Raw genomic sequence first — 902,329 nt, forward strand, 5'->3', positions numbered from 1 at the left:
TGACCGAACAGCGGCCGCGCATGCAAAGCCGTGTCGAGGTGGTGCCGCTGCGCCAGGGCGATGCTGTCGTCTTCGCCGTCCACAACAGGCCGGTGCAGGGAAGCAAAGGCAATTACCGCGTCAACCTGCGCCACGGCGTCAGCCGGCTGCGCTCAGGCATGCGCCACACCGTCGGCATCATTTTTCACGATGCGAAGTGAGCGTTCTCCCTTCTCTCCTTATGGGAGAAGGGAGGCCGCGCTTCATCCTGCGTCCTCGAGCACCATATCCAGTATCCAGGGGCAGGCATAATAGTCGGAAATGCGGTCGATGACGCCGCCATCGGCATGGATCCGCACGAGATATGCCGGCCGCCATTCCTCGCCATGCAGCCTGTCGACGACCAGCACGATCTCCCCTTCGATCGCGCCTTGCTGCATACGCCAAGGCTCGCCGCGCTCATATTCGACGAAATAGGGCGAGCCCGACAGCAGGCCGTTGTAGCAGTCCGAGACCCGCAGCCGCGCATCGGCGCTAGCCATTGCCCGCACCCCATCCCAGTCTCGCCTGTTGAACAATTCGACATAGCGATCGAGTAGCCGCGCCAATTCGGGGTCGTGTGCCGGTGCCGCGACCGGTTGCGCCGGCAAGGCGGCGAGCTTGGCGCGGCCGCGGTTGAGCGCCGATTTGACACCGCCTGATGTCGAGCCGACCAGCTCGGCGATCTCCTCGAGCGAATGGTCGAAGACATCCTTGAGCAGCACGCAGGCGCGCTCCTTCGGCGGCAGATGCACGACCAGCCGCTCGATGGCACGGCCGGCGCCGGGACCGGCGGGCTCGACAGGCAGCACGATGTCGTCGCCGGCATAGCCGGCCTCGGCCCGCTGTCGCGCCTGGCGGTTGCGGATAAAGTCGATGCAGCGGTTGTGGGCGATGCGGAACAGCCAGGGCCGCAGCGCCTGCGCATCGTCGAGCCGTTCGATCTTGCGATAGGCCTCGAACAGCGCCTCTTGCATGATGTCCTCGCCATCGAGGGCCGAACCGGTCATGCGCGCGCAGTACCGGTGCAGCTTGACGCGCAGATGCGAAACCGTCCCCAGGAACGCGGCATAGCGCCGGTCGAACAAGCCCTCGGGGTCGAGGCGCGGCTGCATGCCTTGCCTCGTTTCGCGGGATTTGCGGATCTGCTGGTTCATCGCGGCACGTCGGTCAGCGTCGCCGCAGCATCGGGCAGGCGCGGCACATCCACAAGCACGAATCGCGATACGACCAGCCGGCGCATACTCACGCCGCTCTGTCGCTGGCGGCCTTGTCACGGGTGGCCGGCAAGCCCAGTTTCGGCCGCACCCAGGTGGCGAAGCGGCCGATCGCGTCGTCGGCTTCCGGCGCCCGGCCGGCCATCATCTGGAAGGAATGCAGCATGCCCTCGAAGACGTCGAGCCGTGTCTCGACCCCGGCCTGCCTGGCGCGCTCGGCGAACATGCGGCTTTCGTCGACCAGCGTCTCGTCGGCGCCGGCTTGCAGGAACACGGGCGGAAAGCCGGTAAGGTCGGCATAAAGCGCGCTGACCTCCGGATCGAGCCGGTCGCCGTCACCGATGAAGTTGGTCACCAGCCAGTCGACGGCGGCCTTGGCGAAGGCCGGGTCCTTTTCGCGGTTGGTCTCGTAGCTGGCGGCGGTCAGCGCCATGTCGAACCAGCCGGAGATGATCAGCGTGGCGACGGGCAGCGGCCGCCCTTGCGCACGCAGCCGCTGCAGGACGCCATAGGTCAGCACCGCACCGCAGGAATCGCCGGCAAGCGCGATGTCGCCGGCGTCGAAGCCCCGATCGGCGAGCCAGTTCCAGACCGTCATCGCCACGTCGAGCTGGGCCGGATACTTGGCCCGGTGCGCCAGCGGATAGTCGTAGAGCAGCGCCCGGCAGCCGACGGCCTTGGCCAGATGCCCGACCAGCTTGCGGTGCGTGTAGATCGAGCCGCCGATGAAGCCGCCGCCATGCGCATAGAGCAGCACACGCCCCTCGTCGGCGCCCTTCGGCACCGTCCACATCGCCGGCAGGCCGCCGGCATCGACCTCGATATAGTCAACGCCGCCGGGTTCGCCGGTCAGTGCCGTCCAATGGGTGTCGTTGTGGTCGATGATCGCTTGCGGGCTGGTCAGTTTGCCCGCATTGGCGGCGATCGCCGCGTAGTGGTTCCTGTTTGCCTCGCTCTGCGTGCTCGCCATGATGATCTCCCTGGTTACGGATCGCGGGCTGCGCGACCTTCCAAAGCCAAGGACGAACGGGCGGACAAGAAAGATACGTCGGAGCCCTGATTTTCTCTCTCTGCCTCACCCCACCGGCGCATAGCTGTTGACCACCATGCCGCAGGCATAGGCCTTCGAGCCGAGCAGCGCCAAGTTTTGGAAACCGCCCTGGTCGAAGATGCGGCGTCCGGCACCCAGCACCGCCGGATTGATGAACAGCTGGAACTCGTCGACCAACCCGGCCGCGATCAGCGCCGAGGCGAACCCGGCGCCGCCGAACACCGCCATGTCGCCACCCTCGCCCGCCTTCAGCGCATTGACCTCGCGCGGCAGGTCGCCGCTGGCGACCCTTGTGCGCTCCCATACCGAGTGCTTGAGCTTGTCGCTCAGCACCACCTTCTGGGCGTCGACGACGCGCTGCGCAAAGGCATAGAACGGGTCGCGCGGAAATTTCTTCGCCGCATTGCCCCAATGGGTAAGATACCCCTCCTGCACCATCTTGCGGCTGAGCAAAATGGTGTCGATGCCGGCGAAGACGGCGTTGAAGTCCTGCTTCAGCTCGTCGTCCCAGCCGCTCTCGTCACCCCATTCCCAGAGCTGCCAGGGATGGTCCTCATTGGCGCCGACAAAGCCGTCGACCGACATCTGCATCTGAAGGATCAGCTTTTTCATCATCGTTCTCCTCGGTTTGTCCCGGCTCAAAGCGTGCAGGCGAAATTGCGGGGCAGCGAGCCGCATGGCCAGCGTTAAATGGTTTACATTTGGAACTATTGACGCAAGACGAAAATGATATCAATAGTAAAGTGATTTAAAAATGGAACCATAGATGTCGACGCGCGAAAAATCCGGCTGCCCGATCAACCTGTCGCTCGAACTCGTCGGCGACCGCTGGACGCTGCTCATCATCCGCGACCTGGTTTTCGCCGGGAAAAGGCACTTTCGCGAATTCCTGCAATCCGACGAAGGCATCTCGTCACGCACGCTGGCCGAGCGGCTGCAGACGCTGCAGGACGAAGGCATCCTCATTCGCAGCGACGACCCGACGCATGGGCTGAAGACGGTCTACCGGTTGACCGAGGCCGGCATCGACCTGTTGCCGGTGCTGGTGACGCTCGGCGCCTGGGGCAGCAAGCACCGCAAGGCCGACGATCATCTGGCGCGGATCGCCGACGAGCTGGCGGCCGGTGGCGAGGCGGCGCTGGAACAGATGAAAGCAGCGCTGCGGGCCGATCATATCGTCTAGGTGGCGGCGCTCAAGCCGAGCCGGCACTGCTCTTTGCTGCACAAATCGCTCGCCGCTTGACAATGATCCGCCTTTGTTCTCTATTTGTTCCGGTCTATCAGCAACTGCGGATGTGCGGTCGGGTCGGGATGGAAACGACAGCCACCATCCTGCATGCCGACCTCGACGCCTTCTACGCCTCGGTCGAGCAGTTGCTCGACCCGTCGCTGCGCGGCAAGCCGATCGCGGTGGGCGGTGGCGTTGTGCTCGCCGCCTCCTACGAGGCGCGCGCCTTTGGCGTGCGCGGCGGCATGCCGGGGCGCAAGGCGCGCGAGCTCTGCCCGCAGCTGATCTTCGTCGGCGGCAATTTCAGCGACTACCAGCGGCTTGGCGACGCGGCGATCAAGGTGCTCGACGATTTCACGCCGCTGGTCGAACGCATCTCCATCGACGAGGCCTTTGCCGACGTCGCCGGCTGCACGCATTTGTTCGGCTCGCCACAAGAGATCGCCACAACCATCCGCCGCCGCGTGCGGGCCGAACTCGGCCTGCCGATCTCGATCGGCGTGGCGCGCACCAAGCACCTGGCCAAGATCGCCTCGCAGGTCGCCAAGCCCGACGGGCTGGTCGTCGTCGAGCCCGGCACGGAGATCGCCTTCCTGCACGACCTGCCCGTCGGGCTGATGTGGGGTGTCGGCCCGGCAACCAGAGCGCGGCTGGCCGAAATCGGCGTCGAGACCATCGGCCAGCTGGCCAGGACCCACAGCGGCGCGCTGACGCGGCTGCTCGGTCCCGCCGCCGGCGAAAAGCTCGCCGCCCTGTCCTGGAACCGCGACCCGCGAAAGCTGGAGACGAAGCGCCGCGCGCATTCCGCCGGCGCACAATCGGCGCTTGGCCAGAAGCTGGCCGTCGCACGGGTCATCGTGCCCACTCTGCTGCATCTGGCCGACCGCGTCGCCAGCCGGTTGCGCGCCAAGGCGCGGGCCGGCCGCACGGTGACGGTGCGCGTGCGCTTTGCCGATCTCAGCACTGTTTCGCGCTCGATCACCCTTGACCAGCCGATCTCGGCGACAACGATGCTAGCCGAGATCGCAGGCGATCTGGTGCGCGGCGTGCTTGCCGACCACCGCCAGGAGAAGACGATCTCGCTGCTGGCGATCTCGGTGTCGCACCTGGAAGAAAGCATCGAGCTCCAGCTCGAACTGCCGCTCGGCCTTGCCGACGAGAAACGCCGGCCCGGCACCAGGAAAGGCCTGGCACGCTTCGACGCCGACCGCGCCATCGACAAGATCCGCGAGCGCTTCGGCAAACAGGCGGTCGGCTACGGCACGGTGGCGCTGGAGGCGGCACGCTCGGTGCCCGACGAATTCAGGGAACTGGCACAGAAGGAGCTGTGAGCGCGGTTGACGCCATTGGCGTCCTGAATCCGACCGCGCCGGCATTGTAACTGAGGGGCGGCAGGCCGTGAAAAATCTTGATCTCCTCACTGGTGGCTATTCGAGTAAGATGTCCCTGACACAAACCATGGAATCTCATGTTCGCACCCTTCATCGTTTGCGCGTTGGTCACAGCTCTCAGCGCGGTTGTCAGTCTCGGTTTCTCCCTGGCTGCCATCATGAACGAAACCGGCAGCGCCCGGACAGTGGCATTGTACGGCTGTGCGCGCAGCGCAGCTTTGGTGGTCGCAAGCGCCGTGCCATTTTTTACGGGTTCGACGGAATGGCTTGAAGCCATCGCCTGGATAATGATCCTCGTGCAGGCTGGGGATGCCGTCATCGGCACCTCGATCGACGACCGGATGAAAACCTTCGGCCCGGCCGGCACATCGCTCGCCAACCTTCTCGCTCTCCTATGGCTCATCCAGTCTGTTCAATGAGTTCACGAGAAACAGCTTCAGCGCGCGATATTGGTGTGGCTGGAGCGTCTTATTCCGTCGCCTCGCCATCCCAGTACCGCTTCACCCCAGCCATGTCGAAAATGCCGTCGCGCCGGCGCAAGGCGTCGACCGCCATCTTGTTGGAATCGGGATAGACGCAGACCTCGTTGGGGTTTTTCTCGCCGATCATCAGATAGCGGCACGGTCCCGTACCGCTATTGAGGAAGGAATGGCCGACCGCCAGGCCGGCGGGAAAACAGACATAGTCGCCGGCTTTCATTTCGTGGCGCTCCTCGCCAAGCAGCAGCGTCACCTGCCCCTCCAGGATCAGCGCATGTTCCTCTTCGAGCATGTGATAATGCCTAGGCGCCAGGCGCATGCCGGGGGCCGGAGCCTCGATCAGCATGCCGACATGATAGTCGGACCGTCCCAAGGCGGCATAGGTGAGGTGTTTGGACTGACCACCGAACCGCGCCCCCTCGCCTTCCTGTTTCCACTCGACGGCATCGCTGGCGACCGGCGGGATCGGAGTGGCTGCTGCCTTGGTGACACCGGCTGTCACATCCGACGGCAACGGATCGCCGGTGGCAAGGCCGGTGTCCTCGCCGTCCCAGTAGCTTCGGGTTGCAGCGAGATCGAAGATCGCACGGCTGCCCAGCGCGCGCACCAGCACCTTATTGGAGGCGGTGTAGACGACAACGTCGTTCGGGTTGCGCTCGCCGACAATGACATAGCGGCACGGCGCGTCGCTGGTGTTGATCAGGCAATGCCCCGCCGCTGTACCGGCCGGAAAACAGATGTAGTCGCCGGCCTTCATGGCATAGGCGGCGGCGCCGACATAAGCGGTGAGCGCCCCTTCGAGGATGAAGACATGCTCCTCCTCGAAAATATGGTAATGCGCCGGCGAGGTCTGCTTGCCCGCCGGCAACTCCTCGATCGCCACGCCGACATGGTAATTCTCACCAAGCGCGGCCAGCGACAAATGCCGGTAGCGCACGCCGAAGCGCGGCACATCGGACCATTCCGTCCATGGCACGCTGTCCGATGCGAACGGCACGGGCGCTTTCTCGTCTGGCATCGGGCCTCCCTGTCGCCCTGCCCTCGTCGTAAGCCGCAGGAGGGTCCACGACAGAACAAAACTGCCAGCTTCCGGCTAAGCCGCCAAGCGGTGTTCGCGACGCTCCTGACAAAGCCGGACAGGAGTCGCTCGCTTCAACTCCGGATCGCCTTGCCCGCCTGCTGCAGCAGCTCGAACGCGGCGAAGCGCTTTGCATGCCAGTCGGCCAGCGTAGCGTCGGGACGATAGACCTCGCCGAGTTCCGACATGCCGGCCATCGCCGTCACCAGGTCCTTGTAGCTCCCGGCAGCTACGGCACCCAGCATCGCCGAGCCGAGCAGCACCGGCTCCGGCGAGGTCGACGCCACCACCACCATGCCTGTCGTGTCGGCAAGCAGCTGGCGCACCAGCGGGCTTTGCCCGGCACCGCCGCTGACGACGATGGTGTCGACGGGAATGCCCTTGTCATGCTCGGCCCGCACGATCTGGCGCGCGCCGTAGCCGAGCCCGCAGACGCCGGCGACATAGAGCCCGACCAGGCTGTCGAGACTGGTGTCGAGATCGAGCCCGGCAATCAGGGCGCGTGCATCCGGATCGGCGAAAGGCGCGCGGTTGCCGAGAAATTCCGGCACGACATGGATGCCGCCGACCAGCGCCGGCGTCGCCGCAGCTCCCTTGCGGCTTTGCGCCTGCAGCGACAGCCAGGCGCTGAGGCTGAGCCCCTCGGCCTGCGCCTTGGCCGCCGCTTCACCGGCCGCCGGGTGCATGCGCACCAGATGGTCGATGGCCGCACCGGCTGCCGATTGCCCGCCCTCGTTCAGCCACAGGCCCGGCACCATGGCAGAGAAATACGGACCCCAGACGCCGTCGACGAAGGCAGGCTCCGCGGTCGACGACATGGTGCAGGCCGAGGTGCCGAAGACATAGGCCATGCGCGACAGAACGCTGCCGAACTCGCCGCGCGCGCCGACCGTGCCGACGCCGCCGGCATGTGCATCGATCAACCCGGCGGCCACCGCGGTGCCGGGGTTGAGGCCAAGATCCACTGCTGCCTGCGCGGTCAGACCGCCGCCGAGTGCCGCACCGGCCGGCACGATCTCGGTGCCGATGCGCGCGAATGCATCGTCGGCTAGGCTGCCAAGACCAATCTTGCGGAAATAGGTCTCGTCCCAGCGGCTCTCATGCGCCAGATAGGTCCATTTGCAGGTCACCGTGCAGACCGAGCGGGCAAGGCTGTTGGTCGCCCGCCAGGTGAGGAAGTCGGCGAGGTCCATGAATTGCCAGGCGGCATCGAAAGTGGCGGGCAGATTTTCCGCCAGCCACAGAAGTTTCGGCGTTTCCATCTCCGGCGAGATGACGCCGCCGACATAATTCAGCACCGCCTCACCACTGCGGTTGATGCGGCGCGTCTGCTCGGTTGCGCGGTGATCCATCCAGACGATGATGTTGCGTTCGGGATTGCCCGATTTGCTGACCGCCAGGGGCACGCCGCCCTCGCCCAGCACCACCAGTGAACAGGTGGCGTCGAAGCCGATGCCGGCGATCGCCTCGGGCGCTATGCCAGCCTGAGCGACGGCAGCGCGCGTGGCGGCACACACCGCCCGCCAGATATCATTGCTCGACTGCTCGACAATGTCGCCGGGCTCACGCCAGACCTCGATGTCCTGCTTGGCCGAGGCAAGCAGGTTTCCCGTGTGGTCGAACACCCCGGCCCGCGCGCTGCCGGTGCCGACGTCGATGCCGAGATAGTGGGGCATGGGGAGAAACCTTCGGTTTAGGGCAGTAAGGCAGTAGGGGAATAGGGAATAGTGGCTTGGCTTGGGCCCGGGCATTGAACAGCAGAGCAATCCTACTGCCCTACTGCCCTACTGCCCTACTGCCCTACTGCCCTAAAGATCATTGCTCTGCGGTAAAATCACCAGATCCCTTATCGTCACGTTGCGTGGCCGGGTCAGCATGAACATGACGGCTTCGGCCACCTCGCGCGGCTGCATCAGGCCGCCGGCGGCGAGTTCTTCTTCGAGCTTCGCCTTCGGCCAATCGTCGACCAGCGCCGTCACCACCGGGCCGGGCGCCACCGCGCCGACGCGCAGGCCGTGCTTGGCGACCTGTCGGCGCACCGTGTGGACGAAGGCCTGCACGGCGTGCTTGGAGGCCGTGTAGATCGGCTCCCAGACCACCGGGACCAGTCCGGCGATGGAACTGGTGACGATGATGTCGCCGGTCTTGCGTTCGATCATGTGCGGCAGCACCGCCTGTATCGAGCGGAAGCAGGCATTGATGTTGAGGTTGAGCATCCGGTCCCAGGCGTCGGGATCGCCGGTCGCCACCTCGCCGCCAACATAGGCGCCGGCATTGGCATGGAAGATATCGAGCTGGCCGGCCTTCTCCAGGATCTCAGGCATCATGGTGGCGACGCTTGCCGGCTGCATCAGGTCGATCACCAGCGGGATCGCCTTGGGGCCGAGTTCGGCACACAGTGTATTCAGCGTCGCCTCGGCGCGGTCGACCAGCACCACGGTGGCGCCGGCCGCCAGCATATGCCTGGCGCATTCGAGGCCGATGCCTGATGCCGCGCCGGTGACGGCGGCAACTTTTCCGGACAGTTCTTCGCTCATGTCTTGCTTCCTGTTGATGGGTTCAGGCCCGGCCATGCGAGACACGCGAGCGGCGTGCCAGCGAGTCGACGATGACTGCGATGGCAAGCACGGCGCCGGTGATCATGTACCGAAGCGACGAGGACAGATCGAGCAGCGTCAGGCCGCTGGCGATTGACTGGATGACGATGATGCCGAGCAGTGCCGAATAGGCGCTGCCGCGACCGCCGAACAGGCTGGTGCCGCCGATGACGGCCGCCGCGATGGCGTTGAGATTGACGTCGCCGGTGCCGGCCTGCTGGCTGGCGGAAGCCAGGCGGGCCGCCGACAGCACGCCGCCGAAGGCGGCCAGCATCGAGCACAGCACGAAGGCGCTGGAATAGATCAGCCGCACATTGATGCCGGCGCGCCTTGCCGCCTCGCGGTTGCCGCCGACCGCCGACATCGAGCGGCCCCATTTCGTCCGCGTCAGCGCGTAATGCATTGCGATGACCAGGCCGACGAACAGGCCGAACATCCACGGAATACCGCGCGCCTGGTTGAGATAGAAGACGATGAGTTCGAGAATGACCGTGATGACGGCCGCTCGCGTGATGAGACCGCCCGTCGACGGCGCCGACAGATTGGCGGCGCGGCGGCGTGCCACGGTGCGCAGGCCGGTGACCAGCATGACGATGCCAGGCACGGCCGCCAGCCCGAACGACACGAACTTCGGCATCATCAGCAACTGGCCGAAATTCACCAGGTTCGAGCCGTAAGGCAGGTTGATCGAGCCTGTCGAGCCGAGGATGTAGAGCTGCAGCCCAAGCACCGCCAGCAGGCCGGCCAGCGTCGAGACGAAGCTCGGCATGCCGAGCCGGTTGAACAGCAGCGCATAGAGCGCACCGATGAAGCCGCCGACGGCGATAGCGGCAAGAATGGCGAGCGCCACCGGCCAGCCCTGGTTGACCCACAGCGTGCCGACCATCGCCGAGGCAAAGCCGCTGATCGAGCCGACCGACAGGTCGATCTCGCCGACCATCAAAACGCAGACGATGCCGAGCGCAATGACGCCGACGGTGGAGCAGTCGAACAGCAGATTGACCAGGTTGCTGCTCGACAGGAAGATCGGGTTGATGCTGGCAAACACCGTCCAGATGATGACCAGCCCCACGATGACCGGCAGCGAGCCGAGATCGCCCGAGCGCACCCGGTCGAAGAACCTGCGGATGGCGCCGCCGATCCCGGCCTCGTGCTTGACGCGCACATCGGCGCGGTCGAGCTGCGGCGGCACAGGGGCCGTCTGTTGCACGTCGCTGCTCATGGGCGTGGCTCCTGGGTTTGATCCGGCCGGACGGTCTGGGCCTGGCGGCGCTCGGCGCGTCGCGACACCGAATTGTTCGACGCGCCGGTGATGGCGCTGACCAGTTCCTGGTTCGAGGCGTCGGGCGAGAAGATGCCGTTGTTGCGGCCAAGCCGCAGCACGACGATGCGGTCGGCAACAGCACGCACGTCTTCCATATTGTGGCTGATGATGACGACGCCGAGGCCGCGGTCGCGCACGCGCTCGATCAGATTGAGCACTTCCGCTGTCTGCGCCACGCCAAGTGCGGCCGTCGGCTCGTCGAGCAGGATGAGCTTGGGTTCGAGCAGCAGCGAGCGGGCGATCGCCACCGTCTGGCGCTGGCCGCCCGACAGCGACGCAACCACTTCGCGGACACTGGGGATGCGCGCCGACAGTTCGTTGAGCAGCGTCCAGGCGCGCACTTCCATCGCCACCTCGTCCAGCCGCAGCGGGTTGAGCTCGCGGCCGAGGAAGATGTTGGCGACGATGTCAAGGTTCTCGCACAGCGCCAGGTCCTGGAACACGGTGGCGATGCCGAGCGTCAGCGCCGCACTCGGGTCGGCAAGCGTCACAGGCGCGCCGCGAAAGCTGATGCTGCCCGAGCTCGGCTGATGCACGCCGGCCAGGATCTTCACCAGCGTCGACTTGCCGGCGCCATTGTCGCCGACCAGCGCCACCACCTCGCCGGCATGGACATCGAGGTCGATGTCGGTGAGCGCCGAGACGGCGCCGAAATTCTTCGAAACGCCGCGCAGGCTGAGCACCAGCTCGCCTGTCGGAACCGGTCCGTCCGGGGTATCGATCATGCCTGGAACACCTTTCAAAAGAACCGGTTCAAGAAATCGGATGTGCGCTGCCTGGCCGCCGCGCGGGCGGCCAGGCAGCGCAGCGGGCAAGGGTCGCGGTCAGTTCCCGATGCCCAGCTTCTTGCAGCCTTCCGCGTAGCGATCGACGCAGAGTTCGGCCGCGGTGTTGATCTTCTTGTCGATGATCTCGGCCTTCAGGTTTTCCTGCGTCACCACGGCTGGCGTGAACAGCTGCGAGGGCGTGTCGTACAGTGTCATCTCGGCCTTCGGCGTCTCGCCCGAAAGCAGCTTGATGGCGATGTTGGCGGCGGCCGCAGCCACGATCTCGCTCGGCTTGGAGATGGTGTTGTACTGGTCGCCGGCAATGATCAGCTGCAGGGCTGCGATCGTCGCGTCATTGCCGGTCACCGGCGGCACGGGATCGACGCCGGCCGCCTTGAACGCCGCGATGGCGCCGCCACCGGTGCCGTCATTGGCGGCGACGACGCCGAGGATCTTCGGCCCGAAGCGGGTGATCTGGCCGCCGGCCCATTGCTGCGCCTTCGGCGGCGCCCATTCCGGCGTGTCATATTCGGCCAGGATCTGGTAGCCGCTGTTGTCGAGGCCTGCATGGATGCCCTTCTTGATCAGGCCGGCCGCCGCATCGGTCGGCGAGCCGTTGATCTGCAAGACGCCGCCCGTGGCCGGATCGACCTTCAGCGCCTTCAGGTGCTCGACCAGCGAGTCGGCGATGGCCTTGCCGATGCCTTCATTGTTGAACGAGACATAGAAGTCAGCCGGTGCTGTCGGGATCGGCCGGTCATAGGCGATGACCTTGATGCCCTGGCTCTGCGCCAGCTTCACCAGCGAGGCGGCAGCGGTCGAGTCGACCGGGTCGAGCACGATCGCCTTGGCGCCCTGCGAGATCACCGAGTTGAACTGCTGCTGCTGGCGCGAGGCGTCGGCATCGGCATTCTGGTAGAGCACCTTGCAGCCCGGGCACAGCTTCTTCATCTCGGCGGCGAAGCCGGGATAATCGTGCTGCTCGTAGCGGGTCGAGGCCTGGTCGGGCATCAGGAAGGCGACAGTGGCGTCGGTGACCTCGGCGGCCCTGGCGATCGCGGCGGTGCCGGCCAGCAGCGACAGCGCAAGGGCTGCCATGCCGGCGGATTTGCCAGCGGACTTCAATGAAAATGAAAGTTTGGTCATTCGGTCTTCTCCGTTTCTGGATATGGTTGTAAGAAGGTCGTTGACTGCTTTGGTGTGGAGACACGCCTCCGCCCTCGCCCCCAACTGCAATTGGGAACCAGGGCCCGGCGCCGGCCTTTCGAGCCGCGCCGGCATCCTCCGCTGACGGAGGATTTTTCAAGACAAGCGCTCTCCATCGCGGACCGCGTCACGCGGGCCACGTCTTCAGGCGAAAAAGTGTTGTTCCTCCCTTGGTTCCTCCCTGGCTCCTCCGTTAAGCGGCTTTGCCCGCATTGATGTTGTCGGCCAGCAGGCGCCTGAAGCGCGAGGGCGGCATGCCCTTCTCCGCCAGGAACTGCCGGTTGAAATTGGACAAATTGTTGAAGCCGACCTCGTAGCAGATGTCGGTGATCGAGGCCTGCTCGTCGCTCATCAGTATCTGGCAGGCGAGATTGATGCGCAGCCGCTTGACATACTGCACCAGCGACATGCCGGTGTGGCGGCGAAACGAGCGCGAAAAGGCGCCGGTCGACTGGCCGGCAATGGCAGCGAGATCCGCCTCGTCGAACAGCTGCGTCAGGTTCTCCCGGATATAGGCGAGCGCCTTGTTCATGCCGGCGGTCATGTAGCCCGAGGGATCGGGTCGGTAGCTGGCGCTGGCCAGCAGCTGGAATTCCTGGGCGCGGCTGAGCAGGCCTGCGATCATCATGAACAGCTCGATGCGGCGCACACCCTGCGCCTGCATCATCTCTTCCATCAATGGCGCCAGCGCCTTGCTGGTGCGGTTGGAAAACAGCACCCCGCGCCGCGACGCTTCGAGCAGGTGCCCCAGCCCCGCCAGCTCCGGCAGCACATGCATGGCGTCACCGATGAAGCTCTCGGAAAACTGGATGATGCGGCCGCGCAGCGGGATCGAACTGTCCCTGGGGATGTCGCTGACCCAGTTGTGCGGCAGGTTCGGCCCGGTCAGCACCAGATTGCCCGGCTCGAACTCGCCGATGAAGTCGCCGACGAAATAGCGGCCATTGGTGAAGATCACCTGATGCAATTCATATTCGGGATGGAAATGCCAGCGCACCGTGTGGAAGGGGTAGCCATGCGACCACGCCTTGAAGGACTCACCGCGTCGTATCTGGACTACTTCCAGGTCCGGTTCCATGTCCGTTTCCTCCCGGGCCGGCACGGATCGTTGCCGCGTTCGGCCCACATTCCCTAAACCGGCCGAATTGGTTTCGGCTCTGCATTCAAGAGCCACGGTATCGGCTCATGACAACAGGCGCCACCACGATTCAGGGCAACGGATGATACTTTTTTAACCGGAAGAGGGATGCGAGAGGCGATATTCGGGCAGGATGGTTGCCCCAAACGTTCGAAGCCCGTCGCCTCGCTACGTCGTCTCCCTCTGGATCACCGTCGGTTCCATGAGCACCATCCGGCGCGGATGCGTGGGGTCATCGAGAAAATCGATCAGCGCGCCGATCGCCAGATAGCCGGACTCGGAAATGCGCCGCTCGATCGTCGAAAGCGGCCGAACGAGAAGCGGTGCGATATAGATGTTGTCGAAGCCCATCACCGCGCAATCCTCGGGAACGCTCAAGCCGCGTTCGCGCAGCGCCACGGTCGCCCCCATCGCCAGCATGTCGCTCATGCAGCACATGGCCGAGAAGCTGGTGCGGTCGAGCAGCGTGCGCGTGGCCACCAGTCCAAATCGATGGTTGAAGGCACCGCACTCGATCAAATCCGGATCGACCGGCAGCCCAGCCTCGCGATGCGCCCGCTCGAATCCCGCCCGCCTGATTTTCGTGTTCGACGCCTGGGGGTTGCCGCTGACGAACGCAATCCGCCTGTGCCCTGCCCGGATCAGATGGCTTGCCGACAGGAAGGCACCCGTCTCGTAGTCCGTGTCGATTCGCGCAGCGAGGCAATCGAGGTCGGGAATTTCCCGGTCCATCGATACCAAGGGTATCCTGAGCCTCTCCAGGAGGTGGGCGTCAGGAATCAGATCGCTTGCGGCAAGCACGATGCCATCGACGCCGTGACTGGCGAGGAAGGTCAGATGCGAAGCCTCCTTTTCGGGATCACTGTCGGAATTACACAGGATCGTCGAATAACCCCGCTCACGCGCGGCCTGGTCGCAAGCGCGGACGAGCTCCGTGAAATAGGCATTGAGAATGTCAGGCACGATGACGCCGATGACACGCGAACTGCGGGTAATAAGCGACCGGGCGATCGAGTTGGGCGTATAATTGAGTTCCTTGACCAGCGACCAGATTTTTTCCCGGGTCTTCTCACCTATGGAGTGGTCTTTGCGGTTGAGGACCTTTGAAACGGTTGCAGCCGATACACCAGCCTGCCGGGCGATATCTTTGATCGTCGTTGCCACATTCCCTCGCCATTTCGACGAACGATAGCCTGTCTCTGCCGCCATCGGAACATCGGCATGCGACTAGCACGGATCGCTGTTCCAAAGAAACAGGTCGCGTGATCGACAGCCTGCGCCGTGGATTTGACATAACGCATATAACTCGTTAGGTAAACGTTTACCTAAGCTAGCTCGTCGCCGTTTGCGGGACAGGCGGGTCTGCTTGGCATCAGGCGGGCCTGCAGGGTGCCGGCTAGGTCATGGGAGGACTCATGCGTTTTCGAGCCAGGGTTTGCCTGCAGCAAGAGGGGTTCTGAATGCCGGAAGCGCGGGAGCCACGCACTGCCGCCGAGCCTCCCGGATCAGGGACGCCGGCTCCAACCAAACTGTCGATCGAAAAGCTCAACGTCAGTTTCGGATCGGTAACCGCGTTGAGCGATGTCAGCCTCGATATCGCCGACGGCGAATTCGTCTGCATCCTCGGCGCCTCCGGCTGCGGCAAGAGCACGCTGTTCAACGTCGTCTCGGGCCTGCTCAAGGCAACATCGGGAAAGATCGTGCTCGACGGTCACGATGTCAGCAACCGGCCGGGCCAGGTCGGCTACATGCTGCAGAAGGACCTGATGCTGCCCTGGCGCACCGTACTCGGCAACATCACGTTGGCCGCATCGCTGACACGCGGCGCCACCGCACAGGATCGCGCCGAGGCGGCGGAACTGGCCAGCCGCTACGGTCTCGGCGACTTCCTCAACCACTATCCGCATGCCCTGTCCGGCGGCATGCGCCAGCGCGTCGCCATGATGCGCACCATCGCTGCCGGCCGCCAGGTGATGCTGCTCGACGAACCGTTCGGCGCACTCGACGCGCAGACGCGGCTTGGCATGCAGCAATGGCTGCTGCAGCTCTGGCGCGACCTCAAGCGCACCATCCTGTTCGTCACCCATGATGTGGACGAGGCGATCTATCTCGCTGACCGCATCGTGGTGATGACGCCGCGGCCGGGCCGCATCGCTGAAATCCTTACCGTCGACCTGCCCAGGCCACGGCCGCTGGAAGTGCTGACGACAGACACATTCGTCGGCCTGAAGCGGCAGATCATGCAGCATCTCTACCACTGACCGATTGGGCATTGACCAATCAGGCACTGACCTCACGGCCAATAGGGAGCACGGGAATGAACACACGGTTTGGAGCGGCGGCGGGACCGTTCGTGATCTGGGTGGTGGCCATGGTGCTGATCCTGGTCGCATGGCAGGTGCTGGTCTGGGTCACCGGGCTGCCGCCCTATGTCATTCCGCCACCGGCGCTCGCCTTCCAGACGCTCTTCGACAACTGGCCGCGGCTCTCGGTGCTGACCGGCCAGACACTCTATGAAACCGCGATCGGCTATGTGCTCGGCGCCCTCATCGGCTTCCTGCTCGCTCTGGCGATGGGGCAGATCCGTGTCGTGCAGCGCCTGGTCATGCCGGCGCTGATCATTTCGCAAGCCGTGCCGATCGTCGCCATTGCCGCACCACTGGTCATCATCTTCGGTTTCGGCATCACCCCAAAGCTGATCATCGTCGCTTGGATCGTGTTCTTCCCGGTTGTGGTCAACGTGCTCGATGGCCTGGCCTCGGTCGATCGCGATATGCTCAATCTGGCGCGCCTGATGGGCGGCGGTGGCCTGCGCACCTTCGCCATCGTCAAGTTGCCGGCCTGCATCGGCCCGCTGTTTTCCGGCCTCAAGATCGGCGCCACCTATGCGGTGACCGGCGCCGTCATCGGCGAATGGACCGCTTCGTCCAAGCAGGGCCTGGGCACCTATCTGCTCACCGCCAACGCGCAGATGAACACGGCCGGCGTCTACGCCGCCATGCTGCTTTTGACCGTCATCGGCGTCGGCTCGTTCCTGCTCGTGTTCGGGCTCGAGGTGCTGATGACGCCATGGCGTTCGCGTTCGACCGCACCGGCATGGGCGCAATGGAAACCCCCGAGGGCCACTTCGTGAACGAGCCACCAATCTGCAAATGCCAACCAACGATAACAGGAGGAGTTCAATGCATATGACCTATACAAAGATGATCTCGGCGACCGTGGGCCTGCTTGCCCTTGGCGCCGCTTTCGGCGCGGCTCCGGCCAGCGCGGCCGACCTCACCACCGTCCGCTTCGTTTATGACTGGGCAAGCGCCGATTTCGAGTTGATCCCGACGTTGGTCGCCCAGCAGAAGGGCTTTTACGAAGCCGAAGGCATCAAGGTCGATGTCATCTTCCCGCCGGACTCGCAGACCACAGCGCGGCTGCTCGCCGTCGGCCAGGCCGAGATCGGCTTCGAAGCCACCACCGACGTCGTCTTCGGCGCCTCCCAAGGCATTCCGATCACCTCGATCGGCCTCTACACCAAGAGCAACAATTGGGGTCTGTTCGGCCGCCCCGGCGAGCCGCTTTCGCTCGACAACCTCAAGGGCAAATCGATCGCCATCTATACCGACTCCTGGACCAAGGCGATGATGCCGTTCGTGCTCAAGGCCGCCAAGCTGACCGAGGACGACGTCAAGCTGATCATCGCGCAGGATTCCGACACCAATCTTCTGCTTGCCGGCAAGATCGACATCGCCACCAACACCGAGAACTATCTGGTGCCGCAGGTGCAGGAGACCTTGAAGAAGGATCCGACCAGCCTCATCGGTGCGGCGGCAGGCGCGCCCGATGTCCCGGTCTGGACCTATACCGCATCCACCGCCTACCTCGCCGAACACGGCGATGTCGCCAAGAAGTGGATGCGCGCCACCATCAAGGCGACCGAATGGGCCGCCGACCATCCCGAAGAAGCCGCCGAGATGTTCACCAAGGCTTATCCGGAAGGCGGCAGCCTCGCCTACAATCTCTCCGGCTGGAAGCTCACCGCCGCCCTGATGAAAGGCGATACCGGCTACATGATGCAGGAAGACAAGAACTGGCTGCCGATCGCCCAGGCGTTGAAGGACACCGACCAGATCAAGGAAGTCCTGCCGGCCTCGAAATACTACACCAACGAGCTGCTCAAGTAGGCCCAGCCTCGCCCCTCACGACAAGGGCCATCCCGACCGGGATGGCCCTTTTTACCAGTACAAAGAGAATGGACTTTCAGGCATGGCCAAGAGCAGAATTATCCTCGATTGCGACCCCGGCGTCGACGACGCCATAGCGCTTCTCCTGGCCTTTGCCTCGCCCGATGAAATCGAGATCGTCGGCATAACGACGGTCGTCGGCAACGTCTCGCAGCCATTGACCACCCGCAATGCGTTGCGCATCACCGCCATGGCCAATCGCCAGGACATTCCGGTCTATGCCGGCTGTATCAGGCCGATCATCCTGCCGCGTGAAGAAAGGGGCGCCTCGGTGCACGGCACCGACGGCCTCGGCGACCTCGACGTGCCCGATGCCACGCACGAGATCCAGGGGCAGCACGCTGTCGATTTCATCATCGAGACGATCCTGCGCGAGCCCGGCCAGATCACGCTTTGCCCGATCGGCCCGATGACCAACATTGCACTCGCGCTGATCAAGGAACCGTCCATCGCCGGCAAGATCAAGGCCATCGCCTTCATGGGCGGTGCCGCCTTCAGCCCCGGCAACACCGCGACCGATGCGGAGTTCAACATCTGGATCGATCCGCATGCGGCACAAATCGTGCTGTCTTCCGGCATTCCGATGACCATGTTTGGGCTGGACGTGACCCGCCACGCCACGTTGACCAAGGTGAGGTTCGAGCAACTCGAGCGCGACAGCAGCCCGATCATGAAAACGGCCATTGCCATGATGCGCCACTATGGCAGCGGCGACGCCAGCCTGCATGACCCCTGCGTGACGGCGTTCCTGATCGACCCGACCCTGTTCAGGGGCGTCGACGCGGTGATCGAGGTCGACTGCGATCCCGCAGGCGCCTATGGCCGCACGCGCGCGACGCTGGTCGAGAATGGCGCCGGCAAGGGCCTGTCGGTCTGCCACGTCATCACCGAGGTCGACGACACCAGGCTGTTCCAGCTCATCGATCAGCGGCTGCGGCTTTTGTAATCAGCGCGGGCAACTATCCCCCGAACCGCGCAGCCGTCCACGCCCCACCTGCCGCATTCGAATCCACCGCCGCCGCGACAAACTTCACGCCGCGCGCGCCGTCGACGACATCGGGCACCTGCGCCGCGCGCGCCGGATCGACCGCCGCACCGGAACGGTGCGCGCGGATGATGTCGGCGGCGTCGCGGTAGAAATTGGCGAAGGCCTCGATGTAGCCTTCGGGGTGCGCGGCCGGCATGCGCGACACGCGCCGGCTTTCTTCGGTCGAGCCATGGCCGCCGCGCACCAGCGTGCGGGTTTCCTCGCCGTAGCGGGAGAAGCGCAGTTCTTCCGGTCGCGCGCCCGACCATTCGAGCCCGGCCTTGTCGCCATAGATGCGCACGGACAGATCATTGTAGTGGCCGGGCGATGTCTGGCTGGCCAGGATCGTGCCGCGCGCCCCGCCGGTCCAGCGCATCATCACATGCGCATTGTCGTCGAGCCGGCGCCCCGGCACAGCGGTGAACAGATCGGCCGAAACCGCCTCGGCCTCGCAGCCCGAGATGAAGCTCGCCAGATTGAAGGCATGCACGCCGATATCGGCCAGCACCGCCGACTGCCCTGCCCTTGCCGGGTCGGTGCGCCACTCCGCCTGCTTCTGTCCCTCGGCATCGATCGGCTTGGTCAGCCAGTCCTGGATATACGAACCATGCACGGAGACGATCCGTCCGAGCTCGCCCGCCGCCACCATCTCGCGCGCTTGCCGCACCATGGCATAGCCGGTGTTGTTGAGGGTGACGACGAAGCGGCGTTTTTTCTCCTTCGCGAGCGCCACCAGCGCTTCGGCGTCGGCCAGCGTCGTCGACAGCGGCTTGTCGCAGATCACGTCGATGCCGGCCTCGAGGAATGCGGTGGCGATCGGTGCGTGCAGATGGTTGGGCGTGACGATGACGACGGCCTCGATGCCGTCCGGCCGCGCGGCTTCTGCCTTTGCCATGACGCGATAGTCGGCATAGCTGCGCTCCGGCGCGATGCCGATCTCGGCGGCCGAGGCCGCGGCGTTCTCCGGGTCGGAGGACAGCGCGCCGGCCACCAGCGCGATCTGGTCGTCAAGGCGCATGGCAAGGCGATGCACCGCACCAATGAAGGCATTGCGGCCTCCACCCACCATGCCGACCCGCAAACGTTGGCGCGTCGATCCGTCCGATGTTGCGTAGACCATTCTTCACTCCTCCCGGCAGACCATTTTGACGACGTGCAACCCTATGACGCCGCCGGCACTTTCGAACAATTTCCAATTTCCATATTGTAAAACGATCGTGCCACGCTAGCCTGAAATCATGAGTGGGGCGGGCAAAACATCCGGACGGTCGATTGCCGACGAGGCGGCGACGCGCAAGCGCGGGCGCTCGCTGGCAGCACTCGGCTACATCCAGCCACAGACCTACGAGGAACTGCGCGCGGTGCTCTCTTCCGGCACGGTGCATTTCCCCAAGCGGCTGCGCCAGGTCGCCATCTTCCTGTGGCAGCATCCGAGCGACGTGGCGCTTGGCACCATCGCACAGGTGGCGGCACAGGCCGGCGTGCAGCCCTCGACGCTGGTGCGCTTTGCCCAGATCTTCGGTTACTCCGGCTTTTCCGATTTCCAGGGCCTGTTCAAGGATCACGTCAAGGGGTCGTGGCCGGAAGGACGCGGCGAGCAGCGGACAGAGGCCGAGCCCAATGCTCATCTGCATTTCCTGCACGGCATGGTTGGCGCCTCCCAAGCCTCACTTGGCCGCATCGAGAGCGGCTTCGACGTCGAGAGTTTCGAGAAGATGGTGGCGCTGCTGGCGGCCGCCGACCTGATCTACGTCATCGGCTCCAAGCGCGCCTTTCCCGTCACCACCTATCTATCGCTGACGCTCTCGCAACAAGGCGTGCGCAACGTGCTGGTCGACAATGTCGGCTCCACTGCAATCGACCAGGTCGGCTGCATCGGCAGGCAGGATGCCGTGCTGGCGGTCTCCTTCAGCCCCTACAATTCGATCACGCCCGACCTTGTCGCGGTGGCACATGAGCGCCAGGCCTGCATCGTCACCATCACCGACAGCACCTTCAGCCCGCTCATCCGGCTGTCGGACAGCTGGCTGGAAGTTGTGGAGTCCGACTTCGCCGGCTTCCGCTCGCTGGCCGCGTCGCTGGCGGTCGGCATGGCGCTGGTCCATGGCGTCGCCGCGCGCCGCACCAAATGAGGTACCACTGGCACAATTGACTATCGGGAATTGCCGTTCCATATTTCAAAAAATAGAAACTTTGTTCCGGGAGGAGGAATGGAGCTTCAACTCAACGGCAAGGTGGCGCTGGTCACCGGCTCGACGCAAGGCATCGGCCGCGCAATCGCCGAGACGCTGGCGCGCTCCGGCGCCGGCGGCCTGCTGATCACCGGGCGCGAGAAGGTGCGCGGCGACGCTGTGGCGGCGGAGCTTTCGCAATTGGGCACGCCGACAATCTTCGTCGCCGCCGACCTCGCCGACCCGGCAACCCCTGCCCTTTTGGCGCAGGCCTGCATCGACCGCTTCGGCCGCATCGATGCGCTGGTCAACGCCGCCGGCCTGACCGACCGCGCCTCCTTCCTCGATGCCGACCTCGACGACTGGGCCTCGCTGTTCGCGGTCAACGCGCGCGCGCCGTTCTTCCTGATGCAGGCGGCGATTGCAGACATGAAGAAGCGGGGCCAGGGTGGCGCCATTGTCAACATCCTGTCGATCAACGCCCATTGCGGCTCGCCGGAACTCGCCGTCTATTCCGCCAGCAAGGGCGCGCTGGCGACGCTGACCAAGAATGCCGCCAACGCTCACCGCTTCGACCGCATCCGCGTCAACGGCATCAATGTCGGTTGGACCGACACGCCGGCCGAACGCGCCATGCAGGCCGACACGCTGGGCAATGGCCCTGGCTGGCTCGATGCCGCCAACGCCTCGCAGCCTTTCGGCCGCCTGTTCTCGACGAGCGATATCGCGAACCTCGCCGTCTTCCTGCTTTCGGATGCCGCCGGGCCGATGACCGGCACGCTGGTCGACCAGGAACAGTGGGTGATCGGGGCGAACCGGTGAGCGCCATCGAAACGCTCAGCCCGGCACTGCTGGAAAGACTTCCCGCCGCTGTCCAGACACCGGCCTATCACCGCGCGGCGCTCGCCGCTGGGATGGCGCATCTCGGCGTCGGCGCCTTCCATCGTTGCCATCAGGCCGAATACACCGATGACCTCTTGTCGCTCCATTTCGACCGCTGGGGCGTGATCGGCATCAACATCCGCCCGCCCAGCCTCACTGAGACGCTCGGCCGGCAGAGCGGGCTCTACACAAGGCTCATCCGCGAGAACAGCCATATCGAGGCGCGCGTCATCGGCAGCATCCTGGAAGTGGTCGACAGCCAGGCAAGTGCCGCGCCGGCACTCGACGTTTTGTCTTCGCCTGACATCGAGCTGGTGACGATGACGGTGACCGAGAAAGGCTATTGCCACATCCCGTCGAGTGGCGAACTCGACCTCGGCCATCCCGACATCGTCCATGACCTCGCCAACCCCGAGAGGCCACGCAGCGTGCCCGGCATCCTCGCAAAGGCGCTGGAGCTGCGCAGGGCGACGCATGGCCGGCCGCTGACGCTGCTCTCCTGCGACAACATTCCGACCAATGGCGTCATCCTGGCCAATGTCGTGCAGGCTTTTGCCGAGCGGCGCGAGAATGGGCTGGCCGAGTGGATCGAAGCCAACGCCACCTTCCCCTCGGCCATGGTCGACCGCATCGCGCCGGCGGTGACGCAGGATGATCTCGACAGCGTCGAACAGTGGTTCGGCTACCGCGATGCTGCCGTTGCCGTCGGTGAACCGTTCCGGCAATGGGTGATCGAACGGAAATTCGCCGGTCGCATGCCGCGCTGGGATCTGGTCGGGGCGACCTTTGTCGACGATGTCACGCCGTTCGAGCATCTCAAGATGCGGGTGCTTAACGGTGCCCAGACGACACTCGCCACGCTCGGCGTGCTGGCCGGCCTCGAACACACATCGGACGCCATCGCCGACCCGCTGCTGGCGGCCTTCATCAGACGCATGCTTGTCGAGGAAACGCTGCCGACACTGACGCCGGTGCCAGGCATGGATCCATCAGCCTATGTCGAGCAGAGCCTCGGCCGCTTGCGCAACACTGCCATCCGCCACCGCAACCACCAGATCGCCACCGACGGCTCGCAGAAGATCGTCCAGCGCCTGCTCAACCCGATCCGCGACCGCTTGCGCCAAGGCGAAAGCATCGCACTACTGTCGATCCCTGTCGCGGGCTGGATGGCCTATCTGATCCAGGCCTCGGAAAAATTCGGCAAACGCTGGCCGGTGTCGGACCCCTATGCCGGCAAGGTCGCCGCGATTGCCGACGCAACCGGCCGCGATGCGAAGGCACTGGTGGCCGGCATCCTTGCCATCGACACGATTTTCGACCCCGGCCTTGCCGCGAACGAGACGTTCCGCAAGGCCGTAACATCGGCGCTCGATGGGCTGCTTTCGGACGATCCGATGGCAACCGTCAGGCGCAATCTGAAACAAGCCGACACCACACGGTTGAAGCGGCCGGCTCGATCTGCATAGTACTAGTCGGTCGTGAATTCACGACCAGGGGAGGCAGTATGAAACTTGGAGTGCTCACCGCACCGTTCGCGGAGACGTCGCTTGGCGAGGTTGCCGGCTGGGCAAGCGCGGCCGGCTTCGAGGCGCTGGAAATCGCCTGCTGGCCGAAATCCTCCGGCGCCAGCCGCCGCTATGCCGGAACCAGCCATATCGACGCCGCCTCGACCTCCGCCGCGCAGGCAAAAGAAATCGTCGCTTCGCTGGCGGAGAAGAACCTGTCGGTCTCCGGTCTCGGCTACTACCCCAACCCGCTGCACCCCGATGCCGCTCACCGCGACGACGTGATCGGCCATCTGAAGAAGGTGATCGTGCTGGCCGCCAATATGGGCGTGCCTGTCGTCAACACCTTCTGCGGCGGCGATGCCTCGAAGACCGTCGACGTCAACTGGCAGGAGGCGCTCAAGGTCTGGCCCGAAATCGTCGCCCATGCGCGCGGCCACGGTGTCAAGCTGGCCTTCGAGAACTGCCCGATGATCTTCAGCTATGACGAGTGGCCGGGCGGGCACAACATCGCCTATTCGCCGCAGGTCTGGCGCCGCATCCTGGAAGCCTGGGGCGGCGATGTCGGCATGAATTTCGACCCGTCACACCTGGTTTGGCAGATGATCGACCAGGCCCGCTTCATCAGGGAATTCGGCCCCTACATGCTGCATGTCCACGCCAAGGATTTGATGATTGATCATGATGGTTTGTATGAGCGCGGAATCCTCTCGGCTGGCATAGGCTGGCAGGTGCCGCGCATGCCGGGGCTGGGCGATGTCGACTGGAGCGGCTTCTTCTCCGGCCTCTACCGCGCCGGTTACGACGGATCGGTCATCATCGAACACGAGGACAGGCGATTTGAAGGCAGCGACGAGCAGGTGAAGCGCGGTTTTCTGCTCGCCCGCGATGTGCTGCGGCCCTTCGTCAAATGACATTAAAGCGCGCCGCATGACTCACTTTGTCAGCGACGTGCTTTAACGGATTGAACTGAAACTGAAAAACAATGTGGAGGAGTACTGAAATGAAGAAAATCCTGACCATGGTCCCGCTGCTTGCCGGTGCTGCCTTGCTGGCCTCGGTGGGCGTCTCGTCCGCCGCGGGCAAATACACGATCGGCATCTCCAACACCGTGCAGGGCAATGGCTGGCGCGAGGAGATGGTCTGCGCCATGAAGGCGCAGGCGCTGGCATCCGGCGAGGTCGCCAAGCTCAACATCGCCCACCGCAACACCGATGCCGCCGGCCAGCTTGAAGACATCCGCAATCTGATCAGCGCCAAGGTCGACGCCATCGTCGTCAACCCGGCCGATCCGGCCGGCATCAAGGCGGGCCTCGAGGAAGCCACCAAAGCCGGCATCGTCGTGGTTGCCGTCGACCAGGCGGTCACCGAGCCGTCGGCCTACATCATCTCCAACAACCAGGAACAGTACGCCTATCTCGGCGCCAAATGGCTGTTCCAGCAGATGGGCGGCAAGGGCGACGTGTTCTACATGCGTGGCGCCGCTGGCGCGTCGGCCGACAGCGACCGCGACAAGGGCTTCAAGAAGGCGTTGGCCGAATTCCCCGACGTAAAGGTCGCGCAGGAAGTCTTCACCGGCTGGCAGCAGGACCAGGCCAAGCAGCAGATGCTGTCCTTCCTCGCCACCGGCACGCCGATCAACGGCGTGTGGACCTCCGGCATCGACAACGTCATCGTCGACGCGCTGGTCGAGTCGCAGGCCCCGCTGGTGCCGGTGGTCGGCGCCGACAATGCCGGCTTCGTCGGCCAGCTGAGCTCGGTCAAGGGCCTCGTCGGTGCCGCGGTCACCAACCCCGGCTCGATCGGCGGCGCCGGCGTGACGCTCGCCCTGCAGATCCTCGACGGCAAGAAGCCGGCCCAGCAGACCGTGCTGGTCGAGCCGCAGCTGTGGGAGAACGCCACCGAGGAAGGCAAGGCCAAGCTGAAGGCCGCCGCCGACCCGTCGCTGAGCCCCGAATGGCCGGTCTCGATCTCGATCCCGGACTGGACGACATATACGAAGGAGCAGATCGTGGCGTGCAAGGGGCCGGGGGAATAAGTCTCCGATAGCCCTGCCTCACAAGGCGGGGAAGTCACATATGGGAAGGCCCCCTCACCCGGATTGCCAACCGAATTGCGAAGGGCAATTCGGGGCAATCCGACCTCTCCCCGAGGGGAGAGGAGCCGGCACGAGCGCCAGCCTCTTCTCCCCCACGGGGAGAAGGTGGACGCGAAGCGGCCGGATGAGGGGGCCTCTCCACACGCGATAGCTGCCATCTGAATCGAGACCCAAACCATTTGACCAGCAACCCCCTCCTCGACGCCACGGGCGTCGCCAAGAATTACGGCGCGGTTGCGGCCCTTCGCAACGCGTCGCTGTCCGTCCTGCCCGGCGAGGTGCACGCCCTGATGGGCGCCAATGGCGCCGGCAAGTCGACGCTGGTGAAAATCCTGACCGGCGCTATTTCTGCCAATGCCGGCCGCATCCTGATCCGGGGCGAGGCGCGCGACATACGCTCGCCCGCCGCCGCGCGCCGCGCCGGCCTGCTGCCCGTCTATCAGGAACCATCGCTGATCCCCGATCTCGACGTGCTGTCCAATCTGCGGCTGACCGGCACGCCGGTCGAGCCGTTCCGCGCCTGGGTGCGCGAACTCGGCATTCCCGACCTCGATATCCGCGACACCGCGCGCGACATCCCGCTGGCCGTGCTGCGCGTGCTCGATCTGGCGCGTGCGCTGGCCGTCGAGCCCGACGTGCTGCTGCTCGACGAGATGACCGCCGCCCTGCCCGCCAACCTCGCCGAAAAAGTGCTGGAAGTGGTGCGCCGCCAGGGCGACAGCGGCCGCGCCGTGATCTTCATTTCGCACCGCTTCGTCGAAATCTCGGCACTGTGCGACCGCGCCACCGTACTACGCGACGGCGAGACTGTCGGCGTCGTCGACATCGTGCCGGGCGTCGAGGAAAAGATCGTCGAGCTGATGCTCGGCACCCGCATCGTCAAGACCCACGTCGCCGCGCGCAGCGCCGCCCAGAAGGCCGCGCCCGCCCCTGCCCGCCCGCGACTCTCCGTGCGAAATTTGCGCGTCGGCACCAAGCTCAACGACGTCTCCTTCGATCTCGCCGATGGTGAGGTCGCGGGCGTCGTCGCGCTCGAAGGCCAAGGCCAGGACGAGCTGTTTTCCGCCCTTGCCGGTTCGATCCGGCCATCGGGCGGCACCATCGAAGTCGACGGCAGCCCCGCAAAATTCTCGCACCCGATCGACGCCATCCGCGCCGGCATCGCTTATGTGCCGGGCGACCGCGCCGAGGCGCTCGCCATGCAGCGCTCGGTGCGCGAGAACATCGCCCTGCCCTTCAGCGCCGCGCTGCGCAACTGGGGGCCGATCAACATGCGCCGCGAGCGCGCCAAGGTGGTCAGCGCCATCGAGCGGCTGCAGATCGACACCCGCGCGCAAGGCGAGGTGCAGCGCCTGTCCGGCGGCAACCAGCAGAAGGTGACGATTGCCCGCTGGATCGCCGCGGACGCCCGCACCATCCTGTGCTTCGACCCGACGCGCGGCATCGATGTCGGCACCAAGCAGGAGATCTATCATCTGGTGCGCGAGCTTGCCGGTCACGGCAAGTCGGTGCTGTTCTACACCTCCGAGCTGGAAGAGGTGCAGCGTGTCTGCGACCGCGTCATCGTCATCTTCGGCGGCCGCGTCGTCGACATCTTCCCTGTAGAGGAGGCCGACGAGCCGGCGCTGATGCGCGCCGCCTACGGCCTGCCGCGCGGCGCCAAGGCCGATATCGGCATATTGGCCGATCCCCAGTCCCCGTCTTCGGGGACGAACCCATGAGCCATTTCCTGCGCCGCCAGGGCTGGGTATCAGGCTTGTTCGCCCTCTTCGTCGCCCTGTTCATCATCACCAAACTGATCCAGCCGGCCTATGGCAGCGGCGATTTCGGCTCGCTCGCACGCGCCGTTTTGCCTTACGCTTTCGCCGTCGCCGCGCAGACGGTCGTGGTCATCGCCGGCGGCATCGACCTGTCGGTCGCCGCCATGATGGCGCTGACCAGCGTCACCGCCGCTTCGATGATGGCCGGCGCCTCGGAAGAATACGCGCTGTTCGTGGTGCCCTTCGTGCTGGCCATGGGTTTCGTGCTCGGCGCCGTCAACGGCATGCTGATCGTCGTCACCCGCGTGCCCGACATCGTCGTCACGCTGGCCACTTTGTTCGTGCTGCAGGGCGCTGCCCTGCTGGTGCTCGACGCGCCGGGTGGCGGCGCCGCCGAATGGCTGAAGGGGCTGATCTCGGGCACCGTGCCGATACCGGGCCTGCCCGACAGCATCGACGCCTGGCTGCCGAAGGCGCTGCTGGTGCTGATCGTCTGCCTGTGCATCATCTGGATACCGCTCCGGCGCTCGCGCCTCGGCCTCTCCATCTATGCCATCGGCTCGAGCGAGCTGGCTGCGTTCCGCTCGGGCGTGCCTGTCAAGCGCACCCGCATCATCGCCTATGCGCTGTCGGGCCTGTTCGCGGCCATGGGCGGGCTGGCGCTGACCATGAGCACCGGCATCGGCGCGCCCATTCCCGGCCCCTATCTGCTCGCCAGCGTCGCGGCGGTGGTGCTGGGCGGTGTGGCGCTCGGCGGCGGCAAGGGCGGCCTGCTCGGCCCCATCGTTGCCGTCTTCGTGCTGCGTCTGGTGCGCACGGACCTCACGCTGCTCGCCATCGACCCCAACGTCACCGCCATCATCGAAGGCGCCATCATGGTCGCCGTGGTGATGTTCGGCGCGTTTATTACGATGCGGGGGCGGCAGTGATGGGTGCGATGATAGTGCCCTTTGCGAGGCAATCGCGTGTGAAAGGCCCCCTCATCCGGCCGCTTCGCGTCCACCTTCTCCCCGGTGGGGAGAAGAGAAGAGCATCGACGCCGGCCCCCTCCTCTCCCCTCGGGGAGAGGTCGGATTGCCCCGAATTGCCCTTCGCAATTCGGTTGGCAATCCGGGTGAGGGGGACTTTGCGCCGATGCGATCTCTCTGTCCCCACCCCATCGCGAACCGGACCCACCCCATGAGCACCACCGCGATCACGCCTCCGCCCGTCCCCCTCGGCCGCCGCCTAAAACGCTTCATGGCCGACCGGCCGCTGATCCCGCTGATCATCCTGCTGGTCATCCTGGTGGTGATCCTGCAGATCCTGCGCCCCGGCATCGTCAACGAGCGCTGGATCGCCAACACCATCAAATTCGCCATCCCCTTGGCGATCCTCGCCGGCTGCCAGACCATGACCATGCTGACTGGCGGCATCGACCTCTCGGTCGGCACGGTGGCGACGATGAGCGCCTTCATCATGGCGACGCAAGTCGTCAACCAGGACCCGGCGGTGGCTTTCCTCTTGGCGATGATGCCGGCGGTGCTGATCGGCCTCGTCAACGGCATCGGCGTCGGCGTCTTCCGCGTCCACCCGCTGATCATGACGCTGGGCACCAGCCTGATCGGCACCGGCTGCCTGCAGGTCTACCAGCGCACGGTGATCGCGTCGGGCGCAAAAATCCCCGACTTCCTCGCCTGGCTCGGCACCGGCCTGACCTGGGGCATCCCCAACGCGCTGCTTTTGTTCGTGCCGCTGGCCGCGCTGATCGTCTTCACGCTCGCCCGCACCGGCTTCGGCCGCCTGCTCTACGCCGTTGGCGACAATGAGCGCGCAACACGCCTGTCCGGCGTGCAATACTGGCAGGTCATCACAGCGCTTTATGTGATCTCCAGCGTGCTCGCCGGCATCACCGGCCTGCTCTATATCGGTCTGATCAAGGCCCCTTCGCTGTCCCTCGCCGAACCACTGGTGCTGCCCTCGGTGGCCGCCGCCGTGATCGGCGGCACCTCGATCTTCGGCGGCCGCGGCGGCTACACCGGCACCATCATCGGCGCGCTGATCCTGACCGTGCTGACGACGCTGCTGACGATCTTGCAGATGCCGGAGGGGGCGAGACGGATCCTGTTCGGGCTGATCGTGCTGTTCGTGACGGCGGCTTATTTGCGGATTGTGGAGGAGAGGTAGTTCATTAGTTGACTAGCCGCAGTTGGCCGGAAGCGGGCGGTCGGCTTTTTGGCGCCCGAGCTTGGAGAGCGGACTCTCGCTGACGACGCAGTTCGAAGTTTGACCGGATAGATTCTGCTCCTATTGGGTTTTCGCTGAGGGTTTGGCTAAGCGACGGTCGATGGCCATCAGATTCAGCGGGGGGCTTCCTGTAAAAGATAGGCTGGATTACATGAATGTAGAGTTGCGGGCTGGATGGGTTGCGAGATGCTGGAAGGCAAGAAATTTGACGTCGAGCATGCGCTAATCCTCTATGCGCTTAGCTATGTCACGCTACCGGCCGAAGGACTCTATGATCGCGAGCGCCGCGAAAAGTTTGCTGAAGTTACAAGGAAATGCCACATCTACATTGTGGGTTTCGTGCCAAAGATGGACCTGGTGAATATTACACTCGAGGGCCGGGACCTTCGGATGTCATTCAATGTTTTGGGTAAGCCATACGATTTGGTGTGGTTGATGGACAAAGGGGTGTCGCTCGTTTGGAAGGACGAACAATGGTTTCTGTCCAAAGATGGCAGGCTTGCAAGCCCACCCCCGTTGGACGTATGCACAGTAAGACTTAACGAGAAGTTCGGAACGGGAAGATTCTTAGTTAAGTATATCGGGCAGGCTTATGGCAAAAATGGCTCACGCAACGCGCTAGATCGTTTGATGAAGCATGAGAAATTGCAAGAGATTGCTTTGCTATTAAGGGCGTTCCCGACGGCTACCGCTTCCAGGTTCTGATGCTGGCTATGCTGGCTATTGCACCTGTTAATCAAGTCGTTACAGTTTTCAACCCACGTGCCGAGGACGACTCCCAAGGCGAGAATCGCATTCGCTATGGGCTCGACAAGCTATTTGGGACGACGGAAAAGGAACGTGTTGCTCTCTATGAGGCTTCCCTCATTCGCTACTTTCTACCGACCTTCAATCGCGAATTCTCCGACAGTTTCCCATCGACGAACTTGAAAATACTACAGGATTGTTACGAGAAAGATTTTTCGGCTGTCAGTGCAGAGATCAACTTCGACGACTTTCCGTTCTCGCTGTACTCGGAGACAATTACTGCTAAGGAGAAACACTTGGCATACTTCGACCTTCACGAGGATCAGGCACGCAAGGTCTTTTTCGCAGAGGTATAATCCGGCGCAACCAAGCTGTTGTGGCATCATGAAAACAGGAGTTTCCACAAATGGCGACCTCAAAACAAACTCGCGGACGTCACCCTTAGTCAGATCTCGGTTCCCTCTGTAACACGATGACCGCGAGCTTCAAAGAAAAGCCGGAGAGCGTACGAGGACGCGCTGATCGAAAATTGGGTCCCCAAGTTCCGACATTGATCAAATCTCATCCGATACTTATTCAGCTGATACCCAGCTTGCTGAAAAATATCTTGTTCCGCATTTCCGCGTCGCGAAGGAGCTTCGTCCAGCTGATGACCTCCATGTAGAGGTTGTTGTTGCCGAACCAGCGGAACCAGCCTAGCCCGTCCGGCATGGGCGTAAACTCCTTCTCGGAGTGAAGCCATTTCCTTACCTTGGCGGTGAGGTCGCACACGACGTATCCGTAAAACGGCGTAGTGTCGTTCACGAGGATGTCGCGCCCGGTCGGCGTTTTGAACTTCCCCTCCCTAATCTGGTTGACGTAGCGCACAATCTGCTGGACCGGATCTTCCTTTGAAGACGGGTCCGCAAAATTGTCCCTCTGGGGCTTCTTGAACTCAAAGATGGTGATAGGGTTGCTAGATTCGTTTTCGCCGCGAAACGCGACGCGCCTGTTGTAGACCGTTATGTCCGTCCGGTCCCCATTTGACTTGTTCAGCGGCTTGTCAGACGAAACATACGATGAAAAATTTAAACGCTCGTCCAGAATCCAGAGGTTGTGCGCATCGTAGTCAAGGTCTTCCGAGTCCTTCTTGCGCCGCATGATAATGTCGTGAACATCGCCCTCTGATTTGTGCTTTCCGTCAGCGTCGATTTCCAGAGACCTGGAAAACAGGTCGAGCACGCATTTGCGCATCGAAACGTAATGTATAAGATCGTTCTTGCTGGTTTCCGAAATGCTTTCCATCAGTTGTGTGATTTTCTCGCTCAGCTCGCCTGGGTTATCCGATTTCAGGACCGCTGCGACTTGGGTGCGCGTTATCACCTCCTTCTCGTATTTCTTCTTTTGAAGGTGCAGCTCGATGTCCTGGTTTGACGGCCGCATCGGCAGCGCGCTGAAATCTACCTCGTTCGCAAGGGTCCGATGCCAGGGCGCGTCGGACGAAACATACTCCGCGATCCGCGCTTCCTTGCGGCTCTTTCTCTCGGCAATCTCCGACCCAACGGCGGATTGGGCGATTTCGGCGGCCTTCTGTTCAATGGCGTTCTGCGAAATTCCGCTGAGTAGATCCGCATCGGTCTGGAAACGAAACTCCCCGCGTTCCAGCGACACGTTGTCGTTGAGATAGTCCCCGAACACGTAGGCCTTGATGACAAAGTTGCGGCCTTTAGATAGGTCTCCGCCCGGACCCGGCTCGTAAAACTCCTCACCGAATTCGGGGATATGGGATTGCAGCGGGTTGTCGGTCACCTCGCGGCGATGTGCAACAAGGCTGACTTTACTCTTGGCCGACCTTGGCGAATAGAACTTGAAGACACGAACCTGGAATGCCCTCTCTTCCTCGTTTGCCTTGAGCAAGAATGTGCCGTTTTCAACCTTCATCTCGACGATCTGGCTGCTGTCCTTGCCCAGATAGTCGTTAAGCGACAGCGTGCCGGATGCGTCCTTTGCCTCACGAATGACAACGGAGGGGCAGGCGCGATCCTTATCAACGAAGTACGGAAGAAGTCTCTCCACTACCACACGGCTGATCGTTTCGAGCCGCTTGTCCGGAAATTTCACCGACCTGATGTGGGAAACTTCGATGACGCTCCCCGTGTCCGTCGCGTTCGAATCGGCGACCTTTTCGTCGACGATGATGTCCTTGTCGAGGCCCATCCGAAAAGAGCGGTCCTGAAAGCCGCGACCGTCCTGGAACGTGCTTGATACCTTCACCCGGTCGAAGTACTTCAGGCAGGTGAACCGTCCGAAACCCTTGCCGCCATCGGCGATCTTCTGCTCGGTGTATAGGGTGTCGAAAGAGTCCCGATTGACCTTTGTAAAGCCGATGCCGTTGTCTTTGACCACGAACCCGTCAACGTCTTCCAGGCGGTCGATGATGTCCGCCTGTCCGTTTCGTAGGACCTCGATCTGAACAAGGCCGTTCACGGCGCCTTTTTCGTCGATGGCATGGATCGCGTTGACGACCAGTTCGACAAGCGGCGTGTAGACGTTGGTGCCCGACCTGATGTTATCGACCAGCCTTTTGACGTTGACGTTGCTCATGCCTGTATACCGAGTGGCGAGAGGGCACGAGAGAATGGCTGCGGTTTCCAGCAGCTCACGACGACGCTATTTCGTAACTCGCGTTTCTGCTTGATCCGCATCAACATCAGTCCTTAAAGCCGGGATGTAGCGATGGACAAACATCTACTCAGCGAAGGTCGATCCGCAGAGCAATAGATGTCAGAAGTCACCTAAACTGTTTTCAGACGACTGCTATTTGGCGTCAAACCCGCGTTCAACCTCTGCACATATAATGTCCGCTTTTGTGGAACAATCTCGCTGTGTAAGGACTGATGCGCACTACTGTCTCGTTCGAACTGGCCGAGAGCGGTTCGCCTGGTCTCGGCTGACAGGCCAAAATCCCTCGGTGCTCAAGCCCTCAAGTCACTAATCCGGATCGCCTGTCCTCACCTGCTCCACCCAGTCCAATACCCCATCGAATACCTCGTCTTTCACCCTAATCCAGCGGCCCGACTTCACACGCGCGACCAGCGTTTTCAGAGCCCGGACAAATTCGACTTCGGATCTGAAGCGATGCGTGAAAGCGTGAAACGAATTGTAGTCCATCACCATACCGCCACCGTTTAGAACCGAGAGCTTTTTGCAAGCGGTAGCGTACGCTTCGCCCTCGTCGTCAAACAGCTCTTTCACGATCGCGAGCCCGATCACCTCGAGCTTTTCCAGCGAAACGTCCAGATCGTTATCGGCGACAACCAACTTCGCTGTTGTTTCCCGCGAGAGATAGCGAGCGGCGCCGTTGATTTGCCTTATCGCGTCATCGATCTGGCTATGTGTGGAGCGCCGTTTCCTATCGATCGTGCGAGTGATGCCTGCTTCGGTAGTAGGGCTGTCCTTAGCTTGGATGAGAATCGCCAATTCGTCGGTCAGAACGAGGTGGTCCAGGATTTCCTTGAAGGTGTCCTTGCGCCTCGGGTTCATTATGATCTGTTGAGGTTTGAACGCACGCAGCAGGCAAGCCGAAATGTCACGCTCCTGATGATAGCCTGGATCGGTTCTCGTGAGGGTATCTCGGCGGTATCCTGAGCTACCTTGATAGCCATTCACCTGCGGTGTCATGTCGAGGACGAATATATCTTGAGGAGAGAGCTCCTCCTTGAATACTGCCTGGATAGTGCATTCGTCGTCTCCCCGGGTGCGGTTAGCAAACCAATCATTCAACACACTATGGATGCTCTTCACCGTCTCCCGATGGTATGCAAGAAGGTGAATCTCCTCGTCGCCAACCAGGCAGCTACCGTTGTCCTCCAGAATTGCCCTGAAGCTCATCCACTCGTAATTATGTTCGTCGAAGAAGTAGATATCGACTTCCTCATATTTAAGGATTTCAATGATGCCTCGGGAGAAACCGTCGTCGCCGAATAACGGAGTTCTGATAGTCAGCGGCGCGTCATCATCATCGAAAAACGCTGTGATGAGCGAGGTAGTAATGACCGTCGATGAGGGAAGCGCGGGTAGGTAGAACGACAGGCCCCCATGGATCTTGGCGGCCAAGATCGCCTCTTTCTGCGTCTTGATAACCAGCGAAAACTGCTCATCATCAGCCAATCGAAGCGGCATCAAGCCGCCCGCAAATTCGGCAATCAGTAATTTCATCTCTGGATGAAGGACGGTCAACCGCATCAGCTATCCATATCACCCTCGATAGAAGCAGATAGTTACACGAATGTCAGCTTACGAGTCGGCCGCGCGTTTTCTAGTATGCCTGACAAGGGCCGCAAAGCAGACGTTGAACTAGCGTGAGCGCAACGTGTCGATCCGCAACTGACTTTATCCGAGCCCGAGAATTACGGTGACAGAGCACTCTCTACATCGCCTTATCGGCTAATCACCCACCCCGCACCATCCCCCCAATCCCCTCCAGCAGCACCCCCTGCTCCCCCACCCAGAACCAGTGATCCTCCCCCTCCACCTCGACAAACCGTGCCCCCGGTATCCGCCCCGCCAGATACCGCCCGGCCTCGACCCGCACCGCCCGGTCACCCGTGCGGTGCAGCACAAGCGTCTTGGCGGAGACTTTTGACAGCAGCAGCCGCACATCGGCATCGCGCAGCGCCTGCAGCAGGCCGGCGACGGCGCCGGGGCTGGAGGCGGCCCTGAGCAGGCCGGCCCACCAGGCGCGCGCCTGGCGGTCGGCGGCGACGCTGGGCGCGAAGGTTTCGATTTCCGCCGGGCCGCCCCAGCCGGCGAGCAGGCGCTGTTGCCAGAGATCGTATTGCGCCGCTGTGAGCGCGAAGGGATAGTCGGGCGCGTGGCTGCCCTTGGCGAGCGAACCCCACAGAACCAGGCCGGTCAGCCGGTCGGGGTGGTCGACGGCAAAGCGGATGCAGCCCGGCCCGCCCTCCGAGGCGCCGACGAGCAGGGCGCGGCGGCTGCCGGCCGCATCCATCACCGCCAGAATGTCGCGCGCGGTGGCCTCGACGGTCGGGCGGGCGCCGACGCGGTCGGACAGGCCCATGCCGCGCCGGTCGAACAGGATCAGCCGGCCGAGCCGCGACACAGCATTGAGCCAGGCGCGGCAGCTCCTGTCTTCCCAGATGCGCTCGACATGCGAGATGAAGCCGGGCACCAGCACGATATCGGCCGGGCCGCTGCCTACGGTCTGGTAGGCGATATGGATGCCGTCCACCGCGACATAGCGGGTTCTCGGCACCTCGGCATCGCTCGCGCGCAGCAGAGCGAGCGTGGCGGGGTCCGGCGCCACGCCGAGTTCGTCGCGCAGCAGCCGCGTGCAGGTTTCGCCCTGGCGCTCGGCCGCCGCCCTGTCGCCGGCCGCCAGATGGGCGCGGATCAGATGGCGGTGTGCGCTTTCGCTCAGCGGGTCGAGGGCCGCAAGGCGCGTGGCGTGGACCACAGCGTCGCGCGGTTCGCCCCCGGCGATCTTGGCTTCCACCAGCCGCTCCAGCGCCTGCACCAGCCGGCTGCGCAAGGCCTCGCGGCGGAAGAACACCCATTCCTCGAACTCGGGACAGTCCGGCAGCGAGAAGCCGGCGAGATAGTCGCTGGTGTAGAGGCCGGCGGCATCGTCGAGAAGACCGGCGTCGCAGGCATGCTCGAAGGCGCTTGCATCGGCCTCGCCGGACAGCGGCGCGCGCACCACCAGGGATGCCGCACTGGCTGATATGACCTCCTCGCCGAACGCGATGCGGATCTTGTACAGCGTGCGCCGCAGCCGCGCGCGGGCGGCTTCCGGGTCGGCTTCGGGCCACAGCAGCGTGGCGGCGACCTCGCGCGCCACCGGTCCGCCGGCTTCGGCGAGGTAGATGACGAGCGCCGCCGCCTTGCGCAGGGCAAGCTCTATCGGCCGCCCGTTCAGCCGGAACTCCGGAAAACCCAGAAGTCTGAGTTGTATCAGCTCCATCGATCCGCACGCGGCCGGGCAAGGGTTTCGAGAGGACGTTGAGGGGACGCCGGCCGTCTATCCCCGGTTTCGAGCCGATCCGGCCCGATCAACTCCCTTGGAGCGAGAAATGTCACCGGTCAATACATCAAGCCACCGCACATCAGAACCGTTTGCCGGCGCCCCTGCCGCCAACACCGGCCATGGAGGCTGAGCCATGTGCCAGACCTGCCTCTCCTGGTACGCGCGCTGCGTCACCCCCTATTTCGTCCATGCCGGCTGTTCGGCCAGCGCCTTTTCGCGGATGCGCGGGCGCGTCATCCCGAGGGCCGAAGGTGTCGTCGTCGAGGTCGGCTTCGGCTCGGGCCTCAACCTGCCCTATTATGACGCCGCCAGGGTGGAGCGGCTGGTCGGCGTCGATCCCGACGGCACCATGCTCGGCCTCGCGGCACCGAAGAGCCGCGCCGCGCCCTTCGCCGTCGAATGCATCCGGGCCAGCGGCGAGAGCCTGCCTTTGGCCGATGGCTTCGCCGACACGGTGGTCGTCACCTATGCCTTCTGCACCATTCCGGACCCCGAGGCCGCGCTGAGCGAAATCCGGCGCATCCTGAAGCCGACGGGCCGGCTGATCTTCATCGAGCATGGCCAAGCCGAGGGACCGCGTTGCCGGAGGTGGCAGGAGCGCCTGAACCGGCTGTGGGGATCGATCGCCGGCGGCTGCCACCTCAACCGCGATCCGCTGCACCTGATCGGCGAGGCGGGCTTCCGCCTGCTCGAAGTCCAGCACGGGCGGTTTCCCCTGCCCTTCTGGCAATTGGGCAGCCATCACGCCGGCATCGCGGCGGCAGGCTGACCGGTCCTTGCCGGCCACCCTCACCGGAAACCGACGAGCGACCTCAGCATCGCCGCGGGGCCAACCGCCTCGCGGCCCGTCTGCCGAAACCCGGCCTGTCCCGTCGCATCGAGCACATCGTCGTCAATGGCGCGCCTATCCACCCGCCAGCCTCGGCAGGAGAAAAATCTCCGCCCCCTCCGGCAGCTTCTTTGACCACGTATCCCGATAGATCGTCCCGTCGATGGCGACGGCGATGCCTTTATCGATCCAGGGCTCGAGGCCGGGATACTGTTCAGCCAGTTTCCTGAACAGCTCCCTTATGTCCTTGGCCTCGACCTCGACCTTGCTCTGGCCTCCGGCGAGCGCGCCAAGCGATCCCCAGAGCGTTACTTCGACCATTCCCGTTCCGCCTCGATCGCCGCCAGGATGCGCGGCGGCGACATCGGGATATGCGTCATCCGCACGCCCGCGGCGTTCGACACCGCATTGGCGATCGCCGCCAGCGGCGGCACGATCGACGTCTCGCCGACCCCGCGCACCCCGTAGGGATGGTTGGGGTTGGGGATTTCGAGGATCTGCGTGTCGATCATCGGCAGGTCCGAGCAGACCGGGATGCGGTAGTCGAGGAAGCCCGCGTTCTGCAGCCGCCCGTCCTTGCCGTAGATATACTCCTCGTTGAGCGCCCAGCCGATGCCTTGCGCGGCACCCCCCTGGTACTGTCCCTCGACATAGGTCGGGTGCACCGCCTTGCCGGCATCCTGCACGACCGTGTAGCGCAGGACCCTGGTGGCGCCGGTCTCGGGATCGACCTCGATATCGCAGATATGGGTGGCGAAGGAGACGCCCGCGCCATCGGCGACGAGCTCGCTGTGGCCGGCGATCGGTCCACCGGTCTTGCCCGATTCCACCGCGATCTCCTTCAGCGACAGCTTGCCGAGATTGCCGTGCTTCTCGCCCTTGGCAATCGCATGGCCCTTTTCCCAGACCACGTCGTCGACGGAAATATCCCACATCTGCGCGGCGCGCTCGCGCAGGATCTTGATCGCGTTGCGGGCGGCCGAGATCGTCGCCATGGAGGACGAGAAGGTGCCGCGGCTGCCGTCCGTCATGTCGTTGTAGCCGAGGCTGGAGGTGTCGGCGACGATCGCCTTGACCTGCTCGTAGGCGATGCCAAGTTCCTCCGCCGCCACCAGCGACAGCGACGCACGCGAACCACCCACATCGACCGTACCGACGGCCAGCGAGACCGAACCGTCCATGCCGATGTTGAGGTCGGTGCAGGTCTGGCCGCCGAAGTTGAACCAGAAGCCGCAAGCCATGCCGCGGCCCTGATTCTTGCCGAGCGGCGCCTTCATGTGCGGATGGCTCTTCACCGCCTCGAGCGTCGGGCCGATGCCGATCGGTCCGTAGACCGGGCCGTAGGAGGACCGTGTGCCTTCCTGCGCGGCGTTCCTGATGCGGAAGTCGACCGGGTCCATGCCGATCATCTTGGCCAGCTCGTCGACGGCGCTTTCCACCGCGAACGCCGCCATTGGCGCCGACGGCGCGCGATAGGCCGCAGTCTTCGGCCGGTTGACCAGCACTTCGTAGCCGACCGTCTTGACGTTCTCGAGCTTGTAGCAGGCAAACGCGGTCATCGCGCCGATCTCGGCCCAGGAGCCGGCATACGGGCCGCAGCTGTAGCGCAGCGTCGCTTCGGCAGCGGTGATCGTGCCGTCCTTGCGGGCGCCGATCTTCACGTCGATCGAGGTGGCGCTGGTCGGGCCCGAGGCGCGGAACACCTCGTCGCGGGTCATCACCAGCTTGACCGGCCGGCCTGCCTTGCGCGACAGCGCCAGCGCCACCGGCTCGGCCCAGACATGGGTCTTGCCGCCAAAACCGCCGCCGATCTCCGACGAGGTGACGCGCAGTTTCGAGGCTTCCATGCCAAGCAGCTGGGCGCAGTGCTGGCGGTAGACGAAATGGCCCTGCGTGCACACCCAGAGATCAGCGGTGCCGTCGGAGCTGAAATTCGCCACGCAGGCATGCGGCTCGATATAGCCCTGGTGCGTCTGCTCGGTCTTGAAGGAGCGCTCGACGATGAAGTCGGCGTGCCCGAAACCCTGATGGACATCGCCATGGCCAAACTGGCTGCGCTTGGTGACGTTGGAGGGTTTTACCGGCTTTTCCTCGAGACCCTCGGTGAAGATGGCATCATTGATCAAGGGCGCCGTGTGCTTCGCCGCCTCGTCGACATCGGTGACATGCGGCAAAAGCTCGTATTCGACCTCGATGAGCTTCAGCGCCTGCCTGGCCGTGCGGGCGTCGACCGCCGCCACCGCGGCCACCGCGTGGCCGTCATAGAGCGCCTTCGTGCGCGCCATGCAATTGTCGAGCACGTCGTACATGGCGGCATCGCCATCGGTGAGGTCGGGCAGGTCGGCGGCGGTGATCACCGCCTTCACGCCGGCGAGCTTCTCCGCCTTCGACGTGTCGATCTTGACGATCCTGGCGTGGGCGTGCGGGCTTCTGAGAACACGCCCGACCAGCTGGCCGGCCATGTTGAAGTCCGCGCCGTAGCGGGCGCGGCCCGTCACCTTGTCGACGCCGTCGGGACGGATCGGGCGTGTGCCGACGGAAGTGAATTTACGTCCGGAAAAACGTGGATCGAAATTCATCTCAGGCTCCCTTCATCACGATGGCCGCGTCCTGGACGGCGCGCACGATCTTGTCGTAGCCGGTGCATCGGCAGAGGTTCCCGGCAAGGCCGAAGCGGATTTCCTCCTCGGTCGGGTCGGGGTTCTTGGCCAAAAGGTCCTTGGCTGCGATCAGGAAGCCCGGCGTGCAGATGCCGCATTGCAGCGCTGCATGCTCGAGGAACTTCTGCTGCAGCGGATGCAGCTTGTCGCCATGCGCCATGCCCTCGATGGTCTCGACGCGCCGCCCTTCGGTCTCCGCGCCGAGCACAAGGCACGAGCACACCAGCCGGTCGTCGAGGATGACGCTGCAGGCGCCGCAGTCGCCGGTGCCGCAGCCTTCCTTGGCGCCCGTCAGTCCCAGGCGATCGCGCAGGACATCGAGCAGCGTCTCGTCCGGCTGGCACAGGAACTCGACAGTGTCGCCGTTGATTGTGGTTGAAACTGCTACACCAGCCATCATTTGCCTCCTGCACGTGCATAGGCGGTCGTGGCGGCCCGCTTGGCCAGCACACCCGCAACTTTCCTCCGGAATTCAATAGTGCCGCGCTTGTCGTCGATGGGACGGCAAGCCCCCGCGCAGACCTTGGCGAGCCGCTCCAGCGTCGCTTCGTCCAGCTTGGAGCCGATGAGCACCTGCGCGGCCTCTTCGACCAGAAGCACCGTCGCCGCCACGGCGCCCAGCGCCACGCGGGCCGATTTGACGACACCGTGCTCATCCAGCGTCAGGTTCACGCCGGCGCTGACCACCGCGATGTCCATCTCGGTGCGCGGAATGAAACGCAGATAGGCATCGCCCGACCGCGGCGCGCGCTTGTCGAGCAGGATCGCCTCGATGATCTCGCCTTTGGCCAGCGACGTCTTGCCCGGTCCGGTCGGCACGCTCTGCACGGGAATCGTGCGCCTGCCCGCCGGTCCGACGACCACTGCCCTGGCGCCGGCGGCAACCAGCGCCGGCACGCTGTCGGCGGCCGGCGAAGCGTTGCAGAGATTGCCGGTTATGGTGCAGCGTCCCTGCACCTGCTTCGAACCGATCAGCTTGGCCGCCTCGACGACACCAGGCCATGCCTTCTTCAGGGCGGCACTCTCTCCCAACACGGCGCAGGGGACCGCGGCGCCGATGCTGAAGCCTTCAGGCGTTTCCCTGATCTCGCTCAAGCCATCGATCGCCTTGATGTCGACGATCAGGTCGGGTTCGATGAAGCCGCCTTTCATCCTCACCAGGAGGTCGCTGCCTCCCGCGAGAATTGCTGATGTACCGGACGAGCCGGCCAACTGGCCAACGGCATCTTCCATTGAAAGCGGACGTATGTAGCGCATCGTCTCCCCTTGATCTTCGCGATTTCAGCGACCGTTATAAACAGTCTCCTCATAATGACCATCCGGTTCCGCATCGCGGCAATGAGCCAGGCGCCCAACCTGAATTGGCGTACGCCGTGCGAACCGGAAATCATTGAGAAAGCCCAGCTTGGAGCAAATTCCTGGTTTCCTCAAGGGTATAAAACGTTAGGCTTGTGTGGCGAACCGGACCCGTCCGCCCTCTCCGCGCATTTCAGTGGATCGTGAACAAGCCCATTTTCAACAACACTTCCAACGGATCAGCGGCAGGCTGGACAATCAAGCTCGGTGCATCGCCGGTCATTGGCACGGCGATCCACAGCGGCTGCGATGTCGGGCCCGTTTGCCAACCGCTGCTGTCCATCTCCAGCGCCGACCGGCTGCGGGAGGAGGATCCCTTCACCGAACACTTCATCGCCGATTTCCCGACCCAGCTTATCGTTCATCGATCGCGCTTTCAGGTCGATCTGAACCGGTCGCGCGAGGCCGCGATCTATCTGTCGCCGGAGCAGTCCTGGGGCTTGAATGTGTGGCGAGAGCCACCGGCCGAGGAGATCGTGAACGAGTCCCTCGCGTTTCACGACGCGTTCTATGCCGAGCTCAAGCGTGTCCTCGTCGATGTCGAAAAACGCTGCGGCAGGTTCGTCCTTGTCGACGTCCACAGCTACAACCACCGGCGCGAAGGGCCGCAAGGAGCGCCCGCGTCACAAGATGGCGCGCCCGATATCAATATCGGCACATTCTCGATGGACCGCGAGCGCTGGGCGCCGGTCGTCGACGCTTTCATCGAGGCGCTTCGCGGCCGGCGTCTCGACGGCGAGCCGATCGACGTGCGCGAGAACGTATCCTTCCAGGGCAAGGGCGAACAGACCCGCTTCGTCCATGCCAATTTTCCACAAACCGGGTGCGCCATCGCGGTCGAGTTCAAGAAGATCTTCATGGACGAATGGAGCGGCGACCCCGACTGGAGCGCAATCGAGCGGCTGCGCGCCATGCTGGCATCGACCGTGCCCGTCCTGGCTGAGGCGCTGCGGGCCATGCGATGAAGCTGAAGCTCGTCGAGTCCGCGTCTCCATTGGCGCTGATCGAAGCGGATCTGGACGCGCTTTTCCGGGATGGCAAGCCGATCCGTCGCGAATTCGGCAATGGCAACCGTTTGCACATGGATCGCCCCCTGCCCTTTCTGTGTGTGCATGTCGGGTCGCATCAGGATGCGGCATTCCATGCCGTCTCCGCCAACGCGTCCTATCTCATCGCGGCCGACATCGACCTCGCCGGCCACGTTGCGCGGCTGGTGGCGCGAAGGATCCGCGATCACTGCGGCGCATTCCTCATGCTGGACATCGGAATGAATCGGGGTTTCGAAAGCTCGTCGCTTTCGCGGCTTTGCCAACTATATTAGTTGTTGTTGAATTATATTGGAGACGCCGTTGGCACCAGACTAACTATTTTTGTCCAATGCTCACCTTGAACCGTTGATTAACTGCTGTGCTTCATTCTGCGAATCGCATGCAAGGCATGGGAAATTCAAGGATTACTCAATGCAGATTATCTCGGATCTCACTGTTACGATACAGAATCTGATGTCCGCCAGGAGCGGCTTTGCTGCAACAAGCCAGTCGACGTTCCTCAAAGCAGGTACAGCGCTGCGGGCCGAGGCTCCGGTCATCCGACCGGGCGCCGCCAGCAATAACGGGATCCTTGCTCATTACAACTATGGGCAAGTCTCCATATTGCAGCTCACGCCCGTCCATCAGGGCGGGAAGATCCCATGTTTCCAAAAGCCTTGATCGAAGACGACCGGTATTCCGAGATAGCGTTGGATAAGATCCTTTGCGAGATTTGTTCCAGATCTCGGCGTCCCCATGACACGAATCCGGACACCATTGCCGCCAGGCTGCGGTCCGCTCTGTGCTGAAATCCTCATATCAGCCTCACAGCGCCAAGCTCCCCTGCTCCACCTCCGCGGCATTTGGATCGCCCGGTGCCGTTGCCCAGGCCAGTTCGACCAGCGTCACGGTGCGCCGGCCTGTTCCGTCGAGCTGGCAGACGATGAGGCCTTGCTCCTCGATATAGGTCAAGAGGCGCCGGGCGCGGCGCAGCGAGTGCGAGCCGTAGGCACGCGCGATCGCGGCATCGCTCGGGCACGGCCAGCCCTCCTTCGCGGCACGGGCGATCATCATGAACACGCCCTGCATGTCGTCGGGCAGCAGCGACGCGCGGACGGAAACGTCCCGCCACGCGTCATCCTGCGTCGTCTCGGAGCCGAGGCCGGCGCGGGCGCGCGTCAGCATGCGGCGGAACTCCGGCAGGTCGGGCACGACCGAGGCGAGGCCTTCTATGCGGCAACGGACCACGAACTCCTGATAGAGCACGCCGATCACGCGAAAACCCGCGTCGGGTTGCGCCAGGATGGCGCGCAGCACACGGTCGACACGCTCGTGACGCTCCGCTAGGTCCTCGGCGCTGACTTGCGGTTCCACCGGTTCGGGGCGGATTTCCAGCGCCGCGGACTTGGCCGCCATCAGCTGGTCGAGCAGGTCCGGTGACGTCGTGCGGCGGGGCGCGCGCACGGTCTCGGGTGGCGGCGCCGCCAGGATGATTGCGCGTGCATCCTCGAGTGCTGATTCCGGCATCGCCATCAGCCGCGGCGTTCCGTTGCGCGGGCTTGTGTCGGTCGGGCCGATGCGCAGGCCCAGCGGACGGCGCGACAGCGCCGGGCCGAGCGCCATGAACTGCCCGCGCTCCAGATCGCGAAAGGCTTCCGCCTGGCGCCGCTCCATGCCCAGAAGGTCGGCGGCGCGCGCCATGTCGATATCGAGGAAGGTGCGGCCCATGAGGAAATTGGACGCCTCGGCGGCGACGTTCTTGGCGAGCTTGGCCAGCCGCTGGGTGGCGATGATGCCGGCCAGCCCGCGTTTGCGGCCACGGCACATCAAATTGGTCATGGCGCCGAGCGAAAGTTTGCGCGCTTCGTCGGAAACCTCGCCAGCCACCGCCGGCGCGAACAGCTGCGCCTCGTCCACCACCACCAGCATCGGGTACCAGTGGTCGCGGGCGACCTCGAACAGCCCGCCGAGGAAGGCAGCAGCGCGCCGCATCTGGTTCTCGGCATCGAGCCCTTCGAGATTGAGCACCGTGGAGACGCGATGGATGCGCGCCCGCTCGCCGGCCGCCTGCAGGCCGCGCTCGGTATGTTGCTCGGCATCGATCACCAGATGGCCGTAACGATCGCCCAGCGACACGAAGTCGCCTTCGGGGTCGATGATGGTCTGCTGCACCCAGGGCGCGCTCTGCTCCAGCAGGCGCCGCAGCAGATGCGACTTGCCGGAGCCAGAATTGCCCTGCACCAAAAGCCGGGTCGCCAGCAATTCCTCGAGATCCAGCTTCGCCGGGGCGCCTGCGGTCGTGTGTCCCATCTCGATCGCAACGGTCATCTCGACTCAGGCGCTCCTTTCGCAGACGGGCTTATCAACTGGGTCACAGCCCGTCGAGCGCGCATGGCCGGCAGTTCCGCGTTGCGCACAGCTGTCCTGACACTGGCCTGTCGGGTAAACCCCTGTGGATAGTAACCAGTCGTTCACCATGGGCCGGCGTTCCGATTGCAGATGTCAGGCAAGCGCCTAGCCTGACCTTGCATCGCGTCCCCAACGTGGTGCGTCCCAACCCCACCCTGGCGGCCGACGTCTTCAAGTACCCCAACTCCCCAAAGTATACGTCGGTCGCCAACTTCGCCTGATCCCGCCAAGTTCTGACATCGTACAGAGCCGCTCACTGGCGCAAACTTTGGGTTGACCCCTTCGGACCGCAAGGCGACACTCCACCCGACGAACAGGTGCGAGGAGGAATTGCGATGGACGAGCCCGAACGGTGGCGCCATATGTCGACGGCGCCGAGGGATGGCAGCCGCATCCTGGTCACGGTGCGCCCGTCCGAACAGGGGCCGGCGGAAGTCGACCTCGCCTATTGGTCGCGCGCCGACCAGTTCGCCTCGGAAGGCTGGCGCGCGTCGGACTCCTCGCCTGGGCGCGTCATCGAATATGCCGAGCCGGAACTGAAGTGCTGGATGCCGCTGCCGACGGCCAACCTCAGCCGCGCGTCCATGCCGGCGCCTTGGGAAGGCGAAGACGCCCAACAGCTGGACGGCTCGGGGATTTGAGCGGAGACGGCCGAAGGTAGCCAATCTCCCCCACGAGGCGGAGATTGGCAGCTTTAGGCTCGGTTCTCTTCAGAACAGAAACGCGGCCGTGGCGGGGTTCGGCCCGGTGCGACCGTCGGGCGAATCCATGCCGCGGATCGTCTGCAGGTCCTGGGCATCGAGCTCGAAATCGAAGACATCGAAATTGGCGGCGATGCGGTCCTGGCGGATCGATTTTGGAATGACGATCAGCCCTTCCTGGAGATGCCAGCGGATGATCACCTGGGCGACAGACTTGCCATGCTTTTTGGCAATGCTTGCCAAGATCGGATCGTTCAGCAGCCGGCCGCTGCCCAGCGGGCTCCAGCTTTCGATACGTATGTCGTGCTTGGCGTGAAACTCCCTGAGGTCGCGCTGCTGGAAACGAGGATGCAGCTCGATCTGGTTGACGACGGGCGTCACGCCGGTCTCTGCGATGATCCGCTCCAGATGGTCCTGGTTGAAATTTGAAACGCCGATCGACTTGATGCGGCCGGCCTGCCTGAGCTCGACCAGCGTCTTCCAGGCCTCGGCATATTTGTCCTGGCTGGGCACCGGCCAGTGGATCAGGAACAGGTCGAGCTGCTCGATGCCGAGCTTGCCCATCGTCTCGTCGAAAGCGCGCAACGCCGCATCGCGCTGGTGCGCGCCGTTGCGCAGTTTCGAGGTGATGAACAGCTCGCCGCGCGGCACGCCGGCGCCGCGGATCGCCTCTCCGACCCCCTCCTCGTTCTGGTAGCCTTCGGCGGTGTCTATCAGGCGATAGCCGGCCTCGATGCCCCAACCCACCACTTCAGCGGTGATATCCTGGTCGACCTGCCACACGCCAAGGCCGAGCTGGGGAATGGCGGAGCCGTCGTTCAACGCAATCTGTGCAGGCATGGTGGACTGTTCAGGCATGTCGGGATCCTTTGCAAAGCTGATCCAGGCGGTCCGCCCGGTGCACAGCCTATCTAGGTTCGACAGGAGGCGACGGCCAGCCGACAGCGACAAATTGTCGAGGTTCGCCTGCAAGTGTGACCTCGGCGTCAGCCTCACCGCGGCCGGCGCACCGCCCGCACCACCCCGGCGGATGTGCTGCCGCAGTAGAGGCGGTCGCCGCCATCGGATTCAAGCCCCGACACGCCCATGCCGGCCGGCATGTCGAGCTTCTCGAGAACCTTGCCTGACCGCGGGTCGACGCGGCGCAAGTCGCTCTGGTCGCCTTCCCAGGTCGCGTGCCATAGCTCGCCATCGACCCATGTCACGCCGGTGACGAAGCGGTTGGATTCGATGGTGCGCAGGATCGCCCCGGTCTCCGGGTCGATCTGGTGGATCTTGCGCTCGCGGTATTGCCCGACCCAGAGCGTCCCTTCGGCCCAGGTCAGCCCGGAATCACCGCCACCACCGGGCGCCGGAATGGTCGCCAGCACCTGGCCGGTATCAGGGTCGATCTTCTGTATCAGGTCGTTGGCAAGCTGGAAGAAATGCTGGCCGTCCCAGGTGGTGCCGGCATGTGCCGCGACATCGATCGAGCGCAGCGCCTGCCCGTTTTCCGGATTGAAGGCGTTCAGCTTCTCACCCGAGGCAAACCAGACGTTGTTGCCGTCAAAGCTCACCCCATGCACCCTCTCAACATCGGCAAAGGGTCCGTATTCGCGCAGGATTTCGGCTGCTGACTGTTTCATGTCTCTGTCCTCACTGAGATGGTCCAATGTCCCTTACTAACCGCTCGGCAGCGGCGCCGGGAGTAACAAGGTGGTCGTGAATCCCGCCACCGGCGGCGTCATCCAGCGGCGCGCCCGGCCGTGACCGAAAAACTGCACCTTGCCGGCCTCGCCAAGCTGCTCCAGCGCCCGCTGCACGCTGCGCTGGCCAGTGCCAAGCGCCAGCGCCAGCGCCGAACTCGCCCAGGATTCACCATCGGCAAGGAAAGCCAGCACCGCCGCGTGCCGCTCCTCGATAGGCCGCGCCAGCACCACCACCTCGCGCGCCTCGTGCGGTGCCAGCGCGAAGCCCTGGCTGGTCGCGCCGATGTCGGCCAGGCCTCGCAATTCGGCGCGCAGCCGGCCGATCTCGACCCGAAGCCGCGCCCGATGCGATTCATCGGCGTGCCTGCCGCCGAAGGCTTCAGCGATCAGCCTCGCCCTCGACACGTCGCCCGGCCATGCTTCGGCGAGCGCGCGTGCCAGCGCAAACAGCACCGGGCGCGTTGCCAGCGAGACCATGATTTCCTGCCTGCGCACGACATAGCGGAAGCTATCGACCAGCAGCGCCGGCGACGCCTGCAACGCCTCGACGTCCTCGAGCAGCACGGGGCGCTGCCCGCCACCCGCGATCAGCCGCGCGGCCGGCGTGTCCAGCGCCAGGAATGCGCTGTCGACCTCCGCGATCAGGCCCGGAATGCCGGCCCGGCGGGCGGCGTGGCGAGCCCACTCCAACGCCCTGCGCGCCGGCTTCGTCTTCAGGCGCCGCATCGCGATGCCGGCGACGGCCAGCTCGTGCGCGGCGCGCGAGGCCGGCGGAAGCGGCGCCGGGTCGAGCCCGGCCAACACGTCTTCAGCCTCGTCGAGACGGCCGATCAAAAGCAGGCGCCGCACCTTGAGGTGGCCGGCATGCGCGGCGTTCAGCCGGTCGCCATGCTTTTCCAGCGTCGCGCGCGCCGCATCGAGCGCCTTGGCAGGCCAGCCGAGATCCCGCGAGACCAGCGCGATCTCGGCCTCGGCGACGACGCATCTAGCGCGCGCCACCGCTTCTTTCGGGCCGAAGCCACGCGCGGCCCGCCGCAGCAGCGCCTTGGCGCGATCGAGATCGCCGAGCTGCGCCATGGCAATGCCGCGCAGTGCCAGCGCCGGCGGATCTTCGCGCAAGGCGACGCGATCGAGCGCACCGAGCGGATCACCTCCGGCCAGCGCCAGTGCCGCCGCGGTGATCAGCGAGTCCATTCAAATCCCGTCACACTTGTAACTCCCACCCCCAGCGCTGCCCGCCCTAACTTAAGTCATGGCCGTCAACCAGCAAGCCGTGCCGGCAACCAACGGCACGCCAACGGAGAAGAAGATGCCCAGTTCAGCCGATCTACCCCTCGACGCGACAATCGACACGGCCAGGCACGCCGGGCGAATCCGCCATCCCTGCTGCGGCGGGCCTGGCGATTCAAATCCCGTCACATCTGTAACTCCCACCGCTGCGCCTGACCGCCCTACCCTAGCTCACGACCAGCAAGCAGCAACACGTCGCAACAGTGCGGCGGCAAACTGACAAGGAGACGACCAATGACCAAGCACACTGCAATGAAGACCCCGCCGATCGTTTCAAGGCAGGACTGGGAAGCCGCCCGCGAACAGATGCTGGTGAAAGAGAAGGCAACGCTGCGCGCCAAGGACGCATTGGCCGCCGAGCGCCGGCGCATGCCGTGGATGGAAGTCGACAAGGCCTATGTTTTCGAGGGGCCGAATGGCAAGGCGAGCCTGCTCGACCTGTTCGAGGGCCGCCGCCAGTTGATCGTCTACCGCGCCTTCTTCGAGCCCGGCGTGTTCGGCTGGCCCGAGCATGCCTGCCGCGGCTGTTCGCTCGGCGCCGACCAGGTCGGCCACCTCGCCCATCTCAATGCCCGCAACACCACGCTTGCCTACGCCTCGCGCGCTCCGCAGGCCGACATTGTCCGGCTGAAAGAGCGGATGGGCTGGGAGATGCCCTGGTACACCATCACGGACAGTTTCGACAAAGACTTCGGCGTCGATGAATGGCACGGCCACAACGTCTTCATCCGCGATGGCGACCGCATCTTCCGCACCTATTTCATCAACAGCCGCGGCGACGAGGCGATGGGCACCGTCTGGAGCTATCTCGACGCCACGCCGCTCGGCCGCCAGGAGATCTGGGAGGATTCGCCCGAAGGCTATCCGCAGACCCCTCTCTACAGCTGGTGGAACTGGCACGACAATTACGACGCCGCACCCGACAAGACATGGGAACAAGTGTCGGCTGCCGGCGAAGCGGCGTTCCGCGACAAGGACCAGTAAGGGGCTATCCAGCTTGGGTTCCTCGCCCCCGCCTTTGGCGGGGAGAGGTGGCCGCGTAGCGGCCGGAGTGGGGGCTCGCAGGGCGCAGTCCCCCTGACCTCGGCACGGCACAACCATCAAGGAAAAGACCATGCTCGATATCCACACAGCCACCAGCGGAGCGATCCCCGAAAGCACCAATGCGTCCACCCTCGGCATCGCCGATTGGCTGTGCCTTGCCGCGGCCCCCACCTTCGCCCTGATGGCGCTGCTCACCTGTGTCTTCAGTGGCGATGCGGCCATGCTGTGCATGGGGGAGAATGCCTCGCCATTCACCGGAATGCCGGCAATGTATCTTCTGATGAGCGCCTTCCATCTGGCGCCCTGGCTGCGGGTGATCTCCGGCCGGCAAGCCCGGCAATAGGTTGCCACCCTGCCCGCCTTTGCAACACGCCGACATAGTGGAGAAAGACAAATGAGACTGGTCAGGCTGAGAGCACCGGGCGGCTTGGGCAATCTCGACCTGGTCGAGGAAGACCCACCCCGGCCAGGGCCGGGCGATGTGCTGGTCAGGATCCGGGCCTGCTCGTTGAACTTGCGTGACGACTTCGCGGTGCAGGGCAAGACACCGTTCGTTGACGGCCGCGTTCCGCTGTCCGATGGCGCTGGCGAGGTGATCGCCATCGGCGGCGATGTCGATGCATTCAAGCCTGGAGACAGCGTCGTCAGCGTCTTCTATCCATGGTGGCTGGACGGTGACATGACGCCCTCGACCCGGCGCGACATTCCGGGGGACAGTTTTGACGGCTTCGCCAGCGAGTATGTGTGCAAGCCGGCGCGGGCCTTCACCAAGGCACCGGCGGGCTATACGCATGTCGAGGCGGCGACGCTCACCTGCACGGGTGTCACCGCCTGGCGAGGCCTGGTTGTGTGCGGCAAGGTGAAGCCCGGCGACACGGTGCTGGTCCTCGGCTCGGGCAGCGTATCGCTGTTTGCGCTGCAATTCGCCAAAGCCGCCGGCGCCCAGGTCATTGCCACGTCTTCCGACGAGCAGAAGCTGGAGCGGCTCAGGCGCCTCGGCGCCGATACCGTCATCAATTACAAGTCCGTGCCGGACTGGGGTCGCAAGGCCAGGGATTTGACGGACGGACGCGGCGTCGATCACGTGATCGAGGTCGGCGGCCCCGCCACGCTGGCGCAGTCCATTGCGGCCTGCAGGACGGGCGGGCACATCGCCCTGATCGGCGTCCTGACCGGCTTTGCGGCTGAGGTGTCGATCCCGGCGGTGTTTTCGAACCAGATCCGTATCAGCGGCATTTCCATTGGCAGCCGGGCCGACCAAGAGGATATGATCCGGGCGATAGCGATCAACCGCCTGAAGCCCGTTGTCGACCGCCATTTCCTGCTTGAGGACATCGCCACCGCCTTCGCGCACTACGAATCCCAGAGGCATTTCGGCAAGGTCTGCCTCGACGTTTGAGCGCTCCCCCAAGCGCCAGCAGCCCCACAAACCACCCAGTATCCATCAGCAGCAGCTAATTGACAGCCAGAAAGAAACGGCGCTCACTGCCTGGCACAGGTGGATCGCAGCATCAGGCGGGCGATATCGACCGCCGGCGACACCTCAGCAATCCGGGAAAAGCGCATAGCGCTTTGCCTTGGGAATTGCGTAAAACCAGGGGAGGATGCCATGCCAACCGTTATCGGCCACCACAACATCACGAAAGACAGCAAGCACTGGCTCAATTCACCCAAGCGCAAGGAGCTTTTCGGCTCGCTTGGGATCACCAACATCCGCACTTTCGTCGATCCGCAGAACCCGAAACGTGTGGCCGTGATGATGGACGTTCCGGACATGGATAAGATGGCCGCGCTGATGCAGAGCAAGGCGGCCGCCGACGCGATGGCTCACGACGGCGTGGTGCCGGAGTCGCTGGTGATCCTGGTCGAAGCGAAGGGGTAGTCGCCCGCAAACCGGGGGCTTGTTTTTAGCGTCGTAGAAATGGGCGCGGGACCTCTCCCGCGCCCATGCCGTTTCGCCTATCTCAGTTACACTTCGGCTTGGCGCTGTTGCAGGCGTCGACCAGTTCGGCCGGCGGATCCTTGTGGAAGACGGTCTTGTAGGACTCCAGCACATTGGACTGCACCACCGGCAGCGACTGCACGCCGACCCAGGCGGGCGTAGGTTGCCCGATCAGCGCCTTCATCATGGCCATCGCCTCGGCGACGCCCTGGTCATAGGGGCGCTGCGAGCCGGTTGCCTTGAGCGGGCCGCCCTTGGCGATCTCGATCGCCGACTGCAGGCCGAGATCGACCGTCGTGATCGGAATGTCGATGCCTTGCGCCCGCATCGATGACAGCGTGTCGAGCGCCGGCTGGTCCCAGACGGCAAACAGGCCTTTCACATCAGGATTGCCGGTGAGGAAATCGCCGGCAATCTGCGACACCTTCGAGGGATCGGTGAAGTCGACCTGCTTCATGACGATGTCGGGCCGGTTCTTCTTCATCCACTCGCTGACGCCCTTGGTGCGCTCATTGGTGCTGAAATAGTCGACGCCGAAATTGACCAGGCCGATCGTGCCGCCCTTGGGCATGCAGGACGCCAGGATCGTCGCCGCGATCTGGCCGTTGCCCTGGCTGTCGGCCGAGATCATCGAGGCAAAATCCTTCGGAGATGAGAGGCCAACCGGGATGCTGTCCATGAACACCAGCTTGATGCCGGCCTCCGACACCTTCTTGTAGGTCGGTGCCGTCGCGGTGAAATCGACGGGGATCGAAATGATGCCGTCGGGATGCTGCTGGATGGTGTTCTCGATATCGGCGATCTGCTTGTCGACCTGATATTCGGCCGACGCCACCCCGGTGACGGTCACGCCATATTTGGCCAGCGTTTCGCTGATGCCCGCCACTTGCAACTGCGACCAGTCGAGGTTCACCGTTTGCATGGAAATGCCGACCTTGAACTTGCCGGCCTTGACCTTGGCGGCTTCGTCATCGGTCAATTTCAGTTCGTCGGGCGAGGCTGCCTTTTCGCCGTGCGGGCCTTGCCCGACAATGCCCTTGGGACCAAGCGTGGCGAGGTCGACGCCGGTCACGCAGGTGTCGGGCGTCTGCGCCAGGCTCATGGACGTCGACAGCGCGAAGGCGCTGACGGCGAGGCTCAATGTACCGAATAGGATTCGTGCCTGTTGTTTCATGACTTTCCTCCGTTGATCGTTGACGTTCTATTTGCCGTTTGGAGCCGGCGTTTTCTGCTAATGTCCGCGAGATGCGCGCCTTACCTCCTCGTGAAGGCGACCGCGGCGACGATGATTGCTCCCTTGATGACGAGTTGCAGCGACGAGCTGACGCCGAGCAGCACCAGCCCGTTGTTGAGCGTGCCGATGATGAGGCTGCCGAGCAGCGTGCCCAGCACAAAGCCGCGGCCGCCGAACAGGCTGCAGCCGCCGAGGATCACCGAGGCGATGACGTCGAGCTCCATGCCTTGCACCACATCGGGCCGCGCCGCGTGCGAACGCGCCGACAGGATCAGTGATGCCAGCCCGGCGAGCGTCCCGGTCAGCACGAAGGCCAGCGTGGTGACCTGCTTGATATGGACGCCGGAATAGAGTGCCGCCGTGGGATTGCCGCCCGCCGCATAAACCCGCCGCCCGTAGACGCTGTAATGCAAGAGCAGGATGCCGGCGATGGTGACGCCAAGCGTCCACAGGATCGGCGCCGGAATGCCAAGCACGGAGCCTTCGCCGAAGATGGCGAAATAATACTCGTTGGTGATGATGACCGGCTTGGTGTTGGTGACCATCAGCGCCAGGCCGCGCGCACCGCTCAACGTGCCCAGCGTCACCAGGAAGGACGGAATTTCGAGGCGGGTGGTCAAGACACCGTTGATCAGCCCGATCAGCGCTCCGGTGCCCAGTCCCGCCAGCGCGCCGACGACCCAGTTGTTGGCGACGAACGCCATGGCCAGCGACGCGCTCATGCCCGAAAGCGCCAGCGTCGAGGCGACGGACAGGTCGATCTGCCTGGAGATGATGACGAATGTCATGCCCACGGCAATGATCGAGACCAGTGTCGTCTGCCGGCCGATGTTGAGAAAATTGTCGATCGACAGGAACCACGGCGACGCCAGGCTGAAGACAACCAGCATGATGGCGAAGGCGACGTAGAGCATGTAGGGACGCTCACCCTGAAGCAGATGCCGCAGCGCCGAGCGGCCGCTTGGCTGATTGGCGGCAGCCTTTGCCATTGGTGCGTTTGCCGGGCTTTCTGTGTCGGTCATGCCGCGTGCTCTTCCGATGGCTGCGAAAGTTGAATGAGGTGATGAAGGTCCTCGGCGCTGCCGAATTCCGCCCTCGAAATCGTCCTGGTGATCCGGCCATCGACGACGATCGAGATGCGGTCGCAGAGCTGGAGCAGTTCGGACAGATCCGAAGACACCAGCAGCACCCCGCTGCCAGCCGTGGCCGCCGCGCGAATGACGCCGTAAATCTCCTCGCGCGCGCCAACATCGACACCAACCGTCGGCTCGTCGAGCAGCAGCACGCGCGGCCGCGGCTCGTTCCATTTGCCGAACACAACCTTCTGCTGGTTGCCGCCGGACAGGTTCTTCACAAGGGTCAAAGTGCCTGGCGCCTTGACCGCCAGCCTGCGCATCGCGGCATTGGCATGCTCGCTCGCCGAACGGCGCTGCAGCCAGCCGAGGCGCGAGAAATAGGGCAACCGGGGCAAGGTCAGGTTGCGCTCGATCGAATGCTCGAGAACCAGGCCCTGGACGTGCCGGTCCTCCGGCACCAGCGCAATACCCTGTCGTATCGCCGCTGCCGGATCCGTGCCCTTCAGCGAAACGCCGTCGAGGCTGGCCTCGCCCGATTGCACCGGCCGCAGGCCGAAGATCGTTTGCAGGATTTCGGTGCGTCCGCTGCCGATCAGGCCGGCGAGACCGTGGATCTCGCCGCTGCGCAGCGCAAGATCGGTCCGGTCCAGCCTGTCGTTGCTGACATCAGTCAATTCGAGCACGGGTTTTTCGGCTGAACCATGCCGAGCCGGCGGCGCGCTTTGCCCGGCTGTCGCACTGTCCGCCTTCAGAACAGCGTGATCCGGCCCGACGATCGCGCCGACCAATTGCCTCATGTTGGTTTGCGAGGTGACAAATGTTCCGGCGTTCTGACCGTCGCGAAACACGGTCACCCGGTTCGAGATTCGGAACACCTCGTTGAGGCGATGGGTGACGTAGATCACTCCGACGCCCCGCGCGGCGACCGCGCGGATCGCCTCGAACAGGATCTTCTCTTCATCGTCGGTCAGCGCCGAGGTCGGCTCGTCGAGGATGAGCAGGCGAACATCGCCCATCAACGCCTTGGCGATCTCGGTCATCTGGCGGTAGGCGAAGGGCAGCGAGCCGACCATGGCGCGCGCATTGAGCGGGATGTTCTGCGATTTCAGGAAGGCCTCGGCCTGCGCCACCAGCTGGCGCTTCTTCAGGAAGCCGAGCCGCGTCTTCGGCTCTCGCCCCAGCAGCAGATTGTCGGCAACCGTAAGCGATTCGACCAGGCTCAGGTCCTGGTAGACGACCGCCACGCCGGCATTGCGCGACTGGCCGGGCGACGCGAACGAGACAGGTTTGCCTTCGATTTCGATCGAGCCGCCATCATGAACATGCACGCCGCTCAGGATCTTGATCAAGGTCGATTTGCCGGCCCCGTTTTCGCCAAGCAAGGCGTGAACTTCACCGGACTGGATTTCGAGGCTGACACCGCGCAGCGCATTGACGCCGCCGAACCGCTTCCTGACGCCCTCGACGCGCAGCAAGGGGGCCTCGGACGATGGCGAAATCGAACTCTGTTCGATCATGACGCCTGCATTTCCTTCCCTTGACGCGTCCCCTACCCGGCATATCGAGATCGTCTTTTGGGACTTCTCTTACTTTTTTTGTAACTTTTCCATCAGGTCGGCAAAATGTCAAACGGAGTCAGCCGGCAGCTGGAATGAATCCGGTCCAACCTCACCATGTTCGGTAATGACCGCGTCGAAGCCGTCCATGGCTGAGAAGAAGGCGCGCTTGAGCTTGCCGATCTTGCTGCTGTCGACGACGAGATAGTTCTCGCGCGCCAGGCCCATCACCTTCTGCTTCACCACCGCCTCGTGAAAATGCTCGCAGGTGGCGCCGCGTTTGGCATCGACGCCGGCGGCCGACAGGAAGGCGGCGTTGATGCCGACGCTCTTCAAGATATCGAAATCATGCGTGCCCGAAAAAGACGCCGATGCGGGATGATAGACGCCACCCAACATGATGATCGTCACATTGGCCTTGCGGGTCAGGCGTTCCGCCACGTTCATGGCGTAACATATTGCCGTTATTTGATAATTGTCGGGAATGAGGTCGATCAGATGGATCAGCGTCGTGCCGCAATCGATGAAGATCGTCTCGTCGGGCCGTATCTTGCGCACCGCGTGCAGGCAGGCTTCGCGCTTCGCCGCCGCATGGCTGTCGGCCGCGGTCGCCAGTTCGTAAGGCGCGTCGGTGTCGATCTCGGCCGCCGCCAGTATATGCCCACCGAGGAAGGCGATCTGTCCCTGGTTGGTGGCGATGTCACGCCGCACCGTCATCTCGGAGACGCCGAGAAGCGTTGCCGCCTCGCTGAGATGGATGACCCGCCGTTCCGACAGAAGATGGATCAGCCGGGCTGTCCTTTGTGCTTTGCGAGCAGTCATGCGTGGGCCTGTCGGTCACTTGAAATGTGAGGAATTTAACAACCGCTCTCGTTCAGTTGCAAGCGCGGTGTGCCAATCCGGCCGGACATGACCAACGGACGTGCCTGCTTACAAGGCTCTCGTCTGCCTTGTACCGACGGCGTGGGCCATCAGGCCTTGGTGGATTTCCCCGCCCCGAACCGCAACCCGTCCATCAAGAGCTTGACCAGCCGGCGCGAGCGGTCGCGCCATTCCGGGGTGTCAGGCGCCGAGTAGATGCCCGACAGCGCGTGCAGCACGTCCGAAGCATCGACATCGCCGCGGATGGTGCCGTCGGCCACCGCCGCCTCGACCAGATGCCGCAAGGCTTGCGACACCCGGCCGAACGTGTCGGAAAACAGCGTCGAATTGGTGGTAAGCACAATGCGCAGGCTGGTCGCCAGGCCGCGCTTGGTGGCGATGTAGTCGACGAAGCGCTGCATCCACTGTTCCAGCGCGACATCGGACGGATGTCTTTGGGCGAGCTCGCCGGCGGCCGCGCACAGTCCCTCCACCTCACGGCGATAGACCACCTCGACCAGATGCTCGCGCGTCGGGAAATGCCTGTAGAGCGTGCCTATGCCCACGCCGGCGCGGCGCGCGATCTCCTCCAGCGAGCCATCGATGCCGCGCTCGGCAAACACGGCGGCGGCGACCTCGACCAGCCGGTCGCGGTTGCGCTGCGCATCCGCGCGCAGCGGCTTTGCCTCAGCGGCTTCGGCCTTCTGTTCAGCAATGGCGGACGGCTCGGTGGCCAATTTTTTCTCCACATCGTGTCAGGGGGCTTGAACCCGGCCGGGTCAACCCCCACGTAATAAACGGAGGCGCCTCCGCTTTAGTGGAGTACCTTTATCATATAAGAAGGGGAACCGGTATGTCACGCCTTTCGAACCTGCAAGCCGACATCGCCCCTGCCCGCCTATCTCGCGGGAGATTCGCTGCAATTTCCACTTTCCCCGTCAAGACCTGACCAAACGGTTACCTTGCCTTCTCCGGCAAGGCACCAGTTCAACCCCATCCGCGTCAAGCAACTGGAGCCAGACGCCCATGACCAGCCTTCCCATCACGCTCACCATCAACGGACACCGACACGAGCTGGAGGTCGATCCACGCGTAACCCTGCTCGACCTGCTGCGCGAACGGCTCGATCTTACCGGCACCAAGAAGGGCTGCGATCGCGGCCAGTGCGGCGCCTGCACGGTGCTGGTCGACGGCAAGCGCATCAACTCATGCCTGGCGCTGGCGGTCAGCCATGACGGCGCCCAAGTCTTGACCATCGAAGGCGTCGCCCACGGCGAGGAACTGCATCCGGTGCAGGCCGCCTTCATCGCCCATGACGGCTTCCAGTGCGGGTTCTGCACACCCGGCCAGATCATGAGCACGCTCGGCCTGATCGCCGAGGGGCAAGCCGGCGACGATCCCGAACGCATCCGTGAGGGGCTGAGCGGCAACATATGCCGCTGCGCGGCCTATGGCGGCATCGTCGAGGCCGTCCTGGAGGCCCAGCAACAGCTTGCCAAAGCAGACCGGAGGACCGCGGCATGAGAGACTTCGATTACATCAGGCCCGCCACCATCCCAGACGCCATCGCAGCCGCGGCCGAGCCGGGTTCGGCCTATCTCGCCGGCGGCACCAATCTGCTCGACCTGATGAAAGGCGGCATCGCCAGTCCCGAACGTATCGTCGACATCTCCCGGTTGCCGGAGCTCAACCGCATCGAACGGCTGGACGATGGCGGCGTGCGCATCGGTGCGCTGGTGCGCAATGCCGACCTCGCCTACGATCCGGAGTTTGCGAAATCCTATCCGGCGGTGGCCGAAGCGCTGCTGTCGGGCGCTTCGGCGCAGCTTCGCAACGCCGCCACCGTCGGCGGCAATCTCCTGCAGCGCACGCGCTGCAGCTATTTCTACGACACCGCCAGCGCCTGCAACAGGCGCGAGCCTGGCGCCGGTTGCGACGCGCTGGAAGGCGAGAACCGCCTGCACGCCGTGCTCGGCTGGAGCGACGCCTGCATCGCCACCCATCCGTCGGATTTCTGCGTGCCGCTGGTGGCGCTCGACGCCGTGGTCGAGATCGAAGGCAAGAAGGGCCGGCGCCATGTGACGCTGGAGGAATTCCACCGGCTTCCCGGTGAAACGCCGCAGCGGGAGAATGCGCTGGAGCCCGGCGACCTGATCGTGGCGGTGCGCCTGCCGGCGGAGGCTGCCTCCTTCTCCGCCAATGCCCGTTACCTGAAAGTGCGCGAACGCACCTCCTATGCCTTTGCCGTCGTGTCGGCCGCCGCGGCGCTCGTCGTCGATGGCGGCAAGATCCGCGCCGCAAGGCTGGCGCTGGGCGGCGTCGCGGCGAAGCCGTGGCGGGCGCGCTCGGCCGAAGCCGTCCTGCTTGGCGCGGATGCCAACGAGGCGACCTTCGCCAGCGCGGCGGACGCCGCCTTGGCCGATGCCAGCCCCTCCGGCGACAATGCGTTCAAGATCGAGCTTGCCCGCCGCATCGTGGTCAGGGCGCTGATTTCAGCCCTTTCGGGAACGCCCGAGCGTCTGCCGGCCCTTCCTGCCTCCCCGTTCTCAAACATTCCCGGAGTGCGCCATGACGCTTGAACTCAGCCTCAACCAGCAACCCGCCCATGCCCGGCAGGGCTCCAGCATCGGCCAGCCGCTGACCCGCCGCGACGGCTTTCTGAAAGTCACCGGTGGCGCGCGCTATGCCGCCGACAACCATCCGCCCGGCATGCTATACGCGGTGCTCGCTGTCTCCAGCATCGCGCGCGGCCGCGTTGCCGCGCTGGATGTCGAAGCGGCCAAGGCGCACCATGGCGTGGTCGAGGTGATGACACCCAAGAACCGGCCTGCGCTCGCCGCCGATCCGGACGCCAAGGACCATCCCTTCATGTTCCGGCTCGACCTGCTGCAGAACGATCAGGTCCGCTACCCCAACCAGAGCATCGCCGTGGTGATCGCCGAGACGCTGGAGGCCGCGACCGAAGGGGCAGCACTGCTGTCGCCGCGCTATGAAGCACTGCCGGCGCGCGTCGGCCTCGACGGCGCCAAGAGCTTCGTGCCGCGTGGTGTCGGCGTCGGCGGTCCGGCCGTGCAGCGCAAGGGCGATGTCGAGGCGGGCCTCAGATCGGCAAAGACGCGGATCGAAGCCACCTACGAGACCCCCGCCCAGTACCACAACGCCATGGAGCCGCACGCGATCGTCGTCGCCTGGGATGGCGACAGGCTGTCGATCGACACGCCGAGCCAGGGCCTTGCCATGGCGCAGGGCCGCATCGCCGGCCTGTTCGGCATCGCGCCGGAAAACATCCACATCCGCAGCCCGTTCCTGGGCGGCGGCTTCGGTTCGAAAGGCATGATCTCCGGGCCGCAGGTGCTCGGCATCCTGGCGGCGCGTCTTGTTGGCCGTCCGGTCAAGCTGGTGCTGCGGCGCGAGCAGATGTACGGCCCGGTCGGCCATCGCGCGCCGACGCGCCAGACGCTCCGCATGGGCATGGATGGCGAAGGGCGGCTGACGGCGATCGACCATCACGCCAGGACCGCGTCGAGCACCTTCGACGATTTCTTCGAACCGGCCGCGGATGCCTCGCACACGCTCTATGCCAGCCCGGCCATCGCGACCTCGCACGATGCCGTGCGGCTCGACACCGGTACGCCGCTGTTCATGCGGGCGCCCGGCGAAGCCACCGGCTCGATCGCTCTGGAGAGCGCCATCGATGAGGCGGCTCACGCCTGCGGCATGGACCCGCTGGAATTCCGGCTGCGGAACTATGCCGAGGTCGAGCCGATGACCGGCAAGCCGTTTTCCTCCAAGGCGCTGCGCGAATGCTACAGGCAAGCGGCTGAGACGTTCGGCTGGGCGAGCCGCCCGCTTCAGCCGCGGCTGATGCGCGACGCGGACGGTTTCCTGACCGGCTGGGGCATGGGCACGGCGACGTTTCCAGCCCTGATGTTCCAGGCCGAGGCCCGCGCCGTGCTGAGAAGCGACGGCAGCGGCCTGATGGAGACCGGCGCGCAGGATATGGGACAAGGCGCCTGGACAGCGTTTGCCCAGATCGCCGCCGACGGACTGGGACTGGACATCGACCGGGTCGAGTTCAGGGCCGGCAGTTCCGACCTGCCCAACGCAGGCATTGCCGGCGGGTCCGGCCACACGGCGACGGCCGGCATGGCAATTCACAATGCGGGTGCTGCCGTCATCGCCAGGCTCGCCGATCTCGCCACCGGCAACGAGGCCTCACCGCTATTCGGTGCCGGCAACGAAGGCGTGCTGGCGCGCGGCGGCCGCCTTTACCGACGCGACGATGAAAGCCGCGGTGAAAGCTATGCCGAGATCCTCACGCGCGCGGGTCTCACCGAGATCGAAGCCCATGGCAAGGGCGCTCCGGATCCAGCGTCCCAGGAGACCTATGCCAAGCACGCGCATGGCGCCGTGTTCGCCGAGGTGAAGGTTGATCCGGATTTCGGCCAGATCCGTGTCACAAGGCTGGTCGGCGCGTTCGCCGCCGGACGGGTCATCAATCCGCGGCTGGTGCGCAGCCAGTATTATGGCGGCATGATCTGGGGCATTTCCTTCGCGCTGCATGAGGAAGCCATCACCGACCGGCGCTCGGGCCGGATCCAGAATGCCAACCTCGCCGAATATCATGTCCCGGTGAATGCCGACGTGCCGTCGGTCGAGGCGCTGCTGGTCCACGAGGACGACCCCTACGTCAACGCGCTCGGCATCAAGGGCGTTGGCGAAATCGGCATCACCGGCACGGCCGGCGCCATCGCCAATGCGGTTTGGCATGCAACCGGCGTGCGGCCCCGGCGCTTTCCCATCCGCATCGAGGACCTGCTGGGGTGAGGCGTGGTCCCGCGAAGCGGGCGGGAAGCCAATTGCTTGGCTTCCCGAACGACGAACGGTGAAGGCCCGGTCCGCCTTCGGGCGGATCAAAAGGTCCAGTGGACCTTTTTAAGGGGCTGAACGCCCGAAGGGCACGGAGCGACAGCGAAGGGCCGGACAGCGGGCACTAGGTCCGCCGGCTGCCCAACATGAGATCAACCGACTTCGCGTCAAGCAACTGGAGCCAGACGCCCATGACGAAAATCCCCGTCCATCTCGATATCAACGGCCACCATCACGAACTGCAACTCGAGCCGCGCGTCACGCTGCTCGACGCCTTGCGCGACCGCCTTGGCCTGACCGGCACCAAGAAGGGCTGCGACCACGGCCAGTGCGGCGCCTGCACCGTGCATGTCGACGGCGAGCGCGTGCTGGCTTGTCTCACACTTGCAGCTCAAGCTCAGGGCCGCACCGTCACCACCATAGAGGGGCTTGCACGGGAGGGCGAAATGCATCCCGTGCAGGCTGCCTTCCTCGAACAGGACGCCTTCCAGTGCGGCTATTGCACGCCCGGCCAGATCATGTCGGCGGTCGCCTGCATCCGCGAAGGCCATGCCGGCTCGGACGAGGAAATCCGCGAATACATGGCCGGCAATCTCTGCCGCTGCGGCGCCTATCCACACATCGTCGCCGCCGTCCGCCAAGCAGCCCAGGAGGTCGCATCATGAGGGATTTTTCCTATCTGCGCGCTGCTTCAGTCGATGCTGCGCGCCAGGCGGCCGCCCTGCCCGGTGCCATGCTGCTCGCCGGCGGCACCACGCTGATCGACCTCGCCAAATGCGGCGTCGCCGAGCCCGAGACGCTGGTCGACATCACCCATCTCAAGGGGCTGAACGGCATCGAGGTGAGCGAGCGCAGCGCCATCATCGGCGCGCTGGCCAAGATGGGCCATGTCGCCGATCATGCCGACATCAAGAGCCGCTTCCCCGCCGTCTCAGAAGCCCTGTGGCAGGCGGCCTCGGCGCAGATCCGCAACATGGCGACCATCGGCGGCAATCTGATGCAGCGCACGCGTTGCCCCTATTTCCGCGACCCGGCGAATTTCCCTGCCTGCAACAAGCGGGAACCCGGCAGCGGCTGTTCGGCGATCGGCGGCGTCACAAAGGGACACGCCGTGCTCGGCACCAGCGACGCCTGCATCGCCATGTATCCCGGCGATCTCGCAGTGGCCCTGGTCGCTTTCGATGCGGTCGTGCATCTGGGCCAGCGCCAGGTTCCGGTCGACGACTTTTTCCTGCTGCCCGGCACCACGCCGGACAGGGAACACGCGATCGAACCGGGCGAGATGATCACCGCGATCGAGATCCCCGGCTCGGCCTCTGCCCGGCGTTCGACTTACCTCAAGATCCGCGATCGCCAATCCTATGAGTTTGCCGCGGCAAGTGCTGCCGTCGGCATCGAGTTCGAGGCCGATGGGCGCACCATCCGCGATTTGCGCGTGGCGCTCGGCGGCGTCGCGACCAAGCCTTGGCGTGCGCGGGCCGTGGAGGACGCGCTGAAGGGCAAGGTGCTGGAGCCGGACGCTGTCCGCGCCGCCAGCCTGCTCGCCGTCGAAGGCGCCATCGACCATGGCGCCAACCACTACAAGATCGAACTGGCGCCGCGCGTTGTCGCGCGGGCTATTCTCAAGATGGGAGAAACGGCATGACGGTTCACAACATCAGACATGGTGACGCATCCGACGGTACGGAAGCCGTCGGCGGCCGGCTGTCGCGCGTCGACGGCCCGGCCAAGATCACAGGTGCGGCGAAATACGCCGTCGAGCAGCAGCTCGAAGGCCTCGCCTACGCCGTGCTGGTCGAAAGCACGATTGCATCCGGCAAGGTGCGCGCGATCGACACGAACGCGGCCGAGGCAGCCCTCGGCGTGCTGCAAGTGCTGACGCCGGACACCATCATCAGCCTCAGGACAGCGGCGGACTGGTTCGGCACGCCGCCGCCCGACAAGCCCTATTGCCCGCTGGCTCGCGACATCAGCTTCTCCGGTCAGCATGTCGCCGCTGTGGTCGCCGAGACCTTCGAGCAGGCGGTCGCGGCGGCAGCACTGGTCAAGATCAGCTATGACGAGACGCCTTCGATCGTCGACCTCAGCGACGCCAAGGCCGGCGACGGCATTCCGATCGACGCCATGACCAAGGAATGGGGTGACGCGCAAGGCGCGTTCGCCTCGGCCCCGGTCCGCATCTGCGCCGCCTACAACACGCCGCGCGAATACCAGGCGCCGATGGAGCCGCATGGCCTGATCGCCCGCTGGGAGGGCGATCAACTCACTGTGTGGGAGCCGAGCCAGTGGCTGGACGGCATGGCGCGCACCTATGCCGAATGGTTCGGCGTGCCGTTCGAGAATGTACGGCTGGTCTCGCCCTATATTGGCGGCGGCTTCGGCTCCAAGGCGCTGGCGCTCAGCCATGGCGCGGTGGCGGCATGTGCCGCCAGAATGCTCGGCCGGCCGGTGCGGCTGGTGATGACACGGCCGCAGACCTTCACCGGTTATGGTGGCCGCGCCGCGACACGCCAGACGGTGACGATCGGCGCCGACGCGCAAGGGAAAATCCAGTCGATCGTGCATCGCGGCGTCAATGAAACATCCATCGACGGCATGTGGGTCGAGCCGCTGGGATCGGTCACCTCGATCATGTATGCAACGCCGAATTTCTCCTCCAAGCAGAATGTCGTACGGGTCAATTCGGTGGTGCCTGGCGCCATGCGCGCGCCGGGCGAAAACCCCTCGGCTTTCGGCATCGAAAGCGCCATCGACGAGCTCGCTTACGAGGTCGGCATCGATCCGCTGGAGATCCGGCTGAGGAACTATGCCGAGCAAGATCCGCATGCGAAAAAAGCCTGGTCGACCAGGCAGTTGCGCGAGGCTTTTGCCACCGGCGCCGAGCGCTTCGGCTGGGCCAGGCGCACATCAGAACCGCGCTCGATGCGCGATGGCAACCAGCTGATCGGCTGGGGCGTCGCCGCCGGCACCTATCCGGTGCGGCGCGCCTATGGCGAGGCGATCGTGCGCATCCTGGCCGACGGCTCCGTCGAGGTCGAAAGCTCGTCGATCGACATGGGCCAGGGCACCTACACCATCCTGGCGCAGACCGCCGCTGAAACGGTCGGCGTGCGAGCTGACGACGTGGTGGTGAAGCTCGGCGACTCGCGCTTTCCCCGTGCCGGCGTCACCGGCGGTTCGCGGCTGGCCGGCGTGATGACGGGTGCGGTCTACAAGGCGGCGACATCGGCGCTCGACCAGCTGGTCGGCCTCGCCATCAGCGATCCGCGCTCGCCCTTCCATGCGCTGCAGGCCAACACGCTGGTCGTCGCCAATGGCCGTATCGGCTCGCCGCGCGGCGACGGCCCCGATGTCTCGATCGCCGAACTGCTCAAAAGCGTCGGCCGCGACCACATCGAAGCCACCGGCGACACCATGCCGGCCAACTCGACGCCAGAAGATCGCTACAAGAACTACACCACCATCGCCATGGCGCTGCCGCACACCGAGGGCGACTATTCCCGCCACTCCTGGTGCGCGCATTTCATCGAGGTGCGCGTCGACGAGGATTTCGGCACCGTGCGCGTCTCACGCGTCGTGTCGGCGCTGGATTCGGGGCGGCTCTACAACCCGAAACTCGCCGAAAGCCAGTGGAAGGGCGGCATCATCATGGGCATCGGCCAGGCGCTGCTCGAAGAAGGCATCGTCGACCGCCGCCACGGCCGCATCGTCAACAACAACCTCGCCGACTATCTCGTGCCGACCAATGCCGACATTCCCGACATCGAGGTGATCTCGGTCGGCATCCCCGATCTGCATTCCTCCGTGCTCGGCGGTAAAGGTGTTGGCGAACTGGCCATTGTCGGCGTGGCGCCGGCGATTGCCAACGCGGTGTTTCACGCCACGGGGAAGCGCGTGCGGGATCTGCCGATCACGCTTGAGAAGCTGATTTAGCCAGCGCCGGCTTTGTCTCCCCCCTTGAAGGGGAGATGTCGCCGAAGGCGACAGAGGGGGTCACCGCGTAAAGCGCCAACCTCATCTGCAGCAGCAGGCCGAGCCCAGTCGAACCGACCCCTCTGGCCTGCCGGCCATCTCCCCCTCGAGGGGGAGATAGCAATCAGAACTTGTAGGCAACACCGATCCGGACATCGTGCGTCGTCAACTCGATCTCGTCGGGATTGAGAGGAGCGCCGTTGACGATCAGGTGACGTTGGGACGTATGGCGGCCGAAATCGGCGAACCGGTACTCGCCGCGGACCACCCAACTGTCGGTGACGGCGTATTCCACACCGGCGCCCAGCGTGTAGCCGGTGATGGTGTCTTTGGCGTCGGCATAGGGACCGCCCGGAATGTCGGTGGTAGTGTGTTTATAGCTTGCCACGGCCAGGCCGCCGGTGACAAAGGGAAGCCAGCGATCCATCGCATAGCCGGCTCTCAGACGCACGGTGCCAACCGACTCCAGCTCGAGCTCGCCGCCAAAGGCAGGGTCATCGACGCCGAGCGCCCGATAGAGCGTGGTGTCCTTCACGCTTGCGAAGTTGTAGTCGCCCTCGATGCCAAGAACCAGCCCGCCGTCGAACTGCTTGCTGTAGCCGGCATACAAGCCGCCGAAGCCACCGGACGGGCCATAGCCCCAGCCGTAGTTGTCGAAACTGCCGGGGGCGAAATCCTGCCCGACCCTTGCGTTCCCCCAGGCGTAACCGGCTTGCGCGCCGACATAGGCGCCGGACCAGTCGTAGGTGGCCGCGACAGGCAAGACCTCACTGGTGTCCGCCGCGAACGCCATGCCGACGGGCGTGAGGATGAAGGCCGTGGCGAGAAGAATGGTTTTCATCGTTTGCTATCCCGAAACTATTGCCTCCCCCGCGCAAAAAAGCGCGGGGGTTTGTTCAACGACGGCAGGTCAGAACTTGTAGCTGAGACCGACCCGCAGATCGTGCGTCTGGAGATCGACGCTCGTCTCCGTGGGCAGACCAGCAGCCACCGAGAGGTCCTGGCTGCCGAAGTCGGAGTAGCGATATTCGGCCCGCGCGATCCACCGGTCGGTGAAGGCGTGCTCGATGCCGGCGCCAACCGTCCAGCCGACATGGGTCTCATCGTGGAATGGTATTTGAACGGCGCCGCTGCCGCCGATCGCAGTCACTTCATACTTTGCCGCGGCCACGCCGGCAGCGATGTAAGGCAAAGTTCGACCGAAAGCGTAACCCGCTCGCAGCCGCGCCGCACCCGACCACTTGAGTTCGCTCTTAAGCAATGTGCTGAAACCACCGCCACCAGCATCGAGGGGTATCAGTCCGTCTGTATTGAAGATAGTCAGCGCGATACGCTCGCCATTTGGTAATTGGCTCCGAGATGAATACCGCCAATAAAACCGTCTGGATCGAGGGGAAGGTTGAGGTCAGTGGCCCCACCGATGCCGCCGCCGGCGATGAACAGATTGGATTTTCCGGCTGCGTAGCCGACGTCGACGCCGGCATAGAGGCCGGACCAGTCGTAGCCGGCGGGCGAAGCCTCGGTGACATCAGCCGCGCATGCCACGCCGAGCGGCGCGAGGATGAAGGCCGTAGCGAGAAGAAGAGTTTTCATGGTTTGTCTGCCGCCCCAAAATTGTCGTGGTCGCCGCCGCGCGGATGCCCGCGGAGATCCAGCTGTTGTCGAGAAATCCGGTGTTGCATTGTCCACCGGCCGCGTCTTGGGCTGGGCTGCACCCGAATTGACCGGGAAAGCACCGCGGCACTTTCCCGGTCGGTGTGGCCATTCGGCCTCAGTCGATGGGCGCGCCGTGCATCCGGCGGTATTCGCTGTCGGCGAGACTACCTGGCACTGCCCGGCGTCGAGCCGAAGCGGCGGCGGAAGCAGCGATTGAAATAGGACACGTCGGAGAAGCCGCTGAGCAGAGCGATCTCGCTGATCCGCATGCGGTCGTTGCGTCTGTCGGACAGCATTCGATGGGCTCTCTGGAGGCGCAATTCGAGAATGCGCTCGGCAAAGCTCACCCCGGTTTCCTGCAACAGGTCATGGACGTAGCGCACGGACAGCCGCAATTGCCCGGCAACACTCTGCGCCGAAATGGCGGGATCGGCGAAATTGTCGCGCATCTTTTGCAGGATGGCCTGCAGCCTTGCCGCGCGCAGGCCGCGCAGGCCCGCCAGTTCGGCCGCCTCGCCCTTGGCGCCGGTCGCCAGGCCGATCAGATCGACGATCGTTTCGGTGGCATGGCCGATGAGATCGGGAGACAGCAAGGCGGGACCTGCTTCCAGGAAGCTGCAATAGCGCTTGAGCATGTCGAGCGCCTCGTTGTCGGCGCCGATGGTCAACGCCAACCGGTCCTCGACATGCGTGAAGGCATTCTCCAGAACGATGCGCGGCAGCACCACATTGGCCCAGACATTGTTGTCGCCGCCGGTCATCTGCAACGCTTCCGAAGCCGAGACCAGTGCGGCTTCGCCTTTGCCGACGTGATAGTCGCGGCCAATCTGGGTGCCGCTGAGCACCGTATCGCCATTGTTGACCAGCAGCAGATAGCCGTCGCGGCCGTCGGCGGCGATGTTGCTCGCCTTGCGGCTGGCATGCCGGATCGTCCCGGCCATCTGCCCCAGCACCAGCGACCCGACGGCTGTCGCTTCGATCGCGGCCTGGAACGACAGTTTCTCGGAAATCGTATATTCGACCGACCATATCTCGGCGACATGGATGTCCTGCCAGAGCGCGAACCGTGCGCGGTGGTCCAGATGCGACGGCAGATCGACCGATGAGAAGACATTCTTTTGCAACGGATATCCGGGGCCTTTTCTATATGCGCCTTCACTTTAGACATGCACCGTATTGGACCAGATAATGGCTTGTCCAGAGCAAGAAGTACTTCCGCCATGGACGACAATTTCATTGCTGTTTTGGACAAGAATTTTCCCGAACTTCGTCGATTTGGCTGACGCAATTCCGGAAAAAAATCGGAGATATCCGTAAAGCGTCGCACTCGATGGCGCAAAACTGCCACAGCGCGCGGAAAAAGCACGACGCCTCTCTCCAGTCCAATTCCGGTGCGGCCCTGCCCAAGACAACGCCTGGCTCCGATGACATGTCAGCCCTCAGGGCGAAACGACCATCATGTCAGGGGATTGAATGCCGCAGAATAGATTTGGAGGCCGCAAGGCGAAGGCGTTGAAGTATCTGGCGCTGACGTCGACCGCACTGGTCGGCCTTGGCCAGCCAATCGCCGCCACAGCAGCCGAAACCTGGACCGGCGCTGCCTCCACTGATTGGTTTACCGCCGGAAACTGGAGCCCCGCCGGCATCCCTGCAATGACTGATGACGTGACAATAGATTCGGCACCGCTGATGCCGAAGATCGACAATGCGGCGGCGCTTGTGAAAAACGTCTTCATCGGGGACAGCACCATCGGCGGCCTGACCATCCTGAATGCAGGTCTCCTCAGCGACACCAACGGCACCATCGGCAACCTCGCTGGTTCAAACGGCGTTGTAAGCGTCACTGGAACTGGTTCTGCCTGGACCAACAGCTCTGACCTCTATGTCGGTGCCCACGGCACCGGCACGCTGAACATCCTGAGCGGCGGCACGGTCAGCTACGGCGTCGGCTTGCTCGGCTATGTCGGAGGCTCAACCGGCATCGTGACGGTTGACGGTGCAGGGTCGAATTTGACCGGCGATTCCAGCTTTTACGTCGGCTTTAACGGCGCCGGTATATTGACGATCTTGAATGGTGGCACGGTCAGCAATGCTGTCGGGAGCGTGGGCGAGTACTCTGGCTCAAACGGCTCGGCGACGGTCGACGGCGCGGGCTCGACCTGGACCAATAGCTCGGATCTCTACATCGGCAACAACGGCACCGGCACTCTCGCAATCACCAACGGCGGCGTTGTCAGCAACACCTTGGGCCATGTTGGCAATCTGGCGGGTTCGACCGGCATGGTCTTCGTCGACGGCGCCGGCTCGACCTGGACCAACAGCGGATCGCTGATCGTCGGCAATTCCGGCACCGGCACTCTGGCGATCACCCACGGCGGCGCTGTCAGCAATAGCTGGGGGGCTATTGGCGCGGCGGCAGGCTCGAACGGCATGGTGTTCGTCGACGGTGCCGGCTCGACATGGACCAACAGTTCCAACCTGGCTGTCGGCGACTTGGGCGCCGGCACTCTCGCTATCACCAACGGCGGGGCCGTCGGCAATGACGCGGCCTATGTCGGCAATTCGGTGGGCTCGACCGGCATGGTGTCCGTCGCGGGCGTCGGCTCGACCTGGACCAACAGTGGGAGCCTTAACGTCGGCAATCATGGCACGGGCACGCTGACGGTCTCGAGCGGCGGCACGGTCAGCAGTGACTCGGCCTATGTTGGCAAAGCAGCGGGCTCCACTGGCGCGGTGACGGTCGACGGCGTCGGCTCGACATGGACTAATAGTGTGAATCTTCTGATTGTCGGCCACAGCGGCACCGGCTCGCTGACGATTTCGAACGGCGGCACCGTCAACAGCGCCATGAGCTATGTCGGGAACTATTCTGTCGGCACCGCGATGGTCGATGGCGCCGGCTCGACATGGAACAGCAGTTCGGCTCTCTATGTCGGTGTCAGCGGAGGCGGCGTTGGCACGCTGACAATCCAAGGCGGCGGCACTGTCAAGAACACGGTCGGCCACCTGGGTAACTCGGTGGGCTCGACTGGCACGGCCACGGTCGACGGCGCGGGCTCGAGCTGGATCAACAGCTCAGCGCTGTTCATCGGCACCGGAGGCACCGGCACACTGACGGTTTCAAACGGGGGAACCATCCAGAGCGCAGGCGGCTTCGTCGGTAACGTCAGCACAGGTATGGGTGTTGTGACCGTGGGTGGTGCGAATTCCATCTGGGCCAACAGCGGCGACCTCTACGTCGGCAACCTCGGAACCGGCACACTGAATGTCTTGAACAGCGGCACGGTCAGCAATGCCTGGGGCTACCTCGGGTACAATCCAGGCTCGACCGGCACGGCGACGGTCGACGGCACCGGCTCGACCTGGACCAGCAGTGCGGGCCTTGCCGTCGGCCTCGACGGCGCGGGCACACTGACGATTTCGAACGGCGGCGCGGTTTTCGCCGGCGGCACCGTCACCATTGCCAGTCACGCGGGTTCGACCGGCACGCTCAACATCGGCGCCGCGGCAGGCTCCGCAGCCACAGGCGCCGGCGTTTTCGGCCCGGCCGCGCTGCAGTTCGGCAGTGGCGTCGGCACGCTCAATTTCAATCATACCGAGGCAAACTACGCGTTCGACGCCACGATCAGCGGGCTGGGGACGATCAACCAGATCGCCGGCACGACGAACCTGACCGCCAATTCGAACGGCTTCACCGGCGCCACCAACGTGGTGGGCGGACGGCTGGCCGTGAACGGTTCGCTGGCCAGCTCGCTGGTGACGATCTTAGGCGGCGTGCTGGGCGGCAACGGCACGGTGGGTGGCATCGTGGCGCAGTCGGGCGGCATCATTGCACCGGGCAATTCAATCGGCACGCTCAATGTCGCGGGCGACATCGACCAGGCAGCGGGCTCGATCTACCAGGTCGAATTGACCTCGACCGGCCAGTCAGACCTCATCCTGGCGACGGGCACTGCGACGATCGCCGCCGGCGCGGTCCTCGACGTCGTCAAGACGGATGCCGCGCCTTACGTGCTGGGCACGCATTACACGGTGCTGCAAGCAGATACCGGCGTCGCCGGCACCTACACGCTCAACGGGGCCGGCCCGTTCATCGGCCTTCTTGCCAATTACGACGCGACGCACGTCTATCTCGATGTGGTGCAGGCAAAGTCCTTTGCCTCGGTCGGCCTGACGCCCAACCAGATCGCCACCGGCGGAGGCGCCGAAAGCCTTGGCGGCGGCAATCCGCTCTTTGACGCCATTGTGGGCTTGCCGAGCGAAGCAGTTGCCCAAGGCGCCTTCGATCAGCTTTCGGGCGAGATCCACGCCTCGGCCAAGGGCATGCTGGTCGAGGACAGCCGCTTCATCCGCGACGCCGCCACGTCCCGTATCCGCGACGCCTTCGGCGACGGTGGCACCGCTGCCCTGCCGGTCATGGCCTATGGCGAAGGCGGCCCCGAAATGGTCGCCGCCGACACCGACCGTTTTGCTGTCTGGGGTCAAGGCTTCGGTTCCTGGGGCAACACGGACAGCGACGGCAACGCCGCCGCCTTCGACCGCTCGACCGGCGGTCTGCTGGCCGGCGCCGACACGCTGATCGGCGGCTGGCGTGTCGGACTGCTCGGCGGCTACAGCCATTCCTCCTTCGATGCGGATGATCGCAATGCCTCCGGCAAGAGCGACAGCTACCATCTCGGCCTCTATGGCGGCACCAATTGGGGCGCCATTGCCTTCCGCACCGGCGCTGCCTACAGCTGGAGCAACATCTCGACCAAACGCTCCGTTGCCTTCAACGGCTTCACGGATGGGCTGTCGGCCGACTACGATGCCGGCATCGCGCAGATCTTCGGCGAGCTCGCCTACAAGGCCGGTGCCGGGCGCTTCAAGTTCGAGCCCTTCGGCAATCTCGCCTATGTCAGCGTGCACACCGATGGCTTCACCGAAACGGGCGGCGATGCGGCGCTGACCAGCGCCGGTTCGACCACCGACGCCACCTTCACCACGCTCGGCCTGCGCGGCTCGACCGACTTCGCGCTTGGCGGCATCAACGCCACGGCGCGCGGCATGCTCGGCTGGCGCCACGCCTTCGGCGATGTCACGCCGACCTCCAGCTTCGCCTTCGCCGGCGGCGACGCCTTCACCATTGCCGGCGTGCCGATCGCCAGGGACGCAGCGGTCATCGAGGCCGGCCTCGACCTCAACATGTCGGCCAATGCCACGCTGGCGCTCTCCTACACCGGACAGTTCGGCGGCGGCGCGGTCGACCAAGGCGCCAAGGTCAATCTGGGCCTGAGGTTCTGAACGACAGAAGCGCACCGGCAGAACAAAGGCAGCGCTCGAACGGCACACATGATCCTGCGCGTCCGTCGATCCCCCCTACTCCGGCGACGGTACCGGCGGCTTCGAGGTGATCGCAGTACCGAAGGCAGCGGCAATGACGGCGGCGATCCCGGCCAGTTGCGTCCCGGTCAGGCTCTCGTGCAGGAACAGGAAGCCGGCCAGTGCGCCCAGCCCCGGCTCCAGGCAGGTCAGCGTGCCGTAGATACGGGCCGGCATACGAGTCAGCGCCACCATCTCCAGGAAGAACGGCAGTGCGCTGGAGAACAGGCCGACGAGCAGCGCGCTGACCAGGATCGAGGGCGCGAGCAGCGCGGTTCCCGCCTGCGCCACGCCGAAGGGCAGCACCAGCACGGCGGCGATCGCCATGCCGTAGGCGGTGGTGCGGGTGCCAAGCTCCGCGCCGGCCTTTTGGGCGAGCACGATATAGAGCGCCCAGAAGGCGCCGGCCGCCAGCGCCAGCATCACCCCGATCGGATCAAGCGGCGCGAGTGAACGGACGAAGGGCGACAACAGCAGGATGCCGGCCACCGCCAGCGCGATCCAGGCAAAGTCGCTGGCGCGCCGCGAGGTCAGCGTCGCCACCAGAAGCGGGCCGGAAAACTCCAGCGCCACCGCAACGCCGAGCGGAATCTTGGCGAGCGCTGCGTAAAACAGGAGGTTCAGCGCGCAAAGCGTCACCCCATAGGCGACCAGCCACGGCAGAGTGGCGCGCGAGGGCCGCATCTGCCAGGGCCGCAGCACCGCGATCAGCATCAGCGCGCCGATGACCAGCCGCAGCGTCGTCGTGCCTTGCGCGCCGATCAGCGGGAACAGACCCTTGGCAAAGGTGGCGCCGATCTGGATCGACACCATGGCGCCCATCAGCGCTGCGACCGGCAAGGGCGCCGCTTCGCGACTGGCAACTGGCGTCGATGTCACGTGGTTCCATCCTCCATACCGCCGGGCCAAACCCGACCGGCGGCATGGAGATAGGGCGAACCGGCCGGCCTGTCGTGAGGCAGCGGCAACTTGCTGCTAGGGCACGGCCAGGCACGCCGGCAGCATGCCCTCGGTCAGTTCAGGGATTTGCGCCTTGGCGGGGGTGCCGGATGGCGCTGCTCGAGTGCCGCTGCCGCATCGGTGCGGCCGGTCCGGCGCAGTCTTTCGAGGTAGCCCGGCAACTCGCCAAGGCAATGGAATGGCCCGCCTTCCCGGATCACCGTCACCAGCGGATCGACATCGCTGTCGCCGCGGACGGCCATCGTGCCGCGCCAGTCCTCGAGCAGCCGGCTGGCATGATCGACCACATCGCTTCGAACACCGGAGAGATCATGCTGCTCATGCGGATCCTCGCTCAGATTGAACAGGCTGACCGGGCCGAAATCCTTGTAGCCGTCGTGGTAGGTGCGCAGCATCAGCCAGTCGGCCCCGCCGAGCCGGAACCGCACGCCGCGCTGCACCGCCCACGCACCCTGGCTCAGCACCAGGAAATCGCGGCCGCCCTCCTCGCTCGCGGCAAGCGCCGGCGCGAAGGAGCGCCCGTCCCACAGCACTGGCACGCTGCCGCCAAGCCGGTCAATCAGCGTGGCGGCCCAGTCGAAATGATAGTGCAGCCCACTATTGACGCCGCGCATATCCTTGGCGCCGGGCCAGCGGATGACCAGCGGCACGTTGCAGGTGAATTCGTCCGCCGTCTGATGGTCGCCCCAGACATTGAGCTCGCCGAGGTTCTCGCCATGATCGGCGCCGATGACGATGATCGTGTCATCGAACAGGCCTTGACGCTTCAGTTCCTCGACGATGAGCCCGACATGATGATCGGCGTAGAGCACGCCGGTGTCGTAGCCGTCGAACCAGGCCTTGACGGTGTCCATGTCGTTGATCGGCGACGGCATGCGCCGGTATTTCGATCCGCCCGGCTCGACGTCGAAACCCGAGGGTTCCTGCGGGCTGTGCGGGCCGTAGCCGGCATGGCTCTTCTCGAACACCGCCTTGGTCATCCAGTCGGGAAGCGGCTGGTCGGCAAAGGGGTCGCCGAAGGCGTCCGGCGCGCGATAGGGCGTGTGCGGGTCCCAGACATTGACATGCAGGAACCATTTTTTCGCCGCGCCATTGCGCTTCAGCCAGTCGATCGCCAGGCCCGAGACCTCGTCGGCATTTTCCATGCCGGCCTTGCCCGGATTGATGATCTCGTTGAAGCCGGCATACCAGTGCCAGCAGCCATGCCGTTCGCCGAAACTGCTGATCGTCGTGGTGTGGTAGCCGAGATCGCGCAGCGCCCGCATCCAGCCTTCTTCGTAGAAGGTACCGGCCCAGGCTCGCTCGGCGCCTTCGCGGAACGGCTCGCAAGCGGTGCCGCCATGGCCGACCACGCCGGTCCGCATTCCGTGGCGGCCGCTCCACAACGCCGTGCGCGACGGATGACACGGCACATCGGAAACATAGACGTTCTCGAAGCGGATGCCGTCACCGGCAAGGCCGTCGATGACGGGAGAGGTGTTCCGGTGATAGCCGTAGCAGCCGAGATGGTCGCGCCTGAGGCTGTCGATGTCGATGTAGAGAACGTTCATGAATGGCTCGTCGCTGCTGTGATTGTCTGGAAACAGGCCCCGGCTCGCTGCCGGGGCTTGCGATTTGCAAAGGGCGGTTTCAAGAAGGCCCGTCAGGCCGAGATGTATTGATCGCCGAGATAGTAGTCCTTGGGATCGAGCGAGGTCTCGAGCTTGCCGAAGGTCTTGAACAGGTCGTTCATCGTCGAGAACCAGCCGTTCACGGTGCCGTCCTTGGTCAGCTTGATGAGCTCGGCCGACGTCATGAAGCGGCCATAGCCGGCCTCCGTCTTCAGCTGGTCGGCGGGAATGCCGAGCAGCTTGGAGGTGATCTCGATCGCCTTGTCCTGGTTGGCGGCGCGAAAATCCTGCGCGTCCTTGATGGCGCGCACCACGTTGCGGACGAGATCGGGATTGCTCTCGATCAGGTCGTTGCGGGCAATGAAGACGCTCGGAAAAGTGGTCTGCGGATAGAAGTCGTCGTTCTTGGCCAGTTCCACCAGATCGGGAACGCTCTTCTGGATGATGCCGACGAACGGATACCAGATGCCGGCCGCGTCGACCTGCTTGGAGGCGAAGGCCGCCACGATGGTGCTCGGGTCCATCTGCACGATGTCGAGGTCGGTCATCGCCATCCCAGCCTTGCGCAGCGCCAGCCGCAACAGCATGTCGCCCGACGTGCCGGCCGCGATCGCGACCTTCTTGCCCTTGAGGCCGGCGATGGACGTGATGCCCGCCTGGGCGATCACCCGGTCCGAGAAGCCGACATCGTTGACGGCGATGATCTTCGCTTTGCCGGTCGCCGGCAGCCACAGCGCGCCCGGTCCGAGATAGCCGAACTCCAGGCTGTTGGCGCCAAGCGCCTGGACCTGGATGGGGCCGTTGGTGAAGACCTTGATATCGGCATCGACGCCGTGCTTGGCGTAAAAGCCCTGGTCGGCCGCGACGCCGGCAACGCTGGCGCCCCAGAAATCGCCATTATAGCCGATGCGCGCCGCCGTTCCCGCCGCCCTGGCGCGAATGCCAGAGGCGGCGAAGGCGGCGAATGCCGCCGATGATGCGATGAGTTTACGTCTTGTCAGTGTCACCATACTCTCCTCCTGTCACTGTTACTGGTGGTAAACGGCTTGCCAGACGCGGTTGCGGATGCTCATGAACGCCGCCGAAAGCCGGATTTCCTCGGTCCTTGGGTAAGGCAGGCCGACGTCGATGATCTCCTTCAGCCGGCCGGGCCGCGCCGCCATGACGATGACGCGGTTGGCGAGATAGACCGCCTCGTCGACATCGTGGGTGATGAACATCACGGTGCGCCGCTCCCGGCTCCAGGTGTCGAGCAACTGATCCTGGAGCTGCACGCGGGTCAGCGCGTCGAGCGCGCCGAAGGGCTCGTCCATCAGCAGGATGGATGGGTCCACCGCATAGGCCCGGGCAATCGCGCAGCGCTGCTTCATGCCGCCCGACAGCGTCTTCGGCAACGCATCGGCGAAGTCGCCGAGGCCGACAAGGTCGATGAAGCGCTCGGCGATCTGCCTGCGGCGCGCCGCCCCCTCGCCCTTGATGCGCAGCCCGAACTCGACGTTCTGGCGCACGGTGAGCCAGGGAAACAGCGCATATTGCTGAAAGATCATGCCGCGCTCCGGGCCCGGCCCCTCGACCGCCTTGCCGTCGACCAGCACGGTGCCCTCGCTCGGCTTCAGCAGGCCGGCCGCGATGTTGAGCGCCGTCGACTTGCCGCAGCCGGACGGGCCGACCACAGTGACGAACTCGCCGTCGGCGATGTCGAGCGACAGCCGGTCGAGCGCGATGAAGGCATTGTCCTTGAGGTCGAACCGGCGCGTCACATTGTCGAAGACGATCTTTGGGACGATCTTGGGCGGCATCACACGCGCTCCTGCCAGACGGTGAGCCGGCGCTCGATCACCAAGAGGATGCGATCCATGGCAAGGCCGAGAATGCCGATGGTGATCAGGCTGACGAAGATGGTCGGCAGGTCGTAGTAGAGCTGCGCCTGCTGCATGCGGAAGCCGAGGCCGGTCTGCGCGGCGATCAGTTCTGCGGCGACCAGCGTCGCCCAGGCCGAGCCGAGGCCGATGCGCACACCAACCAGGATGAACGGCGTCGACGCGGGAATGATGACGCGCAGGAAGATGGTCAGATCCCCCGCGCCGAGCACGCGCGCTGCGTTGATCATCGTCTTGTCGACGCTGATGACGCCCTGATAGGTGGCGACGACGCTGGCCAGGAAGGACGCCAGGAAGATGACGAAGATTTTCGGCGTCTCGTCGATGCCCATCGTCACGATCGCCAGCGGAATGATGGCAAGCGGCGGGATCATACGGAAGAACTGCAGATACGGCTCGATGAGCGAGCGCGCGACCTTGTACCAGCCCATGACGAAGCCGACCGGGATCGCCAGGATCACGCCGAGGAGAAAGCCGGTCAGCACCCGCGCCAGGCTGGACATGATGTCGGTGGCGAGCTGCCCGTTGGCGATGAGATCGGCAAACCTTGACGCGACCTGCGGCGGCGGCGGCAGGCCGACCGCGCCGCCCGCCGTCAGCAACCACCAGATGGCGATGCCGGCGACGAGCCCGCAGAGATTGAGCGCGAGACCGGAGTAGTCGAGGCCCGACCCTCCCGGCGGCCCACCGCTGGAGCCTGTCGTCTTCGCCTCGCTCATCGCGACACTCCCGAGTAGAAAAAATGGTCGAGCGCAGCGGCCGCCGCGCCGATGGCGCCGGCGCCGGGACCAAGGCTCGACCGCTCGATCCGCAGCACGTCGCGCATCGGCGGCAGGACGCGTGGCGGAACGCCCCGCCTGATATGATCGATGAAGCTTTCCGGCGCTTCCGCCAGATGACCGCCAAAGACGATCAGGTCGGGATTGAGCAGGTTGGTCGCGGTTGCGATCGCCGTCGTCAGATGCCGGAGCGCGGCGTCCCACGCCTCGGGGTATTTCTCCACCGCGGCCAGCAGGTGCCTGGGATGAGGCGTGTCGATATGGGCGGCACGGGCCAGCGCGCGTTCGGACAGGAACGTCTCCAGGCAGCCCACATTGCCGCAAGCGCAAAGCTCGCCATCTTCGACCACCTGGACATGGCCGAGCTCGACGGCCCCGTAGCCGCCGGGGCGGAACGGCATGCCATTGATCACCAGGCCGGCGCCGAGGCCGGTGCGCAGATAGATGTAGAGCAGCGCGGTCGTGTCGCGCCCGATGCCGTAGCGCGATTCCGCCAGCGCCATCGCGCTGACATTGTGCTCGACCACCACCGGCATGCCCAGCGCCGTTTCGAGCTCGTCGGCAAACGGCACATCCTTCCAGTCGTAGTTGACCGATTGCAGGTTGCGGCGCCGCTTGGTGTCCACCGGTCCCGGCACGCCGAGCCCGAGGCCGATGAGACGCGAACGGGCGACGCCGGTCTTCTTGATCAATTGCTCGACGATCCGCACGACCATGCCGATCACCGCGGCGGGTTCACTGGTGGCGGTGTCGAAATGCTGCGAGGCCATGGCTTTCGAGGCGGCTTTGAGGTCGGTGATGGTGGCGTGGATGGTTCCGGCGCCGATGTGCACGCCAACCACGGACAGGGCGTCGGGCACCAGCGCGACACCGATCGCCGGCCGGCCGACGGGCGCATCGCCCGCGACAGCCTGGTTGAGCTCGACCACGGTGCCCTCCCTGAGGAGATGGGCCGTCAGATGGGTAAGGGCGGTGGGCGACAGCGAGGTGCGCCGCGCCAGTTCGGCGCGCGACTGCGGACCGTCGTCGCGCAGGATTCGCAGGATCGCTCCGTGATGCGCGCCCATTCCTTCCTCCCTATTATTTTCTAATGTTAATAAATTAATTATGCCTGTCAAGCACGGCAAAGCACGGCTTCGCGACAGACGTCGATGCACTTGGGTTTCACCCTTCCCTATCGCAGGAATTAGGCGGCATGGATGCGGAGGGGACTGCAGGCTGGGGCAAGGGCCGGTATTCCCGGACTAGCCGGCGGCGGCAGCCGAGCGCTTGAAGACGATGGTGACCCGCGTGCCCTCGCCGGCGCTCGAATTCACGTCGAATTCCGCCTTGGCATTCTCGGTCAGCGATCGGGCGATCAGCGCGCCGAGCTTGCCGCGCTTGGGCCAGGTCTCGCCCTCCGGCAGGCCGATTCCGTCATCGGCGACGACGATGCGGCAGCCATCGCCGTCAACGATACTGTGCAGCGTGATCGTGCCGCCGTCGCGCCCCTGGAAGGCATGTTTGAGCGCATTGGTCAAAAGCTCGTTCACCACCAGCCCGGTTGGCATGGCGACGTTGATCGACACCGGATAGGTATCGACCTTCATGTCGAGCCGGATACCCTCGACGGCATGCGAGTTCATCACCGCCGACGCGATCTGGCTGAGATAGACGCCAAGATCGACCTCATCCTTGTCATCGTCGCCCGACAGCGTCTGATAGAGGATCGCCAGCGCGTCGACGCGCCCCGCCAGCCTCTCGAAACGCTTCTGGTCCGGCTCGGCCGCGTTGCGCGTCTCCATCCGGATCAGCGCGGTGATCATCTGCAGATTGTTCTTCACCCGGTGCTGCAGTTCGCGCAGCAGCGTGTCCTTCTCGCGGACGCGCTCGTCGATCGATCGCGCATCCTCGGTTTCGCCATGGGCCGAGACGTCGACCAGCGCTACCAGTCGGAAGCAGACCTTGCCATTGTCGTCCTCGATGACATTGGAATAGACGTCCACGATCGCCGGTTGGTCTTCTGTCCGCTCCAGCCGGAACGTGCCGACGAAATCGGTCTCCTCGACCACGGCCTCGAACAGCACCCGGTCCTTCTGCCGGTGCAGGCCGGTGCCGGAAAGCGCCGCCCAGTGTTGCCGGGCGAGCTTCGCCGCCTTAAGGCCGGACAGTTTCTCGAATTCCGGATTGGCATAGACGACGCGCTCCTTCGAACCCAGGTCCGAGACCGCAATGGCGATCGGCACCTGGTCGAGGAACTTCTTGAACTGTTCGCTCTCCAGCGCGCTGGCAAGGTCCGGCGTTTCGAGCAACTGCCCGACCGCTTCGGCCTTCTGTGTATCGGATGTCATCTGCGGGCGCGCCTGTGCTGTGCGTGTGCGCCATCAGTATCAGCGATGCGTTCAGCCCGCCATCGCCAAAGCTGGAGGCGGCATTTTCACGCGCCGCGTCGGCGATAAGCGGCGTGTGGCGCAGCCGCCTCGAAGCAAGCAGCCGAGGCCTTGGGAGCGCCTCACAAGGCCGGCTTCGACGCCAGCCGTGGACCGGTCTTGACGTCGACGATCTCCGGCTTGGCGCTGTTGACCGCGCCGTCCCAACCGCCGCCGAGCGCCTTGTTGAGGGCGATGTAGTTGGTCGCCAGCAAGACGCGGCTTTGCAGCAGCGAGTCCTCGGCCGAGTAGAGCGAGCGCTGGGCGTCGAGCACATCGAGAAGGCTGGTCTCGCCGGCCTTGTAGAGCGTGCCTTCGAGGCTTGCCGCCTCGCCATAGGACTTCGCTGACGAGGCGAGCTTGCCGATCCTGATGCGCTCCTGCGCCAACAGCACAAGCGCATTCTCCACATCCTCGAGCGCCGTCAGCACCGAAGACCGGTAGGCGATGAAATATTGATCGCGCTGCGCCTTGGCGACCTCGACGGCCGCCTGCAATTGCCCGGCATTGAACACCGGCACGCTGAGCGTCGGTCCGAACGACCAGCCGATCGACGAATTCTTGCCGAGGTCGCCGAGCTTCAACGCCGCCGTGCTGATGTCTCCGGTCAGGCTGACCGAGGGATAGCGGGCGGCCTCGGCCTGGCCGATCTTGGCGGTGTATTGCGCGTATTGCCGTTCCGCCATGCGCACATCGGGGCGCGACAGCAGGATGTCGGCGGGAATGCCGGTCGGAATCGGCAGGCGCGGCGTCGGGATCGGTGCACCGCGTTTCAGCCGGTCGCTCAGTGCTGCCGGCGGGCGGCCGGTGAGCACAGAGAGGCGATGCACGGCCCCCGCATAGCTTGCCTCCAGCGTCGGCACCGCGGCTTCGGTGCTGCTCGCCTGCCCCATCGCCTTGGCGACGTCGGCCGCGGTTGCCGTGCCCGCCTGCGCCATGGTGCGGGTGAGTTCGGCGGTCTGCCGTTGCGATACGGCCGAACGCCTGGCGAGCGCGATGCGGGCCTGGTAGCCGCGCGCCTGGGCATAGGTCGATGCGACATCGCCGACCAGGGTCAGAAGCGTCGAGCGCAGCTCCTCTTGCGAGGCGTCGAGCCCATAGCGGGCAGCCTCCACGCCCCGGCGGTTGCCGCCGAACAGGTCGAGCTCCCAGCTGGCATCGAAGCCGGCCTGGTACTCGTTGTAGGTGGCATCAGAGCCTGACGTGGTCTCGGCGGACTTGTTGCGGGTAGCGGAGCCTGAGCCATCCACCGAGGGCAGCAATGTGCCCGCACTCTGGCGATAGGTGGCGCGCGCCTCGCGGATCCTGGCCTTGGCGGTGGCGACGTCGAGATTGCCGGCAACCGCTTCGTCGACCAGCGTGTTCAGCTCGGGATCGCGCAGCCGCTGCCACCATCTCGACAGTTGCGCCGGCTGGGCCGGCTTTGTCGGCTTCTGGCCGCTCCAGTTCGCCGGCATCGCCAGCATGGGCGCCTGATAATCCGGACCGACGACGCATCCCGCGAGCAGGACGGCGGTGAGCATAGGCGCAAGGAGCCGCCCCGCGGCCACCGAGCCACGTTCCAAACCTGTCATGTGAAGTTTCCTTATTGCTGGTTGGCCGTCACCGGCGTCTCGCCCGTATCTGGTTTGGCCGCCCTGCCCTTGAAGATGCGCCGCACCGTGACGAACAGCAGCGGCACCAGGAACACGCCGATCACGGTCGCCGCGATCATGCCGCCCATCACGCCGATGCCGACGGAGTTCTGCGCGCCGGAGCCCGCACCGCTGGCAATCGCAAGTGGCAACACACCGAGGATGAAGGCCAGCGACGTCATCAGGATCGGTCGCAGCCGCTGTCGCGCGGCCTCCAGCGTCGCCTCGACAAGCCCCATGCCGGCGGTCTGCCGCTCGATGGCGAACTCGACGATGAGGATGGCGTTCTTGGCGGCGAGACCGATCGTGGTCAAAAGGCCGACCTTGAAATAGACGTCGTTGGACTGGCCGAAGAGACTCGCCGCCAGCAGCGCGCCGAAGATGCCGATCGGCACCGAGAGCATGACCGCGAACGGGATCGACCAGCTCTCATAAAGCGCGGCCAGGCACAAGAACACGACAAGTGCCGAGATCGCATAGAGCGACAGCGCCTGATTGCCGGAAAGCTTCTCCTGGTGCGACAGGCCGGTCCATTCGTGGGAGTAACCGGCGGGCAGTTGCGCCACAAGCTTGTCGATCTCGTCCATGGCGGCACCCGAGCTGACGCCCGTGGCCGCCGCGCCCTGGATCTCGACCGCCGCCGAACCATTGTAGCGCTCCAGCCTGGGCGAACCGAATGTCCAGTGGCTGGAGGCGAAGGCCGAGAACGGCACCATGGCGCCGCTGGCATTGCGGACCTGCCATTTGTCCAGGTCCTCCGGCTGCATGCGGAAGTTCGGGTCCGACTGCAGATAGACCGGCTTCACCCGTCCGCGATCGATGAAATCATTGACATAGTCGCTGCCCCAGGCGGTCGACAGCGTGTTGTTGATGTCGGCCAGGCTGACGCCGAGCGCGCTTGCCTTTTCCTGGTCGATATCGACCGAGAATTGCGGCTGGTCTTCCTGCCCGTTGGGGCGGGTGTTGGCGAGCACCTTGCTCTGCCCGGCCAGGGCCAGAAGCTGGTTACGCGTCTGGATCAGCGCGTCATGGCCGGCGCCGTTGACGTCCTGCAGGTAGAAGTCGAAGCCGTTGGTGTTGCCGAACCCCTGGATGGCGGGAGGCGCAAGCGCGAAGACCTGCGCGTCCCTGATCTTGGAGAAGGCGCCCATGGCGCGGCCAGCGATCGCCTGCGCAGCCATGGCCGGCGATTTGCGCAGGCCGAAATCCTTCAGCCGCACGAAAGCGATGCCGACATTCTGCCCGGCGCCGCCGAAGCCGAAGCCGGAGGCGGTGAACACCCCGTCGACGGCGTCCTTCTCTTGGCCGAGATAGTGGTCGGTGACTTGCGCCAGCACGCGCTCGGTGCGGTCCTGCGTCGCGCCGACCGGCAGCTGCACGCTGGTGATCAGGATGCCCTGGTCCTCTTCCGGCAGGAACGAACTCGGCAGCCGGGCAAACATCCAGCCCACGGCAACGACGATGGCGAGGAACACGACGAGGAAGCGCCAGGACCGGTTGATGATGCCGTGCGAGCCGTCGCGATAGGCAAGCGTACCGCGATCGAAGACCCGGTTGAACCAGCCGAACGGACCGGTCTGCGTCGCATGGTCCTTGGGCGGCCGCAGGATGGTGGCGCACAGTGCCGGCGTCAGCACGAGTGCTACCAGCACCGACAGCACCATCGCCGAGACGATGGTCACTGAGAATTGCCGGTAGATGATGCCGGTCGAGCCGCCGAAGAAGGCCATCGGCACGAACACGGCCGAAAGCACGGTGGCGATGCCGATCAGCGCGCCGGTGATTTCATGCATCGACTTGCGCGTCGCCTCCTTCGGCGACAGGCCCTCTTCCTGCATCACGCGTTCGACATTCTCGACGACGACGATGGCGTCGTCGACCAAAAGGCCGATGGCGAGCACCATGGCGAACATGGTCAGCGTGTTGACGGAATAGCCGAACAGCGACAGCACGCCGAACGTGCCGAGCAGCACCACCGGCACGGCGATGGTCGGGATGATGGTGGCGCGCAAATTCTGCAGGAAGATGAACATCACCAGGAATACCAGCACGATCGCTTCGGCCAGCGTCTTGACCACTTCCTCGATCGACAGCCGCACGAAGGGCGAGGTGTCGTAGGGATAGACGACCTCGACCCCTTGCGGGAAGGTCGAGCTCAGCCGGGCGATCGTCGAACGCACCGCCTCGGCGGTGTTGATGGCGTTGGCGCCGGTCGCCAGGTTGACGGCGACGCCGGCCGCCGGCTTGCCGTTGTAATTGGCCTGCGTCGTATAGCTTTCGGCGCCGAGTTCGACGGTGGCGACGTCGTTGAGGCGCACCAGCGAGCCGTCCGTCTGGCTCTTCAGGATGATGTTGCGGAACTGTTCGGCGGTCTGCAGCCGGCTCTTGGCAGTCACCGTTGCATTGAGCTGCTGGCCCTTGCGCGCCGGCAGGCCGCCGAGCTGGCCGGCCGAAACCTGCGTGTTCTGCGCCTCGATCGCCGAGGCCACGTCGCTCGGCATCAGGGCATATTTGGCGAGCTTGTCGGGGTCGAGCCAGATGCGCATGGCATAGCCGGAGCCGAACAGCTGCGTCGAGCCCACGCCTTCGACGCGCTTCAGCGTGTCGTTGACGGTGGCGTCGACATAGTCGGCGAGATCGGTCGAGTTCATCTTGCCGTCGGTCGAGACGAAGCCGATGACCATCAGGAAGCCGGTCGAGGATTTGGAGACGGTGATGCCGTTGCTCTGCACCACCTGCGGCAGCTGCGACTGCACCAGTTGCAGCTTGTTTTGCGTCTGCACCTGGGCGGTATCGGGATCGGCTGATGTGGTGAAGGTCAGCGTGATCGAGGCCGAACCGGTCGAGGTCGACGTCGCCGTCATGTAGTCGAGATTGTCGATGCCGGTCATGCCTTGCTCGATGACCTTGGTCACCGAATTTTCCACCGTCTGCGCATCGGCGCCCGGATAGGTGGCGCTGATATTGACCGTGGTCGGCGCGATCTGCGGATATTGCGAGATCGGCAGCGAGGTGAGCGCCAGGAGGCCGCCCAGCATGATCACGATGGCGATCACCCAGGCGAAGATCGGCCGGTTTATGAAGAATACGGACATCGCCTTAGTTCCCGGTCGCGGCGGCAGGCGCCGGTTTGGCCGCATTGGACGCGGCTGGTGCGGCCGAAGTGCCCTGCCCGCGGTCCTTGACCTCGCCGGTCGTCTCGTCGATCGTCACTTCGACGCCCGTCGCATCACCGCCGGGGCGCACCAGCTGCATGCCTTCGACGATGACACGGTCGTCGTCGCCGACACCGGAATCCACCAGCCAGTTGTTGCCGACGCTGTTGCGCACCGCGAGCACGCGCGTCTCGACCTTGCCCTGCGCATTGATGACCATGGCGGTGGCCTCACCCTTGGTGTTGCGGCTGACGGCGCGCTGCGGCACCAGGAAGCTGTTCTGGGCGACGCCCTCCTCGACCAGCGCCCGCACATACATGCCGGGCAAAAGCAGGCGGTCGGGGTTGGGGAATTCGGCCCTGAGCGCGAAGGTGCCGGTGGTCTGGTCGACATTGGCGCCGGCGAATTCCATCTTGCCGGTCTGCGTGTATATGGTGCCGTTCTCGAGCTTCAGCTTGACGCTGACATTGGGGCCGCTGAACTTCAGCCGCCCTTCCGAGATGGCCTGGCGCAGATTGAGCAGATTGGTGCTCGACTGCGTGACATCGACATTGATCGGATCGAGCGCGCGGATGGTGGTCAGCACCGTGTCCTGGTTGGCGGTCACCAGCGCGCCGGGCGTCAGCGTGGACTTGTCGATGCGGCCGGCGATCGGCGCGGTGATCGAGGTGCGGTCGAGGCTGATGCGTGCCGTCTCGGCGCTGGCCTTGGCCGAGGCGACATCGGCTTGCGCCTGTGCGAGCGTAGCGGCGGCATCGTCATAATCCTGTTTGGAAACAACGTTCTGCTTCAACAGGCCGGCATAGCGGTCGAACTTGGCCTGCGCCGTGGGCACCGCCGCTTCCGCCTTCTGCTGGGCCGCGACCGCGCTGTCATAGGCCGCCTTGTAGCTTGCCGGATCGATGAGGTAGAGCGGCTGTCCCGCCGCCACCTCGCTGCCCTCCTTGAACAGGCGCTGCTGGATGATGCCGTTCACCTGCGGGCGCACCTCGGCAACCAGCGAGGCCGCCGTGCGCCCTGACAGTTCGGCTGTGATCGCGACCGATTGCGGATGCAGGGTGACGACGCCGACTTCCGGCTTACCTGCCGCGCCCATGCCGGCGGGAGCGCCGTTCTCCTGTGAACAGGCGGCCAGCAAAAGGGTGGCAGCGAACATCGCGGCCCAGGGCGCCAGACGGAGTGCCGGCTGCGGAGACGGGCTAGACTGGATAGACATGGACTGAATGATCTTTCGCTGGAGTTGCGTGCGCGGGCAATCGACCGCTTGGTCGAAGCATGCCGACCGATATCTTGATGGTAGGCCGCGCCGGTCCGCGGGCGGCGACGAGCAATGGTTCGAAGCGGCTCATGTCGCGCTCCTTCTCGGCGGCCGGAGCTGCTCGAAGGTCGAGTAGCTGGCCGCGATGCCCACCAACATCATTATGCCGATCAACGAGGACATGCCAAGCGTCTTGCCCGAGTCCTGCGCGATCCAGAGTCCTGCGCGGTCCCGAGCCTTACGCGATCTTGCGGTCATGATGTCCTTGGTTGTTGAGCGGCTCCGCAAACGGAAGCGACAGGCGCCAGGCGGCGAAGCTCAGGCGGATCGCGCCCTTCAGCGTGTCGGCCGGCAGAGCCAGCGGCAAGCCGCGACCGGACAGCGGTAGGCCGCGTCCGGACAGCGGAAGACCGCGTCTGGACAGCGGTAGGCCGCGTCCGGCATGGCCGAGCGACAATCTCGGGCTGGCGGACGCGAGCAGCCGCAGCAGCATCATGGCTTCCCACATTGTCGTGCTTTCCATTGGTGATTTGAATTGGGCATGATTTGAACTGGGATGGCGGCCCGCCATCCCAGAAGAAACCGGCCGGCCCGAGAACGGGTTGGGTACCGGGCCGGCCGGCGCAGCCGGTCAGAGTTATCAGCCGTTCCCGGGCTGGGGCGGCGGCGGGCTGCCATCGTTGGGCAGGCCTCTGGGGCCGGCTGCATCATCCGGCGGACCGCCCCAGGGACCGGGGGGTGGTCCGTGGGGACGTTCCGCCGAAGCAAGGATTTCGAGCTGTTCGGGCGTCAGCTTGGCACGCAGTGCCGCGATCGCCTCCTTCAGTTTGCCGGCCGAAACCGCGCGGGCCGTGACGTCGTCGGCCAGCTTTTCCTGGAAGGCGAAGGGATCGGACTTGCCGCCCGGGCCTGCTGCATCAGGGTCTTTCGCTTCAGGACCGCCAGGACCGCCCGTACCACCAGGGCCGCGATCGGGCCGTGGCGGTGTCAGCACGGCCTGCAGCGCGCTGGTGTAGTCGCGCCAGGCATCGAGCTGTTCGCTGCGGATGCCGACACGGGTTTCGAGCGCGGCCAGCCGGGCGGCGAGCATGAATTCCGGCGGCGGCCCCATACGGCGGGGACCAAAGCCTTCAGGCCCAAAAGCTTGCGGGCCAAAACCCTGAGGACCATGCCGCATCGGTCCATGCGGACCGGGTCCATCCTGCATTGCCATGACCGGGGGCTCGCCGGGGCCCGGATCGGGCTGTGCCGCCAGCACGGGGTGGATTGCGGCGACGGAAAACAGGCCGAGCGCAAGAAGTCTGCTTCGCATGACGGTGTTCCTTTCTCTCATGCATCGGACGACCATGAGGATAGGAAGCCTGTTTGTCCGCTTCGCGTCGGCGTGTTGCCGAAGGTTTCCGCAAAAGGGCAATTTGTTTCCGAATGTTTCCCTCAGGCCACCGGAAACATTCAGTTGCAATTTTCCATGCCGCATGGGCGCGGCTCTCCCTATAATCGCGGCCAAGGCAAGGGCACGATTGATGCAGTCACAACCCCATATCCTCGTCGTCGACGACGACCGCGAGATCAGGACGCTTCTCCAGCGCTATCTCGACAGCCAGGGCTTTCGCGTCACGGCGGCGGCGGACCGGCGCGAATGCGAGCAGCGGCTGGGCGTGGGTCAGTTCGACCTGATCGTGCTCGACGTCATGCTGCCGGACGGATCCGGCCTCGATATCTGCCGGGGCTTGCGTGACCGCAAGCCGCACATCCCGGTCATCCTGCTGACGGCGCTGAAGGAAGATGTCGACCGCATCATCGGCCTGGAGCTCGGTGCCGACGACTATCTCGGCAAGCCGTTCAACCCGCGCGAGCTCATTGCCCGCATCCGCGCCGTGCTCAGGCGCTCGACGCCCGAGGAGGCGCCGGCACCGCCGCGCGCCCGTATCTATCGCTTCGCCAGCTACAGGCTGGAACCGGACACCCGCAAGGTGACGGACGCGCAGGGCGTCGCCGTCGACCTCACCGGCGCTGAATTCGACCTTTTGCAGGTGTTTCTCGACCGCCCCGGCAGGCTTCTGTCGCGCGACCAGCTTCTCGACCTGACGCAAGGCCGCGAGCGCGACCCGCTCGAACGCTCGGTCGATGTGCTGGTGAGCCGGCTGCGCCGCAAATTCACCGATACCGGCGACGGGCCGCTGTTCAAGACGGTGCGCAATGGCGGCTACCAGCTCACCGCGCGCGTCGACACGGTGGAGAGCCACGCGTGAACTCGCTGCGCCGCCGCCTCATCCTGCTGCTGGTCGCCTCGATCGTCGGCGTCGTCGGCCTGGCGACGGCCGCCGTCATCAGCGTGCGCGGCGGTGGGCCGCCGCCGGAACTGACCGTGCCCTGGGTCGCCCAGCAGATGGAGCTGGTGATGCGGCTGCTGCCCGGCCCGATCCCGGACGTCCTGCAAGTGCAGCTCACCGACCACCCGGCCGGGGGCAAGGTGGCTCGTCCGGAAACCGCGATGCTCAACGACGTCTTGCGCCGCCGGGGTTTCGACGTCCTGGCTGTCGTCAGCGACAAGTCGGACGAACCCGGCCAGCTTGCATCGGTGCGCCTGCCCGACAATCGCTGGGCGATCGTGGAGGTTCCCCACATCGATCCGCCACGGCGCGAATGGCTGATTCTGGCCGGCTGGATCTCGCTGATCGTCGCCGGCGCCACGGCGGTGTCGGTCTATTTCACCTCGGTGCTGATCCGGCCGCTGGAGATGTTGGAGACCGCCGTCTCCAAGATCGGATCGGATGGCGTGCTAGCGGCGGTGCCGGAAGTGGGTTCGGCCGAGGTCAAGGCCACCGCGCATGCGCTGAACCAGCTCTCGTCGCGGCTGAGAACCGCCATGGAAAGCCGCATGCGGCTGGTCGCCGCCGCCGGCCATGATCTGCGCACGCCGATGACGCGCATGCGGCTGCGCGCCGAGTTCCTCGACGACGAGCGCGACAAATGGCTTCACGACCTCGACGAGCTCGACCGCATCGCCGACAGCGCCATCCGCCTGGTGCGCGAAGAGGTCAACCAGGACGCCGTCGAACCGGTCGACCTGGAAAAGACGGTGCGCGACATCGAAGGCGAGATGGTGTCGCTCGGCCATCCCGTCTCCATCGGGCACCTGGACAAGGTTTGCGTGCGGGCCGGCGCGCTCGGCCTGCGCCGGGCGCTCCGCAATCTGATCGTCAACGCCGCCACCCATGGCAAGGCATGCCGCATCGACCTTGCCGTGGCCAACAATCGCGCCGTGCTGACCATTTCGGACCACGGGCCCGGCATTCCGCCGGAGCTCTTGAACAAGGCGTTCGAGCCCTTCTTCCGCGTCGACCCAGGCCGCCTGCAATCCATCCCGGGCGCTGGTCTCGGCCTCGCCATCGCCAAGGAAATCATCGAGCGCTACGGCGGCACCGTGACGCTGGAAAACCGGCGGGGTGGCGGGCTTGAACAGATGGTGGTGTTTGAGGCGGTGTGACGGGTTGGCGGCCCACAGCAGAGGCCCGCTCAGCCGAGTGACGGGCGTTGCGTGCGGCAACCGACGAAAAAACGGCGACCATGCTGCACCGCGCAAAGCCAATGGTTCCAACTCATTTCTCCGCGGAACCAGGACCGAATCCATATAGCCAAAATATAGATTCCGAAATTTCTCGTGATTTAACAAAGAACTAGGCTTTCAAGCCAAGAGATCTCCTCAATCAACCAAGGCGGGAATGTCGGCACATCTTAAATCATAGGATTTAAATTCTGCGGAAACTCGCCAAAAATGGCGAGAACCGGCCGGTTTTATCAACTTTTAGCGTTTGCTCACATAAGTATTTCAGCCGGGTAGATTTTTTGTGTTGCGCCGCACAATGCCGTAGCCGAACGATCTCCTGGGGGACTCGTTTGCGACTGGACATACGCCGTGGAGGATTCCGCCAGGTTGACCAACTTGAGCTGTCCGTCCGTCGATTTCGAGCCCGGCCCGATCGGACTCGGCCCGATAGGACTCGCAAAGCGGGGGTTTGACGGTGCCGGCGCCCTGGCGAGTCTCGTCCGCCTTGGCCTGCCGCTCGAAACGGCCGGCTGGCGGCTTCGTCGCGGACATCACGCCGGCGGAAGCCGCTGATGGGAAACGCCCGCGACATCCAACTGGATGCACTGAGGGCCATCGCCGTGACGATGGTGATGTACTCCCATTTCTTCGCGGCGGGGGGATCTTCCTTCTGGGGTCATATCGGCGTGCGGCTGTTCTTCGTGCTGAGCGGCTTCCTGATCACGCGCCTGCTCCTGGAAGCGCGTTCGGCCGCCGAATTTGAAACCGGCCCTGCGCTGCGATCCTTCTACATCAGGCGGGCGCTGCGGATATTCCCGCCCTATTTTGCCGTGCTGGGTTTCGTCTGGCTGGTCGACCTGGAGCAGTCCAGGGGATCGCTGCTCTGGCATGCGCTTTATCTCTCGAACTTCTGGTATGCGCTGCGCAATGACTGGAACCCTTGGGTGCTGTGCCATTTCTGGAGCCTGAGTATCGAGGAGCAGTTCTATCTTGCCTGGCCGCTGGTCGTCCTGCTGGCCCCACGCCGCCGCTTCGAACAAATCTGTATAGGCGTCATCGCGCTGTCGCTGGCCTATCGCTTCTATTGGCCGGTCACCGCCACCCCGGCGCTGGCGCGCGACCTGCTGCCGCCGGCATCCATGGATGCGCTGGCGACGGGCGCGCTGCTTGCCTGCTGGCGGTCCAGGGGTGCGGCCCTGCCGCACTGGATGCAGCTCAGCTGGCCTGCCTTCGCGGCCGCATTCCTTGTCATCGAGTGGTTTGTCCCCGCGCCTGCCGATCCGATGCTGGAATGGGCCCATTGGCTGGTGCGGCAAGTCCTGCCCCTGGTGCCGCTGATGGTCATCGTCGCCGCCTGTTCGCGCGGCCTTGGCGGCACAATCGGCAAGCTTCTTGACCTGCCGCCGCTGCTTGGTCTCGGCCGCATCAGCTACGGCGTCTATCTGTATCACCCGATATTGCTGTCGCTCGCCGTCAAATCGCAGCCCTGGATTCCGCTCAATGTCTCGGAGCAAGGGCCGGGGCGGTTCCTGGTTGCGGGCGCCGCCACGATTGTCGCGGCCTCGATTTCCTGGGTGGTTTTCGAAAGGCCGCTCAACAGCCTCAAGCGCCACTTCCCCTATGTCGCGCGCGCCCACGCCGCGCAGGCCGGCCGTGGCGGCTGGCTCCCAAGGGCGGCTGGCGGATCGCCCGATGGCCGCACGCCATCGCTCGACCTCCAGCGAACGGATGCAAGACGATGACCGCCGCGCCACTCGTCTCCGTCCTGTTGCCGGTCTACAATGCCGGACCCTATCTCGCCGCCGCACTGGGAAGCATCCTGCGGCAGGATTACGGCCGCCTGGAGATCATCGCGATCGATGACGGGTCGACCGACAATTCGCTCGAGATCCTCGAACGCCACCGGGCGGCCGACAGCCGCATCTCGATTATCTCGCGCGAAAACCGTGGCCTCGTCGCGACGCTCAACGAAGGGCTGGCGGTCGCCCGGGGCGAACTGGTCGCGCGGATGGATGCCGACGACGTCGCCTATCCCTGGCGCTTATCGCGCCAGGTGGCGCTGTTCGAGCGGCGGCCCGAACTCGGCTTCTGCGGCGCCGGCGTCGATATGTTGATCCGCGGCCGCATCGCCAGGGGCAAGCCCGATCCGGTGTTCCAGTTCGGCCGCATCCCCATACTGGCGATGTTCTTCACGATCTTCATGCACCCGACGGTCGTCTACAACAGGAAGGTCGTCAACGACGGCGTTCTCCACTACGACCAGACCTACAGGCACGCCGAGGATTTCGATCTTTTCAGGCGGCTGGCCGGCCGTTACCCGGCAGCCATGATGCCCGAAAACCTGGTCGTCTACCGCGTCCATCAGGCAAGCGTGACCAGCCGGCACGTCAAGGAGATGCGCAGGACGCATTTGCGGATCGTGGCCGAGAACCTCGAGCGCGAGGGCCTGGCGCAAGCCACGCGGGACCTGCGCGACATTGGCGACGTGGTCAGCCACGACACGGTTACCCGTGCGGCCAACTTCATCGTCGCGCTGGAGGAGGAGATTTGCTCGCTGCCGGCCGCGATACGGCCGAGTTTCGAGGCCGGCGCGCTGAACCTGTTCTATTTCCTCTACCAGCTCGTCGCCGACGAAAAGCAGCCCCCGCTGACGCATGAATTGCTGACGCGGACCGCGAAGTGGAACGTCATCCGGCGCCGCGAGCAATATGCGCTGCGGCCTGGCGCCTGGGCGCCCTGGCTCAGCCTTGCCTCGCTGTCGGCCAGCAGGCAAGCGGACGCCATGGCATACTTCTTCAAGTCCGCGCCCGCCGCGGCGGTTTTGGCACCTTATCAGGCGGGCTGAGGGATGACCGTCAAAGCCAACCAACCCCTGCAGCGCGATCGTTCGACGGCGCTTGGCCCTGCCCCGGCCGGTCCCCGCCCGGAACGATCGGCGCCGGAAGTCAGCTTCATCATCTGCACGCGCAACCGCGTCGCCGTGCTCGATGCCTGCATCAAGTCGGTGCAGGCCGCGTGCCGCGCACATGCCGGTTTTGCGGCCGAACTCGTGGTCGTCGACAACGGTTCGAGCGACCGCACGGCCGAGCGCCTGGCCAGCATCGCCGCTATGTCGGACATTCCATTCACGCCCGTTTGCGAGCCGCGCCCCGGATTGGCGGCTGCCCGCAACGCCGGGCTGAGGCGCGCGCGCGGCCGTGTGCTGGTCTTCGTCGATGATGATTGCGCGGTCCATTGCGACTATTTGCGCGATCTGGAGCGGCACTATGCGTCCGGGGAAAAATGGCTCATCCGGGGAGGCCGTGTCGAGCTTGGCGATCCCAGGGATTTGCCGTTCACCATCAAGCGGTCGTGGGTGCGCGAGCGGCTGACACCGGATGTCCACCCCGGCGGTTTTGTGCTGGGCTGCAACATGACGATGCACCGCGATGTCGCGGCCAGCATCGGCTATTTCGACGAACGCTTCGGCGCCGGGGGACCATTGCGGTCTGCCGAGGATACCGATTACCTCGTGCGGGCGATGCTGCTCGGCATCCCGGTCGAGTATGTGCCTGACATGACGATATTCCATCATCACGGCCGGCGGGATCGCAAAGCCATCGAAAAGCTCCACCGCGACTACAGCCTGGGCAATGGCGGGCTCTGCCTGAAGCATGTTCGCCATGCGCCCTGGCTGCTTCGCCATTTCTACTGGGCCGCACGAGGGGCTTTGCGGGAATTGACAGGTGGGCCTGCGTTCGACCGTGAACTCAACCTGTCGCACTGGCCGATCGTCGCCATGAATTTGCTCGGTGCGGCCAGGTTCGCGGTTCTCCTGCTGGCGAGACGGCCGCAGGCTGAGCCAGTGCGGCAAGATCAACAAGCCAATGCCCAGGTGAGGTGAAACGCTATAATGCCATTGCTACCGCCAAGCCTGCCGATGCTGTTCCGGGCGTTCGGAAAGCGGCAACTGCGCCTGCTTCCGGCCGTGGTGGTTCTCGGCCTGGTCAGCGCCGTCCTCGAAGGGTTCGGCATCGGCCTGATCATCCCGTTGCTGGGCATCATCATGGGACACGGGGACGCGGCGGGAATGGCCGGCTTCTCCGCTGTCCTCCAGCACGTCGGATCGGGCTTGAGCGAACGCGACCGGCTTGTCGTCATCTCGCTCGCCATCCTCGGCTCGATCGTCCTGAAGAACGTCTTCGCCTTCGCCAACACGCTGCTGACGACCTTCATCTCCGGCAAGGCAAGTCATTCGATCCGTAGCGCCCTGTCGGAGCAGCTCTTGCGCGTCGGCTACCCGTTCTTCCTGCGGCAGAGTCCGGGACGCCTGCTCAACATCATCTCCAACGAATCCTGGCGGGCATCCGATGCGATCCAGATCATGCTGTCGGCCATCGTCAGCGCATCGGCCGCCATCATCCTCTTGGCTTTCCTGCTCCTGCTTTCGTGGCGCATGACGCTGCTGGTCACGCTCGGACTGGCGCTCGTCCAGATCGCGCACGCCATCCTCTCGGCCAATCTGAAGGAGCCCAGCCGTAGCGTCGCTTCGCGCAACGGCCACCTCGCCTCGCAGATGCTTCACCTTGTGCATGCCGGACGGCTGATCCGCATCTTCGGACAGGAGAACCGGGAGAAGGCGATATTCGACACAGCCTCCGATGCGGTTCGCCGCGCCTCTTTCGTCCTGCTCGTTCGTCAGGGAGCGCTGCCGCCGCTGACGGAGGTTCTCCACGCCATGCTGTTCCTGGCGGTGGTGATCGGCGCCTGGCTGGCGCAGGTGAGTTTCCCGCTGATCATCGCGTTCGTCATACTGCTCTACAGGCTGCAGCCGCATATGCGGGCCCTGCAAGGGTCGTGGAGCCAGCTGCAAGGCCTGAGCGGATCGCTCGAAGAGGTGACATGGCTGCTGGATCCCGCCGGCAAGCCGCAACCGCCGCGAGGCGATGGGCCGTTCCACGGTCTGCGCCAGGGCATCAAGTTCGATGATGTGACGTTCACCTATTCCGGCACGGACCGGCGTGAAGTGGTGCTGCATGCGGCGACGTTCGAAATCGGCAGCGGCCGCTCGACGGCGCTGATCGGCCGCTCGGGCGCCGGCAAGACGACCATCGTCAATCTCCTGTGCCGCTTCGTGGAACCGGACACCGGCAGGATTCTCGTCGACGGATCACCGCTCGACTGGATCGATGCCAGCCAGTGGCGACGGCACATCGCACTGGCCAGCCAGGAGCTGGAACTGGTCGACGGCACCATTTTTGAAAACATAACCTACGGCCAGGACGCGGCCACCGCCGGCGACGCCGAGGGCGCCGCAAGACTGGCCGAAGCGCATGAATTCATCGAACGGCTGCCTCAGGGTTACGAGACGCTGGTTGGCTACAGGGGTGTCAATCTCTCGGCGGGACAGAGGCAGCGGATAGCGTTGGCCAGGGCCCTGGTGCGCGATCCCGATCTCCTCATCCTGGACGAAGCCACCAATGCGGTGGACGGGCTGTCGGAAGCGGCCATCGTCGAGACCCTGAAGTCGAGAGCCGGCCGCCGCACGACCATCGTCATCAGCCACCATCACAGCACCATCTCGTTCTGCGACGACGTGGTGATCCTGAGCGGCGGCCGCGTGAAAAAGCAGGCACCGTTCGGCGCCCTGGCATCACTCTCCATGGACGAGCTTTACCAGCACGAGCCGATCGACTGATGCATGTCGCCCAAAAGTGCGCAGCGGTTTTGGGTCAACGACATGCATAAAACGGGAGCCACACGATCGCTTCCCGTATGCGTTCGTGGCTTGCTTGTTGGCGGGCCGCCGCATGGTTCGAATCAGAGGCCAGGGAATTGCCGCTGGCACCTTCCGTGATCGCACCAATGCCATGCGGTGTTGAGGCTCGCTACCTTGCCTCTCGCGGTGGACCTGTCGATCCGCCTTGGCCGGTGCCCATTGGCTTACTCTCCGGATGCGGTGCCGGCCTCCCTCGCGGGTTCTCCGACGCGGAGAGCCTGCACGGTTTAAGTCGCCGCGCGGAGGTTCCTGCGGATGCGTCGCCTGCCCGTTTCCCGTGCCTTCTCCGCCACCACGCCGGCAATCTCGACCACGCCGCTCTCGCGCGGTCTGCCATTGGTGGCCTTGTGCAGCCGCTCGTAGGGCAGCAATTCCTTGACCCGGGCATTGAGTGACTCGATTTCGGCCCTGAGGTCGTCGCATTCCTGCCTCTGGACATCGAGCTGTATCTGCTCCGATGCCTGTTGCAGCGTGAGCTGCGAAAGATCGGCGTTCAATCTGGAAAGGCTCATCTTGTCGTTTTCGTTCTCATGGGTGAGAGCGGACAATCTTTCGTCGGCGATTTTCTTTTCGGCCAGCGCGTCGTTCAGTTCGGTCTTGAGCCTGGCGATTTCGCCGGCGGCCTCGCTGTTCTCGGTCGACGCCTGCTCCAGTCGCGATTGCAGGTCCTGGACCTCCGAACGCAGACCGCGCATTTCCGTCTGGCTGCGAGACAGTTCGGCTTCCCTGTCGCCTTCCATCATGCGGGCCGCTTCGCTTGCTTCCGACAGCTTCGCCTGTGCGGCCTCGAGCGACTTCTGCAGCCGCATCTCCTCTTTCTCGCTCTTGCCCAGCGCGGCCAGCAGTTCGGCCAGCCGCGCTGCTTCGCTGGCATGGATCGTCGAGAGCTCGTCGAGCCTGTGGCGCGCCTGGGATTCCCGCTTCAGCGCCTTGTCGAGATCGATGGACAGGCTGACATGCTTTTCGCGCAGCATCTTGCTCTCGCGCAAGCGCCTGTTGGCCTCGACCGTTCTGGCGGTCAGCCGCTTGGCGATGTCGCCGAACTCCGCGTCGCGTTTTGCGCTCGCATTGGCTGTCTCCACAAGCTCCAGCCTTACCGCGGCAAGCGCTGCGCGAAGCGCCTCCCTGTCCTGAACCAGGCTTGTCTCGCGCTGTTGCAGCGCTTCGAAAGCGCCCTCACGCTCGCGCAGCTTTCTCACCGCGTCGTGCAGCTTTTCCGACAGCGTTCTCTGTTCCGCGCCGAGGCCCGCATTGGCAAGCTCGAACTCGTTGGCGCGAAGAATGTCGTTGTGCAGGATGTTGAGGAATTCGCGCGTCAAATGGTGTGAGGTCGCGATCTCCGACAGCTTGCCGTTGATCTCGTCCAGATAGTCCCTGGCGTCGTGGAAGAGCCCTTCAAAGGCACTCAACGCAGCCAGCCGCGTCTGGGTATGGGGCGTCAGCCGTGGCGCGGTTTCGGGACTGCCCGCATCATCCGTGGTGTCCGCACTATCCGGATTTGCCGCATTCGCCTCGGGCGGCGCGTCGTCGGGTCCTGCCGCCTGATCCGAGGCATCCGCGACAGTGTCGCTCTTTGGCGGCGCCTGGCCCTCGGCGACGAGATCTGAATCCAGCGCATCCGCCAGATCGACCTGCAGTTCCTGGAATGCCTTGTCTACGTCTTCAGCACGCTTGAGCAAGCCCTTGAAGTTCATGCTCGAACTCCTTTTACTCACACCCCAACTCGGTACTTAACGAATTACTAACATGACCTTACATCCGCTGGCCGCACAGGGGAAGCCCCTGTTGGCGGCAAGGTAAATTTGGGACATTTGGGGGGTTGGATGCTGCGGGTGACGCGATGTGAGGGTGCGAAACTGGTACTGTCGGCGGGACAGCGCCCCCCTCTGTCCTGCCGGACATCTCCCCCACGAGGGGGGAGATTGGACGTCATGCGGGCTTTCGCCAATCGCCAACGTTGCAAGAAGAGTTGGGTGGCCGGGGCTGCCAATCTCCCCCCTCGTGGGGGAGATGTCCGGCAGGACAGAGGGGGGCGCGAAGGATCGCGACCTTCCCCAGCCTTAGATCCTACCCCGCCATCGCCATGGGCACGGCGCTCTTGTTGGGGATCTGGATATCGATCTCCAGCGTCGACATGGTCTCGCCGCGGTCCATCGAGACCTGCAGATAGTCCTGGTCGATCTGCACATGCTTGGCGATGACGGCCATGATCTCCTCGCGCAGGATGGAGACGAGGTCGGGCTGGCTGCGGTTGCGGCGCTCATAGGCAAGCAGCACTTGCAGCCGCTCGCGCGCCACCGGCGCGCTGGAGCGCCGCTTGAAGATGTCGAGCAGGCTCATGCCGCCCTCCTTCCCAAAAGACGATCGAGGAAACCCTTGCGTTCGAAGGGCACGATAACAGGCAATTCCTCGCCTTCCAGCCGCCTGGCGGCGTCGAGATAGGCGCGTGCAGCAGTGTTGAGCGGCTCCGACAGCGTCACCGGCGAACCGAGGTTGGAGGCGCGCAGCACATCCTGGCTCTCGGGGATGATGCCGAGCAGCGGCACCGACAGGATTTCCAGCACGTCGTCGATGGAGAGCATTTCGCCACGCGCCGCGCGGGCCGCGTCATAGCGCGTGACCAGCACATGCTTGGCGATATGCTCGCCCTGCTCCGCCTTCATGGTGCGGGCGTCGAGCAGGCCGATGATGCGATCGGAATCGCGCACGGACGACACTTCCGGATTGGTGACGATGACCGCCTCGTCGGCAAAGCGCATGGCGAGCTGCGCGCCGCGCTCGATGCCGGCCGGGCTGTCGCAGAACACGTAGTCGAACACCGAGCGCAGCTTGTCGATGACTTCGCCGACGCCCTCCTCGGTCAGCGCATCCTTGTCGCGCGTCTGCGAGGCCGGCAGCAGGAATAGCGTCTCGACCCGCTTGTCGCGGATCAGCGCCTGCGAAAGCTTGGCCGTGCCCTGGATGACGTTGACGAGGTCGAACACCACGCGGCGTTCGGCGCCCATGATCAGGTCGAGGTTGCGCAGGCCAACGTCGAAATCGACAAGCGCCACCTTCTTGCCGGTCTTGGCGACCGCGGCACCAAGGGCCGCCGTCGAGGTCGTCTTGCCGACGCCCCCCTTGCCCGAGGTGACCACCACTACCTTGCCCATTGAAAAGCCTCCGTTGTTGTTCATTTGTTGTTCTTGGCCGGGCGGCAAAGCCGCCCCAATATCGAATGTCAGCTCAGCGTCGAAACCCGCAGGCTCTCGCCATCGAGAAACGCCTGCACCGGCTTGCCGCGCGAAACACCTTCCATCTCCTCGGCCGTCACGTACCAGCCGTCGACCGCCAAAAGCTCCGCCTCGTTCTTGCGGCAGAAGATGCGCGCACCCTTGTTGCCCAGCGCGCCCGCCGAAGCGCGCCCGCGCAGCGTGCCGTAGACATGGATCGAACCCGCCGCGATGATCTCCGAGCCGGACGCGACCGAGCCCAGCACGATGACATCGCCATGCGGATGCACGATCGCCTGGCCGGAGCGGATCGGCGCCTTGATCATCAACGTACCGGATGCTTCCTGCGCAACCTGCGGCTCGCTATCGTCCGCCTTGCTTGCGCCAGCCTTGCCGCCCGGGCCGGCTTCAGGCGCCCTGCCCTCGGCCTTGTCGAAACCCTCCGCCCGCGCCTCGCGGGGCAGCAACCCATCGGTCGTCGCCTCCTTGGCGCCGACCAGCACCGGCGGCAGGTTGGGCTCGAGTGCGGTGTGGCCGTCGAGTTCGATGGCGTAGACGCGGATGCCGCGATGGCCAAGCACATCGACCAGCGATTCGATCGCGGCGACATCGGGCTTCAAGGTGTTGAGATCAAGCACCACCGGCCGGCCGGCAAAATAGCCAGGCGAGTTGCCGATCCAGTGGTCGAGCCCCTCCAACCAGGCCGCCAAGGGATTTTCCGGAGTCAATGTGAAAGCGACGAAGGAGCGGGCGCGAAAGCGAATGGATTTGGCCTCGAGGGGAGCGGCAAAGGTCACGGCTGGCGAATCCTTACTGAGAGGTAAACGCTAGCGAGGGAATGGTTAACGAATGGTTAATGGGAGGGGTGGGAAGGGCGTCGGAATTAACGTTCCTGGCAAGGTCCCTGCCGAACTTTACAGCAATTGAGCCGGCTGCACATTCGGCAGCCTCAACGCCGCTGCCATAAGAACGGCAAGTGCGACGGATGGCCAGCGCTGGTTGTCAAAAATAATCGTGTGTGACGCACCGCCCAATACTTGTGCAACGTCATGCACCACGTAATGTTGTCGACGGGTTGGGTCTGTTGAAAAGTGGGGGAATAGTGAAACGCGTTGTTTTGGTAATATCGGTGTTGGCCGGCCTGGCAGGGTGCGCCACACCGCCGGACAAGATATCGGGAATTCCAAATTCCGGTCCCTGCACTCAGGCTGACCGGCAGCGCCTAGCCGTCATTTCAAATCAGCAGAATAAGGCTGCGACTGGAGATGCGTTAGGGGTGTTCCTGATCGGTGTGCCGGTCGCATCCATGTCAGGTGGCGACCACGAGGCGGAAATCGCCATCCTCAAGGGGCGCTGCGGCCCGCCGAAAACTTAGCGCCTTGTAGCGCAACGATTGCCGCCGATGGTCGAGGAGAACGTGGTTCGAAGCCAAGCCCGCACTCCGGGCCGTTTAGATGATACTAGCAGCTATGTAGTTGGCGGAGCACCCAATCAGCGATGCAGATAAAAACATTAGATTTCTTCGACTACAAATCGTTCCCACGGTTCACAATATCTGCGCGCACAAAGAACGTTTTGGTCGGACCGAACAATGCTGGAAAATCCACTTCCCTTGACGCATTGCGTATAGCGTTCGATGCCCTTCGATTCGCCAAGAGGCGAACTGCTGTATTAAAATCACACGGAGAGGACGGAGTATGCTCTACGTATTCGGTTCCACAGTCCGTAATTCAAGTTGACCTGCGATACTGCGTTCACAATTTCGAAGATCAAAAGGCAAAGATTGTCTTAACAGCAACTAATGGGAACAGATTTGTAATCGTTCTTGATCCAAGTTATGACTTGGAATGCTACCTTGTTTCTGACACGAGAGCGCAAAAGGGCAGCACCTACCTGAGAAATCAGTTTCCTCTAGAGATTGTCGTCGTTCCGACTCTCAGTCCTCTGGAGCAAAATGAGGAGGTTGTGCAACATGAAACGATTGAACGAAATCGATTTGGGCGACTAGCGAGCCGAAATTTTCGAAATTTTTGGCTCCACAAGACCCGGGAAGAATTCGAAGAATTTTCGGACTTGGTCGAGTATGGATGGCCTGGCACCCGCCTTATGCGACCTGAAATTGAGCGTGGCGATCGAAACATCGTCAGAATGTACTTCAGAGATGGCCCTAACGTACGAGAAGTACAGTGGTCCGGTTTTGGCTTCCAGGTTTGGATGCAAACTATGATGCATCTGACCCAAGCAGACAGCCGCTCAGTGTTGGTCCTAGACGAACCTGACATCTACCTTCATCCGGACCTCCAACACCGGCTACTACGGATAGTCTCGCAACGGGTGGAACAGTTTTTCATTGCCACTCATTCAACCGAGATTATCAACGCAGCAGATGCGGGTGATGTCCTCATCGTCCGGCCTTCGGCGAGATCCGCCAAACGAATTCGGACAGACTCGAACTATCCAGAAATTTACTCGGCAATTGGCAGCTCTGAGAACGCCCAGTTTGCTCGTTTGGCCAGAACCAGAAAGGTTCTGTATTTTGAGGGTTTCGACAACCGCCTTCTTTCAAAGGTATCGAAATCTCTTGGAGGCATTGATTACCTGTCGGGTTCGTCAGTCACCTTGATGAAAACCGACGGCTTTTCCAACTGGAATCGGGTTACAACTACGGCCTGGGTTTTCAAGGAGTTCTTTGAGCTAGACGTTCAGGTGGCAGCACTTTTCGATCGAGACTATCGTTCAGATGAGGAGATCGACGAATTTGAAGCGGATATGTTGAAGGCTGGAGCCTTCTGCTTTGTTCTTCCCTGCAAAGAAATTGAGAACGTACTACTGGTACCCAAGGCCGTTCGAGCAGTCGTCCAAAAATATACGAACAGCCCGACAACGACTGCGATTCTCGATAGCGTTGAGAACGAAATCGAGGAGTTGATAGATAAATCTAGAGATCAGGTTTTCAGTCAACGAATGGGCCACTTCATTCAATACAGCTTGTCAAACAATCCTAGAGCTAATACGCCAGAACTGGCGATTCAATTTCAAAGAAAATTTACGGAAGATTGGGGTAATCCCGTATTTAGGAGATCTGTTACACCGGGAAAAGCGATATTCTCTGCGCTGGCTAAATCAGTGCAGACTCGACTGGGAGTAACGTTGACTGCGGCAAGAGTGATAGAGGAGCTTTCCCCAGCTGATATCGATCCGAAGCTGATAAAAATACTGGCAGATTTGAAAGATTATTTCGGGGCGGATGTCTGAACACGACGACCATACGACCTGCGCTCGCGCGCCTGCCAGGCACAAAATTAGGTTCCGCGAGACATGCGATACAGCTATGTAGTGTAATCTTCAATGCCGCTTAAATACTGCACTTCCCGCTCATGCTTCTCAGCCGCATCCCGCGTATCAAAAGTCCCGAGCCTGCGCCTTTTCCCGGTCTTCCCATCCTTCTTGCGTGAATAAAGCCGGTATTTTCCGTCCTTCAGTTTCCGGATCATCTTGGTTCTCCCCGATCAGGATTTCCGCTTGCCCTTGAGGCGGCGAGCGGCTTGTTCGATGGCCGCGCGGCCCAGCCTGTCGATCAGCGCCTGTGCCTCGTCGCCCGATAGGCCGGCCGCCAGTGCCTCGACCTCCAGCAGATCGGAGCTGTTTCCGGCAGTGCATAGTCGGCCGTCAGCGACAGAGCGGCTTCCAGGTCGACATCCATCGCGGCCTAGTGCCAATGACGCTCGCGAAAAGCAGACACCCGATACCAAAGTGAACGCGTGCCTCGGCATCATGCTGCTGCGCCGGCGATTAAAAAAAGTCGAGATGCGGTGTCGGATCTACTGGCGCTCAACCGTCTTAAAGCAGGCGCCACTCGCTGGCATCTCGACAACCAAAGGAATGATCGATGAGCAAGAAGATTTTCGTGAGCCTGCCGGTGAGCGACGTGAAGGCGTCCATGGCGTTCTATGAAGCTCTCGGGTTCAAGAACAATCCCAGCTTCACCAGCGAGGCGGCCGCCGGGATGGTGTGGAGCGACCACATCAATTTCATGCTGCTCAGCCGTGAAAAATGGCAGACCATGACCACGCGCCCCATCCCGCCATCGACGTCCAGCGAGGTCATGCTGGCGCTGTCGCTCGACAGCCGCGAGGCGGTCGATGCGATGGCCGCGGCGGCTGCCGCGAACGGTGGCACCGCCGACATCAATCCAGTCGAGGATCATGGGTTCATGTACACCCGCGACCTCGCTGATCCCGATGGCCATGCCGTGGGCGCGATGTGGATGGATTTTTCCGCAATGCCTTCCGGCGGCAAGGCGGACTGAGATAGTTATTCCATCGAGGACATAGGCAGCCGAGCGCAGGTTCCCCACCCTTTCAAAACGGATGCACGACCCAACGACGCAGGTTATGTTGCCCGTCTGGCCGAGGTCATCGAAGGGGGCATGACATGCAGGCAATGCCGATAGCGCATCAAGCCGCGCAACCCGTGGTCGGCTCCATATCCTCCCTGGCCGGCTATCCGGCCGCCGTCCTGTGCTGGTTGCTTTCGGCTGGTGTCTATATCGCGGCCAAATGGGTGGCGCCTGAAATGCCGCCCTGGGGTCTCTGCTTCTGGCGGCTGACGCTTGCCTGCGCCATCCTGCTGCCGATCGTGCACCGTCATCACGGCGCGATGATCGGGCTTTTGCGAACGCGCGCCCTGGAGGTCGTCGCCGTGGGGGCGATCGGCCTCACGCTCTGCCAGGGTATGATCTACCATGGCCTCAACGACACCGACGCCACCACGGCCGGCATCATCATGGCGCTGTCACCTGTCATGACGATGGTGCTCGCCCGTTTCGTGCTTGGCGAGCCGCTCGGGCTGTGGAAGTCGCTTGGCGCGCTGGTTGCGCTTGCCGGGATGATTTTCATCGTTGCCCACGGGGACCTGACGGCGCTGCTGCAACTCAAGGTCAACGCCGGCGAACTGTGGATCGTCAGCAGCGCGTTCTGCTGGGGCCTCTATACCGTGCTTTTGCGCCGTGCCAAATTCGGCATCGAACTCCTACCGATGGTCGTGCTGCTGCTCGGCGCCGGTGCGCTGGTCGCCTTGCCTTTCCATGTGTGGGAATTGTTCAACGACGAACGCTCCGCCATGAACGTCCACAGCATTCTCGCGCTCGCCTATCTGGCAGGCCCCGGCGGCGCCTTGATGTACTATCTCTACAACAAAAGCGTGGAAACGCTCGGCGCAAGCCGGGCAAGCATGCTGCTCTACCTGCAGACGGTGTTCGTGGCCATGCTCGCCTATCTGCTGCTCGGCGAGGGCTTGCACGATTACGATCTCGTCGGCGCGGCCTTCATCGTCGCCGGCATCGTACTCGCCACAATGGTCAAACCCAGGCCAGCTCAACCACGCGTGGCGTAGAAATCTTGCGGGTGACGGCAGGGCCGTTGGCGCTTGGTTCGCATCGCGGCCTTGCTTGGTGTCGGAGCAGGCTTGTCGTGTTAGGATCGCCGGTCGGCATCCCTCGGCGCAACACGGCTGCAAGTGCCGGTTCGCATGCTGCTGGGCTGGCGGCGGAAGATTTTCTTGTCGCTCGCAAGAGCAAGGGGACGTCGATGAACGCAAGGGACCGATTTTTCCGCAGCCTGGTGGTGGCTGGCCTGTTTGCCGGTGTCTTCCGGGTGGATGCCGCCCTGGCGCAGGACGCAGGGTGTCGGTTGGAGCCGGTGGCCGGTACGGCCCGGCAGATTCTGAAATGTCGCAAAGGCCTCACCATCATTGTGGAAGAGGGCGCCCGTTTTACGCTGGAGGACGGCGATCGAAACGGCAAGGCCGATGCGGTCAGGCTGCGGCGCAAGGCGCTGCTGCTCGATGCACCGGCCGGCTCGGTCCAGGGTGGCTTCGCAGTTGTCACCCCGCAGGCGATCGCCGCGGTGCGAGGCACCAAATGGGCAGTCGACACTGGCGAGGGCAAGACGTCTGTTTTCGTCCTCAGGGGTCGCGTCGCCGTGCACAGGTCGGCGTCCGATGCCGGCGTGGTGCTTGCGCCGGGCGAAGGCGTCGACGTCGTGCCCGGAACGGCACCACTGACCGTCAAGCGCTGGCCCGCCAAGCGCGTTTCCGCACTGTTGGCCCGTTTCGGCCTGTGACCCGCGGTGAGCAGGCGGGCGCTTCCGACGCTGATCGCGCTCATCCTGGCGGGTCTTTGGGGCGCCGGCCTGGGCTTCGCGCACTGGCGCGGTCATTTGTGGTTTCTCGATCGCGTCGAAGCAACGATGACCGATCTGCGAACGCTTGTTCGGGGAACGGCAGAGCCACCGGAGCTGATCACCATTGTCGCCATAGACGATGAAGCGGTGCGCCACGAGGGCACATATCCCCTCAGCCGCGCCACGCTTGCCCGGCTTGTCGATACGATCGCTGGCCTTGGACCAAAAGCCATTGCGCTCGACCTGCTGCTGGTCGATCCCGGGGCAAAAGACAACGATGCGGCGCTCGCGCGTTCGCTGGGCAGGGGTAGAAGCGTCATCGCTGCCGCGGCGGTCTACCCCGGAGGTGAACAATGGGCCGAGGGCGAAGGACCACTCGCCCGCGTGCCGAATGCCGAGCGGTTCCTGTGGCCCCTGAAAGCGTTCTCGGATGCCGCCGCCGTCGGCGTCGTCAACGTGGTCACCGACAAGACGGGAACGCCCCGGTTCGTGCCGTTGCTGTTTCGGGCCGGAGACCAGCTGGAAGCGTCCTTCTCCTTGCGTGTTGCCACCATGGCGGCAGGCGAGGATCCGGAAATCGCACCCGATCATCTATCCCTGGGCGGACGGCCGATCCGGACCGACATTGGCCACATCCTGCCTCTGACATTCTACGGCCCGCGCGGCACGATCCGCACGATCAGCGCGGCGACCGTGCTGGAGGGCCAACTCGATCCCGGCACCATCCGGGATCGAATCGTCGTGATCGGAGCGACTGCAACCGGCACCGGCGATGTCTTCCCGACACCGTTCGATCCCATACTCCCGGGCGTCGAAGTCATGTCGACGGCGATTGCCCATCTGATGACCGGCGACGGAACAGTGCGGGACCAGTATGTCCGGCTTGCGGATGCCGGCTTTGCAACGGTGCTGCCCATGATTCTCGTGGGGCTGTTGGCATGGCGGCGAAACGCCAGCGGCCTGGCGGCGATCGCCGGCGTGGTCCTGATCTGGTTCGTGGTCAACATGACCGCTTTCTCGCACCACATCTGGCTGAGCGCCGCGTTGCCGATGGCCGCCGCCGTTCCGCCGGCTATCTTGTTTGGAGCAGCGCAGCTTTGGCTGGGCAGGAGCCGGGCCCAGTTTTTCGCAACGCAGAGCCAATTGCTTCAACGCGTTGAAGCCTCCGGCATGGGGGAGTGGCTCGCCAAGCATGGCGACTTCCTCTCGGACCCCGTGCGGGGAGACGCCGCCATCCTGTTCATCGACCTGTCCGGCTTCACCGGACTGAGTGAAACATTGGGGCCGGTCGCCACACGCGAACTCCTGAACAATTTTCATGCGTTGGTCGACGAAGAAGTGACGCGCTGCGGTGGCGTCGTCACGAGTTTCATGGGTGATGGAGCCATGATCTTGTTCGGTCTGCCGGAACCAGCGACAAATGACGCCTTCAATGCCGCCCGCTGTTGTGTGGGGCTCTCCAGCCGCACCAACGATTGGCTCGCCTCGTTGCCGGCATCGACCGCATCCCGGCTCGGCTTCAAGATCGGAGCCCACCACGGAACAATCGTGGCCTCTCGACTCGGCAGCGAAGGCCGTCAGCACATCGCGGCCATAGGTGACACTGTCAACGTTGCCAGTCGCTTGATGGAGATCGCAGCCGACCAGAATGCTGACGTCGCGGTGAGTGACAAAATGCTTGCTGTCGCCGGCCGCGACTGCGCGTTGTTCAAATCCGGCACCCTGAAAGGACCTGTGGAAACACAGATCCGTGGGCGATCCGGCGCGCTCGCAATCTGGTTTTGGCAAAGTGCACGGACGGCGAGGATCAGGCCCTGATCAATGGTGGCCGGCGCCCCTTCGCCAGGCTTCGAGACCCACTCAATGCCGCTTGAAATACTGCACCTCGCGCTCGTGCTTCTCCGCCGCCTCGCGTGTATCGAACGTGCCGAGGTTGCGCCGCTTGCCGGTCTTTTCGTCCTTCTTGCGTGAATACAGCCGGTATTTTCCGCCTTTCAGTTTCCGGATCATCTCGCTCTCCCTGATCAATCAGGATTTCCGCTTGGCCTTGAGGCTGCGCGCGGCTTGTTCGATCGCGGCGCGGTCGTTGCCCAGCCTGTCAATCAGCGCCTGTGCCTCGTCGCCCGATAGGCCGGTGCGCATCGCCAGCGCCTCGACCTCCAGCACGTCGGTACTGGCGATCTCGCCGGTTTCCGGCAGCGCATCGCCTGCTGTCAGCGGCAGCGCGGCCTCCCTGTCGATCTCGGCCTCGGCCTGGTGCCAGTGCCGCTCCGGGTCGCCATGAAGGCCGCCCTCGCGTTCCCAGATCTGGTATGCGCGCTGCTGGATTTTTTCGTGCCGTTCGTCACCCATATCAATTCCTCCGGTTGCGTCAGGGAAGAACGCCGCGCCGATCCGAACGATCCAAAAAATTTGCGTGATCGCGCGCGAAGGCCCGCACGAAGGTGGCGCGCTACGGCGCCCCCCTCTGGCCTGCCGGCCATCCCCACTTGTGGGGAGATTCGCAAAACCCGCCTGGGCGGCGGGTCATTGGCGCAAATCAGCATCGTGGACGAATATGTAGCATAGCCGCCCTCACAATGCAAAGAATAAATTCCTATCGAAAAGCCACAGGGAATAAAGCAGCAGATCATCGGACTGGCCGTCGTCAGGCCCTTTGTCGACCTGAGTTCGCAGCCCAGGCGGCGGGCGAGCCGCCGCCTGGATGCCGGCCATGGCGGCCGAACTTGGTGTCAGCGGCCCCAGATGCCCTGGCCATAACCCGGTGCAGGCATGCCGGAGGTCGCAGTTCCCTCCACGGTGTTGTCGGTGATGCTCTTGGTGACGCTGACCGCGCCGCCGGAGATCATCGAATGGGAACCGGCAGTTGGATAGCTGCCGGCGGCAGGGACGAAGTCCGAGTCAAAGTGGTCGCTGCCGGCAAAAGCCATGCCGGAGGCAAACAGGAACGCGGCAATGCTGAAAATGATCTTCTTCATTTCAAGTCTCCATCTTTTGAAAGTTGACATCGGCCTCGACGCGCCGCCCGCATCGCGTTCATGAGGCTGTCTTCTGCTCTTCGGGCGAAACCGGCCAGCCGCGATCCCCTCGGGATCCGCGGCGGCAGGTTGTCAGCGCACGACCGTCTTGGTTCGTTGGTGCGCTGTTGGGGCGTCTTATAGGGGCGTGGTGTTTGTGCGGGCGTGGGACCCGGCGTGGTAGCAACCATTGCAGGAGTGGAATTTTGCGTTGAATTCGGCCGGAAAGCGCGGCGAATGCGGGCAGCAGGGGTCAGCGCACCCCTTGAACCGGCAGCCCGACGTTCCCTGAGAGCGCTGCGGCATTCCCTCCCCCGCAAGGGCCAACAAGGGGAGGCTGAAGAGCGGCCAGACACACTCCAGAAACAATATTCAACAGTTCGGAAAAACTGCCGAAAAGATCGGATGGCATAACCACCCCGCTACGGCCGGGAAAATGGCCGCGCCGGGCGATTCCCGGCCAGGACGGGAAAATATGGAAATGGATCACGGTCTCGACATCGCCGGACTGGACAGGGACCGATCGGATAGCCAGCCCGAAACCGGCCTGGCAAGCCTCGATGCGCTGGTAAAAACAGCCCCCGCAACAGTCGCACGCGGGCAAATCCTGACGGGCGCCGACTTTGCCCGGCAAGGCCTGCCCGGTGAGCGGCTCGATACGGTGTTCGAAGAGCTCGCGCAGACATTCGCGGCGCTGCCGGCGGTGATCTCCGACGGGCGTGTCTGGACCTATCGGGAGCTGGACAGCCGCGCCAACCAGTTCGCCCGCCTGCTGGTCAAGCGCGGTGTGCGGCCGGGCCACCGGGTCGGGCTCATTCTCGACCGCTCGGCGGAGACCTATGTTGCGCTGCTGGCGGTGATGAAGGCGGGCGCTGCCTTCGTGCCGCTGGCTACCGCGTTTCCCGAAGAGCGGATGACGCTCATCATCGAGGACGCCAGCGTAAGCCTGATCGTCACCATCGCCGCCTATGCGTCGCGCGCCGGTCAACTGCCGGTTCCGCATCTGCTGATCGACAGCGCTGCTGCCGAGATCTCCAAACAGTCCGACGCGCCGCTGAAGCCGCAGGCGAAAACCGCTTCAGCCGATGACACCTGCTACATCCTCTACACCTCGGGCACGACCGGCAAGCCCAAGGGCGTGGTCATCAAGCACCAGAGCTTCGTCAACTTCATCCGCGTCGCCGCCGCCTCCTACGGCTACCGGCCGGGTGACCGTGTCTATCAGGGCATGACCATCGCCTTCGACTTTTCCTCCGAAGAGATCTGGGTGCCGTTTGTCGCCGGCGCGACGGTGGTGCCGGCGCCCGGCCAGATGCCTCTGGTAGGCGAGGAATTGGCGGACTTCCTGCGCCATCACGACATCACCTGCATGGCCTGCAGCCCGACGCTTCTGTCGTCGATGACATCAGACGTGCCCAGCCTGCGCACGCTTCTGGTGGGCGGCGAGGCCTGCCCGCACAATCTGGTGGTGCGCTGGTCGAAGCCGGGGCGTCGGATCCTCAACACCTATGGCCCCACCGAGGCGACCGTCACCGCGACCATGGGCGCGCTGACGCCGGACAGCCCCGTCACCATCGGTGCGCCACTGCCGACCTACTCGATCGTCATTCTCGACGCTTCGCTGCCACAGCTTGCCGAGCCTGGCGAACTGGGCGAGATCGGCATTGCCGGCATCGGGCTCGCCGTCGGCTATCTCAACAGGCCCGACCTGACCGAACAGAAATTCATTGCCGATTTCCTCGGCCTGCCGAACAACCCGTCCAGGCGTATCTACCGCACGGGCGACCTTGGCCGGATCAACGATATCGGCGAGATCGAATATGCCGGGCGCATCGACACCCAGGTGAAGATCCGCGGCTACCGCATCGAACTCGGCGAGATCGAGGCGGTGCTGCTGGACCAGCCCGAGATCGCACAGGCTGCCGTCACCACCTGGGAGATCGAGCCCGGCCGCGTCGAACTGGTCGCCTATTACGCGCCTAAAACCGGCGTGCCGGCGATTTCCCGCGCCGATCTTGCCCAGACGATGAAGCGGCGCCTGCCCGATTACATGGTGCCCTCCTACCTGGAGGAGCTGCCGGCGATCCCGATGACGGTCTCCAACAAGGTGGACCTGCGCCAGTTGCCGAAACCGACAAGCGTGCGGCTTTCGGCCGATCGCGCCATGGTGGCGCCCACCAATGACGACGAGCGTTTCCTGGCCGAAGCATTGGCCACCGTGCTGAAATTCGACGAGGTGTCCGTCGAGGACAATTTCTTCGACGATCTCGGCGCCAACTCGCTGCTGATGGCGCATTTCTGCGCGCGCGTACGCACCAGGAAGGAATGGGCGACGGCGTCGATGCGCGACATCTATCTGCATCCGACCGTGGCGCGCCTGGCGCTCCATCTGGGCGGGGCGGAGGAGATGACAACGGCCACCAATGAGCCTGTCCTCACCCGCCGGGCCTCGAATTTTGCCTACTGGACCTGCGGCACCGCGCAGCTGCTGTTCTACGGGCTCTACAGCTATGTCGCCCTGTGGGCGATCAATGGCGGCCTCAACTGGATGTATGACGCGCTCGACGATCCGCTGCAGCTCTATATCAGGTGCGTGGTGCTCTCGACCGGCGTGTTCTTCGGCATGACGGGCTTCGCCGTCCTTGCGAAATGGGTGCTCATCGGCCGCTGGAAGGCAGAGGCCTTTCCCATCTGGGGCCTGCGCTACTATCGCTTCTGGATCGTCAAGACACTGATCCGCACCGCGCCCGTCGTCCTGTTCCGCGGCAGCCCGCTCTACAGCTTCTATCTGCAGCTTCTGGGCACCAGGATCGGGAAAAACGCGGTCATCGAATCCAAATCCGTACCCGTCTGCACGGATCTGATTTCAATTGGCGCCAACACCATCCTGCGCAAGGAATCGCTAATTCTCGGCTTTCGCGCGCAGTCCGGCTACATCCATATGGGTCCGCTCTCCATCGGCCGCGATGCCTTCGTGGGTGTGGGTTCAACGCTCGACATCGACACCGCGATCGGCAACGGCGCCCAGCTCGGCCATGCGTCCGCGCTGCTGCGCGGGCAAAGCATCCCGGACGGTGAACACTGGCATGGGTCGCCGGCCGTGCCGACCACGGCCGACTATTGCAAGGTGCGCAATGTCGATCCTTCCAACATCCGCCGCTTCCTCTTCGAAGCGGTCCAGCTGATCGGGCTGTTTGCCGTTGTCATCCCGCTGCCGCTGCTGTTCCACAGCTATTGGGAGAATGTCGGCGACGATTATCAGGAGACGATCGGCCTTGTCGCGATCGGCACCACGGTCACGCTTTTCGGCTATATCGCGGTGGCCTTCCTGGCGGCGACGCTGGTGCCGCGCCTGGTCAGCTTGCTGTTGAAACCCGGCCGCACCTACACGCTTTACGGCTTCCGCTACTGGCTGCAGACCGCCGCCGAATTCACCAGCAACTCCCGCGTGCTCGGCCTCCTGTTCGGCGACAGCTCGGCGATCGTGCATTATATCAGCGCCATCGGCTGGAACCTCAACAAGGTGGTGCAGACAGGTTCCAACTTCGGCAGCAACCAGCAGCACGAAAACCCGCTTCTGTGCGAGATCGGCACCGAGACCATGGTGTCGGACGGATTGTTCATGATCAACATGCACAAATCCGCCTCCGCCTTCCGGCTCGAGCCGACGCGCATCGGCGAGCGCAACTATCTCGGCAACAACATCTACTATCCGCCGGACGGGCGCACCGGCGACAACGTCCTGCTCGGCACCAAGGTGATGATTCCCATCGATGGGCCGTTGCGCGAGAATGTCGGGCTTCTCGGTTCGCCTGCCTTTGAAATCCCGCGCATGGTCAACCGCGACAAGGAACTCATCGCTGGCGTCGACGAGGCTGACCGGCGCCAGCGCATCCGGCACAAGAACCGCCACAACCTGGTGACGATCCTTCTGTTCATCGCAACGCAATGGGTCATGCTGTTCGCCACGCTGGCGATCTGGGATCGGGCGCTGAACTACTACACCGAATGGGCTGAGGTGGCGCTGTTCGTCGCCGTGCTCCTGACCTCGGCGATCACCATTCCGTTCTACATCCTGGTCGAGCGGGCCAGCCTTGGTTTTGGCCGGTTGAAGCCGCAAATGACGACGATCTACGACGTCGCGTTCTGGCGCCACGAACGCCACTGGAAGCTCGCGGATTCGCCGATCGTGCGCCTGTTCAGCGGCACGCCGTTCCGGCCGATGATCCTGCGCCTGCTCGGCGTCAAGGTCGGCAAGCGCGTCTATGACGGCGGCAGCAACCTGACCGAGCGCTCGCTGGTCGAGATCGGCGACGACGTCACCCTCAACGAGGGCTGCGTCATCCAGGCCCATTCGCTGGAGGAAGGCGCGTTCAAGTCCGATTACATCCGCATCGGCAATGGCTGCACGCTCGGGCCTTCAGCCTTTGTCCACTACGGCGTCGTGATGGGCGAAGGCTCGGTGGCCGATGTCGATTCCTTCGTGATGAAGGGTGAAGAGCTGGAGCCCTACTCCATATGGCGCGGCAACCCGGCCAAGCTGCATCGCTTCGTCGAGCCGATCACCGACGATGGCTCCCGGGCTTCGGCTTGAAGAAGGCATCGGCTTGAAGAGCGCGGACATCCGTCTCGTTTCCGTGACCGGGGCCAACCGTGCCCTGGTCGCGGCCCTGGAGCTCGCTCCGGAGCAGATGGATTTCGTCGCCAGCAATGCGGAGTCCCTGGAAGAAGCCGAAACCGACGAAGACGCGCGGCCGCGCGTCATCATGGCCGGGACCCGTGTCGTCGGGTTCCTGATGTACGATGCGTCGGAAGACGAGGCGCTGGTCTACCGCTTCATGATCGACCGCGCCCAGCAAGGCAAAGGCTATGGCAAGGCCGCATTGCGCGCCTTGCTCGACGAGATCGGCAATCTCGCCCATGTGCGCGAGGTTTCGATCTGCTACGAGCCCGAGAATGAGGCCGCACGCCACCTCTATCGCGCCGCCGGCTTCGTGGAACAAGGCATCGACGAGGACGGAGAAATGATCGCGGTCCTCGGCCTTGTCGCAGGGATGAGCGATCTGTGACGCCCTCCCCTGAAATCGCGCTTGCGCAAACATCCCTGCTGCAGGCGATGATCGCCATCGCGCCCGCCAGTGTCCGGGTCGGATGCCGGGTCATAAGCGACGCCGACGAGGCCCATCTCTCGCCCGAGGAAGCGCATTCCATCCCCGCGCGTCAGCCTGCCATGCGGCGGGCCAGCGGCGCTGCCCGATGGATCGCGCACGGGCTGTTGACGGAACTTGGCGTCAACGATTTCGCCATCCTGCGCGCGCCATCCGGTGCACCCGCCTGGCCCGATGGGATAACCGGATCGCTGGCTCACGACGACGACATGGCCGTGGCGACGGTTGCGCCCGTTGGCCACATCCGTTCACTGGGCATCGACGTCGAGCCCGCGCAGCCTCTCCCCGACGACATCTTCGCGCTCGTTGCAATCCCTTCAGACAGGATGGAGGCCGCGGACCGGCATCTTGCCGGCCGCATCCTCTTTGCCGCCAAGGAAGCCGTCTACAAGGCCGTCTATCCCCTCGATCGCGAGGTGCTGGGCTATGAGCATATCGCCGTCGACCTGAACGCAGGCCGCGCGACGACGACAACGGGCCGCAAGCTCAGCCTCGCCTACTGCCTTGCCCCGCGCGTGGTCGTGCTGGCGTTTGTCGATGGCGTTGCGCGCTAGCGCTATTCGCCAACGATCTCCGTATACTCCCTCACCGCCCCATCCAGCCCGCGAATGCGCCAGCTCTCCCCGTCTCTGCCCTCGACATAGCAAGGCCCGATCGGCACCTTGCCGCCGCCTTCCGGCAGGTCCAGCACATAGACGGGGTTGCAGATGCCCGACAGCCGCGCCCGCAGCGCCTCAGTCAGCGCCTGGCCCTGCGCAATCGTCGTGCGCCTGTGCGCCATGCCGCGCGCGAGGTCGCCATGGTGGAGGTAATAGGGTTTGACGCCGAGCCGGTACATCAGCTCGCGGCAGAGCTCCTCCAGCACCTCGATCGTGTCGTTGACGCCCTTGAGCAGAACGCTCTGGTTGAGGAGCACGAAGCCGGCATGGCGCAGCGTGCGGCAGGCCATCTCGGTCGCGGATGTGATCTCGCGCGCGTGGTTGAAATGGGTGACCACGGTGACCATCAGCCGGCCCTGCAGGGCCGCGACCAGCCCAGACGTGATGCGCGACGGCAGCGCCACCGGAACGCGCGTGTGGATGCGCAGGAGACGCACATGCGGGATCGCTTCGATGCGCGCGAAGATTTCGGCCAGTGCCTTGTCGGGCAGCGACAGCGGATCGCCACCGGTCAGGATCACCTCGCGGATTTCGGGGTGGTCTGATATATAGGCCAGCGCCGGCTCCAACGCCTCGCGCGTATAGCCACGGCCGATCGAGGTCAGCGATTCCTTGCGGAAGCAGAACCGGCAATAGACCGCGCATTGATAGGTCGGGAACAACAGCACCCGGTCGGCATGGCGATGCGTCAATCGCGGCACCGGGCTGAATTCATGGTCGGCGATCGGATCGTCGAGTTCGCCGTCGGCCTCCTCCAGCTCGCCTGGCGACGGGATGACCTGCGCCCGGATGGGGTCGGCGGGGTCGTTCCAGTCGATCAGGTCGAGGTAGGCTTTGGGAATGCGCACCTTGTGGTTCGCCGCCGCGACTTGAGCCGCCGCGCGCTCGGCCGGCGACAGCGGCAGGGAGGCGATATCGCGCACATGGCGCACGCCGGCGCGGACGTCGGCCTGCCAGGCAGTGTCGGGGTCGGCGGGCGCATCGTGGAGGTTGGTGTCTGAAGGCATCGGAGTTTCTCGGGGCAATTCTGGCGGTGCTATCGGCCGGATGGGCGGGCGCGTCAACCACGTGCATTGCCGCAGATTGTCAGCGCTGTGATCCTTCGCGCCAACCTTCCCGCCCACCAACTTTCGCCGCATCGACCACGCCAGCAATTTCAGGCAAGCTCACACGCGACAGCGCCGCATGGGGAGATGCGGCGGCGCCAGGGAGGACTGCCATGACCAAGACACCGGCGCCGCCGCCGCGCTACACCGATGCCATTGCGCACTTTCGCATCGAGGATGAGATCGCAAAACTTCAGGGCGATCCCGCCACGGGCATCAATGCCTGCATCGAATGCTGCGATCGCCACACCGGGCAAAACCGGCTGGCGTTGCGCGCCATCTCCGCCGGTGGAGAACTGCGGGAATTCACCTTCGATGACCTCAAGGACATGTCCGCGCGCGTCGGCAATGTCCTCAAACAGGCCGGCGTCGGCCCCGGCCACGTCGTCGCCGGCATGCTGCCGCGCATTCCCGAACTGGTGGCGCTCATCCTCGGCACCTGGCGCATCGGCGCGGTCTACCAGCCGCTGTTCACCGCCTTCGGACCGAAGGCCATCGACCACCGGCTGAAGACCAGTGGCGCCAAGCTCGTCGTCACCAACACAGTCAATCGCGGCAAGCTCGACGAGGTGGAGGATTGCCCCGAGGTCGCGACCATCCTTGCCCCCGGCGAAGCCTTGCCGGCCGGCGACATCGATTTCCGCGTTGCGTTCGCCGCCGCCTCACCCGAGTGCAAGCCGGTGATGCGCAGGGGCGACGATTTGTTCATGATGATGTCGACCTCGGGCACGACAGGGTTCCCCAAGGGCGTGCCGGTGCCGCTCAGTGCGCTGATGGCTTTTGGCGCCTATATGCGCGATGCCATCGGCCTGAGGCCCGACGACGTCTTCTGGAACATCGCCGATCCCGGCTGGGCCTACGGCCTCTACTACGCCATCACGGGTCCCCTGTTGCTCGGCATCGCCACGACCTTCAACGAGGGGGCCTTCACCGCCAAAAGCACCTACGACATCATCGAGCGCCTCGGCGTCACCAGCCTTGCCGGTTCGCCCACCGCCTTCCGTCTGCTGCTGGGCGAAGGACCCGAGGCAGCCGCCCGCGTCAAGGGCCGGCTGCGCGTGGTGAGCAGCGCCGGCGAGCCGCTCAACCCGGAAGTGATCCGCTGGTTCGACGCCCATCTCGCCGCCCCGATCCATGACCATTACGGCCAGACCGAGAACGGCATGATGGTCAACAACCATCACGGCCTGTCGCACCCCGTGCGTCACGGCTCGGCCGGCTTTGCCATGCCGGGCTACCGCATCGTCGTGCTCGACGAAGCGGGCCAGGAGCTTGGCCCCAACCAGCCCGGCATCCTCGCCGTCGACATCGCCAACTCGCCGCTGCGCTGGTTCGGCGGCTATCACCAGGCCGAAACCCCGGCCATAGCCGGCGGCTATTACCGCACCGGCGACACGGTCGAGTTCGAGCCCGATGGCTCGATCTCCTTCATCGGCCGCGCCGACGACGTCATCACCTCCGCCGGCTACCGCATCGGCCCCTTCGACGTCGAAAGCGCGCTGATCGAACATCCGGCGGTCAACGAGGCAGCGGTCGTCGGTGTGCCCGATCCGCAGCGCACCGAAATCGTCAAGGCCTTCGTCATCCTGGCGCCTGCCTTTCAAGGCAGCGAAGCGCTGGCCGAGGAACTGGCGCAGCACGTCCGCAAGCGCCTCTCGGCCCACGCCTATCCGCGCGAGGTCGAGTTCGTCAGCGAACTGCCGAAGACGCCGAGTGGCAAGATCCAGCGGTTCCTGCTGAGGAAGGCCGAGGTGGAGAAGCGGAAGGGGTAAGCGGGGCTACGCAGGGGGCCCGGGTGGCTCTGGATCGGTCGAGCACCAGAACCTTGACGGCGCGGGTACGGCAGTCTCTTGTTCCAGCAGATTCGGCCGGCAAGGGAGGTGCCCACCATGGAAAAAATCATCCTGGACTGCGACCCTGGGCATGATGACGCCATCGCCATCCTGCTGGCGGCAGGCAACCCAAAGATCGATCTTCTCGGCATCACGACGGTTTCGGGCAACCACAATGTCGAGAACACCACGCGCAATGCGCTTTCGGTATGCACCGCCTATGGCATCAAGGTGCCGGTGGCGAAGGGCTCTCCCGGCCCGCTCATCATCGATCAGGTGCTGGCCGTCGAGATCCATGGCGATACCGGGCTCGACGGCCCCGTACTGCCGCCCGCCTCGTTCGAGCTCGACAAGCGGCATGCCGTCGACTTCATCATCGACACCGTCATGGCGCATGAGCCGAAGACGGTCACGCTGGTGCCGGTCGGTCCCTACACCAACATCGCGCTTGCCGTGCGCAAGGATCCTCGCATCGTCGAGCGGGTGAAGCGGGTCGTCGCCATGGGCGGGAGCTATACCAGGGGCAACATCACGCCCGCGGCGGAGTTCAATGTCTACGGCGATCCGGAAGCCGCAGACGTGGTGTTCCGCGCCAACTGGGACGTCACCATGGTGGGTCTCGACCTCACCCATCAGGCGCTCGCCACCAAAGAGCTTCAGGACCGGGTGCGCACCGTCGGCGGCCCGATGGCCAAGTTCATTCTCGATATCTGGGAGTTCATCGCGACCACGCATGGCGGCCTGCTGCAGATCGAGTATCCCGCCGTCCATGACGCATGCTGCGTCGCGGCCATGATCGACCCGACCGTCTTCACCACCGAGAAGGCCGATATCCGCGTCGAGCTTGCCGGCCGTTGGACCAAGGGCATGACGGTCTGCAATTTCGAGAAGATGGGTGGCATGCACCATTTCGGCGGCACGGCGAGCGAGCAGACCGACTTCCGCCATACCGTGGCGATGAAGCTCGACCATCCGAAGTTTTGTGACCTGATTGTGGATGCGCTGGAGCGGTTGGCCAGGCAGAAGGCGTGACTCAAGCCGTATCCCTATGACCTGGTTGCTCCGCAAGCCATCCCTTCAATGCGCCACGCCATCCGCAGTGTGCAGCAGCCTCCAGGTCAAACCAACGCGACCATGGAACTGCGAGGCAAAACGCTCTGCGGCCACACTCTCGAGGCCGTCATCGACGAGCGCCTCAATGCTTCGTCGCATCAAGGCAAGCTGCATCTGCCTGGCGTGTTCCAGGTCTGCCTCTCGCATGATTGCCGTGACGTGGTAGGCGACGACGGGCTGGCCGAGGCAAGATAGCAGCGCGTTGGCCTCGGCTGTCACTGCCGTAACTGCGTCTTCGATCTTCATTCTGGCGCTCCTCATCAAAAATGATGCTGGCGCCTCCCCGCAAGGCGACGGTGGTCCGTCGCTTCTTTTTTGAATTCAGACTGCCGCGCGACCGAAAGCGGCGCGCCACGCTGACAATTGCTGTCCTTGCTGTCACTGCCGTAACTGCGTCTTCGATCTTCATTCTGGCGCTCCTCATCAAAAATGATGCTGGCGCCTCCCCGCAAGGCGACGGTGGTCCGTCGCTTCTTTTTTGAATTCAGACTGCCGCGCGACCGAAAGCGGCGCGCCACGCTGACAATTGCTGTCCTTCCAGATCCCTCAAGCGGCCTCGTTCGGCCCAAAACAGTATCCGCCAAATTTGATTCAAAGGCGACCGGATAGTTAATCGATGGTTAATGGGCCGATTGCATCCCTTGCGGTTGCTGCCGCGCAATTGCCGCAAAGCTGCCCGATGGCTCCCAGCTTGTGGATCGCCACAGGGGGGTATGTCATGCGGCTGGTCTGGACCATCATCTTCGCGCTCGTGACCGGCACGGTTTTCGCGGCCTCGCCGGAGGACGATTATATCGCTGCACGCGACAAGGCGATTGCCGCCATTGCGGCACTGGCAAGCGCGAACGAACCCGTGGAAACGCTCGATGCCGCCGGGGCGAAGGCCCTGGCGGATCTCGAAGGGCGTCTGTCCACCATTCTCGGCCCCTTGGCGGTTGCCGATTTCCCGGCAAACGGCACGATCAATCTCGGAAGCCTGAGCGATGCCGATATCGGGTTCGGCATGCTCGACGGTTTGCGATACGCCAAAAGCGACGACGGCCCGAGCCTCGTGGCAACGACGCGGGGGCTGCTCGAGCGCTGGCTCCAGTCCAGGGCAGCCGAACTCGACGAAAACTTCAGACTGCCCGCCGACATCGATGCGGCCCTGAAGCTCGATGCTTTCTACACCCAGGCGATCAACAGCGACGCCGCGTTCACCGGGACGCTCGACTTGTCCCTGAAGAAGCCCGAAGGCGCAGACATCGCCTTTGCACGGCTCGGCGGCTGGGCGCAGGACATAGGGCCGAACCCCGACCAGCAGGTCATTGTCACCATCGTCAAGGGCAACAGCGTCATGATCGCCTCGGCACCCGCGGCACCGCCTGTTCCGAAGATTACGGCCTGCGACGCCGTGTGGACGTCGGCGGACGACGCCGCCCAGAAATTCCAGGAGGCCTACCAAGCCTCGGACCTCAAGGACGAAACGGCGTATGATGCCGCCAACGTCGCATGGGAAAAAGGTGACGCCGACTATCGCGCCTGCATGGGCCAGCACCTGCCGAGCGAGCCTGTCTTCCCGGCACTTCTCGCCCAGGCCCAGACGCTTGCCGATCACATGGCCGGCAAGTAGGCCCTCCGGCGGCGTCGGCACCATGCCTCCTCAGCCCCGCCGCTGTTGACCCTCGGCGTCCGCTATCGCCACATAAGCGCTCTCGATGGTCTCGAACGTCAGCTCCGGATACAGCGCCCCGGCTTCCGGTGTAGCCGTCTCAAGCGCGGTTTCGCCGCGAATCCAGAACGCCCGCAGCAGTCCGAGCCAAGGGGCTGACGCGATCATCGCCTCAAGCTCCGCCGCACTCTGCTGCACGATGCGCGGCGAGCGGCCGCTCACCCGGCGCCACAGGTCGATCATTTCGCTCTGGGTTGTCCGGTTCCGGGCGATCCGGATTTCGCTGCGGACGGCACTGGGGTCGTTCAGCGCGCGCAAGGTGACCGCAGCGATGTCCTTCTCGCTAACGAACGTCGCCGGCACATTGCCGTCGCCATAGAGCGTCACCTCATCGGGGGGCAAAGGCGACGAGCCGAAGCGCATCAAATCGCCCAGCGTCGCCACCCATGTCGAAAAGAAACCATTGGTGTAGATCACCGTATAGGGCAGATCCGCCTCCTTGATTGCGTCGAACACGGCTCTCTTGAGATCGAGCGGTGGAACCGAGCCCGGTGCGGCGGCGGCAAAGTCGAGGCCGAAGCCGGCGGAAGGCACGTAGCGGGAGACGCCGGCATCCCTGAGCGCCCGCACCAGCGTCATCTCGCTGGCCGAATCCACATGCACCGAGCTGATGACGCGATCGACCGCGCCTGCGGCGCGGACAAGGCTGTCATAGTCGTCGAGATCGCCGACATGGATTTTAGCGCCGAGTTCCTTCAGCGGGCGCAGCCGCTCTTCATTGCCGGCTGTTGAGGGTCGGACCAGGACATGAATATCATTGCCATTGCGGGCGCTGGCCTTCGCCATCTCGCCGCCAAGAAGCCCCGTCGCGCCGATGATCAGGGTGCTGGTCATATCGCCCTCCCATTGCGCAGGATGGAACCGTCCCAGTCGCGCTCCAGGCCGATGTCGTGCAAGCGATGGTCCGAAAAGCGCGCAACCCGGCGCAGTATGCGGCGGCGCTCGACGACTGCCGAGGTTCTGAGTGCAAGGCCGCTCATCGCGGCACTGATGGATTCGAGGGTCGGGTTCATTGTTCGTCTCCTGTGTTTGCCTGGGCGCAAGCGTGCCGACGCCGTCCGCAGGGGGACGAGCATGACGATTGCTCACACTGTTTCTGGTCGTTCAGCGCAGCGACGAGATCGAAAACCCGATCTGGATGCGCTGCTGCATCCATAGATTGGACATTTCCGGGCTGGACGACAAACGACTCTTTGTGCAGGATTTGTGAGTAACGCTCACAGGTTGATCATGCCGCGCAGACTGCCGCCCCTCACCGCCCTGCCTGCCTTCGAAGCCGCTGCCAGGCATCTGAGTTTCTCGAAGGCGGCGGGTGAGCTCAACGTCACCCATGGCGCGGTCAGCCGCGCCATCCGCAACATCGAGGACAGGCTGGGCATCCAGCTTTTCGATCGGGGAACGAGGTCCGTGCGCCTGACCTTGGTAGGCGCCGCCTACGCGTCGGAAGTCAGGAAGGCGCTGGACCAGATCGCCGCCGCCACCATCGCCGCCACGCCCGACCGCACCACGGGCATCTTGAATGTCAGCACATCGGACGGTTTTGCAGGCCGCTGGCTGGTGCCGAGGCTGCATCGCTTCCACCGCGCCAACACGGATATCGACGTGCGGCTGTCGACCTCGGGCGTGCTTTCCGATTTCGTCAGCGACGGCATCGACATCGCCATCCGTTACGGCAAGGGCGGCTATGCCGGGGTGACAGCGGAATTTCTTGCCGATGAAGAGGTCTTCCCCGTCTGCAGCCCGGAGTTGCTGCAAGGCGAACATCCGTTGCGCCTGCCCGGGGATCTCAGGCATCACAAACTGATCCACGACGCCTTTCGCATCGACTGGGAGACATGGCTGCAACACGCCGGCGTTGGCGACGTCGATCCCAAGCGCGGCGTGCGCTTCGATTCCGCCACCTTTGCCGTCGAGGCTGCTGTGCACGGTGAAGGCGTGCTGCTCGGCCGAAGTGCGCTGGTCTCGGCCGATCTGGCGGCGGGGCGGCTGGTCCGGCCCTTCGACCTCGCGCTGAAATCCGCCTCGCGCTACTACGTCGTCTATCGCGATGGCGCACTGCGCCAGAAAAAGATCAAGGCGTTCCGCGACTGGCTTTTTGCCGAAGTGGCGGCCGACTGGATTGGGATGACCAAGAGCGATTGAGGCGGAGGTCTGCGCTTGCCAACCAAGCGTTGCAGCGCAGCGCAGCCCTCACCCCGCTGCTTCGCAGCGGGTGAGGGTGCTGGCGCAGATCTTGAAGAATCTGGGTTCCTCGTCCCGGTTTTGCGAGAAGCAGAGCCGTCGCTCGCCCCTGCGCCGCTACGCCTTGGCGCGATAGGCCTCCGGCACGACGAACACTTCGTCGGCCCGGCCATAACCGCCGTCGGCGACCTCCTCCACCAGCACCATCGTGTAGGGGCGCACACCCTCGCCGAAGAAGTCGACGAACATGGCTGTGGTTCGATGGATGAGGTCTTCCTTCTGCGCCTTGGAGAGAGCGGCCTGCGGCATCTTGATGTTGGCGAATGGCATGATCGTTTTCCTGTCTCTTGAGGGTGGATTTCAGGCTTTGGGATGGAGCAGGTCGGCAAGGCCGATCCGTTCCAGGAGTTGCGCACGCACGCGGTCGGCAACGCCGTTGACGATCGCGGCGCCATCGTCGGACGGGTCGACGTGGACGCGCAGCGGTCGGTTTCCCCAAGGCATCGCCACGAGGTCGACGATTGCCGCCGCGATATCAGCCGGATCGGCATCAGCCGGCTCCAGTGCCGCCAGCCCTTTCAGCGCCTGCTGATCGACACCGGCATAGGGACCGGACCAGTAGGCGCCGGCGCGCTCGGCATCGGTGGGTGCCGCCGCATTGTGGAAATGCTCGGTGCCCTTGGTGAAAGCGCCCGGCACGACGATGGTCGTTTCGATGCCGAAGCGGGCGAGTTCCAGCGCATAGCTCTGCGCCAGCGCGTCCATGCCGGCCTTAGCCGCGAAATAGGGCGCGAGGAACGGTGGCGTGCCGCCGCGCGTGCTGCTCGAACCGACCCAGATCATCTGGCCCCGGCCGAGAGAACGCATATGCGGTAGGGCCGCGCGATTGACGCGCTGCGTGCCGACGACGTTTACGTCATAGAGCTGCGCCAGTTGCTCGGGCAAGAACGCCTCGGTCGGTCCGAACCCCATGTGCCCGGCGTTGTGGATCAGCACGTCGAGCTGGCCGGCCTCGCTGAGGATCAGCCGGACCGCCGCCTCGGCCGAAGCGTCCGAGGTCACGTCGAGCGCGATCGGCTTGAGCGCCAGGCCCTCGTCGCGAGCGAACTTTTCCATCTCGGCTGCCGCCACGCCGCCACGCGCCAAGGGGTCGCGCATCGAGGCGTAGACCGTGTGGCCCGCTCCAGCCAGGGCGCGTGCGGTCATCGCGCCGAAGCCGCTGGAAGCACCGGTGATCAGGATTGTCTTTTGCATGATTATCTCCTCAGACCACGCCGCCATTGGCGCGGATGATTTGTCCGTTGACCCAGAAGCTGTCCGGCCCGGCCAGGAATGACACCAGCCCGGCAATGTCGTCAGGCTGGCCAAGCCGGCCGAGCGGGATCATCTTGCCGATGGCCTCGATCTGCGCCTCGCTCTTGCCGTCCGTGAACAGGGCGGTCTCGATCGGTCCGGGCGCCACCGCGTTGACGGTGACACGGCGCGCGCCAAGCTCCTTGGCCAGGATGTGGGTCATCGCCTCGACGCCTGCCTTGGTGGCGGCGTAGACGCCGTAGCCCGGCTGGTAGAGGCCAACGACGCTGCTCGAGAAATTGACGATGCGGCCGCCGTCGCGAATCCGGCGCGCACCTTCCCGCATGCCGCGGAACACGCCGCCGAGGTTGATCGCGATCTGCGTATCGAACGAAGCATCGTCGGTCTGCGCGATCGGCGACGTCTTCATGATGCCGGCATTGTTGACGAGGATATCGATGCCGCCGAACGCCTTCTCGCCGGCGTCGAAAAGTGCCGCGAGGCCGTTCGGATCGGCGATATCGGCCTGAACGGCGATCGCCTTGCCGCCGCCGGCTTCGATGCTGCGCACAAGCTCTTCGGCCTCCGCGCGGCCCCGTGCATAATTGACGACGACGGCGATGCCGTCGCGGGCGAGTCGCTGTGCGATGGCGGCGCCGATGCCCTTGGAGGCGCCGGTCACGATCGCCGTTCTGGTTTGGTTAGATGTCATGGAAGTGTCTCCGTGTTGTTGGTGACACGGATATAGGCCATGCCACATTCCGGATAATCAGCCGCCTATTGACATCACTATTCGGAAACTGCGAACAATGGCCATGGATCGACTGGACACGATGCGGCTGTTTGTTCGCGTTCTGGAGCGGCGCAGCTTCACCGCTGCCGCGGCCGATCTCGGCCTGCCGCGTTCAACCGCGACGGAAGCGATCCGGCGGCTGGAAGTGCATCTCGGCGCGCGGCTTCTGGAACGAACGACACGGCAGGTGAACGCCACGCGGGACGGCGAAGCCTACTATCGGCGCTGCCTGTCAATCCTGGCCGAGATCGAGGACGCCGAGGCCGCCTTCCGCAACGCCGAGCCTTTCGGCCTGCTGCGCATCGACGCCAGCACGCTGCTCACCCGCACGTTCCTTTTGCCGCGCCTGCCGCAGTTCCTCGCCCGCTATGTCAGGATCGACCTGCAGATCGGCCAGAGCGACCGGCTGGTCGATCTCGTGCGCGAGGGCGTCGACTGTGTCATCCGCGTCGGCGAGCCGCCCGACAGCGGCATGATCATGCGCCGCCTGGCTGTCATCCGCGAGATCACATGCGCCAGCCCCGCCTATCTCGAACGCCACGGCACGCCCGCCTCCCCCGATGCGCTCGATGGCCACCAGGCGGTGGGCTTCGTCTCGTCGCGTACCGGCGAGACCCTTCCGTTCGAATTCACCGTCGCCGGCAAGACCGTTGAGGTCAGGCTGCCGGGGCGCGTCGCGGCCAACAATTCCGACACCGCCGCCGATCTGGCGCGGCTTGGCCTCGGCCTCATCCAGGCGCCGCGCTATCGCTTCGAGAAAGATCTCGCCGATGGGACGCTCGTCGAGGTGCTGGCCGACTACCCGCCATCGCCAACGCCGCTGTCGGCGCTTTACCCGCAGAACAGGCAGCTCTCGCCACGCCTTCGCGTCTTCCTCGACTGGGCATCGCGCATCTTCGCCGAGGCGGATCTTTAGAGCAGGTCCATTAAAGGCTGCTGACGGCGGCTTTCGCGGGCGTCCCGGCCCGGGTTGACGACCTAATCGAGCTTAGCGAGAACGCGGCCGACCGTGGAGGGAGGGACCTCGAACAGGCAGGCAGCCTCGGACACGCTCGCTAACATTGGTCACTCCTGCCATTTGTCTTCGTATTGCGCTCAACTGAGTTCTTGGGCGAGTCCGATGAGAAGCCCTCCAGGCCCACGGATGTAGCAGAGCCGATACGCGTCTAAATACTGCACGACTTCACCGACGAGCTGCGCGCCGCGCCTGCGGAGCCTTTCAAGCGTCTCGTCGATGTCGTCCACGGTGAACATGACCCGGAGGTAGCCTAGGGCGTTGACCGGGGCGTTCCGGTGATCTTCGACGACAGGCGGCGTGAGGAAACGGGAGAGCTCGAGCCGGCTGTGGCCGTCCGGCGTGCGCATCATGGCAATCTCGACATGCTGATCGCCCAGTCCAGTGACACGTCCGGCCCACTCTCCTTCGATCGTGGCCCGCCCTTCGAGCTCGAGGCCGAGTTCGCGAAAGAAATCAATCGTCTCTCCGATGTCTTCGACGACGATCCCCACGTTGTCCATCCGCCTGAGCGCCATGTTCCATCTCCAAGGTGTCGTTCCAATCTACAAGGTGTCGCATGGTCCAACAACGGACGCTCGAGATCCCTCAACACCGATAGATGCTGAAACTTCCCGCCAGCCTGGAAGGGCAAATTTAAGCGTTTGCTACTAGATTCGACCAGTGGGCTGTTGTTCAGGAAAGGTATTCGGGTCGAATTGGTTACAACGGAACTCAGTCTCGGCCGCGTGAGACAGGCCGTTTTTTCTTCCGCCAATTTGCCGGCGGCGATTGCTTTTGTCGTGCTTTTGGTCTGCGCCGTCTTTGCCGACCAGCAAAACAGCAGGGTCTCGGATCAGCTGGCGCGCGCCGATGTGCTGGCCAAGGTCAACATCATCCGCGCCAAGCTCGAAGGCAACATAGGCGGAAATCTCCAGCTTGTTCAGGGCCTCGTCTCGATCATCGTCACGGAGCCCTATATGGGCCAGCAGAGATTTGCCTCGCTCGCGGGCAATCTGTTCCAGCAGAAATCGCAATTGCGCAACATCGCCGGCGCGCCCGACCTCGTCATCTCGCTGATGTACCCGATGGAAGGCAACGAGAAGGCGATCGGGCTCGACTATCGCAAGAACGAGGCGCAACGCAGGGCAGCGCTTCGGGCGCGCGACCAGCACGTGCTGGTGTTTGCCGGGCCGGTCGATCTGGCGCAAGGCGGGCGCGGCTTCATCGGGCGCATTCCGGTCTTCGTGCCGACGGCGGGCGGCGGCAGCCGCTTCTGGGGCATCGTCTCGGCAGTGGTCGATGTCGACCGGCTCTACGCGGCGAGCGGGCTGACCAACTCGGAACTCGACATCGATGTCGCGCTCACCGGCGCGGATGCGCTCGGCGGCGGCGGCAAACGTTTCTTTGGCGGCGACAATGTCGTGGCCGGCAACCCCGTGTCTGCCGATGTGCAGCTGCCTTCAGGCTCCTGGCGGATTTCGGCCATACCCAAGGGTGGCTGGCCGGCTGCGCCGAAGAATGAGTGGCTGCTGAGGGCGCTCATGGCGCTCGCTGGCGCGCTGGTGGTGCTGCCGATCCTCGTTGCCGGCCGGCTGTTCGGTGAAAGGCAGAAACACTATGCCGAGCTGAGACGCCTGTCCGGCCGCCTGGAGCTGGCGCTGGAAGCCTCGGGCATCGGCGTTTGGGAACACGACCTCGCCACCAACGAAATGGTGTGGGATGACCGCGTCAACGAAATCTACGGCAAGCCAGCCGACGGCAAGCCACGCGGTTATGATGACTGGGCGCAGGCGATCCATCCCGAAGACATCGAGCGGGCCAAGCGGGATTTCGATTCGGCCGCTGCGAAAAAAGGCCTCTACTCCTCACAATACCGGCTCCTGCGCCCCGACGGCACGGTCCGCCATGTGCGCACGCGCGCCAGTTTCTTCCAGGATATCGACGGCACGCCAAAGCTGATCGGCGCCGAATGGGACGTGACCAGCGACGTGCTGCTCAACGAGACCCTTGTGCGCGAGCGCCAATTGACGGAATCGAAGAACGCCGAGCTTAATCTTGCCAAGGCGCATATCGAGCATGCGGCACTGCACGATTCGCTCACTGGCCTGCCCAATCGCCGCTATCTCGATGAGCTGCTGGCCGAAAATGGCGAACCCGACCGCCACACGGCGCTGCTGCATCTCGACCTCGACCGCTTCAAGCAAATCAACGACACGCTCGGCCACGCCGCCGGCGATGCCATGCTGATGCATGCCTCGAATGTCATCAAGGCCAATGCGGACGCAGCCGATTTCGTTGCGCGCATCGGCGGCGACGAGTTCGTCGTGGTGAGCCATGGGCTTGACGACGACCAGCTCTCGGCGCTCGCCGACCGCATCATCGAGGCGATGCGCCAGCCTGTCGACTATCGCGGCCATCCGTGCCGGTTCGGAGTGAGTATCGGCATTGCCGCCAACAGTGGCGTCGATGCCAGGCAACTGCTCGTCAACGCCGATCTCGCGCTCTACCGGGCGAAAAGCCGAGGCCGCAACCGCTACGAGTTCTTCAACGAAGAGCTGCAGAGCGAGATCGTGCGGACCAAGCAGATCGCCGATGAGATCCTGGGCGGGCTGGAGCGGAACGAATTCATCGCCTACTACCAGCCGCAGTTCGACGCCAGGACGCTCGAGATCGTCGGCGTCGAGGCGTTGTCGCGTTGGAAGCATCCGCAACGCGGCATCCTGGCCCCCGACGCCTACCTGAAGGTGGCCGAAGAGCTCAATGTCGTGGCGTTGATCGACCGCATCGTCCTCAAACACGCGCTGGAGAATTTCGAGCGTTGGTCGCACAGCCATCTCAACATCCCGCGCGTGTCGGTCAACGTCTCGGCCAGGCGCCTGGAGGACAAGGACTTGATCGAGGGCCTGCGCAAGCTCGCCATCAAGCCGGGAACCGTATCGTTCGAGCTGGTGGAGTCCATCTTCCTCGACGAGAACGATGATTTGGTCACCTGGAACATCGAGCACATCAAGGATCTCGGCATCGACATCGAGATCGACGATTTCGGCACCGGCTATGCCTCGATCGTCTCGCTGCTCAAGCTGCGGCCGCGCCGCCTCAAGATCGACCGTCAGCTGATCACGCCCATCACCGGCTCGATGGCGCAGCGGCACCTGGTGGCGTCGATCATCGAGATCGGCAAATCGCTCGGCATCGAGGTGGTTGCCGAAGGCGTTGAGACGATGGAGCATGCACGCATCCTGAAAGAGCTCGGCTGCGATATCCTGCAAGGCTACTTTTTTGGCCGCCCGATGGAGGCCAAGGCCTTCAAGGCTTTCGCCCAGTCGCGCAAATGGCTGGCCGCGGGCTAATTTGTCCGCTTCGCGCCGATCGCCATCGAGAAACTCGTCCAAGATCCGACCGTATTTCATAAAACCCTTCGCACTGTTTGCGATTATGGTGGGTGCTCAAAGAGTCTCCGCGCTTGAGGTTCCCCAGTATGGACAGACTGGCATGCGACCGGATGTTCGTCGCGGTCATTGAGCGCCGCAGCCTGTCCGGCGCGGCGCAAAAGCTCGGCGTGAGTTCGGGCCAGGCGTCCAAGCTGGTTTCCCGGCTCGAGGAAGAACTGGGCGTGCAGTTGCTCCACCGCACGACCCGCTCCGTATCGCCCACGGAAGCCGGCCGCGCCTATTTCGAGCGGATCAAAGGCCTGCTCGAAGAAATGGACGAACTCGATTCCACCATCCGCAGCGCTTCTGGGGAACCGCGGGGGCGGCTGGTCATGTCCGTGCCGATTACTTTTGGCACCCAGGTCCTTGCGCCGCTTTTGGCCGAATTCGCGCGGGCGCATCCGCTGATCGAGCTCGACGTGTCGTTCTCCGATCGCATGGTCAATCTGGTGGAGGAAGGTTTCGACCTTGCCTTGCGCATCGGCACCTTGCGCGACAGCAGCCTCATTGCGCGAAAGCTTTGCCCGATCCGGCTGGTGACGACGGCAGCATCATCCTATCTCACGGCATTTGGTGCTCCGGATCGTCCCGAGGACGTTGCCGGACACGCCTGCATTCTCGACACCAACTTCGCCGACGGGGCCAGCTGGCGTTTTGCCCACGGCTTGACGGTGCCAATCCGCGGCCGGCTGCGCTTTTCCAACGCCGAGGCCTGTGCGGCCGCGGCTGCGATCGGTCTGGGTCTGGTGCAGGGTCCGAGCTTCGTCGCCGGCGAGCGCATTCGGAGCGGCCAGCTCATTCCGGTGCTGGCCGACCACGAGGCCGACCCGATGGCTCTCTGGGCCGTCTACACCACCGGCCGGCACCTGGCGGCCAAGGTGCGGGTGATGGTGGATTTCCTGGTCTCGCATTTCCAGGACAGCCCGCCCTGGGACCAAGGTTGGTAGACTTTCCATTTTGGAAGAAATCTTCTGCAATTTTGCTGGATAATAATCGATCCGGAACAGATGCATATTCCCGTCATCGCCGCAGGGCAAAGCTGACAGGAGCACAGAACATGACACTCGCAATCATCGGTACCGGCAATATGGCCAAAGGCCTCGCCACGGTCTTTTCACGCGCCGGCAACGCCGTCGTCTTCGGCTCGCGCGATCCCTCGGAGGCCGCTTCGGTCGCCGCTGGCTTTAGCGGCACCGTCTCCGCCGCCTCGATCCCGGATGCCGTGGCCAAGGCCGACATCATCTTCCTCGCCGTGCCGTACAGCGCCGCGGCCGAAGTGGTGAAGGCGGCTGGCGACCTGGCGGGCAAGATCGTCGTTGACCTGACCAATCCCATGAAGGCCGATTTTTCCGGCCTGGCCATCGGCTTTTCGACCAGCGCCGCGGAAGAAATCGCGCGGCTCGCCCCGCGGGCCAAGGTGGTTAAAGGCTTCAATACGCTGTTTGCCTCGGTGCTGCAGAATGGCGGCCAGGTCGCCGACATCCCGGCAACGGTACTGCTCGCAGGCGACGACGCCGACGCTGTCACCGAGGTCGAGGCGCTGGTGAATTCAGCCGGCCTCAAGGCCATCGTCGCCGGTCCCCTGGCAGCGTCGCGCAACATTGAAGCCGTGGCCGCTCTCAACATTGGGCTCGGCTATGGCCAGGGTAAAGGCACCAATATCGCTCCGACCTGGGTCGGCATCTAATAACCCAGGCACTCATCGCTCCCCGACGACGATGGCCGGAGAGCGACATAAGGCAACAAATAGCAAGCCGCGACGCGTCACTTGATATCGCCCAAGTGACGCGCCGCTGCACCCGTGGACAATCCCCCGGCGATTGCGGTGAAGGACGAAGACTATGCTCATTGAAGGAAAATGGACGGCCAACTGGCAGCCGGTGCAGGCCACCGATGCCAAAGGCGGCTTCGTCAGGCAGATTTCCGGCTTTCGCAACTGGGTGACGCCCGACGGCAGCGCCGGGCCGACGGGTGATGCGGGCTTCGCCGCCGAAGCGGGCCGCTATCATCTCTATGTCGCGCTCATCTGCCCCTGGGCATCCCGCACGCTGATCGCGCGCAAGCTCAAGCGGCTCGAGGACGCCATTTCCGTCAGCATCGTCAACCCTCACCTGGATGATGAAGGCTGGGCGTTCGGCGGCTATCCCGGCACTGGCCCGGACGACATAAACGGTGCCCGCCATCTGCATGAAATCTACACCAGGGCCGACCCGCTCTATACCGGGCGGGCCACCGTGCCGGTGCTTTGGGACAAACAGCTGGGCACCATCGTCAACAATGAGAGCGCCGAGATCGTGCGCATGTTCAATTCAGGCTTCGGTGACCTCGCCAGCGGGCCGGATCTCTATCCTGCACCGCTGCGGGCCGAGATCGACGCGCTCAACGCCGATATCTATCCGCGGCTCAACAACGGCGTCTATCGCGCCGGCTTCGCCACCACTCAGATCGCCTACGAAGAAGCCTTCGACGATGTGTTCTCGATGCTGGAGATCCTTGAGGCCCGGCTCGGCAAAGGTGGCCCCTTCCTCCTCGGCAACGCCCTTACCGAGGCCGACATCAGGCTGTTCGTCACGCTGGTACGGTTTGATGCCGCCTATCATGGCCTGTTCAAATGCAATCTGCGGCGCCTGGTCGACTATCCGGCGCTGAGTGCCTATCTGGCCGCGATTCTGGCCGTGTCGGGCGTCGCTGAGACCGTCAGCATCGAGCACATCAAGGCCGGCTACTATTCGATCAAGGCTCTCAACCCTAACGGCATCGTGCCGAAAGGGCCCGACCTGCCGGGCCTCGCACCCGTCTCCGTGACAGGACAGCACTGATGGATCGCGGCCTGGTCATTCTTTTGCACGGCGTCGGCAGCAACGGCGCCAATATGGCAGCGCTCGGGCGGGCGCTGGCACCCGCACTGCCCAGCTTCGTCTTCGAAAGCCCCGATGCGCCAGGCGGCAGCGGCCCGCGCCGTGAGTGGTTTAGCGTCATCGGCGTTACCGAGGTCAATCGGCCGGAGCGCGTCGTTGCGGCGCGGCCCGGCTTTGACGCGGTCATCGCCAATCTGATCGAGCAACATGGATTTTCGAATGCCGTTGACCGCGTTGTGCTGCTGGGGTTTTCCCAAGGCTCCATCATGGCGCTCGACGCACTGGCCAGCGGGCGCTGGCCTGTCGGGGCGGTGGTCGCTTTCTCGGGGCGGCTGGCGTCCCCAGCGCCGCTTGTCCCTGCAACCGGCACCCCATTGCTCCTGATTCACGGCGGCGCCGATCCGGTCATGCCGTCAAGCGAGAGTGTGCGAGCGGCGGAGCTGCTGACGGCGGCCGGTGTCCATGCCAGGACGTCGATTGAACCCGGTCTGGGCCACCAGGTTTCGAACACCGGCCTCGCCGAGGTGGCCAGGTTTCTCAATGAGGTGCTGAGCTGACCGTCCAACCGCCCGACGACCGGACGGCAGCCAAGCGAAAGGCGGCTTTCGGGCAGTCAATGTTTGGGCCGACGGCACTATCCTCTTCACCACCGCCACCCGTTGCGGATCAATCGCCACATCGTTATATAGCCCGTGTCGGAAAAGGCAGACTTGGTTTGGTAAGCCCAAGTCCTTTCGCAGGCGAAATTCTTCGCCAGGAAAAGCTCTGGTCTTTGGCTTCGTGCACGAGATCCCCACGACGAACATCGGACGCTTGCCAAGCGTTCAATCGTTCGTCCGTGTGGTGCTCAAGCTTGAGGAACGCTCCGGTCGAACATCGACCAAGGAGTCTTCCATGTATGAGCGACATTCCCCTCCCTATGACGTCGTAGTTGCCGGAGCCGGTCCCGTCGGCTTGTTCCTCGCCTGCGAGCTGCGCCTCGCCAACCTCCGGGTCCTGGTGCTGGAACAGGCCGAGGACCCGCGCTCCCCGTTGAAGCGGCTTCCATTCGGCATGCGCGGCCTCTCAGCGCCCACTCTTGAAGCTTTCCACCGTCGCGGGCTGCTGAACGACATCGCGGCGCCGCAACGCACGAAAGACGACGCGGGCAGCGCTTCGGCTGGCGCCCATTGGATGCAGCAGGCGCGCCGCCCCGGCGGCCATTTTGCCGGCATCCAGTTCTACCACGACAGCATCGATGCCTCGAAGTGGTCGTATCGCCTGCCAGGTCCGGCCGGCACCAGCATGGCGGTCGAGATGGAGACCCTCGAAGCCGCCCTGGCCGCCCGCGCAAGCGCGATGGGGGTCGAGATCAGGCGCGGCGTCGGCGTCGAAGACCTCGACCAGTCGGACGAGGACGTGACCGTTCGCGCCGGCGGCAAGACTTTTCGCGGACGCTGGCTCGTCGGTTGCGATGGCGGCCGCAGCACGGTTCGCAAGGCTGGCGGCTTTGAGTTCGTCGGCACCGATCCCGAATTCACCGGCTATTCCGTCGAGGTCGAGATGGCCGATCCCGACAAGCTCAAACCGGGCCGCCACTACACGCCGACCGGCATGTATACTTACGCGCCGCCCGGGGTGATCGCGATGGTCGATTTCGACGGCGGCGCGTTCCACCGAACCCAGCCGGTCGCGCTTGACCGGGTGCAGGCAGTGTTGCGGCATATCTCCGGCACCGACGTCACGGTGACGGCGCTCCGGCTGGCCACCACCTGGACGGATCGCGCCTACCAGGCGACCGCGTACCGCAAGGGGCGGGTGCTGCTTGCCGGCGACGCCGCGCACATCCACTCCCCCCTGGGTGGCCAGGGGCTCAACCTCGGGCTCGGCGACGCGATGAACCTCGGCTGGAAGCTGGCTTCGACCATCCGTGGCGATGCGCCCGCCGGTCTGCTCGACAGCTATTTGAGTGAGCGACATCCGGTGGGCGCGCAGGTCCTCGACTGGTCGCGCGCCCAGGTCGCCCTCATGCGGCCGAGCCGGAGTTCGCGTGCGCTCGAAGCCATCATCCGTGATCTCGTCGACACGCGCGACGGCGCGACATACTTCGCCGAGCGCGTCTGGGGCGTCTCTCTCCGCTACGATCTTGGCGGCAGCCACCCACTGGTGGGCCGCAGCGCACCGGACTTCGAGCTGGTCGACGGGACGAGGCTGGGAGAACGCCTCAGGAACGGGCAAGGCCTGCTTCTGGGCTTCGACGTCAGCCCTCCCCTTCAGGCGCTTGCAAGCCGCTGGAGCGGGCGGATCGCCTATGCCGCAAGCGACGCCAAGGATCGGCTCGGCCTGAGCGCTGTCCTCGTGCGCCCCGATGGCTTCGTCGCCTGGGCCGCTGACGCTGAGCCTGACCTGGAGGGAGCTGCGCAGGCCGCATCGCGGTGGTTTGGCGAACCCGAAAAGGTTCGGCACGCGAAATCCCACGGCTAAAAACGAGGTAAGGTGTCGGGAGTCGCGCCGGTCGTTCGTCCTCTGGAGGCAAAGCCAACTGGACACCTGACAACCTCGGAGCTTTCCAATGACTGCCACCATCACAGCCTTTGAACGGTCGCCCGATGACGGCAAGGGACTGGCGCGTGATACGCGCGTTCGCTGGGCGCTGGAAGAAGTGGGCCAACCCTACGAGGTTCGTCTTGTTTCGTTCAGGGCGATGAAGGAACCAGCACATCTGGCGCTTCATCCTTTCGGGCAGATTCCAACCTACGAAGAAGGCGATCTCGGCTTGTTCGAGTCAGGCGCCATCGTGTTCCATATCGCGCAGCACCATGTAGGCCTGCTGCCGGACGATGCGAATGCCCGGGCGCGTGCAGTCACATGGATGTTCGCCGCGCTCAGCACGGTGGAGCCGCCGATCCTTGACCTCGCAACCGCCAGGATCCATGAGGGCGACAAGCCCTGGTCCGCACAACGCATGCCTCTCGTCGAGGATCGCGTCCGTAACCGGCTTGGCCAACTTTCCCGTCGCCTTAGCGATGCCGACTGGCTCGATGGCGCGTTCAGCGCCGGCGACCTGATGATGGTGTCGGTGCTGCTCCGGTTGAGAGCCTCGGGTATCCTGGACGACTATCCGAACCTCTCCGCCTATGTCGCCCGCGGCGAAGCGCGGCCCGCCTACAAGCGTGCCTTTGAGGCGCAATTGGCGGTCAACGCCGGCAAGCAACCGACCGGCTGATGCGGGCCTTTCTGAGAGCCCTTCGCTGGCACCTCCGCTTCGTCGCGAAGGAGACTGTCGCGTGACTATGGATATTTCTGATTTACCCTCGCAGGGTTCAAATCGCCCTGCAGCTCCTGCGGCAGCGGTAGGCTTGAGCATTGCAAGTGCACCTCGCGGGCGACCAACTTTCGTTGCTTCTGCTCGTGCTCCTTGACGGCTGCCAGTATCCCCAACCCGTACGGGCCAAGCGCGACGAATGCCCAACCCGGGTGCTGTTTTTCGCGAGCGTCGTAGTCCAAAGCCGCCGCCCTGGCTTGCTGGCATTGCGGCGACGCCCATTTCTGGTCCTGCTGCGAAAGCGACGCCCCATAATCGACCGGAGAGGTCGCGCATCCAGCAACTGTCGCGGCCAATGCGACGGTCATGGCAATTCTCATCCCGAAGCCCTTCCTAAGCATTGTAGAGAGTACACAGGCCTCTTCTTCCCACAAGCAGATCGCCGCGATGCTTGGACACCGACCGGATGACCGTCGTGGGGCAATAGCCGCAGGTCCTTAGCTCCTCAACCCCGGCGCTTCCTGCCCGGTGCGCTCGACATATTCCGTATAGCCGCCGCCATAGGTGTGGATGCCTTCGGGCGTCAGCTCCAGCACGCGGTTGGAAAGGGCTGCCAGAAAGTGCCGATCGTGCGAGACGAACAGCATGGTGCCTTCATACTGCGAGAGCGCGGTGATCAGCATCTCCTTGGTGGCGATGTCGAGATGGTTGGTCGGCTCGTCCAGCACCAGCAGGTTGGGCGGGTCGAACAGCATCAGTGCCATCACCAGCCGCGCCTTCTCGCCGCCTGACAGAACGCGGCACTTCTTCTCGATCTCGTCGCCGGAAAAGCCGAAGCAGCCGGCAAGTGCCCTGAGCGGCGCCTGACCGGCCTGGGGGAATGCATCTTCCAGCGTCTGGAACACGGTGCGCTCGCCTTCCAGCACTTCCATGGCGTGCTGGGCGAAATAGCCCATCTTCACGCTAGGCCCCCGCGCGACCGTGCCGGTGTCGGGGTCGGAAGCGCCGGCGACCAGCTTCAGAAGCGTCGACTTGCCGGCGCCATTGACGCCCATGATGCACCAGCGTTCGCGGCGGCGGACCTGGAAGTCGAGCCCCTCATAGATGGAGCGGCTGCCATAACCCTTGTGGACGTTCTTCAGCGTGACCACGTCCTCGCCGCAGCGCGGCGCCGGCTGGAAATCGAAGGAAACGGTCTGGCGGCGCTTGGGCGGCTCGACGCGGTCGATCTTATCCAGCTTCTTCACCCGGCTCTGCACCTGGGCGGCATGCGAGGCGCGTGCCTTGAAGCGCTCGATGAAGGCGATCTCCTTGGCCAGCATGGCCTGCTGGCGCTCGAACTGCGCCTGCTGCTGCTTGTCGGCGATGGCACGCTGCTGCTGGTAGAATTCGTAGTTTCCCGAATAGGCGGTCAGCGAACCGCCATCGATCTCGACCACCTTGTTGACGATGCGGTTCATGAACTCGCGGTCATGCGAGGTCATCAGCAGCGCGCCGTCATAATTCTTCAGGAAGGATTCCAGCCAGATCAGGCTTTCCAGGTCGAGATGGTTGCTCGGCTCGTCGAGCAGCATGGCGTCGGGCCGCATCAGCAGAATGCGCGCCAGCGCGACGCGCATCTTCCAGCCGCCAGAGAGTTTTCCGACATCGCCGTCCATCATCTCCTGCGAGAAGCCGAGACCGTCGAGCACCTCGCGGGCGCGGCCGTCGAGCGCATAGCCGTCGAGCTCCTCGAAGCGGTGCTGTGCCTCGCCATATTTTTCGATGATCTCGTCCATCTGGTCGGCCTGGTCGGGATCGGCCATGGCCGCCTCGAGCGCTGCCATTTCAGCCGCGACTTCAGAGACCGGACCGGCGCCGTTCATCACTTCGGCGACAGCGCTGTGGCCTTCCATGTCGCCGACATCCTGGCTGAAATAGCCGATGGTGACGCCACGATCGACCTGCACCTGGCCTTCGTCGGGCTGCTCCTGGCCGGTGATCATGCGAAACAGCGTCGTCTTGCCGGCGCCATTGGGGCCGACGAGGCCGATCTTCTCACCCTTCTGCAGGGACGCCGACGCTTCGATGAAGACAAGCTGACGGCCGTTCTGCTTGCTGATGCTTTCCAGTCTGATCATGCGGTTTCCGGGGCTGAGCCTGCGATGAAAGGATTTGCCCGGCGCCTTACGCGAAGGATGGCTGCAAAGGAAGAGGCGCAAGCGCCGCAGACCGCGGAACGCTCTTCCTTCTCCCCTTGTGAGAGAAGGGAAAACCCGCCAGACACACTTCAGAAACAAGATTCAACACTCCGGAAAAACTGGCGAAAAAATCCCCTGTCATAACCATCCCCGCGGCGGCCGAAGCGGGTCGCGGCACAACGCCAAGGGATGGTCCCGAAACATGCAACGACGTTCGACCGGATGGATAGGGGCCCTGACAGGCATTTCGCTTGCCATGCTTGCGGTCGCGCAGCCGGGTGCGGCAGCGGCGGTTACCCGAAGCGAATATTGCAGCCGGCTCGGTCTTCAACTCGACGGGGCCATTCAAACGAAAGCCGACCCCGGAGCCAACGCCAGGGAGATCGCCGAGGCAACCGCGCTCCAGGACAAGGCGAACCGGTTCTGTGCCGAGCACAAGCAGGCACAAGGCATCAGGACCCTCGCCAATGCCCTGAAACTTCTTGGAGTGACGCCCGTCGACCTGAACCAGTGAACGACAGCCGTCAACTCTTGCGCGTCACGGGCGCAGGTTCCCGCCGGGCTACTTTTCGCCCAGATACTGGAAAACGGCCTGCTTCCACCAATCGCTTTCGACGGTCTGTAGCAAGGCGACATCGAGTGGCTTGCGCAACGGGCTGCCGAGCGGCAGCGCCATAGCATATTGCTGCTGGTCGAAGGTCGCGTCGAGAACTTGGAGGCTCGTCGCGTAGTTCTGCCCCACCAGCCAGCTAAGCAGTGGTTTGTCGTGAACCAGCGCATCGATCTTGCCGGCACGCAGCGCATCGAGGCCTTCCTTGACGGAGGCAAAATCCTGATGGCGTATCTGGGTCGAATCCAGATAGGAGGCCGTCGACGAGCTCTGCACCGCGCCGACCCTGACCGCGGCAAGATCGCCCTCGCCCTGCACCATTCCTTCCATCTGCGTTATCGTCAGCACCGATGTGACGCCCGCAGTAAACACCGCGATCGCAATGATCGATCCCATCATCCAGATCGCGGCCAGCACCCGTCCCGGCACGGTGCGCGGGCCGAAGTCGCCGGTGCTGGCCTGTGTCGCGGCGATAGTCGACCACCACATGCTGGAAAACAGGCCCTTGGCGATGCCGCCACCGAAATCGTCATTGTGCCGGCGTTCGAACATCCAGATCAGAACGCCGACGACGACCGATATGACGATCAGCGCCAGTACCGCTTGCAGGAAGCCGAACGAGGTCAGCGCATGCAGCACCGGCCGCCAGGACGGTTGATTGTTGAGCGGTGTCGCGATGCCGAGCCCGGTCGAGAAAAAGGGTTGCGTGAAATCGACGGCCTTTTCGCGGTCGGCAGTGACCGTGATCGCGGCCATCGCCACATCGAACCTGCCGCTGACAATGCCATCGATCTGGTCCTGCACAGTCGGCACTTCGGCATAGCGGAAGCGAAGATTGAGCCGCCCTGCCATTTTCTGCCAGAGGTCGATGCTCAATCCGGACCAACTGCCGTCCTGCAGCCTGAACGCGAAAGGCGGTGCCTCCTTTATCCCGACCGATATTTCTTTTGAAGGCAAGGCCGAGGGCGAAGCCGGGTCGGGCGAAGTCTGGGCAAGCGTGGCGCCGGCTCCGACACACACGGCGACGACAGTGAGAACGAGCGCCATCGTCCACGAAGCAATTCTTCCCAACGGCAACGACTCCCAGCGCCTGCCGCCCAACCATCGCGGCTTTCGAAAGGGTAGCCGCCGTGCCGTCCTTCGTCCACCGGCGATGGCGGCGCCCACCGCCCGACGCACAATGGCCATACTATTATTCCTCGTGAAAACAGCAGTTTATGGCAATTTAGCGATTCAGATGCTGAGAAGTCTCATGCGTGTCAACTCGACTCATGGCGCCGCGGCCGCTAACAGTCCGGTCCGATGGACACGATGCGGGATAACGGCCTGCGATGCTCAAGCTTGATCTCCTGGCGCTGGGCGGACTGTTGCTGACGCCCGGACCAACCAACATCCTTCTGGCCTTCTCGGCCGTTTCGTCCGGGATGCGGCGCACGCTGCCTATGCTGGGTGCGGCCGTGCTTGCCTATATGGCGATTACCCTTACGGTTGCCGCAATTGTCGCCCTGATCCCGGCGGGCAACCAGATTGAACTGCGGACCGGCGTGAGGGTCTGTGCGGTGCTGTGGCTGCTCTGGCTCGCCTACAGCGTCTGGACCACGAAGGACGACGGCGTCGAGATCCGGCTGGTGACGGTGAGGCAGGTTTTCGCCACCACGCTCATCAATCCCAAGGCGATGATCGTCGCCATGCTGGTTCAATCCGAGGGCATGACAGCCCCGCTTCTAACCACGATCGCCGCTCTGGTCGGCCTTGCGGGAGCGGCCTGGATCGTCGTCGGCCTGGCGGTTCGCCGCAGCGGTTCAAACCTGCTCAGCCAGCGGTCGCTGCGACAAGCCAGCGCCATCTGCCTTGCCGGCTTCGGTATCATCCTTGCCGGCAGTAGCTTTTAGCGCCGGCCTCGCACCGGCGTCCGATGCCCCGCGCAGGAATCGGGTGGCGGGCGGCGGGGCCGCATGCGAAACGCTAGCCCCTTGCCGCAAGAGGATGGGCCATGCTCACGCTCCACGACTATTTGCCATCGCAAAATGGCTGGAAAGTCCGGGTCCTCCTCGGGCTGCTCGACATCGCCTATGACAGTCGCCTTGTCTCGATTTTCGAGGGCGAGAGCCGCACCGACGCCTTCCTTGCTCTCAACCCGGCGGGTGCGGTTCCCGTGCTTCAGCTCGAAGACGGCAGCGCCATCGCCGAATCCAATGCGATCCTCACCTACCTCGCTGAAGGGACGCCCTTTCTGCCGGCGGACCGCTTTCGGCGCGCCAAAATCATGCAGTGGCTGTTCTTCGAGCAATACAATGTCGAGCCGGTCATCGGCTCGCTGCGCTTCTGGACCTTGACCGGAAGGCTCGAGCGCAACCAGGGCATGGTTGCGGGCAAGCGCGAAGCCGGGGCCCGCACCCTCGCCGCACTCAACCGCAGCCTTGGCGATGCCCCGTTTCTCATTGGCGACGATTTCACGATCGCGGATATCGCCGTCTATGCCTACGCCCATCGCGCCGAGGATTGCGGCTTCTCGCTGACGGGCTATCCGGCTTTCGCCGCGTGGACTGGCCGCGTGCGCGACGCCATCGGTTCTGGCCATCCGGTCCATCCCTACAGCATCGATCCGCACTCGGGCGCCTGAGGGGCTTACTTCCTGCCCTGCGGATGGATCGTCTCGCCACGCTTCAACATCGCCACAAAAGTCTCGATCTTCTTCTTGCGCCCAGCCTCGGTCTTCATGTTGTGGGTGCGGAAGGCGAGCGCGAAGCGGTTCTGCGCGCTGAGCTTTGCCAGCATCGCCTTCGCCGCCGGCTCGGCATCGATGGCAGCCTGCAGGTCTTCGGGGATTTTCATCTCCTTGCCGCTGCCGTAGGCGCGCGCCCAGCGCCCGTCGGCCTTGGCCGCCTCGACCTGTTTCAGCCCATGCTCGGTCATGCGGCCCTTCTCGACCAGCCGCGCGACGTTGTCGATGTTGATCAGGCTCCAGATGCTCTTCCTGCCGCGCGGCGTGTAGCGCTGCAGGAAGCTCTTGTCGTCCAACCCCTTGCGCACCGCGTCGATCCAGCCGAAGCACAGCACCACGTCGATGGCTTCCTTGGGCGTGATCGACTTCAGTCCCGACCCCGCCTTGTGCACCTTGATCCACACTTCGCTTTCCGTGGCGTGGTGCTTGCCGAGCCAGGCGTGGAAGCTGGCGGGATCCGGAAACTCGTGGACTTTGTCGGGATCGACTTTGACCGGCGCCATCAGTTGGCCTGCCTGTTCGGTGTCGCTCGCGCCATCATGTCCCCTGTCTTCACTGTCATCCTGCCTCCGGCATCATGCCCATCGTCATCGACCAGAATGGCACGAGTCGCTGTCAGTTTCCGGCAGCAAACTTGTCGGGCGCGTACGGCGTACCTTCGCGCCCCCTCGACCTGAACATTTTTCTCCCGGCCCCGCTGTAGAAAATCTCGGAATACCTGCCATGCTCGTGCTCGGGCACGCCATCTCGCTCCCGGGGGGAATACGACATGAAATCTCCGCTCCTCGCCCTTGCCTTTTTGCTGCCGACCATGGCCCTCGCCGAACCGATCGAAACCCGGAAAATCATCACCGCGGTGACCGGCGACTTCAATGGCGATGGCGCCGTCGACCTTGCCATGGTGGTCGAGACAGAGCCCGGCCATCCGATGGACGTTCACTTCTTCCTCCGGGACAAGGAGCACAATTACCTCAAGCCCGTTGAAATCGTGCACGGGCAGATCCTCGGCGAATGGAACAACTACGACCGCCCGGGCAACGAGAACTCCGACACCGAGCCGGAACTGACGATGCTGCCCAACGGCTCGATCAAATTCTACCTGCCGGCGATGGAGATCGGCAGTGAACGGACCGACATGACGCTGACCATCGCCTGGCGCAACGGTGCCTTCATCGTCGCCGGCTTTGCCTATGACCATTATGACTATATGGAGGAGAATGCCGAAAGCGCCTGCGAGTACAATGTGCTGACCGGCAAAGGCACCAGCAGCGAAAAGCAGCCGGGCGGCAGCACAAAGCACAAGACCGTCTCGGTCGAAGGCCAGACCATCGCCTTCAAGGACTGGACCCCGGGCACCACCTTCACCGCTTGCGGCGACTAGGCGCCCTACTCCATCGGCATTTCCGATAGCGCTATCGGTTTCTTCCGTTTCCTTCTGTCGCGCCGAACTGCCAATCCCTGCCCTTGTCCATTCAAACAAAAGGCAGAGCGAAATGAACATCTCGGACCAGAAAATCCTGATCGTCGGCGGCGGCTCCGGCATGGGTCTGGCGCTGGCCAGGCGCTGCCTTGAGGCCGGCATCGAGGTGATCATCGCCGGGCGTGGCGAGGATCGGCTGCAACAGGCGCGCGAAGCGCTGGGCAATCCAGCCGACCTGGATGTGGCGACCGTCGACGTCACCCGGGAAGACCAGGTCGCCGCACTTTTCGCGCGCATCGGCGGGCTCAACCACATCGTCAGCACCGCCGCCGACATTGAAGGCGCCTACCAGCTGTTGCCGGAGCTTGACCTGAAGGCAGCGCAAAAGGTGGTTGAGAGCAAGCTGTATGGCCCGCTGCTGCTCGCCAAGCACGGCGCACCGCGGCTGGCAGCGACCGGTTCGATGACCTTCGTTTCCGGCATTGCCGCCTACCGGCCGGCCGCGCGCGGTTCCGTCGTTGCATCGGTCAATGCGGCGCTCGAAGGGCTGGTGCGGGCGCTGGCCGTGGAGCTCGCGCCGATCCGCGTCAATGCCGTGTCACCCGGCTGGGTCGACACCACGATCTGGGCGCAGGTGGCCGGCGATCGTAAGGACGAGACGCTGGCCGCGATGGCCGAGCGGCTGCCGGTCGGGCGGATCGGCCAACCCGACGACATCGCCGACGCCATCGCCTTCCTGATCGGCAATGGCTTTACGACGGGAACGACGCTGCATGTCGAAGGCGGCCACCGGTTGATCTAGGCCGCCGCTGCTTCCGTCAGGAGTTTTTTGCAAACAAGGCCTTGGAGCGGTTAGCCGATTCAAGTCCTGAACCGGTCCTGTCGGGCGACGCAACCGGCACCAGCGTGTCGCGCGCGGCAGTGAGCAATTGCTTGAGCGCCGGCGGCTGGACGCGCCGGCGTCGCCAGATCATCGCCAGCGGCGCCGTCTGTGCCTGGCCGGGCCATGGCAGTTCGACGATATCGCCACGCACGAGCGCGTCTGTGACGGCTAGGCGTGGAACGAGGCCCAACCCCGCGCTGGCCGCCACCAGCCGTACTATGGCGCCAATGCTGCCGACTTCGGCGGCAAGTTTTGGTGCGGCAACACCCGCCTCGGCAAAGGCCGTGTCGAACATGTGCCGGTAGATGCATCCGGGCTCCGTTGCCACGAAGGAGAGCGTGGCACGCGCTGCCAGGTCATGCTCTGCGCTGCCCTGCCCCGGAGCCGCGACCAGCACCAGCGGTTCGGCCGCTATCGTGCGCCTGGCGAAGCGTTCATCGGCGGCGTTCTTCTCCACATCACGGCGCTCGAAGCAGAACGCGATATCGATCTCGCCATCCTCCAGCTGGCGCAGCAGCACGCCGCTGCCCGCCACCTTCATCCGCACGGTGATGTCGGGATGGCCGGCCTGGAACGCCGGCAGCCAGGGCGCCAGCCGGGCGGACGCAATCGTCTCCAGCGCGCCGATGGTCACATGCCCGCTCGTCCGTCCGGCCGCAGCCTGCACGGCCGCGCGCGCCTCGCCATTGAGCCGCAACAGGTCCTCGGCGATCGGCTTCAGCGCCAGCCCCGCCGGCGTCAGCTCAAGGCCGGACTTCGTGCGTGTGAACAGGGCCGCACCGAGCTCCGTTTCGAGCGTCTGGATCTGGTCGCTGACGGTGGATTGCGCGAGGTGGACCGTCTCGGCGGCACGCGTGATGTTGCGGCTTCGCGCCACCGCCAGGAAGGTCTTGAGCAGTCTCGGATGCATGGCGTGGCTGACGCGCCTACTGCAGCTGTGGCTTCTTGAGAAAGCTGCCGCGGTCGGCCGACTTGACGCGCAGCCAGGTTTCGCGGCCGTCGCGCAGCACCCGCATCGGGATCTCGGCGCCGGCCGAGCCGCTCTCCCACAGCTTGCGATAGAAATCGGCCAGCCCATCGACCGCGCCGTCGCGGATGTCGGAGATGATGTCGCCCTGGCGCAGGCCGGCCTTGGCCGCCGGGCCGCCTTCGGTCACGCTCATCACCACCACCTTGCCGTCGCTTTCGGCCGACAGGGCGCCGAGCCACGGGCGCGGCGGCTTGGCCACCTGGCCACGCGTCAGGAGATCGTCGAGAATCGGCGGCAACAGATCGATCGGCACCACCATGTTGATATCGGCGACTTCGCCGTTGCGGCTCATCTGCAGGCGCAGCGAACCGATGCCGAGCAGCGAGCCATCGGCGCCGAACAGCCCGGCGCCGCCCCAGGACGGATGCGCCGGCGCAATGAAGATCGCCTCGTCGAGCAGATACTCCCAATAGCCGGCGAATTCCTGCTTGGTGACGATCCTGGCCTGCACCGACTGGCCAATGCCGTCGGCCAGCACGACGGCGTCGCCGATCCTGGCCTTGCCGGCATCGCCCAGCGCCACGGCCGGCAGGCCGAGCGGCGCCAGCGCCTGCACCAGGCCGAAGCCCGATTCCTGGTCATAGGCCAGCGCGTGCGCGGGGATGACGCGGCCGTCATGGCTGGTCAGCCAGACCTCCTCCGCTTCGGTGATGAGATAGCCGATGGTCAGCACCAGCCCGTCATTGCGAATGACGACGCCGCTGCCTTCCCTGAGCGTGCCGAGCGCCCCGGCCGTAAAGGCATCTTCGGGAACGGTGGCCCGCACGGCAACGACCGAGCGCGGATTGGGATTGATGGTCATGCTTTTGTCCTGCGATGCAATGCTCTGGCGACGCGATACCTCTTATACCTATGCCGCATGGGAGATGGTGCAAGGGGGGTGGTGCTGACCTCATCCCCCGAGCAGGGCAAGCTCCGTGCAGCGGCGGCATAAAACAATAGTTCAACGCAAGTTGAACTTCCCCATCCGCAGCCCTAGCTTTAGGTGGACCTGCCCATCCTTTCCCCAAGCCCCCCAAGACACGAGGCCCCGAGATGACCGAATACACCCCGCCGAAAGTATGGACCTGGAACAAGCCGAGTGGCGGCGCCTTTGCCAGCATCAACCGGCCGATCGCAGGCCCCACGCATGACAAGGAACTGCCGGTCGGCAAGCATCCACTGCAACTCTATTCGCTGGCGACGCCGAATGGCGTCAAGGTGACGGTCATGCTGGAGGAGCTTCTGGCACGCGGCCACACGGGCGCCGAATATGATGCCTGGCTGATCAGGATCAACGATGGCGACCAGTTCGGCAGCGGCTTCGTCGAGGTCAACCCCAACTCCAAGATCCCCGCTTTGATGGACCGCAGCGGCGCCACACCGGTGCGCATCTTCGAATCCGGCTCGATCCTCGTCTATCTCGCCGAAAAATTCGGCGAATTCCTTCCCAGCGAACAGCCGGCACGCGCCGAAGTGCTGTCCTGGCTGTTCTGGCAGATGGGCTCGGCGCCGTATCTGGGCGGCGGCTTCGGCCATTTCTACGCCTATGCGCCGGAAAAGTTCGAATATGCCATCGACCGCTTCTCGATGGAGGTGAAGCGCCAGATGGACGTGCTCGACCGTCGGCTGGCCGAGACTGAATATCTCGGCGGCAAGGACTACTCCATCGCCGACATGGCGGTGTGGCCCTGGTATGGCGGGCTGGCGCTCGGCCGCATGTACAATGATTCCGCCGAGTTCCTGTCGGTGCAGGAGTACAAGCATGTGCAGCGTTGGGCGAAGGCGATCGACGCCCGCCCGGCGGTCAAGCGCGGCCGCATGGTCAACCGCGCCTTCGGCGAACCGGCCCTGCAGCTGCATGAGCGCCATGACGCCAGCGACTTCGACACGAACACGCAGGACAAGCTGGCGGCCGAGTGAGCTGAACGGCGCGCCGACCTCGCTCTCCTGTCAGGGAGGTCGGCGGCTTCAACCCGCCCGCCTCGTGTCGACGGCCGACATCCACAGTCCGTCGATGTCGGCAAGAAACGTCTCGTCGATCTCGTCGAGATGGTTCCAGTACATGCCGTCCTCGTAGAAATAGCCGAGGTCCTTCTCGATCTCCTCGGCCTTTTCGGCCTTGTCGAGCCGGATGCTGCCAAGAATGTCCGCCTTCATGTCGGCAATCCGCGCGAGCGAAAGGCCGCCAAGCGCGTCGAAGGCGAGCCTGGGAAACACCAGCCGGCTGCGCGGCAGGTCGGACAGATTGATGCACAGGCAGCCGTGCTTCAGCGCCTGGACAAGCAGGCGCGCCGACTTGGCCTCGAGGTTGCGCAGGGTGACGTCGTCGCGCAACGGATCGGGCCGGCCAATGCCATAGAAATGCGTCTTGTCCGGCCGGTCGTAGATCATGTCGCAGCCAAGGAATGCCAGCACATCGGGCTTCTGGCTGTGAATGGTCCAATAGGCAGCGGTCAGCGCCATCGTGGCGCCGGCATAGACGAAGCCACCGAAGGCGTTCTGCGCCGGGACATACTGCGTGGCGCTGAATATCCGAGCCTGTCGCAAGGTCGCGTCGTGGGGCAGCCGGTCCGACGGAAAATCGCCGGAATGGACGAGGAAATCCCAGTCGGGGCGCACTCGCCAGGCATTGTTGATGGCGACGGTCCGGCTGAACGCCTGCTTCGGCCAGGGCTCGCAACGCACCGCGTCGGGCGCGCTGCCAAGCAGAAGCAGGATGCGGGGTGCGTCATCGCGAACAGTCTCGATGGGCGGGATGGTCATCGAAGGGCTTTCAGGTCTCGGCCGAAAGGCCGGCTGCACATCGATATATGCCGGCTCGCGAACGTTCGCGCGCTGCAACCCTGCACCCTGGCGGACGACTTTGCCAGCCCGATGCATGCGGCCGATCGCGCAGGCCGAGGCGATCGAGGCACAGCCTGCCATGCGAAGACGCAGGGCAAACAGCCGCCGAACAGCCGATAAAGCCGGCCTCAAGAAGAAAGCCCGCCACCGACGCGGTGTCGGGGCGGGCTTTTCCCAAGGCAAGCCTGGCGTGGCGCGGGCACCCCCGCGTCAAGCATCAATCAGTGCAAGACTTCAACTATCTGATGGGTATCGGGATCGACCAGGACGGTCTGGTCGTTGATCACCGCGACGCGATACTTGACGTTGGGCACTTCGCGCAATTCAACTGTGTCCGGCACCGGCGAGCCGAGCTTGAGCTCGACACCCAGAAGGTTCACCGACGCCAGCGGCTGCTTCTTGACGTATTCGCGAACGACCGTCTCCTGCTCCGGCTGGACGACGACGACATTTTCCGCCACGGCCACGCCCATGCCGCCCATCAGGACGACCGCGGCCGCCGCACTCTTAAGATAAAGTTTCATAACCATCTCCTACAGGTTGAATTCAAATTCCGCCCTGCATGGAAACTCCATCACCGGCATGAGGTTCCATTTCAAATTCAGAATTCAAACATCACATGATCGGCCATAATAGTGATCGTGTGCTGATCATATATTCAGATTCGGGCGCGAGAATGGCTAAAACCTCGCGTATAAATTGCGTCATTCGGATTGGATATTAATGCGGAGAGCGCATAAAGCTGCTGGCGGTACGGCAGCCACAACGGCAAGCGCCCGTTTATCTGGAAAGGCGGCAGCCGGCAGCGACTGGACCGGCCTCTATATGCTCAATTGCCTTAGCATCAGCTAACGTAGAGCAGGCCATGTCGTTCCGGCCGCTGGTCTCAGCATCGCAGGAAAGCTCCGCACGAAAAAGGCCCGCTCTGCCGGGAGCAGAGCGAGCCTTGAACGGCGCCGGTGGAGGTGGCAGCCTCACCCGGTCACGCCAGGAAAACGCGAAGCGTCAACACTGGTTCCGACCTTTGAGTTCTTGTGCGCACAGCGAATGAATGGGCCGTTTCAGCGAACCCGAGTGCCCGGCCTCAAAACCAGACACCGTCGCGATGCAGCGGCGGGACAGCGTCGACTGGATCCTGGCTTGTCGCGGCATGGTGCGCGCGCCTGAAGATCAGCCTCACGACGAGCACGAAGTAGCCGACCTGCACAACAAGCAGCGTCACGATCATCCAGGCAAATGCCTCCCAGAAAGAACTGGTGGCCATATAGGTCCAGACCGCGACAATGACGGCCGTGGCTGACATCCCCACAAGAAACTGTCCAAAATACATCGTTCCCCAAAATCGTCGAAACCGCCCGGTTCCAAACGACTCCCTGCCAAATTCCCGTTACCCGCGGACAACGTTCCATTATTTTAGCAACTTCGCAACTATGTGATCGCCCGTCCGGTACGCGCGCTCGAAATTTGTTGCGCGCCGGCCTGGTCGGGAGCAATTTGATGCTCACGGACTGGGGTAACGAAGAAAACAAGTCCGGGGGATGGGGAAATGACGCTCAAACTGATCGGGGCCGGTTTCGGCCGCACTGGCACGTGGTCGACCTTTGCCGCGCTGAACAGGCTCGGCCTGCCTTCCTACCACATGCAGGAAGTGATCATGAACAAGGCCAACAAGGGCCATCTCGATTTCTGGCGCAAGGTGGCCAACAGCCCGGCGGGCAGCCAGCACGACTGGAACCGTGTGTTCGCCAACTATACGGCCACCGTCGACAATCCTGGCTGTTGCGTGTGGAAGGAACTGATGGCCGCCTACCCCGACGCGAAGGTGTTGCTGACGCTCCACCCGCGCGGCGCCGAAGCATGGTATGAGAGCACGATCGACACGATTTATTTCACCGAGACTGTCTGGCAGTTCAAGATCCTGGAATGGCTGACGCCCTTCGGCCGGAAATTCGGGGACATGTCGAGCAAGCTGGTGTGGGGCCGCACCCTGAAAGGCGTGATGGACGACCGCGCCAAGGCGGTGGCGCGCTACAACGCCTATATCGAGGAGGTGAAGGCGGCGGTGCCGCCGCAAAAGCTGCTGGTCTACAAGGTGACCGAAGGCTGGGGCCCACTTTGCGAGTTCCTCGGCGTGGCACTGCCCAACGAGCCCTTCCCCAACCTCAACGACCGCGAAACAATCAAGAAGATCATCCGCGACATCATCAAGGGCTCCTACATCATGCTGGGGCTGGCGATCGCGGCGATAGTGGCCGTGGTTGCGGCGCTGTGGTGGTGGCTAGGCTGACCTCCAGGCCGTCGGCAACCCAGATCCAGTCTTTGCCCGGCGGGCATGGGAACAAGCGCCCGGGAACCAGGACATGGGAGGAAGGAGACAGGCGACACTCAGCCACTCTGATGTCTTGCGCCATAAAGCGCCTTCCACGCATCCCTGCAATGTCCACGTAATGCCCCGGAGTTACCCCCACCGGCGAACGATCCAGCCGTGTGGGATGCATCTTGACCATCGAAACGAGCAAGCGTGCCTGGCTGCACGAGACTGTCGGCGTCGTCAGCCAGATCCTGGGCCTCTGCAGGCGCCTGGGCGTCGGGCAAGCCCGGGTGTTCCTGACCCGGTTCGCGTTGAAGCCAGTGAGCTTCTTCAAATGGTTCCGCTTCCTGTCCAGCTTCCGGCGGCGGCATAGGCTGGGCTGCCCCAATGACGATCTGTTGCGCAAGAAGCCCTACAAGTTCTTTGCCCTTGGTCTGTCAGGTCATCGCGGCTTCGATCTTCTGGCCGACCACTTCAATCTGGCGGCGGCGGGCCTGTCGCGAGAACTGCTGGAGGCGGCATGGCGCGGGCGGGCGATGGATATCGGCATGGTGAACGGGCGGCGCGATGCCTATGGCTTGAGCATGCTCCTCTCCGTCCATTCAGGCAGCAGCCACGAAGGCGCCTTCTCGATCAAGCTGACGCGGCAGAGCGACCGGCTCGATCTGGTTACGCTGAGCTTCATCCTCTACCGGATGGGCAACAGCCGCTACACGGTCGCCATCGGCGGGATCCAGGGCAGCCGGGAGTCTCGACGCGCCGTCATCGACGCCACGCGCGACCTGTGCGGCCTGCGCCCGAAGGATGCGGCGCTGCTGGTCATCGAAGGCATCGCGATCGGCGGCGGCGCCGGTCACTTTCTCGGCGTCTCCGACGCCAGGCACACCATCAATTTCCGCACACCGCAAAAGCGCCTCGGCAAGCATGCGGACATGGATGAATACTGGCTCGACCGTGGTGGATGCGAAGGCGGTGAATTCGGCTTCGCGATGCCGGTGCGGAACCATGATATCTCGCCACCGCTCGGCCGGCGCGAGTCCTGCAAGTTCGAATTCCTGACTATCGGCAGGACCCTGTTCGAACCGCGGCCCGCCTGCGCCGAGACGCAGACCGGCCCGCCGAGATGTGACGGCGTGTTGTCAATCGCTTCGGGTGTTGCCAAAGCCACATTTTCCATGCCCGAATTCTTGGCGAAGACGCTTGGCCGGCTAAGTTTTTTGCCCGAGCGTTATATCAGTTCTGACTAAAATAATGGAACGCCCAATGGACATTGCCGGAACTGAACAGGGCCCCTCGGACTTTTGCGTTTGGCATCTAAGACCTTGGTCCTACAGTAAAAAGCAAAAGTCCGACGTGACCGATTGAAGCCCGGACAAGGGAACATCGGGGCCTGCTTGTCGTTTGTCGCGAAGGCTCCGGCATGACAACAGCCGGCGCCCAATTCGGAGAACAGCGCGATGCCCCATCGGTCCACCATCATCAAGACAGGCCACGGCCCGGGCACGGCGATTGCCGTGCTTATGGTTGGATTGATGGCGGTGGGCTTCGTGTTCCTCTTTCTGGGCAGTTCGCTCTACTTCAGCGAGCCGCCCTCGGATCAACGCGCACTGTCTTCCCCACCGGCCCGATCGATCCAGGCGGCGGATGGCAGAGCGGCAAACTGATCGCGTCCGCACCCACGGAACAAACAGCCGTCTTTCGAATTGGCATAAGCAACGACTAATAAAGGAGGATCCATAGTGAAGAACTTCATTCTTTCGGCCCTAGTCGCCATCTCCGTCGTGTCGCCCACGATCGTCGCTCCGGCGCAAGCCGCCAGCCTCGTCATCACGACGGACAACGGCGATACGGGCATGGGCCGTCATCATTGGCGTCGGTATCACGACCGTGATCATCATTGGCGAAGGCATCACGACCGCCATTGCTTCGTGAAGGTCAGGAAGCAATGGCACCATCACCACTGGGTGGTCCAGAAGGTGCGCATCTGCGACTTCGACCGCTTCTGAGCGATGTCGAAATTACCGCCGCGCGAGGGTCATCGCAGGCTTCGTCTGGACGGAAGAACCTTGTCCATGGCCGCCGTCTGGAGCGCAGCGGTCGTCATGCTGGTCCTGATGGTGGCCGGAACGGTCGGCTTCTGACGCCTGACAGCCTTTTATCCACCGAAGAGGTTTGACGGCGCTTGCATTAATATTAGAGACGGCGAATATAGAAAATCGGCCGGCGACCGCCAGAAGCCGGCCGGGCCCGGCGAGCCTCCCTTTGCACCTGGCCGCCGGGCCATTTTTCTCGCTCGCCGTTTTCACGCGCCGGCGATGCGGCACGTGTCAGTGCGTCAGCATCTTGCCATCCTTCGCCACCGCCCTGCCCCGGCGATAAACCGTCCGCGCCTTGGGCACCGCCACCACCGCCTCGGGCACATGCTGCGCCGACAGGGTGACGAAGTCGGCGCTGGCGCCGACCGCAAGGCCATAGCCCGCCAGCCCCAGCGCTTTTGCCCCGGCATGGGTCACCATGTCGAAGGCGGCGGCCAGTTCGTGGTCCTCGTAGAAGCCGGAACGGTAGCCGATCATGTTGGCGCGGCTCAGCATGTCGCCATCGCCATAGGGCCACCAGGAATCGCGGATGTTGTCGGAGCCGCTGAACACGGTGACGCCGGCTTCCCTGAGCGCCGCCACCGGCGGGAAGGCGTGATTGCCCGGTGCATTGGTCATGATTGCAACGCCGCAGGCAGCCAGCATCTCGCCGGCTTTCAGCAGGGCGTCGGTTGGAATATCGCCCAGCCCATAGGCATGGCTGACGGCGACGTTACCTTGCATGCCCAGCGCCCTTGTCCGCGCGGCGATCTCCTCGACCTGGAACAGGCCTGATGTGCCGCCATCATGCAGATGGATGTCGACGCCGGCGCCGTGTTTTTGCGCCAGGCCGAATACCACGTCGAGATGACCCTTCACGTCGCGGTCGAAGCTGGCGGGGTCGAGCCCGCCAATCAGGTCGCAGCCGAGCTTCAGCGCCTCTTCGAGGAGCTCCGGCGTGCCCGGCGAGGCCAGGATGCCGCTTTGCGGGAAGGCGACGAGTTGGATGTCGATGAGGTCGCGATACTGTTCGCGCACTGTCAGGATCGTTTCCAGATGCGTCAGGCCGACCGAGCCGTCGACCATGACATGGCTGCGCATGGCGAGACTGCCATGGCCGATGCAGAGCTCGAGCTGGTTCTTCGCCCGCTCCGCCATCGGGGCGGCGGCGGCCAGATTCCTGGTCTGGAAGGCGACACGCTCGCGCACGTCGAAACCATTGGTGCAAGGGATGTGCGGACGCCAGGCATCGCCATAGAACGACGTGTCGAGATGGATATGGCCCTCGACGAAGGCGGGCACGACAAGCTGGCCCCCAAGATCAACAATGGCAAGATCAACAATGCCAAGGTCGATGCCGGCGAGGTCCGCCGAGGACGCCTTCTGGACCGGCATGATGGCGCTGAAGCGCCCGTCGGTCACGGTGAGGTCGACCAGCGAGCCGTCGGCCAGCCGGGCGTTGAGGAAAATCGTCTGTTCTTTCAAGGGCGCCATCCATTGGTTTGGAGCGCCAGTGGTCGCCGCTCGCCGGCTGGCGGTCAATGCGGCAGGAAAAGAGAAACTGTTTCGCGGCACGCCGAAATCCCGGGTGCCGAATCCGCACTTTGGCCCCGGCCTATTCCGCTTTCGCGGAAGTTTCGACCGGCGCGCAATATGCAATGCTGCTAATGCGGCGGTACGAGCCGCCCTGGTTGACGCGGGCGCCCGAGCCATCCCAACAATGCGCCCCCCCCGTCCGCGTCGACCACGGCAGCCGCTTGGCGCGACTATGCGATCCGCAAAGCGACAGCCTGCCGTGACCTTCGTTGCCGCTTCAGCCGCCGACCAGCGCCTTCGTCGTCACCAGATTGACGCCGGCTTCAGTGAATTCGCCATTGTGCCTGATGATGACCTGCTCGGCGCTCTCGCTGGCATTGTCCAGCGTGCTGTGGGCGTCGGAAACCACGGTCACGCCGAGCCCTCTGGCCATCGCGCCCTTGACCGTCGCCGCCACACAGTAATCGGTCTGCGCGCCGAGGATGACGACGGCACCCGCACCCCGCCCGGCCACCCAATCGCCGAAGGCGGGATTGCTGAACGCATCGCGCACGGATTTGGCAAAGGTCGGTTCGTCCGCCGCCTGGCCGAGTGCCGGCCACACCGGCCAGCCCGGCTCACCCGGCGCCAGCGGATCGCCTTCGGGTCCGTCATGCCTGATAAAAGCGACCTTGCGGCCGCCGCGCCGCGCCCAGCCGATCACCGCCTTGGTGCGCTCGACAATATCAGGCGCATCATGGATCGGCGGCTCGTGCACGCCGTCGAACATGCCGGTCTGGAGATCGATGACAATGAGCGGCGCTTTGTCTGGGAGGCTGGCAGCTGACATGGTTTTTACATAGCATGGCGAGGGAGGCGATCAAGGATTTCGGAGTGACTGTATTGTCGCCTTTTGGCCTCGCCACTCGATCAATGGCTCCGCAAAACATAGAAACCGAAAAGAAATCCTGCACCAAGAACACCTACGGCGACGGCAAACAACACCAACGCGCCAGCAATGCGGCGAACAGCTGCCATCGATTGAATGCCATACTGCGAGCTGCTGATCTCACAAATTGTTCGGCGGGCCAACTTGAGAATTTCGACGGCAATGACGGCTGCTGCCGCAAAAACAAGGAGTACTGCCAGCATTTTCAACGTTGGCGGATGATTATAGACACCGACAACCGCCTCGCCGAGTCGGTAAAGGAAAAACGGAGCGTATCCTATGGCAGCGAAGACGCCGCCAAGCGCAAAGTAAGTGACCAAGCGCCAAGGCCATTCTGGAAGCCAACGCTTGCCGGCCAGTTTTCGTGCGCGATGGTCTAGCGCTGCAAAGCAAATACTGCCGGCAATCCAGCAAAAGCCGATCCACCAATTCATCCAAGCGTCTTATCGGACCAATCGTTAGTTAGCGATTAAACAAACCTGCTTGATCTTCCCAAATCACTCCGGCGCACCGGCAAACAGCACCACGCCATCGCCGCCGGTGGCCGGCCAGTCGCGGATGGTGCGGTCGTTGCCGCCGGTCAGCACCGTGCCGTCGGCGGCGAAGGCCACCGCGTAGATCGGGCCGGTCTGGCAGTCGAACATTGCGATCTGGTTGCCGGTGTCCATGTCCCACAGCCGCGCCGTGCCATCGAGCGAGCCGGAGACCAGGTGCTTGCCGTCGGCCGACAGCGCCAGCGCATAGACGGTGCCCTCATGGCCTTCGAAGCGGCGCACTTCACGGCCGCTGCCGAGATCCCAGACCTTGATCGTGGTGTCGCCGCTGCCGGTGACAAGATGGTGCTCGTCGGCGGTGAACACCGCGCCATAGGTGCCTTGTTCGTGCCCGTGCCAGCTGCGCAGCTGCTTGCCGGTCTCGATGTCCCAGAGTTTCAGCGTGCCGTCGATGCTGCCGCTGAGGGCATGCTTGCCATCGGGCGAGACGGCGACGGCGCTGACCGACCAGTCGTGCCCGCTCATGACGTGCAGCACCGCGCCCTTCTCGAGGTCCCAGACGATGACGTTGCCCGTATCGTGCCCACTGACGGCGCGCTTGCCGTCGGGGCTGATCGCCAGCTTGTTGACGCCGCCATTGCCGCCCGACGAGAAGACATGCAGCACCGCGCCATCGGAAAGTTTGCGCTGCACGATCTCGCCGTCGTCACCGGCCGTCAGCGCGCTGACGCCATCGGGCATGAACAACGCCGTGCGGGCCATATCCTTGTGGACGCCGAGATTGCGGATCAGGTGCTTGCCGGCCATATCCCAGAGCTTGATCGTGTGGTCGGTGCTGGCGCTCATGATCGAGTGCCCGTCGGGCGCCACCGCCAGCCAGACGACCGCGTCGCGGTGGCCCTCGGGCTGCGTCGGCAGCGGTGGCGGAGCCGGCGGCAGCGGCGCCACGGTGGGCGGCGGAATGACCGCGACCTCCGGCGGCGTCGGTGGCACCAGCGCAGGCGGGGTCGGCGGCACGGGTGCCGCAGGCGGATTGGCGGCCTCTGGCGGCGGAGCGGGCGGCGCCAGCGGGGCAACTGGCTCCGGCGCCGGCGGCACGCTGGCGACATCCTGCCCCTTGGGCTCGTTGGTCTTCGGTTCAGGGATTTTTGGTTCGTTGGCCTTGGGTTGGCTTGGCGAAGCCACCCCATCGCCCGGGCCCTGCGCCCGCCACAAGACCTGGTCGGCCAGCAGCGTCAGCACGGCAATCACCGGCAAGACAAGGAAGGCGCGCCGCAAGGTCGGCCGGCCCTTGGGATCGATCTCGGCGTCGCGGCCGAAAAGCAGCGTCCCAGTGGGATGGCGCGGCCGGCCGGGCAGCAGCCCGGCCCAGAACAACAGGGCGCCAAGCAGGCAGAGCGCACCCACCGCCAGAAACACCACCGGCCACAGCGTGGCCGGACCATGCAGCATCCGCACCATGCCGCTCCAGGTGAAGTCCCTGCCGCCCAGGAGCAGATATGTGCGCACCAGGCAAGCCATGGCTGCCGCCAGCAGGGGAAGCGCAAACAGCCTGTCAGCCAACCTGTCCATCGGATTTCTTCCCCCGGGGCGTTTATTGGTGGCCCTGGCGACGTACGGTCGCCCGCCGCATGGTGCAATGGTCGAGACTACCAGCGGCGCGCTCCTATCGCCAAGAGCCCGCCGCCCCGACAGTTCGTGCGGAGCGAAGGGCTCGCGCCTTTGCCGACGCTCGCATGCCTTCCGGCTTGGTTGACACATGTCGCCAGTCTGCCATCATCGCTAAAGGGATTCAGGAGAGACCGCGATGAAGAAGACTTACGCCAAGCCGACCTTCGTCAGGAAGGGCAAGCTTTCAGCCATCACGGCAAACGGCCCGAGCAGCCCCACAATATAATCCCGGCGCATTCTGGCTGGCTGGATCGAGCCGGCCTTCCGGACGGAATTGCGTAAAACAAAGAATTGCAGACCGAGCACTTTGTCGCTAGCCTTTGGATTTATTGCAGATTATTGCCTTCAGCCCGCGGGGTTGACAGATGGCCGCAGTCTGCGATCATCAAGCTGGGATTTTAGGAGAGCCTAAAAATGAAGAAGATCTATGTGAAGCCTATTCTTTTGAAAAAAGGCCGTCTTTCGGCGATCACGGCGGCAAACGGCGCCTCGATATCCTGATTTCAGCGCGTCAGCACCAGATCGTCCAACACCATTTGCCAATAGTGTTTCGTCGACAGGCGAACACGCGTTACGGCTTTGAGCATCGGGGCGTAGTGCAACGGCGTCAGCGCCGACAGCGTGACCTGATCGCTTGAGATCAGCTGCTCGCCAAGCCAGCTTTCGATCAGCGCCACCTCCCCTTCCGACTTCAGCCAGGCAGCGCTCAGCATGATCGAGTGAAAACCGAACGGCTGTTCTCGGCTGAATTCGGCCGGCAGCCCGCTGCTGGTGTAGACCACATGGTCGCCGGAGACGTTGCCGTTGACATAGCCCTGGCTGTCCTTGGTGTAGTCGCGCGCCATCGCATTCAGGTTGCGCCACGCCAACCCGGCATGGCCGGACGGAATTTTCCTGAAAGTGCGCGACGTCACATCGTCGAAATCGATCGTTTCCAGGGCGGCGTCAGCGGCAATGCAAGCGGTCTGCGGCGACAGGAGGCCGAGATCGGCCGGATAGGGCGACAGCGCCAGCCGCCGCTCAAGGCCGCCGCCACTGATGCTGACCGTGTCGGCGTCATCACTCAGATCGACGCTGAAGGCAGCACCTTGCGCCAGCGGCCGCGTCTCCAGCACCTGCCCGTTCCTCAACACCGACAGGATCGCCGATCCGTCGCCGCCAACGCGCCCGCCGAGGCGCCGGGGTGGCGCCAGCCCGACCGGCTGCAGCATCTCGTGCGACACCAGCCCGGCCGGCGAACCCGGCATCGACAGGAGGTGTCGGGACTGGATGTCGTTTTCGCTTTTCGCGTGCCAGCCGGGCGGCACTGAAACCGCAAAGCGCCAGTTGCCCGGCGCGCGGATCGCGGCCTTTCTGCGTTTCACCGACATCGGGAAGTTGGCAAAGCCGGCATTGTTGGTGCGCGCTGAAGCGGTGAACTTGCCGGCCTCGTCATACAGCCGCACCATGATCCCGGCCATCGGCCGGTCTCCGACGCCGTATTTGCCGTCGCGATCGACGTCGAAATAAACGAAGGACGAATAGTTCAAAGTGCCGCCGCTGCCGCTCCAATCGCTGCGAACGGAGTAATCGTCAGCCGGATTGGCCAGCCGCCGCCCCTTGCGGCGGCTGCGCCTCTGCCACAACAACCGGAACACGGCAGCAGCAGCCGCAAGCACCACGATGGCAAGCACGATCCCGACAGGGCCGAGGTCAAACATGGGGCCTCGATCCACAGGTCTTGTTGGTGATCATGGGCAAACCGGCTGCGTTGGAGCACTTTGCAACAGACTAGCCTGCGTTAACGTCGCTGCACAGACGACGCTGGCGGCAGCAAAAGGAGACCGCGGCCGCAGAGGCTTGAAGGTCGCCTTACTTCAATTCCACCCACACCGGCGCATGGTCGCTGGCGCCGTCCTCACCGCGCACGTCGCGGTCGATGCCCGCGGCGGTCAGGCGCCGCGCCAGTTTCTTCGACAGCAGGATGTGGTCGAGCCGAAGCCCGGCATCGCGCGGCCAGCGGTTACGGCGATAATCCCAGAAGGTGTAGAGCGTCTCCTGCGGATGCTTCTTGCGCAGGCCATCCGTCCAGCCCTGCGCGAGCAAGGCGGCGAAGGAAGCCCGGCTTTCCGGCTGCACCAGCGCGTTGTCGTCATAGGAGCGGGTGGCATAGATGTCGCGTGGCTCGGGCACGATGTTGTAGTCGCCGGCCAGCACTACCGGCAGGCCGGTGTCGAGCAGCTGTTCGGCGTGCGCCTCCAGCCGCTCGTGCCACGCCAGCTTGTATTGAAATTTTGGTCCCGGCTGCGGATTGCCGTTCGGCGCATAGAGGCAAGCGATGACAATGCCATTCACCGCCGCCTCGATGTAGCGGCTCTGCCTGTCGGCATCGTCGCCGGGCAAGGTATCGCGGGTCAGCACCGGTTCCGACCCCCGCGCCAGGATCGCAACGCCGTTCCAGGTCGGCTCGCCCTTCCAGACCGCGCCATAGCCGGCAGCCGCAAGGGCCGAGCGCGGAAACTGCATATCGCGCGCCTTCAGCTCCTGCAGGCAGACGGCATCGGGTTTTGATACAACCAGCCATGCCAGCAGGTTTTCCAGCCGGCTGTTGATGTTATTGACGTTGAAGGAGGCGATCTTCATCGCTTCAGGAAACGATCCGACCCGACCACGCCTTCACCGCCTCGGCCAGCGTCTTCAAATGATCGGCGGCGGAGAAGCCCGAGATGCTCTTGCGCGGCTTGAGGTCATGGTCGCCGTCCTCCAGCCAGTGGATCTCGATGCCCTCGGACAGCACATAGCCGGCAACCTCATCCTGCGTGCCGAACTCGTCGCGTGTGCCCTGGAAGATCAGCGTTGGCGTCTTCAACCCGGCCAGATGTTTTGTCCGCAATTGCTCCGGCTTGGCCGGCGGGTGGAAGGGATATCCGAGGCAGATGAGCCCTGAAATCTCGCCCTTGGCAAACATCTCGTCGGCGACCATCGAGGCGACGCGCCCGCCCATCGACTTGCCGCCGACGATGAGCGGACCAGACACGCCCTTGGCCCTGAGATCGGCGATCGCCTTGACATATTCCGGGTTCACCGTCTCGGCCCGCGGCGGCGGCTTCCGGTGGCCATAGCGGCGGGCAGCCATATAGTGGAATTCGAAGCGGGCGACCTGGAAGCCAGCCGCGGCCAGTGCCTTGGCGGCGGCGGTCATCGAGGGGGAATCCATCGACGCGCCGGCGCCATGCGCGAGCAGGATGGTGATGGGCGCGGTGTCGTCGCCGTCGAAGAGGAAGGTGGTCATGGGGCGGCCTTCCAATAAAAGCCGAGTTCCTTCACGCCAGCATCCCCCTCACCCCGCCGTCCGCGCCAGTTGCATATCCACGAACTGAACCCCCTTGGCTGCAACCCTCGCCCATTCGGACCCCGCGTCGAGCTCGAGATAGCGCACCCACAGCCGCCGCGCCTCCAGCAGATTGCCGGCATCGAATTCGAGCCTCGCGAGGTTGAACACCGGATCGGCGTAATTCTTGTCGAGCGCGATCGCCTTCTGCAAATGCCTCCGCGCCGAAGCCTCGCGGCCTTGCTCGCTCATCAGCCCTGCCAGGTTGAACCAGGCCTCGACGAAGGCCGGGTCCAGTTTTATCGCGCTGATATAGTCGTGCGCGGCATCAGCCGCGTGGCCGCCGGCGCGCAGGCAGTTGGCGCGGTTGAAGGCGGCGATCGCATCGCTCGGGTCGATGGCCAGGCAGCGTTGGTAGAGTGCGGCAGCGCCTTCATGGTCGCCGCCCTCCTCCGCCGCTTCCGCTTCAGCGAAGAGCTCTTCCAGCGTGTCGTCGCCCTCTGCCCCGGCTGTTCCGAGATCGAACAGCAACTGGCCGTCGAGTTCGCTCTGCCCACCCTCGAGATAGATCGCGTCGGCGCGCCCATGCTGCGAGCCGACATTGAGCGACTTCGCGGTCAGCGACGCCACCGGGCCGGAGCGATGGACGGAGCGCGCGATCGCACCCCATGTCGCACCGCCGGCGATGAGCCCGGCATATTTGCGCGCCAGGATCAGGTCGCGGAAGGAATAGGGTTCTGCGTCATGCTCGAAGGCATCGAACAGCGACAACAGGTCGAGGTCGGCGCCCGATAGCCGCGATTGCTCGATCAGCGATTGCCTGGACAGCGAAGACGCCTCCGGCGCCTTCATCAACCCGAGCAGGCGCAGGAAACCGTTCTCGCTGAGGAGCTTGTGCGCGGCTCCGCGCTCGGCGGCGACACGGCGCTCGATCTCGACATCACCGTTCCTGGAGAGCCCGGCCTTGGCCAACAATGTCCGGCCGAACACGACATGCGTGGTGCGCCTGGTGACGCCGCGCCGCAGCTGGCCGTGCTGGCGCTCGACCTCGCGTGCCGCCAGCCTGAGCGGAAACGCCGCCAGCGCGCCGATGGTGCCGAAGACGGCCCTCGGGACGGCCGGTGCCGTCATTTCTTGCTCTTGCCGACCGCCTTCAGCAGATTGGCCTTCAGCGGATTTTCAGCAGCACCACCCGCTGCCACCTTCTTCGCGGCTGGCTTCGCCACTTCGTCGGCCTTGCTCTTCGACTTGGCCGGCGGCTTCGATTGCGACAGGCTCGCCTTCAACGCATCCATCAGATTAATGACATTGCCGCGCTCGGGTGCCGCCGCGATGATCGGCTTGTGGCCTTTCAGCTTCTCGCGGATCATCGTCATGAGCGCCGCCTCGTAGCGGTCCTCATAGTTCTTCGGATCGAAGGTGGTTTCCTTCTGCTTGATCAGCGCTTCGGCGAGCTGCAGCATTTCGGCATCGGGTTTTCCGGCCGGGATGTTGCCGAAATATTCAGCCGTGCCGCGCACTTCGTTCGGGTACCTCAATGTGCACACGAACATGCCGTTCTCGCGGGCGCCGATCGTCACCACCCGCTCGCGGCTCGACAGCACCAGGCGGGCGATCGCCAGCTTGCCGGATTTGCGCATCGCTTCGCGCAGCACGGCGAAGGTTTCTTCGGCCATCGCGCCGTCGGGCGCCAGATAGTATGGCGCATCCTGGTAGATGACATCGACCTCGCCCTCGTCGACGAAGGCCTCGATGTTCATCGTATGGTTGGATTCAATGCGCACCGCGTCGAGGTCGGCATCATCGATGATGATGTACTGCTTGTCCTCGTATTCGTAGCCCTTGACCAGATCCGTGCGCTCGACCAGCCCGAGTTCCGGGTCGACCGGCTTCATGTTGATGCGGTTGTGGGTCTTCTTGTGCAGCTGGTTGAAGCTGATGCGCTCGCTCGCGCTGGTGGCGGGGTATAGCCGCACCGGACAGCTCACGAGGCTGAGTTTGAGGTAACCTTTCCAACTTGCCCTGGGCGCCATGAAACACTCCTACGCGGCCACGCACTGACATTTTAGCTTGAGCATGATCTTATCCGAAAACCGGTTCCCACTTTTCGGGATCATGCTCTCTGCAGCGCTTTTCGTCCGAAGGACGAACGAGCTTGCGCAAATCCTACACCGACCCCGCACAATACAGGAAAATCCCTGACGAAATCTTTTAGCTCGCCGAAGGGGTCGCGGACGGGAGGATAATTCAAATTGTATGAAGCGTCGATGGAGGTTGAGGAAGTGGCCGTCCTTCCCTTCGTCATCCTAGGCCGGAGCAAGGAGCGAAGCGACGCGGCGCAGACCCTAAGATGACGAATGTGAGAGGGTCGCGCCATCACGAATGATCTACCTCGCCCCCTCGAACACCGGCAAATCCCGCGCAAAGTCCTCGATCTCCGCCCATGGATCGCCCGACGTTGCCAGCAAGCCCGGCAGCGAGGAATAGTTCAGATCCTGTGGCGCATCGATGGATTCGAGATCGCTCCAGCTCACCGGCGTCGAGGCCGGCAGGTTGGTCCGAGCGCGCAGCGAGTAAGGTGCCGCCGAAGTGTGGCCGCGCGCATTGCGGTGGTAGTCGATGAAGATGCGCTTCTTGCGATTGTCCTTGCCCATTGTGGTGGTAAAGGTATCGGGCGCGGTTGCCGCCAGATGCGTTGCGATGGCGCTGGTCGCCTGGTGAAGCTTCTTCCAGTTCTGCTTGCGCGTCACCGGCACCGTGATGTGGATGCCGCTGCCGCCGGACGTCTTGGCGAAGGGCACCAGTCCCAGCCCCTCCAGTTCGCCCTTGATGTGCACCGCAGCCTCGACCACTTCGCGCCAGGTGATCCCCTCGCCCGGGTCGAGGTCGAAGACGATCTGGTCGGGTCTGTCGAGGCTGGTGCGATGCGTGCCCCAGGTGTGGAACTCGACGACGCCGAACTGCGCCAGCGCCAGATACCCTTTTGCTCCCTCGACCGAGAGGTAGGATTTGGTCTCGCCCTCGGAATTGGTCGCCTCGAACGTCACCACCGAGGGCGGCATGCCGGTGAAGGCATGGCGCTGGAAGAAACAGTCCTTCGGCAGGCCGGTCGGGCAGCGCACCAGCGACACCGGTCGGCCAAGGATGTGCGGCAGCATGAAGTCGCCGACCAGTGCGTAGTAGACGGCGATGTCGAGCTTGGTCGGCCCGGTCTTACCGAACAGCCGCCGCGTCGGGTTGGTCACCCAAATGGTGGCGAGATCAGCCTCTGAGATCAGCCGCTTGCGTGTCGAGGACACCGGCGTCGACAGGCCGACATCGCGCAAGCCGCGAAACACCGCGTGGCGCAGCGCATTGTCCGATGTGCGGTTGGCGTAGTGGATGCGGGCCGAGAGCAGCGGCTTGACCCAGTTCATCTCGCGCATGATTTCGCGCGGCGCGCCTTCCGGTGCGGACGCGCCTGATGTGAGCGGCTCCAGCCGGGCAAGCAGCTCGGCAGCGGTTTCGCTGTCGAAGCCGGTGCCGACCTTGCCGCGATAGTGCAATTCGCCATCCTCGAATTCGGCAAGCCCGAGGGCTGCCAGCCCCTCCGCCGCGTCCGAGGTGGTGTAGCCGGCAATGACGAAAACGCCGCTTTGCAGCGCCTTGGTCTTGGTCCAGCTCTTGGTGCGGCCGCTCTGGTAGGTCGCGGTGGCGCGCTTGGAGACGACGCCCTCCAGCCCGAGTTCCGACGCCTGGTCGTAGAGCCCTTGCCCCGAGCCCTCGACATGATCGGAGAACTGGATGGCGGAATTGGCGCCGAGGCCGGACAGCATCTGCGCCAGCAGCGCCTTGCGCCGGATGAGCGGCGCCTTGGTCAGGTCCCAGCCGTCGAGATAAAGAAGGTCGAAGGCGTAGAAGTGCAGCCTGCTGCCGGCGCCCTCGGCCAGCGCATCCTGCAGCAGCGCGAAGCGGCTGATGCCCTTGGCGTCGAGCACGACGATCTCGCCATCGATTATGGCATCGCGGCACGGCAGCTTGGCGAAGGCATGTGGCAGGTCGCCATAACGCTTCGTCCAGTCGATGCCGCCACGGGTGATCAGCTTGACCACACCGTCGCTCAAATGCGCCATGGTGCGGTAGCCGTCGAATTTGATCTCATGCAGCCAGACCTCGCCTGTACTGCCCTTGGTGTCCTCGCCGTCCGGCGGTCTTGGCACCTGCGTCGCCAGCTGCGGCTCGATGCGGCTGAGTGCCGGCGCCTTGAACGCGCCCGGCAGCGTGCCCGGCTTCAGCGAACCCTGCCTGGGTGCGGGTTTGGCGGCCGGTTTCGCCGGCGCCGCCAGCTCCTCGATGCGCAATCCGGATTTGACGCTTTCCGGCCGCGCTGTGAGGATGTCGAGCGCGGTGTCGGCGGCAAGGTCGCGCTCCTTGAACAGCAGCCAGTTTTTCTTCTCAGCATCCTCGCCGGGTTTCGGTTTCAGCCTGGTCAGCATCCAGCCGCCATTGAGCTTGTCGCCGGCCAGCCGGAACTTGAAGGCGCCGGTCTTGAAACTCTTTTCGACGTCGTCCATCGGCGCCCAGGTGCCGGTATCCCAGACGATCATCGGCCCACCGCCATACTCGCCCTCGGGAATGACGCCCTCGAAGTCGATATATTCGAGCGGATGGTCCTCGGTCTGGACCGCCAGCCTTTTGTCGGCCGGATTGAGCGAAGGCCCGCGCGGCACCGCCCAGCTCTTCAGCACATCGCCGACCTGCAGGCGCAGATCATAGTGGTCTGCGGTAGCGTGGTGCTTGTGGACGACGAAGCGGTTGCCGTCGCCGGCAATGAGCCCACCGGCCGGTTCCGGCGTTTTGGTGAATTCGCGCTTGGCGCGATAGGCTTTGAGTTTTGGTGGAGTTGTCATGACCAGGAGCGAAGCACGGCGGCCAGGAACAAGCCAGTCACGCTCTCAATCGTCGGTGGCCGGCGTCAACTCGAGCTCCGCCGGTGACAGCCCTTGCTGCAGCTGGCTCAACCGGAATTCGTCGACCCAGTAAGCCTCGCCGTCGACCAGGACGCGGGCCTGGTAGGTGCCGGCCGAAAAACTCTGCGCGGTGATGTAGACCTTGTGGCGGTCGAGCGCCTTGCGCACTGCGGCGCGCTTGGAATTCTGGCCGATGACGGGACTGACCATGACACTGCCCTCGGTCGCCCTGACGCGCAACGCGGCCGCTGTCCGCAGCCTGGCGACTGGGCTCAAGGATGACGGAGACGCGATCTCCTGTCAATTTCGGTGCAAACGGCTGATATTGTGCGCGGTGGCGCGGTGCCGTCTGCTGCACCTGGGCCATGCAAAACGCCGCCTTGCGGCGGCGGGTTGATGATCGCGATCGTCGAACGGCGATTTGCCTGTCAGGTTGCTGACGGGATCGATATCGCCGTGACGCGGGAGAGTTGCTGACGCTTGCTCAGCGTCGGCTTTTCATAAATCGCCCACGCGACCGCACATCAGCTGCTTATCGGCAGGCGAGGCGGTGCGCGAAATATCACCAGGGGACGGCGTCATGCTGTCGGTCTTGCGAAAAATCCGCCCCCTTTGTCGAAATCCGCTCTTCGCGAACGACACTGGTGTGGCGCCAACGAACATCGCAGCGCCGATCATGCGAGACAAAGGGAGCACCCCATGGCCAAAATGCTTGTCATCTACAAAACACCGGCCGATCCGGCCGCCTTCGACCGGCACTATTTCGACATCCATCTGCCGCTCGCAAAACAGCTTCCCGGCCTGCGGCGCTATGATGTCAGCAAGCGGCCGATCGTGAACCTGTCGCCGGGCGAGATGCCCTACCTCGTCGCGACCCTCTATTTCGACAGCCTGGACGCCATTCGTGCGGCATTTGCCAGCGAGATCGGCAAGGCCTGCGCCGTCGACCGGCGCAAATACGCGCCTGAAGACGACGATGCCATGATGCTGCTTTTCGAGTCGGAGGCGATGTGAAGCGTTGGTTTGCTGGGCAAGGCTACAGGCGCATGAACGCCCCCAGCAGGAGCTTGTTCTTGTCGCCGTCCACGATCTCAGGCGATTGAGCAACGCGCCGGTGGATGCTGGAACGGATCGATATGCGGTGTTCCCGAAATTGTTCGAGATCATACGCTTTGTACCGGGATCAGAGGACAAAAAAACCGCCGCCTTGCGGCGGCGGGTTTGATGGTCGCGATCGCCGAACGGCTGTTAGCCTGTCAGGTTGGTTGTGGTGCCGACCCGGCGAACACCGCTGTGACGCGCGAGAGCTGCTGACGCTTGTTGAGCGTCGGCTTTTCGTAAGTCTTTTTCATCGAAATCCCCAAAGCCCCAAATGGCCGCGGCAAGTGGGGCATGCACCAGTGCTTTGTCAAGCCACCCCTGAAATGTCCTCAGCGAGAACGTCCTTGCCAGGGCGGTCAGGCGCGGCCGCCTTGGCGGGCTCCGCGAGTTCGAATGCGGCCAGCTTCAGTCCTTCAATCGCCGCAAGCGGCTCATCAGGCTCCGGACGGCCTTGAGCAGCCGCGGATTGGAGCGCACGTAAAGCTCGGTCCGGCTGCTTAACAAAATGGCTGCGTTCGCAGCCCTGCCCCGCAGCGTCATCGGTTCGCAAATCTCGGCCAGAACCGAGCTCGCGGCACCGATATGTTCCTTGTAGCCCTGGCTGCCGACCGACAGGTCGAAATAGTCGAACCCCTGTCCGCGCGCCCACATCATCAGCTTGCCCATCATCGTCAGGCCGGGTGAGACATTGGCGACCGCGTTCTGGTCGATGCCGAGCAGAAGAGTGTGAAGCGTGCCTTTTCTGGCCAGCACGTAGATGGAGGCGAGCCAGGCTTCACCGACGCGCAGCCCGAACAGCCGCACCGATCCGTCGGACAGGCCTCGCAGCGCCGCGTGGCGGTAGAAGTCGACGACCGGGGCCTGCGTCAGGAGGTCGAAACGCCCAAGCCCGCGAAAGCGCTTCAGCCGCAGTTCCAGCAGCGTGTCGAAAAGCTCCTCGGTCAGATCAGGCGTGTCGGCCTCGACCAGAGCGAGGCCGACACGCCGTTCGAAGGCGCGGCACTGCTTGTGGAAGGTCTTGGCGAAGGACGGCTTGCAGATGCGCTTGATGAGCGTCTCCGGTTCGCCATGCAGGACAAGGCCGGAGGTGATCTGGATGGAACCGCGCGCCACCGAAAGCAGCGCCAGCGGATTGGCCACGCCGTGGACCTGCTGCGGGATTCCCGCGATATGGATGCGATCGGCCGGCGGCAGCACGGCACGGACCGCCGCCCAGACGGCGTCGGCACTCTGCCTGGTCCACGCTCTCGCATCCGCCAGCAGCGGCACCGAATAGTCGCACACGCGGCAGCTTAACCATTCGATCACGTGGTGGCCGCGGGCCCGGCGCCGCATCAGCGGCAGCAGCATGGCCGGCGCGCCCGTCGCTGCGTCACTCACCTCGACGAAGAGCAGGTCCGCGTCTTTGGGCATCAGCCGTGCGGCGATTCCCTCGACCCACGCGTAGTGCTGATGGGCGGTGCAGACGCCATCCGCCTGGTGTTGCAGCCAGAGCGGCTTGACGGTCTCAAAGCTGGTGTGCAGCCGCGCCGTATAGCACGCGCCGGCGCCGGCGCTGGCGGCAATCGGAAAAACCGGCCCATCGTCCGTCATCGCAACCACTTGCATTGCCCGGCTTGCCACGTGCTTGTCCTGTCATTCCGGCCCTCCACGCAAGCGCCGCAAACCCCGCATCAATCCCTGGATCGTCTTGAGCAGCCGAGGTTTGGAGCGCACGAACACCTCGGTCCGGTTGCGGACCTCGAGGGCGGTGCTCACGGCATTGCCCCGCACCGTGATCCCGTGGCAAAGCTCGCGCAGGGCCGAACCCGTGGCGCCCATATGTTCCTTGTAGCTCTGGTTGCCTACCGACAGGTCGAAATAGTCGAAACCCTTCTCGCGCGCCCAGCTCATCAACTTGCCCATGATCAGAAGTCCCGGTGAGACGTTGGGCACCGCGCCCTGGTCGATTGATATCAGCAGAGCATGAACAGTAACTTGATGAACCAGCAGGTATTGGACTGCGATCAGAGCTTCACCAACGCGCAGCCCGAAGAGCCGCACCGATCCATCCGAGAGCCCGTCGAGAGCGGCGTTTCGGTAGAAATCGACAACCGTCCCCTGCGTCAGCAGGTCGAAACGGCCCAATTCGCGAAAGCGGCTGAGCCGCATCCGCACCAGGCTGCCGAAGATGAGCTCCACCAGGGCCGGTGTGTTGGCCTCGACCAGTTCCACGCCGCCGAGCCGTTCGATCCGGCGCCAGTCCTTGTTGAAGGCCTTGACGAAGGATGGCCTGCATAGACGCTTGAGGACGGTTTCCGGGTCGCCGTCGATAGCGAGGCCGAAGCTGGTATGGAGGGAATCGCGCGTAGCCGCGAGCAAGGCCAGCGGATTGGCGACGCCGCTGATCAATTGCGGAATTCCCGTGATGTTGATGCGGTCCGCCGGCGGCAGCACGGAACGCACCGCGGCCCACGCGGCCTGTGCGGATTGCCGCGTCCACGGGCTCGCATCGGCCAGCAGCGGTGCCGAATAGTCGCAAACGCCACAGCTCAGCCATTCGATCACTCGATGGCGGAAGGCCGCTCGCCGCATCAGCGGCACCAGCATACGGGGCGCGCCCGTTGCGGCGTCGTTCACCTCCACGATGAGCACGTCCGCACCTTTCGGCATCAGCCGCGCGACGATTCCCTCGGCCCACGCATAGTGCTGGTGGGCGGTGCACACACCGTCCGCCTCGTAGCGCAGCCAGAGCGGCCTGGCCGCTTCCAGGCTGGTGTGCAATCGCGCCGTATAGGCGTGGTTCGCGGCGACGGTTGCGGGATTGGGGACCTGCCCTTCGGGCAAGCCGGTCGCCGCAGCACTTTGCACTGCCTGGCCTGCCATATCTTCATCTTCTCCTATCGTTTTGCCGTCGCGAACGAGACCGCCCGCCGCCACGAACCCAATCGGCTGTCGCGCGCCTCATCCGGATGCTCGAGATTCCATATGCGGTGATGTGCGAAATACCATGATGCCGCGAGCACGAAGATCTCGGACATGGCGGAACCCACCAGCGCCCACGGCGGCGACGCAATCGCCAGCAGGATCGCGATCAGCACCAGGCCGACGACCGCCCCGCCCAGCGTGGTGAACGCGACGATCCGGAAATCGCCGAGTATCTCAAGCACGATGCGGGGCATGATATAGAGCATGATCGGGACAAAATTCGCGATCACGAAAATCCCGATGAATCCGACCGAGGCGTCCTGGAGGGCCTGGGATTTTATCATCGGCAGGACGAACATGATGGCGCATCCATAAACCAGCCCGCCGAGCCCCATGACGAGCGCCCAGATCTTTGCCTGCGCCCAGACACGGCCTGTTTCGTTGTTGCGCATCAGCCTGGCAAGATCCGGCTGCGTCATGTTGACGAAAGCAAGACTGATGATGCGCAGCGGGGCAAACAGTACCAGGACCGCCGCCAGCGGCGCGTAGGCGGCAGGCCCGGCAATGCCAGCGACCAGCAGCGCCAGACATTGCCCCTGGATGTTGGTGGTGGTCGCGCTGAACGCCGACCAGCGCAGCTGGTGCCAGAGCCCGATATAGCGTCGCCGCGTCGGCATGCGGAAGCTGATGCGAAGTGTGCGCCGAGCCAGTCGGACCAGGACGAAAATGCCGAACACATTTGCCGCGGCAAGTGCATAGAACACAGTCTGCAGCGGGTCCTGGACCTTCCAGATCGTCAGCCCGGTCAGGACAATGCCGGCGATTGTAAAAGCGCCGTCGCTGATGGAAACGACCACCTGCTGGCGACGGGCGAAGAAAGCCGTGCGCATATGGCTGCGCAACGACCAGGCGCCGACGAAGCAGCCGGCGGCAATTCCGCTTGGATCGCCAAGCAGATGCATCAGAACAGCTGTACCGACGGCCATCAGCAACGCCACGATCAGCGCTGCCGTTCCAAACGCCACGTCATAGGCATCGACGCCGGCGCTGTTGGTGCTTTTGCTCATCCAGATGCTGGCGGGAACGGCGGTGAGCGACCTGATGTAGGACAGGCCGACGCCGCCCATCACCATGCCAATGGCGAAGAGGCCGTAGCCTTGCGCCGACAGCATGTGCAACAGCATGATGTTGAGGGCAAAGTGAAAGCCGCTCTGCATCGCCTCGCCGCCGATCATCAGCACGAGGCGTCGAACCAGATGGCTCGGGAACGCAAACTTCACGGCCGTGTCTCCGCTTGGCGGGTGGCCCGCGCCCGCCCCGGTCGCGCCATGGTCGTCTTGAGCTTGTCGGCGGCGATCGCAGCGATCGCGGCGGCCGCGACCGGCTCGCTGAAGATTGCCTCGTAGCGCGCTCGGCCCGCGGCGACAAAACCGCGCCAGGCCTCAGGGGCGAGGATGATCTCCTGCAATTTCGCGGCAAGGGCTGCTGCGTCGCCGGGCGGAACATGCCAGCCGGTCTCGCCGTCGCTGACCACTTCCACCAGCCCGCCGATCGCCGACACCAGCGGCGGCCGGCCATAGGCCATTGCCTCGATGGCGACGCGCCCCAGCGATTCCGGACGCCGCGACGGCACGGTGACGATGTCCGCCCAGCGATAGTGCTCCGAAGGGTCCGGCACGAAGGGCAAGACATTGACGCGCCCGGTGAGGCCCATCGTCTCGACCAGTTCGGCCAAAGCGCGCTCACGCTCGGTGCTTTCGAAGGCGCCGCCGACCAGCCGCACCTCGATCCTCGACTGGAGTTCTGCCGGCATCGAGGCGATCGCCTCCAGCAGAACCTCCTGCCCCTTGATCCGGTTGATGCGGCCGAGCAGCAACACACGCAACGGGCGCTTGCCGTCATAGGTGGTCGGTTCGACCGCCGCCGGCCCGGCAACGCCGTTGTAGACGACATGCGTGCGCGCGGTCTTGGGATCGCCGAACGCGGCGCGCGTTGCGCGCGAGTTGAAGATCAGATCCGCATGGCTCCAGTGCATCAGGCCGACGAGTATCCTGCGCATGGCGCCTTCGGGGATTTCGTGGATGTGCAGGACGGCCTTGTGAGGCAGCAAGCGCGCGGCCAGCGCATAGTCGGCCACGATCGAGGTGTTGACATAGACGAGGTCGCATTCCCTGAGGCGCCGCCACGCCCTGAACACGGCAATAGGCAATCGCGCCATCTCGACCGTCGCAAGGCGCGCTATGGCCTGACGCCTCAGCACCCAGAGCGGTTCAAAGACGATGCGGCTGGCATGCGTTTCCAGGATCTGTACGATCGGCCCGCTGCGCGGCAAGACCACCTCGATGTCAGCCGACGGAAACGCGGCGCGCAACGCAGCAACGCTCTCCGCGAAGCTGCGGTCGGAACCATAGAGTTCATAGCCCTGATGAACACAGGCAATCCGCATCTTTGTATCCCGCCAGGTGCTGCTACCATCGCGCTCGACGAGGGTGTGCAGAATCCTTGCCGCAAGAATCATGCCTGGTTCGATATGCCCGGCTATCAGTTCGATATGCCCGGCTATCGGCCGCACGACCCTGGCAATGCCTCGTTTCGATACAGCTACGCACAGAAGGGTTGACCGAGAATGAAACAACCACCGGGTTCAACACCGTTTTTTTACAACCCCACGCGATGATCACCCACCAGTACGCCGAAAATCGGCGGATGGCATGGAAGTTGCCACCTGCTTCCTAAAAATTAAGCAGCAGCTAATATATAGCATCCGAAAGTGCCACCAGCCATGAAGCCAGAGACGCCCGCCATTCTGATCCTGGGGACCCGCGGCATACCCGCGGCCCATGGCGGCTTTGAAACCTTTGCCGAAAGACTGGCGCTGTTTCTTGTCGGGCGAGGCTGGAAGGTCGCCGTCTATTGCCAGGATGAGGTCGAGCGGATCGACCAGCGGGTGCGCAGCGAAACCTGGCGCGGCATCGAGCTCATTCACATCCAGGTTGCCTCCAAGGGGCCGCGCGCGACATTGGAATTCGACTGGCAATGCGTCCGCGACGCCGCCAGCCGGCCGGGCGTCTGCCTGGTGCTCGGCTACAATGGCGCGATCTTCCTGACCTGGCTCAGGCTGAAGCGGCGCAAGATATTCACCAACATGGACGGCATCGAGTGGCGCCGCCCCAAATGGGGCATGGCGGCGCGCACCTGGTTCTGGCTCAACGAATGGATCGGCGCGTGGGCCTCGCATCGGCTGGTCGCCGATCATCCCGCCATCGCCGATCACCTGGCGACGCGCCGGCCGCGCAGCGCCATCGCCACCATCGCCTATGGCGCCGATCCGGTGACATCGGCGCCGGAAGCGCCGGTGCGGGCACTCGGCCTCGAGCCCGGGCGCTACCTGGTCTCGATCGCGCGCATCGAACCCGACAACAACATCCTGCCGATCGTCGAAGCCTTCTGCTCCGCCAAGCGCGACATGAAGCTGGTGGTGCTGGGAACGCTGTCCGACGACATCCCCTACCATGCCGCCATCCGCAAGGCGGCGAACGGCTCGGTGGTCCTGCCGGGCGCCATCTACGACCAGGCAACGGTGAAGGCACTCAGGTACCACGCCCGCGCCTATCTGCACGGCCACACGGTCGGCGGGACCAACCCGTCGCTGGTCGAGGCGCTGGCGGCCGGCAACATGGTGATCGCGCACGACAATCCCTACAACAGGTGGACCGCGGGAGCGGCCGCGATCTACTTCACCGACAAGGACAGTTGCGCCGAGCGGATGCAGCAGGCGCTGGACGATGATGACCTGGTCAAGACCTGCGGCGTTGCCGCCAGGGCGCGCGCCCGCGAAGCCTTCCGCTGGGATGATGTCCTGCTTGCCTATGAAAATGAAGCCTACCGCTTGCTCGGCGTGACCGCCGCCAAGACCACCGCGATGGATCACGCATCGCACGGAACTGTATGAGAGGCTGGTCGCGCCGGCGGGTGCTGCGGACGGCGCTGTCCACGGCGGCGGCCCTTGGCTCGCTCCCGATCGCGCCAACCGCCCGCGCCGCCGGGCCGCAGTTTCGGCGCGGCATCAACGCCTGGCCCTGGTTCTCGCTGACGCGCGAATTTCCCGCACCCCGCACCGACTATGACTGGCCGCCCTTCCAGTCGCAACGGCCGGTGCCGACCCCAGATGACCTTGGTCGGCTGCGCAGGACCGGGCTCGATTTCATCCGTCTGCCCGTCGATCCCGGTCCTTTCCTGGCCGCCGACGCCGCCACGCGCGGCAAGTTGCTGGACATGCTGGACGCGGCCGTCACCGCCACGCTCGACGCCGGCCTCGGCATCATCGTCAACGTGCAGGCCAATGGCGCCACCCATTACTGGAACCCCGACCGCATGGTCTCCAGCACCGCGGCACCCGCTTTCGATCTTTATCGCGCACTGGTTGGCGAGCTTGCCGGCAGGCTGGAGCGCTTCCAGCCTGGCAGGGTGGCGCTCGAGCCGGTCAACGAGCCGGCGCAGTCCTGCGCGTCGAACGTCTGGTCGCAGATCCAGCTTTCACTCCTGACCGCGGCAAGGGCGTCGGCCGCGACCCTGCCGCTAGTCGTCACCGGCGGCTGCGGCTCGATGGTGAGCGGACTGACCGCGCTCGATCCGGCGCCGCTGGCGCCGTTCGAGCCGATCCTGTTCACCTTCCACTTCTACGAGCCCTATCTGTTCAGCCATCAGGGCGCACCCTGGATGCGCGAGCCGGTCTACCGGTCGCTCAACAATGTGCCGTGGCCGGCATCCGCCGGCTCGTTGGAACAGACGCTGGCCTCGGTCAGGGCACGTATGGCGCAGGACACCGAAACCCCTGAAGAGGCCAAGCAGGCCGCCTATGCCGAAACCGAGCGCGTGCTGAAGGTCTATTTCGACGCCCGGCCCGACCGCTGGTTTGTCGACAAATATCTTGGCGAGGCTCGCGCCTGGGCCGACGGCCACGGCCTTGCGCCGGAACGGATCATCATGGGCGAGTTCGGCGCGCTGCGCACCGATGCCCGCTACGTCGCCGCGCCCAACCCGGATCGCGCGCGCTACATCGCCGATGTCAGGCAGAGCGCCGAGTCGTTCGGCTTCCCCTGGGCCTTCTGGGATCTCTTCGACGGCATGGGCATGATGGACGACAGCACGCGGGCGCTGGACCCGGCGATGGTTGAGGCGCTTGGCCTGATTATGCCGGAATAGGCACCTGCCATCCCGGCATCCGCCGTAGAGCGCTATGTTTGCGCCGGCTGCGCCCTTTGCCGCACCACCGCTCGCGCCGGCCGGTAAAGCACCAGAACCAGCACCACGAATTTGGTCAGCAGCGTCGTCTTCGACGCGACGCTTTCCGAGGTGTTGATCAGGATGATCCAGCCCAGCATCGGCAGCCAGATGCCGGCGTGGCAGCGACGCGCCACCTCAAACAGGAACAGCACGAAGCCAAACGTCAGCAAAAGGGTGAAGAAGGCGCCCTGATAGACGATCGTGCGGATGATCGGGTTCTCGATGCCCTGTTCGAGACCGTTGATGCGGCGCAGGCTGTCGACTAGGTCGACATCCGGCCCAACGATCAGATCGCGCCATTCCAGATACTTGAAGAGCTCGAACATCTCGACGCGGGCATTGGCGCTGCCGCTGTCCGACACGAAGCGCTCCAGCAGCGCGTCGAAGAAGCCATAATATGCCGCCACGACGATGACGACCGGCAGCAGCGCGGCAAGCATGAAGCCCAGTGCTGCACCCAGCAAGTTGACGCGGCCCCGGCGCAATTTGGTGATGCCCTGAAAAAGCAGATAGCAGCCGCCGAGCACCACCGTCGTCACCATCGCCGTGCGGCCGCCGAAGGCGACGAGTGCCGCGCATTGCAGGCTGATCAGCCCTATCCGCACAGGCATCGACAGGGATCTGGCACCCGAGAGCAGCGCAAGCACGTAGATCGCTGTCGCCATGGCATTGGCAAGCGGATGCCCCTGCAGCGCGCTCGAGCGCAGATCGGTGGTAAACGCCACGCCGTCGAGGCGATAGGGGAAAATAAGCGTCTTGGTGGCGAACTCGAAAAGCGCAAGCAACGCATTCGCCGTCATGACCACGTGAATGACGGTCTGCAGCCCGGCGAATGTCCGTTCGTCATCCTCGCTGAGCATCAGCACCAGAAGTGCCGCGGCCACGAACGTATCGATCATGCCGGCCATGCCGGGACGCTGCCTGGCGATGACGACGAACAGCAGCACGATCGAGATGGCGGCCATCAGTGCGCTGGCCGGCCGCCTGTCGGCGACATGCACGAGATAGCCGACCGGATTGCCGAAGGTGCAGGAGCGCCAGGCAAGCAGCAGCACGATGAGATAGGTGGACGGGTGGATCTTGGTCGCCGGGTTGCCGAACAGGCCGTCGTAATTGTAGCCCACCAGCCACAGCATGCCGCCCGAGACGCTGAACAGCACCGCCACCGCCGCGATCAGTCCGAAGCGCGTCAGCGCGTCGACCGACGTGCCGGCGCAGGGCGCGGCAGCACCGTAGTTCGAGGCGCTTCCGCTCCAGCTGGCGGCCATATCAGGCCGCCTCGTCGACCAGCATGGCGCCTGTCGGCAGCCGCCCCATGACGGAGACGGCCTGCGAGGTCGCGGTGACGTCGCGCATCGGCGTGGCGTTCAGCGTGGCGACGAGCAGGATCTCGTCGACCATCGCAACCAGCGGCGAGGCATTGAGATTGTCGGCCAGCGCGCCGCCGTCGATAACGACAAGCTCGAAGCTCCGGCTGGCCTGGGCCAGCATATGCTGCGCGAAGTAGATGCCATGCGCTTCCTGGAAGACCGCCTTTGAGCGGCCCCTGCCCAGCAGCGCGACGTTGCTGCCGGCCGCGTAGTGGCTGACGGCTTCAAACGCGTATTCGCCGCGCAGCACGTCGAGGATTCCCGGCTGCGCCTCCTTCTGGCCGCCACCGCTGGCATTGGCATCGATGAACAGCACACGGCTGCCCCTGGATGCCGCGGTATTGGCCAGCAGCCGCGCCACCCGGCTGCGCTGCGCGCCCTCGCCCGGCGACGATGTCACCAGGATGGATGGCACCAGCGGCCAGTCCGGCGGCCGCTGGCCCGAACTGAACATGCGCCTCAGCGCAAGGCCGACGACGGCGTCCGTCTTCTGGCTGGCTACGGCGGCCGCATTCCCTCCGAAAGGCCACCAGCGCCTGCCAGTGCCTGACCTTGCCGGCACCACGCCCAGCACCGGCGCCTCGATGGCCGACTGCATCTGGGCGCTTGAAAGCACCGTCGGCGAGGCATATTCGGCGATCAGCGCCAGGCCGGTGCCGAGCCCCAGCCCGCCGAAGATCGCGCCGACGAGCAGCAGCGACAAAGGCGGCCAGCTCTTCTTCAGGGCCGGCATGGCGTTGGAGATGATGCGCGCATTGGTGCTGTCGACATTGATCTGCTCGCGCGTCTCCTGGGCGCGCTGGAGATAGTTCGCGTAGACGGAGCGCAGCGCCTCGAGGTCGCGCTGCAATTCGCGCAGCCGCACCGAGGCCTGGTCGGTGTCGAGCGACTTGCTCTTCATGCCCGCGACCTTGGCTTCCAGCGCCTGCTGGTTGGCGAGCGCCCGTTCATAGTCGGTCTCGGTGGCGGTGGCGATGCGGCCGATTTCGCGCGCGATCAGCTGGCGCGTGTCGCGCAGCTGCTGCTGGGCGGCGATCATCGACGGATGGCGCGGCCCCAGCTCCGTGCCGAGCTGCGAGACCTGGTCGACCAGCGTCGCCTCCTGTGCCCGCAGGCTCGAGATTACCGCCGAGCGCATCGCTTCCGAGGTTGCGTCCGCCGTGCCGCTCTGCCGGCGCATCTGGTCGACCTGCGCCTTCAGCGCCGCGGTGCGGCTCTGCGCCGCTGAAAGCTGCGTGTTGAGCTCGGTCAGTTCCTGGTCGCTGACCAGATTGCCTGCCGCCATCACCATATTGTTGGCCGACTTGTAGGCCTCGACGGCGTTTTCGGCTTGCTGGACGCGCTTGCGCTGTTCGTCCAGCCGCGCGGTGATGGACTCGGAAGCGTCCTTGGCCATTTGCGCCCGCGCGCTCGCCTGGTCGACCAGATAGGCCTGCGCGATGGCGTTGGCCAGAAGGGAGGCCTTGTCGGCGCTCTTGGCGGTGACGATGACGTCGAGGACCAGGACCTTGTCGGCCCGCTTGACCGCCAGGCGTCGGCGCAGCGCGTCGAGCGTTTGCGCCGACCTGTCGCCTCCTGCCGATGTCGAACCGAGCAGGCGCGACAGCAAGCCCTGCCCGTTGAATTCCGGATCCTGCGTCAGGTTGGTCGCTGCGATCGCCCGCATCAGCACGCCTGTCGACTGGACCACGCTGACCTGGCTCTCGACCTGCGTGATGCCGCCGTCGGGCGAGATACGGCTGGGATTGACGTCGTTGGTGACCACTTGCAGATCCTGCGGATCGATGAGGATTTCCGCCGCCGAGCTGTAGAGCGCGGGCGTGAAGAGACCGTAGAGCAAGGTGACCAGCGTCAGCAGCGCGACGGTGCCGAAGATCCAGAACCGGCGGCGCACCAGAATGCGCTTCAGATCGCCCAGTTCGACAGTCGAAGCCGCGTATGATCCCGCTTGTCCCGCATCTGGAGCGTGTCGCTGAGGAACCATGGGCAGAGATGATTGCATGGCTGCCTCCGACAATACTCCATATGCCGGCAAGATCAGATTGCGGCACTAACCTAGCTATTCCTTCAACTGTTAAAAGATTGTTAATTATGTTGAGAGGTCACGTGAATTTTGGCACGCAGTTTGCTTAAAAATATACATACCGAGGTGCTCAGTGCGCAGCGAGCGGAGATGTATGCGGATGGGGCTACAATTTGACCGGACCGGCAAGGCCGGACACCGCCTTTTCGGGTCCCCAACATGCGGATAAGCCTGCGCCTGGACGGCGATTGCGTGCGCGCCTTCCATGTCGCGCTGCTGGAACGCCTTGCCGCACTTGGCGATGTCGTGCCGTCCGTCGATATCAGGCCGGCGGCCGGCCGCATCCCGCGCAGCGCCGCGGCCCTGTTTCAACTCGAAACGGCGATACACGGCCTGTCCCATGATGGGCTGGGCAAGCGTGTGCCGCTTTCGACGCTCGCCCCCTACCGGACCCAGTCCTCTGCTTCGCCTGACCTGGTGATCGACCTCTGCGGCGATGTCATGCTGGAAGGCATGCGGGTCTGGCGCGTCACCTACGATGGCGCCAGCGGCGAAGCGGCCTTGCTGGCCCTGATCCTTGCCGGCCGCACACCGCTTGCCCGCATCGAGGAGAACGGTATTGCGATTGCAGCCGGGCGCCTGGGAACCGAATATGGCGGCATCGCGCTCGCATCCTTCCAGGACATGCTGGCGCGCACGGCAAGCCTGATCATAGCTGCCCTGTCAGGCGCGGCAAAGTCCGTGCCCGACCTGCCCGAGCCGCCGCAGGCAGGTAGCCCGCCGCCGATGCCTTCGGCCGGCAAGCTTGGCGTCAGAGCCGGCAAGGCGCTGGCGCGGCGGATCGTCCAGAAGATCTACCATCTTTGCTACAACGCGCCGCACTGGAAGGTCGGCTGGCGGCAGACCAAGGGTCGCGATTTGTTCGACCTGCGCGCGCATCCGGCATCGGGTTGGCAAGAGCTGCCGGACGACGGCAGCCGCTTTTATGCCGACCCGTTCCCGATCGTTCACCAAGGCCAGCTAACCCTGTTCGTCGAGGACTATATCCATCGGCTGGGCCGGGCCATCATCTCCGCCGTGCCCTTCGGCCCGGCCGGCCCGCTCGGCCGCCCTGAGCCGGTGCTCGACCTGCCCTACCATCTCTCCTACCCCTTCGTCTTCGAGCGCGACGGCGAGGTCTGGATGGTGCCAGAAAGCTGCGCCAACGGCACGGTCGATCTCTACCGAGCCACCGCCTTTCCCGGCGGATGGGTCAAGGAGGCGACGCTTCTGTCCGGCATCATCGCCAGCGACGCCACCCTGGTCGAGCACGGCGGCGCCTGGTGGCTGTTCGCCACTGTCCGGGATGGTGGAGGCACCATCCGCGATGGCGGCGGCGCCTTCTCCGACGCGCTGCATCTGTGGTCGGCGCCGGATTTTCGCGGCCCCTGGACACCGCATCCGAACAATCCCGTGCTGATCGACATCGCCTCGGCGCGGCCGGCCGGGCGCATGGTCAAGCGCGGCAACGACTTGCTGCGCCCGGTTCAGGACTGCCGCAGGAGCTATGGCGCGGCTCTCGGCATCGCACGCATTTCTCACCTTGATTTGATCGGCATGGAGCAAGTCGTTGAAACCATCTTAAATCCAGGTGCGCTATGGAATGGGCGCAAACTTCACACGCTCAACGAGGCAGGCGGTTTTGAGTTCATCGATGGCTCGGCGATCGCACCGCGCTGGAAACGACGGGTCCGCGATTAACCTAAACATTGGTTACTACCAGATACATGCTCCGGTTGCTTGAGGTTGAATTAGGTCCGGGAGATATCTTCCACCGTAGTTGCACTCGGGAGTTGCTACCAGAAAGGGCAGCGAAATGAGTACCGCAGAGGCTGGCCAAACCGAAGTCGAAGTGGCGATCGTCGGCGCCGGAATGGCCGGCACCACCTTGGCAACGGTGTTGGGACAAGCTGGGCGCAAGGTGGCGCTGATCGATCCGCACCGCGTCCACCACGACGAGTTCCGGGCCGAGAAGATCGGCATGGATCAGATGCTGCTGTTCGAAAAGCTCGGCCTCGATGCGACGGTCAAGCGTCTCGTCACCTCAACAACCGATACCCATGTCTTCCGCCTCGGCCAGCTGTTCGCGCATGAGAAGAAGTCGGAATTCACATTTTCCTATGGCGCGCTGATCAATGGCCTGCGCGACGCCTTGCCGCCGCAAGTGCCGCTGACGGTCGGCAAGGTAACCGAGATATCGACCGGACCGGACCGGCAGCGGCTTGTGCTGGCCGACGGCTCCGTCATCAATGCCCGCCTGCTGGTGGTGGCCACCGGCCACGGCGAAGCGGTGCGGCGCGCCGTCGGGGTCGAGCGTGTCGAGCAATCGAAGGCGCATTCGCTGTCGATGGGATTCGATCTCGCCATCTCGCCGCGTGAATTCGCCTATCAGTCCGCTACTTGCTACGGCAGGCGGGCCGCCGACCGTGTCGCCTACATCAGCATCTTTCCTCTCGGCAACAAGATGCGGGCGAACATGTTCGTCTATCGCACCGTGGCCGAACCGTGGACGAGGGCGTTTCGCCAGGATCCGCAGAAGATGCTTTGCGAGCTGATGCCCGAGATAGCAGCGCTATGCGGCAACTTCGAAGTCGCAAGTCCCGTCGAGGTCAGGCAGGTCAGCCTGAATACGACGCAAGGCCATCGCCGCGACGGGGTCGTCTTCATCGGCGACGCTTTCTGCACGACGTGTCCAACGCCGGGCGTCGGCATCGGGCGGGTGATGACCGATGTCGACCAGCTCCATTCGGTTCACATTCCGCGCTGGCTGGAAACACCAGGCATGGCGGCTGACAAGATCAATGCCTTCTATGACGACCCGGTCAAGGTGGCTACCGATGAGGACGGTATGCGTGTGAGCTACTATGCCAAGTCGATCACCATCGAAACCGGGCTGGAATGGCGCGTACGGCGCCTGCGCAACAACACGGCGCGCCGGCTGATGATCATTGGCCGCAAGATGCGGCATCTGGGACAACGGCAGGCGCCCGTGGCCAACATGCAATAGGGCGCGATCAGCCAATCGCGCCCTATTGATTGCCCTTATGAGGCGAATGCGTCAGACGCCAACCGCTCAGGCGGGCGACGGCGGCGGTGTCGAGGGAGCAGTCTGGGCCGTGACGCCCGAAAGCCTGTCGCGCTTCTGCAAAGTTGGCTTTTCGTATTTCTTCACCGTAAAGTGCCCTCCACATTGGATACGGCGCCAGCAGAACCAATTCCCTGCCTCGTGTCAATTGTGCCGTTACTGGTTCTTACATCGTTTCTGCAGCACCTCGGTCAAACGATTCTGCACTGTTGCATCGCTGGCACATGTGACGGCTCCGTTGGAGCACCCTCACCCCAGCGTCAGCCCGGCCTTCCTCGCCTCCTTGCGCAGGAACGGCAGACCGACCTCGATGACATCGTCCGGATTGTCGGCCACCGGCCGCCACACGGCCAGCCCGCCGGCAATGTCGACATCGACATGGTTCATGCTTTCCAGCGTGATGGCGCCGCTGTAGCCGATGTCCGATATCGCCTTCATGCAGGCCGCCCAGTTGAGCATGCCGCGCCCCGGCACGCCGCGATTGGCTTCGGAGACATGGACATAGCCGAGATAGGGTGCGGCGGCGCGGAAGCCGGCTTCAAAACTCTCCTCCTCGATATGCATGTGGTAGGTGTCGAGATGGATGAAGATGTTGTCGGCGCCGACGCGCTCGATGATCCGCGTCGCGTCGATGCCGCGATTGATCAGATGCGTCTCGTAGCGGTTGCAGGGCTCTATGCCGAGTTTCAGCCCATGCGCCTTGGCCGCCTTGGCCGCGCGGACCAGGAACCTGCACATGCCGTCCATTTCCTCAGCCGTCGGCGCACGTCCGGAAGTCTTGCCGATCGTGCCATAGGTGACGCCGCCGAGCGCCTCGCTGCCCACCGCCTCACACACGCCGAAGGCCGGCTCGAGGAAAGCCAGCGCCTCGTCCGGCCGCGCCACCACGTCGAGTGAAGCAGGCAGGCCAAGCGACGGAATAAGCGCGACATTCCAACGTTCGGCAAAGGCGTGCGTGCGCAGAGTGTCGATCTCCTCAGGGCGCAGCAGCGGGATTTCGAGCAGGCCGATGCCCAGTACCTTCAACCGCTCCATCTGCGGCTCGATCAGGTCGAGGTCCCAGACCGGGGCAATGGCGAATGTGTGCAATCCAAAAACATTCATCAGCTGTAGCCTCTCCGTTCATGCGCCGGAAACGCGAGGCCGGAAGCCAGAGTAAATCGATTTATCTTCAGGACGAACTGGGTCATTCGTTTTCCTCCATTTGATGTCACGTGCCGCGAGCCGTCCCGGAATGCGGGCCGTTGCCTGGCGGGCCAACGGATTCCCGCATCAGAACCTTGCAAGGCTCGAGCCGCGCGATCGGCGGCCCCTCCCCGCCTTCGATCCTGGCAAACAAGGCCTCCATGGCGTGGCCGGCGATCTGGCGCACCGGCTGCACCACGGCGGCGATGGCCGGCCATGTCACCTGCATCCATTCGGCATCGTCGAAGCCGACCAGCGAAATGTCGTTGGGGCAGTGCCAGCCGCGTCGGCGGAACTCCGAGAGCGCCACCAGCGTACCCTTGAGGAACAGCGAATAGACCGCCGTCGGCCGCTCTCCCTTCGCAAAATAGTCGCGCAGCTGCGCCCTGAGCGGCTCGACATCGGTTTCGGCGAGCACGACGTCGATGCGAACATCCGGCGCCAGCTTGAGCGCGGTGGCGCGAAATCCATCGAGGCGGGCGCGCACGGTGGCCGCCTGCTCGCCAAGGCCGATGACCAGGATGTGGCGGTGGCCGTTGCCGAGCAGTTCGCGCGCCACTTCGGCGCTTGCGGCAGCACTGTCGGCCGACACCGTGTCGAAGGCGTCGTCGGACAGCACGCGGTCGATCAGCACGCCGGTCATGCCGTTGGCCTTCATGAATGCGGCCGCCGGTCCATGCTCGTTGCGCACCGGTGCCAGCACCACGCCGGCCACCCGCCAGTCATGCATGCGGGCGAGGATCTCCGTTTCGCGCGCTTCGGATTCGCGGCTCGACGCCGCCACCAGCGTGTAGCCGCGCTGCTCGGCCAGGCTCTCGAGCTGGGTGACCATCTGGCCGAAGAACTCGCTTTCGAACTCGGGCATGATGGCGCCGATGATGCGGCGCTTGGCCCTGCGCATGTCGGAAGCCAGCGGATCGACGCGGTAGCCCAACAGCTCGACGGCATCGAAGACGCGCTGCGCATTTTCGGACTTCACCGTGGTGACGCCGGCCATGACCTTGGAGACGGTGGCGGCGGACACGCCAGCATGGCTTGCCACATCATGGATTGAGGCACGCCGCTGCTGGCCTTGCCGATGCGCCATTGGTCCTCCTCCCGAGGTGCGGACATCAGCATTTCTCGTCCGCTGGAGAAATGGGTAAATCGATTTTTCATGGTTGTAAATCGTTTAATCGAAGGTAATTTACCTCCCAGAAAACGCGATCCGGATCGCGCCGGGAGGAATCATCATGTCAGACAATGCCTTGCCGCTGGTCATCAGCGCGCCGGAACCACGCACGCTCGACCTCATCTTCACCCAGCCGCAGCTGGCGCGCCTCAGGTCGAAATACCGCATCGTCGAGACCACCGCCGACGGCGTGGCAAAACTGCCGGCCGATGTGCTGGCGCAAGCCCGCTACATTGTCGGCCAGCCGCCGATCTCACCCGACACGCTCGACCGGATGAAGGCGCTGCGCTGCGTCTTCAATGTCGAGACCAACCTCATCAACAACATGCCCTACGAGACGCTGTTTCAACGCGGCATCCATGTCGTCACCACCGGCCTGGTGTTCGCCGAGCCGGTGGCCGAGCTTGGCCTTGCCATGGCGCTCAACCTCGCCCGCAACATCGTCGACGCCGACCTCGCCTTCCGGAATGGCAAGGAGCTGTGGGGCGGCGACGGCAATTTGACGGCGCGGCTCTTGTCGGGCGCGGATGTCGGCATCATCGGCTTCGGCGATCTCGGCCGCGCGCTGAACCGGCTGCTGTCGGGCTTCCGCACCCGGACCAAAGTCTTCGATCCCTGGCTGCCGCCGTCGATCCTCATCGACAATGGCGTCGAGCCGGCCTCGCTCGACGCGGTGCTGTCGACCAGCGACTTCGTCTTCGTCGTCGCCTCGGTGACCTCAGAGAACCAGGGCTTTCTCGGCGCGGATGCCTTCGCCAGCATGCGCAAGGGCGCCGCCTTTATCCTGCTCAGCCGCGCCGGCGTGGTGGACTTCCCCGCGCTGATGGCGGCGGTGGAGAGCGGCCACATCGTCGCCGCCAGCGACGTCTTCCCGGAGGAGCCGCTGGCGTCGGACCACCCCGTGCGCGCCCTGCCCGGCTTCCTGCGCTCGGCCCATCGCGCCGGCGCGCTCGACATCGCTTTCAAGCGCATGGGCGATATGGTGCTGGAGGACATGGACCTGATCGACCGCGGCCTGCCGCCGCTGCGCTCCAAGCGCGCCGAACGCGAGACGGTTTCGCGCATGCGCTCAAAACCCGCCGACAGGAACTGAGGCAGGTTTCGTCGCTGGCCGGCCTTGGCCGCTTCAGCTTGACAGAGCACGGCCGGCGACGACGCTGCCGCAATCGAACTCTACTGAGGGGCAAACCATGAAGAAGACCTATGAAAAGCCGGCGCTGGTCAAACGGCAGAAACTGTCGGCCGTGACGGCGCAGGCAATCCCGTCATCGGGCCCGATCGGCCCGCCAGGCTGACGCCGCCACAGGGCATTCCCGCGCCGCACTTCAGCACCGTCCGGAACCTTTGCGCGGCCTTTGCGTTCCCCCGGATCGTCTCCCATTCGATCCGGAACACCTCCAATCAAATGCCCCGTCAGGCTCCGGCCGGCGGGGTTTCTTTTATCCCCATGGAACGCACTGGTTTCCGGTTTGGCGGAACAATTGTCCCGCCGTGAAGTTTTGAAAATAGACCGGGCGGTGGGACGCCCGGTCTACTCCGGGAGACCTGTCACGATTTGCGTCGGTGGCGGGTCTTCTGCGCGCAGAGGGCGCCGCGCAGGAACACGCAGCACCTGGTTGCGCCTCATGCGTCTGAAGGGTCGCTCTTCGCGGCGTCGACATCCCGGCCAGTCCGAAAGATCCGCCTGAGGATGTCGCGCGCGATCTCGGCCCGGTGCTTGTCCTGGCCTCGCAACTCGACGCCGCCGAGCCTTGCCGGCGCTCCACCCGTATGGTCCCACACCATCCAGCTGCCGGGCGCTTCCTGCAGGCACTCAAATCTGTCTTTTGGCATTAGGCGATTTCGTCTCTCGGCATCAAGCGTCCCATTCGCAAGGCCCGCCAATAAAGGCATCTCTATCGATGACCGACGCGGGGGTTAGGTTGGGCGGGGGGCCGGGTCCCGCGTCGGCCAAGACGGCATCTAAGGTCCGCCACGTTGCAAAGCTACCCAGTTACCGCCAGGCGAACAATTAAGCGAATTGCTTGGTACGCTTCCGGACAGTTCGCGGGACTCGCTAACCAATTGTCGGAAGCATACGGTGCGCGTGTCGCTGGCCGTTGAATGGGCGCTGGCGCTTGAAAGAGCAGATCGCGCTTTCGCCCCAACGATGGGAGAAGCGCGATGATCTTCAACGGATCAGCGGATTCAGATCAGCTTTCGATCCTGGGTAAAGTGCTCGATGACTATTGCCGCCAGGCCGGCATTGCCGCGGGCCACCCGGCCAGGGAACGTCTCGGGTGCCGTGCCATGGAGCTTTTTCAAGGCGGCATGGACATGCCCGCGGAACTGCTTGCCGCTATGCGCTTCAGCTACGACGAATGGCTCGGCGAGGTCGATCCCCAAACCTCATCGGTACAGAGGCCTGCCTTGTGGGCGGTCGAGGCAGCACTCACGGAACCAACCCCTGCCGGGACAGTTGGTTCGGGTGGCGGCGGAGCATCGCGCTTCCCTCAAGCGAATGCGGTGGAGCACTCCGCCAATTCGTCACCACGCCCCCTCCAGGGAAAAGATTCCGAATAGCAACCCGGCACGGAATGACTCGCTATCGGATTGTCGAAAGCGTACACTTCCCCGTCGCTGGCCACTTTAACGGGCGCTGGCGCTTGAGAGTGCCGATCGTACTCCCGCCCCTGCGGGAGCTGCATATTGAACTACGAAATCCCAAAATCGACTGTCGCTGGCCAGGCACTGGCTTTGGACAACCAGTTCCGAAATGAACTGTTGCGAAGGATGACCGCCGAGGACCTTGCGCTGCTCGAACCGGATTTGCACCGGGTAGCCCTGCCGCTGAGAATGCCCCTCGTGACGCCCGACGTGCCGATTGAAGCCGTTTATTTCATCGAGCACGGAATCGCGTCGGTCGTCGCGCGCACGCCCAGTGGACACGAGGCCGAGATCGGCTTCATCGGCAATGAAGGGATGGCCGGATATTCGCTGGTAATGGGCGACGACCGCGCACCGCAAGCCTGCTTCGTGCAACTCGAAGGCGAAGCGATGCGCATGGACGCAGGCAGCTTCAATGCGGCTTTGACGACCAGTCCCACCTTGCGCTTGTTCCTGTTGCGCTTCGTCAATTCTCTGCAGATCCAGACCGGATGTACCGCGCTTGTCAACGCGCGGCTGCGGTTGGCGAGCCGTCTGGCCCGGTGGTTGCTGATGTGCGACGACCGCGTGGTGGGAGTACGATTTTCCATTACCCACGAGTTTCTCGCCACGATGCTGGGCGTCAGACGGCCAGGCGTCACCATCGCCCTTCAAGAATTGGAAGGCCTTGCTCTGATCCGGTCGCGCCGGGGTGAGGTCATCATACTGGACCGCCCTGGACTGATTGCGCTGGCCAATGGTGGATATGGGGAGCCAGAAGCTGAATATAGCAGGCTTTTGGGAGAGACCGGCTCGGGGGATTGATGACCGGGCACGGCGCCTGTTGCCTCCGGTCGGCTCAACATTGTCGGTTCTGTACCAATACTCGATGGAGAAATGTCGGAATCGTACTGTTATCCGCAAGTAAATCGTAAAGTGAGAATAATTGAATATTATTCCCCCAATGCGTCATAGTTAATAGACGTAACCTTGTTTAGGTGGTTAAGTAAATCTGTCATCAGCTATGGCACGGGCGCTGGTGCTTGAGAGAGATTACCGTTCTCCCGCCCCAGCGGGAGCTATGCGATGACAGTCAACCAGCCAAATATGTTTTCCGGAATTCCCATAGAAAGAAGTGACGGCACCATCTCCGTCCTTTGCACACTTCCTCAAATGGCCGACGCTTTGGCGGATGGCTGGCCATCCGATGGGCCAATGTTTCTGGCTGCGCTTGCTGCCCTGGTGGGGGAAAGGGTGGGATGTTGCAGCACAAGGGACGTCCATCGAGCCTTCATTGCGGCAGCGGTTGAAGCCGATTGTCTCCCCGACAGCTACATGAAGAAGTGAGCGCGAAAATGCCTCTCACCTTGCGGACGACACTTTGCGAAACGAGAGATGCGTTGCATGTGCTGCGAAGGGCTTTGTCTGTTCGCGGCCATATCGAAGCAATGGAAGAGATCGATTCCCTTATAGGTGTCGCAGAACAAAAGGCAGTCCACGCGATCGGCGACATTGACCGGGCCGAGTTTCGAAAACCCATTCTCGTGGTGGTGGCGAACCCCGCAATGTCCGAAGATATCCTGATTCCAGTCGCGCTGCCCACCAGGCTCGGTGAGCTTCGTGAACAAGGCATGGGCCTCAGTGCATATTGCGGCAATGCGCGCTGCGGTCATTTGCGTTCGCTGGATCTCGATGGCCTGATCGAGATCTACGGCACCCACTATGATTTCATCACCGAAAAGCGGTTGGCATCGAAGCTGGTGTGCAAACGATGCCAAAATGTTGGGGGGAGGCTTGTCGTGGTCTCCGATAAACGGCCCCGGTATTGAATACCCGGGGGCGGAACGAATCCCTCCGTCGCCCGGTGGAGACAAGCGAGCAATCGCGGAACCATCCTCTGCCGAGACAGTTGGTTCGCGTGGCGACGGAGCATCGCGCTTCCCTCAAGCAAATGTAGCGGATCCCTCCGCTAATTCGTCGCCACACCCTCCAGAGAAAGCATCCATAGGGGCTTTGAGCGTTAAAGCCTCGGCTAGCAATTCGACAGGAGCCGCGAGGCCCTTGAGGGTGGCGTACAGACCCAGCGCCACCATCGCCAGGTGACCCTCGGCTTTGTCGTGAACCAGGTCTGCGGCGTGCGCCAAGTCTGCGGCGTGCACTAGGTCGATGGGGACTGGCGGCCTCACTTTCGGATGATCCATTCGATGACGCCGGCGCCGACACAGAGATTGCCCGTGAGTTCGCGCGTCATCGCCGTGGCATGTTCCGCCCATTTCGCTTCAGGCAGCGCAACTCGGCAATGGAAGCCTTGAAGGCATCCCTCAAAATGTGGGAATCGAGAACGGATATCACGCCGCTGGGGCCTTGGTCGTCTTCCATCCGATGTCTCCCGGCGGGGCGGGAGTACATCACACTTTCAAGCATCAGCGCCCGTTTCGTGGCCGGTGACCCCTCGCACATAGCGGCTTTGCGCACGCTCTCAACAACAAATGAGATCGGAGCGGGATGATGTTTTTTCCGTACCGAGGCGCTGTGGGTCGGAACGTTTTCTCCCGGCCGGCATTTTGGGTGCCATCGAAAGACAGGAGAGACTTCCTTGACCAGACTGCCTCAGGACAAAGACCGGATTGAACGCGCCACCCGCGAGGCTCAATCCATCATCGCCATCGAACGTCAGGCGCGTGAGGCAAAGACGGCCCGGCTGCGAGAACTGCGGCTTTCCTCAGAGGCGCCAATCTCGACAGGGACCGCCATAACAAAGCGCAAGCCTGGCGCCCGAAAAGCGACACGCAAGACTATCGAGTTGGAGTGACGCTCCCAACGCGCCGCTTCGACAAGCATCTCGCGCCTATTTGCGCACGATCCAAACTATGCGCCGCCGCTAATAGAAGCACAACCAAGCCAAATGCGTAACATTAGCTACACGTAATTGTGGCACGTTTGATGCATCCAAGACCTTGAGAGGGGTAACGGGAGCCGAAGCGATGTATCGGAATGATGAAAAACTGTGCAATTGGGCGAGCGCACGAGGCATTATGATCTACCGACGCTCAAAGACCGTGTGGATTGCAGCGGGAAGTTACCGGGATCGCAAATATGAGGTGAAGGGACGGACACCTGCCGTTGCGCTCGCATTGTGGAAGGAAGCCGCCAGATACAGCGGGTCGGGAATTTAAAGCCTGACATATGCCTTGAAAAATAGCCGCCTGATCAATGCTTTCACCGGCAGCCGCGTCGGTCATTTACGAGGCCTGTCAAAACTTCAATCGCCTGGCAAAGATTTGCCGATCGTGAAATCTGGCAGCGCCCGCCCCAGCAAGCCGGCGGAAAGTGACACCCAGAACTAGAGCCGTGACGTGAGCTCCGGGTCGACGCTGTATTGGAATACGCTGCCCTCGCTTTCGTCGACCACCCGGAACCAGTGGGTTTGCAAGGCGCGCGGCGACATGGCCTTGCCCGTGATTTTCTGCAGCGCCTCAAGTGCCGTAGCCCCACTGGCAACGTGCGAAGCAGACAGTGACTCTGCGTCCATTTCGTCAATCTGGTAACGCGGCATTGCTGGCCTCCTGTCAGCCAAACTTCGGGAGGCCACCTAGGTTCCTGGAACGAAATTCCTTTTGCGAACTTGCTGACGTCATGAGCGCCTGTGAGCATTTTGCAAGGTTGGTCGGCACCATGAACAAGTTCCTTTTCGCAGCCGCTGATTTTCTGTCTCGCCCGCCGGGCTTCTACGTCATGATCATTGCCATGGTGGTGTGCACCGCCCTGGTACCGTTCGGCCTGACGAATGCCGTCACCTACGCGCTGTCGGTCGCGGCCATCGTCATCACCGGTGTCGTGCTGATCCAGGGCTACCGCGACACCGCCGCGATCCATGCCAAGCTCGACGAGATCATCGTCGCCCTCAACGACACCAGAAACGATGTCGTCGGGCTGGAGCATGCCGACCCGAAAGACATCAGGGCGAAGCTCGGCAAACTCGAGGAAGAGGCAGCGCGAACCGCGCCCGAGGCCTAGAGCAATTCACCGTTTCACGGAAACGGCGAACCGCTCTAACTCTTTGTTTCGACGCAATTCCCAAGGGAAAGCGCTATGCGCTTTTCCCGGGAAAACCGTTTCACACCTTTCCTGGAATTGCTCTAGAGCCGGCCTTCGGATCATTGGTACCCAATGATCCCGGCATCGTCGGCATTCATTGGCAGCAGCCACAGGCGGAGCCGCTAACCAGCCGCAAAGTTCCGGGCGAACTGCTCTTCCTCGAACAGGCGCTGTATGGTTTCGCCGTTCTCGACGATCCGAACGGCCCATTGGCCATCGATAGGCTGGATGGAAACGCCTGTCTGCCGAGGCGCATCGACAGCGTTCATGGCTGCTTTTTCGATCTGCGGGCGACCGCTTCCATAAAGGAGCGTGCGGCAGCGTCACAAGCCGTTCTGGACGGTCCGTTTGCGAACAGCACGACCTCCGCAGCCTTCTCCGACATGCCATGTTTCCTGGCAAAGACCGCCGTGTCGTAAGGCTCGTTTTCAGTCCCCGGTGTCGAGGACGTGACCCTGACCTTGGTCATTGCCGCGGCCGCCTGAAACTGTCGAGCAATTCGGCTTCATTGCTGTAGCCATTCTCGAAAAGCGAGAACACCGTGGCTGCGAGCCGCTGCACGTCCGGCTCGCTCGACTTCGGGTCAAGTTTGCGTTCGGAGCAGACCCGATCAAAGACGCGTTGGCACAGTTGCAGATCGGAAGGATGGAAGCCGGGATTGCGCTTGTTAAGGCTCGACATGAGAAGCCCCTTTCGGAGCAGCGACCCATTTGCCTGACGCTGTCGATCAAAAATGAAATCGCGCGCAGCGAGAGTCAATATCAGCGTCATCACCGTAAAAACCGTACAATTCTCCCACTGAAATTCGGCATGCTTTCAAGCCGTTCGCAGGGCAGGCGCGACATGGCGCCTGATCGTTAGCCGGCGGATTTTATCGACCATCACCCGATCCGGCGTCTCTCAGCAAAATGTCGGTTTTGTACCAAGAAGGGCTTGGTACGTTTCCGACACTAACGTTGAAGTCGATCTTTTCGTATGCGAACGGCAGTGGGGGACGCTGTGCATCGCATTTCATATCGTATTCCTAGGTTTGTTCGTTCAAAGACCCTATGTGTAGGCGATCGTCGGCACGTCGATACGGGCGCGGACGGCTGGGAGATCGGATGGCTCTTGCCCTGCATTGGGCCGCGCCATGACTGATTCCGGCAAGAAATCTCCCGACAAAGATCACCAATATCGAAATCAATTGCTGCGGCGCATGCCCGCGGATGATCTGGCCTTGCTTGAGCCGCATATGCGGCGCTGCGAATTGCCGTTGCGCATGATGCTGGTGACCCCCGGCATCCCGATAGAGGCCGTCTACTTCATCGAACAGGGCATCGGTTCGGTGGTCGCCAGCACGGCGAGCGGCCACGAGGCGGAAGTGGGCTTCATCGGCTTCGAAGGCATGACCGGCTCTTCCCTGGTGATGGGCGACGACCGCGCGCCGCACGCCTGCTATGTCCAACTCGAGGGCGATGCGATCCGCATCGAAGCCGGCGCTTTCAATGCGGCACTGGCGGCAAGCGCGACCTTGCGCATGTTCCTGCTGCGCTTCGTCAATGCGCTGCAGACCCAGGCCGGCTGCACCGCGCTCGTCAACGCGCGGCTGAAGCTCGAGGAGCGGCTGGCGCGCTGGCTGCTCATGTGCGACGACCGGGTGCCCGGCGAACATCTCGCCATCACCCACGAATTCCTGGCCATCATGCTTGGTGTCAGGCGGCCGGGCGTCACCGTCGCCCTCCAGCTGCTCGAAGGCCGTGCGCTGATCCGGGCACGCCGGGGCGAGATCGTCATTCGCGACCGCGCCGGGCTGCTGGAACTCGCCAATGGCAGTTACGGTGAAGCCGAGGCCGAATATGTCAGGCTGATCGGCGAGATCAGCGCGGCCTGATCAGCTGCCGCCTGGCTTGCCCGACGCTTTGCCGGGCGGTGGCGCACCGCCTTCAAATGCATCCCGGCCAATCGGCAGCCCGGCATGCTCCAGGCTTGCGAGCTTGCATTTCGTCTGTTCGGCCGCCGCTCCGACAAGGCAATCGATGGCGAACATGGCACCGGCATGGTCGCTCGCCGCGACCGCCTGGCGTATCTTGCTCAATTGCGCCTGCGTATAGTCCAGAAGCTCGACCAGGTCGGTATGATCCAAACCGCCCTCCATCATACGAGGTCAAGTGGCCGATCTGAGGTCGCTCTTGCTACCGAAATACGCCCATTTGCATGGCTTGCATAGATAAACTGTCAAAAACGTACAGTTTCGCGCCGAACCGACTGCACTATTGGCCAAAGGTCCTCCTTTGCGCCGCGATTACGGCGTGCGATGGTATATAAGCTATCGCTTGAATAAATGGTTCGTACGTCTGTCGCGGGGAAGATGTCGTGCCAATTCGCGAGAATCTCGCCGCCAACCTCAGGCGGCTGATCCAGCGCCACGCTTCGGTGAGCGCGGTGTGCCGCGAGCTTGGCGTCAACCGCACCCAGTTCGAACGCTACCTGCAAGGCAAGGCCATTCCCAACAAGGCCACCGCCAGGCTGATCTGCGATTACTTCAAGATCGACGAGAATGAGCTGTATCGCGAGCCCGCAGCCGGAGCAGGGGCTGACGACGGCCACGCATCGCTGCGCCAGACACTGTATGAGAACATGGTGCGTCCCCCCTCGCCCGCCATCGCCGGCGGCACTTATTTCACCTATTTTTCGGTCCCCGGCCACCCCGACCTTCTGATGCGCTCGGTCACCTTCGTGCGGCGCGAGGCCGAGCTGGTCACCTTCAGGCGGGTGACGCGGTGGGCCCCGGGCGATGGTCAGGGCGGCGCGAGAGTGCCCGGCAACCATTACGGCGTGGCGATCTCGCGCCTGAACTGGATCTATTTCAGCGGCATCAACCGCCGCCAGACCGCCGAACCTTCGATCATGACCGTGCAGTGGGCCCCCATCTCGGAGCCGGTTCTGGTCGGCAGCGCCTTGGTCCTGACCGGATCGGGGCCAGCCTGCGTTTCGGTCATCATGCGCCAGGACGTCACCAGGATCAGCATGAGACGGGCGATGCAGATGGCGCATGTCGTCAGCCTCGACGACCCCGGTGTCGATCAGCTGGTGGTCAGTCTCGCGCGTGAGGCCTGATACACCAGCCGCGCCGGCGTTCGCAGTCAGCCAAGGCGAAGCGTGTTGCGTGCGATCTGCCAGGCGGATTCAACGTGCCGCCGGGCCGCCGCTTCCGCCTCGTCCGGCTTGCGCGACCGGATGGCATCCATGATTTCGGTCATTTCGGCGATCGCCGGCTCGCGGCGGTTCTCCGACGCGATGGTCATCGAGCGCAGCTGGTTGATGCGGACATTCAGCCCCGTCACGATTTCCCAGGCAATCTGCTTGTCAGCCGCCCCGAACAGCGTTTCGTAGAATCTGGTCGTCGCCCGCATCACCTCGACCGGCGCGCCTGATGCCCAGGCGTCGAGCAGGTTCGTCAAGGCCGCATCGAGCGAGGCGATCTGCGCGTCGGTGGCCGACAAGGCGCAAGTCCGCGCCGCGATCCCCTCCAGCAGCGCCCGCAGTTCATAGATTTCATCGGTGCGGCCGAGATCCGGCTTGGCGACGGCAGGTCCATGGCCGGGTATCATCTGCACCAGGCCTTCCGCCTCCAATTGCCGCAGGACCTCGCGCACCACGGAACGGCTCACCCCGAGCTGATCGCAAAGCGGCCGCTCGACCAGCCTTTCACCGGGCTGGAAGTGGAAGCCCATGATCGCATCGCGCATGCGTTCCAGCGCCAGCGTCCGCAACGTCTTGGCAGAGCGGTCGATCCGCAGCGTATCGTCTGACATTTTTTCTCCGCCTTCGCTTGCGCCGCCACAAAACAGATTCCGCGGCCGATTGACAAGGTCCTTGGCGCTCCATAGCATGGTATACCATAAGACGATACAGGGATGACGGCGCTGCACCGCGCCATCGCGACCAAGGACCGCTGATGAAACCGGCCATTCGAAAGACCGTCACCTACATCGAGAACACGCTTATCGAGGGCGGCAAGGCCGCACCCAGGCCGTTGCGCCTGATTGGCGTGGCCGCTGTGCTGACGAACCCCTGGGCGGGCCGCGGTTTCACCGAAGACCTGTCGCCGGAGATCCGCGCCATCGCTCCCGTCCTCGGCGAACTGCTGACGCGCGAGATCATCGCCGTCGCCGGTTCGGGCGAGGCGATCGAAGGCTACGGCAAGGCCGCCATCTGCGGCACGGCGGGCGAGATTGAGCATGCGTCGGCGCTGATCCATACGCTGCATTTCGGCAATCACTATCGTCGAGCGGTGGGCGCCAAGACCTATCTCGCCTTCACCAATCTGCGCGGCGGGCCGAATACGCCGATCATGATCCCGCTGATGGACAAGAACGACGAGGGCCGCCGCTCGCACTATCTGACCGTGCATTTCCAGATCGGCGACGCCCCCGCTCCCGACGAACTGGTGGTGGCGCTTGGCGCTTCGATCGGCGGCCGCCCGCATCACCGTATCGGCGACCGCTATCAGGACCTCAAGGAGGTGGGAGACCTGCATGGCTGATGTCGCCGCCCCCGCATGGGTTCGCAACACGGCGCCGGACGGCACCGGTTTCATCCGCGCCGGCTCCGGCGCGCCGGTTCTGCTCATTCACGGCGTCGGCATGAACGCAACGATCTGGCAGGATCAGATCGCGTCGATGAGAGACCGCCACGACCTCATCGCCATCGACATGCTCGGCCACGGCACCTCACCTTTGCCGCCGGAACATGCCGCCCTTTCGGATTTCGCCGATCAGGCGCTGCGTCTGCTTGACCATCTCGGTCTCGCCTCGGTGTCGATCGTCGGCCATTCGATGGGCGCGCTGGTCGCCCTGGAAATCGCCCTTCGCGCGCCTTCGCGCGTCCGCTCCATCGTCTGCCTCAACGCGGTGTTCCGCCGACCCGAGGCCCTGGCGCAGGCCGTGCGCCAGCGAGCGGCGGCGCTCGGCACGCATGGCGATCCTTCCGCCATTGCGGCAACGCTTGCCCGCTGGTTCGGCGACCCGCTGCCAGAGAGCCTGGTGGGGGCGGCCGCCACCGCCCGCGCGGCCCTTGAAGGCGTCGACCCGGAGGGCTACGCGCGCACCTATCGTCTTTTTGCCCATGCCGATGCCCAGCATGCCGATGCCCTGGCCGGGCTGGCCGCACCAGCCCTGTTCATGACCGGGTCTGACGACGGCAATTCGACCCCTTCCATGTCGGCGGCGATGGCGAGGCTCGCGCCGCACGGTCAATGCCTGGTGCTCAGCGGAGAAAGGCACATGATGGCAATGGCTTCGCCCGAAAAAGTGACTCGACACATCAGCGCCTTTCTTGACGCCGAAGCCGCGACGCCGCAGGCCGATCCCGCCTTCGACAGCGGCGAATTCCGGCGCGCGCTCGGCTCCTTCCTGACCGGCGTCACCATCGTCACCACGGTCAGTGCGGAAGGCGAGCCGCGCGGCTTCACCGCCAACTCCTTCACCTCGGTCTCGCTCCATCCGCCGCTGGTGCTTGTCTGCATCGCCAAGAAGGCGCTGGGACACAGCGCCTTCTCGACGTCGAAGGGCTTTGCCATCAACATCCTGTCGGAGAGCCAGAAAGCCCAGTCCGGCATCTTTGCCTCCAAGGCCGCCGACAAGTTCGCGAGCGTGGCCTGGCAACCGGGACAGACCGGCAATCCCCTGATCGACGGTTCCGTCGCGGTGTTCGATTGCGCCATGCAGCAGTTGGTCGACGCCGGCGATCACTCGATCCTGATCGGCCGCGTGCGCGATTTCAGCCACAATGGAGCACAGCCGCTCGGCTATTGCCGGGGCACCTATGTGACGCCCGGCCTCAGCCAGGAGGCGCTGGCGGCCGCACCCCCGGACACGGAAGTCGGCGCCATTCTCGAGAATGACGGCCGCGTGCTGTTCTTCGAGACATCCGACGGCTTCCACGAATTGCCGGCCGGACGCGGACTGGGCACGCCGAAAGATCCGCGCAGCCTCAAGGGGCACCTTGCCGCCAAGACTATCGACGCGCAACTAGGCTTCCTGTTCGCCGTCTGGGACGACGCAGCCGCTCCGTCGCGCACGCATGTCTATTATCGCGGAACGATCGACGGCCCGTGTTCCGATGATCGACGGATCCGGCTTGTCGACATCGAGCAGATAACCGATCTCAGGATCGCCGACCCTGCGGTGCGGTCGATGCTTGCCCGCTATGTTCGCGAACGCACGGAAGATGCATTCGGCGTCTATGTCGGCAACGAGGTCGAAGGCGAAGTCCGGCCGCTCGCCAAGCCAGTTCTTCTTTCCGGTCGCGGGTGACGCTGATGAAATTCTCGCTGTTCGTCCACATGGAGCGCTCGGATCTGGCCAAGCCGCATTCCGAGCTTGTCGGTGAGCTGGAAGAGCTGGTTGTGCAGGCCGAAGAGGCAGGCTTCGAGACCGCCTGGATCGGCGAGCATCACGGCATGGAATTCACCATCTCGCCGAACCCGTTCATCAACATCGCCTGGCTCGCCGCCAAGACCAGGCGCATCCGGCTGGGCACCGGAACCATCGTCGCGCCGTTCTGGCACCCGATCAAGCTTGCCGGCGAAGCGGCGATGGCCGACGTGATCTCCGGCGGCCGCCTCGACATCGGCATTGCGCGCGGCGCCTACGCTTACGAATACCAGCGGCTTTTTCCCGGCCTCGAGGCCTGGGGGGCCGGCCAGCGGATGCGCGAGATGGTGCCGGCGATCCGCGGCCTGTGGGATGGCGATTTCGAACTCTCCGGCGAGTTCTGGTCGTTCCCCTCGACCACCTCGTCGCCCAAGCCGCTGCAAAAGCCCTATCCGCCGATCTGGGTGGCAGCGCGTGATCCGAACTCGCACGACTTTGCCGTTGCCAGCAAATGCAATGTGCAGGTGACGCCGCTGGCCTCCGGCGACGGCGAAGTGGCCAGCCTGATGGAGCGCTTCAACACCGCCTGTGCTGCCCACCCCGACATAGCGCGGCCGGAAATTATGCTGCTGATGCACACATTCGTTGCCGAGGACGCGGCCGATGCCGATCGCCTGGCGCAGGATTTGTCGCAATTCTACTGCCAGTTCGGCGCCTGGTTCCAGAACAAGAAGCCGGTGCGCCAGGGCATATTGGAGCCGCTGAGCGAGGCCGAGATCGCGGCCATGCCGCAATATGCGCCGGACAAGATCCGGCAGAACCTCGTCATCGGCGAAGCCGACGAGGTGATCGCCAGGCTGAAGGTCTATGAGGCGCTGGGCTACGACCAGTATTCGATCTGGATCGACAGCGGCCTGTCCCATGAGCGCAAGAAGAAATCGCTGCAGCTCTTCATCGACAGGGTGATGCCGGCTTTTGCCGAACCGAAAGCGGGATCGCGATGAGCACCGCTCAATTCAGGAACTATATCGACGGCGGCTTCGAGGACGCGGCAGCGACCTTCGACAGCATCGACCCGTCGACCGGCACGGCATGGGCCAGGATGCCTGCTGCGTCATCCGATGACGTTGATCGCGCCGTCGAAGCCGCTCACCTTGCGCTGCGCTCCGGCCCATGGGCAGCGATGACGGCAACAGCGCGCGGCAAGCTCCTGGTGCTGCTCGGTGATCTCGTCGTCGCCAATGCCGACCGGCTGGCGGAACTCGAGACGCGCGACACCGGCAAGATCATCCGCGAGACCCGCGCCCAGATCGCCTATGTCGGCGACTACTACCGCTACTATGGCGGGCTGGCCGACAAGCACGAAGGCGCGTTCGTCCCCATCGACAAAGCGGACATGGAAGTGACGATCCGGCCTGAGCCGATCGGCGTCGTCGCCGCGCTCGTGCCGTGGAATTCGCAGCTCTTCCTGTCCGCCGTCAAGCTCGGGCCGGCGCTTGCCGCCGGCTGCACCGTCGTCCTCAAGGCATCGGAAGATGGCCCTGCCCCGCTGCTCGCCTTCGCCGAACTCATCCATGAGGCCGGCTTTCCCGCGGGCAGCGTCAACATCCTGACCGGCTTCGGCCATGATTGCGGCCAGCGCCTGACCAGCCATCCGCTCGTCGCTCGTGTCGCCTTCACCGGCGGTCCGGCAACCGCCCGCCAGATCGTCAGGAACACGGCGGAAAATCTCGCCTACACCACGCTCGAACTGGGCGGCAAAAGCCCGGTCGTGGTGTTTGCCGATGCCGATCTCGACAGTGCCGCCAACGCCGTCGTCGCCGGCATCTTCGCCGCCACCGGCCAGAGCTGCGTCGCCGGCTCACGCCTGCTGGTCGAGCGTTCGGTGAAGGGCGAATTCCTCGCCCGGTTGAAGGGCAAGGCAGAAGCGATCCGGATCGGCGACCCGCAAGATCTCGCAACCGAAATGGGGCCGCTTGCCACGTCCCGGCAGCGCGACTGGATCGAGAAGATCGTGGCCGCAAGCCTTGCCGCGGGCGGACGGCTGGTTACCGGCGGCGAGCGGCCCACCGGCCACGAAAGCGGCCTCTATTACGCACCGACGATCATCGATGCCAATGACAACACCGGCCTGCCCTGCGTGCGCGAAGAGCTGTTCGGTCCGGTGCTCAGCGTGCTCGCCTTCGATACGGAAACCGAGGCGCTCGCGCTTGCCAACGACACGCCGTTCGGCCTGGCGTCCGGCGTGTTCACCACCAATCTCGCCAAGGCCCATCGCATGGCGCGCGTCATCCATGCCGGCGTGGTCTGGGTCAACACCTACCGGGCCGTCTCGCCGCTGGTTCCGTTTGGCGGCTATGGCCAGTCGGGCCTCGGCCGCGAAGGTGGCATGGACGCGATCCGCGACTACACGCGTTCGAAATCGGTGTGGATACGCACCTCGGACGACCCGATTCCCGATCCTTTCGTCATGCGGTAGCCGCCGCAGGCCGGGGAAACGCGATCAAGGCGAAAACGCCGGTCGCAAACAGAAAACAACGAAAACAAACAGAGGAGAACGACATGAAACTGATCACCACCGGCGTCCTTGCCCGCCTTCTTGCAACAACACTTCTCGCAACGACACTTCTGGCAACGACGGCCGCAAGGGCCGAGGACATGGTGTTCATCTCCTGGGGCGGGACGACCCAGGAAGCGCAGACCAAATCCTGGGCCGAACCGTTCACGGCCGCATCCGGCATCAAGGTCATGCAGGACGGCCCGACCGACTACGGCAAGCTGAAGGCGATGGTCGACGCAGGCAGCGTCAACTGGGATGTCGTCGACGTCGAGATGGATTTCGCCATCAAGGCGGCCAAGGATGGCCTGCTCGAGCCGATCGACTTCGCCGCAGTGCCGAAGGCCGATCTCGACCCGCGCTTCACCACCGATCACGCCGTCGGCAGCTTCTACTATTCGTTCGTGCTCGCCTGGAACAAGGGCGCCGTTTCGGGCGACCCGGCCGGCTGGGCCGACATGTTCGACACGAAGAAATTCCCGGGCAAGCGGACCTTCTACAAATGGTCGGCGCCCGGCGTCATCGAGATCGCGCTGCTGGCCGATGGCGTGCCGGCCGACAAGCTCTATCCGCTCGATCTCGACCGCGCCTTCAAGAAGCTCGACACCATCAAGTCCGACATCGTCTGGTGGGGTGGCGGGGCGGAGTCGCAGCAATTGATCGCGTCCGGCGAAGCAACCTTCGGCCAGCTGTGGAACGGCCGCGTCTTCGCGCTGGAGAAGGATGGCGCCGATGTCGGCGTCTCCTGGAACCAGAACCTGACGGCCGCCGACGTCCTGGTGGTGCCGAAGGGCGCCAAGAACAAGGACGCCGCGATGAAGTTCCTCGCCGCCGCAAGCAGCCCGGCCGGCCAGGCGAAGTTTGCCGAAGCCAGCGGCTATGCGCCTATCAACACCAAAGCCAAGGCCGAGATGCCAGCCGATGCGGTGAAGGCACTGCCGGACGCCCATGTCGACGGACAGATCAATCTCGACATGAACTACTGGGCCGAGCACCGCGACGAGATCGCCACGCGCTGGTATGCCTGGCAGGCGAAATAAGCCTGTCCCTTGAACAGCAAGGGACGAGACGGCCACACCGTCTCGTCCCATAGCCGGATCGCTGCCATGTCGGTCGAAACACGCCAGAGCCTACCAACATTCCGCATGCCGGCAGGCCTCAACGGCCTGCTGCCGGCGCTGGTCCTGATCGTGCTGTTCTTCGTCGTGCCGGTTCTGGCCCTGCTCTTGCGCAGTGTCACCGAGCCCGAACCCGGCCTGCAGAACTACGCGACGCTGCTGGGTGACGGCACCTATGCGCGGGTATTCTTCAACACCTTCCTGGTCGCGTCGGTGGTCACTATCGTCACGGTCCTCGTCGCCTTTCCGGTCGCCTGGATGCTGGCGATCATGCCCTCGGCGATGGCCTCGATCGTCTTCGGCGTCATCATCCTGTCGATGTGGACCAATCTGCTGACCCGCACCTATGCCTGGATGGTGCTGCTGCAGCGCACCGGCGTCATCAACCGGACGCTGATGGCCGCTGGAATCATCGACCAGCCGCTGCCGCTCATCAACAATCTCACCGGCGTCACCATCGGCATGGTCTACATCATGCTGCCCTTCATGATCCTGCCGCTGGTCGGCACGCTGCGCGCGATCGACCCGATGACGCTTCGTGCCGCGGCACTGTGCGGCGCCAGCCCCTTCCAGGCATTCCGCCGCATCCTGCTGCCGCTGTCGCTGCCCGGTGTCGCTGCCGGCGGCCTGATGGTCTTCGTCATGTCTCTCGGCTACTTCGTCACCCCGGCACTGCTCGGCGGCACCTCGAACATGATGCTGGCCGAAATGATCGCGCAGATGATCCAGTCGCTGCTCAACTGGGGGCTGGGCAGCGCCGCAGCCTTCATCCTGCTTGTCGTCACCATGGCGCTCTACGCGCTGCAGCTGCGCCTTGTTGGGGCGAGGCGCATCAGCGGAGGCGCCTGAGATGTTGCTCGACTATGACCGTATGGGCTGGCTGAAAATTGCCCTGCTCGGCTTCACCGCTCTGGTTGCCGGCTTTCTCCTGCTGCCTGTCGTCTTCATCGTCCTGCTCTCCTTCGGCTCGTCGCGTTGGCTGGCCTTTCCGCCGCCCGGCTGGACACTGAAATGGTACCAGGAGCTGTTTGCCGACCCGGCCTGGCTCGACGCTGCGCTGACCAGCGCCAGGATCGCCACCATGACGGCGATCCTGTCCGTGGTGATCGGCCTTCTCGCTTCCTTCGCTTTGGTTCGCGGACAGTTTGCCGGGCGTGAGATCCTGCGCGGCCTGCTGCTGACGCCGATGGTGCTGCCCGTCGTCGTCTTCGCCATCGCCATCTACGCCTTCTTCCTGCGCCTCGGCCTCGGCGGCACCACGATCGGCTTCGTCATCGCCCACACCGTGCTGGCCCTGCCCTTCGCCATCATCCCGATCGCCACCGCACTGGAAGGCTTCGACAAGTCGATCGAGGACGCGGCCATCGTCTGCGGCGCAAGCCCACTCGAGGCCAGGCTCAGGATCACCTTGCCATCGATCCGCATCGGCATCTTTTCCGCCGCGATCTTTTCCTTCCTCGCCTCCTGGGACGAAGTCGTGGTGGCGATCTTCATGGCGAGCCCCAGCCTGCAAACCTTGCCCGTCAAGATCTGGGGCAGCCTGCGCTCGGACCTGAGCCCGGTCATCGCCGCCGCCTCCAGCTTGCTGGTCGGGCTGACGCTGGCCCTGATGGTGGTGACGGCACTGCTGCAGCGAAAGGTCAAGACATGACCCAGCCCTTCCTCTCCATCCGCAATCTGCGCAAGGCGTTCGGCGCCATCACCGCCGTGCACGACGTCACCCTCGACATACCCAAAGGCGAGTTCCTGACCTTCCTCGGGCCTTCAGGCTCGGGAAAGTCGACGACGCTCTACGCCATCGCCGGCTTCCAGGATCCGAGTTCCGGCGATGTCGAGCTGGAAGGAAGATCGCTGCTTGCCGTGCCTTCGCACAGGCGCAACATCGGCATGGTCTTCCAGCGCTACACGCTGTTTCCGCATCTGACGGTGGCCGAGAACGTCGCCTTTCCGCTGCGGGTTCGCCGCCGGCCGGAGGCCGAGGTGAAGAAGAAGGTCGCCGACATGCTGGCCCTGGTGCGGCTCGAAAGCTTCGCCCAGCGCTTGCCGGGCGCCCTGTCGGGCGGCCAGCAGCAGCGCGTCGCGCTCGCCCGTGCGCTGGCCTACGATCCGCCGATCCTGTTGATGGACGAACCCTTGTCGGCGCTCGACAAGAAATTGCGCGAGGAAATCCAGGGCGAAATCCGCCGCATCCATCGCGAGACCGGCGTCACCATCCTCTACGTCACCCACGACCAGGAAGAGGCGCTGCATCTGTCGGACCGGATCGCACTGTTCCGGGACGGCCGCATCGAGCAGACCGGCAGCGGCGAGGACCTGTATCTGCGGCCAGCCACCGATTTCGTCGCCGGCTTCATCGGCAATTCGAATTTCCTCGCCGCAGAACATCTCGACACCAAGGATGGCACGGCAACAATCCGGCTGGCCGACGGTTCGGTCGTCTCCGGCGTCAGGGCCAACGGCACGTTCGGCAAAGGCCAGAAGACCAGGCTGATGATCAGGCCGGAAGCGTTTGGCATGGAGAGGCGCCCGGCGAGCGCGGAACTCAACGTCGAGATCGTCGATGTCGCCTTCTACGGCGAGCGCCGGCGCATCGTCGCGCGCACCGCCGGCGGCGAGGGGGTCGACATCAGGCCGACCTCCGCCGCCATGCCGTCGCAGGACCTGACGCCCTGCAGCCGGCAGGTCTTTTTCGATCCGACAGCGGCGTTCCTGTTTCCTGCCTGACATGCCGGTTGATTGTCTGGAGTCGACCAGAGCGGCAAATCCAGTGGCCCTATGCGCATCGCGGCACAGCAAGGCAGCCCGCAATCTTGATCGCGCGGCAAATGATTCCGGTCATGGAATCCCACTTTGGCCGAAACGAGCAAAATCTGAAAAAGTTTCAAGCTTTTTTCGACTATATTTTACCCGGGATTGGCCTGCTTCCTGGAACTTTCATCCAGACCTGTCGTTTTTCCAGACGATCGTTGCTCGACGATCTCAAAGCAACAGGAGGATTGTACCATGAACATCAAGATGATCTGCTTGGGCGCCATGGCGCTTTCGATGGTCGGCGGCGCGGCGTTTGCCAAAACGTCGGCTCTCGACGATCCGGCCAAGATGCAGCCCTTCTACACCGACTCCAGCATGAAGACGATGGTCAGCAACGACGACTTCGTGAAGGCCTGGAAGGCCCTAACGCCGGACGACCAGACCGCGATGATGAAGGCCTGCGAGGACGAGTCGAAGGACGCCACTGCGGCCAACAGCCATCCGGAATTCTGCAGCAGCGTGAAAGCGAACGGCGGCAGCAAGTAGCGATCCACTGACCGACGAAAAAACAGCCCCTTTGCGGGGCTGTTTTGCGTCCGGGCTTCGAAACGGGCAAGCCCGCAGCCTGTCGGCTTCAAACCCTGATCGTCGAGCGGGACCTGTCAGTCCGTCACTGAGACCGCGCTCGCCACGACATTTGAGAGCTTCTGGCGCTTTACCAGCACCGGCTTTTCGTAGGTCTTTTTCACGGGATATCCTCTGCCCCCAAGCGAGCGCTTTAAAGGGCGCCCGCGGCACGATGTTGTCAAGCCAAAGCTAAAAACACCGGGATGGCACACAGAAAGCAGCCAAAGATCGAAGGGTATTTGTTATCTCCCGGAACTGGGTGGACCCGCTGTCACGGTGGACAGCTTCCCGCGCTTGTCGAGCGTCGGCTTCTCATAAATCTTCTTCATCGATGTCCCCATGGCCCGAATGACAACGCCAAGAGGCATCAGCCGTGCCCGCCCTGTCAAGCTGCGGCCAAGAACGTTTTGGTGAGCGTCGCCAGACCTGGACCGTCTCCCACTCCCTGCACCGTCGTCCCATTCTGGTCATGTTGCACTGCGATAGATTTGTTGCGTTGCGATATCAGCCTGCCCGACCGACACTGCCAAAGGGGTGGATTTGCGGGTCGGGCCTGCACGAAGGAGTCTCCGTGGCAGCATCGTTCCGGCCGGACATACAAGGATTGCGCGCGCTCGCCGTCGGCGGCGTCGTCGCCTATCATTTCGGCCTCACCGCGCTCCCCGGCGGCTTTGCCGGCGTCGACATCTTCTTCGTCATCTCCGGCTGGCTGATCACAACCCACCTCATGCAGGAAATCACCGAGACCGGCCGGCTCGACCTCTGGCGCTTCTATGCCAGGCGCGCCCGGCGGCTTTTGCCGGCAGCCTTGTTCGTCATCCTGGTCACGCTGGCCGCCGGCTACTTCATCCTGGCGCCGCAGGAGCAGGCGCTCTATTCGCGTGGCGCCATGTTCGCTTCCGCCTACGCCATCAATCTGTGGCTGCTGCGCTGGTCGTTCGACTATTTCGCCGCCGACGCCACCAGCAATCCCTTCATCCACTTCTGGTCGCTGTCCGTGGAGGAGCAGTTCTATCTGGCCTGGCCGGCGCTGCTTCTGCTGGCCGCCTGGCTGCGGCCGGGCCGACGCACGGTCGTGGCCGTGATCGGCGTGGCCGGCCTCGCCTCCTTCGCCGCCTGCCTCTGGCTGACCACCGTCGCGCCGGCCTGGGCCTTCTATTTCTCGCCGCTGCGCGCCTGGGAGTTCGCCGCCGGCGGCCTGGCGACACTGGTGCCGGCAGCTTTCCAGCAACACCGCGCCTGGCTGCGGCCCGCCCTTGGCTGGCTCGGCCTGGCGCTGATCGCGGCGGCCTATCTCTGCTTGAGCGAAGACCTGCCCTTCCCCGGCTGGTATGCGCTGCTGCCGGTGGCCGGCACGGTGCTGGTGCTGCTGAGTGGCGTTGGCCAAGAGCAGACCGGCAAGCAGACCAATGGGCGGACCGGCAGGCCAGCCCTTGGCCCGGCCGCCGCCCTGTCACTGCCGCCTTTGCAATGGATCGGCACGCTCTCCTATTCGCTCTATCTCTGGCACTGGCCGGTCATCGTCTATGCCGGGATGCTGGCGCCGGATCTCTCCGTCCCGCAGCGCCTTGGCTGCGGTGTGCTGGCGCTGGCGCTGTCGGTGCTCACCTATCATCTGATCGAGAACCCGGCGCGGCGCGGCACCTGGCTGACGGCGGGCGCCCGCGCCTTTCCCAGCGCAATTGCGGGCGCAAAACCGCTTCCCACTTTTCCTGCAATTGCTCTGATTCCAGCGCTGGCGCTGACCGGTGCCGGCGTAGCGGTCGCCTATGCCAATGCGCATCTGGCCCAGCGCAACATCGGCCCCGAGCAGCGCGGCATCGAACAAGCCGCCGAAAAACCCTCCATCGCGCGTGCCGTCGACAAGAGCTGCCTGCTCGACTTCCACACGGTGACGCCAAAACCCTGCGTGTTCGGCGCCGCGGATGCCGCCCATACCGTCGTGCTGTTCGGCGATTCGCATGCCGACCACTGGTCGACGCCGCTGATCGAAGCGGCCAAGCGCAACGACACCAAGGTGGTCACCTACCTCAAATCATCATGCCGCGCCTCGCGCCTCTCCACCTTCAACACGGTGCTGAAGCGCGACTACACCGAATGCGACGCCTGGCGCGAGCAAGCGATAGCAGACATCATCCGCGCCAAGCCGCGCCTGGTGGTGATCTCGGAATTCTCCATCGGCAACCTGACGCGCGATATGCCCACCGCCGGCCGCAGAGCCGAGACCGCGCGCTGGCAGGCCGGCCTGCGCTCGACCTTGCAGGCCTTCAGTCGGGCCGGTGTCGAGACGGCCGTGATTCGCGACACACCGATCAACGCCAGCTTCGCCGACTCCTGCGTGGCGCGCGCGCTGTGGTGGCGCGAGGCACCCTCGCCGCACTGCGACACACCAAGGACGGACGCCGCCAACGACAGCACCGCCGCCGCCGAGCGCGCGGTCGTGGCAAGCGTGCCCGACACGCGCTATGTCGACCTCACCAACCACTTCTGTGGCCCAACAGCCTGCCACGTCGTCATCGGCGGCAAGCTAGCTTTCCGCGACAGGCACCATCTGGCGACGGCGTTTGCGGAGACGCTGGAAGGGCCGTTGGAGCGGGCGCTGTTTTAGGGGTGAGAAGCGGCGCAGCAGACTTGTCGCGCCACGCCAGCCACCCCATTGCGCGGCCCAGGACTCTCGCGCGCCGGTATCCGCATCCTTTGTCTTACGAATCTGTGGAACGAGGCCGCATCTCGGGGGTTATATTAGGTCAACCTTGAAAAGGAGGTAGCTATGAAGAAGCTCCTGCTTGTTTCGGTTATCGCCATTGCTTCGGCGGCGGCGATGATCGCCCCCGCGGACGCCCGCAGTCATGTCTTTATCGGCATCGGCGGCTATAACGACTACTACGGTAACGACTATTACGATGGTTATGGGGATTATGGCGGCCGCTACGTCTATAGCCCCTACGACGCCTACGACAACGGCTACAGGCCGCGTTATTTCCACCGGCACCACCGTTGCCACGTGGAACTGGTCACGCACTGGCGCTACCACCACAGGATCACTGAGGAAATCCGCGTCTGCCGGTAACCTGATCGTATGAAATCATGATCCGGCCGGCATCGCCGGTCGGATCATTGCGCCCCTCACCGCCGCCCCATCATCATCCCATAATGCACCGCCAGCAGATCCAGCCCGACCTTCAGCAGCTTCGTCACGACGTCGCGGCCCTCGCCCGTCTGCTCCGCCACGCCCTTGATCGAGCCTTCCGCGCAGCAGACTTGTCGCACCACGGCGGCCACTTCCCAATGGCCTAGCGCCCTGGTGGCGGCGGCGTGCGCGCGGCCGGCGTCCAGCACGCTGTCGGCGATGCCGCCGCCGTGGCGGCCACCGTCGATGCGCTCGGTCCAGCGCATCGGCTTGACATCAGCCTGCTGGCTGCAGCGGAAATCCCCGCGGTAGCGCAGGCCGGCTTCGCGCTGCTGGCGCGACAGCGAGGTGATGCCGATGAGCGGGTCGATAGTGCGCACCCGCACGATGCCGCCTGTGGATGTGAAGCCGTCATTAGACACTTCGTAGACGCGGCTTGCCTCAGAAGTGCCGGCGGCCAGCCGCTTGCGGCCGAAGGCGTCGTCCCTGAGCGCGAAATCATGGCCGACCTCGCGCCGGATACGTACCTGCTCGGCCTCGCCCTTGGGCAGTTTCGGCGCCTGTGGTTTGGCGGATTTGGTTTTCCTGGGCATGGATGGCTCCTGGTTGGGGTGTTGGGTCGGGCGTTGGCTGATAACTGGCCGTGTAACTCCCCCTCACCCGGCCTCCGCTTCGCTCGGCCACCGTCTCCCCGAGGGGAGAGGAGACTTGCAGCGCCGGCGCCTTCCTCTTCTCCCCCACGGGGGTCCGAAGGACGGGCGAGGCAGGTGACTCGCCCCGGCAAAAGTGGCCGCGAAGCGGCCGGACGAGGGGGTCTAGCTCCTCTTGATGGCAGCAGGCCCCAGCGTGCCCGCCGCCCGTCGCGCCAGCAGCTCTCGTATCGCGCGGCGTTCGCGCAGTTCGATGCAGAGTTGCGCGCTGGAGGGGCAGAACTGGGCGTTGCCGGTTTTCACCTCGCCGCGCATGAAGCGCTGGATGGCGCTCTGCACGTCGGTCAGCTCGGCATCCTGCACGGCGCTGAGATAGCCGCGCATCTGCATGTCGACGTCAGTCAGCGCGGATTGCGGGAAGCATGAGAACATCGCGGCCAACGCCTTGGTCGCCTGCTGCAATTCGGCTGCGGTCATGTCTGCGTATCTCCTCAATGATGGCGTTGGCGGCGTCGGTGTGGGTTTTCGGCTGATGCCAGCCGGGCTTTCTTCCCGAAAAAACGGGAGCCGTTTTGTTTTTGCCTGCCGGGGAGAAATCCGCAGGCTTCGCATTGCCCAGCGAAAAATGCTGCGCATTTTCGGAGGACAAACGCTTCGCGTTGTCCGGGGAAAAAGCGGCAGCTTTTTCCATCTGGTTTCTGGAGTCTGGGAGATGCCGCGGCAATCCACCGGCATTTGCCGCTGCATGCGTCTTTGTTTTCAAGGCGGTGGCGGCGCCACCGCGTGCCCCGGCGGCGGCCCTCGCTTGGCTTTTGACCTGGGCTTTGCGCAGCTCTTTCGTCAGCCGCTTGTGGCCGATCTCGCCGCCCGCGCGCTCAAAGAAGATCAACAGGTCGGGACTCAGCGCACGCCACTTTTTCAGCGACAGGCGCGCCACCCGCGCCAACCTGGCGTCGTCGTCGGGCAAGCTGCCGCCGGCGTTCCACATCGCCATCAACAACAGCATGTAGGCGCCGATCTGCTCGGTGGAGAGCTGCAGCGTGTCGCCGACGAAATCGGAGACGTAGAGCTGCATGAAGGGCCGTTCGCTCATGGCAGCACACGCGAGAGCTTGCCCGCATCGGGGCTAATGGAACCAGCGCGAATTTTCGACGTTATGCGGCGTCCACGGACACGGGAGAGATGCCGATGACAGCCTTCATGCCGGTTACCCTGCGCTTTTGCGACAACACAACCATGCTGGTCAGCTCGGTGGCCGAGGCCGCCAGGGCGCTGAGCCAGCAATGGCCCGACAAGACAGCACCTGCCTATGTCGAGGCGGCCCGGCTGGTCGCGCTCGCCGTCGACGGCACCTGCTGCCAGCGCATCGCCTTCGAGGCTCTCACCAAGGCGGCCAGGCAACAGAACATAGTTGTGGCGAAGCCGAAAAGCCGCGCCCATGACTGGCTGGATGCCGTGGCCGGTTGGTGACAGGCGCGCGCCGGCCGAAAAATTGATGCAACCGCCCGCCGGCGCGGCGCGTTTATGAAAGCGGTAGGTAGAGCCGCGCGCAAAGCGAAGGTGAACGCCGTGGGTACGATGAAGACCGGAGTGCCGCTCAAGGTGCGGATGGACGAGCAGATTGAAGAGATCGACAGCGTCAGCGAAGCTGCCGACTTCCTGCAACGCTGGCCGCTTGAGCGGCGCGGCCATGTCTACCGCAGCGCCCTCAACGCCTGCAGCGCGGCAATCGCCGCGCAGATTTCCGAAGCCGATGCCATGAAAGTGTTCACCGGCTTTGCCCGGGTGGCCGACATATTGGTCGACGAAGGCAGCCCGGCCATGACGATGGATGCAAGGAGCGTGCAGAGCCGCACGCCCAAGCAGGGCCGGCAGGCGCCGAAATAGGGTTTTGGAGGGGGTTCCGCCTCTTTCTCCCCGTTTACGGGGGTGAGGCGTGGTCTGCGCAGCGGACAAAAAGCCAATTGCTTGGCTTTTCGAACAACGAACGCCCGGCAGGACAATGAGGGGCGGCGCCAGCGCTTCGGTAAGTGGCATCTGAATCGAACGCTTGAAGTTCATATCTGCTTTCACTCCCGCTACGTCGGCGCTGCCCCTCATCCACCTGCCGGCACCCTGCCTTCGCTATCGCTTCGGGCGTTCGCCGTTCGAAAAGCCAAGCAATTGGCTTTTCGTCCGCTGCGCGGACCTCGGCTCACCCTCGAAAACGCGCCGCTGGAAGCGTGCCTGATGGTAGGGGCAATAGCTTTTCAGCGCCCTGGTGCGCATGCCGCAGCACAGCATGTCGGCGCCCGGCCGGCTGCCTGGAGCGTCGTTGTCCGGGTCCTCTTCCAGCGTCAGGTCCAGCGGCGCGCGGCAGCGGTCAAACAGGCAGTCGATGAAGCGCATCGCCACGCCATGCGGCTGGCGGCCGACGGGCGTGCGCGGCGGCACCGGGACCTTGAAACGATAGGCCTCGCCGTCGGCGATCAGCACGCCCACCTCGCGCACGAACAGGCGCGGCGGCAGCCAGGCCGGCGAAGCGTCGCGCTTTGTGGTGGCCGCCTTGCGCGTGCCGGTGACAGCGAGCGCAGCGTCGATGGTGCCTGCGGCCGGCCTGGCGCTCGCCGATGTTCCGTTCGCCCGCTTGCTCACCCTGCGCTTGCGTGCAGCCCGCTTGGCCCCGGCCGGCAACCCCTTGCCATTGGCAAAGCCGATCGCGCCCAGCATGGCGTTGCGGTGCACGATGCCGATGATGGCGTTGCGCGACACCGCATTGCCGCGCAGCGCGCTGAATGCGGCGGCGATCCTGGAGGCGGAAAGCCCGTCCTTCAGCCAGCGGGCGATCTCCTGCAATTCGGGGTCGGTATAGCTTGCCATGTCCAGGCTCCATCCAAAATTCTGCCTTCGGCCGCGCGCCGTCAGGCAGCGTCAGGTTTGGCCAGCCGGGCCGCAGTCAGGGTGTGTGGTTCGAGGGCCGGCTGACGCCGGCTCAGCCGGACCGGCTTTACAGCCCGGCGGTTTGGGCGGGGCGCGAAAGCCGCGCCTCTGCCGTCTTTCTGTCGGGGGCGGAAACCGCCCTGCCCGTCGGCCTGTCGAACAGGATGACGGTGCCGTCTTCGGTGCGGATGCACGACCTGACGGGCAGACCGGCGCCATGCTGATCGAATTGGGGCCGATCGAATTGGGGGCCGGAGCCGCTGGGAGCGGCGGCTCCGGCCGTTCCGGTCGCCGGGGATGGGCGGACCGGACCCGCGGCTGGTGCATTGAAGCACTGAGCCTCGGGCTTCACCTCGGCCGGGGAGGAGGACGGCCGGGGCGGAAGGGAATGGGCAGCGGTGACGACCGCCGGATGCGCCTCGCGTGAGGCCGGCGCTCTTGCGCCTTCAAAGCTGGACAGGTTTTGCATGATCAGATATAAGCATAACTCAAAAATAGATGAAAGCCATTCTTTCATGGACGAGAGCCGCTTTCATCGCTCACATGGCGCCATGGCAAAAACGGAACTGTCGATCAAGGTCGGAGCGGCGATCCGCAAGGCGCGCAAGCAGCGCGGCCTGGTCATGCGCCACATCGCCGAGCACAACGACACCGATGTCGCCGCTGTCGGCAACTGGGAAACCGGCCGCAATCTGCCCAAGACCGAGAACCTCTTGAAGACCGCCGCCTTCCTGCGCGTCGATCCGGTGGCGCTGGGCCAAGGGCAGGTCGTCTTCCTCGACGATGCCGGCCCGGTCGCCGACGCCGAGATCGTCACCGATGCCGGTCCGCTACCCGCCGGGTCGATGGATATCGAAGTACTGGGCGCGGCCGTCGGCGGTGATGATGGCGATTTCACCTTCAACGGCGAGCCGGCAGGCTATGTCCAGCGCCCACCGGGCGTGCGCAACCTGCCGAAGGTCTTTGCGCTGCACGTGCTCTCGGATTCCATGGTGCCGCGCTACGAGCCCGGCGACCTGATCTATTGCGGCGGCCGCGACGCCGTGCCCGGCGACCATGTGGTGATCGAGACCTTTCCGGAAGAAAATGAGCGCAACGGCAAGGCCTTCATCAAGAAGCTGGTCAAGCGCACCGCCGCCGAGCTGGTCGTCGAGCAATACAATCCACCCAAGACCCTGACCTTCAACCGCTACGCGATCAAACACGTCTGGCGGGTGATTCCGCTGAAGGAATTGCTGGGGTATTAGCGCCCTTTCTCCTTCTCCCCCTCAAGCCCGCCGCGACCCCTCGAGCGGCACCTCGCGCTTACTCAGCATCTGCGCTTCGCTGCGCACGCGCTGGCGCTCGTCTATGAACGCCGCCTGGATCGTGACAGTCGCCCCCGGCAGCCCCTCGGCGCGGCAGGCCGAGCAGACGATGCGGCCCGACAAGGCGGCCAGCGGCGTGTTGCCTGTCACCCCGAACCGCTTCAGCTGATCGGGCCGCCACCAACGGTTGCGGCCGCAATCGGCGCACTCGACCGAGATCGAGGCGACGTGCGCGATCACTGGTTCCCTGCCCGGCAATGCCATCGCCCCTCCTCGCCTTTTGTTCCTGATTTGTTCGCATATTCCTGCGTTTTGCGCCGGGAGTCGAGTCGCAGTTTCCAAACAGTCCCAAAAGTTTTTCTTCTACCAATGTTTGAGTTATGCTTATATCAACTCGCAAGTGTGAGTCGGGGACTCAAACCCACCGCCACATCAAGCCCGGGAGTGACGATGGACGCCGCCGATTTCGCCCGCGCCTGCGGTTACACCGGCGACAGCCCTGCCCTCCTCGAAGCCTTCGAAGCCATCCGCCGCAACGGCATCGTCCACGCCCGCCTGGATCACATCAGGCGCAAGGCGGTGATCGACGAGCTGAAGCAGTCGGAGGCGCTGTTCCTAGCGGCGATCGGCCCGGCACTGTCGGCTGAGGAAGCCATCGAGGATGCCGCCCGCGTCATCGCCTGCTGGCGCAACATGCCGCGCTGGCGTCAGGAGCGGCGCCTGCCCGACCTGATCAGGGCCAAGCAACAGCGGCTCGTGGCGCGCTTCTTCCGCCGCCATGGCCAGCGGCTCTGGACGCGCGAGGCGGCGTGAGGACTGGACCAGCCATTTGCGGGTTCCATCAGCCGTTTTTTCTTTCTAGACTGCACCCGGGTGGCTGATCGTTCGACGTGCATAGTTTGGAATGTTCAAGACTGCCCGTAGCAGATTTCAGACCTGGATAACGACCGGCGCGGGAACCATCGCTGCCCTGTTCGTCGCCGGCCTGATGGGGGCCTTCGGCGCCCTGCCCGCTCACGCGCCGCCGCAATTGCCGCCCGATGCCGCCATCGATGCCGGGCGCTGGCGGGTCCAGTCGGTGCGCGCCTATGTCAGCCGCGCCAAGGTCTATGGCGTGCCGCTGAAGCCCGGCCAGAAGGCGCTGGTGCTGGAGGCCGACATGACCAACCGCACTGCGCAATCCGACAAGGCCTATTTCAATGTCTTCACGCCGGACGGCCTCGCTTTGCCTGACGGCCTGCCGATGATCGCGCTGACCCGCGATCAGACGCTGACGCCGGAACTGCATCCCGGCATGACCGAGCGCATGGCCTATGTCTGGCCACTTGCCGGTGACGCCATCGTACCGGCAAATCTCAGCTTCGGCATCACCGCCGAGGTCTTCAAGCCGCGCGACAATCTTTACGGCACACCCGGCTGGTTCAATCCCACCCGGCTCGGCACCGTCACCTTGCCGGTCGCCGACCTGCCGACAGACTCACTGGGAACCGGCTCATGAAGATCCGAGCCATCGGCAATCTCCTGATCGTCGCCGCCACCGTGGCGCTAAGCTACGGCATGCAGGTGTCGAAGCCGCATTATGCCGAGCTCACTGCGCCTATCCCGATCGATGGCGCCATGCACGACACGGTGCGGGCGCGCAGCTTCGATGTCCGCCTCGACAAAGTGGTCTTCGCCCGCACGCTGAGGACCGACCAGTTCGGCCAGACCAGGGTGCTGACCACGAGCGGCCTGTGGGCGGTGGTGACGACCAATCTCACCGCCACCAGCACCTCCACCACGGTCGCCGACGGCACCTGGCAAGGCCGGACCGGCCTGCGCTACCACCAGACGGAGCGGCTCAGCTTTCGCCAGGACATGCCGCCACATGCCGTCGATCCGGGTTTGGAAAGAAACGGCCTGTTCGTATTCGAAGTGCCGCCGGACCAGATCCGCGGCGCCAGCCTGCTGGTCGCTGCGCGCCAGTTCGCTCCGCTCGACGCCCAGGCCCGCATCAGCCTCGACGCATTGCCGACCAGCGCCGATGGCCAGCCGGCAGAGATCTTGCCGCAATACGATCTCGACGCTGCTGTGCCATCAGTTCAAGGCAAGTCATGAGCGCCGTCTCGACCGACATCGAACCAGCCGGCGACGCCCGGCAGGCCGAGACAAAATGGCGCCGGCGCGGTTTTGGCGCACTCGCCATCCTGCTGCCGCTGACGCTGGCCGAGATAAGCTATGACAGCGTCCGCGAATGGCTGCACGGCGAAGACCTCGTCGCCAGGGATGTCGACTTCGGCCAGTCCATGCCGTTCGGCGGCAGCGACTGGCGGCTGGCCGATTTGCGCGGCGGCAAGGCCGGCCGCTTGCCCGAGCACGCCTTCGCCGTCATCGCCACCTTCTCCGTCACGGTCGGTGACCCCGATCTGCAAAAGCAGTGGCTGGGCTGCAAATTGATGCTGACCGACGCCGCCGGGCGCCGCTGGCTGCCGGATTTCATCTCCGGCGTCAGCCTGCCGGATGGCGTGATGAACTGCACCTCGGCGATCTTCTCCGGCGCCAAGAAAGGCGACGTCATCACCGTCGGCGAAACCTTCATCGTGCCCGAGGATGCCGTCAAGGCCATCCGCCCGGCCGTTGGGCTGGGCAGCGAGCGGCCGTGGTATTTGCGTTTTCAGAGGCCGCCGAAGTGAGCCGTCCTCTCAGGCCTGGGTTCCTCGCCAGCTATTCAGCCACCTCACCAATCGCCCCCGCCCCCTTCGCCATCGAAAACGCCGTCTCCAGCGCGGCGGCGAGAAAGCATATGCGCAGCGGCTCGATCAGGATGCCGGTGGAGGAATCCTGGAACGGGCTGCCGAACAGCAGCGTTACGCCGTGCGAAAAAATCTGCCAGACGTCGAGCTCGTGCGGACCGATCAGCCGCGTCGCACCGAGCCACAGCCACGCAGCGCCCCAGTCGAGCAAACGGTAGCCGACGACCAGCGTGCACAAAAGCACCAGGCTCGAGCTGACCGTCAGCCGTACCCCATTGGCGATCGGCAGGTAGCGCGAGCGATAGCCCGCAATGAAATGCTCGACGAAATCGCGCAGGAATTTCGGCAGGCCGGCATAGCGCTGGCCGGCGCGCTCCAGCCGGCCATGCACCCGCATCAGCGCAGCATCGTCGCGCACGTCATAGCCATAGATCAGCGCCGCCATCACCAGCCAGATCAGCGGCAGCAGCATGAAGAAGAACAAATTGATCGCCACCGTCGACGGCGCGATCGAGGTGATCTCGACCGGCACGATGGGCGCGGCCGAGGCGATCGGCACCGGGCTCGCCAGCCCGTCGGCCGATGCTTGCAGGGCCGACCAGAAATTGCGGCTCATCAGCCATTGCAGCGCGCTGTCCTTCCAGCGGCTGATGACGTAAAGACCGACGAAGATCCAGTTGGTCTCGCAGATCACCACGACGATCTGCCAGAACGAGGCGGCTTTCGTCTTGGTCTGCATGAATTTGGCCAGCCGGCGGATCAGCCAGGACACCGCCACCGAGACCAGCAGCCAGCGCGAATCGAGCACGTCAAGCACATTGGCGCTCTGGCCGAAATCGGCCTGGTCGAGCGTGGCGCGCGAATATTGGCGCACGATGTCGCCCAGAAATCCCCAGGCCGCGTAATAGGCGAAGAAGGGCAGCAGCGCGATGGTGATCATCCGCACCAGCCGCGAGCCGCGCCGGTCCGCCGCGGCGCCCTGCTCCTTGCCGGCGGCTTGCGCCTCGGCGATTGCGGCGCTGTCCGCGCTGCGCTGCGCAGCCAGCACATGCGGCAGGCCGGGGCGCAGCACATGGAACATCGCCACCGTCACCACCAGCCGCGCCAGCGCCACCAGCGTCAGCATCGCCAGCCCGGCGAAGTGATTGGCAAGCGCCACCCTCGCCGCCAGCTGCATGAGGAGATCGCCGACCAGCACGCCGGCCAGCACCAGCGCTGCGAGCTGCGGCCAGAACTGCCGCTGCAGCGAAAAACTCAAGGTGATCGGTCTGATGATATCGGCAAACATGAGGTTCTCTCACGATGCCACCCGCCAAAACCTTTCTAGCAAAGCATGATTGTTTTGCAAGGAATGGGGCTCCCCTTCTACCCTTGTGGGAGAAAGGAGAACCGTCCCCTCACCGCCTTACCCGCGACTTCAGCCACCGGTCGAACGCCACCGCCAGGATCAGGATCAGCCCGATGACGATGCTTTGCGTGTAGGACGAGACGTTGTTGAACTGCAGCCCGTTCTGCAGCACGCCGATGAGGGCCGCGCCGACCACCGTGCCGCCGACCGAGCCGATGCCGCCGAACAGCGAGGTGCCGCCGATGACGACGGCCGAAATGACCGTCAGCTCGTAGCCGATGCCGGCCACCGCTTCCGAGGAGTTGAGCCTGGCCGACAGCACGAAGGCAGCGAGCCCGGCGAAGAAGCCGACGATGACATAGACCGAGACCAGGATGCGGTCGACGCGCAGGCCAGACAGCCTCGCCGCCTCGGCATTGCCGCCGACGGCATAGACGGCGCGGCCATAGCGCGTGTAGCGCAGCACGATGTGGCACAGGATGGCGGCCGCCGCGAAGATGAGCGCCGGCACCGGTACCGGGCCGATCAGCCCGGTACCGAACCAGCGCATCGAGGCGTCAAAGCCCGAGATCGGGCCGCCATTGGAGATGGTCAGCGTCAGCCCGCGAAACACCGTCAGCCCGCCCAGCGTGACGACGAAGGGCGGCACTTTGAGCCGGGTGATGACAAGCCCCTGCACGCCGCCGGCCGCAGCGCCGACCACGACGGCGGCGAGCAGTGCTGCGAACCAGCCATAACCTTGCGTTCCGCTCGTCGACAGCGACAGCGTGTTGGCGGTACCGCCCTTGGCGACCACGGCGGCGACCATGCCGCAGAAGGCGAGCAGCGAGCCGACCGACAGGTCGATGCCGGCGGTGAGGATGACGAAGGTCATGCCGAGCGCGATCAGCCCGGTGATCGAGATCTGCCTTGTGATGTTGAACAGGTTGATCGGGTCCATGAAACTCGGCTTCAGCATCGTGAAGACGATGATCAGCGCCACCAGGAACAGCAGCGGTCCAAAACTCATCAACAGCCGTGCGAAATTGATGCCGCCGCGCTGGTCCTGTTCGCCGGCCACGCTCATGGTGTCTCCTTGCGGTCGAGTGCCATCAGTTCCATCAGTCTTTCCTCGTTTGCCTCGACGCCCGGCATCTGGCCGGTGATGCGTCCCCGGCGCATGGTGACGATGCGGTCCGACACCGCCAGCACCTCGGGCAGTTCGGACGAGATCATCATCACCGCAATGCCGCGCGCCGCAAGCTGCACCAGGATCTGGTGCACCTCGGTCTTGGCGCCGACATCGACGCCACGCGTCGGCTCGTCGACGATCAGCACCTTGGGATCGCGCGCCAGCCAGCGCGCCAGGATCACCTTCTGCTGGTTGCCGCCCGACAGGCCCTCGATCGCCTGCTCGGCCGAAGCCATGCGGATCGACAGCATCTTGCGAAAACCCGCGAGTGCATCGCGCTCTCGCCGTTCGGCCATGAAGCCGAAACCGTTGCTGAAGCTGCCCAGCGATGCGACGGAAAAATTCGGCAGGATGCCGAGTGCGGCAAAGATCGCCTGGTGCTTGCGGTCCTCCGGCACCAGGCCGATGCCGAGCGCGATGGCGTCCGCCGGCGATGCCGGTGCGATCGGCTTGCCGTCGAGCGTGATGGTGCCGGCCGCGATGCGGTCGGCGCCGAAGATGGCCCGTGCCAGTTCCGTGCGGCCCGAGCCGACGAGACCGGCGACGCCAAGAATCTCGCCGGCCTTGAGATCAATGTCGACGCCGTCGAGCACGATGGCGTGCGGCGCCTCGGGATCGCGCACGGTGCGCAACCCGCGCACCGACAGCACGACATCGCCGGCAACCGCGCGCTGCGCCGGCCGCGCATAGAGTTCGGACGCGGCACGGCCGACCATCTTCTCGATGATCCTGGGCAGCGCGATCGGCCCGCCCTCGCGGTTGAGATGTCCGGCCAGCCTGCCGTCACGCAGCACCGTCATGCGGTCACAGATCGCGGAAGCCTCTTCCAGCCGGTGGGTGACGAACATGATGGCGACCTTGTCCTTGCGCAGCCGGTCCATGATCGACAGCAGCCTCTGCACCTCGGTTTCGGTCAGCGCCGAGGTCGGCTCATCCATGATGATCAGCCGGCTCTTCAGCGACAGCGCACGCGCGATCTCGACCAGCTGCTGTTCGGCGACAGACAGTGCCGACACCGGCGTCATCGGATCGATGGAGAGACCGACGCGGGCGATGATGTCGCGAGACGCCGCCTCCATCCTGCGCCAACTGACCAGCCCGAGCGGCCCCACCGGCGCACGGCCGATAAAAATGTTCTCCGCCACCGTCAGCGTCGGGATCAGGCTCAGCTCCTGATAGATGGTGACGATGCCGAGCCGCTTGGCGTCTTGCGGGCTGGACGGGTGATAGTCGGCGCCGTCGAAAATGATGTGGCCGCTGGAGGGCGGCATCACGCCCGACAGGATCTTCAACAGCGTCGACTTGCCGGCGCCGTTTTCGCCCAGCAGACCGAGGATTTCGCCGGGGCGGATGTCGAGCGAGACATCGCTGAGCGCGGTCACGCCGGAAAAATGCTTGGTGATGCCCTCGACGGCAAGCAGGATGGGCGATGGCGATGCGGCTTCAGCTGGCAAGGATTGCTCCCTAAGACTTGGGACGTCTGCGCTGCCCCTCACCCTTACCCTCTCCCCGTATTAGAGACGGGGAGAGGGGGCGCCAGCGTTGGAGCGCTTCCCTTCTCCCCGTCACTATACGGGGAGAAGGTGCCGGCAGGCGGATGAGGGGCGGCGCCAACTTCGGCGATCGATCTTGCTCGCGAAACACTGTGCCGCAAGCGCTGATCACAACGCTACTTCGTCTCGCCAATCCGCTCGGCCTTGTCCAAATTGTCCTTGCCAATCACGATCGGCGTCAGCAGCACCAGCTTCTCCTTCGGCTCGGTCTTGTCCTTGGCAAAGGCCACCGCGATGCGCACCGCCGTGCGCGACTGTTCGCCGGGGAATTGCTCGACGGTGCCGGCAAGCTTGCCGTCGCGCACCGCGACCAGCGCTTCCGGCAGCGCATCGAAGCCGTAGATCTTGACGTCGGTGAAGTTGCGCGCCGCGCAGGCCTCCATGGCGCCCAGCGCCATGTCGTCATTGGCGCAGACGATGGCGTCCGGCTTGCCGTTGGCGGCAAGGCCGGCCTCGGTCACCGACAGCGCCTCGGCGCGGGCGAAGTTGGCGGTCTGCTCGAAGACGATCTGGTACTTGTCCTTCAGGGGATCGAGCACGTTGTGGACGCCCTTGTTGCGGTCGATCGCCGGACCGGCACCTGGCTGGCCCTGCAGATGGAAGATCTTGGCGCCGTTGGGGAATGCCGCCACCATGGCGTTGGCTTCCGCCTCGCCGCCCTTGACGTTGTCGGCGCCGACATGGGCCAGAATGCCCTCGACACCGTCGACGCGGCGGTCGATCGTCACCACGGGAACGCCGGCCTTGACCGCTTCCTCGATGGCCGGCGCCAGCGCGTTGACGTCGAGCGGCGAGATGACGATGGCGTTGACCTTCTGCACCAGGGCCGCCTCGATGTCAGCGGTCTGCTTGGTGGCCGAGTTCTGGCCGTCGCTCTCGGTCAAATTGACGCCTTGCGCGGCGGCCTCGGCCTTGATCTCGTTCAGCATGTGCACGAAGAACGGAAAGCCGAGATTGGGCACCGAGCCCAGGATGGTGAGCTTGTCCTGCGCAAACACCGAAGGTGCGGCAAGCATCATGGCGCCAAAGGCCGCGGACGACAGCAGGAATTCGCGTCTGTTCATGGGATCCTCCTCCACAAGAACGCACGACCCCGAAAACCGGGATCGGTTTCAGGAAGGATCATGCGTCGGTTCAAAGTGTTGGAGCATCCTCCCTGCGCCCGAAAACGCATGCCGCTCCAGCTGGCCGCCGCTGTTAAAAGAGCCTCCCACCGACGCCTGCCCGGAGATGCTAACCCAGGGTCAACCATTTGTGCAACATCGATATAACAGAGCTGCCGGGCAAATTATCGGAATTGTCGGATTTTTGAATTGCGGGCATGGGCGTCCCTACCGGACGCTGCCCCCGCCCCTGCTTACGACCGGCGTCGTGCGCCTGTCGCGTGCGGCTCGCTGACATGCGGGCGCCAGCCGTGGACCCGGTCCCGCCCCGCCACCTTGGCGCCATAGAGGGCCTCGTCGGCACGCCTGAGCAGATCGGCGATCTCGATCGAGGCGCCGCCCGGATCGAAGGTCCCCACCCCGACACTGATGGTGACGATGCCCTTTTCGCTGCCGGCGTGTGCGAGCCTGAGGTCGCGCACGCCTTTTCTGAGATTTTCGGCGATCACGAATGCGCCGCGCGCATCGGTTTCAGGAAGGATGAGGGCGAACTCTTCGCCCCCGTAGCGGGCGGCCGCATCGGCCGCCCGCCGGGCCGTTGCCTTGATGCAGCCGCTGACGGCGCGCAGGCATTCGTCACCAGCCGGATGGCCGTAATGATCGTTGAACCGCTTGAACCAGTCGACGTCGATGATGAGCAGGCTCAGCGGCGCCATGCTCCGCTTGCCGCGCGCATATTCGAGCGCCAGCGCTTCATCGAAGGCCCGGCGCGTCAGCAGTTCGGTCAGGCCGTCACGGTTGGCCAGCAGGTTCAGCTTCTCGTTGGCCGCCAGCAACTCAGCCTCGACATGCTTGGCCTCGGTGATGTCGGAGTAGACGCTGAGGCTGCCGCCATCGCTGGTCGGCCTCGTCCTGACGTCAAGCCAGCGCCCGTCGGAAAGCCTGATCTCCTGGCGGTTGCTGGGAAGCTTCCGTGACGCCACGATGCCGCCGATCCAATCCTCGATCTTGTCCGGTGGCACAATCTGTTCGCCGCGCACGGCCGAGATGCGCAGGATATCGCGATAATCGGCACCGGGTATCCGGATGTCGGCCGTCTGTGGAAACATGGCAATGTATTGGGCGTTGCCGAGCACCAGTTTGCCATCCCCGTCGAACATCACCAGGCCGTCGGCCATATGCGTCAGGGCGTCCGCCAGCCGGACACGGCTTTCGGCCAGTTCGTCCTCCAGTTGCTTGCGCGTGGTGATGTCGCGATTGTGCGTGATCAGCCCGACGATGGTTCCGCTGTGATCCCGGAACGGCGCTTTCAGCGTCGACAGCCAACCGTCGGGTCCGTCTTCGTGATGAAGGCGCTGCTCGATGGTGGAGGGTACGCCGCCCGCGAGAATGGCGAGCTCGTCCTCGTGGAATTTCCGGGCTGTTTCCTGCGGATAGAAATCGAAATCGGTCTTGCCGATCAGCGCCTTGGCATCCACTGCGCGCATCAGCCTTGCGGTAGCCGGATTTGCGGCGATGAACCGGCCCTCCAGATCCTTGACATTGAGGCAATCGGGCAGAGCCTCGACGACCGCCTTGTAGATGCGCCGCGATTGCAGTGCCTCGATGCGGCGCCGTTCCTGATAGAGCGCAAGTCCCGACAGCATGATCGAAAGAAAAATCAGCAGCGACGTCGGCAGCGCCACTTGCGGCAGCACCGTCTGCATGATCTCCCGTGGCAGGGCAAGCAGGCCGAGCAGCGAGCCGGCGGCGGCCGTTGCGGCCAGGATCAGGATGTCTACCCGGCCGGGCGCGCGGCCGCGCAGGGCGAGATGGCCGGCAACACCGATCAAGGTGGCGATGGCGATCCCCATAGCACCGGCGAACACGCCGATACCGCCTTCATGGAAACGGAACGCGACGGCGGCCAGCCCAGCGATGACACAGGCCACGGGACCGCCGAAGAAGCCCGCCAGTGCGATCATCGTGCCGCGCAGATCGACGAAGAGGCCGGGCTGCAACTGCATCGGCGTCAGCATCAGGATGACGGCGCCGGCCCCCATCAGTAGGCCGAAAGCCGTCGCCCGCGTCAAAGCCGCCCTGCGGTCCAGCCACACATGGGTGTGGATCCAGACGGAAACGAACATCGCTACGACGGCGAGATTGGCCAGCAATTCGGACCAGGGTGAACCCATACTTCACGCGTCCATTGGTGCGTCGGCCACAGGCGACGCGGCCCTTGTGGATACGCCCCGCAAGAAAACAAAGGGTTACGGCGCGGGTTTGGATTGTCGCGATATCCGCATAAGAGTGCGTGGCCGGGCCAATAACCTGTTCGCTGCTTCCATTCTTTCGGCCCAGCGCTACCTTGGACTGAGCCTGAGCTTTCAAAACCCCTGACATGAGAAACCGCATGAAGCCGCAAATCATCTGCCATATGCTGGCATCCCTTGACGGCAGCCTCCACCCCAGCCGCTACACCATGAGCCCCGACGGCACCCGGGCCGAGTGGTCGAGCCTCTATGAGCAGATCCACAACGACCTTGCGGGCGACGCCTGGATCGTTGGCCGCGTCACCATGGCCGAGATGAGCAAGGCCGGCGCGCATCCGCCGGCCAATGCCGGCAAGGTCGACCGGCCCTATCATTTCGCGCAAAGGGATGCGGGCACTTATGCCGTGGCGCTCGATGCCTCGGGCAAGCTTCACTTTTCCAAACCCGACATCGGCGGCGATCATGTCGTGGTGCTGCTTGGGCGTGGCGTTGCCGACAGCCACCTGGCCGAACTTACCGCCGACGGCGTTTCCTATATCGTCGCGGAAACGGCGGACATGGATCTCGCCGCGATGCTCGAGGTCCTCGGACGCGAACTCGGCATTCGCCGGCTGCTGCTCGAGGGCGGCGCCGGCATCAACGGTTCCTTCCTCGCGGCCGGGCTTGTCGATGAGCTGAGCCTTCTCGTGGCGCCTGCCATTGATGGGCGCGCAGCAAACCAGGCCTTCGTCGAGTTCGGCGAGAGCGGCCTGGCGGGCAAGATGCAACTGTCCCTGAAGAGCTGCGAGGCCTTGGCGCATGGGCTCGTCCATCTGCGCTACGCCGTCACCCCTGAATGATGCGCTCGTACAAAAAGGGCCGGCAATCTGACTGAGATTACCCGCCCTATCTCGTCCGCTTCAGCGCCGATGCTTCAGCCCGTCAATCGGCGTATTGCATGGCGTCGAGATCGGCGATCAGCGTCGGGCCGATCGGATGCCAGCCCAGCCGTGCCTGTGTCAGCGCGCTGGAGGCCGGCAGATCCATCGGCGCGAACATCGCCATCCAGCCGAAATGCTCCGCCGCCTTTTCCGGCGCGATCGAAACGACCGGCAATTTCAGACCCCGGCCAAGCGCTTCGGCGATTGCACGCACCTCGACACCTTCCTCGCCGACCGCGTGATAGCGCGCGCCCGGCTGCCGCTTTTCCACGGCGAACCGGTAAAGCCGCGCCGCGTCAAGGAGATGGCCCGCGGAGAAGCGATTGCGGCCTTCGCCGACATAGGCCGAGACGCCTTTTTCACGCGCGATCTCGATAAGCGGCGAGATGAGGCCCTGCTTGACCGGGTTGTGGACCTGCGGCAGCCGCACCACCGACACGTTGACGCCTGCGTCCAGCAAGGCATTGCCGGCCATCTCGGAGGCGATGCGCGGATTGGGATGGCTGGCGTTGAAGACATCCTCTATCGCCAACTGGCCATGTCCGGGGCTGCCCATGCCGACGCCGGAGGTGATCACCAGCGGCCGGTCGGAGCCGGCCAGTGCGGCGCCGAGTGCCGCGATGACGCGCTTGTCCTTTTCGCAATTCTCGACAAACCGCGAAAAGTCGTGGTCGAATGCCGTGTGGATCACGGCCTCCGCCTTGGCCGCGCCGTCTCGCAGCCCCTCGGGATCTTCGAGGGTTCCCCGGTGCACCTCGGCACCAGCGGCGGCCAGCGCCTCGGCGCCGGCGTCGGAGCGGGTCACGCCGACCACCTGGTGGCCCGCCTTGATGAGTTCGGGAACGATGGCCGAGCCGATGAAACCGGTCGCGCCGGTGAGAAAGATACGCATGCAAAATCTCCTGCACAGTTGCCTGCGTAATATTGCTGGCCTATTATTCTATTAAAGTAGTGATCTTATCATGGTATAATGGCTAACAGGATGCCCTCCAATTCCGCCGGCTCACTGGCAGCGTTCCTGAAAGACCGGCGCACCCGGCTTGATCCGGCGTCCTTTGGCTTCTCGGGGCGCCGACGCACGCCGGGACTGCGCCGGGAAGAGGTCGCCCAGCGCGCCAACATCAGCCCGACCTGGTATACATGGCTGGAACAGGGCCGAGGCGGCGCGCCCTCCGCCGATGTCCTCAACCGCATCGCCAAGGGCCTGCTGCTGACCGAGGCGGAACGCGAACATCTTTTCATGCTCGGGCTGGGGCGCCCGCCCGAGGTCCGCTACAGGGGCGTCGAGGGCGTCAGCCCCCGGCTTCAACGCCTCATCGACACGCTCGATGCCAGCCCCGCCATAGTCAGGACCGCCACCTGGGATGTCGTTGCCTGGAACCGCGCCGCGCAGGTGGTGATGACCGACTACAGCACCCTGCCCGAAGGCGAGCGCAACATCCTGCGCTTCATGTTCCTCAGTCCCCATATCCGCGCCAGGCAGCACGATTGGCAAAACCTGGCCCGTTTCGTGGTGGGCGCGTTCCGTGCCGATGCGGCGCGCGCCGGCGCGGTCTCCGAGGTCGCCCAGCTCGTCGACGAGCTTTGCAGCGCCAGCCCCGAGTTTGCCGCCCTCTGGCGGGCAAACGACGTGCTCAGCCACGGCGACGGGACAAAGCGCCTGAAGCACCCGGAACTCGGCGATATCGAGCTGGAATATTCGGGCTTCGCGGTCGATGGCCGGCCGGATCTGAGCCTGACTGTCTACAACCCGGTCGACAGCGCGGTGGCCGACCGCATCCGCGCGCTGGCCCTCGCCCGACACCCCAAAGAGTAGAGGCAGGACGCCCCATCCGCTGCGATGACGCCCGCCCTCAAGCGCGCTCGCAGACCGCCTTCAGGATCTGCGAGGTCGGACCCCAGTAGAGATTTGCATGCGGACGGATCGCCGGTTCGGCGAAGTCGCTAAGCGTCAGCGTCAGCAGCGTCCCCCCATCCGCCGGCGCCAGATCGAAGCTGACCACCGTGTGGTTCTCGGGCACGTCCGCCAGCCGATCTGCCGACAGCGTGCTCCAGTAGCTGTACGCGAAGCTCTTTTCCGACTCAAAAGCGCGGATGGTGCCATGGTTCTCGAACGGCATTCCGTGCAGCAGTCCGCGCATCACGATCGGGCCGCCGGCATGCCCTTGCAGGCTGACGGCCAACTCCTCGTCGGACATCCATTGCGGGATCATTTCTGGCGTCGTCAGTATCTGCCAGACCTTGGCCGGCTCGGCACCGATGACGACGGTCTTGGTGATCGGCGCGGGAGACTCACTCATGCTGCGCATTCACGCGGCTAACGCCGATCTGGCTGCGGCAGGCGGCCCTCGAACAAGGCACTCTGGTCGCGGATGCGCGCCACCATGTGTTCGCGAAACACCCTGACGCGCTTGGTTCGCCTCAAGTCTGGATGGTAGAGCAGCCAGAGTCCGAGATCGTGGATCGGGTCCGGTTGGCGAAAGCGCCCCAGCTCCTCGGCGCTGTCGCCCATGAAGCATGGCAGATAGGCCAGGCCGAGCCCCTGCTTCAGGGCGGCGAGCGTCAGCAGCGTGTCATCGACGAAGAAACTGTGCCGGTGATCCGGGCATGCCGCATGGGTCCAGGATTGATGGAAGGCGCAACATTCCACGCCGATCCAGAGCGGCCTGGCAACGCTGGCGCGCAGGCCCTCCAGGTAGCGCCTTTCTCCGTAAACGGCGGACGCCACATTGGTGAGCCGCGTGCCGACTAATGTATCCAGCGGCGTGTTGGTCAGCCGGATGGCGATGTCGGCATGACGTTCCGCCAGGCTGACATATTTGTTGGAGACCTGCACATGCAGCCGGATATCCGGATAGGCCTCGCTGAAGCCGGCGAAGATCGGCATCAGCACGGATGACGCCATGTTGTTGATCGCCGACACCCTGAGCTCGCCTGCGACACGGTCTTCCCGGCCGCCGAGCGCGCCCTCGACCTCGAGCACCTCCAGCTCCATCTTGCCGGCTGCCATCCTCAGCTCGTCGCCGGCCGGGGTCAGCTCATATCCGGATTTCTTGCGCTCGATCAGCCGCGTGCCAAGCTGTGTCTCCAGCAGCCGGATGCGGCGCGACACGGTGGAGTGCTGGATGTTCAGGCGTTTTGCGGCGCCGCTGATCGAGCCGTCGCGCGCGACGGCCAGGAAAATCCGCAAGTCGTCCCAATGCATCCTGGACCCCCGCAATCCGTATCCGCAGCAATGGCCGGAGGAACCAGACCATACAGAACCGGCGATCCGGTCAAGTCAAGGAAACCAAAGCAATGGACAGCGCCGCCGAAGCCTGGAACCGCTGGGGTCCGCTTTTGCGCCGATGGCTGGGACCAGCCACCGAACTGATGCTTGATATGACCGATGTCGGCAAGGGCAGCCGCGTCCTCGATATCGCCGCCGGTGCCGGAGAACAGACGCTGACCGCCGCGCGGCGCGTAGGGCCGACGGGCTATGTGCTGGCCACCGACATCTCACCGGGCATTCTCGACTTTGCCGCCAGCAACGCCAAGCTAGCCGGCCATGCCAATGTCGACACGGTCGTTGCCGACGGCGAAATGCTGGATGCCATATCAGCCCAACCTTTCGACGCCGTGATCTCGCGCGTCGGGCTGATCTATTTTCCCGACCAGAACCGGGCGCTGGGCGGCATGCGCGATCATCTCAAGCCGGGCGGCAAGGTCGGCGCCATCGTCTATTCCACCGCCGACAAGAACCCGTTCTTCTCGATCCCGGTCGGTATCATCCGCCGCCGCGCCGCCCTACCCGCCCCCCTGCCCGGCCAGCCCGGACCGTTCAGCCTGGGCGACCCGGCGGTGCTCGCCAAACGCCTGACCGATGCCGGTTTCCATGACGTGCGCATCGAGAAGGTCAACGCGCCGGTGCGGCTGCAGTCGGCGCTGGAATGCCTGCAGTTCGAGCAGGAATCGTTCGGCGCGCTGCACCAGATGCTGGCCGGCCTGTCGCCCAGCGAGCAGGATGACGCCTGGGCGGAGATCGAGACCGCGCTTGGCCAGTTCGAGCATGACGGACAGTTCGAGGGGCCGTGCGAAATGCTGGTCGCGGCCGCCACCAGATAGGCCGCCCCATGCCAGCAGCTTGAGCAGCACCGGATGCGCGTGATAGCCAAGGTGCGGCGGCAAGTCCGCCCACCATGAAACGACGGTGCCGGCGGCAAGCTCGCCGGCGAACCGGACAAGCCATCCGGATGACAAAGCAGGACATGACACCACGCCAGCCACGAGCCACCGGCAAGCCAGCCGGCGTCAGCCTGAACCGGGCGCTGTCGAAGCTTGGCCTGTGCTCGCGCACGCAGGCCGAGGTGCTGATCGCGGAAGGCCGCGTGCGCGTCGGCGGCAAGGTGGTGCGCGATGCAGCCCTGCGCGTCGACCTCGACCGCGACCGCATCGTCGTCGACGGTGAGCAAGTTGTTGCCGAGCGCAAGGTCTATCTCATGCTTAACAAGCCGCGCGGGCTGGTCACCACCCGCGACGACCCGCATCAGCGCGACACCGTCTATGCCTGCCTGGAAGGGCTCGACCTGCCCTTCGTCTCGCCGGTCGGCCGCCTCGACAAGGCGAGCGAAGGCCTGCTGCTGATGACCAACGACACCCGGTTTGCCAACCGGCTGATGGACCCGGCCTCACATTTGCCCAAGACCTACCACGTGCAGATCGGCACGGTGCCGGATGAGACGATGCTGGACAAGTTCCGCGCCGGCGTCACCGTCGACGGCGAGACCCTGACCGCCAGCTCGATCGACCTGCTGCGCAGCGGCGGCCGCACCGCCTGGCTGGAGATCGTGCTCGACGAAGGCCGCAACCGCCACATCCGCCGGCTGCTCGCCGCGCACGGCATCGAGGTCAAGCGCCTCATCCGCATCGCCATCGGCCGCCTGCCGCTCGGCGACCTCGCCAAGGGCGCGGCGCGGCATCTGACGCCGGAGGAACTGGCGCTGCTGAGCGCTGAGTGACAGCTCAAAGGCAGAACTCGGCGGTGGGTTCTTGAGAGCGTCTCAGAAAATTTCTCACCCACCGATGATTTCCACCCACCCCCACTGTCTTCACCTACAGGCACCGGAATCCTCCGGGCCGGAAAAGCGAGGTGATCCATGGGATCGTTGCGAGGTCAGAATGTCGTCGTTGTCGGAGGCAGCAGGGGTGTCGGCCGCTCCATCGTAGAAGCCGCCTTCAGCGAGGGGGCGACAGTGCTCGCCGTCGCGCGCGGCGTGGCCGATTTGAAAGAACTCTCCTGGGAGATGTCAGGCGTCAAGACGCTTGCCGCAGACGCCACGCAGGACACGGCACCCGACGCGGTGTTCGCCGCCCTGCGGCCGGACGTGCTGGTGATCTGCGCCGGGGCGCTTGCCCCGTCCGCGCCTATCCCGGACCAAAGCTGGCAGGATTTTTCCGCAAACTGGGACATGGACGTCAAGGCATCCTTCCTGTTCTGCAAGGCGGCCCTCCAGGGCCGGCTGAAGCCGGGCAGCCGGGTGGTGCTGATCTCCAGTGGCGCGGCACTCAGCGGCGGGCCGCCGAATTCCGGCGGCTATTCCGGCGCCAAGCGCATGCAGATGTTTCTTGCCGGCCATAGCCAGAAGGAAGCCGACCGGCTGGGCCTTGGCCTGCGCTTCATGGCGCTGGTACCGATGCGCATCATGGCGGGCACCGGCGTCGGCCAGGGCGGCATCGAAGGCATCTCGGCCTATCTCGGCATCAGCCCGTCGGATTTCCTCGCCAGCATGACCGACGTGCAGACGCCGGCCGATGTCGGGCGTGCCGTGGTCACGCTCGCCGGCGGCAAGCTGTCAGGCGTCTCCTTCGCGGTCAGCGGCAGCGGCCTTGCGGCGGCGGCATGAGGCGCGCAGGATGCCAGCCGAAATCAGCACCGCAGGCTCACTATGACAGATGCTCCCGGCCCGCTTGAGCCCCAAGGCCGGACAGGCCAGCCGATACTCGATCGGCTGGCCTTCGAGCGCCTGACAACGGCCCACCGCCGCGAACTCAAGCTGCATTGCTACCGGATGATGGGCTCGCTGCACGAGGCCGACGACCTCGTGCAGGAGACGTTTCTCAGGGCATGGCGCGGCCGCTCGCAATTCGACGGGCGCGGCTCGCCGCGCGGCTGGCTCTACACCATCGCCACCAACAGCTGCCTCAACGCCATCAAGGCGAGGTCGTCAGCGCATCGCATTCTCGAGCAGCCCGGCCGGCCGCCGACCGAGGGGCACGCCGCTGGTGGGCCCGCCACTGAGCTCTCCTGGCTGGAGCCCTACCCGGACGCCGAACTGCCGGATCTTGTCGACGGCGAGCCCGGCCCGGACGCGCGCTACGAGACCCGCGAAGCCGTGCAGCTTGCCTTTGTCGCCGCGATCCAGCTTCTGCCGCCCAGGCAGCGCGCCGCGCTGCTTCTGTGCGACGTGCTGGGCTGGTCGGCGCTCGAGACGGCGCACTTGCTGGGCGGCACGACCGCCTCGATCAACAGCGCCCTGCAACGCTCCCGCGCGACGCTGGCGATGCACTATCCCCAAGGACGCCCCCTGCAGCGCGAGCGGCCCAACCGCGAAGAGAGCCTGCTGCTCGAACGCTACATACAGGCCTGGCAGGCCGCCAATCTCGACGGCTTCATCGAGCTGCTGCGCGAGGACGCCACCTACCACATGCCGCCATGGCTGGACTGGTATCAGGGGCGCGAGGCGATCCGGGCTTTCTTCGAGACTGTCTGGGGCAATTTCGCCGGCTACCATGCGGTCGCGACGAGAGCCAACGGCCAGCCCGCTTTCGCGATCTATGCGCGGCGCCATCAGGAACCCGAATGGCAAGCCCAGTCGCTGCATGTCATCGAACCGGCCGATGGCCAGATCGCCTCGCTGACGGTCTATGTCGGCCCGCTCGGGGCCGAACTGTTCGCCGCCTTCGGCCTGCCGCCCGTCTGGCCCGCGCCGAACAAATGATCGTTACGCCCCTCTCCTGACGGAAAGCTGTCAGGAGGCCTGGCCTATGGATCGGTTGGGAGCCGGCCACGGCTTCAACGATCAAGGAGCCACGCGATGAATTTCGTCTCAGTCCGCATCATCACGTCAGACGTCCAGCGTCTCGTGCACTTCTACGGTGAGATCACCGGCATGCCCGTGACGGTGTACACGGAAGACTTCGCGGAACTGGCGACGCCGGCCTGCACGCTGGCGATCGGCAGCACGCGCACCTTGATGCTGTTCGGTGGCGACATCGCCCGCCCTGCCGACAACCACACGGCCATCCTCGAATTCCGCGTCGGCGACGTCGATGCGGAATTCGCCAGGCTCTCGAACCTCCTCAGGGATGTTACGGTGCAGAAGCCAACCACCATGCCCTGGGGCAACCGCTCGCTGCTGTTTCGCGACCCGGATGGCAATCTGGTCAACTTTTTCACGCCGGTAACCGCCGAGGCGATCAGGAAGTTCGACAAGTAGAGCGTTGCCGTCCGGCTATCGGCGGCAGGCACCTGGCCATCGGCGCTAGCTGGCGGTTCAGTACGGATTTCCTGTCGCCGCAACGCTTTCCTTGCGCAGGTATGCCCAAAGGGCGAGTGCGCCCGGACGTATGTCGTGGGGATAGTCCAGTCGAGCAACATCTTCGCTGGTGGTCCACGGTGCCGGAAAGTCGGCGGCCACTTCGGCTCCGACGATGCGGACATCGTCAAGGTTCTCTTCGGCGATCTCGCCGTCAAACACAAAGCGGAGCTTGATCTCTACGCCTGCCCAGCCGCAGATAACCGCCCGAAGGTTGGGCGAAACGGCACCCAGAAGCGCGCGTTGCACGGAAAGCAGCAGCCTCGGCTGAATGTCATGCATGGTCGTGATCTGCTTTCAGCCGTTCTATTTCTGGTTCCATTTGCGAACCACCGGCTCGCTCAAATCATGCTCGTAGCCAAGCACGCTGATGCTGGCCGTATCGAGCACGAACAGCGCGCCGCCCTCGGGCGGCAGGCCGATCCAGCGCGCCGCCAGCACGCGCAGGAAATGTGCGCTGGAAAACACCAGGATCGAGCCGCCAGCGTCACGAAGCTGTCTGACGATCGCATCCGCCCGCGAGCCGACATCGGCCGCCATCTCGCCTTTCGGGCAACCGTCGCGAAACACGTTCCAGCCGGGTCGTTCGGCCAGGATCTGTTTTGTCGTCAGCCCTTCATAGGCGCCGTAGTCCCATTCCTGCAGATCGTCCTTCTTGACGCTCTGCGCGCCGAAGCCGGCCAGCACGCTTGTGTTGTAGGCACGCTGCGACGGGCTCGACCACACGGCCGAAAACGACAGGCCCTTGAGCCGCTCGGCGACACCCCGCGCGGCGGTCTCGCCGGCCGGCGTCAACGGCATGTCGGTGCGACCGGTGTGCTGCCCCGAAAGGCTCCACGCCGTCTCGCCATGCCGGACCAGATGGATTTGCGGATACGCGCTGCTCATGGGATGCCTTTCAATGTCGCCGGCACCTTAAGCGACGATGCGGCAAAGGGGAATCCGCTTGGTACAAAACTGCGTGGTCGCCTGGCCCTGATCCGCATCCGGCTGGCCCTGTGATCAGCCCGATGCCGCAACTATATCAAGGTCAGCCTCCACAAGGCTCCCCGCCCTCAAGGGCATTGGCCCTTGCACAACAGGTCATGTCATCATGTACAAACATTTGCTTATTGCCACGGACGGATCGGAACTGGCCGACAAGGGCGTTGCCCACGGCCTGACGCTGGCCAAGGGCCTCGGCGCCTCCATCACCTTCGTTACCGTCTCCGAACAATTCCCGATCTTCGCCTGGGGAGGCGCCATGGCCGGCTATGCCGCTGGCGATGAACTGGCCGCCTATCAGGAAGAAGCACGCAAATACGCCAAGGAGGTTCTCGACAAGAGCAAGGCGTCGGCGGACGCCGGCGTCTCCGCGGAGGTCGTGCATGTCGAGGACAAGCGGCCAGCCGAAGCCATCCTGGAGCTGTCGCAGGCCCTGGGCTGCGACCTGATCGTGATGGCCTCGCATGGGCGCCGCGGACTGGGCAAGCTGCTTCTGGGCAGCCAGACGGCGGAAGTGCTGTCCTACACCGAGATCCCGGTTCTGGTGGTGCGGTAATAGATTGGCCCAGCGCGCTCCTCACACGCCAGTGAGGCTAAAGCGGCAGGATTTATATTGTACGGATTCAATCCGTACCTTATAATGGAGGGCAAAGGAGATAGCCATGCCTCGCAACGTCAGTGACAACGGTCGAATCGATTTCCGGATTCCGCCCGAAGCGAAAGCCGTGATCGCACGTGCGGCGGCCTTGTCGAATGTCGGCCTGACCGAGTTCGTTACGCGCTCCGCACTGCGTGACGCCCAGGCTGCGATCGAACGCGCCGAACATCTTGCGCTGTCAGAACGGGACAGTCTGCGCGTCCTCGACCTACTTGAAAACCCGCCCACGCCGACCGACCGCCTTATCCGCGCCGCCAAAGCCGGTCAGACTCTCGCGTGAACTCCATCACATGGCAAGAAGTGCCGATCGGTAGACAACATAACCGAGCCGCATTCGACTGTGGCGACGCGGACCTCAACATCTATTTGCAACGCTTCGCGCGTCAAAGTCATCAAAGCGGTGGCGCAAAAACTTTCGTCGCCGTGACAGCACAAGATCCTTTGCACATCCTCGGGTTTTATTCGCTCAGCCCGGCTTCGATCGACTTTGCCAGGACCCCGTCAATCGCCAGACGCGGCCTTGGCCGCTATGACGTGCCGGTCTACCGTCTAGGTCGGCTCGCCGTAGACCGTACGATACAAGGCCGCGGCCTCGGCGGCGGTTTGCTGCTCGCCGCCGGGAAGCGCTGTATGGCAGTCGCGGAGGAAGTCGGCGGCGTTGCCCTGCTTATCGATGCCAAAGGTGACCAGGCTGCACAGTGGTATGAGGGTTACGGTGCGGTCCGTCTCGATGACGCGCCGCTGTCCCTGGTGCTGCCTTTCGCCGCGATCGCCAAGGCGATAGCTGCATTCTGAACGCCTGCCGCAAGCTACAGAATACCATCTCCCGCCAGATAGCCCCCCAGCGCCAGCAGCCCGGCGAAGAACACCGTGCGGAAGGTCTCGACGCTCATTGTCTGGCGCAGCGTCTGGCCGGCGAACATGCCGGCCAGCGCTGGCGCAAGGGCTGCGACCGAGCCAGCCAGTTGCGCCGTCGGCGATGCCAGGGCCCCGGCCCTGAACAGCCCGATGGCGAGCGCCGCCGTCGACACGGTGAAGGACAGGCCGAGCGCCTGGATCAGGTCCTCCTTGTCCAGCCGCAGCGATTGCAGATAAGGCACCGCCGGGATGACGAAGACGCCGGTGGCGCCGGTGACCAGCCCGGTCGCCACGCCGACCAGCGGCGACATCAAGGCCTCGTGGCGCGCCGGCGCGGTGAAGCCGGCCTTGGCGAGACCGAGGATGGCATAGAGCACCAGCGCGGCGCCCAGCCCCGCCGAGGCCGCGCCCGTATGCGCGCCGGTCAGCAGGCCGGCACCGGTGACGGTGCCGAGCGCAATTCCGGCCATCATCGTCCACAGCCGTTTGCACAGGCCGCCGAAGGACGGTCCGGTCAGCAATTGCCAGAGATTGGTGACCAGCGACGGGATCAACAGCAGCGCGGCAGCCTGCGCCGGCGGCATCGTCACTGCCAGCAGGCCCATCGCAACGGTCGGCAGCCCCATGCCGACGACGCCCTTGACGAAGCCGGCGGCCAGGAAGACGGCGCCGATCCAGGCGAGGATGCCGGCGCTCAGCATGATCGTATCCTCGGGGCCGGATCAGTCATGCAGCAGCGTGTCCGTCGCGTCGGCCTCTGGCGTCGGCTTTGCCGGCACGGCATCGCGGCTGGTGGATGCAACCGTCGCCGCGCATCCCCGCGGGCCGGGCTCCGCGCGCGCCATGGCAAGGCCAGCCACGGCAATGGCCAACACAATCGCCGTGCTTTCAAGAATGCCGAGCCGGCCTGACGTTCGTTCGTTCATCACAATTCTCCTTCGAAACTGTTTGACGAACATCTCGGCCGATCACAATGTGGAAGTTGCGCTGCCAGCCTTCGGCCAGGACGAAGGCTGGAGAGCCGACCGCCCCCCGGGCGCCGAAAGTTCTCAGGAGCAAATAATGCGCTTCGATCTGGTCGATCTCAGGCTGTTCCTGCTGGTGGCCGAGTGCGGCAGCATCACCCATGGCGCCGAGCTTGCCGGACTGGCGCTGGCCTCGGCCAGCGCCCGCATCAAAGGCATGGAGGACCGGCTCGGCACGCCGCTCTTGGAGCGCCGCCGCCGTGGCGTGGTGCCGACGGCCGCCGGACAGGCGCTGCTGCACCATGCGCGCGCCGTGCAGAACCAGATCGAGGCGATGGCCGGCGACCTCGCCGCCTATGCCACGGGTCTTCGCGCCCGCGTGCGGCTGCTGGCCAACACCGCCGCCACCAGCGAGCTGTTGCGCGACATCCTGCCAGCCTTCTTGGTCGCCCACCCCCGGATCGACATCGATCTCGACGAGCGCCCCAGCCATGAGATCGCTCAAGCCGTGGCCAGCGGTGCGGCCGATCTCGGCATCGCCGCGACCTGGGCCGGCCTGTCGCATCTCGAGCAGAAACCGTTCTTCATCGACCGGCTGGTGGTGATCGCCGCGCGGAACTGGCCCCGCTTCGCCGGCCTGCGCACCATCAGCCTCAGCGAAATTCTCGGCGAATCCTTCGTTGGCCTGAGCACCGGCCACGCGCTGCAGGAGCACATCACCCGCCAGGCCGCCCGCCTTGGCGGCCATCTGCATGTTCGCATCCGCGTGCCTGGCCTCGACAATGTCTGCCGGCTGGTCGCGCAAGGTGCGGGCATCGCCATCGTGCCGGAAAGTGCGGCGCGCCGCTCGGCACGCTCGCTGCGCAGCCTGCGGCTGACCGACGACTGGGCGACGCGCCAGCTCAACCTCTGCGCACGCCGCTTCGATGAGTTGACGCCACAGGCGAAGCTGCTGGCGGCAGCACTCGTCTAAGCCGGACCAGTGACCGCAAGGCTGAGCCGACTGGCGCCGGCATCCTCAGAAGCGCTGAATCATTGCCTTGCTTTTCAAATATTCGTGACGTATCTTATTTGCACATTGGCAAAAAAATTGCCGAAGTTTTTTCCTTTTATGAAAGACGGGGACTTTGCGGGAACATCTCGATCTGACCGATCGGCGGCTGGTCAAGCAGCTGTCGCAGGATGCACAGCCGGGCATCAACCGCATCGCCGAGATATTGGCGATTTCGGTGCCGACGGTGCGCACGCGGCTGCGCAATCTGCTCGACCGCAACCTGCTCAAGATCGTCGGGCTCTTGAACCTGACCGAGCGGCCCGAGCTGATCTCGGCCATTGTCGGCATCAATGCCCAGGGCCGCGGCCGGGCCCGCGAGCTGGCGCAGCGCATTTCCGAACTGCCCTTCGTCAATTCGGCCTCGGTGGTCACCGGGCGTTTCGACATCATCGTCGACGTGACGGTGGCCGGTGACGTCGCCGACCTCTACCGCGTCACCAGCGAGCTGATCCCCGGCGCCGGCGAGCCGGGCGAAGTGGTGCGCAGCGAAACCTTCGTCGTCATGGCGTCCTGCAACAAATGGGTCAGCCTGCCGGAAGGCTGCTGGTCGGACGACCGCAAGGAGCCGGCATGAAGATCGCGGTACTCGGCGGCCTCGGCCTGCAAGGCCGGGCGGCAATCGCCGACCTCGTCGCCAGCGACGGCGTTGAGGAAATCGTCTGCGTCGACACCGCAGCGGACGGCCCTGCCCGGCTTGCCGGCCTGACCGATCTTGCCCGCGTGCGCTTCGTGGTACCTGAGGGCGCGATCGGCCCGGCGCTGGCCACGGTGCTCGATGATGTCGACGCCGTCATCGACCTGTTGCCGCAGCCGCTGATGCGCGACGCGGTGCAGGCCGCGATCGCCACCCGCACGCCGCTGGTCACCACCAATTACGCCAAATCGATCGCCGACCTGGCGCCGGCCGCCGAACAGGCAGGTGTCCCGATCATGACCGAATGCGGGCTCGACCCCGGCATCGACCTGGTGCTCTACGCGCGCGCCGCAAGGCAGTTTTCTTCGATTTCTTCGATCGATTCCTATTGCGGCGGCATCCCCGAGCCGAAGGCGATGGCGAAGCCGCTTTGCTACAAGGTGAGCTGGAATTTCGACATGGTCCTGGTCAGCCAGAACCGCGACAGCGTGATGATCGAGGACGGAAAACGCGTCGCGGTGCCGGCCGGCCAGCAGCACGACAATCCGTTCATCCATGAGATCGAGGTCGCGGGCCTCGGCAGGCTGGAAGCCTTCCCCAATGGCGATGCGCTGCACTATGTCGAGATGCTGGACGCGGCCAAGGGGCTGCGCCGCTCCGGCCGCTACACGTTGCGCTGGCCGGGATGGTCGGCCTTCTGGGCGCCGCTGAAGGAGCTCGGCTTCCTCTCCGAAGACAAGGTGCCCGGCACCTCCAACAGCCCGCGCGAATTCCTCGGCCGGCTGCTCGGGCCGCAATTGCAATATGGCCCCGGCGAAAAGGACCTGTGCGTGATGCGCAATGTCTTTTCCGGCCTTGAAGGCGGCCGCGCCAAGACGGTGACGTCGGACCTGATCATCGAGCGCGACCTGGTTTCCGGCCTGTTCGGCATGAGCCTCGGCGTCGGCTATCCCGCCAGCATCGTGGCGCAGATGCTGGCACGCGGCGAGATCACCAAACCCGGCCTGCTCAACCCGCTGCTGGATGTGCCCGACATCAGGTTCTTCGACGAACTGGCCAGGCGCGGCATCACGGTTGCCGAGACGGTGGCCTGGGACTGAGGATTTTCGAACGGTGGCTGCCGCCGGCAACGGCGCTGCCGCTCAAAAAGCACCCCCCCGGGGTGAAAAACAACGTGGAACAATAAAACAAGGAGGAATACCGAAATGAAGATTGCCAGACTTTTCATCGCCGGACTTGCTCTCGCCGGGCTCACCGCCGCGGCCAGTGCCGGAACGCTCGACGACATCACCAAGCGCGGCGAACTGCGCGTCGCCGTGCAGACCCAAGGCCCCCCCTTCTCGCTGGTCGGGGCCAATGGCGAGCGCACCGGCAGTTCGGTTGAACTCGCCGAACTGATGGCCAAGGAAATGGGCGTCAAGATCACCTTCCTCGACTTCGACTGGGACGGCCTGATCCCGGCACTGCTGTCGGGCAAGGCCGACCTGCTGGTCGCCGACATGACGCCGACGCTGGCGCGCGGCATGAAGGTCGCGTTCACCACGCCTTACATGTACACGGGCAGCACCGTCTTCACCAAGGCCGACAGCAAGTTCAAGACCACCGAGGACTGCAAGGCCAAGGGCACCAAGATCGCCGTGCTGCTCGGCGCCACCGGCGAGAAGGAAGCCAAGACCGCTTTCCCCGATGCCGACATCAAGAGCTACAAGGGCGGCGGTCCGCTGCTGCTCGACGCCGTCAACAACGGCCAGGCCGATTGCGGCGTCAACGACATCTCGGCGGTCAAGGGCCAGTCGACAGCCTATCCGGCCGGCAGCTTCACCATCATGCCGGACCTTCTGTCGAAGGAGCCGCTTGCCTTCGCCACCCGCTATGACGAGCCGGACCTGTTGATCTGGATGAACCTGTTCCTCAACCAGGTCAGCATCGACGGCCGCCTGCAGAAGAACCTCGACTACTGGGTCAATTCCGACGCCTGGAAGAAGGATCACTAAGCAGCGATAGAACCCGGGCGGTTTCGCGCGCGTCTCAAGCGCCGCGAAACCGCCTGGAATTTCGCTTCATCCGTCGTTTCCTGCACTCTGGGATTTCACCCAACGATGCTCGAAAATTTCAGTTTCCGCACCATCGTCGAATATCTGCCGCTGTTCGGGCAGGGCCTGGTCACAACCGTCTGGCTGTCGGCGCTGTCCTTTGTCGGCGCGCTCATCGTCGGCATCGTGCTGTGCGCCATGAACCTGCAGCGCGGCTGGCTGTTTCGCGCGCCGGCCAAGGCCTATATCGACGCAGTCCGCGCCACGCCCTTGCTGGCGCAGCTTTATTTCCTCTATTTTGGCCTGCCTCGGCTCGGCTTCGTGCTGCCGGAGCTGGTCGTCGGCATCCTCGCGCTATCGCTCAACAGCGGCGCCTATATCGCTGAAATCATTCGCGCCGGCATCCTGTCGATCCCGCGCGGCCAGGTCGAAGCCAGCGTCGCTTCGGGCATGACCTATGTCCAGCGCATGCGCCTGGTCGTCCTGCCGCAGGCCTTCAAGGTGACGATCCCGCCGCTGCTCGGCCAGGCGATCGTGCTGGTCAAGGATTCCGCCCTGCTATCGCTGATCTCGGTTTCCGAACTGACGCGCGCCGGCCAGTTGCTCGCCTCCGACCGCTTCATGCCGGCGGAAGGCTTTCTCACCATCGCCGCCTTCTATCTGCTGCTCTATTACGGACTGAAGGGACTGGCTGGCCTCTCCAGCCGCTGGCTCGGCACGGCGGGGGCGCGGACATGATCTGGCAACAGCTGCAAAGCCTCGCCGGCTCCTATCCGCTGGCCCTGCGCGGCCTCGGCATGACCGTGGTGCTGTCGCTGATCAGCCTGGTGCTCGGCACCCTGCTCGGCTTCGGTCTCGGCATCCTGCGCACCGGCGGCAACCGTCTGATCGACAGCTTGATCGGGGCCTGGGTCGATCTCATCCGCGGCACGCCGTTCCTGGTGCAGATCTTCCTGATCTTCTTCATCCTGCCAGAGTTCGGCATCGAGCTCGACGCCTTCACTGCCGGCATCATAGCGCTGACCAATCTGGCCGCCTGCTTCATCTGCGAGATCGTCGTCGCCGGCATCCGCTCGGTACCGACCGGCCAGGTCGAGGCGGCACTGGCATCCGGCCTATCGCGCTGGCAGCGCATGCGCCAGGTGGTGCTGCCGCAGGCCATGCGCATCGTGCTGCCGCCGCTGGTCGGGCAGTACGTGCTGCTGATCAAGGATTCTTCGGTCGTGTCGGCCATCGGCCTCACCGACCTCACCCGCGTCGGCTGGCTGGTGGTGCAGCGTGTGCCCAACGGCCTGTTGGTCTTCTTCCTCGTCGGCGTCGGCTATTTCATCGTCTGCTATCCCCTGATCATGCTGGCCCGCCGGCTCGAACGGCGCATGGGTGCCGCGCATGGCGAGGTGCAGTTGTGACAGCCAATCCCAAAGGGCCAACATCGATGACCAAAACGGGCATGATCGACTTTCGCGGCGTCAACAAGTGGTTCGGCTCGCTCAACGTGCTGAAGGACATCACGCTCAGCGTCGAGCCGCGCGAGGTGGTCGTCGTCTGCGGCCCGAGCGGCTCGGGCAAGAGCACGCTGATCCGCTGCGTCAACGGCTTGGAGGCGATCAAGGACGGCGACCTCGTCGTCGACGGCCAGCGCCTCGGCGACCCCGCCACCAACATGACGCAGCTGCGCACCGAGATCGGCTTCGTCTTCCAGTCGTTCAACCTCTACCCGCACAAGACCGCGCTCGAGAACGTCACGCTCGCCCCCATCCATGTCCGCAAGATCCCGCGCGCCGAGGCCGAAAAGGCCGGGCGCGAATTGCTGGCCAAGGTTGGCCTCGCCGACAAGGTCAACGCCTATCCCGCACAGCTTTCCGGCGGCCAGCAGCAGCGCGTGGCGATCGCGCGTTGCCTCGGCATGCGGCCCAAGATCATGCTGTTCGACGAGCCGACTTCGGCACTCGACCCCGAGATGATTTCCGAAGTGCTCGATGTCATGGTCGCGGTCGCCGAGGAAGGCATGACCATGATGGTGGTGACGCATGAGATGGGCTTTGCCCGCAAGGTCGCCCAGCGCGTGGTGTTCATGGACGCCGGCGCCATCGTCGAAAGCGGCACGCCGGACGAGTTCTTCTCGCATCCCAGGACCGACCGCAGCCGGGCTTTCCTGAGCAAGATACTCAGGCATTGAAGGCAGCGACAGGGAGCGTCTTCTCGGCGCTTCCCGTCAATCTGTCCGGCGGCCATTGTATCGAAGAATAGCGTTGCCTTGCAACGGATCTGTACGCCGACCGGCCGCCCTTCCGCTGCGGGCGAAAGGGCAAACCGTCCGGGTGGCTCAGGCTGCCGTCGGATAGTCCGTATAGCCCCTGGCGTCGCCGCCATAGAACGTCGCCTTGTCGGGGGCGTTGAGTTCGGCATTCCGCTTCAACCGGCTCACGAGGTCGGGATTGGCGATGAACAGCTTGCCGAACGCGACAAGGTCCGCCTTGCCGTCGGCAACGGCCTTTTCGGCCAGTTCCTTGTCGTAGCCATTGTTCACCAGCCAGGCACCGCGTCCGCCAGCCTTGTGGTAGGTGGCCTTGAGTTCCGCGTAGTCGAACGGCTTGTCGCCCTGGCTGAAGTCACGCGCCCCGCCGGTCGCGCCTTCGACGATATGGATATAGGCCAGGCTGCGACGGCCCAGTCCCTCCACCACATGGTTGAACAACGGCTGCGGATTGGCATCCGAAGTGTCGTTGGCGGGCGTCACCGGCGACAGCCGGATCCCGGTCCTGCCGGCGCCGACGGCGCCCGCGACCGCGTCGACCACCTCGAACAGGAAGCGCGTCCGGTTCTCGATGGAACCGCCATAGTCATCGGTACGATGGTTGGTGCCCGAGCGCAGGAACTGGTCGACGAGATAACCATTGGCGCCATGGATCTCGACGCCGTCGAAACCTGCCTCCTCGATCGCCGCCTTGGCGGCGCGGCGGAAATCGTCGACGATGCCGGGGATTTCGGCCGCATCGAGCGCGCGCGGCTCGGAGGTCTCGGCGAACTCGCCGCTGCCATCCGGCCTGACCAGGAAAGTCTTGGAGTTTGCCCTGATCGCCGACGGCGCCACCGGCTTGCCGCCGCCGGGCTGCAACGAAACATGCGAGATGCGTCCGACATGCCAGAGCTGGACCACGATCTTGCCGCCGGCTCTATGGACCGCGTCCGTGACACGCTTCCAGCCGGCAAGCTGATCCGCCCCATAGAGACCTGGCACGTCGGCATAACCCTGGCCCTGATGGCTGATGGCGGTGGCCTCCGTCACGATCAGCCCGGCCGTGGCGCGCTGACCATAATAGGTGACCGAGAGGTCGCCGGGGACCGCATTGGGTGAACGATTGCGCGTCAGCGGCGCCATGACGATGCGGTTCGCCAGCGCCAGGTCGCCGGCCTGCAGCGGATCAAAGAGTGTAGTCATGAGAAAAAGCCTTTCATGGGGGAGGACGGGGGAGGATCGTCAGAGACCGGACAGGGCGGCCTGGAAGGCCGCGATGGTTTCTTCGTTGCGCTTGTAGAACACCCATTGGCCGACCCGCCGTGTCGTGACGAGGTCCGCCGACGCCAGCGTCGCCAGATGCGCCGAGACGCTGGACTGCGCCAGGCCGCGACGGTCGAACTGGCTGGCGCAGACCCCCATCTCGAGCGGATGCGCCTGCGCGGCGAAGTGCTGTTCAGGCTCCTTCAGCCACGCCAGGACATCGCGTCGAAACGGATGCGCCAGCGCCTTCAATATGATGTCCTGGTCCATATTTACCTGCATCGATCTCAACCGATATATAGATCGGGTAGAGGCGATATGGCAGGAAAACCATTCCATTTTTGCCGGCGATCGGAGAAAGCGGCACCCCGGACGAGTTCTTCTCGCACCCGAAGACAGATCGCAGCCGCGCCTTCCTGAGCGAGATTCTCAGGCATTGAGGGCACCGCATGCCAACGCGCTTCAGGTCGCCTCTTCCGGATTGCCGCCAATCGCAAACGCCACCCGGCCGCCACGCCGTCTCAGCAGCGCGATGGCGAGGAAGGCGATGACGCCGCTCGCAGCGACGACCACCAGCACCCACAGCGAATTGGCGACGGATGTCCGCGCCATCATGAAGGCGAGCGCGAACGGGGCGAAGGCCGAGGTGAACTGGCGGGCAGCGCTCGCCCAGCCGAGCCGCGCGCCATAGCCTTCGCGGCCGAAGAGTTCGAGCGGCAAGGTGCCGCCGACGATGCTGGTGAGGCCGGAACCGAGGCCGAACAGGAACACGAACACGAAGGCGCCGAGCAGCCATGGCGTGGTCAGCAGCAGCGCGCACAGCCCGGCTGTGAGCAGCAAAGCTGCAATGACGGCGAGATGCGTCTGCTGCAAGCGCCCACCAAACAACATGTTGATCAACCGGCTGGCGACCTGCGCCGGCCCGAACAGGGTCGAAACGAAGAGACCCGCGGTACCGAGCCCCAGCGCCGTCGTCAGCGGCACCATGTGGATGAGGATCGCCGACAGCACGAAGCCCTCGGTGGCGAACCCAGCCAGCATGAGCAGGAACACGGCCCGGCCACGCCGCGGATCGAGCGGCGTGCCTTGTTCGGAAGCGCGGGCGGGTTCTTGCAGCGTTGCGGTTGCGTGGCGGCGCGACAGGCGCATCAGCCAGGCGTGGATCGGCAGGCAGAGGCCGAGATTGAGTGCAGCGAACAAGAGATAGACTTCGCGCCATGTCAAATGGGCATGCAGCGCCGAGGTCAGCGGCCAGAACAGGGTCGAGGCGAACCCGGCGATGAGCGTCAGATGGGTGATGCTGCGTTGCGGCCGGGGACCCCCGATCTGCACGATCGCCACGAAGGCGGCACTGTAGAGCACGAAGCTGGAGGCCAGTTCCATCGCCAGCAATGCGAGAGCGAAGCTCACGCGGCCGGGCGCGACGGCGCACAGCGCCAGTGCCACGGCCGCCGCGACCGAGCCGATGGTCATGATGCGGCCGGCGCCGAAGCGGTCGGCCCACCGCCCGGCCGTCGGCGCGAACAGGCTGCCGGCAAACAGCGAGGCGGACAGGGCTGCGAATACCCAGCCTTCCGTCAGGCCGAACTCCTTGGCCATTGCCGGCGCCAGGATCGAGAAGCTGTAGAAAAGCGTGCCGTAGCCGATGATCTGGGTCAGCCCCAGCGCCCAGATCGCTTTGCGCAGAACGGACCGGTCAGGCATCGATGCTGGCTGCCATCGTCTCTTGCGCCTCGGCGCTGGCCGGCGTGGTTGCGCAGCCGCAGCCCGAGGCGCCCTTGGCCTTGGCATGCGCATCCTCGACACAGCAAGCGTCGACATCGGCCGGCGCAGGCCCGCCGCAGCAGCCGGCGCTTGCCGATACCGTCACGACACCGACCGCGCTGCACACGCCGGTCTCCGGCAACACCAGCCGCACCTCGCGGGCCGCGACATGGTCTCCGGCAATGTCGGCGACCACCGAGCGGACCTGCTCGTAGCCGGTCGCCATCAGGAAGGTCGGGGCGCGGCCATAGGATTTCGAGCCGACGATGGTGAAGCCGGGTTCGGGATGCGCGAGTTCCGCGATGCCATGCGCGGGAACCGTGCCGCAGGAGTGGAAATTCGGATCGATCAGCGGCGCCAGCGCCGGCGGCGCTTCGACGACGGGATCAAGCGCGATGCGGATTTCGCCGAGGAACGACAGATCGGGCCGGAAGCCGGTGGTGACGACAATGCGGTCGACGGCCAGGCTGAACGGCTTGCCGGCGAGGTGAGCGTCAACGACGAGCCCTCCGCCCTGCGTCTCGATGCGGTTGACGGCGAAAGGCGCCAGCATGTTCAGTCTGCCGTCCGCCATCGCCTGCCTGGCGGCCAGCCCAAGCGCGCCGCGTTCGGGCAACTGGTCGTTCAGCCCGCCGCCGAGCAGCCTGTCGACGCTGGCATGGCGCAGCGCCCAGAAGATCTCGGTGCCAGGTGCCGCGTCCTGCAGTTCCATCAGCGCCAGGGCGACGTTGATGGCCGAGTGCCCGCCGCCGATGACCAGGACGCGCTTGCCCGCATAGTCTTCTCTCGCCTTGCCGACCACGTCGGGAATGCCATAGGCGATGCGCGCCGACGCCGCGCCTTCGCCGGGAACCGGCAGGCCGTCGACACCGATCGGGTTTGGCCGCCACCATGTTCCGGACGCGTCGATGACGGCGCGGGCGAGAACGCGGTGCTCGCCGCCGGCATCGCGATAGCGGATGACGAAGGGCGCGTCCTTGCGGCCGTCATTGGCGGCCTTGTCATGTCCCTGACGGGTAATCGCGGTGACCTCCGCACCGAGTTTCAAATTGGCGGCGATCGCCGGAAGTGCCGCGAGAGGCGCCAGATAATCGCGCGCGATCTCGCCGCCGGTCGGCAGGCCTTGGCTGTCCGGCGCCGTCCAGCCGGAGCGGTCGAGCAGCGCCCGCGCCGCTGCGTCGATGTTGTATTCCCACGGCGAAAACACCCGCACATGGCCCCATTCGAGCAGTGCCGCACCCACGCTTTCACCACGCTCCAGGATGAGCGGACGGATGCCGCGCTCGACCAGATGCGCCACGGCTGCAAGGCCGACCGGGCCGGCGCCGATCACCGCGACGGGAAGATTTGCCATCATGTCCATAGGTTCGATCCTTCCGGTATCTTCGAATTACAAGCGCAAAAAAATCAAGCCAGGGCTTTGCTGGCGGCGGGCGCGCAAGCGGCGTCAGCGCAGCACTCGTCGGCGAGATAGCCGATCAGCGCGTTCATGCCGGGATAGTTGGCGCGGCAGATCAGCGTCGTCGCCTGCCGCTCCTGCGTCACCAGGCCGGTGTCGACCAGCCGCTTGAGGTGATGCGACAGCGTCGAGGACGGAATGTCGAGCTTGCCCTGGACACTGCCGACAGCAAGCCCATCATCGCCGGCGCGCACCAGGATGCGATAGAGCTGAAGCCGCGTCGGGTTGCCGAGCGCTTCGAGTTGGGCGGCTGCTTTTTCGAGTTTCATGGAAATAGGCTATGCGACACTTTTCGCGCCGTCAACTCAATTTCGAAAAATATGGAAATAGCGTTAGCCGGCACGCTTGCCCGAGGCGTAAGTGACCACCTCGCCATCCTCCTTGGTGAACGCGCCGATCTCCGGGTTGGGCAGGATGTCCAGCACCTTTTCCGACGGCCGCGCCAGGACGACGCCGAGCGGGCTGACCACGATCGGCCGGTTGATCAGGATCGGATGCGCCAGCATGAAATCGAGGATCTTCTCGTCGGACCATTTCGGGTCGGCAAGGCCGAGTTCGGCATAGGGCGTGCCCTTCTCGCGCAGCAGGTCGCGCGGCGTCATGCCCATCGCCGCGATCAGTTCGACCAGCCTTTCGCGCGACGGCGGCGTCTTCAGATATTCGATCACCTCCGGCTCTTCGCCGGACTGCCGGATAATGGCCAGCGTGTTGCGCGAGGTGCCGCAATCGGGGTTGTGGTAGATGGTTATGGTCATCGCGCGGCCTTCATCTGTTTGATCGGTTTCGCTTCGGCAAGCAGCCAGCCCGCCAGCGCCATGGCCAGCAGCGCCCCCAGCAATTCGGCGGCAATAAAGCCCGGCAGGTCGACCGGACGGATGCCCGCGAATGTGTCTGAGAATGCCCGGGCAACGGCGACGGCCGGATTGGCGAAGGAGGTCGAGGCCGTGAACCAGTAGGCGGCGGTAATGTAGAGTCCAACCAGCCAGGGGATCGCGTCTGAACGGAAGCGCAGTCCTGCCAGGATGGTGAAGACGAGCCCGAAGGCGGCCACCGCCTCCGCGAGCCATTGCCCGGCTCCGGTCCGCACCGTCGCGGAAACCTGCAGGATCGGCAGCTCGAACATGGCGTGAGCCAGAAACGATCCGGCGATGCCGCCCCCGATTTGGGCAACGACATAGGCAAGCGCGGCGTTCGCCTCGATCTCGCGGCGAAGCGCGAACACCAGCGTGACGGCCGGATTGAAATGCGCCCCGGAGATCGGCCCCAGTATCGTGATCAGCACGACGAGGATCGCCCCGGTCGGCAGCGTGTTGCCGAGCAGCGAAATGGCGACGTCGTGAGTCAGCCGGGCGGCCATGATGCCGGAGCCGACCACGGTCGCGACCAGCAGCGCGGTTCCCAGCGCTTCCGCGACGATGCGGCGTGGCAAGTCGTCCGCCACGGTCTTCATCCGACGCGGTTCGGCATCGTCTCGGCCAGGATCGAGCGGGCCGAGTTACCGGTGCATGGCAAAAGAACGTTGAATGTCGGATCGCTCATCGGCGGTTGCTCCCAGACAGGACTAGCAGTCACAGGTCACGGCATTGATGACGGGTCGGCAGAGTTCCGGCGCGCCATTGCAGCAATCTTCCATCAGATAGGCCAGCAGGTCGCGCAAGCCGGTCATGTCGGCGACGTAGCGCACGATCCGACCGTCGCGTTCGGGGCGGATCAGCCCGGCATGGGCGAGCACCTTCAGATGCGCTGACATGGTGTTCTGGACCGTGTCCAGCCTTGTCGCGATCTCGCCAGCCGGAATGCCTTCCGGCCCGGCGCGCACGAGCAGCCGGAAGACATCCAGCCGCGTCTCCTGGCCAAGGGCCGCCAGTGCATTCAAAGTGTCATTCTTATCCATATATCCGAATCCTTGGATTTATGGATATCGACTTCCCCGCGATCTGTAAAGCGCGTCCGCCCGCCATCAGGTGACGGCCAGCACCTTCCCCGTATCGTGCTGACGCACGAAATCCACGCGGGCGCCATCCCAGTGGTAGCTGTAGTGGCGGCCCTGGACGGGAATGGTGATCGCGTCGGGCCAGAAGATGCCGATGCAGCCGCCGCCCGGCATGCGCACGCTGTTCCACACCAGCCCATCGCTGCCGGCAGCCCGCAACGCCCGCCCTTCCGCCTGCGAGGCGGTGTAGTCGTCCGGGTCGAGCACTCCTGGCACGGCGTTCACGTCATCGAGGCTGCGGTCGACGCCGCCGATCAGCACGCGGAAATCCGCTGTCCAGCCCGGCCCCTCATTGGTGGCGCCCATGAATTTCTGATGGTGGTGGATGGTCTCGGCCAGCGCCACCTCCTCGCTGTCGCCGGCATAGTAGATCCCGTAACTGCCATCCGAGAAACGGCCTGGCCTGAGCGTCGAGCAATGCACGAAGGGCGCCATCACGAAGCTGGCGCCGGGGCCGGAAATCCGCCGGGCGGCCGACACCTTGCCGAGGTCGCCGATCTCGAACCGGATGCGCGGGTTGGTCTTCGCCTCGACGGCGGCAAGCGCCTCCCAGTCGCGCGGGTCGGCAATGTCCTCGAAGAGGTCGATGGGCGGATGGATGGAGCGGATGATGCGGAAGGTCTGGTGCCAGTCGACGCGGCGACGGACCGCAAGCCCACTCACCATGCACCACGCTCCGCATCGAGCCATTCCCGCATCGCCGAGAGATCGGAGATTTCGCCGCGCAGCATCAGGTCGAGGGCCGACTGGCCGCCGAAGGTGGCATTGGGCTTGCGGATCCAGGCGTAGCCCCGTGCCGGCTCCGTGAACAGATAGCGCAGGCCCTGGTGGATGCCCATCAGGTGCGCCATGCGGGTGCGCAGGTCGCGGTCGATCCGCCCGATGCCGCCTTCTTTCGCCCCAGTCTTCCAACGCGCCCAGGTCCGAGCCGACATACCGCCAAGCAGGATGCAGGCCTCCATATCCGTGAGATTCCAGGCCTTGAACAGGTTGACCGTGGTGCGCGCCAGCGCACCAGCCTCGTCATCCGAGATGGCGCTGCCGACGGTGGCCGGTGTCGTGACAATGGACTGAAGCTGCATTTTGGTGCCTCGCTATTGGCAGGTATATAGCATGTATTTGCCAATTGGCAAGAACAGACACCAGGCACGGCGTGGCAAGGCTTGGGTTCCTCGCCCCCACGAATGTGGGGGAGAGGTGGCTCGGCGAAGCCGAGACGGAGCGGGGGCAGCGCGGCCTTAGGTAGTTTAGAGAGAACTCGCCAGCGCCGCAGCCCCCTCTCCGACCGCTTCGCGGCCACCTCTCCCCCGCTTTGCAGGGGCGAGGAAACCAAGTCCTGGAAGGCCGCCGCCAGTACCCCGCCTACTCCGCCGCCTCATACCCCGCGATGCCCTTGATCTCGAGGAAATCCTCGAGCCCGTATTCGGCATATTCGCGGCCGTTGCCCGACTGCTTGTAGCCGCCGAACGGCAGGCCGGCGTCCCACTGGGGATAGTTGATATAGACATTGCCGGTGCGCATGCGTGCCGCCACTTCGCGCGCCTTCTTCATGTCCTTGGCCTGGATGTAGGAGGCGAGGCCATAGACGGTGTCGTTGGCGGTCTCAACCACCTCGTCGACGCTGTCATAGGGCATGATCGCCAGCACCGGTCCGAAGATTTCCTCGCGCGCGATGCGCATGTCGTGGGTGACGTCGGCGAACACGGTCGGCCTGACATAGTAGCCGCGGTTGAGCTCGGCCGGCCGGCCTGGGCCGCCGGCAACCAGCGTCGCACCTTCGTCGATGCCGGCCTGGATCAGGTCCTGGATCTTGTCGAACTGGACCTGGCTGACGACCGGGCCGAGCTTGGTGCCGGCAGCGTCGGCGGGGCCGACGGTGAACTTTTCCGCAGCCGCCTTGGCATAGCCGGCCGCCTCGTCGTGGCGGTCACGCGGCACGAACATGCGCGTCGGCGCGTTGCAGGACTGGCCGCTGTTGCTGAAGCAACCGGCGACGCCCTTGGAGACGGCGCTTGCGAGGTCGACATCCCCGAACAGGATGTTGGCCGACTTGCCGCCAAGCTCCTGATGCACGCGCTTGACCGTGTCGGCGGCGGCCTTGGCCACCAGGATGCCGGCGCGGGTCGAACCGGTGAACGACATCATGTCGATGTCGGGATGGCTGGACAGCGCCTGGCCGACGCCCGGACCGTCGCCATTGACGAGGTTGAAGACGCCCTTCGGCACGCCGGCCTCGTCGAGGATTTCGGCGAAGATGATGGCGTCGAGCGGCGCGATCTCGGAGGGCTTGAGCACCATGGTGCAGCCGGCGGCGAGTGCCGGACCGACCTTGCAGGTGATCTGGTTGAGCGGCCAGTTCCACGGCGTGATCAGGCCGACGACACCGATCGGCTCCTTGACAACGAGATGATTGCCCTTCACGTGGCGGAACTCGAAACTCCCTAGCACGTCGGCCATCTTCTGCAGATGCGCAAGACCGATGCCGACCTGGCTGTCCAATGCCATCTGGCGCGGCGCACCCATTTCGCGCGACACGGCAACCGCCAGATCGGCGCTGCGCTTCTTGTAGACCGCGATGATGCGGTTCAGGAGTTCGAGCCGCTCGCCGACCTCGGTGAAACCAAAGCTGTTGAAGGCGCGCTTGGCTGCGGCCACCGCCTTGTCGACATCGGCCTTGGAGCCGAGCGAGATCTGGGCGAAAGCATCCTCATTCGACGGGTCGATGACGTCGAAAGTGTTGGGCACAACAGGATCGACCCACGCGCCATCGATATAGAATTGCAGATTGTGTGACATGGTTTGCTCCTTGGGATGCACCGCATGGCCGTGCCGGCCGTCATATGTGGCTGGAGATAACGATGCACAACCGCCGCTGTCAAACGCAACCCCGGAAGTGGTTGAGCCAGTGCGCGAGTCGTTGAGCCAGAGCGAGGCTGGATTACAGCAAGATATGTCCAGCCTCGACCAGAAACCGCCTCGCGGCGGCCTGATCCGTCGCTTTCACCAACAGATGGTCGCCATCGAAAGTGGACACCACGAAGATGCCCAACCCGTTTTCCGACAACGGCCTTATGACCGACAGCACGATACCGGTTTCGTCGAAGGCAAACGGCCCCTGGAGTTTGAAGGCCACCCAGTCACCGTCCTGCCTGACGCTATCCGGCACACGATCCTGCAGACAAACGATCGAAAGTTCGTCGTCGGTCCTTGTGATGCTGACGAAGCCTGGCCCGTCCGCCCAACCGGGAATGGCGTCGCCCGCCTCCAGCCGGGAAACCGCGTAATGCCCTGAGAGTTGCCTAAGCCTGACGCTGATGGACATTGTCGAACTCCTTCCTCAGATTACCGGTGATCCCGCGAGCCTCTTGCTCATATAGACCGTCATGCCGCCCATGAACGGCTCTTCCCGATCGATCACATAGCCATGCTTTTTGTAAAGCGACACATTGGCCTCGAAGGCGCCATTGGTCAGCAGGCGAAGCTCGAGGCGGCCCGCTTCGATTGCCTTGCGCTCGGCTAGTTCCAGCAGCAGCCGGCCGATCCCCCTGCCCTGCGCCTGCGGTGCGACGCAGACATTCTCGATCCAGAGGTGATCGTCGGTCAGGACGGTTTCGATCATCCCGACAATGGCGCCATCCTCGACGGCGAGATCGAACGGATGCTCGGCAACCGCCTTCTCATAGTCAGCGCGCATCGGCAGCGGCTCGCGGCCGATCACCGGCACCCATTTGGCATAGGCGGTGCGCACAATGTCCCGGATCGCGGCGGCATTCGCCGGCGTGGCCGGCCGAAGTCGGATGGACGAAACGATGGTCATGAAGTGCTCCAGACATGAAAACCCCGCCGGCGGATGTCGCGGGCGGGGCTGGAAACGAACGAACCAGGTCTATCGTGCCGGTTGTTGTCGTCGCGCAATCAGCTTGCCGCTCGTGCAGGAGCGGCGTCGCTTGGTGATGGTGGGCGCGAAAACGAACATGGCGCCAAGCTGGAGCAGGAACCGCAGCGTTGTCAAGGCGGCCGCTGAAATCGGCAATGTCTCATGTCATGGAAACCCTATATGCCTTGCGGCAGCGGCAATTGATGAGGACAGGATATGACCGGGACGCTAGGCAAGGCGGTGCGGATGGTCGCCATCCTGAACCTTGGCTATTTCGGTATCGAGTTTGCCGTCGCCGTTTGGATCGGATCTGTATCGCTGTTCGCGGACAGCATCGATTTTCTCGAGGATGCATCCGTCAACCTGCTGATCATGGTTGCGCTGGGCTGGACTATCCGTAATCGAGCGCGGCTTGGAATGGCGCTGGCCGGGGTACTTCTGATCCCGGCTTTGGCGACCCTTTGGACGGCTTGGGAGAAGTTCAACGTTCCAATCCCGCCAGCGCCCGTTCCGCTAACGCTTACCGCGGCTGGCGCGATCCTCGTCAACCTGTCGTGCGCGCTGATGCTCGCTCGCTATCGCCATCACAGCGGCAGCCTTACCCACGCAGCATTCCTGTCGGCGCGCAACGATGCCTGGCGAATATCGCAATCATTGCCGCCGGCCTGGTCACGGCATTTGTGTGGAACTCGGCTTGGCCAGATATTGTCATTGGCCTTGCGATCGCCGTCATGAATGCCGACGCTGCCCGCGAGGTTTTCACGGCCGCAAGACGCGAGTTCGCAGAAAGCCAAATCCCAAGCTGAGATACTGCCATCCGATCCGGGCACGATCCTTGTGCCCTCAATACTCCTGCGCCGTCGGCCGCAACAGGATCACATGTGGCCGCTCTCTGGGTCTTCATGTGCGGCAGCGCGGCTGCGATGCCATAGAGCACGCCCTTAATGTGGTGGCTCAGCCGGGCACTTCGACCCTGCCGAGCCAGCGTCTGACCTGTTCCAGCGTCTCGCGCTCCTGGTCGCACTGCTTGGAAAAACCTTCGATGAGCCGCGCCGCTGGTGCATGGTCGGCGAGAACCTTCAGGCTCTGCCCCAGGCCGTAGCCGCCATGGGTGATGAACGGCACCAATGTCTTGCCGGACAGATCGTGTTTGGACAGGAAGGAGCGGATCACCGAAGGCGCGGTCATGCCCCAGATCGGAAATCCGAGGAACACCGTCTCGCAGGATTTGATGTCGGGCACCGTGGCGGCGAGCGGCGGTTCGAAACCGGACTCCCGCTGCTGCTCCGCCACCGCGACCTGCTCCTCATAGTCTTCCGGGTAGGGATCCACGGTGCGGATCTCGAAAATGTCCGCTCCGAGAGCCCGGCTGATCTGGCGCGCGATGACGCGCGTGTTGCCGGTTCGGGTGTAGTACGCCACCAGAACCTTGGCGCTGCCCGCCTGCCGCGCGTTCGACGCGGCGGCGGGCAGGCTCGATCCGGCACCCAATCCAGCACCCAGTGGCAATGCAAGCGCGGTCATAAGCGCACCTCGTCTTGAGAACAGGCCCGACTGGCTCATCTCGCTCTCCTTGGCGCCTGGCTCAGCGATCGATCCTTGCCGCCTGTTGCGGGGAGTAGCGCTCTCCCTGCACGGCAATTGCCGAGACCACATTTTCGATGTCGGCAAGATCGTCCGCCGTCAGCGCAACCGCCGCCGATCCTATATTCTCCTCGAGCCTATTGAGCTTCGTGGTGCCGGGGATCGGAACGATCCAGGGTTTCCGAGCCAGCAGCCAGGCGAGCGCGACCTGTGCTGGTGTCGCCTTCTTCTCGGCTGCGATCGCGACGATTGCGTCGACCAGCACCTGGTTCGCTCGCCTGGCCCCCTCCGCAAAACGCGGGACAGTGTTGCGGAAATCGCTGCTGTCGAACGTCGTGCTGGCGTTGATGGCGCCGGTGAGGAAGCCTTTGCCCAATGGGCTGAAGGGCACGAAGCCGATCCCCAGTTCTTCGAGGACCGGCAGGATCGCCTCCTCGGGTTCACGCCACCACAGCGAGTATTCGCTTTGAAGTGCGGTGACCGGCTGCACCGCATGCGCGCGACGGATGGTGCGCACGCCCGCCTCGGAGAGGCCGAAATGCTTGACCTTGCCTTGGCTGATCAAGTCCTTCACCGTGCCCGCCACCTCTTCGATGGGCACGACCGGATCGACGCGGTGCTGGTAGAGAAGGTCGATGCGGTCGGTCCTCAGCCGCTTGAGCGAGGCCTCGACGACGTCGCGAATATGCTCCGGACGGCTGTCCATGCCATCGTGTCCGGCCGTACCGGCGATGTCGATGCCGAACTTGGTGGCGATCACCACCTGGTCGCGGATTGGCTGCAGCGCCTCACCGACGACCTCCTCGTTCGTGAACGGTCCATAGACTTCCGCGGTGTCGAAGAAGGTGATGCCGCGCTCGAACGCCGCCCGGATCAGGCGGACTGCATCCGGCGTCTGCATCGGTGCCCCGTAGGACTGGCTCATCCCCATGCAGCCCAGCCCGATGGCCGACACTTCGAGGCCGCTGTTTCCAGGTGTGCGCTTTTGCATTGTCATTGTCCTTTTTTCTCGATGTCGGCCTGTTCCAGAACCTTGCGGGCAATGCCCAGTGCCGTGGCTGCCGTTGGCCACCCGGCGTAGAAGGCAAGATGGGTGATGGAATCGATGAGTTCGTCGCGGGTGACGCCATTGTCGAGCGCCCGCTTCACGTGGAAAGGCATTTCGTTGATCCGGTAGCCCGAGATCAGGCTGGCGACGGTGATGAGGCTGCGGTCGCGCGGCGACAGGCCGGGGCGCTTCCAGACGTCGCCGAACAGCACCTCATCGGTGTATTTGCCGAGCGCGGGAGCGATATCGGAGAACGGATTTTTGGAAGCCGCTGATGCATCGGTCATGATGGTTTCCTTCGGTGAGTGCGGGGCGCGACGCCCCTGGTGCTTCAATCAACCCCGTACTGCGCGTCGCTGACGTGCTCCATCCAGTCGACCGCCTTGCCGTCGAGCGCTTCCTGGATGGCGATGTGGGTCATGGCGGTGGTGGGTGCCGCGCCATGCCAGTGCTTTTCGTCCGGCTCGAAACGAACCACGTCGCCGGGCCGGATCTCCTCGACCGGGCCGCCCTCGCGCTGCACGCGGCCGCAGCCGGCGGTGACGATCAGCAACTGGCCGAGCGGATGGGTGTGCCATGCGGTGCGCGCGCCGGGCTCGAAGGTGACGGCGTTGCCGGCCGCGCGGGCCGGTGCGATGGCTTGGAACAGCGGGTCGATGCGCACCGTGCCGGTGAACCAGTCGCCCGGTCCCTTGCCGGAGGCTTGAGAGCCGCTTCGCTTGATATCCATGGTTTTGTTCCTTTTCCACGCCGGGCCCGACGCGGCCATTGGCTTCAAGGCCGCCCAGCTTTGGGCCGCCCGATCTTGTGATGCCAATTTAGGGCCTGCGATTGCCCATGATTAGCTGCTATAACCGGCATGTACTTATGAGAAGGGCTCATGAATGCCGCGAGACAATCTGAACGAGCTGACCGCCTTCCTCGCCGTCGCGCGCGAAGAGAGCTTCACCAGGGCGGCGGCCAAGCTCGGCGTTTCCCAATCGGCGCTCAGCCATACGGTGCGGGCGCTGGAGGAACGGCTGGGCGTCAGGCTTCTGACCCGCACCACGCGCAGCGTCTCGCCGACCGAAGCCGGCGAGCGGCTGCTGCGCACCGTCGGGCCGAGGCTCGACGAGATCGAGACTGAGCTCGCCGCGCTCAGCGCCTTGCGCGAAAAACCCGCCGGCACCATCCGCATCACCGCCGGCGAGCACGCCGCCGATGCGATCCTCTGGCCTGCCCTGGCGAAATTCCTGCCCGACTATCCCGACATCAAGGTCGAGATCATCGTCGACTACAGCCTGACCGACATTGTCGCCGAGCGTTTCGACGCCGGCGTGCGGCTGGGCGAACAGGTGGCACGCGACATGATCGCGGTGCGCATCGGCCCCGACATGCGCATGGCGGTGGTCGGGTCGCCGGCCTATTTCGCCACGCGGTCGAAGCCGCGCGTGCCGCAGGACCTGACCGCCCACAATTGCATCAATCTGCGGCTGCCGACCTATGGCGGGCTCTATGCCTGGGAGTTCGAGAAGGCGGGGCGCGAATTGAAGGTGCGGGTCGAAGGCCAGCTGGTGTTCAACACAGCCGCGTTGCGCATGAATGCCGTGCTCGCCGGATTGGGGCTCGCCTATCTGCCCGACGACCAGGCGCGCACGCGGCTTGCCGGCGGCGAACTGGTGCGGGTGCTTGCCGACTGGTGCCCCCCCTTCCCCGGCTACCACCTCTATTACCCCAGCCGCCGGCAGGCGACGCCTGCCTTCTCGCTACTGGTCGACGCGCTGCGCTACCGGGATTAGGTGTGAGCCTTTCGACCGGTCAGCATCGGTTGCCTGTCCGGTTGACGAAGCAGGACAGCATCGGCATCATTCTCCACGGCGTGGCCTGCGCCGAACCTCCAGGGACCGTCCCCAGCACGGCCTTTCAACGGAGGCAAAGGGGCTTTCCAGTCTCAGGCCGCTGTCTTGGTCCGACCGTTTCGGATGTGGTTGCTGGGGAACGCCATCCGGGACGTGAAAGGCCATGACAATGACGCAAAATACAAATTTCAAACGTCGTGTGCGGGCTCGCGCTGCCAGGACAGGCGAGTCCTATACGGCTGCTCTCAGGCATTTTCACCGCGGTGCGCCGGATGATCCGGCGCCCGAAGTGAGATCGGTGCGATTGGCCGTGGCACAAAGCACCGTCCATGACGACCCGCACGACATCGGCAAGCTGCGCGACAGCGGGCTGGAGATGCGACGCCTGATGCAGGAGGCCCGGCAGGCGGGCGCCAGACTGCTGCACTTTCCCGAGGGCGCGACCTGCTCCCCGAACAAGCGCATCATGTCGGCCAGCGGCCGCGAAAATATCGGGCCGGCCGATTGGAGCCGGTTCGAATGGACGGTCCTGCGCGAGGAACTGGAGGCGACGACAGCACTTGCGCGCGAACTTGGGCTGTGGACCGTCTTCGGTTCGGTGCATCGGCTCATTGAGCCGCGCCGGCCGCACAACAGCCTCTATGTTGTCTCCGATCGCGGCGAGCTGGTGACGCGCTATGACGAGCGCATGCTGTCGAACACCAAGATCTCCTTCATGTACACGCCGGGTTCGATCCCCATGACGTTCGAGGTCGACGGGCTCCGCTTCGGCTGCACGCTCGGCATGGAAGCGCACTTTCCCGAGATTTTCATCGACTATGAGAGGCTAGATGTCGACTGCGTCCTGTTCTCGACAATCACTGCCGCCGATGGTCCGGCCTTCGCCGTCGAGATGCAGGGACACGCGGCAAGCAACAATTACTGGGCGAGTTTCTCTCTCCCCGCGCAACACAGCCTGACCGCGCCTTCGGGGATCGTTGCCCCCGGTGGCCGCTGGGCGGCGCAATGTCCAGCCGATGGAACCGCCGCGATTGCCGTCGCCGATATCGACAACAATCCGGCAGACCCGGCCCGGCCCTGGCGGCGAACGGCGCGAGCGGGAATCTATCAGCCGCATCTGGTGGAAGACGACCAGCGCAGCAACGATCGCGGCGTGTTCTAGGAATCGGCTGGCGGCGATGTCGCATCTGGACTGCACCCGCAGTCGTTCTATCTTTTTGCTCGACCCAGCACCGGAGCCATCGCCGTGACCGTGACCGACCTCTATCGAGGCTACATCGCCTGCCTCAACAATCAGGACTGGCAGAAGCTGCATCGCTTCGTTCATGACGAGGTGCACTACAATGGCGACCGCGTCGGGCTGTCGGGTTACCAAGAAATGCTGGAGCGCGATTTTCGGGAAATCCCGGACCTCTATTTCGACATCCAGCTGCTGATCGCCGAACCGCCCTTCATAGCCAGCCGCCTGCAGTTCAACTGCACGCCGAAGGGAACCTTCTTCGGCCTGCCGATCAACGGCCGGAAAGTCTCCTTCAGCGAGAATGTCTTCTACGAGTTTCTCGACGATCGGATCAGGAGCGTCTGGTCGGTGATCGACAAGGCGGCCATCGAAGCTCAGCTTTAGAGCAATTCCAGGAAAAGTGTGAAACGGTTTTCCCGGGAAAAGCGCAAAGCGCTTTCCCTTGGGAATTGCGTCAAACAAAGAATTAGAGCGGCTCGCCGTTTCCGTGAAACGGCGAACCGTTCTAGCCAGCGCTCAGCCCGACACTCCGGACTGCGTGACACCAGGCCACGCGGCCAGCAATTCGCGCGTGTAGGCTTCCCGGGGCGACTTGAACAGCGATCCCGCTTCGCCGCCTTCGACCACCTTGCCGGCGCGCATGACGACGGCGTTTTCGGCAATCAGGCGCACGATCGCCAGATTGTGGCTGATGACCACCAGCGTGATGTTGTCCGACCGCCTGATGTCCTGCAGCAGATTGAGCAGGTCGCCCTGCACGGAGACGTCGAGACCGGCGGTGGGCTCATCGGCAATCAGGATCGACGGCTTCATCAGCAACGCCCGCGCGATCGCCACGCGCCGCGCCTGGCCGCCGCTGATCTCGTGCGGGTATTTGTCGATGACACCTGGCGGCAGGCCAAGCCGGTTCAGGATGACGCCCAGCCGTTCATGCATTGCGCCATGCGGTTCCCTCAGCACCGTGCCGACCTCGTTCATCAGCGTGCGAATGCGGCTGCGCGGCGACAGCGATGCAGCCGGATCCTGGAAGATCGGCTGGATGAAACTGGCGCGTTGCTTGAGCGCCGCTCGGCTGTGCACCAGCGGATTGCCGAGAATGCGGATCTCGCCCTGGTCAAGCTTCTGCAGGCCGAGAACGGCGCGCATCAGCGTCGTCTTGCCGGAGCCGGATTCGCCGACGATGCCGAAACATGTGCCTTGCGGGATGGCCAGCGACACGCCGTCGAGCGCGGCGGTCTCGCCAAAGCGCAGTTGCGCATTGCTGATCGAGATCGCGTCGGTCATGGCGTCGCCAACCGAAGGCAGCGGGCCCTGTGCTCGGCCTCGTTGCCGACCCGATAATCGCCGGGGTTGATAACGGCGCAATCGTCGAAGGAAACATCGCAGCGTCCGTTGAAGATGCAGCCGGGCGGCCGCCGGCGCGGGTCCGGCAGGTCGCCTGATATCACCGTGAAGCGGTTCTCCGAGGCATCGGCTTGGCGCTCGCGGTCGATCGGCACCTCGCAGTCGAACAGCATGCGCGTATAGGGATGGCCGGGCTGGCGCTGCACTTGCCTCACTGTGCCGCTTTCCAGTCTTTCGCCGGCATAGAGCACCGAAAGCCTGTCGCAATATTCGGTGACCAGGCCGAGGCTGTGGGTGATCAAAAGCACCGCGCAGCCGATGCGGTCGCGCAGGCCGATGATCTCACGCATTATCTGCGCCTCGACGGTGACATCGAGCGCCGTCGTCGGCTCGTCGGCGATCAGCAGCGCCGGTTCGGACAGCAACGCCATGGCGATCACGACGCGCTGGCGCATGCCGCCGGACAGTTCATGCGGATACTGGTTCATCCGCCGCCGCGGGTTGCTGAGCTTGACCTTGTCGAGCGCATCTTCGGCCATCCCGACCCGGGCTTTGCGGTCGCTGCCGGGTGAGCGCCGGCGCAGCACTTCGCACAGCTGCGTGCCGATGGTGAACACTGGATTGAGCGACAGCATCGGGTCCTGGAAGATCATCGCCATGCCGCGGCCGCGCAAGGAGGCCGTCGCGTTGCGCCTGGTCAGGTCGAAGCTTTTGCCGTCGATCGTCGCCGTACCGGAGGTGACCTTGGCATTGTTGGCGAGCAGGCCCATCAGCGCGAAGGCGACGGTCGATTTTCCGCTGCCGGATTCGCCGACCAGCCCGAGCAGTTCGCCTTTCTGGATGTCGAGAGACACGCCACGCAGCGCATGCGCGGTGCCTTGCGGCAGGCTGTAGTCGACCGACAGGTTGCGCAGCGAAATCGCCATCAGCGCACCCCCGCCGACTTCGGGTCGATGACGCGCCGCAGCGCTTCGCCGAGCAGGGTGGCGCCGAGCGTGGCGATCGCCAGCACCAGCGCCGCCGCAACGGTTGGCCACCAGGATTGGTTGATCGAGATGAAGCCGTCCTTGATCAGCGTGCCGAGCGACGATTTCGGCGGTTGCACGCCAAAGCCGAGGAAGGAGAGCGAAGCTTCGAAGGCGATCACCACAGGCAGGTTCATGCTGGCCAGCACGATGATCGGGCCGGCGACATTGGGCAGGTAGTGCCTGACCACGATGGTGACGGGATGGACGGCCAGCATTCGCTCGGCCTCGATGAAGCTCAGCGTGCGCAAGGTCTGGGCGCGGGCGCGCGCCATGCGGCCGAATTGCGGAATGAAGACGACGGTGACCAGAAGCACGAAGGTGGCCGAGCCCTTGCCGTAGAGCGCGATCAGCGCGAAGGCGAGGATGAGCGGCGGGAAAGCGTTGACGATGTCGAACACCGCCGTCACCGCCCGGTCGACCCAGCCCCCGGCGATGCCAGCGACAATGCCGATCAGCGAGCCGATGACCGACGAGATGACGACGATCATCACCGCCAGCGTCAGCGCATAGCTCGTGCCGACCGAGGTGCGCGCCACCAGGTCGCGGCCGAGATTGTCGGTGCCCAGAAGATGCGTCACGCCCGGCGGCGCGAAGCGGGCCTTGATGTCGATGGCGTTCGGGTCGGGGCTGACCAACGGGCCAACCAGCGCGAACACCAGGATGAGACACGTGAAGGCCAGCCCAAGCCGGCCGTCGCGTTCCGAACAGATGCGTTTGAGCGTCGCGACCAGTCCGCTCATCCGCGGCCCGCCGCAATGCGCGGGTCGAGCAGCGCGTTGATCATGTCGACCACCAGATTGGCGACGATGTAGAAGGCGACGATGAACACCACACAAGCCTGCACGACGGGGTAGTTGCGCTGGGCGATCGAATTGAAGATCAGGCTGCCGATGCCGGAGCGGGCGAAGATGATCTCGACGACGACCGAACTGCCGATCAAGTCGCCGAGCCCGATGCCGAGGATGGATACGACAGGCACCAGCGCGAGCTTCAGCGCGTAGAGGCCGACGATGCGGTATTCGGAAACGCCATAGGCGCGCAGCGTGCGCACATGCAGTTCGGCCAGCGTGTCGAGCAGTGCGGCGCGCACAAGCCGCGAGATATAGCCGACCCAGCCGAGCGCCAGCGCCACGCTGGGCAAGATCAGATGCCGCAGCCGGTCCATGATGTCACCGGGGTTGCCGGCGCCCGCCACCGGCAGCCAGTGCAGGCCGATGGCGAAGATCAGGAACAGGATCACCGAGACCACCAGGGTCGGCGTTGTGATGAAGGAGATCGACAGCAACGCCAGGCCGCTGTCGAGCCAAGAGCCCGGTTTCAGTGCAGCGATGACGCCGATCGGAATGCCCACAACCAGAGCCAGCGCCAGGGCACTGAAGGCAAGCGCCAGCGTGTTGGGAATGACATCGAGCACGATGTCGAGGATCGGCCGGTGCGAAACGACATCCTCGCCGAAATTGCCGGTTGCGGCACGGCTGGCGAACAACCAGAGCTGCTCGACCATGCTGCGGTCGAGACCCATGTCATGGGTGATCTGGGCGCGCAGCTCCGGCGTCGCTCGCGGGCCGAGCATCACCGAGGTGAAATCCCCCGGCACCAGGCGCACCATCAGGAACAGCAGCAGCGTGGCGCCGGCGATGGTCAGCACCACCGACGCCAGACGGCTGGCGATGAAAGCAGCGGTCCGTTGCGACCTGGTCATGAACGCTCCGGGTCCGGCCCGCCACATCTGGTCATCTGGTCAACCACCCCTCCCAGGTCCACCGGTTTGACCTCACGCCTTGTCGAAGAACTCGAACTGCCAGTCCTTGCCATTGGGCAGGAACATCGGCTTCAGCCAGGCCGCGTCGACGAAGAAGTTGCGGCCATGCGTGATCCAGATGCAGGAGGCCGATTCATCGAGCAGCTTCTGCATGTTGATATAGATCGCCTCGCGCTTGGCCTTGTCCAGCGTCTCCAGCCCTTCCTGGTGGAGCTTGTCGAATTCGGGACTGTTCCAGCGCTGCCAGTTCCACAGGCCGATCTGGCTGGCGAGGAACCATTGCGTCTGGAAGCTCGGGTCGAATTTCGACGTGTAGGGGATGAGCGTCAGTTCGAGATCCTTGCTGGCATCGTCGGCGCCGAGCGCCCAGTAGGCACCGGAATCCATCGCGTTGATGGTGAGCGTGATGCCGACCTCGGCGAGATTGGCCTGGGCGATCTGCGCGACCGCCAGCGAGGTCGCGTCGTTGAGGCAGGTGAAGGTGAAGGTCAGCCCCGCCTTGCCGGATTCAGTGAGCAGCGCCCGCGCCTTGGCGACGTCCCTGGTGTAGAGCGGCGCGTCGGCCCAATTGCCGAGCAGGCCGGGCGCTAGCAGCGTCTTGGCGCGCGAGGTGGCGCCGGAATAGGCGCCCTGGATGATGGCATCGACATCGATCGCGAAGCGGATCGCCTGGCGCACCTTGAGGTCGGCAAGATCGCCCTTTTCGACGTTGATGCCGATCCAGGTGTAGTCGATGCCGGGAATGTCGATAACCTTGGTGTCCGGCAGGCCTTTGGCGGTGTCGAGCTGGTCGGCATCGAAAGCGGTGAAGTCGAGTTCCTTGGCTTGATAGGACAGGAAGGAGGTCTTGTGCTCGGGGATGATCTTGCCGGTGATCTCCTCGAAATGCGCCTTGTAGGGTCCCTTGTAGTCGGGATTGGCGGCGAGCACGAACTGCTCCTTCGGGCGCCATTCCTTGAGCACCATCGGGCCGGATCCGATCAGCGTCGTGGCGATCTTGTCGCCCAGTTGTTCGACGGCCTTCTTCGACAGGATCGCGCCTGACGCATCACAGATGCCGATCAGCCAGAGCGCCGCCGATGGATGCTTGAGGATCAGCTTGCCGGTGTATTTGCCGGTCACCTCGACCGATTTCAGCGCTTCCATGTCGTCGGCATAGGCGAGCTTCTTGCCGCTCTTGTCGCCGTTGATGTAGCGGTCGAACGAGTATTTGACGTCGTCGGCGGTCATCTCGCCGAAATCGCCGGTGAACATCTGGCCGGGGTTGAGCTCGAAGTCGAACTCGGTGTCGGAGATCTGCTTGATCTCCTTGGCCGCGTCATTCGTCCAGCTGGTCTTGCCCGGCTCGAAGCGCACCAGGGTCTGGCAGACCGAGCGGATGATGTTGCCTTCGGTGGTGCCGACGCGGTTGCCCGGATCGAGATTGCCGATGTCGGCATCGAGCGCGATGATCGGGTTGGTTCTGTCGGCCGCCCGCGCAAAGCCGATATAGGGCAGGATCGCCAGTGCCGACGAGCCGGCCAGGAATGTTCTGCGGTCGAGTTTCATGCGCATTTTTGTTCCCCTTTTTGTTGGCTGCACGTTTGTTGATTATAGGCAGTCGCGTGGAATGACCTCGTCGTAAGTCCGTTCGGCGAAGATCGTTCCCCGCTCATAGGCCTTGAGCCAGCCGCTGATGTGGAAACTGTCGCGGTCGCAGCTGACGGTGATTTCGCAATCGAGGCGCGCGTTCCAGTCCGGGCGGGTCAGTTCCTCATGGCAGGTCACTTGCGTCACGCAGCTCGTCGGGTTGTTGTCTGATATCCCATAGATCTTGCGGCGCCAGGAGGTGATCTCGGTGCCGATGTCCTCGAAGACGAAGCGGCCATCGTCGGACAGCGCCGTCAGTTCGGTGCGCTCGGTCGGCAGGTCTGTCGTCAGCGAGCGCAGCTGGCGAGCCGGCTCCTTGACCGTCACCGGACCCGGCTCGGCCCACAGCGCCTCCTCGAAGGCGACGGGCGCCAGGCCCTCCTCGCTGGCCAGGAGCGACAGATCGAGCCGGCAGCCCTTCGGGTCGAAGGTCAGCATGGTACGCTCCGGTGACGGCCAGGCCATCGGCCAGTAGGAGGACGAAATGGCTACCCGCAGCCTATGCCCTTTGGGGATGATCTGCGCCACCGGCTTGAAGTCAAGCTCGACATCCTCGAACTGTCCCGGCGTCAGCGGCGTTGGAAATTCGTGGCTCTCGCGGTGCGCCAGATTGAGCAGCGCAAAGGTGATGAAGGCCGAGGTGCCGTCGGGCGCCACATCGTTCAGCCTGACGCAGATCTGCGCCTGCGGTTTGTCCGACGCAACGCGCAGCCTGATTTTCGAGATGCCGGCAAGTGGCAGGTCGGCCGCCATCGCCGCGCTGTCGAAGCACAGCGAGCCGCCATCGTCCGCACGCTGGTCGCGCGCGCCTTCGGCCGAGATGCGGCCCTGGCCGTAGGGGCACCATTCTTGCCCCTGCACGCCGGTTGTGAGCGGCGATGAAATGGTCAGCGGCCCTGCCCCGTCGCCCTGCGTTTCGCCGAGTTTGCCGTCGCCGTTCAGCCAATAAGCCTTGCCGCCGATCTGTTTTGCCGGCCATTGCGGAAAGCCAAGCCAGCGGCCCGGCCGGACATCGATGTGCGAATGCGGCCTGGCATAGTCCATCAGATAAAGGCGCATATCGGGATCGCTGTCAGCGCCATTGTCGATCCCCTTCAGCCAATGATCGTACCAGCGGATGCATTCCTGCAGATAGCCGATTGCCGGTCCCGGCACGCCGCTGTTCGGCTCCTTGTGGCCCCAGGGACCGCAAAGGCCCTTGGCCGGTGCCTCGAGATTCTCGACCAGGTTGAAGATGGTCTGCGTATAGCCGTCGAGATAGCCGCCGACGGCCAGCACCGCGCACTCGATCGCGGAGAAATCCTCGCAGACCGAGCCCTGCTTCCAGAACGCATCGCGGCGCTGGTGCTTCAGCCACTCGGCGGCATGGTTCTTGTGGTCGTCGAGGCGGTCTCTCCACATCTGCCGCCAGCGATCCTCGCCGACGACGGCCGGGTCCGGTGGCAGTGCCGAATAGCCGAACAGCGCCCCACCCCAGCCGAAATTGTCGTTGATCACGAGGCCGCCATTGTAATGCGCGTCGCAGGCATAGCGGTCGTCGGTCGAGCACGCCGTGATGACCGCCTTCAGCTGCGGCGGTCGACGCGCCGCCAGCTGCAGGCCTGAGAACCCACCCCAGCTGATGCCGATCATGCCGGCGACGCCGGTGCACCAGGGCTGCGCGCACAGATGCGCCAGGATCTCCAGTCCGTCATCCTGCTCACGTTTGACATACTCGTCGTCGAGCAGGCCGTCGGAATCGCCGGCACCGGAAATGTCGACACGCGCACAGGCATAGCCATGACCGGCGAAGAAAAGATGCATCTCGTCGTCGCCGGTGCGCGTGCCGTCGCGGCGGCGATACGGTATGTATTCGAGGATTGCCGGAACGGGGTTTTCCTCGGCGTCATCAGGCAGGAACAGGCGGGCGGCCAGCTTGCGGCCGTCGGCAAGCGGAATCCAGTGGGTTTCGACCGTTCTGACCCCGGAAATGACGACGCTGGGCATGTGAACTCCGGCTTGGATTGAATGACGATATAATGTATTGAATGGCCAATCAATATACAAACGAGAAGGCATTGCAATGGCGAAACGATCAATCAAGGCGATGCGCCGCGACGAGCTGGTCGACGCCGCGATTGCCGTCGTCGGCGAGGAAGGCATGTCCGGCGCCACGATGGCGGTGATCGCCCGGCGCGCCGGCATGTCGGCTGGGCTGGTCAACCATTATTTCGACAGCAAGGAAGAGCTGATGGCATTGGCCATGCGCAACCTGTCGAACCTGTTTCGCCAGGATATTCTGAAGCTGGCGCCTGCCGATCCGACGCCCGCACAACGGCTGAAGGCGATCGTCGATGGCTCCTTCGCACCGCAGCACCTCGGCGTGCCCAAGCGCGCCGTGACCTGGATGCAGTTCATGATCGCAGCGCAGACCGAGCCGCGCATCAAGCATCTCTACCACCTGACCGGCGCGCGCTTCGTTTCCAACATCCGCTACGCCGTCAAACGGCTGGTTCTAGCCGACCGGGTCGACGACACCGTCGACGGCATCGCCGCCTTGATCGACGGCTTCTTCTGGCAGAGTGCCGGCGAATATGAAGAGGAGGACCTGGAACGGGCGCGCCGGATCTGCTGGCGCTACATCTGCCTGCTGATCCCCGGCGTCGAGGGATAGGAGGATCGCCACGCCGTCAGGCGTTTGCACTGCCAGCGTCCGAGGAATCATTCGTAAAAATCGATCGTTCTAACGAGAATAATTCGTTGGAAAGATCGGTGTAGGAATGACATTCTCCCAGCGTACCCGTCTGGAGCATTGCATTGTCTTCCGTTTCCCACTTCGCGAACGATATTCCGAAAAGCGCGTTTCCTGCCGATCTGACGCAAGGGCGAAAATCCCTCAACTGGAATGGCATCGTCCCCGGCATCGTCCTTGTCGCGATGATCACTGCCGTCGCCTTCTCGGCCCGCAACGTCTCCGGCTTCGCTTTGTTCAGCCCGATGATCCTCGCGGTGGTCGCCGGCATGATCTACTCCAACGTGCTCGGCACGCCCGCCCATGCCAAGGCCGGCATCGCGTTTTCGCAGCGCCGACTGCTGCGCTTCGCCATCGTGCTGCTCGGATTCCAGCTGACGCTTGGACAAGTTGTGTCGATCGGCGCCGGCGGCGTCGGCATTGTCGCGGCGACGCTTGGCGCCACCTTCGTTTTCACCATCATGCTCGGCCGGCTGATCGGCGTCGACGCCAAGCTGGCGCAGTTGATCGCCGCCGGCACCTCGATCTGCGGCGCCTCGGCCATCGTCGCCACCAACATCGTCACCGATGCGCGCGACGAGGACGTCACCTACGCCGTCGCCTCGATCACCTTGTTCGGCACCATCGCCATGCTCGGCTTCCCGCTTATGGCGCCCATGCTCGGCCTCGACCAGCACGCTTTCGGCCTGTGGGCTGGCGCTTCGATCCATGAGGTGGCGCAAGTCATTGGCGCCGGCTTCCAGAACGGCACCCAGTCCGGCGAGATCGCCACCGTCGCCAAGCTAACCCGCGTCGCCATGCTGGCGCCGATGGTCGTCGCACTCGGCCTGATGGCGCGCCGCAAGAGCGGCGATCAGACAGCCGCGCGGCCTCCCATGCCGTGGTTCGTCGCCGCCTTTGTCGCCGTCGTCGTGCTGAACAGCCTGGTCGGGGTGCCGGCCGAAGTCAAATCGGCAATGGCGCTTGCCACCACCATCATGCTGACCATGGGGCTCGCCGCCATGGGTCTGCAGGCCGACATCTCGCAGCTGCGCTCCCGCGGCCTGCGCCCGCTGGCGCTCGCCTTCTCGGCCTTCCTGTTCATCGGCTGCTTCAGCCTGATGCTGGTCAAGTTCGTCTAGTCTAGACCGGGCCAGGGCATGTTGAGATTCAGGTCAGGCCGGCCTCACCTGAATATCAATATGCCCTAATCCTCGAAGGAACTCGCCGCGGCATAGATCGCCGCCAGCGTCTCGATGCCGGCCTGGTCGGCCTTGTCGAAGCGGGCGGGCAGCGGGCTGTCGAGATCGAGCACGCCGAAGACGCCGTCATCGTCCTCGAGCAGCACCACCAGTTCCGAGCGCGAATCGGCGTCGCAGGCGATGTGGCCGGGAAAATCATGTACGTCCTTGATCAGCATCGAGGTGCCGAGCTCGACCGCGGTTCCGCACACGCCCTTGCCGACGGCGATGCGCACGCAGGCCGGCTTGCCTTGGAACGGTCCGAGCACCATTTCCTCGTCCGACTGCAGGAAATAGAAACCGGCCCAGTTGAGGTCCGGTACCATCTGGAAGATCAACGCTGCGGTGTTGGCGGCGTTGGCGATCGAATCGCGCTCGCCCTCGAGCAGCGCCTTAAGCTGGGTGGCGAGGTCACGGTAGAACGCGGCCTTGTCCGACGTGTCGATGGCCTTGGCCGCAAACATGAACTTGTCTCCCTATCGAGAATCGCGGTTTCGTCTCGGTCGCCTGCCAAAATCTGGCAAGCTCCGCACCAAACGACCACAGATGATACTAGCGTGAATTCCATCCCCTCCGAAAGCCGCAAGATCAGGATTGCCGCAGCTGTGATCACGGATGCGTCGGGCAAATTGCTGCTGGTGCGCAAGCGCGATACCAACGCCTTCATGCAACCCGGCGGCAAGATCGAGCCGGACGAGGAACCGGTCGATGCCCTGGTGCGCGAATTGCGCGAGGAACTCGGATTGGTGATCGACCCCGGCATCGCCGCCCGGCTCGGCCTGTTTTCGGCTAAGGCGGCCAATGAGCCGGATTACACGGTCGAAGCGGAATTGTTCGCGCTCACTTTTGCCGCACAGCCGATCGAGAGCCAGCCGATGCCGGCCGCCGAAATCGAGGAGATGATCTGGCTGGACCCGCAAGCGACCGACGGCATCGAACTCGCGCCGCTGACACGCGACGTGGTGCTGAGGGTTGAGCGGAAAGTAGTGGCGTACGAGCCGCAGCGCTCACATCGGGCGTTTGGGTTCGCTCTTCGCTGGCGTTGCCGTGTCGGAGTCGGATTTCTTGTGCTTGTCGGCGGCAATCCTGCGGATACGGTCGAAGCGGCTTTCCTCGGTTTTTTCGGTCGTGACGACCGTCTCTGGCTTCCGCACGAACGTGATCATGGATCCGTCTCCTGGGCTAGAGGCCTGCACGCCGGGAGAAAATCCCCCGGCGGTAGTCCCGGCTCTTGGAACCGGCGTAGAAGATTCAGGTCAGGCCGAGCCGAAAACGGTGGTTTCCGAAAACCGGAGCGGAGCGTACTTTTGGGTACGGAAACCGGCGTTTGCAGGCCGGCCTCACCTGAATCAGGATCAGTAGCCGCCCATGCCGCCGCCGCCACCACCTGCCGGTGCTGCATCCTTGGCCGGAATGTCGGTGATCATCGCTTCGGCGGTGATCAGCAGGGCCGCGATCGAGCCGGCATCCTGCAGTGCGGTGCGCACCACTTTCGCCGGATCGACGATGCCCGCCTTGATCATGTCGACATAGGTCTCGTTCTGGGCGTCGAAGCCCTGATTGTGGTCCTTGCTGTCGGTGAGCTTGCCGACGACGATCGAGCCTTCGACGCCGGAATTCTCGGCGATCTGGCGGATCGGCGCTTCGAGCGCCCTAAGCACGATCGTGATGCCGGCCGTGACATCGGCATTGGCGCCGGTCAGGCCGCCAAGCACCGAGCGGGCACGCAGCAGAGCCACGCCGCCGCCGGGCACGATGCCTTCTTCAACCGCCGCGCGCGTTGCGTTCAGCGCGTCGTCGATGCGGTCCTTCTTTTCCTTGACTTCCGACTCTGTGACGCCGCCGACGCGGATGACGGCAACGCCGCCGGAGAGCTTGGCCAGCCGCTCCTGCAGCTTTTCCTTGTCGTAGTCGGAGGTCGTCTCCTCGATCTGGCCCTTGATTTGGGCGACGCGCGCCTGGATCGTCGCCTTGGTGCCGGCGCCGTCGATGATCGTGGTGGTGTCCTTCTCGATCAGCACACGCTTGGCGCGGCCCAGCATCTCGATGGTGACGTTTTCGAGCTTGATGCCGAGGTCCTCGGAGATCATCTGGCCTGATGTCAGCACCGCGATGTCTTCCAGCATCGCCTTGCGACGGTCACCGAAGCCCGGCGCCTTGACGGCCGCGACCTTGAGGCCGCCGCGCAGCTTGTTGACGACCAGCGTCGCCAGAGCCTCGCCCTCGACATCCTCGGAGATGATCAGCAGCGGCCTGCCGCTCTGCACCACCGCCTCGAGGATCGGCAGCATTGCCTGCAGATTGCCGAGCTTCTTCTCGTGGATGAGGATGTAGGGCTCTTCCAGCTCGACGCGCATCTTGTCGGCATTGGTGACGAAATAGGGGCTGAGATAGCCGCGGTCGAACTGCATGCCTTCGACGACGTCGAGCTCGGTCTCGGCGGTCTTGGCTTCCTCGACGGTGATGACGCCGTCATTGCCGACCTTGTCCATCGCCTTGGCGATCATCTCGCCGACGCTGGCATCGCCATTGGCGGCGATGGTGCCGACCTGTGCGATCTCGGCCGATGACTTGACCTTCTTGGCGCGCGCCTGGATTTCCTTGACCACGGCGGAAACCGCCTGGTCGATGCCGCGCTTGAGGTCCATCGGGTTCATGCCGGCGGCGACCAGCTTGGCGCCTTCGCGCAGGATCGAAGCGGCCAGCACGGTTGCGGTGGTGGTGCCGTCGCCGGCCAGGTCGTTGGTCTTCGAGGCGACTTCGCGTACCATCTGCGCGCCCATGTTCTCAAACTTGTCGGCAAGCTCGATTTCCTTGGCGACGGTGACGCCGTCCTTGGTGATGCGCGGCGCGCCATAGGCCTTGTCGATGATGACGTTGCGGCCCTTGGGGCCGAGCGTGACCTTCACCGCATTGGTGAGGATCTCGACGCCGCGCAGCATGCGGTCGCGCGCATCGGTGGAGAATTTGATTTCCTTGGCAGACATGATTTTTTATCCAGTTCGGTTGAGGAAGGCAGAGCCCTGCCCTCCATGATCAAAGCCCGGAGTGTCCCTTGCGCATCCCGAAGGACACGCAGCGCTCCAATCAGGCGGCCTTCTTGGCAGGCACGGTCTTCTCGACGCCGGTTTTGTCGATAACGCCCATGATGTCGGCTTCCTTCATGATCAGAAGGTCCTCGCCGTCGATCTTGACCTCGGTGCCCGACCATTTGCCGAACAGGATGAAGTCACCGGCCTTGACGTCGAGTGCAATCAGCGCGCCGTTTTCGTCGCGTGCACCCGGGCCGACGGCGATGACTTCGCCTTCCTGCGGCTTTTCCTTGGCATTGTCGGGAATGATGATGCCGCCCTTGGATTTGATATCGCCTTCAGCGCGACGAATGACGACGCGGTCGTGGAGTGGCCGAAATTTCATGGGAACTTCTTTCTGGGGCCGGCACAGGCGGCCACGCCCGTCCTTTATAGACGCGTTGGCACTCGATAGATAGGAGTGCCAAAAATTATTCGCGGGCCAGATTAAATATTCAAAAGTATTATTTCGGCCAGCCGTTTCGTGCTATCCGCAGAGTGTCAAATAATTCAAAAGATTGAATTTTGCCGATCGAGTGCCTATTTATCGGACAAGTTCACTTTCACGATTTCAGGCACAAGGGAGATTTCTTCGATGGCCGAAGGCAATCAGACGATCATGGAAAAAGCTGAAGCCCGCTTTGTCGACAAGCAGAAAAAGACGGCGGAGAAAAACAAGGCAACCGCCGAATACATGTCCGAGGCAAGGGCCCGGGAGATCAAGACGGCAAGGCTGAGGGAGCTGCGGCTGGCCAAGGAAGAGGCCGACCGCGTCGCTGAAGCCCTGAACCCGACGCCGAAGAAGAAGCGGGTGACCAAGAAGGCCGCCGCCACGGAGGTCAAGACATGAGCCTCACCTTCCCCAACCGCAGCCGCAGCTATGACGAAGCCGGCAAGCGCATCCGTTTCGTCGGCCATGACGGCATGTTCCAGATCTCGTTCTCCGTCGCAGCCGACGCCATGGCCAAGATGCGGCCGGGAACCGCGGCCGATGAAGCCGGCTACCTCCAGACATTCGACACCGAGAGCAGCGCCATCCGCGAAGTGGCGGCAAAGGCCTACGACCGCACCCACAAGAGCATGTATGTGCTGACGGCAGCCGATTTCGGCTGATCAGCCCAATGCATGTCGCTCAAAACAAAGATTAAAGATCCATCTCCTCGACCATCGCGCGTATCTTCGCAGCCTTTTCAAAATGGTCGAGGCGGTGCGTTCTGATCCACCATTCGGCGGCTTCCATCAGGAGTTCGGGGTCGTCGTTCCTGTTGGCGAAAAACGCGTAGAACGACACGCCGACGCCGGCCCCCTTCTCGGAGATCTTGCGGTCGCAGACCTCCAGTATCTTCTGCTTCAGGCTGGCTCTCACGGGAATCCCTTGATTTGCGGTGCGGCAGGCTTCTGCCGGCGGCCGGTACGGATCAGGCCTTGCGCTCGGCCCGCTCGCGGCGTTTGACGTCGCGGACATTCATCTGCACGACCATGTCCTCGGCCTCACGCGGACCCATCCCGACCATCACCTTTTGCCGGACCACGGCAGGCTGGCCGGTGAAGACGTCGATGATGCTCCAGCTCTGGGGGATCTGCATGCGCAGCGTGTAGCGGTTGGCCATGCCGGTCAGCCCTGCATCATGAAAAACACGGCGCCCAGGATCAGCACCGTCCAGGCGATGACCGACAGCTTCAGCATCATGCCGCCATGCGCGGCCACCAGCTCCCGCAGGCGCGACACGACACCCGCCGACGACGCCGGCGCCACCAGGGCGACAGGCGCCTTGAGGCCAAGTTTTCCAAAGACGGGCAGCAGCGACGGTTCACGCACGAAAATGACCTCGAATGTCGGGAAGAGCGGAGCAAGGACGCTCATGTCCCTTCCATAGCACTCTTTTCGCGAGCGCCCTGCATGCCAAATGCAAATGGGCGCCACCGACTGTGGAAGATGTGCGGGCCAGGTCGGCGAGGGCTGTAGAACAAACAGCCGCCAGATCTCACGCCGCGGCGCTGCGGCCTCTCACGCCGGCTTGCGCCTTGAAGATGCGGAACGTGTTGCGCCCTGCCGCCTTGGCGGCATAGAGCGCGGTGTCGGCCTGCGCGAACAGATCGCAGTGCGCGCCCGCTTCAGCGAAGGCGATGCCGACCGAGGCGCCGAGCCCGAGCGACTGGCCACAGGCGGCGACCGGCTTGCCCATCGCCTCGATGATGCGGCGCGCCAGACCCGAGACCGCGCCACGATCGAGATGCGGCCCAACCAGCACCGCGAACTCGTCGCCGCCGACGCGGGCCACCAAATCGGCCTCGCCGCAGCCGGCGGCAAGCCGCTTTGCCGCTTCCTTCAGGCATTCGTCGCCGACGACATGGCCGAACGTATCGTTGACGGCCTTGAAGCCGTCGAGGTCGACCAGAAGCAGCGCGCCGAGCGGGCGGCCCTCGTCGGCAAGCGCAAGCCGCGCTTGGAACCGGCCGCGATTGGCAAGCCCCGTCATGACGTCATATTCGGCGAGATAGCGCATCCGGTCCGACAGGATCTTCTCTTCGGTGATGTCCTGCTTCATGCCGAAGATGCGCACGGGAACGCCCTCCTCGCACTCGACGGTCGCGGTGATGCGGATCCAGCGGCTGCGGCCGGCGAAAGTGGTGATCTCGGCATCGAGATTGAAGCCGCTGCGCTCGGCGATCGCGCGGCCGCGCAACGTGTCCAGCGCCTTGCGCGACTCCGCCGGGTAGCACTTGACGATCTCCGAGCGATCGAGCGCCGAGCCGCGCGGCAGGTCGAACAGATCATAGACCACATCGGTCCATGCCAGCTGCTCGCCGGGCAGGCTGCATTCCCAAACGCCGAGCCGCGCGGCGACCGAGGCGCGGTCGAAAATCTTGCGGCTGTGCGCCAGCGAAAGTTCCTGGCTGGCGATCAGTGCCGCCTGCGCCGCGAGCTCCGCCTTGAGCCGGGCGATGGTGGCCGCGTTACGGCGGCGTTCGTCGGCGCCTTGCATGGCCGCCGTCACGCCGGCGCGAGGCCGCGCCGGGCCTTTCGGACTGTAGGGCGTATCGGACATGGCGGGGCTCTGCTGTCTTGGCGGGAGACCACCATGGCGCGCAAGCGATTAACACTTCGCTGACAATCGGTGGCTACTCGCCCCCGCTTTGCGGGGGCGAGGAACCCAAGCCTTGCTATCTCTGACCTTTCTCTCCACCCACGGAGCTCCAACCCACTTTTCCCCTTGAACGACCTCCCGATCTGGCCTAGCCTTGACTTGAGAAAAGGTTTTTTCAAACAGTTCCGATCAGGCTTGGCCATGTGCCGGGTCTTTTTTCGGACCTTAAGAGAAAACCTTTTCCCAACTGAGGATTTTCGGCGCGATGCCATCGGACGATCTGCCTGTCCCGGTCTTTTCCAAGCCAGTCACCTTGCGTGACGTGGCCGCGCAGGCCCGCGTCAGCGTCGCGACCGCCTCGAAGGCGCTCAACGACCAGGGGCGCATGACGGCCGAGACGCGCGAACGCATCCGCGAGACGGCCCGGCGTCTCGGCTTTCGGCCCAACAGCCTGGCGCAGAGCCTGCTCAGGCGGCGCAGCTTCACCGTCGGCCTGCTCACCAACGATACTTATGGCCGTTTCTCGCTGCCGCTGATGTCGGGCATTTCGGACGCGCTGGTCGACAATGGCGTCTCGGTGTTCCTGTGCAATGTCGAGGAAGATCCGCGCCTTGGCCAGATGCATGTCGACGCCATGCTCGACAAGCGCGTCGACGGCATCATCGCCACCGGCAAGCGCATCGACCGCCATCTGCCTGTCGACCTCTCCAATCTGCGCGTTCCGGTCATCTATGCCTTCACGCAGCCCGATCCCGACGCCATCGCCTTCGTCTCGGACGACGCCGAAGGTGCCCGGCTGGCGATCGAGCATTTCTGTCGGCTGGGTCGCAAGCACATCGCCCATGTCACCGGACCGGCGAGCTTCGCCGTGGTGCATGCCCGCGCCCAGGCTTACCGCGACGTGCTGATCGAAAACGGCCTGCCGGTCACCGAGCCGCTGCTCGGCTCCTGGTCGGAAGCCTGGGGTCACGAGGCGGTGGCGCACCTGTTCGACGGCAAGAGCGAGAGGCCGGATGCCGTCTTCTGCGGCAACGACCAGATCGCGCGCGGCGTCATCGATGCCTTGCGCGAGCGTGGCTTGAGCGTTCCCGGCGATGTCGGCGTTATCGGTTTCGACAATTGGGAGATCGTGGCCGAGGCGACGCGCCCGCCGCTGACCTCTGTCGACATGAACCTGGTCGCACTCGGGCGCGAGGCCGGGTTGACCCTGCTTTCACTGGTCGGCGGCAAGCCCGCCGCGCCGGGCATTCGAAAACTGCCGTGCCGGCTGGTGGTGCGTCAGTCATGCGGCCATCCGCTGGATGGCTGAAGACGAAGCGCCGCGTGATCGGCGCCAAGCCGCGAAGCGCGGCCAACCCTGGAGGAGGAGAACATGAGGAACCTGATTGCCAAACTGGCCCTGGCCACTGCCGTTCTGGGCAGCGGGCTTGGCACTGCCGCCGCCGAGACGGCCAACATCTGGGTGCGCGCCGACGGCTCTAATTTCATGCCGAGGATCGTCGACGCCTACAACAAGGCGCACACCAACCAGGTCAAGCTGGACATCATCCCCAATGCCGAGATCATCCCGAAATATGGTGCTGCGGCCGCTGGCGGCACGGCGCCCGACGCGCTGTCGCTGGACCTGATCTACACGCCCTCCTTCGCCGCTGCCGGCCAGTTGGAGGACATCACCGACTGGGCCAAGTCCCTGCCCTATTTCGCCAGCCTGTCGCCGGCGCATGTGAAGACCGGAACCTACAAGGACCACATTTACGGCCTGCCCTTCTCCGCCGACGCCTCGGTGCTGATCTGGAACAAGAAGCTGTTCAAGCAGGCTGGCCTAGACCCTGAAAAAGGCCCGGCCAACTGGGCCGAGATCGCGGCCGACGCCGAGAAGGTCAACGCACTCGGCGGCAACATCAAGGGCTTCTACTTCTCCGGCAATTGCGGCGGCTGCAACATCTTCACCTTCACGCCGCTGATCTGGGCATCTGGCGGCGACATTCTCTCGGAGGACGGCTCCAAGGCGACGCTGGACAGCCCGCAATTGCGCGGCGCCATCGATCTCTACCGCTCGATGGTCAAGAAGGATCTGGTGCCGGCAGGCGCGCAGACCGACACCGGCGCCAACTTCTTCGCCGCCTTCGCCGCCGGCAATATCGGCATCTCGCCGTCCGGCGCCTTCGCCATCGGCGCGCTCAACACCCAGTATCCCGATATCGACTACGGCGTCACCTTCCTGCCGGGCAAGGATAGCGGCTGGTCGTCCTTTGCCGGCGGCGACAATTTCGTCGTCACCAAGGGCACCACGAAACTGCCCGTGGTGAAGGAGTTCCTCGATTTCGCCTATTCGCTCGAGGGCCAGACGATCCTCGCCAAATACGGCAGCCTGCCGGTGCGCGGCGACATCGCCAAGGAGGCGCTGAAGGATCTCGATCCACGCTACCAGATCGCCGCCGAGGCAATGGCCAAGGGCCGCACGCCTTATTCGGTGGTGTTCAACGACCTGATCAACTCCGCCAACGGGCCGTGGACGCAGATGATCAACGAGGTCTTCTTCGGCGACGATGTCGACGGCGCGATCGCCAATGCGCAGGAGACGATGCAGTCGATCATCGACCAGGCGCCGCAGAAATAAGCGCCAACCCCACCTCCCCCTCGAGGGGAGGTCGGACCGCAGGTCCGGGTGGGGTCGTCTCGGCAGTGCTCGACGTTTCTTGATGTCGGCGCGCTGCAGAGACGACCCCACCCCCGGCCTTCGGCCGGACCCTCCCCTCAAGGGGGAGGGGGACGCAGTGCCAACGGAAGAGCAGCCATGACCGTCATCACCGCAGCAACCACCGCCCCGCCCCGCGCCCGCAAAGTCGCCGGCCGCCGGCAGTGGATCGGCCTGCTTTATGTCGCGCCGGCTGTTGCGCTGGTCGTCGTCTTCTTCCTGATCCCGCTCGGCATGACGGCGTGGATGTCGCTGCACAACTGGCCCTTGATGGGCGAGCACAGCTATATCGGCCTCGGCAACTATGTCGCCATCCTGCGCGACACCAGGTTCTGGAACGCGCTGCGCTTCACCGCCTACTACACCGTGATCGTCACCATCGCGATCTTCGTGGTGGCGTTTCCGCTGGCGCTGTTCGTCGAACGGCCGCGGCCGCTGACCAATCTCTATCGGACCATGTTCTTCATGCCGGCGGTTGTCGGCTTCGCTTCGGCCAGCCTGCTGTGGTCGTGGCTCTTGAATGTCGATTCCGGCCTGTTCAGCCCGGCCGCCTACGACCTTGGCCTGATCGACAGGAAGTTCAACCTTTTGGCCACCTTCCAGCCGGCCTTCTGGTCGATCATCGCCATGGTCGTCTGGAAGGTCGCCGGCTTCACCATGATCATCCTGATGGCCGGCCTGCAATCGATCCCGCAGGATCTGCAGGAGGCCGCCGTCATCGACGGCGCCGGGCCTTTCGCCAGGTTCAGGGCGATCACCCTGCCGCTGATGCGCCGCACGCTGGCACTGGCGCTGATCCTGTCGGTCGCCGGCTCGATCCTCGCCTTCGACCAGTTCTACATCATCCTGCGCGGCGGCCCGCGCAACCAGACGCTGACGGCGGTCTACTGGATCTTCAACCAGTCCTTCGTGTCGTTCAAGCTCGGCTATGGCGCGGCTTTGTCGATGGTGCTGCTCGTCGTCCTGGTGGCGCTCAGCCTGGTCCAGCTGTGGCTGCTGCGCAAGCCCGAGGGGCTCGACTGATGGCGCAGGCCGCCTCCCGCAACAGCCGGCTTCTGGCCCGCATCGGCGAGCATTCGACCGGCATCATCGCCTCGGTGCTGTTTGCCGCGCCGATCGTGTGGGCCGTTCTGTCGGCGTTCAAGCCGGCGCAGGAAGCACGCCAGCCGCCGCTGCCGCCCTGGCCGACATCAGGCTTCTCGCTGGAGAACTATGCCACGCTCAACAGCTTCGGCGACGGGCTGTGGGTCTCGGCACAGAACAGCATCTACGTCTCGGTGATGACGGTGGTGCTGTCGGTCGCAGTCAGCGTGCTGGCCGGCTACGGCTTTTCGCGCTTCCGGTTTCCGTTCAAGGACCTGTTCTTCATCCTCATCCTGTCGACGATCATGATCCCGTTCCAGTCGATCCTGACGCCGATCTTCCTGGTGCTGACCAAGCTTGGCCTGCACAACACGCTGACCGGCCTCGTCGGCGTCTATGTGACGCTGCAACTGCCGTTCTCGATCTTCATGATGCGCAACGCCTTCGACGCGGTGCCGCGCGAGATCGAGGAAGCCGCCCGCATGGACGGCGCCAGCAATCTCACCATGCTTTTGAAGGTGATGCTGCCGCTGGTCTGGCCGGGCGTCGTCACCATCGCGCTGTTTGCCTTCCTCGGCGCCTGGAACGAATTCCTCGCCGCCCTGGTGCTGATGACCGACCAGTCGAAATTCACGCTGCCGGTGATGATGACCGCACTGCAATCGGGCCGCTTCGGCGCCATCGACTGGGGCGCGGTGCAGGCGGGCGTCACCGTGATGATGGTGCCCTGCCTCATCCTGTTCCTGGCCCTGCAGCGCTTCTACATCCGCGGCCTGATGGCCGGGGCCGTCAAATAGACAGACCGAATGGAGTAAGTTCATGACCGCATCGCCATCCGTAAAATCGGCCAAGCCAAAGCTCGCCTTCCGCCCGCTGCCGGTGCCGCAGGTCGACGTGCACGGCTTCTGGGGCGACCGCGCCGACGCGGTCGCCACGCGCACCGCCGACATCCTCTACGAGCGCTGCGTCGAGGCCCGTATGCTGGAGCAGATCGACCCGGACCGGCCCTCGCCCGGCGTCGTCATCCCCTTCCATGTCAATGACGGCTTCACCGCCCGCACCGTGACGACGCAGATGTTCTGGGATTCCGACTGGGGCAAGACCATCGAAACCGCGGCCTATTCGCTCTACCGGCGCAAGAACCCGGAACTGGAGAAGAAGATCGATGCCGTCATCGACATGTATGAGAAGCTGCAGCAGGAAGACGGCTATCTCTCCAGCTGGTACCAGCGCATCCAGCCCGGCCTGCGCTGGACCAATCTGCGCGACTGCCACGAGCTCTATTGCGCCGGCCATCTGATCGAAGGCGCGGTCGCCTACTACCAGGCCACCGGAAAACGCAAGCTGCTCGATGTGATGTGTCGCTTCGTCGACCATATCGCCACGGTGCTGGGGCCGCAGCCCGGCCAGAAACATGGCTATTGCGGCCATGAGGAAATCGAGTTGGCGCTGGTCAAGCTGGCACGGGTGACAGGCGAGCGGAAATACATGGAGCTGGCGAAATACTTCATCGACGAGCGCGGCCGGCAGCCGCATTATTTCGACGAGGAGGCCCGCGCCCGCGGCGCCGATCCGAAGGATTTCCACTTCAAGACCTATGAGTACAACCAGTCGCACAAGCCGGTGCGCGAGCAGGACAAGGTGGTCGGCCACGCGGTCAGGGCGATGTACCTCTATTCGGGCATGGCCGACATCGCCACCGAGTATGGCGACGACACGCTGCGCACCGCACTCGACCTTCTGTGGGACGATCTCACCACCAAGAGCCTCTACATCACCGGTGGGCTCGGACCGTCGGCGGACAATGAGGGTTTCACCAGCGACTACGACCTGCCCAACGAGAGCGCCTATGCCGAGACATGCGCCGCGGTCGGGCTGGTGTTCTGGGCCAGCCGCATGCTCGGCATGGGACCGAACGCGCGCTACGCCGACATGATGGAACGCGCCCTCTACAATGGCTCGATCTCGGGCCTGTCGCTCGACGGCTCGCTGTTCTTCTACGAGAATCCGCTGGAAAGCCGGGGCGCCCACAACCGCTGGAAATGGCACCGCTGCCCCTGCTGCCCGCCCAATATCGGGCGCATGGTCGCCTCGATCGGCAGCTATTTCTACAGCTTGGCCGACGATGCGCTGGCCGTCCATCTCTATGGCGACTCGACCGCCCGCTTCGACATATCAGGCATCCCGGTCAGCCTTGCCCAGGCGAGCCGCTATCCCTGGGACGGCGCCGTCGAGATCACGGTTGAACCACAGGCGCCGGTCGAGTTCACGCTGCACCTGCGCATCCCAGCCTGGAGCGCCGCCGCCGAGCTGAAGATCAATGGCGAGGCGGTCAAGCTGGCTGAAATCACCAGCGACGGCTACGCCGCGATCCGGCGGACATGGAGAAAGGGCGACCAGGTGCGGCTCGATCTCGAAATGCCGATCGAGCGGCTCTATGCCAACCCGCAGGTGCGTCAGGATGCCGGCCGCGTCGCGCTGTCGCGCGGCCCGCTGATCTACTGCGTCGAGGCATCAGACAATGACAGCCAGCTGCATCGCGTGTCCCTGCCAAGGACGGCCAGCGTCGAAGCACGGCACCGGCCGGAGCTTCTCGGCGGTGTGGTGACGCTGTCGGCTACAGCACTTGCCGACGCCGCCGACGGTTGGCAAAGCGGGCTCTACAGGCCCGAGCCGCCGGCCACCGCCGAGACGCGTCTGACCGCCATTCCCTACTTCGCCTGGGACAACCGCGAGCCCGGCGAAATGCTGGTATGGCTCAGGGACGGGTGAACGACAGGCGTCCGATCTCCTCGGCCACCAGCGCCTGCAGCTGCCACAGATTGCGGTCGCGGATGCCGCAGGCTTCGAGGTGGCGGATGGTCTCGAACAGATATTCCGCGCCCGATCCCCAATGGCCGACGGCTGTCGCCAGCGTCGCCGCGATCGCCTGCTTGTCGAGCTTGCCGGCATAGCGCGGATTGGCCGGATCGACGACGAAGCCGAGCGCGCGGCAGATACCACCTTCGGTCCTGACCTGCAGCCAGCGCGGCACGTTGACGGCTGGCAGGATGGTCATCTCGCGGCGCAGCAGCGCTTCGAGATTGGCCGCCACCGGCTCGGCGATCTCGAACACCATGCCCTGGCATTGGCCGCCACGATCGAGCGCCATCATCAGGCCGGGCTGCTCGAGCGTGCCGCGAAAACGCTGCACCGTGAAGCAGAACGAGCGGTGCCAGCCGGTCGCCACCGCGCGTTCGCCGCCGCTCACCTCGCCTGCGGGTTTCCACAGCAGCGAGCCATAGGCAAACAATTTCAGCGGCCCGGCTGGAGCCGTGGCAAGCACTTCGTCGCGGATGCGCGCATAGTCCGCATCGGTCATGTAAACCATGCCCGGCGTCGGCCCGGCATCCTCTACCGCGCGCATGGTGCGGGCAACGAGGTCCGCGGTCAGAGCCATCGGCGCCTTGCGTGGTGGTGCGGTGGAAATCGGCTTGTTCATTCTTGCGCCTCGGGCATCGTCGCCATGTTGCTCAAGGCAAGGAGATTCTCAAGGGACGGCCGGACACGCGGACTCAAAATCTGAACAGCCACGCCCAACCGCCTGAAAGGATTCGTAAGTATCGACTATCCTAACGCCCCGGCGCCGCACTCAGTTCGCTGCGCCGCCAGGCGGCCGGCGAGATGCCGACCGAGCGCTTGAACTCGCGCCCGAAATGATAGACGTCGCAGAAGCCGCAGGCCTCGGCCACTTCGGCCAGCGGCTGGTCGCCCTGCACCAGCAGCGACTGCGCCTGCATCAGCCGCTCGCGCATCAGCCATTGGTGGGGGCTGGTGCGCAGATGTTTCTGGAACAGCCGCCTGATCTGCGAGGCGCCGAGGCCGGTAACGGTGGCGAGGTCCGGCGCCGTCCAGGCGGAGCCGGGCTCGGCGCGCATGGCGTCGAGTGCGGCGGCAAGCGGCTTCGGCAGATCGTCATTGCCGGCGCCGTTCACCGCACGGTCGACCAGAAGCAGGAATTCGGCGACCAACTGGTTGAGGCGCAGGTCGAGCCCGGCGTCGCGTCGCCGCAACGCCGCGAACAGCCGCTCGAACCATGGCGCCGGGCCGGTGCCTTCCGTGAACACGGTCCGCAATATCCCTTCGCCGAACAATTTCCGCCGCAGGATAGCCGGATCGGGCCCATCGAGCCTGAACCAGAGCAAGGTCCAGGGATCGGCCGGATCGGCCGCGTGCACATGTGGCGCCTCGTTGGCCATCCACACCAGCTGGTTGGCGCGCACCTCCAGCCTCTGCCCCAGCGTCTCCACGAAACCCCGGCCCGACAGGCAATAGAGGATGTCCTGGCCGGGATAGACGGGCCGTTCGATGCGGTAGTCGGGCGCCGCGGCGACCTTGCCGGCGCGCAGCACGCTGAACGCCGTGCGCGTCCATCCGGCCGCCGGCACATAGTGGAAACCCTCGAAAACCGACGTCTTTGCCATCATGCGCGTTTTATACAAAACGAGTGCCTTGCTGTCCATTTTGTTCGCTTCCAAGCGTCGCTATGGTCGATCTCAAGAGGACGGGATTTCGGCGGGTAGTGGCCGGATCCCCCAAGTTTTGCGGGCTTTCCAGGCGCCTTGCGCCAGCGGCGGCCCGATGGACCAGGGAGGCAAGACGATGTTGGCGATGACCAAGCAGGAAACCGAGCTCTACGCCCGTGACGGGTACATTATCCGCAGGGGACTGCTGAGCGTCGCGGAAGTGGAGGATTTCCGAGACCACGCCCGCAAGCAGCTCGAAGCGGAGAACAAGAGCGGCGCCGTGATGGCCAAGGGCGACAAGGAAGGCAAGACCACTCTTCTCAAGATGTGGACCAAGGCCGAGGACGACAAATACGGCCTTCTCGCCCGCGACGAGCGCATGGTCGATCTGGCCGAGGCCGCCGTCGGCAAGCCGATCTACCTCTACAGCCACAAGATGACGATGAAGCAGCCCAATGAGGGCGGCGCCTGGGAATGGCACCAGGATTTCGGCTACTGGTACAATTACGGCTGCTTGGCGCCCGAGATGATGAGCATCTATGTCGCGCTCGACAAGGCGACCCGCGAGAACGGCTGCCTGCAGGTGCTGAAAGGCACGCACAAGCTCGGCCGTCTCAACCATATCAGAGAGAACGACCAGACCAATGTCGAGCAGGAACATCTGGACGCGGCGCTGAAACGCTTCGAGCACATCTATGTCGAGATGGAAGCCGGCGACGCCCTGATCTTCGACGGCAATCTGCTGCACCGCTCCGATGCCAACCGTTCGGACACCTATCGCTGGGGCTACATCTGTTCCTACAACGCCGTCGAGAACGCGCCGTTCAAGAAGGTGCGCGACTACGGAAATTTTGACGAGATGCACAAGGTGCCGGCCGGCTCCTTCCGCAAGGCGTCCTGACGCTGCAAATACAGGGTGTGGCGGTCAGCCCACGCCCGACCATGATCCAGGGAGCCGCAACCGGACTCCCGAAAAATCATGGCCGAACAGGAAGATAGAGCCTGATCCTGAATCAGTTCGGGACCGGCTCCAAGTCAACGGCCCGCGCATGAGCTCGGCTCGGGTCGATGAAACGGAGGAGTGGCCACGCTGGTGAGGACCGGCTGGCCGCACGCAGGGAGGATGCTGTATGGCCGATGCGGTCAGGACCGGCGCGCGCGCGCCAGCCACGGACCGATTCACGATGGCGCGGCTGTTGCGGGCGCGCGAGGCAGGCGTGTTCATCGCGCTGCTCGTGCTGTGCCTGTTTTTGTCCTTCGCCACCGATGGATTCCTGACATCGCTGAACCTGCTCAATGTCGGGCGCCAGATCTCCTTGCTCGGGATCATGGCGGTCGGCATGACGTTCGTGCTGATCGCCGGCGAGGTCGACCTGTCGGTCGGCTCGACCTACGCATTCTCCGGCCTCGCCACAGGCATGCTGATCATTGCCGGCTGGACGCTGCTGCCGGCGATCGGCGTCGGCTTGCTCACCGGCGTCGCCATCGGCCTCATCAACGGCGTGCTTTCCACCTATGGCCGCCTGCCCTCGCTGATCGCCACGCTCGGCATGCTCTCCATCGTACGTGGTGCGGCCCTCATCCTGACCAACGGCCAGCCGGTGACGGTCAACGCCCGCAACGGCGCGTTGCCGGAAGTGCTGCAGACCTTCTCCTTCATCGGCCAGGGCTACCTGTTCACCATCATCCCGATGCAGCTGGTGTTCTTCGTCATCGTCGCGGTGCTGGCCTGGATTGTGCTGTCCTTCTCCAATTTCGGCTTCCGCGTCTATGCCGTCGGCGGCAGCGCCAAGGCCGCGCGGGTCTCCGGCATCTCCGTCAACAAGGTCAAGATATCAGCCTTCATCCTGATGGGCGTGCTCGCCGCGCTTGCCGGCATTCTGGGCCTCGCCTTCCTGCCCTCCAGCCAGGCCGGACGCACCGGGCTCGGCCTGGAGCTCGACGTCATCGCTGCCACCATCGTCGGCGGCGCCTCGCTGTCGGGCGGCGAAGGCACCATCCTCGGCACCATTCTGGGCGTGCTGATCATCGGCGTGATGCGCAACGGGCTGGTGCTGCTGGGCGTATCGCCCTTCGTGCAGGAACTGATGATCGGCCTGGTCATCATCATCGCGGTCGGCATCGACAAATGGAGCACGCGCCGGACGGGTTAAGTGCAGAAAACAGAAGCAATCAGAACCAAAAAGGGAGGACTATCCATGAACATCAGACACGTCATTCTCGCAGCCATGCTCGGTCTGTTTCCACTGTCGGCGCACGCCGAATCCAAGCTCGCCGATTTTACGCTGGCGCCGCGCATCAAGGCCAAGATCGATGCCGGGCAGCCGCTAGACATCTACGTTTCCTACCATGACGTCTCCAACGAATTCGCGCCGTTCATGAAGGCCGGCGTCGAGCGCGCCGCCAAGGAGGACAAGGTCGGCGCCCAGTTCATCGGCCCGGTCGGCGCCGATGCCGACGGCCAGATCTCGGAGATCGAGACGCTGATGGGCAAGATGGACGGGCTGGCGATCTCCTCCGTCTCCACCGACGCGCTGGCGCCGGTGATCGATCGCGTCATCGCCGCCGGCATCCCGGTCGTCACCTTCAACACCGACAATCCGGAGAGCAAGCGCCTCGCCTTCGCTGGCCAGGATCTCGTCCAGTCCGGCCGCGAGGCCGGCAAGCTGATGGCCAAGGTGCTGGGCGGCAAGGGCAAGGTGATGATCACCACCATCGACGCCGCCGCGCAGTGGTCGCTCGACCGCGAGAAGGGCGCGCGCGAGGCGCTGAAGGCCGAACCCGGCATCGAGGTGGTCTCGACGCTCAACACCGGCACCGACCCGCAGAAGATCTACGCGGCGATCGAGAACGCCATGCTCGCCAATCCGTCGATATCAGGCGTCTTGTCGCTCGAATGCTGCTCGACGCCCGCCGCAGGCACGTGGGTCGAACGCAACAAGGCCGCAGACAAGGTCAAGGTGGTCGGCTTCGACCTGCTCGACCAGACGGTGCAGCTTGTCCAGGACGGCAATGTCAATGCTACGATCGACCAGGCGCCGGAGAAGCAGGGCTTTGCCGCGGTCGACCTGATCGTCCAATTCCTCAAGGGCCAGCCGATCAACAATGTCGACACCGGCGTCGGCATCTACACCAAGGAAAACATCGCCGAGGTGGCCAAGAAGTAACAAGCAAGCCGAGCAGGTTTGCCGATCGGGCAGACCTGCTCGGCCAGCCAGCCAATGACAGAGCAACAGACCCCCATCGTCGAAATCTCCGGGCTGACCAAGCGGTTCCCCGGCGTGCTGGCGCTCGACCGCATTTCCGTCGGCTTCCGCGCCGGCGAGGTGCACGCCGTCATCGGCGAGAACGGCGCCGGCAAATCGACGCTGATGAACATCCTGGCCGGCGACCTGCAACCGGACGGCGGCGAAATCCGCATCGACGGCAGCCGCGCCACCATTGCCTCGCCGCTGGCCAGCCGCGCCGCCGGCATCACCGTGGTCTACCAGGAACTGGCGCTCTGCCCGACGCTGACCATCGCCGAGAACATCATGATGTCGGACATGGCGGCGCGCTCGTCGCTGTCCTTCGTGCCGCGCGACCAGATGCGGCGCGAGGCGCGCGCGGCACTGACCCGGCTCGGCATGGGCGCGCTCGATCCCGACACGAAAGTGTCGCGCCTGTCGGTGGCCGAGATGCAGCTGGTCGAGATCGCTGGCGCCATCCGCCAGCGCGCCCGCGTGCTGGTGCTCGACGAACCCAATTCGGCGCTGTCCAAGCGCGAGAGCGAGCGGCTGTTCGAGATCGTCAGGCAATTGCGCGGCGAAGGCGTCACCGTCATCTATGTGTCGCATCATCTCAAGGAAGTGCTCGACCTTGCCGACCGCATCACCGTGATGCGCGACGGACGCACCATCGAGACCATCGACAATGACGGTGTGTCGGAAGACCGGCTGATCCGCGCCATGGTCGGCCGCGACCTCGACACGGCGGCGCAATGGTCGCTGCAACCTGAAGCGCGGTCGGACGCTGCTACCATCGTACTCGCCGTCGAGATGCTGACCGCGCCGGGGCTGGACAGGCTGAGCTTTCATGCCCGCGCCGGCGAAATCCTCGGCATTGGCGGCCTGCCGGATTCCGGCAAGGACATGCTGGGCGAGGCGCTGTTCGGCCTGTGCCAGCGCAGCGGCCGCGTCACCATAGACGGCAAGGAATTGCGCGCCGCCGACCCGCAGGCCTCGATCCGCAACGGCATGGCATTGGTGCCGGCCGACCGCCGCGGCGCCGGCGCGCTGTTGTCGATGAGCGTCGCCAACAATGTCGTCTCGGCCTCGCTGCCGCGCTTCTCGATGGCCGGCTTCATGCGGCGTGGTGCCGTGCGCCGCGAGGCCCGCGCGCAGGTCGCCCGGCTCGACGCGCGCATTTCACATCTCGGCCAAAAGCTGGCGACCTTGTCGGGCGGCAACCAGCAGAAGATCATCCTTGGGCGCAGCCTGGTCACCAACCCGCGCGTGCTGGTGCTGCACGAGCCGACGCGCGGCGTCGATGTCGGCGCCAAGGCCGAAATCTACGCCATCCTGCGCGGCATCGCCGGCGAAGGCGTGGCGGTGGTGATGATCTCGTCGGAGATTCCCGAATTGATCATGAACGCCGAACGCGTTCTGGTGCTGCGCAATGGCGGCATATCAGGCGAGCTGACCGGAGCCGGCATCAACGAGGAAGCGATCCTGGCACGCGCCATGGCGTCCTGAACGAGGCATTGATGAGCACACCCAAGACCGCACCCAGAATTACCATCGTAGGCAGTTTCGCGGTCGGCCTGACCATGCGGGCGCCAAAACTGCCGATCTTCGGCGAGACGATGCTCGGCACCGACTTCGACATGGGCGCCGGCGGCAAGGGCTCCAACCAGGCGGTGGCCACCGCAAGGCTCGGCGCGCGCTCGGCGCTGGTCGCCATCATCGGCACCGACAAGCTCGCCGGCATTGCCACCGACCTCTATGCCGCCGAGGGCGTCGATGCGAGCCTGGTCACGACGAGAACCGAACGCGCCACCGGCGTCGGCTTCATCATCCTCAACGACAAGGGTGAGAACTTCATCATCCTCGACATGGGCGCCAACGAGCTGATGGATGCGGCGACTGTCGACGCGGCCGAAGAGCGCATTGCGCAAAGCGACGTCGTCATGACCGTGCTCGAAGTGCCGATCGCGGCCGCCGCCCGCGCCATGCAGCTTGGCCGCAAGCATGGCGCCCGCACCATCCTCAATCCGGCACCCGCGCGCCAGCTGCCCGACGCGATCTTCGCCAATGTCGATTACCTCACCCCCAACGAGAGCGAATTGCGCATCCTGCTCGGCCTGCCGGCCGACGATCCGCGCTCCTCGCGCGAGCTTGCCGGCGAATTGCGCCGGCGCGGCGTGCGCAACGTGGTGGTCACTTTGGGCCGCAGCGGCGCCCTGATCCTCACCGACGAACTCGACATCATGGTGCCAGCCGTGCCCGTCGCCGTGGTCGACACCACCGGTGCCGGCGACGCGTTCAATTCCGGCTTCGCCGTGGCGCTGGCCGAAGGCCGCGACATCGTTGACGCGGTCCGCTTCGGCGTCGTCTGCGGCGGCATCGCCTGCACCCGGCTCGGCGTCATTCCGGGCCTGCCCGAGCGGGCACAGGCCGACGCGCTGTTCGCCGAAGCTCTCAAGACAACATGGAAGGAAATGAGATGAACCGAAACCGGCTGCTCAACGCCGAACTGGCGCACGCCATCGCCTCGATGGGCCATGGCGATTTGATGATCGTCTGCGATGCGGGCTTTCCGATCCCGTCGAGCGCCTGGCGCATCGACCTCGCCATCTCGCCCGACGTGCCGGATCTCGAAACCGTGCTGGCGCCGATCGCCGCCAACCTGATCGCCGAGCGCGTCGGCTATGCCGACACGCTGCCGGTGCACAATGCGCCGCTGCTGGCCAAGCTGAAGCGGCTGTTCCCCGACGCCGATTTCGAGACCACGACGCACGAGACCATCCTTGGCGAGATGGCGGCCAAGGCCAAGGTCATCGTGCGCACCGGCGCCTTCGACCCGTGGGGCAACATCCTGCTTTATTCCGGCGTCGATGTGCCCGCATGGTTCTCCAAGCCCGGCGTCGTCGCGCCGGACTACTATGCCAAGAAGCTGAAGGGCTGAGATGGCGCGCATCTTCGACTTCGGCGGCCGCGAGGTCGAGCGCAGCGTGACGGTCGCGAGCCTGCGCGCGCTGAAGGGCAGCGGGCGGCACGCCGCCCAGGTGACGGCCGAAACCGCCGAGGAGGCAGCTGCGGCCGAGGCCGCCGGCATCGAGATGGTGGTCTGCCGCGCCGCCAACGTGTCCCGCGTGCGCGAAGGATCGCGCCGCGTCTTCGTCACCGCCGCACTCGGCTTCGCCGATGCGGTGACACCAGACGAAATCCTGCGCACCGCCTTCTCCGCCATCACGGCGGGCGCCGACGCCGTCATCACCGGGCGCGGTCTCGATACCGTGCGCATGCTCGCCAACGAACAGATCCCCGTCATGGGCCATCTCGGTTTCGTGCCGCGCAAATCCACCTGGGTCGGCGGCATCCGGGCGGTCGGCAAGACCGCCGCCGAGGCGCTCGAATTGTGGGACCGTTTTCGCCGACTGGAAGATGCCGGCGCCTTCGCCGTCGAATGCGAGATCATCGCGGCTGACGTGATGGCCGAGATCAACCGCCGTACCTCGCTGGTCACCGTGTCGCTCGGCTCGGGCGCGGAGGCCGACGTGATCTTCCTGTTCACTTCGGACATCTGCGGCGAGAGCGGCCGCCTGCCGCGCCATGCACGCGCCTGGGGCAATCTGGCCGTACTGCAAAAGGCAGTGAGGGACGCGCGCGTCGAAGCTTTGTCGGGCTTCCGCAACGAGGTCGCGAGCGGCAGCTATCCCGCCGACGCCGAAGTCGCCGGCATCGCGCAGGCCGAGCTTGACGATTTTCGCGAGCGGCTGGAGACGGAACGGGACTAGACGGTCCTAGCGCTACCCCACCCCCACTCTACGACACCAGCGGCATCGGCACCTCGAGCCCTTCGATCAGCGCGTCGCGAAACAGCGCGATCGGGCGGCTCAGCCGGCCGGCCGGCGGGCGGTGCAGCAGCCAGGCGCGCACTTGCGGCTTGAAGTCCGGGCAATCGATGACTTCCACCCTGTCGCGCCAGCGGCTGTCGGCGAAGGCACCCGGCGTGACGATGCCGATGCCGTGGCCGCGCGCCACCAGCGACATTCTGAGATCGACGCTGAGCGCCTCCACCCCGACCTGGAACGGCAGCCTGACGGCCTCGAAACTCTGGCGGATGAAAGCGCGAAAACCACAGCCGTTCTCGTTCATCACCCAGGGAAAGCGCGACAGCGAGGCAAGATCGACGGGCTTCGGCACACCGAGGCCAGGTGATGCGACCAGCAGCACCGACTGCACGCCGAGATCGTCGCAGACCAGTTCGTCGGGCGGCGCCAAACCCTCGGCGAGGCACACCGCCACCGCGTCGAGTTCGCTGCGCGCCACCTGCTCCACCAGCCTTGGCGACCAGCCGGAGGTGATGCGCAGCGTCAGCTGCGGAAAGGCAGCGCGCAGGCTATCGAGCGGCAGCGCCAGCGCGGCATCGGAGAGATAGGGCATGATGCCCAGGCGGAACTCGCCCTTGACCTCGCCTTGCGGCGACACGCCGGCCCTGAGATCCTCGAGCGAACGTAGCACGCGCCGGCCGTGCTCATAGGCCTCACGGCCGGAGGCGGTCGGCTTCAGCGGCTTCGACTGGCGGTCGAGCAGCGCGGTGGCCAACCCGTCCTCGAGGTTCTGGATGCGGCGCGTCACGCCCGGCTGGGTGAGGTTGAGCCTTGCCGAGGCACCGACGATCGAGCCGGTCTCCACCACGGCGATGAAGGCTTCGAGGTCGTGGATATTCATGCGTATCTCGCATAATCATTATCGAATTGATTGAATTGTAGCATGATAATGCTTTGGCATAAAGTCCTCGCACGACATGCAAATCCCTGAGGACTCAATGCTCGATACCCCAATGCTCGACACCAATGACGGCCGGATGGCCGGGCCGGCTGTGACCATCACCGGCCCGCAGACGCTGCTGTTTGCCACCGCGGTCGGCATCATCGTCACCAATTTGTTCGCCCCACAGACGCTGGTCGGCCTGATCGGGCCATCGCTCGGCGCCAGTGCCGCGAGCGTCGGCTTCGTCGCCATGGCCACCCTGCTCGGCTATGCCGCCGGCCTGTTCTTCCTGGTGCCGCTCGCCGACCTCGCCGAAAACCGCACCCTGATCCTGCGCATGCTGGCCGCGGCGGCATTGGCGGCTGGCGTCGCCACAACGGCGCCCACCGCCGGCTCGCTGCTGATTGTCCTGTTCGTCCTCGGGGCTGCCTGTTCGGCGATCCAGATCCTGGTGCCGATCGCCGCCTCGATGGCGCCGCCCGGGCAGGCCGGCCGCGTCATCGGCGATGTCATGAGCGGGCTGATGGTCGGCATCCTTTTGGCGCGGCCGCTGGCCAGCCTGATTGCCGATGCCTGGGGCTGGCGGGCTTTTTATGGCATCAGCGCCGCGGCCCTGGTCGTACTGGCTTGCGTGCTTGCCTTCACCTTGCCGCGACGACGGCCGGCAGCGAGATCCTCCTATGGAGCGCTGATCGCTTCACTGTTCGACCTGCTGCGCGACGAGCCGGTGCTGCGGCGCCGCGCGCTGACGGCGGCGCTGGTGATGGCGGCCTTCAGCCTGTTCTGGACGGCGGTGGCGCTGCGCCTCGCGCAGCCGCCTTTCGACCTCGGCCAGCGCGGCATCGCGCTGTTCGCACTGGTCGGCGCAGGCGGCGCGATAGTGACACCGCTGTTTGGCCGCGCCGGCGACCGCGGCTGGACGCGGTCCGCAACCATCGCCTGCCATCTCGTGCTGATCGGCGCGATGGGGCTCGCCGCCTGGGCCGGCTCGGCTGAATCCGGAACCGGATGGTCTCTAGCGCTGATGGGTGTCAGCGCCGTGCTGCTCGACATCGGCGTGACCGGCGACCAGACGCTTGGCCGCCGCGCCATCAACCTGCTGCAGCCGAAAGCGCGCGGCCGCCTCAACGGCCTCTTCGTCGGCATCTTCTTCATCGGCGGCGCCGTCGGTTCGATGCTCGCCGGCATCGCCTGGGCCTCAGGCAGCTGGCCTGAGGTCTGCGCCATCGCCGCCGCCTTCGGCTTTGCCGCCCTCCTGGTCGACTGGATCGGCGGGCCGGAGTGACAGGCCGGACCAGGCCTGCGAACGCGCCAGGATGTCGAAATCTCCCCGGCCATTCCGACGCTGCGGAACGAGATCAAATCTGATGCGTTTTATTCGGTTGGGAGGAAGCCATGAACGATGCGCCGGCAACGCCCATCGGCAGGCCGCTTTCGTCAGGCGAACTGGTCACCGTGATGTCGCATTTCCACCGCGCCGAGATCGCCCGCATGGCCGGTTGGCGCGACCGCCTCGACCGTACGAGCAATTGGGCGATCACCGTTGTCGCCGCCATGTTGTCAGTGTCGCTGTCAACGGCCAGTGCCCATCACGGCGTGCTGCTTTTCGCCATGCTGCTGGTGCTCCTTCTGTTGTGGATCGAGGCGCGTCGCTACCGGTTCTTCGATGTCTATCGCGCCCGCGTGCGCCAGTTCGAGCGCCACTATTTCGCTCAGATCTTCTCGCCGCAGCCGGACTTCGCTTCTGACTGGCTGCTGATCGTCGGCGAAAGCCTGCGCGCGCCGAAATTCCTGGTCTCGCAAAGGGTGGCGCTGGCGCGGCGTCTGCGCCGCAACTACATGCACATGATGCTGATTCTGCTCCTCGCCTGGATCCTCAAACTGTCGACGCCGAGCCTGATCGATCAAGCTGTGCCGGTCGGCTTCGTCGGCACATTGCGCGAGGCCGTCAGCGCCGCTGCCCTCGGTCCCATTCCGGGCGCAGTCATTGTCGCCGTGGTTGCGCTCCTCTACGTTGGCCTCCTGGTGGCTGCCTTCCTGACGCCTGGCGACGACGGCGAACTCTCCTTCGGCGACGTCCATGTTTAGAAAGAGCCGGTTGAAGAAAATCATTGTCAGACAGTGAGATAAAGCCCCGACTTGATTCAGGTTCTGAATCGGCGTTTGCGCATCCGCTCGCAAATCGTCGCCCTGATGCCATCTCTATCCGAGGCTGCCGGTGACCGACTCACCGGCCGGAGGTATCAGTGACGCAGCGAAGCGGCAGCGCCGACCTGCCGCTGCATGGCGGGCGGGTTCCGAAATGGCTGGGCGATCGCATGACGCGCCTGGGCGCGGTGCTGTGCGAAGCCATCATCCACCACTATGGCCGCGACGAGTTGCTGCGCCGGCTGGCGCATCCGTTCTGGTTCCAGTCCTTCGGTGCGGTGATGGGCATGGACTGGCATTCCTCCGGCATCACCACCAGCGTGATCGGCGCGCTGAAGCGCGGGCTGACACCGCTGTCGGGCGAACTCGGCATCCATGTCTGCGGCGGGCGCGGCACCCATTCGCGCAAGACGCCGCATGAACTCGAAGCGATCGGCGAGCGTGTCGGCTTCGACGGCAAGGCTCTGGCCACGGCCAGCCGGCTGGTCGCCAAGGTCGACAGCGCCGCCGTGCAGGACGGCTTCGATCTCTATCTGCACGGCTTCATCGTCACCGATGACAGCCATTGGGTGGTCGTCCAGCAAGGCATGAACGGCGACAGCAAGCTGGCGCGCCGCTACCACTGGCTCTCGGAGGGCTTGAAAAGTTTCGTCGACGAGCCGCATGCGGCCATCGAGGGCGAGCGGCAGGGCGAGATCGTCAACCTCACCGATCACCGCGCCGAGGCCTCGCGCAGCGGCCAACTGGACCTATTGCGCCAGCTCGGTCCCGATAGCATCGTGCGCGAGTTTGCCGCCATCGAACCATCGGCAAAGCCGCAATCCGCCCAGCCGATGCTGCCCAATCTGATCATGCCGGCCCACCATGATGTGCGCGAAAGCGATATCGTCATGCGCCGCCTGCACGGCAACATTTCCGCGGCGATCGAAAGCGGCCCGGCGGATTTTCCCGAATTGCTGCTGGTACCGGGCGTCGGCGCGCGAACGGTGCGGGCACTGGCGATGGTGGCCGAGGTCGTGCATGGCGCGCCGTGCCACTTCTCCGATCCGGCACGGTTCTCGCTGGCGCATGGCGGCAAGGACCGGCATCCCTTTCCGGTGCCGCTGAAGGTCTATGACGAGACCATCGCGGTGATGAAATCGGCGGTCCGCAAGGCAAAGCTCGGCAATGAGGAGGAACTCGGCGCCTTGCAACGGCTGGACGGCCAGGCGCGACTGCTGGAACGCTATGTCACCGGGCCGAGCCTGAAGGAGATCGTCGCCGGCGAGTTCGACCTGTCGCACCAGCTCGGCGGCCGCAGCGTCTTCGGCTGGGAACCGCCTCCCGCCGACGCTCCGGCGCCGTCCCAAGACTTTGTCCGCGACGGTTTTGCCGGCAGCCCCCAAGGCACAGGCGGCAAGCAACATTAGACATTAGTGGATGGTTTGCACCACCGGCCCTAGATGCCGAAGAACTGCTTGCCGATCATGTAGCCCAGCGCCGCCACGACCAACGGAAACAGCGCCGGTGCGGCCTTGCTGAACACAGAGGCTTTGACGTCCTTTGGCGGCATGTAACGTGCGTTGCCGAGATTCTTGGTCATGGCGTACCCCGCGGTCTTCATTAGCGAATACTGATTAACAGCATGGCCGCATTAACGGCTTGCAAAGAAATTAGATCGAATAGCCGACCATTGCCTGCCTGTCCCCTGACCCAATGCCCGGCAACCAAAGGAAAAACAGCGCTCGGCGGGAGCCGGATGGCTCGTCCCGTATTGTGGCGCTCGGGGGCATGAATGCCGTCATGCCGCGCCGGTCGTTAAAAAATCCGAGAGCCTATGTCGGACCGACCACGCCTCGTTCGTCCTTGGGGTACTGTAGGCAATCATGAAAGGATACAGGATATGCCCGGCACCGTACGTTTGCATCGCGTTCTGACGACCAGCCCGGAGAAGGTCTATCGCGCCTTCGTTGAAGCGGACGCACTGGCCAAGTGGCTTCCGCCGAACGGCTTCACCTGCACGGTCCATCACCTCGAGGCAAAGGTCGGCGGCACGTTCAAGATGTCCTTCCGCAACTTCACCACCGGCGACAGCCATTCCTTCGGCGGCGAGTATCTCGAACTGGTTCCGGCCGAGCGCCTGCTCTACACCGACAGGTTCGACGATCCCAATCTGCCCGGCGAGATCCGGGTGACCATAGTCTTGAAAAAGGTGTCGGTCGGCACCGAGATTGACATCACCCAGGCCGGCATTCCGGACGTCATTCCGGTCGAGGCCTGCTATCTCGGCTGGCAGGAGTCGCTCCGAAACCTGGCAAAGCTCGTCGAACCCGAGATCAATCAATAAGCAATCTAGACACAGCTCGCAGCGGCGTCGGCCTCTGCGAGCCGTGTTGCATCGAGGGCCTTGACCGGGCGATCGCGCACGTGAAATCCTTCCGGTGAAAGGGAGGATTTTCCATGCGACATCTGTTGGTTGTGCTGTCCGCCTTGATCCTGCCGACAGCGGCGCAAGCGAGTACGATCTACTACGGCAACAAGGTGGGAATGGAACTCACCATCGTCAAAAAGACAGGCATCGGCTCCACCCACGCCGGCATCCTGGCCAAACACAGCAGGCAGAAGGCGCGCGTCTACTGCCGCGAATATGGCCATGATTTCTCCGAGGATTGCATTGCCGCGGAAATGAAGGCGCCCCTGCACTTCGAGATCATCGCCAACTGCAAGACCGGCAAATTCACCACCTTCTATGGCGCCAACATGCTGTTCCAGGGCCGCAACAAGGGCACGGATGTGACGACGGACTATCTGATAACCGATACGGATGAGAACGTCTTGCTCGATGGCTCCGGCGCCTCGTCATACGATGTTACGCTGGACCAGTTCAAAGCGCTCTGCCCCAATCGCGTACGCTAGAAGCGTTTGCGACACTGTGCCGATCGGAGCAAACGGAGGCCGAAACGCGTGACCCTGACCAACCGAGACATTGTCGAGTTGACCACGTGGCGGCGTAAGCTGCACCAGCAGCCGGAAATCTCCAACGAGGAGGAGAAGACGGCAAAAGAGGTCGTCGACTTCCTCGCCGATACCGGGCCGGACAAAGTGCTCACCGGATTGGGCGGGCACGGCGTGGCGGCCATATACGACAGCGGTAAGGCAGGGCCGACGGTGCTGTTCCGCTCGGAACTCGATGCCTTGCCGATCGAAGAGCTTTCAGGCGTGCCGCATTCCTCGCGGGTGCCGGGCAAGTCGCATATGTGCGGCCATGACGGACACACTGCGATCCTGGCGTCCCTTGGCCGTCAGCTCGGGCGCGACAGGCCTGCAAGCGGCCGCGTCGTGCTGATGTTCCAGCCGGCGGAGGAAACCGGCAATGGCGCAGCCGGCGTAGTCGCCGATCCGCGCTTCACCGAGATCGCGCCGGATTTCGCTTTCTCGCTGCACAATCTGCCCGGCGTGCCGTTGGGCGAAGTTCGGGTCAAAACCGGCGTCGTCAACTGCGCTTCACGCGGCATGCGCATCGTGCTGGAGGGCAAGACCGCGCATTCGTCCATGCCCGAGACCGGCACCTCGCCGATGCTGGCGATCAGTGAGTTGATGCCGGCGCTCCCTGCGCTCGGCAGCGGAACCTTCGCCGATGACGACTTCTCCATGGTGACCGTCACCCATGCCGCGATGGGCGAAGCCGTGTACGGCATCGCACCGGCGCATGCCGAGGTTTGGGCGACGCTGCGGACCCGGCGCGACGAGCGCATGGCAAACCTGTGCACTGCTGCTGAAGCGCTGGTCACGAAGATCGCCGGCCAGCATGGTCTTTCCGCTCGTTGGGACTATCACGAGATCTTCGTCGCCAGCGTCAACGCGCCGGATGCGGTGGAGCACCTGCAACGCGCGCTCGACGAAGAGGGCGTCGTGCACGGCGAAGAAGCCCTGCCGATGCGCGCCTCGGAGGATTTCGGCCTGTTCGGCCACAGCGCTTCGTCGGCAATGTTCTTCCTCGGTGCAGGCGAGCGGCACCCTGCATTGCACAATCCGGACTACGACTTTCCCGACGACCTGATCCCGATCGGCTCAAAGATCTTCATGCGCACCGCACGCAATCTTCTGGGCTGACGTCTGCCAGATCAACTCTGACGCCGAAAACACCATTCCGCCAAGGGACGCAAAGCGGTCAGCCGCGCTTGTCGGCTTGCTTGCGCAAGGGTGGAGAAAAGCGGTTGGCGACCTATTTCGGAAGAGCGCGTAGGCGGGACACAAGGACGGAGATCCGGCTTCAGATCGAAAGGAACACGCAATGCCAAAGACGCCAAAGAACACGATTTGCCTCTGGTTCGACAAGGACGCCGAGGCTGCGGCTCACTTCTACGCAAAGACCTTTCCCGACACCAAGGTGAGCGCCGTTCACCGTGCGCCGAGTGATTTTCCGTCCGGCAAGAAGGGCGACGTGTTGACGGTGGAATTCACCGTTGCCGGCATTCCCTGCATCGGATTGAACGGCGGCTCCGCGTTCAAGCAAAGCGAGGCCTTCTCGTTCCAGATCGCCACCGACGATCAGCAGGAAACCGACCGCTACTGGAATGCCATTGTCGGCAATGGTGGCCAGGAGAGCGCGTGCGGCTGGTGCAAGGACAGATGGGGCGTGTCCTGGCAAATCACACCGCGCATGCTGACCGAGGCGATGGCGGCCGGCGGCGACGAAGCCAGGCGCGCGTTTGAAGCGATGATGGACATGAGGAAGATCGACGTCGCGGCGATTGACGCGGCCCGACGCGGCTGATGCTCCCTCAGCGCCCGGTGCCGCGACCGAAAGATCCGGCGTCCCTGGCCAGCACCAGTTCCGCATCCTCAGCGATATAGCTGACATAGCGATAGTCGCGGATGAAGCTGATCCGCCCCTCCCGCCACTCCAGCCGCATGAAATGATGGGGCTTCGGGTCGGTCTGGTTTTCGAACACCGCGATCACCTCGCGGCCCTCGAGCCATGCCGGCGTCAGCCATACGCGATCGCTCCTGGCGTAGATCGTGAAAAACATGCCGACGTCGGCGGCGCCCGAGCGCGGCGGATGCAAGGACTGATGAAGTCTGACGTCGTCGGCAAGCAGCGCGCGCAAGCCGTCCCAGTCGCGCTGGTTGAACAGGGTCGCATAGCGAACCACGGCGGCGGATGCGATGCGCGCGTCGGGAAGCGCCGCGGCAGTGGCATTGATCTGCCGAAGCCGGGCGCGGCTGCGCGCCAGATGCCCCTTCACCGCATCGACCGTGATGTCCAGCAGAGCGGCGATCTCGGTCAGCGGCTCGTCGAGAACATCTTTGAGGATGATGACGCTGCGCTGGAGAACCGGAAGCTCCGCAAAGCGCGACACGGCGGTCTGTACAGCTTGCCTGCGCATCAGCGTCTCCACCGGGTCGGCTTTGGTGTCGGCAATCTCAAGCGCCGCCTCGATGGGCTCAGCGACGCGGATCGCACGGCTGCGCAGCAGGTCCAGCGCGCGGTTGTGGGCGATCCGGAACAGCCAGGGCCGCAACTGCGGCACCTCGCACAGCTCGTCCAGCGCAACGAAGGCCCGGGCAAAGGTGTCCTGCACGACATCCTCGCCGTCGATGACCGATCCCATCAGACGCGCGCAGTAGCGGTGCAGCTCCGGCCGCAGCGCGGCGGCAAGGGCAAGCAGCCCTTCCTGTCGGTCGCGGTCCACGGCAGGTTCTCGCTCGCTCAAGCCGCTGCGCCCTCCATCACGGTCACGCCCGCATCGCCGTTGAGGCCGAAGACGACGCCCTCGGCATATTGCGGGTCTTCGAGCACTGAAACCACCCTGTCGCCGAACGCCCTGGGCGGCATCGGCGCGCCGAAGCGGGTGACGAATTGTTCCGGCGTAATGCCCATCGAGCCTGCATAGGCGTTGGCTGCGGCATCGCCGGTTCCGGTACCGAGGATCATCTGCCGCGGTACGATCGCCTGGAAGCGGATGCCGAGCTTCTTTTCCTGCGCAACACCATTGGCATATTTGGCCATGAACCAGAGCATGCGCTTGGAGCCGCCATAACCACCCGACATCTGCGATCCGGTGACGGCAGCACCGCTTGATCCCACCAGCACCCGGCTGCCCGGCTTGAGCGGCAGGTTGAGCGCCGCCTGCAGCCAGTAGAGCCCCGCCTTGACGTCGGTTTCCCAGGCAATGGAGAAATCCTCCCACTTCAGCTGATCCAGCCGCCCCATCCGAGGCGTAGCGCCAGCGTTCAGCACCACGATGTCAGGGCGGACTTCGCCAAGAATGCGATAGGCCGCGTCCTCGTCCGTGACGTCGGCTGAGATGGTGGCGACCCCGAGCCGCGCACCGACCGCCTCCAGCGCCTCGGCGCCGCGGGCAACGACAGTCACGCTGGCGCCCTGTTCGACCAGCGCTTCGACCAGTCCGAGGCCAAGCCCACGGCTGCCACCGGTGACCACGATTTTCTTGTCCTTGAGGCTCATCGACCCTGCTCCGTTGCTTCACTGTAGCTAAGACGTTTGAGGGCAGGGAAAAGAGTCAGCGTTGCAGTGAGGCTCGGACGTAGCGCAGCGCCTGGCAGGCATGGTCACCACCGCAGCGACAGCGTTGTAGGCCCGACTGGATCGCTCCGCCTGCCACGGGCGGTGCCCGCCATGGCTGGAACCAATCCGATCAGCGGCGGTTTACTCAAGGAAGGGACCGGAACTCCAAAGGACTCTGGACAGATGATTGAAATTCACAGCATCGAAACGGCCAACGCCAGACTGCGCATAAGACGAGCTGAAAACTCTCTCAAGCGCGCGAATGACTTGCTGGACGAGGAAGCTGGCGTCGCCCTTAATCTCGCATTGTGCGGCCGGATAAGGGCCGCGCAAAGGCGCCTCATCGAGGCCAGGGCACGCCTGACAACGATCGATCCTACCGGGACGAATTGATCCATGACATCGAAGATGTGACAGGGATCCTACCTGACCTTGATGACCACCTTGCCCTTGGCGCGTCCTGTTTCGACGTAGGCCAGAGCCTCATTGGTCGCTTCGAAGGGAAAGACCCGATCGACAACCGGGCGGATCGCACCGGATTCGATGAGCGACGCGATCTTGCTCAGCTGCTCACCCTGCGCCCACATGAAAAGGAACGAGAACTTCACGCCACGGCGCCTGGCCCTGGCCCGGATTCCACGGCTCAGAAAGCGCAGCACCAGCCTCAGCGCCACGTTCAGTCCCTGCTTCCTGGCAAATTCCGGGTCAGGTGGACCGGAGATGGAGATGAGCTTGCCACCCGGTTTCAGCACATTCAGGGATTTTTCAAGCGTTTTGGCGTCCTGGCTGTTCAAGACGACGTCGTAGCCCGACAGGACTTTCTCAAAGTCGTCTTTCCTGTAGTCGACGATAACATCGGCGCCGAGCCCCCTGACCAGACCGGCACTTGCCGCGCTGGCGGTGGTCGCAACCGTCGCGCCGAGGTGCTTGGCCAGCTGGATGGCGAATGTCCCCACGCCGCCGGAGCCAGCTTGGATGAAGACCTTTTGCCCTTTCGTCAGATTGGCCCTATCGATGAGCGCCTGCCAGGCGGTCAGGCCGACCAGCGGGATCGAGGCCGCCTCTTCCATACTGAGGTTCACAGGCTTCAAGGCCACGTCGGCTTCATCCATGGCGATGAATTCGGCGAACGTCCCGATGCGGCCGTCGCGCGGCCGCGCATAGACGTCGTCGCCGAGTTTGAATTTGCGGACTTTCGATCCCACGCGGACAACCCTCCCGGCTACGTCGTGACCCAGGATGAAGGGCCGGCGATAGGGAAGGATCAGCTTGAACTCTCCGGTTTTGACCTTGGAATCGAGCAGGTTCACCGCCGCGGCGTAAACCTCGACCAGGACATCGCTGTCCCCGAGTTCCGGCTCCGGCATCTCAGCCAGCCGCAGAGTGCCCTTCTTGTTATACTTATCAACGACGTATGCCTTCATGGCAGTGACTTTCTCAAAGTGATTTTGGCGTGTCGCATGTGCGTTAAATCCCCTCTGTCATTCAAACCGGCAGGCGGAACTGTTTGCGCAGGCTCTTGTCGAATATCGCCGCGGGGGCAAAACGGCGCAGTAGGCTGACCTGGCGCGCTGCCTTGCCGGCGGTGTAGCGCCGCCGCGGGCGGGCATCGGCCGCTGCCTTGACGACCACCTGCGCCACCACTTCCGGCCGGTCGGCTACAGGCATCACATCGCGAAGGAGCGCTTCGAGTCCGGCTCGAGCCTGATCGTATTCCTTCAACAGCGAATCCGGCTGGATTCCGTTCTGGTCGAAGACGGTGCGAACGAATGCCGGCTCGATGACCGAGACGCGGATATTGAACGCACGAACCTCGTGGTCGAGCGATTCCGAATAGCCCTCGAGCGCGTGCTTGACCGCCGAATAATGCGCTGAATACGGCCCCGGCACGAGGCCCAACACCGAGCCGATGTTGATGATGCGCCCTTCGCCACGCCGCCGCATCGACGGCAACACGGCATTGGTCATGCGGATGACACCGAACAGGTTGACGTCGAACAGGGCCTGCACCTGCGCGATCGAGAATTCCTCGGCGCCTCCAAGCAGGCCGACGCCGGCATTGTTGACCAGGAGGTCGATCCGGCCGGTCTGCGAGAGCACCGTCGAAACGAGTGCGGCAACCGCGTCACCGTCGGTCACGTCGCAAACCAGCATGGTCACCCCGTCCGGGCCGTTGCTGGCCTTGCGGCTCGTTCCAAAGACAGTGAAGCCTGCCCGCGCCAGTGCCTCGGCGCTGGCGCGGCCGATGCCCGAGGAGGCGCCGGTCACGACAGCGGTTCTTCCGGAATTCATATTCATTTCGTCCTCCAAAATCATGAGGGCTAGCTTTTTCGCGCCCTTTGAATTACACTCATACTATCAAATTATGACCATAATGCAATAGCAGAAAGGCAATGCAGCCATGCGCTACGAAAAGGGCCGGAAGGACGCATCACGCGGCCGGATCATGGAAGTCGCCGCCGACCGTTTTCGCGGTGACGGCATAGCCGCGTCCGGACTGGCGACCATCATGAGCGACGCCGGGCTGACGAACGGGGCGTTTTATCCGCACTTTCAATCCAAGGCCGAGCTTGTCCGCGAGAGCGTGGCGGCAGCCATGGAGATTCAGTCGCAGCAACTGGCGGAAGCCTTGGCCTCCGGTGGCCCGCAGATGGCGATAGAGGCGTATCTGTCGGCCGAGCACCGGGATAATCCGGGAACGGGCTGCGCGTCGGCCGCGCTGTTGCCGGAGCTCGCGCGTCAACCGCCTGAAACGCGTAAGGTCTATACCGACCGCTTGCTGGCTTTGGCCCACCAATTGTCTGCCGCACTTCCGCAGGACAAGGATCCGGAAGGCGTGGCGCTGGCTGTCTTTGCAACGCTCATCGGCGCGCTCCAATTGGCTCGCGCCGTCGAAGGGACGGAATTGTCGGATCGTATCCTCTCGGCGGGGAAAGATGCGGCGCGGACACTGATCGAGCAGCGTTAGGGCGGGGCGCCACCCTTCAGGTCACCCGCGCCCTGCCCCCAAACTCCGCGTCAGCCCTTCGGCAAAACGGCATCGCCTTGGTCGGCGGACTGGCTGCCAGATCGATGGCCGTCCTAAATATCGAGCGCGACCATCATGCCGCGGACTTCGGCCATTTCCAGCAGAAGGTCCTGCAGTCTTTCGTCCAGCGCGGCACCGGTCAGCGCCAGAAGCTCCGTAGTGCTCTCTCTCATCGAGATGACGGCGGCGCCTGTCTTCTCGGCGAGCAGCCGTCCGATGGCCGCTCGGATCAGGTCGTCCTGATCAGACATTGTTCACCTCCCAACGCTCTACAACCTCCCCTTGCCCCCCATGCCTGACCGCCGCTTTCGACGACAGGGCGTGATTTCCCCTACGGTATGATTTTTTGATGCGATGTCGGCTGGCTTTGCTCACGCCAGAAGGTCGTCTGAAAGCGACCGATCGCTTTCATTGGCCCGCCAGCCGTTCAACGCCGACAAGGATGGCAGCAGCGAACAATTGCCGGGCTGGACGGTTGCAATCGCTGCAAGCAGCGCCAGCGGCACTTCGTGCCGGTAAAGCCCGATGCACGCACCGCCTTCGACCGTTGCCGGCAATTCCGTGAATGTATCGAAAATCGAGAATGTGCCTGTTGGCTCTTCCAGGATTTCGAAACGCTCCATCCCCAAAACCTCCCCTTGCACAAAAGCAGCGACAAACGCCGATGCCTCCCAAAGGTTCCCTCTGGGCGGCATTTTTTTCGCGCCTTGGTTGTAGCGCATATCGGCTGGCCAGTCATGCCGTAGGGACCGCACAGTCAAAATCGCTGCGCACCATTTTAAATCTTGACGCGTGTCAATTTTTTCTAAAACATGCGGAAACGCTGGCATGGCATCGGCCGGCGCTCTGGGAGGAGCAATGCCTGACATCAAAAAGCGCCCGAACCGGGGCTGCGACCCGCACACCACAAAGCGGGCAGCAACCTGTTGGCGGATCGTCGCGCCAGGCGCCGGGGTCGCTTGCGCACCGTCGGACATTGCAGTCGCCGGACAGCGACATTGATGCAGCACATAAAACAATCAGGAGGAGGAAAAACCATGCGCGTGTTCAATTGCCTGAAACTCGGTACGAGCCTGCTTGGCGCAGGCGTGCTTGCAACCATCGTCTCAGCGCCCGTCCACGCCGAGGATGCGGCGAAAGTCGCGGCCATCGTCAAAGGCCTCGACAACCCCTTCTTCCAGACCATGCAGCAGGGCATCGAGGAGCAGGCCAAGGCCAACGGTGTCAATGTCAGCGTTCAGGCCGCCGCCAATATGGGTGACGCCACCGGCCAGGCCGACCGCCTGACCGCCATGGCCATGCAGGATTTCGATTGCTATCTGGTCAACCCGATCAGCGTATCCAACCTCGTCCAGGCGCTGGTGCCGGTCGCCCAGAAGAAGAAGCCGATCGTCAACATCGACTCGACCATCGACCCCGAGCAGGCCAAGGCCGCCGGCTTTGCCGTCTCGACCTATATCGGCACCGACAACGTCGCCGCCGGCGCGCTGGCCGGCGAAGAGATGCTGAAGCTCGTGCCGAAGGGCGCCAAGGTCGCGCTGGTCGCCGGCATCGTCGGCGATGTCGGCTCCAATGCCCGCATCAAGGGCTTCAAGCAGGCCGTCGAAGGCAAGCTCGAAGTCGTGGTGATGGTCAGCGCCGACTGGGATCGCGAGAAGGCGTTGACCGCCGCCACCGATATCCTTGCCGCGCATCCGGACCTCGCCGGCTTCTTTGCCGCCAACGACATCATGGCGCTCGGCGTCGAGCGCGCCGTGCAGACATCCGGCAAGGACGTCAAGGTGATCGGCCTCGACGGCATCGTCGACGCGCTGAAGTCGATTGCATCAGGCGAACTCACCGCCACCGTCGCGCAATACCCCTATGTCGTCGGCGCCATGGGCGTCGAAGCCTGTGCGATCGCGGCCAAGGGCAAGGAACTGCCCGCCAACGTGCCCGCGCCTGTGCTGTTGATCAACAAGGACAATGCCGAAGCCTCGCTGAAGAACTTTCCGCGTCCCGGCGGCGACTATCCCGATCCCTTCCGCGAGATGCTGAAGTGAGCACACCTGCAGACAACGCGCCCGCCGCCCATTCGGCGGGTGCGGAGGAGAGCCGTCCCTCCCTGGCGGCTCTCCTCCTCGATCCCTCCTTCTGGGCCGACTGGGCATCCGTCGTCGGCCTGGTCGGCCTCGTCATCGTCTTCGGCATCGCCCAGCCGGTCTTTCTCAGCGTCGCCAACCTGCAGGCGCTGCTGCTGGCGGCGGCGATCCTGGTCGTGCTGTCGATCGGCCAGACCTTCGTCATCGCCACCTCGGGCATCGACCTGTCGCTGGCGGCAGCCGTCATGCTCGGCGCCATCATCCTCGGCCTCGTCAACGCCGCCGGCTACGGCATCTTCATCGCCTGCGTGCTCGCGGTTCTCGCCACCAGCGCCGTCGGCTTCCTCAACGGCCTGATCATCACCGCAGGCAAAATTCCCGACTTCGTGGTGACGCTCGGTACGCTGTCGGGCATCACCGGGCTTGGGCTCATCCTGTCGGGTGGCGAGCCGACCATGGTCGGCTCGACCTTCCTGCTCAGGCTCGCCTCAGGCTCGTTCGGACCGTTCGGTTATCCGGTCTGGGTGGCGATCGCAGCCGTCATCGTCGCGCATATCGCGCTCTACCACACGCGCTTCGGGGTGCATCTGCTGGCCACCGGCGGCCAGGCCGAAAGTGCCGGCGCGCTCGGCATCCGCACCGACCGGGTCAAGATCGCTGCCTATACAGTCTCGGGCTTCTGCGCCGGCATAGCGGCCATTCTTCTGGTCGCCCGCATCGGCTCGGCCGAACCGCAGATCAACACCAGCCTGCTCTTGAATTCAGTGGCGGCGGTGGTGCTGGGCGGCGTCAGCCTGTTCGGCGGCCGCGCCAGCATTCTTGGGCCGGCGATCGGCGCGCTGATGCTCACAGCACTCGTCAACGGCCTGACCTTGCTCAACGTGTCGGCCTTCTACCAACCGCTTGCTGTGGGCGCCATCGTGGTGCTGGCGGCGCTGATCATGCGGTATCAGAAATGAGCGCTCCCCATCACATCCCCGCCACTGAGGCGATCATCGCCTGCGAAGGGCTGAGCAAGCATTTCGGCGGCATCCGCGCCTTCACCGACGTCGCCTTCCAGGCCCGTCGCGGCGAAGTCACCGCCGTCATCGGCGACAATGGCGCCGGCAAGTCGACGCTGATCCGCAGCCTGGTCGGCGTGCATCAGCCGGACGCCGGCAATTTGTTCTTCGACGGCCGGGCGCGGCCCTTCGCCAACCCCGACGAGGCGCGCAAGGCCGGCATCGAGACCGTGCACCAGAACCTGGCGCTGATCGACGAACTGACGGTGGCGCAGAACCTGTTCCTCAACCGCGAGATCGTGCGCCGCATCGGCCCCTTCGCTTTCCTCGACCGCAAGGCGATGAAACGCGAGGCCCGTTCCATGCTGTCGCGGCTGTCGATCAACGTGCCGTCGATCAACCAACGGGTGCGGCGCCTGTCGGGCGGCCAGCGGCAGGCGATCTCGATCTGCCGCGCCGTCGGCTCCGGCGCCAAGCTGGTGGTGATGGACGAACCGACGGCAGCACTCGGCGTGCAGGAAACGGCCAATGTCGAGGCGCTGATCCGGCGCCTGCGCGAGCAGTCGGTCAGCGTCATCCTGGTCAGCCACAATTTCGATCAGGTCCGCCGTCTGTCCGACCAGATCTGGGTAATGCGGGCGGGAAAGATGGCAGCGACCGTGCGTGCCTCGGAAACGTCAGGCAACGAGCTCGTCGCGCTGGTCACCGGCGCGGCCTGATCGGTCAATCAACAGCTGGCTGTCCTGGCCAGCCCGAGACTTGAAATCTAAAGGGAGTTTGCGAGTGGCACCAATTCGCGTCGGGCTTGTCGGTCTTGGAGAGGTCGCGCAGTCGATCCATCTGCCGGTGTTGAGCGATCAGCGGGAGCGCTGGGTGATCGCGGGCGTGTACGATGTGTCGCCCAGCCTGGTGGCGCTGTGCACCTCGCAACATCCGATGGCAAAGGCCTTCGAGACGGCAGAGGCGCTGATCAATTCGCCCGACATCGACGCGGTGTTCGTGCTGTCGTCCGACGACACCCACAGCTGCTTCGTGCGCGCGGCGATTGCCGCCAACAAGCACATCCTGCTGGAAAAGCCCGCTTGCCTGACGGTGCGCGAGATAGACGATCTGCTGGCGCTGATGCCGGGCTACGACAAGACGCTTTTCGTCGGCTACATGCGCCGCTACGCGCCGGCCTATCTGGCGGCCAGGGACGAGCTGCCGGCCTTCGCCGACATCACCCATGTCCGCATCTTCGACCTGATCTCGGAAGGCCGGCATTTCCTCAAGAAGAGCCAGAACGTCCTCTATCCCAGGGACATCGACCCTGCCCTGCTGGCACGCGGCGCAAGCGAACGCGACGCGCTGATCCGCGAGGTGGTCGGCACCGATGCGCCGGCCGACCTGGTGCGCGCCTATCGCGGCCTGACGGCGCTCTCCTCGCACCACATTTCAGCGATGCGCGGGCTGATCGGCGAGCCGGCGCGCGTGCTGGCCGCGCACCGCACCAATGGCGGCGCCAACACCAGCATCACTTTCGACTACGGCCATTTCGCTTGTCTGTATGACGCGGTCGTCGACGATCTCGGCCTGTTCGACGCCATGATCGAGGTGCGCTCCAACACCAGACGCGTGCGCATCCTCTACGACACGCCCTACATCCGCAGCTTGCCGACGCGTCTGGAAGTCACCGATGCCGGCCCGCTCGGCCCGGTGACCAAGACCTTCGGCCCGCTCTACGGCGACGCCTTCTCCAACGAACTGGAGATCTTCCACCGCCACATCACCGAAGGCACGAAGCCGCTGACCGACCTCGCCGATTCACGCCGCGACCTGGCGCTGATGGCCGAGATCATCGAGCGGATGAAGGAGAGCGGCCAGCGTTGAGGCGCAGCCTACTGCCCTACTGCCCTACTGCCCTACTGCTTACTTCCCGCAGTGATGATCGTTGATCTTGTTCAACGCATTCGCGTCCGGTCCGACGCGATGGTAGGAGCAGGCTCCAGCAGCCGTCGTGAACAGCTGCTGATCGTAGTAACGCGGGCCGCCGAACAGGAAGTTGATGAGATCGTCATCGGCGGGAACATAGCGTTCGGATTGGACCCGGCGGTCGTGATGCCGGTCGCCGGCGAAGGCGGGGGCGCAAAGGCTTGAGCCCATGGCGAGAGCGAGAGCTAGGATCGCAACGCATTTCGTGGTCATCGGCAACACCCTCCTGGCCATTCCGGAATCGCATCATACATCCAAAATCGCCAGCCGGACAAAAGTTCCAACGAAGACCGCAATAGGCTCTTGCCGAAGCTAACGGCCTCGCTCATCCATGGTGTGTGGAAATTTGGGACCAGCGATGACCGATGCCGGCCTTCATCTCATCGAAGCGACGATCGACCAACTGCGCCGCGCGCTCGACAATGGCACAGTCACCAGCGTCGAACTGGTCGGAGCCTATCTAAGGCGCATCGCGCATTTCGACCGGCACGGCATCGCTCTCAACGCCGTTCCGGTGCTCAACCCCGATATGTTCGAGGAGGCCGCCGCCGCCGACCAGCGCCGCCGCAACGGTGCTGTGCTCGGGCCGCTCGACGGCATCCCCTATACCGCCAAGGACAGCTACAAGGTGTCAGGCCTGACGGTCGCCGCCGGCTCGCCGGCCTTCGAACATCTCATTGCCAATGAGGACGCCTTCACCATCGCCCGGCTGCGCGCCGGCGGCGCCGTGCTGATCGGCCTCACCAACATGCCACCAATGGCCAATGGCGGCATGCAGCGCGGCGTCTATGGCCGCGCCGAAAGCCCCTACAACGCCGATTACCTGACCGCCGCCTTCGCGTCGGGCTCGTCGAATGGGTCGGGCACGGCGACAGCAGCCAGCTTCTGCGCTTTCGGGCTCGGCGAGGAAACCTGGTCGTCCGGCCGCGCGCCGGCCACCAACAACGCGCTCGTCGCCTACACGCCGTCGCGCGGCATCATTTCGGTGCGCGGCAACTGGCCGCTGGTGCCGACCATGGATGTCGTGGTGCCGCATACGCGCAGCGTGCCCGACATGCTCGAACTGCTCGACATCATCGTCGCCGACGATCCTGAGACGCGAGGCGATTTCTGGCGCGCGCAGCCCTGGGTCAAGCTGCCGAAAAGCTCCGACATGCGGCCACCGCGCTACACCGATCTGACGCTTGCAGGCTCGCTGAAAGGCATGCGGCTCGGCGTGCCCAGAATGTATATCGGCCGCGACAGCGAGGCAGACAAGCCGATCGAAACCCGCGCCTCGGTGCTTGCCCTGTGGGAGCAGGCAGCCACCGATATGAAGCGGCTTGGCGCCGAGGTGGTGGAGGTCGATTTTCCCGTCGTCTCCAACTATGAGCGCGACCGCCCCGGCGCGCGCAGCATGGTCGAGCGCGGGCTGGTGCCGCATGACTTCGCCGAGCGCGAGCTCTGGGATCTCTGCATCTGGGGCTGGGACGATTTCCTGCGCGCCAATGCTGACCCGGCCTTGCCCGATCTCGTTTCGGTCGATGGCCCAAAGATCTTCCCGCAACCGCCGGGTACGCTGCCCGACCGCTATGAGGGCGGCTTCGATCTGGCGGAATATGTCGAGCGGGCAAGAGCCGGCGTCACGCCCGTCCTGGATATTCCGACGCTGGAAGACGGACTGAAAGGGCTCGAGGCGACAAGGCGGATCGATTTCGAGGACTGGCTGGACGCACAAGGCATCGACGCCGTGGTGTTGCCCGCCGCCGCCGATGTCGGGCCGGCCGATGCAGACATCGACGAGGCATCCGCCGCCCTTGCCTGGCGCAACGGCACCTGGGTCGCCAACGGCAATCTGGTCTGGCGCCATTTCGGCATCCCGACCGTCACCGTGCCGATGGGCACGATGGCCGATATCGGCATGCCGGTCGGCCTGACCTTCGCCGGCAAGGCCTATGACGACGAAAGGCTGCTGCGCATAGCCGGCGATTTCGAACGCTCCGGCGAACGCCGCAGCCGCCCGCCGCGCACGCCCGAACTGCCCGATGATGTGTTTTCAGGCCGCTCTGGCCAAGCCGGCGACGGCAAGGCGCCCGCGTTCGCCATCACGCTTACCGCTGAGACGCGGCCTTCCGGCGATCAGGACGAGATCCTCATCGCAATCGACCTGCCCGGGGAGGCAGCCGAGACGGCCAACGTCAGGGTGCATATCAATGGAGAAGCCGCGGCGATGCAGCGAAGCGGTGCGCGCTTCAGCGGGCATGCGCTCGTCCCGGCCGCCGAGCATCAGCGGCTGCACAGCGTCTGGCGTGGCTCGTATGGCTCGATCGTAACGGCGGTAGTGCGGCTGGAGGATGGGCGCAGCGCCGGCGCTTATGCGGTCACCGGCGGCATCGGGTGAGCGGGCGGGAAGAGTCCAGCAACAAACGTCGAGCTCTGTGGCGCCCCCCTCTGTCCTGCCGGACATCTCCCCCACAAGATTGGCAGTTCGGGCGCCGGCCCTCCTCCTGCAACTTCGAAGATTGGCTAAGGCCGCATCGACGGCCAATCTCCCCACCCGTGGGGGAGATGTCCGGCAGGACAGAGGGGGGCGCCGCAGAGCGTCACCTTTGCCGACTCTCAGCAAAAGCAATATCCCGGCGAATGGCGTCCAGCTTGTCCTGCGACAGGCCGGCAAGCAGGTTTTCGTCGAGGTAGCCTGCCCGAATGAGTTGAGGAAAGACAAAAAGAAGCTGCGAGTAGCGATAGTCGAACATTCGATCGATCTTCCGTCGCTGTTCATTCAAATAGTCTTCTATTTCCCACATGTCAGCGGGCAGCCTCGCGGCGTTGGCCTTGCTTTTGAATTCGGCCATCGTCCTTGCGAGCGCCACCTCAAGTGCCGCGTCGAAGGCGTTGCGTGCGATCTTCTTTTCGGATGCGGACCAGCTTTCCCTGGAATCCATGATTTTCTCCGTCCTTGGATTACCCCACCGTCAAAACGTCGCCAGACGACCTTTCTCAATCCGTCCTGATCCAGACACCCTTGGTATTGAGATATTCGTCGAGATGCTCAGCCCCACCCTCGCGTCCGTAGCCGCTCATCTTGTAGCCGCCGAAGGGCACCGCCGGGTCGATCGCGTGATAGGTGTTGACCCAGACCGAGCCGGCGCGCAGGCGGTTGGCCAGTTGGTGCGCCTTGCCGAGGTCGCGGGTGAAGACGCCGGCGCCCAGCCCATAAGGCGTGTCGTTGCCGCGCCGCACCACCTCGTCCAGCGTGTCGAACGGCAGCGCCGAGATCACCGGGCCGAAGATTTCTTCCCGGGCAATGCGCATGTCGTCGGTGACGCCGGAAAAGACGCTCGGCGCGATGAAATTGCCTGACCCAAGCGCACCTTCGGTGATGCGGTTGCCGCCGGTGACCAGCCTGGCGCCCTGCCTGGTGCCGTCTTCGATGAAACCGGTGACGCGTTCGAGCTGCCTCAGCGAAATCAGCGGCCCGATCTCGGTCTCGGGGTCGGCGCCGTCGCCGATCCTGAGTTTCGCCGCATAGGCCGAGACCCGCTCGACGAATTCGTCATAGATCGGCCGTTCGACGAACAGCCGCGAGCCGGCGATGCAGATCTGGCCGGAATTGGCGAACACCGACATCGCCGCGATCGGCACGGCGCGCTCGAGATCGGCATCGGCGCAGACGATGACCGGCGACTTACCGCCGAGCTCCAGCGAGACGCGCTTCATGTTGCCGGCCGAGGCGCGCAGGATGTTCTGGCCAGTCGCTGTCGAGCCGGTGAAGACGATCTTGTCGACATCCATATGGGCGGCAAGCGGCGCGCCGGCTTCCGCACCCGTGCCGGTGACGACGTTGACGACGCCGGGCGGCACGCCGGCCTCCATCATCAGCGCACCGATCAAAAGCGGCGTCAGCGGCGCTTCCTCGGAAGGCTTCAGCACGATGGTGCAGCCGGTCGCCAGCGCCGGGCCGATCTTCCAGATCGAGGCGGCAGTCGGCGCATTCCAAGGAATGATCGCGCCGACGACGCCGACCGGCTCCTTGCGCGTGTAGGAGATGATCTCGCCCGGCAGCGAATTACCGATCGTGTGGCCGTGGATCGACGTCGCCATGCCGGCATAAAAGCGCAGCATGCCGAGCACGCGGTTCTTGTTGGCCAGCGTGCGCACGATGGGCATGCCCATATCCGTGGTGTCGGAAAGCGCGATCTCCTCCCAATGGCGCTCCATCAGGTCGGCGATCTTCAACAACAGAACCTGGCGCTCATAGGGCTTGAACCGGCTCCACGGCCCGTCGAAGGCGCGCCGGGCCGCCGCCACGGCGAGGTCGATATCGCCTGAATCGGACAACGGCACGGTACCGATCACGGCACCGGTGGCGGGGTTGCGCGTCTCAAAGGTCCGGCCGCTGAGCGCGTCGCACCAAGCGCCGTCGATCAGCATCTTGCGGTGCCGGCCATCGATGGGCGTATGCAGCGGCAAGTCTCTCACCGGTACGGTCATGCTCGTGTCCTCAGAACCTAGCGGGCGGCCCAGACAAGGCCGCGCTCGACAATCAAGGCCATTTCCGGAACCGCGAACTCGTCGGCATTGTGTCCGAGAGCGCTGTAGAAGACCTTGCCCGCCCCATAGCGGCGCTTCCAGACCACAGGCATGACAACGCCGCCTATCCCGGGGAAATGCGCGTCGGTGAAAATGGTCGTGGCCAGCACCTCGTTGCTCGGGTCGACATGCATGTAATACTGCTCCGACCGGTAGGCGAAATCACTGACGCCCGATGTGATCGGGTCGTCAGGCCGAGTGATGGCGACATCATAGTCGATGATGTTGCCGGGATGCGCGACCCATTGGCCGCCTGTCATGAACTGATAATCGGGCTCGTTGCGGAAACTGTCGCCCATCGTGCCGTGAAAGCCGCCGAGCCCGCTTCCCCCGCGAACCGCAAGCGTCAGGTTCTGCAGTTCGGCCTTCTCGATCGTCGACATCGTGATGACAGGCACGATGAGATCGAAGGAAGCAAGTTGCGGATCGGCGAACATCGCCGTGCCCTCGCCCAGCGTGACGTCGAACCCGTTGCGCTCAAGCAGCGCACGGATGATTTTGGCGCTCTGCTCCGGTGTGTGGCTTTCCCAGCCGCCCCAGGCAATCAGGGCCTTCTTCGGCATGGTTTTACCTCCCTGGAGCACTCCGTCCTGATCGATCCGGCGTCAGCGCCAGCCCAGCGCCGGCGCGACATGGGTCAGGATCGCCTCGATGACATGCGCATTGTAGTCGACGCCGAGCTGGTTCGGAACGGTGAGCAGCAGCGTGTCGGCTTCGGCGATCGCCTCATCCTGCGCCAATTCCTTGATCAGCACATCCGGCTCGGCCGCGTAGCTGCGCCCGAAGATCGCCTTGGTGTTCTCCTCGATGAAGCCGATCTGGTCGCGGCTCTCATTGCCGCGCCCGAAATAGGCGCGGTCGCGATCGTCGACCAGCGCAAAGATGCTGCGGCTGACCGAGACGCGCGGCTCGCGGCTGTGGCCGGCCGCCTTCCAGGCCTCGCGATAGATGCGGATCTGCTCGGCCTGCTGGATGTGGAACGGCTTGCCGCTCTCGTCGAATTTGAGCGTCGAGCTTTGCAGGTTCATGCCAAGCTTCGCCGCCCATTCCGACGTGGCATTGGTGGCCGCTCCCCACCAGATCCGCTCGCGCAAACCCTCCGAATGCGGCTCGAGGCGCAGCAGGCCGGGCGGATTGGGGAACATTGGGCGCGGATTGGGCTGGGCGAACCCCTCGCCGCGCAGCGTCTCGAGGAAGACCTCGGCGTGATGCCGCGCCATGTCGGCGTCGCTCTGGCCTTCCGGCGGCACGTAGCCGAAATGGCGCCAGCCATCGATCACCTGCTCGGGCGAGCCACGGCTGATGCCAAGCTGCAGGCGGCCGCCGGCGATGATGTCGGCAGCACCCGCGTCCTCGGCCATGTAGAGCGGATTCTCGTAGCGCATGTCGATGACCGCCGTGCCGATCTCGATGCGGCTGGTCTTGGCGCCGACGGCCGCCAGCAGCGGGAACGGCGAAGCGAGCTGGCGGGCGAAATGATGCACGCGGAAATAGGCGCCATCCGCGCCCAACTGCTCAGCGGCGACGGCGAGATCGATGGATTGCAAAAGCGCATCCGAAGCCGAGCGCACTTGCGATTGCGACGAGGGCGTCCAGTGCCCGAATGACAGGAAACCAATTTTCTTCATAGCCATGCGATATAAGGATGCGCGCCAGGCTTCAATGCAAAAGAGATTTTTCGGCGCGCCCGATCAAGGCTCATGCATCGCTATTCTCGAAGGCGCCGATGCCTTGCGCGATAAGGTTCGTTGCCATGACCAGCGAGACGATTGCCGCGGAATTGAAGACGACGACCCACCATTTGCCGCCGGTCAGGAAGCCATAGCCGTCGGCGACGGCCAGCCCCCAATCGGCCGATGGCGGCTGGATGCCGAGGCCCAGAAAGCTCAGCGTCGCGATCGAAAAGAACGCGTAGCCCAGCCTTGTGACCAGCTCGATCAGGATCGTTTCCCGGATGTTGGGCAGGATCTCCAGGAACATGATGGCGAGAGCGCCTTCGCCGCCGAGCCGCGCGGCGCTGACATAGTCGCGCTCCTTCTGCTCGCGCACGGCGGCGCGAACGGTGCGCGCCACCAGCGGCGCGTAGGCGATGCCGATCACCAGGATGACGGTGAGGTTCGACGGTCCGATCGCCACCAGCGTCATGGTGACGAGAACGATGAACGGAAACGCCATCAGCGTGTCGAGCAGCCGCGCGCCGATGGCATCGACCAGGCCGTCGAAATAGCCGAGCACAAGGCCGATGATGCTGCCGGCGGTAACGCCGGCCAATGTGGCCAGCGGCGCAACCAGCAGGATATCGCGCGATCCGACGACGATGCGCGACAGCACGTCGCGGCCGAGCTGATCGGTCCCGAACCAGTGCGCGGCGTCGGGCGGCGTCAGCATGGCGAGGAAATCCTCGGCATAGGGATCGTAGGGAACGAAGAGATTGCCGAACAGCGCACAGGCGACCCAGAACAGCAGCAGCAGCGATCCGATCACAATCGACGGGGCCAATCCGGAGAAAGCACTGCGGATCCTGCGCACTGCCGGAAAGCCGGCCACGGCGCGCCGCGGCGCGGGAAATTCCGCCAGATCCGTCATGGCGAGATCCGGCAACGTTGCCGCGGATCGAGCAGGGCCAGCACGAGGTCGCCCGCCGCTGCCGACAGCACGAAGATCGCCGCCATCACCAGCACGCCCGCCTCGAGCATCGGGAAGTCGCGGGCCTTGGCCGCGTTCAGGACCAGATTGCCAAGCCCTTGGATGCCGAACAGCGCTTCGATCACCACCAGCCCGCCAAGCATGTAGCCGGTCTGCGTCGCCAGCACCGCGATGGTCGGCGTCAGCGCATTGCGCAGCACGTGCCGAAGGATGATCTCGCGCCGCTCGAGCCCTTTCAGGACGGCAGTGCGCGTGTAATCGGCGGCCATCGCCTCGATCACGCCCGCCCGTGTCATCCGGGCGATGTAGCCGGCAAGGTTCAGCACCAGCGGCAAGGCCGGCAGGATCAGATAATAGCCGTTCGTCCAGAAGCCGGCGCCATCGGGCGCGACGCCGGAGATCGGGAACCAGTTCAGCCACAGGCCGAACACGATGAGCAGCATCAGGCCGGAGACAAAGTCCGGGACGATGCCGAAGGAAACGCCCGCCATCACGATCAGCCGGTCGATGAGGCGACCCGCATTGAGACCGGCGATGACGCCGGCGCCGACCCCCAGCGGAACGAGAAAGAGCAGGATAATGCCGGCAAGCGCCGCGGAGCGTTTGAGGCTTTCGAGCACGAACGGCGCCACCGGCCCGCGCATCGACAGCGAGGTGCCGAAGTCGCCGGTCACGGCTTTGCTGAACCAGAGCCAGTACTGGAGGAGAACCGGCTGGTCCGCGCCGAGCCGCTTGTTCAGTTCCGCCACCGCTTGCGCGTCGGCAAAAGGCCCGAGCATCACACGGCCGACATCGCCGGGCAGAACCTGCCCGGCGAAGAACACCAGGATGCTGACCAGCCACAGCGTGAGGACAAGTGTGCCCACACGCGCTGACAGAATGCGACCGGTCAGCATATCGCGATCATGCCTGGACGAAGGAAACACGGTCGAGCAGCAGATGCGAAATCGCGGTGAAGCGCACGCCCTCGACCTTCGAGCTGACGATCCGGCTGTATTGCGAGAAGTAGCTGATGATCGCCGGCGTCTCGTCGAGCAGCAAGGTCTGGATCTTGCCGGCAACGAGGCGCTGTGCCTGCAGATCACGCGCCTTCGAGTAGTCGAGCAGCAGCGCATCATAGGCCGGGTTGTTGAAATGCGCCGCGTTCCAGGCTCCCGAACTCTTCAGCGTGGCGTTGAGGAAGATGTCGGGCGTGCCGCGATGGCCGTAGTCGGTGATGCCGAGCACCGAATCCAGCCATGGCGAACTGCCGAAGGTCGCCGAGCCGTAATAGGCATCCTGTGGCAAGACATTGAGCTTGACGTCGATGCCGGCCTTCTTGGCGAAGTTCTGGATGATCACCGCGTAGTCGGGAATGTCATAGGCGCGTTCGGTGGTCAGCGTCACCTCGAAGCCGTTCGGCACACCCGCCTCGCCAAGCAGCCGCTTGGCCTCGGCAATGTCCTGCTTGCGCTGTGGCACCGACGGATCGGCCGAGGGGAAGATCGGCGCGAACGGGGTGTCGTTGCCGACGATGGCGCGGCCCTTCAGCAGACCTTTGACCACCGCCTCGCGGTCGATGGTGAGCGCCAGCGCACGGCGGATGCGCTTGTCGGTGAACGGCGCCTGGTCGGTGCGCAGATGCACCTGGTCATGCGAGCTTGCCTGCACGCTCAGCAGCTTGAAATTGGGATTGCCCTCAATAGCCAGTTCCAGGCGCGTCGTGCTCGGGATGACGTCGAGCTGGCCGGCTTGCAGCGCCAGCACCTGGGCCTGCTCGTCGTCGAAGAACTTGATTTCGACCCGGTCGGGCAGCGCCTTGTCGCCCCAGTAATCCTCATTGCGCACGAAGCTGGCGCCTTGCTTGGGGCGGAAGGATTCGAGCTTGAACGGGCCGGTGCCGTTGAAAGTCTTCTCGAAATCACCGGCATAGTCGGCCGGTAGGATGACGGCATTGTAGACGTCGGAGGAGACATAGAAGGGGAAGTTGCTGTTCGGACCATCGAGATCGAAGGCGACGGTTTCGTCGTCGACCAGCTTGGCGCCGCCCTTGGACAGGATGCCCTTGTAGGCCGACAGGGCCGACGAGCCGCTGGCCGGATCGACCAGCCGCTCGAAGCTCGCCACCACATCCCTAGCGGTGACCGCGCGGCCATCGTGGAATTTCACCCCTTGCCGCAATTTGAAGGTCCAGCGGCTGGCCGTCTCGTCGGCCTCCCAGGACAAAGCGAGCTTCGGCTGCAGCCCGTCCTTCGGGTCGTCGAGGATCAGATACTCGCCGACCTGGCTGATCACCCCGATGCTGGCCGGATCGGTCACCGAAACCGGATCGATCGCCTTGGTCGGCTGGCCAAGCCCGACACGAACCGTGCCGCCTGTGGCGCCCGCGGCGCGGGCGGCTCCCAGCCCGTGCGAGACGGCAAACCCGGTCAGGCCGAGCAGTCCCGCATATTTCAGGAGATCGCGGCGTTTGAGAAAGCCACCCTGATATTCGTCGACGGCGACATTCCAGATGTCTCCCGACAGGTTGCGAAGTGCGTCGATATCTCTGCGTTTGGTCATGTTAAACCCCTGCTTTGAAATGAAGATTGAAAAGCTATGCGACGGGTTCGCCGTCGAGATGGATGCGGTCGACGGCCTGCGGATAGAAGGCGATGAGGCCCTTGATCTTCGGCATTTCCTCTATGGGATCCCGGTAGCTCCAGGCGATGTCCGGGCGCACCGTTCCGTCGCTCAGCAGGCCGGACCAGTAGGAGGCGATGCCCTTGTAGGGACATCGCGTCGTTGTGACGGACGCCGTCAGCCGCTCCAGCCGGATGTCTTCCGCCGGCAGATAGAAACGCGTCGGCAGATGCGTCTCGAACAGCAGCACCGGACGATGGCTATCGGCGATCGGCTCGCCGTCGAACCAGATTTGCACGTGGCTCGAGCTTTGCAGCACATCGATGCGTGCATAGGGATCGCGGGCATGGACAAAGACTTCCTCTTCCTCCTCGAACCATTGGTCGACGGCCTTCCAGGTGAAGGCGATGCGCCCGGCCAGCGGCGACAGGTTTTCATCCGGCGGCGAGACGAACGACCAGGCGGCGTTGGCGCTCCGTCTGTCGCCGCTGTCGATGTCCCAATAGGCGGTCTCGCCACCGACCGGGTGCGGTTCGCGATGCAGCGAGGGTTTCAGCACCGATGGATCGACCGCCGACGGCGGGAAGAAATAGATCGGCAGAAAATGGTTGGAGCGCAGCACCAGCACATTGCGGCTGTCGGCGATGGTGCGGCCGCCGAATTTGACGCGCACGCGCTTGGGGCTGTGCAGGACATTGACGAGCCGCGGCGCGGTTGCTTCGCGCGGCTGCAATCTTGGTGCGACGGTCATGGTCGTTCTCCCGGTCAGGACACGGCGCGCGCATTGTCGCGCTGTTCGGCGAAGCGGTTGGCGGGCCGCGCCAGGCCGAAGCGGTCGCGCAACGTTCCCGGCGCGTATTCGGTCGGGAATACGCCGCGGCGCTGCAGCTCCGGCACCACCTGTTCGGCGAAGTTCACCCAATCCTCGGGCAGCAGCGGGAACATCAAGTTGAAGCCGTCGGCGGCACCCGACACGAACCAGTCCTGCAACTGGTCGGCGATCTGTACCGGCGTGCCGGCGACGGTCGGCACCGAACCGCTGTTGGCGAGCTTGCGGGCGATCTCGCGCAGGCTGAGATTCTGCTTCGCCCACTGCTTGACGCGGTTGAGCGAGGTGCGCCCGCCATTGAAGGTGCTTTCGTCCGGCAGCGGCGGCAGCGGCCCGTCCGGCGGGAACACCGACAGGTCCAGCCCGCTCCAGCTGGACAGAAGGTCGATGCCGACCTGATCGGGCAGCAAGGTCTGCAGATACTCCTGCTTTTCCCGGCCTTCCGCCTCTGAAGCCGCGACGATCGGCAGGATGCCGGGCAGGATCTTGAAACTCTCCGGCCGCCTGCCATGGCGGGCGAGGCGCTCGTTGATATCCTGACGATATTTGATGCCATCCTCCTTGGTGCTGTAAATGGCGAAGTGCGCATCGGCCTGGGCGGTGGCGAAGTTCTTGCCGTCCTCGGACGATCCGGCCTGGACGATCAGCGGATGGCCTTGCGGCGGCCGCGAAACGTTGAGTGGGCCGCGCACCTTGAAATGCTTGCCCTTGTGATCGATGGGATGGACCTTGTCGGGGTCGGCGAAATAGCCTGACGCCTTGTCGATCAGCAGCGCCTCGTCTTCCCAGCTGTCCCACAGCGCCTTGACGATATCGAGGAATTCGGCCGCGCGCTCGTAGCGGAATGCATGTTCGATATTGCCGTCGCGGCCGAAATTGCGCGCTTCCTCGTCCATGGCCGAGGTGACGACGTTCCACGACGCCCTGCCCTTGCTGATGTGGTCGAGCGAGGCAAACATGCGCGCCACATTGTAGGGCTCGCTGTAGGAGCTCGACGCCGTGGTGATCAGGCCGATATGCTTGGTCACACCGGCCAGCGCCGACAACAGCGTCAGCGGTTCGAGGCGGGCATTGGCGTAGTGGGCGACGCCGCTCTTGACCGAATCCCAGATCGAAACGTGGTCGGCGACGAAGATCGTGTCGATCCTGGCGCGCTCGGCCGCCTGCACGAGATCGCGATAGAATTCGAAGTCCAGCACTTCCCGGCCCGGTGCCCGCGGATGCCGCCACGACATCCGATGATCGCCCTGCGGGTTGAAGAAAAAAGCGCTGAGGATCATGTGGTCTCGAGCCATGAAGGCCTCCTTCCAGATCTGCTCCGGAGACCATCGCGCTGCCTCGGCAAGCGGCGACAATCTCTGCTGATGCGAGAAAGGTAGATTGCGCTCGGGCTTAATCCGAGTAATTTTATAGAGATAATGCATTGCGAAAGCGGAAGCGATTGCCCTCGATCGCAGCCCTCGAAGAAAGTGGTTTCAAGTCCCCATGTCCTCCTCGGTTCTGAACGTAGACCAGCTGTCCATCGCCTATGACGGGCGCAAGGGATCACATCCCGCCGTCAGCGGCGTGTCGCTGCACATCGGCGAAGGCGAAGCGCTCGGCCTGGTCGGCGAGTCCGGATCGGGCAAAAGCTCGGTGGCGCTCGCCATATTGCGATATCTGCCGAAGAACGCCCACATCGCGGCGTCAGCGCTGGAATTCCAGGGCCGGGAAATCCGCGACCTTTCCGCCGAGCAGCTGCGCCAGCTCAGGGGAAATCACATCGCCGCCGTCTACCAGCACCCGGGCGCGGCGCTCAATCCAAGCATGACGATCGGCCGCCAGATCACCGAGACGATCATGCGCCACCGCCCGGTGCGCCTCGACGAGGCGCGCGAGCGTGCCGCCGAACTGCTCGGCCGTGTCCGGGTCAGCCATCCGGAGCGTGTGCTGGGGCTCTATCCGCACGAACTCTCCGGCGGCATGCAGCAGCGCGCCAACATTGCCATTGCGATTGCGCTCGACCCGTCGCTGCTGGTGCTGGACGAGCCGACGACGGCGCTCGACGCCAGCGTCCAGTCCGAGATCATCGCCATCCTGCATGACCTCCGCAAGGATCACAAAACCAGCATCCTTTTGATCAGCCACGACATCCACATGATCCGCCGCTCCTGCGACCGGGTGGCGGTGATGCAGTCGGGCACGGTGGTCGAAAGCGGCGCCGCCGGCGATGTCTTCGACAATCCTTCTCATGCCTACACAAAGGCGCTCATCGCCTCGATCCCGGCCATCAACTACACCAAGCGGGATGGAAGGCTGGCGGAGACCGATAGACCCGACCTGCCACCGCACCCGGCTGTCCAGGATGAAGACGCCGGCGCGCCCCAAGAGCGCCGGATCGCGATCGCCTGCAAGGACGTCAGCCATGCCTTCGGCAGCCAGCCAGTGCTGCACCACGTCGATCTCGACATCTGCCAGGGCGAAACCTTCGGGCTGATCGGCGAGTCCGGTTCCGGCAAGTCGACCCTGGCACGGATCGTCACCGGCCTGCAGACGCCTGATGCCGGATCGGTCGAGCTGTTCGGCAGGACAGTCGCGCCGCGCGTCGAGAAGAGGAACCTTGCCGAACGGCGCGACGTGCAGATGGTCTTCCAGTCGCCGGACCGCACGCTCAATCCGCGCCAGCGGATCGGCAGAATCCTCGGCCGCCCGCTGCGCCGGCTCGCCGGCCTGCGCCGGAGCGAGGTGAGAGCGCGCGTCAGCGACCTGCTGGCCTCGGTTCGCCTCGCCGGCATCACGGCCGAACAGAAATCGCGATCGCTGTCCGGCGGCCAGCGGCAACGGGCGGCCATAGCGCGCGCCTTCGCCGGCGTGCCGAAGGTCGTCGTGCTCGACGAACCCACCTCCGCCCTCGACGTCTCCGTCCAGGCGACCGTCCTCAACCTGCTCAACGACCTGCAGCGCGACAAGGACACGACCTATCTGTTCATCAGCCACGACCTCAGGGTCGTGCGCTACATGGCCGACAGGATCGGCGTGCTCTATCGCGGCCACCTCGTCGAAACCGGTTCCTCCGACCAGATTTTCCAAGGCCCCAATCACCCCTATACCGAGCTGCTTCTGGCCGCGTCCTCCAATGAGGTCGAGCCAAAGACATCCGCTCCCATCGAGATCGAGGCCGTTGGCATCCCGAATACGGGATGCTCCTTCGCCGACCGCTGCCCCCTAGTCCTGCCCGACTGCCGAAAGGCGAAACCATCAGCCAGAGAGGTCGCAGCCGGCCACCAGATTGCCTGCTGGCGGCACGGCCAGGGTTTTTGAACGGCTCGACAGCAGTCCGAAGGTCCGCAGAGCGGCACGTTTCCGTTCAGGCAGTGCGATGTCGGAATTGGCTCTTGAACGGCCAACTCGGACACGCGTAACATTGCGCCATCTGAATTGAGTCTGCTTTATTAGTCTGGGCTAACGTCCGGATTGGCTTGGATATTTTCCTTGAACACGCAAGCAATCGGCGGCGCGCCGGAGCGCGGCAAATCGTTTGCCCATGTGGCGGAAGCCTCCTGGGGCAAGGGCCTCAGCACCTTGCTCCGCATCGTGCGCATGACGCTGCGCCATCCCTGGCAGGTCGCCATCACCATCGTCTCGACCTTCATCGCGGCGACGCTGCAGCTTTTCATCCCGCGCCTGCTGGGACGCGCCATCGACCAGGCGCAGGGCGTGATGGCCGCGGGCGCCGGTGCTGCCGCGGAACAGGCGCTGTGGAACACGGCGCTGACGCTGCTCGTCGTCAGCATCCTGCGCGGCCTCTTCACCATGGCGCAGAACTACTATGGCGAGGCCGTCGGCCACCGCACCGGCTATGAACTGCGCCTGGCTTTCTATGAGAAGATCCAGCGCCTGAGCTTCGCCTACCACGACAGGGTCCATACCGGCGATCTCATCACGCTCGGCCTGCTCGATCTCGACGGCGTGCGCATGTTCTTTTCCACCGGCATCCTGCGCGTCGTGCTGCTCGGCGTGCTGATCGGCGTCGGCGCCTATCTCCTGATCAGCACCGATCTCGTGCTCGGGCTGCTCAGCCTGAGTTTTGTGCCGTTCGTCGCCTGGCGGTCCTCGGTCACCCAGCTGGCGTTGCGCAGCACCTGGCTGACTTTGCAGGAGCGCCTCTCGGTGCTGAGCCGGGTGATGGATGAGAATCTCGGCGGCATCCGCGTCGTGCGGGCCTTCGCGGCACAGCGGCATGAGCTGGAAAAATTCGACCGCGCCAAGCTGTCGGCGCTGGAGCTTGCCAATCAGCGCGTCGACATCCGCGTCTCGAACACCAGCGCCATGAACTTCTCGTTCCTGGCCGCCATGGGCCTGGTGCTCTGGTTCGGCGGCCAGAAGGTGATCGCAGGCCAGATCAGCGTCGGCACGCTGGCCCAGTTCCTCACCTTCATGACCATCCTGCAGATGCCGGTGCGCCAGCTCGGCCTGATGGTCAATTCCTTCGCGCGCGCCTCGACCTGCGGCACCCGCCTGTTCGAACTGCTCGATGCCGAGCTAGACATCGAGGACGCGCCCGGTGCCAAGGACCTCGTCGTCACCGACGGCGTGCTGCGCTTCGACAATGTCGGCTTCCGCTATGAGGGCGCGGGCGACCGCCCGACGCTGTCCGGCATCTCCTTCGAGGCGAGGTCCGGCGAGACCATCGGCCTTGTCGGCCCGCCGGGCAGCGGCAAGTCGACCATCGCGCACCTGATCCCGCGCTTCTACGACGTCACCTCGGGCAAGATCACCATTGACGGCCAGGACATCCGTGAGGTGACGCTGCAATCGCTGCGCAAGGCCGTCGGCGTCGTGCAGCAGGACGCGTTCCTGTTCACCACCTCGATCGAGAACAACATCGCCTACGGCAATCCCTGGGCGCGCGAGACCCGCATCGGACAGGCCGCCGAGTACGCCCAGCTGCACAACTACATCATCGGGCTCCCGGCGGGCTATACCACGGTCGTCGGCGAACGCGGCGCCTCGCTTTCCGGCGGCCAGCGGCAGCGCCTGACCATCGCTCGCAGCCTGATGCTACGGCCATCGGTGCTGGTCTTCGACGATTCGACCGCGGCCATCGACGCCGGCACCGAGCAGCGCATCCGGGCGGCCATGAAGCGCTTCGCCAAGGATCGCGTCACGCTGATCATCTCGCACCGGCTGAGTTCGCTGATGCATGCCGACCAGATCCTGTTCGTCGAAGGCGGCCGGATCGTCGAGCGCGGCACGCATGAGGAACTGCTGGCGCTCAGTGGCCGCTATCGCGCGCTCTACGATTTGCAGCTGCGGCCGGACGATGACCGGCCTGTCGTGGCGGGAGCAATTCCAGGAAAAGTGGAAACCGGTTTTCCCGGGAAAAGCGCGTAGCGCTTTCCCTTGGGAATTGCGTCAAAACTAAAGAGATAGAGCCGCGTGATGTCGACACAAAGCGACGACGACAAGGAAGACACCAGCGGCCGGCCAACAAAAGCCGTGGTCGGCTCGCATCGTGACGAGGAAGAGGTCTTCGGCAAGGCCTACGACCCGCGCATCGTCAGGCGCATCTGGAGCTTCGTGAAGCCGTATCAGAGCCGGATCTTCATCTCGGTCGCCGCGGTTCTGGTGTTCACGCTGACGCAATTGGCGATCCCGCTGGTCATCCGCTACGCCATCGACCACGGCATGACGGCGGGCAGGCTCGACCAGTCGGTGATGATCGCCGCGATCATCACTTTCACGGTGATCATCCTCATCAACTACGCCGCCAGCTATGTGCAGGAAAGCGTCGTCGGCAAGGTGGCCGAGAATGTGCTGTCCGACCTGCGCCGCGCCATGTTCAGCCACCTGCAACGGGTCTCGCTGAGCTTCATGGACAAGACCGAGGTCGGCCGGCTGATGTCGCGCCTGCAGGGCGACGTCAATTCAATGCAGGAATTCCTCGAGACATCTGTCATGTCGGTGGGCGACATCGTGCTGTTGTTCGGTATCGTCAGCGTGCTTTTGTGGCTCGATTTCCGGCTCGGCCTGCTGACGCTGTCGACCATGCCGGTGCTGTTCATCGTGCGCCTGTTCTGGCTGCCGCGCGCCAAGGTCGCCTTCATGGCCGCGCACGAGACCAATTCGATCGCCAACGGCGCGCTGGCCGAAGGCATTCATGGCGTGCGCACGGTGCAGAGCCTGGAGCGCCAGCACGTCAATTTCGACCTTTACGACGAGAAGGTGCTGGCCAATCTCAATGCCCATCTGACCTCGGCGAAATACGCGCAGGTGATGGTGCCGATCGTCGACACGCTGACCGGCATCGCCATGGCCACCGTCATTGTCGTCGGCGGTTCGATGGTGCTCTCGCACAGCCTCGACATCGGCGTCATGGTGGCGTTCCTGTTCTATATCCAGCGCTTCTTCGACCCGATCCGCTCGCTGACCATGCAATACAGCGTCATGCAGCGTGCCATGGCTTCGGGCCAGCGCATCTCCGAAGTGCTCGACGTGCCGGTCGACGTCAGCGACAGGCAAGGTGCGGTGGCGCTGTCGCGCGACATGGACGGCTCGGTCGAGTTCAGGAACGTCACCTTCGGCTATAGGCCGAACCAGCCGGTGCTGAAGAACATCTCCTTTCGCGTCAATCCGGGCGAGACCGTAGCCCTTGTCGGCCCGACCGGGTCGGGCAAGTCGAGCTCGATGGCGCTGGTGCACCGCTTCTACGACGTCTGGTCGGGTGAGGTCCTGGTCGGCGGCCATGATGTGCGCGACCTCACGCAGGATTCGCTCGGCGACCAGGTCGCGATGGTGCTGCAGGAGCCGTTCCTGTTCTCCGGCTCGGTGCTGGAAAACATCCGCTATCACAAGACATCAGCCAGCCGCGAAGAGGTGGTGCGCGCAGCACTTGCCGTCGGCGCGCACGATTTCATCGAGAACCTGCCCGATGGCTACGACACCGAACTCGAGCAGCGCGGCGGCAATCTCTCGCTCGGCCAGCGCCAGCTGATCAGTTTTGCGCGCGCACTCGTCGCCGATGCAAAGATCCTGGTGCTCGACGAAGCCACGGCCAGCATCGATTCCTACACCGAGATGCTGATCCAGAAGGCGCTGATCACCCTGCTGGAAGGCCGTACCGGGCTGGTCATCGCCCATCGTCTGGCCACCATCCGCGGCGCCGACCGCATCATCGTCTTGCAGAACGGCGAGATCGTCGAAAGCGGCAACCACGAACAGCTGATGGCAAGGAAAGGCCTCTACGCCCGCCTCTACAACATGAACTACGCCTCCTTCGACGACATTTCGGAAGGCGAGATGGAACTGGAAGCGGCAGTCGGCAAGGCGACGTGATTGGTGCCCCGAGAGCCGGCAAGTGACCGCGGGCGCCTACGCCATTTCGGGGCGTTTTGAGCCCTCGCGAATGGCCTTATGCACGCCGCGTTGCAGATCCATGAATGCAGGGCTTTCCATCACCTCTTCGCGGCGCGGGCGCTCGATATCGACGTTGAAGGTCTGCGTGATGCGCCCCGGACCGATGCCCATGACGACGATCCGGTCCGACAGATAGACGGCCTCCTCCACGTCATGGGTGACAAACAGGACGGTCAACCTGTGTTCCTCCCAGATCTGCGTCAGCAGTTCCTGCATCTGGTGTCGGGTCAAGGCATCGAGCGCGCCAAAGGGCTCGTCCATCAACAGCATCTTGGGGCGATAGGAAAGCGCACGCGCAATGGCGACGCGCTGTTTCATGCCGCCCGAGAGTTCGGCCGGATAGCGGTCGGCGCTACCGGAGAGCTTGACGAGTTCGAGATGCTCCAGCGCGATCCTGCGGCAGGTCGAGCGATCGTAACCGGCGGCCTTGAGGGCAAACTCGATGTTCTGCCGCGCCGTCAGCCAGGGAAGCAGCGTGTAGGACTGGAAGACGACACCACGGTCGAGACCCGGCTGCAGGATCGGCGCGCCATCGATGCTGAGATCGCCGGCGTCGAAGTCCTGCAACCCGGCCACGATCGACAGCAGCGTGCTCTTGCCGCAGCCCGACGTGCCGACCAGGGAGACAAACTCGTTGTCGGCAAGATCAAGGTTGATGTCGCGCAGCACTTCCGTGCGCCGCTCGCTGGTGCCGAAACTCTTGTGCAGACCCGCGATCCGCAATTTGGGGGGGCTCATCGGCTGGACCTCATTGCGAGCGGCCCTCTTGCTTGAACAGCACCCTTTCCAACGCCTTCATCACCTGGTCGGTGATGAGGCCGAGCAGGCCAAGCAGCAGAATGTAGCCGATGATGGTGTTGGTCTGGAAATAGCGCTGCGACACGGTGATGCGATAGCCCAGCCCCGATGTCGCGGCGACAAGTTCGGCCAGTACCAGCCAGGTCCATGCCCAGCCCAGGCTGATGCGCAGCGTATCCCAGATGCCCGGCAAGGCACTGGGCACGACGATGCGCGTCAGGATCTTGCGGTCCGGCAGGCCGAGCGTGCGCCCAAGGCCGATGAAATCGGCGGGAACCCGTTTCACATTGTCCATGATCATCAGCACCTGCTGGAAGAAGGTGCCGATGAAGATGATCAGGAACTTCTGCGAATCGCCGGTGCCCGCCCACAGGATGGAGAGCGGCACGAAAGCGACGACCGGCATGTAGCGGATGAAATCCACCAGCGGCTCGATGGCCGCTTCCCAGGAGCGGAAACTGCCAATCAGCACGCCGATCGGTATCGACAGGGCCGAGGCGATGAGGAAGCCGATGGAAATGCGGTACATCGAGGCTTTGAGGTCCAGCCACAACGTGCCGTCGGCCGCGAGCTTGGCGATCTGCATAGCGACACTGCCCGGCGACGGCAGGAAGATCGCCTTTACCAATCCCAGTCCGGTCGCCGCCCACCAGGCAAGGCCGAGCCCGACAAAGACGGCCACCGCGATGGTCAGGAAGCGCGACCTGGCGATGGGCACGCCGATCCCGGAGGATCGGCGGCGCCTCGCCGGTTTCGTGACCGGCTCCGATGTAGGACGAGCCGGATCCGTTTGAGCGGGACGCTCCCCGGGCATCTGCGTCACCACCGCGATCCGGCCTTGGTCATTCCGCCGCCTTGACGAAGGACGGGTCGATCATCTGCTCCGGCGTCACGTCGGCCTGCAGCAGCTTGGCGTTCTTGGCGGCGGCTTCGACATCGGCGAAGGTCTTGGTGGTGAAGTCGCCGGTCAGCGCCGTCTTGTTTTCGGCGAGCGAATAGTAGCGCACGCCATCAAAGGCGGTGTTGAGGTCCTTGACGTCCGAACCGACGGCCTTGGCGATGATGGCGCGGCCGCCGGGCGTGTCGGCATTGTAATCCTTGAGCGCCGCGTCCCAGCTCTTGATCATGGCCAGCACCTGGCCGGGTCGCGACTTGATCACCTCGTCACGCACCACCAGCACGTCGCTGATCAGGCCGGGATCCTCGCCGGCGGTGAACAGCAGCTTGAGATCCTTGTTCTGCGCCATGGCGACGGTGAGGTAGGGTTCATAGGTCACCGCGACCGGCACCTGGCCGGCGATCAAGGCGCTGCCGGCGTCGGACGCCGGCATCGGAACCGGCTTCACGTCGTCGATCGACATGCCGTTCCTGGCGAGTGCGTATTTGAGCAGGATGTCGCTCGTCGTGCCTTCCTCGAAGGCGACCTGCTTGCCCTTGAGGTCCGCGATGGAGGTGACGTCCTTGCCGGCGATGATGGCGTCGGCGGTCATGGAGACGTCGAGCAGCAGCACGATCTTCACGGGCAGGCCGGCCGCCACCATGCCCATCGCCGTGTGGGTGGCGATGTTGGCGGCGTCGAGCTGGCCGCTTGCAAGTGCTGCGTTGATGTCCTTGTCCTCGGCGAAATTGACGATCTGGACGTCGCTCAGCCCGTTTGTCTTGAACAGGCCCTTGGCCTCTGCGACATGCCATTGGCCATAGCCAAGCCACGGCTCGATGCCGATCTTGAACGATCCTGCCTCGGGCGTGGTGGGAATGGCCGCATCGGCCGCGTGGGCTGCCGGGGCAGCGGCGAGCCCGATGGCGGCGGCCATCACGAGCGCGCGAAATTGTCCTGTTAGGTTACGCATCATCTTTGTTCCCCTTGATGATCAGACCGCTTTTTCTAACCCAGGTAGCCGGTCTGGTGAGACTGCGGGTTTCTGCTCTTGCGGCACTGTGCCTCGGCGTCTTACCTGCCACTTCATGGTGAAGTGCGAGGATATTTCAGCGTCAGCGGGAGCGGATGTCAAGGCTAAAATACATACATGCATATACAAGTTGGAAAGACTCAATTTTCACGCTTTTCCGGATCGATCCGGTCGAGGAAAGCGGTCACCCGATCGGCCCCGGCAACGGGCTCGCTACCGACCATGACGGCGACTGAAAAGGCAATGAGGGAGGAGACCGGCGTGTGGCTGCGCGCGCCGGCGCGCAGGTTCATGACCAGCGTCGGCGACAAGAAAAGGCCCGCCCGCAGCACCGCGCGCCAATCGACCGGAAGCATGCCGCGCCGTTTGAGCTCCAGCAGCAATGGCTGCCACAGCGCTGTCGCCTTGACCTCCAGCAGATCGCGGCGGACAGGGCTCAGGTCCCAGTCGGTGTCGACATGGAGCAGGTTTCCGTCCAGCCGCGCCTGGGCGCGGAATGCCTCGGTCGCGGCCGCCGGATCATAGAGCCAGAACGGATGGGCGAAGATGTTGTGGAACGTCGCCTTCACCTCCGCCAGCAGCGTCGGGATATGCGAGCCGGCAAAGGCGGGATCGAAGAAGGACAGTTCCGCCCTCCCCGCCTTCGCCGTGTACCAGACATTGGCGTTGTGGGCGTCGCCATGCGCGACCACGCCGCCGGCATCGGCAAGCCGGTCCGACCGCAAGCGCACTGCCGCGGCATCGAAAAGCTCACCGACGCTGCTGGCATAGCGCTGGCCGTTGATGACGAATTTCAGCCGGGAAAATTGATCCCAATCCAGCTCAGCACCAGGAAAGACGAACGGCTTGCCGACATAGAAGTCGGCCAGCCGGCCGCCTGGCGACAAGCGTGTGTCGGCATCGATCAGGCGCTCATGAAACAGCCTGTGGATCGGCTCCGCCGCTACGTCCTCGACAGTCACGGGATGCAGCGTCTCCAGATAGACCTTGAGCAGCCTGGCCGACAGGTCGCGCTCGGCGAGAACCGCTTCACGCCGTTTCTCGGAATCATCCCGGGCATCCAGCGCGAACAGCACATCCGAAAATCTCGGATCCGTGCGGCGGTGATAGACAAGGATCTGCTCGCCGGGCTGAGCCGACATGTGCACCGGCTGATCGACCGGCAGGCCAGCGCGCGACAGGATCTCGGCGCGGTAGTACTCGCCCGTCATCGCCTCTTCCCGTTCCTCCTGATGGAACTTGAAGAAGTAGGCCTTGCCGTCGTCTTCGAAGAAGCCGTTCAGGGAATTGAGGCTGTATTTGTCGAAATTGATGCGCACATTGCGGGGGCGCATCGCGAACAGGTCGCCCAGCAGCGCCGCCAGCGCGCTTTGCGCTTCGGCAACATCATGCTGCGCGAGCGCCCGGATCCGCGCCGTGCGGCTCGGTATCGGCGTCATCTGTTGCTCCTTCCAGCCAGTTCGTCCGCCGAGGGCGAAATCATTCTCATCAGTACATGTATATACATTGACAGCAGAACCTCTCCGGCTGCATTCGCCCATTGCCATCAGCTGTTTTTGGAGGGGGAATAACGGCTGCCGAGCGAGTAGCGGCTGCCGGCATAAGTCAGCTTGCTGATCGTCGCCACCACCGCGCCCGTCCACGTCCGACGGTGCAGGAAAAGGCAGCAGGCACCGACGTCGATGCCCAGATGTCGCGCCGTCTCGGCATCGGCCGGGATCGCCGAAATGATATGCTCGACCTCGGTCACCGGGGTTTTCTGCATGAGGTAGTCATAGGTCGCCGTCTTCGAAAAATCCTGCTTGTCATAATCGGGGATGAGGCTTGGGTTGACGAAGCGCTCTTCCAGCTGCACCGGCAAATCATTCTCGAAATTGACGACGACCGAATGATAGATCGAGACACGCTTTGCGAACTCGAACGACAGCGCCAGCTCCTTTGTCGGCATGATGGTTTCGAGGACGAGGACTTCGGAGCGATGCCTGTTGCCGCGCTCGACAATCTCGGCTGCGATGTTGTTGATCTCGATCAGCGTCGATTGCGGCCGTGGTGGCGCGATGAAGGTTCCCACACCTTGCAGCCGGATCAGAAACCCCGCCGAGGTCAGCTCCCTGAGGGCCCGGTGAACCGTCATCCGCGACACGCCGAGCGACGCCACCAACTCATTTTCGGACGGCAGCTTGCGATCCTTGCCCCACCGGCCCGTTCCGATGTTCGCCAGGATGTAGTCCTTCACCTTCTCGTAGAGAGGGCTGGCCGTATCCGGCAAAGTGATCATTTCAAAAGTCCTTTCCGGCGATTTATCGGAAATCACGACTGCTCGACAGGTTGCGGCATGCGGATGATTGTTTTCAAGCCGTCGCTGCGACCCGCCAGCAGCCGCTGATAGGCGGCGGGAACCTCATCGAGGCCGATCTCCTGGTCGATCAGCGCCAGCAGCGGTTCGCTCAGGTCGCCCAGCATCCGCACGGCCTCGGGCAGTTCGTCGGCAAAGGCATGGCATCCCAGCAACCCGATTTCGCGTTCGACCAGCATGTTGGGATCGATGTCGAGGCGGCCATGGAAGATGCCAACCATGGCGAGCGTGCCGCCGGGATCGAGAACGCCGAGCAACTGATTGAGTGCAGCGATGCTGCCGGTCGCCTCGACGGCCGCGAGCAAAGGGGCATTGGCGGTTGCGGCGGCAATGGCATCCCGGTTCAGATCTACGATCGTCGCACCGGTCACCTGCGCCACTCGGGTGCAGCGGACCTGGTTGCGGTCGGCGACGAGCACGGTGCCGGCGAGGGTTCGCGACAGCAGCAGCGCGGCAAGACCGCCGATAGGCCCGCAGCCGACGACCAGCACCGCGCCTGCCGTCTTCGGCAGGCGCCGCACCGCGTGCAGCGCCACCGCCAGCGGCTCGGCCATCGCCGCGACCCGCTCGTCGAGCCCGGCATCGATGATATGCAAAAGCCGTGCGGGCAGCACCGCCTGTTCGGCAAATCCGCCGTCGCAGATCTCCCCCACGAAGCCCAGCGACGCGCAGAGATGCCGCCTGCCGGCTTGGCATTGCGCGCAGTCTCCGCACCAGAACCGGGAATCGGCGACCACCCTGTCGCCGATGGCGACGGTGTCGACGCCCGCGCCGATGGCGGTCACCGTGCCGGCCAGCTCATGGCCGGCCGTCGAAGGCGATCGGCTTATCCATTGGCCCGTGCGGAAATTGTGCAGGTCCGAGCCGCAAATGCCGGCAGCGTCGACCCTGAGCTTCACCCAGCCGGCATCCGGCGCGCCCGGCGCGGCGATATCCTCGACGCGCAGGTCACCAGGTCCATAGAGTCGAGCGGCCTTCATCGCGATCGTGTCCGCTCAGCCGGCGAGGTAGCGGTCGCGGATCTCCGAGACCGCGTTCTCATGCGAACTGAACCCTTCATAACGGGCGAGCCTGCGGGCGTGCAGGGCGAGTTCCGGATAGGCGGCCGAGGTGACATAGCCGACCGACGAACGCTTGACGAAATCCGTCACCGAAAGCGGCCCGTAGGTTCGCGCCCAGCGGCTAGTCGGCAGCACCGCATTGGGTCCGAGAACGAAGTTGGCCAGCGTCACCGGCGTGTGCGGACCCATCAGGATTTCGGCCGCCTCGGTGATACGCCCGAGATGCGCGAACGGCTCCTTCGACAGGATCTCGAGGTGCTCGGGCGCATAGTCGTTGATGAAGCGGTAGCTGTCTTCCAGCGACGCCGTCAGCACGATGCCGCCGCGCTTGCCGGTCAGCACCGCGCGTGAGAACTCCACACGCTGCTCGGTCATCCGCGACCAGTGCTCCGGGATTGCAGCCAATGCGGCTTCGGCGACCTTGCGACTGTGCGTCACCAGATAGGCCGAGGAATCCGGCCCGTGCTCGGCTTCGATCAACAGGTCGAGCGCGGCAAGGCCGCCGTCGACGCTGTCATCGGCAAAGATGATCGCTTCCGACGGACCGGCTGGAAGGCCTGTGTTGATGACCGACGACAGCACACTCTTGGCCGCCACCACCCACGGGCTGCCGGGGCCGACGATCTTGAGCGCGGGCTTCACCGTTTCCGTGCCGTAGGCGACGGCGGCGACCGCTTGCGCGCCGCCGCATTTGTAGACGGTCCCCACGCCAGCGAGGCGCGCGGCGACGAGCGTTGCGGCATCCACCGAACCATCCGATGTCGGCGGCGTCACGATAGCGATCTGCGGCACGCCGGCAATCACCGCCGGCACCGATGTCATCATCGTCACCGACGGAAAGGCGCCCTTGCCGCGCGGCACGTAGAGCGCAACGGACGCGATCGGCGTGTACCGGTCGCCGGCATAGGCCCCCGGCCGGACTTCCTTGAGCCACATCGTTTCCGGCTTCTGCTCCTCATGGAAATGCCTGATGTTGTCGATGCCGAACTGGATGCTCTCGACGACATCCTTTTCGACCTTGTCGAATGCCGCATCGAACTCGGCTTCCGACACCTGCAGTTCGCCCTCGGCGACATTGGCCTTGTCGAGTTCCCTGGCAAAGCGGATCAAGGCGGCGTCGCCTTCGTCCTTGACGGCCTGGATGATCGGCCGGACCTTCTCGACGAAGACCGTCAGATCGGCCTCGGCGCGCTTCAGCAGACTGGCGCGCTGGTCGGCATCGATGGATGACAAATCATGGAAGCTGATGTCGGACATGGCTGCTCGTTCTCCTGGAACTCTTGGAACGCAATGACGGTTGGCGCTGATCGGCCATAGTTCTGCAGGCCGACAGGTCGACCCGGGACAAGGATCAAAGCCATCGAGAGGCTTCACTCGGGCAAAAGTATATACATGTATGTATGATGGTCGCCAGCAATTTTTCCATCATCCTTCCGATCGAAACGACGCAGACAAACCGCAAGATCAGATCGAGGCGAGAAAGCCGCCATCGACCGGGATGGACTGGCCGGTTATGTAGGCTGCCGCATCCGAAGCGAGGAACACCGCGATGCCGTGCAGGTCGTGGAGGTCGCCGAAACGGCGCTGCGGGATCTTGGCCAGCATGGAGTGCTGCCATGCCTCGTTGCTGTAGAAAACATCAGTCATCGCTGTCCTGAAATAGCCCGGTGCGATCGCATTGACCCTTATGCCAAGCTCCGCCCACTCCGCCGCAAGCGCCCGCGTCATGCCGAGCAGGCCCGACTTCGACGAGCCATACGGCACCGCCGTGGGGATTCCGACTTCGGATGTCAGCGAGCACAGGTTGATGATGGCGCCAGGCCGCCCGGCGTCCCGCATCTGTCGCGCGGCGGCCTGGGCGCAGAAGAACGCTCCCTTGAGATTCGTGTCGACGATCCTGTCCCACAGCGCCTCGTCGACATCGAGCGAGGGCCGAACCTCTTCCACGCCGGCATTGTTGACGAGAATGTCGAGGCCGCCAAGCAGGCCGGCCGCCTCGTCGGTGGCTGCGCGGCAGCGGCCGACATCGGTGACATCGAGCGCGATGGCATGCGCCACCCCGCCGGCGGCGCGGATGGCTGCCACGGTGTCCTCCAGCGAAGCGAGGCTGCGCGCCGCGACCGCAACGTCGGCGCCGGCCGCGCTCAGCGCTTCGGCGATGCTGCGCCCGATGCCGCGACTGGCGCCGGTGACAAGCGCCTTCCTGCCGGAGAGATCGAAGAGAGAAGCATTGCGCATGTGATCCTCCTGGTCGGTGTCGGCTTCGGCATCAGTTTCGAGGCTATCAGATCAAGTTACATATACAAGCATATACAAACTATTTCAGCTGCGGTACTGATGACGAAATCCGCCGCAGAGGAGCCCGCCCGTGTCGAAAGCCTCGGATATGGTTCGCACCGAAGTCAACCGCCTTTCGCCCTACAATTCCGGGCTGACCATTGACGAGGTGCAACAACGATACGCGCCGGCCAGGATCGCCAAACTAGGTTCGAACGAAAACCCGCTCGGGCCAAGCCCGTCGCTGGCCACGACGATGCATGCCGGGTCCGAGATGTTCCGCCTCTATCCGGACCCTGCCGGACGCAAGCTGCGCCAGGCGATCGCCGACAAATATGCCGTCACCGAGGACCAGATTATCCTAGGCAACGGTTCCGAAGACCTTCTCTCCGTCATCAGCCGGGCCGTGTTGCGGCCAGGCGACGCCGTCGTCACGCTCTATCCGTCGTTCCCGCTGCATGAGGACTATGCGACGCTGATGGGCGCGACCGTCAAACGCGTTGCCGTCGACGACGATCTCACCATCAATGTCGACGCGCTGGTCGAGGCGGTGCGCGAACGGCCCCGCATGCTGCTGTTCTCGAACCCGATGAACCCGGTCGGCAGCTGGCTCTCCGGCGGCGATCTGTCGAGGGTTCTGGATGCGGTGAGCGACGAGACACTGATCGTCATCGATGAAGCCTATGCGGAATATGCCGAGGGCGACGACTATACGTCGTCCCTGCCTTACCTAAGCCGACGCGACCGGCCCTGGATCGTGCTTCGAACCTTTTCCAAGGCGTTCGGGCTTGCCGGATTGCGGATCGGCTTCGGCATCGTCGGCGACCCGGAGCTGCGCGCGCTGCTCGATCGTGTCCGCACGCCCTTCAATGCCAACGCCATGGCCCAGGCCGCCGCACTGGCGGCGCTCGCCGATGATGAACACCTCGCCAGGGTCGTCGCGCGGGCCATGGCGGAACGAGCACGCGTCGAGACTTTCCTCAAGAGCAAGGGGCTCGGCGTCGCCCCCTCCAGGGGCAATTTCCTGTTCTTCAACTGCCGGCAAGATGCCTCCGTCTTCGTCGAGGGCCTGCTGCGCCAAGGCGTCATCGTCAAACCGTGGAAGCAGCAGGGCTTCGACACCTATGTGCGCGTCAGCATCGGCTCGGCATCGGAGAACGACCACTTCATGGCCGTTCTGTCGGAGCTGTTGTGAATGCAGGTCTGGCGGATCGCTTCGCGCTCGGGGCTCGATCGTTGCCGCCCGATTTTGACAAGGCCTAAGCAAGGCTCGCCGGCCGCCGCGCTGTTCGTCGGTGACGACAGCGTATTTATTTGGCTTCGAGCCTGCCGCAGGCCTTAACTTTCGCGGCGCGGGTTTTTACATCCTAGGGGTCTGCAGATGATCGACGCTTGAGGAGGCTCCCTTGCAGCAACGAGATGACATCGCCGCCCGCCGATTGGGCATTCTCATCGAACAATATGTGGAAGCGCGCAAAAAGCGCTACGACTATGTGTCGACCGAGCAGGCCTATCAGGCCATCCGGCACGTCCTCAAACCCGCCATTCCCGATCGCGAACTCGACGACATGGTCGCCACGCTTGCCGTCAAGAACGGGCTGGCGGTCGTTTTCGACCGCCAGACCAAAGCGTCCGCCGATGATGTTCCGGGAACAAAGCCCTGATCAACACAGGTCTGCCACCGTCGAGCACCACATCGATACGGGGCCAAACGGCCCCGTATCGATGTGTATCGCCGGAGGAAACGAGCGATACACCTGCGCCCTGGGCCTGTGTGCCGCAAGCCGACGGGCGTGGCGGGTTCAAGCGGCGGTGCTGACCTTGCTCGGCTCGAGGATCGACTTGACCTTGTCGGCGACGGCGCGCCCCAGATCGGCGTTGTTTGCGGCAGTGAAATGAATGCCGTCGACACCGTCCGTGGTGACGAAATCGCCGGCATTGAGGAAGTCGATCTTCATGAAATCCGCCATCGCCTTGTACTGCCTGGCCAGATCCCTGGATTTTTCGTGACCGCCGCCAAACATGCCCTCGAACCACGGATCGGGCATCGGGGTCAGCGGCGGTGGCGCAATGACCAGCGCCCTCGGGGCCGGATAAGGAGTGCCGATGCCGCCGGCACTGGTCAGGATCTGCCCGACCAGTTTCGCCATTCCATTGGCGATCTCGTAGGGCGTCCGGCGGAAATACGACTTGGTGTCATTGGTGCCGAGCATCACGATGACCAGGTCCAGCGGCAGATGGCTGGCGATGGCCGAGGGCAGATAGTTGGCCCCGTTCAGGCGCGGATCGTTGGGGTCGTCGAGACAGGTCGTGCGTGCGCTCAAGCCTTCTTCGACGATGTGATAGCCCGCTCCGAGCGCCGCCGCCATGACGCCCGTCCAGCGCTGGTCATAGGGATAGCGGAGGGTCGGTGAGCCCTCCTTGACCGGAACCCAGCCCCAGGTGAGCGAGTCGCCGTAGCACATGATGTTTTTTGGCGGTGACATCCATGTTTCTCCATCTGTTTGCCAATTGTCTGAACGCGCGGTTCGGTCCGGGCGGACGCCGGTGCGGTTTGCCTTCGCTGCTTCAAGTCAGGGGGTTCGCACGCGCACTCCATAGAAGATCGCCGCGCCGAGGATGATGACGCCCTGGGCGATCAGCTTGCCGGGCTCGTCGATGCCGAGCACCGTCATCACCACGAACAGCAGCGCAAAACACAGCGCACCGAAGAAAGGCCCCCAGACGCCGCCGTCGCCACGGCCGAAGACGACGCCGCCAAGGATCGTTGCCGCGACGGCCAGGATCGGCAGGTCGAGACCGACGCGGACGCTGCCGACAGCAATCGAACCTGTCTGCACCAGGGCCGCGATCGCCGCGATCAGGCCGGCGAGCGTATGCGCCAAGATGACCGTGCGCTGAACCGGTACGCCGGAAAAATGGGCTGCTTCGGCATTCTCTCCGACCGAGGCGACGTAGCGGCCAAACACCGTCCGCGACAGCAGCAGCCACACCGCGGCGGTCAGCAGGATCCAGAACAGGACAGGCGTCGGAACCGACAGGAATTTCGTGTTGTAGAGGTCGTTGAACAGCTTCGGCACGTCGCCAGGTGGATTGCCACTCGACAGGAATTGCACCAGCCCGACCAGGATGATGCTGACCGCCAGCGTGACGATGACGGCCGACACCCGCCGGTTGCCGATCATGAAGCCGTTGAACAGGCCGATGACGAGGCCCGTGGCGAGCGCCAGCACGACGAAGAATGGCAGCGACGCGCCCGGGAAACTGCCCGACGAGATGAAATAGTTGATCAAGAGGATGATGCCGCCGCCGGAGAGGTCGATCGACTTCACCCGCATGACGACGAGCTGCCCCAGCACCAGGATACCGAGCGGGACGATCTGCCTGATGAAGATGCCCATGATGTTGAGGTTGAGCATGTTCGGCCGTGCGATCCACAGCGTGGCCAGCAGCACGAGGAAGACAAAATAGGACGGCGGTATGCGCAGCAGTCGTCGGGCGATCGGATTTGCGAGAACGGCAGCCATTGCTCAGAGCCCCATCTTCTTGCGGGATTGCAGCCCGACCACCGCCAGCAGGATGCCGCCCTTGATCGCCGTCTGGACGAAGGGCGAGACGTTGGCGAGGTTCATGCCATTGGCCAGCAGCGCCATGACCAGCGCGCCGATCACCGTGCCGTGCAGGCTGCCTATGCCGCCTGAGAGCTGGGTGCCCCCAAGGGCCACGGCGGTGACGGTGTCGAGTTCGAAAAGCAGCCCGACATTCGGATCGCCCGACACGATGCGCCCGGCCAGGAAGACACCGGCAACGGCCGCGAAACAGGAACAGACCACATAGGCGAGGATGATGTTGCGACGGTCGGCCACGCCGAAATTGCGGGCAGCACTCTCTGCACCCGAAGCGATGCCGCCGCCGATCGCAAACAGATGCAGCCCGTATCGCGATCCGTAGAGCAGCTTCCACGCCACCAGGATCACGACGATGCCCCAGAAAACCGGATAGGGAATGCCGAGGAAACTACCCGAGACGGCGGCGATGACGATCTCCGGCACGGTGCCGCCGGAGACGGGACGCAAGATGCGCGTGACGCCGAGCACGATGTACTGCGTCGACAGCGTCGCGATGATCGGATGGACGTTGAAGCGGGTGATCGCCAGGCCGTTGATCAAGCCGATGAATGCGGCCAGCACGAAGACCGCCGGGATCAGCACGATCGCCGGCTGGTCGAGCGCCAGCACCGCCGTGGTGAAGCTGATGACCGAGCCGATCGACAGATCGAGCCCGCCGATGAGCACGACGACGAGTTGCCCGATCGCCGCGATGATCAGCGGCATCGCCTGGGCAACCAGGTTGAAGAGGTTTTCAGCCGTGGCGAACTGTGTCGTCTCGACGGTCAGCCACAGCGAAATGAACAAGGCGACCAGCAGCGGCAGGCCCCACAGGCCCTGCCGCGTATTCCGGCCACTCAGGATGTTGAAAAGCGAACGATGCATGGAGGCCCCTAATGCTGGCGCGTGGAGCCGCCCATCAGGGCCGCGTCGAGGATCTTGTGTTCCGTCGCCTGCGCTGCCGGCATTTCGGCAACGATCGTGTCGTGATGGACGACGTAGATGCGGTCGCAGAGCCCGATCAATTCGATCGTCTCGCGAGACAGCACCAGCACGGCGCCGCCCTTGCGGGTGAAGTCGCGCAGCAGATGGTAGATCTCGGACTTGGCGCCGATGTCGACGCCGCGGGTTGGCTCCTCGACCAGCAGAAGATCGAGATCGGCGGCAAGATAACGGCCGAGCAAGACCTTTTGCTGGTTGCCACCCGACAGGGAGCCGACCGGAGCGGACGGCCCTGCCGCCTTTATGTTCATGACCTCCATCATGTGCGCGATGACGCTTCGATAGGGTCGCGCCGGCGCAAGTTCGGATCGCCTCGAATGCAATCCGATGGCGATGTTGTGGGCGATCGGCAAAGCGAGGAAGAGCCCCTCTTCCTTGCGGTCCTCGGGCACGAAGCCGACCTTCAGCTGCTGCAGATGACGAACGCCCGCCGATGTCGAGAGCGGCATCTTCAGCGCTTTGCCGTTGATGGAAATCGTCCCGGCGAAGGGATGGTAGCGGCCGATCAGCGATCGCAGGAAGCGCTGCTGGCCCTGCCCCTCCAGCCCGGCCAGGGCGACGATCTCGCCCTTGTGCAAAGTCAGCGACAGCGGCTGCGCTGTCTCGGTGATCCTGAGGTTCTCGACGCGCAGGATCTCGTCGCCTTTGTCATCGGTGCGATCGGGGAAAAGGTCCTGGAGTTCGCGTCCGACCATCATGGCGATGAGTTCGTCGGTGGTGATCTCGGACACCATCCTGGTGCCGACCAGTGCGCCGTCCTTCAGCACCGTCACCGTGTCGCACAGCTCGAAGATCTCCTCCATGCGATGCGAGATGTAGACGACAGCCTTTCCCTTATCGCGCAGCCGGCGGATGTTGCGGTTGAGCACATCGACATCGGCCGCATTGAGGGCTGCCGTTGGTTCATCGAGGATGAGCACACTGGCGTCGGCCTGGATGCAATGCGCGATCTCGACGAACTGCCGCTCGGCGATGGTCAGGTTGGAAACGAGTTGTGACGGGTCGAGCGTGAGGCCGAGTTCGCCAAGCGCCCTGGCGGTCTGGCTGCTCATCGCGGAATAGTCGATCGAGCCGAACCGGGTCGTCGGTTCCCGACCGAGAAACATGTTCTCGGCGATCGACAGATTGGGCAGCAGCGAATGCTCCTGGAAAACGGTCGAAATGCCCGCATTCAGCGCGTCGCGCGGCGACTTCAGATCAAGCTTTTCCCCGTTCATGAAGATCTCGCCGGAATCGAGCTGATGCACGCCCGCCAGGATCTTCATCAATGTCGATTTGCCGGCGCCGTTCTCCCCCATCAGGGCGTGAACACTGCCCGCCTTGAGATCGAGGGAAACGGAGTGGAGCGCCTTGCTCCCTCCGAACGCCTTCGAAATGTGGGACATCTCGATAAGATTGGTCACGAAACCCTCGAACGAACCGGATTCGACAGATGGAACGGCCTGCGGGGAATGCTTGTCCACTCCCCGCCAGCCACGGCGCCGTCACTTCTTGCCGTAATATTCCTTGAGCTTGTCCTCGGGCAGTTCGCTCGGCCACCAGACATTGGCCGTCAGGTCGTCGCGATAGTATTTGGCGGCCTTGTCCTTGTCCCAGCCGTCGGGATTGTAGACATAGCGCTTGTAGAGCTGTTGACCCTCGAGCAGGGCGACAGCGGCGCGCACGCCGGCCGCACCTTGGGCGGGGCTGTATTCCGGCGAGATCGACTTGAATCCATCAGTGATCCACTGGCCGAAATAGCCATTGTTGCCTTCGCCCGAAATCGGCGGAATGGGCGTGCCGAACTGCTTGAAGACATCGACGCAGGCGCGCGTCATGTCGGCGCCGGACGACCAGATGCCGTCGACCTGCGGATTGTTCAGATAGAGCGTCTCGCACAGCTTCTTGGCCTTGTCGTACTGCCAGTCGCCATGCTCCTCGGCGATGATCTGCACATGCGTGCCCTTGAGCGATTCCAGGAGGCCGTTGTAGCGGTTGGTGTCTTCCGGATGGCCGGCCAGGCCACGCAGGACCCAGATCTTGCCGTTGTCGCCGACGGTCTTCACCAGCCAGTCGCCCATCACCTTGCCGAAGTGCTCGGCGCCGCCCTGGATTTCGGTGGTGTAGGCGTCGGAATCGATGCGGCCGGTGTGAAGGATGACGGGGATGCCGGCGGCGACCGCCTTGGCGATGCTGGCATTCGCCGATGTGCTGGTGACCGGCTGAACGATGATCGCGTCGACATGCTGCGCGATCAGGTCCTCGATGTCAGCCACCTGCTTCTTCTGGTCGAAGCCGGCATCGAGCAGGATGAACTTCGAGATGCGCTTGTCCTTTGCCGCGGCGTTCTCCGCCTCATGCGCCACCTGCACCGTCCAGGTGTTTGCGTTGACGCCGAAGTCGCTCATTCCGATGACCCAGGGCGGGTCCTTCTTGAACGCACCGGCCGCGGTCATGCGCGTGTCGTCGGGGCGCGGCGCGACGCCGTCCATCAGCTTGACATCTTCCGCATGCGCCAGGGACGTCACGGCAAGCGCTGATGCGACGAGCACTCCCAAACCGACGGTTTTCAGCAATCCTAACATTGAATTCTCCTCCTTGTGGTTGCCCTGGCCGTACGAATTCGCACGGACCGCGAGACGCTCTCCCAATGCATGCCCGGCGTCGCAAACCGACCGATGCACGCAATTCTCCCGCCCCCGACACATGCGTGTCGAAGCCCAACTTCTGCTGGACGATGATGACAGTCGAGAACTCCTCCGGGCACTTTAGAAGCACAGCGGATTCGGCCTGTCAATAGTTAGTCATGTTGAATGACTATTCCCTTGCTTGCCTTTCACCGCTCCGCTATCCATCATGAATGGCGCTCGCCGGCTTCGGCGTGCTGTCAGTTCCGACGGGAAAAAACATGCGATCTGTCTTGTGCTACGGCGACTCCAACACGCACGGCCAAATGCCCGGCAAAGGACCGCTCCAGCGCTATGGTCCGGGTGAACGCTGGCCGGGGATATTGCGTGCTCAGCTGGGGGGCGACTGGTACGTCATCGAGGAGGGATTGAGCGGCCGAACCACTGTCCACGACGATCCGATCGAGGGCGCCCACAAGAACGGCCGAACCTATCTTCGCCCTTGCCTGCAGAGCCATGCGACGCTCGACCTCGTCATCATCATGCTCGGCACCAACGACCTGAAGATCCGCTTCAACAAGCCGCCGTCGGAAGTGGCGATGGGCATCGGCTGCCTCGTCTACGACATCAAGGAGCTGGCGCCCGGGCCGGGCGGCACCACGCCCGAGATCATGATCGTGGCGCCGCCGCCGATGCAGGACGACGTCAAGGAATGGAAGTCCATCTTCGCCGGCGCGCCGGAGAAATCGCGCCTGCTGGCGCTCGAGTTCGAGGTTCTGGCGGACTCGCTTGAACTCCACTTTTTCGATGCCGGCTCGGTGGTGTCCTGCAGCGAAGCGGACGGGTTTCACATCGATGCCGAGGCGCACAGATTGCTGGGCACCGCGCTCGCCCGCGCGGTCGATGCCATCGGCTGGAGCCGCTCGACATGAGCAATCCCGGCGCCACCAGGCAACGCGCTCTTGCCGACGGAGCGACCCTTGCCTGACATGAGATTCGCACCACCCAACCCCTTGCGCATCGCCGATCGTGCGAGCGGGCTGAATGCGTTGAGCGTGCGCAGCTACAATGAGCGGCTGGTGCTGTCGCTGCTGCTTCAGAACGAAGGCATTTCGCGGATGGAAATCGGCGAGAAGACCGGCCTGTCGGCGCAGACAGCCTCGGTCATCGTCCGTTCGCTCGAGCAGGAAGGCTTGGTCTCGCAAGGCGAGGCGCAGCGCGGCCGGGTCGGGCCGCCCACCATACCGCTTTCGCTCAATCCGGAGGGCGCCTATGCGGTTGGTGTCGGCTTCAGCCGGCGCAGGATCGACATCGCGCTCATCGACTTCATTGGCACCGTGCGCTTCCACAAGCAGTTGCCGGCGGATGAAGCCAATCCCTTTCCGCAAAGCAGTGATTTGCTGGGGGCGATCGGACAAGCCATGACGAGCCTGCCGGTCGAGGCGCGCAGCCGGGTCGCCGGCATCGGGCTGGCAGTCCCCGACGAGGTCGACGCCATGGCTGCAACCCGCAACGGATCGAGCACCTCCCTCAAGGCTCTGCAAGGCGAGATCGAAGAGCAGAGCAAGCTGCCGGTTTTCGTGCAGAACGACATCACCGCAGTGGCCGGCGGCGAAAGCATGTTCGGTGTCGCCAAGCCGCTGAACGACTATTTGTTCTTCTATCTCGGAGCACGGTTGCAGAGCAGGCTCATCCTCAACCACCAGATCTACAAGGGAAACTCCAGCGCCAGCTTCGATCATGGCCTTGTGCGCCTGGAGAGCGAACTGACCAGGCGCGGGCGCCCGTCCGAAATCATCTGGAGCAGCAGCCCTGAGTGGCCTGACCTTGGCGAGGCCTACAGCGAATGGCTGGGGGAATGCTCCAATCGCCTGAAAGCGTCGATCTCCGCACTGACCCAGTTTGTCGAGTTCAGGACGGTGGTCCTGTCCAGTTATGCGCCGCAGAAAATCGCCAAGGCCTTGTGCGCAGACATCGGCCGGGAATTCCCCGACATCCAGGCGCTGCCGGCGCGCGTCACCATCAGCCCCAAGGCCGTCGGCGCGGCAAGCCTGCCGTTCAGTTCGCGCTTCATGATCCAGTGATCGGGCCGAACCGGCACCCTGCTCCCGCCGGCCGGCCGAGCATGCAGGTCCATCGATGATTTTCAGGTGAGCAGGCGAATCCGCTTGCCAGAAGGCCTCACTTAATAGCATGTTAAGTGAACCCTGAGATCGCCATGAAAATTGCCGAGGATCACATCCCAGACGACAGCGCCGCGTCCAGCGCGGAAGCGCGCCGCTCGACGGTGTTGGGCGATCGCATCAAGGCCTATCGCACCACGCGACGCCTGACGCTGCGCCAACTCGGCGACATGATCGGCACCACCGCCAGTTTCCTGAGCCAGCTTGAGCGCGGCCTTTCGGGGGCCAACACCAGCACGCTGATGCTGATCGCCAATGCGCTCGGCATCAGCCTCGCCGATCTTTTCGACGAATGCGAAGTCTCGCCGCACGCGGTGCTGACACGCGCCGAACGGCCGGCGCTGCCGACCAGCGAGGGCTACCGCAAGACGCTGCTGTCGCGCCGGCCGATCCATGAGATGGAAGTCTATTGCGGCGAATTCGCCGTCGGCGGCTCGACCGGCGACGTGCCTTACACGCACGGCAACGCGCATGAGATGTTCCTCGTGCTGCGCGGCCGGCTGCAGCTGACGCTCGGCGAGGAGAGCTTCATCCTCGAAGAGGGCGACAGCATCGAATATTCGACCTCGACGCCGCACCGGACGATCAATATCGGCGACACGGTGGCCGAAGTGCTCTGGATCATCGCGCCGCCGACCAGCGGCGCCGTCGACCTCGACCAATATGTAGCCCGGAAAACGCTCGCGCCCGGTCTGCCAAAATCAAACAGCGAGCCATCGGAGGGTTAGAAAATGGGAAGCAGATCAAGATTGGCCGGGTTTGTCGGCGCCGCCGCACTGGCCTTGCTCGCGGCCGCCGCTCACGCGCAAAACGCACCGCCGGCCGGGACCGTGGTGGACGGGTCGCTGAAGGGAAAGACGCTGACCTTCGTCTCCTATGGCGGCATCTACCAGGACGGCCAGGTCGCCGCGCTCAAGGAATTCGTCGACAAGACCGGCGTCAAGCTCTTGAACGACGGACCGACCGAAATCGCCAAGCTTCAGGCGCAGGTGGAATCAGGCAATGTGACCTGGGACGTCGTCGATACGGACGACTTTCCACCCTTCGTGCATTGCGGAAAACTGTTCCAGAAACTCGACCTGACCAAGCTCGACATCTCGCACATCCCGGCCGGACAGGTCGGCGAATGCAGCGTGCCGGCGATGAACTACGGCATGGTCCTGATGTACAAGAACGACAAGTACAAGGACAATCCGCCGAAGGACTGGAAGGATTTCTTCGACACCGCGAAATTCCCCGGCACGCGCGCCATCGACGGCAGCGGCAGCCCGATCGGCGGCCTGATCGAACAGGCCATCCTGGCCGACGGCGGCAAGGTCGACGCCATGACGCCGGCCGACATCGACAAGGGCATCGCCAAGATCAAGGCGATCGGTCCGGACACCATCTTCTGGAAGACCGGCGCCGAATCCCAGCAGCTCGCCGAATCCGGCGAGGCCGACATGATCATCATGTGGACCGGCCGCGCCATGACGGCGGTCAAGAACGGCGCTGCCTACACGCCCGTGTGGAAGGACTGGCTGGTCGTCATGGATCAGCTGACCATCCCGGTCGGCGCCAAGGACACCGATGCGTCCTACGCGCTGATCAACGCCTATCTCGGCAAGAAATCGCAGGAGATCCTGACCGAGCAGACATCCTACTCGCCGATCAACAACGAGGCACAGCCCAAGGTGGATGCTTCCGTCGGCGCCTTCCTGACCAACACGCCGGACCACGCCAAGCTCGGCTACCAGCAGAACATCAAGTTCTGGGTCGCCAACTTCGCCACCGCGTCCGACAAGTGGACGGCGCTGATGGCAGGCAACTGAGCCGGCTACCGCCAAGGTGACGGCGTGAGCCAGACATCGCATACGCCGACGGCCGGGGGTGATCATCCCCGGCCGTCGGGCGCCCTGCCGAGGCCGCAACGGCGCCCGCGCCTCGCCGCCTATCCTTCGCTGCTGGCGATGCCGGCCTTGCTCCTGCTCATCGCCGCGATGGGCTATCCCTTGCTGACCGTCACGCTGCGCAGTTTTTCGGACCCCGCCTGGGGCCTGCAGAATTACGTCTGGTTCTTTTCCACGCCGGTGAACGTCACGGTCCTGTGGCGCACCTTTTCCATCGCCGCCTGGGTCACCATCGTCTGCGTCATCGCCGCCTATCCCTACGCCTATCTCATGACGGCGGTCGGACCGCGCCTGCGGCTCGTCCTCATCCTCTGCGTGCTGGTGCCGTTCTGGGTCAGCGGCGTGGTGCGCACCCTGGCCTGGGTCATCCTGCTGCAGGATTCCGGCATCATCAATTCCGTGATCAGGTTGCTCGGCTTTGATGGCGTGAAGCTGATCCGCACGCAGACCGGCGTGGTCATCGGCATGGCGCAGGTGCTGCTGCCTTTCATGATCCTGCCGCTCTATTCGGTCATGCGCGGCATCGATCTGCGCCTCGTCCAGGCCGCACGCAGCCTCGGCGCGCGGCCGGCACGCGCCTTCCTGCAGATCTATCTGCCGCTGTCGCTGCCCGGTGTCTTCGCCGGCGCCATCATCGTCTTCATCCTGTCGCTCGGCTTCTACATCACCCCGGCCCTGCTCGGCGGCCCGCGCAGCACCATGCTGTCGACGCTGGTGCAGAGCCAGGTGCTCAGCCTGCTCAACTGGGGCCGTGGCGGCGCCATGGGCGTCGTGCTGCTGGTCGCGACCTTCGTGCTTCTGGCGCTCGCCGCGCCGCTGATGCGCCAGCGCCACAAGCAGGCGTCCAGATCATGAGGCTGGCCCCATTCCGCATTCTGCTCGGCCTGTTCTGCCTGCTGGTCGCCGTGTGGCTGGTGATGCCGACGCTGGTCATCATCCCAATGTCGTTCAACGAGAAGAAGTCGCTTGCCTTCCCGCCGTCCGGCTTCTCCTGGCAGTGGTACGCGAATTTCTTCACCAATCCCGATTGGCTGTCGAGCTTCTTCAATTCGCTCAGGGTCGCGGGCCTCGTCGCCGTCGCCGCCACGCTGATCGGCACGCTGGCGGCGCTTGGCCTCAGCCGCATGAAACATTCCGGCGCCGGCCTGCTGCGCGCCATCCTGATCACGCCGATGATCGTGCCCGGCGTGGTGCTGGCCATCGGCATTTACGCCGTTTATCTCGACTACCAGCTCGTCGGCACCACCACCGGCTTTGTCATCGCGCACACGATGCTGGCGATCCCCTTCGTCATCATCGCCGTGTCGGCAAGCCTCGAAGTCTTCGACGTGCGGCTGGAGACGGCGGCGGCCAGCCTCGGCGCCAACCGCTTCACCACGTTCCGCACCGTGACCTTGCCGCTGATCGCGCCCGGCATCCTGTCGGGTCTTTTGTTTGCCTTCGTCACCTCCTTCGATGAAATCATCGTCGCGCTGTTCATCACCAGCCCCTACCTGAAGACCCTGCCGGTGCAGATCTTCACCAGCATCACCCGTGACGCCGATCCCACGGTGACGGCGGTCGGAACCATCATCTTCATTGCCACGACGCTGATCATCAGCGCCGGGCTGATCATCAGCTCGAAATCGACGAGGAGTTGAGATGACTGCGAGGGAACGTGGCGCGGCCATCGACATCAAGGGCGCAACCAAGCGTTACGGCAATTTCACCGCGCTCGACGATGTCAGCCTGCATATCGAGCCGGGCGAGTTCATGACGCTGCTCGGACCCAGCGGCTCGGGCAAGACCACCACGCTCAACGTCGTCGCGGGTTTCACCGACCTCACCGCCGGCGACCTCGCCGTCGGCGGCAAAAGCATCGTCGCTCTGCCGGCGCACAAGCGCAACATCGGCGTCGTCTTTCAGCATTACGCGCTGTTTCCGCACATGACGGTCGGCAAGAACGTCGCCTATCCCCTCACCTTGCGCGGCATGGACAAGCCGGCGCGAGATCGCCAAGTCGCGCGCGCCCTCGATATGGTCAAGATGGCCGATTTCGCGCATCGCTATCCAGCCGAACTCTCTGGCGGCCAGCAGCAGCGCGTGGCGCTGGCGCGCGCCATCGTCTTCGATCCGCCGCTGCTCCTGATGGACGAGCCGCTCGGCGCGCTCGACAAAAAACTGCGCGAATGGCTGCAGCTGGAAATCAAGCGTATCCACCGCGAACTCGGCACCACCTTCGTCTACGTCACGCATGATCAGGAAGAGGCGCTGGTGCTTTCCGACCGGATCGCCGTGTTCAACCAGGGACGCATCGAACAGGTGGGAACGGGCCGCCAGCTCTATGACGAGCCGACGACCTTGTTCGTAGCGAAGTTCATCGGCGAATCGACCAGCCTGCGCGGCGATGCCCAGACGTCCGGAAACGAGACCAGCCTGACGATCGCCGGCCAGAAGATCGTTGCCGGCGGCAAGCTCGCCGGCGGCCAGAAGCCGGTGGTCCTGCTGCGACCGGAAAAGCTCTCGCTTGCCAGCGCAAAAACGCCTTTGACCGCAGGGCAGAACAGCCTCACCGGTGAAGTCAGCGAGGCGATCTATCTGGGGTCGGGTTCGAAATACCAGGTGACGCTTCGCGATGGCTCGGTCGCCATCGTGCGCTCGTCGCTGGAAGCCACACCGTTCTCGATTGGTGACACGGTCGATCTGCGCTGGTCCGTCGTCGATGCAAAACTTCTTGCCGACGACGACCGCGCCGACATGACGATGACCTGACCGCTCTTTTTCCCCGCAGGATTTTTAGACATGGACGCCAAAGTCAACGGCAACGTCTCGTTCTGGTATGCCGACATCGGCCTGCCGGCCTATCGCGCGCCGCTCCCGGGGGATATCGAAGCCGATGTCTGCATCGTCGGCGCCGGCTACACCGGGCTGTGGACGGCCTACTATCTGAAGAAGGCCGATCCTTCGATCCGCATCGCCATCGTCGAGCGGGAGTTCGCCGGCTTCGGCGCATCGGGCCGCAATGGCGGCTGGCTGTCCGGCGGCTTCAGCTGGTCGCGCGAGAAATATCTGCAGACGTCGACGCGCGGCGCCGTCATCGACATGGAAACCGCCATGCATGGCACGGTCGATGAAGTGATCAAGGTGACCGAGGCCGAAGGCATCGATGCCGACATCCGCCGCGTCGACAATCTGACGGTCGCCACCAACCCGCCGCAGCTCGAACGGATCAAGGCCGCCTATGCCGATGCGATCGGCTGGAGCGTACCGCAGGACCGCGTCAGCCTGATTGGCCAGGAAGAGGCCAAGGCCCGCATCAACATCAAAAATGTGCTTGGCGGTTATATCCACCACGGCACCGCGCGCGTGCAGCCGGCCAAGCTGGTGCGCGGCCTGTCCGAAGCCGTCGAGCGGCTCGGCGTGCCGATCTATGAACAGACTACCGTGACCGGCATCGAGAAGGGCAAGGTCACGACGAACCGCGGCACCGTGCGCGCACCGATCATCATCCGCGCCACCGAAGGGTTCACGGCCGGCATCTCGGGCAATGAGCGGCTCTGGCTGCCGCTCAACAGCGCGCAGATCATCACCGAGCCGCTGCCGCAGTCGCTGTGGGACGAGATCGGCTGGCAAGGCCATGAGCTCCTGGGCGACGCCGCGCACGCCTATTGCTACGCGCAGCGCACCAGGGAAGGCCGCATCACCATGGGCGGGCGCGGCGTGCCGTATCGCTACGGCTCACAGACCGACGTGCGCGGCCAGACGCAGCAGGCGACCATCGAAAGCCTGCACGCCATCCTCATCCGCCTTCTGCCGCAGACAGCCAGGCTTCGCATCGACCACGCCTGGTGCGGCGTGCTGGGCGTCCCGCGCGACTGGTGCACGACGGCTGGTCTCGACCTTGAGACCGGCATTGGCTGGGCCGGCGGCTATGTCGGGCTCGGCGTGTCGAGCTCCAACCTTTCAGGCCGCACGCTGCGCGATCTCATCTTGCGCCGCGACACCGAACTGACCCGCCTGCCCTGGGTCAACCGCAAGGTCAGCAAATGGGAGCCCGAGCCGATGCGCTGGCTCGGTGTCCACTCGATGTACCAGCTCTACCGCGTCGCCGACGAGCGCGAGGAGGCCGGCCTCCAGCACACGTCGAAACTGGCCGCGATCGCCGACCACATCACCGGGCATTGAGCCTTCGGAACGATTCCAAAAACCTTCTGCATTTTCAGTGCCTGCCTGGAGACCCGCCATGACCGACTTTCAGACCTTCGCCCATCTCGCCGCTATCGATCTCGGCGAGCCCGAGCCCAAGCCGGCCTCGATCAGCGGCAATCAGCTCGAAGCGTCGAAGACGCTGTGGACGTCGCCGGACAGCACGCTGGAAGTCGGCGTCTGGGAATGCACGCCGGGCCGGTTCACCGCATCGCGCGACAGCAATTCCGAAACCTGCCACATCGTCTCAGGACGGGTCTCGCTGCATGGTCCCGATGGCCGCAGCGAGGATGTTGGCGCCGGCGAAATGCTGGTGCTGCCGAAAGGCTGGAAAGGCGAATGGACGATCCATGAGAAGACGCGCAAGCTCTATATCCTGCACTTCGAAGCGGCGTGAGCCGTCTGGAACAGGCGCTACTCATCGTCTGAACGATTGCCCTCGGTAACGATCGGCTTGCCCTCAGTCGCCTGCCGCAAGGCGTCGTTGATGCGGTCCTGCCAGCCGGGACCATCCTCCTGGAAATGGTCCAGCACGGCGCGGTCGATCCTGATCGAAACAAGCTCCCTGACACCCGGAGCGGCCGATGGCTCACGAACCGGCGCGGCCGGCTTCTTCACCGGCTTGAAAGCCGCCTCGGCGGCCGTCATCGGATTTGTCGGTCGGCGCGGAGGATTTGCCATTGGATGACCCTGACTGAAGACGATTCGTGCGCGACGCAGCACGCTTGCGCCACCATAGCCCAACAAGCGCCGTCGCGCAGGCCCCTTTGGTCAGGACAATCACTCGGCGGCCTGGAGACTCTGCGCGTCGACGATGACCCTGATCTCGGCGCGGCAGGAACCGCAATTCGTGCCGGCTTGCAGGGCCGCGCCGATCGCCGCGACGCTGGTGCAGCCGCGGCGCACCGCTTCCGCGATCTGGGTGGCGCCGACGCTGAAACAGGAGCAGACGATGGCGCCGCGGTCGACGTCGATCCCGCCCGGCCGCCCGGCCACGATCGCCAGCCTGCCGCGCCGGTCGACATGATCGGCGCTCAGCTGTTCCGCCGCCCAGCCGCGCGACACGGCGACCGGACCAGGCGCGACGAACAAGGCCCCTGACAGTTGATCGCCGTCGAAGGCGGCGATGCGATGCTGGCCGGCGTCGCGGTCATGATAGGCGAGCATTTCGGCGCCCGGTGGCGCCCCGAACAGTGACCCGGCAAAGGCGGCCCAGTCGATGTCGTCATCGGCAAAGGCAAGCTCGACCCGCCAGCCGCCGTTACATTTGGCCACCGCCCAGTAGGCCGCGGTATCAGGCGCCGGCTTCTGCCGCGTCACCGCGAAGCCAAAGGCTTTCGCCGCGAATTTCTCGATGCGGGCGGCGACATGCTTCAGTGCCGGCTGGCCGGAAATGGGATCGGTCAGCGGGGCGGTCAGCGTGTCGAGCCGGCCCTTTGCCGAAAACTGATCGGTCCAGTGCATCGGTGCAAACAGGCTGCCCTGGCGCTGCCGCGCCGTCACCAGCGCGCGCACCAGCACGTCGCCGCGCGGGCTGGAAACCCGCGCGATGTCGGCGTCACCGATACCGAAGCGTTGCGCATCCACCGGGTGGATTTCGACGAAGGGCTCGGCGATGTGCTGCGACAGCCGCGGGCTTTTGCCCGTCCGTGTCATGGTGTGCCAATGATCGCGGATACGGCCGGTGTTGAGGATCAGCGGATAGTCGGCGCTGGTGCGGATTTCCGTGGCGGCGCGGATGGCTATGAAGCGCGCCTTGCGATCGGGTGTGTAGAAATCGCCGTTGGCGAAGAAGCGAACCTGGAGCCCAGTCGAGCTGCTGGGCGCTGGCCACTGGAACGGCTCAAGCGCTGCGTAGGTCTCGCCATCAATTCCGCCGTAGACGCCAATATCGAAATCCCGCGCGCCGTCATTCTCGAAGCCCGACAGCGCGGCATGCTCGGCAAACACCTCCGCCGGCGACGCGTAGGAAAACGCCCCGCCAAACCCCATCCGCATGCCCACCTCGGCGACAATCCGCCAGTCGGGCCTTGCCTCGCCGGGCAAGGGCAAAAAAGCGCGCTGGCGTGAGATGCGGCGCTCGGAATTGGTGACGGTGCCGTCCTTTTCGCCCCAGGCGGCGGCGGGCAGCCGGACATGGGCGTGGCGGACGGTGTCGGTCTCGGCCAGCACGTCCGACACCACGACGAACGGGCACGCCTTGATCGCCGCTTCGACGGCACCGGCATCCGGCATCGAATCGACCGGATTGGTGGCCATGATCCACAGCGCCTTGATGCGCCCGTCGGCCAGCGCCTGGAACATCTCGACCGCCTTCAGGCCGGGCTTTCCGGCAATGGCCGGCGCATTCCAGAAGCGCTGCACGCGCTCGCGATGCTCTGGGTTTTCGATTTCCATATGGGCGGCGAGCATGTTGGCCATGCCGCCAACCTCGCGGCCGCCCATGGCGTTGGGCTGGCCGGTCACCGAGAACGGCCCTGCCCCCGGCCTGCCGATGCGGCCTGTGGCCAAATGGCAGTTGATGATGGCGTTGACCTTGTCGGTGCCCGAAGACGACTGGTTCACGCCCTGGCTGTAGACGGTCACCGTTTTCGCGGTCGCCGCGAACAGGCTGTAGAAGCTGCCAAGCTCGTCCTCGCTTAGGCCCGTGGCGGCGGCGACGCCGGCAAGGTCGAGCGCGGAGGCGGCGAACAGCGCTTGCCCGAAGCCGGTCGTGTGCGCCGTGGTATAGGCGCGGTCGAGCGCGTTGTGCTGGCCGAGATAAGCGAGCAGCCCGGTGAACAAAGCGACGTCGCCATCGGGCGCGATTGCCAGATGCATGTCGGCAATATCAGCGGTCATGGTGCGGCGCGGGTCGACCAGCACGATCTTCATCTCCGGTCGCTTTTCCCGGGCAGCCGCGATGCGCTGGTAGAGCACGGGATGGCACCAGGCGAGGTTGGAGCCGACCAGCACGATCAGGTCGGCAAGCTCCAGATCGTCATAGGTTCCCGGCACGGTGTCGGAGCCGAAGGCGCGGCGGTGGCCGGCAACCGACGATGCCATGCACAGGCGCGAATTGGTGTCGATGTTGGCCGAGCCGACAAAGCCCTTCATCAGCTTGTTGGTGACGTAATAATCCTCGGTCAGCAACTGGCCGGAGACATAGAAAGCGACCGCATCGGGCCCGTGCTCGGCGATGGTTTGCGAGAAGGTCGAGGCGACAAGGTCGAGCGCCTCGTCCCAGCCGGCACGACGGCCGTGGATCTCCGGATGCAGCAGCCTGCCGTCGAGATCGATGGTCTCGGCCAGTGCCGAGCCCTTGGAGCAGAGCCGGCCGAAATTGGCCGGATGGTCGGGGTCGCCGCGGACGGACACTTGCCCGTCCGCGGCGACCTTCGCCAGCACGCCGCAGCCCACCCCGCAATAGGGGCAGGTGGTCCTCACCTCGCGCGCTGCGTCCATCTCCATGGTTCAGGCCGCGCGGCTGGCCAGCGCTTCCAGCGCAATGAACAGACGCTCGCCTTCGACCCGCACCGGAATGCTGCGCACCGCGCCCTCGTCGGCGCCGAGCGCCTTGCCCGTCTCCAGCGAAATCACCCAATTGTGCAAGGGACAGGTCACCGCCGTGCCGTGCACGATGCCCTGGCTGAGCGGCCCGCCTCTGTGCGGGCAATGGTCGTCGATGGCGTAGACCTGATCGTCCTGGGTGCGGAAGACGGCGACCTTGCCTTCGGGCGTGGCGACGCAGCGCGCGCCACGGCGCGGGATGTCGGAGAGGGAGCCGATTGCGATCCAGTTCATCTCCATCACTCCGCCGCCTGCGCAAACCCGACCGAGGCCATCGGCCGGAATTCGTGCTTGTCCTTGCCGGAAACGCGCTCCGACCACGGGTCGACCTGGGCGAATTTCTGGCTGAAGACGAAGCGCTCGTAGTAGGCCTTGCGCTTGTCGCCATCGTCCATGATCTGGCGCTTGATCTCGGGGATGCCGATGCGCTTGGCCCATTTGTAGATGCGCTCGAGATAGCGGCCCTGCTCGCGGTACATCTGCGTCAGCGCCACGATGTGTTCCAGCGCCTCGTCCTCGGTCCTGACCATGCCGAGCACCTCGGTGCCCTTGATGTCCAAGCCGGCCGCCCCGGCAAAATGGATCTCGTAGCCACTGTCGACGCAGATGACGCCGACATCCTTGCAGGTCGCCTCGGCGCAGTTGCGGGGACAGCCCGACACCGCCATCTTGACCTTGGCCGGCGTCCACGAGCCCCACATGAATTTCTCGATGCGGATGCCGAGGCCCGTCGAATCCTGCGTGCCGAAGCGGCACCAGTCGGAGCCGACGCAGGTCTTCACGGTGCGCAGGCCCTTGGCATAGGCATGGCCGGAGACGAAGCCGGCCTGGCCGAGATCGGCCCACACCGCCGGCAGGTCTTCCTTGCGGATGCCGAGCATGTCGATGCGCTGGCCGCCGGTGACCTTGACCATCGGGATTTCGAACTTGTCGACGACGTCGGCGATGGCGCGCAGCTCCGCGGCGTTGGTCACCCCGCCCCACATGCGCGGCACCACCGAATAGGTGCCGTCCTTCTGGATGTTGGCGTGGACGCGCTCGTTGATGAAGCGCGACTGGTAGTCGTCGGCGTAATCGTCCGGCCAATCGCAGACGAGATAGTAGTTGAGCGCCGGCCGGCATTTGGCGCAGCCGCAGGAGGTCGTCCACTCCAGTTCCTGCATGACGGCGGGAATGGTCTTCAGGCGCTTGGCGATGATAAGCCGGCGCACCTCGTCATGGCCGAGCGTCGTGCAGCCGCACATCGGCTGCACCGCCGCCGGATTGTATTTGTCGCCGATGGTCAGCACCATCAGCTTCTCGACCAGCCCGGTGCAGGAGCCGCAGGAGGCCGAGGCCTTGGTGTGGGCCCGCACATCATCGAGCGAGGTCAGGCCCTTGGCCGTGATCGCGCCCGTGATCTTGCCCTTGCAAACGCCGTTGCAGCCGCAGATTTCCGCATCATCCGGCAAGGCTGCAACGGCCGCCATAGGGTCCAGCGGGGCACCCCCCTGGTAGGATTGGCCGAAGATGAGCGTATCGCGCATCTCGGAAATGTCGGTCTGCTTCTTCTTGAGATCGTTGAACCAGGCGCCGTCGGCCGTCTCGCCATAGAGCACCGTGCCGATGATGCGGTCGTCTTTCAGCACCAGGCGCTTGTAGACGCCGGCGGCCGCGTCGCGCAGCACGATCTCCTGGCGGTCCTCGCCCTCGGCGAAGTCGCCGAGCGAGAACAGGTCGATGCCGGTGACCTTGAGCTTGGTCGGCGTGTCCATATGGACGAAGGCAGCCGCCTCGTTGCCGGCAAGCTGGCTGGCTGTCACGCGCGCCATCTCGTAGAGCGGTGCGACGAGGCCGTAGACCTGTCCGTTGACCTCGGCGCATTCGCCGAGTGCGTAGATGTCGGGATCGTTGCTGCGCATGCCGGCGTCGACGACGATGCCCCTGTTGACGGCGATGCCGGCCTGTTTGGCCAGCGCCGAATTCGGCCTGATGCCGACCGCCATCACCACCAGCGTCGCTGGAATGATGGTGCCGTCGGCGAGTTCCACCTGCCCGACCTTGCCATTGCCTGTGATCGCCTGCGTGTTGGCCTTGGTGATGACCTTGATGCCGCGCTGCTCCACCGCACGCTGCAAGAGATAGCCGGCGGCCGGATCGAGCTGGCGCTCCATCAATGTCGGCATGACATGCAGCACGGTGACGTCCATGCCTTGCGCGTTCAAACCGGCCGCGGCCTCCAGCCCGAGCAGGCCGCCGCCGATGACCACCGCCTTGGCCCGCGACTGGGCGGCGAGCATCATCGCCTGCACGTCGTCGAGATCGCGATAGGTCAGCACGCCCGGCAGATCATGGCCGGGCACCGGAATGATGAACGGCACCGACCCGGTGGCGATGACGAGCTTGTCATAGGGCTCGGTGACGCCGTGATCGGAGGTGACGGTCTTCGCCGTCCGGTCGATGGCGACGATCTTGTGGCCCTTGTAGAGGGTGATGTTGTTGGCGATGTACCAGCCGTCGCCGTGGATGATGATCTCCTCATAGGCCTTTTCGCCCGACAGCACCGGCGACAGCATGATGCGGTCGTAATTGACGCGCGGCTCGGCGTTGAAGATGGTGACGGTGTAGCGGCCCGGCGTCTGTTCCAAAAGGTGCTCGAGCATGCGCCCGGGGGCCATGCCGTTGCCGATGATGACAAGTCTTTCGCTCATGGTGCTACTCCGCGGCTTCGACGAAGCGGTGGCGTTCGTAGAGGAACTTCAGCACCGCCTCGCGGCAGCGCAGGAAGGTCCGGTCGGAAGAGAGTTCGACGCGCCGGCGCGGCCGCGCCAGCGGCACGGGCAGCACCTCGCCGATGGTCGCCGCCGGGCCGTTGGTCATCATGACGATGCGGTCGGAGAGCAGCACCGCCTCGTCGACATCATGGGTGATCATGATCGTCGTCGAGCCGAGCCGCGAATGGATGTCCATCACCGCGTCCTGCAGATGGGCGCGCGTCAGTGCGTCGAGCGCGCCGAACGGCTCGTCGAGCAGCAGGATCTTCGGCTCCATGGCCAGCGCCCGGGCAATGCCGACGCGCTGCTTCATGCCGCCCGATATCTCTGCCGGGCGCTTGTCCTTGGCATGCGCCATCTGCACGAGGTCGAGATTGCGCATGATCCAGTCATGCCGCTCGGCCTTGCTCTTCAAACGGCCGAAGACCTTCGACACCGCGAGATTGATGTTTTCGTAGACGGTCAGCCACGGCAGCAGCGAGTGGTTCTGGAACACCACGGCGCGTTCGGGACCGGGGCTGTCGACCTCCTTGTCCTCGAGCAGCACGGCGCCGGCGGACACCTTGGTCAACCCGGCGATCAGATTGAGCAGGGTCGACTTGCCGCAGCCGGAATGGCCGATGATGGAGACGAATTCGCCCTTGTCGATGGTCAGTCGGATGTCCTTCAACACCTCGCTGACCTGGGCACCACGCGTGAAGGATTTGTCGATATGGTCGAGCTTCAGATAGGCCGTCATCGCCCCTCTCCTCACTTTGCCGTTGTGCCGCGGGTGACGAAGGCGCCGACCGCCGCGACCAGCCGGTCGAGGCAGAAGCCGGTGACGCCGATATAGGCGAGCGCGACGATGATGTCTGGCAGCCGCGACGAGTTCCACGCGTCCCAGATGAAGAAGCCGATGCCGACGCCGCCGGTCAGCATTTCGGCGGCGACGATGGCGAGCCAGGACAGACCGATGCCGATCCTCAGGCCGGTGAAGATGTAGGGCGCGGCGGCCGGCACCATGATCTTGACGAAGAATTCGAACTGGTTGAGCCGCAGGATGCGGGCGACGTTGCGGTAATCCTCGGGAATGTTGCGCACGCCGACAGCGGTGTTGATGATGATCGGCCAGATCGAAGTGATGAAGATGACGAAGATCGCCGACGGGCTGGAATCGCGGAACGCAGCCAGCGACAGCGGCAGCCAGGCCAGCGGCGGCACCGTGCGCAGGATCTGGAACACCGGGTCGAGGCCGCGCATCGCCCAGATCGACTGGCCGACCAGCGCGCCGAGCGCCACACCGACGATCGCCGCCAGGCCGAAGCCGATGGCGACGCGCTGCAGCGAGATCAGCACCCGCCAGGCCAGCCCGATATCCTGCGGGCCATTGTCGAAGAACGGATGCGCGATCAGATCGTAGGCCTCGTTCCACACCTGGGTCGGCGGCGGCAGGCTTGATGTCGGCGACGAACAGGCGATCTGCCAGACGACCAGCATCAGCGCGATGACGATGACCGGCGGCACCAGCGCGCTCGCCAGTTTGCCGGCGATGGCGAGCGGATCGAAGCGGCGCCGCGCTTTGGCGGTGAAGGCGATGACCTCCGCCGGCTTCGCGGGGAACGCCTTCACTGTTGTGTCCTCGATAGTCTGGATCGACATGTCTGGGAAAACTCCGTGGGGCACTGGTGAGAAGCGGCTGTGAAGCCGCTTGCGCCGGCTATGCCGATGCCTTGATCTTCAGGCTGTCGAGATAGGCGGACGGGTTGGCCGGATCGAAGATCTTGCCGTCGAAGAAGGTCTCGACACCGCGCGACGAGGACGCCGGAACATCGGCTGCCGCCACACCGAGATCCTTGGCCGCCTCGCGCCACAGATCCTCGCGGTTTACCTGGTCGACCAGCGCCTTGATGTCGGTGGTCGGCGCGAACTTGCCCCAGCGGATGTTCTCGGCGAGGAACCATGCATCATGGCTCTTGAACGGATAGGAGACGCCATCCTTCCAGAACTTCATGTAGAGGTCGGTGCCGTTGGCGACGCGGCCATTGCCGTAATTGATGTCGCCCTTGAGGCGGCCGATGATGTCGGCGACGGGCACGTTCATCCATTGCCGCTTGCCGATGATGGCGGCCATCTCGTCCTTGTTTTCAGTGGCCTCGCACCATTGCTGGGCTTCCATGACGGCCATCAGGATCGCCTTGGTGGCGTTCGGGTATTTGTCGATGAATTCGGCGCGCAGGCCGAGTGCCTTTTCCGGATGACCCTTCCACAACTCGCCCGTCGTGGCAGCGGTGAAGCCGACGCCCTGGTGGACGAGCTGCTCGTTCCACGGCTCGCCGACGCAGAACACGTCCATGTTGCCGACCTTCATGTTGGCCACCATCTGCGGCGGCGGCACGACGATGGTCGAAACGTCCTTGTCGGGATCGATGCCGCCAGCGGCCAGCCAGTAGCGCAGCCACAGATCATGCGTGCCGCCCGGGAAGGTCATGGCGGCCTTGATGTCCTTGCCGGCTGCCTTCTTGGCGGCAAAGGCGTCCTTCAGCTTCGAGGCGTCGAGGCCGACACCGGTGCCGGCATACTCCTGCGCGACCGAAATGCCCTGGCAGTCGTAGTTGAGCCGCGCCACGATCGCCATCGGCATCGGCTGGTTGTTCTGCGTCACCTTGCCGGTGTGCATGAGGTAAGGCAGCGGCGTCAGTATATGGGCGCCGTCGATGCCGTTGGCGGCACCCCCGAGCATCAGATTGTCGCGTGTCGCGCCCCAGGAGGCCTGCTTGAGCACCTCGACATCGGGCATGCCGAACTTGGCGAACATCCCCTTCTCCTTGGCGATCATCAGCGGTGCCGCATCGGTGAGCGCAATGAAGCCGAGTTTGGCGCCGGTGACCTCCGGAGTGGCGGTGGCGGCATAGGCGCCGGAGGGGAAGAGCTTGCGGGCGGCCACGAACAGCCCCGCCGTCATCGCGCTGCTGACCAGAAAATCGCGGCGGGTCATGTCCTTGAGGGTTGTTCCAGTCCTGATCCGTTTCGTCATCGTCGTCTCCGGTTGGGCGCGGCTTGGGACCGCGTCGTCGATTGCGTGTTGATCAAAACAAAAAAGCCGCCAGCCAGGTCTTCGCGTCCGGGTGACCGGGAGCGCATAAACCTGAGCGGCAGCTTTGCCTGTGGCGCCCGCCATTGGACGCCTGTTCCGTGACCCGTGAAGGGTCTGTCTATTTCAAAGCAGGAACCGTGCCAGTTTAGCAGGAGATGAAAAAGATAAATGAAATCAGCGATACGCGCCGGTCACCGACACGCGGGACCCTATGGCTGGCAGGCCAAAGATTGTTCATTGGAGCAATCGCACGCACAATTTTTGTGCAATGCACAAGAATGGCGCGGAAATGATCAGGCTTCCGCGCGGGCTGATTTCTGGGCGGCGATGTAGCCGTCGACCTCGTCCGGATCGAAGATCTGGCCATCGAAGAAACCATCCGGGCCGAGCACCAGGCCCGCCCCTGTCGCGCCGACCGCGGTTGCGACCTTCAGCGGGCCCTCGACCTTCGAATTGGCGCCGGGAAGTGCAACGCCAAGCGGCTTTAGCGCCGAGCGGTAGAGGTCGGGCCGGTAGCAGTCGCGGGCAATGGCGAGGTTTTCCGGTGTGTGCGCCACATGCCCCCAGCGCACCATCTGCGTGTAGAACCACAGCGCATGGCTCTTCCACGGAAAGTTCGCGGCCTTGTCGAAGGGCAGGAAGAAGTCGTCGATCGTCCGCTCCGCGCCGTCGCCGAGTTGGAGATGTCCAGTCAGGATCGGCATCTGCACGGCCGGCGGCAGGCCGAGGAAACCAGGCTGCGACATGACAGCGGCCAATTCACCGTGGTTGGCCGGATCCTGGCACCAGCGAGCTGAATGATGCAGCGCGCGCAGCAGTGCGGCCAGTGCCTCGGGGTTCTCGTCCGCCCAGGCCTTGCGCACGCCGATCACCTTCTCCGGGCTGTTACGCCATATCTGGGCCTTGACGGTGACGATGTGGCCGGTGCCGGCGGCGACAGAGGCGCTGTTCCAGGGCTCGCCGACGCAGTAGCCGTCGATCCGCCCGGTGGCCAGCGCGTCGGCCATGAACGGCGGCGGCACGATGACGATCTCGATCTGTCGCGTCGGATCGATGCCGCAGGCGGCAAGCCAGTAGCGCAGTTCGTAATTGTGCCCGGAATGCGGATGCACGACGGCGAAGCGCAACGGATCATGGCCGGCGGCAGCACGCTCGCGAATGAGCGCGCCAAGTGCTGCACCAGCGCGCGCCGGATCGAGATCAGGCGCGGCGCCATGCGCCGCCATGCCGGCCCAGACGGCGTTGGAAATCGTGACGCAATTGCCGCCGAGCCCGAGCGAGAACGGGACGATGGTCTCGGAAGCGAGCGGCGTCAGCCCGAGATTGCAGGCCAGCGGCATCGGCCCCAGCATATGCGCGAGATGGAAGTGGCCGATGGCGATGCGGTCGCGGATGTTGGCCCACGACGTTTCGCGGTGTAGCGTCAGATCGATGCCTTCGCGTGCGGCAAAGCCCAACTCGCTTGCGGCGACCAGCACGGCGCTGTCGAAGAGCGGCATGAAGCCGGCGGTGATCTGGTGCTCGGCGCCCATGCTCATTCGTCCTCCGCCGGTCCCAGCAGCCCGGCGGCGGTCACCAGGCTCTGGGCGATGTCGCTGATCTTGCGGTTCTGGTTCATCGCCGTCTTGCGCAATAGCGTGTAGGCGGCCTCTTCGGAGAGGCCACGCGACTTTATCAGGATGCCCTTGGCGCGATCGATCACCTTGCGGCTCTCGAGCTCATTGCGCGCCTCTTCCAGTTCGCGCGCCATGCGCGAGAAGGCGTTGAAGCGGCTCACCGCCATGTCGAGGATCGGCTTGACGCGCTCCTGCCGCAGGCCGTCGACAACATAGGCCGAAACGCCGGCATCGACCGCCGCCTCGATCGAGGCCTGGTCGGAGCGGTCGACGAACATGGCGATCGGTCGTTTTACGGCACGCGAAAGCTGGAACATGTTTTCCAGCATGTCGCGGTTCGGATTTTCGAGATCGATGACGATGACGTCGGGCTCGATCTCGGCGATCCGCCGCGCAATGCCGGTTACGTCATGGATGACGGTGACCCGCTCATGGCCGGCCTCGCGCAACCCCGCCTCGATGATCGCGGCGCGGATGCGGTTTTCGTCGATCACCAGGACGGCGAGTGCGGTTCGGACCATGCATGCATTGTGACCAAGCGAAGGAATTGTGCAATGCGGTATGGTTGAACAATCCCGACATTCGCAGACCAGCCTCTATTCCGCCGCCAGCGCCGTGACCTCGCGGCGGAAGGGCAGTGCGTCGCCGATATCGGCTTCATCCAGCTCGCGAGCGAAGCGGTGGCCGGCGTAGATTGCCCAGGCGATCGGACCCGGCGCTTCGGCGTCGCCGATGACCGAACATGGCAAAACGTGCGCTGTCACCGTAATTCTTGCCTAGGACGAGTGGGATATTCAGCTGGCCACAATGTGACCAGTTGGATGCTTTTGGTCATCGCCTGATGAATACGCCCGTGTAGGTCTGGCCGGCAAGCGCAACGGTTCCGGCCAGGGTTCCGTCGGGCAGCATCATAAAACTGACGTCCGCACCATTCGGCAGGCGCCCAAGCTTCAACGTAGTCCCTACAATTTTTCCTGCTCCGGCGGCCTCTCCCGGATTGTTATCGCCCAGCATTCCCCACGCAAAGGTGACCGTCACTTTGCCGTTCGGAGAAATCGTCTGCACAGCGACTTTGGCTTCATCCGTCCCCTCCAATCGTCCAACCCACATGCCCGAAAATGCGGCGTACCTTGTTGGAACGCCCTTCGCAGGGGGAGTGATTGTCATGGATTGATCCATGATTGCGGAGCCAGGAGGGGCAGGTTGAGGAGAAACAGCAACAGGATCTGACGCAGGCTCGAGAGCGGCTGATTGCGGCGCTTCAGGAGCCGATTGGCACGCGGCCAGGGCAAGTGCCGCGAAGCCCAGCATCGTGTTCCGCATCAAATCCTCCACCTCGTTCGCAAGTTGTCGGTGGGCAGCAGAGCTGCCGAATTGCACATCATTCTACACCACCGCCCTATGCATTGCGTATAGCACTTTGCATCCGTGTACCGAGCTTGTCGGCAGCTCAAGAGCCGGTCTCAAATCACGGCTTCTTCCAGGAACGGCTCATTGCGCTCTATGCGCTCGTAACAGAACGGCGACAGGTCGAGCGTCTGGAAAGACCCGTGAACGATGAGTTCTGAAACGGCCCGACCGACGGCTGGCGACTGTTGCAGCCCGTGCCCCGAGAAGCCGTTGGCAAACATGAAATTGGTCACCTGCGGGTGGAAGCCGACAATGCCGTTGTGGTCGAGCATGTTGTACTCGTAGTGGCCGGTCCAGCTCGTCTGGACCTTGAGCGCATCGAAGGACGGAATGCGGTGCCAGAGTGCCGGCCAGATGTAGTCGTCGAACTCTTCATGGTGCATTTCAAAGTCATCGTAGCCGGCCGGCCCGTCGCCTTGCGGCGTGTTGCCGGTGAGGAAAAGTTCGCCTTCTGGACGCACGAATGTTCCGGAAAGGTCGATGACATTGGGCATCCGGCCGGGGATCGGGTTGGCGCTGGCGAAGACGAAGCTGTAGCGCTTGTAGGGCGCGACCGGGATCGACAGGCCGGCCATGGCGGCAACCTGTTGCGCGCGTGGGCCGGCGGCGTTGACCAATGTTCCGCAACGAACCGTCTGTCCGGTCGCGAGGCGCACCGAGACGACCCGCCCATCGGCGATATCCAGCCCCGTCACGGCATTGTCGATATACTCGACGCCGCTGGCGCGGGCGGCGCGGCGGAAGCCATTCAACAGCCCCATCGAATCGAACCAGCCCTCTTCCCGGGAGCCCCAGGAACCACCGCCGAGATCCTCCACATTGAGCCAGGGAAAGCGCTCCTTCAGCGGGCCCGGCTCGAGAAAGACCGTGTGGGCTCCGAGACTGCGCTGCAGGTCGACACGCTCGCGCGCCGCTTCGACGCCGTCAGGTGAACAGCAGTAAAGATATCCATGCTCCTTGAAGCCGAGGTCGGGTGCCGGTTCGTCCTTGTAGAAGGGCGCCATCCGCTCCTCGAAACCGCGGATGATCTCGATGCCGAACTGGCTGATCTTCACATTGATCGGATTGGAATATTGCTGCCGGATCGCGCTGGTGGAGAGCGCTGTCGACGAGAACTCGTAGCTCGAGTCGCGTTCGACCACGAGGATCGAGGCGCCGCTGCCCAGCGCCTGGCTCAGCCAGTAGGCGGTCGACGAACCGACGACGGCGCCGCCCACGATGACGATGTCGTAGGCGGTGCGCGACGGCGCTTTGTAGGAAGGGATCGCCATATTCTGTCTCCGGCCTATTGGTTAAACGAAGCGATCAGGGCATCCGAGCCCCGGGCGAGCAGGCCGAGATCGGAACCAACGGCAACCACGGTGAAGCCGTCGGCGAGGTAGCGGTCGGCATCGGTCTTTGCAGGAGCCAGGATGCCGCTGGCCTTGCCTGCCGCTGTTGCTGCCTTGCGCACCGAGGCGATCGCTTCTTGAACGTGCGCCGCACCGGGATTGCCCATCGCGCCCATATTGGTGGAAAGGTCGCCGGGTCCGACGAAGAGGACGTCGACGCCATCCACCGCCGCGATCTCGGCAGCGTTCGCCACGCCCGTCTCGCATTCGATCTGCACGGCCAGCAGTTGCTGCTCGCGCGCCCGCCCATGATAGCCGGCGATGCGGCCGAATGCGTTGGCGCGGTGGGCGACCGAGAATCCCCGGAAGCCGGCCGGAGCATAGGTCATCGCGGCAACGATGCTGCGCGCCTGATCGGCCGTCCGCACATTGGGGATCATCAGGCTGCGCGCGCCGATGTCCATCGCTTGCTTGATCAAATTGGGATCGTCGGAGGGCAGCCTCACCACCGCCTCACTGTCGAAGCCGCCCATGACCTGCAGCTGGGCCATGATGCTGCGCAAATCGTTGGGGCTGTGTTCGCCATCGATCAGCAGCCAGCCGGCTCCAGAGCCTGCGACAATTTCCGTGGTGAGGGCTGAAGCCAGCGAGCACCAGATGCCGATATGGGCTCGCCCGGCGGTCACGGCAGCCTTCAGCGTATTGGGGCGCTCTTGCATTTTCCGGTCAGTCTCCGATGTGCGAAAGGGATGTTGAAATTTGTATGATGTCCTATATCATACGGCAATAATTTGCTGCAAGTGCTGTGCATGCCGACCTTGGTGCAGGGTTTGAGGCCGACCACTCGTCCCTCGTCCAGGCACTGGAGATCCTCAGCGCCCATGAACTGTCAAAAGAAAAGGAGTGAACCGATGCGCGGAACCGGCAAGGCCGACATCTTCGTGATGCTGGCCCATCCCGTGGCACACGCCAAGAGCCCCGGCATATTCAACGAGATCTTCGAGCAAAAGAGCCTCGACAGCCTCATGGTGCCATTGAGCTGCCGCCCGGAAGATTTCGAAACCTTTTGGGCCGGCATCACGGCGGCCGAGAACATCCGCGGTGTCATCATCTCGGTGCCGTACAAGGTCGCGGTCTATCACAAATGCACCGCCGCTCACGACCGCGCCGCGCGGGTGCAAAGCGCCAATTCCGTGCGCCGGCTGCCCGATGGCAGCTGGTACGCCGACAATTTCGACGGCGTCGGCTTCATCGATGGCCTCAACGCAGGCGGACATGAGATTGCCGGCCGCCGCATTCTCCAGGTCGGAGCCGGCGGCGCCGGCGCGTCCCTGGCCTATTGTCTCGCCGAAGCCGGCGCGGAAGAGATCCGCCTCGCCGACATCGATACCGACCGCGCCGAAAAACTGGCGGCGCTGGTTGCGCTGGTCTTCCCGAAATGCCGCATCCATGTCGGCGAGGCAGATCCTTCCGGCATGCATATGGCCATCAACGCCACACCGGTCGGCATGCATGCCGGCGACCCGCTGCCGCTGGACGTGAGCCGGCTGACCCCGGACATGACGGTCGTGGATATCATCATGGAGCCCGCCGAGACCGCCCTGCTAAAGGCGGCAAAAGAGATTGGCTGCCGCATTCAGCCGGGGCGCCCGATGATGGATTTCCAGGTCCGGGCCATGTCCGAATTCTTCGACATCGAGCGCAAGGGCCGCGGCAATGGCTGAGACATTGACGGCCGTCGTCATCGGCGGCACTTCCGGCATCGGACGCGCGATAGCGCTGCGCTTTGCCGAGGATGGCTACCATGTGGTCGTCGCCGGCAGGGATGCGGCACGGGGCAATGAGGCGGTTGGCGCCTGCAAGGCGGCGGGCGCACCGCGCGCGCTGTTTGTCCAGACCGATGTTGCCGAATCCGGCTCGGTGGAAGCGCTGGCGCAGGCCGTCAGCGCTGCGTTCGGCACACCTCAAATCGTCGTCAATTGCGCTGGCATCCTGCAGAGCGGCAAGCACGTCCTCGACCAGGATCTGGACGAGGACGAGAGGATGTGGCGGGTGAATTATCGCGGCACCCTGCTGGGTTGCCAGATCTTTGGCCGGCTGATGTCGGCTGCCGGGCGAGGCGCCATCCTGAATGTCGGCTCGCTTGCCTCTTTCGCGCCGCTGTCCCTGCCCGCCTACACGCCCGGAAAGCATGCCGTTCTGGCCTTGACCCAGATCCTGGCCGCCGAGCTCGGCCCGCACGGGGTGCGGGTGAATGCGGTGGCACCCGGCTACACGCTTTCGGACGGGCTGAAAGCCAGGATCGCCAAGGGTGAACGCAACCCCGAAGCCATCCAGGCCACCACGGCGCTGCGACGCTTCGTCGAGCCGCGCGACGTTGCCGAGGCGGCACTGTTCCTCTGCTCCGACCGGGCCGCGTCGATAACCGGTGTGACCCTGCCCGTCGACGCCGGCTGGCTCGTTCAGGCGCCCTACGCGCAATATTTGCAGGGAAACCCCATCCGCCCGACGCCGGCAATCTGACTCCATCCGGCGGAGGCCGGAAATCTGACCCCATCCGGCGGAGGCCGGAAATCTGACCCCATCCGGCGGAGGCCGGAAATCTGACCCCATCCGGCGGAGGCCGGAAATCTGACCCATCCGGCGGAGGCCGGAAATCTGACCCATCCGGCGGAGGCCGGAAATCTGACAAGGACAACAATCCAGTGAGTGACATCAAGCGCTTCGACTTCGACACCCGCATCCACCACGGCGTCATCCACAATGGCACCCTCTACCTTACCGGCCAGGTCGCCAAGCCGGGTCAGTCCGCCGCCGACCAGATGCGCGAGGCGCTCGGCAAGGTCGACGCGCTGCTTGCCAAGGCCGGTACGGACAAGACCCGCATCCTTCACGTGCAGATGTGGCTGGACGACATCAGGGATTTCGACGAGGTCAACACGGTCTGGGACGCATGGATGCCGAAGGAGCACGCACCGGCGCGCTCTTCCGGCGAAGGACGGATGGCCAAGCCCGGAATGCTGGTCGAGCTGATCGTCACCGCGGCGGTTTGAATGGCCTTGCCGGTTCGGGCATCATCCTGCATCTGGCATCGGACTGGGGAACACTGATGACGAAGCGCAAGCCACTTTCCACCGTCGTGGCCGAGAGCCTGTCCGAAAAGATCCGTTCCGGATCTCTGCTTCCCGGCGCGCAATTGCCAACCGAGGCGGAGCTCTGTGCCGAGTACGACGTCAGCCGGACGGTGGTGCGGGAAGCGGTGGCGCGATTGCGCTCCGAGGGCATGGTGGTGCCGCAGCAAGGACGCGGCATGTTCGTCAGCGAAACGCCGGCGCCGCGCAATTTCTCGATACCGGACGAGGCCCTCAGGACCTTGCCGGAAACCATCGCTCTGCTCGAACTGAGATTGAGTGTCGAAGTGGAGTCCGCCGGGCTGTGCGCCGAACGGCGCACCGATGCGGAGGCGAATGCAATCCGGGCCCTGATGGAACAGGTCGACGCCCAGCAGGCGGATCCCGCGGCCGTCCAGATCCACTATGACTATGATTTCCATCTGGCGATCGCCAAAGCCGCAGGCAACGAATTCATCCACGGCTTCCTGAGCTATCTCAGGCCGATGATCGTTCCACGCTTTCAACTGGGTTATGTGGTCACATCAGCGCTCAAGGACAGCTACTACGCCCGCATCCACAACGAACACAAAACCATCGTGGACGCTATCGAAAGGCAGGACGGTCGCGCTGCTCGCCAGGCCATGCGCAAGCATCTGCACAACAGCCTCGGGCGCGTGCGCGCTTTGGCCCGGGCTTCAGGCGTCGCGGCGACCGAGGCCGAGCAGAAGGCGGCCGCGGCATCGCTCTTTACCGATATGAAGAGGCCTGCCCCGACTGGCGGGTGAGGCCGGCGACTTCGCTTCGCATGCGCAGGCGCGTGGACCAGATTAGCCACGCATTGCGAAAGCCTTGTTTTTGCTCTGCCGGCCAGCTGCACCCGTTTTCGCATGCATTGAAAGCGCCATTCTCCCAGCGTTTCCTTGGGTTTTCGGCTTCCGCGATCGTGCGGACACCCCAGTAAGTTTCGCAGGCTGAACGGGCTTTCGAAAGTTTATCTTTCCTTTTTGCTGGTTTTCTTGGTTTCGCGGCATCGGCCCAGGCCGCACACTGAAACCAGGCAATCAGGGAAACCCACGTGACGACAGCCTTCATCACAGGTGCAACCAGCGGCATAGGGAGGGCCATGGCGATCGCACTGAGCGACGCCGGCTATGACGTCTATGCGGTCGGGCGCAGCCAGTCCGCGCTCAAGGCGTTGCAGGCCGAGCGATCCGGCATCGTGCCCATCGCCGTCGACATCACCGATCGCGAGGCGCTGGAGGCTGTTCTGGCGGATCTCACCATCGACGTGCTGATCAACAATGCCGGGATCATGCCGCCGCTCGGCAATTTCGCCGACATGAAGATATCAGACATCGACTCCACGCTGGAGGTAAACCTCAGCGCAGCAATCATGCTTACCCGCCTCGTCGTTCCGCAGATGCGCGAGCGGCAGTCTGGCCACATCCTGTTCACCGGCTCCACCGCGGGCCACGCGGCATATTCCAACATTGCCGTCTATTCAGCCACCAAGGCGGCGATCTCCGGCTTTGCCGCCGCGCTGCGCGCCGACCTCTCCCCATCAGGCATACGCGTCACCGAGATCGTCGCCGGCCGTGTCGAGACGCAGCTCTACCAGGACATCCTCGACGCCAAGGCGCGCACGGCCATGTACGCCAGCAAAGTGGTGCAGCCGGATGACGTGGCCAGAATGGTGGTCGCGGTGCTCGGCCTGCCCGCATGGGCCGACGTTACCCGTTTCGACATCATGCCGACCTGGCCAACCTCGCCAAGCGGCACCAAGTAAGGAAAACTGGAATGAAGGATCTTTCCGTTCTGATCGTAGGCGGCGGCGCCGGCCTCGGCGCGCTTTTGGCCAGGATGGCTGTAGAGGCCGGGGCTGCAAAGATCGGCATCATCGACATCAACCAGGACGCCGCCGAAGCCGCTCTCGCACCGGCAAAGGCCAACGGCCTGCCGACCGCGACCGCCCTATGCGACATCCAGATCGGCCCTCAGTGCCACGCCGCCTTCGACGCCATCGTTTCGAAAATCGGGCGTATCGACACCCTGATCAATTGCGCCGCGATCTACCCTCGCCGCCCGCTCCTGGAGATCAGCGACGCCGATTGGGATGCCTCCAATGGCATCAACATCAAAGGCACCTATCACATGATGGTGGCGGCCGTTCGCCATATGCAGTCGCAGGAGCCGAAGAGCCATGTGCGCGGGCGGATCGTGAACCTGACCTCTGTCGACGCTTTTAAGGCGCATCCGCAGAACGCCCACTATGCGGCAACCAAGGCCGCCGTGGTCAGCCTGACGCGCTCCTTTGCCCATGACGTCGCAAAACACGGAATCCTGGTGAATTCGGTGGCCCCCGCAGGCATGGCCACGGAGCGGGCCAAGGCCCTCGGCTTCCTGGAGGAACTGGCCAAGGCGAGCCCGCTGGGTCGTGGTGCCGAGCCTACGGAGATTGCCGAGTGGGTGCTCATGACGGGCGGTCCCAAGAACACCTATATGACCGGAGAAAACGTAATTGTTTCAGGTGGTTATATATACGCCTGAGCTGTCCTAGCGGCGCCTGCGGCGCTGAATGATCCAACAGGAACGCAAGCGAAAGGAGGTGGAATACACGATGACCGGCAAGCTCCGCCTTCCGTCGCTGAATGCGCTTCGCGTCTTCCACGCCGTCGCGCAGCACAAGAGCTTTCGGCAGGCGGCGGACGAATTGCTGGTCACGCCGCAGGCCGTCGGACAGCAGATCAAGCTTCTGGAGGATACGCTTCAGGTGACGCTGTTCGAGCGCAAGGGGCGGTCGGTCGAATTGACAGAATCGGCCATCCTTCTCTCGCACTATGTCAAAGCCGGGTTCGACGAGTTTTCCGAAGGCGTTCGCCGCGTCACCAAGTCGAACTACCGGGAGCGCATCAACCTGAATGCGAGCCCCTATTTCGCGACCCACTATCTGCTGCCTCGTCTGTCCCTGTTCCGGGAGATATTGCCGGGTGCGGATCTGCGCCTGACGACGATGGTCGACCTGCCCGATTTCGGGCGCGACGACATCGATATGACCGTCCAGTGGGGCTACGGCAATTGGCCGGACTACGAGACCATCCTGCTCGTGCCGGACCCGAAGGTCATCTGCTGCACTCCGGCCATCGGCGAAAGCATCAAGTCGGCGCAGGACCTGACGCTGTTCACCTTGCTGGACACCGTCAAATCGAAGCGCCTTTGGCCAGACATTTTACGCCACCTTGCCATCGAGCAGACGGATGGCAACCGAAGCATCAGCTTCGACGACGCCGCAACCATGCGCCGTGCAACCCTACAAGGCATCGGCGTCGGTCTCGTCTCCGTCATCGACGCTGAGGAAGATTTGAGGTCGGGGGCGCTTGTCGCGCCGGTCGGCCGCGACGCCCTTGCCGATATGAGGCCGGAGGAGGTCCCTGGCTTCTACCTGATCGTCCCGCGCGGGCACCTGCGCGTGAAGGCGGTCGCTGCCCTTCATCGATGGCTCGCCCAGCAGGACTGGGGCAGCGATCTGAAGATTTCCTCCGTGCCGAAACCGACCCCGCTTTCCGACTAGGAGCGGCTTTGAGACCGAGCTCCGAAAGAAAACTTTTGGACCTCCAACAACAAGAAACCAAACAACCTCAACAGTGGAGACGGAACATGAAAACGATGAAATGGGGGGCCGCAGCCATGGCCCTTGGACTTGTGCATTTTGCAGCGCCGGCAGAAGCCGCCGGTGGCAAGACGCTGGAAGCAGTCAAGGCGCGCGGCGTGCTCAATTGCACCGGCCATGACGGATCCTATCTCGGCTTCGCCGAAGTCGACGACAAGGGCAACTGGAAGGGCATGGACATCGATCTCTGCCGGGCGGTGGCCACGGCCGTGCTCGGCGACCCGGCAAAGCTGAAGGTCGTTCCGATCAGCTGGGCGCAGCGCTGGCCGTCCCTGCAGTCGGGCGATGTCGACATCATCATTAAGGCGTCGGGCGGCACGCTCAGCCGAGACACCGAGCTCGGGCTGCAATTTTCCATGTCCTACTACCTCGGAACCACCAAGGTGATGGCGCACAAGGAACTCAACCTCAAGTCGCTCAAGGATGCCGCCGGCGGCACGATCTGCATTCCCGCCGGCACGTCGCAGGAACAGCAGGTCGCGGCCTATACGGCCAAGCTTGGCATCAAACTCGAGCCCGTGCTCATCGAAAAGACGGAGGAGCTCGAGCAGGCCTATTTCTCGGGACGCTGCGATCTCTATGCGCAGTGGGGTCCGACGCTCGCCATCGCGCGCATCGCCAAGAGCAAGGTCGACGACCATGTCATCCTGCCCGACGTGCTCGCCGTCGAGCCTGAGGTCATGATCATGCGGCAAGGCGACGACAATTGGGTCGACATCGCCAACTGGACGCTGAGCACCCTGATCTTCGCCGAGCAGGAAGGCATCACCTCCAAGAACGTCGACGAGATCAAGGCCAAGCCGACTTCGCCGCAAGTCGCCAAGTTCCTCGGCGTCACGCCAGGCATGGGCAAGGGTCTCGGTCTCGATGACGACTGGGCCTACAAGGTGATCAAGAACGTCGGCAATTACGGCGAAATCTTCGAGCGCGACCTCGGCAAGGACTCGCCCTACAAGATGGACCGCGAGCTGACCAATTTGTGGAACAATGGCGGTGTCCTGTTCCCGCTGGTGATCGACTGATCCGTTCTTAACTCACCCGCTTTGGGCCCCGCCCGGCACTTGCCGGGCGGGGCCGGCGACAATTCGGCAAGGATCTTTGGATGGTCAGCCTGCTGAGAAATCAAAAGGTCCGCAACGCACTGTTGCAGGTCCTCTATGTCGGCTCTATCGCCGCGATGGTGCTTGCCGGCATCGTGATCGCCCGCCGCAACCTCGCTGACCAGGGGATCACCTCCGGATTCGACTTTCTGTTCAAGTCGACGGGTTGGGATGTGAATTTCTCGCTGCTGCCCGCCACGGCCAATGATCCCTATTGGTGGTACTTCCTCATCGGCATCATCAACACGCTTTTCCTGGGCAGCGTCGGCCTGATACTGGCGACCATCGTGGGAACGATCGTCGGTCTGGCGCGGACGTCCTCGAACGATCTGGCGCGACTGCTCGGCCGAACCTATGTGGACATCTTCCGCAACATCCCGCTGATCCTCCAGGTTTTCTTCTGGTACGCGATCATCACGCACCTGCCGACGCCGCGCAGCGCTCACGAAGCCTGGGGCTTCCTGCTGACCAGCCGCGGGCTCTACATTCCATTCCCGAACGTCGGCAGTGCCGCGTTTGCCGCAGCCACGGTGGCCGTCATCGCGGCCATCGTGCTGCCGGCCTGGCTGGGCAGAACGTCGCGCCTTGCCCAGCCAATCGGCCAGCGGCGTACCATCCAGTTCGCCGCCGCCGCGGCGGCACTTGCCTGCTCGGCCATCATTCTGGCCCTCGGACGTCTGCCGGATACGCCGCTGCTCGACTTCCCCGCTTTGCAAGGCCTCAATCTGAGAGGCGGCCTGCGTATCCCACCGGAGTTTGCCACCCTCGCGATCGCCATCGCCATCTATGGCGGCTCCTACATCGCGGAGATCGTACGCGGCGGCTTCAAATCTGTCGGCACCGGCCAGGTCGAGGCAGCCCTTTCCCTGGGCCTCAGTCCCTGGCGGGTCTTCACGCTGGTGCGACTGCCGCTGGCGCTGCGCGCCATGCTGCCGATCCTTGCCAACCAGTATGTCTGGCTGATGAAGGCAACAACGATGGGCATCGCGGTGGGCTTCACCGACTTCTTCATGATTGTGGCGCTGACGATCAACCATTCCGGGCAGACCCTCGAAGCGATCGGCATCCTGATGGCAGGCTTCCTCGCCATCAATCTCAGCCTTGCCGCCGTCTTCAACCGCATCAACAAGGCAATTGCCCTCAAGGGCAATCAACTGAGGGGCTGAGAGATGGAGATGGTCCTTGTCGCTCCACCCGCTCCCGGCAGGCTCGAGAACCTGAGGCGACGTTTCTTCGCGACGCCACTTCAGGCGGTGGTGTCGCTGGCCTGCCTGACGATCATGATCTTCCTGGTCTGGAAGCTGCTGAATTGGGCGGTTTTCTCCGCTGTGTTCACCACCAGCGGCGGGCCGGAAGCCTGCCAAGCGGCCGCCGGAGCCTGCTGGTCGGTCATCGCAGCGAGATGGCGGATCATCTTCTTCGGCCTCTATCCCTATGAAGAACAGTGGCGCTCGGCGCTCGCCTGCGTCGCCGTGGTGGTCATGACGGTGCTGAGCTGTATCCCGGCATTCTGGACCGGCCGCCGGATCGCGCTGGTGTGGGGAGCCGGAACGGGCCTTTTCTACGTGCTGATGAAGGGCGGCATGCTTGGTCTTGCCCATGTCGGCGAGGAAGCCTGGGGCGGACTGGCATTGACCCTGTTCATCTTCGTGACCACCTGCCTGATCGGTTTCCCCTTGGCGATCTGCCTGGCCTTGCTGCGCCGGTCGGAGTTGCCCTGGATTTCGCGCACCACCGGCCTGATCATCGACGGGGTCCGCTCGCTTCCGCTGATATCGATCCTCTTCACCTTTGCCGTTGTTCTGCCGTTCGCGCTGCCGCAATGGCTGCAGGGCGACAAGCTTTACCGCGTGATCCTGGGCTCCGCTTTGTTCTTCTCTGCCTATCAGGCCGAGATCGTGAGAGGCGGCATGCAGGGCGTCGCGACAGGACAGGAGGAGGCTGCCATGGCGCTTGGCATGCGCTATTGGCAACGCATCAGTCGAATCCTGTTGCCTCAGGCCATGCGCAACGCAATGCCCGCGACGATCAACCAGTTCGTCATCTCGTTCAAGGAGACCTCGCTGGTGGTCATCGTCGGATTCTTCGAGATCCTGGCCTCCGGCAATGCCGCCTACGGCACCGGCGAATGGCGCTTCGCCTATGTCGAAGTCTATGCCTTCATCGCCTTCATCTACTTCATCTTCGTCTTCAGCCTGTCCCGTTATGGCGCCTTTCTCGAGCGCCGCATGTCGGTCAGCGAACGCTAAGGAGGCGTGCAGGTGATCTCGACCAATTCGACCGGTGAGCCGGCGCTCCGCATCGAAAACCTCGACAAATACTACGGCACGTTCCACGCGCTGCGCGGGATAAACCTTTCCGTAAAGCGGGGCGAAAAAATCGTCGTCTGCGGACCCTCCGGCTCCGGCAAGTCGACCATGATCCGCTGCATCAACCGCCTCGAACAGCACAATGGCGGCCGCATCGTCGTGCTCGGCACCGAGCTTAACGACGACGTCGGCAACATCGATGAGATCAGGCGCGAAGTCGGCATGGTGTTCCAGCACTTCAACCTGTTCCCACACATGACGGTGCTGGAGAACTGCATGATCTCTCCGATGATCGTGCGCAAACAGCCGCGGGCGCAAGCCGAGGCGACCGCCCGGCGCTATCTGGAAAAGGTGCGCATTCCCGAGCAGGCCCTGAAATATCCCAGCCAATTGTCCGGCGGCCAACAGCAGCGGGTCGCGATTGCGCGTGCTCTTTGCATGCAGCCGCAGATTATGCTGTTCGACGAGCCGACCTCGGCGCTCGATCCCGAAATGGTCTCCGAAGTGCTTGACGTCATGGTCACGCTTGCTTCGGAAGGCATGACGATGATCTGTGTGACCCATGAGATGGGCTTTGCGCGCCGCGTGGCGGACCGGGTGCTATTCATGGACGGCGGCGAGATCCTCGAAGAAGCGCCTCCGGGCGAGTTCTTCACCTCTTCCCGCAACGAGCGCACCCGACAATTCCTGTCGCAGGTGCTGGGCCATTGATTGGAAGCACGATCCGAATGCGTCACGCCGCACGCCCTCAGGCATCTCCATGATTGATCCCGCCACCGCGTTGCACGAAATTCTCGGGCCGAAAGGCTGGCTTTCGGGCAGCGACGCCGAGCCTTACCAGCGCGATTGGCTCAATCGCTACGGCGTCGCGCCTCTGGGCGTTGCCAGGCCTGCGGATACGTCTGAGGTTGCCAGTGTCGTCAAGCTATGCCGAGAGGCCGGACTGGCAGTGGTCCCGCAAGGCGGAAACACAGGGCTTTGCGGCGCCGCCGTCGCCCAGCAGTCGAATGCGGTGATCGTCTCGCTTTCGCGCATGACGGCGATCGGCAATCCGGATCTGGACAGCGGATCGATCGTCGTCGAAGCCGGCGTCGTGCTGGCCGCGCTGCACGAGGCGCTGGAACCGGACGGCCTGATGTTTCCAATGCATCTCGGCGCGGAAGGCAGCGCCAGGATCGGCGGCCTGATTGGCACCAATGCCGGCGGCAGCCAGGCTTTCCGTTACGGCATGATGCAGGATCTCGTTCTGGGTCTCGAAGTCGTGACGCCTGATGGCAGGGTTTGGGACGGACTGCGCGCGGTGCAGAAGGACAATGCCGGCTATCAGTTGCGCAAGCTGTTCTGTGGCGCGGAAGGCACGCTCGGGATCGTGACGCGCGCGATCCTGCGGCTGTACCCCAAGCCTCGGCAGCAGGCGAGCGCCCTTCTGGTCCTGCCCGGCTTTGCCGCCGCCGTTTCGTTCGGCGCTTTCCTGCGCGGCGAGGCCGGGGAATTCCTGACTGGCCTCGAGTTCTTCTCCGATTTCGGCCTGCAACTGGCGCTCAAGCACGTGCCCGACCTTGACTACCAACTGGAGACACGGGACGACGTCTATCTGCTGGTCGAACTGGCGTCGGGGTCGTTACGTGTTCCCCTGGACGAGATCCTGGCTTCGGCGCTGGAATGGGGCATGGAACAGGGCCTGGTCTGCGACGGCGCGCTGGCGGCAACGAGTGCGCATCGGGCACAATTCTGGCGGCTGCGCGAGGAGCAACCGGAGGGACAGAGGCTGGAAGGCGAGCAGCTCAAGCACGACATCTCCGTCCCTCCAGGCGCCATCGCCCGTTTCGTCGAGACAGGCGCGAAGATCTGCGGCGGCATTCTTCCCGGCGTGCGGATAAACCCGTTCGGGCACCTCGGCGACGGAAACATCCATTACAATTTGTCTCCGCCGGAAGGTCGTGCCGATTTCGACGGCAAGGCCGAGCTGTTCGCCGAGGCGCTGTCATCTCTTGCCACGGAGATGGGCGGCAGCTTTGCAGCCGAGCATGGGCTTGGCCGGGCAAAGGTCGTCATGGCCGACCGCAATCGCGGCCTGGTGGAGCGAGAGCTCATGGCGTGGCTCAAGGCTGCCTTCGATCCGCTGGGCACGATGAATCCCGACGTCCTGGTGCGCGTCTCTCAGTAAAGAAAAACTTTCGAATAGACGGCATTTCTTGGTTTCGTCTCGATCCGCCAGCGTGCACGTATGAATCCGAACGGCAGGCTCGGTCCGCTTGCCACCTGAATGAAGGATGTCGAAGCATGATCCGCAATGGCGGTCGCCTTCTAGTCGAGTGCCTGATCGCGCTCGGCGCGACCAAGAGTTTCGGTGTGCCGGGCGAAAGCTACCTGGCCGTGCTGGACGCACTGCACGACACTCATGGAAAGCTGGACTACGTGCTGTGCCGCAATGAAGGCGGTGCGGCATTCATGGCCTCGGCCTATGGCAAGCTGACGGGCTCGCCGGGCATCTGCTTCGTGACGCGGGGACCGGGCGTTGCCAATGCGTCCATCGGCGTGCACACGGCGATGCAGGACAGTTCGCCGATGATCGTCTTCGTCGGCCAGGTCGGCACCGACATGCGCGGCCGCGAAGCGTTCCAGGAGATCGACTACCGCGCGGTGTTCGGCACGATGGCGAAATGGGCTATAGAGATCGACGATGTCGAGCGCCTGCCGGAAATCGTTGCCCGGGCCTGGACCACGGCGCTCACCGGGCGGCCTGGCCCGGTGGTGATCGCCCTGCCCGAGGACATGCTGACGACGCTGACCGATGTCGCCGCACTCAGCGGACCGGCCAGGATGTTCGAGGCCGCCGCCGATGCCGATGCGCTGGCCGAGGCCCGCTCCATGCTTGCCGCCTCCCGCAGGCCGGTCGTCCTGATCGGCGGCGCCAACTGGTCCGCTGACGGGCATGCCGCGCTCCAGGCTTTCGCCGAAACCTCCGACATTCCGGTCGTCGCGGCGTTCCGCTTCCAGGATCAGTTCGACAATGGCTCACCAGTCTTCGTCGGCGAGGCGGGCGTCGGCATGGTCCCGCATGTCAAGAAGCTAATCCGCGATGCCGATTTGATCCTGGCGATCAATGTGCGCTTTGGCGAGATGACCACGGACGGCTACACGCTTTTGTCCGTGCCCGAGCCGAAGCAGAAGCTGATCCATGCCCACGGTTCGGATCGCGAGATCGGCAAGATCTACGTGCCCTCGCTTGGCATCCATGCCGGGCCGAACGCCTTCGCCAAGGCGCTCTCGCCGGTCAAGGGCGATTGGGCCGCGTGGCGGTCGCAGGCGCGCCAAAGCTATGAGGGCACGTTCACGGCTCCGGCCCAGCCGGGCCCGGTCGACATGGTCGAAGTCAGCCGCTGGCTGCGCGAGAACCTGCCCGATGACGTGATCCTGACCAATGGCGCCGGCAATTTCACCGTCTGGCCAAACAAGTTCTTCAAATTCGGGCCGAAGGCACGGCTGCTCGCCCCGCAATCCGGCGCCATGGGCTACGGCCTGCCGGCGGCCATCGCGGCCAAGGTGGCTTTTCCCTCCCGCACGGTGGTCTGCTTTGCCGGCGACGGCGATTTCCAGATGAACTGCCAGGAGCTGGGAACCGCGATGCAGGCCGGCGCGCAGCCCATCGTGCTGATCCTGAACAACGGCATCTACGGCACCATCCGCGCCCATCAGGAGCGGCATTATCCGGCGCGCGTGTCGGGAACGAACATCGAGAACCCGGATTTCGTCGGCATCGCCCGGGCCTATGGCTTCCATGCCGAGCGGGTTGGCGCGACCAGCGATTTCGCCGGTGCTTTCGGCAGGGCGCTGGCGTCCGCGACCGGCGCGGTCCTGGAGCTGGATATTTCCCCGGAAGCGATCACGCCGCGTCAGACCCTTTCCCAGATGCGCGACGCAGCGCTCGCTTCGCAGAAGGCCAACGCATGACCAGTACGGCAAATGACATCCGTCTCGGCGCGGATATCGGCGGCACGTTCACCGATATCGTGGTCGATGTGCGCGGCACGATCTTCTCGACCAAGATCCTGACCAACTATGCCGCGCCCGAGCAGGCCATCCTCGACGGCATCGAGATCGTCGTGCGCGACGCCGGCATCACGCTGGCGGACCTCGACATCGTCATCCACGGCACCACGCTGGCGACCAACGCGCTCATCGAGCGGCGCGGCGCCAAGACGGCGCTGGTCACCACCGAAGGGTTTCGCGATGTCATCGAGATGCGCACGGAAAACCGGTTCGAACAGTATGATTTGAACCTGAAGCTGCCGCCACCGCTGATCCCGCGCGAGCATCGCTATACGGTGAAGGGGCGCATCGGCGCGGATGGCCAGGAATTGCAGCCGCTGGACGAAGCGGCGCTCGACGAGATCGCCGACAGCATCGCCGCCGGCGGCTTCGGCGCCGTCGCCATTGGCTTCATCCATTCCTACATGGACCCCGTGCATGAGCGGCGGGCGCGCGAGATCCTCGCCGGAAAGCTGGATATACCGATCTCCATCAGCGCCGAGGTCTCGCCGCAGATGCGCGAGTTCGAACGCTTCAACACGGTTTGCGCCAACGCCTATGTGCGGCCGCAGATGGCGGACTATCTGGTGCGCCTCCAGGTGCGCCTGAAGGAGATGGGGGCGAACTGTCCGGTGTTCATGATCCACTCGGGCGGCGGCCTGATCTCGGTGGAGACCGCGTCCGAATTTCCGGTGCGCCTGGTCGAGTCCGGTCCAGCCGGCGGTGCCATCTTCGCGGCCGACGTGGCGCGGCGCTTCGATCTGGACTCCGTCGTCTCCTACGACATGGGCGGAACGACCGCGAAGATCTGCCTGATCGAGGACTATTCGCCGCGCACGGCGCGGACCTTCGAGGTCGCCCGCACCTATCGCTTCTGCAAGGGCTCCGGCATGCCGATCTCGATCCCGGTGATCGAGATGATCGAAATCGGCGCCGGCGGCGGCTCGATCGCCTGGGTCGACGCCATGGGGCGCATCCAGACCGGTCCGGAAAGTGCCGGGTCCGAACCCGGTCCCGCCTGCTACGGCCGCGGCGGCAGCCGGCCGGCCATCACCGATGCCGACCTGGTGCTGGGCAAGCTCGATCCCGACAATTTCGCCGGCGGCGCCATCAGGCTCGACACCGAGGCATCCGAACAGGCGATCACCCGCGATGTCGGCACCCGGCTTTCGCTCAATTCCGTTTCCGCCGCCTTCGGCATCTGCGAGGTCGTCGACGAAAACATGGCCAATGCCGCCCGCGTGCACGCGGTGGAGAACGGCAAGAACATCTCCGACAATATCATGATCGCCTTTGGCGGCGCTGCGCCCCTGCACGCGGCACGGCTGTGCGAAAAACTTGGCGTCGAACAGTGCCTTGTTCCGCAAGGCGCCGGCGTCGGCTCGGCTATCGGCTTCCTCAAGGCGCCGTTCGGCTATGAGGCGCTGGCTTCCAAGCTGATGCGGCTGTCTCGCTTCGACGCATGCGAGGTGAATGCGCTGCTCGACGGGCTGAAGACGACCGCCGAGAGCTTCGTGCGGGCCGGCACGAACAGTGCCATCACCCGCGAGATCACCGCCTTCATGCGCTATGCCGGCCAGGGTTGGGAAATCCCGGTGCCGCTACCCGACAGAGCGTTCAAGCCCGGCGATGAGGTGAGCCTCAAGGACGCCTTCCGGGACAACTACGCGCGCTTCTTCGGCCGCGCCATCGATGGCCTCGACGGGCTGGAGATCGAGGTCGTCACCTGGTCGGTCAAGGCGCAAGACGTGCGGCCGGCGCCCGCCAGGCACGAGATCACCATGGGGACAAGAACAGTCGAGTCTTCGCAGACGCGCGGTGTCTTCGATCCGACGACCGGAACAGTGCAGGTTTCAGCCATCATCGAACGCGCCGACCTTTCGCCGGGGGATCGCATCAGCGGCCCGGCGGTGATCGTCGAGCGTGAGACGTCAACGGTCGTCACCACCCTCTTCGATGCCGTGCTGCAGAGCGACGGTTCGATCCTCCTGATCCGCAAAGGCGTCCAGGCATGAGCGACATCTTGGAAATCCGGATGCAGGTGATGTGGAATCGCCTGATCTCGGTGGTCGAGGAGCAGGCACTGACCCTGTTGCGGACAGCCTTCTCCACATCGGTGCGTGAATCGGGCGACCTGTCGGCCGGCGTGTTCAATCCGCGCGGCGAGATGCTGGCACAAGCCGTGACCGGCACGCCCGGGCATGTGAACACCATGGCCGAGGCCGTGCTGCAATTCATGAACGAAATCCCGCGCGAGGAGATGTACGAAGGCGACACCTATGTCACCAACGATCCCTGGAAAGGCACCGGCCATCTGCATGACATCACCATGGTCTCGCCCTCGTTCCTGAACGGCGAACTGGTGGCGTTCTTCGCCTGCACGGCCCATGTGGTCGACGTTGGCGGACGTGGCTTCGGCGCCGACGGCAAGTCGGTCTACGAGGAAGGCATCCAGATCCCGATCATGAAGTTTGCCGAGCGCGGCAAGGTGAACCTCGATCTGGTGAAGATCCTGCGCGCCAATGTGCGCGAGCCGAACCAGGTTGTCGGCGACTTCTATTCGCTAGCCGCCTGCAACGAGGTCGGCCACCGCCGCTTGGTCGACATGATGAAGGAGATCGGTCTGGCATCGCTGGACAGGCTGGGAGAGTTCATCTTCACGCGCACCCATGACGCGACGCTGGAGCGCATCAAGGCGCTGCCGAAAGGCACCTGGTCGAACGAGCTGGTGACCGACGGCTACGACACGCCGGTCAAGCTGGTGGCCGCCGTCTCGATTGGCGACGACCATTTGAATGTCGACTTCTCCGGAACCGATCCGATAAGCCGCTGGGGCATCAACGTTCCGATCATCTACAGCAAGGCCTATGCCTGCTACGCCCTGAAATGCGTGGTGGCGCCGGAGATCCCGAACAATGCGGCGTCGCTTGCTCTGTTCACCATATCGTCGCCCACCAACATCCTGAACGCCCCGCGGCCGGCGCCGGTCTCCCTGCGGCACGTCATCGGCCATATGGTGCCCGACCTGGTGCTGGGCGCGCTGGCCAAGGCGCTGCCGGGCCAGATCCTGGCCGAAGGCGCGGCAGCACTCTGGAACATCCACATTTCGGTCAGGCCGGTCGCCGGTGGCGACGGGCGCCGCGCCGAGGTGCTGATGTTCAATTCCGGCGGCATGGGCGCGCGCCCGACGCTGGACGGGCTTTCCGCCACCGCCTTTCCGTCCGGTGTCCATACGATGCCGATCGAGGCCACCGAGCACACCGGACCAATCGTCATCTGGCGCAAGGAACTGCGTCCCGATTCCGGCGGCGATGGGGAGTTTCGCGGCGGCCTCGGCCAGATCCTCGAAATCGCGGCCACCGAAGGCCACGAGTTCGATTTCTCCGCCATGTTCGACCGGGTCAAACATCCAGCCAAGGGCCGCAATGGCGGCAAGGACGGGATTGCCGGCATCGTCAGACTCGACGATGGCACGCTGATGCGCCCCAAGGGCTGGCAGCACGTTCCGGAAGGGCGTCGTCTGGTTCTGGAACTTCCCGGCGGTGGCGGCTATGGCGATCCGGCCAAGCGCAGTACGGAGGCGCGGGCACAGGACGTGTCCAGGGGCTATATTTCGGAGAAAAGCCGATGAGCTACATTGCTTCGCGCCTGTCGGTGGTCAAGCCGTCGGCTTCGATGGCGGCCTCGCAGGCGGCCAAGGCGCTGAGGGCCAAAGGCGTCGACGTCATCGACCTTGGCCTTGGCGAACCTGATTTTCCGACACCTGCCCACATCATCGAAGCGGCCTATGCAGCCGCAAAGGCGGGCCAGACCCTCTACACCGCCGCAGCCGGCTCGCCGGAAGTGCGCGAGGCCGTGGCCGGGAAGTTCAGGCGCGAGAACGGACTGGACTACACAGCCGACGACATCGTCGTGGCCAACGGCGCCAAGCAGATCATCTTCAACGCGCTGATGGCGACGCTGGAACCCGGCGACGAGGCCATTCTGCCCGCACCCTATTTCGTATCCTATCCTGAGATGGTGAAGCTGCTTGGCGGCACGCCCGTCACGGTCGAATGCGGGGAAAGCGGCGGCTTCAGGCTGACGCCCGAGCTCTTGGAAAAGGCGATCACGCCCAGAACCAAATGGCTCTTCCTGAACATGCCCGGCAATCCATCCGGCGCGGTCTACTCGGCCGACGACCTCAGAGCGCTAGGTACTGTCCTTGCCAGGCATCCGCAGGTGCTCATCCTGTCCGACGAGATCTATGAGCACATCATCTTCGATGGTCGCGAATTCGTCTCCTTCGGCAAGGCCTGCCCGGACCTTCGGGACCGAAGCCTTATCGTCAACGGCGTGGCCAAGGCCTATGCAATGACCGGCTGGCGCGTCGGTTACGCAGCCGGGCCGGCGCCACTCGTCAAGGCGATGTCGACCATCCAGAGCCAGTCTGTCACCTCGGTCTGCTCCATTGCTCAGGCGGCGACGGTCGCGGCGCTGAACGGCCCGCAGGACGAGGTGGCTCGTTTCCGCAATGCATTCGAGGCGCGCAGGAATCTGGTGGTCGATGGCATAAGACGCATCAACGGCCTGACGCTTCCACCGCCGGAAGGCGCCTTCTATGCCTATATCGGCTGCGCCAGCCTGATCGGCCGCAAGACACCCAAAGGCGTCGTGCTGGAGGACGATACGGCGGTGGCGACCTATCTCCTGAACGAGGGCCGCGTGGCCTCGGTTCCCGGCGCTGCTTACGGACTTTCACCCTATTTCCGCATCTCCACCGCCACCAGCGAAGAGGTGCTCGCCCAAGCGATCGCGCGGATCAACGCCGCCGTCGCGCAAGTGGAGTAGACCATGCCCCATTACGAACGCATCCTGATCACCGGCGCAGCCGGCCGCCTCGGCTCGGAACTGCGAAAGGGGCTGGTGCCGCTGGCAAGAACCATCCGCCTGGCGGGTCGCGAACCGTTCGGCAACCTTGCCCCGCACGAAGAAGAGGCGGTCTTCGACCTCGCCGACATGGAGGCGACAATCGCAGCCACCAGGGATTGCGACGCGATCGTGCATTTCGGCGGCGCGCCGCTTGAATGCGCCTGGCAAACGATCCTGGATTCCAGCATCCGTGGCTCCTATCACATCTACGAAGGCGCCCGGAAACACGGTGTGAAGCGCGTCATCTATGCCTCCTCGGTGCATGCCATCGGCTACCATGAAGTCGAAGCTCATATCGGCATCGACGCGCCGGTGCGTCCGGACAGCCTCTACGGCGTCTCGAAGAATTTCGTCGAAAGCCTGAGTCGGCTCTACTGGGACAAGTTCGGCATCGAGACCGCGTGCCTGCGCATCTTCTCGTCCTTCCCCGAGCCGGCCGACCGCCGCATGCTGTGGTCGTATCTTTCTTTCGCCGACTGCGTGCGCCTGGTCGAGGCAGCTCTTACCGCGCCGCGTGTCGGCCACACGATCTCCTTCGGCATCTCAGACAACAAGCTGAAGATGGTCGACAACAGCGGCTCAGACCATATCGGATTTGTTCCCCAGGACAGTGCCGAGCCGTTCCGCGCAGCGGTGGAGGCGAGGACGCCGGTTCCCGATCCGAAGGCACCCTCGGTGAAGTATCTGGGCGGCTGGTTTTGCGAACTAGGCCACCCGGATGACAAACCCGTATGACGGTCAAATAGCGCGACAGCCAACTCGCGACCGGTCTCGCAAATTTCCTGCATTGTTTCGTACGGCCCCGCGACCCAGCCATAAGCGGTTCGAGCCCATGTATCTAGGCGGCGACGCCGCCTAGATAGGCGCTGATGACCGCTTCATTGCTCGCGAGATCGCTGCCTGGTCCCTCAAGAACGACGCGCCCGGCTTTGAGCACATAGCCGTAGTCGGCGAACTTCAAGGCGACTTTGCTGTTCTGCTCCACGAGCAGAATGGTCACGCCTTCACGATTGAGGCGTTGCACGATGTTCATGACTTCCTTGATCAATTGCGGCGCCAGGCCCATGGAAGGCTCATCGAGCAGGAGCACCTTGGGCGCGGCCATGAGGGCCCTCCCGATCGCCAGCATCTGCTGCTCACCTCCCGAGAGATTCCTTGCATCGCCATTCTGTCTGCGGGCCAGGATGGGGAAGAGTTCAAAAACGTGGTCCAGCCGCCGGCGGCGCTCGACATCGTCGGCAAGCGTAAACGAGCCGAGGTCAAGGTTCTCCTTGATCGTCATGTCGCCGAAGATACGCCTTCCCTCCGGGACGTGGACGAGCCCGCGATGCGGCAGGCGATGGGCAGGAACCCTGGTTATGTCCTCGCCCAGGAAGCGGACACTTCCAGAGGATGCGGCAACAAGGCCGGACAGCGTGCGCAGCGTGGTGCTCTTGCCTGCACCGTTCGCGCCAAGCAGGGCGACGATCTGGCCGCGCTTGACCGAAAGGCTGACGCCATGAAGGGCTTCGATGCCGTCATAGCGCGCGACGATGCGGTCCGCGGAAAGAACGATTTCGGCGTCCATCATTCCTCCGTACCCAGATAGGCTTCGATGACCCTGGGGTCCGCTCGCACGGCCTCCGGTGGCCCGTCGGCGATCTTCTGGCCGTAGTCGAACACCACGATCTTCTCCGACACTTGCATGACCAGGCCCATGTCGTGCTCGATCAGCAGGACGGTGACGCCGGTCTCGTCGCGAATGCGGCGGATCAGGTGCACAAGGTCCAGCTTCTCGCGCTCGTTCAGGCCGGCGGCAGGCTCGTCCAGCAAGATGAGTTCGGGCGCCGACGCCAGGGCTCTTGCGAGTTCAAGCCGCCGTTGATCGCCATAGGAGAGACCGCCGGCGCGGCGATGCGCGTGCTGCTGGATGCCGACGAAATCGAGCCAGCGCATGCCGGCTGCTCGGATCGCCTCCTCCTCGCGCCGCTGTGCCGGCAAGTGCAGGATCGCCGACACAATGCCGTGGCGGCTGCGGCAATGCTGGCCGGACATGGCGTTTTCCAGAACGGTCATTTCCTTGAACAGCCGGATGTTCTGAAAGGTGCGGGCGAGCCCGAGCGCGGTGATGCGATGCGGCGGCAAACCGGTAATTGGCCGGCCGCCCAGACTGATCGAGCCGCCCTTCGGCTTGTAGAATCCGGTCAGGCAATTGAAGAGCGACGTCTTGCCGGCCCCGTTCGGCCCGATAAGACTGTTGATAGCGCCCTTCTCGACCGAGAACGAAATGTCGTGAAGGACTTTCAGTCCTCCGAAACTGAGGCGCAGATCGCGGACTTCCAGCAGCGCCATGGTCAAACTCGCTTGTCCGGCCAGAGCCCGTTCGGCCTGAAGAGCATGATTGCCAGCAGCGCAACCGCGGTCACCAGGGGACGATAGGTGCCCGCCCCGCGCAGCACCTCCGGAAGCAGGGCCACGAGAACTGCACCGAGCACAACGCCGGGAATGCGGCCCATGCCACCCAGCACGACGCCAAGCAGGATGAGAAGCGATTGGTTGAAGGTAAAACTCTCCGGCGAGATGGCCGTCATCTTGGCCGCGTAGAGGCATCCGGCCACGGAAGCGATCACCGCGCCCATCATGTAGGCCTGCAGCTTGGCCGTGACACGGTTGATGCCGATACCGGCGGCGGCATCCTCATCGTAGCGAACGTAGAACCAGGCTCGTCCCATTCGCGACCGCTCGACGCTCAGGCAGACGAAGGCGGTGAGCAGCGCGAGCACCAGGAACGCATAGTAGAAGTGCTGCACCTGCATCAGCTTGAAGCCGAAGATCTCCGGCCGCTCGATGCCGATAAGGCCGCTGGCGCCGCCGGTGATGTCGAGGTTGCGGGCGATGATGCGCACGATCTCGCCGAAGCCCAGCGTCACGATCGCCAGATAGTCGCTGCGCAGCCTCAAGGTCGGAGCGCCGATGATGATGCCGGCCACGCAGGCTGCCGCCATGGCGACCGGGATGGTGAGCCAGAAATTGAAGCCGAACTCCGCGGTCAGGATGCCTGATGTATAGGCGCCTACCGCGAAGAAGGCGGCGTAGCCGAGATCGAGCAGACCCGCATAGCCGACGACAATGTTGAGCCCGAGGCACAGAACGACATAGAGCAGCGCCGTGGTCGCCACCTCAGTCACATAGGCGTTGGCGAATTGCGGCAACACCAGCGCGCAGGCGAGTGCCGCCAGGCCAGGCAGCACAACGGACCAGCGCATCAGTCGCGGTTGCGCGGTGGCCGGCATGGTCCTCACTTCGTCGGTCATCACACCCGCTCCACCACCGAGCGACCAAGAAGGCCGGTCGGCTTGAACACAAGGAACAGGATCAAGGTCCCGAACACGAAGACGTCACGCCACTCCGAGCCGACGAAGGGCAAGGACGAGCCGAAAGCCTCGAGCAGGCCGAGCAGCAAGCCGCCGAGCATGGCGCCCGGCACGCTGCCGATCCCGCCTATGACCGCGGCGGTGAAGGCCTTGAGCCCCATGATGAAGCCCATGAAGAAATGGACACTGCCATAATAGGCGCCGGCCATGACCCCGCCGCCGGCGGCGAGCGCCGAACCCATGAAAAAGGTCAATGCGATCACCCGGTCGACATCGATGCCCATCAGGCGGCTTGCCCCCATGTCGATGGACACCGCGCGCATCGCCTTGCCGTACATGGTGCGTGAGACAAAGGCCTGCATCCCGGCCATAAGAGCGATGGAGGCGGCCACAAGCACCATCTGCGTGTAGGTGATGTGAACGGTGGAAATGTCGACACCGGCAAAACCGAGATCCGTGTTGAAGGCGTAATGCCGCCCGCCCGTCAGGGCGAGTGCCGTACCGTTCAGCACCATCGACGCACCGAGCGCCGTGATCAGGATGGAGAGGCGCGGCGCATTGCGCATCGGCCGATAGGCGAAGCGTTCGATGACGACGCCGAGCAAGCCGACAACCAACATCGACACCAGCAGGGCGCAGACCACGCCCAGCCAGCCGTTGCCAACCCATATGCCGACGAAGGAAAACACGATGAGGCCAACGAAGGCGCCGTTCATGTAGATGTCGCCATGAGCGAAATTCAGGAGCTTGATGACGCCGAACACCATGCTGTAGCCAAGCGCGATCAGGGCATAGAACGAGCCGACGATAAGACCGTTCACCAGTTGCTGAATAAGCAGGTCGAGCGTCATTGATGCTCCGGGGGCAGAATTGAAAAAGTCTTGCCTGGGCGCAGCGTCGGCGCCAGACAATCGGCGGTGACGCCGAGGCCGCCACAAGGCCTGCCTCGGCGTCAATCTGGTTCGCCTTTATTCGACAGCCACCCACTTGCCGCCCTTGGCGATCACCGGGCGGAAATTTGACGTCTGGAGCGTGTTCTTGTCGGTAAACTTGATTTCACCGGCAAGGCCCTTGAAGTCGCTTGCCTTGAGCGCTTCGATGATCGCCTTTTGATCCACCGACTTGGCCCGCGTGATCGCATCGGCGATCAAGTCGCCCACATCGTGGGAGAGCGCCGCATAGGCGCCGGCATCGCGGCCATAGGTTTCCTTGTACTTGGCCTTGAAGTCGGCCGCGCCGGACAGGAGGTCGACGGTGGGCGGGGACAACAGGTACACGCCCTCACCGGCCGAACCGGCGATTTCCAGATATTCCGGCGAATTGTTGCCGTCGCCCAGCACAATGCCGCCCTGGAAACCGGCCTGCCGAAGCTGCTTGGTGAGCAATGCGCCACCGGCATGATAGGCGGTCCAGAAGACAGCGTCGGCGCCGCTTGATTTGATCTTGGTGACGACCGCCGAATAATCCTGCTCGCCGGCTGTGGTGGTCTCCTTGGCGGCAATTTCGCCGCCGGCACCCTTGAAGGCCTCGGCAGTCAGCTTGGCCAGGTCGGACGAATAGGCATCGCCTTCGTCCACGACCGCAATCTTCTTGTAGCCTTGCTTCTTGAAGAGCTCGACGGCCGTCGTCGCCTGCATGTCGCCGGTCGAATTGGCGAGGAAGGCATTGCCCTGATTGGCAGCGACCAGCTTGGTCGAATTCGCTCCGATGATGACGAATGGGATGCCGGCGTCACCGTAGATCTTCAGCGTCGGCAAGACGGCGCCCGAACAGTAGCCGCCAACGATGGCAGTCACGCCTTCCGAGACAAGCTTGCTGCCTGCGGTCACCGCCTGCTGCGGATCGCAGGCGTCATCGGCGGTCGTGGTGGTGATCTTGTCGCCGTTGACGCCGCCTTTGGCATTGACGGCATCGATCGCCATCTTCACGGCATTCTCCATATCCTGCCCTTCACTGGCCAGTTGGCCAGTCATGGGAGCCACGATGCCGATCTTGATGTCGGCAGCCGCGGCCATCGTGGTCAGAGCCAGCCCGGCAAGGGCGGTGGCACAAGCGAGCCTCTTGAAGGAAACAACCATTAATTCTCTCCATTTTCCCCTGTTGGCGCATCCGGGCGGCGTGCCCGAAATGCATTGTTTCGCCCCTCGGTTGGCTGCGGAGCGGTCATGTTGAGCAAGATCGCCAGCCGGCCACGCGATTTGTCACCGGCAAGGACTGACCCGCCAGATCAGTGACTGCCGCCGGAGGCCCGGGCATACGCCCCCTGGTAGCGGTTCTCCCGGATGCTCTGCATGATGTCGGCCTCGCGGCTTTCCTGCGCCAGGACGGCGGCCAGCAAGGCCGCGGCACCGTCGATTGGAAATGCCACGACGCCATCCTCGTCGCCCACGACGATGTCACCTGGACCGACGACCATGCCGCCTATGCAGACGGGAACATTAATGGCTCCCGGACCATCCTTGTACGGCCCGAGATGGATGGCCGACCGCGCGAAGCATGGAAACGGACTGCGGCCGATGGCACCGGCATCGCGGATGGCGCCGTCGATGACAATGCCCGCGGCGCCGCGCGACGCCGCGACACTTGTCATGATCTCGCCGACCAGCGCGCGGCCCTCATAGCCACCGCCATCGACGACGATGACGTCTCCGGGCTGCAACAGATCGAGCGCACGATGGATGAACTGGTTGTCGCCGGGACGGGTCCTGACCGTCAGCGCCCTCCCCGCCATGACGCCGCTCACCCGATGAAATGGCCGCAAACCGACAGCTCCGGGGACACGAGCGAGATTGTCGCTGATCAGTGGCGTCGCAAGAGCGCGGAACGCGTCTATCAGTTCGCTTCCCTGAGGTGCATCTGCCATCTCCCGTTCTCCCACTGTCGGTCCTCTTTTGTGAATATAGTATCCAATCACAATTAATTCGGCAGTGTCAACCGACTTGCGGATAGTCCTCTGAAAAAAGCCAGGACTGTCCAAAACCCCTGCATGCCGGCCTAGTGTAACCATCCGGCAGCCATTCATCCGGGCTTGCAATGGCGTCGAAGTTCAAGATAAGTTGGATAACATATCCATAATTGTCAAAAATCGTAAAAGGGATTTGGGTCGTGAAGCACGCAGGAAAAGTCGTGATCGTTACCGGGGCGGCACAAGGCCTGGGCCTTGCCTGCGCCGAGCGCTTTCATGCCGATGGCGCCAAGGTTGTGCTTGTCGACGTGCAGGCCGATCGCGGGCGCGAGCATGCCGAACGTCTTGGCGAGCGCGCCGTCTGGCTGTCCGCCGACCTTTCCGAAATCAGCAGGGACATGGCCGACGGCATCATTGCCAAGGCCATGCAAAGCTTCGGCGGTGTCGACGTGCTCATCAACAATGCCGGCATCATCCATCTGGACGATTTCGTCGACTTCCCCGAGGAGGCCTTCGACCTGGTTCAGCGCGTCAATCTCAAGGCGCCCTTCCTTCTCGGGCAGGCCGCGGCAAGAGCCATGATCGCGCAGGGACGCGGCGGCTCGATCATCAACATGTCGTCGATCAACGCCATTCTGGCCATTCCCAATTCGGTCGCCTATGCCGTGTCCAAGGGTGGCATCAAGCAGTTGACGGCGGTGATGGCCGTCGGATTGATCCCGCACAACATCCGCGTCAACGCCATCGGCCCCGGCACCATCCTGACCGACATGGTCAAGAGTTCCGTCATGGCCAGCGAAGCGCAGCGCCAGACCATCCTGTCGCGCACGCCGAGCGGCCGCTGTGGCGAACCCTCGGAGATCGCCAGCGTCGCATCCTTCCTGGCCAGCGACGACGCCTCCTACATTGTCGGCCAAACCATCTATCCGGATGGCGGTCGCCTGATCCTGAACTATACGGTGCCGGTGAAGGACTGACCGCCCGTGGTTGCAGGTACGCCCAACATCAGTCTCGCGGGATCAGGCGCGCTGCTGCTTGATGGCGCGCAGGGGGCTTTCAATGATGCCACCCAGGAACTGGTCTGGGCGGTAGCGAATGCCGCGCTGAGCCTCAAGGGGGTGCGCGAGACCGTTCCCGGCATGAACAACCTGCTGGTGGTATTTGACCCGCTCGCTACGGACGCCCACAGCGTCAGCGGTCAGCTGATGTCGCTCTGGGCCGCCACCAATGCCCACGCGGTGACCGGCACGCATCATACCATTCCCGTCAGCTATGGCGGCGCGCGCGGCGAGGACCTCGCCGGCTGGGCCGCGCATTGCGGCATGTCTGTCGATGAAACCGTCAGGCGCCACGCGGCGGCCACCTACACCGTCGCTGCCATCGGCGCCATGCCGGGCTTTCCCTATCTGTCCGGTCTCGACCCGCGGCTGGCGTGGGCACGGCGCAGCACGCCTCGCCTCAAAGTCGCCGAGGGCGCCGTTATCATCGGCGGCGCGCAGGCGGGTATCATGCCGATGACAGCACCATCCGGATGGCACATCATCGGCCATACGGACGTGACGCTGTTCAGGGCCGAAGCGGAATTGCCCGTGCTGCTCAGGCCTGGAGACACGATCCGCTTCGCAATTGCAGGGATCGAGGCATGATCGAGATCCTCACCACCGGCCTGCCGAACACCGTCCAGGATCTCGGCCGGCCCGGCCATCTGGCGCTGGGGGTCAGCCATGGCGGCGCCATGGACAGGCAGGCGTTGGCGATCGCCAATCTCATGCTGGGCAATGATCCCTCGGCCGCCGGGATTGAGGTCGCGCTTCATCCGTTCCGGCTGCGCGTGCACGTCGACACCGCCGTCGCCATCACCGGCGCGGATTGCGCCGTCAGCGTCGGCGACAGGCCCTGCCCGCCCTGGTGGGCCATGGCGATCCGCGCCGGCGAGACCCTTATCCTCGAAGCGCCGCGCCTCGGTGCCCGTTCCTACATCGCCTTCGCCGGCGGGCTCGATCTGCCGCCAGTCATGGGATCGCGCTCGACGGATGTGAAAGGCAGTTTCGGCGGGCTCGCCGGACGCGGCCTGTCCCGCGGCGACCGGCTTGCGCTCAACCCTGCGCAATGCGGCCTTCCTGCGGGCGGGTTTGGCGCAGCGCTGGAGGAGCGGCGCGGCGCGGCGGACGGCGCGGCCTGCGCAATCGAATTGCGGGTTCTGCCGGCCGCCGAATTCGACGCCTTCACGCCGGAGGCCCAGGCGGCTTTCACCGGCAGCGAATGGAACATCACCAACGACGCCAACCGCATGGGATATCGCCTTTTCGGAGAGACGCTTTCCCTCCTCTCACCGCTGGAATTGCTCTCCCACGGCATCGTGCCGGGCACCGTCCAGGTGCCGCCGTCCGGCCAGCCGATCATCCAGCTTGCCGATGCCAACACGTGCGGCGGCTATCCGAAGATCGCTACGGTGATCGAAGCCGACCTCTGGCGGCTGGCGCAAGCGCCGGTCGGCGCGCACCTGCGTTTCTCAGCGGTCTCGATCGAAGCGTCGACGGAAGCGCTTCGCGCCAACCGGCAGCGACGTCGCGACTTTATCGCCGCCCGGAACCTCATCGTCGGCAAGCAGAGGGCCCCATGAAAATTCGCCCCTTCACGATCGAGATTGCCCAATCTGAAATCGACGATTTGAAGAAGCGCATCTCGAACTGGCGCGAGCCGGACCAATTGCAGGCGATAGGCTGGGCGCAGGGAACGGAATACGAAGAACTGCGGCTACTTATGCAGCACTGGCGCTCCGGCTTCGACTGGCGCAAGCAGGAAGCCGCCTGGAACATCCATCCGCACTACCAGACGGAAATCGGTGGCGAAACCATCCATTTCATCCATGCGCGCGCCGCTGTTGCGACCGGCAGAACGGTCATACTCACACATGGCTGGCCAGGCAGCGTCTTCGAATTTCACAGGCTGATCCCGCTTCTGACCGACCCGCTTTCGCATGGCGGAAGACAGGAGGACGCCTTCAATGTCGTGGCCCCGTCGATTCCCGGTTATGGCTTTTCGAGCCGGCCGACCAAGCCTGGTCTCAACCTGTTCACAATTGCCGACCTGTGGGCCGAGTTGATGAGCCGTCTCGGCTACAAACGATATCTCGCCCAGGGCGGGGATCTGGGCGCCGGCGTGTCGACCTGTCTGGCACACGCGCATCCCGACAGTCTCGCCGGGGTGCATCTCAATTTCATCCCCGGCTCATTCTCCCCTCCTCACGATGCAGGCCCGGACGGTGACTTGACGTCGGAAGAACGCGCCTTCCTGGAACGGAAAGCCGGATGGGCGGATCTTCATGGCGCCTATGCTCATATTCAAGCGACGCGTCCGCAAACGCTTGCCTACGGGCTGACGGATTCGCCGGTCGGACTGGCAGCGTGGATGATCGAAAAATTCCGCGACTGGAGCGATTGCGACGGCGATCTGGGTAACGCCGCTTTTTCGCGCGACGACATGCTCGCCAACATCTCGCTTTACTGGTTCACCCGGACCGTCGCTTCGTCGATGCGGCTCTATTGGGAAACGCGCGCTCGCCCGCTTGCATTCGCGCCCGGCACTACGATCAACGTTCCGCTTGCGGTGGCTTTGTTTCCCAAAGAGCTGCCGATGCCGCCAAGAAGCTGGGTCGAACGCGTCTTCAAGGATATCCGCCGGTGGACAGCGATGCCGCGCGGTGGTCATTTCGCAGCCCTCGAGCAGCCCGCTTTGCTTGCACAGGATCTAAGAGCCTTTGCCGGCGGTCTGGATTTTTAAAGGCAGCGTTTGCGCGCAGCCAAAACCCGAAGGCCAGAAATGAGCAACACCGTTCTCACCATCGATGCCCTGCATGAGCGCGTCGATGCAATTTTCCGCAAGGCCGGACTGAACCCCATCCAGGCCAGCGCCATCACACGGGTCATCGTCGCGGCGGAACGCGACGCCTGCAAATCGCATGGTGTCTACCGGATCGAAGGCGCCCTGCGGACGATCAAGGCCGGAAAGGTGGAGCCGAACGCGGTGCCCGAGTTGTTACCTCAAGACGCTCCCGCCCTCGTCAAAGTGGATGCGAAGCACGGTTTCGCCAACCCGGCCTTCGAACTGGGTCTGCCCGTGCTGGTCGAACGGGCACGCTCGTGCGGCATTGCCGCGCTCGCGATCAACGATGCGGTACATTTTTCCGCCCTTTGGGTGGAGGTCGAAGCCCTGACGCAGGCAGGCCTTGCCGGCCTGGCCATGTGCCCGAGCTATGCCACAGTCGCCCCGACCGGTGGCAACAGACCCTTGCTTGGCACCAATCCTTTTGCCTTTGGCTGGCCGCGCGAAGAGCAGCCACCTTATGTTTTCGACTTCGCGACCTCGGTTGCCGCGCGCGGCGAGATCGAGCTGCACCGCCGGGCCGGCAAGAAACTGCCGGAAGGCTGGGCGATCGATGTCGACGGCAGGCCGACGACGGATCCGGAAGCTGCCCTGGCAGGCGCCATGCTTTCCTTCGGCGGGCACAAGGGTTCTGCCATCGGCACGATGATCGAACTGCTCGCCGGCATTATGATCGGCGACCTGACCAGCCCCGAGGCACTCGATCTGCTTGGCACCACGACGCTTTATCCATCGCATGGAGAGCTGATCATCGCCTTTTCGCCGCAAGCTTTTTCCGCCGGCCGTCCCGGAAATCCTCTGGGTCGTGCTGAAGCCCTGTTCGAGGCGATCGTAGGTCAGGGTGCACGCCTGCCCTCGCAGCGGCGGTTCCTTGCTCGTGCGGCTTCGGAGAGAGACGGCATCAGCCTCTCAGCCCAGGAGATCGAACAGCTCGACCGTTGTCTCGAGCAAGGGCTGGACGGCGTTTGAAGTCATTCGTCCGCCTCATCCGCGTTTTGCGAAAGCACTCCATTCCCCTCATCGCCGCAGGAATTGAGAACCGATCGTTCAGAAGGAGAAGAAATGCGCTGGTCTAGAACATTCACGGTCGTCGGCTGCCATGCCGAGGGAGAAGTCGGCAATGTGATCACCGGCGGCGTCATGGACGTGCCCGGCAAGACCATGTTCGAAAAGAAGGAATATCTGCAAGAGCATATGGATGACATACGCGGGCTGGTCCTCTTCGAACCGCGCGGCGCACCCTACGTCAACGCCAACATCATCCTGCCGCCCTGCGATAGCTCGGCCGACCTCGGCTATGTGATCCTCGAAAGCACCGAATACCCGCCCATGTCGGGCTCCAACACCATCTGCGTCGCCACCGTGGCGCTGGAGACCGGCATGGTGTCGATGAAGGAACCCGAGACATTGCTGCGCATGGAAGCACCGGCCGGCATGATTGAGGTGCGCTGCCTCTGCGAGAACGGCAAGGTGAAGCAGGTGGAGTTCACCAATGTGCCGGCTTTCGCGGTCCATCTCGACACGCCAGTCGAGGTTGAAGGGCTCGGCACGATCACCGTCGACACCTCCTATGGCGGCATGACTTTCGCCCATGTCAACGCTCGCGCACTCGGCTTTTCCATAACACCCGACGAGGCCCACCAGATGTCGCTGATGGGCCAACGCATCAAGAAGGCGGTCAACGAGCAGCTCGAGGTCGTGCATCCGGAGAACGCGAAGATCCGCGACGTGTCCAACGTGATTTTCGAAGGCCCGATCGAGCGCATCGACGGGCGCGTGGAAAGCATCAACGGCACGGTGTGCCTGCATGGCAGGCTCGACCGCTCGCCGACCGGCACCGGCACCACCGGGCGGCTGGCAGTGATGTCTGCGAAAGGGCAGATCGCCAAGGGTGAGCTGTTCCGCAACAAGTCGATCATCGGGACCCATTTCGATTCCCGCGTGATCGCCAATGCTCGCGTCGGCGAGCGCGACGCCGTCGTGGTCACCATCGCCGGGCAGGCCTGGATCACCAGCATCGGCCAGTATGGCCTTGACCCGACAGACCCTTATCCACGCGGACATCGCCTCAGCGATGTCTGGTTCTGAAACGATGGCGGCCGTGCCCGCCAGCACGGCCGCGTAACCGTTCGGCCGTGCTCAGGCCGCGAACGCTCGGACCCTGACACCGTTCGCTTCCAGCCGTCTCCTGACATGCGCGGCGATGGCGACGGCCGCCGGCGTGTCGCTGTGGACGCAGATCGAATCGATCGGCGTCCGCAGCAGCTGCCCGGAAAGCGTCTCGATGGCGCCTTGCTTGACCATCCGCACGACCCGTTCCGCCGCCTTCTCGGCATCGTGGATGACCGCGCCGTCCAGCTTGCGCGAGACAAGAAAGCCTTCCTCCGTATAGGCGCGGTCGGCGAAGATTTCGGACCTGACCGTCAGGCCCGCGTCGCGCGCGATCCTGTCCTGGAAGCCGAGCGCGATGGCCAGGCAGATCAGGCCGGGATCGACGGCCTTGACCGCGCGCGTCACGGCTTCGGCGACGCCTCGGTCCGTCTGGGTAAGGTTGCCCAGCGCGCCATGTGCCTTCACATAGCGGATCGGGTGGCCGGCATAGGCGGAAAGCGCCTGCGCCGCGCCGATCTGGTAGGCGACCAGCCTTTCGATCTCATCCATGGAATGCGGGATGATGCGGCGTCCGAATCCCCACAGATCGGCGAAGCTCGGATGCGCGCCAACGGCGACGCCCTTCTCGCGCGCCATCGAGAACGTGGCCGCCATGATCTCGGGGTCGCCGGCATGAAAGCCGCAGGCCACATTGGCGGAACTGACGATGTCGAGGATCGCCGCATCGTCGCCGAGCCTGTAGGCTCCAAAACCCTCGCCCATGTCGGAATTGATGTCGACCTGCAATCCTTTGGTCGCCATGGCGCTTTCCTCAGTGGTTCGAACCATCGCCTCTGCCTTCACACCAGCTCGTAGAGCGGCGTGCCGTAGCCGACGACCGCGCCGTCCTCGGCCAGCGCCGCGCCCAGCACGCCGTCTGCCGGCGCGAGCACGGCCTTCAGGCATGGGCCGACCTGCAGGACGCCGACCGTCTCGCCCTTGCGGACCATTTGGCCAGGTGCGGCAACCGACCGACCGGTCGTTGGATGATCGAGACAGAACACGCCGACGCCGGGCGCGCGCACACCCTTGAAGACCGTTTCGGCCTTCGGCGCCTCGGTCGCGGCCACGGGTGTCGGGGCAACAACGGACTGCACAAGCAGGCGCAGCGAAAAGCCGGCCTCCGCCAGCTCGATCTCGCCGATGCCGGCACTTGCGCACCAGGCGGTCAGCCTTTCGATCTCCTCAACCGTCATTACCGCCTCGTCCCCGGAGCAGACCGCCTTCAATGAGACGTTCAAGATGATGGATATCGAAGCCGCCGGCGGCGAAGCCGGGCTCCTCCATGAGGAGGCCGTGCAGCGGTGCATTGGTGGCGATGCCGACCGCCTCCATCTCGCCCAGCGCCCCGCTCATGCGCCGGATCGCCTCGGCCCGCGTCGCGCCATGCGCCAACAGCTTGGCCACCAGCGAATCGTAATGCGGCGGTACCATGTAGCCGGAGTAGAGATGTGATTCGACGCGGATTCCGGGACCGCCCGGCGGCGTCCAGCGCTCGACCCGGCCCGGATGCGGCCGAAAGCTGTATGGATCTTCAGCGTTGATGCGGCATTCGACGGCGTGGCCCTGAATGCAGATGTCTTCCTGCCTGAACGACAGGGGTTCGCCCCCGGCGATGCGGATCTGCTCGCGCACGATATCGATCCCGGTGACGAGTTCGGTGACGGGATGCTCCACCTGCACGCGGGTGTTCATCTCGATGAAAGAGAAGCGCCCGTCCTCGTAGAGGAATTCGAACGTGCCGGCGCCCGTATAGCCGATGGTCAGGCATGCGCGGGCACACAGCTCGCCGATCTCGGCGATCGCCTCGCGGGCGATGCCGGGCGCTGGCGCCTCCTCGATGATCTTCTGGTGGCGGCGCTGCATGGAGCAATCCCGCTCGCCGAGCCAGACCGCCCTACCGTGCTTGTCCGCCAGAATCTGGATCTCGATATGGCGCGGGTGCTCGAGGAATTTTTCCAGATAGACTTGCGGGTTGCCGAAGGCCCGGTCCGCCTCTTTCACCGCCATCGAAACGGCTTCCATCAGGGCGCGTTCCTCGCGCACGATGCGCATGCCGCGTCCGCCGCCGCCACCCGCCGCCTTGACGATGACCGGGTAGCCGATGGCCTCGGCAATGGCGCGCACTGCCTGCTCGTCCTGAGGCAGCGCACCCTGCGAGCCCGCAACGCAGGGAACGCCGGCAGCGATCATCGTGCGCTTGGCGGAGACCTTGTCGCCCATGGTGCGGATCGCCGCCGCGGACGGGCCGACGAAGATGAGGCCGGCGTTTTCGACGGCCTCGGCGAAGGCAGCATTTTCCGAGAGGAAACCATAGCCCGGATGGATCGCGCCCGCGCCGGTAAGTTGCGCGGCGGTGATGATCTCAGCGATGTTGAGATAGCTCTCCGTCGCGGCCGCCGGTCCGATGCAGATCGCCCTGTCCGCCAGCGCGACATGGCGAAGGCTCGCATCCGCTTCCGAGTGCGCCGCCACCGTCTTCAATCCGAGATCGCGGCAGGCGCGCAGGATGCGCAGTGCAATTTCACCACGATTGGCGATAAGGACGGTATCGAACATCGCCGCTAGCCCAAATCTTCGAGAACGAACAGCACGTCGCCGGACTGCACAGCGGCATGGTCGTCGAACGCGATCTGCACGATCCGCCCAGCGCGATCGGATTCCACGACGTTGAACGTCTTCATGGCTTCTAGGACGCCGATCGTCTGCCCTTCCACGACCACATCGCCAAGCGAAGCGAGCGGCGGTTCGCCTTCGGTGCCGGAACGGTAAAACACGCCTGTCAGCGGCGCGCGGATTGAATGCCGCGCGATGGGCGGAGTTGTCGAAGCTGGATTTGAAGAGACGGCGGTGTCTGCGGCTGGCTGCGGCGAAGGCTGCACCTGCGACGCGGATTGCGCCGGCGCCGCCTGCCTGGACATGCGGATGCGAACGCCGTCGCGCTCGATCTCCAGTTCGGCAATGGGCGAACGCGAGACAAATTCGATCAGCTTCTGGACGAAGTCGAGATCCATCGCCGGCCTATCGCAGCGCTTCGACGGCCTCGGCGATGCGCCTGATCGCTTTTTCGATCAGGTCCATCGACGTGGCTATGGAAATGCGGAAATGCGGTGACAGGCCGTAGGCTGAGCCCTGCACCACCGCGACCCGTGCCTGATCGAGCAGGTAGAGCGAGAAATCGTCGTCGCTGCCGATAGGAGTGCCGTCCGGGCGGCGACGGCCGATCAGGGCCGAGCAATTGGGATAGAGGTAGAAGGCGCCCTCGGGCGTCTGGCAGGTGAGACCGGGAATCGCGCGCAGCAGCTCCAGTGCGCGGTCGCGCCGCGCCTGGAATTCGAGCGCCCGCAGGCGAAGAAAGTCCTGAGGACCTTCCAGTGCTGCTATGGTCGCGGCCTGCGAGATGGATGACGGGTTCGACGTGCTTTGGCTCTGCACGGTCGCCATGGCACGGATCAACTCTTCCGGCCCGCCGGCGTAGCCGATCCGCCAGCCGGTCATGGCATAGGCCTTCGACACGCCATTGACTGTCAGCGTGCGGTCCTTCAGCCGTGGCTCGACGCCGGCGATGGTATGGAACGCGCGCCCGTCGAACAGGATATGCTCGTAGATGTCATCGGTCAGCACGTGGACTTGGCGGTGGTCGAGCAGCACCCCGGCCAGCCCCGCGAGTTCGTCGCGGCTGTAGACGGCGCCTGTGGGATTGGAGGGCGTGTTGAGCAGCAGCCATTTGGTGCGCTCGGTAATGGCGGCTCGCAGGGCTTGCGGCGTCAGTTTGAAGCCCTGCGCCTCCGTGCAGGGAACGACCACGGGCTTGCCTTCGCCGAGCAGGACGATGTCGGTGTAGGAAACCCAATAGGGCGCGGGGACAACCACCTCGTCGCCGGGAGCCAGCGTCGCCAGCAGGGCGTTGTAGATGATCTGCTTTGCGCCACCCGCGACGCTGATTTGCGAAGGCTTGTAGTCGAGACCGTTCTCGCGCCTGAATTTTCCGGCCACCGCCTTCTTCAGCGCGGCCGTGCCATCCACCGCCGTATAGCGCGTCTCCCCCCTGCGCATCGCCTCGTAGGCCGCCTCGACGATGTGCGGAGGCGTCGGAAAATCCGGCTCGCCGGCGCTCAGGCTGATGACGTCGATGCCGGCCGAGCGCATTTCGATTGCCCGCGCGGTGACCGCCATGCTGGGGCTTGGCTTGATGACGTCGAGACGGGGAGCGATGAGGCCCACGGAACAATCCTCGGCATGTCTGATATTTGGTACAAATTGGATAATGTATTCTGATTTTCGCGTCAAACCCCTTTTTCTGCGTCGAAGACCGGGTTATGTCTCATTTTGGAGGTGGGTCGATAGAGGAAAGTATCCAATCCTTCGTCGCCACGGATAAAATTCGAGATAGGGAACACGATTGGAATGGGCACAAACTATGATGTGGTGATCGTCGGCGGAGGCGTAGTCGGCAGCTCGATCGCCTATTTTCTGTCGGCCAATCCGGATTTCGATGGCAGGATCGCGGTGATCGAGCGGGACCCCTACTACACGGCGTCCTCGTCTTCCTTATCGACCAGCGCCATACGACAGCAGTTCGGCACGGCGCCGAATATCGCCATGTCGAAGTTCAGCATCGACTTCCTGCGCCAGGTAAAGACACGGCTTGCCATTGGCGATGAGTTGGCCGACATCGGCCTGCATGAGCCCGGTTATCTCGTGCTGGCCACGCCCGAGCGGGCCGACGCGCAGCGCGCCAAGAACCGTGTTCAGCGCGGCATGGGCGTCGACGCGGAACTGATCGAGCAGGTCGATCTGGCACAACGCTTCCCGTGGCTCAACACGGACGATCTCGCGCTTGGCTCACTCGGCCTTGGCAGCGAAGGCTGGTTCGACGGCCCTGGCCTGATGCAGGCATTTCGCCGCAAGGCGCGTACGCAGGGCGTGGACTATCTTGCCGCGACGGTGACCGGACTGAGCATGGCGTCTCCCGGCAAGGTCGGCGAAGTGGTTCTGGACAATGGCGAACGGCTTGCCGCCGGCACAGTGATCAACGCGGCCGGACCATGGAGCGCGGGCATTGCCAGGATGGCCGGCGCCGAGTTGCCGGTTGTCCCGAGCAAGCGCTGCGTCTTCGTCTTCGAAACACCGGCAAGGATCGACAACTGCCCCTTCGTCTTCGACACAAGCGGCTTTTGGCTGCGGCCGGAAGGTCAGCTCTTCCTGTGCGGCATTCCGCCGGTGCGCGAGAACGACCCGGACGATTTTGGCCTGGATGTGGACTACGGCCTGTTCGACGAGTTGATCTGGCCGGCGCTGGCCCATCGTGTACCCGGCTTCGAACAATTGCGCATGCTGCGCGCCTGGGCGGGGCTCTACGAGTACAACACCTTCGACCACAGTGGCATCATCGGCCGGCATCCCGAGATTTCGAACTTTGTCCTGGCCACCGGCTTCAGCGGCCACGGCATGATGCATGCGGCGGCAACCGGGTCGGGCGTCAGTGATCTCATTGCCTATGGCGAGTACCGCTCTGTCGACCTATCGGCCTTCCGCTACGAACGGATCGCTGGCAACCAGCCCATCGAGGAACATGTCTACTGAAGCGAAACGGGCGACATGGCATCGCGGTGACAACGGTGCTATGCGTCCACTTCTTCAATCAAAACGGCGCCAGTCGACAAACACGGCGGCCGCCCCAGGCTGATTCATGCTCGTACAGAAGAAAACCATCTCGACCCAGGTCGCCGATGCCATCAGGCAGAAGATCCTGATCGGCGAATACGAGGCCAACTTCCAGCTGCGGCAGGAGCATCTGGCCACCGAGTTCGGCGTCAGCCGAATTCCGGTACGAGAGGCGCTGCATCAGCTTCATTCGGAAGGCTTCGTCACGCTGGTTTCCCACAAGGGCGCCGTCGTCACCTCCATTTCCCTGGACGAGATCCTCGAGCTCTACGAATTGCGGGCCCGGATCGAAACATGGCTACTGGCACTAGCCATTCCAAGGATGACGGAGGCCGACCTCGCTCTGGCCCGCGAGCGCGCAAAACAGCACCAGGAGCAGGGCAAGACAGGCGAGTACTCGAACCAGCTCAACTGGAACTTCCACGCCGCGCTCTACGCGCCGTCCGGCCGCAAGGCGACGATCGAACTGGTAGGGCGCATCTACCAGCAGCTGGAACGCTACACGCGCATGATGGTGACGCTCACCGAGATCCAGGCCCAGTCCGACCGCGACCACTGGCAGCTCATCGACCTGTGCGAAGCCAAGGATACGCTGCGCGCCGTCGGCCTTTTGGAAATGCATATCATCACCAGCGGCAAATTCCTGGTCGACCGGCTTCAGGAATTGCGGGGCAGCTGATCAGTCGCCCCGTCTCCTTGTCCAGCCCCAATCCTTCGCGCGAAGATCATTTGCCGGGCAGATTGGTCGCCCGCGTCAGCAGGATCACCCCCGCCTTGTTCGCTGTGTCGTAGTAGGTGAAGCCGGTGCGGTTTTCCCGGCGCCCGCGCATCAGCACGACAAGTCCGTCGGTTTTTGCCTTGGCTTCGGCTGCGTCCGCATCACGGACCTCAAAGCCGATATGGAAGACGCCTTCACCCTTGGTATCGAGATGAATCCGCTGTGGTGAAGGATCGTGGTTCGGCTGGCACAGTTGCAGCTGAGTGTTCGGCAAGTTGCAAATCCGGTATTGCATCGCCTTGAAACCCTCCGGGCTTGGGACCTGGAGTTCTTCGTATTCGGCCAGCGGCGGATAGGACTCCCATGGCCCGATGCCGATGGAGTCATAATAGGCCTGCGCCTTGTCGATATCGTGCACGACGATGCAGATGTGATGCAGCTTGTCGAAATTACCCATATCCTCACTCCTTGATCGGGACCGTATAGTTCAGCACCCGGCGCCCTCCGTCGGGGTAGATCGTCTCGCCGGTGATGTAGGAAGCGTCGTCGCTGGCCAGGAACGCCACGACCGAGGCGATCTCGGCTGCCGTGCCGAGGCGCCCGAGCGGTGTGCGCGAAAGAACCGCCCGCCGCATTTCTTCCGAGTCGATGAATGTCCCGTCCATGACCATGTCCGTGGCGATAGTGCCCGGGCCGACACCGACCACGCGGATGCCGTGGGGAGCGAAGGCGACGGCCGCGGTGCTGGTGACCTGGTTCATGCCGCCCTTGGAGATCGCGTAGGTGGCGACGCGCGGGTTGGCGAGGCCGGAATTGATCGACGACATGTTGATGATAACGCCGCCACCACCCTGCGCGATCATCTGCCGGGCTGCCGCCTGGGTGCCCATGAACGCGCCCTTCAGATTGACGGCGAGAACCCTGTCGTAGTCCGCCTCTGTGATGTCGAGAAAGTCTTGAACCGGAGCGATGCCGGCATTGTTGACCATGATGTCGACACGGCCGAACTTCGCTACCGCCGCCGCAACCAGCGCATCGATCTGGTCCTTCTTGCTGACATCCGTAACGAGAGCCAGGACGCTGTCGGTGGTGCCGATTTCAGCGGCACATTTTCTCAGTTCCGTGGCATCGATGTCGCCGAGCACGAGCTTCGCGCCTTCGGCCAGAAAGCGTTCCGCGCAAGCGCGTCCGATGCCGCGCGCCGCTCCTGTGACAACAGCCACCTTGCCTGCCTGTCTCATGTCCAGTCCCTCGATCATTGTAAGTCGGCCACCGTCTCAGGGAGCGGTGTGCCGAGCTTGGCCACGGATAAGGAAGATTCTCCCACCGAAGCCTACCCTAGCGGATAACGAAGGGATTGGCGGTCTTGCCGGCCGTGTCTATCCACACCGTTTTGGTTTGCAGATAGGAATTGATGGCCTCCTGCCCGCTTTCGCGGCCGATGCCGCTCCTCTTGTAGCCGCCGAAGGGCGCCATGTAGGAGACGGCACGGTATGAATTGATCCAGACCATCCCCGCTTCCATTGCGGCCGCGCCGCGCAGCGCCCGGCCCATATCGCTGGTCCATATCCCGGCCGCCAGTCCGTAGGGGCTGTCATTGGCAATGGCGAAGGCCTCGTCCTCGTCGTCGAACGGAATGACCGACAGGATCGGCCCGAACACCTCTTCACGCGCGATCCGCATGGTGTTGTTCACGCCGGTGAAAATGGTGGGCTCGACGAACCAGCCCTCGGCCAGTTCACCAGACGTCGGCTTGCCGCCGCCCAGCACGCACAGCGCGCCCTCGCTGCGCGCGATGCCGAGATAGGATAAGATCTTCTCGCGCTGGGCTTGCGTGGTGATCGGCCCCACCTGCGTCTCGGCCAGCGCCGGATTGCCCAGTCGAGCGCTGGCCGCCAGCGTTATGACATTCTCCACGAACCGGTCATGGATCTTGCGATGCACCAGCAGGCGAGAGCCGGCAATGCAGGTCTGGCCGCTGGCCGCGAAAATGCCTGATATCGCGCCGTTGACCGCGCTCTCAATATTGGCATCGTCGAAGACGATGTTGGCCGATTTGCCGCCCAGCTCCAGCGTGACGGTCTTGAGCTGTTCGGCAGCCGCTCGATAGACCGCAATGCCGCCGGGCTCGCCGCCGGTAAACGCGATCTTGGCGACGTCGGGGTGAGCAACGAGCGGCACGCCGACATCAAGCGGCATACCGGTGACGGTGTTGACCACGCCAGGGGGAAAGCCCGCCTGCGCAAACAGTTTCACGAACTCCAGCGTCGAGGCGGAGGCATGTTCCGACGGCTTGATGACGACAGTGTTGCCGGCTGCCAGCAGCGGCGCGAGCTTCCAAGTCAGAAGCAGAAGCGGCGAGTTCCACGGCACGATTGCCGCAATGACACCCAGCGGCTCGTGGCGGGTGAAAGCAAACATCCCTGCCTTGTCGATCGGCAGCACCGACCCTTCGATCTTGTCGGCAAGACCGCCGAAATAGCGGAACCATTCCGGGATATAATGCAGCTGCGCCGTCATTTCGGTGATCAGCTTGCCGTTGTCACGCGTCTCGATGGCGGCAATGCGATCCGCATTCTCGGCGATCAGCTCAGACAGTCGCACAAGCAGCTTGCCGCGCGCGGTGGGCGTAATGCCGGCCCATTCCTTCGACCGGAAAGCCGCTTTGGCGGACGCCACGGCAGCGTCCACCTCGCCTCTCCGCCGCGCGGGATCAGCGCCCACGGCCTGCCGGTAAACGGATCGTGGCTCTCGAATGTATCGGCTGTCGATTGGAGCCGACCGCCGACCGTGTTCTGGAAACTGACCAGCGTCATATCGGCCCTCAACAGGTGGCAAAGCCCAGATGGGCGCGAAAGCGGTTCTTGACCTCGACCGCGTCGCGCGGCGGCAGCGAGCGCGGCAGGTTCTCGGCGGTGATTTTCAGCACGAAAAGGCGTGGGCCGTCGGCCGGGCGACGCAGCTCTTCACACAGCGTGTCGACTTCCTCCAGCGAACGCAACTCGGCGGTTTTCGAAAAACCGCAGGCGGCCGCGACCTTGTCGAAACCAATGCCCTTGCCGGTGTGGCTGGACTGCATGCCGGTCTCGCCGAAATGCTGGTTGTCGAGCACGATTAGGTCGAGATTTTTCGGCCGCGCCACCGAGATCGTCGCCAGCGAACCGAACGCCATCAGCTGTTCGCCATCTCCGGTAATAACCATGACCCGCTTGTCGGACTGGGCCTGGGCAAGCCCGAGGCCGATCAGCGCAGCACCCCCCATGGCGCCCCACAGATAGTAGTTGTCGTTGCGGTCGCCGGCGGCATGCACGTCGTAGCTCGGCGAGCCGAGACCGGTCACGACCAATGCGCCGTCGCGGGCGTCGAGCAGCTTCTTCACCGCAACCCGGCGGTCCATCGTCTGTAAATTCATGTCGCTCACCACTTCTTCTTGCCGAGCAGCCGCTGCCCGATCAGCACGGCAATCTGCTGGTCCGCGTCGAAAGCCATCAGGGCTGCTTGCGCCACCGTCTCCACGAGGTCGGGACCGGTCTCGGCGCGCAGCACCCTGAGGCCGATCGCCTTCAGCGAGGCCTCCGTCGCCTGCCCCATCGGCACCTGCCACGGATTGAACTCGGCCCATTCGCCGCGCATCGTCACCAGGACGAGCAAGGGAAAGCGCGCCTGCACGGGAAGTGACAGCATGTTGATGCAGTTGCCGACGCCGGAGGATTGCATGAGCACGACGCTCCGCTTGCCACCGAGCCAGCAGCCGGCGGCGATGGCGATGCCCTCTTCCTCCGTCGTCAGCACGTTGGTGACGACCTCGGGATCCTCACTGAAAAGGCGGATCAATGTGGTATGGCCGGCGTCCGGCACATAGGACATATGGCTGATGCCGGCAGCCTTGAGCACGTCATAGACCTGATCTGGCCACTGCTTCTCAGACGCCGCCGGAGCGGCTGCAAGTGCTGCTGCTTGCGGATGTTTTGCTTCTACGCTCGCCGTCACCTTGGACCCCCGGGAATGTGGATTGGAACCAGGTTACCTCGGCGGTCCGATCTAATCTTCGTCTCTTTCTTGTGATCAGATATAATGATATTCGATAGCTCATGGAGTTATCGCAACTGCGCACCCTGATCCACGTCGCTGAACTCGGCAGCCTCAGCAAGGCTGCCGACCGGTTGCACATTGCGCAGCCGGCGCTCAGCCGGCAGGTGCGTATGCTGGAGGAGGAATTGGGCTTTGCCCTTTTCCTGCGCCATGGACGCGGCATGGTGCTGTCCGAGCAGGGCAAGGAGGTGCTGACGCACGCCATGCGCGTGATGGCCGAGATCGACGAGATCCGCGCCACGGCCACGCCCGCCGATGCGCCGCTGACCGGCGAAGTGGCCATCGGCCTGCCACCCACCGTTGCCGATATTATTTCGCTGCCGCTGGCTGCCGCCTTCGGCAAGGCCCATCCCAAGGCGAAACTCAGACTTGTCAGCGCCTACACCGGCTATTTGCTGGACTGGATGCACCGCGGCGAGGTGGACGTCGCGGTGCTCTACGACCCCCGCATGGCGCGTTCGCTGCGCTCGCGCCCGCTGCTCCTGGAAAACCTCTTCCTGATCGGACCGCCAGACGCGGGATTTTCAACCGTGCGCGCCGTATCGTTCGCCTCGCTCGCCGGCAAGCGCCTGCTGCTGCCCAGCATCAAGCACGGGCTGCGCATCATCGTGGAACGCTGCGCCACGGATGCCGGCATCACGCTCGATGTCGGCATCGAAGCGGATTCGTATTCGGCGCTGAAAGACCTGGTGCGCAACGGACATGGCTGGACGATCCTGCCGCTCGCTCCCATCCATGCCGACGTGACCGCCGGGCTGCTCACCGCCGCGCCGTTGATCGACCCGGTGCCCGTGCGCCGCCTGATCCTTGCCTACCCGGCAGACCGGCCTGCCTCGCGGCTGGCGCGGTTTGCCGGACAAGCGATAGAGGACATCGTCAAGGATCTTGTCGGGCGGGCCGTCTGGGTTGGCCAGCTTCTCGGCCCCCCGCCCTAAGCATTCGAATTCCGTTATATCTGCTCACGTCCGCCTTGCATTGCTGACAGGGCATTGAGGCGCGATAGTGAGGCCCGCAGCAAGACGAAAAGCCGGACAAACCTCATGGAATCCTATCAGGACATTCGCGATGCCGTCGCCAGGCTGTGCGCGCGCTTTCCCGGAGAATACTGGCGCGCCCTCGACAGGGACATGACCTACCCCGGTGAATTCGTCGCAGCGTTGACCGAGGCCGGCTGGCTCTCGATCCTGATCCCGGAGGCGTATGGCGGCTCGGGGCTGCCACTTTCGGCCGCCGCTGCCGTGCTGGAGGAAATCCAGCGCGCTGGCTGCAATGGCGGCGCCTGCCATGCCCAGATGTACACGATGGGCACGCTTGTCCGCCACGGCTCGGAAGCCCAGAAGCAGCGATACCTGCCGAAGATCGCCGCGGGAGAATTGCGCCTGCAGGCCTTCGGCGTCACGGAACCGACCAGCGGCACGGATACCGGCGCGCTCAAGACCACGGCTCGCCTTGATGGCGATCATTTCGTGGTCAAGGGCCAGAAGATCTGGACCAGCCGCGCCGAGCATTCGGATCTGATGCTGCTCCTGGCGCGGACCACGCCGCTCAAGGACGGCATGAAGAAGACCGACGGCCTTTCCGTCCTCATCGTCGACATGCGCGAAGCCGTTGGCAACGGCCTCACCATCCGGCCGATCCGCACCATGATGAACCATGCCACCACCGAAGTCTTCTTCGACGATCTGCGCGTGCCGGCCGAAAACCTGATCGGCGAAGAGGGAAAGGGATTCCGCTACATCCTCTCGGGCATGAATGCCGAGCGCATCCTGATTGCAGCCGAATGCGTCGGCGATGCGAAATGGTTCATCGAAAAGGCAGGCACCTACGCCAAGGAAAGGCATGTGTTTGGCCGGGCGATCGGCCAGAACCAGGGCATCCAGTTTCCGATCGCAAGAGTCTACGCCAACATGCGCGCGGCCGAGTTGATGGTGCGCGAGGCGCTGAACCTCTACGAGGCCAGCAAGAACCCCGGCGCTGAAGCCAACATGGCCAAGATGCTGGCAGCCGACGCCTCGAACGAAGCCGCCAATGTCTGCATCCAGACGCATGGCGGGTTCGGTTTCGCCGAAGAGTACGATGTGGAGCGCAAGTTCCGCGAGACGCGTCTCTATCAGGTCGCGCCGATCTCGACCAACCTCATCCTGTCATACCTTTCCGAGCACGTGCTTGGACTACCGCGTTCCTACTAGGAGTCGTCCGTGAACGTCCTCATTGTCTATGCACACCCGGAAGCAAAATCCTTCAACGGCGCCATGAAGGATCTGGCTGTGGAAACCTTGACCCGCGCAGGCCACGATGTGGTCGTCAGCGACCTCTATGCGAAGGGCTTCAATCCTGTCGCAGGGCCGGGCGACATATCAGGCGAGCGCAACGATCCGGACTTCTTCAGCCTGCCGCGCGAGCAGACCGTAGCCTACGAGGCCGACGCACTGTCGGCCGACATCAGCGCCGAGATCGAGAAACTGAAGCGGGCGGACTTCGTGCTGTTCCAGTTCCCGGTCTGGTGGTTCGGAATGCCCGCAATGCTCAAGGGCTGGGCCGATCGTGTCTTCGCGCGCGGTTTCGCCTATCTGCCGGGCCGCAAATACGACACCGGCATGTTCAGGGGAAAGCTCGCCATGGTGGCCGCCACCACGGGCACATCGGCCGACACCTACGCGCCCGACGGCATCGATGGCGACATCCTCACGGTGCTGTGGCCGATCCACAATGGCCTGCTGCGCTATTCAGGCTTCGACGTGCTGCCGCCCTTCGTCGCCTATATGCCGGGCCGTGTCGGCGACGATGGTCGCAAGGCCTATCTGGAAGCCTACCGCAAGCGGCTCGAGGACATCGATGGCACGCCGCGCCTGTTCTTCCACGCAGCCGAGGATTACGGCAAGAACGAGCGGCTGAAGCCTGGTGTGCTGGCCCGTTCCGGGGTGCAGCGCAATGTCTGACGACGTCCGCCCGCTGGAGGGCCTGTTTGTCGTTTCCATCGAGCAGGCCGTCGCTGCTCCGCTGTGCACGGTCCGCCTTGCCGATGCCGGCGCGCGCGTCGTGAAGATCGAGCGCCCGGAAGGCGAAACCGCGCGTCACTACGATTCCACTGTTGAAGGCATGTCGGCCTACTTCGTCTGGCTCAACCGCGGCAAGGAAAGCGCGGTGCTCGACCTGAAAGCCGAGCACGACCTGGCTCTGCTGCATCGGATGGTGGCGCGCGCGGATGTTCTGGTGCAGAATCTCGCGCCGGGTGCCATCGACAGGCTCGGCCTCTCCACCGATGCAATTGCGGAAAAATTCCCTCGGCTGATTGCCATCAACATCGTCGGTTACGGGCAGGATACGCCCTACGCGGCGATGCGCGCCTACGACATGCTGGTGCAGGCCGAAAGCGGCATCTGCGCGGTGACCGGCACACCGGACACGCCGAGCAAGGTCGGGGTTTCCGCCGCCGACATCGCCACCGGCATGAACGCCCATTCGGCGATCCTCGAAGCCTTGCTGGCGCGCGAAAAGACCGGGCGCGGTCGCATTGTCGAAATTGCCATGTTCGACGCCATGGCCGACTGGATGACCGTGCCGCTGCTGCACTACGAATATGCGGGCCGCGAGACGCAGAGATATGGCCTGGCGCACGCTTCGATCTACCCCTATCGACCCTATGCCTGTCGGGACGGCAGCGTGGTCGTGTCCATCCAGCAGAACAATGAATGGAAGCGCTTCTGCAGCGTCGTGCTGCAAAGACAGGATCTGTTCGCCGACGAACGCTTCGCCACCAATGCCTGGCGGGTAGCCAACCGCACGGCGCTCGACGCCGAGATCGAACCGATCTTCGCGGCAATCGACTGCGAAGAGGCCATAGACCGTCTCAACGAGGCACAGATCGCCTGGGGTCGGGTGAGCGCAATGCGCGACCTGCCTCACCACAAGGCGTTGCGCCGGACAGAGGTGGCGCTGCCGGACGGCAGGCGCATCGCCGTGCCGGTGCCGCCAGGGCGGGCGGAGGGATTCGCAACGGTCCCCAGCGTTCCCGCCCTTGGCGCCGACACAGACCGGATCCGGTCCGAATTCGCCGCCTGACGAGGACCTCATGAGCCTGGACACAAGCACGCTGCAGGAATGGGTTGGACGCACATACGAGGTCGAGGATGTTGTGACCCCGCGCCTGCTGGCCAGCTTTGGCGCCACGCTTGGCGACTACGCAGCGCAAACTGCGGAGGGCGCGGCCACGCCGGGACTGCACTGGTGCCTGACGCCCGATATTGCCGATAGGCGCGAACTCGGACCTGACGGGCACCCGGCCAAAGGCAGCTTCCTGCCGCCGGTGCTGCTTCCACGCCGCATGTGGGCTGCCAGCGATGTGCGTTTCATGGCTCCGATCCGCTCTGGCGATCGCATCCGCCGCCGCTCGACATTGACCGCTATCGAGGAGAAGCAGGGCCGCACCGGCCCGCTCACCTTCGTCACGGTCCGGCACGACATTGCCAACGACGCCGGCCCGGTGATCGAGGAGGACCAGACCATCGTCTATCGCGGTGCCGAAGCCAATGCTGCGCCCTCTGCCCCGCCAGCAAATCCAAACCCGACCGCACCGCACGAGCTTTCGGTCGACGTCGATCCGGTGCTGCTTTTTCGGTATTCGGCGCTGACCTTCAACGGGCACCGCATCCACTATGACGCGCCCTACGCCACGACGGTCGAGCATTATCCCGGGCTCGTCATCCATGGTCCGCTGCAGGCGACACTGCTCGTGAACTTCGCCACCGCTATTGTAGGCGCCGCGCCGCGCCGCTTCTCGTTCCGCGGCGTGCGTCCGGCGAGCGGCCCACAGCGCCTGCTTCTGAGTGCAACATCCCCAGGCCAGGACGGCATGGCTCTCGAGGTACGGTCGGCCGACGGCCATGTGACGGTCAAGGCCACGGCGCAATGGTGAGCTTCGTCACGCCTGTCGTGCCGCTTTTCGTGCCCGGCTCGCGGCCGGAGCGGTTTGCCAAGGCCGACAGCAGCGGCGCAGACGCGGTCATTCTCGACCTCGAGGATGCCGTCGCCCCTGGCGACAAGGACCGCGCTCGCGAAGCAATTGTCGCTCATGCAGCCGCGCTGAAATCCGCGGTCGTGGTCCGCATCAACGCCGTTGGCACACCTTGGCACGAAGCGGACATCGATGCCGTGCAGCGCCTCGACGGCGCCTCCGTCATGCTGCCCAAGGCCGAACGCCCTGAAGACATTGCTGATATGACCAGGCACATGGCACGCAGCGTTTCCGTCATCGCGCTGGTCGAGAGCGCCGTAGGCCTCGCCAACCTGCCGGACATATTGGCCACGCCCGGCGTCGTTGCCGTTGCCTTCGGCTCGGTCGACTTCTCGCTCGATCTCGGTTGCGCGCATGATCGGCTGATCCTGCTTGCGGCGCGCAACGAAATCGTCTGGCGTTCGCGCGCGGCTGGCCGGGCCGCGCCGATCGACGGCGTGACGACCGACCTGAGCAGTCCCGAAATCACCGAAGATGACGCACGCCATGCCATGAAGATGGGTTTCGGCGGCAAGATGGCTGTTCACCCGAGGCAGATCGAGCCGATTCGCAATGGCTTTCGCCCGAGCGAAAATGAAATCACATGGGCACGCGACATCATTGGTGCAGCCTCATCAGGCGAAGCCAGCCAGGTCAACGGCGAGATGGTGGATCGGCCGGTGATCGAACGTGCAAGGCAGGTGCTGCGCCGAGCCGCTTTGGTCTAAAGGGCATGCAGAGGAGGAGCAACAGATGAGCACGGACACCGCCGACTGGCCGACCGCCAGGCTCTGCGCCTTCATTGCCGCACTCGACTTCGAACAAATTCCGCCCCGCGTCGTTCATTTCGCGCAAGGACTGATGATCGACTGGCTCGGCTCGGCGCTGGCCGGCAAAGGCGCGCACCAGGTCGAGATGATCGACGGCTTCGCTCGAGCGATGGGGCCGGCGGACGGCCCAAGCACCATCATCCCGACGCGGCGGCGCACCAGCCCCTATTTTGCGGCGATGGTCAACGCCGCGGCCTCCCATGTCGTGGAACAGGACGACGTTCACAACGGCTCGGTCTTTCATCCGGCGGCAGTGATCTTTCCGGCCGTCCTGGCGGTTGCCGAGGCCGAGAACAAGTCCGGCCGCGACATCCTGACGGCCTGCATAGCCGGTTACGAGACGGGTATTCGTGTTGGCGAGTTCCTCGGACGCTCGCACTACGAGATATTCCACACCACCGGCACGGCTGGCTCTGTCGCCGCGGCCGCAGCGGTCGGCAAGTTGATCGGGCTGGACGCAGCCGGCCTCAACCATGCGCTCGGCTCCGCCGGCACCCAGGCGGCGGGGCTCTGGGAATTCCTGCGTGATGCCGCCGATTCCAAGCAGCTTCATACGGCGCGAGCGGCCGCCAACGGCCTGTTTTCTGCCTATCTGGCGCGCGATGGCTTCAAGGGGGCCGCGCAGATCCTCGAAGGGAAAAAGGGCATGGCGGCCGGCATGTCCAGCGACGCCGATCCGGCCCGCCTGACGGACGGCCTCGGCAGCCGTTGGGCAACCGAGGAGACGTCCTTCAAATGGCACGCCGCCTGCCGGCACACCCATCCGGCCGCTGACGCGCTGCAGTCTCTCATGCTCCGCGAAGGGCTCGGTCCGGACGACATCACTGACGTGGTGACCCATGTCCACCAGGGAGCCATCGATGTCCTGGGTGCGGTGGTCATTCCGCAAACCGTCCATCAGGCGAAGTTCTCCATGGGTACGGTGTTGGGGCTCATCGCCGTCCATGGCGTCGCCGACCTCGACGCGTTCGAACGCCACGCACTTGCCGACGCCCGCGTCGCCCGTTTCCGGGCCAAGGTGCGGATGGAACGCGACGCCGAGGTCGACACCCTTTACCCCCGGCAATGGGTCGGCAAGGTGAGCATCACGACCGTTGACGGCCGCAAACTCGATGCCCGCGTCGACGAGCCCAAGGGCGACCCCGGCAACACGCTTGCGAAACAGGAACTGGAAGCCAAGGCCATACGCCTTGCCGAATTTCGAGGCGGCGCCACCGCTGACGAGATGCGCCGCTGCATGGCCCGCATCTGGAGGCTCGATCAGCCCGGGAGCACCGCGGATATATTTGCAGAGCCGTAGTCCGTTATAGCGCCGAACGCTCGAGCTCGCTCAAACCATCCCATTCATACACGATTGAGCAGCTCGAACTGGCACTCGCGGCCGGAGCCGACGCGGTTTTGTTGGACAACATGTCGGTCGAGCAGCTGACCCAGGCCGTGGCGATGGTTGGCGGACGGGCGATTACCGAGGCATCGGGCCGCGTGACCGCGCAGAAGGCCCCTGCAATTGCCGCGACCGGCGTCGACCTGATTTCGATTGGCTGGATCACACACAGTGCGCCGATCCTCGATATCGGGCTGGATTGGGAAAGGTCTTGATCTGTCTGTGTCACAATATGTAGCACTTTAACATGTAACAGGACGCAGTTTGCCGTAATGGAACTTCCACTGATGTCGCCGAGCGCCCGTCGAGACATTCATGCACGGATGCGCTTGCGATGGAAACGGATCATCCGCCATCTGCACCAACCATCTTCCCGATCCTCAGTTCGCCTGGCACCACTCCGCAGGCGTGGTTCTGGGACATGGCGGGCCTGCCTCGGCCTTATCTCGCAGGGGCAGTTTCCTCCGCGCGACAGCGACGATCGCTTCGGCGGTTATGCCGAAATGCCGGAACAGATCCTTGCCGGGCCGGATGCGCCAAAGGACTGCATGCCGACGAAATCGCCATCCCGGCCAATGAAGCAATCCCAGCCCTGGCCAATGGCGGCCTCGACAGCGATCTTGACCGGCGTATTGCCGATGACAGACGCGCGATAGGCAGCCGGCTGTTCGGCAAACAGCTCGAAGCGGGGCTTGGAATAATGCGTTGACGCGCGCTTGTCGACGACGTCGAGCTGGCGCCACCTCATCGTAAGGAGACGTTGTTGACTCAACCAAGCATGCGTCGGACTAAAACTGGTGATCACTATTTCAGATCTGATGGATCTGGATCCGATTATTTCCCGGCTCCCCCGAGCAAACCGCGCACGAAGGCCTTTTGGAAGAGCAGGTAGGCGAGCATCACCGGCAGAAGCGAGATAAGCGTGGCGGCCATGAGCGGACCGTATTCAACCTGCAGGCTGCTGGCGAAACCGGCTATCGTCACCGTGACAGGTCTGGCCTCGTCGCTCGTTGTCAAGGTAATGGCAAAGAGAAGGTCGTTCCAGATGGCGCGACTCTGGATGATCGCGAGAGCGGCGAGACCTGATCCCGACGCCGGAAGAAGAAGCCGCCAGAAGTAGGCTACCGGGCTGCAGCCGTCGATGAGTGCCGCCTCATACATCGATCTGGGTACCGACGCGAAGAAATTCCGCATGAAGAAGGTGCAGAAGGGAACGCTGTAGGCGGTGTGGACCAGCCACATGCCGGGAATAGTGTCGTAAAGACCAATCGCCCTGATCAGAAAAAACAAAGGGATTTGGACGATCTGGAAGGGAACGAGCATGCCCGTCAGCAGGAAAAGATAGACCACCCGTCCGCCAGCTCCGCGCATGTAGGCAAGCGGATAGCCGGAAATCGCCCCCACCAGCAGCGACAGGATCACGGATGGCACCGTAATCGCAATCGAGTTCAGGAAGCTTCGCCCCATCCGCTCGTAGGCGATGGCGTAATTCTGGAAGAAGAGTTCGTTCGGCAACGCGATCACGCGCGTTATTTCGGACGGCGATTTGAGCGACGTCAGGAACGCAACGACCAGGGGGGCGGCAAAGATCGCCGCCGCCGCCACCAGGATCGAAAACGGTAGAGCCGTGCGCTTGGCGGTGGCAGTGTTCATCTATTCCGCCTCGCTGTCCTGGACACGTTTTGCCAGCTGGTAGATGTAGGGCATGATGATGACCCCGGCGATCACCAGAAGGTAGACCGAAATCGCGCTGGCGCGGCCCATCTCGAATCTACCGAAGGCGGTGTCGTACATCTGCGTGGCCAGGACCTCGGAGGCGTATGCGGGGCCACCACTGGTCATCGCCCAGACAATATCGAACAGGCGCATCGCGTCGACCGCGGCCATACCGAGGACGACGATCGTGGAGGGCCATAGAAGCGGGAAGCTGACTTTCCAGAAGACCTGCCAGGGCGTCGCCCCCTCGATCCTCGCGGCCTCTATGTACTCGACCGGAATATTGCGAAGGCCCGCGAAGAACACCAGGAAGGCGAAACCCGTCGTCCACCACATCATCGAGCCCATGAGCGCGAAGTTGACGATCGAGGGGTCCCCCAGCCAGTTCTGAGCCAGGCCACCCAACCCGACCGACCGCATGACTGTCGTCAGCAGGCCATTGGTCGGCTCATACATCCAGCGCCAGATCGCGGCCACGGCCACGGCCGGGATCGTGAAGGGCAGGAAGAAGATGACACGGAACACCGATTCTCCCTTCATGCCCCTGTCGAGCAAAGCCGCCAGGAGCAGGCCGAGGCTCGTTGGCCCAAGCAGGAGGAAGACGAGCCAGGAAATGTTGTTCAAAAGAGCGTGGAAGAAGCGCGATTGGTGAAGCAGCACGACGTAGTTCTGCAGCCCGACATACTTCGGAGAGGGTGAGAAACCATCCCAGCTGTGAAGCGACAGATTGAATGTGGAAACGATGGGATAGACATAGAAAACGGCAAAAAGGGTTACAGGAAGCGACAGAAAGACTGCGTGGGTCACCCCTTCGGTCTGAAACTTCCGGCGCATAAGTTGGAAGTTCGGCATGTCGGATTGTTCTCTCGGCGAGCGGAATCAACAAATCGTATCGTCAACGTCCCTGGATGTCGGGCCGACATGTGTCGGCCCGACCACGGTATCACCACTTCAGATAAGATCCCTCCGTCAAAGCTTCCTGCCGCAAGCCCTCAAGCGTCGTTATCATCTCGTTTTCGTTTGCATCGGAGGGGTCGATCGCGAATTTCTCCATTTGGACGCCCAATTCCGTGCCGACCTTGGTGGGCAGCAGGAAAAACAGGTTCGGCAGCACAGAGTTGGCCTTTGATGCATCCGCCAGTTCCTTCGCGAATTTGGCACCCACGGCATCGTAGATCGACGGATCAACCGTCACATTTGGTGCGAGTGAACCTTTCGGAACGGCAAATGCCGCCTGACCTTCCGCCGACGCCGCGGAGATGACGAATTTTTCAGCGGTTTCAAGCGTATCGGCCGGTCCTTCCGGAACCGCAAAGGCATCCATCTGGAAAATCGCCTTGCCCTCTGTCCCTGGCGCTGGAAACACATCGAACTTCTCAACGGGTGCGAAACCCGCCTGCTTGAAATAGGCCGCCGCCCAGGCGCCCATCATGAACATTCCGGTATTGCCGTTGACGACATCGTCGGCCGTTTGAGTCCAGGTCTTGCCGCTCCAGTTCTTGGCGTAGCACTTCACCATGGTGCTGCGGTAGAGGTCGAGGGCCTTGCGGAAATCCGGACTATCGAAGCCGAGTTCGCCGCTCGCGATCTTGTAGTAGCCCTCGGTGCCCACAGTGGAGACGAGGGGCGCGTAGAAGTTATACAGGCTCCAGAACGGCCCCCCCGCATTGCCCAAAGGCTCCACGCCCGCCGCGCGCAGCTTGTCGCATGCGGCCACCAGGCCTTCGTAGTCCTTGGGAGGCTGAAGCCCTGCTTTTTCGAAGATGGCCTTGTTGTAGAAGATGTTGTTGATCAGCGACAGGTCATAGGGAATGCCATAGGGCTTGCCGCCGATCTTGACGACCCGCTGAACGCCCTCCGGGAAAATCTCGTCGCCCTTGATTTTTGCCCAGGTCTCCGAGAGATCATGGAGTTTGCCGCTGTCGACGAACGTCTTCAGCTCCGATGCCATCGAGCTCTGATAGGCGGCGGGCGGCGTGTTTCCCATGAACGCGGTCTGCAATTGACGACGCATTTCAACGGCGTTGCCCGGAATCACCTTGCCGACGATCTGGTTGTTGGGATTCTGCTTGTTGGCGAAAGCGATCAGGGCTTCGATACCGGCCTTTTCAGATCCCGCCGCATAATAGTGCCAAAGCTCCTTCGGACCGTCGGCCCTGGCCGCTGATGCGCTCGCGAGCACCCCGAGCGCCATGCCGATCCATTTCAAGTTACTCATTGTTCTACCCTCTGTTGAGCCGAGCGTTTTGCCGTCGGCATATATTCTGTAAACAAGAAAAACCTACCTCCAAAAAACGATGTGCGTCAACAGATTGCGTTCAAAATATCCCAGTGAGCGAGTCCTACGATGAAGACAATTTCCACAACAGATTGATATATAACGATATTTATACGAAAAATGAAATTCACAGGTGTTCGTCGATTGACAACCCATACGGCCTCCTCGTATGAATTATTCTCAAAACAAGAAAAATATCGGAGCAAGGCTTGAGCAAGTCGTACATCAGGCATTTCAATGCCAATGCGATCTTTCACAGGATACGCATCGAGCCTAACGTTTCGCAGCGCGACATCGTCGCCAAGACGGGCATCGACAAGTCTGTCGTCTCCTCCATTGTCAATCAATTCAGTGAGTTGGGACTGGTTGAACGCAACCCTGTGGCGACCAGCAACAAACCTGGTCGCCCTATGGAAGGCCTCACCATCTCTCCCGAAAGCGGTCTGATCGTTGGCGTTCAGATCGAGGCTGACACAATCGGCTATGTCGCCGCCGCACTCGACGGAATCCCTGTGTGCTCCAAGGTCCAGGCTTTCGATGGAAAGCTCGACGAGGTCGCCGATGTCGTCGCTCGGGGGGTGAAGGAAATAGTCAGTGAATGCGGTCGCGACAGCGAGACGCTCGGAGTCGGCATTTCACTTCCAGGCCTCCTCACGGACGAGGGCGTACTGCTTCACGCTCCCGTCCTTGGATGGCGCGGCGTCCCTGTGGTGGATATGTTCTCCTCCGCACTGGATGCTCCCGTTTTTGCGGGCAATGACGGCAAGGCCGCCGCGATGGCGGAATACATGTTCGGTGAATGCGTCGACGTCAGAGATTTTATTTATCTGTTCTCGGGCTCTGGCGTCGGCGGCGCTCTATTCCTCGACGGCGACATCTATCGCGGTTCGACGGGACTGGCGGGAGAACTGGGACATATCAAGGTGGTCCCGCAAGGCCGCTATTGTTCCTGCGGCGCCTCGGGTTGCCTTTCAGCCTACCTTTGCGAGCCTGCGCTAGCAGAGGAGATCGGCAGGCTGACCGGCAATCTGCCATCCTCCTTCAAAGAGATCATTGAGCGCGCCAACGCGAATGATGAGGTCGTTGTCGGTGTGCTCGACAATGCTGGCGCAGTCCTCGGTTCTGCGATTTCCAGTCTCGTGAACATCTTCAATCCGCCATTGGTTTGCCTTGGCGGCGATATGGCGAGCGCAGAACCTTACCTTCGGCCAGCGGTCGAACGCCCCCTGCAGCGACTGGCGCATCCTTCGATGTCGGTCCAGACCAAGGTCATTTTCTCGCAGTTGTCGACGGTCAGCCCGTTTCTCGGTGGTGTCGCACTCGCGCTGGACGGTGTCACGGGTCTCGATTCTCCGCACGTCCTTCCATGAACTCAATCCAAGTCCGTCCGAAAGTCAGAGAATGCGCATAGCTATCGTCGGCCTCTCCATTGAAATCATGCTCGCCTCTCCGGTTCCAACCACGCAGGACGCGATACAACACTACACCGGCAGGGACTTGTCCGAAGGCGATGTCTGGATGGTCCGGGGCATGCTAGCGCGCATGGCGCAGGATAGCGACGTCGAGGCGGTCCCGTTGTACTGGGCCACTGCGCTGCCCGGCGGGCCGCTGGAACTGTCGGCATATCAAGACGTCAAGGAAAAGACGCTCGCGCTCATCAGCGAACGCGGGCCGTTCGACGGGATGCTCGTTGCCAATCATGGCGCGTTGGAGGTCCAGGGTTTGGACATCGACGCAGACACCGATTTCATTCAGGCCATCAGGAATGTCCTTGGGCCTGATGTGCCGATCGGCGTGTCGCTCGATCTCCATGGCGACATGACTCCGGAACTTCTCGAGGCGTCCACGGTCATCAGCGTTCTGCGCACCGCGCCGCATCGTGACGACAGGCAGACGGGGTACCGAGCCGCCGACCAGCTTATCCGGGTCATTCGAACCGGCATTACGCCCAAGAAATCCGTCGTGAGCCTACCAATTCTCGTCCCCGGGGAGACGGCGGTCACAACCCTGGAGCCCGCGAAAAGCCTCTATGGCTCCTTGCCCGAATACGACAGCGTGCCAGGCATGATGGAGGCGAACATCCTTGTCGGATTCGCGTGGAACGACAGGCCCTGGACCGCCGTATCGGCGATTGCAGTAAGCGACGGCGACGCCGAGCTGGCGCGCGTGCAGGCCACACGGTTGGCGCAAGCCATATGGGCGAAGCGCGCAGAATTCAATCTCAAGATGGAGACCGCCGAGGTTCGGCAGGGACTGAGACTCGCGGTCGAATGCCCGCAGCGCCCCGTGTTCGTATCCGATTCGGGAGACAACACCACGGCCGGTGCGGCCGGAGATCTGACCCTTGTCTTGCAGGCAGCGCTCGACGACGAACAGGTCCGCGATGTCGTTGTCGCCGGCATTACAGCTCCCGAGACTGTCCGTAAACTCGTCCAGGCCGGTGTCGGCTCGACGGTGGAAATCGAATTGGGGGCCGAGCATCTTTCCCGTCCGAAGACGGCGCGCCGCGTCAGCGTGCTCGTGGAGGCATGCGGAGAAGAGTTGGTGCTGCCGGGATTTCAGCCATACCGATCCAAGGAGGGCGCGTGGGCCAAGGTGCGAAGCGGCAACGTGATTGCAACATTCCACGCCAATGCCATCGGCATAACCACGCCGCACCATTTCGTTGCAATGGACATCAGTCCAACCGAGCACAAGGCATATGTCGTCAAGCTTGGGTATCTCCATCCTCAGCTCGAAGATGTCTCGGCTCGCCATATCCTGCTGCTGAGCGACGGCACCTCGCAATTGGACATGACGCAGTTGCAATGGAACCTGTTGCCTCGTCCGACCTACCCTCTCGACAAAGATTTCGAATGGGACGCGCAGGCCCGGATGTACGGCGATTGATCTCCCTCGCAGCCAATTTCAACAGCTCTCGCGCCGGCACAAACAAAAGGATGCCAAATGACCATTTCCCTCACATCCGTTCGGTTGCCGGACTTCGGCATCCTCGGCGAAAGGCCGCACGTTCCCGCTGAGATATATGATGCTCGTGTCCGCGCCGCCTATGACAAAGCGGGGTGCGACTGGCTGGCCGTTTATGCCGATCGGGAGCATTTCGGCAACATCGCTTTCCTGACGGGTTTCGAGCCGCGCTTCGAAGAAGCCTTCCTTCTTCTTGGGCCGAACAACAAGCGTGTACTGCTCACCGGCAACGAGTCCGAAAGCTACGCCCCACTCGCGCGCTTGTCGGGAGTGACGGTGCTTTTGAGCCAGACCCTGAGCCTCATGGCGCAGGATCGCTCTCGTTTCCCTCGCTTTTCCGACCGTCTTGGCGACGCTGGAATCAAGGCAGGCGACACCATAGGGCTGGTGGGCTGGAAGTATCTCGAGCCATTTGAGGACGAAGCTTCCGAAACAGCCTATTTCGTCCCCGCGGTCTACGTACAGGCGTTTCAGCGAGCGGTCGGCCCTTCCGGCAGGCTGCGGGATGCGACCCATATCCTGATGCACCCGGAAAACGGCGTCGCCGTCACCGTCGATGCTGATCAGATCGCGGCGTTCGAATGGGCTGCAACACGCAGCTCACTGGCGACGTGGAGGATCGTTTCCGGGGTCCAGGAGGGTGACAGCGAGTTCGATGCCGTCTCGCGCATGGGATATGCTGGAGACCCGCTGAACGTCCACACCATGTTCGCGTCGGCCAGCAAGGGTGAAACCGTGATTGGCCTGCGAAGCGCAACGGGCCGCAAGCTCAAGCGTGGCGACGGTGTTACGACCGCAATCGGACATTGGGGCGGTCTTTCCTCCCGAGCGGGTCTTTTCGATGTCGCCAACGACGAGTTTCTCGCTATCGCCAAGGGTTATTTTCAAGGCCTGATTTCCTGGTACGAGACGGCCGCGATCGGCGTCGAAGGCGGCACTCTTCATGAAACGGTAGTATCGACGCTCGCAAAATCGAAGCTCGGGCCGGCTCTCAATCCGGGGCATCTTGGCGGCTACGAGGAGTGGACACATAGCCCGGTTCGGCCTGGCTCGAACGACCGCATCCGCTCGGGCATGCATTTCCAGGTCGACGTGATCCCGACGCCGATCGCAGTCGGCTGGGCGTTGAACTGCGAGGACGCCGTGGTGTTTGCCGACGCACCGCTGAGATCCCAAATCGAGGTCAAGCATCCGTCGACGTTCAAGCGCATCGCCGCGCGCCGCGATTTCATGAAGAACGTGATTGGCGTGGAACTACGGGCGGACATCCTGCCGCTTTCCTCGACACCGCTCTATTTCGCGCCATTCTGGCTCAAGAGCGATAACATCCTCGTCCGCGATCGATAACCGCCAAGACCCAACACCGGAGGGCTTATGGCCGCCATCGAGCTGAACAAAGTCGTCAAGGCCTATGGGGACGTTCAAACCGTCCACGGAATCGACCTCAGCATCAAGGATCACGAGTTCGTGGTGCTGGTCGGCCCTTCCGGATGTGGAAAATCCACCACACTGCGCATGATCGCCGGACTCGAGACCATCACGGGTGGAGAGATAAAAATCGGCGAGCGACGGGTTAACGACCTCCTGCCGGGAGAACGTGACATCGCCATGGTTTTCCAGAATTATGCGCTTTACCCGCATCTTTCGGTTGAGGACAACATCACGTTCGGGCTGCGTTTGAAGAAGTCGCCACGTGGTGAAATCCAAACGAGACTGATCGAGACCGCCCGGATCCTGGACATCGGCCACCTGCTTAAACGCAAACCAAGGCAACTCTCTGGCGGACAGCGCCAACGCGTTGCAATGGGGCGCGCCATGATCAGAAATCCGGCGGTATTCCTGTTCGACGAGCCGCTCTCGAACTTGGATGCCAAGCTCCGCGTCCAGATGCGCGCGGAGATCAAACAGATCCACGAGGCGGTGCCGACCACAACGGTCTATGTCACCCATGACCAGATCGAGGCGATGACGCTTGCCGACAGGGTGGTCGTCATGAATGCCGGCAAGATAGAGCAGATCGCGCCGCCTCAGGAACTATACTTGAAACCGGCGACCAAGTTCGTAGCCGGGTTCATCGGGTCGCCTGGCATGAATTTCGTCAGCGCTGCGTTAGAACGACATGGAGAACAACTGATTGGCGTCCTGTCCGATGGCTCGCGTCTCGAACTGCCTGGAGGCATTTCCAGATTCGCCGACGCGGTGGGGCGGACAGTCGACCTCGGTATCCGGCCCGAACATTTATCCCTCAGTCCAAACGGAGGCCAAATATCGACCCGGATCGAAGCCGTTGCGGAGCTTGTCGAGCCTCTTGGAATGGATACCCTGGTACACTTCATCATCGCCGGCACGAAGGCCGTTGCGCGCGTGTCGCCTGATGCCTCGCTAAGACGTGGAACCCGGCTTACCCTATGCGTCGATCCCAAAAGCATTTACGTCTTCGACCGCGAAAACGGGAGCGCTCTGCATGGCGACTAAGGACATATGTCCTGAACGACGCGATATGGATGCACTGTGCAGGGTTGTTGACTTCATCATACCCGCGGATGATTTCCCCTCCGCTGGCAAAGCGGGGGGTGCCTACCAATGATCACGGCGTGTTGAAGCGTCTGCGGCCAGGGTGCGTGACGACAGGCTGGAATTCTCGGGGGAGTGGCTGCAACTCCGCAATCCTCATGCCTCGATCGAGGTGCTGTTAGGCGGCAGAGGACATGGACAGCAGAAACATGGCGCGCCGCTATCTCCCAACTTAGCCATCGTGGCCTTGGGAAACCCGGTTTACCACCGAAATGAAATCTGCGACCAGCTTGTTCGGCGTGCCTCGATAACCGATGGCGATGACGCATTCCCGCATGTCACGAATCGGCCTGAAGACCACGCCTGGCCGAGCGTAGTATTGCGCAGTGCTGTCGGCGGTGATGCTTATGCCGCGACCGGATGCGACCGCCTGAAGCTCGGATTCGACGGTGGCAGCCTCGAACACAACTTTCGCCGGCCTGTCGACGCGGTAGTCATTTGCTAACCAGTAGTCGCGCCATACGCCCGGCACCGGCGCGGCAATGATCGGCTCGTCGAGTATATCGTCGAGCACAACCGTTTCCTGCCGACTAAGGCGGTGTCCCGTAGGGAGACATGCGACACATTTCTCGCGTGCGATTTCGACAAGGTCGATGTCGTCCAGGTCGATCGGCGGCCGAATGATACCACAATCGACCTTGCCGTCTCTCAGGCCGGCGCTCGGATCCGAGAAATCAAACTCTTGCAGGTGGAGGGAGGCACCCGGACGAATTCGCTCAAACTCACGAACGATTGCTGGGATAAACTGCACGGCGGTACCGATCATGTACCCAACGCGCAATTCGTTCTTGAGCGCGAGTTGCAGCGACCGTGCCTCACCGTACAGGGCTTCGAGCGATTGGCTAAGCGCCCGCGCCCTAGCCAACAGCTTTTCGCCCGACGGCGTCAGGCTGACACTTCGGGTGGTGCGCTCAAACACTGGAAAGCCCAGGGTCTGTTCCAATTGGATGATGGTCTGCGACAGGGCTGGTTGAGAGACATTCAGCTTCTCGGCAGCCCGCGCGAAGCTTTTCTCATTCGCGACGGCGATGAAGGAATGAATATGGCGAACTTGGATATTCATAAGCGTCACGAATTAATCGTTCAGCTATTCGTCCTTGTTGTCAAGCGGTCCACGCCGATAATCAGCCACATCCCAATAGGTTGAGGTGAGCCATGAATATCAGCCAGACAGACACGTCTCATTCTAGAAACATTCTGGAACAGGGTAAGCAGTCGCTGATCCACGATCCATTGGGGGGCGACGAAGCAAAGATTACGCTGGTGCGCGCCAAAGGCTCGTATGTCTGGGACGACCAAGGCCGCCAATATCTCGACTGCACCTCCCAGGCGTGGTCGAACAATCTCGGCGCCAATGATCCACGTGTGGTGGAAGCGGCGATCGCCCAGTTGCGCGAAATCACCCACGCCCGGCCGAATTTCAACACAATCCCACTGCTGAAGCTCACTGCAAAGCTGCGCGAGATTTCGCCCGGTGACTTGAATCGCATTGGCTACTGCCTGCACGGCAGCCTGGCCGTCGAAATGGCCATGAAGCTTGCGTTCAAGAACAAGCCTGGTCGCCACAATATCATCGTGCTGCAGGACGCTTATCATGGTCGTTCGCTGACCACGATGGCGGCGAGCTGGCCGCATCCAAACAACCCTTTCCTGCCAATCCAGCCGCGCTTCACCCGTGTGCCGCATCCGGACCCCTATCGCCCGCGACTGGGCATGGACGTCGAGATGGAATCGAGACTCTGTCTGCAACTGCTGGAAGAGACGATCCACAAGGGCGTCGATGGCGGTGTCGTCGCGATCATGATGGAGCCGATCCCTGGCAATGGGGGTCACATCGCTCTGCCGCTGTCTTTCCTTAGAGGCGTGCGCGACATTTGCGACCGGCACGACATCATCCTTATCTGGGACGAGATCCAGAGTTGCTTCGGCCGCACAGGCGCGATGTTCGCGGCCGATTACTTCGGCATCGTTCCCGACATCATGACTTTCGGCAAAGGCATCAGCGGCGGCTTTCCGCTTGCCGGCATCCTGGCAAGTGAACGGCTGAACGGCTTCGAATCTGGCGAGGATGCACTGACCTTCGGCCAGTTCCCTGTCGCGATGGCGGCAGCCGTCGCCACCATCGACGCGATCATTGCCGACGATCTGTGCGGCAAGGCGCGCGACCATGGTGCCTATGCTACGCAGCGACTCCACGAGATGGCGGACCGCCGCAAGCTGATTGGCGACATTCGCGGTCCTGGCCTGTTCGTCTCGCTCGAGCTCGTCAAAGATAGGGTTAGCAAAGAGCCCGCCACCAAGGCCGCCTCGGAAGTCTATCGGCGCGGTCTTGAGAAAGGCGTGCTCTTTGGTGAGAGCCGCTATGCCGGTCTCGGCAACCTGATCAAGGTGAAGCCGCCGTTAGACTGCACGCATGAAGACATGTCGCGCGCGCTCGATGTGCTCGATGACGTATTGGGTTCAATCGAGGCCGATGGAATCGCTTGATCCAGTAGCCCAAATCAGACGATCGGGAGAACAGATCAGACTCTATACGTGCCACAGACCATGAAATTAGTACAAAGATACTAACATCGAAAAGGGGATCACTATGCAGAACAAAACGATTAGCAGACGGACCGTGCTGACCGCAGGTGCGGGCGCTGCCCTATGCATGCCATTCATCAGGCCCGCCTGGGCGCAGACACAGACCGTGCGGGCGCTGATGTGGGAAGCCTATGTACTTCCAGATGTCGTTTCCAAATTCGAGGAAGAGAACAACGTCAAGTTTGTCGCCACGTTCTTCGATGGCAATTCCGAAGCCTATAACACACTGCGCGTCGGCGGTGCCAAGGAATTCGATTTGGTCCAGGCTGATGGCTTCTGGCCGCAACTCTATTTTCGAGACGGGCTGATCCGAAGTGTCGACTACACACATGTGCCGAGCGCGGCAAACTACCTTCCGGAATTCCATGCCGAAAAGTTCAAGGTGCTGACTGACCCGGCATCCGGCAATAAGATCGGCTATCCGTTCTGCTGGGGTGCCTATGGGATCACGTACAACGCGGCAGTCGTCGCGCCGGAGAAGACGGGTACGATTGAATGCATGTTCGATCCCGCCCTGTCAGGCCAACTGTCCACCAGCGCGCGTTTCGAGGAAAACATCGCCCTGGCGGCATTGTTGGTGACGGACCGGTTGGGCTCGCGCGAAAAACCTCGCCCGGATGGAAAGCCTTTCAACCCATATGTCCTGACCGATGAGGAACTTGACGGTGTCAAGAAATTGCTGATCGAACAGAAGGCGCTGCTTCTGACCCGCTATCAGGACAACCCGACGTTGTTCCAGCTTTTGCAGAGTGGCGCCGTCGTGGCGGCGACCGAATTCGCGCAAGTATTCCGTCAGCTTCTGACGGCCAAAGACCGTAACCCGAAACAGGATTTCCGCCATACGCTTAAGATGAAGGAAGGGGGATTGGGCTGGGTCGACACTTGGCTCGTAACGTCCGGTGTCGAGGATGGCCCCAAGCTCGACCTGTGCAACAAATTCATCGACAGAATGATCTCATCTGAGATCATGAAGCGGATCGGCGAGGTGGCCGGCTGCTCGACCACAATCGATCTAAGAGGAATCTCGACCGAGGAAGAGCGTAAAGTCTATCTGATGGATCGGTCGAGCGAGATCGCGGATCTTTTCATGTTTGATCAGCCATCCTCTCCCGAGAAATGGGAACGCGTGTGGTCGAACGTGCAGGCAGCCTAATCGTCCGTCATTCTCCCAAGCAATGACGCTACCCTCCGGCAGGGCGTTGCCCCGTCGGAGGGACCACGGCCCTCAATGTCAGGTGATCCAACATGAATCAGAGCCAAAACGGCGCCGAGGCCCCCTACATCCGGATTGCCAATATTTCGCGTCAATACGGCCAGGTCCGCGCGCTGCACGATCTCAGCATCGATATCGACAAACACGAGTTCATCGCCATTCTTGGCCCCAGCGGCTCGGGCAAGAGCACGCTGCTCAGGCTGATTGCGGGACTTGACCGGCCCACCGCAGGACGCATTTTTTTTGACGGCGTCGACGTCACAGACCTGCCGCCGCACAAACGCGGCATCGGGATGGTGTTTCAGGAATTCCTGTTGTTTCCGCACCGCACCGTTCGCGAAAATTTGGCCTTCCCACTGCGGATGACCAACCAGCCGCCGCAGATGATCCTCGAGCGCCTGGACTGGGCCGAGGCAATATTGTCGCTTAACGGGCTGATGGACAGGTACCCAAATCAACTTTCCGGCGGCCAGCAGCAGCGCGTCGCGCTCGGCCGTGGATTGGTCACCCACCCCACCCTCTTGCTGCTCGATGAGCCGCTCGCCAATCTCGACCGTGAATTGCGCAACGAAATGGAAGTGGAAATCCGCCGCTATCAAAAGCAACTCGGAATCCCTTTCGTCTATGTGACCCACAATCAGGAGGAAGCGCTGTCAATGAGCGATCGCGTCGCCGTGATCAACGGTGGCAAGCTCGAAGCCCTCGGCGAACGACAGTTGATCTACGACCATCCGCCGACGCCTTTCGTCGCGCGCTTCGTTGGCAAGTCGACACGCTTTGATGGGGCGTTCGATGCAGCCTCCAAGAAGGTCGATCTGCAGCGTTATAACTATTCTTTCCCTTATGAAGAGGTCCCCGAGCGAAGGGGCAACGCCCGCGTCGAGGTCTTCGTCAAGAACGAGCGCTTCGAACTGCTGCCATCAAGATCAGGGAGTGCCGGCATTCCCTGCACTGTCGCCGACGTGGTGCTGAGAGGACCCTTCGTGGAATACATCCTCGAAACCGAGGCCGACGAGCGCATTATCGCGGTGCAGCCCAAGAGAGAGGAACCTCTGGCACTCGGAACCAAGCTTTCGTTGTCGTGGAACCCCTCACAGTGCCACGTATTTCCGGCAGGGAGGTGAATGATGTCCGAGGCCGAAAATAGGCTTAACAGGCGCCTGTTCCTGCACATACCAACCGTCTTCCTGGTCATCTTCTTCGTCTTGCCTTTGATCGCACTGGTCGTTTTGAGCTTCTGGCAAACCGAGAACTACAAAATCGTCCGAGAATGGACGGCGATGAACTATGTGACGCTCGCGACCGAGCCAGCTTATTTCATTTTCTTCATACGTTCGCTGTTCATGGCGATCTTCGTTTCAGTATTCTCGGTCGTCGTCTCCTGGCCGATCGCCTTCTTCATCGTGCGTCACGGGGGTCGCTACAAGCTGATCCTTTCGCTGTTGCTTGCCGTGCCGTTCCTCTCCGGCGAAGTGCTGCGCCTTATCGCCTTGCAGGGCATGCTGGGGCCGACTGGCTTGGTCAACGGGGTGCTTCTGAAGCTAGGGGCCGCACCGCTGCGTTTTATCATGTATTCGAATTCGGCCACCTTCATCGCATTGGTCTATCTCTACCTGCCTATGGTGGTAACGACAGTGTATTTGTCGCTCTTGAATTTCGACTTTCGGCTGGCGAGCGCGGCGAGCGCCTGTGGTGCTAACCGTTTCCGGATATTTTCAGAGATCGTCTGGCCACTCAATCTGTCGGGTACAATCGTCGGGTTCCTCCTCTGCTTCATCCCGACGCTGTCGGCCGCGCTGGCGCCTCGCTTTCTCGGCGGTCCTAATGGCGTTCTTTACGGTATGTCGATCGCGCAGCAGTTCGGTGAGTCCGGCACATGGGCGCTCGGCGCCGCCATGGGTGTCGTGCTCTTCTTGTTTTCGATGCTGGTGCTCGGCGTCTTCAGCCTCGGAATCGACCTGCGCCGCACAGGCTTCACCGGAATGGGACGACAGTGATGTATGCACAGGCAAGCAATGAAAGGCTGACGAAATGGCTGATGGGCGCGATCCTGGTGATAGCCTATGCGTTCCTCTACATGCCGATCATCCACATCCTGTTCGCCTCGCTGTCGAGCCGGCCGAACTTTCCCTATCCTCCGGAGTTCGACTATGGGAGCTACATCAGGCTCTACACCAATACTGTATACCAGGACGCATTCCTGAACAGCTTGATCATCGCGACCTGTACATCGATCCTCTCGACAGTCCTAGGCTTCCTGGCAACGGTAGGGGGTGTTGCGGTTCGGCGGCCGTAAAGCCCTCCTCTACGCGGCCTTCTTTGCGGGCCCTTTGTTCGTATCCGAGATACTGCTCGGCATCTCGTCCATGTCGCTCTACTATCTGGTCTTCGAACTGCAGGGCAACATGGTCACCGCCATCATCGCCAATTCGGTGCATTGCTTCTCGTTTTGTTTCCTGATCATGGCCGCCCTGCTCTACCGCTACGATTGGCGCATGAACGAGGCAGCTGTGGTCTGTGGCGCTTCGCCGGCACGCGCCTTCTACGAGGTGATGCTACCGCTGACTTGGTCGGGCATATTGGGCAGCCTGATCGTAGCCTTCGTGCTGTCGCTCAATGGCCTAGACATCTCGTTCTATTTGCTCGGCGCAACCCCTACTATGCCATCGGTCGCCTGGGGCGCACTGCGCTACGGCGTCAAGCCCGAACTCTACGCGCTTTCGTCGATCATCAACATTCTGGTGTTTGCCGCGATCACGGTGCTCTATTTTGTCGCCCGTTCGGACAAGAAACAGCCGATGGAATGACATGTCCTGCTTGTGGCGCCTTCGGTGGGCCGCATTTCCGGTGAGGCCATGTTTTTGCACGTCTGAATTTCACACACGAGGACATTAGAGATCGCGGCAGATATGTGGGCGCTCTATGCCTTGCTTCGCCTCCGCTATGAGGGAACCCAAGGGAGTGCGCAAGTCCTACCGCCGCAAAGCTTTGGACTACGTTCGCTTTGTCGAAGCGTCCATCCGTTCGAGGCGGGGCAACCGTAGCCTCTGGACCAACTGTAACACCATATTTCCAGTAAGCGGTGTCCGGCTCACGCCTTGACCAAGATGCTTTATCAATGTCGAGGACTGCAGCCATGACAGGGACGGCAACTATGCGCCATTTGCGGTCATTGGCTGTCTGCGCTTTCTGAGGATACGGTCCCACCCTTCGACATGATTGCCTCGGTCGACGCTAACAGCCTGTAGGCATGTCGTCACCTGGTCCCAAAGGTGCCGCGTCCCGCCAAGGAGCGGTCGGCGACGGAAGGGCGTTCGAGTACACGTTGTGGGCATCTTAGAAAGAATAATAAAATCAAATAGTTATAGGTTAATTCTGGTGGGCCCGGAGGGACTCGAACCCCCAACCAAGCGGTTATGAGCCGCCGGCTCTAACCATTGAGCTACAGGCCCCACGCGGGCTGGATTAATGTTTTTCCCGTCGCGGCACAAGGCTTTCCCGACAGGCTTTCGGAGATCGCCCAAATCAACCCATAATCGCGCTCTAGGCGACCTCTGCGACTTGATCGCAGACCAAGGAGATTTTCATGACCAGACACCTTTTGCCTCTCGCGCTCGCCGCTGCAATCGCTTTTCCGGCGATGGCTGGAGCCACCGATTTGCCGACGCCGCCCCGCATCATCGTGTCAGGCGAAGGCGAAGCAACCGTAGCCCCTGATCTGGCGGTCCTGACGCTGAGCGTCATGCGCGAGGCCAAGACCGCGCGCGCGGCGCTCGACGCCAACAATGACGCCATGGCCGCCGTGATCGCAGCGATGAAGTCGGCCGGCATCAAGGACCGCGACCTGCAGACCACCGGCATCCAGATCAACCCGCGCTACAACTACACCAACAAGCCGGACGGCAGCCAGGAAGCCGAACTCGTCGCCTATCAGGTGACCAACACGCTTTCGGTGCGGGTGCGCGATGTCGACAAGACCGGCGAAATCCTCGACAAGGCGGTGTCGCTCGGCGTCAACCAGGGCGGCGGCATCGCCTTCACCAATGACAACCCGGCGGCCACGGTCACCGAGGCGCGCAAGAAGGCGGTCGCCAACGCCATGGCCAAGGCCAAGACGCTGGCCGAAGCCGCAGGCGTCAGCCTCGGCCGTGTGCTTGAGATCACCGATCAGAACATGGCGCCGACGCCAATGCCGATCAACGCCAAGGCTTTCGACGCCGCGGCGGGTGCTGCGGCTCCGGTGCAGGCCGGCGAGAATTCCTACAATGTGCAGGTCACCGTCACCTTCGAACTGAAATAAGCAGCTCTGACGATCCGTGGCTGAGCCTTGCCCAGCCACGGATGCAATCACCAGTCGATAGCGAGCATGAAAAACCCCGCGGGATTGCTCCCGCGGGGTTTTTTCGAGCCACACCCTTCAACTGGAAAGGGGCTCGGCTAGTCCCGGCTGATCCTCGCAGAGGATCATGCCGCGTCGACCTTCGCAGAAGGTCCTGTCTCCAGGCTGAGGCTCGCAGAGGTCGTGTCTTCTGACCGGCCCTCAGCCTCAGCCTCAGCCTCAGCCTCAGCCTCAGCCTCAGCCTCAGCCTCAGCCTCAGCCTCAGCCTCAGCGATAGATAACCGGGCAACCGCGCTCGTTGGCGAACACGATCACGACGCGGTCGCCGTCCTGGCGGCCCATCACCTTGACCGTGCGGCGGTTGACGTCGACGATGCGGGCACGATAGAGGCCCATGCGTTCGGCCTTGTCGAGGGCGCGGTCCGGCGAACAGCCACGGCGCCAGCCGTCGCGACGCTCGTCACGGCGATGGCGATAGCCATCGTCGCCGGCATAGACGCCGAAGCGCGGGTCGTTGTTGTTGCCGAAGCCGAGATAGAGGCTGTCGGCGTGAGCGGGGATAGCCGTCAGCGTGCCGAGACCGACCAGGGCCGAAAGGGCTGCCGTCTTGATCGTGTTGAACATCGTCTTCTCTCCTTTTTTGGGCTTTCGCCCGTCCTCGTGAACCGATGGGGGGGAGAATGCACTTGCCTGTCTGAACTCTTTACGAACCTGCTGTTCATCTTCGGTTCATGTGGCGAGAAAAGGGAAATTCCGGCTATTCGCCATCGTCCGCAGCCTGCGGTGAACGCCAAAACGCCCGACACAGACCCTGTTCCCTACCAGCGGGCCAAGGATCAGGCGCCCCCGGCGCGAGCCTTAGGGTTCGTCGTCCAGCATGTAGTCAAAATAGTCTTCCGGCTCGGCAAGATCGGTTTCGCTCGCCTTGACTCGGCCGCGCATCGAGATACCGGCTTCATGCACGGTCTCGGCACTGCCCGACACCAGCCGGTGCCACCAGTAGAGGTCGCGGCCCTCGGCCACCAGCCGGTAGGCGCAGGTGCTGGGCAGCCAGCTGATGGTTCGCACGTTCTGCGGCGTCAGCCCGACGCAGTCGGGAACGCGCGCCAGCCGGTTGGCGTAGTCCGAACAGCGGCAGGTCTCGGCGTCGAACAGCCGGCAGCCGACGCTGGTCCAGTAGATCTCGCCGGTGTCCTCGTCCTCGAGCTTCGACAGACAGCATTTGCCGCACCCGTCGCAGAGCGACTCCCACTCGGCCGGGCTCATCGCCTCAAGCGTCTTGGTTTTCCAGAATGGCGTTTCCATTCCCGGCATGTGGCCCCAGCCGCCGGCAAGGTCAAGCGCGGCAACGGCCGGAATTCGGCGATCGCCAGGGGAATGACACGAAGTTGCCTTCAAAAGGCCGGCCAATCGCCCTGCACGGCCTCTATTCACGCCAAACCGGAACCAATCGGCGCAAGATCGGTTTCGGCAAGGATGGGACCCCACAAGGAGAATTTTCGATGAAACGCCAACCACGGATTCTGGCCGGCACCGCACTCGGCCTGCTGATGGCATCCGCGCCGTTGGGCGCGTTCCCGCTTCAGGGAGGTGCCGCGTTTGGCCCCGCCCAGCGCACGTCAGCCCCATTCATTTTGGCGCAAGCAGCGTGCGCCGAGGGCGAATCGGCCGAGGCCTGCGCGCAGAAGCAGCAGGCGGAACCCGAACAGAAGCCCGAGCGCAGGAAGAAGGCCGAGCCTGAGCAGCAGGCAGCGCCTGCCCAGAGCGCGCAGCCCGCCGAGGAGCAGCAGCCACGCAGGAAGAAGCGCGATCAGCAGCAGCAGACCGAGCAGGTGCCAGCCGAACAGGCCGCACCCGCCGAGGAACAGCAGCCGCGCAGGAAGAAGCGCGATCAGCAGCAGCAGACCGAGCAGGCGCCGGCCCAACAGGCAGCACCCGCCGAGGAACAGCAGCCGCGCAGGAAGAAGCGTGATCAGCAGCAGCAGACCGAGCAGGCGCCGGCCCAACAGGCCGCGCCCGCCGAGGAACAGCAGCCGCGCAGGAAGAAGCGTGATCAGCAGCAGCAGCAGACCGAGCAGGCGCCGGCTCAACTGGCCGCACCCGCCGAGGAACAGCAGCCGCGCAGGAAGAAGCGTGATCAGCAGCAGCAGACCGAGCAGGCGCCGGCAGGCCAGGCAGAACCGGCCAACGACAATCAGCCCGCCGAGCAGGCCAAGCCGCGCAAGAAGAAGCAGGACCAGCAGGCCGAACCTCAAGTCGCCCCGACGCCGAAGGAAGCTCCCGCTGGAGAGGCGACGGCCCCTGCCGGCGAACAGCCTGCGGCCCAGGGCGAGCAGCCCCAGGACAAGACCAAGAAGCACGGCAGGAAACCGGCCGGCGAACAGCCGGCCACCGGCGAGCAACCTGCCAATGGCGCGAAGCCCGCCACCGGCGAACAACCCGCCAATGGCGAAAAGCCGGCGACCGGCGAACAGCCAGCCACCGGCAAGCAACCGGCCAATGGCGAGGCGGCAGCACCAGTCCAGGGCGAAAACCCTGTGCAGGGCGAAGCACCTGCCAATCCCAACGCTGCCCCAATCCTGGACAGCCAGAAGGATGCCGAGCGCAAGGGCGGCGGCCGGAAACATGGCGACAAGAACGGCCAGCAGAATGGCGAGCAGCAGAATGGCGGGCAGAACGCCCAGCAAGGCGGCGATCAGGGTCAGAAGCCAGTGGTCGCTCCCGTCGACCAGGGCCCGCCCCCGACCGACGACAAGGCCGCACAGCAGGAGATCAAGCCCGAGAAGATGATTCCGGTGACTGAGGAAAAAGGCAAACGCCTCGATCGCGCGCCCGACGAGAACATCCGCGACCGCCGCCGTCCCAAGGGCGTCGACGTGCTCAAGGAGATCGGCGACCGCGTCATCATCCAGCTCGGCGGCCAGACGATCGTCCAGAGCAATGACGGTCCGCGCATGAACCGCGGCGCCAAGGACGTCTATTACGAGGATCTGCCGCAAGGCCGCACACGCGAGACGGTCGAGCGCGGCAATGGCGTCCAGATCGTCACCATTCGCAACCGTTACGGCGATGTCATCCAGCGTTCGCGCATCACGCCTGATGGGCGCGAATATGTGCTGAGCTATGTCGACGAGCAGGACTATCAGGATGAGGGCGACTGGCGCGATCCCGGCGACGACCTGCCGCCAATGCGTCTGACCATCCCGCGCCGGGAGTACATCCTCGATTCCGAGGATGTCTCGAGCCCGGACGATTACTACGACTTCCTCGAACAGCCGCCGGTGGAGAAGGTGCAGCGCCTCTATTCGATCGACGAGGTCAAGCGCTCGGCCCGCGTGCGCGACATTGCACGGCGCGTCGATCTCGACACGCTCAACTTCGAATTCGGCTCGGCCTCGATCTCCGACACCGAGGTGCAGAAGCTTGAGGGCGTCGCCAGCGCCATGGAGAAACTGTTGAAGAAGAACCCGGCCGAGACCTTCTTGATCGAAGGCCACACCGATGCGGTCGGCACACCGGAAGCGAACCTCGCTCTGTCCGATCGCCGCGCGGAAGCGGTGGCGGAAGCGCTGACCAACGCCTTCGGCATCCCGCCGGAGAACCTGACCACGCAGGGCTATGGCGAGGAGTATCTGAAGGTCAACACCGCGGCGCCCAACCGCGAGAACCGGCGCGTCGCCATCCGCCGCATCACCTCGCTGGTGGCGCCTGTGGCCAGCAACAATTAGGTCATGTTTTCAAAACCATGACCTGGTTTGTGGAATCGGCGCGAGAAGCATCCATCCCCGGCCCTGCCGGGGATGGATCGACGTGCCGGGTTCAACAAGAATTGTACCGGTATGCAACCGGGCTCATTGAATCGACGGCGCACCTACCCCAGATTCAGGGCTGGGCGTTCCCTGCCCCGTCCCGACTCCAGCGGGACGCATTGAGCCCCGCCGGACCCTCTCCGGCGGGGTTTTTTGTCTTGCAAACAGTGGCGACCTGAAGGAGATACGGCCCGACTGAGAACCAACCGGAACCACTTCATGAAGCGTCTCGAACTCGCCATCGAATCGATCATTCTCGCCTCGCGCTGGCTGCTCGTCGTCTTCTATCTCGGGCTGGGCGTGGCACTGGCCATCTATGCGCTGTCCTTTGGCAAGAAGCTCTACGAGTTCGTCACCGTGGCCTTCACGCTCGGCGACACCGACACCATCCTGAAGATGCTCGGGCTGATCGATGCCGCCCTGGTTGCCTCGCTGGTGGTGATGGTCATCATCTCGGGCTACGAGAACTTCGTCAGCCGCTTTGACGACCAGGACGGCGGCGTGCACTGGCTGGGCACGATCGATGTCGGCTCGCTGAAGGTCAAGGTCGCCTCGACCATCGTCGCCATCTCGTCGATCCACCTGCTGCAGGTGTTCCTGAACTCGTCGTCCTACACGACCGACCAGTTGATGTGGCTGACCATCATCCACCTCGCCTTCGTCGTCTCGGCCCTCATGCTCGCCTATATCGACCGGCTGATGGGTCTGAGCAAAGGCAAGAAGGACGAGGCGTAACACCAATGGAAGAGGACGATCTTTCAAGGCTCGATCGACTTCGTCAGGCAATCGACGAGGGCGATGAATCGGCGAGCCGGAGCCGTTCGACTTCGACCTACTTATCGAAACAAACCGCCGGCGGCTCGATCCTCGTCAGTAGATGTTCTTGATCTTGCTGTCCGTCCGCGCAAACACCTCATCGGGGACAAAAAAATCGCCGGCCAAAGGCCCGGTCGCATCAGGCGCATAGACCGAAAAGTCGCTGACGCCCTCGGCGCGCAGAACCTCCTCGTCGATGTAGAAATTGCCTGATGCCTCGCGCGCCCGCCGCATGAAGATGGCGTGCGCGGCATCGGCCATGATGTCGGGCAATCGACTCATCGCCGCCACCGTCGCGCCGCCGAGCAGATTGCGCACCGCCGCCGTATCGATGGTCGAAATCGGCCACAGCGAATTGACCGCGATGCCGTCCTTGGCGAACTCGGCGCTCATGCCCAGCGTGCACATCGACATGCCGAACTTGGCCATGGTGTAGGCGACGTGGTTCTTGAACCACTTGGCCTTCATGTCGAGCGGCGGCGCCAGATTCAGGATGTGAGGATTTGCAGCCAACTTCAGGTGCGGGATACACATTTTGGATACCAGGAAGGTGCCGCGCGTGTTGATCTGATGCATCAGGTCGTAGCGCTTCATGTCGGTTTCCAGCGTGCCGGTGAGCTGGATGGCGCTGGCATTGTTGACGCAGATGTCGATGCCGCCGAACTTTTCCACGGTCCTGGCGACCGCCTCGGCCACCTGTGCCTCCTCACGGATGTCGCACAGCACGGGCAGCGCCTTGCCGCCGGCCTGCTCGATCTCTTCGGCCGCCGTATAGATCGTGCCCGGCAGCTTCGGATGCGGCTCGGCGGTCTTGGCCGCGATCGTCACATTGGCGCCGTCGCGTGCCGCACGCAGCGCGATCGCCAGCCCGATGCCGCGCGACCCGCCGGAGATGAACAGCGTCTTTCCCTTGAGCGACATTTTTCCTCCGCTTCCCTGTGCTTCTTCAAGTGATCCTTGCCCGCGCCGCTGCCGGATACAAGAGCTTGCGCTACGACGCCATGGTGACGCTGCGGAGGCCGGCGCGGGTGGCACAGGAAATCCATTGGATTCATCGAGCGGCTACTATATATTCTATACAAACAGGTAGATTATAGAATGGCGCTGTCGATCAAGAATACGGAAGTCGAGCAATTGGCGCGCGAGCTTGCACGCCGTCGCCGAGTGTCCGTGACCGAAGCGATCCGCCAGAGCCTCGAGCGCGAAGTTGCGCGCGAGCGGCTGGTGCCGCGCGACGAAACCGACGACTTGTTTCAGCGGTTGATGGCGATTGCCGACAGCGCCGGAAAAGTCCCCAGACGTGAGAATGCGATGACCGATGACGAAATCCTCGGTTACGATGAGTTCGGAATCCCGACGAAATGATCATCGATTCCTCGGTCCTGGTCGCCATTCTGCGTCTCGAACCAGGCTACGAACGTTTCGTGCTGGCGATCGCGCAGGCCAAGAGACGGCTACTGGCCGCGCCAACCTTCCTTGAAACGACAATGGTGCTCGCAAGCGGCCGGCAAGATGAAATCCTGGATCGCCTCGATAGCTTCCTGCGCAGCTCCTCGATTGAGACGATCGCCTTTACCGCCGACCACGCCGCCGTCGCCCGCCAGGCGTTCCTGCGCTACGGCAAGGGTCGGCACCCGGCGGCGCTGAATTTCGGCGATTGCATCGCCTATGCCACGGCGCGGCTCGAAGCTATGCCGCTGCTGTTCAAGGGTGATGATTTCCGCCTCACCGATATTGACGCGGCGGTGTGATCGAAATCAGACCAGCACCAGCCCCTGCCGCATCGCAATGGCGATCGCGTCGGTGCGGTTGGCGGCACCGAGCTTGATCAGGATTGCGGCGACGTGGAACTTCGCCGTGTGCACGGAGATGTTGAGCCGCCGCGCGATCACCTTGTTGGGCGCACCCTCGGCCAGCAGCGCCAGCACTTCCGCCTCGCGCGGCGACAGCGAAGGCCGGACGGCATGCTCGTCGGGGGTTTCCTCCTCGAACGGCTCGCCATCGCCGGTATGGAAATGCTCATGGCGCCCGCTTCTGCCATCGCCCGATACGCGATAGCCGGCCGCAGCCAGCCGCACTGCTGCGGCGATCAACAAATCGTCCGCGCCCGCCGCCATGACGGCCAACACCTCACCGGTGGGCCGCTCGTCGCCGCGTCCCGACAGTAGCACCCTTGGAATGGCGGCCGGCACCGCCTCACCGCTCCGGTCGTCAACGATGGCGACGTCGGCTCTGCCGGCTACGACCGGCAACAGATCATCGCTGGCGGCAAGCGAGGCCGCCAGGCGCTCGGCGCGTGACGCATCGCCAAGCGCAATCAGCACCACCAGCCGCCGCGAGACGGCACCGTCATGCATGATCCGGTCGCTGGTGAGCGTGTCCATCGATCACCTCAGCTCAGCGGCTTTTCGCCGATTGTCAGCGCGACATCGCGCTGTTCGCCGCCGCGCACCACGCCCAGCGTCACCGAAGCGCCGGCGCTGTCGGGTCCAAGCCTGCGGATCAGGTCGCGCGGACCATGCACGGCCTCGCCGTTCCACGCCACGATGATGTCGCCGAGTGAGAGACCGGCGGCCTTGGCGGGACCATCGTCGTCGAGGCTCATCACCATCGCGCCCTGCGCATCGCGATCGCGCACCGGATGCAGGCCGGCGCCGAGATAGCCGCGCGCGACATGGCCTTTCTCACGCAGGGTCGCGACCGCCCGTTCGATCGTCTCGTAAGGCATGACCAGCGCCCTGTGGCGCGGTCCGAACAACAGCATTCCGATCAGCGCGCCCTTGGCATCGAGCACCGGCCCGCCCTCGAAACGGCCGCCGGCGCCGACGGCAAGATTGATGCGCCGGTCGATGGTGCCGCCGCGCATCGAGCGCCAGGCCGGACCGACTTCGCCGACCGAACCTGAGACGGCCAAAGCGGAACCGTGGCTGTTGCCGATGGCGATGGCGATGTTGCCCGGCCGCACTGCATCGGCCTTGGTCAATGGCGCAGCTGTGACGACACTTGCCGGCTTCAGCAAGGCGACGCCGGTCGAAGGGTCGCGGCCGACCAGCTCGGCCTTCACGGTCTCGCCCGAGGCCAGCACCAGCTCGATCTCCTCGCCGGCCTCGACGGCCTCTTCGGCGGTGACGAAATAGCCGTCACGCCAGTGAAAGGCGCTTGCCGTGCGGTGATGATGCGTGGCGAAACTCGCCGTTGCCGGAGCCGCTTGTGCCGCGAGATCGGCGATGGCGTCGGAAAATGCATTCAGATTGAAGTCGCTCATGAATATCTCCTGGGTTCATCCATGCCCCAGATATCGCTCGACAGCGCGCCCGGAGGTACTCGCCTGACGGCTAGTTGCTGGTTTGACTGGCCATCTGGTCAGGTCGCGACGGTTCGGCCCGCTCCGCACATATAGTCATCCTTTCGCCTGAAAACACGGAGCCTGATCATGGCCCTCGCCGCCACCAAATTCCAAACTGATGACACGTTGCTCGACGCCTATTCGACGACCGTTGCAGACGCCGTCGACCGCATCGGCCCGGCCGTCTGCCGCATCGAGCGCGTCGGCGGTCAGGGCGGCCATGGTTCGGGCTTCGTCATCGCGCCGGACGGGCTGGTGGTCACCAACTTCCATGTCGTCGGCGACGCCAGGACGGTACGCGTCTCGATGCCGGACGGGTCGTCCAGCGAAGGCCGCGTGCTGGGCCGCGACCCCGACACCGACATCGCGCTGGTGCGCGCCGATGGCAGCTTTGCCGATGTCGCACCGCTGGGCGATTCCAAGCGGCTCAGGCGCGGCCAGATCGCAATTGCCATCGGCAATCCGCTCGGTTTCGAATGGACCGTCACCTCCGGTGTCGTCTCGGCGCTGGGCCGCTCAATGCGCGCCTCCACCGGCCGGCTGATCGACGACGTCATCCAGACTGACGCGGCATTGAACCCCGGCAATTCCGGCGGGCCGCTGGTGTCGTCGGCTGGGGAGGTCATTGGCGTCAACACCGCCATGATCCATGGTGCGCAAGGCATTGCGTTTGCGGTTGCTTCCAACACCGCCAATTTCGTCATTTCGGAGATCATCCGCTTCGGCCGCGTGCGCCGCGCTTTTATCGGCATCTCGGCCGACACCACAAACCTGCCGCGCCGCGCCGCGCTGTTGTCGCAAGTATCGAGTAAAACAGCGGTGCGGCTGCGCAGCGTCGAGAAGGATGGCCCGGCGGCCAAGGCGGGCCTGAAGGAAGGCGACATCATCGCCGCCATCGACGGCCGCCCGGTCACCGGCGTCGACGACCTCGTGCGCATGCTCGACGCCGAACGCATCGGCCGCGAGACGCTGTGCACGGTTGTACGCCGAACCGGCGTCAGTCAGGTGACGGTGACGCCGGTGGCAAGGGCGAGCTGAGACGGCCGCTCAGGCTCCCGCCGCCCCCTCCGCATATTGCGCTAGAAACTCCTGGCTGGGCGGGATCGGCTTGATGACGTCGATCAACACGCCGTTGGGATCTTTGGTGATGAAGTGGCGCTGGCCGAAGGGCTCGTCACGCAGGGAGCGCAGGATTGGCAGGCCGGCAGCGACGACCCGCTCATAAACTTCATCGGGATCGCGAACCTCGAAATTGATCAGCAGGCCCGATGTGCGGCCCCGCCCCTCTTCCGGGATCGTTTCATGGTCACCCTGGACGATGCCGAGATTGACTCTTCTGGTCTCCACCGATTGCAGATGCACGTACCAGTCGCTTTCGAACAGCGGCTGGAAGCCGAAATGCTTCACATAAAAAGCCGTCGTGCCGGCGACGTCGCCTGTCATCAGCACCGGGTAATAGCTCGTCGTCTTCATCTTTCCTTCTCCCGTCAATTAACATACAGTCTGCATGTACATTGAATTAACATACAGGCTGCATGTATGCAACAGGATTCCGCGCGCCGTTCCAACCGCGACCGCACCGAAGCGACGCGCGCCGACCTGATTGCCGCGGCGCGAAAGCTGTTCACTGAAAAATCCTATGCCGAGACCGGCACGCCGGAGATCGTCGCCGCCGCCGGCGTCACGCGCGGAGCGCTCTACCATCACTTCGCCGACAAGCAGGCGCTGTTTGCCGCCGTGGTCGAGCAGGAGGCGGCAGCGGTCGCCGAAGAGATCGAGCGCGCCTCGCCGCCATCGCTGTTTGCCCGCGACGCATTGATTGCCGGCTCCGACGCCTATCTCGCCGCCATGCGCGCGCCCGGCCGCACGCGGCTGTTGTTGCTGGATGGTCCGGCCGTGCTTGGCCGCGCCGCCATGGACGCGATCGACAACCGCCATGGCAACCGCTCGCTGCGCGAAGGGCTGGTCGCGGCAATGCGGGCGCAGACGATGACGAGATTGCCGGCGGAGGCGCTGACCGCGCTGTTGGCGTCCGCCTTCGACCGCGCCGCCCTGGCGATCGAGGCCGGCGCCTCAGCCGAGGATTACCGCACTGTCCTCATGGCGCTGATTGATGGGCTGTCTCCGGCTCTTCCTCAGGCACCTCGCCCGGCTCGAACTCGTTGAAGCAGCCGAGTTGGCGCTTGAACTGGTCGATCAGCCAGGCCGCCGCCGGCTTCGGGCTGCGATCGTTGCGATGCATGGCAAACAGCGGCGAACTCACCTCCCTGAAGGACTCGAGGTCGAGTTCCACCAGCCGGCCGCTCGCCAGATCGTCTGATATCAGCCAGCGCGGCAGCCCGCCCCAGCCCAATCCCTCACGCATCAGCGTATGCTTGGTGCGCAGGTCCGTCAGCCGCCAGGTGCGGTAGGCAAAGACGCCAAAGTCGCGCCCCTTGGTACGCTCCGACTGGTCGGTGACGACAAGCTGCGTGTATTCGCGCGCATCCTCGATCGCCACCGGTTTCGGCAGCCGCGCCAGCGGGTGGGTGGGGGCGGCAGCCAGCACGATCGACATGAAGCCGATGCGCACGAGATTCACGTCGACCTCGCCCAGCAGACCGCCAATGCCGAGATCGGCCTGCCCGCTGACGACATGATCGGGGATCAGGCCGAGCGAGCCTATGTGCAGGCGCAACATCACGGTCGGAAACTGCGCCTCGAACGCCTTCAGCACCCGAACCAGGACCGGCGAAGGCAGCGCTGAATCGACCGACAGCGCAACTTCGGCCTCCAGCCCCTGATGGTGGCCATCGACGCGCGAGCGCATGCGCTGCAGCACGCCGACCATGCGGCGTGCGTCCTCAAGCATCGCCCGGCCGATCTCGGTCAGTTGCGGCTCGCGCGTGCCCTCGCGCTCGAACAGTTTCAGCCCGAGCTGCACCTCGAGATTGGCGATGCCGTAGCTGATCACCGACTGCGCCCGGTTGAGCTTGCGGCCGGCGGCCGAGAAACTGCCGGCTTCGGCGACTGTCACAAAGATCTGAAGTTGGTCGAGCGTCGGGTTCGGCTGCATTGCTGTATCTATTTTGTTGATGGATCGTATAGAAAATATACCAGTTTATCGAATGGGTCGATAGCCCCATATGTGGCGGGACAATTCAATTCCACTGGAGAGACCCGCTATGTCCATTCTTCTTGTAACCTCGAGCCCGCGCGGCGCTGCCTCGCACTCAACCCGTATTGCTACCGAATTCGCCGAGAAGCTGCTTGCCGCCGACCCGTCGAACACGCTTGTCGTGCGCGACCTCGTCGCCAACCCGCTGCCGCATATCGACGCCGATTATGCCAGCGGCATCTACACGCCTGTCGAAGCCCGCACCCCGCGCCAGGCTGAAGTCGTCGGCGTCTCCGACGTCGCGCTCGACGAACTGTTCGCCGCCGACACGGTGATCCTCGCCACCGGCTTCATCAACTTCAACATCTCTTCGACGCTGAAGTCCTGGGTCGATCACATCGCCCGTTCCGGCAAGAGCTTTGCCTATGGCGAGAACGGCCCCAAGGGCCTCGTCACCGGCAAGAAGGTCTATATCGTGCTGGCTTCCGGCGGCATCTATTCGGAAGGCGCTGCCGTACAGTTCGATCACGCCATTCCCTACCTGCGCGGCGTGCTCGGCTTCCTCGGCATGACCGATGTCGACGTCATCCGCATCGAAGGCGTCGGTATGGGCCCTGACGCGGTGACCGCAGCACTCGCCAAGGCGACCGCCAAGGTCGATGCCGTGGTGGCAGCCAGCCGCGACGTTGCGGCAGCCGCATAAGGCGCCAAAGTTCATCCGCATCGAAAGGCAGGCGTTCGCGCCTGCCTTTTTTCGTTCTAGCCGATCAGATGTCTTAAAAGGCCCGCCGAAGCGACCCCGATCAGCACGGTCGGCAGCATGGAAAGCCGTGTGGCAGCAACAAAAGTGATGGCCAGAGCCAGAAGATCGGCCGGATTCCGTGACACGAAGGCCGGCGCGATCACCGAGATCAGCACACAGCCGGGCGCCGCCTCCATCACCGCCGCGGCGCGGGCGCTGAGCGTGCGGTTGCGCAACACGACGTAGCCGCCGATCCGGGTCACGTAGGTAACGCCGGCCATCAGAACGATGATAAGAAGGGTCGCAGCATTGATCATGCATCACCTGCCATCCGCCAGGCCGCGACCAGCCCCGATACCGCACCGGCGGCGACATACCAGGCGCCCGGGACGAAGAGATAAAACAGCGCCGCGACGACGAGGCTGACCAGCCACGGCCGCGCCGCGGCCGTGCTCGTCCACATGCCGCGCATCAGCACCAGGAAGACGGCTGGAAACGCCATGTCGAAACCGAAGGTCTCGACATGGCCAAGCATCGGGCCGAGCACGGCACCCAGCGTGGTGAAGGCCACCCAGGTGAGATACATCGCCAATGCCGCGCCCATATAATAACGCGGACTGAAGGCCGGCGTGATGCCTGCCGCTGCACGCTGCCTGGCATCGGCAAGCCCGAGCGCCCAGCTTTCGTCGCATAGGAAGAACAGCGCCGGAAACACCTTGCGCCTTGGCAGATCGCGCAGGAACGGCGCCAGTGCCGCTCCCATCAGCAAATGGCGGCTGTTGACCAGGAAAGTGATGGCGACGATGAGCACGATGTGCGGCGGCGACGTCCACAACTGGATCGCCGCGAATTCCGAGCCGCCGGCGAAGTTCAGCCCTGTCATCATGGACAGTTCGACCGTGCTCAGCCCTTTCTGTGTGGCCTGGGCGCCGAGCACCAGCGCATAGGGGATGGTGCCGAACAGCACCGGCGCGCAGGACGTCACGCCACGGCGGAACTCGGATCCCGAGCCATCGCCCGCCGCCTCGACTGCCTGTGAAATGCTCATGGCTATCCATCGGCTAGCCTGGCGGCCGCCGCCTCTGGTTGCGTTTGGAATCTCGTGAATGTCGGCGGCAAACATACCGGCACCGGCTCAAAATTTGGTTGCGAAGATTGTTGTATTTCACCGAATTTTGGCATTGAGTGTCACAGATTGCCAAATAGATGGAATCCAAAGCCATGAAGCTGGATGAGATCGACAAGCGGATCCTGCGGGCACTGCAGCGCGACGGGCGCATGGCCAACAATGATCTGGCCAGTGAAGTCGGGCTGTCGCCCTCGCCTTGCCTGCGGCGCGTGAAGCTGCTGGAGGAGGCCGGAGTCATCGACCGCTACGTCGCCGTGCTTAACCCCGCCAGCATCGGCAAAGGCCTGACCTTCTTCACCCGCATCTGGCTGACGACGCAGGATGAGGACACAATCGAACATTTCGCCACCGAAGTGGCCAAGCTGCCGCAGGTGATGGAGTGTTACCTGATGCTCGGTGATTGCGACGCCATGGTGCGCGTGGTGGCGGCCGGCATCGACGACTACCGCCGCTTCCAGTCGGAGCATCTGAGCCGCATCAAGGGCGTGCAGAACGTCAAGACCGACGTTCCCAGCCAGACGATCAAATACACGTCGGAACTGCCGATCTGAGTCACAGGCAAAAGGACACCGGATATTAATCCGTCTCGGCGATGCCGCCTTGCCAATGCTCGTTGGGAACAGAGACCTCGCGCATGAAATCCACGAAGCTTCGCACGGTCTGCGACAGTTCGCGCTTGCTCGGGAACAGCAGATTGACCTCGACCGGCGCGATGTCCCAATCGGTCAGGAGCGGAACGAGACGGCCTTCGGCGAAGTCGTCGAGGCACAGATAGGTAGAAAGCACGCCGAGACCGGCGCCGTTGCGAACCAGTTGGTGGATGGTCAGCGCATCGTTGACGCTGACCCGGTTGCGGACATCGACCGTGGCCATCTCGCCGCCCCGGTAAAAATGCCAGGTCCGCGTCCGGCCGTCGCCGCGAGGCATTTCGATGCATTCATGCTCGGACAGATCGGCCGGCGTCAGCGGCGTGCCATGCCGGCTGAGATAGTCCGGCGAAGCGGCGAGGCAGCGGCGCACGCTGCCCAGGCGCGTCGCCACCAGTGCGGAGTCCGGTAGCGGGCCCATCCGGATCGCCACGTCGACCCGTTCCGCGACAAGATCTAGGTCGCGGCTGGTCAGGTCGAGCGTGACGTCGACATGGGGAAAGCGGGCAAGGAATTCGGGCAGGTGCCGGGACAGGACATTGATGCCGAAGCCGATGCCGGCGCTGACCCGCAGCAGGCCGCGTGGTTCGCCGCTCAGGCCCCCGACATAGGCAACCGTCTCGTCGATCCGCGACATCAACTCGACGCAGCGCGTTTGCAGCGCCTCCCCGGCGGCGGTCAGGATGACCGCGCGGGTGGTGCGCTGAAACAGCCGCGCGCCCAGCACCTGCTCCAGCCGCGCGATGTTGCGGCTGACCGTCGATTTCGGCAGGCCGAGCACCCGGCCGGCAGCCGAAAAGCTGCTGGTCGCCGCCACTTTTTCAAAGACGCGCAAGTCGTTGAGATCGATCACGCGAGTGACTGTTCCACCTGCGGGACAGTGAGTCCAGCCAGTCGAACGAGCTTTTTGCTGCTTCGGCACCAGCTAGCAGCTACCACTGAGAAGAAGGCTGGGAGCCTCGCCTGCCTGGAGATCAAGACATGCCTGAGTTCAAAATCCCTGCGGACGACCTCGATCGCCAGCTGTCGGTCGTCGATCCCGACGATCCGTCGCTGCAGCACCTGGCTGTGGTGGGCGACACCTCCACCGTGCTCCTCTCCGGCGCGCAAACGGCAGGGCGCTTCTGTCTGATCGACATGAAGGTTCCCGATGGCGGCGGCCCCGGTCCGCACCGGCATGATTTCGAGGAGATGTTTCACCTGCTGGAAGGCGAGATCGAATTCACCTTCCGTGGCGAGAAAAGCGTGGCCAAGGCGGGCATGACGGTGAACATCCCAGCCAATGCGCCGCATTCCTTCAAGAATGTCTCGGGATCGGACGCACGCATGTTGTGCATGTGCGCACCCGCCGGACAGGAGGTATTTTTTGCCCAGGTCGGAACACCTGTCGAGAGCCGCACCGCATCCGCGCCGAAACTGACAAAGGACGAATTCGGCGCCTTCCTCGCCAAAGCCGCGGTGCTCGCGCCGGAATTCCGCACCGAACTTCTCAAACCTTAGGATCAACTCATGAGCGTCGAAATCCACCCCCAGGACGAGCGCGACCGCGCCGTCATGTTGGCGATGCGCGACCTGCTGGCCACGCTGCCGGCGCTGGAGTTTGCCCCGGCGTCGCGGCCAGCCTTCGAAGAGCTGATGCAACACACGCCTGCCGCCGACGGGATCAGCTTCGAGACAGGCACGGTCGGAGCGGTACCGGGCGTATGGTGCCGACCAAAGGCCGGCGCAACGCGCGCCACGATCCTCTACCTTCATGGCGGGGCCTATGTTCTGGGTTCCGCCGTCGGTCACCGCAACTTCGTCAGCCAAATCGTGCAACGCGCCGGCGCACCGGCCTTCATTCCCGACTACAGGCTGGCGCCGGAGCATGCTTTTCCGGCCGCCGTCGACGATGCTCTCAGTGTATTCACTGACCTTTGCGACATGGGCCATGAGGCGATCGCGATTGCGGGCGACTCGGCCGGCGGTGGCCTTGCACTGTCGCTGCTAGTGCTGGCGGCGGCCAGGGCCAGTAAGGGCGCCGGCGTCATGCCGCGTTGCGCGGCGCTTATGTCGCCATGGACCGACCTTGCGCTTGCCGGCGGCTCTATGGTGACGAGAGCCGAGGCGGATCCGCTGGTGAAGCGCGACGAACTGAAAAAGGCGGCCGACCACTATCTCAAAGGAGTCGATCCCACCGACCCCAGGGCCTCGCCGCTATATCAGCCTCTGGGCGGACTGCCTCCGCTGCTGGTGCATGTCGGCGACGACGAGATCCTGCTCGACGATTCACGCCGGGTGGTCGAAGCGGCGACCGGCGCCGGCGGCGAGGCGGCGCTGCACGTCTGGAAAGGCATGACCCATGTCTTTCCCTCCAACCTCGCCCAGTTGCAGGCCGCGCGTCAGGCTGTCGACATGATCGGTGCCTTCATCCGCCGGCATCTCTAGGGCAAACCTCAAACACGCTGAGTGGCCGAGTTCGACTTCAGGGCGAACCATGCTCGCGCGAGATATTCGGATTAAGCTGGGTGACAGCAACCGAACCAATCAATCGAATGGTCCCACAGATGGAGTAGCCCGCGTGCGGAGATAAATCGCACTGGTGGCCATGCTCGCCAGCGTAGCGAACACATAGGCAAGGCTAGCCAGCGGTTCACCACAGGAATAGCGCAGCAAGTCAGCCGATGCCACACCGATCACGACAAGCGCCGTGCGGAAAGCCGCGTGGGCGGTTGGGAAAACGGCGCCATTCAGACTGGATAAAAAATGCAACCGGATTGTAGGATCGGCCTCGGTGCCAGCGTCCTTCGGACGCAAGCAGCGCGCAGCGCTGCCCTCTGGCATGGGAGATTTGAATGAGCATTTCCTATCGTTGGGTCATCGTCGCCGCTGGCGCGCTGATGTCCTGTGTCGCCATCGGCACGATGTTTTCGCTGGCGATCTTCCTCGAGCCGATGGCGATCGACACCAACTGGTCGCGCGCCGGCATTTCCAGCGCCATGACGCTGAATTTCCTGGTGATGGGCCTTGGCGGCTTCGCCTGGGGCGCCATTTCGGACCGTTTTGGCGCCCGCATCGTCGTCATGATCGGCGCTGTGCTGCTCGGGCTGGCGCTGGTGCTGGCCAGCCGCGCCGGTTCGCTGCTGAGCTTCCAGATCACCTATGGCGTGCTGGTCGGCCTCGCCGCCAGCGCCTTCTTCGCGCCGATGATCGCGCTGACCACCGGCTGGTTCGACACCAACCGCAGCCTAGCCGTCTCGCTGGTCTCGGCCGGCATGGGGGTGGCGCCGATGACGATCTCGCCCTTCGCCCGCTGGCTGATCTCGGCCTATGACTGGCGCACCGCCATGTTCGACATCGGCATCACCGCCTGGGTGCTGCTGTTGCCGGCCGTGCTGCTGGTCCGCCAGCCGCCAAAGCCCGCAACGGCGGATGTGGCCTCGGCGCCGGCCCCCGAAGGCGCTGGCCTGACGGTAGGCCAGGCACTGCGCTCGCCGCAATTCATCGTACTCGGCCTCACCTTCTTTGCCTGCTGCGCCGCACATTCCGGGCCGATCTTCCACATGGTGAGCTATGCCATGCTGTGCGGCGTCGCCCCCATGGCGGCCGTCTCGATCTACAGCGTCGAGGGTCTCGCAGGCCTCGGCGGTCGGCTTTTCTACGGCGTGCTGGCCGACAGGCTTGGCGTCAAGCCGGTGCTGATCGCGGGCCTGGCGATCCAGGCGATCGTCATTGCCGCCTATCTCTCGATCAGCCGGCTCGAGCAGTTCTACATGCTGGCCGTCATCTTCGGCGCCACCTATGGCGGCGTCATGCCGCTCTATGCGGTGCTGGCGCGCGAATATTTCGGCCAGCGTATCCTCGGCACCGTGTTCGGCGCCGCCACCATGCTGTCCAGCCTCGGCATGGCGCTGGGACCACTGGCCGGCGGCATGGTGTTCGACGCCTACGCCAACTATTCCTGGCTGTTCATCGGTTCGGCCGTCATTGGCCTCGGCGCGGTGGGTATTGCAATCGCCTTTCCGCCACTGCCGCGACGCGAGTTGCAGGTGGCATAGCGGGCAACAGGAGTTGTGATTGAAAGAGCGAAGGTCGGATCCAAAGCCGACCTACGTCTTCCACGATGCGAACGACCTTGCCGAAGCTGCCGTCGCTCCGGGAGCCTTTCGGTCCGCCCATCCAAGGACTGACGAACCCTTTTTACTTCACCGTGATGGCCATACCGCTGAGATCGGCGTTGACTTGCAGGCCTACCTGCTTGCCTGTGAGTTCGAGTTGGGCGCCCTTGTCATTGGTCATGACGATCACCTGAGCCCCTTTGCCGAGAGCGCCGCCGCCGCCCGCCGCCCCGTAGACCCCCGTCACATCCCGGGCGCGTCTGATATGGCGCACTGTCCCGCGGAAATAGGTCTTCGAAACCCCGAAGGCGAGGCCGCCCGAGACGGCGCCGACGGAGATGGGGTAGCTGCGACCATGGAAGGTCAGCGTGCCCTCGCCTCCGGATCCGCCCACGAAGAAGGCCGCCTTGTAGACGGCGAAGCGAATCGTGCCGCTGTCGGCATGCGCGGCACTGGCAACACTGACGGCCCCGGCGGCTATGGCGGCAACCGCGAGTGAACGAATTCTGGACGAAATCATCATGATGAGAGCTCCTCAAGTGGCCGCTTGCCCAACGGTTGGGCTCGTCAGCGTGGTACCAAAGTTACAATTGAACAGTCTCGCCCGTCATTGGTTCCAGGCACTCGCCCCGGTCGTGCGCCATACCTGATGTCCAACTAGGAAATGGACAGGATCTCAAGTTCGCGTTGCCCCAGCTGGACAAAGTCGCCAACGGTTTTGCCAGTCAGCGCGATGGCAACCGGCGAACCATGCGATATGGAAGCCTGAGACGGGTTGGCCTCATCCTCACCGACGATGCGAAAGGTCTGCGTGCGGCCATCGTCACGCTTGAAGGTAACCGTGTGCCCGAAGGCGATCACTTCATTGGACGAGGGCACCGACATGAGCTGGGCCGTACGGACGCGCTCGGCATAATAGCGCATATCCCGAACCGGAACCGCTGACTGCCGTCGCCTCTCGTTGACATCTTCCAGCACGTTAGCGGCCTCGAGAGCCTGCTGAGCGCGAGCCAATTCAACCTGCAGCATCTTGAGGCCCACCTCGGTGACGAGGTTGATCCGGTCGGAGATAGGGCGAGCCGGCAGGATGGTTTCCGATGCCGCCTCGGCGCTTTCCTCCTTGGCAAATGCTACGCTCAATTGTCGAGACTCTTCTTCATGGACGCCATCCCTTGCCGACGGAATTCTAAAAAAGGTTGTGTCGGACAGGCCTGAGACGATAGCAATTATTCTGCTGTTTGCGGGGACTTTTCATCGTGACAACTCGCCTGCGTCCGCTCGCAACCTTTTGCTTGATCGTCACAGGCTTCTTTGCGGCCCTGGTTGCTACCGCATCGGCCGCCGCGCAGCAGAAAACGCCCGAAGTGTGGCCGATGAATTTCATTTTGGTTCGGAACGGTGATTGCACGGTAAGCTGCGTCCAATGGATCTCTGCCGAAGGCATCATCAAACCTGACACAGCCGGACAATTTGAGAAGTTTCTGAGAAAGCTGAAAGGCCAGAAGCTTCCTGTCGTGTTTCAGTCTGGCGGCGGGAACGTGGATGCTGCGCTCGAAATGGGACGCATGATCCGCACCGCCGGCCTCGAAACTGCGATAGGCAGGACGCAGTTGAACGGCTGTCCGATGCTGGTGCCGCGCTGTCCAGAAAAGATGGTCAGGAACGGCTGGTCGGAAGGGGAAGTTCATTCTGGCGGGGCATACTGTTTCTCGGCCTGCTCATGGGCCCTGGCTGGAGGCCAGGTCCGCGCTGCGGCTGCCAATGCCCGGATCGCCGTCCATCAGATAACGAACGGCCGGAAGAAACCCCGAATGCACAACGGCAGAAGAGACCTCGACGAGATTTCGACGGTGCCTGATCCGGCGCTGAAGCAGATGATGTCTGATTATTTCGACGAAATGGGCATCAACAGTGCCGATGTGTTCGCCATGATGGGGCTGGCAACGCCGCAGGGCCTTTATAATGTCTGGGACGCTGAAGCGCTCAAATCAGGCATCATAACGAAAGTCTACTCGGAGTCGGAAGAACCGGGCTACGTCATCGGTGGAACGGATGTTACCGATCCGGCCGCGCCCACGCCGGCGGCTACTCCTGTGCCGGCGGTTACCCCAATGCCGGACGAGCTCATGCATTTACTGCCATAGCGTCCGGCAAGGCGGCCTCTAGAGTGAGCCGGCTTTGACGGCATAGCGGGGCGTATTGCGGAGACCAGGTCTTGTTTTGGCAATTCCCGACAGGCGTGGCAGCATCTTCATGTTGAACGATTGGGCTCATTGCGAGATGCCGAGGATCTTCGCCTCGACCGGTCTTGCTTACCCGAAAATCCGCTCGCCCTGCTCGTCGACCAGTTGCATGCCCTTCTTGATCGAGATGTCGACGGCGTCGTCGAGCCCGGCGAAGCGGTCGGCGCGGATGAATTTGTGTTCCTTCACCACGCCGTCGATCTCCTTGGAGACGATGCCGCAGGTCTGGTACTGGCCATCCGTCTTGTAGGGCGTGGCGCTGATCAGGAAACCCTTGTGCTCGACCTGCTTGGCCGGCGCCATGCTCTTTGGCTCACCCGCCTCGGCTCCGCCGCCACCACCGCCGAAAAGACGCTTCAGAAAAGACATCGGGCTTCCTCCAACAGCATTCATCCCGCACCATGTAGCGTGGCGCGGGATGAATTTCACTATCGGTCCTTGGCCTGGCGGGCAAGGGCTGCGCCCTGCCGTGCCGGAAGAGCTTACTTGTGCGACAGCGCTTCCAGCGCCTCGGCGGCGGCTTCGAGGATGGCGATTGCCTCGGCCTGCTTATCAGCCGGGGCATCGACGAAGTCGCCGAGAGCCGCGCGCAGCCGGTGGCGGACAGCGCGGAATTCGTCGCGCGCCTCCGAGCGGCCGCCGCGGCGCCCGCCCTCTTCGCGCTCGTCGTTCCAGCCGAACCAGTCGCGCGCCTTGGCCATCTTGCGGCCGAAGCGCTCGAGATGCTCGAGCACGCCATCGATCATCTCGCGGTTGTCGGCGAGATGCGCTTGGCCCGCCTCGGTGATCGAGAACACCTTCTTGTTGCCGTCGGCGGCGGAGGCGGCATAGCCGGCCTCTTCCAGGAAGGTCAGTGTCGGATAGACGACGCCCGGGCTCGGGCTGTAGATGCCGCTGGTGCGCTCTTCCAGCGCCTTGATGATGTCGTAGCCGTGGCGCGGCGCCTCGGCCAGCAGCGACAGCGTGATCAGCTTGAGATCGCCGTCGGCCAGCATGCGGCCAGCGCGGAACATGTCGCCCGGGCCGCCGCGTCCACCGCCACGACCACCGTGCCCGAACGGGCCGAAGCCGCCGCCGCGCCCGCCGAATTTGCCGGCCATGTGCATGAACATGCGCTCGCCGAAATGATTGTTCCCAAAATGTTTGTGCATTGATTGCTCCTTGAGTTCTATCTTACGATATATCTTAATTAGGCAAGCCAATCGGTGGAGTCAAGATATATCTTACGATGTATCTCGATATGGCGCCGGAGGCTTGCTTTCAGCGAAACGTGCCGCTAGAAGGCCCGCGAGCGCCTCGGCCGCTCCGTAAGCGTCTGACGTCAAGCAACGCATCCAACCCCGGTCTTCCGGGCAATTCAGCCGGTCACCGGCGAATGGATGCCAATGCGACGGACCGGACACTTCAGGGAAACTCCCAAAATGACTGCAAGACATCAGCGCAGGAAGCTGCCTGCGCGCTATGCCGCTGTTCTCAGCCCGCTGGTGCTATCGCTGTTGATGACCTTCATCGTCTCGTTCATCTCGACGTTGAAAAGCCTTGGCTTCCACCCCGACCTGCCGTCCATCTGGCGGACCGCCTGGGGCCTGTCCTGGCTGGTGGCGTTTCCGACGCTGCTGCTGGTTCTGCCGATAGTACGCCGCATCGTCGGCGCGCTCTGCGAGCCGGCCAGCCGATAAGGCCACGCGAAAAAGGTCCGGAGATTGTCTTCCGGACCTTTGCACTTCTGGTCAATGACGAACCGCTACCAGCGACCCTTGCGCCGGTTCCAGGCATAGAGCAGGTCGGCGAAACGATCATAGGCAAAGCGTGTCAGCGGCAAGACAGCCGGATTGCCGAACAAAGTCGCCAGCCAGCCCTCGCCCGGCGTGACCTTCCATACGGCGATGGCAACGTCGGCGCCGACCAGCAGCCTGCCCGCCGCGTCGGTGGCGTGCAGCCGGCGGCGGATATCCTCAAGCGACGCGCCATGTCCAGCAAGCGCTGCCGGTTCAAAATTGATGTCTCGGAACTCGATCCGCCTAGCCTTGATCGCTTCAATCAGCCGCCGCTTCTGCCTGCTGATACCGGCATCGCAGACCGGGCAGCGCGTGTTGTACCAGACGGTCAGCATTTATCCGTGGCCATGCCTGTGGTGCAGGTCGGGATAATGCGGATGCCGGTGGCGCATCGGCGCATGCCGGTGCCAGTGCGAATGCGGCTCGCTCACCGGCCCGTCATGCTGGTGCTGGTGGTGCTCGTCATGCACATGGCTGTGCTCGTGTTCCAGTTCCTCGTGGTCGTGCTCATGCTCATGGCGTTCCGACAGATGCAGCCACAGGCCGGCGCCCATCAGCAGCCCGGCAACCGCCAACTTGAGCGTGACGGCGTCACCCAGTATGGCGATTGCCAGCAACGCGCCGATAAAGGGGGCGAGCGAGTAATAGGCCCCTGTCCGTGCCGTGCCTAGATGACGCAACGCCACGATGAACATCACCAGGCTGACCCCGATGCCGAAGAAGCCTACGGCCGCGATGACTGCCACGACCGACGCCGGGGGGAACGAAGCCCCGCCGGCAAGCGCCAGCCCGACATTGACGACACCCGCCACCAGCCCCTTGAGCATGGCGATCACCACCGGGTCGGTGGCCGAGATCCTGCGCGTGAAATTGTTGTCGATCCCCCAGGCCACACAAGCCCCTGCCACCAGCAGGGCGCCACGGTTGAAGGCGATACCCTCGCCTTGCCACGACAGAAGAACGGCGCCCGCCAGAATGGCGAAGGCACCCAGAAGCAGACGCCGGTCGACATTCTCGCGATAGACGAGCCAGGCGATGGCCATCGTCGCCAGCCCTTCCAGATTGAGCAGCAGCGCCGAACTGGACGCCGTGTTGAGGGTCAGGCCGAACATCAGCAGCACCGGCGCGATAACGCCACCCATGCCGATTGCCAGCGCCAGCCAGGGAATATCCCCAGCGGTCAGCTGCGCTTCCCCGGCCGCGGCCTGCCTGCCCCGGAGCAGGCGGTACAGAGCGAGGCCAAGTCCAGCACCGAGATAGAGCAGCCCGGCCAGCATGAAGGGATTGACGCCCTCGAGCAGCAGCTTGCTGAGCGGCGGCGTCGCCCCGAACAAGGCGGCCGAGCCAAGCGCCAGCGGCACGCCAGGCCACAGATGAGAATGCGAATGCGGTTCGGACATGGCTATATCCTAGCGCAAGCTCCCCAGGAATGGCGATGCGCTTTACGCGCTGTTTCGTCACGGCCCTATCCGAGCGAGGTGATGATCTCGCGGTAGGCGAATTCGGGAAAGGCCTTCAGTGTCCGCGTCCTGACATTGCCGCTCGCCGCCAGCATCAGCGAGAAACGCGCCAGCACCGCGTCGTCGGGCGCTTCGACCACCGCCACCATGTCGTATTCGCCCATGGTCAGGTAGAACGCCTTGAACGACCCACCCATATCTCCCAGCTGCTTCCTTGCGGCGTCGAGCCGCTTCGGTGAATCGCGCACGTTTTTGGCGCCCTGCTCCGTCCAGTTCATCAGCACGATGTAGCTTGTCATGGCACACCTCCTCCGGGGCCACGGAGCACGGCGGCTTCGCCGGGGCGGGCATCCGGGTTGTCGCCCAGAAATGCATCCGATACGAAATTATCCTCCCGCGGCGAACGTCCCGCAAGGACTATCGCTCCGGCGCACGATTGCTGGGTGAAGGCGAGCCTCGCGCCAGGCGCCACGAAGACGGCGGCATGGCGACGACGGCAAACAGTCGGCGCCGACCTGGGAAAGCCGGTTTAAAAACCCGCCCGATTGCGGCAATCTCCGTCGTGGCCGTCAGCCTGGGAAATCCCCGGCGGTGTCCGAGACGGGTCCGGCCGCAGGAGAGCTTCATGCGCGAGACCATCGAGCTGCCGCCGGGAAAGATCGAAAGTCCTGCCGCGTGGACCGGCGAGGACATGGCGAAGCATCCGCAGAATTGGCTGGTCGAATTGGACCCGCAGGACGTCGCGGAATTGGAAATGGCGGCAACCGGCTTTCTCGCCCGCTCGCAGGATATCGGCAATTTGACCAAGGCCGATTTCCCATTGCCCAGGCTTGCCGGCCATCTTGCCGCCCTTCGCGAAAAACTCATCGCAGGCATCGGGTTCGAGGTGCTTCGTGGTCTCCCGGTCGAAAAATACTCCGCGCAAATGGCGGCAACGGTCTTCTGCGGGGTCGGCGCGCATCTGGGAAGCGCACGATCCCAGAATGCCCAGGGCCATATACTCGGCCATGTCCGCGACACAGGCGCCGACGCCAGGGATGCCACGACCCGCATCTACCAGACGGCGGAGCGCCAGACGTTTCACACCGACTCCGCCGACGTCGTCGGCCTGCTCTGCCTGCGGGATGCCATGCAAGGCGGCGAGTCCCTGCTGGTCAGCACGGTGACGATCTACAACGAGATGCGCAAAAGACGGCCCGATCTGGTGCGCCTGCTGTTTGATCCGATCGCCACCGACCGGCGCGGCGAGATACCGGAAGGGGAAAAGCCCTACTTCGAAATCCCGGTCCTCAACTGGCATGCAGGATTGCTGACCGGCATCTATCAGCGCCAATACATCGACAGCGCGCAACGCTTTCCCGATGCCATGCGGCTGAGCTCAGCGCATGTCGAAGCGCTGGATCTCTTCGACAGCCTTGCCAATGACCCGAAACTGAACCTGTCGATGCGGCTTCGGCCGGGCGACATGCAGTTTGTCTACAATCATTCGCTGCTGCACGACCGCATGGGTTTTCGCGATTGGCCAGACCCGGACAAGCGTCGCCATATGCTGCGCCTGTGGCTGTCGATTCCCGGCGACCGTCCGCTGCCCGAGTGCTTCAGGCAGCGTTATGGCTCGATAGAGATCGGCGACCGAGGCGGCATCATCGTCAGGGGGACACGGTTGAACGTGCCGTTGTGACCGACAATCCCTTGTGGAAATTGCGGTTAGTGAACAACATGAATTTCCACCGCAAAAAGCCCGTCCGTCGTGCCGCGCCCGGATAACACCACCCCGATGCCCCGATGAAGCGTCTTATGAAATTCGCCGGAGATACCGCATAGTGTGCCGGTCAGAATTGGCATCCCCGCCAGATCGACTTTATGCTGGCAACGGAATGATGAGCCCGCCGTATCGCCAACTGAAAACTCGAGTTGCGTATCCTCACCCACCAGTGCAGCCAACCAAAGCGGATATACTGTCAGCACTGTTGCACGGACAATAATCCAGACAAAGAAGGGCATCACAAGAACGCCGAAGACGGAAACAAGAAAGGCTTTGATGGATGTGTCCGGGGCCCGAAAGTCCTTCACAAACTTTCGGCAGAAAAAAAGGACCGCCAGACAGGTAACCGCCATCGCTACCGATTTCGCGATCATATCGTGATCGCTCACATAGGCTTGCGACGGCACAAAAGAATGGCCGAAGCTCATAGCCGTAATGAGAACCCACCCGTGAATGGCAAGGCCAGCCACACCGAAAAAGATCAACCGGTGGAGACGTCTGCGGGGCAGTCGTCTCTCCGTTGTCTCCCCCACGCAAGCAAGCCTTAGCTGTCGAGGAAGCTGCGCAGCTTGCGCGACCTGCTCGGGTGCTTGAGCTTGCGCAGCGCCTTGGCCTCGATCTGGCGGATACGCTCGCGCGTGACCGAGAACTGCTGGCCGACTTCTTCCAGCGTATGGTCGGTGTTCATGCCGATGCCGAAGCGCATGCGCAGAACGCGTTCCTCGCGCGGCGTCAGCGAGGCCAGCACGCGCGTGGTGGTCTCGCGCAGATTGGCCTGGATCGCCGCGTCGATCGGCAGGATCGCCATCTTGTCCTCGATGAAATCGCCCAGATGCGAATCCTCCTCGTCGCCGACCGGCGTTTCGAGCGAGATCGGCTCCTTGGCGATCTTCAGCACCTTGCGCACTTTTTCCAGCGGCATGGCGAGCTTTTCGGCCAGTTCTTCCGGCGTCGGCTCGCGGCCAATCTCGTGCAGCATCTGGCGCGAGGTGCGCACGATCTTGTTGATCGTCTCGATCATGTGCACCGGAATGCGGATGGTGCGCGCCTGGTCGGCGATCGAACGCGTGATCGCCTGCCTGATCCACCATGTCGCGTAGGTCGAGAACTTGTAGCCGCGGCGATATTCGAATTTGTCGACCGCCTTCATCAGGCCGATATTGCCTTCCTGGATCAGGTCGAGGAACTGCAGGCCGCGATTGGTGTATTTCTTGGCGATGGAGATGACGAGGCGCAGATTGGCCTCGACCATTTCCTTCTTGGCGATCGCCGCTTCGCGCTCGCCCTTCTGCACCTGGTTGACGATCTTGCGGAATTCCAGGATCGAGATCGCCGTTTCGGTGGCGAGGTTCTGGATCTCGGCGCGCAGGTCCTTGATCGCGTCCTTCTCGTTCTTGGTGAATTCCTTCCAGCCGCGCGAGGTCAAATTGCCGATCGCGCGCGTCCAGTTCGGGTCGAGCTCCGAGCCTTGATATTCCTTCAGGAACTCTTCGCGGCGCACGCCATAGCTTTCGGCGAGCCTGAGCAGCTTGCCTTCGTTCTGCACCAGGCGCTTGTTGATGTCGTAGAGCTGCTCGACCAGCGCCTCGATGCGCGCCGTGTTGAGCGACAGCGACTTCACTGCCTTGATCAGCTGGTCCTTCAGCTCCTTCAGCCGGCGATCCTGGCTGGGCGAAAGTGTGCCGGCCGCAGCCAGACGGTTCTCGACCTGCTGGTCCTGCAGCTTGCGCAGCTTCTTGTAGGTGTCGGCGATGACGTCGAGCGTCTCCATCACCTGCGGGCGCAGTTCCGCTTCCATCGCCGCCAGCGACAGGCTCGCTTCGTCCTCGTCTTCCTCGTCGTCATCGACCAGCCCGCGCGTATCGGCGCCGACATTGGTGATGTCTTCTTCCTCGTCGCGCGAACGGCGCGGCTTGTCCTCGACCTTGGCTTCCTCGATGCGCTCGACCACCGGCGCCTGCTTGGCCTCGGGGCCGGCATAGGTGGCTTCGAGATCGATGATCTCGCGCAGCAGGATCTTGGATTCGTTGAGTTCGTCGCGCCAGATGATGATGGCCTGGAAGGTCAGCGGGCTTTCGCACAGGCCGGCGATCATCGTCTCGCGGCCGGCCTCGATGCGCTTGGCGATGGCGATTTCGCCCTCGCGCGACAAAAGCTCGACCGAGCCCATCTCGCGCAGGTACATGCGCACCGGATCGTCGGTGCGATCGGTCGGTTCTTTCTTGGTGGTGGTGGCGGCGACTGCGGTGCCGGTCTGCTCAGCCAGCTCGTTGGCGTCTTCCTCGGCATCGGCCGCCGTGTCGGCGGCCTCGGGCTCCTCGCCCTGCTCGTCGTCCTCGACCACGTTGATGCCCATGTCGGACAGCATCGCCATCGTGTCTTCGATCTGCTCGGAGGTCACTTCCTCGGAGGGCAGCACCGAATTCAGCTCGTCCATGGTGACATAGCCGCGCTTCTTGGCGGCCTTGATCATCTTCTTGACAGCATCATCGGAAAGGTCGAGCAGAGGGCCATCGGTGGCGCCTTCGCGTTCGGTTTCGACCTCTTCCTTTTCCTTTGTCGCCATAGTCTTTATCTTCTCCTCGCGGCCGAACATCGAAGCCGCGTAAGCTGTCGGACCAGTCAAATCGGATGCGCTCTTATGAAACGCGCTTCACCGGGCCAGTAACTGCATCAACTCGTTCGTTTGGTGAATGTCGTTGCCCCAAACCGGTTTCCCTTTTGGGCGACATGCATTAAGTCCAGATTAACCCTGATATCTGTGGCAGGCAGGCTGCCTGTCCAGTGACCAGTACCCTCACATCGCTTATTTCCCGTCGACGCGGGTTCGGGTTAACGTTTCGAATCGTCCTGATTCCGCCAATCTGCCAGAAGGTCAAGCGCCTCTCGCATGATTCGCATGAAAAAAGCGAATCAATTACCCGACTTAGCCCGTTACGCGCCATTTCGACGCGCAACGACGCCTTCGCGTCTCACTCGCTTCAAACTAAGCTCGCCCAGCCCTGCCCGAGGACACGCCGAAACCTTCGATCAGCGCTTCCGTCGCCTGTACATCCTGAAATTGCGCCTGAATTTCGATCAGGTGCCGGTAGTTTTCGTCTGTGGGATCGGTGGCGAGCGCCGCTTCCGCCTGTTTCAGTTCCTTATGTAAGGTGCGCGCGCTGCGCTGCAAGTGCAGTGCCTGGCTGAAAGCATCGCGGGCATCTTCAAGGGCAGCGGTCTCCAGCGCCGGCCATTGCCGCATCCGCCGGATCAGGCCGACGGCCCGCTCCCAGATCTCGGCGCAGCCGGCACGCTCGATCGTCGCGATCACCGCCTGACGGTCATTGGCCATGTCATGCGCCATCGCATCGAGGATCGCCGCATGCAGCCGCCTCAGATCGGAGTTGGCGAGATCGAGAAACTCGATATGAGCGAAATTCTCGTCGATCAGTGCCGGATGGTTGATCAATGCGACGATGATCGTCGCTTCGCGCACCGACATCCCCTCGCCGCCGCGCTTGACCAGCGCGGATTGGCCGAGGCTTTCGGTGATCGCCATGCGGCCGCCGCCAGGCTTGGCGAACTGCCCGCCGGGAGCGGCCGCCTTGCCCTGGCCACGCTCGCCTGGCCGGCCGCCATCTTGACGCCCTTGGCGCGCACTGCGCTGCGAGCCGAAGAAGCTCAGCACGCGCTCGCGCATCTCCTGTTGATAATGGTAGCGCAGGCTTTCGTCGCGGATGCGGCTGGTCAGCTCGCGCAGGGTCTTCTCGAGCTCGGCCCGCCGCTCCGGCGTGTCGAAGACGCCGCCCGCCGTCTCACGCATCCACAACAGATCGACCAGCGGCCGTGCTTCGGCCAGCACGATGCGGAACGCATCCGGCCCTGCGGCCTTGACCAGATCGTCGGGATCCTTGCCTTCCGGCAACAGCGCGAAGCGCGCCGAGCGCCCGGCCTGCACCGACGGCAGCGCCATGTCGGCGGCCCGCCACGCCGCCTTCAGCCCGGCCTTGTCGCCGTCGAAACACAACATCGGCTCCGGCGCCATGCGCCAGAGCAGCTCGAGCTGGTTCTCGGTGAGCGCGGTGCCGAGCGGCGCCACGACATTCTCGAAGCCGGCCTGCGCCAGTGCGATCACGTCCATGTAGCCTTCAACGGCGATGACCGTGCCGCCCTTTGCGAGCGCCTTGCGGGCGCGGGCGAAATTATAGAGCACGTTGCCCTTGTGGAAGAGCTCGGTATCGGGCGAATTCATGTATTTGGCCAGCGCATCGGGCTGCAGCGCGCGGCCGCCAAAGGCGATGATCTTGCCCCTGGAATCCGGGATCGGAAACATGATGCGGTCGCGGAACCAGTCGTAGGAAACCGGGATGTCGTCGCCGTGGCGCACCAGTCCGCAGGCCTCGATATCGGCTTTCGGGACGCCCTTGGCGGCGAGATGCTCCTTGAGCGCATTTCGGCTGTCGGGGGCGAAGCCGAGCCGGAACGATTGCTGCGTCGCCGGCGTCAGCCCGCGATCTCTGAGATAGGCGCGCGCTTTGGCGCCTTCCGGTCCCTGCAGCCGTTCCTGGAAGAAGCTGGTCGCCATCTCCATGACGTCGGTCAGGCTGGCGCGTTCCTTTTCGCGCCGCTCCTCCTGCGCATCGCGAACCGGCATCGGCACGCCGGCCATGTCGGCGATCTTTTCAACCGCTTCGGGAAAGCTCATCCCGTCGAGTTCGGTGAGGAACTTGAAATGATCGCCCGAGACCGAGCAACCGAAGCAATGGTAGCGGCCCTTCTTGTCCTCGCAGTGGAAGGACGGGCTCTTCTCGCCATGGAACGGGCAGCAGGCCCAATAGTCGCCGCGCGGCGCGTTGGTCTTCTTCCGGTCCCACGCGACGCGCAGGCCGACAACCGATGAAATCGGCACGCGGTCGCGGATCTCGTCGAGGAAGGCGGGTGGAAAGCGCATCGGGGAACTCGTTTCCCCACCATATAATCATGCCTGCGAAGTCCGACGACCCCTAATGCGGGCCATACCCGGTTTCCACAGGCCAAAAAGAAAGGCGGCCGTTGCGGGCCGCCTCGCTTCAATGGCCGGCCAGGTGCCGGTTACTGTGCGGCAAGCGCGCCGAAGATGACGCCGGAGAGGATGCCGACCAGCACATAGTCGTTGCCGACGCGGATCCATTCCTGGCCGCGGCCGGGACGATGCAGGCCGTAGCGGCCGTAGTCGCGGATCGGCTCGTGACGCTTCCAGCTGGAATATTTCTGGCCATTGCGCCAGTTGTTGCGTTTCACGACGACCTTCTTCTTGAAGACGCGCTTCTTCACATCGCTGTGGTGGCCGGGCTTCTGCCAGTCGACCTGGCTAGTGTTCGACTGCGGAGCGACCGGTGCATTCAGCGGTGCGGCCTGGCCGGTGAGCGACGTGGCGGCCAGCATCGAGAAAGCGAGAGCGGAAAGGACAATGCGTTTCATGAGAAGTCTCCTTGGTTGTCGATGCCCGAGGAATAGCGGCCCATCGATGAACCGAAACTGAATGCCCGCATTACAATTGTGTAATGAATTCCTTCGTTTACCCACGAGAATTGAACATCATCGCAAAGGTAAGGCACCAATCGCGGCACCGCGCGATCCGCCCGTGCCGCGACGGCCCGGCATGCAACCATTTGCGCGTCCGTCCATTTTCCGACACCGCTTGTCGCGCTGCAACGGCCCCTTGAAATCGACAAGATTTTATTATCCGGCTAAAATATTCGAGCTAATATCCACCAACGCCATGATCATGATTCGTAACCCCGTTTTTCATCCCGCTCGCCACGCCAAACAGGGCGCGCGCCCTGTTTGCATGCAGGCGGCGACATGAGCGGGTCCGTCGTCCTCCTGCATCTGGCCGGCGCCGTGGCGCTGATGCTGTTTGCCACCCGCATGGTGAAGACCGGCGTCGAGCGCGCCTATGGCGACGTTCTGCGCCATCGCCTGCGCGCCACCATGCGCAATCCGATCATGGCGGTGCTGGCCGGCACCTGCCTCGCCATCGCCCTGCAGAGCTCCACCGCCGTCACGCTGCTGGTCGGCTCCTTCGCCGGCTCGGGCATCGTCTCGGGCGCTGCGGGCCAGCTTGCCGTGCGCGGCGCCGAGATCGGCTCGGCGCTGGTGGTCAAGCTGCTGACCTTCGATCTTACCTTGCTGGTGCCGCTTTGCCTGATCACCGGCACGGTGATGTTCATGGCCACCGAGCGGCGCGACTGGCGCCAATCCGGCCGCATCCTGGTCGGCATCGGCCTTCTGATCCTGTCGCTGGAGATGATCGGCCAGGCATCGGAGCCGCTGCGCAACAGCCAGCTCATGCCGGTCATCATCAACTACTTCTCGACCGATTCCATCACCGCCTACCTGCTGGCGGCGCTGATCACCTGGCTGTTCCAGTCGAGCATCGCGGCGGTGCTCTTGATGGCAACGCTGGCCGGCCGTGGCCTGATCACGCCCGAACTCGGCGTCGTTCTCATCCTTGGCGTCAATCTCGGCTCTTCGATCATCGCGCCGATGCTGACCCGCTCGTCGAGCCCCGAAGTCCGCGTCGTGCCGATCGGCAACCTCCTGATGCGCGGGCTAGGCTCGCTGATCATGCTGATCCTGGTCATGATCTTCAGGCCCCACTTCGCTTTTCTCGGCTCGACGGCGGCGGACCAGATCGTCAACGCCCACATCCTGTTCAATGTGCTGATCCTGCTCGCCGGCCTGCCGCTTGCAGGCTTCGTCTACCGCGCCTCGGAGAAGATCGTGGCGCTTGGCACCAAGCCGGCGCCGGCCAGCACACTCGACGTCGTCGAGCTGTCGGCGCTCAACGAGAGTGCGCTCGACGTGCCTAGCCAGGCGCTGGCCAACGCCACCCGCGAGGTGGTGCGGGTCTGCGAGACCGTCGAGATCATGCTCAAGCGCATCATCGAGCTCTACGAGAGCGCCGACGCCGACAAGATCAAGGCTCTGGCCGCACTCGACGACCGCGTCGACAGGAAGCATGCGGCCATCAAGCTCTATCTGGCCAAGCTTACCAGGAACCCGCTGACCGAGGACGAAGCGCTGCGCTGCCAGGAGCTGATCGGCGCCTGTGTCAAGCTGGAGCAGGTCGGCGACATCATCGTGCGCAACATGCTGGTGCATGTGAAGAAGAAGTTCGAGCGCGGACTGGAATTCACCGACGAGGGCTGGAGTGAATTGTTCGCCTTCCACAGCTCGGTGCTGGCCAATGCCCGGCTCGCCTTCAACGTGCTGGTGTCGCGCGATCCCGAGACTGCCCGCCAGCTGGTGCTGGAAAAGGACCAGCTGCGCGACCGCGAGAAGGAAACCAGCGCCAGCCATTTCGTGCGGCTGCGCGACGGCACGGCCAAGAGCGTCGAGACCAGCTCGATCCACCTCGACACCATCCGCGACCTGAAGCAGATCAATTCGCTGCTGGCCTCGATGGCTTATCCGGTGCTCGAAGAGCGCGGGCTGCTGACGGGGTCGCGGCTGAAGGCGAGCTGATCCATCGTTTCGACGGCAAAAATACCTTTGCTCTGCTTCCTCCAGTCGGGATAAGGGTCCATTAGCCCAGCCTTTCGGAGGAAATCGATGGACACCCATTCGCGCAGTTTCGCCAAGGCGCTCTCCTGGCGGGCGACCGGCACCATCGACACGATCATCATTTCGTTGGTCGTGACGGGAAGCATCAAGCTCGCCGCGACCATCGGCCTGACCGAGGTCGTCACCAAATCGCTGCTCTATTATCTCCACGAGCGGGCGTGGCTGAAGATTCCCTATGGCCGCAAGACCCCGGCCTAATGCCATCGGTCAAGAAAAGCTAAAGCGGCGCCAAAAATTTCTGGATTGCCCGCAAAGCCCATCCGTGGTTTGAGGCCATTCCAGCTAAGGCCTTCCCATGTCGCTTCCGCTCATCGCCCTGTTCATCGCCGCCTTTGCCTTTGGCACCACCGAATTCGTCATAGCCGGCGTGCTGCCGCAAGTGGCGCAAGGTCTTGGCGTTTCGGTTCCCTCCGCCGGTTATCTCGTCTCCGGCTATGCCTGCGGCATCGCCATCGGCGGGCCGCTGCTGGCGCTCGCCACCAAGTCGCTGTCGCGCAAAACCTTGCTGCTCGGCCTCGCCATCGCCTTCACCATCGGCCAGGCGGCCTGCGCGCTAGCGCCCGATTTCACCTCGATGCTTTTGTTGCGCATTGCCGTGGCGGTCGCGCACGGCGCCTATTTCGGCGTCGCCATGGTCGTCGCCGTCGGTCTTGTGCGCGAGGACCAGCGCGGCATGGCGGTTGCCGTCATCCTGTCCGGCCTCACCGTCTCCAACGTCATCGGCGTGCCGGCTGGCACTGCGATCGGCAACATCTGGGGCTGGCGCGCGACCTTCTGGGTGATGTGCGCACTGGGCGTGGCGGCAACGCTTGCCATGGCAGCGCTGTTGCCGCGCACGACGGGATCGTCGGCCAGGCCCGCCGGTTTCGCCCGCGAGGTTCGCGTGCTGGCACGCCAGCAGGTCTGGACCTCGCTGATCCTGATGCTGATGCTGATGATCGGCCAGTTCGGCCTGTTCACCTACATCACCCCGACACTGCTGGAGGTCACCGGGCTCGACGAGAACCTGGTGCCGTGGGTGCTGCTGCTCAACGGCGTCGGCGCCACGCTCGGTGTCTTCCTGGGCGGCAAGCTCTCCGACTGGAAGCTGATGCCGTCATTGATCACCATGCTGGGCTTGCAGGCGGCGACGCTGGCCGTCATCTATGCCGTCAGCCCCTATCCCCTGCCGATGGTTGTCGCGATCGTCATCTGGGGCGGTCTCAACTTCGCCATCGGCACGCCGATCCAGACCCGCATCCTGGCCTGGACGGCAGACGCCTCGAATCTCGCTTCGTCGCTCATTCCGTCCGGCTTCAATGTCGGCATCGCGCTTGCCGCGTCACTGGGCGCGGCCATGCTCAATGCCGGCTATGGCTACCGCAGCCTGCCGCTGCTCGGCGCCATCGCGATGCTTGTCGCCGTCGCAGTGGCGCTCGCTTCCTATGTCTGGGAAGGGCGCAGCAACGCCACGCCGCCGCTGACGGCCCCAGCCCAGTAGCGACCTCAGCCCTTCGTCTCTTTCAACACGTCGATGAAGGCGCGCAGCGCCGGCGGCACCAGCCGGTGGCCTGGATAATAGAGGAACAGGCCGGGAATGGGCGGACACCAATCGTCCAGCACGGTGACGAGCGATCCCTGATCGAGGTAAGGCTTGGCAGTCTTGTCCGATATGTAGGCAACGCCCATGCCGCAAGCCGCTGCTTCGGCCATCAACTCCATACTGTCGAGTGTCAGTGCGCCCTGAACATCGATGGCAATCTCCTGGCCATGTTTCTCGAACTCCCACCGATAAAGCTTACCGCTCGGCAAGCGGAACTGGATGCAGGCTTGATCCCCGAGATCATCTGGCGTGTGCGGAGCCGGGCGGCCGGCGAGATAGGCCGGCGATGCAACGGCGATGAAGCGTGTCGGCCCACCGAAGCGCACCGCGACCATATCCCGCGGTACGGCCTCGCCCAGGCGGATGCCGGCATCAAAGCCTTCGGCGACGATATCGACCAGCTTTCCCTCGGTGACGAGATCGAGCGAGACCTGGGGGTAGCGCTGAAGAAACGACGGCACCACGGATCCGAGCAACAGCCGGGCACCGATCTCGCTGGTGTTGATCCTCAGCGTCCCTGACGCAAGACCGCGGAAGTCATCAACCTCGGCTAGTGCCGCATCGATATCCGACAAGAGCGGCCGCAGGCGTGCGACCAGCCGTTCGCCAGCCTCGGTCGGCGCAACGCTGCGTGTGGTGCGATTGAGCAGGCGCACGCCCATGCCCCGCTCCAGCGTCCGCATCATGTGGCTGAGCGTCGAGGGGGACAGGCCAAGATCGTCGGCCGCCTTGCGGAAGCTGCGATGCAAGACGATTGCGGCCAGCGCCGACAATTCGGGAAGTCCGGGCTTCGAATTCATGGTGAATCTTCATCAAGCTATCCAAAATTGAACGGATAGTATCATGAGTTGGGTGGAGTAATCTTGGCCGAAGTCAACAACGAAAGGACTTCTCCCATGGCCAAGACATGGTTCATCACCGGCACCTCGTCCGGTTTCGGACGGCTTCTGACGGAAAGGCTTCTGGTCCGTGGCGATCGAGTTGCCGCAACGGCGCGGAGGCCGCAGGCGCTCGCCGATTTGAAAGCGCATCATAGCGATCACCTCTGGATCGCTTCTCTTCAAATGACCGACAGCGATGCGATCAAGGCAACGATCGGCAAAGCCTTTGACGATCTAGGGCACATCGATGTCATCGTCAGCAACGCCGGTTACGGCCTGTTCGGCGCCGCCGAAGAGCTTGACGACAACCAGATCCGCGACCTGATCGACACAAATCTTGTCGGCTCCATCCAGGTAATCCGGGCAGCACTGCCGCATCTGAGGAAACAGCACGGCGGCCGCATCCTGCAAGTCTCTTCGGAGGGTGGCCAGATGGCCTATCCCGGTTTCAGCCTCTACCACGCCACCAAATGGGGCATCGAAGGCTTCGTCGAATCCGTTCGGCAGGAGGTCGCGTCCTTTGGCATCGGCTTGACACTCGTCGAGCCCGGACCGACGCAGACGAACTTCGGCGCCAGCCTGATCAGTTCCCAGTCTGAGGAAATCTATGCGAACACGCCGGTCGGCGACCTGCGCAAGGCCTTTGCCGAGGGCTCGTTCGACGTCAAGGGCGACCCGCACAAGATGGTCGAAGCGATGATTGCTTCGGTCGAGCAGAATCCCGCTCCGCGCCGATTGACCTTCGGCGCTGCCGCCTACGCCTCGATCCGCAGCGCGCTCCAAGGCAGGCTCACGGAACTGGAGAACCAGAAGGACGCAGCGCTCGCGATGGATATCGACCCCTGACGGCTAGCGGTTGAGCGGCGGCCGCCGAACGCCGGATCACCCGCGCCAGCGCAACAGGCGCATGGCGTTGGCGGTGACCAGCACGGTGGCGCCGGTATCGGCCAGGATCGCTGGCCACAGGCCGGTGATGCCCAAAATGGTGGTGACCAGGAACACTGCCTTCAGCCCGAGCGCCACGCTGATGTTCTGGCCAATATTGGCCATCACCGCCCGCGACAGTTTCACCATGCGCACGACGTCCATGACGCGGCCATGCAAGATCGCCGCGTCCGCGGTCTCCAGCGCCACATCGGTGCCGCCGCCCATGGCGATGCCGATGTCGGCGGCGGCCAGCGCCGGCGCGTCGTTGATGCCGTCGCCGACCTTGGCCACCTTGAACCCCTCGCGCTGCAATTCGCCAACGATGCGCTGCTTGTCCTGAGGCAACAGCTCCGCCCGCGCCTCGATGCCAAGCGAAGCGGCGATGGCTTCGGCCGTGCGGCGGTTGTCGCCGGTCAGCATCACCGCACGGATGCCCTCAGCCTTGAGCGCCGCGATCCCGGCCGCCGCATCCTGCCGCGGCTCGTCGCGCATGGCGATCAGCCCGGCCACCATGCCATCGGCCACCAGCACCGAGACGGTCTTGCCCTGGCCATTGAGGCTGTCGACGGCGAGGCGCTGCGCCTCGGTCATGTCGGCGCGTTCGCCCGCCGCCTGGCCGGAGCCGAGGAAGACGGCAACGCCGCCGACGCTGCCCTCGACACCCTTGCCCGAGATCGCCTTCGCCGCCAAGGCCGGCGGCACAGGCCCCTTGTCGGCCTTGGCCCGCTCCAGGATCGCCATCGCCAGCGGATGGCTGGAGCCCTGCTCCAGTGCCGCCGCCAGCGCCAGCACGGTGCGTTCGTCACGGCCATAGGTTACGATGTCGGTAACCACGGGCTTGCCTGCCGTCAGCGTGCCGGTCTTGTCGAAGGCGACCGCCGTGATCCGGCGAAAGCCTTCCAGCACGGCACCACCCTTCATCAACAGACCGCGCCGCGCGCCGGTCGCAAGGCCCGCGGCGATCGCCGCGGGCGTCGAGATGACCAGGGCGCAGGGGCAGCCGATCAGCAGAATCGCCAGGCCCTTGTAGATCCATTCGTTCCAATCGCCGCCGGCAAGCAGCGGCGGCAGCAGCGCCACTAGTGCGCCGACCGCCAGCACGGCCGGAGTGTAGATGCGCGAGAAGCGGTCGATGAAGCGCTCGGTCGGCGCCTTGGCCTCCTGCGCCTCCTCCACAAGCCGCACGATCCGGGCGATGGTGTTGTCCGACGCGGCTGCGGTCACGCGAACCTTGAGCACGCCGTCGATGCTGATCGTGCCGGCGAAGACGGCGTCCGCAACACCCTTGCGCTTCGGCGTGCTCTCGCCGGTCACCGGCGCCTCGTCGATGTCACCAGACCCCTCGACGATCTCGCCATCGGCGGGGATGCGGTCGCCCGGCCGCGCCACGATGACGTCGCCGACCGCAAGGTCTTCGGCTGGAACCTCTGATGTGCCGCCCGCCCGCTCGACCAGCGCTGTCTTCGGCACCAGATCGGCAAGTCCCTGGATGCTCGCCCGGGCGCGGCCGGCGGCGACACCTTCCAGAAGTTCGCCGATCAGGAACAGCACCACCACGGCGGCGGCTTCTTCCGTGGCGCCGATCATCACAGCGCCTGTCGCCGCGATGGTCATCAGCATCTCGATCGAGAACGGCGTGCCGGCCAATGCCGCCATCAGCGCGCGCCGCGCGATCGGCGCCAGGCCGACCAACAGCGCGCCCAGGAACACCCAGCGCTCGGCTACTGGGAACAGATGGCCGATGCCATAGGCGGCAACAAGCGCCGCCGCGCAAGCCAGAGTCAGCGCTGCACGGCGGGAGCGCCACCACGCCTGCCCCGGCTCGACATCACTGTGGAGATGAGATGACCCAACAGCCTCGTTGGCGACCTGTTCGCCGCCATGCTCATGATCGTCGCCGGCGTGATCGTGGCCCTTCTGGTCAGCGTGGTCATGCGCCGAGGCCACTGAAGCCCGCCCATCGGTCTTGGCTTCGGCCTTGACGATGCCGTAGCCGAGCCGCGCCACCTGCTGCAGCACCTTGCCATCGTTGAGCGAACCGCCATGGCTGACCGTCATGCTGGCGCCGGTCACCGAAACCGAGACATCGTCGACGCCGTCGAGGCGACGCACCGCCGTATCGATCTTGGCCGCACAGGAGGCGCAGTCCATGCCGCCGATCTTGAACCGTGTCTGCCTGAGGGGCGTCGTCATTACATCACCTGTCTGTCTTGTCCGCTTGGCGTCGCCGCATGGGTCTTGAATGCTGATGTCAGGCACTGTAATTGCTCTAGTCACTAGAGCTTCAAGAGGCAAATTCATGTTTTCCATCGGTGATCTCTCGCGCCGCACCGGGGTCAAGGTGCCGACCATCCGCTACTACGAGCAGATGGGCCTTGTTGCGGCACCCGAGCGCTCGGAAGGCAACCAGCGCCGCTATTCCAGGCAGGAGCTGGAGCGGCTGGCCTTCATCCGCCACGCCCGCGACCTCGGCTTCGCGGTCGAGCACATCCGCTCGCTGATCGAGTTGAGCGCCCACCCCGAGCAGCCCTGCGGACACGCCGACCGGATCGCCGAGGAACAACTGATCTCGGTGCGGGAGAAGATTGCCCAGCTGAAGCGGCTGGAGGCCGAACTCGAACGCATCGCCACCTGCTGCAATGGCAAGACGGTCGGCGACTGCTACGTCATCCGCGCCCTGTCCGACCACGCGCTGTGCGCTGACGAGCATGGTTGACACTCCAATAGGGTCCCGGCGCGGACCTCGACCTGGACGCGGGTCGTTTGTGAGCCAGGAGCAGGCATGACCAGGACTGTCGGCGATTTCGGCTTGACCTGCGGCATCCTGCCGACGGGCGCCAACAATGCGATCACCGACGTGCCTGGCGTCCGTGTCGGTCACTGCACGCTACGCAACGGCGACATCAACACCGGCGTGACTGCCATCCTGCCGCATGGCGGCAGTATATTTCGCAACAAGGTGATCGCGGCCAGCCATGTCATCAACGGCTTCGGCAAAACGGTCGGCCTGACGCAGGTGCAGGAACTCGGCACCATCGAAACCCCGATCCTGCTGACCAATACGCTCTCGGTCGGCACCTGCGCAACGGCGCTGATCCGCGACGCCATCCGCCTGAACCCGGACATCGGCCGCTCGACCGGCACCGTCAACCCGGTGGTGGGCGAGTGCAATGACGGGCCACTGAACGACATCCAGGCACTGGCGATATCAGAGGAACACGCCCTTGCGGCGCTGGCGGATGCGCATGAAGGCGCGGTTGAACAGGGCAATGTCGGTGCCGGGACGGGAATGAGTTGCTTCGGCTTCAAGGGCGGCATCGGCTCGGCGTCCAGAAAGATCGCGCTCGGTGGCGACCGTCATCTTGGTGTTCTCGTCCTGACGAATTTCGGCAAGCCCGGACACCTCGTGCTCCCCGATGGGCGCAGGCCCGATCTTGGGCAACCGGACCAGGCCGAACGCGGCTCGATCATGATCGTTCTGGCAACCGATGTGCCGCTCGAACACCGCCAGCTCGAGCGCGTGGCGCGCCGCACCGGAGCGGGCATCGCAAGACTCGGCTCCTTCTGGGGCCATGGCAGTGGCGACATAGCCATTGCCTTCAGCACCGGCAACATGGTCGACCACGACGAAGCTCGCGATCTGGTGCCGCTGCTCGCCCTCAACGAAGCGCGCATCGACATCCTTTTGCGGGCAGCGACGGAGGCCACGCAGGAAGCTGTGTTGAACTCCATGCTGTCCGCCCAGGCCTTCACAGGCAGGGCTGGCACGCGTCGCACGTCGCTCGCCGACTGGCTGCGCGATCAGGCCGAAAAGCGATAAAGCGAGCTACAGCTCGATCCGAAACCGCAAACTCTCCACCCCACCATAGGCGGCGTCCTCGAAGAAGCGTTCGACGAGCTTGCCGCCATTGGCCAGGATCACCTTGTGCGAGGCCGGATTGCCCGGCTTGGCGGTGATCTCGACATGGGGCAGGCCAATCGCCCTCGCATCATCCAGCATCAACCGCAGCGCCTCGGGCGTAACCGCGCCGCGCTTCCACGAGGATTGACGGATCGGCAGTTCCGCAGTGCCCTTCTGCCAGCGAAAGCCGATCGAGCCCGACGCTTCGCCGTCCCAGATCCAGCGGCGGAAGCCCGGCAAGCGCGGTACTTTCGTCCCGTCAGGCAAGGCGATCGGGCCGCCCTTGGCCTGGGGATCATCGAGGTCGGCGAGAAAAGCCACCGGATCCTTCTCGATCGCCGCAAGCTGCTCGCGCGTCGCTTCCAGCAACCGCACATTGTCCGGCGACCAGCCGCGTTCGAGCGCCGCCTTGTAGGACGGCAAATGTTCAAGCGCGGGTTTGACGATTTCGATCATGTTACACCGTGGAGACGCTACGCCGGTAAAATAGCATCCTTGCCCGGGAAGGCACGATCCACCAAAGCGCTGCCTCTTACGACAAGGGCCGCGCTCCCATCGCTGGAAACGCGGCCCCGATCTTAAGTCCTTGGGAGGACGGGCACTCCGGCGCGGCCGCGCCGGAGTGCCATTGGCAAGCTCAGGCGATGTCGAAGCGGTCGGCGTTCATCACCTTGGTCCATGCCACGACGAAATCCCTGGCGAATTTCGCCTTGGCGTCCGCCGTTGCATAGACTTCGGCCAGCGCCCGCAGCTGTGAGTGCGAACCGAAGATCAGATCGGCGCGGGTGCCGGTCCACTTGACTTCGCCGGTCTTGCGGTCGCGGCCTTCGAACACGTCCTTGGCCTCCGATGCCGCCTTCCACTCCGTGCCCATGTCGAGCAGGTTGACGAAGAAGTCGTTGCTCAGCGTTTCCGGCTGCTTGGTGAAGACGCCGTGCCTGGACTGCCCGGCATTGGCACCGAGAACGCGCAGGCCGCCGACGAGAACCGTCATCTCCGGCGCGGTCAGCGTCAGCAGCTGCGCACGGTCGACCAGCGCCTCTTCGACGGTCAGCCGCTGCTTGCCGCTGACATAGTTGCGGAAGCCGTCAACCGTCGGTTCCAGCGGCGCGAAGGAGTGGACATCCGTCTGCTCCTGCGAGGCGTCCATACGGCCCGGCCAGAAGGGAACGTCCACGCTGTGGCCGGCGGCCTTCGCGGCCTTCTCGACAGCAGCACCGCCACCGAGAACGATCAGGTCGGCAAGCGAGACCTTCTTGCTGCCGGTCTGCGAAGCATTGAAGTCCTTCTGGATCGCTTCGAGTTTGTCGAGCACCTTGGCGAGCTCAGCCGGCTGATTGACGGCCCAGTCCTTCTGCGGCGCAAGGCGGATGCGCGCGCCATTGGCGCCACCACGCTTGTCGGAGCCACGGAAGGTCGAGGCCGACGCCCATGCCACCGAGACCAGCTGCGACACCGACAGGCCGGACGCCAGGATCTTGGCCTTGAGCGCTGCAGCGTCCTCTTCGTCGATCAGCACGTGATCGACCGCCGGAATGACGTCCTGCCAGGGCAGCTCTTCCTTCGGAACCAACGGGCCGAGATAGCGCACAAGCGGGCCCATGTCGCGATGGGTCAGCTTGTACCAGGCGCGGGCGAACGCGTCGGCGAACTGATCCGGATTCTCATGGAAGCGCCGCGAGATCGTCTCGTAGGAAGGATCGAAACGCAGGGCGAGATCGCTGGTCAGCATCGAGGGCGCATGGCGCTTGGTCGGATTGTGCGCGTCCGGCACCGTGCCCGCACCGGCGCCGCCCTTCGGCGTCCACTGGTGTGCGCCGGCCGGGCTCTTGGTCAATTCCCAGTCGAAGCCGAACAGATTGTCGAAGAAGTCGTTGCTCCACTTCGTCGGCGTCGTCGTCCAGGTCACCTCCAGGCCGCTGCCGATGGCGTCGCCGCCCTTGCCGGTGCCGAACTTGCTCGCCCAGCCAAGGCCTTGCTGCTCGATATCAGCGCCTTCAGGCTCCACACCAACCAGCGTCGCATCGCCGGCGCCATGGGTCTTGCCGAATGTGTGGCCGCCGGCGATGAGGGCTACGGTCTCCTCGTCGTTCATCGCCATGCGCGCGAAAGTGTCCCTGATATCGCGCGCCGAGGCGAGCGGATCAGGCTTGCCGTTCGGCCCTTCCGGATTGACGTAGATCAGGCCCATCTGCACAGCGCCAAGCGGGTTCTGCAGATCGCGGTCACCGCTGTAGCGCTCGTCGGCGAGCCACTTGCCCTCGGGGCCCCAGTAGATGTCCTCTTCTGGCTCCCACACATCGGCGCGGCCGCCGGCGAACCCGAAGGTCTTGAAGCCCATCGATTCCAGCGCGACGTTGCCCGTCAGGATCAGCAGGTCTGCCCAGGAGATCTTGCGGCCGTATTTCTGCTTGATCGGCCACAACAGCCGGCGGGCCTTGTCGAGGTTGACGTTATCCGGCCAGCTGTTCAGCGGCGCGAAGCGCTGCTGACCGGCCCCGGCGCCGCCACGGCCGTCGGCAATGCGGTAGGTGCCGGCGCTGTGCCAGGCCATGCGGATGAACAGCGGCCCATAATGGCCGAAGTCGGCCGGCCACCACTCCTGTGAATCCGTCATCAGCGCATGCAGGTCCTTGATGACGGCGTCGAGGTCGAGGCTTTTGAATTCCTCGGCATAGTCGAACGCCTCACCCATCGGATCGGACAGCGGCGACTGCTGGTGGAGAACCTGGACATTGAGCTGATTCGGCCACCAGTCGCGGTTGACCCTGCCAACGGCAGTGTGCACGACCGGGCATTTGCCCTTGCTGTTATCGTCTGTGTTGGCGTCCATGTTTTTCTCCGATCGTGGCTGTGTTGAGCTTTGCCTCAACGGCTGCGTGAACAAGGGCCTGGAATGCCCTTCGAGACGGCTCCATGGCCGCCGCGACGGTGAGGAGCCCGAATATGCGAAATGTCCTACTGCCCTGAGCCTGCCCTGGACAAGATTGTGTTGAAACAAAAACAGCCCCGAACGCACGCCCACACCGATGATGCGGACTGTGTGGCGTCGGCTGCCTTTCATCTCCCTACCAGACTCTATAGCAAAGCGGCTCGATTAATTTAAGTTGGATTTACTGATCACAGAGATAAGGTGCGCTTATGGCAAACCTGACCCTGAAGCAGTTGCGCTATTTCGAGGCGCTGGCGCGGCACAACCATTTCGGACGCGCCGCGGATGCCTGTGCGATCTCCCAGCCTGCCATTTCGGTGCAAATCAAGGAATTGGAAGAGACGCTCGGCACCGAACTGTTCGAAAGAGGCCCGCGCCAGGTCCGGCTGACCAATTTCGGCGAGGAGTTTGCCCTACGCGTACGCGACATCCTGCGTTCGGTGGACGAACTGGCTGATCTCGCCCGCTCTTCGCGTGACAGGCTGGTCGGGCGGCTGCGCATCGGCGTCATCCCGACGGTCGCGCCCTACCTTTTGCCGACCATCATCGGCAACCTTTCGCGCATGCATGACGGCCTCGACATCCATGTGCGCGAGACGCTGACGCAAAAGCTGATCCAGGAACTGGCCGACGGTCGGCTCGATGCGGCTATCGTCGCACTGCCGGTGTCCGAACCGTCGTTGACGGAGGTCGTGCTGTTTGCCGAGAACTTCGTCCTGGTCCGGCCCGGCGAGGACGAGGGAAAGCCGGTGCCCAATCGCGAGATGCTGCGCGAAATGCGGCTGCTTCTTCTGGAAGAAGGCCATTGCTTCCGCGACCAGGCGCTGTCGTTCTGCAGCATGCATTCGGCACGGCCGCGCGAGTTGCTGGACGGCAGCTCGCTGTCGACCCTGGTGCAGATGGTCGGTGCCGGCATCGGTGTCACCTTGATCCCCGAAATGGCCGTGGCGGTGGAGACGCGCTCGGCGCCGGTTTCCATTGCGCGTTTCAGAAGTCCCCAGCCCTCGCGCACGATCGGCATGGTCTGGCGCAACACCAGCCCGATCGCCAAACAGCTGCTGCGGATTTCCGAAGTCGTTCGCCAGTCGGCCGACGCGCTGCGCGCGCAGCACAATCCTGCATCGGTCGCGCACCTCCTGAACCTGACGGCAGCCGCCCAATGAGGTTGCTCGACAGATCCGTCAGTTCGCTGCCTGGAACCGGATTTCGCCCCTGTTCAGGAAGCATGTCTTGTTGAACAGCGACAGATCCAAAGGGTTCGGCAACCGGACATCGCTGATATCGGGAACCGGCTTCTTCGCCGGATCGTATGACCGATCGATCTGCGAGATGAAGACGAGGATCAATCCCCTGTCGCGGGCAAAGGCCTTGAGCGTGCGGACCTGCGCCATCAGGTCCGGGTTCTCCCGCTTCTGATCGAGCAGTTGCAGATAATCGATCACCACCAACGTGCCGCGCGGCGCCGAGCTCAACGTCCTGACGATGTAGTCGGCGCTGATGGCGTCGGAATTATCGAATACGAACCGGTCGTTGAACCGCGCAGGGTCCGCCCCGATGGCGCGAAACCGGTCGAGCACATCCATTTGCGTATATTCCAGCGTAAAGAACACGCCGCGATGGCCGGACTTCATGGCTTCGATTGCGAGTTCGAGGCTCATCAGCGTTTTGCCGTGGCCGGGTCGTGCACCCACCAGAACGAGATCGCCGGGCGCCAGTTGCGCAAACAATGTTCCGGCAGGCCCCACCTCGGCTGCCTTGGCTGCAAGCAGGCTCCAGCTGCTGAAACCTTCCTGTACTGCAACACGATCAAGCGCTTCGTGGAGCGCAATCTTGCCCTCGCGGGACAACAACCTGGCTTGACGCTTCAAATGGTAGACGGGCGCAGATAGCTTCATTGCAAAACCTCCTGGTGCGAGCGGTTTTCGCAACCCCTCCTTATGCCAAGTGCTCGGACAGTCGGTTTCGATGATCGGATAGCCCCGCACGAATTATGCTTTCCCAGCGGAGGGAGGAGGCGCGGGCCGCGCCAGAATCAAATGATAGCTCAATCCGTAGGGAACGAAAATCGCGGACAGTCAAAGATGCGGAGACGTTCGCCGCAAGCCTGGAGCCAGCATGTCGGCGTAGGTCGCGTTTGCGCGCGTCGACCTCCTTCCATGGGCTCTTCGTGCGGGCTTCGGCAGAGCGCGCTAAACAAAGGGGGCGCTAAACAAGATGTGTTTCGCCTGATAATGCGAGGCCCTTTATGATTGATTCCCGGCGGCAACACCGCAAGGAAACGGTCTTGGCAGGAGAAGTGAACCCGTGCGGTTGAGATTCGTCCCCCTGGGCATCGTCCCGATCCTCAGCCTCCTCGTCGCCGTCATTGCCTTGACGGTGTCGGCTCGATCCTCTGCCGCACCATCAGGCGTTCCAGCCTGGCTGCAGGCCCATGTTGGCGACAGCGACGGTCAGATCTCACAGGTGGTTCTGGAACGAGCGCGCGCGCTTTACCTGATGAAGGTCGCGCAAGGTGCCGTCAAGAACCCCTGCTACTTCGCCATGGATGCCACACGCCCCGGCGATCTGGGTAATGGCGTGCTCGGGCGCCGGTATTACGTCATATGCGAAGCCAGCCAGTCGTTTCGCGCGATCTCGTCGGGTCATGGCGGCGGCCGCAACCTGAAAGGCACTGTCGATTTTTCGAATGGCAAACGATGCGCGAAGAACTTCGGCAATGCGATGGATTCATCGTTGACGGCCGGCGGCGGCTACATGACCCGCGAGGCGAAAACCTCGTTCAAAGGCTACTACCGCACCGGTGCGAAACAGGACGTGGCTTTCCAGCGCACCTTCATCCAGTTCGACGGCGAAGGCGAAGCTGCGAACGCCAGACAGAGGGTGATCGGCGGCCACGCGGCCCAGGTGCTGCACGGCATGTGCCTGCGCAAAAGCCCGAACAGCTCGCATGCCGACCACGACGGTTATGTGCCGTTCGGCAAGCTGGTGGACTATGCCGGCGGCCGCAGCAATGGCTGCACCAGCTGGTCGCCGGCGGACGCGCAACAGATCATCTCGATGGTGAAGGACAACCCGACGACGCTCTACATCTACCCTGAATCGCGCGACATCGCCGCGGTAGCGTCCAACCGTTCGCAGTCGGGCGCCTATTGGAACGCATCCTGCCTGAAGGAAATCGGCACGCCGAAATTCTGGCCGCGAAAGACCCTCGAGCCGATCATCGCTCAATACAGGAAGGATCACCCGGCACCGCCGCCGCAGCCGGTGCCGATCTGCAAGGGGCCGTAAAACCGGCAGGGGTCGCTAACGCAACTGGCAAGAACCGGGCTTGTCTTTGCCTTGATCTCCAACCTCACCTCCGCGCATCACTACCGACGGGGCGGGAAAGCCTACTGCAACAGGTTCTTGACGATGCCGCTCGCCTTGCCGAAATCCATCTGGCCGGCATATTTCTGCTTCAGCGCGGCGATCACCTTGCCCATGTCCTTCTGGCTGGCCGCTCCCGTCGCCGCGATCGCCTCGCGTGCCGCAGCCTGGATGGCGGCATCGTCCAGCTGCGTCGGCAGGAAGGCGCGGATGATTTCCATCTCGCCGCGCTCCTGCGCGGCCAGTTCCGGCCGCTTGCCGTCGTCGAAGGCCTTGGCCGATTCCTCGCGCTGCTTCACCATCTTGGCCAGGATCTGCAGGATCTCCTCGTCGCTGGCCGGCTCCTTGGCCGAACCGCGATTGGCGATGTCGCGGTCGTGAATGGCGGCCTGGATCAGCCGCAATGTCGGCAGCCGGTGCTTGTCCTGCGCCTTCATCGCGCTCTTCAGGGATTCGGCGATTTTGCCGCGCATGGTGCATTCTCCTTCGATCGGCGCGGACAATAGCGCCGGGCGCGAGCCAACGCAAACCCTGATATGTCAGGGCAAGCCTATGATATTGCTCGATGAAATAAATCTGAGCCGCGTTTCGCATGATCATTGACCGCCCCGGCCCCTTCCCCTATGTACTGGGCCTTGCATGAACTGAAGCTTGACTGCGTGGAAGCTGCGAAATCGCCGCTTGGCGCCGTTTGCTGCGCGGATGGCCCCTTGGCCTATGGAAGCGCGCAACCCGATAGGAGTGCCGCCATGGCCGAGATGACCGCCGCCTCGACGCCCGCCTGGGCAACAGAAAAGCCGACCGCGCTGTTGGTGCTGGCCGACGGCACCGTCATCGAAGGTCGCGGTCTCGGCGCCACCGGCTCCGCCGTGGCCGAAGTCTGCTTCAACACGGCACTCACCGGCTACCAGGAAATCCTCACCGACCCGTCCTATGCCGGCCAGATCGTCACCTTCACTTTCCCGCATATCGGCAACATCGGCACCAATGACGAGGACATCGAGGACCTCAATCCAGCCGCCCGCGCCGGCGCCGTCGGCGCCGTGTTCAAGGCCGATGTCACCAACCCGTCCAACTACCGCGCCGGCACCGGTCTCGACCAGTGGCTGAAGAAGCGTGGCATCGTGGCGCTCTCGGGCATCGACACGCGCGCGCTCACCGCGCTGATCCGCGAAAAGGGCATGCCCAATGCCGTCATCGCGCATGCGCCCGACGGCGTGTTCGACCTCGACGATCTGAAGCGCCGCGCCGCCGCATGGTCGGGCCTGATCGGGCTTGACCTCGCCAAGGAAGTCACGTCGGGCCAGTCCTCGGTCTGGCGCGAGACGCCCTGGGTTTGGAATGAAGGCTTTGGCGAACAGGCCGAGCCGACCATGCATGTCGTTGCCATCGACTACGGCGTCAAGCGCAACATATTGCGCCTGCTCGCCGGCCTTGGCGCCAAGGTCACCGTGGTGCCCGCCAAGACCGGTGCCGAGGAAATCCTCGCCATGCAGCCGGACGGCATCTTCCTCTCCAACGGCCCCGGTGACCCGGAAGCCACGGGCGACTATGCCGTGCCTGTCATCCAGGACCTGTTGAAAACCGACATTCCGGTGTTCGGCATCTGCCTCGGCCACCAGATGCTGGCGCTGGCGCTGGGCGGCAAGACCGCCAAGATGCACCAGGGCCATCACGGCGCCAACCATCCGGTCAAGGATCACACCACTGGCAAGGTCGAGATCGTCTCGATGAACCACGGCTTTGCCGTCGATGCCGACTCGCTGCCTTCAGGCGTCGAGGAAACCCACGTCTCGCTGTTCGACGGTTCGAACTGCGGCATCACGCTCACCGGTCGGCCGGTGTTCTCGGTCCAACATCACCCGGAGGCTTCGCCCGGCCCGCAGGATTCGCACTATCTGTTCCGCCGCTTCGTCAATTTGATCCGCGAAAAGCGTGGCGAGGAATTGCTGGCCGAGCGGGCTTAACTCGATCCGTTAGCGCTGCCCCTCATCTGCCTGCCGGCATCTTCTCCCCGTGAACGGGGAGAAGGGAGCTGTGGCGACCTCGGCGGTCTTATTGCAACGTCGACGATTAGCGAAAGCAGCGAAAACGGCGTCTTTCTCCCCGTCACTATACGGGGAGAAATGCCCAACAGGGCAATGAGGGGCGGCGCAAACCTCTCATAGCCTCGCACCGGATGCGGCTGTCATGGCTCATATCTGTGCTCCATCTTCGGCAACACCGGCGGTGACATTCGTGCGCGCTGCCGGCCTCACCACTTTGGTGACGAAGACGATGAGCGCCAGCGTAAGAAAACACGCGCCGACCAGGTAGGGCGCGCCGCCGAAGGTCACCGGCGCGCTTGCCCCGGTGAACCACGAAAAGATCGCCGTATAGAGCAGCGGCGTGATGATCGAGGTGATCGAGAAGATCGATGTCATCGCACCCTGCAACTCGCCTTGCGCCGAAGGCGGCACCTTGGCAGCGGCGAGGCTCCTCAGCGGCGGATCGGCCAGCGCTTCGAGACAGCCGACGACGATCACCGCATAGATCATCCAGCCTTGCGACGCGAAGGCGTAGCCGAAGGCGCTGAGCGCGGTGAAGGCAAGACCGATTACCGCCGTCTTCCACTCGCCAAGCCTGGGGATCACGCGCGGCAGCACCGTCGCCATGACGATCGCTCCGCACAGGCCGAAGGCGCCGAGTGAGAAACCGATCTGCTGCTCGCTCCAGCCATAGCGATAATTGGAAACGAACGACCAGACCGCCGGATACATCATGTGGCCGAGCGTCATCAGGAAGAAGGTGAGCCCGATCCAGCCGATGCCCTTGTATTGGCGCATCTGCAGAAGCGTGCCGACAGGGTTGGCGCGTTTCCACTCGAATCGGCGGCGATGCTTGTCATCGAGCGTTTCCGGCAGGAAAAACAGCGCAATCAGGAAGTTCACGAAGGCGAGCCCGGCAGCGAAATAGAACGGCACGCGGGGTCCGAACGTGCCGAGCAGTCCGCCCAGGACCGGCCCGATGACGAAGCCGACACCAAAGGCGATCCCGAGCAGGCCGAAATTCTTCGCCCGGTTCTCATCGTTCGAAATGTCGGCGATGAAGGCCGATGTCGTCGAATAGCTGGCGCCCGAAATGCCGGCCAGCACGCGCCCGATGAACAGCATCGGATAGGACCAGGCGACGGCGCAGATCAGATTGTCGATGGAAAACGTCAGCACCGAGGCGAGCAGGATCGGCCGGCGTCCGAACCGATCGCTCAAGCCGCCCATGATGGGCGCGAAGAAGAACTGCATCGCCGCATAGACGAAGAATAGCCAGCCGCCTTCGATCGCCGCTCCGCTGATGCTGACCCCGGTCAATTCCCGGAGATAGGCCGGCAGCACCGGCATGATCATGCCGAAGCCGATAATGTCGAGCAGCAGCGTGGTGAAGACGAGCGCAAGGCCCCGTCTGGCGGTTTTGGGGTCGATCATGATGGGTCAAGCTCCTCTGCTCGCCCTGGGGCGCAGGCGGACGCACCTTATAGGCGAGCCGGCCGCAAGGAACAATAAGGGAACAGGCCGAATTCTTTCATCCTGACATCCCCTGACGGCGTCTTGGCCGTCAGGTCATCTCGGGAAACAGTCTCGTCAAATCGGGCCGCTCAGCGTGTTGCAATCCGAAAGCTTGCCGCTCTTGTAGCCGCGCGCCAGCCAGGTCTGCCGCTGCTGCGAGGTGCCGTGGTTGAAGCTTTCCGGCACGACATAGCCCTGCGTCTTCTTCTGCAGCGTGTCGTCGCCAATCTGCTTGGCGGCGTTCAGAGCGCTCTCGATGTCGCCCTGCTCCAATATGCCCTTCTGCGCGGTGTAGTGGGCCCACACGCCGGCGAAGCAGTCGGCCTGAAGCTCGATGCGTACCGACATCTGGTTGGCGTCGGCTTCGCTCATGCCTTGCCGCATCTGGTTGAACTTGGACATGATGCCGGTCAGGTTCTGGACGTGGTGGCCGACCTCATGCGCGATCACATAGGCGCGGGCGAATTCGCCCGAAGCGCCAAACTGCTGGTCGAGCTGCTGGAAGAAGGTCATGTCGAGATAGACCTTGTGGTCGCCGGGACAATAAAATGGTCCGGCCGCCGCGGAGGCAAAGCCGCAGGCCGAGCGGACCTGGCCGGAAAACAGCACCAGCTTCGGGTCCTCATAGGTCAGGCCCTGCGATTTGAAGATACCGGTCCAGGTGTCCTCGGTCTCGGCCAGCACGGTCGCCACAAACTGCTTCATCTCGTCATTGGCGGGCGTACCGGCGCCGCTGTCCTGGCCACCGCCGCTGTTGTCGGTGATCTGGCCGCCACCGCCGGGCAGCAGGCCGCCGTCGCCGCCACCCAGGATCGTCGACGGATCGAAGCCGAAATACCATCCGGCCAGCACGACCAGGATGACAAGGAAGATGCTGCCACCGCCACCGGCACGGCCGCCGATCGGGATGCGGAACTGACCAGGGCTGCCGCCACCGATTCCGCCGCCGCCGCTGTCGCTGCGGTCGTCCTCGATATTGTCACTCTGACGACGGCCCTTCCAGAGCATGGCAACTCCTCGCGCTGCGAACTTCCCCGTTGTTCCGGGGCTCAACCCAACAAACAATTATCCCAATGGTTGCGCCAAGTCACAGCATTTTTCCAGACCGCAGCGGTGCTGGCATGGCGGCCTCAGCGCTCTGGTCGAGAGTGCGCGAGGCCTGTAGCATTGCCCGCACAATGGGGATGTGTTGGGCTTGAGGACGATCGGTTCGTTCCTGTCGCTGATTGCGGCGTTGTTTTGTCTCGGCACGCCGGCCGCCGGCGCGGTGACGCTCGATTCCAGCGTTGCCGTCACCGACCCCGCCACCTTGCAGGCGCTCGAGCGCGGCGGCCTGTCGATCAGCCGTCTGCTCGGACCGGCACTCGGCCTCACCCGCGAGGTCGACAATCGCGGTCTGTTTTCGGTGCCGGCACTGGCTACGGTGCGCGACACAGTCAAGCAGCAGATCGCGGACGAGCCGAAGACCAGTCCCGACCCCTATGTCGCTGCCATGGCGAAGTCGAAGGACACCAGCCAGAAGTTCAATCCGAAATACATCGATGATGACGGCTCGACGCTGGATCTCACCGGCGTCGTCAACCGCATGGATCGCGGCTATCTCGGCCACACCGAATGCGGCGAGATCCGGCTGATCTACCGCTTCCACTATTCGGTCGCGGAAAAACCGGCCAAGGGAAAGGCGGGCCAGCGCATTTCCTCGCGCCTGCCGCTGACCATGAGCCTGGTGTTCAACGCCAAGCCCAGGCAGGCACAAGCGCGCGCCTCGAAGGATTTGCCTGCTGCCACCGACGTGTCCTGCGCCGATGTTGCCCAGCGCTGGCTTGCCGCCGGGAAAAAAGACCTGCCGCCCGACCAGCTTGCCGCCTGGCTGCGTTCCGACGAAGGGCCGCTGTCGGGCGCCATGCTGAATTCGTCGCAGATCATGCGGCTCGAACTCAACATGCAGGTGCTCAGGCTGTCGGCCTCGACGCGGCGCGATTTCGGCGGCCACGCCGAGTACCTGCTGAAGATCTTCAAATGGGATCCGGCTATATCAAGCTTCTATGAAGCGAAGATGGAAAACCAGATCGACCGTGCCATTGTGCTGGCCGACAAGCCGTCCTTCGCCAAATGGCTGCTCACCGACCGCAACATCTATGATCTCGATCATGGCCGGCTGGTGATCGACGAAAAGTTCCTGGCCAAAAGCGCCGTCTCCGTCGCACCGGGCGGGCTGAGCCGGTCGCAGAACAACATCGCCTACGGGCTGGTCGACGATGCCGACATCGACAAGGCGCTCAGGGACTATGTCGCCAAAGGCAACACGCTCTCGACCATCAAGTCGGTGGCCGGCTTCGAATTGCGACTCAACGAGATGAGCTGCACCGGCTGCCATCAGACCCATGGCATAGCCGGTTTCCACTACACCGGCGCCGATCTGGCCAGCGAGCCGCGCCGCAACGCCGTCTTCGTGCCGGGCTCGGCCGTCTTCTTCGCCGACCTGCCGCGCCGCCGCGCCATCGTCGAGCAGTTCGCCGCCGGCGGCCATCCGGATTTCGTCAGAGGCTTCGCCGCCCGACCTGATGCGAAATATGCCGCGGCGCTGAAAGGCACCGACCTCTACAATGGCTGGGGCTCGATCTGCTATCGCGGCGAGGATCCAAGCTTCAAGGACTGGAGCTGCGGCGCGGGCCTGCGCTGCGCTGGCGTCCATGAAAGCGCCATCCATCCGGGCTTCGGCACCTGCGTCAGCGAGGCCGGCACGGCGGTAGGTGATCCCGTCGAGTTCGGCGAGATCAAAATGTCGACCTGGGGTAACGACCAGTATTGCCGCCTGTCGCCGGCCACCGCCAAGGCCTGCGCCATCGACCCGGCAAGGGACAAGAAACCCTTGGTGAAGCTCGCCGGCTATGGTGCCGCGCGCCAGCGCTACGACAATCCGCAGCAGAAGACCGGCGGCTTTCCCGGCGGCATGCTGCGCAAGGCAAGCTGCGACAAGCTTCCCTACGAGGCGACGTGCGGGCGTCTGGCCAAGACCGGCTTCAACGACTGCATCGCCTCGGGCAAGGACCACAAATTCTGCACGAAGGAGTTCACCAAGATCGCCGGCCTGCGCGCCTGCGACAAGGCCCACCCCTGCCGCGAGGACTATATCTGCACGGCCGGCTATGACGATCTGGCGCAAGCAAAGGCCGGCAAGGGCACCTGCATCCCGCCCTATTTCATCTTCCAGTTCCGCGTCGACGGCCACCCGCGCAGCTGGGTGCAGGATGTCCGCGAGTGAGAGAACGGTTTGCTGAAGCGCCACCACGTCTCGACCGACGGCTTTCACCCAAAACCGCTGACGTCGGCCTGACAGACGTCTAATCTTTCTGCTTGGCGCCGGCACTCTTGCCGTCGGAGCTCTTCGAACGCTCCTCGAAACGCGCCGCGCCCTTTTTCAGCGGATGGCCGGTTTCGGCCTCGGTCTTGCGCTCGTCCTTCGCCGCCGCCTGTTTCAGTCCCTTGGCCGCTTGCTTGCCCTTTGCGGTCGGTGCCTGTTCAACGCCCATCGCTTCCTCCCTTGCCGCGCGACTTGCGCGGGTGTCAGAAGCAACGTGCTTGGCGTGCGAGGGTTCCGGAGGCAGTGGAAATCCGGCGGCGGGTGCGGCTCAGCGCGCCGCCGTCATCGCCTTCCGAAAAGCTTCCAGCGTCTCGGCGCTGACATGATGCTCGATACCCTCGGCATCGATGCGCGCCGTTTCGGCACTGACGCCGAGCGAGCGCAAAAAGGCTTCCACCGTGTGGTGGCGGATGCGGCTTTCCTCCGCGACCTTGCGCCCGGCATCGGTCAGGAACACGCCGCGATAGGGTTTTCGCGACACCAGACCGTCGGCGCACAGCCTGCTCAGCATCTTGGCCACGGTCGGCTGGGCAACGCCAAGCCTTGCTGCGATGTCGACCTGGCGCGCCTCGTTGCCGTCCTCGATCAGGTCGGCGATCAACTCGACATAGTCCTCGACCAGCGCGCTGCGGCGCGCTTCGCGCGTCTGCCGGAAGCCCTCCGAATGGACGTTGGCGTCAGGCAGTGGCTCGCGCGGGACTGGTCTGTTCTTCAGCGCCACTACGCGCTCCTCCTCGGAGTTTTAGCCGTCGCTGCTTTTATAGCACGGGCTCTGATTCTTCAGGCCGTTTATTTGCATTCCCCCACAGGCGCAACCGCCGGCCCCCTTTCGCACATTGGCAGCAGCTCAATAAAAAGCACGAACAATGAAATATAGCATATTGCATAATGTTGAGCCGTGGCATAGCTTAAGGGAACATCGCCCAGTTTCGCGGAAAGCCTCCCCTCATGTCCGAAGCCGAAGCCACAGCCTCCCGTTCCTCATGGCGGTTCGCCGGGCCCGACGAGGACGAACAGCCCAGCCTGCGCGAAGTCAATTCCTCCATCGCGGTGCCGAATTCGGGCGTCTGGTTCCGTCGCCTGTTCGCCTTCATGGGTCCCGGCTACATGGTCTCGGTCGGCTATATGGACCCAGGCAACTGGGCGACCGACCTCGCCGGCGGCGCGCAGTTCGGCTACACGCTGCTGTTCATCATCATGCTGTCCAACCTGATGGCGATCCTGCTGCAGGCGCTGGCAGCACGGCTCGGCATCGCCACCGGCCGCGACCTTGCCCAGGCCTGCCGCGCCTATTATCCGCGTCCGGTCAACTTCGTGCTGTGGATCGCCTGCGAGCTGGCCATCATCGCTTGCGACCTGGCCGAGGTCATCGGCACGGCGATCGCGCTGCAGCTTCTGTTCGGCATTCCTCTGATCGGCGGCGCGATGCTGACGGCGCTCGACGCCTTCCTCGTGCTTCTGCTGATGAACAAGGGCTTCCGCTATCTCGAAGCCTTCGTCATCGCGCTTTTGATCATCATCTTCAGCTGCTTCGCCATCCAAATCTTCGTCGCCGCCCCGCCGGCCGGCTCGATCCTGCATGCCATGTTCGTGCCGTCGTCGGAAATCGTCACAAATCCGGCGATGCTCTACATCGCCATCGGCATCATCGGCGCCACCGTCATGCCGCATAATCTCTATCTGCACTCCTCGATCGTGCAGACCCGCGCCTATGAACGCACCGACAAGGGCAAGCGCGACGCCATCAAATGGGCAACGACGGACTCGACCATCGCCCTGATGCTGGCTTTGTTCGTCAACGCCTCGATCCTGATCGTATCGGCGGTCGCCTTCCACAACACCGGCCACCAGGATGTCGCCGAAATCAGCCAGGCCTTCGAGCTGCTGTCGCCGCTGCTCGGCCTCAGCATCGCATCGATCCTGTTCGCCGTCGCTCTGCTGGCATCCGGCCTGAACTCGACGGTGACCGCAACGCTTGCCGGCCAGATCATCATGGAAGGCTTCCTGCGCCTGCGCATTCCCAACTGGGCACGCCGGCTCCTGACGCGCGGCCTCGCCATCGTCCCGGTGGTGATCGTCACCGCGCTCTATGGCGAAAAGGGCACCGGCCAGTTGCTGGTGTTCAGCCAGGTGATCCTGTCGATGCAGTTGCCCTTCGCGGTCGTCCCACTGGTACAGTTCGTCTCAGACAAGAAGAAGATGGGCAACCTCGCCATTCCGCGCGGCGTCGCAGCCCTTGCCTGGGTGGTTGCCGCGATCATCCTGGTGCTTAACTTCAAGCTGCTTTACGATACCATATTCGGGGTCGGCTGAGCGCCGCCTCGCCGAGAGCCGGCTGCCCTCTGCGCAGAGGGTAGCCTCGCGACAAATCGGCAATCCGCGCTATGTTCTCCGGCATCATGACCCGGATCGAAGACATCAGGAAATTCTACGCGCGGCTGATGGCCGCCAACGCCTCCTCGCCCGATCCGCGCCTGGAGACGGTTTTCGGCGAGGTGCCGCGCGAAGCGTTTCTCGGTCCCGGACCGTGGACGATCATCGCCGGCAACGGCAAGGTCACGACGCCGAGCGCCGATCCGGCCCACATCTACCAGAACGTGCTGGTGGCGCTCGACGACGACAAGGGCATCAACAATGGCGAGCCGTTCCTGCACGCCATGTGGATCGGAAAGCTCGCACCAAAACCCGGCGAAGCCGTTTGCCATATCGGGGCCGGCACCGGCTACTACACCGCCGTGCTGGCCCGGCTGGTGTCGCCCGGCGGCACCGTCAACGCTTTCGAACTCGACGAAAAGCTGGCCGATCTGGCGCGACAAAATCTCGAAACCTATGGCAATGCGACTGTCATCCATGGCGATGCCGTGACGACGCCGTTGCCGGCATCCGACATCATCTATGTCAATGCGGGCGTTGCTGCACCGCCGGCTGGGTGGCTGAAGGCGTTGCGGCCACGCGGCCGCATGATCTTTCCCTGGCGCCCGGCCGAGCGCGTCCCGCTGGCGGTGATGGTGACCCGCACCGAAAACGGCTTCGCCTGCGATCCGTTCATGCGATCGTGGTTCATTCCCTGTGTCGGCGCCTCGATTGCCGACCCTGCGGCGACGATCCCGACGCGCGAGCAGGCCGCGAGCAGCCGCTCTATCTGGCTGGTGCAGGACAAGGCGCCGGACCGCACCGCCACCGCGATCTTCGGCGATGTCTGGTTCTCGTCGAAAAATATCGACGCCAGACCGCGCACCGGACCTCGCAAATGACGGTGGCTTGCCAAAATTTCACATGTCCTGTCGGACCGGTAGGCGGTCGCCCGTCCTTGGGTTGAAGTCCGGCCACGACGGCGTGGGTTGAAGAAACGGGAGATTGGAATGAGAAAGATCATCGCTGCGACATTCGTCAGCCTCGACGGCGTCATGCAGGCGCCCGGCGGTCCGGAAGAGGACCCGGTCGGCGGCTTTAAGTTCGGCGGCTGGACCTTCCACTACTTTGACGAGGTGGCGGGCGTGGCAATGGATGAACTCTTCTCCAAACCCTTCGCCCTGCTGCTCGGCCGCAGAACCTACGACATCTTCGCCGCGTACTGGCCGTATCAGAAAGATCCGATCGCGGATGCCTTCAACCCTGCGACCAAATATGTGGCGACGCATCGGCCTGACACCCTGACCTGGCAGAACACGCAATCGCTTGGGCCGGATATCGTCGCGACGTTGCGCCGCCTCAAGCAGGAGGATGGACCTGACTTGCTCATCCAGGGATCGGGCAATCTGATCCAGACCTTGCTCGCCAACGGGCTGATCGACGAGATCCGGCTGATGATCTTCCCGCTATTGCTGGGCAAGGGCAAGCGGCTGTTCGGCGATGGCACGATGCCGGCCGCCTTCAAGCTTATCAAGTCGCAAGCCTCCAGCACCGGCGTCATCATGGCGACCTACGAACGATCAGGCGAGATCAAGGTTGGGTCGTTTGTCACAGGCGAGCCGTCGGAGGCCGAGCTCGAGCGGCGCAGGAATTGGAAGTAGCCAGCACCGATTTCCTCTCCCCCACGAATGTGGGGGAGAGGAAACCAAGTTCTGCCTGGCTCAAGCCGCCTGCGGCCGCCGCGCCAGCCCATCGCGGATATGGCGTGCGAATTCCTTCGCCGCCGGGCCGACTCCATGCCTTGGCAAATGCAGGTTGATCGAGAAATTCGGCAGCGGCGGCAGGCCTGACTCAGATGGCAATATGTCGAGATCGGCCGGCACCGTGGAGGCCAGCCATGTGGTCACCGCAAGGTCCGACCGCACCGTCGCCGTCGTCGCGTCGATGTTGCCGTTTTCGAACACTGTGCGCCACTCCAGCCCATGCTCGCTGAGCGCCGCCAGCACCGCTGGGCGGAAAGCGCAGGTGTCGGCGACGATCGACACCGGCAGCGGCCGCTTGGCGCGGGCAACGCCGCCCTTGGCGCCGACCCAGACCAGCCGGTCGATGGCAAGGCATTCGCCCGCCGACGGACCGACGCGTTCCTCGATCACCGCAAGGTCGATGGTCCCGGCCGCAAGGGCAGCAGTCAGTTCCGGCGACGAGGCGCAGACCAACGATATCTCGACCTGCGGATAGGTCTCGGCATAGGTTTTCAGCACCGGCGCCAGCAAGGTGCCGACAAGGTCGTAAGGCACGCCGAGCCGCACCTGCCCGGCCATCGGCGTACCTGCCATTTCGGCCCAGATTTCGTCATTGAGGCCAAGCAGACGCTTGCCCTTGCCGAACAGCTGTTCGCCGGCACGCGTCAACCGCAAGCCGCGCCGATCGCGCTCAAACAGGCTGGAACCGAGCGCCTCCTCGAGCCGCTTGACCTGCTGGCTGACAGCACCTTGCGTCAGGTGCAGCGCATTGGCCGCCGCCGTCATGCTGGCCTTGTCGGCGACGGTCACGAAGGTGCGGATCAGCGCCATGTCGAGATTTCGGATCATGCTTGGCATTATGTATCCTAATGCCAAGCATAGCAAACATTGCATTTACTGAAGTTAGTGCACGGCTACGATGGCGGTCCCACAGAGGAAGCTGCATGTTCGAGCCCATCATCCCTCTCGTCCTGTTTGCCATCGTTGCCACCACCACGCCCGGCATCGCCACGACCCTGTCGACCGCGTCCGGCGCGCAGTTCGGCTTTCGCCGTTCCGTGCCCTTGCTGGTCGGCAGCGCCGCTGGCCTTGCCACGGTGACGGGTGCCGCTGCCGCCGGGCTCGCCGGCCTGCTGCTTGCCGTGCCCTCGCTGCAGCTGGCGATGAAGGTCATCGGCTCGCTCTATCTCGTCTGGCTGGCGATCAAGATCGGTCGCAGCGGACCGCCCAATCTGGATGTGACCATGGCCAGACCGAACAGCTTTCTCGGCGGCGCCGGCATCCAATGGATGAACCCCAAGGGCTGGGCGATGGGGCTGGGCGCCGCAGCCTCGTTCGCGGCCCTGGCCAGCGGGCCGATGCAACTCGCGCTGCTGCTCGGCGCCACCTTCGGCCTCGCGGCCGCCGCCTCGCTGTCGCTGTGGTGCGTGGCCGGCATGCTGCTTGCCCGGCTGCTCAAGACCGAATGGCAATGGCGCGCGCTCAACATCGTGCTGGCACTGGTGCTGGCCGCCTCGATCGTCCCGATGTGGCGGTCGGCGTAATGCCAACCGCCACGCCTTGCTTCAAGCCGCGTAGCGTGCCGCTGGCTTGTCGGCGTGCAGGCTGCCGTAGAAGGCCTGCCGTGCGCCAAGGAACGTGTCGAGCTTGGCGGCGTCGGCAAGCCCCGGCACGGTAACGGCTTCGCCCTTGGCCAGGCCGACAAGTGCGGCATCGACCAGATCGTCGGCCGTCATGATGATTTCCTTCGGAAGCTGGTCGATATCGCTGCCGGCAATTTCCCAGAAATCCGTCCGGGTCGCGCCGGGCAGCACCACCTGGGCCTTCACCTTGGTACCCGCGACCTCGCGCTGCAGGGCCTCGGTGAAGTTGACGACGTAGGCCTTGGTGCCGCTGTAGATCCCGCCGAACGAGGTGTCGAAGGCGAGCACCGAGGCGATGTTGACGACAGCGCCACGGTTGCGCGCCAAAAACCCCGGCAGCACGGCGCGGGTCAGGCGTGTCAAGGCGATGACATTGACCTTGATCATGCGCTCGGCCGCATCGGCGTCTGCCGTCGCCACCACCTGCGCACCACCAATGCCGGCATTGTTGACCAGCAGCGTCACGCTCTCGTCGGCTGATACTGCCTGCTCGACGCGACGGACGTCATTGTCGTCGGCGAGATCGGCGCTGATCACGCTGACCTTGCGGCCGTAGGCATAACGCAGCTTCTCGGCCAGTTCTTCCAGCCGGTCGGCGCGCCGCGCCACCAGCACCAAATCGTAGCCCTGCCCTGCCAGCCGGTCCGCATAGACCGCGCCGATGCCCGCCGAAGCACCGGTGACGACCGCCGTGCCCTTGTTGCTCTGTCCACTCATTGTCCTGTTCCTTCTTCGACTGATTTGCTTCGTTTCGACCTGGCCGCCGGCACCGTGGGCAATCACCCTCGCCTTGCCGGCAAAGCCATCTGATTTCAATTAGTGGCATATACCACTAATGGCGAAATAGGCATATGCCACTATCTTGTCAATGATCGTAACGAGGATTATTTGGGAGGCAGCGGCCGGATATCATTCGTCGGCGCCAAGGACCCATCATGTCAAAGGACACCCTGCCCGGCCTGACCCTCTGCAACAACGCTATGCTGCGTCGAGCGGCGCGCAAGCTCGGCCAGTTCTATGATGATGTCATGGCTCCTTCGGGCCTGAAGGCCACGCAGCAGGGCCTGCTCTACCAGATCCATATCGGCGACGAGCCGGCGATGGGCGCCATCGCCGCGTCGCTGATCATGGACCTGTCGGCGCTCGGCCATACGCTGAAGCCGCTGATCCGCGACGGCTATGTCGAGACCTTCGCCGACCCGGACGACCGCCGCATCAAGCGCGTGCGGTTGACGCCGCAGGGTCTGGTCAAGCTCGATGAGGCGATGAAGCTGTGGCACATCGCCCAGCAGCGTTTCGAGGACGTGGCCGGCAAGGACAAGGCGGAAAGGCTACGCGCGGCTCTGGATGAGATCGCCGCGCTGGATTTCGATCTGCCGCCGGCCACGCCCTGAGGCGTTGGGCCGGCGTTGCCAACAGGACCTACTCAGCCGGCATGGCGGCCGGCCGGGCCACCCAACGGCCGGCCAGTACGATGCCCAGCGCGATGATCGGGAAGATCGCGGCGACCAGGCCGAGATCGGCCGGCGCGCCGTAGCGCAGCACCGCACCACCGACCACGGCGCCCAGCGCCACGCCGAGATAAAGCGCCGAGGCGTTGAGCGACAGCACGATCGGGGCGGCATCGGGCGCCAGCTTGATGATGCGGCTCGCCTGCGCTGGTGGGAACGCCCAGCCGACGATGCCCCACGGCACCATCATCGCCATCAGCGCCGGCCCGGCAATATGGTGCGGCAGGAAGGTCGGTATGACCGACAGCAAGACCAGCATGGCGGCGCTCAGCGCCAGCGACCAGCCAACGGTATGCGTCGCGCCAAACCGATCGGCTGCCTGGCCGCCGGCAATGTTGCCGATGACGGCGCCGACGCCGAAGGCGAGCAGCATGCCGGGCAGCGCGATCTGGCTGAGCCCGCCGCCCTCGATGGCCAATGGCGCGACATAGGCAAAGACGGTGAAGGCGCCGATCAGCGCCAGCACTGTCGTCAAAAGGATCGGCATCACGCCTGGACGCATCGCAGCCGCCAGCCTGCGCTTCAAGGGCAGCCTGGTGCCAACGATGCCCTGCGGCAGTCGGTACCACAGGATCGCACCGGCAAGCGCACCGAGCCCGGCGATGGCATAGAAGGTGCCGCGCCAGCCGGCGAAGGCCGCAACGAGGGCGCCGAGCGGTGCGCCGACCGCAACGGCCACTGTCGTGCCGCCGACGACGACGGCGATGGCACGCGCCCGGTGATGGTCATCGACCAGCGCCACCGCGGTTCCTTGCGCGGTTGCGGCGAACAGGCCCGACGACAGCGCCATGACGATGCGCGCAATCAGCAGCAGTTCGAAGGAGGAGCTCAGGGCGGCGGCGATGTTGCCGAGGACGAAGAACACCAGCGTCCACAGGATGACGCGGCGCCGGTCCCATTCGCCGGTCAGCGTCGCCAGGATCGGCGTACCGACCGCGTAAGCGAGTGCGAAGGCGGTGATCAGCGTGCCGGCCAGCGGAATGGAGATGCCGGCGTCTGCCGCGATATCGGGCAGAAGGCTGGAGATGACAAAGCCTTCGGTCGAGATCGTGAACGATCCGAGCGCAAGCCAGAAGAGGCGCTTGTCCATGGCTGATATCCTTAGTTCAAAAGTTATTGAACAATTGGACATAACAGGGCATGATGTCAATGAAGTCAGGGGAAAATAGCAGAACCCTCCTGACAGCACTGTGTCAGCACGGTCGGTCAGCACGGTCGCGAAGCGGAGAAACAGTGTGTACGGGCACAAAAGGACGGATGCGTTGAAATCGGCCCCGACTGTGCTTAGTTTCGAGCCATGACCTTGCCACACCCCAATACGGACCAGATCAGCCTGCCGATCGTGCTTGGCGTGCTCGGCGACCCGACCCGGCTCGCCATCGTGCGCTATCTCGCCAGCAAGCAAGGCGTGCCGCTGAACTGCAGCCAGTTCCTCGATCTCGGCTCGAAGACCAATCTGAGCTACCACCTGGCCAAACTGCGCGAGGCCGGCGTCACCCGCGCCGAGGTGGTCGGAACCAACCGCATGATCACGCTGCGCCGCGCCGATCTCGACGCCCGCTTCCCCGGCCTGCTCGACAGCGTCATCGCCGCGGCAGGCGACGATCCCGCTTTGCCGGCGGTCGGCGGCCACGATATCGAAATCCACGCCTGAGGTGTTCCTCGCCCCCGCGAAACGGGGAGGGGAACGCTGCCTCATCCACGGAGCTCCCCTTATGCGCATCGCCGTCCTCGCCGATATCCATGGCAATGTGCTGGCGCTGGACGCCGTGCTTGAGGATTTGCGTCTGCGCGGCGGCGCGAATCTGACCGTCAATCTCGGCGACAGCGTTTCCGGCCCGCTGTGGCCGCGTGAAACGATGGAACGGCTGCAGGCGCTGAACCTGCCGACGGTGCGCGGCAACCACGACCGCCGCGTCGCCGCCGACCCGGCCGATGAGACCATGTGGGCCTCCGATGTCTATGCGCAGGAGCGGCTGACCGAGGCACAGCGCCAGGTGCTTTTCGCCCAGCCGCTGACGCTGGAGATCACTCCCGGCGTCATCGCCTTCCACGCCCGCCCCGACCACGACGAGAAATATCTCGCCGATACGATCGTCAATGGCCAGTTGGTGCGCGCGCCGCTGGCGGCAATCCGGCGCCGGCTGAAGGTGCTCGACCCCGCCTACCGCATCGCGCTGTGCGGCCACAGCCACCGCCCGGAACTGATCCGCATCCCCGATGGTCCCGTCATCTTCAATCCGGGCAGCATCGGCTGCCCCGCCTACGACGATTCGACGCCGCCGGCGCATGTCTCCGAACAGGGCTCGCCGCATGCGCGCTATGGCATCGTCACCTTGGGTGGTGGCGACCGGCCCGACCGCTTCGAGGCCATCGCCGTCGACTACGACCATGAGGCCGCGGCCAGACAGGCCGAACAAGCGGGCCGGCCGGAATGGGCTCACGGGCTCAGGACCGGATTTATGTCAGGCTGAGCTTGCTCATGCCTCAGGCTGAACGCACCGCGTTCGTGCCGCCCGGCTGAACTGGCTCACCGTCTGGTGGGTGGGCTGGCACAGGCGAAACGGCGGTCGAATTTTCGGACTTACATGGCGGCGCGTCGTCCCTTATAAAACCGGCCGGGCATGCGGCGGGCTCGATCCGTCGCGGCATGGTGTCTTTGAGTATCCGCGCACGGCCAAATGATGAGGCGCACAGTTACGCTCCGAACAACCCTGCATGCGCTGATTGCTGTGCCGCTGCTGATGGCGGCATGGCTGGCCATTGCCCCCACTATGGCTGAAGAGATGGCCGAAGAGGCGCCGGAACTCGTCATCTCCATCGTGACCGGCCTGGCGCCGGATGATCTTCTCAATCTCCGCACCAAGCCATCGCCGATCGGCAAGACCGAGACACGCCTGGCCAGTGGTGCGCGTGTGAAAAATCTCGGTTGCAACGACATTGACGGCCATCAGTGGTGCAAGGTTGAATCCGACGATCCGAAGGCCAGCGGATGGGCGCCGGCGCGCTACCTCATCCCGCTCAATCCGGCCCCCTATGTCGAAGGCGAGACAAAACCGGCCGATGCACCCGCCGCGGCAAACAGCGCGGATGCTGTCGCCACCGGCTCGGATATCCCTGCACAGCCACAGCCACCGCCCGACCTGACGGCGCGGCTTGGCGGCGCCGATCCGGTGACCGGCGCCGAAAGCACGCAGAAATCAGCCGCCGAAATCGGCCGGACGGCCATGCAGGATGCCTACGGCCTGGCTTTCGCTGCGCAGGAAAACCCGACGACCGGCGAGATCGAAGAGCCGGTCGCGGCCCGGGCATCCACTGCCCCGCCACCTGACTCGCAGACCGTCGCGCGGCTGGAACCGCCGTCCGGCCATGCCGCCAATGAAATTCCGTGTGCCCGCTATGTCGGCGAACCGATGACGCGTTGCGCGGTCAGCGTCGTGCGCAAGGGCAGCGACAAGGCCGACGTCACGATCACCTGGCCAGACGGCGGCACGCGTATCATCTCCTTCGTCGCCGGCCAGCCGGCAGGCTCCGACGCGCCCAGCGACTTCCGCTTCACCCGCGAAGGCAGCCTGAACATGATCCGCGTCGGCGTGTCCGAACGCTTCGAGATCACGGATCAGCTGGCGCTGGGGGATTAGAATTTAGGGGAGTAAGGCAGTAGGGCAGTAAGGCAGTATGTTTTAGAAGGCGCACGAAGCCATCCTACTGCCCTACTGCCCTACTGCCCTACTGCCCTACTGCCCTACTGCCCTACTGCCCAATCCCTCATTTTCGGGGTTACATCAGTCAAACTCTTCCCTATAAGGCCCTCCTAGCCTGATACCAGAATCGCGAGCACAACCGGCCGGGTCTTCCCGTCCCGGTTTTTTGTGCAAGCCGCCCGCCAAACGGACCTATGACATGCCAAGACGCACTGACATCAAGTCGATCCTGATCATCGGGGCCGGCCCCATCGTCATCGGCCAGGCCTGCGAGTTCGACTATTCCGGCACCCAGGCCTGCAAGGCGCTGAAGGAAGAGGGTTTTCGCGTCATCCTGGTCAATTCCAACCCGGCCACCATCATGACCGACCCGGAACTGGCCGATGCCACCTATATCGAGCCGATCACGCCTGAAGTCGTCGCCAAGATCATTGCCAAGGAACGGCCCGACGCACTGCTGCCGACCATGGGCGGCCAGACCGCGCTCAACACCGCTTTGTCGCTGCGCCGCATGGGCGTGCTCGAGCGCTACAATGTCGAGATGATCGGCGCCGATGCAACGGCCATCGACAAGGCCGAGGACCGCGCGCTGTTTCGCGAGGCGATGAAGAAGATCGGGCTGGAAACGCCGAAGTCGATGCTGGCCAACGCCACCGACGTCAAGAACACCGACCGCAAGACGCATGAGGCCGAGCGCGCCGCGGTCAAGGCCGAGGCCCCCGCCGATCTCGACGCCGCGCTCGACGCGCTGGAAACCCGCTGGAACCTCGGCGAAGGCGACCGCAAGCAGCGCTACATCAGCCATGGCATGGCGATCGCGGCGCAGGCGCTCGACCATGTTGGCCTGCCCGCCATCATCCGCCCGTCCTTCACCATGGGCGGCACCGGCGGCGGCATCGCCTACAACCGCGCCGAATTCTACGAGATCGTCCAGTCCGGCCTCGACGCCTCGCCGACCACCGAAGTGCTGATCGAGGAGAGCGTGCTCGGCTGGAAGGAGTATGAGATGGAGGTCGTCCGCGACAAGGCGGACAATTGCATCATCGTCTGCTCGATCGAGAACATCGACCCGATGGGCGTGCACACCGGCGACTCGATCACCGTCGCCCCTGCCCTGACGCTCACCGACAAAGAATACCAGATGATGCGCAACGCCTCGATCGCGGTGCTGCGCGAGATCGGCGTCGAGACCGGCGGCTCCAACGTGCAGTTCGCCGTCAACCCGGCCGATGGCCGCCTGGTGGTCATCGAGATGAACCCGCGCGTCTCGCGCTCATCTGCCTTGGCTTCGAAGGCGACCGGTTTCCCGATCGCCAAGATCGCCGCAAAGCTCGCCGTCGGCTACACGCTGGACGAGCTGGAGAACGACATCACCGGCGGCGCCACGCCTGCCTCCTTCGAGCCGTCGATCGATTACGTCGTGACGAAGATCCCGCGTTTTGCCTTCGAGAAATTCCCCGGCGCCGAGCCGGTGCTGACCACCGCCATGAAGTCGGTCGGCGAAGTCATGGCCATCGGCCGCACCTTTCAGGAATCGCTGCAGAAAGCCCTGCGTGGACTGGAGACCGGCCTCACCGGCCTCGACGAGATCGAGATCCCCGGCCTCGGCTATGGTGCCGCGACCGCCAATCATGCCGACGACCGCAACGCCATCCGCGCCGCATTGGGCACGCCGACGCCCGACCGGCTGCGCATGGTGGCGCAGGCAATCCGCATGGGCACCTCGCTGGAAGACGTGCACGCCATGTGCAAGATCGACCCGTGGTTCCTCGAGCAGATCGCCGGCATCGTCGCCATGGAGGCCCGCATCCGCGAGCACGGCATCCCCGAGGACGCCGTCAATCTGCGCATGCTGAAAGCGATGGGTTTCTCGGACGCCCGCCTCGCGTCATTGACGAAAACAGACGTCGAAGTGATTGCGAAGATTCGCGAAAAGCTCGACGTTCATCCGGTTTATAAGCGCATCGACACCTGCGCGGCCGAGTTCGCCTCGCCCACCGCCTACATGTACTCGACCTATGAAGTTCCGTTCGCCGGCGCGCTGGCCAACGAGGCGCAGGTCTCGTCGCGGAAAAAAGTCGTCATCCTCGGCGGCGGCCCCAACCGCATCGGCCAGGGCATCGAGTTCGACTATTGCTGCTGCCATGCGGCCTTTGCGCTGCGCGACGCCGGCTATGAAGCGATCATGATCAACTGCAACCCCGAGACCGTGTCGACCGACTACGACACCTCCGATCGGCTCTATTTCGAGCCGCTGACGGCGGAAGACGTGCTGGAGATCCTGCGCGCCGAACAGGCTTCAGGCGAGCTGGTCGGCGTCATCGTCCAGTTCGGCGGCCAGACACCGCTGAAGCTCGCCGATGCGCTGGAGAAGGCCGGCATCCCGATCCTCGGCACCTCGCCCGACATGATCGATCTGGCCGAAGACCGCGACCGCTTCCAGAAGCTGCTGCACAAGCTCGGCCTGACCCAGCCGAAGAACGGCATCGCCTATTCGGTCGAGCAGGCCCGCCTCGTTGCCGGCGAGCTCGGCTTCCCCTTGGTCGTGCGCCCGTCCTATGTGCTTGGCGGCCGCGCCATGCAGATCATCCACGACGAGGGTATGCTGCAATCCTATCTGCTCGACACCGTGCCCGGCCTGGTGCCGGAGGACATCAAGCAGAAATACCCCAACGACAAGACCGGCCAGATCAACACGCTCTTGGGCAAGAACCCGCTGCTGTTCGACACCTATCTCAGTGGCGCCATCGAGGTCGATGTCGACTGCCTCTGCGACGGCAAGTCGACTTTCGTCTCCGGCATATTGGAGCATATCGAGGAGGCCGGCATCCATTCGGGCGACAGTGCCTGCTCGCTGCCGGTGCACTCGCTGCCTTCGGAGCTGGTCGACGAGCTGGAGCGCCAGACGGCGGCCCTGGCCCGCGCGCTCAATGTCGGCGGGCTGATGAACGTGCAGTACGCGATCAAGGACAGCACGGTCTATGTGCTGGAGGTCAACCCGCGCGCCTCGCGCACCGTGCCTTTCGTCGCCAAGACCATCGGGCGTCCCATCGCGAAAATTGCGGCCCGCATCATGGCCGGCGAGACACTCGAAGACGCCTTCGCCCATTACGGCGCCATGCCCGACCCCAGGAACCCCGGCCACATCGCGGTCAAGGAAGCGGTGTTCCCCTTTGCCCGTTTCCCCGGCGTCGACATCCTGCTCGGCCCGGAAATGCGCTCGACCGGCGAGGTCATGGGCCTCGACCGCGACTTCGCGCTGGCCTTCGCCAAGAGCCAGCTCGGCGCCGGCGTCGACCTGCCGCGCTCCGGCACGCTGTTCGTCTCGGTGCGTGACGAAGACAAAAAGGGCATTCTGCCGGCGGTGAAGCGCCTGGCCGGCCTCGGCTTCAAGGTGCTGGCAACCTCCGGCACGCAACGCTTCCTCGCCGAAAACGGCGTCGACGCCCAGAAGATCAACAAGGTGCTGGAAGGCCGCCCGCACATCGAAGACGCCATCCGCAACCGCCAGGTACAGATCGTCTTCAACACGACTGATGGCCAGAAGGCAGTGTCGGATTCGAAGTCGCTGCGGAGAGCCACGCTGATGCAGAAGGTGCCGTATTACACGACGCTGTCGGGTGCGGCTGCGGTGGCGGAAGCGATCGCGGCGCTGAAGGCGGGGAGCCTCGAAGTGAGGCCGCTGCAGGAGTATTTTGCCTAATGCATGTCGCGCAAAAGTGGCCCCGGTTTTGCGAGAACGACATGCATAAAGCAAAGACCTAAAGCGCGTCGCCTGAATCCGCTCAAACGCGACGCGCTTTAGAGCGAAGCGGCGGCGGCCTCGGCTTCGGCATAGGCGTCGTAATTCCAGACCCAGGCGCGTTCCTGCCGCTGGGCGTCAAGCTTGCGGTCGCGGCTATGCAAGTCGCCGCTAGAGGCGTCATAGCGAGCACCACTCACGCGCGACATGCGCTGGACGCCGGCAGTGCGCTCGCGCCGCAGTTGCTCGTAGAGCAGCAGCGCCCTTGGGGCTGACTTGCGGTCTGCGTGGCTCAGCACCGTCGCCAAGGCAACGGCGTCCTCGATCGCCTGATTGGCTCCTTGTCCGATGTGCGGCAGCATCGGGTGGGCGGCGTCACCCAAAAGGGTCAGGCGCCCGCGCGTCCAGGCTGCGAGTGGCTCGCGATCGAACAGGCCCCAGCGAAACGTCGCTTTCACCTGGGCAATGATCGTCTCGACCATTGGGTCCCAGCCGGCGAACTCCCGGGCAAGGGCGGCGGGGTCGCCCCGTGCCGACCATGACTCCTTCATCGGTTCATCGGTCGTGACAAAGCCGACGTAGTTGATGAGCGTGCCTGCGCGCACCGGAAAGACGAGAAAGTGCCTGCCTGCACCGAGCCAGTTGCGCATCGCTCCTGGCGGCCACGAGACATCAGCCGCCGATATCACCCCTCGATAGGCGACCGATCCCGAATAGAGCGGGGCGGACGGGGCGACGACGAACTGCTGAAGGGTTGAATGGATGCCGTCAGCCGCGATCACAACGTCGGCCATGCTGCGCACACCATTGGCGAAAGTGATGACGGCCTCATCATCATCCTGTTCGAAGCCGATGCATCTGTGGCCAGCCTCGACGATGTCGGCAGGTAGCCGGTCGACGAACATTGCCAGCAAATCGGCGCGGTGCATGCCGTAGAACTCGATCTGGCCGGCAAGCTCGGGCGGCCACATCGCAGCCGCATAGGAGCCATCGGCGCGACGAAACTGCGGGTCGATCCATCTGGCACCCGAACGGATCAACTCGTCGCCGAGGCCGAGCTGCCGAAGCATCCGCACACCGTTCGGTTGGATCGCGACGCCGGCGCCAACCTCGGCCAGCACCGCCGCCTGCTCGTAGAGACGGACGTCCATACCACGTTGAAGCAGGGCGGCAGCGGTGGCGGCGCCGCCGATCCCGCCACCAACGACCGCCACGCGTAGCGGGCTCGTGCTCATGGCTCGGGCTGCTCAAGCATTGTCAGTCCCCTTGGCGCGCCGGCACCGTAGCCGCCCGCGAGCGTGGGGTAGCCTAACGCCGGCGCGCAGCGCAGGCAAACGGCAACCGCGTTGAAGGGCATGCGTCGCCGCCGAGAAAATAAAGCAGATGCCGGAAGGCTCCCCACATCGAAGACGCCATCCGCAACCGCCAGGTGCAGATCGTCTTCAACACCACGGATGGCCAGAAGGCGGTGTCGGACTCCAAGTCGCTGCGCAGGGCAACGCTGATGCAGAAAGTGCCGTACTACACGACGCTGTCGGGTGCGGCGGCGGTGGCGGAAGCGATCGCGGCGCTGAAGGCGGGGAGCCTGGAAGTCAGGCCGCTGCAGGAGTATTTTGCCTGAGGTTCATGCTGCCCCCAATTTCTTGACAGAATAATGCAACAAAATGTCATGAGCTTATCCAATAATTAACTTTGGTAACACCGCGAAAATATAGTTGGCAACAATGCCACTAATTATTCCAAGGCCAATTACGCTAACAATATCAATCCAAAATCTACTTTCAGCTTTCTTCATATGATTATAATTATCTATTGCTTGCTCAGTTAAAAGGAGAACGCTTTCACTCCTTCTTTTGTTTATAACAGAACTAAGCTTTTCCATAAATATAATACTAGAAGCAATAATCAAGATCGAGTACCCAACAACAATTGCGGTATATATTTGGATCTCACCACTAAGGATCCGATTTATTATAATTTGCATCCCATGGCTTATTTTATCTGCCGAACTAGGGACGGATGACATCTCCTTCTCGTATTCTGCAGTCTTAACACTAGAATAAGATCTTATAGCAAGTATAAGTGAGGATATCATAAAGGCAATAAATAAAGATGTCAAAGTAGTTACTGTATAGCTTCTATATTTTCTCATAAAGCCCTTCAAACCGGTCACAGGAAGTCTGCGCAACGTGGAAACATGACCTTCAACCAAAGATTCAATATCTACACCCCACGACCTAGCGGTATGCTGGACTCTCAATTTAAATCCCTGCCACCCGTCGAAATATGAATCTACATCATCAACCTTGACAAATGCAATTTCGTCGGGACGAAACCGACTCCTGAGCGTCGTGAAAGTCAAATCTATATCTTGCTTCTCAGGAGATAAGCTCTCACTAAATTTAATCAAATAAGTCCAAGATAGGTTAAATCCTATAGAAATTCTGTTTTTTACCTCTGCATAATTCTCGAACTCTGATATCGAAGCAAGCCTGACGTTAGAATTATCGTCGTAGTAGATAGTGATGCCGAAGCCAACCAAAACACCATGGTTCTGCTGCTCAACACGCTGGTTTATCAAATGGTAAAGATTTATAACATTATTTCTCTCAATTATGAAATTTCCAGTAATTCTTTTCTCAATTACCTGTGGTTTTCCAAGTAATTTTCCAATAAATTCTCCAAATTGATCCGGTTCACATGGAAGAACGATAGCAAAATCTCCAGATGCATCCTGGCCAGATTTGATTTTTCTATTTTCAGGTAGGTTTTTTCTTTCCATTGCCATTCCCCTTAAGTGGCAGACAGTACATGGTTTGAAATTGAACCATATTCGCCGTGGATATCCGCCCGCAACATCAAACTGTAGGCTACCAACATCTTCTTGCTTAGCAACAGCAATAGTCACCACGCTGCGCAAAATCACAGCAACGCTGAATACGAGCGCGGCAGGCCGCAGTACGGCCTCAAGCCACAGCCACACACTCGATCTCGATATCAAACTCCATCGGCCATGACGCCACCGGCACAAAACTCCGCGCCGGCGGGCTCATCGAAAAGTACTTCGCATAAACCCGGTTAATCGCGTTGTAGAAGCCGGAGTTGACGGCGTAGATGCGCACCATCACCACATTGTCCAGCGAGGTGCCGGCCGCTTCCAGGCAATGTTTCAGCGCCTTGAGCGACGCCTCGGTCTGCGTTTCGATGTCGCCGCGCACCATCTCGCCGGTCACCATGTCCACCGGCGGCGTCGCCGAGATGAACACGAAGCCGTTGGCCTTGACCGCCGTCGAACAGGGCAGGCCGAGCGCCCGCACCTTGGCCGACATGACCGGCACTTCGATGATTTCTTTCTTCATGGTGATCCTCCCTCTGGTTTAGATGGGCTGGCGCCAAGGCCCCCTCACCCAGCCTCCGCTTCGCTCGGCTGACCTCTCCCCGAGGGGAGAGGAGCCCGTCAGCGTCGGGCGCCAACCAGCGCCAACGCAACCTCTTCTCCCCTCGGGGGTCCGAAGGACGGGCGAGGCAAGTGACTCGCCCAGGCACAGGTGGCCGCGAAGCGGTCGGATGAGGGGGCCTTTGCGCCAACCTTCAATTGCCGGGAGCTTATCCCGGCATTGGCGGAACGCCAGCGCCGACGCATGGTCCAGGGTTCAAGCCGTTGCCACGCACTCGATTTCGATGTCGAACTCCATCGGCCATGACGCCACCGGCACGAAGGTCCGCGATGGCGGGTTTTCGGGAAAATGCCTGGCATAGACGCGGTTGATGGCGTTGTAGAAGCCGGAATTGACGGCGTAGATGCGCACCATCACCACATTGTCCAGCGAAGTGCCGGCCGCTTCCAGGCAGTGCTTCAGCGCCTTCAGCGACGCTTCGGTCTGCGTTTCGATGTCGCCCTTGACCAGCCTGCCGGTCGAGATGTCGAGCGGCGGCGTGCCGGAGACGAAGACCAGCCCCGCGGCCCTGGTCACCAGCGACAGCGGCACGCCGAGCGCGCGCACGGCGGCCGACAGCACCGGCACTTCGACGATTTCCTTCTTCATGGCACTCCTCCCTGGGTTTGCAGGGAGCTTATCCCGGCATCGGCGAAACGCCAGCGGCGACGCATGGTCCAGGACTCACCCCTGCCCCGGATACGGCGTGCCATCCTTGTGCAGGAAACGCCCGTCGGAGCTTGGGCTCATCATGTCGATGTCGGAGCAAGTGATGACATCGTCCTGAAAGCGCGAGCCGACCTCCAGATAAAGCGCGGTCGTGGCGGACCGGTTGATCAGGTGATGGCCATTGCCGCTGTTCTTGGCAAACGTCGCGCAGTCGCCGGCCCTGAGCAGCGTCTCGCCGCCATCCTCGACCAGCGTCAGTTCGCCCTCCAGCAGATAGACGAACTCGTCCTCATGGCTGTGCCAGTGGCGCTGGCTGGACCAGCCGCCGGGCGGCAAGGTCATCAAGTTGACGCCGAAATCGCTGAGGCCGCCGGCATCGCTAAGGCGGCGGCGGGTACGGTCGGCACAGGGGGCGTCGAAGGGCGCGGGGTAGCCGGAGCCTTTGCGGACGGGCACGGCGGACAGGTCGATCTTGGGCATGGGATGCTTCCTCTGGTAGATGGCCGCAATGTAGTCCGCCAAGGGCGGAGGCACAGAGCCACTTTGCGGCAGTTGGTTTGCCAACGGGGCTGGCGAAGCAGTAAGGCATCCACCCTGGCGCTCTACGGCGCCCCCCTCTGTCCTGCCGGACATCTCCCCCACAGGTGGGGAGATTGGCAGCTTCGGCGCCGGCGTTCTTCTTGCAATGTTGAAAATTGGCGAAAGCCGTGGTGACAGCCAATCTCCCTCCTTGTGGGGGAGATGTCCGGCAGGACAGAGGGGGGCGCCGTAGAGCGCCGACTTTGAACCACCCTCAACTGTCCCTAATGCGCCGCCGCCACATCCCTCAAACGCTTCTCATGCATCTTCAGCGCCGGCAGCGTCTTCTTGGCGAACTCCTTCAGCGCCGGGTCGTCGCCCGACCGCGCATAGGTGGAAAACAGCGCCACCGCCTGCTTGTGCGCCTCGGTTTGCAACATGATGTATTTGGCCTGGAAGGCCTCGCCATCCAGCCCCTTGAGCTGGTCCAGCATCGCCTGGTCCTTCGGTAGCAGCGGCGGGCCTTCCGGGGTCACCGACGCGGTGGTCTGGCTCCTCTCCAGCGCTGCCTTGAAGTCCTGGCCGGCCTTGGTGTGGTCCTTGACCATCAGCGCGGCGAATTCCCTGACGTCGGCGGCGACGCCCTTCTCCTCGGCCAGCTTACTGCTCTCGATCTCGAAGCGGTTGGCGCTGACCAGCGTCTTCGAGAAGGTGTCGGTGTCGACCTTGTTGTCCGAAACCGGTGGCACGTCGGCAGGCAAGGACTGTTGGGCGAAAGCCGCGGGCACGCCGGCCAGAAGGGCCAGCGTGGCAATGGTGAGATGGCGTCTCATCGATACTCTCCGTGTTGGATCCTCGAAGATCCAACGCGGCAGATGCGGTGAGGTTGCGCTTCGCCCGGCCCCTCAGTGGCAACACCCCTCCCCATACTGCAGCTGCTCGTTCCAGTTCGGCCGCCCTTCCGGCGTGAAATCCATCAGGTTCCACAGGATCTCGCAGGTGCCGATGGCGCGCGGATCCTGGTTAGGCTCCGACGGTGCGAAGCCGAGCTCCGACGACCAGAAATGGCGGATGCCATCGTCATCGCGATGGAACACCGACAGCAGCGGGATCTGCGCGCCGTCGGCATCCTCGGCATTGTAGTCGCGCTTGAAGCTGTTGGCGGCCGACGACACCAGCCGCATGTTGCGCCAGCCACGGTCGCGGCCGAGCGTGACCAGGTTTTCGAGCGCGGTCTTGCCCACCACCGCGAAATTGAAGCCGGCGGCCTCGAGATGGCCGACCGCGCCGTCGAACTGGTCGAGCAGCGCCGTGCAGGACGGGCATGGCTGGTCCTGTCGCGCAAGCTTCGCCGTGCCACCGCTGGTCGCCATGTCGCGCGTCTCCTGCGGATGGCGCGGAAACATCATGTTATAGAGGATCAGCGAGTCCTTGCCGGGCGCGAACAGCTCCGACAGTTTGACCCTGGCGGGCCTTCCATCGGCATCCAGCGCGTCGAACTCATAGTCCTGGCGGATCAGCCCGCCTGGCGGCAGCGCGCGCCGAGCCTCGGCGACTTCCTCCATGACGCGGCGCAGCTCGATTTCCTTGCGCAGCAGTTTTTCACGCGCGGTGCGGTATCTCGCGGATTCGTTGGGAAAGGTGATCATGGTCGGCTCCTTCAAGTCGCGGCGCCGGCGTACCGGCGCGGTTGCTCTGCGACCCAAGGACGTTTGGCGACGATCGGTTCCGACATTCTTGCACGCGCGCGGCGATGACGGGCCAAACCTTCCCGAGCGTCGGAGAACGCTACTGCGCCGCCGGCACCGGACAGTCCAGGACACCTTCCTCGCAATGGAGATAGCCCTGAAAATCCTTCAGCCTGAGGTTGGTGAGCCCCGCCTGGCAATTGGCGACCACCATCGGACGGACGCTGCCGGCAGTTTCGGGTGGGCCGCCCTGGAAGGAGCATTCGGCGTCGCGGAAGGCGACCCAGGCGCGCTGTGCATCGACCAGAAGTTTCTTCGACCCAGCATTGTCCTTCAGCCGGCCCTCGATCTGCCTGTAGGCCTCGTTGAGCTTCTTGTCGGCCGCATCGAAATCCTTGCCGGCGCATTCGTCCATGGTCGCCTGGTCCTGCGCATTGGCGCAGTCGTCGGCGGCTCGTGCGGCGCCGACAAAGAGCGGAGCGGCAAGCATCAGGGTGGCAAGGCTGGAGAGCAGAAGCCGCATCGTGTTTCCTCCGGTTCTAGCAAAGCCCCACGCGGGCGAAGCTTAGCAACCGGATGAGTGCAGGCAAGGTGCGACCTGCCGCCTTGGTGGACAGTTTCTTTCCGAATTCCTCGGATGTGGAACCCGTCCGGCTTTCCCGCATTCTCACCGCGGGTTAAAGCCTGCTCAGCCTGGGGGACAAAAATGCACGACGGCGAGATCGATCTGCGCTGCCCGCAAGTGGTGGCCGACAATGCCGCCAAGGGCCTCAGGCTGCGCGAAGAATTCGGCCGTGGCGGCACCGAGATCGGCGTCGCCCGCGCCACCGAACTGAAGAATCGCGAAAAGCTCGCCCCCTCCACCATCCGCCGTATGGTCAGCTATTTCGCCCGCCACGAGATCGACAAGCGCGGCAAGAACTACGGCAATGAGCAAAACCCGTCGGCCGGCTATATCGCCTGGCTGCTGTGGGGCGGCGACGAGGGCCGCGCCTGGGCGCTGGAGCTGAAGAAGAAGATCGGCAACGCACCGGATATCTAGAAGATCGCGCAAGAAGGCGGGTTCCGAAACCCGCCCCGGAACCCGCCATGGAGGAGCTGACGCAAGCCGGTGCAGCCTCCCCCTGTGCCCAGCCAATCGACGATCCCGGATCGGCTGAAATGGTGTAGTGACGCAACGTTAGCATTGGCCGGCAGCCGCCTATGTGAAGCGGTTCACAATGCGCTGGAAAACCCGCTGACGCCAATCGACATGGAGCGACCGGCGCCTTGGGTCGCAGCGCCGGCGTCCCTGCGCTGCCCGCAAGTGGTGGCCGACAATGCCTGGGCGATTGATCTCAAGCAGAAGATCTGCAACGCGCCGGACATCTGAGAACTTCGCCGACCACTCCTCACCCTTTAACCCCGCCGGCGGTGAGGCCGGAGACGATCTTGCGCTGGAAGATCAGGACCAGCACCACCAGCGGCACCGTGACGATCACCGATGCCGCCATGATGTTGCCCCATGGGATCTCGAACTGCGAGTTGCCGGAGAGCAGCGCGATCGCCACCGGCACGGTCCGCTGTGCGTTGTTGGAGGTGAATGTCAGCGCAAACAGGAACTCGTTCCACGCGCCGATGAAGGCCAGCAGGCCGGTGGTCGCCAGCGCCGGCCACATCAGCGGCAGGAAGACACGCGTGATGATGATCCACGGCGTCGCGCCGTCGAGGATCGCCGCCTCCTCGACCTCGACCGGCAGATCGCGGACGAAGGTGGTGAGCACCCAGACGGTGAACGGCAAGGTGAAGATCATGTAGGAGAAGATCAGCGCGAACAGCGAATTGTAGAGGCCGAACATGCGGACCAGTTCGAACAGCCCGGCCAGCAGTGCCACCTGCGGGAACATCGACACCGACAGGATCGTGAACAGCAGCGCCGAGCGGCCGCGGAATCGAATACGTGCCAGCGCATAGGCGGCGGTGACGCCGAGCAACAGCGACAGCCCGACGACCGCGCCGGAGACGAAGAGCGAGTTCAACAGGTTTCTTACGAAGCTGCCCTCGGTCAGCACGCTCTTGTAGTTTGCGAGACTGATCGTCGTCGGCCACAGATCGGCCCGAAACAGATCGGTCCCCGATTTCAGGCTGGTGACGATGGCGTAGTAGAACGGGAACACTGCGACGAAGACGATCCCCCCGACCAGCAGGTAAAAGGCCGTGCGCTTCAGGATCCACATATCAGCGGCCTCCGTCCAGGCTTATCCGGCCGATCCGGATGGTGACGATGGTGAGCAGAGCGAGGATCAGGAAGAGCAAGGTCGAGGCGGCGGAGCCATAGGCGAACTTGTCGAACTCGAACAGGTTCTCGCGGGCGAACACCGACATCGACTTGGTGTGCACATTGTTGGGCGTCAGCACATAGATCAGGTCGAAGATGCGCAGTGCATCGAGCGCGCGGAAGATCACGGCCACCATCACCGCCGGGCGGATGAGCGGCAAGGTCACCCGCCAGAAGATCTGCCACGGATTGGCGCCGTCTAGCCTGGCGACCTCTATGATCTCCCTCGGCAGCATCTGCAGCGCGGCCAGGATGAGCAGCGTCATGAACGGTGTCGCCTTCCAGATATCGACGATGAGGACCGCCGCCATCGCCGTGTCGGCGTTGGCCGTCCAGGCGATCTTGCCGCTGATCAGGCCAAGGTTGAGCAGCACGACGTTGATGATGCCGAACTGGTCGTTGAGCATCCATTGCCACATCTTCGCCGAGACGATCGTCGGGATAGCCCAAGGGATCAGGATCGCCGCCCTGACGATGCCGCGGCCTGGGAATTCGGCATTGAGAACCAGGGCAACGATCATGCCGAGGGTGGTCTCGCAGGTCACCGAAATCACAGTGAAACGCACCGTGTTCCAGACGGCACGCCACCAGACCGGGTCGACGAGCAGACCATCGTAGAGGTTGCGGCCGCTCGGCATGTGCAGCACCGAGAAGTAATTGGCAAAGCCGACCCATTGGCGCGCGTCGAGGTCGGCCAGCGAGGCGTCGGTGAAGCTGAAATAGACCGTGCGCAGAAGCGGCCAGCCGGCCGCCGCGGCGAGCACCAGAAGCATTGGCGCCAGGAAAAGCCACGCCGAGCGAACGCGCTGTGCCGTCAATGGCGAGTGCGCAGCCCGGGCTGTTTCGGGTACCGGTTCCATTCTTGTCATCTCGCACCCGCTCGTTGCGGTCCCGCCGGGCGGATGCCCCAGCATCGTCGCGTCACCAACCCCGACCCTTCAGCTTGGTCAGCATCGCTTCGAGGTCGGCCAGATTGTCGGCGGCAGTGCCGTCGCCCGAGAGCGTGTTGTGAACGGCGTTCCAGAACTGGCTCGACGCCTCGTTGTATTTGATCCTGGTCGCGGCCGAGGGGCGCGGCACCGCATTGAGAAAGATCCGCTTCCAGCGCGGAACAATCGGCTGTTCCCTGGCGATGTCGGCATCGTCATAGAGCGCCTGGATAGTCGGCAGGTTGGACGTCTTCAGCGTCCGGTATTTCTGCATCGCGGGCGAGGCGATGAACTTGACCAGCTCGATCGCGGCATCCGGATGCTTCGAATATTTGGAGACGGCGAGGTTCCAGCCGCCCAGGGTCGCGACCGCTCGGGCGCCTTCGCCGGTGCCGGCCGGCAGCGGTGCCACGTCGAACTTGCCCGTGATCGGCGAGCCCTCGCCGTTGCCGAGTGCATAGGCATAGGGCCAGTTGCGCATGAAGACCGCGTTGCCGGTCTGCCAGACGCCGCGCGATTCCTCTTCCTGGTAGGCGAGTACGCCGGGAGGCGCGATGGTCCCGACCCAGCCCTTGATCATATCGAGCATCGCCGCCGCTTTTGGGTTGTTGATGGAGATGGAGCCGTCCGGCTCGATGATCTGGCCGCCGCCATTCGACATCACCCATTCGAGCGCGTCGCAGGTCAGCCCCTCATAGGCATTGCCCTGGAAGACGAAGCCCCAGATATCCCGATTGCCGGCCGCACGCTCCTTGTCCATGACCAGCTTGGCGGTGTCTGCCAGTTCCTTCCAGGTGGCTGGCACCTTGGCGCCATATTTGTCGAGGAGATCCTTGCGGTAGTAGAGCGCCGGCACATCGGTGAAGATCGGCAAGGCGACGAGCTTGCCATTGACGGTCTGCGACTGGATGATCGATGGGAAATGCTCAGCTACGATGTCCTTGGTCGCTGCGGTCAAATCCACGAGCTGGCTGGCAAGCTGCGGCGCCCAGATGACATCAGTCTGGTAGACGTCGATGTCGCTGTTTCCCGCGGCGAGCCAAAGCCGGTACTGGCCGAACTGGTCGGTCCCGGACGTCGGCATGACGACGATGCTGACCTTGTTGCCGCTGTCTTTCTCGTAACGGTCGAGGATCTCGCGCAGCACCTTGATGCCGTCGCCGGTATCGCCCGACACGATCGACAGCTCGACGGCCCGCGCCGGCGTGCCAACCAGCATGGTGGCGACGCCGAGCGCCAGGAATGCATGAAAAAGCTTCATGATGGTGGATGTCCCTCTGCGGCCGGCGACGGAAAATCCTCCCACGCGCCGGCAGCTTGTCAGACCCCACCTTCCATTGAATGCGAAGCAGCGCTTTGGGTTCCCAAATCACGCCATTCCTGCGTGGGGCGACGTGCATTAGGGTGTGTTGAGATTCAGGTCAGGCCGAGTCGAAAGCGGCAGTTTCCGAGAACCGGAGCGGAGCGTACTTGGAGTACGTGAGCTCAGTTCTACCGCGACGCGGTAGAACGGGGAAGCGCAGGGAACCGTCGCTTGCAGGCCGGTATCACCTGAATGTCAGCACACCCTAGCCTTCCCAGGCGACAGGCATCATCCCCAGCCGCTCGTAGAGCCGGACGGCGGCGGGATTCTCGACCGTGTTGGTCTTGAGGTCGACATGATCGGCACCGCGTTCGTGAAAAATGGCGAAGGCGTGCCACATCAGCGCCTCGCCAATACCCTTGCCACGCGCCTCGGGATGAACGGCAAGGTCCTTCACGAAGGCGCGGGTCCAGCACAGCGCCGCCGCCGCCAGCCGGCCCTTGGCGTCGATGACGAGGAAGCACAGTGCCGGGTCGAATTCGGGATCGTCCGCGATACGCGGCCACCACTCGTCGAACGGACCATCGGCGCCGTCGTCGAACACCTCGGTCAACAGCGCATGCAGGGGCAGCGCATCACCGGGCTCGAAGCTACGCATGACAAAACCGTCCGGCCAATGCGGCGGAACCAGCGTCTCGTCGAGGATCTTGCGCAGCCGGATGTCGTTCAGAGCCGGCGGGCGCGGTTCAGGCATCGCGCTCAGGCGTCGGGCTGCAGGCGGCGGCGCTTGCGGTCGACACCGAGGCCGGTTGCCTCGAGCAGGCCCTTGCGCTTGGCGTCGAAATAGTAGCCGGTCTGGTAGAGCCAGTCGGCCTTCTTGGCATTGCCGCCCGCCACCAGCCAGGCGCCGCGCAGATATTTGACCGCATATTTCAGATTGGTCTCGGCGTCGAACAGGCCCTTGGCCGGTCCGTCATAGCCCATGCCGCGCGCCGTCGCGTGCTTGATCTGCATCAGCCCCCAATGGCCATTGTTGTAGGCTTTCGGGTTGAAGGTGCTCTCGCGGTTGACGACATGGCGCACCAGGTCCACCGGCACTTGGTAGAGTGCGGCATATTTCTCGATCAGCCGCTCGACATCGCCACGCACGCCCGTCGCGTGTTCTTCCGTCGGCCCGACCGGACCCTGCACCAGGGCGGCCGGATTCTGCGGCACGACATAGGCGACCTGCTGGACGCCGGGCATCCGGTCGCCCTTGGCGGTCGCCGGCATGACGAGCCCCGCGGTCGTATAGCTCTCGGCCGCCTTGACCGGCTCGCTCGCATTTGCCGGCGGCGGCGCCTGCCAGGCATTGGCGGTCATCACGGCGGGCACGGCTGGTGCCGCCGGCGTCGAACCGGCGAAGGCGGCGGTCACTGCCGCCGGTTGCGCGGTGGGATCGAGCGGCAGTTCGGCTGTCTGAACGGGGGCAATACCGGATGATTCCGGTAGCACCGAAACGGTCTCCGGCAGCGGCACGGTGAAGCCGGCATCAGTGCCGGCGACGGTCGCGGTTTCGGTAAGAGCAGGCGCGGATTTCATCTGCGAGGTCGACGTGCAGCCGCTGATGCCGGCGGCGGCCAGCATCACGCCGATCGCGATAAGGTTGAGTTTTGCTGGCAAGCCGCGCTCGGGTCCGATTTGTCGGGTTGTTAAGAAATCCCTTACACCAGCGATTCATGAGCGGCAATCGGGGCTACCAGGTGGTTTTCGGGTGGCGAGACGCGGGCGGTGATGCCATATTGTTCTGGATATGTACTGGGACAAATCCCGGTTTTCGCCACTTTGCGGAAAGGAACGCATGATGGACACGACAGCTTCGATCACGGCCGGCCACGCAGTGTTAGAAACAGTGATCGGTTTCATGGGCATTGCGTGGAGCGAAAAGGGCCTGATCCGGCTCTGCCTGCCCGAACGCAGCCGCGAAGCGGTGGAGCGGCGCCTGCTGCGCCATGGCGGCGTTTCCGCCTCCACGGCGCAGCCGCCATGGGTGGTCGAGCTGATCGCAGCGATCAAAGCCTATGCGGCGGGCGAGGACGTCGATTTCTCCGGCGTGCCGGTCGATCTCGACGGCGTCGACGATTTCCGCCTCGCCATTTACGACGCGGCGCGAAAACTGTCCTTCGGCGAAACCACCACCTATGGCGAGCTGGCAAAAACCGCCGGCCATGCCGGGCTCGCCCGTGAGACCGGGGCGGCGCTTGGCGCCAATCCGGTGCCGCTGGTCATCCCTTGCCATCGCATCCTTGCCGCCGGCGGCAAGATCGGCGGCTTCTCGGCGCCGGGCGGCTCGGTCACCAAGGAGAAGATGCTGGCCATGGAAGGCGTGCGCGTCGGCCCGCCGCCACCGGCGCAGGTTTCCTTCGGGTTTTGAGTGGTTGCCGGTGCCGGACTAGAAGCCTGGATCAGTACATCGGGCGCTTGTTGGCCGGGTTGGCAGGCACTGGCTGCATCACGTCCCAATGCTCGGCGATCTTACCGTTTTTAACGCGGAAAATATCCATGATGACGGTTTCGGGCGTGTCAGCTGTTTTAGGCTGAACGACCTGGGTCATGACGAGGTCGCCTTCGGCGACCACCCGCTTGAAATCGACCGTCTGTTTCGGCCAATGAGCAACTCCCACGCTTTTGAGAAGCTTTTTGACCGAGTCTCGGCCATCCGTCATCGTCGGGTTATGCTGAATGTAAGCCTCGGCCCAATAACGGTCCAGCGCGGTGAGATCATGATCGCCGAACAGGGCTTGATAGGCCTTCAGGACGAGCGCCTTGTTTTTCTGGGTTAGTTCCTGTTGCTGCACTGCCTTGACGGGCTTGGTGTTCCCGCATTTGCGACGGCGGCAAGGGCCACGACTGCGAAAGCAGCGGCCGCAAAGGATTTAAGTTGCAGCATCGATGTCTCCTTGGGTTGTGTGGTTGTCAGGTCAGTGCGCGCGCGACGAGCACCGTATCGACATACTGCCGCATACGGATGATCTTGCCGTCCCGCAGTTCGTAGAGGTGAGCGAAGGGAGCCGTCATGGATTTTCCTGTCGCCTTGTACGTACCGGAATACACGCCGAAGGCCGCCACCCGCTCGCCATCGGCAATGAAGCTGTGCACGTCGGCGTGATACCCGGTCCATTCCGAGCCAAGCCGCTTGAAGACACCCTGCATCAGGGCGTCGACCGACATAGGTGCCGGCATAGGGGAATCCTTCCGCCTCGGTCCATTCGATATCGGGGGAAAGAACGGCCAGCAGATTGCGGCCGTTCTCCTCGGAAGTTCCCTCGTAGGTTCTGCGGATCAAATCGAGGTTCGTCGCCATCTCAGCCCCACTTCATCTCGCCCTTGGCGACCTTGGATCCGATATCGAGGGCTACACCCATACCGAGGCCGGGGAAGCGGGCCTCCATGGCTGCCTTCAACGCGGCGCTGTCGGCCGCCTTGTCCAGCTCTTCCTCGAAGGTGAGCAGATAGGACCTGGTGAACTCCACGGCCGAAGGACCGATCGCGGCATCGAGGGCCATGTGGCCAGGCACCACGACGGCGGGCTTGCGGGCAGCGATCGCATCCAGCGTCTTGACCCAAGCGGCGCGGCTTTCCTTGGTTTGCGTGTCGGCGGTCCAGACATGAACGCCCGAGAAGATCATCACCCCGCCGAAAACGGCATTGAGCGACGGCACGAACAGATATCGGCGGTTGGCTAGTCCTTGTTCCGCATTGACGATCTCGACAGTCTCGCCATCGACGGTCAGCTTTGCGCCGTCGAAGGCCTCCGGGAAGACGATGTCGGACAGCGCCTGCGGACCATTTTCCTTCAATTGCGGGCCCCAGACGGCGAGCTTCTTTTCCACATTGCCCTTGATGGCGTCCAGCGTGGTGGAGGCAGCGATCACTTTTGCTTCCGGGAAGGCCTCCCGCACCGGCTTCAGGCTGAAGTAGTAATCGGGATCGGACTGAGTGACGTAGATGGTGGTCAGCTTCTTGCCGGTTGCCTTGATGGCATCGGCGAGCGCCCTGCCGTCCGGATAGGTGAAGCCGCCGTCGATCAACAGGGCTTCGCTCGGTCCCGACAGCAGCACCGGAGCACGGAAGAAGCCGTTTGGACCTGCCGGGAAATGTTTCCAGCCAAGCTTGGCGCTGGCGGCCTGGCTGCTGTCGATGGGGGCGAAAACGGCGGTTGCGCCAAGGGCCAATGAGGTCTTCATGATCTGTCTCCTCGTGAACATGGAATATCTCCGGTGCGTGAATGAGGTCAGGCCGCGATGGCAGTCCGCGGGTCCGTCTCTGGTTGAGCGAACAGCGCGGAAGGTACCTCCACTGGATTAATTGATAAATTGTCTATAATAATACACACTGTATGGCATAAGCTTACAATCTGAGGCGTCACGTGGAACCAATCAACCTCAACCGCCTCGCCTATTTTGCCGCCGTGATCGACGCAGGCTCGTTTACCCGGGCAGCCGAGCGACTTGGCATCACGAAAGCCGTCGTCAGCCAACAGGTCGCCCGCCTTGAAACCGAGCTTAAGACCGCGCTTCTCGTGCGTACGACGCGGCGGCTCGAGCCGACCGAAGCAGGCCGCCTTTTGCACGCACGCTGCGTTCTGATCCTGCGGGATGTTGAAGAGGCAGTCGCTGAGGTCGGCGAGATCAATACCGAAGTGGCTGGTGTGCTGCGCGTTTCCGCATCCAATGACTATGGCGCGATCGTGCTGGCCCCGATCGCCGCCCGCTTTCGCCAGAAATTTCCTGCCTGCGGCGTCGAACTGTTCATTTCCGATGCCATAATTGATTTGATCGGCAACAAGATAGACCTGTCCATCCGGGTTGGCTGGCTTGAAGACTCCAGCCAGCAGGCCCGCCGCATAGGCACTTTCCGGCAAATTCTGGTCGCGTCGCGGGATTTCGCCGCCGGGGTCAGGGTGGACAAGCCAGAAGATCTTTCTCCTTTGCCGCTCGTTGCCAATGCCGTGCTGCGCAAGCCGTTTACCTGGAGCTTCACGCGAGATGATTTTGAGCCTCGCACCGTCACCATGCGCGAGGCGTTCTCCATCAACTCAACCCCGGCGGTACTGGAAGCCACGCTGGCCGGCGGCGGGGTGGCGGTTTTGCCGGACTATCTCGTCGTCGATTATCTGTCGCAGGGTCGCCTCGTCCATATGCTGCCGGACTGGGAGCTGCCCTCGGGCGGCATTCACGTGGTTTATCCGGCGGCGCGCTTTCGCCCACAAAAAGTGACGCAGTTCGTGTCCATGCTCATGGAACACATTCGAGATTGAGAGCAATCGCTGCCGGTTGAGAAGCCCTTAATCGTTATGGAAGAACCGCCGGCGGAAATGCCGGTCATTGTCCGGCCGCTTGCAATTGTAGACCGGGCAGGACTTGGTGTCGGCGCTCGGCACGTAGGCGCGCGTCCTCACCTCGCCCATGGTGCAGAATTGCTGGCTCTGCACATAGCGGTCATAGAGCGGCAATCCCGGCACACGTGTCGACTGGTAGCGCAGTATGACGGCGCCCTGCCGGGCGATCGTCGCCTGAACCTTGCCGCAACTCATGCGGGTCGGATCGTAGCGCGAGACCGCCTGCGCCTCGGCGGCCACCAGCGTCAGGCAGGCGGCAAGCAGAATGGTTTTCATGGTCCTCTCCCCTGATCCGCCGCTCGAGGACAGCGTGATCTGTCGCAACGTTTTCAGCAGATTGGGGCAGCCGTTGGGCAGCGCCGCGATCACGGCTTTCTCACGCAGTCTTGTTTTTTATGCGAAACCAGCCTATATGCCTTCCATTGATATTTCGGCCGATCGATCCGGGCCTCGCGATCTTCGCGTTTGCTGACGTCTATCTCCAAAATCTCGATGCACACCGGCTGGACCTCGGTCTGGTCAAACTAAAGCAAATGTTGAAGGACTATCTAAAATGGCAACTGGAACGGTCAAGTGGTTCAACGCCACCAAGGGCTTCGGCTTCATTCAGCCTGACGCGGGCGGCGCGGACGTTTTCGTCCACATCTCCGCTGTCGAGCGTGCTGGACTGTCGACCCTGGTCGAAGGCCAGAAGATCAACTTCGAGATCGAGCAGGACCGCCGCACTGGCAAGTCGTCCGCTGGATCTCTGAGCAAGGCAGCCTGATTTTGCGAAGTGCGCGCGCCGGGCGAGAGCTCGGGGCGCGCGGCAAGTCACGGATGTACTGACAGTCGCGCGAGAAGCGCGCTGGAGCGGAAAGACCCGACAAGCTGGATCAGCAGATAGCTGCCAGCCCGGACCGGACGCTCCCGATCAGGCTACCAAGCATGGGAAGGCGGGATTTATCCCGCCTTTTTGCTGTCTGGGGTTCGGCCATTTCGCTTCGCAACGGCGATTATGATATTTTCCATTCATGAGCGAACTCGAACAGATTCAAAAATCCGTCGCAGCCCTAAGCGCTGAAGAACTGAAGGCGTTTGCCAAATGGTTCGCGGCGTTTCAGGGAGATATCTGGGATGCGCAGATCGAGGCCGACGCCAGGGCCGGCAGACTGGATAAGCTTGCAGAGCAGGCGTTAGCTGAAGTTCGCGCGGGCCGCGCCCGCCCCCTCTGATTCACATCTCAGCCAATACAAATTCGCGCCACCGGCCGAAGGCCGCAAGCCCGACCGGGCGTCGCGCCCGTTGGCGCGTCCCGTCCGGAGCGGCCGCGAAGCGGCGACGGCGTGAGGACAAAACTATCCCACCCACTCGATCGGCACATGCCCCGGATCGGCCTCCACCCTTTTCAGCCACGCCGCCACCGCCGGATAGGCGTCGAGCTGAAAGCCGCCCTGCTCTGCCGTATGCGTATAGGCATAGAGCGCGATGTCGGCGACGCTGAGCGCGCCACCGGCGAAGAAGGCGTTGTTTTCCAGACGCTTGTTCATCACGCCGAGCGCCTTGTTGCCGCGCTCCAGCGTCACCGCCAGCCGCTCCGGCGTTGCATCCCCGGCTCTTTCGGGAAAGGTCAGCAGCGCCTTGCGCACGGCGATGTAGGGTTCGTGGCTGTACTGTTCGAAGAACAGCCATTGGTAGGCGAGCCCGCGCTCATATCTGTCGACCGGCAGGAAGCGCGTGCCTTCGGCGAGATAGAGCAGGATGGCATTGGATTCGGCCAGCCGCCGGCCGTCGTCGAGTTCGAGCAGCGGCACCATGGCGTTCGGGTTCTTGGCGACAAAATCGGCTTTGCGCGTGTCGCCGGTGTGCGAGCTCACCTCGATAGTGGTGAACGCAAGGCCAAGCTTGGCCATCAGCAGGCGCGGCTTGTAGCAATTGCCGCTGTCGATCATGCTGTACAGTATCATGGCTATTCCCCCGAGCGCTGTCTCCACTGGCGCAACTATCGCAGCGGCGGCGTCCTCAACCAATGATTTGTTTTGGTACGACCATCAGCGCCGCTGATGCAAAACGTCCAAGGGCGCTCACGGCACCAATCGTCGGCATGCCCTAGCCAAAAAGGGGCACGACCTTGTTGTCCCTGCCTAGCAGCGTATCGATGACCAGCGGTTTTTCCTCGAATACCGTGCCGGCAAGTGCGGGACGGGCGAGAAGAAAGCCCTGCAGCAGGTCAACGCCGCCTTCTAGCGCGACGCGCAGATGGGTGGGCTGCTCGATGCCCTCGACCAGCACCTTGGCGCCACGGTCATGCAGGCTGGAAACCAGCGGGCGGAAGAACCGCTCGGCGGCAGCGTGGCGGCAGAACTCGGCGAACCAGGTGCCGTCGATCTTGACGATATCGGGCCTGAGCAGGCTCACCCGCTCCTCGGTCGAGTGCCCGGTGCCGAAATCGTCGATGGCGATGCGGATGCCGTCGCGCCGCATTTCGCGCGCCAACCGGGCAAGAAGCGCGTCATCGGCGGCCTGTTCGGTGATTTCGCAGACCAGCATGGCCGGCGCGAGGCCGAAATCGGCGAGATGCCTGGTCATCAGCCGGATCTCGGCCAACGCTCGCCCGGGATGGTCGTTGATCAGCGGATTGTAGTTGAAGAACAGATCGAGCCCGTCGACGCCGATGTTGCGAAAATTCCTGAGATGCAGCGCCCGGCACATGGTCTCGACAAACAGCCGGTCCGAGGCGGCAATGCTTTCGAAGAAAACCCGCGGTGCGCCGGGCCGGCCGGCACGGTGCGGCTCGATCAGAGCTTCGACCGCGACAGCATGAAGGAACCGGCCACGCGGCGCGAAAATCGGCTGATAGGCGCTGCGCAGCCGGAACTCGCCATAGATGCCGTATTCGATGCCGACTTCGTCGACCTGGATCGCATCGCCGACATTGCGCCGCCGTTCAGGCCTCATGACGCCACCCTGCGGCCGAACGCCTTCACCGGCCGCGCCGAATGCGGTGCCGGGGCGGGAGCAGGCGTGTCGCCGACGGCAGCAACGACAGGTGCCGGCCTGGTCTTGCCGAAGACGCGAAAACTGGTCGGCGCCAGTTCGGGCCGCGCCAGCACGAAACCCTGCACCATCGACGCTCCCGATTTCTCGGCAAGCTCCAATTGCCAGCCTTCCTCGATGCCCTCGAATACCGTGCGGATGCCTTGCTCCTCGAAGCTTTTCACCATGGTGGTCAGCAGCGCGAAGCCGGCACCGGATTCCATCAGCTGCGTGATCCAGAAGGCATCGAACTTGACGATATCGGGCTTCAGCTCCTTGATGCGGTTGATGTCGGAATCGTCGGCGCCATAATCGTCGACGGCGATGCGAAAGCCGTTGGCTCTCAGCGCCGCGACAAAGTTGTGCAGGGTTTCCTGCGATGCCGACCGCTGCTCGGTCACCTCGCAGACGACACGGCGCGGATCGATGCCGGCCTCATGCAGCACCAGCCGCATTTCGCGCAAGGCGGCGTCGGCAACGGTGCGTTCGGTGAACACCGACGGATCGAAATTGACGAAGATCGACGCCTCCTGCGGCAGGCAGGCGCCGGCGTTCAGAAGATGCAGCGTCCTGGTCAGCGCCTCGATGTGCAGACGGTCGGCGGCCGGGCAGGTCGAGAAGAAATTCATCGGCGATTGCGGCTCGCCGTCACGGAACGGCCGGATCAGCCCTTCGAACGCGGCCACCGACAGCTTGCCTTCGTTGAAGGCGAAGATCGGCTGGAAGGCGCTTTGCAGCGTGTAGATGCCCCAGACACCGGTGGAGGTGCCGTCGTCCTGACGGATGATGTGGGCAAGCCCGACGCTGCGCGACACGGTTCCTCGCTCCGCAATTGGATTGCGATCCTGCCACTCAAGCCTCTACCGTCTGTTAATGAATTTATTGTTGCCGATCACAGCTCCTTGAGACCTGGATCAGCCGACAATGCTTGCACTGCGCGAAATCATGCGACATGAGAAGCGCCGCGGCCGCTCCCGGCCCGCGCCGACCTAGTTTGGAGATATCTGGTCATGGCCTTTCTTGCGGACACCCTTTCCCGCGTGAAGCCTTCTGCCACCATCGCGGTGACGCAGAAAGCGCGCGAGCTGAAAAATGCCGGCCGTGACATTATCGGCCTCGGCGCCGGTGAACCGGATTTCGACACGCCCGACAACATCAAGAATGCGGCGATCGAGGCGATCCGTCGTGGCGAGACCAAGTATCCGCCGGTTTCGGGCATTGTGCCGCTGCGCGAGGCGATCGCGAAGAAATTCAAGCGTGAGAACAATCTCGACTACAAGCCCGAGCAGACCATCGTCGGCACCGGCGGCAAGCAGATCCTGTTCAACGCCTTCATGGCGACGCTGAACCCCGGCGACGAGGTCGTCATCCCCCGCCCCTACTGGGTCAGCTATCCCGAGATGGTGGCGATCTGCGGCGGCACCTCGGTGTTTGCCGACACCTCGATCGACAACGGCTTCAAGCTGACCGCTTCCGTGCTGGAAAAGGCGATCACGCCGAAGACCAAATGGCTGCTGATGAACTCGCCGTCGAACCCGTCTGGCGCCGCCTACACGGAAGCCGAACTGCGCGCGCTGGCCGATGTGCTGTTGAAGCATCCGCATGTCTGGACGCTGACCGACGACATGTACGAGCACCTGACCTATGGCGATTTCGTCTTCAAGACCATCGCCGAGGTCGAGCCGAAGCTCTACGAGCGCACGCTGACCATGAACGGCGTCTCGAAAGCCTATGCCATGACCGGCTGGCGCATCGGCTATGCCGCGGGTCCCGTCCAGCTGATCAAGGCGATGGACATGATCCAGGGCCAGCAGACATCGGGCGCCTGCACCATCGCGCAATGGGCATCGGTTGAGGCGCTCAACGGCCCGCAAGACTTTATCGCCAGGAACAAGGCGATCTTCCAGGGCCGGCGCGACCTTGTCGTGTCGATGCTCAACCAGGCGCGCGGCATTACGTGTCCGTCGCCGGAAGGCGCTTTCTATGTCTATCCCTCTTGCGCCCAGCTGATCGGCAAGAAGACCAAGGCCGGCAAGCTGATCGACACCGACGAGACCTTCTGCTCGGAGCTGCTCGAGGCCGAGGGTGTCGCGGTGGTGTTCGGCTCGGCTTTCGGCCTTGGCCCCAACTTCCGCATCTCCTACGCCACCTCGGAGACGCTGTTGGAGGAAGCCTGCACGCGCATCCAGCGCTTTACCGCCTCGTTGACCTGATCGGCGCATAGCATCGCAATCAATGAAAACCCGGCTCGACGCCGGGTTTTTCGTATTGGCCAGATAACATCACTTGCCATACTGCTCGCCGCTGACCGGCTCCAGCCAATCGACATGGACATCGTCGAGCGCCTCCTGCATGGCGATATGCGTCATCGCCGATTTCGGCGCCGCGCCATGCCAGTGCTTTTCGCCTGGCGCAAAGGATATGACGTCGCCGGCCCTGATCTCCTGAACCGGCTCGCCCCATGTCTGGGCAAGCCCGGCGCCCACGGTGACATAGAGCGTCTGGCCAAGCGGATGCGTATGCCAGTGGGTGCGCGCGCCCGGCTCAAAGCTGACCAGCGTGGCCCGTAGCCGCGCCGGCGCCTCTTTTTCGATGATGGGCGTCTGCAGCACCCGGCCGGTGAAGTATTTTTCGGGCGCTATGACGGTTGGCACGCTGCCACAGGCAATGATCTTCATGGTTGATGGTCCTTGATCTCTGACCGGCTGGCGGCAGAACACCGCCTGTCCGGGCGTTGGCGCAAATGACATTGGCGCAAGCCGCCACCTTCCTCCGATATGCCGCGCCGTGCAACTGCGATCGGCCTTCTCCGCCATCCTGACGGCATCCGCGGCAGGCTTCTTAACCATGAACGTTCGATCACCGGCACGGGCGGCCAAATCGCCGGCCAGGCGTAGCCGCCTCAAGGGCTTTTTAACGCCTGCCCTCTAGCCCTTGCCGGCGGGTGCAGGGGTGATGAGATGAGCATACTGGCGACGATCAGGGACCACAGTGGCCGCATCTATCGCGGCATTCAATTGTTGCTTTTGATCAGCATCGGCGCTGCGGTGCTCGGCGCTTTCGACATCTCGCAAAACCTGCCCTCGGGCGCCTCCTTCACCGTCTCGATCCTGGCCACCGGCCTGGCCCTGCTGGCGCTGATGTATATGCGCAGCAGCGTCGTCCATCGCTTGCGGTCAGCAGCCGTCGCCGAGGCGGAAAAACATCATTTCCTGACCAGGGACGCGATGACGGGGGCGATGACCCGCCGCTATTTCCTCGAAGCGCTTCATGACAGTCTCGGCAGCATGCGCGACCGGCGCGATGCGACCTTGCTGCTGATCGACGTCGATCACTTCAAGCAGCTCAACGACACGTTCGGGCATCAGTTCGGCGACCTCGCCTTGGCTTATCTGGTCAAGACATCAGAGCGCATCTTTGCCGGCGGCCTGGTCGGACGGCTCGGCGGCGACGAGTTCGGCGTCATCATTCCCCACGGCGATCTCGCCGCCATCAACAAGGATGTCAGGCAATTGCTCGATACCATGCGGGCCGGCAAATCGCATGAGGGCAAGACCATCCCGCTCTCCATTTCTATCGGCGTGGCACTGGCGCCGACACATGCCTCCAACACGACGGAACTGATGCTGGTTGCCGACCTGGCGCTCTATGAAAGCAAGGCGGCGGGCCGTGGCCGCGTCACCGTATTCGACGAGGAGATGCTGTCCGACAAGCGCTACCGCCGCCTGATCGAGCGCGAACTGCGTGCGGCCGTCTATCTCGGCGAACTCGAGCTGCACTACCAGCCGATCGTCAACCCGGACGGATCCGCTTATGGTTTCGAAGGGCTGATCCGCTGGCGCCATCCGGTTCGCGGCCTGATCTCGCCGGCCGAATTCATTCCGATCGCCGAGCGCTCGACCCTGATCGACATGCTCGGCGAATGGGTGTTCAAGCGGGCTTGCGCCGACATCGGCCACTTCCCCGGTCGCCGCATCTCGATCAACGTCTCCGGCGAACAGCTGAAGCGCGACGAGATCGTCACCATGTGCGACCGCGTGTTGAAGGAGACCGGCCGTTCCGCCGCGCAATTCGTCATCGAGATCACCGAGACGGTGGCGACCGCCGCCACGCCCGAGATCCTGCGACGCCTCGAAGCGTTGCGTGGCCTTGGCTTCCACATCGCGCTCGACGATTTCGGCACCGGCCATTGCGGCTTCAACTATCTGAAGACCTTGCCCATCGACAGTATCAAGATCGACCGCTCCTACATCCGCAGCCTCGCCCATGACCAGGTGGCGCAGATCTTCGTTTCGGCGCTGGCGCAGATCGCGCGCATCCAGGACGTCACTATCGTCGCCGAAGGCGTCGAGACGCAAGAGGAGTTCGCCCTCGCCAAGGCCGCCGGCTGCAATCGGTTCCAGGGCTATTTCTTCGGCAGGCCGGCTCCGCGCGACAAGGTTGCTTCCCTGCGCGCCGTCCATGCCGATCCCCTGGCGCTGAGCGCCTGAGGCCACAGAGAAGATTTCTATTTTTCTTGCCCTGCCGGCAAACAAGTGGGACGATGGCTTTGGGCAGGTGGCACTTGAAAAGAACCCCGCCCGCGACGGTCGAACAGGCCGGCCGCCGCTCAGGACCGATTGACCACGCCTGAACCATGCATGCCAGTCGGTCCTACGGGAAACGCCTGAGTGGAGGTCAGTTATGGGTACTCGCGCCGGAGGACGACGCACGGGACCGAAATGCATTGCCATAGTCGGTCCCTTTGCAAGCGGTAAGACGACACTTCTCGAAGCCATACTGGCCCGTACGGGCTCAATTCCCCGACAAAATCCCGTTTCATCAGGCAACACCGTTTCGGATCATTCGCCCGAGGCGCGCGCCCACGCCATGAGCGTCGAGGCGACAATCGCCACCACTGAATTCATGGGCGAGCAGATCACCTTCGTCGACTGTCCCGGCTCCATCGAATTTTCCTTCGAGGCCGAGCCGGTGCTGGCCGCCTGCGACCTCGCGGTGGTCGTAGCCGAGGCCGACGAAAAGAAGATCCCCGCCCTGCAGCTGATCATGCGCAAGCTCGACGATCTCGGCGTGCCGCGCATCCTGTTCCTCAACAAGGTCGACAAGGCAATCGCCGGCGTGCGCGACACGCTGAAGATGCTGCAGCCGGCCAGCGCGGTGCCGCTGCTGTTGCGCCAGATTCCGTTGCGCAAGGATGGCGTCGTCATCGGCTCGATCGATCTGGCGCTGGAGCGCGCCTACATCTATCGCGAGTATGCCGAAAGCGAGGTGGCTCAGATACCGGGCGACGACAAGGCGCGCGAACTGGAGGCGCGCTTCTCCATGCTGGAAACGCTGGCCGACCATGACGACCAGCTGATGGAACAGCTGCTCGAGGAGATCGAGCCACCCAAGGACGCGATCTTCGACGACCTTGCCGCCGATCTGCGCGACGGCGCGGTAACGCCAGTGCTGATCGGCACCGCCGAGAAGGGCAACGGCGTGCTGCGCCTCCTGAAGGCGATCCGCCACGACGCGCCGGACATCGAGGCGACCCGCAAGCGGCTCGGCGCACCCGACGGCGCCGCGACCTTGGTCCAGGTGATGAAGACCATCCACACGCCGCATGGCGGCAAGCTGTCGGTGTCGCGCGTCCTGTCCGGTCAGGTCGTCGACGGTTCCGAACTCTGGCTGCCCGGCGGCGACACGGCCAAGGTCTCCGGCATCTACCGGATGCTCGGCAAGGACCAGTCCAAGCTGACCATCGCCAAGGCCGGTGACACGGTGGCGCTGGGCAAGCTGGATGAGGTCAAGACCGGCCAGACGCTGAGCTCGGCCAAGGGCGGCGCCAAACAGCTGTTCCAGTTCGAGCCGCCGCAACCGGTCTTCGCCTTCGCACTGCGCCCCAAGGAGCGCAAGGACGAAGTGAAGATGTCGGCCGCCATACAGCGGCTGGCCGAGGAAGACCCGTCGCTCAGCCTGCGTCACAACCAGGACTCGGCCGAAACCGTGCTGTCGGGCCATGGCGAGATGCATCTGCGTGTCGTGCGCGAACGGCTGGAGGGCAAGAACCAGATACCGGTCGAAGGCCATGCACCGGCGGTGCCCTATCGCGAGACGATCCGCAAACCGGCGCAGCAGCGCGGCCGTCACAAGAAACAGTCCGGCGGCCATGGCCAGTTCGGCGACGTGGTGATCGAGATCAAGCCGCTGCCGCGCGGCTCCGGCTTCCAGTTCACCGACACCATCACCGGCGGCGTCGTGCCGAAGACCTACATCCAGTCGGTCGAAACCGGCGTGCGCGATTATCTGAAGTCCGGGCCGCTCGGCTTTCCCGTCGTCGATGTCGCCGTCAACCTGTCGGATGGCTCCTACCACGCGGTCGATTCCTCCGACATGGCCTTCCAAATGGCGGCCAGGCTGGCCATGAAGGAAGGCATGGCCGCGTGCTCGCCTGTGCTTCTGGAACCGGTGATGAAGGTCGAGATCGTCACACCGTCCGACGCCACCTCGAAGATCATCGCACTCATCCCGCAGCGGCGCGGCCAGATCCTCGGCTATGACGCGCGGCCTGACTGGCCGGGATGGGATGTTGTCGAGGCAACCATGCCGCAAGCCGAGATCGGCGACCTGATCATCGAGTTGCGCTCGGCGACCGCGGGCGTCGCCAGCTACCGTGCCGTCTTCGACCACATGGCCGAACTCACCGGCCGTCTGGCCGACGAGGCGATGAACACCGACGGCAAGGCTGCCTGACCCGTAGCACCATCACACACCCCTCGAACCTCGGTTCGAGGGGCAAAAAGAAAACGACGCCCGGCGGGGACCGGACGTCGTTTTGTTCGCGGACCGTTTCCTTGGGAGGTAAAACGGCAGGTCCGCCGCATTTGATGCCGCCGAACTCGGCGGAAGAAACGGTTCGGACGCGGTAGCCGCCTGAGCCCGGGCCGTACGAGTGATGCCCCCATCTCCCGTTCGAACCACACCGCGTCCTATGCTGTACATAGCAGGTCGCGGCCGTCCGGGATATGTTACCAGAGGTTACATGTCACTGTTACGTGGCAATTGTGATGGATTTTTTGGTCAACCCAGCAGGGCACAGGCAACAAAAAAGCCGGATCAACGAAGATCCGGCTGAGTTTGATTGGAAGTGCCTGTTAAGGCTAACCTCCAGAGGGGAACACTCTAGGGCGCTAATGGGAGGAGAACGCGCCCAGGAGATGATCTATATATGTGCTCATCATGCCCAAGAAACAAGCATCTATTTTGCAACACACGCATGCAAAAAGACGCAGGCTGTGGTCTAACCCATTCCAGGAGCCAATAGGACCAGCAGAATCGCCCAAATGGAGCGCTGAACCGGGCAGTTGTCACTAGAGAATCGCGAATCCCCGCCGGTTTTTGCCCCAAATTGCCAAAACTGCGTGATGATGTGGAAGCGGGCAGCAGGCGTTCATTTCTAAGGCAATCGGGGAGGAAGCAGCCAATGCGGACGTTTTCGGCGATCGCGGGCAGTGCGGCGTTCTTCATTGCGGCACCCTGCGTGGTTGCCGGGCTGGTGCCCTGGCTGTTGACAGACCGCTGGGGCTTGCCTTGGTCAAGCCTGCCGGGCTTTGTGCCTGTTGGCGGGCTCCTGATCGTCGCCGCGATCGCAGCACTCCTGCATGCCTTCGGCCGCTTTGCGCTTGAGGGCCTCGGCACGCCCGCTCCGGTCGCCCCGACTGAGAGGCTGGTGATCGGCGGCATCTACCGCCATGTCCGCAACCCGATGTATGTCGCCGTGCTGTCGATCATCCTCGGCCAGGCGCTGCTGTTCTCGAGCTGGACGCTGGTCGCCTATGTCGTCATCGGCGCGATTGCCATGGGCTCCTTCGTGCGGTTCTACGAAGAGCCGACATTGGCCCACCGCTACGGCGTCGAATACGAGACCTACCGCCGCAACGTGCCCGGCTGGCTGCCTCGCCTGACGCCCTGGCGGGATTAACTTCAGAACAGCGAGAAAATCAGAAGGACCAGCTGCGCGCCTTGGCAATGATGAAATCGCGGAACACGTGCAGCTTGGCCTGGTTCTTCATCGCGTCGGGATAGGCGAAATAGGTGTCGAAGGACGGCACTTCGGTCTCCGGCAGCAATTGCACCAGGTCGGAGTCCTTGCTGATCACATAGTCGGGAAGCATGGCGATGCCGGCACCGCCCTGCACCGCACGCTTGATCGACAAGATGTCGTTGATCTGCAGCGTCGGCACCCTTTGTCCGCCGTCGAAATCGCCGACCGTTTCAAGCCAGTTCAGCTCCGACAGATGCGAGGGCACCGGCACGCCGAAAGTGACGATGCGATGGCTCTTCAGCTCGGCGACGGAAGCCGGCTTGCCGTGCTTGGCGACATAGGATGGCGCCGCGTAGAGGTGGAAATGCACGGTGAACAGGCGGCGCTGGATCAGGTCCGGTTGCTGCGGCTGGCGCAGCCGGATGGCGCAATCGGCCTGGCGCATGGTGAGGTCGAGTTCCTCGTTGGCGAGGATCAGCTGCAGGCTGATTTCGGGATAGAGCTCGATGAATTCCTGCACCCGCTCGGTCAGCCAGCCGGCGCCCAAGCCCACCGTCGTCGTCACCCGAAGCACGCCCGACGGGCGGTCCTTGGTCTCGGTCAGTCGTGACTTGATGGTCTCGAGCTTCATCAGCACGTCATGCGCCGTGCGGAACAGCATTTCGCCCTGCTCGGTTAGCACCAGCCCGCGGGCGTGGCGGTTGAAGAGCGGCACGCCGACATCATGCTCGAGTGCGCTGACCTGCCGCGAGATCGCCGATTGCGACAGATGCAATGTCTCGGCCGCATGGGTAAAAGACCCCGCCTCCGCCGCAGCGTGAAACACGCGTAGCTTGTCCCAGTCCAACGCCATGATACCCCTCGTTCTGTTTTGGCGTCTGAATGAAAAATCAGGCTTTTACACGGCGTTTCTAAGCCGCTCTCTGAACTCTCTACTCGGCCGCTTCGCGGTGCACTTCGATGCCGGCCAGATATTTCTCCGCCTCAAGTGCGGCCATGCAGCCGAGCCCTGCCGCCGTCACTGCCTGGCGGTAGATGTCGTCGGTCACATCGCCGGCCGCGAACACGCCAGGCACGTCGGTGCGGGTCGAATCCGGCGCCGTCCACAGATAGCCGTTCGGCTTCTGCTTCAGCTTGCCGGCGAACAGTTCGACCGCCGGCGCGTGGCCGATGGCCACGAACACGCCGTCGATCTTCAGATGCGTTTCCTCGCCGGTCACCGCGTTGCGCAGCTTCAGGCCCTCGACCGAAGGCGGCAGCGGCGTCTTGCCGGGACGGCCGGTGATCTCGTCGACGATCGTGTCCCAGATGACGCGGACATTGTCCTTCTTCAAGAGCCGCTCGCGCAGGATGCGTTCGGCACGGAAATCGTTGCGCCTGTGAATGACAGTAACGCTCCTGGCGAGGTTCGACAGATAGAGCGCCTCTTCCACCGCTGAATTGCCGCCGCCGATGACCGCGACATCCTTGCCGCGATAGAAGAAACCGTCGCATGTGGCGCAGGCCGAGACACCGAAGCCCATGAAGGTCTGTTCGGTCGGAATGCCCAGCCATTTCGCTTGCGCGCCGGTGGCGATGATCAGCGCGTCGGCGGTGTAGGTGGTGCCGGAATCACCCTTGGCACGGAACGGCCGCACATTGAGGTCGACCTCGGTGATGATATCGTTGATGATGTCGGTGCCGACATGCTCGGCCTGCTTGAGCATCTGCTCCATCAGCCACGGACCCTGGATCGGATCGGCGAAGCCGGGATAATTCTCGACATCGGTGGTGATCATCAATTGGCCGCCCTGCTGCAGCCCGGCAACCAGCATCGGCTTCAGCATGGCGCGGGCGGCGTAGACCGCTGCCGTATAGCCGGCCGGGCCGGAACCGATGATGAGAACGGGCGCGTGCTTGGTGGTCATCTAAAGCCTCTGCGGAGGGCGCCGGCAATTGCGGCATGGAAAACTCGGTCTGTATCGCGCGTAATGTAAGTGTTGCCCACGACACCAGCAAGGCAAGTTGGCGTTCGTCCCCGGAAAGCTTTGTCGCACCCTGTTGCCCGCTTGATCCTGCGAAATATTCCGGGCGAGGGATGGAATGGACAGCGAAGTCGTTTAATTACAAAATCACGCAAGATTCTTGCGTGTTGCCCCTGACTTCTCGAGAGCCCTCATGCCGCTCAAGGCCGACCTCGACGCCATCGACTGGAAGATCCTGCGCGAACTGCAGGGCGACGGCCGCATGACCAATGTCGAACTGTCGAACCGCGTCGGTATTTCTGCGCCACCATGCCTGCGCCGCGTCAAGCGGCTGGAGGAAGCCGGCATCATCCGCGGCTACCGCGCTTTGCTCAATGCACCGGCGCTCGGCCTCGATGTCGTCGCCTTCTGCTTGATCGGCCTGCATCACCAGGCCGACGCCGAGTTGCGCACCTTTGCCGAACGCACCCGCGGCTGGCCGATCGTACGCGACGCCTGGATGGTGTCGGGCGAATCCGATTTCCTGCTGCATTGCGTGGCAAGCGACCTCGGCGCCTTCCAGACCTTCGTCATCGAGGAGCTGACTTCAACCCCCAATGTCGACACGGTGCGCACCGCACTCACCATCCGCCGGGTCAAGGATGAAGGGCTGGTCTCGTTTGCACAGCCCTGAGTCGGTTTGAACGCCAGCGCCACATCGGGCGTGGCAGATGCGGGTTGCGGGCTTCGCCATATCAGGGCCGCTTTGGCATTCGATAGGCTGTCGTGTAGAAAGCCGGATCGTTCTGCCGTGGCCCGCCCTGTTGGTTTCCTAAAGCAATTCCAGAAAAAGTGTGTAACGGTTTTCCTGGGAAAAGCGCTTAGCGCTTGGGGATTGCGTAAAAACAGATGGCGCAAAGCAGCGCAATTCCGAGAACAGTGTGCCGTAGGGTGGGACCATGACTCGATTTGCTAGCCCGGTTTCGGCGCTGGTCATCTGCATGAACGAAGCCGACATGATCGGCCAGTGCCTGGAAAGCGTCGACTTCTGCGCCGAGATCATCGTCGTCGATTCAGGCTCGACGGACAGCACCCTGGACGTCGTCCAGGAGTTCATCGCCAAGGGCTACCCGATCAGGCTGTTTCACAACGACTGGCCGGGTTTTCCCCGTCAGCGGCAATTCGCCCTCGATCAGGCCACGCAGCCATGGTGCCTTTCGATTGAAGCCGATGAGGCCATCGACGACCTGCTCAGGCAGTCGATCATGGACGTGACGCAGCCTCGCAATGTCGGCTTCGACGGATGGTACATAAGGCGCCGCGACAAGCTGAAAGGCTATGGCTATGCGCACCGCTGGGTGCTGCACAACAGGCTGCTGCGTCTCTTCCGCCGAGACAAGGCCACCATGGACCTCAACTTGCGGGTCCATGAATCGTTCGAGGTGCCGGGCGAAACCGGCACGATTGAAAATGGCGTGCTGCTGCACCGCCGCGAAATGAGCATCGCAGAGGACTTGGCCAGGGCCAACACCTACTCCAGCCTCAAGGTTGCCACGCTGGTCGAACGAGGCAAGAAGCCAGGCTTGGTAAAGCTGGTGCTGTCGCCGCTCGGCAACTTCCTGAAATTCTACCTGGCCAAGCGCTACTTCCTGTGCGGCCGGCACGGCTTCGTCTATTCGATGATGGTGATGGTGTATTCGTTCGCCACCGAGGCCAAGCTTTATGAAGCCTGGCGAGACAACGATCCGGCGTGAGCCGTCACCGCTCGCCTGACACGGCACCAAGTCCCGCTATTGCGGCGAGCAGGCCGTTGAAATCCTCGCGGTCGCGCCAGGGCCCGACCGTGAAGCCCGATTGAACTGCCGCTTGCCCGTCGACCAGCCAGCCCTGCGAGAGGCCGGCACGCTGTCCCGCCTCCATGTCCGCCTTCTTGTCGCCGACGATCAGCGAACGCCGCAGATCGAGCCCGAGGCGTTTGGCCGCCTCCAGCAGCATGCCCGGATTGGGCTTGCGCATCGGATGATCTGCGACCGCAAGTGGGCCGGAGCCCGCTTCGTGATAGGCGCAGGCCAGCACCATGTCGACGAATGCGCCCTCGCCACCTAGCAATTCCAGCACGCGGCCATTGACGGCAGCGAAATCGCCCCAGCCGTAATAGCCGCGCGCGATGCCCGACTGGTTGGTGACGATGATGACGGGAATGCCGGCGCGGTTGGCGGCGGCGATCGCTGCGGCGATATCCGCGCGGAGCACCATTTCGGCTGGATCGTCGGGATAACCGGTATCGATATTGATGGTGCCGTCGCGGTCGAGGAACAGCGCCGGCATACCGGCGGGAAACACCGTCCGGCCGACCCGCTCGACCCATAGGCCGGGCTCCGCCAGCGGATAGGGGCCGGACGTCGTGGAATCAGCCATTGCTGAGGCGCGCTTCGACCACCTCGCACAGATAATGATAGAGGCACAGATGCCCCTGCTGGATGATCGGCGTCGAGGTCGACGGCACGTTGAGCAGAATGTCGGACAAAGGCTTCAGCTTGCCGCCGGTGTCGCCGGTCAGGCTGATCACCGTCATGTCCATCATCCGCGCCTGTTCGGCGGCGGCGAGGATGCTCGGCGAATTGCCGCTGGTCGAGATTGCCAGAAGCACACCGCCGGCCGCGCCATGCGCCTCGACCTGGCGCGAAAACACCGTGTCGAAGCCATAGTCGTTGCCCCAGGCCGTCAGCACGGCGGCATTGGCCGGCAGCGCGATGACGTTGTAGGCCTTGCGCTCCTTCAGGAAACGGCCGACCAGTTCGCCGGCAATGTGGATGGCGTCGCTGGCCGAGCCGCCATTGCCGCAGATCAGCAAGGCTTTCCCCGACGAAAGCGCCGATACGACGGCGCTCGCCGCCCGCTCCATCTCGCTGGTCAGGTCGCGCTCGACCGTGGCTGATATGGCAGCCGCCGAGCGGACCAGGTAATCGTTCAAGTCGGACATGAAACCCTCAGTTTGTCGTGCCGCCAGCGCGCAATTTGCCGATTGTGTTGGTGGTGCTCTTGCCGGCGACAAGATCGACCAGCACGACGCGGCCGCCGGCTTTCTGCACCACATCGGCGCCGACCACGGTGTCGACGGTGTAATCGGCGCCCTTGACCAGTATGTCGGGCAGCAGCGCTTCGATCAGCGCCAGCGGCGTATCTTCCTCGAACACCACGACCGCATCGACCGAGGCGAGCGCCGCCAGCACGCAGGCGCGGTCGTGCTGGTCGTTGACCGGACGGCCGGCGCCCTTCAGGCGCCGCACCGAGGCATCGCTATTGAGGCCGAGCACCAGCCGGTCGCACTGGCTGCGCGCTGCGTGCAACAGGCTGACATGGCCGGCATGCAAGATGTCGAAGCAGCCATTGGTGAAGCCGACGCTCAAGCCTTCTTCCTTCCACGCCGCGACCATGCGCGCGGCCGATGCGGCATCGAGGATGGCGTCCTTGTGGGCGGTCGGTCCATGCGAGCGGAACAGCGCGCCGGTGAGTTCCTCGACCGTCAGCCGCGCGGTGCCGCGCTTGCCCACCACGACGCCGCCAGCCGCATTGGCGATCGAGGCCGCCATGACGGTATCGGCGCCTACGGCCAATGCCAGCGCAAAGCTCGCGATCACCGTGTCGCCGGCGCCCGAGACGTCGAACACTTCGCGCGCCTGGGTAGCGATGTGGCGTGCCTCGGTCGGGCCGACCACGCTCATGCCCTTTTCGCTGCGCGTCGCGACGACGAAGTCGAAACCGTGCGCCGAAATCAGCTGGCGTGCCGCGGCCACAATCTCGTCATCGGCGAACACCGCATGGCCGACGGCCTCGCCAAGTTCCTTGCGGTTGGGGGTGATGGCGGTCGCCCTGGCATAGCGCACATAGTCGCGGCCCTTCGGGTCGACCAGTACCGGTTTTCCCGCCTCTCGGCAGATGGCGATCAGATCGGCGGCGACGCCATCGAGCAGGATGCCCTTGCCGTAGTCGGACAGGATGACGATGTCGGCGCGCGGCAGTGCATCGCGGAAATGCCGGATCAGGCCGGCGCGCTCCGCAGCACCGAGCGGCTTGATTTCCTCCTCGTCGAAGCGAAGCACCTGCTGGTTGAGCGCGCTGAAGCGGCTCTTCGACGAGGTCATGCGGCCGCGCTCCTGCGCCAGGCCAGCCGTGTCGACGCCAAGCTCGCCGAGCATCCGCACCAGGCTGTCGCCCGCCACATCGGTGCCGATGACCGAGACAGGAACAGCGGTGGCACCGAGCGAAACGATGTTGGCCACGACATTGCCGGCGCCGCCCATCGTCGCGGTCTCGCCGCGCCCGTGCAGCACCGGGATCGGCGCTTCCGGCGAGATCCGCTCGATAACGCCGTTGACGAAACGGTCGAGGATGAAGTCGCCGACCACCAGCACGGTGGCCTGGCCGAACCGCGCAATGGCGCGGTGCAGGGGTTCGGGAGAAGGCGGATTGTGCTTGATCATGTCACTGGCAACGCATGGAAAAGGCCGATTTCAATCTTGCTGGTCATCATCATCAGACAGGCCGGATCGTTCATGGCCCAGATCGTTCATGGCAAAGCCGATATACCGCAAATCCATGCAGTGCAACGGCAGGGCATGACCGCGAGGCCCGGGCGGTCAGCTCTTCTGCAAGGCGACATGGACACCCAGCCCAACCAGCACCGCGCCGCCGGCCCGCTGCATAAGCCGCTGTGCGCGGCTCGAACGCCGCAAACGGCCGATCACGGCGCCCGCCAGGAACACGCAGACGACATCGGCCGAGGAGAACATCAGATTGACTGTTGTGCCCAGCACGACGAACTGCAGCCAGACCGGAAATGCCGCCGCGGCATCGATGAACTGCGGCAGGAATGCCATGAAGAAGATCGCCGTTTTCGGATTGAGCACCTCGACGGTGATGCTCTCGAAAAAGGCACGTCGTGCCGATTTCCGCTCGATCGCGGGCAGCGCCGTGTCACCCTCCGCGCGCTTGCGAAACAGCGAGACGCCGAGCCAGATCAGATAGAGCGCGCCAATCAGCTTGACCGCCATGTACAGCGTCGGCACGGCGTGAAATAGCACCGACAGGCCGGCGGCGGCGGCGAAGACATGCACATAGCCGCCCAGATGAATGCCCAGCGCCGCCGTCAGGCCGGACCAACGGCCGCGCGCCATCGTCTGCGCGGCGGCGTAGAGCATCGCCGGGCCGGGAATGTAGGCGAAGATCGCCGTGGTGGCGAAAAACGCCAGCAGCAGTTCGGTCGACGGCATTTCTTTGTCCCTCACGATCATGCCGAGCGGCACAAACCGACTGAAGCGGAAGCTTTGCGGCGCCACTGTGACATCCGCTCCGTTGCCTGCTTTATCGACAGCCCACCCTGCCTCCCTTATAAGGGCCGGAATCGGCAAGTGAAACGCGTATCAGGGCCAACCACATGATCATCGTCACGGGCGGCGCCGGCATGATCGGCTCCAACATCGTCGCCGCACTGAATGCCGAAGGGCATGACGACATCTTCGTCGTCGACGACCTCACCGATGGCCACAAGATCGCCAATCTCGCCGACTTGCAGATCGCCGACTATCTCGACAAGGACGATTTCCTGCCCCGCATGGAGGCCGGCTCGCTCGGCCGTATCGAGGCCGTCTTCCACCAGGGCGCCTGCTCGACCACCACCGAGTGGAACGGCAAGTTCATGATGGAGGTGAATTATGCCTTCTCGAAGCGGCTGCTGCATGCCTGCCAGGCGCTGCGTGTGCCCTTCCTCTACGCCTCCTCGGCTTCCGTCTATGGCGGCGGCGCCGAGTTTCGCGAGGATCCCGCGCTCGAGCGGCCGCTCAACGTCTACGCCTATTCCAAGAAGCTGTTCGACGATTATGTCAGGCGCACCGTCTTCGACACCGATCATTCGCAGGTCGCGGGCCTGCGCTATTTCAACGTCTATGGCCCGCGCGAAGGGCACAAGGGCGCCATGGCCTCGGTCGCCTTCCATCTGTTCAACCAGGTCGAACGCGGCGAAAATCCCAAACTGTTCGGCGCTTACGATGGCTTCGGACCGGGCGAACAGAGCCGCGATTTCATCCATGTCGGCGACGTCGCCGACGTCAATCTGTGGCTGTGGAAGCGGGGCTCAAGCGGCATCTTCAATTGCGGCACCGGCCGCGCCCAGCCCTTCCGCGCCATCGCCGAAACGGTGATCGACACGCTGGGCAAGGGCGAAATCGAGTTCATCACCTTCCCCGACCATCTCAAGGGCAGCTACCAGAGCTTTACGCAAGCTGATATGTCCCGTTTGCGCGCGGCCGGTTACAATGGCCAATTCCGGACAGTAGAAACCGGTGTCAGAGACTATGTCGAATGGCTGAAAGCCCAACGATCCTCGTGATCGGCCCACGCTGGGTGGGCGACATGGTGATGGCGCAGTGCCTGTTTTCGGCGCTGAAGGAGATGCATCCCAACGCCGCCATCGATGTGCTGGCGCCGGCCTGGGCCGCGCCGCTGGTCAAGCGCATGCCCGAAATCCGCCAGCAGATCGACTTTCCGCTCAAACCCGGCGCGCTCGAATTCACCCATCGCCGCCGCTTCGGCCGCCTGCTGCGCGGCCGCTACGACATGGCCTATATCCTGCCGGGCAGCTGGAAATCGGCGCTGATCCCGTTCTTTGCCCGCATTCCGCGCCGTGTCGGCAATCTCAGGGAAATGCGCTACGGCCTGTTGACCGACATCGTACGGCTGCCCGACAGCGTCAAACGACGCACCGCGCAGGCCTATTTCGGCCTCGCCCAGGGCGGCAGCTTCCGGGCGCCCCGGCTGAGCGTGGACACGAAAAACCAGGTCGCGCTGCTCGACCGCTTCGGGCTGGCGCCGCAGAAATTCGTGGCACTGATGCCCGGCGCCGAATTCGGCCCCGCCAAGCGCTGGCCGAGCGAAAGCTATGCCGGTCTTGCCCGCGATTTCATGGGCAAAGGTTTGAAAGTCGCACTGTTCGGTTCGAAGAACGACCGCGACGTGACGGCGGAAATCGCCGCCCTTGCCCCTGGCCTCGTCGACCTCGCCGGGCAGACGCGGCTGGAGGACGCCATCGACCTGATATCAGCCGCCAGGCTGGCGGTGTCCAACGACAGCGGGCTGATGCATGTCGCGGCCGCCGTCGGCACGCCGATCGTAGCCGTCTATGGCTCGACCTCGCCCGAGAACACGCCGCCGCTGGCCGAGCACCGGGAACTGGTCTGGCTTGGCCTGTCGTGCTCGCCATGCCACCAGAAGGTCTGCCCGCTCGGCCACCTCAACTGCCTGAAGACGCTTGAAGTCGGCCAGGTCGCGGCGGCAGCGGACCGCCTGCTGGAAATCCCGGCCGCGGCATGAAGGTGCTGATCGTCAAGACATCCTCGATGGGCGATGTCATCCACACCTTTCCCGCTGTCGAGGATGCCCGCCGCCAGCGGCCGGACATAACCTTCGACTGGTGCGTCGAAGAAGCATTCGCCGGCATCGTGGCGCTTCACCCGGCAATCGACAGGATCCACACGGTGGCGATCCGGCGCTGGCGCAAGGCGCTGCTCGATGGCGGTACCTGGCGCGAGGCGGCCGCCTTGCGTCGCACCTTGCGCGATTGCCGCTACGACCTGGTTATCGACGCGCAAGGCCTGCTGAAATCGGCTCTGGTGGCAAGACAGGCGGGCGCACCCATTGCCGGCTTCGACCGCTCCAGCGCGCGCGAACCCTCAGCGACGCTGTTCTACGATGTCACCTATGCCGTGCCGCGCAACCTGCACGCCATCGAGCGGACGCGGCGGCTTTTCGGCCTGGCGCTCGGCTATCAGCCCGATCTTTCGACGCTGGACTCCGGCATTGTGCCGCCGGCCGGCAATCTGGCCAACATCCCCGGTAAAACCGCCTTCCTGCTGCACGGCACCAGCCGCGAAGACAAGAAATGGCCCGTCCAGGACTGGATCGAAGCCGCCCGCCTGCTGGTTGAGCGGGGAATGACGCCGGTCACCACATGGTCGAACGAGCGTGAGAAAACCGTGGCCGAAGCGATTGCGGGGGCCGCTCCGTCAACGGTCGTGGTGCCGAAATCGCCGCTGGCCGAGATCGCCGCATTCATCGGCCGCTCGACGCTGGTCATCGGCGCCGACACCGGGCTGACCCACCTTGCCAGCGCTTTCGGCCTGCCGACGGTTGCGGTGTTCCTGGCGACCGAGCCGGGTTTGACCGGCCCGCGCGGGCCCTATGCATCGACGCTTTTGGCCGCGCCTGGGGAGCGCGTTGCGCCGGCGGAGGCGGTGGCGGAAGCAGAGAGGCTGGCGGGACTTCAGGTCCTTGGCAGGCCCAATGCTGGTAAGAATTGAATTCAATCGGGAGGCTGGCGCTGTCCCTCATTGCCCTGCTGGGCATTTCTCCCCGTGAACGGGAAAGAAGCTGGCGGCAACGCCGGCACCTTCTTTGCAACGCTGAGAATTGCCGGAATCATCAATAAAGGGCGTCCTTCTCCCCGTTCACGGCAGGGCTATCGCATATGAGCGATTGCCTGGATGAGATAGTCGTCATTCCAAGCGCATTTCTTGATGCGGTGGCTAATGGGGACTTTGTCGATGTCGGCGGCCTGAAGGATATTTCTGGCGATGCGGTTGATGAGGGCGGTGTTGGCGGGGGCATTGTCCTTGCGGGCACGGCTGAGGTCCTCGTGCAGATGAACGTCAAGCATCCAGTGCAGTGCGTTCTCGATCTGCCAATGGGCTCTGGTGAGGTCGATCGCCTGCTGCGGCGACAGCAGCGTTGAGGCCATGAACAGGCGCGTCAGCGGCTCGGCCTGATCGCGCCGGCTGGTGATGCGGATGAGGGCCTTGTGCCCAGGCATCAGCGGCTCAGGCGCCGCCACGACCTCTGCCTGCCGCCATTCGATGCGGCCATGGTTGGTCTCGGTCTGCTCAGTGACGGCGGGAGTGGTCTGGGCCATATGTTGTTTGGCCCGAGCCAACCAATGCCGGCGGTTTCCCTTGAGCGCGAGCAGATAGTCGCCGCCGCGCCGAATGATGGCCTGAGCCATGCGCGTGTGGCAATGGAGTGCATCAGCTGTGACCAATCGGCCAGTAAGATCAATGAGTTCGACGACTTTGAGGGCAGCCTCGACCTCATTGTCTCCATCGCCGGGCGTAGCCGCCGCCAGACACAGTCGCGTCTGGCTGGCAAAGGCTGACACCGTCAGGGGTGGGCTGGCCGCAAGGCCTTTCTCATAGGCCCGTCGCAGCGCCTTGCCATCAAGCGCGACCACACCCTGGCGTGCCTGCGCAAAGCCTGCGGCAAAGGCGGCGAACGCACGTCCGAAGGCCTCCGGATCGAGCAGGCGCAACAGCCGCGAGAAGGTGTCGTGGCTGGGTGCCTCCTCATAGTCGATCAAGCGCGACAGCGCCTGTTTGCGTTCTTGCGCGAACAACGAAAACTCCGTCGCGCTGGTCGCGCCACATAGGCTCGCTGCGATCATCATCACGATCAAGTCGCCAAGCCGGTGCGTGGCGTTGGCAGCGCGCGGATCAGGGACCGCGCCGAAATAGCTCTCAAGGCTGGAAATCGCAGTCACTCCTCGGTGGACTGCCTTCCCAAAGAATCCCTTCTCAAACCAACTTCAAGCGCAAAATCGCCATATGCGATTCCCCTGCCGTTCACGGGGAGAAGATGGCGGCAGCCAGATGAGGGGCGGCGCGGCGTTTGTGATTGAAACAAATAGCCCGGCTAAAGGCTTAATAGCCGGGCTTTCGACCTAAATAAATTGCACCTGGACGATCTCATACCCCCTGGCACCGCCCGGCGCGTTGACTTCGATGGCGTCGCCGACTTCCTTGCCTATGAGCGCACGCGCGATCGGCGAGGAGATCGAGATGCGGCCGGACTTCACGTCCGCTTCCTGGTCGCCGACGATCCGGTAGGTCTTCTTCTCCTCGGTGTCCTCGTCGACCAGCACCACGGTGGCGCCGAACTTGATCTTGTCGCCGCTGAGCTTGCTCACGTCGATCACCTCGGCGCGCGCGATATAATCTTCAAGCTCGTTGACGCGGCCCTCATTGAGGCTCTGCGACTCTTTGGCGGCATGATACTCGGCATTTTCGGACAGGTCGCCATGCGAGCGCGCTTCGGAGATCGCCTCGATGATGCGCGGCCGCTCTTCCTGCTGGCGCCAACGCAGTTCTTCCTTCAATGACGCGAACCCCTCGCCTGTCATCGGGACCTTGTTCATGATGCCTGACCTTTCCTGCTGCCACCCCCGCGTTTCGGGGAAAGCCTTGTCGATGGGTACAAAAAGAAAACGGTCCGGCAGCCTCGGGCTAACGGAACCGTTTCACCGCAATTTCCCTGAATATAGCAATCTTCGCGGGTTTTTCACGTCCAAAAATCGGTTTTGCAAAAATCATCCCCGCTTTCATCAGTCGAGAGCGGCTAATAAGTCCGAGGGGTAACAAAAAAGCGGCCGCGATCGCTCGCGGCCGCTCCGAAGAACCCTGGTGTCTTTTCAGCTCCTCATGAAATGGTCGATCTGCTCGGACAGCATGCCGTATTCGCGCGAACCCTTGCCGGTCCGCTTCTCGATCTCCATCAACTGCTGCTGGGCGCCGGCCAGATCGCCGATCTGCAGATGCGCTTCGCCGAGATATTCGCGCACCAGCGTATAGTTGGGATCGATGCGCAGCGCTTCCTCGTAATAGCCGAGGCCGACGGTGACGCGGCCGGAATGGCGATGCGAATAGCCGAGATAGTTGAGGATGCGCGGATCCTGCTTGTTGGCGGCGAGGCTGAGCACGGCAATCGCCTCGTCGTAGCGCCCGGCCATCGCCAGCGCGTGGCCCGCATCATAGATGCTGTCGTCGTCGAGCATGCCTTCCTGGGGCGCGACGCACTTTTTCTTCTTCTTGTCCCAGACTTCGCCCTTCTTGCACTGGGTGACGGTCTGATCGCTGCCACCGCCACTGCCACTGCCCGCGGCAAATACAGGAACGGCAAGGAACTGCAGCGCGACAAGGGCAGTCGCCGCCTGGATCAGCATTCTTTTATGCATCGAAGCCTCCTTGAGGGGTGAGAATGCAACACTAACGCCAAGCGCCCGCCATTTCATCCCGGAAAAATGCGTGCGGGAGAACATCAGGTGACGGATGCTGCAAATCCGTTATCATCGGCCAGGATTTCGGCACTTGCCAGGATTTCGGCACTTGCCAGGATTTCGGCACTTGGGAGACTGCTCGTGCAGCAGCGGCTTGAAAAGGACTGGGAGCTTTCGATCGGTCCCGACACCGTGCGTCTGTTCATCCTCAAGGCCAAGGCGCTGAGTGCCGCCGTCAACGAAGACTATGCCGATGGCTCGGAGCACGAGGTCGAGCTCGACGGCGAGTCCCATGTCAACCATCACCATGATGGCCTTGCCGAGGAAAGCTCCGAGAACCTTACCGAAGAAGAGCTGCGCGAGTTGATTAACGACCTCAATGTCGATGAAGCAGCCGAACTGATCGCGCTGGCCTGGGTCGGCCGCGGCGACTACGACGCCGCCGAATGGGCGGACGCGCTTGCCGCGGCGCGCGAACGCGCCAACAAGCGCACCGCAAAATACCTGCTTGGCATGCCGCTGCTCGCCGACTGGCTGGAGGAAGGGCTGGAAGCGATCGGCGCGTAACGACGTGGTTACCGTTCGTGATGCGGCCAAGGCAACCTCCTTGCCTCGGCGCCGTTGAGGGCCATGGGGTCGATTGTCTTTTCCCGAACATGCAGGATCGCATTGCTCATGGCCGTCACGGCTTTGCTGGTGATGCCGGCCGAGGCCAGACATCGCCATCGGCATCACAAGCCGCTAACGCCGCGGATGGAGCAGCCTCTGACACCGCGAGCCGACCAGCCCCTCAAACCGCGGGGCGGGCAGCGCCTGAAACCGCGGGGCAAACGGCATGTCACGCCGAACCAGGCACGGCAGAAACCGCAGGATTTGCCGTCCTCGCCAGCTGGTATCCCGATACCCGGATCCGGTGTCCCGGCACCAGAGCCTGGTATTCCGTTGCCCGAGCCACGACCGGCCGACGCTCCAAAGGCCGACGCTGCAAAGACCGAGGAGCAGAAAACGGAAGCTCCGAACACCGCCCGAGAGCCCGCCCGTATCGGTGAAGAAGAATCCCACCAGAAGAAGCAGGCACTTCCCGAGCCGTCGGCACACGAACCCTCAACCGATACGGAAAGCGAGCCGAAACCACCAGCGGTCGCGCCGATTCCGACACAAAAGCCGGACATCGCAGAACCCGAGGATGAGCCGCCGGCCGTTGCGCCGCAGCAAAAGCCGGCCGAAGCAGGCGACGAGAAGATGCTGCCCGATCCGCGCTCGGCCGATCTCCCCGATAGCAAGATGCCCGCCGGGGAAGTCGCTTGCCGCGAACGGCTGAAGGCGCTCGGCGTCGAATTCGAGGAGCACAAGGCGGAAAGCGATCCGGAAATCGGCTGCTCGATCCCCTATCCCCTGGTGTTGAAGACACTCGGCAAGTCGATCGCGATTGCCCCCGGCACCGAACTCAACTGCCCGATGGCCGAGGCGGCGGCCCGTTTTGCCGCCGATGTGATCCAGCCGGCGGCGAAAGTCGAATTCGGCGCAGACCTGAAATCGATCAGCCAGGCATCGGCCTTTGTCTGCCGGCCACGTCATGGCACCCGGAAACTGTCGGAGCACGCCTTCGGCAACGCGCTCGACATCGCCAGTTTCACGCTATCGGATGGCAAGAAGATCGAGGTCGGCCCTGCGCCGCCCGAGAAGGACGGCAAATTCCTCAACGCCGTGCGCAAGGCCGCCTGCGGACCCTTCAACACCGTGCTCGGCCCAGGCGCCGACGCCGATCATTCCTTGCATTTCCATCTTGATCTCGAACCGCGCCGGCACGGCGGGACGTTCTGCCAGTGAAGATGGTTGGCCGGGGCCGCGTGCCGCAATTCGGCCGCAGGCATGAACGCGGGCACTGAGTTTTCCTTTACCCTTGATCGTTAAAATGCCGGAGATCTAGGGACAGGGATTCCGCGAATGGCCGGGATATTTGCCGCCGTACGGCAATCGAGACGCATGCGCATGGCAGTCGGTGGGCTTGCCGCCGGCCTTGCCCTCGTGGCGGTTTCCGCCTGCAACACCGGCAGCGTGCTGTCGCTTGAACCGGCCGTCGACGTCGGCTCCCAGACTGCAGCCGTGCCGCAATATACCGGCATGCAGAAGCTTGTTCCCTCCAATCCCTACATGACCCAGGCCGCCTATCCGCGCATGGACGAGCCGATGTCGCCGGTCGAGCAGATGCCGGCCAGCGAGATCGACTGTCGGCAGCAATTGAAGCGCCTCGATGTTGCCTTCACCGACCTGGCGCCGATCCATGAAGGCCAGTGCGGCATCGATTATCCGGTCAAGGTCTCGGCCATCGGCAACATCCAGATGAAGCCCGCCGCGACGCTGACCTGCGACATGGCCGCCACCTTTGCCGGCTGGACCAGGAACGAACTCGTTCCCTCGGCCCGCTGGCGCTATTTCTCCGGCGTGAAGACCATCCATCAGGGCTCCAGCTATTCCTGCCGCAACATCGCCGGCGAAGGTGTCTTGTCGGAGCACGGCAAGGGCAATGCGCTCGACGTCATGAGCATCGAGCTCAACAATGGCGACGATATCGATGTGCGCAAGCCCGGCCTGTTCGCCTTCCGCACCCGCGGCTTCCTCAACAATGTGCGCGCCGATGGCTGCCAGTATTTCACCACCGTGCTCGGCCCCGGCTACAATTACGACCACCGCAACCATTTCCATTTCGACATCAAGAACCGCAAGAACGGTTATCGCGCCTGCCGCTAGGAAAGATCAGGTGCGCTGGGCGCCACCTGTGGAAGCGATGATTTGTCGTGCCACCAGATCCTGGATGCGCCAGAGATTCTGGTCGCGAATCCCGCTCTCCTCCAGTTTGCTGACGGTTCGGAATAGGTACTGCGCCGACGAGCCCCAATGACCGGCAGCCCGCGCCAGCGTGTCGGCAACCTGCTCCAATGGCAACCGGCCGGCATAGGCCCTGCCGTCTGGCGCGGCGACGAAGGCCAAGGCACGCAGCGGCCCGTCCTTGGTCTTGACCTTGATCCAGCATGGCACGTTGGTTGGCGGGTTGGCATCGATCTCGCGGCGCATCAACTGGCCAAGTTGCCCGAAATGGTCTTCCGCAGGCAGCCGATAGACGATGCCGTTGCAGCTGCCGCCTCGATCGAGGGCCAGCATCAAGGCCGGCAAATCGCGGGTTCCGCGCCAGCGGGTCAGCTTCAGGCAGAACGAGCGGTGCCATCCCGGCGCCGTGGCCGGGCGCTGCTCGACATGGGCGAATTCGGGGTTCCAGATCAACGACCCATAGGCAAAAACCCACAGCGCTTCAGGCCGATGTTCCGACAGGAGTTGCTCGACAAGACTATCGAACTCCGCGTCTGTATGCTCGGTTGTTCCGGGCTCGGGACCCGGATCCGGTTCGATACGCTCGACCCTTGCGACAAGGTCAGCGGTCAATGCCATCGAGCTGCGACCCACCGGCTTCCACTCCATTCCTGCTCACCCCATGCAAAAACGATGGCGGACGATAGAACGGCTGCGCGCTGCTGACCATTGATTTCCAGGGTCCGTCAGGCAACAGATACCGCACGGATCGAGCCGCATTCATGAGCCAACGAAACCTGCGACGACGCGCATTGACCTGGCTGGTGGCGCTCTGCGCGGCCTATCTGGCGCTGGCCTATTTCGCCGCACCGGAATTCTGGACGTTTCACGATCGCGGTTTTCGCACGCAGCGCTTCGAGATGGTGACGCATACGCCGCAAGGCATTCCCGGTGACCCTATCAATGTCGGCCTGGTCGGCACGCAGAAGGAGGTGGTCCATGCCTTCGCCGTTGCCGGCTGGGACACCGCCGACGCCGTGACCTTGAAGACCGCGATCGAAATCGGCGAAAGCGTGTTGTTCGACCACCCCTACCCCGATGCGCCGGTCAGCCGGCTGCTGTTCGACGGCCGCGCCCAGGATCTCGCCTTCGAAAAGCCGGAGGGCCCCAGCGCCGACCGCCGGCATCATGTCCGCTTCTGGCAGACCAATGCTGCCGGCGATGATGGCCGGCCGCTGTGGCTGGGCTCGGCCAGCTTCGACCGCGGCGTCGGCCTCAGCCACGACACCGGCGCCGTCACCCACCATATCGGCCCCGACATCGACGCCGAGCGCGATTTTCTGATGCGCGATCTGGCGACAGCCGGCACGTTGATCTCGACCAGCGACCTTGCAGGCATTGGCGCGACAGCCACCGGGCGCAATGGCGGCGGCGATCCCTATGTCACCGACGGCGAGGCGATTGTCGGTCTGTTGAAGCCGTTGCCCTGACACATCGCAAAGGTCAGGTTGTGGTGATCACGATCTTGCCGAACGGCCCTTTCTCCAGATGCTGCAAGGCCTGCGGCACCTCGTCGAAGCCAAAGACCTTGTCAATGACCGGTTTGATCGCCAGCGCCTCGATCGCCTGATTCATACGCTCGAAGGCGCGGCGATGGCCGACCGACAGGCCCTGCACGGTGATGCGGTTGCGCATGAAGGGCATGATCGGGAAGCTGAGCTCCATCGCGCCCAGCAGGCCGATGATCGACAGCCGGCCATCGGCGGCCAGCGCGTTCAGCGATCGCCGCGCATTGTCGCCGCCGACCATTTCCAGCACGTGGTTCACGCCCAGCCCATTCGTCAGCTCACGCGCGGCCTCGTCCCATGCCGGTTGCGTGCGGTAGTTGATCCCTTGCCAGGCGCCGAGTTTTCTTGCCCGCTCAAGCTTCTCATCGCTGCTTGAGGTGACGATGGCGCGCAGGCCAAACGCCGAGGCGAACTGCAGCGCAAACAGCGACACGCCACCGGTGCCCTGGATCAGAATGGTCTGGCCCGCTACGGGTCTGGTCGCCTCGGCCATGGCGAACCAAGCCGTCAGCGCTGCGATCGGCAGCGTCGCGGCCTCGATATCGCTGAGCGACGGCGGCGCCAGCACTGCGGCCTCCTCGCCGAAGACGACATGATCGGAAAGCATGCCCGACAGCGACGATCCCAACGTGTGCTTGTGCAGCACCGGAGGCGCGTCGCCATCCGGCCAGTCGGCGATCACCTGGCCGAGCACGCGTTGCCCGACCCGAAAGCGCCTGACCGCGCTGCCGATGGCGACCACTTCACCCACCGCGTCGGATGTCGGCACGAAGGGAAAGGCGAGATCCGGGATCAGCACGCCGTCGACGATCATCTTGTCCTTGTAGTTGAGCGATACGGCCTTGGTCCGCACCAGCAAATCGTGCGGCCCTGGCTGGGGAACCTTGCCTTCCACCTGGCTTAGCTTCGACAGGCCGAAGCCGCTCATCTGCCAGGATCTGTTGGTTTGGGTGCTCATGTCGTCTCGCGCTCCGTGAGTGATGCCACGCGAGACATTTATGCCTTCCGACTATGGAAAATAGTGCTTCTGTGCGGCATATTTGGAGACTAATTGCGGACTACAAGTCGACAATAGGAAATCATCATGGAAACGGCCGACCTGCAAGGCATCGTCGCATTCGTCCAATCGGTCGAGGCTGGCAGCTTCACGGGCGCCGGCGAGCGGCTGCATGTGACGAAGTCGGCGATCGGCAAATCGATCGCGCAGCTGGAACAGAGGCTCGGCGTTCGCTTGCTGAACCGCACCACCCGCAGCCTCAGCCCGACCAGCGAAGGCGTCAGCTACTATGAAGCCTGCGTCCGGGCCCTGGCCGAGATCGAAGCCGCACAGTCGTTGCTCGCCTCGCGCCGGCAGGTCCCGTCCGGCCGGCTTCGGATCGACGTGCCGCTGGCCTTCGGCCGCCGCTGCGTCGCCCCCGTGCTGTTCGAGATCTCGAGGAAGTTTCCGGACCTGACGGTGGAAATCTCCTTCAACGACCGCCGCGTCGACCTGATCGAGGAGGGCATCGACCTGGCGATCCGCATGGGCGAACTCGACGACAGCCTGTCGCTTGCGGCCAGGCGCCTCTACGCCCAGCGCTCGGCCATTTGTGCTGCTCCTGCCTATCTCGACAGGCATGGCCGGCCGCAGTCGGTCGAGGATCTCGCCGATCACAGCGTCATCGGCTATGGCCGCGAGGGTGTCGTCCGTCCCTGGGTCATCAGGCATGCCGACGGCCATCTGGCAACCTTCGTGCCCAGGGCGCGGCTCGTCCTCGGCCATGGCGAGCCGATGCTGGATGCGGCGCTTGCCGGCTGCGGCATCACCTTCCTGCCGACATGGCTGGCCGCCGACAGCCTCAAAAGCGGCGATCTCGAAATGGTGCTGTCGGACTGCCTGGTCGAGAACATCGTCGTGCATGCCGTCTGGCCGGTGACGCGCACGCTCACGCCAAAGGTGCGGGTTGTCGTCGACGCTCTCGTCGAACATTTTTCGGCGCCGCCCTGGGATGCCGCGTGAGCGAAATACCTGTCATTTCTCAAAAAACACGCCGGACTATTTTCGAAGACCGCGCGGCAATGCTATTGACCGCTCATGCTATACGTCGAAATCGCTATCGTGGTCGTCCTCATCTGCGTGAACGGCCTTTTGTCGATGTCCGAACTGGCCATCGTCTCGTCGCGCCCGGCCCGGCTGAAAGCGATGATCGACCGCGGCATCAATGGCGCCGGCCGCGCCCTCGAGCTTGGTTCGAATCCCGGCAAGTTCCTCTCCTCGGTGCAGATCGGCATCACCCTTGTCGGCGTGTTGTCGGGCGCCTTTTCGGGCGCTACGCTCGGCGAGCGGCTGGCGCAGTTCCTGGCCTCGACCGGCATCCGTGAGACCGTCGCCGATCCGCTCGGCGTCGGCATCGTCGTTGCCATCATCACCTATTTCTCGCTGATCGTCGGCGAACTGGTGCCCAAGCAGATCGCCTTGCGTGATCCTGAAAGGGTCGCCGCCAGGGTCGCCCCGGCAATGACCATCCTCGCCACCATCTCGGCGCCGCTGGTCTTCCTGCTCGACTTCTCCGGCCGCGCCATCCTGTGGCTGCTCGGCCAGCGCGGCGAAAGCGAGGAAAAGGTCACAGACGAAGAGATCAAGATGCTGGTCGCCGAGGCCGAGCATCACGGCACCATCGAATCCGACGAGCGGCGCATGATCGCCGGCGTCATGCGGCTTGGCGACCGCGCCGTGCGCGCCGTGATGACGCCACGCACCGAGGTCGACTGGATCAATCTGCAGTCCGACGAAAGCACCATCCGCAAGCTTTTGATGGAAACCCAGCATTCCCGGCTGCCGGCCGGCGACGGCGGCGTCGATGTCATGGTCGGCGTCGTCCAGACGCGCGACGTGCTGGCAGCACTGCTTGCCGGCCGCGTGCTCGATCCGCGTAGGCATGTGCGCGCCGCCCCCATCGTCTACGATCAGGCCGATGCGCTGGATGTGCTACAGAAGCTCAAGGAATCCGACGTGCCGATGGCGCTGGTGCATGACGAATACGGCCATTTCGAAGGCATCGTCACCCCGGCCGACATTTTGGAAGCCATCACCGGCGTGTTCCGGGCGGACACCGACGCCGGCGATGAAGAAAATGCCGTCAAGCGCGAGGATGGCTCGTGGCTGCTCGCCGGCTACATGCAGGCCGACGAGATGGCCGACATTCTCGGCATCGACCTGCCGGAAAACCGCGACTACGAGACTGTCGCCGGCTACGTGCTGGCGCACATGCACCATCTGCCGGCGACCGGCGAATGCGTCGACGCGCAGGGCTGGCGCTTCGAGGTGGTCGATCTCGACGGCCGCCGCATCGACAAGCTGATCGCCACCCGCCTGCCCGGCGGCCACCGCGAGGCGGTGCGCTGACGGTCGACGTGATGTGCAGCATTCGCACTATCGTTCCCAGAAGGGCTTGGCGATCTCTCCCTCGACCTGCTGTATCGTCAGACCGATATCGTCGATCAGATGCGGATTATCCTTCGACATTTGCCTGAGTTGCCAGCGAAAGCGTATCCGCTCGCGCCAGGTCCGATCGTGCCAGCTCGCGATGATGCTTCGCAGGGTCGTCAGGAGCCGGCGCGATGCCGGCCGCACGGGCGTTCCCGGCCGCGCTGCACAATGCAAGGAAGAAGTGAGGGTATTGGTCATGGCAACCTCCATATGGTTTTGAGGGCGCGGTGGCTCTCGATGAGGTTGAATTCTGCGCGATACGGACGGCGCCGTAATTAAGCCCTCCCAAATAGTTCTCAAAACTTCCAAACGAGCTATAGATGCGCCTATGCAGGGATCGCGTTTTGCCTTTGGTCCGTTCGTGCTTGATCCGGGTGCGGGAACGCTGCTTCGGAATGATGTCCCTGTTGCCGTTGGCTACCGCGGACTAAGTCTGCTTGCAGCACTTGTCGGACGGGCGGGCGACATCCTCGGCAAGGCCGAACTGATGGACGCGGCGTGGCCGGGCACGGCCGTCGAGGAAGGCAACCTCACCGTCCAGATCGCGCAGCTGCGCAAGCTGCTTGGTCCAACCGCCGACGGCGGTGAATGGATATCCACGGTTCCGCGCGTCGGCTACCGCTTCGCAGGCGCCGTCGAACAGCTCGCCGACGCGAAGCGAAAACCATTGCCACTGCCCGACAAACCATCGATTGCCGTGCTGCCTTTCGTCAATTTCAGCAACGATCCCGAGCAGGACTCCTTCGCCGACGGGTTGACCGAAGACCTGATCACCGACCTGTCCAGGATCTCGGGTCTGTTCGTCATCGCGCGCAACTCGGCCTTTGCCTACAAGGGAAAAGCGATGGACGTGCGCGAGATCGCCGGGGATCTTGGCGTGCGCTATCTGCTGGAGGGTAGCGCAAGACGTGCCGCGGGGCGTGTGCGCATCAACGCCCAACTGGTCGACGCGGTGAGTGGCGATCATCTGTGGGCGGAACGCTTCGATCGCGGCCTGGAAGACATCTTTGCCGTTCAGGACGAGGTGACGGCCAAGATCGTGGAGGCGTTGCTCGGCCGGCTGCGCGCATCGCCGCCGCGCAACCGGCCCAAGAATCTCGAGGCCTACGACCTCTGCGTGCGGGCGCGCAAGCTGATCGACGACTCGCCGCAGATGGCGCAGGAAGCGCATCTGATGCTCACGCGCGCGGTGTCGCTCGATCCCGAATACGCCGAGCCCTATCGCTGGCTTGCCATGAACCACTGGATGGGACAGGTGCATTGGGGCGGACCAACCGAAGCCGCCCGCAGCGTTGCCTTGGAACTGGCCCGCAAGGCCGTGGCGATCGATCCCAACGATGCCGGCTGTCGCTGGATACTGGCTTACCTGCTTGCCTACGAGCGCAGCTTCACTGAAGCAGATGCGGAATTCGCCAAGGCGATCGAACTCGACCCGAACGAGGCCGACACCTGGGCGGCATTGTCCGACATCGCGGTCCTGGCCGGACGGGTCGAAGAGGGCCTCGAGCATATCAGCAAGGCGTTCCGGCTGAACCCGTTTCCGGCAAGTTGGTACCATATGACGCTCGGCCAAGCGCAATATGCGGCGCGCGATTACGAAGCCGCTGTCGAGACCCTGCTCAGGGACGAGACCTATCGCACAAGCTCACGCCGTTTCCTGGCGGCAAGCCTGGCGCAACTCGGCCGGCTCGACGAGGCGCGCGCGGAGGCCGAACTGTTCCTCGTCGGCAACCCGCATTTTACAACCAGCCATTGGGTCACGATGGAGCCGTTCCGCGACGCCGCTACGCTCGAGCATTTCGTTGATGGCTTTCGCAAAGCCGGTCTTCCCGAGTAACGCGCGGGCGTGATCCCGGCATCACATGACTTCCTCAAACCGCCGCCTCGATTGGCTCGGCAAGCCTGGGATTTGCCCGCGCGGCGATCAGGCAGCCGGCGACGATCAGGCATGCTCCGGTCAGCGTGGTCCAGGTCGCCTCCTCGCCGAAGAAGAACCAGCCAAGCGCGACCGCCCAGATGAAGGCCGAGTATTCGGTCGGGATCAGATATTGCGCTTCGGCACGGGCGTAGGACCAGCTCATCAGGAATTGCCCGGCAAGCGACAGCACCGTCACCCCGGCCAAAGGAAGCCAGAGATCGGTCGGCAGGGCGACGGCGAGCCAGGGTGCGGCGAGGCCGAGGATGATTGCAACGCATAGGTTCTGGAACAACATGATCTCGATCGGCTTGGCCAACTGCGCCTGTTGCCGGGCGAGGATCAGATTGTAGCCGTAGAACACCGTCGATACGAGCACCGCTGCCGTGCCAAGCATGGCATCTCTGGAATAGCTTGCCTGCCCGAACTGGCCGGCCATGATGATCGCGACGCCCGCGATGCCGGCCAAGGATGCCCAGACAGCCTGCCGCCGGATCCGTTCGCCCAGCAGCAGCGCGGCGAGGAACAGCGCAAACAGGGGCGCGACGAAGCTGAGCCCGATCGCCTCGGCGAGCGGCAGCCTGGCGAGGCCCCAAAAAAAGGATATCAGAACGATGCCGACAATTGCGGCACGCAGCGCATGCAGTCTCAGCACCGGAAGGGTCGGCTTTGAGCGCGTCCCTACTGACCAGGCCGCACCCGCGACGACAGTTGCCACCATGCTGCGCCACAGCACCGTGTTGTAGACGCCGACCGCAATGACCAGCGTCTTCATCGCCGCATCCATCCCAGACAGCAGGAAGATCCCGAGCGCGCATACGAGCACCGGGATCATCGGGGAAACGGCGCCGGTCAGGCTGGATGTCTTCACGGCTTCACTCATGTGATGGATTGCAGCCGGATATATCAGGGCAAGACGGCGCGGCCAGATGGCAGGACCATCGATGTAGAGGTCCAATCCCGATTGGCGTCGCATCCCCGCTATGGCGATGCTAGGGCATCAACACCACCTTCCCTGTCGAACGGCGCTCATCCAGCAGGCGGTGCGCCTCGCCGGCCTGATCGAGCGGAAAGCGGCCACCGATCGCAACCTGAAGCCGGCCGCTCGCCGCCAATTGGAACAGCTCGGAAAGGCTGGCCTTCAGCACGTCAGGAGACAGCAGCGGCAACAGCGCGAAACCCCTCAGCGACTGGTTGCGGCCGATCATCGCCTCCAGATCGGAAGCCGTGAGCGCATAGCGGCCGAGCGCCGCGAACACCAGTTCGCCGCCAGGCGCCAGAGCCTGCAGCGACGCAGCCGTCAGCGCGCCGCCGACCGTATCGTAGATGATGTCGACGCCCTTCCCGTCCGTGACGTCGCGGACCTGGGCGGGCCAATCCGGATTGGTGTAGTCGACCGTGGCATCGGCGCCGAGCGACAGAGCAAGATCGAGCTTGGCCTTGCTGCCGGCGGCTGCGATCACCTGGCGTGCGCCCTTCAGCCTGGCCAGTTGGACAAGCAACGATCCCACGCCGCCAGATGCGGCCGGGACCAGCACCGACTTGGCCCGTGGCGGGCTTTGCCGAAGCAAATGAAGAGCCGTCAGCCCCTGCACCATCAGCGCCGTCGCATCCTCGAACGGCAGCGCATCCGGCAGCGGCACGGCGAGATCGGCTGGCATCGTCACCTGCTCCGCATAGCCGCTGTGGGGACGCTGCGACATGAACAGCGGCGCAGCGATGCGGCGCCTCAGCAATTGTGCATCCACGCCTTCTCCGACGGCCTCGACGACGCCCGCCGCCTCCACGCCCAGGATCATGGGAAGTTGCGGCGTCACCGCGTACCGGTCCGCGCGCATCAGCACTTCGAAGAAGTTGATCCCGGCGGCATGGACGCGGATCAGCACCTCGCCAGCCTGCGGCACCGGTGCCGGCAGATCGACCACCTCCAGCACGTCGGGACCGCCGAAGCGGCCAAGTTGAATGGCTTTCATGGCAAACTCCGATCGCACTGGCGTCGGCCGCTGTTTGCCACTATCTGCGGAGCCTCGACTACACACTCATTTGTCCCCTGCTGACCAGGAGGTGACCATGCCCAATCCCAGGAGAATGCCCATCAAAAGGCTGCCGATGCTGCCGGCGGAACGGGCGCTGAAAGTGATTGCGGGGCGCTGGAAGGCGGTCATCCTCTACCACCTGTTCGATGGTCCCCGGCGGCTGTCGGCGCTGAAGGCGCTGATGCCTGGCATCACCCAGAAAGTGCTGATCCAGCAACTTCGGGAAATGGAAGAGCACGGCCTCGTCAGCCGCGAAATCTTCGCCGAAGTGCCCTCGCGCGTCGAATACTCTGCGACAGGTCTCGGCCTCAGCCTCGAGCCGATCCTGCTGGCGCTCTGCCAATGGGGCCAGCACCACGCCGACGAGCTCAACGAGATGGACCGTCTCGCCGACTGCATCATCCGGCCAAGACAAGCACGACACGACGCCATGACTTCCCGGAACTGAAAAGGGGCGACCGGAATTGAAAAGGGCGGCGCAAGCGCCGCCCCATATCCTTGGGAGGATAATTCGAACCGGCGGTCAGGCCGCCTTGACTTCCTCGGCGACGGCGTCCGCCTGACGCGCTGCCTTGAGCACCTTGGCCCACCACGCAACGTCGTTGACCAGCGCGGCGGCGGCCTGGTTCAGGTGCTCGAGATCTTCGAGCTTCTTCTCGCCCTGGCGGACGGCGAGGAAATCGCCCCAGGCGATATGGACGGCCGACTTGACCGGCGCCATCTGCAATTCGACCGCATGAAGGCGCAGCTGTTCGACGGCGCGGGCGCCACCGACGCTGCCATAGCCGACAAAGCCGGCCGGCTTCTTGTTCCATTCGTTGGCGGCGTAGTCGATGGCGTTCTTCAGCACGGCCGTCGGGCCATGATTGTATTCGGCGGCGGTGAAGATGAAGCCATCGAATTCGGCGACCTTCTTCTGCCAGCGCTGTGCCACTTCGTTCTGCGACGGTGCCCAGGCGGAGGATGCGACCTCGTCGAAGAAGGGCAGCGGGAAGTCGCGCAGGTCGACGACTTCCACGTTGATGTCGGCATGTGACTTGGCGATCTTGGCGATCCATTCGGTCGGCACATCGGCGAAGCGCGCAGCACGCGTCGAACCGATGATGATGGCGATCTTGGGTTTTGACATGGGGGCTCTCCTTGCAAGTAAAGCTGGTATCGTTTGGATACCGGCGCTATATGAGATACTGTCAACTCGAGAAGCAAGGAGGCACCTTTTTGTTACTGAGGCACCCGCACCGCACCGAGGACTGCCGCGCCATCTCGGAAATCCTGCAGCGCGTCGGCGACAAATGGACCGTTCTGGTGGTCGGCAAGCTGGGCGACGGACCGCTGCGTTTCAACGAATTGCGTGCCGCGGTCGGCGGCATTTCACAGAAGATGCTGACCACCACCTTGCGCGGGCTGGAGCGCGACGGCTTCGTCACCCGCACCGTGTTCCCGACCATTCCGCCACGTGTCGACTATGAGCTGACCGAGCTCGGTCACGAGCTGCTGATCCCGGTCAGCGCGCTGGGCGAATGGGCGCGCAAGAACACCACGCGCGTCAAGGCGGCGCGCGAAAAATTCGACGGCATGCATGCCTGAAACCCTTGCATGGCAAGGAATCCGGAGTTTCGCGGTGAGCGAAATTGCTTGACGACAGGTGAACTCGTGGTTCTCTAAACGAGGCCTATCAACTTTGTCTTGCGGTGCCTAAGGTCGACCAACACGCGCGCCACTCTGCCGACGATAATCGCATACCAAAGGCGGCCATTTCAGGCTCTTGGCGCCATGACTTCGCAAGGCGCCGGGCTGCAGATCGCGCATGTCGCGGCTGGCTCCCTGACGCCCACATTGCCATGCGAGCAGACGGTGCGCGGAAGGTCTTCTTTGACTTCGGCATAGGCGGTCACGCCAAGCAGGCAGACCAAGGCGACCAGGGCTGCCACAAGCCAGCCGTTCAGCATATGTTGACGCATTGTCTCCCCTCCGACGCCCGCACAATCGGGCATGGAGGCAACCGTTGGATGTCGCGAAAAGCGCCTCCCGCATGGACGCTGTTACAAATGGCCGATCTTGGGAGAAACGGCTTCCGTCAGCCTTCGGCGGGAACCGCTTTCGGCTTGCCCTCGCCGTCCAGCGCCACCATGACGAAATCGGCATGGGTGACCTTTTCCATCAAGTCGGAAAGGTAGCGCTGCGCCCAGGCTTCGACCTTGAGCGTCATCGAGGTGCGGCCGACGCGCTCGACATGGGTGTAGATACACAGCGTGTCGCCGATCTTCATCGGCTTGGCGAACGACATCTCTTTGACCGCCGCCGTCACCACGCGGCCCTTGGCGCGCTCGGCGGCGCGGATGCCGCAGGCCAGATCCATCTGCGCCATCACCCAGCCGCCAAAAATGTCGCCGGCCGCATTGGCATCCGAAGGCATGGCCAGCGTGCGCAGCGTCAGATCGCCGAGTGGCCGTCCTTCAGCGTAGTGCACCATGGGGGGGAAATCCTTCGAGACCGATTACCCTCGATCCCGTATCGTCATGGCGCCGACAGGTCAACGCGCCATGGCAGAGGTACGGACGGAGCCTGCCGTGCACATCGGCCAGCGAGGACCAACCAGGACCTAAAAGTATCGCGCGAGGTTCGAGCGAATGCGATCCAGGACCGTATCCCCGGAAAGGTCGGGAGAGAATTCGTTGCCGGTGATCGCCTCATAGGCCTGCGCATAGACCCTGGAGGCCTGTTCGACAATCTCGTCGGGTATGTTTGGGATTGGGCCGCTGTAAGGATCGCACCGCGCCGAGACCCACGAGCGGATGAAATCCTTGTCGAAGCTCTCCGGCCGGCTGCCGCTGGCGAGTGCCTGTCCGTAACTCTTGGCGATCCAGTACCGGCTGCTGTCCGGGGTGTGGATTTCGTCGGCAAGAATGATGGTCCCGTTCTTGTCGGTGCCGAATTCGTATTTCGTGTCGGCGAGGATCAGGCCGCGCTCAGTGGCACGCTGCTGGCCACGGGCGAACAGCCGCAAGGCGTAGCCGGACACGGTGTCCCACTGCGCCTGCGTGAGAAGACCCTGGTCAAGGATCTCGGCCCTGGACAGCGGCTCGTCATGGCCGCCATGCGCAGCCTTGCTGGTTGGCGTGATGATCGGTTCGGCCAGCTTTTCATTGTCGCGCAGGCCATCCGGCAGGCGGATGCCATACATGTAGCGGTCACCGCGCCGGTACCGGGTCAGGATCGAGGTGCTGGTGGTTCCCGCCAGATAGCCCCGCACGACGATCTCCACCGGCAGGATGTCGAGCCTTGTGCCGACGACGACGTTCGGGTCGGGGTATTCGAGAACATGGTTCGGGCAGATATCTGCGGTTTCCTCGAACCAGTACCGCGCCGTCTGGGTAAGGATCTCTCCCTTGTACGGGATCGAGGTCAAGATGGTGTCGAAGGCACTGAGGCGGTCAGTGGCGATGATGATGCGCCTGCCATCCGCCAGGTCGTAATTTTCGCGGACCTTGCCGCTGTAGTGACCCGGCAGTTCGGGAATGAAAGCATCCGACAGGACACGCATATGATTTCCTGCCTTCCGCAGAGTGGCCAGAGCATGATTCCGAAAAGTTGCAGACTTTTCGGAAAAAATCATGCGCCAAAATAATGCCATCGCATAGGCTGTCGGGCCGGTGCATATCAAGCGCGATTGTCGGGAATCCCCGCAAACCCGACCAGTTGGACGGTCGCTTTTTTCACAACTGATGCCGGATGGCGCGGCGACGCGGTCAACCCGTCGCGTCTAGGCTGCAGCCAGATTTCCGGAGCCGCTCATTTCAATCATGCAGACCTATGATTTCATCATCGTCGGCTCCGGTTCGGCCGGCTCGGTCCTGGCCGACAAACTGTCGGCCTCGGGGCGCTTGTCGGTGCTGGTGCTGGAGGCCGGCGGCACCGACCGCCGCTTCTACGTGCAGATGCCGCTTGGCTACGGCAAGACCTTCTTCGATCCTGACGTCAACTGGAACTACAAGGCCGAGCCGGACCCGGGCCTCGCCGGTAATGCCGACCACTGGCCGCGCGGCAAGCTGCTCGGCGGTTCGAGCTCGATCAACGCCATGGTCTGGATCAGGGGTGCGCGCGAGGATTTCGATGCCTGGGCGGCCGCCGGCAATCCCGGCTGGGGCTATGATGACCTGCTGCCCGCCTTCAAGGCGCTCGAGGACAACCAGGCCGGCGCCGATGCATGGCGCGGCACGGGTGGTCCGCTGCATGTCACCGACTGTTCAAACGCCGTCCATCCTCTGACCAAACGCTATCTCGCCGCCGGCCAGCAGGCCGGCCTGCCGCTCAATCCGGATTTCAATGGTGCCGCCCAGGAAGGCGTCGGCATCTACCAGATCTCGACCCGCAACGGCCGCCGCATGTCGGCGGCGCGCGCCTTCCTGCGCCCGGCGATGAAGCGCGCCAACGTCCGCGTCGAGATGAAGGCGCTGGCGACCCGTATCCTGTTCGAAGGCAAGCGCGCGGTCGGCGTCGAGTATCTGCAAAACGGCGAGACCAAGACGGCACGTGCCGGCCGCGAGGTCATCCTGTCGGGCGGTTCGGTCAACTCGCCGCAGCTGCTGCAGCTGTCCGGCGTCGGGCCCTCCGCTCTGCTCAAAGGCCTGGGCATTCCCGTCGTCCATGCCAACGAAAATGTCGGCGCGCATCTGCAGGACCATGTCGGCATCAACTACACCTTCAAGGGCAGGCTGCCGACGCTCAACCAGACGCTGCGTCCCTGGTGGGGCAAGCTGCTGGTCGGCATGCAATACATCCTGACCCGTTCGGGCCCGCTGTCGCTGTCGATGAACAATGCCGGCGGCTTCTTCCGCACCGACCCTGCGGCGACGCGGCCCAACATGCAGCTCTATTTCCAGGCGTTCTCGACCGTCATTCCCAAAAGCGGCGAGCGCCCGATCCTGACGCCGGATCCATGGCCGGGCTTTTCCATCGGCCTGTCCAATTGCCGCCCGTCGAGCCGTGGCGAGATCATGATCCGCTCCAGCAACCCGCGCGACTATCCCAAAATTGTCGCCAACGCCTACTCAACCAATGCCGATGTCGAGGAGATGCTGGCGGCGGTGAAATTCGTGCGCGAGATCGCCTCGATGCCTGCCATGGCCGAGATCATTGAGGAAGAGGTTTTGCCTGGTCCTTCAATCACTTCAGACGCGGATCTGATCCAGGATTTCCGGAAACGCTCCGGCACCGTCTATCACCCGGTCTCGACCTGCCGCATGGGTCCCGATCCCTCGCGCGCCGTCGTTGATCCGCGTCTCAAGGTGCACGGCATCGACGGCTTGCGCGTCATCGACGCCTCGATCTTTCCCGACAACATCACCGGCAACACCAACGCCGCCTCGATCATGACCGGTTGGAAGGGCGCCGAACTGGTTCTGGAGGACCAAAAATGAAGATCACCGACGTCAAGACCTGGGTTGTCGGCAACCCGCCGCCTGGCATCGGCGGCAAGTATTTCATCTTCGTCAAGCTGACCACAGATGGCGGCGTCGTCGGTTATGGCGAGGCCTACAACGCCACCTTCTCCGCCCATGTCACGGCGAAGATGGTCGAGGACATGGCCGAGCGTTATCTCGTCGGCCGCGATCCGCACGACATCGAGAACTTTTTCCGCCGCGCCTATTCGTCCGGCTTCACCCAGCGCCCCGATGTGTCCGGCATGGGCTGCTTCTCGGCGCTGGAAATGGCCTGCTGGGACATCATCGGCAAGGAGGCCAACAAGCCGGTCTACAAACTGCTCGGCGGCCAGGTGCACGAGACGCTGCGCTCCTACACCTATCTCTATCCGCACACCGGCAGCGTTCATTCCGAGGACGCGCCTGACGGCAAGAACGTCTACAACGACCCCGATCTCGCCGCCGCCTGTGCGCTCGAATATGTCGAGCAGGGTTTCAATGCCGTCAAGCTCGACCCGGCCGGCCCCTATACCGCTTTCGACGGCCATCAGCCGCGCCTCGTCGACATCGATGTCTCCACCCGCATGATCAAGGCGATCCGCGAGGCGGTCGGCACCCGCGCCGACATCCTGTTCGGCACGCACGGCCAGTTCACCGCATCCGGCGCGCTGCGCATGGCGCGCGCCATCGAACCTTACGATCCCTTGTGGTTCGAAGAGCCGGTGCCGCCGGATATGCCCGAAGTCATGGCGCAGGTCGCCCGCGGCACGTCGATCCCGATCGCCACCGGCGAGCGCCTTACGACCAAGTTCGAGTTCGCCCGCGTCATCGAAAACCGCGCCGCGACCATCCTGCAGCCGGACCTCGGCCGCTCCGGCGGTATTCTCGAAACCAAGAAGATCGCCGCCATGGCCGAGGCCTATCACATCCAGATCGCGCCGCACTGCTATTGCGGGCCGATCGTCGGCGCAGCCAACATCCAGCTGGCGGTGACTCTGCCCAACTTCCTCATCCTGGAATCGCTGAAGCAGTGGGACGGTTTCCACGCCACGCTGCTGAAAAAGAAGATCGAATGGCAGGACGGCAACGTCATCCCGTCGAAGGAGCCCGGCCTCGGCGTCGAGTTGAACGAAGCCGTCTGCGACGCGCATCCCTATACGGGCAAGGACCTGCATCTGCAGATGATGCAGACGCCGCTGATGCCGTGAGCGAAAGCTACGCCTTCATCGGCCTTGGTCACCTCGGCGGTAACCTTGCCGCCAGCCTGATCCGCAACGGCTTTGCCGTCACCGTCTTCGACCGCGATCCCGCCGCCGTCGAGCGGCTCGTGGCGCTGGGCGCAGTGGCAGCGAACAGCCCTGCCAATGCCGCCGCGCAGGCCGGCAATGCGATCACATGCTTGCCCTCGCCCAAGGTCAGCGAAGCAGTGCTGGCCGGCCCCGGAGGTTTGCTCGAAGGCCTGCCCCAGGGCGGCACCTGGATCGAGATGTCGACCAATGGCCGCGACGAGATCATGCGTCTGGCCGCGCTCGCCTCGGCCAGGGGCGTCGAGACCCTAGAATGCCCGGTCACGGGTGGCGTGCATCTGGCCGCGGTCGGAAAGATCACCGCGCTGGTCGGCGGCGATCCAGCGCTCTACGAGCGTCATCGCCCGGCCATCGAGGCGATGTGTGCAAAATCGTTCCTGATGGGTCCGGTAGGCTCGGCGGCGGTGATCAAGGTGATCACCAATATGCTCGCCTTCATCCATCTCGTAGCCTCCGGCGAAGCGCTGATGCTGGCCAAACAGGGCGGGCTCGACCTCGCCCAATCCTACCACGCCATCGTTGCCTCCTCCGGCAACAGCTTCGTCCACGAGACCGAAAGCCAGCTGGTTCTCAACGGCTCCTACGACATCGGCTTCACCATGGACCTGGCGCTGAAGGACCTCGGCTTCGCGCTCGCCATGGGCGAACAGTCAGGCGTGCCGCTCGACCTGGCATCGCGGGTCAACACGATTTTCGAGCACGGCAAGGCTGCTTATGGCGGCGGCGCCTGGTCGACCCAGATCGTCAAATTGCTGGAAGATGCCGTCGGCACCGACCTGCGCGCGCCCGGTTTTCCGGCCAAGCTCGAACTTTGACGCCAAGCCATAGTCCCGAAAAGTGGAATCCGGTTTTCGGAAAAAGATCATGGCCAAACAAGAAGATAGAGCCCCATCCCGATTCAATCGGGATGGATCAGGCTCTAGGCTGGATATCAAGCGATTTCAGGGCGTTGGCCGGATTGGCGGACCCATCTGAATCAATCTGTCAACGGCTTGATTCAGTATCTGAGCGTCAATGCCCCCGGCAGGATCTCGAAGGTCGCGGGTATGCGTCCCGGCGACTCGCCGTCTATGTCGACCAGCGCGCCGTTCTTCTCGACATCGCCTGTCGGTTCGACCACCACTTTCCTGCCGCGCAGGATGGTGATCGCCGGATGGTTGCGGTGCCGGCCGCCATAGAGCAGGCGGATATCCCAGATCAGCTTCAGCTTGCCGGCGGCGCGCAGGATGACGATGTCGAACTGCCCGTCGGTCAGTTCGGCGTCCGGCGCGATCATCATGCCACCGCCGAAGAACTTTCCATTGGCCACCGCCACCAGCGCCATGCGCGCTTCGACCGGGGCGCCGTCGTCGACGGTAATCCTGACGTCCTGGAAGCGGTAGCGGATGAACTCGACCACGGTGCGCCACAGGAACAGCGCCTTGGCCGACATCTTGCCCTTGCGCTTGTCGGCATTGACCGCGCGGTCGGTCGCGCCGGAAAGGCCCAGACTGGCGATGTTGATGAAGTGCCGGCTGGCCAGCGCGCCATGGTCGTCGATGTAACAGATGCGCCCGGCATCGACCTTGCGACCCTTGGCCTCGGCGATCCGCTTCAGCACGGCGTCCACTTCTTTCGGCAGACCGAGCCCGCGCGCGAAATCGATGCCGGTGCCGCACGGCAACAGGCCAAGCTCGGTGATCCGGCCGCTCTCCTGGGTCGCCTGCAGCAGCCCGTCCGCCACTTCGCTGGCGGTGCCGTCACCGCCGGCCGCAATCACCAGATCGAAGCCGCTCATCGCAAGATCGATTGCCAGCCTTTCGGCGTCGCCTTCGGCCTGCGTCTCGCGCAGTTCGAATTCGCCGAAATGCTTCTTCAGCGACGCGGCGACCTCGGGCCAATGCCGTTTGAGCCGGCCGCCCCCGGCAATCGGATTGAGAACCACCCCGACTTTCAAGCACACCCTCCCGCAAGGACATCGAAACGCTCGGCACCTCGAATCCTTTGCCGGCATTGAAGCCCGCACCGGTCGGCAGGGCAAGGGCCGAATGTCCGCCTCCGCCGCTCATCATGACGGATACGAAAATCCCGCTATCCCTGATTGATCCCCGATAATCCCGTTATCCACAGGCCCATGGCCATTCCCTACGACCCTTACCCGGCGTACGTTAAACCCATCTCAGGCGGCTACCGATCATCAAGCCGAAAGGCGAAGTGAAAGGCGGATTTCCTGAGGCCCGTACGGCCCGGATCGAGAGCAGGCTTGCCTGGTCGAGGGACGGATGCCGAGACCTACGGGGCCGCGGAAAGCGTGCCAACGCCGACGGCGGACCGATGCTGCCATGAAGGACGGCAAAAACCTTCGATGGTGCGCAGGGCAAAGCTCGCAAGGGTGGAAACCGGCGTGGTCCCGAACGGACGCTGCTCTCGGGTGGCGGACTGGCAGGACCGTCAAAATCAAGGCCGGCAAGGCGCGACGACTTTACGGAAGTTGCTGCCGCGACCGTGTCCTGATCTGACAGGGAGGCGCTGGGAGAAATCCCGGCGCCGACTGTCTTTTCCCCCCTCGATGCCCTTTGCCGGCGATCTTGCGAGCGCCGCTTCACCGCGCGCTAAAATCGGTTAGTATCGCTGTGTCGTCAGAGTCTGTTTGCAAAGCAGGCTCGTAGGAGGGGGATACTTCATGACGTTGATCCAGAAGCTTGCCGTTGCCTACGCCTTCCTGTTCTTCGGCGTCGTCGCCATCGGCTACATACCGGCGTTCAACGATGCCAACGGCAATCTGTTCGGCCTGTTCTCGCTGCAATGGTATGACGACCTGCTGCACGCCTTTTCCGGCGTCTGGGCACTGGCCGCCGCCTTCATCTCGCACCGCCAGGCGGTGTTCTATTTCAAGCTGTTCGGTTCGGTCTACCTGTTCGACGGCGTGCTCGGGCTGGTCACCGGTTCCGGCTGCCTCGATGCCGGCATCTTCATCAACGGCTTCCGCTCCCTCAACGATATCGAATTCCCGGCCCGTTTCTTCGCCAACCTGCCGCACATCGTCATTGGCGGCTTCGCCGTCTATGTCGGCTTCTGGTTAGCCAAGCGCGTACACGACCACTTCGCCACGGCCTGATCGGCCATGTTCCTGTTCCGCTGGCTGAAGCGCATCATCAAGACGATCCTCTGGCTGATCGTCATCGTCATTCTCATCCCGATCATCGGGCTGAGCTACGGCTTCCTGACGACGTCGTCGCTCGACAAGACGCCGCTGCCCGGCATTGCCGACGGCGCCCCGCCCAAGGCGCTGGCCGACAAGGTCCGCGCCGAGATCCCCTTCTACCAGCGGCCGGAAGAATCGACCTTCCTCACCTATCCGGAATGGGCCATCGTCTACGCCGCGCGCGAATATGCCGGCTTCGTCGACAAGGACCAGCCGAGCGGCTTCCCCTACTGGTCCTATGTCGGCCGCTTCTGGCAGGACTACGCCATGGTGATCCGCGCCAGCTCTCCCTACAAATTCAACTACGCCAACCACCAGATGCTGGTCATCATCGGCACCAGCCACTCGATCGAGCATATCCTGCAGTGGGCCTATGAGAACACGGTCGGCCGCATCACCGAGGCGACATCTGGCAAGCGAACCGCCGCCGACATCTATCAGGCCAAGGTGGCGGCCGACTATGCCGCGTTCCTCGACCAGGTGCCGTGGTATCAGTTTCCCTATGCCGAAAAGCGCGCCGGCCTGTTTGCCGTGCAGCCGGCGCCGGGTGACAGTTCCGTCCGCACCAGCGAACGCAAGTTGGCCTTTGGCCTCGCCGACACCATCAAGCAGGGCTATGCCGACATGATCAAAAAGGCACTCGCCGCCACGATGGACCCTGCCTTCCTCGACATCCATGTCTGGGCCAAGGGGCCGGTCGGCGAAGCCACCCGCAACGAGCCCGACACCTTGCTCGAGCGCGACATGGGAGCTGACGGCACCATCTTCGTCACCAAGCGCTATCAGGTGTTCACCGAAATGATCCCGCGCCTGATCGACAAGGGCGTCTCCTTCGTCGAGATCGGCGGCAATGACGAGATCATGGTCACCGTACTGTCCACCGATACGATCGCCGTCCCCGAAGGCATGCGCATCCTGTTCAGCTATCCGCTGCCGGCCGATCCGGCAACGCGCCGCACCGGGCTGACCGTCGCCGTGCGCAAGCTGCATTTGGTGCTGCCGGCGCTGATCAAGTCAGGCGCCAGGCTCGAACACGTCTATGACTATTGAGACGATAGCCCGGCAATGCGCCGACTGATCCGCATCCTCGGCTGGCTGGCGCTCACGCTGGTTGTGCTCGTTGCCGTCGTGCTTGTCGGCTTTCGCGGCGCGGCGGCGTTGCGAGAGACCCTGTCACCCGAGCAGGCAGCCCCGGCGGGAGCGCTGTTCGTAATGGTCGACGGGTTGAAGATGCACTATCAGGTCTGGGGCCCTCCGGACGGGCCGCCGCTGCTCCTGTTCCACGGCACGGCCTCCTGGGCCGAAACCTACCGTGACATCGCCGCGCTATTGGGAGAACGGGGCTTTCGCGTCATCGCGCCCGACATGCCTCCCTTTGGCTATTCCGAGAGACCCGCCGATCAGGATTATTCGCGCGCCGCCCACGCCAAACGCGTCCTCGGTTTCGCCGACGCGCTTGGCCTTCGTCATTTCAGCGTCGGTGTCCACTCCTATGGCGGCGGTGGCGTGATCGAAGCAGCGTTCTCCGCCCCCACTCGCATCGACTCGCTGATCCTGCTCGACGTCGCGCTTGGCCTCGGCCGGACCGAGGCGCCGGCTTTGCCGTTAGCATCCTTCCTGAACATGGCCTGGCCACGCCAGCTGCTGACTGCTGCGACCTTCACCAATCCGCTCATGGTCGGACCGGGTCTGCGCTCCTTCATCGGGAACGACGCCGTGGTGACCCCTGAGCGCATCGCGATTTATGCACGTCCGCTCAACGTGGAAGGCACGACCAGTGCGGTTGGCCATTGGCTGTTCAGCGGCCTCTTCAACGACGAGCGAAAATCGCTTGCCGCCAACAAGGCGAACTATCGCGCCTTCACGCCGCCTGTTCTCATCATTTGGGGGCGAGAGGACACGACCACGCCCCTCGAACAGGGTGAGGAGATTGCTTCGCTGTTTCCACACGCCGAACTGGCGGTTCTCGATGGCGTCAATCACATCCCGCAGGTTGAACGCCCACAAGACGTGGTGCGGCTGATCGCGAATTTCCTCAAACGGACCTTGCCGGCCACGCGATAGGCCGGCTGTTTGGCGCTCCGCCACGCTCATTTCACAATCGCGGCCAAATCCCGCCTTGTTCGCGCGCGAAGGAATGGGAAGGAATGAATGGGCTGCCGGGGGGCATCTCGAAGGGACAAGACCGTGATCAAGACCACCCTTGTCGCCATGACCATCGTCGGTTGCGACTGCGACGCCAAGCTGTGCGAATATATCGGCGAGACGCCGGCCAAGTGGTCGACCATCGCCGAGTGCGAAGCGGCGATGAAAAGCCAGATGTTGCACGAGCGTAATTTCAACTATCCGCTCGTCTCCGGCATCTGCCGCACGAAGGGTTCGTCGTCCTCCTCGCAACTGGCCGCGACCGCGTCGCGCCCGGAATTGAAGCCCGCCAGCCGCGTTGTCAGAACCGAAAGCCCGTTGCCGCCTGAATTGAGCCACCGGCCGAGCGTCTCGGTCGGCTCGCCGACGACGGCCATGGAAGCAGACGCCGCCCGGCCCGTCGCCTATGAACAAGTGGTCGATGGCGGAACCGGCGTGCTCTATCGCACCAAGAACGGCTATGCCGTGGTCAAGACCGATCTCGGCCGCGCCGCCTCGGCGACCGCAGACGCCGCGAAACGCTCCGTGAACTGGCTGGCTGGCCTGATGCCGAAGGGGCTGTAGTCCCGCTAGCTAGCGTCTCAGTTTGAATTTCGGCTCACGGGTCCAGGGGCACTAGTGGCTCTGTCTTCGTTTGGCCAATTCGAGTTGATAGACGCTTCGCGGATGCCGTCTGCGTCGCCAGGCGTTGAGAGATATGACCAGCGCCACATACCCGAACAATGCAAAAAGACCCCAAAAAATTCCGACCACGCTGATCGAGATGAAAACAGCTACAGATCCAACTGCGGCCACGGCATAATATAAGACCGAGGCCCAGACATATTTCTCCATCTGCGAGCTATTCATCTATTCATGAGTCCCTCGACGTGAACCCCTGGGCGAGTTGCGTCATTAGGCAGGCACATAGGTCAACCTGATCACGTCGTCGCCAATCATATCGCTGGCCACAAAGCGAAGCGGCGACCGGGGGCCGGCGAAGAATGGCTTGCCGTGACCAAGCACGAATGGATGGAAGTAGAGTTGGTACTCATCGATAAGACCAAGGTCGGTCAGGCTTCGCGCCAGGTTTGGTCCAGAAACTGAAATCTCCCCAACGAGCTCAGCCTTCAGCCCACGTATCACCGCCTCGACGTCATTCTCGACAAGTGTGGCGTTGGGGCCGACCGACTTCAGCGAGCGCGACACAACCCATTTCGGTTGGCTCCGCCACGCCGCCGCGAATTCGTGCGCCTCCGCGCTCCACTCAGGACTGTCTTCGTCCCAATAACGCATGACCTCGTACATGCCGCGACCATACACACTGCCGGCCAAGTCGCGCACTTGCTCTATCCAATGACGAAAGATTCTCGGGCCCGACGACATTTTCAGGTGGTCGACATAGCCGTCGAGAGACTGGTTCATTCTGAAAATGAGCTTCGCCATGCTGTAGGACCTCCAACCCCCGGATCGTCAGAATAACGTGGGCCGCCGTTACGCAAAAGTGTGGACCTCCAGCCGAAATCCAAGCTGAGACACGACCCTGGTCTCCTATAGCTTGACTTTCAGGCTCTGCCAGAACTTGTCGATCAGCGGCTTTTCAGTCGCCGCGTCCTCGCCGGCAATGCGGGTGATGAACAGCAGCCCTTGATCGGCCCGGCCGAAGCCGACGATCTCGAAATCGGCGGTGTCGGTGCGTGTCTTCACCTGAGCGCGGATGCCGGTCAATTCCTTGCCGTCTGCGAGCTTGCGCGTCGTCGGCTGCTGCGTCAGCGTGGCACCGGCCTGCACCGATTCCTTGGTCATCTCCTGCAGCATCAGCTGGTTGAGCGACACCGGATTCATCTTGCCATATTCCTGCACGACGACGATCGTGCCCAGCGCCGACGCCATCAGATATTGCGTGATGTTCTCGCCGAGATCGGTCTTGGTCACCGAAATATTGCTCGGATGGACGAAGGAGAAATCGCTGCCGGAGAAGGTGGCGAAGTCGTTGCGCTCGAGCGTCACCTTGCTGTGCTTGCCGCCAGGCAGCGTCACATCAGTGCTCTCGCCGGGATCGATATCGATCGTCACGCCGTCGATGGTAAGCTTGAAGGCCTTGAGATCCTCGGCCCCGGCCGGTCCAGCGCACAGCGCGATGAGGGTGAGTGCCGCCGCTGATACCATCCGCATGGCTTGTTCTCCTGCTCTATTCTTGAGCAGTTCCCTAGGGAAAGCGCTGCGCGCTTTTCCCGGGAAAACCGCGTCACACTTTTCCCGGAACTGCTTCTTACGCCACCCCACTCAGCGCCTTGATGGCACGGTAGAAGGTCGAGGAAAACAGTTCCGTAGGGTCATATTGCCGCTTTACCGCCAGGAAGGCCGGCAGCTCGGGATAGGAGGCCAGCAACTCCTTGGCCGTGTAATGCAGCTGGTAGGGCAGGAAAAAGCGCCCGCCATGCTTGATCGTCACGTCGATCAGCGCTCGGGTCAGCGCCCGCATCCTGGCATTGCCGTCGGCATCGGTCGGCTGGTTGATGTAGAGCACCAGCGAATAGGCCGGCTCCGGTGCGTAGGTCAGCGCCACATCCTCCTTGTGGACGATGCGCACCGAGGCGTTGAGCACCGGCAGCGTCTGGTTGCGCAGGATCTCGCGGGCTTCCGTGATGAATGGATTATATGCAGCGCGTGGAATAAAATATTCGTGCAGGATGTCGGTCTCATCCATTTGATCGTTGAAGAGATAGGGCACCGAATCATGCATCGGGTTGTTACGGGTGACGAGGCAGGCCTCGCCTTCCGCCATGGCCGAGGTGCGCGCCACCGTGCAGCTTTCGAATTTCGGCTCCAGCGTCTTTTCGGTGAACCATTTCAGCTCCTGGAACAGGCTGCCCCATTTCGCCAGGTTGATGATCACCCGTTTCAGCCCGACCGATCCCGGTTCGCCAATCGCTGGTTGGTCAGCCGGCGGCTGATCGGCCACCTTGTCATAGCGGTAGACGATCATGTCCTCGAGGAAATTGCCCGGCGCCGTCGACAGATGGCCGTAGAACAGGCCGATCTCCTTGTTCGGCTCCAGCACCTCGGCGAAGAATTTTGGAAAATCGTCCGATTTGATGATTTCGCGCGAGGTGCGGTAGACGGCGTTGTCGACGATATCGAGCGTGGCCTCCAGCACCACGCCGAACAGGCCGTAGCCGCCGACGACGTGGCGGAACAGATCGGTGTTCTCGGTGGGCGAACAGGTCGTCACCGAACCGTCGGCCAGCATCACCCGCATCGAGCGGATCGAACCCGCCACGGAACCCGCCTGATGGTCCATGCCATGCGCATTGACCGACAGTGAGCCGCCGACCGAGAAGATGTCGGTGGACTGCATTGCCTTCACCGCGAAGTGCGGATGCAGAAGGTTCTGGATGTCGTGCCAGCGTGCACCCGGCTGCAGCGTCATGGTCTTCGCCGCCGCATCCACCGTCACCTTGTTGAATTTTCTGAGGTCGAGCACCAGCGCGTTGTCGTCGAAGGCATGCCCGCCCATCGAATGGCGGATGGCGGCCAGCGAAACCTTCAAGCCGTTGGCGCGTGCGAAGGCTAGCGCCTTGGCGATGTGCTCTTCCTCGCCGATCTCGACGACGCCATAGACCGGCGTCCTCGACAGACCGCTGGCATCGTTGATGTCGCCGCCCTTGGCCGACCAGGGCAGCGAAGCATCGAAGGCCGGCGCATTCTCCAGTGGCTTCAGTGGTAGCGCGATGCCGTCAATATCGGCAATCCGGCCGGCGTTCTTTGGTCCCGAAGGTCCGCGCGCCAGCCGCGCCACCGTGGTGCCGCCCCACAGCACCGCGCCGCCGACGACAGCCGCACCCAGCAGCAGCCTGCGCGACAGGCGAAACCCTTTTTGTTCGTCAGCCATGAATATCCCCCGTTGGCCAAGGGATAGCGCGGCTCTTTGGCAAAAACCATAGCGATGGTGCCTGGACAGCGTCCCGCCAGCCATCCTTGGGGTATCCAGCCGGAAGACCTCATCCCGCACTCCGGGCATTGAGGGGCGAAGCATGAAAGTGGCCGATCCCGAAGGGACCGGCCAGGAGTGGAACAGGGTCTGAAAACTGCGTCAGCAGGTCCGCCGACGCACGACGCTCACGCCTTACGAAGCCTTCTTGATCGACGTCACGATGCCGGTCTTGTCATCGACGGTCACCGCCACCTTGGCGCCGACCTTCAGTTTCCCGATCATCGCTTCCGGCGACAGCTGGTAGATCTTGCCGTCGTCGAGGGTAATCGACTTGGTCGTCGGGTCGACGGCCTGGATGGTGCCCTGAACGGTCGCGGCATAGGCGGTGCCGAGGAAGGCGAGCAGAGCGGCGGTGGTTGCGAGGGTCTTCTTCATGGGTAAGCACTCCGTGCTGTTTCACTTTTCCGGACCACCGCCTTGGCAAACGACAGCACCGGACGGCCCGAAACTGGAACGGAAAGCGCTCCCTCCGCAAATCACGTTGGGTGAATTTTCGCAAACAATATCATAGGCTTAATTCCGACACATTGCTTGCTGCCGACATCATTTCCGGCCGCTTCGGCTCCCCCGACGAGCCCACTTCTGTCCGCGAAAAGAGTCGTTTAGCCGGATTGTGGCGGGCGGTTTCGATCACGGCGCGGCCGCCGCAATCCGTCTCGATCGGCATCACGAAACAGACTGCCGACCGATCATCTCTACACATTTTGTTTCATGGATCAGCTCAAACTCGCCACTCCGAAGTGGATGAAATTCGCGCTCCGGTTGCAAATCGGGAACGGATGCCGGATGGTGCGCCGTTACGATGAAGGGGGGCCTTCCATGAAGCTTGCAGTCCGGACCATGATGTCCCTGATGCTTGCGCTTGCTCCAGGATTGGCCGGCGCACAAGCCACGGACCCAGGCGACAAAACGGTTATCTTTGCTAAGGACGATCCCGAGATGGCGGTAGCGACTGCGAAGGCGCTTGCCAGCTTGGATGAGTTCCTGGCCCTGGCCGAAGCGCCGCCCTCAGGCACGGACAGGTTCAAATTGAAGGTCGAGGTGCTAGATGGGAATGTCAGCGAGCACTTCTGGGTCATCCCGTTCCGGCGCACGGAAACCGGCTTCGTCGGCATATTGGCAAACCAGCCGGAAGCAGTGCGCAATGTCGTCCTCGGCCAGAACATAGAATTCACCAGGGACGATGTTTCCGACTGGGGATACAGACGCGACGGGCGGCAAGTCGGCAGCTTCACCGTCTGCGTGATGTTCAAGAGAATGTCGCAGGAAGAAGCGGACTATTTGCGCGACAAATCCGGTTACGATTGTTGATCGTATGCCCGGCCGGACTAGCTTGCCTCGTCCCTCCCGCCGATCTTGCGCACAAGTGCCGCCGTAGCCAGCATCGCGCCCATGTCGGCGATCATCGGCGCGACATGTGTGGTGTAGTCGAGCGGCACCGAAATATCCGGCAGCTCGAAAAAGTTCTTCGTCTGGGGCAGCAGCAGGAAACCATCGCTGCCGTTGAGCGCGACGCGGGCCGGGTCGTCCGGCCAGGTCTCGCCAAGCCATTTCAGCGCCTGCGCCAGCCGGCCGCTCACCAGTGGCTGTGCCGCCCCGACATTGTCGGTGCGGAACTCGTAGGCAGCGTCGAGCGCCGCGTCGCCGCTGGACAGCTCTTGCAGCTTGCCGGCGAACATGCCGCGAAAGAAGCTGATCACCGCGTTGGTCCGCCGCGTCGCCACCAGTATGCCGGGGAACGGCGCGATGGTCTCGAAAGCGACGATGACGCCTTGAAAGGCTGTCGACGAGCCCTTGCCCGACCCTTCCCGCAGATGCGCCTCGTAGAGCTCGAACGGAAACCCCTCATAGCGGCCCGCGACGATGTCGTCGAACGCCTGCCGGTTGAACGGACCGACCGCCGTGCGCGGCAGCCGGTCGAAGGAATTCGGCGTCACGCCGTGCTGGTAGCGCATATCCGCGATGAAGCCGAAGATGATCGGCAGCAGCGTCTCGCGGAACGATTGCTGCAGCCGCGTCGCCGGTTTCCTGGCCTGGAAATAGAGCAGGATCGAAGCCGCGAAGCCGATGACATAGAGAAACACATGCGGCGTCGAGACCCATTGCTCGTTGGGGTCGGCGACCTTGTTGAACAGCCAGGCGACCAGCACCACGGCCACCAGCACCAGGCCGACGAACAGCGGCACCCGCCAGCGCACCTGCCGAACCGCCGAGGCCCTGGCCGCTTCATAGGCCTCGATGTCTTTCCGGATGCTGGCGATGTCAGCCTCACCAGGCATGAAATCCGCTGTTTCCACCGCTACCCTCGCAAGCCTGCCTCTGCCGTCGCATGATAGTCGGTTTTGCAAGGGCCGCCAGACGGTTAAGCGGTGACGCCCTCTTCGCTTGAAGAGGAAGGAAAGACCGCCCTCAACCGAGCTTCGACCTTGCCGCGCATTCGCCCCTCCATCCCTTCCACCAACAGCAGCCGCTCGTGGTCGCCGGCGCGCAGGCGCATGAAGGGATGCAGCCGGTAAGACGCAATGGCGCCCCGGGAGCCGGCATCGACACTGACATCCACGACAAATATTCCGCCGATGCGGCCGGGCCATGGCTGGCGGGCGAAGGCGGTGCCGAGGAAATCGCCGAGCCCGTAAGCGACGATCGTCCTGTCGATCTTTTCCACTGGTTGCACGACATGGGCGTGATGGCCGGCGATCAGCCCGACGCCCTGTCCGGCCAGCCGCCTGGCCAGCACCCGCGTCTCGGCGCGCGGAAAATGCCGGAACTCCCAGTCCCAATGCGGCACGGCGCAAAGAAGATCGACACCATCGCGCGACCAACGCGCCGGATCACTGTCCATTGATACGCGCCCCGTGAACACGCTTTCATCGGCGTTGCGCCACAGCGTGAAGGCGGCAAAGCCGATATCAAGCGGTCCGACCTGGACAGGCACCACCGGACCGTTGGCAACGAGGCCCACCGTGCGGATGCCGAGCCGCTGCAGCGCCGCGACCGTCTCGTCGAAACCGGCGACGCCCTGGTCGAGCACATGGTTGTTGGCCAGCGACAGCACGAGCTTTTCGCGCGAAATACCCGCCACCGCCAGCGCCTCGGCCAGGAACCGCTCGCTCATCGCGTGATGCGTGCCGAGCCTCGTGCCCAGCGCCGCACTTGCTCTGTCCACAACAGGGCTTTCACAATTGCCGATCACCAGATCGGCAGCGCCGAGAAGTGCCTTGATCTCCGGATCGCAGCCCGGCGCACTGCGATTGGCCACAGCCGAGATGTCACCGACGAAGGCAAGTCGCACCGCCTGCCTTGGCGGCGGATCCATCAGCGTTCCCGCCATCGGCGCAAAGTCTCGTGCGTCGCCGGCCAGCGACGGCTTCAGGAAACGCGGCAGCCAGGACAGCTTGTAGGAAAGCGGATAGTTCGACACGCGGCGCCCAATTGTTTGCCCTGTGTAGACCGTCCGCGGGGCGGGTTGAAGCGCGGCGCTGCAAATGGTGTATGTTTGCTCTGCGCGACAAATATTGGGGGAAGAGATGACACGACTGGCAGGCCTGCTGACATCCGCTTTCATGCTGATCGTGCCGCTGTCTTCCGCCTCGGCGGCAATGCCCGAAGCGGCAATCACCTTGTTCGAGGCAAAGACCGTGGCTGCGCGCGACACCGCTCTCTCGACGCTGGAAGCCGCCGCGCCAAAAGACCCGGCATCGGCCTATGCGGCCGGGGCCGGCGAGTTCTTCACCGCGCTGGAGATACTGGCCAGCGGCCTGCACCGCCATGGTTTCGAAAGCCCGCAATCCTTCATGCTGCCGCTGATGCGGCTGCCGGTGCCGGACAACGCCAACCCCGAGCCGCTGACCTATGAGCAATTCCGCGCCATCCTGGTCGCTTTCCGCGACCGGCTCGAAAAATCCGCCGCCACGTTTGCGTCGGTGCCGGCAGACGCCGATATCGGCATGGTCATCGACCTCACCCATACCGGCATCGACCTCAACGAGGACGGCACCATCGCGCCTGATGAAAGCATGGCGGCGATCATCGCCTCGTTGTCACGCGGCGGCATCTCGTCGGACGCCGCCGCCCCCACGCTGACATTCCGCTTCGACCGCGCCGACGGTTTCTGGCTACAAGGCTATGCCGAGTTCCTGATGGCGCAGGCCGATTTCTGGCTGGCGCATGATTTCAGGAGCACTTTCGACGGTTCGTTCCACATGCTGTTCCCGCGCGCCAAGCTGCCGTTGCAGGACATTCTCGTGCCGCCGGCCGGCGACATGGGCAGCAGCATCTTCGCCTCGGAATGGCGCATCGCCGATTTCATCTCGCTGGTGCATCTCGTCAACTGGCCGGTGGTTGAACCGGAGCGCCGGCAAGCGGCGCGCCGCCACCTGCTCGAAATGATCCGGCTGTCGCGCGAGGACTGGAAGGCGATCCGCGCCGAGACCGACAATGACCGCGAATGGCTGCCCGGCCCGCAGCAGAAGGGCGAAAACCCGCTCACCGGCCTCGAAGTTGGCGAAGAGCAGGTCCAGGCCTGGCTCGCCGCCCTGACCATGGCCGAGGGTCTGCTCGAAGGCCGCACGCTGCTGCCGCATTTCCGCATCACCGGCAAGGGCATCAACATGAAGCGCTTCTTCGACGAGCCAAAAAACTTCGACCTGGTGCTGTCGATCACCGGCCCTGCCATCGCGCCCTATCTCGAAAGCGGCAAGATCCTGACCAGCGACGATTTCGACCAGATCCAGCGCCAGTTCGGCGGCGGCGGGTTCCTGACTTTTGCGCTTTGGTTCAACTAGCGCGGAAAACCGTGCAGCCGACCGAGTAGCCATTGCAATGGATTGCCGACGAAGGCGCGGGTGACGAAACTGTCGTGGGCTGCATCCGAGGCGAGGAAGGCGACGGTGCCGGCTTCGAGGTGGCGCGGCGGGTCCGAGTTGACGTCGATGCCCTGGCTCGCCAGCAATTGCCGGATCTCCGCATTGCCGGAGGCCGATGACTGGCCATAGGCGCTGACGAAAAAACTCTTCCTGTGGCGCGCGATCCAATCCGCGAAAATATCGGCTTCGTCGAACACGGCGTCGAGCAGGATGACGCCGAGCAGCCGGCCGCTGACGTCGCCATTCCTGAGCACGGAGGCGGCCGGGTTGTAGCCGCCGCTATAGGCGACCAGCACCACCGGCATGGCGTCGAATTTCGCCGCCTTGGCGCCGGTCAGCTTGGCTAGGCCATGGGCCGCCTCCGTCATGAACCCGGCAAAATAGCCCGGCGTCCAGAAATTGCCGGCGCTGGAATCCTGCGCATTGCTGGCGAATTGCGGCGCCACCAGGACGGCGTTGAGGCCGGACGCCTCGGCCTGGGCGACGACCCGCTGGCGGCCGACCACATCGCGCTGCAAGGTCGCGCCATTGCCATGGAAGAACACCACGATGACCGCCGGCCTGGCGGGGTCGAAACCCCGAGGCACCGCCAGCAGCGTGCTACGGTCGGAATAGGTCTCGTCTTCCCAATAGATGCCACCGCGCGGCGAGGTGTGGCCATGCCGGCCATTGGCGGTCACGTCGAGAAACGGCCCGGAACCGTCTGGCAGCTTGCCCCGGTAAGGAAAGGGCGATGTCTTGAACGGCACGATCGTCGATATCGCCTTGCGCAAACGCGCGCCCTGGCTCGCCGCCGGAAATGCCGCCGTGGCCAGCAAACCAGCGACGATGGCGCGCCGGTCGGGCATCAGGCCGTCACCAGCCGGACAGAAGGCGCCTTCGCCGGCAACAGCACCGCAAAGAAGGCTGGGATGGCGACGAGATAGGCGATCGCCGCCCATTGCAGCACCGCGCTGAGGCCGAAGCTGGTGGCGACGATCGGCACCGCGGCCGAGCCGATGACCGAGAAGCAGCCATTGATGCCCCAGGCCCAGACGAACAGATGCTCCTTGCCCAGCCGCGCCAGCCAGGTCATGGCGGTGGCCATCGGCATGCCCATCAGGAAGGAAGGCGGCGACACCAGGAGGAAGCAGAGCAGCAGCCGGACGGCATAGGGATAGGCGCCGATCCAGTCGAGCACCGGCGACAGATAGAAGCCGTACGCCAAAAGCAGCACGCAGATCGCCAGGAGCACCACAGGCAGCAGCGTCCTGGCGCGGTCAAAAATGCGCTCGGCAAACAGGCTGCCGAGGCCGGAAAACACCAGCATCGACGAGATCAGCACCGAAGCCGATACGGTCGGATTGGCCAGCGCCACGGTGAAGCGGCTTATCAGCCCGACCTCGACCATGATGTAGCCAAGGCCGAGGCAAGCGAAATAGAGGATGGTGCCGAGCTTGCCACGCGAGCGCGAGAACACGATGCGCCAGCCGAAAAGGACCGGCAGCAGCACCAGCGACGCGGCCGTGATGCAGGCGATGCCGAGCGTCGCCCAGATCAGCAGATAGCCCCAGTCGTCCTGGAACAGGTCGAGCCTGTCCAGCGTCCGCGGCAGGTCGGCGACCTTCACATAGGCGGCGAAGTAGGGCTGGTCGTTGCTCAGCGCACGTGCATCGAAGACATAGTCGCTGGCGAGCTTCTCCCAGCCGCCGGTCAGCAGCGCGTGCCAGGCCATGCGCTCCAGCGCCGTCGCCGGCAGCACCTGCGGACCGGCGTCGCCACCAGCTCCCGCGCAGGTATCGAGCGTCGGATCGGCGGGCGCCGTCGGATCGCAGTCGGGATTTGCTGGGGCGGTCGGATCGGCCGGCGCCGTCGCGTCGGCGGCGGGCTGGGTCAGCGTCGCGTCTTCGCCGCTGCCGAAGATCGAGGCGCGATAGTCGTCGAGGATCTTTTGTGCCGTCGAGCCGTCATAGGCCATGCCGGGGTAATAGATCTCCTCCCACGACATCGACCTGGTGTAGTCGCGCAGCGTCTTGATTTCCGCCTCGGCGAAACCGCCGCGCTTGAACAGCACCGTCGTCGTCGAGAGATAGCTCGACACGGCGAAGATGTCGTTGGCGGCACCTTGGCCGTCGAACGTTCGGGCCGCCTCGGCGATGGTCGAGTACAGCTTCAGCACCGATTTCGGCGGCTCTTCCTTGTTCCACAAGGTCACCGACAGCACGCCGCCATCGGCAAGCGCGTGCATGTAGCTCAGCATCGCCTCGTGCGTGTAGGCATACTTCTCCGAGATGGCGAAGCCGCCCGGATTGGACAGGCCGACACTGTCGGCAAGGCTGAGGTCGATGACGTCGTAGCGCTCAGCGGTGTTGGCCAGGAACAGGCGCCCGTCATAGTCGATCACCTTGAGCCGCGGCTCGGCCAGGATGTCGCCGGTGACATCCCTGAGGATGGGGTCGCGGAACGCCCGCAAGGTCATCGGGTTGCTTTCGGCGACAGTCACCGAGGTCGAGCCGGCATCGAGCGCGGCCTGCGTGGAGATGCCGCCGCCGAACTGCACGACGAAGGTCTTGGGTCTAGCCTTGATGACATAGGGGTAGTGCATCGGCAGATAGCGGAAATAGACCTGCTCGGCCGGCGCCAGGTTGCGCATGATGCCTTCCGGCCCGTCGCCGTCGCGATACATGCCGACATAGGTGTTGGCGGGAACCTCGGGCATGCCGAAGGCGGCATTGTCGCTCAGGCCCGGCGCGAAATGCATGTAGGAGCTGGCATAGACCTGCAGGTCGCCGAACGGCGAGACGCTGCGGTAGATGCGCTTGCCGTCCGGGAAGTTGCGGGCATAGGCGACGCCCTTGTACTGCGACACGGCGATGTCGGGGATGCCGAGCAGGCCGGGCAGCATGAGGTAACCGGCGATCGACAGCGCTGCCACGACCACGCCGGCGACAACGCTCTTCCAGGCACCGAAGGCCAAGAACCACAGCAGCGAACCGGCGGCCCACAACAGCAGCGGCACGACGATGATGGTTTCCGGCGAAAACAGATACATCGACACCAGAACGACGAGGCCTGCGAGCCCCGAGCCGGTGAGGTCGGCGAAATAGACGCGGCCAAAGGCCGTGCGGCTTTTCAGGAAGACGATGCCGAGGAAGAACGCACCGGCCAGGAACGGCAGGAGGTAGAGCAGGAAATTGGCCAGCAGCCGCCATTTCTGCTCGGGGTCGGAGACCAGGAAGATGGCGTTGAACGGCACCGTCTGGGCGACGAGGTTGGAGGCGACGGCAAGCGGGCCGATCAGCAGCAGGGCGGCGGTTGCGGCCCCTTGCCAGTGCTTGTCGAACCAGTCCTTGCCGGCAAAGATGACGACGCTGGACAGCGAGAAGCCGAGCATGGCGAGGCTGACCACCAGCGACCCGAAATGCGACCAGCTGCCGACGGCAAACACCCGCATGACCGATATCTGCAAGGCGATGATGGCGCCGGCGATCAACCCGACCGCGAGATAGTGGGCGAGCCGCGGCGCCTCAAGCGAGGCGATACTTGGTCGAGAGGTCGATGCGACGGCTGCCATGAGGCCCCTTGATGCGGTGGTTCAGCTCAGCAGGTTCTGCAAAAGTGTCCCACGGTTTTGCGACAAGAACCTGCGACAAACAAAGGCCGTCACGGCATAGCCAAATCAGCTGTTATGCGTCCCGACGATCTGGTCGCCTTCCATCTTGGTAAAGGGCACGAAAGGCACCACCTTGCCATTGTAGATATCCGAGCGGACGATGTTGAACGTGCCGTCGGCAAGCTGCTGCTTGATCACCTTGAGCACATGCTGCGCGCCCGGCGGGCCGACCGGGATGACCATGACGCCATTGGGCTTGAGCTGCTGCAACAGAGACGGCGGGATATGGTCGATGCCGCAGGTGACGATGATCTTGTCGAATGGGCCGACGCTTTCCCAGCCGTAATAGCCATCGGCATTCCGGCTGGTGACCGAGCCGAATACACTGTAGCCGCGCTCGATCAGCGCGTCATAGGTCCGGCGGGTGCGCTGTGCCAGCGGATTGATGATCTCGATCGTGTGCACCTTGTCGGTGAGATTGGCCAGATAGGCCGACTGGTAGCCCGAGCCGGTGCCGATCTCGAGCACGGCTTCGCCGAACTGCACGTCGATGACCGTCGTCATGCGCCCGACCAGATGCGGACCGGAAATGGTCACGCCATAGCCGATATCGAGAAAGGCGTGATCATAGGCGCGCCCCAGATTCTGCGGCAGCACGAACTCTTCACGCGGTGTGGAAAGGAAGGCGCGCTTGTTGCGGTCGTCCAGCACGTCCTTGTTGTAGACCATGATCTGGAAGCGATCGAATCGCTCAGCCAGAAACTTCGGATCTTCGCCGCGATTGGCTACCATCCACTCGATGAACGCCTTCTTGTCGTTCACCGGCACCTCGGCGTTCCGATCGTAGGGCACTGGCAGGGCAGCCCTGGCGACGCCCGGAAGAATGGAAAACGCCGCCGCACCCGCCGACAGCGCCAAGAAGTCCCGACGCCTCATGGAAAAGTCTCCCAAAGTGGCCTTTGCCACCCAAAACCAAGCACTTCAATTCGATTGCACCGCCTCCCAAAACGAGTCAATGGCCCTCAGGAAGCGCCAGTCCGGGCAGCGAATTTGTGGCAGGCGAGCAACAGTTTTGCGGGCGCCAAGCGCCTTTTTAGGCAATTCCTATCGGCAGTCGCTGCGCTACAGGTACAACTGCAGGGCACTGCGAAAAAAATTAGCAAGGGCTGTTTTGCTTGACTCGGCCGTCAAAAACAGGCAGCAAAACTGCGTCGGAAGGGCGACAACACCACTTTCCTGGCTGTGGACGAAGCCTCATTTGGCCCAAATCCACATCTCGTCGTTGGTTTTGAGAGGGATTGATTAACCAACTTTGTCCATATTTTGAAGCAATCGGCAACCAACGACAGGCGCGGCAAACGCGTCGGGGACCACCTGGGATCACTCGCAGAATGGTCGTCGCGGCTCACAAGGCCACGTACGGGGGAAACCGATTGGAGCGAGATTGGTTGCATGGCGTTGTCGAGTAAACAAAAAATAATCCGGGACCAGCGTGAAGGCGGCGAGTTCGTCGATGCCCCGCGTTCCCCTTCCTTCAATACTGGCCGGGTCGTCCGCTGGATCGCATTGCCTTGCGCCAGCACCGCCATCGGCCTGTGGCTGATCGGCACCATGGCCGGCCTCAGCTCCGTCGGCGCCTCGCTGTCGGCGACCTCGGGTAGCCTGCCGCAGACGCTGTCGATGTCGGGATCGCTCGCCCTTGTCGATCCGCTGAAACAGCATTTCTTGAAAGCACCCTTCGTGCTGGCCAATGCCCATGGCGGCGCTCAGGCGCTGCATGACCAGGCCGTTCAATGCGGCGCCAGCTGCTTCAAACCGGCTGAGGTGAGCCCCCTGGCGGAGAAATCCGAGCGCCTTGTGGCGAAGGCAAAGCCCGTACCCACCGTTGCAAAATCGAAATCGCAGGAACGCTTCGAACGCATGGAAGCGTCGTTGTCGCCGATGAAGCTCGCCGCTGTCTTCGCGAGTGCCGGCAAGCCTGCCCCGGCAGCCAACACACCCGCACTTCCGGTCATTTCCAGGGTCGCGCCGCAAATTGCCGAGGCGTCGCTGGTGCCATCCGTCCAGGTCATGGCCAGCCTGTCGGATGACATGCCGGCTCCGGCGGCGGAACGCTTCGCCCGGCTGGATACCGGCTCAGTGGTCGTGCAGACCGCGCCGCAACCGACAGGCTTTGCCCAGTCGGAGACGCCAGATAATTCGCAGCTGGCGCTTGCCCTCGTGGAGTCGCTGCCGGTCGACGACGAGGCGTTTGCCTCACCGCTGCCGATCGAGGAATCGTCGGCTGACGTCGCGGTTTCGCCCGTCGAAACCCAGCAGGACCAACCCGGCGATGCCGCCTCGCTGCCGGACGCGCTCACCGACGACGTGCCGTTGCCGACCCGCCGCCCGCAATTCGACGCACCGCAGCAGCCCAAGGTCGTGCAGCAGCAGTCCAAGCCCGTCCAGCAGCCGAAGCCGGCGCGCGAGACCGTCCAGCAGGCTCAGCCGACCAAGCCGGCGCGGCAAGGCCGACCGGCCGATGGCGGCAATGTGCTGGCCTATGCCAAGCCGGACACGCCTTCGGGCGGCCTCGGCAAGGCATTCAGGAACCTGTTCAACTCGCCAGGGTCCAGCAGCGGAGCCAGCAATGGCGTCGCCGTCTACGACATCAGCGCCGGCACCGTCTACATGCCTGACGGCTCGAGGCTCGAGGCGCATTCGGGCATCGGCCCCATGGCGGACCAGCCTCGCTATGCCAACCAGAAGAACCGCGGACCGACACCGCCCAACACCTACAATCTGTCGCTGCGCGAGTCGCGCTTTCATGGTGTGGAGGCCTTGCGCCTGACACCGGTCGATGGCCGCAACAAATACAATCGCGACGGCCTGCTGGCCCATACCTACCTGCTTCGGGGCCGCTACGCCCAGTCGAGCGGTTGCGTCGCCTTCAAGGACTATGCGCGCTTCCTCGCCGCCTTCAAGAAGGGCAAAATCAAGCGCCTCGTGGTGGTGCCGCGCCTGAACGGATCGCCGACCCGCGTGGCGGCGGACAACGCACGCGGCGCCTGATCCTCCTGGGCAGGCACGCAACCATTGTCTCCTCCTGACAGCCTTCTGTCAGGAGCCGCATCCGGCGAGGCGCCTCACCTCATCCCACTCTTTCCATTTTGGCCAGGAAATCCCATATTCGGGACATGGCCAAATCTCCCGATCAAAAAGCGCCGCCGACGGCGAATGACGACCGCGCCGCGCCGAAGCGGCGCAGTCCGCTGACCGATTTCCTCGACGCCTCGGAGCCGCTGCACAGAGGCGGCTTCGCCGAGATGCCGCAGCCGGAACTGTCGGGCACACCGCTGACCGGTTCGATCGCGGATTGGGCCGAGCAGATCGAGCAGGAAGCCGAGAAGGAAGGACGTCTCGTCGGCAAGGGCGACGGCGGCAAATCGCCGAAGCCGTCGAAGAAGATACCCGAGCGCTCAAGCTCGCCGGGGCGCAGTTCGCGCGGCACCTCGATGGGTGGCGCGGCAACGGCCAGGGAGCGCACGGCAGCCGGCCTCAATCCGGTCGCCGGCCTCGACATCTCGCTGGAAGACGCCGAGACGATGGCCTCGGGCAGCGTCACCGCGACGGTGGCCGCGCTGTCGGCGCTGATCGAATCCGGCAATCCGCTGCACAAGGACGGTGTGCTGTGGACGCCGCACCGCCCCGCCCGCCCGGAAAAATCCGAAGGCGGCATTACCATCAAGATGGTGTCGGATTTCGAACCGGCCGGCGACCAGCCAACCGCGATCAAAGATCTGGTCGAAGGCGTCGACAACAACGACCGCACCCAGGTGCTGCTCGGCGTCACCGGCTCCGGAAAAACCTTCACTATGGCCAAGGTGATCGAGGAGACGCAGCGCCCTGCTTTGATCCTGGCGCCGAACAAGACGCTGGCGGCACAGCTCTATTCCGAGTTCAAGAAATTCTTCCCGGAAAACGCCGTCGAGTATTTCGTCTCCTATTACGACTATTACCAACCGGAAGCCTACGTTCCGCGCACCGACACCTTCATCGAGAAGGAATCCTCGATCAACGAGCAGATCGACCGCATGCGCCACTCGGCGACGCGTTCGCTGCTCGAGCGCGACGACGTCATCATCGTCGCCTCGGTGTCCTGCATTTACGGTATCGGCTCGGTCGAGACCTATACCGCGATGACCTTCCAGATGCAGATCGGCGACCGGCTCGACCAGCGCGCTCTGCTCGCCGATCTCGTCGCCCAGCAATACAAGCGCCAGGACATCAACTTCGTCCGCGGCTCGTTTCGCGTGCGCGGCGACACGATCGAGATCTTCCCGGCCCACTTGGAAGATCGCGCCTGGCGCATTTCGATGTTCGGCGACGAGATCGAGCAGATCACCGAGTTCGATCCGCTGACCGGCCAGAAGACCGGCGAGCTGAAAAGCGTCAAGATCTACGCCAATTCGCACTATGTGACGCCGCGCCCGACCCTCAACCAGGCGATCAAGTCGATCAAGGAAGAGCTCAAGCACCGGCTGGTGGAACTGGAACGCGCCGGCCGCCTGCTGGAGGCGCAGCGGCTGGAGCAGCGCTGCCGCTTCGACCTCGAAATGCTGGAAGCCACCGGCTCCTGCGCCGGCATCGAGAACTATTCGCGCTATCTCACCGGCCGCCAGCCGGGCGATCCGCCGCCGACGCTGTTCGAGTACATTCCCGACAATGCGCTGGTCTTCATCGACGAAAGCCATGTCACCGTGCCGCAGATCGGCGGCATGTATCGAGGTGACTTTCGTCGCAAGGCGACGCTGGCCGAATACGGCTTCCGCCTGCCGTCCTGCATGGACAACCGGCCGCTGCGCTTCGAGGAATGGGACGCCATGCGCCCGCTTTCCGTCGCCGTCTCGGCGACGCCGGGCGGCTGGGAGATGGAACAGGCTGGCGGCGTCTTCGCCGAACAGGTCATCCGCCCGACCGGGCTGATCGATCCGCCCGTCGAGGTGCGTCCGGCCAAGAGCCAGGTCGACGATGTCGTCGGCGAAATCCGCGACACCACCAAGGCCGGCTACCGCACGCTGGTCACGGTGCTGACCAAGCGCATGGCCGAGGACCTGACCGAGTATCTGCACGAGCAAGGCATCCGCGTCCGCTACATGCACTCCGACATCGACACGCTGGAGCGCATCGAGATCCTGCGCGATCTGCGCCTCGGCGCCTTCGACGTGCTGGTCGGCATCAACCTTCTGCGCGAAGGCCTCGACATTCCCGAATGCGGCTTCGTCGCCATTCTCGATGCCGACAAGGAAGGCTTTCTGCGCTCGGAAACCTCGCTGATCCAGACCATCGGCCGCGCCGCCAGAAACGTCGACGGCAAGGTCATCCTCTATGCCGACCAGGTCACCGGCTCGATGGAGCGGGCGATGGCCGAAACCAACCGCCGCCGCGAAAAGCAGGTGGAGTGGAACGAGGCCAACGGCATCACGCCGGAATCGGTCAAATCGCGCATCTCCGATATTCTGGATTCGGTCTACGAGAAGGATCATGTCCGCGCCGACATCTCTCAGTTCACCGACAGCGCCGGCGCCATGATGGGCAACAATCTGAAGGCCCATCTGGACGCGATGGAGAAACAGATGCGCGATGCCGCCACCAATCTCGACTTCGAGAAGGCAGCCCGCATCCGCGACGAGATCAAGCGGCTGCGCGAGATGGAACTGTCCATCTCCGAAGACCCGCTGGCCAAATATGCCGACATGGAAAGTCCCGCCTCAGGCCGCGAAAAGGGCAAGCACAACAAGGGCGTGGCCAAACATCGGACAGCAGAGGAGCAGGAGCGTTTCCGCAAGTTCGACGAAGCACGCGCCGCCGAAGAGGCGGCCAGGGCTGCCCGGCCCAACCTCTTCCGCAAGCCTGATCTCGACGAGATGGGCGCCGATGGCGCGGTGCCGGTGAAGAAACCGCTGTTTTCGAAACCCTCGATTGACGATATGGGCCCGGGCACCGACATGCCGACGCCGGCTGGTGCGGTGTCGCGCTCGCTGTTCAAGAAACAGTCCGCCGAAGAGGCACACGGCTCCGACTTCGGCATTCCGGGCGACCCGGCCAAGCCGCTGTTCAAAAAGAATTCGCTGGACGAGATGACGGTGCGGCGGACCGAAAAGCCGGTCGAGGGAAAAGTGCCGGCCAAGCCACAGCCGATCTCCCCCCAAGTGGGGGAGATGTCCGGCAAGACAGAGGGAGGCGCGAAGGAACGCGACGGCAAACCAATCGTCCGCCAACGCGCCGGCATCGGTTCTTACGAAGACCCAGGCGACGCCAGCCGTGAAAAACGCCGGCCGGGCAAGACGGGACGGCCGGGGAAGTAGGAAGCTGCAGCTTCGAGTCTGCGATTGGTTGCGGATTTCAGATGCCGCCGCTTAGAATAGGTGATGGTCGTCGTTCGCAGACTTGATGAAGAAGAGTTCAAGGCTTGCTTTGCCGAGCCGATGACGAATATCACCGCGACGGCGAATGCTGTCGTAGACATATGGCCCTATGTCGACGCGCTAAATCTGGACGAAGTCGGCGTGCCCTATTTGAACGACGTCCATTATGTTTACCGGGATGCCCAAAATCGGTTCGATCAAGTTTTGATTGGCACCGGCCGGTTCAACGCCCTTCTCGTGATCGTCATCGATCTCGGCACAAGCGCGGTTTTCGGGCATTTCCTGCTCGACTTGAACAAGGAATATGGAGTGACCGGTGGTCACTTGAGACCTGTGTTGCACCCTTGACCTGGCGAAGCGATGCGATGAGATGTCCGGGCAACCAAGGTTTGATCGATGCGACAGCGAGGCAAGCTCCATATTCTCCCCCTAATCTTAGGCAGCAAGGACACGCCTTTGCGGGCCGGAGCTGATCTCGGTCCGGTCCAGAAACATCTTGGCTTTCCTAAATGGCTATATGTCTATCAGGATCAGCCGTGCGGCTTTCTTCTAGGTTATGGCGATCTGGAAATCGACATTTTGACCAGGCGCAATCGAGCACGCGTCCATCGCATCAGCGTCAAACTTTGGCACATGCCTGATGTCCCCAAGCCTTTGCCTTTGAAATGGAGTGGTAACAGCCAAATCGATCTCGACGGCTTTAGTCCAGCTATGACGTTTTCGGCCGCCAAGGCGCTCCTCGCAAATCTGGGGCTGCAAGCCGAGGAATATAAGCTGGAAAGCGGATTTGAAACTGTCCGCCGGCTCGTGCTCCCTCACGCCGAGCTTCATTTCTTCAAGGGACCGGAAGAACCGATTCTGATGGAGTTTCACTTCCTGACGCCGCAGGAAATCCAGCGAACTAAGGGTGACTTCATATTCCCTTCGCCAGACTAAGGCCGGCCTGCAGAGGACACACTTGCCAGCAGCCCCGCCTTTGGTGTAGCCAGTCCCCACACTCGAACGTCTTGAAAGGAGGGCTCACGTGTTTACGTTTCATCGTCACCATCGTCAGCGTGGCCCGATTTCTGCCCTGCGAGCTAGCTTGCAGGGCTGACCAGGGACGGTCCGGGTTTTCCCGCTTCGATTTTTTGGTCTGCCCTTCGTGGTGTTGCAACGCCGAGCCTGATGGCCAGCACGCGCACCGTCAAAGTGCATCCGGAGTTGTCTCCGGCAAGACCAGAGAAATCAAAAATGGCCCTGATCAGCCTCAAATCCCTCGGCGTCACCATGAGTGCGCCGCTGTTTGCCAATCTCGACCTCACCATCGGCACCGGCGACCGGCTCGGCATCGTCGCCGCCAATGGCCGCGGCAAGTCGACCTTGCTGAAATGCCTGACCGGCGAGATGGAGCCGACCTCCGGCGACATCACCCGCACGCGCGGCCTGCGCGTCGGCCATGTCGAGCAATCCGTTGCCCCGGCTCTTCTCAGCCGCAGCTTCCATCAGGTGGTCGCCGACGCCTTGCCGCCCGAGCAGGCCGACAGCGAGATGTGGCGTGTCGACGTGGTTCTGGATTCGCTCGATGTGCCCGAGCCGATGCGCGAGCGGCCAATGCAGGCGCTGAGCGGCGGCTGGCAGCGGCTGGCGCTGATCGCCCGCGTCTGGGTCACCGATCCGGACGTGCTGCTGCTCGACGAGCCGACCAACCATCTCGACCTCGCCCGCATCAGCCAGCTTGAGACTTGGCTCAATACGCTGCCGCGCGAAGTGCCTGTCGTCATCGCCAGCCACGACCGCGCCTTCCTCGACGCCACCACCAACCGGACGCTGTTTCTGCGCCCGGAACAGTCGCCGGTGTTTGCTCTGCCCTACTCCCGCGCCAGGCAGGCACTCGACGAGGTCGACGCCTCGAACGAGCGCAAGTTCCAGCGCGACATGAAGGTGGCGCAGCAATTGCGCCGGCAGGCGGCAAAACTCAACAACATCGGCATCAATTCGGGCAGCGATCTGCTGACGGTCAAGACCAAGCAGCTCAATCAACGCGCCGAGCGGCTGGAAGAGGCGGCGGCTCCGGCGCACCGCGAAAAGTCGGCGGGAGCCATAAAACTGGCCAATCGCGGCACCCACGCCAAGGTGCTGATCACGCTCGACGACGCGGCTGTCGAAACGCCCGACGGCACGCTCCTGTTTCGGACCGGCAAGCGCCACATCTGCCAGGGCGACCGCATCGTGCTGCTCGGCCGCAACGGCGTCGGCAAGTCACGCTTCGTCACCTTGATCCGCAATGCCATTGTCGAGCCGGACACGGTGCGGAATGTGAAGGTGACGCCATCGACGGTGCTCGGCTACAGCGACCAGGCGCTGTCGGGCATCAGCGGCGACGACACACCGCTGGCGATGGTCTCGCGCCGCTACGATGTCGGCGAACAGCGCGCGCGATCTTTGCTGGCCGGCGCCGGCGTGGTCATCGAGATGCAAGAGAAAAAGATCGGCGTGCTGTCGGGCGGCCAGAAGGCGCGGTTGATGATGCTGGCGCTGAGGCTCGCCAACCCCAACTTCTATCTGCTCGACGAGCCGACCAACCATCTCGACATCGATGGCCAGGAAGCCCTGGAAGCGGAACTGCTGGCGCATCAGGCAAGCTGCGTGCTCGCCTCGCACGACCGCTCCTTCATCCGCGCCATCGGCAACCGCTTCTGGCTGATCGAGAAGCGGAAGCTCACTGAAGTCGAAGACCCGGAGGAGTTCTTCCGCTTGGTGGCCGAGGAGGGTTGAGAGCGACGGATCGAAGGAGTTCGGTTCTTGATCTGCTTTGAAGGCAATAAGCCTGTAAACTATTTGCTTACAGCTCTTGATCTGTGTAAGCAATCTGTTTACATATATCGATGATCAAGTCCTTCAAGAACAAGGCACTGGCGGATCTCTTTCAAACCGGAAAGACCGGCAAGATCGACGCCAAGATGCACAAGCGCATTCTTGTCCGGCTTGACCGCCTGGAAGCTTCAGAGAAGCCGGAGGAAATGAACCTCCCCGGCTTCGATTTCCACCCGCTGAAAGGCTTCGATCCCATCCGTTACACGGTCCATGTCAACGGTCCGTGGTGCATCACATTCGAGTTCGACGGCAAGGACGCCGCCCGCGTTGATTTCGAGCAATATCACTGCCAGATTGGAGAAGTTCGACTTATGACCGTGCACGAGCCGACGCGTCCTATTGAGCGTTGTCCCTCCCACCCGGGAGCGCTGCTTGAGGACATTATCCCGGCAACTGGAAAGACCAAGGTGGAAATTGCAAATCTGCTCGGGATCTCTCGGCAGCAGCTCTATGACATCATCCGCGAAAAGAAGCCGGTTTCGCCCGCTGTGGCCGCTCGCCTTGGAAAGCTGTTCGGCGACGGCGCCGCGATCTGGCTTCGAATGCAGGCGGCTTTCGATGCCTGGCACGCAGAGCGTGAAGTTGATGTTTCAGCTATCCCGACGCTCAAGGTTGCGTAGGCGCCGTTCGGCGGCGCCTGAATAGAATATTAAACGCCGCTCGCAAAAATTTTCGACTGTCTGTCGGATGACCGCCACGCACCGCGTCCTTGGGATGCCGACACAATGATGCCGGCTTCAACCGAGGACAAAGCATCATGTTCACACTGTCATCCATAGGCCGCATCACCACCCGCTACATGCAAGCTCGCGCCCGCCATCGCAGCGAGCGCGCCCTGCTTTCCCTGCCGATCGAATTGCGCAAGGACATCGGCTGGCCGGAAATCTTGACCGACGCGGAAAATGGTCCACGGATCCGCAGAGCTCCCTGACCCCTGCAGCCGGGCAACCCAGGCCATCAATGCCGGCCGCCGCCTGGCGACCGCCAGTCAGTCATGCGTATCGCCCGAAAGCGGTGTCGCCTGCATCGATGGGCGCTTTTCGAAAGCCTCGAACCAGCGCGTCAGCCGCGCCCGTGAGCGAAAAGGCGGAAGGTGACGAAACGCCATCCAGGACAGCGTGGTGGCCAAGGCTATATGGCCGACATGGAGTGGCGCCTCGTCGTCCAGCGTGCTTTCGATCCAGTCGTAGCTCGCCTCGATCTTTTCCCGGCATCCGTCGGCGAGAGCAGCATAACGCAGCTGTTCGGGTCTCCTTTCTGTCTCCCAGCGCAACGCTATGCCTGTCTGCGCCAAGCCCTGGGCGACCGACTGCAGCCGCAACGCCTGCCAGCGCGCCTCGCCGTCTTGCGGCAGCAACTTGCGGCCATCATGCAGCGTGTCGAGATAGGCGCAGATGACATCGGAATCGAAGATCGGCGACGCGTCGGGCCGCACCAGCACCGGCACTTTGCCGAGCGGGTTTTCGGCGTAGACGCGAGCATTGCGCAAGGTCGGACTGGTCTCGTGATGAATGACTTCCAGCCGATCGGCAATGCCGGCTTCATGAGCGAAGACGAGCGCCTTGCGCGCGAAGGGTGAGTGGGTCTGATAGTAGAGGATCATTGTCGTCTCGGAGGTGAGGAAGCGTCGCGTGATCCATCCGTTCTAGCCCGCGAGCGGCGAGAATTGCGCTCTGATTTGAGGCGGCCGACGCAAGTTCGTTTCACGCCTCACGCTCCAGCCGGCTCCCCGACCTATCCGGGGCCGACCACCGAAAATTTTCGCGACCATGTAGGATCGCCGTCACCTCATGCGTCCTATGACTGGCAAGGCCAAACCCAAAGAGGAGCAAGACATGACTGATCAGACCCCCGTTCAGCCCGCAGCCAAAGTGCTCGGCGGATTGACCCCCTATCTGCAGCTGGATGGCGCCTTCAAGGCTGCCGAATTCTACAAGAAGGCCTTTGGCGCCGAGCAGGTCTTTGCCTATCCGGCGGACGAAAAAGGCCGCACCATGCACATCCATCTCCACATCAACGGCTCGACGCTGATGCTCTCCGATTTCTATCCCGAAAACGGGATGCCCGCCGTCAAGCCGCAGGGCTACACCATGCAGCTCCATCTCGGCGCCGATGAAATCGATGCCTGGTGGAAGCGCGCCGTCGATGCCGGCTGCGAAGTCGCCGTGCCACTCCAAATCATGTTCTGGGGTGACCAGTGGGGCAATATGCGCGACCCGTTCGGCGTCGAGTGGGCGATGAACGCGCCGGCGAAGAAAGCCTGATCTATCGCCAATGGCGAAGTCCCTCACCAGCTGGCGTCGGTGAGGCCCTGTGAACTTCCAGGAGGAAACCCACAATGTCCTATGTCGATGGCTTCGTGCTTGCCGTGCCCAAGGCAAATCTCGATGACTACAAGAGGCTGGCCAACCTCACAGGCCCTATATGGATGGAACACGGCGCGCTCGCCTATGTCGAATGTATCGGCGACGACGTGCCCTATGGCGAGTTGACCTCGTTTCCGCGTGCCGTGCAGGCAAAAGACGACGAGATCGTCGTCTTCTCCTGGGCCGTCTATGAATCGCGGGAGAACCGCGATGCCGTCATGGCCAAGGTGATGGCCGACCCGCGCTTGACACCCGATTGGGGCCCTATGCCGTTCGACGGCAAGCGCATGATCTTCGGCGGCTTCAAGCCATTCATGGAGCTCTAACGCCAAGCTAGGTCGAGATTTAGGTCAGGCCGAGTCGAGAACGGTAGTTTCCGAGAACCGGAACGGAGCGTACGTTCAAGTACGTGAGTACCGGAAGCGCAGGGAACTGCCGTTCGCAGGCCGGCCTCACCTCAATATCGGTCTAGCTTGTCCAGCAGCGGCTTCAGCCGGTCACCATAGCGCTTCCAAAGATCGACCGAGCCCTGATACATCGGCTGGCGCACCTGTGCGGCGGAAGCCGTGCGCACCGGCCGGTCGGTCTCGTGGAAGGACAGCGCCGCATCGTCCCAGGGCAGGCCTAGATATGCGATCAGCGCCCGCGTCTGGCCTTCCTGGTCAGCAACGAAATCCTCGTAGCGCACATCATGCACGACCCCTGGCAGCACCGTGTGCCAATGCGCCATGATGTCGGTGTAGAGATTGTGGAAGTCGGCAAGTTCGCCGAGATCGTAGCCATAGCGATGGCTGTCGCCGCGGAAATGCACCTTGTAGATCGACAGGCAGGTGGCCGCCGCATCGCGCGCGCAATGGATGATCCTGGCCTTCGGCATCATCATGTGGATGAAGCCGACAAGCAGGAAGTTGCCCGGCATTTTGTCGGTGACGTGGCGCATGTTCGGATAGCGGGCATGCAGCATGTCAAGATAGGCTTGGCCTGCCTCGGCAAAATCCGAATCGCCGGTCTCCGATACGCCCCAGGGGAAGCCACCCGGCATGGTCGCCGGGAACTGCTTGCCGACCGCTTTCTTCAAGATGCTGAGCTCGCCGGCGCCATAGACCTGCGGATGGCTGGCAATGATCTGCTCGACCAGCGTCGTGCCCGAGCGCGGCATGCCGACGACGAAGATAGGCGTATCGTCGCCGATTGAGCTGGGCTTGTGTTTCTCGAAGAAGCCGGCATCGAAGGTTGCCTTCATCGCCTCGAACTCGGCCCGCGTCTTGGCCTTGTCGTAATCGATGCCCTTGCGGCGGATCGCATTGCCCTCGGCGAAATAGTCGAAGGCCCGGCCATAATCCTTCAGATCGTCATTGGCCTTGCCGAGACCGAAGGACAGCTGCATGCGCGACAGGCTGTCCTGCGGCGCCTTGGCATGCTGAGCCTCCATGCTGGTCAGTTCGCTGTCACGCTCCTTCTGGCGCTTGACCTGCGTCAGCATCAGCCAGGCTGTGGCCATGGCGGGGTTGATCGCCAACGCCTGCCGGAACAGATCTGCCGCCTCGTCGAGCTTGCCCTTTTCCATCAACCCGACGCCGAGCCCGTGCAGCAGGTCGGCATCCTTGGGGCGTATCGCCAGCGCTTCGCGGAAGGCAGCCAGCGCCTCGTCCAACCGCCCGGCTTCCTGCAGGGTTTCGGCAAGCCCGATGCGGGCGCGCACATGAAATGGGTTGCGAGCAACCGTGCCGCGATAAATCTCTTCGGCCTCTTCGAACTGGCCGACCTGCTTCAGCGACGAGCCGAGATTGTCGCGCGCCGCGAGCTGGTCCGGCCGCAGATCCACCGCGCCTCGGAAGAAATCGATGGCCGCAGCAGGGCGGCCGAGGTCGCGCATCACCGTACCGAAATTGTTGAGGAAATCGGGATTCGTCGGCTGCATGCTCACCGACCGTTCGATGAGATCCAGCCCTTCTTCGCTGCGCCCGGTCTGGTGCAGCAGCAGTCCCAGGAAATGCGCGGCGGCCGCGTGCTTGGGCTGACGCGCCAGCACCTGCCGGTAAATCGTCTCGGCCTCTTGCCGGCGCCCGGCCTGATGCAGTTGCAGCGCCTGCTGCACATACTGGTCGAGGCCCAGCGGCGGCTGTCCTCCCGCGCCAGACCTGGCTCCCGCACCCGCCGCTCGTCTCTGATCTCTGTTAATGGGAAACCTGCCGTGTTTGTCCGCCTGCCGCGATCTAGGCCATTGGCGCGCCAGGTTCAAGTCTTCGCGTGGTTCCGCGCCCTTTCCGTCGCCGCGAAAGCGTTCAAATCAGGCGGTTGGTCTCTGCGACCTGTCTGGCCCGCCTTACGGTGCCATCGGTATCGGCGATCGTTCGTCTTGCCGCCTCATCGCTTCTGATGGTCAGCCGTGCCGACTTGACGATCATCGGCTTGCCGGTCGGGCCGGCGGCAATGGCGTGTATGATGGTCGGCTTGATCATCGGGTTGATCGCTGCGGTCATGCCTCTCGAGGTTCTGACGGAAACCATGGCTTTTTCCTTCCAGGAATAAATAAAATGCAAGTGCCGGGAAAATCGGCCCAGCGTAAATTTAAGCAATTTTTTGAAAGCCACTGAGCCATATCAGGATTTTTCAAATAATTACAGCGATCTATTTTTTTGCCGCCGTCCGAGTTTTTCATGAATCTTCTTGAACAATCAGCCCTATCAGCCTATATAGACAGGATGGCTTTGGGCCAGAATTGGCATCTCGCGGCGTCAGAGGTTCTCGACCCGCCAATCTCATTCCAAATCTTCGATACCGGGCGCGCGGCATATTCGCTCCGCGGCCATGTCTCATTCTTCGAAAGATCCACATGAACACCGGAACCGTTAAGTTCTACAATGGCCAGAAGGGCTTCGGCTTCATTCAGCCGACCGATGGCGGCAAGGACGTTTTCGTCCATGTCAGCGCACTGGAGCGCGCCGGCTTCCCCGGACTTGCCGAAGGCCAGAAGCTGCAGTTCGAGTTGGAGCGTGACACCAAGGGCCGCGAGTCGGCCGCCAATTTGCAATTGATCTGATCCGGCCGAATTCGATGAACGCTGACCACGGATGTACTGGCAGCTCTCGAAAGCGGCTTATTTCCAGCGACTGCCGGAAATAGGAAAGCGGGGCTCGTCCCCGCTTTTTTGCTTTCAGGACCGCTGCTTTGCACAGGTAAGACAATGCCGGACCGCACCACCCACTCCATCGCGCATTTCGCGGCACCTTTCGTGCTCGGCGGACTGGAAGGGCAGCTGCCGGCCGGCGACTACGACATCAATCACGACGAAGAGCTGATCGAGGGCATGTCGCGGCTTGCCTGGCGCCGCGTCGCCACCTTCATCCATCTGCCGGCAAGGGCAGTGAAAAACCCGCCCACCAGCCAGCTTGTCGCCATCGATTACCTCGAACTCGAAACAGCGCTGAAGCGCGACAGGGAGAATGCAGCATGATCCGTTTCCAGCAGAATGCGCGCCCGCGCACCGACACGCCCGCGCACCAGTTTGCGATCGGTCAGACCGTGCGCATGAAGAGCCGCACCGGCCTCGTCCAGAAGACCGCCGAACTGTTCCAGATCAAGAGCAGGCTGCCGGTCAAGGACGGCTCGCCGCAATACCGCATCCGCAGCGAGCAGGAGACCCATGAGCGGGTCACCACCGAAGACAATCTCGAACCGGCCGACAACCCAGTTGTTGCCAACGACCCGGTTGTTGCTGACAGCCCGGTCGTCTGAGACACCACCGCAAAGCCAAGCCAAAACGCAGCAGGAGCACGACATGTCCAAGGGTCAACAGCGAAGCAACCGCGAGACGCGCAAGCCGAAGAAGGACAAGGTCGTGGCCAAGCCCGCCTCCCCGTTCGGCTCGTCGGTCAAACAGGCGGAGAGCAGCCTGAAGCCGAAATCGAAGGGCTGACAAACTGGAGGGCGCGCCTCGTGCGCCCTCTCCGTCCCTATGTGAGGCGGCGAATTGATTGAACAGGCCCGCGCAATGCTCTGCCACGGAGGCGCGCTTGAACTTCGTCATCGAGTTCTACCGGTCGCGCGACGCCGACGAAGCCACCCTCGACAAGGTATCGCTGGAAGCGCCGAACCTGCGCGCCGCGCTGCAGGGTGCTACCGCGCTGTTCCACACGCTCGCCATGCCGCAAACCCCCGATCGCCTGCGCATTTGCGACGACGATGGCAGCGAGCTTTACGCCGGCCCGGCCGACGGGGCGTATCCGGCACCGTGACCAGCAGCGCGAGCTTCAATCTTCACGCGCTGCCTTTGCCGATCTGATCATGTCCTGCGAATATCGCCCAGCCTTCTCAGCACGGCCCGTCTTCAACGACGCGATAGTCCGCGGCGCGGGCTTCGCAGGAATTGGGGAAGGTACGCATCTCGCCGTGCCGGCGAGCGCACACCGGCGCATACTCGCGGGTGCAGAACGTCTGCTCTTGGCCGCCACCATCGCCACCACCACCGTCGCGGCACGGACCGTCGCGCACGATGCGATAGCCGGCCCGGTCGGCAAGGCAGGCATTGGCAAAGGTCTGGCGGTCGCCGCCGCGGCGGGCACAGACCGGTTCGTACTGCTTGCTGCAATATTGCGGTTCGGGCCGTGGCGGACGCGGGCGCGGCCCTGGTCCCTCATCGACCACGACGGTGCAGGCGGCAAGAATTGCCGACAGCAACAGGATGGCAAAACCCTGTCGCGAAAAGATTGTCGCCAGAAATTTCATGATGATCTCCCACGATCGCGTCCCGGTTGCCGATCCTCGCCATTCCCTTGCCAAATGCAACCCCCGTTTGCAGCCATTACAGCCGGAAACGGCGCCTGGGCCGTGGGCGGCATCAGCTTCCTCGGCCACCTCGACATCTGGCCCATTCGTGGCCCGGCTCTGGCCGATGACCCGGTCGGCAAGCAAGCTTATGCCGGGCCGATCGATGCTCAGGTCAGTCGATTCATGCGTCGGGATGCGCCAGTGCGGCGGCCCGCGGCGCTATCTTGCAACCATCACGTTTCCGTGCGATAAATTCCGTGTTCGGGCATTTGCGACCCGGAGAGCGGAACGTTTTGGACGACCTTTCCCCGATACTGTGAATCTCTGACGGCCCCGTTTTCGGCGGGGGGTTTGACCATGCGCCAATGCATGACTGCCGAAGCAACCACCGGGAACTGCCCTTTGCGCCAGGCGGCGGGCAGGACCACCAAAGACTGAACGGGTGAAGGAGTTTCCCCAATGGCCCAGACCGGCACCGTTAAATTCTTCAACGCGACCAAAGGCTTCGGTTTCATCACGCCCGATGGTGGCGCCAAGGACGTGTTCGTCCATATTTCCGCGATCGAGGCTTCGGGCCTGCGCACGCTCGTCGACGGCCAGAAGGTCACCTTCGACGTCGAGCCGGACCGCATGGGCAAAGGCCCCAAGGCCGTCAACCTCCGCGCTGCCTGAGCCATCGGCACGCCGCACGTCTCTCGGACGCGCGACGGAGGCTCCAATGCCTGAACCTGGCTTGGAGAGAGATTTGAATTTTGAAAGGCGCGGCGATCTTCGTCGCGCCTTTTTCGTACCGAAAAAGGCAGACCAAGGTCTGTTGAGATTCAGGCGAGGCCGAGCCGAAAATGGCTGATACCGAGAACCGGAGCGGAGCGTACGTTTGGGTACGTGAGCACCGGAAGCGCAGGAAACGGCCATTTGCAGGCCGCCTCACCTGAATATCGACAGACCTTAATGCATGTCGCTCAAAGGTGGTCTTGGGTTTGGGGGAACGATACGCATGAAAACAAAGACTTAAAGCGAGTCGCGAGGCGCTTCAGGTGCCCGCAAAACTTTCTCTTGCCGATGACGCTAAAATAAAGGACAAATTTCCACTCGGGCATTTGCCGGCCCGAGACTGGAATTTATGGGACAAAGGAGCTTCCCATGCCGCAGACCGGCACCGTCAAATTCTTCAACCATGCCAAGGGCTTCGGCTTCATCACGCCCGATGATGGCGCGAAGGATGTTTTCGTCCATATTTCGGCCGTGCAGGCGTCCGGTCTTCCCGGTCTCGAGGATGGCCAGAAAGTGTCATTCGACACCGAGCCGGACAAGCGTGGCAAGGGACCGAAAGCCGTCAACCTGTCGGTCGGCTGAGCCGGCTTCAGACCGGCTGCGGCGGGCGGTTTCGCCCCTTGAGAGTGTGTGACCTTTGACGTCTGTTTTGAATAAACACGTCGAAATCCGTTCAGCCCCCGTTCAGCCACGGTCGCATATTAGTCTTTGGTAAAGCCGGACCGCATCCTCCGAAACTGCACGGGCCGGTACGAAGGAGACCGACATGAACCGAATTTTCAAAACCGCCGTCCTGGCCGCTGCCGTCGCCGCCACCACGCTCGCAACCTTGCCCGCCGCCAATGCGCGTGACTGGCGCCATCACGGCCATCACGGCAATGGCGATGCGATCGCCGCCGGCGTCCTCGGCCTCGCGGCCGGCGCGCTGATCGGTGGCGCGTTGGCCAATGACCAGCCCCCGCCCTACGCTGACCGCTACTACGATGACGGTTACTACGATCGTGACGTTGTGGTGCGCCCGGCACCGGTCCGCCGCTACTATGCGGAACCGAGGGTTGTCTACGCCGATCGTTATGCCGAGCCGTGGACGCGTGACTGGTACGAATACTGCTCGGACCGCTACCGCAGCTTCAATTCCCGTACCGGCACGTTCACCGGCAATGACGGCGAACAGCATTTCTGCACTGCCAACTGAGGCATCCCTGCCCCCAAACAAAAAGCGCTGACCGCAAGGCCAGCGCTTTTTTTGTTTGGAACACCGCAGGATTTGGGATCGGCGAATATCGGCACGCCCTAAACGAGAAAAGGATTGGTCCGCCTCTCCTCGCCGAAGCGGCCGCCGGGACCGTGGCCGCAGATGAAGCCAATGTCGTCGCCGAGCGGCAGGAGCTTGTCCTTGATCGAAGCGATCAGCGCCGCGTGGTCGCCGCCCGGCAGGTCGGTGCGGCCCACCGAACCGCGAAACAGCACGTCGCCGACATGGGCGAACTTGGCTGCGCGGTTGTAGTAGACGACGTGGCCGGGCGCATGGCCGGGGCAGTGCAACACCTCGAACACATGGCCGCCGAACGACACGGTCTCGCCTTCGGTCAGGAACCGGTCGGGCACACAGTTGCGCGCACCGGCGATGCCGTAACGCCTGCCCTGGTTTTCCAGATTGTCGAGCAGCGACTTGTCGGCCTCGTGCGGGCCGATGATCTCGACGCCGAGCGCCTCCTTCAGCTCCATGGCGCCGCCGGCATGGTCGATATGGCCATGCGTTATCCAGATCGCCCCGGCTGATATCGCATTATCCTTCAGCGCCGCCAGCACCTTGTCGATGTCGCCGCCCGGATCGACGACGACACCGTGCTTGTCGTCCATGTCGAACAGGATGGTGCAATTCTGCTGAAACGGTGTGACCGGCACGATGCCGGCATTGAGCTGACCCATGATCGTCCTTTCGCTATGCCAGCGGTGATGTAGAGGCGCGGGCGAAGGGCGTCCACCCCTCGAAAGACGAACAGTCAGTAGTCCCAAAACGGAAATGGGCGGCCGAAGCCGCCCATTTGAAAAGACCGAATGGCCGCTTACTTCTTCATGGCGCCCATGACCGCGCCGAGAATGCCGGTCAGGATCGCGCCACCGCCGGCGCCGCCGACGATGTTGTTGAGGTTCAGCGCGCTGCCGAGACCGCTCGTTGCTGCTGCCGCAGCCGCCGGATCGACCGCGCCGCCACCCAGCAGGCTGCCGAGGATCGCCGCACCGCCGACACCGCCAATGGCTCCACCCAGGATTTTGGGAAGCTGACCCATCGCCGCCGTCTTGAGCGCCGCACCGACCGCCTGACCACCGATGATACCCGTAATCACCTGTATTATGATCGGAAGAAGCGTGTTCATGTCCATATGATTAGTCCCTCCATAGCTGCCAGCCTCCCGGGCCGACAGCATCATGAGACGCCGAATTGGACGAAAGTCAAATGCAGGAACGCTTAAATAAAAGGGGCGGCCCTAAAACCGCCCCTGCTTGCTAAAAAAGCTGTGACTTTCGTTATTCTGCGGCGATCGCGTGCTTGGGCTGAACGGCGGCAGAATAGTCATTCATAAGGTTTTTGGCGATTTCACCGACCTCGAATCGGTAAGGTCCGATCTCCGAAACCGGCGTTACTTCCGCTGCCGTCCCGGTCAGGAAGCATTGCTCGAAGCCCTCGAGTTCTTCCGGCAGGATGGCGCGTTCGATCACCTCCAGGCCGCGATCCTTGGCCAAGCCAATGACCGTGCGGCGGGTGATGCCGTCAAGGAAGCAATCGGGCTTGGGCGTGTGGATCTTGCCGTCCTTGACGAAGAAAATGTTGGCGCCGGTCGCTTCGGCGACCTGGCCACGCCAGTCGAGCATCATGGCGTCGGCATAGCCCTTGGCCTCGGCGGCATGCTTGGACATGGTGCAGATCATGTAGAGGCCGGCGGCCTTCGACTTGGAAGGCGCGGTGCGCGGGTCTGGCCGGCGCCATTCCGCCACATCGAGGCGGATACCTTTCAGCTTCTGCGCGGGATCGAAATAGCTCGGCCATTGCCAGATGGCGATGGCGCAGTTGATGCGGTTGTTCTGCGCCGAAACGCCCATCTGTTCACTGCCGCGCCAGGCGATCGGCCGGACATAGGCATCCTGGAAACCCTGCTTCTTCAGAAGCGTGGTGGAGGCGTCGTTGAGCTCCGCCACCGAATAGGGAATCTTGAAGCCGAGCAGGTGCGCCGATTCATGCAGGCGCTCGGTGTGTTCATTGAGCTTGAAGATCTCGCCGCCATAGGCGCGCTCGCCCTCGAAGACGGCGCTGGCGTAATGCAGGCCATGGGTCAGCACATGGATCTTGGCGTCACCCCATTGGACGAATTCGCCGTTCATCCAGATGAAACCATCCAGTTGGTCGAAGGGAACGGATGCCATGGTAACCTCCCGCGGGCGGCAGCCCGCATAGTGTTGTATCGTTGGTGTTTCGTGTCGGCCGCCCAAAGCGGCTTTTATGCTGGAGCGTAGGCGGATAATTGCGCTCTGGCAAACTCAGGAAGTTCCGGAAAAACCGGCTTCCCTTGCCTTTTCGTTCGCAATCCGCCCAAAAGCTTGTCAAAAATTACCATTGCAGGGAAATTACGTCAATAGTACTGACATAATCTCTCTTTCCCACGGAGAAATGATGACGGATCGAAGCCACGCAGCCGGAAAACCGATCAGGACCGCGATCACCGACGAGGACGGCATCGACTTCGCCATCATCGAGCTGCTCTTCTTCGCCTATCGTGACTTCACCTCCGATCCGGACCAGATTCTGGCCGATTACGGTTTCGGCCGGGCTCACCACCGGGTGCTGCATTTCGTCAACCGCAGGCCCGGCCTGACGGTCGCCGAACTGCTCGACGTGCTGAAGATTACCAAGCAGAGCCTGGCCCGCGTGCTCAAGCAATTGATCGACACCGACCATGTCGTGCAATTGCAAGGGCCGCGCGACCGCCGCCAGCGCGAGCTTTATCCGACGGCCAAGGGCCGTGCGCTGGCGCTGGCGCTGGCGCGGCCACAGTCGCGCCGCATCCATGCTGCATTGGGAGATTCCGGAATAACCGAACGGATCCTGGTGGAACGGTTCCTCGAAGCGATGGTCAATCCGGAACTGAGGGCGCAGATCGACATTGGATCCGCAAAGATGTCAGGGAAAAGCCATGGAGAGCACTGAACGGGTCGATCACGCGGCCGCACCGGACGACGACGCGCCACATCTGCTTGTGGTCGACGACGACACCCGCATCCGCAATCTTCTCAAGCAGTATCTGACCGAAAACGGCTTTCGCGTCACCGTCGCCGGCAATGCCGGCGAAGCCAGACGCAAGCTTGCCGGCCTCGACTTCGACCTTCTGGTGCTGGACGTTATGATGCCTGGCGAGACGGGCGTCGACTTGACCAAGTCGCTGCGGGCCGAAAAGAACGTACCGATCCTGATGCTGACGGCGCTGTCGGAGACCGACAGCCGCATCTCAGGGCTGGAGGCCGGCGCCGACGACTATCTGCCAAAACCCTTCGATCCGCGCGAGCTGATCCTGCGCATCAACAACATCCTGCGCCGCGGTGGCCCTGCCACCACGCCCAAGGTCGAGCAGCTGGTCTTCGGCCCCTACACCTTCCAGATCGCCAGACGCGAATTGAAGCGTGGCGGCGAGGCGCTGAAGCTGACCGACCGCGAGCAGGAGATCCTGGCGATCTTCGCCGCGCGGGCAGGCGAGACGATACCCCGCCACGAGCTTGTCGGCGACGATTCGGAAGTTGGCGAGCGCACCATCGACGTCCAGATCAACCGGCTGCGCCGCAAGATCGAGCGCGATCCGTCCAATCCGGTCTGGCTGCAGACCGTACGCGGTATTGGGTATCGGCTCAGCGTGGAATAGAATGCCGCCTGCGGCTGGCTGAACGGCTGCGGGCAAGCGAAAAGAGCGAATGGCAACCACGGAACTGGAACAGCCGGGCAATGGCGGCTTGAGCGCACGCGCCACGCGGACGCTGAAGGCGGTGCCGCGCGCTTGGAACCGCTTCTGGCGCCTCGTCTCGCTCTACATGCCAAAGCGGCTCTATGCCCGCTCGCTGATCATCGTCATCGCGCCGATGATCCTTCTGCAATCGGTCGTCGCCTTTGTCTTCATGGAACGCCATTGGGCAACCGTGACGCAGCGCCTGTCGCAGGCCACCGTGCGCGACATCGCCGCCATCATCGACCTGATCGAAACCTATCCGCGCGACGCCGACTACACCAACATCATCCGCATCGCCCAGGACCGCATGCAGCTGAAGGTCGACCTCTTGCCGCCCGACCCGCTGCCCGCGCCCGGCCCAAAGCCGTTCTTCTCGATTTTGGATGATGTTCTGTCGTCCGAGATCACGCGCCAGATCAATCGACCGTTCTGGATCGACACGGTCGGCAATTCCAACATCGTCGAGGTGCGCGTCCAGCTCGAGAACAAGGTGCTGCGCGTCTTCGTGCGCCGCAGCCAGGCCTATGCCTCGAACACCCACATCTTCCTGATCTGGATGGTCGGCACCTCGCTGGTGCTCCTGATGATCGCCATTCCCTTCCTGCGCAACCAGATCCGGCCGATCCTGACGCTTGCCGAAGCCGCCGAAAGCTTCGGCAAGGGCCGGCCGATGCCGCGCGATTTCCGGCCGCGCGGCGCCGAGGAGGTCCGCCGCGCCGGCTTTGCCTTCATGCAAATGCGCGAGCGCATCGAGCGCCAGATCGAGCAACGCACCGCCATGCTCACCGGCGTCAGCCATGACCTGCGAACCATCCTCACCCGCTTCAAGCTGCAGCTTGCGCTTTCCGGCGGCAAGGCCGAGACCAAGGCGGCGCTCGACCAGGACATCGACGACATGCAGTCGATGCTCGAAGGCTATCTCGCCTTTGCCCGTGGCGAGGCTTCGGAAGACGCCGGACGGTTCGATCTCGAGGCCTATTTCGAGAAGCTCGGCGAGGAAGCCAGGCTGCGCAAGCGCAAGCTGTCGACGACGCTTGCCGGCGACCCCGATGTGCATGTGCGGCCGAACGCCTTTGCCCGGCTGATGTCCAACGTCATCGGCAACGCCTTCCGCTATGCCAAGACGGTGGAGGTCAACGCCACCCATGGCCGCGGCTCGCTTCTGGTCACCATCGACGACGATGGTCCGGGCATTCCCGCAGACCGGCGCGAAGACGTGTTCAAACCGTTCGTGCGGCTCGACGAGGCCCGCAACCTCGATGCCAGCGGCACCGGGCTCGGCCTGTCGATTGCCCGCGACATCGCCCGCAGCCATGGCGGCGACATCACCCTCGACGACAGCCCGCTCGGCGGACTTCGCGCCGTCATCCAGGTTCCGGCATAGTCGGCGGAGGACGGGCTTCATCCGCCCGTCATGAAACCATGGTCAAGAGCGCGCATGAAGCGCGCGACCTCAATTGATTCGGCCTTGCCGCCTTACTTCGACCCCGTGCCCGCCCGGGTGCGCTGGAGCGAAGCGAGGGCAGCAGGCTGGTCGCCGTTCCGGCATCGTCTCAAGGCAACCGTCGACCTTTCCTGCAAAGGGCCGCCATGCGCATACTGATGGTCACCGACGCCTGGCGCCCGCAGGTCAACGGCGTCGTCCACACGCTGGAGCGGCTCACCGAAACGCTGAAATCCTTCGATGTCGCGGTGGATTTCCTGACGCCCAACATCTTTCGCACCTTGCCCCTGCCGACCTATCCCGACATAAGGCTGGCGCTGACCACGCCCGGCCATGTCGCTCGCCTGATCGAAGCCGGCAAGGCGGACCACATCCACATCGTCACCGAGGGTCCGCTCGGCATCATGGCGCGGCGCTATTGCCGCAATGCCGGCCGGCCGTTCACCACCAGCTACCACACGCGCTTTCCCGAATATCTCAGCGCCCGCCTGCCGGTACCGGAAAGCTGGGCTTATCGCTGGCTGCGCGATTTCCACAATTCCGGCCAGGGCACGCTGGTCGCCACCCAGTCGCTCGCCGACGACCTTTCTGCGCGCGGCTTCACCAAGCTGCGGCCGTGGACGCGCGGCGTCGACACCGATCATTTCCGCCCGGACAAGAAGAAGGATCTCGGCTTCCCCGGCCCGATCTTCCTCTGCGTCGGTCGCGTCGCCATCGAAAAGAACCTCTCCGCCTTCCTCGACCTCGACCTGCCGGGCAGCAAGGTTATCGTCGGCGAAGGCCCCGAGCTTGCCAGGCTGAAGGCGAAGTACCCGCAGGCGCATTTCCTCGGCCATCGTCCCAATGACGAACTGGCCGAGATCTATGCCTCGGCCGACGTCTTCGTCTTCCCCAGCCGCACCGACACCTTCGGCAACGTCATCATCGAGGCGCTGGCCAGCGGCACGCCGGTCGCCGCCTATCCGGTGACCGGGCCGATCGACATCGTCGGCGATGGCTTTGGCGGCGCGGTCTCCAACGACCTGCGCGAGGCCTCGCTCGCCGCGCTCAACGTCGACCGCGCGCAGGCACGCGAACGCGCCATGCGCTACAGCTGGAAAGCTTGCGCGGAAATGTTCCTCGACACAGTCGAGGAAGCGCTGGGAACGACGCGGAAGCTGGCGGCCTAAAACAACCTGCCGCCATCCGGCACCTTGCGCTCGATGGCTCCAAGCACCACCGCGCCCTCCTCATCGGGAAAGCCGAGCGTCAGCACTTCCGACATGAACGGGCCGATCTGGCGCGGCGGGAAATTGACCACCGCGAACACCTGCCGGCCGATCAGCGTCTCCGGCGCATAGTATTTCGTGATCTGCGCCGACGATTTCTTGATGCCGATGTCGGTGCCGAAATCGATCTTCAGCTTGAATGCGGGCTTACGCGCCTGCGGAAACGGTTCGGCCTCCACGATCGTGCCGGCGCGGATATCGACACGATCGAAATCGGCAAAACTGATCTCGGGCTTGCGCTCGCTGCTCGAACTCATCTTGGTCTTTGACTCAGGCGTTGCCGTAGGTCTCGAACAGCACGCCGGCCAGTGCGTCCTTGGCCGAGGTTCCGGACCAGACAACAAACTGGAAGGCCTGGAAATAGCATTCGCAGGCTTCCAGCGCCGACGACAGCAACACTTCAACCTGCTGGCTCGACGGCTCGACCCCGCCGGCCAGAAGCAGCGACTGGCGGAACATGATCGCGCCCTCCTGCTCCCAGAGGTCGAAATGGCCGAACAGCATCTGCTCGTTGATCAGCGACAAGAGCCGCATCACTTCCAGCGCGCGGGTCTCCGGCACCTTGATGTCGAAGGCGCAGGCCAGGTGCAGCGCCTCGAAATCCTCCATCCACGAGAAGGAGACGTGATAGTCGGTCCAGCTTCCGGCAACCGAGATCGAAATCTCGTCGTCGCCGGCCCGCTCAAAGGACCAGTCGTTGTTGTGGGCCACCTGCTCGATAACATCCACCGGATGGATTTCGCGGGAGAATTCGAGTTCGAGAAGTTCCATGGAATGCTTCCTGTCGTTCTGTACGAGCGCCGCCACACGCTCCGCGGGAGGGCACACACAACGAACAATCTTGTCTAGAACTCGGACGGTCAGGACTTTCTTCGCGCAAAAGACTACTTCTCGACACAAAGACCCCGGACCGGACCCCACCGCCCGGCCGCATGACCCTGCTCCGAATCATGCAACAAATTCAGTCTATTGATCGGGAGTCGCGTGAACAGCCCAATTTTTCGCACTGCGTCATTCGCATGTGGAAAGCCGCTGTCACAAAGATTCATGCAATGCCGTTAAGCGATTCACGGCAAAGCGCTTTTCAGGATCGGGCTATGTGGAAAAGTTTAACGATTATTTTTTTGCGCGGGGCTTGGCCGCCGCCGCTGGTGCGGCGTCACCGGCCAGCTCGGCAAGCTTCGCCTCGAGCGCCTCGATGCGGGCGGCAAGGCGGGTGTTTTCTTCCCGAGCCTTGGCGGCCATCTCGCGCGCGGCTTCGAACTCTTCGCGCTGCACCACGTCCATGGTATTGAGAATGCGTTCGGCCTGCCCCTTGAACGCGGTCTCCACCTCACGGCGCACGCCCTGGGCGGCGCCGGCGGCGTCGGTCATCAGCTTGGCGAATTCATCGAGAATGCGGTTCGGTCCGGTCGACATGGCAAATCCTCGCGCTTGCTTGAATTGAGTTAGTGGCGCTGCGCGCGGAATGCAAGAACGTTGAAGGCAGCTGCGGCATCAAGTCGGGAGCATCTACCTTGCCTTGACCCTGCCAAAACCCTGCCGCATGGTCCGCGCCCAAACGCGATTGCAACCGAGAGTTCCCCGTTGAACGAATATTTCCTGCTGCCGCTGGCCTCCTTGCCCTTCCCCAACATCAACCCGATCCTCATCCAGATCGGACCGCTGGCGGTGCACTGGTACGGTGTCGGCTACATCGTCGGCATCCTGTTCGCCTGGTGGTACGCCAAGCGGCTCGCCAGCAATGCCAAGCTGTGGCCGAACGGCGTCCTGCCGATGAAGCCGGAGGATCTCGACGACTTCATCGTCTGGGCGGCCATCGGCGTCGTGCTCGGCGGCCGCACCGGCTATGTGCTGTTCTACGACCTGCCGCGTTACATCGCCCACCCGCTCGACATCTTCGCCGTCTGGCAGGGCGGCATGTCGTTCCATGGCGGCCTGCTCGGCGTCATCCTCGCCATGACGCTGTTCTCCATCAAGCGCGGCATCCGCACATGGTCGCTGTTTGACGTCGTGGCGGCCGGCGTGCCCGTCGGCCTTGGCCTGGTGCGCGTCGCCAATTTCATCAATTCCGAGCTGTGGGGCCGGCCAACCGACATGCCGTGGGCGTTCGAATTCCCCAATGGCGGGCCGTTTGCCCGTCATCCGAGCCAGCTCTACGAGGCGCTGCTCGAGGGCGTGGTGCTGTTCCTCGTGCTGCGCATCCTCACCCATTCGCGCCTCAAGCTGAAAACGCCGCGCTTCGTCGGCGGCGCCTTCATCTGCGGCTATGGCCTGTCGCGCATCTTCGTCGAGTTCTTCCGCGAGCCCGACCAGCAGCTCGGCTATCTCCTCGGCACCAACTGGCTGACCATGGGCATGATCCTTTCTACCCCGATGGTGCTGGCCGGTATCTGGGCGATGCTGACCGCCAAGCCGGTGGCACAGCCGCAGCCGGCATGACACTGCTGAAAACCCGCATCGTCGACCTGATCGAGGCCCTGGGGCCGCTTCCCGTCAACGAATACATGGCGCTGTGCCTGTTCGACCCCGAGGACGGCTACTACACGACGCGCGAGCCCTTTGGTGCGGCCGGCGACTTCATCACCGCACCCGAGATCAGCCAGATGTTCGGTGAACTGGTCGCTGTGTGGATATACCAGGCTTGGGCAGCGAGCGGCCGGCCGCTGCCGGCCACCATCGCCGAGATCGGCCCCGGTCGCGGCACGCTGATGAAGGACATGCTGCGCACGCTGTCGCGGCTTGATCCCGATCTGGCCAACGGCGTCATCTTCGCCATGATCGAGACCAGCCCGCGCCTGACAGAGGTCCAGCAACAGACGCTTGGCGTCACACCTTTCGCGGTTCGCTGGCACGAGACCATCGAGACCTTGCCGCAACAGCCGCTGTTCATCGTCGGCAACGAGTTGTTCGACGCCGTGCCCGTCCGCCAATTCGTCCGCGCCGGTGCCGGCTGGCGCGAGCGCATGGTTGGCCTCGATGACACCAATGACCTTTGCTTCTTCGCCGGCGCCGGCTCGGTCGACCCGACATTGTTGCCCGCCGATGCCACTGAGGCGCCGCAAGGTGCGATCGTCGAAATAGCGCCTGCCCGCACCGCACTGATGGCAGCCATCGCCGAGCGTATATCCCAGGAAGGCGGCGCCGGCCTGTTCCTCGACTATGGCCATCTCCAGCCGGGTGTCGGCGACACGCTGCAGGCCTTGCGCAGCCACAATCACGAAGATGTGCTGGCCAATCCCGGTGAGGCCGACCTCACCACCCATGTCGATTTCGCCGCCCTTGCCGCAACCGTGCGCGCGCATGGCCTCGACGCCCATCTGTCGACGCAGGGCGACTTTCTGCTCGGCATGGGCATTCTCGAACGCGCCGGCCGGCTCGGCGCCGATGCCGACCAGGCGGCACGCGACAAGATCGCTGAAGCCGTCGAGCGCCTCGCCGGGCCGCAAGCGATGGGCGATCTGTTCAAGGTGCTTGCCATGCTGCCGCGCGGCGTGGCCGCCCCACTCTCAGCAACGACGCCATTTGCCACGGCGGATTGACTTTTCACCGCCGTCCCTCCCAATCTCCCGTCCGGCGAAAGAGCGGCCAAACCGCCTGCTCCGCCTTCTTTTCGACGAAGCACCTTTTTCTTGACGAAACCGCCCACACGGACAACAACGCCCGCATGTTGAATCAGACCAAACCGGATCCCGTTCGGTCGCCGCTGCTGGACAAGGCGCAGGCACAAGGCATCCGGCACGGCTATTTCACCCGCATCGGCGGTGTCTCCAGCGGCATCTATCAGGGCCTCAACATCGGCACCGGATCGGACGACGACCGGGCGCTGGTGGCCGAGAACCGCGGCCGCGTCGCCGCCTGGATGGGCGTGCCGGCGAGCCATCTGTTGACCGCCTGGCAGATTCATTCGCCCGACGTCATCATCGTCAGCGAACCCTTTGCCGGCGAACGGCCCAAGGCCGACGCCATCGTCACCGACAGGCCCGGCATCGCCATCGGCGCCTCGACCGCCGATTGCGGTCCGGTACTGTTCGCGGATGCCGAGGCGCGCATCATCGGCGCCGCACATGCCGGCTGGAAAGGCGCCTTCACCGGTGTGCTCGAGAACACCATCCTCGCCATGGAAACCCTTGGCGCCCGGCGCGACAACATCGTCGCCGTACTCGGCCCCTCGATCGGCCCCGATAACTATGAGGTCGGGCCGGAATTCATCGCCCGCTTCGTCGAGGCCGACGCTGAAAACATCCTCTATTTCGCACCCTCGGCAACCCCCGGCCATGCGATGTTCGACCTCAACCGCTACACGGTCGACCGGCTGGCCAAGGCCGGCGTGACGGCCGAGGGCCTCGGCCGCTGCACCTATGCCGAGGAAGATCTGTTTTACTCCTACCGGCGCACCACGCACCGCAAGGAACCCGATTACGGCCGGCAGGTTTCGGCAATCGTTTTGGAGAGGGAATAATGGCGTTGCATTTTGAACGATCGGAATTTGACGCGCGGCGCGACCGGCTGATGATCGAGATGGCCGAGAAGAAGCTCGACGCTATCCTGCTGTTCGCGCAGGAAAGCATGTACTGGCTGACTGGCTACGACACGTTCGGTTTCTGCTTCTTCCAGTGCCTGGTGGTGAAGGCCGACGGTTCGATGGTGCTTCTGACCCGCTCGGCCGATCTGCGCCAGGCGCGCCAGACCTCCATCATCGACAACATCGTCTTGTGGACCGACCGCAACGGTGCCAATCCGGCGGTCGACCTGCGCAATCTGCTCAACGAGCTCGACCTGCTCGGCGCCCGCATCGGCGTCGAATACGACACCCACGGCCTGACCGCCTTCAATGGCCGCCGGCTCGACGAACAGTTGCAGACCTTCGGCCAGATCGCCGATGCGTCCGGCATTGTCGGCCGGCTGCGCCTGTTCAAGAGCCCCGCCGAAATCGCCAAGGCCGAGAGGGCCGCCAATCTGTCCGACGACGCGCTCGACGCGGCCCTGCCGCTGATCAAGCAGGGCGGCGACGAAGCCCTGATCCTGGCCGCCATGCAAGGTGCGGTCTTTGCCGGCGGCGGCGACTATCCGGCTAACGAGTTCATCATCGGCTCCGGCGTCGACGCGCTGCTGTGCCGCTACAAGGCCGGCCGCCGCAAGCTCACCAAGAACGACCAGCTGACGCTCGAATGGGCCGGCGTCTTCAACCATTACCATGCGCCGATGATGCGCACGGTGCTGACCGGCAAGGTGTCGAAGCGCCATCAGGAGCTGTTCGACGCCGCGCGCGCAGCACTTCTGGCCGTCGAAAAGGCGATGATGCCGGGCAACAGCTTCGGCGACGTGTTCGATGCCCATGCCCGCACCATGGAAGCGCACGGCCTGACCAAGCACCGGCTGAACGCCTGCGGCTACTCGGTCGGCGCCCGCTTCACGCCGTCCTGGATGGACATGCCGATGTTCTACCAGGGCAACCCCGAACCGATCGCGCCGAACATGACGCTGTTCGCCCACATGATCATCATGGATTCCGACACCGAGACGGCGATGACGCTTGGCCGCACCTACCTGACCACCGAATCCCAGCCCAAGCCGCTGTCCCGCCATGATCTCGACTTGATCGTACAGTGAATCCATAATGGGAGGCGTTCTTCGCCAAGGAGTTAGAAGGCAAATGAGACGATCGCATGTGACGACCGTGTCATTGCTTGTGGCATTGGCTCTTGCCGCCTGCACCAACGCAAAGGACGTGCTTGAACCGTCGGCCATCACCCCGCCGGCGACGTCGGCACAGACGCTGCCCGCCACGTCAGGCAACACGGCAGCCACGGTTCCGGCACCGGCCGGCACCACGGCGGGCGCTCCTGCAACCGCCACCACCCCGGTCACATCTGCCCAAAGCGCTGCGATCCTGTCGAAGACCCGCCTACAGATCGCGCCGATCGTCGGTGCGTCGGTGGAAGCGGCGACACCGCTGACGGCGGAGTTGCAGACGCGCGCCAGGCAGCGCGGTATCACGCTCGCCGGCAGCGCCGACCAGACCGCGACCCATGTGCTGAAGGGCTACTTCTCGACGATGTCGGAAGGCACGGACACCACCGTCATTTATGTCTGGGACGTCTACGACCCGGCCGGCAACCGCCTGCACCGCATCAACGGCCAGCAGAAGGCGCCGTCGGTCAAATCCGGCGACAGCGGGGGCGGCGACAGCTGGAAGGGGGTCTCGCCGGCCACCATGCAGTCGATCGCCGACCAGACCATCGACCAATTCGCGGCCTGGCTCGGCGGCAAGGCGGGCTGAAATGTTGCAGCCTGGTGATGGCGCGGAGCTTTCTTGAGTTTAGCCGGCGGATTCCCGATCTCGGCGCTTGCAATACCGGCGCGGGCCGCTAAAAGCCCGGTTAAAGGGCGCAGGCGAGTCCGTCAGGTCTTTCCATCCTCCACCAGGAACGGTGCATGAAACTCTTCGCGGGCAATTCCAACAGGGTGCTGGCCGAAGCGGTCGCCCGGTACCTCAACATCCCGCTGGGCAAGGCCAGTGTCAGGCGCTTCGCCGACCAGGAAATCTTCGTCGAGATCCAGGAAAACGTTCGCGGCGAGGATGTCTTCATCCTGCAGTCGACATCGTTCCCGACCAACGATCACCTGATGGAACTGCTCATCATGATCGATGCCTTCATGCGCTCGTCGGCCAAGCGCATCACGGCGGTCATCCCCTATTTCGGCTACGCCAGGCAGGACCGCCGCGCCTCCGGCCGCACGCCGATCTCGGCCAAGCTGGTCGCCAACATGATCACCCGCGCCGGCGTCGACCGCGTTTTGACGCTCGACCTGCATGCCGGCCAGATCCAGGGCTTCTTCGACATCCCGACCGACAATCTGTTTTCCGTGCCGGTCATGGCCCGCGACGTGAAGGCCAAATACAAGCAGCTCGGCAACGTCGTGGTGGTCTCGCCCGACATCGGCGGCGTGGTCCGCGCCCGTGCGCTGGCCAAGCGCTTCGATGCGCAACTCGCCATCGTCGACAAGCGCCGTGAACGGCCCGGCGAATCGGAAGTGATGAACATCATCGGCGCGGTCGCCGGCAAGGATTGCCTGCTGATCGACGACATCGTCGATTCCGGCGGCACGCTGTGCAACGCCGCCGATGCGCTGCTGGCCAACGGCGCCACCAGCGTCACCGCCTACATCACCCACGGTGTGCTGTCGGGCGGCGCGGTTGCCCGCATCAGCGGCTCGAAACTGCAGGAGCTGGTGATCACCGATTCCATCCAGCCGACCCAGGGCGTGCTTGACGCTCCCAACATCCGCGTCATCTCGATCGCCGACCTGATGGGCGAGGCCATTTCGCGCACGGCGACCGAGGAATCGGTGTCCAGTCTCTTCGACTAGACCGGCCTGCCGTTACGGCGCAGGGCTTTCCAGCCGAACCGGGCCGATCAGGCGACGGGCGACTTCGACGCTTTCGCGGGCGCCGCGCATATAACCGCGCGGCGACGCGCCCAGCATGCGCTTGAACATGGTGATGAAGGCCGGCACGCTGTCATAGCCGAGATCGAGCGCCACCCTGGTGATCGGCTCGCCGTCGGCCAGCCGCGGTAGCGCCGCGAACAGGCAGGCCTGCTGGCGCCATGTCGACAGCGACAGGCCGGTCTGGCGCTGAAAGGCGCGGGTGAAGGAGCGGCGGCTCATGCCGGCGGCATCGGCCCACTCGTCGATCGTCGCGTGCGGCGACGGCGCAGCGACGAAACGCCGGCACAGCGCCGACAGCCTGGGATCGGACGGGAATGGCAGGCCGAGCGGCCGTTCCGGCAAGGTCGGGATTTCATGCAGCAACAGGTTCATGATCAGCCCGCCGCGCCCTTCCAGTTCGCCGCCCTGCGGGAGCTTCTCCGATTCTACGATCAGGCTGTGCATCAGGTCGGTGACGCCGACGACGCGCAAGCCTTCGGGCAGCCCGGGGATCGCCTGCGGCATGACATAGACTGAACGCATCGAGACATCGCCCAGCATTTCGACGGAATGCTCGGTGCCGGCTGGAATCCACATCGCGTGGTCGGGCGGCACCATCCAGCGCCCGTAGCGCGTCGTCACCAGCACCACCCCGACCAACGCATGCAGCAGCTGGCTGCGGCTGTGGCGGTGTTGCGGCACACGGTAGCCATCGGGATATTCCGTCGGCAGCGCCACCGCCGGCCCGGCCACTTGCTCCAGCCACTGCCAGCGGCTCTCGTGCAGCTGACCGAGATTGGCATTGCCGGCGTGAAAGACTTCTTTGCCGTGCGGCATCCTGTATGGCCCACTTGCGAAACTATTGGACCAAACCACGAAAGAAGTCGTGCCGCAAGCGGCTTATAAGGCACCGTCCTCAGGCGCTCCGCAGGAGCGTCCGACAAGGCGGCCGCAGGAGCGTCCGTCAACTGCCTGCGGGTGTGCCCGCCAAAAAGACCACGGAGCCTACCTTGACCGATACGACAGCCGCCAGCGTCGCCCCACCGGCGAGCGCCAGTCATGCTTCAGCCCAGGCGACGGCCTTCACCGTCATCCTGGCAGTGAGCTTCTGCCACTGCATTAACGACATCATGCAGTCGCTGCTATCGGCCATCTATCCCTTGCTGAAAGAGAATTACGGCCTCGATTTCTGGCAGATCGGCCTCCTGACTTTCACCTTCCAGGTGACCGCATCGCTGCTGCAGCCGGTGATCGGCATGATCACCGACAAGCGGCCGATGCCCTATTCGCTGCCCTACGGCATGGCGTCGTCGCTGATCGGCCTGGTCGTGCTCGCCTATGCCGGCCACTATTCGCTGCTCCTGATCGGCGCCTCGCTGATCGGCATCGGCTCGGCGATCTTCCATCCGGAATCCTCGCGCATCGCCCGCTTCGCCTCCGGCGGCCGCTTCGGCCTGGCGCAGTCGCTGTTCCAGGTCGGCGGCAATTTCGGCCAGTCCATGGGGCCGTTGCTGGCCGCCTTCATCGTCGTGCCGTTCGGCCAGACCAGCATCTCCTGGTTTGCCGTCGGCTCGCTGATCGGCATCATCGTTTTGTGGCAGGTCGGCGGCTGGTACAGCCGGCTGCGCGCCGCACAGGGCAGCCGCAAGACGGCAAGCTTCGTCTCGCCCTTCCCGCGCCGCAAGGTCATGAATGCATTGATCGTGCTGACGCTGCTGGTGCTGAGCAAGAATGCCTACATCGCCAGCCTCGCCAGCTATTATACCTTCTATTCCATGCATAAGTTCGGGGTTTCGGTGCAGATGTCGCAGGTCATGCTGTTCCTGTTCCTCGGCGCCTCGGCGCTGGGCATCCTGCTCGGCGGCCCGTTCGGCGACCGCTATGGACAGAAGGCGATGATCTGGTTCTCCATCGTCGGCGTGCTGCCCTTCACGCTGGCCCTGCCCTACGCCAATCTGGAATGGACGATGGTGCTGACCGTGCTGATCGGCCTGATCCTGTCGTCGGCCTTCTCCAACATCGTCGTCTTTGCGCAAGAATTGGTACCGGGACGTGTCGGCATGATCGCCGGCATCTTCTTCGGCTTCGCCTTCGGTATGGGCGGCATCGCTGCTGCCGTGCTCGGCGTTGTCGCCGACATGAAGGGCATCGATTATGTCTTCCAGATCTGCTCGTATCTGCCGCTGCTCGGGCTGCTGACCGTGTTCCTGCCGAACATGAAGGAAGCCAGAAAGGCACAGGCGGTCGCTGCAATCCGCTAGACTTGAAACCGGACGAGAAAGGCGCCCGCTTGATGGCGGGCGCCTTTTTTCTTCGAAAATGTCCTAGGCCTTGAAGAAGGCCAGCAGGTCGGCGTTGATGATGTCGGCATGGGTCGTGGCCATGCCGTGCGGGTAGCCCTTGTAGATCTTGAGCTCGCCCTTCTTGAGCAGCTTGATCGTCAACAGCGCCGAGTCGGCGATCGGAACGATCTGGTCGTCGTCGCCATGCATGACCAGCACCGGCACGTCGATCGCCTTCAAATCCTCGGTGAAGTCGGTTTCCGAGAAGGCCTTGATGCAATCGTAGTGCGCCTTGGTGCCGCCCATCATGCCCTGGCGCCACCAATTGTCGATGACGCCTTCCGACACTGCCGCGCCGGGACGATTGAAGCCATAGAATGGGCCGGCCGGGACATCCCTGTAAAGCTGGGCGCGATTGGCCGCCACGCCGGAGCGGAAGCCATCGAACACTTCGATCGGCAGGCCGCCGGGATTGGCGGCAGTCTTGAGCATGATTGGCGGCACCGCGCCGATCAGCACCGCCTTGGCGACGCGGCCCTCGGCACCATATTGGGCGACATAGCGCGCCACTTCGCCGCCGCCGGTCGAATGACCGACATGGATGGCGTTCTTGAGATCCAGATGGGCGGCGAGTTCCGCGACATCGGCGGCATAGGCGTCCATCTCGTTACCGATATCCGTCTGGGTCGAGCGGCCATGACCACGGCGATCGTGGGCAATGACCCGGTAGCCCTGTGCCAGGAAGAACAGCATCTGGGCGTCCCAGTCGTCGCTGCTCAATGGCCAGCCGTGATGGAAGACGATCGGTTGCCCGGTCCCCCAGTCCTTGTAGTAGATCTGTGTTCCGTCCTTGGTGGTGATCGTGCCGCTGCCGGAGTTGGGCTTGGTTTGCGAGGTCATCTCAATCTCCTTTCAGTTGTTGTCACGATAAACAATACCGCGATATCAATATGCCTAACGTAGCTCGATACCCTTGTCCACGAAAATATATATCGCGATACCATTTTTCGTGGTATCGAATTGACGCCTGTGTCGGCAAGAAGGAACGCGCCGTGCCTCTTCCGTTGGACAACCAGCTCTGTTTCACGCTCTACGCCACCAGCATGGCGATCAACCGCACCTACAAGCCGATGCTGGACGAGATGGGGATCACCTATCCGCAATACCTGGTGCTGAACGCACTTGGAGAGGCCGACGGCATGTCGGTCGGCACCATCGCCCACAGGCTCGCTCTAGAATCGAGCACCGTCACGCCGCTGGTGAAGCGAATAGAGCAGGCCGGGCTGGTGACCCGCCAGCGCAGCCAGACCGACGAACGCCAGGTGCAGGTCGACCTGACATCAGCCGGGCGCGCGCTGCTTGTCCAGTGCAACTGTCTGAACGAGACCTTGATCGAGCGCTCGGGCATGACGCTGGCTGAGCTCGATGCCCTGAACCGGCAGATCCAGGCGCTACGCGACGCGTTGACCGGGGACCGGTAGTCAGCCGGTTGCCGATCTCGTTATTGGCTGATGGCGATCAGCACCGCACCGGATTCGACTTTTGCTGGATAGGTTTTGAGATTCACGCAAGGCGGCAGCCGCTTTGCCGCGCCGGTCCGATAATCGAAGGCGCCAGCATGTTTGGGGCATTCCACCTCGTAGTCCATCACCAGCCCGTCGGCGAGATGGACGGCCTCATGCGTGCACAGGCCGTCCGTGCAAAAGACCTCGTCGTCGGGTGAGCGGAAGACCGCGTAGGTCCGGCCTTCATGGTCGAAACGGCGGGCACCTTCCTGTTCGATGTCGTCGAGGCCGCAGACCGTGATCCAGCTGGACATTTTTTCCTCTGTGAGTTGTGGTCGAGCCTCCGGAACGGCAATGATTGCCGCCCGGAGGCCCCAGCCCTGGGATTAATTCTTGTTGAGGTAGTCGGCCGCGTTGGCCGGCGTCACCAGCTCGAATGGTACATAGACGACGCGTTCGACTTTCTCGCCCTTGGCGAGCGCAAGGGCCGCGTCGACGCCGCCGCCCCCCTGTCCTTTGGCGTTCTGGAATACGGTAACCGAGAGATCGCCCGCTTTCATCGACTGCAACCCGTCCTGCGTGGCGTCGATGCCGCCGACGACGACGTTCTTCATGTCGATGCCGTTGGCCTTCAGCGCCAGGATGGCGCCGATAGCGGATTCGTCATTGTTGGCGATGACGGCGTCCGGCGCGCCGCCGGCGGTCAGCCAGTTGGTCATCAGGTTTTGCGCATTGTCGCGCGACCATTCGGACGACTGCTTGTCGACGACCTTGATGAAGTTGCACATGTCGGTGGCGAAGATCTGCTCGACATCCTTGGTCCGCTGCAGGGCCGCCTGGTGAACCAGGCTGCCCATGACGACATAGGCCTTGGCACCTGCCGACTTGCCCCGGGCGCGCAGTATCTTGCACACCTCGAACGCTTCCAGCGTGCCTGACTCCACCTCGTTGGAGCCGACATAGACCTGTTTCTCCGGCAGGTTCGCCATGTCTGACGGTTCGAGGTTGACGAAGACCAGTGGGATGCCGGCCTTGGCAGCTTCCTCGCTGAGCGTCCTTGACGCATTGGTGTCGACCAGTGTGACGATGATGGCGTCGACGCCCGTGGCGATGAAATTCTTCACCTGGTCGAGCTGCTTGGCGACGTCGTTCTGCGCGTCCTCGACCTGGATGCCGGCGCCCTTCTCCTTGGCGCGGGCCTGCATGCCGTCCCTCAGCAACGTCTGAAAATTGTTGTCGAAGTTGACGATGCTGACGCCGATTTTTGCAGCCATCGCATTGGTCGACATCAAGGCCGCCAACGCGGTCGAAATGAAAAGTTTCTTCACGGTTTTCCTCCCTTGCGGATGGAGTGCCGGTTCACTCCTCCTTTGACTTCCGGCCCTTGCGGGATGGCTTGCGGTGGCGGCCGGAACCGCCTCGCGTGGCTGTCTGATCGGACTGTCACTGGGCGGCGTTGGCGCGCGCCTTCTTCTTCTCGTAGCGGGCCTGCATGCGGGCCTCGCCTTCCTTGCTGCCGTCGTGGAAAGTGCCCAACCATCGGTCGAACGGGATGAGGCCGTCGCCGTAGTTCACCTCGAAATATTTGTGATGGAGGTAGTGAATGTAGGCGTGGCTATCGATGCTGGTGTCCTCGCCGAGTTCGACCTTGTCGAAGCCGACATGGCCGGGAATGGCGCCGAAGCCGGCATAGTGGAGTTGGTAGAGCGCGAGCAGCGGATTCGACGGGATGATCAGGTGCCAGAATGCAACGCCGAGGTAGCCGAACTGCTCGACAGGGTGCATCGACAGCGACGACCACGGCGACGGGTTCACCGAATTGTGGTGCACCGAATGCACCCACTTGTAGAGCGGCGGCCAGTGGATCGCCCGGTGCAGCAGGAAGAAGTGCGTCTCGTGGATGATCGGCACCACCAGCGCGAGGCAGAACAGGTAGACGGGGTGCTCGGCGACCGTCAGCCACGGCACGTAGCCATTGGCGTAGGCATAGAGGATCGCCACCTCGATCGCCGTCCAGATCGGCATGCCGGTGCCGAAGGTGCGCAGCATGTTGTCGAGATTCTGGTTCTCGAAGAAGAACGCCTTGCTCTTCTGCTCCGACGGCCATTTGCCGTTGTATTTGAAGCGGTTGCCCTGGGCTCTCAAGATGTAGAGTCGGAGCTCGAAAGCGCCGAAGAACAAAAGCAGCGCGGCGCAGTTGACGAGGAACAGTTTTGCGATCCAGCCGAAGGCGAGCGTCTTCATGACCTCGACGTCAGGCAGCACGTAGTGCCACCACGCGACCGCCGAAAGCGCGAAGAGCAGATTGTAGGGCAGGAAATAGCTCGGCAGCCATTTCAGCAGCGCCAGCGGGCGCGGCGGAAAGGTGAACAACGGCGCGTTGCCGGCCGGTTCGTCCGGTGCCCAGTCGCCGCGCTTGTTGCGTTTGCCGTATTTCAGGTCGTCCATTCTGATCTCACAGGGATTGGGAAATGGTCAAAAAGCGGTCGTAGGCGGCATCGTCCATACCGACCTGGTGCTTGGCTTCGGGGTAGCTGCCCGCGGCCACGTCGCGCCCGAAGGCGCGGAAGGCGGCGATGCGCTTTTCCTGCAACTCCGCCTCGAGCGTGACGAAATCGGCGTAGCGCTTGGCATGGCGCGGATAGTGGCCGGCATGCGTGCCCAGCACGTCGCTGGAAAACAAATACTGCGTGTCGCAGGCCGAACCGCAGCCCATGCCCATGGTGATCAGCGGCGTCGAGCGGGTGATGTGCTCGGCCAGCCGCACCGGCACGACTTCGACCTCAATGCAGGCGGCACCCGCATTCTCCAGGTCCTTGGCCGCGCGCAGCACCTTGAGGGCTTCCTCCGCCGTGCGGCCGATGGCGCGGAAATTGGTCCAGGTGGCGCGGTTCGGCACCAGGCCGACATGGCCGGTGACAGGAATGCCTTCGGCAGCCATCGCCTCGATGAAGCGCGGGGAATGCGAGCAGTAAATCGCATCGGCGCCGCGCCGCATCATCGCAAAGCCGAGCCGCACGGCTTCGTCGGGCGTGGCGACGGCGCCATGCGGCATACCGACCGAGAGGAAGGCGAAAGGCGCCGCCTGGCGGATCAATTCGAGATTGTGGTCAGGCTCGCAGGACAGGATGACGATGTCGCAGGCCACGGCAGCGGCCGCCTCGGCCGGCGTGTCTACGTGCAACTGCAGCCATTTGCGGCTGCCTTTGGCACTGCTGAGATCGTAAGCCGTCAGCCGTCTGGTCACCGTCACCTCCGCTTTGCGAGAGGAGATACCATCGCGGCCGGCGCGAGGCCGCATGTTCCTTGATCAAATCAGATCAAAGGTTCTCGGCGGTGAAGGTAACGAAACGGACCGGGGGATTTTCCACCGGCAGGTCGTGCAGGTTGAGCATCGCCAGCACCAGATCCATGGCGCGCCTCGCCTGTGCCTCCGGCGCCTGGTCGAGCACGACATCCATGGTACCTTCTCGCAGGGCACGAGTGCTGCGCTCGGTGAGTTCGTGGCCGACGAAGAAAATCTCGCGCCCCAGCGGGTGGCGTCGCAGCACGTCGTTGAGTGCCGCGTTGGCGCCACCGGCATTGTATAGCCCCACAAGGTCCGGCCACCGCGTCAGCGCTTCGATCAATTGCCCTGCATTGCGATCACCTTCGTCATGGCCGAAAAGAGCTGCCACTAGCTCGAAGTCTCCGCCACCGGCCTCCATCAGATAGTCGAAAAAACCGCGCACGCGGTCGCGGTGCACGCGGTAGATCTGGCTGTGGCAAAGGGCGACCACCTTGCCCGGTCGCCTTTGCATACGCGACATCAGCAGACCAGCCATGCGACCGGCCGCATAATTGTCGATGCCGACATACGAGCCGGAGGTCGCGGAAATCTGCGTTACGATCTGCACTGTCGGAATGTTTTGCACGTCCAGTTGCCTCAGCGCAGCGCCGACCAGTGGGTGGTCGGGAACCGCCAGGATCAAGGCCGCCCGACGCATGTCGGGGTCGAGTATCCGCCGGGCGATAGCAGCCGGATCTGTCTCGTCGAGAAACGTCCGATGGACGGCAATGGTCCTGTCTAGCGTTGCGGCGATGCGCTCGAAGGCGCGCGCCAGACGGGCAAAGAAGGTGGCGTCAGGACGAACCAGGATCACCTCGATCCTGATCACGCCGCGATGAGCTTCCGGCAGGCGACGCGGATAGTCGAGCGAGCGCGCGGCAGCGACAACTTTCTCGACGGTCGCGGGCCTAACCCCGCCCCTGCCGTTAAGCACGCGCTCGACAGTCGCCGTGCCGACCCCGGCGCGGCGGGCGATCTCAAGGAAGGTAGGCTTCGGAATCTTGGTTCCCCGCTGTGGCGACGCCGAAGCCTAAAGCAATTCCAGGGAAAATGGATAACGGTTTTCCCGGGTAAGCGCATGGCGCCCTTGGGAATTGCATCCCGCCGCATCCACTCTGGGCAAGATGGATACCGGAAAACCGAAAGCTGACGAGGTGATCGGATGAAGTCGGTTGGACCAGACCCTTGTGACCATGAAAGCCCAACAGCGGCTCAACCCAAAATCGCGACGCTACCGCCGCACCGCAATCACGCGGACTTGAGCACAGCAAATGACCGTTTGCGCATGGTCCGCTTTGCCTGGAAACTAGCCGCGGGAGCGGGGCGGCCGACATGAAAGCCCTGGATCTTGTCTATGCCGAATTCGCGCATGAGAGCCATCTGTTCGTCGGTTTCCACCCCCTCGACCAGGATTTTGTGGCCGCGATTTCGAACCAGGGTGATGATGTCCTGGAGCATTGCCTTGCCGCTCGGGGAGCTGCAGTCGTGAAGAAACGAACGGTCGATCTTCACCGTATCGAAATCGATCAGACGAAGCCACGAAAGGCCCGCGAAGCCCGTCCCGAAATCATCAAGCCATATCTTGATCCCCAGCAGCTTCAGGTCGCTGATGCAGCGCAGGATGTCCGAATGCATCTCCATCTCCAGTCCTTCGGTGATCTCGAAGGCCAGCCTGCTGCCGGCGACGCCGGTCTCGCCCAGAATGGTCGCGACGGACGTTGCGAAGCCCGGTGTCTTGAGCTGGATTGGAGAGACGTTGACACTGACGACACGGACGTGGTCGTCCGCCAGGAGCTCGGCGCACACTGTCCTTATGGCCCAGCGCCCGAGTTCCAGGATCGCGCCGGTTCGTTCGGCGACGGGAATGAACAGACTCGGCGGAACCGATGTGCCGTCCAGCATTTTGAGGCGCATCAGAGCCTCTACGGCTTCAACCCGGTCCGTTTTGACATCCTGGATAGGCTGATAAACGAGTGAAACGAGATTCTGGCCGATCGCGATCTTCAGCAAAGCCGCAATGTTCTCACTCTCGTCGCTGCTCTGAGGATCGGTTGGGTCGAACAGCCGGGCACAGTTTCGGCCACCGGCTTTTGCCAGATAGAGCGCGCGATCGGCCTCATGGATGATCTTCTCCAGCTTGGCGCCGGTCTGCGTCCTGGTGAACGCGGCGCCAACGCTCACTGTCACGATCGAGACGCCGTCGCGCCGCAGCTCGTGGGTAAGCGCCAGGTTCTCTACCGTGCTGCAAATGGCTTCCGCTATGTCCAGGATCTGCTCTTTTTTCTCCATGCGAGCCAGGACGATGAACTCTTCACCGCCATAGCGGCCGATGGAGCCATTGTACTGCTTGATCATATCGCTAAGCGCATTGGCGACATGGATCAGGCAGCGGTCGCCTTCCTGATGGCCGTAGCAGTCATTGAACTTCTTGAAGAAGTCCACGTCGATAAGGATCGCCCCAAAACTGGTGCCAACCCTTTGCCAGTCGCTCCAGTAGTCTCGCAGCTTCTCGTCGATCGCCCGCCGGTTCTCCAAACCCGTAAGTGGATCGGTCCGCGACAGTCTCAGCAGGGCCTTGCCGCGTTCGGTCGCCTCGTTGTGCTGGATCCTGGCTTCCAGGGCGTTCAGGAAGACGTTGTAGCGTTCCTCATTCAGTTTCCAGTTCACATACGAGGTGAACGTGAAACAAGAAACGTAGAAAGCCCCGAATACCATTTTGTACGTTAGGGTAGAAGGTACGAAGTAATTTACGATATAAAGTATACATAAAATTATTGCAGAAGTTACTATTGAAAGTTTAAAATTGAACGTAAAGAAAAGATTGGCGCTCATCATGAAGATGGTGCCGAAGACCATATAGTAGGAGACGCTTTCCTTGTCCGCACCGAAAACCGCAGGGCAGAGCCAACCGACATAGCCAAAAATGATGGCTCCAGCGCAAGTCACGTCAAGCCATTGCGTTGCAACCCTCCGGCGAAGCTGTGCTTCCAGGATCAAAAGCGCGGTCAGTCCGACCGCGAAGCGCGCCGTGATCGTATAGACGGCCACATCTGGTATCAGCAGAAGATCCGTTGCCGAAAACAAGAGATAGATGGCAACGGCGATCCAAAGCCCTGGCCGGGCTTCCCCTCTTCGCGTCGCATGGGCTTCCGTGCGGTAAAGGGCGCGGAGCTCGTCGGCCCCCAGTTCGTAGCGCGGTTCGTAAGGCTCCCCATGAGCCGTATCAGCCAATGCGGATGACGCGTGATCGCTCATCACAGCAAACCCCGTTTGAAGGGGATTTTCGGCTCCGAACTCATTTCTAGTTTCTGCCCCCACGCAGGCCGACTCCCTGGGACGCGACAGCGATTGCGACGCCTCGCACACAAATGCAATCACGCAAGACAAGTTTCCGTTAACTCGAACCCGGAATCCGGCCCGGAAGATGTGCAATGAATAAAGATAGTTAGCGGGAAATTAATCATACCGCTAAAATGCACTCGCGCCGTCATTGGCAAATGGAGCATTCTACGCAATAAGTTAACCGACTGTTAACTATGGAGTTCCAGTGTGCAAACTGTATTCGATGGCCAAAGCCTGATCACCGCTGAGATGATCGCCGGCAATCTCCCTCGAGGAAAGCTCGAGCATCATGGCGAAGCCTTCGAAACCGCTCGCGCGGAGCTCGCGATCATTCTCCACGCGACACACCAGCAGGTCGAACAAAGCAAGGATCCCGCCGAGATCGTTCGTCGCCTTCTGTCGTACCTCAACGCCCTGCGTTCCAAGGTTCATCCCGACGTTTGGCATGCATTGATACCGGTGGCGCAGAACCACCCGATCCTTGAGTATTTCCTCGAGGATCCGCTGACGCACTGGTCCTTCAGCAAGCCCAGGGGCTATTCCGGCGACGCGCAACTGCTCGACTACATCTATTGCGATCCGCATGTGGCAGAGAGCGTGGCGAACGCCTCGGAGATCGGCAAGGCACTCTATAGCCATACCCAGAACGTACCGTCATGCGTCGCTGCACGGGAACGGCGCGACCTCCTGACCCGATATGTCGATGAGATTGCGGCCAAGAGCGGGCCGCAAACCGAGGTCCTGGCGATAGCGGCCGGCCACTTGCGGGAGGCCAACCGCTCGGTCGCCCTGGCGGAGGGGCGCCTCAAGCGTTGGGTTGCGCTCGATCAGGATCCCCAGAGCGTTGGGTTGATCGCGCGCGACTTCCAGGGCACCGCGGTCGAAGCCATCGACGGCTCGGTGCGAACCGTGCTCACGAGGGGCCACAAGCTCGGCAAGTTCGACTTCATCTACGCCTCCGGCCTTTACGACTACCTCCAGCACAACGTCGCCGTGAAACTCACGAAAACGTGCCTGCAGATGTTGAAGCCGAACGGAACATTCCTGTTCGCGAACTACGCCGAGGGCACCCCTGACGCCGGGTACCGGGAGACGTTCATGGACTGGGTGTTGCTGCTGCGGTCGGAGGTCGACATGTGGAACATCGTCAATGCCAGCGTCGACCGCAATACCGTCGAGGCGCAAGTGTTCTTTGGCGAGAACCACAACGTCCTCTATGCCGTCATCGAAAAGCGCGGATAGCACCCGCCTGGGCTGCGCGCCGGCGGACATGCCTTTGGCTTGCACGTCCGGCCGCCTTCCGCTATAGAGCCGCCACCCGCGTAGACACCCTTGGAGGCAACGCGGCGGAAGGCCGCCTCACCCGGCGGCTTTCGACATTTACGGTCCAGGCACTCTGCCAACCGTGAGCGCTCCAGAACAAACCGAAAGGAAATGCCATGAGCCACGACACTTACGAGCTCAAGGCCGAAGCACGCGAACAGGTCGGTAAGGGGTCCGCCCGTGCAGTTCGCCGCAACGGTAAAGTGCCTGCAGTAATCTATGGTGACAAGCAGCCTCCCCTGGCTATCGCGCTCACCTACAAGGACATCTACTACAAGATCCATGGCGGCGGGTTCCTGACCACGATCGCCACGATCGATGTCGACGGCAAGAAGATTCAGGTCCTGCCAAAGGACTTCCAGCTCGACCCGGTCAAGGATTTCCCTGTCCATGTCGACTTCCTGCGCATCGGCAAGGACACCCAGGTGAATGTCGACGTGCCTGTCCACTTCATCAACGAGGACAAGTCGCCCGGCATCAAGCGCGGCGGCGTGCTCAACATCGTGCGTCACGAAGTCGAGTTCCACTGCCCGGCCAATGCGATCCCGGAATTCATCACCGTCGATCTCACCGGCGCCAACATTGGCGACTCGATCCACATCTCGGCGGTTACGCTGCCGGCCGGTGTGAAACCTGTGATCTCCGACCGCGACTTCACCATCGCGACCATTGCCGGTTCGTCGGCGATGAAGCCGGAGACGGAAGAGACGGCTGAAGTGGCTGCACCTGAAGCGGCTCCTGCCGCCGAAGAGAAGTAACTCTTTCCGCCCGGAGCAGACGATGCTTGTCTTTGCAGGCCTCGGCAATCCGGGCGCGAAATATGCTGACAATCGACACAATGTCGGTTTCATGGCGGCGGACGCAATCGCCCGCCGCCATTCCTTTTCGCCTTGGTCGAAGAAATTCCAGGGCCTGATCGCCGAGGGCACGCTCGATGGCGAAAAGATCGTCCTGATCAAGCCGCAGACCTTCATGAACCTGTCCGGCCAGTCGGTCGGCGAAGCACTGCGCTTCTACAAGCTCGGCCCCGAGGCGCTCACCGTCTTCTATGACGAGATCGACCTTGCCGCCGGCAAGCTGCGGGTGAAGGTCGGTGGCGGCTCCGGCGGCCACAATGGCATTCGCTCGCTCGACCAGCATGTCGGCAACGCCTACCGCCGCGTGCGCATCGGCGTTGGCCATCCCGGCGTCAAGGAAATGGTGCATGGCCATGTGCTTGGCGATTTTGCCAAGGCTGACCGCGAATGGCTGGATGTCCTGCTCGACGCCATCGCCGGCGACGCCGGATTGCTGGCCAAGGGCGACGACAATTCCTTCATGAACCGCGTGACGCTGGCCTTGCGCGACAAGCTGGTGCCGACCGGCGATGACGACCGCCCGCCCCCAAGGCGCCAAAGGTGCAGAGCCAGAAAGCCCAAAGTCACATCCGCCAGGCACGGCCGCAGCAGGCACCCACCAAGCTGCCGGAATCCGGCCCGATGGCCGCCATGCTGAAGAAGCTGTTCGGCGGCAAGGACTGAGCGGGATCGGCGCCACAGGGCTTGACGTTGATCACCCCTATCGCCCATAGCCCTGATCAAATTTCTATTTTCCCGATAGGACCGGACAAAAATGGGTTTCAAATGCGGCATCGTTGGCTTGCCCAACGTCGGCAAGTCGACGCTTTTCAACGCGTTGACCAGGACGGCGGCGGCGCAGGCCGCCAACTATCCGTTCTGCACCATCGAACCGAACACCGGCGAAGTGGCGGTGCCCGATCCGCGCCTGCAGAAGATCGCGGCGATCGGCAAGTCGAAGGAGATCATCCCGACCCGCATCTCCTTCGTCGACATTGCCGGCCTGGTGCGCGGCGCCTCAAAGGGCGAAGGCTTGGGCAACCAGTTCCTTGCCAACATCCGCGAGGTCGATGCCATCGTGCATGTGCTGCGCTGCTTCGAGGATGACGACATCACCCATGTCGAGGGCCGCATCGACCCGGTGGCCGATGCCGAGACGGTCGAAACCGAGCTGATGCTCGCCGATCTCGACAGCCTCGAGCGCCGCATCGTGCAATTCCGCAAGCGCGCCGGCAGCAAGGACAAGGAAGCGACCACCGTGCTGCCGATGATGGAGGCAGCGCTCGAACTGCTGCAAGCCGGCAAGCCGACCCGCGTCCTGCTCAAGGGCATTTCGGCGGAAGACCTGCGCATCCTGCAGGGGCTCAACCTTTTGACCTCGCACCCGGTCCTCTACGTCTGCAACGTCGCCGAAGCCGACGCCGCCACCGGCAACGAGCACACCAAGGCCGTGGAGAAGATGGCTGCGGCGCAAGGCGCCAGCACCGTCGTCATCTCGGCCGCGATCGAGGCCGAAGTCGCCCAGCTCTCCGATGAGGAAGAGATGGAATTCCTGTCCTCGCTCGGCCTCGATGAGCCCGGCCTGAACAAGGTCATCCGCGCCGGCTACGAGCTGTTGCACCTCATCACCTACTTCACCGTCGGGCCGAAGGAGACGCGCGCCTGGACCGTGCACAAGGGCGATAAGGCACCGCAGGCGGCCGGAGTCATCCACACCGATTTCGAGCGCGGCTTCATCCGCGCCCAGACCATCGCCTACAACGACTTCATCACGCTGGGTGGCGAAGTGGCGGCCAAGGAAGCCGGCAAGGCCCGCGACGAAGGCAAGGAATATGTCGTCCAGGACGGCGACATCCTGCTGTTCAAGTTCAACACCTGACGTCTCGGCGGCCGGGTATCCAAACATCCCGGCGAGCTGTCTGCGAAGCTTTCTCGACGAGCTTTCTGAGCGGCCGGTGGCCATCCGCCGGACCGCCCCTTGTCTTGATTTTGTCACGCCACAGGTCTAAGCGGCAGGCGCACGGTCGGCGCTAACGCCGGGAACCGCGCCATCCGACACAACGCGTCAATCCGAACGCACCCTTTGGCCCCAGCAAGGGAGACCCGGCGATGATCAAGGCCTTCGTCGTGGACAATGACCGCCTGCGCGCCGTCGACGATCTCCTGGCAAACAGCGAGACCATCGTCTGGGCCGACCTGCTCAACCCAACAAAGGAAGAGGAAGCGACGATCGAGAGCTGGCTCGGCGTTGCCATTCCGACACGCGAGGAGATGGAGGAGATCGAGATTTCGAGCCGCCTCTATGTCGAGGACGGCGCCTATTTCATGACCGCCACCCTGCCCGCCCAGACCGAGGTCGACGATCCCCTGATGTCGCCGGTCACCTTCGTGCTCGCCGGCACCAGGCTGATCACCGTGCGCTATCACGAGCCGAAGGCCTTCAAGACCTTTCCGCAGCGCGCCGAGAAGGTGGCGACCGGCTGCACCAGCGGCGACACCATCCTGATCGGCTTGCTGGAGGCGATCGTCGACCGTCTCGCCGATATCCTCGAGCGCGCCGGCCGCGACATCGAGGCGATTTCGCGCGATATCTTCGAGGCGAGATCGACCAAGGTTTCCAAGCGCAATCGCGACTTCCAGGAACTGCTGAAGGCCATCGGCCGCAAGGAGGACATCGCCTCCTCGATCCGCGACAGCCTGATCTCGCTGCAGCGCCTGGCCGGGTTTTTCGCCCATGCCTCGACCCGCACCAAGATGAGCAAGGACACCAAGGCGCGCATCAAGACGCTGTCGCGCGACGTGCTGTCGCTCGCCGACCACGCCACCTTCCTGTCGCAGAAGATTTCCTTCCTGCTCGACGCCACGCTTGGCATGATCTCGATCGAGCAGAACGCCATCATCAAGATATTCTCGGTCGCCGCCGTTATCTTCCTGCCGCCAACATTGGTCGCCTCGATCTACGGCATGAATTTCGACGTCATCCCCGAGCTCAAATGGGAGTGGGGCTATCCCTTCGCCATCGCCATGATGGTGCTGTCGGCGATCCTGCCCTTCTGGTATTTCCGCCGCCGCGGCTGGCTCTGATCTGCCCACCGGAGGCCACGGAGCCACGACGTGGCGCTATAGAAATCTCTTGACCAAATGCGCTGCGGCCTGCATCCGGAAACCCTGATCCTGAGGGATCGCAGGTTCGTGAGCCGGATTTCAGACCATGACTGCAAAGATAAAGACATGGGCCTATGAGGATTTCGTCGAGGGCGCGTCGATCGACCTCGGCTCGAAGCTGGTGAGCGCCGCCGAGATCGTCGAGTTTGCCGGGGAATTCGATCCGCAGCCGATGCATCTCGACGAGGAAGCCGGCAAGGCCAGCATTCTGGGCGGACTGGCCGCTTCGGGCTGGCACACCTGCGCCATGTTCATGCGCATGCTGTGCGATGCGTTCCTGCTGGACTCCACCTGCCAGGGCGCGCCCGGTGTCGATCAGGTCAAATGGAAGAAGCCGGTCCTGGCCGGCGACCAGCTTGCCGGCACCCTGGTGATTGTTGCCAAGCGCCTGTCCAAATCGAAACCGCAGCTCGGCTTCGTCACCATGCGCAGCGAGCTGTTCAACCAGCGTGGCGAAAGCGTCTTCGAGCTCGAGAACTCCGTCATGTTCCTCACGCGTGATGCCGCGAAGAGCCAAGCATGACCCTGGACGAGTTCTTCCGCATCGGCATCACCGTCACGCTCGGCTCGCACACATTCGAGCCCGAGGCGATCAAGGCCTTCGCCCGCAAATACGACCCGCAAATCTTCCATGTCGACGAGGAGGCCGCAAAGAAGAGCGTGCTCGGCGGCCTCTGCGCATCCGGTTGGCACACCGCTGCAACCTGGATGAAACTCAATCTCGAAAACCGCATGGACGCCGAGATTGCTGCGTGGAGCGGCCCCGGGCCGGTGCCGGAATTCGGCCCCTCGCCCGGTTTCAAGAACCTGAAATGGCTGAAGCCGGTCCATGCCGGGCAAACCATCACCTTCACACGCACCGCACTGTCGCACCGCCCGATCGCCTCGCGCCCCGGCTGGCGGCTGCTGGCGCTGCGCGCCGATGCTTTCGATTCGACCGGCGACAAGGTGCTGGAGTTCGAGAGCGCCGTGCTGGTGAAGGCTGAGTAGCGCCGGCGCTTCTTACCTTCTCCCCCTGTGGGAGAAGGAAAAACCGCTCCTCAATGCCCCTCAAAGCCAATCAGCGTCCGCACCGGTACGCCGAGCGCTTCGAGCTTGGCGCGGCCGCCGAGGTCCGGCAGGTCGATGACGAAGCAGGCGGCGAGGATATCGGCGCCGATCTGGCGCAGCAGCTTGACCGCGGCTTCCGCGGTGCCGCCGGTGGCAATCAAATCGTCGACCAGGATCACCTTCTCTCCCGGAGCAACGCCGTCCTTGTGCATCTCCATCTCGTCCAACCCGTATTCCAGGCTGTAGGCGACTCGCACCGTTTCGAAAGGCAGCTTGCCCTTCTTGCGGATCGGCACGAAACCGGCCGAGAGCTGATGGGCGACGGCGCCGCCAAGGATGAAGCCGCGCGCCTCGATGCCGGCGATTTTGTCGATCTTCTGGCCGGCATAGGGATGCACAAGCTCGTCGATGGCGCGGCGAAACGCGCGCGCATTGCCGAGCAGCGTGGTGATGTCGCGAAACAGGATGCCGGGCTTGGGATAGTCCGGAATGGTGCGAATCGCGGCAAGCAGCGTGTCTTCGAGCGAGGATTTCATGGTTCGAGATTACCTGAAACGGAGGTTGTTGCGCGACAATTGTTCGATCGAACTGCAGCCCATCAGCTTCATGCCACGTTCGATCTCGACCCGCATCTGCTCAAGCGCCCGTTCGACGCCGGGCTGGCCGGCCGCCGCGAGCGGGAACAGATAGTAGCGGCCGACGCCGACGGCCTTGGCACCGAGCGACAGCGCCTTCAGCACATGGGTGCCGCGCTGCACGCCGCCATCCATGATGACGTCTATCCTGTCACCGACCGCATCGACGATCTCGGCAAGCTGGTCGAACGCCGCCCGCGAGCCATCCAGTTGCCGGCCGCCATGGTTCGACAGCACAATGCCGCTGCAGCCGATGTCGACCGCGCGTTTGGCATCCTCCACCGACATGACGCCCTTGAGGCAGAACGGACCCGCCCAAAGCTTGACCATCTCGGCGACGTCGTCCCACGTCATCGACGGGTCGAGCATCTCGGTGAAGTAGCGGCTGATCGACATCGTGCCGCCGCCCATGTCGACATGCTCGTCGAGCTGCGGCAACTTGAACCCCTCATGGGTGAAATAGTTGATCGCCCAGGCCGGCTTGAGCGCAAACTGCAGCATTCCGGTCAGATTGAGCTTGAAGGGAATGGCGAAGCCGGTGCGTTTGTCGCGTTCGCGGTTTCCCCCGGTGATGCTGTCGACGGTCAGCATCATCACCTCGACGCCAACCGCCTTTGCCCGCTGCATCATCGCCCGGTTGAGGCCGCGATCCCGATGGAAATAGAACTGATAGACCTGCGGGCTGCTGCTGATCTTGCGCGCTTCCTCAAGGCTGACGGTACCAAGCGAGGAGACGCCGAACATGGTGCCGTATTTGGCCGCGGCTTTAGCGACCGCGCGCTCGCCCTGATGGTGGAACAGGCGTTGCAAGGCGGTCGGCGAGCAATAGAACGGCATCGCCAGCTTCTGGCCCATGACCGTCACCGACATGTCGACCTCGCTCACTCCGCGCAGCACGTTGGGAACCAGGTCGCAGGTCTCGAAGCTTTCGGTGTTGCGGCGATAGGTGACCTCATCGTCCGCCGCGCCGTCGATGTAATTGAAGATCGGCCCCGGCAGCCGCTGCTGCGCCATGCGGCGGAAGTCCGAAAAATTGTGACAGTCGCTGAGCCGCATCATCCGATTCCAAAGGCTATGGCGCGACAAGCCTCTCGCGCCGTTTGATGCGAATATCAACCTGATGCCGCTATGCCAACGGACTAATTGCCGAACTTCCGCCTAAGCAAGGGCATGAACAAAAAAGGAGCGCCTGAAGCGCCCCTTTCCGTCGAAACCCGACTGACGAAAATCTACATGCCGAGATCGGACCGAAGCTCGGCCCTGGCCACCTCATATTCGGCCTTGAAGTCGTCCCGGTTGAGCAGGACCGCGGCAATGACGCTGCCGGAAATCCTGCCCATCTCGACATCGGACGCATAGTGGATACCACCGACCTCTCGGTTGTGGGCGTATTCAGCCGCACGCGCCATGATCTCGGCACGCTTTTCCGGTACCATGTCGGACAGGATGATGCCCATCATAGTGCCGACGGTGGCATGTCCGGACGGCCAGGAACCGGAGCTTGACAGCTTGACCGCCGGCTTGACGAGATCGCTGAGCTGATGCGGGCGCGGGCGCTTCCAGACATCCTTGGCCGGATCGACGACGGCGCCTTCGGTGGCCACGACGCGATCGAAGAAGGCGCTGAATTTCGGCAGCGTTTCCTTGTTGAATTTCGGCCCCATGACGTTGGCAAAGCGCCAGACATTCTCCTCGGCGTCAGCGACGGCGCTGGCTACCATCTCCGGCGTGCGTGTCACCTGCAGGGTCAGCACCTCACCGAGTTCGGCCTTGGTCTGCACCGAATCGTTTGCCGGCGGCGGCGGCAGGATCATCGTCAGGTCGACATCCTTGTTGGTGACGAAGGGCTGGGCGTCTTCCGCTTGCGCGGCCGAACCGACGATGAGCAGCAGCAGGCCTGCCGCGAGCGATGCGTATCTTTTCATGGGTGCGATCCTTTGATGAGAGCAGCACAGGATCGCCAGATGCGGTGACGGCCATGTGACACGACCGGCCTCTCAAAATGAAAAAAAGCGCCTCTCGGCGCCCTTTTTTGTGATCACTTGGCTGTGTGGCTTAATGCGCCACGCCTTCCCACACCTTGCGCTTGGTGAGATAGACCAGCGCGCCGAACAAAAGCAGGAACACAAGCACCCGGAACCCGGTCTTCTTGCGGTCTTCCATATGCGGCTCGGCCGCCCACGCCAGGAAGGCGGAAACGTCGCGGGAATACTGGTCGACTGTCTGCGGCGCGCCGTCATCATAGGTCACCTGGCCGTCCGAAAGCGGTTTGGGCATTTTCAGCGACACGCCGGACATGAAGTACGGATTGTAGTGGGTGCCTTCCGGGATCACCATACCGGCGGGCGGCGTCTGGTCGTAGCCGGTCAGCAGCGAATGGATGTAGTCGGGGCCACCCGCGTCGTATTGGCTGAAGATGTCGAAGACGAATTGCGGAAAGCCGCGTTCAACACCGCGCGCCTTAGCCAGCAGCGACATGTCGGGCGGAGCGGCGCCACCGTTGGAGGCAGCAGCGGCTTCCTCATTGGCGAAGGGTGCCGGGAAATGGTCGGACGGCTTGCCGGGACGGTCGAACATGTCGCCGGCGTCGTTGGGGCCGTCATGGATGGTGTACTCGGCCGACAGCGTCTTGATCTGGGCATCGGAATAGCCGAGGTCCGACAGCGTACGGAACGCCACCAGGTTCATCGAATGGCAGGCCGAGCAGACTTCCTTGTAGACCTTCAGGCCGCGCTGCAGCTGTGCCTTGTCATAGGTGCCGAACGGGCCGGCGAAGCTCCAGCTCATTTCCTTCGGCTCGTCGATCGGGAAATGCGTCGGCGCGGCCGCATTGTGTGCCTCTTCGGCGGCGCTCGCCCAAGTGCCTGCCGCCCCAATGCCAGCGGCCACAAGGCCGACCAGCGCCAGCGAGGTGAGAATCTTTTTCATGCCAAATCCCCTTAGATTCTCTACCGCTCAGCCCTTGGTCTCTGGCGCGGCCGTGGCGCCTGCCGGATGTCCGCCGCCGCCCTTGTTCTTCTCGAGCACCGCCTCTGTGATCGAGTTCGGCAGCCTTCGCGGCGTCTCGATCAGGCCGAGCACCGGCAGCACGATCAGGAAGAAGGCGAAGTAGAACAGCGTTGCCATCTGCGCCATGAACACATAGCTGCCCTCCGCCGGCTGCGAGCCGAGCCAGCCAAGCAGGATGGCATCGACCACGAACAGCCAGAAGAACAGCTTGTACCAGGGACGGTAGACCGCCGAGCGCACCTTCGAGGTGTCGAGCCACGGCACCAGGAACAGCATGGCGATGGCGCCGAACATGCACAGCACGCCGCCGAGCTTGGAGTTGATCGGCCCGACGTTGAAGGTGATGGCGCGCAGGATCGCGTAGAACGGCAGGAAGTACCATTCTGGCACGATGTGGGCCGGGGTCTTCAGCGGATTGGCGACCGTATAGTTGTCCGGGTGGCCGAGATAGTTTGGCAGGTAGAAGACGAAATAGGCGAAGACGAACAGGAACACGATCATGCCGAACGCGTCCTTGATGGTCGCGTAGGGAGTGAAGGCGACGGTGTCGGTCTTCGACTTGACCTCGATGCCGGTCGGGTTCGACTGGCCGACGACATGCAGCGCCCAGACGTGCAGCACGACGACGCCGGCGATCATGAACGGCAGCAGATAGTGCAGCGAGAAGAAGCGGTTGAGCGTCGGATTATCGACGGCGAAGCCGCCGAGCAGCAGCTGCTGGATCCAGTCGCCAACCAGCGGAATGGCGCTGAAGAAGCCGGTGATGACGGTGGCGCCCCAGAAGCTCATCTGGCCCCACGGCAGCACGTAGCCCATGAAGCCGGTCGCCATCATCAGCAGGTAGATGATGCAGCCGAGGATCCAGAGCAGCTCGCGCGGCGCCTTGTAGGAGCCGTAATAGAGGCCACGGAAGATGTGGATGTAGACGGCGACGAAGAAGAACGAGGCGCCGTTCGAATGCAGGTAGCGCAGCAGCCAGCCCGAATTCACGTCGCGCATGATCTTCTCGACCGAGCCGAAGGCGAGATTGGTGTCGGCGGTATAGTGCATGGCCAGCACAATGCCGGTCAGGATCTGCGCCACCAGCATGATCGACAGGATACCGCCGAAGGTCCACGCATAGTTGAGGTTGCGCGGCACTGGATAGGCGACGAAACTGTCATAAACCAGCCGCGGCAGCGGCATGCGGGCGTCGAACCAGCGTTCGATACCGGTCTTGGGCGTATAGGTCGAGTGTCCCTCGCTCATCGAAATATCCCCTGCCTCAACCGATAAGGATCTTGGTATCGGAAATGAACTTGAATACCGGAACCGCCATATTCTCGGGCGCCGGGCCTTTGCGGATGCGGCCGGCGGTGTCGTATTGCGAACCGTGGCACGGGCAGAACCAGCCGCCGAAATCGCCTTCCTGACCGAGCGGAATGCAGCCGAGATGCGTGCAGACCTGAACCATCACCATCCAGGCTTCCTTGCCGGGCGTGGTGCGGTTGGCGTCGGTCGCCGGTGCGTCGGCCGGCAGATTGGCGTTGCGCGCGATCGGATCCTTGAGATCGGCCAGCTTGACCGCCTCGCCGTCCTTCATTTCCTGTTCGGTGCGGTTGCGCACCACGACCGGCTTGCCGCGCCACTTGACGATCAGCGACATGCCCGGCGTCAGCGAGGCGACGTCGACCTCGACGGAGGCGAGCGCCAGCGTCGAGGCGTCGGGGCGCATCTGGTCGATGAACGGCCACGCGAAGGCACCCGCGCCGACCACTGCGGCCATGCCGGTGGCGACGTAGAGAAAATCACGACGGTTGGGATCCTGGGTGTCGGTTGCGCTCACGGGTGCCTGATCCTTTCGCCTCTTCCGTGCCGGTGGTTGAGCCTTGTTCCCCGCTCAATTACGCCAACCCGACAGCGCATGGCGAACAGGCTTGCGAATTCCTCCGGCATTTGGACTTCGGTTTATGCGTGAAGCCCGTTTTTGTCCAGACGGGTGAAGGCACAAGGGCAGATTGTCGCGGGGACAAAATCCACAGCCGGGCAACGCGGCGCCAGATAGCCGCCAAACGTCGCTAAACAACAGGGAAACAACCGCAAATCCGACGTCCTCCTTCGTCTCGACACAGGGCGTCAGCCGGGTCTATCCTTGCCGCCATGGCACATGTCATAGACCGCGACACCTGGGCTGTTCGCTCCGACCGCTGGAAGGGCGAGTTGCAATGCGGCGCCTACGGCTCCAACTCCTGCCTGATCTTCAACTACCTGCCTGATGTCGGCGGCGGTCCACGGCTGCACACGCATCCTTACGCAGAAATCTTCATCATCCGCCAGGGCACCGGCCTGTTCACCGTCGGCGACAAGGAGATCGAGGCCTCGGCCGGCCAGATCCTGATCGTGCCACCCAACACGCCGCACAAATTCACCAATCTCGGTCCGGGCCCACTGGAAACGACCGACATTCACGAGAATGGCAGCTTCATCACCGAATGGCTTGAGTAGACCATGATCCCAAAAAGTGGGAACCGGTTTTCTCGGACAAACGGTTTCCGTTTGTCCAGAGATCATGGTCAAGGATAGATCTATTTCGCGCCGAGCCTGACCAGAACCGCCTTCGGGATGTTGTATTCGCGAATGACGGCGTCATGCTTGCGCAAGCCGCAGAGTTCACGCTGGATGAAATAACCGTGCACCGCCTCGGCGGCGTCCTTCAGAAGCCGGGCGCGCAGTTGTTCGTCGCAATTGTCGCGCAGCCTGGCCAGCGTTTCCTCGACCCGCTGGCCGGCGCGGCCGAGTGCTGCCGCCTTCTCCGCCAGGATTTCATGGCCGAGTGCGTCGAAGGCGGCTTCGGCAGCCGAGGCGCCGGCAAGATGAGATGGCGGACGCAAGGACATTTCAGCCCCCTTTCCCGAAAATCATGCGGTGTGTGACGAAGTCTTCGCCTGCCACGCGCTGAAAGCCAAGCCGTTCATAAAAACCGAAGGCTTCTTGCGGCGCGCGCGTGTTCAACACGGCGAAATGGTGACGCGCCCTCTCGACAACGGTCTCGACCAGCATCCGGCCAAGGCCGGTGCGACGGTGGCGCGCACTGACGAACAGGTGCCGGACCCGGCCGTGGTCCCTGCCCTCGAAATAAGGATCGATGTTCAGCCCGCACACGCCGGCGAGTTCCCTTCCATGCCAGGCTCCGTACAGCGCCTCGCCGCGCTTGAGGAACTTGTTGCGGCCGCTTGCCCAGCTATCCGCCAGGCGCACCAGCATCCAGTAGCCTTCCAGCTGGCTTTCCTCTTTCAGCGCGTCGAAGGCCGGCATGGTCGGCCGGAGCCGCTTGAGCACGACCTCTGGGCTGACCCCTGGCGACCCACCCATGGAGCTACTCCGCCGGGCGTGTCTCTTCGAGCACGCTGTCCTCGTGATAGAGAAAACCGCCGGACTGCCGCTTCCACAGCCGCGCATAGAGCCCGTCGAGCGCCACCAGCTGGTCATGCGTGCCTTGCTCGACGATGCGGCCACCGTCGAGTACCACCAGCCGGTCGAGTGCTGCGATCGTCGACAGCCGGTGGGCGATGGCGATGACCGTCTTGTTTTCCATCAGCCGCGTCAAATTCTCCTGGATCGCCGCCTCGATATCGGAATCGAGCGCCGAGGTCGCTTCGTCGAGAATCAGGATCGGCGCGTCCTTGAGGAAGACGCGGGCAATCGCCACGCGTTGGCGCTGGCCGCCCGACAGCTTGACGCCGCGTTCGCCGACAAAGGCCTCGTAGCCGGCGCGGTCCCTGTTGTCGCGCAAGGTCAGGATGAACTCGTGCGCCTCGGCCTTTTTCGCCGCCGCGATCACCTCGGCGTCGCTCGCGTCCGGCATGCCGAGCTTGATGTTGTCGCGCAGCGAACGGTGGAACAGGGCCGTATCCTGGCTGACCACGCCGATATTGGCGCGCAGCGAATTCTGCGTAGCTTTGGCGACATCCTGGCCATCGATGGTGATCGACCCGCTCTCGAGATCGTAGAGCCGCAGAATCAGATTGGCGAGCGTCGTCTTGCCGGCGCCCGACGGTCCGACCAGTCCGACCTTCTCGCCTGGCCGCACGACAAGGTCGATGCCGTTGAGCACGCCGAACCCTTTGCCGTAGTGGAACTCGACGTTTTTCACCGCGATGCGTCCGCCGGCCACCACAAGCTCCTTGGCGTCGGGTGCATCGACCAGGCCGAGCGGCTGCGAGATCAGCGCCTTGGAATTTTCCAGCACGCCGAGATTCCGCAAGATGCTGTTGAGCTGCATCATCAGCCGGCCGAGCAGCATGTTGAGCCGCAGCACCAGCGACAGCGTGAAGGCGACAGCGCCGACGGTGATCGAGCCCTCGACCCAGAGATAGACGGCAAAACAGCCGATCGCCGTGATCATGATGCCCGACAGCGTCGTCAGCGCCATGCGCACGCCGGTCAGCCGACGGGTGAACGGGCGCAGCGCGTCGAGATAGATGTCGAAGCCGTTCCTGATGTAGCGGTCGTCGCCATCGGCCGAGAACAGTTTCAGCGTCTGCACGTTGGAATAGGAATCGACGATGCGGCCGTTGATCATCGAGCCTGCTTCGGCCGTGGCCTCAGCATTCTTGCGGATCGCCGGCAGATAGAGCTTGGCCAGCAAGCCGAAGGCCACGATCCACACCACCACCAGCGCCGCCAGCCGCAGATCCAACCCTGCCACCAGCGCCAGCGTCGTCACCGTATAGACGAGCATGAACCAGACGACCTCGATGAAGCTTTCCATCAGGTCGCCGGTCGCCTGGCCCGCCTGCCAGACTTTTGTCGCGATGCGGCCGGCAAAATCGTTCTGGAAGAAGGCGTAGGACTGGCGCGACACATGCCGGTGCGCCTGCCAGCGCACCAGGTTGTAGAAACCGGGCGTGATCGTCTGTTCGTCGACCAGCGCCGATAGGCCGACGACGATGGTGCGGATGACCAGCACCACCGCGATCATGAACACCAGTTCAGGGCCTGCGGCGTTCCACAAAGCGTGCCAGCTGCGCTCGGCGGGAAGCTGGTCGAGAATATCGACCAGCCGCCCGACGAAGTAGAACAGGCCGGCCTCGACCAGCGGCGCGATGCCGCCGATGACCAGCATGGCGAAGAAGGCGAACTTCGCCTGGCCGACATAGTGCCAGAGAAAGCCGCCGACGCTGGTCGGTGGCCGAAGATTCGCTGGCTCCCTGAACGGATAGACCCAGTTCTCGAACCAGCGATAGACAGCAGTCATCATTCGGCAGCTTGGCCCTTTGCAAGTTCGTCATTGGCGGCGTCGGCGGGACCGTCCTCAAGCAGGAACCCGCCCGACTGGCGCTGCCAGAGCTGCGCGTAGAGCCCGCCCTTGGCGACGAGTTCCTCGTGCGAACCTTCCTCGATGACACGGCCCTTGTCCATCACCACCAGCCTGTCCATCGCCGCGATGGTCGACAGCCGGTGCGCGATGGCGATGACGGTCTTACCTTGCATGAGCTTGTAGAGATTCTCCTGGATCGCCGCCTCGGCTTCGGAATCAAGCGCCGAGGTCGCTTCGTCAAGGATAAGTATAGGTGCGTCCTTCAACATAACGCGAGCAATGGCGATGCGTTGCCGCTGGCCGCCGGACAATTTGACGCCGCGATCGCCAACATGGGCATCGAAGCCCTTGCGGTCTTTGGCATCCGAAAGCCCCGATATGAAATCCAGCGCCTCGGCGCGCCCCGCTGCCTCGACAAGCAGCTCTTCCGAGGCGTCGGGCCGGCCATAGAGGATGTTCTCGCGCACCGAACGATGCAGCAGCGAGGTGTCCTGCGTGACCATGCCGATCTGGGCGCGCAGCGAATCCTGCGTCACATCGGCGATCTCCTGGCCGTCGATCAGGATCTTTCCGCTCTCCAGGTCGTAGAAACGCAGCAGGAGGTTGACCAGCGTCGACTTGCCGGCGCCCGAACGACCAACGATGCCGACCTTTTCGCCCGGCTTCACCGCGAGCGACAGGTTCTCTATCACCCCCTTCTGCTTCCCATAGTGGAAGCGGATGTCCTCGAAGCGTATCTCACCCCTGGAAACGGCGATGTCCTTCGCGCCGGGCTTGTCCTCGACCAGGCGTGGCAACGAGATCGAGGCGATGCCGTCCTGCACCGTGCCGATATTCTCGAACAGGCCCGACATTTCCCACATGATCCATTGCGACATGCCCCACAGCCTGAGCACCAGCCCGATGACCACGGCGACCGCGCCGATCGTCACCGACTGGCCGAGCCACAGCCAGAGCGCCATCGCCGTGACCGAAAACAGCAGCAGCGAATTCATGATGTAGAGCAGGCCGAAAAGCACCGTCACCAGCCGCATCGACCGGTAGACCGTCTGCAGGAAGCCGGCCATGCCTTCCCGCGCAAACGACGCTTCGCGGCGTGCATGGCTGAACAGCTTGACCGTCTGGATGTTGGAGTAGCTGTCGACGACGCGGCCGGTCATGGTCGAGCGCGCATTGGCCTGCTCCTCGCCGACCTTGCCCAGCTTCGGGATGAAATAGCGCAGCAGCAGGATGTAGCCGACCAGCCAGACGCCAAGCGGCGCGGCCAGCCGCCAGTCAGCCGAACCGACGATGACCAGCATGCCAAGGAAATAGACGATGACGTAGTTCAGGACATCGATCAGCTTGATGACGCATTCGCGCACGGCGAGCGCCGTCTGCATCAGCTTGGTGGCGATGCGGCCGGCGAACTCGTCCTGGTAGAAGCTCATCGACTGCTTGAGCAAATAGCGGTGCACCTGCCAGCGGATGCGCATGGGATAGTTGCCCATAAGCGTCTGCTGGTTGAGCAGCGAATGCAGCCATACCGTGCCCGGCAGCGCAAACAGCACGATGAAGGCCATGCCGGCGAGCTTCCAGGCTTCCGTCTGCAGGAAGGTTTCGCGATTCTGCCCCGACAGCCAGTCGACGATGCGGCCGAGGAAGCCGAACATCCACACTTCCGCAATCGCGATGGCCGTCACCAGCACCGCGTCGAGAAGGATATAGGGCCACGCGCCGCGCGTATAATGCACGCAGAAGGCAACCAGCGTCCTGGGCGGCTCGACCGGTTCCGCCGCGGGGAACGGATCGAGCCGTCTTTCAAACCAGCTAAACAACAACATAGGTCATGCTCACAAATCTGTTTTCCGCTTATGCGGCACGGGAGCGTACGAAGTCTCCGGAACCCTTGGCGTCGAGGGCCGACGGTCCGGAATCATCCGGACCGTCGGCCCTGCTTCGCGCAATATAGGGGTTCGCAGGCTTTTCGCCGACAGGCGCGCCTGACGATCCTGACGACACGGTGCTGCCAACCCGGTTTTTCGCGCCCGGCCTGATCAAACGAATGATCCGGCGCACCAGCGACGGCCGGCTCGGGTCGGGAACCGCGCGCGAAAAATCGACATCCGGCAGCATGCCGCGATGCGGCCGGCGGCGGACCTCGGCATGAACGGCCGACGAGTAGGTGTCGCCGATCAGCAGCGCCCAGGTCGGCAGTCGGTGGATATGCAGGCTCCTTGAGCCGGGTATTCTGTAGGGATCGAACATCGGTCCGTCCTCCGTGTGAAAATCGAGATAAAAAGGCGAAGCAATTTCGTCCGCCGGCATTCGGCCGGAGGCACGCATTGCGTCAGTCTGGACACGATAAGCATCGGTCTGGACAGGTTCAGGTGGGGCGCTCAGCCCTTTTGACTTTTTGAAAAACATCGCAGGATTCCTTCGAGAGCCGAAAAATCGTTTCGGCGGGAATCGGTGCGATCAAGTCTTAGAGAGTCAGGAGAATCGTCGTACCGAAACCGCCGGCAGGCAGGTAAGCCCACGAGAGGGGCGCTGGATGTACATGGCCATCATGAATTTCCCCTCCATCGGTTCGGGTTGACAATGCTGGGCGTATACCCGACTTCGCAGAAAATGGCCACCCGCAGGTCCAGCAAATTCCAAAACCGCGAGCCCGCTGTGGCCGATCTGCCACTTATTAGAAGGACGCGGAAATGAACTGTTGTCTCCGCATCGCGCTCTACCAGCCTGACATTGCCGGCAACACCGGGACAATCCTGCGCTTCGCCGCTTGCCTCGGGCTCGGCGTCGACATCATCGAACCGGCCGGCTTTCCGCTCTCCGACAAAGCGCTCAAGCGAGCCGGCATGGATTACCTCGAAATGGCTACCCTGACCCGGCATGTCGATTGGCACGCCTTCGAGGACTGGCGCAAAACTGGCGCGCGCCGGCTGGTGCTGCTGTCGACCAAAGCCACGACCCCTTACACCGGCTTCACCTTCGCCGATGGCGACATACTTCTGTTCGGCCGCGAATCGGCAGGCGTTCCGGATCCTGTCCATCAGGCGGCGGATGCGCGGCTGACCATCCCCATGCAAGGTGCGGCGCGCAGCATCAACGTCGCGCTTTCCGTCGCCATGGTGGCGGGCGAAGCCATCCGGCAGCTCGGATAGGATCCACGTCCCATCCATAACACCGTGCTTGCCGTCGCCGACGACGGTGGTTTCTCCACTCATTCTCACCCAGGCGCACATCGCCTTCTCCTGCATTTGCCCAATCGACATTTCTTCGCTACAAGCTCAACTTAACTTGAGGTCAAGCGGAAAAATCAGGGCAGAAAAATCAGGAATGGCACCAGTTACGGAGTTGACAGTCGGCCAGGTGGCCATGCGCAGCGGGGTGGCGGTGTCGGCGCTGCATTTCTACGAGGCCCGTGGCCTGATCCGCAGCCACCGCACGTCAGGCAACCAGCGCCGCTACGGCCGCGACGTGCTGAGGCGCGTGGCGATCATCAAGGTCGCGCAGGAGGTCGGCATCTCGCTGGCCGAGATCGGCACAGCCCTGGCATCGCTGCCCGAGGGCCGCACGCCGACACGCGAGGATTGGAACCTGCTGTCGACCGCCTGGCGCGACGGGCTCGACCACAAGATCGCCCAGCTGAAGAAACTGCGCGACGGGCTGACCGACTGCATCGGCTGCGGTTGCATGTCGATCGACAAATGCCCGCTGCGCAACAAGGGGGACAGGCTGGCAAGGGAAGGCACGGGGGCGAGGCGGCTGTTGGTAGAGTCCTAATCCGCCACCGGCAACCGCCTGATGGTGAACTCGATCAAGTCGCCCGGCCGCTCGAACCAGCTTTCGATCTCGGTCCAGTAGGCCTGCTTGGGAAAACGCTCGAACCATTCCTTGGCCTTGAGCCGCGCATCGGAGCGAGGCAGCACGAAGGTCTCGCGCAGGAAACCGTCGCGCGGCATGCGCGCGCGCTCAGCCCGGCTTTGGTCGAGCCTTTTCTTCAGGCCATCCAGCGGCGGTCTTGCCGGGGTGCGCACGAAACAACTCCTTGCACCGTAATGACACTTGACCCTGTTCCCTAACAGATTAGGGATCGCGCCGGCAAAAGACGAGTCATTTGTAGGACTCGCCGCCCCAACCGGAGACGGCACTTGGAACGACCTGAAATACCGGCAGGCCTGCCCGCCGACATCGAACAGAAGAAGATGAAGGCGCGCCTATGGTTCGAGGCGCTGCGCGAACGCATCTGCGCCACCTTCGAGCAGATCGAGCAGGATCTTGGCGGGCCGCTGGCCTCGTGGTCACCTGGTCGTTTCGAAAAGACACCATGGGAACGTGACGAGGGCTGCGGCGGCGGCGGCACCATGTCGATGATGCACGGCCGCGTCTTCGAGAAGGTCGGCGTCCACACCTCGACCGTCCATGGCGAGTTCTCACCCGAATTCAGGAAGCAGATGCCCGGCGCCGAGGAAGATCCGCGCTTCTGGGCATCCGGCATTTCGCTGATAGCGCATCCCTGGAACCCCAACGTTCCGGCCGTGCACATGAACACGCGCATGGTCGTCACATCTAGCCAATGGTTCGGCGGCGGCGCCGATTTGACGCCGGTGCTCGACCGCCGCCGCACCCAGGACGACCCCGACACGGTCGCCTTCCACCGCGCCATGCAATTCGCTTGCGAGAAGAACGCCGCCGTTGCCGACTACCCGAAATACAAGGCCTGGTGCGACGAGTACTTCTATCTGTCGCACCGCAACGAGCCGCGCGGCACCGGCGGCATCTTCTTCGACTGGCTGCATTCAGGTGAGGACAAAGGCGGCTGGAATGCCGATTTCAACTTCGTCCAGGATGTCGGCCGCTCTTTTCTCGTCGTCTACGGCCACCTCGTGCGCGCTAACTTCAACGAGAACTGGACCGACGGCGACCGCGACGAACAGCTCATTCGCCGCGGCCGCTATGTCGAATTCAACCTGCTTCACGATCGTGGCACCATCTTCGGGCTGAAGACTGGCGGCAATGTCGCGGCCATCCTCTCCAGCCTGCCACCCGAGGTTCGCTGGCCGTAACAAAATGGTGAGCGCGGCGTGAGCCGCATTGATGTCCCATTCGTTCGAAATGGGCACGGAATGTGGCACACGGTGCGGCGAAAAGTTTCTTTTTCGTCTAATAGGCTCTTGAAAAGACTGGTCTATTTGTGGCGCCGGGTCGGGAAGCGCCGGCGGTTCGCCTGCGCGCAATTCCAGGAAAGTGCGAAACGGCTTTCCGACCGGAATTGCGTCAAGGCAAAGCGAGCCGCGACCCGACGCGACCGGACGACCCAAGACGATGCGGGACATCTTCGTCAAAAAGATACCCGCCTTTCCAGGAGTACTTCCCAATGCGCAAGATCATTGTTTCGGCTGCCGCCGCTGCCCTTCTCGCTTCCGGTTCGGTGGCATTCGCCGCCGTCAAGCACACCACCGGGACGATCAAGACCTTTGACACGACGGCCATGAGCCTGGTCCTCGATGATGGATCGTCTTTTACGCTTCCCAAGACCTTCAAGGATCCTGGCCTGACGGTTGGTGAAAAGGTCCGCGTCTCATGGGATATGAAGGGCAAGAACAAGGTCGCCGAGGCCGTCAAGGTCGCAAAATGACGGCTTGCCTGCCAGAGCAGGATGAGACGATATCCGGTCCTGTTTCGGGGTAGCGTAAGAGGGCGGAGCAGCGCTGCTCCGCCTTTTCGCCGTTGACTGCAACCAATGCCACCCCATTTGTGTTATGCTGTTCTCCCGCTCGCGGCCCCAGGATCCGATCTCGGATTTGGACCGTGAGCAAAAAAAGTGTCGGAGCCTCAGGCTCCACGGAGGAAAAGGAGAAATCCCATGAAGGAATTTCACTGCGGGTCGCTTGTTCCCGGCTGTGACTGGCACACGCGTGCCGACGAGGAGGCCGAGGTCATGCGCCGTGCCGTCGAGCACATGCGCGAGACGCATGGCGAAACGGTGATCCGCGAGACGATGATCGAGGCGATCCGCTCGCGCATCGAGAAGGCCCGCGACGCGGCATAGCATTTGCGCGGCCTCGGGTCTGTCAGCTCAAGATTAAGTGTAAGCAGATAAACAGCATTGGGCGTGACGCCCGCGCTTGGCGTAGACGCCTTCGCGGGCGGTCTGATGCATGTCACCCCAAAGTAGCCCCCGTATTGGGACAGCGACATGCATGAAGGCAAGGCCGTAAAGCGCGTCACATATATCCGTTTCCACGCGTCGCGATTCAGACCCTGCGGGGTTAAAAAATTACATTTGCCTCAGCTAAAATAAACCCTGCGGTAACTGAACCCGTGCGACTGTCAGGCTGACAATCCGGGCTACAGTGGGCTGCAAGAGAAGCCCGTCGCCACCAGGCACTGGTCCGGAATCGGTGGGGCGAGGTGTTTCGCGCATGCGCGAAAAGTCCGGCAATCGGGTGAGTTTCCGCACGACCGCGCTCCTGTTGTGCGCGCTCCTTGCCGCGTCTCCGGTGATTGCCCAGGAAATGACGACATCGCTGGTCGACATCCATCAGGGCTCGCCGCTCAGTGACCGCGCCAGAGGGCTCGGCGACGGGGGTTATGAACTGCAGAATGGAAACCGGATATCGTTCAACCAATGGTACCGGGCAAGTTGGGTCGACATGCACGTGGACCTGCTGACACAGATCACGGAGGATACCGGCATCCTTTGGGGATTTGGGACCGGAGAAGCGGGCGAGAAGTATCGGATCGAGCCCAGCCTCAAGCTTGGTTTCCTCACTCAGATGCATCCGAGTGCCAACAGCACTCTTTCCTTGTCGCTCACCACGACCGTCGGCGGCAATCTCACCGAAAAGTCCTGCCAAGCCGACTATGGTGTTTTGGGCACCTACGGCGTCAATTGCCGGCTCGCTGCCAGCGAGATGGCGCCGGAGGAAACCTTGAAATATCTGGTTAACGCTAAACCGGAGAGGCAGCATCTCTGGCTGAACTACCGTGTTACCTTCTAATCGCGAGGGGGCGTGCATGAAATGTCACCCAGCTGCCGGAAAGTCGCGATGGTGCGTCCTAGCTCTTGTTTGAACCGGGGTAAGAACATGTCAAATAATCGTTGGAAGTTCGGTGTCGCCACGGCGCTCGCCCTTCTGCCGGCATCGATGGCGGCGGCGCAAGACGCTGTTGGTCCCGATCCGCTGTCGGCGCTTTGCGTCAGCGATCAATCGAGCGCTTCCATCTGTCTGAGCGCTACCCTGCCTACAACCCCATCGCAGACTGTGCAAAACTGGATGAGCCCCGATGTCGGTGCCGCCTGGCGTGCTGGCTACAAGGGAAAAGGCGTCACGATCACGATCGTCGACGACTTCTCCAGCACATCGCGCTTCTCAGGTAATTTCGGCGTCGGAGTTCAAACCCAGCGGCACGGCGAATGGACACGCGAGGAAGCCAGCATGATTGCGCCCCTGGCAACCATAAGGTCGAAAGACTTCTCCACAGCTTCGTCCGTCACGCTGGCGCCGGGCCTGAACGTGCTCAATCTGAGCTATGGCATGTACGCCAAGGCGGGCTACAGCGCGAACCAGATCGGATGGAGCGCTGAGGAAGCTTCCATCATCTCCTACGCCACCAAAGGAACGGCGGTGGTTTCGAAGGCCGCGGGCAATGACTCGGTTGCAGTGGGCGGTATCACGGGCGGTCAGCAGGACTATCTCGACCTCGCTTTGATCGGAAAGACGTCCGCGATTTTCGTCGGCGCGCTCAACGCGAACGGCACAACGTCAAACCCGACCGGGATGGCCTGGTACTCCAACACTGCCGGCTCCAATCCGCTTGTGCAGAGCCATTTCCTGGTCGTAGGGGTCGCGGGGGACAAGACAGGCCTTTACGGCACCTCCTTCGCCGCACCGATCATTTCCGGTTACGCGGCGATCGTGGGCAGCAAATTCACCAAGGCAACGCCGACCCAGATCACCAACCAGTTGCTCAATACGGCCCGGACCGACACGCTGATTGGCTACAGCCCCTCGGTCTATGGCAAGGGCGAGGCAAGCCTTTCGCGCGCCCTGGCTCCCGTATCGATCAAATGAACGGTACCGCCATTAAGGGCGAAGTGCTTCCGCGGCGCGTTCAAGCAACGCGCCGCGATCAGACGTAAATCCCGCTTCAACCCATTCCGCTTCCAGATTCCTGAGGATTTCGCCAAGTTTCGGCCCTGGAGTTGCACCGAGCGCAGTCAGATCGGCACCTTTCAGCGGAAACAACGGCTTTTCCCATTTGGCGGCGAAGGCAAGCAGGCGCGAAAAGCCACCGGCTTCGAGCAACGCCGCATTGTCCTCGACGGCGCGTACCCTGGCTGCCGCGAGCGACAGCCGCAGACGGTCGGCAAATCCCTGCCGGTCGCCGCGATAGAGCCTTTTCGCCAGCTCGCTCTCGGTCGTCTTCGGCTCGACGGCGGTGGCAAGCGCCCAGTGGCGCAGGCGATCCGCTTCAGCCGTCGAAAATTTGAGTCGCCCGGCGAGCACCTTCATACGCGCCGCATCCGGCGGCACGATTGCCTCCAGCCTTAACAACGGATCAGCCGTCCAGCCCAGATCCTTCTCAGCCTTGGTCAGCCCGTGGATCGCGTCGATGCCCCATTTCTCGCTTTCCGGCAGTACGGCGGTCAAAACACTGGCCTGCCGCATCCAGAGCAGCGCCCGCGAGGGATCAGGCGCCGACAAAAGCTTCTTCAGTTCCGACCAGATGCGCTCGGCCGAAAGCTGGGCCAGCCCTTCCTTCAGCCGGGCACAGGCCTTCAGTCCCTCGGCATCCGGCCGGCCATCGCCATACCAGGCGAAGAAGCGGAAGAAGCGCAGGATGCGCAGGTAATCCTCGCGGATACGCGCTTCCGCATCGCCGATGAAGCGCAGCCGGCGCGCCTCGATGTCGGCGATGCCGCCGACTAGGTCGACAATCCTGCCATCGGCCTCGGCATAAAGCGCGTTGATGGTGAAGTCGCGCCGCTCGGCGTCGAGCTTCCAGTCGCGCCCGAACGACACCTTGGCCCGCCGCCCATCGGTCTCGATATCGGCGCGCAAAGTGGTGATCTCATAAGGCTTGCCACCGGCGACAACCGTGATCGTGCCATGCTCGATGCCGGTCGGCACCGCCTTGAAGCCCTCCGCCTCGGCGCGGCGGATGGTTTCCTGCGGCAAACACGTGGTGGCGATGTCGATGTCGGCGACCAGCTGGCCCATCAGCGTATTGCGCACCGCACCGCCCGCGACACGCGCCTCTTCACCGCCCTCGGCCAGTGCGGCCAGCAGGCGCTGCAGATGCTTGTCGGTAAGCCAGTCGGCCCTGCCCGCGATCGAGACACTCACGCATAGAGCCTTTCATACAGCGTACGGATGATGCCGGCGGTGACGCCCCAGATGCGCCGGTCGCCATAAGGCATGTCGTAGAAGAACCATTCGAGATCGTTCCACATGCGGCTGTCGCGCTTGTGGTTGACCGGGTCCATCAGAAAGCGCAGCGGCACTTCGAAGGCGGCGTCGACCTCGTCGGCGTTGAGCACCAGCTCAAAACCCGGCCGCACGATGCCCAGCACCGGTGCGATGCGGTAGCCGCTGCCGGCGACATAGTCGGGCATGCGGCCGATGATCTCGATGCGATCCGGGGCAAGGCCGATCTCCTCGAAGGTCTCGCGCAACGCCGCCGCTTCCGGACTGGCATCGGTCGGGTCTATGGTGCCGCCGGGAAAGGCCACCTGCCCCGAATGGTTGCGCAGCTTTTCAGCTCGCTTGGTCAAAAGAACCGTCGCATCGCCCTCATGATCGACCACCGGGATCAGCACGGCCGCATCGCGCAACGCCTTGCCCTGGTGAAGGCGCGGATGACCCGGATTGAAGCGATGGTCGCCATAATCGTCACCGGCATGCGCATCCGGCTGCGCGGCAAAGCGCGCGCGAAAATCCGCTGATGAAAACGGCGCCGGCGACATCTGGTCCATCACGCGCTCAGCCGCTTCAACTGGTCCGCCGGCATGATCGGGAACACCGCGCCTTTCGAGCGCACGGCAAACATCGTCTTGCCGCCGATCTCGATCTCCTCGCCATACCCGACCAGCTCATACATCACCGGCCGCGCCACCAGCGCCTCCAGCCGGCCGCGCACCAGCACATAGGGCTTCAGGCCACCGGTCTCGTGCTCATCGACAAAGCGCAGCGGCCGCTCCGGCCCGGCCTCGACGACATCGCCGACATTGGTGCGGAAGGTGATGATCCGCGCGTCGCCGTCACCCGAAACATCCATCTCGACGGCGATGAAGGGCGCATCGGCGACGCGGATGCCGACTCGCTCCACCGGCGTCACCAGATAGGTCTTGCCGTCCTCGTCCTTGCGCAGCACCGAGGAGAAAAGCTGCACCAATGGCATGCGGCCGATCGGCGTGCCCAAATAGAACCAGGTGCCGTCGGCTTTGATCTCCATGTCGAGATCGCCGCAAAAGTCCGGATTCCAGCGCTCGACGGGTGCTGCGCCCTTGCCGGCGCGGGCCGCGCGCGAGATCAGCGCCTCGAGCCCCCGCGCCTCGGTGGCATCAGTCAGGCTTTCTTCACGATGTTCCAAGGGTCCCGTCATGGTCACGAAATAGTCACTGTTGTTCCGCTTGTCAGCCTAAGTCTGTGATTTAAGTTCAAATGCAGACGCTAGGCGAGGCCGAATCGCGGCAGTCATGGTATGCTGCAGGCTGGTATTTCCAACCACGAGGATCGATGCGGCATGAGCGTGATGGTCAAGGAAAGCCCGATCAGCGAGAAGGACATGATCGCCGAGGCCGAGAAGGCGCTGGCGGATATTTCCAGAATCCGCGACGGGGTCGGCCGGGTCATCTTCGGCCAGGAGAGCGTCGTCGAGCGCACGCTGGTGGCGCTGCTGGCCGGCGGCCATGCGCTGCTGGTCGGCGTGCCGGGCCTCGCCAAGACCAAGCTGGTCGAAACGCTGGGCATCGTGCTCGGCCTCGATTCGCGCCGTATCCAGTTCACGCCGGACCTGATGCCGTCGGATATCCTCGGCTCCGAAGTGATGGAGCAGGACGAGATCGGCAAGCGTTCCTTCCGCTTCATCTCCGGGCCGATCTTCGCCCAACTTCTGATGGCCGACGAGATCAACCGCGCCTCGCCGCGCACCCAGTCGGCGCTGCTGCAGGCGATGCAGGAATACCATGTCACCATTGCCGGCGCCCGCTACGACCTGCCGGCGCCCTTCCATGTGCTGGCAACGCAGAACCCGCTGGAGCAGGAAGGCACCTATCCGCTGCCCGAGGCCCAGCTCGACCGCTTCCTGATGCAGGTCGACATCCTCTATCCCGAAATCGAGGCCGAGCGCCGCATCCTGCTGGAGACCACCGGCATCGAGGACGCCAAGGCCCAGAACGTGCTGCAGCCGGCGCGGCTGAAGGAAATCCAGACGCTGATCCGCCGCATGCCGGTGCCCGAAAGCGTCGTCGAGGCGATCCTCACGCTGGTGCGCTCGGCGCGTCCCGGCCAGGGCAATGCCGAGACCGACAAGCATGTCGCCTGGGGCCCCGGCCCGCGCGCCAGCCAGGCGCTGATGCTATGCACAAGGGCGCGCGCGCTTTACGACGGACGGCTGGCGCCCTCGATCGACGATGTGCGTGCGCTGGCCGAGCCGGTGCTGCAGCATCGCATGGCGCTGACCTTCGCCGCCCGCGCCGAAGGCACCAGCGTGCGCGACGTGGTGGCGAAACTGGCCAAAGGTATCTGATGGCGCGTATTGGCGAGCTCCAGGCACCGGTTGCGACGCGCGACGCGCTCGCCCGTGGTCGGTTGCGGGCCTCGCTTGTGCCAGACCTGCTGGTCGAGGCACGACGCATCGTCAACACGGTGATCGCGGGCTGGCATGGCCGCCGCAAGCGCGGCATCGGCGAGAATTTCTGGCAGTTCCGGCCCTATGTCGAAGGCGACGCCTCACGCATCGACTGGCGCCGCTCAGCGCGCGACGACCACACCTATGTGCGCGACCGCGAATGGGAAGCCGCCCATACGGTCTGGCTATGGGCCGACCCCTCGCCGTCGATGCTTTACAAGTCGACCGGCGCCAGCGTTTCCAAGCAATCGCGCGCGCTGGTGCTGGCGCTGGCCATGGCCGAACTGTTGTCGCGCAGCGGCGAGCGCATAGCCTGGCCCGGCCTCACCGATCCGTTCACCGCCCGCAACGGCGCCGAGCGCATCGCCGCCCAGCTGATGCATGCCGGCGAACTGCCGGCAAAGCCCGACCTGTCCGACATCAGGCGCTTCTGCGACATCGTTGTCGTCAGCGATTTCCTCGATCCCGTCGAGGAGACGATGGCCTGGCTCGACGTGCTCGCCCGCCACGGCGTGCGCGCGCATCTGATCGAGGTTGCCGATCCGGCCGAGGAGACCTTTCCCTACGCCGGCCGCACCGAATTCACCGATCCCGAGACCGGCGACAAGCTGACCGCTGGCCGCGCCGAAATGCTGGGTGACGAGTATCGCCTGCTCTACACCGCCCGCCGCCAGGAACTGGCCGCCTGGTGCAAGCGGCTCGGCTGGAGCTTTACCGTCAACCACACCGACCGGCTGGCCTCCGATGCGCTGGTGCGCCTGCACATGGCGATGACCGCCGATGGCCCCTCCATCGGAAAGGCGGCTGTCGCATGAGCTGGCTGCCGCTCTCTTTTGGCGCCCCCATGGTGTTATGGGGCCTGCTGGCGCTGCCGGTGATCTGGTGGCTGCTCAGGCTGACGCCGCCCAAGCCGCAGACCGAAATCTTCCCGCCGCTGAAGATCCTGGCCCGCGTGCTGAAGCGCGAGGAGACGCCGCAGCAGAGCCCGTGGTGGCTGACGCTGCTCAGGCTGCTGATGGCGGCGCTCATCGTCGCCGCATTGGCCGACCCGGTCTTCAACCCGCGCGAAAAACTGCCGGCCGAGGGTGCTGCCCTGGCCTTGGTCATCGACAATGATTGGGCCAGTGCCGCCGACTGGGGCAAGCGCGTCGCCACCGCCGAGCGGCTGATCAACGATGCCGGCTCTAACGGCGTGCCTGTCGTCATCGCCTTCACCGCCGAAAAGACCAATGCGGAGATCGGCCCGTTCGATGCCGCCGCCGCTCTTGACCGGCTGCGCGCCGCCAAGCCGCGGCCGATCCCGACCGACCGGCCCACCGTCTATGCCCGCGTCGCCGGCGTGCTGGAGACCTTGCCCGGCGCCAGCGTCGCCGTGCTTGCCGACGGCCTGGCGGCAAAGGGCGACGAGGCCGCCTTCAACACGCTGTTGTCGAAGAATGCCGCCCGCGTCGTTTGGGCAACCGCCGACAGGCTGTCGCTGACCGGCCTGACCGCCGCCGATAACCAGGTCGACGGCTTTGCGCTAACCGCCATTCGCGCGCCGGGTGACCCTGCCCCGGCGCAGGTCACCGCCGGCGCCTTCGACGACAAGGGCCGCCGCATCGCCGATGCGACGCTGACCTTTTCGCCTGGCGAAACCACCGCCACCGGCACCATGGCGGTGCCGTTCGAGCTGCGCAACGACTTCGCTTCGATCGCGCTCGACGGCGAGCGCCAGGCAGGTGCCGTCCGCGTCCTCGACGAAAGCTCCAAGCGCCGCCGCGTCGGGCTGTTGTCGCAGGCCGAGGCCGACCAGGCGCAGCCGCTTTTGTCGCCGCTCTACTACATCAGGCGCGCGCTGCAGCCCTTCGCCGATCTCGTCGAACCCGCCAGCGCCGACCTCGCCGACGCCATCCCGCAGATCCTCGATCAGAAGCCGGCGATGATCATCATGGCCGACATCGGCACCATTCCCGCACAGGTCCGGCAGAGGCTGGTCGACTGGGTCGACAATGGTGGCACGCTGGTGCGTTTCGCCGGTTCGCGACTGGCCGCCGCCGGCAATGACGACGACCTGCTGCCGGTCCGCCTGCGCACCGGCGAGCGTTCGCTCGGCGGCGCGCTGTCATGGACGTCGCCACAGCCGGTCACCGAATTCCCCAAGGCCGGCCCGTTTGCCGATCTCGCTCCGCCGACCGAAGTCACCGTCACCAGGCAGGTCTTGGCCGAGCCGACGCCCGACATCGTCGAACGCACCTGGGCGGCTCTTGCCGACGGCACGCCGCTGGTCACCGGACTGAAGAAAGGCAAGGGCACGCTGGTGCTGTTCCACGTCACCCCCGAGGCGACCTGGTCGAACCTGCCGATCTCGGGCAGCTTCGTCGAGATGCTGCGCCGTATCGTGCAGCTGTCACGCAACCAGGGCGCGGCGATCGCCAATGCCGAAGCCGCCGCCACCTCGCTGGCGCCCTACCGCATGATATCAGCCGACGGCACCCTGGTGCCGCCGACGCCGGACGCGCGGCCGCTGGTGCCGGGCGCCGGTGCCCTGCCGGTGACTTTTGAAAACCCGCCCGGACTCTATGGTTCCGAGACGGGCGTGTTTGCCCACAATTTGCTTGAAGCCGACAGCACGCTGGCCCCGCTGGCGCGCCCGCAGATCACTATTCCGGTCACATCGATCCAATATGCCTTTGACGAATCGCGCAATTTGAAGGGCGCGCTGGTCGTGGCAGCCCTGGCGCTGATGCTGCTCGATACGCTGGCGGTGTTCTGGATGGGCGGCCTGTTTTCGCGCCGGCCGCGCCGTGCCGGTGCCGTGGCAACCACCGCCGCGGTGCTGATTGCGCTCGGTGCCTTGTTCGGCCATGCCGATCTTGCCCGCGCCGACGATGCCAAGCCTGGCGACGAGGTTGCCATAGAGGCGATTTCGAAGACCCGCATCGCCTATGTGCTGACCGGCGTGCCGGGCGACGATTCGATCAGCCGCGCCGGGCTCGAGGGCCTGACCCGCTTCCTGGTCGAGAAGACGGCACTCGAACCGGGCGCGCCGGCCGGTGTCGACATCTCCAAGGACGAGCTGTCGTTCTATCCGCTGATCTACTGGCCGATCGATCCGGCCGCGCCAATGCCGAGCCCGGCCGCCATCGCCCGCATCGACGCCTATATGCAGCAGGGCGGCACGGTGCTGTTCGACACCCGCGACCAGTTCGCCAATGGCATCGGCGCCGATTCGACCAGCCCGGCGACGGAGCGGCTGCGCGACATCCTCGGCAACCTCAACGTGCCGCCGCTGGAGCCGGTGCCGTCCGATCATGTGCTGACCAAATCCTTCTTCATTCTGCCCGAATTCCCCGGCCGCTTCGCCGGCAGCCCGCTGTGGGTCGAGGCGTCGCTCGACGCCAGCAATGCCGAGAACCGGCCGGTGCGCACCGGCGACGGCGTTTCGCCGATCATGATCACCGCCAATGATTTCGCCGGCGCCTGGGCGGTCGACGAGAATGGCGACCCGCTGCTGCCGACCGTGCCGGCGGACCCGATGCAGCGCATCTACGCACTGCGCGCCGGCGTCAACATCATGATGTACATGCTGACCGGCAACTACAAATCCGACCAGGTGCACGTGCCCATACTGCTCGAACGGCTGGGGCAGTAAGATGAGTTTGTTTGGTGCACTCCGGTCGCGGATAAACCCTCCCCACAAAGGGGAGGGTAAGAGATGAACTGGTCGATCTCCTTCGAACCGCTGATCTCCTGGCCCTTGCTGGCCTTGGCGCTGGTGCCGTTGGCGCTGCTGGCACTGGTCGGCCTGTGGTTTCGCCAGCGCGGCTCGGTCTTCCGCTTCATCGCCCTTTTGGCGCTCGCCGCCGCCTTGTTCAACCCGGTGTTCCTCAACGAGGAGCGCGAGCCGCTGAAAAGCGTCGTCGCGCTGATTGTCGACCGCAGCCAGAGCCAGGACATCGGCGACCGTACCAAGCAAACCGACGAGGCGCTGGCCGGGCTGCAGCAGCGTCTTGGCCGCTTCAAGCAGTTCGACGTGCGCGTCGTCGAGGCCGGCAAATCCGAAGCCGCCGAGGAGCGCACCGAAACACGGCTGTTCGGCGCGCTCGAAGGCGCCTTCCGCGACGTGCCGCCGTCACGCATCGGCGGCGCTATCATGATCACCGATGGCGAGGTCCATGACGCCCCCCCGGGCGCTCCCGATTTCAACGCCCCGCTGCATGCGCTGATCACCGGCAACGATCACGAGAAGGATCGTCGCATCCGCTTCGAGAACGCGCCGCGCTTCGGCCTTGTCGGCAAGCCGCTCGACATGACCTACCGCGTCATCTCGACCGAAAACGAGACTGGCCCGGTCGATGTGCGCGTTTCGGTCAATGGCGAGCAGGTGGCGGTCGAGCACGCCACCGTCGGCCAGGCTATGCCGCTGCAAGTGACCATTCCGGGCGCCGGCCGCAACATCGTCGAACTCGCCATCGATCGCGAGCCGGGCGAATTGACCGACACCAACAACCGCGCCATCGCGCTGATCGACGGTATCCGCGAGAACCTGCGCGTGCTGCTCGTCTCCGGCGAGCCGCATGCGGGCGAGCGCACCTGGCGCAACCTCTTGAAATCCGATGCTTCGGTCGACCTCGTCCATTTCACCATCCTGAGGCCGCCGGAGAAGCAGGATGGCACGCCGATCAACGAATTGTCGCTGATCGCCTTCCCGACCCGCGAGCTGTTCGTCGAGAAGATCAAGGATTTCGACCTCATCATCTTCGACCGCTACCAGCACCGTGACGTGCTGCCGATCCTCTATTACGACTACATCTCCGAATATGTCGAAAAGGGCGGTGCGCTGCTGATTGCGGCCGGCCCCGAATATGCCGGCGAAAGCTCGATCGCACGCACACCGCTGATGGCGGCCCTGCCGGCGATGCCGACCGGCGAGGTTGTCGACAAGGCCTTCTATCCGCGCCTCACCGATCTTGGCCAGCGCCACCCGGTGACGCGCGGGCTGGATGGTTCGGCCAGCGAGCCGCCGCACTGGAGCCGCTGGTTCCGCACCATCGGCGTGCAGAATCCCGAAGGCGAAGTGGTGATGAAGGGCGCCGACAACCGACCCCTGCTCCTGCTCGACCGCAAGGGCGAAGGCCGCGTCGGCATGCTTCTGTCGGACCAGGGCTGGCTGTGGGCGCGCGGCTTCGAGGGCGGCGGCCCGCATGTCCAGCTCTACCGGCGCATTGCGCACTGGCTGATGAAGGAGCCCGAGCTCGAGGAGGAGCGGCTGACCGCCGACGGCCGCGGCATGGTGCTGGAAATTCGCCGCCAGACGATGGCCGACGATCCCGGCCCCGCGCAGATCATCACCCCATCCGGCAAGACACTGACCGTCAAGCTCGAGAAATCCGAACCCGGCGTCTTCCTCGGCAGCGTCGAGACCAGCGAGATCGGCCTCTACCAGGTCGCCAATGGCGACCTGACGGCGCTCGCCCATGTCGGCCCGGTCAACGCACCGGAATTCGCCGATGTCATTTCCACCGAAAACCGGCTGAAGGCGCCAGCGGAAGCCACCGGCGGCAGCGTGCGCCGGCTGGCGCCATCCACGGCCCTTGGCAGCGACGTGACGCTGCCTTCCATCGTGCCCGTGCGCTCGGCTGGTGCTGCGTCCGGCAGCGACTGGATCGGCCTGCGCACGACGGACGACAGCGTGCTCAAGGCCGTCTCGCGCGTGCCGCTGTTCGGCGGCTTCCTCGGTCTCGGCCTGCTGCTTTTAGCTATGGGTTCGATGTGGTACCGCGAGGGACGGTAGGCTACTCCTCCGGCTCGGTCGTGAACATCAGCGGATAGCCCTTGGCCTTGCCGGCATCGGTGGCGCGCGTCGCCTTGGTCTCGGCGACATCCTTGGTGAAGACGGCGACGACGCAGACGCCGCGCCGGTGCGCGGTGATCATCACCCGGTGCGCCTGGTCTTCGCTGAGCTTGAACTCGCCCTTCAGCACCGTCACCACGAATTCGCGCGGTGTGAAATCGTCATTGATGAGGATGACCTTGTAGAGCTTCGGCCGTTCGACCTGCGGCTTGACCTGGACGCGCGGGTTTGTGGTGATTTCAGGCATCGGAACCGACAATTTTGCGTAAGCGACCTTGCCGCCATTCTGGCACCAGCGACAGCAGTCGTCCATTTTGATAGACGCACGAAGCCGATGTCCGGCAGGCGCGGCCATTCACCGTCATGTGGGAAAGTGTCGGTTGCCGTTCAACGGCCCTCGCGGCCAAAGATGCGGCGATTTGCGCCCGCATCGGCCCGGCGTTCCAGCCATGCCGCGATCGGCCACGCGGCAACGCAGACCAGCGTCGCTCCGGTCAGCGCGATTAGCAGCCAGGTCTGTGCCGGCGTGATGTAGTCCCAATTGGTGGAAATCGCAGGCGCAAACAGCGAAGGTTCGGTGCGCCCGCTGGCCGGATCGGGCACCGGGCTGGCTGTGAACAGGATCAGCACCCTGGCGACGCCGGTGGCCACCAGGCCGCCGAGCACCATCGAACGCAAAATGGACGAAAGCCGCTTCTTCATGCGGATTGCCCTACACGGCCGGCGTTGCAAACGGGTTAAGCACAATCGAGTTGCGTGGCTGGAAGCCGCCGGTGTTCAGCTCATCGACCATGCACTTGGCAGAAGGCCGCCCCAGCCGATTTACGGCTGGAACGGCCTTGCTAGAACTGACCTCGAAGCTGATCAGGGCTTCTTCGGAGCAGCCTTCGGGGCCGCCTTCGCGGGCGCCTTCTTGACCGGGCACTTGTGCTTCTTGGTCACCTTGCAGACGGTCTTCTTGGCGACCTTCTTCGGAGCAGCCTTGGCCGGAGCGGTGGTCGTCGCGGCAGCAGCCGGGGCGGTGGTCGTGGTGGCAGCAGCCGGGGCAGCGGTCGTGGTGGCGGCTGCGTTGCCGAGAACCGGCATCGAGAAGGCGAGAGCAACGGAGAGGCCGAGGGCGGACAGGAGGGACTTTTTCATGGCTTCATTTCCTTTTTATGCGGGTCGAATTTCTGATGTCACTGAACCGGGTCGTTCGGTGTCACTCCAAGCAGCTTCAAAGCGTTGGCGAGCATCCGGATGCCCTGTGCCTGTTTCTTGGCGGCGCAGTACCGGTTGCCCTTTCTCTGAAGTGCCTTTGCCGCGGTGACCTGCGTTGCCGTGGCGTGGGTTTCGAGGGCTTCATCAAATTGGTGGCTGAGATTGGCGCACCGTTCGCTCCGGGTTGTGGGCGTCACCTTTGCGTCCGATTGTCCGACAGCGGCAGTGACCAGGCCAAGGCCCAGCAACGCACCCAACAAACTGATCGACAACCTTGGCATCGGTTTATCCGTAAACCCGGAGACTAGCGTCGCAGCCGATGACCTGACCGCCACGAGATCAGTTATGCCTTTGAAATTTTTCAGGAGTTTTTCTGAACTGTAGAATTTTGTTTCTGGATTGTGTCTGAGAAAGCCGGTGTGAACCCATCATCACCACTGGCCAACATATGGCCTGAATTCTATCGTGTGGGTTGCGACAGAACGGCTTGGCAATCAACAATGACAGGGCTGCTGTGAAATCCGACGCACACATACTGATCGTCGACGACGACAAGGGCATCCGCGACCTGCTGCAGGAATTCTTCCAGAAGCGGGGCCTGCACACCTCGGTTGCCGCCGACGGCATCGAGATGGAGACCATCCTGCGCCGCACGCAGGTGGATCTCATCGTCCTCGACGTGATGCTGCCCGGCAAGAGCGGGCTGGAGCTGTGCCGCGACCTGCGCGCCCAGTATTCGACGCCGATCATCATGCTGACCGCCGTCACCGAGACGACCGACCGCGTCGTCGGTCTGGAGATGGGCGCCGACGATTATGTGCCCAAACCCTTCGACCCGCGCGAGCTTTTGGCGCGCATCCGCGCCGTGCTGCGGCGCAATGGCGCCGCCGAGCCCAAGCGCGCCACCACCAAGCAGATCTACCGCTTCGCCGGCTGGACGATGGACTGTTCGCGCCGCCGGCTGATCGCACCCGACGATGTCAGGGTCGAGCTAACCATGGCCGAATTCAACCTGCTGCAGACCTTCGTCAAGAGCGCGCAGCGTGTGCTGACCCGCGACCAGCTCATCGAACTCTCCGGCGGCGACAGCGACTACTCCTTCGACCGCAGCATCGACATCCTGGTCAGCCGGTTGCGGCGCAAGATGGAAGACGACCCGAAAACGCCCAAGCTGATCCTGACCGTGCGTAGCGGCGGCTATCAGTTCTTGCCCGAGACGACTTCCGAATGAGACGTTTCCTGCCGCAGACCCTGCCTGTCTGGGTGCTGCTGATCGTCATCGCCGGCCTGTTGATCAGCCAGGTCGCGACCCTTTACATTGTGTCGCGCGACCGTGCCGCCGCCAACGACGTCGTCGACCTCTATCGCCTCAACGACCGTGCCTTCTCGCTGGTGCAGCTGATGCATGACGCCAGTCCGGACCAACGCAAGGCGACGGCGACCGGCCTGTTCAACTCGACTTACGCGCTCACCGTCTCGGACACGCCGGCGGTCACCTCGTCGATCGCAAGCGACGACCAACTGGCCGAGCTCGAAGACATTCTCGTTGGCCGGCTGTCGAAGTTCGGCATCACAGATGCACGCGTGCGGCGCGATCCGGCGACGCGCGAGGCCGACGACGCCAACGGCACGGCGCCGGGACCCGATATCGGCCAGGTAGAGCGCGACCTTCTGGTGCTGGCAGCCGACTTCGCCCAGAGCGACAAATTGACGGCGTCGCTACGCTTCGCCGACGGCCAATGGCTGAACTTCACCGAGCCGATCACGCCGGTCGGTCCGATCCTGAGCTTTGACAGCCTGCCGCTCTACTCGCTGATCGCCGGCCTGGTGGTGATCATGTCGATCTGGTCGCTGCGCCGGCTTACGGCGCCCTACCGTATGATGGAAACGGCCGTGAACCGGATCGGCAAGGACCTGAAGAGCCCGCCAATCGCTGAAGGCGGCAGCCGCGAGGTCCGTGCCGCCGCCAAGGCGATCAACGCCATGCAGACCCGGTTGCGCGAATATGTCGAGGACCGCGAGCATCTGGCGGCGGCACTGGCGCATGACCTGCGCACGCCGATGACCAGGATGCGCCTGCGCCTGGAGCTGCTGCGCAAGTCGGCGGTTCGCGAGGCGCTGGCGCACGATCTCGCCGATGTCGAAAGCATCGCCAGCTCGGTGATCGACTTCGCCACCTTCGAGGTGACGGAGGAGAAGAACGAACGTATCGACTTCTGGTCGCTCGTGGAATCGATCGCCGACAGCTATGACGACGTTTCCTTCGACGACGATACCCGTTCGCGCGGCCTCATCTGCATGGCGCGGCCGGTCGCGCTCAAGCGCTGCGTCACCAATCTGGTGCAGAACGCGGTCACCTACGGCAAGAAGGCGCATCTCAGCCTGCGCCGGTCGGAAAACATGATCCTGCTCACCATCCGCGACGAAGGGCCTGGGATACCCCAAGCCCAGATCGACGCCGTGTTCGGCTCTTTCGTGCGCCTCGAACAATCGCGTAACCGCCAGACCGGTGGTCTTGGGCTCGGCCTGACGATTGCCCGCAACATCGCGCGCGCCGCCGGCGGCGAGATCAGCCTGTCCAACAACCCGGGCGGTGGCCTGCTGACGCAACTGCGCCTGCCGCTGGCGGCTTAATGCCGGGCCTAAAGTGCCGGCCCTGCAACGCAGCGCTTTAGCAGCATTCCCGAAACCCAGGAAACCGGCAGCAAGATATCAAGACCGGCACGAACCAGGGATGTTTTGCCGTTTTCAACGGATGACGGCGATCTTCCATGCCAACAGGGCAACTATTGTTGCCAGGCTGAAGAGGGTCGCCCAACCGTGCCGCCCGAATGCATGCAGGACAAGAACCACCAACGCGGCGGTGATCGCTGCCAGCGTCCCTTCAATATAAAGGAGCTGATGTGCACTCAGCTGCGTGCCGGTCGCACCGCCAATCCTGAAAAACTCCAGGATCGATCGCATCGCAACCACCAGCAGTATTCCGAGTGCCGTCTGCGCGGTCCCCGGTTTAGACAACCAACCCCAAATCCTCTCCAAAGCGCCTTCCCTGATCGCCGATGGTCCTGGAGCCTCGCGGCTCCTACCGCCGCAGCACCGCGCTCAACACATCGCGGATGCCGATGGCGCCGACAAATCGCGATTGATCATCGAACAGTGCCACCGGTGCAGTCTGCGAACGGTGCATGGCCAGCATCACGGTTTTCAGCGAGGTGCCGGGATTGGCCCAGAACACCTGCGCCAGTTCCTCCGGCTGGCCCTCGACGTCGGCGCATGACACCCAGACCGCCGGCTTGCCGTCGCGTTCGGCCGCCGCCACCAGCCCGTGATCGTCGATCTTGAAGCGCGTCGTCTTGCGCCGGTCGAGCCACACCCAGCCATTGTCGCCATGCTCCAGATCGCGACGGTCGCGCATCACGTTCCAGGCGGTCAGCACCGATAGCGGGTTCACATTGGCGATGAAGTCGCGGACATAGTCGTTGGCCGGGCGCAGCACGATATCTTCCGGCGCGCCGGTCTGCACGATGCGGCCGCCCTCCATGATGGTGATGTGGCTGCCGATCTTCAGCGCCTCCTCGAGGTCGTGGCTGACAAAGATGATGGTCTTCTTCAATTCGGCCTGCAGCTGCAGCAACTCATCCTGCAGCTTGGTTCGGATCAGCGGGTCGAGCGCCGAGAACGGCTCGTCCATCAACAGGATCGGCGCCTCGGTTGCGAAGGCGCGGGCCAAGCCGACGCGCTGCTGCATGCCGCCCGACAGCTCATGCGCGTATTTCTTCGACCACTGGTCGAGATTGACCAGCTTGAGCTGGCGTTGCACGCGCTCCTTGCGCTCGGCTTCCGGCACGCCGGCGAGTTCGAGGCCGAGGCCGACATTTTCCTCCACCGTGCGCCAGGGCAGCAGGCCGAACTGCTGGAACACCATCGCCACCTGTTTCTGCCGCAGCCGCCGCAAGGTCGCCTGGTCGCAAGTGACGACATCGACGGTCTTGTCCCCATCCTTGACCAGCACCTGGCCGCGCGACACCACGTTGAGCCGGTTGACCGCCCGCAACAATGTCGACTTGCCCGAACCGGAGAGGCCCATCAGCACGGAGATCTCACCCTCGTTCACGGTCAGGCTGGCGCCTGCGCAGCCGAGGACATTGCCGGTCTTTTCGAGGATCTCGGCGCGGCTGGCGCCGGCATCGATCATCGCCAGCGATCCGGCCTGGTCGGCGCCGAAGACGATATCGACGTTCCTGAAATCGACGGCGACGGTCATTTCTTGCCTCCAACCGCAATTCGGGTCATCCGGTCGAGCACGATGGCGAGCACGACGATTGCCAGGCCAGCCTCAAGCCCGAGATCGATGCGGCGTGAGCCGAGCGCCCGGTTGATCTCGGTGCCAAGGCCGCCGGCGCCGATCAGTGCGGCGAACACCACCATCGACAGCGACAGCATGATCGACTGCGTCAGACCGGCCATGATGGTGGGCAGCGCCGAGGGCAATTCCACCTTCCACAGCAGCTGGCTCTTGGTGGCGCCGAAAGCCTCGCCCGCCTCGACGATCGACTTCGGGACCGAGACCACACCGAGATGGGTGAGCCTGACCGCGGTCGGAATGACGAAGATGATGGTGACGATGAGGCCGGGCGCGTTGCCGAGACCGAACAGCGTCAGCACCGGGATCAGGTAGACGAAGGTCGGCAGCGTCTGCATCAGGTCGAGCACCGGCAGCATCACGCGATAGACCTTCGGCTTGTGCGCCGCCCAGATGCCGAGCGGCACACCGATGGCCATGGCCATGGCAGCGGCCGCGACGACCAGCACCAGCGTCTGCACCGTCTGCTTCCACAGGTTCTGGTTGATGATGAAGATCAGGCCGAGAAAGACGCCGATGGCGAGCGGCCGCGAGCGCTGCAGCAGCCAGGCGATGACGGCGATGATCAGCGCCAGCAGCACCGGCGGCACCATCAGCAGGATGTTGACCAGCCCGTCGAGCAGGAAATTGAGGCCATTCGAAAAGGCCCTGAACACAGTGTCGAAATTGTCGGTGAGGAAACCGAAAAACGCCTTTCCCCAGGCGCCGATCGGAATCTTGTGATCGACCATGAATTTCGAAATCGGATCCATATCGCCCCTCTCGTGCAGGAGACCGCCCTGCCCTCGGCCTCAACGGTAGCAACGTCATCTTGTCACAGGATATGAAAAAGGGCAGCCTTTTCTAAGATGGCTGCCCTTCCTGGTTCGGCTTTGCCGAATTCAGTCGGCTCAGCTTCCGAGCGCGGTCTTGACGGCAGCGGCCGCGTCGCCACCGTCGAAGGTGGTTACGCCGGCGATCCACGGGGCAACCGCGTCCGGGTGCTTCTTCAGCCAGTCGGCCGCCACCGTGTTGGCGTCGCCGCCCTTGAGGATCGCGTCCATCATCTGGCCTTCCATGTCCAGGTTGAACTTGAGGTTGGCGATGAACTTGCCGGCATTCGGACACTCGGTGGTGTAGCCCTTGCGCACATTGGTAAAGACGGTGGCGGCGCCGAAGCCGCTGTCGCCCATGCCGTCGAGATAGGTGATCTTCATGGCGCCCATCACCGGATGCGGCGTCCAGCCGAGGAAGGCGATCCACTCATTGTTCTTCATCGACTGCTCGGCCTGCGTGAGCATGCCGGCCTCCGAGGATTCGACCAACTCGAAGCCTTCGAGATTGTCCTTCGGGTTCTTGATCATGTCGAGGATGATGCGGTTGCCGTCATTGCCGGCCTCGATGCCGTAGATCTTGCCGTTGAACTTGTCCTTGAACTTGCCGATATCGGTCAGCGACTTGACACCGGCATCCGCGACATAGGTCGGCACGACAATGCCGTAGCCGGCGCCGGTCAGGTTCGTGCTGATCGTCTCGACCGAGCCGTCGGCGGTGTAGTCCTTGATGTCGTTGGTCATCGACGGCATCCAGTTGCCGAGGAAGACGTCGAGATCCTTGTTCTTCAGCGACGCCATGGTCACCGGCACCGACAGCTGGATCGTCTGCGGCTCGTAGCCGAGCGCGGTCAGCAGCACCGAAGCGATGCCGGTCGTCGCCTGGATGTCGGTCCAGCCGACATCGGAAAGGCGCACCGCCTTGCAGCTTGCCGGATCACCGGCAAAGGCAGCGCTCGTGGACAAAAAAGCCGCCAGGCCGAGGCCGGCGACGAAGGAATTCATGCGCGACATAGATATTCTCCCATTGTGATTCTTTGGCGAAGCGTAGTCACGGTTTCTCTGCCCGCCTTGTTTCGTCAGCCAAACACCATTCTGGTGTGGATTCAAGCGTTAAGGCAATCACGATCAACGGCGCGGGCTGGCCAATCAGCGACACATCAGGCGCTTTTGTCGTGCCAGACAGCTTTTTCAGGGGCGGGTCGGCTTTTTCAGGGGAATGCCGGCGGCGGCCCCTCCCCGTATCAGGCCAACTCGGCTTAAAAGAGCGGCATGGCCAAGCTGTACTTCCACTATGCGACGATGAATGCCGGCAAGACGACGATGCTGTTGCAGGCATCGTATAATTATCGCGAGCGCGGCATGGGCACGATGCTGTTCGTCGCCGGCCACTACCGCAAGGGCGATACCGGCCTGATCTCGTCGCGCATCGGCCTGGAGACGGAAGCCGAGATGTTCCGCGACGGAGACGATCTGTTCGCCCGCGTCGCTGATCACCACGCGCATACATCTGTCCATTGCGTCTTTGTCGACGAGGCGCAGTTCCTCGAGGAGGAGCAGGTCTGGCAGCTCGCCCGTATAGCCGATCGCCTGAACATTCCGGTCATGTGCTACGGCCTGCGCACCGATTTCCAGGGCAAGCTGTTTTCCGGCTCGCGCGCGCTGCTGGCCATAGCCGACGATTTGCGCGAAGTGCGCACCATCTGCCGCTGCGGCCGCAAGGCTACGATGGTCGTGCGCCTCGGCCCCGACGGCAAGGTGGCCAGGCAAGGCGAACAGGTGGCGATCGGCAAGGACGTCTATGTCTCACTCTGCCGCCGCCACTGGGAGGAAGAGATGGGCCGCGCCGCGCCCGACGACTTCATCGGCTTTATCAAGGGCTGACTCTATCTCTTGGTTTTGGAGCAATTCCCGAGGGAAGCGCCGAGACACGCCACTTCGGAAACCGCCAACCAAGCCGCACACCAAGCGTCGCCAGTGCAATCAGCGCCATGCCGGCAGCCTGCGCCGGTCCGAGCGGATGCCCATAGATCGCCCAGTCGACGATGATGGCGACGACCGGGTAGATGAAGGTGATCACGCCGATCACCGGTGTCGTCAAGCGTGGGAAGGCCGAATTCATCAACACATAGGCAATGCCGGTGTGCAGCACGCCGATGCCGAGCAGCCAGCCCCATGACGCAGGCGCAATATGTTGGCCGATGTCAGCGAACGGGGCGAGCATGACGATGCCCACCACCGTCTGGCAAAGCACGGTGATCTCCGCGCGCTGCCGGCCAAGGCCCTTGGCCAGGATCGTTGCAACGGCATAGAGCAGGGCGGCGCCCAGCGTCAGCGCAATGCCCAGCGCCCAGCTGGCATCGGCATGGGCGTGCGCGACGACGAGGCCGCTGGCCAGCACGACCCCGACAAACGCCCCGAACATCCACAACAGTTGGTCGAGCGAGATGCGTTCCCTCAGGAAGGCCACGCCGATCAGGACCACGAAGAACGGCTGGACATGATAGACGATCGTCGTCGTGGCGATCGACGTCATGGCGAAGCCGGCGAAGAAGGCCGTCCAGCTCAGCACCATGCAGACGCCGGCAAGTGCTGCAAGGGCAAGCCGGGATGGCGACAGCGTCCGGTCCGGCAGATAGCCGCGCAACAGGCACCATGCGAAGAGGAAGATCGCGCCGAACACGCACCGCCAGAAGACGACGGTGACGGGATGCAGCCCCGATTCCGTGACGAAGGCGCCGACCGTGCCGGCAATCACCATCGCCAAAGCGAGGCTCGCGGCCGGAAAGCGAGCTGTCGATGCGTCTGCCATGGGTGTTCGTCCAGCTGGTACTCCAGCCATCTGGTCATCGGCGCGGCCTTCAAACAAGCGAATAGATTTGGAATGATCTATTCGATATGCTGATAGCAGCATGGCCGCGCCACTCGATCTCAATCTGCTGAAAACCTTCGTCGCCGTCGTCGAGAGCGGCAGCCTTTCCAATGCAGCACCTCGGGTCGGCCGCAGCCAGTCGGCCGTCAGCATGCAGATGCAGCGGCTGGAGGAGATGGTCGGCAACCAGCTTCTGGTGCGTGGCCCCAGAACGGTCACTCCCAATGCCATCGGCGAGGATTTCCTGATCTATGCGCGCCGGTTGCTGAAGCTGTCGGATGAGGCATGGGCGAGCGTCACCCAGCCGAAGGAGACCGGCAGCGTCCGTCTGGGTGTGCCGGACGACTATGCGGCCTTCCTCTTGCCGCCGGTGCTGTCGCGCTTTGCGGCGGAGCATCCCCTGGTGACGGTGGAACTGATCTGCGAACAATCGACGGCGCTGGTGAAGACGCTGGCCGAGGGACGGCTGGATCTCGCCATCGTCACCCGCTTGCCGGAGCAGCCGCTCGACGTGATCCGGCTGGAACGTTTCGTCTGGGTCGCCTCGCCAAACCATGTGGCATGGGAGACCGCCCCGCTTCCGGTCGCCTTGTTCGAACCAGGCTGCGCCGCGAGGATGAATGTCCTGCAGGCGCTTGGCGATGCCGACCGCTCCTATCGCTGCACCTATTCCAGCGCCTCTTTGCTTGGCCTGATCGCGGTCGTCCAAGCAGGACTCGCGGTGGCTGGCCTCGCCCTGCGCAGCGTACCGCCATCGCTGCGCATCATCGGCGGCAATGAAGGGCTTCCGGTGCTGCCGGACCTCGAAATCGGCATCCTGCGCAACCCTCTGTCGATGACGCCGGCGGTCGAACGGCTGAATGACTTCCTGCGCCGCGACCTGGCACAGCAGGCCTGACTTGCAATACCAATCCCGCCACGATGCAGCGTTTGTTAAGGCCTCGGCCCTATAAGGCCGACAGCCAGAGCTCTCCGGGGTCAGCCATGTTTCGAGCCGCTTCGTCCGCCAGCTTTCTTCTCCTTGCCACCTCCCTTGCCGCCCATGCCGGCGGTGACCCGGCCCTGGGCAAGAAGGTCTTCAACCGGTGCATCGCCTGCCATGAAGCGGCCACCGACCGCGACAAGGTCGGCCCGCATTTGATGGGCGTCGTCGGCCGCACCGCCGGTAGCGCCGAGAGTTTTCTTGGTCACTACTCCGAGGCGATGAAGAGTGCCGGTGCTGCCGGCCTGGTGTGGGATGAAGCCAATCTCGCCGAGTATATCAAGGCCCCCAAGCTGAAAGTGCCCGGCAACAAGATGGCGTTTGCCGGCCTGACCAAGGACGACGACATCGCCAATGTCATCGCCTATCTGAAGGCCGATCCCAAGCCCTGATCCGCTGTTCGTCAGTTCTGTAAAGCCGGCTTTCGCGTCGCATATCGCGGCCACGATTGCTTCAGTGGTTTGCCGAATACAAAGGCATCCGTGCGCCATCGCTTTGCCGCATGAAAGTTCAATGACAGCTGAACTATGCCTAACCGGCAAGCTAATCACGCCATGACCCCACCTTCACTAACTTTCAAGACCGCGACGGATTCTTTTGTTTTCGAGGCGGGTGTTGTCTTGCGTCTTTCAATCCCCGGATGCCCCACATATATTCGCCGCTGTTCGCGACCAGCGACGTGATGCCGAAGCGGGAGGCCCCAATGGCGACATTGCAGAATTTCGACGCCGAAATTGCCAAGACCAAGCAGGTCGTGCAGGATATGCGCACCAAGATCGAGCAGTCCGGCACCGTGCTTGATACGCTCGCCACCGCCGACAAGAAGATCGGCGACGCCAATTTCGACATCGAGAACGCCCGCATCGAGGACGTGCTGAAGCAGCAGAAGGTGATGGAAGGCAACATCGCCGACCTGATCATCGGGCTGGAGGACGCCACCAACGTCTTCGGCGCCGAGTTCGAGAGCATGAAGAACTACACCGGCTGGGAAAAATTCATCGGCGTCTTCTCCAGCCAGAGCAAGCAGCGCATGCGCACCGACCGCGTCCGCAACATGTCGCTGGCCGGCAATCTGCAGGAACTGCTGGTCAAGTCAGACACCATCGTCGGCATCCTGAAGGCGCAAAAAGAAGTCCTCGATCAGCGCTACAAGACCTCCGAGACCAGCCTGTCGCAGGTCATCGAGCGCCGCAAGACCACGATGACCAACCTCGAAGCCGTGCAGAAGCGCATCGAGGAACTCAATCCGATGCTGCTCGACATCGAAAACAAGATCGCAGCCTCGACCAGCCAGAAGGACCGCACGCAGCTCGAAGGCGACCGCTCCAAGCTGGCGACGGAATACAACGAAAAGCAGGCCAAGGAGCAGGAACTGCTGGCCGAAAGCCAGACGCTCGAGCGCTACACCTCGATGTTCCAGACCTTCGTTGATTCGCTCAACAACCAGATCGCCGCGCAATCGACGCTGATCAACAAGCTGACCATCGATACCGAGCAGCGCATCGTGCTCTACAAGGCGCTGGAAGATTCGCTGAAGACCGCCGCGCAGCAGGATGTCGCCCACAAGATCAACACGCTGGGCAGCCAGGTCGACAACACGGCCGAGGAAACCATGGCCGGCATCGGTGCTGCATCACAGAAGCACATCGGCGACCTGCTCGAGATGCACGAGAAGAACATGGTCGCCAGCGCCGACATCCAGCGCCGCAAGAAGCTGGCCGACGATGCCTTCGCCCGCCGCTTCGACGAGGTGCTGAAGAAGCACAATTCGGCAAACTACGTGCAGTCTTAGGGGTGACAGGACTGCCCGCGAGCGCACAGGCATGACCCCCGAAAACGAAGCGGCTGCACGGTATTTCTCCGCCATCACGGCCGCGCTCAGCGGCCTTGAAGTGTTCATGCGCGACGATCGCTCGCCGCTCTACCGGCATGGCATCGTCGCCAAGATCGTCGCCGAATACATTGCCCGGCTCGACAAGTCGTTTGCCTGCTGGCGCAACCGGCTAGGCTTCATGGACACGTTCCGCATTTCGCGCGCCGAAAGTGGCTTCCCGGTCTTCCAGAACCTGCTCGAACTGGAAAATGACCGCCGCCAGGCCGATGCGCGGCTTGCCAACATTCCGCTGGCCGGCGAGTTGCGCGAGGAAATGGCCGACTTCATCCTGCGCCACAAGGAATTCCCCGAGGCGCTGCAGAAGTCGATGGCCGAGCGGCTCTATCTCGAGGACGTGAAAAGCGAGAACACGTTCGGCCCGTTCACACTGGCGCAAACGGCTAACGTCTCGGTCAATCCGAAGACGGCGCGACCTTATTATCTCGTCCACTGGGCGACGTTCGACGGCAGTGCCAACCTGCCGCTGGTCTATATGGTGACGGTGGAGGATTCTTCCGAAGCGATGATCCGCCAGCTCGTCGACAGAAACGGCAAGCTGAACGAGACGATCGACATTCCGCTGCCGGTCGACGGCCTGCTCAATCCCGAGCTTGCCCACCGTTTCGACGATTTCACAGAGAAGAATTCCGCCTATACGCTGTCGCCGGCGACCATCGCCGTCAACCTCGACAAGGATTTCGAGCCGCTGCACCCCAAGCAGTTGCGTCGCGTCGTGCTCGGCCCGTTCTATTCGGCCGGCATCACCGACAACAATTCGACGGTGACCGAGGTTCTGGCCAAGGTGCGCAAGCCGGAAAATGCCTGGCTGCTGACCTGGACCATCCAGGAGGTCTACTCCAAGGGCGAGAAACCCGGCCGCAAGGGGCTGTTTTCGAGCGAGAAGACGACGCAGGAATTCTTCATCAACACCGACGATCTGGAAGCCGCGCGCCAGGGCGTGTCGAGCTACGAAAACCATGCGCTGATCCCGCACGAAGCCTACCAGGCGCTCTACGCAGCCGGCGAGGCGCAGAAGATTTTTGCCGGCTACAAGGTTCACATCCTGTCCAACGGACAGGTCATCTCAGACGTCTGACCGTCACACCACGGAGCACCCTTCATGGATACCGGCCTGACCACCATCCCGGAAGCCGCCATAGAGAAGCACCGCGCCACCGCGCAGAGCTTCATCACCCGCATTGTCGTGCTGGAGGATCCGTCACGCGAGTCCGGCACAGCACTTGCCGGCACCAACCGCCGCTTCGTCTCCACCGTCTCGGTCGGTTCGGTGCGCCGCACGCGCGAGGTCGAGCTGTCGAAGACAGTCGGCGCCGTCCATCCCGACGACCAGCTGCTGACCATTCCGCAGCACACGCTCTTGTTTCGCGCCCGGCGCGGCACGGCGATCGCGCTGGCCATATCGGACGTCTTTGCCGAAGGCTCGGACCTCGAAAGCCTGCAGGCCAGGAACACGCGCGCACCGCTCGAAGGCGACGAGGCGTCCACCTTCAAGAAGCTTCTGTCGGCGTCGGCTTACATCTCAGCCTTCAGCCTCGCCTCCTATCTGTTCCAGCTGATCGACAGCGACGGCGAGGCGCCCAACGATAGTCCCGAACCAGACTTCCTGTTCGACACGCCGCAGGATGCGGTGAAGTCGATCCTCGCCGGCCTTGACAAGGCAATCTCGGGATCGTCTGACGACGCCGACCTGATGACAAGGGCACGCGCCTTTGCCCGCGTCGCCATCGACGGGCTTCTGGCGCGCAAGGGTCGCTTCGACGGCATCGGCCCGTTCGAGAACGCCCATATCCGCATCGATGCCGACGATTTCACCCTCGATGGTTTCGACGTCGCGCCGGGCAAGCGCTCCAAGCCGCTGGTGATGACCTTCAAGAAACCGGAAGAGGTCGTCGGCAACCACATAGCCAAATACCAGTCGGTCAAGCTCGCTAAGATGCTGATGGCCTTCGACTTCGAGCGCGAACTCAATCCGTTCGTCGAGCTCGGCGGCTTCCTGTTCACCTTCATCGGCGACGGCGCGCCCGGCACCGGCAAGACGACGCTGATCCAGATGATCGCCGGCCTCGTCAACGGCTATTGCCAGGTCGCCGGCTATCCCTTCGCCTATGAGAATTTCGGCGTCGACCAGATCTCGTCCTACCAGGGCAAGTCGGGCCAGAACTGCCGCCAGTTCATCAACAATGTGCTGAACCCGCGCGTCATCGGCTTCGGCACCATCGACGACATCGATCAGGTGGCGGCGCGCCGCTCCGACGACCGCGCCTCGGCCGGCCAGCAGGAGATCACAGGCGTTTTGATGGATGCCTTCGCCGGCGCCGCCACCGTGGTGCGCGGCAACTGCTCGTTCGGCATGTTCTCCAACTATCCTGAAAATGTCGACGACGCATTGCGCCAGCGCGCCGGTGCCCGCTGGCTGGTCGACGGGCCGCAGTCGCGCGACGACTACATCGACATCTTCGTGCTGCTCGCCGGCAAGAACCACAAGATCCCGCTCGGCGACCACGATCTCTACGCCGCGCAGGAAATCCAGCGCGCCGTGACCGAGGCCTATGAGGAACACGAGAAGCCGCAAGAGGACGGGCTGATCAAGGTCTACGAACGCTACATGAAGGAGAACGGCGCGCCGAAGTCGATGGCCGACATCGGCACCTATCTGCACCTGATCAAGGATGCCGAGCCGCGCTTCACCGGCCGCGCCATCAAGAACGTCACCGACGCCATCAAGATGCGCGCCATGGACATCGAGCTTCCCGACGACTGGTTCGAGAAGCCGGAAGCCTTCATGCACAAGGGCTACGACGAGAAGAAAGCGATGATCGAGGAACTGCGCGGGCCTTTCTCGATGGACATAGTCATGCAGGAGATCAACCGCTACGCCGACTCGGAGTTCCGCTATTCCGACAAGTCCGACGATGCCGCTGTGCAAAAGCTGCTGCGCGACGCCCGCCTGCGCGAACGGGCCGCGCGCGAGATGGAGGAGATGAAGAAGAAGGGGCTATGGAATGCCTAAAGGTAGGCAATGACCCACGCCAAGAAACCCGATCTTCTGCGCGACAATGAGCTGATCTATGGCCGGCTGCTGACGGTCGACGAGCCGCATCTGATCCAGCGCTATAACAAGGCGCTGGCTGCATTCGGCCTGAAGCCGACCAAGCTGAAGAGCTTCCAGATCGACCGCACCGGCTTCTCGCCCGAAGTGGCAGAGGAATGCGGCGACTATGATTATCTCGATCCCAACGAGGTCAACCGCCGCTTCATCATCCTGACGCCGTCGCAGATCGACCTGCCGGTGGTGCACACCGCCTTCTCCAACACCTCGCAGCTGATGTTCGAGTTCATGTCCAAGAACCAGCGCGCCATCGACGCGCTGACCATCAAGGACGTCATCTACGGCGAGATCGAGGATTCCGTTCCCAAGGTCAACGACATCGAGGACCTGCTGTCGATCAGCCAGGTCGAGTTCAAGGTGCTGTCAGCCGAGGATGTGTTGGGCAAGGCCGCCGAACTCGGCAAGCTCGTCGACCGGTTGAAGCAGGAGCCTGACGCCTGGCGTGACAACGCCATGCTGACCCGCATGGTCGAGCTCGCCAAGATCTGCGGCGACATCCGCGAGAACGCGCTGGTGCCGGACCAGGTGATCTTCCGCCACAACGCCTACTGGACCAGCCATTTCGGCGGCCTTTACGTGTTCGTCGACCCGGACATGACGACGGTGATCAGCGATCCGGCCGCACCTGGCTTTCGCCGTTCGCGGCCGTGGCAGGTCAGCTATCTCTCGATCAACGACGCCGACAAGGTGTTCAAGTTCCTCGCCACCACCGGCCGCATCGAGCTGCCGCGTGCCTCCTGGGTCGAGGCCTCGGGCTATCTCGAGCACCGCGCCGAGATGGTGGTGCGCGCGCTGATCCGCGATGCCGAGCCGAACCGCAACCTGACCGATGTCGACAAGGTCTGGCTGCAGACCTGGATCCAGAGCCATGCCGACCTGATCACCAGGGATGGCAACTTTCCCTTCCTCAACGCCGCCAAGCGCGAGATCGCCCAGCTCGGCCACCTCAAGATCGAGGATGTCTTCCCGCAGCAGCGCTTCCTGGTGATCCGCGCCAAGCCGGATCATCCCGACGCCTGGCTGACCAACCGGCTGATCTCGGATTTCGTGCTGTCGGACTTCGTCTCGCGCTACATCTTCAACAAGCAGGGCTTCTACAAGGACTATGACGGCTTCAGCGACGCCTGGCGATCGCATGTTGTGGACGTTCTCAAAACCACATATTTGAAGGACAAGGTGGCGTTTCGCACACGCCTCTACGGCCTGACTGACTAGAGCGGTTCACCGTCTAACGGAAACGCCGAACCGCTCTATCCCGTTGATTTGACGCAATTCCGGATGGAAAACCGTTTCACACTTTTCCTGGAATTGCTCTAGAACGAAATGACCCGTTATTTCGTTCTAACTTGTTGTTTTGGCGCATGATGTTATCCAAAAAGTCTGCAACTTTTTGGCATTATGCTTTGAGGGGGTGACATCGCCATGCTTGATCCGATCGTGAACTTCTTCACCCGGATTTTCCAGTGGATCGGCCGCGGCATCGGCCTGCTCATCGGCGTGATCCTGTGGCCGTTCCTGTGGGCCGGGCGCTGGTACACGCAGCGCGGCTGGATCCTCAAGGCGGCGGTCGGCGTCGCTCTGCTGGTGCTGATCGGCCTCTATGCCAACTTCTTCTACGCCACCCAGTGGTGGAACAATTTCAACCCGAACTATCCCGACACCTACACGTTCGAGAAGCGCAACGTCTCCGCCGGCGAACAGGTCTCGGCGGGCGCCGGCACCGACACCGCCAAGACCTGCGGCAACTCCGGCATCGCCCAGGTAGCCGCCGACCTGACCGACTTCAACGTCAACCAGAATGCCTGGATCTCGTCGATGATCCTCTACAAGCTCGGCTTGTTCGGCATCGACTGGGACAACACGCCGTGGATGGACAACAAGGCTTCGTTTCAGCGCGGCATCAACCAGGCGGTGCGGCGCACCGCGACGGAACTTGCCGACAATCTCGGCCGTGTGCGCACCACCTCGCAGATCGACAGCGATCTGCAGAATGCCCGTGGCAACCTGCAGTTCGACGAGGAGACCTGGTATTTCGGCCTGAATCCGTTCGGCCCCAAGACGCCGACGCCAAGCTACTATCGCGACGCCGTGCGCATGCTGCGTTCCTTCAACGCTCGCCTCGCCACCTGCCAGGCGACGTTCGACGCCCGCGCCGACAATCTGAAACAATATATCGACCGCATCTCGTCCGACATCGGCTCGACCTCGGCGATCCTCAAGGAACGCGCTGAAAACCACAACAATGGCTGGTTCGATTTCCGCGCCGACGACCGCTTCTGGTTCGCCTATGGCCAGCTCTATGGCTATTACGGCCTGATGAAGGGCGCCCAGGCCGACTTCGAGGACGTCATCAAGGAAAAGCATCTGCAGAACCTGTGGGACACGATGGACTCGCAGTTCGTCTCGGCGCTGCGCATCCAGCCCTTCATCATCGCCAATGGCCGCGAGGACGGCTGGATCTTGCCGACGCATCTGACGACGATGGGCTTCTATGTGCTCAGGGTGCGCTCCAACATGGTCGAAATCAGCAACGTTCTAACGCAGTAAGGCTGTTCAGCCCAATGCATGTCGCCCAAAAGTGGTCCCGGTTTTGGGAGAACGAGATGCATAAAAATAAAAGCCTAAAGCGCGGTGCGCTTTAGGCATGCGATGGCGAATTTGCGCCGTCGCCTCTGTCGCATTCCGTGCATTGTGCGGCTGTTTTGAGACGGCGGAGCGACGCGTCCTCTGGCTTCTATACGGCGCGGCAACGGAGCCAGGAAGAACCGATGACAGGTCGGCCGGTCCGCAGAGGAATTTTCTTCATAGGAAACATAGTTGCATGCAAGTTGACGCCGCGGCCGCGACAGGGTTAGAACATGCCCGCGCCCGGTTCCAACCTGCTTGCCAGTAAGATCAAACCCGTCCCCTCCACAGTCCAATCCAGAGGAAAGCCGTCATGGCCGAAGTGAAGTCCGACATCGAGATCGCGCGCGGCGCCAAGAAAAAGCAGATCCAGGAGATCGGCCAGAAGATCGGCATCCCGACCGAACATCTGCTGCCCTACGGCCACGACAAGGCCAAGATCTCAGCCGAATTCATCAAGTCGGTGAAGGGCAACAAGGACGGCAAGCTGATCCTCGTCACCGCCATCAACCCGACGCCGGCCGGCGAAGGCAAGACCACGACCACGGTCGGCCTTGGTGACGGACTGAACCGCATCGGCAAGAAGGCGATCGTCTGCATCCGCGAGGCGTCGCTCGGCCCGAATTTTGGCGTCAAGGGCGGTGCCGCCGGCGGCGGCTATGCCCAGGTCGTGCCGATGGAGGACATGAACCTCCATTTCACCGGTGACTTCCACGCCATCACCACGGCGCACAATCTGCTTTCGGCGCTGATCGACAACCACATCTACTGGGGCAATGAGCTCGGCATCGACACCCGCCGCGTCGTCTGGCGCCGCGTCATGGACATGAACGACCGCGCGCTTCGCGAGATCATCTGCTCGCTCGGCGGCGTCGCCAACGGCTTCCCGCGCGAAGGCGGCTTCGACATCACCGTCGCCTCCGAAGTGATGGCCATTCTGTGCCTGTCCACCGACCTGAAGGACCTTGAAAAGCGCCTCGGCGACATCATCGTCGCCTACCGTCGCGACAAGTCGGCGGTTTATGCCCGCGACCTCAAGGCCGACGGCGCCATGGCCGTGCTGCTCAAGGACGCCATGCAGCCCAATCTGGTGCAGACGCTGGAGAACAACCCGGCCTTCGTGCATGGCGGCCCGTTCGCCAACATCGCACATGGCTGCAATTCGGTCGTCGCCACCACGACGGCGCTCAAGCTTGCCGACTATGTCGTCACCGAAGCTGGCTTCGGCGCCGACCTTGGTGCTGAAAAATTCTTCGACATCAAGTGCCGCAAGGCTGGACTGAAGCCGGCGGCGGCGGTCATCGTCGCCACCGTGCGCGCCATGAAGATGAATGGCGGCGTCAAGAAGGAAGACCTCGGCAAGGAAAACGTCGAAGCGGTGAAGAAGGGCTGCGCCAACCTCGGCCGCCACATCGAGAATATCCGCCAGTTCGGCGTGCCGGCGGTGGTTGCCATCAACCACTTCTATTCCGACACCGACGCCGAGATCCAGGCGATGAAGGACTATGTCGCCTCGATGGGCGAAGAAGCGATCCTGTGCAAGCATTGGGCCCACGGCTCGGCCGGCATCGAGGAGCTTGCCAACAAGGTGGTGGCGCTGGCCGAATCCGGCGCCTCGCAGTTCGCGCCGCTCTATCCCGATGCCATGCCGCTGTTCGAGAAAATCAACACCATCGTCCAGCGCATCTATCGCGGCTCGGAAGCGATTGCCGACAAGTCGGTGCGCGACCAGCTCAAGGCCTGGGAAGACGCCGGCTACGGCCACCTGCCGGTCTGCATGGCCAAGACCCAGTATTCCTTCTCGACCGACCCGAACCTGCGCGGCGCGCCGACCGGTCACACCGTGCCGGTTCGCGAGGTCAGGCTTTCGGCCGGTGCCGGCTTCGTCGTCATCATCTGCGGCGAGGTCATGACCATGCCCGGCCTACCCAAGGCTCCGTCCTCGGAAAAGATCTTCCTCAACGAGGCCGGCCAGATCGAAGGCCTGTTCTGAGACTTTGCAGTTTCGACGAAAAGGGCGCCGCAGCGATGCGGCGCCCTTTTCGTTTTCGGATCGCCCTAGGCAGCGCTGCGTGACAGCGCCCGCTGGTTGGAGCCGAAGATCGTGTCACGTTCCGGCAGCGCGCCTGTCTTCAGGCACTCGACCCATTCGGCGGTCTTGAGCACGGCGGCGAAGCGCGACTGCAGGATGATCGTCACCACGCGGTGGATCTCCTCGGCCGAGGCGTAGCCGGCGCTGTTGGCGTAAGGCACCGAGCCGGTCGCATCCGACAGGAACTCGACGGCAAAGCCCATATGCACGGCGTGGATGATGGTCGACAGGTCGCAATTGTGCGTCATGTAACCGACCACGGTGATCGTATCGATGGCGTTGGCACGCAGCCAGTCCTCGAGGTCAGTGCCGGTGAAGGCGGAGGGCAGGTTCTTTTCGACATAATGATCGCGCTCACGCCTGGCGATTTCGGGATGGAGTTCGCCGCCATGGCTGCCCTTGGCGAAGATCGGCGATGTCTCGGGCGCCATCTGCTTGACGACCACCACCTTGATACCGGCAGCAGTCGCTGCATCCATGGCGCGCCCCACATTGACGACGCTGTCGCGGAATGGCGGATGCTGGATGGCGAGATTGCCGCCGTCATAGTCGTTCTGCACATCGACGACGATCAGCGCCCGGCGCGGCGTGGTGTTGGCTGGGTCAGACATGGTGTTTTCCTTTCCGGCTTGAATGCGATGGATCAAAAATAGGCGGGTTCCCAGACAGCCGAAAGTGGCCCGATTGACATCATTCGAAAGAATTGGGACAATCCGCTTTCAACTGCCGGAAGCAAACATGACCAACCCGACCATTGCCGTCCTCGCCTTCGACGGCATCAGCCCGTTCCATCTTTCCGTGCCGTGCTTGGTCTTCGGCGAGGACAGGACGGCGCTTGGCCTGCCGCGCTTCGACTTCCGCATCTGCGCGGCCAAGGCCGGCCCGATCCACACCGAGGCCGGACTGACCGTTGCGGCGCCGCATGGGCTCGACGGGCTCGACGGCGCCGACATCGTCATCATCCCAAGCTGGCATCATCTGGGCGAACCGGTGTCGCCGCTGTTGATGGAGACACTACGCAGAGCGCACGGGCGCGGCGCCTTGATCGTCGGCCTGTGCCTCGGAACCTTCGCCATTGCCGCGGCCGGGCTGCTTTCGGGCCGCCGAGCCGCGACGCACTGGGCCTATTCCGAGCAGTTGCAAACACTCCATCCCGACATCGCCGTCGATGCCACGGTGCTCTATGTCGACAATGGCGACGTCGTGACCTCCGCCGGCGTCGCGGCCGGCCTCGACTGCTGTCTCCATATCGTGCGCGCCCGCTATGGCGCGGAAGCAGCACTCCGGCTCGCCCGCCAGATCGTCCTTTCCCCGCATCGGCAGGGCGGGCAGGCGCAATTCATCGAGCATCCGGTGGCAAGAAGCGCGGATGCCGACCGTTTCGCCCAGGCCCTCGACGCGGTTCGAGCGACGCTTAGCGAGACGCACAGCCTCGACAGCGTTGCCGAGGCCGCCGGCCTCGCCCGTCGCACCTTCACCCGCCGATTCCAGAAATCGATCGGCACCAGTTTCGGCGAATGGCTGGCCAGCCAGCGGATCGAACTGGCGCAGCGCCTGCTGGAGGCAACGGAGAAATCGATGGACATGGTGGCCTTCGAAGCCGGCTTCGGCAGCGCCACGTCGCTGCGCCAGCATTTCGCCGCAAGGCTCAAGACATCGCCGGCACAATACCGGCGTGAGTTCTCCAGGCGGGCTGATCAGGACGAGCGCATGACGTACGTCCTGTCGTCCTGATCTGTTCAGTTCCGCTTGACCGCTCGTGCCGGATTGCCGACCACGGTGGTGTTCGCGGCCACGTCGCGCGTCACCACCGCGCCGGCGCCGACGATGGCACCTTCACCGATGCTGACGCCGCCAAGGATGACGGCTGAGCCGCCGATCCAGGCATCGGCGCCGATCTCGACCGGCCTGGCGATCTCCAGTCCGGCCTGCCGCCCACTGGCCGCCTTGTGGTGCTCGGCGCAGTAGATCTGCACATTGGGGCCAAGCAGCGTTGCCTTGCCAATACGCACGTTTGCCGTGTCGAGAATGGTGCATCCGGCATTGAGGAAGACGCCATCCCCGAGGAAGATGTTGAAACCATAGGCGCAGTGGAACGGCGCTTCGATGCGAGCCCCCTCGCCGGCTTTGCCGAGCAGAGCCTTCAGGCCAGGCCCGAGGTTTCCGCGCTGACGGGGTGGCAGCGAATTGTGTTCGAACACCGCGTCACGCGTTATTACCCGCAATGCCTCCAGTTCGTCATCGAGGCACGTGTACCATTGGCCGGCCGCCATCTTTGCGCGCTCGCCTCCAGCCATGACGATGTCTCCCTGTGACGTCACTGCCAAAGCACAATTGCAGTGAACGGGAAAGTGCCAGCATCCGGCAGCACCGTGCGCGAAAATCCATTCTGATTTTTCGGAGTCATGCGCTGGTCAAATGCCGGTCCTATGCTAGCCTGCTGTTGCTGGGCCGTCCTGGCCCGGTGATCGAGGGGGATCAACCATGCTGTATATTCTCGCACTTCTGATCGGCGTCATTGCCGGTCTTCGCGCCATGACCGCGCCGGCCGCAATTGCCTGGGGTGCTTATCTCGGCTGGCTGCCGGTTGCCGGCACCTGGGCGAGCTTCATGAGCCATTGGGTGGCTGTCGGCATCTTCACCATCCTGGCCATCGTCGAGCTGGTCACCGACCAGTTGCCATCGACGCCGAGCCGTAAGGTACCGCAGCAATTCGGCGCCCGCATTGTCATGGGCGCCTTCACCGGCGCGGTGATCGGCGCCACCGGTGGCGCCACCATCGGCGGCCTGATTGCCGGCGCCATCGGCGCTGTCATCGGCACGCTGGGCGGCGCCGAAGCACGCGGCCGGCTCGCGGCCGCCTTCGGCAAGGATCAGCCCGCCGCCCTCATCGAGGACGCGGTGGCGATTATCGGCGGCCTGCTGATCGTAGCGGCGGTGGTATGACGGCCAAGACCTTCGACGCCATAATCATCGGCGCCGGACAGGCTGGCCCTTCGCTGGCCGGCCGGCTGAATGCCGCCGGCATGAGCGTGGCGCTGATCGAGCGCAAGCTGATCGGCGGCACCTGCGTCAACACCGGCTGCATGCCGACCAAGACCATGGTCGCCAGCGCCTATGCCGCGCATCTGGCGCGCCGCGCCGCCGACTACGGAGTGACGCTCGGCGGTCCAGTCGGCGTCAATTTCAAGGCGATCAAGGCACGCAAGGACAAGGTGACGATCGACGCGCGCACCGGGCTCGAGACCTGGATCGCCGGCATGGACAAATGCACGCTCTATCGCGGTCATGCGCGTTTCGAATCCGCCAACACGGTGCGCGTCGGCGACGACCTTCTGACTGCCGAGAAGATCTTCCTCAACACCGGCGGCCGCGCCTCGGTGCCCGCCCTGCCCGGTATCCACGACATCGACTATCTGACCAATTCCTCGATGATGGATCTCGACGTGCTGCCGCGCCATCTCATCGTCGTCGGCGGCAGCTACATCTCGCTCGAATTCGCACAGATGTTCCGCCGCTTCGGTAGCGAAGTTACCGTCATCGAGAAGAGCCCGCGCCTGACCGGCCGCGAGGACGAGGATGTCTCCGCCGCCATCTTGTCCATCCTCGAAAACGAAGGCATATCGGTTCATACCGGCGCCGACGACATCGCTTTCGCCAGACAGGGCAAGGACATTGCCGTGACCTTCTCGGCCGGCAAACCGTCGGCGGTTGGCTCGCATGTGCTGCTGGCTCTGGGACGGACGCCCAACACCGACGATCTCGGCCTCGACAGGGCCGGCGTCGAGGTCGACAAGCGCGGCTTCGTCACCGTCGACGACCAGCTGCGGACCAGCGTACCCGGCATCTGGGCGATGGGCGACTGCAACGGCAAGGGCGCCTTTACCCATACTTCCTACAACGACTACGAGATCGTCGCCGCCAATTTGCTCGACAACGATCCGCGCAAGGTCAGCGATCGCATCGAGGCCTATGCGCTCTACATCGACCCGCCGCTCGGCCGTTGCGGCATGACCGAGGCCGCGGTGAAGAAATCCGGCCGTCGCGCGCTGGTCGGCCAGAGGCCGATGACCCGCGTCGGCCGCGCCGTCGAAAAGGGCGAGACGCAGGGCTTCATGAAGATCCTGGTCGACGCCGACACCAGGGAGATCCTCGGCTGCTCGGTCCTCGGCCCCGGCGGCGACGAGGCGGTGCATTGCGTGCTCGACCTGATGTACGCCAAGGCCCCGGTCGACACGCTGGCGCGCGCCGTGCACATCCACCCGAATGTCTCGGAGCTGTTGCCGACCATTGCCCAGGAACTCAAGCCGCTGGCCTGAGGCCCGGGCTTCTGGCCGGTCAGCCCAGTTCGCTCAACATCGCCTCCAGCCGGCCCAGCAGAAGCACGGCGCCATTCAGTTCGCTATCGCCAACGTCCTTGAGCAGATCGGCCCGCAGCACCGACAGCAAGCGCTCGATCTCGGTCACTCGGCTGCGGCCGGCATCGGTTAGCGACAGGATCTTGGCCCTCCGGTCGAACGCGTCCTCGGTGCGCGTCACCAGCCCTTCCTCGACCAGCAGGTCGACGATGCGCACCAGCGACGGTCCCTCGAAGCCGAGATGATCGGCAAGCACGCCCTGGCGGAGATTGTCGCCGAGCCGCGACAGCATCACCAGCGGCATGGCGGTGGCATGCGATAGGCCGCAATCATCAAGCGCCTTGTCGGCCGCGCGCCGCCACAGCCTGGCGACTGATATAACGAGTTGGCCAAACCTGGCACGATCCGGGTCTTGCTTGGGCATGGCGGAAAAGATAACATGCTATCTATTAGGATGCGATAAATTCTTTTCCTTGGCGAAGCCCCCGTCGCCGAAACCGGAAGCCGGCCTCCATTGATCGCCCTACGGCCTTTTCTTGGCCGCCGCGACCGCGAGACCTCGCCATCCGGGCAAGCGTGAGGATCGACATGTCAGACCAAGATACCAACACATCCGGCGGCGTCTGGCTGCTCGTTCTTTTCGGCCTGGTGCTGATGATTATCGGCCTGCCGCTGCTCTATGGCGGCGTCGAGCTAATCGGTCTCGGCGGCTCCTGGTATTACGCGCTGGCCGGTGCCGGCATCATCGTCTCCGGTTTTCTCTACGCCTTGCGCCGGCGAGCAGGCTTCTGGCTCTACATCCTCGTCTTCCTCGCCACGGTTCCCTGGGCGTTCTGGGAAGCCGGGTTGAATTTCTGGCCTCTGGTGCCGCGGCTGGTCGCGCCCACAGTGCTGGCCGTGGTCGCCCTTCTGCTGGCGCCGCTGTTTCCGTCATCGCGCGGCGGCAAGCGCGGCCCCTTCGCCCTTGCCGGTGTTCTCGTGCTCGGCCTGGTCGCCACCGCCGCCTATGCCTTCCAGCCGCATGGCGTGATCCACAACACGGTCGCGGCCACCGAAGCTCCGACGCCGGCCGCGGCAGCCTCCAGCACCGACTGGCGCCACTACGGCCGCACGCCGGCCGGCACGCGCTATGCGCCGATCGCTGAGATCACCAAGGACAACGTCAAGGATCTGAAGGTCGCCTGGACCTTCCGCACCGGCGATGTCCCGGCCAAGGGCGCCGAAGACCAGAACACGCCGCTGCAGGTCGGCGACACGGTCTACACCTGCTCCTCGAAAAACATCGTCAACGCACTCAACGCCGAGACCGGCGAGCCGCGCTGGAAGTTCGATCCGAAGGCCTCGGCGCCGCTGTGGCAACGCTGTCGCGGCGTGAGCTACTACGAGCCCACGGCCGCCGCGCCAGCGGCTGGTGCCACCGCGACCGCCTGCGCCGGGCGCATCGTCATGACCACCATCGACGCGCGGCTGATCGAGATCGATGCGAAGACCGGCCAACCCTGCGCGGATTTCGGCCAGGGCGGCACCGTCGACCTCAAGCAAGGCATGGGCGAGGTCAAGCCTGGCTTCTACTTCCAGACCTCGGCGCCGACCGTCATGCGCGATCTGGTCATGATCGGCGGCTGGGTCTGGGACAATGTCGAGACTGGCGAGCCCTCCGGCGCTGTTCGTGCGTTCAGCGCCAGGACCGGCGAGTTGGTCTGGGCCTGGGATCTCGGCAACCCTGATATCACCAAGCTGCCGCCGGAAGGCCAGAGCTACACGCGCGGCACGCCCAACGTCTGGTCGACGCCGAGCTATGACGACGCGCTCGGCCTCGTCTATCTGCCGACCGGCAACGCCACGCCCGACTTCTTCGGCGCCGAACGCAGCAAGGCGGCGGAAGACTATACCGCTTCGGTCGTCGCGCTCGACATCGCCACCGGCCGCGAGCGCTGGAAATTCCAAACCGTGCATCACGATCTGTGGGACTACGACCTTCCCTCGCAGCCTGCTCTTTATGACGTGCCCGACGGCAAGGGCGGCAAGGTGCCGGCGCTGATCCAGGTGACCAAGCGCGGCCAGATCTTCATGCTCGATCGCCGCGACGGCAAGCCGATCGCCGAGGTGCAGGAAAAGCCGGTGCCGCAGGACGGCGGCGCCAAGGAGGATTTCCTGTCGCCGACCCAGCCCTATTCGGTCGGCATGCCTTCGATCGGCGACAAGCCGTTCACCGAGGCAAGCATGTGGGGCGCCACACCGCTCGACCAGCTCTATTGCCGCATCGGCTTCAAGAGGCTGCGCTACGAGGGCGAATTCACGCCTCCGGGCCTGACGCGCTCGCTGCAGTTTCCCGGCTATTATGGCGGCATGAACTGGGGCAGCGCCTCGATCGACGAGGCCAATGGCTATCTGATCGTCAACGATATCCGCATGCCGCAATTCGTCGAGCTGCTGCCGCGCGCCGTGGCCGACAATTATGGCCCGTCGGCCGCGCATGATGGTCTCGGCACCCAGCTCGGCACGCCCTATGGCGCGCTCAAGAACGGCTTCATGTCGCCTTTGGGTGTTCCCTGCCATCAGCCGCCCTATGGCACCATCAGCGCCATCGACCTGAAGTCGCGCCAGCTCGTCTGGCAGGTTCCCGCCGGCACGCTGCAGGATACAGGCCCGCTCGGCATGAAGACCGGCCTGCAGATCCCGGTCGGCATGCCGTCGCTCGGCGGTCCGGTGACCACGGCGGGCGGCCTCGTCTTCTACGCCGGCACGCAGGACTACTATCTGCGTGCCTTCGACGTCGCCACCGGCGAGGAACTCTGGAAGGGCCGCCTGCCGGTGGGGGCACAAGCGACGCCGATGACCTACACTTCGCCTGAAAGCGGCCGTCAGTTCGTCGTCGTCTCGGCGGGCGGCGCGCGCCAGTCACCTGATCGCGGCGACTACATTGTCGCCTATGCCTTGCCGAAGGCGCCGTGATCCCGGAAACCAGGGGGATCTCACTCCCGATCCGATCGGGGTCATCAAACGGGGCGCGCCAGCGCCCCGTTTCTTGTCTGCTCCTCGCTTTCTGCATTGCTGCATTGCAGCAATGGTGCTTGTGAACCGGGCATACCGTCGCGCAGTCTCAATTTGAACCGATTCAGTCTGGACGCCCCATGCCTTTGCCGATCCTTGCGCTTGCCATTGCGTCCTTCTGCATCGGCACCACCGAATTCGTCATCATGGGCCTGCTGCCGGAGGTCGCCGCCGATCTCGGCGTGTCCATTCCTTCGGCGGGCCTGCTGGTCACCGGCTATGCGCTGGGCGTCGTCTTCGGCGCCCCGATCGTCGCGATGGCCACCGCGCATTTGCCGCGCAAGCCGGTGCTGGTCGGGCTGGCCGTGCTGTTCGTCGTCGGCAATCTGTTTTGTGCCATCTCGCCCGACTACTGGACGCTGATGGCCGCACGTGTCTTCACCGCCTTCGGCCATGGCGCCTTCTTCGGCATCGGCTCGGTCGTTGCCGCCAGCCTGGTGCCGCGCAACAAGCGCGCCAGTGCCATCGCGCTGATGTTCGCCGGGCTGACGCTGGCCAACATCCTTGGTGTTCCCGCCGGCACGGCACTAGGCGAAGCCCTCGGCTGGCGCGCCACCTTCCTCGCCGTCGTCGGCATCGGCCTGATCTCGGTGGCAGCCATTGCCTGGCTGGTGCCGTCCGACGTTGCCGAGCCGAGCGGTGGCGGCCTGCGCGGCGAGCTGCGCGTGCTGGGCAAGCTGCAGGTCTGGCTGGCGATGCTGATCGCGGCGCTGACCTCCGCAAGCCTGTTCACCGTCTTCACCTACATCAAACCCTACCTCACCGACGTCTCCGGTCTGTCCACCTCTGCGGTCACCTGGGTGCTGCTGCTGTTCGGCGCCGGCATGACCATCGGCAACATCATCGGCGGCAGGCTGGCCGACTGGAAGCTGATGCCGACGGTGATCGGCACGCTGCTCGCGATGGCGCTGCTGCTGGTCGGCTTCATGCAGTTCGGCACTATCGCCAGCGTTGCCATCGGCATCGTCTTTCTGTGGGGCCTGCTGATCTTCGTCGTCGTACCGCCGCTGCAGATCCGCGTCGTCGAGGCGGCCTCCGAGGGGCCGAACCTCGCCGCCACGCTGAATCAGGGCGCCTTCAATGTCGGCAATGCCAGCGGCGCCTGGATCGGCGGAGTGGCCCTTTCCGCCGGTGTTTCCTATGCCAATCTGCCGCTGGTCGGTGCGGTGATCGCCTTGTTGGCGGTCGCCGTCGCTGTGCTGTCGCAGGCGCTGGACCGGCGAGCGCCCGTCATCCCGCTTCAGGCTCCCGCAGAGTAACCGCTTGCGCCCATAGCGCGGCAGGCTGGACCAATCGACATCGGCGCTTTCAAATGGGCATGTCTTCTGGCTCTAGAGCAATTCCAGGAAAAGTGTGAAGCGGTTTTCCGTCCGGGATTGCGTCAAAACAAAGAGATAGAGCAGTTCGGCGTTTCCATGAAACGGCGAACTGCTCTAGATGGAGGAAGTCATGCAGAAATCGATCGAACGCATCGCCGGCGAAAGCGAAGGCGTTTCCTACGAATTCCCGCTGTTCCGCTTCGAGGGTACTGACAAGGCCGCCCCTTCGGCCTATCTGCAGGCAGCGCTCCATGCCGGCGAATTGCCGGGCGTCGTCGCCATCGACGCGCTGATGCCGATGCTGGCCAAGGCCGAAGCCGAAGGCCGCATCAAGGGCAATCTCACCATCGTGCCCTGGGCCAACCCGATCGGCCGGGCGCAATATCATTTCGGCGAGCATCAGGGCCGTTTTCATCTGGGCACGCGCACCAATTTCAACCGCGGCTTCCCGCTGCTCGCCGCGCCCGACACAGCACTCTTGCCCGACACCACCCTTGGCAGCGTCGACCAGCGTCTGAAGACCCGGCTGGTGCAGTTGTCGCTCGGCCATGACATCGTGCTCGACCTGCACTGCGACGACGAGGGTCTCGCCTATCTCTACGTCCACACCAGCCTGTGGCCGGCCATGGCCGATTGTGCCACCGCCATGGGCGTCGATGCGGTCGTGCTGTGGAGCGAGGACACCGCCGGCACGTTCGAGGGCGCCTCGATCATGCCCTACCAGAACGTTCCCGATGATGTGGCCAAACTCGACCGCCGCGTCGCCACCACGGTCGAATATCGCGGCATCCTCGATGTCGACGGCGCCCTGGCCGCCGCCGACGCCGAAGGCCTCTACAGGCTGCTGGTGGCGCGTGGCGTGATCACCGATACCACCCTGCACACCCCCGGTCCTTTCGCCGGCTTTGTAGCCCCGTTGGAAAACATCGACATGACGCCGTCGCCTCGGGCGGGTGCCGTGCTCTACGACGTGAAACCCGGCGACCGCGTCGCCAAGGGCGCGCGCCTCGCCACCATCGTCCATGCACCGGGTGAAACCGATGGCCGCACCGAAGTCTTCGCACCGCAGGACGGCATCATCCTGACCCGCCGCTCGCGCCGCATCATCCGCGCCGGCGAGGATCTTCTGAAGCTGGTCGGCGACAAGAAGAGCACCGATGCGAGGTCGGGGACGCTGGAGGACTGACCTAACCCGAAATAGCCCGCCGCGCCTTCGCCTCCAGCCATTCCGCCATCTGCCGGTAAGGCACCGGGCCGTGACTGATGCGGGCGACACCCAGTTCCGCCAGCCGCTGGCGCGGCGGCACATGCGCCAGCGCAATGATGTTGACCGGCAATGCAACTGCACTGCAGAGCGTCTCGATCAGGCCCTCATCGCCAAGACCCGGCGCAAAGAAGCCGTGCGCGCCGGCTTCTTCGAAGGCCTGTGCGCGCTCGATGGCCTGGTCGAGCAGGACGTCATCATGCGCATCCGGTTTCGCCTTGAGGAAGATGTCGGTTCGGGCGTTGATGAACGCCGGTATGCCGGAAGCCTTGACGGCCGCCGCCGCGGCTTCGATGCGTTTTAGCTGGACAGCAATGTCATGCAGGCCGCTGCCGCCAACAATCTGGTCTTCGAAATTGAAACCAACAGCGCCGGCCCGCAGCGCCAACGTTACCGTGCGAGCAACGATTTCCGGATCGACGCCGTAACCGCCCTCGAGGTCCATGGTCACCGGCAGGTCGACCGACCCGACGATGCGCTTGATGTTGTCGAGCGCCAGCTCCAGCGGGATTTTCTCGCCATCGGCGTAGCCGAACGCGGCAGCCACCGGCCAGCTTCCGGTGGCGATCGCCTTGGCGCCCGCCTTCTCGACGATCTTGGCCGAGCCCGGATCCCAGGCATTGTAGAGGACGATCGGGTTTCCCTTGACGTGGAGGGAATGGAACGTCCGCGCGCGCTCGATCTGCTCGGTCATTGGCTTTTACCCATCTTCCTGCTGTTGGATATACAATCTAGGCGGCACTGTGGGCTCTGGCGATGTGCCATGAGCTGCAGAAGCGGCAGCCAACGAAGAGACTTTCAAACCTGTTGCGCATCCTCCTTTTCGCAGCTATGGATTTCGCCATGAACATGCGTTCGACCAAGACCATTTGGTGGTGGGCCTGCTGACAGCGGCCTGTTCGAACACGTGCGCGTGAAAAGAGAGGGTGGCCGCAACGGAAAGTCCGGGCGGCCATTTGTTTTTTCCAAGCCATTCCCGGGTCCGTTGCCCCAAGAAGCTGATGGAGACGGCAATGACGATGAAGGTTCTGGAAAACGGGGCGGAAAGTTTCGTGACCGCGGGTGGCATCACCATCACCCGCGAGCGCCACGACCGGCCCTATGCGGGCGCGATCGACGCTTACGTCGACGGCTTGAATTCGCGTCGCGGTGCGGTGTTTTCCTCCAATTATGAATATCCCGGCCGCTACACGCGCTGGGACACCGCCATCATCGACCCACCGTTGGTCATCTCAGCACGTGGCCGCGCCATGCGCATCGAGGCGCTGAACGGCCGTGGCGAGGCGCTGTTGCCGGTCATCGGCAAGGCGCTCGCCAGCCTGGCCGATGTCGCCATCGCCGAGACATCGAAGAAACTCATCCGCCTCGACGTCGCCAAGCCCGGCCGTGTCTTCACCGAAGAAGAGCGCAGCCGCGTCCCTTCGGTGTTTACCGTGCTGCGCGCCATCACCGCTCTGTTCAAGACCGAGGAAGACGCCAATCTTGGTCTCTATGGCGCTTTCGGCTACGACCTCGCCTTCCAGTTCGACCCGGTCGACTACAAGCTCGAGCGCAAGCCAAGCCAGCGCGACCTGGTGCTGTTCCTGCCCGACGAGATCCTGGTCGTCGACCATTATTCGGCCAAGGCCTGGACCGATCGCTACGACTACGCCGGCGACGGGTTTTCGACCGAGGGGCTGCCGCGCGACGAAATCGCCGAGCCGTTCAAGAGCCCCGACCGCATCCCGCCGCGTGGCGACCATGAACCGGGCGAATACGCCAATCTGGTGCGCAAGGCGATGGATTCGTTCAAGCGCGGCGACCTGTTCGAGGTCGTGCCCGGCCAGATGTTCTACGAGCGCTGCGAAACGCAGCCATCCGAGATTTCGCGCAAGCTGAAAGCCATCAACCCCTCCCCCTATTCCTTCTTCATCAATCTGGGCGAAGGCGAGTATCTGATCGGCGCCTCGCCGGAAATGTTCGTGCGCGTCAACGGCCGCCGCGTCGAGACCTGCCCGATCTCCGGCACCATCAAACGCGGCGACGACGCCATTTCCGACTCAGAGCAAATCCTGAAACTGCTCAACTCGAAGAAAGACGAATCCGAGCTGACCATGTGCTCGGACGTCGACCGCAACGACAAGTCCAGGGTCTGCGAGCCGGGTTCGGTGCGCGTCATCGGCCGCCGCCAGATCGAGATGTACTCACGCCTGATCCACACCGTCGACCACATCGAAGGCCGGCTGCGCGAAGGCATGGACGCCTTCGACGCCTTCCTGTCGCACGCCTGGGCGGTCACCGTCACCGGCGCGCCGAAACTGTGGGCCATGCGCTTCATCGAACAGAACGAGAAGAGCCCGCGCGCCTGGTATGGCGGCGCGATCGGCATGGTCAATTTCAACGGCGACATGAACACCGGCCTCACCTTGCGCACCATCCGCATCAAGGACGGCATTGCCGAAGTGCGCGCCGGCGCCACGTTGCTCTTCGACAGCATTCCCGAGGAAGAAGAAGCCGAAACCGAACTGAAGGCATCCGCCATGCTCTCCGCCATTCGCGACGCCAAGACCGGCAATTCCGCCAGCACCGAGCGCACCACCGCGCGCGTCGGCGACGGCGTCAACATCCTGCTGGTCGACCACGAAGACTCGTTCGTCCACACGCTAGCCAATTATTTCCGCCAGACCGGCGCCAATGTCTCGACCGTGCGCACGCCGGTTCCCGAGGAGGTGTTCGACCGGCTGAAGCCCGACCTTGTCGTGCTGTCGCCCGGCCCCGGCACGCCGAAGGACTTTGATTGCGCCGCCACCATCAGACGAGCGCGTGCCCGCGACCTGCCGATCTTCGGTGTCTGCCTTGGCCTGCAGGCGCTGGCCGAAGCCTATGGCGGCGAACTCAGGCAGCTACACATACCGATGCACGGCAAGCCGTCGCGCATCCGCGTCTCCAAGCCCGGCATCATCTTCTCCGGCCTGCCTAAGGAAGTCACCGTCGGCCGCTACCACTCGATCTTTGCCGACCCGGTGCGCCTGCCCGACGATTTCATCGTCACTGCCGAAACCGAGGACGGCATCATCATGGCCTTCGAGCACCGCAAGGAGCCGATCGCCGCGGTGCAGTTCCACCCGGAATCGATCATGACGCTCGGCCACAATGCCGGCATGCGCATCATCGAGAACATCGTCGCCCACCTGCCGCGCAAGGCCAAGGAAAAGGCCGCCTGACGATCATGGCTGAAGCCGAGAACACGATGGCGATCACGGCCAAGGCGGCCGCGAAGCGCAAGGTTGCCAACCTCGCCTTCTGGTCGATCGTTGTCGCCTTTGTCGTGCTCGCTCTGAAACTTGCTGCCTGGTACGTCACCGGCTCTGTCGCGCTCTATTCGGACGCGCTGGAATCGATCGTCAACGTCATCGCCTCGGTCGCCGCCTTCTGGGCGATCCAGGTCAGCTACAAGCCGGCCGACCAGGATCACCCGTTCGGCCATCACAAGGCCGAGTATTTCTCGGCAGTGCTGGAAGGCGTGCTGATCGTGCTCGCCGCCCTTTTGATCCTCAACGAGGTCTGGCGCTCCTGGCAGACGCCGGCACCGCTCGAACAGCCCTGGAGCGGCCTTGCCGTCAACGGCGTTGCCACGGTCATCAACGCCTTCTGGGCCTGGACGCTGATCCGCGCCGGCAGGACCGAGAAATCGCCGGCACTGGTCGCCGACGGCAACCACATCATGACCGACGTGGTGACCTCGATCGGCGTCTTCGGCGGCCTTGTCGGAGCGATCCTGACCGGCTGGCAGATCCTCGATCCGGCGCTTGCCGTCATCGTGGCGCTGAACATCCTGTGGCAGGGCTGGCACGTCATCGGTTCGTCAATGAATGGCCTGATGGACCGCGCCGTCGATACGGCAGAACACATGCGCATCCGCGACGTCATCTCGGCCAATTGCAAGGGCGCGCTCGAGGTTCATGACCTCAAGACCCGCATCGCAGGCCGTGCCACCTTCATCGAGTTCCACCTGGTCGTCGACGCCGACATGACGGTCGGCGCCAGCCATGTCATCTGCGACCGCATCGAGGACGCGCTGAAAGCCGAAATCCCCTCGGTGCGCGTCACCATCCATGTCGAACCCGACGACGAGGCCAAGCTGCCCAAGGGCACGACGGCCGTGCCGTTCGCGTGAGGCGGGTTCACCAGGTCTCGATTGAGAGATCTTTGATCCGCTCGAATTCCCGGACATTGCGGGTCATCAGTGTAAGGTTCCGAGCGCGAGCCTGCCCGCCGATCAACGCATCGTAGGGACCGATCGGAGTTCCCAACGTCGCGAGCGTTGCCCGAATCTCTCCAGCATGTCTTGCGTCTTCTCGATCGAATTCGAGCACCGGGAACTGCAGAGCTTCGATGCGCGCCAAATTTTCAGCCCTTCGTTGGCTCTTTTCAGCACCATAGTATAGTTCGTGTGCGACGATCGCAGAGAGGGCAAAGTCCTGCGGCTTGTGCCGTTTCAGCAGCGCCAACAGCCCGGCGTCGCCCTTGATGACTGCGATGACGGCATTGGTGTCGAGCAGGTAGATCACTTGAAAACGTCATCCAAAGCAGGCCGATCCTGCCCGTCTTGACGTTCCAGCGCTGCCTCGGCGAAATCGTTGTCAAGCGGTCCGATCACTTGGTCAAGCCACGCCCAATCCTGCGCTAGCGGTTCCAAGATGACGGTTTGCCCGTGACGGCGGATCGAAACCTCGTCTGTTTCGAAACGGAACTCCTTGGGCAGACGTACAGCTTGTGACCGGCCCGACCAGAACACCTTTGCCTTGTCCATCATGCTATCCTCAAATGAGATATAGCAAAGATATATCCCTTCATGGCGACGCAGACAAGTCCGAGCTCAAGGCGCGCAGGCCGATTGCGACATTGGCTGCAGCCGATAGACCTTGTCGTCGGATTTCGTCTTGCCGTCGGCGGCCTTCGAACACAGATCGACGATGGCGAGTGCGCTGTTGGGATTGGCCAGCATCATGCTGCCGTCGACGCCACGCTTGAGGAAAATCTCCTTCTGCGCGATGTCGCAGGAGAAATCGCTCATCTTCGAGCTCGCCGCGCAGCGCCACTGGTCGGCCTCGCCCTGGCAGGAATAGGTCTGTGTCACCTTGGCCGATTTCTGCCGTGTGGTGACAGTAACGGCAATGTCGGCGCCGTCTGGCCAGTTGGCCGCATCGCCGCCCGAGGCGAAGGACGCCAGTTCCACCGGTCCGCGGAAAACCCGGATCGACTGGGTCAGCTGGTCGGGATGCGAACCGAGATGGGCTGCATCATAGTCGCGCCCGTAGCAGAAGGCCTGGTCCGGCTTCAGCCGCTCACGCAAGGGAGTTCCAAGAGCCGGATCGATCGGATCGATGCGCGCGAATTCGGCCTGGCATGTTGCGGCCGGCATCGGGTCGAGGCGGAAATTGTCGTCCTCGCTCCCCAGCGCCTGCCTGTCATATTCGGCTTCACCGAGTTCATCTTCCGATCCTGCGTCGAGATAAAGATCGGCCGAGACATCGGTGAGGATCAGACGCCCTTTGTCATCGAGCTTCAGCGAGGCCATGGTGCGGTCGCAGTCCATGCCGCAACGGATCGAACCGCTCTTTCCGTCCTCGGACTCGTGATTGCACCAGCCGCCGGCCCATTCCGGCGCCTTGGCGCCGCGCACCGTGGTGGCGATAAAGCCGTTATAGGACGAGTCGGAGTTTGTCGGTGGCTCCTCGTTCGGGCGGCTGACCGGGTCGTGCCCATAGAGGAAGAAGATCCGCGCCACCTTCTGCTTCGGATGCGCCTTGAGGTGCGCGGCGTCATAGATCCGGCCGAAGCAGGCATCAGCCCCGTTCGGGCTGAGTTCGGTGAGCTTGAGCGCATCGTCGGCGAAGGCCGAACCGGCAAGCGCGCCAAGCAGGGCTGCGCCAAACCCGGCGCCGGCGACTGTCTTCCACTCCCCTACCCTGAACGCCATGTGACCTCTCCTCCGCATCGACAGGACGTAACGTCAATTTATGCTAGTATTGCGGCCGCAGCCACGCAATTCGCGGCGAGCCGCCAAGCGGGGGAGGATGCCATGCGCCGGCGCGATATGTTCCGCGCGGTTCTTGCCGGAACCGGAACGCTTCTTGGCCTGCGGGCAGTGCAGGCAGCCGCCCCAGAGCCCGTCAGGCAAAAGGTCGCCTATCACTTGAGCGACGTCGACAAGGTCAATTTCGTGCTCGGCAACATCAAGAACCACTATGACGGCACCGGCGGCAATGTCGACATCGTGCTGGTCGTGCATGGTCCGGCCTTGGCCGCCTTCAAGTCGAAAGGCATATCGGCGGCGATTTCAGGGCGCTTCGCCGGCCTGGTGCAGCAGGGGCTGGAACCGCACGCCTGCGCCAACACCATGCAAGGCATGGATATTTCGCTCGCCGACCTGCTCGCCGGTTTCCATGCCGCCGACAAGGGCGGCGTCGTCAAACTCGCCGAACTGCAAGGCCAGGGCTACGCCTATCTGCGCCCCTGAGGCTTGAACACCGGGGCGGCAAGGGCCTACGAAGGACAGGCTGAAATCCCGGAGGAAGAACCCGTGCCAGCCACCACACTCAGCATACCCGATCTTGCCGGCAAGTCAGTGCTGGTCACCGGTGCGTCGACCGGCATCGGGGCGGCGCTCGCGCTGGCCTATGCAGCGCAGAAATGCAAGGTGGCGCTGCACTACAATTCAAGTCAAGGCGCCGCCGAGAAACTCGGCATGACGATCGCCGACAAGGGCGGCGAGGTGTTTCTCGTCCAGGGCGATTTCTCCGTTGCCGCCGATGTCGAACGCGTCGTCGAGGACAGCGCGCAGTATTTCGGCCGCCTCGACGGGCTGGTCAACAATGCCGGCGGCATGCTTGGCCGCATCCCCTATGCCGAGCAGACCGAAGCGCATTACGACGCGGTGATGGACCTCAACGCCCGTTCGGTGCTGACCGCCTCGCGCAAGGCGATCCCGTGGCTGAAGAAACAGGGCGGCTTCATCGTCAACACCTCGTCGATCGCCGCGCGCAATGGTGCGGGCGGCGGCGCCGGGCTTTACGGCTCGGCCAAGGCCTTCGTCTCCAACGTGACGCGCGGCATGGCCAAGGAGTTGATCGGCTTCGGCATCCGCGTCAACGCGGTGGCGCCCGGCACCATTCTCACCCCGTTCCACGAGCGCTATTCGACCGATGAGCAGATGAAGGGCATGGTCGCCACCATTCCGCAGGGACGCGCCGGCACGGCGCAGGATTGCGTCGGCGCCTATCTGTTCCTCTCTTCCGATCTTCTGAGCGGCTACATCACCGGCCAGGTGATCGAGGTGAATGGCGGCCAGTTGATGCCTTGAGCGGCTGTCGGCATACTGGTGATCTGCATGTTCTTGTCGAAAACCTCAAAGGGAGACAACGGAATGTATGGACTGATCGGCAAGATGCGGGCGGCGCGCGGCCAGCGCGACGCGGTCATGGACGTCCTGCGCGCCAGTACAGGCGCCCTGCCGGGCTGCCTGAGCTACATCATCGCCCGCGACCCCGCGGACGCCGATGCGATCTGGGTCACCGAAGTGTGGACCGACGCCGAAAGCCACAAAGCCTCGCTGCAGCTTCCCGAAGTCCAGGCGGTGATCGCCAAGGCGCGGCCGTTCATCGCCGGCTTTGAATTCCAGGTCGAGACCCACCCCGTCGGCGGCTTCGGCCTGGCCGACGGCAAAAGCGACTGAGGCGCGCAAGCATCCTTTTTCGACGCAGTGGGGTTCGCATCACCTCGCTTCGCGTCTAAGACCAAAACATGGATTCCTCGGCCGAGCAGCCCCCAGACCAGCCCGCCATCGAACGCATGGCGCGAATGCGCAAGCTCTGGCAATGGCTGGCCCTGCTGATCGTCTCCCTGCTGTTTGCCGGCGCGCTGGAACTCGCGGCCCTGCCGGCGGCGCTGCTGATCGGGCCGATGCTGGCGGCCATCGTCGCCGGCACCAATGGCGCCACAGTGCGCGTGCCGCGGCTTCTGTTCGGCGCCGCACAGGCGATCGTCGGCTGCCTCGTTGCCAGCTCGATCTCAGCCGACATCTTTCCGGTCTTCTACCGGGAATGGCCGCTGTTTCTCGGCGTCGTGGTGGCCACCGTCACGGCCTCCAGCCTGCTCGGCTGGCTGATCAGCCGCTGGCGCATCCTGCCCGGCACCACCGCCGTCTGGGGCTCGTCGCCAGGTGCGGCCACCGCGATGGTGCTAATGGCCGGCGCGTTCGGCGCCGACCAGCGCCTCGTCGCCTTCATGCAATATCTGCGCGTCATCTTCGTCTCGATGACGGCGGCACTCGTTGCCAAGATGTGGGTCGACACGTCGGGCGTCGAAATCCCCGCCATCGTCTGGTTTCCGCCGATCGATCCGCAACCCTTCGCCGCCACCATCGGCATCGCGCTTGTCGGCGGCCTCCTGGGAAAACTGCTGAGGCTGCCCTCGCCCTTCTTCCTTGGCACATTCATCTTCGGCACCGCTGTCCATCTCGGCTTGGGCGTGGAGATGCAATTGCCGCAATGGCTGCTGGCAGTCAGCTACGCCATGGTCGGCTGGTCGATCGGCCTGAACTTCACAAGAGCGATCCTGCGCCATGCGACGCGTGCCTTGCCGCAGATCATCGCCTCGATTGTGGCGTTGATCGCTTTTTGCGGCGGCCTTGCCTTCATGATCAGTCATCTCTTGGGCATCGATCCGCTGACCGCCTATCTGGCGACCAGCCCCGGCGGCATGGACAGCATCGCCATCATCGCCGCCGCCGCACAGAACGTCGACATCTCCTTCGTCATGGCGCTGCAGTCGGCCCGCTTCCTGATCGTGCTGCTGGTTGGCCCGAGCGTGGCGCGCCTGGTGGCAAGAAGCGTCAGGCAATAGACAAAGCCGCCTGCGCCAACCTCACGACCCGGTTGTGAAATCACAAGGCCGTGACGCGCTGGCTGGCCCCCGCGGCAAGACGTTCGGGAAGGAAATCGACGAACACGCGCACCTTCGGCGACAGATGGCGATTGGAGGGCCACAGCATCCGGAACTGGCCACGGCCGTCGACATGATCGTCGAGGACGGTGCGCAGCCTGTCTTCGTGCAGCGCCTCGCGCACCAGGAAATCCGGCATGCAGGCGATGCCGAGGCCGGCGAGCGTGGCGCCTTTCAACGCTTCCATATTGTTGCAGGTCAGCATCGAGCGTATCTGCGGCTCAGCGCTTCCGGTTATGAACGGCCACTCCAGCAGCCTGCCGCTGTTGAGGAAGCGGAAGTTTATGCCGAAATGCCTGATGAGATCCGCCGGCTCGCCGGGTGTGCCATGGCGGTCGAGGTAGGAGGGCGCCGCGCACAGCAGCATGCGAAAGGGCGCAACGGGTCTCGACACCAGGCGTGAATCGGGCAGCTCGCCGCTTCGGATCGCGACATCGATGCCCTCGTCGATCACGTCGACGATCCGATCGTTGAAATCGATGTCGAGCTCGATCTCGGGATAGCGGGCCATGAACTCCGACAGCACCGGCAACAACAGATGATAGGTAACGATCGGAGTGGATATGCGCAGCCGCCCATGCGGGGTCTCCCGTGTCCGCGACAGCATCGCCTCGGCATCGTCGATGTCGTCGAGGATGCGCCGCACCCGCTCGTTGAACAGCTTGCCCTCTTCCGTCAGGCCGATGCGCCGCGTGCTGCGCTGCAGGAGCCGCACGCCAAGCTCCTGTTCGAGCCTTGCAACGCTCTTGCCGACGGCGGACGCAGAAATGCCGAGCGCCCGGCCGGCAGCGATGAAACTGCCGAGTTCGGCAGTACGGGCAAAGGCTATGAGGCCATTGAGGCGATCCATCGCATTCTTCCATTCGAGCGTTTTAGTCCTGTATATAAGGAGATATAGTACTATTTTTCCTGAAATGCCTTCGACCTATCTTGTCATTGCGACCGGCTCCGTAACCGCGCGGCCTACCGGCGGATTCTGTTCAGATAGGAAAATCCATGACTTTGAAGTCCACAACCGGCTCTGCCGAGCGATGGCTCGTGCTTTTGTCGGTATGCCTTGCCGCGATGACGATGCCCTTGACCTTCACCGGCCCGGCCGTCGCACTCTCCCGCATCGCGGCCGATCTCGGCGGCAGCCCGGTCGAACTCAACTGGGTGACCAATGCCTTCATGCTGACCTTCGGCGCCACCCTGATGGCATCGGGCGCACTGGCCGACAACCACGGCCGCAAGCGCATCTTCCTCGCTGGCCTCTGCCTCTATGTCCTCGCCTCACTCGGCGCGATGCTCGCGCCTGACATCGTCTGGTTCGACATCCTCAGGGCCGCGCAAGGGATCGGCAGCGCCGCCGCCTTTGCCGGTGGTGCGTCCGCGCTCGCCCAGGAGTTCGAAGGGCAATTGCGGCTGCGTGCCTTCAGCTTCCTCGGCACCAGTTTCGGCATCGGCCTCGCCTTCGGCCCGATCGCCTCCGGCCTGCTCATCTCTGCATTCGGCTGGCGATCGATCTTTCTGCTTGTCGCAGCACTCGCGGTTGCCTCGGCAGCCCTCGGCCAGCGCACCGTCAGGGAATCGCGCGATCCGGATGCGACGGGCGTCGACTGGGCGGGAGCCGGCACCTTCACGATCGCACTCGCGTCGCTGACCTATGGCGTGCTCCAGGCCCCGCAAAGCGGCTGGGCCGATCCCCTGGTCGTCACGCTGCTCGCAGCGGCGGCGCTCTTCTTTGCCGCGTTCGTTATCGTCGAGCGGCGCGCGCGCCGACCGATGCTCGATCTCACGCTGTTTGCCTACCCCCGCTTCGTCGGCGTCCAGTTTCTGGCGGCGGCACCCGCCTATGGCTTCGTCGTCCTGCTCGTCCTGTTGCCGATCCGCTTCATCGGCATCGAGGGGATGAGCGAGATCAAGGCCGGGCAATTGATGATCTGCCTCTCGGGCCCGCTGCTGATCCTGCCGATGCTCGCCGGCCAGTTGGCGCGCTGGATCGCGCCGGCCACGATCTGCGGCGTCGGCCTGCTCGTCGCTGCCGCCGGGCTTGTCTGGCTGAGCCTGACACCGCCGGTCGATAGCGCGCTGGTGGCGCCGCTGGTGCTGATCGGCGTCGGCATCGCTCTGCCCTGGGGATTGATGGACGGGCTTGCGGTCAGTGTCGTGCCGAGGGAGCGCGCCGGCATGGCAGTCGGCATCTTCAACACCACCCGCGTCGCTTGCGAGGGCGTGGCACTCGCGATTGTTATGGCGACCCTGTCGGGCTTCACCGCCTCGCAACTCGCCGCACAGGGAACGGCGTCTTCAACGGCTGCAGCGCAGTTGCTGGTGACAGGCAATCTCGGTGCAACGGCGCAACATTTGCCGCAAGCCGGAGCCGCTGTTCTGATCCAGGCTTACGAGACGGCGTTCGACAGGCTGCTGATCGTGCTGGCGGCAATCACCGTCATGACCGCCATCGTCGTCTTCCTTGGCCTGCGTCGCGGAGCGGCTTCGGAACATGAGGCCAATGCTCTGCCGGCATGCCAGGAAGGATAGTCAGGCGATGACGAGACTCGCTATGCGATCGCCGTCCAGCGTGAAGCTCATATCGCCCTCGCCGTTGAAGCCGTTGCCTGTAACGGCGATGCGGACGCGGTGGCTGCCTTCCACCGACGTGATACGGACGATGCGAAGCTGGGATTTCACGCCGATATTGTCCGACTGGTTCCAGCGCGCGATCTGCTCGCGGCCGTGGAAGGACCGTCCCCAGTCGGTCAGGGATGCGTCGGCGGCAAACGTGTCGAGAAAGGCTTGCGTGTCGCCGGCATTGGTGGCTTCGACAAAATGGCGGATCGGATCGGGTATGATCATTCGTCTGTGTCCAAGGTGCGTTGAGATTCAGGTCAGGCTGAGTCGAAAATGGTTGATACCGAGAACCGGAGCGGAGCGTACTTAAGTACGTGAGCACCGGAAGCGCAGGTGTCAGCCATTTGCAGGCCAGCCTCACCTGAATATCAATGCACCTCAGTCGAGCCTGTGCATCAGATCCTCATCCAGCCAGCGGCCGAAGAAATAGACCAGTTGCTTGTGCCACCACGGCCAGTCATGGCTGACATCGCCACCCCAATAATCGACCCAGGCCGGAATGGACTTGTCGCGCAAGATCTGTTCCAGCCGGCGCGTCTCGACCAGCATCCGCTCTTCCCAAGCGCCCTGCCCGCAGCAGAAGATCAGCCTGAGCGCCTTCAGCCGGGCAAGCAGTTTGGGATCGACGATGCCGGGCAGATAGTCGAGCGGCGAGTTGTAGAAAATGTCGCCTTCAAGCGCCTTGCCGAAAAAGTCGCGGGCCGAATAGACGCCCGACAGCGCGATGACGCCGCTGGCCAGTTCCGGAAAGCGGAAGACGAAATTCGACGAATGGTAGCCGCCCATCGAGCAGCCCGAGAACAGCGGCTTCAGCTTGCGCCCGCCATTGGCTTGCTCGGCTGTCGACAGGAATTCCGGCAGCGCCTCCTCGCGCACGTAGCGGAAATAGGCCTCGTGACGGGCGATGCGGTGGGCGGCGTCGGCATGCTTGTCGAAGAAGGATTCCGAATCGACGCCGTCGACCGTGAACAATTGGATGCGGCCGGTGTCGATGAATTCGGCCAGTGCGCCCACCCCACCGGAATCCTCGAACTGGTAGAACCGCCCCTGCGAGGTCGGGAACACCACCACCGGCCGGCCGGCATGGCCGTAGCGCTTGTATTCCATGTCGCGGCCGAGCTGGCTCGAGAAACTCTTGTGATAGGAAATGTCCATCGCCTCACGCCTTTTCCGCGTGGATATAGGCGACCGCCTCGCGCAGCGCGGCTTCGTCTCTCGAGCGCATCTGATAGGCGTAATTTCCCATGGCGCGGCTGAAAACCTCTTCGATGGCCTGATGGTGGACGATCTTGTCGCGGTGCGCGGCTAGCACGTCCTCATGGCTATGCAAATACCGCAAGTGCCGCTTGCGGCTGGCATAGGCGGTGAAATACTTGCCCTCGTAAGGGCCGCCGGCGACATCTTTCACCACCATATCGGCCCATGCCCCATAGACGTCGATGTCGAACGTATAGTTGATCGCATCGGTCATCCAGGCGCCGGGCGGGCGCATGTTGACCTCCAGCGCGATGACCCGGTCGTCCCTGGTCTCGAACAGCTCAATGTGGAAGAAGCGTTCGCGCACGTCGAATGCTTTCAGGATCTTTCGACCGGCCTCCTCGACCGCCGGGTTGATCCTGGGAAAGCAGATGTAGCTCATGTGGCGGTCCTTGTTGACCACCTCCATGACGCTCTGGTCGTAGCGGTGGCTGGCCGCCAGCACCACCTCGCCGTCGCGGTTGACCAGCCCGTCGAAGGTCACCACCAGCCCCTCGATGAACTGCTCCATGACGAAGGTCACGTCCTCGGGCTTGTCCCTGAAGAATTGGTCGAGCTCCTTGGCATTGGAGATCTTGAAGGTGTTCGAGGCGCCGGAGCCGCTGTCGGGCTTGACCACGACGGGATAGCCGACGCGGCGGATAAAGGTCATGGCCCCGGTTCGGTCGGAGCATTTGCGCTGGGCGATGGTGTCGACGCCGCTCTTGCGGAAGAAGGCGCGCATGCGGCTCTTGCGCTTCAGATTCTTCACGAAATCGAGCTTGGTGCCATAGATGTTGAAGTCGGTGCGGATGTTGGCTTCCAGCTCCAGCCAGTGCTCGTTGAGCGATTCAAAGCGGTCGATGCGGCCCCATTTGTGGATGAAATGCCCCATCGCCCGGAACACCGGATCGTAGTCCTCCATGTCGGCGACGCGGTAATATTCCGAAAGGGCTGCTTTCAGCTTGGCGTCGAGCGCGTCATAGGGTGCGTCACCGATACCGAGCACCCTGGCCCCGGCCTTCTTCAAACGGTCGCAGAAATCCGCGCCATTGGCGGGAAAATGCGGCGAGAAGAACACGAAATTCATGGACGACCCCCTCCCGGCGACGGGACATCGCAACCCGTCGATGCCCAAGTCTGGCGCATTTGCCGCGCCTGGGGAAGAGCACGCGCGTTCGGGAAAATATCCGACAGATCCCGGCCCGCCATGTGGCCCCACTTGCCTCTCACAAGCCGCTCCTGTATGAGAACCGCCATGAACACGCGCGCCACCAACGCTTCCCGTCCGGCCGGTTTTTCCGGCGAGACCGTGCGCGCGTTGGCTTCGGCCCTGCTTCTTCTCGGCCTTATCGGCGATCGCCGGGTTCGCTGAAGGAGCGCCCGGCGGTCGAACCGCCGCGCAAGCGCATGCTCCTTGGCAATCACATTAAGCGAACGAAATTCTGGTAAAGGCGCCGCTCGCCATCAATCCACCTGAAGGTGGATCCATGAGCCGCCGGGAGAAACGACGATGAACGCACGAGAAGAGATCCGTTCCGATGCCGCGGTAGCCGGCAAGGATGCGGCCAGAGGGATGCCTGACGCAGCCCGCAAGTATCAGCCCTATCCCACCGTCGGCCTCACCGACCGCACCTGGCCCTCGAAGATCATCGACAAGGCGCCGATCTGGTGCTCGGTCGATCTGCGCGACGGCAACCAGGCGCTGATCGACCCGATGGGCCACGAGCGCAAGGCGCGCATGTTCGGCTTGCTGCTCGACATGGGCTTCAAGGAGATCGAGATCGGGTTCCCGTCGGCCTCGCAGACCGATTTCGACTTTGCCCGCTGGTGCATCGAGGAAGGCAACGTACCCGCCGGTGTCTCGCTCCAGGTGCTGGTGCAGTGCCGGCCCGAACTGATCACCCGCACCTTCGAGGCGCTCAAGGGCGCCACCAACCCGATCGTCCATTTCTACAATTCGACCAGCGAATTGCAGCGCCGCGTCGTCTTCGAAAAGGACGTCGGCGGCATCAAGCGCATCGCCACCGACGCGGCCAAGATGATCACCGACATGGCGGCCAAGGCCGGCGGCGGCTTTCGTTTCGAATATTCGCCGGAGAGTTTTACCGGTACCGAGCTCGAAGTGGCGCTGGAGATCTGCAACGCCGTCACCGAGATCGTCAGGCCGACGGCGGACAACAAGCTGATCGTCAACCTGCCTTCGACGGTCGAGATGTCGACACCCAACATCTATGCCGACCGCATCGAATGGATGTGCCGCAACCTCGACAACAGGGAGAACCTGCTGGTCTCGCTGCATCCGCATAATGACCGCGGCACCGGCATCGCCACCACCGAACTCGGCCTGATGGCCGGCGCCGATCGTGTCGAAGGCACGCTGTTCGGCAATGGCGAGCGCACCGGCAATGTCGACATCGTCACGCTGGCGCTCAACATGTACACGCAAGGTGTCGATCCCTTGATCGACTGCTCCGACATCAACCGGATGAAGGACGTCTACGAATATTCGAACCAGTTGAGGATCCCCGAGCGCCACCCCTATGTCGGCGAGCTCGTCTACACCGCCTTTTCCGGCTCGCACCAGGATGCCATCAACAAGGGCATGAAGGCGCTGAAGAAGGCCAATAAGAGCCTGTGGGAGGTGCCCTATCTGCCGATCGATCCGGCCGATGTCGGACGCAGCTACGAAGCCATCATCCGCATCAACTCGCAGTCCGGCAAGGGCGGCATCGCCTATGTGCTGCAGGCCGATTACGGCCTCAACCTGCCGCGCAATTTGCAGATCGAATTCAGCCAGGAGATCCAGGCGATCACCGACGCTGAGGGCAAGGAAGTGCCGGCCAGGCGCATCTACGAGCGCTTTCTTGAAACCTATGTCGACCAGCCTGCCGCGCGGCTGAAATTCCTCGATCATCACACCTACCCCAGCACCGAAATCAAGGGCCGGCGCGTGGTTGAGGCGGTCATCCTCGACCAGGGTAAGGAAATTACGATCACAGGCACAGGCACCGGTCCGATCGACGGCTTCGTCGATGCGCTGTCGCGTCATCTCGGCGTCGAGATGTCGGTGCTCGACTATTCCGAGCACTCGTTGCAGCGCGGCTCGAACGCCTCGGCCATTTCCTATGTCGAGATGGAATATCCTGGTGGTAAACTGTTCGGCGCCGGCATTAACACCAACATCGTCGCCGCCTCGCTGGAAGCGGTGATGTCCGCCGCCAACCGCATCGTTGGCAAGAAAGCCGGCTGACGCACGACCGGAGCAAAGATCGGGACCGTCCCAACCGGGTGAGCGGTTCCGATCTTTCGGGCCATTAACCACCGCGGAACTATCCGGTGGGGTACGTGATCGCATAATGGGTGGATACTTGTGTGGCGGTGCGGGAGCTATATGATCGCACCTCAACCTGTGCCGACTTCGAGAGGATCGACACTTGCAGCATGCCACGCCTGCCGCCCCCGCAGTGCGCGAGACACTGGAGCGACTGCTTGCCAGCCAAACGTTCGGCCGGTCCGAGCGTGCGCGCAAGCTGCTGCGTTATCTTGTCGAACGTGAACAGGCCGGCGAAGGCGACAGGCTCAAGGGCTTCTCCATTGCCATGGATGTTTTCGGCAAGGACGGCGATTTCGATCCGTCGACCGATGCCGTGGTGCGGGTGCAGGCAGGCAGGCTGCGCGAGCTTCTACAGCACTATTTTGCCAATGAGGGCATTGCCGAACCCGTCCGCATCGCCATTCCGCGCGGCGGCTATGTTCCTGCCTATGAACTGAACGCGATCCGGCTGCCGGATGTTGCCGAGCTCAAACTCGACGCCACGGTATCCGCCGATCCGCCCAACGCCAGCACGGGCATGCTGCACGCGGCATCGCTGGCTTCCGTACCGTCTTCGCCCGCCCCCTCGGTGGCGCGTCATCTCCGCTTCTTCTGGGTGGCGATCGCCTTGGTTATCGCCATGCTGGGCGTATTGATCCTTCGTCAGGGCAGCACTGCCTTGCTGACGGGCGGCGACATGTCGGCAACGATCGAGAACGCCGGCGCAACCGGAAGCATCGTGCCAACGGCAATGGCTGACGCCCTGCCGCAAGTCTATATCGGCCTCAAGGCTGAAGGCACCTACGCCAGCCGTGTTGCCGCGTCGCTGCGCGCCGGCCTGAGCGGCTTCGATACGATCGACTTCATCGGCCGCGACACCGCCACCGATCCGGCCGACGATACCACGAGCTTCATATTCGACATCCTGCCTGGACCGGACGCGGGCGACATCACCATCGAGCTGCAAAGCATGGCGTCCGGACGGGTGCTTCTTTCGCGCAATCTGACCCCTGCCGACAACGCACCTGCCGCGGTCGAAGACCGTATCGCCGATATGCTGAGTTCAGCCCTCCCCGCCTCGGGCACGATCTACAATTATATCGAGCAGACCGGTGCGCCAAACGGTCTGACGCAATGCCTGCTGCTCAACGACAAATATTATCTCGACCAGAACGCCAGGACCCATGAGGCTGCCTATCGCTGCCTCGAGAAACTGGCCAATGGCGGAGCGAAATCCTCGCTCGTTTATTCGGAACTTGCCTCCCTGCATCTCGAGGCGGTCTCCGATCATTACGCCTATCCGCCCAATGCGACGATTGAAAAAGCGGTGGAGTTTGCCCATCGCGGCGTGCAGATGGGGCCGACAAGCCCTTATGCGCATCGCTCCTACGGCTACGTCAGTTCGCGCCTCGGCAACACCGACGAAGCGATCCGCTGGATGCGCAAGGCCTATGAACTCAATCCCTATGATCTCGGCATGGCTGCCGCTTACGGCTACGGGCTGATATTCGCCGGTCGCTATGCTGAGGGAACGCCGATCCTCGACCATGCGGCGGAGACCTTCAGCGGGCACTCGACATGGTGGGATTACGGGCTGTTCGTCGGTGAGTTCATGCAGGGCGACATGAACAAGGCCATCGCGGCCAGCATGGCACTGAGAACGACGGCAACGAAATCGCACTATCTGGCGGCACGGTTGATCGGCGCCAAGGCTGCCGGACAGGACCACCTGGTGAGCACACTGCTGAACCAACTGACTACCGAATTCCCTAAATTTGCCGCCGATCCGCGCGCGACCTTCGTCGAGCGGAAATATCCGGCCGACCTGACCGAGCGGCTGGTCCAGGCGCTGCGCGCAGCCGGGCTCGGCAACCCAAGCTGACACCAATCGACGTCCGGATCGAGCGCGCCGCGTTCGATGGATTTCCTGCGCTCTTTCGCATGATGCCGGTCAGCGTCGAGTTCTGTCCGCAACCGTACAAATCGCGAAAATTTTACTGGCCATCGCTGTGGACTAGGAGCAATCCAGCCACAATTGGTGTTCCGCATCCTGACAACAGCAAAAATCAGCTTTCATGACCGCATCGCTTTTTGCCGCCGAACAGGGTGTTGGCTCGAAGGCCATTGTCCTGCTGCATGGTTTCGGCGGCTGCCACGATGTCTGGCGCGAGGTGATTTCCGCCCTGGCGCCTTCCACGCACACGCTGGCCTATGATCTGCCGGGGCATGGGTTGTCGCTCGATTTTCCCGCCGCCGGTCCGGCCAAGGTGGCGGCAAGGGCCGTACTTGCCGATCTCTCGGAGCGTCGCCTGAAGCGCGTTCATCTCGTGGGCCACTCGATGGGCGGCGCGGTGGCGGCGCTGATGGCGTTGGCTGCGCCCGAAAGAATAGCCTCGCTGACGCTTCTGGCGCCGGGCGGCCTTGGCCCCGAGATCAACGGACCACTGTTGCGTCGCTATGCTGGCGCAGCCGATCGGTCCGAGATCAGGGCCTGCCTCGTCGCTATGTCAGGGCCAGGGACCCGGCCCTTCGATCGCACCGTGGACGCTCTCTGGGAAATGCGCCGGCGACCCGGCCAACTGGAAAAACTCGTCGAGATCGCAGTCGCCATGACCATGGGCGATCGGCAAGGCGTCATCCCGCATGATCGTCTCGACAGCCTGAACATGCCGGTGATGGTGGTGTGGGGAACCGACGACGCGGTGCTGCCCTTTACCCAGGCGGATGATCTGCCGGCGCATTTTCACGTGCACCATGTGCTGGAGGCCGGCCATATGCTGACCGAGGAAGCGCCCAAGCTCGTTGCCGAGATCATTCGCCGCAACACCAGGCGCCGCGCCAGGCCGCATCGCCAGAAATTTGCCGCCGCGGCCAGCTGACCTTTTCGCGCACAACATTTTCCTGAGCCTCGATCCCATCGATCTCGCCAGTGCATTTTGCCGGCGGCTGTGTTAACCCCATGTTAACCAAACCCGCGAGGCAAACGCCGATGAAGGAAGCAGGCGAGAAGACCGTCGACCAGTCGAAGAAACTGTCCGATGCCATCCGTGATGTGAAAAATGCCTTCGCCGACCGTGACGACGTCGTCGTCGATATGCGCGAGGCGCATCGCATGCGCCTCGATCTGCTTGCCGCCGAGCTGGCGCCGGTTTTTGCCGATGTTCCCGCCGACATGGACAATTTCGACTTTGTCGTCTCGTCTGGCTTGCAGCCGCGCCTGTGGATCGACGCCGTCAGCCATGTCGCCATGGGACGCGACCGCCGCACCTATCGCTTCCTCAAGGACACCCGCATCGGCCGGGTGGTGCTTGCCGAATCCACCGAGATGAAGCCGGTTGCCGATTCCGTGACGCGCTATGTCGCCGAGCGCATCGTCGAGCGTCAGAGGATGATGGAAGGCGGGGTCGAACCGGCTATCGCCGGCATGAAACGCGCCAATGTCCCGGAAGCCGAACCACCACTGCGTGCGACGACGCGCAGCAAGCGCTGGTCGGCCTTTCTGTCCGGGCTTGGCCTGGTCGCTGCCGGCGCACTGGTCGGCCTTGTGGTGTCGGTCGTCCTGTTCTGGGACCGCATTGTGGCCATGGTTGTCAACTTGCGGCCATAGCGGCCTCGGCGCCAAACTCCAGCGTCTGCAGATCGGATGGCGGTATGGACGGCCCGGTCAGGCCGCGCCGTGTCAGTCGGATTCGCCAGTTTCCCTTTTCACCGTCGATGTCGAACAGATTGTACTGCGCCGCCGGGTGCTTGCCGCCCGGCGCCTGGCCGGCGGCAGCGACGCCGACCGCCGGGATCCTGACGCCTCGACCGCCGATGAAGAACAGCGACGGCAGATGCGAATGGCCGTGCAGCACAAGTTCGGCGCCATGGCGGCGAATGATCTTGTGAAAGCGGGCGATGCCGAACAGCCGCTTGTGCTGCGGGACCGCGCCGCGCACCGGCGGATGGTGGATCATGATGGCGCGGAACAGCCCCTGTCCGGCGGTATCCCCGAGGATTTTACCAAGCCGCTCCGCCTGGCCTTCCATGAAGAAACCATTGGCCATGAAGGGTGCTGTGGCGCGTGCCGTCGAGACACCGATCAGCGCGACATTGCCGCGCACGCGCAGATAGGGGAAGGCGTTGCGGTCGACCGGCGTGTTGACGCCGTCGCCGCTCATCCACGCCGCCCAGGATCGGCAGACCTTGTCGAAGGCGCCGGGCACATAGGCGTCATGGTTGCCCGGAACGACCGAAACATCGTGCGGCGATCCCAGCGTCTCCAGCCAGTGCTTGGCCATCTCGATCTCGCCGTCGAGCGCCAGATTGACCAGGTCGCCGGTGACGGCGAGGTGGTCAGGCGCGTTCGCCTTGACGTCGGCCACGATCGTGTCGATGACGGCGTCATGCATATGGCGGCGGCGGTTGCGCTGCCAGTTGACGTAGCCGAGCACACGCTTGGAGGCGAGATCGCGATAGGATACATCGGGGAGCGGCCCCAGATGGACATCGGAAATATGCGCGAGCCTGAACATTTCTCTTTCATAGGCGACGGGCGCGCGGCTTTCCACACAAGGTTTCCTTTCCACCCACGGTTTCGCAGCTGATGGCGAAACCTGAAGATGCCTTCCGCCAGACCGGCTGGGCTGGACTCAGGGCCAGGCTGTTCCATCTCTATTTCGTGCTGCGGCGGCCGATGACGCTTGGCGTGCGCGGCCTGATCCACGACACGGCGTCCAATTCCGTCTTCCTCATTCGACACACTTATGTGCCGGGCTGGCAGCTTCCCGGCGGCGGCGTCGAAGTCGGTGAGACGCTTGCCGAGGCACTGGCACGCGAACTGGCCGAGGAAGGCAACATCGCGTTGACCGCCCCGCCGGTGCTGAAGTCGATGCATTTCAATCGTCGCGCCAGCCGCCGCGACCATGTCGGCTTCTACCTGATCGAGCATTTCAGCCAGACGGCGCCGAAGCTGCCGGACCACGAGATCGCCGAAGCTGGCTTCTTCCCGCTCGACCGCTTGCCTGAGGGCACGACGCCGGCGACGCTGCGCCGGATCGCCGAGATTTTTGGCGACGAGCAGCCCTCGCCCTACTGGTAGATCAGGCCGCCGCTTTCTCGAACCGCGCCCGGTCATGCCGTGCACCGTAATCCAGTTCCGGCCCTACCGGAACGATCCGCGTCGGATTGATCGTCTGATGGCTGGCGTAATAATGCGCCTTGATATGATGCAGGTTCACGGTCCCGGCCACGCCAGGCACCTGATAGAGATCCCGCAGATAGTTGGACAGGTTCGGATAGTCGGCGATGCGGCGCAGATTGCATTTGAAATGGCCGACATAGACCGGGTCGAAGCGCACCAGTGTGGTGAACAGCCGCCAGTCGGCCTCGGTGATGCGGCTGCCGACGAGATAGCGCTGTTTTGACAGCCGCTCCTCCAGCGTATCCAACGCCGCGAACAGTTCGCCGAACGCCTCTTCATAGGCGCGTTGCGTGGTGGCGAAGCCGGCGCGGTAGACGCCATTGTTGACCGCGGGATAGACCAGCGCATTGATGCGGTCGATCTCGCGGCGCAGGTCCTCGGGATAGAAGTCGAGCCTGGCATCGCCCCATTCGTCGAAAGCCGAATTCAGCATGCGGATGATCTCGGAAGACTCGTTGGAAACGATGGTCTGCTCCTTTTTGTCCCACAGCACCGGCACCGTCACCCGGCCCGAATAGGCGGGATCGGCTTTGGCATAGATCTGGTGCAGGAAGTCGAGGCCGTAAAGTGTATCGCCGGTAGCGCCATCCTCAGCCAAAAACGTCCAGCCGTTGGCGCCCATGAAATGATGCACCACCGACACCGATATGATGCCTTCCAGCTTCTTCAGCGCGCGAAAGATCAACGTCCGGTGCGCCCACGGACAGGCAAGCGAGACATAGAGATGATAGCGGCCGGGCTCGGCCTTGAAGCCGCGCGTCCGGCCTTCGGCCGGCGCTCCGTCAACGGTGATCCAGTCGCGCCATTGCGAGTGCGTCCGCACGAACCTGCCGCCGTTGTCCGCCGTGTCATACCAGCGATCCTGCCACCTGCCTTCAACCAGCAATCCCATGCAAATCTCCTTGCGTCCCATTGGTTTATGTAGGCGCAAGGCTGCCCTGTCGAAGACGTCAGGTGCTGAACAGACCGTCACTTGGCAGAAACGACGGACAAAAACGGCCGATTGCAGCGGCAGGAAATTGATGCTAGCGGACAATCCGCATGTTCGACTTTGCTTTGATCCGGTTTGACCGACGACGAAAGGGCGCCCGCGCTTGATGAAGCGCTGACTGGCGAATGCTGCCGTTTGCAGCAAACCTTTCCTCCTTACCGGAACGCAAAGACCATGAGCCTTGCCGACGTGAAATACCTGCCGGAAACCCCGGTGCATGACCTCCAGATCGAAGCCATCAACGACGAAGCCTTCGGGCCCGGCCGCTTTGTGCTGGCCGCCTACAAGATCCGCGAAGCCGGAGGGCACGAACGCTCGCTGTCCTTTGTCGCCGTCGATGGTGACCTTGTCGTCGCCTCGGTGCGCATGACCCGCGTCGCCGCCGGCGCCGGTCGCGCGCTGATGCTCGGGCCGCTTGCGGTGCGGCCGGCCTTCAAGAATCTCGGCATCGGCCGCCGACTGGTGGCGATCGCGCTGGAGGCCGCCGCCAAGGCCGGCGCGCCCGCGGTCATGTTGGTCGGTGACGAACCCTATTACGGTCCGCTCGGTTTCAAGCGGATTCCGCGCGGCCAGATTTCGATGCCGCGCCCTGTCGATCTCGACCGGCTGCTGTCGCACGAGATCGCGCCGGGCGCGGTCGCCAGGCTCTCGGGCGAGGTCTGCCACGCCGATCAGGCCAGGGTGGCCGATCCCATCGCGGCGATGGCTTGACCTTTCCCGTCGATCTGGCGCCTGATCCGTCCCACTGTTCCTGAGATCAAAGGATGACGCCATGAACCCGAACGGCCAGATCGCGATCGTCACCGGCGGCGGCTCCGGTCTTGGCGAGGCAACGGCGCGCGCGCTGGCCGCCAAGGGCGCCCGCGTCGCCATCTTCGATGTCGGTATTGATCGCGCGGCCAAGGTCGCGGCCGAGATCGGCGGCATTGCCGTCCAGTGCGACGTCAGCAGCGCCGACAGCGGAACCGCTGCACTCGCCGACGTCGCCGCCAAGCTTGGCGAGCCGCGTATCCTGGTCAATTGCGCCGGCATCGCCATTGGCGTGAAGACGATCGGCAAGGATGGTCCTCATCCCCTCGATCAGTACCGCAAGGTGATCGAAGTCAATCTGATCGGCACGTTCAACATGATCCGCCTCGTCGCCGAGCGCGCGTCGAAGCTCGAGCCGCTGCAAGGTGGCGAGCGCGGCGTCATCGTCAACACCGCTTCGGTTGCCGCCTATGATGGCCAGATCGGCCAGGCCGCCTATGCGGCGTCCAAGGGCGGTGTCGTCGGCATGACGCTGCCGGTGGCGCGCGACCTTGCCCGTTCCGGCATCCGCGTCTGCACCATCGCGCCCGGCATCTTCAAGACGCCGATGATGGCCGGCATGCCGCAAGAGGTGCAGGATTCGCTGGGTGCCGCCGTGCCCTTCCCATCGCGTCTGGGCGAGCCGTCCGAATATGCCGCTCTCGCCCTTCACATCATCGAGAACCAGATGTTGAACGGCGAGACCATCCGTCTCGACGGCGCCATCCGCATGGCGCCGAAGTAGACGGTCATGAGCGCCGGCTTGCCAGCTGCCGGGAAGACCGGTCCGCTTGCCGGTTTGAAGGTGATCGAGATGGCCGGGCTCGGCCCCGTGCCGCTGGCCGGCCTGTTGCTGTCGGAGATGGGCGCCGAAGTGCTGCGCATCGAACGGGCGAGAACGAGCCAGCTCCTGTCGCTGCCGGATGAGTACAACATCGACCGCCACGGCCGCGCACTGCTGCGCCTCGACCTGAAGCGCCGGGAAGGCACCGATCTGCTGCTGCGCCTTGCCGAAAAGGCGGACATGTTGCTCGAAGGCTTTCGTCCCGGTGTCATGGAACGGCTTGGTCTCGGCCCGGAAGCGGTGCTGGCGCGCAACCCGGCGCTGATCTACGGCCGCATGACCGGCTTCGGCCAGGACGGCCCGCTCGCCGGGCGTGCCGGCCACGACATCACCTACCTCGCCTATTGCGGCGTGCTGCACGCCATTGGCCATGCCGACACCCGCCCAGTCCCGCCGCTCAACCTTGTCGCCGACTATGGCGGCGGTGCCATGATGCTGATTGCCGGCGTGCTGGCCGCCCTGTTCCAGCGCTCGCGCACCGGCAAGGGGGAGGTCATCGACGCGGCGATGGTCGAAGGCGCCTCGATGCTGGCGACGCCGCTACACGCCTTCATGGCGGCCGGGTTGTGGAGCGAAAAGCGCGGCGCGAACCTGCTCGATTCCGGCGCCCCCTTCTACGACACTTATGAGACGTCAGACGGCCGCCATATCGCCATCGGCTGCCTCGAGCCGCAGTTCTTCGCCGAATTCGCCAGGCTGCTGCCGCTCGACGAGCGCTTTGTATCCGGCCAGTACGACAGGGCATTGTGGCCGCCGATGCGCGCGGCCATTGCCCATCGGGTCCGGCAGAAATCGCGCGACGACTGGGACCTGCTGTTTGCCCAAACCGATGCCTGCGTTGCCCCGGTCCTGTCGCTGCAAGAGGCGAAGCACCATCCGCACAATCGGGCACGCAACGCCTTTGTGACGGCGGGTGCATTCGAGCGCCCTGCCCCGGCGCCGCGTTTCTCGAGCTTGCAACCAACACTGGCCACCATGCCCGGCGATGACGATTTGTCGCCGGCGACAATACTGGCACGTTTCGGCCTTGCGAAAGCCGAGATCGACGACCTTGTCAAATCCGGCTTGCTGACCGATAACTAGAGAAGATAAATCAACTTATTGCGGTGACGCCTTGGACGAACCGAAGAAGGACGTAATCCGCGAGACAGACGCCGAAGCGATCCGGCTGGGCAAGACGCTTCTGCGCAACGCCCGCTTTGGCGCTCTGGCGGTGATCGAACCGCAAACCGGCTCGCCGCTGGCCAGCAGGGTCGGCGTGGCCACCGACATTGATGGCGCGCCGCTGATCCTGGTTTCGATGCTCTCGGCGCACACCTGCGCCCTGCTTGCCGATCCGCGCTGCTCCCTGTTGCTTGGCGAACCCGGCAAAGGTGACCCGCTGGCGCACCCGCGCCTGACACTGGTCTGCCAGGCGGCACGGCTTGAGCGCGGATCAAGCGAACACGCCCGCACCGAGCGCCGTTATCTCAACCGCAATCCCAAGGCGAAACTTTACGCCGGTCTCGGCGACTTTTCGATTTTTCGCCTCGAGCCGCAACGCGCCAGCCTCAACGGCGGCTTCGGCAAGGCCTATCAGCTCGATCAATCGGATGTGCTCACAAGCGGACCGATCGTCGAGGAACTGGCGACGAGCGAACAATCCGCCATCGACCACATGAACGCCGACCATCTCGACGCGATCGCCGTTTATGCAAAGCATTTCACGAAAGTGTCCGGCAACGGCTGGATAATTGCCGGATTCGATGCCGATGGTATGGATCTGGTGTCGGGCGACGATGTTTGCCGGGTCTTCTTCCCACAACCCTTGGCAGCAGCACGCGAATTGCGACACGTTCTGGTCGAAATGGCCAGGGTCGGACGGGCCTCGGTCGACGTCGGCACTGGACTTAATTATGATTGATCAAAAGCAACACTTGAGATTTAAATGAAATGCTCTACCTTTTGTTGGTGACGTTGAATCGCATGTGCCGATTCACGAGTGAGTTTATGGAATCAGATGCCATTGCCCCCATGGCGTCAGGATGAACAAGAAGCATGGGGGATCGATGGTCTCGACAAAGCTAATCGTCAACGCCGAAGCGGCGGCAGAGTTTCTCATGCTGATGGGCAATGAGAAGCGCCTGTTGATCATGAGCTATCTCGCCGAGGGTGAAATGTCGGTCGGCGCCATCGCCGAGAAGGTGATGCTCAGCCAATCCGCCCTGTCCCAGCATCTCGCCAAGTTGCGGGCGCTCGACCTCGTCGACACACGCCGCGACCGGCAGATGATTTACTATTCCTGTAAATCCGACGCCGTGCGCGAACTGCTCCACATGCTGGACGGTATTTTCGGCAGCGGCAAGGACGACCTGTCCCAGATGGCGCACCGTTTGCGCCGTGCCGGAACCTGACCACACTGTAGCCCGCTGACCTCACCGGCGATTTCAAAGCGACATGCGCCCATCCGGGCGCACAGAGGTAGCTGATCGTTGTCAGAGCGACATGCGCCCATCCGGGCGCACAGAGGTAGCTGATCGTCGCGAATTGTCGCATCGTGCTTTCCTGGCCAAAGGTGAGCGCCGGGGATCGTTCCGGATATTCGGGCCGATGCGACGGCCGCGAGGAATGCATGGATCCCATTCGCATCGACGACCCGCAAGATCCGCGCGTCGCTGCCTATCTCGACATCCGCGAGCGTGACCTCGCCGGCCGGCAAGGCCGCTTCGTCGCCGAAGGCAAGGTGGTGTTGGACCTGCTGCTCTCGGCAGGGCGCTTTGCCGCCGAATCGGCGCTGATCCTGGAAAATCGGCTGGCCGGTCTCGAGGAGATCCTGCGCAAGGCGCCGGCCGACCTCCCCGTCTATGTCGCCACCAGCGCGGTGATGGACGCAATCGCCGGGTTTCACATGCATCGTGGCATCCTGGCCATGGGACGCAAGGGGGCGCCGCAGTCGGCTGAGGCTCTTCTCGATGCCTTGCCAGCCCAGGCGTTGGTCGTGGTGCTCGTCGGCATCGCCAACCATGACAATATGGGTTCGATCTTCCGCAACGCCGCCGCCTTTGGCGCCGACGCAGTTCTGCTGGATGCGACATGTTGCGATCCGCTCTACCGCAAGGCGATCCGCGTTTCCGTCGGCGCCGCGCTCAAGATCCCGTTCGCATCGTTCGCCGACACCGCCGGCTTCACGGCAATGCTCATCCGGCGCGGCTTCGAACAATTCGCGCTCTCACCACGCGGGCGGACCGACATCCGCGATGCGCAGCGGAGTGAACGCATGGCGCTCTATCTCGGTACCGAGGGTGAAGGCTTGCCGGACAGCCTGCTCGCACGCCTGCATAGCGTGCGGATCACCATGTCGGAAGGTTTCGACAGCCTGAACGTCGCAGCCGCCTCAGCCATCGCGCTGCATCATTTTTCGGCAAAAGAGAGCTGATCTCAGCTTGTCGCGTCAGCCTTCTGCAAATCCCGCACGCGGTCGGCAAGACTGCGGTTGCCGGAGCGTGCATCCGAAGGTGCCGCCAGCGCCTTGGCGATCGGCGAACCAGGCCCCTCAAGCTTGGCCGTCAGATGGACGACCTCCGCCGCCAGTTCGTTCATCTGCTCGCGCAGGGCGGAGCTGCCGTCCGTGGGATTGGACGCGGCCAGCGCGGTGAGATCCGCCTTCAGCCGCTTGTTCTCGCGCGCCAGCGCCGTCAGCCTCGCCTCGAGCCGCTCACGGTCGCTGTCGAGCTTGGCGATCGCCTTGTCGAGGTCATCGCTCCTGGCAACGTCGCCGCCCTTGCCGACCAGCCGCAAGGCCGGTGCGCTATCTTCGGCTTTCGATTTTTCGCGCATGCGCGCCAGTTCCTTTTCGCGGCGGTCGAGCTTGTCCTCGCGATCGGCAAGCGTGGCCAGCAGCCGTTCGACCTTCTTGTCGAGCTCGGCGGTCCTTTTCTTCTCGGCTTTCAGGGCGTCGCGCGCGGCCTTGCTTTCGGCCGCGATCTCCTGGCTGCGCCTGTCCGCTTCCTTGCGCTGGCCGCGCAGCAGCGCAATGTCACTGGCGAGTTTCTGCATTTCGGATTCGCGCGCCACGAGCTCGATCTGCCGGCTGCTGGAGGAAAAACTGGCGTCGTCATACATGTGCTCCAGCTTTTCCAGCTCGAGCGCGCGCTTTTCCAGCTTGCGTTCGGTCTCCTTGAGTCGCTCCGAAAGCTGCTGCAACTCGCCCTCGCGCTGATGCAACGCTTCGTTCTTGGCGCCGAGTTCGGTCAGCGCATGGTTCTTGTCCATGCGCTCGACCGCCAGCCCCTTCAGGGCCTCGCGACCGCGATTGATCTCGACGAGTTGTTCGGCCGCCTTCTCGCGCAACGCCTTGACGCTGATTTCGAGGCGGCGCGTCGACATAGCGTACTCGGCGCGGATGCGGTCCTTGTCCGCCTGGATCTCGGTTTGCGTCAGAGGGATCGAGCCTTCGATACGTTTGCGCGTCAGGGCGACGGCGCGACGCCATATGGCCGGAGCCACCATAAGCGCCAGAAAACCGGCGCAGAGAAAGCCGAGGACGAAGAACAGGACCGACTGAACCAAGTGACTACCCGTTGTGGACGGCAACCATCAAACCAATGCATGTCGCCCAAAAGTGGGAACCGGTTTTGGGACAACGACATGCAGCAAGATAAAACCAAAAGCGCGTCGAGCACTTTTGACTGTGCCACGTTGACATGGCGGAAATCCAGCGTTGCGGCAAGGCTTTGCCGCAACGGGACGGGTTTAATGCATGCCGCCCAAAAGTGGTCCCGGTTTTGGGCGAACGACATGCATAAGCCAAAGACCTTCAGCTCAGAACGGATTCCAGGTGGCGCGCTCGGTAAGCTTCAGATAGCCGAGATTGACGCCAAGCCGGGCACCGACACCGGTGCGGATCGGCACCAAAATCACGTTGTTGTTCTTCAGCACGTTGAAGCCGACACCAGCCACCACATAGGCCGAACCGGCGACGCCGCCGTAGCGGTTGTAGAGGCTGCCCACATCGTCGAGATTGTAGACCAGCATCATCACCCGCGACCCCTCGCCGCCAAAATCCCAGCCGAGTGACGGGCCTTGCCAGAACACTTTGTGATCGCCGGCATTCTTGGTGTAGAGCGTGCCTTCACCATAGGTCAGGCCGCCGATCAGCGCGCCCGAGCCCTCTTCGCCCAGCAGATAGCCGTTGGGCAGGCCGTAGGAAGCAAAAATCTTCTCGACGACCGTGGCGAGCCCGCCCGATGTCGCACCGAAGAACTTGTGCCCGGAATCGACAATCTCCTGAGCGGTATATTCCTGGGCCCGCAGGGCTGAAGTCGAGAAGACGAGAACGCCCAGGAGCGTGACCGCCATTGAGAAGACACGGAGAAAGCTCCGGTCGTAGTATCGGGAAAACATGCTTCCAATCTCCGTCAGGGAGCACCTTCGCCGACGCCTCGCACCCCGTACGGCTCTTTTAGCCGGCCGTTAAGGGTAACTGTTACGGGCAAACTATGCCGTAATCCTTTTTCAACCATTAAGCTCCCACATGAACATGGCGGTTCGAAGGCTGTTTTGGGGTCGCTTAAGTGGGTCGGCGGCCTGCGTGAACACGCCATTTGCCACATCCACAATTTTGGATTTGTTGCTGCACGCACGGGTGCTGTGTATTCAGAAAGCCCGAGGAGAGAGTGCGTGATTCGTGTGGGCAGGCGACGATCGATCGCTCGACCGTGAGTTATTAGATTTTGCAGGGATTTTCGCCGATGGCCGATCTGTTCACCCTTTCCGCACCCGATCTGGCAGCGCTATTATGCAGCCGGGTCTGCCACGACATCATCTCGCCGGTCGGCGCGATCAACAATGGGCTCGAGCTGCTCGATGAAGGCGGCGCTGACGAAGACGCCATGAAGCTGATCCGTCAGAGCGCCCGCAATGCTTCGGCCCGCCTGCAGTTCGCCCGCATCGCCTTCGGCGCCGCCGGCTCGGCCGGCATGCTGATCGATACCGGCGATGCCGAAGCGGTCGCAATCGCCTTCCTCAAGAACGAAAAGCCGGAACTGACCTGGAACGGGACCCGCGCACTGCTGCCCAAGAACAAGGTCAAGCTGCTGCTCAACCTGATCCTCGTCGCCAACGCCGCCATTCCGCGCGGCGGCAAGCTTTCGGTAACGCTGGAAAACCTCGAAACCGAGCCGCGTTTCGCGCTTGCGGCGGCTGGCCCGATGCTGCGTGTGCCGCCGAAATTCCTCGAACTGCATTCCGGCCACAAGCCGGAGGAGCCGATCGACGCGCATTCCGTGCAGCCCTATTACACGCTGCTTCTGGCGCGCGAAGCCGGCATGACGATATCGATCCACGCGACGCCGGAAGAAATCGTGCTTTCGGCTGCCTGATAGCGCAGCCGGGAAGCCGAAGTATTTTTCCATCGAAATCTGTAATTCCGGCCCAATGCGTTTGATCGCCTGGGCAGCGTTGAAGCATTCGCGAATAAAAGCGAACAGCCGCAGTCTTTGTAAAAATTTTACCTAACGCCTTTTCGGCTTCTTTACCAGATTGGCCTATGGTGCGTCTGGATACCCCCGACGCTACCGGATTGCCAGACGGCAAAGAGGACCCGGAAATGAAACGCTGCATGTTCGTCGACGATTCAAGTGTCATCAGGAAGGTTGCAAAACGCATCCTGGGCGGCTCCGAAATGATTGTCATCGAGGCAGCCAGCGGACTTGATGCGCTGGAGATGTGCGCCGCCGACATGCCCGACATCATCGTCGTCGATGGCGCCTTGCCTGATGTGCCGGCGGTCGATCTCATCCGTCGCGTGCGCGCCATGGAGAGCCCGATAAGGCCGCAGATCCTGATTTCACTGGTCGAGCTCGATATCGCTTCGATCATGCGGGCCAAGCGCGCCGGCGCCCAGGGCTACCTCTTGAAGCCATTCAACAGGCCGCAACTGCTCGAGCGTTTTCGCACCTTGAAGATCGCACCTGATTCGGTGGTGTTGAGCAATTCCAGGAAAAGCGCGTGACGCGCCTGCTGTCAGGAATTGCGTAAAAAGAGATAATTGCCAGCCCATCACGCAAAAAACCCGGCCAGAGCCGGGTTTTTTATTGAAGAAAGTCCGAACGATGCCCGTCGATCAGGCGCTGACGCGGATGTCTTCCGGTTCGCGCAGCACATAGCCGCGACCCCAGACCGTCTCGATGTAATTCTGGCCGCCAGATGCCGCGTCGAGCTTCTTGCGCAGCTTGCAGATGAAGACGTCGATGATCTTGAGCTCAGGCTCGTCCATGCCGCCATAAAGATGGTTGAGGAACATTTCCTTGGTCAGCGTCGTGCCCTTGCGCAGCGAGAGCAGCTCCAGCATCTGGTATTCCTTGCCGGTCAGGTGCACGCGCTGGCCGCCGACTTCGACGGTCTTGGCATCGAGGTTGACCACCAGGTCGCCGGTGGTGATGACCGACTGGGCGTGCCCCTTGGAGCGCCGCACGATGGCGTGAATGCGGGCAACCAGCTCATCCTTGTGGAACGGCTTGGTCATGTAGTCGTCAGCGCCGAAGCCGAGACCACGCACCTTGTCCTCGATGCCGGCCATGCCCGAGAGGATAAGGATTGGCGTCTTTACCTTGGAAAGGCGAAGCGTTCTCAAGACCTCGTAGCCCGACATGTCAGGCAGGTTGAGATCGAGAAGGATGATGTCGTAATCGTAGAGCTTGCCTAGATCGACGCCCTCTTCACCGAGATCGGTCGTGTAGACGTTGAAACTTTCCGATTTCAGCATCAGCTCGATGCTTTGTGCGGTTGCACTGTCATCTTCTATCAGCAGAACACGCATTTCATTCCCCTTTTCTGCTGCCGGACCATTTCACGACCCGTCCGGACCCGGAGCAGTGGTTGCCTTGTGCAGAGGCTGCCATCAAATGGTTAACAAAACCTAATTTCCCGCCCATGACGGTACCAGATTTTTTAACCTCTTTCTACACCCTCTTGAATCTAATAACGAATCTCAGAACCAAATCCTAATGCAACACATCAACAATCTGGACTAAGTGACTCCAGGGACTCATCGACGTCGCTTCCGCATCGGCGGCCGGAATTTTTACCCGGCCTTAAGTCCTGACCCGTATGATTAACAATGCCCGTAAACGAATGGTTACCGCTGGCAAAAAACTTTAGGGTTTTGTTTCCCATAGTTCGGGGAAAGCCGGTGGACACGGGTGCGGCCTGGGCTCTTCCAGGTGGTTTGGACGATAAGTGCGGGTGTGCGTTTCCGGGAGTACGAATCATGAAGTCACGTGAAAACCTCGTTCGGCTGAAACAGTTTCAGGTGAATGAGAAGCGGCGGCAGCTGCTGCAGCTCGACATGATGATCGCCGAGTTCGAACGCATGGCCGTCGAGCTGGAGCTTCAGATCACCGCTGAAGAAAAGAAGGCCGGCATCACCGACATCAACCATTTCGCCTATCCGACCTTCGCCAAGGCGGCGCGTTTGCGCCGCGACAACCTCAGAAATTCGCAAAGCGACCTCGCGCAGCAGCGAAGCACTGCCGAATCATTACTCGGCGAAGCTGAAGCGGAGCTTTCCAAGGCGGAAATGCTGGAATCGCGTGACACCAAGATCCGCGAAGCCGAAATCGGCGGCCGCAGCGCCATGATCGGCTGAAACCGGCCTGTCCACGACATTGGCGCTTGCCATCTGGCAAGTGCATGATCTCGGCCGGCCCTGGTGGAAGGCCGCCAAGAAAACTGAGAGCCGCCCTAAGTTTTTATGCATGTCGTTTTCCCAAAACTGGAGTGCGCCCCTTGGGATGGACACTGATCAGGCTGCAGTTTTGCCCGTCTGCCGGATGTGTTGATCCTCGAACTGTTGCGGGCTGAGATATCCCAGCGCCGAATGGAGCCTGCGTTTGTTGTAGACTTGGTCGATGAAGTGGGGAAGGTGCTCGGCAACCTCCTCGAAGGTTTCAAGCGCCATCGGATAAACCGCCTCGAGCTTCAGGGTCTTCATGAAGCTCTCCGCTTTGGCATTGTCATAAGGATTGCCCTTGCGGCCCATCGAGCCGGCCAGACCGTGGCCGGTGAGAAGCTGCCGGTAAGTCTCGGCGGCATATTGGGAGCCGCGATCGGAATGGTGAACGCAGCCTGGCGGTGGCTTTCTGCGCTCGATTGCGGCGCGCAAGGCGGCGCCCGTCAGGCGGGCATCGATGGCGCGGCTGATGGCGTAGCCGACGATCATGCGCGACCAGACATCGAGAATGATGGCGACGTAGACGAAGCGGACCGGCAGCGCGACATAGGTGATGTCGCCGACCCAGAGTTGGTTCGGACCGGTCGGGACGATGTCCTTTGCCAGATTGGGGAAGATCGGACTGTTGTGATTGCTGTCGGTCGTGGCGACGAACCGGCGTCTGACCTTCGGTTGCAGGCCGTGATCGCGCATCAGGCGGCGGATCTTCTTGTGGTTCACCACAAAGCCTTGCTGGCGCAAGGCCGCGCCCACGCGGCGATAGCCATAAAACTCGAATTCGTCGCAGATCGCGAACATCGTCTCGACGATAGCGGTGTCATCGGCCGGCCATTGCGGACGGTCATAAAAGGTCGAACGCGCCAGATCCATCAGCCGGCATCCTTCGGCGATAGAGAGGCCGGGGGGCCGATGATGGCGGATGTAATCCCGCTTTTCGGCCGCGGAGCATTCTTCAGAGCCCCCTTTAGAAACTCCAGCTCCAGAGCCTGCTTGCCGACCAGCCGCTCAAGCGCGGCGATCCGCGCCTCATATTCCGTGATCAGAGTGGCAGAAGCCGTATCTTCATCGAAGCCGCCTGCCTCATACTTGCCAATCCAGACACGGATCAGGGTGCGGGTGACGTCATGCCGTTTCGCCAAACTGTGCAGCGTCTCGCCCGACAGATATTCCTGCACCACCTGACGCTTGAACGTGATGCTGTAACTACGATGTCTTGCCATGGTTCTCTCTCCGAAAACCCGACAGCCATGGTCAATTCCTCAGGACGATCTGTCCACCCCTAGGGGCGCACTCCAAACCGAGGTCACTTTTGGGCGACATACATTAGGCGGCCCAATCCCCTTCACCATCGGCAATTGCCCTCGCACGGGCGTCCTTGATGTCCGGTGCATGCTGCTCCGCCCATGATCTGATCTGGGTAAGCAGCCCCGCCAGATTCTGGCCGAGTTCGGTCAATTCATATTCGACACGCGGCGGGATGACCGGGAAGATATCGCGCCGCACCAGTCCGTCACGCTCAAGCACGCGCAGCGTCTGCGTCAGCATCTTCGGCGTAATGCCTTCGAGCTTGCGGGCAAGCTCGCCATTGCGCAGCCGGCCTTTGCGCAGCGCGCAAACCACCAGATAGACCCATTTGCTGGCCAGCATCTCCAGCACGGTGTGCGAAGGACACGTTCGCCGGAACGCGTCATAGCCGAAACCGCAGTCGTTCTCACTATCCATGATGTGCGTATATATCATAAAGGTACATACTGGACAAGGGACTATTACTATCCAAATGATAGTGGCAGCAACCAAACAGGAGATATCTCAATGCGTGCCGTTATCCAGAACTCCGTCGGCGGACCCGACGTCCTTGTCATTGCCAACCAGCCCGACCCCACACCAAAGGCCGGCGAGGTGCTGGTCCGCGTCAAAGCCGCCGGCATCAATCCGGTCGATGGCTCCGTTCGCGCCGGCCACTATCAGCTGCTCGGCGAGCCCCCCTTCATCCTGGGCTGGGATATCTCGGGAACAATCGAGGCGCTCGGCGCTGGCGTCACCGGCTTCAAGATCGGCGACGAGGTGTTCGGCATGCCGCGCTTTCCCAAGCAGGCGGCGGCCTATGCCGAACTGGCGGTTGTGCCGGCCGATGAAATCGCACTGAAACCGAAGGGCGCCGACCACCTCCAGGCAGGCGCCTTGCCTTTGGCCGGCCTGACCGCCTGGCAAGGCCTCGTCCGCCATGGCGGGCTGAAATCGGGCCAGCGCGTATTGGTCCATGCGGGGGCCGGCGGCGTCGGCCATCTGGCGGTGCAGATCGCCAAGGCGCGCGGCGCCTATGTTATCGCCACCGCCAGCCCGCAAAAGCTCGATTTCGTCCGCAAACTCGGCGCCGATGAGGTCATCGACTACACCAAGGGCGATTTCACCGACCAGGTTCGCGACATCGATCTGGTGCTGGAGCCACTGGGCGGCGAGCATGCCGAACGCTCACTGAAGGTGCTCAAGCGCGGTGGCGTGCTGGTGTCATTGCTCAATGTCAGCGACGCCACCAGGGCGCAGGCCAGTGCGCAGGGCATCCGGGTCGAGCGCATGTCCGTCGTGCCCGACAGGAAGGGCCTGCAGGAACTGGCTCAGTTGATCGATGCGAAAAAGCTCGCCGTCCATGTGGCGAAAAGCTTCCCGCTCGACCAGGCGGGGGCTGCTCACGCCTTCCTTGCCACCAAGCCGATCGGCAAGGTTGTGCTGACGGTTTGAGCGCCAAAAGACTCGTTTCGAAAACGAAGGCGCGGCTTGTCGCGCCCTTATTTCCAGCGCGCGGGCGCGGACGAACCTCGCGCGGCGCGCTGGATCGTCTCGCCTCTGCCCGGTTATATGCGAGATCGGCGACGTTGAGAAACGGGTGCGCGCTCGAGAATCCATATGGGTAGAACCAATTCGAACGGAACCTCCTATCGATCTTTAAGCCTTTTAACCCATGTTACCGAAGTGGGTAACAAGAAATACTTGGAATCTTAAGTTTTGGGGCAAAGCGTGTGGTATATTCCGGGAGTACCGAGGAAAAACGCCGATGGGTTCGAAGAGACGTCAACTTCCTTGTTCGACTCATCTTCCCGTCACATGGCCTGCGAGAGGTACTGAGCGCCAATTTCCGTATGCTGGACCTGTCTGAGGGCGGAGCGGCGCTGTATATCGGCAGCTTTTCAGGCAGTCCGGATCACTTTTACCTGCAATTTGGTGACGAAAAATCCGAACTCGTGAGCTGCTACCTGGTTCAAAGGACACAACACGCGCTAAGTTGCCGATTCAGCAATCCGCTCCCAACCGCACATATCGACGCGATTATTGCCCAGAAAGAGATGGACCTAACCATCGAAAGTCTTTTTTCGAAGACGAACGAGGATTTGGTCAACGACTTCCTCGGCTCATTTGTGGAATAGATTTCTTTCATACCTGATCGGGGAAGCGCGATCTTCTCCTCGCCCTGTGGAACCCCGAAGGAGGGACGACCCATGGCTCACCCCCGCGGGTCTGCGAGCGAGCTTGCGTTGTGGGCGATCGAGGGGGGCCGCGCTCACCGGCCCGCGAGCGAAAAAAGGACGGTTGCGCCGCCCCTCGATTCACGACCGCCGTTCCAGAAGCAAATCTTGCTAGTGCCGGTATTGCTGGATGCGTGTCGTGCGCAGCCCGGCAAGGCCATATTCGTCGATCGACGCCTGCCAGGACAGGAATTCCTCGGTGGTGAGCTTGTAGCGTTGGCAAGCCTCGTCCAGGCTCAAAAGCCCGCCGCGCACGGCCGCAACCACTTCCGCCTTGCGCCGGATAACCCAGCGACGTGTATTCGTCGGCGGCAGATCGGCAATCGTAAGTGGGCTGCCGTCAGGCCCGATAACATATTTGACTCTCGGTCTAACCAGATCGGTCATCGTACTCTCTACAAAAAACTCAAAGACCCAATCCCCGCCACGTTACCGCCACAGCTTTAAAAATTGCCTAAGCAGACCCTAATGACTAGGTAAGGATCATGAACGCCGCGTTAGTCTTTTCGCCGGCATTTGAAACATCCGCCTGGAAGCGGCGGCAGTGCGCGAAAAATCCACCCGTTCACCGGACCCGGTCGCCGCCTGTCGATCCGCCCTGCAAGCTAGCGTAGCCGCAAAGCTTGACCTATATTCGCGTCATTGGCATTCAGACGCCGTGCAGAACGAAAGAACCATGAACAGCCTCGATCTTCCCGGACGTCCCGAAAACACCCGTATCGTCGTCGCCATGTCGGGCGGTGTCGATTCATCGGTCGTCGCCGGCCTGCTGAAGCGCGAGGGCTATGATGTCGTCGGCGTCACCTTGCAGCTCTACGACCATGGCGCGGCGACGCACCGGGCAGGTTCGTGCTGCGCTGGCCAGGACATCGACGACGCCCGCCGGGTTTCCGAGACGCTGGGCATCCCGCACTATGTGCTCGACTACGAAGAGCGCTTCCGCAAGGCGGTCATCGATCCCTTTGCCGAGAGCTACGTCGCCGGCGAGACGCCGATCCCATGCGTTTCCTGCAATCAGACGGTGAAGTTCGCCGACCTCCTGGCCACCGCCAAGGAGCTTGGCGCCGACGCCCTGGCCACCGGCCATTACATCCGCTCCGGTGCCAATGGCGCCCACCGCGCGCTCTACCGGCCGGTCGACGCCGACCGTGACCAGAGTTATTTCCTGTTCGCCACCACGCAGGCACAGATCGATTATCTGCGCTTTCCGCTTGGCGGCCTGTCGAAGCCGCAGGTTCGCGCCATTGCCGAGGAGATGGGGTTGACGGTTGCCGCCAAGCAGGACAGCCAGGACATCTGCTTCGTGCCGCAGGGCAAATATTCCGACATCATCGCCAAGCTGAAGCCGACTGCCGCCAATCCGGGCGACATCGTCCACATCGACGGCCGCGTGCTCGGCCGCCATGAGGGCATCCTGCGCTACACGATCGGCCAGCGCCGTGGCATCGGCATTGCTTCCGGCGAGCCGCTCTACGTCGTCCATCTCGATGCCGACCGCGCCCGTGTCGTGGTCGGCCCGCGCGAGGCGCTGGAGACGCACAAGATCTATCTGCGCAATATGAACTGGCTGGGCGACGGACCGCTCACAGATGTCCCCGCTGGCGGCCTGGAACTGTTCGCCAAGGTTCGCTCGACGCGACCGCCGCGCCCGGCCGTGCTGCATCACGGCAAAGGCGCCACATGGGTGGAACTGGTCGACGGCGAGTCCGGCATCGCGCCGGGCCAAGCCTGCGTGCTTTATTCCGACGACGGCAACGAGGCCCGCGTGTTCGGCGGCGGCTTCATCGAGCGTTCGGAGCGTGGCGCCGAGGCCGAGGCCATGCTGACTCGGCTTGCCGCCAGGCCGGCGCAGATTCCCGCCGAGTAGCAGGCTATCCCCTCAGAAACTGTTTCGAAACTCGCTCTGGCGAGCCATATGGCCGTTGTCTCGGGGGCGCGAGGCGACGAACGCGGCCGGCGTTTGGGTCCGTCAGGATTTGGTGTGGGTGACAGTGCCGGCAGTCAGGATGCGCAGCACCCTGATCGCTTCCTCGCCGCTGGTGCGCGGTTCGGCACGCGTCTCGATGCACTGGATGAAATGCTCAAGCTCGCGCGTCAGCGGCATGCCCTGGGCAACCGCGACATAGGACGGCTCATTGGTGGTGAAGGCCCATTGGCCGCTGTCCTGCCACACCGCATGGCGGTAGACGGCAAGCTTGCGTTCCCATGGCTCGACGTCGTCGAACACCGCCATCGCCTTGGTGCCGACCACCGTCAGCCGCCGCTCGCGATAGGGATTGAGACGCGACGTGAAGAGATGGCTGCGCAGGCCGTTGGGAAAGCGCATGTGCAGATGCGCGAAGTCGCTGAGATTGTCGAGCAGGGCGGCCCCCTCGCCGCGAACCTCGATCGGCTCTGTGCCGGTGATGGCCAGGATCATCGATAGATCGTGCGGCGCCAGGTCCCACAGCGCATCGTTCTCGGTGTGGAACTTGCCGAGGCCGAGCCGGTGCGAGTGGATGTAGCGGACTTCGCCGAGTTCGCCCTTGTCGATCAGCCCTTTCAGCGTCTCGAAGGCGGGATGGAAACGCAGGACGTGGCCGACCATGAAGACGCGGCCATTGTCCTTGGCCGCCTGCACCGCACGCTCGGCGTCGGCAACCGTCAGCGCGATCGGCTTTTCCACCAGCACGTCCTTGCCAGCCTCGACGGCACGCACGGCAAGGTCGGCATGGAATTGCGGCGGCAGTGCCATGACGATGGCGTCGATATCGTCACGGACGAACAACTGGTCCGGCTCGATCGCCAGGCAGTCCTGTTCGCTGGCGAAGCCTTCGGCACGGGCCCGGTTGGTGTCGGAGACCGCGTGCAGCGCGCCGAGCGCCTTGAGGGTGCGGATGTGGTTGCTGCCCCAGTATCCGCAACCGAGGACTGCAATGCGCGGCTTCATCTGTTTCAAACTCTAAAAACTCGTGGCCGAGACATAGCGACGTGCCCCGTCGAACTCAACCCCGGCGGCAGCAACCAAATGTCTGCGCGGCAAAGCTTTTCGATAATGACGATAAGCCGGCAAGCCGGTTGCTTCGAAGCTTGACAGGCTCACCCTCCCAACCTTATATCCGCGCGACCTTGGCGAACGCCCCCGACGTGCCTTTCGATTTGAGGCGGATTTCGGGCCTTTCGCCGCCCTGGCGGGGTAGCTCAGTTGGTTAGAGCACGGGAATCATAATCCTGGGGTCGGGGGTTCAAGTCCCTCTCCCGCTACCATCACTGCAGCGCTAGGCGCTGTTCCTGGTTTACGATTTGGCAGGTTCAGAAGCTCCGCCAGCGCACCGCGGACTTTCAGCTCGACCCTTCCCCTACCCTCCGTCGGAATGATATCAATCCCCGTGACCAGCGAGCGGATGATCCTCGCCGCCTCGTGGCGCTCGCGCTCATCGGATTGCAACGCGTCCTGGAGCTCGGATACTTGCCGACGGTAAACCGTAACAGCGGCCGGATGAAACTCCACAATGCTTTCCGCGGCCGCCATCGCCTGAAGCTCTCGGGCTAGATTCTCCTTTTCGCGCTCGAGGTCCAGCAGCTTCGACTTCATGCTGGTCGTCGCGACACCGTCAGCGATAGCATCGACGATGTTACCGATCTGCCTGTCGATGCCAGCATGCCGCCTTTCGACTTCCCGTTGCCGTTCGCGGTTCATGGCGTTCAGACGCTTATGCTCAGCATGATATTCAGCAAGGAAGCGCGCAATGGCATCTGGTGCCAGCAAGCGCCGCTGGATGCCTTCAAGCACACGCTTCTCAAGCTCGCCAACACGGATCGTCCTGTTATTGGCACAAGTGCCTTTCTCACGGTGCGCGGCACAAGCAAGTTGGTCTCTATTCTTCACCGTATAGGAGGCGCCACAGCAGCCGCACCGCACAAGCCCGGAGAACATGTGCTTCGGCCGTCGGCGGTGATGGAGTTTCATGCCTCCATAAAGCTTCTTGCGGACTTGCACCGCATCCCACAGCTCATCGTCGATGATGCGCAGATGCGGCACTTCAACGACCTGCCAGGTTTCCGGCGGATTCGGCCGCGAGATGCGCTTCCCAGTCTCGGGATCCTTGCGCATTTGGAGACGATTGAAGACGAGCAGCCCGATATATGCTTCGTTGTAGAGAAAACCGCTTCTCCGCTTGAGATTGCCATTGATGGTCGAGGCGCCCCACGCACCCCCAAAGGGTGATGGAATACCTTCCTTGTTGAGGCTTGCAGCTATCGTACGTGCCGATTGACCAGCCGCGAACTCCCGAAAAACCCGGCGCACGACCGCGGCTTGATCCTCATCGATCTCGCGTAGACCGCGGATCGGTTCGCCGCGTTCATCGAGCTTTTTGACCACGCGATAGCCGTAGGAGAGGCCGCCAGCGTTGTAGCCGTTCAATATGCGGCCGCTTTGGCCTCGCCTGATTTTGGCGGCTAGGTCGCGCAGGAACAACGCGTTCATCGTTCCTTTGAGACCTACGTGCAGTTCGTCCACGGCACCCTCAGAGAGAGTGACGATCCTGACACCGGCAAAGCGCAGTCGCTTGAAGAGGCCGGCTACGTCCTCCTGGTCGCGTGACAGGCGATCGAGTGCCTCGGCTAGAACGATCTCAAATTGCCCGCTTTGAGCATCGGTGAGAAGCCGCTGGATGTCTGGTCGACGGATAATGCTTGCACCGGATATGGCGGCATCGGCATAGGTCCCAACGACAGTCCACTTCTCCCTGGCCGCGACCTCTCGGCAAAGCCGCAGCTGATCCTCGATGGAGGCTTCGCGCTGGTTGTCGGATGAGTAACGAGCATACAGCGCGACACGGGTCATGGACCGCTCCTCTGCCTCTGTTTGCTAATGTCCGCCACCGTCCCCACCCTCCCCTTCTGACGGTGCTTTCTCAGGAGGATGAACTTTGTTGTCGTTGGCCGTCTGCAATTCCTCGAAATGCTCCCTCGCAACCCGCCGACCCAACAAACAGGCGATCGACAGCACGGCTCGTTCAGCCATGTCTCGTGCCGACATGTCAGCTTTGTAATCATGGCTTGCGCTGTCGTTCCCAGGTTTGGCCTCGTCCACCATGGCATGCCCGCTCTTCTGTGTAGATCAAGGGCATTGAGCGGCGTGATGATCAGCAATACAAGTTCAGTTGCAGCGCGGTCGTACGGTGGCGTGCAAATACTTGCGCGCTGCGATTCGGGAATTCCGAAACCAAGCCAAATTGTCAAAGTTCGAGGCTCCTGCAATATCACAGGCGATATCCAATATGCTTGCATGAGACTGCTTCTCGATACGGCGACCTTGGTGGCGGCGATCCGAAGTGACGCTGGTGCCTCGCGCCATTCGCCTTTCAGGCGCGGAAACAGCACCCGGACCGCCGCTTGCGGAGCTTGGGACGCTGCTCGCGGTGAAAGAACTGTTCCTGCATCGTCTGCTTCCCGATGCGCTCCAGATCGCTGAGCGCCGAGCGGATTTGCGGCCAGGGGAACTCCGAGCATTCTTCCCACGCCTCGCCCTCGCGCAACACGGCATCGAGCTTGCCCGCCACACCGGCGAGAGTCGTGGCGGGGGTGGTTGAGAACGCTTCCAGCAGATCCTCTGCCCTATCGCCAGCTTCGCGCTCGGCCCTGAGCGCTGCGGTGTAACCGGCCTCCTCGGCGGCCGCATCCCAGCGTGCCTGATGCGATGCGAAATCAGCTTCGGCCTTCCTGCGTAGAGCCGCCATATCCGGCCCCTTGCCGAGCACTTCATTGAGCGCTTCGATCGAGTGGATCGTCACGTCCCCACTCTCTGGCAGGCGGACGGTCACACAAGGAAAGCCGACGCTCTCGACAAGCCTCATCTCCAGACGCTGCTGCTTGCGGCAAAGCCGCTCCGTCAGCTTGTGGGCTGTCTCCCATTCCCGCCAAAGCGTCAGCGCTGGGTCGGGGAGTGCACTCGTTGCAGCAGCGCTGCCGGCAAGTGCACTTTTCTCAAGCACCAAAGCGATGGACGTGATCATCCCTCCCGCAAGCACTCGCCTGCGGGTGACGAAAGGCAGAGTCATGCTATTGTCGGAATCAGCCATGATCCGAGCTCCAATCAGCTTGGGTTGTGGTCGGGCTGCTGAGGGGTGGTTGCACACCAACAGCGGCCGCTTTCAACCGAAAGATCGTATCAGAGGTACGATATTGAAAAAGCGCCGATGGATCAACAAGAATCGTATCACGGTTACGAAATGAATGCAGTTCAATGCAAGATGGCACGTGTCGCGTTGGGCTGGGGAACTCGAGAGCTAGCCCTGAATGCAAACGTATCTCCCGATACCATCGCGCGGTTGGAAAGAGGCGAACAGCTAAAGAATTCAACCATCGCTGCAATTCGTACGGTCTTCGAAGCGGCCGGGATCGAGTTCATTCCGGAGAACGGTGGCGGCGCTGGTGTTCGACTGGCGCGTCGATCTGAGGACGTCTCGTCTATCCTTGGCAGCAAAGGGTAAGTTTGATCCAAAGACGACTTACTTCTGCTGAGACATTGACGGCCGCTTTGCGCCTCACTACGGCCGTTCAGCCAGCTTTGATTACCCCAAAGCTGCCAGTCCGCAGAGGCCGGAGCAGCCCGGCGATCACCATGGCGTCGAAGGGCTTCTTGCCGGCCCGTTGCGGATTGTCTTGTCTATGATGTCGGGAAGCTTCCCGTCACATTCGTGAATACGCTGAATCCGTGTAGAGGCCTATAGCGCCAGCAGGGCGACCCCGGCCGTCAGATTGGTTTCCGAAGTGAAAGCGTACCCGCCGGCATCCGATCGGGCCGCGTTTGAGCCGCATTTTTCAGGTCAGGAGACTTGGGGTGGGATCACCCGTGGAATATAGAGCCGACAGAATCCGCTGGCAGGTTCTTCACTATCTGCTTGTGGAGGCGCCATTTACTTGACAACGAGAAAGCGGCCGGAAGGATTCGAGCGGATGGCTACTTCGGTTAGACAGGAGATTTACAAGCGTCGCCGGGTCAAAACCCGACACGAGCTGCTCAACATTTTGTCGCAATGCAGCGATGTGCAGACCCTGCAACTGTTATGGGCGTTGAATGTGCTTCAAACCGATATGCCGCCCGATTTACGCCGCTACCTCCGCTATCCAGATTCAGCTGCAAAGGCCCAGATTGGTGACAAGGCGTTCGCCCTAAAGTGGGAAATCGAAAGCCTCATCCTCCTGCTGCTGTCCACGCCGAAGACGACTGAAAACGTGATACCGGAGCGGTATTTCGAGTTCGATACCGCGTGCATCCTCCTCAACCTCTACAAGAAGGCCGAGGAGGCCGAGAACAAGATTCTCATCACCGACAAGACCGTCATCGCTGAGATGCAGCGGTATGCCCACAAGCAGTTTCTGTGGCAGCGGGCGTTCCTGGAACCGGAGCGGCTATACCGCTACTACTACGTTTACGGCCAGGGGAGATGCGCTGAGTATTTTCAGCAGCAGAACGGCCTCACAATGGAAGAGTTCGCACTGGCCTGCGTTGGCCTATACCTCAAAATGTTACAGGTCGCATGGGAGCCTGTCCCCGGCTTGGGCGAAGTGAAGCAACTGCGGCCGGAGATCATCGACCTCACGATGAAAATCATCTGCAAGGATCTGGTGGAATTGAGAACCGAGACGGCGCTCCGCATCAATCAAGTGGCTGACAAGTTTTCGTCGAAGCTCAGCTACCTGCCCAGCAGCCTTCGGCACTTCCCAATCATTTCGTCCAAAAACCATGGCAACCGCATCATCTCGCCGTTGCCACAACTGATTATGCTGCGCGCCACGTCCGGGCTGTATTACGACCTAGCCAGCGGCCCGCAGTCGCTTATCGAAGAGGCGAACGACCGCTTCGAGCAATATGGCAAGGAGCTGATCGAGGCGCGCTATCCTCGCTTCAAGGTATCTCGGGAAATGACGTTCGGACCCAAGAAGGCGAGACTGAAAACGCCGGACTTGCTTCTCTTCGACAACGAAGAGATCAAGGTTGTGTTTGAATGCAAGGCCACGAAGCTCACGTTCGCTGCCCAATTCGCCGACAATCAATACGCTGAAGCGACCACCGCATTCGATCAGATCGCCAAGGGCATGTCACAGCTGTGGAAGTTCTTTTGCCGGGCGCGGCGCGGCGTCTATTCGGAGGAGACGGTCCGCCCAGACGCTTATGGAGTCATCCTAACCATGGACAACTGGTTCAATCTTGAAGACACGCAGCTTCCCGAATTGCGAAAAAAGGCCGAAGCCTTGGTTGCCGACGAGCCAGGCATATCACCGGAGGATATGCGCGAAGTGGTGTTCTGCTCCATCGAGCAACTGGACGACGTGTTGGCGGTTTCAAGCGAGGATGAGTTCCTAGACACATTGCGGAAAAGCCAGCTGCCCGAGCACCGGGGGTGGGCTCTCCCTGTGGTCCGCAACCCCGGTTGGGCATTGGACTTGCAAAAGAAGCCATACCCTTTCGATGTGGCTAATATCCTACCGCTTTGGAAAGCCGTAAGTAGGTGATGAGATGCCGGAATCGGCCAAGCGCAAGGGGACTGAGACGCCACCATGGGGCAGAGCCCTTTCATTCAGGGAGCGCATTCTCATAGCCCTCAGGTTGGACCCAGCCGGCCGCCGCCGTCCGCCAGTGCCGAACACCGCCTACTACAGTCACAGTTCTTTCCTGGGGATGGTTCACGACACTGCTGAAATCAAAACCATCGAGGACGGTGTAGAGTTGGCGGGAACGCGACTGACCCTTTCCTATGTCGGCGGACTCATCTCATTGGACTTTCCGGCCTTTGTGGCGCCCGCCGTCCAGAAGGATTGGGTCGAGATCTTCTACGCCAAAATTCCAACCGTCGATGTCCCTTATCCCATCTATTTTCACAATAAGCGCACCAACACGCTTGGGGAGATGGAGCATAGCATTAGGCGCTGTGCGGTCCGGCATGACCCACAGGAAGAGATTGTGGGTATCGCGTTGGTTAAGCGTGAAGTCCGTTATTTTGCCTACGAGAAGTCAGGCGTGACAGCCTGATACCAGCAAGCATGAACGGGTCACGCGGCTCTTTTCGCTCTGGCACCGGTTCGTCTTTGTCTTCCAGATAGGCTGCCGTAGCCACGTAATCATGGGACATCCAAAGGCTCATGTCGCGCCCCTTGACGGTTCTGAACAAGCACTTTTCCAGCTCGGAATCACGCTTGACCATCCGCAATATCGCCCTCTCAGGAGAGCCAAGGGTGGAGAGCTGTCGCTGGGTGACAATGCCACGCTCGTTCTTGATGTGAACGAATAGCCTTTTCATGTGGTTTCTCTAAACGGCAGCTGTATTATCCTTCGGATGTAGGGATGGCCCGCTGGTTGGGCAATCCCTATTGCACCGTGCCGGGCTCGGCCGCACGCCGGTGGCCATCGTACATTCCGAGAATTGGCGGGCACCTTTCGCTCAGAGCTGGCGCCATATCCTTTCCGCAGCCGCCAGGATCTTCGCACCTCCTCGACCGAAATGGTCGTTTGGTCGCTAAGCACTGCGAGGAGCTGTGCCGCAGGCGTATCGATCGTCGAGAATGCACGAATCCTTTTCCGAACCTCGCTACTGTCTGCGCTACCCGCGAAAGCGGTTGGTCCCGAGCTGGATGCAACTGTCGGCTTTCGAGCCCTATCATAAGCTGACATTCCGCTGTTCCCCTAAAGCCCCCATTCCAGAAACCTCAATCGACCGACCGTTCCTGGCGCATCTTGCGCGTTCAGAAGTGAACCTACATGGACGCGGTGGTTGAGAAACTATGCCGCGGTTGTCACGGGCAAGCCCGCTGATGTGCTGACCAATGCGCTTTTCGAGAACCGGCTGCCAAGGCACGAGCTGGAAGCCAGCACCGTCGTCAATCATGGCGAAGCGGCCGGAGGCGAGATCGGCCGCTCCGATCAGCCGGCCTCTGACATATTCGCCCGGCTTGGCCCGAATGAAGCTGAGCCCGCGCTCGGCCGCCATCACACGGCCGACGCGGGCGACCTCGGTTTGCTCGAGCGGCTGCAGCAGATCCTTCGGCGCGCGAATACGGCCGTCGTCCAGGCGAGCGGCAAGGCCCATATCGACGAGACATTAGTAAACTCGACGATCGTGCTTTTTGCTGCGGTGGTGTAGTCACGTTTGCCGCCCCCTACAAGCTGGGATGGTAGGTTGGATCGGTGCGGCAGGCTTGTCACGGCCGAGGCGCTTCCCTTGAGGCTGTGAAACCTATGCATTCGCATTGGGGCGGGGGAACGCCAGCCGACAAGCCAGCGCTCGGCCGCCATCCTGCGGCCGACGCTGGCGATGCTGGCTCTCGACTAGCCGCAACGAAGACCGCCGAGGCAGCCGTGCCGACCACCCATCGTGAGTCACAGCAAGCTACCTGTCGAGCAGCAGCCACCGCAGGGAGCGCGTCCTGCCGGCCAAGCTGGTTGCTTGTCGAGCCAGGCGCCGTCGCCTCCGGAGACGCCCCCTTCCTGGCTTCAGCCCTAAGCCGTCATGGCCGAGGTTCCGCACATCGCACTAAGCGAGGGAAGGAGAAAGAGAATCAGCATTTTAGCGAGGTGCAACAAAAACCCGCACCTCGCGGAAATGCTGCATAACCTATTGAAACAACACGACCGATCGACGCCGCACCTCGCGGCCTTTTATCTCGCCATCTTAATCGGTCGTATTTCGCGGGACTTGCTTTCCATAGCCATCTCTCTTCTAAAATACGATAATACACTATTCTATGCTCTACACCACGATCCAGTGTTCTGGCGTCGAGTTCCAATGCGCCGTGCAGTCTTCCGCGCTCTGCGACGGGGCAGTCGCGCTGCTTATTTGCAGCACGGGAACCGTCGTGACGCACTTTTCCATCGGGCTGTCGGGCCATCTTCACAGGCAATCCGGCGCGATCCGGCCGTCTCGCGATCCGCGCGGCCGCAAGCAAGATAACGTGCGTTCCGTGGTTCCTGGTCTGCATCGGTCCTCATCCGCTGGAGTGGATCGTTTGTGTCAGACGGCGCGCGTCATCGTCCTAGCGTCATGCGTTTCAACTTCCGTTGCATCGTTCATCAACGCGCCCCAGCAGCCTGCGATCCTTGCGACGAGCGCGCTGCGCAGCATCGCTTCGGTTCGCTGCGGAATCGCCGACATAGAACGTTCCGTCGCTCCAAATCGCGTGCATGATCATCGCCAGCTTGCGGGCCACGGCGACACAGGCCTTGCGGTGGCAGGAGCGTTTGGCGATCGCCTGGCCCCAGTTCTTGACCTTGTCGGTGCCCTTGAAGCGCGTCATCAGCCCCGAAGCCGCCTCGCAAAGCGAGCGTCGCACATCAGCATCACCGGCCTTCAATATGCGACCCTGAACATCGATCGAGCCGCCGACTGCCGGCGCCGCGAGGTCAGCCCGCGTGAGCGGCGGAAGCGCGACGGATCGTCGATCGCCGTCATGAACGAAAGTGCAGTGACCGGCCCGACGCCGGGGATTACCATGAAGCGTCGGCACAGTTCGCTGCGTGCCACAATTTTCATGACCAGATCGTGCAGCCGGCAATACTGCCTCCACAGCGCTACGCGCCGATAGCATGGCGTCCAACTCGCACGACAGCGGATCTTCCGCCACTTCGGTGCGCACCGCCTGCTCGACAGCCCCTCGCCCAACCTTGCCCAGTCGGATACCAAATGCCTTCAGCGAATGGCGTATGGCGTTCTCCAGGTCGAGGAACTTGGCATTCGGATTGCGGCGGTGTGTCAGCAGAAGCTTGGTTCGGTAGCAGCCTTCCGACCTGATATGGGCCTGCCGGAAACAGCCGGTGCGCAGTTTCTATTCCTGTGGACGGAGGTCTGTTTACTATCGAGGGGCGGATATTGCAGATGGCCCGCTCTCGCTAAGGGCGTATTGTGCAGAATTAAATATACACCCCAACATCCCGAGACCGAGGCGCCTGATGGTAGCAATCAATATCGATTTTCAGCGCATACGTTCATTTGGCGGTTCACAGAACCACGCATTCGAGGAGCTTTGCACACAACTTGCAGCGCTGGAGCCTCGGGCGGCGAATGCTGTGTTTCACCGAAAGGGTGTTGGCGCCGATGCCGGTGTTGAATGTTTTGTTCAACAGCTTGGTGGCTCTGAAACAGGGTGGCAGGCGAAATACTTTTTTGATTTTGGCGCAAGTCAAATCGCTCAACTCGACAAGTCGATTCAAACGGCGCTCGCCAAGCATCCTCGCTTGAATCGGTACATCGTCTGCGTGCCGATTGATTTGTTTGACCAGCGTGTGGGCAAGGCAAAAAGCCAGCTCGAACGCTGGAAGGACTGGGTGAAGAAGTGGAAGGCAACCGCAACCACGATGAAGCGCAAGCTTGCTATCGAGTTTTGGGGGCATTCGGAGATTGTCGAGCGGTTGGGCCGTGACAACCCTCTTTACTCGGGGCGGGCAGCATTCTGGTTCGACGAGACCTTTTTGACCTCGGCCTGGTTCACGAGCCGGTTTGAGCTGGCGCGCAGCGGCCTTGGCCAGCGCTACACCCCGGACACAAACATCGAGTTGCCTATACGCCGCACAATTCTCGGGCTTTGCCGCGATCCGTCTCTCCTCGATCAGGTGCAGGCATGGGGCGAGAAACTTGAAGAAGCCCGCTACGACGTTATCAAGCAGCTCGGATACCTGTCGTTTAGCGCGACCCTGGCCAAAGAAATTACGGGGGTAGAACGCACGACAGGTGCCCTTAGCTCTCTGCTATCGGCGACGCCGGTAGACGCGGCCTACGCCTTTCCGGTGGCAGAAATTACGTCGCTTGGCAGTGATGCTTTAGCCGCGGGCGCATTGGCCATGCGTGCAGTGCGCGACAAGAGTCCTGCTGATCCAAAGGATGAGAAAGGCATCGATTATCTTTCACGAGAGATGCGCGATCTCGAAGAGGCGCTGGACAGGATAATCGATGGGGTGAATGGCGATAACTGGCAGCTGGTGAACGGCCGCCGCGCGCTTGTTACCGGACCGGCAGGCATTGGAAAATCGCACTTGTTCGGCGATGCAGTTGACCATCAGGTTACCAATGGCCGTCCGTCGCTTCTCATTCTGGGCGGGACATTGATCGACGACGATCCCTGGGCACAGATCGTTAAGCAGCTTGATTTGTCGATCTCGACCGAAAAATTCCTTGGTGCCCTCGATGCAGCGGCCGAAGCGGCGCACACGCGGGCGGTCATTTTCATCGACGCGATCAACGAGCGTCACGGCATTGCCATCTGGTCGCACCGCTTGGCGGCCTTTCTTAAAACTATAGAGAATTTCCCACGCGTGGCGGTCGCTCTCTCGTGCCGCTCAACCTATGTGCCTTACGTTATCCCGGACGGCGTTGGTGCAGACCTTGCTCGAATAGAGCATGTGGGATTCGCCGGACGGGCTGCCGAAGCTGCCCGCTACTACCTCGACAAGCGCGGTATCGTGCGTATGGCGGCTCCAAATCTGATCCCTGAATTCGAAAATCCGCTCTTTCTCAAAACCTGTTGTGACTTCCTCGAAAAGGAAGGACTTTGTGAGTTCCCGCGCGGCCTGCGCGGCGTGACCGAGATCTTCAAGTTCTATTCACAGGCTGTGGCCAAATCCGTCGAACGGCAACTCGGCCTCGATCATAAACTCGGCCTTGTTAGCCGCGCACTTGAAACGCTTGCCGCCGCCTTCGATCAAGGTGAGCGCGGCTATCTGGAGTATGAAAAGGCGGCCGCCCTTATGGAGGATATCTTTCCGGCGCATGGGGTCTTCGATCGCAGTCTCTTAACGCGGCTAATCAGCGAAGGCGTTTTGGCAGACGAGCCGGTGACGGGAGACGATGGCAACGTTGCTCACATCGTGCGCTTCTCTTTTGAGCGCTACAGCGACCATCGCATCGCCCGCCAACTCCTCGACGCGCATCTGGATTCGGCAACGCCGGCCAATTCCTTTCTGCCCGGGACGCCTCTGCAGGCCTATCTCGAAAACAAAAAGGCCTATGAACACGCGGGCGTGCTGGAGGCCATGGCAATCCAGTTACCGGAGCGATGTGGCCTCGAGCTCCCTGATGCAGTGTCAGGCAAGCAGAACAAAATGCTCATATCGAGAGCATTCCTTGAGAGCGTGCTTTGGCGTGAACAACGCTCCTTCACGCAGCGAACCATCGACCTCCTGAAGGAGGTATCAAAAATGTCGGACCGCGACGAAACATTGCGGACGCTCATTGCAGTAGCGAGCGAGCCGGAAAATGCCTTCAATGCCGAATATCTGCATAGCAGGCTTATCAAACTCAGCATGCCGGAACGCGACCGGATTTGGTCGATTTATGTGGCGCAGGAGGGTGATGAAGAGGACAGCCCGATCCAGACACTGATCGGCTGGACACTTCAGAACGGCCTTGAGGCCATGGATGACAAACGCGCCGGTCTTGCCGCAATTGCATTATCTTGGCTGTTCTCCACCAGTCACCGCGCTATCCGTGACCGGGCCACGAAATCGCTTGCCGCTCTATTGGCCACCCGGCTGACGGTGGCTGCTGATCTCATTGACCGCTTTAGCCGCATTGACGACCTTTACATCTTGGACCGCGTGATTGGGGCTGCGTATGGAGCGGCTCTACAGGGCATGGGAAAGGACGGATTGCCCGAATTAGCTGAAGCGGCATTCCGTTGCGTTTTCGACCAAGCCGAGCCACTGGCACATGTGTTGATAAGGGATCACGCGCGCGGGATTATCGAACTCGCCTACCGAAGAAATGCACTGCCCGCCACATTCGATATGGTGCGCGTACGGCCGCCCTACCGAAGCCCGGGTATCGAGGATGTGCCCGAAGCCGTCATTGAGAGCTACAAACAGGAATATGCGCCTGGCAAATCGTTTGGCGACGCCATTGTAAGCTCCTGCATCAACGACGGCGACTTTGCGCGCTACGTTGTGGATCATCCGGTCAGAAAATTCAGCGCATATTCTATCGACATCGTAGGGCAACCAGAGGAGCAGGTTTATTCCAACTGGTCGCTGGATCTTGCCAGCCGCTTGCCGGCTGCTGCGGCCCTCCTACACGAATTGATCGCTGCGTGTGATGCGTGGCGCGCAAACCAGGGACCCATTGGTTTCGGAACGCTCAACATTAAGTTTGTCGATGCCGAAGACCCTGAGGAAGAGGAGGTCAACAAATTCGAACAAGCCGTTGACCAGGCTGAAGCGCGCCTGAAAGACGCTTTGGGCGAAACGGAATGGGCGGAATACAACAATCGCGCACGCGCCCTCGTGCGCAAGGACTTGCGCGGGGCAAAACGCTACTATTCCTGGCCTCCGTCATTTGACCGGCTGAGGGCCAGACGCTGGGTCTGCAAGCGTGCACATGATCTCGGCTGGACTCCGGACCTTTTTGGGGAATTCGAACGGAGCCTAGGGTACAACGGCCGAAACAGTCATCGCGTCGAGCGTATCGGCAAAAAATACCAGTGGATCGCGTTTCATGAATTGCTGGCGCGCTTAGGCGACAACTTCTGTTTTGTTGGATGGAACCGGGAAGACGGCACACAGGTCTTTCAAGGACCGTGGCAGGTGAGTCGCAGGGATATAGACCCCTCGCTGTTTGCGTCGCAGACACCCAAGGAGGCGCAGCAGAGTGACCGCACGTGGTGGATGCCTGCCCAGGTGACAATGCGTCCGATGTCGCCCAACTCTCGTCTGGCTTGGCTCGATTCCGGCGAAGATATCATCAACGATGCTTCCCTGCTCAGCGTTACAGAGCCCAAAACCAACCGTGAGTGGCTTGTTGTCAACGAATTTGAGCGCTGGAATCAGTGGGGCATGCGCGAGGGTGAACGTACGCTTGATCGCTACACCGCCTTCGAAATTCGCTGCATGCTTGTCCGTGCCAGTGACCGTGCCAAAGTGGTGAAAGGCTTGTCCGGTAAAATCTTTCGGGATCGCTTTGATCTGCCGGAGTTGGATAAACCATCGGAAGGCTATATCGGCGAATATCCATGGCATCCTTTGTATCGGGATGTTCCGGTTTGGCTCAGCCCGGCGGACCATAACGAGCTAACTGCCAAGGTCCAGCCGACTGTGACGGACTACCAGGCGGAGCGCGGTGGCCACGATTATTCCATTGAAGACTCCTTCCACGTCAACGTTCCTGCGCCGGGGCTGGTGGCAGGCCTCGGCCTTCACCTCTCGAACGGGCGCGACTTGTCGTACTCGGACGATGCCGGCAAGGTTATTTTTTTCGACCCATCAACGCGTGAACCTGGCCCGGGAGCCGCGCTCGTTGACCGTAACATTTTCCTTGCATTCCTGGCGCGCGAAAAGCTTGACGCCATCTGGGTTATTGCCGGCGAAAAGGAAGTGCATGGTGGAAGAAAGCACCGCGAAGGGTATGGCGGCTCGAAGAGTTTCACTTCGGTCTATTGGCTGACAAAGACGGGATTCCGCAAAACCGATTTTGAGGAACGTCAGCGCCCGACGACAGAGCAGCTGACGCGGTTCTATGACGAGGCCGGTGCGCGTGCGACTGCAACGCGGAAGAAAAAGCCGGCACCCGTATCTGCTACTGCGAGTACCAGAGGAAAGAAGCCTAAGCCGCGCTCAACTCCCTCCGGGAAGAAGCCAGCGTCAAAGCCAGAATCCCCTAAGCCGGATGAGGCTAGCGAAGACTAAACCCGCTGATGCGCGGGTTTAGAGCGCCGGCCTCCAGAGCAGGATGCTTCGTTCACGCTTGCGGTCTGATTGCCACTTCATATGTAATGACGTGATGAATAGCCCCATCATGCCAGTCATGCTCCCCGAAAGCCGCCCGGCCAGTGCTGCGCCGCAGCCGTATAGCCCGGAATGGCTGAACGCATTGACGGCAGAACAGCGGCACTCGCCCGACATGACGGAATTCTCGCGTCGGATGCACAACGGCGGTGGCGAGCATGTGACGTGGCTTCACTGGAGCTACGAGGAGAGACAGCTTTGGACGCCTCGCCTGTCTCGGCAGGGTTCGGTCTTCTTCCTCGATTGCGGGCGCCGGCCTTTCGCGGTCACAGCTGGGCATGTCTTCGAGCAATTCGTCGAGGATCGCAAGGCGCGCCGCGTGCGCGGCTGCCAGATTGCGAATGTCGGCTTCAATCCCGAAGACCGGTTGATCGCTTGGGGTAAGGAGCTCGGGGTCGACATTGCAACGTTTCGCGTGACGCCCGAAGAGGTCGCGGCGACGGGCAAGAAGGTCGTGCGCGGGATCGATGGCCCATGGCCGCAGCCGCCGAACATCGGAGAGTTGGTTTATTTCGGCGGCTTTCCGGGTGTGGAGCGCGATGTCATCGCGCCGGATGAAATTTCCCTTGGGCTTCACAGCGCCATGGTGGGCCTGACCAGCTTTACCGACTATCAGCTCTGCTGTCAGTTCGACCGTAACTACTGGGTCGATGTTCGCGGGCTTGGGCTTCCGCCGGTTGGCTATGAACTTGGCGGCATCTCCGGCGGGCCGATGATTCAGCCGATCTTCAACAATGGCGTTTGGGACTGGCGGTTGGTCGGTGCGATTTCCGAAGCGATCATGGCGGAAGACTTCGAGCGCATCACTGCAGTGCGTGCGCATTTCATTCTACCGGACGGGCGGCTTTCACGCTGACATACGCCAATCCACCGTAGAGAAAAGCATGTTCTAGAGAAAACCTCTGCCGCTGCTAAGCTGCCCCATATGGACCATGAGAAGATAAGCGCCGAGCTGGACGTCCTGCGGGAGTTCATCGATTTCGTTAACCGGCAGGTTGGTGTCTACTGCGATTGCCTTTCCGGTTTCCAGGGCAACAAGGTGCGGATGGAGCGGCAGATACCGCGTGTCCAAAGGCCGACCAGTCGCCGCATCGTTGATGGGCAGCCGGTGGTTGCCTATGTGAGCGTCGAGGATCCGAGCCGGCCCGATATCGTCCATCATCGTATTATTCGGGCCGATGAGTTCATCAACGTAAACGCCGAAGGAGCCTTTAACGAGCAGCAGATTTGCTGGGCGATTATCGTGTTCATTTTTTCAACCTGGGATGAAGAGATACGGCCCAGGATCGCAGCCATCCGGGGTATCAAGCCGGATGACATTATGCTGAACGAGATGGGCGACCTTCGCATTTTGCGAAAGGCCATCATCCACAACAGCGGCAAGGTCTCGGCAAAAGAGTATGCCAAGCTCAAAGTCATGACCGATCTTTGCCAACCCAACACGCCACTGGCCTTCAGGCACGATGAAATGCACGCCGTGTTCGTGCACGTAAAGCGCGGTATCGGGCGACTGATAAACGAGCATTTCGGCCACCTGCCCGGCGCGCCCGACCCCGCCTCCATCATCGGCGTGGCGATCTCCAGGAATGGGCAAACATAAGTCTCCGGCTGAACGCCCGTCGTAATCAGCTTTGGATTTGTTCACTCTTTGTGCTACAGATTTGCGGCATCAATCCTGTTCGTGCCATGACCAACGAAAACACCCAAAACTGGATCTGTGACGGCGAAAAATACGCCCTGCTCGGCCTCAATATTAAAGCCGATGAGGCAGGTTTCGCCGATGAGCAGATTTCACCAGAGCTCGCGGTCGTTACCAAAGCCGCTTTCAAGGTGCCTGCGCATTGGCGCGAATGGTTGGGCAGCATTCGCGCAGAAGAAGTCGAGGACTGCGACGTTTTCATCCTCAGCAGACTCATATCAAAACAATCCGGCGTACTGGATGCCGAGAACCAGGCACTTCAGGCAAAGGTCTGGAGTTTCTATCGTGGTCTCTTGCTCACCAGCAGGTTCGCCACGGCGCACAAACCGGTGATCCTCACGGGATCACGTGAGGAAAATGAAATTGGTGTTCGCCAGACCCAGGATTTGGACGCACCGGTTTCATGCGTGTTTCGCGGCTATCCCGAAGTCTCACAGGAGGAATTGCGGCAAGCTGCCGGCCTTGTGGTGCAACTCGCCAAAATTGGGGGGATAGCCAAGGGCGACAGTCACTGGCGCCTCTTCCGGGTGCTGCACCTTTATATCTCCACGCGGTCCGAACGGGATTTACTCCATCGCTTTCATCAATATGCGCGCTGTGTCGATGGGTTCGTGCTTTCCCGGCCCGGTAAGGGGGCGAGTGATTTTGTGACCCGCACGGAACTCTTTATTGGGCCGGGCCATCAGGACATGCTTGGTGAAATCTACGCTGATCGCAGCTCGGTCGAACATCTGCACGAGGATCGCCTTCTTGAACCGTTCGAGAGAGCAAAGCGGCTTGATCTTTTGAAGAAGGAAGCCGTGATCGAATACGTTGCGCGAACCGCCTTAAATCGTATCCTCGCCAACGAAGCACTGTGGCCTCATTTTGCGAACCGAGCTGGTCTGGCCGATTTCTGGAGCTTGCCGGCCGATGAGCGGCAGAGAACCTGGGGTAGTCCGATTAACCCGCTCGATGCCCTTGCGGAATTCGACCCGAAACACATTCACGATAGCGAGCTAGGTGCTTAGTTGTTTTCTGAAACAGTCATTGTGGAGACTTATATCAGTTTGAACACATCATTTGACGCTTTCTCAAGCTCTCCCCTAAGTTCAACCGATGTTTGAAATCACCCGCGACGATATTGCTGCACTAAACGATGAAGACCTGCGCACCCTGGTTGGTCTTCTCTGCGAAACCACGCTCCGGCGCGCGGACCTGCCTGTCTCTGCCGTGACCTGGGGCGGCAACCAAACTGCCAAGGACGGCGGCCTTGATGTGCGCGTGGCGCTGCCCACCGGCACGCAGATCGAGGACTTCATTCCAAGGGCTGCAACCGGCTTTCAGGTGAAGAAACCCAACATGCCACCGTCGGAGATCCCGAAGGAAATGAAGCCGAAGGGCATCATTCGCCCGGTGATTGAGCAACTGGCCGCTAAGGAAGGCGCCTACATCATTGTCAGCTCAACCAGCTCAGCGGCAGACTCCGCATTGGACGATCGCCGAGCTGCGATGGCAGAAGCGGTGAAAGGTATCGGGAATGCCGCAAAGTTGCATCTCGACTTCTACGACGGCAACCGCGTTGCGAGCTGGGTGCGTGCCAATCCGGGGCTGATTGCGTGGGTTCGTTCCCGGGTTGGAAGGCCTATCCCCGGGTGGAAGTCGTACGGAGACTGGTCAAGCGTGCCGGCGGGCGCGGACAAACGCTATCTTCTTGATGACGAGGCACGCATCAAGACGGGTAACAAAGACGATGGGGAAGGCCTGTCGGCCGTAAATGGCATCAACCGCCTGCGGGAAGCCCTGCGAAATCCACGCCAGGTTGTTCGCTTGGTCGGCCTTTCAGGTGTTGGCAAGACAAGGCTGGTTGAAGCCTTGTTTGACAATACCGTGGGCGCGGATGCGCTGGACCCTTCCCTCGCCTACTATACCGACATTGCCGATGCGCCTGATCCACAACCGACGGGTCTTGCCTCCGACCTGATCGCGGCTGACACGCGCGCGATTTTGGTGATCGATAATTGCCCTCCAGAAACGCACAGGCACCTATCGGAGGTGGTGCGTGCCGCACGCTCAACGGTCAGCGTCATCACCGTTGAATATGACATCCGCGAGGACCAGCCAGAAGGCACAGACGTTTTCTCGCTGGAAACATCATCGGTGCCTCTGATCACAAAATTGGTGGCGGGGCGCTTCCCGGACTTATCACAGCTCGATAGCCGCAGGATTGCCGAGTTTTCCGGCGGCAACGCGCGGATAGCGCTTGCGCTTGCCAGCACGGTAAAGAAAACAGAGACGGTCTCTGGCCTCACCCACGCCGAATTGTTCAAGCGTCTCTTCCAGCAACGCCACGAGCATGATGCAGGGCTGTTGCAAATCGCTGAAGCCTGTTCGCTGGTTTACTCATTTCAGGGGGAAGACCTGACGGGCGAGAAGGCGGAACTGCCCGTGCTCGGCGGATTAGTCGGAAAGACCGCACAGCAGGTATTCACTGCGGCGGCCGAACTAAAGCGGCGCGATCTTTTGCAAAAGCGTGGGGAATGGCGCGCGATCTTGCCGCACGCCATCGCAAACCGGCTGGCGGAGCTGGCTCTTCAAAATATCCCCTCTTCCGTTATCGAAGCCGCGATCGTGAATGGGCCATCGGAACGCCTGTTGCGCTCTTTCTCGCGCCGCCTTGGCTATCTCGACAGCAGCAAGGAAGCGCAGACGATTGCGAAAGGCTGGCTTGCACCGGGCGGCCTTCTTTCCGATGTGTCGAATCTAAATCCGCTTGGCCACGCGATGCTTGAAAACGTCGCGCCGGTACAGCCTCGAGCAACCCTTTCCGCGCTTGAGAATAGCTTCGCCAATGCAGACGGGGATACGCTGCTGGCCGGCGCACCTCTTATCCGGCTGTTGCATGCGCTCGCCTATGACGCTGAATTGTTCAAACGTTCTGTGGCACTGTTGTGCAAGTTCGCAGGCATGCATGGTGAGGTGGTTGACAGCGATGCCGAGAAGGCGATTGCGCCCCTCTTTTACGTCGCTTTTTCCGCGACCCACGCACCGTTGTCGATGCGTCTCGAAGTAGCGACAGAACTTCTAAAATCAGACAAACCGGTTGAATGCCATCTCGGCGTCAAGGCCTTGGAAGCCATGATGACGACCGAGCACTTCAGGCCCTATTCCAGTTTTGAGTTCGGCGCGCGTTCGCGCGACTACGGCTACCATCCGAAGAGCAAAGCCGAGTACGATCAGTGGTTCGGCGATGTGCTCAAGACAGCAGAATTTTTCGCTCTATACGACAGCAAAGTCAGAGCGCGTGTACAGAAAAGCATAGCCCGAAAATTTCGAGGCCTCTGGGCGAATGCGGGCCAGTTCGACGCGCTGGAGCGCATTTCCAGGGCAATCGCCAAGGACGGTTTCTGGCGCGAGGGTTGGATCGCAACGCGGCAAACACGGCGATACAGCGCGAAAATGCTGGATGCTGGGGCGCTGCAACGCCTTACCAAGCTGGAGGAATTTCTAAAACCAAAGGACTTGATCGATAGCGTACGGGGAATCGTGCTCGGAGAAAGAGGCGGCAGCCTTTTTGACCTTGAAGACGATGAGGAAATGGACATTGCCGAGCGGCTGAAGCGCGTCGCCGAGGCTGTTGTGGAATTTGGAAAAGAAGCCGCTGCCGACGAAGAAGCTCTCGCCACACTCCTTCCGGAACTCATTGGCGGCCATGGGCGACTTTTCGAATTTGGGCAGGGACTTGCCCTGGGCGCAGGCGAACCGCGCATCATGTGGAAGCGATTGGCCGCTCAAGTGGCTTCAGCCGAGCAGCCAAATGTGCAACTGCTGCGTGGTTTCCTAGATGGGCTTAAAACAAAGGACCAGACGGCAACACAGGCATTCCTTGACGAAGCCGTAGAAGATGCCGTGCTCGGCAAATGGCTGGTCGATCTTCAGGCGAGCGTCACGATAGACGAGGCTGGTGTTGATCGCCTTCATCGTGCGTTGGAGCTTGGCAAGGCTACCACCCATGATTTCTTCGTTTTGGTTGGCGGGCGCGTCTGTGATCCAATCCCGGGGCCTGCATTTCGCGACCTGCTGGTTGCAATCAGCGCCAAACCCGACGGCAATCCCATCGCCCTGCAAATCCTTTTGATGCGGTTCCATTCGGATGGCGGTGCTGGACGAAAGCCCTTGCCTGAGACGCTTGAGGCAGGCCGCATTCTTCTCGGCCGGCATTCATTCGAGCCAGATAGCAGGCGAATTGATCACAGTGACCACACGCTGGGCAATGTCGCGAAGAGCTGCCTGAACGGGCCAGAAGGCGCACCCGTTGCGCGCAAGATATGGCGCGACTTGAAAACGGCCATTGAAAAGCACGAGGTTTACGCCTGGGATCACGACGATTTTTTGCAGGCCCTATTCAAGACCCAACCTGCAACCATGCTGGATGAGCTAGCTGCGGGTAGCGACCAGGAGCGCGAGAACAATATCGATATCGTCCAGGATGTGATGCACGGCCATCCAAATCCGGTCAGTGTGGTTCCGGATGACATCATTTTGGAATGGTGCGCTGCCGACCCAAAACTGCGCTATCCCTTTGCTGCTGCCGTCGCCCAGTTGTTCACCCCCTCCGATGACAAGGCACTGGAATGGCGACCAATCATGAAAGAACTTCTAGAGCGGGCGCCTGACCCAGTCGCGGTATTCCAAGCAATTGATCTCTGGCCAAGAAGCTTTGAAGGGTCGTTTGCGACAGAATGCGAAATCCGGCTCCACTTGCTCGACCGGCTTGAGACGGGGGCTAACCCAGGTCTAATCGCGGCCGTCAAGGAAACGCGCGCCAGGCTTGCTACGACAATAGCCAAAGAACGACGCGACGAGCTGGAGGAAGACCGCACGGAAAGCGGTCGCTTCGAATGAACGCGGCCAACCCATGCTGCTAATTCGGCCGAAATTCGTTGCTCTGGATTCCTCGCATCTCGGTGCGATTGCGGACGATAAGGCGAGCAAGGATGGCGCGCGGCTTCAGCGTGCCGCGGCTTTCGAAAAAAGCTTCGAAGAGAGCGGTGGCGTGCTGCTGCTTTGTTGGCATCACTTCGAAGAACTGCTCTCGCACGGGAATGACGATGTGGTTGCGCGACGCGTGACCTATCTGCAATCACTGCCGTTGGTCGCGGCCATCGCCTCGTTCCGAAAAGAAGATATCATTGGCTCTGTCATCGACCAGCAGGCGTTCGAGGTTGCCACTGCTTTCGAGAAGCCGTTGGCTGATGCTGCAATGGTGCGCGACGAAGCTGCCAAAAGCATGTTTCGGCTCACGAACGGCGCCGATCTCGTTCGTCCCTTCTTGGAAAGCTGGAGCGCCATCCGCGCTCATTTCATCAACGATGAAGAACGACCCAGCGAGATAATGGCAATATCTAAGTCGGATTTTGCGGGTAACGACGACACGAAGATAGCTGACCTCCTCAAAGGCAAGCGTCGCTCCCCTGAAGACATACAACGGCAGTTAGATCTCCTACAAAGCCGCCTAGCTGCGGAAATCCGAGAGCGTGGGGACGAGCGCATCACCGACCCTGAATTGTCCTCACAGGAGTTTATGCAAGAGGTCAGGCGACATGTCGGAGTGATCGGCACCGACAATCCGGGGCAACAAATATTGGAGCTTTTCGGCATCGACGTATCGGAGATTTATCCCGACACAACGGTCGCCGATGTTGGGAATATGAGCAATTTTCGGAAAAGAATGGCGACGGTAAATCAAAAGCTTCGCTTTTCGCTGCCAGAGGTTATAGCGCGCGTGCATGACGATCGGCTGCCATCCGGCGTCATTGCCAATGCCATCGCGCAGTTCCACCCCGACACGCGGAGATGGGATGGCAGCGAACTAGCCGACAGGTATCTGGCCTGCCTTTCGGCTTATGCCGACGTTACCTATGTCGACAAGCGAACCTATGAAGCATTCCGGATCGCGCGGCAGAAATCGAAGACGTTTGCGTCCCTCGCCCGTGATATAGAGAAAGCCGGCAGCTACAGCGATATCGCGGAGCAGCTATCGAGCCATGTTAGAAAACCGCCGATGGGCGCCGTGCTGCCCTAGTATCTTGGTCTTCGCTTCCAACTTGGCAAAGTCCTCGGCATCGTCAGTTTGGTCTCATCCTGTGGCTCGGAGGTTTCCTTCCGGTGCATGGCTAGACATAAATAAATCATGGCGGCGCGCGCGAGCTTCAAAATCCTCAGCGCCTTCGCTTCAAAGTCATGGCGCTCTATCGAAAAGGCTAGCCTGTCGTCATACGGATCGCCATACGCTGAAGGGTAGGCCAGGTAGAACGGATCCCTGTCATGGATCTTGAGGTACTTGTGTTCCAGGTGGTTACGGATTGTCGCCATGTCGCGCGCATCCGTTTCGGTGGAGGCCTGAAAATCCTTTTCAATAAAGTCCTTTGCAAGCCAATAGAGCCCGCGTAGAGGCCAATTCCTGGCTTGCGTGAAAGCAGGCCTAAGCTCGGTGCTGCCTCTTTTGACGAACCACAACGAGCGGAAGGAAACGTCAATCAAGGGGATTTGTAACTTTAAATAGTCATTCAGAAAGAAAGCAATCTTATCCAGAAGCGAATAGGCCGCGCGAAAGGCAAGTTTTGTTTGCTCGACGGAAAGCGAATAGCCAGGAGAATCGAGCGTGTCGCGCAGCCCCGTGCCCTTGTCAGAAAAATGCGGCGCGTCATTCGTGATGCCTTCGAACAGCAGCCATCGGGCCGAGGCAAACTCTTGTTTCATCTGATTGAAAAAGCCAATCAAAGTTGGGCCTTCGTCCAGAGGTGTTTTATATGAGGGAAGCGAAAGCGCATCCTGGGCCGCAATGTCGCTATTACTGAGGTCATTCAGCGGATTGAGGAATAGAGTATTGTCCAGCGCCCATTGCCGGTAAGCGCGCTCTCTCCGCGCACGGCCGAGGCCAAAACCGTCAAGCTTCTGTGCTTTGCCGAATTGCTCGACATCAATCATTTTTCCAATGTGTTCATGATACGCTGTGAAGTGATCACGAGCACCATCCGGGGCAATGTCCCAATTTGCTCCTGGCGCAAGAGCGACAGAGAGGCTTTGGTGGGCACGATACAGGAAAACATCCTGTTGGCCGGGATCGTAGTAGGCGCTTGCGTATTTGAACCAGCCTGTACCACGATTGCCAAGCGCGATGGCGAAACCGGGGCATTCCGCAATGGCGCGACCCCAGTATTCACCGGCTTCAACCGTACGTCCTGCGCTATGAAGTGTGTTTGCGAGATTGGTCAATATTTGTGCGCGTTCACTAGGCTGAAGCTCGGCGAGTCCGTCGCGGTTCACGGCACGACGCAGGCTTAAGAGTTGATGCCGAAGCTCTGGCTGCTCCCAAGCCGACTCGTAGTCTCCAGCTGTATAATTTCGCTTTCGGACCTCATCCCATGCGTTGGACCGGTAGTATTGAAGCTGGCTCCGCTGCCCGGGGGTCATATCGGACTTTTCGAGCAAGTCGCACCATTGCAATGCGAGCTGCGTGCCTTCGAGATTGCTGAAGTCGCTTGAAAGGTCGATGAGGTGCGCGGTCTTTAGCAAAGCCTCATCGATCGGAAGATCATTGATATCTTTCGTCTCCAGCAACCGTTTTAGATAATCTTCTAGCTCTCCGGTCATGTTAGTCAGCGGGGATTTCGAACTGGGGGGAATGATCGCTCGGAGATCCCGTCGACTGCGGATGTGCCCAACCTCCGTTGCGGCCGACCCTTAGAATCTGAAAATCCTCTTCACTACCGATGTGTTCGACAAACCGGATCGGGCCGCTGTTGCTGATGTCTGGCGTTACATCGACCGACCGTCCTGAACTGCGCTCGCGCACAACGCTATGCGGAAAGAAGTAATTTGCGCTGACGAACAGCCAACCGCGCACGATCTGAAAACCGTTGTTGGCTTCGACAAACCGCTCGCAATTGGCGTGGCAGTCATTCGGCCTGGCGCCCGCAACGGGCTTTCGCACAATCGCGGTGGCATGCGCGAAGCGTCCAACAAGGTCGTCAAAATAAGCGGTGGTTCGGTCTGTCATTGCTGCACCTGAGAGCTTTCAATTCGGCTTCAGCGAATACTGCTTTCTGCAAAAGCCAGCATCCCTTAATTCAAACAAACTATGCGTTTGAAACCGCCGCCTGCCCTCCCCCTACATCGCCCGCCTCGTCTCAATAGTAACAGCGGATCAAGGGAGTAGATAATGAAAAAGGGCTGTAGTCGGTGACCTTTCAATCATGATGGCGCATGCAAATTGCAACGCTGAAGAGGATGCTCCGGATTGGCTTAGGCAGCGTGCGGCAATGGCGCTGGCAAAGCGGTATGACAGCTTGCGTTGGGGGCGACTTTCGCCGGTCGCCTAATTGGATGCGCTCCGCGCTCCCGGTGCCGATGTGTCGGGCAGCTCATCCCTGAGCGCCAATTAATCTGCTCGCGTTCCCGTTTCGCGCAGATTGTCGAAGCGGTGATGCACTGCTAGGGGCGCTGCGGCGATTGCCTGCTTGTCCAATAATAAAGCCGTCCCGATCAAATCGAGACGGCCAGAGATTTATGATAGAATTGGTTGCGGGGACAGGATTTGAATCTGCTGACCTCGCTTGCGAAGTCCCTTCAACAGACGAACTCGGTTGCAGCGCTATATTGGCGGTAGCGCTCTCCCGCTACCATTTTGTCAATAAGATCAATCGGTTACGTGGGCATCCGCTACCGTTAGCCATACTGATTGCTCTTACTAGCATCGGCACACGAACCCGCCAGTCGCCCCGTGCAGACAAACGAGGCTCGGCAACGGTGCCCTACTCAGCAGCCATAACTGGTCGCATTTCCAGTTCCTCCGTCGAAACCTCATGGATTTCATCCGCAGTCGGGACCTCATCCGCAGTCGGCTTGATCCGGAACCACGCGGTGTAGAGCGCGGGCAGGAAGAGCAGGATCAACACCGTGCCGGCCGCCGTTCCGCCGATCAGCGTATAGGCCATTGAGCCCCAGAAGACGGAGTGCGTGAGGGGAATGAAGGCGAGCACGGCGGCAAGTGCTGTCAAAATGACTGGCCGTGTGCGTTGCACCGTGGCCTCGATGACGGCGTGATAGTCGTCAATGCCGGCTGCGCGGTTCTCCTTGATCTGTTCGGTCAGGATTAGCGTGTTGCGCATCAGGATACCAGCCAGTCCTATCATACCCAGAATGGCGTTGAAGCCGAAGGGCTGGTGGAAGGTGAGCAGCATCGGCACGACTCCGACAAGGCCAAGCGGTGCTGTCAGCATGACCATGAACATCGTGGAGAAAGATCGCACCTGGAGCATGATGACGACCAACATGGCGGCTATCATGGCCGGGAAGACTTTAGCCAGCGCGGTGTTGGCCTTTTCCGCCTCTTCGATCGATCCGCCCATTTCGATGCGATAGCCGACCGGAAGGGACGCGATCAGCGGCTGAAGGGCCTGCATGATCTGCTTGGAGACCTCCGGAGGCTGGGTAGCTTCATTGATGTCCGCGCGGATCGTGACAACGGGCGTGCGGTCACGGCGCTTCAGGATTGGCTCCTCCTGACGGATTTCCGAATGCCCGATCTGGTCGAGCGGAATCGAGCGGCCGTCCCGGCTTATCAGCGAGAAATCCGCCAGACGCGCCGGATCCAGCCGCTCGCCGCCGGCGCTGCGTGCCACGATGGGGACGTTGCGGATGTCCTCGCGAACCTGCGTAACGGGGATGCCGGTGAGAAGGAATTGCAGTTGCTGAGCCACCTCCGCCGGCGAGAGGCCGATGAGGTTCAGTCGATCCTGATCGGGGACAAAGCGAAGCACGGGCGTGCGATTGCCCCAGTCGCGGTTGGCCTGCCGCACATCCGGGACGCTCCGCATGATGTCGAGAGCCTTTTCGGAAATGCTGTAGAGTTGCGTCGCATCGGGGCCCATGACCCGGAACTCGACGGGGAACGGGGTGTAGGGGCCGAACACGAGCTGCGTAACGCGGACATTCGCCTCGGGCGCAAGCCCTTGCGCCACTGCCTCTCGGAGCCGGCGCTTCAACGCCTCACGCGCCTCCGCGTCGGGGGTCAGCACGACGATCTTGGCGAAAGCAGGATCAGGCAGTTCCGGAGCCATCGCAAAGAAGAAGCGCGGAGCGCCCTGGCCGACGTAGCTCGTGACAATCTTGGCCTCGGGCTGGCTGTCCAGCCAATTTTCGAGCTTTTCGACCGCAGCGGTCGTTGTCTCGATGCTACCACCTTCCGGCAGGCGAACCTCCACTAACACTTCAGGGCGGTCGGATGTCGGGAAGAACTGCTGTTTGATGCCGGCCATACCGACGACGGAAAGCGCGAAGGCGATGCCAACGATACCGCAGGTTACGAACTTATGGCGCACAGCAAACGTGATGACCCGCCGCAAACGTCGATAGTTACGCGTGTCGTAAATAGCGTGGTGACCGCCTTCGACCGGTTTGATCGCGGGCAGCATCTTGACACCGAGATAGGGCGTAAAGACCACCGCGACGATCCAGGAGACGATGAGGGCGAACCCCACGACCCAGAAGATATTGCCGGCGTATTCGCCAGCCGTCGAGCGCGCAAAACCCACCGGCACAAAGCCGGCGATCGTCACCAGAGTTCCCGATAGCATCGGCGCCGCAGTGTGGCTCCATGCATAGGCCGCCGCCTTAATGCGGTCCATCCCCTCTTCCATCTTCACCACCATCACCTCGATAGCAATAATGGCGTCGTCCACGAGAAGACCAAGCGCCAGGATGAGGGCGCCGAGCGTTATGCGATCGAAGAACCGGCCGGTTTCCAGCATGATGAGGAAGACCACGGCGAGCGTCAGAGGGACGGCAGCCGCCACGACGATCCCGACGCGCCAGCCCATGCTAAGCAGACTGATCAGCAGCACGACGCCGAGCGCCATCGCGAACTTCAACATGAATTCGTCGACCGCCGAGGTGATGTTGACGGCCTGGTCGGACACCTTGTCGAGCGTCATGCCGAGCGGCAGTGTCTGTGTGATCGCGGCAGTCCTGTCCTCCAGGGCCTTGCCGAGCGCGCGACCATCCCAGCCCTCCTGCATAACGGCCGCGAGCATGATGGTGGGCTCGCCCTGGCGTCGGATGAGGTATGTGGGAGGGTCCTCATAGCCGCGGCTGACCTCGGCGATGTCGGATAGCTTCAGCGTCCGCCCCCCAGCGACAATCGGGGTGTCGGCGATCGCCTGAACGCTGTCATAGGCGCCGTCGACCCGAATGAAGAGGCGCGGCCCTAGGGTGTCGATCGAACCTGCTGGCGTGACGGTGTTCTGCCGCTGCAAGGCACCGACGATGTCCTGTGCCGACACGCCGAGGTTTGCCAGTTTGGCGTAGGAAAACTCGACGAATATCTGTTCGGGACGTTCACCAAGGATGTTGATCTTCTTGACGCCGGGCACGTGCAGGAGGTCCTGGCGGATCACCTCGGCCTGCCTCGCCAGCTCCCGCATCGGCATGCCTTTGGCCTTCAGCGCATAAAGGGCGAAGCTCACATCCGAATATTCGTCGTTCACGAAGGGGCCGAAGACGCCGGGCGGCAGGTTGCGGGCTTCATCACCGAGTTTCTTGCGAGCCTGGTAGAACTCCTCCTGCACGGCGGATGACGGTGTGCTGTCCTTCAGCGTGACCGTCATATACGCATAACCTGGCCGTGTGGTCGTCTCCACCCTGTCGTACCAGGTCAGCTCCTGAAGCCGCTTCTCCAACGGTTCGGCGACGAGATCCTGCATCTCGCGCGCCGTCGCGCCCGGCCATGCCGTCGTAACCGTCATGGTCTTGATGGTGAAGCTAGGGTCCTCGGCCCGGCCGAGCATGAGGAAGGCGTAGGCTCCGGCAGCCACCAGCAAGAGGATGAAGAATAGGGTGACGGCGCGTTCGCGAACGGCGATCGCGGAAAGATTGAAGCTCATCAGTTGCTCCCGCTTTCGGACTCGGTCCGGACGCGAGCGCCCTCCTGCAGGAGGTGGGCGCCGAGCGACACAATGGGAACGTTCGAGTTCAATCCGGAGATCACAGCGGTTTCGCTGGTTACACGAACGAGTTGCACGGGCTGAAAGTGTACGGTTGAGGTGGCGCTGTCCAACACCCAAACGCCAGTCTTGCGGCCGTCATCGAGCACGGCTCCCAGTGGCACCTGGACTTCTGGCTGTTGCGCCTGGCTTGCGAGCCGAACGGTAACCGTCGCGCCAAGTGGTGCAGCGGCAGCTTCGCCGTCGAGCACATAGCGCGCCTCATACGTGCGGGTCTGGGCATCGGCGGAGTCCGACAGCTGCCGCAGATGCGCTGTATAACGACGCTCATCGCCACCATACACGCTCGCCTCAGCCGCCGAGCCGATCGCCGGCCGGATCGTTTCGGGAAGGGCGACAACCGCTTCGCGCGGGCCTGCCTTGGCGGTCCGGATCACTGGCTGGCCGGCTGCGACGACCTGCCCCGGCTCGCTAAGCGTTTCGACCACCGTTCCATCCGCGTCCGCCAACAGGACTGCATAGGCCGCCTCGTTCTCGGCGACCCGTGCGTCGGCTTCGGCGGCGGCAAGTTGCGCCTGGGCTGTATCCATCGCAGCCTTCGCCTGCTCGTAGCGCTGCGGTGTAACCCACCCACTGCCAAGCAAACTGGCGTATCGCCGTTCATCCGGCTGTGTCTGAGCGACTGTTGCCCGCGCTGCCGCAACGGCATTGCGCTTCGCCGAAAGCGCAAGGCGCAGATCGGTATCATCAATCCGCATCAGCGGCTGACCGGCTTTGACCTGCTGACCAACGTCCACCAACCGTTCCACGATCTTGCCGGGAACCCGAAAGCCGAGATTGCTCTGCACCCTCGCCCCGATGACGCCGGTGAAGCCACGTTCTGATTCGGTGACCGGCGCTGCCGACACAAGTCTGACGAATGGTGCCTCCTGCCTTGGGTCGGTCACCAAAGGAGCTTCCTGCGCGGGAGTAGCAAACGTGGCGAATGCCGCCACCCATGACATCGCCGTCAGGGTCGATCCCAATACGATAACGGTTCTCTTTTTCACGCTCGTCGCCTCATCTCAAATTAGATTGCGTTCGATTTCTATATCGATTATAGATTACGAACGCAATCAAAAAGGAGATCGACGATGCGCGTGAGCCGAATTCAAGCCGCAGAAAACCGCGAAACCGTGATCAATGTGGCAAGCCGCCTTTTTCGGGAGCGCGGCTTTGACGGCATCGGCCTCAAGGATTTGATGAAGGGCGCGGGGCTGACCCAGGGCGCCTTTTACAAGCAATTCGCGTCAAAGGAGGACCTGGCGGCGCAGGCGTCCAGGCGGGCGATGGAGAGCGCCACCCACAGATGGTCGGACGCAACTGCGGCAAACCCTGAGAATCCACTCGAGGCAGTGATCTCATTCTATCTCAGCATGGACCATCGCGGAGAAAGGATGGACGGCTGCCCGGTCGTTGCGCTCGGCTCGGATGCTGCCAGGCAGGGCGCCGAGGTGAAGGCGTCATTCGAAGCCGGGATCAAGGAATACCTTGAGATGCTCGCTAGTTGGGTTGGCAAGGCCGACGGCGAGGAGACCGGCGACAAGGCCATGGCCATTCTGTCGACAATGGTCGGGGCGGTGCTGCTCTCACGGGTCGTCAACGACCCCGACCTTGCGCAGGCTTTTCTGGATGCGGCGTCCGATCAGGTTCGCGAAGCAGTCGCCGCTTGAACGGCGTGGGCAGTGCTGTCGGCGCACCCAAGTGATAGGAGAATAGATGCGACGGATTGTTGTTACAGGCATGGGGGCGGTCACGCCCCTTGCTGCCAATGTCGAAGCGTCATGGTCGCGCCTGCTGGCCGGTCGTTCGGGCGTCCGTAGGCTTCCGGACGATGTGGTGGGAGACCTGCCGGCAAAGATTGGCGGCGTGGTTCCCTCCTTGAAAGAAGACCCCGACGCTGGCTTCGATCCTGACGGCGTCCTGTCCGTGAAGGATCAGCGCAAGGTAGATCGGTTCATTCTCTTTGCGCTGGCCGCGGCGGAAGAGGCGCTTGCGCAGGCGAAATGGAAGCCTGCCTCGGAAACGGATCGCCTGCGCACAGCAACGATCATCGCTTCAGGAGTCGGCGGCTTCCCCGCCATCACCGAGGCGGTGCGCACGGTCGACCTGCGTGGCGCCCGCCGCCTGTCGCCCTTTACGGTGCCATCCTTCCTGGTGAACCTCGCAGCGGGCCAGATCTCAATCCGTCATGGCTTCAAAGGTCCGTTGGGCGCACCGGTGACGGCGTGCGCGGCCGGCATCCAGGCGATCGGCGATGCGGCGCGCCTTATCCGCGCGAATGAAGCCGACATCGCCGTGTGCGGGGGCACGGAAGCCTGCATGAACATCGTCAGTCTCGGTGGGTTTGCTGCCGCACGCTCTCTTTCAACCGGCTTCAATTGGGCGCCGGCTCAAGCCTCGCGTCCCTTCGACGGATCGAGGGACGGCTTCGTCATGGGCGAAGGAGCCGGCGTGCTGGTCATCGAGGCGTTGAGCCACGCGCTGGCGCGCGGCGCAAAACCGCTCGCCGAACTCGTCGGCTACGGCACGACGGCGGATGCTCATCACGTCACCTCTGGTCCCGAGGACGGCAGCGGCGCGCGCCGGGCCATGGAGATAGCGATTGCGCAAGCGGGGATTTCACCGCGCGAGGTTCGTCATCTCAACGCGCATGCGACCTCCACGCCAGTCGGCGACCTGGGCGAGATCGAAGCGATCAAGAGCCTATTCGGGCGCGATTTCGCGATAGCCGTCAGCGCAACGAAATCGGCGACCGGACACCTGCTGGGTGCAGCCGGCGGGCTTGGAGCCATCTTCGCGATCCTGGCGCTCAGGGATCAGGTGGCGCCGCCGACACTCAATCTGAGTACTCCCGATCCGGCCGCTGACGGCATCGACTTCGTCGCAAACGAGCCCCGGCCAATGGAGATGGAGTACGCGATCTCCAATGGTTTCGGCTTTGGCGGCGTGAATGCCAGCGCCTTGTTCAGGCGCTGGACCGCCCCGGCGGCCCGACGCGAGGGCCAGGGGCGCTCATGATTGGCACCCCTCACACCGACCTTTCATGCTTCTCCCACTCCGATCCAACACAAAGAAAGATTTGATTTCCATGAACAAGACCAATCCTGGCGTCGCTCTCGTCACAGGGGCATCTTCCGGCATCGGGCGCGCTACCGCCGAAGCCTTGCTAAGCGCCGGCTTTCGCGTATTCGGAACCGGCCGCCGCACGGCGTCCAAGCAATCCGACGGCGTTACCATGCTGACCTGCGACGTGACCGACGACGCGTCCGTCGCGAAAATGGTCGATGACGTTCTGGCCAAGGCCGGACGCATCGACCTGCTTGTCAACAATGCCGGCATGGGTCTGTTTGGCGGCGCGGAGGAGTCCTCGATCGCCCAGGCCCAGGCGCTGTTTGACGTGAACGTCTTCGGCGTTTTGCGCGTGACCAACGCGGTGTTGCCGGCAATGCGACGCCAAGGGAAGGGCAGAATCGTCAATTTGAGTTCGGTACAGGGGTTCATCCCCGCTCCCTATTTCGCGCTTTACGCGTCGACCAAACATGCCATTGAGGGTTATTCTGAATCGCTCGATCACGAATTACGCCCGTTCGGCATTCGCGTGTCGTTGGTGGAGCCCGCCTATACCCGTACGGCATTCGAGGACAATCTCGCCGCCCCCGATCAGTTGCTTGATATCTATGATTCCGCGCGCGCTGGCATGACTATGTCCGTTCGGAAATCGATGGAAAAAGGCGACGCGCCCGAAGTGGTAGCCAAGACCATTTTGGCCGCTGCGATCGATCCCACTCCGAAGAAACGCTATGCGGCGGGAAAAATGGCGCGTCAGGTAAGTTTCCTGCGACGCTTCGTCCCCGCGTCCGCATTCGACAAGAGCCTGAGAAAACAACTAGGGCTGCCAGTCTGACGATTTCGGCTGCAGACAAAACGAGGTCTTCGAATCCAAATGCTGGGACTAGATGACCAACTCATACATTGAGTAGAGGGGCAGTTCAAAAATGAATGCTCATCCAAGACAACGGAGCAGGAACCGCCGATCCGACGAGTGTGGGAAAAGGCGGTAGCTCTCCCGCAACATGGTGACGGCGTGCGCAATCCCGGGCCGGCCGGCCTGACAGCCTCGGATTATTATCATAGCAGTCACTATATTAGCTATTCCTTGACAAACAGTCTAAGCTCTGGTTTCCTGATTTAACGGGTACTTAACCAAGTTAGTTGCGTTTTTACCGGACGGTGTTCGTATGTCGACTTTGGTTGTCGCGGACCCGCGGGGGGTGTATCTCGCCGGTCTGGAGTGGGTGTTGCAGAGGGCTGGACACGATGTTGTCGCCCAGTGCCGCCGCCCTGTCGACGTTCTCCCTCATGTGGAGCGCCAACGGCCTGATATCGTCATCGTCGGCCTGGATATCGCGGACCCCCAGACATCAGCTCTTTCCTCCCGGCTGAAGGCCTGCAACAGCGCTCTCGGCATCATCTTCATCGTGCAGCCAGCCGGCAGGCTCGATATCAAGGAAATACAGACGCTCGACGTCGACGGCCTGCTTCTGGACGGCATCAGCCACCGCTATCTCATCGAATGCGTGAATGCGGTGGCGACAGGCAAGAAGTGGATCGACAACAACATCGTCCAGCAACTGCTGATGCCCCGATCGCAGCCGCAGCCGACGTCCAGGTTGACCGGGCGGGAGACCGAGATCGCCGATCTCGTCTCGCGCGGGTTGCGCAACAAGACCATCGCGCAACGGCTGCACGTATCCGAAGGCACGGTGAAGATGCACCTGCATCACGTCTACGAGAAGCTGCACCTCGGCAGCCGGGCGGAACTGGCCTGGGTGGCGCATGGCAAAGGCGCGGACCTTCCAGCAACGCGCCGCACCGACCTGATCTGACCATCGCCTTCAGCTGACATCGACATGATGACGGCAACAGGCCGGAAAGCCGCCTGACGCCATCGGCCGTAAGGCCCGCGCCACCGCCCGCGCCAGCCTGATCTGTCGAAGGATATATATCGTTCGATCAGGTACGGCCATTCACCCTAACACTATCGAACCGGGAATGGACGCGCCCTCTGCGTCGGCGACACAATGAAGTTTGAGCGACCGAAGTCGGTACGCGATGACGCCCACGGGTTGGGGTCCGGGCGGAACTAAGGGGAGAGGGGCTTTCCAAAAAACAACAGTCGACTCCGCGTGAGTGTGAGTCCGAACCGTGTGCTTAGTCAACCATCCCGGAAAGGATGAACATCATGGCTACCATCAATATCGTAGGCGAGTTGGTTAACGACCAGACCGCTGGTATACAAAACACCGCTACCGGCGACCCGGATGGCGATGATGTCGCCGTAAGCGTCGCCGGCGGCTTGCTGGTCAGCGCTAACCTCGACCCCGCCTTTGTCACCTATCTGAACGGTCTCGGTTTGACCGCAGGGCAGCTGGCGTTTGCTGACTCCGCTGAGGCGGCAAGTCAGGCCGATCTCATCCACGTGACGGCGGGAGCCGACGAAGTCGTCGACAGCCTGATATTCGCCCCTCTGTCACACGCGGATTCTGGATTGAACACCGTGGGCGGCGAGGACATCTTCCTCACCACGTCGGCGGACGGCAAATCTGTGTTGGCGACTGATACCAGCGGTGACCCCGTCGCCGCTTTCTACATCATACCCAACAGTGACAATACGTTGGGCACAGTGCAGATGGTCACTTTCGCGCCAATCGCCCACCCGAATGACCTCAACCCGGATGACCGATTGGACTTCAGCGACATCCTGAAAGTCCGCGCATTGTCACACACGGATGAGTCCATCGGTGGCGCCATCAATGTTGACGACGACGGTCCGACAATCAGCCAGGCGACTGACAACGTGAACCTGGTCGTGGACGAGACGACCCTGGGCACCAACGCCTCCGACGACTTCTCGACGCAGTTCACCAAGAACGGCGGCACCGACGGCGAGGCTTCGACCATTCACACCCTGAGTATCACAGGGGGAAACGGCACGGACTCCGGCCTTATCGACACCGCATCCGGTGGGGCAGTCCTCCTGTTCAACAACGGCGGCGTCATCGAGGGCCGCGTTGGCTCGAGTGGCGGCATACTGGTGTTCACGGTCACGACCACCGCAACAGGTGTCGTAACCCTCGACCAAGTGGAAGCAGTCAAGCACCCGGACAACACGTTGCTCACCGGATCCGACGAGACCGTGACACTGGCACTGGACAATCTCATCGTCCTGACTGCGACCATCACCGACAACGACGGGGACAAGGCTGCTGCCAACCTCAATATCGGCCAGAACCTTGTCTTCCACGACGACATCCCGTCGATCCACACGACCGGCACGCCACCGAACGTCACGGTTGACGAAACCACCCTCGGCACCCTCGCACAGGGTGACTATGCGCCCAATTTTGTCTCGCTGGGCGGTGCGGACGGTTCGGCTGGCGTCATCTTCAGCCTCGGCGTGACAGCGGGTCTTATCGCCGGCCTTACTGACTCCGAGACCGGTGAAGGTATCGACCTCCAGAAGGTCGGTGCTGTCGTCGAAGGCCGCACGGCAATCGGTGGTTTGCTGGTCTTCTCGGTCAGCGTGACCGCCGCAGGTCTGGTGAATTTCACCCAAGCTCGGTCGCTCACTCACACCGATGCGACTAACCCTGACGATTCTCGCCCGTTGGGCGCGGCTAACCTGGTCACGTTGACGGGGACCGTTACTGACGGCGACGGTGACGCGAGGTCGGCGGTACTGAACATAGGCGATCATCTGTTGATCAAAGATGACGGCCCGACGATCGTTGACCAAGACCCATCCACAGACGGTGTCCAAGGCTTTGACGGTGACCCGGCCATAGTGGGTATCCAGCACGAAACCTTGCACAACATCGTGAACACCCCGGCTACCGGCGTCTTCTCGTTCGACATCGGCGCCGACGATCACCTGCCGGCGTTCTATACGGCGGGTGGTTCGGACTTCGGGGACTCTGACGGCAACTCCGCCAACGGTGTCCAGCGGCTGACGCTGATCGGGACGGTCGACAACGCCGCAAACCCGAACATCACCAACATCGTCACGTCTCTCACCTCGGAGGACGCCTCGAGCGCAGTTTTCGCCTTCTCGTTCCATTACGACAAGGACCCGATCACGGCGGGTGTGCAGGACGCGACGGCTGGTGGCACGTTGACCTTCGACAAGGCGGCGGGCACGTACTCCATTGCCTTGAACGACGTGGTTGACGGGTTCAGCTTCAACGTCTTCCACTCCTCTGAGTTGACGGCGAAGGCACCCCCCGGCAACACCGGTCACCCCGAACTCGTGGTGACGCAGTTGGACGCCAACCCCAACACAGCCGCTGACCACGACGGGTTCTACGTGCAGTTCACGGCGAACTCGAACCCCAACGGCAGCCCCTTCGGGTTCAACGGGACGGGCGACGGCAACCCGATTGCCGGGGACACCACGTTCAACAGCGGTCAGTTCGTTACCAGCGCTTTCGAGGATTGGGTCTCCGCCACGCAGTCGACCAACGGCGTGGCCGGTGACACGATCCAGAAGGGCGAACTGCTCACCCTCCGGTTCTTCAACGAGAACATTCTTGGGGACGTCAACCCCGGCGCGCCCGGCGGTGGTACTGAGAAGATCGTGCCAACGGACAAGGTGGACGCAATCGCCATCAAGTTCGACGGCATCGGGAACGCCGAAAGCCTCATCGTGGTTCTCGACCTGATCGACGACAAGGGCACGGCATCTACCGCCGACGACATCCACACGACACGGTCGATCGTCGTGGACAACGCGGACTTCTTCAAGGGGAACACAGTGCCATCTCCATACAGCACGGAGTTCTCACTCGACAACAACGACGGTCTCGTGATCATCGAGAAGGGTGACTACAACAACGCCGCTCTCGGTGAGAACTTCTCAATCCAGGGCATGCAGATCATGCAGTCCAGCAACGGACTGACGGGATCTGGCATCAACCTGACCAAGGCGACCGACAACCCGAACACCGTCGCGGTGGAGGGTAACAGCCCGGTGACCGGCCCGCTGCAATCGTGGGGAGCCACGGATAACGACGTTCTCAAGATCACGGATATCGGCTTCATCCAGACCACATCCGGGCAGATCGGCGCGCACCTGGACTTCGCGGTCAACATTCAGGACGGCGACGGCGACACGACGGGCATCCAGCACCTGCTGGTTGATGTCGTTGCCTAACATCGGACCAACTGGAGGCGGCTCACGCCGCCTCCCGTTTCCATGTGGAGATGAATCTCGCGCCCTTCGCAAACCGGCTCAGACAACGGCGCGAACCCGCACACAGGCAGATACATCATGATGAAATCCCCACGACCCTCTGCCCTGCAGGCGGTGATCAAAGAGGCCAGGCGAGCCATCAAACCGCTTATCTGGTTCAGCGCCGGCATCAACATTCTGATGCTGACCGGCGCGTTCTACATGCTCCAGGTCTACCACCGCGTTTTGGGCAGTCACAGCCTGGAGACGCTGGTAATGCTGTCGCTGATGGCGGCGGCGGCGCTCGTGACAATGGCGTCGTTGGAGGTGGTGCGCGCGCGTCTCCTGGCTAAAGTCGGGACGTGGTTGAACGCTCGGTTAGCCCCGGTTCTCCTGACCGCATCGGTGGAATACGCCGCCTCGGCCCCCGGCCAGATCAACGGCCGCGCGCTGCGCGACCTCGACCAGGTACGCAATTTTTTTACCAGCCCGAGTATCTACCCGATCCTCGACGCGCCTTGGGCACCGATTTTCCTGGGCGCTATCTTCCTCATGCACCCTTGGTTGGGCTGGCTGGCAACCTGCGGCGGGGTCGTGCTGTTCGCGCTGGCATTGCTCACCGAGTACCTGACCCGCAAACCACTGGCGGAAGCTGCAATCGCCCAGATGCGGGCATACATGCAGGCGGAGCAAACGATCCGCAACGCCGAGGTCGTCCAGGCCATGGGCATGTTGAATCCCCTGCTCGAGAGCTGGAAGGCCCAGCAGGACGAGGCAAACAAAGAACAATCTCGTGCCAGCAACCGGTCCAGCGTCATCTCGGCCCTCGCGCGCTCTTTCCGGCTGGCCCTGCAGATGGCCGTACTCGGCCTGGGCGCTTATCTGGTGCTGAAAAATGAGGCTTCACCTGGTATCATGATCGCCGCCTCAATCCTGATGGGTCGCGCATTGGCCCCGGTTGAACAGGCGATCGGCACGTGGAAGGCGACGATCGGGGCACGGGCTGCTTACAAGCGTCTCGCTGCAATGGCCGGTCAGCGACCGGAGGCCACACCGGCCCTGCCGTTGCCGCGCCCCAAGGGTAGGTTTGAGGCCGAGAACATTATGCTCGCCAGGCAGGGCGGCGAACCGATCCTGCGTGGAATCAGCTTCCAACTCAAGCCCGGTGAAGCGATGGCGCTGGTCGGACCGAGCGCGGCGGGCAAGACGAGTCTGGCGCGAGTGCTGGTCGGTACTTGGCGTCCGACCGGTGGTCGCGCGTTACTTGACGGCATGAGCGTTGTCGAATGGGCAGCCGAGGACAGGGGTCGACACGTCGGTTATTTGCCACAGGATATCGAACTCTTCGCCGGCACCGTCTCCGAGAACATCGCCCGTTTTGCGTCGCTCAACCCCTCGGTTTTCAACAACGTGATAAAGGCCGCGCAGTTGGCCGGAGTCCACGAACTGATCAAGGGGTTACCCAAGGGCTACGCCACCGAGATCGGTGACGGTGGTGCGGCACTGTCCGGCGGGCAACGTCAGCGCATCGGGTTGGCGCGAGCCCTCTACGGCGACCCGGCATTCCTGGTCCTTGACGAGCCCAATTCTAATCTCGACCACGACGGAGAGCAAGCACTGGCTACAGTCATTGGGGGGCTCAAGGCGGCAGGTACGACCCTGATCTTGATCTCGCACCGACCAAGCATTTTGGAAAAAGTTGACAAGGTGTTGGTGCTTAACCACGGCGCACAAGACCTATTCGGGCCGCGCGATGCCGTGTTCAACGAACTTGCCAACCGCGCCCGCAAGGTGACCCAGATGCCAAAGGTGGCCCAACTGCCAACCCTGGAACTGGTCAAGGAAGTCAAAGAAATCGAAGAGGTCAAGGAAGCATGAGCCGCCCCGCGGAATTGAACGTCGTGCCGTTACCCGTCCCGCCGCCCTCCCTGCTGGAACCGGTACCCCTGCGTCTCATGGGCGTGACGTGCGCCGGGTTCGCGATCATGTTCCTGTTCTTCGGCGTGGCCGGGGGTTGGGCGGCGCTGGCACCGTTGGACAGCGCCGCAGTGGCGCCGGGTGTTATCAAGGTCGCCGGCGACCGCAAACTCATCCAGCACCTCGAGGGCGGCATCATCGCGGAATTGAACGCCGCCGACGGTGATATCGTCAAGGCGGGAGAAGTGCTCATCCGACTCGACAACACGCAGGCAAAGGCACAGCTCGACCTGATCCAGAACCGGATAGCAACGCGTGAGGCGCTTGCCGCGCGTCTCAGGGCTGAGCGCGACGGCAAGGCCGAGATCGAGTTTGATCCGGCGTTGCTCGCAAACCCCGCCACCGCCGCAAAGGACGCGGTTGCCTCGCAGCGTGACGTGTTCGCGGCGAAGCACCACAACTTGACGGACGAGCAGGAAATTCTCAGCCAGCGCCGTCACCAGACCGAGGAAGAGATAACGGGGTTAGAGCAGCTTATCGTCACCAAGGACAAGCAGATCGAGGCGATCGAGGGTGAAAACAAGGACCTTCAGACTCTGCTCGATAAGGGGCTGACCACCCGCGAGCGGAACCTGTTGCTCAGACGACAACAGCAGGAGATCGAGGGGGAGCGCGCTACCAACCTCGCGGCAATCGCTCGTGCCAGAAGCGCCATGGCCGAGATTGACATGCAAATCTTGAACCTGAGCACAGTGCGGCTGAACGAAGCCGTCGACGAGTTGAGCAAGGTCGAGGCGGAGTTGTTTGACCTCGGACAGGAGGAGCGTTCCGCCAAGGACGTGCTTACCCGTACCGATGTTGTCGCACCGGTTGACGGTATCGTCATGGACCTGAAGGTCCACACGGCGGGCGGTGTCGTGAAACCCGGTGAGACATTGATGACAATCGTGCCGCTCGGACAACAACTCGTGGTCGAGGCTATGGTCAAGCCAGAAGATGTCGAGACGATCGCCCCCGGACAGCCGGCGCACGTCAGCTTCCCGGCCTTCGCCCGCTACAACCTGCCGCCGCTCGACGGCGTTGTGGAGATCGTATCGGCTGACCGCATGGTGGACGAACGCAGCGGGGCACCGTATTTCAGCGCGACCGTTCTGATCGACAAGAGCGAACTCGCCAAGCTGGAGGGCCGCAAGCTGCTGCCCGGCATGTCGAGCGAGGCGATGATCCGGACGGGTGCTCGCACCGTGCTCTCTTACCTCGCCGAGCCGATCACGCAGAACTTCCGCCGAGCCATGCGGGAAAAATAGCCGTAGGCCGCCTAACGGGATTCAGGCCACCGAAAATCAGGAAAGCAACATTCGCCCGGCCGTGATTGCCAGGAAAAACGCAAAGGCAAGTTTCAGGTAACGCGGGTTGAGCGCGTGGGCGAGCCTTGCACCCAAGGGTGCGAACAGGAAGCTCACGGGCGCTATGATGGCAACGGCCGGCAGGCTGACGTAACCCAGGCTGAGCGGAGGCCTGCCGGCAATCTCAAGACCCGACCAGATGAAGCCGGCCACAGCTGGAAGCGCGATAAGCAGGCCAAGCGCCGACGATGTGCCGACGGCCCGGTGGACCGGAAAGGAAAAGCTGGAAAGCGTCGGCACCGAGAGCGTGCCGCCGCCGATTCCCATGAGCGAAGAGACAAAGCCGATGACCGAGGCGATAGCACGGTTGATCCAGCCGCTTTGCGGCAGGTGATCGGAGATCACGAGGTGCTTCGGCAACGCCATGTTGACGGCCACCAGCAGGCCGACGACGCCGAAGACCAGCCGCAAGCCGGCACCCGGGATGAATTTCGACATGATGCCGCCGATCAGGGCACTGACGAAAATCGCCGGTCCCCACAGATTGAGCAGAGGCCGATCGACATTGCCGCGCTTGTTGTGCGACCGCATCGATGAGATCGAGGTGGGAATGATAACCGCAAGCGATGTCGCGACCGCCAGATGGCTGGTCACAGCAGGCGAAAAGTGAAACAGGCTGAGCACCCAGAACAAAACCGGGACGATGACGATACCGCCGCCGACGCCCAGCAAGCCGGCCAGCACGCCGGACGCCACGCCGGTTATGGCCAGACCGGCGACCAGCATTGCAATCGTCAGCCCGTCGAACATCGACGTGTCGAATCCGAAGTCCACTATGATTTCCCTTTGATTGGCCATTTGCGGCACGGCCTTGCGGACGCGGCCGCGCTCACCCGCTGTTGCGACCCAAAATGCAGGTCGCCCAGAAGTGTTGTAGCGTTTTTGGGATGCGCTTTTGGTTAGTGGCGCACCATCCCGGCGTCGACATTGAGCGTCTGGCCGGTGATCCAGCGCGCATCGTCGGAGGCCAGGAACGAAACCACATCGGCGATATGTTCCGGCTGCCCCTTGCCTTTCATCGCCTGAAGCATCTCGACGAAGCCGAACGCCTCGTTATGCGGGCTCGCCTTGACGCCGTCGCTCTCGATCAGGCCAGGCGTCACCGCGTTGGCGGTGATGTTGTACTTTCCGAGTTCAGTGGCGAGCGCCCTGGTGAAGCCGATGACGCCGCCCTTGGCCGCGACATAGGCCGCCATGTTCGGCGTGCCGGCAAAGAAGGTGTTGGATGCGATGCTGATCACCCGCCCGGCCTTGCCTGCCGCACGCATCTGGTCCGTGCCGGCGCGGCTGACAATGAAGGTGCCTGTCAGGTTAACGTCGATGATCTTGCGCCAATGGTCGAGATCGACATCGTCCCAGGCGACGAACGGCACGATGCTGGCATTGTTGACCAGAATATCGATGCCTCCGGTCAGGGTCTGGATTTCGGCAAAGAGTGCCTTCACCGATGCCGGATCGGAAATGTCGGCGGCGATCGCCCTCGCCTTTCCGCCTATCGCCGCGGCGGCCGCCCTGGCACCTTCGGCATTGATGTCGCTGACGATGACGGTTGCCCCGTCGGCGGCAAGCCGTGCGGCGATCGCCTTGCCGATACCCTGCGCGGCGCCCGTAACCAGGGCCGTCTTTCCCGCAAGCCGTTCAGTCATGAAAAATGCTCCCTCAATCCGTGATCTGGTGATGTCTGTTCAGGCGTCGGCGTCGATCACGGCCAGCGCCGCGTCGATACCCTTGCCGATCGCCAGTTTCTGGCCGGCCGCGTTCATGGCGCCGCCAAGTGCCGTCAGCGCCGCGATCGCATAGATCGGCTGGGCGGTCGGACCCATATGGCCGATGCGCGTCAGTTTCCCCAAGGTTTCGCCGCGGCCCGACGAAAACACCACGCCGTAGCGGGCGCGCGCGGCCTGGCGAAGCGCCTTCTCGTCGACACCGTCGGGCGTGCGGACGGCGGTCGTGGTCGGCGACGCGATCTTGTCGCTGGCGGCCCAGATCGACAGGCCCATCGCGGCAACGCCCGCGCGCATGGCCTTGGCGGTGAGCGCGTGGCGCGCCCACACCGCCTCCGGCCCCTCATTGAGATAGAGGTCGAGCGCGACATCGAGCCCGTTGATCTCAGAGACCGACGGCGTGAACGGAAACGGCTTGTCCCGCGACCACGCATGCTCCCAGTCGACGATGCTCAGCATCGACGCGCGCGGCGCCAGGGGATTTGCCTTCATCTTGGCCCAGCCCCGCTCGCTGACGCCCATCATCGTGAGGCCGGGAGGCGCGCCCAGGCATTTGTTCGGGCCGGTGACATAGATATCGGCCTTGCAATCCTCCGGATGCGTCTTCATGCCGCCAAAGGACGAGACGGCATCGACGATGAGATAGCCGCCACGCGCCGACACCAGCGCCCCGATGGCGTCGATCGGATTGATGGTGCCGGACGGCGTGTCGTGGTGGCAGACGGAAACGACGGTGATTTCCGGATGCGCTTTCAGCATTGCCTCGACCGCCTGCGGGTCGATCGCCTCGTTGTAGGGCACCTCGATCTCGAGCAGATGTGGCGAATAGCGTTTCGCCCAGTAGCCAAAGCCCTTGCCGTAGACTCCAGAGGCAAGGTTGAGCACGACATCGTCAGGCGCGATCAGCGAGGCTGCGGCGGCCTCCAGGCCGAGCACCGGCTCGCCATGCAGGATGACCGGCTTGTTCGACAGCCGCATCGCCTTTTGCGCCTTGTCGACCACACCCTCGTAGAAGAACTGGAACGCCGGGTCGTAGTCGTAGAGCACCGTGCGGCCGAGGCCGCGCAGCACTTCGGCATAGGCATTCACCGGCCCCGCGGTCAGGGTGATGACCGGATCGGCGTGTTCGAGATAGCGCATCGTCTTGTCTCCCGATTGGCGGCGATCAGCCGTAGAATTGCGTGCCGGTCCTGTAGGTCTTGAAGTTGTCCATGTCGTGCGAGTACATCAGCTCGGCGCCATGGTCCTCGGCGAGCGTCTTGACCTTGCGCATCGAATTGACGCCTGCCACAGGATCGATGTGGAAGGCAGCCTGGCACAGCGTTTCAAGGCTCTTCTGCGTATAGGCCGCGTCGATCGTGAACATGATCGGCTTGCGCTTGGGAAACTCGACCAGCAGGCTGTAATGGCCGATCGAATGACCGGGCGTCGAGATCAGCTTTACGCCCTTGGCGAGATCGACGTCGCCCTCGATGCCCTCGAAGGTCGAATTCGCCCGTGTCGTTCCCGCGAGCAATTGCCCGGTCGCGCCACGCGCTTCGGCAGCCTCCGCCGAAAAGCTCAGATCGGAATAGCCGAGATGCTCGAAAGGCTGCGGATTGCAGGCCTGCGGCACCTCGGTTCGGTGACAGATCTTCTTGGCATGCGGAAAATACTTGTTGCCGCCGCAATGGTCGAAATGGAAATGCGAATTGACGACAACGTCGATGTCCTTCGGCTCGAGGCCGAGCAGCGCCAGGGCGCCGGGGATGGTCTGGTGCTTTTCCTGGATCGGCTTTTCGAATGGCAGCACCTTCATCACGTGATCGTAGTCGTAGCCGGTGTCGATGAGGAACCGGCCCTCGGCATGTTCGATCAGGATCGAATAGACGGGGAAGCGCACTTCGCCGCCAGGGCCTCGGTTCCAGAACACGTGGTATCCGTCGAGAACGAGCGAGCCGCCGTCGAGCAGGTAGACCTTGGTATCCGACATTCTTGCCTCCTTTATTGGCGCGGGTCCCGTCCGCGCATGAATTGTGTTCAGCGCGCGCCGCGCTCGTATGGAATGCCGAGCGCCGCCGGCAGGCTGGCGCGCCGGCCGAACAGCACCAGCATGATCATCACCGCCAGGAACGGCAGCATCTGGATGATGTCGGTCGGTATGTTGATGCCGGCCACCTGCATTGCTGTCGTCAGCGACAGGCAGACGCCGAACAGCAACGCGCCGAACAGCACCCAGACCGGGCGACCGCGCGCCAGCATGGCCAGCACGATGCCGAGAAAGCCCGCGCCATTGGTGATGAACGGAATGAACAGGCCGGCCCCGACATTGGCGAGATAGGCGCCGCCGAGCCCGGCCAGCGCTCCGGTCGTCAACACGGCTATTGTGCGGGTTTGCACGACATCGATGCCGGCGACATCGAGCGCCGCCGGCTTGTCGCCTGCCGCCTGCAGGTTGAGGCCCAGTTGCGTGCGCCGGTAGATGTAACCCATGCCGAAAACCAGTGCGACCGCCAGATAGACGATCAGATGATGTTTGAAGAATGCAGGCCCGATGACCGGAATGTCCGAAAGCAGCGGAATGACGGTCGCATCCGCCGCCGGCAGGCGGGGGTAGCTGCGCGAGAACTGGAAATGGTGGAGCAGTGCCGTCAGGCCTTCCAGTCCCAAGGTCAGCGCTATGCCGATGACGATCTGGTTCAGCCCGATGCGCACGCAAAGCAGCGCCATCACAACTGCCACTGAAACGCCGCCGGCGGCACCGGTGAGAAAGCCCAGCCACAGCGACCCGGAATAGAAAGCACCGACAAAGCCGAGATAGGCGCCGGCCAGCATCATGCCTTCGATGCCGATATTGAGCACACCCGCCTTTTCGGAGATCTGCTCGCCGAGCCCGGCAAGCAGCAGCGGGATCGCCGCGGTGACGGCGCCGAACAGCAGCGCGCTGAGAAAGACTTCGCTGAACAGCCCGGTCATGCCCTAGGCCCTCCGCGACTGGTTGTATCGGTGATCGACATATTCGGCGAGCGCGAGCACGATCAGCACGATCGAAACCAGCACCAGCGTGAAATGATTGGGCACGCCGAGCCGCCGGGCCGCGCTCTCGCCGCCGATCGAAAGCACCGAGAGCAGGAACACGAAGCCGATGGCCGCAAAACCGTTCATGCGGGCGAGAAATACAGCGGGAATCACGGCAAGCCCATAGGCGGGATTCCAGTCGGCGCGGACATTGCCCTGGACGCCGATGATGTCGACGGCGCCAGCAAGCCCGGCCAGCCCGGCCGAAATGGCGAAGACGGCAACGGTCAGGCCGGGGACGCCGAGCCCAGAGTGAACCGCCGCGCGTGGATTGGCGCCGACGATCCTCAGCTTCAGCCCGAACGCCGTGCGCGTCATCACCAGATGCACGATGACGATCGCCGCCAGCCCAAGCAGCAAGCCACTGGTGATGGTCGTTTCGAACAGGCGCGGCAACCGGTCTTCCACGGGCAGCGTGCGCGTCTGCGGCACGGTCGTGTTTGGATCGCGAAACGCCAGCTTGACCAGCACATTGGCGAGCGAGGTGCCGAGGAACGTCATCATCAGCGTGGTGATGATCTCGTTGACGCCCTGATAGGCACGCAGCAGGGCCGGCACCAGCGACCAGATCATCGCCACCACCATGGCGATGAGGAACGAGCAGAACAGCGCCAGCCAGGCTGGCATGATCTGCACGAACACGGGAGCGCTGGCAGCCGCCGTCACCGCGCCGAGCAGGAACTGGCCGTCGCCGCCGAGATTCCACATGCCCGCGCGAAAGGCCACGATCAGGCCGGCGGCAAGAAACAGCAGCGGCGCCATGCGCGTCAGTGTCTGCTGGATGCCAAGCGGCGAGAACAGTCCCTTCTCCAGCACGAAGCCATAATAGGCGAGCGGGTCGACGCCGACGGCAAGCAGGATACAGCCGGCTATGACGAGAGCGATGAGGATCGGGCCGAGCGTCATTAGCAGCCGATGCAGGATGTCGCGGCGCGTCGCGGCCCCGCTCGTGGCATCGAGTGCGGTAGCACTGACTGTGGGTGCGGTGTCGATGCTCATGCGGCAAGTCCGATCATCAGGCGACCGACCTTGGTGCGGGCGTCGTCGGCATTCTCGACGGTGCCGACCAAAGCTCCGTTCGCGATGACGGCGATACGGTCGCACATGCCAAGCAATTCCTCGAGGTCGGTGGAGATCAGCAGCACGGCAAGGCCACGCGCGGCCGTGTCGCGGATGCGCTGGCGCGACGCCAATGTGTTGGCGAGATCGAGCCCATAGGTCGGCTTGTTGAAAATGACCACCTTGGCGCCTTCTGCCAGTTCTCTCGCCAGAAGCACCTTCTGGATGTTGCCGCCGGACAGCCGCGCGACCGGCGTCTTCAGGCTCGGCGTGCGCACATCGTATTCGCGCACGAGCTGGGCGGCGCGCTTGTCGATCTCCGCGCGCTGCTCGACGCCGTTGCGCCAGAACGGCGCCGCGCCGACCTGCTTGAGAAAGAAGTTGATCGAGACCGGGAAGGTTCCGACGGTGCCCTCGCCCAGCCGGTCGTCGGTCAGGTAGCGAAGACCGCGCCGGCGGCGCTCGCCGACGCTCAGCGTCTCGATGGCGGCGCCGTCCAACCGCACCGAGCCGCTGGTGGTCGTACGCTGGCCGGCCAGCGCTTCCGCCAGTTGCTTCTGGCCGTTGCCGTCGATGCCGGCTATGCCCAGGATCTCGCCCGGGCGGATGTCGAAGGAGATCGACGACAGGCCCGGAGCATTGTCCGTCGGCGCGACCGCCAGATCCGCGACCTGAAGCAGCGGGGCCGTTCCGGCGCGGGCAGTGCGGACAGGACGCTCGACAGCTTCCGGGTCATCCTTCTGCTTGCCGAACATCAATTCCACGATCTCCGAGACGATCTCCTGTTCGCCCAACGTGCGAAACCGCTCGGGCGGGATCTCGCCGACCTTGCGGCCGAGCTTCAGCACCGAGATCCGGTCGCCGAAGGCTGCCGCCTCCTTGAGCTTGTGGGTGATGAAGACGATCGCCAGGCCCTGCTCGACGAGGCGGCGCATCAGCGCGCCCAGTTCGTCGATGCCTTTCGGCGTCAGCATGGAGGTGGACTCGTCAAGGATGAGCAACCTGCTGTTGCGCACCATCGCGCGCAGGATCTCGACCTGCTGCTGCTCGCCGAGCGACAGCTCCGATACCTTGGCATGCAGCTTGACGGTGATGCCGAGCGTGCTGGTGATCTCGGCGACCCGCGCCGCCAGTTCCTCGGTCCTGGGGCGCTGCCACCACGGCCCGCCAAGCAAGAGGTTTTCCGCCACCGTCAGCGTCGGCACCAGCATCATGTGCTGGAATACGGTGCCTATGCCGAGTGCCAGCGCGTGGCGCGGCGAGGTGATCGGGGTCGGTTTGCCGTCGACCAGTATGCGTCCTTCGTCCGGCTGCTGCAGGCCGGACAGCATGCCGATCAATGTCGATTTTCCCGCGCCGTTCTCGCCCAGCAGCACATGCACTTCGCCCGGGCGGATCGACAGGTCAACGCTGTCATTGGCAACGATGCCGGGGAACCGTTTGGTCACGCCTTCAAGCGCGACGATGTCGCGCCCGGCAACGGACGATGAAGAAGAACCGCTCATGAAAGCCCAGCACCAAAAATCGGGAATCGACCGGAGGGGTGACGGATCACCCCTCCGGCAGCTGACCGTGATCGCCTTACTGGGCGACGCTGGTCATCAGTGCCCTGACGGCGGCCGCGTCATAGACCGGATCGACCTTGATCTTGCCGGAAATGACGTCTTCGCGCAGCGCCTGGATCTCCGTCCAGACATTGTCCGGGATCGCAGCGGTTTTCAGCAGCTTGACCGAGTCGTCCTTGAGGCCGATCGTATAGTGCTTGGTGCCGAACGTGTCGGCCTTCAGGTCGGCAATCATCGCCGCATAGACCGGCTCGATGTTCCACACCACCGACGACAGCAGGAAGCCCTTGTCGATCGGCGACTTGTCACCGATGACGTCGATGAAATAGACTTTGCCGCCATCGGCTGCCTTGGTCGTCTCGACCGCCTGCAGCATGCCGAAGCTCGAACCGTTGCCCTGGCCGAAGATGATGTCGGCGCCCGACGCGATCACGCTTTCGGTGACGCGCTTGCCGCCGGCGGCATCGCTGTAGGCAGCCGGTCCGATCACCGCATAGGTGATCTTGACGTCCGGGTTCTCCGCCTTCACGCCTTGCGCGAACGCCGCTGACTGCGAATTCCACGATGGCGGTTCGCCCGAGACGACGATGCCGACCGACTTGGAGCGCGACACCTTGGCGGCGAGGCGACCGGCGAGATAGGCGCCCTCGTGGCCGCTCAGCGTGTAGTCGGCGACGAGGCCCTTCTCCAGGCCGTTCGGCGTGTCGACGATTGCCACCGGAACTTTCAGTTCCTTGGCGATTTCAGGAGCCGAGGTGTTGTAGCCGCTGGCATGGGCGATCAGCAGGCTGGCGCCGTCGGAGGCAAGTTCCCGCAAGGTCGGACGAACGTCGCCATAGCCGAGGCCCTGGGCCACGACCACTTCGACGCCGGCGGCCTTGCCCGCCGCCTTGGCGGCGTCGATGCCTTGCTGGTTCCAGCCATAGTCCGTGCCTTCTTCGGGCGTCAGGATGGCGATCGACTTGACCTCGCCGGCAAGCGCACCGCTCATCAAGACACCAGTCAATATAACTGCACTTACACTGCTCTTAAGAAGCTTTAACATGTTACCCTCTCTGTTGTTTTACCAATCAATATTCTTATTGTTATTGCGCAAAAGCGAGATAGACTGCCTAGGGAAAAATTACATATGGAGCTCAGGCAAAGTGAAGATCCGTTATGCCCTTCCGGTGATGTTGGCGTTATCGTCCTTCGCCAACGCGGTTGAGTTGCACCATGTCACCGTCCGCACCGGCACTGACGGGCTCGACATGGTTCCGTTGACGATTTCGAATGCGGGCAGCGAAGGCCTGTCTTGCAACGCCGACTTCGCCCACTGGTATTCGGCCGGGATCGCAACGGTCGAACCGGGCAAGAGCGCTCGCATCGAACTCTGGTTCGATGCGAAGACCGGCACGTTCACGATCCTCAACGACAAACGCGAGAACCTGCCTGTCGAGCGGCTCTGGTGCGGCCTGGCGGGCCGCGCATATGCCACCCGCGTGCAGGTCACGCTCGACCGCACCGATGCGGCGAAAGGCGAGCGTGCGGTGTCCTGCGCCATGGCGCAGGACAGTCTGGTCTGCCGGTAGCCGCTCATCGAGCTTTCCGTTCGAACATTGCGCGCCCTTATTCCTTCGCCAGGAATGTGTCGGTGAAGACATCGTCCGCCGACAGAGCCGCCTTGAGCACGCCCTGATCCGTCAGCGTCTTCAAGGTCTCCTCCCACTGTGTCTTCGTCATCCAGCCGAGACCGTGTTCCTTGGTGTCGGGGCTGCTGAACGTCGATGCGATGTCGGCGTTGATCTGCGCCAGCAGCACACCCTTCTTGTCCGCATAGCCGGGTGCTGCCTTGGCGGTGATCTCGGCAGCCTCTTCCGGATGCGCGACGACATAGTCGAAGGCCTCCCTGTAGGCCTTGACGAAGCGGCGCACGACATCAGGCTTGTCCTTGATCATCGCCTGCGAGGTGAACAGGCCCGAGCCATAGGCCTTCCAGCCGTAGTCCGCCCCCATCATGATGCTGAGCGAGCCTGGGCCTCCGGCCTTGGCCTCAAGTTCGGGAACCTCGGCGTCGACATAGCCGACGACCGTCTGAACCCGGCCTAGAAGCAGATAGCTTTCATAGGGCGGCGAGACGCTGTTCAGCGTCATGTCCTTTTCGGTCAGGCCGTTGGCGGCCAGGAAGCCCTTGAAGAAGATGTAGGTGGAGCCGGCCGGATGAATGCCGATGGTCAGTCCCTTGAGATCGGACGGCTTGGTGAGCTTCAATGTCTTGGCCAGCGAAATGATGCCCAGCGGCGACTGCTGATTGACGGCCACCAGCGCCACGACCGGAACATTCTGCGACCGTGCGACGGCAAGCGTGGGAAGATCGCCGAACCCGAAATCCGCGTTCTCATTGCCCACCAGCCGCATTGCGTCCGGCGAGCCGGATCCCTTGCGGATCTCGGCCACATCGATGTCGTTCTTGGCGAAGAAGCCCTTTTCCTTGCCGACAAAGAACATGGCGTGATTGCCGCGCACCACCCAGTCGAGCTGGACGTTAACCTTGTCGGCCGCCAGAGCCGCGTTGGAGAAACCGAGTGCTGCGACAAACGCCGCGAAGGTAGCGGCCTTGATAAGTGAGCGTCTCAGCATTTTTTGTTCCCTTTTATGAATTTGATTGATCGAGCGGGCCTAGGACTGGCTGAATTTCGGCGCCCACGGCACCACGATGCGTTCGAGAATTTCGGCGGCGTAGTAGAAGGCGATGCCAAGCACGGAGACGAGCAGCAGCGCTGCGAAGACCAGCGCTGTATCGAGCTGGGTCGAAGCGAACTGGATGACGTAGCCGAGACCGTCGGAAGCGCCGGCAAACTCGCCGACGATGGCGCCGATCACACTCAACGTGGCGGCGATCTTGGTTCCGGCCATCAGGTTCGGCAGCGAGTGCGGAACGCGGATCCTGAACAGAATCTGCGTCGGACTGGCCCCGACCGAATTCATCAGCGCCAGCAGCGAGCGGTCGACCGATTGCATGCCCGCCAGCATGGAGAGCGTCACCGGAAAGAAGGCGATGACCAGGATCAGGCCGATCTTGGGCGCCAGCCCATAGCCGAACCAGAGGATGAAGATCGGCGCGAGCGCGACTTTCGGCACGTTCTGGAACAGCACCACCAGTGGATACAGCGCGCGTCCCAGCCAATCGAAGCGCACGATGACCAGCGCAATGGCAATGCCGACCACAACCGAGACCAGGAAACCGAACAGGATCTCGCCCGCCGTCACCAGCGTCGCCTGCATCAGCGTGCCCCATTGCGCGGCCAGCGATTTCGCGATCTCGGATGGGGCCGGAATGATGAAAGCGGATATGGCAAAGATCCGCACGGCGGCTTCCCACAGCACGATTGTCACCAGCAGCAGGATGACCGCCGGAAGCCAGCTGCCGGTCGCAGCGCTCCAGCTGGAGGCGAGCCGCGGCTCGGAAAGATCCGTGATGGGTTGGTCGCTCAAGACGCGCCTCCCGGTTGATGGCTGGAGCGCAGCATCGTCCGCAACTGAACCACCAGCCTGACGAACTCCGGATCTTCGGTGACCGACAGGTCGCGCGGATAAGGCAGCGCAATGTCGAGGCTCTCGGTGATCCGCCCTGGCTTGATCCCCAGAACGTGAACATGGCGCGACAGATGGATGGCCTCGTCGATGGAATGGGTGACGAGCACGATCGTCTTGCCGGTACGCTGCCAGATCTCCAGCAGCGACTGGCCCATGGAATCGCGGGTGATTGCGTCGAGCGCGCCGAACGGTTCGTCCATCAGCAGCACCGCCGGGTCGAGCGCCAGGGCCCGTGCGATGGCGACCCGCTGCCGCATGCCGCCCGACAGCTCGTTTGGGCGCTTGTGGGCGCTATCGCCGAGCCCCACCAGTTCCAGCATCCCCTGGCCGCGCGCGCGCAGATCCGAGCGCGACAGCGACTTGTCGGCGATGCCGAGCAGCATCGAGGCATTGTCGACGGCGTTCTTCCAGGGGAGCAAATTGGCGTCCTGAAAGACGAGGCCGATCATGCGCTTGCGCGCCGCCTCGACCGGCGCGAGCCCGGCGATCGAAACGCTGCCCTGGGTCGGCTGCACCAGGCCGGCCAGCACCTTGAGCAAGGTGCTCTTGCCGCAACCGGAAGGACCGATAAGGGAGACAAACGACCCCTTTGGCACGGAAAGATCGATGTTTTGGAGGATCAGCTGCCGGGCGATGACCACCGAAACGCCCTTGGCGGAGATCAGGTCGTCATGGCGGATATGGGCCGGCCTGTCGCCGGCAGCTCGAATGGTTTCAATGCGCATGGCTTGTCACCTCGCGCGCTGTCGTCGGCCGCACTCGCGCCATTGCGAAGGCGCCCTTCACACAAACAGCCGACCGGTGGAACTCCTCAAACCGGCCTGCCCTCTGCGCACCATGTGACATTGGCTACTCCCGGCCTTCCAGGATGCGCCGCACCGCGACGAGCTTGCGCGCCCGTTCGCCTTGCAGCGCCTTTGTCTGCTCGGGCGTGTAGGCAAACATGCCCTCGCCCGACTTGATGCCGAACTTCGACGCAGCCGTCTTCTCCAGCACCATCGGCGCGACATCGTCGCGGTTGGAGAGATCGGCATTCAAAAAGGACGAGACGGATTTGTAGATATCCAGCCCCGCCATATCGAGCAGCGCCATCGGGCCGATGACGGCGATCTTGTAGCCGATGCCCCAGGACACGCAGGTGTCGAGATCTTCCGGTTCGATGACGCCGCGCTCGACAAGGTCGACCGCTTCGCGCAACAGCGCATAGAGCACGCGGTTCTCGACGAAGCCCGGAACGTCCTTCTTCACCACCACCGGCAGCAGGCCGATCGAGCGAATGAGGTCGCGGATCGTCGCCACCGTTTCTGGCGCGGTCTTTTCGCCGCCGATCACCTCGATCATCGGGATGATGTGCGGCGGGTTCGACCAGTGCATGCCGACCATCCGCTCGGGGTGCGAGATATGCGCCTGCAGCTTGGTGATCGGGATGCCCGACGTGTCGGAAGCGACGATGACGGACGGGCCGATCAGCGGATCGATGTCACGATAGGTCTGCGCCTTGATGTCGATATTCTCGGGCACATTCTCGATCACCAGTTCGGCGCCGTCGACGGCCTCGGCGAGCGTCGCGACGAAACGCACGCTGCCGGCGCCCGTCCCCGGCGCCTTGATGTCGAGACGGTCGAGCACGCCGCCGGCGAGATCAAGCATGCCGCGGGCACGCTCGACCGACGCTTGCGAAACATCATACGCCGTGACATCGAGCCCGCCGCGCGAAAGCCGCGCGGCGATGCCTGGACCCATCGTTCCCAGTCCGATGAGAGCGGCGCGCTTGATCATCATGCCGCCTTTGCGGGAGCAGCAGTGGTTGCCGCCTTGAAGGCCGGCCGAGCGGCGATCGCGGCCACCCAGCGCTCCAGATCGGGCATCGACGGCCGGTCGATCTTGAAGTCGACGCAGCGCTTCAGGATCGGCGCGCAGGCGATGTCGGCAAGCGTCAGCTTGCCGAGCGCCAGGAAGTCCTTGCCGGCCAGGTGGCCGTCGACGATCTTGAGCTGCGCGACAAGATCCTTCACTTGTTCCTTGTATTCGGCGGTCTGCTCCTCGGGTGTCAGCTTGGCGCCTTTGAAGGCCGCCAGGTAGCCCGGATTGACCGCCGCCAGCAGGAAGTCCATCCAGCGCTCGACCTCGGTCTTTTCCGCGGGTGTGGCGCCAATCAACTGTTCGCCGCCGGATGCCGCGAGATAGCGCAATATGGTGTTGGACTCCCAGATCACGGTGTTGCCGTCGACCAGCGTCGGCACCTTGGAGGTCGGGTTGAGCGCCTTGTATTCCGCCGTCTGCGTGTTCTCGAACTGGCGGCCGTAGTCCTCGCGCGTATATGCAGCGCCAAGCTCCTCGAGCATGAAGAGCACCTTCTGGACGTTGCCTGATGTCTGGCGGCCTAACAGCTTGTACATGTCGTCTCCTCGATTGTGTCCAAGGCCTACTTGCCCGCCGGCAGCGGCTTGTAGACGATGGCGTCCATTTCGATCTTGGTGTTGATGACCGCCTTTGCTTCGACGGTCGTGCGCGCCAGGACGGCGTCGCCGATCCCTTCGAGGAACGCTTTGTTGTAGCGGCCGAAATCGCGCGTATCCTCGAGATAGGTGGTGATCCGCACGACATCCGACAGCGTCGCGCCTTCATGCGCGATGACGCGCGCGATGGTCTTCAGCGTGGCCAGCGTCTCTTCCTCGATCGTGCCGCTGATCATGTTGTTGTTCTCGTCCTTCGGCACCTGGCCCGAGACGAAGATGAAATCGCCGGCACGCACCGCCGGATGAAACGGCAGGTTCGGGTTCTTGTTGCCGATTGCGTAGTGGCTGGCGGATTTTCGCGTGCTGTCGCTCAATGCCTGCTCCTAGAGAACACTGGTTTCGATGATGTCGACGCCGCGAATGCGATCGATCAGATAGACGATGCCGCGGTCGTCGATGGTCACGTCGTTGGACGAGGAACGCTCCGCCCCCTCCGGCGCGCCGGGCATGAAATGGCCGACTTCCTTTGGCGCGAACGGGTCGGCGATGTCGACCAGCCGCAGCCCCTGCGCGAACCACGCAAACGGAATGATCGTGCCCTTGAACCGTTCGGAAGGCTGATGGCAGCCCGTCATCGGCGGTTGCGGCGCGCCGTCCGGGTCGAGGCCCGGCACCTGGAAGGTCGAGATCGGCAACGGGTTGGTCTCGTCGGTGATGTCGTAGATCCAGGTAAAGGCCGGCGGCGAAGGGCGGAGTTTGGCGACGTCCTCGTCCGCCACCACCATGATGTTGCGGCCCTTGAGCGGCTGTGGAATCGGCAGGCAGGTGTGGGTGGGATGCGGAAAGCTTGGGCTCGAATTGACGTGCGAGATCAGCTTCGGCTTGGTGATGTCCGAAATGTCGAGGATGAACAGGCCGTGATGCCAGTAGCTGACAAAGAGCCGGTCGCCCATGCGCAGCGGATGGTGGCAACGCGGCGTGACATAGTCATGCCAGGGGTATTCTTCGCCGCCGCCGGTCCACTGGCCGGGTATCCACCAGCGTCCAACCTCGACCGGCTTCGTGGGATCGATCAGGTCGAGGATCATCACGATATTGCCGACATAACCGTCGGCGGTCGGCGAGATGTAGACGTAACGGCCGTCGAAGTCGTAGCGGTGGACGCCCTTGCCGCCGGTTATCCACTTCGAGATGAGCTTGGGCTGTGCCGGCTTGGTGGTGTCGTAGAGCGCCAGTCCGCCGCCGAAATCGGCCGGGCCGGCATCACCAAAGCGCTCGTGGTTAATGATCATCAGCCCGTCCTTGGCGCGCACCTTGTGCGAGTGCCAGCCTGGCGGAACATCGATCGTGGCTATCTTGCGCGGATTGCGCGGGTCGGAAATGTCGACCAGCGTCGTGCCGCTCGGCGGCCGCATGTGGCCGATATAAAGGATGTTGCCGTCGACCCAGACCTGGCCGCCGCCTGGGCAGTCGACGTGGCCGATCTGCTTGGTGTTGAACGCCGAAACCAAATGCATACGCCCTTGCTGCTGAAACGTCATTTCGATGTCCCGCCGTCAATGGCGGCGGGACAGTGCTTGCCGAAGGACCGGACTAGACGAGGCGGAGCAGATCGCCGGCCTGGTTGCGACCCCAGCGCTTGTAGAGGAGCAGCGCCTTCTGCGTCGGCGCATCGGTGGCGCCGAAGAAGATCACCGGCTCGCTCGACGAGCCGTTGACATGTTCGACCCAGGAACCGCCGGGTATGGCGATGGTGTCGAACTGGTTCCAGTCATAGCGTTTGCCGTCGATGATTGAATGGCCGTTGCCGCGGAACGGCGCCAAAAGCAGGCTGGCCGTCTCGCGCTGCGGCAAGGTCTTCTCACCGGGGCGCAGCATCTGCACGTAGAAATTGATGGTGTGGAAGACCGGGCCGCCAGTGGTCGGATCGACATAGTCGATGACGATGCCTTCATGAGGGTCGCCATCCCAATCCTTGTGGGCATCGAGGACCGCTTCCATCTTCTCCCAGCGATAGACATACATGGGCGACGACAGGCCGCCGCCGCGCTTGTGGTCGACGAAACGCGGCATCAGGCCGCCCTCACCATAGATGCGCTGTGAGTAGTCGCTCGGATAGCGGGCGGTCTGCACCTTCTTCTCGACTTCCTTGCCGTCGACCATCTCGGTGTATTTGTGGTCGAAATGGACGGCATGCAGCGTTTCGACCAGCGGCAGGTCGAGCACCGACAGGTTGACTGCCTGCTCGCCGCCCACGGTGCCATGATTGTGCCAGGCGTCGTTGGGCGTCAGCACCATGTCGCCCGGGCCGAAGACCACGTCTTCGCCCTCGACGCCGGTGAAGTTGCCCTTGCCGGTCAGGCCGAAGCGGATGGCGCTCGGCGAGTGCTTGTGCGGCGGCATGATCTCGTCGGGATCATTCAGGCGGTAGGCGGTGTACATGGTGCTGACCGATGCACGCTTGGGTGCAAGTCCAGGATTGACCAGGATCAGCGAACGGCGCTCGCTGTCGTCCATGGTCACCAGTTCGGCGGCGCGCTGCAGCAGCGGCTCGATGTCCGAATAGGACCACACGAAGGGAACGGCCTTCGACGTCGCCATCAGCTGCTTGATCTCGTCATGGTCGACGCCTTCCGACGTCGCCCAGAACGGAAACATGTTTTTCGCATAGAGGGCGTCATAGAGGCCCTTGAGTGCTGCCTTCTTGTTGGTGAGCACATCGTTAGCTGGTTGCGCCAGGGACATATCGGACCTCTCGTCACGAAGAAAATGCTTCTAACCAACTCAACCGTATTCGCATTGGTTTTGCTCGACAATCCCCAAATTGCGAAATTTATAAGTTTTTGGTTGAGATGCATTTTCGGCAGGCAAATGCTTAAAAATGGGCATAGATGGTCAAAATTCGCACAAAATGCACTCAGAAAGGCGTAATGAAGCCTACCCGCCACGGCCGCGCAGGCTCACGCGGCAGTCCAACCAACACAGATTTTTATCTCAACCAAAAGATTTTGGTTGCATACCGGCGACCGCTATCAGGCCGCCACGCTCTGTTGAGCGCGGCTGCGGATCAGATCCACGGCCTTTTCGGCGATCATGATGACCGCCGCATTGATGTTGCCGCAGACGAGATCCGGCATCACGGAGGCGTCCACGACACGAAGTCCGGCAACGCCCCGCACCCGCAATTCCGGATCGACCACCGACTCCGCATCGACACCCATACGGCACGTGCCGGCCGGATGATGCACGGTGATCGAGGTCTTGCGGATATGCTCGTCGATCTCTTCGTCGCTCTCGCATTTCGGGCCGGGGAAGAATTCCACGCCAACGAACGGGGCCATGGACGGCTGGCTGGCAAGGTTGCGCGCAACACGAAAACCGGCGCGAAGCGACTGCCAGTCGCGCTGCGAGGACAGGAAGTTCTGGTGGATCAGCGGCGCGGCGACCGGATCGCTCGATGCCAGCTTGACGCTGCCGCGGCTCTCCGGCTGCACGGCAACGATACGGGTCGCAAAGCCGTCGGCGAACGGCGCCTTGAAGGGCGACATGTAAGGCCATGCCCCAAGCGGTGCGGCGGTGAAAAGCAACTGTACGTCCGGCAGCGGCCGGCTTGCATCGCTTTTCAGGAATGCCACGACGCCGCCAGGCACATCTCCCGAAAAGCCCTTTCCGGTGAGATAGGTCTTGACGAAATCCAGCCCGATACGATCGGCCCGCATCATCTTGAGAAACGGTCCCGGCTGTTTGCGTCGATACATCAGGATGACCGAAACATGGTCCTGCAAATTCTTGCCGACCTGCGCACGATCGACCTTCGTCTCGATGCCATGCGCCGCGAGTTCGCCGCTATCGCCTATACCCGACAGCATCATCAGTTGCGGCGTGTTGATGACGCCGCCGGCAAGCAGAACCTCGCGTCGCGCCAGAACTTCATGGCTCGCCCCGCCTCTGGCATAGGCAACGCCCGTTGCGCGCCCATCCTTCAGCAGGATCTTCGTCGCCATCGCGCCGGTCAGCACCTTGACGTTGCCGCGGCGCATGGCGGGCCGCAGATAAGCGGTCGCGGTCGAGCAGCGCCGGCCGTTCGCAATTGTCATCTGCAGGCGGCCGAAGCCTTCCTGTATGGCGCCGTTATAGTCGTCGGTCTGCGGATATCCGGCATCACGGCTGGCCGTGGCGAAGGCATCGATCAGTTCATCCTTGTAGCGGCAGAACTGGGTGCTCAGCGGCCCGCTGCCGCCACGATACCGGCTTTCGCCCGCCTCCCAGCGCTCCTGCTTCTTGAAGTAGGGCAGCACCTTGTCGAACGACCAGTCCGTCAGGCCGCTTGCCGCCCAGCGATCGTAATCGCCGCGATTGCCGCGTACATACGCCATGGCATTGGTGGAGGAAGAGCCGCCGATGACCTTGCCGCGCGCGCACTCGACCTTGCGTCCGCCGACATTGGCCTCGGGCTCGCAGAAATACATCCAGTCGTGGCGGCGCTCGGTCAGTATCTTGCCCCAGCCAAGCGGGATGTGGATCATCGGATCGCGGTCCCAATCCCCCGCCTCCAGCAGAAGCACCGACACCGCGGGGTCTTCGCTCAGCCGGTTCGCCAGCACGCAGCCGGCCGATCCCGCACCGACAATGACGTAGTCAAAGGTTTCGCCAGCCGGCATGCGTGATCCTCGGGAGAAAGACGGCCCGCCGCGATGGCAACCGTCGACGAAGGCAGTCAACCATCGCACAACTGGTGTTGTCAACCATTGCGTACAGTTGTAGATTGGTTGAATTGGTTGAGTGCCGTCGAACAGGTTTTCGTGTCACAATATGATGTCAGGACGTTGAGTCGGCGATCTGCCGATCGGACAGGAGATTTGGTTTTGAGCGCATTCGAGCCGCAGGTCGGACCATCGGATCTCGACGACATCATTGCCGCGGTCCGCCAGTTGCAGCAGGGCGGCGGCAAGCTTCCGTCCGAGCGCGATCTTGCGGAACATCTGAGTGTAAAGCGCCATCAGCTTCGCAAGGCGCTTGAAGCGCTGCGCCATTCAGGCGATCTCAAGCCGGCGCGCGCCAGACGGGCGCCGACCGCCCTTCCGAGATATGGCGAGGAACTGGTCAGGGTAACCAACCCGATCGAGGTTCTGGAATTGCGCCTGATCATGGAGCCGGGCCTTGCCCGGTTGGCGTCGCTGCGCGCCTCCTCTTTCGAGACGGCGCGTATCCTCGACGCGGCAACCACGCCGGAGAATGCCCCGTCGGGCGAGGTCGACTTCGCCTTCCATCTCGCGATCGTCGCCGCCGCCCGCAACCATCTCGCCGCGGAATTCTACAAGATGCTGCGTCAGGTCGGGGTCGATGCGCGGGTGAAGGTAGCGCGCACCGCAGCCCCCACCTGCCCCAAGCGGATCGCCCAGCGCGACGGCGAGCATCGGCTGATCGCCGAAGCGATCTCGCAGCGTGATCCCGAAGCGGCAGAGGCCGCAATGCGCGCGCACCTGCTGTCCGTGCAGAGACAGATCATGGAACGATCGAATGCCGGCGCCTTTGCCGCGTGATCGTACGCCTTCTGACATCGAGCCTGTGCGGGGAATTTCGAATTGAAACGTCATTTCGACGTGCTGGTCATCGGCGCGGGATCCGCCGGTTCGGTTGTTGCCAGCCGGCTCAGTGAAGACCGGTCGTGCCAGGTCGGCCTCATCGAAGCCGGGGCGATGCCGGCCGATCCCGATATTGCCGACCCGCTGAAATGGACGATGCTTCAGGGCCGCGCCTACGACTGGAGCTACCGCACCGTGCCCCAGCCCTTTACCGCCAACCGCGTCCATGAATGGCCGCGCGGCAAGATCGTCGGCGGCTCGAGCTGCCTGCATGCAATGGCCTATGTACGCGGCCATCCCGATGATTTCGAACCCTGGGCAGCAGTCGGCGGCGAGCGCTGGTCCTATCGGGGATTGTTGCCGGGCTTCATCCGCAGTGAAGCCTTCACTGCCTTCGACGGGCCGGCACGCGGCAAGAGCGGCCCGCTGGACGTCTATCTGCCGGACGCCGAGGTCAGTCCGATCGTGCGTGCTTACATCGCCGCCGGGCAAGCCATGGGGGCTCCCGCCCTGACCGACCACAACAGCGGCGAACTGGTCGGCACCAGCCCCAATTCACTCAATATACGCGACGGAAAGCGCCTGAGCGTCGCCGACGCCTATCTGCCGCCACAGGTCATGGCGCGGCCGAATCTGGCCTTGCTCACCGGCCACGCGGTCGAGCATCTGGTGCTGAACGGCCACAAGGTCACCGGCGTGAGCGTGGTGTGCGAGGGTGAGACCAGAACGCTCTGCGCCGACCGGATCGTCCTTTGCGCCGGCGCCGTGTCCACGCCGCTCATCCTCATGCGGTCGGGCATTGGCTGTCCGGATACGCTGAAGCAGGCGGGGATACGCTGCCTTGCCGATCGACGCGATGTCGGTCGCAACCTGCAGGACCATCTGCTGGCCCTTGGAAATGTCTACAGCACGAAAAAGCCGGTGCCGCCGTCCCGCCTGCAGCATTCCGAATCGCTGATGTACCTGCATGGTGACGACCCTACCCGTTCCACGGGAAGCCCCGACATCGTGCTCGCCTGCGTCGTCGCTCCGTCAGCGGCCGAGGGCCTGAACGCCCCGCCCTACGGCTCCGCCTTCACGATCCTGTGCGGCGTCACCCATCCGACAAGCCGCGGGCGCATCGCCCCAAGCGGGCCGGGCCGTAACGATGCGCCGCTCATCGATCCGCACTATCTCGAAACCGAACACGATCGCACGGTCTTCAGGATGGCCTTGAAGCGGGCGCGCATGGTCGGCCATCACGCGGCTCTGGACGAATGGCGCGATGCGGAGATCCTGCCGGGCGCACCGGTTCAGTCCGATGATGAGCTCGATGCCTTCATCGCCAGGGCCGCTTCCACCCATCATCATCCGGCTGGCACATGCCGGATGGGTCGTGATGCCGACGCCATCGTCGACGCTGACCTGCGGCTGAACGGTTTTGACAACATCTCTATCGTCGACGCTTCGGTGATGCCGGCGATCCCGAGCGGACCGATCAACGCCGCAATCGTCGCCATCGCGGAAACCTGGGCAGCATCTACAGGGATTACCGAGTCCGCAGCGTGAACGGCGGCGGCGGCGTCTGACAATTCCCCTGGTGTTTGAATGGCGCTGGCGCCCCCCGGCGGGTAGTCAGCTGTGGAGATGCGTCAATTCAAATGCGGCTCCGTCCGGGATGCCAGCCATGCGCTGCTCGGCTGACCGGAACATGTCCGCGAACTCCACCTCGTTTTCGAACACCACGCCGCCGACTTTGACGATCAGGGCATCCTCGGTTCCTTTTGGTGCGAAATAAACTTGCGCGATACGCGCCCGGATACGCTCGCCGATTTCCCTGGCTTCTGCTTCGGTGGCGCCTGAGAGGAAAACCCCGAACATCGAAGTGCCTATGCGTCCAACCAGATCTTCCGCGCGCACCGATGATTGTATGGTTGAGGCGACGAGCCGCAAAGCCTCATCGCCCCATTCAAGACCAAAGCGCAGGTTGATGGACCGCAAATGTTCCGAATGGATGACCAAGAAGGCGCCCGATCCCGGACCCGGCGCCGCTGGCCTTGCTGTTCTTCTTTCGACCATCGACGTGAAGACCGCTCCGTTCAGGCAGCCTGTCATGGTGTCGAAGGTTGCTGACTTGTCGAGTTCCCGGCGATAGCGACGAAGCTCGATCTGCTTCAATCCAATGAACAGAAAGAGCGGAACACCAAGGACAACAGGCAACAGGATTGCCGTCACCATGCTGCGCCCAAACGGCGTCAGCCCCTCCGAGAACAGGAGCAGATAGTTGAGACCGATGGAAAGGGCCAGGATTCCCGCGGTTCCCAGAAAGGTCAGCCAAGCGACGCCTTTCCATGCCTGGGCGGTGGTGGTCGCCATTGTCTTTGTCACTGGCCGATCTCCTGTGGATGAGCTGGTATAGAGCCGGCGTGCTGCAATTCGGTTTCGAGGAACCTTCCAATTTGATGCATCGGCGGAATGATCTCGTCGAGGTCGCGGACGAAATCGGTCTGTCCCAGGGAAAGCTGCGCCCGTGACGGTTGACAAACAAAATATCAGGAGCTGAGCAACCAGCTATTGTGCCGGGCCGAATATGCCCATCTCCGCGTCCCTGGCTGTCGCCTCCGCCTTGCCGTAGATGCCACTCGGCAGTGCCATGGCCCAGCCGTTGGAGACAAGCCAGGCACCGACATCCTGCTTGCCCAGGCTGCACGGTGCGGCGATGGCAAAACGCTCGACGTCCGGCGGCACGAAACATTTTAGCGCGCGTCCCCTTAACCAGGAATTGAAAGCGGCGCGTGCACGCTCGCCGCAAGGCCAGGTGGCCTCGTGAAACGAGCAGGATGTGTCGAGGTCGATGCCTTGCACTCCACTGATGGCCACCTTCCGGCCCATGGATTCGAACATCGCCGACGATGTGGCAATCGGGCGGTAGAGCAAGACCTCCCGCCAGTCCCCGGGCAGCGGCGTTTTCAGGGGCACGGCGAGACCGAGCTCGCTGAGTGGCGGACGGGGCTCGGCCCGTTCGATCTCCGCGGGATCAAGCCGCGGCGGAGCGATCAGGTCCTGAGCAACCTTGCGGGCTGGTTCTCGGCGTTGTGCGCCGGTAACGGGGGCAACCGGCCGGTTTGGCTGCGTATCGTCAATATCCTGCGAAGGGATAAGGACAGGCCGATCGACCGAAAGCAAAGCCCGGGCCTGAATGATCAGCAGGACTCCGGCCAGAAGCAGGAGGCTTCCGAGCGCGATCGCCAAGCTGCTGCGGCCCGGCCGGCCCATCAGCGCGAACAGGATCTCAAGGAGTCTCGCCGGTCAGAAACCCGACGTCGATTTGGCAACCAGCTTGAGAGCACCTTTTTCAATCCGATAGAACGGCATCGATCGCTCACTGGATCCGTCGGCCCGAAACCGGAACAGGCCGGTCGACCCACGAAACCCATTTGGATTCTCGAGAACCTTTTTGCTGAAACCATCAGGCCCGACCGCGCTGGCAATCCCTGCAGTCAGGGCAACCATATCATAGGCGTAGGCCACATTGACGTCGGCCGGATAGTTGTATGCCGTCCTGAAGCGGTCGGCGATCGGCCCGGTTTCACTTGGATCGAGCGTGGCGATATATGCCCCCCCAAACAGCGGATCCATCGGGTGTTCCAGCCAGCGGTTCGTTCCGACGACGGAGATTGTCTTTCCGGGAATGCCCTTTGCTTTGAGGGCGGCGAGAATAGTCGCCGGGCTGTCATTGCCGCTGGCAACGATGACGGCGTCGGGGGCGTCCACGAGTGAGCCCATTTCGTCGACCACCTTCGCGCCACCGTCACCGGCCGAATACGGGAGAGTGACCGCGAGGGTCGCACCATAGATGCTGAGGCTGTTCGCGACTCGCTTCTCCATGGCGCTGGCGTTTGGGCCCTCCGCGACAAACAATACGAACTTCTTGCTGCCTTTCGCCGCCAGTCCCGCGGCGCCCGCAGCGGCGCTGTCCGCTTCGCCAAGGAGCACGGCATAAACCCCGGCGCCGCCGGCGAAATTATCGGCAAGCGCCAGGACCGGTGGCCGCTTCGATCCCGACAGCGTGGCAATATGCTGGGCTGCCGGCAGTTCGGTCGGGCCGATCACGACCTTCGAGCCCGTCGTTATGGCCGTTATCGCCATTTTGCTGGCCAGTGCGCTATCGCCTTTGGTGTCTTCTACCGTCAGCGTAAGCAATCCATTGCCAATATCCGTCATTGCCAGCTTGGCGGCATCGAGCATCTTCCTGCCGTTTTCCCCTGCCGGCCCCGCAGCGGACAACGGCAGCAGCATCGTGATTTTTGTCGAACCGGTGCCCAGCGACTGGGTCGCCTGGACCGGACCGGCAACAGCGGCGCCATTCTGCCCGGCAGGCACGGTAACCGCCGCCGGATCGAGCACTTCGGAAACGCCGCCTTTCGACTGACAGCCCGACACGATCACGGCGAGCGCCAAGGCGATTGCCCATGTCCGTGGACAGTGGACGTGTCGGCCAGCTTCCATGAATGCTCCACCCCATGTGCCGCCGGATATTCTTCCCGGTCTGGTCTTCAAGTCATGTTACGGCGGACTTGCTGTGCCGTCTGCAGTTCTTTTAGCTGCCGAAAAGCCTGGCTCTGAGCGCCTTGAGCTGCCTTGCTTGCCCGGCACTTCGATAGTCGGCGCCCGGGCACGAACACGCGCCGCACGCAAACGCCTTGAATGTTTGCCGGGTCCACTCCGTGGCAGCGTCACAATGCGCCGGCAGGCCGGACGACTGACCGCATTCCACGGACGGTCGTTCCAGCCAGTTGGCGCGGGCCAGCGTGACAGTTAGGCCAAAGCCGACGAACACGATCGCGCCTGCGATCGCCTTCAAGAATGATCCGTCGGCTGTCATGATGGCCAACAGGCGGGTTCGCCTATCCGGTCAGTGCATGTACTCGACCATGCGATCGTGGAAACACTCGCACTTGTTGAGGGTGTCTTCGTCCTTATAGTTCGTCTTCAGATAGCCGTAAGCCATGCCGCAGGCGACCTTGGCTTCCGACGCCCAGACGAAGACAGGCCGGGACGAGTTGATCCACTCCGAGCTGTTGGCGGCGGCGACCGACTCGTCCATCAGTTTCACCACCTGCTCCTTGAGGTCGACGATGTTGTCGTTCAGCACCAGGTTGGACGTGCCGACGGTGCGGCAATAGTCGGCCGTCGGACCTTCGATGATGTCGGCGGCGTAACCCGTCGACCCGACTGCCAGCAACAGCGTCGCAGCGGAAACCAGCAGTCTTGCAGAACGTTTCATGTTGAGCTCCCCTAAATATTAGCGACGTATAACATAGTCGCGTGGCCGCGCGCTACGGCGTTAGATCGTTGCCGTGTGTTGTACATGCGCCGTGTCGTCGTAGAGCAGGTTGATCGTACCGGCTGGCACGTTGTTCAAGGCGGCCACCTCTACGAAATTGGCGCCACCGGTTGTGCCATTGGAGTCAACGCTGAGCGTGTGCGTTCCCGAATCGTATTTCACGAAGTCTGCGATATTGGCCCCTGGTCCTGTTTCGAACAACGCCGTCAGATCGATCTTGTCACCCTCGCCGCCATTGTAGTCGGTGATGATATCGTTGATGTCGAGGCTGTCGAGCTTGAACGTGTCGGCGCCTATGCCGCCGGTGAGCGTATCCTGGCCCAAACCGCCAACGAGAGTGTCGTTGCCGCCTCCGCCGTTCAGCGTGTCGGCGCCAAGGCCGCCTGCGAGATAATTGTCGCCGACGTTTCCGAACAGATAGTCGTTGCCCGAGCCACCGATCAACCCCTCAATGCCCGTCAGCGTGTCTCCGGCGGCATCGCCGCCGCCGATAGTGCCGGCGAGCGGGTTGTGTGGGTCTACCGGTGCACCCGATGCAGACCCGCTGTCGGCGAGATGGATCGAAACAGCGGCCACGCTACCGGAATAGTCAACAGTGTCGCCCAGGCCTGTTCCGCCGATGATCGTATCGGCTCCGGGACTTGCGGCAATGACCTCTGCGGTCGCGGTGCCGGTTTCCTGATAGCCGGCGCCGGTGTGAGTTCCAACCAGAGATACGGACAAGTTGTCGGCACTCGCAACCGTGTCGCCATCATGATCGGTGATGCCGAGCGCGAAGTTTAGTGTGGTATCGCTGACGATGGTCTGTGCGTTGTAGGTCAGCGACAGCAGCACGACCTTGTCATCCTCAGCGCCGCTCGCAATATTCTTAACGTCCACCTCGCCGAAATTGAAGAAGGCGCCTGTCGTCGTTCCGCCGGTACCCCAGTGGGCTGCGTCGACAATCAGCGGCGTGCCGTCAGCCTGCGTGACGTTCCAGCTTACTGACGTGGTATGCGCAGCATTCCAGATGGTCACCAGGAAGTGTTCGGATGCGGCGTTGTTGCCCTTTCCGATCCCAACAGTGACTTGGCTTTGAAGCTGGTTGAAGTGGAAAGTGATGGTCTCGTTCGTGTCAAGATTGCCGCTCTCCACTCCCATGCCGTTGTTGTTCTTGAAGATCCTGTTGTCGGCTGGATTAGGATCGGCCACATTGAAGCCGTCGATGATAACGTCGTAGCCACTAGCAGGTACCGGATCTTTGCCGTATGAGGCGACGCCGTTTACGATCTTCACGTAGTCGCCATTACCATTGTCAATTCCTGACAGAACACTGAAGGTTGGCGTCGATTGCAAGCTGTTGGATACCAGATGGAAATCGTATGTGCCGCTGGCATTCACAGTTAACGTGAAGAACTCGTTCGCGCCCGTTGCCCCCTTCGCATCCGTGAGATTCTTATAGGCGAACATCTCGGACGAATTCGTTGCCGTATCATAGTGGGCGTATTCGTAGAACGTGTAGAGGGTCGTCGTTCCACTCTTCACGTCGACCTGGACCACCGCATCGCCATTGGTATTGTTCCCCTGGCCTGTAAACGCGTAGGTCAGCCCGCTCGGTGCGGTTCCCATCGCCAGGCTGATCGCCGAAGTCAGACTCGGTCCATCAGCTCCGAAAGACGGCTGCCAAGTGCCATGAACGTCGGTATTGTTGATGTTCGGCATGATCGCGTCCTGAATGCCGGTGATCGTCGGCGTGTCGTCGTCGACATTGATCGTCAGCGAGCCGGGCGCCGTGTCGCCATCATGGTCGGTGGTCGTGTAGCCGACCGTGAAGGCCACGTCGTTCTCGTTGCTGCCCGCCGGATGGTCGATCGCATGCAACTGAGTGACCGTGTAGGCGCCAGCCGTCGTGTTAGACAGCGCCACCGACACCACCGCCATCGCGACGCCGTTCTGGATCTGGCTGATCGTCAGCAGCGTCCCGGCGCCATTCAACGTCTGGATGAAGGCACCTTCCACCGCCGACGAGGTCTGCAGGCCGGCACCGGTCAGCAGCGTCGAGCCGGCGCCATCGGCGCCATAGCTGTGCGCCAGCGTTCCGGTGAGGTTGGCGGTGTCGGGAGTGACATCGCCGGTGCCGCCGGGATTGCCGCCGGCCAGAGCATCGTCGTCGAGTTGGACGGCGAGGTTGGTCGCCACCACCGGCGTATCGTCATCGATGGAGACGGTGAAGCTGGTGGTTCCGGTGCTGCCGTCGGCGTCCGTCACCGTCGCCGTGACCGTGAACGGTGCCGTATTGTCCTCGGTGCCGCTCACTGTGTGCTGGACCGGCTGCAGCAGCGTCATGTTGTAGTTCGCGCCGCTGTCGGTGACGCTCGTCACCGCGATGGTGAACACCTGGTTGGCCGCGAGGTTCGGGTTCGTGCCATGCACGTAGCCGATCAACTGGCCGCCGATCCATGTCGTGTCGACCGCAACCCCGGCCAGCGTCTGCAGGCCAGTTGCATTGCCGGCCGTCGACAGCACAACGCTGCCGATATGGTCCGCGCCAAGCGTATAGGCGATATGCCCCGATAGTACGGGAGAAGCTTCGTCGGCCGGCCCACCGGCGTTGCCGCCAGCCCCGGCGATGTCGTCCTCGTCGGCGATCAGGTTCGCCGGCGCCGCTCCCATCGTAACCCCGGTGTCCGTCAGCGTCACCTGGAACGTCGCCGTCGTGGTGTCGCCGTCGCCGTCCTTGATCGTGTAGGTGAAGGTCTCGTTGACCGGCGTGCCGTTCACACGTTCAGCGTCGTGTTGGTGTAAATCAGGTTGCCAAGGCCGTCGACCGTCACCGTGCCGCCATGGTCGCCAACCCCGATCACCAGCGAACCCGACGCCGCCGGGCCATCCGCACCGTAGTGGTCGTTGGCCAGGATTCCCGCCGCCGTGCCGATATGACCCCGCTCGCATGTTCGGCAAGCGTCGCAAGCGCGCCGTCATGGCCGCCACCGGCGTATCGTCGTCGATGGAGACGGTGAAGCTGGTGGTTCCGGTGCTGCCGTCGGCGTCCGTCACCGTCGCCGTGACCGTGAACGGTGCCGTATTGTCCTCGGTGCCGCTCACTGTGTGCTGGACCGGCTGCAGCAGCGTCATGTTGTAGTTCGCGCCGCTGTCGGTGACGCTCGTCACCGCGATGGTGAACACCTGGTTGGCCGCGAGGTTCGGGTTCGTGCCATGCACGTAGCCGATCAACTGGCCGCCGATCCATGTCGTGTCGACCGCAACCCCGGCCAGCGTCTGCAGGCCAGTTGCATTGCCGGCCGTCGACAGCACAACGCTGCCGATATGGTCCGCGCCAAGCGTATAGGCGATATGCCCCGACAGTACGGGAGAAGCTTCGTCGGCCGGCCCACCGGCGTTGCCGCCAGCCCCGGCGATGTCGTCCTCGTCGGCGATCAGGTTCGCCGGCGCCGCTCCCATCGTAACCCCGGTGTCCGTCAGCGTCACCTGGAACGTCGCCGTCGTGGTGTCGCCGTCGCCGTCCTTGATCGTGTAGGTGAAGGTCTCGTTGACCGGCGTGCCGTTCAACACGTTCAGCGTCGTGTTGGTGTAAATCAGGTTGCCAAGGCCGTCGACCGTCACCGTGCCGCCATGGTCGCCAACCCCGATCACCAGCGAACCCGACGCCGCCGGGCCATCCGCACCGTAGTGGTCGTTGGCCAGGATTCCCGCCGCCGTGCCGATATTGACCCCGCTCGCATGTTCGGCAAGCGTCGCAAGCGCGCCGTCATTGGCCGCCACCGGCGTATCGTCGTCGATGGAGACGGTGAAGCTGGTGGTTCCGGTGCTGCCGTCGGCGTCCGTCACCGTCGCCGTGACCGTGAACGGTGCCGTATTGTCCTCGGTGCCGCTCACTGTGTGCTGGACCGGCTGCAGCAGCGTCATGTTGTAGTTCGCGCCGCTGTCGGTGACGCTCGTCACCGCGATGGTGAACACCTGGTTGGCCGCGAGGTTCGGGTTCGTGCCATGCACGTAGCCGATCAACTGGCCGCCGATCCATGTCGTGTCGACCGCAACCCCGGCCAGCGTCTGCAGGCCAGTTGCATTGCCGGCCGTCGACAGCACAACGCTGCCGATATGGTCCGCGCCAAGCGTATAGGCGATATGCCCCGACAGTACGGGAGAAGCTTCGTCGGCCGGCCCACCGGCGTTGCCGCCAGCCCCGGCGATGTCGTCCTCGTCGGCGATCAGGTTCGCCGGCGCCGCTCCCATCGTAACCCCGGTGTCCGTCAGCGTCACCTGGAACGTCGCCGTCGTGGTGTCGCCGTCGCCGTCCTTGATCGTGTAGGTGAAGGTCTCGTTGACCGGCGTGCCGTTCAACACGTTCAGCGTCGTGTTGGTGTAAATCAGGTTGCCAAGGCCGTCGACCGTCACCGTGCCGCCATGGTCGCCAACGCCGATCACCAGCGAACCCGACGCCGCCGGGCCATCCGCACCGTAGTGGTCGTTGCCCAGGATTCCCGCCGCCGTGCCGATATTGACCCCGCTCGCATGTTCGGCAAGCGTCGCAAGCGCGCCGTCATTGGCCGCCACCGGCGTATCGTCGTCGATGGAGACGGTGAAGCTGGTGGTTCCGGTGCTGCCGTCGGCGTCCGTCACCGTCGCCGTGACCGTGAACGGTGCCGTATTGTCCTCGGTGCCGCTCACTGTGTGCTGGACCGGCTGCAGCAGCGTCATGTTGTAGTTCGCGCCGCTGTCGGTGACGCTCGTCACCGCGATGGTGAACACCTGGTTGGCCGCGAGGTTCGGGTTCGTGCCATGCACGTAGCCGATCAACTGGCCGCCGATCCATGTCGTGTCGACCGCAACCCCGGCCAGCGTCTGCAGGCCAGTTGCATTGCCGGCCGTCGACAGCACAACGCTGCCGATATGGTCCGCGCCAAGCGTATAGGCGATATGCCCCGACAGTACGGGAGAAGCTTCGTCGGCCGGCCCACCGGCGTTGCCGCCAGCCCCGGCGATGTCGTCCTCGTCGGCGATCAGGTTCGCCGGCGCCGCTCCCATCGTAACCCCGGTGTCCGTCAGCGTCACCTGGAACGTCGCCGTCGTGGTGTCGCCGTCGCCGTCCTTGATCGTGTAGGTGAAGGTCTCGTTGACCGGCGTGCCGTTCAACACGTTCAGCGTCGTGTTGGTGTAAATCAGGTTGCCAAGGCCGTCGACCGTCACCGTGCCGCCATGGTCGCCAACCCCGATCACCAGCGAACCCGACGCCGCCGGGCCATCCGCACCGTAGTGGTCGTTGGCCAGGATTCCCGCCGCCGTGCCGATATTGACCCCGCTCGCATGTTCGGCAAGCGTCGCAAGCGCGCCGTCATTGGCCGCCACCGGCGTATCGTCGTCGATGGAGACGGTGAAGCTGGTGGTTCCGGTGCTGCCGTCGGCGTCCGTCACCGTCGCCGTGACCGTGAACGGTGCCGTATTGTCCTCGGTGCCGCTCACTGTGTGCTGGACCGGCTGCAGCAGCGTCATGTTGTAGTTCGCGCCGCTGTCGGTGACGCTCGTCACCGCGATGGTGAACACCTGGTTGGCCGCGAGGTTCGGGTTCGTGCCATGCACGTAGCCGATCAACTGGCCGCCGATCCATGTCGTGTCGACCGCAACCCCGGCCAGCGTCTGCAGGCCAGTTGCATTGCCGGCCGTCGACAGCACAACGCTGCCGATATGGTCCGCGCCAAGCGTATAGGCGATATGCCCCGACAGTACGGGAGAAGCTTCGTCGGCCGGCCCACCGGCGTTGCCGCCAGCCCCGGCGATGTCGTCCTCGTCGGCGATCAGGTTCGCCGGCGCCGCTCCCATCGTAACCCCGGTGTCCGTCAGCGTCACCTGGAACGTCGCCGTCGTGGTGTCGCCGTCGCCGTCCTTGATCGTGTAGGTGAAGGTCTCGTTGACCGGCGTGCCGTTCAACACGTTCAGCGTCGTGTTGGTGTAAATCAGGTTGCCAAGGCCGTCGACCGTCACCGTGCCGCCATGGTCGCCAACGCCGATCACCAGCGAACCCGACGCCGCCGGGCCATCCGCACCGTAGTGGTCGTTGCCCAGGATTCCCGTCACCGTGCCGATCGTCAGGTTCGTCACGTTCTCCACATGGCTGGTAAGCACGCCGTCATTCGTCGCCGTCGGCCCATCGTCGTTGACCTTGACGGTCAGCGAGGCATTGGCCGTGTCGTTGTCGCTGTCGGTGACCTTTACCGCGAAATTTTCCCCGGTCGCCTGGTCGGCGGCCCCGATCTGGTTGGGATTGGCATTCGCCACGTTGTTCGAGAGCGTGTAGCTGTAGCTGTAGACGCCACCGCTCAAGGTCACCGTCAGCACGCCGTTGACGCCCTGGACCGTGCCGCCAGAAGTGACATCCACCAGGGTGCCGTTCTTGTCCATCACCTCGAGCTTCTGCAGCGTGTCGCCGCCCGTGGTGATGTTGAACGTGCCCGCCGTGGTTTCCGAGTGATCCGAGTTCAAGGCTGGGTCGGCAAGCTCGCCGGTACCCGCCGGCAGGCCCTTCTCGTCGACAACCGCGGTCGCATTGACCGACGGCGTCCCACCATCAGGCGTCACATCGATCGTCGGCGTCGAGTCCTTCAACAGGTTGATCGTCACCGTCGCCACCGACGAATCGCCGTCGCCGTCGATGATCTGATACTGGAACGTCACCGTCCCTTCCTCGCCGGCAACCGGCGCGTAGGTGAAGGTGCCGTCATTGTGGTAGGTAACCGTTCCGGTGCCGCCGCTGAGCGAGTTCGCCACATAGCTCACCTTGGTCGGATCGCTGATGGCCACCCCGTCCGCGCCGGGCACGTCATTGGCGAACACGTTCACCGTCACAGCGGCGTTCTCGGTCGCCTGCGTGGCACTGTCATCATGCGCCGTCGGCACGTCGTCGACGATGTTGATGATGAGCGTGGTGGAGGCCGGGTCACCATCGGAATCGACCACCTGGACGGCGAAATCGTCATGGGTGGTATTGCTCGAGGTGTTGTCCAGCAGCGTGTAGGAATAGGTGTAGCCAGTTCCCGGCGTGCCGGTGATGGTCAGATCGCCATACTGGCCGTGCACCAGGATGCCGCCGGCCGCGTTGGTCACCTCGATCTGGGTGTTGTCCTTGTCGGTCACATAGAGGTGGCCGATCGTGTCGCTGCCCGTGGTGATGTTCAGCGATCCCGTCGCCGTCTCGCTCGGATCGCTGTTGTTGGTGCCGTTGTTGTCGGCAATCTCGCCCGAACCCGCCGGCTCGATACCGCGCGCCGCAAGGCCCGCTTCGTCCACCGCGCTGTGCCCCGACGCATCGGGAGCCTGAGGCGTCACACCGATCGTCGGCGTCGAGTCCTTCAACAGGTTGATCGTCACCGTCGCCACCGACGAATCGCCGTCGCCGTCGATGATCTGATACTGGAACGTCACCGTCCCTTCCTCGCCGGCAACCGGCGCGTAGGTGAAGGTGCCGTCATTGTGGTAGGTAAGCGTGCCGGCGCCGCTCAGCGAGTTCGCCACATAGCTCACCTTGGTCGGATCGGTGATGGCCACCCCGTCCGCGCCGGGCACGTCATTGGCGAACACGTTCACCGTCACCGCCGCGTTCTCGCTCGCCTGCGTGCCGCTGTCATTATGCGCCGTCGGCACGTCGTCGACGATGGCGACCGCAAAGGTCGTGCTGGCCGTGTCGCCATCGACATCCGTGACTGTGATGCTGAAATTGTCCGGAACCGTGTCGGTGGGGTCGAATTCGTTCGTCGGATTCGGATGGGTGACCGATTCGGTCACCGTGTAATTGTATTCGATGGCGCCGGTGCTCGGATTGTAGGAGACGATCGTCAGGAAGCCGAACTGCCCCGGGATCTCCTGGCCGACGCCGGTGACGGTGACGCCGTTGATGACGATCGACCCAATTCCATCCGGTGCGGTGATGCTGATCGTTCCATTGCCGGAGGTTTCCGAATGGCTCGGCGCGTCGCTGCCTGGCGATTGCGCCCCACCGCCGTCAAGGCCGGTTTCGCTGGCCGCTTCGCTGGGAGCAAGCAATGACGTGGCCGTCACTGAAACCGGCTTGTCGACGATAGACGGGAACAGTTCGCGGCGATCCAGAAGCCCAAACTGCAAGGCAGTCGGGGGCAGCAGTGCCGACAGGTCGAACCCGTCGCCGATGCCGCCGGGGGGAATCGAGAAGTCTCCGCCTGCACTTGAATTCGAACCGCCTGGGCCGGCCGACATGGAACCGTCGGCGCCGAAGGCGACATCGACATGGCTTGCCTCGAGCGCTGCCAGCAAGGCGACGCGCGGCACCTCGACGTCGCCAATGATAAAGGTCGGCACGTTCAGGGCGCCATCCTTGATCACGATCACCGAGCCGTCAGCCTGTTCGAGCACAAGGTTGTGGCCGTCGACCTTGATGTTGTCGATCGAGACGTTGGCCGGAAGCCTTACCACGTGGCTGGCGTCAGCCACATATTCGTGCGGCGCAGCAGCCGGCGGTGCCTTTGCTTCCGCGGGGGCTCCTGGTTTGACAGGCGCTCCGCCACCGACATCGACCGGCACCGGTTCGGACGCTGCCGGTGCGGCCTGCTGCGTCGAATTTGCTTGTGCCACCCGGATCTCGGCCGGCGATATCTGATCGCCGTGTTCATTGGACGCGGAATGCTCGTTCAAGGAACCCGAAAAGCTGTCCAACTCGATATTGGTCGTCATGGCTGAAACCCCTCCGATATTTCCCGGATAGAGACAGCGGCCACTTCTACTTTGCAACAGTCTCGAAATCTATTTCATATATTCTGATATGCAGTGTTCGGCATTTTTTACACGTGGTAAACCTCAAACATATAACCTGATATATGTTGGTTTCCATGTGACTTGCTTGACCGATGGCAGGCCGGAGTTTTCTGGTAAATGAAAGTATAAAATTGAATAAAATTTTATAGAAAATAGACGTAGTGATTTGCGGGAAAGTTATCCACCTTCCTTTCCAATAATTTGAGACAAGATTGGTAGCGTCCACAGTCAAAGGTGGGCGTTATGAAAAAAGAATACTCCCTGGGAAAAACCAGGCTCAAGGTGCTCTTGCTGGCAATCGGGCTTGTCGGCCTGGCGGGGCCATCCTTCGCGAAGGCCGTTTCCGGCGAGGTCGCCGCACCCGGCACGGCTCTGGAAAAGGTCCAGACGCCGCCCTGTCTCGGCGGTGTTTCGCTGGCGAGGCCTCAGCCCTGGCAGCCTGTGGCCCCTTACCGGATCGGCATGGTTTTCGGCAGCTATGGCGCGGCGGTTGGCGACCGCGGGGATGGCTCGTCAGTGGCACAAGGCGGGGCCGGGATAGATCCGGTGCAGACGGCGTCGATCATTCCGGGCGTGTTCGGATCGGTTGCCTTGTCGATGCGCAATTTTCCCGTCGCGGCGCGCTGGACACCCGTCTACCGGGCCATCACCGCCTGCTCGGCAGGCAGCGCCTGCGAGCGCAAGAGCGCGGCTTTTGCCGACATGGTCTCCGCCGCTCAGGGCAAGGGATTCAGCGAGAAACTATCTTTCGTCAACAGCAGCGTAAATCGCCTGATCGCCTACCGGAAAGACAGCGTCGTCTACGGCAAACTCGACTATTGGGCGAAGCCTTCGGAGATTCTCGAGCGGCGCGCCGGCGACTGCGAGGATTTTGCCATCCTCAAGATGACGGCTCTGCTGAGGGCTGGCATTCCAACGCAAAGCATGGCGCTCGTTGTTCTCCAGGACCGCAAGCGAGGATTCTTTCACGCTGTACTCTCGGTGAGCACAGGCAGCGGCACCTTCATTCTCGACAGCCTCAGCAACACCGTTATGCGCGATAGCGATCTCCCGGATTACGTTCCGCTCTATTCGTTCAGCACGGACCGGGCCTGGATCCACGGCTCGAGACCGGGCGGAGCCCAGATGGCTGACATCAAAGGCGGTTTCGCAACCGTCGCACCTGGCGAAGGTTTTCAGCCATAGGTTTCGGCAAGATTGTGCGATGCATTCCGGCGCGGGGGGACAGTCTATCTGTGGTCTAACCGCCGAAGACGAACGCCATCAGCAACTCCGGCTCGACCACCGGAGCCCTCACCACATTCAACTGCCCTCGGTATCGACGGTCACCGGCACCGATGACAAAACCGGTAGCCACGGGCGCTTCGCCATTGGCGTCGAGCCGCGCGAAGATGTCGGCCACATTGAGGTCCAGCGCCAGCTTGAGGTCGTGCCGGGCATCATCGTTTGGAACGATCGGCAATTGACGCTTGACCAGTTGCTGGAACGGCGCGTTGAACGTCAGGATCTTCTTCGATGAAGCCAGGGCAAAGGCCGGTGACGGGCAAGCGAGCAGTATAGCGCTGATGGTATTGATCGATGCAAGCCTTCGCAAAGTCAGGTTTTCGTCCGCCAATCCACGCATGCAAGCCACCCTGATCGCGGATGTCAGGTTACCTGTCTGTGCCTGGCTTTCGGCGATCTCATCGATGAGCATGCCGATCGTGCACTTCCTGCTTTCAGCCATCTGCTTCAGCGACATCCAGAATGCCCGCTCCAGACGGATGCCGCGTCGTATGCCGCCACGTGCCACAACCCGAAATTCCAGCCCAAAATCCTGGGCCGTGACCGCAGGAAGCAGCCGCTCGCCATCAGGATGGTGAAAGCTGGCACTACCGCTCACTCATCGCCTCCTCACGTGCCTTGTTGATCGGCTTCAAGAGGTAGTGCAGGATCGTCTTGCGCCCGGTCTTGATGTCGACTGAACAGATCATTCCGGGGATGATCGAGTAGGCCTTGCCGTCTCTCTCAAGTGTCGATTTGTCCGTCGACACGCGCACCTGGTAATAGGGTTCCCCTGTCTTCTGATCGACCAAGCTGTCAGCCGTAATGTTAGAGACCTTGCCTTCGATGCCGCCGAAGATCGAGAAATCATAGGCAGTGACCTTGATAAGTGCTTCCTGGTCGGGACGGATGAACGCGACATCCCGTGGCGAGACCCGTGCCTCCACAAGCAAGGTCTCGGAGGTTGGCACGATGCCGGCCACGACAGCACCAGGCTGGACGAAGGCCCCGACCGTGTTCAGCTCCAGCGTGTTGACGATGCCGTCCACCGGAGACCGGATATCGGTGCGCGCGACCTTGTCGGTGGCCCCCCTTATGGTTTCGTCCACCACAGAAAGGTCCGCCAGCGCCTGGGTAAGGTCGTCCAATGCCTCCTGCTGCAGTTGCAGGCCGAGTTCTTCGACCTGAAGCTGAGCTTCCGTAATCGACGATTTGATCTTCTTTATTGTTTCGCCGGCCAGGTTCAACTGGCCGTTGAGTTCGGTCTGTTCGCGCTCTACCCGGAGTTGCTCGGTCCGTGCCATCAGGCCTTTCTTGACCATCGCGTCGACCAGTTTTGCCTCCTGGTCGCTGACCACCAGGTTTTTGGTCAGACGGTCGGAATTGGCCACCGCCTCGGCCAGTTCCCTCTCGCGCTGGTCAAGGCGTGACTTGAGCACGGACAGCTTGTTGTCGAAGTTCTCGCGTCGGGCGATGAGCAGCTTCTGTTCATTGTCGCAGATTTGCGGAGCGACTGACTGAATGTCCGGCGGGCACGGAAATGGGCCGGAGAGATTGCCGGCCTGTTCGTATTTCAGCCTTGCTATGCGCACTTCCAGCGCGCGCGCCTTGGCCTGCTGCTCGCCAAGACTGGACGTGTTGAGCGTGTTGTCCAGGCGAATGATGAGATCGTTCTTCTTGACGATCTGGCCAATCGTCACGGCGATTTCCTGAACGACACCGGCTTCGCTCGCCTGAATGATCTGGGTCTTGGAAGCGGGTATGACCTTGCCGTCGCCGCGTGCGATCTCATCGACTTCGGCAAAGGACGCCCAGGCGACAAAAACGACGAAGAGCGCTCCGATGATGAATATGGACGCCGACGCAAACAGCGGCGGTCGATCTTCTCTGGCAAGCATTTCCCACGCCCCAACGCATTGGATGCAATATTTGTCTTGTCAGGCGCTTGTTTTCTGCAACGCCTGTATGACTTGGTCTTTCGGTCCGTCAGCAACGATCTTGCCCTGTTCGATAACGATCAGGCGGTCGGCCAGTTCAAGCATGCTGAAGCGATGTGTCGAGACGATCAGCGTGGTGTCGCGGTCAAAGGCGACTTTGAGCTGCTTGATCAACTGGCGTTCCGATGCGAGATCCATCGAGCCCGACGGCTCATCCAGAAAGACGATTTTCGGTTTGGTCAGCAGCAGGCGTGCGATCGCCACCGTCTGCCTCTGGCCGCCTGAAAGATTGGTGCCGCGCTCGCCGACATTCATGTCGTAGCCGCGCGGGTGGCGTGAGACGAAATCGTCGACGCCAGCCGCCTTTGCCGCCTCGATGATCTGCTCATCGGTAGCCTCGGGGCATGCCATCAGGAGGTTCTCCTTGATGGTGCCCGAGAACAGATCGCCAGCCTGCGCAACGATGCCGACCGCGGCGCGAACCTCGGACGGGTGATACTGGCGAATATCGATCCCGTCCAGCAGCAGCTCACCGGAGGTCGGCAGGAAAAGCCTGCCGATCAGCCGGCCCATCGTCGTCTTTCCCGATCCTATGCGGCCGATGATGCCGATCCGCTCACCCGGCTTGACCGAGAAATTCAGGCCGGTCAAAACCTCGTTTTCGGAGCCCGGATAGACAAACCCGACATTCCTGAACACCATCGCCCCCTTGCGAATGGGGCGGTTGACGAAACCCACCGTTTCCGGTCGGTCTTCCGGTTGAGCCATGATCGAGTTCACCATTCTCAACGAGAGCATGGCCTGGCGAAACCGGGACAGGGTGATGGCGATCTGGCCGAGCGGCGCTACAGCCCTGCTCGCCAGCATCACCGTTCCTATGATTGCTCCCGTCGAGACATGCCCTTCCGAGAAGGCATAAGCGCCGGCCACGACCAGAGCGACGGTCACCAGTTGCTGTATGGACTGGGTTATGTTGCCCGCGGCCGCCGAAAGCTGCTTGATCTTCTCGGACGTGTTGGCGGCGTTCTTGGAGTGCTCCCCCCATTTTCGCAGCAGATACGCCTCGGCGCGCAGCGACTTGATGGTCTCCAGCGTGGAGATGGATTCAACCAACAGGGCCTGGCGTTGCGAAGCTTCGTTCATCGACGCAGCGACGCGCTTGCCGATGCGGCGCTGGGTGATCAAGCCGACGATAACCGACATCACGAAGGCCAGCGCCGGTATGATCACCAGCCAGCCGCCTATCGCGTAGATGACAAGAAGAAAGATGAAGACGAATGCCGTGTCGATGAACACGCTGATGGTGTTCGAGGTGAAGAACTCTCTGACGAACTCATATTGCGTGACCCTGTTTGCGTATTCACCGGTCGAGCCGGGACGCGCCGACAGCGACGAGTTCAGCACTTTCTCGAACAGGAGATAGGATATCCGAAGATCCGCTTTGCGCCCTGCATAGTCGATGAGTGAAGCCCTGGCCGTCTTCAAGAGCAGGTCGAACAGGATGACAGCGCCAATGCCGATCGCCAGGACCCACAGCGTCGACACTGCCTTATTGGGCAGTATCCTGTCGTAGACGTTCATGGTGAAGATCGGCGAGGCTATGGCCAGCACATTGATGAACACCGCCGCCAGAACGACCTTCGAATAGGTCCGCCAGAAAGCGCCCATCGTTCCGGTCAGCCAGTGTCTTCTCTCGATCTTGGCTGCCGAGCCGACCGTCATGCCTTCGGCGGCGTTGGCGTAGGTTATCGAGAAGGATACGCCACCGCTGATATAGCTGGCGGCGAGTTCCGATCTGTCGATTGCGGTGCGGCCGTCTTCCTGCGGCGCGGTGATGTATGCACCGGCTTCGGTTTGGGCGAGCAGGGCGACCGGCAACTGGCTGACGCGAAAGACGATGGCGGGAAGGTCTACGCGTCCTCTCAGAAAGTCGCGGTGGCTGAACTCGGTCACTTCCAGGCCGATGCGCTCGGCAAGGTGCCTGATGTCGTCGACTTCAATTCGCGTGTCCGAGAGCGGCACGCCGGCAAACAGCACGGTCTCCGCGCTCGGCCTGCCGAGATATCCGGCAACGGCTGAGAAGCAGGCCTTGAACGCCTCCTTGGGGGAGAGGATGTTGGGTTGCTGGTTCACGATCTGCCCGTCAGGACTCTCGCTGGACCTTGTGCCGTCTTATTTCTTCCTCACTGGGGCGAGGATATCGAAAGGCAGGTCGTTCTTCTGCTCCGATGGCGTCCGCGCATAGGTTTCCGTGTCTGCGGTTTCCGGTGCTGCAAACTCGGCTCGTGCATAGGCCGTCGCTTGCTTTGCCGGCTGAAGGTTCATCGTTTTCAGCAGCTGTCCGGTCGCGGCCAGAAGCCGGTACTGGGCAAACAGCGATGCATAGGAAGCGGTGTCCGCCAGCGTTGCCGTGTTGAACCGCGTATTCTGCGCATCGAGCACGTCGAGCAGCGAGCGCTGTCCGACTTTGAACTGCTCGCGATAGGAAGCGACCAGCTTCTCATTGGCGGCGGCCTGTTGCCTCAGGGTCTTTGCCAGATCGGCTTGCCGGAACCGGCGATCCCATGAGGTGCGAACAGCTTCCTCGATTTCGCGCTGGACCTGATGCAGCGCGAGACGCTGTTCACTGGTGCGGCGGATCTGCTCCTGCTCATTGGCCTTATCGATGCCACCGCGGTAGAGGTTCCAGCGCAGGACCACGCGCGCTTGCAGGTCGGAAGTGTCGCCATTGTCACCGTCAATGTCAGTTCCTGCCCGGGCGACACCTTCAGCGATGATGGAGGGGCCAAATTTTGCCCGCGCAGCGTCCACGAGGGAGGCCGCCGCATCGATGTCGCTGTTGGCCATGTGCACGCGCGGATTGCTTTCGCGCGCCAACCCTATTGCCTCGTCAAGCGAGCGCGGGAGTGCGGCCGAGACGTCGCCCGGTCTCGAAGGGCTGATCAGCGGCTTTCCGACGGTCTTGAAGAAGCGGATCTTGGCCGCTTCCAGTTCCTCGGTCGCCTCCTGCATGCGCGCCTTGGCGGCGAACAGCCGTTCCTCGGCCTGTTGCCGGTCGGCCTCGTTCAGCGCGCCGCCCGAGATGCCTTGCCGGATGTCGCCGAGAATTGCCTGATGGAAGCCGAGATTTTTCTTCGCTTCGGCGACAATCGACGCCTGCAGCATGTACTCCAGGTAGTCCTGGACAACGGACAGCCCGATGAATTCGGACCGTTCCAGCACCCGGAATGAAGCGCCATCGACGCGCGATGCCTGGCGGTTCAATTCGGCCCGCCTTGCGCCGCTGTCATAAAGCGTCTGCGAAACGGTAAGATCCGTTTCAGCTGGATAGAGCGCATCGTCTTGTATGGAAAGCGAGCGCCTGGATGGATTGTCGAGCCGGCGAACGCCAGCCGATGCCTCGACATCGACACTGGGAAGATAAAGGCCTTTGGCCTGCCGCAGCTCGAACTCGATTGCTTCGCGGTTCTCGATTGCCTGTCCAATCTCGGGATTGGATTCCACCGCAACAGCCATCGCCTCCTTGAGCGTGAGCGCATGAGCGCTCGCGCAGGTCAGCATGGTGGCCGCCATCAAGAGACCAAGGCGCTTGCCTATGGTCGACACGCTTGTCGTATTCATTCAACCCACCCTAACGTTTCCCCAGCGCCTTTTCACAGCGCTACAACCAAGCCCAGGGGCTGCCGTTGGAGAACTATCCAACAGATTCACGAAATATGTGAGTGATTATTAATTTAGATAACACTAAAAGAGCTGATTCGCGCTACAAGGCTGCGGGATGTAGCAAAAATAGCACATAAACATCGACCCGCTGCGGTTGCATCCCGGCGCTGTCACGTGTCGGAAACCGCAAAAACATGAGGGCCGCCGGCCAATGCGGGCAGAATCGTAGCAGACGCGAACAGTCGCTATTGACGACTAATCCAGAGTTGGATCGCTGTTTTGGACAGTGCCACGCCAGGTGGCGTGTCGAAAAATACGCTATCGACGGCGGCCGGCGTGCTCGCCATGCCGGAGACCTCGCCCGTCACGGCCGCATGGCTTGGTAGCAGCGACTCCGCCCCGGAAAACACATTTTTTGGTCGCGGGCTGCCCGTTTGGCGTCAATTCGCGCCCAACGCCACCATGCGGTCGAGCGCCGCGGTCAGACCGTGCAGCGACACCGGAAATGTCAGCGGCGTCTCGGCGTCTGTCGTGACATTGAGCTTCAGCACCTCGCCTCCCCTCATCTTTCCAAGCACCGACCGGTCAATGGCAAACACCGCGAGGCAACCCGTTGGCAGGCAGGTCCTGAAGCGCTGCGGGGGCTGTGGCGGCTGATCGTCGATCTGCAGCGCCACGCCGGAATCAAGCAAGATGCCGAAGGGCAGAAGCAAGGTAGCCATCGTCGACCCGTCCGCGCGTCTCTGTATCTCCACGGCGAGGAGCCTTTGGCCATTCTTCTGGACCTGGTCCTGCGAAAGCGAGCAGACCCTCGCATTCTCCTGGACAGAGCAAGCCACGCTCCAGTCCTGATAGACTTCGCGCAGCGACGACGGTCCATCCGGGACAGCCGCCACCTGTTGCTGCGCCGACGCCGGCGACATCAACGAAAATAGGATTGCCCCACATGCGGAGACGGCCTTTGGGCCAAACTTCATGTGCAGACCCACTCGCGGATCTTGCATTTTTCTCCTGTCGCCTCGCAGGCCTGCAACGCCAGATCCTCCGCGTCCCGGCGGGTCTCGGCCGAATTTACACCCCAGGGCGTGAAACGGTTCTCGACTTTATCCGCCACGGCGAGCGCACCGCAGTGCTTGTAGGGAAAGCCGGTTTCGTCGTCATCATCCCAATGGCGATGGTTGCGGAAGACGGCGACGACATTGCAGGCTTTTCCGCCCGCATTCTCGCAATATTTCTGCGCGATGTCCTTCGCCTCCTGCCGTTTGTCGGCGCCCCAGAAGAAGCCGTATTTGGTATCGGCCTGCGAATAGGCGATGGCCGCCCAGATGCCTTTTTCCTCTTGCTGCGGCTCCGACGGCGCCACAAGGTCGGCCGAGACGGCTTGTCCGCTCCACAACAAGGTCAAGCCCAAAACTGCCAAAGCCCGCAATCTCATGGTCGGCACCCCTTTCCTTAACCCAGTCGCATCGCCTTACTTCGCCGCCGAAGCGACGGAGATCACCACACAGCTTTTGCCCGTTGGCAGGAGAAGCGCTTCCCCCGCGTTGCCGCCGAGCTCGTAGACCTCGACCTGCCCGAGGTGGTCGGTAATCTTGCTGCCCTGCGGCAGAATGGACGGGATGTCGGCGCACGGGCTGGCGAATGGCGCCACCCGCACCATCGCTCCTTCGCAACCCGAAGCGGTGGGCGATGCGAAAACGATGCCGGCAGCCGGCCCGCTATAGCGTTCCGACGCATAGTCCATGCCTACAAAGGCCTGGACGGCATGCTTGTCGGCGGCCTGGTCGTTCCACAGTGATTTGACGCTGTATTTCGTGCCGGTCGTCAAAATCTGTCCGAGCACCGGATAGACGGTCGAACAGGCCTGCACGCCGGCCTGCTTGACGTGCTCGAGGAAAGGCGTGTCCGGAAGTGCAGGCGACGGCGTCGAAGCCTGTGCCGCCGTCGCGCCGCCGACCAGATTTGCGATCGCGGCATAGTTCCCGGCGGCGAAGCCGAGGCCCGCGACCACCAGCCCCAGCATTGAATATCCGGCGACGCGCGGCCAGCGTCGCCGCGAGGGCTCGACCCGCCTCTGCCGATCCGCCTCGACGGTCGGGGTGCGTTTTGCGGACGTGAACTGATCCTGCTGGCTCATAATGGTGCCCCGGTTATTTGAGTGGTGAAAGGGCCTCTGACAGCCCCTTGAGCGTTGCGGCCACGGTGATCGTCTGACCGTCGACGGTCGAGTAGGAGATCGCCGGCGTCGCGCTCTGCGATATCTGTCGGCGCATCACCCGTCCGACCGGCAACATGCCGACACAGACCATTTCGTTGCAGCCGTTCAGATGCACATCGATCGGCTGCGCCTGTCCATCGAACCTCAGCGACACCAGGCCGTCGCTTTTGGCGTTCGGAGCGGTGCGCAGGATCATGTAGGGCTTGCCATCCTGCGTGGCGGCAAGCGACCAGCTGAAGGCCATCTTGCCGGACGCGTCCTCGATCACCTGCGAGACATTGCAGACCTTCTTGCGCGCTTTGAGGTTCTCGTCGCAGATCAGCGTCCAGTTCTCGAAGGGACGGATGGTGCGCTGGTACTCCCCCAGTTTCACATCGGGAGGAACCACCACGTCCGAAGGCTTGATCCTGTAGGGCGACGCAACCTGCCCGGCAGCCGGCACGAGGCCGCCGCAGAGCGCCAGGCAGGTCAGGGCAACAAGTCCTTTCATTCCTGCCTCAGTTCAGCGTGAAGCTGATGCCGGCGCCGACGCCGACATTTCCGCCCGCCGCCGTGCCCGACACATTGCCGCGGATGCGGCCGTCCTCGCTGGTGTAGCCCGCGCCAAAGGCGAAGGCGCCGGCGTCCCGCCAGAAGCCGCCGCCTGCCGCGACGCTCAACTTGCCGGGCCGGTCGTCGTAGCGCAGCGAGGCCGCGGCGAGCCCGATTGCCGCCGCCTGCCGGGCTTCGTCGCGTATGCCGCCGATGTCCGTATTGAGCTGGCTGAGCTTCTGGTCGGTGTAGTTGTTGGCCTGTTGCAAGGTCGTGGCCGCCACCTTGTCGGTATAGGTATTGGACGTGTTGATGCTCGTGGCCAGCCCCTGGTTCAGCTGGTTGACGTTGACCGCGTCGGTGCCGGCAACGCCGGGACCGACATTGGAGATGACGACCGGCGCGTTGACGTCGCCGCCCTGCAGCGTGATGCTGTTCTTCTTGCTGCCGTCCGGATTGGTGTCATACGTCACCGCGTTCTGGCTGAGCGATCCGAGGCCCGATTTCAAATCCTCGACCGCCGTGTTGGTGGCGTAGAGCTGCGAGCCGTTTATCGCATCGGTGCTGCCGGCATTGACCTGTCCGGCGGCGACATTGGTGATCGTCCGCTCGGCGCCGGCGGCACCGACGCTGACGGTTCCGATCGGAGTGGTGCCGGCAAAGGCGTAGGTCTTGCCGTTGATAACGGTGCTGGACGTGCCGACCGCGGCCTGCGTCACCGAGCCCGAACCCAGCGCCACGTCATTGGCGTTGTTGGCCTTGGCGCCCTGGCCGAGCGCCACCGCGCCTTGGCCCGTAGCAGTCGAGCCATTGCCGGCAGCGAGGCTGTTGGTGCCGCTCGCCACGCTGGCCGGTCCGATCGCGACGCTGTCGGTGCCGCTGGCGGTGGAGTCGGCCAGCGTCGAATTGGCGTGGAAATACTTGATGCCGCCGCCATTGGTGATGTTGGTCAGCGCGTTGTCGACCGCCGTGAGCCCGTCATAGACGGTTGTGTAGGTGTTGCCCTGGACGGTGTAGGTCGGGCCGGTGATCGAGCCGTCGGGATTGACCGTGGTGCCGCCGCCGAACAGGTTGGTGACGTTTTGCGTCACGCCGCGCAGCTGCGAGACGTTGACGCCGTCGGTATCGGCCGAACCCGCCGCGACGTTGGTGAGCTTGCGTTCGGCTCCCGCGCCGCCGATCGACACCTCGCCGACCGAGGTCTGGGGGGCGATCAAGGCAAAGGCCGTGTAGCCGGCCTGTGCGCCGACCGAGGTGATGGACTGCGCGCCGAGCGCCACGCTGTTAATGAAGGTGCTTTGGGCGCCGGCGCCGAGCGCCACCGACTGGATGCCGGACGCCAGCGAATTGGTGCCGAGCGCCAGCCCGTCGGCCAGCATCACATGGGCATTCTGGCCGATGGCCGTGCCGCCGGGTGCTGTCTGGTCGACGATGGCGCCATTGCCGATGCCGATGCCGTTGTCACCGTTGACGACCGTGGTCGGGCCGACCGCGACCGACTCTGCCCCGACCGCGAGCGAGTCGCCCGCCACCGAATTGGCATGGAAGTATTTCGTCGAGGTGACCGAGACGGACGCGATCGCGCCCTGCAACTGGCGTACCGTCACCGCGTCCTGGTCCTGCGTGCCGTCGGCCACATTGGTGATCTGCCGGTAGGAGGTGGCGTCGCCGACCGAAACGGCGCCGAGCAGCGTCTTGTCGGTGGTGTTGTACTGGATGAAGTTGGAAGGGCCGGCGGGCAGTTGCCCTGTAGCCGGAGCGATCGCGCGATCGGAGACCGAACCCGAGCCGAGCGCCACGCTGCCGTCGATGCTGGCGTTGCTGTCGCGGCCGAGCGCCAGTGCGCTGACGCCGGTCGCGGTCGCCTGGTAGCCGACGGCGGTGGAGCCGACCCCTTGGGCGAAGGAATCTGTCTGCGCCAGCCCGGCCTCGTTGGTGCGGGCATAGCGGATGCCGATGCCGTTGGCGTCGGTGTAAGCGGTCGAGGTGTCGCCGGCGATGTTGTTGAGCGTGTTGCCGAGATTGGTTACGGATCCGCCGACGTTGTTGAGCGTAGTGCCAATGGCGTCGACCGCCTGGTTGGTGGCGGCGAGTTGCGACCCGTTTATCGCATCGGTCGAGGATCCACTGATCCGCCCTGCGGCGACATTAGTGATGGTGCGTTCGGCTCCGGCCACGCCGACGCTGACCGTCGAGGTCGGCGTGGTGCCCTGGAAGGCATAGGTCGTGCTGTTGATCACTGCGCTGGGCGTGCCGACCGCCACGGCGGTCACCGAGCCCGAGCCGAGCGCCACGTCGCCCGCATTGCTGGCGACGGAGAGAGCGCCAAGCGCGATCGCGTTCTGGGCGCCGGCATTGGCTCCCGCGCCGAGAGCGGCCGCATTTTGGGCGCCGGCATTCGCTCCCACGCCAAGAGCGGTCGCTTGAATGCCTGTCGCAAATGAGTTCTGGCCGATCGCCGTGCTGGACGTGGCTGTTGCATTGGCGTTGGCGCCGATGGCGGTGCTGTATTGGCCTGAGGCCTTGGATATGTACCCCAACGCCGTCGCGTCGAGGGCCGATGCCACGGCGCCGGTGCCGATGGCCGACGCGTTAACGTCGGAGGCAGTCGCATTGGTACCGGCAGCGATGGAGCTCGTCCCTGACGCGGTCGAGGTAGGTCCGATCGCGACCGAATCCGTACCCGTCGCCGACGAGTCCGCCAGCGTCGAATTGGCGTGGAAATACTTGATGCCACCGCCGACATTGAGGTTGTTGACGACGGCGCCGATGGCGTCGACCGCCTGGTTGGTGGCGGCGAGCTGCGAGCCGTTGATGGCGTCGGTCGACGTCGAGCTGATCCGCCCCGCGGCGACGTTGGTGATGGTGCGTTCGGCGCCGGGCGCGCCGATGCTGACCGTCGAGGTCGGGTTGGTGCCCTGGAAGGCGTAGGTCGTGCCGTTGACCACCCCGCTGGCCGTGCCGACCGCCGTGGTGGTCACCGAGCCCGAGCCGAGCGCCACGTCGCCGGAGCTTGCCGCCGCCGTCGCGCCATTGCCCAGCGCGACATTGCCCGCAAGACCGGCAGCACCCGCCGTGGAGCCGTTGCCCAGCGCCACGGAACCTTGCCCGATCGCCTTGTTGCTGTTGCCGATGGCGACAGCGCCGTTGGCCGTATTGGCTGCGGTGGCGCTCGCCGTGCCGTCGCTGTTGGCGATGTTGTTGGCGCCGCCGGTGAAGGCGCCGGTGCCGCTGGCATAGCTCGGGTCACCAATCGAGACCGCGCCATCGCCATAGGCTGTGTTGCCGGCGCCGATGGAAACGGCCTGGCCGCCAGCGGCTGACGCTCCCGAGCCGATAGCGACGGAGTCGGCGGACTCCGCGCCGGCCGCGGTGCCAATGGCGATGGCATTTACGTCGAGTGTCACCGCGCCCGCTCCGATTGCCATCGAGCTCGCCGCTGTCGCAACAGCCGTCGTGCCAATGGCGATGGAATCGTCGCCTCCGGCAGTGGACGAACGGCCACCGGCGAACGCGCGGGCACCGGTTGCCTTGGAGGTGGCACCAAGCGAAGTGGAGTACGTCCCGCTAGCCGTGGCGCCCAGTCCCAGCGCACTTGCGTTCGCGGCGGTCGCCGCTGCGTTGTTGCCGAGCGCTGTGGTGGAGACGTCCGTGGCCTGGGCTCCCGATCCCGCCGCGACAGAACCAACTCCACTCGACACCGCCCCATTGCCAATTGCGGTGCTAAAATCGGCAGTGGCCTGAGTGGCCTGGCCGAGCGCAACGGCGAAACCGCCGGAAGAGACCGCATTGGTGCCGATGGCGATGCTGTTGGGCAGGGCCGTGTTGGCCTGAACGCCTGCAATCGCGCCCGCGCCGAGCGCGATCGACTGGTTGCCCCAGGCACGGGCGGTGGGACCCATCGCTGTGGCGGCCGTCCCCGTTGCCTTGGACGCGCGTCCGATCGCAGTGCTGTCGGCCTGAGACGCCGTCACATCCGTACCGATGCCGATGGCGCTCTGGGCCAATGCTCCCGTTCCGGCGGCGGTGCGTGAGCCGAGATAAACGGCGTTTATCGCGGTTGCCGTGGACTGGAAGCCGATGGCGATGGCATTTTGGCTGTTTGCAATGGTGCTGGTACCTTGGGCAACAGTGTCCAGTCCCGACGAGACTGCCTGGCTCCCGATCGCGATGGCGCGCGTCCCGGTGGCCTGGGACCCCCAGCCTCCGGCGAACGACGTGCCGCCGCTGGCCAGCGAACTGACGCCCACGGCGGTAGAATTACCTCCCGACGCAACGGCGAAGGTGCCGAGAGCGCTGGCGCCGGCCAACGTGGCGCTGGCGTTGACGCCGATCGCTACCGTGTTGACATTGTTGGATATTGTTCCGGAGCCGATCGCCACCGCACCGCCGGCGCCCGTGGCCGACGCAGTCCGGCCGATAGCCACGCTGTATTGCGCCGCCGCATTGGATTGGAAGCCGAGCGCTACGGCCCAGTTAAGGCTGGCGGTCGAGCCATTTCCGATCGCCACGGCCTCGGGAGCGGTCGCGGATCCGCCGCCAGCGGCATATTGTGCCAGCGCTGGCGTTGCGACGCCGCCCAATGCGATCGCACCCAGCGCCGCCGCCAGTGTCTTGCCGATGCCGAGCGTGCCGAGGCCAGATCTCTTGCGGCGCATGCCGAGCGCACGATGCGCCATGCGCAACACCGCCATCAGGCGGCGGCGAACCGAGCGGGAGCTCAGATCGGCCCCCGCGATCCAGTGTCCGGCGAAATGCGCCGCGCGACGCTGAACAAGAAGCGAGCCGCTCGAAATCTGATTGTCGGTCATGGTTCCCTCTCCGCTGGCCGGCACGAAATGTCAGACAATTCCGATCAATGACAGGAAGACATGATTCCTGCGTGCGGTATTTCACGAAATTGCTGCCTTGTGAGAAAAGATCGGAGCAAAACTACAGAGGTTAACGGCTAGTTACTTTAGACATCGCTTTAAAACATGATGATCAAGTAACTTCGTAAGCGCCGTCTCATTTAACCTTCGCGTTAAACTTGCCCATCCGTGCCTGCAGCGGCGTCACCTGCCGGTACTTCTTCATGACGGTGGTAAAATGGCTCTGGCTTGAAAATCCGCTGGAATGAGCGATGTCGGCGATCGTCATGCGGCTGTCGGCAAGCAGTCTTTCAGCGAAATCCAGCCGCAAGTCGAGGACATACTGATGCGGCGGCATCCCGAATGTCCTCGAGAAAGCCCGCACGAAGTGATAGGGGGAAAGCCCGCAAACCGCAGCCATCTCGGCAAGCGCCAGCTTGCGCGTGAAGTTCTCGTCCAGGAACTCCTGCACACGGCGTGTGCTGCGAACGGAAAGCCCGCCTTTGGCATTGAGCGTCGGTTGCCGCGCCGAATTGGTACCGAAAGCCGACCCGGGGGAATCATCATCACCCGGCATTTTTTGGTCTCCTGATACGTCCCATATGAAGTTCAACCCGAGGCCTCCCTCCCCGTTCCCGTGAAAAACAATTCGTGATTGATCGAACCGCACCCGCATCGCCAGTCCAGTTCAATTCATCGATCCGGCCAGGTGGCGGATAATGTCGAGGCTGCATCGTATTGCGAATGGCTCCCACGCAGGCTTGGGCATGTTTGTGGCGGATGTATTTTGGAAAATACCGGAAGCTTTGTAGGAAATTCCGATCTTTGATCATGCATTGGTGATGCATCAGCAGGGCGGGTCCTTTGCCGTACCTTGAACTCTCGTTTTGACCGAAGCCTATCCGGCCCCGGTCGGCGTTCTCCCCCTGTATTTCTTCATGGTCGCGGCCAAATGGCTCTGGTCCGAAAATCCGGCCAGATAGGCGACTTCGGCGATCGCCAACTCGCCATCGACGAGCAGCTTTTCGGCAAGGTCCAGGCGCAGATTGATCAGATAGCGATGCGGCGGCATTCCAAATGTCCTGGCGAACCTGACTATGAAATGATTGGGGGAAACCCCCGCGACCGACGCGAGTTCGGCGACCATTACTTTTCGCGCGAAATTCTCGTCGAGATACTCGCGCACGCGTCGAGCGCCAACAGCGGAGAGTCCGCCTTTGGGCGACACGGCCGGTCTGCCGCGGCTGGTGTAGGTGCGCAGCAGATGCACGCCGAACACGGTGAGCAGCGAATCCAGATAGAGCTCGTTCGGAGGCAGCTTCCCGGTCAGCTCGGCGGTGATCATCTGGGCTATGTTGAGGGCCCTGAGGTCTACCGTGCCGAAGGCAGGCGGCTCGAGCTCTGTATCGGTGACATCTGACTCATGAGCCGCCAGTTCCGACAGTGCTTCTGGCGATATGGAGACGACGGCGTTTTCCCTGGTCTCAGACCAGGCGAAGGTGCTGTCGACGCCCGCGGGATTGATGATGAGGCACCCAACCGGCGCATCGTATTCCGTGATCTTGTCGCTGCCGAGCGAGGCTCTGAATTTGCGTCCTGGCCTCAGCACAATTCCCGCGGAATGTTCTCTGGCCAGGAATTTCTGCGATCCAGGACCTCGGACGGAATGGATGACGCTGCCGCGCGCGGTGGCTCTTCTGGGGCCGGCACTTTCTGGAATGATGTCCAAAACGTATCGGGCTGTCCGATCGACGCCCCGGGAAACGCCGCTTTCCCGAGCCTCGTCCGCATTTTTCATTCGCCTCGCCTCAGCCGTCTTGCCGCCGCCTGAAATCCCCCTTTTAGCCCGACCCAAGTCAAGCGTAACGCACATGCCGCGGATAGTGAATAACGCCCGTGCGCAAAGAAAAAATTTTGTTCGGGATAAGAAGAAAAAATGTAGCCGACAAAGGAAGTTCTAGAACATTTTTTCCTGCTTGATGGAGAGTCCCTCGATCAACGCAGCGCACCATTGAGTCTGGGATAATTCGGCGGCTCGGCCTCGGCGGCCATGCAAAAAGGCAATCCCGAGCTACAGGGCTCGCGGCCGGTCATTGCAGATCATCGCGACGATTCTCGTACAAATCCCATGCAAGTTCCACAAAGGCCAAAAGAACATCGTCCTGGTTCCACCCGGCAGCGACTGCCGCCTGGACGATTTCACGGACGAGAGGCAGCAATTGGCGTTGGCATTCGGCCGATGTGTCGACAGCGGCGTCATCACCAGGAGGTCCATCGAAGTTGAGCTTCATCATTCGGCGCCCCCCTCGCCATCAATCAAAATGTTAAATCGTTGATTTTGTTCCTGCTGATATACATTACATCCGGGACCAAAGCATAGGAAGCCTTGAAGAACCAACAGCAGCGAAGGACAACGCGCCCATGCAGCCGCTCATGCATGCCGTTGCGTTAGCGTTATGAGCTAGATGTTTTCGCGGGTGTAGATCTCAAAAGGCAGGATCGTCGTGAAGTTGCCGCCTTCGTTCGGGGCGGAGACGGCGCGGACCATGCCGGCCAGCGCTTCTTGCGCGATGCGGGCGAGCGGATGCGAAATGACAAAAGTCAGCGTGCCGTCGAGCAGGGCTGGGCGCGTCGAGTCCATCAGCTCATAGCCGACGACGACGAGGCTGCCGGCCCGCCCGGTGGAGCGCAGCGCCGCGATGGTGCCGGTGATGCCGCCACCGGCGACATAGAGGCCGGACAGATCCGGATTTTCGTTCAGCAGCTTCTCGGTCATCTCCTGCGCGATGGCGCTCGATTCGAAGGTCAGCAGCGGCTCCAGCAGGGTGAAGCCAGGCGCGTGCTCGCGGAAAAAGGAACGGAAGCCGCTTTCGTTTATTTCCTGGCAGCGGTAGCGATGATTGCCGACGAGGATGCCCAATTTGCCGGGCGCCCGGCAGACATGCTCAAACACCCAGGCGGCGGTGCGCCCGACCTTCCAGTTGTCCAGTCCGATGTAGTGAACCTGACCCGTCGCCGAGATCTGCGAGATCAGCGCAAACACCGGCACGTTGCCCGCCTGCAGCGCGTCGACCGCCTGGGTGACCAGCGGATGGACGGCGGCGACAACGCCGACGGCGTCGCATTCGGCACCGAGCGCCAGCAGGCGCGCTCCGACGTTTTGCGGCGACAGATCGTCGAGAAACTCGATGCGCAGTTCTATCTCGCAGTCGGGCATGGCCGGCGCCACCGCGCGCAGCGCCTCGGCGATGTTGCGGTAGAAGGCGCGACCCGGCTGGTGCAGCAGGAAGCCAAAGCGGTAGTGCGGCCGTGCGGCCGCTATGCGGCTGCGCAGCGCGCCCATGCCGTAGAAGCCAATCTGCTCGGCGGCCAGCCTGACGCGCTCGCGCGTGCCCTGGCGGACGGCACCAGCGCCGCTCAGCACCCGGTTGACGGTGGCCACCGAAACATTCGCCTCGGCGGCTACATCCCTGATCGTCGGGCGCTTGTTCTGATCCATTTCGTCTCATCCGCCTGTAGCAATTGATACGAAAATATCATTCATCGCGTCAGATTGATATGAATGACACAATCCATTTGGAACAAACATTCTATTCTTGATTCATTTTGGATCAAGATGTTTATCTCGTCAAAAGCAAGCAAGGCGGACGCACCGCCAGCCCAGGGATAGCAGCAGCACAGCGCAGACGGGTTTTCGCCCACCGCTCTCAGGCGGTGTGAGGCAGCGTGCGCGTGCGGCCCATCCCAAGGCGTTGCGGGTGCGGCATTGCGGATGGAGGATTGCATGGACGATCTCAAATACGGCGTGCGCGACAAGCGCGGCGACTGGAAGCCGAACGGACGCATCGAGGGGGCGCCGTTATGGAACTGGCCGCCCAGGCTGCCGAAGATCCTGGCATGGCTGCCCGGCTATATCTGGCCGTGGAATGCCTTCCACATGGCCACGGCGCTGCTCTACTGGTTCTATATCGTGCCTGGCGTCGAGACGATGAAGACGATCAGCTGGGGCTGGGCGCTGTGGCTCTATGCCGTCAATGCCGCCGCGATCCTCGTCTTCTACGGCATCTTCGAGCTGCGCTATTACATCAAGCGCACCCAGGCGACGCGGTTCAAATACAACCACAAATTCCCCGGCGATGCGCCCTCCGACGTGTTCTGGTTCCAGAGCCAGAACCTCGACAACTTCCTGCGCTCGTTCTTCATCACGATCCCGCTGTGGACCGTGGTCGAAGTCGTCTTCCTCTGGTGTTTTGCCAATGGCTACGTGCCGTGGGTCGGCTGGGCGGATCATCCGGTCTACCTCGCCGCACTGGTGCTGGTCGCGCCGGCCATCCACGAGGTGCACTTCTTCTTCATCCACCGCCTGATCCACTGGGCCCCGCTCTATCGCTGGATCCATTCGGTCCACCACAACTCGATCAACCCCTCGCCCTGGTCGTCGCTGTCGATGCATCCGGTGGAAGGCTTCCTCTATCACGCGGTCGCCTTCTGGCACCTGGTCATCCCGTCCAATCCGATCGTCGCGCTGTTCCAGCTGCATGTTGCCGGCTTCGGTGCCGTCAATGGCCATCTCGGCTTCGACAAGCTGGAAGTGACCGACGACAAGGCCGTCGATAGCCACGCCTACGCGCATTACCTGCACCACAAATATTTCGAGGTGAACTATGGCGGCGACGGGCTGATCCCGCTCGATCGGTGGTTCGGCACCTGGCACGACGGCACCAGGGAGGGCGAAGCCATGATGGACGCCCGCTTCCAGAAAAAGAAGGAACGCATGAACGCCAAAGCCGAGGCGAACCATTGATCACATGACGCGGCGCGCAATCGGGAGAGGTGCGCGCCTGCGGATGAATTATTTTTTCTAAACCCGTCTGACGACGGCAACCGGGAGGAAATGAAATGAAAACGATCACGAAACTGCTGACAGCGATCATGCTTGCGGGCGTGGCGGCGACATCGGCCACTTCGGCAATGGCTGACGGGGCGAAGATCTTCGTCATCGGCGGCAAGGCGGATGACCCGTTCTGGTCGAAGGTCAAGAAGGGCGCCGACGATGCCGGCAAGGTCGCCGAGCTGACCGGCGGCTCGGTCACCTGGCTCGGCCCGCAGAACTACGACAATCTCGGTCCGGACGCGGCCAAGCTGATCCGCACAGCGCTCAGCCAGAAGCCGAGCGCCATTGTCGGCCCCGACTGGGTCCCGGAGGCCATGGACGATGCCTTCAAGGAAGTCGTTGCAGCCGGCGTGCCGCTGATCATCTACAACTCCGGCGGCATGGACGCGGCCAAGCGGCTCGGCGCCATGAACTATGTCGGCAATGAAGAATACGCGGCTGGTCTGGGTGGCGGCGCCTATTACGGCAGCCATGGCTCCAAGAACGTGCTGTGCGTCAACACACTGCCCGGTGCCACCAACACCGAAGACCGCTGCAAGGGCATTGCCGACGCCATCGCCAAGAGCGGCGGCAAATCCAGCCAGTTGCCGCTGCCCTCGTCCAGCTTCGGCAACCCGACCGCGGTTGCCGAGGCGATCAAGGCCGCCGTGCTGAAGGACAACACCATCGATGGTGTCACCACCATCAGCGCCGGCGACGCCAACAGCGCCGCCAACGCCATCAGCCAGGCCAATGCCGGCGACAAGGTCAAGCTCGCTTCGTTTGACATGGACGAGACCGGCCTGCAGCGCATCAAGGCTGGTACGCAAATGTTCGCGGTCGACCAGCAGCCCTATCTGCAGGGCTTTCTTGCGGTGTCGCTACTGAACGGCCTCGTCAACTATGGGCTCGACCTGCCGACCAAGCCGGTGCTGACCGGACCGGGAATCGTCGACGCCGCCAATGTCGACGCGACGATGGCCGGTGCCGCGGCCGGCGCCCGTTAGCTTCTGCAGACAGAGTGTCCGGCCCATTCGCGGGCCGGACATCATCTGCCACGCGCCGCCGACGATTGGCCGCGCCAGGCTCCCGTTGTTCAAGCCAGGGACATTTCGATGACATCCCAAGCCCATCACCAATCCGCCGTGGCAGCCACCGCGCCGCCCGCCCCGCACTCTTCGATGCCCTCGATCGGCAGCCTCGTGCGCCGGCCCGAAGTCGGATCGCTGATCGGCATGGTCGCCGTTCTGGTGTTTTTCTCGATCTTCGGCGGCGCCAATTTCATGTCGGCCGGCGGCGCCGCGAGCTGGCTCAACGTCGCCTCGGAACTCGGCATCATCGCGCTTCCGATCGGGCTGCTGATGATCGCCGGGCATCTCGATCTGTCCGTCGGCTCGATGGTCCCCGCCAGTTCGATGACCATCGCCATCCTGTCGGGCCATTACGGCCTGCCGATCATCGTCGGCATCCTCGCCGCGCTCGGCCTTGGGCTCGCCGTCGGCTTCATCAACGGCGTGCTGGTGATCCGCACCAAGGTGCCGTCCTTCGTCGTCACCCTGGCCACGCTGTTTGCGCTCGCCGGCCTGACGCTCGGCCTCTCGGTCATCCTCTCCGGCAGCACCAGCGTCGCGCTGAAGAGCGGACCGACCGCCAAGCTTCTGTTCGGCGACTATCTCGGCGGCAAGTTCGAGGTGACGCTGTTCTGGTGGATCGCCGCCATCCTGATCGTCGGCTTCATCCTGAATTTCTCGCGCTTCGGCAACTGGATCCTGGCCATGGGCGGCGATGCCGTCAGCGCCCGCAACGCCGGCATCCCGACCGACCGGGTGACCATCGCCCTGTTCATGAGCAGCGGCCTGTGCGCCTCCTTTGTCGGCATGTCACAGGCGATCCTCTACAACAGCGCGCAAGTGGCCGCAGGCCAATCCTTCATCTTCAACTCGATCATCGCGGTGGTCATCGGCGGCGTGCTGCTCACCGGCGGCTACGGTTCGGTCGTCGGCATCGTGCTCGGCACGCTGACCTTCGCCATCGTCAACCAGGGCATTTTCTACACCGGCTTCGACGCCAACTGGGCAAGCCTGATCATCGGCGTCCTGCTGTTGGCGGCCGTGCTGATGAACAACACCTTCCGCACCATGGCGCTGACCTACGCACCACGTGCCAAATCGAGGGCTCGCTGATGACATCGCCCCTGCTCAGGCTGACTGGAATCAACAAGTCGTTCGGTCCGATCGATGTGCTCCACGACATCTCGCTCGAGGTCAACAGAGGCGAGGTGCTGTGCCTGCTCGGCGACAATGGCGCTGGCAAGTCGACGCTGATCAAGATCCTCTCCGGTGTCCACAAGCCGACATCGGGCACGATGGATATGGACAGCAAATCAGTCGCCTTCGACAGCCCGCGCGACGCCAGCGACCATGGCATCGCCACCGTGCACCAGTTCGGCGGGACATTCCCGCTGATGAGCATCGGCCGCTCCTTCTTCGTCGGCGCCGAGCCGACGCGACGCTGGGGGCCGCTGACCATCTACGACCGCAAACGGGCCAACGAGATCGCCGTCACCGAGATGCGCCAGCTCGGCATCACCCGCATCGATGACGGCGACCGCCTCGTCGGTGGGCTGTCCGGTGGTGAACGCCAGGCGCTGGCGATCGCGCGCGCCGTGCATTTCGGCGCCAGCGTGCTGATCCTCGACGAGCCGACCGCGGCGCTTGGCGTCAAGGAGGCGGCGCACGTGCTGCGCATTGTGCTGCAGGCGCGCCGCAAGGGCATTGCGGTGATCTTCATCACCCACAATGTCGTCCATGCCCTGACCGTCGGCGACCACTTCGCCGTCCTCATCAGAGGCTCAAAGGCCGCCGACTTTCGCAAGGGCGAGAAGAGCCGCGAGGCGATCACCGACCTGATGGCCGGCGGCGAGCAGATGGCCGAGCTTGAAGCCGAGATCGAGAGCTTCTCGGCGGCTGACAACGGGCATGCGACGCAGGGCGCGAGCCATGCGTGACCAGTGAAGACGCCCATCTCCTCCTCCCGGGCATCTTCCTGTACGGCCGGCGGAATGCGTGGTCCGCCGGCCGCCTTTTTCAACCAACCAAAGACAGGCTTGCAGGAACCAGCAATGGCAAAGTGGATTGATGCGTGCGCGACCGATGACATCGAGGAAGAGGACGTCATCCGCTTCGATCACGAGGGCCGGACATTCGCCATCTACCGTAGCCCCGACGATGCATTCTTCTGCACCGACGGGCTGTGCACGCATGAGAAGGTGCATCTGAGCGGCGGGTTGGTTATGGAACACAGGATCGAATGCCCGAAGCACAACGGCGTGTTCGATTACCGGACCGGCGAAGCGCTGCGCGCACCGGTCTGCGTGAACCTGAAAACCTACACCACGAAGGTCGAGGACGGCCGCGTGTACATCGAGGTCTGACATGTCCGATACGTTTACGCTTGCGGCTTGCGTCGAAATGCTGTGGCGCGACCGGCCGATGGAATGGCGCGTCAAGCGCCTCACCGAAATGGGCTTCCAGGTCGGCCTCTGGAACTGGCCCGAGCACGATCTCGCAATGCTGGAAAGATCCGGCGCGACCTTCTCGATCATGAATGGATATTTGCACGGCCGGCTGGCCGATGACGAGGGTGCCGCCGAATTGCTGAAGACGGCTAAGGAGACGGCGGCGGTCGGCAAGCGCCTCGGCGTCGCGCGGCTCAATCTGCATGGTACCGGACTGGGCGATGGCGGCCTGCCGGTCACGCCCTGCGAGATCGTCACCGGCGCGATGTGGCTCAAGGCGCGCGACACGCTGAACCGCATTGCCGACCTCGCCGAAGCCGAGGGCGTGACGTTCACGCTGGAGAATTTGAACCTGCCGGTCGACCATCCCGGCGTGCCGTTTGGGCGCGCCGAGGACACGCTTGCACTGGTGTCTGATATCAACCGGCCGGGCCTGCGCCTCAATCTCGATCTCTACCATGCGCAGATCGGCGAAGGGAACCTGATCGAGCTGTGCCGCGCCTGCCTGCCGTGGATCGGCGAGGTCCAGGTGGCCGATGTGCCCGGACGCATGGAGCCCGGCACCGGCGAGATCAACTATCGCGGCATCGCCCGTGCACTGAAGGACATGGGCTACCGTGGGCCGGTGGGCATGGAGGCGTTTGCCTCCGGTGATCCCGAATTTGCCCTGCAGGCCTTCCGCGAAGCTTTCACCGTCTGAGGGAACAAGAATGGTCACCAAGAGCAGCCGCCCCACCGTCGCCGACATCCGCGCCATGAAGGGCCGCGGACAAAAGATTTCCATGCTGTACGTCACCTCGCTTGAGGAGGCGGCAGCGGCGGATGCAGCCGGCGTCGATATGCTTTCGATCGAGGGCCGCTTCTTCACGCCAGAGATGCGCGAGGCGGCCGGCCGCTGCTTCGTGCAGGTCGGGCTACCCTATGGTCCCGCCGGCGATCTGGTCACGTCGGAGGATTATCTGAAAACCGCCTACCACTTCATGCGCATCGGCGGCGATTGCTTCTACTGCGCCGCCTCGCTCGATATCCAGAAGGCGCTCTGCGACAATGCGGTGCCGGTCGTCGCCCATGTCGGCCTGATCCCCTCGCAATGCACCTGGACCGGCGGCTTCAAGGCCGTCGGCAGGACGGCCGAGAGTGCGCGGGCGGTGTGGGATCACGTCAAGCGCCTGGAGGCCATCGGCTGCTTCGGCGCCGAGCTGGAAGTGGTGCCCGACCGGGTTGCCGAACTGATCACCCGGAATACACCCTTGATCATGCTCGGCATGGGCGCCGGGCCGCATGCCGACGCACAGTATCTGTTCAGCGAGGACGTGCTTGGCCACACTGCTGGCCACAGGCCGCGCCACGCCAAGACCTACCGCAACTTCGCCGCCGAATATGAGCGGCTGCAGCGCGAGCGCATCGCCGCCTATCGCGAGTTCATATCCGACGTGCAAACCGGCGCCTATCCCGAGCCGCAGCACGTGGTCCCCGTCACCGACGAGCAGCTTTCTGCTTTCAAGGCTTCTCTGGGTCTCTAGCGGCTATCTGCGGACGCGCGACCCGTGCAATCCGGCGACATGATCGGCCGCATTGCCTTCTGCAATCGCTCGCTGGATAGTCTCGGCCATGTTGGAGACCCTGGCGACTCACTGGCCACAAATTCTCGCCATCATCTCGGTGGTGATGGCGACCGCTGGCATCGCCCACGCCGTCATGACCAAGGAGGATGTCCGCGCCGCCACCGGCTGGGTCGGCGTCATGGTGCTGTCGCCGATCCTCGGCGTGCTGATCTATGCCGTCGCCGGCATCAACCGCATTCGTCGTGCCACGATCACCGCACAGCGTCCGCTGGCCGGCGACGCGGTGTCCGCCAAGTATGAACGCGACCTCGCCGCCGAAGAGGCCCTGATCGTCGAGCGGTACGGCCAGCGCTTCACGGGCTTGAGAACACTGGGCGACAGGGTGGCACGGCGCGCGCTCAACCCGGGAAATGCAATCGATGTGCTGGAGACAGGTGACGAGGCCTATGCCGCCATGTGCGCGGCCATCGACGGCGCCGAGCGCAGCATCCTGCTCGAGACCTATATTTTCGACAATGATGCCGTCGGCCTGCTCTTCGTCGAAGCGCTGGCTGGAGCTGTCCGGCGCGGCGTCACCGTCCGCGTGCTAATCGATGCCGTCGGCGCCCGCTACTCCGTGCCGAGTATCCTTGGGCATTTGCGCGGGGCCAACATCCCCGCCGATGTCTTCAACGGCAATATCGTCATGGGCCTGCGCCTGCCCTACGCCAATCTCAGGACCCACCGGAAGATCCTGGTGGTCGACGGCATGGCCGCCTTCACCGGCGGCATGAACATCCGCAAGGGCTTCTCCGCCGAATTCGCCGGCTCCAACAGCGCCAGGGACACACATTTCCGGGTGACCGGTCCGGTCGTCGCCGACCTCTTTTCGGTCGCCGCCGAGGACTGGCGCTTCGCCACCAATGAGGCTCTGAAGGGGGATGCCTGGCGAATTGCCCCGCTGTCACCGTCGCCCGGCGTGCCGATGCTGGTACGGGCGGTCGCGTCCGGCCCGGACGCCAGCAACGAAACCAACCACAAGCTGCTGATCGGTGCCTTCTCCGTCGCCCGCAAGTCGATCCGCCTGATGTCGCCCTATTTCCTGCCGGATCGGGAACTGATCAGTGCGCTGATCACCGCCGGCAGACGAGGTGTCGAAATCGACATCGTCGTACCGGCCGTGAACAATCTATTCCTTGTTGACCGTGCCATGACGGCGCAGTTCGACCAGGTGCTGAAACATTATTGCCGCGTCTGGCGTACCGAGGGACCGTTCGACCATTCGAAGCTGCTTTCGATCGACGGTGTGTGGGCCTATGTCGGCTCTTCCAATCTTGACGCGCGGTCGCTGCGGCTGAATTTCGAGATCGACCTCGAGGTCCTCGACGCCGGCTTTGCCAGCGAGATCGAGGCGCGGATCGGGTCGGCGATCGCCTCCGCCGTACCGGTGACGCTGGAAGCGTTGCGGGCCAGGCCATTCCTCATCAGGCTGTTCGACCGGGTGCTTTGGCTGGGTTCACCCTATCTCTAGATGGGCTTAGCCCTAGATGGGTTCACCCTATCTTTAACAAAACGACGTGTTTGCCGGATAGTTTGGTGTCGATCATGGAACATAAGCCCAAAGACTCTATTTGAGGTGCATGGTGAAAGCAGCTGAAATGGCAGGCACTCGATGCGAGTGAACGGACGCAGCCTCCCGGCAAGTATGCTTTTATCCATTCGTGACCGCCGGATGCAGAAGGCAAACGCCGCTGCACACAAGACGACAGCCATCACCGGCACGCTGGTTGCCTCCTACAATGTCCACAAATGCATCGGCGTCGACAGGAAGTTCGACCCGGAGCGGACCATCCGCGTCATCCGCGAAATCGATCCGGATGTCATTGCGCTGCAGGAAGCCGACAACCGCTTCGGCGACCGAGACGGGCTTCTCGACCTGCCGCGGCTCGAGCGGGAAACCGGCCTGGTTCCGGTGCCGATTTCCGCGACCGGCAAGGGCCATGGCTGGCATGGCAATGTCCTGCTGTTCAAGAAGGGCGTCGTTCGTGACGTGCATCAGATCAAGCTTCCGGGTCTGGAGCCGCGCGGCGCGGTGGTGGCGGAGATCGACCTCGATGGAAGTCAGACGCTGCGCATTATCGCCGCCCATCTTGGCCTGCTGCGCCGTTCGCGCTCCCAGCAAGCACGTGTCGTGCTTGAACTGATGAACAGCCCGGACGAAAAGCCGACCTTGCTGCTCGGCGACCTCAACGAATGGCGGCTCGGCAACCGCTCCGCGCTCAACACGCTGCATGCGACGTTCGGCCCGCAGCCGCCGGCGGTCCCCACCTTCCCCTCAAACCTGCCGCTGCTGGCGCTCGACCGGATCATGGCCAACAGGCATGGCATGATTGCCGCTGTCGACGCGCATGACACGCCGCTTTCGCGCGTTGCCTCCGACCACCTGCCGCTGACGGCCTTCGTGCGCCTGGAGCGTGTCTCCGATAACGCCTTGATATCTCCGGCGTCGCAAAGCGTGTAGATTTCCGGTGGAACCGCCCGGTTCTTCCGCGAGTTGATATGTCGAGTTGATATGTCTTTAACTCGCAGGAGGATGAAATGAAAAAACTGATTTTAGCTTCCATGTTGGCATTTGCCGCGACAGCTGCGGTCATTGCACCCACGCAAGCCGCAAGCGTGATTATCCAGTCCGACGACAACAACCAGTATTCACAGGACGATCAGTCCGACAACGGCGAAATTGTCGTTCGTCGCCATCACCGGTATAACAACGACAACCAGTATGGTGACGATCAGAACGGCAGCGTGCAGTACGGTGACTACAACGATGGCGAGTATCGCCGCCACCACCGGCATCACCGCTGCCATATCGAACTGGTCAAGCACTGGCGCCACCACCACAGGGTGATCGAGGAGGTCCGCGTCTGCGGCTGATGCCTAGATAAACCGGCCAGCGAAAGCCGGCCGGTTTCGCTCTGGCGTGATCAGCTGACGAAATAGCGCTGCCATTCGAAGTCGGTGATGTGCGACGCCTGCCAAGCGTCGAATGCCGCCTGCTCGGCCCGCCGGCTCTCGGCATAATTGTCGCGGAAGGCCTCGCCGAAGGCATCCGCACAGAAATCGGACGTGGCGAACGCCTCGATCGAGGCATTGAGCGTGCGCGGCAGCTTTGGCTTGTCGAGATTGGCCAGGTTCGACGTCACCGGCGCTTCGAGCGGCAGATCCTTCTCGATGCCCTCGCAGCCCGCTGCCAGGATCGCGGCAATCGAGAGATACGGGTTGATATCGGCGCCCGGCGCGCGGTGCTCCAGCCGGCAGGCGCCGTCATTCGGCGTGGTGATGGCGCGGATGGGTGCTGTACGGTTCTCGAAACCCCAGGCGACGTCTTCCGGCGACCAGGCACCGCGATCGAAGCGGCGGTAGGAATTGACCGTCGGCCGGAACAGCAGATGCGTTTCCTGCATCCGGTTCAGCACGCCGGCAAGGAACTTTTCGGCGATCGGCGTCAGCCGGTTCGAACCGGCGGCGAAGGCCGGCTTGCCGTCGCGCCACAGGCTGACATGGTGATGCGCCCCACAGGCGCTTTCCTTGCCCGGCGGCTGGAAGCGCGTCATGAAGGTGGCGACAAGGCCACGCTCGGCGCAGAGTTCGCGCAAATGCAACTTGGCGCGCATAGCGTCGTCGGCCGCCTGCAGCGCCGATTTCGGCGTCAGCGCATATTCATACATGCCGTAGCCATATTCGGTGACCAGCGAGGCGACGCCGATGCCGATGCTCTTCATGCGGGTGATGAATTCGGCGGCAAAATCCTGATACTCACCGCTGCGCACCAGATCATAATTGATCAGCGAATGGCCCCAGGGCTTCAGCTCGCGGTAGCGCCCGGCGCGCATCAGATCGTGGTCGGCGTGGAAGATGCCGAACTCATACTCGAGCGCGATCATCGGCTCGTAGCCGAGCGCCCTGGCGCGTTCCTCGACGCGGGCGAGCACACCGCGCGGATCGAACGGACAGACCGCGCCGTCTAGCATGTAGGAGCTGGTGATGGCCGAGGCGAATTTCGGCTTCCAGCCGTGCTGGACCACCGTCGCCGGATCGATGATCCCCTTGATGTTGGGGAAGCCATTCTCCTCATTGGCGCTCGGCGAGGCGAAGGCGACATCGCCCATCGGCTGGCCGTCGCCATGGGTGACGCAATAAAGGATGGCGTTGATGGATTCGCCATAGGTCGAAAGCTTCAGCGGCGTGATCTTGGAGCGGAACGCGCCTGATGTGTCGACTGTATGCACCTCGATGAATTCGACGCCGCGCGTCGCCAGTTCGCGCTGCAGCGCCTCCAGCTTCGGCGCATACTCTGCAGCCTTGTCCTCAAATTCCACGTTCAGACCTCCACCAGGAAAACTCGGAGCAATTCCAGGAAAAGCGTGAGACGGTTTTCCGTCCGGAATTGCGTTAGAAGAAAGAGGTAGACGCTACGCTATTTCGCGTTGCGCCTGAAAAGTCGCGACAACAGTTCATCGAGCTCGTAGCGGCCGCTGATGCCGCTCGGACGAAAGGCCATGCAAAGCACGATGACGACGCCAAGCGCCACACCGGACAGCCCGAGCAATTGCGGCAGCTGGATGCCGGCGATCGTCACGCCGGATTCAATGCTGCGGATGAATTCGAGCCCAACCGAAAGCACGATCACGCCGGTGACCGCGCCTGTCACCGTCGCCATGCCACCCAGGATCAGCATCGCCAGCGTGTTGAAGATCATCTGGAAGTAGAAAAGCTTGGGACTGATCGTGCCGGCGAAATATGCGTAGAGCACGCCGGCCAGGCCGCAGATCAGCGCCGACAGCACCCATGACATCAGCCGCAGGCGCCGGGCGTCGATGCCGAGCGCTGCCGCTGCTTGCGGGCTCTGGGCGCTGGCGCGGAGCTGCAGGCCCCAGCGACTGTCCTTGAACAGCCGCGCCAGCACGATCACCACCACCGAAAACACCATCATCCAGGGCAGGCCGACCACCTTCGGGATGCCGAAGAAGGCCTGGTTGCCCTTAAACAGGTTGGTCCAGTTGAGAAACACCGAATGGACGATGATCAGCAGCGCCAGGCTGACGATGGTCGCGGCGACGCCCGACAGGCGGCTGATCACCTTACCGCTGACGGCGGCGACGATGCCGACCATGATGAGCGCGATGAGCGCCGACGACACCGGATCGAGTTGCAATGTGGCGAAGCCGAACGGCGCATTGGGGATCGACAGTTTCTTCATGGCCAGCGGCGTCGACAGGATGGCGACGCCATAGGCGCCGAGGCCGACAAAGGCACTGTGGCCGAGATTGGCGATGTTGCTGTTGCCCATGAACACCTGCAGGCCGACGACGACGATCAGGTTCACGAAGGCGCCGAGCGCCAGATAGGTGTAGTAGGTCGGTGCGAAATTCAGGATCAGCAGCCCGACCACCAGCACCGGCAGCGACGTCACCAGGCCACCGATGAGCGAGCGCGTCAGCGCAGCACGGGGCTGTGCGACAGCAGCAGGCGGAGATGCGGTCTCTTCGATTGCCTGCGACACCTCAAATCTCGCCACCTTCAAATCTCCTTGTCGCCGAGTTCGACCCGCTGGCCGAGCAGGCCTTCCGGCCGGTAGACAAGCAGTGCGACGATGATCACGTAGGTGAGCGCGTCCTTGAAGCCCCCATATTCCTGCGGCAACGCAACCAGCAGGCCGACCTCGATGAAGCCGAGCAGCATGCCGCCGGCCGCAGCGCCTGCCAGCGAGCCGAAGCCGCCGATCACGCAGGCGACGAACGCCTTCAGCACCAGGCTGAAGCCGAGATCGGGCGAGACGCTGCCGCGCCGCGCGATGATGAAGACGGCGGCGATGCCGGCCAGCGCACCGGAGATGGCGAAGGCCGTGGCGATCACCCGGTTCGCCTTGATCCCCATCAGCCGCACCGTGGCGAAATCGCGCGACGCCGCGCGGATGGCTAAGCCCAACGTCGAACGGTTGAGGAAGAGCACCAGGGCTAGGATGGTCAGGCCGGAGACGATGAGCTCCATCACCTGCAGCGACGACACCGCGAAGGGGCCGAAGAACCACATCTGGTTCAGCCCATTGAGGATCGAAACCGATTGCGGCTTTGGCGAGATCAGCAGCATGAACAGGTTCTGCACGACGATCGAGACGCCGAAGGCGGTCAGCAGTCCTGTCGTCGTCGGCGCATAGCGCACAGGCCGGAACGCCACACGCTCGAAGGCGACGGCCGCAAGGGCGGCGGCAGCAACCGCAAGCAGCACGGCGACGATAGGCGAGGTCAGTCCGAGAGCGGCCGCCAGGAATACGCTGTAGGCCGAGACGCCGATGATTTCGCCATGCGCGAAATTGACCAGGCCCATGATCGAGAACACCACCGCCAGGCCAAGCGCCACCAGCGAATATTCCGCACCGAAGGCCAGCGCATTGAGAAGCTGCTGCAAGGCATAATCCATGTCGCCGCCTACCCGCCGATATAGAGGTTGAAGAGACCGTGTTCGTCGGCAAGGCTGGACGGCGGCCCGCTATGGCGAAGCGTGCCGGCACTGACGACATAGACGCGGTCGGCGAAGCGCAGCGCCTGCCTGGCGTTCTGCTCGACCACCAGCAGCGTCAGCCCTTCCGCCTTCAGCTCGCCGATGAAATCGAAGATCTGCACGACGATCTTCGGCGCCAACCCCAGCGACGGCTCGTCGAGCAACAGTAGCTTCGGCCGCGACATCAGCGACCTGGCGATGGCCAGCATCTGCTGCTCGCCGCCCGACAGCGTGCCGGCCGCCTGCCCGTAGCGCTCGGAAAGCACCGGAAACAACGCCAGGAAGCGCTCGATGTCCTGGCGCACGCCCTTGGGATCGCGCCGTATCGCCGCACCAAGCCGCAGGTTCTCGCCGACCGTCAGATTGGCGAAGATGTGCCGGCCTTCCGGGGTGGAGGTCAGGCCGGCGCGAATGCGATCCTCGGTGCGGACACGCGAAATGTCCTGGCCGTCGAGAACGATGCGGCCGGAAGCCGGTGTGACCAGGCCGGTCAGCGCGTTGATGGTCGAGCTCTTGCCGGCGCCGTTGGGGCCGAGCAGGGCGACGAGTTCGCCCCGCCCGACCTTCAGGCTGAGGTCGCGCACCGCGCTCACCGCGCCGTAGCGGACGACCAGATTGTCGACGCTCAGCACGACGAGGCCTGCACTGCGAAGGCTCGATCCATCATCACCTGACCTACCTGCCTCAGTTCAGTGCCGGAACGAAGCTCGGCGGCGTGTCGGTGATGAGCACCCGCTTGCCGTTCGCAAATCCCATCACAGGCACCGCCTTGACCGGATAACCCTTCTTCTCGGCAAAGGAGATGATCGGCGCCGTGGTCCCGGGATAGCCGCCCGGCGCACGGATCGCCTCGCGCAAGGCGGCGGGCTCGACCGTGCCGGACTTCTTCGCCGCCTCGTAGCTGATCTGCACCATGTCTGCGCCAAGCGCGTCGAAGATGCCGTTGATCTTGTAGCCGTCGGCCTTGCACTGGGCCAGGAACTTGTCGATCGGGCTGTCGACGCCCGTCGCGCCATGGGTGGCGAACATCACCTTCTCCAGCGATGCCGGATCACCGACGGTACCTTCCAGCGACTTGTCGTCGAAGGCGTCGCAGCCGGCGACCCAGCCATCATAGCCATTGGCACGCAACTGGCGAATGAAAATGCCGACATCCGGCAGCACGCCGCAGATATGGATGGCGTCCGGCTTCTGCGGCAACGCCTTGATGCTGGCGATCTGCGGCGACCAGTCTGATGTGCCCCAGGAATAGTTGAGCTTGGAGACGACCTTGCCGCCGAGATGCTCGAACACCTCGCCGAACCATTCCGGCAGCTTTTCCGAGTAGGAACCGGCATCGGGCGAGACCATCAACGCTACGGTGCGCGCGCCCTTGCCGTAGAGCGCATTGGCGGTCGCTGCCGCATTGATCGGATCGGGCACCGCGCCCGCGATGAAATTGTCGAGGCCGGCCTGCTGCATCTCGAGCTGCGTGTTCGGCGCCGAGAACACGGTGGCGCCATAGGGCGCCGCGATCTGCGCCGTCGGGATCAGCGCATCGGGGAACGGCACGCCGGTAATGATCTGGGCGCCGGCATCGAGGAATTTCTGGCCGAGCGACACCGAAAGCTGCGGATCGGAGCGGTTGTCCTCGATCATCAGCTCGACCTTGGGATCGCCGGCGCCTGCAGCCTTGTTCAATTTGTCGGCCATGCAGCGCGCCCCTTCGGCCTCGCTGTAAGGCGCGTAAGTGCCGGTCATCGCCACCGCGAGACCGATCTTCAAATCGGCGGCCCCGGCATGCGTCACCTGCAAAAGCCCCGCCGCCACGACCGCGGCCCCCAAAATCATCTTGTCCATTGAACCCCTCCTTCTCCCTTGTTGTTGACGTTGCGGGGCGCCGTCACGATGTCTCGGACTGCCCGACATAAACCTCGATGACGCGTGGATCGCGCCACACCGCTTCGGTCTGCCCGGATGCGATCACCTGGCCCTGGTCCATGACGCAGAGCCGGTCGCAAAGCCGGTTGATGAAGCGCAAATCATGATCGATGACGATGGTCGCGCAGCCGACATCCCTGCGAATGCCCTCGATCGCCACCGCGAGCGTTTCGGACTCACCTTCATTGAGACCCGCCGCCGGCTCGTCGAGCAGCAGCAGCGATGGACCCAACGCCAGCGCGCGGGCGATTTCGAGCCGGCGCTGGCTGCCATAGGACAGCGTGCCGGCCGGAACGTCGGCGAAGCCGTCCAACTGATACTGGGCAAGCAGCTGATCGACGCCGATGCGTGCCGCCGCTTCCGGCCGAACCGCCTGGCAGGTGATATGAGCGACCTCGACATTCTGCCGAACGGTCAAATCCTTGAACAGGCGGATGGTCTGGAACGTACGCGCGACGCCGGCTCGCGCACAATATTCAGGACCGTGGCCGGTGATCTCCTTGCCCGCCAGCCTGACACTGCCGGTGTCCGGCTTGAGCACGCCGGAGATGGCATTGACCAGGGTCGATTTTCCGGCGCCATTGGGGCCGATCAGGCCGAGGATCTCGCCGGCCTCGCAGGCCAGCGAGGCACTGCGCAACGCCCGCACGCCGCCAAAAGTCTTGCTGACTGCCTCAACCGACAGCATCGGTCACATCTCCCATCCGGCCGATGGCTATTTCTCCTGTCGGCCGGTCAACAGGATGCTAGACCCCGGACTTTTCCATAACAAGTATTTTTTTCCATTTTAGAAAATATTCTTAGAGGGCTCGAACTTTCGAGCCCGGATTCCGGTCAGGCCGGGATCAGACCCCGGCTCCGGCCGGCAGCCCGTCGCGCGGCACGGTGTTCGACATCAGCATGATCACCGGCTCGTCGCCCAGCGCGATATAGGCATGCTGCATTTCGCCGTCGAAAAGGATGCTATCGCCCGGCTGCAGCACTGTGGGGTCATAATGGATCGTGTGCAGTTCCAGGCTGCCGCTCAGCACGTGGATGAATTCCTCGCCCGAATGGCTGCGCCAGCCGCCGTTCTCCTCGAAGCTCCTCGCGCGCAGCGTGACACGCCAGAAAATGTTGGTCTTGTCGCGAAAATCGCTGCACAGGACCTCGAATTCCATCGCGTTGCCCTGGTGCAGGATGCCGCTGCCGGCGCGCGTGATCGAGCGCCGCGCCTGCATGCCCGGCTTCGGACTGAACAGGAAGGAGGCCACCGGCACATGCAGCACCCCGGCGATCATCAGCGCGACGTCGACCGTCAGCCGGGCCTTGCCGTTCTCCAGTTTCGACAATTGTGAAACCGAAAGACCGGAGCGTTCGCTGAGATCGCGCAGCGTGATGTTCTGCTCCTTGCGCGCATCGCGGATCTTGCTGCCCACATTGCCCTGCATCGTCCGCGCCCTTGGCTGTCGTGTTTCCAATTTGACAAGCTCTAGCCGGGCGGCCTTGGGGCGTCCAGCCTCTAGAACAATTCCAGGAAAAGTGTGCGGCGGTTTTCCCGGGAAAAGCCCATCGCACTTTTCCTGGGGAATTGCGTCAAAACAAAGAGATAAAGCGGTTCGCCGTTCGGCGAGTCGCCTTAGACGGCTACGGCTGGTTTCGGCCATAGCGACATCGCGACGGTGGCAAAGACATCCTCCAAGGTGCGGCTGACGAGCTCGAATGTTTCCGGATCGGAAAGCAAGTCGTTGCGGACTTCGAGATAGAGGCAAGGCCTGCCCTGCTCCAGCCCGTGCCGGTTCAGCGTGTAGCCAACGGCCTGGCGCCAGTCATACGGCTCGTTGTCGCCGATCCTCAACCCAGCCTCGGCACCCCGCGCGCCAAGCGTTTTCAACACCGAGGTGACGAAGGGAGATGGCTCCCGCCATAGCACGCCGATGTCGACATTGCGCCTGACACCGCCCATCACCGGGGTGAAGGAATGCACAGAGATCAGCGCCTGCCGGCCCGCAGCGGCCTCGATAACAGCCTGTTCGACCGGCGCCCAGGCGATCATCTTGCGCAGCCTGACATCGACTGCATCGGGTGCGAGATTGCCGGGCACCGGAATGCCGCCGAGGTCCGGGCGCATGAAATCCCATTCACCGGCGGGCCTGTTGTAGTCGAGGAACAGCCGCGAATAATGAGCAACCACGGCCGGCGCTCGCAATGTCCGCGACAGCCGGCGCGTCAAGGCATCGATACCGATATCGACAGCGAAATGTGTGCCGAGATAGGGCGCTGCGAGGCCAAGGTCATGCCATGGCGCGGGCACCAGATTGCCCGCATGTTCGGCGATCAGCATATAGGGGCTTGCCGCCTCGATCCGCAGCCGCTCGACGCTGGCGGCGGCCAGCGCGGCGATTGCTCCATCATCAAGCCCTGCAAGGCTCGCGGCGTTCACCGGGCCACCTCTAGATCAGCCGATGACGGAGCGGACATGGTAGGCCTTCGCCGCTGTCGCCTCCGCCAGGCCGGCGCGGCCATTGGTGCGGCCGAGGCCGGAATTCTTGATGCCGCCCCAGGGCAGATGCAGGTCGGCGTGGTCGCAGCGGTTGAGATACACCGTGCCGGCCTCGACCTCGTCAAGCAGCGCCACGCCGCGATCGATATCCCGGGTCCAGATCGAGGCGCTGAGGCCGAAATCGCTGTCGTTCAACAGACGGATCGCCTCGTCATCGCTGCCGACGGACTGGATGCAGGCCACCGGCCCGAACAGCTCGTCGCGCATGATCTGCATGCTGTGGTCGACACCGACCAGCACTTCTGGCGCGACATAGGCGGCGCCGAGGCCAGAGGCCTTGAGCGTGCCGTCTCGCGGCATCAGGCGCCGGGCCCCTGCCCGCACCGCCTGCTCGGTGAGATCGCGGATCGTGTCGGCGGCACTCGCCCGCACCACCGGGCCAACCATCGGCTTCTCGTCAAAGGGATGTCCAATCGTCCATTTCGCCGTCTCGGCGACCAGCGCTTCGACGAAGCGGTCATGGATCGCCTTGTCGACATAGATGCGCTCGACCGAGCAGCAGGACTGGCCGGCATTGGAATAGGTGCCCTCGGCGATCTGCGGGATCGTTGCCTCGAGGTCGGCATCGGCGCGGACATAGGTCGGATCCTTGCCGCCGAGTTCGAGATGAACCTGCGTGAAGGTGCCAGCGGCGGCGGCATGGACGCGCCGGCCTCCATTGACCGAACCGATGAAATTCACCGCGTTGAAGGCGCCTGACGAGATCAAGCGCTCGGCATCGGCATGATCGAGATGCAAGCTCTGGAACACGCCCTCGGGGCCGCCGGCGGCACGGAAGGCCTCTTCCGCCAGTTCGGCAATCAGTGGCGTCTGCGGTGAATGCTTGAAGATCACCACATTACCGGCGGCGAGCGGCGCGGTCACAAGATAGCCGAGCATGGCGGTCGGATAGTTCCAGGCGCAGATCGACAGATGCAAGCCGCCCGCCACCGGCTTGGCATAGCGGCGGATGGTCTCATCCGAAGGATATGGCACATCGGCCAGCGCTTCCGGTGCGATGTCGGCAAGCAATTGTCCCACCAGCGCCAGGCGCGGCGTCTCGTCGGCCTGCCACAGCGGCCGGCCGATCTGCCACGCCACCATCTCGGCCAGCGGCATTGCCCGCGCCTTCATCTCCTCGCCGAAGCGCAGCAGGATCGCCAGCCTCTCGGCCAGCTTCGTCCGCCGCCAGGATGGCAGGGCTGCACGCGCCCGGGTCAGCGCTGCCTCGATGGTGGAACCGTCCGCATAAGAGCGCGTCGTATAGATCGAGTCGTCGACGGGAGAAGTCACGGAAAAGGTCCGCGCGCCGGAATGCAGGTTCATGCTGTTGAAATCCATCCGAGCTGAGGGGTCACTTTGGGTACGATATCGCGATTTTCCATTTTGGCAAATTTTTTCTAATACCGCTTGATGGATTTTTAGTCCGCCCCTATTGTCCTTTCGATCGGCATTTCGGCAGAAGCAGACGAGGGGTTCAGATGATCGCTTACGATTTCACCGGCAGGCATGCGGTCGTCGCCGGCGCAGGCGGCGGCATGGGCGAGGCGATCACGCTGGCGCTGCTCGATGCCGGCGCCTCCGTCACCGCCATCGACGTGAAGGCCCGGCCGGCCTCCCTCGCTTCTTACGACGACAGGCTCACCTTCGCGCAGGGCGACCTCACCGACGCCGCCTTTGTCGAACAGACGATCGGTACGGCGGGCCGCGAGCGCGGCGGCATCGACTATCTCGCCAATGTCGCCGGCGTGCTGTGGTTCGGTCGCGACAAGTCCGCCCTCGAGATGGATCTCGACGTCTGGGACGAGGTGTTCAGGATCAATTTGAAATCCTTCGTACACACGGCGCGCTCGGTCGTCCCGCATATGCGCTCGGGCGGACGCGGCGGCGCCATGGTGCATTTCTCGACCATCCAGTGGTATCGCGGCGACGCCAACCCGCAGGACGCCTATCAGGCATCCAAGGCCGGGGTCTGCGCACTCTCGAAATCGCTCGCCATGCAGCTGGCCGGTGAGCGCATCCGCTCCAACGCCATCTGCCCCGGCATGGCGCTAACCCCGTTGCAGGCGCGCTGGGACACCGAGGAGAAGCGCTCGGCCGTTGCGAGCTACGCGCCGCTCGGCCGCATCGGCACGCCGCAGGACATGGCTAACGCGGCCCTGTTCCTGCTTTCCGACGCGGCGAGTTACATCACCGGCATCGAACTCGCCGTCGACGGCGGCCTGCTGATGCGCATGTAGCCAGCACGCCCGCTGCCGGGCTGTGGCGGCACCGGCGCCAAGACCATAGCTGCGGTCATCGCCGCGGCACGCATGGTCGCAAAGCCTGCAACAGGGAGAATGAGACGGCATGACATGCCGGGTCTCTCAGCGATCACAATCTGTCAACTTTCCGTTCCTTGCCGTCTAACGGATTGGAACACCCCTATATGGAAATTGCGGGCCACGAACCGCCGGCGATGGCAAGGATCATCGCGACGCGACGGAGCGGACGGCCCGTGTCCGGAAAGCGATATCCATACCGCTTTTCCCGTTGAAGGGAGGCGCGACCATGCGCAATTTCACACCGAGGATCATAGCAATCGCATCGCTACTGGCGGCGGTGCCGCTATCGAGTGCTTACGCGGTACACCGCCACAGGGTCGAACCGCAGGGCATGTCTGTCGAGCCAAGAGCGGTCCTCGACCAGTTGCAGGGCGTGAAGCAGGGGATTATCGAGGCAAGGGATGCCAAGGCGATCACCCCTGAGCAGGAGCACGATCTGATGATGAGGGCCGACAGCATCCATCGCTCGGCCACGGGCGGCGGCGCGTACCAAGGTTTGCTCAGCCAGATCGAGAACCTGGATCAGCGACTGCAGGATGATTCAGGCGGCGGCTTCTACATCGGCGACGGTGCCGATGGCGGCTATTATCCAAACGGCTGACGCAGGCCGACAATGATCGCACGGCGCCTCCGGTGATTTTCGGGGGCGCCGGTTTTCCGACAGCATATAGAAGAAGGCAAAAACCTACTGAGCCGACGCGACAGCGGACGCGATGTCTCCTATGCTCTGGCCATAGCAATCAGTTAGCACGCTGCGCCATGAACCGGCCGCTATCGGACAGGCCTCTTCTCCAACTTTGGTACCCTCTGGACACGGCTGTGGAAGGCTGAAAAATGTGGAACGCAACTCCGCGTTTGGAGTTGAATCGGAACATGAGGAGGATGGCGCTGAATCTGGAAGACATTGCCGGCCATCCGGCCCTGCATCGCCATGTTCGGGCACAGTCGCTGGCGCTGATCCGTATCTATGAAGAGAGCCCGCGGCTGGCTTCCATTTTCGCCACGCAGCAGCGTTGGCTGATGGGCCATGTCGGCCTTGCCATGCATTTCAGGCGCGACCCGAACGACCGCCGCAAGGAGTTGACGGTATCGCGTTTCATCGAGTTCGTGCACCGGCACGCTGTGGCCAGCCGCAACACGGCGGACGCCTTCATCAAGGAGATGCTGCACTACCACATTGCCGAGTATGTGTCGGGCGGGGACGGCCGTACGCACCCCTTGCAGCCGACGGCGGCAACCGTGCAGACTTTTACCGGTTGGGTCCTTGCCCATCTGCAGACGCTGGACCATCTCGACGGCGCTGACCGCTTGGCCAGGTTCCTGGAACACCCCGAGATGGTTGCCAGGCTGCAGCCTCTGGTGGCGGACGGCCTGCTTGCCTCCAAGCCGGTGCGCGAGCCCAACCAGACATTCTCCCTGTTCATCTGGCTCAACAATGGCGGCATCGTCATGGACTGGCTGATGTCGGGCATCGACCCCGATCATGCCGGCCTGGAACAGATTCCAACGAGCGTGGTTTCGATCGGAGATTTCGCCAAATGGCTCAAGCTCTCGCGGACCCACCTGGCCCGCAAGCTGCGCGCCGCCGAGGAACTCGGCAGCATCGGCTGGCTCGGCCCGCGCGGCCATTCGGTGATGTGGGTGTCGAACACCTTCTATCAGGAGTACATGACCGTCCAGGCCGCCAAGCTGGCCATTGTCGATGCCGCCTTCAACGCCTGTTTTCCACCGGCCGCTGCCGGCGATTGACCGCCGCCGGGTCTGTTCGCCCCCCCGCGCGGGCGGTACGAAAACGTGATATGGTTTCCCACAGGTTTGCCGCTGCTTGCGCGGCACCTGTTCGGAGAGGAACCTGCATGAAGAAAGTCTATGAGAAGCCGACGCTGGACAAGCGCGAAAGACTGTCCAGCGTCACGGCGGTTTGCGCGCCGTCGACTTGCGCGACCTGATCGCCGGGCGATCAGACCTCCGGCCTCAGTCGATATCGAACGAGACGCCCTGGGCGAGCGGCAGCGCCTTGGAATAGTTCACCGTGTTGGTGGCGCGCCGCATATAGGCCTTCCACGCATCGGAGCCGCTCTCGCGGCCGCCGCCGGTTTCTTTTTCGCCGCCGAAGGCACCGCCGATCTCGGCGCCCGAGGTGCCGATGTTGACATTGGCAATGCCGCAGTCCGACCCGTCGACACCGAGGAAGCGCTCGGATTCCTGCAGGTCACGGGTGAATATCGATGACGACAGGCCGGCTCCCACCGCATTGTGCTCGTCGAGCACGGCGTCGAAATCCGAATATTTCATCACATAGAGGATCGGCGCGAAGGTCTCTTCCGTGACAGGGGCCACCTGCTTGGGCATTTCGACCAACGCTGGATGCACGTAATAGGCATCCGGGTGACCGTTCTCGACCCGTGTGCCGCCGGTCACCTTGCCGCCATGGGTGGCAGCTTCTTTTAATGCCTTCTGCATGGCGTCGAAGGCCGCCTTGTCGATCAGCGGCCCGACCAGCGAGGAGGTCTCCAGCGGATTGCCGACCGACACGCTTTCGTAAGCCTTCTTGAGACGTGGAACCAGGGCGTCATAGACGCTGTCATGCACGAACAGGCGGCGCAGCGTCGTGCAGCGCTGTCCCGCCGTACCCATGGCGCCGAAGGCGATGGCGCGCAGCGCCATGTCGAGATCGGCTGTCGGGCAGACGATGCCGGCATTGTTGCCGCCAAGCTCCAGCACGGCGCGCGCAAAGCGCTTGGCCAGGCGCGGGCCGACGTCGCGGCCCATGCGTGTCGAGCCGGTGGCCGAAACCAGCGGCACCTTGGGGTGATCGACCAGGATCTCGCCGACGGCGCGGTCGCCGATCAGCACCGGCGCCAGGCCTTGCGGTGCGTCCGCGCCGAAGCGCGTGACCGCACGCTTGAAGATCGCCTCGCAGGCAAGTGCGGTCAGCGGCGTCTTCTCCGAAGGCTTCCACACCACCGCGTCGCCGCAGACCAGCGCCAGCGCTGCGTTCCACGACCACACCGCGACCGGGAAGTTGAAGGCGGAAATGACGCCGACGACGCCGAGCGGATGCCAGGTTTCCATCATCCGGTGGCCGGGGCGCTCGGTGGCAATGGTCAGGCCGTACAATTGCCGGGAGAGGCCGACGGCGAAATCGCAGATGTCGATCATCTCCTGCACTTCGCCAAGCCCCTCGGACGGAATCTTGCCGACCTCGATCGAGACCAGCCGGCCAAGCTCGGCCTTGTGCGCACGCAGCTCCTCGCCGAGCAGCCGCACCAGCTCGCCACGTCTCGGTCCCGGCACCATCCGCCACGCCTGGAAGGCCTTGTGCGCGGCATCGATCACCTTGGCCGCGTCAGCCGGCGAGATCGTCTTCAGCGCCGCGATCTGCTCGCCCGTCACAGGGCTGCGCACGATCAGGTCGCCGCTGACAAGCGCCTCCTTGGCCACACCCAGATTAGCCAGAAGCTCGGCCGTTTCCTTCGCTATCGTCATTTTTGTCCCTTTCAGATCCCGTCGCCATTATTTGGCGCTGGGTTAAGCCTTCGCCGTGTCGCCCGCGTACCGAAAGGCACTTCAGGCACAGTCATGGCGTGGCATTACTCGTTTCAGGGGAAAATCGCCACCCCGGCATGGTCCAAGCCCAAGCTACACGATTGAGCCAGATGGGCAGATGACGCTCAGTTTGCCTTTTTCGCCGGCGCGTGCACGGCACCGTCCTTCATCAGCCGGTCGATATGCATGCGTATATGGGCCGCTTCCGCCGCCGTGTTGGCAAGCGCAATGGCGCGGTCGAAGGCGACGCGCGCCTCCTCGCCCCGGTCAAGCTGCATCAAAAGGCCACCCTTGAGGCCGAAGAAATGGAAATAGCCGGAAAGCCGGTCTTCCAGCGGCTCGATCATGGCGAGCGCCTCTGCCGGTCCACGCACCTTGGAGACCGCGACGGCCCGGTTGAGCGTGACCACCGGTGATGGCTGCATCTGCTCGAGCAAGCGGTAGAGCAGGTCGATCTCGTTCCAGTCGGTGTCCTCGGCCCTTTCGGCCCGCGCATGCAGCGCGGCAATAGCCGCCTGCACCTGATAGGGGCCGGGCTTGCGATGCCGCAGCGCTTTGTCGACCAGCGCCAGCCCCTCATCAATCATCTTGCGGCTCCACAGGCTACGATCCTGATCTTCGAGCAGTACGATCTCGCCGCTCTGGTCAAATCGAGCCGGTGCGCGCGCATGCTGCAGAAGCAGCAGTGCCGTCAGCCCCATGATCTCCGGCTCGGTCTGGAACAGCCGCAACAACAGCCGTGCCAGCCGGATCGCCTCTTCGCACAGCGGCGCGCGAGCCGGCGCCTCGCCGCTGTTGGTCGAATAGCCCTCGTTGAAGATCAGGTAGACCATGGCGGCGACAGCGGCGAGCCGCTCGGAGCGCTCGACGGCACCCGGAGTCTCGAACGGCACGCCGGCGTCCGCAATGCGCGCCTTGGCGCGGGTGATGCGCTGCTCCATGGCGCTTTCGCCGACCAGGAAGGCGCGTGCGATCTGCTTGACGGTGAGGCCCGAGACAATCCGCAGCGCCACCGCGATCTGCTGCGTTGCCGGCAGATCGGGATGGCAGCAGATGAACAGCAGCCGCAGAATGTCATCGCGGTAATGCGCCCCGTCCAGCCGCTCGGCGATATCGCTCTCAGCGTCTTCCAGGTCAGAAATCTGGTCTTCCTCCGGCATCGGCGCCTGCTTGGCGCGCTTGCGCACGGCATCGATGCCGCTGTTGCGGCCGACAAAGATCAGCCAGGCCGCGGGATCACGCGGCGGCCCGTTCTGCGGCCAGTTCTTGATGGCCCTGAGGCACGCATCCTGGAAAGCTTCCTCCGCCGTATCGAGATCGCGGAAATAACGCAGCAGCGCGCCCATCGCCTGCGGGCGGGCGGCGCTGATCGCCGAGCTGATCCAGGCGAGTTCGGTCATGCGGAAACCTTGGCGGGATTGAAGATCGAGACCGGCCGGATCTCGTAGGAGCCGCCGCTCGGATTGACCTCGGAAAGCTCGCGAGCGAACTCGACAGCCTCATCGAGATCGGCGCATTCGAGCGTGTAGAAGCCGAGGAATTGTTCTTTGGTCTCGGCAAACGGTCCGTCGATGACGACCGCTTCGCCCTTGACCTTCCTCAGGGTCGTCGCGGCGGTCGTCGGCAAAAGCCGCGCCACCGGGCCAAGCCGGCCGGCCTTGGCATATTTGTCCTGAACGTCGAGGAGATTGGCCATGACCTCGTCGTCCTGTGCCTTGCTCCAGGAGCAGACGACATCTTCGGAAGCATAGCAGAGGATTGCGTAGAGCATGGCTGGTCCTTTTCTCTGTCAAAGGACGAAACAGTAAGACCGATCCCGACACGACGTCGATAAAAAAATCCCGATGCGGCGGATTTGGCGACCGCCGGTCGCCACCAGTCAGCTTCCGCGCATCTTCAGCCATCGCAGCACGAGAGCTTCCTCGTCATCGAGACCATCGACGGAGCGCTTGCGCTTGTTGGCCTGCGCCATTTCGTCCAGCAATCGCCCCTCTGACCAGGCGTCGAAGACCTGCGGATGGATGTAGCATTTGCGGCAGACGGCACGCGTGTTGCCCAGCCGCTCGGCAACCTTGTCGATGACGCTGTTCATCAGCCGCTTTCGCTGCGCCTGGCTTTGCGGCAATTCCGTCTGTGCAAATAGCGAGGCTGCATGGATGGTGCCGCCCCAAGTGCGGAAATGCTTCGAACTGAACGCATCGCCGGTAGCATCGCGGATATAGCGGTTGACGTCCTCGGAGCGGACCGGCCGCCTGTCGCCGTCCTCATCGAGATACTGGAACAGCTTCTGGCCAGGCAGGTCCTGCGCGCCACGCACGATTCCAGCGATGCGGCGGTCGATCAGCTTCAGCTTCCACTCCTTGCCGGACTTGCCCTTGAAGGCAAACCGAAGGCTTGAGCCGACGATATCGACGTGGCGGTCGCGCAATGTGGTCAGCCCGAAACTCTTGTTGTCGCGAGCGTAGGCGGAATTGCCGACCCGGATCATCGTGTTGTCAAGCAGCCAGACGACCGCGGCGACGACACGCTCGAGCGGCAGGCCGCGACGGCGCAGATCGCTGTCGATCCTGCGCCGTAGATCCGGCAGGCTTTCGGCAAAGGTGACAAGGCTCGAATATTTGGCGCCGTCGCGTTCTTCGGCCCATTGGGGATGGTAGCGGTATTGCTTGCGTCCGCGCTGGTCCCTCCCGGTTGCCTGGATATGGCCGTCGGCGTCGGGCGAAATCCACACATCCGTCCAGGCCGGCGGAATGACGATCGCCTCGATGCGCGCCCTGGTGGCGCCTGGAACCGCCCGCCCGTCCGGACCCTTGTAGAAAAACCCCTTGCCCGTCTTTAGCCGCCGGATACCGGGCTCGGCATCGCTGACATAGGTGAGCGACGCATGATCGGCCGAGCTTTGCGCCTCGTTCTTCGGCGCGCCATTTTTCGGCCCAGCGTCTTCGTCAGCCGGCCGGCCGGGCGACAATCCGGATTTTTGCAGCATGTCAGCTCCACACAAATATCCGTAGATAAGCTGTTGGTAGATTGCTGGTTCCACACGCCGTCCGAAAAGCCTGTGGCGGCGAAGTAGTGTTGGTCCCGGGGGGCTGGCGCCTACAGAGCGCCTTGCAGCTGGATCGACTGCGCGGACAAACGCCGCCGCGCCGCAAGCTTGAACCTGTAGCGCAGGCAGCGCCAGGCTTCCGAGCGCCGCTTCGGCGCGGCCGCTGCCACCGCCAGGAAGCGTGCCGCGGTGTCCAGGTCGCCGCGCGCATAGTGGACCCGGGCGATCTTGAGGGCGACAAGCCCTTCCCTGGTCTTGAGCGCCGACATCGGGATGTTGCAGTCGGTAAGCGTGCGCAATTGTCGGCGCCAATCCAGGAAGCGCCGTACCGGGTTGATCGCAAAGCGATCGTCGGAACGCACCGGCGAAACCTCATAGACCATGACGGGTTGCGAAACCATGGCCAGCGATGCCTTGCTCATCAGCCGCGCCCAGAACAGCGTATCCTCGTCATAAGCCAATCCGACCGGGAATCTCGTCTCGCCGATCAGCGATCGGGATGCCAGGACGCTGCCCACGGCGACCGACCGTATGTCGCCTTTCACATAGGCCGAAGCGTTTGCCAGGCACGCAGCCCGATAGCCGTTTGGCACCTTGATCTGTCGATCCTGGCCGTTCACCCGTCGCCGGTAGGCGCCCACGATCATATCGGCTTTCGGCTGCTCCTCCGCCTTCCGGAGCAGCGAGCGCAATCCGCCTTGCAGATGCAGGTCGTCGGCATCGATCAGGTATACCCAGGGATGGGCCGCCTCCACCAGCGCCGCATTGCGGGCATCGCCGGCATCGCGGCAACTGGCCGGCAGCACACGCAACGGCAACGACAGTCTCGCCGCGGCCTCCTGCGCGACAGTTGCCGTGCCGTCGGTCGATGCATCGTCAACCAGCAGGATCTCGCCGATGATCTCGGCCTCGCTGCGAAGCGACGCCAGCGTCGCCGCGATGGTCGCCGCCGCGTTGCAGGCAGGAATGACGACGCTGATCGCTCTCAATACAAAAACCCCGCGCCACGCACTTAAGAATACAATTATCGTCCACTTCGAAACGAATGCAGATTAGCGGCCACATCGGTGTTTGAGAAGCAGTCTTGTCCATCCGGAGTTGCTGCGAAGAAACCGCTACGGGTGCGGCCTGCTTTCAGGCCTTTTCGAGCACGACCGGAATGACATCGACAGCTTGCTCGCCGACCTGTCCCCCAGTGGTCTTGAGCACGCCAACGATCGGCGCCACGTCCGAATAGTCGCGGCCGTAACCGACCGTGATGTGGTCATTGCTGGCCCGCATGCCGTTGGTCGGATCGAATTCCTGCCAGCCGGCATCGCGTCCGCACCAGACCTTGACCCAGGCATGCATGGCATCGGCGCCTTCCAGCCGGGGTTTGCCTTTCGGCGGGATGGTGCGCAGGAATCCGCTGACATAACCAGCCGGAATGCCGAGCCCGCGCAGGCCGGCGATCATGATGTGCGAAAAGTCCTGGCAGACGCCGCGCTTCAGCTTGAAGGCATCGCTGGCCCGGGTCCGCACCGTGGTTGCCTCGCCGTCATAGGTAAAATCGCGATGGATCCGATTGCACAGGTTCATGGCCGTGCTGGCGGCAGAGCCGGCTATGCTGTCCCGCGCGTAGGTGGTGATCGCACCATCGATACCGGCATGGGTGCTGGCCGTCAGGAAATGGTGCGGTGTATCAGGCGCCAGCGACCGCACCGCGGCGAGCTCCTGCCTGAGCCGGCCAATATCGGGCGACACGTCGAGCCCGGGCTCGGGCCGCGACACCGAGACGCGTGCGCTCATCCTTATGTCGAGCGCGTCATGAGCGTCGCGAAAGGCGATCGAGGTGACGTTGTTGCCGAAGAAATCGGAAAAGTCGGAACGCTCGCTGGGCGCCGGCGCAAAGGACAAGGATGCGGCGATGACACGCTGCACGCCCGATATCGTCGACGGCAGTACCCGCACTTGATGACGACCGCCGCCAGCAGCGGCAGCGTAGTCGTAGTGGAGATGAAGCCTGATATCGTAGAGCATGCGTTATCCGAAATAGGCTTTGGCAAGGCTGTTGTAGAGGCCGCCGATTTCGTAGGCGAGCTCGTCCAGCGCCTTTGCCGTCATATCCGAAGGCTCCTTGATGGCGATCTGGGTGTTGAGCTGCAGGATCTCTTTCGCCGCCGGCGACATGTGCCCCTCCCCGCCGAGCGGCGGCAACAGGCCGATCTCGGCCTTCAGCCTTTCGAGCTGGAACAGGATGGAGCGCGGATTGAGCGGGTCGAGCGCCAGGAGATCGATCACCGTGCGCCGGCCGGCCTGCACCGGATACTGCCGGCGGTGGGTCATCACGCTGTCGCCGATCTCCAGCATCATGTCGAGCGCCCCGTCCGGCGCCTTGGCGCTGGTCAGCCGCGACAGTGTGCGGGCGATCTGGATGCCGCGCTCCAGCCGGCGGCCGATCTCGAGGAAACGCCAGCCGGCGAAGCGGTACATGTTCTCGTGCAGCAGGCCGGAAAAGCCGGCAAGCTTGCGCAGAATGACCGTCATCGCCCGGGTCGCGTCGTCGCCAGGCGCCACCGTCGTTGCGAACTGATGGATGGTCTTCGACAGGTCCTTCAGCGCCAGCCAGCCATCGGGCGAGAAGCGGTCGCGGATCTGCCCGGCGCTGTAGACCGCACTGTCCAGCGTGCCGATCAATCCTGACGGGATCGCCGTCTCGACGTCGATGCCGAAAGGTTCGAGATAATCCCTGATGTCGGCGAGCAGCGGCATGTCCGGGTCGGAGGTCTCGGCCAGCCGCACATGGTAGGCGCGCAGGATGCGCACCGTGTCTTCGGAGCGCTCGATGTAACGGCCGAGCCAGGTCAGGTTTTCCGCCGCACGGCTGGGCAGGCTGCCGGGCCTAGTGCGGGTAAAGCTGTCGCCTTCTTGCGGTAACAGCGTCTCGCGCTCTACCGGTTTGTCGCTGACAACCCAGACATCCGCTGCCTGGCCGCCACGCTGCATGGCGATCGCCGTCGGGTCGAGCGACAGGCCGACGCGGGCAAAACCGCCCGGCATCACCGTCCAGCCGTCCGGCGTGCGCGCCAGATAGACGCGCAGGCTCGCCGGCCGCGGCTCCAGCCAGCCGCCGACATAGACGGGCGTCGTCGAAAGCGTCACCGCTTCCTGGCCGACGAAGTCGCCGCCATAGCGTTCGATGCGCGCCACCAGCTCCGCCCGCTCGCCGGCGGACAGCGCCGAGCCGAGCTTCGTCTGTTCGTCATCCTCGAAGGCAAGTCTCGTCGACAGCGCCGGCCCGATAACCATGCGATCGATATTGGCCAGCACATGCGCGCGTTCGGTTGCTTGCCCGCACCACCATGTCGCGACGCTTGGCAGCAGCAATTCCTCACCCCGCAAGGCACGTGAAATCTTGGGCAGGAAGGCGAGCAGCGCGCGCGTCTCCATCAGACCGGAGCCCAGCGCATTGACGGTCGCAACCGCGCCCTGGCGGATCGCTTCGACCAGGCCCGGCGTGCCGATCTGCGAATCCGGGCGCAGTTCGAGCGGGTCGGCGAAGGCGGCATCGAGCCGCCGCCACAACACGCTGATCGGCATCAGGCCGGAAACTGTGCGCACCATCAGCCGGCCGCCGGAAACGGTCAAATCCTCGCCTTCGAGCAGCATGATGCCGAGATAACGGGCGATGTAGGCATGTTCGTAATAGGTCTCGTTGAGCGGCCCCGGCGTCAGAATGGCGACGCGGCCATCGGTTTCCTTGGCCATGCCGATCAGCGCATCGCGAAAACGGCGGAAAAAGCCGGCAAGGCGATGCACATGCATCTCGCCATAGATATCGGACAGCGCACGTGTGGTGGCGACGCGGTTCTCCAGCGCAAAGCCGGCGCCGGACGGCGCCTGGGTGCGATCGCCCAGCACCCACCACTGGCCATCAGGCCCGCGGCCGAGCTCGAAGGCGCAGAAATGCAGGAAATGGCCGCCGGCCGGCCTGGTGCCAACGACGGGCCGCAAATATTCCGGACTGGCCGCGATCAATCCCGCCGGCAGGATACCTTTTTCGACCAGCCGGTTGGGTCCGTAGATATCGGCGATGGTTTCCTCGAACAACTCGGCGCGCTGCACGAGGCCGGCGCTGATCGCAGCCCACTCGCTCTCCTCGATGAGAACCGGGACATGCGCCAGCGGCCATTCGCGCTCATTGGCGCCGGCCTTGTCGTAGACGCGGTAGTAGACGCCGGCGTCGCGCAGATACTGGTCGGCGCGGGCGAAACGCTGGCCGAGTTTCTCAGGCCCCAGCTCGTCGAGCGCTTCGATGAAGTGCTTCCAGACCGGGCGGGGATTGCCTGACGCATCGACCATCTCGTCGACGACGCCGTCGATCGGCTGGTAGTGCTCCAGCAGGCTGTGGATCTGCGGCTTGCCGCGTACCCTCTTGTGATTCCCCTTTGCCATCGCTGATCAGAGTCTTGCCGGCCGCCGAAGGTCAAGGGTCATCGGGAAATCTTCCGCCGGTTGTTCCTCATGGATCACATAGGCGGATGGCGTATGGCCGCGCGGTTCGAAGCGGGCGAGCCGCCGAGCTTCCGCCTCGTTGCCATTGACCGGAAAGGTATCGTAATTGCGCCCGCCGGGATGAGCGACATGGTAGACGCAGCCGCCGACCGCACGGCCCGACCAGCGGTCATAGATATCGAACACCAGCGGCGTGTTGACCGGCAGCGCCGGATGCAGGCCCGATGCCGGTTGCCAGGCCTTGAAGCGGACGCCCGCCACCGCCACTTCGCGGTTGTCCGTCACCTTCATCGGCACGATACGGCCGTTGCAGACGACCGCATGGCGCTCCGGGTTCAGCCCTTCAGTCTTGACCTGCAGCCGTTCGACCGAGGAATCGACGAAGCGCACGGTGCCGCCGATCGCGCCCTGTTCGCCCATGACATGCCAGGGTTCGAGCGCCTGCCGCAGTTCCAGCTTGATGCCGGCATGCTGAACCTCGCCGCAGAACGGGAAGCGGAATTCGAGCTGGGCGTCGAACCATTCGGGCCTGAATTCGAAACCATTGAGCTTGAGGTCGTCGAGCACGTCGAGGAAATCGGCCCAGACATAATGCGGCAGCATGAAGCGGTCGTGCAGCGACGTGCCCCAGCGCACGAAGCGGCCGTCGAGCGGGCTCTTCCACGCGCGGGCAATGATCGCCCTAACAAGCAGTTGCTGCGCGAGGCTCATGCGCGCGTTGGGCGGCATCTCGAAGCCGCGGAACTCGACCAACCCCAGCCGGCCGGTCGGTCCGTCCGGCGAGAACAGCTTGTCGATGCAGATTTCCGAACGGTGCGTATTCCCGGTGACGTCGGTCAACAAATTGCGGAACAGCCGGTCGACCAACCAGGGCAAGGGTGCCGCGCCCTGGTCCGGATGCGGCACCTGCGCCATCGCGATCTCGAGTTCGTAGAGCGAATCGTGACGCGCCTCGTCGAAGCGCGGCGCCTGGCTGGTTGGGCCGATGAACAGGCCCGAGAACAGGTAGGACAGCGAGGGACGCCGCTGCCATTGCAGCACCAGGCTCTTCAACAGGTCCGGCCGGCGCAGGAACGGACTGTCATTGGGCGTCGCGCCGCCGACCACGACATGGTTGCCGCCGCCGGTGCCGGTGTGACGGCCATCGATCATGAACTTGTCGGCTCCAAGCCGCGTCTGCCGCGCCTCTTCGTAGATCGCCGTCGTCGTCGCCACGCAATCCTGCCAATTGGACGCCGGATGGATGTTGACCTCGATGACGCCGGGGTCGGGCGCCACGCGGATGACGTTGAGACGTGGATCGTGCGGCGGGCCATAGCCCTCGATATGCACGGGAAGACCGATCGCCTTTGCCGCGTTCTCGGCCGCCGCAACCAGTTCCAAATAGTCTTCCAGCGCCTCGACCGGCGGCATGAACACGCACAGCCGCCCATCACGCGGCTCGACCGAAAGTGCGGTGCGCACGGCGCCGCCGATCTCGGTGATCTCCTGCTCGACCCGGTCCTGCTGGCCGGTCGCCGCCGTGAAGGACACCGCCTGCTGGCGGCGCGCCATCTCATCGGCGCCTTCCAGTTCGGCCGGAGCAGCGGAGGGCAGTATGGCTTCGCGCGCGGGCAACGGGCCGCGCGGCAGCGACGGATCGACCGGCACGATGTAAGGGAATTGTGCCGGCGGTACATAGGGCAACGTGCCGAGTGGCAAGCGGTAGCCGACGGGTGAATCGCCGGGCACCAGGAACAGCCGGCCGCGCCGCGTCTTCCATTTTTCCGAGCGCCAGCGCGGCCCCGACGCCTGGCTGTTCCAGCGCTGCACCGGCAGCACATAGCCGGACGGTTTGGTCAGCCCGCGTTCGAAGACTTTTGCCATGCGGCTGCGTTCTTCGGGGTCCTCCAGCTTGGAGTTAGAGGGATCAACATTGTCCGGCAGCTTGCCTTCCTTGAGCAGCCACTCGGCCGGATCCTCATAGGCTTCGCTGACCATGGTCTTGTCGATGCCGAGTTCACCGGCAATCGCGGTCAGCAGGCTTTCGGCCTGTTTCGGGCCGATATCAGCCTCGCTCTTTTCGCGGGCGATCAGCGACGGGTCGCTCCACACCGGCTGGCCATCGGCGCGCCAGTAGAGCGAGAAGGTCCAGCGCGGCAGGCTTTCGCCCGGATACCATTTGCCTTGGCCGTAGTGGAGAAAGCCTCCCGGCGCAAAGCGCTCACGCAGTTTTCGGATCAGTTCATCAGCCTTTTCGCGCTTGGTCGGGCCGACGGCGGCGGTGTTCCATTCGGCCGACTCGAAATCGTCGATCGACACGAAGGTCGGCTCGCCGCCCATGGTCAGCCGCACATCGCCGGCCGCAAGCGCGGCATCCACCTTGTTGCCGAGCGCGTCGAGCGCCTGCCAACTTTCATCCGAGAATGGCTTGGTGATGCGCGGATGTTCGGCGATGCGATCGACTCGCATCTCGAAGCCGAATTCGACATTGGCAAAGCTCGCCATGCCGGAAATCGGTGCCGCATTGCGGAAATGCGGCGTCGCCGCCAGCGGCACATGGCTTTCGCCGGTGAGCAGACCCGATGTCGGATCGAAGCCGATCCAGCCGGCCCCGGGAAGATAGACCTCGCACCAGGCATGCAGGTCGGTGAAATCCACCGCGGTTCCCGGCGGGCCGTCGAGCGCGACGAGGTCGGGCTTGAGCTGGATCAGGTAGCCGGAGACGAAGCGCGCGGCGATGCCGAGATTGCGCAGGATCTGCACCAGCAGCCAGCTCGAATCCCGGCACGATCCCTTGGCGGCAGCCAGTGTTTCCTCCGGCGAGAACACACCGGTTTCCATGCGCACGATATAGGCGATCTCGCGCTGCAGTCGGGCATTGAGGTCGACGAGGAAATTGACGGTGTTCTTCGGGCTGGTGTCGATGGTTTTCAGGAAGGCCGACAGCAGCGGCCCCGCCGGCTCGGGCGTCCGGTAGATCGTCAGATCGTCGCGTATCTCTTCCGGGTACTCGAACGGAAACGTCTCGGCCAATGGCTCGACGAAGAAATCGAACGGATTGTAGACCGTCATGTCGGCAACGAGGTCGACCTCGATCTTCAGCTCGGTCACCGGCTCCGGAAAAACAAAACGGGCAAGGAAGTTGCCGTAGGGGTCCTGCTGCAGATTGACGAAATGGTTCGCCGGCTCGACCTTGAGCGAATGGCTGAGCACCTTGGTGCGGGAATGCGGCGCCGGCTGCAGCCTGATGATCTGGGGGCCGAGAACCACCGGCCGATCGTATTTGTAGTGGGTCAGGTGATAGACGGCTGCCAGAATTGCCATGGTGCCCCGGAAGTCGGCGTTTCAATCCGCCGAACCCTGACACATCTGGCGGCCATTCTCCAAGCAGAGATGTTGCGGTGCACCTAATTAAGCAACGGTTGCCGGCTTAAGGTGTGTTGAGATTCAGCTCAGGCCGAGTCGAAAATGGTGGATTCCGAGAACCGGAGCGGAGCGTACTTTTCGTACGTGAGCACCGGAAGCGCAGGAAGCCACCGTTTGCAGGCCGGCCTCACCTGAATATCGACACAGCTTAGAAGAACGCCTGGATGCCAGTCTGCGCCCGTCCCAGGATCAGCGCGTGCACGTCATGCGTGCCCTCATAGGTGTTGACCGTCTCCAGGTTCTGCGCATGGCGCATCACGTGGTAGCCGATCTGGATGCCGTTGCCACCATGCATGTCGCGGGCCTGGCGGGCGATGTCGAGCGCCTTGCCGCAATTGTTGCGCTTGACGATCGAGATCATTTCCGGCGCCATCTTGCCTTCATCCAGCAACCGCCCGACGCGCAAGGATGCCTGCAGCGCGAGCGCAATCTCGGTCTGCATGTCGGCGAGCTTCTTCTGGTAAAGCTGCGTGCCGGCCAGCGGCTTGCCGAACTGTTTGCGGTCGAGGCCATACTGGCGGGCACGATGCCAGCAATCTTCCGCCGCACCCATCGAGCCCCAGGAAATGCCGTAGCGGGCCCGGTTGAGGCAGCCGAACGGTCCGCCGAGGCCCTTGGCGTTGGGCAGCAGCGCATCCTCGCCGACCTCGACGCCTTCCATCACCACTTCGCCGGTGATGGAAGCCCGCAGCGACAGCTTGCCACCGATCTTCGGCGCCGAAAGCCCTTTCATGCCCTTTTCCAGCACGAAGCCACGAATCTCGTCCTTGCCGTTTTCGCCTTTCAACTTCGCCCAGACGACGAACACATCGGCGACCGGCGCGTTGGAAATCCACATCTTCGAGCCGGAGAGCCTGTAGCCGTTGGCGGTCTTCTCGGCGCGCGTCTTCATGCCACCCGGGTCGGAGCCGGCATCCGGCTCGGTCAGGCCGAAACAGCCGATCCACTCGCCACTGGCGAGCTTGGGCAGGTACTTCTTGCGCTGCTCGTCCGAGCCATAAGCGTAGATCGGATACATCACCAGCGACGACTGCACTGACATCATCGAGCGATAGCCGGAATCGACGCGCTCCACTTCGCGCGCCACCAGTCCATAGGTGACGTAGTTGGCGCCAAGCCCACCGAATTCCTCGGGGATGTTGATGCCGAGCAGGCCGGCCTCGCCCATTTCGCGGAAGATCGCGGTGTCGAAGGTCTCGTTGAGATAGGCGTCCTCGATCCGAGGCGCCAGCTTGTCGGCGGCAAAGGCCGCCGCGCCGTCACGCACCATGCGCTCGTCTTCCGAAAGCTGGTCCTCGATCAGGAACGGGTCTTCCCAGACGAATGCATTCTTGTCGGCGGCCATGGCGTTCTCCCAAACCAATGTATGTCGCCCAAAAGTGTCAGCGGTTTGGGATGACATGCATGAAGCAAAATCTTGGCCCGGCTTATCGGCCTGCGCCCCGAAAAAATCAAACGAAATTGCTTCACCGATCAATGAGCGTTAGTAATGGATCATGAGTGTCCAGCGCCGCCTTTTGCCCAACATCAGCGCCCTTGCCGCCTTCGAGGCGGTGGCCCGGCTCGGCAGTTTCACCGCCGCCGCCCAGGAGCTCGATCTGACCCAGGGCGCGGTTAGCCGGCAGATCAGATTGTTAGAAGATCAGTTCGGCCGCCGGCTGTTCGAACGCGACAGCCGCAATGTCAGGCTGTCGACATCGGGCGAAATCTACGTCGAGGCGGTGCGTTCAGCGCTTGGGCAGTTGCGTGACGCAGCCCTTGGATTGATGAGCAATCGGCATAATGGCATCCTGAACCTAGCCATATTGCCGACCTTCGGCACGCGCTGGCTGATGCCGATGATCCCCGATTTCGTCGAAAACAATCCCGATATCACCATCAACTTCGTCACCCGCGTCGGTCGCTTCGACTTCGCTAGGGAGAGGTTGGATGCCGCCATCCACTACGGGCTGCCGGACTGGCCGGAGGCCGACTCGACACTGCTGGTGCGCGAAACGGTGGCCCCGGTCGTGTCACCCGAATTCCTCGCCGGCCGCGCCATCGCCACACCGGCCGATATCGGCCGCTTGCCGCTGCTGCACATGGCGACACGCCCTGGCGCCTGGACTGAATGGTTCGAGCATCAGGGCTTGAGCGCGCCGACCGGACCGGGCATGCAGTTCGAACAGTTCGGCACCGCTGCCCAGGCTTGCATGGCCGGGCTCGGCGTCGCACTGCTGCCGTTGATCCTCATCGCAGGCGAATTGCAGCGCGGCCAGTTGGTGCCGGCGCCCGGCCAGCCCATGCAAAGCCGCAGCGCCTATTATCTTGTCGTCCCGCACGACAAGCGCGGCCATCCGCCGGTCGCCAGCTTTCGCGACTGGCTGCTGGGCCAGGTTGAGAAGGAGCCGGCTGTTCTGGCGTGGTAGCTACTTCCGCTTCAAGGCATCCGCCAAGGCAGCACCGAACGCGCCTTGCTGCGCCGGCCGTTCCGGTTGGCGCTGTGGCGCCGACGAGCGTGGCGCTGGCCTGCCGCCACCATTGTCGCGAGGCCCGCCGCCCTTCGATGCGCCGCCTTCGCCGCCATCCTTGCGCATGGAAAGCGCTATGCGCTTGCGCTTGATGTCGACGTCGACGACGCGCACCTTGACCACGTCGCCCGCCTTGACCACCTCATGCGCATCCTTGATGAAGCGATCGGCCAGTTGCGAGACATGCACCAAACCGTCCTGGTGCACTCCGATATCGACGAAGGCGCCGAAGGCAGCGACATTGGTGACGGTGCCTTCCAGCAGCATGCCGGGCTTCAGATCCTTGATGTCGTCGATGCCGTCGGCGAAGGTCGCCGTCTTGAAGCCGGGACGCGGGTCGCGGCCAGGCTTTTCCAGCTCCGCCAGGATGTCGCGCACCGTCGGCAGGCCGAAACGCTCATCGACGAAGACGCGCGGATCGAGCGCCTTGAGCGCGGCACTGTCGCCCATCAACGAGCGCACATCGCGCCCGCAGGCGGCGACGATCTCCTTCGCCACGCCATAGGCTTCCGGATGCACCGACGAGGCATCGAGCGGCTCGCTGCCATTGGCAATGCGCAGGAAGCCGGCACTTTGCTCGAACGCGCGCGGCCCGAGCCGCGGCACCTTGAGCAAATCCTTCCGGCTGGCGAAGGGACCGGTCGCATCACGATGCGCAACGATGGCGTCGGCGAGCGATGCGCCAAGGCCGGAGACGCGCGCCAGCAGTGACGCCGAGGCGGTGTTGAGGTCGACGCCGACGGCGTTGACCGCATCCTCGACCACCGCTTCCAGCGAGCGGCCGAGCCGGTACTGGTCGACATCATGCTGATACTGGCCGACGCCGATCGATTTGGGTTCGATCTTGACCAGTTCGGCCAGCGGATCCTGCAGGCGCCGGGCGATCGACACGGCGCCGCGCAGCGACACGTCGAGACCCGGGAATTCCGCCGCCGCCGTCGCCGATGCCGAATAGACCGAGGCGCCCGCCTCGCTGACGATCACCTTGAGCGGCTTCGGGCCACCGTCCGCCGGCATGTCGGACAGCATGTCCGCCACCAGCTTTTCCGTCTCGCGGCTGCCGGTGCCGTTGCCGATCGAAATCAGCTCGACCTTGTGCAGGCGGATGAGCTTGGCCAGTTCCGCCTGCGTGCCGCGCACATCGTTCCTGGGCGGAAACGGATAGACCGTCGTCGTTGTCAGCACCTTGCCGGTGCCGTCGACCACCGCCACCTTGACGCCGGTGCGGATGCCGGGATCGAGCCCCATCGTGGCACGCGACCCGGCGGGGGCTGCCAGCAGCAAATCCTTCAGATTGCGGGCAAAGACATGGATCGCCTCTTCTTCGGCCCGCTCGCGCAGGTCGCGCATCAAATCGAGCGTCAGGTGCAGCGACAGTTTTATGCGCCAGGTCCAGCCGGCGACCTCCATCAGCCAGCGGTCGCCCGGCAGGCTGCCGCCGATGGCATAGGCATTGGCGATCATCCGCTCGACCGGCTTCACCGGCGAGGTGTCGTCGGCATCGACCTCGATGTCGAGCGACAGCACTTCCTCGTTGCGGCCGCGCAGCATCGCCAGCGCGCGATGGCTCGGCACATTCGCCCAGCGCTCGACATGGTCGAAATAATCGGAGAATTTCGCGCCGGCCTCCTGCTTGCCGTCGACCACCCTGGCCCGCATGAAGGCGCGTTCCTTCATGTAGGTCCGCAATTTGCCGACCAGATCGGCATTCTCGGCGAATTGTTCCGACAGGATATCGCGCGCGCCCTCAAGTGCTGCCTTGGCATCGACCACCTCTTCGGTCAGATAGGCCAGCGCCAGTTCAGCAGGCACCAATGAGCGGTTCGCCAAGATGGCTTCGGCCAGCGGCCCCAGCCCGCGCTCCCTGGCGATTTCGGCCTTGGTGCGGCGCTTGGGCTTGTAGGGCAGATAGATGTCTTCCAGTTCCGCCTTGGTGGTGGCGGCGACGATCTTGCCCTCGAGTTCCGCAGTCAGCTTGCCCTGCTCGCGGATGGAGCCAAGGATAGTGTCGCGGCGCGCATCGAGTTCGCGCAGATAGGAAAGCCGTTCGGCAAGGTCGCGCAATTGCGTGTCGTCCAGCCCGCCGGTCACCTCCTTGCGATAACGCGCCACGAACGGCACCGTCGCGCCTTCATCCAGCAATTCGATCGCCGCCGCCGCCTGTTCGGGCCGCGCGCTGATCTCGGCCGCGATGATGGCTGCGATGCGCTTGATATCGGATGCCATGTCGTTCCTGCTCTTTTCCAAAGAGCGGCGACCATAAGCGCAGACGTCCGGTCCGCCAACCGCCGCGCTTTGATCAGCCCGGCGGGTCCACAGGAAAGCGTACGCTAATGTGGTGGCCTGGCTAGGATCAGACCATCCGGCTCAGCGCCTCGAAGAAAGCGACGATCTCGACATCGAGCGGATCGTCCACCGGCTCCGGCTGCGACGACATCTTGGCGATCACAACTTCGGTCTTGGGATCGACATACAGCCATTGGCCATGGATACCGATGCCGCAATAGGCGCCGCTCGGCAAACCGGTCTGGTACCATTTGTTGCGGTAACGGCCCTTGGGAAACAGCGGCAGCATCGCGCCGCGCTGCCAGGCGTCCGCACTGCCGCCGGTGCTGGTCGTGTCGCGCACCCAAGCCTCGGGCACGATGCGGCGGCCATTGGCCGTACCGCCTTGCCGCATCATCTCGCCGACACGCGCCAGATCGCGCGGCGTCACCGAGATGCCGCCGGCGGTGCGGGCCGTGCCTTCCATGTCGACGCCGATCGAGGCCTCGCTGAGCGCGCCGAGCGGCAGCCACAGTTTCTCGCGCATCAGGTCGGCGAAGCGCTGGCCGGAAGCGCGTTCGAGCAACAGGCCGAGCAGGTCGGAATTGGGCGAGCGGTAGCGGAAGGTCTGGCCGTGCGGCTCGGCAAGGCGCTGCAAGGTCAGGATGAATTCGCGCAGGCTCTCCGTGCCGCCGCCTGGATTCCACAGCGTGGCGCGGCGATAGCGGGCGAAGGCGCTCTCTGGATCGAGATAGGCCTCCTCGAAATCGAGGCTGACGCTCATGTCGAGCACGTGCCGCACGCTCGCGTCGCCATAGGCCGAGCCGGCGGCTTCAGGGATGTAGGCCGTCACCGGCGCTTCCGGGTCGAACACCCCCTCGCCTTCCAAGATGCCGGCGACAATGGCGGTCAGCGACTTGCTGATCGAAAAGATGATGTGGCGGGCGCCGAAATCCATGTGCGGCGCGAACCAGTCGCCGATGAATTTGCCGCCTTTCATCACCGTCAGCGCGTCGGTGCTCGAACGTGCGAGAAATTCAGCCACCGTCTCCGGCGCACTGCCGACCGAAACCTTTTCGCCTAGCAGCCCGCCCATGTCCCGCACGGGGACTTCGACAACGCCCGACGCTGCCGCCACGCGGGCGGTCGGCACCAGTTCGCCGAGATTCTGAAACGACCACCGGTTGAACGGGTTCTCGCGCCAGTTGGCGAGCAGCACCTCGTTGCGGCGGAAGCCGTACCGGGTCTCGAACGCGGTCTTGCCGGTCATGGCGTTTCCTTCCGGGTCGTTTCTTGTGGGGTTCAGCTCAGCGCGGCGGCTATGGCATGCACGGCCTTCAGCGTCGCTGTGGAATAGGCGAGATTGCTGAAATCCGGATAGGTCGAAAGCTTCACCATGACCATTCCTGTGTTCCAGTCGATATGGATCATCTGCCCGAACACGCCCCGGCACATCAGCGCGCGTGAGCGCGGGTCCTCGATCCAGAACTGGTTGCGATAACTGCCCTCCGGCAGGCTGGGGCTGAAGTCCGGTCCATGCGTGCCGTTGCGCGTGGCCTCGATCCAGTCGGCCGGCACGACACCGCCACCATTGTCGAGGATCAGCTGGCCAAAGCGGCCGTAGTCGCGCAGCGTCGCGTTGAAGCCGCCATCGGCCACCGCATAGCCGGCGCTGTCGACCGTAAAGCAGGCGCTTTCATCCGTGCCGAGCTTTTGCCAGAGTTCTTCCGAAACCAGTTGCGGCAGCCGTTTGCCGGTCACCCGTTCCATGATGAAGGCAAGCACGTCGGTCTCGATCGAGCGGTATTCGAATTGAGCACCATGCGGGCGGATCGTTTCCTTCAAGCCCAGGATCAGCTCGAACATGTTCGAGGGCCAGCGAAAGGCCGGATCGCTGTCCGGCGGCACCGGCTTCCAGCCGGTGGCGACATCGACCTGGCCAATGTCCGAATAGCGGTCGGTATATTCCTCCGAGAAGCGGACGCCGCTGGTCATGTCCAGCACATGCTGCACGCTGGCGCTGGCCCAGCCTGTCGCGCCGAGTTCCGGCAAATAGTCGGTCACCGGCTTGGCTGGATCGATCAGGCCGCGCCCGACCAGTATGCCGAACACCGAACCGGTGACGGACTTCGCCATTGACTGCGACAGGTGCAGCGTGCGGTCATTCATGCCGTTGAAATAGCGCTCATAGGCAATCTTGCCGTCCTTCAGCACCAGGAAGCCGTCCGTATAGGTTTCGTCGAGCAGCCCGGCGAGCGTTGTCGGCTGGCCCTCGCTGTCGTCGACCGACAGCCCGTCGAGATCGACCTCGGCGCGTTCGAACCGGTGGCGATGGCCATTGCCGCGCCAGACTTCGGCGGTCGGCAGAATTTCACGGATGTGCTGGAACGCCCAGCGGTTCCACGGCGGCCGGTCCCAGTCGAGCTTCGGCGGCACCATCGCGGGCGGCGAGCCCTGCATGATCGGCGGCCGCGGATCGCTGTTGCGATAGGAGTCCATGAGAGGCCATTCCCGGAGAATAAAAGACCCGGCAGCATATGCTGCCGGGTCTGTCATGCAGCGACTACTTCTGCAGTTCGGTCCAGATCTTGGTGTAGATGTCCTGGATTTCAGGCGCGCACATCTTCTGAAACTCGCCCTGTGGCTTCGCGGCGGCCGGAATGACGACCTCCGGCGCATCCTTCATGTCGGCCGGCATGTACTTGTCCGATCCGGTGATGGCGTTGGCATAGCGATGGAAAGCCGAAAGGCCGGCAGCGTTTTCCGGATCCATGATGAAGTTCTGGAACAGCTTGGCGTTGTCGACGTTCTTGGCTTCCTTCAGGACGACGACGTTGTCGCTCCACAGGCCGTAGCCTTCCTTCGGATAGTTGTAGTGGATGGCCGGGTTGGCCAGCCGCTGGCGCAGCGCCGAACCATTCCAGTCGCTGGTTGCCTTGAAGTCGCCGGCGCCCATCTTCTCGATGGTGTTGTATTCCATGGCGATCCAGTTCGGTTTGGCCGCGACGAGCGTGTCACGCACCTTCTTCAGCACCGCCTTGTCGTCGGTGCACTGCTGACCGCCGACATATTTGATCGCGGCGAAGATGACGTCATTCATCTCGGGAACGACATTGACCTTGCCCTTCAGCTCATCCGGCGTGTTGAAGATGATGCCCCAGCTGTCGGCCGGTCCCTTGTAGACGTCGGTGTTGACGACCACGCCGACCGTGCCCAGAGCCCACGGCACCGAGTATTTGCGGCCCGGGTCGAAATCGGGATTGGCCCATTCCGGCGCCACATTCTTGAAGTTCTCCATCTTGCCCGGATCGGTCTCCAGAACGAGGCCTTCCTTGATCCAGATCGGCACGTAGGTCTGCGACGGCACGGCGATGTCGAAACCGGTGCCGCCCTGGCGAACCTTGGCCAGCGCGGTGTCATTGGAATCGTAGTCGGTGATGGTCACCTTGACGTTGTATTTGGCCTCGAACTTCTTGATCACGTCGGGGCTGGTGTAGTTGCCCCAATTGTAAATGTTCAGTTCGCCGTCGGCGCGCGCCAGGCTCGTCGATGCGAGCAACGCCAACCCCATGGCGGTTGCTGTTGTCTTCCAGTTCATGGTTTTAACTCCCATTTTCGGTTCAGTCTCGTTTCCTGCTGACGAAGAAAAACAACGTGACGATCGCGACCGAAAGCAGCAGGAAGGCGGTCGATATCGCGTTGATCTCGGGTGTGATGCCGCGGCGGATCTGGCCGAGCATGTAGGTGGGCAGCGTGTCCTGGCCGCCCGATTTGACGAACTCGGTGATGACGACATCGTCGAGCGAGATGACGAAGGCCAGCATCAGCCCGGCAAGGATGCCCGGCCACAGAAGCGGCAGCGTGATGCGGCGGAAGGTTTTCCAGGGCGTCGCGTAAAGGTCGGCTGCGGCACGCTCCAGCGTTAGGTCCATATTCTCAAGCCGCGCCCGGATCGGTAGGTAGGCGAAGGGAATACAGAACGCCGTATGCGCGGCGACCAGATAGCCGATGCCGGAATAGCCGGTGAAGATCTTGATGCGCGAAAAGAAGATCAGCAGCGCCACGCCGGTGACGATCTCGGGCACCATCAGCGGCTGGTTGATTGCCGCATATTTGAAGGTGAGGCCGGGATAGGGCGCCGTCCGCGTGGTGGCGAGCGCCGCCATGGTGGCGAAGATGGTGGAAAGCACCGCCGCGATCGAGCCGATCTGGAACGAACGCAGGGTGGCATCGACGACCTGCGTGTTCTGCCAAGCCGACTGGAACCATTTGAGCGAAAACCCGCCCCATTCGGAGGTCGAGCTCGCCGCGTTGAAGGCATAGATGACCAGCACGATGATCGGCAGATAGAGCACGATAAAACAGGTCGCGGCGATGGCCGTGAATCCTGGCTGATGCTTGATGGAAAAGTTTTTAGCCATGCCGCACTCCCGACTTGCCGGCATTGCGCACATAGGCAAGCAGCGCCACCATGACGATGATCATAACGGCGATCGACAGCGCCGAGCCGAGCGGCCAGTTGCGGCCCTGCCCGAACTGCAATTCGATCAGGTTGGACAACATCATGTTCTTGCCGCCGCCCAGCACGCTCGGCGTCACATAGGCACCAAGTGCCGGAATGAAGACCAGGATGGAGCCGGCTATCACGCCGGGCTTGACCATCGGAAAGATGATCCGCCGCAGCACCTGGAAGCGTGTCGCGTAGAGATCATAGCCCGCCTCGACCAGCCGGAAATCGAGCTTCTCCATGCTGGCATAGATCGGCAGCACCATCAGCGGCAGGTAGACATAGGCCATGCCGATCAGGATCGCCGTGTCGGTGTAGAGGATCTGGATCGGCGCCGAGATGATGCCGAGTTTGAGCAGGATCGTGTTGATGATGCCTTCGTTGCGGATGATCTGCAGCACCGCGAAGGTGCGGATCAGGAGGTTGGTCCAGAACGGAATGGTGATCAGGAACAGCCAGAGATCGCGCGTCTTTTCACTGCGCGTCGCCATGAAATAGGCGGTCGGGAAGCCAAGCGCCAAGGTGGCGATGGTTGTCACCACCGAAAGCTTGATCGAACGCAGGAAGATGGTGACGTGGGCGGCGGCAACCGAAAGCGTATCGTCGAAGATATCGCGTTCCAGAAACACCGCGATCCAGGCTTCCGGCGAGAACTGCCACTTCACGTCGCCATAGGAGCCCGGCGTCAGGAACGAGTAGACCAGCACGATCAGCAGGGGGCCGGTCGCGGCGAGGAAAATGACCAGCAGCGCTGGTGCTGACAGAAGCCAGCGGTCACGCACATCACGCCGCTCCGCTGCCTTGGCGACTTCTTCCGCGGTCGCCATGATCAGTCCTTCAGCACTTGCGCGGCATCGTTGCCGATCAGGATACCGACCTTGTCGCCACGCTCGAAACCGCAGCCGGCGCTGCGTGTGTTCTGCTGGCGAACGGTGAAGTCCTCGCCGCTGTCGAGCTGGACATGGATATGCGTATCGGTGCCGAAATAGACGACGTTCTCCACCGTGCCCGACAAGTCGCCCTTGCTGTTGGTCAGCTTGGCATGCTCGGGCCTCACCACCACGGTGGCGTTGTCCTTGGGCTGGAAGCCTTCGGCAACGGTCGCCTCGATGGTCGTGCCGGATTTGAGCGTCGCGCGCGCCTTGCCGTTGCCGATGCCTGATATGGCGGCGGTGAGGAAGTTGGTTTCGCCGATGAAGTCGGCGACGAAGCGTTCCGCCGGCTTGTCGTAAATATCCCAGGGCGAGCCGACCTGCAGGATCTTGCCCGACGACATCACCGCGATGCGGTCCGACATGGTCAGCGCCTCTTCCTGGTCGTGGGTGACGAAGATGAAGGTGATGCCGGTCTCGTGCTGCAGCCGCTTCAATTCGATCTGCATTTCCTTGCGCAGCTTGTAATCGAGCGCCGATAGCGGCTCGTCGAGCAGCAGCACCTTCGGCTGCGGTGCGAGCGCCCGCGCCAGCGCCACGCGCTGCTGCTGGCCGCCGGAGATCTGGCTAGTGCGACGACCGGCGAGTGCCTCCATCTTGACCAGCTTCAGCATCTCGGCGACGCGCGCCTTGATCTCCGCCTTCGGCTTGCCCAGCATTTCCAGGCCAAAGCCGATATTGTCGGCGACCGTCATGTGCGGGAAGAGCGCGTAGGACTGGAAAACAGTGTTGACCGGCCGTTTGAAGGGCGGCAGCGGCGCGATGTCCTGGCCATAGAGCAGGATTTCACCAGCGGTTGGGAAGTCGAAGCCCGCGATCAGCCTGAGCAACGTCGTCTTGCCGCAGCCGGATGGCCCCAGCAGCGTGAAGAACTCGTTCTCGCGGATGGATACCGAGACCGTGTCGAGGGCAGCGACTTGCCCCTCACCTGACCCGAAAATTTTGCTGACGTTTACTACTTCAATCGCATTCCGATCCGGTTTGTCCGGCACGATTACGCCTCACTGTTGACCCCGCTCTTGCTGGCGGAGCTCTTCCCCTGTTCGATGTGACCACATGGCCGGTAGGTTGGCAAGCCCGGCATTGAATCACAGTTCAGTCAGTTATTTTCGGCTAGCAAGCGGCATGCCATTGTCAGGCCTGGTAGGTGATCTTGCCGCCACAGATCGTCGTCACCGGCCGCACCTTGTGCAGATCGGCCGGGGGCGTTTTCTCGATATCCGCCGACAAAACGACCAGATCGGCCAGGTAGCCGGGTTTTAGCGTGCCCTTGCGGTGCTCGGTGAATTCGGCATAGGCGCCCTCGACCGTGTATGCGGCGAGCGCTTCATGCAGCGAGAAGCTCTGGTCCGGGTCGCTGTCTGCCCACGGTTTGCGCAACACTGCCGCCCGAATGCCCAGGATTGGATCGATCGGCGACACCGGCCAGTCCGATGCGAAGACGACATGCGCGCCGGCATCCTTCAGGGTCCGCCACGCATAGCTCAGCGGCCAGCGTGCCGGCCCGATGCGCGACACCGTCGGCTCCAGCGGAAAATCCATGGCACCGGGCGGATGCGGCGGTTGCATGGAGGCGATGACGCCAAGCTCGGCGAAACGCGGCACGTCCGAAATGGTGGTGACCTCGATGTGCTCGACCCGGTGACGGCTGTCGCGCTTGCCGTTCGCCTTCTGCGCCGCCTCATAACCGTCCAGCACCGCGCGCACCGCGCCATCGCCAATCGAATGTACGGCGATCTGCAGCCCACGCTTGTCGACCGCGACGGCCAGATCGATGAATTGTTGCGGCGTGAACAGAGGCTCGCCGACCCAGTCGGGCCGGTCGGCATAGGGCTCGACCATGACAGCCGTCCAGGAATCGAGCACGCCATCGTAAAACACCTTGACCATGCCCGACGACAGCCATTCGCTGTTGTAGCGTTCGCTCATCGTTGATGCCTTGTCGAGCATGTCGAGCGTCATGAAATTCTTGTAGTGGAACGGGATCTGGACGCGGCAAGGCAAGCCTTCCTCGGCCTCGATCTCGGCCAGCAACTCGAGCTGATACAGGTTGCCGTCCATGTTCTGGATCGAAGTGATGCCGTGGCGGGCGCACCAGGCAAGGCCGCGCCGCATGATATCGCGGTCGGCGTCCCGCTCGGCCGCCGTCGGCATCGGGTCCGGCTCGCCGCCCGTCGACAGACCCAGCCGCACCCGGCTTTCGCCGGCAAGGTCGAGCACAGGACCAAAGGCCTCGCCTTCGCGCAATTCACCCGCGGCCAGTCCATCGTCACCCATGACGATCTCATTGCCGGGACCAAGTGTGCGACCCTGCAGGATGCCTGCCATTTCCAGCGCCTTGGTGTTGGCCCACATGGTGTGATGGTCGGGCGCGGCCATGCAGAACGGGCGATCGGGCAATATGGCGTCGAGATGGTGGCGCGTCACCCGCTCGCTGCCGAGCACGGTGTAGTCGACGCCCTGCCCGACCAGCATCTTCGCATCGGGCCGCGTCGGCGCATAATCGCGGATCGCCTTTTGCAGCGCCTCGAAGCCGTGAATACCCGTAAGCTGAAGGTGGGCAAGTTCAGCCCCACCTGAAAACAGGTGCATGTGGGCTTCGATGAAACCCGGCACGACAGAACCGCCCTTGGCGTCGATCACCTTGGTGGCCGGTCCCTTGAGCTCTTCGATGGAGGCGCGGCTGCCAATGGCGATGATGGCGCCGTCCTTGACGGCAACGGCCTCGGCAGTGGGATTGTCATCGTCCATGGTCTGAACACGACCGTTGATGACGATCAGATCCGCATTATGACCCGCACCCGTGACAGACATCGCGACTCCGCGCTTTTGACGACTGACTGACACCGACAACCCTCTTGTCCAACGACCTGCCACTCCACCGGAGCAGCGCCATGGGACGAAAAGGATGCCAGTGCGCTGTCTTCGAAATTCCCCTTGTCATCCCTGAAGGCAGCGTGGATAAAGAATGCGACTGATTATTCGCGTTTGTCAACATGCGGAATATGGAATGTATTGTGGACAGCACCCAGCGCCTGTGTTGAGACCGGGCGGGGAACGAGGACATCGAGCAGTGAAGCGCAGTCTCGACCGCAAAACCAGGATAGCGCTCGAACCGCGCAAGCAGCCGCGGCAACAACGGTCGAGCAAGGTGGTCGACAGGATTCTCGACGCGGCGCTGATCTTGACGCGGGAGCAAGGAACCAGGACGCCGACGACGCTCGCTATTGCGCAGCGCGCAGGCTTGTCGGTCGGTTCGGTCTACCAGTACTTTCCCAACAAGGAAGCCATTCTTCTGGACCTCGCCCGGCGCTGGTTGTCATCCTTTCCCGAGGTGATCGCGAAGCGCATCAGGGTCCCCCCGCCCACCAACCGCGAAGAGTTTCGGCAGGAAGTGCGCAAGCTCTTCATCGACACCTCCCGGCTCTACCTCGAAAACGCCAGCTTGATGCCGGTGATCGAGGCTATTTCAGGCAACGCCGACCTCAGGCCGATCCAGAACGAATATGACGAGCAGATCATCGCGCTCTACGCCGCATGGCTGCAGCATGTTAACCCGGCGCTTGAAGGCAAGATCGCCAGCCGGCTCGGCGTGCTGATGATGGATGTCGGGCACGCCTGCCGGCTTGTGGGGCTGAAAAGAGACCGCAGGACATACGACCTCATCGAGGACGATGTGGAAAGAATGTGGCTCGCTCTGGTGACCCCCTATCTCAACCTTGACTGATTTCGCATTCGAGAGGAATTCTATGAAGACTGTCTATTCGCCGCTTCATGCTGGCCATGCCGGCCAGATGGAACTGGTCACGAGCGCGATCGTGCCGGGTTTCGAGAAGCCCTCGCGGGCCGAATTCATCAAGGCGCGGGTCGAAAGCGAGAAACTCGGGCCGATCGTCCTGCCGCTCGAGCATGATCTCGCTGCCGCCAAGCGCATCCACAAACCAGAGTACATCGACTTCCTGCCGACGGTCTGGCCGCAATGGCTGGAAGCTGGCCTCACGGGCACGGCGATGCCCTTCACCTGGCCGACGCGCGGCCTGCGCGGCGACGTGCCGCCAAAGCGCATCGACGCCCTGCTCGGCTACTATTCCTTCGATGCCGGCGCCACCTTCGTCGAAGGCACATGGGCCGCGATCAAGTCGTCCTATGACGTGGCGCTGACCGCCGCCAGCATGGTCAAGGGCGGCGAGACATCCGCCTTCGCGCTCTGCCGGCCGCCCGGCCACCATGCCGGTGCCGGCTTCATGGGCGGTTACTGCTACATCAACAATGCCGCCGTTGCCGCGCAATGGTTCCGCGACCAGGGCGCCAAACGCATCTCGATCCTGGATGTCGACTACCACCACGGCAACGGCACGCAGGAGATATTCTATGACCGTGCCGACGTGCAGGTGCTCAACCTGCATGGCGATCCGATGGTCGAGTACCCGTTCTTCCTCGGCCATGCCGACGAACGCGGCGCCGGTGCAGGCGAAGGCTTCAACATCAATTATCCCATGCCCTTCGGCACCGACTGGGACGCCTGGAACGCCTCGCTGGAGGATGCCTGCGCTAAGCTTGCCGCTTATGCGCCCGATGTCGTCATCGTCTCGCTCGGTGTCGACACGTTCGAGAAGGACCCGATCAGCCAGTTCAAGCTGAAGAGCCCGGACTATCCGAAGATCGGCCGCCGCATCGCAAAACTCGGTCTGCCGACGCTGTTCGTGATGGAAGGCGGCTATGCCGTCGAGGAGATCGGCGTCAACGCCGTGGGCGTGCTGACCGGATTCGAGGATCGGTAAATGCCTGTCGCCCAAAAGTGTGTAGCGGTTTTGGGACAACGACAGGCATAAGCAAAGACGGTCACGACCGGGCGGCAGCGCCGCCCGGCTCTCGCGATCAGGTGGCGGTGCCAACGCTGGGCGCGACGGTTGGCTCGGCCGGCTTGCGCGAGCGGCCGAGATAGTAGACCGCCGCTGCCGCGATGACGCCGGCTGCGAGGATGCCCACCGCCAGAACCGGCCGATACCAGAACCAGGCAATCGCGATCGTCGTCGTGCCGACCAGGATCGCCAGGAAGAAGGCGATGATGCCGGTTCCCATCCGCGCCATGCTGCCGAGGAACGGGATGACGTCGAGGATCACGCCGATCGGGCTGAGGAACAGGGCAAAGCCGATGGTCAGCAACAGCAGGCCGGCGGCGCGCAGCAGCCAGGTGATCAGCGTGTTTGCACTGACCGCCTCGGCGAACATCTTGTCGGCCGGGACAGTGCCCGTATCGACCATCAGCAACGCATCGCCCGCCTCGGTCTGGTAAGGTTCGAATCGGCTGCCGGCCTGCCGCGCAACGATGCTGATCACACCGAGCGGCGCCAGCTCGTAGCCGATGCGGTAGTCGCCCAATACCGGGGTTGTCGTGTCGGCACCGAGATAGATCTTGCCGTCGACGATGCTGAGCGGCCTGATACCGGTATAGGCGACCTTGATCGCAGCCGACTGGTCGGGCGACAGCGAATACGCCTTGTCGCCCTCGATGCGATCAAGCACCGGCGTGTCGAGATCAAAGGCGACGAGCTTGCCTTGCGGAATCTGGAAGGTCCGGCTGTGGATCGCCATCGGCGGATTCTGGTGGCCGTCCGGCTTCTTGAAATCTGACGAATCGATCTGGCTGTCGTCCCACACCTTCGAATAGCTGTAGGTGGTCACCGTTTCCTCGCCGCCGCCAAGCTTCTTGGTGGTCTCGGATTTGGATTCTTCCTTCCACTGATACATCTCGGCCCTGCGCGACAGCCGCAGCCCTTGCGTCGCGATGCCGAAATCCGGATCGGCGAGACCGCTGTCCGCCGTCACCGGCCCGCTGACATGCACCAGCTTACCGTCATTGGCGGCATCGACGCTGTCGGCGCTGGCCGAAACGACGGCGCCCGCCCCTTCGGCCAGCGAGCGCGCCGTCTGCACCGCGCGGCCCTCGTTCCAGAACAGCCCGATCACCATCAGCACCACCAGAAGCAGGCCGAAGATGACCCCGCCGACCGCCCGCTTGATGCGCCCGAACCACGAGACGGATGTAACTTCCCGAAATGAATCGCTCATTGTTCCCCCCGAAACCAAATTGCCACCCCACTGCGTGCCGCCGCGAGATGATTGCGACGGTCCTGCCGCCCGCAGGAATGGCCGTAAGAGGCGCCCGTCTCTTCAACGCTCCCGAACCTAGCGGAATCGACTAGCCGCCGATATGGCCGGTTTGCAATCAGTGAGGACTTTTCGCGTCTCTGTCTTCTGTCCAAGGCGCGAAAATAGACCTCTGAGTCGCACCTGAGTCCACCAGATTCGATTTTGTCAAATCGCGTTTGATGTCGGATTCAACTGCGGGTAGATTAGACCCGAATCAGCCGGTCCTTGGGGGGCGCGGCGACCACCCAAAGTCTCTTGTTCCGGAGTTTTTCCGGCACCAGACGCGGACGGCTTCGCGTTCCCTGAATGGATTCGGATATGGTTGGCGCAGCCCTGCGCCACGCGTGTGTCTTCGTCAAAGTAATGCGTATTCGGGTTCGGCGGCTGGCTTCCAGCATCCGGACAGCAGAAACGATTCCGGCCAAAAGCAACAAGAATGAGCAGTCCCGCCGCGCCACTTCAATCCGACACATTGGGCTCGCGCCTGACGTCGCGCGGCGATCTGACCAGCTTTTTCATGCAACTAACCGCCGAGATCGGCGCCGACAGCTACATGCTTGTCGCCATCGTCCACGACCAGGACCGCAACGATGCGCGCATCGTCTCGTCCAACTGGATTTTCGATGCCATCGAGCTGATCGGCAAGCGGCTGATCGCCGGGCTTGCGCAAGGCGCGCTCACCGTCGCGCCCGGCATCCGTCCGCAGCCGCTGGTAGCATCTCAGGCACCCGCAGCAGACGGATTGATCACCGGCGAAGAGGCGCGCCTTCTCGACGTGCTCGGCCATGCCGAAATCTATTCGCTGCGCCTCAATGTCGGCCGCCAGCGCCTGTTCGCCCTGTTCTCGGCGGCGACTGTCGGCGGCATCGACCAGCCGGCGCTGATGCGGGCGCAACTGAAATGCTGCTACGCGCTTTCGCACATCCCGCAATTGATCGCCGCCGCCGCCATGCAGGATCCGCTGTCGGATCGCGAGCGTGAATGCCTGTTCTGGGTTTCCGAAGGCAAGACCACCGACGAGGTCGCCGTCATCCTTGGCGTCTCCTCCAACACCGTCAACAGCTACATCACCCACGCCATCCAGAAATTCGCGGCCAGCAACCGCGCGATGGCCATCGCCACGGCGATCAGGAGCGGCATCATTTGAAACACGCCGATATCAAGGAGGCTGCCGAAGCCCTCTTCAACGAGCAGCGCAACCCGTTCGGCGCCTTCACGCTCGGCTCCGAAACCCATCACGCCGTCACCATTCCCGATGCCGTGCGCCGCTGCCGCTGGATATCAGTCGACATCAACGCCTCGGCCTTCGGCTTGTTCTTTGTCAGCCCCTCGCCCGAACGGGCACGGCTCGTTCCTTGCTTCGATTCCGACTATCCCGGGATCGCCGTGGCGACAAAGTTCATTTCAGGTGCCAATGGCGAGGAGATCGTGCGCCACACCCGCATCTCGACCGAACCGCGCTGGTGGACCGATGACGGTGTCGCCGCCATGGCGGAGATGTTCCGCAATCTCGCCTGGACCGAGCAGATGGCGGCGCTGGCGCCCGGCACCAGCGGCATCGCCTTCCCGGTCCATGCCGATCGCGGCCAATGCGGCCTCGTCGTTTTCCTTGGATCACAGATCGCCTTGCCGCAGGACGCGCTCTACGAGATCCACGCCCGCTGCTTTTCGCTGTTCGCCGCCGTCGCCCGCATCCGTCCGGGCGATGCCGGCCGCATGCGCGCCATTTCCAAGCGTGAACTCGAATGCCTGAAGCTGACCGCCAACGGCAACACCAGCGAAGAGATCGCGCGGCTCCTGAAGCTGTCGGTGCACACCGCCAACCAGTATCTGACCCAGTCGACCCAGAAGCTGAACGCCGTCAACCGCAACCAGGCCGTGGCCAAGGCGCTGCGGCTGGGCCTGATCGAATAGGATAATTCGAGGATCGGCCGGCGGCGGCTCGCGATCGATCTCAGCGATAACCGAGCGGCTCGACCTTGCGGATACGCGCCTCTTCGATCACAGCCTCGAGCAGCGCCGTGTTGTGCTCGGGGTCTTCGCCCGGCTTCTCGAACGACACGTAGTTGACCACCACCGAGGCACCGAGCTCGCTCAGCGTCAGCTGGAAATAGACGGTGACCCCGGGCGGCCTCAGCTCCAGGTCAAGCACGATGCGCGGGCTGCCGCTCCAGTCGACATGCGCCTCGCCGCCATGGCCAAGCCGCAGCGTGCCAGGCATGAAGAACAGCTCCACCGCTGAATCGACCAGATCCGACAGGCACGCGAAATGCTCCAGCCGGATGAAGGCGATGTAGTCGGCGACATCGATCAGCCTCAGTTCCCCCACCACCTGCTCGATGGCGCTGGCGACGATGATCTCGCGGGATTTTGCGTGCGGTTGGCGGTTCATGAAATCTGTCTCCGCTCAGCCTTTTTCGAGTAGACGATCCGCACCAGTTCGGCGACGGCCTGGTAGAATTGCGACGGGATCACATTATCGACCGAAACTTGCTTGTACATGGAGCGGGCGAGCGCCACGTCTTCGAAGATCGGGATGTTGTGTTCGCGGGCAATCTCGCGGATTTTCAGCGCCACCAGATCTTGCCCCTTGGCCAGCACCATCGGTGCCGAGTCCTCGTCGCGCACATATTTCAGCGCGATCGAGAAGTGCGTCGGGTTGGCGATGATCAGCGTCGCGCGCGGCACCGCCGTCATCATCCGCTTGCGCGCCCGGTCGCGCGCCAGCGAGCGCAGCCGCGATTTGACGATCGGGTCGCCCTCGGACTGTTTGAACTCGTCCTTGACCTCCTGCTTGCTCATGCGCAGGTCCTGCTTCCAGTGGAAGCGTGACCAGACGATGTCGATTGCCGCGATCAGCCCCATGACGAAGACGATCGCCACCAGGATGTCGACGGCGATGCCACGGATGACGAGACCGAAGGCAACCGGATTGGTGATCATCCCGGCAAGCAGCTTGCGGTGGTCTTCCGACAGCGTGAAGATCAGCACGAGGATGGCAAAGCCGACCTTGCCGATGGACTTCGCGAACTCGACGAAGCCCTGGATGCCGAACAGCCTGTTCCAGCCCTTGACGATCGAGATGCGCGAAAATTGCGGCCGGACCCGCTCGCCGACGAATTGCGGCATGTTCTGGAACACCGAGGCGCCGACGCCGGCTACGGTCAGCAGCACGAACAGGCTCAAGACGGCTCGACCGACCTCGAGGAGGACGATCTTGTAGAGCGCGATGACATCGGTCTCGGCGTCCATCGGCCAGGCTTCCGGCTTCTCCAGGAACATCGACAGGAACATGCCGAGGTCGATGACGGCATCCTTGGCGTAGAAGACGGTGAACACCAGTATGGCGACGAAGGACGCAAGGAGCGCCGTTTCCCGCGAATGGGGCAGTTTGCCCTGTTCGATGGTGTCGCGGATCTTCTTTTCCGTCGCCTCTTCGGTTTTCGAATCCTTGTCGACCGCGTCAGCCATGGCGCGGTCTTAGGCGGCGTTCTGGGTCGAGGGGAGCTCGAAGGCGCCTTCGCGTGACAACCGGATCGTCGTCGTCACGATTGTCTTGCGCGCCGCCGTAATGTCGGCGAGAGGAACTCCTTCCGATCCCTGTCCGAGTTCGGCTTCGATCATGCGCCGCGACCGCGCGCCGATCGCCGACAGCACTGATTCCGCAAGTCCCGCCTGCGCGCCGCGCAGGGCCAGCGTGACCAGTTCGGTCGACAGCCCGTCGAACAGCAGCACCCGCGCCTTCTGGGTGAGCAGCGGCAGGTCGTCGAAGGCAAACAGGCGAGCCCGGACGCCATCGAGATCGGGCGTGCCGGCGGCTTCCAGGTCCTGCATGACCTCCTCGAGCAGCGGCTTGTCCAGTTCGTTGAGAACGCTGGCGACGCGCGCCTGCCCGGCCGACGTGTCCTTGGTCGAGGTTTCCGTCAGCACACTGCTGCGCAACCGGTTTTCGACGATCCTGCTGGCGGCTTCCGGAACATTGGCCATCGTCACCATGCGCTTGATGATTTCGCCGCGCGTCGACTTGGTCAACGTCAACAGTACGCTCGCCGACACTTGCGGCGCGAGCTTCGACAAGACCATGGCCGCGGTCTGCGGATGCTCGCCGGCCAGGAAGGCGCCAAGCCGCGCCGGCTCGAGCTTTTCGAGCTCGGGCCAGATCGGCGGCGGGCCTTCCGGTGCGACCTCGAATCTCTTGTCGCCCATGATCGCGCTCATCTCTTCGGGCGACAGCGACTCATTGAGGATGGTGTCCATCCTGTCGGCGGAATCGAGCAATCCCGCCCCTTCGGTGAACTCGGCCTCGAACTCGGCGACGATGCGCTCGAGATCGCTTTGCGGAATCGTCCGCAGCAGACGGGCGCCCTCGATCAGCGCCTTCAGTTCTTCCTGCTTGAAGAATTTCAGCAGGCGGCTGGCCGACGGCTTGCCCATCGCCACCAATATGGCGGCCGCCTTCTGCGCGCGGGTCAAGGTCACCGGCGTCGTCATGCCACTCGCCTCTGCTGCCACCGGCAAGCTCCGCAACCCATGTCCTAGGCGCCCTTCGTGCCGGCGATGATTTCGGTCAGCCTGATGCCGAAGCGCGACGGATCGCTTTCCAGCACGGTGATCTCACCGCGCGCGATCTTGCGGCCGTTGACCACGACGTCGACAGGTTCGCCGATGCGGCGATTGAGCGCCACGGTCGACCCCTTCTGCAGCGCCATCAAGTCGGAGACCGGCATCTCGGTGCTGCCGAGGATGATCTGGACATCGACGGGGATGTTCATGATGACGCTCGAATTGGCACCTGAAGCGGCCCTGAACGCCGCATCGGGGCGTTGCTCCTCTTCATGCAGGACGCCGCGCAACTCTTCAATGGCACGGTCGAGCTGCTCGTCCGGCTGGTCGAGGTCGGCTTCCACCTTGGTCTTGGCCATGCGTCGTCTCCAAATGTCAGGCGCGGCCGGCAGAAGCCGGCATCAGCGCTTCGATAAAATCCTGCCCGGCATCGTAGGGATGCCTGATTCGGACGGTGTAATTCTGTCCCAGTTTGCCGAACTCGCACACGAACAGCGTCTTGCCGCGCGCGCTGAGGCGTGCCTGCGACTGCGCCGTTTCCTCGAACTCGATGACCTGGCCAATTTCAAAACCGGCAAGGTCGCCGAGTGTCAGCCGCGCCAGCGGCATGGTGGCCTCGAGTGCCACCGTGGAGCGCATCACTTCTTCCGAAAAGCGCGCGCGCCAGCTGGCCCCCTGATCGTTCTCGCCGGCGGCGGCGGCACTGTCCCGGCTGGCCAGCACGACACGCTGCGGCATCGTCACGGTGACGGTGCCGCTGTCGGCCGGCGTCGAGATGCCAAGGACGATGCGGATCGCCGCGCCGTCGCGCAGCACGTGCCGCTTCGCCTCGGTGCCCGACATTGCCCGCGGCGCCGGCAGGCGCAGGTCGAGCGAGCGCTTTCCTGATCCATTGAGGGCCTGCGCGACCTGCTGGAACACCATGGTCGAGACATCGATTTCGATCTGTGACAGATCGCGCTCGATTGGCGACACCGGCAGATCTGGATCGCCGCCGAACAGCGTGCAGACCATGATCGCGATCGCCGGCGCATCGATCACCAGGGTCATCGCATCGGAGGACACGGACGAGCCGACGACGGTCAGGGCAAACGTGTCGCCGGCGCGCGAACGCGCCTCGGGAACGCGGCTGACCTGTATCGCTTTGAGATCGACAATGACCGGAACGCCAAGCTCACCGGTCAAGCCTTTCTGCAGCAGCGGCACGGCGCGCTCGGCCATGGCCCGCCCAGCGTCGATGACCTGGGCGGCTTCGCCGCTGTCGCCGACCAGGCGCTCGATGATCAGCGAGCGCGCTTCCGCTGGGCTGCCCGGACTGGTCATGACAGTGCTGGGACCGATCTGTCGCGCATCGTTCAGGCGGCCTTCTTTTCGACGGAGCCGGTGTTCATCGTGCTCTGCTCGACGGCGTCGATCGTCGGCCGTTCATAGGACGAGATCGTCTTGCGGCCGAACTCGATCGCCACCTGCGGCAGCGCGCCGTTCATGTAGGCCAGCAGCGTCTGCTTGACGATGATGTAGAGGCGGTTGTTCTTCTCGCGCACCGTCTTGATCTTGGTGGCGACGGGTCCGACCACCGCGTAGGACAGGAAGATACCGAGGAAGGTGCCGACCAGGGCCGCGCCGATCAGGCCGCCGAGGATTTCCGGCGACTGGTCGAGCGCACCCATCGCCTTGACCACGCCGAGCACGGCGGCGACGATGCCGAGCGCTGGCAAGCCGTCCCCGACCGCCACCATTGCGTGATAGGCCTTCATCTTGTCGGACTTGATGGTCTGGATTTCCTCGTCCATCAGCGCCTCGATCTCGTGCGAGCGGGCATTGCCGATAATGATGATGCGACAGTAATCGCAGATGAAATTCGTCAGATCGTGATTCTTGAGTACGGTCGGAAAGGCCTGGAAGATCGCCGATTCCTCGGGATTGTCGATATGCGCCTCGACCTCGCTGCGCGACTTCGAGCGCAGCTCGCGCATCAGGCTGTGCAGCACGCCCAGCGTTTCCAGGTAGTTCTGTTCCTTCGGCACCGCCTGCTTGAACGCCTCGAGGATGGCCTTGCCGGTATCCTTGACCGTCTTCATTGGATTGGCGACAAGAAACGTGCCGAACGCGGCGCCGCAGATGACCACGGCTTCCCACGGCTGGACCAGCACGTGAAGATGGCCGCCCATGGCCATGAAGCCGCCAAGGACGCAGCCGAGCGTAACCACCAGTCCAATCAGAATGCCCACGAAAGGTCCTTCCGCATTTCACATCAGGCGTAAGGGATAGCTCCCGTGCCTTGTGTGAGGCTTGAATCGAAAGCGTCGGAGCCGATTCAGTTTCGCGCAAGGAAGTGGGGGTATTGTGCTGGCATAGCTTCGGCCGGAGGCACGTCTTTGCTTAATACCTTTACCAGCTACCAGCTCATCACCAAGGACATCTCGAAGTCGCTCGACAGGATCGAGCAGCAGCCCGTGGTCGATCGCGATACCAAATATTATCTGGACAACATCACCAAGGTGAAATCGATCGACGATTTCGTCAAGAATGACCGTTTGTTCAAATATGCCATGAAGGCATACGGGCTCGAGGACATGGACTACGCCAAGGCCTTCATGGTCAAGGCACTCAAGGAAGGCGTCTCCGATCCTAACAGCTTCGCCAACAAGCTGACCGACAAGCGCTACGCCGAATTCGTCAGCGCCTTCAATTTCGCCGCCAACGGCGCCGATGCGACCATCTACAACAAGACGCAGCAGATGGTGACCAAGAACTACGCCACGCAGGCGAAAATCGCCGGCCTCGATCCGGATTCGGACTACGTGAAGGGCGAGACGACATACTATCTCGCCAACATCACCAAGGTGAAGTCGATCGACGATCTGATGTCGAACACCCGGCTCTACACATACGCGCTGGCGTCATTCGGCCTCGATTCGACGACCGAGGACAAGGACCTCATCAAGCGTGTTCTGCAAGGTGGTGTTCGCGACCCCGACAGCGTCGCCAACAAGATGACGGACAAGACCTACGCAGCGCTTGCCTCCGCCTTCAATTTCGAGGCCTATGGTGAGAACACCACCACCATTAATCCGGCGCAGCAGCCGACCGTCGACAAATACATGCGCCAGACCCTCGAAGAGGATGCCGGCCAGACCAACCAGGGCGTGCGGCTGGCGCTCTATTTCGATCGCAAGGCGCCGACCATCACCAGCTGGTACGACGTGCTGGCCGACACCGCCCTTGCCAGCGTCGTGCGCACCGTGCTCGGGCTGCCCGATTCCTTCGCCACCGCCGATGTCGACAAGCAGGCGCAGCTGTTCGAACAGAAACTCGACATCTCGGATTTCTCCGATCCCGAGAAGCTCGGCAAGTTCCTGACGCGCTTCACCAGCATGTACGAGATCAACAACCCGACCTCATCCGCCGTCACCTCGGTCAGCGTGCTGTTTGCCCAGCCGATCACGGTCGGCATCTCCACCGACCTGATGATGGCCATGCAGAAACTAAGGTTCTGAGATCATCATGCGGGACAGCCTGTACGTCGCCCTTTCCTCGCAGATCGCGCTCGAGCGTCGCCTCGACACGATCGCCGACAACGTCGCCAACGCCTCGACGATCGGCTTTCGCGCCACTGGCGTGAAGTTCGAGGACGTCGTGTCCGGCACCGGGCCGAAATCGGTGTCCTTCGCCTCCTCTGGCAAGACCTATCTTTCCGGCGCCCACGGTGCTTTGAGCGAGACCGGCAATCCCTTCGATTTCGCCATTCAGGGCGATGCCTGGTTCGCCATCGATACGCCTGTCGGCACCGTCATGACCCGCGACGGGCGTTTTTCGATGAACGAGAACGGCGAACTGATGTCGATCGAGGGCCACCCGGTGCTCGATGCCGGCGGCTCGCCGATCCAGCTCGACCCGCGCAACGGTCCACCCAAGGCCGGGGCCGACGGTTCGCTGCGCCAGAACGATCAGCTTGTCGGCTCCATCGGTGTCTACAATTTCGATCCGGGCGAAAATTTCGTCCGCTACGGCAATTCCGGCATCGTTCCGGCGCGCACGCCTGAGCCTGTCACCGATCGCTCCGATATCGGCGTTGCCCAGGGTTTCCTCGAAGAGTCCAACGTCAATCCGGTGCTGGAAATCACCCGGCTGATCATGGTCCAGCGTGCCTTCGAGAACACCGCCGCCTTGATGCGGCAGACCGACTCCTCCACCGACGAGGCGATCAAGACGCTCGGCTCGAAATAGTCCATGTTGCTCGACCAGCCATCCCTGCGCGCACCCGAAAGACAGCTCCAGCCAGCGACGGAAGACCGGCTTGCCGCGCTGGAACGGGTCTGGCGGCGTTTCGCCGACACCGAGGCGCTGCTCAAGCGCGGCGGCCGCGTTACCGAAGTCACGCCCACGCACTACAAGGTGCACGGCCTCTCCGATTTCGCCCGGCTGGGCGACATCGTCGAGCAGCGCGGCCATGCCGGTGCGCGCCGCGGCGAGATCGTCAAGATCAGCCGTGACGAGGTCGTCGTGGCACCCTTCGAACGCAGCGCCGATGCCGGCATCGGCGATGCCGTGTTCCGCCGCGGTCCGCTCGCGGTGGCGCCGCATGCCTCGTGGCGTGGCCGCACCATCGACGCGCTCACCAGGGCAATCGATGGCGGCCCGCCCCTGGTCAGGGGAGACGACGCATCGAGCGCCCAGACGACGCCCGGCGCCATGGCACGGCAGCGTGTCGGCACCGCTTTCATGACCGGCGTCAAGGTCATAGACATCTTCACGCCGCTCTGCTTCGGCCAGCGCCTTGGCATCTTCGCCGGCTCCGGCGTCGGCAAGTCGACCCTGCTTGCCATGCTTGCCGGCGCCGACGCATTCGACACCGTCGTCGTGGCGCTCATCGGCGAACGCGGCCGCGAAGTGCGTGAATTCCTCGAGGATACGATCGGCGACAGCATGGCCAAGACCGTCGCCGTCGTCGCCACCAGCGATGAAAGCGCCATGATGCGCCGGCGGGCGCCGGACACAGCCATGCGCGTCGCCGAGCATTTTCGCGACCAGGGGCACCGCGTGCTCCTGGTGCTGGACTCGATCACCCGCTTCGCTCACGCCTTGCGCGAGGTGGCGACGGGGACCGGCGAGCCGCCGGTCGCCCGCGGCTATCCGGCCTCGGTGTTCACCGAGCTGCCCAAGCTGCTCGAGCGCGCCGGGCCAGGCGCGGAAGGCAAGGGGTCGATCACCGCTATCATCTCCGTGCTGGTCGACGGCGACGACCACAACGATCCGGTTGCCGATTCCGTGCGCGGCATCCTCGACGGTCATGTCGTGCTCGACCGCACGATCGCCGAACAGGGCCGCTATCCGCCGGTCAATCCGCTCTCGTCCATATCGCGGCTGGCCGGAAAGGCCTGGAGCGTCGAACAGCGCGCGCTGGTGACAAGGCTGAAGTCGATGATCTCGCGCTTCGAGGACACGCGCGATATCCGCTTGCTGGGCGCCTATCAGGGCGGCGTCGATGCCGAGCTCGATATTGCCGTGCGCCAGGTGCCGCTGATCTACGAGGCACTGACGCAAGCGCCGAAGGATCGTCCGTCGATCGACCCGTTCTCCGATCTCGCCCGCCACCTCAAGAGCAAGCTGAACGCCGATGCCGGAGACTGAACGCGAATATACCGAGCGCATCCTGCGCGACATGATCGCCGAGGCCAACGCCGCCGAGGAAGCCCGGGCTGACGAAGCCCGGGCTGCCAAGGCAAAGGCTGCCCGTGCCATAGCTGCCAAAGCCGAGGCCGTTCTGGCCAGAGCCGTAAAGCCAATCCTGCCACGGGCTGCCAAAGCCGATCCTGTTCCAGGAAGGGCCGCCGAGCCCGCTCTGCCCAGGGCTCCCCAGGCGGAGGCCGCCGAGATGACACAGGCCAGCCGCGACTCGCTGATCGACGGTCTGTTCCCGCTCACCGAATGGCCGCAGCCACCAAAGGCGCAGTTTCCCCGGCTGAACAAGAAGTCCGATCGGCGCAGCGATCTCGTCATTGCCGCGCTCGGCATCACGCTCGGGCTGATCTGCGCTTTGTTTCCCTGGTACATCTTCTTCAACCAGGACCAGTTCGGCGTCCAGGCGATGAAGTTCGGCGGCACCGGCACAAATTCGGGACGGGCGGGCGGCGGCGTGGTCGCCCAACGCAGCGCGCCGCTGACGGCAAAGGACGTCCCGGCGGCCAATCTCGACCTGCTTGCCACGGGAACCGTGCAGGATGACGCCAATCCAGCACCTGCGTCCGGTGAGCAACCCTTTCCCGCCGACGCGGCGAAATTCCGCATGGTTCATGTCGCCAATGGCCGCGCCATGATCGAGGACGACGCTGGCCTCTGGATCGTCCAGCGTGGCTCGATACTGCCCGACTCCAGCCAGGTATCCTCCATCGAGCAGCGCAACGGCAAATGGGTCATGGTCACCAGTGCCGACCAGGTGATCGAACTCTCCAAGTAAACGCCCCATCTCAGGCCTCCGGCCATCCGCAAGGTCCGCGCAAGACTGGCGGCCTAGTCTTCGGGAACACGCCCGGAGATTCTCATGGAGCCCGTTTCCCTTTTCGACCTCGCCGCCAAGCAAGCCCAGTGGCTGGCCGTGCGCCAGTCCGCCGTCGCCGGCAACATCGCCAACGCCAACACGCCGGGCTACACGGCAAACGATGTCGAGCCGTTCGAAAAGGTGCTCGACCGCACAGCCGTATCGCTGCAGGCCACGCAGGCCGGCCATCTCGGCAACGCAGCGACCAATGCCGGCTTCACCATCAAGCCGCAGGAAGATGACGGCGTCGTCATGCCGTCCAAGAACTCGGTCGTGCTGGAAGACCAGTTGCTGAAGGCCGGCGAGGTGCGCCGCTCCTTCGAACTCAACACGGCGATCGTCAAGGCGTTCCATTCGATGATGATGATGGCGGTGAAGAGCTGACCATGGACGCGCTGACCGCAGCTCTCAAAGTCGCAGCATCCGGCCTCGGCGCCCAGTCGGAGCGCCTGCGCGTGGTTTCCGAAAACCTCGCCAACGCCCAGTCGACCGGCACCGCGCCCGGCTCCGACCCCTATCGCCGCAAGACCATCAGCTTCGTCTCCGAGCTCGACCGGGCCTCCGGCAGCGCGACGGTTGCCGTGAACTCGATCGATCGTGATCCCAGTGACTTTCCTGTCGAATTCCAGCCCGGCAACGAGGCCGCCGACGAAAAGGGCTACGTAAAGATGCCCAACGTCAACGTGCTGATCGAGATGGCCGACATGACCGAGGCCAACCGCTCCTACGAGGCCAACCTTCAGGTCGTCAAGCAGGCGCGCGACCTGATTTCCATGACCATCGACCTGATGAGGAACCAGTAATGATCAGCGGTATCGGAGCCCTTCAGTTCAAGCCGTCGATCGGCGGCGACGACGCGGTGACAAGCCTGCTCCAGGGCGGCGCGACACCTTCGGCTGGCGGCAACATCGGCAGCTCCTTCGCTGAGGCGCTGAGCCAGGCAGCCTCCAAGACCGTCAACACGCTGCAGAATGCCGAGCAGGTGTCGGTACAGGCGCTCAAGGGCGACGTCGACACCCGTCAGGTGGTCGACGCCGTGATGAGTGCGCAGCAGGCGCTTCAGACCGCCGTCGCCATTCGCGACAAGGTGGTTTCCGCCTATCTCGAAGTCAGTCGAATGGGCATCTGAGGAATTCCGCTATGAAAGCACTCGCCATCGCCGCCACCGGCATGAATGCCCAGCAGACAAATCTGGAAGTCATCGCCAACAACATCGCCAACATCAACACCACTGGCTACAAGCGCGCCCGTGCTGAATTCTCCGACCTGCTCTATCAGGTCGATCGCACGCAGGGCGTGCCCAACCGCTCCAACGCCTCGCTGGTGCCGGAGGGCGTCTCGATCGGTCTCGGCGTCAAGACGACGGCCGTGCGCAACGTCCACACACAGGGCGAACTGACCAGCACCGGCAACAGTTTCGACCTGGCGCTGACCGGCAGGGGCTGGTTCCAGATCGAGGGTGCCGACGGCGGCACGCTCTACAGCCGCGCCGGCGCCCTCAACACCAACGCCACCGGCCAGCTGGTGACAGTCGACGGCGCTGCCGTCATTCCGGCAATCAACGTTCCCGTCGATGCCGTCGAGGTCATCGTCAACAAGACCGGCCAGGTCTTCGCCCGCATCGACGGCCAGACCGCCCTGCAGAACCTTGGCCAGCTTCAGATCGCCAATTTCGCCAACGAGGCGGGCCTGGCGCCGCTCGGCGACAATCTGTTCCAGGAAACCACGGCTTCGGGGCCGGCGAATGTCGGCGTCCCGGGCGATCCCGGCTTCGCCACGATCCAGCAGGGCTACCTCGAAGCCTCCAACGTCGACCCGGTCAAGGAAATCACCGAGCTGATCTCGGCGCAGCGCGCCTATGAGATGAACTCCAAGGTCATCCAGGCCGCCGACGACATGGCCTCCGTCGTCTCCAAGAACATCAGGTAACGCATGATGTCGACGCCAGGTCTCCTGTCCGTTTTCCGCCGCACCGCGCTCGCCTTTGCGCTGGTGACCGGCGGCATGCCGGCTTTTGCCCAGGAATCGACAAACCAGTCGACAGACCAATCGGCCGACCAGTCAGCCACTCAGATCGCCGGCAATCAAGCTGTCGGCGAGGTGGTGCTGATTCCCAGCCGGGTCATCTATCCCGGCGAGACCATCAATCTCGCTGCCCTGAAAAAGGTGACCCTGATCGTCGGCAAGCACAAGCCGGAAGCGGTCGCCACACGGGCCGAGGAACTCGACGGCAAGGTCGCCAAGCGCACGCTGCTGCCCGGCCGCTACATCCCTTCCATTGCCATCCGCGAGGCCTGGCTGGTCGAACAGGGCGCCTCCGTGCAGGTCTTCTTCATCGCCGGCGGACTGACGATCTCGGCGACCGCCGTGACGCTGCAGCCAGGTGCAGCGGGCGACCTCGTCAAGGTTCGCAACATCGACAGCGGCAAGATCCTGTCCGGCACGGTGATGGCGGATGGAACCATCCAGGTCAGCGCCTCATGATACGCAGCCTTTCCCTGATACTGGCTGCCGTGCTTAGCCTGCAGCCGGCACTGGCCGACGGCCTGACGCCCAAGGCCAAGCGCGAGCTCGCTGCCAAGAACGGCGGCGTCTACAACGATCCTGAATATGATCCGGCCACCACCAGCCGCATGTTCCGGGTTTCGTCCGGACCGAGTTCGCTGCCGCCGGGCCAGGTCGCCTCGCGCATCAAGGACATCGCCCAGTTGCAGAGTTCGCGCGACAACCAATTGGTCGGCTACGGCCTGGTCATCGGCCTCGCCGGATCTGGCGACAGCCTGCGCAACTCGCCGTTCACCGAACAGTCGATCCGCGCCATGCTCGAAAATCTCGGCATCGCCACCGAAGGCGGCAGCGCGCGCGCCAAGAATGTTGCCGCCGTCATCGTCACCGCCAACATGCCGCCCTACGTGCAGTCGGGCGCCCGCATCGACATCGACGTCTCCTCGATGGGCGACGCGACCTCGCTTTCCGGCGGCACGCTGATCATGACGCCGCTGAAGGCGGCGGACGGCGAGATTTATGCCGTCGGTCAGGGCTCGGTCATCGTGTCCGGCTTCACCGCCAAGGGGCAAGCCGAGCAGCTGACGCAAGGCGTGCCGACCGCCGGCCGCGTGCCGAACGGCGCCATCGTCGAGCGTGCTGTCCAGGCCGAGTTCGACGATCAGGCGACGCTGACGCTGCAACTGCGCAATCCCGATTTCTCGACCGCTATCCGCATTGCGGACGCCATCAACGACTATACCAGCCAGCGCTTCGGCATGCGGGTGGCGGCCGAGCGCGATTCCCGCACCGTGCAGATCAGAAGGCCGAAGGGTGTTTCAGCCGCCCGCTTCTATGCCGAGATCGAGAACCTGGTGGTCGAATCCGATACGCCAGCCCGTGTCGTCATCGACGAGCGCACCGGCACCATCGTCATCGGCAACGACGTCAAGATCTCGCGGGTCGCCATCAGCCACGGCACGCTCACCGTGCGCATCACTGAAGCACCGCGCGTCGTCCAGCCGGAGCCCTTCTCCAAGGGCGAGACCGCCGTCGAACCGTTCACCGCCATCGACGCCAGCCGACCCGACGCCCGCGTCGCGGTGCTTGACGGTCCCGATCTCCAGACCCTCGTTTCCGGCCTCAACCGTCTCGGCGTCAAGCCGGACGGCATCATTGCCATTCTGCAGGGCATCAAGTCGGCCGGCGCCCTGCAGGCCGACCTGGTTCTGCAATAGGCGATGCCGATGATCCGCTCCCTCTCACGCCACGAAAGACGCCGCCCCGTCGCAATCCTGCTCGCGGCCGCCTCTGTTGCCACCATGACCCTTGCTGGCGGCACGGCACGCGGCGAGGAGACGGTCCGCCAGGTCCTGCCGGGAGCCCCGGTCGCAGCGGCGGCGCCGCAATTGGCGCGGGAAAAGGCACCCGACCAGAGCGAGATCGAGCGCTTCTGCTCCAACATCGCCGACGCCGCCCGCGACCGCCGTTATGCTTTGCAGGCGGAGGAACTGAAGCAGCTTCAGGCCGGCATTGACGAGCGCATGAAAGCTCTGGATGCAAAGAAAGCCGAGTACGAGACCTGGCTGAAGCGGCGCGAGGTTTTCCTGGCCCGGGCCGAAGACGGCGTCGTCCAGATCTACGCAGGCATGAAACCCGACGCCGCCGCCGAGCGGCTGGCCATCGTCAACGCCGATCTGGCGGCGGCCATATTGATGAAGCTCGATTCACGCAAGGCGAGCGTCATCCTCAACGAAATGGACCAGAAGGCGGCGGCAACGCTCACCGGCATCATGGCCAGCGCAGCCCGAAGGGTAGATCCGTCATGATCCGCAAAATGCTCGTCCTGTGCGCGGTCGCCGTGCTGTCCGGCTGCGGAACCAACCTCAAGGAGGTCGGCAGGGATCCGGCTCTGTCGCCGGTCGGCTCCGGCATCGACGACGGTAGCACCGGCTCGCTCTATCGCTATCCGGAGACGCCGCCGGCACCGCCCAGGAAATTCTCGTTGTGGGATGACCGCCAGAGCCGGCTGTTCACCGACCCGCGGGCGCTGTCCCAAGGCGACATCCTGACCGTCAAGATCAAGATCAACGACCGGGCCAACTTCAAGAACCAGAACGACAGGAGCCGCACCGCCAACCGCAAGCTCGGTTTCGATATCAGCGCGCAATGGGACAAGGTTGGCAGCACCGCCGGCAAGGGTGCTGGCGCTCTCAACTCCACCACGGACACGACGGCCGATGGCGAGATCAAGCGATCGGAAACACTGGAGCTCAATGTCGCCGCCATCGTCATCGATGTCTTGCCGAACGGCAATTTGATGATCAAGGGATCGCAGGAAGTGCGCGTCAACGCCGAGCTCAGGGTGCTGACCATTGCCGGCATCGTGCGGCCGGCCGATATCGGCGCCGAGAACACCATCCCCTACGAACGCATCGCCGAAGCGCGCATCTCCTATGGCGGACGCGGCCGCATCACCGAGGTCCAGCAACCTGCCTACGGCCAGCAGGTTCTCGACCAGGTTCTTCCGTTCTAGGATCGGGGGACACGGCGCCGTGGCAAATGTCGAACAGGTTCAGCCGCGCAAGGGTCCCTCCCTTGCCATCCAGGCCGCCATGCTGCTGGTTGTGACGGCGGCCGCCATCGGCATGGGCTGGATGTCCGGCGGCTACCTGAAGGGCGTCGATGCCCCTGCGTCGGTACCGGTGGCGCCTGAGAACGAAGGCAAGGCCGAGCAGCCGGCTGCGGCCGAACAGCCAGGCGTGGGGCCGACACTCGTCGTCCTGGCGCCGATCACCACCAACATCGCCTCGCCTGCCGATACCTGGATCAGGATGGAGGTGTCCGTCGTCTATGACGGGCCACAGCCACAGGCAATGTCGGATGACATCCACCAGGACCTTCTGGCCCTGGTTCGCACCTTGAAGATGCATCAAATCGAGGGCGCCAGCGGCTACCAGCACCTGAAGGCCGATCTCGAGGAACGCGCCTCGATCCGCAGCCAGGGTCACGCCAAACAGATCCTCATCAGGACATTGCTGCTCGAATGAGAAAGTTCCTTCTCGCTACGGCGATGATCGCCGCCGCCACGTCGGTCGCGGCGGCGCAGCAACTCGATCTCGGCGGCATTGGCAAGGCCGATGGCACCACCGTCGGCTACATCATCCAGATGTTCGGCCTGCTGACCGTGCTGTCGGTGGCGCCGGGCCTGCTGATCATGGTGACGAGCTTCACCCGCTTCGTCATCGCCTTCTCGATCCTGCGCGCCGGCATCGGTCTGCAGTCGACGCCGGCAAACCTCATTCTCATTTCGCTGTCGCTGTTCATGACCTTCTATGTCATGGCGCCGACCTTCGACCAGGCCTGGAACACCGGCGTCAAGCCGCTGATGGACAATCAGATCACCCAGACCGAAGCCTTCGACAAGATTTCTGATCCGTTCCGCGCCTTCATGCTGCGCAATGTGCGCGACAAGGACTTCGACCTCTTCGCCGACCTCGCCCGCGAGCGGGGCCAGACCGTTTCGCGCGACACTGTCGACCTGCGCATCTTGGTGCCCGCCTTCATGATCTCGGAGATCCGGCGCGGCTTCGAGATCGGCTTCCTGATCGTGCTCCCATTCCTGGTCATCGACCTGATCGTCGCCACCATCACCATGGCGATGGGCATGATGATGCTGCCGCCGACAGTGGTGTCGCTGCCGTTCAAGATCCTGTTCTTCGTCCTGATCGACGGCTGGAATCTTCTTGTCGGCAGCCTGGTGCGCTCCTTCAATTGACAGCTGGCGACTGATCCCTGGCAACTGGTCGCTGCCGTGCCACGCAGGCACAGAATTTCAAGCAAAATATTTTCGATTAACCGTCCGGTTTAGCCCTTTGGTAGGGACTTGCCCGCATATTCGCTCGCAGATGGCGGGTGATCGATTTCAGAGATCATTGGCATGATGCCGCACCGTCATACCGGGAGACCCGGTATGTCTAAAAAACACCTGTAAAACCAAGGTACGAGTACCATGTCCAGCATCATGACGAACTCCGCTGCGTTGACGGCTCTGCAGAGCCTTAACGCCACCAGCAAATCCCTCACCGACACCCAGGCCCGCATCTCGACCGGTTACCGCGTTTCGCAGGCCTCGGACAATGCCGCCTACTGGTCGATCGCCACCACGATGCGCTCCGACAACCAGGCCATGTCCACCGTTTCGGACGCTCTCGGCCTCGGCGCCTCGAAGGTCGACACCGCCTACACCGGCATGAACAGCGCGATCTCCACCATCAACCAGATCAAGACCAAGCTGCTGGCTTCCTACGGCCAGACGGATGCCTCGAAGGAAAAGACCCAGGTCGAAATCACCGCTCTTCAGGCGCAGATGAAGTCCTACGCCGACGGCGCCACCTTCTCCGGCACCAACATGCTGTCCGTAAACAGCGGCGCCACAGCCACGACGGCTGCCGATGTGAAGATCCTTTCGGCGTTCAACCGTGACGCGGCCGGCGCATCCTCGATCTCGACCATCGACGTCAAGGTGGAAAACATCAAGCTGTATGAAGCTGGCACCACCGCGACACTCGCAAAGGGCATCCTTGACTCGCAACGCACCGGCTCCACCGGTGTGGCCACCCTCACGGCTGTGGCCGTGACCCTGGGCGCTGCTGCAACGGCCACCGACACCTATTCGGCCGCCAGCCTGAAGATCTTCGACACCGCAACGGGCAAAGCTGCAGGCGACGATCAGATCCAGCAGATGCTGACCGTCATCGACTCCGCGCTCGCCGACATGACCAACTCCGCCACCACGCTTGGCGCCGCCAAGAGCAGTATCGACCTGCAGAAGACCTTCACCTCGGACCTGATGGACTCCATCGATCGCGGTGTCGGCCAGCTCGTCGATGCCGACATGAACAAGGAATCGACCCGTCTGCAGGCGCTGCAGGTCCAGCAGCAGCTTGGCGTCCAGGCGCTGTCGATCGCCAACGGTTCCTCGCAGTCGATCCTGTCGCTCTTCCGCGGCTAATCGCCTCCGCTCAACCACAATTCGCACTAAAAATCGGGCCGCGCCAAAAGCGCGGCCCGATTTGCGTTTGCTCCAGCCCCACGCAACCCTCGGTCCTTAACTCTCGAAGGCCAGCGTTTAACAGGCTGTTAACCATGTCGCGGTAGTTATGGTTAACCAATAGCTTACAACAGTTGGCGAATCGGCCCTACCGGCACGATACCACCGTTGAACAGGCCTATCCGGCATGTCTGAGCATGTCGGTTTTGAGAAGGAGCGACTTTCTTGGCGAGCATCATGACCAACGCTTCGGCGTTAACCGCACTTCAAAGCCTCAGCGCCACCAACAAGTCACTCGAGCAGACGCAAGCTCGCATATCGACAGGCTACCGCGTCTCGCAGGCTTCGGACAACGCCGCCTATTGGTCGATCGCCACCACGATGCGCTCAGACAACCAGGCCCTGTCGACGGTGCAGGATGCACTCGGCCTCGGCGCCTCGAAAGTCGATACCGCCTACACCGGCATGAACAATGTGCTGACAACGATCGGCCAGATCAAGACCAAGCTGCTTTCGACCGTCGGCCAGACGGACGCAGCCAAGGCAAAAACCCAGACCGAGATCAAGGCGCTTCAGGCGCAGATGAAGTCCTTTGCCGATGCGGCCACCTTCTCGGGCTCGAATTTCCTTGCGGTGACCTCCAAGCAGGTCGCGGCCGCCAATGACGGCGTCCAGCCCGACTCGCAGATCGTGTCCTCATTCAATCGCTCCTCATCCGGCGCCATCTCGATCGGAACGATCAACATCGATGTCGAGGGCACCAAGCTTTTCGACTACGGCCTGGCCACCGACGTCAAGAACTACGGCACCCTCGATCGCCAGACCTCCATCTATGCCACTGGGGCCGCCCAGACCCTGTACGACAACGCCTATGCGGCCGCGCTCGCGCTCGGAAAAACGGACATCGCCGCAAACAGCGATGGCCAGACGGCGGCGGGAGCGGTGGTGGCCAGGGTCGACAATATTTCCGCCTACAACCTCGACATCACGGCGGCCGGGGTAACCGACGACATCATCACGCAGATGGTGACCAGGATCGACAAGGTCATGGCCCAGCTGACCGACTCCGCCACCATCCTCGGTTCGGCCAAGAGCAGCATCGACCTGCAAAAGACCTTCACCCAGAGCTTGATGGACTCCATCGACCGCGGCGTCGGCCAGCTTGTCGATGCCGACATGAACAAGGAATCGACCCGCCTGCAGGCGCTGCAGGTGCAGCAGCAGCTCGGCATCCAGTCGCTGTCGATCGCCAACAGCGCCTCGCAGTCGATCCTGTCGCTGTTCAAGAACTAATCGCGGGCGCCACCGGCGCCCTCCTTTCGCATCCCGCCCTCCTTTTCGCACTCCGATTGACGGGCCGCGCCGCAAGCGCGGCCCGATTTCATTTTCGCACAAGCTTCGAGGACTACTGTTCCGGCGGACAATCATGCTGGGAGTCGTTGAACCGTGCCGGAACAGATCCAGAGCATCATCTCGAATCTCCGCGGGTTTGGCGTCAAGCGCCTCGCCATGCTGGCGGGTATCGCCGTTCTGGTGATGGGCGTCATCGGCATCGCCTCGGTCTACCTCAACCGCCCTGCCTACGACACGCTCTATGTCGGGCTCGACCGCGCCGACGTGAACCAGATCGGCCTGGTGCTGGGCGAAGCCGGCATCGGCTTCGACGTCGGCGCCGACGGAACTTCGGTGCTGGTGCCGGCCGGCACCACCGCGCAGGCGCGCATGCTGCTTGCCGAAAAGGGCCTGCCGACCAGCGCCAATGCCGGCTACGAACTGTTCGACAATGTCGGCTCGCTCGGCCTCACCTCCTTCATGCAGCAGATCACCCGCGTGCGCGCGCTGGAAGGCGAGATCGCGCGCACCATCCAGTCGATATCGGGTATCAAGGCGGCGCGCGTGCACATCGTCATGTCCGAGCGCGCCAATTTCCGCCGCGACGAGCAGCAGCCCTCCGCCTCTGTGGTCATCCGCTACGCCGGCATCGACGCCGAGAAGAGCGCCATGTCGATCCGCCATCTCGTCGCCGCCGCCGTCCCCGGCCTGTCGGCCGACAAGGTGACGGTGCTCGATTCCAGCGGCAATCTGCTGGCCGCGGGCGATGATCCTTCCAACACCAGCGCCGCGCGCACGCTCGGCGTCGAGCAGACTGTCGAGGCGCAGATCGGCGACAACATCCGCCGCGCGCTGACGGCCTATCTCGGCCCCGACAATTTCCGCGCCAGCGTCAAGGCCGAGGTCAACACCGACACCCGCCAGACGGAAGAAACCATCTTCGATCCGAACTCGCGCGTCGAGCGCTCGGTGCAGTCGGTGCGTGCCAACGAAAACAACAACCAGAAGCAGGCTTCCACCCCGGCCAGCGTCGAGCAGAACCTGCCGGAAACCCAGGCAACCGCCACCGATGGACCGCAATCCTCGTCGCAGAACGACCGCAGGGAAGAGATCACCAATTACGAGATCAATTCGAAGAAGATCGCCACCGTCTCCAACGGCTACAGCGTCACCAAGATGTCGATTGCCGTCGTCGTCAACCAGCAGCGGCTGATGACCATACTCGGCAAGGACGCCACGCCGGAGCAGATTGCCAAGCGCGTCGCCGACATCCAGAAAATGGTGACCTCCGCCACCGGCCTGGACGAAAAGCGCGGCGACGTCATCGACGTGTCGGCGGTCGAATTCATCGACGGGCTGGACGGCGAGGCGATCCCGCAGGCTGGAATGCTCGATTCCATCGGCCAGCATGCCGGCACCCTGATCAACGCCGGCGCCTTCATCGTCGTGGTGTTCCTGGTCGCCTTCTTCGGCCTAAGGCCGATGGCGTCGGCGCTGACGGCAAAGGCAACACCGGCCCTGTCAGGCCCCAGCTTCGATGACGTCCAGCGCTCGCTGCCGACGCCGGAAGCAACTGCCGCCGCCGACAATGCCGCGGTTGCCGCCTTGCCCGGCTCGCGCCCAGGTCCGACGCCGCTCGACGATCTTCGCCAGAAGATCAGGCCGGCGCCGCAGGATCGGCTTGCCCGGATGGTCGACCTCAACGAGGAGCGCACGGCGCAGATCCTGCGCAAATGGGCTGCCCAGGAAGTTGCGGTGTAAGCCATGCCCTCCGCAGCCCTCTTCGACCTTCTGCCTGATTTCGGCACCCGCGCACAACGCGCCGGCCAGCCCCGGGCAGCAGTCGATCCCGAACACAAGCCCGAGACGCCAGCGCCGCAAGCCGATATCGGCACGCTGATCGCGGAAGCGGTTGTCCAGGCTGAAGCGGCGCTCGAGGCGCGCCTGTCGGCTGCGCATGATGCCGCGCTCGAAGCCGAACGCCAGGCCAATGCAGACGAAGCAAGGGTATTTCTCGAAAGCCTCGGCGACGATGTCGGCAAGGCGGTCTCGTCACGCATCGATACCATGGAGGCACGCGTGACCGGGCTTGTCGCCGCCACGGTCGCCCGCATCATCGGCGGCATCGTCAGCGACGATCTGCAGAAACGCTCGATCGAGGTGCTTGCCAGCGCGATACACGAAGCGGTCGGCGATGCCGAAGCGGTGCGCATCGTCGTGCGCGGTCCGCTCTCGCTGTTCGAAACACTGAAGGCATCGCTCGGGCCGCGCGCGGCCAATCTCGACTTCGTCGAGGCACCAGGCTTCGACCTCACCGTCGCCATAGACGAAGCGGTGTTCGAGACACGCATGGCCGAATGGTCGACGACCCTCTCTGAGGTTCTGGCATGAGCGTGGCCGAAGCCGGACACACGCCCCACGAAATCATCATCGTGCGGCGTGGTCATGACGATCATGACGAGGCCCACCATGGCGGCGTCTGGAAGATCGCCTTCGCCGACTTCATGACGGCCATGATGTGTTTCTTCCTGGTCATGTGGCTGATCAACGCCGCCAACGAGCAGACCAAGGCAGCCGTCGCCAGCTACTTCAACCCGGTCAAGCTGGTCGACCGCAATTCGAGCCGCAAGGGCCTGGAGGACCTCGGCGACGGTCCGCGCGCGATCGGGACAACGGCCGACAATCCGAAGAAGGCGACCAGCAAGGCCGGCCAGGACGGCGATGGCTCGGCGGAACGCAAACAGGACAAGCAAGAACTCCCGCAGGCGGAACACTCCGACGAGCATCTGTTCGCCGATCCCTACGCGGTGCTTTCGGAAATCGCCACCGATACCGGCGTCATGCAGAATGTCAGCCAGAAGGGTGACGGCGGCGCACAAGCCGCCGGCCCGGCGACGGGCGCCTCCGGCGGTGCCTCCTATCGCGATCCCTTCGAGCCGGATTTCTGGTCGCAGCAGGTGGCGGCACCCGCCGCCGAGGCCAGTGCCGAGCGCACCAGGATCGAGGGCGATCCGATCAAGCCCGGTGACAAGACCGCCGAAACGCAAGTGCCCAAAGTCAAAGCCGTACCGCCTGTCGCGGCCGCGCCGCTCGAGCCGCTAGCCAAGGACGCGACAGGCAAGCAGGCCGCGAACCCCGCCACGGCAATGGCCAAGGCCGGCGACACGAAGCCAAGCGAGATCAAACCGGGCGAGACCAAGCCGGGCGACACCAAGGACGCGAATGCGGCCAAGGTCGAGGCCGATGCGCAAAAGCCTGCCAAGCCCGACACCGACGAGAAGGCGCCGACCGCGGCTGCCGTCAAGGCCGCAGCCGACGTCAAGCGGCAGTTGGCCGATGCCTTCAAGCCCGGCGACAAGCTGCACGACGGCGTCTCCGTCGAAGCCACAGACAAGGGCGTCGTCATCTCGATCACCGACCAGCTCGACTTCGGCATGTTCGAGGTTGGCTCGGCGCTGCCGAGCCGCGAACTGGTACTGGCGATGGAGAAGATCGGCCGCATCGTCAACAGCCAGAAGGGCACCATCAGCATCAACGGCCACACTGACGCCCGGCCGTTCCGCAGCGACAGCTACGACAATTGGCGACTGTCGACGGCGCGCGCGCATTCTGCTTACTACATGCTCGTGCGCGGTGGCGTCGACGAACGCCGCATCACCGAGGTCGCCGGCTTCGCCGATCGCCAGCCGAAGGATCCCGCAGATCCATTGTCGGCCGTGAACCGCCGCATCGAAATCCTGATGGCGACTGGCGGATGACGCGAGCGGCCGTCACCAGCCGGTTGATTGGCCTGTTGCTGCTGACCGGCGGATACCCTTCGGCCGGCTTTGCCCAGGATGCGCTGCAGCCGTATCAACTGGTGCGCTCGCTGCAGCTGATCCAGGATCGCATAGCCGCCGGCGATCATGCCGCCCTGCCGATGCAGGCCAAGCTGCTGGAGATGGCGGATGCGCGCCTGCGCGCGGCGGATGCCGAGGATTACAAGGATCCCAAGAACTTTCGCGCCCTGCTTGTCTACGGCATGAGCGGCGGAAACCCGATCACCGTCGAAGCCGCCACGTCGCGCGCCACGACGGACCCGCAAAGCCTTGCCATAGCCAAAGGCGTTATCGACTACCTCAACGGGCGGCCCGGCGAGGCGATCGAAGTCTTGGGGCCGATCGATCCCATGGCGCTGCCTCCCGATCTCGGCGCTTTCCTTGCCCTGGTCAAAGGCTCGCTGCTTGCCGGCGACCAGCCGGCGGCCGCACTCGGTCTGCTCGACGAGGCAAGATTGCTCAGCCCCGGCACGCTGGTCGAGGAAGCCGCACTTCGCCGTTCGGTCGGCATTGCAGTCGCGCAAGGCGACGCGGCACGCTTCGCGCTTGCCTCCACCCAGTATGTCGAGCGCTACCTCTATTCGCCCTATGCCAGCCAGTTCGCCGACTCCTTCGTCTCCGGCGTCATCGCGCTGCATATGTCGATCAGCCAGGACAAGCTGGGCGACATCACCTCGATGATGGATCCCGAGCGCGAGAAGGTGATCTATCTGCGCATCGCCCGCCGCGCCGCGATCGACGGCCTGAACGAGCTGTCGGCTTTTGCTTCGGCGCGGGCCGAGCAGGGTCGTGGCGGCAACACCAACCAGGACGATCCACGCGCCCTGCTCTATGCCAGCCTTTCCACGGTCACCTCGGGCACCATCGAGGACGTTCGCGCCAAGCTTGGCAAGATCGACCGCACCAGGCTGTCGGAAGGCGACCGCGCCTTGCTCGACGCTGCTCAGGCCATTGCCGGCGAGGTGGTCGCGCCGCCCGCCGCCCTTCCCGAGGAAAAGCCTGCCCCTGGTGCGGCCGTGCAACCACTGGCGCCCAAAATCACCACGGCGCAAGGCGCCGATGACAGCGGGCTGCCACCGGTCGAAGGCGCGATCGCGGAGCAGCCTGCCGCCACCGCGGCCTCCGGCGGGCCAACCGCCAATGCGCCGGACACGGCGGCGGTTGCAGCCACATCCGCCGAAGCAGCGACTGTCACGCCGGTCTCGGCACCGTCGCCTGCAGCCGGTCCCGAGCCCACCGATCCGACCGACGCCGCCATGACCAGAACACGTCGACAGCTCGACCTGATCGACCAAATGCTTGGAGCCGCCCCCAAATGACCACCAGCCTCGGCTCGGCCCTGCCAGGATTTGCCTCGACGCGTGCGACGCCGGAGCAGCCGGCTGCGAATGGCAGGAATGACGACGCCGGCTTCGGCAAGATGCTGCGCGGCGACACAGTCCCTACCCGCCCGGAACGGCAGCCGACGACCGAGACGGGATCGCACGACCAGCGCTGGGGCAAGCTCGCTGCCGGCCTTGCCGGGCATACCGGCAAGACCGAACCGGCATCGGTTGCTCCCGGAAAGACAGCCTCGGCCAAGGTGCCGACCGTGAAAATCGGCAAGGACAATCTGGAAACAAAGGCGCACAAGGACGATGCCGACGCCGAAGAGACGGCGCCGGACGGCGATGCCGTGCCGCTTCAGGACGACCTGTCGCTACTGATCGCGTTTCATGACTTGCGCCATTTCTCGACGTCGACCAAGGCGGCCGGGCGCGACGCGGCAGCCGCCGAGAGCCCATCGGACCCGGCGCTCGACGGACAAGCTCCGCTGCCGAAGACCTATCGATCAAAATCCACGGCCGGACGCGAGGCCGTCGAAACCATGTCGAAGCCGGAGCAAGTGTCGATCGTCGACGGGCCTTTGACGGAGCTTAACGCCCAGCCACCGAGCTCTGCCTCCAGCGCGCCGAAACGCGACAACACTGTGGCGGCTCTGAAGCTGCCGGACGCGCCAGCTGCCGACGTGCCCGGCGTGCAGTCGAAGCACGCCGCGTCGGCGATGAAGAGTATCGAGGATGTCCAGTCCTCGATGCGGCCCGAAGCGGGAAAACAGTCCCTGTCCGCCGCACGCATCGACGTGGTGTCCGAACAGAGCTTCCCCGCACCGCCGCAGAGTCCCATCAGCCAGGCAGCCCTCAATGTGATCAACGCCATAGCCGCCGACAGCGGCCCGCAAAAGGCGCTTTCAGCCTCATCCGCGGCCGCCCAGCTGGCCAGCCCTGTTGCCGTTCCGACACATGTGTTGAAGATCGAACTTCACCCCGCCGAACTCGGCATGGTGACGGCCCATCTTCGCCTCTCCGGAGAACAACTTTCGATTGAGCTGAAGCCCGAAACACATGACGCCTATCGTCGGCTGTCCGCCGACAGCGAGGCCATTGTCAAGTCGCTGCGGGGGCTCGGCTTCGAGGTTGACAAGGTCACAATCTTGCAACCTTCGGTAGCAGTTGCCACTACAACCCGCACCGATGCAACCGCCCCCTTGCCGACGGCGTCAGGCCGCGACCCGTCATCCTTTCAACCGGGGAATTCGGGCGGCGGCAACGGCGGAGCCGGCGGGCAGCAACCGGGTCAGCAATCCGCAGGGAACCGCAACGATGACGCGCAGGACTACGGCCGCGGCACTTCGCCTTCTCGCGAGCGCGCTGGCGGCGATATCTTTATCTAGCGCGGCAAGCGCTGCCGCGACCGCGACCAACCCTTGCGAGCCGGAAATCCTGCGCGCCGCCGATCGCTATGGCGTGCCCGCCGGCATCCTCTATGCCGTTGGCTTGACCGAGACCGGCAACAAGGGCAGTCTTCAACCCAACGCCTTGAATATAGAAGGAAAAGCGGTCTTTCCGAGGAGCCGGGCCGAGGCCCTTGCCGCCTTCGCCAATGCCCGGCGCGAGGGCAAGACGCTGATCGATCTGGGCTGCATGCAGATCAACCACCACTACCACGCATCGCATTTTCGCAGCGTTGAGGACATGCTCGACCCACGCCAGAACGTCGACTACGCGGCGCGCTTCCTGGCCAGCCTCCATGCCCGCCACGAGACCTGGTCGATGGCCGTCGCCCGCTATCATGCCGGCCCCGACAACGACCCGGCGCAGAAGATCTATGTCTGCCGCGTCATTGCCAACATGGTCGCCACCGGCTTTGGAAAATGGACCGCGAACGCGCGCGGTTTCTGCAACCCATAAGCGTATTTTCCGCTTCTAATAAGCCAAGCGTGCAACCTTGATTTGTCCTTTTGACTTGGTCAGATCTTGCCGCCGAAAGCATATCTGGTTGCACGCTAATGCAACCGGTGCGATTCCGGACTCCCAAGAAACTAGCTACAAGAAATGACGGTTGTTCAGGATTCTCGCCAGCGGATACGCCTCTCTTCACGGGGCAAATGATTTGATTCGGAGGCGGGCCGATGATTGTAATCGTTGACGAGCGCGAGCTCGTAACAGAGGGATACAATTCACTTTTCGATCGTGAGGGCATCGCCTGCGCAGGCTTTGCGTCCGGCGAATTCGGTGAGTGGGTGAACTCGGCCGCCGACACCGATCTGCGCTCGGTCCGGGCCTTCCTCATCGGCGACTGCCGCGAAGGCTCCATCTCTCCCCGTCAGATCCGCGACCGCACCGGCGCTCCGGTCATTGCGCTCAGCGAACAGCACTCCCTGGAGAACACGCTGCGGTTGTTCGAGAGCGGCGTCGATGACGTCATTCGCAAGCCCGTCCATATCAGAGAGATCCTGGCCCGCATCACCGCCATCCGCCGCCGCGCCCAGGAAGACGTCGCCTACACCGAGATCGGCGCCATGCGCATCTTCATGGACGGGCGCGACCCCGAGATCGACGGTCAGCCCTTGCCCTTGCCGCGCCGCGAACGCCGCATCCTTGAATATCTGGCGAGCAATCGCGGGCGTCGCGTCACCAAGACCCAGGTTTTCAACGCCATCTACGGCATCTTCGACGAAGAGGTTGAGGAGAACGTGGTGGAAAGCCACATCAGCAAACTGCGCAAGAAGCTGCGCGAGAAGCTGGGCACCGACCCGATCGATTCCAAGCGTTTCCTCGGCTACCGGCTCGTCTTCTGATGCAGCGCCGCACCAGCCTCGCGCAAGAAAACACGCGTAGCCTCGTAGCCAGTGGCATGGACACAGCGGAGACGTTTCGATGAGCCTCTATGGAATGATGCGGACCGGCGTTTCCGGCATGAACGCGCAGGCAAACCGCCTATCGACGGTCGCCGACAACATCGCCAATTCCGACACCACCGGTTACAAGCGATCCTCCGCCGAATTCTCGACGCTGGTCATGCCGTCGACGGGTGGTGCCTACAATTCCGGCGGCGTCACCACGACGATCCGTCAGGCGGTCAGCGATCCGGGCGTCCTTCAATACACGACCTCTGTCTCCGATCTTGCCGTCAGCGGCGATGGCTTCTTTGTCGTTCAGGATCCAAGCGGTACGCCCTACCTGACCCGCGCCGGCGCCTTCGTTCCCGATGGGCAGGGCAGGCTGGTCAACTCGGCCGGCTTCCAGCTGATGGCCTATAGCTACGAGAATGGCGTGCCGGCAGCGACGGTCAACGGTTTCGAGGGACTGGTTCCGGTTGTCATCTCCGACCAGGGAATGACCGCAACACCGAGCACCGAGGGTAGCTATGCCGGCAACCTGCCGGCAGGCGCGACACCGGTCGCGACCGCCAATCTGCCCGCCGCCAACGCTGCGACCGCGCAATACACGTCGAAATCCTCGATGGTCGCCTACGACAATCTCGGCAACAAGAAGCTGCTCGACGTCTATTTCACCAACACCGGCGCCGGCACCTGGCAGGTGGCGGTCTTCGATCAGTCGAAGGCTACCCCTGGAACATCGTTCCCCTACACCGCCGGCGGCTTGCTGGGCTCGGCCAACCTGACCTTCGACACCACCACCGGCAAGCTCACCGGCACGCCCACCGGCGTTTCATTTACCGTGCCGAACGGCGCCAGCCTCAATCTCGATCTGTCGGCGCTGACCCAGCTCGGCACCGGCTTCACGGTTTCCGACGCCCAAGTCAACGGCAATGCGCCGAGCACCATCGACAAGGTCCAGATCAGCAAGGACGGCACCATCTACGCCCAGTACAAGGACGGTTCCACCAAGCCGCTCTACAAGATTCCACTGGCCGACGTGCAGAGCCCGGACCAGCTCACCGCGCTGCCCGGCAACGTCTATTCACAGGGCACCGAATCCGGCGCGGTCCGCGTCGGCTTTGCCAATGAAGGCAAGCTCGGCTCCATCATCTCCGGCGCGCTCGAGAATTCCAACGTCGATATCGCCGAAGAGCTGACCAACATGATCGCGGCGCAGCGCAGCTACACCGCCAATTCGAAAGTCTTCCAGACCGGTTCCGATCTGATGGACGTCCTTGTCAACCTGAAGCGATAAGACGGGCGCCGCCCGCGAAAGACCCGCATGTCACTGTCTACCGCATTGAGTATCGCCCAGTCGGCGCTTATGAACACCGCGCGACAGACCAGCGTCGTCTCGCGCAACGTCGCCGACGCCTCCAACCCGGACTATTCGCGCCGTCAGGCCGTCGTTACCAGCACGGCGCCGGGCGCGCGTTCGGTTGATATCCAGCGCGCCACCAACGACCTACTGTTCCGCCAGAACCTCGGCGCGCTGTCGGCCTGGAGCGGCCAGAACGCCCTCTACAGCGGCATGGATCAGCTCGGCGTTGCGGTCAATGGCGTCGACAATGCGTCCTCGCCCTCGACCGCGATTGCCGACCTGCAGAAGGCTCTGCAGCTCTACGCCACCTCGCCGTCCAACCAGAACCTCGGCGCCTCCGTCATCGACGCGGCCAAGCAGGTCGTGCGCTCGCTGAATGAGGGCTCCAAGGCCGTCCAGGATTTCCGCACCCAGACCGACGGCCAGATCGCCACGGCCGTCGACGACCTGAACTCGCTGCTCAGCCAATTCCAGGATGCCAACACGGCGGTCATGTCCGGAACCCGTTCCGGCACCGACGTTTCCGACGCGCTCGACCAGCGCGACGCGCTTTTGAAGAAGATTTCGAACTATGTCCCGGTGTCGACCTTCACGCGTGGCGACAATGACATGGTCATCACCACCGGCGACGGCACGACATTGTTCGAGACGATACCGCGCACGGTCACCTTCGCGGCATCCGCCGGCTACACCGCGGGTGCGGCCGGCAATGCCGTCTACATCGACAATGTGCCGATCTCGGCGGGAGCCGGCGGCAACACCAGCGCCAGCGGCACGCTTGCCGGCCTGCTGCAATTGCGCGACGGCGTCGCCTCGACGATGCAGAGCCAGCTCGACGAGACCGCGCGCGGCCTGATCACCGCCTTTGCCGAGACCGCACCTTCGATGCCCAATGCCGCCGGCCTGTTCACCTGGTCGGGGGCGCCGGCCATCCCGGCCGCGGGCACGCTGGTCAACGGCCTTGCCGCGTCCATCAGCGTCAATGCGGCGATGGACCCGAGCAGCGGCGGCAATCCGACGCTGCTGCGCGACGGCGGCGCCAATGGTGCCGCCTATGTCGCCAACACCGGCGGCGGCGCATCCTATTCCATCCTTCTGGTTGCCTATGGCGACCGGCTCGACCAGCCGATGACTTTCGACCCCGCCGCCGGGGTTTCGGCGACGTCCAGCGTTTCCGACTACGCGGCCAATTCGATCGGCTGGTTCGAGGGCGTGCGCCAGCAGGCTTCGACCGCCTCCGACGCCAAGGAAGCACTGGCATCGCGCAGCGCCGAGGCGCTGTCCAACGCGACCGGCGTCAATGTCGACCAGGAAATGTCGCTGCTGCTCGACCTCGAACACACCTATCAGGCATCGGCCCGGATGATGAAAACCGTCGACGACATGATGACGGCCTTGCTCAACGCGGTGGGATAATTCCATGACTTCAGTCTCGTCGGCCGCCATCTCGAATGCCATGCGCTCCCAGCAGATGCGCATGCAGGCCGAACTCGTCAAAGCCACGAAAGAATCCTCGACGGGCCGGGTCGCCGACGTCGGTCTGGCTCTCGGTGGGCGCACCACCCAGGCCGTCACCTTCCAGCGCGATCTTGACCGGCTCAACGTCATCATCGATTCCAACGGCCTGGTCGGCGCCCGGCTCTCCTCGACGCAGACCTCGCTTGGACAGCTCTCCGGCGCCGCGCAGACCTTGCTGTCCAGCCTGACCACCGCCTCATCAAGCGATTCTTCCAACAGTCTCACCCGGGACTCCGGCAAGGCAACCATCCAGCAGCTGACATCGATCCTCAACACCAGCGTCAACGGCGAATATCTGTTCGCCGGCACCAACACCGACGTCAAGCCGATCAACGACTTCATGGCTGCCGGCTCTCCGGCCAAGGCGGCATTCGACGCCGCTTTCGTCGCCAATTTCGGCTTCACCCAGGACGACCCGGCCGCGGCCAACATCACGGCTGCCCAGATGGACGATTTCATCACGAATGATGTCGCGCCGCAGTTCACGGGCGCGGGCTGGCAAGGCAACTGGTCGAACGCCACCGACCAACAGATCGTCAGCCGCATCGCCCTCAACGAGACCACCCCGACCTCGACCAGCGCCAACAGCGATGGCATCCAGAAGCTCGCAATGGCGGCAGCCATGGTCGCCAGCCTGATGTCCAGCAACATCAGCCAGGCCGCGAAGAACACTGTCGTCAGCCGCTCCACGTTGCTGGTCGGCGAAGCGCTGAGCGGCATTGCCCAGATTCAATCCGAGACCGGTATCGTCCAGAAGCGGGTTTCCGATGCAAACGACCGGATGAAAACGCAGGTCGACCTCTTCGAAAGGCACATTCTCGATCTGGAAGGCGTCGATCCGGCCGAAGCCGCGACCCGCGTCGCCGACCTGACCCAACACATCGAAACGTCCTTTGCGCTGACCGCACGCCTTCAGCAGCTCAGCCTGTTGAATTACCTGACCTGACAACGCTTAACGGAACGGTAGAGCCCCAACGATGTACCAATTCTCCTACGCCGACATCCAGAGCACCTCCGTTGCCGACGCGAAGGACCGCGAGCGGGAACTCCTGACCCGCTCGATCGACATGCTGGCGGCGGCGGCGGCGGCCGGCCACGGTTCGATGGAGGCGATCGAGGCGCTTCATTTCACCAACCGCGTCTGGACCGCCTTCGTCGAGGATCTCGGTTCCAGCGACAACGCCCTGCCCAAGGAGCTGCGCGCCAACCTCATTTCCATCGGCCTGTGGCTGCTGCGCGAGGCGGAAGACATTCGCCAGGGTCGCACCAACAATTTCGAAGGGCTGATCGAGGTGTCCCAGATCATTAGGGACGGCATTCAATGACCAACACGCTGAAGATATCGCTGAAGCCGAACGAGAAGATCTACATCAACGGCGCCGTCATCCGGGTCGACCGCAAAGTCACCGTCGAATTGATGAACGACGTCCAGTTCCTGCTCGAAAGCCACGTCATCCAGGCCGACGACGCCTCGACACCGCTCAAACAGCTGTATTTCATCCTGCAGGTCATGCTGATGAACCCGGCCGGCGCGGCTGGGGCGCGCGATATGTTCCGCCGTTCGCTGCCGCTGCTGCTGGCAAGCTTCGAGGACACCCAGATCTGCGCTGCGCTGAAACAGATCGACCGCATGGTCGGCGAGGACCATATCTACGAGGCGCTGAAGGCAATTCGCGCGCTTTATCCGCTCGAACGCCGCGCGTTGGGTGGCAATGACGACGTTCCGGGTGCCGAGCGCCCGCTGGCTGTGGGAGCACGATACTGATGAACGTGGACATGACGACGACGATACCGAACGGCGCCAACCAGGCCACCGCGTCGACTTCGAAGACAGCGGTCGACTACCAGTCCTTCCTGAAGCTTCTGATCGCCGAGATGAAGAACCAGGATCCGACCAAGCCGATGGATTCGACGCAGTATGTCGCCCAGCTCGCCACCTTCTCGCAGGTCGAGCAATCGGTGCAGACCAACACCAAGCTCGGCCAGATCATGCAGTCCTCGGCACTGTCGCAGGCCGACGCACTGATCGGGCGCTCGATAACTTCCGCCGACGGCAAGACGACGGGCACGGTGGCGTCGGTGCGCCTCGCCAGTAGCGGCCTGATCGCCGTGCTGCAGAACGGCACCGAAGTCGCGGTCGGCCCGGGCGTCTCGGTCAAGGCAGCGAGCTGACGCTTTCGACAGAGAGCCAGTCCCATGAACGAGGCCGACGCTCTCGACATCGTCCAGTACGCAGTGTGGACGGTGCTCACCGCGTCCGCACCGGTGGTGCTGGTCGCCATGGTGGTCGGCATCGGCATCGCCCTCATCCAGGCGCTGACGCAGGTCCAGGAGATCACCTTGACCTTCGTGCCGAAGATCGTCGCCATCATGCTGGTGGTGGCGCTGACCGGCCCCTTCATCGGCAGCCAGATATCTGCCTTCACCAACGTCATCTTCGAGCGCATCCAGAACGGGTTCTGAAGCGCGCTTGCGAAAACGCTGGCACCGCTTGCAGGCTGCTGGCTTCCGGTTAGATTGCCATCGTGCCATCCGGCAAGGCAGTCGCTGGTCTGATGTCACCGCATTTGCATCGATGTCTTCGCGGAAGCCCATGAACCAGGCCAGATCGACCGGACCATGTGCGGCATAGCCGGGGTCTGGCGCAAGCGGAACCCGATCGCCGGCGGCGACCTCGCCGACGTTGGCCGCATGATGCAGGCGCTCGTGCACCGTGGTCCCGACGACCATGCCACATGGAACGACAGAAGGCTCGCCTTGGGGCACCGGCGGCTCTCGATCATCGATCTCTCGGCCGCGGCGCGCGAGCCGATGCTCACCGCCTGCGGCCAGGGCGTGCTGGTCTACAATGGCGAGGTCTACAATTACCGGTTCCTGCGCGACGCGCTGCAAGCGGAAGGCCGGGTCTTTCGAACAGTCTCCGACACCGAGGTGGTTCTCGAGGCCTTGCACCACTGGGGCCCGGACAAGGCCATTCTGCTGTTCGACGGCATGTTTTCCCTAGCCTATTTCGACGCGCGGACCGGCGCCTTGTGGCTTGCGCGCGACCGCCTCGGCATCAAGCCGATGTCGGTGGCCGAGACGGGCGACCGGATCCTGTTCGCCTCCGAGGACAAGGCTATCCTGGCCTGCGACGGCGTTGCGCGCGACGTCGATGCCCGCGAGATCACCTTGCGCCTCGCCTGGCAGAGCCGCGACTCGAGCTTCAGCCTGTTCCAGGGAATTGAGCGGCTGCCGCCGGCAGGCCTGTGGAAGATCAGCGACGCCGGCATCGAGAAACGCTGCTTCTGGCATGTGCTCGATGTCCTCGACGCGGCCCGCATCGCCAACGACACGGCCACCGACGCCGAGCACATGGCAACGCTGGAGTCGTTGATACGGGACAGTGTCGAACTCCACTGCATCGCCGACACCAGCCTCGCGGCGGCTTGCAGCGGTGGCGTCGATTCCGGCCTCGTCACCACGCTGGCGAAACGGTTCAGGCCCGAGATATCAGCCTATGTCGTCGACCCGCGCGTCGGCCACAGCGAAGTCGACGATGCCGAACGCACCGCCCGTCACGCCGGCGTGACCCTGCACAGGGTGCCGGTCGACAAGGACCGCTTTCTCGAACTGTGGCCAAGAGCCGTCTGGCACCTGGAAAGCGATGGCTGGCATGCAAGCCATGTTGGCCTGCTGGCACTTGCCGAGCAATGCCGGACCGACGGCGTCAAGGTGCTGCTTACCGGCGAAGGCGCCGACGAACTGTTTGGCGGCTATGGCTGGCAGGTGGCCAGCATGAGATTGTGGCGGCCCTGGTCGTGGCCCGGGCGGCTGTTTCGGTCGAAGCGCCGGCTTGCCATGAGGTTCGAGCGCCAGCGCCAGGCCCCCTTCCGGACATCGATCGGCTCCGCCCATAGCTGGGATCGCAACGTCGTGCTCAGGGCGCTGTCGCCGGAACTGAACTTTCTGCAAACGAGGATCTTCGACCGGTTGGAACCGGTGGCATCGCTCGGCGACCGCGCCTTCCTCGGCTGTTGCCTCCAGGACATGTATTCGCACCTGCAGGACCTGCTGAACAGGCATGACCGGCTAAGCATGGCAGCGTCCGTCGAACTCAGGGTGCCGTTTCTCGAAAACCGGCTGATCGACTTCGCCATCCACCTGCCGAGGCGGCACAAATACCGCCAGAAGCAAGGAAAGTGGCTGTTGAAGAGAGTCGCGGAAAAACACATTCCGCCGCAGAATGTCCAAGCCCGAAAGATCGGTTTCGAGGTGTCTGGCACCTTCACCGCCGGCACGCAGGGCCTGCTGCGCGGTGGTCTTCTGCGCGACGCCATGAAGTGGTCTTCATCCTCGGTCGACGACCTCATCGACCTGGCGAGGCGCGACCAGCCATCGCGGCTGCGGCTGGTGGGCATGGAGCTTTTCCTTCGCCTGCATGTTGGCGGCGACACCACGAGCCAGCTCACCGAAGCCCTGCATGCCGCGGTCCGTGACGCGCGTTGATCCATGCATGCGTCGTTCTGGCCGGGAATGGGGCGTGGACCGCCTCTATCCCATTGTTGGACCATGAGCTTTTTCGAAAGACATTCGCCCTTTGCGGCGCCATGCCCTACTTTCGGCAAACGGTCTGAGCAAACGGATCGTCTGACGAATCGGCACCACATGGCAGGGAACCCCGATGATTGACGAAAAGCCGGAAAGCGAGAGCGTCTCGGCGCTGGCGCCCTTCCGGCACGGCATTTTCCGTGCCGTGTGGGGTGCAAGTCTCGTCTCGAATTTCGGCGGCCTGATCCAGGGCGTCGGCGCCGCCTGGATGATGACCACGATCGCCACCTCGCCCTATCAGGTGGCCCTGGTCCAGGCATCGACCACCTTGCCGATCATGCTGTTTGCGCTCGTCGCCGGCGCCATCGCCGACAGTTTCGACCGGCGCAAGGTGATGCTGGTCGCCCAGACCTTCATGCTGGTCGTGTCGGTGCTTCTGACCCTATTCACCTATTCCGGCCTGATGACGCCGTGGACGCTGCTTGCCTTCACCTTCCTGATCGACAGCGGCACGGCGCTCAACAACCCGTCATGGCAGGCCTCCGTCGGCGACATCGTCCCTCGCAACAAGGTGCCGGCCGCCGTCGCGCTCAATTCCCTGGGCTTCAACCTGACCCGCAGCGTCGGCCCGGCGATCGGCGGCATCATCGTCGCCGCTGCCGGTGCGGCGGCCGCCTTCGCGGCGAACGCGGTGAGCTATATCGGCCTGATCGTCGTGCTGGCGCGCTGGAAGCCGGACGTGCCGGTATCGACCTTGCCGCGCGAGTCGCTGGGTGCCGCCATGGGCGCAGGCCTGCGCTATGTCGCCATGTCGCCCAACATCGGCAAGGTGCTGGTCAGGGGCGCTGCTTTCGGCTTCAGTGCCGGCGCGGTGCTGGCGTTACTGCCGCTGGTGGCCCGCGACGTCGTCAAGGGCGATGCGCTGACCTACGGCATCATGCTCGGTGCCTTCGGCATCGGCGCTGTCGGCGGCGCCTTGATCAGCGTCAGGCTGCGGCAGTTGCTGTCCAGCGAGACGATGGTGCGCTGTGCTTTCGCCGGCTTCGCCTTCTGCGCCTTCAATGCCGCCATCAGCCATCATGCCTGGCAGACGTCGCTCGGCCTGCTTGTCGGCGGCGCTTGCTGGGTGATCGCGCTTTCGCATTTCAACGTCACGGTGCAGATGGCGACACCGCGCTGGGTGGTCGGCCGAGTGCTGTCGGTCTACCAGACGGCGACCTTCGGCGGCATCGCGCTCGGCAGCTGGATTTGGGGCGTCGTCGCCGATGCGCATGGCGCCGAAACCGCTCTGATCGCCGCCAGCATCGCCATGTTGGCCGGCGGCGCCATCGGTCTTTTGCTACCGCTACCGCAACAGCAGGTGCTCAACCTCGACCCACTCAATCGCTTCAAGGAACCGCATTTGGCGCTCGACCTGAAGCCGCGCAGTGGTCCCATCGCCATCATGATCGAGTATGTGATCCGGCACGAGGACGAACCGGAATTCCTCGCCATCATGGCAGAACGCGGCCGCATCCGCCGTCGTGACGGCGCCCGCAACTGGACGCTGGCGCGCGATCTCGAGAATCCCACCATATGGATCGAGCACTACCACACGCCGACCTGGATCGAATATGTGCGCCACAATGGACGCATTACCCATGCCGACGCCGTCATCGGCGAACGTGTGCGGGCGCTGCACAGCGGCGACGAGCCGCCCCGCGTGCGGCGCATGATCGAACGCCCGACAACCGCCGGCACGGCGCTTGTGATGGCCAAAGGACCTATTGAGCACTGAGTCCGGGACCCCTTGCCCGCTAACCCTCGCCCGACAGGTCCCGGCGCGCCTTGTCGAGTTCCTCGGCGTAGCGCCGCATCAAATGGCCTTCGGTCAACAGCCCCAGCACAATGTGGTCGGTGAAATCCTCGACCACGGCGAGTTCTTCGGCGCCCGCGCGCTGGAACGTCTCGGCGGCGGCCTGTACGTTCATGCTCGGCACCAGCACCGCGTCCTTGTACTTGGCAAGATCGCGCACCGGCACCTCCCCATCGGAGGGATCGCTGTGCAGTTCGGCCACGATCAGCACGCCGACATAGTGATCGCCCGCATCGACAGCGATGACGCGCTGGGCTGAACCGAGCGGCACCTCCTTGCGGAAGGCCGCCAGCGTCGTCGAAGCATAGATGGTCTTGATGTCCTTGCGCATCATCGAACCGACGGTGAGGCTACGCATCCAGCCGACATCGTGGGCGCTGCGAATGGTCTCGCCGCGCAGATGAAAGCGCCATGTCGAGAACGAGTAGCCGAAGGTCTCGCGCACCAGGATCGCCGACATGATCGAGGCCGCAAGCACGACGCCGGTCAGCGTCAGGTCGCGGGTCGATTCCAGCGCCAGGAAGGTCATCGTCAGCGGACCGCCGACGACACCGACGGCAAGCGACGTCATGCCGACGACGGCGGCAACCGCAGGGTCGATGCCGGTTGCCGGCGAGACGACAACCATCACATCCGCAAACGCCTTGCCGAGCAACGCGCCGAGGAACAGCGAGGCGAAGAACAATCCGCCGCGAAAGCCTGACCCCAGCGAAACCGCCGATGCCGCCAGCTTGAGCACGAAGACGCTGGCCACCACGGCCAGCCCGTAATTCATCGAGAATTCGCGATGCAGCGCGCCATGGCCGCTGGACAGGACCTGCGGCGTGATCAGTCCCAACAAGCCAACGATGACGCCGCCGATAACGGGGCGCAACGACGCATCGATCGACAGCCTGGCGAAGCCGCGCTCGATCAGCGTCACCAGATGCATGATGGCGATCGAGGCGGCACCGCCGAGCAGCCCGAGCAGCAGGAACGGCACGTACTGGCTGGCGGTGAGCGCCGGCAGACCTGAAAGCTCGAGCGGAAACGGCACGCCGCCGAACATTTCGGCGGTCAGCGAGGCTGAGATCGCGGCGGTCATGACAGGCGCGACATTGGCGACCGAGTAGATGCCGATGACCAGTTCGAAGCCGTAGAAGGCGCCGGTCAGCGGTGCATCGAAGGCGGCGGCGATGGCGCCGGCGGCACCACAGCCGACCAGGATGCGGACATCGTTGCGGCGCAGCCGGAAGATGCCCGCCAGCCGCGAGGCCAGGCCGGAGCCGACCTGCGTGTAGCCGGCTTCCAGCCCGACCGAGGCGCCAAAACCGCTGGAGATCATCGTCTGGCCGGCAATGATGAAGGTGTCGGTCAGCGACATGCGCCCGCCATAGAGCGCATTGGCTTCGATCGGGTCGATCGGCGTGCGGAATTTCCGTATCCTGAGCCAGACCACCGTCAGCCCAAGCAGGATGCCGCCGATCGCCGGTACCAGCGCTTGCATCGGATTGGCGAGCGAGAACATGCCGGAAAGCCGGCCGCCGGGCTGGACGCCGAACAACAGCCCGTGCAGGTCCTGCACGATCTGGCTCATCGCCGTGACCAATATGCCCGCCATGACGCCTACGACGCCGGCCAGAATGACCACTGCGATGCCGCGCGCCTCGAGCAGCGGCAACGACCTGATCAGCACCGCGCGCAGCCGGCGTGCATAAACTTGCGGTTGGTTTCTGGAAAGCACCGGGGCGGCTCGCCGATATCACAAAAGGCAGTGGAAAGCCCGCCTGATACGCCCGGCGACACGGCATGGCAACCACAATGGCGACAGACAAGGCGCCATTGTGGCATTGACCGGCAGCTTGCGGCCGTTGCTGCCCTCGGTTGGAACGCACCGGCGCTCGCTGGCGGGTCGATCAGGTCGACATGGGCTCGCCGGCTTCATAGAGCACGAGATTGCGCTCGCCTATGCCAAGTGCTGGCCAGCTCGCGCGCCAGTCGGCAAGGTGCGGCGAGGCAAAATGCGCGCCGAGCGCTGCTCTGTCGCTCCAGACTTCCGTGACCCGAATGAGCCCGGCATCGAAAACATCCTGCGCATAGGAATACTGGAGACAACCGGGCTCCGCGCGGCTGGCTGAAACCATGCGTTCCATGGCGGGCTTGGCCTCCTCCAATTTGTCTGGCGGCAAGCGGATGGTGCCGGTGATCAGAAGCATGGGTTTTCCCTTCCTTGCGAAGCCGGCCCGTACGGCCATCTGCGCATGATCGTTCGAACTAGCCAGTCTCCCACCCTCGCGCAAGCTTGGCGGGCTACCCTCGCAGGGCTGTCGCGCGCTCGGCAGGCTTCGAATTTGGGGACGACATGGCGATCAGCGAAAGCATTCAGCCCGGCGCGGTGGCCAAGAATGGCCGCGACGTCTTCTTTGCCATTGGCATCGTCATCATCCTGGCCGTGCTGTTCCTGCCGATCCCGGCCTTTCTCATCGACATCGGCCTCGCCTTCTCGATCGCGCTTTCGGTGCTGATCCTGATGGTGGCGCTGTGGATCCAGCGGCCGCTCGATTTCTCGTCGTTCCCGACGGTGCTGCTCATCGCCACAATGCTCAGGCTGTCGCTCAACATCGCCACCACGCGCATGATCCTGTCGCATGGCAATGAGGGCACGCACGCGGCCGGCTACGTCATTGCCGGCTTCTCCAAGCTGGTGATGGCCAGCGACTTCGTCATCGGCCTGATCGTCTTCATGATCCTGATCGTGGTGAACTTCATCGTCATCACCAAGGGCGCCACGCGTATCGCCGAAGTCGGCGCGCGCTTCACCTTGGACGCCATCCCCGGCAAGCAGATGTCGATCGACGCCGACCTCTCCGCCGGCATGATCGACGACAAGACCGCACAGCTTCGGCGTCGCGAACTGGAAGAGGAATCCTCCTTCTTCGGCTCGATGGACGGTGCCTCGAAATTCGTCCGCGGCGACGCCATCGCCGGCCTCATCATCACCGCCATCAACATCGTCGGCGGCATCGCCATCGGCTATATCAGGCACGGCATGGGCATGGGCGAAGCCGCCGACGTGTTCATCAAGCTGTCGGTCGGCGACGGCCTCGTCACCCAGATCCCGGCGTTGATCGTGTCGCTCGCCGCCGGCCTGCTCGTCTCCAAGGGCGGCACCCGCGGCTCGACCAACCAGGCGGTGTTCGGCCAGCTCGGCGCTCATCCGCGCGCCCTCTACGTCGCGGCATCGCTGCTGGTGCTGCTCGGCCTGATGCCCGGCCTGCCGCTGTTCCCGTTCTTCGCGCTCGCTGCCGGCATGGCCGGCCTCGGCTATATCATCCCGATGCGCGCCAACCGCGCCATCGCCGAAGCCCAGGCGATCAAGGATCAGGAAAAGGCGACCAAGGTCGAGGAGGAGAAGAATTCGGTCAAGGCCTCGCTCGCCACCGCCGAGATCGAGCTTTTGATCGGCAAGCAGCTGTCGACAAGGCTGCTGACGTCGCATCAGGAACTGGTTTTCCGCATGGGCAAGATGCGCAAGAAATTCGCCACGCAATACGGTTTCGTGGTGCCGGAAGTGCGTGTCGCCGACGATTTCGCCATCCCGCCGAAGAGCTACCAGATCAAGGTGCACGGCACCGTGGTGGCCGAATACCAGATGCGCGTCGGCGAGATCATGGTGCTGCTCGGCAACCGCGACATCCCCGAAATACCGGGCGAGGAAATCCGCGAGCCGGCTTTCGGCATGCGCGCCTATTCGGTGGTCGAAGCCTTCGCCGAGGATTTGAAGCGCGAGAACTACACCTTCGCCGACAACATGTCGGTGCTGCTCACCCATCTCTCCGAGGTCATCCGCAACAACCTGCCGCAGCTTCTGTCCTACAAGGACATGAAGGCGCTGCTCGAACGCCAGGACCAGGAGTACCGCAAGCTCGCCGACGAGATCTGCACCACGCACATCTCCTACCCCGGCCTGCAGGCGGTGCTGAAGCTGTTGCTCGCCGAGCGCGTCTCGATCCGCAATCTGCATCTGATCATCGAGGCGATCGCCGAGATCGCGCCGCATGTGCGCCGCACCGAGCAGATCGTCGAGCATGTCCGCATCCGCATGGCCCAGCAGATCTGCGGCGACCTCTCCGAGGGCGGTGTGCTGAAGGTGCTGCGCCTCGGCAACCGCTGGGACCTCGCCTTCCACCAGAGCCTCAAGCGCGACGCCAAGGGCGAGGTGCGCGAGTTCGACATCGACCCACGCCAGCTCGAAGAGTTCGGCCAGGACGCCACCAAGGCGATCAAGAAATATCTGGAAGCCGGCGAGCGTTTCGTGCTCGTCACCGCACCCGACGCCCGCCCCTATGTGCGCATGATCATCGAGCGGCTGTTCACCACGCTGCCGGTGCTCAGCCACGTCGAGATCGCCAAGGGCGTCGAGATCAGGGTGCTCGGAACCATATCGTGAGCGTGCTTTCGCAAGGCGTCGTCATCGCGGCGTTCCTCGCCTTCTGCCGCATCGGCGCCTGCTTCATGCTGATGCCCGGCCTGTCCAGCGCCCGCGTTCCGATCCAGGTCAGGCTGTTCGTCGCGGTCGCCGCCACCGGCGGCCTGCTCGCCTTCCTGTGGGACAAGATCTTTCCCTTCGTCGATCCGCGTCCGCAGATCCTGGTGCCGATGATCATCTCGGAACTTCTGGTCGGCGGCCTGATCGGCGCCATGACCAGGCTCTACATGGAAGCCCTGCGCTTCATGGGCTCGGCCATCGCCATGCTGATCGGCTATGGCGGCACCGGCGGACCGGCGATCGAGGAGCCCGAACCCCAAGCAGCCCTTGCCGCCATCATCTCGTTTTCGGCGCTGTTGATGCTGTTCGTCTTCGATTTCGACCACGAGATAATACGCGCGCTGGTGTCGTCCTACACGGTCGCGCCGGTCAACATCTTCTTCAACCCGCAGGCCGCTCTCGTCGATGTCACCGACACGGTGTCGGACACGTTCTTCCTGGTCATCCGCCTCGGCAGCCCGTTCGTCGCCTATGCCATCCTCGTCAATCTGACGATCGGCTTCGTCAACAAGCTAACGCCGCAGATCCCGATCTATTTCATCTCCCAGCCCTTCATCATCGCCGGTGGCATGATCATCTTCTATTTCGCCGTCGGCACCATGCTGTCGCTGTTCGTCGACGGCTTTGTCGACCTGACATTGGCGAGATGACGATGAGCATCCGCAGGGACCGCCTGAAGAAATTGGTCAAGGTGCAGGAACAGCTGAAGGCGCTGCACGAAACCCGCCACGCCACGTTCGTCGCCGCAGCCAGTGCCGCCGAGGCCGAAGCCAGGGAGCTGGTCGGCCATTTCGACCAAGCCGATTCGCTTTCCGCCCTGTTTCCCGATCTCTACCACCGCCGCATTGCCCAGGCCGTCGTCCGCCAGGAGGCGAACCTGGCAAGCGCGAAGCAGGAAGCCAGCCTCATCGCCGCCGCGACCGCACGCACCAACATGGTCGAACGCGCCTACAAGGACGTGCGCAACCGCGACGAGCGCGAACGCTCCGACCGCGAGCGGCTCGATATCATCGCGCAGAAGCGGAACGAGGAGTAGCGGCGGGGATTCTCCTCGTGATCCGAATTTGACTTGCGGACGGCGCGACGTGAACGGCCGCTTCGCGCCGCATCAACGTCATTCTCCATTCGAAGCGCTCAGGCCGGAAGCTGCCGTGCGTAAGACGCCCAGTCATTGCCCGCCGCGTATAAGTTTGCAGTTGGACAATAATGGCCAGCCGGGCAATCCTGGCATTTGGCGTTGCTTCGGCGAGTCAATACTGAGCCTGCGCTTGCGCGCCATCCCTCTCGACAAGACCAAACGGCTGGACGCGATCGAGCGCAGCAGGCGGGTTCAGTTGGTGCTGGTTGTGGCGGTGAACCCGCACTGCTTCTGTTCCATATCGATCTGCTTCGTGATGCGGACGGCGTTCTGCGCGTAGGCCTCCGTCACGGAGCCACTATTCACGGTCTTGTCCTTCAGCGGACTCACGCCTGCGCAGAGATGGAAAACATGCGGCTCCGAGGATTTCTTGGCGCCGTTTTCCGGTGCGATCCAGTACACGATGTCCTGACCTGCGGGATGTGCCGTGTCCTTCGTCGCCGCAGCCACCGCGGCGGAGTCCGTGGCGATTGCCTGCGCCTGAGCGGCGACGTCGGGCGAACAGGCTGTGGTCGGCTGCCCCGCCTTGATCTGGGTCGCGCACGCGTTCATGTCCTGGGTGTACTGCTCGACCGACGGGGGTTTGAAGCTGATCCCCATGACCGTCGCGAGCACCGCCAACGCGGCGCCGAGGCCGCCGGCAACCTTCTTGGTCTGCGGGTCCATGTTCTTGTCGGTGAGGATCAGGAAAACCAGCGGGAGGAAGGCAATCAGCGTGATGATTGCGCCGAGCTGGTTTTGGAAGAAGAACCTGGCCGCGTCCGATGCACTGGCCGGATCGTGCCTGTTGGCCGCCTTCCACAGCAAATTGCCGGCGATTGCGAAAACCGCGATGCCGACCAGAAGGCCGATGATCAGCGGCAGGTGTCCCTGGTCGAACTTGTTCTGGCGAAGCAGAATAATCCCGTAGATCTCGCCGCCAATGGCGACGATCCACGAGAGTGCGGCGAAAAGGCGAAGACGCGTGGCGGAGGACTTCTGGCCCTGCGTTGCTTGCCAATCCCTGGTAACGTCTGGCTTGTTGTCGGTCATTGACAAGATCCCCTGATATCGACACTTCAGCGGGCGGCGTTAGGCCAGAAGGCCAACCCGCCCTGCGCAGCGTCATTGAACGAACGTCACCTGCCTTGGCGACGCGGCGAAAAGGAGCGCCACGGCAGACCACATCCCGATCCTTATTGCGCATGACTGAATTCGTCCATACCCACGGGGCAGACGCCGATGCGGCGATGGCTCCGTTCTTCTTCATCTCCGGCTCGAACTTGACGCTGTCTTCCCTTGCTTGCCTGGCGATTTGGCAGAGGCCGCGGTGGTCACGGGATCGGTCGAAAAGCAACATCGGCATATCTGAATTGCGGCCGGATCGATGGCTTGAGGACCTGGTGGAGGCGGACTGTCTGCTTCCGGCCCCACTGCCGTCACCCCACTGCCGTCATTCGAGAAACTGGCGTCGCAATGGCCGCTCGTAGGGCGAAGCAGACACCCGACCCACACTCACATTCCGCCTCCCCTCTCCCCCGCAAGCCTGCCACAAGCTTGTTGAGGCATTGTCTGGCTAAGGAAAACCGACAAAAGGCGGACTTTCTTGGCGATTTCTCCACCCAGCGACATCGTTATGGATGTGGCCCGAGCCGTCGATCCGACGGACATCGAGGCCGCCCGCGCCGCGCTGACAAAGCGTGCCGGCGGTGCTGCGGGCGCTTTTTCGGTCGATACCGCCGCTTCGGTCGATGCCGGCTCGATCCTGTCGCGCGCCACCGCCGACAAGGCTGCCGCCTCAACCGATCCCGCCAAAAAGTTCAAGAAGTTCGAGGCGATGGTGCTGCAGACCTTCATCCAGAACATGCTGCCCAAGGACACCGAAGGCGTCTATGGCAAGGGCCTGGCCGGCGACATGTGGAAATCGCAGCTTGCCGAGCGGGTGGCCGACGTTATGGCCGAACGCGGCGGCATTGGCATCGCCAAGTCGATGCTTGCCGACCACTATCTCGAAGGCAAGCGCGTCGTGCCGGTCGGGCCAGTTTCGGGCGGGCCGGAAAAGACCGAGATCGATCAACAGAACAGCCTGTCGACCTCGCTGGTGCATGAATTGCAGCGCAGGGCGGCGCGGTCGATCACCGGTGACGAGACCACCATCAAGACAGACATCAAGATCTAGGGCATGTCCCGGAACCGGGAACCGGTTTTGGGAAGATCATGCTCCAACCAAGCAGATAGTGCGTATCCGAGTTTCAATCTAACCAGACCGGGATTTTCATGGCCGACTTTTCGGAATTCACCCCCAACCTGCCAGCCCGCACGACCGTGTCGGAAGCGCCGATCCCGTTCGCGCGGCCTGGCAACCTCGCCGCCATCATCGGCCGCATCGAGGAAGTGGTCGAGGAAGAGACGGCCGGCATCCGCACCGCCACCAACTACGATCTCAAGGCGTCGAACGCCCGCAAGAGCCGCTACCTCTACGAGCTGACCCGCGCCATGAAAGGCGGCAGCGAAGCCGAGTTCCTCGAACAGCACCGCGAAGGCCTGACCCGACTGCGCCAGAAGCTGGCGAAGAACGAGGCGGCGATCCTGGCGCACCTCAGCGCGGTCAACGAAGTCGCCAGCCTGTTGCGGCACGCCATCCAACGCGCCGAAACCGACGGCACCTATTCCGCCGGCGAGTTCGGCTGGGCGAAGGCATGATGCCGACCGCAAGGGACAGATCGGCGATCCTGCCCAGGCAACAGCGCAGTGCCGCGTTGCCATCTCAAGGGAATGACCAAGGGACTGACAAGACCTGATGATCAAGGTCATCGCCATCGCCGTCTGGATCTGCGCCGCCACGCTCGGCGCCGTGTTCTATTCGTTCCAGGCTGCGGGCGAAAAGGGTGTCGGCGAAAAGCCGAAGCCGATGCTGGGCGGCCTCGACTACGTCAAGACCGACATCATTTCGGTGCCCCTGATCCGCGATTCCCAGATCGGCGGCTATTTCCTGACCAAGCTCGTCTACACGGTCGAACCCGAGCAGATAAAGAAGCTGTCCATTCCGGCGGAAGCGCTGATCACCGACCAGGTCTATTCCTACCTTTATTCCAATCCGCAGATCGACTTCACCAACAAGGCGACGATTGATCTCGATGCCTTCCGTGCAGCGATCCGCGATACCGTCAACGCGCGTGTCGGCGCTACCTTGGTGCATGAGGTTCTGATCGATCAGGTCAATTTCCTGTCGAAGGACGAAATCCGCGACAACTGGCTGCGCCGCAAGAAGAGCGAGACGGCGAGCGAAATGACCAAGGCGTTCAAGGAACACTGAGTTGCCTTGCTCAAAGGCCTCGATCCCATCGGGCCTCGCCTGCCGCGTCGGCTGGAACCAACCACCGGAATTCGCGTTGACGTAAACGTCAACTCAAAGCTATATGCGGCAGCGACCGTGATCGCGAAACCGCGGCATGGGCTTCGGCTGGATCGAAGCGCCGTTGCGAGACAGATGCAACCAGACAAGGAGAACAGCGTGAGCGTTCAGGAGATTGCCGAGAAGATCAAGTCGCGCGTGGCAAGTAGCGGGTTCGATCGTTCCGTGAAGTTTGACACCGGCAGCGACGGCGTCATCGTCATCGACGGCGCGACCGTCTCGACATCAGATGCACCCGCCGACTGCACCATCAAGCTCTCGCTCGACGATCTGGATTCGCTGATCGCTGGCGACCTGAACCCAACCATGGCGTTCATGACCGGCAAGATAAAGGTCGAAGGCGACATGACCGTCGCCATGGCGCTCAGCCAGCTGATCGGCTGAAGGCATCCAGCCGCCCAAGGCGGCGCTCACCAATCGCGAAAAAAACGCCGCCTTTTCGGGCGGCGTTTTGCATGAGCTGCCGGCGGCTTCCTGTCTCAGGCCGCCGATGTCAATTCCTGCGCCTTCAGCTTGCGGCCGGCAGCCTTCAGCGTGCCGTGCACGCCGTCAAGCGCGCCTTCCACCAGCTCCAGCGCCAGCAGGCGGTGCCGCTCATAGGGTCCCGGCATGGCCAGCGAACCGGTCCTGGCGGCCGAGAAGCCGAAGCGTCCATAGTAGGGCGCATCGCCGACCAGCAGGATCGCGGCGTGGCCAAGGCGCGCCGCCTCGGCGATGGCATGACGCATCAACGCCGAGCCGATGCCGGCACTCGTGAGCGACGGATCGACGGCGAGCGGGCCAAGCAGCAGCGCTGCCTTGCCGCCCTCGCCCAGCGTGACATCCCACAGCCGCACCGTGCCAGCCACGGTGCCCGACGCATCGCGGGCGACGAAGGCCAGGCCCTCCGACGGCCGGCGGCCGCGACGCAGCTTCTCCGACGACTTTTTCCGCCGCTTCGGCCCCATGGCCCGATCGAGCAACGCCTCGCGCACCGCAACGTCGGCGGCGGTTTCGGCGACCATCACAAAGGCCGGCGCGTGGCCCACGATTTCAACTGACATTTCCATTTCCGCAATCCTTCACGAGCGGAGACTGTTCCACAGGCGAGCCCAGGCGGGCGATCTGTTCGCCCGCGCCGGATGATCTGATCGGTTCTTTCGAACCGTCAGATCACGTAGGATCGGAGAGGCTCGAAGCCGTTGAAGGCGACCGCCGAATAGGTGGTCGTGTAGGCGCCGGTACCTTCGATCAGCACCTCGTCGCCGATGGTCAGCGACAAAGGGAGCGGATAGGGCGTCTTCTCGTACATCACGTCGGCCGAATCGCAGGTCGGGCCGGCGAGCACGCAGGGTGCTGTCTCCGTGCCGTCATGCGCGGTGACGATCGGGTAGCGGATCGCCTCGTCCATCGTCTCAGCCAGGCCGCCGAACTTGCCGATGTCGAGGAACACCCAGCGCACATTGTCGTTGACTGCCTTCTTCGAGATCAGCACGACTTCCGACTTGATGACGCCGGCATTGCCGACCATGCCGCGGCCCGGCTCGATGATGGTCTCGGGAAGCGCATTGCCGAAATGCTTGCGCAGCGCCGAGAAGATCGCCTGGCCATAGGCCTGGGCGGCCGGCACGTCACGCAGATAGCGCGTCGGGAAACCACCGCCCATGTTGACCATCTTCAAGACGATGCCTTCCTCGGCGAGCGTCGCGAACACCACCTTGGCGTCGGCCAGCGCACGGTCCCAGGCGGTCAGGTCGGTCTGCTGCGAGCCGACATGGAACGACACGCCATAGGCGTCGAGGCCGAGCCCCTTGGCGTGGCGCAGCACGTCGACGGCCATCGCCGGCACGCAGCCGAACTTGCGCGACAGAGGCCACTCGGCGCCCTCGCCATCGGTCAGCACGCGGCAGAACACG

884 protein-coding genes, 2 tRNA genes and 9 pseudogenes (2 of these 895 running past the window's edge) are annotated in these 902,329 nt (G+C 63.3%); 455 read left to right on the forward strand and 440 right to left on the reverse strand.

Features of this window, described 5'->3' with window-relative positions; translation table 11 throughout:
- A protein-coding gene (locus EJ076_RS25790) for a 2OG-Fe(II) oxygenase (RefSeq protein ID WP_126069733.1) crosses the window boundary here: on the forward strand, positions 1-200 show its 3' end. 544 nt of this gene lie to the left of the window's left edge; the window shows 200 of its 744 coding nt (coding positions 545-744); the start codon falls outside the window, past its left edge; the stop codon is at positions 198-200.
- A gap of 42 nt (positions 201-242) precedes the next feature.
- Here EJ076_RS25790 and EJ076_RS25795 read toward each other — a convergent pair whose 3' ends face one another.
- The 3 genes from EJ076_RS25795 to EJ076_RS25805 form a co-directional block, all read right to left on the reverse strand.
- Positions 243-1,175, reverse strand: a complete 933-nt coding sequence (locus EJ076_RS25795; RefSeq protein WP_126069734.1) for a sigma-70 family RNA polymerase sigma factor — start codon at positions 1,173-1,175, stop codon at positions 243-245.
- Between the two features lie 88 nt (positions 1,176-1,263).
- The gene (locus EJ076_RS25800; protein WP_126069735.1) at positions 1,264-2,205 is read right to left on the reverse strand and encodes an alpha/beta hydrolase; all 942 of its coding nucleotides are present in this window, start codon (positions 2,203-2,205) and stop codon (positions 1,264-1,266) included.
- A 105-nt stretch (positions 2,206-2,310) separates the two neighbouring features.
- Entirely contained in the window at positions 2,311-2,898 is a 588-nt protein-coding gene (locus EJ076_RS25805; protein ID WP_126069736.1) for a dihydrofolate reductase family protein, read from the reverse strand.
- 154 nt (positions 2,899-3,052) lie between these two features.
- Between EJ076_RS25805 and EJ076_RS25810 the strand changes: the two genes are divergently transcribed.
- The 3 genes from EJ076_RS25810 (at position 3,053) to EJ076_RS25820 (ending at position 5,324) form a co-directional block, all read left to right on the forward strand.
- Positions 3,053-3,469: a helix-turn-helix domain-containing protein gene (locus EJ076_RS25810; RefSeq protein ID WP_109660790.1), complete on the forward strand. Its 417-nt coding sequence runs from the start codon at positions 3,053-3,055 to the stop codon at positions 3,467-3,469.
- Positions 3,470-3,597: 128 nt separating this feature from the next.
- On the forward strand, positions 3,598-4,845 hold the full coding sequence (dinB, locus tag EJ076_RS25815) for a DNA polymerase IV (protein WP_126069737.1): 1,248 nt from the start codon (positions 3,598-3,600) through the stop codon (positions 4,843-4,845).
- Positions 4,846-4,982: 137 nt separating this feature from the next.
- Entirely contained in the window at positions 4,983-5,324 is a 342-nt protein-coding gene (locus EJ076_RS25820) for a hypothetical protein (RefSeq protein WP_206438737.1), read from the forward strand.
- A 49-nt stretch (positions 5,325-5,373) separates the two neighbouring features.
- Here EJ076_RS25820 and EJ076_RS25825 read toward each other — a convergent pair whose 3' ends face one another.
- The 8 genes from EJ076_RS25825 to EJ076_RS25860 all read right to left on the reverse strand — a co-directional run bounded on the left by EJ076_RS25825 (position 5,374) and on the right by EJ076_RS25860 (position 14,658).
- Positions 5,374-6,402, reverse strand: a complete 1,029-nt coding sequence (locus tag EJ076_RS25825; protein WP_126069738.1) for a cupin domain-containing protein — start codon at positions 6,400-6,402, stop codon at positions 5,374-5,376.
- Between the two features lie 134 nt (positions 6,403-6,536).
- Positions 6,537-8,138, reverse strand: coding sequence for an FGGY-family carbohydrate kinase (locus tag EJ076_RS25830; RefSeq protein WP_126069739.1), 1,602 nt, complete (start codon positions 8,136-8,138; stop codon positions 6,537-6,539).
- Between the two features lie 132 nt (positions 8,139-8,270).
- Positions 8,271-8,999 carry an SDR family oxidoreductase gene (locus tag EJ076_RS25835; RefSeq protein ID WP_126069740.1) on the reverse strand — a complete coding sequence of 243 codons (729 nt, stop codon included), beginning with the start codon at positions 8,997-8,999 and terminating at the stop codon, positions 8,271-8,273.
- A 22-nt stretch (positions 9,000-9,021) separates the two neighbouring features.
- A complete protein-coding gene (locus EJ076_RS25840; protein ID WP_109660781.1) occupies positions 9,022-10,281 on the reverse strand; it encodes an ABC transporter permease in 1,260 nt (419 codons plus the stop codon).
- A complete protein-coding gene (locus EJ076_RS25845; protein WP_126069741.1) occupies positions 10,278-11,108 on the reverse strand; it encodes an ATP-binding cassette domain-containing protein in 831 nt (276 codons plus the stop codon). Before EJ076_RS25845 ends, EJ076_RS25840 begins: the two co-directional genes overlap by 4 nt.
- Before the next feature lie 99 nt (positions 11,109-11,207).
- Positions 11,208-12,296, reverse strand: a complete 1,089-nt coding sequence (locus EJ076_RS25850) for a sugar ABC transporter substrate-binding protein (protein ID WP_126069742.1) — start codon at positions 12,294-12,296, stop codon at positions 11,208-11,210.
- A 253-nt stretch (positions 12,297-12,549) separates the two neighbouring features.
- The gene (locus tag EJ076_RS25855; RefSeq protein ID WP_109660775.1) at positions 12,550-13,434 is read right to left on the reverse strand and encodes an AraC family transcriptional regulator; all 885 of its coding nucleotides are present in this window, start codon (positions 13,432-13,434) and stop codon (positions 12,550-12,552) included.
- A gap of 228 nt (positions 13,435-13,662) precedes the next feature.
- Positions 13,663-14,658, reverse strand: coding sequence for a LacI family DNA-binding transcriptional regulator (locus EJ076_RS25860; RefSeq protein WP_206438738.1), 996 nt, complete (start codon positions 14,656-14,658; stop codon positions 13,663-13,665).
- 296 nt (positions 14,659-14,954) lie between these two features.
- Between EJ076_RS25860 and EJ076_RS25865 the strand changes: the two genes are divergently transcribed.
- The 4 genes from EJ076_RS25865 (at position 14,955) to EJ076_RS25880 (ending at position 18,672) form a co-directional block, all read left to right on the forward strand.
- Positions 14,955-15,755, forward strand: coding sequence for an ABC transporter ATP-binding protein (locus EJ076_RS25865; RefSeq protein WP_109660771.1), 801 nt, complete (start codon positions 14,955-14,957; stop codon positions 15,753-15,755).
- A 56-nt stretch (positions 15,756-15,811) separates the two neighbouring features.
- Positions 15,812-16,627 carry an ABC transporter permease gene (locus EJ076_RS25870; RefSeq protein WP_206438739.1) on the forward strand — a complete coding sequence of 272 codons (816 nt, stop codon included), beginning with the start codon at positions 15,812-15,814 and terminating at the stop codon, positions 16,625-16,627.
- 55 nt (positions 16,628-16,682) lie between these two features.
- Positions 16,683-17,666 (forward strand): ABC transporter substrate-binding protein, encoded by a 984-nt coding sequence (locus EJ076_RS25875; RefSeq protein WP_164548735.1) that lies wholly within the window; start codon positions 16,683-16,685, stop codon positions 17,664-17,666.
- Positions 17,667-17,748: 82 nt separating this feature from the next.
- Entirely contained in the window at positions 17,749-18,672 is a 924-nt protein-coding gene (locus tag EJ076_RS25880) for a nucleoside hydrolase (RefSeq protein ID WP_126069745.1), read from the forward strand.
- A 13-nt stretch (positions 18,673-18,685) separates the two neighbouring features.
- On the opposite strand, the gene EJ076_RS25885 is transcribed toward EJ076_RS25880, so the two are convergent.
- Positions 18,686-19,873: a Gfo/Idh/MocA family oxidoreductase gene (locus EJ076_RS25885; protein ID WP_126069746.1), complete on the reverse strand. Its 1,188-nt coding sequence runs from the start codon at positions 19,871-19,873 to the stop codon at positions 18,686-18,688.
- Between the two features lie 118 nt (positions 19,874-19,991).
- Between EJ076_RS25885 and EJ076_RS25890 the strand changes: the two genes are divergently transcribed.
- From EJ076_RS25890 to EJ076_RS35490, 10 genes are all read left to right on the forward strand, one after another.
- Positions 19,992-20,885, forward strand: coding sequence for a MurR/RpiR family transcriptional regulator (locus EJ076_RS25890; RefSeq protein WP_126069747.1), 894 nt, complete (start codon positions 19,992-19,994; stop codon positions 20,883-20,885).
- 78 nt (positions 20,886-20,963) lie between these two features.
- Positions 20,964-21,746: an SDR family oxidoreductase gene (locus EJ076_RS25895; protein WP_109660760.1), complete on the forward strand. Its 783-nt coding sequence runs from the start codon at positions 20,964-20,966 to the stop codon at positions 21,744-21,746.
- Positions 21,743-23,272 (forward strand): mannitol dehydrogenase family protein, encoded by a 1,530-nt coding sequence (locus EJ076_RS25900; protein ID WP_126069748.1) that lies wholly within the window; start codon positions 21,743-21,745, stop codon positions 23,270-23,272. The genes EJ076_RS25895 and EJ076_RS25900 overlap by 4 nt, the downstream gene beginning before the upstream one ends.
- A 38-nt stretch (positions 23,273-23,310) precedes the next feature.
- Complete coding sequence (locus tag EJ076_RS25905; protein WP_126069749.1) at positions 23,311-24,225, forward strand: sugar phosphate isomerase/epimerase; 915 nt, start codon at positions 23,311-23,313, stop codon at positions 24,223-24,225.
- A gap of 89 nt (positions 24,226-24,314) precedes the next feature.
- The gene (locus EJ076_RS25910; protein ID WP_126069750.1) at positions 24,315-25,349 is read left to right on the forward strand and encodes an ABC transporter substrate-binding protein; all 1,035 of its coding nucleotides are present in this window, start codon (positions 24,315-24,317) and stop codon (positions 25,347-25,349) included.
- Positions 25,350-25,588: 239 nt separating this feature from the next.
- On the forward strand, positions 25,589-27,130 hold the full coding sequence (locus EJ076_RS25915) for a sugar ABC transporter ATP-binding protein (protein ID WP_126069751.1): 1,542 nt from the start codon (positions 25,589-25,591) through the stop codon (positions 27,128-27,130).
- A complete protein-coding gene (locus EJ076_RS25920; protein WP_109660751.1) occupies positions 27,127-28,098 on the forward strand; it encodes an ABC transporter permease in 972 nt (323 codons plus the stop codon). The genes EJ076_RS25915 and EJ076_RS25920 overlap by 4 nt, the downstream gene beginning before the upstream one ends.
- A 250-nt stretch (positions 28,099-28,348) precedes the next feature.
- A complete protein-coding gene (locus EJ076_RS25925) occupies positions 28,349-29,335 on the forward strand; it encodes an ABC transporter permease (protein WP_126069752.1) in 987 nt (328 codons plus the stop codon).
- 246 nt (positions 29,336-29,581) lie between these two features.
- On the forward strand, positions 29,582-30,100 hold the full coding sequence (locus EJ076_RS35485; RefSeq protein ID WP_206438740.1) for a hypothetical protein: 519 nt from the start codon (positions 29,582-29,584) through the stop codon (positions 30,098-30,100).
- Positions 30,100-30,498, forward strand: coding sequence for a hypothetical protein (locus EJ076_RS35490; protein ID WP_206438741.1), 399 nt, complete (start codon positions 30,100-30,102; stop codon positions 30,496-30,498). The genes EJ076_RS35485 and EJ076_RS35490 overlap by 1 nt, the downstream gene beginning before the upstream one ends.
- A 220-nt stretch (positions 30,499-30,718) precedes the next feature.
- Here the strand turns inward: EJ076_RS35490 and EJ076_RS25935 are convergent, their stop codons facing one another.
- The 3 genes from EJ076_RS25935 to EJ076_RS25945 all read right to left on the reverse strand — a co-directional run bounded on the left by EJ076_RS25935 (position 30,719) and on the right by EJ076_RS25945 (position 36,104).
- Positions 30,719-32,725, reverse strand: a complete 2,007-nt coding sequence (locus tag EJ076_RS25935; protein ID WP_126069753.1) for an ATP-binding protein — start codon at positions 32,723-32,725, stop codon at positions 30,719-30,721.
- Positions 32,726-33,112: 387 nt separating this feature from the next.
- On the reverse strand, positions 33,113-34,366 hold the full coding sequence (locus EJ076_RS25940; protein ID WP_126069754.1) for a hypothetical protein: 1,254 nt from the start codon (positions 34,364-34,366) through the stop codon (positions 33,113-33,115).
- Positions 34,367-34,571: 205 nt separating this feature from the next.
- Positions 34,572-36,104: an alpha/beta hydrolase gene (locus EJ076_RS25945; RefSeq protein ID WP_126069755.1), complete on the reverse strand. Its 1,533-nt coding sequence runs from the start codon at positions 36,102-36,104 to the stop codon at positions 34,572-34,574.
- 196 nt (positions 36,105-36,300) lie between these two features.
- On the opposite strand from EJ076_RS25945, the gene EJ076_RS25950 reads away from it, so the two are divergent.
- The gene (locus EJ076_RS25950; protein WP_126069756.1) at positions 36,301-36,936 is read left to right on the forward strand and encodes a class I SAM-dependent methyltransferase; all 636 of its coding nucleotides are present in this window, start codon (positions 36,301-36,303) and stop codon (positions 36,934-36,936) included.
- Between the two features lie 135 nt (positions 36,937-37,071).
- Here the strand turns inward: EJ076_RS25950 and EJ076_RS25955 are convergent, their stop codons facing one another.
- Genes EJ076_RS25955 through EJ076_RS25970 form a run of 4 tightly spaced genes read right to left on the reverse strand, consistent with a single transcriptional unit; the run spans position 37,072 to position 40,913 of the window.
- Entirely contained in the window at positions 37,072-37,317 is a 246-nt protein-coding gene (locus tag EJ076_RS25955) for a MoaD/ThiS family protein (protein WP_126069757.1), read from the reverse strand.
- Positions 37,305-39,575 (reverse strand): xanthine dehydrogenase family protein molybdopterin-binding subunit, encoded by a 2,271-nt coding sequence (locus EJ076_RS25960; RefSeq protein ID WP_126069758.1) that lies wholly within the window; start codon positions 39,573-39,575, stop codon positions 37,305-37,307. The genes EJ076_RS25955 and EJ076_RS25960 overlap by 13 nt, the downstream gene beginning before the upstream one ends.
- A gap of 1 nt (position 39,576) precedes the next feature.
- Entirely contained in the window at positions 39,577-40,053 is a 477-nt protein-coding gene (locus EJ076_RS25965) for a (2Fe-2S)-binding protein (protein WP_109660732.1), read from the reverse strand.
- Positions 40,053-40,913 (reverse strand): xanthine dehydrogenase family protein subunit M, encoded by an 861-nt coding sequence (locus EJ076_RS25970; protein ID WP_126069759.1) that lies wholly within the window; start codon positions 40,911-40,913, stop codon positions 40,053-40,055. The genes EJ076_RS25965 and EJ076_RS25970 overlap by 1 nt, the downstream gene beginning before the upstream one ends.
- A 194-nt stretch (positions 40,914-41,107) precedes the next feature.
- Here EJ076_RS25970 and EJ076_RS25975 point away from each other — a divergent pair, with 194 nt between their 5' ends.
- From EJ076_RS25975 to EJ076_RS25985, 3 genes are all read left to right on the forward strand, one after another.
- Complete coding sequence (locus EJ076_RS25975; protein WP_348639799.1) at positions 41,108-41,977, forward strand: N-formylglutamate amidohydrolase; 870 nt, start codon at positions 41,108-41,110, stop codon at positions 41,975-41,977.
- Positions 41,974-42,333 carry a hypothetical protein gene (locus tag EJ076_RS25980; RefSeq protein WP_245462880.1) on the forward strand — a complete coding sequence of 120 codons (360 nt, stop codon included), beginning with the start codon at positions 41,974-41,976 and terminating at the stop codon, positions 42,331-42,333. The genes EJ076_RS25975 and EJ076_RS25980 overlap by 4 nt, the downstream gene beginning before the upstream one ends.
- A gap of 139 nt (positions 42,334-42,472) precedes the next feature.
- The gene (locus EJ076_RS25985) at positions 42,473-42,721 is read left to right on the forward strand and encodes a hypothetical protein (RefSeq protein WP_126069760.1); all 249 of its coding nucleotides are present in this window, start codon (positions 42,473-42,475) and stop codon (positions 42,719-42,721) included.
- Positions 42,722-42,865: 144 nt separating this feature from the next.
- Here EJ076_RS25985 and EJ076_RS25990 read toward each other — a convergent pair whose 3' ends face one another.
- The gene (locus EJ076_RS25990; protein ID WP_126069761.1) at positions 42,866-44,368 is read right to left on the reverse strand and encodes an ATP-binding protein; all 1,503 of its coding nucleotides are present in this window, start codon (positions 44,366-44,368) and stop codon (positions 42,866-42,868) included.
- A 416-nt stretch (positions 44,369-44,784) separates the two neighbouring features.
- On the opposite strand from EJ076_RS25990, the gene EJ076_RS25995 reads away from it, so the two are divergent.
- The gene (locus tag EJ076_RS25995) at positions 44,785-45,090 is read left to right on the forward strand and encodes a hypothetical protein (RefSeq protein ID WP_023761099.1); all 306 of its coding nucleotides are present in this window, start codon (positions 44,785-44,787) and stop codon (positions 45,088-45,090) included.
- A gap of 69 nt (positions 45,091-45,159) precedes the next feature.
- On the opposite strand, the gene EJ076_RS26000 is transcribed toward EJ076_RS25995, so the two are convergent.
- The 3 genes from EJ076_RS26000 to EJ076_RS26010 all read right to left on the reverse strand — a co-directional run bounded on the left by EJ076_RS26000 (position 45,160) and on the right by EJ076_RS26010 (position 48,032).
- On the reverse strand, positions 45,160-46,008 hold the full coding sequence (locus EJ076_RS26000; RefSeq protein ID WP_126069762.1) for an aldo/keto reductase: 849 nt from the start codon (positions 46,006-46,008) through the stop codon (positions 45,160-45,162).
- Positions 46,009-46,142: 134 nt separating this feature from the next.
- Positions 46,143-46,775 carry a PQQ-binding-like beta-propeller repeat protein gene (locus tag EJ076_RS26005; protein ID WP_126069763.1) on the reverse strand — a complete coding sequence of 211 codons (633 nt, stop codon included), beginning with the start codon at positions 46,773-46,775 and terminating at the stop codon, positions 46,143-46,145.
- A gap of 36 nt (positions 46,776-46,811) precedes the next feature.
- Entirely contained in the window at positions 46,812-48,032 is a 1,221-nt protein-coding gene (locus EJ076_RS26010) for a helix-turn-helix domain-containing protein (RefSeq protein ID WP_126069764.1), read from the reverse strand.
- A 330-nt stretch (positions 48,033-48,362) separates the two neighbouring features.
- Here EJ076_RS26010 and EJ076_RS26015 point away from each other — a divergent pair, with 330 nt between their 5' ends.
- The 4 genes from EJ076_RS26015 to EJ076_RS26030 all read left to right on the forward strand — a co-directional run bounded on the left by EJ076_RS26015 (position 48,363) and on the right by EJ076_RS26030 (position 51,054).
- Positions 48,363-49,112: a thioredoxin family protein gene (locus tag EJ076_RS26015; RefSeq protein ID WP_109660717.1), complete on the forward strand. Its 750-nt coding sequence runs from the start codon at positions 48,363-48,365 to the stop codon at positions 49,110-49,112.
- A 130-nt stretch (positions 49,113-49,242) separates the two neighbouring features.
- The gene (locus EJ076_RS26020; RefSeq protein WP_126069765.1) at positions 49,243-49,515 is read left to right on the forward strand and encodes a hypothetical protein; all 273 of its coding nucleotides are present in this window, start codon (positions 49,243-49,245) and stop codon (positions 49,513-49,515) included.
- 51 nt (positions 49,516-49,566) lie between these two features.
- The gene (locus tag EJ076_RS26025; protein ID WP_126069766.1) at positions 49,567-50,571 is read left to right on the forward strand and encodes an NAD(P)-dependent alcohol dehydrogenase; all 1,005 of its coding nucleotides are present in this window, start codon (positions 49,567-49,569) and stop codon (positions 50,569-50,571) included.
- Positions 50,572-50,781: 210 nt separating this feature from the next.
- On the forward strand, positions 50,782-51,054 hold the full coding sequence (locus tag EJ076_RS26030; RefSeq protein WP_056591789.1) for a hypothetical protein: 273 nt from the start codon (positions 50,782-50,784) through the stop codon (positions 51,052-51,054).
- Between the two features lie 82 nt (positions 51,055-51,136).
- Here EJ076_RS26030 and EJ076_RS26035 read toward each other — a convergent pair whose 3' ends face one another.
- The 5 genes from EJ076_RS26035 to EJ076_RS26055 form a co-directional block, all read right to left on the reverse strand.
- Positions 51,137-52,288 (reverse strand): substrate-binding domain-containing protein, encoded by a 1,152-nt coding sequence (locus EJ076_RS26035; RefSeq protein WP_126069767.1) that lies wholly within the window; start codon positions 52,286-52,288, stop codon positions 51,137-51,139.
- An 80-nt stretch (positions 52,289-52,368) separates the two neighbouring features.
- On the reverse strand, positions 52,369-53,370 hold the full coding sequence (locus EJ076_RS26040; RefSeq protein ID WP_109660709.1) for an ABC transporter permease: 1,002 nt from the start codon (positions 53,368-53,370) through the stop codon (positions 52,369-52,371).
- Positions 53,367-54,941 (reverse strand): sugar ABC transporter ATP-binding protein, encoded by a 1,575-nt coding sequence (locus tag EJ076_RS26045; RefSeq protein ID WP_126069768.1) that lies wholly within the window; start codon positions 54,939-54,941, stop codon positions 53,367-53,369. Before EJ076_RS26045 ends, EJ076_RS26040 begins: the two co-directional genes overlap by 4 nt.
- A gap of 108 nt (positions 54,942-55,049) precedes the next feature.
- Positions 55,050-55,802, reverse strand: coding sequence for a DeoR/GlpR family DNA-binding transcription regulator (locus EJ076_RS26050; RefSeq protein WP_109660705.1), 753 nt, complete (start codon positions 55,800-55,802; stop codon positions 55,050-55,052).
- Positions 55,803-55,951: 149 nt separating this feature from the next.
- Entirely contained in the window at positions 55,952-56,578 is a 627-nt protein-coding gene (locus EJ076_RS26055) for a TetR/AcrR family transcriptional regulator (RefSeq protein WP_126069769.1), read from the reverse strand.
- 289 nt (positions 56,579-56,867) lie between these two features.
- Between EJ076_RS26055 and EJ076_RS26060 the strand changes: the two genes are divergently transcribed.
- From EJ076_RS26060 to EJ076_RS26085, 6 genes are all read left to right on the forward strand, one after another.
- Complete coding sequence (locus tag EJ076_RS26060; RefSeq protein ID WP_109660703.1) at positions 56,868-57,365, forward strand: (2Fe-2S)-binding protein; 498 nt, start codon at positions 56,868-56,870, stop codon at positions 57,363-57,365.
- The gene (locus EJ076_RS26065) at positions 57,362-58,420 is read left to right on the forward strand and encodes a xanthine dehydrogenase family protein subunit M (RefSeq protein WP_126069770.1); all 1,059 of its coding nucleotides are present in this window, start codon (positions 57,362-57,364) and stop codon (positions 58,418-58,420) included. The genes EJ076_RS26060 and EJ076_RS26065 overlap by 4 nt, the downstream gene beginning before the upstream one ends.
- The gene (locus tag EJ076_RS26070) at positions 58,410-60,668 is read left to right on the forward strand and encodes a xanthine dehydrogenase family protein molybdopterin-binding subunit (RefSeq protein WP_126069771.1); all 2,259 of its coding nucleotides are present in this window, start codon (positions 58,410-58,412) and stop codon (positions 60,666-60,668) included. Before EJ076_RS26065 ends, EJ076_RS26070 begins: the two co-directional genes overlap by 11 nt.
- Before the next feature lie 233 nt (positions 60,669-60,901).
- Entirely contained in the window at positions 60,902-61,375 is a 474-nt protein-coding gene (locus EJ076_RS26075) for a (2Fe-2S)-binding protein (protein ID WP_126069772.1), read from the forward strand.
- Positions 61,372-62,355 carry a xanthine dehydrogenase family protein subunit M gene (locus tag EJ076_RS26080; protein WP_126069773.1) on the forward strand — a complete coding sequence of 328 codons (984 nt, stop codon included), beginning with the start codon at positions 61,372-61,374 and terminating at the stop codon, positions 62,353-62,355. Before EJ076_RS26075 ends, EJ076_RS26080 begins: the two co-directional genes overlap by 4 nt.
- On the forward strand, positions 62,352-64,643 hold the full coding sequence (locus EJ076_RS26085; RefSeq protein WP_126069774.1) for a xanthine dehydrogenase family protein molybdopterin-binding subunit: 2,292 nt from the start codon (positions 62,352-62,354) through the stop codon (positions 64,641-64,643). Before EJ076_RS26080 ends, EJ076_RS26085 begins: the two co-directional genes overlap by 4 nt.
- A gap of 163 nt (positions 64,644-64,806) precedes the next feature.
- Here EJ076_RS26085 and EJ076_RS26090 read toward each other — a convergent pair whose 3' ends face one another.
- The 4 genes from EJ076_RS26090 to EJ076_RS26100 form a co-directional block, all read right to left on the reverse strand.
- Positions 64,807-65,523, reverse strand: a complete 717-nt coding sequence (locus EJ076_RS26090; RefSeq protein WP_126069775.1) for an outer membrane protein — start codon at positions 65,521-65,523, stop codon at positions 64,807-64,809.
- Positions 65,524-65,592: 69 nt separating this feature from the next.
- A complete protein-coding gene (locus EJ076_RS35885) occupies positions 65,593-65,943 on the reverse strand; it encodes an outer membrane protein (RefSeq protein WP_245462881.1) in 351 nt (116 codons plus the stop codon).
- Between the two features lie 59 nt (positions 65,944-66,002).
- Entirely contained in the window at positions 66,003-66,275 is a 273-nt protein-coding gene (locus EJ076_RS35890) for a hypothetical protein (protein WP_245462882.1), read from the reverse strand.
- Positions 66,276-66,502: 227 nt separating this feature from the next.
- The gene (locus EJ076_RS26100) at positions 66,503-67,462 is read right to left on the reverse strand and encodes an AraC family transcriptional regulator (protein ID WP_126069776.1); all 960 of its coding nucleotides are present in this window, start codon (positions 67,460-67,462) and stop codon (positions 66,503-66,505) included.
- Positions 67,463-67,811: 349 nt separating this feature from the next.
- On the opposite strand from EJ076_RS26100, the gene EJ076_RS26105 reads away from it, so the two are divergent.
- Positions 67,812-71,621, forward strand: coding sequence for an autotransporter outer membrane beta-barrel domain-containing protein (locus EJ076_RS26105; RefSeq protein WP_126069777.1), 3,810 nt, complete (start codon positions 67,812-67,814; stop codon positions 71,619-71,621).
- A gap of 75 nt (positions 71,622-71,696) precedes the next feature.
- Here EJ076_RS26105 and EJ076_RS26110 read toward each other — a convergent pair whose 3' ends face one another.
- The 12 genes from EJ076_RS26110 to EJ076_RS26165 all read right to left on the reverse strand — a co-directional run bounded on the left by EJ076_RS26110 (position 71,697) and on the right by EJ076_RS26165 (position 86,695).
- Positions 71,697-72,578 carry a DMT family transporter gene (locus EJ076_RS26110; RefSeq protein ID WP_126069778.1) on the reverse strand — a complete coding sequence of 294 codons (882 nt, stop codon included), beginning with the start codon at positions 72,576-72,578 and terminating at the stop codon, positions 71,697-71,699.
- A gap of 134 nt (positions 72,579-72,712) precedes the next feature.
- On the reverse strand, positions 72,713-74,209 hold the full coding sequence (locus EJ076_RS26115; RefSeq protein WP_126069779.1) for a sulfatase: 1,497 nt from the start codon (positions 74,207-74,209) through the stop codon (positions 72,713-72,715).
- 92 nt (positions 74,210-74,301) lie between these two features.
- Complete coding sequence (locus EJ076_RS26120; protein WP_126069780.1) at positions 74,302-75,279, reverse strand: aliphatic sulfonate ABC transporter substrate-binding protein; 978 nt, start codon at positions 75,277-75,279, stop codon at positions 74,302-74,304.
- An 18-nt stretch (positions 75,280-75,297) separates the two neighbouring features.
- Positions 75,298-76,056 (reverse strand): ABC transporter ATP-binding protein, encoded by a 759-nt coding sequence (locus EJ076_RS26125; RefSeq protein ID WP_164548887.1) that lies wholly within the window; start codon positions 76,054-76,056, stop codon positions 75,298-75,300.
- Positions 76,057-76,067: 11 nt separating this feature from the next.
- Positions 76,068-76,868, reverse strand: coding sequence for an ABC transporter permease (locus EJ076_RS26130; protein ID WP_126069782.1), 801 nt, complete (start codon positions 76,866-76,868; stop codon positions 76,068-76,070).
- Entirely contained in the window at positions 76,865-77,995 is a 1,131-nt protein-coding gene (locus tag EJ076_RS26135; protein ID WP_126069783.1) for an ROK family transcriptional regulator, read from the reverse strand. Before EJ076_RS26135 ends, EJ076_RS26130 begins: the two co-directional genes overlap by 4 nt.
- Before the next feature lie 177 nt (positions 77,996-78,172).
- Positions 78,173-79,258 (reverse strand): histidine kinase dimerization/phosphoacceptor domain -containing protein, encoded by a 1,086-nt coding sequence (locus EJ076_RS26140; RefSeq protein ID WP_126069784.1) that lies wholly within the window; start codon positions 79,256-79,258, stop codon positions 78,173-78,175.
- Between the two features lie 161 nt (positions 79,259-79,419).
- Entirely contained in the window at positions 79,420-80,910 is a 1,491-nt protein-coding gene (locus EJ076_RS26145; protein WP_126069785.1) for an efflux transporter outer membrane subunit, read from the reverse strand.
- An 11-nt stretch (positions 80,911-80,921) separates the two neighbouring features.
- Positions 80,922-84,065, reverse strand: a complete 3,144-nt coding sequence (locus EJ076_RS26150) for an efflux RND transporter permease subunit (protein WP_126069786.1) — start codon at positions 84,063-84,065, stop codon at positions 80,922-80,924.
- A gap of 4 nt (positions 84,066-84,069) precedes the next feature.
- The gene (locus tag EJ076_RS26155) at positions 84,070-85,281 is read right to left on the reverse strand and encodes an efflux RND transporter periplasmic adaptor subunit (protein WP_245462883.1); all 1,212 of its coding nucleotides are present in this window, start codon (positions 85,279-85,281) and stop codon (positions 84,070-84,072) included.
- Between the two features lie 340 nt (positions 85,282-85,621).
- The gene (locus EJ076_RS26160; protein WP_126069787.1) at positions 85,622-85,891 is read right to left on the reverse strand and encodes a hypothetical protein; all 270 of its coding nucleotides are present in this window, start codon (positions 85,889-85,891) and stop codon (positions 85,622-85,624) included.
- A gap of 132 nt (positions 85,892-86,023) precedes the next feature.
- A complete protein-coding gene (locus EJ076_RS26165; protein ID WP_126069788.1) occupies positions 86,024-86,695 on the reverse strand; it encodes a hypothetical protein in 672 nt (223 codons plus the stop codon).
- Between the two features lie 211 nt (positions 86,696-86,906).
- Between EJ076_RS26165 and EJ076_RS26170 the strand changes: the two genes are divergently transcribed.
- The 6 genes from EJ076_RS26170 to EJ076_RS26195 all read left to right on the forward strand — a co-directional run bounded on the left by EJ076_RS26170 (position 86,907) and on the right by EJ076_RS26195 (position 94,610).
- On the forward strand, positions 86,907-87,635 hold the full coding sequence (locus EJ076_RS26170) for a response regulator (RefSeq protein WP_109660662.1): 729 nt from the start codon (positions 86,907-86,909) through the stop codon (positions 87,633-87,635).
- Positions 87,632-88,873, forward strand: a complete 1,242-nt coding sequence (locus EJ076_RS26175; RefSeq protein ID WP_126069789.1) for an ATP-binding protein — start codon at positions 87,632-87,634, stop codon at positions 88,871-88,873. The genes EJ076_RS26170 and EJ076_RS26175 overlap by 4 nt, the downstream gene beginning before the upstream one ends.
- Positions 88,874-89,505: 632 nt before the next feature.
- Positions 89,506-90,675, forward strand: coding sequence for an acyltransferase (locus EJ076_RS26180; protein ID WP_126069790.1), 1,170 nt, complete (start codon positions 89,506-89,508; stop codon positions 90,673-90,675).
- A complete protein-coding gene (locus EJ076_RS26185) occupies positions 90,672-91,778 on the forward strand; it encodes a glycosyltransferase family A protein (protein WP_126069791.1) in 1,107 nt (368 codons plus the stop codon). The genes EJ076_RS26180 and EJ076_RS26185 overlap by 4 nt, the downstream gene beginning before the upstream one ends.
- 3 nt (positions 91,779-91,781) lie before the next feature.
- Positions 91,782-92,816: a glycosyltransferase gene (locus EJ076_RS26190; protein WP_126069792.1), complete on the forward strand. Its 1,035-nt coding sequence runs from the start codon at positions 91,782-91,784 to the stop codon at positions 92,814-92,816.
- A gap of 9 nt (positions 92,817-92,825) precedes the next feature.
- On the forward strand, positions 92,826-94,610 hold the full coding sequence (locus EJ076_RS26195) for an ABC transporter ATP-binding protein (protein WP_126069793.1): 1,785 nt from the start codon (positions 92,826-92,828) through the stop codon (positions 94,608-94,610).
- A gap of 308 nt (positions 94,611-94,918) precedes the next feature.
- Here the strand turns inward: EJ076_RS26195 and EJ076_RS26200 are convergent, their stop codons facing one another.
- From EJ076_RS26200 to minC, 4 genes are all read right to left on the reverse strand, one after another.
- The gene (locus EJ076_RS26200; RefSeq protein ID WP_126069794.1) at positions 94,919-96,385 is read right to left on the reverse strand and encodes a hypothetical protein; all 1,467 of its coding nucleotides are present in this window, start codon (positions 96,383-96,385) and stop codon (positions 94,919-94,921) included.
- Positions 96,386-96,758: 373 nt separating this feature from the next.
- Positions 96,759-97,031 carry a cell division topological specificity factor MinE gene (minE, locus tag EJ076_RS26210; RefSeq protein ID WP_126069795.1) on the reverse strand — a complete coding sequence of 91 codons (273 nt, stop codon included), beginning with the start codon at positions 97,029-97,031 and terminating at the stop codon, positions 96,759-96,761.
- Positions 97,028-97,843, reverse strand: coding sequence for a septum site-determining protein MinD (minD, locus tag EJ076_RS26215; RefSeq protein ID WP_126071144.1), 816 nt, complete (start codon positions 97,841-97,843; stop codon positions 97,028-97,030). The genes minE and minD overlap by 4 nt, the downstream gene beginning before the upstream one ends.
- A gap of 68 nt (positions 97,844-97,911) precedes the next feature.
- On the reverse strand, positions 97,912-98,700 hold the full coding sequence (gene minC / locus EJ076_RS26220) for a septum site-determining protein MinC (protein WP_126069796.1): 789 nt from the start codon (positions 98,698-98,700) through the stop codon (positions 97,912-97,914).
- A 305-nt stretch (positions 98,701-99,005) separates the two neighbouring features.
- Here minC and EJ076_RS26225 point away from each other — a divergent pair, with 305 nt between their 5' ends.
- Positions 99,006-99,278, forward strand: coding sequence for a hypothetical protein (locus EJ076_RS26225; RefSeq protein WP_126069797.1), 273 nt, complete (start codon positions 99,006-99,008; stop codon positions 99,276-99,278).
- A 731-nt stretch (positions 99,279-100,009) separates the two neighbouring features.
- The gene (locus tag EJ076_RS26230) at positions 100,010-101,158 is read left to right on the forward strand and encodes an AAA family ATPase (RefSeq protein ID WP_245463111.1); all 1,149 of its coding nucleotides are present in this window, start codon (positions 100,010-100,012) and stop codon (positions 101,156-101,158) included.
- A 74-nt stretch (positions 101,159-101,232) separates the two neighbouring features.
- Here the strand turns inward: EJ076_RS26230 and EJ076_RS26235 are convergent, their stop codons facing one another.
- Positions 101,233-101,397: a hypothetical protein gene (locus EJ076_RS26235; RefSeq protein WP_126069799.1), complete on the reverse strand. Its 165-nt coding sequence runs from the start codon at positions 101,395-101,397 to the stop codon at positions 101,233-101,235.
- Between the two features lie 395 nt (positions 101,398-101,792).
- Here EJ076_RS26235 and EJ076_RS26245 point away from each other — a divergent pair, with 395 nt between their 5' ends.
- The 4 genes from EJ076_RS26245 to EJ076_RS26260 all read left to right on the forward strand — a co-directional run bounded on the left by EJ076_RS26245 (position 101,793) and on the right by EJ076_RS26260 (position 105,903).
- Complete coding sequence (locus EJ076_RS26245) at positions 101,793-102,212, forward strand: VOC family protein (RefSeq protein ID WP_126069800.1); 420 nt, start codon at positions 101,793-101,795, stop codon at positions 102,210-102,212.
- Between the two features lie 125 nt (positions 102,213-102,337).
- The gene (locus EJ076_RS26250) at positions 102,338-103,297 is read left to right on the forward strand and encodes an EamA family transporter (RefSeq protein WP_126069801.1); all 960 of its coding nucleotides are present in this window, start codon (positions 102,338-102,340) and stop codon (positions 103,295-103,297) included.
- Between the two features lie 194 nt (positions 103,298-103,491).
- Positions 103,492-104,025 carry a FecR domain-containing protein gene (locus EJ076_RS26255; RefSeq protein ID WP_126069802.1) on the forward strand — a complete coding sequence of 178 codons (534 nt, stop codon included), beginning with the start codon at positions 103,492-103,494 and terminating at the stop codon, positions 104,023-104,025.
- 6 nt (positions 104,026-104,031) lie between these two features.
- Positions 104,032-105,903, forward strand: a complete 1,872-nt coding sequence (locus EJ076_RS26260; RefSeq protein ID WP_126069803.1) for an adenylate/guanylate cyclase domain-containing protein — start codon at positions 104,032-104,034, stop codon at positions 105,901-105,903.
- Between the two features lie 42 nt (positions 105,904-105,945).
- On the opposite strand, the gene EJ076_RS26265 is transcribed toward EJ076_RS26260, so the two are convergent.
- The 3 genes from EJ076_RS26265 to EJ076_RS26275 all read right to left on the reverse strand — a co-directional run bounded on the left by EJ076_RS26265 (position 105,946) and on the right by EJ076_RS26275 (position 107,063).
- On the reverse strand, positions 105,946-106,095 hold the full coding sequence (locus EJ076_RS26265) for a hypothetical protein (RefSeq protein WP_109660636.1): 150 nt from the start codon (positions 106,093-106,095) through the stop codon (positions 105,946-105,948).
- An 18-nt stretch (positions 106,096-106,113) separates the two neighbouring features.
- Positions 106,114-106,437, reverse strand: coding sequence for a DUF2934 domain-containing protein (locus EJ076_RS26270; protein ID WP_126069804.1), 324 nt, complete (start codon positions 106,435-106,437; stop codon positions 106,114-106,116).
- Between the two features lie 380 nt (positions 106,438-106,817).
- Positions 106,818-107,063 (reverse strand): hypothetical protein, encoded by a 246-nt coding sequence (locus EJ076_RS26275; RefSeq protein WP_126069805.1) that lies wholly within the window; start codon positions 107,061-107,063, stop codon positions 106,818-106,820.
- A gap of 514 nt (positions 107,064-107,577) precedes the next feature.
- Here EJ076_RS26275 and EJ076_RS26280 point away from each other — a divergent pair.
- Genes EJ076_RS26280 through EJ076_RS26290 form a run of 3 tightly spaced genes read left to right on the forward strand, consistent with a single transcriptional unit; the run spans position 107,578 to position 112,824 of the window.
- A complete protein-coding gene (locus EJ076_RS26280; protein ID WP_126069806.1) occupies positions 107,578-111,696 on the forward strand; it encodes a Pls/PosA family non-ribosomal peptide synthetase in 4,119 nt (1,372 codons plus the stop codon).
- 13 nt (positions 111,697-111,709) lie between these two features.
- On the forward strand, positions 111,710-112,171 hold the full coding sequence (locus EJ076_RS26285) for a GNAT family N-acetyltransferase (protein WP_245462884.1): 462 nt from the start codon (positions 111,710-111,712) through the stop codon (positions 112,169-112,171).
- The gene (locus tag EJ076_RS26290) at positions 112,168-112,824 is read left to right on the forward strand and encodes a 4'-phosphopantetheinyl transferase superfamily protein (RefSeq protein WP_245462885.1); all 657 of its coding nucleotides are present in this window, start codon (positions 112,168-112,170) and stop codon (positions 112,822-112,824) included. Before EJ076_RS26285 ends, EJ076_RS26290 begins: the two co-directional genes overlap by 4 nt.
- Positions 112,825-112,826: 2 nt before the next feature.
- Here the strand turns inward: EJ076_RS26290 and EJ076_RS26295 are convergent, their stop codons facing one another.
- On the reverse strand, positions 112,827-113,936 hold the full coding sequence (locus tag EJ076_RS26295; protein ID WP_126069807.1) for a KamA family radical SAM protein: 1,110 nt from the start codon (positions 113,934-113,936) through the stop codon (positions 112,827-112,829).
- A 212-nt stretch (positions 113,937-114,148) separates the two neighbouring features.
- Between EJ076_RS26295 and EJ076_RS26300 the strand changes: the two genes are divergently transcribed.
- Complete coding sequence (locus tag EJ076_RS26300; protein ID WP_126069808.1) at positions 114,149-115,807, forward strand: acyl-CoA synthetase; 1,659 nt, start codon at positions 114,149-114,151, stop codon at positions 115,805-115,807.
- 117 nt (positions 115,808-115,924) lie between these two features.
- Positions 115,925-116,899 carry a nucleoside hydrolase gene (locus tag EJ076_RS26305; protein WP_126069809.1) on the forward strand — a complete coding sequence of 325 codons (975 nt, stop codon included), beginning with the start codon at positions 115,925-115,927 and terminating at the stop codon, positions 116,897-116,899.
- A 45-nt stretch (positions 116,900-116,944) separates the two neighbouring features.
- On the opposite strand, the gene EJ076_RS26310 is transcribed toward EJ076_RS26305, so the two are convergent.
- Positions 116,945-117,226, reverse strand: a complete 282-nt coding sequence (locus tag EJ076_RS26310; protein WP_245462886.1) for a hypothetical protein — start codon at positions 117,224-117,226, stop codon at positions 116,945-116,947.
- Between the two features lie 20 nt (positions 117,227-117,246).
- Between EJ076_RS26310 and EJ076_RS26315 the strand changes: the two genes are divergently transcribed.
- Both EJ076_RS26315 and EJ076_RS26320 read left to right on the forward strand, forming a co-directional pair.
- Entirely contained in the window at positions 117,247-117,462 is a 216-nt protein-coding gene (locus EJ076_RS26315) for a hypothetical protein (RefSeq protein ID WP_126069811.1), read from the forward strand.
- 236 nt (positions 117,463-117,698) lie between these two features.
- Entirely contained in the window at positions 117,699-118,592 is an 894-nt protein-coding gene (locus tag EJ076_RS26320) for a hypothetical protein (protein WP_126069812.1), read from the forward strand.
- Between the two features lie 30 nt (positions 118,593-118,622).
- Here the strand turns inward: EJ076_RS26320 and EJ076_RS26325 are convergent, their stop codons facing one another.
- Positions 118,623-119,525, reverse strand: a complete 903-nt coding sequence (locus tag EJ076_RS26325; protein WP_109660615.1) for an NmrA family NAD(P)-binding protein — start codon at positions 119,523-119,525, stop codon at positions 118,623-118,625.
- Positions 119,522-119,704 carry a DUF1127 domain-containing protein gene (locus tag EJ076_RS26330; RefSeq protein ID WP_126069813.1) on the reverse strand — a complete coding sequence of 61 codons (183 nt, stop codon included), beginning with the start codon at positions 119,702-119,704 and terminating at the stop codon, positions 119,522-119,524. Before EJ076_RS26330 ends, EJ076_RS26325 begins: the two co-directional genes overlap by 4 nt.
- A gap of 217 nt (positions 119,705-119,921) precedes the next feature.
- Here EJ076_RS26330 and gcvA point away from each other — a divergent pair, with 217 nt between their 5' ends.
- Positions 119,922-120,833, forward strand: a complete 912-nt coding sequence (gene gcvA, locus EJ076_RS26335; RefSeq protein ID WP_126069814.1) for a transcriptional regulator GcvA — start codon at positions 119,922-119,924, stop codon at positions 120,831-120,833.
- Positions 120,834-120,989: 156 nt separating this feature from the next.
- On the opposite strand, the gene EJ076_RS26340 is transcribed toward gcvA, so the two are convergent.
- The 3 genes from EJ076_RS26340 to EJ076_RS26350 are packed head-to-tail and all read right to left on the reverse strand — an operon-like array spanning position 120,990 to position 122,877.
- Positions 120,990-121,202 carry a 4-oxalocrotonate tautomerase family protein gene (locus tag EJ076_RS26340; protein WP_126069815.1) on the reverse strand — a complete coding sequence of 71 codons (213 nt, stop codon included), beginning with the start codon at positions 121,200-121,202 and terminating at the stop codon, positions 120,990-120,992.
- A gap of 30 nt (positions 121,203-121,232) precedes the next feature.
- Positions 121,233-122,129, reverse strand: a complete 897-nt coding sequence (locus tag EJ076_RS26345) for an SDR family oxidoreductase (protein WP_109661399.1) — start codon at positions 122,127-122,129, stop codon at positions 121,233-121,235.
- Positions 122,130-122,136: 7 nt separating this feature from the next.
- A complete protein-coding gene (locus EJ076_RS26350) occupies positions 122,137-122,877 on the reverse strand; it encodes an SDR family oxidoreductase (protein ID WP_126069816.1) in 741 nt (246 codons plus the stop codon).
- A 103-nt stretch (positions 122,878-122,980) separates the two neighbouring features.
- Here EJ076_RS26350 and EJ076_RS26355 point away from each other — a divergent pair, with 103 nt between their 5' ends.
- Entirely contained in the window at positions 122,981-123,874 is an 894-nt protein-coding gene (locus EJ076_RS26355) for a LysR family transcriptional regulator (RefSeq protein WP_126069817.1), read from the forward strand.
- Positions 123,875-124,053: 179 nt separating this feature from the next.
- On the opposite strand, the gene EJ076_RS26360 is transcribed toward EJ076_RS26355, so the two are convergent.
- Positions 124,054-124,491, reverse strand: a complete 438-nt coding sequence (locus EJ076_RS26360) for a VOC family protein (RefSeq protein WP_126069818.1) — start codon at positions 124,489-124,491, stop codon at positions 124,054-124,056.
- Between the two features lie 210 nt (positions 124,492-124,701).
- On the opposite strand from EJ076_RS26360, the gene EJ076_RS26365 reads away from it, so the two are divergent.
- From EJ076_RS26365 to EJ076_RS26395, 7 genes are all read left to right on the forward strand, one after another.
- Positions 124,702-127,305 carry an EAL domain-containing protein gene (locus EJ076_RS26365; RefSeq protein WP_206438742.1) on the forward strand — a complete coding sequence of 868 codons (2,604 nt, stop codon included), beginning with the start codon at positions 124,702-124,704 and terminating at the stop codon, positions 127,303-127,305.
- A gap of 152 nt (positions 127,306-127,457) precedes the next feature.
- Positions 127,458-128,333 carry a LysR family transcriptional regulator gene (locus EJ076_RS26370; RefSeq protein WP_245462887.1) on the forward strand — a complete coding sequence of 292 codons (876 nt, stop codon included), beginning with the start codon at positions 127,458-127,460 and terminating at the stop codon, positions 128,331-128,333.
- Positions 128,334-128,365: 32 nt separating this feature from the next.
- On the forward strand, positions 128,366-129,073 hold the full coding sequence (locus EJ076_RS26375) for an NADPH-dependent F420 reductase (protein WP_281036134.1): 708 nt from the start codon (positions 128,366-128,368) through the stop codon (positions 129,071-129,073).
- 154 nt (positions 129,074-129,227) lie between these two features.
- The gene (locus tag EJ076_RS26380; protein WP_126069820.1) at positions 129,228-130,205 is read left to right on the forward strand and encodes a glutathione S-transferase family protein; all 978 of its coding nucleotides are present in this window, start codon (positions 129,228-129,230) and stop codon (positions 130,203-130,205) included.
- Positions 130,205-130,801, forward strand: a complete 597-nt coding sequence (locus tag EJ076_RS26385; protein ID WP_126069821.1) for a dienelactone hydrolase family protein — start codon at positions 130,205-130,207, stop codon at positions 130,799-130,801. The genes EJ076_RS26380 and EJ076_RS26385 overlap by 1 nt, the downstream gene beginning before the upstream one ends.
- 337 nt (positions 130,802-131,138) lie before the next feature.
- Positions 131,139-132,707, forward strand: coding sequence for an FAD-dependent monooxygenase (locus tag EJ076_RS26390; protein WP_126069822.1), 1,569 nt, complete (start codon positions 131,139-131,141; stop codon positions 132,705-132,707).
- An 88-nt stretch (positions 132,708-132,795) separates the two neighbouring features.
- Positions 132,796-133,449, forward strand: a complete 654-nt coding sequence (locus tag EJ076_RS26395) for a glutathione S-transferase family protein (RefSeq protein ID WP_126069823.1) — start codon at positions 132,796-132,798, stop codon at positions 133,447-133,449.
- Positions 133,450-133,514: 65 nt separating this feature from the next.
- Here the strand turns inward: EJ076_RS26395 and EJ076_RS26400 are convergent, their stop codons facing one another.
- Together EJ076_RS26400 and EJ076_RS26405 are read right to left on the reverse strand one after the other, a co-directional pair.
- Positions 133,515-133,868 carry a hypothetical protein gene (locus EJ076_RS26400; protein ID WP_109661393.1) on the reverse strand — a complete coding sequence of 118 codons (354 nt, stop codon included), beginning with the start codon at positions 133,866-133,868 and terminating at the stop codon, positions 133,515-133,517.
- Positions 133,869-133,985: 117 nt separating this feature from the next.
- Positions 133,986-135,608 carry an ABC-F family ATP-binding cassette domain-containing protein gene (locus EJ076_RS26405; RefSeq protein ID WP_126069824.1) on the reverse strand — a complete coding sequence of 541 codons (1,623 nt, stop codon included), beginning with the start codon at positions 135,606-135,608 and terminating at the stop codon, positions 133,986-133,988.
- Positions 135,609-135,870: 262 nt separating this feature from the next.
- On the opposite strand from EJ076_RS26405, the gene EJ076_RS26410 reads away from it, so the two are divergent.
- Complete coding sequence (locus EJ076_RS26410; RefSeq protein ID WP_164548736.1) at positions 135,871-136,182, forward strand: hypothetical protein; 312 nt, start codon at positions 135,871-135,873, stop codon at positions 136,180-136,182.
- A gap of 48 nt (positions 136,183-136,230) precedes the next feature.
- Here the strand turns inward: EJ076_RS26410 and EJ076_RS26415 are convergent, their stop codons facing one another.
- Complete coding sequence (locus tag EJ076_RS26415; RefSeq protein ID WP_245462888.1) at positions 136,231-137,349, reverse strand: transporter substrate-binding domain-containing protein; 1,119 nt, start codon at positions 137,347-137,349, stop codon at positions 136,231-136,233.
- A 260-nt stretch (positions 137,350-137,609) separates the two neighbouring features.
- Between EJ076_RS26415 and EJ076_RS26420 the strand changes: the two genes are divergently transcribed.
- Positions 137,610-138,170 (forward strand): hypothetical protein, encoded by a 561-nt coding sequence (locus EJ076_RS26420; RefSeq protein ID WP_126069825.1) that lies wholly within the window; start codon positions 137,610-137,612, stop codon positions 138,168-138,170.
- Between the two features lie 101 nt (positions 138,171-138,271).
- Positions 138,272-138,901: a glutathione S-transferase family protein gene (locus EJ076_RS26425; RefSeq protein ID WP_126069826.1), complete on the forward strand. Its 630-nt coding sequence runs from the start codon at positions 138,272-138,274 to the stop codon at positions 138,899-138,901.
- Between the two features lie 5 nt (positions 138,902-138,906).
- On the opposite strand, the gene EJ076_RS26430 is transcribed toward EJ076_RS26425, so the two are convergent.
- Complete coding sequence (locus EJ076_RS26430; protein WP_126069827.1) at positions 138,907-139,506, reverse strand: YdeI/OmpD-associated family protein; 600 nt, start codon at positions 139,504-139,506, stop codon at positions 138,907-138,909.
- A 266-nt stretch (positions 139,507-139,772) separates the two neighbouring features.
- On the opposite strand from EJ076_RS26430, the gene EJ076_RS26435 reads away from it, so the two are divergent.
- Together EJ076_RS26435 and EJ076_RS26440 are read left to right on the forward strand one after the other, a co-directional pair.
- Complete coding sequence (locus EJ076_RS26435) at positions 139,773-140,384, forward strand: hypothetical protein (protein WP_126069828.1); 612 nt, start codon at positions 139,773-139,775, stop codon at positions 140,382-140,384.
- Positions 140,385-140,496: 112 nt separating this feature from the next.
- Entirely contained in the window at positions 140,497-141,225 is a 729-nt protein-coding gene (locus EJ076_RS26440; RefSeq protein ID WP_126069829.1) for an SDR family oxidoreductase, read from the forward strand.
- A 16-nt stretch (positions 141,226-141,241) separates the two neighbouring features.
- Here EJ076_RS26440 and EJ076_RS26445 read toward each other — a convergent pair whose 3' ends face one another.
- Positions 141,242-142,216 (reverse strand): LysR family transcriptional regulator, encoded by a 975-nt coding sequence (locus EJ076_RS26445; RefSeq protein WP_126069830.1) that lies wholly within the window; start codon positions 142,214-142,216, stop codon positions 141,242-141,244.
- A gap of 16 nt (positions 142,217-142,232) precedes the next feature.
- Positions 142,233-143,138, reverse strand: a complete 906-nt coding sequence (locus EJ076_RS26450; RefSeq protein ID WP_109660572.1) for a S1C family serine protease — start codon at positions 143,136-143,138, stop codon at positions 142,233-142,235.
- Between the two features lie 233 nt (positions 143,139-143,371).
- Here EJ076_RS26450 and yghU point away from each other — a divergent pair, with 233 nt between their 5' ends.
- Positions 143,372-144,238, forward strand: coding sequence for a glutathione-dependent disulfide-bond oxidoreductase (gene yghU / locus EJ076_RS26455; protein WP_126069831.1), 867 nt, complete (start codon positions 143,372-143,374; stop codon positions 144,236-144,238).
- A 48-nt stretch (positions 144,239-144,286) separates the two neighbouring features.
- Here the strand turns inward: yghU and EJ076_RS26460 are convergent, their stop codons facing one another.
- The 3 genes from EJ076_RS26460 to EJ076_RS26470 form a co-directional block, all read right to left on the reverse strand.
- A complete protein-coding gene (locus tag EJ076_RS26460) occupies positions 144,287-145,081 on the reverse strand; it encodes a hypothetical protein (protein WP_126069832.1) in 795 nt (264 codons plus the stop codon).
- Positions 145,082-145,383: 302 nt separating this feature from the next.
- Positions 145,384-145,686, reverse strand: a complete 303-nt coding sequence (locus EJ076_RS26465; protein WP_126069833.1) for a DUF1236 domain-containing protein — start codon at positions 145,684-145,686, stop codon at positions 145,384-145,386.
- Between the two features lie 560 nt (positions 145,687-146,246).
- A complete protein-coding gene (locus EJ076_RS26470) occupies positions 146,247-146,465 on the reverse strand; it encodes a hypothetical protein (RefSeq protein ID WP_245462889.1) in 219 nt (72 codons plus the stop codon).
- Positions 146,466-146,708: 243 nt separating this feature from the next.
- On the opposite strand from EJ076_RS26470, the gene EJ076_RS26475 reads away from it, so the two are divergent.
- From EJ076_RS26475 to EJ076_RS26490, 4 genes are all read left to right on the forward strand, one after another.
- Positions 146,709-147,449 carry a sulfotransferase family protein gene (locus tag EJ076_RS26475; RefSeq protein WP_109661387.1) on the forward strand — a complete coding sequence of 247 codons (741 nt, stop codon included), beginning with the start codon at positions 146,709-146,711 and terminating at the stop codon, positions 147,447-147,449.
- A gap of 212 nt (positions 147,450-147,661) precedes the next feature.
- Complete coding sequence (locus EJ076_RS26480; RefSeq protein ID WP_164548737.1) at positions 147,662-148,720, forward strand: DUF535 family protein; 1,059 nt, start codon at positions 147,662-147,664, stop codon at positions 148,718-148,720.
- 210 nt (positions 148,721-148,930) lie between these two features.
- Positions 148,931-149,137, forward strand: a complete 207-nt coding sequence (locus tag EJ076_RS26485; protein WP_126069836.1) for a hypothetical protein — start codon at positions 148,931-148,933, stop codon at positions 149,135-149,137.
- Positions 149,138-149,212: 75 nt separating this feature from the next.
- Complete coding sequence (locus EJ076_RS26490) at positions 149,213-149,479, forward strand: hypothetical protein (RefSeq protein WP_126069837.1); 267 nt, start codon at positions 149,213-149,215, stop codon at positions 149,477-149,479.
- A gap of 321 nt (positions 149,480-149,800) precedes the next feature.
- Here EJ076_RS26490 and EJ076_RS26495 read toward each other — a convergent pair whose 3' ends face one another.
- The 4 genes from EJ076_RS26495 to EJ076_RS26515 all read right to left on the reverse strand — a co-directional run bounded on the left by EJ076_RS26495 (position 149,801) and on the right by EJ076_RS26515 (position 154,078).
- Positions 149,801-151,042 carry an amidohydrolase family protein gene (locus EJ076_RS26495; protein WP_126069838.1) on the reverse strand — a complete coding sequence of 414 codons (1,242 nt, stop codon included), beginning with the start codon at positions 151,040-151,042 and terminating at the stop codon, positions 149,801-149,803.
- Between the two features lie 319 nt (positions 151,043-151,361).
- The gene (locus EJ076_RS26500; protein ID WP_126069839.1) at positions 151,362-151,913 is read right to left on the reverse strand and encodes an isochorismatase family protein; all 552 of its coding nucleotides are present in this window, start codon (positions 151,911-151,913) and stop codon (positions 151,362-151,364) included.
- Between the two features lie 80 nt (positions 151,914-151,993).
- Positions 151,994-152,446 (reverse strand): hypothetical protein, encoded by a 453-nt coding sequence (locus tag EJ076_RS26505; protein WP_126069840.1) that lies wholly within the window; start codon positions 152,444-152,446, stop codon positions 151,994-151,996.
- Positions 152,447-152,509: 63 nt separating this feature from the next.
- Positions 152,510-154,078: a WD40 repeat domain-containing protein gene (locus tag EJ076_RS26515; RefSeq protein WP_164548738.1), complete on the reverse strand. Its 1,569-nt coding sequence runs from the start codon at positions 154,076-154,078 to the stop codon at positions 152,510-152,512.
- A 235-nt stretch (positions 154,079-154,313) separates the two neighbouring features.
- Between EJ076_RS26515 and EJ076_RS26520 the strand changes: the two genes are divergently transcribed.
- A complete protein-coding gene (locus tag EJ076_RS26520) occupies positions 154,314-154,403 on the forward strand; it encodes a putative RiPP precursor (RefSeq protein ID WP_109660553.1) in 90 nt (29 codons plus the stop codon).
- A gap of 188 nt (positions 154,404-154,591) precedes the next feature.
- On the forward strand, positions 154,592-154,678 hold the full coding sequence (locus tag EJ076_RS35895; RefSeq protein ID WP_109660551.1) for a putative RiPP precursor: 87 nt from the start codon (positions 154,592-154,594) through the stop codon (positions 154,676-154,678).
- A gap of 2 nt (positions 154,679-154,680) precedes the next feature.
- Here EJ076_RS35895 and EJ076_RS26530 read toward each other — a convergent pair whose 3' ends face one another.
- The 7 genes from EJ076_RS26530 to EJ076_RS26560 all read right to left on the reverse strand — a co-directional run bounded on the left by EJ076_RS26530 (position 154,681) and on the right by EJ076_RS26560 (position 162,646).
- Positions 154,681-155,877 carry a hypothetical protein gene (locus tag EJ076_RS26530; RefSeq protein ID WP_126069841.1) on the reverse strand — a complete coding sequence of 399 codons (1,197 nt, stop codon included), beginning with the start codon at positions 155,875-155,877 and terminating at the stop codon, positions 154,681-154,683.
- A gap of 151 nt (positions 155,878-156,028) precedes the next feature.
- A complete protein-coding gene (locus tag EJ076_RS26535; RefSeq protein WP_126069842.1) occupies positions 156,029-156,799 on the reverse strand; it encodes an exodeoxyribonuclease III in 771 nt (256 codons plus the stop codon).
- A 4-nt stretch (positions 156,800-156,803) separates the two neighbouring features.
- Positions 156,804-157,448: an alpha/beta fold hydrolase gene (locus EJ076_RS26540; RefSeq protein ID WP_126069843.1), complete on the reverse strand. Its 645-nt coding sequence runs from the start codon at positions 157,446-157,448 to the stop codon at positions 156,804-156,806.
- A 48-nt stretch (positions 157,449-157,496) separates the two neighbouring features.
- Entirely contained in the window at positions 157,497-158,618 is a 1,122-nt protein-coding gene (locus tag EJ076_RS26545) for a tetratricopeptide repeat protein (protein ID WP_126069844.1), read from the reverse strand.
- Positions 158,615-159,520, reverse strand: coding sequence for a Ku protein (locus EJ076_RS26550; RefSeq protein ID WP_126069845.1), 906 nt, complete (start codon positions 159,518-159,520; stop codon positions 158,615-158,617). Before EJ076_RS26550 ends, EJ076_RS26545 begins: the two co-directional genes overlap by 4 nt.
- 354 nt (positions 159,521-159,874) lie before the next feature.
- Positions 159,875-162,376: a DNA ligase D gene (ligD, locus tag EJ076_RS26555; protein ID WP_126069846.1), complete on the reverse strand. Its 2,502-nt coding sequence runs from the start codon at positions 162,374-162,376 to the stop codon at positions 159,875-159,877.
- Between the two features lie 45 nt (positions 162,377-162,421).
- Positions 162,422-162,646, reverse strand: a complete 225-nt coding sequence (locus EJ076_RS26560) for a hypothetical protein (protein WP_109660535.1) — start codon at positions 162,644-162,646, stop codon at positions 162,422-162,424.
- Between the two features lie 489 nt (positions 162,647-163,135).
- Between EJ076_RS26560 and EJ076_RS26565 the strand changes: the two genes are divergently transcribed.
- Positions 163,136-163,450, forward strand: a complete 315-nt coding sequence (locus EJ076_RS26565) for an EthD family reductase (RefSeq protein WP_109660530.1) — start codon at positions 163,136-163,138, stop codon at positions 163,448-163,450.
- A 492-nt stretch (positions 163,451-163,942) separates the two neighbouring features.
- On the opposite strand, the gene EJ076_RS26570 is transcribed toward EJ076_RS26565, so the two are convergent.
- Genes EJ076_RS26570 through EJ076_RS26585 form a run of 4 tightly spaced genes read right to left on the reverse strand, consistent with a single transcriptional unit; the run spans position 163,943 to position 168,890 of the window.
- Positions 163,943-165,130, reverse strand: a complete 1,188-nt coding sequence (locus EJ076_RS26570) for a GNAT family N-acetyltransferase (RefSeq protein ID WP_245463112.1) — start codon at positions 165,128-165,130, stop codon at positions 163,943-163,945.
- Positions 165,131-165,172: 42 nt separating this feature from the next.
- Complete coding sequence (locus tag EJ076_RS26575) at positions 165,173-166,402, reverse strand: GNAT family N-acetyltransferase (protein WP_109660526.1); 1,230 nt, start codon at positions 166,400-166,402, stop codon at positions 165,173-165,175.
- Between the two features lie 14 nt (positions 166,403-166,416).
- Positions 166,417-167,724 (reverse strand): hypothetical protein, encoded by a 1,308-nt coding sequence (locus EJ076_RS26580; RefSeq protein ID WP_109660524.1) that lies wholly within the window; start codon positions 167,722-167,724, stop codon positions 166,417-166,419.
- Positions 167,721-168,890, reverse strand: coding sequence for a glycosyltransferase (locus tag EJ076_RS26585; protein ID WP_126069847.1), 1,170 nt, complete (start codon positions 168,888-168,890; stop codon positions 167,721-167,723). The genes EJ076_RS26580 and EJ076_RS26585 overlap by 4 nt, the downstream gene beginning before the upstream one ends.
- Here EJ076_RS26585 and EJ076_RS26590 point away from each other — a divergent pair.
- The 3 genes from EJ076_RS26590 (at position 168,870) to EJ076_RS26600 (ending at position 171,649) form a co-directional block, all read left to right on the forward strand.
- Complete coding sequence (locus EJ076_RS26590) at positions 168,870-169,064, forward strand: hypothetical protein (protein WP_109660521.1); 195 nt, start codon at positions 168,870-168,872, stop codon at positions 169,062-169,064. The genes EJ076_RS26585 and EJ076_RS26590 overlap by 21 nt on opposite strands.
- 162 nt (positions 169,065-169,226) lie before the next feature.
- Positions 169,227-170,396: a DUF1972 domain-containing protein gene (locus EJ076_RS26595; RefSeq protein WP_126069848.1), complete on the forward strand. Its 1,170-nt coding sequence runs from the start codon at positions 169,227-169,229 to the stop codon at positions 170,394-170,396.
- On the forward strand, positions 170,393-171,649 hold the full coding sequence (locus tag EJ076_RS26600; RefSeq protein ID WP_126069849.1) for a cellulase family glycosylhydrolase: 1,257 nt from the start codon (positions 170,393-170,395) through the stop codon (positions 171,647-171,649). Before EJ076_RS26595 ends, EJ076_RS26600 begins: the two co-directional genes overlap by 4 nt.
- Before the next feature lie 32 nt (positions 171,650-171,681).
- Here the strand turns inward: EJ076_RS26600 and EJ076_RS26605 are convergent, their stop codons facing one another.
- Entirely contained in the window at positions 171,682-172,998 is a 1,317-nt protein-coding gene (locus EJ076_RS26605; protein ID WP_126069850.1) for a VpsF family polysaccharide biosynthesis protein, read from the reverse strand.
- 1 nt (position 172,999) lies between these two features.
- Positions 173,000-175,102, reverse strand: coding sequence for an exopolysaccharide transport family protein (locus EJ076_RS26610; RefSeq protein ID WP_126069851.1), 2,103 nt, complete (start codon positions 175,100-175,102; stop codon positions 173,000-173,002).
- A 240-nt stretch (positions 175,103-175,342) separates the two neighbouring features.
- On the opposite strand from EJ076_RS26610, the gene EJ076_RS26615 reads away from it, so the two are divergent.
- Together EJ076_RS26615 and EJ076_RS26620 are read left to right on the forward strand one after the other, a co-directional pair.
- Entirely contained in the window at positions 175,343-176,863 is a 1,521-nt protein-coding gene (locus tag EJ076_RS26615) for a formyl transferase (protein WP_126069852.1), read from the forward strand.
- Between the two features lie 115 nt (positions 176,864-176,978).
- Positions 176,979-178,169, forward strand: coding sequence for an NAD(P)/FAD-dependent oxidoreductase (locus EJ076_RS26620; RefSeq protein ID WP_126069853.1), 1,191 nt, complete (start codon positions 176,979-176,981; stop codon positions 178,167-178,169).
- Positions 178,170-178,496: 327 nt separating this feature from the next.
- On the opposite strand, the gene EJ076_RS26625 is transcribed toward EJ076_RS26620, so the two are convergent.
- Complete coding sequence (locus EJ076_RS26625) at positions 178,497-179,351, reverse strand: sugar phosphate isomerase/epimerase family protein (protein ID WP_126069854.1); 855 nt, start codon at positions 179,349-179,351, stop codon at positions 178,497-178,499.
- A gap of 106 nt (positions 179,352-179,457) precedes the next feature.
- Entirely contained in the window at positions 179,458-180,519 is a 1,062-nt protein-coding gene (locus EJ076_RS26630) for a LacI family DNA-binding transcriptional regulator (RefSeq protein ID WP_126069855.1), read from the reverse strand.
- A gap of 145 nt (positions 180,520-180,664) precedes the next feature.
- Here EJ076_RS26630 and EJ076_RS26635 point away from each other — a divergent pair, with 145 nt between their 5' ends.
- Positions 180,665-181,696 (forward strand): hydroxyacid dehydrogenase, encoded by a 1,032-nt coding sequence (locus tag EJ076_RS26635; RefSeq protein WP_126069856.1) that lies wholly within the window; start codon positions 180,665-180,667, stop codon positions 181,694-181,696.
- Positions 181,697-181,793: 97 nt separating this feature from the next.
- Entirely contained in the window at positions 181,794-181,898 is a 105-nt protein-coding gene (locus tag EJ076_RS26640) for a putative RiPP precursor (RefSeq protein WP_126069857.1), read from the forward strand.
- Positions 181,899-182,226: 328 nt separating this feature from the next.
- Here the strand turns inward: EJ076_RS26640 and EJ076_RS26645 are convergent, their stop codons facing one another.
- Entirely contained in the window at positions 182,227-182,436 is a 210-nt protein-coding gene (locus EJ076_RS26645) for a hypothetical protein (protein ID WP_109660501.1), read from the reverse strand.
- A gap of 330 nt (positions 182,437-182,766) precedes the next feature.
- Here EJ076_RS26645 and EJ076_RS35495 point away from each other — a divergent pair, with 330 nt between their 5' ends.
- From EJ076_RS35495 to EJ076_RS26670, 5 genes are all read left to right on the forward strand, one after another.
- Positions 182,767-183,165, forward strand: coding sequence for a hypothetical protein (locus EJ076_RS35495; RefSeq protein ID WP_206438743.1), 399 nt, complete (start codon positions 182,767-182,769; stop codon positions 183,163-183,165).
- Positions 183,166-183,375: 210 nt separating this feature from the next.
- The gene (locus tag EJ076_RS26655; RefSeq protein WP_126071149.1) at positions 183,376-184,053 is read left to right on the forward strand and encodes a Crp/Fnr family transcriptional regulator; all 678 of its coding nucleotides are present in this window, start codon (positions 183,376-183,378) and stop codon (positions 184,051-184,053) included.
- A gap of 261 nt (positions 184,054-184,314) precedes the next feature.
- Positions 184,315-184,575 carry a DUF982 domain-containing protein gene (locus tag EJ076_RS26660; protein WP_109660497.1) on the forward strand — a complete coding sequence of 87 codons (261 nt, stop codon included), beginning with the start codon at positions 184,315-184,317 and terminating at the stop codon, positions 184,573-184,575.
- Between the two features lie 8 nt (positions 184,576-184,583).
- Positions 184,584-185,057: a hypothetical protein gene (locus tag EJ076_RS26665; protein WP_126069858.1), complete on the forward strand. Its 474-nt coding sequence runs from the start codon at positions 184,584-184,586 to the stop codon at positions 185,055-185,057.
- A 767-nt stretch (positions 185,058-185,824) separates the two neighbouring features.
- The gene (locus EJ076_RS26670) at positions 185,825-186,040 is read left to right on the forward strand and encodes a hypothetical protein (RefSeq protein ID WP_126069859.1); all 216 of its coding nucleotides are present in this window, start codon (positions 185,825-185,827) and stop codon (positions 186,038-186,040) included.
- 531 nt (positions 186,041-186,571) lie between these two features.
- Here the strand turns inward: EJ076_RS26670 and EJ076_RS26675 are convergent.
- Entirely contained in the window at positions 186,572-186,784 is a 213-nt protein-coding gene (locus EJ076_RS26675; protein ID WP_109660489.1) for a hypothetical protein, read from the reverse strand.
- Positions 186,785-186,903: 119 nt separating this feature from the next.
- On the opposite strand from EJ076_RS26675, the gene EJ076_RS26680 reads away from it, so the two are divergent.
- Complete coding sequence (locus tag EJ076_RS26680) at positions 186,904-187,245, forward strand: low affinity iron permease family protein (RefSeq protein WP_109661383.1); 342 nt, start codon at positions 186,904-186,906, stop codon at positions 187,243-187,245.
- Between the two features lie 203 nt (positions 187,246-187,448).
- Here EJ076_RS26680 and EJ076_RS35315 read toward each other — a convergent pair whose 3' ends face one another.
- Together EJ076_RS35315 and EJ076_RS26690 are read right to left on the reverse strand one after the other, a co-directional pair.
- Positions 187,449-187,595, reverse strand: coding sequence for a hypothetical protein (locus tag EJ076_RS35315; protein WP_164548739.1), 147 nt, complete (start codon positions 187,593-187,595; stop codon positions 187,449-187,451).
- Positions 187,596-187,791: 196 nt separating this feature from the next.
- Positions 187,792-188,097: a hypothetical protein gene (locus EJ076_RS26690; protein WP_164771723.1), complete on the reverse strand. Its 306-nt coding sequence runs from the start codon at positions 188,095-188,097 to the stop codon at positions 187,792-187,794.
- A gap of 427 nt (positions 188,098-188,524) precedes the next feature.
- On the opposite strand from EJ076_RS26690, the gene EJ076_RS26695 reads away from it, so the two are divergent.
- Positions 188,525-189,199 carry a Crp/Fnr family transcriptional regulator gene (locus tag EJ076_RS26695; RefSeq protein WP_245462890.1) on the forward strand — a complete coding sequence of 225 codons (675 nt, stop codon included), beginning with the start codon at positions 188,525-188,527 and terminating at the stop codon, positions 189,197-189,199.
- Here the strand turns inward: EJ076_RS26695 and EJ076_RS26700 are convergent, their stop codons facing one another.
- Positions 189,200-189,451: a hypothetical protein gene (locus EJ076_RS26700; RefSeq protein ID WP_126069861.1), complete on the reverse strand. Its 252-nt coding sequence runs from the start codon at positions 189,449-189,451 to the stop codon at positions 189,200-189,202.
- A gap of 230 nt (positions 189,452-189,681) precedes the next feature.
- Between EJ076_RS26700 and EJ076_RS26705 the strand changes: the two genes are divergently transcribed.
- Positions 189,682-190,425, forward strand: coding sequence for a helix-turn-helix transcriptional regulator (locus EJ076_RS26705; protein WP_109660483.1), 744 nt, complete (start codon positions 189,682-189,684; stop codon positions 190,423-190,425).
- Between the two features lie 26 nt (positions 190,426-190,451).
- On the opposite strand, the gene EJ076_RS26710 is transcribed toward EJ076_RS26705, so the two are convergent.
- On the reverse strand, positions 190,452-191,123 hold the full coding sequence (locus EJ076_RS26710; RefSeq protein WP_126069862.1) for a GntR family transcriptional regulator: 672 nt from the start codon (positions 191,121-191,123) through the stop codon (positions 190,452-190,454).
- A 143-nt stretch (positions 191,124-191,266) separates the two neighbouring features.
- On the opposite strand from EJ076_RS26710, the gene EJ076_RS26715 reads away from it, so the two are divergent.
- The 11 genes from EJ076_RS26715 to EJ076_RS26770 all read left to right on the forward strand — a co-directional run bounded on the left by EJ076_RS26715 (position 191,267) and on the right by EJ076_RS26770 (position 203,808).
- The gene (locus EJ076_RS26715; RefSeq protein WP_126069863.1) at positions 191,267-191,854 is read left to right on the forward strand and encodes an amino acid synthesis family protein; all 588 of its coding nucleotides are present in this window, start codon (positions 191,267-191,269) and stop codon (positions 191,852-191,854) included.
- Positions 191,847-193,625, forward strand: a complete 1,779-nt coding sequence (locus EJ076_RS26720; protein ID WP_126069864.1) for an alpha/beta fold hydrolase — start codon at positions 191,847-191,849, stop codon at positions 193,623-193,625. The genes EJ076_RS26715 and EJ076_RS26720 overlap by 8 nt, the downstream gene beginning before the upstream one ends.
- A 5-nt stretch (positions 193,626-193,630) precedes the next feature.
- Positions 193,631-194,689 carry an LLM class flavin-dependent oxidoreductase gene (locus tag EJ076_RS26725; RefSeq protein ID WP_126069865.1) on the forward strand — a complete coding sequence of 353 codons (1,059 nt, stop codon included), beginning with the start codon at positions 193,631-193,633 and terminating at the stop codon, positions 194,687-194,689.
- Positions 194,686-196,164 (forward strand): aldehyde dehydrogenase, encoded by a 1,479-nt coding sequence (locus EJ076_RS26730; protein WP_126069866.1) that lies wholly within the window; start codon positions 194,686-194,688, stop codon positions 196,162-196,164. Before EJ076_RS26725 ends, EJ076_RS26730 begins: the two co-directional genes overlap by 4 nt.
- A 179-nt stretch (positions 196,165-196,343) precedes the next feature.
- Complete coding sequence (locus EJ076_RS26735) at positions 196,344-197,282, forward strand: ABC transporter substrate-binding protein (protein ID WP_245463113.1); 939 nt, start codon at positions 196,344-196,346, stop codon at positions 197,280-197,282.
- 66 nt (positions 197,283-197,348) lie between these two features.
- Positions 197,349-198,209 (forward strand): ABC transporter permease, encoded by an 861-nt coding sequence (locus EJ076_RS26740; protein ID WP_126069868.1) that lies wholly within the window; start codon positions 197,349-197,351, stop codon positions 198,207-198,209.
- Between the two features lies 1 nt (position 198,210).
- Positions 198,211-199,011: an ABC transporter permease gene (locus tag EJ076_RS26745; protein WP_126069869.1), complete on the forward strand. Its 801-nt coding sequence runs from the start codon at positions 198,211-198,213 to the stop codon at positions 199,009-199,011.
- A complete protein-coding gene (locus tag EJ076_RS26750; protein ID WP_126069870.1) occupies positions 199,008-200,084 on the forward strand; it encodes an ABC transporter ATP-binding protein in 1,077 nt (358 codons plus the stop codon). Before EJ076_RS26745 ends, EJ076_RS26750 begins: the two co-directional genes overlap by 4 nt.
- Before the next feature lie 279 nt (positions 200,085-200,363).
- A complete protein-coding gene (locus EJ076_RS26755; protein ID WP_109660466.1) occupies positions 200,364-200,657 on the forward strand; it encodes a hypothetical protein in 294 nt (97 codons plus the stop codon).
- Between the two features lie 652 nt (positions 200,658-201,309).
- Positions 201,310-203,346, forward strand: coding sequence for an acyltransferase family protein (locus tag EJ076_RS26765; protein ID WP_126069871.1), 2,037 nt, complete (start codon positions 201,310-201,312; stop codon positions 203,344-203,346).
- A 162-nt stretch (positions 203,347-203,508) separates the two neighbouring features.
- Positions 203,509-203,808, forward strand: a complete 300-nt coding sequence (locus EJ076_RS26770) for a hypothetical protein (protein ID WP_109660461.1) — start codon at positions 203,509-203,511, stop codon at positions 203,806-203,808.
- Between the two features lie 56 nt (positions 203,809-203,864).
- On the opposite strand, the gene EJ076_RS26775 is transcribed toward EJ076_RS26770, so the two are convergent.
- From EJ076_RS26775 to EJ076_RS26785, 3 genes are all read right to left on the reverse strand, one after another.
- Positions 203,865-204,461, reverse strand: a complete 597-nt coding sequence (locus tag EJ076_RS26775) for a DUF6456 domain-containing protein (RefSeq protein WP_126069872.1) — start codon at positions 204,459-204,461, stop codon at positions 203,865-203,867.
- 222 nt (positions 204,462-204,683) lie between these two features.
- A complete protein-coding gene (locus tag EJ076_RS26780; RefSeq protein ID WP_126069873.1) occupies positions 204,684-204,995 on the reverse strand; it encodes a hypothetical protein in 312 nt (103 codons plus the stop codon).
- Positions 204,916-205,611: a DUF1376 domain-containing protein gene (locus EJ076_RS26785; protein WP_126069874.1), complete on the reverse strand. Its 696-nt coding sequence runs from the start codon at positions 205,609-205,611 to the stop codon at positions 204,916-204,918. Before EJ076_RS26785 ends, EJ076_RS26780 begins: the two co-directional genes overlap by 80 nt.
- A 95-nt stretch (positions 205,612-205,706) precedes the next feature.
- On the opposite strand from EJ076_RS26785, the gene EJ076_RS26790 reads away from it, so the two are divergent.
- Together EJ076_RS26790 and EJ076_RS26795 are read left to right on the forward strand one after the other, a co-directional pair.
- Complete coding sequence (locus tag EJ076_RS26790) at positions 205,707-205,988, forward strand: DUF982 domain-containing protein (protein WP_126069875.1); 282 nt, start codon at positions 205,707-205,709, stop codon at positions 205,986-205,988.
- A gap of 108 nt (positions 205,989-206,096) precedes the next feature.
- Positions 206,097-206,405 (forward strand): DUF982 domain-containing protein, encoded by a 309-nt coding sequence (locus EJ076_RS26795; protein WP_164548892.1) that lies wholly within the window; start codon positions 206,097-206,099, stop codon positions 206,403-206,405.
- Between the two features lie 237 nt (positions 206,406-206,642).
- Here EJ076_RS26795 and EJ076_RS26800 read toward each other — a convergent pair whose 3' ends face one another.
- Positions 206,643-207,377, reverse strand: coding sequence for a GcrA family cell cycle regulator (locus EJ076_RS26800; protein ID WP_126069876.1), 735 nt, complete (start codon positions 207,375-207,377; stop codon positions 206,643-206,645).
- A 611-nt stretch (positions 207,378-207,988) separates the two neighbouring features.
- Between EJ076_RS26800 and EJ076_RS26810 the strand changes: the two genes are divergently transcribed.
- Complete coding sequence (locus tag EJ076_RS26810; RefSeq protein WP_164548893.1) at positions 207,989-208,684, forward strand: helix-turn-helix transcriptional regulator; 696 nt, start codon at positions 207,989-207,991, stop codon at positions 208,682-208,684.
- Positions 208,685-208,705: 21 nt separating this feature from the next.
- On the opposite strand, the gene EJ076_RS26815 is transcribed toward EJ076_RS26810, so the two are convergent.
- On the reverse strand, positions 208,706-209,008 hold the full coding sequence (locus EJ076_RS26815; RefSeq protein WP_126069877.1) for a hypothetical protein: 303 nt from the start codon (positions 209,006-209,008) through the stop codon (positions 208,706-208,708).
- Between the two features lie 186 nt (positions 209,009-209,194).
- Here EJ076_RS26815 and EJ076_RS26820 point away from each other — a divergent pair, with 186 nt between their 5' ends.
- From EJ076_RS26820 to EJ076_RS26835, 4 genes are all read left to right on the forward strand, one after another.
- Positions 209,195-209,557, forward strand: a complete 363-nt coding sequence (locus EJ076_RS26820) for a hypothetical protein (protein ID WP_126069878.1) — start codon at positions 209,195-209,197, stop codon at positions 209,555-209,557.
- 91 nt (positions 209,558-209,648) lie between these two features.
- The gene (locus EJ076_RS26825) at positions 209,649-210,242 is read left to right on the forward strand and encodes a hypothetical protein (protein WP_126069879.1); all 594 of its coding nucleotides are present in this window, start codon (positions 209,649-209,651) and stop codon (positions 210,240-210,242) included.
- On the forward strand, positions 210,239-210,841 hold the full coding sequence (locus EJ076_RS26830; RefSeq protein ID WP_126069880.1) for a hypothetical protein: 603 nt from the start codon (positions 210,239-210,241) through the stop codon (positions 210,839-210,841). Before EJ076_RS26825 ends, EJ076_RS26830 begins: the two co-directional genes overlap by 4 nt.
- Positions 210,838-211,416: a hypothetical protein gene (locus tag EJ076_RS26835; protein ID WP_126069881.1), complete on the forward strand. Its 579-nt coding sequence runs from the start codon at positions 210,838-210,840 to the stop codon at positions 211,414-211,416. The genes EJ076_RS26830 and EJ076_RS26835 overlap by 4 nt, the downstream gene beginning before the upstream one ends.
- A gap of 31 nt (positions 211,417-211,447) precedes the next feature.
- On the opposite strand, the gene EJ076_RS26840 is transcribed toward EJ076_RS26835, so the two are convergent.
- The 5 genes from EJ076_RS26840 to EJ076_RS26860 all read right to left on the reverse strand — a co-directional run bounded on the left by EJ076_RS26840 (position 211,448) and on the right by EJ076_RS26860 (position 218,825).
- Positions 211,448-212,764 carry a hypothetical protein gene (locus EJ076_RS26840; protein WP_126069882.1) on the reverse strand — a complete coding sequence of 439 codons (1,317 nt, stop codon included), beginning with the start codon at positions 212,762-212,764 and terminating at the stop codon, positions 211,448-211,450.
- A 109-nt stretch (positions 212,765-212,873) separates the two neighbouring features.
- A complete protein-coding gene (locus EJ076_RS26845; RefSeq protein WP_126069883.1) occupies positions 212,874-213,890 on the reverse strand; it encodes an ABC transporter permease in 1,017 nt (338 codons plus the stop codon).
- Positions 213,887-215,449 (reverse strand): sugar ABC transporter ATP-binding protein, encoded by a 1,563-nt coding sequence (locus tag EJ076_RS26850; RefSeq protein ID WP_126069884.1) that lies wholly within the window; start codon positions 215,447-215,449, stop codon positions 213,887-213,889. The genes EJ076_RS26845 and EJ076_RS26850 overlap by 4 nt, the downstream gene beginning before the upstream one ends.
- Positions 215,450-215,664: 215 nt before the next feature.
- Positions 215,665-216,612 carry a substrate-binding domain-containing protein gene (locus EJ076_RS26855; protein ID WP_109660434.1) on the reverse strand — a complete coding sequence of 316 codons (948 nt, stop codon included), beginning with the start codon at positions 216,610-216,612 and terminating at the stop codon, positions 215,665-215,667.
- A gap of 293 nt (positions 216,613-216,905) precedes the next feature.
- Positions 216,906-218,825 carry a diguanylate cyclase gene (locus tag EJ076_RS26860; protein ID WP_126069885.1) on the reverse strand — a complete coding sequence of 640 codons (1,920 nt, stop codon included), beginning with the start codon at positions 218,823-218,825 and terminating at the stop codon, positions 216,906-216,908.
- 218 nt (positions 218,826-219,043) lie between these two features.
- Between EJ076_RS26860 and EJ076_RS26865 the strand changes: the two genes are divergently transcribed.
- Positions 219,044-219,742, forward strand: a complete 699-nt coding sequence (locus EJ076_RS26865) for a RibD family protein (protein ID WP_126069886.1) — start codon at positions 219,044-219,046, stop codon at positions 219,740-219,742.
- Positions 219,743-219,824: 82 nt separating this feature from the next.
- Here the strand turns inward: EJ076_RS26865 and EJ076_RS26870 are convergent, their stop codons facing one another.
- Positions 219,825-220,715: an SDR family oxidoreductase gene (locus EJ076_RS26870; RefSeq protein WP_126069887.1), complete on the reverse strand. Its 891-nt coding sequence runs from the start codon at positions 220,713-220,715 to the stop codon at positions 219,825-219,827.
- Positions 220,716-220,805: 90 nt separating this feature from the next.
- On the opposite strand from EJ076_RS26870, the gene EJ076_RS26875 reads away from it, so the two are divergent.
- Complete coding sequence (locus EJ076_RS26875; RefSeq protein WP_164548741.1) at positions 220,806-221,639, forward strand: helix-turn-helix transcriptional regulator; 834 nt, start codon at positions 220,806-220,808, stop codon at positions 221,637-221,639.
- Positions 221,640-221,676: 37 nt separating this feature from the next.
- Here EJ076_RS26875 and EJ076_RS26880 read toward each other — a convergent pair whose 3' ends face one another.
- Both EJ076_RS26880 and EJ076_RS26885 read right to left on the reverse strand, forming a co-directional pair.
- Complete coding sequence (locus tag EJ076_RS26880) at positions 221,677-222,123, reverse strand: SRPBCC domain-containing protein (RefSeq protein ID WP_126069889.1); 447 nt, start codon at positions 222,121-222,123, stop codon at positions 221,677-221,679.
- A gap of 17 nt (positions 222,124-222,140) precedes the next feature.
- Positions 222,141-223,028, reverse strand: a complete 888-nt coding sequence (locus EJ076_RS26885) for a LysR family transcriptional regulator (RefSeq protein WP_126069890.1) — start codon at positions 223,026-223,028, stop codon at positions 222,141-222,143.
- A gap of 92 nt (positions 223,029-223,120) precedes the next feature.
- Here EJ076_RS26885 and EJ076_RS26890 point away from each other — a divergent pair, with 92 nt between their 5' ends.
- The 5 genes from EJ076_RS26890 to EJ076_RS26910 all read left to right on the forward strand — a co-directional run bounded on the left by EJ076_RS26890 (position 223,121) and on the right by EJ076_RS26910 (position 227,298).
- Complete coding sequence (locus EJ076_RS26890) at positions 223,121-223,927, forward strand: class I SAM-dependent methyltransferase (protein WP_126069891.1); 807 nt, start codon at positions 223,121-223,123, stop codon at positions 223,925-223,927.
- A gap of 128 nt (positions 223,928-224,055) precedes the next feature.
- Positions 224,056-224,820: a pseudouridine synthase gene (locus EJ076_RS26895; protein WP_245462891.1), complete on the forward strand. Its 765-nt coding sequence runs from the start codon at positions 224,056-224,058 to the stop codon at positions 224,818-224,820.
- Positions 224,821-224,958: 138 nt separating this feature from the next.
- Positions 224,959-225,705 carry an SDR family NAD(P)-dependent oxidoreductase gene (locus EJ076_RS26900; RefSeq protein WP_126069892.1) on the forward strand — a complete coding sequence of 249 codons (747 nt, stop codon included), beginning with the start codon at positions 224,959-224,961 and terminating at the stop codon, positions 225,703-225,705.
- Between the two features lie 42 nt (positions 225,706-225,747).
- Positions 225,748-226,800: an RNA polymerase subunit sigma-70 gene (locus EJ076_RS26905; RefSeq protein ID WP_126069893.1), complete on the forward strand. Its 1,053-nt coding sequence runs from the start codon at positions 225,748-225,750 to the stop codon at positions 226,798-226,800.
- Positions 226,801-226,896: 96 nt separating this feature from the next.
- Positions 226,897-227,298 carry a VOC family protein gene (locus tag EJ076_RS26910; protein WP_126069894.1) on the forward strand — a complete coding sequence of 134 codons (402 nt, stop codon included), beginning with the start codon at positions 226,897-226,899 and terminating at the stop codon, positions 227,296-227,298.
- A gap of 57 nt (positions 227,299-227,355) precedes the next feature.
- On the opposite strand, the gene EJ076_RS26915 is transcribed toward EJ076_RS26910, so the two are convergent.
- Positions 227,356-227,679: a hypothetical protein gene (locus EJ076_RS26915; RefSeq protein ID WP_126069895.1), complete on the reverse strand. Its 324-nt coding sequence runs from the start codon at positions 227,677-227,679 to the stop codon at positions 227,356-227,358.
- A 24-nt stretch (positions 227,680-227,703) separates the two neighbouring features.
- Complete coding sequence (locus tag EJ076_RS26920; protein ID WP_126069896.1) at positions 227,704-228,285, reverse strand: histidine phosphatase family protein; 582 nt, start codon at positions 228,283-228,285, stop codon at positions 227,704-227,706.
- Positions 228,286-228,490: 205 nt separating this feature from the next.
- On the opposite strand from EJ076_RS26920, the gene EJ076_RS26925 reads away from it, so the two are divergent.
- The 3 genes from EJ076_RS26925 to EJ076_RS26935 all read left to right on the forward strand — a co-directional run bounded on the left by EJ076_RS26925 (position 228,491) and on the right by EJ076_RS26935 (position 229,834).
- Positions 228,491-228,937, forward strand: a complete 447-nt coding sequence (locus EJ076_RS26925) for a universal stress protein (RefSeq protein WP_126069897.1) — start codon at positions 228,491-228,493, stop codon at positions 228,935-228,937.
- Between the two features lie 106 nt (positions 228,938-229,043).
- Positions 229,044-229,319 (forward strand): DUF1778 domain-containing protein, encoded by a 276-nt coding sequence (locus EJ076_RS26930; protein WP_126069898.1) that lies wholly within the window; start codon positions 229,044-229,046, stop codon positions 229,317-229,319.
- A complete protein-coding gene (locus tag EJ076_RS26935) occupies positions 229,316-229,834 on the forward strand; it encodes a GNAT family N-acetyltransferase (RefSeq protein ID WP_126069899.1) in 519 nt (172 codons plus the stop codon). The genes EJ076_RS26930 and EJ076_RS26935 overlap by 4 nt, the downstream gene beginning before the upstream one ends.
- Before the next feature lie 14 nt (positions 229,835-229,848).
- On the opposite strand, the gene EJ076_RS26940 is transcribed toward EJ076_RS26935, so the two are convergent.
- Both EJ076_RS26940 and EJ076_RS26945 read right to left on the reverse strand, forming a co-directional pair.
- Positions 229,849-230,598 carry a sulfite exporter TauE/SafE family protein gene (locus EJ076_RS26940; RefSeq protein ID WP_126069900.1) on the reverse strand — a complete coding sequence of 250 codons (750 nt, stop codon included), beginning with the start codon at positions 230,596-230,598 and terminating at the stop codon, positions 229,849-229,851.
- A 21-nt stretch (positions 230,599-230,619) separates the two neighbouring features.
- Positions 230,620-230,823 carry a hypothetical protein gene (locus tag EJ076_RS26945; RefSeq protein WP_126069901.1) on the reverse strand — a complete coding sequence of 68 codons (204 nt, stop codon included), beginning with the start codon at positions 230,821-230,823 and terminating at the stop codon, positions 230,620-230,622.
- 136 nt (positions 230,824-230,959) lie between these two features.
- Between EJ076_RS26945 and EJ076_RS26950 the strand changes: the two genes are divergently transcribed.
- The 7 genes from EJ076_RS26950 (at position 230,960) to EJ076_RS26980 (ending at position 236,762) form a co-directional block, all read left to right on the forward strand.
- Entirely contained in the window at positions 230,960-231,835 is an 876-nt protein-coding gene (locus tag EJ076_RS26950) for a LysR substrate-binding domain-containing protein (RefSeq protein ID WP_126069902.1), read from the forward strand.
- Between the two features lie 154 nt (positions 231,836-231,989).
- Positions 231,990-232,490 (forward strand): Lrp/AsnC family transcriptional regulator, encoded by a 501-nt coding sequence (locus EJ076_RS26955; protein WP_027035297.1) that lies wholly within the window; start codon positions 231,990-231,992, stop codon positions 232,488-232,490.
- Positions 232,487-233,650 carry a saccharopine dehydrogenase family protein gene (locus EJ076_RS26960; protein WP_126069903.1) on the forward strand — a complete coding sequence of 388 codons (1,164 nt, stop codon included), beginning with the start codon at positions 232,487-232,489 and terminating at the stop codon, positions 233,648-233,650. Before EJ076_RS26955 ends, EJ076_RS26960 begins: the two co-directional genes overlap by 4 nt.
- A gap of 105 nt (positions 233,651-233,755) precedes the next feature.
- Positions 233,756-234,544, forward strand: a complete 789-nt coding sequence (locus EJ076_RS26965; protein WP_126069904.1) for an ABC transporter substrate-binding protein — start codon at positions 233,756-233,758, stop codon at positions 234,542-234,544.
- A gap of 105 nt (positions 234,545-234,649) precedes the next feature.
- Complete coding sequence (locus EJ076_RS26970; RefSeq protein WP_013530557.1) at positions 234,650-235,321, forward strand: amino acid ABC transporter permease; 672 nt, start codon at positions 234,650-234,652, stop codon at positions 235,319-235,321.
- A complete protein-coding gene (locus EJ076_RS26975; protein ID WP_109660398.1) occupies positions 235,318-235,992 on the forward strand; it encodes an amino acid ABC transporter permease in 675 nt (224 codons plus the stop codon). The genes EJ076_RS26970 and EJ076_RS26975 overlap by 4 nt, the downstream gene beginning before the upstream one ends.
- 26 nt (positions 235,993-236,018) lie before the next feature.
- Positions 236,019-236,762 (forward strand): amino acid ABC transporter ATP-binding protein, encoded by a 744-nt coding sequence (locus EJ076_RS26980; RefSeq protein ID WP_109660396.1) that lies wholly within the window; start codon positions 236,019-236,021, stop codon positions 236,760-236,762.
- A 147-nt stretch (positions 236,763-236,909) separates the two neighbouring features.
- Here the strand turns inward: EJ076_RS26980 and EJ076_RS26985 are convergent, their stop codons facing one another.
- Together EJ076_RS26985 and EJ076_RS26990 are read right to left on the reverse strand one after the other, a co-directional pair.
- A complete protein-coding gene (locus EJ076_RS26985; RefSeq protein WP_126069905.1) occupies positions 236,910-238,025 on the reverse strand; it encodes an alkene reductase in 1,116 nt (371 codons plus the stop codon).
- 39 nt (positions 238,026-238,064) lie between these two features.
- Positions 238,065-238,355: a metalloregulator ArsR/SmtB family transcription factor gene (locus EJ076_RS26990; protein WP_109661360.1), complete on the reverse strand. Its 291-nt coding sequence runs from the start codon at positions 238,353-238,355 to the stop codon at positions 238,065-238,067.
- 77 nt (positions 238,356-238,432) lie between these two features.
- Here EJ076_RS26990 and EJ076_RS36165 point away from each other — a divergent pair.
- Positions 238,433-238,525: pseudogene (locus EJ076_RS36165) on the forward strand (polar amino acid ABC transporter ATP-binding protein); the annotation flags it as partial.
- A 22-nt stretch (positions 238,526-238,547) separates the two neighbouring features.
- Here the strand turns inward: EJ076_RS36165 and arsK are convergent.
- The 12 genes and pseudogenes from arsK to EJ076_RS27055 all read right to left on the reverse strand — a co-directional run bounded on the left by arsK (position 238,548) and on the right by EJ076_RS27055 (position 247,118).
- Positions 238,548-239,789: an arsenite efflux MFS transporter ArsK gene (gene arsK / locus EJ076_RS27000; protein WP_126069906.1), complete on the reverse strand. Its 1,242-nt coding sequence runs from the start codon at positions 239,787-239,789 to the stop codon at positions 238,548-238,550.
- The gene (locus EJ076_RS27005; RefSeq protein WP_126069907.1) at positions 239,782-241,212 is read right to left on the reverse strand and encodes an NAD(P)-binding domain-containing protein; all 1,431 of its coding nucleotides are present in this window, start codon (positions 241,210-241,212) and stop codon (positions 239,782-239,784) included. The genes arsK and EJ076_RS27005 overlap by 8 nt, the downstream gene beginning before the upstream one ends.
- Positions 241,213-241,256: 44 nt before the next feature.
- A complete protein-coding gene (locus tag EJ076_RS27010) occupies positions 241,257-241,577 on the reverse strand; it encodes a metalloregulator ArsR/SmtB family transcription factor (RefSeq protein ID WP_126069908.1) in 321 nt (106 codons plus the stop codon).
- Between the two features lie 63 nt (positions 241,578-241,640).
- Complete coding sequence (gene arsC / locus EJ076_RS27015; protein WP_109660385.1) at positions 241,641-242,063, reverse strand: arsenate reductase (glutaredoxin); 423 nt, start codon at positions 242,061-242,063, stop codon at positions 241,641-241,643.
- Positions 242,060-242,749 carry an MIP/aquaporin family protein gene (locus EJ076_RS27020; protein ID WP_245462892.1) on the reverse strand — a complete coding sequence of 230 codons (690 nt, stop codon included), beginning with the start codon at positions 242,747-242,749 and terminating at the stop codon, positions 242,060-242,062. The genes arsC and EJ076_RS27020 overlap by 4 nt, the downstream gene beginning before the upstream one ends.
- Before the next feature lie 8 nt (positions 242,750-242,757).
- Positions 242,758-242,847, reverse strand: a pseudogene (locus EJ076_RS27025) (arsenate reductase ArsC); the annotation flags it as partial.
- A 22-nt stretch (positions 242,848-242,869) separates the two neighbouring features.
- Entirely contained in the window at positions 242,870-243,202 is a 333-nt protein-coding gene (locus EJ076_RS27030) for a metalloregulator ArsR/SmtB family transcription factor (protein WP_126069910.1), read from the reverse strand.
- Between the two features lie 66 nt (positions 243,203-243,268).
- Complete coding sequence (locus EJ076_RS27035; RefSeq protein WP_126069911.1) at positions 243,269-243,967, reverse strand: RES family NAD+ phosphorylase; 699 nt, start codon at positions 243,965-243,967, stop codon at positions 243,269-243,271.
- Positions 243,961-244,383, reverse strand: a complete 423-nt coding sequence (locus EJ076_RS27040; protein WP_126069912.1) for an MbcA/ParS/Xre antitoxin family protein — start codon at positions 244,381-244,383, stop codon at positions 243,961-243,963. Before EJ076_RS27040 ends, EJ076_RS27035 begins: the two co-directional genes overlap by 7 nt.
- Before the next feature lie 280 nt (positions 244,384-244,663).
- Positions 244,664-246,097 carry an aldehyde dehydrogenase family protein gene (locus tag EJ076_RS27045; protein ID WP_126069913.1) on the reverse strand — a complete coding sequence of 478 codons (1,434 nt, stop codon included), beginning with the start codon at positions 246,095-246,097 and terminating at the stop codon, positions 244,664-244,666.
- 142 nt (positions 246,098-246,239) lie between these two features.
- Entirely contained in the window at positions 246,240-246,623 is a 384-nt protein-coding gene (locus EJ076_RS27050; RefSeq protein WP_109660375.1) for an ACT domain-containing protein, read from the reverse strand.
- Positions 246,624-246,638: 15 nt separating this feature from the next.
- Complete coding sequence (locus tag EJ076_RS27055) at positions 246,639-247,118, reverse strand: GNAT family N-acetyltransferase (protein ID WP_109660373.1); 480 nt, start codon at positions 247,116-247,118, stop codon at positions 246,639-246,641.
- Between the two features lie 276 nt (positions 247,119-247,394).
- Here EJ076_RS27055 and EJ076_RS27060 point away from each other — a divergent pair.
- A pseudogene (locus tag EJ076_RS27060) lies at positions 247,395-247,984 on the forward strand (cation transporter).
- A 148-nt stretch (positions 247,985-248,132) separates the two neighbouring features.
- Here EJ076_RS27060 and EJ076_RS27065 read toward each other — a convergent pair.
- Genes EJ076_RS27065 through EJ076_RS27080 form a run of 4 tightly spaced genes read right to left on the reverse strand, consistent with a single transcriptional unit; the run spans position 248,133 to position 250,540 of the window.
- Positions 248,133-248,741: a flavodoxin gene (locus EJ076_RS27065; RefSeq protein WP_245462893.1), complete on the reverse strand. Its 609-nt coding sequence runs from the start codon at positions 248,739-248,741 to the stop codon at positions 248,133-248,135.
- Between the two features lie 22 nt (positions 248,742-248,763).
- Positions 248,764-249,753 carry an aldo/keto reductase gene (locus EJ076_RS27070; protein WP_126069914.1) on the reverse strand — a complete coding sequence of 330 codons (990 nt, stop codon included), beginning with the start codon at positions 249,751-249,753 and terminating at the stop codon, positions 248,764-248,766.
- A gap of 2 nt (positions 249,754-249,755) precedes the next feature.
- Positions 249,756-250,097: a carboxymuconolactone decarboxylase family protein gene (locus tag EJ076_RS27075; RefSeq protein ID WP_126069915.1), complete on the reverse strand. Its 342-nt coding sequence runs from the start codon at positions 250,095-250,097 to the stop codon at positions 249,756-249,758.
- 44 nt (positions 250,098-250,141) lie between these two features.
- Positions 250,142-250,540 (reverse strand): cupin domain-containing protein, encoded by a 399-nt coding sequence (locus EJ076_RS27080; RefSeq protein WP_126069916.1) that lies wholly within the window; start codon positions 250,538-250,540, stop codon positions 250,142-250,144.
- Between the two features lie 154 nt (positions 250,541-250,694).
- Here EJ076_RS27080 and EJ076_RS27085 point away from each other — a divergent pair, with 154 nt between their 5' ends.
- The 3 genes from EJ076_RS27085 to EJ076_RS27095 all read left to right on the forward strand — a co-directional run bounded on the left by EJ076_RS27085 (position 250,695) and on the right by EJ076_RS27095 (position 253,272).
- Positions 250,695-251,588, forward strand: coding sequence for a LysR family transcriptional regulator (locus tag EJ076_RS27085; protein WP_126069917.1), 894 nt, complete (start codon positions 250,695-250,697; stop codon positions 251,586-251,588).
- Between the two features lie 229 nt (positions 251,589-251,817).
- Positions 251,818-252,810 carry a carbon-nitrogen hydrolase family protein gene (locus EJ076_RS27090; RefSeq protein WP_126069918.1) on the forward strand — a complete coding sequence of 331 codons (993 nt, stop codon included), beginning with the start codon at positions 251,818-251,820 and terminating at the stop codon, positions 252,808-252,810.
- Positions 252,811-252,894: 84 nt separating this feature from the next.
- Complete coding sequence (locus tag EJ076_RS27095) at positions 252,895-253,272, forward strand: ester cyclase (RefSeq protein WP_164548742.1); 378 nt, start codon at positions 252,895-252,897, stop codon at positions 253,270-253,272.
- A gap of 132 nt (positions 253,273-253,404) precedes the next feature.
- On the opposite strand, the gene EJ076_RS27100 is transcribed toward EJ076_RS27095, so the two are convergent.
- The 6 genes from EJ076_RS27100 to EJ076_RS27125 all read right to left on the reverse strand — a co-directional run bounded on the left by EJ076_RS27100 (position 253,405) and on the right by EJ076_RS27125 (position 260,637).
- Positions 253,405-254,172, reverse strand: coding sequence for a dipeptide/oligopeptide/nickel ABC transporter ATP-binding protein (locus EJ076_RS27100; RefSeq protein WP_126069920.1), 768 nt, complete (start codon positions 254,170-254,172; stop codon positions 253,405-253,407).
- Positions 254,169-255,158 carry an ABC transporter ATP-binding protein gene (locus EJ076_RS27105; protein WP_126069921.1) on the reverse strand — a complete coding sequence of 330 codons (990 nt, stop codon included), beginning with the start codon at positions 255,156-255,158 and terminating at the stop codon, positions 254,169-254,171. Before EJ076_RS27105 ends, EJ076_RS27100 begins: the two co-directional genes overlap by 4 nt.
- Positions 255,158-256,000, reverse strand: a complete 843-nt coding sequence (locus tag EJ076_RS27110) for an ABC transporter permease (protein WP_126069922.1) — start codon at positions 255,998-256,000, stop codon at positions 255,158-255,160. Before EJ076_RS27110 ends, EJ076_RS27105 begins: the two co-directional genes overlap by 1 nt.
- On the reverse strand, positions 255,997-256,962 hold the full coding sequence (locus tag EJ076_RS27115; protein ID WP_164548743.1) for an ABC transporter permease: 966 nt from the start codon (positions 256,960-256,962) through the stop codon (positions 255,997-255,999). Before EJ076_RS27115 ends, EJ076_RS27110 begins: the two co-directional genes overlap by 4 nt.
- Positions 256,963-257,034: 72 nt before the next feature.
- A complete protein-coding gene (locus tag EJ076_RS27120; RefSeq protein ID WP_126069924.1) occupies positions 257,035-258,576 on the reverse strand; it encodes an ABC transporter substrate-binding protein in 1,542 nt (513 codons plus the stop codon).
- A gap of 36 nt (positions 258,577-258,612) precedes the next feature.
- Positions 258,613-260,637: a CocE/NonD family hydrolase gene (locus tag EJ076_RS27125; protein WP_164548744.1), complete on the reverse strand. Its 2,025-nt coding sequence runs from the start codon at positions 260,635-260,637 to the stop codon at positions 258,613-258,615.
- A 76-nt stretch (positions 260,638-260,713) separates the two neighbouring features.
- On the opposite strand from EJ076_RS27125, the gene betI reads away from it, so the two are divergent.
- Both betI and EJ076_RS27135 read left to right on the forward strand, forming a co-directional pair.
- A complete protein-coding gene (gene betI / locus EJ076_RS27130; protein ID WP_126069926.1) occupies positions 260,714-261,304 on the forward strand; it encodes a transcriptional regulator BetI in 591 nt (196 codons plus the stop codon).
- 143 nt (positions 261,305-261,447) lie between these two features.
- Entirely contained in the window at positions 261,448-262,503 is a 1,056-nt protein-coding gene (locus tag EJ076_RS27135) for a YeiH family protein (protein ID WP_126069927.1), read from the forward strand.
- Between the two features lie 65 nt (positions 262,504-262,568).
- Here the strand turns inward: EJ076_RS27135 and EJ076_RS27140 are convergent, their stop codons facing one another.
- Complete coding sequence (locus tag EJ076_RS27140) at positions 262,569-263,066, reverse strand: GAF domain-containing protein (protein ID WP_109660343.1); 498 nt, start codon at positions 263,064-263,066, stop codon at positions 262,569-262,571.
- Positions 263,067-263,240: 174 nt separating this feature from the next.
- Between EJ076_RS27140 and EJ076_RS36170 the strand changes: the two are divergent.
- Positions 263,241-263,468, forward strand: a pseudogene (locus tag EJ076_RS36170) (NUDIX domain-containing protein); the annotation flags it as partial.
- Between the two features lie 141 nt (positions 263,469-263,609).
- On the opposite strand, the gene EJ076_RS35320 reads toward EJ076_RS36170, so the two are convergent.
- The 3 genes from EJ076_RS35320 to EJ076_RS27155 form a co-directional block, all read right to left on the reverse strand.
- Positions 263,610-263,768 carry a hypothetical protein gene (locus tag EJ076_RS35320; protein ID WP_164482308.1) on the reverse strand — a complete coding sequence of 53 codons (159 nt, stop codon included), beginning with the start codon at positions 263,766-263,768 and terminating at the stop codon, positions 263,610-263,612.
- Between the two features lie 189 nt (positions 263,769-263,957).
- On the reverse strand, positions 263,958-265,589 hold the full coding sequence (gene groL / locus EJ076_RS27150; RefSeq protein ID WP_109660339.1) for a chaperonin GroEL: 1,632 nt from the start codon (positions 265,587-265,589) through the stop codon (positions 263,958-263,960).
- Positions 265,590-265,689: 100 nt separating this feature from the next.
- Positions 265,690-266,019, reverse strand: coding sequence for a co-chaperone GroES (locus EJ076_RS27155; RefSeq protein ID WP_126069928.1), 330 nt, complete (start codon positions 266,017-266,019; stop codon positions 265,690-265,692).
- 249 nt (positions 266,020-266,268) lie between these two features.
- Here EJ076_RS27155 and EJ076_RS27160 point away from each other — a divergent pair, with 249 nt between their 5' ends.
- A complete protein-coding gene (locus tag EJ076_RS27160) occupies positions 266,269-266,523 on the forward strand; it encodes a hypothetical protein (RefSeq protein WP_109660335.1) in 255 nt (84 codons plus the stop codon).
- Complete coding sequence (locus tag EJ076_RS27165; protein ID WP_056591303.1) at positions 266,520-266,786, forward strand: DUF1488 domain-containing protein; 267 nt, start codon at positions 266,520-266,522, stop codon at positions 266,784-266,786. The genes EJ076_RS27160 and EJ076_RS27165 overlap by 4 nt, the downstream gene beginning before the upstream one ends.
- 31 nt (positions 266,787-266,817) lie before the next feature.
- Here EJ076_RS27165 and EJ076_RS27170 read toward each other — a convergent pair whose 3' ends face one another.
- From EJ076_RS27170 to EJ076_RS27185, 4 genes are all read right to left on the reverse strand, one after another.
- A complete protein-coding gene (locus EJ076_RS27170; RefSeq protein ID WP_109660331.1) occupies positions 266,818-267,039 on the reverse strand; it encodes a DUF6500 family protein in 222 nt (73 codons plus the stop codon).
- A 52-nt stretch (positions 267,040-267,091) separates the two neighbouring features.
- Positions 267,092-267,283: a hypothetical protein gene (locus EJ076_RS27175; RefSeq protein WP_126069929.1), complete on the reverse strand. Its 192-nt coding sequence runs from the start codon at positions 267,281-267,283 to the stop codon at positions 267,092-267,094.
- A 5-nt stretch (positions 267,284-267,288) separates the two neighbouring features.
- Positions 267,289-267,537, reverse strand: a complete 249-nt coding sequence (locus EJ076_RS27180) for a hypothetical protein (protein WP_245462894.1) — start codon at positions 267,535-267,537, stop codon at positions 267,289-267,291.
- Positions 267,538-267,658: 121 nt separating this feature from the next.
- On the reverse strand, positions 267,659-268,723 hold the full coding sequence (locus tag EJ076_RS27185; RefSeq protein ID WP_126069930.1) for a sensor domain-containing diguanylate cyclase: 1,065 nt from the start codon (positions 268,721-268,723) through the stop codon (positions 267,659-267,661).
- 304 nt (positions 268,724-269,027) lie between these two features.
- Here EJ076_RS27185 and EJ076_RS27190 point away from each other — a divergent pair, with 304 nt between their 5' ends.
- The 5 genes from EJ076_RS27190 (at position 269,028) to EJ076_RS27210 (ending at position 275,315) form a co-directional block, all read left to right on the forward strand.
- A complete protein-coding gene (locus EJ076_RS27190) occupies positions 269,028-270,071 on the forward strand; it encodes a LacI family DNA-binding transcriptional regulator (protein ID WP_126069931.1) in 1,044 nt (347 codons plus the stop codon).
- 63 nt (positions 270,072-270,134) lie between these two features.
- Positions 270,135-271,382, forward strand: a complete 1,248-nt coding sequence (locus tag EJ076_RS27195; RefSeq protein WP_126069932.1) for a sugar ABC transporter substrate-binding protein — start codon at positions 270,135-270,137, stop codon at positions 271,380-271,382.
- Positions 271,383-271,559: 177 nt separating this feature from the next.
- A complete protein-coding gene (locus EJ076_RS27200) occupies positions 271,560-272,483 on the forward strand; it encodes a sugar ABC transporter permease (protein ID WP_126069933.1) in 924 nt (307 codons plus the stop codon).
- Positions 272,483-273,340, forward strand: a complete 858-nt coding sequence (locus EJ076_RS27205) for a carbohydrate ABC transporter permease (RefSeq protein WP_126069934.1) — start codon at positions 272,483-272,485, stop codon at positions 273,338-273,340. The genes EJ076_RS27200 and EJ076_RS27205 overlap by 1 nt, the downstream gene beginning before the upstream one ends.
- Positions 273,341-273,362: 22 nt before the next feature.
- Positions 273,363-275,315, forward strand: a complete 1,953-nt coding sequence (locus EJ076_RS27210; RefSeq protein WP_126069935.1) for a glycoside hydrolase family 127 protein — start codon at positions 273,363-273,365, stop codon at positions 275,313-275,315.
- Here EJ076_RS27210 and EJ076_RS27215 read toward each other — a convergent pair.
- Complete coding sequence (locus tag EJ076_RS27215) at positions 275,302-276,024, reverse strand: gamma-glutamylcyclotransferase (RefSeq protein ID WP_126069936.1); 723 nt, start codon at positions 276,022-276,024, stop codon at positions 275,302-275,304. The genes EJ076_RS27210 and EJ076_RS27215 overlap by 14 nt on opposite strands.
- Before the next feature lie 130 nt (positions 276,025-276,154).
- Positions 276,155-277,045 (reverse strand): helix-turn-helix domain-containing protein, encoded by an 891-nt coding sequence (locus tag EJ076_RS27220; RefSeq protein ID WP_126069937.1) that lies wholly within the window; start codon positions 277,043-277,045, stop codon positions 276,155-276,157.
- A 139-nt stretch (positions 277,046-277,184) separates the two neighbouring features.
- On the opposite strand from EJ076_RS27220, the gene EJ076_RS27225 reads away from it, so the two are divergent.
- The 7 genes from EJ076_RS27225 (at position 277,185) to EJ076_RS27255 (ending at position 284,045) form a co-directional block, all read left to right on the forward strand.
- Entirely contained in the window at positions 277,185-277,949 is a 765-nt protein-coding gene (locus EJ076_RS27225) for a phytanoyl-CoA dioxygenase family protein (RefSeq protein WP_109661350.1), read from the forward strand.
- Between the two features lie 229 nt (positions 277,950-278,178).
- Positions 278,179-279,201 (forward strand): ABC transporter permease, encoded by a 1,023-nt coding sequence (locus tag EJ076_RS27230; RefSeq protein ID WP_126069938.1) that lies wholly within the window; start codon positions 278,179-278,181, stop codon positions 279,199-279,201.
- A 45-nt stretch (positions 279,202-279,246) separates the two neighbouring features.
- On the forward strand, positions 279,247-280,215 hold the full coding sequence (locus tag EJ076_RS27235; protein WP_126069939.1) for a sugar ABC transporter substrate-binding protein: 969 nt from the start codon (positions 279,247-279,249) through the stop codon (positions 280,213-280,215).
- A 54-nt stretch (positions 280,216-280,269) separates the two neighbouring features.
- Positions 280,270-281,781 carry a sugar ABC transporter ATP-binding protein gene (locus tag EJ076_RS27240; RefSeq protein WP_126069940.1) on the forward strand — a complete coding sequence of 504 codons (1,512 nt, stop codon included), beginning with the start codon at positions 280,270-280,272 and terminating at the stop codon, positions 281,779-281,781.
- An 11-nt stretch (positions 281,782-281,792) separates the two neighbouring features.
- Positions 281,793-282,755: a ribokinase gene (locus tag EJ076_RS27245; RefSeq protein WP_245462895.1), complete on the forward strand. Its 963-nt coding sequence runs from the start codon at positions 281,793-281,795 to the stop codon at positions 282,753-282,755.
- Entirely contained in the window at positions 282,752-283,213 is a 462-nt protein-coding gene (gene rbsD / locus EJ076_RS27250) for a D-ribose pyranase (protein WP_109661348.1), read from the forward strand. The genes EJ076_RS27245 and rbsD overlap by 4 nt, the downstream gene beginning before the upstream one ends.
- A gap of 1 nt (position 283,214) precedes the next feature.
- On the forward strand, positions 283,215-284,045 hold the full coding sequence (locus tag EJ076_RS27255; protein ID WP_126069942.1) for a 3-methyl-2-oxobutanoate hydroxymethyltransferase: 831 nt from the start codon (positions 283,215-283,217) through the stop codon (positions 284,043-284,045).
- Positions 284,046-284,073: 28 nt separating this feature from the next.
- On the opposite strand, the gene EJ076_RS27260 is transcribed toward EJ076_RS27255, so the two are convergent.
- Positions 284,074-284,982, reverse strand: coding sequence for a LysR family transcriptional regulator (locus EJ076_RS27260; protein WP_126069943.1), 909 nt, complete (start codon positions 284,980-284,982; stop codon positions 284,074-284,076).
- 112 nt (positions 284,983-285,094) lie between these two features.
- Here EJ076_RS27260 and EJ076_RS27265 point away from each other — a divergent pair, with 112 nt between their 5' ends.
- From EJ076_RS27265 to EJ076_RS27275, 3 genes are all read left to right on the forward strand, one after another.
- Positions 285,095-286,309 carry an MFS transporter gene (locus EJ076_RS27265; protein WP_126071154.1) on the forward strand — a complete coding sequence of 405 codons (1,215 nt, stop codon included), beginning with the start codon at positions 285,095-285,097 and terminating at the stop codon, positions 286,307-286,309.
- Between the two features lie 110 nt (positions 286,310-286,419).
- On the forward strand, positions 286,420-287,112 hold the full coding sequence (locus EJ076_RS27270) for a DUF2270 domain-containing protein (RefSeq protein ID WP_109660299.1): 693 nt from the start codon (positions 286,420-286,422) through the stop codon (positions 287,110-287,112).
- Between the two features lie 158 nt (positions 287,113-287,270).
- Positions 287,271-288,581: a DUF763 domain-containing protein gene (locus tag EJ076_RS27275; RefSeq protein WP_245462896.1), complete on the forward strand. Its 1,311-nt coding sequence runs from the start codon at positions 287,271-287,273 to the stop codon at positions 288,579-288,581.
- A gap of 29 nt (positions 288,582-288,610) precedes the next feature.
- Here the strand turns inward: EJ076_RS27275 and EJ076_RS27280 are convergent, their stop codons facing one another.
- Positions 288,611-288,754 carry a hypothetical protein gene (locus EJ076_RS27280; protein WP_109661345.1) on the reverse strand — a complete coding sequence of 48 codons (144 nt, stop codon included), beginning with the start codon at positions 288,752-288,754 and terminating at the stop codon, positions 288,611-288,613.
- Between the two features lie 300 nt (positions 288,755-289,054).
- Between EJ076_RS27280 and EJ076_RS27285 the strand changes: the two genes are divergently transcribed.
- The 4 genes from EJ076_RS27285 to EJ076_RS27300 all read left to right on the forward strand — a co-directional run bounded on the left by EJ076_RS27285 (position 289,055) and on the right by EJ076_RS27300 (position 291,928).
- Complete coding sequence (locus tag EJ076_RS27285; protein ID WP_126069944.1) at positions 289,055-289,498, forward strand: SRPBCC family protein; 444 nt, start codon at positions 289,055-289,057, stop codon at positions 289,496-289,498.
- 113 nt (positions 289,499-289,611) lie between these two features.
- On the forward strand, positions 289,612-290,067 hold the full coding sequence (locus tag EJ076_RS27290; protein ID WP_109660295.1) for a hypothetical protein: 456 nt from the start codon (positions 289,612-289,614) through the stop codon (positions 290,065-290,067).
- A gap of 48 nt (positions 290,068-290,115) precedes the next feature.
- Positions 290,116-291,264, forward strand: a complete 1,149-nt coding sequence (locus EJ076_RS27295) for an amidohydrolase (protein ID WP_109660293.1) — start codon at positions 290,116-290,118, stop codon at positions 291,262-291,264.
- Between the two features lie 181 nt (positions 291,265-291,445).
- A complete protein-coding gene (locus EJ076_RS27300; protein ID WP_126069945.1) occupies positions 291,446-291,928 on the forward strand; it encodes a VOC family protein in 483 nt (160 codons plus the stop codon).
- Positions 291,929-291,935: 7 nt separating this feature from the next.
- Here EJ076_RS27300 and EJ076_RS27305 read toward each other — a convergent pair whose 3' ends face one another.
- Positions 291,936-292,868: a sigma-70 family RNA polymerase sigma factor gene (locus EJ076_RS27305; protein ID WP_126069946.1), complete on the reverse strand. Its 933-nt coding sequence runs from the start codon at positions 292,866-292,868 to the stop codon at positions 291,936-291,938.
- On the reverse strand, positions 292,865-293,623 hold the full coding sequence (locus tag EJ076_RS27310) for an SDR family oxidoreductase (RefSeq protein WP_109660286.1): 759 nt from the start codon (positions 293,621-293,623) through the stop codon (positions 292,865-292,867). Before EJ076_RS27310 ends, EJ076_RS27305 begins: the two co-directional genes overlap by 4 nt.
- A 171-nt stretch (positions 293,624-293,794) precedes the next feature.
- On the opposite strand from EJ076_RS27310, the gene EJ076_RS27315 reads away from it, so the two are divergent.
- The gene (locus tag EJ076_RS27315) at positions 293,795-294,076 is read left to right on the forward strand and encodes a hypothetical protein (protein ID WP_245462897.1); all 282 of its coding nucleotides are present in this window, start codon (positions 293,795-293,797) and stop codon (positions 294,074-294,076) included.
- Between the two features lie 29 nt (positions 294,077-294,105).
- Here the strand turns inward: EJ076_RS27315 and EJ076_RS27320 are convergent, their stop codons facing one another.
- Positions 294,106-295,107, reverse strand: a complete 1,002-nt coding sequence (locus tag EJ076_RS27320) for an NADP-dependent oxidoreductase (protein ID WP_126069947.1) — start codon at positions 295,105-295,107, stop codon at positions 294,106-294,108.
- Between the two features lie 61 nt (positions 295,108-295,168).
- Entirely contained in the window at positions 295,169-295,981 is an 813-nt protein-coding gene (locus EJ076_RS27325) for an oxidoreductase (RefSeq protein WP_126069948.1), read from the reverse strand.
- A gap of 103 nt (positions 295,982-296,084) precedes the next feature.
- Between EJ076_RS27325 and EJ076_RS27330 the strand changes: the two genes are divergently transcribed.
- Positions 296,085-296,651: a TetR/AcrR family transcriptional regulator gene (locus tag EJ076_RS27330; RefSeq protein ID WP_109660282.1), complete on the forward strand. Its 567-nt coding sequence runs from the start codon at positions 296,085-296,087 to the stop codon at positions 296,649-296,651.
- 113 nt (positions 296,652-296,764) lie between these two features.
- Here EJ076_RS27330 and EJ076_RS27335 read toward each other — a convergent pair whose 3' ends face one another.
- Together EJ076_RS27335 and EJ076_RS35325 are read right to left on the reverse strand one after the other, a co-directional pair.
- Positions 296,765-296,962, reverse strand: a complete 198-nt coding sequence (locus tag EJ076_RS27335; protein ID WP_109660280.1) for a hypothetical protein — start codon at positions 296,960-296,962, stop codon at positions 296,765-296,767.
- 120 nt (positions 296,963-297,082) lie between these two features.
- Positions 297,083-297,688, reverse strand: a complete 606-nt coding sequence (locus tag EJ076_RS35325; protein WP_164548745.1) for a hypothetical protein — start codon at positions 297,686-297,688, stop codon at positions 297,083-297,085.
- 60 nt (positions 297,689-297,748) lie between these two features.
- Here EJ076_RS35325 and EJ076_RS27345 point away from each other — a divergent pair, with 60 nt between their 5' ends.
- The 4 genes from EJ076_RS27345 (at position 297,749) to EJ076_RS27360 (ending at position 301,662) form a co-directional block, all read left to right on the forward strand.
- Positions 297,749-298,753, forward strand: a complete 1,005-nt coding sequence (locus EJ076_RS27345; protein WP_109660276.1) for a substrate-binding domain-containing protein — start codon at positions 297,749-297,751, stop codon at positions 298,751-298,753.
- Positions 298,750-299,751: an ABC transporter permease gene (locus EJ076_RS27350; protein ID WP_109660274.1), complete on the forward strand. Its 1,002-nt coding sequence runs from the start codon at positions 298,750-298,752 to the stop codon at positions 299,749-299,751. Before EJ076_RS27345 ends, EJ076_RS27350 begins: the two co-directional genes overlap by 4 nt.
- Positions 299,748-300,512, forward strand: a complete 765-nt coding sequence (locus EJ076_RS27355; RefSeq protein WP_109660272.1) for an ATP-binding cassette domain-containing protein — start codon at positions 299,748-299,750, stop codon at positions 300,510-300,512. Before EJ076_RS27350 ends, EJ076_RS27355 begins: the two co-directional genes overlap by 4 nt.
- 64 nt (positions 300,513-300,576) lie before the next feature.
- Positions 300,577-301,662 (forward strand): Gfo/Idh/MocA family oxidoreductase, encoded by a 1,086-nt coding sequence (locus EJ076_RS27360; RefSeq protein WP_126069949.1) that lies wholly within the window; start codon positions 300,577-300,579, stop codon positions 301,660-301,662.
- Positions 301,663-301,701: 39 nt separating this feature from the next.
- Here EJ076_RS27360 and EJ076_RS27365 read toward each other — a convergent pair whose 3' ends face one another.
- Positions 301,702-301,977: a hypothetical protein gene (locus tag EJ076_RS27365; RefSeq protein ID WP_126069950.1), complete on the reverse strand. Its 276-nt coding sequence runs from the start codon at positions 301,975-301,977 to the stop codon at positions 301,702-301,704.
- 145 nt (positions 301,978-302,122) lie between these two features.
- On the opposite strand from EJ076_RS27365, the gene EJ076_RS27370 reads away from it, so the two are divergent.
- The gene (locus tag EJ076_RS27370; protein WP_126069951.1) at positions 302,123-304,144 is read left to right on the forward strand and encodes an amidase; all 2,022 of its coding nucleotides are present in this window, start codon (positions 302,123-302,125) and stop codon (positions 304,142-304,144) included.
- A gap of 202 nt (positions 304,145-304,346) precedes the next feature.
- Here the strand turns inward: EJ076_RS27370 and EJ076_RS27380 are convergent, their stop codons facing one another.
- From EJ076_RS27380 to EJ076_RS27420, 9 genes are all read right to left on the reverse strand, one after another.
- Positions 304,347-304,688: a hypothetical protein gene (locus tag EJ076_RS27380; RefSeq protein WP_164548746.1), complete on the reverse strand. Its 342-nt coding sequence runs from the start codon at positions 304,686-304,688 to the stop codon at positions 304,347-304,349.
- 55 nt (positions 304,689-304,743) lie between these two features.
- Positions 304,744-306,177: an aldehyde dehydrogenase family protein gene (locus tag EJ076_RS27385; RefSeq protein ID WP_281039138.1), complete on the reverse strand. Its 1,434-nt coding sequence runs from the start codon at positions 306,175-306,177 to the stop codon at positions 304,744-304,746.
- Between the two features lie 77 nt (positions 306,178-306,254).
- Positions 306,255-306,899 (reverse strand): ThuA domain-containing protein, encoded by a 645-nt coding sequence (locus EJ076_RS27390; RefSeq protein WP_126069954.1) that lies wholly within the window; start codon positions 306,897-306,899, stop codon positions 306,255-306,257.
- A 42-nt stretch (positions 306,900-306,941) separates the two neighbouring features.
- On the reverse strand, positions 306,942-307,964 hold the full coding sequence (locus tag EJ076_RS27395; RefSeq protein ID WP_164548896.1) for an LLM class flavin-dependent oxidoreductase: 1,023 nt from the start codon (positions 307,962-307,964) through the stop codon (positions 306,942-306,944).
- Between the two features lie 70 nt (positions 307,965-308,034).
- Complete coding sequence (locus EJ076_RS27400; RefSeq protein WP_126069956.1) at positions 308,035-308,922, reverse strand: ABC transporter permease; 888 nt, start codon at positions 308,920-308,922, stop codon at positions 308,035-308,037.
- On the reverse strand, positions 308,919-309,878 hold the full coding sequence (locus EJ076_RS27405) for an ABC transporter permease (RefSeq protein WP_126069957.1): 960 nt from the start codon (positions 309,876-309,878) through the stop codon (positions 308,919-308,921). Before EJ076_RS27405 ends, EJ076_RS27400 begins: the two co-directional genes overlap by 4 nt.
- 7 nt (positions 309,879-309,885) lie before the next feature.
- Positions 309,886-311,523, reverse strand: a complete 1,638-nt coding sequence (locus tag EJ076_RS27410) for an ABC transporter substrate-binding protein (protein ID WP_126069958.1) — start codon at positions 311,521-311,523, stop codon at positions 309,886-309,888.
- A 34-nt stretch (positions 311,524-311,557) separates the two neighbouring features.
- A complete protein-coding gene (locus tag EJ076_RS27415; RefSeq protein WP_126069959.1) occupies positions 311,558-312,334 on the reverse strand; it encodes a DUF427 domain-containing protein in 777 nt (258 codons plus the stop codon).
- 14 nt (positions 312,335-312,348) lie between these two features.
- Entirely contained in the window at positions 312,349-313,707 is a 1,359-nt protein-coding gene (locus tag EJ076_RS27420; protein WP_126069960.1) for an LLM class flavin-dependent oxidoreductase, read from the reverse strand.
- Between the two features lie 190 nt (positions 313,708-313,897).
- Between EJ076_RS27420 and EJ076_RS27425 the strand changes: the two genes are divergently transcribed.
- The 3 genes from EJ076_RS27425 (at position 313,898) to EJ076_RS27435 (ending at position 319,726) form a co-directional block, all read left to right on the forward strand.
- Positions 313,898-315,712, forward strand: coding sequence for an ABC transporter ATP-binding protein (locus EJ076_RS27425; protein ID WP_126069961.1), 1,815 nt, complete (start codon positions 313,898-313,900; stop codon positions 315,710-315,712).
- A gap of 171 nt (positions 315,713-315,883) precedes the next feature.
- The gene (locus tag EJ076_RS27430) at positions 315,884-317,785 is read left to right on the forward strand and encodes an ABC transporter ATP-binding protein (protein WP_109660248.1); all 1,902 of its coding nucleotides are present in this window, start codon (positions 315,884-315,886) and stop codon (positions 317,783-317,785) included.
- A 48-nt stretch (positions 317,786-317,833) separates the two neighbouring features.
- Entirely contained in the window at positions 317,834-319,726 is a 1,893-nt protein-coding gene (locus EJ076_RS27435) for an ABC transporter ATP-binding protein (protein ID WP_126069962.1), read from the forward strand.
- Positions 319,727-319,762: 36 nt separating this feature from the next.
- Here the strand turns inward: EJ076_RS27435 and EJ076_RS27440 are convergent, their stop codons facing one another.
- The 8 genes from EJ076_RS27440 to EJ076_RS27480 form a co-directional block, all read right to left on the reverse strand.
- Positions 319,763-320,545 carry an ABC transporter ATP-binding protein gene (locus tag EJ076_RS27440; RefSeq protein WP_126069963.1) on the reverse strand — a complete coding sequence of 261 codons (783 nt, stop codon included), beginning with the start codon at positions 320,543-320,545 and terminating at the stop codon, positions 319,763-319,765.
- Between the two features lie 10 nt (positions 320,546-320,555).
- Positions 320,556-321,323: an ABC transporter permease gene (locus tag EJ076_RS27445; protein WP_164548748.1), complete on the reverse strand. Its 768-nt coding sequence runs from the start codon at positions 321,321-321,323 to the stop codon at positions 320,556-320,558.
- 124 nt (positions 321,324-321,447) lie between these two features.
- Complete coding sequence (locus tag EJ076_RS27450) at positions 321,448-322,455, reverse strand: ABC transporter substrate-binding protein (RefSeq protein WP_126071157.1); 1,008 nt, start codon at positions 322,453-322,455, stop codon at positions 321,448-321,450.
- A gap of 200 nt (positions 322,456-322,655) precedes the next feature.
- Positions 322,656-323,954: a hypothetical protein gene (locus tag EJ076_RS27455; RefSeq protein WP_126069964.1), complete on the reverse strand. Its 1,299-nt coding sequence runs from the start codon at positions 323,952-323,954 to the stop codon at positions 322,656-322,658.
- A 107-nt stretch (positions 323,955-324,061) separates the two neighbouring features.
- Entirely contained in the window at positions 324,062-324,793 is a 732-nt protein-coding gene (gene hutC / locus EJ076_RS27460) for a histidine utilization repressor (RefSeq protein WP_126069965.1), read from the reverse strand.
- Positions 324,794-324,825: 32 nt separating this feature from the next.
- Positions 324,826-325,851 (reverse strand): zinc-binding dehydrogenase, encoded by a 1,026-nt coding sequence (locus EJ076_RS27465; RefSeq protein ID WP_126069966.1) that lies wholly within the window; start codon positions 325,849-325,851, stop codon positions 324,826-324,828.
- Between the two features lie 15 nt (positions 325,852-325,866).
- A complete protein-coding gene (gene hisD, locus EJ076_RS27470) occupies positions 325,867-327,189 on the reverse strand; it encodes a histidinol dehydrogenase (protein WP_109660233.1) in 1,323 nt (440 codons plus the stop codon).
- 207 nt (positions 327,190-327,396) lie between these two features.
- On the reverse strand, positions 327,397-328,170 hold the full coding sequence (locus EJ076_RS27480; protein WP_126069967.1) for a glucose 1-dehydrogenase: 774 nt from the start codon (positions 328,168-328,170) through the stop codon (positions 327,397-327,399).
- A 130-nt stretch (positions 328,171-328,300) separates the two neighbouring features.
- On the opposite strand from EJ076_RS27480, the gene EJ076_RS27485 reads away from it, so the two are divergent.
- Both EJ076_RS27485 and EJ076_RS27490 read left to right on the forward strand, forming a co-directional pair.
- Entirely contained in the window at positions 328,301-329,404 is a 1,104-nt protein-coding gene (locus EJ076_RS27485) for a histidinol-phosphate transaminase (RefSeq protein WP_126069968.1), read from the forward strand.
- 211 nt (positions 329,405-329,615) lie between these two features.
- Positions 329,616-329,873 carry a hypothetical protein gene (locus EJ076_RS27490; RefSeq protein WP_126069969.1) on the forward strand — a complete coding sequence of 86 codons (258 nt, stop codon included), beginning with the start codon at positions 329,616-329,618 and terminating at the stop codon, positions 329,871-329,873.
- A 138-nt stretch (positions 329,874-330,011) separates the two neighbouring features.
- Here EJ076_RS27490 and EJ076_RS27495 read toward each other — a convergent pair whose 3' ends face one another.
- The 5 genes from EJ076_RS27495 to EJ076_RS27515 form a co-directional block, all read right to left on the reverse strand.
- Positions 330,012-330,695, reverse strand: a complete 684-nt coding sequence (locus EJ076_RS27495; protein WP_126069970.1) for an SGNH/GDSL hydrolase family protein — start codon at positions 330,693-330,695, stop codon at positions 330,012-330,014.
- 87 nt (positions 330,696-330,782) lie between these two features.
- A complete protein-coding gene (locus tag EJ076_RS27500) occupies positions 330,783-331,736 on the reverse strand; it encodes an ABC transporter permease (protein ID WP_126069971.1) in 954 nt (317 codons plus the stop codon).
- 3 nt (positions 331,737-331,739) lie between these two features.
- Entirely contained in the window at positions 331,740-332,702 is a 963-nt protein-coding gene (locus EJ076_RS27505) for an ABC transporter permease (RefSeq protein WP_126069972.1), read from the reverse strand.
- 8 nt (positions 332,703-332,710) lie between these two features.
- The gene (locus EJ076_RS27510; protein ID WP_126071158.1) at positions 332,711-334,222 is read right to left on the reverse strand and encodes a sugar ABC transporter ATP-binding protein; all 1,512 of its coding nucleotides are present in this window, start codon (positions 334,220-334,222) and stop codon (positions 332,711-332,713) included.
- Positions 334,223-334,303: 81 nt separating this feature from the next.
- Positions 334,304-335,383, reverse strand: coding sequence for a substrate-binding domain-containing protein (locus EJ076_RS27515; protein WP_126069973.1), 1,080 nt, complete (start codon positions 335,381-335,383; stop codon positions 334,304-334,306).
- 323 nt (positions 335,384-335,706) lie between these two features.
- Between EJ076_RS27515 and EJ076_RS27520 the strand changes: the two genes are divergently transcribed.
- The 9 genes from EJ076_RS27520 to EJ076_RS27560 all read left to right on the forward strand — a co-directional run bounded on the left by EJ076_RS27520 (position 335,707) and on the right by EJ076_RS27560 (position 344,079).
- On the forward strand, positions 335,707-336,357 hold the full coding sequence (locus tag EJ076_RS27520; RefSeq protein ID WP_126069974.1) for an SGNH/GDSL hydrolase family protein: 651 nt from the start codon (positions 335,707-335,709) through the stop codon (positions 336,355-336,357).
- A gap of 57 nt (positions 336,358-336,414) precedes the next feature.
- Positions 336,415-337,509, forward strand: a complete 1,095-nt coding sequence (locus EJ076_RS27525) for an ROK family transcriptional regulator (RefSeq protein ID WP_109660217.1) — start codon at positions 336,415-336,417, stop codon at positions 337,507-337,509.
- Between the two features lie 134 nt (positions 337,510-337,643).
- Positions 337,644-338,336 carry an XRE family transcriptional regulator gene (locus tag EJ076_RS27530; RefSeq protein WP_126069975.1) on the forward strand — a complete coding sequence of 231 codons (693 nt, stop codon included), beginning with the start codon at positions 337,644-337,646 and terminating at the stop codon, positions 338,334-338,336.
- Between the two features lie 3 nt (positions 338,337-338,339).
- Positions 338,340-339,419 carry an extracellular solute-binding protein gene (locus EJ076_RS27535; protein ID WP_126069976.1) on the forward strand — a complete coding sequence of 360 codons (1,080 nt, stop codon included), beginning with the start codon at positions 338,340-338,342 and terminating at the stop codon, positions 339,417-339,419.
- A gap of 24 nt (positions 339,420-339,443) precedes the next feature.
- Positions 339,444-340,352: an ABC transporter permease gene (locus EJ076_RS27540; protein WP_126069977.1), complete on the forward strand. Its 909-nt coding sequence runs from the start codon at positions 339,444-339,446 to the stop codon at positions 340,350-340,352.
- Positions 340,349-341,137 carry an ABC transporter permease gene (locus EJ076_RS27545; protein WP_126069978.1) on the forward strand — a complete coding sequence of 263 codons (789 nt, stop codon included), beginning with the start codon at positions 340,349-340,351 and terminating at the stop codon, positions 341,135-341,137. Before EJ076_RS27540 ends, EJ076_RS27545 begins: the two co-directional genes overlap by 4 nt.
- Before the next feature lies 1 nt (position 341,138).
- Positions 341,139-342,248: an ABC transporter ATP-binding protein gene (locus tag EJ076_RS27550; protein ID WP_126069979.1), complete on the forward strand. Its 1,110-nt coding sequence runs from the start codon at positions 341,139-341,141 to the stop codon at positions 342,246-342,248.
- A gap of 30 nt (positions 342,249-342,278) precedes the next feature.
- A complete protein-coding gene (locus EJ076_RS27555; RefSeq protein WP_126069980.1) occupies positions 342,279-343,661 on the forward strand; it encodes an FAD-binding oxidoreductase in 1,383 nt (460 codons plus the stop codon).
- Between the two features lie 58 nt (positions 343,662-343,719).
- On the forward strand, positions 343,720-344,079 hold the full coding sequence (locus EJ076_RS27560) for a cupin domain-containing protein (protein WP_126069981.1): 360 nt from the start codon (positions 343,720-343,722) through the stop codon (positions 344,077-344,079).
- Positions 344,080-344,096: 17 nt separating this feature from the next.
- Here the strand turns inward: EJ076_RS27560 and EJ076_RS27565 are convergent, their stop codons facing one another.
- The 13 genes from EJ076_RS27565 to EJ076_RS27620 form a co-directional block, all read right to left on the reverse strand.
- Positions 344,097-344,363, reverse strand: coding sequence for a BrnA antitoxin family protein (locus tag EJ076_RS27565; protein ID WP_126069982.1), 267 nt, complete (start codon positions 344,361-344,363; stop codon positions 344,097-344,099).
- A 99-nt stretch (positions 344,364-344,462) separates the two neighbouring features.
- On the reverse strand, positions 344,463-347,132 hold the full coding sequence (locus EJ076_RS27570; protein WP_126069983.1) for a nitrate reductase: 2,670 nt from the start codon (positions 347,130-347,132) through the stop codon (positions 344,463-344,465).
- Positions 347,133-347,135: 3 nt separating this feature from the next.
- Complete coding sequence (gene nirD / locus EJ076_RS27575; protein WP_126069984.1) at positions 347,136-347,465, reverse strand: nitrite reductase small subunit NirD; 330 nt, start codon at positions 347,463-347,465, stop codon at positions 347,136-347,138.
- A gap of 5 nt (positions 347,466-347,470) precedes the next feature.
- Positions 347,471-349,921, reverse strand: coding sequence for a nitrite reductase large subunit NirB (nirB, locus tag EJ076_RS27580; RefSeq protein WP_126069985.1), 2,451 nt, complete (start codon positions 349,919-349,921; stop codon positions 347,471-347,473).
- A gap of 4 nt (positions 349,922-349,925) precedes the next feature.
- Entirely contained in the window at positions 349,926-350,723 is a 798-nt protein-coding gene (locus EJ076_RS27585) for an ABC transporter ATP-binding protein (protein ID WP_126069986.1), read from the reverse strand.
- A gap of 11 nt (positions 350,724-350,734) precedes the next feature.
- Positions 350,735-351,625: a nitrate ABC transporter permease gene (gene ntrB, locus EJ076_RS27590; protein ID WP_126069987.1), complete on the reverse strand. Its 891-nt coding sequence runs from the start codon at positions 351,623-351,625 to the stop codon at positions 350,735-350,737.
- A gap of 58 nt (positions 351,626-351,683) precedes the next feature.
- A complete protein-coding gene (locus tag EJ076_RS27595) occupies positions 351,684-353,000 on the reverse strand; it encodes a CmpA/NrtA family ABC transporter substrate-binding protein (RefSeq protein WP_126069988.1) in 1,317 nt (438 codons plus the stop codon).
- A 353-nt stretch (positions 353,001-353,353) separates the two neighbouring features.
- Entirely contained in the window at positions 353,354-354,592 is a 1,239-nt protein-coding gene (locus EJ076_RS27600) for a CmpA/NrtA family ABC transporter substrate-binding protein (RefSeq protein WP_164548898.1), read from the reverse strand.
- Positions 354,593-354,594: 2 nt separating this feature from the next.
- Entirely contained in the window at positions 354,595-355,197 is a 603-nt protein-coding gene (locus tag EJ076_RS27605) for an ANTAR domain-containing response regulator (RefSeq protein WP_126069990.1), read from the reverse strand.
- Positions 355,198-355,272: 75 nt separating this feature from the next.
- Complete coding sequence (locus EJ076_RS35330; RefSeq protein WP_164548512.1) at positions 355,273-355,440, reverse strand: hypothetical protein; 168 nt, start codon at positions 355,438-355,440, stop codon at positions 355,273-355,275.
- A 67-nt stretch (positions 355,441-355,507) separates the two neighbouring features.
- Positions 355,508-355,999 (reverse strand): hypothetical protein, encoded by a 492-nt coding sequence (locus EJ076_RS35900; protein ID WP_126069991.1) that lies wholly within the window; start codon positions 355,997-355,999, stop codon positions 355,508-355,510.
- A gap of 140 nt (positions 356,000-356,139) precedes the next feature.
- Complete coding sequence (locus EJ076_RS27615; RefSeq protein WP_109660187.1) at positions 356,140-357,357, reverse strand: FAD-dependent oxidoreductase; 1,218 nt, start codon at positions 357,355-357,357, stop codon at positions 356,140-356,142.
- Between the two features lie 14 nt (positions 357,358-357,371).
- Entirely contained in the window at positions 357,372-358,136 is a 765-nt protein-coding gene (locus tag EJ076_RS27620) for an HpcH/HpaI aldolase/citrate lyase family protein (RefSeq protein WP_126069992.1), read from the reverse strand.
- A gap of 192 nt (positions 358,137-358,328) precedes the next feature.
- Between EJ076_RS27620 and EJ076_RS27625 the strand changes: the two genes are divergently transcribed.
- The 17 genes from EJ076_RS27625 to EJ076_RS27705 all read left to right on the forward strand — a co-directional run bounded on the left by EJ076_RS27625 (position 358,329) and on the right by EJ076_RS27705 (position 377,284).
- On the forward strand, positions 358,329-359,141 hold the full coding sequence (locus EJ076_RS27625; RefSeq protein ID WP_126069993.1) for a shikimate dehydrogenase: 813 nt from the start codon (positions 358,329-358,331) through the stop codon (positions 359,139-359,141).
- On the forward strand, positions 359,134-359,940 hold the full coding sequence (locus tag EJ076_RS27630) for an SDR family oxidoreductase (protein WP_126069994.1): 807 nt from the start codon (positions 359,134-359,136) through the stop codon (positions 359,938-359,940). The genes EJ076_RS27625 and EJ076_RS27630 overlap by 8 nt, the downstream gene beginning before the upstream one ends.
- Before the next feature lie 182 nt (positions 359,941-360,122).
- The gene (locus EJ076_RS27635; protein ID WP_126069995.1) at positions 360,123-360,470 is read left to right on the forward strand and encodes a RidA family protein; all 348 of its coding nucleotides are present in this window, start codon (positions 360,123-360,125) and stop codon (positions 360,468-360,470) included.
- Between the two features lie 56 nt (positions 360,471-360,526).
- Entirely contained in the window at positions 360,527-361,315 is a 789-nt protein-coding gene (locus EJ076_RS27640; protein WP_164548749.1) for a FadR/GntR family transcriptional regulator, read from the forward strand.
- Between the two features lie 290 nt (positions 361,316-361,605).
- Complete coding sequence (locus tag EJ076_RS27645) at positions 361,606-362,316, forward strand: SDR family oxidoreductase (RefSeq protein WP_126069997.1); 711 nt, start codon at positions 361,606-361,608, stop codon at positions 362,314-362,316.
- Between the two features lie 11 nt (positions 362,317-362,327).
- Complete coding sequence (locus tag EJ076_RS27650) at positions 362,328-363,077, forward strand: SDR family oxidoreductase (protein WP_126069998.1); 750 nt, start codon at positions 362,328-362,330, stop codon at positions 363,075-363,077.
- A 70-nt stretch (positions 363,078-363,147) separates the two neighbouring features.
- Entirely contained in the window at positions 363,148-364,098 is a 951-nt protein-coding gene (locus tag EJ076_RS27655) for a LysR substrate-binding domain-containing protein (protein ID WP_126069999.1), read from the forward strand.
- 86 nt (positions 364,099-364,184) lie between these two features.
- Positions 364,185-365,219, forward strand: coding sequence for an amino acid ABC transporter substrate-binding protein (locus EJ076_RS27660; protein WP_126070000.1), 1,035 nt, complete (start codon positions 364,185-364,187; stop codon positions 365,217-365,219).
- Between the two features lie 80 nt (positions 365,220-365,299).
- On the forward strand, positions 365,300-366,463 hold the full coding sequence (locus EJ076_RS27665; RefSeq protein ID WP_126070001.1) for an ABC transporter permease subunit: 1,164 nt from the start codon (positions 365,300-365,302) through the stop codon (positions 366,461-366,463).
- Positions 366,464-366,466: 3 nt separating this feature from the next.
- Positions 366,467-367,546 carry an amino acid ABC transporter permease gene (locus EJ076_RS27670; RefSeq protein WP_126070002.1) on the forward strand — a complete coding sequence of 360 codons (1,080 nt, stop codon included), beginning with the start codon at positions 366,467-366,469 and terminating at the stop codon, positions 367,544-367,546.
- 12 nt (positions 367,547-367,558) lie between these two features.
- Positions 367,559-368,317 carry an amino acid ABC transporter ATP-binding protein gene (locus EJ076_RS27675; RefSeq protein ID WP_126070003.1) on the forward strand — a complete coding sequence of 253 codons (759 nt, stop codon included), beginning with the start codon at positions 367,559-367,561 and terminating at the stop codon, positions 368,315-368,317.
- A 49-nt stretch (positions 368,318-368,366) separates the two neighbouring features.
- Positions 368,367-369,773 carry an FAD-binding oxidoreductase gene (locus EJ076_RS27680; RefSeq protein WP_126070004.1) on the forward strand — a complete coding sequence of 469 codons (1,407 nt, stop codon included), beginning with the start codon at positions 368,367-368,369 and terminating at the stop codon, positions 369,771-369,773.
- A gap of 116 nt (positions 369,774-369,889) precedes the next feature.
- Positions 369,890-371,560 carry a thiamine pyrophosphate-binding protein gene (locus EJ076_RS27685; RefSeq protein WP_126070005.1) on the forward strand — a complete coding sequence of 557 codons (1,671 nt, stop codon included), beginning with the start codon at positions 369,890-369,892 and terminating at the stop codon, positions 371,558-371,560.
- Entirely contained in the window at positions 371,557-373,653 is a 2,097-nt protein-coding gene (locus EJ076_RS27690) for a hydantoinase/oxoprolinase family protein (RefSeq protein ID WP_126070006.1), read from the forward strand. The genes EJ076_RS27685 and EJ076_RS27690 overlap by 4 nt, the downstream gene beginning before the upstream one ends.
- A complete protein-coding gene (locus EJ076_RS27695; RefSeq protein WP_126070007.1) occupies positions 373,650-375,269 on the forward strand; it encodes a hydantoinase B/oxoprolinase family protein in 1,620 nt (539 codons plus the stop codon). The genes EJ076_RS27690 and EJ076_RS27695 overlap by 4 nt, the downstream gene beginning before the upstream one ends.
- On the forward strand, positions 375,266-376,468 hold the full coding sequence (locus EJ076_RS27700) for a pyridoxal phosphate-dependent aminotransferase (protein ID WP_126070008.1): 1,203 nt from the start codon (positions 375,266-375,268) through the stop codon (positions 376,466-376,468). Before EJ076_RS27695 ends, EJ076_RS27700 begins: the two co-directional genes overlap by 4 nt.
- Before the next feature lie 3 nt (positions 376,469-376,471).
- The gene (locus tag EJ076_RS27705) at positions 376,472-377,284 is read left to right on the forward strand and encodes an NAD(P)-dependent oxidoreductase (protein WP_126070009.1); all 813 of its coding nucleotides are present in this window, start codon (positions 376,472-376,474) and stop codon (positions 377,282-377,284) included.
- Positions 377,285-377,387: 103 nt separating this feature from the next.
- Here EJ076_RS27705 and EJ076_RS27710 read toward each other — a convergent pair whose 3' ends face one another.
- From EJ076_RS27710 to EJ076_RS27735, 6 genes are all read right to left on the reverse strand, one after another.
- A complete protein-coding gene (locus EJ076_RS27710; protein ID WP_126070010.1) occupies positions 377,388-378,116 on the reverse strand; it encodes an ABC transporter ATP-binding protein in 729 nt (242 codons plus the stop codon).
- Positions 378,116-378,880, reverse strand: coding sequence for an ABC transporter ATP-binding protein (locus tag EJ076_RS27715; RefSeq protein ID WP_126070011.1), 765 nt, complete (start codon positions 378,878-378,880; stop codon positions 378,116-378,118). The genes EJ076_RS27710 and EJ076_RS27715 overlap by 1 nt, the downstream gene beginning before the upstream one ends.
- A 2-nt stretch (positions 378,881-378,882) precedes the next feature.
- Positions 378,883-379,842 (reverse strand): branched-chain amino acid ABC transporter permease, encoded by a 960-nt coding sequence (locus tag EJ076_RS27720; protein ID WP_245462898.1) that lies wholly within the window; start codon positions 379,840-379,842, stop codon positions 378,883-378,885.
- The gene (locus tag EJ076_RS27725; RefSeq protein ID WP_109660147.1) at positions 379,842-380,753 is read right to left on the reverse strand and encodes a branched-chain amino acid ABC transporter permease; all 912 of its coding nucleotides are present in this window, start codon (positions 380,751-380,753) and stop codon (positions 379,842-379,844) included. Before EJ076_RS27725 ends, EJ076_RS27720 begins: the two co-directional genes overlap by 1 nt.
- Before the next feature lie 117 nt (positions 380,754-380,870).
- On the reverse strand, positions 380,871-381,980 hold the full coding sequence (locus tag EJ076_RS27730; RefSeq protein WP_126070012.1) for a branched-chain amino acid ABC transporter substrate-binding protein: 1,110 nt from the start codon (positions 381,978-381,980) through the stop codon (positions 380,871-380,873).
- Positions 381,981-382,129: 149 nt separating this feature from the next.
- Positions 382,130-382,765: an RraA family protein gene (locus tag EJ076_RS27735; protein ID WP_109660144.1), complete on the reverse strand. Its 636-nt coding sequence runs from the start codon at positions 382,763-382,765 to the stop codon at positions 382,130-382,132.
- 242 nt (positions 382,766-383,007) lie between these two features.
- Between EJ076_RS27735 and EJ076_RS27740 the strand changes: the two genes are divergently transcribed.
- From EJ076_RS27740 to EJ076_RS27765, 6 genes are all read left to right on the forward strand, one after another.
- The gene (locus EJ076_RS27740; RefSeq protein WP_164548750.1) at positions 383,008-383,784 is read left to right on the forward strand and encodes an SDR family oxidoreductase; all 777 of its coding nucleotides are present in this window, start codon (positions 383,008-383,010) and stop codon (positions 383,782-383,784) included.
- A 6-nt stretch (positions 383,785-383,790) separates the two neighbouring features.
- Positions 383,791-384,453 (forward strand): 5-oxoprolinase subunit PxpB, encoded by a 663-nt coding sequence (gene pxpB, locus EJ076_RS27745; protein ID WP_126070013.1) that lies wholly within the window; start codon positions 383,791-383,793, stop codon positions 384,451-384,453.
- Positions 384,450-385,430 (forward strand): biotin-dependent carboxyltransferase family protein, encoded by a 981-nt coding sequence (locus EJ076_RS27750; RefSeq protein ID WP_126070014.1) that lies wholly within the window; start codon positions 384,450-384,452, stop codon positions 385,428-385,430. Before pxpB ends, EJ076_RS27750 begins: the two co-directional genes overlap by 4 nt.
- Positions 385,427-386,590: an epoxide hydrolase family protein gene (locus tag EJ076_RS27755; RefSeq protein ID WP_126070015.1), complete on the forward strand. Its 1,164-nt coding sequence runs from the start codon at positions 385,427-385,429 to the stop codon at positions 386,588-386,590. The genes EJ076_RS27750 and EJ076_RS27755 overlap by 4 nt, the downstream gene beginning before the upstream one ends.
- Before the next feature lie 39 nt (positions 386,591-386,629).
- The gene (locus EJ076_RS27760; protein WP_109660135.1) at positions 386,630-387,661 is read left to right on the forward strand and encodes an Ldh family oxidoreductase; all 1,032 of its coding nucleotides are present in this window, start codon (positions 386,630-386,632) and stop codon (positions 387,659-387,661) included.
- 93 nt (positions 387,662-387,754) lie between these two features.
- Positions 387,755-388,780, forward strand: coding sequence for a proline racemase family protein (locus EJ076_RS27765; protein ID WP_126070016.1), 1,026 nt, complete (start codon positions 387,755-387,757; stop codon positions 388,778-388,780).
- 51 nt (positions 388,781-388,831) lie between these two features.
- Here the strand turns inward: EJ076_RS27765 and EJ076_RS27770 are convergent, their stop codons facing one another.
- The 5 genes from EJ076_RS27770 to EJ076_RS27790 are packed head-to-tail and all read right to left on the reverse strand — an operon-like array spanning position 388,832 to position 393,067.
- Positions 388,832-389,605 (reverse strand): 5-oxoprolinase subunit PxpA, encoded by a 774-nt coding sequence (locus EJ076_RS27770; RefSeq protein WP_126070017.1) that lies wholly within the window; start codon positions 389,603-389,605, stop codon positions 388,832-388,834.
- Between the two features lie 38 nt (positions 389,606-389,643).
- On the reverse strand, positions 389,644-390,039 hold the full coding sequence (locus EJ076_RS27775) for a biotin attachment protein (protein WP_126070018.1): 396 nt from the start codon (positions 390,037-390,039) through the stop codon (positions 389,644-389,646).
- A complete protein-coding gene (accC, locus tag EJ076_RS27780; RefSeq protein WP_126070019.1) occupies positions 390,029-391,402 on the reverse strand; it encodes an acetyl-CoA carboxylase biotin carboxylase subunit in 1,374 nt (457 codons plus the stop codon). Before accC ends, EJ076_RS27775 begins: the two co-directional genes overlap by 11 nt.
- 5 nt (positions 391,403-391,407) lie before the next feature.
- Entirely contained in the window at positions 391,408-391,857 is a 450-nt protein-coding gene (locus tag EJ076_RS27785) for a biotin/lipoyl-containing protein (RefSeq protein ID WP_126070020.1), read from the reverse strand.
- A gap of 7 nt (positions 391,858-391,864) precedes the next feature.
- Entirely contained in the window at positions 391,865-393,067 is a 1,203-nt protein-coding gene (locus tag EJ076_RS27790) for a pyridoxal phosphate-dependent aminotransferase (protein WP_126070021.1), read from the reverse strand.
- A gap of 183 nt (positions 393,068-393,250) precedes the next feature.
- Here EJ076_RS27790 and EJ076_RS27795 point away from each other — a divergent pair, with 183 nt between their 5' ends.
- Positions 393,251-394,429 (forward strand): FAD-binding oxidoreductase, encoded by a 1,179-nt coding sequence (locus tag EJ076_RS27795; protein WP_126070022.1) that lies wholly within the window; start codon positions 393,251-393,253, stop codon positions 394,427-394,429.
- A gap of 106 nt (positions 394,430-394,535) precedes the next feature.
- The gene (locus EJ076_RS27800) at positions 394,536-395,189 is read left to right on the forward strand and encodes a GntR family transcriptional regulator (protein WP_027167548.1); all 654 of its coding nucleotides are present in this window, start codon (positions 394,536-394,538) and stop codon (positions 395,187-395,189) included.
- Positions 395,190-395,235: 46 nt separating this feature from the next.
- Here the strand turns inward: EJ076_RS27800 and EJ076_RS27805 are convergent, their stop codons facing one another.
- The 5 genes and pseudogenes from EJ076_RS27805 to EJ076_RS27825 all read right to left on the reverse strand — a co-directional run bounded on the left by EJ076_RS27805 (position 395,236) and on the right by EJ076_RS27825 (position 399,218).
- A complete protein-coding gene (locus tag EJ076_RS27805) occupies positions 395,236-395,685 on the reverse strand; it encodes a VOC family protein (RefSeq protein WP_126070023.1) in 450 nt (149 codons plus the stop codon).
- A gap of 4 nt (positions 395,686-395,689) precedes the next feature.
- A complete protein-coding gene (locus tag EJ076_RS27810; protein ID WP_109661315.1) occupies positions 395,690-396,469 on the reverse strand; it encodes an SDR family oxidoreductase in 780 nt (259 codons plus the stop codon).
- Between the two features lie 97 nt (positions 396,470-396,566).
- Positions 396,567-398,044: pseudogene (locus EJ076_RS27815) on the reverse strand (aldehyde dehydrogenase).
- Positions 398,045-398,052: 8 nt separating this feature from the next.
- Positions 398,053-398,640, reverse strand: coding sequence for a thiamine pyrophosphate-dependent enzyme (locus EJ076_RS27820; protein WP_126070024.1), 588 nt, complete (start codon positions 398,638-398,640; stop codon positions 398,053-398,055).
- 5 nt (positions 398,641-398,645) lie between these two features.
- The gene (locus tag EJ076_RS27825; RefSeq protein WP_126070025.1) at positions 398,646-399,218 is read right to left on the reverse strand and encodes a thiamine pyrophosphate-binding protein; all 573 of its coding nucleotides are present in this window, start codon (positions 399,216-399,218) and stop codon (positions 398,646-398,648) included.
- A 101-nt stretch (positions 399,219-399,319) separates the two neighbouring features.
- Between EJ076_RS27825 and EJ076_RS27830 the strand changes: the two genes are divergently transcribed.
- The 8 genes and pseudogenes from EJ076_RS27830 to EJ076_RS27865 all read left to right on the forward strand — a co-directional run.
- Positions 399,320-400,255, forward strand: a complete 936-nt coding sequence (locus EJ076_RS27830; RefSeq protein ID WP_126070026.1) for a LysR substrate-binding domain-containing protein — start codon at positions 399,320-399,322, stop codon at positions 400,253-400,255.
- A 105-nt stretch (positions 400,256-400,360) separates the two neighbouring features.
- A complete protein-coding gene (locus tag EJ076_RS27835; protein WP_126070027.1) occupies positions 400,361-401,509 on the forward strand; it encodes an acyl-CoA dehydrogenase family protein in 1,149 nt (382 codons plus the stop codon).
- 9 nt (positions 401,510-401,518) lie between these two features.
- Positions 401,519-402,259, forward strand: coding sequence for an NAD(P)H-dependent oxidoreductase (locus EJ076_RS27840; protein ID WP_126070028.1), 741 nt, complete (start codon positions 401,519-401,521; stop codon positions 402,257-402,259).
- A complete protein-coding gene (locus EJ076_RS27845; RefSeq protein ID WP_126070029.1) occupies positions 402,252-403,382 on the forward strand; it encodes a CaiB/BaiF CoA-transferase family protein in 1,131 nt (376 codons plus the stop codon). Before EJ076_RS27840 ends, EJ076_RS27845 begins: the two co-directional genes overlap by 8 nt.
- Before the next feature lie 10 nt (positions 403,383-403,392).
- Positions 403,393-404,235 (forward strand): MaoC family dehydratase N-terminal domain-containing protein, encoded by an 843-nt coding sequence (locus EJ076_RS27850; RefSeq protein ID WP_109660104.1) that lies wholly within the window; start codon positions 403,393-403,395, stop codon positions 404,233-404,235.
- Positions 404,229-405,041 carry a CoA ester lyase gene (locus EJ076_RS27855; protein ID WP_126070030.1) on the forward strand — a complete coding sequence of 271 codons (813 nt, stop codon included), beginning with the start codon at positions 404,229-404,231 and terminating at the stop codon, positions 405,039-405,041. The genes EJ076_RS27850 and EJ076_RS27855 overlap by 7 nt, the downstream gene beginning before the upstream one ends.
- Before the next feature lie 25 nt (positions 405,042-405,066).
- Positions 405,067-406,443: an MmgE/PrpD family protein gene (locus EJ076_RS27860; protein WP_126070031.1), complete on the forward strand. Its 1,377-nt coding sequence runs from the start codon at positions 405,067-405,069 to the stop codon at positions 406,441-406,443.
- A 50-nt stretch (positions 406,444-406,493) separates the two neighbouring features.
- A pseudogene (locus EJ076_RS27865) lies at positions 406,494-406,742 on the forward strand (nicotinate-nucleotide diphosphorylase (carboxylating)); the annotation flags it as partial.
- 240 nt (positions 406,743-406,982) lie between these two features.
- Here EJ076_RS27865 and EJ076_RS27870 read toward each other — a convergent pair.
- The 4 genes and pseudogenes from EJ076_RS27870 to EJ076_RS27885 form a co-directional block, all read right to left on the reverse strand.
- Positions 406,983-407,209: pseudogene (locus EJ076_RS27870) on the reverse strand (transketolase); the annotation flags it as partial.
- Positions 407,210-407,361: 152 nt separating this feature from the next.
- Positions 407,362-408,180: a carbohydrate ABC transporter permease gene (locus EJ076_RS27875; RefSeq protein ID WP_126070032.1), complete on the reverse strand. Its 819-nt coding sequence runs from the start codon at positions 408,178-408,180 to the stop codon at positions 407,362-407,364.
- The gene (locus EJ076_RS27880; protein ID WP_245462899.1) at positions 408,181-409,050 is read right to left on the reverse strand and encodes a sugar ABC transporter permease; all 870 of its coding nucleotides are present in this window, start codon (positions 409,048-409,050) and stop codon (positions 408,181-408,183) included.
- 136 nt (positions 409,051-409,186) lie between these two features.
- Positions 409,187-410,437, reverse strand: coding sequence for an ABC transporter substrate-binding protein (locus EJ076_RS27885; protein ID WP_164548751.1), 1,251 nt, complete (start codon positions 410,435-410,437; stop codon positions 409,187-409,189).
- Positions 410,438-410,730: 293 nt separating this feature from the next.
- On the opposite strand from EJ076_RS27885, the gene EJ076_RS27890 reads away from it, so the two are divergent.
- The 4 genes from EJ076_RS27890 to ugpC are packed head-to-tail and all read left to right on the forward strand — an operon-like array spanning position 410,731 to position 415,963.
- Complete coding sequence (locus EJ076_RS27890; protein WP_126070035.1) at positions 410,731-411,891, forward strand: ROK family transcriptional regulator; 1,161 nt, start codon at positions 410,731-410,733, stop codon at positions 411,889-411,891.
- 31 nt (positions 411,892-411,922) lie between these two features.
- The gene (locus tag EJ076_RS27895; RefSeq protein ID WP_109660089.1) at positions 411,923-413,410 is read left to right on the forward strand and encodes a M81 family metallopeptidase; all 1,488 of its coding nucleotides are present in this window, start codon (positions 411,923-411,925) and stop codon (positions 413,408-413,410) included.
- 57 nt (positions 413,411-413,467) lie between these two features.
- Entirely contained in the window at positions 413,468-414,835 is a 1,368-nt protein-coding gene (locus tag EJ076_RS27900) for a M24 family metallopeptidase (RefSeq protein WP_126070036.1), read from the forward strand.
- A 27-nt stretch (positions 414,836-414,862) separates the two neighbouring features.
- Complete coding sequence (gene ugpC / locus EJ076_RS27905; RefSeq protein WP_126070037.1) at positions 414,863-415,963, forward strand: sn-glycerol-3-phosphate ABC transporter ATP-binding protein UgpC; 1,101 nt, start codon at positions 414,863-414,865, stop codon at positions 415,961-415,963.
- Between the two features lie 271 nt (positions 415,964-416,234).
- On the opposite strand, the gene EJ076_RS27910 is transcribed toward ugpC, so the two are convergent.
- Positions 416,235-417,125, reverse strand: coding sequence for a LysR family transcriptional regulator (locus EJ076_RS27910; protein ID WP_245463114.1), 891 nt, complete (start codon positions 417,123-417,125; stop codon positions 416,235-416,237).
- A gap of 92 nt (positions 417,126-417,217) precedes the next feature.
- Between EJ076_RS27910 and EJ076_RS27915 the strand changes: the two genes are divergently transcribed.
- The 6 genes from EJ076_RS27915 (at position 417,218) to EJ076_RS27940 (ending at position 422,668) form a co-directional block, all read left to right on the forward strand.
- Positions 417,218-418,549, forward strand: a complete 1,332-nt coding sequence (locus EJ076_RS27915) for an aspartate aminotransferase family protein (protein ID WP_126070039.1) — start codon at positions 417,218-417,220, stop codon at positions 418,547-418,549.
- Positions 418,550-418,766: 217 nt separating this feature from the next.
- Complete coding sequence (locus EJ076_RS27920) at positions 418,767-419,801, forward strand: extracellular solute-binding protein (protein ID WP_245462900.1); 1,035 nt, start codon at positions 418,767-418,769, stop codon at positions 419,799-419,801.
- 92 nt (positions 419,802-419,893) lie between these two features.
- Positions 419,894-420,985 carry an ABC transporter ATP-binding protein gene (locus EJ076_RS27925; RefSeq protein WP_126070041.1) on the forward strand — a complete coding sequence of 364 codons (1,092 nt, stop codon included), beginning with the start codon at positions 419,894-419,896 and terminating at the stop codon, positions 420,983-420,985.
- 3 nt (positions 420,986-420,988) lie between these two features.
- Positions 420,989-421,858: an ABC transporter permease gene (locus EJ076_RS27930; protein ID WP_109661311.1), complete on the forward strand. Its 870-nt coding sequence runs from the start codon at positions 420,989-420,991 to the stop codon at positions 421,856-421,858.
- Positions 421,858-422,157 carry a hypothetical protein gene (locus EJ076_RS27935; RefSeq protein WP_126070042.1) on the forward strand — a complete coding sequence of 100 codons (300 nt, stop codon included), beginning with the start codon at positions 421,858-421,860 and terminating at the stop codon, positions 422,155-422,157. Before EJ076_RS27930 ends, EJ076_RS27935 begins: the two co-directional genes overlap by 1 nt.
- Positions 422,158-422,191: 34 nt before the next feature.
- Positions 422,192-422,668 carry an ABC transporter permease subunit gene (locus EJ076_RS27940; RefSeq protein WP_126070043.1) on the forward strand — a complete coding sequence of 159 codons (477 nt, stop codon included), beginning with the start codon at positions 422,192-422,194 and terminating at the stop codon, positions 422,666-422,668.
- Positions 422,669-423,237: 569 nt separating this feature from the next.
- Here EJ076_RS27940 and EJ076_RS27945 read toward each other — a convergent pair.
- A tRNA-Ile gene (locus tag EJ076_RS27945) sits at positions 423,238-423,313 on the reverse strand.
- 134 nt (positions 423,314-423,447) lie between these two features.
- Between EJ076_RS27945 and EJ076_RS27950 the strand changes: the two genes are divergently transcribed.
- Positions 423,448-424,161, forward strand: a complete 714-nt coding sequence (locus tag EJ076_RS27950; RefSeq protein WP_126070044.1) for an SIMPL domain-containing protein — start codon at positions 423,448-423,450, stop codon at positions 424,159-424,161.
- 306 nt (positions 424,162-424,467) lie between these two features.
- Here EJ076_RS27950 and EJ076_RS27955 read toward each other — a convergent pair whose 3' ends face one another.
- Together EJ076_RS27955 and EJ076_RS27960 are read right to left on the reverse strand one after the other, a co-directional pair.
- The gene (locus EJ076_RS27955) at positions 424,468-424,824 is read right to left on the reverse strand and encodes a hypothetical protein (RefSeq protein WP_109660073.1); all 357 of its coding nucleotides are present in this window, start codon (positions 424,822-424,824) and stop codon (positions 424,468-424,470) included.
- A 234-nt stretch (positions 424,825-425,058) separates the two neighbouring features.
- Entirely contained in the window at positions 425,059-425,505 is a 447-nt protein-coding gene (locus EJ076_RS27960; protein ID WP_109660071.1) for a YcgN family cysteine cluster protein, read from the reverse strand.
- Positions 425,506-425,702: 197 nt separating this feature from the next.
- Between EJ076_RS27960 and EJ076_RS27965 the strand changes: the two genes are divergently transcribed.
- Together EJ076_RS27965 and EJ076_RS27970 are read left to right on the forward strand one after the other, a co-directional pair.
- Complete coding sequence (locus EJ076_RS27965) at positions 425,703-427,928, forward strand: OmpA family protein (protein ID WP_126070045.1); 2,226 nt, start codon at positions 425,703-425,705, stop codon at positions 427,926-427,928.
- 300 nt (positions 427,929-428,228) lie between these two features.
- A complete protein-coding gene (locus EJ076_RS27970; protein ID WP_126070046.1) occupies positions 428,229-428,744 on the forward strand; it encodes a TIGR00645 family protein in 516 nt (171 codons plus the stop codon).
- Between the two features lie 135 nt (positions 428,745-428,879).
- Here the strand turns inward: EJ076_RS27970 and EJ076_RS27975 are convergent, their stop codons facing one another.
- Positions 428,880-429,746: an NAD(P)-dependent oxidoreductase gene (locus EJ076_RS27975; RefSeq protein ID WP_109660069.1), complete on the reverse strand. Its 867-nt coding sequence runs from the start codon at positions 429,744-429,746 to the stop codon at positions 428,880-428,882.
- Positions 429,747-429,923: 177 nt separating this feature from the next.
- Between EJ076_RS27975 and EJ076_RS27980 the strand changes: the two genes are divergently transcribed.
- A complete protein-coding gene (locus EJ076_RS27980; RefSeq protein WP_126070047.1) occupies positions 429,924-430,190 on the forward strand; it encodes a type II toxin-antitoxin system VapB family antitoxin in 267 nt (88 codons plus the stop codon).
- Positions 430,187-430,576 (forward strand): type II toxin-antitoxin system VapC family toxin, encoded by a 390-nt coding sequence (locus EJ076_RS27985; RefSeq protein WP_126070048.1) that lies wholly within the window; start codon positions 430,187-430,189, stop codon positions 430,574-430,576. Before EJ076_RS27980 ends, EJ076_RS27985 begins: the two co-directional genes overlap by 4 nt.
- 6 nt (positions 430,577-430,582) lie before the next feature.
- Here EJ076_RS27985 and EJ076_RS27990 read toward each other — a convergent pair whose 3' ends face one another.
- Positions 430,583-431,209: a helix-turn-helix transcriptional regulator gene (locus tag EJ076_RS27990; protein ID WP_126070049.1), complete on the reverse strand. Its 627-nt coding sequence runs from the start codon at positions 431,207-431,209 to the stop codon at positions 430,583-430,585.
- 8 nt (positions 431,210-431,217) lie between these two features.
- The gene (locus tag EJ076_RS27995; protein ID WP_126070050.1) at positions 431,218-432,090 is read right to left on the reverse strand and encodes a S1C family serine protease; all 873 of its coding nucleotides are present in this window, start codon (positions 432,088-432,090) and stop codon (positions 431,218-431,220) included.
- Between the two features lie 168 nt (positions 432,091-432,258).
- On the opposite strand from EJ076_RS27995, the gene EJ076_RS28000 reads away from it, so the two are divergent.
- Positions 432,259-433,209 (forward strand): trypsin-like peptidase domain-containing protein, encoded by a 951-nt coding sequence (locus EJ076_RS28000; protein WP_126070051.1) that lies wholly within the window; start codon positions 432,259-432,261, stop codon positions 433,207-433,209.
- A gap of 9 nt (positions 433,210-433,218) precedes the next feature.
- Here the strand turns inward: EJ076_RS28000 and EJ076_RS28005 are convergent, their stop codons facing one another.
- Positions 433,219-433,644, reverse strand: a complete 426-nt coding sequence (locus tag EJ076_RS28005; RefSeq protein ID WP_126070052.1) for a VOC family protein — start codon at positions 433,642-433,644, stop codon at positions 433,219-433,221.
- Positions 433,645-433,710: 66 nt separating this feature from the next.
- Between EJ076_RS28005 and EJ076_RS28010 the strand changes: the two genes are divergently transcribed.
- Positions 433,711-434,337, forward strand: coding sequence for a TetR/AcrR family transcriptional regulator (locus tag EJ076_RS28010; protein ID WP_126070053.1), 627 nt, complete (start codon positions 433,711-433,713; stop codon positions 434,335-434,337).
- On the opposite strand, the gene EJ076_RS28015 is transcribed toward EJ076_RS28010, so the two are convergent.
- Positions 434,270-435,226 carry a LysR family transcriptional regulator gene (locus EJ076_RS28015; RefSeq protein ID WP_126070054.1) on the reverse strand — a complete coding sequence of 319 codons (957 nt, stop codon included), beginning with the start codon at positions 435,224-435,226 and terminating at the stop codon, positions 434,270-434,272. The genes EJ076_RS28010 and EJ076_RS28015 overlap by 68 nt on opposite strands.
- A 109-nt stretch (positions 435,227-435,335) precedes the next feature.
- Between EJ076_RS28015 and EJ076_RS28020 the strand changes: the two genes are divergently transcribed.
- Positions 435,336-435,971 (forward strand): FMN-dependent NADH-azoreductase, encoded by a 636-nt coding sequence (locus tag EJ076_RS28020; protein ID WP_109660051.1) that lies wholly within the window; start codon positions 435,336-435,338, stop codon positions 435,969-435,971.
- 56 nt (positions 435,972-436,027) lie between these two features.
- On the opposite strand, the gene EJ076_RS28025 is transcribed toward EJ076_RS28020, so the two are convergent.
- Entirely contained in the window at positions 436,028-436,327 is a 300-nt protein-coding gene (locus tag EJ076_RS28025) for an AzlD family protein (RefSeq protein ID WP_126070055.1), read from the reverse strand.
- Positions 436,324-437,058 (reverse strand): AzlC family ABC transporter permease, encoded by a 735-nt coding sequence (locus EJ076_RS28030; RefSeq protein ID WP_126070056.1) that lies wholly within the window; start codon positions 437,056-437,058, stop codon positions 436,324-436,326. Before EJ076_RS28030 ends, EJ076_RS28025 begins: the two co-directional genes overlap by 4 nt.
- Positions 437,059-437,231: 173 nt before the next feature.
- On the opposite strand from EJ076_RS28030, the gene EJ076_RS28035 reads away from it, so the two are divergent.
- Complete coding sequence (locus tag EJ076_RS28035) at positions 437,232-437,690, forward strand: Lrp/AsnC family transcriptional regulator (protein ID WP_126070057.1); 459 nt, start codon at positions 437,232-437,234, stop codon at positions 437,688-437,690.
- 25 nt (positions 437,691-437,715) lie between these two features.
- Here the strand turns inward: EJ076_RS28035 and EJ076_RS28040 are convergent, their stop codons facing one another.
- Positions 437,716-438,639, reverse strand: a complete 924-nt coding sequence (locus EJ076_RS28040) for a LysR family transcriptional regulator (RefSeq protein WP_126070058.1) — start codon at positions 438,637-438,639, stop codon at positions 437,716-437,718.
- A 128-nt stretch (positions 438,640-438,767) separates the two neighbouring features.
- Between EJ076_RS28040 and EJ076_RS28045 the strand changes: the two genes are divergently transcribed.
- From EJ076_RS28045 to EJ076_RS28055, 3 genes are all read left to right on the forward strand, one after another.
- Positions 438,768-439,286 (forward strand): cupin domain-containing protein, encoded by a 519-nt coding sequence (locus EJ076_RS28045; RefSeq protein ID WP_126070059.1) that lies wholly within the window; start codon positions 438,768-438,770, stop codon positions 439,284-439,286.
- A gap of 9 nt (positions 439,287-439,295) precedes the next feature.
- Positions 439,296-440,213, forward strand: a complete 918-nt coding sequence (locus EJ076_RS28050) for an alpha/beta hydrolase fold domain-containing protein (RefSeq protein WP_206438744.1) — start codon at positions 439,296-439,298, stop codon at positions 440,211-440,213.
- Between the two features lie 407 nt (positions 440,214-440,620).
- Complete coding sequence (locus EJ076_RS28055; RefSeq protein WP_126070060.1) at positions 440,621-441,823, forward strand: MFS transporter; 1,203 nt, start codon at positions 440,621-440,623, stop codon at positions 441,821-441,823.
- A gap of 142 nt (positions 441,824-441,965) precedes the next feature.
- On the opposite strand, the gene EJ076_RS28060 is transcribed toward EJ076_RS28055, so the two are convergent.
- Both EJ076_RS28060 and greA (EJ076_RS28065) read right to left on the reverse strand, forming a co-directional pair.
- On the reverse strand, positions 441,966-442,406 hold the full coding sequence (locus tag EJ076_RS28060) for a hypothetical protein (protein WP_126070061.1): 441 nt from the start codon (positions 442,404-442,406) through the stop codon (positions 441,966-441,968).
- 134 nt (positions 442,407-442,540) lie between these two features.
- Positions 442,541-443,023: a transcription elongation factor GreA gene (gene greA, locus EJ076_RS28065; RefSeq protein WP_126070062.1), complete on the reverse strand. Its 483-nt coding sequence runs from the start codon at positions 443,021-443,023 to the stop codon at positions 442,541-442,543.
- 116 nt (positions 443,024-443,139) lie between these two features.
- On the opposite strand from greA (EJ076_RS28065), the gene EJ076_RS28070 reads away from it, so the two are divergent.
- The gene (locus EJ076_RS28070; RefSeq protein WP_126070063.1) at positions 443,140-444,027 is read left to right on the forward strand and encodes a hypothetical protein; all 888 of its coding nucleotides are present in this window, start codon (positions 443,140-443,142) and stop codon (positions 444,025-444,027) included.
- A gap of 168 nt (positions 444,028-444,195) precedes the next feature.
- Here the strand turns inward: EJ076_RS28070 and EJ076_RS28075 are convergent, their stop codons facing one another.
- Both EJ076_RS28075 and EJ076_RS28080 read right to left on the reverse strand, forming a co-directional pair.
- On the reverse strand, positions 444,196-444,495 hold the full coding sequence (locus tag EJ076_RS28075) for an HlyU family transcriptional regulator (RefSeq protein ID WP_126070064.1): 300 nt from the start codon (positions 444,493-444,495) through the stop codon (positions 444,196-444,198).
- Positions 444,496-444,608: 113 nt separating this feature from the next.
- Entirely contained in the window at positions 444,609-445,277 is a 669-nt protein-coding gene (locus tag EJ076_RS28080) for a PadR family transcriptional regulator (RefSeq protein ID WP_109660037.1), read from the reverse strand.
- 270 nt (positions 445,278-445,547) lie between these two features.
- On the opposite strand from EJ076_RS28080, the gene EJ076_RS28085 reads away from it, so the two are divergent.
- Positions 445,548-445,805 carry a DUF2798 domain-containing protein gene (locus EJ076_RS28085; protein ID WP_126070065.1) on the forward strand — a complete coding sequence of 86 codons (258 nt, stop codon included), beginning with the start codon at positions 445,548-445,550 and terminating at the stop codon, positions 445,803-445,805.
- A 65-nt stretch (positions 445,806-445,870) separates the two neighbouring features.
- Here the strand turns inward: EJ076_RS28085 and EJ076_RS28090 are convergent, their stop codons facing one another.
- The 3 genes from EJ076_RS28090 to EJ076_RS28100 all read right to left on the reverse strand — a co-directional run bounded on the left by EJ076_RS28090 (position 445,871) and on the right by EJ076_RS28100 (position 447,663).
- The gene (locus EJ076_RS28090) at positions 445,871-446,239 is read right to left on the reverse strand and encodes a DCC1-like thiol-disulfide oxidoreductase family protein (protein WP_126070066.1); all 369 of its coding nucleotides are present in this window, start codon (positions 446,237-446,239) and stop codon (positions 445,871-445,873) included.
- Positions 446,240-447,304, reverse strand: coding sequence for a DMT family transporter (locus EJ076_RS28095; protein WP_109660032.1), 1,065 nt, complete (start codon positions 447,302-447,304; stop codon positions 446,240-446,242).
- 65 nt (positions 447,305-447,369) lie between these two features.
- A complete protein-coding gene (locus EJ076_RS28100; protein ID WP_109660030.1) occupies positions 447,370-447,663 on the reverse strand; it encodes a GYD domain-containing protein in 294 nt (97 codons plus the stop codon).
- A gap of 326 nt (positions 447,664-447,989) precedes the next feature.
- Here EJ076_RS28100 and EJ076_RS28105 point away from each other — a divergent pair, with 326 nt between their 5' ends.
- A complete protein-coding gene (locus tag EJ076_RS28105; protein WP_126070067.1) occupies positions 447,990-449,045 on the forward strand; it encodes a TauD/TfdA family dioxygenase in 1,056 nt (351 codons plus the stop codon).
- Between the two features lie 26 nt (positions 449,046-449,071).
- On the opposite strand, the gene EJ076_RS28110 is transcribed toward EJ076_RS28105, so the two are convergent.
- The 4 genes from EJ076_RS28110 to EJ076_RS28125 all read right to left on the reverse strand — a co-directional run bounded on the left by EJ076_RS28110 (position 449,072) and on the right by EJ076_RS28125 (position 454,571).
- Positions 449,072-449,557, reverse strand: a complete 486-nt coding sequence (locus EJ076_RS28110; RefSeq protein WP_164548752.1) for a hypothetical protein — start codon at positions 449,555-449,557, stop codon at positions 449,072-449,074.
- A gap of 116 nt (positions 449,558-449,673) precedes the next feature.
- Positions 449,674-451,695 (reverse strand): RNA polymerase sigma factor RpoD, encoded by a 2,022-nt coding sequence (gene rpoD / locus EJ076_RS28115; RefSeq protein ID WP_109661301.1) that lies wholly within the window; start codon positions 451,693-451,695, stop codon positions 449,674-449,676.
- Between the two features lie 420 nt (positions 451,696-452,115).
- On the reverse strand, positions 452,116-454,062 hold the full coding sequence (dnaG, locus tag EJ076_RS28120; protein ID WP_109660026.1) for a DNA primase: 1,947 nt from the start codon (positions 454,060-454,062) through the stop codon (positions 452,116-452,118).
- A gap of 140 nt (positions 454,063-454,202) precedes the next feature.
- Complete coding sequence (locus tag EJ076_RS28125; protein ID WP_126070069.1) at positions 454,203-454,571, reverse strand: RcnB family protein; 369 nt, start codon at positions 454,569-454,571, stop codon at positions 454,203-454,205.
- Between the two features lie 384 nt (positions 454,572-454,955).
- Here EJ076_RS28125 and EJ076_RS28130 point away from each other — a divergent pair, with 384 nt between their 5' ends.
- The 3 genes from EJ076_RS28130 (at position 454,956) to EJ076_RS28140 (ending at position 458,199) form a co-directional block, all read left to right on the forward strand.
- A complete protein-coding gene (locus EJ076_RS28130) occupies positions 454,956-456,620 on the forward strand; it encodes a Na/Pi cotransporter family protein (RefSeq protein ID WP_126070070.1) in 1,665 nt (554 codons plus the stop codon).
- 87 nt (positions 456,621-456,707) lie between these two features.
- On the forward strand, positions 456,708-456,917 hold the full coding sequence (locus EJ076_RS28135; protein WP_109660020.1) for a DUF2061 domain-containing protein: 210 nt from the start codon (positions 456,708-456,710) through the stop codon (positions 456,915-456,917).
- Between the two features lie 97 nt (positions 456,918-457,014).
- Positions 457,015-458,199, forward strand: coding sequence for an MFS transporter (locus EJ076_RS28140; protein ID WP_126070071.1), 1,185 nt, complete (start codon positions 457,015-457,017; stop codon positions 458,197-458,199).
- A gap of 5 nt (positions 458,200-458,204) precedes the next feature.
- On the opposite strand, the gene EJ076_RS28145 is transcribed toward EJ076_RS28140, so the two are convergent.
- On the reverse strand, positions 458,205-459,101 hold the full coding sequence (locus EJ076_RS28145; protein ID WP_126070072.1) for a LysR family transcriptional regulator: 897 nt from the start codon (positions 459,099-459,101) through the stop codon (positions 458,205-458,207).
- A 96-nt stretch (positions 459,102-459,197) separates the two neighbouring features.
- Here EJ076_RS28145 and EJ076_RS28150 point away from each other — a divergent pair, with 96 nt between their 5' ends.
- On the forward strand, positions 459,198-460,028 hold the full coding sequence (locus tag EJ076_RS28150) for an SDR family oxidoreductase (RefSeq protein WP_126070073.1): 831 nt from the start codon (positions 459,198-459,200) through the stop codon (positions 460,026-460,028).
- Between the two features lie 36 nt (positions 460,029-460,064).
- On the opposite strand, the gene EJ076_RS28155 is transcribed toward EJ076_RS28150, so the two are convergent.
- Complete coding sequence (locus EJ076_RS28155; protein ID WP_126070074.1) at positions 460,065-462,302, reverse strand: heavy metal translocating P-type ATPase; 2,238 nt, start codon at positions 462,300-462,302, stop codon at positions 460,065-460,067.
- Between the two features lie 106 nt (positions 462,303-462,408).
- Between EJ076_RS28155 and EJ076_RS28160 the strand changes: the two genes are divergently transcribed.
- Both EJ076_RS28160 and EJ076_RS28165 read left to right on the forward strand, forming a co-directional pair.
- Positions 462,409-462,825 carry a helix-turn-helix domain-containing protein gene (locus EJ076_RS28160; protein WP_126070075.1) on the forward strand — a complete coding sequence of 139 codons (417 nt, stop codon included), beginning with the start codon at positions 462,409-462,411 and terminating at the stop codon, positions 462,823-462,825.
- 66 nt (positions 462,826-462,891) lie between these two features.
- On the forward strand, positions 462,892-463,929 hold the full coding sequence (locus EJ076_RS28165) for a P1 family peptidase (protein ID WP_126070076.1): 1,038 nt from the start codon (positions 462,892-462,894) through the stop codon (positions 463,927-463,929).
- Between the two features lie 6 nt (positions 463,930-463,935).
- On the opposite strand, the gene EJ076_RS28170 is transcribed toward EJ076_RS28165, so the two are convergent.
- Together EJ076_RS28170 and katG are read right to left on the reverse strand one after the other, a co-directional pair.
- Positions 463,936-464,466: a GNAT family N-acetyltransferase gene (locus tag EJ076_RS28170; RefSeq protein WP_126070077.1), complete on the reverse strand. Its 531-nt coding sequence runs from the start codon at positions 464,464-464,466 to the stop codon at positions 463,936-463,938.
- A gap of 181 nt (positions 464,467-464,647) precedes the next feature.
- Positions 464,648-466,843: a catalase/peroxidase HPI gene (katG, locus tag EJ076_RS28175; protein WP_126070078.1), complete on the reverse strand. Its 2,196-nt coding sequence runs from the start codon at positions 466,841-466,843 to the stop codon at positions 464,648-464,650.
- Between the two features lie 308 nt (positions 466,844-467,151).
- Here katG and EJ076_RS28180 point away from each other — a divergent pair, with 308 nt between their 5' ends.
- A complete protein-coding gene (locus EJ076_RS28180) occupies positions 467,152-468,105 on the forward strand; it encodes a hydrogen peroxide-inducible genes activator (RefSeq protein WP_126070079.1) in 954 nt (317 codons plus the stop codon).
- A gap of 18 nt (positions 468,106-468,123) precedes the next feature.
- Here the strand turns inward: EJ076_RS28180 and EJ076_RS28185 are convergent, their stop codons facing one another.
- Positions 468,124-468,837 (reverse strand): DNA helicase, encoded by a 714-nt coding sequence (locus tag EJ076_RS28185; RefSeq protein WP_126070080.1) that lies wholly within the window; start codon positions 468,835-468,837, stop codon positions 468,124-468,126.
- Positions 468,838-469,246: 409 nt separating this feature from the next.
- Between EJ076_RS28185 and EJ076_RS28190 the strand changes: the two genes are divergently transcribed.
- Positions 469,247-470,230 carry a hypothetical protein gene (locus EJ076_RS28190; protein ID WP_109659998.1) on the forward strand — a complete coding sequence of 328 codons (984 nt, stop codon included), beginning with the start codon at positions 469,247-469,249 and terminating at the stop codon, positions 470,228-470,230.
- Positions 470,231-470,331: 101 nt separating this feature from the next.
- On the opposite strand, the gene EJ076_RS28195 is transcribed toward EJ076_RS28190, so the two are convergent.
- Complete coding sequence (locus tag EJ076_RS28195) at positions 470,332-470,781, reverse strand: GatB/YqeY domain-containing protein (protein ID WP_109661299.1); 450 nt, start codon at positions 470,779-470,781, stop codon at positions 470,332-470,334.
- A 276-nt stretch (positions 470,782-471,057) separates the two neighbouring features.
- Between EJ076_RS28195 and carA the strand changes: the two genes are divergently transcribed.
- The gene (gene carA / locus EJ076_RS28200) at positions 471,058-472,275 is read left to right on the forward strand and encodes a glutamine-hydrolyzing carbamoyl-phosphate synthase small subunit (protein WP_109661297.1); all 1,218 of its coding nucleotides are present in this window, start codon (positions 471,058-471,060) and stop codon (positions 472,273-472,275) included.
- A 228-nt stretch (positions 472,276-472,503) separates the two neighbouring features.
- Here the strand turns inward: carA and EJ076_RS28205 are convergent, their stop codons facing one another.
- Positions 472,504-473,769 carry a TCR/Tet family MFS transporter gene (locus EJ076_RS28205; protein ID WP_126070081.1) on the reverse strand — a complete coding sequence of 422 codons (1,266 nt, stop codon included), beginning with the start codon at positions 473,767-473,769 and terminating at the stop codon, positions 472,504-472,506.
- A gap of 156 nt (positions 473,770-473,925) precedes the next feature.
- Positions 473,926-474,858 carry a neutral zinc metallopeptidase gene (locus tag EJ076_RS28210; protein WP_126070082.1) on the reverse strand — a complete coding sequence of 311 codons (933 nt, stop codon included), beginning with the start codon at positions 474,856-474,858 and terminating at the stop codon, positions 473,926-473,928.
- A 178-nt stretch (positions 474,859-475,036) separates the two neighbouring features.
- Here EJ076_RS28210 and EJ076_RS28215 point away from each other — a divergent pair, with 178 nt between their 5' ends.
- Complete coding sequence (locus tag EJ076_RS28215; protein ID WP_245462901.1) at positions 475,037-477,115, forward strand: hypothetical protein; 2,079 nt, start codon at positions 475,037-475,039, stop codon at positions 477,113-477,115.
- A gap of 79 nt (positions 477,116-477,194) precedes the next feature.
- On the opposite strand, the gene EJ076_RS28220 is transcribed toward EJ076_RS28215, so the two are convergent.
- Both EJ076_RS28220 and mntR read right to left on the reverse strand, forming a co-directional pair.
- A complete protein-coding gene (locus EJ076_RS28220; RefSeq protein ID WP_109659990.1) occupies positions 477,195-477,383 on the reverse strand; it encodes a hypothetical protein in 189 nt (62 codons plus the stop codon).
- Between the two features lie 99 nt (positions 477,384-477,482).
- Positions 477,483-477,935, reverse strand: coding sequence for a manganese-binding transcriptional regulator MntR (gene mntR, locus EJ076_RS28225; RefSeq protein ID WP_109659988.1), 453 nt, complete (start codon positions 477,933-477,935; stop codon positions 477,483-477,485).
- Positions 477,936-478,162: 227 nt separating this feature from the next.
- Between mntR and EJ076_RS28230 the strand changes: the two genes are divergently transcribed.
- From EJ076_RS28230 to EJ076_RS28240, 3 genes are all read left to right on the forward strand, one after another.
- On the forward strand, positions 478,163-479,527 hold the full coding sequence (locus EJ076_RS28230) for an Nramp family divalent metal transporter (protein WP_109659987.1): 1,365 nt from the start codon (positions 478,163-478,165) through the stop codon (positions 479,525-479,527).
- Positions 479,528-479,613: 86 nt separating this feature from the next.
- Positions 479,614-480,468, forward strand: coding sequence for a protein-L-isoaspartate O-methyltransferase (locus tag EJ076_RS28235; RefSeq protein ID WP_164548753.1), 855 nt, complete (start codon positions 479,614-479,616; stop codon positions 480,466-480,468).
- 108 nt (positions 480,469-480,576) lie between these two features.
- Positions 480,577-481,227, forward strand: a complete 651-nt coding sequence (locus EJ076_RS28240) for a dihydrofolate reductase family protein (RefSeq protein WP_126070085.1) — start codon at positions 480,577-480,579, stop codon at positions 481,225-481,227.
- Between the two features lie 60 nt (positions 481,228-481,287).
- Here EJ076_RS28240 and EJ076_RS28245 read toward each other — a convergent pair whose 3' ends face one another.
- A complete protein-coding gene (locus EJ076_RS28245) occupies positions 481,288-482,157 on the reverse strand; it encodes a LysR substrate-binding domain-containing protein (RefSeq protein ID WP_126071160.1) in 870 nt (289 codons plus the stop codon).
- 95 nt (positions 482,158-482,252) lie between these two features.
- Here EJ076_RS28245 and EJ076_RS28250 point away from each other — a divergent pair, with 95 nt between their 5' ends.
- Positions 482,253-482,852 carry a LysE family translocator gene (locus EJ076_RS28250; protein ID WP_126070086.1) on the forward strand — a complete coding sequence of 200 codons (600 nt, stop codon included), beginning with the start codon at positions 482,253-482,255 and terminating at the stop codon, positions 482,850-482,852.
- 21 nt (positions 482,853-482,873) lie between these two features.
- Here the strand turns inward: EJ076_RS28250 and EJ076_RS28255 are convergent, their stop codons facing one another.
- The gene (locus EJ076_RS28255) at positions 482,874-483,668 is read right to left on the reverse strand and encodes an SDR family oxidoreductase (RefSeq protein WP_109659978.1); all 795 of its coding nucleotides are present in this window, start codon (positions 483,666-483,668) and stop codon (positions 482,874-482,876) included.
- A gap of 218 nt (positions 483,669-483,886) precedes the next feature.
- Here EJ076_RS28255 and EJ076_RS28260 point away from each other — a divergent pair, with 218 nt between their 5' ends.
- On the forward strand, positions 483,887-484,345 hold the full coding sequence (locus EJ076_RS28260) for a MarR family winged helix-turn-helix transcriptional regulator (protein WP_126070087.1): 459 nt from the start codon (positions 483,887-483,889) through the stop codon (positions 484,343-484,345).
- Positions 484,346-484,373: 28 nt separating this feature from the next.
- On the opposite strand, the gene EJ076_RS28265 is transcribed toward EJ076_RS28260, so the two are convergent.
- Positions 484,374-485,552 carry an MFS transporter gene (locus tag EJ076_RS28265; protein ID WP_126070088.1) on the reverse strand — a complete coding sequence of 393 codons (1,179 nt, stop codon included), beginning with the start codon at positions 485,550-485,552 and terminating at the stop codon, positions 484,374-484,376.
- 207 nt (positions 485,553-485,759) lie between these two features.
- On the opposite strand from EJ076_RS28265, the gene EJ076_RS28270 reads away from it, so the two are divergent.
- The 4 genes from EJ076_RS28270 (at position 485,760) to carB (ending at position 491,869) form a co-directional block, all read left to right on the forward strand.
- Positions 485,760-486,116 (forward strand): helix-turn-helix transcriptional regulator, encoded by a 357-nt coding sequence (locus EJ076_RS28270; RefSeq protein ID WP_109659972.1) that lies wholly within the window; start codon positions 485,760-485,762, stop codon positions 486,114-486,116.
- 61 nt (positions 486,117-486,177) lie between these two features.
- Positions 486,178-486,936 (forward strand): metallophosphoesterase family protein, encoded by a 759-nt coding sequence (locus EJ076_RS28275; protein WP_126070089.1) that lies wholly within the window; start codon positions 486,178-486,180, stop codon positions 486,934-486,936.
- 207 nt (positions 486,937-487,143) lie between these two features.
- Complete coding sequence (locus tag EJ076_RS28280; protein WP_109659969.1) at positions 487,144-488,103, forward strand: SH3 domain-containing protein; 960 nt, start codon at positions 487,144-487,146, stop codon at positions 488,101-488,103.
- Between the two features lie 262 nt (positions 488,104-488,365).
- Positions 488,366-491,869 carry a carbamoyl-phosphate synthase large subunit gene (gene carB, locus EJ076_RS28285; RefSeq protein WP_126070090.1) on the forward strand — a complete coding sequence of 1,168 codons (3,504 nt, stop codon included), beginning with the start codon at positions 488,366-488,368 and terminating at the stop codon, positions 491,867-491,869.
- A gap of 98 nt (positions 491,870-491,967) precedes the next feature.
- On the opposite strand, the gene EJ076_RS28290 is transcribed toward carB, so the two are convergent.
- Entirely contained in the window at positions 491,968-493,143 is a 1,176-nt protein-coding gene (locus tag EJ076_RS28290) for an FAD-dependent monooxygenase (RefSeq protein ID WP_126070091.1), read from the reverse strand.
- Between the two features lie 194 nt (positions 493,144-493,337).
- Between EJ076_RS28290 and EJ076_RS28295 the strand changes: the two genes are divergently transcribed.
- Entirely contained in the window at positions 493,338-493,529 is a 192-nt protein-coding gene (locus EJ076_RS28295; RefSeq protein ID WP_164548754.1) for a hypothetical protein, read from the forward strand.
- A 54-nt stretch (positions 493,530-493,583) separates the two neighbouring features.
- On the opposite strand, the gene EJ076_RS28300 is transcribed toward EJ076_RS28295, so the two are convergent.
- The 7 genes from EJ076_RS28300 to EJ076_RS28335 form a co-directional block, all read right to left on the reverse strand.
- Entirely contained in the window at positions 493,584-494,816 is a 1,233-nt protein-coding gene (locus tag EJ076_RS28300) for a hypothetical protein (RefSeq protein ID WP_126070093.1), read from the reverse strand.
- Between the two features lie 58 nt (positions 494,817-494,874).
- Positions 494,875-495,267: a RidA family protein gene (locus tag EJ076_RS28305; RefSeq protein ID WP_126070094.1), complete on the reverse strand. Its 393-nt coding sequence runs from the start codon at positions 495,265-495,267 to the stop codon at positions 494,875-494,877.
- A gap of 294 nt (positions 495,268-495,561) precedes the next feature.
- Positions 495,562-495,954, reverse strand: a complete 393-nt coding sequence (locus tag EJ076_RS28310) for a RidA family protein (protein WP_126070095.1) — start codon at positions 495,952-495,954, stop codon at positions 495,562-495,564.
- Between the two features lie 75 nt (positions 495,955-496,029).
- Positions 496,030-496,494 carry a cupin domain-containing protein gene (locus EJ076_RS28315; protein ID WP_126070096.1) on the reverse strand — a complete coding sequence of 155 codons (465 nt, stop codon included), beginning with the start codon at positions 496,492-496,494 and terminating at the stop codon, positions 496,030-496,032.
- Positions 496,495-496,817: 323 nt separating this feature from the next.
- On the reverse strand, positions 496,818-497,366 hold the full coding sequence (locus EJ076_RS28325) for a DUF4142 domain-containing protein (protein WP_126070097.1): 549 nt from the start codon (positions 497,364-497,366) through the stop codon (positions 496,818-496,820).
- A gap of 72 nt (positions 497,367-497,438) precedes the next feature.
- Positions 497,439-498,182 (reverse strand): DUF899 family protein, encoded by a 744-nt coding sequence (locus EJ076_RS28330; protein WP_164548755.1) that lies wholly within the window; start codon positions 498,180-498,182, stop codon positions 497,439-497,441.
- 139 nt (positions 498,183-498,321) lie between these two features.
- Entirely contained in the window at positions 498,322-498,744 is a 423-nt protein-coding gene (locus tag EJ076_RS28335) for a lysozyme inhibitor LprI family protein (RefSeq protein ID WP_126070099.1), read from the reverse strand.
- A gap of 183 nt (positions 498,745-498,927) precedes the next feature.
- On the opposite strand from EJ076_RS28335, the gene EJ076_RS28340 reads away from it, so the two are divergent.
- Entirely contained in the window at positions 498,928-499,263 is a 336-nt protein-coding gene (locus tag EJ076_RS28340; RefSeq protein ID WP_109659956.1) for a hypothetical protein, read from the forward strand.
- Positions 499,264-499,407: 144 nt separating this feature from the next.
- Entirely contained in the window at positions 499,408-499,593 is a 186-nt protein-coding gene (locus EJ076_RS28345; protein ID WP_126070100.1) for a hypothetical protein, read from the forward strand.
- Between the two features lie 19 nt (positions 499,594-499,612).
- Here EJ076_RS28345 and EJ076_RS28350 read toward each other — a convergent pair whose 3' ends face one another.
- From EJ076_RS28350 to EJ076_RS28370, 5 genes are all read right to left on the reverse strand, one after another.
- Positions 499,613-500,437 (reverse strand): carbohydrate ABC transporter permease, encoded by an 825-nt coding sequence (locus EJ076_RS28350; protein ID WP_109659952.1) that lies wholly within the window; start codon positions 500,435-500,437, stop codon positions 499,613-499,615.
- Position 500,438: 1 nt separating this feature from the next.
- On the reverse strand, positions 500,439-501,407 hold the full coding sequence (locus EJ076_RS28355) for a sugar ABC transporter permease (RefSeq protein ID WP_126070101.1): 969 nt from the start codon (positions 501,405-501,407) through the stop codon (positions 500,439-500,441).
- A gap of 52 nt (positions 501,408-501,459) precedes the next feature.
- Positions 501,460-502,728 (reverse strand): ABC transporter substrate-binding protein, encoded by a 1,269-nt coding sequence (locus tag EJ076_RS28360; protein WP_126070102.1) that lies wholly within the window; start codon positions 502,726-502,728, stop codon positions 501,460-501,462.
- A gap of 307 nt (positions 502,729-503,035) precedes the next feature.
- A complete protein-coding gene (locus EJ076_RS28365; protein WP_109659946.1) occupies positions 503,036-503,524 on the reverse strand; it encodes a GNAT family N-acetyltransferase in 489 nt (162 codons plus the stop codon).
- 5 nt (positions 503,525-503,529) lie between these two features.
- A complete protein-coding gene (locus EJ076_RS28370; RefSeq protein ID WP_126070103.1) occupies positions 503,530-504,432 on the reverse strand; it encodes a lytic transglycosylase domain-containing protein in 903 nt (300 codons plus the stop codon).
- A 181-nt stretch (positions 504,433-504,613) separates the two neighbouring features.
- Here EJ076_RS28370 and EJ076_RS28375 point away from each other — a divergent pair, with 181 nt between their 5' ends.
- Entirely contained in the window at positions 504,614-505,183 is a 570-nt protein-coding gene (locus EJ076_RS28375; protein ID WP_109659942.1) for a methylated-DNA--[protein]-cysteine S-methyltransferase, read from the forward strand.
- A gap of 31 nt (positions 505,184-505,214) precedes the next feature.
- Here EJ076_RS28375 and EJ076_RS28380 read toward each other — a convergent pair whose 3' ends face one another.
- The 3 genes from EJ076_RS28380 to EJ076_RS28390 all read right to left on the reverse strand — a co-directional run bounded on the left by EJ076_RS28380 (position 505,215) and on the right by EJ076_RS28390 (position 507,017).
- A complete protein-coding gene (locus EJ076_RS28380) occupies positions 505,215-505,607 on the reverse strand; it encodes a nuclear transport factor 2 family protein (RefSeq protein ID WP_245462902.1) in 393 nt (130 codons plus the stop codon).
- Positions 505,608-505,725: 118 nt separating this feature from the next.
- Positions 505,726-505,992, reverse strand: coding sequence for a nuclear transport factor 2 family protein (locus tag EJ076_RS28385; RefSeq protein ID WP_245462903.1), 267 nt, complete (start codon positions 505,990-505,992; stop codon positions 505,726-505,728).
- 122 nt (positions 505,993-506,114) lie between these two features.
- Complete coding sequence (locus tag EJ076_RS28390) at positions 506,115-507,017, reverse strand: MBL fold metallo-hydrolase (protein WP_164548756.1); 903 nt, start codon at positions 507,015-507,017, stop codon at positions 506,115-506,117.
- Between the two features lie 161 nt (positions 507,018-507,178).
- Here EJ076_RS28390 and EJ076_RS28395 point away from each other — a divergent pair, with 161 nt between their 5' ends.
- Positions 507,179-508,069 (forward strand): LysR family transcriptional regulator, encoded by an 891-nt coding sequence (locus EJ076_RS28395; protein WP_126070105.1) that lies wholly within the window; start codon positions 507,179-507,181, stop codon positions 508,067-508,069.
- Positions 508,070-508,096: 27 nt separating this feature from the next.
- Here EJ076_RS28395 and EJ076_RS28400 read toward each other — a convergent pair whose 3' ends face one another.
- The gene (locus EJ076_RS28400) at positions 508,097-508,426 is read right to left on the reverse strand and encodes a hypothetical protein (RefSeq protein ID WP_126070106.1); all 330 of its coding nucleotides are present in this window, start codon (positions 508,424-508,426) and stop codon (positions 508,097-508,099) included.
- A 277-nt stretch (positions 508,427-508,703) separates the two neighbouring features.
- On the opposite strand from EJ076_RS28400, the gene EJ076_RS28405 reads away from it, so the two are divergent.
- Together EJ076_RS28405 and EJ076_RS28410 are read left to right on the forward strand one after the other, a co-directional pair.
- A complete protein-coding gene (locus EJ076_RS28405) occupies positions 508,704-508,916 on the forward strand; it encodes a cold-shock protein (protein ID WP_010910991.1) in 213 nt (70 codons plus the stop codon).
- Between the two features lie 247 nt (positions 508,917-509,163).
- Positions 509,164-509,364 (forward strand): hypothetical protein, encoded by a 201-nt coding sequence (locus tag EJ076_RS28410; RefSeq protein WP_126070107.1) that lies wholly within the window; start codon positions 509,164-509,166, stop codon positions 509,362-509,364.
- 123 nt (positions 509,365-509,487) lie between these two features.
- Here the strand turns inward: EJ076_RS28410 and EJ076_RS28415 are convergent, their stop codons facing one another.
- From EJ076_RS28415 to EJ076_RS28425, 3 genes are all read right to left on the reverse strand, one after another.
- On the reverse strand, positions 509,488-510,096 hold the full coding sequence (locus tag EJ076_RS28415; protein ID WP_126070108.1) for a glutathione S-transferase family protein: 609 nt from the start codon (positions 510,094-510,096) through the stop codon (positions 509,488-509,490).
- A 142-nt stretch (positions 510,097-510,238) separates the two neighbouring features.
- Positions 510,239-511,087, reverse strand: a complete 849-nt coding sequence (locus EJ076_RS28420; protein WP_126070109.1) for an EAL domain-containing protein — start codon at positions 511,085-511,087, stop codon at positions 510,239-510,241.
- Positions 511,084-511,980: an EAL domain-containing protein gene (locus EJ076_RS28425; RefSeq protein WP_126070110.1), complete on the reverse strand. Its 897-nt coding sequence runs from the start codon at positions 511,978-511,980 to the stop codon at positions 511,084-511,086. The genes EJ076_RS28420 and EJ076_RS28425 overlap by 4 nt, the downstream gene beginning before the upstream one ends.
- Positions 511,981-512,175: 195 nt before the next feature.
- On the opposite strand from EJ076_RS28425, the gene EJ076_RS28430 reads away from it, so the two are divergent.
- Complete coding sequence (locus EJ076_RS28430) at positions 512,176-513,378, forward strand: pyridoxal phosphate-dependent aminotransferase (RefSeq protein WP_126070111.1); 1,203 nt, start codon at positions 512,176-512,178, stop codon at positions 513,376-513,378.
- 69 nt (positions 513,379-513,447) lie between these two features.
- Here the strand turns inward: EJ076_RS28430 and EJ076_RS28435 are convergent, their stop codons facing one another.
- Entirely contained in the window at positions 513,448-513,843 is a 396-nt protein-coding gene (locus EJ076_RS28435) for a cupin domain-containing protein (protein ID WP_109659925.1), read from the reverse strand.
- Positions 513,844-514,125: 282 nt separating this feature from the next.
- Here EJ076_RS28435 and EJ076_RS28440 point away from each other — a divergent pair, with 282 nt between their 5' ends.
- The 3 genes from EJ076_RS28440 (at position 514,126) to EJ076_RS28450 (ending at position 519,128) form a co-directional block, all read left to right on the forward strand.
- Positions 514,126-515,655: a GGDEF and EAL domain-containing protein gene (locus EJ076_RS28440; protein ID WP_126070112.1), complete on the forward strand. Its 1,530-nt coding sequence runs from the start codon at positions 514,126-514,128 to the stop codon at positions 515,653-515,655.
- 193 nt (positions 515,656-515,848) lie between these two features.
- Positions 515,849-517,900 (forward strand): elongation factor G, encoded by a 2,052-nt coding sequence (locus EJ076_RS28445; RefSeq protein ID WP_126070113.1) that lies wholly within the window; start codon positions 515,849-515,851, stop codon positions 517,898-517,900.
- 730 nt (positions 517,901-518,630) lie between these two features.
- Entirely contained in the window at positions 518,631-519,128 is a 498-nt protein-coding gene (locus tag EJ076_RS28450) for an isoprenylcysteine carboxylmethyltransferase family protein (protein ID WP_126070114.1), read from the forward strand.
- A gap of 19 nt (positions 519,129-519,147) precedes the next feature.
- Here EJ076_RS28450 and EJ076_RS28455 read toward each other — a convergent pair whose 3' ends face one another.
- A complete protein-coding gene (locus EJ076_RS28455; protein ID WP_109659917.1) occupies positions 519,148-520,044 on the reverse strand; it encodes a LysR family transcriptional regulator in 897 nt (298 codons plus the stop codon).
- A 79-nt stretch (positions 520,045-520,123) separates the two neighbouring features.
- On the reverse strand, positions 520,124-521,098 hold the full coding sequence (gene trxB / locus EJ076_RS28460) for a thioredoxin-disulfide reductase (RefSeq protein ID WP_109659915.1): 975 nt from the start codon (positions 521,096-521,098) through the stop codon (positions 520,124-520,126).
- A 250-nt stretch (positions 521,099-521,348) separates the two neighbouring features.
- On the opposite strand from trxB, the gene EJ076_RS28465 reads away from it, so the two are divergent.
- Positions 521,349-521,828, forward strand: coding sequence for an Lrp/AsnC family transcriptional regulator (locus EJ076_RS28465; protein ID WP_057144879.1), 480 nt, complete (start codon positions 521,349-521,351; stop codon positions 521,826-521,828).
- A gap of 265 nt (positions 521,829-522,093) precedes the next feature.
- Positions 522,094-522,888, forward strand: coding sequence for a glycosyltransferase family 2 protein (locus EJ076_RS28470; protein ID WP_109659913.1), 795 nt, complete (start codon positions 522,094-522,096; stop codon positions 522,886-522,888).
- 4 nt (positions 522,889-522,892) lie between these two features.
- Here the strand turns inward: EJ076_RS28470 and EJ076_RS28475 are convergent, their stop codons facing one another.
- From EJ076_RS28475 to EJ076_RS28490, 4 genes are all read right to left on the reverse strand, one after another.
- Positions 522,893-523,552 carry an HAD family hydrolase gene (locus EJ076_RS28475; RefSeq protein ID WP_126070115.1) on the reverse strand — a complete coding sequence of 220 codons (660 nt, stop codon included), beginning with the start codon at positions 523,550-523,552 and terminating at the stop codon, positions 522,893-522,895.
- The gene (locus EJ076_RS28480; protein ID WP_109659909.1) at positions 523,545-524,117 is read right to left on the reverse strand and encodes an SIS domain-containing protein; all 573 of its coding nucleotides are present in this window, start codon (positions 524,115-524,117) and stop codon (positions 523,545-523,547) included. Before EJ076_RS28480 ends, EJ076_RS28475 begins: the two co-directional genes overlap by 8 nt.
- Positions 524,118-524,124: 7 nt before the next feature.
- On the reverse strand, positions 524,125-525,618 hold the full coding sequence (gene rfaE1 / locus EJ076_RS28485) for a D-glycero-beta-D-manno-heptose-7-phosphate kinase (RefSeq protein WP_126070116.1): 1,494 nt from the start codon (positions 525,616-525,618) through the stop codon (positions 524,125-524,127).
- 156 nt (positions 525,619-525,774) lie between these two features.
- Positions 525,775-526,407: a LysE family translocator gene (locus tag EJ076_RS28490; RefSeq protein WP_126070117.1), complete on the reverse strand. Its 633-nt coding sequence runs from the start codon at positions 526,405-526,407 to the stop codon at positions 525,775-525,777.
- A 164-nt stretch (positions 526,408-526,571) separates the two neighbouring features.
- On the opposite strand from EJ076_RS28490, the gene rfaD reads away from it, so the two are divergent.
- Genes rfaD through waaC form a run of 3 tightly spaced genes read left to right on the forward strand, consistent with a single transcriptional unit; the run spans position 526,572 to position 529,488 of the window.
- Positions 526,572-527,522, forward strand: coding sequence for an ADP-glyceromanno-heptose 6-epimerase (rfaD, locus tag EJ076_RS28495; protein WP_126070118.1), 951 nt, complete (start codon positions 526,572-526,574; stop codon positions 527,520-527,522).
- The gene (waaF, locus tag EJ076_RS28500) at positions 527,495-528,502 is read left to right on the forward strand and encodes a lipopolysaccharide heptosyltransferase II (protein WP_126070119.1); all 1,008 of its coding nucleotides are present in this window, start codon (positions 527,495-527,497) and stop codon (positions 528,500-528,502) included. Before rfaD ends, waaF begins: the two co-directional genes overlap by 28 nt.
- Positions 528,499-529,488, forward strand: coding sequence for a lipopolysaccharide heptosyltransferase I (gene waaC, locus EJ076_RS28505; RefSeq protein ID WP_126070120.1), 990 nt, complete (start codon positions 528,499-528,501; stop codon positions 529,486-529,488). The genes waaF and waaC overlap by 4 nt, the downstream gene beginning before the upstream one ends.
- Positions 529,489-529,646: 158 nt before the next feature.
- Here waaC and EJ076_RS28510 read toward each other — a convergent pair whose 3' ends face one another.
- The 3 genes from EJ076_RS28510 to EJ076_RS28520 all read right to left on the reverse strand — a co-directional run bounded on the left by EJ076_RS28510 (position 529,647) and on the right by EJ076_RS28520 (position 532,187).
- Entirely contained in the window at positions 529,647-530,717 is a 1,071-nt protein-coding gene (locus EJ076_RS28510; RefSeq protein ID WP_281036370.1) for an ISAs1 family transposase, read from the reverse strand.
- 180 nt (positions 530,718-530,897) lie between these two features.
- The gene (greA, locus tag EJ076_RS28515) at positions 530,898-531,371 is read right to left on the reverse strand and encodes a transcription elongation factor GreA (RefSeq protein ID WP_027039333.1); all 474 of its coding nucleotides are present in this window, start codon (positions 531,369-531,371) and stop codon (positions 530,898-530,900) included.
- A 273-nt stretch (positions 531,372-531,644) separates the two neighbouring features.
- Entirely contained in the window at positions 531,645-532,187 is a 543-nt protein-coding gene (locus tag EJ076_RS28520; protein WP_126070121.1) for a tetratricopeptide repeat protein, read from the reverse strand.
- Positions 532,188-532,370: 183 nt separating this feature from the next.
- Between EJ076_RS28520 and EJ076_RS28525 the strand changes: the two genes are divergently transcribed.
- The 3 genes from EJ076_RS28525 to EJ076_RS28535 all read left to right on the forward strand — a co-directional run bounded on the left by EJ076_RS28525 (position 532,371) and on the right by EJ076_RS28535 (position 534,980).
- Positions 532,371-532,796 (forward strand): DUF3775 domain-containing protein, encoded by a 426-nt coding sequence (locus EJ076_RS28525; protein WP_109659897.1) that lies wholly within the window; start codon positions 532,371-532,373, stop codon positions 532,794-532,796.
- A gap of 375 nt (positions 532,797-533,171) precedes the next feature.
- The gene (locus EJ076_RS28530) at positions 533,172-534,059 is read left to right on the forward strand and encodes an extensin family protein (protein WP_245462905.1); all 888 of its coding nucleotides are present in this window, start codon (positions 533,172-533,174) and stop codon (positions 534,057-534,059) included.
- Positions 534,060-534,176: 117 nt separating this feature from the next.
- On the forward strand, positions 534,177-534,980 hold the full coding sequence (locus tag EJ076_RS28535; RefSeq protein WP_126070123.1) for an extensin family protein: 804 nt from the start codon (positions 534,177-534,179) through the stop codon (positions 534,978-534,980).
- Between the two features lie 6 nt (positions 534,981-534,986).
- On the opposite strand, the gene EJ076_RS28540 is transcribed toward EJ076_RS28535, so the two are convergent.
- Positions 534,987-535,706 (reverse strand): gamma-glutamylcyclotransferase, encoded by a 720-nt coding sequence (locus EJ076_RS28540; RefSeq protein ID WP_109659891.1) that lies wholly within the window; start codon positions 535,704-535,706, stop codon positions 534,987-534,989.
- A 113-nt stretch (positions 535,707-535,819) separates the two neighbouring features.
- On the opposite strand from EJ076_RS28540, the gene EJ076_RS28545 reads away from it, so the two are divergent.
- Entirely contained in the window at positions 535,820-536,527 is a 708-nt protein-coding gene (locus EJ076_RS28545; RefSeq protein ID WP_126070124.1) for an LssY C-terminal domain-containing protein, read from the forward strand.
- Positions 536,528-536,540: 13 nt separating this feature from the next.
- On the opposite strand, the gene EJ076_RS28550 is transcribed toward EJ076_RS28545, so the two are convergent.
- Positions 536,541-537,563 (reverse strand): NAD(P)-dependent alcohol dehydrogenase, encoded by a 1,023-nt coding sequence (locus EJ076_RS28550; RefSeq protein ID WP_126070125.1) that lies wholly within the window; start codon positions 537,561-537,563, stop codon positions 536,541-536,543.
- Positions 537,564-537,689: 126 nt separating this feature from the next.
- Here EJ076_RS28550 and EJ076_RS28555 point away from each other — a divergent pair, with 126 nt between their 5' ends.
- Both EJ076_RS28555 and EJ076_RS28560 read left to right on the forward strand, forming a co-directional pair.
- Positions 537,690-538,604 (forward strand): LysR family transcriptional regulator, encoded by a 915-nt coding sequence (locus EJ076_RS28555; RefSeq protein WP_126070126.1) that lies wholly within the window; start codon positions 537,690-537,692, stop codon positions 538,602-538,604.
- 75 nt (positions 538,605-538,679) lie between these two features.
- Positions 538,680-539,990 (forward strand): hemolysin family protein, encoded by a 1,311-nt coding sequence (locus EJ076_RS28560; RefSeq protein WP_126070127.1) that lies wholly within the window; start codon positions 538,680-538,682, stop codon positions 539,988-539,990.
- Between the two features lie 27 nt (positions 539,991-540,017).
- Here EJ076_RS28560 and EJ076_RS28565 read toward each other — a convergent pair whose 3' ends face one another.
- On the reverse strand, positions 540,018-540,272 hold the full coding sequence (locus EJ076_RS28565; protein WP_109661285.1) for a hypothetical protein: 255 nt from the start codon (positions 540,270-540,272) through the stop codon (positions 540,018-540,020).
- Between the two features lie 130 nt (positions 540,273-540,402).
- Here EJ076_RS28565 and EJ076_RS28570 point away from each other — a divergent pair, with 130 nt between their 5' ends.
- Positions 540,403-541,911: a winged helix-turn-helix domain-containing tetratricopeptide repeat protein gene (locus tag EJ076_RS28570; protein WP_126070128.1), complete on the forward strand. Its 1,509-nt coding sequence runs from the start codon at positions 540,403-540,405 to the stop codon at positions 541,909-541,911.
- A gap of 34 nt (positions 541,912-541,945) precedes the next feature.
- Here EJ076_RS28570 and EJ076_RS28575 read toward each other — a convergent pair whose 3' ends face one another.
- Positions 541,946-542,872 (reverse strand): DMT family transporter, encoded by a 927-nt coding sequence (locus tag EJ076_RS28575; RefSeq protein ID WP_126070129.1) that lies wholly within the window; start codon positions 542,870-542,872, stop codon positions 541,946-541,948.
- Positions 542,873-542,981: 109 nt separating this feature from the next.
- Complete coding sequence (locus EJ076_RS28580; RefSeq protein WP_126070130.1) at positions 542,982-543,962, reverse strand: zinc-binding dehydrogenase; 981 nt, start codon at positions 543,960-543,962, stop codon at positions 542,982-542,984.
- Between the two features lie 97 nt (positions 543,963-544,059).
- Between EJ076_RS28580 and EJ076_RS28585 the strand changes: the two genes are divergently transcribed.
- On the forward strand, positions 544,060-544,473 hold the full coding sequence (locus tag EJ076_RS28585) for a helix-turn-helix domain-containing protein (protein WP_126070131.1): 414 nt from the start codon (positions 544,060-544,062) through the stop codon (positions 544,471-544,473).
- A gap of 75 nt (positions 544,474-544,548) precedes the next feature.
- On the opposite strand, the gene EJ076_RS28590 is transcribed toward EJ076_RS28585, so the two are convergent.
- Positions 544,549-545,154 (reverse strand): NADPH-dependent FMN reductase, encoded by a 606-nt coding sequence (locus EJ076_RS28590; protein ID WP_109659874.1) that lies wholly within the window; start codon positions 545,152-545,154, stop codon positions 544,549-544,551.
- Positions 545,155-545,243: 89 nt separating this feature from the next.
- On the opposite strand from EJ076_RS28590, the gene EJ076_RS28595 reads away from it, so the two are divergent.
- Complete coding sequence (locus tag EJ076_RS28595) at positions 545,244-545,612, forward strand: helix-turn-helix domain-containing protein (protein ID WP_164548758.1); 369 nt, start codon at positions 545,244-545,246, stop codon at positions 545,610-545,612.
- A gap of 170 nt (positions 545,613-545,782) precedes the next feature.
- Here the strand turns inward: EJ076_RS28595 and EJ076_RS28600 are convergent, their stop codons facing one another.
- The 3 genes from EJ076_RS28600 to EJ076_RS28610 all read right to left on the reverse strand — a co-directional run bounded on the left by EJ076_RS28600 (position 545,783) and on the right by EJ076_RS28610 (position 547,569).
- Entirely contained in the window at positions 545,783-545,986 is a 204-nt protein-coding gene (locus EJ076_RS28600; protein ID WP_126070132.1) for a hypothetical protein, read from the reverse strand.
- A gap of 116 nt (positions 545,987-546,102) precedes the next feature.
- Positions 546,103-546,498 (reverse strand): hotdog domain-containing protein, encoded by a 396-nt coding sequence (locus tag EJ076_RS28605; protein ID WP_013530049.1) that lies wholly within the window; start codon positions 546,496-546,498, stop codon positions 546,103-546,105.
- Between the two features lie 129 nt (positions 546,499-546,627).
- A complete protein-coding gene (locus EJ076_RS28610; protein ID WP_126070133.1) occupies positions 546,628-547,569 on the reverse strand; it encodes a phosphoribosylaminoimidazolesuccinocarboxamide synthase in 942 nt (313 codons plus the stop codon).
- A gap of 259 nt (positions 547,570-547,828) precedes the next feature.
- Between EJ076_RS28610 and EJ076_RS28615 the strand changes: the two genes are divergently transcribed.
- Genes EJ076_RS28615 through EJ076_RS28625 form a run of 3 tightly spaced genes read left to right on the forward strand, consistent with a single transcriptional unit; the run spans position 547,829 to position 551,570 of the window.
- Positions 547,829-549,445 (forward strand): GMC family oxidoreductase N-terminal domain-containing protein, encoded by a 1,617-nt coding sequence (locus EJ076_RS28615; protein ID WP_126070134.1) that lies wholly within the window; start codon positions 547,829-547,831, stop codon positions 549,443-549,445.
- Positions 549,442-550,656 carry a mandelate racemase/muconate lactonizing enzyme family protein gene (locus tag EJ076_RS28620; RefSeq protein ID WP_057143496.1) on the forward strand — a complete coding sequence of 405 codons (1,215 nt, stop codon included), beginning with the start codon at positions 549,442-549,444 and terminating at the stop codon, positions 550,654-550,656. The genes EJ076_RS28615 and EJ076_RS28620 overlap by 4 nt, the downstream gene beginning before the upstream one ends.
- Positions 550,653-551,570, forward strand: coding sequence for an NAD(P)-dependent oxidoreductase (locus EJ076_RS28625; protein ID WP_126070135.1), 918 nt, complete (start codon positions 550,653-550,655; stop codon positions 551,568-551,570). Before EJ076_RS28620 ends, EJ076_RS28625 begins: the two co-directional genes overlap by 4 nt.
- A 182-nt stretch (positions 551,571-551,752) precedes the next feature.
- Here EJ076_RS28625 and EJ076_RS28630 read toward each other — a convergent pair whose 3' ends face one another.
- The gene (locus EJ076_RS28630) at positions 551,753-552,691 is read right to left on the reverse strand and encodes a diacylglycerol kinase family protein (RefSeq protein ID WP_126070136.1); all 939 of its coding nucleotides are present in this window, start codon (positions 552,689-552,691) and stop codon (positions 551,753-551,755) included.
- A 726-nt stretch (positions 552,692-553,417) separates the two neighbouring features.
- On the opposite strand from EJ076_RS28630, the gene EJ076_RS28635 reads away from it, so the two are divergent.
- From EJ076_RS28635 to EJ076_RS28650, 4 genes are all read left to right on the forward strand, one after another.
- Positions 553,418-553,852: a hypothetical protein gene (locus EJ076_RS28635; protein WP_109659861.1), complete on the forward strand. Its 435-nt coding sequence runs from the start codon at positions 553,418-553,420 to the stop codon at positions 553,850-553,852.
- Positions 553,853-553,858: 6 nt separating this feature from the next.
- The gene (locus EJ076_RS28640; RefSeq protein ID WP_126070137.1) at positions 553,859-554,989 is read left to right on the forward strand and encodes a hypothetical protein; all 1,131 of its coding nucleotides are present in this window, start codon (positions 553,859-553,861) and stop codon (positions 554,987-554,989) included.
- Between the two features lie 15 nt (positions 554,990-555,004).
- Positions 555,005-556,003, forward strand: a complete 999-nt coding sequence (locus EJ076_RS28645) for an alpha/beta hydrolase (RefSeq protein WP_126070138.1) — start codon at positions 555,005-555,007, stop codon at positions 556,001-556,003.
- Positions 556,004-556,126: 123 nt separating this feature from the next.
- Positions 556,127-556,648 (forward strand): hypothetical protein, encoded by a 522-nt coding sequence (locus EJ076_RS28650; protein WP_126070139.1) that lies wholly within the window; start codon positions 556,127-556,129, stop codon positions 556,646-556,648.
- Positions 556,649-556,978: 330 nt separating this feature from the next.
- Here the strand turns inward: EJ076_RS28650 and EJ076_RS28660 are convergent, their stop codons facing one another.
- From EJ076_RS28660 to EJ076_RS28675, 4 genes are all read right to left on the reverse strand, one after another.
- Positions 556,979-557,509, reverse strand: coding sequence for a dihydrofolate reductase family protein (locus tag EJ076_RS28660; RefSeq protein WP_126070141.1), 531 nt, complete (start codon positions 557,507-557,509; stop codon positions 556,979-556,981).
- 105 nt (positions 557,510-557,614) lie between these two features.
- Positions 557,615-558,238, reverse strand: coding sequence for a hypothetical protein (locus EJ076_RS28665; RefSeq protein ID WP_126070142.1), 624 nt, complete (start codon positions 558,236-558,238; stop codon positions 557,615-557,617).
- 97 nt (positions 558,239-558,335) lie between these two features.
- Positions 558,336-559,958: an FAD-binding oxidoreductase gene (locus tag EJ076_RS28670; protein ID WP_126070143.1), complete on the reverse strand. Its 1,623-nt coding sequence runs from the start codon at positions 559,956-559,958 to the stop codon at positions 558,336-558,338.
- Between the two features lie 234 nt (positions 559,959-560,192).
- Positions 560,193-560,435, reverse strand: a complete 243-nt coding sequence (locus EJ076_RS28675) for a DUF1344 domain-containing protein (RefSeq protein WP_126070144.1) — start codon at positions 560,433-560,435, stop codon at positions 560,193-560,195.
- 110 nt (positions 560,436-560,545) lie between these two features.
- Between EJ076_RS28675 and EJ076_RS28680 the strand changes: the two genes are divergently transcribed.
- Complete coding sequence (locus EJ076_RS28680; RefSeq protein WP_126070145.1) at positions 560,546-560,866, forward strand: hypothetical protein; 321 nt, start codon at positions 560,546-560,548, stop codon at positions 560,864-560,866.
- A 13-nt stretch (positions 560,867-560,879) separates the two neighbouring features.
- The gene (locus EJ076_RS28685) at positions 560,880-561,371 is read left to right on the forward strand and encodes a DUF2314 domain-containing protein (RefSeq protein ID WP_126070146.1); all 492 of its coding nucleotides are present in this window, start codon (positions 560,880-560,882) and stop codon (positions 561,369-561,371) included.
- A gap of 17 nt (positions 561,372-561,388) precedes the next feature.
- Here the strand turns inward: EJ076_RS28685 and EJ076_RS28690 are convergent, their stop codons facing one another.
- Both EJ076_RS28690 and EJ076_RS28695 read right to left on the reverse strand, forming a co-directional pair.
- Positions 561,389-562,339 carry a hypothetical protein gene (locus EJ076_RS28690; RefSeq protein WP_245462906.1) on the reverse strand — a complete coding sequence of 317 codons (951 nt, stop codon included), beginning with the start codon at positions 562,337-562,339 and terminating at the stop codon, positions 561,389-561,391.
- 83 nt (positions 562,340-562,422) lie between these two features.
- On the reverse strand, positions 562,423-563,481 hold the full coding sequence (locus tag EJ076_RS28695; RefSeq protein ID WP_126070148.1) for a CapA family protein: 1,059 nt from the start codon (positions 563,479-563,481) through the stop codon (positions 562,423-562,425).
- Positions 563,482-563,587: 106 nt separating this feature from the next.
- Between EJ076_RS28695 and EJ076_RS28700 the strand changes: the two genes are divergently transcribed.
- Entirely contained in the window at positions 563,588-564,844 is a 1,257-nt protein-coding gene (locus EJ076_RS28700) for a hypothetical protein (RefSeq protein WP_126070149.1), read from the forward strand.
- On the opposite strand, the gene EJ076_RS28705 is transcribed toward EJ076_RS28700, so the two are convergent.
- From EJ076_RS28705 to EJ076_RS28715, 3 genes are all read right to left on the reverse strand, one after another.
- Positions 564,841-565,773, reverse strand: coding sequence for a hypothetical protein (locus EJ076_RS28705; RefSeq protein ID WP_126070150.1), 933 nt, complete (start codon positions 565,771-565,773; stop codon positions 564,841-564,843). The genes EJ076_RS28700 and EJ076_RS28705 overlap by 4 nt on opposite strands.
- Entirely contained in the window at positions 565,773-568,478 is a 2,706-nt protein-coding gene (locus EJ076_RS28710) for a hypothetical protein (RefSeq protein WP_126070151.1), read from the reverse strand. Before EJ076_RS28710 ends, EJ076_RS28705 begins: the two co-directional genes overlap by 1 nt.
- A 105-nt stretch (positions 568,479-568,583) precedes the next feature.
- Positions 568,584-569,453 (reverse strand): protein-L-isoaspartate O-methyltransferase, encoded by an 870-nt coding sequence (locus tag EJ076_RS28715; protein ID WP_126070152.1) that lies wholly within the window; start codon positions 569,451-569,453, stop codon positions 568,584-568,586.
- A 516-nt stretch (positions 569,454-569,969) separates the two neighbouring features.
- On the opposite strand from EJ076_RS28715, the gene EJ076_RS28720 reads away from it, so the two are divergent.
- From EJ076_RS28720 to EJ076_RS35340, 8 genes and pseudogenes are all read left to right on the forward strand, one after another.
- Positions 569,970-571,568, forward strand: coding sequence for a DUF2778 domain-containing protein (locus EJ076_RS28720; protein ID WP_109659834.1), 1,599 nt, complete (start codon positions 569,970-569,972; stop codon positions 571,566-571,568).
- Positions 571,569-571,693: 125 nt separating this feature from the next.
- Positions 571,694-574,864, forward strand: a complete 3,171-nt coding sequence (gene uvrB, locus EJ076_RS28725) for an excinuclease ABC subunit UvrB (protein WP_126070153.1) — start codon at positions 571,694-571,696, stop codon at positions 574,862-574,864.
- Positions 574,865-574,927: 63 nt separating this feature from the next.
- Positions 574,928-575,272 (forward strand): hypothetical protein, encoded by a 345-nt coding sequence (locus tag EJ076_RS28730; protein WP_126070154.1) that lies wholly within the window; start codon positions 574,928-574,930, stop codon positions 575,270-575,272.
- 48 nt (positions 575,273-575,320) lie between these two features.
- Positions 575,321-575,860, forward strand: coding sequence for a hypothetical protein (locus tag EJ076_RS28735; protein ID WP_126070155.1), 540 nt, complete (start codon positions 575,321-575,323; stop codon positions 575,858-575,860).
- 297 nt (positions 575,861-576,157) lie between these two features.
- Positions 576,158-577,681, forward strand: a complete 1,524-nt coding sequence (locus EJ076_RS28740; protein WP_126070156.1) for an ABC-F family ATP-binding cassette domain-containing protein — start codon at positions 576,158-576,160, stop codon at positions 577,679-577,681.
- Between the two features lie 110 nt (positions 577,682-577,791).
- Positions 577,792-578,067: pseudogene (locus EJ076_RS28745) on the forward strand (type II toxin-antitoxin system RelE/ParE family toxin); the annotation flags it as partial.
- A gap of 24 nt (positions 578,068-578,091) precedes the next feature.
- Entirely contained in the window at positions 578,092-578,400 is a 309-nt protein-coding gene (locus EJ076_RS28750; protein WP_057143482.1) for a HigA family addiction module antitoxin, read from the forward strand.
- A gap of 137 nt (positions 578,401-578,537) precedes the next feature.
- Positions 578,538-578,711: a hypothetical protein gene (locus tag EJ076_RS35340; protein WP_164548759.1), complete on the forward strand. Its 174-nt coding sequence runs from the start codon at positions 578,538-578,540 to the stop codon at positions 578,709-578,711.
- Positions 578,712-578,768: 57 nt separating this feature from the next.
- Here the strand turns inward: EJ076_RS35340 and EJ076_RS28755 are convergent, their stop codons facing one another.
- Complete coding sequence (locus EJ076_RS28755) at positions 578,769-579,383, reverse strand: glutathione S-transferase family protein (protein ID WP_126070157.1); 615 nt, start codon at positions 579,381-579,383, stop codon at positions 578,769-578,771.
- A gap of 232 nt (positions 579,384-579,615) precedes the next feature.
- Between EJ076_RS28755 and EJ076_RS28760 the strand changes: the two genes are divergently transcribed.
- Together EJ076_RS28760 and EJ076_RS28765 are read left to right on the forward strand one after the other, a co-directional pair.
- Complete coding sequence (locus tag EJ076_RS28760; RefSeq protein ID WP_126070158.1) at positions 579,616-580,044, forward strand: glyoxalase/bleomycin resistance/extradiol dioxygenase family protein; 429 nt, start codon at positions 579,616-579,618, stop codon at positions 580,042-580,044.
- A gap of 74 nt (positions 580,045-580,118) precedes the next feature.
- Positions 580,119-580,472: a DUF1428 domain-containing protein gene (locus tag EJ076_RS28765; RefSeq protein WP_109659825.1), complete on the forward strand. Its 354-nt coding sequence runs from the start codon at positions 580,119-580,121 to the stop codon at positions 580,470-580,472.
- 131 nt (positions 580,473-580,603) lie between these two features.
- On the opposite strand, the gene EJ076_RS28770 is transcribed toward EJ076_RS28765, so the two are convergent.
- Complete coding sequence (locus EJ076_RS28770; RefSeq protein ID WP_126070159.1) at positions 580,604-582,244, reverse strand: sulfotransferase; 1,641 nt, start codon at positions 582,242-582,244, stop codon at positions 580,604-580,606.
- 187 nt (positions 582,245-582,431) lie between these two features.
- Positions 582,432-582,656, reverse strand: coding sequence for a hypothetical protein (locus EJ076_RS28775; protein WP_126070160.1), 225 nt, complete (start codon positions 582,654-582,656; stop codon positions 582,432-582,434).
- A gap of 326 nt (positions 582,657-582,982) precedes the next feature.
- On the opposite strand from EJ076_RS28775, the gene EJ076_RS28780 reads away from it, so the two are divergent.
- The 5 genes from EJ076_RS28780 (at position 582,983) to EJ076_RS28795 (ending at position 584,384) form a co-directional block, all read left to right on the forward strand.
- Positions 582,983-583,189 (forward strand): cold-shock protein, encoded by a 207-nt coding sequence (locus tag EJ076_RS28780; protein WP_023809797.1) that lies wholly within the window; start codon positions 582,983-582,985, stop codon positions 583,187-583,189.
- 144 nt (positions 583,190-583,333) lie between these two features.
- A complete protein-coding gene (locus EJ076_RS28785; RefSeq protein ID WP_126070161.1) occupies positions 583,334-583,603 on the forward strand; it encodes a hypothetical protein in 270 nt (89 codons plus the stop codon).
- Complete coding sequence (locus EJ076_RS28790) at positions 583,600-583,884, forward strand: hypothetical protein (protein ID WP_126070162.1); 285 nt, start codon at positions 583,600-583,602, stop codon at positions 583,882-583,884. The genes EJ076_RS28785 and EJ076_RS28790 overlap by 4 nt, the downstream gene beginning before the upstream one ends.
- 43 nt (positions 583,885-583,927) lie before the next feature.
- Positions 583,928-584,065: a hypothetical protein gene (locus tag EJ076_RS35345; protein WP_164482279.1), complete on the forward strand. Its 138-nt coding sequence runs from the start codon at positions 583,928-583,930 to the stop codon at positions 584,063-584,065.
- Between the two features lie 97 nt (positions 584,066-584,162).
- Entirely contained in the window at positions 584,163-584,384 is a 222-nt protein-coding gene (locus EJ076_RS28795) for a hypothetical protein (RefSeq protein WP_109659816.1), read from the forward strand.
- Positions 584,385-584,460: 76 nt separating this feature from the next.
- On the opposite strand, the gene EJ076_RS28800 is transcribed toward EJ076_RS28795, so the two are convergent.
- Positions 584,461-584,874 carry a Kazal-type serine protease inhibitor gene (locus EJ076_RS28800; protein ID WP_126070163.1) on the reverse strand — a complete coding sequence of 138 codons (414 nt, stop codon included), beginning with the start codon at positions 584,872-584,874 and terminating at the stop codon, positions 584,461-584,463.
- Between the two features lie 501 nt (positions 584,875-585,375).
- Here EJ076_RS28800 and EJ076_RS28805 point away from each other — a divergent pair.
- The 3 genes from EJ076_RS28805 (at position 585,376) to EJ076_RS28820 (ending at position 586,885) form a co-directional block, all read left to right on the forward strand.
- Positions 585,376-585,588, forward strand: a complete 213-nt coding sequence (locus EJ076_RS28805; protein WP_006202520.1) for a cold-shock protein — start codon at positions 585,376-585,378, stop codon at positions 585,586-585,588.
- Between the two features lie 471 nt (positions 585,589-586,059).
- The gene (locus tag EJ076_RS28815) at positions 586,060-586,272 is read left to right on the forward strand and encodes a cold-shock protein (RefSeq protein ID WP_013530020.1); all 213 of its coding nucleotides are present in this window, start codon (positions 586,060-586,062) and stop codon (positions 586,270-586,272) included.
- 184 nt (positions 586,273-586,456) lie between these two features.
- Positions 586,457-586,885 carry a BA14K family protein gene (locus EJ076_RS28820; protein ID WP_109659809.1) on the forward strand — a complete coding sequence of 143 codons (429 nt, stop codon included), beginning with the start codon at positions 586,457-586,459 and terminating at the stop codon, positions 586,883-586,885.
- 98 nt (positions 586,886-586,983) lie between these two features.
- Here the strand turns inward: EJ076_RS28820 and EJ076_RS28825 are convergent, their stop codons facing one another.
- From EJ076_RS28825 to EJ076_RS28835, 3 genes are all read right to left on the reverse strand, one after another.
- Positions 586,984-587,622 carry an MBL fold metallo-hydrolase gene (locus EJ076_RS28825; RefSeq protein ID WP_109659807.1) on the reverse strand — a complete coding sequence of 213 codons (639 nt, stop codon included), beginning with the start codon at positions 587,620-587,622 and terminating at the stop codon, positions 586,984-586,986.
- Positions 587,623-587,759: 137 nt separating this feature from the next.
- The gene (locus tag EJ076_RS28830; RefSeq protein WP_109659805.1) at positions 587,760-588,077 is read right to left on the reverse strand and encodes a hypothetical protein; all 318 of its coding nucleotides are present in this window, start codon (positions 588,075-588,077) and stop codon (positions 587,760-587,762) included.
- A gap of 145 nt (positions 588,078-588,222) precedes the next feature.
- Positions 588,223-589,116: a branched-chain amino acid aminotransferase gene (locus EJ076_RS28835; protein ID WP_126070165.1), complete on the reverse strand. Its 894-nt coding sequence runs from the start codon at positions 589,114-589,116 to the stop codon at positions 588,223-588,225.
- 247 nt (positions 589,117-589,363) lie between these two features.
- Here EJ076_RS28835 and EJ076_RS28840 point away from each other — a divergent pair, with 247 nt between their 5' ends.
- The 4 genes from EJ076_RS28840 to EJ076_RS28855 all read left to right on the forward strand — a co-directional run bounded on the left by EJ076_RS28840 (position 589,364) and on the right by EJ076_RS28855 (position 593,297).
- Complete coding sequence (locus tag EJ076_RS28840) at positions 589,364-589,897, forward strand: MarR family transcriptional regulator (RefSeq protein WP_164548903.1); 534 nt, start codon at positions 589,364-589,366, stop codon at positions 589,895-589,897.
- A complete protein-coding gene (locus tag EJ076_RS28845) occupies positions 589,884-590,603 on the forward strand; it encodes a response regulator transcription factor (protein ID WP_013530014.1) in 720 nt (239 codons plus the stop codon). Before EJ076_RS28840 ends, EJ076_RS28845 begins: the two co-directional genes overlap by 14 nt.
- A gap of 49 nt (positions 590,604-590,652) precedes the next feature.
- Complete coding sequence (locus EJ076_RS28850) at positions 590,653-592,068, forward strand: ATP-binding protein (RefSeq protein WP_109659799.1); 1,416 nt, start codon at positions 590,653-590,655, stop codon at positions 592,066-592,068.
- Between the two features lie 206 nt (positions 592,069-592,274).
- Complete coding sequence (locus tag EJ076_RS28855; protein WP_109659797.1) at positions 592,275-593,297, forward strand: glycosyltransferase family 1 protein; 1,023 nt, start codon at positions 592,275-592,277, stop codon at positions 593,295-593,297.
- Here the strand turns inward: EJ076_RS28855 and EJ076_RS28860 are convergent.
- From EJ076_RS28860 to EJ076_RS28870, 3 genes are all read right to left on the reverse strand, one after another.
- A complete protein-coding gene (locus EJ076_RS28860) occupies positions 593,294-593,653 on the reverse strand; it encodes a tRNA-binding protein (protein WP_109659793.1) in 360 nt (119 codons plus the stop codon). The genes EJ076_RS28855 and EJ076_RS28860 overlap by 4 nt on opposite strands.
- A gap of 13 nt (positions 593,654-593,666) precedes the next feature.
- Entirely contained in the window at positions 593,667-594,167 is a 501-nt protein-coding gene (locus EJ076_RS28865) for a YbjN domain-containing protein (RefSeq protein WP_013893499.1), read from the reverse strand.
- A 345-nt stretch (positions 594,168-594,512) separates the two neighbouring features.
- Complete coding sequence (locus tag EJ076_RS28870; protein ID WP_109659791.1) at positions 594,513-594,815, reverse strand: accessory factor UbiK family protein; 303 nt, start codon at positions 594,813-594,815, stop codon at positions 594,513-594,515.
- Between the two features lie 168 nt (positions 594,816-594,983).
- Here EJ076_RS28870 and lgt point away from each other — a divergent pair, with 168 nt between their 5' ends.
- The 6 genes from lgt (at position 594,984) to EJ076_RS28900 (ending at position 600,770) form a co-directional block, all read left to right on the forward strand.
- Entirely contained in the window at positions 594,984-595,838 is an 855-nt protein-coding gene (lgt, locus tag EJ076_RS28875; RefSeq protein ID WP_126070166.1) for a prolipoprotein diacylglyceryl transferase, read from the forward strand.
- Complete coding sequence (locus EJ076_RS28880) at positions 595,835-596,938, forward strand: class I SAM-dependent methyltransferase (protein WP_126070167.1); 1,104 nt, start codon at positions 595,835-595,837, stop codon at positions 596,936-596,938. The genes lgt and EJ076_RS28880 overlap by 4 nt, the downstream gene beginning before the upstream one ends.
- Before the next feature lie 125 nt (positions 596,939-597,063).
- Positions 597,064-597,858, forward strand: coding sequence for a peptidoglycan editing factor PgeF (gene pgeF / locus EJ076_RS28885; RefSeq protein WP_126070168.1), 795 nt, complete (start codon positions 597,064-597,066; stop codon positions 597,856-597,858).
- The gene (locus tag EJ076_RS28890) at positions 597,858-599,009 is read left to right on the forward strand and encodes a Xaa-Pro peptidase family protein (protein WP_126070169.1); all 1,152 of its coding nucleotides are present in this window, start codon (positions 597,858-597,860) and stop codon (positions 599,007-599,009) included. The genes pgeF and EJ076_RS28890 overlap by 1 nt, the downstream gene beginning before the upstream one ends.
- Before the next feature lie 43 nt (positions 599,010-599,052).
- Entirely contained in the window at positions 599,053-599,679 is a 627-nt protein-coding gene (locus EJ076_RS28895) for a hypothetical protein (protein WP_109659783.1), read from the forward strand.
- Positions 599,680-599,834: 155 nt separating this feature from the next.
- Positions 599,835-600,770, forward strand: coding sequence for a ribose-phosphate pyrophosphokinase (locus EJ076_RS28900; protein WP_019860650.1), 936 nt, complete (start codon positions 599,835-599,837; stop codon positions 600,768-600,770).
- A 12-nt stretch (positions 600,771-600,782) separates the two neighbouring features.
- Here EJ076_RS28900 and EJ076_RS28905 read toward each other — a convergent pair whose 3' ends face one another.
- Entirely contained in the window at positions 600,783-601,667 is an 885-nt protein-coding gene (locus EJ076_RS28905) for a helix-turn-helix transcriptional regulator (protein WP_109659781.1), read from the reverse strand.
- A 173-nt stretch (positions 601,668-601,840) separates the two neighbouring features.
- Here EJ076_RS28905 and EJ076_RS28910 point away from each other — a divergent pair, with 173 nt between their 5' ends.
- Complete coding sequence (locus EJ076_RS28910) at positions 601,841-603,091, forward strand: MFS transporter (RefSeq protein WP_164548760.1); 1,251 nt, start codon at positions 601,841-601,843, stop codon at positions 603,089-603,091.
- Between the two features lie 63 nt (positions 603,092-603,154).
- On the opposite strand, the gene EJ076_RS28915 is transcribed toward EJ076_RS28910, so the two are convergent.
- The gene (locus EJ076_RS28915) at positions 603,155-604,012 is read right to left on the reverse strand and encodes an alpha/beta hydrolase (protein WP_126070170.1); all 858 of its coding nucleotides are present in this window, start codon (positions 604,010-604,012) and stop codon (positions 603,155-603,157) included.
- A 152-nt stretch (positions 604,013-604,164) separates the two neighbouring features.
- Between EJ076_RS28915 and EJ076_RS28920 the strand changes: the two genes are divergently transcribed.
- Positions 604,165-604,593 carry a MarR family transcriptional regulator gene (locus EJ076_RS28920; RefSeq protein ID WP_126070171.1) on the forward strand — a complete coding sequence of 143 codons (429 nt, stop codon included), beginning with the start codon at positions 604,165-604,167 and terminating at the stop codon, positions 604,591-604,593.
- A 20-nt stretch (positions 604,594-604,613) separates the two neighbouring features.
- Here EJ076_RS28920 and EJ076_RS28925 read toward each other — a convergent pair whose 3' ends face one another.
- The 6 genes from EJ076_RS28925 to EJ076_RS28950 form a co-directional block, all read right to left on the reverse strand.
- A complete protein-coding gene (locus EJ076_RS28925; RefSeq protein WP_109659774.1) occupies positions 604,614-604,931 on the reverse strand; it encodes a MocE family 2Fe-2S type ferredoxin in 318 nt (105 codons plus the stop codon).
- A 72-nt stretch (positions 604,932-605,003) separates the two neighbouring features.
- Positions 605,004-605,945 (reverse strand): substrate-binding domain-containing protein, encoded by a 942-nt coding sequence (locus EJ076_RS28930; protein ID WP_109659772.1) that lies wholly within the window; start codon positions 605,943-605,945, stop codon positions 605,004-605,006.
- 115 nt (positions 605,946-606,060) lie between these two features.
- Positions 606,061-607,065 carry a sterol desaturase family protein gene (locus EJ076_RS28935; RefSeq protein ID WP_109659770.1) on the reverse strand — a complete coding sequence of 335 codons (1,005 nt, stop codon included), beginning with the start codon at positions 607,063-607,065 and terminating at the stop codon, positions 606,061-606,063.
- Between the two features lie 7 nt (positions 607,066-607,072).
- Positions 607,073-607,864: a 3-methyl-2-oxobutanoate hydroxymethyltransferase gene (locus EJ076_RS28940; RefSeq protein WP_126070172.1), complete on the reverse strand. Its 792-nt coding sequence runs from the start codon at positions 607,862-607,864 to the stop codon at positions 607,073-607,075.
- Between the two features lie 73 nt (positions 607,865-607,937).
- Positions 607,938-608,945: a LacI family DNA-binding transcriptional regulator gene (locus EJ076_RS28945; protein ID WP_126070173.1), complete on the reverse strand. Its 1,008-nt coding sequence runs from the start codon at positions 608,943-608,945 to the stop codon at positions 607,938-607,940.
- A gap of 248 nt (positions 608,946-609,193) precedes the next feature.
- Positions 609,194-611,200 (reverse strand): EAL domain-containing protein, encoded by a 2,007-nt coding sequence (locus tag EJ076_RS28950; RefSeq protein ID WP_126070174.1) that lies wholly within the window; start codon positions 611,198-611,200, stop codon positions 609,194-609,196.
- A 294-nt stretch (positions 611,201-611,494) separates the two neighbouring features.
- On the opposite strand from EJ076_RS28950, the gene EJ076_RS28955 reads away from it, so the two are divergent.
- The 7 genes from EJ076_RS28955 to EJ076_RS28985 all read left to right on the forward strand — a co-directional run bounded on the left by EJ076_RS28955 (position 611,495) and on the right by EJ076_RS28985 (position 617,601).
- Positions 611,495-612,529, forward strand: a complete 1,035-nt coding sequence (locus EJ076_RS28955; RefSeq protein WP_126070175.1) for a class I SAM-dependent methyltransferase — start codon at positions 611,495-611,497, stop codon at positions 612,527-612,529.
- Between the two features lie 197 nt (positions 612,530-612,726).
- Positions 612,727-613,368 (forward strand): 50S ribosomal protein L25/general stress protein Ctc, encoded by a 642-nt coding sequence (locus EJ076_RS28960; RefSeq protein ID WP_056595667.1) that lies wholly within the window; start codon positions 612,727-612,729, stop codon positions 613,366-613,368.
- Positions 613,369-613,390: 22 nt separating this feature from the next.
- Positions 613,391-614,104, forward strand: a complete 714-nt coding sequence (gene pth / locus EJ076_RS28965; protein ID WP_245462907.1) for an aminoacyl-tRNA hydrolase — start codon at positions 613,391-613,393, stop codon at positions 614,102-614,104.
- Between the two features lie 117 nt (positions 614,105-614,221).
- Complete coding sequence (gene ychF / locus EJ076_RS28970; RefSeq protein ID WP_109659757.1) at positions 614,222-615,325, forward strand: redox-regulated ATPase YchF; 1,104 nt, start codon at positions 614,222-614,224, stop codon at positions 615,323-615,325.
- A 230-nt stretch (positions 615,326-615,555) separates the two neighbouring features.
- Positions 615,556-616,530, forward strand: a complete 975-nt coding sequence (gene corA, locus EJ076_RS28975) for a magnesium/cobalt transporter CorA (protein ID WP_109659755.1) — start codon at positions 615,556-615,558, stop codon at positions 616,528-616,530.
- 127 nt (positions 616,531-616,657) lie between these two features.
- Positions 616,658-617,134 carry a MaoC family dehydratase gene (locus EJ076_RS28980; protein WP_126070176.1) on the forward strand — a complete coding sequence of 159 codons (477 nt, stop codon included), beginning with the start codon at positions 616,658-616,660 and terminating at the stop codon, positions 617,132-617,134.
- Entirely contained in the window at positions 617,131-617,601 is a 471-nt protein-coding gene (locus EJ076_RS28985; RefSeq protein WP_109659751.1) for a MaoC family dehydratase, read from the forward strand. The genes EJ076_RS28980 and EJ076_RS28985 overlap by 4 nt, the downstream gene beginning before the upstream one ends.
- 50 nt (positions 617,602-617,651) lie before the next feature.
- Here EJ076_RS28985 and EJ076_RS28990 read toward each other — a convergent pair whose 3' ends face one another.
- The 6 genes from EJ076_RS28990 to petA form a co-directional block, all read right to left on the reverse strand.
- Positions 617,652-618,197: an adenine phosphoribosyltransferase gene (locus tag EJ076_RS28990; RefSeq protein ID WP_109659749.1), complete on the reverse strand. Its 546-nt coding sequence runs from the start codon at positions 618,195-618,197 to the stop codon at positions 617,652-617,654.
- Positions 618,198-618,206: 9 nt separating this feature from the next.
- Positions 618,207-619,352, reverse strand: a complete 1,146-nt coding sequence (locus EJ076_RS28995; protein ID WP_164548906.1) for an alpha-hydroxy acid oxidase — start codon at positions 619,350-619,352, stop codon at positions 618,207-618,209.
- Positions 619,353-619,525: 173 nt separating this feature from the next.
- Positions 619,526-620,221, reverse strand: a complete 696-nt coding sequence (locus tag EJ076_RS29000) for a phosphatase PAP2 family protein (RefSeq protein WP_126070177.1) — start codon at positions 620,219-620,221, stop codon at positions 619,526-619,528.
- 130 nt (positions 620,222-620,351) lie between these two features.
- Positions 620,352-621,224 carry a cytochrome c1 gene (locus EJ076_RS29005; protein ID WP_109659743.1) on the reverse strand — a complete coding sequence of 291 codons (873 nt, stop codon included), beginning with the start codon at positions 621,222-621,224 and terminating at the stop codon, positions 620,352-620,354.
- A gap of 27 nt (positions 621,225-621,251) precedes the next feature.
- On the reverse strand, positions 621,252-622,553 hold the full coding sequence (locus tag EJ076_RS29010) for a cytochrome b N-terminal domain-containing protein (protein WP_109659741.1): 1,302 nt from the start codon (positions 622,551-622,553) through the stop codon (positions 621,252-621,254).
- A 16-nt stretch (positions 622,554-622,569) separates the two neighbouring features.
- On the reverse strand, positions 622,570-623,130 hold the full coding sequence (gene petA / locus EJ076_RS29015; RefSeq protein ID WP_013529984.1) for a ubiquinol-cytochrome c reductase iron-sulfur subunit: 561 nt from the start codon (positions 623,128-623,130) through the stop codon (positions 622,570-622,572).
- Positions 623,131-623,444: 314 nt separating this feature from the next.
- Here petA and EJ076_RS29020 point away from each other — a divergent pair, with 314 nt between their 5' ends.
- Positions 623,445-623,789 (forward strand): cupin domain-containing protein, encoded by a 345-nt coding sequence (locus EJ076_RS29020; RefSeq protein WP_126070178.1) that lies wholly within the window; start codon positions 623,445-623,447, stop codon positions 623,787-623,789.
- Positions 623,790-623,869: 80 nt separating this feature from the next.
- Here the strand turns inward: EJ076_RS29020 and EJ076_RS29025 are convergent, their stop codons facing one another.
- From EJ076_RS29025 to EJ076_RS29045, 5 genes are all read right to left on the reverse strand, one after another.
- The gene (locus EJ076_RS29025) at positions 623,870-624,181 is read right to left on the reverse strand and encodes a DUF6665 family protein (RefSeq protein WP_126070179.1); all 312 of its coding nucleotides are present in this window, start codon (positions 624,179-624,181) and stop codon (positions 623,870-623,872) included.
- A gap of 1 nt (position 624,182) precedes the next feature.
- Positions 624,183-624,599: a GNAT family N-acetyltransferase gene (locus tag EJ076_RS29030; RefSeq protein WP_245462908.1), complete on the reverse strand. Its 417-nt coding sequence runs from the start codon at positions 624,597-624,599 to the stop codon at positions 624,183-624,185.
- A gap of 61 nt (positions 624,600-624,660) precedes the next feature.
- Positions 624,661-626,544 carry an ABC transporter ATP-binding protein gene (locus EJ076_RS29035; RefSeq protein ID WP_126070181.1) on the reverse strand — a complete coding sequence of 628 codons (1,884 nt, stop codon included), beginning with the start codon at positions 626,542-626,544 and terminating at the stop codon, positions 624,661-624,663.
- Positions 626,541-628,427: an ABC transporter ATP-binding protein gene (locus EJ076_RS29040; RefSeq protein ID WP_126070182.1), complete on the reverse strand. Its 1,887-nt coding sequence runs from the start codon at positions 628,425-628,427 to the stop codon at positions 626,541-626,543. Before EJ076_RS29040 ends, EJ076_RS29035 begins: the two co-directional genes overlap by 4 nt.
- A gap of 28 nt (positions 628,428-628,455) precedes the next feature.
- A complete protein-coding gene (locus EJ076_RS29045) occupies positions 628,456-628,851 on the reverse strand; it encodes a hypothetical protein (protein ID WP_109661269.1) in 396 nt (131 codons plus the stop codon).
- A 443-nt stretch (positions 628,852-629,294) separates the two neighbouring features.
- Between EJ076_RS29045 and EJ076_RS29050 the strand changes: the two genes are divergently transcribed.
- Both EJ076_RS29050 and soxR read left to right on the forward strand, forming a co-directional pair.
- Entirely contained in the window at positions 629,295-629,753 is a 459-nt protein-coding gene (locus tag EJ076_RS29050; protein WP_126070183.1) for a tRNA (cytidine(34)-2'-O)-methyltransferase, read from the forward strand.
- A gap of 175 nt (positions 629,754-629,928) precedes the next feature.
- Entirely contained in the window at positions 629,929-630,375 is a 447-nt protein-coding gene (soxR, locus tag EJ076_RS29055; protein ID WP_109659726.1) for a redox-sensitive transcriptional activator SoxR, read from the forward strand.
- On the opposite strand, the gene EJ076_RS29060 is transcribed toward soxR, so the two are convergent.
- Positions 630,372-630,629 carry a hypothetical protein gene (locus EJ076_RS29060; protein WP_027030665.1) on the reverse strand — a complete coding sequence of 86 codons (258 nt, stop codon included), beginning with the start codon at positions 630,627-630,629 and terminating at the stop codon, positions 630,372-630,374. The genes soxR and EJ076_RS29060 overlap by 4 nt on opposite strands.
- 114 nt (positions 630,630-630,743) lie before the next feature.
- On the opposite strand from EJ076_RS29060, the gene hemF reads away from it, so the two are divergent.
- The 5 genes from hemF to EJ076_RS35500 all read left to right on the forward strand — a co-directional run bounded on the left by hemF (position 630,744) and on the right by EJ076_RS35500 (position 634,670).
- Complete coding sequence (gene hemF / locus EJ076_RS29065; protein ID WP_126070184.1) at positions 630,744-631,658, forward strand: oxygen-dependent coproporphyrinogen oxidase; 915 nt, start codon at positions 630,744-630,746, stop codon at positions 631,656-631,658.
- Between the two features lie 311 nt (positions 631,659-631,969).
- Entirely contained in the window at positions 631,970-632,230 is a 261-nt protein-coding gene (locus tag EJ076_RS29070; protein WP_023809849.1) for a DUF1344 domain-containing protein, read from the forward strand.
- Between the two features lie 228 nt (positions 632,231-632,458).
- Positions 632,459-632,644, forward strand: a complete 186-nt coding sequence (locus tag EJ076_RS29075; RefSeq protein WP_109659722.1) for a DUF1059 domain-containing protein — start codon at positions 632,459-632,461, stop codon at positions 632,642-632,644.
- Positions 632,645-633,017: 373 nt separating this feature from the next.
- Entirely contained in the window at positions 633,018-633,596 is a 579-nt protein-coding gene (locus EJ076_RS29080; protein WP_109659720.1) for a hypothetical protein, read from the forward strand.
- 48 nt (positions 633,597-633,644) lie between these two features.
- Positions 633,645-634,670 carry a S8 family serine peptidase gene (locus tag EJ076_RS35500; protein WP_245462909.1) on the forward strand — a complete coding sequence of 342 codons (1,026 nt, stop codon included), beginning with the start codon at positions 633,645-633,647 and terminating at the stop codon, positions 634,668-634,670.
- Between the two features lie 12 nt (positions 634,671-634,682).
- Here the strand turns inward: EJ076_RS35500 and EJ076_RS29090 are convergent, their stop codons facing one another.
- The 3 genes from EJ076_RS29090 to EJ076_RS29100 are packed head-to-tail and all read right to left on the reverse strand — an operon-like array spanning position 634,683 to position 637,203.
- Positions 634,683-635,945, reverse strand: coding sequence for a CCA tRNA nucleotidyltransferase (locus tag EJ076_RS29090; RefSeq protein WP_126070185.1), 1,263 nt, complete (start codon positions 635,943-635,945; stop codon positions 634,683-634,685).
- On the reverse strand, positions 635,942-636,574 hold the full coding sequence (locus EJ076_RS29095; RefSeq protein WP_109659713.1) for a CoA pyrophosphatase: 633 nt from the start codon (positions 636,572-636,574) through the stop codon (positions 635,942-635,944). Before EJ076_RS29095 ends, EJ076_RS29090 begins: the two co-directional genes overlap by 4 nt.
- Positions 636,574-637,203, reverse strand: a complete 630-nt coding sequence (locus EJ076_RS29100; protein ID WP_109659711.1) for a DUF1285 domain-containing protein — start codon at positions 637,201-637,203, stop codon at positions 636,574-636,576. Before EJ076_RS29100 ends, EJ076_RS29095 begins: the two co-directional genes overlap by 1 nt.
- A 141-nt stretch (positions 637,204-637,344) precedes the next feature.
- On the opposite strand from EJ076_RS29100, the gene EJ076_RS29105 reads away from it, so the two are divergent.
- The 4 genes from EJ076_RS29105 to EJ076_RS29120 all read left to right on the forward strand — a co-directional run bounded on the left by EJ076_RS29105 (position 637,345) and on the right by EJ076_RS29120 (position 644,227).
- Positions 637,345-638,349: a MoxR family ATPase gene (locus tag EJ076_RS29105; RefSeq protein WP_109659710.1), complete on the forward strand. Its 1,005-nt coding sequence runs from the start codon at positions 637,345-637,347 to the stop codon at positions 638,347-638,349.
- The gene (locus EJ076_RS29110; RefSeq protein ID WP_126070186.1) at positions 638,349-639,266 is read left to right on the forward strand and encodes a DUF58 domain-containing protein; all 918 of its coding nucleotides are present in this window, start codon (positions 638,349-638,351) and stop codon (positions 639,264-639,266) included. Before EJ076_RS29105 ends, EJ076_RS29110 begins: the two co-directional genes overlap by 1 nt.
- Positions 639,263-642,085, forward strand: a complete 2,823-nt coding sequence (locus tag EJ076_RS29115; protein WP_126070187.1) for a DUF4159 domain-containing protein — start codon at positions 639,263-639,265, stop codon at positions 642,083-642,085. The genes EJ076_RS29110 and EJ076_RS29115 overlap by 4 nt, the downstream gene beginning before the upstream one ends.
- 63 nt (positions 642,086-642,148) lie before the next feature.
- Positions 642,149-644,227, forward strand: a complete 2,079-nt coding sequence (locus tag EJ076_RS29120; RefSeq protein ID WP_126070188.1) for a hypothetical protein — start codon at positions 642,149-642,151, stop codon at positions 644,225-644,227.
- Position 644,228: 1 nt separating this feature from the next.
- Here EJ076_RS29120 and clpS read toward each other — a convergent pair whose 3' ends face one another.
- From clpS to EJ076_RS29140, 4 genes are all read right to left on the reverse strand, one after another.
- Positions 644,229-644,534, reverse strand: coding sequence for an ATP-dependent Clp protease adapter ClpS (gene clpS / locus EJ076_RS29125; protein WP_126071164.1), 306 nt, complete (start codon positions 644,532-644,534; stop codon positions 644,229-644,231).
- A gap of 140 nt (positions 644,535-644,674) precedes the next feature.
- A complete protein-coding gene (locus tag EJ076_RS29130; RefSeq protein WP_126070189.1) occupies positions 644,675-644,989 on the reverse strand; it encodes a hypothetical protein in 315 nt (104 codons plus the stop codon).
- Between the two features lie 162 nt (positions 644,990-645,151).
- The gene (locus EJ076_RS29135; protein WP_109659700.1) at positions 645,152-645,427 is read right to left on the reverse strand and encodes a hypothetical protein; all 276 of its coding nucleotides are present in this window, start codon (positions 645,425-645,427) and stop codon (positions 645,152-645,154) included.
- A gap of 38 nt (positions 645,428-645,465) precedes the next feature.
- Positions 645,466-645,768, reverse strand: a complete 303-nt coding sequence (locus EJ076_RS29140; RefSeq protein WP_109659698.1) for a hypothetical protein — start codon at positions 645,766-645,768, stop codon at positions 645,466-645,468.
- Between the two features lie 233 nt (positions 645,769-646,001).
- Here EJ076_RS29140 and EJ076_RS29145 point away from each other — a divergent pair, with 233 nt between their 5' ends.
- Both EJ076_RS29145 and EJ076_RS29150 read left to right on the forward strand, forming a co-directional pair.
- The gene (locus EJ076_RS29145) at positions 646,002-646,718 is read left to right on the forward strand and encodes a response regulator transcription factor (protein WP_109661267.1); all 717 of its coding nucleotides are present in this window, start codon (positions 646,002-646,004) and stop codon (positions 646,716-646,718) included.
- Positions 646,715-648,121, forward strand: coding sequence for an ATP-binding protein (locus EJ076_RS29150; RefSeq protein ID WP_126070190.1), 1,407 nt, complete (start codon positions 646,715-646,717; stop codon positions 648,119-648,121). The genes EJ076_RS29145 and EJ076_RS29150 overlap by 4 nt, the downstream gene beginning before the upstream one ends.
- A gap of 114 nt (positions 648,122-648,235) precedes the next feature.
- On the opposite strand, the gene EJ076_RS29155 is transcribed toward EJ076_RS29150, so the two are convergent.
- The 4 genes from EJ076_RS29155 to EJ076_RS29170 form a co-directional block, all read right to left on the reverse strand.
- Positions 648,236-648,451 carry a hypothetical protein gene (locus tag EJ076_RS29155; protein ID WP_126070191.1) on the reverse strand — a complete coding sequence of 72 codons (216 nt, stop codon included), beginning with the start codon at positions 648,449-648,451 and terminating at the stop codon, positions 648,236-648,238.
- 118 nt (positions 648,452-648,569) lie between these two features.
- The gene (gene choV, locus EJ076_RS29160; protein WP_126070192.1) at positions 648,570-649,751 is read right to left on the reverse strand and encodes a choline ABC transporter ATP-binding protein; all 1,182 of its coding nucleotides are present in this window, start codon (positions 649,749-649,751) and stop codon (positions 648,570-648,572) included.
- Positions 649,748-650,602 carry a choline ABC transporter permease subunit gene (choW, locus tag EJ076_RS29165; RefSeq protein ID WP_126070193.1) on the reverse strand — a complete coding sequence of 285 codons (855 nt, stop codon included), beginning with the start codon at positions 650,600-650,602 and terminating at the stop codon, positions 649,748-649,750. The genes choV and choW overlap by 4 nt, the downstream gene beginning before the upstream one ends.
- A 138-nt stretch (positions 650,603-650,740) precedes the next feature.
- Entirely contained in the window at positions 650,741-651,676 is a 936-nt protein-coding gene (locus EJ076_RS29170; protein ID WP_109659689.1) for a choline ABC transporter substrate-binding protein, read from the reverse strand.
- A 258-nt stretch (positions 651,677-651,934) separates the two neighbouring features.
- Between EJ076_RS29170 and EJ076_RS29175 the strand changes: the two genes are divergently transcribed.
- Entirely contained in the window at positions 651,935-652,546 is a 612-nt protein-coding gene (locus EJ076_RS29175) for a thymidine kinase (RefSeq protein ID WP_024504537.1), read from the forward strand.
- Here EJ076_RS29175 and EJ076_RS29180 read toward each other — a convergent pair.
- A complete protein-coding gene (locus tag EJ076_RS29180) occupies positions 652,536-653,474 on the reverse strand; it encodes a DMT family transporter (protein ID WP_126070194.1) in 939 nt (312 codons plus the stop codon). The two genes, EJ076_RS29175 and EJ076_RS29180, sit on opposite strands and share 11 nt — an antisense overlap.
- A gap of 100 nt (positions 653,475-653,574) precedes the next feature.
- Between EJ076_RS29180 and EJ076_RS29185 the strand changes: the two genes are divergently transcribed.
- From EJ076_RS29185 to EJ076_RS29220, 8 genes are all read left to right on the forward strand, one after another.
- Positions 653,575-654,432 carry a LysR substrate-binding domain-containing protein gene (locus EJ076_RS29185; RefSeq protein ID WP_126070195.1) on the forward strand — a complete coding sequence of 286 codons (858 nt, stop codon included), beginning with the start codon at positions 653,575-653,577 and terminating at the stop codon, positions 654,430-654,432.
- An 86-nt stretch (positions 654,433-654,518) separates the two neighbouring features.
- A complete protein-coding gene (locus EJ076_RS29190) occupies positions 654,519-654,908 on the forward strand; it encodes a cytochrome c family protein (protein ID WP_126070196.1) in 390 nt (129 codons plus the stop codon).
- Between the two features lie 311 nt (positions 654,909-655,219).
- On the forward strand, positions 655,220-656,308 hold the full coding sequence (locus EJ076_RS29195; protein ID WP_109661265.1) for a hypothetical protein: 1,089 nt from the start codon (positions 655,220-655,222) through the stop codon (positions 656,306-656,308).
- 31 nt (positions 656,309-656,339) lie between these two features.
- On the forward strand, positions 656,340-657,485 hold the full coding sequence (locus tag EJ076_RS29200) for a hypothetical protein (protein ID WP_109659679.1): 1,146 nt from the start codon (positions 656,340-656,342) through the stop codon (positions 657,483-657,485).
- A 24-nt stretch (positions 657,486-657,509) separates the two neighbouring features.
- Positions 657,510-659,420, forward strand: a complete 1,911-nt coding sequence (locus tag EJ076_RS29205; protein WP_126070197.1) for an ATP-binding protein — start codon at positions 657,510-657,512, stop codon at positions 659,418-659,420.
- A 9-nt stretch (positions 659,421-659,429) separates the two neighbouring features.
- Complete coding sequence (locus tag EJ076_RS29210) at positions 659,430-660,734, forward strand: DUF6638 family protein (RefSeq protein ID WP_126070198.1); 1,305 nt, start codon at positions 659,430-659,432, stop codon at positions 660,732-660,734.
- A 207-nt stretch (positions 660,735-660,941) separates the two neighbouring features.
- Positions 660,942-662,066 carry a DUF2333 family protein gene (locus tag EJ076_RS29215; protein WP_126070199.1) on the forward strand — a complete coding sequence of 375 codons (1,125 nt, stop codon included), beginning with the start codon at positions 660,942-660,944 and terminating at the stop codon, positions 662,064-662,066.
- Positions 662,067-662,457: 391 nt separating this feature from the next.
- On the forward strand, positions 662,458-664,137 hold the full coding sequence (locus EJ076_RS29220; protein ID WP_109659669.1) for a formate--tetrahydrofolate ligase: 1,680 nt from the start codon (positions 662,458-662,460) through the stop codon (positions 664,135-664,137).
- Between the two features lie 65 nt (positions 664,138-664,202).
- On the opposite strand, the gene EJ076_RS29225 is transcribed toward EJ076_RS29220, so the two are convergent.
- Complete coding sequence (locus EJ076_RS29225; protein ID WP_126070200.1) at positions 664,203-664,847, reverse strand: cysteine hydrolase family protein; 645 nt, start codon at positions 664,845-664,847, stop codon at positions 664,203-664,205.
- Positions 664,848-664,974: 127 nt separating this feature from the next.
- Between EJ076_RS29225 and EJ076_RS29230 the strand changes: the two genes are divergently transcribed.
- Positions 664,975-665,970 carry a helix-turn-helix domain-containing protein gene (locus EJ076_RS29230; protein ID WP_126070201.1) on the forward strand — a complete coding sequence of 332 codons (996 nt, stop codon included), beginning with the start codon at positions 664,975-664,977 and terminating at the stop codon, positions 665,968-665,970.
- Positions 665,971-665,975: 5 nt separating this feature from the next.
- Here EJ076_RS29230 and EJ076_RS29235 read toward each other — a convergent pair whose 3' ends face one another.
- Positions 665,976-666,533 carry a sugar O-acetyltransferase gene (locus EJ076_RS29235; RefSeq protein WP_126070202.1) on the reverse strand — a complete coding sequence of 186 codons (558 nt, stop codon included), beginning with the start codon at positions 666,531-666,533 and terminating at the stop codon, positions 665,976-665,978.
- Between the two features lie 187 nt (positions 666,534-666,720).
- Between EJ076_RS29235 and EJ076_RS29240 the strand changes: the two genes are divergently transcribed.
- Together EJ076_RS29240 and EJ076_RS29245 are read left to right on the forward strand one after the other, a co-directional pair.
- Complete coding sequence (locus EJ076_RS29240; protein WP_126070203.1) at positions 666,721-667,182, forward strand: DUF4126 domain-containing protein; 462 nt, start codon at positions 666,721-666,723, stop codon at positions 667,180-667,182.
- Positions 667,179-668,555, forward strand: a complete 1,377-nt coding sequence (locus tag EJ076_RS29245; RefSeq protein WP_126070204.1) for an FAD-containing oxidoreductase — start codon at positions 667,179-667,181, stop codon at positions 668,553-668,555. Before EJ076_RS29240 ends, EJ076_RS29245 begins: the two co-directional genes overlap by 4 nt.
- A gap of 19 nt (positions 668,556-668,574) precedes the next feature.
- Here EJ076_RS29245 and EJ076_RS29250 read toward each other — a convergent pair whose 3' ends face one another.
- Entirely contained in the window at positions 668,575-669,018 is a 444-nt protein-coding gene (locus EJ076_RS29250; protein WP_109659659.1) for a MarR family transcriptional regulator, read from the reverse strand.
- A gap of 164 nt (positions 669,019-669,182) precedes the next feature.
- On the opposite strand from EJ076_RS29250, the gene EJ076_RS29255 reads away from it, so the two are divergent.
- The 3 genes from EJ076_RS29255 (at position 669,183) to EJ076_RS29265 (ending at position 674,153) form a co-directional block, all read left to right on the forward strand.
- The gene (locus EJ076_RS29255; RefSeq protein ID WP_126070205.1) at positions 669,183-671,549 is read left to right on the forward strand and encodes a membrane-bound PQQ-dependent dehydrogenase, glucose/quinate/shikimate family; all 2,367 of its coding nucleotides are present in this window, start codon (positions 669,183-669,185) and stop codon (positions 671,547-671,549) included.
- 179 nt (positions 671,550-671,728) lie between these two features.
- Positions 671,729-672,907 (forward strand): MFS transporter, encoded by a 1,179-nt coding sequence (locus EJ076_RS29260; RefSeq protein ID WP_126070206.1) that lies wholly within the window; start codon positions 671,729-671,731, stop codon positions 672,905-672,907.
- A 190-nt stretch (positions 672,908-673,097) separates the two neighbouring features.
- Entirely contained in the window at positions 673,098-674,153 is a 1,056-nt protein-coding gene (locus EJ076_RS29265) for a succinylglutamate desuccinylase/aspartoacylase family protein (RefSeq protein WP_126070207.1), read from the forward strand.
- 1 nt (position 674,154) lies between these two features.
- Here EJ076_RS29265 and EJ076_RS29270 read toward each other — a convergent pair whose 3' ends face one another.
- On the reverse strand, positions 674,155-674,925 hold the full coding sequence (locus tag EJ076_RS29270) for an isocitrate lyase/phosphoenolpyruvate mutase family protein (RefSeq protein ID WP_126070208.1): 771 nt from the start codon (positions 674,923-674,925) through the stop codon (positions 674,155-674,157).
- 319 nt (positions 674,926-675,244) lie between these two features.
- Here EJ076_RS29270 and EJ076_RS29275 point away from each other — a divergent pair, with 319 nt between their 5' ends.
- Together EJ076_RS29275 and EJ076_RS29280 are read left to right on the forward strand one after the other, a co-directional pair.
- A complete protein-coding gene (locus EJ076_RS29275) occupies positions 675,245-677,434 on the forward strand; it encodes an anthranilate synthase (RefSeq protein ID WP_126070209.1) in 2,190 nt (729 codons plus the stop codon).
- A gap of 5 nt (positions 677,435-677,439) precedes the next feature.
- Positions 677,440-678,387 carry a cation diffusion facilitator family transporter gene (locus EJ076_RS29280; protein WP_126070210.1) on the forward strand — a complete coding sequence of 316 codons (948 nt, stop codon included), beginning with the start codon at positions 677,440-677,442 and terminating at the stop codon, positions 678,385-678,387.
- Between the two features lie 7 nt (positions 678,388-678,394).
- On the opposite strand, the gene EJ076_RS29285 is transcribed toward EJ076_RS29280, so the two are convergent.
- The 3 genes from EJ076_RS29285 to EJ076_RS29295 all read right to left on the reverse strand — a co-directional run bounded on the left by EJ076_RS29285 (position 678,395) and on the right by EJ076_RS29295 (position 680,193).
- Positions 678,395-678,781: a type II toxin-antitoxin system VapC family toxin gene (locus EJ076_RS29285; protein ID WP_109659649.1), complete on the reverse strand. Its 387-nt coding sequence runs from the start codon at positions 678,779-678,781 to the stop codon at positions 678,395-678,397.
- The gene (gene vapB / locus EJ076_RS29290; RefSeq protein ID WP_023760667.1) at positions 678,778-679,023 is read right to left on the reverse strand and encodes a type II toxin-antitoxin system VapB family antitoxin; all 246 of its coding nucleotides are present in this window, start codon (positions 679,021-679,023) and stop codon (positions 678,778-678,780) included. The genes EJ076_RS29285 and vapB overlap by 4 nt, the downstream gene beginning before the upstream one ends.
- 66 nt (positions 679,024-679,089) lie before the next feature.
- Positions 679,090-680,193, reverse strand: a complete 1,104-nt coding sequence (locus tag EJ076_RS29295; RefSeq protein WP_126070211.1) for a hypothetical protein — start codon at positions 680,191-680,193, stop codon at positions 679,090-679,092.
- 102 nt (positions 680,194-680,295) lie between these two features.
- Between EJ076_RS29295 and EJ076_RS29300 the strand changes: the two genes are divergently transcribed.
- The 4 genes from EJ076_RS29300 (at position 680,296) to EJ076_RS29315 (ending at position 683,117) form a co-directional block, all read left to right on the forward strand.
- The gene (locus EJ076_RS29300; protein WP_126070212.1) at positions 680,296-680,733 is read left to right on the forward strand and encodes a DsrE family protein; all 438 of its coding nucleotides are present in this window, start codon (positions 680,296-680,298) and stop codon (positions 680,731-680,733) included.
- 63 nt (positions 680,734-680,796) lie between these two features.
- Complete coding sequence (locus EJ076_RS29305) at positions 680,797-681,576, forward strand: SDR family oxidoreductase (protein ID WP_126070213.1); 780 nt, start codon at positions 680,797-680,799, stop codon at positions 681,574-681,576.
- 63 nt (positions 681,577-681,639) lie between these two features.
- Positions 681,640-681,948, forward strand: a complete 309-nt coding sequence (locus EJ076_RS29310) for a putative quinol monooxygenase (protein WP_109659643.1) — start codon at positions 681,640-681,642, stop codon at positions 681,946-681,948.
- Positions 681,949-682,016: 68 nt separating this feature from the next.
- Complete coding sequence (locus EJ076_RS29315) at positions 682,017-683,117, forward strand: AbrB family transcriptional regulator (RefSeq protein ID WP_126070214.1); 1,101 nt, start codon at positions 682,017-682,019, stop codon at positions 683,115-683,117.
- A gap of 40 nt (positions 683,118-683,157) precedes the next feature.
- On the opposite strand, the gene EJ076_RS29320 is transcribed toward EJ076_RS29315, so the two are convergent.
- A complete protein-coding gene (locus EJ076_RS29320; protein WP_126070215.1) occupies positions 683,158-684,066 on the reverse strand; it encodes a LysR family transcriptional regulator in 909 nt (302 codons plus the stop codon).
- A gap of 146 nt (positions 684,067-684,212) precedes the next feature.
- On the opposite strand from EJ076_RS29320, the gene EJ076_RS29325 reads away from it, so the two are divergent.
- The gene (locus tag EJ076_RS29325) at positions 684,213-685,739 is read left to right on the forward strand and encodes an MFS transporter (RefSeq protein ID WP_126070216.1); all 1,527 of its coding nucleotides are present in this window, start codon (positions 684,213-684,215) and stop codon (positions 685,737-685,739) included.
- Here EJ076_RS29325 and EJ076_RS29330 read toward each other — a convergent pair whose 3' ends face one another.
- From EJ076_RS29330 to EJ076_RS29340, 3 genes are all read right to left on the reverse strand, one after another.
- Entirely contained in the window at positions 685,740-686,054 is a 315-nt protein-coding gene (locus EJ076_RS29330) for a nuclear transport factor 2 family protein (protein ID WP_126070217.1), read from the reverse strand.
- A gap of 153 nt (positions 686,055-686,207) precedes the next feature.
- Positions 686,208-686,984, reverse strand: a complete 777-nt coding sequence (locus EJ076_RS29335; RefSeq protein ID WP_126070218.1) for an esterase family protein — start codon at positions 686,982-686,984, stop codon at positions 686,208-686,210.
- A 4-nt stretch (positions 686,985-686,988) separates the two neighbouring features.
- Positions 686,989-688,155: an ATP-grasp domain-containing protein gene (locus EJ076_RS29340; RefSeq protein WP_126070219.1), complete on the reverse strand. Its 1,167-nt coding sequence runs from the start codon at positions 688,153-688,155 to the stop codon at positions 686,989-686,991.
- 423 nt (positions 688,156-688,578) lie between these two features.
- Here EJ076_RS29340 and leuA point away from each other — a divergent pair, with 423 nt between their 5' ends.
- The 4 genes from leuA to EJ076_RS29365 all read left to right on the forward strand — a co-directional run bounded on the left by leuA (position 688,579) and on the right by EJ076_RS29365 (position 693,988).
- Positions 688,579-690,318: a 2-isopropylmalate synthase gene (gene leuA / locus EJ076_RS29350; protein WP_126070221.1), complete on the forward strand. Its 1,740-nt coding sequence runs from the start codon at positions 688,579-688,581 to the stop codon at positions 690,316-690,318.
- Between the two features lie 184 nt (positions 690,319-690,502).
- Positions 690,503-692,263, forward strand: coding sequence for a tetratricopeptide repeat protein (locus EJ076_RS29355; protein ID WP_126070222.1), 1,761 nt, complete (start codon positions 690,503-690,505; stop codon positions 692,261-692,263).
- Between the two features lie 193 nt (positions 692,264-692,456).
- Positions 692,457-693,260, forward strand: a complete 804-nt coding sequence (locus EJ076_RS29360) for an alpha/beta fold hydrolase (RefSeq protein ID WP_126070223.1) — start codon at positions 692,457-692,459, stop codon at positions 693,258-693,260.
- Between the two features lie 110 nt (positions 693,261-693,370).
- On the forward strand, positions 693,371-693,988 hold the full coding sequence (locus EJ076_RS29365; protein WP_126070224.1) for a hypothetical protein: 618 nt from the start codon (positions 693,371-693,373) through the stop codon (positions 693,986-693,988).
- Here EJ076_RS29365 and EJ076_RS29370 read toward each other — a convergent pair.
- On the reverse strand, positions 693,972-694,895 hold the full coding sequence (locus tag EJ076_RS29370; RefSeq protein ID WP_126070225.1) for a metallophosphoesterase: 924 nt from the start codon (positions 694,893-694,895) through the stop codon (positions 693,972-693,974). The two genes, EJ076_RS29365 and EJ076_RS29370, sit on opposite strands and share 17 nt — an antisense overlap.
- Before the next feature lie 71 nt (positions 694,896-694,966).
- Between EJ076_RS29370 and EJ076_RS29375 the strand changes: the two genes are divergently transcribed.
- Positions 694,967-695,461 carry an NUDIX domain-containing protein gene (locus tag EJ076_RS29375; RefSeq protein ID WP_126070226.1) on the forward strand — a complete coding sequence of 165 codons (495 nt, stop codon included), beginning with the start codon at positions 694,967-694,969 and terminating at the stop codon, positions 695,459-695,461.
- Position 695,462: 1 nt separating this feature from the next.
- On the opposite strand, the gene EJ076_RS29380 is transcribed toward EJ076_RS29375, so the two are convergent.
- Positions 695,463-696,455 carry a glutathione S-transferase family protein gene (locus EJ076_RS29380; protein ID WP_126070227.1) on the reverse strand — a complete coding sequence of 331 codons (993 nt, stop codon included), beginning with the start codon at positions 696,453-696,455 and terminating at the stop codon, positions 695,463-695,465.
- A 273-nt stretch (positions 696,456-696,728) separates the two neighbouring features.
- Here EJ076_RS29380 and EJ076_RS29385 point away from each other — a divergent pair, with 273 nt between their 5' ends.
- From EJ076_RS29385 to EJ076_RS29410, 6 genes are all read left to right on the forward strand, one after another.
- The gene (locus EJ076_RS29385; RefSeq protein WP_109661255.1) at positions 696,729-697,265 is read left to right on the forward strand and encodes an N-acetyltransferase; all 537 of its coding nucleotides are present in this window, start codon (positions 696,729-696,731) and stop codon (positions 697,263-697,265) included.
- 61 nt (positions 697,266-697,326) lie between these two features.
- Entirely contained in the window at positions 697,327-698,088 is a 762-nt protein-coding gene (locus EJ076_RS29390) for a 3-hydroxyacyl-CoA dehydrogenase (RefSeq protein WP_109659617.1), read from the forward strand.
- Positions 698,089-698,094: 6 nt separating this feature from the next.
- Entirely contained in the window at positions 698,095-699,270 is a 1,176-nt protein-coding gene (locus EJ076_RS29395) for a CaiB/BaiF CoA-transferase family protein (RefSeq protein ID WP_126070228.1), read from the forward strand.
- Positions 699,271-699,301: 31 nt separating this feature from the next.
- Positions 699,302-700,090: a HugZ family protein gene (locus EJ076_RS29400; protein WP_126070229.1), complete on the forward strand. Its 789-nt coding sequence runs from the start codon at positions 699,302-699,304 to the stop codon at positions 700,088-700,090.
- 145 nt (positions 700,091-700,235) lie between these two features.
- Positions 700,236-700,580: a metalloregulator ArsR/SmtB family transcription factor gene (locus tag EJ076_RS29405; protein WP_109659611.1), complete on the forward strand. Its 345-nt coding sequence runs from the start codon at positions 700,236-700,238 to the stop codon at positions 700,578-700,580.
- 218 nt (positions 700,581-700,798) lie between these two features.
- On the forward strand, positions 700,799-701,602 hold the full coding sequence (locus tag EJ076_RS29410; RefSeq protein WP_126070230.1) for an RNA methyltransferase: 804 nt from the start codon (positions 700,799-700,801) through the stop codon (positions 701,600-701,602).
- 2 nt (positions 701,603-701,604) lie between these two features.
- Here the strand turns inward: EJ076_RS29410 and EJ076_RS29415 are convergent, their stop codons facing one another.
- Both EJ076_RS29415 and EJ076_RS29420 read right to left on the reverse strand, forming a co-directional pair.
- Entirely contained in the window at positions 701,605-702,735 is a 1,131-nt protein-coding gene (locus tag EJ076_RS29415) for a hypothetical protein (RefSeq protein WP_126070231.1), read from the reverse strand.
- 252 nt (positions 702,736-702,987) lie between these two features.
- Entirely contained in the window at positions 702,988-703,524 is a 537-nt protein-coding gene (locus EJ076_RS29420; protein WP_245270509.1) for an EipA family protein, read from the reverse strand.
- 392 nt (positions 703,525-703,916) lie between these two features.
- Here EJ076_RS29420 and EJ076_RS29425 point away from each other — a divergent pair, with 392 nt between their 5' ends.
- Positions 703,917-704,546: a histidine phosphotransferase family protein gene (locus EJ076_RS29425; RefSeq protein WP_109659605.1), complete on the forward strand. Its 630-nt coding sequence runs from the start codon at positions 703,917-703,919 to the stop codon at positions 704,544-704,546.
- A gap of 227 nt (positions 704,547-704,773) precedes the next feature.
- On the forward strand, positions 704,774-705,178 hold the full coding sequence (locus EJ076_RS29430) for a response regulator (protein ID WP_109659603.1): 405 nt from the start codon (positions 704,774-704,776) through the stop codon (positions 705,176-705,178).
- Between the two features lie 111 nt (positions 705,179-705,289).
- Here the strand turns inward: EJ076_RS29430 and ctrA are convergent, their stop codons facing one another.
- Positions 705,290-705,985: a cell cycle two-component system response regulator CtrA gene (gene ctrA / locus EJ076_RS29435; RefSeq protein ID WP_006203583.1), complete on the reverse strand. Its 696-nt coding sequence runs from the start codon at positions 705,983-705,985 to the stop codon at positions 705,290-705,292.
- A gap of 450 nt (positions 705,986-706,435) precedes the next feature.
- Here ctrA and EJ076_RS29440 point away from each other — a divergent pair, with 450 nt between their 5' ends.
- A complete protein-coding gene (locus EJ076_RS29440) occupies positions 706,436-706,813 on the forward strand; it encodes a flagellar export protein FliJ (protein ID WP_109659601.1) in 378 nt (125 codons plus the stop codon).
- Positions 706,814-706,969: 156 nt separating this feature from the next.
- Here EJ076_RS29440 and EJ076_RS29445 read toward each other — a convergent pair whose 3' ends face one another.
- The 3 genes from EJ076_RS29445 to EJ076_RS29455 all read right to left on the reverse strand — a co-directional run bounded on the left by EJ076_RS29445 (position 706,970) and on the right by EJ076_RS29455 (position 708,619).
- Positions 706,970-707,818, reverse strand: coding sequence for an IS3 family transposase (locus EJ076_RS29445; protein WP_126068668.1), 849 nt, complete (start codon positions 707,816-707,818; stop codon positions 706,970-706,972).
- Positions 707,767-708,117: a transposase gene (locus tag EJ076_RS29450; protein ID WP_126068667.1), complete on the reverse strand. Its 351-nt coding sequence runs from the start codon at positions 708,115-708,117 to the stop codon at positions 707,767-707,769. Before EJ076_RS29450 ends, EJ076_RS29445 begins: the two co-directional genes overlap by 52 nt.
- Before the next feature lie 103 nt (positions 708,118-708,220).
- Entirely contained in the window at positions 708,221-708,619 is a 399-nt protein-coding gene (locus tag EJ076_RS29455) for a helix-turn-helix domain-containing protein (protein WP_126070232.1), read from the reverse strand.
- A gap of 90 nt (positions 708,620-708,709) precedes the next feature.
- Between EJ076_RS29455 and EJ076_RS29460 the strand changes: the two genes are divergently transcribed.
- Positions 708,710-709,636 (forward strand): NADP-dependent oxidoreductase, encoded by a 927-nt coding sequence (locus tag EJ076_RS29460; protein ID WP_126070233.1) that lies wholly within the window; start codon positions 708,710-708,712, stop codon positions 709,634-709,636.
- Positions 709,637-710,034: 398 nt separating this feature from the next.
- Positions 710,035-710,319, forward strand: a complete 285-nt coding sequence (locus EJ076_RS29465; RefSeq protein WP_109659595.1) for a hypothetical protein — start codon at positions 710,035-710,037, stop codon at positions 710,317-710,319.
- Between the two features lie 210 nt (positions 710,320-710,529).
- Here EJ076_RS29465 and EJ076_RS29470 read toward each other — a convergent pair whose 3' ends face one another.
- The gene (locus EJ076_RS29470) at positions 710,530-710,805 is read right to left on the reverse strand and encodes a DUF1153 domain-containing protein (RefSeq protein ID WP_013529904.1); all 276 of its coding nucleotides are present in this window, start codon (positions 710,803-710,805) and stop codon (positions 710,530-710,532) included.
- 289 nt (positions 710,806-711,094) lie between these two features.
- Here EJ076_RS29470 and mnmA point away from each other — a divergent pair, with 289 nt between their 5' ends.
- Positions 711,095-712,285, forward strand: a complete 1,191-nt coding sequence (gene mnmA / locus EJ076_RS29475; RefSeq protein WP_126070234.1) for a tRNA 2-thiouridine(34) synthase MnmA — start codon at positions 711,095-711,097, stop codon at positions 712,283-712,285.
- Between the two features lie 102 nt (positions 712,286-712,387).
- Here the strand turns inward: mnmA and EJ076_RS29480 are convergent, their stop codons facing one another.
- Positions 712,388-713,347 (reverse strand): Gfo/Idh/MocA family oxidoreductase, encoded by a 960-nt coding sequence (locus EJ076_RS29480; RefSeq protein WP_109659590.1) that lies wholly within the window; start codon positions 713,345-713,347, stop codon positions 712,388-712,390.
- Between the two features lie 240 nt (positions 713,348-713,587).
- On the opposite strand from EJ076_RS29480, the gene EJ076_RS29485 reads away from it, so the two are divergent.
- Positions 713,588-713,664, forward strand: a tRNA-Met gene (locus tag EJ076_RS29485).
- On the opposite strand, the gene EJ076_RS29490 is transcribed toward EJ076_RS29485, so the two are convergent.
- From EJ076_RS29490 to EJ076_RS29500, 3 genes are all read right to left on the reverse strand, one after another.
- Positions 713,621-715,246 carry a recombinase family protein gene (locus tag EJ076_RS29490; RefSeq protein ID WP_126071165.1) on the reverse strand — a complete coding sequence of 542 codons (1,626 nt, stop codon included), beginning with the start codon at positions 715,244-715,246 and terminating at the stop codon, positions 713,621-713,623. The genes EJ076_RS29485 and EJ076_RS29490 overlap by 44 nt on opposite strands.
- Positions 715,247-715,270: 24 nt before the next feature.
- Entirely contained in the window at positions 715,271-715,498 is a 228-nt protein-coding gene (locus tag EJ076_RS29495) for a hypothetical protein (protein ID WP_126070235.1), read from the reverse strand.
- 268 nt (positions 715,499-715,766) lie between these two features.
- Positions 715,767-716,483, reverse strand: a complete 717-nt coding sequence (locus EJ076_RS29500; protein WP_206438745.1) for a hypothetical protein — start codon at positions 716,481-716,483, stop codon at positions 715,767-715,769.
- A 150-nt stretch (positions 716,484-716,633) separates the two neighbouring features.
- Here EJ076_RS29500 and EJ076_RS29505 point away from each other — a divergent pair, with 150 nt between their 5' ends.
- The 3 genes from EJ076_RS29505 (at position 716,634) to EJ076_RS29515 (ending at position 719,437) form a co-directional block, all read left to right on the forward strand.
- On the forward strand, positions 716,634-716,894 hold the full coding sequence (locus tag EJ076_RS29505) for a helix-turn-helix transcriptional regulator (protein WP_206438833.1): 261 nt from the start codon (positions 716,634-716,636) through the stop codon (positions 716,892-716,894).
- A 466-nt stretch (positions 716,895-717,360) separates the two neighbouring features.
- Positions 717,361-718,920, forward strand: coding sequence for a hypothetical protein (locus tag EJ076_RS29510; RefSeq protein ID WP_126070236.1), 1,560 nt, complete (start codon positions 717,361-717,363; stop codon positions 718,918-718,920).
- A gap of 4 nt (positions 718,921-718,924) precedes the next feature.
- Complete coding sequence (locus tag EJ076_RS29515) at positions 718,925-719,437, forward strand: hypothetical protein (RefSeq protein ID WP_126070237.1); 513 nt, start codon at positions 718,925-718,927, stop codon at positions 719,435-719,437.
- A gap of 625 nt (positions 719,438-720,062) precedes the next feature.
- Here the strand turns inward: EJ076_RS29515 and EJ076_RS29520 are convergent.
- Positions 720,063-720,491 carry a DUF3363 domain-containing protein gene (locus tag EJ076_RS29520; RefSeq protein WP_126070238.1) on the reverse strand — a complete coding sequence of 143 codons (429 nt, stop codon included), beginning with the start codon at positions 720,489-720,491 and terminating at the stop codon, positions 720,063-720,065.
- Between the two features lie 958 nt (positions 720,492-721,449).
- Positions 721,450-722,220: pseudogene (locus EJ076_RS29525) on the reverse strand (transposase); the annotation flags it as partial.
- A gap of 127 nt (positions 722,221-722,347) precedes the next feature.
- Between EJ076_RS29525 and EJ076_RS29530 the strand changes: the two are divergent.
- The 6 genes from EJ076_RS29530 (at position 722,348) to EJ076_RS29555 (ending at position 734,928) form a co-directional block, all read left to right on the forward strand.
- The gene (locus EJ076_RS29530) at positions 722,348-727,066 is read left to right on the forward strand and encodes an ATP-binding protein (protein WP_126070239.1); all 4,719 of its coding nucleotides are present in this window, start codon (positions 722,348-722,350) and stop codon (positions 727,064-727,066) included.
- A 118-nt stretch (positions 727,067-727,184) separates the two neighbouring features.
- Complete coding sequence (locus tag EJ076_RS29535) at positions 727,185-728,021, forward strand: hypothetical protein (protein WP_126070240.1); 837 nt, start codon at positions 727,185-727,187, stop codon at positions 728,019-728,021.
- A gap of 69 nt (positions 728,022-728,090) precedes the next feature.
- Positions 728,091-728,765, forward strand: a complete 675-nt coding sequence (locus EJ076_RS29540) for a hypothetical protein (RefSeq protein WP_126070241.1) — start codon at positions 728,091-728,093, stop codon at positions 728,763-728,765.
- An 86-nt stretch (positions 728,766-728,851) separates the two neighbouring features.
- Complete coding sequence (locus tag EJ076_RS29545) at positions 728,852-729,874, forward strand: hypothetical protein (protein WP_126070242.1); 1,023 nt, start codon at positions 728,852-728,854, stop codon at positions 729,872-729,874.
- Between the two features lie 88 nt (positions 729,875-729,962).
- Positions 729,963-733,748 (forward strand): hypothetical protein, encoded by a 3,786-nt coding sequence (locus tag EJ076_RS29550; protein ID WP_126070243.1) that lies wholly within the window; start codon positions 729,963-729,965, stop codon positions 733,746-733,748.
- A gap of 13 nt (positions 733,749-733,761) precedes the next feature.
- Positions 733,762-734,928, forward strand: a complete 1,167-nt coding sequence (locus EJ076_RS29555; RefSeq protein ID WP_126070244.1) for a hypothetical protein — start codon at positions 733,762-733,764, stop codon at positions 734,926-734,928.
- On the opposite strand, the gene EJ076_RS29560 is transcribed toward EJ076_RS29555, so the two are convergent.
- The 4 genes from EJ076_RS29560 to EJ076_RS29575 form a co-directional block, all read right to left on the reverse strand.
- Positions 734,925-736,499, reverse strand: a complete 1,575-nt coding sequence (locus EJ076_RS29560) for an LA2681 family HEPN domain-containing protein (protein WP_126070245.1) — start codon at positions 736,497-736,499, stop codon at positions 734,925-734,927. The genes EJ076_RS29555 and EJ076_RS29560 overlap by 4 nt on opposite strands.
- 1 nt (position 736,500) lies before the next feature.
- Positions 736,501-736,905 (reverse strand): hypothetical protein, encoded by a 405-nt coding sequence (locus EJ076_RS29565; RefSeq protein ID WP_126070246.1) that lies wholly within the window; start codon positions 736,903-736,905, stop codon positions 736,501-736,503.
- A gap of 754 nt (positions 736,906-737,659) precedes the next feature.
- Complete coding sequence (locus tag EJ076_RS29570; RefSeq protein ID WP_126070247.1) at positions 737,660-740,788, reverse strand: efflux RND transporter permease subunit; 3,129 nt, start codon at positions 740,786-740,788, stop codon at positions 737,660-737,662.
- Positions 740,788-741,897 carry an efflux RND transporter periplasmic adaptor subunit gene (locus EJ076_RS29575; RefSeq protein WP_164548763.1) on the reverse strand — a complete coding sequence of 370 codons (1,110 nt, stop codon included), beginning with the start codon at positions 741,895-741,897 and terminating at the stop codon, positions 740,788-740,790. The genes EJ076_RS29570 and EJ076_RS29575 overlap by 1 nt, the downstream gene beginning before the upstream one ends.
- 84 nt (positions 741,898-741,981) lie before the next feature.
- On the opposite strand from EJ076_RS29575, the gene EJ076_RS29580 reads away from it, so the two are divergent.
- The 7 genes from EJ076_RS29580 to EJ076_RS29610 all read left to right on the forward strand — a co-directional run bounded on the left by EJ076_RS29580 (position 741,982) and on the right by EJ076_RS29610 (position 752,341).
- Positions 741,982-742,560, forward strand: a complete 579-nt coding sequence (locus EJ076_RS29580; RefSeq protein WP_126070248.1) for a TetR/AcrR family transcriptional regulator — start codon at positions 741,982-741,984, stop codon at positions 742,558-742,560.
- 46 nt (positions 742,561-742,606) lie between these two features.
- A complete protein-coding gene (fabF, locus tag EJ076_RS29585) occupies positions 742,607-743,908 on the forward strand; it encodes a beta-ketoacyl-ACP synthase II (protein ID WP_126070249.1) in 1,302 nt (433 codons plus the stop codon).
- A gap of 70 nt (positions 743,909-743,978) precedes the next feature.
- Positions 743,979-744,794 carry an oxidoreductase gene (locus EJ076_RS29590; protein WP_126070250.1) on the forward strand — a complete coding sequence of 272 codons (816 nt, stop codon included), beginning with the start codon at positions 743,979-743,981 and terminating at the stop codon, positions 744,792-744,794.
- Positions 744,795-745,185: 391 nt separating this feature from the next.
- Positions 745,186-745,776, forward strand: a complete 591-nt coding sequence (locus tag EJ076_RS29595; protein WP_245463115.1) for a response regulator transcription factor — start codon at positions 745,186-745,188, stop codon at positions 745,774-745,776.
- Between the two features lie 356 nt (positions 745,777-746,132).
- Positions 746,133-749,099, forward strand: a complete 2,967-nt coding sequence (locus tag EJ076_RS29600; protein ID WP_126070252.1) for a DUF5801 repeats-in-toxin domain-containing protein — start codon at positions 746,133-746,135, stop codon at positions 749,097-749,099.
- Positions 749,100-749,216: 117 nt separating this feature from the next.
- On the forward strand, positions 749,217-750,995 hold the full coding sequence (locus tag EJ076_RS29605) for a type I secretion system permease/ATPase (protein WP_126070253.1): 1,779 nt from the start codon (positions 749,217-749,219) through the stop codon (positions 750,993-750,995).
- Entirely contained in the window at positions 750,992-752,341 is a 1,350-nt protein-coding gene (locus EJ076_RS29610) for an HlyD family type I secretion periplasmic adaptor subunit (protein WP_126070254.1), read from the forward strand. The genes EJ076_RS29605 and EJ076_RS29610 overlap by 4 nt, the downstream gene beginning before the upstream one ends.
- A gap of 36 nt (positions 752,342-752,377) precedes the next feature.
- Here the strand turns inward: EJ076_RS29610 and EJ076_RS29615 are convergent, their stop codons facing one another.
- The 8 genes from EJ076_RS29615 to EJ076_RS29650 all read right to left on the reverse strand — a co-directional run bounded on the left by EJ076_RS29615 (position 752,378) and on the right by EJ076_RS29650 (position 760,836).
- Positions 752,378-753,214, reverse strand: a complete 837-nt coding sequence (locus EJ076_RS29615; protein WP_109659565.1) for a sulfite exporter TauE/SafE family protein — start codon at positions 753,212-753,214, stop codon at positions 752,378-752,380.
- Between the two features lie 125 nt (positions 753,215-753,339).
- Positions 753,340-754,086, reverse strand: coding sequence for an SDR family NAD(P)-dependent oxidoreductase (locus tag EJ076_RS29620; RefSeq protein ID WP_126070255.1), 747 nt, complete (start codon positions 754,084-754,086; stop codon positions 753,340-753,342).
- Between the two features lie 39 nt (positions 754,087-754,125).
- A complete protein-coding gene (locus tag EJ076_RS29625) occupies positions 754,126-755,304 on the reverse strand; it encodes an alanine--glyoxylate aminotransferase family protein (protein ID WP_126070256.1) in 1,179 nt (392 codons plus the stop codon).
- 25 nt (positions 755,305-755,329) lie between these two features.
- Positions 755,330-756,136, reverse strand: coding sequence for a 4-pyridoxolactonase (locus tag EJ076_RS29630; RefSeq protein WP_126070257.1), 807 nt, complete (start codon positions 756,134-756,136; stop codon positions 755,330-755,332).
- Between the two features lie 47 nt (positions 756,137-756,183).
- The gene (locus tag EJ076_RS29635; protein ID WP_109659556.1) at positions 756,184-757,119 is read right to left on the reverse strand and encodes an ABC transporter permease; all 936 of its coding nucleotides are present in this window, start codon (positions 757,117-757,119) and stop codon (positions 756,184-756,186) included.
- A 3-nt stretch (positions 757,120-757,122) separates the two neighbouring features.
- Positions 757,123-758,220, reverse strand: a complete 1,098-nt coding sequence (locus EJ076_RS29640; RefSeq protein WP_126070258.1) for an ABC transporter permease — start codon at positions 758,218-758,220, stop codon at positions 757,123-757,125.
- Positions 758,217-759,785, reverse strand: a complete 1,569-nt coding sequence (locus EJ076_RS29645; protein ID WP_126070259.1) for an ABC transporter ATP-binding protein — start codon at positions 759,783-759,785, stop codon at positions 758,217-758,219. Before EJ076_RS29645 ends, EJ076_RS29640 begins: the two co-directional genes overlap by 4 nt.
- A 76-nt stretch (positions 759,786-759,861) precedes the next feature.
- Positions 759,862-760,836, reverse strand: coding sequence for a BMP family protein (locus EJ076_RS29650; RefSeq protein WP_245462910.1), 975 nt, complete (start codon positions 760,834-760,836; stop codon positions 759,862-759,864).
- 154 nt (positions 760,837-760,990) lie between these two features.
- Between EJ076_RS29650 and EJ076_RS29655 the strand changes: the two genes are divergently transcribed.
- Entirely contained in the window at positions 760,991-761,416 is a 426-nt protein-coding gene (locus EJ076_RS29655) for a hypothetical protein (RefSeq protein ID WP_109659547.1), read from the forward strand.
- Between the two features lie 37 nt (positions 761,417-761,453).
- Here the strand turns inward: EJ076_RS29655 and EJ076_RS29660 are convergent, their stop codons facing one another.
- From EJ076_RS29660 to EJ076_RS29700, 9 genes are all read right to left on the reverse strand, one after another.
- Positions 761,454-762,464, reverse strand: coding sequence for an ABC transporter substrate-binding protein (locus EJ076_RS29660; RefSeq protein ID WP_109659545.1), 1,011 nt, complete (start codon positions 762,462-762,464; stop codon positions 761,454-761,456).
- Between the two features lie 39 nt (positions 762,465-762,503).
- Positions 762,504-763,319, reverse strand: coding sequence for an ABC transporter permease (locus EJ076_RS29665; protein ID WP_109659543.1), 816 nt, complete (start codon positions 763,317-763,319; stop codon positions 762,504-762,506).
- Positions 763,316-764,146: an ABC transporter ATP-binding protein gene (locus EJ076_RS29670; RefSeq protein ID WP_126070261.1), complete on the reverse strand. Its 831-nt coding sequence runs from the start codon at positions 764,144-764,146 to the stop codon at positions 763,316-763,318. Before EJ076_RS29670 ends, EJ076_RS29665 begins: the two co-directional genes overlap by 4 nt.
- 124 nt (positions 764,147-764,270) lie before the next feature.
- Positions 764,271-765,200 (reverse strand): 5-formyl-3-hydroxy-2-methylpyridine 4-carboxylate 5-dehydrogenase, encoded by a 930-nt coding sequence (fhmpcd1, locus tag EJ076_RS29675; protein WP_126071168.1) that lies wholly within the window; start codon positions 765,198-765,200, stop codon positions 764,271-764,273.
- Positions 765,200-765,820: a glutathione S-transferase family protein gene (locus EJ076_RS29680; protein ID WP_126070262.1), complete on the reverse strand. Its 621-nt coding sequence runs from the start codon at positions 765,818-765,820 to the stop codon at positions 765,200-765,202. Before EJ076_RS29680 ends, fhmpcd1 begins: the two co-directional genes overlap by 1 nt.
- A gap of 26 nt (positions 765,821-765,846) precedes the next feature.
- Complete coding sequence (locus tag EJ076_RS29685; protein WP_056582478.1) at positions 765,847-766,254, reverse strand: RidA family protein; 408 nt, start codon at positions 766,252-766,254, stop codon at positions 765,847-765,849.
- A 9-nt stretch (positions 766,255-766,263) separates the two neighbouring features.
- Positions 766,264-767,421 (reverse strand): hypothetical protein, encoded by a 1,158-nt coding sequence (locus EJ076_RS29690; RefSeq protein ID WP_126070263.1) that lies wholly within the window; start codon positions 767,419-767,421, stop codon positions 766,264-766,266.
- A 52-nt stretch (positions 767,422-767,473) separates the two neighbouring features.
- On the reverse strand, positions 767,474-768,625 hold the full coding sequence (locus EJ076_RS29695) for a cupin domain-containing protein (RefSeq protein WP_024505127.1): 1,152 nt from the start codon (positions 768,623-768,625) through the stop codon (positions 767,474-767,476).
- Positions 768,626-768,912: 287 nt separating this feature from the next.
- A complete protein-coding gene (locus EJ076_RS29700) occupies positions 768,913-770,541 on the reverse strand; it encodes a choline dehydrogenase (RefSeq protein WP_126070264.1) in 1,629 nt (542 codons plus the stop codon).
- Between the two features lie 204 nt (positions 770,542-770,745).
- On the opposite strand from EJ076_RS29700, the gene EJ076_RS29705 reads away from it, so the two are divergent.
- Together EJ076_RS29705 and EJ076_RS29710 are read left to right on the forward strand one after the other, a co-directional pair.
- The gene (locus tag EJ076_RS29705) at positions 770,746-771,423 is read left to right on the forward strand and encodes an FCD domain-containing protein (RefSeq protein WP_126070265.1); all 678 of its coding nucleotides are present in this window, start codon (positions 770,746-770,748) and stop codon (positions 771,421-771,423) included.
- A 42-nt stretch (positions 771,424-771,465) separates the two neighbouring features.
- Positions 771,466-773,013 (forward strand): GMC family oxidoreductase N-terminal domain-containing protein, encoded by a 1,548-nt coding sequence (locus tag EJ076_RS29710; RefSeq protein WP_164548764.1) that lies wholly within the window; start codon positions 771,466-771,468, stop codon positions 773,011-773,013.
- Between the two features lie 66 nt (positions 773,014-773,079).
- Here EJ076_RS29710 and EJ076_RS29715 read toward each other — a convergent pair whose 3' ends face one another.
- From EJ076_RS29715 to EJ076_RS36080, 6 genes are all read right to left on the reverse strand, one after another.
- The gene (locus EJ076_RS29715; protein ID WP_126070266.1) at positions 773,080-773,832 is read right to left on the reverse strand and encodes a GGDEF domain-containing protein; all 753 of its coding nucleotides are present in this window, start codon (positions 773,830-773,832) and stop codon (positions 773,080-773,082) included.
- Positions 773,833-774,015: 183 nt separating this feature from the next.
- Complete coding sequence (locus EJ076_RS29720) at positions 774,016-774,696, reverse strand: thermonuclease family protein (RefSeq protein WP_245462912.1); 681 nt, start codon at positions 774,694-774,696, stop codon at positions 774,016-774,018.
- A 57-nt stretch (positions 774,697-774,753) separates the two neighbouring features.
- Positions 774,754-775,953, reverse strand: coding sequence for an ABC transporter substrate-binding protein (locus EJ076_RS29725; protein WP_126070268.1), 1,200 nt, complete (start codon positions 775,951-775,953; stop codon positions 774,754-774,756).
- Between the two features lie 91 nt (positions 775,954-776,044).
- The gene (locus EJ076_RS35505) at positions 776,045-776,308 is read right to left on the reverse strand and encodes a hypothetical protein (protein WP_206438746.1); all 264 of its coding nucleotides are present in this window, start codon (positions 776,306-776,308) and stop codon (positions 776,045-776,047) included.
- A 51-nt stretch (positions 776,309-776,359) separates the two neighbouring features.
- A complete protein-coding gene (locus EJ076_RS29735) occupies positions 776,360-776,731 on the reverse strand; it encodes a hypothetical protein (protein WP_109659519.1) in 372 nt (123 codons plus the stop codon).
- A gap of 60 nt (positions 776,732-776,791) precedes the next feature.
- Complete coding sequence (locus tag EJ076_RS36080; RefSeq protein ID WP_126070269.1) at positions 776,792-785,488, reverse strand: DUF5801 repeats-in-toxin domain-containing protein; 8,697 nt, start codon at positions 785,486-785,488, stop codon at positions 776,792-776,794.
- A gap of 324 nt (positions 785,489-785,812) precedes the next feature.
- Here EJ076_RS36080 and EJ076_RS29745 point away from each other — a divergent pair, with 324 nt between their 5' ends.
- A complete protein-coding gene (locus tag EJ076_RS29745) occupies positions 785,813-786,754 on the forward strand; it encodes a transglutaminase-like cysteine peptidase (RefSeq protein WP_126070270.1) in 942 nt (313 codons plus the stop codon).
- Positions 786,755-786,809: 55 nt separating this feature from the next.
- On the opposite strand, the gene EJ076_RS29750 is transcribed toward EJ076_RS29745, so the two are convergent.
- The 13 genes from EJ076_RS29750 to EJ076_RS29810 form a co-directional block, all read right to left on the reverse strand.
- Positions 786,810-787,451 (reverse strand): ribbon-helix-helix domain-containing protein, encoded by a 642-nt coding sequence (locus EJ076_RS29750; RefSeq protein ID WP_109659512.1) that lies wholly within the window; start codon positions 787,449-787,451, stop codon positions 786,810-786,812.
- The gene (locus tag EJ076_RS29755) at positions 787,441-788,730 is read right to left on the reverse strand and encodes an HlyD family type I secretion periplasmic adaptor subunit (RefSeq protein WP_109659510.1); all 1,290 of its coding nucleotides are present in this window, start codon (positions 788,728-788,730) and stop codon (positions 787,441-787,443) included. The genes EJ076_RS29750 and EJ076_RS29755 overlap by 11 nt, the downstream gene beginning before the upstream one ends.
- A gap of 39 nt (positions 788,731-788,769) precedes the next feature.
- Positions 788,770-790,902: a type I secretion system permease/ATPase gene (locus tag EJ076_RS29760; RefSeq protein WP_109659508.1), complete on the reverse strand. Its 2,133-nt coding sequence runs from the start codon at positions 790,900-790,902 to the stop codon at positions 788,770-788,772.
- A gap of 39 nt (positions 790,903-790,941) precedes the next feature.
- Complete coding sequence (locus tag EJ076_RS29765; RefSeq protein ID WP_109659506.1) at positions 790,942-792,390, reverse strand: TolC family outer membrane protein; 1,449 nt, start codon at positions 792,388-792,390, stop codon at positions 790,942-790,944.
- A 482-nt stretch (positions 792,391-792,872) separates the two neighbouring features.
- Positions 792,873-793,436, reverse strand: coding sequence for an invasion associated locus B family protein (locus tag EJ076_RS29770; RefSeq protein WP_206438747.1), 564 nt, complete (start codon positions 793,434-793,436; stop codon positions 792,873-792,875).
- Entirely contained in the window at positions 793,406-793,867 is a 462-nt protein-coding gene (locus tag EJ076_RS29775; RefSeq protein ID WP_126070271.1) for a DUF4189 domain-containing protein, read from the reverse strand. The genes EJ076_RS29770 and EJ076_RS29775 overlap by 31 nt, the downstream gene beginning before the upstream one ends.
- Positions 793,868-793,903: 36 nt before the next feature.
- Positions 793,904-794,569 carry a hypothetical protein gene (locus EJ076_RS29780; protein WP_126070272.1) on the reverse strand — a complete coding sequence of 222 codons (666 nt, stop codon included), beginning with the start codon at positions 794,567-794,569 and terminating at the stop codon, positions 793,904-793,906.
- A 13-nt stretch (positions 794,570-794,582) separates the two neighbouring features.
- Positions 794,583-795,140, reverse strand: coding sequence for an invasion associated locus B family protein (locus EJ076_RS29785; protein WP_126070273.1), 558 nt, complete (start codon positions 795,138-795,140; stop codon positions 794,583-794,585).
- 7 nt (positions 795,141-795,147) lie between these two features.
- Entirely contained in the window at positions 795,148-799,992 is a 4,845-nt protein-coding gene (locus EJ076_RS29790; RefSeq protein ID WP_126070274.1) for a YadA-like family protein, read from the reverse strand.
- A 196-nt stretch (positions 799,993-800,188) separates the two neighbouring features.
- The gene (locus EJ076_RS29795) at positions 800,189-800,608 is read right to left on the reverse strand and encodes an AraC family transcriptional regulator (protein WP_245462914.1); all 420 of its coding nucleotides are present in this window, start codon (positions 800,606-800,608) and stop codon (positions 800,189-800,191) included.
- Positions 800,609-800,929: 321 nt separating this feature from the next.
- Complete coding sequence (locus EJ076_RS29800) at positions 800,930-801,640, reverse strand: AraC family transcriptional regulator (protein ID WP_245462915.1); 711 nt, start codon at positions 801,638-801,640, stop codon at positions 800,930-800,932.
- Between the two features lie 481 nt (positions 801,641-802,121).
- Complete coding sequence (locus EJ076_RS29805; protein ID WP_164548765.1) at positions 802,122-802,325, reverse strand: hypothetical protein; 204 nt, start codon at positions 802,323-802,325, stop codon at positions 802,122-802,124.
- A 167-nt stretch (positions 802,326-802,492) separates the two neighbouring features.
- Entirely contained in the window at positions 802,493-803,530 is a 1,038-nt protein-coding gene (locus EJ076_RS29810; RefSeq protein WP_126070277.1) for a LacI family DNA-binding transcriptional regulator, read from the reverse strand.
- Between the two features lie 285 nt (positions 803,531-803,815).
- Between EJ076_RS29810 and EJ076_RS29815 the strand changes: the two genes are divergently transcribed.
- From EJ076_RS29815 to EJ076_RS29860, 10 genes are all read left to right on the forward strand, one after another.
- A complete protein-coding gene (locus EJ076_RS29815; protein WP_126070278.1) occupies positions 803,816-804,835 on the forward strand; it encodes a sterol desaturase family protein in 1,020 nt (339 codons plus the stop codon).
- A 95-nt stretch (positions 804,836-804,930) separates the two neighbouring features.
- Entirely contained in the window at positions 804,931-805,911 is a 981-nt protein-coding gene (locus tag EJ076_RS29820) for a sugar ABC transporter substrate-binding protein (RefSeq protein WP_126070279.1), read from the forward strand.
- A 174-nt stretch (positions 805,912-806,085) separates the two neighbouring features.
- The gene (locus EJ076_RS29825; RefSeq protein WP_126071172.1) at positions 806,086-807,087 is read left to right on the forward strand and encodes an ABC transporter permease; all 1,002 of its coding nucleotides are present in this window, start codon (positions 806,086-806,088) and stop codon (positions 807,085-807,087) included.
- Positions 807,087-807,911: an ATP-binding cassette domain-containing protein gene (locus EJ076_RS29830; protein ID WP_126070280.1), complete on the forward strand. Its 825-nt coding sequence runs from the start codon at positions 807,087-807,089 to the stop codon at positions 807,909-807,911. Before EJ076_RS29825 ends, EJ076_RS29830 begins: the two co-directional genes overlap by 1 nt.
- A 114-nt stretch (positions 807,912-808,025) precedes the next feature.
- Positions 808,026-808,337 (forward strand): MocE family 2Fe-2S type ferredoxin, encoded by a 312-nt coding sequence (locus EJ076_RS29835; protein ID WP_109661247.1) that lies wholly within the window; start codon positions 808,026-808,028, stop codon positions 808,335-808,337.
- Position 808,338: 1 nt separating this feature from the next.
- Positions 808,339-809,121, forward strand: a complete 783-nt coding sequence (locus EJ076_RS29840; protein WP_126070281.1) for a hydroxypyruvate isomerase family protein — start codon at positions 808,339-808,341, stop codon at positions 809,119-809,121.
- Positions 809,122-809,131: 10 nt separating this feature from the next.
- Positions 809,132-809,944 carry a 3-methyl-2-oxobutanoate hydroxymethyltransferase gene (locus tag EJ076_RS29845; RefSeq protein WP_126070282.1) on the forward strand — a complete coding sequence of 271 codons (813 nt, stop codon included), beginning with the start codon at positions 809,132-809,134 and terminating at the stop codon, positions 809,942-809,944.
- A gap of 88 nt (positions 809,945-810,032) precedes the next feature.
- Positions 810,033-811,496 (forward strand): phosphatidylserine/phosphatidylglycerophosphate/cardiolipin synthase family protein, encoded by a 1,464-nt coding sequence (locus tag EJ076_RS29850; protein ID WP_126070283.1) that lies wholly within the window; start codon positions 810,033-810,035, stop codon positions 811,494-811,496.
- Between the two features lie 141 nt (positions 811,497-811,637).
- Positions 811,638-812,486 carry an endonuclease/exonuclease/phosphatase family protein gene (locus EJ076_RS29855; RefSeq protein ID WP_126070284.1) on the forward strand — a complete coding sequence of 283 codons (849 nt, stop codon included), beginning with the start codon at positions 811,638-811,640 and terminating at the stop codon, positions 812,484-812,486.
- 77 nt (positions 812,487-812,563) lie between these two features.
- Positions 812,564-812,899, forward strand: coding sequence for a hypothetical protein (locus EJ076_RS29860; RefSeq protein ID WP_109659489.1), 336 nt, complete (start codon positions 812,564-812,566; stop codon positions 812,897-812,899).
- Positions 812,900-812,949: 50 nt separating this feature from the next.
- Here the strand turns inward: EJ076_RS29860 and EJ076_RS29865 are convergent, their stop codons facing one another.
- The 9 genes from EJ076_RS29865 to EJ076_RS29905 all read right to left on the reverse strand — a co-directional run bounded on the left by EJ076_RS29865 (position 812,950) and on the right by EJ076_RS29905 (position 822,293).
- The gene (locus EJ076_RS29865) at positions 812,950-814,344 is read right to left on the reverse strand and encodes a glutamine synthetase family protein (RefSeq protein WP_126070285.1); all 1,395 of its coding nucleotides are present in this window, start codon (positions 814,342-814,344) and stop codon (positions 812,950-812,952) included.
- A gap of 98 nt (positions 814,345-814,442) precedes the next feature.
- Positions 814,443-815,543, reverse strand: a complete 1,101-nt coding sequence (locus EJ076_RS29870) for a branched-chain amino acid ABC transporter permease (RefSeq protein ID WP_245462916.1) — start codon at positions 815,541-815,543, stop codon at positions 814,443-814,445.
- 2 nt (positions 815,544-815,545) lie between these two features.
- Positions 815,546-816,445, reverse strand: a complete 900-nt coding sequence (locus EJ076_RS29875) for a branched-chain amino acid ABC transporter permease (RefSeq protein WP_109659485.1) — start codon at positions 816,443-816,445, stop codon at positions 815,546-815,548.
- A gap of 8 nt (positions 816,446-816,453) precedes the next feature.
- Positions 816,454-817,158 (reverse strand): ABC transporter ATP-binding protein, encoded by a 705-nt coding sequence (locus tag EJ076_RS29880; protein WP_109659483.1) that lies wholly within the window; start codon positions 817,156-817,158, stop codon positions 816,454-816,456.
- Positions 817,159-817,210: 52 nt separating this feature from the next.
- The gene (locus tag EJ076_RS29885; protein ID WP_164548767.1) at positions 817,211-818,365 is read right to left on the reverse strand and encodes an ABC transporter substrate-binding protein; all 1,155 of its coding nucleotides are present in this window, start codon (positions 818,363-818,365) and stop codon (positions 817,211-817,213) included.
- A 43-nt stretch (positions 818,366-818,408) separates the two neighbouring features.
- Positions 818,409-819,134 carry an ABC transporter ATP-binding protein gene (locus EJ076_RS29890; protein ID WP_126070287.1) on the reverse strand — a complete coding sequence of 242 codons (726 nt, stop codon included), beginning with the start codon at positions 819,132-819,134 and terminating at the stop codon, positions 818,409-818,411.
- 157 nt (positions 819,135-819,291) lie between these two features.
- The gene (locus EJ076_RS29895) at positions 819,292-819,876 is read right to left on the reverse strand and encodes an XRE family transcriptional regulator (RefSeq protein WP_109659477.1); all 585 of its coding nucleotides are present in this window, start codon (positions 819,874-819,876) and stop codon (positions 819,292-819,294) included.
- 188 nt (positions 819,877-820,064) lie between these two features.
- Positions 820,065-820,868, reverse strand: a complete 804-nt coding sequence (locus tag EJ076_RS29900; protein ID WP_109659475.1) for an N-formylglutamate amidohydrolase — start codon at positions 820,866-820,868, stop codon at positions 820,065-820,067.
- 15 nt (positions 820,869-820,883) lie between these two features.
- Positions 820,884-822,293, reverse strand: a complete 1,410-nt coding sequence (locus tag EJ076_RS29905; RefSeq protein ID WP_126070288.1) for an aldehyde dehydrogenase family protein — start codon at positions 822,291-822,293, stop codon at positions 820,884-820,886.
- 155 nt (positions 822,294-822,448) lie between these two features.
- On the opposite strand from EJ076_RS29905, the gene EJ076_RS29910 reads away from it, so the two are divergent.
- The 3 genes from EJ076_RS29910 (at position 822,449) to EJ076_RS29920 (ending at position 825,040) form a co-directional block, all read left to right on the forward strand.
- Positions 822,449-823,207, forward strand: a complete 759-nt coding sequence (locus EJ076_RS29910) for an SDR family oxidoreductase (protein ID WP_109659473.1) — start codon at positions 822,449-822,451, stop codon at positions 823,205-823,207.
- A gap of 310 nt (positions 823,208-823,517) precedes the next feature.
- A complete protein-coding gene (locus EJ076_RS29915; protein ID WP_109659471.1) occupies positions 823,518-823,892 on the forward strand; it encodes a hypothetical protein in 375 nt (124 codons plus the stop codon).
- Between the two features lie 281 nt (positions 823,893-824,173).
- On the forward strand, positions 824,174-825,040 hold the full coding sequence (locus EJ076_RS29920; protein WP_164548768.1) for a hypothetical protein: 867 nt from the start codon (positions 824,174-824,176) through the stop codon (positions 825,038-825,040).
- 225 nt (positions 825,041-825,265) lie between these two features.
- On the opposite strand, the gene EJ076_RS29925 is transcribed toward EJ076_RS29920, so the two are convergent.
- The 9 genes from EJ076_RS29925 to EJ076_RS29965 all read right to left on the reverse strand — a co-directional run bounded on the left by EJ076_RS29925 (position 825,266) and on the right by EJ076_RS29965 (position 839,133).
- Positions 825,266-826,780, reverse strand: a complete 1,515-nt coding sequence (locus tag EJ076_RS29925) for an aldehyde dehydrogenase family protein (protein WP_109659467.1) — start codon at positions 826,778-826,780, stop codon at positions 825,266-825,268.
- Between the two features lie 185 nt (positions 826,781-826,965).
- The gene (locus EJ076_RS29930; RefSeq protein ID WP_109659465.1) at positions 826,966-828,240 is read right to left on the reverse strand and encodes an RNA polymerase sigma factor; all 1,275 of its coding nucleotides are present in this window, start codon (positions 828,238-828,240) and stop codon (positions 826,966-826,968) included.
- The gene (locus tag EJ076_RS29935) at positions 828,237-828,611 is read right to left on the reverse strand and encodes a YciI family protein (RefSeq protein ID WP_109659463.1); all 375 of its coding nucleotides are present in this window, start codon (positions 828,609-828,611) and stop codon (positions 828,237-828,239) included. Before EJ076_RS29935 ends, EJ076_RS29930 begins: the two co-directional genes overlap by 4 nt.
- A 108-nt stretch (positions 828,612-828,719) precedes the next feature.
- Complete coding sequence (locus EJ076_RS29940) at positions 828,720-829,826, reverse strand: DNA topoisomerase IB (RefSeq protein WP_126070290.1); 1,107 nt, start codon at positions 829,824-829,826, stop codon at positions 828,720-828,722.
- Positions 829,827-829,936: 110 nt separating this feature from the next.
- Positions 829,937-830,875 (reverse strand): glycosyltransferase family A protein, encoded by a 939-nt coding sequence (locus EJ076_RS29945; protein ID WP_126070291.1) that lies wholly within the window; start codon positions 830,873-830,875, stop codon positions 829,937-829,939.
- 145 nt (positions 830,876-831,020) lie between these two features.
- Complete coding sequence (locus EJ076_RS29950; RefSeq protein WP_126070292.1) at positions 831,021-831,905, reverse strand: transglutaminase family protein; 885 nt, start codon at positions 831,903-831,905, stop codon at positions 831,021-831,023.
- Between the two features lie 3 nt (positions 831,906-831,908).
- Positions 831,909-834,320: a circularly permuted type 2 ATP-grasp protein gene (locus tag EJ076_RS29955; protein WP_126070293.1), complete on the reverse strand. Its 2,412-nt coding sequence runs from the start codon at positions 834,318-834,320 to the stop codon at positions 831,909-831,911.
- 6 nt (positions 834,321-834,326) lie between these two features.
- Positions 834,327-837,686, reverse strand: coding sequence for a transglutaminase family protein (locus tag EJ076_RS29960; protein ID WP_126070294.1), 3,360 nt, complete (start codon positions 837,684-837,686; stop codon positions 834,327-834,329).
- Between the two features lie 250 nt (positions 837,687-837,936).
- On the reverse strand, positions 837,937-839,133 hold the full coding sequence (locus EJ076_RS29965; RefSeq protein WP_109659451.1) for an acyl-CoA dehydrogenase: 1,197 nt from the start codon (positions 839,131-839,133) through the stop codon (positions 837,937-837,939).
- Positions 839,134-839,284: 151 nt separating this feature from the next.
- Between EJ076_RS29965 and EJ076_RS29970 the strand changes: the two genes are divergently transcribed.
- Positions 839,285-840,196 (forward strand): LysR family transcriptional regulator, encoded by a 912-nt coding sequence (locus EJ076_RS29970; protein WP_126070295.1) that lies wholly within the window; start codon positions 839,285-839,287, stop codon positions 840,194-840,196.
- Here EJ076_RS29970 and EJ076_RS29975 read toward each other — a convergent pair whose 3' ends face one another.
- The 8 genes from EJ076_RS29975 to EJ076_RS30010 form a co-directional block, all read right to left on the reverse strand.
- Entirely contained in the window at positions 840,197-842,524 is a 2,328-nt protein-coding gene (locus tag EJ076_RS29975; RefSeq protein ID WP_126070296.1) for a Tex family protein, read from the reverse strand.
- A gap of 127 nt (positions 842,525-842,651) precedes the next feature.
- The gene (locus EJ076_RS29980; RefSeq protein ID WP_126070297.1) at positions 842,652-843,833 is read right to left on the reverse strand and encodes a serine hydrolase; all 1,182 of its coding nucleotides are present in this window, start codon (positions 843,831-843,833) and stop codon (positions 842,652-842,654) included.
- A 32-nt stretch (positions 843,834-843,865) separates the two neighbouring features.
- Complete coding sequence (locus EJ076_RS29985; protein ID WP_126070298.1) at positions 843,866-845,062, reverse strand: serine hydrolase; 1,197 nt, start codon at positions 845,060-845,062, stop codon at positions 843,866-843,868.
- Positions 845,063-845,126: 64 nt separating this feature from the next.
- The gene (locus EJ076_RS29990; RefSeq protein ID WP_126070299.1) at positions 845,127-846,161 is read right to left on the reverse strand and encodes an extracellular solute-binding protein; all 1,035 of its coding nucleotides are present in this window, start codon (positions 846,159-846,161) and stop codon (positions 845,127-845,129) included.
- Between the two features lie 22 nt (positions 846,162-846,183).
- The gene (locus EJ076_RS29995; RefSeq protein WP_126070300.1) at positions 846,184-846,984 is read right to left on the reverse strand and encodes an ABC transporter permease; all 801 of its coding nucleotides are present in this window, start codon (positions 846,982-846,984) and stop codon (positions 846,184-846,186) included.
- The gene (locus tag EJ076_RS30000) at positions 846,977-847,897 is read right to left on the reverse strand and encodes an ABC transporter permease (RefSeq protein ID WP_109659438.1); all 921 of its coding nucleotides are present in this window, start codon (positions 847,895-847,897) and stop codon (positions 846,977-846,979) included. Before EJ076_RS30000 ends, EJ076_RS29995 begins: the two co-directional genes overlap by 8 nt.
- A gap of 2 nt (positions 847,898-847,899) precedes the next feature.
- Positions 847,900-848,994, reverse strand: coding sequence for an ABC transporter ATP-binding protein (locus EJ076_RS30005; RefSeq protein ID WP_109659436.1), 1,095 nt, complete (start codon positions 848,992-848,994; stop codon positions 847,900-847,902).
- 142 nt (positions 848,995-849,136) lie between these two features.
- Positions 849,137-850,816: an amidohydrolase gene (locus EJ076_RS30010; protein WP_126070301.1), complete on the reverse strand. Its 1,680-nt coding sequence runs from the start codon at positions 850,814-850,816 to the stop codon at positions 849,137-849,139.
- Between the two features lie 154 nt (positions 850,817-850,970).
- Here EJ076_RS30010 and EJ076_RS30015 point away from each other — a divergent pair, with 154 nt between their 5' ends.
- A complete protein-coding gene (locus EJ076_RS30015; protein WP_245462917.1) occupies positions 850,971-851,729 on the forward strand; it encodes a TetR/AcrR family transcriptional regulator in 759 nt (252 codons plus the stop codon).
- A gap of 22 nt (positions 851,730-851,751) precedes the next feature.
- Positions 851,752-852,783: a histone deacetylase family protein gene (locus tag EJ076_RS30020; protein ID WP_126070302.1), complete on the forward strand. Its 1,032-nt coding sequence runs from the start codon at positions 851,752-851,754 to the stop codon at positions 852,781-852,783.
- Between the two features lie 97 nt (positions 852,784-852,880).
- Here the strand turns inward: EJ076_RS30020 and EJ076_RS30025 are convergent, their stop codons facing one another.
- A complete protein-coding gene (locus tag EJ076_RS30025; protein ID WP_126070303.1) occupies positions 852,881-854,074 on the reverse strand; it encodes a TMEM43 family protein in 1,194 nt (397 codons plus the stop codon).
- A 517-nt stretch (positions 854,075-854,591) separates the two neighbouring features.
- On the opposite strand from EJ076_RS30025, the gene EJ076_RS30030 reads away from it, so the two are divergent.
- Positions 854,592-855,302 (forward strand): helix-turn-helix transcriptional regulator, encoded by a 711-nt coding sequence (locus tag EJ076_RS30030; protein ID WP_109659424.1) that lies wholly within the window; start codon positions 854,592-854,594, stop codon positions 855,300-855,302.
- Positions 855,299-856,069, forward strand: coding sequence for a helix-turn-helix transcriptional regulator (locus EJ076_RS30035; protein ID WP_126070304.1), 771 nt, complete (start codon positions 855,299-855,301; stop codon positions 856,067-856,069). The genes EJ076_RS30030 and EJ076_RS30035 overlap by 4 nt, the downstream gene beginning before the upstream one ends.
- Positions 856,070-856,109: 40 nt before the next feature.
- On the opposite strand, the gene EJ076_RS30040 is transcribed toward EJ076_RS30035, so the two are convergent.
- From EJ076_RS30040 to motA, 6 genes are read right to left on the reverse strand one after another with little or no spacing between them, the layout of a single operon-like run.
- On the reverse strand, positions 856,110-856,547 hold the full coding sequence (locus EJ076_RS30040) for a hypothetical protein (protein ID WP_126070305.1): 438 nt from the start codon (positions 856,545-856,547) through the stop codon (positions 856,110-856,112).
- The gene (gene flhB / locus EJ076_RS30045; protein ID WP_126070306.1) at positions 856,544-857,626 is read right to left on the reverse strand and encodes a flagellar biosynthesis protein FlhB; all 1,083 of its coding nucleotides are present in this window, start codon (positions 857,624-857,626) and stop codon (positions 856,544-856,546) included. The genes EJ076_RS30040 and flhB overlap by 4 nt, the downstream gene beginning before the upstream one ends.
- 9 nt (positions 857,627-857,635) lie before the next feature.
- Positions 857,636-858,646 carry a flagellar motor switch protein FliG gene (locus EJ076_RS30050; RefSeq protein WP_126070307.1) on the reverse strand — a complete coding sequence of 337 codons (1,011 nt, stop codon included), beginning with the start codon at positions 858,644-858,646 and terminating at the stop codon, positions 857,636-857,638.
- A 44-nt stretch (positions 858,647-858,690) separates the two neighbouring features.
- Positions 858,691-859,077: a flagellar motor switch protein FliN gene (gene fliN / locus EJ076_RS30055; protein ID WP_023761675.1), complete on the reverse strand. Its 387-nt coding sequence runs from the start codon at positions 859,075-859,077 to the stop codon at positions 858,691-858,693.
- A gap of 16 nt (positions 859,078-859,093) precedes the next feature.
- A complete protein-coding gene (locus EJ076_RS30060; protein ID WP_126070308.1) occupies positions 859,094-860,041 on the reverse strand; it encodes a FliM/FliN family flagellar motor switch protein in 948 nt (315 codons plus the stop codon).
- A gap of 32 nt (positions 860,042-860,073) precedes the next feature.
- Positions 860,074-860,949 (reverse strand): flagellar motor stator protein MotA, encoded by an 876-nt coding sequence (gene motA / locus EJ076_RS30065; protein ID WP_109659414.1) that lies wholly within the window; start codon positions 860,947-860,949, stop codon positions 860,074-860,076.
- A gap of 147 nt (positions 860,950-861,096) precedes the next feature.
- Between motA and EJ076_RS30070 the strand changes: the two genes are divergently transcribed.
- From EJ076_RS30070 to EJ076_RS30225, 32 genes are all read left to right on the forward strand, one after another.
- Positions 861,097-862,218, forward strand: coding sequence for a DUF1217 domain-containing protein (locus EJ076_RS30070; RefSeq protein ID WP_109659412.1), 1,122 nt, complete (start codon positions 861,097-861,099; stop codon positions 862,216-862,218).
- A gap of 7 nt (positions 862,219-862,225) precedes the next feature.
- Positions 862,226-862,948 carry a flagellar basal-body rod protein FlgF gene (flgF, locus tag EJ076_RS30075; protein WP_109659410.1) on the forward strand — a complete coding sequence of 241 codons (723 nt, stop codon included), beginning with the start codon at positions 862,226-862,228 and terminating at the stop codon, positions 862,946-862,948.
- Between the two features lie 3 nt (positions 862,949-862,951).
- Entirely contained in the window at positions 862,952-864,352 is a 1,401-nt protein-coding gene (gene fliI, locus EJ076_RS30080) for a flagellar protein export ATPase FliI (protein ID WP_126070309.1), read from the forward strand.
- Complete coding sequence (locus EJ076_RS30085) at positions 864,339-865,178, forward strand: hypothetical protein (protein ID WP_126070310.1); 840 nt, start codon at positions 864,339-864,341, stop codon at positions 865,176-865,178. Before fliI ends, EJ076_RS30085 begins: the two co-directional genes overlap by 14 nt.
- A gap of 84 nt (positions 865,179-865,262) precedes the next feature.
- Positions 865,263-865,643, forward strand: a complete 381-nt coding sequence (gene flgB / locus EJ076_RS30090) for a flagellar basal body rod protein FlgB (RefSeq protein WP_109659404.1) — start codon at positions 865,263-865,265, stop codon at positions 865,641-865,643.
- A gap of 2 nt (positions 865,644-865,645) precedes the next feature.
- Positions 865,646-866,062, forward strand: a complete 417-nt coding sequence (gene flgC, locus EJ076_RS30095) for a flagellar basal body rod protein FlgC (protein ID WP_109659402.1) — start codon at positions 865,646-865,648, stop codon at positions 866,060-866,062.
- Complete coding sequence (locus EJ076_RS30100; RefSeq protein ID WP_109659400.1) at positions 866,062-866,388, forward strand: flagellar hook-basal body complex protein FliE; 327 nt, start codon at positions 866,062-866,064, stop codon at positions 866,386-866,388. The genes flgC and EJ076_RS30100 overlap by 1 nt, the downstream gene beginning before the upstream one ends.
- 11 nt (positions 866,389-866,399) lie before the next feature.
- On the forward strand, positions 866,400-867,188 hold the full coding sequence (gene flgG / locus EJ076_RS30105; protein ID WP_109659398.1) for a flagellar basal-body rod protein FlgG: 789 nt from the start codon (positions 866,400-866,402) through the stop codon (positions 867,186-867,188).
- A gap of 3 nt (positions 867,189-867,191) precedes the next feature.
- The gene (flgA, locus tag EJ076_RS30110) at positions 867,192-867,743 is read left to right on the forward strand and encodes a flagellar basal body P-ring formation chaperone FlgA (protein WP_126070311.1); all 552 of its coding nucleotides are present in this window, start codon (positions 867,192-867,194) and stop codon (positions 867,741-867,743) included.
- Positions 867,740-868,981 carry a flagellar basal body P-ring protein FlgI gene (locus tag EJ076_RS30115; protein WP_126070312.1) on the forward strand — a complete coding sequence of 414 codons (1,242 nt, stop codon included), beginning with the start codon at positions 867,740-867,742 and terminating at the stop codon, positions 868,979-868,981. The genes flgA and EJ076_RS30115 overlap by 4 nt, the downstream gene beginning before the upstream one ends.
- Before the next feature lie 9 nt (positions 868,982-868,990).
- The gene (locus EJ076_RS30120) at positions 868,991-869,572 is read left to right on the forward strand and encodes a MotE family protein (RefSeq protein WP_109659392.1); all 582 of its coding nucleotides are present in this window, start codon (positions 868,991-868,993) and stop codon (positions 869,570-869,572) included.
- Positions 869,569-870,279: a flagellar basal body L-ring protein FlgH gene (gene flgH, locus EJ076_RS30125; RefSeq protein ID WP_109659390.1), complete on the forward strand. Its 711-nt coding sequence runs from the start codon at positions 869,569-869,571 to the stop codon at positions 870,277-870,279. Before EJ076_RS30120 ends, flgH begins: the two co-directional genes overlap by 4 nt.
- Before the next feature lie 19 nt (positions 870,280-870,298).
- The gene (locus EJ076_RS30130) at positions 870,299-870,793 is read left to right on the forward strand and encodes a flagellar basal body-associated FliL family protein (protein ID WP_109659388.1); all 495 of its coding nucleotides are present in this window, start codon (positions 870,299-870,301) and stop codon (positions 870,791-870,793) included.
- On the forward strand, positions 870,790-871,521 hold the full coding sequence (fliP, locus tag EJ076_RS30135) for a flagellar type III secretion system pore protein FliP (RefSeq protein ID WP_126070313.1): 732 nt from the start codon (positions 870,790-870,792) through the stop codon (positions 871,519-871,521). Before EJ076_RS30130 ends, fliP begins: the two co-directional genes overlap by 4 nt.
- 234 nt (positions 871,522-871,755) lie before the next feature.
- On the forward strand, positions 871,756-872,757 hold the full coding sequence (locus EJ076_RS30140) for a flagellin (RefSeq protein WP_126070314.1): 1,002 nt from the start codon (positions 871,756-871,758) through the stop codon (positions 872,755-872,757).
- A 264-nt stretch (positions 872,758-873,021) separates the two neighbouring features.
- The gene (locus EJ076_RS30145) at positions 873,022-874,089 is read left to right on the forward strand and encodes a flagellin (protein ID WP_109659382.1); all 1,068 of its coding nucleotides are present in this window, start codon (positions 873,022-873,024) and stop codon (positions 874,087-874,089) included.
- Between the two features lie 153 nt (positions 874,090-874,242).
- Entirely contained in the window at positions 874,243-875,889 is a 1,647-nt protein-coding gene (gene fliF / locus EJ076_RS30150; protein WP_109659380.1) for a flagellar basal-body MS-ring/collar protein FliF, read from the forward strand.
- A gap of 3 nt (positions 875,890-875,892) precedes the next feature.
- Positions 875,893-876,519: a hypothetical protein gene (locus EJ076_RS30155; protein ID WP_126070315.1), complete on the forward strand. Its 627-nt coding sequence runs from the start codon at positions 875,893-875,895 to the stop codon at positions 876,517-876,519.
- Positions 876,516-877,886, forward strand: coding sequence for a MotB family protein (locus tag EJ076_RS30160; RefSeq protein WP_109659376.1), 1,371 nt, complete (start codon positions 876,516-876,518; stop codon positions 877,884-877,886). The genes EJ076_RS30155 and EJ076_RS30160 overlap by 4 nt, the downstream gene beginning before the upstream one ends.
- Entirely contained in the window at positions 877,883-879,265 is a 1,383-nt protein-coding gene (locus EJ076_RS30165) for a chemotaxis protein MotC (protein ID WP_126070316.1), read from the forward strand. Before EJ076_RS30160 ends, EJ076_RS30165 begins: the two co-directional genes overlap by 4 nt.
- A complete protein-coding gene (locus tag EJ076_RS30170) occupies positions 879,262-880,659 on the forward strand; it encodes a flagellar hook-length control protein FliK (protein WP_126070317.1) in 1,398 nt (465 codons plus the stop codon). Before EJ076_RS30165 ends, EJ076_RS30170 begins: the two co-directional genes overlap by 4 nt.
- Positions 880,589-881,176 carry a transglycosylase SLT domain-containing protein gene (locus EJ076_RS30175; protein ID WP_164548770.1) on the forward strand — a complete coding sequence of 196 codons (588 nt, stop codon included), beginning with the start codon at positions 880,589-880,591 and terminating at the stop codon, positions 881,174-881,176. Before EJ076_RS30170 ends, EJ076_RS30175 begins: the two co-directional genes overlap by 71 nt.
- A 221-nt stretch (positions 881,177-881,397) precedes the next feature.
- Entirely contained in the window at positions 881,398-882,066 is a 669-nt protein-coding gene (locus EJ076_RS30180) for a response regulator transcription factor (protein WP_013529780.1), read from the forward strand.
- 79 nt (positions 882,067-882,145) lie between these two features.
- Positions 882,146-883,405: a flagellar hook protein FlgE gene (locus EJ076_RS30185; RefSeq protein WP_126070318.1), complete on the forward strand. Its 1,260-nt coding sequence runs from the start codon at positions 882,146-882,148 to the stop codon at positions 883,403-883,405.
- A gap of 27 nt (positions 883,406-883,432) precedes the next feature.
- Entirely contained in the window at positions 883,433-884,887 is a 1,455-nt protein-coding gene (gene flgK / locus EJ076_RS30190) for a flagellar hook-associated protein FlgK (RefSeq protein WP_126070319.1), read from the forward strand.
- 4 nt (positions 884,888-884,891) lie between these two features.
- Positions 884,892-885,935 carry a flagellar hook-associated family protein gene (locus EJ076_RS30195; RefSeq protein ID WP_109659364.1) on the forward strand — a complete coding sequence of 348 codons (1,044 nt, stop codon included), beginning with the start codon at positions 884,892-884,894 and terminating at the stop codon, positions 885,933-885,935.
- Positions 885,936-885,966: 31 nt separating this feature from the next.
- Positions 885,967-886,314: a flagellar biosynthesis regulator FlaF gene (flaF, locus tag EJ076_RS30200; RefSeq protein WP_109659362.1), complete on the forward strand. Its 348-nt coding sequence runs from the start codon at positions 885,967-885,969 to the stop codon at positions 886,312-886,314.
- A complete protein-coding gene (gene flbT / locus EJ076_RS30205) occupies positions 886,311-886,754 on the forward strand; it encodes a flagellar biosynthesis repressor FlbT (protein WP_109659360.1) in 444 nt (147 codons plus the stop codon). Before flaF ends, flbT begins: the two co-directional genes overlap by 4 nt.
- Positions 886,754-887,161, forward strand: a complete 408-nt coding sequence (gene flgD / locus EJ076_RS30210; RefSeq protein WP_109659357.1) for a flagellar hook assembly protein FlgD — start codon at positions 886,754-886,756, stop codon at positions 887,159-887,161. Before flbT ends, flgD begins: the two co-directional genes overlap by 1 nt.
- Positions 887,162-887,185: 24 nt before the next feature.
- Positions 887,186-887,452, forward strand: a complete 267-nt coding sequence (fliQ, locus tag EJ076_RS30215) for a flagellar biosynthesis protein FliQ (protein WP_023761707.1) — start codon at positions 887,186-887,188, stop codon at positions 887,450-887,452.
- A 156-nt stretch (positions 887,453-887,608) separates the two neighbouring features.
- The gene (gene asnB / locus EJ076_RS30220) at positions 887,609-889,477 is read left to right on the forward strand and encodes an asparagine synthase (glutamine-hydrolyzing) (protein ID WP_126070320.1); all 1,869 of its coding nucleotides are present in this window, start codon (positions 887,609-887,611) and stop codon (positions 889,475-889,477) included.
- 175 nt (positions 889,478-889,652) lie between these two features.
- Positions 889,653-891,296, forward strand: coding sequence for an MFS transporter (locus tag EJ076_RS30225; protein WP_126070321.1), 1,644 nt, complete (start codon positions 889,653-889,655; stop codon positions 891,294-891,296).
- 19 nt (positions 891,297-891,315) lie between these two features.
- Here the strand turns inward: EJ076_RS30225 and EJ076_RS30230 are convergent, their stop codons facing one another.
- Both EJ076_RS30230 and EJ076_RS30235 read right to left on the reverse strand, forming a co-directional pair.
- The gene (locus EJ076_RS30230; protein WP_109659352.1) at positions 891,316-893,097 is read right to left on the reverse strand and encodes a chloride channel protein; all 1,782 of its coding nucleotides are present in this window, start codon (positions 893,095-893,097) and stop codon (positions 891,316-891,318) included.
- Positions 893,098-893,269: 172 nt separating this feature from the next.
- Positions 893,270-893,569 carry a putative quinol monooxygenase gene (locus EJ076_RS30235; RefSeq protein ID WP_126070322.1) on the reverse strand — a complete coding sequence of 100 codons (300 nt, stop codon included), beginning with the start codon at positions 893,567-893,569 and terminating at the stop codon, positions 893,270-893,272.
- A 146-nt stretch (positions 893,570-893,715) separates the two neighbouring features.
- On the opposite strand from EJ076_RS30235, the gene flhA reads away from it, so the two are divergent.
- From flhA to EJ076_RS30250, 3 genes are read left to right on the forward strand one after another with little or no spacing between them, the layout of a single operon-like run.
- Entirely contained in the window at positions 893,716-895,803 is a 2,088-nt protein-coding gene (flhA, locus tag EJ076_RS30240; RefSeq protein ID WP_126070323.1) for a flagellar biosynthesis protein FlhA, read from the forward strand.
- Positions 895,800-896,552, forward strand: a complete 753-nt coding sequence (gene fliR / locus EJ076_RS30245; protein ID WP_126070324.1) for a flagellar biosynthetic protein FliR — start codon at positions 895,800-895,802, stop codon at positions 896,550-896,552. Before flhA ends, fliR begins: the two co-directional genes overlap by 4 nt.
- Positions 896,553-896,554: 2 nt before the next feature.
- Positions 896,555-896,938 carry a hypothetical protein gene (locus EJ076_RS30250; protein ID WP_109659344.1) on the forward strand — a complete coding sequence of 128 codons (384 nt, stop codon included), beginning with the start codon at positions 896,555-896,557 and terminating at the stop codon, positions 896,936-896,938.
- A gap of 294 nt (positions 896,939-897,232) precedes the next feature.
- Here EJ076_RS30250 and EJ076_RS30255 read toward each other — a convergent pair whose 3' ends face one another.
- Positions 897,233-898,072 carry a hypothetical protein gene (locus EJ076_RS30255; protein WP_126070325.1) on the reverse strand — a complete coding sequence of 280 codons (840 nt, stop codon included), beginning with the start codon at positions 898,070-898,072 and terminating at the stop codon, positions 897,233-897,235.
- 514 nt (positions 898,073-898,586) lie between these two features.
- On the opposite strand from EJ076_RS30255, the gene EJ076_RS30260 reads away from it, so the two are divergent.
- From EJ076_RS30260 to EJ076_RS30275, 4 genes are all read left to right on the forward strand, one after another.
- Positions 898,587-899,198: a rod-binding protein gene (locus EJ076_RS30260; protein ID WP_164548912.1), complete on the forward strand. Its 612-nt coding sequence runs from the start codon at positions 898,587-898,589 to the stop codon at positions 899,196-899,198.
- A gap of 98 nt (positions 899,199-899,296) precedes the next feature.
- Complete coding sequence (locus EJ076_RS30265; RefSeq protein ID WP_126070326.1) at positions 899,297-899,722, forward strand: hypothetical protein; 426 nt, start codon at positions 899,297-899,299, stop codon at positions 899,720-899,722.
- A 97-nt stretch (positions 899,723-899,819) separates the two neighbouring features.
- Positions 899,820-900,335, forward strand: coding sequence for a hypothetical protein (locus EJ076_RS30270; protein WP_126070327.1), 516 nt, complete (start codon positions 899,820-899,822; stop codon positions 900,333-900,335).
- Between the two features lie 198 nt (positions 900,336-900,533).
- Entirely contained in the window at positions 900,534-900,818 is a 285-nt protein-coding gene (locus tag EJ076_RS30275) for an SCP2 sterol-binding domain-containing protein (protein WP_056582750.1), read from the forward strand.
- A 95-nt stretch (positions 900,819-900,913) separates the two neighbouring features.
- Here EJ076_RS30275 and EJ076_RS30280 read toward each other — a convergent pair whose 3' ends face one another.
- A complete protein-coding gene (locus tag EJ076_RS30280) occupies positions 900,914-901,483 on the reverse strand; it encodes an N-acetyltransferase (protein ID WP_126070328.1) in 570 nt (189 codons plus the stop codon).
- A gap of 98 nt (positions 901,484-901,581) precedes the next feature.
- Positions 901,582-902,329: the 3' portion of an ornithine/lysine decarboxylase gene (gene odc2, locus EJ076_RS30285; RefSeq protein ID WP_126070329.1), read on the reverse strand. It continues 386 nt past the right edge of the window; the window shows 748 of its 1,134 coding nt (coding positions 387-1,134); the start codon falls outside the window, past its right edge; the stop codon is at positions 901,582-901,584.

Origin of the sequence: Mesorhizobium sp. M7D.F.Ca.US.005.01.1.1 (genome assembly GCF_003952545.1) — a bacterium.
Lineage (GTDB): Bacteria > Pseudomonadota > Alphaproteobacteria > Rhizobiales > Rhizobiaceae > Mesorhizobium > Mesorhizobium loti.

What these genes read in the sequence shown, in the direction of transcription:
- EJ076_RS25795 (WP_126069734.1), bottom strand. Translation starts at nt 1,175, where the DNA reads ATGAACCAGCAGATCCGCAAATCCCGCGAAACGAGGCAAGGCATGCAG.
- EJ076_RS25800 (WP_126069735.1), bottom strand. Translation starts at nt 2,205, where the DNA reads ATGGCGAGCACGCAGAGCGAGGCAAACAGGAACCACTACGCGGCGATC.
- EJ076_RS25805 (WP_126069736.1), bottom strand. Translation starts at nt 2,898, where the DNA reads ATGAAAAAGCTGATCCTTCAGATGCAGATGTCGGTCGACGGCTTTGTC.
- EJ076_RS25810 (WP_109660790.1), top strand. Translation starts at nt 3,053, where the DNA reads ATGTCGACGCGCGAAAAATCCGGCTGCCCGATCAACCTGTCGCTCGAA.
- dinB (WP_126069737.1), top strand. Translation starts at nt 3,598, where the DNA reads ATGGAAACGACAGCCACCATCCTGCATGCCGACCTCGACGCCTTCTAC.
- EJ076_RS25820 (WP_206438737.1), top strand. Translation starts at nt 4,983, where the DNA reads ATGTTCGCACCCTTCATCGTTTGCGCGTTGGTCACAGCTCTCAGCGCG.
- EJ076_RS25825 (WP_126069738.1), bottom strand. Translation starts at nt 6,402, where the DNA reads ATGCCAGACGAGAAAGCGCCCGTGCCGTTCGCATCGGACAGCGTGCCA.
- EJ076_RS25830 (WP_126069739.1), bottom strand. Translation starts at nt 8,138, where the DNA reads ATGCCCCACTATCTCGGCATCGACGTCGGCACCGGCAGCGCGCGGGCC.
- EJ076_RS25835 (WP_126069740.1), bottom strand. Translation starts at nt 8,999, where the DNA reads ATGAGCGAAGAACTGTCCGGAAAAGTTGCCGCCGTCACCGGCGCGGCA.
- EJ076_RS25840 (WP_109660781.1), bottom strand. Translation starts at nt 10,281, where the DNA reads ATGAGCAGCGACGTGCAACAGACGGCCCCTGTGCCGCCGCAGCTCGAC.
- EJ076_RS25845 (WP_126069741.1), bottom strand. Translation starts at nt 11,108, where the DNA reads ATGATCGATACCCCGGACGGACCGGTTCCGACAGGCGAGCTGGTGCTC.
- EJ076_RS25850 (WP_126069742.1), bottom strand. Translation starts at nt 12,296, where the DNA reads ATGACCAAACTTTCATTTTCATTGAAGTCCGCTGGCAAATCCGCCGGC.
- EJ076_RS25855 (WP_109660775.1), bottom strand. Translation starts at nt 13,434, where the DNA reads ATGGAACCGGACCTGGAAGTAGTCCAGATACGACGCGGTGAGTCCTTC.
- EJ076_RS25865 (WP_109660771.1), top strand. Translation starts at nt 14,955, where the DNA reads ATGCCGGAAGCGCGGGAGCCACGCACTGCCGCCGAGCCTCCCGGATCA.
- EJ076_RS25870 (WP_206438739.1), top strand. Translation starts at nt 15,812, where the DNA reads ATGAACACACGGTTTGGAGCGGCGGCGGGACCGTTCGTGATCTGGGTG.
- EJ076_RS25875 (WP_164548735.1), top strand. Translation starts at nt 16,683, where the DNA reads ATGACCTATACAAAGATGATCTCGGCGACCGTGGGCCTGCTTGCCCTT.
- EJ076_RS25880 (WP_126069745.1), top strand. Translation starts at nt 17,749, where the DNA reads ATGGCCAAGAGCAGAATTATCCTCGATTGCGACCCCGGCGTCGACGAC.
- EJ076_RS25885 (WP_126069746.1), bottom strand. Translation starts at nt 19,873, where the DNA reads ATGGTCTACGCAACATCGGACGGATCGACGCGCCAACGTTTGCGGGTC.
- EJ076_RS25890 (WP_126069747.1), top strand. Translation starts at nt 19,992, where the DNA reads ATGAGTGGGGCGGGCAAAACATCCGGACGGTCGATTGCCGACGAGGCG.
- EJ076_RS25895 (WP_109660760.1), top strand. Translation starts at nt 20,964, where the DNA reads ATGGAGCTTCAACTCAACGGCAAGGTGGCGCTGGTCACCGGCTCGACG.
- EJ076_RS25905 (WP_126069749.1), top strand. Translation starts at nt 23,311, where the DNA reads ATGAAACTTGGAGTGCTCACCGCACCGTTCGCGGAGACGTCGCTTGGC.
- EJ076_RS25910 (WP_126069750.1), top strand. Translation starts at nt 24,315, where the DNA reads ATGAAGAAAATCCTGACCATGGTCCCGCTGCTTGCCGGTGCTGCCTTG.
- EJ076_RS25920 (WP_109660751.1), top strand. Translation starts at nt 27,127, where the DNA reads ATGAGCCATTTCCTGCGCCGCCAGGGCTGGGTATCAGGCTTGTTCGCC.
- EJ076_RS25925 (WP_126069752.1), top strand. Translation starts at nt 28,349, where the DNA reads ATGAGCACCACCGCGATCACGCCTCCGCCCGTCCCCCTCGGCCGCCGC.
- EJ076_RS35485 (WP_206438740.1), top strand. Translation starts at nt 29,582, where the DNA reads ATGCTGGAAGGCAAGAAATTTGACGTCGAGCATGCGCTAATCCTCTAT.
- EJ076_RS35490 (WP_206438741.1), top strand. Translation starts at nt 30,100, where the DNA reads ATGCTGGCTATGCTGGCTATTGCACCTGTTAATCAAGTCGTTACAGTT.
- EJ076_RS25935 (WP_126069753.1), bottom strand. Translation starts at nt 32,725, where the DNA reads ATGAGCAACGTCAACGTCAAAAGGCTGGTCGATAACATCAGGTCGGGC.
- EJ076_RS25940 (WP_126069754.1), bottom strand. Translation starts at nt 34,366, where the DNA reads ATGCGGTTGACCGTCCTTCATCCAGAGATGAAATTACTGATTGCCGAA.
- EJ076_RS25945 (WP_126069755.1), bottom strand. Translation starts at nt 36,104, where the DNA reads ATGGAGCTGATACAACTCAGACTTCTGGGTTTTCCGGAGTTCCGGCTG.
- EJ076_RS25950 (WP_126069756.1), top strand. Translation starts at nt 36,301, where the DNA reads ATGTGCCAGACCTGCCTCTCCTGGTACGCGCGCTGCGTCACCCCCTAT.
- EJ076_RS25955 (WP_126069757.1), bottom strand. Translation starts at nt 37,317, where the DNA reads ATGGTCGAAGTAACGCTCTGGGGATCGCTTGGCGCGCTCGCCGGAGGC.
- EJ076_RS25960 (WP_126069758.1), bottom strand. Translation starts at nt 39,575, where the DNA reads ATGAATTTCGATCCACGTTTTTCCGGACGTAAATTCACTTCCGTCGGC.
- EJ076_RS25965 (WP_109660732.1), bottom strand. Translation starts at nt 40,053, where the DNA reads ATGGCTGGTGTAGCAGTTTCAACCACAATCAACGGCGACACTGTCGAG.
- EJ076_RS25970 (WP_126069759.1), bottom strand. Translation starts at nt 40,913, where the DNA reads ATGCGCTACATACGTCCGCTTTCAATGGAAGATGCCGTTGGCCAGTTG.
- EJ076_RS25980 (WP_245462880.1), top strand. Translation starts at nt 41,974, where the DNA reads ATGAAGCTGAAGCTCGTCGAGTCCGCGTCTCCATTGGCGCTGATCGAA.
- EJ076_RS25985 (WP_126069760.1), top strand. Translation starts at nt 42,473, where the DNA reads ATGCAGATTATCTCGGATCTCACTGTTACGATACAGAATCTGATGTCC.
- EJ076_RS25990 (WP_126069761.1), bottom strand. Translation starts at nt 44,368, where the DNA reads ATGACCGTTGCGATCGAGATGGGACACACGACCGCAGGCGCCCCGGCG.
- EJ076_RS25995 (WP_023761099.1), top strand. Translation starts at nt 44,785, where the DNA reads ATGGACGAGCCCGAACGGTGGCGCCATATGTCGACGGCGCCGAGGGAT.
- EJ076_RS26000 (WP_126069762.1), bottom strand. Translation starts at nt 46,008, where the DNA reads ATGCCTGAACAGTCCACCATGCCTGCACAGATTGCGTTGAACGACGGC.
- EJ076_RS26005 (WP_126069763.1), bottom strand. Translation starts at nt 46,775, where the DNA reads ATGAAACAGTCAGCAGCCGAAATCCTGCGCGAATACGGACCCTTTGCC.
- EJ076_RS26010 (WP_126069764.1), bottom strand. Translation starts at nt 48,032, where the DNA reads ATGGACTCGCTGATCACCGCGGCGGCACTGGCGCTGGCCGGAGGTGAT.
- EJ076_RS26015 (WP_109660717.1), top strand. Translation starts at nt 48,363, where the DNA reads ATGACCAAGCACACTGCAATGAAGACCCCGCCGATCGTTTCAAGGCAG.
- EJ076_RS26020 (WP_126069765.1), top strand. Translation starts at nt 49,243, where the DNA reads ATGCTCGATATCCACACAGCCACCAGCGGAGCGATCCCCGAAAGCACC.
- EJ076_RS26025 (WP_126069766.1), top strand. Translation starts at nt 49,567, where the DNA reads ATGAGACTGGTCAGGCTGAGAGCACCGGGCGGCTTGGGCAATCTCGAC.
- EJ076_RS26030 (WP_056591789.1), top strand. Translation starts at nt 50,782, where the DNA reads ATGCCAACCGTTATCGGCCACCACAACATCACGAAAGACAGCAAGCAC.
- EJ076_RS26035 (WP_126069767.1), bottom strand. Translation starts at nt 52,288, where the DNA reads ATGAAACAACAGGCACGAATCCTATTCGGTACATTGAGCCTCGCCGTC.
- EJ076_RS26040 (WP_109660709.1), bottom strand. Translation starts at nt 53,370, where the DNA reads ATGACCGACACAGAAAGCCCGGCAAACGCACCAATGGCAAAGGCTGCC.
- EJ076_RS26045 (WP_126069768.1), bottom strand. Translation starts at nt 54,941, where the DNA reads ATGATCGAACAGAGTTCGATTTCGCCATCGTCCGAGGCCCCCTTGCTG.
- EJ076_RS26050 (WP_109660705.1), bottom strand. Translation starts at nt 55,802, where the DNA reads ATGACTGCTCGCAAAGCACAAAGGACAGCCCGGCTGATCCATCTTCTG.
- EJ076_RS26060 (WP_109660703.1), top strand. Translation starts at nt 56,868, where the DNA reads ATGACCAGCCTTCCCATCACGCTCACCATCAACGGACACCGACACGAG.
- EJ076_RS26065 (WP_126069770.1), top strand. Translation starts at nt 57,362, where the DNA reads ATGAGAGACTTCGATTACATCAGGCCCGCCACCATCCCAGACGCCATC.
- EJ076_RS26070 (WP_126069771.1), top strand. Translation starts at nt 58,410, where the DNA reads ATGACGCTTGAACTCAGCCTCAACCAGCAACCCGCCCATGCCCGGCAG.
- EJ076_RS26075 (WP_126069772.1), top strand. Translation starts at nt 60,902, where the DNA reads ATGACGAAAATCCCCGTCCATCTCGATATCAACGGCCACCATCACGAA.
- EJ076_RS26080 (WP_126069773.1), top strand. Translation starts at nt 61,372, where the DNA reads ATGAGGGATTTTTCCTATCTGCGCGCTGCTTCAGTCGATGCTGCGCGC.
- EJ076_RS26085 (WP_126069774.1), top strand. Translation starts at nt 62,352, where the DNA reads ATGACGGTTCACAACATCAGACATGGTGACGCATCCGACGGTACGGAA.
- EJ076_RS26090 (WP_126069775.1), bottom strand. Translation starts at nt 65,523, where the DNA reads ATGAAAACCATTCTTCTCGCCACGGCCTTCATCCTCACGCCCGTCGGC.
- EJ076_RS35890 (WP_245462882.1), bottom strand. Translation starts at nt 66,275, where the DNA reads ATGAAAACTCTTCTTCTCGCTACGGCCTTCATCCTCGCGCCGCTCGGC.
- EJ076_RS26105 (WP_126069777.1), top strand. Translation starts at nt 67,812, where the DNA reads ATGCCGCAGAATAGATTTGGAGGCCGCAAGGCGAAGGCGTTGAAGTAT.
- EJ076_RS26115 (WP_126069779.1), bottom strand. Translation starts at nt 74,209, where the DNA reads ATGAACGTTCTCTACATCGACATCGACAGCCTCAGGCGCGACCATCTC.
- EJ076_RS26120 (WP_126069780.1), bottom strand. Translation starts at nt 75,279, where the DNA reads ATGGTGACACTGACAAGACGTAAACTCATCGCATCATCGGCGGCATTC.
- EJ076_RS26130 (WP_126069782.1), bottom strand. Translation starts at nt 76,868, where the DNA reads ATGAGCGAGGCGAAGACGACAGGCTCCAGCGGTGGGCCGCCGGGAGGG.
- EJ076_RS26135 (WP_126069783.1), bottom strand. Translation starts at nt 77,995, where the DNA reads ATGGGCGCGCATCACGGAGCGATCCTGCGAATCCTGCGCGACGACGGT.
- EJ076_RS26140 (WP_126069784.1), bottom strand. Translation starts at nt 79,258, where the DNA reads ATGACATCCGATACACAGAAGGCCGAAGCGGTCGGGCAGTTGCTCGAA.
- EJ076_RS26145 (WP_126069785.1), bottom strand. Translation starts at nt 80,910, where the DNA reads ATGACAGGTTTGGAACGTGGCTCGGTGGCCGCGGGGCGGCTCCTTGCG.
- EJ076_RS26150 (WP_126069786.1), bottom strand. Translation starts at nt 84,065, where the DNA reads ATGTCCGTATTCTTCATAAACCGGCCGATCTTCGCCTGGGTGATCGCC.
- EJ076_RS26155 (WP_245462883.1), bottom strand. Translation starts at nt 85,281, where the DNA reads ATGTTCGCTGCCACCCTTTTGCTGGCCGCCTGTTCACAGGAGAACGGC.
- EJ076_RS26160 (WP_126069787.1), bottom strand. Translation starts at nt 85,891, where the DNA reads ATGTGGGAAGCCATGATGCTGCTGCGGCTGCTCGCGTCCGCCAGCCCG.
- EJ076_RS26165 (WP_126069788.1), bottom strand. Translation starts at nt 86,695, where the DNA reads ATGCGAAGCAGACTTCTTGCGCTCGGCCTGTTTTCCGTCGCCGCAATC.
- EJ076_RS26170 (WP_109660662.1), top strand. Translation starts at nt 86,907, where the DNA reads ATGCAGTCACAACCCCATATCCTCGTCGTCGACGACGACCGCGAGATC.
- EJ076_RS26180 (WP_126069790.1), top strand. Translation starts at nt 89,506, where the DNA reads ATGGGAAACGCCCGCGACATCCAACTGGATGCACTGAGGGCCATCGCC.
- EJ076_RS26185 (WP_126069791.1), top strand. Translation starts at nt 90,672, where the DNA reads ATGACCGCCGCGCCACTCGTCTCCGTCCTGTTGCCGGTCTACAATGCC.
- EJ076_RS26190 (WP_126069792.1), top strand. Translation starts at nt 91,782, where the DNA reads ATGACCGTCAAAGCCAACCAACCCCTGCAGCGCGATCGTTCGACGGCG.
- EJ076_RS26195 (WP_126069793.1), top strand. Translation starts at nt 92,826, where the DNA reads ATGCCATTGCTACCGCCAAGCCTGCCGATGCTGTTCCGGGCGTTCGGA.
- EJ076_RS26200 (WP_126069794.1), bottom strand. Translation starts at nt 96,385, where the DNA reads ATGAACTTCAAGGGCTTGCTCAAGCGTGCTGAAGACGTAGACAAGGCA.
- minE (WP_126069795.1), bottom strand. Translation starts at nt 97,031, where the DNA reads ATGAGCCTGCTCGACATCTTCAAGCGGCGCTCCAGCGCGCCGGTGGCG.
- minD (WP_126071144.1), bottom strand. Translation starts at nt 97,843, where the DNA reads ATGGGCAAGGTAGTGGTGGTCACCTCGGGCAAGGGGGGCGTCGGCAAG.
- EJ076_RS26230 (WP_245463111.1), top strand. Translation starts at nt 100,010, where the DNA reads ATGCGACCTGAAATTGAGCGTGGCGATCGAAACATCGTCAGAATGTAC.
- EJ076_RS26235 (WP_126069799.1), bottom strand. Translation starts at nt 101,397, where the DNA reads ATGATCCGGAAACTGAAGGACGGAAAATACCGGCTTTATTCACGCAAG.
- EJ076_RS26245 (WP_126069800.1), top strand. Translation starts at nt 101,793, where the DNA reads ATGAGCAAGAAGATTTTCGTGAGCCTGCCGGTGAGCGACGTGAAGGCG.
- EJ076_RS26250 (WP_126069801.1), top strand. Translation starts at nt 102,338, where the DNA reads ATGCAGGCAATGCCGATAGCGCATCAAGCCGCGCAACCCGTGGTCGGC.
- EJ076_RS26255 (WP_126069802.1), top strand. Translation starts at nt 103,492, where the DNA reads ATGAACGCAAGGGACCGATTTTTCCGCAGCCTGGTGGTGGCTGGCCTG.
- EJ076_RS26265 (WP_109660636.1), bottom strand. Translation starts at nt 106,095, where the DNA reads ATGATCCGGAAACTGAAAGGCGGAAAATACCGGCTGTATTCACGCAAG.
- EJ076_RS26270 (WP_126069804.1), bottom strand. Translation starts at nt 106,437, where the DNA reads ATGGGTGACGAACGGCACGAAAAAATCCAGCAGCGCGCATACCAGATC.
- EJ076_RS26275 (WP_126069805.1), bottom strand. Translation starts at nt 107,063, where the DNA reads ATGAAGAAGATCATTTTCAGCATTGCCGCGTTCCTGTTTGCCTCCGGC.
- EJ076_RS26280 (WP_126069806.1), top strand. Translation starts at nt 107,578, where the DNA reads ATGGAAATGGATCACGGTCTCGACATCGCCGGACTGGACAGGGACCGA.
- EJ076_RS26295 (WP_126069807.1), bottom strand. Translation starts at nt 113,936, where the DNA reads ATGCCTTCAGACACCAACCTCCACGATGCGCCCGCCGACCCCGACACT.
- EJ076_RS26300 (WP_126069808.1), top strand. Translation starts at nt 114,149, where the DNA reads ATGACCAAGACACCGGCGCCGCCGCCGCGCTACACCGATGCCATTGCG.
- EJ076_RS26305 (WP_126069809.1), top strand. Translation starts at nt 115,925, where the DNA reads ATGGAAAAAATCATCCTGGACTGCGACCCTGGGCATGATGACGCCATC.
- EJ076_RS26310 (WP_245462886.1), bottom strand. Translation starts at nt 117,226, where the DNA reads ATGAAGATCGAAGACGCAGTTACGGCAGTGACAGCCGAGGCCAACGCG.
- EJ076_RS26315 (WP_126069811.1), top strand. Translation starts at nt 117,247, where the DNA reads ATGATGCTGGCGCCTCCCCGCAAGGCGACGGTGGTCCGTCGCTTCTTT.
- EJ076_RS26320 (WP_126069812.1), top strand. Translation starts at nt 117,699, where the DNA reads ATGCGGCTGGTCTGGACCATCATCTTCGCGCTCGTGACCGGCACGGTT.
- EJ076_RS26325 (WP_109660615.1), bottom strand. Translation starts at nt 119,525, where the DNA reads ATGACCAGCACCCTGATCATCGGCGCGACGGGGCTTCTTGGCGGCGAG.
- EJ076_RS26330 (WP_126069813.1), bottom strand. Translation starts at nt 119,704, where the DNA reads ATGAACCCGACCCTCGAATCCATCAGTGCCGCGATGAGCGGCCTTGCA.
- gcvA (WP_126069814.1), top strand. Translation starts at nt 119,922, where the DNA reads ATGCCGCGCAGACTGCCGCCCCTCACCGCCCTGCCTGCCTTCGAAGCC.
- EJ076_RS26340 (WP_126069815.1), bottom strand. Translation starts at nt 121,202, where the DNA reads ATGCCATTCGCCAACATCAAGATGCCGCAGGCCGCTCTCTCCAAGGCG.
- EJ076_RS26350 (WP_126069816.1), bottom strand. Translation starts at nt 122,877, where the DNA reads ATGACATCTAACCAAACCAGAACGGCGATCGTGACCGGCGCCTCCAAG.
- EJ076_RS26355 (WP_126069817.1), top strand. Translation starts at nt 122,981, where the DNA reads ATGGATCGACTGGACACGATGCGGCTGTTTGTTCGCGTTCTGGAGCGG.
- EJ076_RS26360 (WP_126069818.1), bottom strand. Translation starts at nt 124,491, where the DNA reads ATGGCGCTCAGGCGGATGGACAACGTGGGGATCGTCGTCGAAGACATC.
- EJ076_RS26370 (WP_245462887.1), top strand. Translation starts at nt 127,458, where the DNA reads ATGTTCGTCGCGGTCATTGAGCGCCGCAGCCTGTCCGGCGCGGCGCAA.
- EJ076_RS26380 (WP_126069820.1), top strand. Translation starts at nt 129,228, where the DNA reads ATGCTCATTGAAGGAAAATGGACGGCCAACTGGCAGCCGGTGCAGGCC.
- EJ076_RS26385 (WP_126069821.1), top strand. Translation starts at nt 130,205, where the DNA reads ATGGATCGCGGCCTGGTCATTCTTTTGCACGGCGTCGGCAGCAACGGC.
- EJ076_RS26390 (WP_126069822.1), top strand. Translation starts at nt 131,139, where the DNA reads ATGTATGAGCGACATTCCCCTCCCTATGACGTCGTAGTTGCCGGAGCC.
- EJ076_RS26395 (WP_126069823.1), top strand. Translation starts at nt 132,796, where the DNA reads ATGACTGCCACCATCACAGCCTTTGAACGGTCGCCCGATGACGGCAAG.
- EJ076_RS26400 (WP_109661393.1), bottom strand. Translation starts at nt 133,868, where the DNA reads ATGAGAATTGCCATGACCGTCGCATTGGCCGCGACAGTTGCTGGATGC.
- EJ076_RS26405 (WP_126069824.1), bottom strand. Translation starts at nt 135,608, where the DNA reads ATGATCAGACTGGAAAGCATCAGCAAGCAGAACGGCCGTCAGCTTGTC.
- EJ076_RS26410 (WP_164548736.1), top strand. Translation starts at nt 135,871, where the DNA reads ATGCAACGACGTTCGACCGGATGGATAGGGGCCCTGACAGGCATTTCG.
- EJ076_RS26420 (WP_126069825.1), top strand. Translation starts at nt 137,610, where the DNA reads ATGCTCAAGCTTGATCTCCTGGCGCTGGGCGGACTGTTGCTGACGCCC.
- EJ076_RS26425 (WP_126069826.1), top strand. Translation starts at nt 138,272, where the DNA reads ATGCTCACGCTCCACGACTATTTGCCATCGCAAAATGGCTGGAAAGTC.
- EJ076_RS26430 (WP_126069827.1), bottom strand. Translation starts at nt 139,506, where the DNA reads ATGGCGCCGGTCAAAGTCGATCCCGACAAAGTCCACGAGTTTCCGGAT.
- EJ076_RS26435 (WP_126069828.1), top strand. Translation starts at nt 139,773, where the DNA reads ATGAAATCTCCGCTCCTCGCCCTTGCCTTTTTGCTGCCGACCATGGCC.
- EJ076_RS26440 (WP_126069829.1), top strand. Translation starts at nt 140,497, where the DNA reads ATGAACATCTCGGACCAGAAAATCCTGATCGTCGGCGGCGGCTCCGGC.
- EJ076_RS26445 (WP_126069830.1), bottom strand. Translation starts at nt 142,216, where the DNA reads ATGCATCCGAGACTGCTCAAGACCTTCCTGGCGGTGGCGCGAAGCCGC.
- EJ076_RS26450 (WP_109660572.1), bottom strand. Translation starts at nt 143,138, where the DNA reads ATGACCATCAATCCCAATCCGCGCTCGGTCGTTGCCGTGCGGGCCACC.
- yghU (WP_126069831.1), top strand. Translation starts at nt 143,372, where the DNA reads ATGACCGAATACACCCCGCCGAAAGTATGGACCTGGAACAAGCCGAGT.
- EJ076_RS26460 (WP_126069832.1), bottom strand. Translation starts at nt 145,081, where the DNA reads ATGACCATCCCGCCCATCGAGACTGTTCGCGATGACGCACCCCGCATC.
- EJ076_RS26465 (WP_126069833.1), bottom strand. Translation starts at nt 145,686, where the DNA reads ATGAAACTTTATCTTAAGAGTGCGGCGGCCGCGGTCGTCCTGATGGGC.
- EJ076_RS26470 (WP_245462889.1), bottom strand. Translation starts at nt 146,465, where the DNA reads ATGTCAGCCACGGCCGTCATTGTCGCGGTCTGGACCTATATGGCCACC.
- EJ076_RS26475 (WP_109661387.1), top strand. Translation starts at nt 146,709, where the DNA reads ATGACGCTCAAACTGATCGGGGCCGGTTTCGGCCGCACTGGCACGTGG.
- EJ076_RS26485 (WP_126069836.1), top strand. Translation starts at nt 148,931, where the DNA reads ATGCCCCATCGGTCCACCATCATCAAGACAGGCCACGGCCCGGGCACG.
- EJ076_RS26495 (WP_126069838.1), bottom strand. Translation starts at nt 151,042, where the DNA reads ATGGCGCCCTTGAAAGAACAGACGATTTTCCTCAACGCCCGGCTGGCC.
- EJ076_RS26500 (WP_126069839.1), bottom strand. Translation starts at nt 151,913, where the DNA reads ATGTCAGCTGCCAGCCTCCCAGACAAAGCGCCGCTCATTGTCATCGAT.
- EJ076_RS26505 (WP_126069840.1), bottom strand. Translation starts at nt 152,446, where the DNA reads ATGAATTGGTGGATCGGCTTTTGCTGGATTGCCGGCAGTATTTGCTTT.
- EJ076_RS26515 (WP_164548738.1), bottom strand. Translation starts at nt 154,078, where the DNA reads ATGGACAGGTTGGCTGACAGGCTGTTTGCGCTTCCCCTGCTGGCGGCA.
- EJ076_RS26520 (WP_109660553.1), top strand. Translation starts at nt 154,314, where the DNA reads ATGAAGAAGACTTACGCCAAGCCGACCTTCGTCAGGAAGGGCAAGCTT.
- EJ076_RS35895 (WP_109660551.1), top strand. Translation starts at nt 154,592, where the DNA reads ATGAAGAAGATCTATGTGAAGCCTATTCTTTTGAAAAAAGGCCGTCTT.
- EJ076_RS26530 (WP_126069841.1), bottom strand. Translation starts at nt 155,877, where the DNA reads ATGTTTGACCTCGGCCCTGTCGGGATCGTGCTTGCCATCGTGGTGCTT.
- EJ076_RS26535 (WP_126069842.1), bottom strand. Translation starts at nt 156,799, where the DNA reads ATGAAGATCGCCTCCTTCAACGTCAATAACATCAACAGCCGGCTGGAA.
- EJ076_RS26540 (WP_126069843.1), bottom strand. Translation starts at nt 157,448, where the DNA reads ATGACCACCTTCCTCTTCGACGGCGACGACACCGCGCCCATCACCATC.
- EJ076_RS26545 (WP_126069844.1), bottom strand. Translation starts at nt 158,618, where the DNA reads ATGACGGCACCGGCCGTCCCGAGGGCCGTCTTCGGCACCATCGGCGCG.
- EJ076_RS26550 (WP_126069845.1), bottom strand. Translation starts at nt 159,520, where the DNA reads ATGGCGCCCAGGGCAAGTTGGAAAGGTTACCTCAAACTCAGCCTCGTG.
- ligD (WP_126069846.1), bottom strand. Translation starts at nt 162,376, where the DNA reads ATGACAACTCCACCAAAACTCAAAGCCTATCGCGCCAAGCGCGAATTC.
- EJ076_RS26560 (WP_109660535.1), bottom strand. Translation starts at nt 162,646, where the DNA reads ATGGTCAGTCCCGTCATCGGCCAGAATTCCAAGCGCGCCGCAGTGCGC.
- EJ076_RS26565 (WP_109660530.1), top strand. Translation starts at nt 163,136, where the DNA reads ATGGCCAAAATGCTTGTCATCTACAAAACACCGGCCGATCCGGCCGCC.
- EJ076_RS26570 (WP_245463112.1), bottom strand. Translation starts at nt 165,130, where the DNA reads ATGACGGACGATGGGCCGGTTTTTCCGATTGCCGCCAGCGCCGGCGCC.
- EJ076_RS26575 (WP_109660526.1), bottom strand. Translation starts at nt 166,402, where the DNA reads ATGGCAGGCCAGGCAGTGCAAAGTGCTGCGGCGACCGGCTTGCCCGAA.
- EJ076_RS26590 (WP_109660521.1), top strand. Translation starts at nt 168,870, where the DNA reads ATGAACACAGGCAATCCGCATCTTTGTATCCCGCCAGGTGCTGCTACC.
- EJ076_RS26585 (WP_126069847.1), bottom strand. Translation starts at nt 168,890, where the DNA reads ATGCGGATTGCCTGTGTTCATCAGGGCTATGAACTCTATGGTTCCGAC.
- EJ076_RS26595 (WP_126069848.1), top strand. Translation starts at nt 169,227, where the DNA reads ATGAAGCCAGAGACGCCCGCCATTCTGATCCTGGGGACCCGCGGCATA.
- EJ076_RS26600 (WP_126069849.1), top strand. Translation starts at nt 170,393, where the DNA reads ATGAGAGGCTGGTCGCGCCGGCGGGTGCTGCGGACGGCGCTGTCCACG.
- EJ076_RS26605 (WP_126069850.1), bottom strand. Translation starts at nt 172,998, where the DNA reads ATGGCCGCCAGCTGGAGCGGAAGCGCCTCGAACTACGGTGCTGCCGCG.
- EJ076_RS26610 (WP_126069851.1), bottom strand. Translation starts at nt 175,102, where the DNA reads ATGCAATCATCTCTGCCCATGGTTCCTCAGCGACACGCTCCAGATGCG.
- EJ076_RS26615 (WP_126069852.1), top strand. Translation starts at nt 175,343, where the DNA reads ATGCGGATAAGCCTGCGCCTGGACGGCGATTGCGTGCGCGCCTTCCAT.
- EJ076_RS26620 (WP_126069853.1), top strand. Translation starts at nt 176,979, where the DNA reads ATGAGTACCGCAGAGGCTGGCCAAACCGAAGTCGAAGTGGCGATCGTC.
- EJ076_RS26625 (WP_126069854.1), bottom strand. Translation starts at nt 179,351, where the DNA reads ATGAATGTTTTTGGATTGCACACATTCGCCATTGCCCCGGTCTGGGAC.
- EJ076_RS26630 (WP_126069855.1), bottom strand. Translation starts at nt 180,519, where the DNA reads ATGGCGCATCGGCAAGGCCAGCAGCGGCGTGCCTCAATCCATGATGTG.
- EJ076_RS26635 (WP_126069856.1), top strand. Translation starts at nt 180,665, where the DNA reads ATGTCAGACAATGCCTTGCCGCTGGTCATCAGCGCGCCGGAACCACGC.
- EJ076_RS26640 (WP_126069857.1), top strand. Translation starts at nt 181,794, where the DNA reads ATGAAGAAGACCTATGAAAAGCCGGCGCTGGTCAAACGGCAGAAACTG.
- EJ076_RS26645 (WP_109660501.1), bottom strand. Translation starts at nt 182,436, where the DNA reads ATGCCAAAAGACAGATTTGAGTGCCTGCAGGAAGCGCCCGGCAGCTGG.
- EJ076_RS35495 (WP_206438743.1), top strand. Translation starts at nt 182,767, where the DNA reads ATGATCTTCAACGGATCAGCGGATTCAGATCAGCTTTCGATCCTGGGT.
- EJ076_RS26655 (WP_126071149.1), top strand. Translation starts at nt 183,376, where the DNA reads ATGACCGCCGAGGACCTTGCGCTGCTCGAACCGGATTTGCACCGGGTA.
- EJ076_RS26660 (WP_109660497.1), top strand. Translation starts at nt 184,315, where the DNA reads ATGACAGTCAACCAGCCAAATATGTTTTCCGGAATTCCCATAGAAAGA.
- EJ076_RS26665 (WP_126069858.1), top strand. Translation starts at nt 184,584, where the DNA reads ATGCCTCTCACCTTGCGGACGACACTTTGCGAAACGAGAGATGCGTTG.
- EJ076_RS26675 (WP_109660489.1), bottom strand. Translation starts at nt 186,784, where the DNA reads ATGCCGCGTTACCAGATTGACGAAATGGACGCAGAGTCACTGTCTGCT.
- EJ076_RS26680 (WP_109661383.1), top strand. Translation starts at nt 186,904, where the DNA reads ATGAACAAGTTCCTTTTCGCAGCCGCTGATTTTCTGTCTCGCCCGCCG.
- EJ076_RS35315 (WP_164548739.1), bottom strand. Translation starts at nt 187,595, where the DNA reads ATGAACGCTGTCGATGCGCCTCGGCAGACAGGCGTTTCCATCCAGCCT.
- EJ076_RS26690 (WP_164771723.1), bottom strand. Translation starts at nt 188,097, where the DNA reads ATGACGCTGATATTGACTCTCGCTGCGCGCGATTTCATTTTTGATCGA.
- EJ076_RS26695 (WP_245462890.1), top strand. Translation starts at nt 188,525, where the DNA reads ATGCCCGCGGATGATCTGGCCTTGCTTGAGCCGCATATGCGGCGCTGC.
- EJ076_RS26710 (WP_126069862.1), bottom strand. Translation starts at nt 191,123, where the DNA reads ATGTCAGACGATACGCTGCGGATCGACCGCTCTGCCAAGACGTTGCGG.
- EJ076_RS26715 (WP_126069863.1), top strand. Translation starts at nt 191,267, where the DNA reads ATGAAACCGGCCATTCGAAAGACCGTCACCTACATCGAGAACACGCTT.
- EJ076_RS26720 (WP_126069864.1), top strand. Translation starts at nt 191,847, where the DNA reads ATGGCTGATGTCGCCGCCCCCGCATGGGTTCGCAACACGGCGCCGGAC.
- EJ076_RS26725 (WP_126069865.1), top strand. Translation starts at nt 193,631, where the DNA reads ATGAAATTCTCGCTGTTCGTCCACATGGAGCGCTCGGATCTGGCCAAG.
- EJ076_RS26730 (WP_126069866.1), top strand. Translation starts at nt 194,686, where the DNA reads ATGAGCACCGCTCAATTCAGGAACTATATCGACGGCGGCTTCGAGGAC.
- EJ076_RS26735 (WP_245463113.1), top strand. Translation starts at nt 196,344, where the DNA reads ATGGTGTTCATCTCCTGGGGCGGGACGACCCAGGAAGCGCAGACCAAA.
- EJ076_RS26740 (WP_126069868.1), top strand. Translation starts at nt 197,349, where the DNA reads ATGTCGGTCGAAACACGCCAGAGCCTACCAACATTCCGCATGCCGGCA.
- EJ076_RS26745 (WP_126069869.1), top strand. Translation starts at nt 198,211, where the DNA reads ATGTTGCTCGACTATGACCGTATGGGCTGGCTGAAAATTGCCCTGCTC.
- EJ076_RS26750 (WP_126069870.1), top strand. Translation starts at nt 199,008, where the DNA reads ATGACCCAGCCCTTCCTCTCCATCCGCAATCTGCGCAAGGCGTTCGGC.
- EJ076_RS26755 (WP_109660466.1), top strand. Translation starts at nt 200,364, where the DNA reads ATGAACATCAAGATGATCTGCTTGGGCGCCATGGCGCTTTCGATGGTC.
- EJ076_RS26770 (WP_109660461.1), top strand. Translation starts at nt 203,509, where the DNA reads ATGAAGAAGCTCCTGCTTGTTTCGGTTATCGCCATTGCTTCGGCGGCG.
- EJ076_RS26775 (WP_126069872.1), bottom strand. Translation starts at nt 204,461, where the DNA reads ATGCCCAGGAAAACCAAATCCGCCAAACCACAGGCGCCGAAACTGCCC.
- EJ076_RS26780 (WP_126069873.1), bottom strand. Translation starts at nt 204,995, where the DNA reads ATGACCGCAGCCGAATTGCAGCAGGCGACCAAGGCGTTGGCCGCGATG.
- EJ076_RS26785 (WP_126069874.1), bottom strand. Translation starts at nt 205,611, where the DNA reads ATGAGCGAACGGCCCTTCATGCAGCTCTACGTCTCCGATTTCGTCGGC.
- EJ076_RS26790 (WP_126069875.1), top strand. Translation starts at nt 205,707, where the DNA reads ATGACAGCCTTCATGCCGGTTACCCTGCGCTTTTGCGACAACACAACC.
- EJ076_RS26795 (WP_164548892.1), top strand. Translation starts at nt 206,097, where the DNA reads ATGAAGACCGGAGTGCCGCTCAAGGTGCGGATGGACGAGCAGATTGAA.
- EJ076_RS26800 (WP_126069876.1), bottom strand. Translation starts at nt 207,377, where the DNA reads ATGGCAAGCTATACCGACCCCGAATTGCAGGAGATCGCCCGCTGGCTG.
- EJ076_RS26810 (WP_164548893.1), top strand. Translation starts at nt 207,989, where the DNA reads ATGGCAAAAACGGAACTGTCGATCAAGGTCGGAGCGGCGATCCGCAAG.
- EJ076_RS26815 (WP_126069877.1), bottom strand. Translation starts at nt 209,008, where the DNA reads ATGGCATTGCCGGGCAGGGAACCAGTGATCGCGCACGTCGCCTCGATC.
- EJ076_RS26820 (WP_126069878.1), top strand. Translation starts at nt 209,195, where the DNA reads ATGGACGCCGCCGATTTCGCCCGCGCCTGCGGTTACACCGGCGACAGC.
- EJ076_RS26825 (WP_126069879.1), top strand. Translation starts at nt 209,649, where the DNA reads ATGTTCAAGACTGCCCGTAGCAGATTTCAGACCTGGATAACGACCGGC.
- EJ076_RS26830 (WP_126069880.1), top strand. Translation starts at nt 210,239, where the DNA reads ATGAAGATCCGAGCCATCGGCAATCTCCTGATCGTCGCCGCCACCGTG.
- EJ076_RS26835 (WP_126069881.1), top strand. Translation starts at nt 210,838, where the DNA reads ATGAGCGCCGTCTCGACCGACATCGAACCAGCCGGCGACGCCCGGCAG.
- EJ076_RS26840 (WP_126069882.1), bottom strand. Translation starts at nt 212,764, where the DNA reads ATGTTTGCCGATATCATCAGACCGATCACCTTGAGTTTTTCGCTGCAG.
- EJ076_RS26845 (WP_126069883.1), bottom strand. Translation starts at nt 213,890, where the DNA reads ATGAGCGTGGCCGGCGAACAGGACCAGCGCGGCGGCATCAATTTCGCA.
- EJ076_RS26855 (WP_109660434.1), bottom strand. Translation starts at nt 216,612, where the DNA reads ATGAACAGACGCGAATTCCTGCTGTCGTCCGCGGCCTTTGGCGCCATG.
- EJ076_RS26860 (WP_126069885.1), bottom strand. Translation starts at nt 218,825, where the DNA reads ATGGGTTCACCCTGGTCCGAATTGCTGGCCAATCTCGCCGTCGTAGCG.
- EJ076_RS26865 (WP_126069886.1), top strand. Translation starts at nt 219,044, where the DNA reads ATGAAGCCGCAAATCATCTGCCATATGCTGGCATCCCTTGACGGCAGC.
- EJ076_RS26870 (WP_126069887.1), bottom strand. Translation starts at nt 220,715, where the DNA reads ATGCGTATCTTTCTCACCGGCGCGACCGGTTTCATCGGCTCGGCCATC.
- EJ076_RS26875 (WP_164548741.1), top strand. Translation starts at nt 220,806, where the DNA reads ATGCCCTCCAATTCCGCCGGCTCACTGGCAGCGTTCCTGAAAGACCGG.
- EJ076_RS26880 (WP_126069889.1), bottom strand. Translation starts at nt 222,123, where the DNA reads ATGAGTGAGTCTCCCGCGCCGATCACCAAGACCGTCGTCATCGGTGCC.
- EJ076_RS26885 (WP_126069890.1), bottom strand. Translation starts at nt 223,028, where the DNA reads ATGCATTGGGACGACTTGCGGATTTTCCTGGCCGTCGCGCGCGACGGC.
- EJ076_RS26890 (WP_126069891.1), top strand. Translation starts at nt 223,121, where the DNA reads ATGGACAGCGCCGCCGAAGCCTGGAACCGCTGGGGTCCGCTTTTGCGC.
- EJ076_RS26895 (WP_245462891.1), top strand. Translation starts at nt 224,056, where the DNA reads ATGACAAAGCAGGACATGACACCACGCCAGCCACGAGCCACCGGCAAG.
- EJ076_RS26900 (WP_126069892.1), top strand. Translation starts at nt 224,959, where the DNA reads ATGGGATCGTTGCGAGGTCAGAATGTCGTCGTTGTCGGAGGCAGCAGG.
- EJ076_RS26905 (WP_126069893.1), top strand. Translation starts at nt 225,748, where the DNA reads ATGACAGATGCTCCCGGCCCGCTTGAGCCCCAAGGCCGGACAGGCCAG.
- EJ076_RS26910 (WP_126069894.1), top strand. Translation starts at nt 226,897, where the DNA reads ATGAATTTCGTCTCAGTCCGCATCATCACGTCAGACGTCCAGCGTCTC.
- EJ076_RS26915 (WP_126069895.1), bottom strand. Translation starts at nt 227,679, where the DNA reads ATGCATGACATTCAGCCGAGGCTGCTGCTTTCCGTGCAACGCGCGCTT.
- EJ076_RS26920 (WP_126069896.1), bottom strand. Translation starts at nt 228,285, where the DNA reads ATGAGCAGCGCGTATCCGCAAATCCATCTGGTCCGGCATGGCGAGACG.
- EJ076_RS26925 (WP_126069897.1), top strand. Translation starts at nt 228,491, where the DNA reads ATGTACAAACATTTGCTTATTGCCACGGACGGATCGGAACTGGCCGAC.
- EJ076_RS26930 (WP_126069898.1), top strand. Translation starts at nt 229,044, where the DNA reads ATGCCTCGCAACGTCAGTGACAACGGTCGAATCGATTTCCGGATTCCG.
- EJ076_RS26940 (WP_126069900.1), bottom strand. Translation starts at nt 230,598, where the DNA reads ATGCTGAGCGCCGGCATCCTCGCCTGGATCGGCGCCGTCTTCCTGGCC.
- EJ076_RS26945 (WP_126069901.1), bottom strand. Translation starts at nt 230,823, where the DNA reads ATGAACGAACGAACGTCAGGCCGGCTCGGCATTCTTGAAAGCACGGCG.
- EJ076_RS26950 (WP_126069902.1), top strand. Translation starts at nt 230,960, where the DNA reads ATGCGCTTCGATCTGGTCGATCTCAGGCTGTTCCTGCTGGTGGCCGAG.
- EJ076_RS26960 (WP_126069903.1), top strand. Translation starts at nt 232,487, where the DNA reads ATGAAGATCGCGGTACTCGGCGGCCTCGGCCTGCAAGGCCGGGCGGCA.
- EJ076_RS26965 (WP_126069904.1), top strand. Translation starts at nt 233,756, where the DNA reads ATGAAGATTGCCAGACTTTTCATCGCCGGACTTGCTCTCGCCGGGCTC.
- EJ076_RS26970 (WP_013530557.1), top strand. Translation starts at nt 234,650, where the DNA reads ATGCTCGAAAATTTCAGTTTCCGCACCATCGTCGAATATCTGCCGCTG.
- EJ076_RS26975 (WP_109660398.1), top strand. Translation starts at nt 235,318, where the DNA reads ATGATCTGGCAACAGCTGCAAAGCCTCGCCGGCTCCTATCCGCTGGCC.
- EJ076_RS26980 (WP_109660396.1), top strand. Translation starts at nt 236,019, where the DNA reads ATGACCAAAACGGGCATGATCGACTTTCGCGGCGTCAACAAGTGGTTC.
- EJ076_RS26985 (WP_126069905.1), bottom strand. Translation starts at nt 238,025, where the DNA reads ATGACTACACTCTTTGATCCGCTGCAGGCCGGCGACCTGGCGCTGGCG.
- EJ076_RS26990 (WP_109661360.1), bottom strand. Translation starts at nt 238,355, where the DNA reads ATGGACCAGGACATCATATTGAAGGCGCTGGCGCATCCGTTTCGACGC.
- arsK (WP_126069906.1), bottom strand. Translation starts at nt 239,789, where the DNA reads ATGCCTGACCGGTCCGTTCTGCGCAAAGCGATCTGGGCGCTGGGGCTG.
- EJ076_RS27005 (WP_126069907.1), bottom strand. Translation starts at nt 241,212, where the DNA reads ATGGACATGATGGCAAATCTTCCCGTCGCGGTGATCGGCGCCGGCCCG.
- EJ076_RS27010 (WP_126069908.1), bottom strand. Translation starts at nt 241,577, where the DNA reads ATGAAACTCGAAAAAGCAGCCGCCCAACTCGAAGCGCTCGGCAACCCG.
- arsC (WP_109660385.1), bottom strand. Translation starts at nt 242,063, where the DNA reads ATGACCATAACCATCTACCACAACCCCGATTGCGGCACCTCGCGCAAC.
- EJ076_RS27030 (WP_126069910.1), bottom strand. Translation starts at nt 243,202, where the DNA reads ATGGATAAGAATGACACTTTGAATGCACTGGCGGCCCTTGGCCAGGAG.
- EJ076_RS27035 (WP_126069911.1), bottom strand. Translation starts at nt 243,967, where the DNA reads ATGGTGAGTGGGCTTGCGGTCCGTCGCCGCGTCGACTGGCACCAGACC.
- EJ076_RS27040 (WP_126069912.1), bottom strand. Translation starts at nt 244,383, where the DNA reads ATGCAGCTTCAGTCCATTGTCACGACACCGGCCACCGTCGGCAGCGCC.
- EJ076_RS27045 (WP_126069913.1), bottom strand. Translation starts at nt 246,097, where the DNA reads ATGTCACACAATCTGCAATTCTATATCGATGGCGCGTGGGTCGATCCT.
- EJ076_RS27050 (WP_109660375.1), bottom strand. Translation starts at nt 246,623, where the DNA reads ATGTCCATCAGCGTCAGGCTTAGGCAACTCTCAGGGCATTACGCGGTT.
- EJ076_RS27055 (WP_109660373.1), bottom strand. Translation starts at nt 247,118, where the DNA reads ATGACCATCGTTTCGTCCATCCGACTTCGGCCGGCCACGCCGGCGAAT.
- EJ076_RS27065 (WP_245462893.1), bottom strand. Translation starts at nt 248,741, where the DNA reads ATGAGCCAGTCGGGCCTGTTCTCAAGACGAGGTGCGCTTATGACCGCG.
- EJ076_RS27070 (WP_126069914.1), bottom strand. Translation starts at nt 249,753, where the DNA reads ATGCAAAAGCGCACACCTGGAAACAGCGGCCTCGAAGTGTCGGCCATC.
- EJ076_RS27075 (WP_126069915.1), bottom strand. Translation starts at nt 250,097, where the DNA reads ATGACCGATGCATCAGCGGCTTCCAAAAATCCGTTCTCCGATATCGCT.
- EJ076_RS27080 (WP_126069916.1), bottom strand. Translation starts at nt 250,540, where the DNA reads ATGGATATCAAGCGAAGCGGCTCTCAAGCCTCCGGCAAGGGACCGGGC.
- EJ076_RS27085 (WP_126069917.1), top strand. Translation starts at nt 250,695, where the DNA reads ATGCCGCGAGACAATCTGAACGAGCTGACCGCCTTCCTCGCCGTCGCG.
- EJ076_RS27090 (WP_126069918.1), top strand. Translation starts at nt 251,818, where the DNA reads ATGACGCAAAATACAAATTTCAAACGTCGTGTGCGGGCTCGCGCTGCC.
- EJ076_RS27100 (WP_126069920.1), bottom strand. Translation starts at nt 254,172, where the DNA reads ATGACCGACGCGATCTCGATCAGCAATGCGCAACTGCGCTTTGGCGAG.
- EJ076_RS27105 (WP_126069921.1), bottom strand. Translation starts at nt 255,158, where the DNA reads ATGGCGATTTCGCTGCGCAACCTGTCGGTCGACTACAGCCTGCCGCAA.
- EJ076_RS27110 (WP_126069922.1), bottom strand. Translation starts at nt 256,000, where the DNA reads ATGAGCGGACTGGTCGCGACGCTCAAACGCATCTGTTCGGAACGCGAC.
- EJ076_RS27115 (WP_164548743.1), bottom strand. Translation starts at nt 256,962, where the DNA reads ATGACCAGGTCGCAACGGACCGCTGCTTTCATCGCCAGCCGTCTGGCG.
- EJ076_RS27120 (WP_126069924.1), bottom strand. Translation starts at nt 258,576, where the DNA reads ATGCGCATGAAACTCGACCGCAGAACATTCCTGGCCGGCTCGTCGGCA.
- EJ076_RS27125 (WP_164548744.1), bottom strand. Translation starts at nt 260,637, where the DNA reads ATGCCCAGCGTCGTCATTTCCGGGGTCAGAACGGTCGAAACCCACTGG.
- betI (WP_126069926.1), top strand. Translation starts at nt 260,714, where the DNA reads ATGGCGAAACGATCAATCAAGGCGATGCGCCGCGACGAGCTGGTCGAC.
- EJ076_RS27140 (WP_109660343.1), bottom strand. Translation starts at nt 263,066, where the DNA reads ATGTTTGCGGCCAAGGCCATCGACACGTCGGACAAGGCCGCGTTCTAC.
- EJ076_RS35320 (WP_164482308.1), bottom strand. Translation starts at nt 263,768, where the DNA reads ATGATCACGTTCGTGCGGAAGCCAGAGACGGTCGTCACGACCGAAAAA.
- groL (WP_109660339.1), bottom strand. Translation starts at nt 265,589, where the DNA reads ATGTCTGCCAAGGAAATCAAATTCTCCACCGATGCGCGCGACCGCATG.
- EJ076_RS27155 (WP_126069928.1), bottom strand. Translation starts at nt 266,019, where the DNA reads ATGAAATTTCGGCCACTCCACGACCGCGTCGTCATTCGTCGCGCTGAA.
- EJ076_RS27160 (WP_109660335.1), top strand. Translation starts at nt 266,269, where the DNA reads ATGGCCGAAGGCAATCAGACGATCATGGAAAAAGCTGAAGCCCGCTTT.
- EJ076_RS27165 (WP_056591303.1), top strand. Translation starts at nt 266,520, where the DNA reads ATGAGCCTCACCTTCCCCAACCGCAGCCGCAGCTATGACGAAGCCGGC.
- EJ076_RS27175 (WP_126069929.1), bottom strand. Translation starts at nt 267,283, where the DNA reads ATGGCCAACCGCTACACGCTGCGCATGCAGATCCCCCAGAGCTGGAGC.
- EJ076_RS27180 (WP_245462894.1), bottom strand. Translation starts at nt 267,537, where the DNA reads ATGAGCGTCCTTGCTCCGCTCTTCCCGACATTCGAGGTCATTTTCGTG.
- EJ076_RS27185 (WP_126069930.1), bottom strand. Translation starts at nt 268,723, where the DNA reads ATGTCCGATACGCCCTACAGTCCGAAAGGCCCGGCGCGGCCTCGCGCC.
- EJ076_RS27190 (WP_126069931.1), top strand. Translation starts at nt 269,028, where the DNA reads ATGCCATCGGACGATCTGCCTGTCCCGGTCTTTTCCAAGCCAGTCACC.
- EJ076_RS27195 (WP_126069932.1), top strand. Translation starts at nt 270,135, where the DNA reads ATGAGGAACCTGATTGCCAAACTGGCCCTGGCCACTGCCGTTCTGGGC.
- EJ076_RS27200 (WP_126069933.1), top strand. Translation starts at nt 271,560, where the DNA reads ATGACCGTCATCACCGCAGCAACCACCGCCCCGCCCCGCGCCCGCAAA.
- EJ076_RS27205 (WP_126069934.1), top strand. Translation starts at nt 272,483, where the DNA reads ATGGCGCAGGCCGCCTCCCGCAACAGCCGGCTTCTGGCCCGCATCGGC.
- EJ076_RS27210 (WP_126069935.1), top strand. Translation starts at nt 273,363, where the DNA reads ATGACCGCATCGCCATCCGTAAAATCGGCCAAGCCAAAGCTCGCCTTC.
- EJ076_RS27215 (WP_126069936.1), bottom strand. Translation starts at nt 276,024, where the DNA reads ATGAACAAGCCGATTTCCACCGCACCACCACGCAAGGCGCCGATGGCT.
- EJ076_RS27220 (WP_126069937.1), bottom strand. Translation starts at nt 277,045, where the DNA reads ATGGACAGCAAGGCACTCGTTTTGTATAAAACGCGCATGATGGCAAAG.
- EJ076_RS27225 (WP_109661350.1), top strand. Translation starts at nt 277,185, where the DNA reads ATGTTGGCGATGACCAAGCAGGAAACCGAGCTCTACGCCCGTGACGGG.
- EJ076_RS27230 (WP_126069938.1), top strand. Translation starts at nt 278,179, where the DNA reads ATGGCCGATGCGGTCAGGACCGGCGCGCGCGCGCCAGCCACGGACCGA.
- EJ076_RS27235 (WP_126069939.1), top strand. Translation starts at nt 279,247, where the DNA reads ATGAACATCAGACACGTCATTCTCGCAGCCATGCTCGGTCTGTTTCCA.
- EJ076_RS27240 (WP_126069940.1), top strand. Translation starts at nt 280,270, where the DNA reads ATGACAGAGCAACAGACCCCCATCGTCGAAATCTCCGGGCTGACCAAG.
- EJ076_RS27245 (WP_245462895.1), top strand. Translation starts at nt 281,793, where the DNA reads ATGAGCACACCCAAGACCGCACCCAGAATTACCATCGTAGGCAGTTTC.
- rbsD (WP_109661348.1), top strand. Translation starts at nt 282,752, where the DNA reads ATGAACCGAAACCGGCTGCTCAACGCCGAACTGGCGCACGCCATCGCC.
- EJ076_RS27255 (WP_126069942.1), top strand. Translation starts at nt 283,215, where the DNA reads ATGGCGCGCATCTTCGACTTCGGCGGCCGCGAGGTCGAGCGCAGCGTG.
- EJ076_RS27260 (WP_126069943.1), bottom strand. Translation starts at nt 284,982, where the DNA reads ATGAATATCCACGACCTCGAAGCCTTCATCGCCGTGGTGGAGACCGGC.
- EJ076_RS27265 (WP_126071154.1), top strand. Translation starts at nt 285,095, where the DNA reads ATGCTCGACACCAATGACGGCCGGATGGCCGGGCCGGCTGTGACCATC.
- EJ076_RS27270 (WP_109660299.1), top strand. Translation starts at nt 286,420, where the DNA reads ATGAACGATGCGCCGGCAACGCCCATCGGCAGGCCGCTTTCGTCAGGC.
- EJ076_RS27280 (WP_109661345.1), bottom strand. Translation starts at nt 288,754, where the DNA reads ATGACCAAGAATCTCGGCAACGCACGTTACATGCCGCCAAAGGACGTC.
- EJ076_RS27285 (WP_126069944.1), top strand. Translation starts at nt 289,055, where the DNA reads ATGCCCGGCACCGTACGTTTGCATCGCGTTCTGACGACCAGCCCGGAG.
- EJ076_RS27290 (WP_109660295.1), top strand. Translation starts at nt 289,612, where the DNA reads ATGCGACATCTGTTGGTTGTGCTGTCCGCCTTGATCCTGCCGACAGCG.
- EJ076_RS27300 (WP_126069945.1), top strand. Translation starts at nt 291,446, where the DNA reads ATGCCAAAGACGCCAAAGAACACGATTTGCCTCTGGTTCGACAAGGAC.
- EJ076_RS27310 (WP_109660286.1), bottom strand. Translation starts at nt 293,623, where the DNA reads ATGAGCCTCAAGGACAAGAAAATCGTGGTCACCGGTGGCAGCCGTGGG.
- EJ076_RS27315 (WP_245462897.1), top strand. Translation starts at nt 293,795, where the DNA reads ATGGCTGGAACCAATCCGATCAGCGGCGGTTTACTCAAGGAAGGGACC.
- EJ076_RS27320 (WP_126069947.1), bottom strand. Translation starts at nt 295,107, where the DNA reads ATGAAGGCATACGTCGTTGATAAGTATAACAAGAAGGGCACTCTGCGG.
- EJ076_RS27325 (WP_126069948.1), bottom strand. Translation starts at nt 295,981, where the DNA reads ATGAATATGAATTCCGGAAGAACCGCTGTCGTGACCGGCGCCTCCTCG.
- EJ076_RS27330 (WP_109660282.1), top strand. Translation starts at nt 296,085, where the DNA reads ATGCGCTACGAAAAGGGCCGGAAGGACGCATCACGCGGCCGGATCATG.
- EJ076_RS27335 (WP_109660280.1), bottom strand. Translation starts at nt 296,962, where the DNA reads ATGTCTGATCAGGACGACCTGATCCGAGCGGCCATCGGACGGCTGCTC.
- EJ076_RS35325 (WP_164548745.1), bottom strand. Translation starts at nt 297,688, where the DNA reads ATGTCCGACGGTGCGCAAGCGACCCCGGCGCCTGGCGCGACGATCCGC.
- EJ076_RS27345 (WP_109660276.1), top strand. Translation starts at nt 297,749, where the DNA reads ATGCGCGTGTTCAATTGCCTGAAACTCGGTACGAGCCTGCTTGGCGCA.
- EJ076_RS27355 (WP_109660272.1), top strand. Translation starts at nt 299,748, where the DNA reads ATGAGCGCTCCCCATCACATCCCCGCCACTGAGGCGATCATCGCCTGC.
- EJ076_RS27365 (WP_126069950.1), bottom strand. Translation starts at nt 301,977, where the DNA reads ATGACCACGAAATGCGTTGCGATCCTAGCTCTCGCTCTCGCCATGGGC.
- EJ076_RS27370 (WP_126069951.1), top strand. Translation starts at nt 302,123, where the DNA reads ATGACCGATGCCGGCCTTCATCTCATCGAAGCGACGATCGACCAACTG.
- EJ076_RS27380 (WP_164548746.1), bottom strand. Translation starts at nt 304,688, where the DNA reads ATGGATTCCAGGGAAAGCTGGTCCGCATCCGAAAAGAAGATCGCACGC.
- EJ076_RS27385 (WP_281039138.1), bottom strand. Translation starts at nt 306,177, where the DNA reads ATGCTGATCGACGGCGCTTGGTGCGACGCGCTCAGCGGCCGGACCTTT.
- EJ076_RS27390 (WP_126069954.1), bottom strand. Translation starts at nt 306,899, where the DNA reads ATGCCGAAGAAGGCCCTGATTGCCTGGGGCGGCTGGGAAAGCCACACA.
- EJ076_RS27395 (WP_164548896.1), bottom strand. Translation starts at nt 307,964, where the DNA reads ATGAAGAAAATTGGTTTCCTGTCATTCGGGCACTGGACGCCCTCGTCG.
- EJ076_RS27400 (WP_126069956.1), bottom strand. Translation starts at nt 308,922, where the DNA reads ATGACGGATCTGGCGGAATTTCCCGCGCCGCGGCGCGCCGTGGCCGGC.
- EJ076_RS27405 (WP_126069957.1), bottom strand. Translation starts at nt 309,878, where the DNA reads ATGCTGACCGGTCGCATTCTGTCAGCGCGTGTGGGCACACTTGTCCTC.
- EJ076_RS27410 (WP_126069958.1), bottom strand. Translation starts at nt 311,523, where the DNA reads ATGACCAAACGCAGAGATATCGACGCACTTCGCAACCTGTCGGGAGAC.
- EJ076_RS27415 (WP_126069959.1), bottom strand. Translation starts at nt 312,334, where the DNA reads ATGACCGTCGCACCAAGATTGCAGCCGCGCGAAGCAACCGCGCCGCGG.
- EJ076_RS27420 (WP_126069960.1), bottom strand. Translation starts at nt 313,707, where the DNA reads ATGGCTCGAGACCACATGATCCTCAGCGCTTTTTTCTTCAACCCGCAG.
- EJ076_RS27425 (WP_126069961.1), top strand. Translation starts at nt 313,898, where the DNA reads ATGTCCTCCTCGGTTCTGAACGTAGACCAGCTGTCCATCGCCTATGAC.
- EJ076_RS27435 (WP_126069962.1), top strand. Translation starts at nt 317,834, where the DNA reads ATGTCGACACAAAGCGACGACGACAAGGAAGACACCAGCGGCCGGCCA.
- EJ076_RS27440 (WP_126069963.1), bottom strand. Translation starts at nt 320,545, where the DNA reads ATGAGCCCCCCCAAATTGCGGATCGCGGGTCTGCACAAGAGTTTCGGC.
- EJ076_RS27450 (WP_126071157.1), bottom strand. Translation starts at nt 322,455, where the DNA reads ATGCGTAACCTAACAGGACAATTTCGCGCGCTCGTGATGGCCGCCGCC.
- EJ076_RS27455 (WP_126069964.1), bottom strand. Translation starts at nt 323,954, where the DNA reads ATGACGCCGATACCGAGCCGCACGGCGCGGATCCGGGCGCTCGCGCAG.
- hutC (WP_126069965.1), bottom strand. Translation starts at nt 324,793, where the DNA reads ATGATCACTTTGCCGGATACGGCCAGCCCTCTCTACGAGAAGGTGAAG.
- EJ076_RS27465 (WP_126069966.1), bottom strand. Translation starts at nt 325,851, where the DNA reads ATGAAGGCCGCTCGACTCTATGGACCTGGTGACCTGCGCGTCGAGGAT.
- hisD (WP_109660233.1), bottom strand. Translation starts at nt 327,189, where the DNA reads ATGTCCGACATCAGCTTCCATGATTTGTCATCCATCGATGCCGACCAG.
- EJ076_RS27480 (WP_126069967.1), bottom strand. Translation starts at nt 328,170, where the DNA reads ATGCGCAATGCTTCTCTCTTCGATCTCTCCGGCAGGAAGGCGCTTGTC.
- EJ076_RS27495 (WP_126069970.1), bottom strand. Translation starts at nt 330,695, where the DNA reads ATGTCACCGCCAAAAAACATCATGTGCTACGGCGACTCGCTCACCTGG.
- EJ076_RS27500 (WP_126069971.1), bottom strand. Translation starts at nt 331,736, where the DNA reads ATGGCTGCCGTTCTCGCAAATCCGATCGCCCGACGACTGCTGCGCATA.
- EJ076_RS27505 (WP_126069972.1), bottom strand. Translation starts at nt 332,702, where the DNA reads ATGCATCGTTCGCTTTTCAACATCCTGAGTGGCCGGAATACGCGGCAG.
- EJ076_RS27515 (WP_126069973.1), bottom strand. Translation starts at nt 335,383, where the DNA reads ATGTTAGGATTGCTGAAAACCGTCGGTTTGGGAGTGCTCGTCGCATCA.
- EJ076_RS27520 (WP_126069974.1), top strand. Translation starts at nt 335,707, where the DNA reads ATGCGATCTGTCTTGTGCTACGGCGACTCCAACACGCACGGCCAAATG.
- EJ076_RS27525 (WP_109660217.1), top strand. Translation starts at nt 336,415, where the DNA reads ATGAGATTCGCACCACCCAACCCCTTGCGCATCGCCGATCGTGCGAGC.
- EJ076_RS27530 (WP_126069975.1), top strand. Translation starts at nt 337,644, where the DNA reads ATGAAAATTGCCGAGGATCACATCCCAGACGACAGCGCCGCGTCCAGC.
- EJ076_RS27535 (WP_126069976.1), top strand. Translation starts at nt 338,340, where the DNA reads ATGGGAAGCAGATCAAGATTGGCCGGGTTTGTCGGCGCCGCCGCACTG.
- EJ076_RS27545 (WP_126069978.1), top strand. Translation starts at nt 340,349, where the DNA reads ATGAGGCTGGCCCCATTCCGCATTCTGCTCGGCCTGTTCTGCCTGCTG.
- EJ076_RS27550 (WP_126069979.1), top strand. Translation starts at nt 341,139, where the DNA reads ATGACTGCGAGGGAACGTGGCGCGGCCATCGACATCAAGGGCGCAACC.
- EJ076_RS27555 (WP_126069980.1), top strand. Translation starts at nt 342,279, where the DNA reads ATGGACGCCAAAGTCAACGGCAACGTCTCGTTCTGGTATGCCGACATC.
- EJ076_RS27560 (WP_126069981.1), top strand. Translation starts at nt 343,720, where the DNA reads ATGACCGACTTTCAGACCTTCGCCCATCTCGCCGCTATCGATCTCGGC.
- EJ076_RS27565 (WP_126069982.1), bottom strand. Translation starts at nt 344,363, where the DNA reads ATGGCAAATCCTCCGCGCCGACCGACAAATCCGATGACGGCCGCCGAG.
- EJ076_RS27570 (WP_126069983.1), bottom strand. Translation starts at nt 347,132, where the DNA reads ATGGAGATGGACGCAGCGCGCGAGGTGAGGACCACCTGCCCCTATTGC.
- nirD (WP_126069984.1), bottom strand. Translation starts at nt 347,465, where the DNA reads ATGAACTGGATCGCAATCGGCTCCCTCTCCGACATCCCGCGCCGTGGC.
- nirB (WP_126069985.1), bottom strand. Translation starts at nt 349,921, where the DNA reads ATGAGCGAAAGACTTGTCATCATCGGCAACGGCATGGCCCCCGGGCGC.
- EJ076_RS27585 (WP_126069986.1), bottom strand. Translation starts at nt 350,723, where the DNA reads ATGACGGCCTATCTGAAGCTCGACCATATCGACAAATCCTTCACGCGT.
- ntrB (WP_126069987.1), bottom strand. Translation starts at nt 351,625, where the DNA reads ATGTCGATCCAGACTATCGAGGACACAACAGTGAAGGCGTTCCCCGCG.
- EJ076_RS27595 (WP_126069988.1), bottom strand. Translation starts at nt 353,000, where the DNA reads ATGACGAAACGGATCAGGACTGGAACAACCCTCAAGGACATGACCCGC.
- EJ076_RS27600 (WP_164548898.1), bottom strand. Translation starts at nt 354,592, where the DNA reads ATGGGCGCCGAGCACCAGATCACCGCCGGCTTCATGCCGCTCTTCGAC.
- EJ076_RS27605 (WP_126069990.1), bottom strand. Translation starts at nt 355,197, where the DNA reads ATGGTCCGAACCGCACTCGCCGTCCTGGTGATCGACGAAAACCGCATC.
- EJ076_RS35900 (WP_126069991.1), bottom strand. Translation starts at nt 355,999, where the DNA reads ATGCGGAACACGATGCTGGGCTTCGCGGCACTTGCCCTGGCCGCGTGC.
- EJ076_RS27615 (WP_109660187.1), bottom strand. Translation starts at nt 357,357, where the DNA reads ATGGCGATCCCTTCCTACAAAGCGCCGTCGCGCACCGCCTACGACATC.
- EJ076_RS27620 (WP_126069992.1), bottom strand. Translation starts at nt 358,136, where the DNA reads ATGCAAGAGCGCCCCAATACGCTGAAGGCTGCCGTGACCGCCGGGCGA.
- EJ076_RS27625 (WP_126069993.1), top strand. Translation starts at nt 358,329, where the DNA reads ATGCGCGGAACCGGCAAGGCCGACATCTTCGTGATGCTGGCCCATCCC.
- EJ076_RS27630 (WP_126069994.1), top strand. Translation starts at nt 359,134, where the DNA reads ATGGCTGAGACATTGACGGCCGTCGTCATCGGCGGCACTTCCGGCATC.
- EJ076_RS27640 (WP_164548749.1), top strand. Translation starts at nt 360,527, where the DNA reads ATGACGAAGCGCAAGCCACTTTCCACCGTCGTGGCCGAGAGCCTGTCC.
- EJ076_RS27650 (WP_126069998.1), top strand. Translation starts at nt 362,328, where the DNA reads ATGAAGGATCTTTCCGTTCTGATCGTAGGCGGCGGCGCCGGCCTCGGC.
- EJ076_RS27655 (WP_126069999.1), top strand. Translation starts at nt 363,148, where the DNA reads ATGACCGGCAAGCTCCGCCTTCCGTCGCTGAATGCGCTTCGCGTCTTC.
- EJ076_RS27660 (WP_126070000.1), top strand. Translation starts at nt 364,185, where the DNA reads ATGAAAACGATGAAATGGGGGGCCGCAGCCATGGCCCTTGGACTTGTG.
- EJ076_RS27665 (WP_126070001.1), top strand. Translation starts at nt 365,300, where the DNA reads ATGGTCAGCCTGCTGAGAAATCAAAAGGTCCGCAACGCACTGTTGCAG.
- EJ076_RS27670 (WP_126070002.1), top strand. Translation starts at nt 366,467, where the DNA reads ATGGAGATGGTCCTTGTCGCTCCACCCGCTCCCGGCAGGCTCGAGAAC.
- EJ076_RS27680 (WP_126070004.1), top strand. Translation starts at nt 368,367, where the DNA reads ATGATTGATCCCGCCACCGCGTTGCACGAAATTCTCGGGCCGAAAGGC.
- EJ076_RS27685 (WP_126070005.1), top strand. Translation starts at nt 369,890, where the DNA reads ATGATCCGCAATGGCGGTCGCCTTCTAGTCGAGTGCCTGATCGCGCTC.
- EJ076_RS27690 (WP_126070006.1), top strand. Translation starts at nt 371,557, where the DNA reads ATGACCAGTACGGCAAATGACATCCGTCTCGGCGCGGATATCGGCGGC.
- EJ076_RS27695 (WP_126070007.1), top strand. Translation starts at nt 373,650, where the DNA reads ATGAGCGACATCTTGGAAATCCGGATGCAGGTGATGTGGAATCGCCTG.
- EJ076_RS27700 (WP_126070008.1), top strand. Translation starts at nt 375,266, where the DNA reads ATGAGCTACATTGCTTCGCGCCTGTCGGTGGTCAAGCCGTCGGCTTCG.
- EJ076_RS27705 (WP_126070009.1), top strand. Translation starts at nt 376,472, where the DNA reads ATGCCCCATTACGAACGCATCCTGATCACCGGCGCAGCCGGCCGCCTC.
- EJ076_RS27710 (WP_126070010.1), bottom strand. Translation starts at nt 378,116, where the DNA reads ATGGACGCCGAAATCGTTCTTTCCGCGGACCGCATCGTCGCGCGCTAT.
- EJ076_RS27715 (WP_126070011.1), bottom strand. Translation starts at nt 378,880, where the DNA reads ATGGCGCTGCTGGAAGTCCGCGATCTGCGCCTCAGTTTCGGAGGACTG.
- EJ076_RS27720 (WP_245462898.1), bottom strand. Translation starts at nt 379,842, where the DNA reads ATGACCGACGAAGTGAGGACCATGCCGGCCACCGCGCAACCGCGACTG.
- EJ076_RS27725 (WP_109660147.1), bottom strand. Translation starts at nt 380,753, where the DNA reads ATGACGCTCGACCTGCTTATTCAGCAACTGGTGAACGGTCTTATCGTC.
- EJ076_RS27730 (WP_126070012.1), bottom strand. Translation starts at nt 381,980, where the DNA reads ATGGTTGTTTCCTTCAAGAGGCTCGCTTGTGCCACCGCCCTTGCCGGG.
- EJ076_RS27735 (WP_109660144.1), bottom strand. Translation starts at nt 382,765, where the DNA reads ATGGCAGATGCACCTCAGGGAAGCGAACTGATAGACGCGTTCCGCGCT.
- EJ076_RS27750 (WP_126070014.1), top strand. Translation starts at nt 384,450, where the DNA reads ATGATCGAGATCCTCACCACCGGCCTGCCGAACACCGTCCAGGATCTC.
- EJ076_RS27755 (WP_126070015.1), top strand. Translation starts at nt 385,427, where the DNA reads ATGAAAATTCGCCCCTTCACGATCGAGATTGCCCAATCTGAAATCGAC.
- EJ076_RS27760 (WP_109660135.1), top strand. Translation starts at nt 386,630, where the DNA reads ATGAGCAACACCGTTCTCACCATCGATGCCCTGCATGAGCGCGTCGAT.
- EJ076_RS27765 (WP_126070016.1), top strand. Translation starts at nt 387,755, where the DNA reads ATGCGCTGGTCTAGAACATTCACGGTCGTCGGCTGCCATGCCGAGGGA.
- EJ076_RS27770 (WP_126070017.1), bottom strand. Translation starts at nt 389,605, where the DNA reads ATGGCGACCAAAGGATTGCAGGTCGACATCAATTCCGACATGGGCGAG.
- EJ076_RS27775 (WP_126070018.1), bottom strand. Translation starts at nt 390,039, where the DNA reads ATGACGGTTGAGGAGATCGAAAGGCTGACCGCCTGGTGCGCAAGTGCC.
- accC (WP_126070019.1), bottom strand. Translation starts at nt 391,402, where the DNA reads ATGTTCGATACCGTCCTTATCGCCAATCGTGGTGAAATTGCACTGCGC.
- EJ076_RS27785 (WP_126070020.1), bottom strand. Translation starts at nt 391,857, where the DNA reads ATGGATCTCGACTTCGTCCAGAAGCTGATCGAATTTGTCTCGCGTTCG.
- EJ076_RS27795 (WP_126070022.1), top strand. Translation starts at nt 393,251, where the DNA reads ATGGGCACAAACTATGATGTGGTGATCGTCGGCGGAGGCGTAGTCGGC.
- EJ076_RS27800 (WP_027167548.1), top strand. Translation starts at nt 394,536, where the DNA reads ATGCTCGTACAGAAGAAAACCATCTCGACCCAGGTCGCCGATGCCATC.
- EJ076_RS27805 (WP_126070023.1), bottom strand. Translation starts at nt 395,685, where the DNA reads ATGGGTAATTTCGACAAGCTGCATCACATCTGCATCGTCGTGCACGAT.
- EJ076_RS27810 (WP_109661315.1), bottom strand. Translation starts at nt 396,469, where the DNA reads ATGAGACAGGCAGGCAAGGTGGCTGTTGTCACAGGAGCGGCGCGCGGC.
- EJ076_RS27820 (WP_126070024.1), bottom strand. Translation starts at nt 398,640, where the DNA reads ATGAATTTACAGACGATGGACCGCCGGGTTGCGGTGAAGAAGCTGCTC.
- EJ076_RS27830 (WP_126070026.1), top strand. Translation starts at nt 399,320, where the DNA reads ATGGAGTTATCGCAACTGCGCACCCTGATCCACGTCGCTGAACTCGGC.
- EJ076_RS27835 (WP_126070027.1), top strand. Translation starts at nt 400,361, where the DNA reads ATGGAATCCTATCAGGACATTCGCGATGCCGTCGCCAGGCTGTGCGCG.
- EJ076_RS27845 (WP_126070029.1), top strand. Translation starts at nt 402,252, where the DNA reads ATGTCTGACGACGTCCGCCCGCTGGAGGGCCTGTTTGTCGTTTCCATC.
- EJ076_RS27850 (WP_109660104.1), top strand. Translation starts at nt 403,393, where the DNA reads ATGAGCCTGGACACAAGCACGCTGCAGGAATGGGTTGGACGCACATAC.
- EJ076_RS27855 (WP_126070030.1), top strand. Translation starts at nt 404,229, where the DNA reads ATGGTGAGCTTCGTCACGCCTGTCGTGCCGCTTTTCGTGCCCGGCTCG.
- EJ076_RS27860 (WP_126070031.1), top strand. Translation starts at nt 405,067, where the DNA reads ATGAGCACGGACACCGCCGACTGGCCGACCGCCAGGCTCTGCGCCTTC.
- EJ076_RS27875 (WP_126070032.1), bottom strand. Translation starts at nt 408,180, where the DNA reads ATGAACACTGCCACCGCCAAGCGCACGGCTCTACCGTTTTCGATCCTG.
- EJ076_RS27885 (WP_164548751.1), bottom strand. Translation starts at nt 410,437, where the DNA reads ATGGCGCTCGGGGTGCTCGCGAGCGCATCAGCGGCCAGGGCCGACGGT.
- EJ076_RS27895 (WP_109660089.1), top strand. Translation starts at nt 411,923, where the DNA reads ATGCGCATAGCTATCGTCGGCCTCTCCATTGAAATCATGCTCGCCTCT.
- EJ076_RS27900 (WP_126070036.1), top strand. Translation starts at nt 413,468, where the DNA reads ATGACCATTTCCCTCACATCCGTTCGGTTGCCGGACTTCGGCATCCTC.
- ugpC (WP_126070037.1), top strand. Translation starts at nt 414,863, where the DNA reads ATGGCCGCCATCGAGCTGAACAAAGTCGTCAAGGCCTATGGGGACGTT.
- EJ076_RS27910 (WP_245463114.1), bottom strand. Translation starts at nt 417,125, where the DNA reads ATGAATATCCAAGTTCGCCATATTCATTCCTTCATCGCCGTCGCGAAT.
- EJ076_RS27915 (WP_126070039.1), top strand. Translation starts at nt 417,218, where the DNA reads ATGAATATCAGCCAGACAGACACGTCTCATTCTAGAAACATTCTGGAA.
- EJ076_RS27920 (WP_245462900.1), top strand. Translation starts at nt 418,767, where the DNA reads ATGTGGGAAGCCTATGTACTTCCAGATGTCGTTTCCAAATTCGAGGAA.
- EJ076_RS27925 (WP_126070041.1), top strand. Translation starts at nt 419,894, where the DNA reads ATGAATCAGAGCCAAAACGGCGCCGAGGCCCCCTACATCCGGATTGCC.
- EJ076_RS27930 (WP_109661311.1), top strand. Translation starts at nt 420,989, where the DNA reads ATGTCCGAGGCCGAAAATAGGCTTAACAGGCGCCTGTTCCTGCACATA.
- EJ076_RS27935 (WP_126070042.1), top strand. Translation starts at nt 421,858, where the DNA reads ATGTATGCACAGGCAAGCAATGAAAGGCTGACGAAATGGCTGATGGGC.
- EJ076_RS27950 (WP_126070044.1), top strand. Translation starts at nt 423,448, where the DNA reads ATGACCAGACACCTTTTGCCTCTCGCGCTCGCCGCTGCAATCGCTTTT.
- EJ076_RS27955 (WP_109660073.1), bottom strand. Translation starts at nt 424,824, where the DNA reads ATGTTCAACACGATCAAGACGGCAGCCCTTTCGGCCCTGGTCGGTCTC.
- EJ076_RS27960 (WP_109660071.1), bottom strand. Translation starts at nt 425,505, where the DNA reads ATGGAAACGCCATTCTGGAAAACCAAGACGCTTGAGGCGATGAGCCCG.
- EJ076_RS27965 (WP_126070045.1), top strand. Translation starts at nt 425,703, where the DNA reads ATGAAACGCCAACCACGGATTCTGGCCGGCACCGCACTCGGCCTGCTG.
- EJ076_RS27970 (WP_126070046.1), top strand. Translation starts at nt 428,229, where the DNA reads ATGAAGCGTCTCGAACTCGCCATCGAATCGATCATTCTCGCCTCGCGC.
- EJ076_RS27975 (WP_109660069.1), bottom strand. Translation starts at nt 429,746, where the DNA reads ATGTCGCTCAAGGGAAAGACGCTGTTCATCTCCGGCGGGTCGCGCGGC.
- EJ076_RS27980 (WP_126070047.1), top strand. Translation starts at nt 429,924, where the DNA reads ATGGCGCTGTCGATCAAGAATACGGAAGTCGAGCAATTGGCGCGCGAG.
- EJ076_RS27985 (WP_126070048.1), top strand. Translation starts at nt 430,187, where the DNA reads ATGATCATCGATTCCTCGGTCCTGGTCGCCATTCTGCGTCTCGAACCA.
- EJ076_RS27990 (WP_126070049.1), bottom strand. Translation starts at nt 431,209, where the DNA reads ATGGACACGCTCACCAGCGACCGGATCATGCATGACGGTGCCGTCTCG.
- EJ076_RS27995 (WP_126070050.1), bottom strand. Translation starts at nt 432,090, where the DNA reads ATGAGCGACTTCAATCTGAATGCATTTTCCGACGCCATCGCCGATCTC.
- EJ076_RS28000 (WP_126070051.1), top strand. Translation starts at nt 432,259, where the DNA reads ATGGCCCTCGCCGCCACCAAATTCCAAACTGATGACACGTTGCTCGAC.
- EJ076_RS28005 (WP_126070052.1), bottom strand. Translation starts at nt 433,644, where the DNA reads ATGAAGACGACGAGCTATTACCCGGTGCTGATGACAGGCGACGTCGCC.
- EJ076_RS28010 (WP_126070053.1), top strand. Translation starts at nt 433,711, where the DNA reads ATGCAACAGGATTCCGCGCGCCGTTCCAACCGCGACCGCACCGAAGCG.
- EJ076_RS28015 (WP_126070054.1), bottom strand. Translation starts at nt 435,226, where the DNA reads ATGCAGCCGAACCCGACGCTCGACCAACTTCAGATCTTTGTGACAGTC.
- EJ076_RS28020 (WP_109660051.1), top strand. Translation starts at nt 435,336, where the DNA reads ATGTCCATTCTTCTTGTAACCTCGAGCCCGCGCGGCGCTGCCTCGCAC.
- EJ076_RS28025 (WP_126070055.1), bottom strand. Translation starts at nt 436,327, where the DNA reads ATGATCAATGCTGCGACCCTTCTTATCATCGTTCTGATGGCCGGCGTT.
- EJ076_RS28030 (WP_126070056.1), bottom strand. Translation starts at nt 437,058, where the DNA reads ATGAGCATTTCACAGGCAGTCGAGGCGGCGGGCGATGGCTCGGGATCC.
- EJ076_RS28035 (WP_126070057.1), top strand. Translation starts at nt 437,232, where the DNA reads ATGAAGCTGGATGAGATCGACAAGCGGATCCTGCGGGCACTGCAGCGC.
- EJ076_RS28045 (WP_126070059.1), top strand. Translation starts at nt 438,768, where the DNA reads ATGCCTGAGTTCAAAATCCCTGCGGACGACCTCGATCGCCAGCTGTCG.
- EJ076_RS28050 (WP_206438744.1), top strand. Translation starts at nt 439,296, where the DNA reads ATGAGCGTCGAAATCCACCCCCAGGACGAGCGCGACCGCGCCGTCATG.
- EJ076_RS28055 (WP_126070060.1), top strand. Translation starts at nt 440,621, where the DNA reads ATGAGCATTTCCTATCGTTGGGTCATCGTCGCCGCTGGCGCGCTGATG.
- EJ076_RS28060 (WP_126070061.1), bottom strand. Translation starts at nt 442,406, where the DNA reads ATGATGATTTCGTCCAGAATTCGTTCACTCGCGGTTGCCGCCATAGCC.
- EJ076_RS28075 (WP_126070064.1), bottom strand. Translation starts at nt 444,495, where the DNA reads ATGTCTTTTCTGAAGCGTCTTTTCGGCGGTGGTGGCGGCGGAGCCGAG.
- EJ076_RS28080 (WP_109660037.1), bottom strand. Translation starts at nt 445,277, where the DNA reads ATGCACAAACATTTTGGGAACAATCATTTCGGCGAGCGCATGTTCATG.
- EJ076_RS28085 (WP_126070065.1), top strand. Translation starts at nt 445,548, where the DNA reads ATGACTGCAAGACATCAGCGCAGGAAGCTGCCTGCGCGCTATGCCGCT.
- EJ076_RS28090 (WP_126070066.1), bottom strand. Translation starts at nt 446,239, where the DNA reads ATGCTGACCGTCTGGTACAACACGCGCTGCCCGGTCTGCGATGCCGGT.
- EJ076_RS28095 (WP_109660032.1), bottom strand. Translation starts at nt 447,304, where the DNA reads ATGTCCGAACCGCATTCGCATTCTCATCTGTGGCCTGGCGTGCCGCTG.
- EJ076_RS28100 (WP_109660030.1), bottom strand. Translation starts at nt 447,663, where the DNA reads ATGACAAGCTACATCGTGCTGATGAACTGGACGGAGCAGGGCGCCAAA.
- EJ076_RS28105 (WP_126070067.1), top strand. Translation starts at nt 447,990, where the DNA reads ATGCGCGAGACCATCGAGCTGCCGCCGGGAAAGATCGAAAGTCCTGCC.
- EJ076_RS28110 (WP_164548752.1), bottom strand. Translation starts at nt 449,557, where the DNA reads ATGAGCTTCGGCCATTCTTTTGTGCCGTCGCAAGCCTATGTGAGCGAT.
- rpoD (WP_109661301.1), bottom strand. Translation starts at nt 451,695, where the DNA reads ATGGCGACAAAGGAAAAGGAAGAGGTCGAAACCGAACGCGAAGGCGCC.
- dnaG (WP_109660026.1), bottom strand. Translation starts at nt 454,062, where the DNA reads ATGCGCTTTCCACCCGCCTTCCTCGACGAGATCCGCGACCGCGTGCCG.
- EJ076_RS28125 (WP_126070069.1), bottom strand. Translation starts at nt 454,571, where the DNA reads ATGAAACGCATTGTCCTTTCCGCTCTCGCTTTCTCGATGCTGGCCGCC.
- EJ076_RS28130 (WP_126070070.1), top strand. Translation starts at nt 454,956, where the DNA reads ATGAGCGGGTCCGTCGTCCTCCTGCATCTGGCCGGCGCCGTGGCGCTG.
- EJ076_RS28135 (WP_109660020.1), top strand. Translation starts at nt 456,708, where the DNA reads ATGGACACCCATTCGCGCAGTTTCGCCAAGGCGCTCTCCTGGCGGGCG.
- EJ076_RS28140 (WP_126070071.1), top strand. Translation starts at nt 457,015, where the DNA reads ATGTCGCTTCCGCTCATCGCCCTGTTCATCGCCGCCTTTGCCTTTGGC.
- EJ076_RS28145 (WP_126070072.1), bottom strand. Translation starts at nt 459,101, where the DNA reads ATGAATTCGAAGCCCGGACTTCCCGAATTGTCGGCGCTGGCCGCAATC.
- EJ076_RS28150 (WP_126070073.1), top strand. Translation starts at nt 459,198, where the DNA reads ATGGCCAAGACATGGTTCATCACCGGCACCTCGTCCGGTTTCGGACGG.
- EJ076_RS28155 (WP_126070074.1), bottom strand. Translation starts at nt 462,302, where the DNA reads ATGACGACGCCCCTCAGGCAGACACGGTTCAAGATCGGCGGCATGGAC.
- EJ076_RS28160 (WP_126070075.1), top strand. Translation starts at nt 462,409, where the DNA reads ATGTTTTCCATCGGTGATCTCTCGCGCCGCACCGGGGTCAAGGTGCCG.
- EJ076_RS28165 (WP_126070076.1), top strand. Translation starts at nt 462,892, where the DNA reads ATGACCAGGACTGTCGGCGATTTCGGCTTGACCTGCGGCATCCTGCCG.
- EJ076_RS28170 (WP_126070077.1), bottom strand. Translation starts at nt 464,466, where the DNA reads ATGATCGAAATCGTCAAACCCGCGCTTGAACATTTGCCGTCCTACAAG.
- katG (WP_126070078.1), bottom strand. Translation starts at nt 466,843, where the DNA reads ATGGACGCCAACACAGACGATAACAGCAAGGGCAAATGCCCGGTCGTG.
- EJ076_RS28180 (WP_126070079.1), top strand. Translation starts at nt 467,152, where the DNA reads ATGGCAAACCTGACCCTGAAGCAGTTGCGCTATTTCGAGGCGCTGGCG.
- EJ076_RS28185 (WP_126070080.1), bottom strand. Translation starts at nt 468,837, where the DNA reads ATGAAGCTATCTGCGCCCGTCTACCATTTGAAGCGTCAAGCCAGGTTG.
- EJ076_RS28195 (WP_109661299.1), bottom strand. Translation starts at nt 470,781, where the DNA reads ATGCGCGGCAAAATCGCCGAATCCCTGAAGAGCGCGATGAAGGCGCAG.
- carA (WP_109661297.1), top strand. Translation starts at nt 471,058, where the DNA reads ATGGCCGAGATGACCGCCGCCTCGACGCCCGCCTGGGCAACAGAAAAG.
- EJ076_RS28205 (WP_126070081.1), bottom strand. Translation starts at nt 473,769, where the DNA reads ATGATCGACCCCAAAACCGCCAGACGGGGCCTTGCGCTCGTCTTCACC.
- EJ076_RS28210 (WP_126070082.1), bottom strand. Translation starts at nt 474,858, where the DNA reads ATGCTCTGGAAGGGCCGTCGTCAGAGTGACAATATCGAGGACGACCGC.
- EJ076_RS28220 (WP_109659990.1), bottom strand. Translation starts at nt 477,383, where the DNA reads ATGGGCGTTGAACAGGCACCGACCGCAAAGGGCAAGCAAGCGGCCAAG.
- EJ076_RS28230 (WP_109659987.1), top strand. Translation starts at nt 478,163, where the DNA reads ATGTCCGAAGCCGAAGCCACAGCCTCCCGTTCCTCATGGCGGTTCGCC.
- EJ076_RS28235 (WP_164548753.1), top strand. Translation starts at nt 479,614, where the DNA reads ATGACCCGGATCGAAGACATCAGGAAATTCTACGCGCGGCTGATGGCC.
- EJ076_RS28240 (WP_126070085.1), top strand. Translation starts at nt 480,577, where the DNA reads ATGAGAAAGATCATCGCTGCGACATTCGTCAGCCTCGACGGCGTCATG.
- EJ076_RS28245 (WP_126071160.1), bottom strand. Translation starts at nt 482,157, where the DNA reads ATGATCCGAAATCTCGACATGGCGCTGATCCGCACCTTCGTGACCGTC.
- EJ076_RS28250 (WP_126070086.1), top strand. Translation starts at nt 482,253, where the DNA reads ATGTTCGAGCCCATCATCCCTCTCGTCCTGTTTGCCATCGTTGCCACC.
- EJ076_RS28255 (WP_109659978.1), bottom strand. Translation starts at nt 483,668, where the DNA reads ATGAGTGGACAGAGCAACAAGGGCACGGCGGTCGTCACCGGTGCTTCG.
- EJ076_RS28260 (WP_126070087.1), top strand. Translation starts at nt 483,887, where the DNA reads ATGTCAAAGGACACCCTGCCCGGCCTGACCCTCTGCAACAACGCTATG.
- EJ076_RS28265 (WP_126070088.1), bottom strand. Translation starts at nt 485,552, where the DNA reads ATGGACAAGCGCCTCTTCTGGCTTGCGCTCGGATCGTTCACGATCTCG.
- EJ076_RS28270 (WP_109659972.1), top strand. Translation starts at nt 485,760, where the DNA reads ATGACCTTGCCACACCCCAATACGGACCAGATCAGCCTGCCGATCGTG.
- EJ076_RS28275 (WP_126070089.1), top strand. Translation starts at nt 486,178, where the DNA reads ATGCGCATCGCCGTCCTCGCCGATATCCATGGCAATGTGCTGGCGCTG.
- EJ076_RS28280 (WP_109659969.1), top strand. Translation starts at nt 487,144, where the DNA reads ATGATGAGGCGCACAGTTACGCTCCGAACAACCCTGCATGCGCTGATT.
- carB (WP_126070090.1), top strand. Translation starts at nt 488,366, where the DNA reads ATGCCAAGACGCACTGACATCAAGTCGATCCTGATCATCGGGGCCGGC.
- EJ076_RS28290 (WP_126070091.1), bottom strand. Translation starts at nt 493,143, where the DNA reads ATGAGCACGAGCCCGCTACGCGTGGCGGTCGTTGGTGGCGGGATCGGC.
- EJ076_RS28305 (WP_126070094.1), bottom strand. Translation starts at nt 495,267, where the DNA reads ATGAAGAAAGAAATCATCGAAGTGCCGGTCATGTCGGCCAAGGTGCGG.
- EJ076_RS28310 (WP_126070095.1), bottom strand. Translation starts at nt 495,954, where the DNA reads ATGAAGAAGGAAATCGTCGAAGTGCCGGTGCTGTCGGCCGCCGTGCGC.
- EJ076_RS28315 (WP_126070096.1), bottom strand. Translation starts at nt 496,494, where the DNA reads ATGCCCAAGATCGACCTGTCCGCCGTGCCCGTCCGCAAAGGCTCCGGC.
- EJ076_RS28325 (WP_126070097.1), bottom strand. Translation starts at nt 497,366, where the DNA reads ATGAGACGCCATCTCACCATTGCCACGCTGGCCCTTCTGGCCGGCGTG.
- EJ076_RS28330 (WP_164548755.1), bottom strand. Translation starts at nt 498,182, where the DNA reads ATGATCACCTTTCCCAACGAATCCGCGAGATACCGCACCGCGCGTGAA.
- EJ076_RS28335 (WP_126070099.1), bottom strand. Translation starts at nt 498,744, where the DNA reads ATGCGGCTTCTGCTCTCCAGCCTTGCCACCCTGATGCTTGCCGCTCCG.
- EJ076_RS28340 (WP_109659956.1), top strand. Translation starts at nt 498,928, where the DNA reads ATGCACGACGGCGAGATCGATCTGCGCTGCCCGCAAGTGGTGGCCGAC.
- EJ076_RS28350 (WP_109659952.1), bottom strand. Translation starts at nt 500,437, where the DNA reads ATGTGGATCCTGAAGCGCACGGCCTTTTACCTGCTGGTCGGGGGGATC.
- EJ076_RS28355 (WP_126070101.1), bottom strand. Translation starts at nt 501,407, where the DNA reads ATGACAAGAATGGAACCGGTACCCGAAACAGCCCGGGCTGCGCACTCG.
- EJ076_RS28360 (WP_126070102.1), bottom strand. Translation starts at nt 502,728, where the DNA reads ATGAAGCTTTTTCATGCATTCCTGGCGCTCGGCGTCGCCACCATGCTG.
- EJ076_RS28365 (WP_109659946.1), bottom strand. Translation starts at nt 503,524, where the DNA reads ATGCCTGAACCGCGCCCGCCGGCTCTGAACGACATCCGGCTGCGCAAG.
- EJ076_RS28375 (WP_109659942.1), top strand. Translation starts at nt 504,614, where the DNA reads ATGGACACGACAGCTTCGATCACGGCCGGCCACGCAGTGTTAGAAACA.
- EJ076_RS28385 (WP_245462903.1), bottom strand. Translation starts at nt 505,992, where the DNA reads ATGCCGGCACCTATGTCGGTCGACGCCCTGATGCAGGGTGTCTTCAAG.
- EJ076_RS28390 (WP_164548756.1), bottom strand. Translation starts at nt 507,017, where the DNA reads ATGTTCACGAGGAGACAGATCATGAAGACCTCATTGGCCCTTGGCGCA.
- EJ076_RS28400 (WP_126070106.1), bottom strand. Translation starts at nt 508,426, where the DNA reads ATGAAAACCATTCTGCTTGCCGCCTGCCTGACGCTGGTGGCCGCCGAG.
- EJ076_RS28405 (WP_010910991.1), top strand. Translation starts at nt 508,704, where the DNA reads ATGGCAACTGGAACGGTCAAGTGGTTCAACGCCACCAAGGGCTTCGGC.
- EJ076_RS28410 (WP_126070107.1), top strand. Translation starts at nt 509,164, where the DNA reads ATGAGCGAACTCGAACAGATTCAAAAATCCGTCGCAGCCCTAAGCGCT.
- EJ076_RS28415 (WP_126070108.1), bottom strand. Translation starts at nt 510,096, where the DNA reads ATGATACTGTACAGCATGATCGACAGCGGCAATTGCTACAAGCCGCGC.
- EJ076_RS28420 (WP_126070109.1), bottom strand. Translation starts at nt 511,087, where the DNA reads ATGAGGCCTGAACGGCGGCGCAATGTCGGCGATGCGATCCAGGTCGAC.
- EJ076_RS28430 (WP_126070111.1), top strand. Translation starts at nt 512,176, where the DNA reads ATGGCCTTTCTTGCGGACACCCTTTCCCGCGTGAAGCCTTCTGCCACC.
- EJ076_RS28435 (WP_109659925.1), bottom strand. Translation starts at nt 513,843, where the DNA reads ATGAAGATCATTGCCTGTGGCAGCGTGCCAACCGTCATAGCGCCCGAA.
- EJ076_RS28440 (WP_126070112.1), top strand. Translation starts at nt 514,126, where the DNA reads ATGAGCATACTGGCGACGATCAGGGACCACAGTGGCCGCATCTATCGC.
- EJ076_RS28445 (WP_126070113.1), top strand. Translation starts at nt 515,849, where the DNA reads ATGGGTACTCGCGCCGGAGGACGACGCACGGGACCGAAATGCATTGCC.
- EJ076_RS28450 (WP_126070114.1), top strand. Translation starts at nt 518,631, where the DNA reads ATGCGGACGTTTTCGGCGATCGCGGGCAGTGCGGCGTTCTTCATTGCG.
- EJ076_RS28455 (WP_109659917.1), bottom strand. Translation starts at nt 520,044, where the DNA reads ATGGCGTTGGACTGGGACAAGCTACGCGTGTTTCACGCTGCGGCGGAG.
- trxB (WP_109659915.1), bottom strand. Translation starts at nt 521,098, where the DNA reads ATGACCACCAAGCACGCGCCCGTTCTCATCATCGGTTCCGGCCCGGCC.
- EJ076_RS28465 (WP_057144879.1), top strand. Translation starts at nt 521,349, where the DNA reads ATGCCGCTCAAGGCCGACCTCGACGCCATCGACTGGAAGATCCTGCGC.
- EJ076_RS28470 (WP_109659913.1), top strand. Translation starts at nt 522,094, where the DNA reads ATGACTCGATTTGCTAGCCCGGTTTCGGCGCTGGTCATCTGCATGAAC.
- EJ076_RS28475 (WP_126070115.1), bottom strand. Translation starts at nt 523,552, where the DNA reads ATGGCTGATTCCACGACGTCCGGCCCCTATCCGCTGGCGGAGCCCGGC.
- EJ076_RS28480 (WP_109659909.1), bottom strand. Translation starts at nt 524,117, where the DNA reads ATGTCCGACTTGAACGATTACCTGGTCCGCTCGGCGGCTGCCATATCA.
- rfaE1 (WP_126070116.1), bottom strand. Translation starts at nt 525,618, where the DNA reads ATGATCAAGCACAATCCGCCTTCTCCCGAACCCCTGCACCGCGCCATT.
- EJ076_RS28490 (WP_126070117.1), bottom strand. Translation starts at nt 526,407, where the DNA reads ATGCCGTCGACCGAACTGCTGCTGGCGTTTTTCGCCACCACGGCGATC.
- rfaD (WP_126070118.1), top strand. Translation starts at nt 526,572, where the DNA reads ATGATCATCGTCACGGGCGGCGCCGGCATGATCGGCTCCAACATCGTC.
- waaF (WP_126070119.1), top strand. Translation starts at nt 527,495, where the DNA reads ATGGCTGAAAGCCCAACGATCCTCGTGATCGGCCCACGCTGGGTGGGC.
- waaC (WP_126070120.1), top strand. Translation starts at nt 528,499, where the DNA reads ATGAAGGTGCTGATCGTCAAGACATCCTCGATGGGCGATGTCATCCAC.
- greA (WP_027039333.1), bottom strand. Translation starts at nt 531,371, where the DNA reads ATGAACAAGGTCCCGATGACAGGCGAGGGGTTCGCGTCATTGAAGGAA.
- EJ076_RS28520 (WP_126070121.1), bottom strand. Translation starts at nt 532,187, where the DNA reads ATGCATAAAAGAATGCTGATCCAGGCGGCGACTGCCCTTGTCGCGCTG.
- EJ076_RS28535 (WP_126070123.1), top strand. Translation starts at nt 534,177, where the DNA reads ATGGCCGGGATATTTGCCGCCGTACGGCAATCGAGACGCATGCGCATG.
- EJ076_RS28540 (WP_109659891.1), bottom strand. Translation starts at nt 535,706, where the DNA reads ATGGAGTGGAAGCCGGTGGGTCGCAGCTCGATGGCATTGACCGCTGAC.
- EJ076_RS28545 (WP_126070124.1), top strand. Translation starts at nt 535,820, where the DNA reads ATGAGCCAACGAAACCTGCGACGACGCGCATTGACCTGGCTGGTGGCG.
- EJ076_RS28550 (WP_126070125.1), bottom strand. Translation starts at nt 537,563, where the DNA reads ATGAGCACCCAAACCAACAGATCCTGGCAGATGAGCGGCTTCGGCCTG.
- EJ076_RS28555 (WP_126070126.1), top strand. Translation starts at nt 537,690, where the DNA reads ATGGAAACGGCCGACCTGCAAGGCATCGTCGCATTCGTCCAATCGGTC.
- EJ076_RS28560 (WP_126070127.1), top strand. Translation starts at nt 538,680, where the DNA reads ATGCTATACGTCGAAATCGCTATCGTGGTCGTCCTCATCTGCGTGAAC.
- EJ076_RS28565 (WP_109661285.1), bottom strand. Translation starts at nt 540,272, where the DNA reads ATGACCAATACCCTCACTTCTTCCTTGCATTGTGCAGCGCGGCCGGGA.
- EJ076_RS28570 (WP_126070128.1), top strand. Translation starts at nt 540,403, where the DNA reads ATGCAGGGATCGCGTTTTGCCTTTGGTCCGTTCGTGCTTGATCCGGGT.
- EJ076_RS28575 (WP_126070129.1), bottom strand. Translation starts at nt 542,872, where the DNA reads ATGAGTGAAGCCGTGAAGACATCCAGCCTGACCGGCGCCGTTTCCCCG.
- EJ076_RS28580 (WP_126070130.1), bottom strand. Translation starts at nt 543,962, where the DNA reads ATGAAAGCCATTCAACTTGGCCGCTTCGGCGGTCCCGACGTGCTGGAG.
- EJ076_RS28585 (WP_126070131.1), top strand. Translation starts at nt 544,060, where the DNA reads ATGCCCAATCCCAGGAGAATGCCCATCAAAAGGCTGCCGATGCTGCCG.
- EJ076_RS28590 (WP_109659874.1), bottom strand. Translation starts at nt 545,154, where the DNA reads ATGTCAAAACCCAAGATCGCCATCATCATCGGTTCGACGCGTGCTGCG.
- EJ076_RS28600 (WP_126070132.1), bottom strand. Translation starts at nt 545,986, where the DNA reads ATGCGTCAACATATGCTGAACGGCTGGCTTGTGGCAGCCCTGGTCGCC.
- EJ076_RS28605 (WP_013530049.1), bottom strand. Translation starts at nt 546,498, where the DNA reads ATGGTGCACTACGCTGAAGGACGGCCACTCGGCGATCTGACGCTGCGC.
- EJ076_RS28610 (WP_126070133.1), bottom strand. Translation starts at nt 547,569, where the DNA reads ATGCGTGTCCTGTCGGATGCTTTCATTCCCGAACTGCCGGGTCACTAC.
- EJ076_RS28615 (WP_126070134.1), top strand. Translation starts at nt 547,829, where the DNA reads ATGCAGACCTATGATTTCATCATCGTCGGCTCCGGTTCGGCCGGCTCG.
- EJ076_RS28620 (WP_057143496.1), top strand. Translation starts at nt 549,442, where the DNA reads ATGAAGATCACCGACGTCAAGACCTGGGTTGTCGGCAACCCGCCGCCT.
- EJ076_RS28635 (WP_109659861.1), top strand. Translation starts at nt 553,418, where the DNA reads ATGACGTTGATCCAGAAGCTTGCCGTTGCCTACGCCTTCCTGTTCTTC.
- EJ076_RS28640 (WP_126070137.1), top strand. Translation starts at nt 553,859, where the DNA reads ATGTTCCTGTTCCGCTGGCTGAAGCGCATCATCAAGACGATCCTCTGG.
- EJ076_RS28645 (WP_126070138.1), top strand. Translation starts at nt 555,005, where the DNA reads ATGCGCCGACTGATCCGCATCCTCGGCTGGCTGGCGCTCACGCTGGTT.
- EJ076_RS28660 (WP_126070141.1), bottom strand. Translation starts at nt 557,509, where the DNA reads ATGGCGAAGCTCATTTTCAGAATGAACCAGTCTCTCGACGGCTATGTC.
- EJ076_RS28665 (WP_126070142.1), bottom strand. Translation starts at nt 558,238, where the DNA reads ATGCGGATGGTATCAGCGGCGGCACTCACCCTCATCGCGCTGTGCGCT.
- EJ076_RS28670 (WP_126070143.1), bottom strand. Translation starts at nt 559,958, where the DNA reads ATGGCTGACGAACAAAAAGGGTTTCGCCTGTCGCGCAGGCTGCTGCTG.
- EJ076_RS28675 (WP_126070144.1), bottom strand. Translation starts at nt 560,435, where the DNA reads ATGAAGAAGACCCTCGCAACCACCGCCGCTCTGCTCGCCTTCCTCGGC.
- EJ076_RS28685 (WP_126070146.1), top strand. Translation starts at nt 560,880, where the DNA reads ATGAAGCTTGCAGTCCGGACCATGATGTCCCTGATGCTTGCGCTTGCT.
- EJ076_RS28690 (WP_245462906.1), bottom strand. Translation starts at nt 562,339, where the DNA reads ATGCCTGGTGAGGCTGACATCGCCAGCATCCGGAAAGACATCGAGGCC.
- EJ076_RS28700 (WP_126070149.1), top strand. Translation starts at nt 563,588, where the DNA reads ATGACACGACTGGCAGGCCTGCTGACATCCGCTTTCATGCTGATCGTG.
- EJ076_RS28705 (WP_126070150.1), bottom strand. Translation starts at nt 565,773, where the DNA reads ATGCCCGACCGGCGCGCCATCGTCGCTGGTTTGCTGGCCACGGCGGCA.
- EJ076_RS28710 (WP_126070151.1), bottom strand. Translation starts at nt 568,478, where the DNA reads ATGGCAGCCGTCGCATCGACCTCTCGACCAAGTATCGCCTCGCTTGAG.
- EJ076_RS28715 (WP_126070152.1), bottom strand. Translation starts at nt 569,453, where the DNA reads ATGAGGCGTCGGGACTTCTTGGCGCTGTCGGCGGGTGCGGCGGCGTTT.
- EJ076_RS28720 (WP_109659834.1), top strand. Translation starts at nt 569,970, where the DNA reads ATGGCGTTGTCGAGTAAACAAAAAATAATCCGGGACCAGCGTGAAGGC.
- uvrB (WP_126070153.1), top strand. Translation starts at nt 571,694, where the DNA reads ATGGCCAAATCTCCCGATCAAAAAGCGCCGCCGACGGCGAATGACGAC.
- EJ076_RS28730 (WP_126070154.1), top strand. Translation starts at nt 574,928, where the DNA reads ATGGTCGTCGTTCGCAGACTTGATGAAGAAGAGTTCAAGGCTTGCTTT.
- EJ076_RS28735 (WP_126070155.1), top strand. Translation starts at nt 575,321, where the DNA reads ATGCGACAGCGAGGCAAGCTCCATATTCTCCCCCTAATCTTAGGCAGC.
- EJ076_RS28740 (WP_126070156.1), top strand. Translation starts at nt 576,158, where the DNA reads ATGGCCCTGATCAGCCTCAAATCCCTCGGCGTCACCATGAGTGCGCCG.
- EJ076_RS28750 (WP_057143482.1), top strand. Translation starts at nt 578,092, where the DNA reads ATGACCGTGCACGAGCCGACGCGTCCTATTGAGCGTTGTCCCTCCCAC.
- EJ076_RS35340 (WP_164548759.1), top strand. Translation starts at nt 578,538, where the DNA reads ATGTTCACACTGTCATCCATAGGCCGCATCACCACCCGCTACATGCAA.
- EJ076_RS28755 (WP_126070157.1), bottom strand. Translation starts at nt 579,383, where the DNA reads ATGATCCTCTACTATCAGACCCACTCACCCTTCGCGCGCAAGGCGCTC.
- EJ076_RS28760 (WP_126070158.1), top strand. Translation starts at nt 579,616, where the DNA reads ATGACTGATCAGACCCCCGTTCAGCCCGCAGCCAAAGTGCTCGGCGGA.
- EJ076_RS28765 (WP_109659825.1), top strand. Translation starts at nt 580,119, where the DNA reads ATGTCCTATGTCGATGGCTTCGTGCTTGCCGTGCCCAAGGCAAATCTC.
- EJ076_RS28775 (WP_126070160.1), bottom strand. Translation starts at nt 582,656, where the DNA reads ATGGTTTCCGTCAGAACCTCGAGAGGCATGACCGCAGCGATCAACCCG.
- EJ076_RS28780 (WP_023809797.1), top strand. Translation starts at nt 582,983, where the DNA reads ATGAACACCGGAACCGTTAAGTTCTACAATGGCCAGAAGGGCTTCGGC.
- EJ076_RS28785 (WP_126070161.1), top strand. Translation starts at nt 583,334, where the DNA reads ATGCCGGACCGCACCACCCACTCCATCGCGCATTTCGCGGCACCTTTC.
- EJ076_RS28790 (WP_126070162.1), top strand. Translation starts at nt 583,600, where the DNA reads ATGATCCGTTTCCAGCAGAATGCGCGCCCGCGCACCGACACGCCCGCG.
- EJ076_RS35345 (WP_164482279.1), top strand. Translation starts at nt 583,928, where the DNA reads ATGTCCAAGGGTCAACAGCGAAGCAACCGCGAGACGCGCAAGCCGAAG.
- EJ076_RS28800 (WP_126070163.1), bottom strand. Translation starts at nt 584,874, where the DNA reads ATGAAATTTCTGGCGACAATCTTTTCGCGACAGGGTTTTGCCATCCTG.
- EJ076_RS28805 (WP_006202520.1), top strand. Translation starts at nt 585,376, where the DNA reads ATGGCCCAGACCGGCACCGTTAAATTCTTCAACGCGACCAAAGGCTTC.
- EJ076_RS28815 (WP_013530020.1), top strand. Translation starts at nt 586,060, where the DNA reads ATGCCGCAGACCGGCACCGTCAAATTCTTCAACCATGCCAAGGGCTTC.
- EJ076_RS28820 (WP_109659809.1), top strand. Translation starts at nt 586,457, where the DNA reads ATGAACCGAATTTTCAAAACCGCCGTCCTGGCCGCTGCCGTCGCCGCC.
- EJ076_RS28825 (WP_109659807.1), bottom strand. Translation starts at nt 587,622, where the DNA reads ATGGGTCAGCTCAATGCCGGCATCGTGCCGGTCACACCGTTTCAGCAG.
- EJ076_RS28830 (WP_109659805.1), bottom strand. Translation starts at nt 588,077, where the DNA reads ATGGACATGAACACGCTTCTTCCGATCATAATACAGGTGATTACGGGT.
- EJ076_RS28835 (WP_126070165.1), bottom strand. Translation starts at nt 589,116, where the DNA reads ATGGCATCCGTTCCCTTCGACCAACTGGATGGTTTCATCTGGATGAAC.
- EJ076_RS28840 (WP_164548903.1), top strand. Translation starts at nt 589,364, where the DNA reads ATGACGGATCGAAGCCACGCAGCCGGAAAACCGATCAGGACCGCGATC.
- EJ076_RS28845 (WP_013530014.1), top strand. Translation starts at nt 589,884, where the DNA reads ATGGAGAGCACTGAACGGGTCGATCACGCGGCCGCACCGGACGACGAC.
- EJ076_RS28850 (WP_109659799.1), top strand. Translation starts at nt 590,653, where the DNA reads ATGGCAACCACGGAACTGGAACAGCCGGGCAATGGCGGCTTGAGCGCA.
- EJ076_RS28855 (WP_109659797.1), top strand. Translation starts at nt 592,275, where the DNA reads ATGCGCATACTGATGGTCACCGACGCCTGGCGCCCGCAGGTCAACGGC.
- EJ076_RS28860 (WP_109659793.1), bottom strand. Translation starts at nt 593,653, where the DNA reads ATGAGTTCGAGCAGCGAGCGCAAGCCCGAGATCAGTTTTGCCGATTTC.
- EJ076_RS28865 (WP_013893499.1), bottom strand. Translation starts at nt 594,167, where the DNA reads ATGGAACTTCTCGAACTCGAATTCTCCCGCGAAATCCATCCGGTGGAT.
- EJ076_RS28870 (WP_109659791.1), bottom strand. Translation starts at nt 594,815, where the DNA reads ATGTCGACCGGACCGAACCGCATTCTCGATGAATTCGCCAAGCTGATG.
- EJ076_RS28880 (WP_126070167.1), top strand. Translation starts at nt 595,835, where the DNA reads ATGACACTGCTGAAAACCCGCATCGTCGACCTGATCGAGGCCCTGGGG.
- pgeF (WP_126070168.1), top strand. Translation starts at nt 597,064, where the DNA reads ATGTTGAATCAGACCAAACCGGATCCCGTTCGGTCGCCGCTGCTGGAC.
- EJ076_RS28890 (WP_126070169.1), top strand. Translation starts at nt 597,858, where the DNA reads ATGGCGTTGCATTTTGAACGATCGGAATTTGACGCGCGGCGCGACCGG.
- EJ076_RS28895 (WP_109659783.1), top strand. Translation starts at nt 599,053, where the DNA reads ATGAGACGATCGCATGTGACGACCGTGTCATTGCTTGTGGCATTGGCT.
- EJ076_RS28900 (WP_019860650.1), top strand. Translation starts at nt 599,835, where the DNA reads ATGAAACTCTTCGCGGGCAATTCCAACAGGGTGCTGGCCGAAGCGGTC.
- EJ076_RS28905 (WP_109659781.1), bottom strand. Translation starts at nt 601,667, where the DNA reads ATGCCGCACGGCAAAGAAGTCTTTCACGCCGGCAATGCCAATCTCGGT.
- EJ076_RS28915 (WP_126070170.1), bottom strand. Translation starts at nt 604,012, where the DNA reads ATGACCTCGCAAACCAAGCCCAACTCCGGCAGCGGCACGATCACCACC.
- EJ076_RS28925 (WP_109659774.1), bottom strand. Translation starts at nt 604,931, where the DNA reads ATGTCCAGCTGGATCACGGTCTGCGGCCTCGACGACATCGAACAGGAA.
- EJ076_RS28935 (WP_109659770.1), bottom strand. Translation starts at nt 607,065, where the DNA reads ATGGACGACCTGAAATACGGCAAACGCAACAAGCGCGGCGACTGGGCA.
- EJ076_RS28950 (WP_126070174.1), bottom strand. Translation starts at nt 611,200, where the DNA reads ATGAGCGATCACGCGTCATCCGCATTGGCTGATACGGCTCATGGGGAG.
- EJ076_RS28960 (WP_056595667.1), top strand. Translation starts at nt 612,727, where the DNA reads ATGAGCCACGACACTTACGAGCTCAAGGCCGAAGCACGCGAACAGGTC.
- pth (WP_245462907.1), top strand. Translation starts at nt 613,391, where the DNA reads ATGCTTGTCTTTGCAGGCCTCGGCAATCCGGGCGCGAAATATGCTGAC.
- ychF (WP_109659757.1), top strand. Translation starts at nt 614,222, where the DNA reads ATGGGTTTCAAATGCGGCATCGTTGGCTTGCCCAACGTCGGCAAGTCG.
- corA (WP_109659755.1), top strand. Translation starts at nt 615,556, where the DNA reads ATGATCAAGGCCTTCGTCGTGGACAATGACCGCCTGCGCGCCGTCGAC.
- EJ076_RS28980 (WP_126070176.1), top strand. Translation starts at nt 616,658, where the DNA reads ATGACTGCAAAGATAAAGACATGGGCCTATGAGGATTTCGTCGAGGGC.
- EJ076_RS28985 (WP_109659751.1), top strand. Translation starts at nt 617,131, where the DNA reads ATGACCCTGGACGAGTTCTTCCGCATCGGCATCACCGTCACGCTCGGC.
- EJ076_RS28990 (WP_109659749.1), bottom strand. Translation starts at nt 618,197, where the DNA reads ATGAAATCCTCGCTCGAAGACACGCTGCTTGCCGCGATTCGCACCATT.
- EJ076_RS28995 (WP_164548906.1), bottom strand. Translation starts at nt 619,352, where the DNA reads ATGCGGCTCAGCGACTGTCACAATTTTTCGGACTTCCGCCGCATGGCG.
- EJ076_RS29000 (WP_126070177.1), bottom strand. Translation starts at nt 620,221, where the DNA reads ATGAAAAGATACGCATCGCTCGCGGCAGGCCTGCTGCTGCTCATCGTC.
- EJ076_RS29005 (WP_109659743.1), bottom strand. Translation starts at nt 621,224, where the DNA reads ATGAAAAAGATTCTCACCTCGCTGGCGCTGGTCGGCCTTGTGGCCGCT.
- EJ076_RS29010 (WP_109659741.1), bottom strand. Translation starts at nt 622,553, where the DNA reads ATGAGCGAGGGACACTCGACCTATACGCCCAAGACCGGTATCGAACGC.
- EJ076_RS29020 (WP_126070178.1), top strand. Translation starts at nt 623,445, where the DNA reads ATGGCACATGTCATAGACCGCGACACCTGGGCTGTTCGCTCCGACCGC.
- EJ076_RS29025 (WP_126070179.1), bottom strand. Translation starts at nt 624,181, where the DNA reads ATGTCCTTGCGTCCGCCATCTCATCTTGCCGGCGCCTCGGCTGCCGAA.
- EJ076_RS29030 (WP_245462908.1), bottom strand. Translation starts at nt 624,599, where the DNA reads ATGCCGGCCTTCGACGCGCTGAAAGAGGAAAGCCAGCTGGAAGGCTAC.
- EJ076_RS29035 (WP_126070181.1), bottom strand. Translation starts at nt 626,544, where the DNA reads ATGATGACTGCTGTCTATCGCTGGTTCGAGAACTGGGTCTATCCGTTC.
- EJ076_RS29040 (WP_126070182.1), bottom strand. Translation starts at nt 628,427, where the DNA reads ATGTTGTTGTTTAGCTGGTTTGAAAGACGGCTCGATCCGTTCCCCGCG.
- EJ076_RS29045 (WP_109661269.1), bottom strand. Translation starts at nt 628,851, where the DNA reads ATGTTCGATCCCTACAGAATACCCGGCTCAAGGAGCCTGCATATCCAC.
- EJ076_RS29050 (WP_126070183.1), top strand. Translation starts at nt 629,295, where the DNA reads ATGAACTGTTGTCTCCGCATCGCGCTCTACCAGCCTGACATTGCCGGC.
- soxR (WP_109659726.1), top strand. Translation starts at nt 629,929, where the DNA reads ATGGCACCAGTTACGGAGTTGACAGTCGGCCAGGTGGCCATGCGCAGC.
- EJ076_RS29070 (WP_023809849.1), top strand. Translation starts at nt 631,970, where the DNA reads ATGCGCAAGATCATTGTTTCGGCTGCCGCCGCTGCCCTTCTCGCTTCC.
- EJ076_RS29075 (WP_109659722.1), top strand. Translation starts at nt 632,459, where the DNA reads ATGAAGGAATTTCACTGCGGGTCGCTTGTTCCCGGCTGTGACTGGCAC.
- EJ076_RS29080 (WP_109659720.1), top strand. Translation starts at nt 633,018, where the DNA reads ATGCGCGAAAAGTCCGGCAATCGGGTGAGTTTCCGCACGACCGCGCTC.
- EJ076_RS35500 (WP_245462909.1), top strand. Translation starts at nt 633,645, where the DNA reads ATGGTGCGTCCTAGCTCTTGTTTGAACCGGGGTAAGAACATGTCAAAT.
- EJ076_RS29095 (WP_109659713.1), bottom strand. Translation starts at nt 636,574, where the DNA reads ATGGACCAGATGTCGCCGGCGCCGTTTTCATCAGCGGATTTTCGCGCG.
- EJ076_RS29100 (WP_109659711.1), bottom strand. Translation starts at nt 637,203, where the DNA reads ATGACGGGACCCTTGGAACATCGTGAAGAAAGCCTGACTGATGCCACC.
- EJ076_RS29105 (WP_109659710.1), top strand. Translation starts at nt 637,345, where the DNA reads ATGAGCGTGATGGTCAAGGAAAGCCCGATCAGCGAGAAGGACATGATC.
- EJ076_RS29110 (WP_126070186.1), top strand. Translation starts at nt 638,349, where the DNA reads ATGGCGCGTATTGGCGAGCTCCAGGCACCGGTTGCGACGCGCGACGCG.
- EJ076_RS29115 (WP_126070187.1), top strand. Translation starts at nt 639,263, where the DNA reads ATGAGCTGGCTGCCGCTCTCTTTTGGCGCCCCCATGGTGTTATGGGGC.
- EJ076_RS29120 (WP_126070188.1), top strand. Translation starts at nt 642,149, where the DNA reads ATGAACTGGTCGATCTCCTTCGAACCGCTGATCTCCTGGCCCTTGCTG.
- clpS (WP_126071164.1), bottom strand. Translation starts at nt 644,534, where the DNA reads ATGCCTGAAATCACCACAAACCCGCGCGTCCAGGTCAAGCCGCAGGTC.
- EJ076_RS29130 (WP_126070189.1), bottom strand. Translation starts at nt 644,989, where the DNA reads ATGAAGAAGCGGCTTTCGTCCATTTTGCGTTCGATGGTGCTCGGCGGC.
- EJ076_RS29135 (WP_109659700.1), bottom strand. Translation starts at nt 645,427, where the DNA reads ATGAAAAAGTCCCTCCTGTCCGCCCTCGGCCTCTCCGTTGCTCTCGCC.
- EJ076_RS29140 (WP_109659698.1), bottom strand. Translation starts at nt 645,768, where the DNA reads ATGCCAAGGTTGTCGATCAGTTTGTTGGGTGCGTTGCTGGGCCTTGGC.
- EJ076_RS29150 (WP_126070190.1), top strand. Translation starts at nt 646,715, where the DNA reads ATGAGACGTTTCCTGCCGCAGACCCTGCCTGTCTGGGTGCTGCTGATC.
- EJ076_RS29155 (WP_126070191.1), bottom strand. Translation starts at nt 648,451, where the DNA reads ATGCGATCGATCCTGGAGTTTTTCAGGATTGGCGGTGCGACCGGCACG.
- choV (WP_126070192.1), bottom strand. Translation starts at nt 649,751, where the DNA reads ATGACCGTCGCCGTCGATTTCAGGAACGTCGATATCGTCTTCGGCGCC.
- choW (WP_126070193.1), bottom strand. Translation starts at nt 650,602, where the DNA reads ATGGATCCGATTTCGAAATTCATGGTCGATCACAAGATTCCGATCGGC.
- EJ076_RS29170 (WP_109659689.1), bottom strand. Translation starts at nt 651,676, where the DNA reads ATGTCGCGCATGAATTCCTTCGTCGCCGGCCTCGGCCTGGCGGCTTTT.
- EJ076_RS29175 (WP_024504537.1), top strand. Translation starts at nt 651,935, where the DNA reads ATGGCCAAGCTGTACTTCCACTATGCGACGATGAATGCCGGCAAGACG.
- EJ076_RS29180 (WP_126070194.1), bottom strand. Translation starts at nt 653,474, where the DNA reads ATGGCAGACGCATCGACAGCTCGCTTTCCGGCCGCGAGCCTCGCTTTG.
- EJ076_RS29185 (WP_126070195.1), top strand. Translation starts at nt 653,575, where the DNA reads ATGGCCGCGCCACTCGATCTCAATCTGCTGAAAACCTTCGTCGCCGTC.
- EJ076_RS29190 (WP_126070196.1), top strand. Translation starts at nt 654,519, where the DNA reads ATGTTTCGAGCCGCTTCGTCCGCCAGCTTTCTTCTCCTTGCCACCTCC.
- EJ076_RS29195 (WP_109661265.1), top strand. Translation starts at nt 655,220, where the DNA reads ATGGCGACATTGCAGAATTTCGACGCCGAAATTGCCAAGACCAAGCAG.
- EJ076_RS29200 (WP_109659679.1), top strand. Translation starts at nt 656,340, where the DNA reads ATGACCCCCGAAAACGAAGCGGCTGCACGGTATTTCTCCGCCATCACG.
- EJ076_RS29205 (WP_126070197.1), top strand. Translation starts at nt 657,510, where the DNA reads ATGGATACCGGCCTGACCACCATCCCGGAAGCCGCCATAGAGAAGCAC.
- EJ076_RS29210 (WP_126070198.1), top strand. Translation starts at nt 659,430, where the DNA reads ATGACCCACGCCAAGAAACCCGATCTTCTGCGCGACAATGAGCTGATC.
- EJ076_RS29215 (WP_126070199.1), top strand. Translation starts at nt 660,942, where the DNA reads ATGCTTGATCCGATCGTGAACTTCTTCACCCGGATTTTCCAGTGGATC.
- EJ076_RS29220 (WP_109659669.1), top strand. Translation starts at nt 662,458, where the DNA reads ATGGCCGAAGTGAAGTCCGACATCGAGATCGCGCGCGGCGCCAAGAAA.
- EJ076_RS29225 (WP_126070200.1), bottom strand. Translation starts at nt 664,847, where the DNA reads ATGTCTGACCCAGCCAACACCACGCCGCGCCGGGCGCTGATCGTCGTC.
- EJ076_RS29230 (WP_126070201.1), top strand. Translation starts at nt 664,975, where the DNA reads ATGACCAACCCGACCATTGCCGTCCTCGCCTTCGACGGCATCAGCCCG.
- EJ076_RS29235 (WP_126070202.1), bottom strand. Translation starts at nt 666,533, where the DNA reads ATGGCTGGAGGCGAGCGCGCAAAGATGGCGGCCGGCCAATGGTACACG.
- EJ076_RS29240 (WP_126070203.1), top strand. Translation starts at nt 666,721, where the DNA reads ATGCTGTATATTCTCGCACTTCTGATCGGCGTCATTGCCGGTCTTCGC.
- EJ076_RS29245 (WP_126070204.1), top strand. Translation starts at nt 667,179, where the DNA reads ATGACGGCCAAGACCTTCGACGCCATAATCATCGGCGCCGGACAGGCT.
- EJ076_RS29250 (WP_109659659.1), bottom strand. Translation starts at nt 669,018, where the DNA reads ATGCCCAAGCAAGACCCGGATCGTGCCAGGTTTGGCCAACTCGTTATA.
- EJ076_RS29255 (WP_126070205.1), top strand. Translation starts at nt 669,183, where the DNA reads ATGTCAGACCAAGATACCAACACATCCGGCGGCGTCTGGCTGCTCGTT.
- EJ076_RS29260 (WP_126070206.1), top strand. Translation starts at nt 671,729, where the DNA reads ATGCCTTTGCCGATCCTTGCGCTTGCCATTGCGTCCTTCTGCATCGGC.
- EJ076_RS29265 (WP_126070207.1), top strand. Translation starts at nt 673,098, where the DNA reads ATGCAGAAATCGATCGAACGCATCGCCGGCGAAAGCGAAGGCGTTTCC.
- EJ076_RS29270 (WP_126070208.1), bottom strand. Translation starts at nt 674,925, where the DNA reads ATGACCGAGCAGATCGAGCGCGCGCGGACGTTCCATTCCCTCCACGTC.
- EJ076_RS29275 (WP_126070209.1), top strand. Translation starts at nt 675,245, where the DNA reads ATGACGATGAAGGTTCTGGAAAACGGGGCGGAAAGTTTCGTGACCGCG.
- EJ076_RS29280 (WP_126070210.1), top strand. Translation starts at nt 677,440, where the DNA reads ATGGCTGAAGCCGAGAACACGATGGCGATCACGGCCAAGGCGGCCGCG.
- vapB (WP_023760667.1), bottom strand. Translation starts at nt 679,023, where the DNA reads ATGGACAAGGCAAAGGTGTTCTGGTCGGGCCGGTCACAAGCTGTACGT.
- EJ076_RS29295 (WP_126070211.1), bottom strand. Translation starts at nt 680,193, where the DNA reads ATGGCGTTCAGGGTAGGGGAGTGGAAGACAGTCGCCGGCGCCGGGTTT.
- EJ076_RS29300 (WP_126070212.1), top strand. Translation starts at nt 680,296, where the DNA reads ATGCGCCGGCGCGATATGTTCCGCGCGGTTCTTGCCGGAACCGGAACG.
- EJ076_RS29310 (WP_109659643.1), top strand. Translation starts at nt 681,640, where the DNA reads ATGTATGGACTGATCGGCAAGATGCGGGCGGCGCGCGGCCAGCGCGAC.
- EJ076_RS29315 (WP_126070214.1), top strand. Translation starts at nt 682,017, where the DNA reads ATGGATTCCTCGGCCGAGCAGCCCCCAGACCAGCCCGCCATCGAACGC.
- EJ076_RS29320 (WP_126070215.1), bottom strand. Translation starts at nt 684,066, where the DNA reads ATGGATCGCCTCAATGGCCTCATAGCCTTTGCCCGTACTGCCGAACTC.
- EJ076_RS29325 (WP_126070216.1), top strand. Translation starts at nt 684,213, where the DNA reads ATGACTTTGAAGTCCACAACCGGCTCTGCCGAGCGATGGCTCGTGCTT.
- EJ076_RS29330 (WP_126070217.1), bottom strand. Translation starts at nt 686,054, where the DNA reads ATGATCATACCCGATCCGATCCGCCATTTTGTCGAAGCCACCAATGCC.
- EJ076_RS29335 (WP_126070218.1), bottom strand. Translation starts at nt 686,984, where the DNA reads ATGGACATTTCCTATCACAAGAGTTTCTCGAGCCAGCTCGGCCGCGAC.
- EJ076_RS29340 (WP_126070219.1), bottom strand. Translation starts at nt 688,155, where the DNA reads ATGAATTTCGTGTTCTTCTCGCCGCATTTTCCCGCCAATGGCGCGGAT.
- leuA (WP_126070221.1), top strand. Translation starts at nt 688,579, where the DNA reads ATGAACGCACGAGAAGAGATCCGTTCCGATGCCGCGGTAGCCGGCAAG.
- EJ076_RS29360 (WP_126070223.1), top strand. Translation starts at nt 692,457, where the DNA reads ATGACCGCATCGCTTTTTGCCGCCGAACAGGGTGTTGGCTCGAAGGCC.
- EJ076_RS29365 (WP_126070224.1), top strand. Translation starts at nt 693,371, where the DNA reads ATGAAGGAAGCAGGCGAGAAGACCGTCGACCAGTCGAAGAAACTGTCC.
- EJ076_RS29370 (WP_126070225.1), bottom strand. Translation starts at nt 694,895, where the DNA reads ATGTTCAGGCTCGCGCATATTTCCGATGTCCATCTGGGGCCGCTCCCC.
- EJ076_RS29375 (WP_126070226.1), top strand. Translation starts at nt 694,967, where the DNA reads ATGGCGAAACCTGAAGATGCCTTCCGCCAGACCGGCTGGGCTGGACTC.
- EJ076_RS29380 (WP_126070227.1), bottom strand. Translation starts at nt 696,455, where the DNA reads ATGGGATTGCTGGTTGAAGGCAGGTGGCAGGATCGCTGGTATGACACG.
- EJ076_RS29385 (WP_109661255.1), top strand. Translation starts at nt 696,729, where the DNA reads ATGAGCCTTGCCGACGTGAAATACCTGCCGGAAACCCCGGTGCATGAC.
- EJ076_RS29390 (WP_109659617.1), top strand. Translation starts at nt 697,327, where the DNA reads ATGAACCCGAACGGCCAGATCGCGATCGTCACCGGCGGCGGCTCCGGT.
- EJ076_RS29395 (WP_126070228.1), top strand. Translation starts at nt 698,095, where the DNA reads ATGAGCGCCGGCTTGCCAGCTGCCGGGAAGACCGGTCCGCTTGCCGGT.
- EJ076_RS29405 (WP_109659611.1), top strand. Translation starts at nt 700,236, where the DNA reads ATGGTCTCGACAAAGCTAATCGTCAACGCCGAAGCGGCGGCAGAGTTT.
- EJ076_RS29410 (WP_126070230.1), top strand. Translation starts at nt 700,799, where the DNA reads ATGGATCCCATTCGCATCGACGACCCGCAAGATCCGCGCGTCGCTGCC.
- EJ076_RS29420 (WP_245270509.1), bottom strand. Translation starts at nt 703,524, where the DNA reads ATGGCGGTCACGCTCCTGGGCGTTCTCGTCTTCTCGACTTCAGCCCTG.
- EJ076_RS29425 (WP_109659605.1), top strand. Translation starts at nt 703,917, where the DNA reads ATGGCCGATCTGTTCACCCTTTCCGCACCCGATCTGGCAGCGCTATTA.
- EJ076_RS29430 (WP_109659603.1), top strand. Translation starts at nt 704,774, where the DNA reads ATGAAACGCTGCATGTTCGTCGACGATTCAAGTGTCATCAGGAAGGTT.
- ctrA (WP_006203583.1), bottom strand. Translation starts at nt 705,985, where the DNA reads ATGCGTGTTCTGCTGATAGAAGATGACAGTGCAACCGCACAAAGCATC.
- EJ076_RS29440 (WP_109659601.1), top strand. Translation starts at nt 706,436, where the DNA reads ATGAAGTCACGTGAAAACCTCGTTCGGCTGAAACAGTTTCAGGTGAAT.
- EJ076_RS29450 (WP_126068667.1), bottom strand. Translation starts at nt 708,117, where the DNA reads ATGGCAAGACATCGTAGTTACAGCATCACGTTCAAGCGTCAGGTGGTG.
- EJ076_RS29455 (WP_126070232.1), bottom strand. Translation starts at nt 708,619, where the DNA reads ATGGATAGTGAGAACGACTGCGGTTTCGGCTATGACGCGTTCCGGCGA.
- EJ076_RS29460 (WP_126070233.1), top strand. Translation starts at nt 708,710, where the DNA reads ATGCGTGCCGTTATCCAGAACTCCGTCGGCGGACCCGACGTCCTTGTC.
- EJ076_RS29465 (WP_109659595.1), top strand. Translation starts at nt 710,035, where the DNA reads ATGCTGGACCTGTCTGAGGGCGGAGCGGCGCTGTATATCGGCAGCTTT.
- EJ076_RS29470 (WP_013529904.1), bottom strand. Translation starts at nt 710,805, where the DNA reads ATGACCGATCTGGTTAGACCGAGAGTCAAATATGTTATCGGGCCTGAC.
- mnmA (WP_126070234.1), top strand. Translation starts at nt 711,095, where the DNA reads ATGAACAGCCTCGATCTTCCCGGACGTCCCGAAAACACCCGTATCGTC.
- EJ076_RS29480 (WP_109659590.1), bottom strand. Translation starts at nt 713,347, where the DNA reads ATGAAGCCGCGCATTGCAGTCCTCGGTTGCGGATACTGGGGCAGCAAC.
- EJ076_RS29490 (WP_126071165.1), bottom strand. Translation starts at nt 715,246, where the DNA reads ATGACCCGTGTCGCGCTGTATGCTCGTTACTCATCCGACAACCAGCGC.
- EJ076_RS29495 (WP_126070235.1), bottom strand. Translation starts at nt 715,498, where the DNA reads ATGGTGGACGAGGCCAAACCTGGGAACGACAGCGCAAGCCATGATTAC.
- EJ076_RS29500 (WP_206438745.1), bottom strand. Translation starts at nt 716,483, where the DNA reads ATGGCTGATTCCGACAATAGCATGACTCTGCCTTTCGTCACCCGCAGG.
- EJ076_RS29505 (WP_206438833.1), top strand. Translation starts at nt 716,634, where the DNA reads ATGAATGCAGTTCAATGCAAGATGGCACGTGTCGCGTTGGGCTGGGGA.
- EJ076_RS29510 (WP_126070236.1), top strand. Translation starts at nt 717,361, where the DNA reads ATGGCTACTTCGGTTAGACAGGAGATTTACAAGCGTCGCCGGGTCAAA.
- EJ076_RS29515 (WP_126070237.1), top strand. Translation starts at nt 718,925, where the DNA reads ATGCCGGAATCGGCCAAGCGCAAGGGGACTGAGACGCCACCATGGGGC.
- EJ076_RS29520 (WP_126070238.1), bottom strand. Translation starts at nt 720,491, where the DNA reads ATGGGCCTTGCCGCTCGCCTGGACGACGGCCGTATTCGCGCGCCGAAG.
- EJ076_RS29530 (WP_126070239.1), top strand. Translation starts at nt 722,348, where the DNA reads ATGGTAGCAATCAATATCGATTTTCAGCGCATACGTTCATTTGGCGGT.
- EJ076_RS29535 (WP_126070240.1), top strand. Translation starts at nt 727,185, where the DNA reads ATGCTCCCCGAAAGCCGCCCGGCCAGTGCTGCGCCGCAGCCGTATAGC.
- EJ076_RS29540 (WP_126070241.1), top strand. Translation starts at nt 728,091, where the DNA reads ATGGACCATGAGAAGATAAGCGCCGAGCTGGACGTCCTGCGGGAGTTC.
- EJ076_RS29545 (WP_126070242.1), top strand. Translation starts at nt 728,852, where the DNA reads ATGACCAACGAAAACACCCAAAACTGGATCTGTGACGGCGAAAAATAC.
- EJ076_RS29550 (WP_126070243.1), top strand. Translation starts at nt 729,963, where the DNA reads ATGTTTGAAATCACCCGCGACGATATTGCTGCACTAAACGATGAAGAC.
- EJ076_RS29555 (WP_126070244.1), top strand. Translation starts at nt 733,762, where the DNA reads ATGCTGCTAATTCGGCCGAAATTCGTTGCTCTGGATTCCTCGCATCTC.
- EJ076_RS29560 (WP_126070245.1), bottom strand. Translation starts at nt 736,499, where the DNA reads ATGACCGGAGAGCTAGAAGATTATCTAAAACGGTTGCTGGAGACGAAA.
- EJ076_RS29565 (WP_126070246.1), bottom strand. Translation starts at nt 736,905, where the DNA reads ATGACAGACCGAACCACCGCTTATTTTGACGACCTTGTTGGACGCTTC.
- EJ076_RS29570 (WP_126070247.1), bottom strand. Translation starts at nt 740,788, where the DNA reads ATGAGCTTCAATCTTTCCGCGATCGCCGTTCGCGAACGCGCCGTCACC.
- EJ076_RS29580 (WP_126070248.1), top strand. Translation starts at nt 741,982, where the DNA reads ATGCGCGTGAGCCGAATTCAAGCCGCAGAAAACCGCGAAACCGTGATC.
- fabF (WP_126070249.1), top strand. Translation starts at nt 742,607, where the DNA reads ATGCGACGGATTGTTGTTACAGGCATGGGGGCGGTCACGCCCCTTGCT.
- EJ076_RS29590 (WP_126070250.1), top strand. Translation starts at nt 743,979, where the DNA reads ATGAACAAGACCAATCCTGGCGTCGCTCTCGTCACAGGGGCATCTTCC.
- EJ076_RS29600 (WP_126070252.1), top strand. Translation starts at nt 746,133, where the DNA reads ATGGCTACCATCAATATCGTAGGCGAGTTGGTTAACGACCAGACCGCT.
- EJ076_RS29605 (WP_126070253.1), top strand. Translation starts at nt 749,217, where the DNA reads ATGATGAAATCCCCACGACCCTCTGCCCTGCAGGCGGTGATCAAAGAG.
- EJ076_RS29610 (WP_126070254.1), top strand. Translation starts at nt 750,992, where the DNA reads ATGAGCCGCCCCGCGGAATTGAACGTCGTGCCGTTACCCGTCCCGCCG.
- EJ076_RS29620 (WP_126070255.1), bottom strand. Translation starts at nt 754,086, where the DNA reads ATGACTGAACGGCTTGCGGGAAAGACGGCCCTGGTTACGGGCGCCGCG.
- EJ076_RS29625 (WP_126070256.1), bottom strand. Translation starts at nt 755,304, where the DNA reads ATGCGCTATCTCGAACACGCCGATCCGGTCATCACCCTGACCGCGGGG.
- EJ076_RS29630 (WP_126070257.1), bottom strand. Translation starts at nt 756,136, where the DNA reads ATGTCGGATACCAAGGTCTACCTGCTCGACGGCGGCTCGCTCGTTCTC.
- EJ076_RS29635 (WP_109659556.1), bottom strand. Translation starts at nt 757,119, where the DNA reads ATGACCGGGCTGTTCAGCGAAGTCTTTCTCAGCGCGCTGCTGTTCGGC.
- EJ076_RS29640 (WP_126070258.1), bottom strand. Translation starts at nt 758,220, where the DNA reads ATGAGCATCGACACCGCACCCACAGTCAGTGCTACCGCACTCGATGCC.
- EJ076_RS29645 (WP_126070259.1), bottom strand. Translation starts at nt 759,785, where the DNA reads ATGAGCGGTTCTTCTTCATCGTCCGTTGCCGGGCGCGACATCGTCGCG.
- EJ076_RS29650 (WP_245462910.1), bottom strand. Translation starts at nt 760,836, where the DNA reads ATGAGCGGTGCGCTTGCCGGCGAGGTCAAGTCGATCGCCATCCTGACG.
- EJ076_RS29660 (WP_109659545.1), bottom strand. Translation starts at nt 762,464, where the DNA reads ATGCTGAGACGCTCACTTATCAAGGCCGCTACCTTCGCGGCGTTTGTC.
- EJ076_RS29670 (WP_126070261.1), bottom strand. Translation starts at nt 764,146, where the DNA reads ATGCGCATTGAAACCATTCGAGCTGCCGGCGACAGGCCGGCCCATATC.
- fhmpcd1 (WP_126071168.1), bottom strand. Translation starts at nt 765,200, where the DNA reads ATGATCAAGCGCGCCGCTCTCATCGGACTGGGAACGATGGGTCCAGGC.
- EJ076_RS29680 (WP_126070262.1), bottom strand. Translation starts at nt 765,820, where the DNA reads ATGTACAAGCTGTTAGGCCGCCAGACATCAGGCAACGTCCAGAAGGTG.
- EJ076_RS29690 (WP_126070263.1), bottom strand. Translation starts at nt 767,421, where the DNA reads ATGACGTTTCAGCAGCAAGGGCGTATGCATTTGGTTTCGGCGTTCAAC.
- EJ076_RS29695 (WP_024505127.1), bottom strand. Translation starts at nt 768,625, where the DNA reads ATGTCCCTGGCGCAACCAGCTAACGATGTGCTCACCAACAAGAAGGCA.
- EJ076_RS29700 (WP_126070264.1), bottom strand. Translation starts at nt 770,541, where the DNA reads ATGCCGGCTGGCGAAACCTTTGACTACGTCATTGTCGGTGCGGGATCG.
- EJ076_RS29725 (WP_126070268.1), bottom strand. Translation starts at nt 775,953, where the DNA reads ATGGAAGCTGGCCGACACGTCCACTGTCCACGGACATGGGCAATCGCC.
- EJ076_RS29735 (WP_109659519.1), bottom strand. Translation starts at nt 776,731, where the DNA reads ATGAAACGTTCTGCAAGACTGCTGGTTTCCGCTGCGACGCTGTTGCTG.
- EJ076_RS36080 (WP_126070269.1), bottom strand. Translation starts at nt 785,488, where the DNA reads ATGACGACCAATATCGAGTTGGACAGCTTTTCGGGTTCCTTGAACGAG.
- EJ076_RS29745 (WP_126070270.1), top strand. Translation starts at nt 785,813, where the DNA reads ATGAAAAAAGAATACTCCCTGGGAAAAACCAGGCTCAAGGTGCTCTTG.
- EJ076_RS29755 (WP_109659510.1), bottom strand. Translation starts at nt 788,730, where the DNA reads ATGCTTGCCAGAGAAGATCGACCGCCGCTGTTTGCGTCGGCGTCCATA.
- EJ076_RS29765 (WP_109659506.1), bottom strand. Translation starts at nt 792,390, where the DNA reads ATGAATACGACAAGCGTGTCGACCATAGGCAAGCGCCTTGGTCTCTTG.
- EJ076_RS29770 (WP_206438747.1), bottom strand. Translation starts at nt 793,436, where the DNA reads ATGCAAGATCCGCGAGTGGGTCTGCACATGAAGTTTGGCCCAAAGGCC.
- EJ076_RS29775 (WP_126070271.1), bottom strand. Translation starts at nt 793,867, where the DNA reads ATGAGATTGCGGGCTTTGGCAGTTTTGGGCTTGACCTTGTTGTGGAGC.
- EJ076_RS29780 (WP_126070272.1), bottom strand. Translation starts at nt 794,569, where the DNA reads ATGAGCCAGCAGGATCAGTTCACGTCCGCAAAACGCACCCCGACCGTC.
- EJ076_RS29785 (WP_126070273.1), bottom strand. Translation starts at nt 795,140, where the DNA reads ATGAAAGGACTTGTTGCCCTGACCTGCCTGGCGCTCTGCGGCGGCCTC.
- EJ076_RS29790 (WP_126070274.1), bottom strand. Translation starts at nt 799,992, where the DNA reads ATGACCGACAATCAGATTTCGAGCGGCTCGCTTCTTGTTCAGCGTCGC.
- EJ076_RS29795 (WP_245462914.1), bottom strand. Translation starts at nt 800,608, where the DNA reads ATGCCGGGTGATGATGATTCCCCCGGGTCGGCTTTCGGTACCAATTCG.
- EJ076_RS29805 (WP_164548765.1), bottom strand. Translation starts at nt 802,325, where the DNA reads ATGATGAAGCTCAACTTCGATGGACCTCCTGGTGATGACGCCGCTGTC.
- EJ076_RS29810 (WP_126070277.1), bottom strand. Translation starts at nt 803,530, where the DNA reads ATGGATCAGAACAAGCGCCCGACGATCAGGGATGTAGCCGCCGAGGCG.
- EJ076_RS29815 (WP_126070278.1), top strand. Translation starts at nt 803,816, where the DNA reads ATGGACGATCTCAAATACGGCGTGCGCGACAAGCGCGGCGACTGGAAG.
- EJ076_RS29820 (WP_126070279.1), top strand. Translation starts at nt 804,931, where the DNA reads ATGAAAACGATCACGAAACTGCTGACAGCGATCATGCTTGCGGGCGTG.
- EJ076_RS29825 (WP_126071172.1), top strand. Translation starts at nt 806,086, where the DNA reads ATGCCCTCGATCGGCAGCCTCGTGCGCCGGCCCGAAGTCGGATCGCTG.
- EJ076_RS29830 (WP_126070280.1), top strand. Translation starts at nt 807,087, where the DNA reads ATGACATCGCCCCTGCTCAGGCTGACTGGAATCAACAAGTCGTTCGGT.
- EJ076_RS29835 (WP_109661247.1), top strand. Translation starts at nt 808,026, where the DNA reads ATGGCAAAGTGGATTGATGCGTGCGCGACCGATGACATCGAGGAAGAG.
- EJ076_RS29840 (WP_126070281.1), top strand. Translation starts at nt 808,339, where the DNA reads ATGTCCGATACGTTTACGCTTGCGGCTTGCGTCGAAATGCTGTGGCGC.
- EJ076_RS29845 (WP_126070282.1), top strand. Translation starts at nt 809,132, where the DNA reads ATGGTCACCAAGAGCAGCCGCCCCACCGTCGCCGACATCCGCGCCATG.
- EJ076_RS29850 (WP_126070283.1), top strand. Translation starts at nt 810,033, where the DNA reads ATGTTGGAGACCCTGGCGACTCACTGGCCACAAATTCTCGCCATCATC.
- EJ076_RS29855 (WP_126070284.1), top strand. Translation starts at nt 811,638, where the DNA reads ATGCGAGTGAACGGACGCAGCCTCCCGGCAAGTATGCTTTTATCCATT.
- EJ076_RS29860 (WP_109659489.1), top strand. Translation starts at nt 812,564, where the DNA reads ATGAAAAAACTGATTTTAGCTTCCATGTTGGCATTTGCCGCGACAGCT.
- EJ076_RS29875 (WP_109659485.1), bottom strand. Translation starts at nt 816,445, where the DNA reads ATGGATTATGCCTTGCAGCAGCTTCTCAATGCGCTGGCCTTCGGTGCG.
- EJ076_RS29885 (WP_164548767.1), bottom strand. Translation starts at nt 818,365, where the DNA reads ATGGACAAGATGATTTTGGGGGCCGCGGTCGTGGCGGCGGGGCTTTTG.
- EJ076_RS29890 (WP_126070287.1), bottom strand. Translation starts at nt 819,134, where the DNA reads ATGCTGTCGGTTGAGGCAGTCAGCAAGACTTTTGGCGGCGTGCGGGCG.
- EJ076_RS29895 (WP_109659477.1), bottom strand. Translation starts at nt 819,876, where the DNA reads ATGCAGGGCAATGTGGGCAGCAAGATCCGCGATGCGCGCAAGGAGCAG.
- EJ076_RS29905 (WP_126070288.1), bottom strand. Translation starts at nt 822,293, where the DNA reads ATGAACCTGCATTCCGGCGCGCGGACCTTTTCCGTGACTTCTCCCGTC.
- EJ076_RS29910 (WP_109659473.1), top strand. Translation starts at nt 822,449, where the DNA reads ATGATCGCTTACGATTTCACCGGCAGGCATGCGGTCGTCGCCGGCGCA.
- EJ076_RS29915 (WP_109659471.1), top strand. Translation starts at nt 823,518, where the DNA reads ATGCGCAATTTCACACCGAGGATCATAGCAATCGCATCGCTACTGGCG.
- EJ076_RS29920 (WP_164548768.1), top strand. Translation starts at nt 824,174, where the DNA reads ATGGCGCTGAATCTGGAAGACATTGCCGGCCATCCGGCCCTGCATCGC.
- EJ076_RS29925 (WP_109659467.1), bottom strand. Translation starts at nt 826,780, where the DNA reads ATGACGATAGCGAAGGAAACGGCCGAGCTTCTGGCTAATCTGGGTGTG.
- EJ076_RS29930 (WP_109659465.1), bottom strand. Translation starts at nt 828,240, where the DNA reads ATGACCGAACTCGCCTGGATCAGCTCGGCGATCAGCGCCGCCCGCCCG.
- EJ076_RS29935 (WP_109659463.1), bottom strand. Translation starts at nt 828,611, where the DNA reads ATGCTCTACGCAATCCTCTGCTATGCTTCCGAAGATGTCGTCTGCTCC.
- EJ076_RS29940 (WP_126070290.1), bottom strand. Translation starts at nt 829,826, where the DNA reads ATGCTGCAAAAATCCGGATTGTCGCCCGGCCGGCCGGCTGACGAAGAC.
- EJ076_RS29950 (WP_126070292.1), bottom strand. Translation starts at nt 831,905, where the DNA reads ATGCTCTACGATATCAGGCTTCATCTCCACTACGACTACGCTGCCGCT.
- EJ076_RS29955 (WP_126070293.1), bottom strand. Translation starts at nt 834,320, where the DNA reads ATGGCAAAGGGGAATCACAAGAGGGTACGCGGCAAGCCGCAGATCCAC.
- EJ076_RS29960 (WP_126070294.1), bottom strand. Translation starts at nt 837,686, where the DNA reads ATGGCAATTCTGGCAGCCGTCTATCACCTGACCCACTACAAATACGAT.
- EJ076_RS29965 (WP_109659451.1), bottom strand. Translation starts at nt 839,133, where the DNA reads ATGGCCGCCGACAAGAATGCATTCGTCTGGGAAGACCCGTTCCTGATC.
- EJ076_RS29970 (WP_126070295.1), top strand. Translation starts at nt 839,285, where the DNA reads ATGAGTGTCCAGCGCCGCCTTTTGCCCAACATCAGCGCCCTTGCCGCC.
- EJ076_RS29975 (WP_126070296.1), bottom strand. Translation starts at nt 842,524, where the DNA reads ATGGCATCCGATATCAAGCGCATCGCAGCCATCATCGCGGCCGAGATC.
- EJ076_RS29980 (WP_126070297.1), bottom strand. Translation starts at nt 843,833, where the DNA reads ATGACCGGCAAGACCGCGTTCGAGACCCGGTACGGCTTCCGCCGCAAC.
- EJ076_RS29985 (WP_126070298.1), bottom strand. Translation starts at nt 845,062, where the DNA reads ATGGACTCCTATCGCAACAGCGATCCGCGGCCGCCGATCATGCAGGGC.
- EJ076_RS29990 (WP_126070299.1), bottom strand. Translation starts at nt 846,161, where the DNA reads ATGAACTGGAAGACAACAGCAACCGCCATGGGGTTGGCGTTGCTCGCA.
- EJ076_RS29995 (WP_126070300.1), bottom strand. Translation starts at nt 846,984, where the DNA reads ATGGCTAAAAACTTTTCCATCAAGCATCAGCCAGGATTCACGGCCATC.
- EJ076_RS30000 (WP_109659438.1), bottom strand. Translation starts at nt 847,897, where the DNA reads ATGGCGACCGCGGAAGAAGTCGCCAAGGCAGCGGAGCGGCGTGATGTG.
- EJ076_RS30010 (WP_126070301.1), bottom strand. Translation starts at nt 850,816, where the DNA reads ATGTCTGTCACGGGTGCGGGTCATAATGCGGATCTGATCGTCATCAAC.
- EJ076_RS30015 (WP_245462917.1), top strand. Translation starts at nt 850,971, where the DNA reads ATGCGACTGATTATTCGCGTTTGTCAACATGCGGAATATGGAATGTAT.
- EJ076_RS30020 (WP_126070302.1), top strand. Translation starts at nt 851,752, where the DNA reads ATGAAGACTGTCTATTCGCCGCTTCATGCTGGCCATGCCGGCCAGATG.
- EJ076_RS30025 (WP_126070303.1), bottom strand. Translation starts at nt 854,074, where the DNA reads ATGAGCGATTCATTTCGGGAAGTTACATCCGTCTCGTGGTTCGGGCGC.
- EJ076_RS30030 (WP_109659424.1), top strand. Translation starts at nt 854,592, where the DNA reads ATGAGCAGTCCCGCCGCGCCACTTCAATCCGACACATTGGGCTCGCGC.
- EJ076_RS30040 (WP_126070305.1), bottom strand. Translation starts at nt 856,547, where the DNA reads ATGAACCGCCAACCGCACGCAAAATCCCGCGAGATCATCGTCGCCAGC.
- flhB (WP_126070306.1), bottom strand. Translation starts at nt 857,626, where the DNA reads ATGGCTGACGCGGTCGACAAGGATTCGAAAACCGAAGAGGCGACGGAA.
- EJ076_RS30050 (WP_126070307.1), bottom strand. Translation starts at nt 858,646, where the DNA reads ATGACGACGCCGGTGACCTTGACCCGCGCGCAGAAGGCGGCCGCCATA.
- fliN (WP_023761675.1), bottom strand. Translation starts at nt 859,077, where the DNA reads ATGGCCAAGACCAAGGTGGAAGCCGACCTCGACCAGCCGGACGAGCAG.
- EJ076_RS30060 (WP_126070308.1), bottom strand. Translation starts at nt 860,041, where the DNA reads ATGACCAGTCCGGGCAGCCCAGCGGAAGCGCGCTCGCTGATCATCGAG.
- flgF (WP_109659410.1), top strand. Translation starts at nt 862,226, where the DNA reads ATGCGGGACAGCCTGTACGTCGCCCTTTCCTCGCAGATCGCGCTCGAG.
- fliI (WP_126070309.1), top strand. Translation starts at nt 862,952, where the DNA reads ATGTTGCTCGACCAGCCATCCCTGCGCGCACCCGAAAGACAGCTCCAG.
- EJ076_RS30085 (WP_126070310.1), top strand. Translation starts at nt 864,339, where the DNA reads ATGCCGGAGACTGAACGCGAATATACCGAGCGCATCCTGCGCGACATG.
- flgB (WP_109659404.1), top strand. Translation starts at nt 865,263, where the DNA reads ATGGAGCCCGTTTCCCTTTTCGACCTCGCCGCCAAGCAAGCCCAGTGG.
- flgC (WP_109659402.1), top strand. Translation starts at nt 865,646, where the DNA reads ATGGACGCGCTGACCGCAGCTCTCAAAGTCGCAGCATCCGGCCTCGGC.
- EJ076_RS30100 (WP_109659400.1), top strand. Translation starts at nt 866,062, where the DNA reads ATGATCAGCGGTATCGGAGCCCTTCAGTTCAAGCCGTCGATCGGCGGC.
- flgG (WP_109659398.1), top strand. Translation starts at nt 866,400, where the DNA reads ATGAAAGCACTCGCCATCGCCGCCACCGGCATGAATGCCCAGCAGACA.
- flgA (WP_126070311.1), top strand. Translation starts at nt 867,192, where the DNA reads ATGATGTCGACGCCAGGTCTCCTGTCCGTTTTCCGCCGCACCGCGCTC.
- EJ076_RS30115 (WP_126070312.1), top strand. Translation starts at nt 867,740, where the DNA reads ATGATACGCAGCCTTTCCCTGATACTGGCTGCCGTGCTTAGCCTGCAG.
- EJ076_RS30120 (WP_109659392.1), top strand. Translation starts at nt 868,991, where the DNA reads ATGATCCGCTCCCTCTCACGCCACGAAAGACGCCGCCCCGTCGCAATC.
- flgH (WP_109659390.1), top strand. Translation starts at nt 869,569, where the DNA reads ATGATCCGCAAAATGCTCGTCCTGTGCGCGGTCGCCGTGCTGTCCGGC.
- fliP (WP_126070313.1), top strand. Translation starts at nt 870,790, where the DNA reads ATGAGAAAGTTCCTTCTCGCTACGGCGATGATCGCCGCCGCCACGTCG.
- EJ076_RS30140 (WP_126070314.1), top strand. Translation starts at nt 871,756, where the DNA reads ATGTCCAGCATCATGACGAACTCCGCTGCGTTGACGGCTCTGCAGAGC.
- EJ076_RS30155 (WP_126070315.1), top strand. Translation starts at nt 875,893, where the DNA reads ATGCCCTCCGCAGCCCTCTTCGACCTTCTGCCTGATTTCGGCACCCGC.
- EJ076_RS30160 (WP_109659376.1), top strand. Translation starts at nt 876,516, where the DNA reads ATGAGCGTGGCCGAAGCCGGACACACGCCCCACGAAATCATCATCGTG.
- EJ076_RS30165 (WP_126070316.1), top strand. Translation starts at nt 877,883, where the DNA reads ATGACGCGAGCGGCCGTCACCAGCCGGTTGATTGGCCTGTTGCTGCTG.
- EJ076_RS30170 (WP_126070317.1), top strand. Translation starts at nt 879,262, where the DNA reads ATGACCACCAGCCTCGGCTCGGCCCTGCCAGGATTTGCCTCGACGCGT.
- EJ076_RS30175 (WP_164548770.1), top strand. Translation starts at nt 880,589, where the DNA reads ATGACGCGCAGGACTACGGCCGCGGCACTTCGCCTTCTCGCGAGCGCG.
- EJ076_RS30180 (WP_013529780.1), top strand. Translation starts at nt 881,398, where the DNA reads ATGATTGTAATCGTTGACGAGCGCGAGCTCGTAACAGAGGGATACAAT.
- EJ076_RS30185 (WP_126070318.1), top strand. Translation starts at nt 882,146, where the DNA reads ATGAGCCTCTATGGAATGATGCGGACCGGCGTTTCCGGCATGAACGCG.
- flgK (WP_126070319.1), top strand. Translation starts at nt 883,433, where the DNA reads ATGTCACTGTCTACCGCATTGAGTATCGCCCAGTCGGCGCTTATGAAC.
- EJ076_RS30195 (WP_109659364.1), top strand. Translation starts at nt 884,892, where the DNA reads ATGACTTCAGTCTCGTCGGCCGCCATCTCGAATGCCATGCGCTCCCAG.
- flaF (WP_109659362.1), top strand. Translation starts at nt 885,967, where the DNA reads ATGTACCAATTCTCCTACGCCGACATCCAGAGCACCTCCGTTGCCGAC.
- flbT (WP_109659360.1), top strand. Translation starts at nt 886,311, where the DNA reads ATGACCAACACGCTGAAGATATCGCTGAAGCCGAACGAGAAGATCTAC.
- flgD (WP_109659357.1), top strand. Translation starts at nt 886,754, where the DNA reads ATGAACGTGGACATGACGACGACGATACCGAACGGCGCCAACCAGGCC.
- fliQ (WP_023761707.1), top strand. Translation starts at nt 887,186, where the DNA reads ATGAACGAGGCCGACGCTCTCGACATCGTCCAGTACGCAGTGTGGACG.
- asnB (WP_126070320.1), top strand. Translation starts at nt 887,609, where the DNA reads ATGTGCGGCATAGCCGGGGTCTGGCGCAAGCGGAACCCGATCGCCGGC.
- EJ076_RS30225 (WP_126070321.1), top strand. Translation starts at nt 889,653, where the DNA reads ATGATTGACGAAAAGCCGGAAAGCGAGAGCGTCTCGGCGCTGGCGCCC.
- EJ076_RS30235 (WP_126070322.1), bottom strand. Translation starts at nt 893,569, where the DNA reads ATGCTTCTGATCACCGGCACCATCCGCTTGCCGCCAGACAAATTGGAG.
- flhA (WP_126070323.1), top strand. Translation starts at nt 893,716, where the DNA reads ATGGCGATCAGCGAAAGCATTCAGCCCGGCGCGGTGGCCAAGAATGGC.
- EJ076_RS30250 (WP_109659344.1), top strand. Translation starts at nt 896,555, where the DNA reads ATGAGCATCCGCAGGGACCGCCTGAAGAAATTGGTCAAGGTGCAGGAA.
- EJ076_RS30255 (WP_126070325.1), bottom strand. Translation starts at nt 898,072, where the DNA reads ATGACCGACAACAAGCCAGACGTTACCAGGGATTGGCAAGCAACGCAG.
- EJ076_RS30265 (WP_126070326.1), top strand. Translation starts at nt 899,297, where the DNA reads ATGGCCGACTTTTCGGAATTCACCCCCAACCTGCCAGCCCGCACGACC.
- EJ076_RS30270 (WP_126070327.1), top strand. Translation starts at nt 899,820, where the DNA reads ATGATCAAGGTCATCGCCATCGCCGTCTGGATCTGCGCCGCCACGCTC.
- EJ076_RS30280 (WP_126070328.1), bottom strand. Translation starts at nt 901,483, where the DNA reads ATGGAAATGTCAGTTGAAATCGTGGGCCACGCGCCGGCCTTTGTGATG.